Genomic DNA, 922,746 nt, shown 5'->3' with positions numbered 1-922,746 from the left:
AGGCAGTTCGCCGGTCAATTCCAGCACATTGCCCGCGAGGTAAAGTGACCCTGCGATCAGCACCGGCAGCCCGTCATCCGGCAGTGCGGCAAGCGCAGTCTTCACGTCCGGCCGGGAAACAGCCCCTTCGCCGAAGGATGCCGGCGGGTGGCTTTCATGCCCCGGCACCGGTACGCAGATGACACTGGCCGCTATCGAACCAAGCGGATCCAGCAGGCCGCGCGGGTCCTTGTTCGCCAGCATTCCGATGATGACATGCATCCGTTCGCCCGGATGATGGGCCGCCAGATGGGCAGCTATCGCTTCGCCTGCATTCCTGTTGTGTCCACCGTCCAGCCAGATTACGCGGTCGCCCGTCAGCGGCGAGGGCGCAAGTCGCTGGAAACGCGCGGGCCAGCGGGCATTGCGCAGCCCCTCTGCCATCGCATCGCGTGACACCGAGACGAAGTCCTGATGCCGAAGCATGGCGATAGCGAGCGCAGCGTTTCCAGCCTGGTGCGGACCTGTCATGGTGGGGAGGGGCAGCGCCATCTCCCCGTGCCGGTCCGCATAGTGAACGCCCGTAGGCGTGGTGCTAATCGTCCAATCCCGACCTTGCATCGACAGCGGCGCGCCATTCCTTGCCGCGGCACGCTCGACCTCCAGCGTCGGGCCTTCCGGATAATGCATGGTCAGGAGCGAAACGCCGGGCTTGGCAATGCCCGCCTTTTCGAAGGCGATGCGGCTCAGCGGATCGTCAGGCGTGCCGTCTTCCGGTGCGAGGAGGAAGCGTTCGTGGTCGATGCCGAGCGCAGCAATTCCGCAGGCAGCCAGCACTTCGGGTGTCAGGACATTGGTCGCATCGAACCGTCCGCCGAGGCCCACCTCGACTACGCAGGCATCTGCCGGCGTCCGGCTGAAGGCGAGGAACGCGGCCGCAATCGTCACTTCGAAAAAGCTCGGCGCCAGATCCTCTCCAGCGTCCAGGACTTCACGCAATAACTCCGCCAGTGCCACGTCGGATATCAGCTCGCCCGCCAACCGGATGCGCTCGTTATAGCGCACGAGGTGAGGGCTGGTCGTCACATGGACGCGTTTCCCCTCAGCCTCCAGCATGGTGCGTAAGAACGCGCAGGTCGATCCCTTGCCGTTCGTTCCGGCGACATGGAACACCGGCGGCAGCCCATGATGGGGGTCGCCCAGACGCTCAAGCAGCTGGCGGATCGTGTCCAGTCCCAGCCGCCCGTCCGGCACGCTCAGCCGGGCCAGCCGGTCGAGCTGGGTCTGGACGGCCGGGTCGTCGGAGCGTGCGAAGTCCATCAATGTCCCGTCATTCCTGCAGGGTAGGGGAAATCAGGCGGCTTTCTCGCCCTGCATGTAATCGAGCATCAGGGCGAGCTCTTCACGCAGATCCTTCCGGTGAACCACGCGGTCGACCATGCCGTGCTTGTGCAGGTACTCCGCGCGCTGGAAGCCTTCGGGCAATTGTTCGCGGATCGTGTCCTGGATGACGCGTTGCCCGGCAAATCCGATAAGAGCGCCCGGTTCGGCCAGGTGGATGTCGCCCAGCATCGCGTAGCTCGCCGTGACACCGCCCGTGGTGGGATCGGTCAGCACGACGATATAGGGCAATCCCGCTTCCTTCAGGCGGCGCGTCATGACGGTCGCCTTGGGCATCTGCATCAGGCTGAGGATGCCTTCCTGCATCCGGGCGCCGCCTGCCGCCGTCACCACGACATAGCTGCATTTGCGATCCAGCGCTTCCTGTGCGCCGGCGCAGAACGCCGTACCCACGGCCATGCCCATGCTGCCGCCCATGAAACCGAAATCCTGCACGCCGACGACGGCCGGATTGTCGAGGATCGCGCCCGAACCCACTGTAAAGGCGTCCCTGTGCGGATTTTTTGCTCGGGCCTGTTTCAGACGCTCGGTGTATTTCTTGCTGTCCTTGAACTTCAGCGGGTCTTCCGTGACCTCGGGCTGGGGCAGGACGGAATACCCCTCGTCCAGCAGCAGGGCGAGGCGCTGGTCCGCGCTGATCCGGCCATGATGCCCGCAATTGGGGCAGACATGCAGGTTCTCCTCGTATTCCTTGACGAAGAGCATTTCCTGGCAGGACGGGCACTTGACCCACAAATTGTCGGGCGTTTCGCGCTTCGCCACGAAGGGAAGCGAATTTCTGACGCGGGTAATCCAGTTCATGCCGTTTCCTCGTTTCGAGGTGCCCTTGCCGCCGAATGCACCGCCTTGGCAAGCGAAGCGGTGAGCGCGCGGAGGTAATCGGGTGCCTTTTCGCCATGTTCGGCGACCAGTTCCACCAATGCGGAACCGACGACGACACCGTCCGCAACATTTGCGATTTCGGCGGCTTGCTCCGGTGTCCTGACGCCGAAGCCGACGGCGACGGGAATATCGGTCGAACGCTTGATGCGCGACACATTGGCCTCGATCGACTCGATGGCTGCCTGTTGCATTCCCGTGATGCCGGCCACCGCGACATAGTAGAGGAAACCTTCGCTTCCCTCCGTCACGGCCGGGAGACGCGTATCGTCGGTCGTCGGTGTCGCAAGCCGGATGGGAGCGATCCCTGCATCGCGCAGGGCCGGGCCGAGCGCATCGTCTTCTTCCGGCGGAATGTCGACGCAGATCACGCCGTCGATGCCTGCATCCTTTGCGGCAGAGGCAAACCATTCGGCCCCACGCCGCACCATCGGATTGGCATAGCCCATCAGCACCAGTGGCACGTCCGGGTGCCGCTCGCGAAATGCGGCAGCGGTCGCAACCACATCCGCCGTCGTAGTCCCCTTGCCGAGCGAGCGGATATTGGCGTTCTGGATAGCCGGGCCATCGGCCATCGGATCGGTGAAGGGCATCCCAAGCTCGATTACATCCGCGCCGCCCGCGACCAGTGCATCGAGATTGGCAGCCGTGTCGCCGTCCCCTGCGGTAATGAAGCAGACAAGGGCGGGGTGGGGCTTGGAGAAGGCGGAGGAGAGACGGGTCAAATCTCCACTCCCAGCTTCTCGGCCACGGTGAAGATGTCCTTGTCGCCGCGCCCACAGAGATTCATCAGGATGATCTCGTCATCGCCCATCTCCTTCGCCCTTTTGGCCACGGCCGCGATGGCGTGGCTGGGTTCGAGTGCGGGGATGATGCCCTCCGTCCGGCATAGCAGCTGGAAGCCATCAAGAGCTTCTTCGTCGGTCACGGCGGTATATTCGACGCGGCCGGTGTCCTTCAACCAAGCATGTTCTGGACCGATGCCGGGATAGTCGAGGCCGGCGCTGATCGAGTGGCCTTCGGTGATCTGGCCGTCCTCGTCCTGCAACAGATAGGTCCTGTTGCCGTGAAGCACGCCGGGAAAACCGCCCAGCAGGCTTGCCGCGTGTTCGTCGCCGTCCAGCCCGTGTCCCGCCGCTTCCACGCCGAGCAGTTTCACGTCCTTGTCATCCAGGAAGGGGTGGAACAGGCCCAGCGCGTTGGAACCACCGCCGATGCAGGCCACCGCCAGGTCAGGGAGGCGGCCGGCGCGGTCCAGCATCTGCGCGCGCGCTTCTTTCCCGATCACGCTCTGGAAGTCGCGGACCATTTCCGGATAGGGGTGCGGCCCGGCAGCGGTGCCGATGATGTAGAAGGTGTCGTCCACATGGGCGACCCAGTGGCGCAGCGCCTCGTTCATCGCATCCTTCAGCGTGCCGCGTCCGCTGGTAACGGGCACGATTTCCGCGCCCAGCAGCTTCATCCGGAACACGTTGGGCGACTGGCGGCGCACGTCCTCCGCGCCCATGAAGATGGTGCAGGGCAGGCCGAAACGCGCACACACGGTCGCGGTGGCGACACCGTGCTGGCCCGCGCCGGTTTCCGCGATGATCCGTTTCTTGCCCATTCGGATGGCGAGCAGGATCTGGCCGATGCAATTGTTGATCTTGTGCGCGCCCGTGTGATTGAGCTCGTCACGCTTGAACCACACTTGCGCGCCCCCAAGCGCCTCCGTCAGGCGCTCTGCGAAATAGAGCGGTGATGGGCGGCCCACATAATGTTCCAGCAGGTCGTCGAACTCGGCCTTGAAAGCCGGGTCGGCCTGCGCCGCGCGGTATTCGCGCTCCAGGTCCAGGACGAGCGGCATGAGCGTTTCGGCGACGTAGCGTCCGCCATAGTCGCCGAAATGTCCGCGCTCGTCTGGCTGGTTGCGGTAGGAATTGGTCTGAGTGGTCATATTCGCGCCGCTTTACAGAAGGCCGCAATCTTGTCGACGTCCTTAAGTCCCGGTTCGCTTTCGACACCGCTGGACGTATCCACGAGCGAAGCGCCTGTTCGGGCAATGGCCTCGCCGACATTTGAAGCCGTCAATCCGCCGGCGAGGCCCCATTTTACAGGCCCGCGATAAGCATCCAGCAGGGACCAGTCGAAACGCAGGCCCATGCCGCCGGGAAGTGCGGCATCTTTCGGCGTCTTGGCATCGAACAGCAGGAAATCGGCGGCACCTGAGAATTTTTCCGCCTTCGCAACATCATCCGCCCCCGCCACCGGGAGGACTTTCCAGACAGGCTTGCCGAAACGCTCGCGCACCTCGGCCACGCGCTGCGCGTTTTCCTGCCCATGGAGCTGGATGGCATCGAGCGAAGCCGCGTTCACCGCATCGGCAATCAGGCCGTCCTCGGCATCGACGAAAACGCCCACCCGCCCGATCGCGGACCCCGCACGCATGGCGAGCGCGGATGCCGCCCACGTATCGACGTGGCGCGGGGAGGGGGGATAGAAGTTCAGACCGACGAAATCGGCCTTGCCGGCAATTGCCGCGTCCAGCGCTTCGGGCGTCGAAACGCCGCAAATCTTGATAGCGACCATTGGTGGAACCTACAGTTTCTCGGCCAGTTCGATCGTGTGCGCTATAGCCTCGCGGCCTTCGGGCTGCGAATGGCTCATCGCGATGATCGGGACATCTGGGAACGCAGATGCGAAATTACGCGCTGACCGGGCATAGGCGTCGATGTCCGCATCGGCCAGATTGCCCAGCGTTTCGGCATCCGATCCCTTGATCATGCAACCACCGAACGCCAGCCCCGCTGCCGGTATGCCGACAGTGATATTGTCGCGGGTATGCGCTCCGCCGGGATAGAAGATGACGAGCGGGCTGAAATTTTCTGCCTGTGCGCCGGTCAGGAAGCCGTCTTCGGCAAAGTCGAAGGTATGGCGCGCCGGTTCGAATCCGTTCGCCGGTGCGTCCGCATTGGTCATGGGATGGGCAAACGTTGCGATGTCGGCCTGATGGAGGGCCGCGATCCCGCCCATCTTGTCCTTGTGCGCGTGGGTAACGATGGCGGCACGGACAGGTTTGCCCAGGACACCGTCGGCCCAGGCGAGCACCTGCGCGGTCTGCGCATCGGTCCACGCGGTATCGACCAGCAGCGTTTCCTCGCCATCCACCACCAGCAAGCCGTTCGACGGGACAGGACCGATGCCGGGCAGGTCGAGATAGGTCGTATGCTGCCAGATGCCGGGCGCGATTTCGCGAAAGGCGACATCGCCGAACCGGCTGACATCCGCGCCACGGCTTTCCTGCACGGTGACAGGCGCGTGGATTTCGCCCGGGATGCAGGCGGCCAGAAGGAGGGCCGGGATGGCCGCGAGAAGAGGTCTCACAACGTCGCCTCGATCTCACGGGCGGCACGGGCGGGATCGTCCGCCCGGCTGATCGGGCGACCGATCACCAGCACGCTGGCCCCGTCGTCGCGGGCCTTGCGCGGGGTCACGACCCGTTTCTGGTCCCCGGCTGCAGCGCCAACCGGACGCAGGCCGGGCACGACGAAGAAGCCCTTCTTCCACTGCGCGTGCACGCTGGCGACTTCCTGGCCGGAGCAGACGATGCCGTCGAGGCCTGCGCTCTGCGCCAGTTCGGCGAGCCGCATGACGTGATCGTGCGGTGTGCCAGACACGCCCGTGCGGTCCAGATCGCGCTGGTCCATGCTGGTCAGCATCGTGACGCCCACGACCTTCGTCCCTTCGGCAGCGGCGGCCTTCGCATCTTCCAGCATCGCGCGGCCGCCGGAGGTATGGACGGTGACGATCGCCGGTTCCAGCACGTGGATCGCCTGCATCGCCCCGGCGACGGTATTGGGAATGTCGTGCAGCTTCAGGTCCAGGAAGATCGGCAGCCCGCAATGGGCAATTTCGTGAACGCCGTGCGCGCCGTGGGCGTAGAAGAACTCCATGCCCAGCTTCACGCCGCCGATATGGGCTTTCACCTTTTCGACCAGCGCCTTTGCCTGCTCGAGGCGGGGCAGGTCGACTGCGAGGTAGACGGGATTGCTCACGCCTGCCTCACGCCGGATCGCTGGTGAGGGGGCCGGCCCCCGGCTCGGCGGGTCTTGCAGGCGCGGCCGATGACGGCGCCGGCGCAGGTGACGCGTTCGACGCGGTCGCAAGCCGTCGCTGGCTCTCGGCCGCCGCCTCGAGCGAGGAGATGCGCCGATTGAGACGCCATTTAGCCCCGCGGTGGATCATCCACATCGGAACCAGCCCGAGCAGGAACGACACGATGACCAGCGCAGGCACCTTCGTTTCCAGAACGAGGTTCTCCCAGATGGTCACCTCCACTTCGCGCCAGTTGAAGAACGAGAATGCGAGCAGGGCTGCAAGGATGACGACCCACAAAATCGTGCGGAAGAGTTGCATGACGTATAGCTCTCCAATCCCCGTGATGCTTTGTCCGGCGACGCTAGGCGCGCCGCCGTGATGCGTAAAGAGCGTGCGGCTGCACGTTCGCGTTCAGACCCGGATGCCGATCAGCCGAAGACGCGCTCGAAGATCGTATCGACATGCTTGAAGTGGTAGGCGAGGTCGAACTTCTCCTCCAGCTGCTCGTCCGACAGCGCGGCGGTGACTTCCTCGTCCTGCTTCAGCAATTCCAGCAGCGATTTGCGCCCGTCGCTTTCCCAGACCTTCATCGCGTTGCGCTGGACCAGGCGGTAGGCATCGTCGCGGGTAATCCCGGCCTGGGTAAGCGCCAGCAGGACGCGCTGCGAATGGATAAGGCCGCCCATACGGTCCATGTTCGCCTGCATGCGATCGGGGTAGACCAGCAGTTTGTCGACCACGCCTGTCAGCCGCGCGAGGGCGAAATCCAGCGTGATGGTGGCGTCGGGGCCGATGAACCGCTCTACGGAAGAGTGGGAGATGTCCCGCTCGTGCCACAGCGCGACGTTTTCGAGTGCCGGCATGGCGTAGCCGCGGATCATGCGTGCCTGTCCGGTAAGGTTTTCGGTCAGGATCGGGTTGCGCTTGTGCGGCATCGCGCTCGAACCCTTCTGCCCCGGCGCGAAATACTCCTCCGCTTCCAGCACTTCCGTCCGTTGGAGATGACGGATTTCGACAGCCAGTCGCTCGATCGACCCTGCAATGACGGCGAGGGTAGAGAAGAACATGGCATGGCGATCGCGCGGGATGACCTGGGTGCTGACCGGTTCGGGGGCGAGGCCGAGCCGTTCCGCCACATGCTCCTCGACCTGCGGATCGATATTGGCGAACGTCCCGACCGCTCCGGAAACGGCGCAGGTCGCGATCTCGCGCCGGGCCGCAACCAGCCGTTCGCGGTTTCGCGTGAACTCGGCATAAGCCTGGGCAAGCTTCAGTCCGAAGGTCACGGGCTCCGCGTGGATTCCGTGGCTGCGGCCGATGGTTGGTGTGAACTTGTGCTCTTCGGCCCGGCGCCTGATCGCCGCCAGAAGCTGGTCGATGTCTTCCAGCAGGATATCGGCAGACCGCGCAAGCTGCACTGCCAGCGTGGTGTCGAGCACGTCCGAACTGGTCATGCCCTGGTGCATGAAGCGCGCTTCCGGGCCGACCTGCTCCGCCACCCAGTCGAGAAACGCGATCACGTCGTGCTTCAGAACCGCTTCCTTCGCATCGATGGCAGCGACGTCGATCTTCGGATTGGTTTCCCACCAGTCCCACAGCGCCTTGGCTGCTGTCTCGGGTACGACGCCGAGATCGGCGAGCTTCTGCGTCGCGTGCGCCTCGATCTCGAACCAGATGCGGTATTTCGCCTCCGGCTCCCAGAGGGCGGTCATGGCAGGGCGGGCGTAACGGGGGACCATGGCGGGAAAGACTCCGGTAAGGCTGCACGGGATGCGGCGCGGCTAGGCTGCGCAGCCGCTCATATCAAGCCCTTCGCCCGCAGGCTGACATGGCCTTCGCTGCCGACAATGACGTGGTCGTGGACGGTTATGCCCAGCAGCCTGCCTGCCTCGGCAATGCGCTGCGTGATCTGGATGTCGGCTCGGCTGGGTTCCGGATTGCCGCTGGGATGGTTGTGCACGAGGATCAGCGCTGTTGCACCGATATCCAACCCGCGCCTGATAACTTCCCTTGGATGAACCGCAGCTTCGTCGATCGAACCGTCGCTCATGTGATGGTCGCGGATGAGGCGGTTCCGGGTGTCGAGATAAAGCACGCGCACCCGTTCGACCGTCAGGTTGGCCATGTCGATCGCGAGGTAATCGAGCAGCGCCTGCCAGCTGCCCAGAACGGGTTTTTCCTGCACGCGGCTGCGCGCCATGCGGCGCGCCGCAAGTGCCGTCGCCTTGAGCACGGCAGCGCTGGTTTCCCCCATTCCCTTCACTTCTGCCAGTGCGCCATGGTCGGCATCGAGGACGTTGCCGAGCGAGCCGAAGCGCTCCAGCAACCGCTTTGCCAATTGCTTCGTGTCGCCTTGCCGGAACGCACCGAAAAGAAGGTATTCCAGGACTTCGTAATCGGCCAGAGCTTCGGCCCCGCCGGTCAACAGGCGATCGCGCAGCCGCTGACGGTGGCCTTTGCCCGCATGGGCGGGACGGGCTGCATCCCGGCTCGTGTCCTTGGCACCGTCCTGCTTTCGGGCTTTCGAAATGTCGGTTTGCGGCAAGAGTTTCCCTGCAAAGTCTTGAGGAAGCGATCTGCCGGAAGCATTGCCTTTGCAAGGACCTGCGCGCAAGTGGAGCGCGATGGTCGAGGCCAATCTCCCAGCGGACGAATCCGCGCCCGGTGCAGGGCCCAGGCGCAATCGCCGCAAGTGGTTGGTGCGCGCCTTGCTGGCCCTGTCCCTCGGGCTGGCTGCGGCACTGTTTGCCCTGTGGATCAACCGCGACTATGTGGCGACCGGCTTCATCGACGACCGGCTGGCCGAATACGACATTTCGGTCACCTACAATGTGGAAAGAATTTCGGGCCGACGGCAGGTCCTGACCGACATCGTCGTCGGGTCACCGGCAAGGCCGGACCTGACCATAGACCGGCTGGAGGTCGATCTCGTCTATCGTATCTTCGGCCTGGAGGTCGGCCGGCTGCGCGCCGTGCGCCCGCGCCTGTGGGGCGAGGCAGGTCCGGACGGGGTGAGTTTCGGATCGCTCGATGCGGTGTTGTTCGGCGATCGGGACGAAGAAGGCGGTCTGCCCGATCTCGATATCGCGATTATCGACGGACGTGCCCGCATCGACACACCCTGGGGGCCGATCGGGGTGAAGGCAGAGGGCGAAGGCCGCCTGTCGGACACTTTTTCCGGAATGCTCGCCGCGAATGCACCCCGCCTGGTGTCGGGCGATTGTACAGTCGACGCCGCCACGATTTACGGGCGCCTGACACTGATAGATGGCGATCCCCGCATCAGCGGCCCGCTGCGGCTCGATAGCGCGCGGTGCAATGGAGGCGACACGCGGCTGGCCGAAGTGAACATGCCGGTCGTGATTACTGCGAGGGACGAATTTTCGAGTCTCGCAGCGACGTTCGAAGGGCGCATCGGTGAATTGTCCGCGGGCAGTTTCGCGGCTGGACTTACCGATCTGTCGGGCCGCGCGGAACTCGCCGGGAATCGGCTCGTCGGAAGATACGAAATCCAGTCGCGAGACATTCTTGCTGCCACTACGAATGCAAGGCGTTTGGTGGCCGATGGCAGCTTCCGTTCGGGGCAGGAACTCTCCGGCTGGGATGTGGCGATCGACGGGACGGCGGAGGGGCTCGCCCTCGGCAATGATTTCGATGGGCAATTCGACGAGGTCGAGGCCGGGGTGTCTGGCACGTTGCTGGCGCCACTCGTTGCGCGGCTCTCAAACGCACTGCGGGACCAGCTTCCCGGTTCGCAATTGCGCGCAACGGCACGTTATCGCGCGGATGGCGGGCCGGCCCTGCTCACGGTGCCCCGCGCAGTGCTGACGGGCAAGTCCGGCAATGTCCTGGCGTCCATATCGCGCGGCAGTGCCTCCTTCGCTTCCGCGATCCCCCGTATTTCCGGCAATTTCGCAACCGGTGGCCCGAACTTGCCGCGGATCGAAGGGCGCATGGAGCAGGCCGGGAACGGACAATTGGCACTGACCATCGCGATGGCGGAATACGGGGCAGGCGCAAATCGGCTCGCCATACCGGCGATGACGTTGCGCCAGTCTGCCGACGGGTCGCTCGCATTCGATGGCCGCGTGCTCGCCAGCGGGGTCTTGCCCGGCGGGCGAATCTCTTCCCTCGTGCTGCCGGTGAACGGACAGTGGAATGCCGGGCGCGGGCTGTCCTTGTGGGACCGATGTTTCCAGGCGCGGTTCGACCGCCTCGTCTACGCCAATCTGGAACTCGGCCGACAGGCTCTCGACCTGTGTCCGGTGCCCGGAAAACATGTGCTGCAGGCCGGGGCGGCCAAGCTTCGCATCGCGGCAGGGACCAGCGCTCTCGATCTCGCCGGCACGTTCGGGGGAACGCAGCTTCGCATAGCAAGCGGCCCGGTGGGATTTGCCTGGCCGGGCACGCTGACCGCGAAAGCGCTGAACGTGCAACTCGGCCCGCGCGAATCGGGGGTGAATTTCGCCGTGAGCGACTTCACCGGCCAGTTGGGTTCGCGCCTTTCCGGACGGTTCGAGGGCGCGGACATATTGCTGGCGTCCGTCCCGCTCGACATCCTGTCGGCCAGCGGCAACTGGAAATATCAAGGTAACGTGCTGTCGGTGGGCGATGGCGCCTTCATGCTCGAGGATCGCGAGGAAAAGGAGCGATTCGAGCCACTGGTTGCGCAAGGTGCGTCACTCACCCTGGCCGACGGCGTCATCCTGGCCGATGCGATCCTGCGCACCCCCGTCAACGAAGCGGAGATCATGGCGACCCGAATACGGCACGACCTGGCAGGGGGGACCGGATTTGCCGATCTCGACGTTTCGGGCATCACATTCGGCAGCGGTCTGCAGCCGACCGACCTGACCGATCTCGCCCTGGGTGTCGTCGCGAATGTCGATGGAAGGGTGACGGGGAACGGCCGGATCGACTGGAACGCCGACGTTGTGACCAGCACCGGCTCTTTCTCGTCGAACGATCTGGACCTCGCCGCCGCCTTCGGGCCGGTGGAAGGCGTCAGCGGAACGATCGTCTTCGACGACCTGCTGGGCCTGACGACCGCGCCGGAACAGCGCCTGAGCGTTCGTTCGCTCAATCCCGGTATCGAGGTTTTCGACGGGACGGTGCAGTTTGCACTGACCGGTGGCGAATATCTCGACGTGCAGGGGGGAAGCTGGCCCTTCCTCGGCGGCACGCTCGAGATGCAGCCGGTGGCGATCCGCATCGGTGCAAGCGAAGTCCGCGAGTATATTTTCACGATCAACGGGCTGGAGGCGTCGCAATTGCTCGAACGTCTCGAGCTTGCGAATTTTTCTGCCGACGGCACGTTCGATGGCCGGATGCAGCTTGTCTTCGACGAGATCGGCAATGGGCGGATCGAGAACGGACAGCTGGCTGCGCGCGCGCCGGGCGGCAATTTCTCCTATGTGGGCGAACTGACCTATGAAGACCTTTCGCCGATCGCGAACTTTGCTTTCGATGCGCTTCGTTCTCTCAAATACGAGCAGATGGTCGTCGGTATCGACGGGCCACTGACCGGCGAAATCCTGACAAGGGTCCGGTTCGACGGGGTGACGCAGGGGGAGGGTGCGAAACGGAACTTCGTGACCCGGCGCCTGGCCAGCCTGCCGATCCGGTTCAACGTGAATATCAGGGCGCCGTTCTATCAGCTGCTCACGAATATCAGGTCGATCTACGATCCGGCCTATGTTCGCGACCCGCGCGAAATCGGCCTTGTCGACGATGCTGGTGGTCGCCTGCGTCCGTCCGTGTCGGATGAGGACGCGCCGGCACGACCGCCGGACGATCTTCTGATGCCAGACGAGGCCATTCGGCCCGACGACACCGTTCAGACCCCGGACAGCGAGATTATGCGATGAAAGTGGATAAATTGACATGCTGCGGCCGGTTCGCGAAGGTTTCCTGCAACGTAAGGGAAATGCATGTGAGCCAGGGTGGGGCGAAAGTGCGTCGCGGTGAATATGGATGGTCGGCGGCGTTGGTGATGGCAGCTTCGCTGGCTCTCGGCGGATGCATACAGGTCAATGCGCCTGCGGAACCGATCGTGATCGAACTGAATATCAATATCCGTCAGGAAGTGATTTACAGGCTGGCGGACGATGTTCGCGAAAATATCGATGAAAATCCCGATATCTTCTGATTGCGGGTGGAAGGATATGAAGATGCTGAAACAGGCAAACACGATGTTCGGGACGGCGCTCGCCGGATTGGCGACAGCGGCCCTGGTCATGCCCTCCGCTGCATTGGCGCAGCGGGACCCGGCCTATGCCGCGGCGCGCGCCAATGGGGCGGTCGGTGAAAAGATGGACGGCTATCTTGGCGTCGTCGGGAACCAGAGCGCGGAGATCCGCAAGCTGGTCGCCGACCTCAATATCAAACGCCGCGCGAATTATACCCAGCGTGCGCAGGCGCAGGCTGCCACGATCGAGGAATACGCTTTCACGCAGGGCTGCGTGCTGATCAACCGCACACAGCCGGGCGAGAAATACGAGGCACCCGGCGGAACGTGGGAAACCCGCACCGGCGCGGCACCTCGGCGCGACCCCCGCTGTCCCTGAAACCCAGTGCGGAACGCCAGTCGCGCGCAGTGACCGCTCGCTTCGTTCGATGACTCAATCCCGGGCTTGCATCGGTTGACTTGCCAACGCCCCCCACCTAAGGGGAGCGCGCCCTCGGCGGGCAGGTCTTGCCCGTGCCGCGCATTCCCCGACAGGAGCAAGGCATGAGCGATGACAAGTCCGCACGGGAACCCATTGCCGAGGATGCGCGAATCGACGCGCTCGAACGGCGGCTGAAGGCCGCATCCGAGCGTGAAAGTGAACGCAACCGTCCCAAGGCAAGCGGGGCCGATGCGAATTATCGCAGCGGCAACCGCGTGCTGGCGGACCTGCTTGGCGGGATTCTCGGCGGTCTGGTAATCGGGTTCGCGTTTGACTCGCTGTTCGATACCTCGCCCTGGGGTCTGTTGGTCGGTCTGTTCCTCGGGATAGTCGTGGCCTTCAGGAACATCATCAGGACGGCGAACACTTCGTCGGACAGTCCGCCGGACGGCGACTGACCGACGCGCCGGACGGAAACCGAACGCGCCATCTGGCGCAAACGCACAGGGAATTATCGTGGCCGCCGAAGAGGGCAAAGTCGACCCGATGCACCAGTTCCACATCGAACCGATTCTCGGTTCGGAGAACTGGGAAATTGCCGGTTTCAACATCGCTTTTACCAACAGTTCGATGTGGATGATGACCACCACGATCGTGCTGGTCGTGTTCGTGTGGGGCGGCATGAAGCGCGAGATCGTGCCCGGCCGCTGGCAGGTCATGGTCGAGAGCTTCACCGGCTTCATCGACGACATGGTCCAGGCCAATATCGGCAAGGAAGGCAAGAAATACGTCCCTTACGTATTCTCGCTTTTCATGTTCATCCTGTTCGCGAACCTGCTCGGCCTGCTGCCGCTGGGCGTGGTCGGCATCCATCCGTTCACCTTCACCAGTCATTTCACCGTTACCGGTGTCCTGGCCGTCATCAGCTTCGCCATCGTCCTGATCGTCGGTTTCTGGAAGCACGGCCTGCACTTCTTCAGCCTGTTCGTGCCGCACGGCACGCCGCTGCCGATGATCCCGATCCTGTTCCCGATCGAGCTGATCTCCTTCCTCGTTCGCCCCTTCAGCCTGGCACTGCGTCTGTTCGTTGCCATGATGGCCGGACACGTCCTTCTCAAGGTTCTGTCGGGCTTCGTTATCGACGGTGTGAACGCGGGTGCGGGTATCGGCCTTCTGGTCGGTGCGCCCAGCTTCATCCTGATGATCGGCATCAGCGCGCTGGAAATCCTGGTCGCCGGTATCCAGGCCTATGTTTTTGCTCTTCTGACGTCGCTGTATATCAACGACGCAGAGAACCTTCACTAATCGTCAATTCAATACGTTTTTCCAAAGGAGTTTGAAATGGAAGCTGAAGCTGCAAAGCTGCTCGGAGCCGGTCTCGCCGCTGTAGGTGCCGGTCTCGCCGCACTGGGTGTGGGCAACGTGTTCGCAAAGTACCTCGAAGGCGCGCTGCGCAATCCGGGTGCTGCCGACGGCCAGCAGGGCCGCCTGTTCATCGGCTTCGCCGCAGCAGAGCTTCTCGGCCTGCTGTCGTTCGTCGTGGCCATGATCCTGATCTTCGTCGCCTGATCGACGAGATTGAATTTGGTGAGGCGGGCCGGGCTTTTGTCCGGCCCGCGTCGCCAGCCTGTTCCCGACTGCCGTAACGCAGGACGCATGCAATGCCCCAGATAGCCCAGGTCGCCGAAACATATTCCAGCCAGATTTTCTGGCTGCTGGTTTTCTTCGGCCTCGTATTCTTCGTCGTCGGGCGGGGCATGGTCCCGCGCGTGATGGCCACCGTGGGTGATCGCGACAAGCAGATCGCCGACGACCTTGCCGCTGCGCAGGCAGCAAGGGACCGCGCGGACGAGGAAGAGGAAGCCTGGCGCATCCGCGAGAACGAAAACCGCGACAAGGCGCAGGCACTGGTTGCTGCGGCAAAGGCCGATGCTGCCGCGAAGTCGGAAAAGAAAATTGCTGCGGCGCAGAAGCGTCTCGATACCAAGCTTGCCGAAGCCGAGACGCGCATTGCCGCGTCACGGGAAAGCGCTTTGGCGGAAATCGAGGGTGTCGCTGCCGAGGCTGCACAGGATATCACGATGCGTCTTGCCGGCGTGAAGGTGACCAAGCCTACCGCGACCAAAGCTGTGAAGGAGGCCATGGCCCATGTCTAACGCGCCCGAAGTCTTCACCACGGTCGACGTCCCCGAATCCCTCGGACCGAGCCTCTGGGGCCTCGAGCCCTATCAGATCGTCTCGATCTCGATGCTGGTCCTGATCGCTGTCCTGGTCTGGAAGAAAGTTCCGGGTCTGATCACCGGCGGCCTCGACGCGCGTATCGCCGCGATCAAGGAACAGCTCGAAGAGGCGAAAAGCCTGCGTGCCGAGGCCGAGGCCCTGCGCGACGAATACTCGCGTAAGATCGCCGGTGCCGAAAAGGACGCCGAGGCGATGATGGAAAACGCCCAGCGTGAGGCCGATGCCCTTCTCGAAAAGGCCGAAGCCGACAGCAAGACGCTGGTCGAGCGCCGCAAGCGCATGGCCGAGGACACCATTGCCGCGGCCGAGCGTGAAGCGGTGCAGGATGTCCGCAATCGTGCTGCTGCGGCCGCTGCTGCCGCCAGCCGGAAGCTGATCGCCGCGAAGCATGATGCCGAGGCCGATCGCAAACTGGCCGACGAGCTGATCGCCGGGCTCTAAAGCTCGACAACCCGAATTCCGAAGGGCGGTCCGATCGGGCCGCCCTTTTCGTATCAGGGCTCGAGAACGATCTTTCCGGTAATCGCTCCTGCCTCCATGGCACCGAACGCTTCGCGCCAGCGATCCAGTGGCAGGATGCGGTCGATGTGGGGCTTTATCCGTCCCTGGACCATCAGGGCATCCAGGGCATCGCGGATCGCCGCTCCGCGTTCGGGGAAGCGGCGCGCATATTCCCCGGCGCGAACGCCGACGACGGAAAACCCCTTTATCAGGGGAATGTTGACGGCAATCTCGGGGATCCTCCCGGCGACGAAACCGACCACCAGCAGCTTACCGCCGAACGCGACGCAGCGTGTGCTTTCGTCGAAAACGTCACCGCCCACGGGATCGACGACAAGGTCGCATAGCCGCCCGCCAGTCAGGTCGGCGATGTCGGTGCGGAAGCCGCCTGTGTTGAGGATCACGTGGTCCACGCATGCCATCTTGGCGAGGATTTCCCGCTTTTGCTCTGTGTGCGTGGCTGCAATCACCGTTGCGCCCAGCGCCTTCGCAAGGTCGCAGGCGGCGAGACCGACGCCGCCGCTGGCGCCGTGGACCAGGACGGTCTGGCCTGCGCTCAGGCCGCCAAGCTCGACCAGTGCGGTATATGCCGTGGAATAGGCCGCACCGGCCGCCGCCGCCTCGGCATGGCCGACCTCGTCCGGAATGCGTCGCAGGTTTTCCTGTGGAACGCTCGCCAGTTCGGCAAACCCGCCCGTTTTTGCGCCGCCTGTCACCCGGTCGCCGACGGCAAATCGCGAGCCAGGATCGGATTCGAGCACTTCGCCTGCCAGTTCCATTCCGGCCGTGAAAGGCGGTTCCGGTTTGAACTGGTATGCGCCCCGCGTCATCAGCAGGTCCGGGTAGTTGAGCGACGCCGCGCGCACTTTCACCAGCACTTCGTCCGCAGAGCGCAGAGGTGGAGGAAGGTCCGTAAGGCTGACGCCGGATAGGTCGTCCGACAGGTGCGAAACGACGAGGGCGCGCATTCTCAGAACGAATCCTTGGCCGATCTCAGCGCGGCAAACGTCTCGTGTGGCACGCTGCCGCCCCATTTTTTCATCAGCGCCGGATCGTCGGCGCGCAGGAAAGGGTTCGTTTCCAGTTCGCGGCCAAGCCGTGTCGGAACGGTCGGCTCGCCGCGATCGCGCTTCGCCGCAATTTCTTCGGCATAGCTCTGCAGCGCAGGGTTATCGGGATCGGCGTGCAGCGCGAATTTCGCATTGGCGGCTGTATATTCGTGCGCGCAATAGAGCGTGGTGGATGCGGGCAGGGCCTTGATCCTTTGGAGGCTCTCCCAGAACTGCTGCGGCTCGCCCTCGAACATCCGCCCGCAACCCAGCGCGAAGACGCTGTCGCCGACAAAAGCCATGTCGGCACCTGCGAGATGGAAGGCGATGTGGCCGCTCGTGTGCCCCGACACGTCGATGACCGATGCTTCATGGGCGCCGAGCGTCACGGTGTCGCCCTGTCCCACGATGCGGTCGATAGGCGACAGCTTCTCGACCTCCTGCGGTGCGATGACGGACGCGCCGGTTGCCTCGACGATCGCCTTGTTTCCGCCTGCATGGTCGGGATGCCAGTGGGTGTTCCAGATCTGCGTGATCCGCCAGTTTCTGGCTTCTGCCTGCCGGAGATATTCCTCTCCGTCGGGCGTATCGATGGCTGCGGTTTCGCCGCTATCGAAATCGTGCAGCAGGAATCCGTAATTGTCGGACAGGCAGGGGAACTGGTGAACTTGCAATGACATGGTGCCTGCATATCGCACCTGCCCCCATGTAGGAAAGGCGTGTCTTTTTCTGGCCCTCAATCGCCGGGCGCAGCGCGTGCGCGCCGCTAGGCTTGCGGCCTGACCGGCCGGCGGGCAGTCGCCCTTGCGGTCGCTGGTGCGACCGACCCTGCATTCTCAGACCCAACCCCAAAAACGTCGAGGCCGCGCGGCCTCGCAAGGCCACGCGGCCGCGCCGCAGGTGCTCGATCCCGCAAGGGTCGAAACAGCACCGAGGAGGCTCGCCCGGACGGGCGAGCCTCGCATCGATCAGTCGCTCTTCTTCAGCGCTTCGCCCAGGATGTCGCCGAGCGATGCACCGCTGTCGGACGAACCGAACTGCTGCACTGCTTCCTTTTCCTCGGTGATTTGGCGAGCCTTGATCGAGAAAGTCGGCTTCTTCGAACGATCGAAGCCGGTGACCTGTGCATCGACCTTGGCGCCGGCCTGGAAACGGTCGGGACGCTGTTCGTCGCGGTCGCGGCCGAGGTCCGAACGCTTGATGAAGCCGGTTGCGCCGTCTTCGCCGACCTGGACTTCCAGACCGCCATCGCGGACTTCGAGAACGGTGACGGTGACGACCTGGCCGCGGCGCAGGTCGGTGCCGGCACCCGCTTCGGTCGGAGCACCCTTTTCAAGCTGCTTCATGCCCAGGCTGATGCGTTCCTTGTCGACATCGACGTCGAGAACGATCGCTTCGACCTGCTCGCCCTTGCGGTGCAGGGCGAGCGCATCTTCGCCCGAGATGCCCCATGCGATGTCGGACATGTGGACCATGCCGTCGACGTCGCCCGGAAGACCGATGAACAGGCCGAATTCGGTGGCGTTCTTGACTTCGCCTTCGACCTTCGCGCCCACCGGATACTTCTCTGCGAAGTCGTCCCACGGATTGCCCTGAGCCTGCTTCAGGCCGAGGCTGATGCGACGCTTCTCGCTGTCGACTTCGAGGACGACGACTTCGACTTCCTGCGAGGTGCTGACGATCTTGCCCGGGTGGACGTTCTTCTTGGTCCAGCTCATTTCGGAAACGTGGACCAGGCCTTCGATGCCCGGCTCCAGCTCCACGAAGGCGCCGTATTCGGTGATGTTGGTGACGGTGCCCGTCAGCTTCGCGCCGACCGGGTACTTGGCCGACACGCCATCCCACGGATCGCTTTCCAGCTGCTTCATGCCGAGGCTGATGCGCTGGGTTTCGGCGTTGATGCGGATGATCTGGACGGTCACGGTCTGGCCGATCTCGATCATTTCCGTCGGGTGGTTGACGCGCTTGTAGCTCATGTCGGTGACATGGAGCAGGCCGTCGATACCGCCGAGGTCGACGAAGGCACCGTAATCGGTGATGTTCTTCACGACGCCGTCGATGACCTGGCCTTCAGCCAGCTGCTCGATCAGTTCGCTGCGCTGTTCGGCGCGCGTTTCTTCCAGAACGGCGCGGCGCGAGACCACGATGTTGCCGCGGCGGCGATCCATCTTGAGGATCTGGAACGGCTGCGGCTGTTCCATCAGCGGGGTGACGTCACGCACGGGACGGATGTCGACCTGCGAACCGGGCAGGAAGGCCACGGCGCCGTCGAGGTCGACGGTGAAGCCGCCCTTGACCCGGCCGAAGATGCGGCCTTCGACGCGCTTTTCTTCGCCGAATTCGTTTTCCAGCTTGTCCCAGGCAGCTTCGCGGCGGGCGCGGTCACGGCTGAGCATGGCTTCGCCGTCGGCGTTCTCGACACGGTCGACATAGACTTCGACTTCGGAGCCGACTTCAAGGCCGTGCTCGTCTTCGCCGCGCATGAATTCTTTCAGATCGATGCGGCCTTCGCTCTTGAGGCCGACATCGACGATGGCCATGCCAGCTTCGATGGCAGTCACGGTGCCTTTTACGACGCGGCCTTCGAAGCCACCGTCGTCGGCATTGCCGAGTTGTTCGTTAAGCAGCGCTTCGAAATCGTCGCGCGTGGGATTGGCGGTAGATGCCATAGGATTACAGGTCCTGTTTCACATTTGCTTCCGGCCACCGGTTTACCCGGGGTCTTTCACCGCTTCCGGCGCACCATTGCGCAGGCTGGCGGGGCAAGAGGGCCGATCGTGCCCGCGGGGCCGGATGCCGTCGCGGGTGTCCTTGCGGGCAGGGCCCCGGCAATGACCGGTGACAGCGCCGGGGGCGCGGGGATACCGGATGGCCGTGAGGGGATGTCCTTCAGACAGGCGCGCCCTTACGCGCAGGACGGGCAAAAAGCAAGCAAAAGGCCGGGCCGTCGCGGGGAGTGGGAAGGGGAGCGGGATGCCGCGCCGCCTAGCCTTTGCCGGACCGGGCGCGGGGTGACACATGTGACAGGTCGGGTTTTGGCGTCACCCTTTGAAACCGGCGGTTTCCTGCAGTTTTTCAGGCTCAGTCGCGCGGCGCCGGAAAAGGGGCGGATTGTATCGATATTTCAAATGTAGGAAATCTTGCTGCGCGGACGATTACGTCCCAAGCGCCTTCCGCACGACATCGATGGCTACGGCAATAGCCTCCTCCTTGCCCAGCGCGGAAGTGTCTAGAACATAGGCGTCGGGTGCTGCCACCAAGGGCGCCTCGGCACGGTTGCGGTCGCGCTCGTCGCGCTGGCGCAGGTCCTGCGCGATGACTTCCAGCCGGACGTCCTCGCCCCGTCCCTTCATCTCGGCATAACGGCGGTCCGCACGCGCCTCGACCGATGCCGTCACGAACAGCTTCACATCGGCATCGGGCGCGATAACGGTCCCGATGTCGCGGCCGTCGAGCACTGCGCCGCTATCCTGCTCGGCAAAGGCGCGCTGGCGTTCGAACAGAGCCTGCCGCACCGCCGGGTGGACCGAGACCTGGCTGGCCATGCCGCCCGCGACTTCGCTGCGCAGCGAGGCGTCGGCCAGCAGACTGTCCGGAAAAGTCACCGCGGCCAGCGCATCGCCGGCATCGTCCGGGTCGCCTCCATCCAGGAACACCTGCCGCCCGACCGCGCGGTACAGAAGTCCGGTGTCGAGATGGGGCAGGCCGAAATGTTCGGCCAGCGCCTTGGAAATCGTGCCTTTGCCACTGGCGGTGGGGCCGTCGACGGCGATGATCATGGTCTGGTTGTCCTCTTGCGGGCGCGTTCGATGGTGGCTTGCCGGTTTGCCCGCTCCTTGTCCCAGAACAATCGGATGGCCGGCGCCGCCAGGCCCGCGAACAGGACCGCGCCCAGCAGGTTTCGCCCTTCCGGCATCGTGCCTTCGGGGACCATGAAAGCAACCAGCCCGGCCGCGAGCAGGAAGACGAAAATGGAAAGGGTGCGGCGGATCATTCGGCAGCTTTCCTTGGCCGGACCTCGGCCGACGCGTCCGCGCGGGATTTTCGCGCAGCCTTCACCAGCCCGGTAATGGCGATGGCCGCCCAGAATCCTTCCAGAACCAGACTCGGCCAGTTGGTGTGGACCAGCAGCGAAACCGTCAGCAAGGCAGCGCCGGTCAGGTTCGTGCCATGCAGGATCCACGGACTGGGCCGGTCCTTCCAGGTCAGGTAGGCGTAGGCGCCGATGATGCAGGCCGTGCCGACGAAGCCGATCAGCGAATAGATGTCGAGCGAGCCGGTCACTGCGACGCCCTGGCCAGCAGGTCGCGGAACGTGGGGAAGCTGGTCGCGATGGGGCGTATGTCGTCGACCTCCACCCCGTCTGCCGAGACTAGGCCTGCCACCGCCATGCTCATGGCGATGCGGTGGTCGAGATGGGTGGTGACGTGCGCATTGGCCGTACCGCGCAAAGGCTCGCCGCCGGTGCCGTGGATGGTGAGGCCGTCTTCTGTTTCCTCCAGCCGCGCACCCACGCTTTCCAGCGCGGCCGCCATGGCGGACAGGCGGTCGCTTTCCTTGACGCGCAATTCCTCCAGCCCGGTGGTGACGGTCGTGCCTTTTGCCAGCGCGGCAGCGACGAACAGGACGGGGAATTCGTCGATCATCGACGGGGCGATGCCGGGATCGACCCGGGTTCCCGTCAGTGGGGCATGGCGCACCCGCAGGTCGGCGACAGGCTCTCCGCCGACTTCGCGCGGGTTCTCTTCCTCGATACTCGCACCCATCTGGCGCAGGACGCCAAACAGGCCGGCGCGGGTCGGGTTCAGGCCGACATTCTCTATGGTGAGGTCGCTGCCCTCGACCAGCGTGGCGGCCACTGCGAAGAACGCGGCGGAGGAGGGATCGCCCGGCACCTCGATCGTCTGGGGACGCAACTCGGCATCGCCGTGGATGCGGATGATTCGCTCGTCGCCTGCGTCCTCTACTTCGAGCACCGCGCCGAAACCGCGCAGCATCCGTTCCGAATGGTCGCGGGTCGGCACAGGTTCGATCACCGTCGTGATGCCCGGCGTGTTGATCCCCGCTAACAGGACCGCGCTTTTCACCTGCGCGCTGGCCACGGGCAGGCGATATTCGATCGGCACGGCGGGATGCGCACCCTCCATTGTCAGAGGCAAGGTTCCGCCAGCGGGTCCATGAAACTGTGCGCCCATGCGCGAAAGCGGTTCGATCACCCGGCCCATCGGTCGCTTCGACAGGCTTGCATCACCGGTAAAGGTGGCGGTGATGCCGTGGCCGGCGACGAGACCCATCAGCAGCCGTGTGCTCGTCCCGCTATTGCCCATGTCCAGCGCGCCCTGAGGCTGCAACAATCCCCCGACGCCCACGCCGTGGATGCGCCATTCCTCGCCGGTCTTCTCCACCTGCGCGCCCATGGCCCGCATGGCGGCGGCGGTCGCCAGGACGTCTTCGCCTTCCAGCAGGCCGGTGACGCGCGTCTCGCCGATGGCAAGCGCGCCGAGCATCACCGCGCGGTGGCTGATGGACTTGTCGCCGGGGACGCGAATCCGGCCGGTCAGCGGCGTTCCGGGGGCAAAACGGTGGGGGGAAAGCTGGCTGTTCATCCGGTCCTGGGCGCATGGTGACAGGGGAGGCGCGGCTTTGACAGCGCGAGGGGCGCATGGCAAGGCGCGCCGCACTCTTGATTCGGGCGCAGGTGCGCCCCATCAAGGAACCAGATTTTCGACGCGGCCCGCACGGACCCCATCCGGTGTCATGCCGGGCCCGACCACAAGGACTGAACGATCATGGCGAAGCCTGAATGGGGCACCAAGCGCACCTGCCCCAAATGCGGAACGCGTTTCTACGACCTCGGCAAGGAAGACCCGGTCACCTGCATCGAATGCGGTGAGGAATGGACTCCGGAGCCGGTGCTGAAGGCGAAGCAGCCCATCACCTTCGAGGAAGACGAGAAGAAAAAGAAGAAGGACGGCGAGGCGGACAGCGACCTGGCTGACGACGATCTGGATATCGACGTCGACGAGGACGAGGATTCGCCCGACAACGAAGTCGATCTCGGCGGCGACGACGATCTCGGCGTGTCCAAGGGCAAGGGCGACGACGAGGACGAACCGGAAAGTTGAGTTTAGTCCTTGCATCCGGAAGCTGCCCTTTCTAAAGGGCGCTTCCCGCAAGGGTGGCACGCATGATATGGGTGCTGCACGAAAATGATTGGGGCCTTAGCTCAGCTGGGAGAGCGCAACACTGGCAGTGTTGAGGTCAGCGGTTCGATCCCGCTAGGCTCCACCATTTTACCGGCCTTTGGCCTTGGGCTTGCTGCAAACGGCGCTGTCGTGCGCTTCCGGTGCTCACGGACTTGATGTCCGCTGCGCTCCGGTTCTCCGACATTCCCGTTTTCGCTGGCACCCAAGACCAAATCCCGGCAAAATGGGTTTAGATTGTTATAGCCGATCGTTCCGATCGCGCGCTGGCCGACGAGTTTTCGTCCGCCGGCGTTTTTCGCGTTTACCGGGGGTTCCCCCGGGTGTTGGAGTTGTGAACGCCTATGTTCGACGCACTTTCCGATCGCCTTGGCAGCACGTTCGACCGCCTGCGCGGCCGCGGCGCCTTGCGCGAACAGGACGTGCGCGATGCGATGCGCGAAGTGCGGGTTGCGCTGCTGGAGGCGGATGTCGCCCTGCCGGTCGCGCGCAGCTTCATCGACCGCGTCACGGAAAAGGCCGTCGGCGAAAGCGTCCTGAAATCGGTGACGCCGGGCCAGCAGGTCGTGAAGATCGTCAATGACGAACTGATCGAAATGCTGGGCGGCGAAGGCCACGAGGACATCAACCTCGAGGCAAAGCCGCCGGTCGTCGTGATGATGGTCGGCCTGCAGGGTTCGGGTAAAACGACGACCACGGCCAAGCTGGCGCGGTATTTGCGCGAAAAGCATGGCAAGAAGGCCATGATGGCCTCGCTCGACGTCAATCGCCCGGCCGCGCAGGAGCAGTTGGCGGTGCTGGGTACGCAGATCGACGTCGCGACCCTGCCCATCGTGGAGGGCCAGCAGCCGGTCGATATCGCGCGGCGCGCCATGGGTGCGGCGAAGCTCCAGAATTACGACGTCCTCATGCTCGACACGGCGGGCCGCCTGCATGTCGACGAGGCGCTGATGGCCGAGATGAAGGCCGTCGCCAGCGTCTCCGACCCGACAGAGGTCCTGCTGGTGGTCGACAGCCTGACCGGCCAAGACGCGGTGAACGTCGCGCAGAACTTTGCCGGCGAAGTGCCGCTGACCGGTGTGGTCCTGACCCGGATGGACGGCGATGCGCGCGGCGGTGCGGCCCTGTCCATGCGCGCGGTCACGGGCAAGCCGATCAAGTTTGCCGGTACCGGCGAGAAGCTGGACGCGATCGAACCCTTCCGCCCCCGCTCCGTCGCGGACCGGATCCTGGGCATGGGCGATGTCGTCAGCCTGGTGGAAAAAGCCGCTTCCACGATCAAGGAGGAAGAGGCCGAGCAGCTCGCCAAGCGCATGGCGAAGGGCAAGTTCGACCTCAACGACCTGCGCATGCAGCTGCGCCAGATGCAGAACATGGGCGGGCTGGGCGCGCTGGCCGGCATGATGCCGGGCATGAAGAAGGCCAAGGCCGCGATGGCCGACAGCGGCGTGGACGACGGCTACCTGAACCGCCTCGACGCGATCATCGGCTCCATGACGGCAAAGGAACGCGCCAATCCCGCGCTGATGAACGCCAAGCGCAAGAAGCGCGTCGCCGCAGGCAGCGGGACATCCGTCCAGGACGTCAACAAGTTGATGAAGATGCATCAGGAAATGGCGCGCGCGATGAAGCAGATCAAGAAGATGGGTGGGCTGAAGGGCCTGGCCGCCATGTTCGGCGGCGGCGGTGCTGGCGGTGCGGGCGGAATGGGCGGCGGCGGCATGCCGAGCCTTCCCGGCATGGGCGCACCGGGCGGCGACGGGAACATTCCCCCGGACCTGGCCAACCTATTGAACAAGAAGAAATAACCTTTTCAACAGATTGAATTACCAAAGGAAACTATCATGGCAATTGCACTTCGACTTTCCCGCGGCGGCGCCAAGAAGCGTCCCTATTACCGCATCGTGGCTGCCGACAGCCGCAAGCCGCGCGACGGCAAGTATCTGGAGCAGATCGGCACCTACAACCCGCTGCTCGCCAAGGATGACGAGAAGCGCGTCCAGCTGAACGAAGAGCGTGCGAAGTACTGGCTCGGCGTCGGCGCCCAGCCGAGCGACCGCGTAGCCCGCTTCCTCGATGCCGCCGGCATCCGCGAGCGCGAAGCCCGCAACAACCCGAACAAGGCGAAGCCGGGCGAAAAGGCCACCGAGCGCGCCGAGGAAAAGGCCCAGAAGGAAGCCGACGCCGCTGAAGCTGCAAAGGCTGCCGAGGAAGAAGCTCCCGCCGAAGAAGCTGAAGCCACAGAAGGCGCCGCTGCCGAAGTTGCGGAAACTGCCGACGAAGCCGAAGAAAAGGGCGAGTAAGGACTTATGGCCGACACGCCCGTCACACTGGCCGCCATCACCGGCGCGCACGGTGTGGCGGGCGAGGTCCGCCTGAAGCTGTTCGGGGAAGGGCTGGGGGCGCTGGAGGCGCACCTGTCCTTCAACGCCCATGTCCCCGGCGGCACGCTGACGCTGCAGAAGCTGCGCAGCGACAACAAGGGGGGCGCGATCGCCCGCTTTGCCGAAGTGCCGGACCGCACGGCGGCCGAAGCCCTGCGCGGCACCGCGCTGGAAGTTCCGCGCGAGGCGCTACCGGCGCTGGAAGAGGGCGAATTCTACCACGCCGACCTGCTCGGCCTGCCCGCGGTGACGACCGAAGGCGAGCCCATCGGCACGGTGATCGCGGTCGAGAATTTCGGCGCCACCGACATCGTGGAGATCGAACGCGATCCCCCGCCCGCAAAGGGCATGCGCACCGTGATGGTGCCCCTGACGCCCGAAGCCGTGCCCGAATGGAATGGCGAGCGGCTGGTGGTCAACGGGGCTTTCGTGGAAGCCTAGCGCCTCATCGGCTGCTTTTCGGCAAGGTCGTTGCGGATCGTCGTGGCCGCAACGCCGGCGGCCCCCATCGCGTGGCTGATCTGGTCGAGGCCCAGCACCACGTCGCCTGCCGCATAGAGGCCGGGAACGCTGGTTCGCTGGTGGTCGTCCACCACGATCCAGCCGTCCCCCGTCGTTTCCGCGCCCGCAGATGCCGCCAGTTCGGAACGGACATCGCTGCCCATTGCGGGGTAGATGCTGTCGAACTCCAGCCAGCCATCGGCCGTTTCGACCGCGATCCGCTCTCCCCGTAACTCGTATTTGCCGCAGGGGCCGTCCACCGGAGCCACGCCCGCTTCGTCGAGCGTCGCGAGGCATTCGGCATCGAGGTCGTGGTCGCTGTCGGGCGATACCAGCGTCAGGTCGCGGGTGAAGCCGCGCAGGAACATCGTTTCTGCCGTGCCGTGCTCGCCCGTGCCGATCACACCCACGCGCTTGTCGGTCACTTCGTATCCGTCGCACACGGGGCAATAGCGCAGCAGGCCTTTCGCCAGCGCATCGTCGTGCAGCGCATCGTCCATGCCGGGCGGGTGGCGGTTGAATACGCCGGTCGCCAGCAGCACGCTGCGCGCGGTGAACGTGCCCTCGTCCGTACCGACGGTGAAATGGTCGCCCGTCCTGGCGAGGTGCGCGACCCGCTTTTCCTCGTGCACCGCGCCGTATTTCTCGGCCTGCTCGAGCATCCGGCCGATAAGCTCCAGCCCGGCGATACCGTCGGGATAGCCCGCATGGTTGTGCGTACACGGGATCAGCGCCGCGCGGCTGGTGCCGCAATCGAACAGCCGGATGTCGAGGTGGTAGCGGGCAAGATAGATCGCGGCCGTCAGCCCCGCCGGCCCGCCGCCGATGATGATGCAATCGTCCATACCCGTAACAATCGCGGGATGGCATTGTAGTGCCCATCGTTGTAGTGCCAACCCGTGACATTCGCCGCGACCGTCCTGACCCTTTACCCGGAGATGTTTCCCGGGCCGCTGGGCGTGTCCCTGGCAGGACGGGCTCTGGAGCGGGGGGACTGGACGCTGGAGACCGTGCAAATCCGCGACTTCGCCACCGACAAGCACCGCACAGTGGACGATACGCCGGCCGGCGGCGGGGCAGGAATGGTGCTGAAGGCGGACGTGCTGGGCGCGGCAATCGACCACGCCCGCGCGGCGCAGCCGGATGCGCCGGTGCTCGCCATGACACCGCGGGGCAGGCCGGTCACGCAGGCGCGCATCCGCAAGCTCGTGGCCGGACCCGGCGTTACGATCCTGTGCGGCCGGTTCGAGGGCTTCGACGAGCGTATCTTCGAGGCCCGCGACGTGGAGGAGGTGTCGCTTGCCGACATCGTCCTGTCGGGCGGCGAACCGGCGGCGCTCGCCATACTCGACGCTTGCATTCGGCTGCTTCCCGGCGTAATGGGCGCGGCTTCCAGCGGTACCGAGGAATCCTTCGAGGAAGGACTGCTCGAGTATCCGCAATATACCCGGCCTCAGATGTGGGAAGGGCGCACGATCCCTGAAGTGCTGCGATCGGGGGATCATGCGAAGGTTGCGGCGTGGCGAAAGGCTGCGTCGGAAACCGATACACGGTTACGCAGGCCGGACTTGTGGGAGCGTCACAGTGACGCTCGGGTCCAGTCTGCCTCTGGCGAGCGGCATGAACAGAAAGGTACGGACCAGTGAACCTGATCCAGACACTCGAAGCCGAGGCAATCGACAATCTCGGCAGGGACATTCCCGAATTTCGCGCCGGTGATACCGTGCGTGTCGGCGTGAAGGTCGTCGAAGGCACGCGCGAGCGTGTGCAGAACTTCGAAGGCGTGTGCATCGCCCGCTCCAACCGCGGCATGGGCAGCAACTTCACCGTTCGCAAGATGAGCTTCGGCGAAGGCGTGGAGCGTGTTTTCCCGCTCTATTCGCCCATCCTGGACAGCATCACCGTGGTTCGCCGCGGTGTCGTGCGCCGCGCCAAGCTGTACTATCTGCGTGGCCGCACCGGTAAGAGCGCCCGTATTGCCGAGCGCCGCGACACCCGTCCTGCAAAGGATACGAAGAAGGCGGACGCATAAGCGTCGCACCTTCCATATAAAGACACCAAGAGAGGGCGTCCCGGGATCACCGGGGCGCCCTTTTCCTATGCGGAGAGCCAGCCGAGCGCGACTTCGGCGGTTTCGGCCGAGGCCTCCACCTGCGGATAATGGCCGACGGTTTCGATCAGATGGTGGCGAGCACCGGGCAGGCGGTCACGCCATGCATCGTAGGCGTGGCGGCCCGATACCGGGTCCCGTGCGCCGTTGATCAGGCCGATATCGCCCTGCGCCCGGTCCAGCGCATCGAACCACCGCCCGGCGTGTTCCTGCCGGTCGGCGATGTAGTGCAGCAGGCGGTGCATGATCCGGTTGCCGCGATCATGCGTGATGAGCGACCAGAATTCGTCCAGTTCCCGTGCCGTCGGCTGGGTATCGGGGCCGAAGACTTCTGAGAAACTCCGCCCGAATTTCTCCCGCGTGGTCAGCCAGCCGACCAGGAAACCCAGCGGCGATACGCCCAGTTTCTGGATCGGTCGGGGCCGGTGCTGGTCGGGAAAGATACCGCCATTGAGGAAGACGACCTTGCCGAGGCCCTGCGCCCCCGATCCCTCCGCCCGGCGGGCCAGCAGTTCCTGCCCGACCGATACGCCGTAATCGTGGACCAGCGCATCGTATTCGGAAATACCGAGATCGGCGAGCAGCGCCTCGTGCATGTCGGCCTGGCGATGGATCGAATAGCTGGCGGCGGCACGCGGCTTGTCCGAGAGGCCGAAGCCGATCATGTCGGGCGCCACCAAGCTGTGCCGGGCGGAGAGCCGGGGCCAGACCTTGTGCCAGTCCCAGGCGGCAGTGGGATAGCCGTGCACCAGCAGCAACGGCCGGCCGGAACCGTCATTCGAAGAAAGGGCCGTCCAGTAGGCGATGTTGCAGTCGCCAAAGGCAAAGGTGCTTGCCTGCCTGCGCCAATCGTCGAGTGTCGGTTCGGTCACGGGACAGGCATCCTTGCAAGAGGGGCTGATCAGACGGGCCCACAAGAAGGGCCCATGAAAAGGGGTTACAATGCTCTTGTCCCGCCATTACGTCGAACACGCAACTGCGATGGCGGGCCGTGCCCCCTCGCGCCAACCGATCGGAGAAATACTTTGGGCTATCGCGTAGCAGTCGTCGGAGCGACCGGGAATGTCGGCCGCGAGATGATGCAGATCCTTGCGGAGAGGGAATTTCCCGCCGACGAGGTGGCCGCCGTCGCATCCAGCCGCAGCCACGGCACGGAAGTGGAATATGGCGACAGCGGCAAGATGCTCAAATGCCGCAATATCGAACATTTCGACTGGGCGGGCTGGGACATCGCCCTGTTTGCCGCAGGCAGCGGCCCGGCGAAGGAATATGCGCCCAAGGCGGCAGCGGCAGGCTGCGTGGTGATCGACAACAGCTCGCTCTACCGGATGGACCCGGACGTGCCGCTGATCGTGCCGGAGGTGAACCCCGACGCGATCGACGATTTCAAGAAGCGCAACATCATCGCCAACCCCAACTGCTCGACCGCGCAGCTGGTGGTTGCGCTGAAGCCGCTGCACGACGCGGCAACGATCAAGCGCGTTGTCGTCAGCACCTACCAGTCGGTATCGGGTGCAGGGAAGGCCGGCATGGACGAGCTGTTCCAGCAAAGCCGCGCCATCTTCGTCGGCGATCCGGTCGAACCCGAAGCCTTCACGAAGCAGATCGCCTTCAACGTCATCCCGCATATCGACGTTTTCATGGATGACGGATCGACCAAGGAAGAATGGAAGATGGTGGTCGAGACGAAGAAGATCCTCGATCCCAGGATCAAGCTCAACGCTACCTGCGTGCGCGTGCCCGTGTTCGTCGGCCATTCCGAATCGGTGAACATCGAATTCGAGAAGGAGCTCTCGGCCAGTGATGCACAGGACATCCTGCGCGAGGCGCCGGGTATCATGCTGATCGACAAGCGCGAAGACGAGGGATACGTCACCCCGGTCGAGGCCGCAGGCGACGGGGCGACCTATATCAGCCGCGTGCGCGATGACCCGACGGTCGAGAACGGCCTGACGCTGTGGTGCGTGTCCGACAATCTGCGGAAAGGCGCGGCGCTCAATGCGGTCCAGATTGCCGAGCTCCTCGGTCGCCACCATCTGAAGAAGGGATAGGCGCGCCGTGCACCGCGTCCGTCTCGCAGCGTTTGCGCCGGCCGCGCTGGCGCTCGCAGCGTGCAGCGCGGAAGCGCCGCCTCCCTACGAACAGCAGCCCGGCGGGGCAGGCGCTGCCGTGCAGGCGCAGGCCGTGATCCTGACGGGCGAGGGGCTGGTCATCGGCGGCGAAACGCTGCCGTTCTCGGTCGAGCGCGAGATCGTTGAAAATGCGCTGCAAGGCGTCATCGGCGAGGTCGCGGATCGTTCGGACAATGGCGAATGCGGCGCCGGGCCCATGTCCTTCAGCCAGTTCGGCGAGGGGTTCACGGTGAATTTCCAGCAGGACCGTTTCGTCGGCTGGTATCTCCAGGATCCGGACGCAGACATCGCCACGGCAGACGGCGTGAGCGTCGGCACGCGGCGCACCATCGTCGAGGGCGAAACAGGCTTCGCCCCCATCAGCGACAGCACGCTGGGCAAGGAATTCGCCCTCGGCGGCTCGATCGGCGGCTTTCTGGACACCGACGAGGTATCGGGCCTCTATGCAGGGCGGAACTGTTTCTTCCGGTGATGGGCGGCTAGGGAAAGGCCTGTATGACGCTGACCGCCGACCTCTATTTCAGTTTCCGCTCACCCTACAGCTATCTGTCGATCGGGCGATATCGCGCCATGGCCGAGGAATACGACCTGGCCATCGCGCTGCGTCCCGTCTGGCCGCTCGCGATCCGCGAGCCCGATTTTTTCGAGCGCAACCATCCCAACTGGCTCGGCTACACCATGCGAGACATGATGCGGGTGGCGCAGTTTCACGGCATCCCCTTCGGCCCGCCGCGTCCCGACCCGATCATCCAAAACATGGAAACGCGGCGGATTGCCGAGGATCAGCCATATATTCGCTATGTCACTCGACTGGGTCAGGCCGCCGCCCGGCGTGGCAAGGGCGTCGCTTTCGCGCACGAAATGGGCCAGCGCATCTGGGGCGGCGTGGAGAACTGGCATCACGAGGGGCCGATGTCTTCAGCCTGCGAGGAAGCGGGTCTCGATTTCGTCGAGCTCGGCGCCGAGATAGAAAGAGATGAGGCGGCGCTCGACGCCGAAATTGCCGGCAATCAAAGCTCTCTGGAGCAGGCGGGCCATTGGGGTGTGCCGACACTGGTATTCGACGGAGAGCCCTTCTTCGGGCAGGACCGCATCGAGATGGCGAAGTGGCGGATGGAGCAGAAAGGTTTGGTGAAACGGTGAAAGGCGAACTGAGCGGTGGGTGTCAGTGTGGTGCCGTGCGCTACCAGATAGAGAAAGCTCGGGCCGCTTATTGCTGTCATTGTACCGAATGCCAGAAACAGTCCGCCAGCGCGTTCGGCATATCTGTTCGTGTCCGACGCTCCCATTTTGAATGCGACGGTCCTCTCGCCTCGTGGTCCCGCCCGACCGACAGTGGATCGATGACAGTTTGCTGGTTTTGCGCGCAATGTGGCAGCCGGGTCTATCATGAGGGCCGCAGCCGCCCGGGCTTCGTCACAGTTAAAGGGGGATCGCTCGACGAACCGCAGGGGGTCCCCATCGTTGCGCATATCTGGACGCGCAGCCGCCGGACCGATCTGATTCTCGACCCCGCGCTACCACAGTGGGACACGCAGCCAGAGGGTGAAGTGGAATGGCAATCTCTGATAGGTATGACCGAATGATCACCGAACACTTCGCCTCCTTCGACGGCACTCGCCTCGCACTGCACCACGTTGGTGAGGGCACGCCGTTTATCCTGCTCCACGGCCTTTTTTCCAGCGCGCAGATGAACTGGATCAAGTGGGGTCATGCAGAAGTCATCGCGGCGGCGGGGTACGAGGTCCTTATGCTCGATTTCCGGGTGCACGGGGACAGCGAGGCGCCGCACGATCCCGCGAAATATCGCGAGAACGTGCTGGTGCGCGACGTGGCGGCGCTGGTCGATCATCTGGCGCCGGGCGATTACGTGCTGGGCGGGTTCTCGCTCGGCGCGCGCACCTCGCTTCATGCTGTCGCGCAAGGTTTGCTCGATCCGCAGCGCCTGGTGGTCGGCGGGATGGGCACGGCGGGGCTGGGCGAATGGTCGAAACGCAGTGCCCATTTCCTGCGGGTGATCGACGAGTTCGAGAATATCCCGCGCGGCGATCCGGCCTATTTCTCGATGCAGTTCCTCAAATCGCAGGGCGTGGACCGGGTTGCGGCGCGCCTGCTGCTCCAGACACTGCCGGACATGGACCTGGCCGACCTGCAGCGCGTCGCCATGCCCACGCTGGTCGTATGCGGGGACGAGGACCGCGACAACGGATCGGCGCAGGAGCTGGCAGACCTGCTGCCGGATGCGACCTATGCCGAGGTTCCCGGCACCCATATGTCCAGCGTGACGAAGCCGGAGCTTGGCCGCGCGATCGCCGGATGGCTGGCGGATACCGCGTGACAAGCCCGTTCCTCTCGCGCCGGCGGTTCCTGATCGTGTGGCTGGGCGGCTTGCTGGCCTTCGGCGTGGCGATCTGGCTGCATCAGCCTCTGGCCGTGGAAGGGGTCCCGCACGGCATCATGGCCCACCAGCGGGCGGGCAGCGCCGAGCGGGTGGACGAGATCCACCGCGCATGGAGCGCGGCGGACGTCTATCGCACTGCCTTCACCGCCATGGTCAGCGACCTCGCCTTCATCGCGATCTATACGCTCGGCAGCCTGCTGGGCGGATTCTATTTCCTGACGGGCGGTGCGGGCAGCCTGCGCACGCCGGGCGCTCTGCTGGTCTTTGCCGCGCTGGTCTTCGGCGCGACCGATTTCACGGAGACGTGGCTGCAGCTGGATCAGCTGATGGCAGGCACGGGTGACGACCGGCAGGCGGCTATCGCGGCGGCCATGTACTGGCCCAAGGTCGGCAGCTTCCTCGCCTGCCTGCTCCTGCCCGTTATCGGCCTCGTGCTGGAGCGCCGAACCGCTTGATTATGCGGGCGTCGAGGTTCATTCCGGTAACAACGGAAACCGGATCACAACCTCAGAGGATCGCCTGTCATGAAACTGTCCCCCAATGCGCTTCGCGCGCCGCTCCTGTCGCTGGCCATATGCCTCGCCGCGCCTGCCCTGGCCGACGATCATGTGGAACCGGCAAACGAGATGGCAACGCAGTTCCCGATGACGCCGCAGGGCGCGTCGGACTGGGTCGACATGGTGGAGAAGGAAGGCTTCGATTTCACCGTGCGCGCGGGCCGCATCTACTGGGTCAATGCGACCTATCTGAACGAGGACACCGATGCGCTGGCCGCCGCCGTGGGCGCGGAAGGCACGGAAATGAGCGTGCGCTACGCGCTGGAAGCGGCGAAATATGCGCAGGTGCCCGGCCTGGACGCAGAGGTTTCGCGCAAGCTCGACATGCTCAGGAACGGCATCGTCCTGCCGGCCCCGACGGCCGACGGCGCAGCGGTCGAGCTGAACGAGATCGCGACCCGCCTCAACAGCCAGTACGGCAAGGGCAAGGGCACGCTGAATGGCGAGGAAATCAACGGCTCCGACATCGAGGCGCAGATGGGCAATCTGGAGCGCAGCCCCGAAGAACTGGCCGAGATGTGGGCCAGCTGGCACACGCAGGTCGGCGCGCCGATGAAGGATGATTATGCCCGCATGGTCGAAATCGCCAATGAAGGCGCTGCGGAACTGGGCTTTTCCGATGTCGGCGCGATGTGGCGTTCCGGCTACGACATGCCGCCGGAGGAATTCTCCGCCGAGCTGGAGCGGATGTGGCAGGAAGTCGCCCCGCTCTACCGGTCGCTGCACACCTATGTCCGCGCGAAGCTGAACGAGAAGCACGGCGACGCCATCCAGCCTGCGACCGGCCCGATCCGCGCCGACCTGCTGGGCAATATGTGGGCGCAGGAATGGGGCAATATCTACCCCCTCGTCGCGCCCGAGGGGGCGGGCGACATCGGCTACGACCTGACCGAGCTGATCGAGGCGAAGGGCCTGTCCGAAATCGACATGGTCCGCGTGGGCGAGGATTTCTTCAGCTCGCTCGGCTTCGAACCGCTGCCCGAGACGTTCTACTCCCGCAGCCAGTTCACCAAGCCTGCCGACCGCGAGGTCGTGTGCCATGCCAGCGCGTGGAACATCGACAATGTGGACGACGTGCGGATCAAGATGTGCATCAAGCGCAATGCCGACGACTTCATCACGATCCACCACGAGCTGGGCCACAATTACTACCAGCGCGCCTACAACAGCCAGGACTACCTGCATCTGAACGGCGCGAATGACGGCTTCCACGAGGCGATCGGCGACATGATCGCGCTGAGCATCACGCCGGAATATCTCGTTCAGATCGACATGCTGGACCGCGAGGACGTGCCGGGCGCGGACAAGGATATCGGCCTGCTGCTGCGACAGGCGATGGACAAGATCGCCTTCCTGCCGTTCGGCCTGCTGGTCGATAAATGGCGCTGGGGCGTCTTCGATGGCTCCATCACGCCGGAAAACTACAACCAGGCGTGGCACGACCTGAAGCTGGAATACCAGGGCATCACCCCGCCGGTCGAGCGGCCTGCCGATGCCTTCGACCCGGGTGCGAAATATCACATTCCGGGCAATACGCCCTACACCCGCTACTTCCTCGCGCGCATCCTTCAGTTCCAGTTCTACAAGGCTGCGTGCGACCAGGCGGGCTGGGAAGGGCCGCTGCATCGTTGCAGCTTCTACGGGAACGAGGAAGTGGGCCGGAACCTGAACGCAATGCTGGAAATGGGCGCATCGAAGCCGTGGCCCGACGCGCTGGAGGCCTTCACCGGCAGCCGCGAGATGAGCGGCAAGGCGATGGCCGAGTATTTCGCCCCGCTCAAGGCATGGCTGGACGAACAGAACGAGGGCAAGGTTTCCGGATGGTGAGAGCGTTTGTCCCGCTGGCGGCATTGGGGCTCGCCGCGTGCGCGCCCTATGCCGACACAGTAGCAACGCAGGCTGCGACGCGCGGCGTTGCAGGCACGCTGTTCGTCGCCAACAAACGCGGCGACAGCCTGTCGCGCATCGACCTGTCCGATCCGGCGCAGCCGTACACCGTGCAGGCCTGCAGGACTCCGCACGAGCTGGCGGCATCGCCGGACGGGCGGCACATCGCTCTGGCCTGCTACGGCGAAACGCGGATTGCGATCTTCGTTGCCGAGAACCTTGCAATCGCGAAGTTCATCGATCTGGGTGAGAATGCGCGCCCGCACGGGATCGTCTGGCACGCCAATGGCGACCTGTATGCAACGGCAGAGGGGCGCAGGTCCGTGTTCTGGATCCGCGACCCGGTGGGCAAGGCGGAAACCTTCGAATACAGCACGCAGAAAGACGGCAGTCATATGCTGGCCGTCTCGCCCGACGGCAATCATGCGTGGACGACCGATCTCGGCTCGAAAACGGTGACGCTGGTCGACCTGAAGACCCGCCGGGCCCCGCGCTCTGTCGAGGTCGGTATCGAACCCGAAGGCATCGCCCTGACGCCCGATGGCAAGACGCTGTGGGTCAGCGCGCGTGGCAGCGACAAGGCGTTCGCGCTCGATCCGATGACGCTGGAAATTCGGCGCGAAGTCGGCGTCGGCGCGTTTCCCCTGCGGCTGGCGATCCGGCCGCAGGGCGATGTTGCGGTCACCTCCGACCTTGCCGATACCAGCCTGACGGTCATCGACCTGGCAAGGGGCGAGGCGGTGCGCACGATCGCGGTGGACGACCGCGCCAATGCGGAACGCCGGCAGCAGGTCACCATCCTGTGGTCCCCGGACGGGAGCCGTGTCTATGTTGCCGAAACCGGCACGGACACGGTGGCCGAAGTGGATTACCGCACGGGCGAGGTGCTGCGCCGCATCGCGGTGGGCGAAGGCGGCGACGGGATGGCGATCATGCCGCATCCCGCTGCTGCGACAGGTCGGACGAAAGAGGGCGGGGGACAGTGAAGAAAGCCATGGAAACCGTGGGCTGGCGAGAGCTGGTCCACCTGCCCGAACTGGGCCTGCGCGGTATTCCCGCGAAGATCGACAGCGGCGCGCGCACATCGTCGCTCCACGGCGAGGTGATCGAGAAGTTCGAACGCGGCGGAGAGCAATTTGTCCGCTTCGCCGTCGATCTGGGCGGGGTGCGGCAGGTCTGCGAGGCGATCCATGTCGATATCAGGGGCATCACCAGTTCCAACGGCGAAACGCAGCGCCGCTATGTCATCAAGACGCCGCTGAAGATCGGCGATACGGGGTTCCGGGCGGAAATCAGCCTTGCCGACCGGTCCGACATGAAATTCCCGATGCTGATCGGGCGGTCGTCCCTGCGCCGCCGGTTCCTCGTCGATTCCGGGCATTCATGGCTGCAGACCCCGGAGCGCGAGATACAGCAGGGGCACAAACCATGAGCGCCACCAGGAAAGTCATCCCATGAAAATCGCAATGCTGGCACGCAACCCGAACCTCTATTCGCACAAGCGGCTGGTGGAGGCGGCGGAGCAGCGCGGCCATACGCTCGACATCCTCAACACGACGCGCTGCACCGTTCACATTGCCAGCCACAAGCCGGAGGTGTTCTACAATGGCGAGCCGTGCGTGGGCTATGACGCAATCATTCCGCGCATCGGGGCCAGCATCACCAATTACGGCCTTGCCATTCTGCGCCAGTTCGAGATGCGCGGCTGCTGGCCATTGAACGAAAGCGTTGCCATCGGCCGCAGCCGGGACAAGCTGCGTTCGATGCAGATCCTGGCGAAATACGGGCTGGGCCTGCCGCTGACCGCTTATGCCAACGACCCCAAGCAGGCGGAGGAGATCATCCGCGCGGTCAAGGGGCCGCCGGTCGTGATCAAGCTGCTGGAAGGCACGCAGGGCATCGGCGTGGTGCTGGCGGAAACCATGTCATCGGCCAAGTCGGTGATCGAGGCGTTCCGCGGGGCCAATGTCAACATCCTGGTACAGGAATTCATCAAGGAAGCGGGCGGGACGGACATCCGCGCTCTGGTGGTCGGCGGCAAGGTGGTCGCGGCGATGAAGCGCACCGGCGCGGCCGATGATTTTCGTAGCAACCTCCACCGCGGCGGCAGCGCCGAAGTCATCAAGATCACGCCGGAAGAACGTTCCACTGCCGTGCGCGCGGCCAAGCACATGGGCCTGAATGTCTGCGGCGTGGATATGCTGCGCAGCAATCACGGCCCGGTAATCATGGAGGTGAACTCGTCACCGGGTCTGGAAGGCATCGAGAACGCCACCGGCAAGGACGTGGCGGGCATGGTCATCGACTACATCGCCAAGAACGCGAAGGACGGGAAGACGAAGACCAAGGGGAAGGGGTGAACTGGGCGCATGAAGAGGGACCTTATTTCGAAATCGGCGGTTTCCTGACTCATTGATCATGTGAGGAAACCTCCGATGCGGCGTCTCAGTCTTCTTGCTTCTTCAGTCCTGGTGTCGATTCCCGCAGGCGTTCATGCCCAGGCTTACGAGGTTCTCGCACCGAACCAGACCTTGCTGGAAATCCAGGCGACCGGGGAGACCTATGTCAAACCCGACGAGGCCACGGTGACCGGCGGCGTCGTGACCTTTGCGACGACCTCGCGCGAGGCGGCGAATGCCAATGCGCGTGAAATGAACCGGGTGGTCGAGGCGCTGCGCCGGGCGGGCGTTGCGGCGCGTGACATCCAGACGCAGAGCCTCTCGCTCAATCCGCAATTCAACTACAACCGCAGCGACGGCGCGCCGCCCGACATCACCGGCTACCAGGCGTCAAACAACGTCACGGTGCTTGTGCGCGACGTGGACGATGCGTCCGGCCTGCTGACGACGATGTTCGAGGCCGGGGCGAACAATGTCTACGGCCCCAACTTCTCCCTGAGCGACGATACGCAGGCGGTCGCCGCGGCCCGGGCCGATGCCGTCGCCGATGCGAAGGAGCAGGCCGAGGCTTATGCCAACGCGTTCGGCATGCGGATCACGCGCGTCCTTCGGATCAGCGAGCGGGCCCGGTCGTCGCAATACGAACCGATCATCGTGACGGGCCGCAATATCGGCCAGGCCGGCGCGCCGCCTCCGCCTCCGCCGCCACCGGCGCAGAGCATCAGCAACCGTTCGGCGGTCGAAGTGGGCGAGTTGCAGCAGAGCGTGACGCTGTTCGTAGACTACGCGCTGGAGCCGCGCTGACTTACCTGAACGGCGGCTCGTTGAATGCGCGCAGTTTGCGCGAGTGGAGCCGCTGCCCCTCTTCCTTCAGCAGTCCGCAGGCCGTCACGCCGATCTGCAAATGCGCGGCAATGGCCTGTTCGTAGAAGGTGTTCGCCTGGCCCGGCAGCTTGATTTCGCCGTGGAGAGGCTTGTCGCTTACGCACAGGAGCGTGCCGTAGGGGACGCGGAAGCGGTAGCCTTGCGCTGCGATGGTGGCGCTTTCCATGTCGATGCCCACCGCGCGGCTGAGCGAGAGGCGGCGTGCGCTGTCGGAATAGCGCAGTTCCCAGTTGCGGTCGTCGGTCGTCACCACCGTGCCGGTGCGCATGCGCTGCTTCAAATTCGCCTCGCCTTCGCCCGACACTGCGCTGGCCGCGGCGACGAGGGCCTGCTGCACCTCGGCAATGGCGGGCAGGGGAATTTCCGGCGGCAGGACCGGGTCGAGAACGTGGTCGTCGCGCAAGTAAGCGTGGGCGAGCACGTAATCGCCGATCCGCTGGCTGCCGCGAAGCCCGCCGCAATGGCCGATCATCAGCCATGCCTCGGGCCGCAGCACGGCGAGGTGGTCGCAGATCGTCTTCGCATTGCTCGGCCCGACGCCGATATTGACCAGCGTGATGCCGCCATGTTCCGGCCCGACAAGGTGGTAGGCGGGCATCTGGTGCCGCCGCCAAGCCGTATCGGAGAGCTGCGCGCGCGCATTCGCGGTGCGCTCCTTCAGTTCCAGCCCGCCGGCGCCCGCCAGCTTCGTGAAGCCGTTCGATCCCAGCTGCTCGCCCGCCCAGTCGACGAACTCGTCGACATAGCGGTGATAGTTGGTGAACAGGACGTAGCGCTGGAAATCGCCGACCTGGGTGCCGGTGTAATGTGCCAGCCGCGCAAGGCTGAAATCGGTGCGCAGGCCGTCGAACAGCGAGAGCGGGATCGCCTGGTCCGGTTCGTCCAGCTCGATCCCGTCGGCCAGTTCGTCACCGATATCGGCAAGGTCCGTGTGCGGGAAATGGCGCGCCAGGACCTGCGGCGAGATACCTGCCAGTTCCGCGCCCGCCGCCCCGTCCAGCACGTAGGGAAAGGGAATCTCCTGCCGCGAGGGACGCGCCTTCAGCGAGATGTCGTAATCCTCCGCGATCAGCGACAATTGCTCGCGCAGATAGCTGGCGAACAGTTCGGGCTTCGTCACAGTGGTGGTGTAGGTTCCGGCGTGGGCGAACCGGCCATAGGCGCGGCTGCGGTCCGACCGTGCCTCGCTGCCGTCATAGGTCAGGACCAGTTCGGGATAGGCATAGGACCCGTCGCTGCGCCGCTCGCGAGAGGGCAGGGAGCCGTCGTCCGCGAATTGCATGATGTCGCTGCGCAGGCGGCCGGTCGCCTCGTCATAGATCCGCACGAGGTCTTCGATGGTCTTGTCGATATCAGTCATATGGCCAGCGCCTTAGCGCAGAAATGTTGCCGCGCAACGAAAAGGGGCGCGGTGCCATCGACACCGCGCCCCTTTTTGTGCGTTCAGCGAACGGTCCGCGTTCAGCCTTCGTCCGTTTCCGGCTTGGTCTCTTCGACCAGGGCTTCGGTCTCGCTCGTGCCTTCTTCGGTGCTGACACCGTCTTCCAGCATGTCGGCCGGGATTTCGCCGGGCTCCAGCGTGGGGTCACGCTGCTGCGAAGCGGCGGCTTCCTCGATTTCGCGCTGCTCGTCTTCGAACAGCTGGGCGAGAACGTCGACGCCTTCGCTCTGCAGCTTCGCCTCGTCCTCGGAGCGGGCGACGTTCGCCTTCACCGTGACGTGGACTTCGGGGTGCAGGGCGACGGTCACGTCGTGCATGCCGATCATCTTGATCGGGCTGCCCAGGATGACCTGCTTCTTGTCGACGTCGTGACCCTGTTCGGTCAGGCCGGCAACGATGTCGCGGACATTGACGGAGCCGTAGAGCTGGCCGGCGTTGGACGAGGCGCGCAGCAGCACGACTTCGGCCCCTGCAACCTTCTCGCCAGCCTTTTCGGCTTCGGTGCGGCGCTCTGCGTTCTCTTTCTCGAGACGCTCGCGGTTCGCTTCGAAGACCTTCTTGTTGGCTTCGTTGGCGCGCAGGGCCTTCTTCTGCGGAAGGAGGTAGTTGCGGGCATAGCCGTCCTTCACGGTGACGACGTCACCGATCGAGCCGAGATTGCCGATCCTCTGGAGGAGAATGATATCCATGTGCCTACTCCTCTACTTCACGATGTAGGGCAGGAGGCCGATGTGACGCGAACGCTTGATCGCCTTGGCGAGTTCGCGCTGCTTCTTGGCCGAAACTGCGGTGATACGGGAAGGAACGATCTTGCCGCGTTCGGACATGAAGCCCTGCAGCAGACGGACGTCCTTGTAATCGATCTTCGGCGCGTCTTCACCCGAGAACGGGCAGGACTTGCGGCGGCGGAAAAACGGACGGGCCATCAGTTACGCTCCTCACGGTCGCGGCGCTTCTTGTTGTCGCGCTCGTTCTTGCGCATCATCACGCTGGGGCCTTCTTCCGGCTCGTCGACGCGGATGGTCATGTAGCGGATGACGTCTTCGTTGATGCGCGTCTGGCGCTCAAGCTCTTCGACGACCGAACCCGGGCCTTCGATGTTGAGCAGCACGAAATGCGCCTTGCGGTTACGATCGATCTTGTAGGCGAGGGATTTGAGGCCCCACGTCTCGGTCTTGGTGACCTTGCCGTCGTTCTTCTCGATAATCTCGGTGGCCTGCGCTGCCAGCGAATCGACCTGGCTCTGGGAGAGGTCCTGACGCGCAAGGAACACGTGCTCGTAATGAGCCATGTGCATGTCCTTTCAGTTGATGCCGATCGCTGGCTTGTCCGTCCGGATGACGGGGCCCCTCCGGCTTTCTTCGTTTCCCCGCATTGCAGGGAAGCGGCGCACATAGCGGGGTGTGGGCGAAAAGCAAGCGCCGATAGCATCGACGCGCGCAGGGGAAGGGGAGCCTTCCGGCGCTGGCCACAATCGCGCCGCTCGTGCATTGGGCATGCAAAGACATCATGCAAAGGGGAAATTTCGATGCCTTCAGGCCTTGCCGCACTGCTTGACGATGTGAGCATCATCGCCCGGACCGCTGCCGCGTCGGTCGATGACATCGCCGCGGCCGCCGGCAGGGCCGGTTCTAAGACGGCCGGCGTGGTCATCGACGATGCCGCCGTGACGCCCAGCTACGTCACCGGCCTGTCGCCGGCGCGCGAGCTGCCGATCATCTGGGCCATCGCCAAGGGCAGCTTCAAGAACAAGCTGCTGTTCCTGTTGCCCGGCGCAATCGTGCTGAGCGAATTCCTGCCTGCGGCCATCATCTTCCTGCTGATGGCAGGCGGCCTGTTCCTGTCTTACGAAGGCGCGGAAAAGGTGCTGGAGAAACTGGGCGGCGCGAAACACGGCAAGACCGTGGAAGACGTGATCGAGGATCCGGCCAAGTTCGAGAAGGAGCGCATTTCGGGCGCGATCCGAACGGACCTGATCCTGTCCGCCGAGATCATGGCCATCACGCTCAACGAACTGTCCGACCTGACCGTGTGGTGGCAACGCGGCATTGCACTGGCGCTGGTGGCCATCGCGGTCACTGTCGCGGTCTACGGCGCGGTGGCGCTGATCGTGAAGATGGACGATTTCGGCCTGTCGCTGACGAAACGGCCTAGCGAGGCGGCGCAGGCTTTCGGGCGAGGACTGGTCGCGGCCATGCCCAAATTGCTCACTGCCCTGTCGGTCATCGGGACGGTGGCGATGCTGTGGGTCGGCGGCGGCATCCTGCTGCATGGCACGCACGAACTCGGCTTCCATGGCCTCTACGACGCTGCGCACGGGCTGGAGGCGGCAGTCGCCGACGGGTTCGGTCCGGCAGGCGGCTTCTTCGGCTGGCTGACCTATGCCGCGGCGTCGGCCGTGGTCGCACTGGTGGCCGGCTGGCTGCTGGTCGTGCTGCTGCACAAGGTTTTCGGCCTCGGGCACAAGCCGGGCGCCGAAGGGGCGGCGCATTGACCACGCCCGTCCTCCATACCTGCCGCGGCTCGAGGGGCCTGCGCGCCACATGGGCGGCGGAGGAGGCAGGGGCGGATATCGACCTGAGGATGCTGCCGTTCCCTCCGCGAAAGAAAGCCCCGGAGTTCCTGGAACTGAACCCGCTCGGCACGATCCCGCTGCTGGAACATGACGGGACGCAGATGACCGAAAGCTGCGCCATCGCGGTCTATCTTGCCGGACTGGGCGGCAGGGGGAACCTGCTGGTGGCACGCGGGCAGGCCGATTACGCTGCCTTCCTCGATTTCACCTACCATGCCGATGCGACGATCACCTTCCCCCAGACCGTCTTCATGCGCTTCGCCCTGTTCGAGAAGGATCGCGGGCTGGAGGAGGCCGGTCATGCCTATGCCCGCTGGTTCCACAAGCGTCTGGTCAAGGTGGAGCAGCGGCTGGCGGGCCGCGACTATCTGTGCGCCGACCGCTTCACCGTGGCGGACATCTGTGTCGGCTACGCGCTGGTGCTGGCGAAAAGCGTCGGACTGGACGAGGGCGTGCCGCAAAGCCTCAGGGATTACCGCGACAGGCTCATGCAGCGCGACGGGTACAAGCGGGCGGTCAAGCGCGAGGCGGAAGGGTTGGAAGGCTTCTAGCCCAGCCGGTCCAGCACGTCCGACGCGAACAGGCTGAGCGTGTCGTCGCGTGCCCCCATGATGGCGATGCGGTCGCCGGGCTTCGCGTTTGCGACCAGCCAGTCGCCGCAGCCTTCCCGTGTATTGATGTGCATAGCCCGGCCGCCATTCTTGGCGATGAGGTCGACGATACGCTCGCTACCCTGGCTGCGGTCGACCGTGCCGCCGAAATAGACCGGATCGCACAGCAGCGTCAGATCGTCCGGGCCCAGTTCGTGGGCGAAGGTTTCGGCCAGCTCCTCTCCCATCTGCCGCAAGGGACCGTATCCGTGGGGCTGGAAGAAGGCGAGGACGCGGCCCGGATGCGCTTTCAGCGTCCGCAGGGTGGCGCGGCATTTCTCCGGATTGTGGCCGAAATCGTCGATCACGGTCACACCGCCCGGCGATACGCCGACGATATCGAACCGCCGGGCCAGCCCCCTGAAGCCGGACAGCGCCGCCACGGCGTCTGCCACGGGAACCCCGGCGGCATGGGCCCCGGCAATTGCGGCAAGAGCATTCGACAGGTTGTGGCGGCCCGGCATGTTCACGACCAGCGCATGCCTGCTGCCGTCGCGCCGGTCGATTACCTGCGCCGCCTGCCGGACCGGGCCGTCCGCATGGCTTCCCGGCTCGATTCCGATGGTCGCGCCCTTGTCCTCCACGCCGAAAGTGATGGCATTGGACGCCCGGCCCAGCAGTTGCAGCGCCTCGTCATTGTCGGTGTTGACGACCGCCGTGCCCGACGCGGCGAGGTAATTGCCGAACAGGTCGCGCAGTTCCTCCAGGCTCTTGTGGTCGAGGCTGACATTCAGCAGCACGCCGACATCGGGCCGGTATTGCGCGATGGACCCGTCGCTTTCGTCGACTTCGGAGACATACAGCGCATCGCTGCCAACCACCGCGCTGGCGAAGGGCCGGTCCTCGCTGACGAAGTTCTTCATCACCGCGCCGTTCATGATGGTCGGCGCATGGCCTGTCGCCTCGAGGATCCAGCCGAGCATGCCCGTCACGGTGGACTTCCCGCTGGTGCCGGCCACGGCGATGCCTTTTGCACTGGCATTGAACAGCGCGGCGTTGAGATCGGCGCGGGTCATGCGCGGCACGCCCAGTTCCTTCGCCCGCTGCACCTCGGGAACGCTGTCTTCCACCGCGGCGCTTGCGACCAGCACCTGCTCCTCGCTGGTGATGCCGCTGCCGTCCTGCGGGAACAGGGTGAAGCCCTGCCGTTCCAGCGCAGCGAATTTTTCCGGCGTCCGGCCCTGGTCGAAGCTGCGGTCGCTGCCTGCAACCTCGGCCCCGCGGCCCTTCAGGATGGCGGCGAGGGGCTGCATCCCGGAACCACCGATGCCGCAAAAGAACCAGGGGCGGGCGGTCAGGTCGGCGGCAGGATCGGGCAGGTCGGTCATAGCGGAAAGGTGACTAGCGCGAAGCGCCGCCCTTGCAACCATGAACCGAGGTGCGGCATGGGTTGTTCACATGACACGTATAGCCATCTGCGCCCCTGCAACGGCGATCACGCCCGCCCACGCCCACGCCATGCGGAAACTGGTGGCGGACGATTTCCCCGATTGCGAAGTGTGGTTTCACGACCAGTGCTTCAGCAGCCACGCCCATTTCGCCGGGACCGACCTGGAACGGATGCAGGCGCTGGTCGAATGTGCCAACCACCCCGACTACGATGTCGTCTGGTTCGCGAAGGGCGGATACGGATCGAACCGCATTGCAGAGGCCGCGATCGCGCGGATGAACGATGCGGCGCGCGCAAAGACCTATGTCGGGTTTTCCGACATGGGATATTTGCTCGCCGCGCTTTATCGCCACGGTATCGGACAGCCGGTCCACGGCTCCATGCCGGTAAGTGCCCGAAGCGAAGGCGGGCGGGAGGCGGTTTCGCGGGTCCTGCGCTGGTTCGGCGGCGACAGTAGCGGGCTGGAACCCTCGCTCGACGGGAAGACGCCGGTCGTCGCGTTCAACCTCATCACGCTGGCGATGCTGGTCGATACCCCGCTGCTGCCCGACCTTTCGGGCCACGTGGTGATGGTGGAGGAGGTGAGCGAGCACCTCTATGCCATCGACCGGCTTTTTTTCAGCCTCGCCAATACCTTGCCGCGCATTGCGGGCCTCAGGCTCGGCTCGGTCACGAACGTGCCGGAAAACGACCGCGAGTTCGGCCAGACGGCGGAGCAGATCGCCGAATTCTGGTGCAACCGTGCTGGCATCCCCTATCTCGGCCGCGCGGAAATCGGTCACACGGCTGCCAACAGGATTGTGCCGTTCGGACTTGCCAGCCCGTTCGGCGCTTCCTAGCGGCGCGTCCAATCAGGAGAGCAATTTCATGACCGCATTCATTTTTCCGGGCCAGGGCAGCCAGAAGGTCGGCATGGGCACGGACCTCGCCAAGGCCAGCCCCCATGCGCGCGAGGTGTTCCAGGAAGTCGACGACGCGCTGGGCCAGAACCTGTCGAAGATCATGGCAGAGGGGCCGGAAGACCAGCTGACTCTGACCGAAAACGCGCAGCCCGCCATCATGGCAAATGCCATCGCCACCCTGCGCGTGCTGGAGAAGGAAGGCGGCCTGACGCTGGCAGACAAGGCCGATTGCGTCGCAGGCCATTCATTGGGCGAATACACGGCCCTGTGCGCCGCCGGTGCATTCTCGCTCGCCGATACCGCCCGGCTGCTGAAACTGCGCGGGCAGGCCATGCAGGCGGCCGTTCCGGTGGGCGAGGGCGCCATGGCCGCCCTGCTGGGCGCCGATCTTGCGAAAGCGCAGGCGCTGTGTGACGCCGTGGCCGAGGGCGACGTGTGCCAGGTCGCAAACGACAACGACCCGGCGCAGGTCGTCATTTCAGGCCATCGCGGCGCGATCGAACGCGCGGTTGCAGCGGTCAAGGATCACGGGATCAAGCGCGGCATCCTGTTGCCGGTGTCCGCGCCATTCCATTGTAGGCTGATGCAGCCCGCCGCCGATGCCATGGCAGAGGCGCTCGCGAACACGCCGCCGCAGGCATTCACGGTTCCCATCTATGCCAATGTTACAGCTTCTGCCGTCAGCGACCCTGCCGAGGAGCAGCGCCTGCTGGTCGAACAGGTGACGGGCCGCGTCCGGTGGCGCGAAAGCGTGACCGCCATGTTCGAAGCCGGGAACGAGCATTTCGTCGAACTGGGCGGCAAGGTCGTGGGCCCGATGGTCCGCAAGATCGCGCCCGACTCCTCTGCAACCAGCGTCGTCACCATGGAAGATATCGAAGCCCTCGCAAAGGAGATCGTCTGATGTTCTCGCTCGAAGGAATGACTGCACTCGTGACCGGCGCCAGCGGCGGTATCGGTTCCTCCATCGCTGTCTCGCTTGCCCGGCAGGGGGCTCGGCTGGCGCTCTCCGGCTCCAATGGCGAGAAACTGCGCGCCTTTCGCGAGCAGTTGATCGAGGAAGTCGGAGGCGACCATGTCGAGATTACCTGCAACCTGACGGACAAGACGCAGGTCGATGAACTGGTCCCGGCGGCGATCGACACGCTGGGCTCGCTCGATATCCTCGTCAACAATGCCGGCATCACGCGCGACAACCTGGCGATGCGGATGAAGGACGAGGAATGGGACCAGGTCATGCAGGTGAACCTGGAAAGCGCCTTTCGCCTGATGCGCGCCGCGGCCCGCCCGATGATGAAGGCGAAATTCGGCCGGATGATCTCGATTACCAGCGTGGTGGGCGCAACGGGCAATCCGGGCCAGATGAACTACGTCGCGGCCAAGGCCGGGCTGACCGGCATGTCAAAATCGCTGGCGCAGGAACTGGCCAGCCGCGGCATCACCGTCAACTGCGTCGCCCCGGGCTTCATCCGGACCGCCATGACGGACGAGCTGACGGACGACCAGAAGAGCGCGATCAACGCACGCATTCCGATGGCGAAGATGGGCGAGGGCGACGACATCGGCGCCGCGGTCGCCTATCTCGCCAGCCGCGAGGCAGGCTATGTCACCGGCCAGACGCTGCACGTTAATGGCGGCATGGCGATGATGAGCTGATCCGCGTCCCCGCCGCCCGGCGGGGAGGGGTTTGGAGGCCCTTTCGAAGGCCGATTAGGAACGCGGGGGCGAACTCCCCCGCTTTATCCCCAGCAGAAGCCTCTACGGCGTCCTATACGCTTGCCCGTGGCCTTCGCGGCGGTAAGGGTAGGGGCGACATGTTTGCGGCGGGGAATCGCATTTCTCCTCGCCGTGTGAAGGGGAATTACCGATGAAGGCCACCATCGAACGCGCCACCTTGCTGCGCTGCCTGTCCCACGTGCAGTCGGTCGTGGAGCGGCGCAATACGATACCGATCCTGTCCAACGTCCTGATCGATACCAGCGACGGCGGCAGCGTGAAGGTGATGGCGACCGACCTCGACCTGCAGGTCGTGGAAACGATGACCGCGGCCAGCGTCGACAGTCCCGGGGCGATCACCGTGTCCGCGCACCTGCTGTTCGATATTGCGCGCAAGCTGCCCGATGGCAGCCAGGTCAGCCTGGAAACGGCGGACAACCGCATGACGGTGAAGGCCGGTCGCAGCCGGTTCCAGTTGCCGACCCTGCCGAAGGACGATTTCCCCGTCATCGTCGAAGGCGACCTGCCGACCAGTTTCGAGATCCCGGCCAAGACGCTGGCCGACATGATCGACCGCACCCGCTTCGCGATCTCGACCGAGGAAACGCGCTATTACCTGAACGGCATTTTCCTGCACGTGGCGGACGACGACAGGCCGGTGCTGAAGGCGGCGGCGACGGACGGTCACCGCCTTGCGCGCTTCACGCTCGACCGGCCCGATGGCGCCGAGGGGATGCCCGACGTCATCGTGCCGCGCAAAGCGGTGGGGGAGCTTCGCAAGCTGCTGGAAGAGAGCATGGACGGCAATGTCCAGATCGACCTGTCGGCCAGCAAGATCCGCTTCACCATGGGCGGGGAAGGCGGCATGGTCCTGACCTCGAAACTGATCGACGGCACGTTCCCCGATTACAGCCGCGTCATCCCAACCGGAAACGACAAGCTGCTGAAGGTCGATCCGAAAAGCTTCTTCCAGGGCGTGGACCGCGTCGCGACCATCGCGACCGAGAAGACGCGCGCGGTGAAGATGGGTCTCGATACCGACAAGGTGACGCTGTCGGTCACTTCGCCCGACAACGGCACGGCGTCGGAGGAACTGGCGGGCGAATACAAGGCCGAAGGGTTCGAAATCGGCTTCAACGCGAATTACCTGAAGGACATTCTCGGCCAGATCGACAGCGACGTGGTCGAGCTTCACCTCGCCGATCCGGGCGCGCCGACGCTGATCCGCAAGGACGAGAATAGCCCGGCGCTCTATGTATTGATGCCGATGCGGGTGTAACCCTCGCCAAGCCTGCCACTGCGCGCTAGCACTCCTTCGCAAAAGGAGAATCGCGATGCCGCAGCAGGTCGAAGTCGAGAAGAAAGCCATTACCAATGCCGAACTGGTGGAGGTCGATACCGCGCCCCTGCCGGAAGGCGGCGCGCGGCTGGCGGTGGAAAGCTTCTCGGTCACGGCCAACAACGTGACCTATGCCGTGGTGGGCGACGGGTTCGGATACTGGAATTTCTTCCCCGCATCGGATGGCAAGGGATCCGAAAAGGGCATCGTCCCCATGTGGGGCCATGCCCGGGTGATCGAGGACAATGGCAGCGGCCTGGGCGTGGGCGAACGGGTTTACGGCTACCTGCCGATGGCGACCCATCTCGACATCATGCCGGGCAAGGTGACGGCCCACGGTTTCATCGATGCGGCAGAGCATCGCCAGCCGATGAGCCCGGTCTACAACCAGTATTCCCGCCTCGCCGCGGACCCGGAGCACGACCCAGCGCGGGAAGGCGAGCGGATGATCTTCGGCCCGCTGTTCAAGACCGGTTTCCTGATCGAGTATTTCCTGCGCGGCGAGGAATGGTTCGGCGCGCAGCGCATGATCCTGACCAGCGCATCGTCCAAGACCGCGATGGGCCTTGCCAGCGTTGCCAGGCAGAACTCGCCCGGGATCCGCCGGATCGGCCTCACATCGGCAGGCAATGTCGAATTCGTCGAGAAGACGGGGCTTTATGACGAGGTGTTGTCCTACGACGCGGCAGGCAGCCTGCCCGCCGAGCCTAGCGTTTCCGTCGATTTTGCAGGCAATGCCGCCCTGTTGGCGACCATTCATCGGCAATTGGGCGATGCCCTGAAATATTCCTGCCTCGTCGGTGCGACTCATATCGAGGAACGCGGAAACGGCGGCATGGGCGGCGAGGAAGGGTTGCCGGGCCCCAAGCCGATGCTGTTCTTCGCCCCCGATCACGCGGTGGCCATGTTCAAGGAACTGGGCCCTGAGGAAGCGGGCAAGCGTGTCGCAGCCGCGTGGCACGGCTTCCTCGCCGAGGTCGGCGGCACGGTGACCATCGAGAGGCATTCGGGCCTTTCCGCCGCCCGCGACCAGTTCGTGAAAATGGCCGGCGGCGATATCGACCCGGCGGCGGGGATCGTGATCGAGCCCTGACCGGGAAGCGATGCGGGGCTGCAAGGAAGGGGCGAGCAATGGACAGGCAGCCGAGCTGGAACCCGCCTGAAGACAGCGGCATCGCCATTCGCTTCGTCGAGGCGAACGGCCTGACCTTCGAAGTCGCGGAAGCGGGGCCGGCGGAAAGCGACCACCTCGCCCTTTGCCTCCATGGCTTTCCCGAACTGCATTATTCGTGGCGGCACCAGATCCCGCTACTCGCCGGGAAGGGCTACCGCGTATGGGCGCCCAATATGCGCGGCTATGGCGCGAGCGACCGGCCGGGTGCGGTCCGCGACTATGCGCTGGACCACCTGACGCAGGATATCGCGGCCCTGATCGATGCGAGTGGCGCAAAGAAGGTGACCCTGGTCGCCCACGACTGGGGGGCCATCGTCGCGTGGATGTTCGCCATCCTGAAACTTCGTCCGCTGGAGCGGCTGGTCATCATGAACGTGCCGCATCCCATGTGCTCCATCCGGGAAATCAGGAAATGGCGGCAGTTCAGGAAGAGCTGGTACATCTTCTTCTTCCAGCTTCCCAAACTGCCGGAGATGGTACTGGCACGCAGGACCGCAGGCTCGATCATCGCGTCCAGCGCCTGCAACAGGGCCAATTTCGGACCGGAGGTCCGCGCGGTCTATGACGCGGCGGCAGCGCGGCCCGGCGGGCGGCACGCGATGGTCAATTACTACCGCGCATTGCTACGCCATCAGGACGTGGTCGATCCAGGCGATTACCGGGTCGAGGTGCCGACACTGATGGTATGGGGCGAGGAGGACGTCGCGATCGATATCCACTGCCTCGACGGAACGCAGGAATGGGTGCTCGACCTTACGATAGAGCGGCTGCCCGGCGTGTCCCACTGGGTGCAGCAGGACGCGCCCGGCTCGGTCAATGCCATTCTGGAGCGCTGGTTGCCCGGCGCGGCCTGAGAAACAGCCAGGGTCAGGCCGCTTCCAGCGCGTCTTCCTCCGCCGCATCGAGGAAGCCCTTCAGACAGGCAATGCTCTCGTCCGCATGGGTCAGCAGGAACAGGTGGCCGCCGCCTTCGAAGACCTCGAGCCGCGAGTTCGGAATGGCCGCTTTCAGGATCTTGCCATTGGTCAGCGGCACGATCTGGTCGTCCTCGCCCATCATGATCAGCGTCTGCTTGCCGAGGAAGGGCAGGGCAGGCAGGCTGGTCCAGCCCAGCATTGCGATGAGCTGGTACATGTAGCCACGCGGCGACGGCGGCTTCAGCCGTCCGATATGGCTCGACTTGGCATCGGGGTCCTTCAGCGCGCCGCCATACAGCGCGGCGAAGTGTTCGTTCATGTAATCGGCATCAATATAGCGCCGCGGATTGGCCATTTTCGTAAAGGCGGCCGGATTGCCCGGCACCATGAGCATGCCCGCCGTCGTCGCCACCAGCACGAGCCGCCGGACCATGCCGGGGTGCTGCAGCGTAAAGTGCTGAGCCATCGCGCCGCCCCAGCTGACGCCCATGACATCGCATTCCTCGATGCCGTATTTCTTCAGGAGTTTGGCCGCGGTCCAGCTCATCGTGAAGGGGTTGTACGGCAGAACCGGATCGGGGCTTTCCCCCGTGCCCGGCATGTCGAACATGATGAAGCCGCGATCGGTCAGCGCTTCCGCCAGCGGTGCCACCGCCTCGATATTGGCGCCGATACCGTTGAAGAACAGGATGGGCAGGTGCTCGCTCGGCTCGTCCAGTCGCCAGCGCGCGACACGCAATTGCCGTCCCCCGACCTGCTCGATCCCGATCTCGCAGGTCATCGGTTCGTCCTTGGATGCTGTCATGCTGGCGACCTTCCTTTGGGTTATGCTGCAACCGCGAAGGCGGTCACACTTCCTCCACTACGTAGAGACCGGGCGCCGGGTCCAGAGGTTTGTGATTTTTGTTGCCCAGCTTTCCCGGCGCAGCTTTCTTGTCCCCGGCGCGGGCCTGAATCCATTCCATCCAGTAAGGCCACCAGCTTCCCGCGACTTCCTCCGTACCTTTCAGCCATTCGTCGGCGGTATCCGGCAGCTTGCCCTTCTTCTTCTGAACGTAGAACTTCGCCTTCGGATTGCCGGGCGGGTTCAGGATCGCCTGCATGTGGCCCGACTGGCTCAGGACATAGGTCACGTCTTTCGATCCGAACAATTGCGTCGATCGATAAGTCGCTTTCCAGGGTGTGATGTGATCGGTCACCCCGCCCAGGATGAACAGGTCGCTCTTCACCTTGGACAGGTCGATCTTGTGATCGACCATCTCGACCTCGCCTTTCTTCGTGAAGGCGAGTGTCTCGAATACGGTCAGGAAATCGCCCATCAGGCTGGCGGAGAGATTGGTGGCATCCGCGTTCCAGAACAACACGTCGAAGGCGGGCGGGTCCTCGCCCAGCAGGTAGTTGTTGATGACGTAGTTCCAGATGAGGTCGTTGGGCCTCAGCCACGCAAAGCCGCGGGCAAGGTCGTCGCCCTTGACGACGCCTTTTTTGGCCGCCCGCCGCTTGGCCAGCGCGAGCCCGTTTTCGCTGATGAGGGAGCCTGCCTCGATATCGTTCTGCTTGGGGTGCAGCACGCAGACCATCAGGGTGAGAGCGCCCAGAAGCTCATCCTTGTCGGCCGTCATCTTGCTCGCGAGCATCGCGGCGGTCTGCCCGCCGGAACAGCCGGCAGAGACGTTGACCTTCTTCGCGCCGGTAATGTCGGCGATGGCCTCCATCGCCTCGCGGCAGGACCGGACATAGTCGGCCATGTCCCAGACACCCTGTTCCTTTGACGGGTTGCGCCAGCTGATGACGAAGGTCTGGATACCGTTGTCGACCTGCCATTTGACGATGGATTTTTCCGGCGACAGGTCGTTGATATACATCTTGTTGATCTGCGGCGGGATAGTCAGCTGCGGGATTTCGTACACCTCGTCCGTTGTCGGGGCATACTGGATCAGTTCCATCATCTCGGTCCGCAGGACGACCGAGCCTTTCGACGTGGCGACGTTCTCCCCCAGCTTGAACGGGCGCTTGTCGACCTGGCTTACCATACCCTTGTTCTGGGTGAGGTCGGTATAGGCGTTCTTCAGCCCCTTGATCAGCGACAGGCCGCCGCTGTCGATCATGCGCTTCTGCGCGGTCGGGTTCCCCAGCAGCGTGTTGGTGGGCGCGACGGAATCGATGATGATATTGGAAATGAACCGGGCGCGGTCCTTCTCCAGGTCGTCCAACTCGAGCTCTTCCAGCCAGTTCGCCATGCCCTTCTGCACGGCGAGGTAGTATTGCGCGCCCGCCCGCATGAAGGGGTTGTAGCGCCAAGCCGGGTCCATGAACCGCTTGTCCTTGGGGTGGGGGGCCAGTTCGCTCTTCCCCGTCATGATCTGGATAATGTCCATGCCCATCGCCTGGCTGTGGCGCATCAGGCGCTGCGGGTCGGAAGCGGTTTCGCGCAGCAGGACCGCAACGGCCCCGATGATGTCTTCCCGCGTCAGGCCGATAAGCGGCCCCAGCGCCGTGGTGGACTGGGCGGCTTCGTTTTCCAGCTCGGTCGTCATGTTGTGCAGCATCCTCTCTCTATCGGCCCGCCTTTTTCCGGCGGTGTCCGTTTGCTGTTTCTCGTCTTCAACCATTCAGGCGCAATGGGCGTTCCGCGTGCGGGCCTGACTACGAGCATCGTCAATCATGAGCCGCGTCGCGGGCAGCAATCATCTCCTCCACGGCGGTGAACTTGCGGCGCGGCGCGCCGTCCCTTGCAGCGGCGATTTCCGCTTCGTCGATCTTCTGCCAGTCGCGGAAGGTCACGAGGTCGAGCCCCGTTTCGGCTGCATGGGTATCGAAGCCTTCGCGCCCGGGTTTGGCGACGGAGGTAATCGCCTTGCTCTCGAGGTCCTCCGCGATCCGGTCGATGATGGCATAGCCATCGGGCCGGTTCGTCCCGATCGTACCGCTGGGGCCCCGGCGTGCCCAGCCGACGCAGTAGAGGCCGGGCAGGATGCGTCCCTCGTCATTGGCGAACCGCCCGGCCCGTTCATCGAACGGGACGTCGGGGATGGGCGAGGTGCGATAACCGATGCAGGTGACGACGAGGTCGGCAGGGATGCGATAGGTCCGTCCCGTGCCGACCGCGCGTCCGACCTCGACCGAGGTTTCCTCGATCTCCACCTGCGTGACTTTCCCGTCTCCGTAAAAAGCCATGGGACTGGCGAACATGTCGAAGTTTATGGTGATCGGTTTTTCGCCGCGGATATTTTCCGGAATGGCTGCGAAATCGCGCAGCAGTTTCACCGATTTGCGAAGGCCCGGCTCCAGCATGGAATCCTCGCCCTCGGACGGGAGGTCTGCAGGCTCCACCCGCGGGCTGGCCCGTTCCAGGTCCATCAGTTCCCCCAGTTCCTTGGGAGTCATCATGATCTGATGGGGGCCGCGCCTCCCGACAATGGTGATGGTTTCCAGCCTGGATGCATCGAGGGCATCCAGCGCGTGATCGACGATATCGGCCCCTTCGAATTCACGCCTGCTCTTCGCCAGGATGCGCGCAACGTCAAGGGCGACATTGCCCATGCCGATGACGACGGCATTTTTGCCGGACAGGTCGGGCGCGAGATCGGCAAAGTCGGGATGCCCGTTATACCAGCCGACGAAGGCGGCGCTGCCGAAGATGTTGCCAAGCTCTCTGCCGGGAATATCCAGCTCCCGGTCGCGGGGCGCTCCGGTCGCCAGTACGACCGCGTGGTAGAGCTGTTTCAGTGTCTCGATGTTAACGTCTTGACCAACAGTCACATTGCCCACGAACCGCACGTTTTCCGTCAGCGCGGTTTTCTCGAACCTGCGGGCCACGCCCTTGATCGACTGGTGGTCGGGTGCGACCCCTGTACGGATGAGGCCGTAGGGCACGGGCAGGGAATCGAACACGTCGATCCGGACATCGTCGCCCCACAGCTTCTGCGCGGCTTCCGCCGTGTAATATCCTGCCGGCCCCGATCCCACGATGGCGATATGCCGCATGCTCTCTCCCCCGAACTGGCAGCAATCCTGCGCTGCAATCACGACCCTGCTGCCTACCGTGCAGAAGGGCAAGGGCAGGGAACCGAAATCGCGAGGGAACAGACTGCGTCAGCCGGTCATGGCTGACAAGCGATTAACCGCGATCGGAAAGTGTGCGGTTTAAGGTTTTTAAACCGCTGGTCGCGCATGGAAACGGCATGGAAGACAAGGATCCTTCGGAGCGCGCGTCGCCCCGGGTACCGCGCAAGCGCGTGAATGCCCCCGCGCGCGCCCGGAAGAAGGCTTCCGGTGCCGCGCGCGAAGCCTGCCGGAGAGAGTCCCCGAAGGCCTCGTCATCGAAGACTCGCACACCCGAAGACAGGGCCAGCGCTTCCGAAAAATCCCGCACGACCGATCGCCGCGATCGTTCGGGCAACCGCTTGAAACCCTCGCCCCGCGCTGCCGCCAACGGCACATACATGCTGCCGACGAACTGGTGGCTGATGGCGGCGGCATACCTGTCGTCGGCCGTGACGGCCTTCGCAATAAACGTGTCGCTGCCTTCCCTTCCGGCAACGGCCCTGTTCGTTCTGGCGCCTCTGCTGACCGTGGCGACGCGCTGGTTCAATAGTTGGGAGCGTGACACGCCGCGCGACGAAAACGTGTCGTTCGCCGCCGCGTCCACCGTGGTCGTGGTGCCGGCGCTGATGTACGGGTTCGGTTTCGCGATAGAAGCATTCGCAGGCAGGATCGGGACCTTCCTGTTCGTCGGGGCCATCGTGTCGATCTCCGCCGTGTCCGCCGTTCTGCTATCGGGCCGGGCGATTGCGCTGTTCGGGTGGAAGATTGCGGTGTGGAGCCCCTTCGTCTTCCTGTCGGGAAGTCCTTCCGCCTATCTCGTCCTCGCGATCTTCGTCGTCCTTTGCTATTTTACCGGCCGTTACCAGATGCGTGTCGACCGCGAGCGGGCGGAGCGCAATCTTGCCGATGCGCGCATCCGGAACCGCGCCGTCGATATCCTCAACGATTACGAGAACACGCGGCAGGGGTGGTTCTGGGAAACGGACCGCCGGGGCCAGCTTACTTACCTGTCGTCGCCGATTGCGAAGCATCTGGGCACGACGCCGGAAGAACTTCTCGGGCGCTCGATCCTCGACCTTTTCGAAATGGGCAATGACAACCGCGAAGGCGAGCGATCGGTCAACTTCCACCTGTCGGCACGCTCTGCATTCCAGGAACTGGCGGTGCAGGCGGCGACCGGCGATGGCGAGCGCTGGTGGTCGATAAGCGGCAGGCCCGTCTTCGACAATTTCAAGAATTTCTGCGGGTTCCGCGGTTCGGGCACGGACCTGACCGAGAAGAAGCGCAGCCAGGAACATGCCTCGCGGCTGGCCCACTTCGACTCGCTGACAGGGCTCGCCAACCGGTTCCAGATGTCGCAGACACTCGACAAGATCCTGTCCTCTCCGCAAGAACAGAACCGCGAATGCGCCGTGTTCCTGCTCGACCTCGACCGGTTCAAGCACGTCAACGACACGCTGGGCCATCCGGCGGGCGATGCGCTGCTGAAACAGGTGTCCCAGCGTCTGGAAGCTGCCGTGGGCGAAAATGGACGAGTCGGCCGGTTGGGCGGGGACGAGTTCAAGGTCATCCTGCCCGGACGCAATCCACGGGCGATGCTTGCGCAGCTGGCCGCCGACGTCATCCGGTCGCTTTCGCAGCCCTATTCGGTCGAGGGGCACCGCGTGGTCATCGGCGCGTCGATCGGCATTGCGATCAGCCCGGACGATGCGAAGGATATCGACCTCATTATCCGCAACGCCGACCTCGCGCTGTATGCGGCGAAGGACGGGGGCAGGGGGCGCTACCATTTCTACGCCAAGGATCTGCATTCCGCAGCCGAGGAACGCAGCAAGCTGGAAGAGGATCTGCGCGAGGCGATCGAGAACGACGCGCTGGACATCCAGTATCAGCCGGTCGTCGAATGCTCGAGCGAGACAATCACCGGTTTCGAGGCGCTGATCCGCTGGTTCCATCCGCAGCAGGGGGCCATCCGGCCCGACAAGTTCATCCCGATCGCAGAGGATACCGGCCTCATCCAGGATATCGGCGCCTGGGCCATCCGCCGCACATGCCGGGACCTTGCCAGCTGGCCGGAAAACATCCGCTGCGCGGTGAACGTGTCGCCGCTGCAGTTTTCCAATACGGACCTGCCGAAGGTCATCACCCGCGCCATCTCCGACGCGGGGATTTCTCCTTCCAGGCTGGAACTGGAAATTACCGAGAGCGTGTTCCTGAGCGATGACGAGGGCACGGACGTGATGTTCAGCGCTCTAAAGAAAATCGGGGTCCGGCTCGCGCTCGACGATTTCGGGACCGGCTATTCCTCGCTCGGCTATCTGAAGACCGCTCCGTTCGACAAGATCAAGATCGACCAGAGCTTCGTTCGCGGCGCGACCCAGCCCGGCAGCCGCAACGGTGCCATCATCGCCTCCATCACCAGCCTCGCGCAGGCGCTGGGCATGGATACGACGGCAGAGGGCGTGGAGACCCTGGACGAGCTGGACCTCGTGCGGATGCACGGGTGCAGTCACGTGCAGGGATATATCTACGACAAGCCGCTGTCGCTTGCCGACGCCAGCCAGAAACTGCGCGACGGGCCTACCGCGGTCGCGCGCGGACCCAAGTCCGCCCGCGCACCCCGCCAGACGATGCTGCGCAAGATCGTTCTGGAAAACGCGGGCCAGTATTACAACGGCACGGTACGCAATATCTCCGTCACGGGCGCGCTGGTCGAAGGCCTCTACAACGTGCCTGTCGGTACGCTTTTCCGGCTTGCGCTGAGCGAGACGCTGATCGTGTCGGGTACCACCAGGTGGAGCAAGGACGACCGCATGGGCGTGGAGTTTGCGCGGGCGCTGGAAACCGATCCGCAGGGCGGCATCGTCGGCCTGAAAACGGACACGCAATTTGCCGTTGGCAGCGGCATCAGGAAAAAAGCATGAAGCTGCTGCGCCCCCTACAGTTTTCCAACCGCATGCGGCGCATCCCGCCGCCGTGCACAGTGATTTTCACGCGCGCCTGGGGGGGCGACCATGGGTCTCAATAAGTTCTTCTCCCGTTCAACCGTCACGGAAGAACCGGTCAGTCCGATAGACGCCTACAGCGCGTCCGATCCCCGGCGCATCAAGCTGCTCGACGCTATCGAGGAAAGCGACCTGTCCTGGTTCTGGGCGACCGATGCCGATGGCAAGATCGTCTACCTGTCACGGGCTGCACAGGAAAAACTGACAGGCGAGGGCATCGATTTTCACGATCTTTCGCTCGTCCAGCTGTTCTCCACCCCGATCAGCGAAAGCGATGACGAGCACGGTCGCCAGCGACCGCTGCCGTTCCTGCTTCGCGCACGCAACTCCATCAACTCCCTGCCGGTGAAGGTCGCCACAAAGAAGGACATCTGGTGGGAAATCTCCGGTCGCCCGCAATTCTGCGAAAAGGGCGAATTCACCGGCTTCCGGGGTAGCGCCAAGGATATTTCGGCGCAGCGCCAGGGGCAGATCGACGTCAATCGCATGGCGCAATACGATGCGCTGACGGGTCTTGCCAATCGCCACCGCATGGAAACGCGGATGGCCAAGCTGCTCACCGCATCGAAGGCCAGCCAGCGTTCCTGCGCGATGATGATGCTCGACCTCGACCGGTTCAAGCAGGTGAACGATACGCTTGGCCACCAGGCTGGCGACGAGTTGCTGAAGCAGGTCGCCCAGCGACTGGACCGCATCATCGGCGACAAGGGCGAGATCGGCCGGCTGGGCGGCGATGAATTCCAGATCATCCTGCCCGACATGGACGATCGCGGCGCTTTGGGCGATCTTGCCCAGACGCTGATCCAGATGGTTTCGCAGCCATATTCGATCAATGGTGCGCGGGCGATCATCGGAACCTCGGTCGGGATTGCCATTGCTCCGTTCGACGGGATCGAAACGGACGAACTGGTCGGTGCGGGCGATCTGGCCCTGTACGCCGCAAAGGCCGGGGGGAGGGGGCAGTACCGCTTCTATTCCAGCGACCTCAGCTCCGACGCGCACTGGCGCCGCCAGATCGAGGAAGACCTGCGGGATGCCCTCGCAACCGATGGGCTGGAAATGCAGTATCAGCCGCTGGTCGATGCCAAGACCAACCGGGTGAAGTCGTTCGAGGCGCTGGTGCGCTGGAACCATCCCGAGCGCGGCTGGGTCAGTCCCGCCGAGTTCATTCCCGTGGCGGAGGAAACCGGCCAGATCCTCGACCTGGGCGAATGGGTGATCAGGATTGCCTGCCGCGATGCTGCGCAGTGGCCGGAAGAACTGGTCGTCGCGATCAACGTGTCGGCCATCCAGTTCGCCAACGAAAACCTGCCCACCATCGTTTCCGACGCCATGATGTCGTCTGGCCTTCCGCCGGAGCGGCTGGAACTGGAACTGACGGAAAGCGTGTTCATCGGCGATCCGCACGCGACGCACGAGATGTTCGCGACGCTCAAGAAGATGGGCCTGCGGCTGGCGCTCGACGATTTCGGCACCGGCTATTCCTCGCTCGGCTATCTGCGCAACGCGCCATTCGACAAGATCAAGATCGACCAGAGCTTCGTGCGCGGCGCGTGCGAGGGCGGCAACAACAATGCGGCCATCATCACCGCCATCGTCAGCCTGGCCGAAGCGCTGGACATGGTGACCGTTGCCGAGGGGGTCGAGGCGCATGACGAACTGGACCTCGTCCGGGAATTGGGCGCGACCCACGTCCAGGGCTGGATCTACAGCAAGGCCCTGCCGCAGGATGCGGTCATGGAGAAACTGGCCAGCGGCGAACTGGAGTACGAGCCCAGCGGCCCGGCAAAAGCCCGCGCAAGCCGCAAGGCGATGTTCCGCAAGGTCGGCGTCATCCACGAAGATCACCGCTACGAGGTGGTCATGCGCAACCTCTCGCGCACCGGCGCCCGTATCGAGGGCCTGCTGAACGTTCCGGAAGGCACGGACATGGTGCTCGACCTCGGCAACGGGCAACTTGTCGTTGCCGTCGTCCGCCGGGCCGAGGAAGCCGCGCAGGGCCTGGAATTCGAGACGAAGCTGATCAGCGACGGTGCCGATGGCCTGTGCACCCGGCACCGCGTTTCTCCCTATGCGCTGGCAGCGGCTGGAATGCCGCTCGCGGCGCTGCCGGCAGGCAGCTACGGCGTAGCAGAAGCCGTGGGCGTCAATCCGCGTTCGCGACTCCACTTCCTGCAGATCGAAACCTCACCCGCCTGAGCGACTTCAGCGCCGTAAAGCCCGGCGCGCGAACAATCGTCACGGGCGGTGCAATGCCATGCTGACATCCGGTGACGGCAGCGCTATCTGCGCTGGCGATGACCGATTTATCCAAGATCCGAAATTTCAGCATTATCGCCCACATCGATCACGGGAAGAGCACGCTTGCCGACCGGATGATCCAGTATTGCGGCGGCCTGACCGCGCGCGAGATGTCCGAGCAGGTGCTCGACAACATGGACATCGAGAAGGAGCGCGGCATCACCATCAAGGCGCAGACCGTGCGCCTGAACTACACCGCGAAGGACGGCGAGACCTACGAGCTCAACCTCATGGACACGCCGGGCCATGTCGACTTCGCCTACGAGGTCAGCCGCTCGCTCGCCGCGTGCGAGGGCGCGCTGCTGGTGGTGGACGCGGCGCAAGGGGTAGAGGCGCAGACCCTCGCCAATGTCTACCAGTCGATCGAGCACGACCACGAAATCGTCCCCGTCATCAACAAGGTCGACCTGCCCGCGGCAGAGCCCGAGCAGGTCCGCATGGAGATCGAGGAAGTCATCGGCCTCGACGCATCCGAAGCCGTGCTCACCAGCGCGAAATCCGGTCTCGGGATCGAGGACGTGCTGGAAGCCGTCGTCGCGAAGATCCCGCCTCCCGCAGGCGACCGCGACGCGCCGCTTAAGGCCAGCCTCGTCGACAGCTGGTACGACCCCTATCTGGGCGTCGTCATCCTGGTGCGCGTGATCGACGGCGTTCTGAAGAAGGGGCTGGACGTCCGCTTCATGCAGGGCGGCACGCAGCACCTCGTCGACCGCGTCGGCTGCTTCACTCCCAAACGCACCGACCTGCCGGAAATCGGCCCGGGCGAAATCGGCTTCATCACCGCGCAGATCAAGGAGGTGGAGCAGGCCCGCGTCGGCGATACCATCACCACGACGAAGAACGGCGCGGACAAGGCGCTGCCCGGCTACAAGGAAGTGCAGCCGGTGGTGTTCTGCGGCATGTTCCCGGTGGACGCGGCGGATTTCGAGAAACTGCGCGAGAGCATCGGGAAACTGCGCCTTAACGACGCCTCCTTCAGCTTCGAAATGGAAAGCAGCGCGGCGCTGGGCTTCGGCTTCCGCTGCGGGTTCCTCGGCCTGCTGCACCTTGAGATCATCCAGGAACGGCTTAGCCGCGAATACGACCTCGACCTCATCACCACCGCGCCGTCCGTCGTCTACCGCATCCAGCTGGGCAAGACGAAGAACGAGGACGCGAAGACGATCGAGCTGCACAACCCCAGCGACTACCCCGATCCCAGCCGCATCGAACTGATCGAGGAACCGTGGATCAAGGCGACGATCTACACCCCCGACGAACATCTCGGCCCGATCCTGAAACTGTGCCAGGACCGGCGCGGCATCCAGACCAACCTGACCTATGTCGGCGGCCGCGCGCAGGTGACATACGAGCTGCCGCTGAACGAGGTGGTGTTCGACTTCTACGACCGCCTGAAATCGATCAGCCGCGGCTATGCCAGCTTCGATTACGAACAGATCGGCCTGCGCGAAGGCGACCTGGTGAAGATGAACATCCTCGTGAACAACGAGCCGGTCGACGCGCTATCCCTCATCACCCACCGCAGCGTGGCGGAGGAGCGGGGCCGCGGCATGTGCGAACGCCTGAAAGACCTCATCCCGCGCCACCTGTTCAAGGTCCCCATCCAAGCCGCCATCGGCGGCAAGATCATCGCCCGCGAGACGATTGCGGCGATGCGCAAGGACGTGACCGCGAAATGCTACGGCGGCGATATCTCGCGCAAGAAGAAGCTGCTGGAGAAGCAGAAGAAGGGCAAGGCCCGGATGCGGGAATATGGGAACGTGAGCATTCCGCAGGAGGCGTTTATTGCTGCGCTGCGGATGGGGGAGGAGTAGGGGGGGCGAATCACCCTACGTTTCCGATCTGGACCCGGACGCTCTCGATATTAAAAACCTGCGTACTAAGGGCGCGTGCGCGGGAGGGGTCAAATAACGCGAAATTGAAGCCTTCGCTGATAGCGCTTCGGTAAACAACGCCGTCGTACCCTCGTTTCTTGATGAACTCGCACAAAAACTGGGTTGGAACATATTCTATCGCGGCCCCTTTTGGTACAATCGGCCTGGTCAATTCTTCACCAAGCCTTTCGATGAAGGGAATGTCGTTACGAAGTTGCGCGATACTGAAGGTATCGTCCAAGATGAATGGTGATACGTACCCTCTGGGATCGCGCAGATCGACTGCGGTAATTGGACCATCAATTTCAAACGTCGCTATACATATTTTCTCGCCTGTATGCGGTCGCACTTCGCTTGCAGATGTCTCCGCTGCAGAGGCGAGATAAAGATATGGTATGCCTGGTGGATTTGCGCGCCCGTGGCTTGCGAGACGGCCCGGCGGCGCTCCCATATCAGAAAGCTCGAAACCGTCGATGTTTTCGGTGATACGCCCGCGATACCAACGACCAGGAAGATCACTTGTTAATAAGAAATCAAGAAGGTCAGAAAGCCGATCCATATCGATTAAAGATTGATCAAAGAAATAGCGGTTCTTTTCTTTCAATTCTGTCTTTAATTCATCCCATTTCGCGAGCGGCTGCTGAAGTTCTGGTGAAATCGGCTGCATAGGGACATCAATGGGAAAAGTAGGGCCGAGAGCGTCAGATATGAGACCAAGCTGATCCTCACGCGAGACTTTGGTTTCGTCAAATACTCGCCAGTCTGATGCCATCCACTCAATAAACGACTTCCCGTCTTTCGCGATTTTGTAAGATGAATAAAGCAGTTCAAGTTGTTCTGTTATACTGGAAATTTCGAACAACGTAGATTGCTCAGAACTACATGTCCGGCACCTGCCAATTTCTGAAGAATTGGAGGGTCCTAATTCGTAACGAATATGACGATCAGCGAAGCAATTTATACAGCAAATCATCTGATTTAGGAAAGGAAGTCAGCTAAAGTTTCTATATGATGGATCATCGACAATTTTTTGACTTGTCCTAAGCCAGGGAAATGTTCCTCGGCATGCAGATCTCGGAACTGCTCAATTGCGCTCGACTCAAAGATTTGTGATTGATCAGAATCCAAATGGTCGATCAAATTCGAGAGTGCTTGGCCAAACTTTCCGGCAGGGTCGGTCGGAGTGCTTCTATCTTCTGATAAAAAGTGATGGACGTACATGATGTTTTCATCATCAGCGTCGATGAAAGTAACATGGATTGCAACTGCGTAGGCTGGCCCACCTCCTTCGACGAATTCGTCACCCACAATCAGAAAATCACCAAATCCCTGCATCCCCATACTCTGAAAGGTCAGGTGCAGTTCGGAGAATTTTTCAACTTCCGGATAGTCAGCATTTTTTTGGCGATCAAAGCCATCTCGCAAAAGAACCTTGTGTCCTGCGCTGGCAAAGTGGTTCCTGTAGAGGACTTCAGAATGACGTTCGAAAAAAACATGCTTGCTCGTTTCTAGATCATCGCCCAGCGCCTGAGCTAACTGTCCAGCAAATCGAAACCCCGCATGAATGAAGATAGGGTCGTGGCCTTGATGAGCATTATATAATTCCATAGCGTGCTCAGTGAGGGTGTCTTTGCTAAGGAAAATTCCAGCGGTGATTGAGTCAAATTCCTGAAATTCCTGAGCAAGAAGGGAAGAAATCGGCTCTCCATCCTCGGATAAGTCACCGTGATAGGGATTAACGACTACAATTGCCTCGCCCCCTGCCTCGCAAACTGCCTCAAGGGCGCGGTGTAAGCCGCGCAAATTGTCACGAACAGGCTCAATAATCGGAACGAAATCGCTACTTGCCATAACTTCGGCTGTGTCGCGGATGGCTATCAAGTCGAATTGTTTGCCACGGAAATATGGATAGTACAAATACGTATCCTTTTTACAAAGAAGCGAGTTTCACTTTCATCGCGTTACTTAGGTTTTCGCGCTCAGGCATGGTTAGCCTTAAATTCATCACCGCAGGCATCACTGATTTCGGAAAGTTTTGCAAGGCTTCTCTAAGGGATTCTTTCGAACGTGTCTTCCTCAAAGTAGCTACCATTGCGTTGTGTGCATTTGCCGGATTGAGGTGCTCAAAAGTTTTAGACATCGTGCGTCGGAGGCGCGTATTAGGGACATCTGGTACTCGCTCACCACACTTAGCAATAATATTCTTGATCTCCAAGTTTGTAAGCGAAGAGAAAATAGTATTCAAGCAGAGCGAGGAAATGTCGGGAGTTGCCGTCCGGAAGGTGGAAATTCTATTCCAGCGAGTGAGGAGTAAAATTCCAACATCATCAGGCAACACTGATTGCACTTCATTGAGGTGACTGGCGGAGCAGATGACGAAGTTTCTGGCGAAGACTCTCCTATAATCTGCGATTTGACCGGCTAGCCTTCCAAGATTGTCGCGGTCAGATTTTATCTCATAAGCGGTCGAAGTTCCGTTGAAGATGACAACGTCAGCCTTTGATCTCCCCGCGCGGAACTCATTTACCATACTAGCGGTGGCTAATGAATGGGTGCCCAGAAGAACATTGTGAGTCAGGGCCGCTTTGTAGACGTACTCACTTCTAAGACCGCTTGTGCGCAACAGTTCGAATGCGGATTCAAAGGCATGAGCGGCTGTTTTTTCCTCTGATGCCGCAAGGTCAATACCTGCATCTACGCACAGAGACCGAAATTCGCTAAAGTCCCCTTTTTTTGCGATATTCCTCAATACACCCGTCGAAAATAGGCGGCTAGCGGCAACGTACCGAGTGTTTTTGGCCTGTTTCTTTTTTTCTAACATATTGCATTAAAACGATTTAAAGAAATGTCTTGCCGAAACCTCTAACTAGAATGTTCAGATTCTTCCGTCAAATGGTCCCGCGTGCGGTGTCCACCGTGGTGTGGGCCACGGCCCAGGCCACTTTTCACTTCACCTCCATACGGCGGGTCCCAAAACCTACTCACCCCGCTTCCCCACGAACAATTCATGCTCCGGGTCGTGATAGGCGCAGTAGCCGTTCGCCTCGTCCTCATCCATCTGGGCTTCGTGCGCTTCCAGCAGGGTGCGGGCGCGGGGGCTCATCAGGCTCAGGTGCTTTTCGCGCGCCGCGTCGAGCTTCGCATCGATCGCATCCAGCACGGCGTCCTCGCTTTCCAGCGTGACGCGGCGTTCGTCCTCCCATTCCTTCCTGCATTCGGCGCGCCACTGCTTCTTCAGCCGCTCCATTTCCATCTTGCCGACGGCGTTCAGGCCTTTCGCCCGGCCTTCCGTGAAGCGGTCCGGTGCGCGGTTCCTCAGCATGAACATCAGCAGGCGATCGTTATAGACCGTGCGGCTGCCGACCAGCTCGCCATAGGAATAGACCGGCACCTCCACCCCGTTCAGCGCGCGGTCCATGGCTACGTCTTCCACCCGCTGCATCCCCAGGTCTACGGCGGCAGTCCATGCGGCGGCGAACTCCTCCGCCCCGGGCTGGCGGCGCAGGTAATATGCGCCGACCGTGCTGCGGCGCACCTGCTTGCAGGCGGACGCGACGGAGCCGGTGTCGGCCAGCGCCTCGATGAAAGCGCGCTGCACCTCGGGCTTCCAACCGTTGCTGCGGTCCACCTTGCGGGGCACGGGGGTAAAGCTGGCGATACGCTCGGGAAGGCGATCGGGGAGGATGGCGGAGGGTTCGGGTGCGTCGCTCATGCGCGCTGATGAAGCACATCACGCCCCCTGTAGGACAGCGAATAGGGTTGCCCGCCGGACAACCCTTCGCGCGCTGACCTGTCGCTTACGGACGCGTCTGTCCGTCGCCGTGGACGAGGTATTTGAAGCTGCAGAGCTGCTCCAGACCCACGGGACCGCGGGCGTGCATCTTGCCGGTGGCGATGCCGATCTCCGCGCCCATGCCGAACTCGCCGCCATCGGCGAACTGGGTGGAGGCGTTGCGCATCACGATGGCGCTGTCGATCGCGGTCATGAAAGCCTGCGCCGCGGCGTCATCTTCCGCCATGATGGCATCGGTGTGGTGCGAGCTGTGGCGGTCGACCCAGTCGATGGCTTCATCCAGGCCGTCGACGATCTTCACGGAAGCGATGGGATCGAGATATTCGGTGTTCCAGTCGGCCTCGGTCGCAGGCTTGATCCGGCTGTCGATGCCGACCGCTGCCTCGTCGCCGCGCAGTTCGCAATCCTCGCCCATGATCTCGGCAAGGCGGGGAACGAAGTCTTGGGCCACGGCCCTGTCGACGACGATGCTTTCGGTGGCGCCGCATACGCCGGTGCGGCGCAGCTTTGCGTTGCGGATGATGGTCGCGGCCTTGTCGAGGTCGGCGCTTTCGTGGACGTAGCTGTGGCAATTGCCATCGAGGTGGAGGAGGGTGGGAACGCTCGCCTGGTCGCGCACCAGTTCGACGAGGCCGCGCCCGCCGCGCGGGATCACGAGGTCCACGAACTTGTCCGCCTTCAACAGTTCGGCCACGGCAGCGCGGTCGGTGGTCTGCACCGTCTGGACGGCGTCACGGGGAAGGCCCGCCGCTTCCAGTCCCTGCTGCATGCAGTCGACGATGACGCGGGTAGAGTGGCGGCTCTCGCTACCCCCGCGCAGGATCACGGCATTGCCGCTCTTCAGGCAAAGCGCGCTGGCATCGGCGCCAACATTCGGGCGGCTTTCGTAGATCATGCCGATCACGCCGATGGGCACGGCCACCCGGTCGATGACGAGGCCATTGGGCCGCTCGAACGTAGCCAGCTTGCGGCCCACCGGATCGGGCAGTTCGGCGATTTCCTCCAGCGCGGAGGCCATGCACTCGATCCGTTCTTCATTCAGGCGGAGGCGGTCGATGAAGCTTTCGGGTTTCTTCCCCTCGACGCTCGCAACGTCCTTGTCGTTGGCTTCGATGATTGCGGAGGACTCGTCGCGCAGCGCCTTTGCAGCTGCGTGCAGGGCGGCGTTCTTCGCCTCGGTGCTGGCAGACAGCAGGGCGCGGGCCGCGTCGCGGGCCTTCGTGCCGAGTTCGTGGATGTGGATTTGCGGGTCTAGGGTCTGGTCGTTCATATCTACCTCAATATCTGGTCCGGGCGCGCGTTCCGCTGCTCCGGTGAAAAGTGTCGTGATCGGTGCGCCGTTCAGCGCAGTTCCACCGCGCGTTCATAGGCCGCGGCAAGACAGGCTTCGAACTGGCGCGACATGGTGCCGTCGCCGTTGAGCGCATCCAGTCCGGCTGCGGTGGTCCCACCCTTGCTGGTGACGGAATTGCGAAGGTCTTCCAGCGCGCTGTCCGACTGGTCCTGCGCCATGGCGACCGTGCCCGCCATTGTGCCGAGGACCAGGTCGCGGGCCTGCTCATCAGTGAAGCCCATGCCCTTGGCCGCTTCGACATAGGCGCGGGCCATCTCGAAGATGTATCCGGGACCGGATCCGGCGACTGCGGTCACGCGGTCGAGCTGGTCTTCCCCGTCCACGACGATGGCAGTGCCCGTCCGGTCCATCATGGACTGCGCGTGGCGCAGGTGATCGGTGGCGGTATCGGGGCTCGCGCAAATGCCGCTCACCCCCTGGCCGATGGCGGCGGGAAGGTTAGGCATCACGCGAATGACGGGTGCGCCGTCCAGCAGGCCGGATATGCGATCGATGGAAGCACCGGCCGCAATGGAAAGGACGTAACCGCCGTCCGCCAGGTGGGCGACATAATCGGGTAGCACGTCGCCGATAATCTGTGGTTTTGTTGCGACGATGACGACGTCGAAACGCTCATCCGAAAGGGCGGATCTTTCCTGGAAAAGACGAACCCCGTCCGGGGGCTGCGTCAGGCCCGGATCGACGATTGTGAATTGTTCGTCGCCTTGCTTCCAGTGTTCAAGCAAAGCGCTGCCCATCTTACCGCAACCGATAAGTAATACGTTTTTAGTAATAAGTTATACCTCGAATGTCTTGAATTCATCTCCTGCGAAGGAGACTTTTCGTGAACTGAATTTGGATGGATCAATTCCCCGCGACGAAGCGATGTGTCAGGGGAAATCGATTTAATCTATCCTTGTAGTATGCCTCGTTTCACCTACATGGCTGGGCGAGATTTTTCAAGGCTGCGCGCCCATGATGCCGCAGTGCAACATACAGGATTTTACATTGGCTGCCCAACGTAACGTCGTCGTCAAGATCGGCTCCACCCTCATCGCGAACAGCGATTCCCTCACACCGCGCTTCGGCTTTCTCCAGCGCCTGCTGGAAGACATTGCCAGGCTGCGCGAACGGGGCACGAACGTCATTCTGTGCAGCTCCGGCGCCGTGGCTCTCGGTTTGAAGAAGGTAGGGGAAACGCCGGAGAGCGCCGGCGTCAGTGACAAGCAGGCGGCTGCTGCCTGCGGGATGCCGGTGCTGCTCAATGTCTACAAGCAGGTGGGACACGAATACGGGTTCGAGATCGCGCAGATCCTGCTGACGCTCGGCGATTTCGAGGATCACCGGCGCTTCCTCAACACCCGCAACACGGTCAATCGCCTGCTGGAAGCAGGCATCATGCCCATCGTGAACGAGAACGACACGATCACGACGGAGGAAATCCGTGTGGGCGACAATGATCGCCTGGCGGCCAAGGTCGCGCAGATGACCGATGCGAAGGATTTCATCATCCTGACCGAAGTCGACGGCCTCTACGACCGCCACCCGGACGAGGAAGGCGCGAAGCTGATCGAGGAAGTGACGGAAGTGTCACCCTATATGGAGGCGACCAGGGGCGTCAGCTCGCTCGGCACGGGCGGGATGACCACCAAGCTGATGGCTGCCAACATGGCGCAAGAGGCGGGCTGCACGACCTATATCGCGCATGGCGAGGCGGATTGCCCGCTGTCGAGCGTGCTCGACGGGGAACGCAGGTGCACCCGTTTCATCGCGAATTCCGATCCGATTTCCGGCTGGGAAAGCTGGATTGCCAACCGGTTGCAGATGGCAGGCAGCCTCGGCGTCAGCGAAGAGGTCGCCGCCGAGATTGCCGCCGGGGACCGTGCCATCCGCCGGTCGGACGTCCTGTCGATCGATGGCGATTTCACCCGCGGCGACGTTCTGCATATCTACGATCCCAAGGGCGTCGAGCAGGCACGCGGCCTGTCCGACTTCACTTCGGAAGAGCTGCGGGTGATGGTGGTCAACCCGCATCTCGATGCCAGCGAATTGTTGGGATACAAGACGAAAGGCGAGGTCATCCGCGCGAAGAACCTCGTCTCGCTCGAAGGGCGGCATCTCTTGTGGGACGCGCCGGAAACCGAGGATGGCGGCGTGGTCGCGCCCGGGTAAGCAATATCCCCGGCAGCGCGGGCGGGTCGATGTAACTTCACTTGGCGTTCACGCAGACGCTGGTTATAGGCTGGCCCCATGATTTCCCGCTCCCGCATCCTTCGCCGCGGCAAGACCGCGCTCGTCGCCGGTACGCTGGCCGTTTCCCTGTCTGCCTGTGCGTCGCTCGGCGGCGGCGGTGGCACCGAAGTCGGCGACACCGCTTACATCGCGCGCGACGTGGAAACGCTCTATGCGAATGCAAAGCTGCGGCTGGACCAGGGCAATGCCCGGATTGCGGCCCCGTTGTTCGACGAGGTGGAGCGCCAGCATCCCTACAGCCCGTGGGCCCGCCGTGCCCAGCTGATGAGCGCATTCAGCTATTATGTCGGGCAGGACTATACCAAGGCGATCCAGAGCGCCCAGCGCTTCCTGACGATCCATCCGGGTAACAAGGATGCGCCTTACGCATTCTACCTGATCGCGCTCAGCTATTACGAGCAGATCAACGATATCCACCGCGACCAGAAGACGACGGAACAGGCGCTTGCCGCGCTGAACGAAGTGCAGCGCCGCTATCCTGATACGCAATATGCCGCCGATGCGCGGCTGAAGATCGACCTCGTCAACGATCACCTTGCGGGCAAGGAAATGGAAGTCGGCCGGTTCTACCAGAAGACCGGCAAGTGGCTGGCCTCGCAGATCCGGTTCCAGAACGTGGTTGAAAACTACCAGACCACCAGCCACGCGGCAGAAGCTCTCTATCGCTTGACCGAGAGCAGCCTGGCGCTGGGCGTGCCGACCGAAGCGAAGAAATACGCGGCCGTCTTGGGTGCGAATTATCCGGGCAGCGAGTGGTACGACAAGGCCTACGACCTGGTACAGCGTCACGCGGCGGACACGACTGTCGGTTAACGGTATCCGGGCCGGGAACCCCCGGCAGGTTACAGCATTACATTCCTGCGGGCCGGGCCCCTCTGGCAGGTGCTGAAAGGCATCTGTGATGTCGGACCGCATCGGATTGCCGATGCGCTGCCGGGTAAAATCCCTCCCCCACAGCACCCGGCGCGCACGGCGGTCCGATCGTTCTGTCTCGATCGAGGAGCCTGCCGTGATGCGCCAACCTGTATCCAATTCCCCCGCCGCCGCGGGTCGCCAGATGGCGGCGCCGCTTCCTTCGTCCCCTTCGGCGCAGCCCGCCGGGCGGGCATTCTCCGGCGGGTCGAACCTCTTCCCGCTGCAGGATACGCCGATGGTTCGGCAGGCGCGTGCGTCTCGCCGGGAGGCGGACGATGGTTAAGGCCCGCGCGGTCAAGGCCATCGCCCCGATGCTGCGCGATTTCCTGCAGAAGGAAAGCGCCGGCGGCATCACACTGATCGCCGCAGCCCTTCTTGCGCTGGTGGTCGCCAACAGTCCGCTGGCGAGCGGTTATACGAGCTTTCTCGATACGCCGGTCATTGCGGGCGTCGGCAGCTTCGTCATCGACAAGACGCTGCTGCTCTGGATCAATGACGGCCTGATGGCGGTGTTCTTCTTCCTCGTCGGACTGGAAGTGAAACGCGAGATACTCGGCGGCCAGTTGTCGAGCTGGAACAAGGCATCCCTCCCGCTTTCCGCCGCGATCGGCGGCATGGTGCTGCCTGCCATCGTCTTCCTTGCGATCAACAACGGTTCGCCTGCCAACCAGGCGGGCTGGGCCATCCCGGCAGCGACGGACATTGCCTTCGCGCTCGGCATCCTTGCCCTGCTGGGGCCGCGCGTGCCTGTCGCGCTGAAAGCTCTGCTGCTCGCCATCGCGATCATCGACGATATCGGCGCAATCACCATCATCGCGCTGTTCTATTCGGGCACCATCGACACGGTCATGCTGGGCCTCGGCGCTGGTGTCTTCGTCCTGATGCTTGTGGTCGGCCGGATGCGAGTCGTCTCGTCGATCCCCTACGTCCTGCTGGCAATCCTGATGTGGGTGTTCGTCCTGAAATCGGGTGTCCATGCCACGCTCGCAGGGGTCGCTGCCGCATCTGCTGTGCCGATGGCTGCGGCCAATGGAGAGCGTCCGCTGGAACGCATGGAACACGCGCTCCATCCGTGGGTCGCCTTCCTTGTCATTCCCATTTTCGGTTTCGCCAATGCAGGGGTCGGCCTTGTCGGGGTGGACCCGGCGGACATCCTCGCGCCGCTTCCCCTGGGAATTGCGCTGGGGCTTCTCGTGGGCAAACAGCTGGGCATTCTGGGCTTCGGCTGGCTTGCGGTGAAGGCCGGGTTCGCCAGCCTGCCCGAAGGCGTGAACTGGCGTCAGGTGCACGGCGTATCGCTGTTCGCCGCCATCGGTTTCACCATGAGCCTGTTCATCGGCAATCTCGCCTTCGACAGCGCAGCACAGGTCGACGCGGTGAAGCTCGGCGTGCTGCTTGGCTCCACAATCGCGGCGGTCGCCGGGTATTTGGTGCTGAAATCGGCCCTGGACAGCGCGGAACCCGTGTCCGGCATTGCGGCGGGCGAAGCGGGCGAGCCGGAAAAACTGCGTTCGTGAAGAAATGCACAATCGGGCGCGCGCCTTTCGGTGACGCGCCCGATTTGCTGCGGTATAGACCGCCGCGATGCTGACCAGACTGTCCATCCGCAACATCGTGCTTATCGAGGCGCTCGACCTGGATTTCGGGCGCGGGCTGGGCGTGCTGACGGGCGAGACAGGCGCGGGCAAGTCGATCCTGCTCGATGCGCTGGGCCTTGTTCTCGGCAACAGGGCCGACAGCGGCCTGGTGCGCGGCGGCGAGGCGAAGGCCAGCGTCACCGCGACGTTTGAATTCGCCAACTGGCCGCCGCTCATCACGGATGCGCTGGACGATGCCGACATCGAGGTCGAACCGGGCGAGCCGCTGATCATTCGCCGCCAGGTGAAGGCCGATGGCGGTTCCAAGGCCTTCGTCAACGACCAGCCGGTCGGCGTGGCGCTGCTGCGCTCGCTCGGCGCGGCGCTGGTGGAGCTGCACGGCCAGCACGACGATCGCGGCCTCGTCAATCCGCGCGGCCACCGTATCCTGCTCGACCGGTATGCCGGCGCCGATACGGCCAAAGTCGGGCGCGCCTGGGAAAGCTGGCGGCGGGCGAGCGAGGCGCTGTCCGCAGCGCGCACCGCCATCGACGATGCCAAGGCGGAGGAAGACCTGCTGGTTGCCCATCTCGCCGAACTGACCGCGCTGGAGCCGCAGGCGGGCGAGGAAGCGCGCCTGGCGGAACAGCGCGCCCTGATGCAGAAGGGCGAGAAGCTGGCCGGCGACCTGGAGGAATTGCGCCATGTCTGGGACGGGTCCGATTCCCCGCTGGCCGCGATGCGATCGGCCGCCCGCAGGCTCGACCGGTTGGGGCCGGAGCACCCGCTGCTGGCCGAGGCACTGGCTGCACTCGACCGCGCAGTGATCGAAGCGGGCGAGGCCGAGGACAAGCTGAACGCGGCGGCAGAGGCCCTGGTCCACGACCCGCAGGCGCTCGACATGGCGGAGACGCGATTGTTCGAACTGCGCGCTCTCGCCCGCAAGCATCGCTGCGAAGTCGACGAATTGCCGGAAAAGATGCGCGCCTTTCGCGCCGCGCTAGATGCGATCGAGGGCGGGGAGGCGGAACTGGATGCGCTGGAACTGGCCGCCAGGGAAGCCGGCATGGCCTATCGCGGCGCTGCCGAGAAACTTCACGCCGCCCGGCTGAAGGCGGCAGCGCGGCTGGACAAGGCCGTTGCCGCCGAACTCTCCCCGCTGAAACTGGACGCCGCGCGTTTCCACACCGCGATCGAGGTCCTGCCGGAAGACAAGTGGGGCGCGAACGGGATGGATGCTGTCGAATTCCTCATCGCCACCAATCCCGGTGCGGATTTCGCCCCGCTGGGCAAGATCGCCAGCGGCGGCGAACTGTCCCGCTTCATTCTCGCTCTGAAGGTTGCGCTGGCAGAGCAGGGCGGGGCGGCAACGGTCATCTTCGACGAGATCGACCGCGGTGTCGGCGGCGCGGTGGCCAGCGCCATTGGCGAACGGCTGGCACGTCTGGCGCAGGACGGGCAATTGCTCGCCGTGACACACAGCCCGCAAGTCGCGGCCCGTGGGCGTACGCATTACATGATCGCGAAATCGTCCACCGGCACGGTCACGAAGACCAGCGTCGCCCGCCTCGACGAGGCGCAGCGGCAGGAAGAAATCGCGCGGATGCTATCGGGCGCCGAGGTTACGGACGAGGCGAGGGCACAGGCCGACCGCCTTCTGGAAGGGGTCTAGTCCCCCTCCGGCGCTAAGGCACGGCGCAGGAATTCCAGTATTTTCGGCCATTGGTCGCGCCGGGCCGCAAGATCGGCCTCTGCCGTTCCGCCCATGACCCCCAGCATGGCATTGTCGCCGTCTTCCAGCCCCTCGCTCGCTCCGAAGCCCCAGTGACCGGCATCAGGGTAGGACAGCAGCGTGACCTGCGGAGTGCCTGCGCCCCCGGCGCGCTGTTCGATGTTGCGGCCCATGTCGCAGCCGGGCCACAAATCGTCCTTCTCCCCGCAGATCAGCAGGACCGGGGCCTGGATGGCTCCGACCGCGATAAGCGAATCCGAACCTTCCGGCACGGCAGCACGGCTGTTCTCGAACATTCCCAGCATCGTCGCACCGGTGAACCATTCATACCAGGCATGCATCTCGTAGGGGGCGTAGGCGACGGGCTCGCCATCGAGGCTCCACGAAGATGAGAGGTCCGACAGGTTGATCTGGTCGAAGGAGAACCCCTGCCAGACCACATCGCTCGGCATGGCGGCGACCACCGCGCCGATCCGGGGATCCCGGCTTGCCAGAAGCAGGGCTCCCTCGGCGCCCTTGGAGTGACCGATCACCGCCACCCGGCGGCCCGAGGCATCCTCCCGTTCGCCAAGCCAGTCCAGCGCGGCGTCAAATATCTGCAGCGGCACCATGTTGAAGGCGCGGTTCGCCTCCGACGTGCCGGTATACCCGACATACAGGACATCGTAGCCCTCTGCCGCCAATTGCCTGGCGAAGACGTTGCGCGATTCCTTCAGTCCGCCTTCCGATCCGCCAAGGAGCAGGATGGCATCGCGGGGGCCGTCGCCGCTTCCGGCGAAGAAATTGGCCGGCGCATCGCCTATCGCAACGCGCTCCCCGCCGGTGCCGGGCGCTGCGACCACGATCGGCCTAGGCTCGCGATTGAAGAAATTCCACGCACCGATGCCGAGAATGGCAACGACGATGATCAGGCACCCGATCCCGACCTTACCCCGAGTTCGCATAAGGCCCCCTGTGTTTGCCTGCTCCGATGTGTCATCTGTTTCGCAAGATCTTCCATTTCAGCAAGGCGATTCTCGACCAGCGCCATGAGCACACCGACCGAAGCCGAAGCCGCCAATGAATTGATGCGGCTGGCCCGCCAGATCGCGAAGCACGACCGGCTGTATCACGCCGAGGACGCGCCCGAGATCACGGACCAGGAATATGATGCGCTGGTCCGCCGGAATGCGGAACTGGAGGAGGCGTTTCCGCATCTTGTGAGAGACGATTCGCCCAGCCGGAAGGTGGGCCACGCGGTCGCTGCGTCTCCTTTGAGCAAGGTGATGCACGAGGTTCGCATGATGAGCCTCGACAACGCGTTCGCGGACGAGGAAGTCGCCGATTTCGTCGCCCGGGTGCGGCGGTTCCTGTCGCTGGGGGAAGACGAGGAAATTGCGTTCACGGCGGAAGACAAGATCGACGGCCTGTCCTGTTCCCTTCGCTACGAACAGGGAAAACTCGTCCGTGCCGCGACCCGGGGCGATGGGCAGGTGGGCGAAGACGTCACCGCGAACGTGGCGCATATTCCCGAGATTCCCCAGACGCTTGAAGGCGAATGTCCCGATATTTTCGAGATCCGGGGCGAGGTTTACATGGCGACGGCGGACTTCCTCGCCCTGAATGCGCGGCAGGAAGAGGCAGGAGAGAAGCTGTTCGCCAATCCGCGCAACGCCGCTGCCGGTTCGCTGCGCCAGAAGGATGCAGGCGTGACGGCGAAACGGCCACTGAAATTCTGGGCCCACGGATGGGGTGCGGCTTCGGCGGAGCCGGGGGAAACGCAGGTCGATGTCGTGCGCCGGATCGAAGGCTGGGGCGTGCCGGTCTCGCCGCTGTTCACGCGGTGCGAAACGCTGGAGCAGATGCTCGCCCATTACGAGAAGATCAACGAGCAGCGCCCTGATCTTCCCTATGAAATCGACGGCGTCGTCTACAAGGTGGACCGCCTGGACTGGCAGAAACGCCTGGGCTTCGTGGCCAAGGCGCCGCGCTGGGCCATCGCCCGCAAGTTCCCGGCGGAAAAGGCCGAGACGGTGCTGGAGGCAATCGACATCCAGGTCGGGCGGACCGGCAAGCTGACCCCGGTCGGCAGGCTCGCGCCGGTATTGGTCGGCGGCGTGACGGTCACCAATGTGACGCTGCACAATCGCGACGAGATCGAGAGGCTGGGCGTGCGGCCGGGCGACAGGGTCCGCGTGCAGCGCGCCGGGGATGTCATCCCCCAGGTCGTCGCCAATCTGACGCCGGGTGAAAAGCGCGAGGCCTTCACCTTTCCCGATCATTGCCCGGAATGCGGCAGCGAAGCGGTCGCGGAAGAGGGCGAGGTCGATGTGCGCTGCACGGGCGGTCTGATCTGCCCGGCGCAGCGCACGGAAAGGCTGAAACATTTCGTCAGCCGTGCGGCCCTCGACATAGACGGTCTGGGCGAGAAGACGATCGCCCAGTTCTTCGCCCTCGGCTGGTTGGAAAGCCCGGCCGATATCTTCCGCCTGCGCGCGCGTCGCGGCGACATCCTCGCGCTCGATGGCTGGAAGGAAAGGTCTGTGGACAAGCTGTTGGCATCGGTGGAAGACCGGCGCCGGCCCGACGCGGCTCGCCTGCTCTTCGGCCTCGGCATCAGGCACGTCGGCGCTGTCACGGCGCGCGACCTGATGAAGCATTTCCACGAACTGCCCGCCCTTCGCGCCGTTGCCGAGAAAGCGCGTGCGGGAGACGAGGGCGCGGCTTCCGAACTGACCGATATCGACGGCATCGGCAGCGCGGTGGTCGAGGCGCTGGGGGATTTCTTCCACGAGGAGCACAACCGCGCGGTGTGGGACGACCTGCTGAGCGAAGTCTCGCCGCCCCGTTTCGAGGTCGAGACGCTGGACAGCCCCGTCGCGGGCAAGACGGTCGTCTTCACCGGCAAGCTGGAAACGATGAGCCGCGACGAGGCAAAGGCGCAGGCCGAAAGGCTGGGGGCCAAGGCGAGCGGTTCGGTCAGCGCCAAGACGGACCTGCTGGTGGCTGGCCCGGGCGCCGGATCGAAACTGAAGAAGGCGCAGGAACTGGGCATCGAAGTGATGGACGAGGCAGGCTGGGCCGATCTGGTGGCGAAGGCCGGTTGATGCTGGCCGAGCTCCACCCGCAGGCGCTGCGCATTGCCGGATTGCTACGGGAGCGGGGCGAGACCATCGCGGTAGCCGATGGCGCAACCGGGGGCATGATCGCGGCATCGCTGCTGACCGTGCCGGGCGCGCTCGATTTCTTTGTCGGGGGCGGGGTGGTCTATTCCCTGCGCGCCCGCGATGTCTTGTTCGCCCAGCCGCGCGAGGCCTATTGCGGGATGCGGGGGGCGAGCGAGGATTATGCGCTGCTGCAGGCGCGGTCCATCCGCGACAATTTCGGGGCCGACTGGGGCCTTGCGGAAAGCGGGTCGGTCGGCGGATCGAGCCATCCGAGCGGCGCTCCGCCCGGGCAAAGCTGCGCAGCGCTTGCCGGACCCGGCGGCGAATGGACGGCCATGACGCAGACAGGCCGTGATGACCGGATCGCGAATATGGAGGCGTTCACCAGGGCCGCACTCGATCATCTCGAGGCGGTTCTGGCGGATCCGGCCTAGTCGGCTGGCATCAAGTGTATCTCGCGCACGTCGGACGTCTCGCGCTGTTCGATCGCGAAGACCACGGCATCGGCAATATCCTCCGGCTGCAGCTTCGTCGGCTTGGCCTCGTCGAAGAATTCGGTGTTGACCATGCCGGGCGTGATGACCGTGCAGCGTCCACCCCATTCGCGCATTTCCTCGGCCAGGTTCCCGGCGAAACCCTGCACGAACCACTTGGTCGCACTGTAGATGGAGCCCTTGAAATGTTCGCGCCCGGCCTTGCTGCCGGTGACGACGAACATGCCCTTGCGCTTCTTCAGTTCGGGGAGCGCGGCATCGGCGGTGTAGAGAACGGCGAGGATGTTGAGATGGATCATGTCGTGCCACTCGTCCGGATCGCCGTTCTCGACGCCGGGCTTCGACACGCCCTTGCCGGCATTGGCGAAAACCGCGTCCAGCCCGCCGAAGGTTTCGGTCGTCTTCGCAATGGCCGATTGCAGCGCGTCGCGGTCGGTAACGTCGCATTCGATGGCGAGCGCTCCGTCGCCGATCTCTTCCGCCAGGTCTTCCAGCCTGTCCTTGCGCCGGGCAAGCAGAACGACATTCCATCCCTTCGCAGAAGCGGCACGCGCCGTGGCGGCGCCGATGCCGGACGATGCGCCTGTGATGAGAAGGGTGCGGGGTGTCTTCTGGGTCATGGCAGGCTCTCTTTATCGGGCAGGAGGTGGGTTCGTGTCGGCAATGCGGGAGTGGGGGCGGGGGTTCCACCTGTGGAGCAGCGGGGCCGCTGTGGAACAAAACGGCTCCGGTTCGGGTAGGGGAAGCAGATGATTAAAAGCCCTGCTATTTCCGCACGATCCGCCCGGTTCCTTCTGCTGGCCGCAATTGTCTTGCCCGCCGCCTGCAGTCCGGTTGGTGACGGCGGAGATGAGGCAGTCGCCCCGTCGCTGGAAGAGCGGATAGAGGAAGCCGCCGAGACCGTGACCGACGAGCTATCGGCCGAAGCGCAGTGGCTGGATGACCGGTTTTTCGACATCGGCAGCACGTTCGACGGCTATCTCGGCATCGCGATGGCCGACATGCAGACAGGCGAAGTCGTTCATTTCAATGGCGAGGAGGCGTTGCCCCAGCAAAGCCTGAGCAAGCTGTGGGTCGCGCTCACCGCTTTCGACCAGGCGGACGACGGGAAACTGCGCCTAGAAGACCGCGCAACGGTGACTTTCTCCGACCTCACCGTGTTCCACCAGCCCCTGCGCAAGCAGGTGGTCGCCAACGGCAGCTTCACCACCGATTACGCCGACTACATCCGCCGCGCGTTGACGCAGAGCGACAACACCGCCAACGACATGGTCCTGAAAGCCGTAGGCGGGCCCGACGCCGTGCGGGCGATGCTTCGCCGGAAAGGGCTGGAGGGCATCCGTTTCGGTCCGGGCGAGCGGCGGATGCAGGCCGCGATTGCCGGGCTGGAGTGGGACCAACGCTATTCCGTCGGCAAGACCTTCTTCGAAGTCCGGGACGAGGTGCCGGACGCCGTGCGAAAACCGGCCTTCGATGCCTATGTCGCCGACCCGGTCGACGGGGCGCAGCCGGTGGCGATCGCCAGTGCGCTGGCGAAGCTGGCGAAGGGCGAGTTGTTGTCGCGCGGCAGTACCGACGCCTATCTCGCCCTGCTGGACGATGTGAAGAGCGGACCGAACCGGCTGAAGGGCGGATTGCCGCCCGAATGGTCGATCGGCCACAAGACCGGGACGGGGCAGGTGTTCGACCCCAAGCCTGTCGGCGGACCGGCAGAGCAGGCCGGATACAACGATGTCGGCATCCTGACCGCGCCCGACGGCAAGCGGTATTCGGTCGCGGTCATGATCGGCAGGACGGCCCGGCCCGTGCCCGAACGCATGGACCTGATGCACGAAGTCGTCGGCGCCATCGCGGCCTATCACGGGCGCGTGACCGGAGGGATGCCAGAAAGCCCGTCCTAGACGTGCCGCCTTCTGCGTAGCCACAGGATCGACCAGTCGCCGTTCACGATGCGGCCTGCGAAACGGAACCCTGCGCGCAGGTAAGCGGCGCGCACGGCTTTCTCCTGCGTCTCCAGGAGTCCGGCCAGGACGATATGGCCGCCGGGCACGACGCTGCCGGCAAAGTCGGGTGCCATCTCGATCAGGGGCCGGGCCAGGATATTGGCCACCAGCAGGTCGTAGGGTCCGCGCGCTGCCAGCAGCGGATCATGCATCCCGTCGGCAGTCAGGACGAGCAGCTCGCCTGCCTTCGATCCCAGAGGCACGGCGTTGGTCGCCGCATTGTCCAGCACCACGTCCTCGCACACGGGATCGATATCCGATGCGGTCGCCTGCGCCGCAGGCCAGAGCGCCATCGCGCCGAACGCCAGCAGACCGGTTCCGGTCCCGATATCGGCAAGGGCGCGGGGGCGCACGCCGCGTGTCCGCATGGCGGCCATCATGGCGAGGCAACCGGCGGTCGTTTCATGCTGGCCTGTGCCGAATGCCTGGCTCGCCGGGATGACGAGCGGGATCGAGCCATCGCCTGGGGCAGGGTGGTCGGGCGTGCGGACATGGAAAGGCCCGGTGCGGATCGGATCGACACCCTGCTGGCTCAGCGTGAGCCAGTCCTCATCCTCCAGCTTCTCGGTCTCGGCAGGCGGTGCTCCATCTGTAAACAGGTCGCCCAGCGCCTTGCGGTCGGCGGCGTTCGGCTTGCGCGGCAGCCATGCCTCGAACACCCAGTCGTCGGGCCGGTCCTCGGCAATTTCGCGGCCGGAGACGACGATCTCGGCATCCCAGTCGAGCGCCATTTCCTGCATCGCCAGCGCATCGGTGACGACCGTTTTCGGGCCGTGGATGGAGTATTTCCAGCTTGGCATAAATGTCCGTTCCTACCTGACGTAGCTGGCGCCGTTGGCGTCCAGCGTTGCGCCGGTGAGGCTGGGCGGGGCGTCGAGCGCGCAGAAAGCGATCAGGGTGGCGATCTCCTCCGGCTCGGCCACCTTGCCGAGCGGAATATCCTTCAGCAGGTCCGGCCCGCCCCGGCTGGCGAGATAATCGCCCGCCATGGACGTATCGGTGAAACCGGGGGCGATGGCGTAGCTCATGATGCCGTTGGCGGCGTGGGCGCGGGCAATGGTCTTGTGCAGGGCCAGCATACCGCCTTTCGCCGCGGCATAATGCCAGTGTGCCGGGGAATCGCCGCGATGTCCGGCACGGCTGGCAACATGGACCAGGCGTCCCGGCCTGCCAGCGTCAAGCCAGTGCCGCACGGCGAACCGACTGAGCTGGGCGGCCGATGTGAGGTTGATCCGCAGCGTGTCCTCCCACGCGTCGAGCCAGCGAATGTCCGCCGAGTTCAGCGGATTGGGATCGAACAGGCCCGCATTGTTGACGACGACGTCGATCGAACCGCCAGCGATCTCCATTGCTTCCTCCCATAGCATGTGCGGCGCACCGGGCTGGGTGAAATCGGCGGCGATCATGGCGTCCCCGCCGCGCGTGGAGTGGCCGATTACCGTGCAGCCGCGGCCTTCGAGGGCGCGAAGCGCGGCAGCGCCGATCCCCCTGCTGGAACCTGTCAGAAGTATGGTCGTCATGGCATCCCTCCCTAACGACTGGGCCGCACCTGTCGAGGCCAGCCTGCTCAGCTTCTCGCCCGTTTCGGTCATAACGCGCGGGAAAACCGCCCCCATGGCCATAGGCCCTGCTTGCATGGATGGCACGGTTCGCTAAGTGGCGATGCAAGACCTGTCACATCCACGCGCGCGCAGACGTGCGCCACGCGAAGAAGAAGATCGATTGCCATGGCCAACAGACCGCTATCCCCGCACCTGCAAATCTGGAAATGGGGGCCGCACATGCTGGTTTCCATCCTGCACCGGATCACCGGCGACGGGATGGCGATCGTCGGCCTGGCTGTGTTCCTCTGGTGGCTGGGTGCGATGGCCAGCGGGCCGGACGCCTACGGTCTTTTCCAGACGGTGATGACCTCGCCCATCGGCTACCTTGTGCTGGTTGGGCTGACCTGGGCATTCTTCACCCACATGATGAGCGGCCTGCGCCATTTCGTCCTCGATATCGGGGCCGGGTACGAACTCGACACGAACAAGCTGTGGTCGATCCTGTCGCCCGTCATCGCCATCATCCTGACCGCCGCCTTCTGGGCGCTGGTCGTCTTTTTCTAAGGGGCACGCACCATGGGTAACGGAACATCCATCGGCCGCGTTCGCGGTCTCGGCAGCGCCCACGAAGGCGCGCATCACTGGCTGATCCAGCGCTTCACCGCGATCGGCAATGTCGTGCTGATGATCTGGTTCATCGCCAGCATCCTGCTGATGCCCGACATGAGCTATTCGACGGTCACCGAATGGCTGTCCGGGCCGGTTTCCGCAGCGGCGATGGTCCTGCTGATCATCAGCGTGTTCTGGCACGCCCGGCTGGGCCTGCAGGTCCTGATCGAAGATTACGTCCACGAGGCAGGCACGAAATTCGCCGTGCTCGCCCTTCTCAACCTTGCTGTCATTGCGGGCGGCGTTTTCGGCATCTTCTGTGTCGTGAGCCTCGCCCTTGGAGGAGCCGCCTGATGGCGACCGAAACGAACACCACGCCCGCTTACTCCATTATCGAGCACCAGTTCGACGTCGTCGTCGTGGGTGCCGGCGGCTCCGGCCTGCGCGCCACGATGGGCGCGGCCGAAGCGGGGCTGAAGACCGCCAATATCTCGAAAGTCTTCCCGACGCGCAGCCACACGGTCGCAGCGCAGGGCGGCATCGCGGCCAGCCTCGGCAACAATACGCCCGACCACTGGTCGTGGCACATGTACGACACGGTGAAGGGTGCCGACTGGCTGGGCGACCAGGACGCGATCGAATATCTCACGCGTGAAGCGCCGCAGGCCGTTTACGAGCTGGAGCATGCAGGCGTCCCGTTCAGCCGCAACAAGGACGGCACGATCTACCAGCGTCCGTTCGGCGGTCACATGCAGAACATGGGCGAAGGCCCGCCGGTGCAGCGTACCTGCGCCGCCGCCGACCGTACCGGCCACGCCATGCTCCACGCGCTGTACCAGCAGAGCCTGAAGTATGACGCGGACTTCTTCATCGAATATTTCGCGCTCGACCTGATCATGGAAGATACGCCCGACGGCAAGGTGTGCCGCGGCGTGATCGCCATGTGTCTCGACGACGGTACGATCCACCGCTTCAAGGCGCAGGCCGTGGTTCTGGCGACCGGCGGCTATGGCCGCTGCTATTACACCGCGACCAGCGCGCATACCTGCACCGGCGACGGTGGTGGCATGGTCCTGCGTGCCGGCCTGCCCCTGCAGGACATGGAGTTCGTGCAGTTCCACCCGACCGGCATTTACGGCGCGGGCGTCCTCATCACCGAAGGCGCGCGGGGCGAGGGCGGTTACCTGACCAATTCCGAAGGCGAGCGTTTCATGGAACGCTATGCCCCGTCGGCAAAGGACCTTGCCAGCCGCGATGTCGTCAGCCGTTCCATGGCGCTGGAAATGCGCGAAGGGCGCGGACACGGGGCGGAAGGGGATCACATCCACCTCCATCTCGACCATATCGACCCGAACGTGCTGGCCGAACGCCTGCCCGGCATTACCGAAAGCGGGAAGATCTTTGCCGGCGTCGACCTGACCCGCCAGCCGCTGCCGGTGACGCCGACCGTGCATTACAACATGGGCGGCATCCCGTGTAACTATCACGGCCAGGTCGTGGCCGGTGTGGCGGGCGATCCGGACAAGGTCGTGCCGGGCCTCTACGCCGTCGGCGAAGCGGCCTGCGTGTCGGTGCACGGGGCCAACCGACTCGGTTCGAACTCGTTGATCGACCTCGTCGTGTTCGGCCGTGCGACCGGCCTGCACCTGAAGGAAACCCTGACCCCGAACGCCTCGCAGGACGCGCTGCCGAAGGACAGCAGCGACCTCGCGCTCGGCCGCCTGGACCATTTCCGCCATGCCGATGGCGATCTGCCGACGGCCCGCATCCGCGAGAACATGCAGAAGACGATGCAGAAGCACTGCGCCGTTTTCCGCGACACGGAAACGCTGGCGGCCGGCAAGAAGCACCTGGCCGAGATCAACTTGACGATGGCGGACATCAAGGTGTCCGACCGTTCCCTGATCTGGAACAGCGACCTGATCGAAACGCTGGAACTGGACAATCTGATGTCGCAGGCCAGCGTCACCATTGCGAGCGCCGACAACCGCAAGGAAAGCCGCGGCGCCCACGCGCACGAGGATTATCCCGAGCGCGACGACAAGCAATGGATGAAGCACACCATCGCCTGGTTCGATGGCTGGGGCGGCGGCGCGAAGGGCGCGGGCAAGGGCGACATGAAGATCGATTATCGCCCGGTCCACGAATACACGCTGACCGACGACGCGACCTATATCGAACCGAAGAAGCGCGTTTACTGAGTATCGCCGGGCCGGGCGGCGGAGGTTATTCCTCCAGCCGCCTGGCCTCGACGATCTCGACAGGCTCGGCCAGCATCTGGCCCTTCATCCAGCCCACGCCCTTGTCGGGATCGACCGGCGCTGCGTGAATGGCCTCCACCACGTCCATTCCATCCGTGACGAAGCCGAACACGGCATAGCCGTTCTGCCAGACGGGATCGGACGAGGCCGGGTCGGCGTCCATGCCGGGATTGTCCTGCAACTGGATCGAGAAATCGCCGGTCGCCGTGCCCGGCTCGCCCATCGCCATCGACAGCGCACCGCGCGAATGGGTCAGTCCGGTTTGCGTGGTCGGCTCGTGCGCGATCGGGCCAAGAATGCGCTCCGGGTCGTTCTGTGTCCCTGCCTGCACCAGACCGTTCGGCTGATCGCCCCAGTCCAGTCGCATGGCGCGGTAGAAGACCGTCCCGTCGAAGCGGTCCTCGTCGACATAGCGCAGGAAATTCCCGGCAGTGACCGGCGCGCGTTCGGTCTCCAGCGCGATGACGATATCGCCCATGGTCGTCTCCAGCACCACGTCGACCGTTTCGGCGGCGGTGCCCGGTTCCATGCCGGGCTGGGAGGCGGGTGATGGCTCCTGCGCCCACAGCGAAGCGGGAAGGGCGAGGGCGGCGAGGGCTGCGAATCGTATGTTCATGGAGCTCAGGCTACCAGAGGCGGCAATGAAGCGCTCCCTGCCTCTTTTCGTAACCGCCGCCATGGTGGCTGCCTGCACAACCTCGCTTCCTGCATCGGGCGAAAGTGGGGAAGGCCGTTTCTACACCCAGCAGGTCGAGGCAGCTGGCATCCCCATCCGCGCCTCCGTCGCCACCGATCCGGCGGCGCTTACGGCGGCGAAGGCCATGGTGGGGGGCATGCTTGCCCACCGGCCCGATCTGGCGCGCTGGCTCGCCGCGAACGATTACCGCGTTGCTATCATCGCCGAGGAGGAAACCATTCTCGACGTGCCGGAAAACGCGCACTGGACCAAGCCTTCGCCGGACGACCCCCGCCTGACCCGCTGCGAGCGCAAGCATTACTCCGAACGCATCGGATCCCTGACCGTTGCCGCGTACTGGAATGCCCGCGCGCGCGGTATCGGCGGACCGCGAACCGTCGGCAGCGAGGAAGATATTCTGGGGCTGCGTTCCAGCCGTTATTTCGGGGAAACGATCTTCGTCCACGAATTCGCGCACAATGTCCTGTTCGCGGTAGAGGGCGCGGACCCGGCGCTCTACCGGCAGGTAGAAGCAGCCTACGCCAATGCCCTGGCGAACGGACTGTGGAAGGACGAATACACCGTCACCACGGTGCAGGAATACTGGGCGGAAGGCACGCAGTTCTGGTTCGACAGCAACCGGTTGCAGGCCTTCGATGGCAGGCAGATCCTGAACCACCGCGACGTCGCGGATTACGATCCGGCGCTCTATGCGATTCTAGCGGCGGCCTATGGCGACAATCACAGCCTCGCGAGCGACCCGTTCCATCTCAGCGAAGCGCGCATCCCGCCGGGGCCGCTGCCGCAGGACACCGCGGAGGTCTGCTGAAGCCTCGGATCACGCCGGCAATCAATCCGCGTTTCTCGGCTTCATTGCAGTCGATATACCAGTTGTCCGGCGCTTTTTCGCGCAGCTCCTCGAAATCGACATCGCTTCCGTCGACGATGGCGCGAAAGCCCTGTTCCTCGATGTGGATGGAATGCTCTATCTGGTTGAGTGCTGCCTTCAGCAGCGCGGTGCAGCTGCGCAAGGGGCCGGACAGGTTGATCGACTTGGCGATCTGGCGCTCGTGCAGCAACAGGCTGCATCCATCGGCAAGGAAGCGATTGGCAATCGGGAAGCTCGCCATGAAGGTCGCGCCCGCGGAATAGACGGCCGCCTTGCTCAGGAAATAGATTTCCCGCCCCGCATGGCGCAGCAGTCGCAGATCGTCGCCCATCGCCCGCGCGACTTCCGGATTGCCGCCCAGCGTGGTCAGCGCAATGACGCGCGGCCCGTCGCCGGGGACCGCCGATAGCTGGTTGCGAAACTCTGCAAACATCGCCTCGTCGACCGAGCCGATCAAGCGAAGCTGCGCGGAGGACAGGATCAGGTTGCGGATGTCTTCGTCAATCGTGGGCATGACAGGGAAAGGTCTGGCCGGGCCGGTTCGATGCTGCGGGATCGTTGTTTCCGCCATTCAAAAGACATTCATTTCGTCGCTCTCAAAGCACGGTTCATCGTTGCGGAGAGAGTCATGAGAATACAGAGATCGCCCGGGATCAAGCTCCTGTTCGTCGGACTGGTCGGCTTCGTCCTACTGGTTCCGTTGCTGATGGTCTATGCCCTGGTGAACGACAGGCAGCACCAGGCACGCACCGCGCAGGACAGTATCACGCAAGGCTGGGGCGGGCCGCAGATGCTCAGTGGGCCGGTGCTGGTCGTGCCCTATGACGAGGTGACGACCCAGACGGAGAACCGCGGCGGGCAGGTCGTGACCCGCCAGGTGACCAGCCGGCGCGAACTTGTCATCGCCCCCAGCCTGCACCGCGTTACCACCGATCTGGAGCCGGAGGTGCGGCGCAAGTCGATTTACGAAACCGTGACTTATCTGGCGGCGACCAACGGCGCTGCGCGCTTCGTCCTGCCGGACGATCTGGACCGGCTGGACGTGGAGCGATCCTCGCTTCGCCTTGCGGAAAGTGAGCTACGCTTCGGCGTGTCCGATCCGCGCGGCCTGCAAGGCGATGCCTCGGCACAGGTCGGCGGCGAGACGGTGGCGCTAAAACCGGGCAGGGGGCCGATGGAGAGCGGCGGCTCGGGCTTCCACGGTTATGTGGAATGGGACGGCGAGCGGCCGCTCGTGCTCGATTACAACTTCACCCTGCGCGGCAGCCGGGCCCTGTCGCTCGTGCCCAATGGCGGCCAAACCGAATGGTCGGTCGAATCCACCTGGGCCCATCCCAGCTTCGCCGGCGGCTTTTTGCCGGATACCCGCTCCATCGGCGATGACGGGTTCAAGGCGAACTGGTCGGTCGCGAACCTTGCGCTAGGCCGCTCGCTTGCCTCGACTAGCGATACCGGCATCGTGGTCAATGCAGGGTCGATCCCCATGCCGCCTCCACCGCCTGCGCCAGAGATGAGGGGTTACGGCGAGGCGAGCTTCCCCGCGCAAAATGCCGAGGTGCGGCTGGTGGAACCGGTCGATCTCTACAGCCAGGTGGACCGCAGCGTGAAATACGGCTTCCTCGTCATCGGCTTCACCTTCCTGACGTTCCTGATGTTCGACCTCGTCGCTGGGGCGCGCGTGGCAGCGGCGGAATACCTCCTGACGGGGGCAGGGCTGGTTCTGTTCTTCGTGCTGCTGCTGGCTTTCGCAGAGGTCATCGGATTCGCCGCAGCCTTCGCAGGCGCGACGATCGCCATCGTCGGACTGCTGACTGCCTACAGCGCGGCGGTGCTCGGTACGCGCAAGCGGGCCTTCACGGTCGGGGCTATCCTGCTGGGGCTTTATGCCGCGCTTTACGTCCTGCTCAGCCTGGAAGCCTATTCCCTGCTGGTCGGATCGGTGCTGCTGTTCTTCGCGCTCGCAGGGGTGATGTATGCGACCCGCGGCATCGACTGGTCGAGCGTCGGTGGACGCAAGGACGCGGAACCGATGTCGGAAGAGGAAGGCTGACCGCCGCTGCCTGATCGGCAGACGCAGCGACGATGCGAAGGGGCGGGGGCTCTAGTCCTCGTCCCCTTCCTCGATCGCAGCTGTGATGACCTCCTGCGGGACGGGCGCGGTGGAGATCGGGCGGGCCGGAACCATGCAACCCTGGCTCAGCCCCAGTCCCTTCAGATACCCCCTGCGGGTGGACCCTGCCAGGATCGCGGTTTCCAGCGAGCGCTGGCGCTCGGCGGCGCCGGTCACCTCGCGGATGATGCCGCGAAAGGGAATGAGGGAGCCGATGGCGCCCTGCGCCACCTTTTCGGGCGTCAGGCCTTCCTGCTTCGCCAGCGTATCGAAGTCGGGGCCCAGCACGCGGGTCAGGCGGGTAATCTCGACATTGATCGCCGCGCAGCCCGTCAGCGTATCGCTGGCATAGGGGTTCGCCACTGCTTCCAGCAGGACGGGCGGAATGTCCTGCGGATCGATATTCAGGATATCGAGCGGCGTTCGCGCCACGTCGCGCATGTTCGGCCCGTCAGTGACGATCTCGTCGTCCTGCGCGCTGGCCGGGATGGCGAGCAGCGCCGCAAGCGCCGCGCCCAGTGCTGTCTTACAGGTTCTGGAAATAGGCATCGCACACCGTATCATCTGCACTCTCCAAACCGCGTCGCAGGGCGTCCATGCGCTGCTGGCTGGTTCCGTGGGTAAAGCTTTCCGGGTTGACCCGCTGTCCGGCCTGCCGCTGCAGCGTGTCGTCGCCGATGGCGCTGGCCGCGCGCAGGCCTTCCTGCATGTCGCCCGGCTCGATCAGGTTGCGGTTCTTGCCCGCCCAGACCCCGGCATAGCAATCCGCCTGCAATTCCATGCGTACCTGCAATTCGTTGGAGCGGCGCGGGTTTTGCGCCTGTGCGCTACGGATCTGCCCGGCCAGGCCGGTCAGGTTCTGGATATGGTGGCCGTATTCATGCGCCATGACGTATAGCCGGGCGAAATCGCCGCCTGCGCCCATGCGCTGTTCCAGCGTGTCGTAGAAACCGGTGTTGATATAGATGCCCTTGTCGGCGGGGCAGTAGAACGGGCCTGCCGCTGCCGGCGCATTGCCGCAGCCCGACCGCACGCCGCCCCCCGTATAAAGGTCCAGAACCGGCTGTTCGAACGGGATCCCGGCGCGCTGGAATTCGGGCGCCCATGTCTGGTTAAGGGATTGCAGGGCATTGCAGGCCTCTGTCGCGTAGGGACCGCGGGTGCAGATTTCCTGCTCGTTCGTGCTGGCCTGCCCGCTTCCTGCGCCGGTGGTCTGCTGCACGCTTTCCACGACGCCGATGGTCTGCATCGGATTGATACCGAAGACCAGCGCACCGATGGCCGCCAGGACGATCGTGCCGCAGCCGATCTTTCCGCCGCCACCGCCGGGAAAACCGCCGCCGCCCCCGCTCGATCGGACATTGATATTGCCGGTATTGAACGGATTGAGCCGCATTATATTCCCCCTGGAGTGATTGCCTTGACCCTGTTGGGACTGGACACGCCGTGCATAGGCCGCAAAACGGTATTTCCCAATAGCTTGGTCCGACCCTTTCACAGCAAACCCCAAGAGGCCTTCAATGTTCCTGTCCGGCAAACGCGCTCTCGTCACCGGTTCGACGTCCGGGATCGGCCTCGCCATCGCGCGGTCTCTCCATGCCGAAGGGGCCGAGATCGTCCTCAACGGCTTTGGCGACGAAAGCGAGATCGCCGCGCTGACGCAGGAATTGTCGGCCAGCCATTCCGCCGCCGACCTGACCGATGCCGATGCCATCGAAACCATGATGAAGGACGCGGGCGGAATCGATATCCTGGTCAACAACGCAGGCATGCAGCACGTCGCGCCGGTAGACGAGTTCCCGCCCGCGCAGTGGGACAGGATCATCGCTCTGAACCTGACTGCGGCCTTCCACACGGTGCGCCATGCCGTGCCCGGGATGAAGGCGAAGGGCTGGGGCCGCATCATCAACACGGCGAGCGCGCACTCGCTGGTGGCATCCCCTTTCAAGAGCGCATACAATGCGAGCAAGCACGGCATCGCAGGCTTTACCAAGACCATCGCGCTGGAACTGGCGCAGACCGGGGTGACGGCCAATTGCATCAGCCCCGGCTATGTCTGGACCCCGCTGATCGAGGGGCAGATTCCCGACACGATGAAGGCCCGCGGTCTGAGCCGGGAAGAGGTCATCAACGATGTCCTGCTCGCGAAACAGCCGACCAAGAAATTCGTCCAGCCGGAAGAAATCGGCGCGCTCGCCGTGTTCCTGTGCCGCGAGGAAGCGGGCAATGTGACCGGCGCGAACTGGAGCGTCGATGGCGGTTGGACGGCCGAATAGCCAGCTTGGCATAGCGGCGGCTCGGGCGCAGGGGGCACGGATATGAGAAGAACAATCGCAGTGCTGCTCGCGCTCGCCCTTGCGTCCTGCAAGACCGTGACCCACGATGCAGGCGAGCTTGCGCTGGTCCGGACCGCGCTCGGCGGCCATATAGCGGAGCTTTCGCGCGCCGAATACGGAGGACGCCTGCCCGGCAGCGAAGGCGACCGGAAGACGCGCGCTTACATCGTCTCGGCGCTGCGATCCTACGGCCTCGAGGCGGGCATGCGCAGGTCGTGGGAGCAGCAGGTCGAAATCCCGGTGGAACGGTACCGGCAGATGGGTATCGACCTGCCGGAAGGCGTGGAGACACTATCCAGCGCAAATGTCGTGGCCCGCCTGCCGGGCACGCAGATCGGTAGCGGAGCCGTCGTCCTGACGGCACATTGGGACCATCTGGGCAATTGCGGTCCGCCCGCCGCGCCCGACCGCCTGTGCAACGGGGCAGTCGATAATGCGAGCGGGGTCGCCGCGCTGCTGGAAATCGCGCGCCGCATGGCGGAAGGCGGCCCGGCAGAGCGCGATATCTATTTCGTCGCCACCACGGGCGAGGAAGCCGGGCTGGTCGGGGCAAGGGCCTTTGCCGAAGACCCGCCGACGCCGCTGCCTACGATCGTTGCCGCATTCAACCTGGATTCGACCGCTATCGCGCCCGAGGGGACGCCCGTCGCCGTGCTCGGCTGGGGACAGACCGCGCTCGACAGGGGGATCGAACAAGTGGTGAAGGCGGCGGGCAGGCGGCTGTCGATCCGCCCGCAGCAGGAACGCTGGGTCCCGCGGCAGGACGGGTATGTGCTGCTCCGCCGCGACGTGCCGTCGGTGCTGGTCTCCAGCAGTTTCGCAAGCGATGCCGTCATCAATTCCTTCGTCGATACGCATTACCACCGCGCGACCGACGAATGGGGCGATCACGTCGAACTGGGCGGTGCGGCGCAGGACACCTTGCTCCATGTCGACCTGCTCCGCCATTTCGGCAGCACCACCAGCTACCCCGTCGGGGACGACTGACACGACAGGCCTAGCGGGACAGGCGCGCAGGGGTTAGAGGGCGCTGCACGATTCTCTCCCCATGCAGGCCCGGACAGCGGGCGAAAGGCGCATCGTGTCACGCAGCGAAATTCCCCTCGGCCTTACCTTCGACGACGTATTGCTTCGTCCGGCGGAAAGCGACGTCCTCCCCTCCATGGCCGACACGCGGACCATGCTGACGAAGGCCATCGGCCTCAACATCCCCGTCGTCTCCAGCGCGATGGATACCGTTACCGAAGCGGACATGGCGATTGCCATGGCGCAACTGGGCGGGATCGGCGTGCTGCATCGCAACCTGACGGTGGAGGAACAATGTGCCGCAGTGCGCGCGGTCAAGCGGTTCGAAAGCGGCATGGTGGTGAACCCGATCACCATCTCGCCCGACGCGACGCTGGGCCAGGCGCAGGAGATGATGACGCAGAACCGCATCAGCGGCATCCCGGTGACCGATCGCGGCGGCAAGCTGGTCGGCATCCTGACCAATCGCGACGTGCGGTTCGCGGAAAACCCGCAGCAGCCCGTGCGCGAGCTGATGACGACGGAGAACCTCGCCACCGTGCCGCTCGGCACCGGTCAGGAAGAGGCGCGCCGCCTGCTGCACCAGCGCCGGATCGAGAAACTGCTGGTGGTGGATGACGGCGGCAAGTGCGTCGGCCTCATCACGGTGAAGGATATCGAGAAGGCGGTTGCCTATCCCGACGCGACCAAGGACGAAAGCGGCCGCCTGCGCGTGGCTGCGGCGACCACGGTCGGGGACAAGGGTTTCGACCGCACACAGGCCCTTATCGACGCGGAAGTCGACGTCGTCGTGATCGATACCGCACACGGCCACAATGCCGATGTCGGCAAGGCGGTCGAGCGGGTGAAGAAACTCAGCAATTCGGTCCAGGTCATCGCCGGGAACGTCGCGACGGCAGAAGCGACGAAGGCGCTGGTCGGCGCAGGGGCGGACGGCGTGAAGGTCGGCATCGGGCCGGGCTCCATCTGCACCACGCGGGTGGTGGCAGGCGTAGGCGTCCCGCAGCTGACCGCGATCATGGACAGCGCCGAGGAAGCGGCGAAATCGGGCGTGCCCGTCATTGCCGATGGCGGTCTTCGAACCAGCGGCGATGCGGCGAAGGCCCTGGCGGCCGGCGGTTCCAGCGTGATGATCGGGTCGATGCTTGCCGGGACCGAGGAAGCGCCGGGCGAGACGTTCATCTACCAGGGGCGCAGCTACAAGAGCTATCGCGGCATGGGCAGCGTGGGCGCCATGGCGCGCGGCAGTGCCGACAGGTATTTCCAGCAGGACATCAGCCAGCAGAAACTGGTACCCGAAGGGATCGAAGGGCAGGTCCCCTACAAGGGGCCGGCGAAGGATACCGTCCACCAACTGGTCGGCGGGATCAAGGCGGCCATGGGCTACACCGGCAGCAGGACGATCGAGGACTTGCGCACCCGCGCGCAATTCGTCCGCATTACCGGCGCGGGCCTGACCGAAAGCCACGTCCATGACGTCGCGATTACCAGAGAGGCACCCAATTATCCCACGCGCTGAACCCCGTTCCGCCAGCAGGCAGGTAAACCGATGACCCCCGCGGCCCGCGTTCAGGCGGCAATCGAGATACTGGACAATGTGATTGACGGCGCGCGCAATAACGGTGCGCCTGCCGACAGGATCATCGCCAATTGGGCGAAGTCCAATCGCTATGCCGGGAGCAAGGATCGCCGCGCAGTGCGCGAACTTGTCTATTCCGCCATCCGTGCCTGCGGCCCGATCCCCAAGACCGGCCGGGTCGCCATGCTCCGTTTGGCAGAAATGGACGAGACCATAGCGGCGCTGTTCGATGGCTCCCAATATGGCCCGCCTGCCATCGGCCGGAACGAGAAACCGGCGCAGGGCGGCGTGGCGCCGGAATGGCTGGTCGAACGCCTGGCCACATCCGGCGTCGATGCGGCGGCGCAGGAAGCCCTGCTTGGCCGCGCGCCGCTCGACGTGCGCGTGAATGCGCTGAAGGCCGACCGCGAAGGACTGGAACTGCCGGTCGCGGGCGAACATCTCGCCCCGCCGCAGGCGCTGCGTTTCGAGCAGGGCACGCAGGTCGAACAATGGCCGGAATATCGCGAAGGAAAAATCGAGGTTCAGGATCTGGGCAGCCAGTATGCCTGCCTCGCAGCGGAGGTGAAGCCGGGCGAAACCGTCATCGACCTGTGCGCCGGGGCAGGGGGCAAGACCCTGGCGCTGGCAGCGGCGATGGAGAACCGCGGCACGCTGGTTGCCAGCGATACGGACCGCAGCCGGCTGTCCAGGCTCGCCCCGCGTGCCGAGCGGGCAGGGGCAGGCTTGATCGAAACCGTGCTTCTCGATGCGGGGCGCGAGATGGACGCACTCGGCCAGTATCGCCGGGCGGCCGACTGCGTGTTCGTGGATGCGCCCTGTTCGGGTATCGGCACGCTGCGCCGCAAGCCCGAGGCGAAGTGGCGGCTCGATCCGCGCAGCCTCGACCGGTATGCCGGTATCCAGGACAAGCTACTGGACATCGCGGCGGAGCTCGTGCGGCCGGGCGGGCGGATCATCTTCGTCACCTGCTCCTTGCTGGACGAGGAAGGCGCAAACCGGTTCGAGGCGTTCCTCGAACGCGCGCCGGGATGGCAGGCGGACACGCGCAAGCTGGGCGCGGGCAAACCGCGGGGGAAGGGTTTGCGCCTGACACCGTCTCACGACGGGACCGACGGATTTTTCATCGCCCGTGCAGCATTGCCGTGTTAGGCCTGTGACCTATGGTCGCACCTGACCCTACACACCCTGTGCGAGACCTCTCTCGCTGGAAGGACCTGCTGATGCGTTTCGTCCCTGCTGCCGCTGCCCTGTCGCTGGTTTTTGCCGTGCAGGCGAGCGTGGGTTACGGGGCTGAGCGTGAACCCGCACCGCGCGCGGCGCAGCTTGTCGCGGAAGGGCGCGCAGCGCTTGCCGGCGGGCAGCCGCAGGCTGCAATCGACGCGTTCGAGGCGGCTCTGGCCGTCGATCCGGGCTACACACCGATCTATCTCGATCTGGCGCAGGCGGCGCGCCGCGAAGGGCTGCAGGGCAAGGCCATCGCCTATTACCGCGAGGTGCTGGACCGCGATCCCAACGACTACGCGGCTCTGTCCGGCAAGGGCGCGGCCCTGGTCGAAAAAGGCGCGATCGAGAAAGCGCGAACCACCCTGTCGCAGCTGGAATCGCTGTGCGGTGCCGGCTGCCCGGAAACGCGCCAGCTGGCCGCGATCATCTCGCAGGGGCCGCAACCACGCGTCCTGACCGCAGAGGCCGTCATGCCCGACGCGCAGGTCACGCAAAGCAATTGATGTGACGGGCCTGTCCCGCAGGTCCGCGCTGGCCCTGGGAGCGGGGGTCATCGCTGCGGTTCCCGGGGCAGCGCAGGCTTGCAGCATCGCTCTCCCGCCGCCCGACAGCGGTGCGCGCCAGCTCGCTGCCCTGTTCGAACTGATGCGCTTGTGGTGGGCCCGCGACGAGCGCGCATTCTACCGCATGTTCGACGGACCCCGCCTGCCTACGCCGGAGGGCGAAGCGGGTCTGGACCAATGGCTGGAGGGCGAGGGCAAACCTGTCGCTGTCTTGTACCGAAAGCACTTTACCCGTCCGGGCCAGCACCGCGAGATCGACGCGGTCACAATCGTCGACGGGCGCGCTTTCCTGTCCATTTCGGAATATCCGCTGGATGGCATCGGCGCCGATTGTTCGGACCTGCCATCAAGCCGCCAGTTCCTTGTGGATTTTCGGGACACGAGTCCTGCCGGAATCACCGAACTGCCAGCTGCCGGCAATTATCCCGCCGGCCAGGTGACGCACTGGACCTCAGGTCGCTGAGGCGATCTGGGGCGCGAATTCCTCGACCACGGCGGAATAGACGTCGCGTTTGAACGGCACGATCAGGTCGGGCAGCTTTTCGGGCTCGACCCATTCCCAGCATTCGAATTCCGGCGGATCGTGCGCTTCCAGGTCGATGTCGCTGTCCTCGCCCAGAAAGCGGGCGAGGAACCAGTGCTGTTCCTGTCCGCGGTACTTCCCGCCCCACAATTTGCCGATGAGGTCTTCGGGCAGGTCGTAGCGGACGGGCTTGGGCATTTCTGCGACGATTTCGACCTTGTCGCCCGAAACGCCGGTTTCCTCCGCCAGCTCGCGTAAAGCGGCCTCGCACCGGTCCTCGCCCGGATCGATCCCGCCCTGCGGCATCTGCCAAGCGCCGAGGTTCTTCGAATCGAGCCGCTGGGCGGCGAAAACCTTGCCCTCGCTGTTGAACAGCATGATGCCTGCACAGGGGCGGTAGGCGGTCACTTCGTTCATGCTGCCGCGCGCTCCAGCTTGACACGGATCGCGCCGAGGAAGGCCTCCAGGTCGGCCTGGCCGCTGGGGATCGCTTTCCTCAGCGTCGTGAACCCGTGGATGATGCCGGGGAATTCGAAATAGCTGACCTCCGTCCCCTGCTGGATCAGGTGGGCGGCATATTCGCGGCCCGAATCGCGCAAGGGATCGAGCCCGGCGGTGCAGATGACGGTCGGCGGCGTGTTCGAGCAGTCGCCGAGGATGGGCACGTTGCGCGGATCGTCGGTAGGTCCGGCATATTGCTCCGTGAACCATGCCATCGCCGCGCCCGTCAGCAGGAAACCGTCGGCGAAGCTGGCAAAGCTGTCATGCTGGCTCACATCGCTGGCGACCGGATAGATCGGCGCCTGCACCACCACCGGCACTTCTGCCGGGTCGGCCATCAGCTGGTTGGTGGTGACAATCGTCAGGTTGCCGCCTGCACTGTCGCCCGTGATCACGAGGCCGGTGACATCGCAGCCAAGCTCCGACGGCCCCGATGCGACCCAGCGCGCCGCAGCCTCGCAATCGTCGGGCGCGGCGGGGAAGGGGTGTTCCGGCGCAAGGCGGTAATCGACGGACACCACCGGCAGGTCGAGTGCGTGGGAGATCTCGGTGCAGAGATTGTTATAGACCTCCAGGTCGCCGATCACGAAGCCGCCGCCATGCAGGAACAGGACGACGGGAGAGGGGCCGCGGCTTTCCTTCACGTCGTAAAAGCGCAAGGGGATGTCGCCTGCCGGTCCCGGGCACACCAGGTCCTTCTGCACGGCCATCTCGCGCGCCGGCGCTTCGGCGATGGCCCCCATTGCGCGCATCTGCTCGCGCCCCTGCACGGCTCCGACTTCCTCCACGCCCTGTCCGTTCATGGCTTCCAGCATGTCCAGGAAGCCGCGAACATCCTCGCGCACGTAATGTTCGATATCGGCCATGGTCTCTCTCCTCGCGATTGTTCTCTTTGACCGCTGCGATAGGCCGCCCGCGCTTCGCAATTCAACCGTCATGGACAAGTGGCACAGAAAAACTTGATTGCCGCGCCCCGGACGCGCACCTAGGTCGCCAGCCACATGAAAGGCCGCGCTCCCGGAACAGGGCGGGCGTGCGCGGAACAACAGGACGATTTATGGCAACGCAGGCGGCTCCCCGCGACGACGCACAGGAAACTCCCGAAGCAGTGGTGGTCCGGTTCGCCGGCGACAGCGGCGACGGGATGCAGTTGACGGGCGGGCAATTCACGCTCAGCACCGCGTTGGCAGGCAACGACCTGGCGACTTTCCCCGATTTCCCGGCGGAAATCCGCGCGCCGCAGGGCACGCTGTTCGGCGTGTCGGCCTTCCAGATCAATTTCGGCAGCCGCCAGATCAACACCGCGGGCGACGCACCCGATGTGCTGGTCGCGATGAACCCGGCAGCGCTGAAGGTGAACATCGCCTCGCTCAAGCCGGGCGGACTGGTGATTGCCGATACCGGCGCCTTTACCAAGCGTAACCTGGAAAAGGCGAAGTACGAGGCGAACCCGCTGGAAGATGGCAGCCTCGCCAAATACGATTTGCTGGCGTTCGACATTTCGGAACGCACGATCGAAGCGGTCAAGCCCTTCGGCCTCGGCAACAAGGATGCGCTGCGGTCCAAGAACATGTGGACGCTGGGTCTTGCGCTGTGGATGTTCGACCGTCCGCGCGATCCAATCCACCAGTGGCTGCGCGACAAGTTCAAGCGCAAGCCGGAAATCGCCGACGCCAATATCGCCGCGCTCGATGCAGGCCATGCCTATGGCGAAACGGCGGAGCTTGCCGGTCCGCTGAAACAGCTTGCCATGCCGCCGGTCGAAAGCGCGCCGGGCCTTTACCGCACGATTACAGGCGCGGAGGCCGTATCGCTCGGCCTGGTTGCGGGCGCTCAGCTTGCCGAACTGCCGATGTTCTTCGGCGGCTATCCGATCACGCCTGCATCCGCGATCCTCCACCACCTCGCGCGGCTGAAGGAATTCGGCGTCACCACCTTCCAGGCGGAAGACGAGATTGCCGCGATCTGCGCCGCCATCGGGGCGAGCTATGCAGGATCGCTGGGTGTCACTTCGTCTTCGGGGCCGGGCATTGCCTTGAAGACCGAGGCGATGGGCCTTGCCATCATGACCGAGCTGCCGCTGGTAATCGTCAACTCGCAGCGCGGCGGCCCGTCGACCGGCCTGCCGACCAAGACCGAGCAGAGCGATCTCTACCAGGCGGTCTATGGCCGCAACGGCGATGCACCGATGCCGGTCATCGCCGCGCGCAGCCCGGGCGACGCGTTCGAATGCGCGATCGAGGCTTGCCGCATTGCGGTGAAATACATGACCCCGGTCATGCTGCTGACGGACGGTTATATCGCCAATGCGGCCGAACCGTGGAAGGTGCCCGATCCCGCCAGCTATGATCCGTTCCCAGCCAAGTTCATGGACACGAAGCCCGGCGGCGACGATGCCGAACTGCTTCCCTATGCGCGTGACGAAAAGGGCGCTCGCCCCTGGATCAAGCCCGGCACGCCCGGCCTGATGCACCGCATCGGCGGGATCGAGAAAGCGGCTGGCACCGGCCACATCGATTACGCGCCCGACAACCATCAGGCCATGACCGACCAGCGCCGCGAGAAGGTGTCGGGCGTCGAAGTGCCGGACCAGGAGGTCTGCCGCGGCAACACTTCGGGCAAGCTGGCCGTGGTCGGCTGGGGCAGCACCTACGGCCCGATCCACCAGGCCGTGGGCCGCGCCATCGCCAAAGGCTGCGACGTGGCACACATCCATGTCCGCAACATCTGGCCGCTACCGGCCAATCTCGGCGATCTGCTGCGCGGCTACGACCATGTTCTGGTCCCGGAAATGAACACCGGCCAGTTCAAGACCGTGCTGCGCGACCAGTTCCTGATCGACGCGCAGCCGCTGACCAAGACCAGCGGCCAGCCCTTCGCCATCGCCGAGCTGGAAGCCGAGATCGCCAAGTTTTTCGACGACATTCCCGGCAATGAAGGCGGGCAGGTCGCGGTCAATGACGACCAGCTGCCCAGCCCGGAGACGAACTGATGAACGCTCCTGCAAAAATCGAAACCACGCTCAAGGACTGGGAAACCGATCAGGAGGTGCGCTGGTGCCCCGGGTGCGGGGACTACGCAATCCTGAAGGCGGTGCAGCGCACGTTGCCGCAGCTGGGAGCGGACCCGTCGAACACGGTGTTCATCTCCGGCATCGGCTGCTCCAGCCGCTTCCCCTATTACATGGAAACCTACGGCTTCCACACGATCCACGGCCGCGCGCCTGCGCTGGCTACCGGTGTGAAGCTGGCCAATCCCGATCTCGACATCTGGCTGGTGACCGGCGACGGGGACGGCCTCAGCATCGGCGGCAATCACATGCTTCACGTGCTGCGGCGTAACGTGAACATGCAGATCATGCTGTTCAACAACGAGATCTACGGCCTGACCAAGGGGCAGGCCTCGCCCACCAGTCGGGTCGGCACGAAGAGCCCGTCGAGTCCCATCGGTAGCGTCGATTACCCGGCCAATCCCTGTGCCTTCGCACTGGGTGCAGGTGCGCGCTTCGTGGCGCGCGGCTTCGACGTGTCGAAGAAGCTGCCTGAAGTTCTCACCGCCGCCCACGCGCACCAGGGCGCGGCCTTCATCGAGATCTTCCAGAACTGCATTGTCTATAACAAAGACGTGTTCGACGATTTCGCCGCGCCCAAGGGTGCGGAGGACCGCCAGCTTTGGCTCGAAGACGGCGAGCCCATGTTGTTCGGCAGCGAGAAGTCCGGCGGCGTGAAGGGCCTTGCCTTCGATGCGGAGAGCCTCGCGTTCAAGGTCGTCGATGTTGTTGATGACGACTGGCAGTCCGCCGGGGTGCGCGTCCATGACGTGAAGAACCGTGTCATGGCGCACCTTTTGTCGGAACTGGAATTCGGCGAGTTTCCCATGCCGATGGGCGTTCTCTACGACGATCCGGCCCCGACCTTCGAAAGCGCGGTCGCGGCGGAGCGCGAGCAAGCAAGCGCGGGCAAGGAAGCGAACCTCGCCAAGCTGCTCGGCACCGGGCAGACCTGGACAGTGGACGGCACGGCGCAGGACCCGGTGTAACCCAGCGCCCGGTCGATGGATAATCTGACCCACTCCCTCGTCGGCGCACTGATCGGGCAGGCGGGGCTGAAGCGGAAGACCGGGCTGGCCATGCCCGCGCTGATCATCGGGGCGAACCTGCCCGATATAGACGCAGCGTGCTTTTTCTGGCTGGAAGGGCAGGAGCATCTCGGCTTTCGGCGCGGGATCACGCACGGGCCGCCTGCGCTGGTGCTGTTGCCGCTGGTGCTGGCAGGGCTGCTGTGGGGCTTCGACCGATGGCAGGCGAAACGCGGGAAGCGGCCCGAGGGACGCCTGCCGGTAAGCTTCAAATGGCTTTATCTACTGAGCTTCATCGGCTGCCTGACCCACCCCGCGCTCGACTGGCTCAACGTCTACGGCATTCGCCTGCTGGAGCCGTTTTCCAGCCGCTGGTTCTACGGCGACACGCTGTTCATCATCGACGTGTGGCTTTGGGCGCTGATGGGGGTTGCGACATGGTGGTCGCTGCGGCGCGAGAAAAGGGGCTGTGAGTGGCGGCGCCCCGCGCATATCGCGCTGACCGCTGCCGGGCTGTATATCCTCGCCAACGGCCTCATCACGCGTGACGCCGAACGCTCCGTAGTCAAACCGCCATTGAGCGAAGAAATGGTCATTGCCAGCCCTCCGCCCGTCGCGTTCTGGAAACGCGATGTGATTGCAGGTTCTTTCGGACTCTGGCGGCAATCCGGATATTCGCTCCATGGCGGAATGACGCGCCCGGCCGTTATCGGCGCCCCGTGCCTGAATTTCCCGGGGGAGCCGGAGGACGACCGCCTTTACCGCGAGTACCGCGCTTTCCTTTTCTGGTCTCGCTCACCGTTTGCCGAACGTGCTCCGGACGGTTCGATCCTCATCCGCGATGCCCGCTTCTACGATCCGCGTGCCCGGGACCGCTTCACGGTCGCGTTGCCGGATGTGAAGTGCGAGGAACCACCGGCGCTTTAACCCCGTTGCCTCGCCTAAGGGGATAGCATGACTTCACCACAGATCGTCTGGCTGCGACGCGACCTGCGCATGAAAGACCAGCCCGCGCTTCATGCTGCGGCGCAGCAGGGGCCGGTCATCCCGGTCTACATCCTCGACGACGAGCGCGCCGGCGATCGAAAGCTGGGTGGCGCGCATCGCTGGTGGTTGCATCATTCGCTGGAGGATCTCGCGAAAAGCTATGGCCGCCGCAATGCGCAGGTCGTGCTGCGGCGGGGCGACAGCGTCTCCGTGCTGCAGGGCATTGCGCAGGAAACGAACGCTGGCGCGATTCATGCCAATCGCCACTACGAACCCTGGCATCGCGAGGCCGAGGAAGACCTTCACGACGCATTGAAGGACAGCGAGTGCGAGCTCGTGCTGCATGACGGCAATTACCTGATGCCGCCCGGCACCGCGACCACCGGCAGCGGCGATCCCTACAAGATCTACACGCCGTTCTCGAAGGCGATGCTCGATCTCTTCCCTCCACGCGACGAATTGCCCGAGCCCGACACGATCTCGCAGCCGTCCGACATGCCGGAAAGCGACGACCTGTCGGAATGGAACCTGCTGGCGACGAAGCCCGACTGGGCCGGCGGCTTCCGCGATCACTGGTCGGTAGGCGAGGACGCGGCGCATGAGCGGCTGGACTGGTGGGCTGGTGAGGTCGGCACGTACGACGAAGGCCGCAACCTGCCTTCGAAAGACGAGACGTCGCAGATGTCGCCGCACCTTCACTGGGGCGAAATCTCGCCTGTCACCATCTGGCACGCGCTGAACGACAAGCGCAGCGGCGGCTGGAAGACCTACGAGAAGGAGCTGATCTGGCGCGATTACGCGCAGAACGTGATTATGCAATTCCCGGACTATCCGAAGGAAAGCTACCGCGATTACGACGAGCAGGTCCTGTGGCGGAACCCCAATCGCGGTCACATCATCCAGGAAGAACTCGAAGCATGGCAGCAGGGCCGAACGGGCTATCCGATCGTCGACGCCGGGATGCGCCAGCTGTGGCATATCGGCTGGATGCACAACCGCGTGCGGATGATCGCGGCCAGCTTCCTCATCAAGCACCTGCTCATCGACTGGCGGCAAGGCGAACGCTGGTTCTGGGATACGCTGGTAGACGGCGACTACGCGTCGAACGGCACCAACTGGCAGTGGGTCAGCGGCACGGGCGTCGACAGCAACATGTTCCCGCGCATCATGGCGCCGCTCAGCCAGTCGGAGAAGTTCGATGCCGCCGGCTATATCCGCGAATGGGTGCCGGAACTGGCCGACCTGTCCGATGAGGACATCCACGATCCGGCAGATGACAAGCGCGGCGATTATCCGGTGAAGATCATCGGTCACAAGGAAGCGCGCGAGCGGGCGCTGGAAGCCTACCGCGACAGCAAGGACTGACGCTGGCTCTCCAGGAAATCGCGCGTTGCCCGCTGGATTTCCGCAAAGGTCAATCGCGTCAGGTCCATCTCGCCCTGAACCGCCATCATTGTGGCGCGATCATTGACATGGGGGAAGGGCCGGTCCGGGACAGGGACACCCAGAAAACGGCACAGCGGCTCCCAACCGTCCCGTGCCTCGAATTCGAGCAGGCGCCCGGGCGCGATGTCCCGGCGCACGCGCTCGCCATAACGCTCGAAATGGCGGATCATCGCATCTTTCTGCAATCGCAGGCCGAAAGGCGGGTTGGCCAGCGCGGCCGGCGCCAGCGGAGAGCGCAAGACGAAGCGCACATGATCCGGACTGCCGACGGTTTCCATCACCGATTCATACCACCGCGCCGGGTCGCGCCTTGTCAGGATGACCTTTGCATCGGGGAAGCGCCGCGCCAGCGTGCTCCACAGCGCGCAGGCGGGCGCATCCAGCGCGGCGTGGTACTCGTTCCACAGGGGGTCCAGCAGCGCAGGCTTCATCCGGGCGAAGGTCCATCGCCAGCGGGGCTCCGGATGGAGGATGAGCTCGCTCATGTGATAGCATTTGCCGAACCCGAGCATTTCGAGCGCGAATTTGAGCGAAAGGGTCCCAGTTCGAGGGAGCGCCGCACCGACAATCTGCAATGTCATCAGGACGATCTCCCAATTGTCTGCCATGGCAGGTCTTGCACGGTTCGCGTCCCGACTCCATAGGCCGCGCATGGCGACGCGCATGCAACCGGACAAAGACAGGGCCTTGTCCCTGACAAAGGGTGCCCGGCGTTTCACCAAGCAGCCCGGCTTGCTCGCCCGTCTCGCCGCACCGCTGCTCGGCAGGATGCTCGACCGGATCGACGCAGGGCTGGTGAAGGGCACGATCCACGGAACCCTGCCCGACGGTTCGAAGCGCACGCTGGGCGGTCATGCGCCCGGCTTCGAATGCGTGTTCGAACTCAGGAGCTGGAATGCCCTGGTGCGTATCGCCAGCAACGGATCCGTCGGCCTCTACCAGGCATGGGAGGCGGGCGAATGGTGGAGCCCCGATCCCGTGCCGCTGTTTGCGATGTTCGTGGAAAATGCGGGCACACTGGGCAACACGGCGAGGGCAAAGGGGCCGTTCCGCCGCGCCTTGCGGGCCGCGCACCTGCTCAATCGCAACACGCATGAGGGCGCGCAGAAGAACATCTCTGCACATTACGACCTCGGCAACGATTTCTACGCTGCGTGGCTGGACGAGACGATGGCGTATTCCAGCGCCCTGTTCCCGCCGGGCGAGAAAGGCCTGAGCCCGGCCCAGCATGCCAAGTGGCAGGCGCTGGAAAACCGGATCGACGGGGCGAAGACGGTTCTCGAGATCGGCTGCGGCTGGGGCGGGCTGGCGGGCCGGATGCACCGCGCCAGGACAGATGTGACAGCCATCAGCCTGTCGGCCCGGCAGCTGGAATGGGCGGTCCGCCATCATCCCGGACCGGACTACCGGATGCAGGACTACCGCGACGTGGAAGGGCCGTTCGATGCCATCGTCAGCGTCGAGATGGTCGAGGCGCTGGGCCGCGAATACTGGCCGACCTTCATGGCGAGCGTCGCCGCCAATCTGAAGGATGGCGGCCGCGCCGCGATCCAGTACATATCCTTCCGCGACGACCTGTTCGAGGAGTACGCCGCCAGCGCGGATTTCATCCAGGCCTACATCTTCCCCGGCGGACTGCTGATCAAGACGTCCGAGTTCCGCCGACTGGCGCGCGAACACGGGCTCGAATGGAAGGATCAGGTCGATTTCGGCCTCGACTATGCCGAGACCCTGCGGTTCTGGCGGCGCAATTTCGATGCGGCGGTTGATGCAGGTATGCTGCCGGAAGGGTTCGACCGCCGGTTCGTCGATCTCTGGCGGTATTACCTGATGTATTGCGAAGGCGGTTTCCGGGGGGGCGGTATCGACGTGCACCAGGTCACACTGGTGAAGAATTGACGGGAGAGGGAGAAGGACAATGAGGACATTTGCAGGCTTGAGCGTATTGGCAGCGCTGGCCCTTTCGGGCTGCGCCGCGGCCTACACCCAGCCGGAAACGGTCGGGGCTGCTCCGGCGGCAACGGCTCCGGCGGCGCAAGTGGAGGAAGGGCCGGTCACCTTCTCCATGCCCGAGGGGGGGATCGACCTGGAAGGCGCAGCAGTGCTGGCGTGGGACGACGCAACCCGTGCTGCAAATTTCCGCCGAATGGAAGATTTCTTCCCCGGCTATGAAATCGCCCCCGCAGGCAATCCCCGCGTACTACCCGAAGGTGCAGCGCTGCCCGCGAATACCGCCGCCGCCATCGACGCCTACATGGCACGCGGCGACATCGCCGGGGTCATGGTCCTGCAGGACGGCAAGGTCCGGTACGAGAAATACGGCATGGGTTTCGCACCGGACGAGCGCTGGACCAGCTTTTCCGTTGCGAAAAGCCTGACATCGACCCTGCTGGGTGCGGCGGTGAAGGACGGGCATGTCGCGTCTATGGATGATGCGGTTTCCAAATATATTCCGGAACTTGTCGGCAGCGCTTACGACGATATCACGGTCGAGCAGCTGGCGACGATGACGTCGGGCGTGAAGTGGAACGAGAGCTACACCGATCCCGAAAGCGACGTCGCACGGATGTTCGACACCCAGCCCGGTCCCGGCGAAGACCAGGTCGTCGAATATATGAAAACCCTCCCGCGGGAAGCGCCGGCTGGGAAGAAATGGGTCTACAAGACCGGCGAGACGAACCTGATCGGCGTCCTGGTGGAGAACGCGACCGGCATGAAGCTGGCCGAATATGCCAAGGATAACCTTGTCGATCCCGCAGGCCTGGAAGGGTCGCTGTTCTGGCAGATCGACCTGTCGGGCCGGAATATCGGGGGCTGCTGCCTGTCCATGCGGCTCGCCGACTATGCGCGGATCGGGCAGTTCGCGCTCGAAGGCGGTGATGGGGTCGTGCCCGATGGCTGGTTCGAGGCTGCCGGCGGCGCACAGGTCGATTTCGGGGAGGCGATGGGAATGCCCGGCTTCGGCTACGGCTACCAGTGGTGGACCTATCCCGGCGGCAATTTCGGGGCGCAGGGCATCTTCGGGCAATCCGTCACGATCATGCCGTCACAGGACCTCGTCGTCGCGATCCTGAGCAATTGGCCAAAGGCCAGCGACCGCGCGCAGTCGATGGAACGGCTCGGCCTGCTCGCAGCTATTGCCGCGGGCGCCGGTACGGCGGACTGAGCAGGGGAGGGGGCCGCGCTGCCGGTCCCTTCGCCAGCCGAATATCAGTCGGTGCGGAACATCGACTGGTGGCCGTGGCGGGCCATGAGGTCGTCATGCACGATCGGGCTGAGCAGATCGGTGAAGGCGCAACCGACGATGGAACTGTCCCACCAGACTACCTTCGCCATGCGGGATTCCAGGCCGGGCAGGGTCAGCCAGCAGACCTGGCCTTCATACATGCGGTTGACTGCCGCAGCGCTGAAGCCGCTGATCGACAGGTCGTGGACCACTGTCTGGAAGGCGCGGCTGCCGCTTGCCCGCAGCTTGCCGGGAAGCGTGATCTTCGTGCGCGGGGCGCAGCGATCTTCCTGCGACGCGATTTCGTAGCTGTCTGGCGTATGCAGCATGGGTGCTGCCTCCTGTCATGCGAATTGCAACCGGCCGCAAAGGACCGGTCCCGAAACCTCATGACGGGCTGTCGCGCAGGCGCGCTTACTCGCCGGTAAGCATTATTCCCTAAGCGGAATTAACCCTCTCGCGGTGGCCTGTGGCGAAATCCTCACCCAGCAAGGCGATGATCCTGTCCGCGACGGCTTCCGGCGGCTTCACCGTCGACGGGTCTTCCCCGGGATAGGCTTTCTCCCGCATCGCCGTGCGGGTTGCGCCCGGATCGATGATGGCGACGCGGATATGTCCAATCTTTTCAACTTCCTGCGCGTAGGAGCTCAGGATGTTGTCGAACGCGGCCTTGCTGGCGCCATAAGCGCTCCAGTAGGCACGGGGACTGTCGCCGACGCTGCTGGTCAGGCCGACCACCACGGCGTCCTTCGAACGTTTCAGCATGGCGTCGAAATTCGCCAGCAAGGCCTGCGTCGCCATGACATTGACAGTCATGGCCTGGCCGAACTGCTTGGCGTCGATCTGCGTAACCGGCGTCAGATGAGGCAGGTAAGCACCTGAAATAACGAGGTAGTCGAGAGCGTCCCACCGGCCGCGAATAGCTGCAGCGAGGCGGGCGACGCCATCGGGTTCGGTCAGGTCGACAGGTGCGATGGTGGAGCTTCCACCGGCGGCATGAATCGCATCCTCGACATTTTCGAGCGCCTTGACGTCGCGGGCGGTCAGGATGACGTGAACGCCTTGGGCCGCCAGCGCTTTCGCAATGGCCGCGCCGATGCCGCGCGATGCGCCCGTGACGACGGCCAGCTTGCCGGGGTTTTCCGTATCCTGTGACATTCAGGCGACCTTGTTGACGGGGAAGGGGAGCTGCGCGGAATCGTCCGATTTTCCGGCAAGATCCGTCAGCGGCGTGGGATAGTCGCCGGTGAAGCAGGCGTCGCAGAATTGCGGACAGCCGGTATTGCGCGGTTCCTGACCGACAGCTTTGTAGAGACCGTCGATCGAAATGAAGGCGAGGCTGTCCGCCTTGATGAAGTCGCGCATCGGCGCGACGTCCATCTGCGCTGCCAGCAATTTGGAGCGTTCGGGCGTATCGACGCCATAATAGCAGCTATGGGCCGTGGGCGGGCTGGCGACGCGGAAATGGATCTCCTTCGCACCGGCATCGCGCATCATCTCGACGATCTTCAGGCTGGTCGTGCCGCGCACGATGGAATCGTCGATCAGCACGATCCGCTTGCCTTCCACGAGGCCGCGATTGGCATTGTGCTTGCGTTTCACCCCGGAATGCCGGGCGGTGTCGGAAGGCTGGATGAAGGTGCGGCCGACATAATGGCTGCGGATGATGCCCAGTTCGAATGGCAGGCCCGATTGCTGAGCGTAGCCGATGGCGGCCGGAACACCGCTGTCGGGCACGGGCACGACGAGGTCGGCCTCGCACGGGTTCTCGATGGCGAGCTGGGCGCCGATGGCCTTGCGCGCCTCGTAGACGCTGCGCCCGTCGAAGATCGAATCGGGACGGCTGAAATAGACATGTTCGAAGATGCAGGGCCGCGAGCGGTTCTCTCCGAACGGACGGAAGCTGGTGACATTGCCGTCGAAATCGACCTCGATCATCTCGCCCGGTTCGACCTGCCGCTCGAATTCCGCGCCTACGACATCGAAAGCCACCGTTTCGGAGGCGAACACCACGGCATCGCCCATGCGCCCCATCTGAAGGGGCCGGATGCCGAGCGGGTCGCGGCAGGCGATCATGCCCTGCGGCGTCATGACGATCAGCGCATAGGCGCCTTCGACCAGCCGCAAGGCATCGACCAGGCGATCGCGCAGGGTGGGATAGCGGCTGGTCGCGACCAGGTGGATGATGACTTCGGTGTCGGAGGTGGACTGGAAAATCGCGCCCTTCTGGACCAGTTCGGCGCGCAGCGTTCCGGCATTGGAGATATTGCCGTTATGGGCCACCGCGAACCCGCCGCTGGCGAGATCGGCGTAGAGCGGCTGCACATTGCGCAGGCCGCCCGAACCCGTCGTCGAATACCGCACGTGACCGGCGGCCATCGACCCGGGCAGTTCTGCAATCGCTTCGGGCGCGGAGAAGTTTTCCGCCACATGGCCCAGACCGCGGCGCGCGGTGAAGGTCGTGCCGTCGAAACTGACGATGCCGACCGCCTCCTGCCCGCGGTGCTGGAGGGCGTGAAGGCCCAGCGCCGTGGCGGCAGAGGCGTCCGTCGCGTTGATCGCGCCGAACACGCCGCATTCCTCGCGCAGCTTGTCGCCGTGCTCGTCGTAAAAGGGATGTGAGATTTTCATAAGATCGCCGCGCTCGCTGCCCCGCTCGATGGGCCACGCAATGGCGATGTTGCAGACCTATTACAAGGCCAGCGTGGTTCTCCGGGCGATATCTCCGGTGGACGGTCCGGGCCGATTTGGCGCTCTTTCATTGCCTAGACAGGTCGAGCTACCTAAGGCCGCATCCCAACAGGCACCATAGACGGCACTTCCCATTGTTTCTGAGCCAATTCGAAAGAACGATTGCGCGGCGTTACCTCCTCCCCGGCAAGGGTGAGGCGTTTATTGCGCTGGTGGCCGGCATCAGCGTCGGCGTGGTCATGCTGTCGGTCGCGATGCTGGTGATCGTGATGAGCGTGATGAACGGCTTCCGGGCGGAACTGCTCGACAAGATCGTCGGGCTGAACGGCCACGCCATCGTGCAGGCCTATGGCGGGCGGCTCGACAACTGGGAAGACGTGCTGGAGGAAATCCGCGAGACCCCCGGCGTGACGAGCGCATCGCCCCTGATCGAGCAGCCCCTGCTTGTCACCTATGAAGGCCGGGTGGAGGCTGCGCTGGTGCGCGGCAACACGCAGGAAGACATTGCAGCGCTGGGCGAGAAGACGGTTATCGGCGACATGGGCCGCGTGCAGCCCGATGCCGGCACGGTCGCCATCGGTGCGCGCATGGCGGAAAATATTGGCGCGCGGGTCGGCGACACGGTGACCATCATCAACCCACAGGGCCGCTCCACCCCGTTCGGGACCGTGCCGCGGCAGGTCGGATACGAGGTCGGCGCGATCTTCGAAGTGGGTCTGTATGACTACGACCAGTCGTTCATCGTGATGCCGATCCCCGATGCGCAGACCCTGCTGCTGACGGGCGAGACGATCGGCATGATCGAGGTGACGACGGAAGACGCGGACCGCGTCGGCGAGATCATGGCGCCGGTCGAGCAAAGCCTGCGCGGCCGCGCGATCGTGTCGGACTGGAAGACCATCAATTCAACGATCTTCGAGGCGTTGCAGGTGGAGCGTGTGGCCATGTTCTTCGCGCTCAGCTTCATGGTGCTGGTGGCGGCGTTCAACATCCTGTCTAGCCTTGTCATGCTGGTGCGCGCGAAAACCCGCGACATCGCGATCATGCGCACGATGGGCGCGACCCGGAAGAGCCTGCTGAAGATCTTCGTCACGACCGGTTTCACCATCGGGGCCATCGGGACGGTGGCGGGCCTTGTCCTGGGCTTCCTGGTGCTGTTCTTCCGCCAGCCGATCGTGAAGGTGATCGAGGTGGTGACGGGGCAGAACCTGTGGGACCCGTCCATCCGGTTCCTGACGACCCTGCCGGCAAAGACCGATCCGTGGGAAATCGTGGGGATCGTGACGCTGGCCCTGGTCCTCAGCTTCCTGGCGACGCTCTATCCCGCGCTCAAGGCGTCCTCGACCGATCCCGTGCAGGTGCTGCGCTATGAATAAGCCTTTCCAGCAAGCCGGCCCGGTGGTCGAACTGCGCGGCCTGACCCGCAGTTTCGAACAGGGCGGCGTCAGGATCGATGTCCTGCGCGGCGTCGACATGGCCATCCGTCCGGGCGAGATCGTGGCGCTGCTGGGCCCTTCTGGCTCCGGCAAATCGACGCTGCTGCAGGCGGTCGGCCTGCTCGAAGGCGGCTTTGGCGGCGAAATCATGATTGCGGGTCAGGCGGCGGAGAAATCGGACAGCGCGGCGCGCACCGAACTGCGGCGTAACCATCTGGGCTTCGTCTACCAGTTCCACCATCTGCTGCCCGATTTCAACGCGCTGGAAAACGTGGTGCTGCCGCAGCTGGTGGCGGGCGTCGACAAGCCGGTTGCACAGGCCCGGGCCGAGGAATTGCTGACCGCTCTCGGCCTTGCGGAGCGTCTGGACCACCGGCCCAGCCAGCTTTCCGGCGGAGAGCAGCAGCGGGTTGCCGTGGCACGCGGTCTGGCTAACCGGCCCGAACTGGTGCTGGCGGACGAGCCGACGGGCAATCTGGACGAACACACGTCGGACCGGGTGCTCGACCAGTTCCTGTCGCTGGTCCGGGGCGAGGGCAGCGCAGCCCTGATCGCGACGCATAACGAACGGCTGGCGGCGAAGATGGACCGCGTGGTGCGGCTGCACGAGGGATTGCTCGAATAAACGGGGCGGCGTGCGGAAACCCCGGCGGCTAACCTGCGTTGCACGACCAAAGGAGATTTCAAGAATGAGCGACCATCCCAGTACGTATGAGGGCTTCCCGACCGGCACAAACGCGATCAACTGGGAAGATCGCGCCGCCCTGCATCGCAAGAACGACGGTGACGGCCTGCTCGACGGTTCGAAATCGCTGCGCAATGGCACGTTTGCGGACATGATCCGTCACATGATGCTCCTTCCAGAAGAGGAACGGCGCGACTACGTGATCGAGAAATCCGGCGACCGCGAATTTACTGCCGAAGAGGCAACGGCTCTCGCCCGGCATCCGGATTTCCCGCGCGCAGACTGACGCCCGTGAGCGGACCGGAAAGTCCGTGCCGGCTGCCCCGATCACGGGCGATATTGCTGCCATCAGCATTGGACCAGATATGACGACGATCGCAGATTTTACCGTTCGCACGAACAGGGGCGAAGAGCTCGATCTCGTCTCCAAGAAAGGCAAGGTCCTGCTGGTCGTGAACACCGCCAGCAAATGCGGCTTCACGCCGCAATATGAAGGGCTCGAGAAGCTTCAGGAAACCTATGGCGACCAGGGGTTCGAGGTGCTTGCCTTCCCCTGCAACCAGTTCGGCGCACAGGAACCCGGCGATGCCGAGGAAATCGCCAATTTTTGCCAGTTGAATTACGACACCAGCTTCCCGCTGATGGCGAAGATCGATGTCAACGGGCCCGATGCCTCTCCACTGTTCGACTGGATGAAGGGGGAAGCGAAGGGCCTTATGGGTTCGAAAGCGGTCAAATGGAACTTCACGAAGTTCCTCGTCGACCGCGATGGCAATGTCGTGCGCCGTTTCGCCCCGCAGGACGCACCCAAATCGCTCGCCCGCCATATCGAGAAACTGCTGTAACCGCAGAAGCGCCAGCGGCGAAAAGGCAGGCGTCATGCTTGAAACGATCAATCAGTGGTTCCTGTCGCTCGGCGCGGAATACGGGGTGAATCCCTACATCTTCGGCGCCATCTATGTCGGTGCGATACCGTTTTTCCTGCTCAGCATCGGCTGGCTCGTCCGGCGCGCAAAGGCTGGCCGGTCGACGGTCCTGCCCACGCTCAGCGCCGGGTTCTTCTTCGTCTCCGCCTATCTTTACCTCGCCATTGCCGGACGCAATATCCCGGTCTGGGTATGGATCTTCCTCGCCGCGCTGATCCTCTACGGCGCATGGTCGAGCATCCGCGACACGCGCAAGAAGATCGCCGCGGCGAAGGCGCAGGGCGATGGGTCCGCGTCTTCTTAAATTTCCGCCTCGCCGCGAAGCTGTCGACAGGTCTGGTGACAGGCGGGCAAGGCCGCTTGCGGGCAGCGCGCGAAGGCCTACCTTGGTACCATGGCCTATGCCCCCTTCGTCCCCTTGCGCGTCCTGTCCAGCTATTCGATGCTGGAGGGGGCGATCGATCCCAAGCATATCGCGCAACTGGCGAAAGAGCGCGGTTTCCCGGCCATCGCCATATGTGATCGCAACGGTCTTTACGGCAGCGTCGCTTTTGCAAAGGCCTGTTTCGACGAAGGCATCCAGCCCATTGTCGGCACGCTGCTGGGCGTTGCGCGGGGCGAGGCGTTCGGGCCGGACCCTGCAATCGACCACCTGCCGCTCTATGCGCAGGACGAAACGGGGTGGGACAATCTGTGCCATCTCGTCAGCCGGGCCCATCTGGAACGGCCGCTGGAGCTGGAGCCACATGTCTCGATTGCGGACCTTGAAGGCCATACCGACGGCCTGATCGCGCTGACCGGGGCGAGCGAAGGCGGGCTGACGCGGCTATTGGCCGCCGGGCAGGGCGCCCATGCGGAAGGCTATGCCCGGAAGCTGGAGGAGCTGTTCCCGCAGCGGCTCTACGTCGAGATTGCGCGGCGGAACAACGCGATCGAAACGGCAGCGGAGGAGGCGTTGATCGCGCTCGCATACGAGCGGGACCTGCCGCTGGTCGCAAGCAATCCGGCCAATTTCGCCGACCCCGATTTCCACCAGGCGCACGATGCGATGCTGTGCATCGCCAGCAGTCACAAGATGTTCGAGGAAGAACGCCCGCGCACCGACCGGCAGGCCTTCGTCAAGTCGGCGCCGATGATGCACGAGAATTTCGAGGACCTGCCCGAAGCGCTGGACAACACCCTGACCATCGCGCGCAGATGCGCCTTTGCGCCGCCCAGCCGAGCGCCGATCCTGCCCAGCCTCGCCGGCGATCTGGAAGGCGAGGAGCGGATGCTGGCCGAGGAATCGCGCAAGGGGCTGGATGCGCGGCTGGCGTCCTATGGCGAAATGTCGGCCGAGGAGCGGCGCATCTATGACGAGCGTCTCGATTACGAGATCGGCATCATCAACAAGATGGGCTTTCCCGGCTACTTCCTGATCGTTGCCGATTTCATCCAGTGGGCTAAGGACAACAGCATCCCGGTCGGGCCGGGCCGCGGTTCGGGTGCGGGCAGCATCGTCGCCTGGGCGCTGACCATCACCGATCTCGATCCCATCCGGCTCGGCCTGCTGTTCGAGCGTTTCCTGAACCCGGAACGCGTGTCGATGCCCGACTTCGACATCGATTTCTGCGAAACGCGGCGCGGCGAGGTCATCCGCTACGTGCAGGCGAAATATGGCAGCGACCGCGTCGCGCAGATCATCACCTTCGGCAAGATGAAGGCGCGCGCCGTGCTGCGCGATGTCGGGCGTATCCTCGACTTCGGCTACGGCCGTACCGACCGCCTGTGCAAGATGGTGCCCAACCATCCGACCGATCCGTGGACGCTGGAGCGCGCGATCAACGGCAGTTCGGAGTTCCGTGCCGAATACCACAACGACAACGATACCAAGGCGCTGATCGACCTCGCCCGGCAGCTGGAAGGCCTGCCGCGCAACAGTTCGACCCACGCCGCCGGTGTCGTCATCGGCGACCGCCCGCTGGATCAGCTGGTGCCGCTCTACCGCGATCCGCGTTCGGACATGCCGGTCACGCAGTTCGACATGAAGCACGTGGAATCGAGCGGGCTGGTCAAGTTCGACTTCCTCGGCCTCAAGACCCTGTCCGTGTTGCAAAAGGCTGTCGACCTGCTGGCGAAGCGCGAGATCGATGTCGATCTGGGCGCGCTGAAATGGGACGACCCGGCCGTCTTCCAGCTGCTGAAGCAGGGTAACACCGTCGGCGTGTTCCAGCTGGAATCGGAAGGCATGCGCCGCACGCTGACCGCGGTGAAGCCGACCAAGTTCGAAGACATCATCGCGCTCGTCTCGCTCTATCGCCCCGGCCCGATGGACAACATCCCGCTGTTCGGGAAACGGAAAGCGGGCGAGGTGGCGATCGAATACCCTCACGCCAAGCTGGAGGGCATTCTCGAGGAAACCTACGGCATCTTCGTCTACCAGGAACAGGTCATGCAGGCCGCGCAGATCCTGGCCGGATATTCGCTGGGCGATGCCGACCTCCTGCGCCGCGCGATGGGCAAGAAGGTGCAGGCCGAAATGGACGCGCAGCGCCAGCGCTTCGTCGATGGCTGCCGCGAGACTTCCGGGATCGAGGCAGGCAAGGCGAACGAGCTGTTCGACTTGATCGACAAGTTCGCAGGCTACGGCTTCAACAAGTCGCACGCTGCCGCCTACGCGTTGCTCGCCTACCAGACGGCGTGGCTGAAGGCGCATTATCCGGAGGAATTCTACGCCGCGTCGATGTGCTTCGACATGCACCAGTCGGAAAAGCTGGCGCTCTTCGTCGACGATGCGCGGCGCTACCCGGGCAAGGATGGCGGCGTCACGGTCGCCCCGCCGGACATCAACGCCTCTGAAGCGCAATTCACGGTCGAGCGCACGGACGAAGGCTATGCCGTGCGCTATGCCCTCGCAGGCATCCGCAATGTCGGTGAAAAGGCGATGAAGGCGATCGTGGCGGAGCGCGAGGCGAACGGCACGTTCGAAAGCCTGGCCGACCTGTTCGACCGCCTGCCGCAGGGTTCGATGAATTCACGCCAGCTCGAAGGGCTGATCGCTGCGGGCGCGCTCGACACGCTGGAGCCGAACAGGGCGAAGCTGGCGGCCAATGCGGACCTGCTGCTGGCCACTGCCGATGCTGCCATGCGTGAACGCGACAGCGGACAGGAAGCGCTGTTCGGCGGCGACATGGCGCAGACCGATACGCTGCGATTGAAGGACGCCGAGCCATGGTCCCGTGCCGACCAGATGGCGAAGGAACGCGAGAATTTCGGCTTTTATTTCGCCGAACACCCCGTCAGCGCCTATCGCGAGGTTGCCAGCGCCAACGGGGCGCGGACCTACGCATCGCTGATGGAGGGCGGGGCGCCCGAAGGCGGCCGGGCCAAGGCGGTGATGGCAGCGATGGTGGAGGCGGTGAATGTCGGCAAGACCCGCCGCGGGGCCGATTTCATCCGGGCCGATTTCTCCGATACGACCGGCCAGTTCAGCGCAGCCTGTTTCGAGGAAGGGCTCGTCGAAAGCTTCCGCCAGTGGGCGAAGGACGGCACCTGCATCCTGCTGACCGTCGAACTCGACAGTCCATCGCCCGACGAACCGCCCCGCGTGACCGTGCGCGGCGCGCGCCCGCTGGACGGGGTGGTCAATACTCAGCGGATGCTGCTCACCCTGGAAGTCGCGACGGAAGCGGCCCTGGCGGAACTGGCTGCCTGTCTCGTCCCCGGGCAGCCGGGGCATGGGGAGGTGCAGGTGCGGCTGGAGGCCGGCAATGCCCGTCCGCTCCTAACCCTCGGCAACGATTTCAAGCTGGGCGGCGAACTGGCCGACCGGCTGGGGCAGGTAGAGGGCCTTTCCGCGATCAAGCTGGTGCCCAAATCGGGCCCCCGCCTACACCGCGCCGCGTAACAAAAGCGCCGCTTTAGCCTGCGGCCCGCGATTTTTCCTTGCGACGGCGCGCCCCTTTGCGCACTCCTGTTGCAAACAGAAACCCCTGGAGAGGAGAGCCGCCGATGTTGGGAGCGATGCAGGACTGGACCATGCGCGTGACGCATGTGATCGACCATGCCGCACGGGAGAGCGGGACGCGCGAAATCGTCACGCGCTGGGCCGATGGCAGCGAGACACGGACCGATTGGGCGGGCATCCGCACCGACGCGCTGAAGATGGCGCAGGCGCTGGAAGCCCTGGGCCTGAAGCCGGGTGACAAGGTCGCCAGCCTCGCCATGAACCACTCGCGCCATCTCGTCAGTTGGTACGGCGTCGCCGGAATGGGCGGGGTCCTGCACACCGTGAACCCGCGCCTGTTCGAGGACCAGCTGGAATACATCGTCAATCACGCCGAGGACAAGGTGATGCTCTACGATGCGGCCTTCCAGCCCATCGTCGACATGATGCGGGACAAATGGACGACCGTTGAGCATTACATCTGCTTCGACCCCGGATCGGGGTCCGGGGCAAGCTCCGGCGACCAGTCGCAGAGCTTCGAGGACTGGATCGGCGCGCAGGACGGCAATTACGAGTGGGCCGGGGGCGGTGAAACCGACCCTTGCATGATCTGCTACACCAGCGGCACGACCGGCAATCCAAAGGGCGTGCAATACGAACACCGCAGCACGGTGCTGCACGCAATGGCCGGCCTGCAACCGGCGGCCTTCAACTTCAGCGCGTCCAGCGTGATGCTGCCCGTCGTGCCGATGTTCCATGCGGCAAGCTGGGGGCTGCCCTATGCCGGCGCGATGGCGGGCATCAAGTTCGTGTTCTCCGCCGTGAACGATCCGGCGGTGCTGGACGAATTGATGAAGCGCGAAGGCGTGACCGACAGCGCGGGCGTGCCGACGGTCTGGCTCGCGCACTTCCAGTATTGCGACAAGGAAGGCGTGGACCTGCCGAAACTGAAGGCGGCGACGATCGGCGGCTCGGCCGCGCCCAAGTTCATGATCGAGCGGCTGATGAAGAACGGCACCCGCGTCCAGCACGCCTGGGGCATGACGGAGACCAGCCCCATCGGCACCGTGGGTGGGCCGACGCATGATTGGGACCAGCTCAGTTTCGAACAACAGGTCGAGAAGACCGCGATGCAGGGCCGCCCCATCTTCGGCGTGGAATTGCGCACCGTCGATCTCGACGACTTCACGAAGGTCCTGCCGCGCGATGGCGAGACCAGCGGCGCCTTGCAGATCCGCGGGCCGTGGGTGGTGAAGCGCTATTTCAAGGCGGACGAGGACGCGGTGACGGCAGATGGCTGGTTCGACACCGGCGATGTCGGCATCCTGCATCCCGACGGCACGCTGCAGCTGACCGACCGGACGAAGGACGTCATCAAGTCGGGCGGCGAATGGATCAGCTCGGTCGAGCTGGAAAACGCAGCCGTGGGCCATCCCGCCGTGGCAGAGGCGGCCTGCATCGGTATGGCGCATCCCAAATGGGACGAGCGCCCTGTGCTGTTCGTGGTCAGGAAGGAAGGCGAGGACTGCACGGCGGAAAGCGTGGTTAATTTCCTGTCCGACAAGATCGCCAAGTGGTGGCTGCCCGACGCGGTCGAATTCGTCGATGACATCCCCCACACCGCGACGGGCAAGATCAGCAAGAAGGACCTGCGCGACCGGTTCGCCGATTACACTTTGGAGGCGTGACCATGGCCGAGCGTTACATCGATCCCTCGCCGGCGAATTTCCAGGCGTTCAAGGACCTGCCGCGCGATGAGCCGATCCACATGCTCAACCTGCTGCAATACCGCGAGCAGGCGGAATATCCGGAAGGGCACGAACACCACGGCAATGGTTGGACCGGCCGCCGCGCCTACGAGGAATACGGCAAGACCAGCGGCCCGATCTTCCGCCGCGTCGGCGGGACGATCGTCTGGCGCGGCGCGTTCCAGACGGTCGTGACCGGGCCGGAAGCGATGCACTGGCACGACGGCTTTGTGGCGCAGTACCCGAATGCGGGTGCGTTCTTCGAGATGATCAAGGATGCAGACTATCAGAAGGCGGTGGTGAACCGGACGGCGGCGCTGGAGGACAGCCGGTTAGTGCGGTTCAAGCCGGGCGAGGGCGGGGACGGGTTTTCTTGATTCGCCTCGGAATATTTGGATTAGTGTTGCTTGCCGCTTGCTCTTCTCAAAGTGACGAGGAACGTGCAGCAAGATCGACGAATGATCAGACGTTCGAGGGGATCGCGATACTGGGTGCCTTCGAAGGTCAAGAATTCTTAATTTGCGAGCGTGGCGTATATGAAAATTGCCACGAATCTGCCGAAACGCGGTGCGACTTGAGAACGACCGGCAAGGCGTCTTTGGTCTTTAGCGATTTTCTCGAAGAGCGTAATTTGCAAGCGGAAGGGAGGGCCTCAATCCGTATGCGAGGGAAAGGGACCTATCAGACTGGAGGCATTTTTGGTCATTTGGGGGTCAATAACTGCCGCGTCGATTTTTTTGAGATAACGGCGATCGAAATGACCCGTGACCCCTTTGGCCCTCCTCCGCCTCCCTAAAACAACCGCATTTGCCCACCTACCTCCGGTCGGCGAAACTGCGTACAGTCCAGCGCGAATTTCGCCTTGTCGATACCCGCTCGCTTGCAGGCGAGGCGGAACCTTGCGCGAAACAAATCCGCCCATACGCCTGTCGGTTTCAGGCGGCTGAAGAAGCTTGGGTCGTTGTCCTTGCCGTCACGGATGGAGCGGACGATGCTCATCACCTTGTCGCCGCGTTCGGGGTAGTGGACGCTGAGCCATTCGCGGAAGAGCGGGGCGACTTCGTGCGGCAGGCGGAGCGGTATCCAGCCGACGCTGTCGACGCCGAGCGCGGCGGCTCTAGCGACGATTTCCTCCATGAACTCGTCGGTGATGGCCGGGATGACGGGCGCTACCGAGCAATGGGTCGGCACGCCCGCCTCGGCCAGTTTCCCCAGCGCCGCCAGCCGTTTGGCGGGCGAGGCTGCGCGCGGTTCGAGCTTGCCCGACAGCTTCGGGTCGAGGCTCGTCACGGAAATTGCCACCGCCACCAGCCGCCGCTTGGCCATCGCCCGCAGCAAATCGAGATCGTCCAGCACCCGGTCCGACTTGGTCGTGATCGTCACCGGATGGCGCGCATCGAGGCACACTTTCAGCACGGCGCGGGTGATGCGGTAATCGCGCTCGATCGGCTGGTACGGATCGGTGTTCGTCCCCATGGCGATCGGGCGCGGGCGGTATTTCGGGCGGCTGAGCGTTTCGCGCAGCAACTTCGCCGCATCCGGCTTGGCGAACAGCTGCGTCTCGAAATCCAGCCCCGGCGACAGGTCGTGATAGGCATGGGTCGGCCTGGCAAAGCAATAGACGCAGCCATGCTCGCACCCGCGATAGGCGTTGATTGAACGGTCGAAGAAGATGTCGGGCGACTGGTTGAACGACAGGATCGACTTGGGCCGCTCTTGCGTGACATGCGTGCGGATTTTCGGCGGCGTCCCGTCGAGCAGCCCGACATGGTCGCGCCAGTCGCCGTCCGCTTCGCGAGTCGCTAGCCCGAACCGCGTCGGAACCGCAGAAGACTGCGCTCCTCGGCCGTGACGGGCAGGTTCCTTCCTTTGCTCCATGGGCGGAACATAGAAAGAACATCGCTTGTAGGAAAGGGCCTAGCGCTCCCGCAGGCGCGGCATCACGTCGACGAAATTGCAGGGCCGGTTGCGGCTGTCTAGCTGTTCGGCGAGGATCATGTCCCAGCCATCCTTCACCGCGCCGTTCGATCCGGGCAGCGCGAAGATGTACGTTCCCCGCGCCACGACAGCGCAGGCACGGCTCTGGATCGTGCTGGTCCCGATCTTTTCATAGCTGAGCCAGCGGAACAGTTCGCCGAAGCCTGGAATGTCGCGTGTCTTCACCTGCGCGAGCGCTTCGGGCGTGACATCGCGTCCGGTGAGGCCGGTTCCGCCGGTGGTGATGACCGCATCGATCTGTTCGCTGTCGATCCAGCGGTGGAGATGGGCGGTGATTTCCTCCGCATTGTCCCGGCTGATCTCGCGCGTGACGAGTTCATGGCCCGCTGCCTCTATCCGGTTTGCCAGGATGTTTCCCGAACTGTCGTCGGCTGCCGTGCGCGTGTCGGACACGGTCAGCAGGGCGATCCTTACGGGTTTGAACTCCTGGGCCGGATCGATGGCCATCAGTTGCGCCGCTCGCTCGCCTCGCCGAGCGCGAAGCTTGTGGAGGTCGCCGGGAAGGCAGGCCACTGGCCTTGCGCCAGCGCCGTTCGGGTCGGCGAACGCGTGCCGGCCTGCCGTTCGTACATCCAGTAATTGCGCATCACTATGGAAACGTATCCGCGCGTTTCCCAATAGGGGATCGATTCCATGTAGAGCAGGGGGTCGTCCTGGTCGCGAACTTCGCTGTTCCAGCGCCCGATGGGGGAAAGCCCGGCATTGTAGGCGGCCATGATCTTGGGCAGCTTGCCCTGCGTGGCGCCGCTGTCGCGCAGCATTTGCAGGTGGCTCTGCCCGAAGGCGAGGTTGATTTCCGGGTTCGACAGGTCACGCGCATCGCCGCGCACGCCGATCTTCGCCGCATGGTCCCGTGCTGCAGCAGGCATGATCTGCATCAGCCCACGCGCCCCGGCGGGGCTGACGACCGCCGCACGGAAGTTCGATTCCTGCAAGGTGTGGGCATAGGCGAGGGCCGGGTCGACCTTCCATCCGTCGACCGGCTGCCAGCGCGGCGTCGGGAACCGAAGGGCAGGTTCGCGCTGCGCGCCCGAGGGGGCGTTGTGCGCCATCCAGAGCTGCGTCGCCGGCAGTCCCATTTCACGCGCAAGACGCGACAGGGACTGGTATTGCGCAGGATCGCCGATACGGGCCTGGTGGCGCAGCACCTCGTCGGCGAGGTCATCGCGGCCGATTTCTGCCAGGGCAACCGCGGTCCGGACATTGGAGACGGAGCGCAAGGACTGCCAGTCGTCGCTGCCAAGGTCTGGCGTCGTTCCGGCATCGGGCAGGGCCTGTCCCAGCGCCTCGCGTGCAAGCATGCCGTAAAGCGTTTCGTCCATCAGCGCCGCGCCGCGAAGCTGTTCGGCAGCCGCTTCGGGCTGGCGGCAGCGGACGAGCGCGCGCGAGGCCCAGTAATGGGCGGCGGCGGCCAGTTCGACATTGACCGCGCCGGCAGCGGAGCTGCGGAACGCATTGGCCGCGCTCTGGCAATCGCCCAGGCGCCATGCGGCGAGCCCTTGCACCCAGTCACCTTCTGCGACCCAAGCGCCCGTCCCCTCGGCGACGGTCCGGGCCATCGCCATGGCGGCGGGATCGTTGTTCTCGATATAGTAGCTCCACGCGACACGCTGGCGCCATTCTGCGCGCGCGGCGGTGGAAAGCGATGCGTCGATACCGTCCAGGATCTGGCGCGCACCGTCGGGATCGTCGTTCTTGATCCGGTCCAGGATAGCGGAGCGGACGCTGCCGGGCATCGTACCGTCCTCGACCGAACGGGGGCGCAAACGCTTGGACGCGTAGGGCTGGCTGACGAAACCCTGCTCACGCGGGAGATAGGGCGCGGACATCATGCCGCGTTTCAGGCCGAGGGCGCCGATGCGTTCAGCGTGGGGCAGGTCGATGCCCGTTGCCAGCCATGATTGCAGCGCGGGCAGTTCGATACGCGGGCTGTTCGCGTGAAGGTAATATTCGGCCCTTGCGACATCGTGCAGCGGACCTTCGCCGCGCTGTGCCAGCAGGTTTTCCACCTCGCCCCAGCTTTCGCGGTCGATCGCCTGGAAGACGGAGCGGTAATATTGCTGTTCCGCATCGCTCAGCAATTGGGGCAGGTTGTTCGACACGCTCTTGGCGCGGAAATATTCGGCGCTGGTATTGGCCGCGGCGGGCATCGCGGTCGTGGCAGCGCACGCGGCTGCAAGGCCGAGGGCGAGAGAGTGGATTGGGTTGCGGCGAGCAGTCATCGATTGTCCGTCCATTCGAGCCATTGTTGCCAGAACCGCTTCCGCTGTCCGGCACTTCTCAGGAGGGAGCCGAGTTCGGGAGCAGCCATTAACGGCACGCTGGTCCCTCCATGGTTAAAAATACGTAAATCGGCAGGGTCTTGCGCCGATTCGTGCGCGATGAGCGGCAGGATGCGGCGACCGAAGATCAGGATGCGCTCCGGCGCGGCCAGTGCGAGGTGGTGGCGGGCGATCTCGCCATGACCCGCAGCGCGCAGATCGTCCCAGTCCGGCTGGATGACAGGCGCGGGCAGGACGGAGGCGATGTAGCAGTCGCTGTCCCCAAGGCCCATGGCCCGCAGGATGGCGGAGAGCAGGACACCGCGCGGCCCCTGGAGCAGGGTATCCGTGTCGCCTTGTTCCGGCTGCGGTACGAGCACGCACAGCCTTGCTCCGGCATCGCCGCGCGGCATGACCGGGGCCAGCACCGCGCCGGACAAGGATTTCTTTTCCTGTCCCCACCATTCGCGGAAATCGGCAAGACCGGTCGGCAATCCGCCGTCTGGCCGGGCAACCGGGGCAGCCTGTGCAACCGTGATCCGGTCCCCGCCGACGAGCTTCCTGGGCGGCGGCGGCTTTTTACGGACCACCCGCTTTTCCGTTACGTCAGGAGCGGGTTTTGCCGTGTCCGCGTCGAGCCAGCCGCGGCTTTCGTCCAGCGTATCGACCGTGACGCCGGCCAGCTTCCACCAGTCCAGCACGGCCTGTGCCTGGGCAAGCGCATCGAGGCGTTCCTGGGGGGTGGAGGATGTTACCATGGCCGTTCGCAGGTCTTGACCTCAAGCAGTCCGGCAATCAAGGGTTTGTGCCAGAAAGCGCGCATGGGGAACACGGCTGTGCAGCGCACGTAGAGAAGGAAGATTTGAGCGATGAGCGGCGAGACTATCGAACGGGAATCCATGCCTTGCGACGTCGTGATTGTCGGCGGGGGCGTTGCCGGCCTCGCAGCGGCGATCCGGCTGAAGCAGATCAATGAGGAACTGGAAGTCGTCGTCCTTGAAAAAGGGTCGGAAATCGGCGCGCACATCCTGTCGGGCGCGGTCGTCGATCCCAAGGCGCTGGACGAGCTGCTGCCGGAATGGCGCGACATGGATTGCCCGCTGGCCGAAACGCCGGTGACCGAGAATTTGCACTGGGTCCTGCGCAAGAACGGCAAGTGGGACATGCCGCACATGATGCTGCCGCCCTTCATGTCGAACGACGGCAATTACACCTGTTCGCTGGGCAACCTGTCGCGGTGGATGGGCGAGCAGGCAGAGGCGCTGGGCGTCATGGTCTTCCCCGGCTTCCCCGCCAGCGAACCGATCTATGACGAGAACGGCGCGGTCACCGGTGTCCTGACGCAGGACATGGGCATTGCCGAAGACGGATCGCACAAGGGCGATTTCCAGCCGGGCATGGAAATCCTCGCGAAATACACGCTCTTCGCCGAAGGTGTGCGCGGCAATTTGACCAAGAAGCTGAAGAAGAAATACGATCTCGAAGCCGATTGCCAGCCGCAGGTCTACGGCCTCGGTATCAAGGAATTGTGGGACATCGACCCGGCCAAGCACGAGCCGGGCAAGGTCATCCACACGCAGGGCTGGCCGCTGACCGAAAGCGACAGCTGGGGCGGCGGGTTCCTCTACCACCAGGCGAACGGGCAGGTTGCGCTCGGCTTCGTGACGGCCCTCGATTATTCGAACCCCTACGTATCGCCCTACCAGGAATTCCAGCGCTGGAAGACGCATCCCGACATTCGCGCCTTCCTCGAAGGCGGCAAGCGCGTGGCTTACGGCGCGCGTGCCATCAACGAGGGCGGCTGGCAGAGCGTGCCCAAGCTGGCCTTCCCCGGCGGCGCGCTGATCGGCTGTGCAGCAGGCTTCGTCAACGTGCCGCGCATCAAGGGCAGCCACACCGCCATGAAGAGCGGTATGCTGGCAGCGGAAAGCATCGCTGCGGCGATTGCGGCCGGCCATGAGCATACCGAGCTGATGGAATACGACGCCGCGGTTCGCGAAAGCTGGATCGCCAAGGAACTGAAACTGGTCCAGAACGCGCAGCCCGCCGTCAGCAAGTTCGGCGGCGACATCGGCACGGTCATCGCCGGGGCCGACATGTGGATGCGCTATCTCAAGATCGGACTGCCGATCGCGATGAAGCACAAGCCGGATCACGAGCACCTGCACCGTGCCGACCTGCACCAGCCCATCATCTATCCCAAGCCCGATGGCGAGCTGACCTTCGACCGGCTCACCTCGGTCAGCTTCAGCTACACCAATCATGCGGAGGACCAGCCGGTCCACCTGAAGGTGTGCGACCGCGAATTGCAGCGGGAAAGCGAGCTGGGCGTCTATGCCGGCCCTTCCACGCGCTATTGCCCGGCGGGAGTGTACGAGTGGCTGATCGAGGAGGGGCAGGAGCCCAAGTTCCAGATCAACTCGCAGAACTGCGTCCACTGCAAGACCTGCGATATCAAGGATCCCAACCAGAACATCGAGTGGACGACGCCGGAAGGCGGGGGCGGTCCGAACTATCCCAACATGTGATTGGCTGCGAACCCGGGGGTCTTCGGTGTCCGTGACCGAGACAGCCTATGCCAAGATCAACCTGGCGCTGCATGTGCGGCGGCGGCGCGATGACGGCTATCACGAGCTGGAGACCCTGTTCGCCTTCGTCGATGCAGGCGACGTGTTGACCGCCCGTCCTGCAGGGCAGGACACGCTGACCCAGCACGGCGAATTCGCCAACGCGATGGGCGCGCCTTTCGGCAACCTGGCGATGAGGGCGCTGTTGTCGCTTCCGCGGCCTGCCGGGATCGCGATCGCGCTGGAGAAGAACCTGCCGGTCGCTGCCGGGCTGGGTGGGGGCAGCGCCGATGCTGGCGCGGTGTTTCGCATCGTGCGCGATATGCACGGCCTGCCCGGCGACTGGGAACGGAGAGCCGCGAAACTCGGCGCGGACGTGCCCGCCTGCGTTCTGAGCCGGACATGCATCGGGCGCGGTACCGGTACCGATTTAGAACAGGTGGACAGCGACATCACCGGATGCGCGGCGCTGCTCGTCAATCCACGCATCGAACTAACCACCGCTCCCGTCTTCGCCGCATGGGACGGGAAGGATCGCGGAGCCATGCCGGAAGGGTCCGTCAGGCAGATCGCGCTTGCAGGGCGCAACGACCTCGAAGCACCGGCGACGGGTCTTTGCGCTGTTATTTCGGACGTCCTGTCGGCCTTGCAGGAAACCGACCCGATGCTTGCCAGGATGTCGGGTTCGGGTGCGACGTGTTTTGCGCTATACGGCTCGGCCGAAGCGCGCGACATGGCGCAAGAGGACATAGCCAATCGCCATCCCGGATGGTGGACACTGTCAGGAAATCTCAGATGATCGACGATCTTCCCTATCGCCAGGTCGGCGAACCGGTTCCCGGGCGCATCGTATGCGTGGCCGACCATGCGTCGAACTTCGTCCCGGCCGACGTGCCGCTGGGCATTCCGGCGGAACTGCTGGACACCCATATCGCGGTCGATCTGGGCGTGGAGGGCGTAGCCGACCGGCTTGCGCGTCGCCATGCCATTCCAGCGCATATCGCCACGGTCAGCCGCCTCGTCTGCGACTTGCACCGGCGCGAGGACGAGGAAGCGGTGGTTCCCTTCAGCAGCGACGGGCACACCATTCCCGGCAACATCGGTGCCGATGTAAAAAAGCGTCTGGAACGGTTTTACCGGCCTTATCACGATGCGATGGCGGAATGGCTCGATGCGGCGCGCCCCGAACTGATTGTCGCACTGCACAGCTTCACCCCCGCGCTCGAAACCAGCGACGAGGAGCGGCCATGGGAAGTGGCCTTGCTTTACAACCAGGACGATACCGCCGCCCTTCAGGCTATCCGCCTGTTCGAGGAGGAAGGACTGACGGTAGGCAACAACCAGCCTTATTCCGGCAAGCAGCTGAACGCCACGATGGACCGCCATGCAGAGGCGCATGGCCGGCCCTATCTCACCATCGAGATACGGCAGGACCTTCTCGCAACAGAGGCGGGGCAGGCACGCTGGGCGGCACTGGTCGCGGATATCGCCAACCGGACCGCGCTGGCGCTGAAGGGCGGGTAGGGTCGCGTTTGCTTTGCCCCAAGCTTTCCTGCGCTTGACCGCCTGCGCCAGCCGCGCAAGGACGGGCGCGACACAAGGAAAGCGCGATGACTGCCAAATTCGATAAAGCCAACCTGCCCAGCCGCCATGTCTCCGTGGGGCCGGAGCGTGCGCCGCACCGGTCCTATTACTACGCGATGGGCTTGACCGAGGAAGAGATCGCGCGTCCCTTCGTGGGCGTGGCGAGTGCGGGGAACGACAGCGCGCCGTGCAACACGACGCTGGATGCGCAGGCCGATGTCTGCCGCACTGGCGTGGAACAGGGCGGCGGGATGCCGCGGCGTTTCAACACGATCACCGTGACGGACGGTATCGCGATGGGTCACCAGGGCATGAAAAGCTCGTTGGTCAGCCGCGAGGTCATCGCCGACTCGGTCGAGCTTTCGGTGCGTGGACATTGCTACGACGCGCTGGTCGGCTTTGCCGGATGCGACAAGAGCCTGCCCGGCATGATGATGTCCATGCTGCGCCTGAACGTGCCCAGCATCTTCGTCTATGGCGGCTCGATCCTGCCCGGCACCTATCGCGGGGAAGACGTGACGGTTGTCGACGTGTTCGAAGCGGTCGGCCAGCACGCCGCAGGCAATTGTCCGCTCAAGGACCTGACAGCGCTGGAGAAAGTCGCTTGCCCCGGCCACGGTGCCTGCGGCGGCCAGTTCACGGCGAACACCATGGCCTGTGTGGGGGAGGCGATCGGTCTGTCGCTCCCGAACAGCAACATGGCCCCGGCACCCAACCGCTCGCGCGAAGAGGTCGCCATCGCGGCGGGGCGTCAGGTCATGACCCTGCTGGAGAAAAACCTGCGCCCGCGTGACATCTGCACCCGTGCTGCATTCGAAAATGCCGCCCGCGTGGTGGCTGCCACCGGCGGATCGACCAATGCCGCGCTCCACCTTCCGGCCATGGCGAACGAGGCAGGAATCGATTTCGACCTCTTCGACGTCGCGGAAATGTTCAAGTCGACACCCTATATCGCCGACCTGAAGCCGGGCGGAAAATACGTCGCCAAGGACATGCATGAGGCGGGCGGTGTCTACATGGCGATGAAGACCCTGCTCGATGGCGGGTTCCTAGACCCCGAACCGATGACCGTGACGGGCAAGACCCTGGGCGAGAACATCGACGAAATCACGTGGAACCCCGATCAGAAGGTGTTCTACGACGTAAAGAACCCGATCACGCCCACGGGCGGCGTCGTGGGCCTCAAGGGTTCGCTCGCCCCCGAAGGCGCCATCGTCAAAGTGGCGGGCATGGGGCGGCTGGAGTTCACCGGCCCCGCACAGGTTTTCGAATGCGAGGAAGACGCTTTCGCAGCGGTCGAGGCGCGCCGGATCAACGAGGGCAGCGTTGTCGTCATCCGCAACGAAGGGCCCAAAGGCGGCCCGGGGATGCGCGAAATGCTGTCCACCACCGCCGCGCTGTACGGACAAGGCATGGGCGAGAAGGTCGCGCTCATCACCGATGGCCGTTTCTCGGGCGCGACCCGTGGTTTCTGCATCGGTCATGTCGGCCCCGAAGCGGCCGAGGGCGGCCCTATCGGGCTGGTCCGGGACGGCGACATGATAGCCATCGATGCGGTGAAGGGCACGATCGACCTGCTGGTCGACGAAGCGGACCTTGCCGACCGGCGCAAGGACTGGAAGCCGCATGGCAACGATTACGGGTCCGGCGCACTCTGGCGGTTCGCACGAAATGTCGGCCCCGCCTACAAGGGCGCGGTGACCCATCCGGGCGGAGCGGCCGAAAGCCACGTCTATGCGGACATCTAGCGCGGCAGCACCTCTTTCCTTCGCTGCCCTGCTGGCGGCATGCGGAGGTGATGCGTCAGCGCCGGCGCCCGATCCGGCCGCGCGGGAAGATGCGGAGGTCGTGCCATGCGCCATTGGCGCAGGCAGTGAATTCGCCGCCGATTGCCCGGTCGAGCGCATTGCGATCGATGGCGAGGTTGTCCTCGTCGTCCACCACCCGGGCGGAGGATTTCGCCGCTTCGCACTGGCATCCGACGGGAGCGGAATGACAGCTTACGACGGTGCCGACGAAGCGCGCCGCTCGCTCGACGGCGATTATCTCCTCGTCGAGATCGGCACGGAAAAATACCGCTTCCCGGCGCGCCCCCTTGGCAGGGTGCAGGAAGATGCCGATGGCGGCTCCTGACCGCATCCTGAGCATTTCTGCCGTAAAGGCGGCGGAGCAAGCGCTCTTCGATGCAGGGCTTCCCGAATACGAGTTGATGGTCCGGGCGGGAGAGGCCGCGGCGCAGTGGGTCTGGCGGCTTTCTGCCGGTGGCCGTGTCACGATCCTGTGCGGACCCGGAAACAATGGCGGCGACGGTTATGTCATCGCGCGCTGGCTGCATGAACGTGGGGCGGACGTGGGGGTCGTCGCGGCGATGGAGCCGAAGACGGCGAATGCCCGCCAGGCACGTGAGGATTACAAGGGCGAAGTCCTGCCGACGGACACCGGAAGAGCGGGTGGCACCTTCGTCGATTGCCTGTTCGGTTCCGGCCAGGATCGTCCCTTGTCTGGCGATCTTTTCTCGCTCTTGGAAGGACTGCGTGAACGCCATGACCGGTCGATCGCGGTAGACCTTCCCTCCGGCGTGTCCAGCGACCGTGCCATTCTGCTGAACGACGTGCGGCCCCATGACGTCACACTGGCGCTCGGCGCGTGGAAATGGGCGCACTGGGCGATGCCGGCCTCTGCGGTGATGGGGCAGCGCATGCTCGTCGATATCGGCCTTGCCGCAGGCGACAGTGCAGCGACCCTGATCACGAAGCCCGTTCTCGGCTCGCCGCCGCCCGATGCACACAAATATTCGCGCGGTCTCGTCGCCGTCGTCGCAGGCGAAATGCCGGGCGCCTGCGCGCTGGCTGCCAGGGCGGCCCAGCATGGCGGGGCGGGCTATGTGAAAGTCTTGAGCGGGAAGCCATTGCCGCCTTTGCCCGGCAGCATCGTGATCGATGACAGCCCGCTGGCCGAAGCTCTGGCGGACGAGAGGATCGACGCCATCGTGGTCGGCCCCGGTTTCGGGCGAAGCCGGGACGCGGCAGAGCGGCTGGGCACGGTCTTGAACGCTCGCTCTGACGCCGCGCTGGTGATCGATGCCGATGCCCTGCACTTGCTTTCCCCGGATGCCTCGGATTTCGGAGATCGCCCGGTGATCCTGACGCCCCACGAGGGGGAATTGTCTGCGCTTGAGAAGGCTTTCGGAGAGGCTCAGGAGCAAGGCCCGGTACCCGCGAAGTTGGACAAGGCACGCAATATCGCGGCGAAGACTGGTGCGATTGTCGCCGCAAAAGGAGCGGACACTATCGTTGCAGGCACCGATAGCGCGATGATTGCCCAGCCAGCGCCCAGCTGGCTTTCGACCGCCGGGACGGGCGACGTGCTGGCGGGCCTCGTCGGCAGCCGCCTTGCGACCGGGCGCGGGCCGATGGACGCGGCTGCTGAAGCGATCTGGCTTCATTCGGAGACGGGAAGACGGGCGGGACCGGTATTCTCCGCAGACGGGCTGGTCGAATGCCTGCCGGACGCCTACGCCAGCGCGCGATGAACGACGAAAACCCGATAATCCGGATCGCCGCGCGCGGCGACGGCGTGACGGCGGACGGTAAGCACGTGCCCGGCGGCGTGACCGGCGATAGCCTTGCAGCCGACGGCTCGCTGGTGAAGGGGCCGCATCATGTGGAACCGCCATGCCGCCACTTCCCGAAATGCGGTGCGTGCCAGTTGCAGCACGTGGGCGAAGACGCGCTGGCCGCCTTCGTGCGCGACCGCGTCGTGCTGGCGGCAGAGGGGCAGGGCCTGACGCCCGAAACCATCGCGCCGACCCATCTTTCCCCTCCGCGCACCCGCAGGCGCGCCACGCTGCATTTCCAGCGCGTGGGGAAGCGGATCGTCATCGGCTTCCGCGAGGAACGCTCGCACCGCATCGTCGACATGACCGAATGCCATGTCCTGCTGCCGGAACTTTTCGCCCAGGTTTCAGCAGCGCGGAAACTGCTTGCCAGCTGGCCCCAGGCGAAGGCCGGGGAACTCGGCCTGACGCAGGTAGACCAAGGCGTCGACATGAGTATCGGCGGGGCGGCGCCCGAGGGGCTGGAACAGACCGAAGGGCTGCTCGACTTCGCGCGGGCCCAGGGTCTCGCCCGGCTCAGTGTCGATCACGGCTTCGGCGCGGAACCGGTCTGGGAACCGGAGCCGGTGACCATCCGCCTCGGCGGCGTGCCAGTACCGTACCCCGCCGGCGCGTTCCTGCAGGCGACGCAGGACGGGGAAGCGGCGCTCGTCGCGGCAGCACGGGAATGGACCGAAGGCTGTGACCGGGTTGCGGACCTGTTTGCCGGACTGGGAACGTTCGGCTTCGCTCTGGCCGGGCGCAGCCATGTGACGGCGGTCGAGGCCGCGCGGTCCGCGATCCTTGCCGCGACCGGACCTGCAAGGCGTGTTTCCGGCTCGCTGGACTTTTCGCACCGTGACCTGTTTCGCAATCCACTGGATGCCAGCGAATGCGGAGCCTTCGATGCCATCCTCCTGGACCCACCGCGCGCCGGTGCGAAGGAACAGGTGGCCCGTATCGCCGAAAGCGCGGTCACGGGTGTGGTCTATGTCAGCTGCAATCCTGCCAGCTGGGCGAAGGACGCACGCTCTCTGGTAGAAGCGGGTTTCGCCTTGCAGGAAGTGCGTCCGGTCGGCCAGTTCCGATGGAGCACCCACGTCGAACTGGCGAGTCTGTTCGTGCGCTAGGCCAGGGCAAGGCGCTCAAGCGGCGCGCAAGGCCTCCAGCACCTGTGCGCGGTACCATTCGCTTGCATATGCCCCGGCAAAGGCGTGGGTGGCGTTTTCGCAAGTGTGGATGCGCTGGTCGTCCTGCGGCCAGGTGGCAGCGAACATTTGCGCCGTGCGGTCGGTGCCTGCCAGCAGGAAACGAACCTGCCCGTCATAGCCCTCGATGCCAGCCCGCATCCGCTCGGCAAGTCCGGTCGGCGCAGGTGCCTTGCCCATCGATTTGCGGAGTCCGCCAGCCAGCTTGCGCAGGTTCACGCCGCCACTGACCAGACGCACGACTTCGCGCGGGTTCTTCAGCTTCGCGAGGTAGCGCGCGCGGATCGCATCGGGCGGCGGCGCTGCGGTATCCTGCCCGTCGCCATCCTCTATCGTCCAGGGGTTGGACAGGACCAGGCCGTCGCACCCGGCACCGCCTGCCAGCATCAGCGCGCTGGCAGCATCGCAATTGCCGAGGCCCACGACCTTCTCCATGGTCGGGACGATGGCGCGAAAGGCTTCGAGGGCAGCGCCTATGTCCTTTGCGCTTTTCTCGAACCCGCGATTTTTCCCTTCGCTGTCCCCGATGCCGCGACGGTCGAAACGGAACACCGGAAATCCGGCCGCAGAAATATCTGCAGCAAGCCCGGCCTGCCCCGAAAACGCACCTGAGCGGATCTCGTTACCGCCGCTCACCAGAAGAAGTCCGGTCTTGGCCGGCGCCGTGTCCAGCGTCGCGCCGAGCCGGGATTTGCCGCAGGCAAAGGTCAGGTGAAGCCGGTTCACGCCATTGGCCCTGCAATGCCGAGCGACGCTGTTACATGGCCTGCCAGCGCGTCCGCCTGTTCGGCATCGCTGTCCGGCTCGGCCCTTAGCCAGAGAGGCGTCCCGCCAAGGGCGACATGTTCGATTAGGGACAGGGTTTCTGGCGCCGGTTTCCGAGATTCCTCGAGGTCGCGCACCATCTGCGGCCCCAGCGACCAGCCTGCCAGTTCGAGGCCTTGGGTGCGCCCGGTGCCGAGAAGCGCCTCGCTGCTTTCCTCGCGTCCCTGCTCGCGCGCCGCAATCGTGCGGGCCCGGATCATGGAGCGGAGCAATTGCTTGCCTGCGACCGCGCCGTAAAGCCATCCGGGATAACCGCCGGGTGCAAGCAGGCCGCCTCCGCGCGCTGCCAGCACGTGGGTCGCGCGCCAGTGCTTTGCCGCCGCCTCGATGGCGGTGCGCCAGCTACCCAGCGACTGGTCCTGCAGGGGTTCGAGGCTTTCATTGCTGCCGGGCAAGTCGGGCAGGATGCTGTCGAGGCCGGCGTGATCGAGCCTCTGCATCACCTCGACCAGCTGATGGCGCATCTTGTTATGTTCATCGAACAGCGGCGCCAGCACGAGGATGCGCCGCTTCCGGTCCTGATCGAAAACGCGGGCATTTTCCTGCGCCGTCTTGCCGCCCGGCAGCGGGCAGGGCCATGACGCGAACATGGCGCCGACCTAGCTTTCGGCCACTTTTGCTTCGGTGAATGCGAGCAGCCCGCCATAGGTTTCGAGCATCTCGCCATCGACGTCGTCATCCTCGATCACGATGTCCAGCCGGTCTTCCATTTCGGTGAGAAGACCTGCGACCGCCATGGAATCGAGCTCGGGAAGGTGTCCGAACAAGCCGGTATCGGCGTCGAAATCGTCGACTTCGTCCGTGTCGAGGCCGAGCACGTCGCACAGGATCTGTCGCAGATCGCGGTCGATGGATGCACGGCTGCGCAACGAATTGTCGGTCGCGGGGACCCCCTGTCCGGTCATGATAGGTGCTTCATCCACTGCTGAAAGTGCCGCGCTCCCTAGCTTTCCGCGGGCCTCGGTGCAAGCCGCCGGGCCGCGGAGCGCAGGAGACGTTTCCCGATCGGGCCCCACGCACGCGGCTGGCGCGGGTCGAGACAATCGATGCGGTAACGGGGGCGCACCTCTTCCATCCAGTCCGCCTTGTAGCCATCATTCCCGGTTCCGAAATCCACCAGCGCGACGCCGTCGACGTCGATTACATGCCTGAAAAGGGCTGCGCTGAGCGTGGTGCCGGCACTCAAATTCCGGTGCGATTCCAGGTGTGCCAGCTTGTGTATGTAGGCCGTGCCCCGCTCGACCGTCCAGAACTGCGCTGCGACGGCCAGGCCGTCTGCATGGGCAACAGCCATCCTGATGCGCCCTGCGTCACCCTCTTCCTCGGCGAAGCGGCGGAGGAGGGCGGGAGTCTCTTCGGCAGGCTTCCAGCTGGCGGCGTAGATGGCCTCGTAGCCGTCCCACGCCGCCCCGTCGAAACTTGTGTGCAGAACGACGTCGACCTTCTTGGCCTTGCGCTTGAGCGTGGTCCTCATGCGGCCCGGGCGAGAGGCCCAGTACTGGTCGAATGTGCGGCCAGCGACAGGCAGGACGTGATTGGAGTCGCACTCCTCGCGCTGCACCAGCCAGCCTGCGCTCCGGAATGCGGTTTCCAGCCGGGTGGCCGACCCGTCTTCGTCGGGCACGGGCCACAGGGTCACGCGTGGGGCGCGCGATCGCAGGCCGGCGGCGATGGATTCTAGCAGACGGTCGCCGTCGGTCCCGCCCGACGCCAATTGCCTCCAGGTGAAGCTGTACCAGTTGCGTAGCGGCTCTATCCGTCCGCCGGTTTGCGTGAGAGCGAGCGCAGCCAGGTTCTCGCCCTTGCTGGCAAAGGCGACCAGGGGCGGCGTGTCGCGCGCCAGCAAGGCGAACCATTCCGGCCTGTCGAAAGGAGAGGACGCAAGGTCACGCGTCTCTTGCAAGACGTTAACCCTGTCGTGATAGCTGGCCGCAATCGCATTCACGAGGACAATTCTCCGTTTCCATGCAGCCCCGGCCCGACACGACCCGCGAAGACCTGCCCGGCGAGACGCCGAAACCGCTCGATCACCTGGTCCTGCGCGGTGCGGACGATGCGCCCGCGCTGGTGCTGCGCGAACGCACTCTTAGTTACGAGGACTTAAGAAGCCGTGTCGCCTTGCTGGCGTCATGGCTGAAGGACGTTGTGCCGGAAGAGGGCGCGCGGGTCGCGAGCTGGGCTGCGAAGGGCGAGATGACCTGCCTGCTGCCGCTCGCCTGCGCGAGAGCCGGTCTCGTCCACGTGCCGGTAAATCCCCTCCTGAAGCGGGCGCAGGCATCGCATATCCTGTTCGACTGCACGCCGAAGCTGCTGATCGGCACTGCCTCTCGGTTGAAAGCGCTGGCAGACGAGCCATTGCCGGACGGGCTCCGCCTGGTCGAAGAGGACGAGGCATGGACGCTGGCGGAGGAACATGGCGGAGCGCTCGGCCCGTCCGATGCCGATGTCGGTGCACTGGCAGCCATACTCTACACCAGCGGATCGACCGGCAGGCCCAAGGGCGTGATGCTGAGCCATGCCAATATGTGGCTGGGCGCGGTCAGCGTTGCCGACTATCTGCGAATGGAAGCGGACGATGTCGTGCTCGGCGTACTGCCGCTCAGCTTCGATTATGGCCAGAACCAGCTGCTCAATGCCTGGTATGCCGGGGCCAGCGTGGTGCCCTTCGATTACCTCTTCGCTCGCGACGTTGTGAAAGCCTGCGCGAAGCACCGTGTCACGACGCTGGCTGCGGTTCCGCCACTCTGGGTGCAGTTGACCGAGGTGAAGTGGAGCGAGGAGGCCTCTGCATCAATGCGCCGCCTGACCAATTCGGGCGGGGCGCTGACGGTCCAGCTGGTGGACGATTTGCGCGACCTGTTCCCGGATGCGTGGCTGTTCCCTATGTATGGCCTGACAGAGGCTTTTCGCTCGACCTATCTCGAGCCCGACCTTGTCGAGCGGCATCCGACATCGATGGGCACGGCCATCCCCTTTGCCGAGATCCTGGTGATCGACGATGCAGGCAGGGTCGCCGGGCCGGGCGAGGAGGGCGAACTGGTGCACTGCGGACCGCTGGTCGCGCAAGGGTACTGGCAGGACAGCGAGCGCACGGCCCAGCGATTCAAACCTGCGCCCGCCCAATCGCGATATGGCGGCACCGCGGTGTGGTCCGGGGACAGGGTCGTGCGGGACGAAGAGGGACTTCTCCATTTCGTCGGTCGCCGCGATGCCATGATCAAGAGTTCCGGCAACCGCATCAGCCCGCAGGAGATCGAGGAAGCGGCGCTGGCGACCGGACTGGTGGCCGAAGCCGTGGCTCTCGGCGTCAGGGACGAGCGTCTGGGACAGGCCGTGCACCTCGTCGCGCGGGCAGAGCCGGATGCTGCGGATGCCCAAGAGAAGCTACCCAGAATGCTGGCGAAGGAACTACCGAACTTCATGCAACCGCACGTAATTCACTGGCGCGAGACGATGCCGCTAAATCCCAATGGAAAGCTGGACAGGACGGCGCTGGCACGGGAAATCGGCGCATGAGTATCAAGCCCAAGCCCCTTGGGCCGATTCCCGCCGGGTACGAGGCCGTCGATGGCGAACTGGCGATCGGCGGCAGGAAAGCGTCCGACCTGGTTGCAGAGGCGGGCGGCACGCCCCTGTTCGTGTATTCCCGCGACAGGCTGGCCGCGCGGATGGACGCGCTTCGTGCCGCCATGCCCGACAGGCTGGGCATCAATTACGCGATCAAGGCGAATCCTTTCGAACCCTTGCTCGAATATATGCAACCCATCGTCGACGGGTTCGACATTGCTTCTGGCGGTGAACTTGCGATCCTGCGCGAAATCGGTGCCGACATGGGCCGCGTCAGCTTTGCCGGGCCGGGCAAGAGGAACGAGGAGCTGCGTGCCGCGATCGAAGCCGGCGTCACGCTGAATACGGAATCCGAGGCAGAAGCACACCGCGCCCTGCGGATCGGGGACGAGCTGGGAAAGACCCCTCGTCTGGCCATTCGCGTTAACCCTGATTTCGACATGAAAGGCTCCGGCATGAAGATGGGCGGCGGGGCCAAGCCGTTCGGTGTCGATGCCGAGCGCGTGCCTGCCTTGGGCCGCGAGATCATCGCAGCCGGAGCCGACTGGCGCGGCCTTCACATCTATACCGGTTCGCAGGCGCTGGATGCCGACGCCATCATCGAGACACAGGCCAATGTTCTCCAGCTTGCCGACCGGATCGCGCGCGATATCGGACAGCCCCTGCCGAAACTGAACATGGGGGGCGGATTCGGAATTCCGTACTTCTTCGGGGACGAGGAACTGGATATTTCCCGCATTGGCGATGCGCTGGCGCAAAGGTTCGATACCCTGCCGGAAACGCTGGAAAGCGCGCATCTTTGCATCGAGCTCGGCCGCTATCTCGTGGGGCTCGCCGGGGTTTACCTGACCCGCATCGTCGACCGGAAGGTCAGCCATGGGAAGACATTTCTCGTGACCGATGGCGGCCTGCATCACCAGCTAGCCGCGTCCGGCAATTTCGGGACGGTCATCAGGCGCAATTATCCCGTTGCAATTGCAAGCAATTTTGCCGCTCCCGCCGATGATCTGGCCAGCGTGGTCGGATGCCTTTGCACACCGCTCGACCGCTTGGCGGACCGGGCCGAACTGCCCCGGGCAGAGGTTGACGACCTCGTGGCGGTATTTTGTGCCGGGGCTTACGGCGCAACCGCGTCACCTTCGGCGTTCCTGGGCCAGGGTCCGGCAAGGCAAATGCTCGCTTAACCTTTACGCGGCCATTGTCCCGAAACGGGATCACCCCCCGGAAACTGCCAAAAACTAACGAGATGTTCACCCTTTTTGGCGAGGAAAGCCCCAAATCGCGGGGACCAGTGTGTCCGGACAAGCCGGAGCGCTGCGAACCCCAAGGTCTGGCCAGGGAAGCATCTCGATGTCTAAAGAAGGTATTACCAAGATTCTCGCGACGTCCGTCGTTTCCACACTCGCGCTCGCCGGGTGTGCGGGAGCAGGGGGCGGTCCCGAACTGCCGCCGGCGGCCTTCGTTGCCAACCAGGAAGGGCCGAGCCAGGAATATGTGATCGGGCCGCTCGACCAGTTGTCGATCCACGTCTGGCGCAACCCGGAACTGGGTGCGGAGAAAATCCAGGTGCGTCCCGATGGCCGTATCACCATCCCGCTGGTCGCGGACATGCCCGCTGTCGGCAAGACGCCTGCCATGCTGCAGGAAGACATCCGGCTGCAATTGTCCCAGTTCATCGAACAGCCGATCGTGTCGGTGATCGTGACCGAGTTCGCCGGGACGTTCAGCCAGCAGGTTCGCATCATCGGTGCGACTGCGCAGCCGGCCTCCATCCCCTACCGCGCCAACATGACCGTCCTCGACGCCATGATCGCGGTCGGCGGCCTGAGTGAATTTGCCGCCGGCAACCGCTCCAAACTGATCCGTTTCGATCCCCAGGCGGGGAGGCAGAGCGAATACGGCCTGCGCCTGTCCGATCTTTTGAAGCGCGGCGACAGCAAGGCGAATGTCATGCTGAAGCCCGGGGACGTGATCATCATCCCCGAGAGTAATTTCTAAGGGCGGCCGCGAGAGATGAACGAAGTTTTCGACGAGCTGCGCGCCGCGCTCTATTCCGCCTGGGCACGCAAGTGGCTGGTGCTCGGCGTGGCGTGGGGCGTCTGCTTGCTCGGCTGGCTGGTGGTCGCGATGATCCCAAATTCCTACGAGGCGAAATCGCGCATCTTCATCCAGCTGGACGACGTGCTCGCCCAGCAGATCGGCATTGCCGGCAGCGACAAGACCGACATTGCGCGCGTCAAGCAGACGCTGGTCGGTTCCGAGAACCTCGAAAAGGTCATCCGTTCGACCAACCTGGGGCAGGGCGTTTCCACCCCGCGCGAAATGGAACGCGAGATTGCCGAATTGTCGGAAGATGTTGCCGTGCGCAGCGAAGAGGACAATCTGTTCGAGATCAGCGCGACGATCGGCAAGTCGGAATTGTCGGATGCAGAGAACGCCGCTCTCGCTCAGGATGTCGTGCAGAAGTTGCTCGATATTTTCCGTGAAGAGAACATCGCCGGCAGCCGCGGCGAAGTCGCGGAAACGGTCGTGTTCCTCGACCAGCAGCTGGAAGAACGCGCCCGCGAACTGGAGGCGGCCGAACTGCGCCGTACCGCGTTCGAGGCGGAGCATCCCGAACTGATCGGCGGCGCGGCAGCGATTTCGAACAAGCTGCAGAATGCCCGCACCGAGATGCGCGGCGTGGAGGCGGACCTCGCCGCTGCGCAAAGCGCGCTCGCCGCGATCCAGGGGCAGCTTGCCGGAACACCGGCGACATTGCCCGGCGCGACCATCCAGTCGCCTCAGGGGTCGGCCTCCGCTGCGCTTTCGCAGGCCCAGTCGCAGCTGGCTGGGCTTCGGGCACGGGGCCTTACCAGCAATCATCCGGACGTGATCGCCGCCCAGCGGCAGGTCCAGCTGCTGCGCCAGCAGGCCGCAGCCGAGGGGCCGCAGACCAGCCGCACCAGCAGCACGCCCAATCCGGCCTACAGCTCGCTCGTGTCGATCCGGGCCGAGCGGCAGGCGAACGTGCAGGCGCTGATGGCGCGCAAGGCTTCGCTGCAGGCTGACATCTCCTCCATGATCGCAGACCAGGCAAGCGAGCCTGCCCTTGCTGCCGAGGCGCAGCGCATCAGCCGGGATTACGAGGTCCTGAAGACCAAGTACGACGACCTTTTGCAGGACCGCGAGGAAATGAAACTGCGCGGTCAGGTCGAAAGCGAGCGCAGCTCCTTCAAGTTCGACGTGATCGCACCGCCCGCCCTGCCGCTGAAGCCGGCGGCGCCCAACCGCCCCCTGCTATTGATCGGCGTCCTGATTGCCGGCCTCGGCGCAGGGATCGGTGCGGCATTCGCGATTGGCCAGGTAAAGTCGACCTTCAGCACGACCGCTTCGCTGGAACGGGCGATGGAAGTCCCCGTGATCGGTGCAATCTCGCGCACATTCACAGACGCGCAGCGCGCTGCCGAGGCTCGCCGGATGAAGATGTTCTACGCCGCGACCGCCGCGCTGGGAGGATTGTTCGTGATCCTTCTCGGCATCGAGTTCGTCCAGGTCGGCACGGTTGCGTGAGGGGGATCAGGTAATGACCGAACACAAGAAGATCCCGCTCCCAGAGAACGGCGATGAGAGCAAGACCGGCAAGGCTGGCGAAAGCTCGCTGTTCGAACGGGCGAGTGGCGCATTCGGCCTCGACAGTTTCGGATCCGCGCCCATGCCCGGAAAGCTTGCCGACGCCCCGATGAAACGCGCGCGTCCGGTCCGGCGCAAGGCTGAGGCCGAACAGGCAGACTCTGCCGTCACCGACCGCGAGCCGGACCACGGCGCATCGGCAGCGCGCGTGAACGATCAAGCGGCGCCGGAAAAGACTGTTTCCGCAGACACCGAAACTCCGGCCGAGGAGGCGGCGTCCAGCGTCCCTGCCGTCCAGAAGACCCATGCCCCGGCAACGATCGAGGCACGCGGATACGGAACACCCTTCACCGGCAAGCCGGTTTCCATTGACCGGGACATTCTTGCGAAAAACGGACTGATCGATCCCAAGGACGGCAACAGCGCGCTGCTGGAAGAATTCCGCATCGTGAAGCGGCACGTGCTGGAAGCGGCGCGCGATCGCGGCACCTCGGCCTCCCGCCGGATCCTGATCTCCTCGCCCCATCCGGACGAGGGGAAGACCTATTGCGCGATCAATCTCGCCATCGCGCTCGCAGCCGAGCGTGACCTCGAGATATTGCTGGTCGACGCCGATTTCGCGAAGCCCAGCCTGCCGGACATGCTGGGTATTCCCGCATCGACGGGGTTCATGGACGCCCTCAGCAACGACGATTGCGACGTCGAGGACCACGTGATCGGAACCGATATCGGCAACCTCTGGGTCCTGCCCAGCGGCAACCAGACCAATGCCGATTCCGAATATCTCGCCAGCAACCGTACGCAGCACGTGCTCGGCCGGCTGACGATGGGTCATCCGGATCGGCTGGTCATTTTCGACACGCCGCCCGCGCTCGCCGCATCGACCGCGGCCGAGCTGGCCAAGCATGTTGGGCAGGCAATTCTGGTCGCCCGTGCAGAGCAGACCGGAAGGACCGCGCTGGAAGATTCCTACCGCCTCCTGTCCGCCTGCGACGACATCAAGATGCTGCTCAACGCCATCAATTTCAGTCCGAGCGGTCGACGCTTCGGCAGCTATTACAAGTGAGGGGACCGGTCATGCGCGTCCATTACAAGACAACCGTAGCTCTTGCAGCGCTCGCCCTGCCGGTTTGTGCGCAGGCGCAATATTACGGGAATGACGAAGTTACGGGCGGGAGCAGTCGCCAGCAGGCCGGCGGCCCCGTCAGCAGCGCCGAACCGCTGCAGACCCGGGAGCGGCCCCGCATCGAGCCCTACCTCGAAGTGAACCAGGTGGTCCTGCAGGAGCTTTCGCCGGGTAGCGATACAGTGACCTATACCCAGCTGGCCGCAGGCGCGGATGCATCGGTCCAGGGCCGCAACAACGGCGCTTCCGTATCGATCCGTTACGAACGCAATATCGGCTATGGCGATGCCGCCGTGGACAGCGACACCGTGACCGGCATTGCGCGCGGCTATACCTCCGTCGTTCCGCAGGTGCTGACGGTCGAGGCAGGCGCGCTCGCGGCACGAACCCGCGTGGGCGAGAGCGGATCGTCCACCTTCAATTCCGTCGAGGGTGTCAGCCAGGATGTCGAAGGCGAGATCTACTCGGTCTATGCCGGTCCGACCCTTTCGACCAATGTGGGCGCGGCGCAGGTCGCCGCCAATTACCGCTTCGGTTACAACCGCGTGGAAGGCCCGGACATCGTTCCGGTCGACGGCACCGGCAATCCCGTCGATGTCTTCGACGACAGCACCGTGCATTCGGCCAGCGTGAATGCCGGATTGCGTCCGGGCGACGTGTTGCCTGTGGGCGTGGGTGTCGGCGGCGGCCTCTACCAGGAAGACATCTCCAACCTCGATCAGCGTGTCCGCGACGTCTATGCGCGGGCCGACGTCACCGTGCCGGTCTCGCCTTCCGTCGCCCTTGTCGGCGGGGTCGGGTACGAAGACGTGCAGGTCAGCAGCCGCGATGTCGTGCGCGACGCGGCCGGCGATCCTGTCGTGGATGCGAGCGGCCGTTTCGCGACCGACACATCCGCACCGCGACAGATCGCCTTCGAAACCGACGGGCTGATCTGGGATGTCGGGGTCGTCTGGCGGCCGTCCTCGCGCACCGCTTTCGAGGCGCATTATGGCCGCCGCTACGACAGCGATACCTATTACGGCAGTTTCGCCTACGCGCCGAACGCGCGAAGCTCCCTCAATGTATCGGTCTACGATGCTGTGTCGGGCTTCGGCGGTCAGCTCAACAATGCGCTCGCCAATGTGTCGACCGACTTCACTGCCGGGCGCAACCCGCTGACCGGGGACTTCAACGGCTGCACCGCCGGTGCGGATGGCGGGGCGTGTCTTGGCGGTGCATTGTCGTCCGTCCGCAGTGCCGCCTATCGCAGCCGCGGTATCTCGGCCAGCTATTCGCGCCAGCTGGGGCGGATCAATACCGGCATCGGCCTCGGCTATGACAGGCGCACCTTCATCGCTGCGCAGAACACCATCCTGGGCAATGTCGATGGCCTGACGGACGAGAATTACTATGCAACCGTCTATGTCAGCGGCGATATCGGCCGCGATGCCGGTTTCAACGCCAATGCCTATATCAACTACATCGACAACGGCGCACCCACGGCGGGCGATGCGACCGTGCTTGGCGCATCGGCCGGGTACAACCAGTACATCTGGCAGGGCCTGTCGGCCCGCGCAGCCATCGCCATCGACCATCTCGACAGCGAATTGTCGGTGGAGGACCTGACCACGGCCTCCGCCCTGTTCGGCCTGCGCTACGACTTCTGATCCGGGGACACAGCATGTTTGACGATTTCTATGGCCTGACCGGGCGACCGTTCCAGCTGACGCCGGATCCGGATTTCTATTTCGAGAGCATCACGCACCGCAAGGCGCTGAGCTATCTCGGCTATGGCATGGCGCAAGGCGAAGGCTTCATCGTGATTACCGGCGAGGTGGGCGCGGGCAAGTCGACGCTGGTCGCACATCTGATGAAGAAGATCGACCCGGAACGCCTGACGGTGGGCCAGATCGTGACCAGCAATCTCGATGGCGAAGAACTGGTCCATATCGTCGCCCAGAGCTTCGGCCTGGATATCGAGGGCCATGACAAGGCGAGCGCGCTGGGCGCGATCGAGGACTTCCTTCACGAGGAAGCGCGGGCGGGGCGCCGGTGCCTGCTGGTGGTCGATGAGTCCCAGAACCTTTCGGTCGAGGCGCTGGAAGAGTTGCGAATGCTTTCGAATTTCCAGCTCGGCAGCCACCCGCTGCTCCAGCTGCTGCTCTTGGGCCAGCCGGAGTTTCGCGCCACGCTCGCCAATCACGAAGAGTTGGAGCAGCTGCGCCAGCGCGTGATCGCCGCGCACCATCTCGACGCAATGGAGCCGGGCGAATTGCAGCCCTATATCGAACACCGCCTGCAATGCGTCGGCTGGGACGGAAATCCGGCTTTCGACCAGAGGGTCTTCGCCGAGCTGTACCAGGCAACAGCCGGCATTCCGCGCCGCGTAAACCAGATCGTGACGCGTCTTCTGCTGCTGGGGGCTGTCGAACAGCGCACGCGGATCGATGCGTCGATGCTGGCATCGGTGATGGACGAAATGGCGAACGACAACACCTTCCCCGAAGCGGCACCCAAGCCGATGGCGAAGGCGGACAAGGAGGTCACCTCTCCCGCGCCGCTCAATCACGCGCCGCGGGTCGACATGGAACAGGTCGAGGCATTGCTGGCAGAGCGCGACGCCCAGATTGCCGAGTTGCAGAAGGCCGTCGTTGAACTTTCCGATACGACGCCGGTTTCCGCCGACATTTCTCACCGCCTGAGCGCGCTGGAAGCGCGGATCGACGAACAGGAACAGTCTGTCCGTCACGTGCTCACGATCCTCATCGAATGGATCGAGCGCGACGAACGACGCGCGGCCTGATTACAAAAAAAGCGATCCCTCCCATGCAGGTAACAGCCCCAGCCAAGCCGCGTATCGTCAACGGCCTGTCCGTCGACGTGGAAGACTGGTTCCAGGTCGGCGCGTTCGAAACCGTGATCGAGCGCGACGAATGGGACAGCCTGGCCAGCCGGGTGGAAGACAACGTCCTGCGCATCCTCGACCTGTTCGACGAAGCGGACGTGAAGGCGACGTTCTTCACGCTGGGCTGGGTGGCGAAGCGCAATGCACCGCTGATGCGCCGCATCGTCGAAGGTGGGCACGAGCTTGCCAGCCATGGCTATGACCACGCGCGCGTTTTCACTTTCGACCGCAAGCAGTTTGCCGGCGACCTGAAGCTGGCGCGCATGATCCTGGAGGATGCTTCCGGCCAGCGCGTGACCGGCTACCGTGCGCCCAGCTTCTCGATCGACCACCGCACGCCGTGGGCCTACATGGAACTGGCAGAGCAGGGGTACGTCTATTCCTCCAGCGTGGCGCCGGTCACCCACGATCATTATGGCTGGCGGGAGGCGCCGCGTTTCGCATTCCGCCCGCTTCCGTGGTCGGACCTTGTGGAAATCCCGGTGACCACGGCAATCCTCGGCGGCAAGCGTGTCGCGGCGGGCGGCGGCGGCTTTTTACGCGTCCTGCCATATGCCTTCAGCCGGTGGGCCATAAGGCAGGTCAACCGGCGCGACGAGCGTCCGGCCGTATTCTATTTCCACCCTTGGGAAATCGACCCGAAGCAGCCGCGCGTCGAGAATGCGCCGGTGAAATCGCGCCTTCGTCACTACACCAATCTTGACAAGATGGCCGGCAAGCTGGGTGAATTGGTGCACGAATTCGAATGGGGCCGGATGGATGCACTCGCCCATCGCGAGACGCCGCGAGCGACGGAGCTTGCTGCGTGAATGCGCCTTTCGGCCTGTGTGATGAGGTCCTGACGCTGGCGGACCTGTCCGATCCCGGCGAGGCCGCGCGGATCGAGCAATTCGTTTTCGCGAACGCCGGGTCCCCGTTCCACCTTCCACGCTGGCTGAAGGCGGTGGAGCAGGGCACCGGCCAGACCGCCCTCGGCCTGCTGGCGGAACGGGGCGGCGCCATCACCGGCTGGCTGCCCCTGACCGAGGTGCATTCCCTCGTATTTCCACGTGCCCTCGTTTCGAGCGGCTTCGGGGTCGAGGGAGGCATTCTGGCAAGCGATCCGCGAACCGCGCGGCGCCTCGCCCGGGCTGCGTGCGAACTGGCGGAGCGCCGGGCCTGTGCATCGGTAGAGCTTCGCGGAGGGGACCCCCTAGAAGGCTGGACCATACAGTCCGACAGCCATTGTGGTTTTCGCGCAGGACTTGCCGAAGACGACGAGGCGCAATTGCTCGCCATCCCGCGCAAGGCCCGCGCCGAGGTCCGCAAGGGGCTGAAGAACGGCTTTCGCATAACCACGGGCAACGGGGAGACCGACCGGGCGGCGCATTATGCCTGTTATTCCGAGAGTGTCCGCAATCTGGGCACGCCGGTTTTCCCGCGAAGCCTGTTCGGCGCAGTGCTGGACGCGTTTGGCGACGATGCCGATATCCTGACGGTGTGGGACGGCGACCGTCCCGTCGCCAGCGTCCTGTCGCTTTACCACCGGGGCGACGTCATGCCCTATTGGGGAGGGGGCGTATGGGACGCACGGACCCTGCGCGCGAACGAGGTCATGTATTACGAGCTGATGTGCCATGCCCGGCGCAAAGGCTGCGTCGCGTTCGATTTCGGACGCAGCAAGACCGGCAGCGGTCCCTTCGCGTTCAAGAAGAACTGGGGCTTCGAACCGCAGCCGCTAACCTATTCGAGCTGGTCCGCCGGTCCGTCGCAGGCGCGCAATGTCGACCCGACGAGCGAGGCCTACAGCCGCAAGATCGAGCTGTGGAAGAAGCTGCCGCTCGGCGTGGCGAACATGGTCGGCCCGCCCATTGCCCGCGGACTGGCGTGATGGGAGAAATCCTGTTCCTTTCCCACCGTATCCCGTTCCCGCCGGATCGCGGTGACAAGATACGGTCGCACCACCTGCTGCGGGCCCTTGCGAAAGAGCAACGGGTCCACGCCGCGACCTTCGGGGAAACGGACGCCGACATGGCGGCCGAGGCCGATCTCGCGGCTATATGCGAAAGCCATTGCCTGGTCCGCCGGACGAAGCCGCTTGCCCTCGCCGGGGTGGAGGCAGTGCTCGCCGGGAAACCGGTCAGTCTCACGGCCTTCGACCATCGCCGCATCCGCGCCTTCATCGACGACACGATCGCGCGCAGGCCGATCGACGCCATCTTCGTGTTCTCGGGCCAGATGGGGCAATACATTCCCGGAAGTTTCGGCGGGCGGGTCGTGATCGACTTGTGCGATGTCGATTCAGCGAAGTTCGAGGCTTACGGCAAAAAAAACTCCGCACGCGCCATCATCGACCGGCGGGAAGGGTGCATGCTTGCACGGGAGGAAGAGCGGCTGGCGCACCGGGCGGACACGGTCATCCTGATCAGCGACAAGGAGGCGGGCCTGCTCGCCTCGCGCATGGAGTACCCCGCCGGCGCGAACATCCGCGCAATCCGGAACGGGATCGATACGGCAACCTTCGACCCGGAGCAGACGGCAACCCACCCGGTGCTGGAGAAGGCAACCGGACCCAATCTCGTTTTCACCGGGCAGATGGATTATCCGCCCAATGTCGAGGCGGCGCTGCGGATGATCGACGATATCCTGCCCCGTATTCGCGAGCAGCATCCGCACGCGGTGTTCCACTGCGTCGGCCGTGCGCCTGTCGCTTCTCTACGAAACCGCGACGGCGAGCCGGGTGTTCGCATCTGGGGCGAAGTGCCTGATGTGAAACCATTCCTGCGATCGGCCGACATGGTTGTTGCGCCGCTGACCATCGCCCGAGGTATCCAGAACAAGGTGCTGGAGGCCATGGCCATGGCACGCCCGGTCATCCTTTCCCCCGAAGCGGCAACGGGCATAGACGCCGCCGACGGCACCCATTTCGTCATTGCACGCGGTGACGCCGATTTCGCGGAGGCCGTCGACAGGCTTCACTGCGATGCCGACCTTGCATCACGTATCGCGCGGTCCGCTCGCGATTTCGTAGTGCGGGAGCAGGGGTGGGAGGCCATGCTGGCTCCGCTCCATGACATCATGACGGGCGAGCTTCGCAATGCCGCCTGACATCGCCCTGCAAGCCATCAGGACGGGAAGCTGGCGCTCGCGCCTGCCGATTAGCTGGCGCAGGCCGCTAGCTCATCTCGCGCTGAGCTGGATCGCCCTGATGGTCCTGACCGCGAGCGCCTGGGCCGAAATGGCGGTGCAGTGGTGGAATATCTCCACCTACAACCACATCCTGTTCATCCCGCCCATCGTCGCATGGCTTGTCTGGCTGCGACGGGCAGAGCTAGCCAGGCTGCAGCCGCTCGGCTGTTGGCCCGGCCTCGTTCTCGTCGCCGGTGCGCTGTTCGTCTGGCTGCTGGGGGAACTGGCGGGCGTGAACATCGTGGCACAGGCCGGAGCTGTGGGTGCGCTGCAAATGAGTGTCCTCGCTATACTCGGGCCGCGGGTAACGGCCGGCCTGCTGTTCCCGCTGGCCTACATGGTCTTCCTCGTGCCCTTCGGCGACCAACTGGTACCGGCCCTGCAGATGATTACCGCAGATGTGGTCATCTGGCTCACCCGGATCAGCGGCATCCCGGCAGTGATCGACGGCGTGTTCATCGATACGCCTGCCGGTCTTTTCGAAGTGGCCGAGGCGTGTTCCGGCGTGAAGTTCCTTATCGCGATGATCGCCCTGGGCGTGCTGGTAGCCCAGACATGCTTCGAGAGGTGGGGCCGCAGGTTGGCGTTCATGGCGACCTGCATCGCGGTGCCAATCATCGCCAACGGGGTCCGCGCGTGGGGGACGATCTATATCGCCCAGTCGCAGGGTATCGAGTTCGCTGCAGGCTTCGATCACATTTTCTACGGCTGGATCTTCTTCGCCATCGTGGTCGCCGTGATCCTGGGGGCGGCGTGGCGCTTCTTCGACCGCGATCCGGAGGAGCCGGGAATCGACGGGCAAGCACTGGCAGAAAGCAGGGCTTTCTCGAAGCTGGAGGCTTTCACGGCAGAAGGTCGGAGCATCCTGCTTGCGATTGCTGCGATCATCCTGATTTTCGCCGCGTGGAACACTCTTGCATCGCGGCTCGAAGCAGATCTCTCGGACCGGCTTGTCGCACCGCAGGCGAACGGCTGGACGCAGGAAGCCCCGTCGATGCAACTGGATTGGGAGCCGCGCGCTAGCGGAGCCGATCTGCGATTGCTAACGTCCTATGTCGATGGTGAAGGGCGCCGCGTCGATCTGTTTGCAGCCGCCTATGCGACGCAGGGACCGGGACGCGACCCGGCGGCGTATGGGGAAGGGGCTCTGGTCCCCGATACGGACTGGCGCTGGCTTCGCTCCGGCGAAAATAGGCCCGATGCGACCTCGGACTATCTCTTCGCATTGGGATCGGTGAAACGGCTGGCGCAGACCAGTTGGCGCATCGGGGACGTGACCACGGCCAGCGCGGCGCGGCTGACGCTTGAGGCGATGCGCGACAAGCTGCTGCTGACCCCGCGTCCGGCCCTGACGGTCATCGTCTCGGCCGAAGACAGGCCGGGAATGCCGGCAGACGAAGCCATTGCCGCATTCCGCCGGTCCACAGGTCCGCAGGACGTCTGGATGGACGGCCTGCTGGATACGCCCTAGCGCCTCGGCCATGTGCGGGATCGCAGGCCTTTTCCATGTCGGGACTCCGAAGCCGGTAGACCCTGCCCGCGTGCGGCAGATGACCGACACGCTGGCTCACCGCGGTCCGGACGGTTCGGGCATATGGACGGCGCGGGGTGTGGGTCTCGGACACAGGCGCTTGTCGATCATCGATCTCGAAGGGTCGCCGCAGCCGATGCATTCCGCCGATGGCCGTGCGACCATCGTCTTCAATGGCGAGATCTACAATTTCGCCGAATTGCGGCGCGAACTCGCCGGTCTCGGCGCCGTTTTCCGGACCGACGGCGATACCGAAGTCATCCTCGCCGCCTGGCAGAAATGGGGGCCAGCTTGCCTTTCGCGCCTGAACGGCATGTTCGCCTTCGCACTTTACGACCATGGCGACCGGACCCTGTTCCTCGCGCGCGACCGGCTGGGGGTGAAGCCCCTGTTCACGGCGCAGCTCAGTGACGGGAGCTTTGCCTTCGCCAGCGAACTGAAGGGTCTTCTCGGCCATCCGCTGCTGCGCCGCGATATTGATCCCAGGGCGGTGGAGGACTATCTCGCCTGGGGGTATGTCCCCGATCACCGTTCGATCCTGAAAGGGGTCGAGAAACTGGGTGCCGGCCACTACCGGCTGCTGCGCCACGATGCGGAACCGGCGCGCCCCGTCCAGTGGTGGGATGTCGACTTCAGCAAGCGTCACGGCGGATCGGAAGCCGACCTTTCCGCGCAATTGCTACATCATCTTCGCGAAGGGGTGACTTCGCGCATGGTGTCCGATGTACCGCTGGGGGCGTTCCTTTCGGGCGGCGTGGATTCGTCCAGCGTCGTTGCGTTGATGGCCCAAAACAGTGGCTCGCCGGTCAATACCTGCTCGATCGGGTTCGATGTGGCGGCCCTCGACGAAACGTCGCACGCGCAGAAGGTAGCCGCGCTGTTCTCGACCGATCACCGCGAACGGATCGTCGATCCGGACGATTTCGGCGCCGTGGACTCTCTTGCCGCGATGTTCGACGAACCCTTCGCCGACGCGTCCGCCCTGCCGACATTGCGCGTGTGCGAACTGGCACGCGAGAACGTGACCGTGGCGCTATCGGGAGACGGCGCGGACGAGGCATTTGCCGGTTACAGGAGGCAGATGTTCCACGCTCGGGAGGAACAGGTGAGGGGCCTTCTGCCGCAAGGCCTTCGCGGGCCTGTTTTCGGCACGCTGGGAAAGGTCTGGCCGAAAGCGGACTGGGCACCGCGTTTGCTGCGCGCCAAATCGACCTTCCAGTCGCTCGCCAGCGATGGGGACGAGGGTTATGCCCGGGGTCTTTCCGCTCTCGCACCCGAACAGCGCGGCTTGCTCTACACCGGCGAGATGCGCCGCGCCTTGGGCGAATATTCGGCCGAGCAACCCTTCCTCGAACTGATGCGAGATGCTCCTGCACAAAGCGGTCTCGACCGGGCGCAATATGCGGACCTGAAATTCTGGCTGCCCGGAGACATCCTGACAAAGGTCGACCGGACCAGCATGGCCGTCAGTCTGGAAGCGCGCGAGCCGCTGCTCGATCACCGCCTGATCGAATTCGCCGCAGGCCTTCCGCATCGCTCGCGCATCAGGGGCAGGCAGGGGAAATACCTGCTGAAGCACACGATGGGGCGCTACCTGCCGGACGATATCCTGTATCGTTCGAAGATGGGGTTCGTCACGCCGCTGGCGCAGTGGTTCCGCGGCCCGCTGGCTGGCGAAGCGCGGCAAGTGGCGAAAGGCGGCACGCTGGCAGCATCGGGTTGGCTCGATTCGTCCCGCATGGCGACACTGGCGGAAGACCACATCGCGGGCCGGTCCGACAACAGCCGGGTGCTGTGGCAATTGATGATGCTTGAGCGATCGCTGGGCGGACTTTCCGCGCGGGTCTGACGTCCGGCGCGGGCATCCAGTTCCTACTTTTCTTCGCCGGACGCCCCGTGCCCCAGCGCCATGTAATCGGCGCTGCGCATTTCCATCAGGCGGCTGGCCGTGCGTTCGAATTCGAAGCTGCCGTCGCCCGCCGTATAGAGATCCTCAGGTTCCGCATCTGCGGTCGCAAACAATTTGACGCGGTATTCGTACAGGGCATCGATCAGGGTGACGAAGCGCGCGGCCTCGTTACGCATATCGGGGCCCATTTGCGGGATGCCGACGATGATGACGGTGTGAAATTCCTGCGCAATGGCGAGGTAATCGGGGGCGCCCCGCGCTTCCCCGCACAGCCGCTTGAAACTGAAGACGCCGACGCCTTTCAGCGCCTTGGGCACATGGAGGGATCGCTTGTCGCCGACCGGCAGATCCATCGATGGCACTTCGCCATCCTCCGGCTCGTAATCGGTCAGCCTGAAGAACGCCTCGCGAACCTGCGCCGTGGCCTCATCCCCCAGCGGGGTGTGCCAGTTTTCCAAATCGCCGAGCCGGTCGAGGCGATAATCGGTAGGCCCGTTCAGTGGCAGGACGTCCAGACGGTCCTCGATCAGGGCGATGAAGGGCAGGAAATGCTCGCGGTTCAGTCCGTCCTTGTAGAGATCCGAAGGCGGCCTGTTCGATGTCGCAATGATGGATACGCCTTCATCGACGATCAGCGCGCGGAACAGCCGGCTCATGATCATCGCATCGGCGCTGTTGTTCACCACCATCTCGTCGAAAGCGAGGCATTGCAGATCCGCACCGATATCCGCCGCCACGGGCGGGATGGGATCGCCGGTTTCGCTCTTGCGGGCCTCGCGCAGGCGGCGATGGACGTCCTGCATGAAGGCGTGGAAATGGGCGCGGCGCTTGCCCTCAATTTCCAGCGTGGCGTGGAACAGGTCCATCAGCATGGATTTTCCGCGCCCGACGCCGCCCCACATGTAGACGCCTTCAGGCTGCTGCGGTGTCTTGCCGAAGAGCTTCCCGAAAAAGCCGGTTTCCTCGCCTTTCTCCAGGGCCGCCTGAAGTGTTTCCAGCCTGGCAGCGACGGCCGCCTGCTCATCGTCCGGGCGTAGTTCGCCAGACGCGACCAGCGCGTCATAACGCGCCAGTATGCCGCTCACGATCGCTCTTTCGGCGCCGATGCCTTGCGCACGATCCCGCTGAAGGCTGCGACAAGGTGGCTGTCGTCCGGGCCCTGTACGACTTCGCCCCTGAGGAACATCAGGCGCCCCGTTTCGCGCATCACCTCGACCACGGCGTCCAGCGGCCGGTCGACCTTTCCGGCCCCGGTGAATTGGGTCGACAGTTCCAGCGTGACGGCCATTCCGGCATCGGTTTCGCGGAGCGTGTGCATCCCTGCAAACAGGGCGATGTCGATCAGCGACAGCGTAATCGCGCCGTGGATCATGTCCTGCAGATTGGTATGCCTCTGCTGCGGCATCATGCGCAGGCGCGCCCGCTCGCCTTCCTGCCGCACGCGCAAGGGACCCATGACGACCGCATTGAAGCGCGTGTCGTCCTTCAGGTCCCAGCTATACCAGCCGGGTTCGCCATCCACCGGCTCGCAGTCGAAGAAGCTGGGCGGGTTCTTCACGCGCGATCAGATCGTGCGTTCGGCCATCATCTTCTTGGTTTCCGCAATGGCCTTCGCCGGGCTGAGGCCCTTGGGACAGACATTGGCGCAGTTCATGATGGTGTGACAGCGATAGAGGCGGAAGGGATCTTCCAGCTCGTTCAGACGCTCGCCCGTCATCTCGTCGCGGCTGTCCGCCAGCCAGCGATAGGCCTGCAGAAGGATGGCGGGACCAAGGAACTTGTCGCTGTTCCACCAATAGGACGGACACGCGGTCGAGCAGCAGGCGCACAGGATGCATTCGTAAAGCCCGTCCAGCTGTTCACGCTGTTCCGGTGATTGCAGGCGTTCCTTGCCGCTGGGGGTCGGGGTAACGGTCTGCAGCCAGGGGCGGATGCTGGCATATTGGGCGTAGAAATGCGTGAAGTCGGGAACCAGGTCCTTGATCACTTCCATGTGGGGCAGGGGCGTGATGCGGATTTCGCCCTTCATGTCCTCGATGGCGGAAGTACAGGCCAGCCCGTTCTTCCCGTTCATGTTCATCGCGCAGGAACCGCAGATTCCTTCGCGGCAGGAACGGCGGAAGGTCAGCGTAGGATCGATATCGTTCTTGATCTTGAACAGCGCGTCGAGGACCATCGGTCCGCAATCGTCCAGATCGACTTCGAACGTGTCGTAGCGCGGGTTTTCCCCTGCGTCGGGGTCGTAACGATAGATCTTGAATTTCTTCACCCGGCCACCGCTTTCGGCGCGGTGCGTCTCACCGTTCTCGCGAATCTTGGAATTCTTTGGGAGGGTAAAAGTGGCCATTGGTCTATCGAGATCCTGCTGTTTCTGGCCCTCTATCTAACGATTACGCCGCGCGACACAAGCTGGCCGAACGGCCTATCTTCCAACAAGCCTTTCTGTTGCGGAAACGGAACATTGTGACACCGCCGATCGTCCTGATCGCATGGCAGACGGACAATACCCCCCCTTTACCCGCGCGGCTGTTTTCGGCGCGAGCGGCGGGATCGGCAATGCGCTGGTACGGCTCCTGCAAACGCGCGGAGTTGAAACCATCTATGCCGGCTCGCGCAGCGGGGACGTGCCTGCAGGAGACAGCATCTCTCCCTTCCGCTTCGACTATGACGACCCTGCTTCGCTGGATGCGGTCGGCAAGCTGATGGCCGATGCGCCCCCGCAACTGGTGATCGTTGCAACCGGCGTCCTGACCCTGACGGACGGTACCGGCCCCGAGCGGAGCGTTAGACAGATCGATGCCGATGCGATGGAGCGCGTGATGCGGGCCAATGCGATCGGGCCGGCCCTCATCGCGAAAGCGCTGTTGCCCCTGTTCGACCGGAAAGAGCGGAGCGTCTTTGCCGCCCTGTCGGCACGGGTCGGTTCGATCGGCGATAACCGTATCGGGGGCTGGCACAGCTACCGCGCGTCCAAGGCGGCGCTCAACATGCTGGTGCGGAATTTCGCTATCGAGCTGTCGCGCACGCACAAGCAGGCGCTTGCCGTTTCGCTTCACCCGGGGACGGTCGATACGGACCTATCCCGGCCATTCCAGTCGAACCTGCCGGAAGGGCAACTGACCGGGGCCGACGAGGCTGCAGGCAATCTGCTGTCCGTGATCGGCGGCCTGGGGCCGGAAGACAGCGGCTACCAGTTCGACTGGAAGGGTGAGCGCGTACCGGACTAGGCTTCGTGCCTTCGGGCTTCCCGCTTCATACCTTCGCCGGACGGCCTGGCAGCAGTTCCTCGCATACGGCATAGGTCCGCTCGTTATCGACATCGATTGCCAGCGCGCCGTCTTCGAATTCGACAGCCTTCACCGTGGTGCCCAGCCGGTCGCTCAATACCTCCATCGCGGGGTGCAGTTTCATCAGGCCGGCGCGCAGCAGGACGATGTTCAGCAGCCCGAATGCGCGGATCATCCGGCCGGGATTGGACATGAATTGCCCGCCCTCGCGGAAAACCTCTGCTGCCTTGAATGCCTTCCGGCTCGACAGTCCGTAGAGATTGCAATTGGCGATCTCGCCATCGGAAAAGCCGTAGTAATTGCGCTGCCCTTCGGGGTGCGCGGCCTTCACGTTCTTCTCGCGCGCGATGCCGATGACGGCATCGGCTTCCCGCATGGCATCGACGACCTGTGCCACGGCGTCGCGGGTCAGCAGGACATTGTCGGCGGTCGTCACCACGAAGGGGCCCTCGCTCTCCCCGGCGGCCTTTACCACGCTTTCCACGATATTCTCGTCGCTGGCGACAAGGGTGATGGGCAGATCGGCCGAGGCATAGTCCGCCAGAACGGCTTCGAGTTCGGCATGGACCTCGGGCTCTACGGAAACCCGGATCGCCTCCACATTCGGCACGGTGACCAGCGTTTCCATGACATGGCGGATCAGTGCCTTGCCGCGGATGGGGGCGAGGCATTTGTGGCTGACGCCGGCACGGGTCGCGAGCGGATTGACCACTCCGGTCCGCTGGGCGGCAAGGACGATGACAGTAATGGCGGTTGCAGACATCGGTGTTTCTCCGTCAGGTGCCCGGCGCCGGGATCAGGCCGTTGCGGCGCCATGCTTCGGCGAGCAGGGTTTCCAGCAGGTCGGCATGGCTGAACCCGGCCTGCGCTGCAGCCTTGGCCATGACCTTTTCCGACCAGAGGTTGCAGTTGAGATTGATCTCGATGAAATTGATGTCGCCGGTCTTGAGGTCGACACGAAATTCGATCCGCCCGTAATCGAACGGGACGAATTCCTGCGCAACCCGCTTGGCGTAATCTTCGACCTTGGCGGCAAGGTCTGCGTGTTCGAACGGTTTGAGCGCCGCTTTCTCGGTATTCTGGACCAGGTCGCGTTTCTCGTAATAGGTCCACAGCTTCTGCGTGTCTTCCCGCTCGTACCAGAGCATGGGAAGGGCCGTCGGCCGGTCGTTGATCGTGATGAAGGCGCACTGCACGTCGTACCCGTCGAGATACGGCTCGACGATGGCGTCGTGACCCTGCCCGTGGATATTGGCGATCGCATTCGTGACCCCCTGCCAGTCATGCGCGTCCGAGATGCCCCAGCTGGCCGAGGAGGCGTTGGGCTTGATGACCCAGCGGCCGTCCGGGGAAGGCGGCAGGTCCTTCTCCAGCACCGGCGCCCCGCGGCGGTATCCGAACCACGGGGCGGTCGGCACGCCCGCATGGGCGCACACGAGTTTCGATACGCTCTTGTCGTCGCCCAGCCCGCGCAGGAACGGCATCGCGCCCAGATACGGAATGCGGTGCATGTTGCTGAGCACCGGGATCAGCATCTCGGAGTTCACGAAGCCGCCGCGATTGAGCAGCGGGAAGATGAAATCTACCTGTGGGGGTTCGAACAGCACGTCGTAGCTGTTGGCGAATGCCAGGTTCAGCCCGAGGCTTTCGAGCGTCGTGCGGACCTCGTGATGATAGATTGCGTGGTTGCCATCCTCCGGATGCATCCCGCCACCCCAGAGCGCATGCTTGGCCATGAACAGGGTCTTGATGCGTTCCCTGGCTTCTTCGGGGATGGAAAGAGGGGCGATTCCCGTCATGCAAAATTCTCGCGCTGTTTCCCGCGCGCTTAGGCGTAATGCGGGTGCGGGGGAAGTCCCGCCTCGTCGCAAAGCGTATCAGGCGTCCGCCGCTTTCGACGGGCGACGCATCGGGGAGCATTCTCCTGTTCCGGAAAAAAATGTGCCATACTTCCTTACGCGAAGGACTGGAGGTTCGGCATGGGACTTGCTCGGTGGTGGGAACGGCACGGCGTACCGCGTGTCATAAGGCTGGCCTGCGGAACGCCGGCAATCATGAAATTCCGATCGAAAATCGTCCCGCTCGCAAGCGGCGATGTCTTCGAGATCGGGTGTGGCGGCGGTATCAACCAGCGTTTTTACGAACAAAGCTCCGTCACCAGCTATGCCGGGATCGACCCGGGGGAAAAGCTTCTCGATTACGCCCGCGCAGAGGCTCAACGGAAAGGCTGGGCTGCGGATATTCGTCAAGGGGTAGGGGAGGCCATCCCGTTCGCCGATGCAAGTTTCGACACGGTCGTCTGCACCTACACGCTGTGTTCCGTGACCGACCAGTCGCAGGTCCTGAGCGAGATGCGCCGTATCCTGAAGCCGGGAGGAAGGCTGCTATACCTCGAGCATGGCCGCGCGCCGGAACGAAGGGTTATCAAGTGGCAACGGCGGATTGAACCGTACTGGAAACCGCTGGCCGGCGGCTGTCACCTGACCCGGCCCGTCAGCGGTGCAGTAGCGAAGGGCGGCTTCGATGTGGATCGACTCGGTGCGCGTTATGCGCCCGGAACGCCCAAAACCGTTGGCTGGATGGAGTGGGGCATCGGCGTAAAACGGGGCGCCTGATAACGACATTTGGTCGCCGCAGGGCCTGTGATGCTTGGGTAAGAAAAGGCCCGCACATTCCCAAAAGAACGTGCGGGCCGATCTTTTCCTGGCGACGGAGCTTTATTCGCCGAAAGTGCGCTGCCACCAGCCGCCGCGCTTGGGCTTGGCAGGCTTTTCCTCTTCCTCGGCCATCGCCTCAGCCGCTTGCGGAGCGTCGTCGGGGCCGGAAACCACTGCGGCGTCTTCCTTCACCTGTTCGGCAACTTCCTCGGCAGCAGCCACGGCTTTCTTGCGAGGGGCGCGTTTGCGCTTCGGCTTCTCCCCGGTTGCTTCGGAGGCGTCTTGGCCACCGGCAGGTTTCTCGTCGGCGTCCGCCTTCTTGCGCGGAGCACGCTTGCGCTTCGGCTTCTCTTCCTTGTCGGTCGCTTCGACCTCGGCAGAGGCGCTGTCCGGCGCGGTGTCCGCTTTCTTGCGCGGGGCGCGCTTGCGCTTGGGCTTCTCCGCCGGCTGATCGTCTTCAGCCATGGCTTCCGCAGCTTCCGGCGCATCGTCCGGACCGGCGACAACCGCCATGTCGTCCTTCACCTGCTCCGACACTTCCTCCAGCTGTTCGGCGCCGTTTGCGGCATCGCCTTCGTTCGCTTCGGAGTTCTCGGATTCGTTCTCGCCGCCATTATTGCCGCCGCGACCACGTCCACCACGCCTGCGGCCACCGCGCCGACGACGCTTCCTGGGGCGGTCCCCGTTTTCGTCGTCGCCGTCGCCACCACCCGATGCTTCGGACGAAGTGTCGTCGGCGTTCTCGTCCGAGCTATCGTCGGTGGAATTGTCGCCGTCCTGATTGCGGTTCTTGTTGCGACCACGGCCACCCCGGCGGCGGCGTTTCTTGCGCGGACGATCGTCATCACGGTCGTCGCCTTCCTCGTCGCCATCTGCCGCGATATCGTCATCCTCGTCGTCGTCTTCATCGACGATAGGCTCGAACTTCGGGGCTTCGGTAGGTTTGGGACCCGAACTGCCAATGGTCATCTTGGCGCCTTCGTCCTCGCCTTCGGGCACGACTTCGACGCTGACATTGTAGCGATCTTCGATTTCCTGGAGTTCCGAACGCTTGCTGTTCAGCAGGTACACGGCAGCCTCGGTGCTGGCGGACAGGGTAATCGTGGTTCCCTTGCCCTTCGCAGCCTCGTCCTCGATCAGGCGCAGGGCCGAAAGACCGGCGCTGGACGCGGTGCGGACCAGCCCCGTGCCGTCGCAATGCGGACATTCGCGGGTCGATGCCTCCAGCACGCCCGTGCGCAGGCGCTGGCGGCTCATTTCCATCAGGCCGAAGCCGGAAATCCGGCCGACCTGGATCCGCGCGCGGTCGTTCTTCAGCGCATCCTTCATGCACCGTTCGACCTTCCGGATATTGCCCATCCGTTCCATGTCGATGAAGTCGATGACGACCAGGCCCGCCATGTCGCGCAGGCGCAGCTGGCGGGCGATTTCCTTTGCCGCTTCCAGGTTCGTCGCGAGCGCGGTCTGCTCGATGCCATGCTCCTTGGTGGAGCGACCGGAGTTGATGTCGATCGAGACGAGCGCCTCGGTCGGGTTGATGACGAGGTAGCCACCCGATTTGAGCTGGACCACCGGGTCGTACATGGCGCGAAGCTGGTCTTCGGCGCCATAGCGCTGGAACAGCGGAACAGGATCGGAATAGGCCTTCACCCGGCGTGCGTGGCTGGGCATCAGCAGTTTCATGTACTGCTTCGCCGCCTTGTAGCCATCCTCGCCCTCGACGACGACTTCCTCGATCTCGCGGTTGTAAATGTCGCGGATGGCGCGCTTGATCAGGTCGCTGTCGGAATGAATGAGGCTGGGCGCACTGCTCGACAGCGTCGTTTCGCGAATCCCGTCCCACAGCCGGGCGAGATAGTCGAAGTCACGCTTGATCTCGGTCTTGGTGCGCGAGATGCCTGCCGTGCGAACGATCAGGCCCATGGTCTTGGGCAGGTTGAGGTCGCCCACGATCTGCTTCAGCCGCTTGCGGTCGCTGGCCGAATTGATCTTGCGCGAAATGCCGCCGCCATGGCTGCTGTTCGGCATGAGGACGGTATAGCGGCCCGCAAGGCTGAGATAGGTGGTGAGGGCGGCGCCCTTGTTGCCGCGCTCTTCCTTCACGACCTGTACGAGCAGGACCTGGCGGCGCTGGATGACGTCCTGGATCTTGTAACGGCGGCGAAGCGCCTGGCGACGTGCGCGCACGTCGTCGACTTCCTTGGCACGGCTGCGGCCCTTGCCCTTACCCTTGCCCTGGCGGCGTCCACGACCACGGCGACCGCGCTTGCCGGATTCCTCCGAACCTTCGTCATCGTCGTCCTCGTCGTCGGAATCGTCATCGTCTCCATCGACGTGACCTTCCTCGATCGTGGCGACCTTTTCCTTGTCGGAGGTATCGATTTCCTCGACACCGTCTTCGGCGAGGTCTTCGGCGAGGGCTTCGCCGCTTTCCTCGTCTTCCGCATCATATTCGTCACCGGGCATTTCACCGCGGTCTTCTTCCTCTGCGCGAAGACGGGCTTCTTCCTCTGCCGCTTCTGCTTCTTCAGCAAGCAGTGCCTCGCGGTCGGACTGCGGGATCTGGTAATAATCGGGATGGATTTCGCTGAAGGCGAGGAAGCCGTGGCGATTGCCGCCGAAATCTACGAACGCGGCCTGCAGCGAGGGTTCGACCCGCGTGACCTTGGCCAGATAGATATTTCCCTTGATCTGCTTGTGATCGGCAGATTCAAAGTCGAATTCCTCAATCCGGTTTCCCTTGAGGACCGCCACCCGGGTTTCTTCCGTGTGGCGCGCATCGATAAGCATGCGCGTTGCCATGTAGTATTCTCCATGCGCCATGCCCCCGCCAGACAGCCCCTATGGGGATGCGAGAGACAGGGGAGGGGCGCAGATATGTGTGAAGACCGCGCGCATCGAAAGCGCGTGCGGTCGGTATGAAAGGGGCTGGACGCTCTGCCGTCCGGCCTCGGAAATGCGTGTCTGCAGGCAATGCAAGGCGGTGAGTGTCCGCAATCGCCTGGCCATGACACACGGCGCGGCCCGCAGGCTGCGTTATGGTGTTGGCGGGGCGGATTTGCATTGTCGCTTCAACCTGTTGTCGTACCCGGCAGCACACGTAGGGCTGCAAGGGTTGCCGAACCGTTGCCATCTTGGAAAAGCCGGTTCGGCTTGGGACAAGCGTGCTAGCACCCTGTCACCGAAGCGGCAACCATATTGCGCTGCGCCCCCGCCACGCCCTAAGCATCGCGTCGTATGTCGCTCAGAACGCAGATCTGGCTAATCTTTCTCGCGCCGCTAATCCTGGTGGGCGCCCTGTATGCGTTTGGCCTTACGATTCCGGTGCCGCATCTGGGCCGGGACTATGTGTTGAGGCTGGCGCTGCCCGAGGCTGGCGATCCGGTCGACCTTCCAGAAATCTCCGGCCCGCAGGACCGGTCCCGCCCGCTGGTCGTCATCGATGCCGGCCATGGCGGGAAGGACCCGGGAGCTGTTCAGGACGGCGTGCGCGAGAAGGACATCGTTCTGGGTCTGGCAAAGGCCCTCAAGAGCGAATTGCTGCAGGCGGGCGGTATCAGGGTTGCCATGACGCGCGAGGACGATACCTTCCTGGTGCTGCAGGAAAGGCCCGAGATCGCCCGCAGGCTGGGCGCCGACCTGTTCGTGTCCATCCATGCCGACAGTGCGGGGGATGTCAGCGGCGTAAGCGGGGCGAGCATTTACACCCTGTCGCGCGAGGCATCGAGCGAAGCCGCCGCCCGCTTTGCCGAGCGGGAGAACGACGCGGACCGGTTGAACGGCGTTTCGGTAGAGGGGCAGAGCGAGGCGATCAGTTCGATCCTGGTGCAATTGTCGCAGCGACGGGTGCAGCAGAATTCGTCCGAGTTCTCGCAACTGGTCGTGCGTGAAGGGGACGGAACGCTCAGCTTTCATCCGCAGACACGCCGCTCGGCAGAGCTGGCAGTCCTGCGCGCTCCCGATGTGCCGGCAATCCTCTACGAGGCGGGGTATCTCACCAACCCGGAGGAGGCGAGAGCGCTCGCGTCGGAGGAGGGGCGCGAGAATTTCGCCCGCATCATGACCCGCGCCATCCGCATCTATTTCGCGCGCCAGAGTGGCGCCTGACGGCGGGATATGGCCTTTGCGGTGGGCAAAATGGGCGCAGGGGCTTTTCGTTATGGCACGGGACAGGATCGCCGTGCTAGGCGCCCTCTTCGATCATGACTGACGGCCAATTACAAGAATCGTTCCGTTACCGCATTCGCCGCGAAGCGTCGGGCGCGCTGGTATTCGTGAAGCGACACTGGGCGGAAAAGCCCTGGCTGCGCTGGTTGTCCTACGCGGCGTGCGCAGCGCTGCTTGCCTTGCTTGCATTGTGGATGGTCCTGGCGCGCGACCTGCCCGATGCGGAATCGCTGGTCGGTTACGAGACGCCGCTGCCCTCCGTCGTGCGCGGGATCGACGGCGAGATCGTCCATTCCTATGCGCGCGAACGCAGGGTCCAGCTGCAGTACGAGGATTATCCGCCGCAGCTGATCGAGGCGTTTCTTGCGGCCGAGGACAAGACCTTCTTCAGCCATGGCGGGGTCGACTTCACCGGCACGCTGAACGCCGTGTTCGATTACGTGACCAAGTTCGGGTCCGGCCAACGCGCGGTCGGCGGTTCGACCATTACCCAGCAGGTGGCGAAGAACCTGCTGCTGGGCGACGAATATTCGGTCACGCGCAAGCTGAAGGAAATGGTGCTCGCCCGCCGTATCGAGGCGGTGCTGACCAAGGAAGAAATCCTCACCCTCTACCTCAACGAAATCCCGCTCGGGCGGCGCAGCTTCGGCGTGCAGGCCGCAGCGCGGGCCTATTTCGACAAAGATGTTGCCGATCTCGACCTGAACGAGATGGCGTTCCTTGCGATCCTGCCCAAGGCTCCGGAACGCTATGGCCGCGAGGCTAATGAACAGGCCGCTCTCGACCGCCGCAATTTCGTCCTGTCGCAGATGGTGGCGAACGATTTCGTATCCGCTGGTGCGGCGCAGGCCGCGCGCTCCACTCCGCTCGGGCTGGTGAACCAGCGCAGCCAGCGTTCGGCCGATGCCGGGTATTTCCTCGAGGAAGTCCGCCGCCAGCTGATGGCACGGTTCGGCGAAACGGCAGAAGACGGCGAAAACAGCGTTTACGCTGGCGGCTTGTGGGTGCGGACCTCGCTCGACATGGAAATGCAGGATGCTGCCCGCGATGCTCTGCGCACGGGGCTGCTTCGCTATCATGCCGGGCGTGGTTGGCGGGGCCCTGTCGCGACGGTCAATCCGGACGATGGCGACATGGTGCGCCAACTCGCGAGTTCGACCCTCAGCATCAATTACGAAAACTGGCGCGTGGGCGTCGTGACCGAGCGGTCCGGCTCGCAGGCAACCGTCGCATTCGCGGACGGTGAGAGCGGCCCACTGGTGGGAATGCCCAATGCGGTCGCTGTGGGCGACATTATCGTTGTCGCGCCCTCGGGCAGCAACTGGGCCGTCCGAACCGTGCCCGAGGCGCAAGGCGGCATCGTGGTGCAGGATGCGCAGATGGGACGCGTCTATGCAATGCAGGGCGGGTTCGACAGCCGGCTCGGCAGTTTCAACCGTGCCACACAGGCAAAGCGGCAGCCCGGCTCCACCATCAAGCCCTTCGTCTATGCGACCGGCCTCGACAACGGCATGACCCCGGCGACGCAGATCGATAACGGCCGCTATTGTTACTACCAGGGCAGCCGCTACGGCGAGAAATGCTTCCGCGGCGGTCGCAGTGGACAATATCCGCTCCGCTACGGGCTGGAGCAGTCCCAGAACGTCATGACCGTCCAGGTCGCGATGACGGCCGGAATGCCCAACGTCGTGAAGCAGATCGATGCGCTGGGCATCGGCAAGTACGACCCCTATCCGGCTTTTGCGCTCGGCGCAGGCGAAACCACGGTCATGAAGATGGTCGCAGCCTATGGCGCGCTCGCCAATCACGGGCGGTTCAACCAGCCGACGGTCATCGACTATGTCCAGGACCGGCGTGGCAAGGTCATCTGGCGGGCCGACAATCGCGATTGCGAAGGCTGCAACATGGCGGAATGGGACGGGCAGCCGATGCCCCGTCTTGGGCTGAAAGGCGAACAGGTCATGGATGCGCGCACCGCGTTCCAGACCATGCACATGCTGCGAGGAGTGGTGCAGCGCGGCACGGCTACCACGCTCAATTCGATCGACCTGCCGCTGTTCGGCAAGACCGGAACGACGACGGGCCCCAAGGACGTGTGGTTCGTCGGCGGGACGCAGGACATCGTGGCCGGCGCCTATGTCGGTTTCGACCAGCCGCGCAATATGGGCGGTTACGCGCAGGGCGGGACAATCGCCGCACCGATCATCAAGGACCTTATCCGAGGATCGCGAGACCTGTGGAGCGACAGGGCGGCCGTTGCTCCCGCCGGGGTCCGCATGGTCCGGATCGATCGCCGCACGGGCAAACGGGTGTTCGATGCCTGGCCGAGCGGCGACGACAAGGCTGCGGTTATCTGGGAGGCTTTCAAACCCGATACCGAACCGCCCCGGGCTACCGCTGCCGACGAGATCGCGTCCAAGCGCGCCGAAATTCTCGAACTGATCCGCAAGGCCCGCGCCTCGACCGCCGCTTCGCGCAGGACCGCGACGACCCCCGCGCCCGCCAGGGCCGAGGAACCGGCAGAGAGCTTAGCCGAGGAACAGGGCGGCATCTACTAGAGGGCACAGCGGGCGCTACGCCGCCGCTGGTCAGTCCGTTGAGCGATACCGCGCGGTTGCTAATCGCGCGGCAATCGCTACTTGCCTGTGACATGATCTCGACCACACGAACTTACGGAAAAACCGTCTGATGCGCGCCGAAGGACAGGGCCATATCGACCGTATCGAAGCTGCTCTGGCGCTGGTGCGACAGTCGCTGGACTGGGAGCGTGCCCTTCGCCGCCTGGACGAGCTGAATGCCCGCGTTCAGGACCCCGACCTGTGGAACGACCCCAAGGAAGCGCAGGCCGTCAACCGCGAGCAGAAGCTGCTCGAAACCGCGGTCGAGACGGTGAACGAAATCTCCGCGGAAATGGCGGATGCCATCGAATTCGTCGAAATGGGCGAGGCCGAAGGCGACGAGGACGTGGTCAATGACGGCCTCGCCAGCCTCGCGAAACTGGCCGACCGCGCGGATGCGGACAAGGTGCAGGCATTGCTTTCGGGCGAGGCGGACGGAAACGACACCTATCTCGAAATTCATGCCGGCGCGGGCGGAACGGAAAGCAATGACTGGGCCGAAATGCTGTTCCGCATGTATGGCCGCTGGGCGGAACGCCGCGGTTTCAAGGTCGAAACGGTCGAATACCAGGCCGGCGACCAGGCCGGTATCAAGAGCGCGACCCTGCTGATCAAGGGCGACAACGCCTATGGCTATGCAAAGACGGAAAGCGGCGTCCATCGCCTTGTTCGCATCAGCCCCTATGACAGTTCCGCCCGGCGCCATACGAGCTTTTCCAGCGTATGGGTCTATCCCGTCATCGACGACGATTTCGAAGTCGAGATCAACGAGAGCGACTTGAAGATCGACACCTACCGCGCATCGGGTGCAGGCGGCCAGCACGTCAACACGACCGACAGCGCGGTGCGGATAACCCACCAGCCGACCGGCATCGTAGTGGCTAGCCAGAACGACCGCAGCCAGCACAAGAACCGCGCGACCGCGATGAACATGCTGAAGGCACGCCTTTACGAGCGCGAGATGGCGGAACGCGAGGCGGCTGCCGGATCGGAATACGAGGCGAAAACCGATATCGGCTGGGGCCACCAGATCCGGTCCTATGTCCTGCAACCGTACCAGATGGTGAAGGACCTTCGCACCGGCGTGACGTCGTCATCGCCCGATGCGGTCCTGGACGGGGCGATCGACGAGTATATCTCCGCGGCCCTTGCCCAGCGGGTCACCGGCGAGACTGTGGAGGTGGAGGACGTGGAGTGAGGCGCGCAGCCTCTTTTGTCCTTTGCGCCAGCTTCGCAGGCGTGCTGGCTTCGTGCGAGCCGGTTCCGCCCGAAGGCGACCGGCCTGAAAGTTCGCGCGAATTCCCGCTTCCCGACCGCCCGGTTTCAGATCTCGGGAGCAACCAGTTCAGCACCGAAACCGCGCGCGACAGCCGCGGCGAAGCCCAGACGGTGATGGATTTTGCCGAGATCGAACCCGGCATGACCGTTGCCGATATCGGTGCGGGCGAAGGCTATTACACGGTCCGCCTGGCAGAGCGCGTGGGGGCGGAAGGCCGCGTTCTGGCGCAGGACATCGACGACGATGCCATCGTGCGCCTCGGGCGCCGGGTCGAGCGGGAACGGTTCGACAATGTTTCGATCAAGCTGGGCGCGCCGGACGATCCGCGGTTACCGGACGACAGTTTCGACCGGGTTTTCCTGGTCCATATGTATCACGAGGTGGAAGAACCCTACGCTTTCCTGTGGCGGATGTGGCCTGCCTTGAAGGAAGGCGGAATGGTCATCGTGGTCGATGTCGACCGCCCGACCGACAGGCACGGGATCAACCCGTTCCTTCTGGCCTGCGAATTCGAGCAGGTCGGCTTCACGCTCGACACCTTCCGCAACGCGCCGGAACTTGCCGGGTACTATGCACAGTTCCGCAGAGCCGCTACGAGGCCCGAACCCAGCACTATCGAAACGTGCAGCGGGTCGGCAGCGCAGGCTGCGAACGGGGCCGCCGGGGGCGGTACGAACTAATTTGATCTGAGAACGGATTTTTCATGGCATTCAAGGGTTTGCAGCCGGTTTCCTATGGCGGACGCGAGGTGTGGCCTCTGGTAGAAGGCGGGAAGGGTGTCTCTGCCACCAATCACATGAGCTCCGGCGCCTGGGCCGCAGCGGGCGGCATCGGCACGGTCAGTGCCGTGAACGCCGACAGCTATGACGAGGTCGGCAACCCGATCCCCCAGGTCTATGACGCGGCGACCCGCAAGGAACGCCATCAGCAATTGATCCAGTATGCCATCGACGGCGCGACCGAGCAGGTGAAGCGCGCCTATGAAATGTCCGAGGGCAGGGGCGCGATCAACATCAATGTCCTGTGGGAAATGGGCGGCGCGCAGGAAGTGCTGGAAGGCGTCCTGTCGAACACCCCGGGCATGATCACCGGCGTCACTTGCGGCGCGGGCATGCCTTACAAGCTTGCGGAAATCGCGGCCCGTCACAATGTGCACTACCTGCCGATCGTGTCGTCGGCCCGTGCATTCCGCGCACTTTGGAAGCGCAGCTATTCCAAGGTGCCGGACCTGATGGCGGCAGTGGTTTACGAGGACCCGTGGCTCGCGGGCGGTCACAACGGGTTGTCCAATGCAGAGGACCCGCGCCAGCCGCAGGATCCCTATCCCCGTGTCCGCGACCTTCGCGAAACCATGCGCAAGGAAGGCGTCAGCGAAGACGTGGCCATCGTGATGGCGGGCGGGGTCTGGCAGCTGAAGGAATGGAACGACTGGATCGACAATCCGGAGATCGGCAAGATCATGTTCCAGTTCGGCACGCGCCCGCTCCTGACGAAGGAAAGCCCCATTCCGCAGGTCTGGAAAGACATGTTGCGCACGCTCGACGAAGGCGACGTCCTGCTGCACAAATTCTCACCGACAGGCTTTTATTCCAGCGCGGTAAAAACTCCGTTCCTTTACGATCTGATGCATCGCAGCGAGCGGCAGATTGGTTTTGCCAAGGAAGAGAGCGAGGCGCATTCGCGTCAGCTCGATTTCGGCGTGAAGGGCAAGAAGATGTACGTCTCTGCCGAGGATTACGACCGGGCGAAAGTGTGGTTCGGCGAAGGCCATACGGAGGCGCTGAAGACCCCGGAGGATACGCTGGTCTGGGTAACGCCGGACAAGCGCGACGAAATCCGCAAGGACCAGCAGGACTGCATGGGCTGTCTGTCGCATTGCCAGTTCTCGAGCTGGAAGGACCACGACGATTACACCACGGGCCGCCTTGCCGATCCGCGCAGCTTCTGCATCCAGAAAACGCTGCAGGACATCGCCCATGGCGGCGATCCCGACGACAACCTCGCCTTTGCGGGTCACGCCGCCTACCGGTTCAAGACCGACCCGTTCTACTCGAACAACTTCACCCCGACGGTGAAGGAGCTGGTCGAGCGGATTTTGACGGGCGAGTGAGGGCGGCTCTCAGTCGACGATCCAGCCACGTTCTCCGTGGCTGGATATGTCGAGGCCGTCGCGCTCTTCTTCCTCGCTGACCCGCATCGGGAAGACCACGCTGCACATCAGGGCGAGGATGACGGTCGCCACCGCGCTCCACATGGCCACGACTCCGACACCGATCAGCTGAGCGACGAGCTGGCTGGTGAAGTCGTAGCCTTCTGCGTAGCCCAGGCCGCCAAGGGCTGGCATCAGGAAGAGCGGGAGCAGGATTGATCCGACGATCCCTCCCACGCCGTGAACTGCGAACACGTCCAGCGAGTCGTCGATGCCCAGCCGGAACTTCACCAGCTGGAGACAGCCGTAACAGGCAAGGCAGCCTGCGAGCCCCAGCAGGATAGCCGCGCCGGGGCCGATGAAACCGGCTGCGGGCGTTATCGTGGCGAGCCCGGCGATGGCGCCGGTGGCCCAGCCCACGCTGGTCGCCTTCCCCAGCTTGACCTTCTCGAGCAGGATCCATGTCAGCGAGGCTGTTGCGGCGGCCACATGGGTATTGATGATGGCAGCGGATGCGTCATCCGTGGCGGTCAGCGCGCTGCCTCCGTTGAAGCCGAACCAGCCGACCCACAGCAGCGCTGCGCCTGCCATCGTCAGCCCGGGAGAGTGGGGCAGCATCGCGGTCTTCAGGAACCCCTCGCGCTTGCCCAGCAACAGGGCGATGACCAGCGCGGAGATGCCCGCTGTCGTATGGACGACGATACCGCCTGCAAAATCCAGTGTCCCCAGTCCGGCGAGCCAGCCTCCGCCCCAGACCCAGTGGACCGCCGGGGCATAGACCACGAGGCCCCACAAGGCGCAGAACGCGACCACCCACCCGAAGCGCGCCCGGTCGACCCACGCCCCGACCACCAGCGCCGGGGTAATCACGGCGAAGGTCATCTGGAACAGGGCAAAAGTGCTTTCGGGAATGGTCGTGCCTTCGCGCACCTGGCCGAGATTTCCGAACAATTAGAAAATGCCGTTGCCTATCCACCCACTGGTCGATGCGCCGAAGGCCAGCGTGTAGCCGGTGACTACCCACAGGACGGAGGCAACGCTGGCGATCGCAGCCACCTGCAGCAGGACCGACAGGACATTCTTGGCCCTGACCAGACCGGCGTAGAACAGGCCAAGCCCGGGCAGGGTCATCAGCAGGACGAGAGCGGATGCCGTGAGGATCCAGGCCGTATCGCCGCTGTCGGGGACGAGCATTTCGGCCGGATCCTGCGCCGAAGCGGCAGCGGGAAGGGCGGCAAGCGCCATTGCAAGTAGGGTGCGGCCCATGGTCACGGTTTATCCCCCCCGGTATCTTGTCGGCGGGAAACTGGCCGAGCCGCCCCCGGGAGGCAAGATTGCAAAGACTTGCGGCAGGCCCAAGCCGCTCTTTCGCGCGGGGGGGCCTAGCGAACCAGCGCGTCGAGGACCTGGTCGGGCGGGCGATGCCCGTCGGCCCAGAACCGGATATTGGCAATCACTTTCTCGCCCGAGGCCTCTCGCCCCTCCACCGTCGCACTGCCGATATGGGGCAGGGCTATGACGTTGGGATGATCCAGCAGGCGCGGGTCGATGTCGGGCTCGTCGGGAAAGACATCCAGGCCCGCACCGGACAGGTGACCTTCGTGCAGGGCCGTGATCAGCGCTTCGTAATCTACAAGGTCGCCGCGTGCCGTGTTCACGAGGGCAGAACCTTCCTTCATCGCGGCGATCCGCCCGGCATCGATCATCCTCAGCGTTTCGGGCGAGGCAGGGCAGTGCAGGCTGACGATGTCGGACTGCGCCAGAAGGTCGTCCAGCGAATCGACATAGGTCGCGCCGAACATGGTTTCGACCGCACGGGGCAGGGGCCTGCGGTTGTGATACCGAATTTCCAGCCCGAAAGCTCTGGCGCGGTGGGCAACCGCCTGGCCGATCCGGCCCATGCCGACAATCCCCAGCACCTTTCCGCCCAGCTGGCGCCCGAGCAGGGCGGAGGGTGCCCAGCCGGTCCATTCGCTGCGCCTGACAAGGGACGTGCCCTCGCGCACACGGCGCGGGATGCCGATGATCATCGCCATGGTGAGATCGGCTGTGTCGTCGGTGAAGACCCCCGGCGTATTGGTGACCATGATGCCCCGCCTCGCCGCCGCGGCCAGGTCTATATGATCCGTTCCGGCACCGAAGCTGGCGATCAGCTTCATCCGCTCGCCCGCGCTTTCGATGAGGTCTGCGTCGATCGTGTCGGTCACCGTCGGGACCAGCACGTCGCAATCCTGTATCGCAGCGCGCAATTCCTCGCGCGTCATCGCCCTGTCGTCCGGATTGAGGGAAGTCTCGAACAATTCGGACAGGCGTGCCTCGACGCTGGGCAACAGGTGCCTGGTGACGACGACGCGCGGGGCGCCGGAAACTCTCCGTCCGCTTGCACCCTGGGCGCCGGGACTGATGACGAGGTCGGATTGCGAGGGCGTGTTCATTGCCCGGACGATTGGACAATGCGCCTGTTCGGGTCAAGCACCGGAAAGGCGAGCAGGGACCGGCGGCGTTTCCCGCTTGAAGCGACCGCGGCGGGTGAAGTATCGATGGCCGGGTCATGAAAAACCCGGCACACACCGTCCTCGCCCTGATTTTTACCTCGATCCTCGCGGCGGGTCCTGCCTCGGCGCAGGAGCGGGAGACGCCCTATTGGGCCAGCATCGACACCTCCCAGCTTAATATGCGGGTCGGGCCGGGCCGTGATTACCGTATCGAGTGGGTGTACGAGCGGGACGACCTGCCGCTCAAGGTCCTGCGCGTGCAGGAGGGCTGGCGGTTCGTGCAGGATCCAGACGGGACGGAAGGCTGGGTTACCGCCGCACTGATCAGTGCTGACCGCACGGCCTACGTCACGGGCAAGGGTCTGGCTGCGATGCGTGCTTCGCCGGCGGGGAACGCCGCTTTGCGCTGGAAGCTGGAAACCGGAGTCATCGGCAGTCTGGGCGATTGCGATGCCGGTTGGTGCGAATTCACGGTCGGCCGCAGGAGCGGTTTCGTCGAGCAGGATCGCCTGTGGGGCGCTGGCGAGCCCTGAGATAACCACCCCGGGGCTTGCCAACGTGGATCTGCCGGACGGTCAGACGATTTCGACAGCTACAGCCGTGGCTTCGCCGCCGCCGATGCAGAGGCTGGCAATACCCTTCGTCTTGCCTTGCTTCTTCAGCGCATTGAGCAACGTGACGATGATGCGGGTCCCACTGGCGCCGATGGGATGACCCAGCGCGGTGCCGCCGCCGTTCACGTTGATCCGGTCGTGCGGAATACCGATGTCGCGCATAGCGAACATTGCGACGCACGCAAAAGCTTCGTTCACTTCCCACAGCTCGACCTCGTCGGCGGACCAGCCGGCCTTTTTCAGGACCTTCTCTATCGCGCCAATGGGAGCGATGGTGAACTCGCTGGGCTCGCGGGCGTGGGCCGACATTGCCATGATTCGGGCGACCGGCTGCTGTCCTGCGTCCTTCGCAACGCTCTCGCGCGAAAGGACGACGGCTGCCGCGCCGTCGGAGATCGAGCTGGAGGTAGCTGCCGTGATCGTGCCGTCCTTCGCAAAGGCGGGGCGCAGGGTCGGGATCTTGTCCGGACGGCCGCGACCGGGCTGTTCGTCCGTACCGACGGTCACGTCGCCCTTCCGGGTGGAGAAAGTGACAGGCACGACCTCGCCTTCGAATGCCCCGCTCTCGATGGCGGCATTGGCACGGCGCAGGCTTTCGATGGAATATTCGTCCATCTCCTCGCGCGTCATCTGGTAATCATTGGCGGTATCCTGCGCGAACGTGCCCATGGCGCGGCCTTCCTCGTAGGCGTCTTCCAGCCCATCGAGGAACATGTGGTCATAGGTGGTGTCGTGGCCCAGGCGCGCACCGCTGCGATGCTTCTTCAGCAGATAGGGCGCATTGGTCATGCTCTCCATGCCGCCCGCTACCACGTAGTCCACCGTGCCGCTGGCCAGCGCTTCTGCGCCCATGATGACGGTCTGCATACCGCTGCCGCAGACCTTGTTCACGGTTGTCGCCTGGACGGATTTCGGCAGACCCGCCTTAACCATCGCCTGACGGGCCGGAGCCTGGCCGAGACCAGCGGGCAGGACGCAGCCCATGTAGGCGCGGTCGAATTTCGCGCCGTCCACACCGGAACGCTCGACCGCTGCCTTCACTGCAACCGCGCCGAGTTCCGTTGCGCTGACGTCGGACAATGCGCCCTGCATCCCGCCCATCGGCGTGCGGGCATAGGACAGGATCACGATCGGGTCGTTGGGGGAAAACTGGGTCATCGGTAACTCTTGCCTTTCGAGAGCATGTCGTGTTGCAAAGCGTATCTACGACAAGGCAGCTAATGCTGCGCTGCAAGATAATCAAATGGAGAGAGCGATGGCGGACGGCGACACGAGCGACAAGACAGGTGAACTGGAGCGCATCCTCGACGTCCAGCGCAAGGATTTCACCGCCGCCCGTCCCGAACCGATGGAAATGCGCAAGGATCGCATCAAGCGCGCGATCGCCCTGCTGGTCGATCATGGCGAAGAACTGGCACGCGCGATGAGCGCCGATTTCGGCAATCGCAGCCACGATGCCTCGATGATTACCGACATCACCGGCACGATCGGCTTCGGCAAATACTGCCTTAAAAAGATGGATCACTGGGCAAAGCCCGAAAAACGGTCGCTGCGCTTCCCCCTGCCGCTGATGGGCGCGAAGGCGGAGCTTCGCTACGAACCGAAAGGCGTCATCGGCATCCTCAGCCCGTGGAACTTCCCGGTCAACCTGTCGATGGGACCGCTGATGCAGGTGCTGGCGGCCGGCAACCGCGCCATGATCAAGCCGAGCGAGTTCACCGAAGGCACGAGCGATCTGCTGCAGAAACTCGTCTCGCAATATTTCGACGAGGCGGAAGTCGCTGTCGTGACCGGCGGTCCCGAGGTTGCGCAGGCGTTCTCTTCGCTGCCGTTCGATCACCTCGTCTTCACCGGCTCGACCCAGACGGGGTCGAAGGTCATGGAAGCCGCGGCAAAAAACCTCGTCCCGGTCACGCTGGAACTTGGCGGCAAGAGCCCCGTCGTCCTGGGACGCAGCGCGAATTACGAGCAGGCGGGCGAGCGGATTGCGCTGGGCAAGATGCTCAATGCCGGGCAGATTTGCCTCGCGCCCGATTACATGCTCGTGCCCGAGGACAGGGAAGAGGCGGCCATCGCCGCGGTGCAGCTTGGCGTCCACAACATGTATCCCACGCTGCTCGACAATGACGATTATGCATCGGTCGTGACGGACCGGCATTTCGACCGGTTGCAATCGATGGTGGAAGACGCCCGCGAAAAGGGCGCCGAGGTGATCGAGGTCAATCCGAGCGAGGAAGACTTCTCGTCCAGCAATACCCGCAAGATGCCCCTGACCATCCTGCGCAACGTTACCGACGACATGCAGGCCATGAAGGAGGAAATCTTCGGCCCCGTCCTGCCGGTGAAAACCTACAGCCAGGTCGGCGAGGCGATCAATTACATCAACCGGCGTGACCGGCCGCTCGGCCTGTATTATTTCGGATCGGATGCAGCGGAGCGTGAGACCGTCCTGTCCCGCACGATTTCAGGCGGCGTGACGGTGAACGATGTCATCATGCATGTGTCGATGGAAGACCTGCCGTTCGGCGGAGTCGGCCCGTCCGGGATCGGCAGCTATCACGGGCCGGAAGGTTTCCGCGAATTCAGCCATGCGCGTTCGGTCTACACCCAGCCAAAGATCGACGTGGCCAAGCTCGCCGGGCTCAAGCCGCCATATGGCGATACCACGCGCAAGACCATCGAACGCGAGATGAAGAAGGCTTGAGCCGTTCTATAACCCTCCTCTTGTGCGCACATCGCCGCACAAGAGGTTGCGTGAATTGCACCTTTTCGCGGGGATATACCGCTTAAGGCCCCCTTGCACCGCGATGGGCAGGGGACTAGGGCGCGCATGAACCTTTCTGCAGCGTTTCGCTGCGTGATTCCGGCTGTAAGCGAGTCCCGACTTGGTTGACCTGTCACAATATCTGCCGATCCTGCTCTTCCTGGGCGTTGCGGTCGTGCTGTCGTCAGCATTCGTGTTCCTGCCGATGGGCGTGTCCCGCCTGACCGGCGCTCACAATCCGACGACCGAGAAGCTGAGCGAATATGAATGCGGCTTTCCCGCGTTCGAGGAACCGCGCAGCCAGTTCGACGTGCGCTTCTACCTCGTCGCGATCCTGTTCATCATCTTCGACCTGGAAGCTGCGTTCCTGTTTCCCTGGGCTGTCAGCCTGGGCATTACGGGCATGATCGGCTGGACGTCGATGATCGTCTTCCTCGCCATCCTCACCGTGGGTTTCGCCTACGAGTGGAAGATGGGCGCGCTGGATTGGGAATAGTTTCATGAGCCAGCAGATGACCACCAGCCCGCATGGCCGCGATGCGCTGATCCAGCCGACGGCGAAGGGCGGGGATGTGCGCCAGCCCGACGCGGAGTATTTCAACGCGCTCCAGACGGAAGTGAACGACAAGGGCTTCCTCGTCACCTCGACGGAAGACCTGTTTCAGTGGGCGCGTACCGGCAGCCTTTGGTGGATGACCTTCGGCCTTGCCTGCTGCGCGGTCGAGATGATCCACGTCAACATGCCGCGTTACGACATGGAGCGTTTCGGCGTCGCCCCGCGCGCCTCGCCCCGCCAGTCGGACGTGATGATCGTGGCCGGCACGCTGTGCAACAAGATGGCCCCGGCCCTGCGCAAGGTCTACGACCAGATGTCGGAGCCGAAATACGTGATCAGCATGGGTAGCTGCGCCAATGGCGGCGGTTATTACCATTACAGCTACAGCGTCGTTCGCGGCTGCGACCGCATCGTGCCTGTCGACATCTACGTGCCCGGCTGTCCCCCGACGGCAGAGGCGCTGCTTTACGGCGTGATGCAGCTACAGCGGAAAATCCGCCGCAGCGGGACGATCGAGAGGTAATCCGATGGGAACCGTCCTTCATTCCGCACCGAAATACGCCAGCAATGACGGCGTGCAGGATACGCTGGTCTCGGCGCTCGGCAGTGCAGTCACCGGCGCGCGCGAGGAGCATGGCGAGATCCTGCTGACCGTCGCGCGCGATGAGGTGGCGAACGTCCTGCAGGCGCTGCGCGATGACCACGCATACCAGCAGCTGATGGAAATCGCCGGGGTCGACTATCCCGGCCGGGCCGAGCGGTTCGAAGTCGTCTACATGCTGCTGTCGGTCACGAAGAACCACCGCATCATGGTCAAGACCTCGACCGACGAGGCGACGCCGGTGCCGACCGTCACGCATATCTGGCCCAATGCCGGCTGGCTGGAGCGGGAGGTGTTCGACCTCTATGGCGTGCTGTTTGACGGCAATACGGACCTGCGCCGCATCCTGACCGATTACGGTTTCGAAGGTCATCCCTTCCGCAAGGATTTCCCGCTCACCGGCTATACAGAGCTGCGCTATTCCGAAGACGAGAAGCGCGTGGTGTATGAACCGGTCAAGCTGGCGCAGGACCTGCGGCAGTTCGACTTCATGAGCCCGTGGGAAGGGGCTGACTACGTGCTCCCGGGCGACGAGAAGGCCGATACGCCTCCGATCGACGATCCGAAGGTGACGGAAAAGCCGTCCGATACCGGTGCGGGCAAGAAAACCGACAAGCACGCGGCCGAAAAGGTCAGCGCAGGCGCTCCTGCCGAAGAGCCCACGGACGAAGAACGCACCCCGCCGCCGGAGCCGACCGAGGACCAGCCGGCCCGCGCCGCGCGCAAGGGCAAGACGACCGATACCGGTCCCGCCACCGAGCCGAAGGGAGACGACGCATGAGCATCCAGCTTGAAGAGTCGCCCACCACCGGCGACGAGGTCATTTCGAACTACACGATCAATTTCGGTCCCCAGCATCCGGCAGCGCATGGCGTGCTGCGTATGGTGATGGAACTGGACGGCGAGATCATCGAGCGGATCGACCCGCATGTCGGCCTGCTGCACCGCGGCACGGAAAAGCTGATCGAGCACAAGACCTACCTGCAGGCTCTGCCGTATTTCGACCGGCTCGATTATTGCTCGCCGCTCTGCCAGGAGCATAGCTACGTCCTGGCGATCGAAAAGCTGCTGAACATCGAGGTGCCGGAGCGCGCCCAGTACCTGCGCGTGCTGTTCGCGGAATTGACGCGCATTTCGAACCACTTCCTCAATATCGGCGCGCACGTCATGGATGTTGGCGCGATGACGCCGAACCTGTGGGTGTTCGAGCTGCGCGAAGACTGCATGAATTTCTTCGAGCGGGCATCGGGCGCGCGCATGCACAGTGCGTATTTCCGTCCCGGCGGCGTCCATCAGGACGTGCCGGAGAAGCTGCTGGTCGATATCGGCGAATGGCTCGACACGCGCCTGCCGGAACTGTTCGGCGACGCGATGAGCCTCGTGACCGACAACCGCATCTTCAAGCAGCGCAATGTCGATATTGCCGTGGTCAGCAAGGATGATGCGCTGGTATGGGGCTTCTCCGGCCCGATGATCCGCGCCGCCGGCATCCCGTGGGACCTGCGCAAGTCGCAGCCCTACGACGTTTACGACCGGATGGAATTCGACGTGCCGGTAGGCACGAATTCGGACTGCTACGACCGCTTCATGGTCCGCGTGAACGAGGTCTACCAGTCGGCTCGCATCATCAAGCAGTGCCTCGCCGAAATGCCTCAGGGTCCGATCGCCAGCACAGACGGCAAGGTCTCCCCGCCCAAGCGCGGTGCGATGAAGCAGTCGATGGAAGCGCTGATCCACCACTTCAAGCTCTACACCGAGGGCTTCCACGTGCCCGCGGGCGAAGTGTACGTCGCGACCGAGAGCCCTAAGGGCGAATTCGGCGTTTACCTCGTCAGCGACGGGTCGAACAAACCCTATCGCTGCAAGATCCGTCCGACCGCCTTCAGTCATCTCCAGGCGATGGACATGATGAGCAAGGGCCACATGTTGCCCGATGCAACCGCCATCTTGGGCGCGATCGACGTGGTGTTCGGGGAGTGTGATCGATAGTGCTCCGCGAACTCTTCATCTTCGTTGCAGCTTTCGCGGCCTTCGCTTCGGCGGTGGCGGCGTACATGCTGGCGTTTCACGGGCAATCGACGCTCAAGGAAATTCTCTCGACGGCTTGTGCCGCCGTCATCGGCCTCTATGCGGGCCGCTATCTGCAACACAGGCTGACCCATGGCTGATCGTTCCCTGGACCCCGACACGCCCGAATTGCGCGAGCGGTGGGGCAATTTCGCTTTCACCGAAGCCTACAAGGCGAAGGCTGACAAGCACATCGCGAAGTACCCGGAAGGCCGCCAGAAATCGGCGGTGATGCCGCTGCTCGACCTCGCCCAGCGACAGGTGGGCGAGGAAACCGACACGCAGGGCTGGCTGCCTCTGCCGGTCATGGAATATGTCGCCGCCTATCTCGACATGCCGATCATCCGCGTGGTCGAGGTCGCGACGTTCTACTTCATGTACAATTTGCGCCCGGTCGGGAAATTCCACGTGCAGGTATGCGGCACGACGCCCTGCATGCTGCGCGGCTCCGACGACATCATCGCCGCCTGCAAGGCGCGCGGGATGGAGAAGGGCAAGGTGTCCGAAGACGGCCTGTGGACCCTCACTGAAGTCGAGTGCATGGGCAATTGCGCCACCGCGCCGATGGTCCAGATCAATGACGACAATTACGAGGACCTGACGCCGGAACGCCTCGACGCTGTGCTGGATGCGCTGGCGAAGGGCGAGCAGCCCAAGGCAGGCACGCAGGAGCCAGGTCGCCACACCTCCGAGCCTAAGGACGGCCCGACCACGCTCAAGGAAATGGTCGACACCAACCACGATTACCGGGGCGCGTGGTAATGGCAGAACTCATCACCATCGTGGTCGCCATCGCGCTCGCTTTCGTCGCGTGGAAGGTGCTGATGGGCCTCGTGAAATTCGGCGCCATGATCGTCATCGGACTGGGCGCTCTCTATTTCCTCACGCAAGGAGGTGTGGGCTGATGTCGCTTCAGGACAAGGACCGCATTTTCACCAATCTCTACGGCTTCCAGGATTGGGGCCTGAAAGCGGCGCAGCAGCGCGGCGACTGGGACAACACCAAGTCGCTGATCGCGCGCGGACAGGACGCGATTATCGACGAGATCAAGGCGTCGGGCCTGCGCGGGCGGGGCGGGGCGGGCTTCCCGACCGGCCTCAAATGGTCCTTCATGCCGAAGGAGAGCAAGGACGGTCGCCCAAGCTTCCTCGTCATCAACGCCGACGAATCCGAACCGGGTTCGTGCAAGGACCGCGAGATCATCCGTCACGATCCGCACAAGCTGGTCGAAGGCGCGCTGGTCGCCGGTTTCGCCATGCGCGCACGGGCGGCCTATATCTACATCCGCGGCGAATACATCCGTGAGGCAGAGACGCTGCAGGCTGCCATTCAGGAAGCCTACGATGCAGGCCTGATCGGCAAGAACGCGGCCAAGTCCGGCTACGATTTCGATGTCTTCCTGCACCGCGGTGCGGGCGCCTACATCTGCGGCGAAGAAACCGCGATGATCGAAAGCCTGGAGGGCAAGAAGGGCCAGCCGCGCCTCAAGCCTCCGTTCCCGGCGGGCGCGGGGCTCTATGGCTGCCCGACCACGGTCAACAATGTCGAGAGCATCGCGGTCGTCCCCACGATCCTGCGGCGCGGAGGCGCGTGGTTCGCCAGCTTCGGACGCGAGAATAACAAGGGGACGAAGCTTTTCCAGATTTCGGGCCATGTCGAGCAGCCCTGCGTCGTCGAAGAAGCGCTCTCCATTCCGTTCCGCGAGCTGATCGAGAAACATTGCGGCGGTATTCGCGGTGGGTGGGACAACCTCCTCGCGGTCATTCCGGGCGGTTCGTCCGTTCCCCTGGTGCCGGCCGAGCAGATCATGGATGCCCCGATGGATTTCGACGGGCTGAAGGAACTCGGCTCCGGCCTCGGCACGGCCGGCGTGATCGTTATGGACAAGTCGACCGACATCGTCCGCGCGATTTCCCGCATCAGCTATTTCTACAAGCACGAGAGCTGCGGCCAGTGCACGCCCTGCCGCGAAGGTACGGGCTGGATGTGGCGCATGATGGAGCGCCTGCGCACCGGCGATGCAGCGATCGAGGAAATCGACATGCTGCAGCAGGTGACGAAACAGGTCGAGGGCCACACGATCTGCGCGCTGGGCGACGCCGCCGCATGGCCGATCCAGGGCCTCATCCGCCATTTCCGCCCCGAGCTGGAACGGCGGATCGAAGAACATAACGCACAATTTGCAGAGGCAGCCGAGTAATGCCTAAAGTCACCGTAGACGGACAGGAACTGGACGTTCCCGACGGCGCGACCGTCTTGCAGGCGTGCGAGCTGGCCGGGAAGGAAATCCCGCGCTTCTGCTATCACGAGCGGCTGAGCATCGCCGGCAATTGCCGTATGTGTCTCGTCGAAGTGAAGCCCGGGCCGCCCAAGCCGCAGGCATCCTGCGCGCTGCCCGCGACCGAGGGGCAGGAAATCCGCACCGACACGCAGATGGTCAAGACCGCGCGCGAAGGCGTGATGGAATTCCTGCTCATCAACCACCCCCTCGATTGCCCGATCTGCGACCAGGGCGGCGAGTGCGACCTGCAGGACCAGGCCGTCGCCTATGGCCGTGGCGGCAGCCGCTACGACATGAACAAGCGGGCGGTGACCGAAAAATACATGGGTCCGCTGATCAAGACGATCATGACCCGCTGCATCCACTGCACACGCTGCGTGCGCTTCTCCGAGGAGATCGCCGGCGTGGACGAGATCGGCGCGCTCTATCGCGGCGAGGACATGCAGATCACGACCTATCTGGAGCAGGCGGCGAGCCACGAACTTTCGGCCAACGTCATCGACCTGTGCCCGGTCGGCGCTTTGACCAGCCGCCCTTATGCGTTCGAGGCGCGTCCGTGGGAGCTCAAGAAGACGCTCAGCATCGATGTCTCCGACGCCGTCGGCGCGAACATCACGCTGTATTCGCGGGGGCGCGAGGTCATGCGGGCTACGCCGCGCATCAATGACGACGTGAACGAGGAGTGGATCTCCGACAAGGCGCGCTACCAGGTCGATGGCCTCGGCAAGCGCCGCCTCGACAAGGTCTTCATGCGCAAGAAAGGCAAGCTCCAGCCCGCTGGCTGGGACGAGGCTTTCGAGGCTATTGCGAAGCAGCTTAAGGGCGATACATCCAGCATCGCGGCGATTGCCGGCGACATGGTCGATTGCGAAACGATGTTCGCGGCCAAGGCCTTGCTGAAGGCATCCGGCTCGGGCCTGCTCGAAGGCCGCCAGACCGGCATGGATTACGACGTGTCGAACCTCGCTGCGGTCAATTTCAACAGCACCTTTGCCGGGATCGAGACGGCCGATGCGATCCTGATCGTCGGCAGTCAGGTCCGTCAGGAGGCGCCTCTGATCAATGTCCGCCTCCGCAAGGCAGCGAAGCGCGGCGCGAGGGTCTTCATCGTCGGCCCGCACTGGGACCCGACCTTCCCGGTCGAGTATCTCGGCGAGGATACGAGCGTGCTGGGCGACCTGCCGGGCCACGTGTCCGATGCGTTCAAGGCGGCCGAGCGGCCCGCCATCATCATGGGCGGTGCTTCGCTGGCCGCTGGCGCGCTGAACGCCGGTCTCGCCTTCGCCGAAGAGTTCGGCCTCGTGAAAGATGGCTGGAACGGCTTCAACGTCATGCATTTCTCGGCAGCGCGCATGGGCGGGCTGATGCTCGGTTACGCGCAGAAGGGCGGCATCAAGGATGTCGCAAGGGCCGCACCGAAAGTTTTACTGGCCCTGGGCGCGGACGAGATGGATTTCGAACCCTTCGCCGACAGCCTGAAGGTCTATATCGGCCATCACGGCGACCGGGGCGCGCATGCGGCGGACATCATCCTGCCGGCGGCGAGCTACGCCGAGAAGGACGGAACCTACGTAAACACAGAGGGCCGTGTGCAGTTCGCCGAGAAGGCCGTCTTCGCCCCCGGCGATGCGCGCGAGGACTGGACCATCTTGCGCGCGCTGGCAGATAGCCTGAAAGTAAACGTCGGCTTCGACAGCTTCGCCGAATTGCAAAGCGCGATGATCGCCGAAGTGCCTGCGCTGGGCGAAGAAGGACTGGCCGCTTTCGGCAAGTTGCCGAAGGCGAAAAAGGCTGGCAAGGGTAAGGCAATTTCCGCTTACCCAATCAAGGACTTCTATCTCACCAACGCCATCGCCCGCGCCAGCGACGTGATGCAGCGCTGTTCGGACGAATTGCTCCACGGCGATGAACTTGCGGAGGCGGCGGAATGACCGACTTCTTCCAGTCCTGGGGCATGTCCTACGAAGTAGCTTGGACGCTCGCGACATTCGCTGGCATCCTGCTGATCGCGCTGCCGCTGATGCTCAGCGTGGCGATGGTGATCTATGTCGACCGCAAGGTCTGGGCGGCAATTAACCTGCGGCGCGGTCCCAATGTGGTCGGGCCATTCGGGCTGCTGCAAAGTTTTGCAGACGGGCTGAAGGTCTTCCTGCAGGAAACCATCATTCCCAGCGCGGCGAACAAGGGCATTTTCCTGCTTGCGCCTATCGTGACCTTCACGGTCGCCTTGGCGGCATGGGCCGTCATTCCCTTCGATGCGGGCGTGGTGCTGGCGGACATCAATGTCGGTCTGCTCTACATCCTCGCGATCAGCAGCCTGTCGGTCTACGGAGTGGTGATGAGCGGTTGGGCGAGTAACTCCAAATATCCGTTCTTCTCCGCCATGCGCGCAGCGGCGCAGATGATTTCCTACGAAGTCTCCATCGGCTTCATCCTGGTCTGCGTCGTCCTGTGGGCGGGCAGTTTCAACCTGACGGAAATCGTCGAATCGCAGCGCGGTCATGGCCTCGGCATCGTCAATGGCTACTGGTTCAACCTGCTGCTGTTCCCGATGTGGATCATGTTCTTCATATCGGCCCTGGCGGAAACGCAGCGCGTCCCGTTCGACCTTACCGAGGCGGAGAGCGAGCTGGTTGCCGGCTACCAGACCGAATACAGTTCGATGAGCTTCGCACTCTTCTGGCTGGGCGAGTATGCCAACATCCTGCTAATGTGCAGCCTCAACACGATCCTGTTCTTCGGTGGCTGGTTGCCGCCGATCGACTGGGCACCGCTGTATTATGTGCCGGGCATCGTGTGGTTCCTGCTGAAGACGTTCTTCTTCTTCTTCATGTTCAGTTGGGTCATGGCGACCGTGCCGCGCTATCGCTACGACCAGCTCATGCGGCTCGGGTGGAAGGTGTTCCTGCCGCTGAGCCTCGTCGCAATCGTCGTCATTTCCGGCTACCTGATGGCCACAGGACATTTCTCGTCATGAGCATCGCGCAGACCATCAAGGCGTTCACGCTTTGGGAGTTCGTGAAGGCGCACGCCCTCACGCTGAAGTATTTCTTCAAGCCCAAGGTTACGATCAACTACCCTTACGAGAAGAACTCGCTGAGCCCGCGTTTCCGTGGCGAGCATGCCCTGCGCCGCTATCCCAACGGGGAAGAACGCTGCATCGCGTGCAAGCTGTGCGAAGCGGTCTGCCCGGCGCAGGCGATAACCATCGAATCGGAACCGCGCGAAGACGGCAGCCGCCGCACCACGCGCTACGATATCGACATGACCAAGTGCATCTATTGCGGCTTCTGCCAGGAAGCCTGCCCGGTGGATGCCGTGGTCGAGGGGCCGAATTTCGAATATTCGACGGAAACGCGCGAAGAGCTGCTCTACGACAAGGCCAAGCTGCTCGCGAATGGTGACAAGTGGGAGCGGGCGATTGCCGCAAACCTTGAAGCCGACGCGCCCTACCGCTAACCGCGCGCTCATCTAACCGGGGCACCATGATACAGACTATCGCCTTCTACCTGTTTGCAGGGCTCATGATTCTCAGCGGCGTGCTGACGATCATGGCGCGCAACCCCGTGCATTCCGTGCTGTGGCTCATCCTCGCCTTCTTCAATGCGGCAGGACTGATGGTGCTGGTGGGGGCGGAGTTCCTCGCGATGCTGCTTGTCGTCGTGTATGTCGGCGCGGTCGCGGTGCTGTTCCTGTTCGTCGTGATGATGCTGGACATCGATTTCGCGTCGATGCGGGCCGGCTTCATGAAGAATTTCCCGCTCGGCATTGCCATCGCGTTGGTCCTGCTGGCGGAACTGGTGCTGGGCATCGGGGCCTACCGCGCAGGCGCACTGGCGTTGGGAACGCCAGACGGCAGCGCCGCTCCCATTGTCGGCGCCAGCAATATCCAGAGCCTCGGCGCGCTGCTTTACGGGCCTTACATCTTCCTGTTCGAAATGGCAGGGGTGATCCTGCTGGTCGCCATGGTCGGGGCCATCGTCCTGACCCACCGCGAGCAGAAGTCGGTGCGCGGTCACCAGAACATCCAGAAGCAGGTTCGCCGCAATCCGGACGAGGCGGTCGTGATGAAACAGCCGACCATCGGTAAAGGGGTCGAGCTATGATCGGCATCGAACATTACGTCATCGTCAGCGCGATCCTGTTCGTGCTGGGCGTGCTGGGCATTTTCCTCAACCGCAAGAACATCATCGTCATCCTGATGGCGATCGAGCTGATCCTGCTTGCAGTGAACTTGAACCTCGTCGCGTTCAGCGCCTTCCTCGGCGACCTGACGGGACAGATCTTCGCGATGTTCGTCCTGACCGTCGCCGCGGCAGAGGCCGCCATCGGCCTTGCCATCCTCGTCATCTATTTCCGTGCGCGCGGCACCATTGCCGTCGACGACGTCAACCGGATGAAGGGGTAATCGCCCGGTGTCCTCGCAAATCCTGATCATCGTATTCCTGCCGCTGCTGGCAGCGATCGTAGCCGGGCTCGGCAACCGGGCGCTGGGCAACACGGTTGCCAAGTCGATCACGACCGGCGCCCTGTTCGTGTCCGCTGCGCTGAGCTGGCCGATCTTCCTCGGTTTCCTCGGGGGGACGGAGCAGGCGACCGTCGTGCCCGTGCTCGACTGGGTGCGTTCGGGCGACCTGACCTTCGACTGGGCGCTGCGGGTCGATGCGCTGACCGCCGTCATGCTGGTCGTGATCAACAGCGTGTCCGCGCTCGTCCATCTCTACAGCTGGGGCTACATGGACGAAGATCCGGACCAGCCGCGGTTCTTCGCATACCTGTCGCTTTTCACCTTCGCCATGCTGATGCTGGTGACGGCAGACAACCTCGTCCAGATGTTTTTCGGATGGGAAGGGGTGGGCCTAGCGAGTTACCTGCTTATCGGATTCTGGTTCAAGAAGCCGAGCGCCAATGCGGCGGCGATCAAGGCTTTTACCGTCAACCGCGTGGGCGACCTCGGCTTCATGCTCGGTATCTTCGGCACATTCCTGGTGTTCGGCACGACGTCGATTCCGGAAATCCTCGAAGCCGCGCCCGGTATGAGCGGTAGCAGCATCACGTTCATCGGGTTCCGTTTCTACACGATGGATATCCTGTGCATCCTCCTGTTCATCGGTGCGATGGGCAAGTCGGCACAGCTGGGCCTTCACACCTGGTTGCCGGACGCAATGGAGGGGCCGACGCCGGTGTCCGCGCTGATCCACGCCGCAACGATGGTGACGGCCGGCGTGTTCATGGTCTGCCGCCTGTCGCCCATGTTCGAGACGGCGCCGACTGCACTGGCGATCGTGACCTTCATCGGCGCGATGACTTGCCTGTTCGCTGCAACGGTCGGCACGACGCAGTGGGATATCAAGCGCGTCATCGCCTATTCGACCTGTTCGCAGCTCGGCTACATGTTCTTTGCTGCAGGGGTCGGGGCGTACGGTGTCGCCATGTTCCACCTGTTCACGCACGCCTTCTTCAAGGCGCTGCTGTTCCTCGGTGCAGGCTCGGTCATCCACGCCATGCATCACGAGCAGGACATGCGGTATTACGGCGGCCTGCGTAAGAAAATCCCGATTACGTTCTGGGCGATGATGGCAGGCACGCTGGCCATTACCGGCGTCGGCGTCCTCGGGTTCTTCGGCTTCGCCGGTTTCTATTCCAAGGACGCGATCCTGGAAGCAGCGTTCGCGCGCGGCACGAACATGGGCAACTTTGCGTTCTGGGCCGGTGCCTTCGCCGCGCTGCTGACCAGCTTCTACAGCTGGCGCCTGATGTTCCTGACCTTCTGGGGCAAGCCGCGCTGGATCGAGAGCGGGCATATCCAGCACGCTGTCCATCACGGCCATGCCGAACCGGAAGAGCACAATCCCCCGATTCAGGAAGATGCCGGCTACGATGCGCATCACGCAGTGCCGTCCGCCGATCACCAGTCCGGTACGGGCGGTTATCATCCGCACGAGAGCCCGTCGGTCATGCTGATCCCGCTCGTCATCCTGAGCGTGGGCGCCATCTTTGCGGGTTACGTCTTCAAGTACCCGTTCATCGACGGGTCTTCCGACGGCGTCGACCCGAACGGCTTCTGGGGCGCAGCGATCTATTTCAACGAGAACCTGATCCATGCGTTGCACGCGGTGCCGCTCTGGGTGAAGCTGACGGCGACCGTGTCGATGCTGCTCGGCCTGCTCTTCGCGTGGCTTGCCTATATCAAGGACACTTCGATCCCCGGGAAGACGGTGGAGCAGTTGGGTCCGATCTACCGGTTCCTCTACAACAAGTGGTATTTCGACGAGCTTTACAACATCCTGTTCGTCAAACCCGCTTTCATCGTCGGCCGCGCCTTCTGGAAACTCGTCGATATCGGGACGATTGATCGCTTCGGGCCTGACGGTGTCGCCTGGCTGGTCAGGCAGGGGTCCGCCGGTGCGAAGCGCTTCCAGTCGGGCTATCTCACCAGCTACGCGCTTGTCATGTTACTCGGCCTCGTGGCCGCCATTACCTGGGTATTGATGTGATGGACGGTCTTCCGATCCTCTCCCTGATGCTGCTGGTGCCGCTGGTCGGCGGCCTGGCCTGCTTCTTCCTTGCAGCGAGCGAGGCGCGTCTGGTCGCGCTAGCGGCCACGCTGATAAACCTTGCGCTCGGCATCCTGCTGTGGGCCGGGTTCGAGATTGGCGGCCCGCAGTGGCAATTCACGGAGCGGGCAGACCTCTTTGCCGGCTTCCAGTACGCGCTCGGTATCGACGGCATCGCGCTGATGCTGATCATGCTCAGCGTGTTCCTGATGCCGATCTGCATCCTTGCAAGCTGGGACGGCATCACGAAGCGCGTCGGCGAATACATGGCGTCTTTCCTGATCATGGAAACGCTCATGATCGGTGTGTTCGCGGCGCAGGACCTGTTCCTGTTCTACATCTTCTTCGAAGCGGGCCTGATCCCGATGTATCTCATCATCGGCATCTGGGGCGGGGCGGACCGTATCTATGCCAGTTTCAAGTTCTTCCTCTATACGCTGATCGGTTCGGTCCTGATGCTGATCGCGATGTTCTGGATGGTGAACGCTGCCGGAACGTCGGACATCCCGACCCTGATGCAGTACGATTTCGCGCCCGAAGCGCAGACGTGGCTGTGGCTCGCCTTCTTCGCCAGTTTCGCTGTGAAGATGCCGATGTTCCCGGTGCATACGTGGCTTCCCGCCGCGCACGTCCAGGCGCCCACTGCAGGCTCCGTCATTCTTGCAGGCGTGCTGCTGAAACTGGGCGGCTACGGTTTCATCCGTTTCAGCCTGCCGATGTTCCCCGAGGCGAGCGCCCAGTTCGTCTGGCTGGTCCTGATCCTGTCGTGCATCGCGGTGGTCTATGCCTCGCTGGTGGCCCTGGTTCAGCAGGACATGAAAAAATTGATCGCCTATTCCTCGGTCGCCCATATGGCCATCGTGACCGCTGGCCTGTTCGCCTTCAATATACAGGGTCTGGAAGGCGCGATGATCATGATGCTGAGCCACGGGCTGGTATCGGGCGCGCTGTTCCTGTGCGTGGGCATCATCTACGACCGGCTGCATACGCGCGAGATATCGCGCTATGGCGGACTTGCCATCAACATGCCGCGTTATGCGCTGTTCTTCCTCCTTTTCACCATGGCCAGCATCGGGCTTCCCGGAACCAGCGGCTTCGTCGCGGAGTTCATCAGCCTCGCCGGCGTATACGAGATTTCCAGCGACGTGACGCTCATCCTGACCACCGGCATCATCCTTGGTGCAGGCTACATGCTCTATCTCTACCGCCGCGTTGTTTTTGGAGCGCAGGTGAACGAGGACGCTGCGGCCATGTCCGACATGAATGCGCGCGAATGGGTCATGCTCGCCCCGATCGCTGCAGCGGTTCTGTGGATGGGTATCTATCCGGAAAGCTTCATCGCGCCGATGCGTAGCGACATCGCGGCGCTGGAGGCGCGTGTGGCACGCGCTGCTCCGCAGGGCGATGCGAAGCTGCGGGCAGGGGAGCCGCGTGCGAATGCGGCCAATTACGTCCCCTACGAGCATGCGGAAGGGGGAGAGCACTGATGGATATCATGCAGTCCCTCGGCCTCATGGCTTCGGAGCTCTTGCTGAGCGCGGCGGCCATGCTCCTGCTGCTCGTGGTCGCTTACGGCGGGCGCTCGACAGCACGGCTCGTCTTCATACTGGCCGCGACGGCTCTCGGCGCCGCGCTGTTTTTCGTGGTTCCAACCGTGACCGGGGGGACCGCCGGTGCGGGAGCGATGGCGTTCCTGACGCAGTTCTCGGCTGACGCCTTCGCCGCGTTCGCGAAAACCCTGATCTACCTCGCCGGTATTGCCTGTCTTGCGATCGGTCCGTCCTTCCTTGCCCGCAACGGAGCGCTTCGCGGGGAATATGCCATCCTGGTTCTGCTTGCGACGACGGGCATGAGCCTGATGGTTGCCGCGACCGACCTGGTTTCGCTGTATATCGGCCTGGAGCTCAACAGCCTCGCGGCCTACGTCCTCGCCAGTTTCCTGCGCGACGACCAGCGCTCGGCAGAGGCCGGCCTGAAATATTTCATCCTTGGCGCGCTGGCCTCGGGCATCCTGCTTTACGGCATGAGCCTTACATACGGCTTCACCGGGACGACATCCTTCGCTGGCATTTCGGTAGCGTTGTCCGACGGGATTTCGACAGGTGGCCTTTTCGGACTTGTCTTCATGTTCGTGGGCCTTGCATTCAAGATCAGCGCGGTGCCGTTCCACATGTGGACCCCCGACGTTTACGAAGGCGCGCCGACACCGGTCACGACTTTCTTCGCGACCGCGCCCAAGGTTGCCGCGATCGCGCTTCTTTCGCGCGTGGCGCTTGAGGCGTTCGGCGGGCAGGTCGCCGAATGGCGGCAGATCGTGATGACGGCGGCGGTGCTATCGATCGTCGTCGGTGCGCTGGGGGCCATCGGGCAAAACAATCTGAAGCGCCTGCTGGCGTATTCCTCGATCAACAATGTCGGCTTCATTCTCATCGGTCTCGCCGCTGCGACCGTCGAGGGCCTGTCCGCCATGCTGGTCTATCTCGCGATTTACGTCGTGATGTCGCTGGGCAGCTTCGTCGCAGTGCTGATGCTGCGCAATGCGCAGGGCGATCAGCTCCAAACGTTCGACGATATCGCCGGCCTGTCGACCACGCGCCCGCTGATGGCCTGGTGCCTGCTCATCCTGATGTTCAGCCTTGCCGGTATCCCGCCGCTGTTCGGCTTCTGGGGCAAGTTCGTCGTCTTCCAGGCGGCGGTCCAGGCCGATCTGGTCCTGCTCGCGGCCATCGGTATCGCGGCAAGCGTCATCGGCGCGTTCTATTACATCAAGTTCGTCAAGGTTATGTTCTTCGATGATCCGGTGGACCGCGCTACGGGCGAGGCGGACATGGCCAGCTGGGCGATCCTGATCGGCAGTGCCATCCTCGTCAGCCCGCTTGCCTTCCTGCTGACGAACTGGCTGGGCGATCAGGCGGACACAGCAGCAGCGTCGCTGTTCCTTGGTTGAGGGCAGCGCCCGCTCGATCCGCATTGCGGCCGAGACCGGCTCAACCAATGCCGACCTGCTGGACGCCCTGCGCAGCGGGGAGCGTGTGCCCGAAGGCGAGTGGCTGGTAACAGACCGCCAGACCGCCGGCAGGGGCAGACAGGGCCGCGAATGGTTCGATGGCGCGGGAAACTTCATGGGCTCCACCGTGGTTCGTCCGGGTCCCGGCGATCCGCCTGCCCACACCCTTGCGCTGGTGGCTGGACTGGCACTGCACGAAGCAGCGACCCCGCTATCCGGCGACCCTTCACGGTTGCGGCTGAAATGGCCGAACGACCTCATGCTTGGTGAGGCCAAGGTGGCCGGAATACTGCTCGAGAGAGAGGGAGACGCCGTCGTCCTCGGCATCGGTGTCAATCTTGCCAAGGCTCCCAAGGTGCCCGGCCGCAGGACGATGGCCTTTGCCGAAGTCGGGCCGGCACCGGACCGGGACCTGTTCGCTTGCGATCTCGCCATTGCGCTGGACCGTGAGCTTGAACGCTGGCGTACCTATGGGCTTGAGGCGATCCTGCGCCGATGGCAGGCTGCCGCCTTCGCCATCGGTACGAAACTATCCGTGCACGAACCGGACGGGACTGCTCGGGAAGGTGCGTTCGGCGGGCTGGACGACAATGGCTCGCTGCAATTGCGCTTGGGCGACGGTTCTTTGCGTACCATTCATGCCGGCGATGTGATGCTCGCCAAGGAGACCTGATTTCATGCTGCTCGCCATCGATGTCGGAAACACGAACCTCGTTTTTGCCGTTTTCGACGGGGACGAGGTGCGTGCGCGCTGGCGCATCGCGACCGATCCGCGCCGGACGGGCGATGAATACGCCGTCTGGCTGCTGCAATTGCTGCAGATCGAGAATATTTCCCGCAGCGACATCACGCAGGTCATCTTCGGATCTGTCGTGCCGAGGGCGGATCATAACCTGACCGTCCTGATCGAGAAATATCTCGGCCTTACGCCGCTGGTGGCCGGGCAGGGCGCCGCGAAATGGGGGTTCGAGATCGACGTCGACCAGCCCAGTTCGCTCGGCGCGGACCGTGCGCTTAACTGCGTGGCCGCGCACGAACTGGTCGAAGGGGACAAGGTGGTCGTCGACTTCGGAACCGCGACGAAGTTCGAAGCGCTCGATTTCAACGGCACTTACAAGGGCGGCATCATCACGCCGGGGATCAATCTGTCGCTCGATGCGCTGGTGGGGAAGACGGCCAAGCTGCCCCGCATCGCAATCCGCGCTCCGGAAAGTCGCAGCGTGATCGGTCGTAACACCGAAGACCAGATGCTGATCGGCATTTTCTGGGGCTATGTCGCGATGATGGAAGGTCTGATCGAGAGAATGCGTACGCAAATCGGCAGGCCGGCAAAGGTTGTTGCGACCGGCGGCCTCGCAGTCCTGTTCGATGACCATACCGACATCTTCGATGTCGTGGATGCCGACCTGACGATACGCGGGCTCAAAATCCTCGCGGACAGGGCCGGCTCGTGAAAAAGGATTACACGCCCGAAAACGAACTGCTGTTCCTGGCCCTTGGAGGTTCCGGAGAGATCGGCATGAACGTCAACCTGTATGGCTGTGACGGCAAGTGGCTAATGGTCGATCTCGGCATGAGCTTCGGCGCAAACGAATATCCCGGCACGGAACTGCTGTTCGCCGATATCGAGTTCATTGAGGATCGCGCCGATGAGCTTCTGGGGATCGTGCTGACCCATGCTCACGAGGACCATATCGGGGCCATTCCCTATTTCGCAGCCGATCTGGGCGTCCCGCTATACGCAACGCCGTTCACCGCCGAACTGATCCGCCGCAAATTGCAGGAAGCAGGGCTGCTGGACGAAGTAGAGGTCCGCATCATAGAAGAAGATCACGGCCACATCGAATTGGGACCGTTCGAAGTCACCTATCTTCCGCTGGCGCATTCCATCGCCGAAGGAAACGCGCTGGCCATCGACACGCCTTATGGCCGGATCTTCCACACCGGCGACTGGAAGCTGGACGAAGACCCGATCATCGGCGAACCGACGACCGAGGAAGAACTGCGCGAAATGGGCGCCGAAGGCGTGCTTGCGCTGGTTTGCGATTCCACCAACGTGTTCAATCCGGAACCGAGCGGTTCGGAAGGTGCGGTCTACAAGGGCCTGATGGAAGAGGTGAAGAAGTGGAGCGGGCGCCGCGTGCTGGTGACCACTTTCGCCTCCAATGTCGCGCGGCTGCAGACGCTGGGTGAAGTGGCAAAGGCGACCGGGCGCGAACTGGTTGTCGCCGGGCGATCGCTCGACCGGATGATCGAAGTTGCACAGGATAACGGTTACCTGCAGAACTTCCCCAACACCGTCGACTGGGACACAGCCATGGGCCTGCCACGCGGCAAAGTCCTGATCATGGCGACCGGCGGACAGGGCGAACCGCGCGCTGCGCTGAGCCGCATTGCAGAGGACAACCACCCGCTGTCCTTGAGCGAAGGCGATGTCGTCCTGTTTTCCAGCCGCCAGATCCCCGGTAACGAAATCAGTATCGGCAAGGTGCAGAACCGCCTGTCCGAACGCGGCATCGTCATGGTCACCGACCGGCAGAGCATGATCCATGTCTCGGGCCATCCGGGCCGCCCCGAGCTCGAGGCCCTGTATGAATGGCTGGAACCGGAAATCCTCGTCCCTGTCCATGGCGAGATCCGCCACATGCAGGAACAGGCGAGGGTCGGACTGGCCGCCGGGATTCCCAGTGCCGTATTCCAGAAGAACGGTGACATCGTGCGGCTCGCTCCCGGGAAGCCCGGAAAGATCGCGGAGATAGAAGCCGGTCGCCTGGTCCTGGACGGCGACATTATTGTGCCTGCCAATGGCGAGAGCATCGTGATGCGGCGCAGGCTGGCGCACAATGGTGCCGTGATCGTCATCCTCGAACCGGATGGCGGGGTTACCGTGGAAAGCATCGGCCTTCCGCTGGATGAAGACCACGACGACTTCATCGCCGAAGCGAGGGCCGATGTAGCAAAGGCGATCGGGCGTACCGGCAAGGGACGGGGCAGGGGCCCACGACGGGGCGGAGGCTCGGCTGCCGGCGACAGGCTGGAAGCGGCCCGTCTCGCGGCAAGGCGGGCTGCCACGCGCTGGTCTGGCAAGAAACCGCAGGTCCGGGTCGTGGACCTGGCAGGCTGACCGGAATGCAGATCACCTCCATCCTTGCGATCTATTTCCTGTTCTGGGTGATGTGCGCCTTCGTCCTGCTACCTTTCGGCGTAAAAACAGCCGACGAGATGGGGGTGGAAAAAATTCCCGGGCAGGCTGACAGCGCGCCTGCCAATTTCCGGCCCGGCAGGATCGTGATCCGAGCCACGATCATGGCTGCTGTGCTGACCACGCTGTGGGTACTCAACTACGAATACCGCTGGATCGGCGTCGATGCGATCGACATCTTCGAGCGGCCTGGCCACCTCGTCACCGAGGATACCGCTAGCTGAGCCGAAGGGGCCCGCCGATCAATCGGAGCGAAGCCGTTCGATCGCCTGTGCGAGAGCGACATAGAGCTTGCCCATGTCGGAGCTGAGCAGGGTAACGCCCAGAGCGTTTCCGTCGCGGGTCGAAAGCATGGTGCGAAGCATCGCCTCGAAATCGTGGATATAGCGGCTGACGTGGTCCGCGAAGTCGGGGTCGGTGTCGTAAAGTTCCGCGACCTTGCGCGCTTCCGTGTTTCCGATCAGGCTGACGGCCCGGCGGGTAAAGATGCCCCTGTCGCCGCGCAGGTACGATGCCCATGCCGTATCGGTTACGTCGCTGGACAGCGACTTGGCAATGTCGATCGCGTTGGAGTTCAACGCTTCGGTAATCAGGGCCACACGGCGCGCGAAATCGTTGTCGACCTGCTCTTCCGCCCGTTCCCGCGCCAGGGCAACCCGGTTTTCCAGATTGCCTGCCAGTTCGTTGACGAGGGCAAGCTGGTCCCGCAATTGCATGGCTGCCTGCCTTGCAGCCTCCGCTGCCTTTGCTGCGGCGGCGTCGAGATCGGCGATGCTGCGCGATGATTGCTGCGTCAGCGCGGCGTCGATCGCCCCGGCTGTCTTTTCGCCGATGGTGTCCGCCAGAAGCCCGAGGCGTTTTTCCGTTTCCGTGTCGGTCAGCGACAGCGCCTCGCGCGCCTTGCGATCCAGATCGTCGATCGAAGCCCGCAGCGTTGTCGATGCCTTTTCGCCGACAGCATCCGTATCGTCCTCCAGTGCGGCGAGCGAGACACGAAGCGCTTCGACCTCGTTCGCAAACGTCTGGCGCAGGCCATCAAGACGGGAGCCCAGACCGTCGAGATTGGCATCGACCTTTTCGGTCTCTTCACGCGCAAGAATGACGTAGTCGGAGACCGAGCGCGAGCGGCTCCCCGTTTCGCCCAGCAGTGCCTGTAGTTCTTCTCCGGCCTCGCGGGCTGCAGTCAGGCGGGTTTCCGCTTCTTCGAGCGAGGAGGGCAAGGTTTCCCGGCTGTGATTGGCGCCGGCCTGGATGAGTTCGAGCAGTCGCACGCTCGCTTCGGTCAGTTCCTCGATGGCCGGTTGCAGGACTTCGCTATCTTCCCTCGCGCCTGCCATACGCGCCGCCATGGTCTCGCTCGACGCAGTCAGGCGTTGCTGGGCATTCTCGGCCCTGGCAGCCAGTTCCTCCGATTGACCGGCCAGTTCCGCCAGTTTCGCCAAGGTTGCCTCGGTACGTTCCTGGATGGTTTCGGCGTATTCCGCCTGCTGGTCCTTGCGATGGGCCAGACCGGCGTCGAAGGCGGCAAAGCGGTCTTCCAGTGCCGTAAGCGAAGCGGCCTCTGCACCTTCGATTTCTTCCCGGCGCGCGGACACACGCGATCCGAACGCGGCGTCCCGGTCCGCCATGGCGGCATCGACCCGCTCGGCCTCGGCGCGAAGTTCCGCCAGCTTGGCCTGCGCATTTTCGAGCGCCTGTCCATCCAACGCCTGGATTTCCTCCACCGCCTGTCCAAGGCGTTCGCGCAGGGCATCGACCTGGCGGGACCAGCTGTCTCCCGCCTGCTGCTCGGTGGCTCTAAGGCCGGCGGACAGCGAGGCGCTCTCATCGGAAAGTCCGGCGAGGCGCTCTTTCAGACTGTCGATAGCGGCGGTTTCGGCACGATCCAGTTCCGCGCTGCTGGCAGCCAGTTCCTCGCCGAGGCTGTCCATCCGGCGCCGCATGGCGGCCAGTCCGGCGACTTCTCGCGAGTCCAGTTCGCCCCGATATTCCTCGCTTGCCTGGCGCAGCGCGGCGAAGCGTTGTTCGGTCACATCGCCCATGTGCGCTGCCTGCGCTTCGAATGCGGCGAGGGCGGCATCGATCCGTTCGCTGAGCGAGGCGACCTGCTGCTCGCTCGCCTGCCCGAAGACATTGAGCCGTTCGAACCCGGTCACGAGCCTTTCCAGCTGTTCGCTGGCGCCTTCACCGGCGGCGCCGATCTGGTTCGAGGTGTCGCGGGCAGAGTTTGCGATAACGGGGAGTTCGTCGCGCAGCCGGTCCATATTGGCGAGCGCGTTTTCGCTGATGGTTCCGATCCGCTCGACCTGGTCATGGTTTTGACCGATCAGGGACTGGAGGCTTTCCGCGTGCTCCGTGATGCGCGTCCCGGCGACACGGCCAAGCGTTTCGAGCTCGCGTGTTTCGGAGGACAGGAATTCGCGTGCCAGGCTCAGCTCCCGGTTCACCGTGACGAGTCGTTCTTCCAGCAGGGCGGACTCGGCCGAGAGCGCGTGGGCGGCATCGGCAAAGCGCGATGCCTCGCGGCGGCTCGTCCGCATGGCGATAAGCCAGATTCCGATGACCAGCAGGACGGGCAGGGCCCAGTCCCCGGCCCAGCGTATCCAGTCTTGCGCAGACGCCCCGGCCAGCATTTCTTCGCGGTAGGTCCAGCCGAAAAACACGGTCCAGCACCCAATCGCGATCAGCGCGAGGGCAGGCCATATCCATTCGCTGCGAGTCGCGCGGCCCGCACCGGCCTCCTCCTCCCACAGCTCTTCCTCGGGCTCGTAGGAGTCTTCCGACTCCGCCGTGCCATATTCCTCGGTCGCGGCGTCGGCCGCGCGGTGCGCGTCGTCGCCCTCTGGCTCGGGCCCGATCGCCCGTATGGTGTGACCCCCAGTCATTCTTGGGCATTTACCATAAAGCGTCAGTCTTGAAACCCTGCCTTAACCATTGGATCGCTATTGACCGGGCCCATGGCGTTCGAACGTGCGAACTTTTCTGCGAACCTGGCGGCCGCTGCGGGCGAAGATGCCGCGCTGCATGCGGAACTGCGTGCGGCTTTTCGCGATAGTGTCGAACAGCAGGTGGACCTGCTCAAACGGGCACGATGTGACGGCAACTGGCTGGTCGCGGCGCAACGGATCAAGGGTCTCGCCGCGAGTTTCCATGCCGAGCCGCTGATGGTGCTGGCCGAGAACGCCATCGCCAGCGCACCGGGCGATCCGCTGATACTGCGCGAGCTCGACGGCTTTCTCGCAGACTTCGACCGTTGATCTCACTTCGCGTGCCGAGCCTGCTTGGCAGGAGGCCGCGCTACCCTTAATTGGCCGTCATGGTCCAGGGCAGCAGACTTATCGCCATGCTTGCATTGGCGGATTCGGGAGAGCGGCCTTGCGTCAATCGAGAGCGCTATGCCGGCACTACAGTCCTGCAAAGGCAAGTGGACATGGCAGTCGCCATGGGCTGCGATGCAATAATGCTTCTCGGCCGGAACCCTGCAGATGAAGACGTGCTGGCAGCGCAGCACCTGGCGGAAAGTGAAGGTCTGGCATTCCGGCTTGTTTCACGGCCCGGGGACATCGCAGCTTCCGTGCCAGAAGATGCGGAACTGATTGTCATAGCGCCGGGCGTCCTTGCCCGTAATTCGGCCGTTCTGGACGAGCTGAGCGCGCAAAAGGCTATTGCGACCTTGCCGGCCGATCATGCCTTCGCCGCCGGTCTGGAACGTCTCGATCTGCATGGCGCATGGGCGGGGATATTGCGCATGCGCGGTCGTCATGTGTCGCAGCTTGATATGCTGGGCCCTGACTTCGAACCGCTCAGCGCCTTGCCGCGCATCGCCCGATCGTCGGGTGTCGAGGAGCGCGCCGTACCGGTCCCTATGCTGGAAAATGGCGATTGGCGTTTGCCCGCAAATGACCGTCCGTTTTCGCTCCGAGCCCCTGAAGCACCGAGCGCGGTGACGAGTTTGACGCAGCGGTGTGCAGGCTATCTGGCCGCTCGCAACTTGCCGGGTGCGTATGCTTACGGCGTTCTTGTCCTGGCGCTAGTCGGGAGTGTCGGCCTGATCGGGCTGGGCAGACCCGCAATAGCTATCATCCTTGCAGTCGCGGCGATGGTGGCCGCCGATATCGGTCGACAGGTCCGCAAACTGGGCCAGCCTCTGCGCCTCTCGCGTCCCGAAACCGCTGACTGGAGCCGATTGCCTGAACCGGCCTGCGAGGTCGTTGCTGCCATCGCAGTCGGAACCGGGCTGGCTGGCGGGGAAAGCATTACGGCTGCGGCGTATTCTTCGGTCATCGCCCTGCTGCTGGTCTGGATCGGCAGGCCGATTGCTCCAAAGCGATTCCGGGCCTTCGTACAGCCACCGGTGATATGGACGCTCACTGCCATCCCGGGAGTTTTCGGTATCTGGTGGGGCGCCGTTTTCGTGCCGACCATGCTGGGCTTCGGCGCGCTGGCATTTCATTTCCGCGGCACGGGACGCATAACGCAGTCTTAACCATGTTGGGCTATGCGATCTGCCATGAGTGAGCAAAGTACGACCGACAGGGCCGATGAAGGGCAGCCCGCAATGTCCGTGCAGGATATCTTGCGGGCCGAACTGGCCTATGGCGACACCGTACTTGGCACGGTCGGTCCGATCCTCGGCCACCTGGTGATGAACCACGATCACTCGCTGTTTACCGATGCCATCGTCGCGCGCGTTCGCGGAATGCTGGTCGACGTGGCCCGGCAATTGCTGGAGCTCGAGGGCAAGCATTGCCCTGACCCGTCAGTACCGGACACAGACGAAGAAGAGGCAGGCGGGGCGGCCAAGGGGCAGGCCGATATCGCCGCCATGCGTACCGACGACCTCGTGCATGCAATCTCGGGCAGTTCCGAATTTCTGGAGCATTGCCATGCGCTGGCGATAGAGTTCCAGGTGGCAGAGCGCCTGAAGGCGCGCAATTCGCTCGATCCCGTGCTGACGCCCATGCTGCAGGCTTTCATCGCTGCGAAGGAGCAGGACGTCGCCAGCAAGGGTATGGCCGCCCTGACTGCGCAGGCCCGGTTCATGGAGCAGCAGCGGCGCATGGTCCTGCCGCTCGAGGAATTGCCGGGTTCGTTACTGAACCATGCGATCGCTTGCTGGCAGGGCGCGAACAGTGTGGACGATCCGCAAGCGGTCGCGTCCATCCTTGCGGACATGCGCAAGGCTTCGGTTCCGGACAATACGCGAACCGCTCTGTTTTCCTCCCTTCTGAGCGGAGCAGCAGCCGTTACCGAAAAGGCGCTTGCGTTACCGCATGCAGGGGTTTCGCTCTTCATTTCCGCTCTCGCGACGAGTTCCGGGATTCCTCGCGAGAAAGCTGCCCTGCTGACAAATGACCGCCAGATGGCGCGTCTCGCGCTTTCCCTGAAGGCCGCAGGGTTGCAGCCGCGCACGATCGAGGAACAGTTTCTCTACCTGCATCCGGAAATTGAACTGCCGGAAAACTTCGACAGGATGCGCGCGGGCGAAGCGCGCACGATCCTTGGCGAAAGTACGGCAATGGGCGCAAGCGGACGATGATTATTGCTTCCTCATCCACCGTCCATGGCCGAACGGATGCGCAGGACAGGCTTGTCTTCGCCGACGAGGTTCTGGCGTCGCTCCAGACACGGTGCGGAGGAGAATTGCCCGGCGCGGTCGCGGTGCCGGAATTGCGCGAGCTGATCTCGAAGACCAGGAGGTTCGGTGTCGCTCTCTCGCGCGATATTCGTGCGTTCGACGGTGAACGCACCATACGAACCTGGGCCGATGCGCGGCCCGACAGCAATGGCGAGGGATGTATCATCACCCTGGCCAACTGGCGTTCCGCGACCGGCGGCCTAGATGCCGCGTCCGAACAGCGTCGTCGCAACGCATCGGATCGCGCGACGGCCGATGCCATCGTCAGGCTCGATTCACGGCAATCCATCGTCCACGCGGTCGGCGAAGGGCAAGACGTCGAGCCCCTTGTCGAGCAAATGAACAAGGCAGCAGGACAGGACTGGAAGAAATTCGTCGACCTGCTCGATATTGATCACCACCAACCGGTTCACTGGCGCCTGCTGGACGGCGCAAAATGCCGTATCGAAAGCGAAGGCCGCAGCTTCTCGATCCGGCTATTGCCCTTGGGGCAGCGCGATCCGGGAAGCGAGGGCTTCGAACTCTTGCTGGTAGCCGACGATCCCTTGCCGACCAGGACGCGGGGGCCACAGCCGCTGGGCAACCACCCGTCGCCGGATGGTCTCGCAGGCGAGCTGGGTCCTGTATTGCGGCAACCAATCTCGCGCATCATCGCTAATGCCGAAACGATCAGGGCGCGCCTCGCGGGACCGTTGCCCGACGAATACAGCAATTACGCCGCCGATATCGCAACCGCAGGGCAGCATTTGTTAGCCTTGGTTGAAGATCTCGCTGACCTGGAAATCGTGGAATCCGATAATTTCACGACTGCACCCGATCCGATCGATCTCGTCGATGTCGCAAGGCAGGCGACCGGGATCCTCGGCGTTCGTGCGCGCGACAAGCAGATCACCCTGGTCGAGCCGGCGGAAGGCAGCAGGCAACCGGCTACGGGCGAGTTCCGGCGGGTCCTGCAGATATTGCTGAACCTGATCGGGAACGCGATCAACTATGCACCGCCGGGCACGAAGGTCACTATCGAGACCCGCGAGATCTCGGGTAAGCCGACGATTTCGATCATCGACCAGGGGCCGGGAATGTCGGCCGAAGACGCCGCACGCGCGTTCAACAAGTTCGAGCGTCTGGGGCGAAGCGGCGATGGCGGCTCTGGCCTGGGCTTGCATATATCGCGCCGCCTCGCGCGGGCGATGGGCGGCGACATCGTGATTGAAAGCGAGGAAGGGAAGGGCGCGCGCTTTACGCTTTTCCTGACACCACAGGACTGACGATCAGCGTCCCGTCTTGCGCAGATAGGTCAGTAGGGCGATACCGATCAGCCCGGCAACCCCGCCGATGGCGAGAAAGCGACGGTCGCCGGCAATGAAGCTGGTGCCGGGGTCCCCGATGATGCCTGCGCCCTGCAGGACCCACCAGACCCCGGTCAGCAACAGCGTGACACCGGCAACCTGCAACAGGAAGCGCGGTGCACGCATTACCTTGTACCGCTCAGCGTTCGCTTACGGGAACGTAGTCGCGCTGCGTCGGGCCCGTGTAGAGCTGACGCGGACGGCCGATGACCTGGCCGGGATCGGAGATCATCTCGTTCCACTGCGCGACCCAGCCAACCGTGCGGGCAAGCGCGAAGAGAGCGGTGAACATGGTGGTCGGGAAGCCGATCGCCGACAGGATGACACCCGAATAGAAGTCGACATTCGGGAACAGCTTCTTCTCTTTGAAATAGTCGTCGTTGAGCGCCATTTCCTCGAGCTGGAGAGCCGTTTCGAAGACCGGATCGGTGACCTGCAGGGCCTCGAACACTTCGCGCACGGTCTTCTGCATGACCGTCGCACGCGGATCGTAGTTCTTGTAGACGCGGTGTCCGAAACCCATCAGGCGGAACGGGTCGTTCTTGTCCTTCGCGCGTTCGATATAGTGCGGGATCTGGTCCGGCGTACCGATTTCGCGCAGCATGTTGAGCGCAGCTTCGTTGGCGCCGCCATGGGCAGGGCCCCACAGGCAGGCAATGCCGGCAGCGATACACGCAAACGGGTTTGCGCCCGAAGAACCGGCAAGGCGAACGGTCGAGGTCGACGCGTTCTGCTCGTGGTCCGCGTGGAGGATGAAGATACGGTCCATCGCGCGCTCGATCGCGGGATGCACTTCGTATTCCTCAGCCGGGACGCCGAACGTCATGCGCAGGAAATTGCCGGTATAGCTGAGCGAATTGTCCGGCTGCATCATCGGCTGACCGACAGAGTACTTGTAGGCCGCAGCTGCAATTGTCGGCATCTTGGCGATCAGGCGATGGCTGCTGATCTTGCGGTGCTCGGGGTCGGAAATATCGGTGCTGTCGTGATAGAACGCAGACAGGGCGCCGACCACGCCGCACATGATGGCCATCGGATGCGCATCGCGGCGGAAGCCTTGGTAGAACTGGCGCAGCTGGTCATGCAGCATCGTGTGGCGGGTGATGGTGTAGGTGAAATCGTCCAGCTCTTCCTGCGACGGAAGCTCGCCGTTCAGGAGCAGGTGGCTGACTTCCATAAAGCTGGAATGCTCTGCCAGTTGGCCGATGGGATAGCCGCGGTGCAGGAGCACGCCTTCATTACCGTCGATGAAGGTCAGGGCGCTTTCGCAGCTCGCGGTCGACTTGTAGCCCGGGTCGAACGTGAATGCGCCGGTCTGGCCATAGAGCTTGCGAATATCGACCACGTCGGGTCCGCAGCTGCCCTCGAGCACCGGAAATTCGTATGCATTGCCGCCGAGTTCCATTTTTGCCGTGTTATCAGCCACCAGCGTTTCTCCTTCAAATACAATCAATAGCGTGCTGCTTCAGCTGCGAGGTTCCGCCTGCGCGTCGATCCGCGCGAGGGACTCCTCTCTGCCCAGCAGGACGAGAACGTCGAAAATTCCGGGGGACGTCGTCGTCCCCGTCAGCGCCGCTCGCATGGGCTGCGCCAGTTTTCCGAGCCCCAGTTCAAGGCGCTCGGCAAGTGCTTTCGTAGTGGCTTCGAGGGCCTCGCTTGTCCAGTCATTTTCGGCATGAAGTTCGGCAGAAACCTGACCTAATCTTGCGCGGGCTTCGTCATCGAGCAAATTCGCCGCCTTGTCCGTCATGGCGAGCGGCCGTTTCGCAAACAGGAACGCTGCGCCCTCGACCAACTCGTGGACGTCCCTTGCCCGGGGCTTCAGGAACGGCATGGCGTTTTCGAGCAGGCCCAGGTCGGGTTCCCCGTCCATCTCGCCGGCGACCAACCTGGCGAGGCGCGCATCGTCCGCCTCGCGGATATGATGGCCGTTGAGGTTCAGCAACTTCTTCGTGTCGAACCGTGACGCGCTTTTTCCGACACCGTCGATGTCGAACAGCTCGATCGCTTCTGCGCGGGTGAACACTTCCTTGTCGCCATGACCCCAACCGAGGCGCAGGAGGTAGTTGAACAGCGCTTCGGGCAGGACGCCCAGTTCGTCGCGATAAGCTTCCACGCCGACGGCGCCGTGCCGCTTGGACAGCTTCGCCCCATCCGCCCCGTGGATCAGGGGGACATGGGCATAGACCGGCTCTTCCCAACCCATGGCGCGGATGATCGGCAATTGCCGGAACGCATTGTTCAGGTGGTCGTCGCCGCGAATGATGTGGGTGCAGCCCATGTCGTGATCGTCGACGACCACGGCCAGCATGTAGGTCGGCGTCCCGTCGGCGCGCAGAATGATGTAGTCGTCAATTTCTGCATTGGCGACGCGTACTTCGCCCTGGACGGCATCGGTGATCACCGTTTCACCTTCGTTCGGCGTTTTCAGCCGAACGGTGAAGGGCGCGCCTTCGGGCGCTTCGGAGGGGCCGCGATCTCGCCAGCGACCGTCATAGCGCATCGGCTGCTTGGCAGCGCGCTGGGCGGCCCGCATCTCTTCCAGTTCTTCGGGCGTGGCGTAACATTTGTAGGCATTGCCCGACCCGAGCAGGGCCATCGCGACCTCGCGGTGCCGCTCGGCGCGCTTCGACTGGAACATGGGTTCATCATCGTAATCGAGACCAAGCCAGTCCAGTCCGTCGATGATCTTGTCGATCGCGTCCTGGGTGGAACGCTTCTGGTCGGTATCCTCGATCCGCAGCAGCGCCTTGCCGCCATGGTGGCGGGCGAACAGCCAGTTGAAGAGCGCGGTGCGAGCGCCGCCAAGATGCAGGTATCCCGTGGGAGAGGGGGCAAAGCGTGTCACCACGCCGTTGATTTTCCCGCTGTTTTTCTGGTCGCTTTCGCTTGCCATCTGGCGCGGCTTCCTTTTCTATTCTCGTGACCATGGCGTCGAGAGGGGTAACCGAGGTTCCGCTGGGGAGCGGCGACGCCGGGTCAGGCCATGCTGCATTGCAGCACCGGCATTGGCAGGGGCGCTTCCGCTTGTCCAGCATCGGCGACCGTCTGGATACAGCGCTCGAGGATGCAGGCTTCGAGAGAGCGCCGTGGCTGGTCGTGGCGCTTGGGGGAGGGGTCGCTGCCTGGTTCCTCCTCCCGGCCAGCTGGATGTGGGCGTCGGCAATTGGCTGCGGCATCCTGCTTGCGCTCGCCGGGTGGCACTGGACAACGCGCGAAGCACGGATGCGGCTCGGCCTCGCCGCCATCGGCATGGGCTGCGCGTTCGCGCTCGGCGTTTCGCTGATCTGGGCACGATCGGCGGTAGTGGGGGCAGAGGCGTTCGAGTATCCGCGCGTATTGCACTTCAACGGGAAAGTGCTCGACCGGGAGGAGCAGCCTTCGCGGGATCGCGTGCGCCTGACCCTTGCCATGCGCGATGCCGAGACGGCGACGGCGCGCAAGGTCCGGGTGAACGTTCCGCGCTCGAGCGATGATCCTGCCTTCATCGAAGGGGCGACAGTGCGGCTGCGCGCTCGTCTGATGCCGCCGGCACCGCCCATGGTGCCGGGCGGATACGATTTTGCGCGAACCGCGTGGTTCATGGGCCTGTCCGGCACCGGTTCGGTCATCGGTCCGGTCGAACTGGTTCAGGCGGCCCCGCCGGATACGGACCGATTGAAAGCATTGCAGCGAACGCTGTCGGCTCATGTCAGGGCCAACGTGTCCGGATCGGAAGGGACGATCGCCGCCGCTTTCGCCAGCGGGGACCGGGGATCGATCCGCGAGGCGGACGAGGACGCCATGCGCGACAGCGGGGTGACCCACCTGCTTTCGATCAGCGGCCTGCATGTGAGCGCCGTAATTGCCGCAGCCTATTTCGTGGCAATCAAGTTGTTGGCGCTTTGGCCGTGGCTCGCCTTGCGCGTGCGCCTTCCGGTTTTGGCAGCAGGCGTCGGCGCAGTGGCTGGCATTGCGTACACGCTGCTGACAGGCGCGGAAGTTCCCACGGTGCGAAGCTGCGCTGCGGCCTTGCTGGTGCTGGGCGCACTGGCGCTCGGGCGGGAGGCTTTATCGCTGCGCATGGTGGCGCTGGCGGCAGCTTTCGTTCTCTTCCTGTGGCCCGAATCTCTTGCAGGCCCCAGCTTCCCGATGAGTTTTTCCGCCGTGCTGGCGATTGTCGCACTGCACAACAGCGCTCCGGTGCAGCAGTTTCTTGCGCCTCGGGAAGAAAGCTGGGCCGCCCGAACCTCGCGGCGCGGCGCGATGCTGCTGGTTACGGGGCTGGTCATCGAATTTGCCCTGATGCCCATCGTGCTGTTCCATTTTCACAGGGCGGGGGTTTACGGCGCTTTCGCCAATGTAGTGGCCATTCCGCTTGTGACCTTCGTATCGATGCCGCTGATAGCGATTGCCCTGTTTCTCGATACCGTCGGCCTAGGCGCACCGGCGTGGTGGATGGCCGATTTCTCGCTCGAGCTATTGCTTCGCATTGCGCACTGGACCGCCGAGCAGCCCGGGGCAGTCAAGCTGATGCCGCAAATGTCGCGGTTCACATTTGCCCTGTTCGCCGCCGGTGGCCTGTGGCTGGCGCTCTGGAAGGAGCGTAAGAGGATACTGGGCCTCGTGCCTGCCGCAGTCGGCGTTTTTCTCGTAGTGACGACGCCCACGCCCGACCTCCTGGTTTCCGGTGACGGGCGCCATGTCGGTATCGCTGGCGAGGACGACAGGCTTCTCATGCTTCGCGAGAGCCGATCGGGTTATGCGCAGGACAATCTGCAGGAACTGGCCGGAACTTCGGGAGAGGTCATACCGCTTCGCGATTGGAAAGGCGCAGAATGTTCACGCGATTTCTGCGTCATCGCATTGGAGCGAGGGGGGCGCGGATGGCAGGTCCTGATGGCAAGAAGCCGTGACCTCGTCGGTGAGCGCGCGCTGGCCGCAGCTTGCGAAAGAGCCGATATCGTCGTCGCCGACCGCTATCTGCCGCGCTCCTGCCAGCCCCGCTGGCTTCGCGCGGACCGCCGGTTCCTGAACCAGAGTGGCGGACTGTCGATAGCGCTGAGCGAAGGGAAAATCAGCCGCGTCGCCGATACGCAAGGCCGGCACGGATGGTGGAGTGGCCGGGACAGCGACTGATGCACTGGTCCCGGCCTATGCGATGTCCCGACAAATGGCAGGAAGCCTGAGGATCAGTGATACCGGCGCAGAAGGCCTGCCAGCTTTCCCTGAACCTCGACCTGTGTCGGGGCGTAGACCTGCGCTTCGTAAGCGGAATTGGCCGGGTCGAGGCGAACATTGCCGCTGTCGCGGTGCAGGTATTTCAGGGTCGCTTCCTCGTTGTTGACGAGCGCGACCACGATCTCACCGTCACGGGCGGTATTCGTCCGCCGGATCAGGGCGAAGTCCCCATCGAAGATGCCGGCTTCGATCATCGAATCGCCCGATACTTCGAGCGCATAGTGATCGCCCGGGCCGAGCAGGGCAGCCGGGACCGGCAGGCTCTGGTGGTCTTCCAGCGCTTCTATGGGTGCACCGGCCGCGATACGACCATGGAGAGGAATCTCGATGACATCGTTCGCCGGTTCGGGCCGCGCAGGAGGTACGGGAGCGCGCGCCCCGACGAGATCGTTCGCGGCCTTCGGCTTCGCGGCACTGGCAGGCACAGCATCTTCCGGCTGCCGGATGACTTCGAGTGCACGCGCGCGGTTGGGCAGGCGCCGGATGAAGCCGCGCTCTTCCAATGCTGAAATCAGGCGATGCACGCCGGATTTGCTCTTGAGATCTAGCGCTTCCTTCATTTCTTCGAATGAAGGGGAAATTCCCGTTTCCTCCAGCCGCTGCTGGATAAACTGGATCAGTTCGTGCTGCTTCGCCGTGAGCATCGGCAAGCTCCTGTATCGTTTCGCCGTATCCGTGCGCGATAACGCGAACGAATGCGGAACGATTAGGGAACCTATCTGGCTAAGTCAAGCAATTGCGCCATTCTGGAGCAGTTCGGGCCGGAACAGGCGTTCCTGCTTCGTGCCGCTTTCAGTTCGAAGCAAACCAGTCGCCGGACTTGCCGCCGGTTTTGGACAGAAGTCTGACGCCGGAAATCACCATCTCGCGGTCCAGTGCCTTCGCCATGTCGTAGATGGTGAGCAAGGCGACGCTCGCCGCGGTCATTGCCTCCATCTCGACGCCGGTGCGCCCGGACAGGGAGGCTGTCGCAGTCACCCTGACACCCTCATCTTCGACGGTGCAATCGACCGTCACCGCGTCCAGCGACAGCGGATGGCAAAGGGGGATGAGTTCGCCCGTTCTCTTCGCAGCCATGATGCCAGCGATCCTTGCTGCCGCCAGCACATCGCCTTTCGGAACGGTGCCATCGCGAATGGCGCCCAGCGCGGCCGCATTCATGGCGATCGTGCCCTCGGCAACCGCCTTGCGCGAAGTTGCCGCCTTGTTTCCGACATCGACCATGTGTGCCGTGCCGTCGGCGCCGAGATGGGTCAGTTTGCTCATGAGGGCCTTCCTGCCACACTGCCGCTTTCGAGCACAGAGATCTAGCGACCTTCGAGCAGCGCGCGCGTCGCCGCCGCGACATCGTCTGCGCGCATCAGGCTTTCCCCGACCAGGAACGTCCGCACACCGCTGTGCGAAAGGCGGGTGCAATCGGCATGGCTCCCGATCCCGCTCTCCCCGACCAGGAGCGCGCCTTCGGGCGCCAGTGGTGCCAGTCTCTCCGTCACCGCCAGATCGGTCGTGAAGGTTTTGAGGTCGCGATTGTTCACCCCGACGAGTCTGGATTGCAGGGCATGCGCACGCTCCAATTCCGCCTCGTCGTGCACCTCGACCAATACGTCCATCTGGTGGTCGCGCGCGGCAGCCTCGATTTCCAGCATCTGGGCATCCGACAGGGCGGCCACGATGATGAGGATGGCATCGGCGCCCATTGCCCGCGCCTCGATGCATTGCCACGGATCGACCATGAAGTCCTTCCGCAGGACAGGCAGGTCGCAGGCCTCGCGCGCCTCGACAAGGTAATCCGAATGCCCCTGGAAATACGGTTCGTCCGTCAGGACGGAGAGGCAGGCCGCGCCGCCCGCCTCGTAATCCCGTGCGTGATCGGCAGGGCGGAAATCGGGGCGGATCAGTCCCTTGGACGGAGATGCCTTCTTGATCTCGGCGATTAGGGCGAAGCCATCGCGCGAGGCCGAGCGGAGCGCAGCCTCGAAACCGCGCGGCTGTGTTTGCCCGGCTGCGCGATCAGCCAGGTCGGCCACCGAAGCGGCAGCCTTGCGCCGGGCCACTTCGTCGCGCTTTGCCGCGCAGATTTCCTCGAGCTTGTTCATGGTGCGAAAGCCAGTCTCAGACAGCCATGTCGATCCAGCGGACGAGCAGTTTGCGCGCTGCTCCGCTGTCGAGCGCTTCCGCTGCCATTGCGGCCCCGCTGCTCCAGTCCTCCGCAGCATCTGCCACGAGCAGGGTAGCCGCCGCGTTGAAGATCACCGCATCACGGTAGGGGCCGGGCGACCCGCGCAGGAGCGATTTCAGCGCGGCTGCATTATGCTGCGCGTCGCCGCCGCGGATCGCCTTGACCGGCGCGTGGGGCACGCCCACGAAGGATGCATCGGCCCGACGCATGTCGAACCGGTTGCCCATGACGTCGGCAATTTCGTTCCCGCCCGCGAGGCTGAGTTCGTCCAGACCCTCGTCGCCAGACACGATCATGGTTCTCTGCGTCCCGAGCCGCGCCTTGGCACCGGCATAGATCGGCACATATCCTGGGCGGGCGATGCCGATGAGCTGTCGCTGGACCCGTGCCGGGTTCGACAAGGGGCCCATAAGGTTGAAGATCGTGCGCTTGCCGATCTTCAGGCGGATGGGCTGGATGCGTCCCATCGCGGGATGGTGGTTCTTTGCAAACAGGAAGCAGATGCCGAGTTCGGCAAGCGTTTTCTCCGCTGTCCTGCCCGCCGCTTCCATGTCCAGCCCGAGAGCCTCGAGCGTGTCGGCAGCGCCGGACTTGCTGCTGGCGGCGCGGTTGCCATGCTTGGCCACGGGAACGCCTGCCGCAGCCACGACGAGGCTGACTGCGGTCGATACGTTTAGCGTGTGATGGCCATCGCCACCAGTTCCGCAGCAATCGACCGCATTTTCCGGTGCCGCAATCGGGATCAGACGCGCGCGCAAGGCACGCGCGGCCCCTGCAATCTCGTCCGAGGTTTCGCTGCGTTCGGTCATCCCTGTCAGGAAGGCTTCGATCGCATCGTCGCCGACATCGCCGTCTAGGATGTGGCCGAAAACCTTTTCCGCTTCGTCTTCGGCGAGATGCCGGGATGGATCTGGCAGAGTCGTCATGCCGGTAGCTTTGCCTCCATGCCGCACAGGGTGAGGAAATTGGCAAGCAGTGCGTGACCGTGTTCGGTCGCGATGCTTTCCGGGTGGAATTGCACGCCATGGATGGGGAGGTCGGCGTGGCGTACGCCCATGACGCTGGTGCCATCGAGTCCGGGCGTCTCGCTGGTCGCGTTTACCAGCAGGCTGTCCGGCATGTTGTCGACGACGAGCGAATGATAGCGGGTGGCGGTGAACGGACAGGGGAGCCCGGCGAATACGCCGGTTCCGTCGTGGTCGACAGGGCTGGTCTTGCCATGCATCAATCCGCCACGGACGACCTCGCCGCCGAAATACTGCCCGATCGACTGGTGGCCAAGGCACACGCCGAGCAGCGGTTTTGCCGCATCGGCGCAGGCGCCCACCAGGTCGAGGCTGATACCGGCTTCGTCAGGCGTTTTCGGACCCGGAGATATGAGGATGCCGTCGGGCGCCAGCCGCAAGGCATCGGCTGCCGACATCGCGTCGTTTCGTTCAACCCGGACCTGCGCGCCCATTTCCATGAGATAATGGACGAGATTGAACGTGAAGCTGTCGTAATTGTCGATGACGAGGATCATGACGCTCAGGCCTTGCCCGCCAGGCTGTCGGTGGCGCGCACCAGGCCGTCAATAATTCCGGGTTCGCTCGCGCTGTGACCGGCATCGTGAACGATCCGGAATTCCGCCTCGGGCCAAGCCTTTTTCAGCGCCCAGGCCGCGCTTGGCGGAGTGCAGATGTCGTGACGCCCCTGCACGATGGTACCGGGAATGCCCTGCATTCGACCGACGTTTTCCAGCAGCTGGTTCTCTTCCAGGAAAAAATCCTCGAGGAAGAACTTCGCGCAGATGCGGGCAAAGGGGACCGCTTTCGACGGATCCGCGAAACTGCCCAGCAGGGCTTCGTTGGGCAGTAGCGTCGCGACATTGCCTTCCCATAGCGACCATTCGCGCGCGGCCGCGAGGCGTGTGGCCTCGTCGTCGCTGGTCAGGCGTTTGTAATACGCCTTCACCAGGTCGCCGCGCTCGTCTTCGGGTATCAGGCCGATGAATTCATCCCACTGCTCGGCCATAATCTCGCTGGCGCCGTAACCATACAGCCACTGCTTTTCCTTCGCCGTGGCGAGGAAAACGCCGCGCAGGACCAGGTCGGTCACGCGGGACGGGTGGGCCTGCGCATAGGCGAGGGCGAGGGTGGAGCCCCAGCTGCCGCCGAATGCCTGCCATGCCTCGTGTCCGCACATCTCGCGAAGACGCTCGATATCGTCCACGATGCGCCACGTATCGTTGTTCTCGATCTCCGCGAACGGGAGCGACTTGCCGCAGCCCCGCTGGTCGAACAGCAGGACGTCGTAGAGTTCGGGATCCCACTGCCGCCGGTGGTCCGGCGCCATGCCGCCGCCGGGGCCGCCATGCAGGAATACGGCCGGCTTCGCGCCCGGCGTACCGACCCGCTCGAAATAGAGCGAATGTCCTTCTCCGACATCCAGCATCCCTGTCTCGTAAGGTTCGATTTCGGGATAGAGAGTGCGGCGTTCTGGCTGGGTCATTCTCTTTCCTCCACCACGATCAGGGGGCCAAGCGGGACGGTGGTGTCCATGCGGTCATCGCCCGGGCTCCACAAGGCCGAAACATTGCCATCGAGATAGAGTGCATCAGGCGTTTTCGCCACATCGCGGAAATAGGCAGCGAACCTGCCAAAGCTGACGCCGCCTTCCGACTTGACGAAATGCGCGCGGCCCTGTGCATCGACGCCGACGCCGTTACGGATCATCTTCGACGGCCCGTCTTCCTGAAAATCGGGATGCAGCTTGCCGTCTATCAGGAGCATCGGGCCCGACTGCGTTCCGAAGCGCGGACGGTCGGACACGCTGGCGTAGAAATCGTCGGTCGTCCGAATGCGCCAGCTGGTGTCCGTACCGTAGAACACGCCGTTGGGCTGCATGTGGAAATTGCCGGGGCCATCGGCGCGGTTGAGCTCGCGCCTGCGCGCCCCGTCCTCGACGTAATAGCCGATGGGCGCACCGGCCTCGTCGTACATGCCCCCATTGACGGCAAAGGCGACCGGAGAGGCCGTGCTGCTGCGCGCCCCAGCGAGCCGGGCGAAGGTCCGGTAATAGGAGCCTTTCGGGCCGAGAGACATGGTTACGCGGTGCTTGCCGGGGTCGGCGATGCAATGGGTATAGGTCACGCCCATTTCGGTCGTCCGGCGGCAGGGCGAATTTGCCTGTGCTGCGGGCGCGCCTTCTGCTTCCGAGGGAGGCGATGCTGTTTCTTCCGCGACGCCGGACCCGATCTCGGTCCGCATGACCGGTTCCCCGCCCGACTGGTCGCCGCACGATGCCAATACCAGCGCGATAGATGAGATGACGAGTGAACGCCTCACTGGCCGAAGCCCGGTTCGCTGGCGACACGGGCCGCTTCCCGCGCTGCGGCGAAGAGTGCCCCGGCCTTCGCCTCGCATTCGCGCTGTTCGTAGGCAGGATCGCTGTCGGCCACGATCCCTGCACCGGCCTGCACGTGCATCACGTCGTCCTTCACCACGGCCGTGCGCAGGACGATACAGCTATCGAAGCTGCCATCGGGCGCGAAGTAGCCGACCCCGCCGGCATAGGGGCCGCGCGCATCGCGTTCCAGTTCGGCGATGATCTCGCATGCGCGTATCTTGGGCGCGCCGCTGACGGTGCCGGCAGGGAAGCCAGCGAACAGCGCATCGAGGGCATCCTTCGACGGATCGAGCTTTCCGACCACATTGCTGACGATATGCATGACGTGGCTGTATCGTTCGACGGTGAAGCTGTCGGTGACTTCCACGCTGCCCTCACTCGCAACACGGCCCACATCGTTCCTGCCGAGATCGAGCAGCATCAGGTGCTCGGCACGCTCCTTGGGGTCGGCCAGCAGGCTCTTCTCGTTGCTGTCGTCTTCCGCGCGCGACGCGCCGCGGGGCCGCGTCCCGGCGATAGGCCGGATCGTGACCTCGCCCTCGCGCAGCCGCACGAGAATCTCGGGGCTGGAGCCCACAACTGCAAAACCGGGCAGGTCGAGAAGGTAGAGAAACGGCGAAGGGTTCACCCTGCGCAGGGCGCGGTAAAGCGCAAGCGGGGGCAGGGGAAACGGGCAGGAGAAGCGCTGCGAGAGGACCACCTGGAAAATGTCGCCGGCAACGATGTAGTCCTTCGCCCGGGCAACCATGTCGGCATAGTCGCCCTCGGGCAAGGCAGGTTCAGGCTTCATTTCCGGCAAATCGACGATGCCGTCTGCGCGCGGTGCTGCGTCGTCCAACCTTCGGAGCGTGTCGTCGATCCGGTCGGCCGCCTCTTCCAGCTGCATGTCCGGCGTTCTCTCGCCTGGCCAGACGGGCGCGATACAGAACAGCTTGTCCGTCAGGGAATCGAACACCAGAAGGACGGTCGGCCGGGTAAAGACCATATCCGGCAGGCCGAGACCCGGCTGCGCCGCGCGCGCCACATCCTCGACCATTCCGATCGTTTCGTAGGAAAAATAGCCGACCACGCAAGCAAGGGCGGGCGGCAAGCCGTCGGGAACATCGATCCGGCTTTGCCCGATGAGATCGCGCAGCGCGGACGTGGGCTCGGCTGAGCATGGTACGAAAGCGCTGCGGTCGGTCTGCCAGTGCGAATTGATGGCAGCGCCGTCCCCATCGGCGCGAAAGACCAGGTCCGGATCGAGACCGAGTAGGCTGTAGCGTCCGCGAACTTCACCGCCTTCGACGGATTCGAGCAGGAAGTCTCCGCGCCCCGGTTCGATCAGCTTGAGCGCGGCGCCGACCGGTGTCTGCGTGTCGGCGACCAGTTCGCGCCAGACAAGGGCGGGGCGCCCACCTGCCAGTTGCAGACGCGCGTCCTCTGCGCCCGAAAGCCTCGCCGGCGTCACGGAAACCGCGAGCCCCTAGTTTTCGCCGACGAGCGCGCGGCGCACAGCGGCAATCGCTTCGTCGTTCGTCTCGACGCCGACATCCGCACGCATCGCCGCCACGAACTGGCGACTGTATTCGTCGCTCAGGGTCTGAGAGAATTGCGCCTTTGCCTGCGCGAACAACGGATCGTCGGACGCAATCAGCCCGGCCTCGATATCGTCGAGATCGACGATGAACCAGCCATTGTCGTTCTCCGCTTCCAGCCGCTTCGTCGAGCCTTCTGCCATCGAGAAGAACAATGCCAGGGGCGGAATGACACGCTGGCGGTTCTGCAGCAATTCCTCGCGCGTCAGTGCCAGTGCATCGGGGCGGGGCAGACGGGTTTCTTCGGCAGCGAAGGCTTCCACCACGCTCTGGCCGCCTTCGATGCGATCGAGGATACGATCTGCCGCCGCACGGGCCGCGACAGCGCCGCGGGCAAGTTTCCACGCGGCGGTCACTTCGTCCTCGATCTCGGCGAGCGGAGCGGTGGCGCTTTCGGTGATGGTGCTCGTCTCGAACAGCAGGAACGTCTCGCCCGCCTCGACTTCGGCCAGTTGCGGTTCGCCCTCTTCCATCTGGAATGCGGTCGAAAGGACAGGACGCAGGATGTCCGGGGCCTGCTGGTCCGGGGTACCGTAGACGAGGCCCGCGGCGGTCAGGGGGCGGGACGTGGCAATCTCGATGTCCAGTTCCCTTGCAATGTCTACGAGGGATTCGCCGTCGGACAGGCGCTCTTCGATCGAGGCCGCCAGTTCGTTGACGACGCGGCGACGCTTTTCCTCGCGAAGCGCGGTCTGGATTTCGCTGCGTGCCTGCTCGAACGAGCGGCCACCGATGACGGTCACATCGGTCACCTGGACGACATGCCAGCCAAGTCCGCTGCGCGCGGGAGTAGCAATGCGGCCTTCCTGCGTCTCGAAGGCGGCCTGCGCCACCGCGGGCGAAGTCTGGCTGGCGAAATCTGCGCGCGCAACGGGTCCGATGGCGGCCGGCTCCAGTCCGGCTTCACGTGCGGCCGCGGCGAGCGATTCGCCGCTGCTCACACGGTTGCGAATGGCGTTTGCGGCCTGCTGCGTCGGCACGATGACCTGGCTGAAGGACCGTTCTTCGCTGGCCGCATATTGCGCGCGGTTTTCGTTGTAGCGGGCGCGCAGTTCCCGCTCGGTCGGCTCCGCCCGGTCGCCCGAGGCGTCCGTATCGAAGCTGGCATAGCGCAGTACGCGGCGCTCCGGCCTGATATAGTCGCTGCGATTGCCGCGATAGAACGACTGCAGTTCCGCAGCGGTCGGGTCCTTATCCGGCGCGAAAAGGGCGCTGGGGACGAGGCCGAGAAAGCCCGTGCGGCGTTCCTTGAACAGCGCAGCGTAACGGCTTGCCAGCTTGTCCGGCAGCTGTGTACCGAAAGTGGCGGGCACCATGACCTGCTGGGCCAGGAGGCCGCGGCTGAGATCGTCGCGAACCATCGCATCGCTCAGCCCCTGCTGGCCGAGAGCGCCGCGATAGGCATCTTCGCTGAAACTGCCGTCGGGTCCGCGAAATGCAGGGATGCGGCGGATTTCGCTGTTTACCAGGTTCGTCCCGGCCCGCAGGCCGTATTTGCGGGCGAATTCCGCGATTGCCGTGCGGTCGATGACGCTTTCCAGCACCTGCTCCAGCCCGCCTTCTGCGATGAAGCTGGGCATGGCGATCGTCGGATTGTTCTGCCTTACCTGGTCGAGCGCATTGGTCGCCGCCTGGCTCAGGTCGCCCGTGCCGACCCTTTCGTCGCCGACGACGGCAACATTGCTGGTGCCCGACAGGCCCCCGAACGTCCCGCTGGAGGATACATCCATGCTGGCAAAGGCAAATCCGATCACCACGAGGAAAGCCAGCGTGATCGCGAGCCCGATCTTGGACTGGAAAAATCTGCGGAAGGAATTGATCATGTCGGTCGTTTATCCGGGGAAATGTATCTGCCGCCGCCCTTACCGGGAGGCATTTGTCGTCGCGAGCCTCTATAGGGGCTGCGACCTTGCCGCAACAGGTCGCAAACGGTTTTGACCTATCGCGCCCGCTCGGCTAGCGGACCCGTCCCCCCACCGTCTAAGGGCGGTTGAAGTATGAGATTCAGGAACATCGCATGAGCAACCGACCCTATATCGTCGGCAATTGGAAAATGAACGGAACGCGCGCGATGCTTTCGGAAGCGCGGGCGATCGACCGTGCGGCCCAGCGCTACATGAAGACCGAAGTCGCCATCGCTCCGCCGTTCACGCTGATCCACGCCGTCCACCGCGAGGCGGAGCAGATCGCCGTGGGTGCGCAGGACTGCCATGCCGAACAGGACGGTGCGCATACCGGTGACATCTCCGCGACCATGGCTGCCGACGCCGGCGCCAAATTCGTCATTCTCGGTCATAGCGAGCGCCGGGAAAACCACGGCGAGAGCGACGCGCTGGTCCTGTCGAAGCTGAATGCCGCTCTGGATGCGGGTATCAATGCGATCGTCTGCTGCGGCGAACCGGAAGACGTCCGGAAAGATGGCGGCGCGGAGAAATTCGTGCTCGACCAATTGCGCCATTCGCTGCCTGAGAAACTGGCCGATGCAGGCGAACGCCTGACTGTCGCCTACGAACCTATCTGGGCAATCGGCACCGGACTGGTCCCGACGACCGAGGATATCGCCGCGATGCACCAGGCGATTTACGACTTCCTGAAGGCCCGTTTCGGGGAAGAGGCTGCCGGCGAAATGCGCATCCTGTACGGCGGTTCGGTAAAGCCGGAGAATGCCCGCGAGATCCTGGCTGTTCCGCATGTCGGCGGGGCACTGGTCGGCGGGGCGAGCCTCTCGGCCGAAAGCTTCATGAATATCGCCCTGGCTGCAGGGGATGTCGCCGAAGGCTGAGATGCCTGACGCTGTCGGGGGATGTCACCCGGGCAAGCCCCTTGGCATGACGCCGCTGAGCGCCTAGATGCGCCCCACACGTTCTTTCGCATAATTGCAAAGGTGCCCGGCACCCATGTTTCTATTCCTCTTTGTCGTCCAGACGATCGTGGCCGCCGCACTGGTCGCGGTCATCCTCATGCAGCGTTCCGAAGGCGGTGGCCTCGGCATCGGCGGATCGCCGGGCGGCATGATGAGTGCGCGCGGTGCGGCCGATTTCCTGACCAAGACGACACGCATTCTCGCCATCCTGTTCGTCGTCCTCTCGATCGCGCTCGCAGCGCTGGCCGTGGAAGTGACAGGCGGGGACGAGATCGAATCGACGCTCGACCGTACCGTGACGGCGAACGAGGATCCGCTGGCCGGTGCCGCCGATGGCTCGGTGACGGCAGAAACGGACGAGACGCCGCCGGTCGATGAGACCGCCACGCCGTCCGAGGATCCGCTCGCAGGTGCGACCGAGTAATCGCCCCTTCGCTTCTGTTCTGACAATTTGATGTGGATGGGCCGGGCAGGGCCGATGCAATTCGCTTGCCCCGAATCCGCATCCAGGATTAAGGCTCGTCTCCCATGGCGCGGTTCATTTTTATTACCGGCGGCGTGGTCTCCTCGCTCGGAAAAGGTCTCATGGCGGCAAGCCTCGGCGCGCTGCTGCAGGCGCGTGGCTACAAGGTCCGCATTCGCAAGTTCGACCCCTATCTGAACGTCGATCCGGGCACGATGAGCCCGTATCAGCATGGCGAAGTCTACGTGACCGACGACGGGGCCGAGACCGACCTCGACCTTGGCCATTACGAGCGTTTCACCGGCGTATCTGCCCGGCAGAGCGACAACATCACCTCCGGCCGTGTCTATCAGGACATCATCGCGAAAGAACGCCGCGGCGATTATCTTGGCGCGACGGTGCAGGTCATCCCGCACGTCACGGACGCGATCAAGGATTTCGCCCTGGCCGACCAGTCGGGCGAGGACGGGGACCTCGATTTCATCCTGTGCGAAATCGGCGGGACGGTCGGCGACATCGAATCGCTGCCATTCATGGAGGCGATCCGCCAGCTGCGAAACGAGCTGGAGCCGATGCAGACGCTCAGCGTCCATGTGACGCTGGTCCCCTATATCGCCGCCGCCGGTGAGCTGAAGACGAAGCCGACGCAGCACTCCGTCCGCGAACTGGCCAGCCTCGGTATCAAGCCCGACATCCTGCTATGCCGCGCGGAACACGAGCTTCCGGAAGGCGAGCGTCGCAAGATTGCGCAATTCTGCAACGTGCGCCCCGAAGCGGTCATCCAGGCCCTCGATGCGCCGTCGATCTACTCGGTCCCGCTCCAGTATCACCGCGAAGGCCTCGACAGCGAAGTCCTGCGCGGCTTCGGCATCACCGATGCACCGGACCCCGACCTTTCCGCCTGGGAAGACGTTACCGACCGCTATTTCCACCCGGAAGGCGAGGTTACGATCGGCGTGGTCGGCAAGTATGTCGGCCTGCAGGACGCCTACAAATCGCTCAACGAAGCGCTCATCCATGGCGGAATGGCCAATCGCACCAAGGTCCATATCAAGTGGATCGATGCCGAGATTTTCGAAGGCGAGGAATCGGAACTGGCCGCCGCGCTCGAACCGCTTCACGGGATCCTGGTCCCCGGCGGCTTTGGCGAACGGGGAAGCGAGGGCAAGATTGCCAGCGTGCGCTTCGCCCGCGAGCGGAAGGTACCCTTTTTCGGCATCTGTCTCGGCATGCAGATGGCCTGCGTGGAAAGCGCGAGGTCGTCGGGCCATGGCTCTGCCTCATCGACGGAATTCGGCGAGACCGAGGAACCCGTGGTCGGCATCATCACCGAATGGATGAGCGAAGAGGGTCTGGAAACCCGCGAGGAAGGCGGTGATCTTGGCGGCACGATGCGCCTGGGCGCGTATGACGCGGCCCTTTCGGGCAACAGCCTGGTCAGCACGATCTATGGCGGCGAGACAACCATTTCCGAACGCCATCGCCACCGTTACGAAGTGAATGCGGCCTATATCCCCGCAATGGAAAAGGACGGGCTGGTGTTCTCGGGCATGTCGCCGGATGGCCTGCTGCCCGAAATCGTCGAACGCCCGGATCATCCATGGTTCGTAGGCGTGCAGTTCCATCCGGAGCTGAAATCGCGCCCGTTCGATCCGCATCCGCTGTTTGCCGGGTTCATCCACGCTGCGCTAGAACAGTCGCGACTGGTTTGACCGGTTGCGGACCAAGCCAAATCCGGCCGCCGTGTCGCACCTATACAATTCGCCGACCCTATCATTTGATAACTCCCTGTGCTTATAGGGACCGATGTTTCCTGTGCGCAGCATCGAAACAGGGCGCGTTCACCGCGATTCAGAGCTTAACCGGAAGATGGCTGTCTCCTGCGACCCGGATGGCCATACTCCGATAGGGCGGCAGCTTTGTCGCGGGGCGGATCTCTATCCCGGGATCCGCCCCATATTGTTTTCGGAACAGGCACGATCCGCTGGGCTGCATGAAAAAGGCCCGCACCGGCTCGAATGCCGGGCGGGCCCCTTTACGTTTATGATAGAATGGTCGATCAGGCGGCGTTGGACTCTTCGCCATCATCCTCATCGGCCTCGACCACGGAGAGCGACGGCTGCTGGCCATTCACCGCGATCTTCTTCGGCTTCATCGCCTCGGGCACTTCGCGCACCAGGTCGACCGTCAGCAAGCCATCGGCCAGATCGGCGTTTTTCACCCGCACGTAGTCGGCAAGTTCGAAACGGCGCTCGAAACCGCGATTGGCGATGCCGACATGCAGCATTTCACCTTCAGGTGAGTCTTCGCGTTTCCGGCCTATGACCGTCAGCAGGTTCTGCTGGGCGGTGATGTCGAGATCCTGTTCCCGGAAACCGGCGATCGCGAGCGTGATGCGATAATCGTCATGGCCGCGCTTCTCGATGTTGAAGGGGGGGTAATTGTCGCCTCCGCCGGCACGGTTCTGGTTTTCCAGAATGTCGAACAGCCGGTCGAAACCGACGGTGCTGCGGCGATAGGGCGTGAAATCGAAACGGGACATACAAACTCTCCTGTGAGCAATTCGAATGATATGTCGGACCCGCAAGGCGCGGCATCCGTTGTAGAGTGCGGAGCGGCCCGTTATCGGCACCGCTTGCATTACGGTATTTAGGTAAGGGCCCGGCGGTTTCAAGACGACGCCAAGGGTATGAAAAGGAGCGAGAATGGCTGATCCCAAAGTCGATATCTACACCAAGTTCGGATGCGGTTTCTGCGTCCGGGCGAAACGCCTGCTCGACGAAAAGGGCGTGGATTACGAAGAGTTCGACATTACCATGGGCGGGCCGAAGCGCGACGAGATGCTGGCACGCGCCCCCGGGGCGAGAACGGTCCCGCAGATCTTCATCGGCGATACGCATGTGGGCGGCTCCGACGATCTTGCAGCGTTGGAGCGTGAAGGCAGGCTGGACGCCCTTCTGGCAGGCTGATGACCCGCATCGCCATCGCCCAGATGCAGACGGGCATCGACCCGGTCCGGAACGCTGCCGCTCTGGCCGACGCAGCGGGGCAGGCAGCGCAGGGCGGTGCGCAGATGCTGTTCACTCCGGAGATGACCGGACTGCTTGACAGGGACCGGGCCCGGGCGGCGCAGTCTATTTGCACCGAAGAGACCGATCCCGTTCTTGCCGCAGCGCGCGAGGCAGGGGCCGCGAACGATATCTCGATTGCGATTGGATCGCTAGCCCTTCGCGTCGATGAGGGCGGGAAGTGGGTCAATCGCTCATTCGTCATCGACCGGTCGGGCGAAATCATTGCCCGATACGACAAGATGCACATGTTCGATGTCGATCTCGACAGTGGGGAAAGCTGGCGCGAATCCAATGCCTACCGCGCTGGCGCGGCGTCTTGTGTGGTAGATACGGCTCTCGGTACGCTGGGGCTGACCGTGTGCTACGATATCCGGTTCCCGGCCCTGTTCGATGCGCTGGGCCGCGCAGGCTGCGACGCGATTGCGATACCGGCCGCTTTCACGAAGCCGACGGGGAAGGCGCACTGGCACATCCTGCAACGGGCCCGCGCAATCGAGGCGAGCGCCTATGTGGTTGCTGCGGCGCAGGTAGGAAGGCACGAGGATGGCCGCGAGACCTACGGCCATAGCCTCGTGGTGGACCCCTGGGGGGAGGTCCTGCTCGACCTCGGCGGGGAGGGGCCGGGCATCGGTTTCGCGGAAATCGACCCGCAGCGGATCGCCCAGGTCCGGGCGCAGGTTCCCAATCTTGCCAACCGGCGCGATATCCCTAAGTCGATCGCATGATCGTTTACGACCTGGCATGCGACAACGCGCATCGGTTCGAGATATGGTTCCGGTCGAGCGGCGATTTTGCCGACCAGCGGGAGAGGGGGCTTGTCTCCTGCCCCGAATGCGGATCGCAGGCCGTAGCCAAGGCTCCGATGGCTCCCGCCGTGCCCGCAAAGAGCAATACGCTTACGACCGCCGGGAAAACGGAAAGCGGGGGCGATACGGGACTGGAAGGCGGCAAGCTGCCGGAAAAAGTCAGGGCCGCCATGGCCGCGCTTGCAAAGGAGCAGCGCAAAACGATCAAGGACAGCACCTGGGTGGGTGAGGATTTCGCGGCCCTGTCGCGGGAAATGCACTATGGCGAGCGTGACGAGAAGCTGATCCATGGCCGCGCCACGAAGGAAGAAGCGCTCGACCTGATCGAGGAAGGGATCGGCATTGCGCCCTTGCTGGTCCCGGTCGTCCCGCCGGAGGAGGCGAATTAGAAGCCATGCAACAGCGTTGCCAGCGGGGCGAGTCGCCCGTATTGCCGCGTTCGGGTCCCCGTAGCTCAGTTGGATAGAGCATCGGATTCCTAATCCGGGGGCCGGAGGTTCGAATCCTCTCGGGGACACCACCTGCAAGTCGGGAGATAGCGATGACGGACGGCACCCACCCCTGGACGCGGCGGATCAGTCGGGCATCGTTCTTCCTCGCTATCGCGGCAACCATCGTGGCTTTCGGCGGCATGACGCTGGCTCGCTACGACCTGATCGGCAAGATGCCGGGCTTCTTCTCCCTTTTCTACAGCACCCCGGTTGCAGCGCTCGGGGCACTACTTGGACTGGTCGCGCTCTTTCTGAATTGGCGCAGGGGCTGGCCGCATGTGCGGCCCGCACTGCTGGGCCTGATAATCGGCGGTTTCTTCGTCGGAGCGCTCGCCGTGCGGGTCCTGTCGACGAGCGGCTTGCCGGCCATCCACGATGCAACGACCGATCTGGATGATCCGCCAAGCTTCGCCGCGCTTCCCCTTTCGCCCGATAATCTGCGCGGGCTTTCCGGCGAAGATGAATGGCGCCGCTTGCATGCGGAGGCCTATGGCGACCTCGACACCGTGCGTATTGCCGCGCCTCCGGCAGAAGTCATTGCCCGCGCGCAATCGCTCGCCGAGGCGCGTGGCTGGACGATAGCGGACGTCTCTGCCGAAGAAGGCCGCCTGGAAGCCACGGCCTATGCCAGCTGGCTGAAATTCCGCGACGACGTCGTTCTTCGCGTGGTCGAGGATGGCGACGGTTCACTGGTCGATATGCGTTCTGTCAGCAGGGTCGGTATCAGCGATCTGGGCGAGAACGCGAAACGCATCCGCGAATTCCTGGAAGAGCTTCAGGCAGGCTGAGAGGCCGTCCGTATCCCGCGCCACGAAAGCGCGACGATCCCTGCCGACATCACGCCGACCAGAGTGGCGGTCCCCGGCCATCCTGCCCATTCATAGGCTGCGGGCGCCGCCCAGCTTGCAACGCCTGCACCGCAGAACATGAGGATGATGTAGCCCGTCATCAGCCGGGTGCGCACCTCCGGGTCGAGGGACAGGAAGGTCATCCGGCCCGCCACGTCGATTGCCGGTCCGGCCAGGTTCATGATGCTGAGCGGGATCAGCAGCAGCCAGAGACTGTTCCCCAGGGGCCAGAGAAGCGCGATACCGATGGCCTGGCCGACCGCGAGCCAAAACCGCGCACGATAAGGCCCGACCCGGTCCGACCATCGCCCCAGCGCCGGTGTCACGAAGACGCTGACGATCGAAATGGCGGCGAGATACCCGACAGTATCCGTTCCATATCCCATCTCGTCGCTCGTCAGGTGGAAGGCGAGGGCGAGCCATACCGACAGGAAGATGCCGAAATTGAGCGCCTGGATCAGGCCGGAGCGTATGACCAGCGGATATTCGCGCATCAACGTGAGGGTCGAGCCGACAAGAGTAAAATAGGGCGTGCGGTGCGCCGGCTCGGCGCTTGCCCTGCGAGGCTCGAGAAATACGGGCACGGACAGGGTCGTTGCCATCATGATTGCGCCAGCGATCCAGTAGACCATTCGCCATTCGAGATATTCCGCGACGATCCCGGCTCCGACGCGGGCGACCAGGATACCGACGATAATGCCGGCCGTCAGCGTTGCCGTGACGCTGCCCAGCTTGTCCGGCGGCACGCGCTTGGACGCGTAGGACGGTGTCAGATACGGCACGATCGTGAAGAAGCCGAGCAAGGTCGATCCGGCGAGGAACAGGAAGAAGTTTCCGGCGACGGCCATGAGGAACAGTGATCCTGCCTGCGCCGCCGACAAGATCAGCGAAAGGCGGCGTGCGGAAAAGCGGTCGCCCAGCGGTAGGAGAAGGAAGATGCCAAGCGCCAGGGCGATCTGGTTTGCAGCAGGCACGAGGCCGATACTCGCCGCTCCGACACCGAAGTCCGTCCCGATCTCCGCGATGATCGGGTGGATGTAATAGGCATTGGCAACCGTCGCCCCGGTGATCGCCGCGAGCGCGAATTCGCTTCGCCGCGAGAGCCCCTTGGGTCCGGCTTCAACCTTGCCGTTCCTGCCGGGCTGCGTCTGCATGTCACCTGTCATCGGATTGCCGATGAAGGACCTGCGCTGGGAAAGCTAGCCCGCGGTGTTCGGCTCACCCGGTTCCTTGCCCAGGGGTACGCGCTCCTTGAAGGTATGGGTGATGTAGGGGAACGGGATTTCGATGCCCGCATCGTCGAGGCCGCGCTTGATCGCGCGAACGACTTCGTCCGTGGATTCCCACATGTCGCGGGGCTTCGAGCCGGACCACCAGCGCACCTTGAAGTTGACGGAACTGTCGCCGAATTCGTTGGCGAAAACATCGATACCCTTGTTGCTATCGACCGCTTCGCAACCTTCGACCGACGCGCGGATGACCTTTGCCGCCTCGTCGAGATCGGTATCGTAGGAGACGCCTGCCATGATCTCGTGGCGACGCTGCGTTTCATCGGTCAGGATCTCGACCGGGTTCTTGAACAGCATCGAGTTGGGTACCAGCGTGACCTCGCCCGACAGCTTGCGGACATAGGTTTCGCGCAGCGTGATATGCTCGACCTTGCCTTTAATCCCTTCGCATTCGATCACATCGCCGATCCGCATCTTCTCGCGAAGCATGATGAGCACGCCTGCGAGGAAATTCTCGAAGATGTCCTGAAATGCGAAACCGATCGCGACGGCGCCGATGCCGAGACCTGCAATGACACTTGCGGGTGTGAAGCCCGGCATCATCACGACCAGCGCGGCCATCAGGCCGACCAGCCAGATCGCCAGTTTCACCAGAGTGTCGATGAGGTTCTTGAGGCTTGGCCGGATATCGGTCTTGCCCGTCAGCCGGTCGGCGATCTTGGCCGCAAACTTGGCAACTATCCAGGTGATGAACAGCACGACGAGGCCGATGGCCAGATTGGGGAGGGCGGCGATAAGCCCCTCCGCCATGTCGACCAGCGTATCCTGCAATGTGGCAACCGTGTTCACGGTGCGGTCGTAGGTTTCGCCCGGCGCGGTCGGTGTCGTGGTCGTCGTCATGAAAATCCCTGCCCAATTTGTGCGCCGTAACGCATCGATTGACAGGGAGGTTCCGAAATCGGCCTATTTGGCGGCTTCGCCATGCTCCTTGCGCGCAATCTCGTGTAGCCAGTCGGCATGACGCGGTGCTTTCTTCGTCTCGCTCCATTCGTCGAGCATCGGCATGGCGACGCGCTTCAGCTCGTCATACTGATCCTTCGTCCCGATATCGGCGGCCAGTTCTACCCGGTGGCCATTCGGATCGAAGAAATAGATCGACTTGAAGATACCGTGATGGGTCGGGCCGAGGACGTCTATGCCGAGGCTCTCGACATGGGCCTTCGCGGCCAGCAATTCGTCCTCGCTGCCCACCTTGAAGGCGAGATGCTGAACCCATTTCGGCGTATTCTCGTCGCGGCCCATGTCCTTCTGGTTGGGCAGTTCGAAGAAGGCGAGGATGTTGCCGTTCCCCGCGTCGAGAAAGACATGCATGTAGGGGTCGTATTCGCCCGTCGAGGGCACGTGATCCTCGCTGAAAGCGCTGGTATATTCCATGCCGAGGACGTCGCAGTACCATTCGACTGTCTCTTTCGCGTCCTTGCAGCGATAGGCGGCGTGATGGACGCCGCCGAGAGAGATGGGGTGCGCGCTCATTCTGCAGGCTCCTTTTCGTCCACCTTCAAAGAACCGCGATTGATCTGGTCGCGTTCCATGCTTTCGAACAGGGCCTTGAAATTGCCTTCGCCGAAGCCTTCGTCGCCCTTGCGCTGGATGAATTCGAAGAACACCGGTCCGACCTGCGCCTCGGCAAAGATCTGGAGGAGGAGGCGGGGCTGGCCGCCTTCGGTCGTGCCATCCATCAGGATGCCGCGCGTCTGCAGTTCTCCGACCGGTTCGCCGTGATCCGGCAGGCGGCCGTCGAGCATCTCGTAATAGGTAGCGGGCGGCGCGGTCATGAACGGGACGCCGAACTCCTTCAGCCGGTCCCATGCCGTCACGAGGTCGTCGCAGATCAGGGCGATGTGCTGGATGCCTTCGCCGTTGAACTCCTTCAGGAACTCCTCAATCTGGCCTTTGCCGCCTTCGCCTTCCTCGTTGAGCGGAATGCGGATCTTGCCATCGGGCGCGGTCAGTGCCTTCGAGGTCAGGCCGGTATATTCGCCCTTGATGTCGAAGAAGCGGATTTCGCGGAAGTTGAACAGCGTCTCGTAGTAATCGGCCCAGTAGGCCATGCGGCCGTTGTAGACGTTGTGCGTCAGGTGATCGATATGGCTGAAGCCCGCGCCCTCGGGGTGCTTCTCGACCCCCGGCAAATATTCGAAATCGATGTCGTAGATCGACAGGCCGCCCTCGCCTTCGTCGGCATAACGATCGATCAGGTAGACGATCGCGCCGCCAATGCCGCGAATGGCAGGAATGCTCAGTTCCATCGGGCCCGGTTCGTTGGCGACCGGCTCCGCGCCTTTCTCGATCAGGTGTTCGTACGCCTTTGCAGCGTCCTTCACGCGGAAGCCCATGCCGCACGCGCTCGGGCCGTGTTCGCGGGCGAAATACCACGCTGCGCTGCGCGGCTCGTAATTGGCGATGAGGTTGATGTTGCCTTGCCGCCAGAGATGAACGTCCTTGCTCCGGTGGCTCGCAACCTGGGTGAAGCCCATCGCCTGGAAAACAGGTTCCAGAACGCCTTTTTCAGGCGCGCAGAATTCGACGAACTCGAATCCGTCGAGGCCGGCGGGATTTTCGAACAGGTCTGGCATGGGAAGGTCTCTCCGGGCTAATCGCTAATTTGGTTTCAATAGAAACTATATAGGGCAATTTGGGTGCAATTGTAAAGCCCGCCAGGCCCGGCGCGGTTCCGCGGTTGTCGGCAGGCTCCATGCTTGCCAAGGGAGTGCAAAACAGAATGAATGTCTGGAGCAACTTTCATGCAAAACCGCGAAGACCTCGACGAAATCCGCCGCGCCGTCCGTGCGCTGTGCGATGAATTTCCGAACGAGTACTGGAGGGAAAAGGACCGCGAGCGTGCCTACCCTTCCGAATTCGTCGACGCGTTGACGCGCGCAGGTTTCCTCGCTGCGTTGATCCCCGAGGAATATGGCGGCAGCGGCCTGAAACTGGACGCGGCCGCCGTGATCATGGAGGAAATACAGGCTTCGGGTTCCAATGGCGGTGCGGCGCACGCGCAGATGTATGTCATGAACACGCTGCTGCGTTACGGCAGCGACGAACAGAAAGCGCACTACCTGCCGAAAATCGCCGACGGGACGCTCCGCCTGCAGGCTTTCGGGGTCAGCGAGCCGACCAGCGGGACCGATACGCTCTCCCTGCGTACCTTCGCCGAGGCGGATGGCGACGACTATGTCGTCAACGGCCAGAAAATCTGGACCAGCCGGGCCGAGCATTCCGATCTGATGATGCTTCTCGCCCGGACGACACCGAAGGGCGAGTCCGAGAAGAAGACAGAGGGCATCTCCCTGTTCCTGGTCGACATGCAAGCGGCGCAGGCATCGGGCGGGATGACCATCAAGCCGATCAGGACCATGATGAACCATTCGTCCTGCGAGGTGTTCTTCGACGATCTGCGTATCCCCAAATCCGCCTTGATCGGAGAAGAGGGGAAGGGCTTCCGCTACATACTGTCCGGAATGAATGCAGAGCGCGTTCTCATCGCGGCGGAATGCATCGGCGATGCGAAATGGTTCATCGAACGCGCGAGCGATTATGCGAAGGACAGGCAAGTCTTCGGCCGGCCCATCGGCCAGAACCAGGGCATCCAGTTCCCGATTGCGCGCTGCTATGCCCAGATGCGCGCGGCGGAACTGATGGTCCATCATGCGGCGGAGGTCTACGACCAGGGCGGAAATGCCGGGGAAGAAGCCAATATGGCCAAGATGCTGGCATCGGAAGCGAGCTGGGCCGCGGCCGACATGTGCGTCCAGACCTATGGCGGGTTCGGTTTTGCCGAGGAATACGATGTGGAGCGCAAATTCCGCGAGGCGCGGCTTTATACGGTGGCCCCGATCTCGACAAACCTCATCCTCAGCTACCTCTCCGAACACGTGTTGGGGCTGCCGCGCTCCTATTGAAAGCGAATCGTTTGAATCACTTGGTCGCAGAAGGCGAAATTCCGCTTGTAACCGGCTGGTAACTATGATTCTTACGTGGACATGGCGCAGAGCGGGCACAGACTGGTTTCGACACGGCAACAGGCCGTGCAGGGCGTTGCCCTGGTGTCCCTGCTCGTCCTGACCGGGCTGGCTCTATTGGGGCCTAGCGGGCTCCTTGCCTGGGGTGAGCAGGCCAGTCTGCTCGAACAGCGTAAAGCACAGCTCGCTGTGCTCGAAGCGGAGCGTGACGAGCTGAGGGGGCGTGTCGATGCGCTCCATCCGGACCGGGCCGATCCCGACATGGTCGGCGAACTGCTGCGCAAGAACATGCACGTCCTGCACCCCGACGAAATCGTTCTCGAGCTGGAGCCCGAGAGGAAATAACCCGGGCTCGTCCAGACGCATGGGCGTCTGCATTCCTATTCGGAAACATTGCGAAGCCGTAGCGGTCCTGCCAAGGGAACGGTAGAGGGTGCGGTGCGTCGATAGCCGGTACCCGTGCCGCGCACTGCAAGAGGAATGACGAGCTTGGCCAAGCCTTCGAAAGCCCGCAACACACCCGCCGAAACCGCGACCAAGGATGACGAGGACTTCGCGCTTCACAGCCTGCAGGACGATTTCGAGAAGGCGAAGAAGTTTGCCGCCTCCGAAGAGCAGATGCTGGAATTCTACGAGCAGATGCTGCTGATCCGCCGGTTCGAGGAACGCGCAGGACAGCTTTACGGTCTGGGGCTGATCGGCGGTTTTTGCCACCTGTACATCGGCCAGGAAGCGGTTGCCATCGGTCTGCAATCCGCGCTCGACAACGACCGGGACAGCGTCATCACCGGCTACCGCGATCACGGACACATGCTCGCCTACGGCATCGATCCCAATGTCATCATGGCGGAACTGACCGGTCGCCAGGCGGGCATCTCGAAGGGCAAGGGCGGCTCGATGCACATGTTCAGCACCGAGCATAAATTCTATGGCGGCCACGGTATCGTGGGTGCGCAGGTGTCGCTCGGCGGCGGACTGGCGCTCGCCCACAAATATCGGGGCGATGGCGGCATCTGCCTCGCCTATTTCGGAGATGGCGCTGCCAACCAGGGGCAGGTCTACGAAACCTTCAACATGGCCGCGCTGTGGAAGCTGCCGATCGTGTTCGTGGTGGAGGACAACCAGTACGCGATGGGCACGGCAACGAAACGGTCGAGCGCGGAAACGCGGTTCTACCGCCGCGGCACGGCTTTCCGCATCCCGGGAATGGAAGTGAACGGAATGGACGTTCTGGAAGTCCGCGCTGCTGCCGAGGTCGCGTTCAAATATGTTCGCGACGGGAACGGGCCGGTCCTGATGGAACTCAACACCTATCGTTATCGCGGCCACTCCATGTCCGACCCCGCGAAATACCGAACGCGGGAGGAGGTGCAGGACCAGAAGGATCATCATGATCCCATCGACCTGATCAAGAAGACCCTGATCGAAGGCGGCAAGGACGAAGCCGAGCTGAAGGCCATCGACAAAGCCATTCGCGCCCGCGTGTCCGAGGCTGCCGACTTCGCCGAGAATTCGCCAGAGCCGGATGCGTCCGAACTCTATACCGATGTCCTGGTGGAGGAGTACTGAGCATGGCTGTGGAACTGAAAATGCCCGCGCTTTCCCCGACGATGGAGGAAGGAACGCTCGCCAAATGGCTCAAGTCCGAGGGCGATACGATCGAAATCGGTGACATCATCGCCGAGATCGAAACCGACAAGGCGACGATGGAATTCGAAGCCGTCGACGAAGGGACGCTCGGCAAGATCCTGGTCGAGGAAGGCACGGAAAACGTGGCGGTCGGCACCGTCATCGCCATGCTGGCAGGCGACGGCGAAAACGCGAGCGACATGGACGCGCCAGAAGCCGGTTCGGAGGCTGCCGAGGAGCAGGCAAAGGCTGACGTAGAAGGCGAAGGAAAGGATGTTGGCCGCGAGCCCTCCGAAGCCGAGGCGACCAAGTCTGCGAAACAGGAACGTGCCGCTGTTGCCGACCCTGCCGTGCCCGAAGGCACCTCCATGACTTCCACCAGCGTTCGCGAAGCCCTTCGCGATGCCATGGCCGAGGAAATGCGCCGGGACGACCGGGTCTTCGTGATGGGCGAGGAAGTCGCCGAGTATCAGGGTGCCTACAAGGTTACCCAAGGCCTGTTGGACGAATTCGGTGACAAGCGGGTGATCGATACGCCGATTACCGAATACGGCTTTGCCGGCATCGGCACCGGCGCGGCGATGGGCGGCCTGCGCCCGGTCGTGGAATTCATGACCTTCAACTTCGCGATGCAGGCGATCGACCACATCGTGAACTCTGCGGCCAAGACGAATTACATGTCGGGCGGACAGATGCGCTGTCCCGTCGTGTTCCGGGGGCCGAATGCCGCCGCCAGCCGGGTGGGGGCGCAGCACAGCCAGAATTACGGCCCGTGGTATGCCAGCGTGCCCGGCCTGATTGTGATCGCACCATACGATTCAGCGGACGCCAAGGGCCTGTTGAAAGCCGCAATCCGGACGGAAGACCCCGTCGTATTCCTCGAAAACGAACTGGTTTATGGTCGCAGCTTCGATGTGCCCGACATGGACGACTGGGTTCTGCCCATCGGCCAGGCTCGCATTATGCGCGAGGGTAGCGATGTCACGATCGTTGCCTATTCGATTGCCGTCGGGCTTGCTCTGGAAGCGGCCGAGCAGCTTGCCGGAGAGGGGATCGATGCAGAAGTCATCGATCTTCGCACGCTGCGCCCCCTCGACAAGAGGACCGTCCTCGAAAGCCTCAAGAAAACGAACCGCTTGGTCGTCGCCGAGGAAGGCTGGCGGACTTGCTCCATCGCGTCGGAAATCATCGCGATCTGCATGGAGGAGGGCTTCGACGACCTCGACGCTCCGGTCCTGCGGGTCACGGACGAAGACGTGCCGCTGCCCTATGCTGCCAATCTGGAGAAGCTCGCGATTCTCGACAGTGACCGGATCGTGAAGGCCGTGAAGAAGGTTTGTTACGTGGATTAGGCGACGATGCTGACGTGGCGATCAGTCATCGTCGTCATCGACTGCATTGGGATTGGGACCGCTGCGACAATTCGGCACGCCATCGCAGCTTCCTCCGGGCTGATCTCCGCCCCAATTGATGCCGTTGCCGTTGCCGTTGCCGTTGCCGTTACCGCCGCCGTTGCCATTGCCGCAGCCGTTGACGTTTCCTTGGCCACCGCCATTACCCTGGCCACAACCATTGCCATTGCCATTGCCATTGCCATTGCCATTGCCTCCGGTTCCCGGCCCATCGACCTGCCCCGGTTCGTTGATCATCGTACCGTCGCCGGGATTGCCTTCGAGATCCTCGTAGGTATCGCAATCTGCAACATCGGTGGGCGCATAATCGTCCCGCTGGTAAATCTTCGACAAATCCCTGTCTGCACGGACCGTAAAGGCCGAATAGGCATGCATGGTATGCGTACCGATGAAGCTCGCGGAGATCAGGGGCTGGTAGTCATAGGCGACTTCGACGAACATGACCGGCTGGCCGGATAACGCGCTGACTTTTCGCCCTTTGGGTCCCATGCCCTTGATAGTGGAAGAGGGCCCGCCAGCCTCACCATAGGTCGAATACCAACCAAGTCTTCCCATGCATCGCTGCCAGTGCAACCATTGCTTCTTGGTCGCCTGATCTTGTTCAAGGCTAGAAATGATCACCCGGCCATGTTCAAACAGGTCCAGCGCTTTAAGCTGGATATCACCACCTATCATCAGGTCGCGGATGTCGTCTTCATAAATCTTTCGCTGATCGATGGTGCTCGTATCTCCGATTCGCGACGCGTTATCGGCGATATGCGCGGCGGCTTGCTGCACCCGCATGTGCATCACAGTATAATACGCGGTTTCAAGACCCAGAAGCCCGACACCCATAATCAAGGGGAGAACGAGGGCGAATTCGGTGAGCGCCGCAGCTTTACGGTCCCATAGAAGACCGCTGAGAAGACGAGTTAGTTTTCTCATGAGCAATTTTCCGTGGAGGGTCTTATTTCGCGCAGCTCAAAAGGTTGATTGCGCATCACCGTGACACCGACTGCTGTAACTTTTTCGGGCAAAGCGATCATGCGTGCCAGCGGAAAAACACGATCATACGTTATTCTGGCTTCGTAAACGACAGCATCCTGAGCGCCGCCTCCCCCGGCAGTACCCCGGTCGCCGTCGTGAACTCCATTACCGTTCGAATCTTCAAACACTTCGCCGTCATTGCAAATGCCGTCGCCATTCTCATCGACGAAGTCTTCCGGGTTCCAGACGTCTGAAAAATTATTGTAGGATGTCCGCGAAAATTCGATGTCAGGATCGGAAATTAGAGAACCAACCTGGGTTTTTACGTCATTGTCAATCTTGTCATAATCACTGGCTTCGATCGAACCATCGCGCCCGGCCTTCTGCATGGCGCCTTGAAGGACGGCATCAAGGTACAGATTGAAGGCTAGATCAAATATACCCATTAGGACTAGCAGCAAAACCGGCGACACCATCGCGAATTCGACGATGGTGGCTCCGTTCTTATCGGATCGTAATTTGTCCAGATGACTATTGACGCTCATTTGCTGATCCTGAGATCGCCCATGGACCTGGCGATTGCGTCGAAAGCCTCATCGAGCTGCGCAGCATTGTCCGCTTCGAAATAGCGGCCGTCACCTGCGCATTCGACCATCGCCGGATTTATGTTTGTACCGAACGCAATGATCCAGACGATCGTATTTTTCTTTTTGATCGCGGAGCATGCAAACTTGAAACGTTCCTCCACCGTTTCAACAAGTGACATCGAAGACGTGTCCGGATCCCACCGCCTCTTGTCGAGCGGTTCGACCCCATAGGGGCCATATGCCACGTCAAAGGGTTCCGTCTGGCCATCGGTCAGAAAAATCAGGTGCCGCTTGGTCGGCTTGTTGTTCGATTCGTCCGCGTTTTCCGTGGCGAAAAGACCATCCGGGCTCAGCAGGCGGGCGCCCCAGATCATTCCGATGTCGTGATAGGTGGCGCCCTTCGGCTTCAGTGTCGCAAGGTAGGTCTCGATCTCGGTCTTGGTCATTTCAGCCAGGTTCTGCACAGGCTCCGGACATTCGGACATCCACCAGTAACCCGTGCGCGAGAAAGTTTTGCTGGTGCGCACGTCGTCGGGCGTAAAGGATCCCCCACTGCCACCGGTAAGCGACCGCGCATAGACGAGGTCCGGCCGCCGCGGCCCCCACTGGGTCCCGGCGGTGCCGTCGGGAACATGGTCGATATCCAAATCCAGCGCACGCGTCAGGTCGACGGAGGCATAGTCGCTGATCTGATAGGTCGGGAGTTCTTCCATGCAGCCAAGCGTGTTCGTCCGCCAGTCCGCAACATTTTTGTTCAGCTGGTTATAGAGGAAAAAATTCTTGGTATTTTCCGATGGGTCCGTGACACGGTCGAAGAAGTGAACGTATTCGTCGAATGTCTGGCTTTCGACCGTGCAGGTCTCTCCGTTCAGGGTCGTTCGATACAGCGTTCCGTTCTCATACCGCTGCATTTCATCGATCTCGCGCGTTCCCGCAGGCGGGCCGGCAAACGGTTCGCTGGATTGTCCAAGCAGCGTGTCCGTTTTTGTGAAGGAGTTCGCAGGCTGGCTACCCTCGCAGGCCCAGCGCTCGGGCGTGTAGGAACCGTTCCCCTCATCCTGGCCACTGGTTGGCGGGGCTTGCACAGCAGGGTAGTATGTTGCGTCATAGGTACTTTCGACCTGCCAGTCGCTTCTGGAGCCCGATACGTAAGCCCAGTTCGTATTATATGTCCGCGTGCCCGGTGTGGTTTCGCTGCCGTCCTGTTTTCGGCTTTGATACTGCCAGGTGTTCGCAACCCACTGGTTTTCGAGAAGGTGACCAGCATTTACGTTGGTCGCGTAGGGGACGAACCCGTAACGGATGCGCGTATCGGGCGCTTTCGCCTCCTCGAGGTTTCCGGCGAACGCGGTGATCACTGTGCGCATGGAATCGATGCGCGACAGCGTATCCCCTGAATTCGTGTGCCGCATCGACCCGGTCGTATCGAGCACCATCATGATGTCGAGATTGGTGAAGTTCATGCGCGATCCGCACGAGACGGAGATCGGGATATTGTTCTTGCCGAAAAGCCCCATGACGGCAGTGGGCAAGTTCGCGCTGGCCGCACCGGTGATCGCGAAGTCTTCTTCCAGCGTCATGACGAAGGACAGCTCCGTCGTATCGTACCGCCCTTCAGGGAAGTTGAGGTCGAAGAAACTCTTCCCCGTTTGCCGCACGAGGCCGAGAACTTGCGCGCTGGGCGGAAGGTCCGAGCCCAAGCGCTTCCGGGCAGCCAGCGTCCCGGCGTCGCAGGCCTGCTGAAGACGGCTTTGCGCGACATAGCCGCGGCCGATATCGACCGCACTGCCGACCATTGCGACAAGCGGAGCTGTCGCTGCAGCCACGATGGCGAGCGTATTGCCTGAACGATCCCGCAGCAGGCGGGAAAGGAGAGGTTTGGAGGAGGCTGCCGGTTTCATCACAGGATGCCCGTAACCTGCCCCTCGTAAGCGTTTCCCTTACGGACAGGGTTAATTCCTTAGGAGATTGGAGGCGTATCGGGAAAACCTGAAAATTCAGTCGGGGTACGGGGCCAGGCCAGAATTTCTAAGCGGAACCCGGTTAAAATTTGGAATCGATTGGGAATTCGCGGGAAGTCGCTGGATATGGGCTGATTGCGAAGTACCGGGCGATAGCGGTTGACAGGCACGGCGAGAGGTAACGAATGGCGGCGATGGATACTCTGGACCTTCAGAAAATTCTGCCGGCGATGAAGCTCGCAGCGAGCTCCGCGACCGGTCAGGACAGGCGCTTCTTTCATGCGCTGTTCCTGCTCGATGCACGTCTGGACCGCGCGGTGAGGGAAGCGAGCGAGCCGATCATCGCGCAGGTCAAACTGGCCTGGTGGCGCGACAGGTTCGCGGAAAAGCCGGAGAACTGGCCGAACGGAGAGCCGCTGCTCGAAGAACTGGCGAACTGGGATGGTGAAGCTGCCGGGCTGGGCGCGCTCGTCGATGGCTGGGAGGTGCTTGCTACCGGACAGTCATTGTCTGCAAGCGACATCGAAGGCTTCCTTGGTGGACGCTCTGCTGCCTGGCTGGCGCTTGCCCGGGTGTTGCAGCCGGATATCGACGACAGATTGGGGGGCAGGGTCGACGATGCCGCGCGCTTCTTTGCCTTGGCGGACCTGAAGGAACGCGGCGTGCCAGTACCCGATGCCAGTTCGTCGATGCCCGGGTCCTTGCCCCGGCTTCCCCGGCGGCTTCGGCCCTTTTCCGTTCTCGCCGCTCTCGGGCAGAGGGCTCTTCGCAAGGATCGCCCGATTCTCGATGGATTTCCGGCTCTTGCGCTTGCCATGCGGCATGGCCTAGTCGGGCGGTGAGGACAGGGAACAGGGGACGCGATGGATCGAATGATATTGGGCGCGGTGCTGGCCTTGATGCTGGCCAGCGTCGGGATGTTCTGGTGGCAGGGCAGGGCCCAGGTGGAGGAAGCGGCACCTCCTCCCGAACCGGCTCCTGAAGCCACGGAAACGCCGGCTGAGCCCGAACTGCCCGAAGTCGATCCGGGCGAGATGCGCGGTCCTACCCCTCCGGAGGCTACGCAGCTGAGCCGCGAACAACGGCGGTTCTTTCGCTACGACCGCAACCGCGATCTCGCGATTACGCGGGCCGAAATGCTGTCCACAAGGACGAGCGCCTTCAGGAAACTCGACAAGGACGGCAACAACCTGCTGACCTTCGAGGAATGGGCCGTATCGACCGCGACGAAGTTCGACGGGGCCGATGCCGATGGAGACCGCAAGCTGACGCAGGCCGAATTCGCCACGACAGCGCCCAAGCCCAGGAAAAAACCGGCTTGCCGGTGCTGAATCCGTTTATGCGGGCACGGTGTCGAGCTGCGCTATCCAGTCCCGCATGTCGGCCTTGGCGCGGGTGGTATAGGCCTCCTTGCGCTGCTTCTTCTTTACGTCGTGCAGCAGCGGGAAGAGGCCGAAATTGACGTTCATCGGCTGATACGTATCCGCTTCGGCATCCCCGGTTATGTGCGACAGGAGCGCGCCCAGGGCAGAGGTGCGGGGCGGTTCGACCCATGTATCCCCGGCCAGTTCGGCGGCGGCCATCATTCCGGCCACGAGGCCCACTGCACTGCTTTCGACATAGCCCTCGCAGCCTGTAATCTGCCCCGCAAAACGGACGTTCTTCATGCCCTTCAGGCGCAACTGGCGGTCCAGCACTAGGGGAGAATTCAGGAAGGTGTTGCGGTGCAATCCGCCCAACCGCGCGAATTCGGCGTTCTGTAGCCCCGGGATCGTGCGGAAGAGTTCGACCTGCGCGCCGTATTTCAGCTTCGTCTGGAAGCCGACCATGTTCCAAAGCGTGCCCAGCTTGTTGTCCTGCCGCAGTTGCACCACCGCATAGGGCCAGCGGCCCTGCGGAAATTCGGGAGTGACATCGCGCGGATTGTCGAGGCCGACGGGCTTCATCGGTCCGTAGCGCAGCGTGTCGACACCGCGTGAGGCCATGACTTCGATTGGCATGCAGCCATCGAAATAGGGGGTGTTCTCCTCCCATTCCTTGAACTCGGTCTTATCGCCATCGATCAGGCCCTGATGGAAGGCGAGATACTCGTCCTTCGTCATGGGGCAGTTGATGTAATCTCCCTCTACGTTCGAGGCTTCGTTGCGCTTGTTCCAGCGCGACTGGATCCAGCAGATGTCCATGTCGATGCTGTCGCGGTGGACGATCGGCGCAATGGCATCGAAGAAGGCGAGGCGTTCTTCCCCCGTGGCGCGCACGATGCTCTGAGCAAGAGAAGCCGCAGTCAGGGGACCGGTGGCCACGATGACCGGTTCATCTGCCGGAAGAGTATCGATCCGCTCGCGCACAACGGTAATGTCGGGATGCGCCGACAGGGTGCGTTCGACCTCTTCGGAAAAGACATCGCGGTCCACCGCCATGGCAGAACCTGCGGGAACCCTGGCCTTCTCGCCGGCCCGCATGACGAGCGAATCTAGCTGCCGCATTTCGTGATGCAGCAGCCCCACGGCATTTTTCTCGTCATCGTCGGACCGGAAGGAATTCGAACAGACAAGTTCCGCCAGGCCGTCGGTCTGGTGCGCATCGGTCGTGTCGCCGCTGCCGCGCATTTCCGACAGGCGAACCTTGAAGCCTCGCCGGGCAAGTTGCCATGCCGCTTCGCTGCCGGCGAGTCCGCCGCCGATGATATGGATATCGTGTGTCATGATAGCTCGTGTCCTTACGCGGGCCGCATCTAGGTCTTGCCCCGCATGCCCTGCAAGCCCTAGCGGTTGTCCCGATGGCCCGACTACCTGTATCCACCCGCACACTTGCCCATCAACGACCCTGGTTGCTGGTCGCCCTGACCGGTGCGGTCGCCTGGTATTTCCTGTCGGACAATGAAATCGGCGGGCTATACCTGATCTTGCTGAAGGGGGTGGGGGCGGCTGCTCTCGCAGTTTATTGCTGGCGACGGCTAAGCGGAACGGACGGTCTGCTGATCGGCACGGTCATGGCGCTTTCGGCCCTTGGCGACATGGCCATCGAACTGGACTTTCGCGCCGGAGGGGCAGCATTCTTCGCCGCCCATGTCACTGCGATCGCATTATACCTTCGGCACCGTCGCCCGGCCCTTTCCAACAGCCAGAGGACGGCAGGCGCCGCCTTGCTGCTGCTGACCCCTGGAGTGTCCTATTTCCTGACGCTGGATTGGGCGGTCACGCTTTACGGGCTGGCGTTGGGCGGCATGGCTGCGGCCGCTTGGTGGAGTGCGTTTCCCCGCTACCGCGTCGGTCTGGGCGCGGTCCTCTTCGTGATTTCCGACCTGCTGATCTTCGCCCGAATGGGACCGCTCGGGTGGGAGGAGATCGGCGACCTGCTGATCTGGCCAACATATTTCGCCGGCCAGTTCCTGATTGCGACGGGCGTGGTCCAGACCATGCGGGCGCGCGGCTCCGCCTGATCCGGACCAAAGCCGGCCGGTGATGCTCCTGTCGGCTATTCGGGCGGAGCTTCGCCTTCATTGCTGTCGCGGTCCATGGTCGTCTCCGGCGCGGTTTCGTCGCCGCCGCCGCGCTTCTCGACCATCTCTTCCACGATGGCTTCTTCCGCTTCGTTTTCCGGAGATTCGTCCTCGTCGATCCGGACGGCAGATACGATCGTCTCGCCCTTTGCGACGTCGAACAGGCGGACCCCGGACGATGCCCGCCCGATGACGCGCAGGCTGTCGAGGCCGATACGGATCAGCTTCGCCTGGTCGGTGACCAGCATCAACTGGTCGTTCTGCGTCGCTGTAAAGCTGGCGACGACTTCGCCATTGCGGGGGATATTGTCGATATTGGTGATGCCCATGCCGCCGCGGCCCGCCTTGCGATATTCGTAAGCGGACGACAGCTTGCCATAACCATTGGCACAGACGGTCAGGATGAATTGTTCCTCCTCGGCCATCTTCGCATGATCTTCGGACAGGGCAGGGGCGTCCTCGTCGGCTTTCCAGGGTGCAACCTTCAGATACGCCTCGCGCTGGTCGGGCGTGGCGCTTCCCTCGTGAAGGATGGAGAGCGAGACGACCGCATCACCGTCTTCCTTGAACTTCATGCCGCGAACGCCGGTAGAGGTGCGCGACGTGAACTCGCGGACATCCTCGCCGGCAAAGCGGATCGCCTTGCCGAGGCGGGTGGCGAGAAGGACGTCGTCGCCTGCCTCCAGCAGCGCCACGCCGATCAGTTCGTCATCGCTGTCGGCGTCGAACTTCATCGCGAACTTGCCGTTGCTGGGAATGTTGGTGAAGGCGTCCATGCTGTTGCGTCGGACATTGCCCTTTGCGGTGGCGAAGACCACGCTGAGCGCGCCCCACATGTCCTCGTCTTCGGGCAGGGGAAGCACGGTCCGGATCGTCTCGCCATCGTCGAGGGAGGGCAGCAAGTTGATGATCGGCCTCCCGCGCGTGGCGGGTCCGCCTTCGGGCAGCTTCCATACCTTCATCCGGTAGACCTTGCCCATCGTGCTGAAGAACAGGACGGGATTGTGGGTGCTGGTGACGAACATCTCGCTCACCGCATCCTCGTCTTTCGTCGCCATTCCGGCGCGGCCCTTGCCGCCCCGGTTCTGGGCCCGGAAGGTCGAAAGCGGCGTGCGCTTTATGTAACCGTCATGGGTAACGGTCACGACCATCTCGTCGCGCTCGATCAGGTCCTCGTCGTCGATCCCGTCCCACGCGGGCGCGATTTCGGACACCCGGGGCGTGGCGTAGAGTTCGCGGATCTCCGACAGTTCGTCGCGCAGCACGCCGTAGAGCTTTACCCGGTCGGCGAGAATGGCGAGATATTCCTCGATCGCGACGCTCAGTTCCTTGAGCTCGTCGCCGATCTCGTCGCGCCCGAGCGCTGTCAGGCGGTGAAGTCGCAGGTCGAGGATCGCCTTCACCTGGCGTTCGGACAGGCGATAGGTTCCGCCTTCCTGTTCCGCGTCCGGCTCGATCGCTTCGACCAGGCGGATATACTGGGCAATTTCGCCGATCGGCCATTCGCGTGCGCGCAGTTTCTCGCGGGCGATCTGGGGGTTCGACGAACCGCGGATGATCGCCACGACCTCGTCGAGGTTCGACACGGCGACCACCAGGCCCAGCAAGACGTGCGCCCGCTCGCGCACCTTGTTCAGTTCGAACTTCGTGCGGCGGGTAATGACCTCTTCGCGGAACGAGATGAAGGCCTGGATGATGTCGCGCAGCGAGAGCGTTTCGGGCCGGCCGCCGCGAATCGCCAGCATGTTGGCCGGGAAGCTCGATTGTGCCGGGGTGTAGCGCCAGATCTGGTTCAGCACGACCTCTGCCGAAGCATCGCGCTTCAGGTCGACGACGACGCGCACGCCTTCGCGGCTGCTTTCGTCGCGAATGTCGGAGATGCCCTCGATCCGCTTGTCCTTTGCCGCCTCGGCGATTTTCTCGACCAGGCCCGACTTTCCGACCTGGAAGGGGATCGAGGTCAGGACGATCGACTGGCGGTCGCCGGAACGTGTCTCAATTTCGTGCCGCGCCCGCATGAGGATCGAACCGCGGCCGGTCGTGTACGCGGCACGCGCGCCGGACTGGCCGAGGATGAGTGGGGCGGTCGGGAAATCGGGGCCGGGAATGAACTCGACCAGCTCTTCGGCCGTGATCCGCGGATTGTCGAGATAGGCGAAGCAGCCGTCGATGACCTCACCCAGATTGTGCGGGGGGATATTGGTCGCCATGCCGACGGCGATGCCGCCTGCGCCGTTGACCAGCAGGTTGGGGAACCGTGCGGGCAGCACGGAGGGTTCCTGGATACGTCCGTCGTAATTGTCGACGAAATCGACCGTGTCCTTGTCCAGGTCGTCGAGCAGGGTGTTGGCAACCTTGGCCAGCTTGGCTTCGGTATAGCGCATGGAGGCGGGCGGGTCGGGGTCCATCGACCCGAAATTGCCCTGGCCATCGACCAGCGGCACGCGCAGCGACCAGTCCTGCGTCATGCGGGCGAGCGCATCGTAGATCGCGCTGTCGCCATGCGGGTGATAGTCGCCCATCACGTCGCCGACGATCTTCGCGCTCTTCACATAGGGCCGCCCGGCAACGAAATTGCCCTGCTTGCTGGCGTATAGGATGCGGCGGTGAACGGGTTTCAGGCCGTCGCGCACATCGGGCAGCGCACGGCTGACGATCACGCTCATCGCGTAATCGAGATAGCTCGTCTTCATCTCGTCGACGATATCGATCCGCTCGAAATCGCCGGGGGACTGGGGCTGGGAAAGTGTGTCTGTATCGTCGCTCAAGGCTTGGTCTCGCTACATGGCGGTGGAAACCGGAACAGGGCCGGTTTCGGCAATGGGAATGAGTTTAGGGGAGATCGCCCCGCGGAGGAAGCTTCAGGCCCCCCAGATAGGGTCCACGGGCCGCGTTTTCCACATATCAGGGCCGAATGGCGCAGAATGGTGCGTCGCATCATTCAATCCCCATTCAGCGCCCGTATCCTACGCTTTGGCAATCAAATCGGCACCACCGGCTTGCACGAGCGTTAAAACATGTGCAGCCCGCGCGGGCCTCAAACAGATTACCGAATTTCTTGGGAGAAAATGAGAATGTTCGCATCCCCCTTTGCACGTCGTCGCAGCACCGGCCGTTTCGGTGCCAGCGCCGCTCTCGCCGTCGTATTGATGGGCGGAACCGCCCTTGGCGTGACCGCTCTCGAAGCACCGGCCCATGCCCAGAAAAAGGCCGAGAAGCCGCAATATTCGAAGGGCTTCGTCGCTGCCTATCAGCCGGTCGACGAGATGCTGAAGGCGGAGACGCCGGACCTCAACGCGGCGAAGGCTGCGCTGCCCGGCGTCCTTGCCGCATCGGAAACGCCCGACGACAAGTATGCTACCGGCGGTCTCTACTACAATGTCGGGCGACTGACGGAAGATACCAACCTTCAGCTCGAAGGCGTCAAGCAGATGCTCGGCAGCGGCAAGACCAGTGCCGAGAATGTCGCAAAGTTCAACACCCTGGCAGGTCAGCTGTCCTACAATGCGCAGGACTATGCGACCGCTCGCACCTATCTCGAGCGTGCAGTGGAAGCAGGCGCCAGCGAGCTCGAACTGACCGGCCTGATTGCCGAGACCTATCTCAACGAAGGGCGCACGCAGGACGGGCTGACCTATCTGCGCGGCACGATCAACGACCTTGTTGCCGCCGGACAGCCGGTGGACGAAGCGTGGATCAAGCGCGGCCTGTCGGCTGCTTACGAAGCCAACAATGCAGAGGAAGCGGTGCAGTACAGCCTCCTCTATGTCGACCAGTTCCCCTCGGAAAGCGCATGGGGCGATGCGATCGCGATCCAGCGCAACATGCTGCAGTACGATTCGCAGCAGACGCTCGACCTTCTTCGCCTGGCACGCCGTGCAAACGTCCTGCGTAGCGAGCGCGATTACCTCGACTATGTGGATGCCGCCGATGCGCGCCGCCTGCCGGGTGAAGTCGATGCCGTGATCGCGGAAGGTCTGGCCGATGGAAACCTGTCGGAAAGCAATCCTTACGTCGTCGAAGTACGCAACAACGCGCGTGGCCGGGTGGACGCCGACAGGGCCGAACTGCCCAAGCTTGCAGCAGACGCACGCAAGGCCGGTGCTGACAGCGCGCTGCTGATGGCGACGGGTGACGCATATCTGAACTACGACCGTGCGGCCGAGGCCGAGGAATTCTACACCATGGCTCTCGACAAGCCGGGCGTGGACACCCCCCGCGTGCTGACCCGTCTGGGCATCGCCCAGCTCGATCAGGGCAAGACGGAGGAAGCCCGTGCGACCTTCGCGCAGGTCGAGGGTGCTCGCCGCGCCATCGCCCGTCTGTGGAACGCCTATGCCGGGCGCGACATGGCCGCGGCTCCGGCAACGACGGCAGAGCAGCCGTCCAACTGACAGGATTGACCTGAAAAAGAAAACGGCGCGGATCGAGAGATCCGCGCCGTTTTTCTTTGTCCAGTCGAACTCCGCTCAGCGAAGGCGGCGTACGTAAAGCTGGCCGTTGGACCCGCGCTTGATGTCGAAACGGTCGAGCGAGCGGAACATCTCGGACAATTGCTTGAACCCGTAATTGCGCACGTCGAAACTGGAACGGTTGCCCGCGATCTGGCCGACTTCCTGCAAGCGGGCGTATCCGTCGTCATCGCGGTTCGACGCTTTCCAAGCTTCGCCCAGCAGGTCGATCAGCTCTTCCTCGACGGCGTTGTCTGCGATTTGCGGCTCGGGCGGAGTGTCACCCTTCTTCCGGCCTGCGGACTGGCTGCGTTCCGGGCGGTCGCCGCGCATCAGCTTGTCGACGTCGATGAAACGGGTGCAGGCGGTTTTCAGCGCCATCGGGGTCTTTCCGTCACCGAAACAGTAAACGGGTAAACCATCCTGCCTCAACCGGGTGACGAGGGGGGTGAAATCGCTGTCGCTGCTCATGATGCCGAACCCGTCGACCTTGCCCTGGTAGAGCAGATCGACCGCGTCGATACTCATGGCCATGTCGGTGGCGTTCTTCCCGCGCGTCAGGTCGAACTGCTGGTGCGGACGGATGCCGTACCGGTTGGTGATGTCGCCCCATTTTTTCAGCGCGTCCTTGGCCCAGTTGCCATAGGCGCGCCGGATATTGACCTGCCCCAGCTCCGCCAGGACGGTCAAAACACTGTCGATGCCACGCGGATTGACGTTATCGGCATCGATCAGGAGGGCGATGTTCTTTGCATCCATTTCAGACATGGATACGGCCTTGGCACTGGCGCGATGCGGTTACAAGCGCGCCCTAGGTAACGGGGGCGAACTTTCCGCTATCTTCGTCCAGCAGGTTCAGAACGCCATGCGAGATGGCAAAATAGGCACCGCGCAGCTTTAGCGTGCCGGCGCTTTCCTTTTCCTGCACGCAAGGGAAGGTGCGCAGGTTCTGCAAGCTGACGCGAACCGCCTCGTGCTCCATCGCGCGCAGGGCATCGCGGCCTTCGGAGCCGAATTCACCGGAGACCTTTTCCACCGCTTCGTCGAGCATGGAGATCCACTGGGCGACGAAACCGCCTTCGCCCGGGCGTGCATCGGCCATGGACTTCGTCAGGGCCGCTTCGCAGCCGCCGCACATCCCGTGGCCCATCACGACGACTTCCTTCACCTTCAGGACCTGGACCGCGAATTCCAGCGCGGCCGACACGCCGTGCTGTCCGGGCGTGGTTTCGTAAGGAGGGACCAGCGCCGCCACGTTGCGGACGACGAAAATCTGGCCCGGATCGACATCGAAGATCTGCGCGGGATCGACCCGGCTGTCGCTGCAGGCGATGACCATGACTTCCGGCGATTGTCCTTCGCGGAGCTGCGCCCAGCGCTTGCGATGGGGTTCCCAGCCAGTCTCGCGGAAATTGCGGTAGCCGGAGATCAGCGAGTCGAGCGGCGGCGTGGTTTCCTTGGTCATGCCACGCTTCATACCGCCGCCATTGTCACTGGCAAGCGGGACGCCTAGATGGGCGGGCATGAACGATCTTTCCGGCACCCCCAAGCCCGACAGCGACCGCCCCGCACGCCAGCGCAAGCCGGACTGGATCCGGGTGAAGGCGCCTGTCAGCAAGGGGTATCACGAAACGCGCACCCTGATGCGCGATCTCGGCCTCAATACGGTCTGCGAAGAAGCCGCCTGCCCGAATATCGGGGAGTGCTGGGAGAAGAAACACGCGACCGTGATGATCCTCGGCGATGTGTGCACCCGTGCCTGTGCCTTCTGCAACGTGAAGACCGGTATGCCGCGCATCGTCGACAAGATGGAGCCCGAGAATGTCGCCGTTGCGGCGGGCAAGATGGGGCTGGAGCATATCGTGATTACGAGCGTGGATCGCGATGATCTGCCCGATGGCGGCGCGGACCAGTTCGTGAAGGTCATCAAGGCGCTGCGACGCGAGACGCCCGATACGACGATCGAGATCCTGACACCCGATTTTCGCGGCAAGATGCGCGCGGCGGTCGAGGCGATCTGCGAGGCAGGTCCCGACGTCTACAACCACAATCTGGAAACCGTGCCACGGCTGTATCCGACCATCAGGCCGGGGGCGCGTTATTATGCTTCCATCCGTCTGCTGGAAGAGGTGAAGGCGCACGACCCGATGATTTTCACGAAATCCGGCATCATGCTTGGTCTCGGCGAGCAACGCCTCGAAGTGCATCAGGTGATGGACGACATGCGCAGCGCCGACATCGATTTCATGACGATGGGCCAGTACCTCCAGCCCACGCCGAAACACGCCAAGGTCGAAGATTTCGTGACCCCGAAGGCGTTCGATGCGTTCGGCGCCATTGCGCGGGCAAAGGGGTTCCTGCAGGTCGCATCCTCGCCACTGACGCGGTCCAGCTATCATGCGGGTGACGACTTCGCCCAGATGAAGGCGGCGCGGGAGACAAAGCTGGCGAAGGCGGGAGCGAGGTCGGGGGCGAAGTCGGGGGCGGGGGCCTGATGCCCGGAATCCGCGAAACGCGCGAACTGCCTTACAGCCGCGAACAGATGTTCGACCTGGTGGCGGATGTCGGCCGGTACCGTGAATTCCTTCCTTGGGTCGTCGCGACCCGGGTTCGTTCCGACAGCGAGGTAGAGATGATTGCCGACATGGTCGTCGGCTTCAAGGCCATCCGCGAAAGCTTCACGTCACGCGTGGAGAAGAAACGGCCGGAATATCTGAGAGTCCACTACGTCGATGGGCCCCTGCGCGATCTCGACAATACGTGGCAATTCGAAGAGCGCGAGGGCGGGGGCTGCCGCATTCATTTCTGCGTCGATTTCACGTTCAAGAACCGCGTCTTCGAAGCGATGGCAGGGCAGTATTTCGACCGGGCTTTCCGCAAGATGGTGACCGCATTCGAAACGCGGGCGGACGCGCTTTACGGTAGCAGCAATTCCAGTGCGCAAAGCGTCGCCTGACGGCGGATTTCCGCGCGTCCCACATCGCCGAACCGCTTGAGCTCGCCTTCCGGCTCGTCCGCGCTATCCCGGATGGCGCGGGCGAAAACGACCGTTCCGACCGGCTTGGTCGCGGTGCCTCCGCCGGGGCCGGCGACGCCGCTGATGGCCACGGCTATATCTGCGCCGGAATGCTTGAGCGCGCCCTGCGCCATGGCCCAGACGCACGCGATGGACACGGCACCGAAGGTTTCGATGATGTCGCTGGGTACGTCCAGCATCTCCATCTTCGCTTCGTTGGAATAGGTAACGAATCCGCGGTCGAGCACGGATGACGAACCGGGTATTTCGGTTAGCGCGCCGGAGACGAGGCCGCCGGTACAGCTTTCGGCGAGCACGACCTTGCGACCGGAAGCGGTATTGGCTTCAACGACCTTTGCCGCGAGTTGCGCGATATCGTCAGGCAGTAGCATTTCGGACATGGGGCGCCCCTACGCCTGCAGGACCATTGTCGCAACGGCCTGGGCGGCAATACCTTCGCCGCGTCCCGTAAAGCCCAGCCGCTCGGTCGTGGTTGCCTTGACGCTGATGGCGGAGGCTTCGCTGCCTATGATCTCGGCGATCCGCGTCTGCATGGCATCGCGGTGCGGACCGATCTTCGGCTCTTCGCAGATCAGTGTCAGGTCGATATTTCCAACCGTGTAGCCCGCCTCTGCGGCAAGCTTCACGGCATGGGCCAGGAACTGGTCGGAAGACGCACCGGCCCATTCTTCGTCGCTGGGCGGGAAATGTTGCCCGATATCGCCCATCGCCACCGCGCCCAGAATCGCATCCGTGATCGCATGCAAACCGACATCGGCATCGCTGTGCCCCACAAGGCCGCGGGGATGATCCAGCCGGATGCCGCACAACCACAATTCCTCGCCATCGGCCAGGCGGTGGACATCGTATCCCATGCCCATCCGCACAGGCGGTAAAGCTGTCATGAAATCCTCCGAGAATGTAAGCTTGCGCAGGTCTTCGCTGCCCCGGACGAGGGCAATACTGCCTCCGTTCGCACGCAGGACCTGCGCGTCGTCCCCCGCAATTGGTGCGCCGCTCCATGCGTCATGCGCTGCAAGGATCGCTTCGTAGCGGAAGGCCTGGGGTGTCTGGACGCGCTTCAAGACCTCGCGGTCGGCGCTGCCGTCCATGACGCCGTCTTTCTCTACTGCCAGGCTGTCGACGACCGGCAGGACGGGGATTGCGCCCGTGTGTTCCGTCAGCGCTTCAAGCAGCCGCTCCATGACGGCGAGCGGCACGATGGGCCGGGCGGCGTCGTGGATCAACACATAGTGTGTGTCCCTGCCGTGCAAGGCGTGCAGTGCATTGGCAACCGAACCCTGCCGGGTTTCCGCGCCGATGACGAAAGACAGGCGTTCGTCTTCGCCAGCTGCCTGCCTCGCCACATCCTCGCCGCCGTCCGGGATAGCGATGACGATGCGGGAGGCGCCGGCCGAGAGAAACCGTTCGACCGAATGTCGCAGCACCGGCTTGCCCCGCCATGATGCAAATTGCTTCGGCACGGGCTGGCCCGCCCGCGAGCCCTTGCCGGCTGCGACAATGACGACCGAAAACGGGGGGAGGGCGGATGGATCGCTCATCTTCGAGGCGGCGCTACGCGCTTGCGGTTCGGACTGCAATCCACTAGGCGCTTGCCCAATATTTAGGCAAACATTGTTATCACCATGACGCCTGCCCAACCTCCCTATCCCCCCAAACCCATTCAGGTGGGCGGGGTGACGATCGATACGCCCGTCGTCCTTGCCCCGATGACCGGGGTCACCGACATGCCGTTTCGCATGCTGGTGCGCCGCTACGGATCGGGTCTCAACGTGACCGAGATGATGGCGAGCCAGGCCGCTATCCGCGAAACCCGCCAGAGCATCCAGAAGGCCGAGTGGGACGTCACCGAAGACCCTATTTCCATGCAGCTGGTCGGCTGCGATCCCGAAAGCATGGGGGAAGCTGCCAAGCTGAGCGAGGACAAGGGCGCCGCCATCATCGACATCAATTTCGGCTGCCCGGTCCGCAAGGTGACGAACGGCATGGCCGGCAGCGCCCTGATGCGGGAGGTCCCGCTGGCGACCAGATTGATGGACGCGACGGTGAAGGCGGTCGATGTCCCGGTCACCGTCAAGATGCGTATGGGGTGGGACCATTCCAGCCTGAATGCGCCGGAACTGGCAAAGATCGCGGAGGATCTGGGCGTCCGGATGATCACGGTCCACGGCCGCACCCGCAACCAGATGTACAAGGGCAGCGCCGACTGGTCCTTCGTCCGCAAGGTAAAGGAGGCGGTCTCGATCCCGGTCATCGTCAACGGCGATATCTGCACGGTCGACGACGCTGCGAACGCGCTGGAGCAATCGGGCGCGGATGGCCTGATGATCGGACGGGGAGCCTACGGCAAGCCGTGGCTGCTGGGCCAGGTCATGCATTGGTGGAAGACCGGGCAAACGCTTGCGAGCCCCGATTTCGACGAACAGTACGAAACCGTGATCGAGCATTACGAAAGGATGCTCGACCTTTATGGCCGCGATGTCGGGGCCAAGGTCGCGCGCAAGCATCTCGGTTGGTATACCAAAGGCATACACGGCTCGGCAGAGTTCCGTAATCACGTGAACTTCATCGACGATCCCGACCAGGTGCTCGGCGAGCTGGAGCGTTTCTACGAACCGTTCCGTCATCGCCGCGCAGCGTGAGGCGCCCGTAATGAGCGTACCGGTGGCTGCACCGGACCACCGGACACAGGTTTCCAGCCTGATCTTCGCATTCGTGCTGATCGATCCCAGCGGCATAATTCGCGAGGCGAACCAGTCGACGGAGAACCTTCTGGGAAAGGGCGCGAGTCGCCTGCTCGGCAAGCCGTTCCGCGAAACCGCGAATATCGTGGACGAGCGCGTTGCACGGCTGCTGGATGAACCCGATGCCGTGCTGACGGCCCGCGGTATCACGATCGGCGACATGCCGGGAAAGCTGGTGAACCTGACGATCTCACCGGTATCGGCGGAGCCGGGATGGCGCGTGATCACCCTGTCCGATGCAGGCCAGGCCGACATGGCGGACGATCCGCGGCCGTCCGATATCGCTGCACCGGCGGTCCTCGCGCATGAAATCAAGAATCCCCTCGCAGCCATTCGCGGGGCCAGCCAGCTTCTCCAGCGCAAGCTGCCGGAAGGGGACCAGGGCCTGGCGCGGCTGGTGACGGCGGAAGTCGACCGGATCGCCCGGATGATCGACCGTATGCAGAAGCTGGGGAGCAAGCAGGTCGACCCGCTGGAGCCCGTCAATCTGCACGAGGTCATACGCAACGCGCTGGGCGTCGTGCGCTCGGTGGAAGGCGCACCCGAGGTGACATTTACCGAGGAGTTCGACCCCTCCTTGCCCGCGGTCATCGCCAGCCGCGATGCCTTGCAGCAGGTGCTGATCAACCTGCTGGGCAACGCACGCGACGCCTGTGCCGGGGAAGACCATCCCTGCGTGACCATCAGGACGCGCTATGTGACAGGGCTGGTCATGAACGTGCTGCGTCGTGGCCGCGGACGCTCCGTTTCCCTGCCGATCGAGATCACCGTCAGCGACAACGGACCGGGCATCGATCCGGCAATTGCGGAACGGGTATTCGAACCATTCGTGACCTCCAAAAAGGGCGGGCAGGGCCTTGGCCTCGCTCTGGTGCGAAAACTCGTTCGGGACATGGATGGCCGTATCGCGAACGAGCGGGATCGCAGCGCAGGTCTGACCAGGTTCCGGATCCATCTTGCCGAAGCGAAGGATGCGAAATGAGCGCGCCCAAAGACATTCTCGTGGTCGAGGACGATCCGGCTATTGCGACCGTCATTGTCTCCGCGCTGGAATCGGATGGCTATTCGGTGACACATTGCACCGGGATCGCTGACCGCGACGGATTGCTGGCGAAACGGTCCTACGCTGCAATGCTGACCGATGTGATGCTCGAAGACGGTGACGGGATTGCCGCGCTGGACACCGTGCGGACCCTTGCGCCGTCTATGCCCTTCATCGTCCTGTCGGCGCAGAACACGCTCGACACGGCTGTGCGGGCTAGCGAGAACGAAGCGTTCGAGTATTTCCCGAAGCCCTTCGATCTGGACGAGCTCCTGCGTGCTGTCCGGCAAGCAGCGGGCGAAGGGGCGAGCGCGGTGGCCGACGACGCGGCGGGCCACGGAATGCCGCTCGTCGGGCGCAGCCAGGCGATGCAGGCGGTCTTTCGCATGATCGCCCGCGTCCTGCGCAACGACCTGACGGTTCTGGTTACCGGTGAATCCGGCACAGGCAAGGAACTGGTGGCCGAGGCGATCCACCAGCTGGGTCACCGCAAGACCGGACCCTTCGTCGCCGTGAATGCTGCGGCCATCCCCCACGATCTGATCGAAAGCGAGCTGTTCGGACACGAAAAAGGCGCGTTCACCGGCGCGACGGCGCAGTCGATCGGCAAGTTCGAGCAGGCCAATGGCGGAACGCTATTTCTCGACGAGATCGGCGACATGCCGGTGGAGGCTCAGACCCGGCTCCTGCGGGCGCTGCAATCGGGCAGGATCCGCCGGGTCGGAGGGCGTCAGGACGTCGCCGTCGACGTTCGCATCGTGACGGCCACTAATCGCGATCTGGGACCGATGATCGCTGCCGGGACGTTCCGCGAAGACCTCTATTACCGCCTCGCCGTCGTTCCGATCGAGCTTCCCCCTCTCAGGGAGCGGCGCGAGGATATCGGGATGCTGGCAAACCACTTCCTGACGCAGGCGGTGGAGGAAGGGCTGCCGAGGCGCGGCCTGTCCGAAAAGGCGATCGACCGCCTGTCTCGTCTCGAATGGCGCGGGAATGTGCGCGAGCTCAGGAACCTGGTCTTCCGGCTCGCCATCATGGCACGCGAGGATGTCATTACCGATGAGCTGGTCGAGGAAATCACTTCTCGGGAAAGCGCTGCGCGTCCCGCTGTGAGGAACGAGGAGCAGGGCTTGTCGGCGGCGATTGCGGAATGGCTGGAGCGAACCAATCCACCGTCCGGAACCCTCCACCGCAAGGCGCAGGCAGCTTTCGAAAAACCGCTCTTCGAAGAAGTGCTGCGCCGAACCGGCGGTAACCAGTTGCGTGCCGCCGCCATGCTGGGGATCAATCGCAATACGCTGCGCAAGAGGCTGAGCGACCTTTCGATAGACGCCGAACTGTTTACCACGCGCGCCTGACGGAGCGGCGGCCTGCAATTTTCCCCTTGCCGAGAAGTCACACCACTGTTGTAATCACGCAACGATGGTAGACGCAGCGCAACAGACCACACGGAGGAGCCCGCGCTGGATGCGCCGCTTCGTCGTGGCGTCGCGCCGGGCGAATATGTTCCTGCTGCTGGAACTGGTGACGCTGGCGGCCGTGCTCGGCATGATGGCGACGACATGGGCGGCTTTCAGGAATGCCCCGCCGGACGGCCAGCTATTGCCCACAGGTCAGGTCGCGATCCTCCTCGTCGGTACCATGATACCGGCCATGGCCCTGCTGGTCCTGTGCGGACGGCGCCTTGCCATTCGCCGCGCTGCTGGCAGCACGGCACGGCTCCATGTCAGGTTGGTTTTCCTTTTCTCGCTGATCGCTGCTGTGCCGACCTTGCTGGTAGCAGGCTTCGCCGCAGTTCTTTTCCAGTCGGGTGTCGATTTTTGGTTTTCCGGCAATTCGCGTGGCCTGATGGAAAACGCGAACGAACTTGCGCGCGGATATTACGAGCAGAACCAGCTGGAAGTTGCGAACGAGACGGTCACGATGGCCGGCGACCTGCGCTTCTATTTTGCCAATACGGGCGAGCTCGATCTCACGAACACGGAGTTCCTCGAAGACTTCAGCTACCAGATGCAGGGGCGGGAAATCAATGAATCCGCCGTGTTGCAGGCATTCCCCGACGGGACGCTGACGACGGCGGCTGCATTCAATCTGCGAGAGGATTCCCAGCCTGCCGAGCGCGGCGAGCTGGCCCTTGGCGTATTCTCCGACCAGGAACCTGTTGCGGTATTCGCCGATGCGACGCGCATCGAGGCGGTGGCGCCGATCGATGCTGCGCGCGGTATTTACCTCTACAATGCCCGCAATTCCGAAGCGCTCTCGTTCAGTCAGTGGGAGCGGGCAAGTTCCGTCGTGTCGCAATATGACGTGCTGACCAGCCGGGCGAGGGCGCTGCAGCTTCGCTTCAACCTCGCACTCTTCTTCGTCAGCCTTTTCCTGGTGGGGCTTGCCGTGTGGTTCGCGCTCAGGTTCGCGGATCGACAGGTGGAGCCACTGACCGATCTTGTTGCCGCAGCGCGGAAGGTTGGGGCAGGCAATTTCTCCCTGCGAGTGGAAGGTCGCACGGGGGCCGACGAGATTGGTCTGCTGAACCGTGCATTCAACCGCATGACCGCACAGATCGAATCGCAGACAGACGACCTGAAGCTCGCCAATTTGCAGCTCGACGATCGGCGTAGCTTCATGGAAGCTCTGCTGGAATCGATCACCGCCGGCATCATTTCGGTCGATTCCGATGGTCAGATCCTGCTGATGAATGGATCGGCACAGTCGCTCCTGCTGCCTGCCGGGGTGGATGGCACCGAAGGATTGTCGCTCGACGCGCTTGCGCCGCAGATGAGCGCGCTGGTGCAGTCTGGAATAGGGCAGGGCGTCGTCAGCTTCGACAAGGGCGGCGAAATCCTGACCCTCGCGGTGAAGAACTCTGCGGCCGCCGGCGGTTTCGTGATTACGTTCGAAGACATCACCCGGCAGCTTCTGGATCAGCGGCAAGCCGCCTGGTCGGATGTCGCCCGCCGAATCGCGCATGAGATCAAGAACCCACTGACCCCCATCCAGCTTGCGACAGAACGTTTGAAGCGCCGCTATCGCCGCCAGATCGAGCAGGATGGCGAGCTGTTCGATGAACTGACGAGCACGATCGTGCGGCAGGTCGGCCAATTGCGGACAATGGTCGACGAATTTTCCAGCTTCGCGCGCTTGCCAAAGCCGGTATTTCGCCAGGAAGACGCGCTGGATCTCGTCCGACAATCGCTATTCCTGCAGGAAGTGGCGCATCCCGAAATCGATTTCCGGTTCGATGCCAGAGACGCCGGACAGATCGAGATCGCCTGCGATCGCCACCAGTTCGGCCAAGCGATGACCAACGTACTGAAAAACGCAGCCGAAGCCATCGATGCGCGGGAAGGGGCTGCGGAACCTGACTTTCGCGGACGCGTCGCGGTAACTGTGACCGCAGATGCCAACTGGCTCGATATTGCTGTCGAAGACAATGGTATCGGCCTGCCCATGGAAAGCGAAAGCCTGCTCGAACCCTATGTGACGACGCGCGAGAAGGGCACCGGTCTCGGTCTCGCCATCGTGAACAAGATTGTCGAGGAACATGGCGGCGCGATGAGTTTCGCCCGCGCCGATCACGGAGACACCGGAACGCGCGTTTCCATGCGTTTCGCCCGCCAGCCGCAGATGGCCGGGCAGGAGGCCGCGGAATGAACTGCCCGAACATGCACATGACACTTGGCGAGACACAGATGACACTGCACGCAAGGATGGATGCCTGATGGCTCTCGAAATTCTCGTAGTCGACGACGAAAAAGATATTCGCGACCTGGTTTCCGGGGTCCTCAGCGACGAGGGCTTCGACTGCCGCACCGCAGGCGACAGCGACAGCGCGCTGGAGATGATCGACGAGAGACGGCCCAGCCTCGTGCTGCTGGATGTCTGGCTGCATGGCAGCAAAATGGACGGCCTGGAGGTGCTTGACGCGATCAAGCAGCGCGAACCCGAACTCCCCGTGATCATCTTCTCGGGCCACGGGAATATCGATACGGCAGTCTCGGCGGTTTCGCGCGGCGCGATGGACTTCCTGGAAAAGCCTTTCGAGGCGGAGCGCCTCCTCATGCTGGTAGGCCGGGCGACGGAGACGGAGCGTCTTCGCCGCGAGAATGTCCAGCTGCGTGAAGGGCAATCGGCAAGCGACGAGTTCACCGGCAACTCGACCGCGATCAACCAGGTCCGCGCTACGCTGAAGCGTGTCGCGAACACCGGCAGCAGGGTTCTGGTGACCGGACCTGCGGGTGCTGGCAAGGAAGTGGCCGCCCGGCTGCTTCATGCATGGAGCCCCAGGGCCAACCACGCTTTCGTGACGGTCAATTCGGCTCGCATCACGTCCGAACGGTTCGAACACGAGCTCTTCGGCGAGGAAGCGGATGGAAAGCTGGTTCGGGCAGGCCTGCTGGAAAAGGCCGACGGGGGTACGCTCTATCTCGACGAGGTTGCCGACATGCCGCTGGCAACCCAGGCACGCATCCTGCGGGTGCTGACCGAGCAGAGCTTCGTGCGCGTCGGCGGGTCACGCCAGATCGGGGTGGATGTGCGTGTCGTATCGTCGACGTCCCGCGACCTCCAGCAGGAAATCGAAGACAAGCGGTTCCGCGAAGACCTGTTCTATCGCCTGAACGTCGTGCCGGTGACGATCCCATCGCTGGCGGAAAGACGCGACGACGTGCCTGCGCTCGCGGAGCATTTCTTCACCCGCTACGCCTCCGAGCAGGGCATACGTCCCCCCCAAATCACGCAGGAGGCCATGGCAGCGCTGCAGGCGTATGAATGGCCGGGGAATGTCCGCCAGCTTCGCAATGTCGTCGAGCGGACGGTCATCCTGTCCCCGCGCGACCGGATCGAAGAGGTGCAACCCGACATGCTGCCGGCCGAAGTCACCAGCGGCAAGATCGGCGGTGGAACGGGCATGTCGACCCTGATGGGCGTGCCGCTGCGCGAGGCGCGGGAGAACTTCGAACGGGAGTATCTCGGGATCCAGATCCGCCGCTTTTCCGGCAACATCTCGAAGACCGCTAGCTTTATCGGGATGGAGCGTTCGGCACTTCACCGGAAATTGAAGATTTTGGGGATGACCGAACGCAAGAATGATGACTAGATAGGAACCGGAACTGATGCAGCGTTGCATCGGTTTCGTTCAGTAAGCCATGGCGCTTGTCCCGCCATGCGAGCCGGTTGCACCTCCCATGCGACCTGATTGCGGACCGCCCGTGTGGCCGCCAAGAAAAGGAACGACAAGAATGTCGGACGGAAGAACGTTGAGTGCACGCCCGCGCGTGAAAAAAGATTCACCCCCCGCCGAAACGAAGTCGGGCAATCTGCAGGACGCTTTCCTGAACCAGCTGCGCCGGACCAAGACCCCGGTCACCGTCTTTCTCGTAAAAGGCGTGAAACTTCAGGGTATTGTCACATGGTTCGATAATTTTTCGATGCTGCTTCGGCGCGATGGGCAGTCGCAACTGGTCTACAAGCATGCCATCAGCACCATCATGCCCGGTTCCCCCATGGACGCGGGCCAGTTTGCGAGCCAGGCCGGCAACCGGAAACAGCGCCTGCTGCAGGATGTATTCCTCGCCAAGGTCAGCGAGGCGGAGGTGCAGGTGACCATGTTCCTCGTCAACGGCGTCATGCTGCAGGGCCGCATCGCGGCCTATGACCTGTTCTGCGTGCTTCTGGAGCGCGATGGCTTTGTTCAGCTCGCCTACAAGCACGCCGTATCGACGGTTCAGCCGGCTGAGGCTGTCGACCTGTCCGACGATTTCGAAGGCGACGACAGCTGAGCTTTCTTGACGACGAACGCGAAGAGGTTGTGCGGGGCGGGCGGACGCTTGTCGTCTGCCCCGATATCCGCTCCGTCAGATACGATCTGGATGCGGACGGCAGACTGGCGGAAGCGTGCGGACTTGCACTGGCGATCGGCTTGGTAATTGCCGAAAGCTACGTCCTCCCGGTGCGCGACGTCAAACCGAATACGCTGTTCGGTTCGGGCCAGGTCGAGCGTATCGCGACCGATTGCGAATTGAACGAGGCGGAGCTGGTCGTCGTGGACGGGGCACTGAGCCCCATCCAACAACGTAACCTGGAAGAGAAGCTCGGCCGGAAGGTCATCGACCGCACCGGACTGATCCTCGAAATTTTCGGCGAACGTGCGGCCACTGCCGAAGGGCGATTGCAGGTCGAACTGGCCCATCTGGATTACCAGCAGAGCCGTCTTGTCCGCAGCTGGACCCATCTCGAAAGACAGCGGGGCGGTTTCGGCTTCCTCGGCGGTCCCGGCGAAACGCAGATCGAGGCCGACAGGCGGATGATCCGGCAGAGGATGGGACGCTTGCGCCGTGAACTGGAGCAGGTCCGCAAGACGCGCACGCTCCACCGTGACAGGCGGGGGCGCGCGCCTTGGCCCGTCATTGCCCTTGTGGGTTACACCAATGCAGGCAAATCTACGCTTTTCAACAGGTTGACGGGCGAAGCTGTGATGGCGGAAGACCTGCTGTTCGCCACGCTCGATCCCACCATGCGCGCCATTTCACTGCCCGGGGTAGAAAAGGCGATCCTATCGGACACCGTGGGCTTCATCTCCGACTTGCCGACGCAGCTGGTTGCCGCCTTCCGCGCGACGCTGGAAGAAGTGACTGCCGCAGACCTTATCCTGCATGTCCGCGACATCGCCAACCCTTCCACGGCAGCGCAAAAAAAGCAGGTGCTCGACGTGTTGACCGATCTCGGGGTCATCGACGCCGATGATGGTGCAAGTGCCATTCCTATTCTCGAAGTGTGGAACAAGTTCGACCTTTTGGACACAGAGCGCGCCGAAGCGTTGGAAGCAATCGCGGCGGACGATCCCGATGTGACGACCTTGTCTGCCTTCACCGGGGAAGGGATCGACGAACTGGTTCACCGCATAGGCGCGCAATTGACGACGCAGGCGGTCACGCGCGAATTCCAGATTGCTGCGAGCGATGGCCAAAGGATCGCCTGGCTTCATGCCCACGGAGAGGTGCTGGACGATGCCGACGGCGAGCCACATGAGGGACAGCCGATGAGGCTGATAACGGTCCGGCTGAACCCCAAGGAATTGGGTCAGTTCGAAACGCTCTAGCCGGTCAGGATGCTTCGGCAGCTTTCACCTGCTGCCAAAGCGCTTCCTGTGCGCCGAGATCGAGCGTTGCGAAGCTCCCTGATGCGGCCTCTTCCATTCCGCGATAACGCCTCTCGAACTTGTCGTTCGCCGCACGCAGGGCCTCTTCTGCGGGGACGCCGTAAGCGCGAACCAGGTTGACCGCGGCAAACAGCAGGTCGCCGGCCTCTTCCAGCCGTTTCTCCTCGGGAGCTTCCGCAAGTTCCCCGATTTCTTCGTGTACCTTCGCCGTGGGACCTTCGGTATCGCCCCAGTCGAAGCCGTCGCGGGCCGCACGTTTCTGCAGCTTCTCCGCTCTCAGCAGAGCAGGCAGGGCGCGGGCGACGCCGTCCATGGCGCTGCTGGCGCCCTTTTGCTGACGCTCTGCGGCCTTCAATTCTTCCCAGCGCCCCTCGGTCATCGTACCGCCCGCATCGCGGAAGATATGCGGATGCCGCGCCTCCATCTTGTCGGAGATCGCCCGGGCAACGTCATCGAAGGCGAACAGACCCTGCTCCTCCGCCATTCGCGCGTGGAAGACAACTTGCAGCAGCAGGTCGCCGAGTTCCTCGCGCAGCTCGTCCATGGCGCCGCGCTCGATCGCGTCCGCGACTTCGTAGGCTTCCTCGATGGTGTAGGGCGCGATGCTGCTGAAATCCTGCGCGAGATCCCATTCGCACCCCCGATCGGGGTCTCGCAACCGGGCCATGATGCCGAGCAGGCGCGCGATTTCACTCGGTCCGCTTGGCGCGGTGAGGGATGGTTCTTGATCTTCAGTCATGCCTGTCCCGGTACAGGGTGCGACGCTCGTCGGCCAGCGAAAGGCGTTCGCTGGTTCGCCGCTTGCCACATTTTCCACATCGGCGCAGACAGGCACTCGAACAGGGAGAGTCCACGAATGAAATCCATCGCCGCCGCAGCCATGCTTTCGACCAGTGTCCTCGCGCTCAGCCCACTGTCTGCGCAGGACCAGCGATTGCCGACCCCGGTCGAGGAAACGGAGGTTCCGGAAGACGAGGTGATCGCGCCCCAACCCGAAATCGACGCCATGCCGGCAGAGGGCAGCGGAACACCCGTCAACGCAACCAGAGCTGCGGCGACACCGCCGGCGGAAGGCGAATGGGACGTCAACGCACCGCCCGGTGCGACCATCCGGCAGGTTCCGATCCGCACGGACGAGGGCACATGGATCGATGTGGACGTTTCCCCGGATGGGCGGACCGTGGCGTTTTCCTTGCTGGGTGACATCTACACGATGCCGATCGGGGGCGGGGCACCGGTTCGGATTTCCGAAGGTCTGGCGTGGGAAGTGCACCCGCGCTTCTCCCCCGACGGGCGGCGGATTGCCTTCACTTCGGACCGCGGCGGCGGTGACAATATCTGGATCATGAACGCCGACGGATCGAACAAACAGCAACTGACGAAAGAAGATTTTCGCCTGCTCAACCAGCCAAGCTGGTCGCCGGACGGCCGGTTCATCGTTGCGAAGAAGCATTTCACGACCGGCCGCTCCCTGGGCACGGGCGAAATCTGGCTATATCATGTTTCGGGCGGGGCCGGGGTCAAGCTTGTCGAACGGCCCAACGAGCAGCACCAGAAGGAACTGGGCGAGCCGATCTATTCCCCCGACGGCGAAGCGGTCTACTTCACGCGCAACAACACGTCCGGCCCGATCTTTGAATATGCGCAGGATTCGACGCAGGGAATTTTCGAGATCGAGCGCTACGATCTGGCAACGGGCGAGCGTACGGTTGCCGTCTCCGGTTATGGCGGGGCGGTGCGGCCCACTCCGTCGCCCGATGGCGAGAAGATTGCATTCGTCCGGCGGGACAAGGACCAGTCGCAGCTGTGGATGAAGGATATCGCCAGCGGCCGCGAGACAATGATCTATGGGGAACTGGATCTCGACGTACAGGAAACCTGGGCTGTTACCGGGGTCTATCCCAACATGGACTGGACGCCCGACAGCCGTGCGCTCGTGTTCTGGGCGGGGGGTAAGATCCGGCGGGTGGACGCCGATGGCTCGGCCGCCACCGACATTCCATTCCGCATCGACGATACGCGCGGGATCGCTGATGCACCGCATCCGGTCATCCCCCTCGCGCCGGACAGTTTTACGACTTCGATCCCGCGCTTCGCGGCCCTGTCGCCGGATGGGCGGACCATCGTCTTCGAAACTCTCGGCAAGCTTTACGTCAGGAATGCAGGCGGCGGCACTCCGCGGCGTCTTACGAACCAGGCGGATGCCCTTGAATTGTGGCCTTCTTTCAACCGTGACGGGCGGCGAATGGTCTATGTCCGCTGGACCGATCAGGGGCTGGGGGAAATTGTCGTTGCCGATGCCGATGGTCGCGGCGGACGCACTGTCACCGCGCAGCCCGGACATTACGCGCGGCCGAAATTCTCGCCAGACGGATCGACGATCGTGTTCGAAAAGCGGGAAGGGGGCTTCCTCAATTCGCCCGACTTTTCGGAAAATCCCGGTGTCTACAGTGTTCCGGTCGGCGGAGGCGCGCCGCGACTGATTGCGCGCGATACCGGATCGCCGCAGTTCGGGAGCGCCAACGACCGTGTCTTCATGCTGGGGCGTCAGAACGGCAATCTCCAACTGATCAGTTCCGATCTCTCGGGCGAGGCACGCCGCGTTCATGCCCAGGGCGAGCTGGTGAACGACTTCATCGTTTCGCCGGATGGCCAACATTTCGCTTTCCGCCAGAATTACGAGGCGTTCACCATGCCGCTGATGCCGGGCGGTCAGGCGGTAAATGTCGGGGAGACGGGCGGCGCCCTGCCGGTGACGAAAGTCAGTGAGGGAGGGGCGGATTACATCGGCTGGTCGCAGGGCGGAGATACGCTCTACTGGTCGATGGGACCTACTCTCTATCGCGCAGCCAGTTCGGCCCTGTTTGCCAGCGAGCCGCAGGATGGCGATGTCAGCGGGTTTACGCCGCCCACGTCGGGACTTGACCTTTCCATGACCGTCGGCGCGGACAAGCCATCGGGCGTCACTGCCCTTACCGGCGCCCGCATCCTGACAATGGCGGGAGAAGGCGCGGGCGCGATCGACAACGGTACCGTCGTCATCGACGGAGACCGGATCGTCGCGGTTGGCCCTGCAGCGCAGATTACCGTTCCTCGCGGGGCGAATGTCATCGACATGGCGGGCAAAACGATCATGCCTGGCCTCGTCGATGCCCATGCCCACGGGCCGCAGGGTAGCGGTGACCTGATCCCCCAGCAGAACTGGGCGCAGGTGCAGCAGCTGGCCCTGGGAACGACCACGATCCACGATCCGAGCTCCAGCGCGAGCATGATTTTTGCCGCGGCCGAACGGCAAAGGGCAGGGCAGCTTCTCGGCCCGCGTATCTTCTCGACGGGAGAGATCGTGTACGGGGCGAAAGCGTCCAGCGTCTATGCCCGGGTCGACAGCTATGACGACGCTCTGGCCCATGTCCGCCGCCTGAAATCGCAGGGCGGCATATCGGTCAAGAATTACAACCAGCCACGCCGCGAACAGCGCCAGCAGGTGGCCCGCGCTGCTGCAGCGGAGAACATGCTGGTCGTGGCAGAAGGCGGTTCTCTGTTCGGAATGGACATGAACCTGGTGGCGGACGGCAATTCGACCGTGGAACACAATGTGCCGGTCGACGTGATGTATGACGATGTGCTCCAGTTCTTCGGGCAGTCGCAGTCCAACTATACGCCGACACTGGTCGTCACCTATGGCGGTCTGGCGGGCGACCCGTACTGGCGTCAGGCGACGGACGTCTTCGACAATCCGCTCCTGGTGCACACGCCGCCTAAGCAATTGCTGGCTGCCACGGCACGCCGCACGAAGGCTCCCGATTGGGCATTCGTCGACGACAATGCCGCCCGCGAGGCGAAAAAGCTGGCAGATCGCGGCGTGAAGGTCAGCATCGGCGCGCACGGGCAGCAGGCCGGCATTGCCGCGCATTGGGAACTGTGGAGCTTTGTCCGTGGCGGGATGACGCCGATCGAAGCCTTGCGTGCGGGAACGATCGAACCTGCAAAGTCACTCGGAATGGATCGTGATATTGGATCGATCGAGGTCGGGAAACTTGCCGACATCGTCGTGCTGGACGCCGATCCGAGTGCGGATATCCGGAATTCGGACAGGATATCGCAGGTCATGCTCGGGGGTCGGCTCTACGATGCGCGGACCATGAACGAGGTCGGGACCGGTGATGCCAGGCGTCTGCCATACTGGTGGGAGTAGCAACAACGGGCGACAGGGGATTTCGCAAAGCTCCCCTCAGCCTGACTAACATCAGAATGATAATATATATTATGTAAAATACTTGGAGGAGTCGGGGGGGTGCTGAGCCCTACCGGACGACAGAGATAAACAGGAACACGGTCGCAAATATGACGGCCCAGAGGAAACCGAGCCGGAGGCCCTGTTTCCAATCCATCTTGTACGATGCAAGCGCAGCGGCCGCCAGGACGAGCCAGCCGATCAAGGCGATCAGTTGGACCGTATCGAACTGGTTCATGCCATCATCTCCAGACCATCATACCCGACCGTGACGTGCTTCGGCACTTCGCCGCACAACGTCCGGTAATCCATACTCTTGTCCAGATGGGTCAGCACGATCCGCTTAGCCTTGCACCGGGCCCCGAGTTCCAGCGCCATGTCGAGATGCGCGTGTGTCGGATGCGGAGAACGCCTCAGGCAGTCGCTGACCAGGATATCGACACCCTTCAATACGCGCACCATCTCGTTCGTAATCTCGCTGAAGTCGGTCGCGTAACCGATTGATTTACCGTCTCGTTCGAACTTGAAGGCTGTGCTTTTCGCCGGGCCATGCGGCATCTTGCACCATTCGATGCCGAAGCCCGCAAACATTCGCAGGCGGTCGAGGGGCTGGAAATCCACCACCGTCGGATACCCGAACTGACCCTCGAAGATGTAATCGAAACGGGCTTTCAGGCGCCGGCCGGTTTCCTCTGTAGCGAAGCCGGGCAAAGGGTTCGAACGGGCATAACGAAACCCGCGCAAGTCATCGATTCCGTGGCAATGATCGGCGTGATCGTGCGTCCAGAACACGGCGTCGATCTTGCCAATCGCGTTGTCCAGCAATTGCTGTCGCAGGTCCGGCGACGTATCGACCAGCAGTCTTTCGCCGGCCGGTCCTTCAACGATGATCGAGACGCGACTGCGGCGGTTCCTGGGTTCGGACGGGTCGCATGCGCCCCAATCATTGCCGACCCGCGGAATTCCGGACGACGTGCCGGATCCCAGCATGATCAGCTTCATGCGGCAGCCCCGCCATTCGTCGTGCGGCTGAAGAGCGCATGGAAATTACGGGTGGTATAGCTCGCAAGCTCCTCCAGCGCCTCACCGCGCAGGTCGGCGATGAACTGCGCGGTGTTGCGCACGAAGGCCGGCTCGCACGGTTTGCCGCGATGCGGAACGGGAGCGAGGAACGGGCTGTCTGTTTCGACCAGCAGTCGGTCCCGAGGTACCTCGGCAGCAACCGCCTGCAAATCCTTGGCATTCTTGAAGGTCACGATCCCCGAGATCGAAATCGAAAGGCCCATTGCCAGCACTTTCTCGCCGAACTCGGCGGAGGCTGTGAAGCAATGGATCAAGGCGGGAAAATCGCCCTTCTCCTTCTCTTCCGCCAGGATCCGGGCGGTATCGTCTTCCGCGTCACGGGTATGGATAATGAGAGGTAAATCGGTATCCCGCGCAACATCGATATGCATCCGGAACAGGTCCTGCTGAACCGCTCTGTCCGACTTGTCGTAATAATAATCGAGACCGGTTTCCCCGATCCCTACGACCTTCTCGGCCTCGGTGGCCTTGAGCAGGACATCGCGGCCCAGATCCTCATGTGCATCAGCCTCGTGCGGGTGGATGCCCACGCTGGCCCAAACATCGTGTTCGCGCTGCGCAGTGCCGACCACGCGGTCCCACTCGCTCTGCCTGGTCGAAATGTTGAGGAAGCCCCCCACCCCGGCGGCCCTTGCGCGCTCGAGAACGTCGTCCTGATCTTCGACGAGCCCTTCGTATTCGAGGTGGCAGTGGCTGTCGATCAGCATCAGACAGGGGCTCCTTCCGGCATGTCCAGACGGGGGAATACCGGTGTCGGCTTATCGACGGTAAAACCGGTTTCGACCAGCGCATCGAACCAGCCGGCGTCCTCGAGGTCGGCATAGGCCCGCTGGTTTTCCGCAATGCCTAGCTGGTCGAGAACCGCGGCAGCTTTTTCAGGCACGACGGGCTGGATTGCGATCGCCAGGTCGCGGATTGCGAGGAAAAGCGTCTGGAGAACAGCCTTCATCCGCTCGGGGTCGGTTTTCTTGAGACCCCATGGCGCCTGTTCGTCGACATACTGGTTGCAGGCATAGACGGCCTTGATCCACTCCTCGATACCGGCAGAGAACGCCAGTTTCTCGAATTGGTCGGGAAGCCCTCGGCGGGTCGCTTCCCGGACGGTCGACAGCAGCGCATCGTCTTCCGGCGCGTTCTGGAAAGCTTCAATCTTGCCGTCCATGTTCTTGTTAATCATGGACAATGTGCGCTGCGCCAGATTGCCGAAACTGTTCGCCAATTCCGCGTTGCAGCGCGTCACGATGGCCTCCGGCGAATAGCTTCCGTCCTGCCCGAATGCAATTTCCCGCAGCAGGAAATAGCGTAGATTGTCGACGCCGAAATTATCCGCCAGTTCGCCCGGATCGGTTACATTGCCGAGCGACTTGCTCTCCTTCTGGCCCCGATTGAGCAGGAAACCGTGCCCGAACACTTTTTGCGGCACGGGAAGGTCGGCGCTCATGAGAAATGCCGGCCAGTAGACCGTATGAAAGCGCACGATATCCTTGCCGATAAGGTGCAGGTTCGCTGGCCAGAACTTGTTGTAATTGTCTGTTTTATCGGGATAACCCAGCCCGGTCAGATAGTTCGTCAGGGCATCGACCCAGACATACATGACGTGGTTCTCGCTATCCGGAACCCTGACTCCCCAGTCGAAACTGGTCCGGCTGATCGACAGATCGCGCAATCCCCCTTCGACGAAGGAAACCATCTCGTTCCGGCGGCTTTCCGGCTCAAGGAAGCCTGGCGATTTCAGCAGGTCTAGCAGCTGATCCTGATATCGGGACAGGCGGAAAAACCATGTCTCCTCCTCCGTCCACTCGACAGGCGTGCCCTGCGGCGACAGCTTTTCGCCTCCCTCTCCCTCGGTGAGCTCGCTTTCGTCGTAATAGGCCTCGTCGCGGATGGAGTACCAGCCTTCATAGCGATCGAGATAGATGTCGCCCTTGGCTGCCATGGCCTGCCAGATCGCCTGGCTTGCCCGGTGGTGGTCTTCATCCGTCGTCCGGATGAAACGGTCATAGGTGATGCCCAGCCGGTCGAACAGGTCGCGGAACGCGCCGCTCATCTCGTCGGCCAGTGCACGCGGCGTCACGCCGAGCTCGCGCGCCTTTTGTGCCATTTTCAGCCCGTGCTCGTCCGTTCCGGTCTGGAAACGGACCTCTCGCCCCCGCAGGCGGTGGAACCGCGCCAGCACGTCGGCTGCAATCGTCTCGTAGGCATGGCCGATATGCGGTTTGCCGTTGGGATAGTGGATTGCGGTGGTGATGTAATAGGGATCAGACATTGGCGCCGCTCCTATTGCCAGCGACGGATGCGAGCAAGCTGCCTATCTCCATAACGAGGAAATTCGCATCGAAATTGTAGATCGGCGCCTGCGCGGCAAGCTCCACCAGGTCGGCATGGGCGTCGGCCAGTCCGGACAGGGCTTCCCGGTCGGTCTGCGCCATCCGGTCGGTCAGTATGGCCCGGGCGAGATCGAACAGGACACGTTGCCGGTCCTTGTCAGGCCGCGCTCCGATGGCAGCGGACAGGGCGCCCCGCAGTGTGAAATCCGCATCACCCTGCGTGACGATTTCCCTAAGCAGCCTGTCGACCTTGCCCATGTCATGCTCGATATAAGCCATCGCCATGCCCGGCGAACCACCAGCCGCGCGCACAGCAGCATCGCGCAGGTCGACCGATGTTTCGGGCGATGCGTTCGCGACTGCAGTGCGGATCGCGTCATCATCCAGCGGTCCGAAGCGGAGCAGCCGGCAGCGCGAACGAATGGTCGGAAGCAGTCGCGCAGGCCGGTGCGCGACCAGGATCATGGTCGTCCCCGCAGGCGGTTCTTCCAGGCTTTTCAGCAAGGCGTTGGAAGCGCTGGCCTCCATATCGTCCGCCGGATCGATGATGACGACGCGGTTGTCACCCAGCGTTGCGCGCGTGGTCAGCATGCGCTGCATGGCGCGGATCTGGTCTACCTTGATATTGCGCGCCCGCTCATAGGGTTTCCCATCGGCTTTCTTGCGCGCTTCCTTGTCGTCCTTGGGCGGATGATCGAGCACGAGGATATCGGGATGGTCGCCCTCGCCCGTCGCCCCTACAAGATCGCGCGCCGCTTCCATCGCAAACGCTCGCTTGCCCAGCCCTGCGCGCCCGGCCAGGATCCAGCCGTGATGCATGCGCGCCCCTTCGCGCGCGGCGCGCCATTCGGTCCAGGCAGGGGTGGAGCGAACATCCGTCATTCGTTCACCATCAGTGGACGGACAGCCGCCATGATCCTGTCATGCACATCGCCCGGCGTTCCCTCGCCGTCTATCACGATGCTGGAAGAATCGGATGCGGCATTCGTCACGAAGCTTTCGCGCACGGCGGCGTGATAGTCACTTGTCCGGCCACCGATTGCGTCGCTCCCGCCTGCATCCCTGAGTGCGAGCCTTTGCTCCCGCAGCTCGGCAGGGACGTCGATTACCAATGTCAGGTCGGGGCGGAGGCCTTCCGAGCCAAAGGCATGAAGTTCTGTAATTGCCCCGTCGCCGAGTTCTCCCGCTCCGCCCTGATAGGCGCGGCTCGAATCGACGAAGCGGTCGCAAACGATCCACCGGCCTTCGGTAAGAGCGGGCCGAATACGTTTTTCGACATGATCCGCTCTTGCTGCCGCGAACAGCAGGGCTTCCGCACGCGGGCCCCATCCATCTCCCGGAGGGCTCAGCAGGAGCGAGCGAATGGCTTCCGCCCCTTCGGTTCCGCCCGGTTCGCGCGTGGCCTCTGCACTTATACCCTGCGCCGACAAGGCATCGACCAGCAAACGCGACTGGGTCGATTTGCCGGTCCCCTCCCCGCCTTCCAGCGCGATGAACTTGCCTCGCTTCACGAGAGCAATCCGGCAAACGCGTTTGAAATGCGCGACAGGAAGCCAGCCTGCGCTACCGATCGGGTGGCGACGAGCGGGACATAGGCAGGCTGCAAGCCCTCTACGTCGATCCGCAATTTCGCGATCTCTTCCCCTTCCGTGACAGGGGCCGGTACAGGGCCGCGATAGACGACGGATAGCGAAACATCGGCGTCGCTGCCCGCAGGAACGGCGATGCGGACCGGCCCTTGCGTCGCGAGGCCGACATCCTTCTCTTCGCCGTCCTGTATGCGCGCCGTGCCGACGCTGCTGCCCTGCCCCAGCAGGCGGCGACTTTCGAAGGCGTCGAACCCCCATTCGAGGAGGTCGCGCGCGGCACGGTCCCTGATGCCGCTCCGGTCGGCTCCGGCAACGACCATGACCAGCCGCCTGCCTCCCCTCTCCGCAGTGCCGAGAAATCCGTATCCGGCCTGGTTGGTGAAGCCTGTCTTGAAACCGTCGGCGCCATCGACGATGCCGCTGATCGGATCGTGATTGTCCTGCGCGATGCCGTTGAATTCCATGCCGCGATGGCCGAAATATCGGCGGAATTTCGCGGGATGCCGGGTAAGGATGGCTTTCGCCAGACGGGCGAGATCCTCTGCCGTCGTAAAGGTGAAGCCGGCATCGGGCCAGCCATTAGGCGTGCCGAAGCGGCTGTCGCGCATACCGATGGCGTGGGCTTCGGCGTTCATCCGCGAGACCCATTCTTCTACAGAGCCGAGAGTACCCTCCGCCAAGACGACCGAGCCGTCATTGGCAGAAACGGTGGTAATACCCATCAGGAGCTGGTCCACCGGGATGATCGCACCGCGGGGCACGAACATGCTGGACCCCTTCCCGCTCCACTCCTCGAACGTTTCGTCCGATACCGCCATGCGCTGGTTCGGTACGATGCGCCCGGCTTCCATCAGCTGAAACGCTGTGAAGGCGGTCATCACCTTTGTTATCGAGGCCGGCACGAAGCGTCGATCCGCCTCGCGCGAGAGCAATATCTGGTTGCTCGAAAGATCCAGCATCAGGGCGATGGGAATGTCCTGAGCCGTCGGAGGCGTCAGCTCGCGCTGTCCCTGTGCATGCGAAGGCGAAGCGCCCAGCAGCGCCATTCCAGCCAGCAATGCAGCAAACCTGGTTCGCAAATTCGTGCCCCGCCACCGGCAAGGGCCGGCGGTCTATCCTGCGGTAAATACTCGCGCATCGCTATAACCGGCAGCGCGCACCTTGGCGAGCGCTGCCTCGGCCTGTCCACGGGTTGCGTAGGGGCCGGTGCGGACACGGTAATAACGACCGGCCTTGCGGACGAAACCGTCGAGGCTGCTGGCAGCACGCTCCGCATTCCCCTTGTTCGAGAATGCGGCGGCCTGAATGACGAAGCCTTGGGAAGCGGCGAGCGTGTCACCTGTCGTGGCTTGTGGGGGTGCCGATGTGGTCGCAGTAGGCATCTGCGAGGCCGCTAGGTCGAAATTGGCAACCTCTGCGTCCTGTTTTGCAACCACGACGGGACGCTGCGGCATCGCGACGGGTGTTGGTGCGGACGTCACCGCCGGTGCAGCGGTTCGGGTCAGGGGCGGAAGCGGATAGGAACGGTTCGCATCCTGACGTGCAGCCGGAGAAAAGGCGCGATCGAAACTGGAGGCGAGAGCTTCGGGCTGATCTGCTCCGGCCGGCGGTTTGGCCGCGGCGCTCGGCGCGATTGCGACCGGGGTCGTTGATGGCAGTTCTGTCGCAGAGGCCATCCGCGCAGCATCGGCAGCAGGCGAACGCAGGCTTGCCGAGCCGCTCGCTGGCAGTTTCTCGCGCAGGACGCTGACAAGCGCCTTGGGCACTTCGAGCCGCTGCGCGACACGACTGCCGGCCCGCAGTTCGGCCCGCTCGTGCTCCGGCGGATTGACCCGGCGAACACGAACGGCCTCGTTCTCCCCGGCACCAAGCTGCGCAGCGGCTTCGCGCGACAGCGCGACCATGTGATCGGACGTCATGGGGCCGCGCGATGTTACCCGGGCGAGGATCGTCGTGCCGGTTTCCAGCGAAGTCACCTCGACATAGCTTGGATAAGGCAGCGTCTTGTGCGCGACCTCCACGCCCGAACCGGCGGTCTGGTCGGTTATGGCATAGCCTACCGAATCGTAGCTCAGCACATCGGCGGGCGTATAGAGCTTGCCCCCCGCGCTATAGGGTTCGCCGATGATCTGCGGGTAGTCGGCGGCCGGACCAAGCGTTGCTGACTGCGGCGTCGCAGCGCGCGTGCTTGCGAGAGACAGTGGTTCGGCCCCTCCCCGCCCGCAGGCGGCGAGGCCGATGGCCAGACCGATTATCAGTCCCTTGCGAACGGCATTATCGAGCAATCTCATCAGCTAACAGCCCCACACTCATGGCGTAGTAATTAGAGCAGTTATATTCGAGGATAACCCGATAATTTGAGGTTAAGAGCCATGCGCGGGTACCCGGACCGTCGGGCTGGAAGAGCGAAGCCATGACGTTATCGGCGAGATAGGATTGCGGCCGGACGCCGAGATTGCGCCATTCGGACACCGGCTTCCACTGGCTGTGACGCTCGTGAACGCGATCGCAGACGGGGGCATAAACCTCGTTGTCCACGCGGTCGAAATCGAACCCTGCGGGAACGCTGGCGCGCACGCCCCACGGCTGCCCGGTACGCCAGCCGGAATCCTTGAAATAACGCGCGATCGAGGCGAGCGTGTCGGCCTGGTTTGTAAAGATATTGGCTCGTCCGTCGCCATCGCCATCGGTAGCCAGTCTCAGATACACACTCGGCAGGAATTGCGGATTGCCGAACGCACCGGCCCAGCTTCCAACGAGGTCGCTGCGCGAATAGCCCTTGTCCGCCACTTTCATCAGGGCGACGAATTCTCCGCTGAAGAGTTCGCGCCGACGCCCTTCCCAGGCCAGCGTCGCAAGCGACCGTGCGAGGTCGAAATTGCCGCGATAGGAGCCGTAATTGGTCTCGTGACCCCAGATCGCGGTCAGGATTTCGTGCGGAACGCCGTATTGCGCCTCCACAGACTGTCCGATGCTGCGGGTCGATGCGAAGGTGCGTTGGCCGTTGGCAATCCGCGTCGGGTTCACGTGGGTGTCGAGGTAAGGCTGCAGCGCAGGATAGCCGCTGCGCTGCGGCGATCCCGGCTGCGCCTGGTCGAGCTCGATCACGCGCATGTTCGGCGTCAGGCCCTGCGTCATGCGTTGGAGCGTCCCTTCGCTGACCCCTTCCGCCCGGGCGCGGGCGATCAGGATCTGAAGGTAGGCGTCGAAGGACATGTCCTGCGCCGTTGCGGGGACAACCGGCGCGGCAAGAGTGAACGCGGACAGGGCGAGGAGCAGGCGCTTGAATTTCATGTGCCTGCTTGTGTCACATCGCGCATGGCCAGCCAATGAATTTCCCCGCACCGACCGCCACGAAATTTACTCCGCTCGTCCGCCGTGACAAACGCAGTTCAAGACGTTAGCGATCCGGTGCACGGACAGGTGGCAGAGCGGTTGAATGCACTGGTCTTGAAAACCAGCGTGCGCGCAAGCGTACCGTGGGTTCGAATCCCACCCTGTCCGCCAGCCGCCTCGTCAGTCGAAGCAGCGCATCGTCCTAGTCGATGGTCGCTTCGAACTTCACCGCGAAGCTTGCAGCGGGAGCCAGTGCGGGTGCAGTGCCGATGACGGCCCCTGTTGCGAAAGAGGCGCCATAGGGATCGGTCTCGTCCGCGCCTGTGGCATCATCGTCCTCTACAGTGGCTGCATCGGCGCAGTTGGAACCCGAGCGCAAGGTACCCGCGACATAGGTGAGCTGGGCCGGCAGACTGTCGTTCATCTGGATATTGGTCGCACGCGATTCACCGGTGTTGGTGACGAGAAGGCAGTATTCGACCGTGGCGCCGGGGATGAAAAACTCCGCTTCGTTATCAGCAATCCCATCGGTCAGAACGCGGCTGGTTTTTTCCGTCACCAGAGTGGTCGTCGGACGGCAGAACGTGATGTCATGCAATGCGATACCCTGCAGGCCGGGATCGGCCGGTGCTGCGGAATGGTTTCCGTACCTGATGATGATGGTGTCGATCGGTTGCGAGAAGGTGACGACGACATTGCCGTTCGCCGAAGGGTTGTCCGACGCGCCGTCACCATAGGCCGTATTGCCGATGATGTAGTTGGAAACGCCATTGGTGAGCGTCGGTAGCACGGTCGCGCCCTTGTATCGGCCCTCCACCACGACGAGGTCGGCGAACTGTCCGGGGTTGCTGTCGACATCGAAGATACGGAACTGTGCGCCGCGCATGATGTCCGGAAGCGCAATCGTGGTAGTCGCACGCGCTGACTGCGATGGTTGGTCCACGACCAGGGCCAGGGAAAACTCACTCGGCAGGATCCCTCCGGTGAAGGTATTCTGCTTGGCCGGAGACTGCCCGCCGAAAGCCGCAATATTGACCCAGGCCCCGTCGTTCGTCAGCGAGAAGCCGATCTGTCCAAGCGTGCCGAGCGCGTAGCTGTTGTTTGTGCTGCCGGCAGTCCAGTTTACCGGATCCCAGTCGAACAGGATCGTCTGGTTCGGGCAGACGAGCGTCGGCGGAATGCCCGCCACACGGCCCCCGCCCACGGTCAGGTTCGCTGTCGCGTAATCGTCCTCGGTCACGGAATTGTTGTTCGGCGTCGAATCGGGATCGAACTGGTCACTGGCGGTAACCTCGGCGCGGTTCGTGATCGTCGCGCCACTCGTCGCCGTGACTGTGCCGGTGAGATCGATGCTGACGCTCTGGTTGCGGCCGACGGTCCCCGGCGTCCACACGCCCGTAGTCGCATTGAACGAGCCCGTACCGCTTGCCGACGTGAAGACAAATCCGGTCGGCAGCGTATCGCGCACCCGGACATTGGTTGCCGAGAGACTGGATGACGCGCCATTGGTCAGCGTCAGGCGGAACGTGGCGCTGTTGCCCGTGGTGGGCGTAGCGGTCAGCAAGGTCTTCGTCAGCGAAAGGTTGGCAAAGGCGCGGTTGAAGGTCAGATCGCTCAGGCCGGCAGCCTGGCCGCCCGGATCCCCGGTCCCCGTATAGCTGAAATAGACGACCCTGACCCGCCGTACGAGCGTATTGCCGAAGTTGAAGGCGATGTTCCCAGCCGTGGAAGTCGTAGCTACGTTTGCGGTCCCTCGCCAACCGTTGACAATCGTATTGTTGGTTCGCGTCGCGGCTCCGCCAGCGGTGTAGAATGCGGTGTTGTCCGCGGCATTGCGCCAGGTACCGTCACCCGTGTCGTATTGCACCTCGACTGCATCGACCCAGGCGTTAGCGTCGATATCGGTTACCGTGAATTGCAGGCCCGTGACTGCCCGGTTGAGGGAGACGGTCGTCGTCAGCTTGTCATTGGGATCGTAGGCCGGATTGTCGAAGTTCATCAGCAGCGAGCCGGCAATCGTCCCGAAGACCGGATCGTAATAGGACACGAAGGTCGGCAGGATGGGCGTCGGCGCGGTTCCGCTGGCCGCCATGGCGTAAGTGACGGTTGCCGTCGTCGTGCTGTCGCTTGCCGTTGCGGTGGACGGGCTCGGTAATGCGCCTGCGCTGGGCGCACCGAGGGTCGTCCAGTCTACGGTTGCTGTGGACTGGGCATGAGCCGTGCCGTTCGCCAGCAGCGATACGGCAAGAGCAATCAGCATCATTATCGAGCGCGCGACCATAGCCGTCGCACTTACGCGAGGATGGTTAAGGCGCCGTATACCGCTTTGCCTCGAGCTATGGAAATCACAGGTCATCGGCCAAGCCCCAGGAAACCGAACGTATCGGCATCGAACTTCATGCGAACGCTGGCATAGATGCCCTTGTCCGTATTACGCGATGCCGAGAAATCCTCGTCGCGGAAACCGGCGATGTTGTAGCCGAGGGTCAACAGCACGCCATCGGCAGGCACGAAGCCGATATTCGGACCGAACGAGAAGTTGGTGATACCTGCCGTCAGGTTCGACCGGACCGTACCCGTCGCCCCGATTTCGAAGCGGTTGCCGAGGCCCAGCCGTGCATCGAGGCCAGCCAGTGCCGTGACGCCCGAGATATCGACGCCTTCGAACTCGTCGAAATTGTACCGGCCACCCAGGAACAGCCCGAACTCGCTGCGACGCACTTCCTGCTCGACGTCGTCGATCTCGTCGCGGCCGCGCGGCGACCAGTTGGTCGACAGGCTTGCGATGAGGCGGCGCGATTGTGCGTCGCCGGTCACGTCGAGCGTCGTGCGACCGGTGGCATCGACCTGCCCTGCAACCGCGCCGGTCACGGAGTCGCTGCGGTATTCCAGCTTGCCGAGCATGGCGATTTCAGAATCGTCGGGACGGTGCGCGAAGGCGATCGCCGCATCCATGATCTGCGTTCCGCTACCGTTCGAACCTTCGGCTTCGGTGAAGGTGAAGCCCGAGCCGACGACGCTGCCTTCGCCAAGCTGGCGGATCGCGCCGAGGGTAACGCCCTTGCGGTTCGCAAATTCGCCGTCGCGATATTCGGCGCGCGCCGTCGCGCTCCAGCGATCCTTGCGATAGGCGCCGCCGACCGTCACGGCCGTGAAGTCTTCGAACAGGGTATTGCCGCCCGGACCGAACTGGCCGCCGCTGGCAATCGGCTGCTCGACATTCACGATGTCCGCGACATCGGGCTTGCCGCCGATCGTGCGGCTGCCATCGACAGTCGCGTCGAGGGTGAGCTCCGGGCTGACCTGGAACGTCTGCGAGAGGCCGAAGGCGGCAAAGCTGCGGTCACCGGATTCGTCGATGCGCTGCTTGCCGATCGAGGTCACGACCTGCGAGCCGGTCCACGGGGACACTTCGATGCCGCCGCGAATGGTCCGCGCATCGACATTGTCGCCCTGCGCGACCTCGTACAGGCCAACCAGGCGGACATCGTCGGTCAGCGAATAGCGTGCGCCGAACCGGTGACGGGTCGGAAGGTCGATCGACTGATCGTCCTCGATTGCCACGCTGCTGGTCGCGGACAGTTCGAGAGCATTCTCGAACAGGCGATGGGTCACGCCGCCTTCGAGCACGGTGGACTTGTTACGCGTTCCGTCGGACAGGCGATCGTTGAAGTGGACGATGCCGGCGCGAAGGTCCGTGGTTTCGCCCTGGTAGCCTAGTTCGACCTGCGCGGCGCGGCGACGGTTGTCGTCGACCAGGCTGTCGTCCTGCCATGCGCTGCCAAGGACGGAAAAGCGCTCGTCGAGCCGGACACGGGCATCGACACCCACCTTGCGGCGGCCCAGTTCCACGCCGTTCTGCTGTCCGACACCGTAATCGGCATCGAGCTGGCGGGCATAGGCGAGCACGTCGAGATCGGCTGCGGAATGCTGTGCCTCGACCATCCAGCCGGTTGCGGTCTCGCCTTCGCTGCGGCTGGCGGCCAGCTCTGCGCGGATTTCGGTCGACTGGCCGACACGGGCACGCAGGTCCACGGCGCCGATATCGGTCCGCGCGCCCTCGCCCTTGTCGGTGATGGCAGTTGCGCCGATGCGGATGGCGCCGTTGTCGCTGGTCCAGTCGGCACGCAGGCCGGCATTCATCTCGCCCCCGGCCAGCGCATCGATTTCGTAATCGACCACGATGAACTGCGGATTGAGGTCGAAGTCGCGGCTAAGAACCGGCTCACTAAAGGTGATCGTGCCTGACAGAAGGTCGATATCGTAGTCGATGAAGCGTTCGAGGACCCGGCTCGAAACAATCAGTTCCGAACGGAAGCGGTCGCGCGTCTCGAGCGTCACGGTTTCGCTGTTGGCGACGATGCGGCGGTTGCCGAGCGTATAGGGTCCGGTGATGCCCTGCCCCTGGATCTCGTCGCGGCGGAAACGCGTGGAGATTTCGGCGGCGAAGCCTTGCGCCTGGACCTGTCCGAAACGCGCCTCGCCCTTAACGCCGGTGGCGACGCGGTTGTAGCGTGCCAGATTGGTCTGGTCGAAGCCGGTCTCGAAATCCCCATACAGGGCATAGAACGTCGCGGTTTCGATACGGACATAGAGCTTCTCGCGGCTCGCTGCGTCGAAGCGGCGGCTCGAGGCGTCACCGAAGACGGTGTAATAGGCATTGGGGTCGAGCGTGCCCAGAACACGCTGGTCGTCCCGCTGCTTCGCAGAGTCATAGGCGATGGTCGTCAGGAACTTGCCCAGCACGCGGCCCTTTGCATACAGCGCAACGCGGGCCTTGTCGCCGAGGTCGCTGTCGAAGCGGCCATCGCGCTCCATGTTGTCGGCAACGGTGCGCGCACCGACGGAGCCTTCGGCAAGACCGACGACCGTCCATTCGATGTCGCCCGGAACGATCCAGGTTTCCAGTTCCTGCTCGCGGCGGATCTCACCGTCGTCGAAGAAGAAGTCGAGACGCAGCGATCCGCTCACCATGGTCGGCGCGAGTTCGATGCGAGCAATGCCGTCGGATCCTTCGACGATCCAGCGCGCAGAGGACGAACCCAGGCCCGTGAGCTGGTTCAGCTGCTGCTGCTCGAGCTGCGAGGCGCTCTGGTAGGGAGCGTTCAGCTTGAACTCGCCCGAGACACCTTCGCGCAAGGGACGGTTGTTGCGGTCCAGAACACGGATGGCGACGACGGGGCGCGTACGGCCGTCGGCCACCAGCATGGATTCCGCTTCCACCAGCTCGACACGGGTCGGCGTATTGGTGAAGTAGACGGTGCGCTCGATGGTTTCGTTGACCACGCCGAAGGAGTTCACGATCTCTGCGGTCAGTATCGTCTTCTCGTTCTCCAGCGGCACACCGCGCCAGTGGCTGACGGCGAAGCGGCCCTGCTCCGGTGTCCGCGTTCCTTCGAAAGCCAGCTTGTTCACAGGCTTTCCGTCGACGAACAGGTTGATGCTCTGCCCGCGGCGATGGCGGATAGCCACGCGGGTGGTCGGCGCACGCGGATTGTAGTCCACGCTCGGTGTCAGCCAGCCATCGGGTCCATCGCCCTGCGCGATCCAGTCGGTTGCATTCGAGTCTTCCAGGACCGGTTCAGTCATGGCCAGCGCTGCGGGAGCGATCGCACTGTTCTGCACCGGAAGCCCTTCACCGTTCAGGGTAGCGGGACCCAGCTCGCCCGGGATCTGTGCATCGGCATTGGCATAAAGCGCCTCCTGCTCGGTGAGGTCCGGAAGCGAGCCTTCGGGAACAATCGCATGGAAATCGGCGACGACCAGCGAACCGCCCTGCCCGATGACAAAGCGCGAGGATGCACTACCGGCATTGCGGGTGCCGCGGTGGCAATCGACGAATTCCGAACCTTCGGGCAACGTCATGCGTGCAGCCTGGACGACGTGGGTGCCGGGCACGACGCCTTCGAAATGGTAGCGGCCATCCTTGTCGGTAATGGCGAAGCTGCCGTCTTCCATCATGACGCGGACATTGGGGATGCCGCGACGCGTGCCTTCGATTGAGCACTGCCCTGCCATTACGCGGCCGACAATGGTCATGCGTCCGGCAATGCTTTCGCGTTCGATGTCGAGCACGGCGCTGGCGACAGCGCGGCGACCCAGGGAGTCGGTGGCCTCTGCCTTGTTGACCGCTTCGCCGGGAGGCGCATCGGGGCGGATGATCATTGCATAGGTAACGCGGCGTTCGGACCCGCCATCGATGTCGCCGAGGTTCACCGTCAGGCGGCTGCCGTCGGCATTGGGCTGGACCGCATCGGGTGCAGCCTGGCCGTCGATGCGAACCGAGTCCGTCCGCAGGCGCAGCCAGCGCGACGGCGTATCGACCAGGACCACGTTGCGCTTGACGCGGGTCGGATCCTGGTTGCGGGCGATGAGCGTATAGAAGACGGCATCGCCGGGCTGTGCGGCAGCGCGGTTGGCAGTCTTGCTCAGGTTGACCGACAGGCTCGGGCGGTCGAGCGGAATATCGATTTCGACCGGGGTCGGATCGTTCAGCGTGAAGGTCCCGCCATAGGACGCGTCGAGGATGACGAACGCACTGCCGTCTTCGCGCGACAGGCGTGCGATGTCTTCGGGGCTGACGACGGAGGGCGCGGTATAGGGAGCCGGCGGAACGATCTCGAGGCGATAGGTGCCGAGCGAGGTCAGCGGGAACCAGTATTCACCGGTGCCCATGTCGTAGACATTGCCGGCACCATCCGTGATCGGCTGGCCCGAAATGACGGTGGAGGGCCACGGCGTCACGCCGTCTTCGGCGAAGACGACAGCCGGCAGGCCGGTTGCGGCGTCGACCAGCGTCACGCGGGCGCCGTTGACACCTTCGCCCGTCTCGCTGTCGAACACCACGCCGAAAGGATCGGCCAGCACATCGATATCGGTCTGTATGACGATCGCGTCCTCGCCCGGCTGGGTGGCAGCGATCTCGATGATGTCGCCATTCGCCAGGTTGAGACGACAATCGTCCTGCGTCGGCAGCGGAGGAAGGCGGCCGGTCGATATCTTGCCGACAAACACGCCCGTATTGAAGCCGGTCTCGAAAATGCGCAGCTCTTCGCGGTCACCCTGGCTGGTGGTCAGGATGACATCGAGCTGGTCGATCGCAGCGCGGTCGAGATTGGACGACCACGAGCGGATTTCGAAGACGAGGTCTTCGCCGGCACGCAGCGTTTCGATCTCTTCCACCGGGGTGGACAGGGTTTCGTCGGGCAAGCCGACGCTGTCGCCCGGGTTCTGACCGCCGAAACAGATTGGCTGCGGATAGGTCTTGTTGCCGCCACCATCGGTGCCCGGAACCGGGTGATAGGTGATGATCTCCGGCGGACGCGGCGTGACTTCGAATTCGACCGGATTGGATTCCGCGCCGCCTTCGTCGCCTGCCGAAGTCCACGTCGCCTTCGCGACATTGGTAATGGTCTGGGCCTGCGCGCTCCCTCCCCACAGGGCGAGCGGCAGCAGCAATCCGAAGATCGCTGCTGCAACTGCGCTGATGGAGAAGGAAATACGCATGACCGTTTACGCACGACGTGCGATCAGTTGATCGTCGTGCGGAAGTAGAGCGACCGGCTGGTCGAGGCGGGGATGTCGTCCAGCGTTCCGCTCACTTCATTGGCGCCCGCGTCGTAGGCGCCGCCAGCGGCACCGCCGTTGCAGGTCGCATCGCCGTTCAGGAAGATGCCGAACACCGAGTCATAGGTGACGTCGGCAGGCAGGACGTCGACCACGGCAACATCCGTCGCGGTCGCACTGCCTGCTGCGTTGCTGACGACGATGCAGTACTGGACCACAGCGCCCGGAATGGCTTTCGGGTCGGTCGTGCCGTTGACCGGATCGCTGATGATCTGGCTGGTCTTCTCGACCGTCACATCGGCGGCGGCAACTACGTAGGTATCGGTGTCGGAGAAGTCGCCTTCGTTGGCGGCATCGACATCGCCGGCGCCATCCGCGAGGACCGTATCTATGCCGGCTGTGTTGCCACCTGCAGTGTCGAACAGTTCTGCACCAAGATTACCTGCGGTGCCTTCAGCCGCGTGCGCATTCGCGACCAGCGCGACGTCGGCGGTATCGCCGGTGACCACGCCCGTCGGGATGTCGCCCACGATGAAGACGGTGCGCGTCTCGTCCGCGGCCATCTCGTCGAGATAGGTAACCTCGAGGTCGTCGGCCGGATTGAAGATGCCGTCGCCATTATCGACGTAGAACTTGATGTTCGTGATGTCGAAATCATCTGCGGCGGACTGCTGCGCGCTCAGCGCGAGGTCGACCGAATCGTTCGAGTCGTTGGTCACTTCAAACTTGATTGCCGCCTGGGGCTGTCCAGGTGCGACCTCGGTCGTGTCGCCGCCGACTTCGGCAACCGTCACGTTGACCTTGCGGTCGACCGTGAACGTGTCGCTGTCGACAACGGCACCCTGCGTCACGCCGCCGACGTCATAGGTGACGGAGACGTTGTTGGTAATATCCTGCCCTGCGGTCGTGCCTTCGGCGAGAGCCGGACTTGCTGAGAATGCAACAAGCGCAATCGAGCTTACTGCACCCAGCAATTGCTTGCTGCGTGTCATTTCGTCGTTCCTTCAATATTGCGCCTGCGTTAACCTTGACCGCCCGCAGGACCTGGCGGCGTAGCCCACACCGTCAGCGGATGACGGCCGGATATTCGAGACGTCCCTCTTCGCCGGGCTGCACGGTGGCGAGCGTCCAGCGAATGTGAGTGACATCGGAATGGGTTGCAGCGCGCTGCGTACCGTCTTCATCCGTTACGGTGAGAGCAGAGAGAGCCCCCCACTCGCTTCCGCCATCGACGGAGACAACCAGGTCGGCATCGGCCTCGGGTGCAAGACGCACGGCAGAAGGAAGCGGGTTAGTGACGGTGAAGTTCTCCACCACTTCCGCGCTGTTGTTCACGTAATCGGTCCCGAATACGAGGCGATCGCCTGGGACGATGGTGCCGGGTTTTTCCAGTACCGTCGTCGTCGTGCCGTCCGCTTCGGTCACGGTCTTCTCGACCATGACATCCCCTTCGAGGGCAATTGCTGCGTCCTGCGCCATCGCTGCGCCCGGCAGGGCGAGCGAGAAGGAAACGACCGCAGCCAGTTTCTTCAGAAATTTCATTTTGCGACCTTTCTTTTAATCGATGGTGACGTCGAACGAGACGACACGATCCGTTCCACTGGTGACCGTTCCCAGGTCGACCGTGATCCCGTTGACGTCTGCATCGCCGGCGTCGTCGCCTGCGGCATCGGTCAGTCCTGCTGCATCGAGCTGGAGCGTGCCGGCGACATAGGTGGTGCCTTCCGGATAGGCGTCGGTGACGACCAGGTCGTCGACCGAGCCGCTGCCGGTCACGGACGCGGTGATCGAGTAGGTGACGACCGAACCTGGGACCACGGTGGTTCCGCCGAACGGATCCGCGACTTCAGCCGACTTCGTCAGTTCGACCGTGGTGATACCCACGATCAGCGTTCCGATGGCGTTGTCGTCTGCACCCGTCAGGCCGACCACGGCATCGACGCCGCCCTCGCCCTGTCCGGCAAACGTCGTACCCGGAGCGCCGGTACCCGTGACCGCTTCGGCCAGAAGGTCGACATCGGCCTGGTCGCCGTCGACGACACCTGCCGGCACGGTCAGCAGAACGAAGACGGTGACCGCCTCGTCCGCGTCCAGGACCGGCGTGGTGGCAGGCCCTGCGAGGATCGTGTCCACGCCGGGATCGTAGATGCCGTTACCGTTCGTATCGATAGCCAGATCGTTGATCGTCGGTTCGAAATCGTTGCCGGCAACTGCCGGGTTCGCGGAAAGGGAGAATGCTTCCGGGCCGTTGCCGGTATTGGTAACTTCAAAAGTGAGGATGTCATCGCCGGGCCGGGTCGAAACCGGACCGGGGTCGAGCGACGTGACCGTGACATCGAGCAGCTCGTCCACCGCGATGATTACCGGGTTGGAGTCGATCGTTGTCGTGCCCCCGATCCCGTCATCATACGTAGCCTGAGCGACGTTCTCGATGAGCGTACCCGCATCGACCCCGGCTGCATAAGCCGGAGAAGCGAATATCATGGCGAGTGCAGCCATCCCGGTGGCCGTAGTTTTTGTAAGTGCATGTCCCATGACCGTGGCAATACGTGTCCAGAAGTAAAAATTTGGTAACACGCAGGTGCATGAAACGCTGCTGTGCCGCGGCTATCCGATGGTTAATGCTGCAGAAAGATGGAATTAATCGCAACGTCGTGACGCAGCGACGTCAGAAGGGCATACTGCCCTCGTTAAACGCTCGAAATATCTTCCATAAACCGTTGAGAATAATGCAAGAAAAATTCTCGAAATCTAAGGGAGACGTATCTCGTGGGACCACTGGTCGGGACCCGGCGACTTCCGATCATTGCCGGCCTCTGGGACGGACAAACGGGTGAAGATCCGGGGGTTTCTGCAATCCCCAGATGGCCAGCAAACCTTTAGACGGGGTACGAACCAGCAAAATCGCGTAAGCGAAACTACCCTCTTTTCCATAGGGACTGCACGATGATTACCGACGATCGAATCATTCTTGGCCTGCTCGCCGCGGTCCTGGCCTTCGTTTTCGTGACCAGAGCCAGACCGTCGTGGAGCCGGTTTTACACATTCGTCCCGATCATCCTTGTCGCGTATCTCCTTCCGTCCCTCATGGTGACTTTCGGGCTGATCGACGTGACCGACAGCAATCTGTGGCCGGTTGCGAAGGACTATTTCCTTCCTGCGGCGCTGTTCCTGATGACACTGAGTATAGACTTGAAAGGCGTGATCGGTCTGGGGCCCAAGGCTCTGATCATGTTTTTCACCGCGACCATCGGCATTGTTATCGGTGGCCCTATAGCTCTCTATATCGTTGCCCAGTTCGACCCCGCCATCGTCAGCGAGGGTAGCAGCGCTGCCTGGCGTGGCCTCGCAACGCTTGCAGGCAGCTGGATCGGCGGCGGGGCGAACCAGACCGCAATGCTCGAAATCTACCAGTTCGATATCAGCCAGTATTCGGCCCTGATCGCGGTCGACATCATTGTCGCCAATATCTGGATGGCCTTCTTGCTCTACGGAGCAGGGGCCAGCACGCGGATGGATCGCTGGCTTCGGGCCGATAGCAGCGCGATCGATGCCTTGCGCGACAAGATGGCGAATTACACGTCTTCGGTGGAACGCGTGGCGAGCGGTAACGATTACGTTCTGCTGTTCGGCACGACATTTGCGGCCGTCGGTCTGTGCCATCTGCTTGCCGGACCGCTCGGCGCGTTCTTCGCCGGTTTGAACGGCGATGACAGCGTATTGGCGAGCCAGTTCTTCTGGGTCGTGTTGTTCGCGACGACTTTCGGCCTGGCAGCCAGTTTCACCCGCGCGCGTGCGCTGGAAGGCGTTGGTGCCAGCAAGTTCGGAACGGTTTTCATCTTCCTGCTGGTGGCCGTCATCGGGACGAAAATGGACGTCACGCAGATCGCCGAGACGCCCGGCTACATGGCGATCGGCGTGATCTGGATGCTGATCCACACCATCCTCCTGCTCGCAGTCGCATGGATGATTCGTGCCCCGTTCTTTTTCGTTGCCGTCGGCAGCAAGGCGAATGTGGGGGGAGCGGCCAGCGCGCCGGTGGTCGCAAGTGCATTCCACCCGGCTCTGGCGCCTGTCGGCGTCCTGCTGGCCGTTCTGGGCTACGCGGTGGGAACATACGGCGCGATCCTGTGCGCGGAAATGATGCGCGCCGTGTCCGGAGGCTAGTCGTCCTGCTTCTTCTTCGGGGTGACGAGCGATTGCGCCTCGCGCTGTTCCTTCGGGTATTCATCCGCTGTCACCGAGCTCTGGTTCTGTAGAGCGCGATGTTCCTCGGTCACACGGCTCGTATCGCTCGGGTCCGGCTTTTTCGGGTCATTCTTGGTCATGGCAATCTCCTTAGCCAGACCAACGCCCTGCACTGCGAAGGGGTCCTGAATTCGGATAGTGAGGTCCGGCGCTGGTCCTTGACCAGTGCACCAGTCGGCGGCCGCGAGTTCGCAGCGGCAGATGACCTCCTGACGTCACGAAGCCATGACGTCACGTTCCATTTTCCCTATATATGCAAAGCCTTACCGTATGCGGAGAGGACGCTTTCATGCATCATCTCGCTCAGCGTGGGGTGCGCGAACACCGTGTTCATAAGCTCGGCCTCGGTCGTTTCGAGGGTCTTGCCGACGACGTAGCCCTGGATCAGTTCGGTAACCTCGGCACCGACCATGTGTGCACCCAGCAGTTCCCCGGTCTCGGCGTCGAAGACCGTCTTGATGAAGCCCTCCGCTTCACCGAGCGCGATGGCTTTGCCGTTACCGATAAAGGGGAAATTTCCGACCTTGAGCTTGTAGCCGGCTTCCTTCGCTTTCGCTTCGGTCAGGCCGACGCTGGCGACTTGCGGATGGCAATAGGTGCAGCCGGGGATGTTGCTGCGGTCGAGCGAATGCGGGTGGACTTCGCCATTCCCCAGTTCCTTCGCGATCGATTCCGCTGCGGTGACGCCTTCGTGGCTTGCCTTGTGCGCCAGCCACGGGCCCGGTGTGCAATCGCCGATTGCCCACAAACCTTCGGATTTCGTGCGGCCGAAATCGTCGATCTCGATGAAGCCGCGTTCCATTTTTGCAAGGTTTTCCAGTCCGATATCGGCTGTGTTTGGCTGGATGCCGATAGCGACAATGGCATGGCTGAACTCGTGGTCGGCCACTTCGCCCTTGTCGTTCTTGATTTTCGCTTTGACGCCTTCGCCCGTTGCCTTTAGGTCTTCCACCCCGGCTCCGGTCAAGATTGTCATACCCTGCTTTTTCAAGGATTTGTGCAGGAAAGCAGAGACGTCTTCATCCTCGACCGGGACAATCCGGTCGAGCATTTCGACCACCGTCACGTCTGCGCCCATATCGTTGTAGAAGCTTGCGAACTCGATGCCGATCGCGCCCGATCCGATGACCAACAGCTTTTTCGGCATTTCCGGCGGCGTCATTGCCGTGCGATAGGTCCAGATCCGTTTCCCGTCGGCAGGGGCGAAAGGCAGGTCGCGCGCCCGCGCTCCGGTCGCAACGATGACATGCTTTGCCGAAAGCTGCTCTTCGCCCTTGTCGCTTTTGACGGTCAGCGAGGTCGGACCGGTCAGCCTGCCCTCACCCATGTGAACGGCGATCTTGTTTTTCTTCATCAGGTGCGTGACGCCCTGGTTCAGCTGCTTGGCAACGCCCCGGCTTCGCTTGACTACTGCGTCGAGGTCGGCCTTGATCTTGCCTGCGACGGAAAGGCCGTAATCCTTCGCGTTCTGCATCTGGTGGAAGACCTCTGCCGAGCGCAAGAGCGCCTTGGTCGGGATGCAGCCCCAGTTCAGGCAGATGCCCCCGAGCAGCTCACGTTCGACGATCGCGGTCTTGAGGCCCAGCTGTGCGCAGCGGATCGCTGCAACATAGCCCCCCGGGCCGGACCCGAGAATTACGACGTCGTATGATGTTCCAGCCATAAATTCCTCTAATCGTTAGCCGATTCCGCGGCGATAGAAGCCTGTCGGAACGGCCGCGGTTTGTCGTCTTCGCCCAGCATGACGAATTTGAATGTGCCGCCCGCCACGCGGGTTTCAGCCTCGCCGTTGCGGGTGCGGGCGATTGCTTCGGCGTTAATTGTCAGTGAAGTCGTGCCGGTGGCCGCGATCTCGCAATAGACGGAGAGTTCATCCCCGACCTGCATGGCGCCCGGGAAGGCAAAATCGGTGGCCGATACGACCACGGCCTTGCCCTGCCCCTCGCGGCTTGCGAGTGAGCCCGCCCCCAGGGCCATCTGCGCCATCAGCCAACCGCCGAAGACGCCCCCATAGGGATTGAGATCGGTCGGCATCGCGGTGACGCGGATCATGGGCTGCCGGTCCTGCATGATTATCCTGCAATAAGTTTCAGATAATCGTCGCGAACCCAGCCGGAACGGCAGGGCCCGTCGTAATCGCGCACGGTCGCAACCGGTGAGCCGGTTCCGCATCCTGCGCTATCGGTGCCGTCCGGCGCGTAGACGATCCCGACCCATCCGCCGACACGCTGGCACATGGCGACGCCTGCTCCCACAGGAAGCGCGTCGACCTCCTCCGCAGTGCCCGCCGGTGCATTGCGGACTGTCAGCCGCGCGTCCTGTGCCGACCCGATATTGGTCACCATGCCGAAAGCGGCGCACGCATCGAAACGCGGTCCGTCGAAACCGATGCGCACCGGTCTTTCGGGAACATTTGCCGTCCGGTCGATCGGTTCGATGACAGGCGAAGGTTCGTCGGGATCGTCGCGTATAGGCTTCGAGCAGCCGGCAATTGCCACGCACAGCATTAGAAGGAGTGCGGGCGAAAGCTGCATCAGACGACGAGACCCATCGGGTTCTCGCAAAGCTGCTTGAACGCTTCCATCAGTTGCGCGCCGTCCGCGCCGTCTATCGTACGGTGATCGAAGCTGCCGCTGGCGCTCATGACGGTGGCGACCTGCAGGCTGCCGTCGACGACGTGCGGCCTTTGTTCACCGGCGCCGACAGCCAGGATCATGCCTTGCGGCGGGTTGATGACCGCCTCGAACTGCTTGATCCCGAACATGCCGAGATTGGACAGGCTGGCCGTGCCGCCCTGGTATTGATGGGGCTGGAGCTTGCCGTCGCGCGCCTTGGCGGCCAGTTCCTTCATCTGGGTGCTGATCTGGCCGAGGCCCTTGGTATCGGCTTCGGTGATGATCGGCGTGATAAGCCCGCTCGGCGCCGCGACGGCAACCGACACGTCGGCGCGCTTGTATTTATGCACCGTGTCGCCCTGGAAGCTGACATTGCATTGCGGCACGCGCATCAATGCCCGGGCCAGTGCCTTGATCAGGAGGTCGTTTACGCTGAGCTTGATGCCATCCGCCTCCAGGCTGGCATTGAGCTGTTTGCGCAGCGCCAGAAGCGGATCAAGATTGACGTCGATGGTCAGGTAGTAATGCGGAACCTGCTGCTTGCTCTCGGTCAGGCGGCGGGCAATGACCTTGCGGACATTGGTGAGCTTCTCTTCCTCGTAAGGCGCGCCGAATTCGCTTTCTGCCGGGGTCACAGACGGCGTGCGAGGCGCTGCCATTTCCGCATTCGGATCCTGCTCTTCAGTTGCATTGCCAGTCTTCGCGTCCTCGACATCGGCCTTTACGATCCGGCCGCCCGGCCCCGAGCCGGTGATGGCCGCAAGATCGATCCCCTTTTGCGCTGCAATGCGCTTCGCCAGCGGCGATGCGACGATCCGGTCGCCGGAATCATTCTCCGCTTTCGGTGCAGGAGAAGCGGGCTTGGGCTCCTCTGGTTCCGGCGATTGCGCTGGCGACGGGGCCGGCGCAGCAATTGCCGTCTCTTCGGAAGCGTCATTGCCTGAGACCGGAGCCGCCTTCGCCGCTTCTTCCAGGTCTTCATCGTCTTCGGCCAGCATCGCGATCACTGTCCCGACAGCGACACCTTCGGTCCCTTCCTCGACGGTGATGGACGCGATCGTGCCTTCGTCCACCGCTTCGAACTCCATCGTCGCCTTGTCGGTTTCGATTTCGGCCATGATGTCGCCGGCAGAGATGCTGTCGCCGGGCTTTACCAGCCACTTGGCGAGTGTGCCCTCCTCCATGGTCGGGGACAGGGCGGGCATCTTGATGGGCGTGGGCATAAAGCGGACGAGGTCCTTTGCAGCGCTGCTATCGTTTCTCCCCAACGCTTAGGCGACATATCCGCCGCGCGGCAAGCATCTTGGCCCCGGGTCCGAAGGGCAGTCTTGCTATGCATACGTTTTCAGCCGAAATACGCTGGCAGAAAGAGGGGGCAGATGCGCGTTTACCTTACGATTATCGACGAAACGGACGAAGCACGCAAAGCGCTGAGGTTTGCAGCCAACCGCGCGGCAGCGACTAGCGGTGCCGTCCATATCCTGGCACTCGTGCAACCGCAGAACTTCAATGCCTTCGGAGGCGTGCAGGCGACGATCGAACAGGAAGCCAGGGACCGGGCCGAGGCCATCGCCAACAGTGCCGCTGGCGCGCTGATGGATGATGAAGGACGAATGCCGACCATCGCGGTCAAGGTCGGTGAAGGCCAGGCCGTGATCCGCGAATATCTCGATGAGCATCCGGAAGTCGCGGCACTGGTATTGGGCAGTGCGGACGAGGGAACACCCGGCCCCCTCGTGGCGCATTTTTCAGCCAATGCAGGCAAGCTGCCTTGTCCGCTCTACATTCTTCCCGGCGGTATCACCAAAGAGGATATCGACCGGCTTTCGAAATAGACGAGAAGCGCCCCCTCGCCCGCCTGATTACGTCAGGGTGCCGCGGGTCGGGTAGTCGTTCTTCTGGATGAAATCGATGCCGTCCAGCAGATCGTCGAGCGGCGGCCGCGTGAACGGTGCGTTCTGAACAACCTGGAAATACAGTTCGCCATCGGGTTTGACGAGGAACATTCCGGGTTCCGAGAACATGTCCGGTTCTTCGCTACCGCTGCGCTTCTCACTGATGAACAGGCCGTATTCGCGGGCCTTTTCTTCGCTTAGGCCATAGGCCAGCGGCAGGTCGTGAGTGTCCCACTCGTCATGCGCGACCATGGCGCGTTCTTCGCTATCCATCGAGATTGCGAAGACATTGATGCCGCGATCGGTGAAATCGCTAAGGCGGCCGCCGATCTCCTCCAGCTGGCCCTTGCAGATCGGGCAGTGTTTGCCGCGATAGAAGACAAGCATGGTGTAGGTATCAGGCTTCTGTTTCGACAGTTCGAAACGGGCATCGATGGTCAATGGCAGATCGAGGGAAGGCACTTTCTGGCCGGGGGTAAGCATGGATATTTCTCCTTTTGCCTACCAATGACCGGCCAGCTCTTCCCGTTCCGCTATTTCCTGCGGCCCTGGTGGCGGATGTTGCCGGGCCTGCCGCGCTTGCCGGTCATCCGCTTCGGCTTGCCTTTCGCACCGTCCTTGCCACCGGTTCCGGGCGGGCGTTTGCCCTTGGGCTTGCGAGCACCCTTGCGCTTGTCCGATGGACGATCGCCGCGCGGTTCGACAGGGCTGCCGTCCCCGTCCGGGACTTCGAATTTCAACGCGCCGGTCAGGGCGTTAGCCTCGCCGAGTTTCAGTTCCAGCCTCTGCCCTACCTCGTAGCGCGTGCCGGTGGTCTCGCCGATCAGCGCCTGTGCTGCCTCGTCGTAGCGGAAATATTCGCGTCCCAGCGTGGAAACCGGAACCAGCCCATCCCCGCCGAGACCGACGATGGTGGCAAAGAAACCGAACCCCTGCACGCCGGTGATACGGGTTTCGAAGGTTTCGCCGACGCGCTCCGAAAGCCAGGCTGCGACATAGCGGTCGACCGTGTCACGCTCGGCCTCCATCGCGCGCCGCTCCGTCTTGCTGATCGCATCGGTAATCTGGGAGAGGTTGTCGCGGTCCCGTTCAGCCAGCCCGGACTGTTCCGGCAGGCCGTTCTTCGGTTTTGGCTGCTCGAGCCGGTAGGCATCGACCAGAGCCCGATGGACCAGCAGGTCGGCATAGCGACGGATGGGCGATGTGAAGTGCGAATAGCTTCCCAGCGCCAGGCCGAAATGACCGGCATTGTTCGGCCCGTAATAGGCCTGTGTCTGGCTGCGCAGCACCGCTTCCATCAGCAGCGCCTTTTCCGCCGGGTCCGAGACATCTTTGAGGAGCCGGTTGAAGATCGAAGGGGTCATGACCTGACCCATGGCCAGCGTCTTGTCCTGCGTGGCGAGATAATCGCGCAGGGCGATGATCTTTTCGCGGCTTGGTTGTTCGTGGACGCGGTAGACGGTCGGGGCAGCCTTCGCCTCCAGCGCTTTCGCGGCGGCGACGTTGGCTGCGATCATGAAATCCTCGACCACGCGGTGGGCATCCAGCCGTTCACGCACGGCGATTTCCGCAATCCGCCCCTTCTCGTCGAGAACCACGCGCCGTTCGGGCAGGTCCAGATCCAGCGGATCGCGCCTGGCCCTGGCATCGGCGAGCAAATTCCATGCCGCCCACAGGTTCCGCAATTCTTCGCCGGCGCTGTCATCGTCGATGGCCTTTTGCGCATCTTCGTAGGCGATGTTTCGCGTGAGGCGCACAACTGCACGCGTGAACCGGTGGGAAGTGACCCGGCCCTCTGCGTCGATCCGCAGATGGCAGGCCATGGCAGCGCGGTCCTCGCCCTGCTTCAGCGAACACACGTCGGCGCTCAGGATCTCCGGCAGCATGGGTACCACGCGGTCGGGGAAATAGACGGAGTTCCCCCGCTTGCGCGCTTCCTTGTCGAGCGCGCTGCCGGGCCGCACGTAATAGGAGACATCGGCAATCGCGACGATGGCGCGGAAGCCGCCCTCGTTCTCCGGATCGGGTTCGGCCCATATGGCATCGTCGTGATCGCGGGCATCGGCCGGGTCGATGGCCAGGATCGGCACGTCTCGCAGATCCTCGCGGCTGTCATGATGAAGCGGCAGGCCGGCCGCCCGTTCGGCCTCTTCCAGCGTTTCTTCGGGAAATACGTTGGGAATGCCGTGTTTCGCTATGGCGATCAGGCTGAAAGCCTTCGGGGCCAGCGGGTCGCCGACAACCTCGGTGACCTTGACGCCGGAGCGGTGGCTGCGTCCGGCAGGTTCGGCAAAGACGAGCTGGCCGTCCTCGGCCCCGTTCAGGTTCGATACCGGCGACGAGTTGCGGATCTTCTTGTCGACCGGGGCAAGCCATGCCTTGCCGGCCTTGTCGATCTCGATGACACCCATCAGCCCTTCGGTCCGGGCGGGGAGCTTTTTCATCGGGTGGGCTTTCCAGCCATCCCCCGTTTCTTCCGTGCGTGCCAGTATCCGGTCGCCGGTTTTCAGGGCTGGCATCCCTTTCTGCTTACCGCCGCGGCCGCGCTTCCCCTCGACAACGAGGAGACGCGGTGGATTGGTTTCGTTTTCGGGTGACCAATTGTCGGGCTGCGCCCAGAGATCGGTATCGTCGATTTTGACAATGCGCAGGACTGTGACCTTCGGAACGCCGCCCATGCGGTGATACGCTGTCTTGCGCCCGTCGATCAGGCCTTCTTCGGCCATGTCCTTCAGCCGCTTCTTGAGGGCTATTTTCTCCTGCCCTTTCAGGCCGAACGCCTTGGCGATCTCGCGCTTGCCGGCCGGAGTTTCGCTGGACTGGATGAATTCGATAATCTGTGCGGGGGTCGGCAGGCCATGGGGCCGGCCTCCGCGTTTCTTGTTTTTGTTCTGTGTCATGTGCCCCGCTATATGGGGACGCCTTTACTCGCTGTCATCCTCGGTCGCCATGATCGGCGCAAAAGCACCTGCCGGCACGGCGCTGGACACCGGGCTGCATGCTTCGTCGGCAGAGCAGGCATTGACGCCGAAGATCCAGTCGTCGCCGCGCAGCGGAACGGCCAGTTCGACGCTCGTTCCGGTGTCCATGACATCGGCGCTCCATTCCTGCCCCAAAGTTCCGGAAGGGACCTCATCGCGCCAGGACGGTTCGAACGTCCGGCGGACCTTCACATGATAATGATGCGCGCCGGGCACGGCGTCCCACGACATGAGGGTATCGGTCCGCACGGCAGCGTCGGCCTGGACCGATGGCGGCATCGGCGCCCGGGCAAGCCGGTCGAGCGCGCGGACGTTCAACTGGGCTACACGGGTGAGATAGGTCCAGTCCAGTTCGTCTGCGGTATCGCCATAAGTGATCCCGTCCTCGACGCGCAGATCCTGGTGCTGGTGCTCGTAATCCTCCACCGCGACCGTCACGCGCACGGCGGGATAGCCCCGGTCGAGGAACGGTATCTGATCCCCGCCGCGCCCCATGCGGTCGGTCCGCCAGATCTGCCGGACCTGCATGCCGTCCGGGTGCGCTTCGGCAACGCCTTCGAGCCAGCGGGACAGGTTGCGTCCGGGCGAATCGTTCTCCCCGCCAAAACGGCGCTGGCTTGCGCGCACATCGTCCGTCAGGTCGGCACGCGGACCCTCCGAGAAAACGCGCACGTTATCTTCGTCGCAGAAACCGTCGCTGCCGCAGCTATTGCCGATCATGTCGTTGTTGAGGACCGCCTTCACGGTCATGCCCTGTTCCGCGATCCAGTCGGCAAGGATGCCGGCACCATAAAGCCCCTGCTCCTCGCCCGACAGCAGGGCGTAGATAATGGTCGAGGGATATTCGCGCTGTGACAGGATGCGCGCGGCCTCAAGGATCATCACGCTTCCCGACCCGTCGTCATTCGCGCCGGGCGCGTCGTCGACTGCGTTGAGCGGATCGGTGACGCGGCTGTCGTAATGGCCCTGGACGATGACGACTTCGTCCGGTCGCTCGGTCCCGCGCTGGATGGCGACGGCGCTTCGAACCAGTGTCGGTTCTGGAATGCGGCGTCCGTCGGGTTCCACGACCTTTCCAACCGGCAGAACTTCAAGGCAATCGCCGCACGCCTGCCCGGTCCGGGAAAACTCCGCGAGGGCCCAGTCGACCGCCGCGCCGATCCCGCGCTCCGGATCGTCCTGAGCCGAGAGGGTATGCCGGGTGCCGAAGCCGATGATTGTGTCCATGTCCGCCTGCATCCGCTCCATGGACACGAGCGGGCCGGGATCGGGATTGGCCGATTGCGTTCCAGCATCCTGTGCGGCTGCCGGCACGGCTGCGGTGGTTGCGATAAGGGCGGCGGCGAAGATGGATTTGCGCATGGACGTCTTTTCAGACGTTTAACCGCGCGCGGTCAATACGCCTTTGCGACGTAGATCTTCTCGGCCGCGGGTTCGCCGGTGAAGATGCAGGTTCCGGTGGCCCCGGCATCATCCATCGGGACGTTGCGAACGGTCAGCTTCATTTCCTTGAGCTGCTCCACCACCTTCTCCAGAGCCTCGCCAGTGGGTTTCGACCACTCCACTTCGGCCCAGCCGGGGAATTTCGCGTCGGCAGAGAAGAACTCGCGCAATCCGTCCAGCGTCGTGATGTCGCGCCTTATGTTGGCGTCGCGGCGCTCGCGAGCCTGAGCAAACAGCGTGTTCTGGATATCCTCGAGCATGGCAGCCATGCCGGACGCAGCCTCTTCGCGGGAAGGCGTTTTGAAGGCCGGCTTCCCGTTTTCCGTGTTCCACAGATCATCCCGGCGAAGCAGGCTGACGACGCCGTTTTCCATGTCGCGCCCACCGACTTCGATGATGACGGGCGCGCCCTTTCGCACCCAGTCCCACCTTTTTGCCGCAGCCTTGCCGGGCTTCGTGTCGAGCAGCACGCGGATCGGTTCGCCCAGCGCCTGTTCGCGGATCAGGCTGGCGCGCAATTCCTCGCAGTAATCGATCAGCGCTGCATCTTCCGGCTTGTCCCGCAGCATCGGCAGGATCACGACCTGGTGCGGTGCGATGCGCGGCGGCACGCGCAGCCCGTCATCGTCGCCATGCGTCATGATGACGCCGCCGATCATGCGGGTGGACACGCCCCAGCTGGTCGTATGGCACAGCTGTTCGCCGCCTTCGCGGTCCTGATACTTGATGTTTGCGGCCTTCGAAAAGTTCGTGCCGAGATAATGGCTGGTGCCGGCCTGCAAGGCCTTGCCGTCCTGCATCATCGCCTCGATCGACCACGTTTCCACCGCGCCGGGGAAGCGTTCGTTCTCCGGCTTCTCGCCCGCGACGACCGGCATCGCCAGATCTTCCTCGGCGCAGGCGCGGTACACTTCCAGCATGCGGAGCGTGTGTTCCTTGGCCTCGGCCTCGTCGGCATGGGCAGTATGCCCTTCCTGCCACAGGAATTCGCTGGTCCGCAGGAACATGCGGGTCCGCATTTCCCAGCGCACGACATTAGCCCACTGGTTCAGCTTCAGCGGGAGATCTCGCCAGCTGCGAACCCAGCGTGCCATAGCGTCGCCGATGATGGTTTCGGATGTCGGGCGAACGATCAGCGGCTCTTCCAGCTTCGCCTCGGGATCGGGCTTCAGACCGCCCTTCCCGTCGGCGACGAGCCGGTGGTGGGTGACGACGGCCATTTCCTTGGCAAAGCCTTCGACATGCTCCGCCTCGCGCTCGAAATTGGCGAGCGGGATGAAGATCGGGAAATAGGCGTTGTCGTGGCCGGTCACCTTGATCCGGTCGTCCAGCAGGCGCTGGATACGTTCCCATATGCCGTAGCCCCAGGGCCGGATGACCATGCAGCCCCGCACTCCCGATTCTTCCGCCATCTCGGCTTCGGAAATGACCGACTGGTACCAGGCTGCAAAATCGTCTTCCCGTTTGACGGAAAGGGCGTGGCGGATATTCGGCATGGGTTGCGTGTCCGTAATTCGTTGACGACGCCGGTCCGGCGTGCGCTGTCAGGTGGCGTTACTTGCCCAGCTCGTCCAGCTTCTTCTGCATGGCCGCCATCTGGTCGCGCAATGCCGATAGCTGGTCTTCCGATCCGGCAACAGGGTCCGTCGGCGGCGAGTCCGTTTTCTGACCGGCGCCGGGGATGAAGGCTTCGGTCGCAGCGCGCATCATCGCCATGTTGGTTTCGTGCATCCTGGCCAGCAGGCTGCCGCCAGCCGTGTTCTTTGCCGCTTCCTGCCATTTGGCCTGGTTCTCGCGGAAGTTCTGCATCGCGGTTTCGAGATAGGTCGGCATGACCGCCTGCATCGAATTGCCATACATGCCGATGATCTGGCGCAGGAAGCTGATGGGGAGCATGGGGGCGCCTCCGCTTTCGGCTTCCATGATGATCTGGGTCAGGATCGACCGGGTGATATCGTCGCCCGATTTGGCATCCTTGACCTCGAACTCGACACCGTCGCGGGTCATCCTGGCCAGGTCTTCCAGCGTGATGTAGCTGGAGCTCTGCGTATTGTAGAGCCGCCGGTTGGCGTATTTTTTGATGATGATCGGCTCTCCGGAAGCCGTGTCCTTGCCTGCCATGCCGTCTCTTTCCCGCGGTCCTGATTGTCTCTTGTACAGCAATGTAGCATCACGCCGTGCTGCACCGCAATGAGCGCACTGCAAAATAGCGTTGCGATGCAACGAAGTGCAGTCCTCAGCCGCGCATTCGCTGGCCCAGAACCGTCAGCAATTCGTATTGGGAAAGGCCACTGACTCGCGACGCGGACGGCAGGTCGTAAGGAACATCGAGCCAGTCACCGAGGCCAATGTCCGGTGTGTCCCGGAGGTCCACGATTACCATGTCCATCGATACCTTGCCCAGCAGGGTCAGCTTCCTGCCGTCATGTTCCAGCCAGCCACGCGCGCCCCAGCTGCGCAGGAAGCCATCGGCGTAACCCAGCGACACGGTGCCGACGCGCATCGGCTCGCTTGCGGTGAATTCCCGGTTGTACCCTACGCTGTCGCCTGCCTTCAGCTCGTGGACCTGTATAATCGAGGCGCGCGGAAAGGCGACCTGCCTGATCCGGCCTTCAAGCTCCGGCCGCGGGACGCCGCCGTAAAGCGCGAGACCGGGCCGCGTGAGATCGAAGGCGTATTGCGAACCGAGCCCGACACCTGCGCTGTTGGCGATGCTGAGTTCCCTCGCCCCGACAACATCCTTCGCTGCATGGAACGCGGCAAGCTGGTCGCCGCTGGTTTCCCCGTCTTCGTCGGCGGAGGAAAGGTGAGACATCAGGACACCGACGTCCAGCGCTGCGATTGCGGGGTCGCGCGCCTGTTCCGGCGATATCCCCAAACGGTGTATGCCGGTGTCGATCATCAGATGGCATTCGCCGCCGCCCGACTGGTTCCACAAGCGCGCCTGATGCAGCGAATTGATGACCGGGCGAACGCCGGTGGCCCGCGCGTACTGCACTTCTTCCGGTGTATTGACGCCGTGCAGCACGGCCAATTGATGCGCCTCCGCATGGCGCAGGACGCCGGAAACCTCGCTCCAGTGGGCCACGAAAAAGTCGCGCGCGCCTGCTTCCAGAAGGACGGGTAGACAGGTGTCGACGCCCAGGCCGTAGCAATCGGCCTTGACCGCCGCACCGGCGCGTGCCGGACGGGAAAGGCGATCGAGGAACCGCCAGTTCGCTCCCAGCGCATCGCGGTCGATGTCGAGGCGTATGGTTGGCGTCGGGACCGGGGGAAGGTCTTCGTTTCTCACGTCAGCTTTCGGCGCGCTCTTCGAAATCTTTCGGCGGTCCGTCCGGCAGGCCCCACCAGGCGACGATTACGCCGAAGGCGACCACGCCCCATGTGTACCACAGCCCTGCATACAGGTCGCCGGTTCGCGCAACGATGATGCCTGCGATCAGAGGCAGGAAGCCTCCGAGGTACCCGGCCCCGATGTGATAGGGAATGGACATGGAGGAATAGCGGATGCTGGGCGGGAACATCTCGGCCAGCAGGGCGGCAACGGAACCATAGGTAAGCGCCGAAAGAAGCCCGAGGACGAGCAGCACGCCGACGATCCCGAGAAGCCGCAGGGCATCCGGTTGCTGCTTCGAAAAGTCGAAGCCGTATTCGGTAAGGGCCGCCCGGACCCCCTCGCTTCGCGCAGCGCCGCTTTCCAGCCATTCGGGCGCGATCGCGATGTCTTCACCGCCCGCAGACAGGCCGAGCGTGGCGGCCGGTTCGACGTCGTAGGTGACCCCGGAAGCGGTCAGCGTTTCTAGGAGTTTCCCGCAGGACGTCTGCTCGCGGTCCAGCAATTCGGCAAAGGGATCGGTCGTGCAATTCGCCCCCCGCACGACGACGGGCGTACGCTCCGATGCCTCGGCGAGACCCGGATTGGCGAGGCTGCCCAGCGCCCAAAAGGCCGGAAACAGCAGTGCGAGCGACAGGATCGCACCGATGATGATCGGTTTCTTGCGTCCGACCCGGTCCGACCACTTGCCGACCAGGATGTAGAACGACATGGCGAGCAGGCCGGATACGAGCAGCAGAAGTTCGACCGTCAGGTCGGCGACATGCATCGGGCCGCGCAGGAAGCTCATCCCGGAAAAGAATGCGGTATACCAGATTGTGGTCAGCACGCCGGTCACGCCGAACAGGGTGACGAAGATGCGCTTCTTGTTCCCGGGATAGGTGAAGCTTTCGACGAAGGGATTGCCGGAAATCTTTCCCTCGGCCTTCATCGCTTGGAACACCGGGCTTTCCGAGAGCTTGAGCCGCATCCACAGCGAGATGACGAGAAGCAGGATCGAAAGCAGGAACGGGACGCGCCAACCCCAGGCGGCGAAATCGTCCTCAGGTATCAGGAACCGGCAGGCCAGTACGACGATGATCGACAGGACGAAGCCGCCAACGACGCTCGCCTGGATGAAGCTGGTGTAAAAGCCCCGCTTTTCCGGCTTCGCATGTTCAGCCACGTAGATTGCCGCGCCGCCATATTCTCCGCCGAGGGCCAGACCCTGGAGAATGCGGAGCAGGATGACGATGATGGGCGCGGCAATTCCTATCGTCGCGACCGTCGGGATCAGGCCGACCCCGGCGGTGGCAATGCCCATCAGAGTGACGGTGACGAGAAAGGTATATTTGCGGCCCAGCCGGTCCCCGAGAAAACCGAACAAGACCGCGCCGATAGGCCGGAAGGCGAAGCCGACGGCAAATGTCGACCACACCAGCAACAGGCCGAGCGTGTCGTTGTCGACGTCGTAGAACGCGTCTTTCAGGATGTAGGCGAGCGTCCCGTAGATGAAGAAATCGTACCACTCGAAAATCGTGCCCGCGGAACTGGCGGCGATGACGAGACGGATTTCCTTCTCGCTGGGCTCGCGTGTTCCGGCGGCTTCCGGCGATGGTGCTGTTGATTCACTCATGACCTGACCTACCCTCCCCCAGGCGCGTCGCCTGACGGATTAGCCCGATCCGGGCGCGTTGCAAAGCGCGTCGGAAAAGGCTCTCCACGGTAGCAGGATTGCCCCATGCCTGCCGGGATAGTCGCGCGCAGCTGCAATCGTTGCAAGATCGATGCACTCCGGCAGGCGAGCGTCTCCTCCAAGCCATCGTTCGACAGCCTCGCCTGCAACTGTCACTTCCGATACGGGGCGACGATCGATCCACTGCGCAAACAGGGCGGCGCTCGCCTGTCCGACGGCGCAGGCCTGCACCAGCAGTCCCGAAGCGGATATTTCGTCATTCGCAATTTCGACATCGAGGGCGAGTTTGCTTCCGCACGTGGCGGACCTGGCTTCCCCGTGAAGCGGCAATTCCGGCCGCGGCGGGAATTCGGCCAGCTGCGTGGCCAGGTGAAGCATTTCGGGGGTGTACAGTTTCCCTGCAGGACGAGCGGTCATTCCGCGCCTTCTGCGGCAGCTTCCCCAGCTTCACGCAAATTGGCCCGGCGCACAGCGATAAGCGGCACAAGCTCGTTCGTTGCTGCATTGATTGCGGGATAGGTGCGCGCGGTCGCAACCCATGCCGGCCGTCCGGTAATGCTCCACGTTTCGTCGAAGGTGAAGGCGATGAGGCAGAAGCCGAAAACTGCAATCAGCGCACCCTTCACCAGTCCCGTGGCAAAGCCCAGAACGCGGTCGAAAGGCTTGAGTTCGGAACCGCCATTGTCGGCCGCTGCCAGACCTATGATGATCTTCATGCCGATATAGGGGATCAGCAGCAGCAAGGCGAAGCCCAGCAGCGCCGACAGCGTCGAGGATGCAATGTAGCCGAGCAGCAGGGAATACAGCGGATAATGCAGGTAGTGAATGCAGAATGCCGCCACGAACCACACGGACAGCGACAGCACTTCCTGCACCAGTCCGCGCATGAACCCGCCGATTGCCGCAACGCCGACAATCACGATCACGATGATATCGAAACCCGTCATTCAAACGGGCTATTATTGGCTGCCCATGATGCGGTCAACGAGATTGGAGAGCTGCCGGAGACCGTCATAACGCAGGCCATCCGGTACATCGTCGATACCGTGCGGACCGAATGCGACGTCGAAACCCAGTTTCGCCGATTCCCGCATCCTGAGGCTGGCATGGGATACGGGCCTGATTTCCCCGCCCAGCGACACTTCGCCGAAAAAGGTCGAGCGGTTCGGCAGGGCCTTGTCGGCCAAGGCGCTGATCAGGGCGGCGGCAATCGCCAGATCGGCGGCAGGATCGGACAGACGGTAGCCGCCGGCGATGTTGAGATAGACTTCCGCGGAACTGAAATTCAGGCCGCAGCGCGATTCCAGCACAGCGAGCAGCATCGCGAGGCGGCCGCTGTCCCAGCCCACGACCGCACGCCGGGGCGTAGCCCCCGATTGCAGCCTGACGATGAGTGCCTGGACCTCGACCAGCACCGGACGCGTTCCCTCCAGCGCGGGGAAGACCGAACTGCCTGCCAGAGGCTCGTCCCGGCCCGAGAGGAACAGCATGGAGGGGTTCGCGACTTCTTCCAGCCCCGCTCCCGCCATGGCGAACACGCCGATTTCATCCACCGCACCGAACCGGTTCTTGAGCGCGCGCAGGATCCGGTATTGGTGGCTGCGTTCACCCTCGAAGCTCATGACGACGTCCACCATGTGTTCCAGCACGCGGGGGCCGGCAATCGTGCCATCCTTCGTCACATGGCCCACCAACACCAAGGCGACGCCGTTCTCCTTGGCGTAGCGGATCAGTTCGAAGGCACAGCCCCGGACCTGGCTGACCGTGCCCGGCGCGCCTTCGATGGTGTCCGAATGCATCGTCTGGATGGAATCGATCACCAGCAGCTTGGGCGCGTCCATCCTGCCAAGCGTTGTCAGTATATCGCGCACCGACGTCGCCGCTGCGAGGCTGACGGGAGCGTCCGCAAGACCGAGCCGTGCCGCACGCAGCCGGACCTGGCCCGCCGCTTCCTCGCCGCTGACATACACCGCGTGCCCGCCATCCTTCGCAACGGCGGCTGCTGTTTGCAGCAGTAGCGTCGATTTCCCTATCCCGGGATCGCCGCCCATCAGGATTGCACTGCCCGGCACCAGTCCGCCGCCCAGCGCGCGATCGAACTCCGCAAGGCCGGTGGGCTGGCGGACGGGCATCTCTCCGGGTTTGTCCAGGGGAACGAACGACACGGCCCGGCCGCCGCTCGACAGATCGTGCTTTTGCGAGAACACCGTCGCAGGCGCGTCCTCCACCAGCGTGTTCCATTCCGCGCAATCGGGACACTGCCCCTGCCAGCGAGGGGAGACCGACCCGCAGGCCTGGCAGATGTATCGTTTCTTCGGCTTCGCCATGTACCGGGCCGTAAACAGAACATTGGGGGAACGCAATTGCCTTCGCGGCCTATCCACTGCACAAGGCGGGCATGCGGCAGAAAGAACTCCGGATTGCCCTGGTCTGTTACGGCGGCGTCAGCCTCGCCGTATACATGCACGGTGTCACCAAAGAGATCTGGAAGCTCGCACGGGCCAGCCGCGCCTTCCATGACGATGACCGGGTCACGGGCGGTTCGGAAGACGTCTATGTCCGCCTGCTTACCCATTTACGAGACGAAGCGGGACTGTCCTTGCGCGTTCTGCCCGACATCCTCACCGGGGCAAGCGCCGGCGGCATCAATGCGGTTTTCCTGGCGGAGGCAATCCATTCGGGACGGTCGCTGGAGCCGCTCACCGAACTGTGGCTGGACAATGCGGATATCGACCGCCTGACGGACAAGGACGCGCGCCCCGTCTGGCGGTATGCCAAATTGTGGGCCCAGCCCCTGGCGGAATATCTGCTTCGCCGCCCCGGAAATGCCGTCAGCGAGAGCGTCGCGCCGGAAACGCGGGAAGAGGTGCGCACGAAGGTATCCCGCCTGATCCGTGGACGCTGGTTCCAGCCCCCGTTCTCGGGTCTCGGCATGTCCCGCCTGCTGCACGATGCGCTGCAGGCCGTGGCGGGCAGTCAGGCCGGACCTCCCCTGCTGCCGCCGGCCCATCCCATCGATTTGTTCGTGACCGCCACGGATTTCGGCGGTCATCTCGAGATGCTGCGATTGAACAGTCCGCCCGTCGTCATGGAAAGCGAGCACCGCATGCCGGTCTCGTTCACCGCGCGCGTGCCGCTGGAGGCGGGAAAGTCGCTGGCGGATCATTACGAGCTGACCTTCGCGGCGCGCGCGACCTCCAGTTTTCCGGGCGCATTCCCTCCCCTGCAGGTGGGCGAGATCGACAGGCTGGCAAGCGAGACCGGTGATGAGTGGCAAGGCCGCGACGCCTTTCTCCAGCGGATCATGCCGGTGCATTCAGATCGCGGCACGGCCGATGCGGTCAATCTGATCGACGGCGCGGTTCTGGTGAATGCCCCATTCGCCGGCGCGATCGAGGCTTTGCGAGGCCGCCCCGCCCACCGCGAAGTCGATCGCCGCTTCGTCTATATCGATCCCCGCCCCGAACGGTTCGGCAGTGACAACTCCGGTGAAGAGGCCGCGGCTAAAGGGGACGCCGGGCCGGTCGGCTTTTTCTCCGCCATCTTCGGCTCCCTGTCCACCATCCCGCGCGAACAGCCGATCCGCGACAATCTGGAAGCGCTGGAAAAGCAATCGCGCGAAGCTTCGCGGCGCCGCGATATCGTGTCCGGCATGCGCCCTGCGGTGGAGGATGCGGTCGACAAGCTGTTCGGCCGAACACTGTTCCTGAACCGCCCTACCCCGCGCCGCCTGAAAAACTGGCGTAACCGGGCTCAGCAGGCGGCAGCGGAAAATGCCGGGTTCGCCTACCACCCCTACGCCCAGACCAAGTTCAACGGCATTCTGGAGCGGCTCGCGTCCCTGGCCCTGTCCAGCGCTCCTTCGCTCGCTATTCCCGATACGCAGCCTCTGGTCGCGTCGCTCAGGCGCGAGCTGGAGCGGCGGGGCCTGACATCGCTGGGCAGCGACAGCGGCGGTGCGAACGATGCCGCCATCGCGTTCTTCCGGACCCACGACCTCGGCTTTCGTATCCGGCGCCTGCGATTGCTGGCGCGTCGCGCGTCCCGCGAATGGGATGCCGATCCAGACATCGACGATGCGGCAACGGATGACGCCCGCTCGGCAATCTACGACATCTTGTCGCTGTATTTCGACCGCGAGGCGACAGCCCATCTGGGCGACGATTTCTCCCTTGCCGCCGCCAACGTGATGGAGGCGCCCGGACCCGTGCTCGACCTGCTGGCAGAACGACATTTGCTTCCCGAACTGGACCTGAGGGCAGAGGAAATGCTCTCGGTCGCGCTCACGCAGATGCCGGAGAACCTGCGGCGCAAGATGCTGCTGACCTATCTCGGCTTTCCCTATTACGACATCGCCACACTGCCGCTGCTGGGCGCCGACGGCTTGACCGAATTCGACCCGGTGAAGGTCGACAGGATCAGCCCGGAGGATGCCCGGTCGATCAGGGAGGGCGGAACAGCCGCCACCCTGCGCGGTACGGAGTTCTATAATTTCGGCGCGTTCTTCAGCCGGGCCTACCGAGAGAACGATTATCTCTGGGGGCGACTGCACGGCGCGGAACGGATGGTCGACCTCGTGTGCTCAACGCTCGAGAATCCGATACTGGACAGCGTATGCAGCGCTTACAAGCGTGAGCTCTTTTTGGCGATCCTCGATGAAGAACGCGGCAGGCTGACCGCCGATCCTTCACTGATCGACGCCATCGAAACGGAAATCCGCGAACGTCTGCCCTGATGGGTCAGACAGGCAGTGGTCCGGCCCTGTCGAAGAAGAGAAGCATGGCGAGACGGCCGCTTTCCAGGTCGGTGCCGAATCCGGGTGCGGCGGTGTGGAACAGCCATGGCGAGAACAGGATCAGACGGTTGAACCGGATCGGTACGCGCATCGTGCGCTGCCATTTGGCGGGGTGGTTCGTGTCCCTGTTCACCACCTCTTCGAACACGGCGTTTATGTCGCGAAAACCCTTTGCGCGCGCATCTTCCAGCGTCGGCGGCACACGGTCGATACCGGTACGCTTGTGGCGGAAGAAATCCGTTCCCCCTGCGCCGGGCCGGTCGCAGTCTTCGGGGCGCGAGAGATACAGGATGCCGGAATAGAATGCGGGGTCGCAGTGGACGCCGCTTTTCCCCTTGTCCGTTTTCAGCGTGATTCTGCACCGGCCATGACTGGTGTCGGGGGTGCCCGTCACCTGAACCCCGATCTGGCGCGACACCGCTTCTTCCAGCGTTTTGGTCGGCAGTGCGGTGGCCGAATTGCGGCCGGGAAAGTTGCTGCGATTGGCCTCACTGTCGTAATCGAGCGCTAGGGCGGCGCGCCGGACTGCGTGTGGATCGGCAAGAAAGTCGTCGATGATCGTGAGGGACGGCAACACGGTCATGTTCGAGGCTTTCCTTTCGCTGCAGCGCTTCCCTGCCAATCACGATAGATCAGGAGATGATACGGAAATAGCGCGGCAGGGCAAAGAATCCGTAACCCCGCTTGATTGCCCGCGCCTTATGCACCGAGCGCACCTTTCAGCTTGTCGAAGAAGCCCTGCGCTGCCGGACATTCCGCGCCTGTTTCCGTTTCGCGAAATTCCTTCAGCAGTTCCTTCTGCGCCTTGCTCAGCTTCGTCGGAGTCTCGACCTGGATTTCGACGACGAGATCGCCGCGCCCCCTGCCTTGGAGGACCGGCATGCCCGCCCCCCGCTTGCGCAGCTGACGGCCCGATTGAATCCCGGCGGGAATGTCGATCGTGTTCGTCGAGCCCTCGAGATCGGGAATGTCGACCGATCCGCCGAGCGCCGCGGTAGTGAAACTGATCGGAACGCGGGTCAGCAAAGTCGTGCCTTCGCGCTCGAAGAAATCGTGCTGGGCGACGTGGATGAAGATATACAGGTCGCCGGGAGGCGCGCCGCGCGGACCCGCTTCGCCCTTGCCCGACAGGCGGATCCTCGTGCCTGTATCGACGCCCGGGGGAATTTCGACATCGAGCGCTTGCGGCTTGTCGACCCGCCCTTCGCCTCGGCAGGTGCTGCACGGATCTTCGAGAACTTCACCGCGTCCATGGCAATTGGGACAGGGCCGCTCGACGACGAAGAAGCCTTGGTTTGCGCGGACCTTGCCGTAGCCATTGCACAGATTGCATCCACGCGTCCCAGTACCTGGTTCCGCGCCGGAGCCGTTGCAGATGTCGCATTGTTGCGAAACCTCGATCTCGATCTGGGTCTTCTTTCCGTCGAACGCATCTTCCATGCTGACCTGCATGTCGTAGCGAAGGTCCGCACCGCGCGCCTGCCGCCGGCGTCCACCACCGAAGCCTCCGCCGAAAATGGTCTCGAAGATGTCCCCGATATCGCCGAAATCGGCATGGCCCCCGCCGCCCATTCCGCCCTGCTGGAAGGCGGCGTGGCCGTACTGGTCGTAGGCCGCGCGCTTCTGCGGGTCCTTCAGGACTTCATAGGCGGCACCGACAGCCTTGAACTGCGCCTCTGCTTCGGGATCGCCCGGATTGCGGTCCGGATGATGCTTCATCGCCAGCTTGCGATAGGCGCTTTTCAGCGTAGCGGCATCGGCTCCTCGGTCGACACCAAGCAGTTTGTAGAGATCGGTTTCGGTTGCCAAAGAATATCCCCGTCCGGATCGGCCTGTTTTCGAAACGTCAGCCGCCGCCGATGCACGGTGGCATCGGCGGCGGCCAGGGTTCGCATTCGAGCCTTAGCTCTTTGCGTCTTCGTCGACTTCGGAGAACTCCGCATCGACGACGTCTTCATCGGCCTTGCCGCCATCGGCAGCCTCGCCGCCCGCAGGGGCATCGGCAGACGCACTGGCCTGCTCTTGCTCGTAGATCTGCTGGCCCATCTTCATGGCGACTTCGGTCAGTTCCTGCGACTTTGCAGAGATTGCATCGGCATCGTCGCCTTCCAGGGCAGTCTTCACCTCGGCAATCTTTGCCTCGACATCGGACTTCAGGCCGGCGTCGATCTTGTCGCCGTGTTCCTCGATCTGTTTTTCCGTCGCGTGGACAAGGCTGTCGGCCTGGTTGCGCGCTTCCGCGCTTTCACGCCGCTTCTTGTCCTCTTCGGCAAACTTCTCGGCATCCTGAACCATCTGGTCGATGTCGGCCTCGTTGAGGCCGCCCGACGCCTGGATCTTGATCGTCTGTTCCTTGCCGGTGCCCTTGTCCTTGGCGGACACGTTGACGATCCCGTTCGCATCGATGTCGAATGTGACTTCGATCTGCGGCACGCCGCGCGGGGCCGGCGGAATGCCGACAAGGTCGAAATTGCCCAGCAGCTTGTTATCGGCTGCCATTTCACGTTCACCCTGGAAAACGCGGATCGTCACGGCCTGCTGGTTGTCTTCGGCAGTCGAATAGGTCTGCGATTTCTTGGTCGGGATCGTCGTGTTGCGGTCGATCATGCGGGTGAAGACGCCGCCAAGCGTCTCGATGCCCAGCGACAGCGGGGTGACGTCGAGCAGCAGCACGTCCTTGACGTCGCCTTGCAGGACGCCGGCCTGGATCGCTGCGCCCATGGCAACGACCTCGTCCGGATTGACGCCGGTGTGCGGTTTCTTGCCGAAGAACTCCTCGACCACTTCACGCACCTTGGGCATGCGGGTCATGCCGCCGACGAGGATGACTTCGTCGATCTCGCTCGCCTTCAGGCCGGCATCTGCCAGAGCTTTCTTGCTCGGCTCGAGCGTGCGCTTGATGAGGTCGCCCACCAGTTGCTCCAGCTTGGAACGGGTAATCGTCTCGACGAGGTGGAGCGGCGTCGTGTTGCCGTCTTCCATGCGCGCCGTGATGAAGGGCTGGTTCACTTCCGTCTGCTGCGCGCTGGACAATTCGATCTTCGCCTTCTCGGCGGATTCCTTCAGGCGCTGTAGCGCGAGCTTGTCCGAACGAAGGTCGATGCCTTCCTTCTTCTTGAACTCATCCGCGAGATATTCGACGATCGCGTTGTCGAAGTCCTCGCCCCCGAGGAAGGTGTCGCCATTGGTCGACTTCACCTCGAACACGCCGTCACCGATTTCAAGAACCGAGACGTCGAACGTGCCGCCACCAAGGTCGTAGACGGCGATGGTCTTGCCGTCTTCCTTGTCCATGCCATACGCGAGCGCGGCTGCGGTCGGTTCGTTGATGATACGCAGGACTTCGAGACCGGCGATCTGGCCGGCATCCTTGGTCGCCTGACGCTGTGCATCGTTGAAGTAGGCGGGCACCGTGATGACGGCCTGCTTCACGTCTTCGCCCAGATAGCTCTCGGCGGTTTCCTTCATCTTCTGCAGGATGAAGGCGGAAATCTGGCTGGGGGAGTATTCCGTGCCACCGGCCTCGACCCAGGCGTCGCCACCCTTGCCGTTGACGATGTCGTACGGGACCATGTCCATGTCCTTCTTGGTCAGCGGATCATCGAACCGGCGACCGATCAGGCGCTTGATGGCGAACAGCGTGTTGTCCGGATTGGTAACGGCCTGGCGCTTGGCAGGCTGGCCGATCAGGCGCTCGTTATCCTTGGTGAAGGCGACGATCGAGGGCGTCGTGCGCGCGCCTTCCGAGTTCTCGACCACCTTGGGTTTTCCGCCATCCATGACAGCCACGCAGCTATTGGTGGTGCCAAGGTCGATACCGATCACTTTACTCATTGATACCCCATTCATTTCAGTATGTTGGACACCGCGTTTAAGGCCCCCCGTCAGTGGCAGGGCCCCGTTACGGCTCGATTATGGGAGCGATATAGGTGGGCTTTTCCTTGGCACAAGGGAGGTAGCGGGCTAGGCCCGCTTCAAGACGGTTTGACGGAGAAATTTCAGTGAAAAAATGGGCATTGGCGCTGGCGCTTGGTGTGGCAGGTACGGCTGTATCGGGCTGCGGGGAAACGGCAGAGGCACCGGCAGGCGATGTCGAGGCCGTACCCGGCCTGACGGTCGAGAATGCCCGCCTGGTGCTCCCGCCGGTGAGCGGCAACCCGGCCGCGATCTACATGGACGTGAGCTATTCCGGCGAACGCTCCACCACCCTGCGCGCGGTATCGGTCGAGAAGTCGGAAAACGCGGAACTGCACGAGACGTCGGAATGGAACGGCGGGATGGTGATGGGCGAAATGGGCCCCCTCTTGCTGAATGACGGTGACGAGGTATCGTTCGAGCCGGGCGGCCGGCACATCATGGTGTTCGGCCTGGAGGACGATGTCGCCGAGGGGCAATCGCTCGAAGTGACGCTGACCGTGGTGGGCGGGGACAAGACCTCTTTCGAGGCGGAAGTCGTCGCTGCCGGAGCAGACCGCTAGGGTGCACGGCCCCGACCTGGAAACCGATGCCGACCATGCGGCGGCGGATTTTTGTCCTGTCGGCGGCGAACGGCGCCTGACCGACGGGGAAACCGCCCTTGCCCGGTCGATTTTCGGCAATGCGATCGATTACCGCAAAGTCACCATTCGCCGCCGCAAATGGGCTTTCTTTCAGCCGCGGAACGTGACGATGGCCCCGCGCGGGCATCTTCATTTTCACCCCAGGGGCGAAAGCTATTGCGAGGACTTCGCCGCCGCACCGTGGCAGCGGCAGGGACTATTCATCCACGAAATGACCCATGTCTGGCAGACCCAGTCGAAAGGCGATTGGTATCTGCCCCTGCACCGGCATCCATGGTGCCGATACGATTACGCCCTGAAACCGGGTCGCTCGCTGGAGCAGTACGGGATCGAGCAGCAGGCCGAAATCGTCAAACACGCTTTCTTGCTGAGGCGCGGGATAAAGCTTGCCGGGGTTGCCGACGCGAAGGCCTACGACCTCCTCGTCCGCTTCCCCGGCATCAACAAGACCTGACCGTCAGTAGCGCGGATCGGCGGGATAGCCCCGCGTGCCGAAGCAATCGTCGTCCAGGTAGCGGTCGTTGTTGTAACCGTCGCACCGGTCGTTCTTGTCGACGAAATAGCCGGCAAGTCCGCCAGCGGCAGCGCCTGCAAGCGCATAGGTCGCGATATCGCCGCCCGTGATGGCAGCGATCCCCGCACCTGCAGCGGCGCCCGCAAGGCCGCCTTCGGCTGCATAGTTCTCGGCGCAAGCGCTCAGTGAAAGGGCGCTGACCATGGCAATCGGCGCGAGCATCATCTTCTTGTTCATAAATATCTCCTCTGCGAACCCACCACTAGCTAGACTAGCGCAGGTCGCATCGGTTCCGCAGGAAGATTGGCTCAGTCCGGCTTTTTCGCGACACCGACCATCGCGGGCCTGAGCAGCCGATCCTTGATCATGTAACCGGACTGCATTTCCTGCACGATCGTGCCCGGCTCTGCATCCGCCGTGGGGACTTCCATCATCGCCTGGTGGACATTGGGGTCGAGCGGCAGCCCCGTTGCAGCGACGCGGGTTACGCCGTGCTGGCCCAGGACCTTGTCCAGTTCGCGGCGCGTTGCCTCGATCCCGGCCACCAGCCCCTTGAACTTGTCATCTTCACGCAGCGCTTCGGGGATGGAATCGACGGCGCGGGCGAGATTGTCGGCAACGGACAGGATGTCGCGTGCAAAACCGGTCGCGGCATAGGTCCGCGCATCGGTGACATCCTTTTCCATCCGGCGGCGGACATTCTGCGTGTCGGCGCGCGCGTAGAGAACTTCCTGCTTCGCCTCAGCCAGCTCATTGCGAAGCGCCTCGATCGCGTCGCTCAGGCTCTCGCCTTCTTCGCCATCGGATGCGTTTTCAGGTTCGTCTGCGCCATCGTCCCGAAGATGCTCCGGCACACCTTCCATCTCTTTCTCGATCTCGGCGTCGACCTTGGGTTCGTCCGTCTTGTTCGTATCATCCATCATGGGTGAGTATGTATCCGTTTATCCGATGAGTTTGCCCAGCGATCGGGCTGTGAAATCCACCATGGGCACGACCCGTGCGTAATTCAACCGCGTCGGCCCGATCACGCCCAGTACGCCTACGACCTTCCCTTCGCGATCGCGATACGGAGAGGCGATGACGGAAGAGCCACTCAGGGCGAACAGGCGGTTTTCGCTGCCGATGAAAATGCGCGTCGCGTCCGCGTCCCGTGCGCTCTCGAGTAGCCCTGCGACCGAGTGCTTGCTTTCCAGATCGTCGAGCAGGGAGCGCACCCTTTCCAGGTCCTCCATCGCGGCTTCATCCAGCAGGTTGGCCTGTCCACGCACGATGAGCACGGGTCGGTGAGAGGCATCTTCGCTCCAGACCGCGATCCCGCGTTCGACCAGGTCGCGGCTCGCCTCGTCGAGAGCCGTGCGGCCACTTGCGAGCTCCTGCCGGATTGCATCGCTCGCCTCGGGAAGCGTCCGGCCCGCAAGGTGCGACGATATGTAATTGCCGACCTGTTCCAGCACGCTGGCCGGCGTATTGCCGACGTCCATCACGCGGTTCTCGATCTGGCCGTCCTCCCCGACCAGCACGGCGAGCGCACGGCCCTTGTCGAGCGGGACGATCGTAACCTGCGAAAGGCGGGGGTCGCGGCGCGGCACCAGGACCATTCCGGCTGCGCCGCTGATATCGGACAGCATGGCGCTGGTTGCCTCCAGCGCTTTCTCGATGGGACCGGACGCCTCCAGTCGCTGCTCTATCGCCAGGCGTTCCTCGCGCGTCGGTTCTGCAACCTGCATCATGCCGTCGACAAAAATGCGCAGGCCCGTCTCGGTCGGCATCCGGCCCGCACTGGTGTGAGGGGCCGCGAGCAGGCCGACCTGCTCCAGTTCCGCCAACACGGACCGGATCGAGGCAGGCGAGAGGTCGAGCCCCCCTTCCCGCGCCAATGTCTTCGACCCGACGGGTTGGCCGCTATCGAGATACCCTTCGACCACGAGCTGGAAAACCAGCCGTGCGCGGTCCGTCAGTTCGAGAAGCGGTGGAGAAGCCATGTCGCCTTCCGAGATAGCGCGCAAAGTCCGGTCCGCAAGCTTGCAAGCCGGTGCTGCATGCGCCTATCGCGGCGCGAAACATTGCCATCCCTTCCGGAGACACCCATGCGACCTTCTGGCCGCGCGCCCGATGAAATGCGCGCTATCACGATCGAGACCGGCTACACCAAGCACGCGGAGGGATCGTGCCTGATCTCCTTCGGTGAGACGAAGGTCCTCTGCACGGCGTCTGTCGAAGAACGCATCCCGCCGTGGCTGCGCGGCAAGGGCGAAGGCTGGGTCACCGGCGAATATTCGATGCTTCCCCGCGCCACGCATACCCGCGGCAGCCGCGAAGCTGCCCGCGGGAAGCAGTCCGGTCGGACGCAGGAAATCCAGCGCCTGATCGGGCGATCCCTTCGCGCTGTGGTCGACCTGAAAAAGCTTGGCGAGCGGCAGATTACCCTCGATTGCGACGTAATCCAGGCCGATGGCGGGACGCGTACCGCCTCGATCAGCGGCGCATGGGTCGCCCTGCGCCTCGCGGTCAACGGCCTCATGGAGCAGAAACTGATTTCCGAGGACCCGATTACCGCGAAAGTCGCGGCGGTTTCCTGCGGAATCTATCAGGGTACGCCGGTTCTCGATCTCGACTATCCGGAGGACAGCAATGCCGACGCCGATGCCAACTTCGTCCTGATCGAAGGTGGCAAGATTGCGGAAGCGCAGGCAACGGCCGAAGGTGCGCCTTACGACGAGGAAGCGTTCCTGCGTCTCCTTCGTCTTGCCCAGATGGGCTGTGCGGACATTTTCAAGGCGCAGGATCAGGCTGTCGGCTGACCAGGTGCATTCCCCGGTTTGATGTCCGGACCGGGGACCATTGAAGGAAGGATGCGACGTTCATGAGCAGGCTGGGTAGCGGTTCCCTCGTCATTGCGACGCATAATGCGGGGAAGCTGAAAGAGATATCGGCCCTGCTCGATCCCTATGGGGTGAAATGCATCTCGGCCGGTTCACTCGGCCTGCCAGAACCGGCGGAAACCGGCACGACCTTCACCGAGAACGCCCTGATCAAGGCGCGCGCCTCGGCAGAGGCGTCGGGCATGGCCGCGCTTGCCGACGACAGCGGCCTTAGCGTGGACGCGCTGGGCGGGCGTCCCGGCGTCTACACCGCCGACTGGGCGGAGCGGCAATGGTTCGAAGGCGAAGCCGGGCGCGACTGGTTCATGGCGATGGGCAAGGTCGAGGGGCTGCTGCAGGCACAGGGGCCGGACGCTTCACGCGCCTGCGCCTTCCACTGCGTCCTGGCGCTCGCCTGGCCGGACGGAGAACATGCGGTGTACGAGGGCACGGCGCCCGGATCGCTCGTGTGGCCGCCCCGGGGGGAACTGGGCTTCGGCTACGATCCGGTATTCGTACCGGAAGGGCTTGAGCAGACATTCGCAGAGATCGATCCGGCGGAAAAGCATGCGATCAGCCACCGCGCCGATGCCTTTGCGAAGCTGGTCGCCGACCAGTTCGGCTGAGCTTCGTCAGGGTATCGCCACGCCGCGCCAATTGCCCGAAGGTATATACCGGCAAACCAGCACGTCGTTCTGCGAATTGTTGGCAACGGCGCAGCCGACCTCCTGCGTGTCTTTCCAGATGATCTGGGTGTAATGCCCGACATCGATCCAGTTGCCGGTGGTCGATACGTCGGGGAAGACGCCCGGCTCGAAATACCGCTCTTCGCTGAGGAAGGCGTCGATCATCGCCCTGGTCGAATAGAATCCGGTCGTGCCGATCCACAAATTCTCGCCTGCGCCCTTTCGCGCTTCTGCGCTGGCATGCTCGATCATGTTCTTTTCCGCCAGCACCGCAGCATAACGCGCGGCGTCATTCTGCAACGTGGCACTCCAGCGCAGCGGCGGTGCGCCGACTTTCTGCCGCGCGTCATTATGCGCGCCCAGCAGGCTTTGAGCGAACATGCTGATCTGCTCCTCGGCAGCGGCAGGTTCGACGGGCCGCGCCAGCGGCGTGCCGGTTTCGGCTGAGGTCTGCGCGTCCTGCGCCATTGCCGTTTGGGCACCGAGGAGCAGCGCAGCAGCGGTAAGCACCGGTTTGATCGAACGCATCTTGACTTCCTTTCCCAGGCAGCGCGAGGGTCCGCCTATGGCCCGAGCCTTATACATCCATTGGCCCTTTTGCCTGAAGAAATGTCCTTACTGCGACTTCAACAGTCATGTCAGGGCCGAGGTGGACCATGTTCTCTGGCAGGATGCCTTGCTGGCCGATATGCGCCACGAGGCCGATGCGGCTGCCGGCGAGCCGCTGGAATCGATCTTTTTCGGTGGAGGCACGCCCTCCCTGATGCCACCGCGCCTCGTCGCCGCCTTGCTGACAGAGGCGGAGCGTCTCTGGGGTTTTGCGCCGGGCATGGAAATTACGCTGGAAGCGAATCCGACGAGCTTTGAAGCGGACAAGTTCGCCGACCTCGCACACGCCGGGGTCAACCGCGTATCGCTTGGTATCCAGTCCCTCGAGCGGGAAGCGCTAAGCTTTCTTGGGCGTGAGCACTCCGTCGAAGAAGCGCTGTCCGCGCTGGACCATGCGCAGGAGCTTTTCGGCCGCGTCAGCTTCGACCTCATTTACGCTCGGCCAGGACAGGGCATGGACGCATGGGCCGACGAACTGCGCCGCGCGATCGCGTTCGGCACATCCCATCTCTCCCTTTATCAATTGACGATCGAGCCCGGCACCCGGTTTGCGACTGATGTGAGGACCGGCTCGTTCGAACCGATGGACGGCGACGACGCGGCAACGCTCTTTACCGTGACACAGGAGATGACGGCGGGTGCCGGGCTACCGGCCTATGAAATCAGCAACCATGCGGCCCCTGGACAGGAAAGCCGGCACAACCTGACCTATTGGCGATACCGCGACTATTGCGGCATCGGACCGGGTGCGCATGGCCGGCGCGGGGGTCGCGCTACGCAGCGGCACAAGAAGCCGGAGAACTGGCTGTCTGCCATTGAGAGCCAAGGGCACGGCATAGCGGAAGAACAAGCGCTCGATCGGCGGGAACAGGCGTCGGAAGCCTTGCTGATGGGCCTGAGGCTGCGCGAGGGGATCGACCTTGCTGCGCTGGGCATTCGGACTGGGTTCGCGACTGGCGAGCTCATCGTGCCCGACAAGGCCGCGCTATACACGGACCTTGGCCTGCTGTGGCGGGACGGCGACCGCCTTGGCGTGACACAGGCGGGGATGCCCCTGCTCGACGGTCTCCTCGGCGAATTGGTGCCGGGCGACCTCGTCGGCGCATGAGCGATCAATCGGTGCTGGAACGCTGGGAACAGCATCTCGCCGTCGATCTGCGGCGATCGCCCCACACTGTCAGGGCCTATGGAACGGCGGCCCGCAGGCTGGCCGAAGCAATGGGACTGACAACGTTCGACACGGTTGCGAGCCTCGATGCAGGTGCTGTGCGGCGCCATCTTGCCATGCGGCGCAGCGAGGGGTTGTCCAATGCCTCTGCCGCACGGGAACTTTCCGCGATCAAGGCCTTCATCCGCTTCGCCAAGGCCGAAACCGGCGCGGCGGAAACGGACGCCCCCCGGCTCAGGGGACCGCGGATCAAGAAAGGCCTGCCCCGCCCCGTCACGCCCGATGAAGCAATCGGACTTGCGGAGAGGATCGAGAGCGACGCATCCGAAGGATGGGTCGGCGCGCGAGACCGGGCGGTCGTACTTCTGCTCTACGGAGCGGGACTGCGCGTGGCAGAGGCGCTTTCCCTGTCGGCAGAGGTCCTCCCGCTCGGCGAGACGCTGCGTGTCACCGGCAAGGGCAGGAAGCAGCGGGTGGTGCCTATCCTGCCGCAAGTGCGCGATGCCGTCGATGCCTATGCGCGGGCATGTCCGTTCACGCTGGAGGACGACGAACCCCTTTTTCGCGGAGTAAAAGGCGGGCGCTTGTCGCAGGGAATGGTGCAAAAGGCGACGGCCCGGGCGCGTCGTTCGCTCGGACTGCCGGAAACCGCAACGCCGCACGCGATGCGGCACAGTTTCGCGACGCACCTCCTTGGCGAAGGAGCGGATTTGCGAAGCCTTCAGGAACTGCTGGGCCATGCCAGTCTCGGCTCGACCCAGATATACACAAAGGTCGATGCGTCGAAGATGCTGGAGGCGTATCGCGGCGCCCATCCGCGTGAACGCGACGAAGACTGACTGCAGCACCGACGCGCGCAGCGCCTCACCTATCCGCGCGCGGTTTCCATGTTACGAGGCGCAGGACATAGCCCGCCACGGCCAGCACCATGATCGCGACGATCACCCCGCTGACGATATTGTCGATGTCTGAGAAGGTCCGGGACAGCCACTGGGTCCCGACGATCAGCATGACATTCCAAAGCGCCGCGCCGGCTGCCGTGAACAGCAGGAACTTGAGCGTGCCCATATGCGCGAGGCCCGCGGGCAGGGAAATCATCGTGCGCATGATCGGGGTCGCACGTAGGATGAAGACGACCCATTGCCCGTGCTTCCTGAAGAAATCGGAGGCACGTTCCACGTCTTCCCATTCCATGGTGAGCCACTTGCCCCAGCGGTCGATGAACGGCCCCAGCCTTTCATAGCCCCATTTGTCGCCTGCCCAGAACCACACGTAATTGCCCAGGGTCGTCCCGATCGTGCCGGCGATCAGAAGCGGCCAGAAATCCATGCTGCCACGTTCGATGGCAAGCGCCCCTGCGCCCATGATTGCTTCCGAGGGCATGGGCGGAAAGATGTTTTCCAGCGCCATCAGGATCGCGACCCCTGCATAGCCGAGGCGCTCGATCAGGCTGACAACAAAATCGTCCATGGCTGACAAATGCGCGAGATGCGCCGACGTGCCTCGGTAATCAGCCGGTCAGGCGGCGGCGACCATTGCTGCATGGCGACGTTCGACCGCGTCGAGGATCGCGCCGACCGTATCGCTGCCGTTGAACCGGTCGATGGCCACGATCCCGGTCGGACTGGTCACGTTGATTTCCGTCAGCCATTTGCCGCCGATCACGTCGATGCCCACGAAGGTGAGGCCCCGGCGCGCCAGTTCCGGACCCATGGCCGCGCAGATTTCTTCCTCGCGAGCGGTCAGGGTCGCCGCTTCGGCATAGCCGCCCTGTGCGAGGTTGGAGCGGAACTCGCCCACCCCCGGCTTGCGATTGATGGCACCGGCAAACTCTCCGTCGACCAGCACGATGCGCTTGTCGCCCTCGCTCACTTCGGGGAGGAAAGGCTGGACCATGTGCGCCTCCGGCCATGTCTGGTTGAACACCTCGAACAGGGCAGACGCATTCGTCCCGTCGGCGTCGAGCTTGAAGATTGCCTTGCCGCCATTGCCGTGCAGTGGCTTCACGACGACGGCGCCGTGCTTCTGCTGGAACGCGCGCACCTCGTCCATAGTCCGCGCGATCAGGGTCTGCGGCATGAACTGCGCGTAATCCAGGACGAACATTTTCTCGGGGGCATTCACGACCTCGCGGGGGTCGTTCGATACCAGCGTCTGCCCCTTCAGCCTGTCGAGAAGCAGCGCCGCGCTGATATAGCCAAGGTCGAAAGGCGGGTCCTGCCGCATCAGGATGACGTCTATATCGTGCGCGAGGTCCACCTGCCGGCGATCGCCCATGGTGAAATGGTCGCCCTCCACGCGCCGCACCTCGACCGGTGCGGCATGGGCGGTAATCCTGCCTCGAGGGGTTCCATCGGATTCCCAAGCCAGCGTGCCGACATCGTAATGGAAGATCTCGTGGCCGCGCGCCTGCGCCCCCAGCATCAGGGCAAAGCTGGAATCGCCCGCGATCTTGACGCTTTCCATCGGGTCCATCTGGACAGCTATTCGCAGGGTCATCTGTTGTTTCCTAAGGTTGCCAGGCGTTGGCGATGTGGCGTGGCAGGGTGGCGGGTGCAAGCAGGATTACGTCGACCCGGATATCCTCCCCCTCGGCCGCATATTCATGCGCGACGCATTCCACCGCCGCCGCCACGCGCGAAAGGCGGCGTTCGTCTATTGCATGGTCGAGGTCGGCGGCGTGGCGGCGCCATTTGACTTCTACGAAAGCGACGATGCCGCCCCGCTTGGCAATCAGGTCTATCTCGCCGCGCGGGGTTTTCGTCCGCCGTGCAAGGATACGCCAGCCCTTGGCTTGCAGCCACAGCGCAGCGCGGGTTTCCCCGTCCCGGCCCTGCTTCTCCGCCTTCTGACGCTTCACTGGTTCTTGAGCTCCAGCGCCCGGGCATACAGCGCCTTGCGATCGCTACCCGTCATCCGGGCAACACTCGCCGCGGCCTGCGACGCCTTCATCTGGCCCATGGCATCCCGCAATAGCGCGTCCACGTCGTGCTGGACCATGTGGGGATCTGCGGGCCCGATCATGAGGACGATCTCGCCTTTCGGAGGGTGCGCTTCATAAAACGCAACAAGGCCATCGGGCAGGCCACGTCTGCATTCCTCGTGCAGTTTCGTGAGTTCGCGGCCCACGGCAATGTCGCGCGCGCCCAGCACCTCGGAAATGGCCGCCAGGCTCTTCAGCAAGCGCGGACCGGTTTCGTAGAAAACCAGTGTCGCGTCGATCCCGCCCAGTTCCTCCAGTACTTTTTTGCGAGCCTTGTCCTTCGAAGGCAGGAACCCGGCGAACAGGAACCTGTCATTGGGCAGGCCCGACAGCGTCAGTCCCGCCACGGCAGCGCACGCCCCCGGCAGGGTGGTCACGGCAATCCCGGCTTGCCTGCAATCGTTGACCAGCCGGTAGCCCGGATCGCTGACAAGCGGCGTTCCGGCATCGCTGACCAACGCGACCGCACGGTCGTGCATCGATGCGACCAGCCGCGCACGGTCTTTCTCGCCTGCGTGATCGTCGTATCGCCAGAGCGGTTTCGACAGGCCGAGATGCTTCATGAGCTTGCCGGTGACGCGCGTATCCTCGCACGCGACGCCGTCGCACCGCGCCAGTATATCGGCGGCGCGCATGGTGATGTCGCCAAGATTGCCAATCGGCGTGGCGACGATATACAGCCCCGCGGGAAGGGGTTCGGTCTGGCTGGTCCTGTCCACGAATACGCCCATGAACCACGCAGCGAGGGAGTGGCAAGTTATGAAGGGTTTCAATCTGGGCAAGCGCGCGTTCGTCGTCGCCGGGACTGCGGCCCTGCTGGGCGGCTGCCAGATCATTCCGGGCGCGCCTTCGTCCGCTCCGCCGCCTCCCGAAGCTGCACCGACGACGCCTGCACCGGAACCGAGCGCGACCGCCCTGCCCTCCGGCGATACCGAGCGTCACCGTGTCGCACTGCTGGTGCCGATGTCGGGTGGAAACGCGAATGTGGGCCAGTCGATTGCCAATGCGACGACCATGGCGATCCTCGACACCGATGCGAGCAATCTGCGGATCACCACTTACGATACGTCGACGGGCGCGCGCGAAGCTGCACGCCGCGCGGTCAATGACGGCAACAAGTTGATCCTGGGTCCGCTGATGGCGGAAAATGTCCCGCTGGTCCTGGCAGAGGCGCGGACTGCCGAAGTCCCCCTGATCTCTTTCTCGAACGATAACGAGGTAGCCGGCCCGGACGTGTTCGTGATGGGTAATCTGCCGACCCAGTCGATCCGCCGGTCGGTCGAATATGCCCGCAGCAGGGGTGCGCGAAACTTCTCCATCCTTGCACCCGAAGGCGAATATGGCCGCCGCGCGGAGGCGTCGCTGGCATCGGCCCTGCGCGATACCGGTGGGGGCCTGGTATCGACAGAGCGCTATTCCCGCGGGAATACCTCAATCATCAGCGCAGCGCAGCGTCTGCGGCAGGCTGGAGGGTACGATGCCGTCGTTCTCGCGGATAATGCGCGCTTCGCGGAAAGGGCTGCAGGAGTCCTCAAGCCGTCCGGTCAGGGCGCCACCCAGCTGATCGGCACCGAATTGTGGAGCGGCGAAAGCTCCGTGACCCGGTCGGCCCCGCTGCGGGACGCCATCTTCTCGTCCGTGTCCGATGCGCGGTTCAAGCGCTTTTCCGAAAGCTATCGCGACCGCTTCGGAAGCCAGCCCTTTCGCGTCGCAACGCTGGGCTACGATGCCGTGCTGCTGACCCTGAGGGTCGCACGCGACTGGCGGGTCGGTCGTACTTTCCCCGTGCGCGATCTTCGCGATGATGGCGGGTTCCTCGGTCTGGACGGGGCCTTCCGGTTCGAGCGCAGTGGCGAGGTCGAGCGCGCGATGGAAGTCCGGCAGGTCCGCGACGGATCGGTCGTCATCCTCGATCCCGCGCCCGAGCGTTTCGGCGGCTGAGCAATCTCCACCGATTTAGGCGTAAAACGCTTCGCAGCCGCTTGTGACGCCGGAGGTGCGGCCCCATAGCTGTTGTCATGTCAGACGATCTTTTCGAAGGTACGCCCACTTCAAGCGGCGATTACGATTCCTCCTCGATCGAGGTCCTCGAAGGGCTGGAGCCGGTACGTCGCCGGCCCGGCATGTATATCGGGGGCACCGACGATCGGGCCCTGCACCACCTGGTCGCAGAAGTGCTCGACAACGCGATGGACGAAGCCGTTGCCGGCCATGCCAGCCGGATCGAACTGACGGTCGAGGAAGGCAACAGGGTCACCGTGGCCGATAACGGGCGCGGCATACCGGTTGACGAGCATCCCAAATATCCGGGCAAGTCCACGCTCGAGGTCATCCTGTCGACGCTGCATTCGGGTGGCAAGTTCTCGGGCAAGGCCTACGCCACTAGCGGCGGCCTGCACGGCGTCGGTGTTAGTGTGGTCAACGCCCTGTCCAGCCTGACCCGGGTAGAGGTCGCGCGGGACAAGCAGCTTTACGCGCAGGAATTTTCGAAGGGGCAGACGCTGGGGCCCATCCAGAAGCTCGGCCCCGTACCCAATCGGCGCGGCACGACCGTCACATTCGTGCCGGATACCGAGATCTTTGGCGACAGGGCCTTCAAGCCCGCACGTCTGTTCAAGCTGGCCCGGTCGAAGGCGTACCTGTTTGCAGGCGTCGAAATCCGCTGGAAATGCGCGGAGGCGCTGGCCAACGAGGACGTGCCCACGGAAGCGGTCTTCAAGTTCCCCGGCGGCCTCGCCGATCATCTGGCGGAACAGGTTTCCGGACGCGAATGCGTTACCGCCGAACCTTTCACCGGCAGCCAGGATTTTCCCGATGACGAGGCTGGCATCGGACAGGGGCGCGTCGAATGGGCGATCGCGTGGCCGCTATGGTCGGACGGTTCGACCAGCTGGTACTGCAACACCGTGCCGACGCCCGATGGCGGCACGCACGAACAGGGTTTGCGCGCCGCGCTTACCAAGGGGCTTCGCGCATTCGGCGAGCTGACCGGAGCCAAGAAGGCAAAGGACATTACCGCCGACGACGTCATGACCGGCGGTGAAGTCATGCTCTCCGTCTTCATCCGCGACCCCCAGTTCCAGAGCCAGACGAAGGACCGCCTGACCTCTCCGGAAGCGGCAAGGCTCGTCGAGAACGCCGTGCGCGATCATTTCGACCACTGGCTTTCGGGCAATATGGAACGCGGCAAGGCGCTGCTCGGCAGCGTGATGGAGCGAATGGACGAGCGCCTGCGAAGCAAGCAGGAACGGGAAATCAAGCGCAAGACGGCGACCAATGCCAAGAAGCTGCGCCTCCCCGGAAAGCTGACCGATTGCAGCGGAGAAGGCGACGGCGAAACCGAACTGTTTATCGTCGAGGGTGATTCCGCGGGCGGAAGCGCCAAGCAGGCGCGTAACCGGAAGACCCAGGCCATCCTTCCGATCCGGGGCAAGATCCTGAATGTCGCCAGCGCCACGGCCGACAAGATCCGCGCCAACAGCGAGATTGCGGACCTGACGCTGGCCATGGGTTGCGGCACGCGAAAGGACTGCGACCCGGAAACGCTTCGCTACGACCGGATCATCATCATGACCGATGCCGATGTCGACGGGGCGCATATCGCGACGCTTCTGATGACGTTCTTCTTCCAGGAAATGCCGGATATCGTGCGCGGTGGACATCTCTATCTCGCCCAGCCCCCGCTCTATCGCCTGACCGCAGGCAAGGAGAGCCGCTATGCGCAGGATGAGGCGCATCGCGAAGAACTGGAGGCGACCGTTTTCAAGGGCAAGAAGGTCGATGTCGGACGCTTCAAGGGTCTGGGCGAAATGAACCCGCAGCAATTGCGTGAAACGACCATGGACCCCGATACGCGCAGCCTGATCCGCATAACCCTGCCGGCCGAACACGAGCAGCGTCATGCCGTGAAGGAACTGGTCGACCGATTGATGGGCCGCAATCCCGAACACCGGTTCAACTTCATCCAGAACCGGGCCGGCGAGCTCGACCGGGATATGATCGACGCCTGACGCTGCAATCAGGGTCGTCGCCAGCTAATCCTTCGTCATGGTGAGGCGCGCATCACCCAGCTTTTGGGTCTGTGGTTCGCGTATGGATATGCAGGTGGCCCTCCAGCGTCCGGTGGACGGGGCACTTGTCGGCGATTTCGATCAGCTTCGCCCGGTCGGTTTCTGTCAATCCGTCGCCCTCGATCGTGATGACGCGGTTTAGCGCCTGCACCTGAAGGCTTTCCTGCATCGCCTCCACGTGATCGCATTGCTCTTCGTGCTTGCGTTCATGGGTGACGTGGATGCTCACGCCTTCCAGAGGCATCTTCTTGCGGTCGGCATACATCTGCATCGTCATGACCGTGCAAGTGCCAAGCGCTGCATTGAGGAGATCGTAGGGCGTCGGGCCCGTATCGTCCCCGCCATAGCCGGTGGGCTCGTCGGCCACGAAGCGATGGCTCGTCGTATGGACCTCCGTGCCGAACCTGCCATGTCCGCTGCGGACCACCACGCCGTCATCGGGCATCGGCCAGTCGCTTTTCAGCGGCAGGTAGCGATGGGCCCAGCCCGCAATGATAGCCGCGATAAAGGCGGCGTCTTCCGGCTTGGTCAGGAGATGATCCGCGCCTTCCAGGCTGACGAAGCTCTTGGGATGCCTGGCTGCCTGAAAGAGATGCGATGCGTGGTCTATGGAAACCACCTGGTCGGTCGGCGAATGGGCGATGAGTACAGGCAGCCGAAGCTTGCCGACTTCGGCCAACAGATCGGTGCTGCGCGTCTTGTCGAGGAACTCGCGGCTCAGGCTGAAAGGCCGGCCACCGATCGTGACATCGCCCTGCCCGTCTCGTTCGATCGCCTCGATGTCGCCCTTCACGTTATGCAGCACGTGCGGAACATCGGACGGGGCACCGATCGTCGCGATGGCCGCGACCTTGCCCGGACCGATATCGTCGGCTGCGGCCAGCACCGCCGCGCCGCCGAGACTGTGCCCGACCAGCAATATGCCATCACCGAACCTGTCGCACAGGGCACGTGCCGCGGAAACAAGGTCCGACACATCGCTCGCGAAACCAGCCCGGCCAAACTCTCCTTCACTGCCGCCGAGACCGGTAAAATCGAACCGCAAGGTAGCGATTCCCTCCCGCGCGAGTGCGCGAGCGACAGCCACTGCAGCACGGCTCTGCTTGGTGCAGGTGAAGCAATGGGCGAACAGCGCTGCACCCCGCACCAGCCCGGTAGGCAATTCCAGAGAGCCTGACAGTTCATGGCCTGCATCGGTGGTGATCGCTATGGTCTCGGTCGGCATGAAATCTCCTTGTGGCAAGCGGGTGTAGCAGCCCGCCCCGCGAGAGCCAGACCCGTTGCATGTCGCGATGACTGCTCGCAAAAGACGGACATGAGAACGACCTGCCTGCTAATCGCCGCTTGCCTGCTGGGCATGTCACCCCTCCCTGCGGCAGCGCAGGACGCGCCCGTCTCGAGGGAGCTGGAATCGCGGACGGAGGCGCTGGGCGATATCTTCCGCGGGAGCGGCGATGCTGAAACCCTCTTCGGCTCTCAATTCCTGGCAGAAGTGCCCCCCGATCGGTTTGCGCAGCTCGTGGCGCAAATCACGGCGCAATACGGTGAATTCGTCGGTGTGGAACGGGTTGATCCGCGCGGACCCTTCATGGGGACAGTCTACCTGCGCTTCGAGAATGCGATAGCGAGTGGCCCGATCACGCTCGACCCGAACCCGCCGCACAAGATTGCCGGCCTGATGCTTTCGAGCTTCACGCCGGTCGACGATTCGCTGGCCGATATCCGCGCTGACCTTGCAGGCCTGCCCGGAACGGTCAGCGCGTATTTCGCCCCGCTCGGCCGACCTGACGATGCGATCCTCGATATCGGCAGTGACCGGCAGATGGCCATCGGCTCCACCTTCAAGCTCTACGTGCTTTCCGCCTTGACGCGATCGATCGAGGCCGGCGAACGCGACTGGTCGGACGTCGTGACGATCGGCGTCCGCAGCTTCCCCAGCGGTACGATGCATTTGTGGCCCGAGGGCGCGCCAGTCACTTTGCAGACACTGGCCACGCAGATGATCGCCGGCAGCGACAACACCGCGACCGACGTGCTCATCGACGTGGTCGGACGCCGGGATGTCGAGGCTGAAGTGATTGCCAGCGGGCACTCCCGGCCGTCCCGGCTCATTCCGCTTCTCTCGACGCTGGAACTGTTCGCGCTGAAAGGCAGCGAGACGAACCGGATCAAATGGCTTGCTGCGGACGAGGATCGCAGGCGTCGCATACTTGCCGATTTCCGCGACGATGTAGGCGGCGATCCTGAGAAGATCGTCCCGCCTCGCTTCAGCAGTCCGACAGCGATCGACACGATCGAGTGGTTCGCCAGCGGACGCGATATTGCAGGCATACTGGGCCGTATTACCGAACTGCGCGATCCCGTCGCCCGGGACATTCTCGCCGTCTACCCGGCCATGCCCGTCTCGCTGACCGAAGAGTGGAGTTACACCGGGTACAAGGGCGGATCAGAACCGGGCGTATTGAACCTCACCTGGCTCCTGCGCGACTCCCGCAGCGAGTGGCACGTACTGACCATGTCGTGGAACAACCCGGAGGCGGCGCTGGAGCATTCGAGGCTGGAATCGATTGCCCAGCGCATCATGCGCATCGGACGCTAGGGAACGCTGACTTGCAAGGAAATTGGCCAATCGTTCGCACCCGAACAGGGCCGATTGTCGCCCTTGCCCTTGTCCAAAGCGCTCGCTAGCCCACTCTCAAATTACAAGTTGCAATGGGATACCTGCTGATGACCGAACGTTTCGAAGGCACCGACGATTATATCGCAACAGACGACCTGAAGGTTGCGGTGGACGCTGCCGTGACCTTGCGCCGTCCGCTGCTGGTCAAGGGCGAGCCGGGCACCGGCAAGACCGTCCTCGCCCACGAAATCGCCAAGGCCATCGGCGCTCCGCTGATCGAATGGAACGTGAAATCGACGACGAAGGCGCAGCAGGGCCTGTACGAATACGATGCCGTCGCCCGCCTGCGCGACGGACAGCTGGGTGACGAGCGCGTTCACGACATTTCGAACTACATCAAGAAGGGCAAGCTGTGGGAAGCGTTCACCTCCGAACAGCTCCCCGTTCTGCTGATCGACGAGATCGATAAGGCCGATATCGAGTTCCCGAATGATCTCCTGCAGGAGCTCGACCGCATGAGCTTTGACGTTTACGAAACGCAAGAGAGGGTCGAGGCGAACGAACGCCCGATCGTCGTCATCACCTCGAACAACGAAAAAGAATTGCCGGACGCATTCCTGCGCCGCTGCTTCTTCCACTACATCAAGTTCCCCGACCGGGAGACGATGCAGGACATCATCGAGGTGCATTACCCCGACATCCAGAAGACGCTGGTGAAGAAGGCGATGGATGTCTTCTACGAAATCCGCGAAGTTCCCGGTCTGAAGAAGAAGCCTTCGACCAGCGAACTGCTCGACTGGCTGAAGCTTCTCATGAACGAGGACATGCCGCTCGAGGTCCTTCAGGATGCCAATCCGAACACGGCGATTCCCCCGCTGCACGGCGCGCTCCTGAAGAACGAGCAGGACGTGATGCTGTTCGAACGACTGGCGTTCATGTCGCGGCGCCAGACGTAAGGCGGGCCGGCCGATGTTCTTCAATTTCATGGATGAACTGCGCGAGGCAGGGATCGGTGCGTCTTTCAAGGAGCACCTGACCCTGCTCGAAGCGCTCGACAAGGACGTGATCGAGCAAACGCCCGAGGCGTTCTACTACCTCTCGCGCGCCACGTTCGTGAAGGACGAGGGCATGCTCGATACGTTCGACCAGGTCTTCCAGAAAGTGTTCAAGGGCATACTGACCGATTACGGTCAGAACCCGGTCGAAATCCCCGAAGACTGGCTGAAAGCGGTCGCGGAGAAATTCCTTTCCGAAGAGGAAATGGCCGAGATCGAGAAGCTCGGCGACTGGGACGAGCTAATGGACACGCTCAAGAAGCGGCTCGAGGAACAGGAAGAGCGGCACGAGGGCGGAAACAAGTGGATCGGCACTGGCGGTACCTCGCCCTTCGGCCATGGCGGGTACAACCCGGAAGGCGTCCGCATCGGCGGCGAAAGCCGTCACAAGCGTGCGGTGAAAGTCTGGGAAAAGCGCGAGTTCAAGAACCTAGACAACACCAAGGAACTGGGAACGCGCAACATCAAGATGGCACTGCGCCGCCTGCGCCGCTTCGCCCGGGAAGGCGCGCAGGACCAGCTCGATCTGGATGCGACGATCGACGGGACGGCAAAGCAGGGCTGGCTGGACATCCACATGCGCGCCGAGCGCCGCAATGCTGTGAAGCTGCTGCTGTTTCTCGATGTCGGCGGTTCGATGGATCCGTTCATAAAGGTCGTCGAAGAGCTGTTCAGCGCAGCGACCAGCGAGTTCAAGAACCTCGAATTCTTCTACTTCCACAATTGCCTTTACGAAGGCGTGTGGAAGGATAACCGCCGGCGCTGGTCCGAGCGGACAAAGACGTGGGATATCCTTCACAAATACGGCCACGACTACAAGATCGTGTTTGTCGGCGACGCCGCGATGAGCCCCTACGAGATTACCCATGCAGGCGGAAGCGTGGAGCATATGAATGAGGAAGCGGGCGCGACCTGGATGCAGCGCGTCACCAATACCTATCCCGCGACCGTGTGGCTGAACCCGGTGCCGGAAAAGCAATGGGGCTATTCCCAGAGCACGAAGATGATCAAGCAACTGGTGAATGACCGGATGTACGGCCTGACGCTGGAAGGCCTGGACGAAGCGATGCGGGAGCTCAGCCGCAAGAACGGAGGCTGAGCAGGCGGAGGCGGTCGATCACCGGCCTCCACGCCTCTAGAAACTGTCCACGGCGCCGAACAGCGTTCTGAGCTGGGCCTTCTCGATGTCTTCGATCTGGGGCTTCCAGATGTCGAAGATCAGCACGATCCGTTCTTCCTGCGAACGGTTCCATGCCTCGTGTTCGACGCTATCATCGAAGACGAGCAGCTTGCCCTTCTCCCACGTCCTGCGCGCGCCGCCGACCCTGATCTCTCCATTCCCGGGCACGATGATCGGCAAATGGCAGATGACGCGGAAATTGAGCATGCCAGTATGTGGCGGAATGTGCGCGCCAGCAGTCAGGCGCGAAAACAGGACCGAGGGCGTGCGGCCGTCAATCTCGCACAATGGGGCGGCGTCCAGCGCGTGCAAGGTCGCGGATGCCGGTCGGGCTTTGCGCGCACCATTCTCGACAAGGTGAAGGCTGCTCCAGTCGCGGTTGCCGAGCATGCCGTGATAATCGTTCTGCGCCGCACCGCTCTGGCCCGAAACATAGGCCTCGAAGGCGTCGTCGGCGCCCCGCAGCGCGTCCAATTCGCTGGCAATGGCATCGGTCGCCGCTTCGACCTCCCCGGCCCAGTCCGGATCCGCTTCGATGAAGTCGATATCTGGCAGGTCCGGATAGAAGAAGACGCCGGGCATTTGCGGCCACGCGGTCGTAACAGGATCGCGGGGGCGCTGGCCGGTCATGATGTCGAGCGCCTTGGCAAAGCGGGGATGCCAGTGGGACCTCCCGAACCCGGCGGCCGACAGGGTTTGCATCATGTGATCGACATAGGCTTGCTGCAGCGCCATGCTGGCCTGCGCTGCCCTCACGCGGTCGGGCGAGGCTTGCGAATGATCACGGTCCGGCGATCCGGCTGCGGCTGCGTACAGCGCGCCGGCCGAACGCCGGTCCCCTGCCCTGAGCGACCAGTCCGCCTTTGCAAGCAGCGCGGTCAGGTCGACCGGATTGGCCGCGAGGCGGCTGTCCACCTCTGCCGGAGCAAGCGCGGGTTCCGGTGGAAGCGTCGCCATCAGTACAGACGGTGATCCCGAACATCGGCGATCCACGACGCCTCGTCGACGCTCGCCAGTTGGTCGAGATCATGAGGGGTTGCACCGGGATCGTCGACCCATTCGCGCAAGGATGGCCCGCCATTGATGACGTCGATAGCAAGGACATCATCGGTATATTCGTACTTGAAATCCTTGCCCCGCCACAGGTCGTAGTCCGGATACAGCGAACGAATGGCCTTGAATGCCAGCGCCTGGAGCCGCCACGGCCTGAAGGCATCGTGATCGTAGCCCGGCCCCTCGGCATGCACCATCAAGGCGTTGCAGAGCTGCCCCTGATGCTTGTGGAATGTAGGCTCGAACCAGCAGTCCCTCAGCGTACAGCCTGCCATCCATTCGGGGGCGATCCGGCGCATCTCCGCCAGCACCGCCTTTGCATCGAGATCGGGCGCGCCGAACAGGACTTCCAAGGGCCGCGTCGTGCCCCTTCCCTCGCTCACCGTGGCGCCTTCGATCATGACCGTTCCGGCATAGGCCCGCGCCATGTTGACACTGGCGGCATTGGGGCTGGGATTGATCCAGACGCGGTCCTGCGGCCATCCGTGGCCTTCCCCATCCGGCTGCCAGCCTTCCATCCGGATGACACGGTAATCCACGTCGAGCCCGAAATGCGCGATGAACCAATGACCCATTTCACCCATGGTCAGGCCGTGCCGCATCGGCATCGGTGCCGCACCGACAAAGCTTTCATGGCCTGGAACCAGCAGCGTGCTCTCGACCGGTCGACCGGCAGGATTGGGCCGGTCGAGCACCCAGACCGACTTCCCTGTCCTTGCAGCCTCTTCCAGCAGGTAAAGGAGCGTCGTGACGAAGGTATAGATCCGGCAGCCCAAGTCTTGCAGGTCGAACAGGAAAACATCCGCGCTCGACATCATCTGCCCGGTCGGACGACGCACTTCGCCGTAGAGCGAAAAGATCGGGATGCCGTAATGCGGATCGGTCTCGTCCGCGGTTTCGACCATGTTGTCCTGCTTGTCCCCTTTCAGCCCGTGCTGCGGACCAAAGGCGCTGGAGACGTTGACGCCGGCACCGATCAGCGCGTCGAGGCTGTGGGTCAGGTTTGCGGTCACCGAAGCGGGATGCGCGACCAGTGCAACCCGGCGACCTTTCAGCTCGCCGAGGAGCGTCTTGTCTTCTAGGAGGCAGTCGAGTCCGAATTTCGTTGTCATGCAGGGTCAGCCAATCTGATTGTGCGGCAGCGCGCGCTGTGGAAGTCGGGCTTGCCATCGGCAAAGGACGGTGCCCAGAACTGGATGGAGCCATCCACGTTCTCGATCACCGCAGTGAGGGCAACGGACGCGGGCCGAGACAGGGAAGCCGCGATGCTGCATTCGAGCGAAAGCGCCGTGTCGCTCGCGCTCGACGCTATCGCTAGTGCCTCTACCGGAGCATCACGCCCCCCTTCGCGGTGGGCATCGAACTGGTACGCAGCCCATTTGGACGAGGGGCTGAGGTTGAATTCGCGGTAGGCGTCGGCGCCGTCGGCCTGCCAGAAAATTTCGAAACAGGTGGTGCGCCACAGGCCGTCGCCTCGCGCTGCCATCGCTTGCGGGGGTAAGATGACGCGCGGCAGATCGCCCTTGATCCGGAATCGGGCACGGCAACCCTCCGTCGTAGCCTCGATTTCCGCCATGACCCGTTCGATAGGACCCGGATCGCATGAGGGGTGGAGGACGAGTGGCTGCATCACCCGTTCGCCTATCGCCCACTGAAGGATGGCCTGCAAGACACTTGCCTACAGTGTTTCACGCAACTCTCTTGGGGTTCGATAAAGCCGCTGCTAGAGGGCGCGCATGACCGAATATGCCTCCGACCTGCTGACGCTGCTTTCCGAGCGCGGCCATCTGAACCAGATCACCGATGCCGGCGCGCTCGACGCATTGGCGGCGAAGGAAACGGTGACGGGCTATGTCGGCTTCGATCCGACTGCAGCCAGCCTGCATATCGGCAACCTCGCCTCGATCATGCTGCTGCGCCGTATCCAGCAGGCGGGGCACCGTCCCATCGTCGTCATGGGTGGCGGCACCGCCAAGGTCGGCGACCCGTCGGGCAAGGACGATATGCGCAAGATGCTGACAGACGATGTCCTGGCATCGAATATCGCATCGATCAGGAGCAGTTTCGAAAAGATCCTGCGCTTCGACGACAGCGAAACGGGCGCGATCCTGGTCAATAACGACGACTGGCTGAGCGAGCTTGGATACATCGAATTGCTGCGGGACGTGGGCAAGCATTTCACGGTGAACCGGATGCTGACCTTCGATTCCGTCCGCACGCGACTGGACCGGGAGCAGCCGCTGACGTTCCTCGAATTCAACTACATGATTCTGCAGGCATACGATTTCGTGAAACTGGCGCGCGATTACGATTGCCGCCTGCAGCTGGGCGGCAGCGACCAGTGGGGCAATATCGTGAACGGTATCGAGCTGGGCCGCCGTATCGACGGGCGTGAACTTTACGGTTTCACAGCACCGCTGATTACCCGTTCGGACGGGGCGAAGATGGGGAAATCGGTCGACGGCGCGATCTGGCTGAACGAGGATATGCTGCCGGCCTACGATTTCTGGCAGTACTGGCGAAATGTCGACGACCGGGATGTCGGCCATTTCCTGCGCATCTTTACCGACTTGCCACTGGACGAGATTTCACGGCTCGAAGCATTGGAAGGCAGCGAGATCAACGCGGCGAAGGAAATCCTCGCCAACGAAGTCACGACCATGGTTCGCGGATCGGAGGCCGCCGCTTCCGCGCAGGCAACGGCTCGCGATACGTTTGCCGGTGGCGGTGCGGGCGAGGACCTGCCTTCCTTGTCCGTCGGGACGGAGGGCAAGCGCATCGGCGCCATCCTGACCGAACTTGGTTTCACCGCATCCAACAAGGAAGCGAAGCGCAAGATTGCCGAGGGCGCAGTGAGGCTGGACGGACAGGCCGTCACGGATCCCGGGGCCCTGGTCGAACTGGGCGAAGGCGTTGAGGCGAAGCTGAGCCTGGGTAAAAAGAAACACGCAATTGTAACCAGATAAATCGTTTGTTTTCAGTGTCGTTGTGCCAATTCGGGACAGCGGCGCTTAACCCAATATCAGGCAAATTGCGGCATACAGCCCCTTCGCAAGTATTACTCGAAGGGACGCGTAATATGTCTGTGGGTGCACAGCTAACAGTAACCGATATGCGCCGCGCGGCGCGCCACCCGGTCGATTTTCCGGTGATTGCCGAACATCACCAGCATGGCGACATGAACATGCATATCAGCAATCTTTCCGCGCACGGGTTCATGGTCGACGATGCGCATGACATCGCGCGCGGCGACCGCGTCATCATTCGCCTGCCGGTTGTGGGCCGGATCGAGGCCTACGCGATTTGGACCCGCGACCACCGCGCCGGATTCCAGTTTGAGCGGATCGTCCGGCTCGACGATTTCCTGCAGATTATCGATTCGCTGCAGCCCAATCCCCGCCTGCGAAAGACACGATAGGGTCCATGCCAGTCGGCTAACCCCTTCCCTCGCCCGTTTGCGCCTGCCATGGCGCGCGGGTGAGTACTGCACCGACCGATACCGCCCCGCAGCCGACCCACCCGCTGAAGGTACACAACTTCCGCGCCTACTGGTTCGCGCGTCTCAGCATGACGCTTGGCCAGTATGCGATGATGCTGATCATCGGGTGGCAGACCTATAACCTGGCGCGCGACAGCGGGATGAGCGTGGCAGGTGCATCGGGGCAACTGGCGCTGATCGGCCTGCTGCAGTTCATTCCTCTGTTCCTGCTGACGCCGTTTGCAGGACTGGCGGCGGATCGCTTCAGCCGGACCCTGCTCGGGCGAATGACCATCCTGTTGCAGCTCGGCTGCGCTGCATTGCTGGCCTGGCTGACGTGGCACGGCTCGCTGTCTCTGCCGTCACTCTTCGCGGTCGCCATCGTGCTGGGCATCGTGCGCGCTTTCAACGGGCCGGCCCTGTCCGCCCTGGCCCCCAATCTGGTGCCCAAGGCAATCCTGCCCAACGCCATCGCCCTGTCCTCGATTGCGTGGCAGGCAGGCATGATCGTCGGGCCGGCGGTAGGCGGCTATACCTACGCCATACTGCCATCCCTTCCCTATCTCATCGCCTGCCTGCTGTTCCTGCTCGCAATCGTGGCACTTTCGACCATCGGCAATGTCCCGCGCTCTGCCATTGTCGGAGCGCAGCGGCCCATCGGACAGATCGTGGACGGTGTGAAATACGTGGTGCAAAACAAGATGGTGCTCGGGGCGATCACGCTCGACCTCTTTGCCGTCTTCCTGGCCGGTGCGACGGCGCTGTTCCCGGTCTATGCGCGCGACATCCTGCAGGTTGGCGAGACCGGTCTTGCGCAGCTTGCCATGGCGCCGGCTGTCGGGGCCGCGCTGACGGCGGTCTTCTTCAGCTTCCGCCCGCTCCGGACCAATGTCGGCCCGAAGATGCTGTGGGCGGTTGCCATATTCGGTGTGGCGACGATCGTATTCGGTTTCTCCACCTACATGCCGCTCAGCCTCGCGATGCTGTTCATCGTCGGGGCGGCCGACATGTTCAGCGTCTATATCCGCCAGTCGCTGGTCCAGTTGCATACGCCCGATGACAAGCGCGGCCGGGTTTCCTCCGCCAGCCTGCTCACCATCAGCGCCAGCAACGAAGGCGGCGATGCGTGGTCGGGCTGGCTTGCCAGCCTGGTGGGTCCGGTTGCGGCCGTCGTCGCAGGCGGTATCGGTGCGATCGTGACAGTCGCCTTGTGGAGCACCCTGTTCCCGGTGCTGCGTACGACGCGGACCTTTGACCCGCCGCCCGAGTTGGACGAAGAGTATCCAGAAGAAAGATTGCAGGAGAACATCCCATGAAGGCCGACACGATCCTCCAGACCATCGGCGGAACGCCGCATATCAGAATGGCCAAGCTGTTCCCGGACCACGAGGTCTGGATCAAGTCGGAGCGCGCCAATCCCGGCGGTTCGATCAAGGACCGTATCGCCCTCGCCATGGTCGAGGATGCGGAGGCGGCGGGCAAATTGCAGCCGGGGGGCACCATCGTCGAACCCACCAGCGGCAATACCGGCATCGGCCTGGCAATGGTCGCCGCGGTCAAGGGTTACAAGCTGGTGCTCGTCATGCCGGAAAGCATGAGCCTGGAGCGCCGCCGCCTGATGCTCGCCTATGGCGCGACATTCGACCTGACGGACAAGGCGAAGGGGATGAAAGGCGCGATCGAACGGGCGGGTGAGATCGTCTCGCAGACCGAGGGCGCATGGATGCCGAGCCAGTTCGACAATGACAGCAACTGGAAGGTGCATACGCGCACGACCGCGCAGGAAATCCTCGACGATTTCCGCGACACGCCGATCGATGCGATGATTACCGGCGTCGGCACAGGTGGCCACCTGACCGGCTGTGCCGAGGAACTGAAGAAGCATTGGCCTGAGATGAAGGCTTATGGTGTCGAACCCGCGCTCTCGCCGGTCATCAATGGCGGGCAGCCCGGCCCTCACCCGATCCAGGGCATCGGCGCGGGCTTCATTCCCGAGAACCTGCACACCCAGTCCATCAACGGCGCGATCCAGGTCGATGCCGAAGCGGCCAAGGACATGGCTCGGCGCGCCGCAGCCGAAGAAGGCATGCTGGTAGGCATTTCGAGCGGGGCGACGCTGGCGGCGATTGCGAAGAAGCTGCCTGACCTCGATGCGGGCAGCCGGATCATGGGCTTCAATTACGATACCGGCGAGCGGTATCTGTCGGTGCCGGACTTCCTGCCCGAAGCCTGAGGTCTGAGGTAAGGAAGCCGAGTGGGCGAAGTGCACAGCAACCTGACCCGCCGGAGTCTTCTGTCTGCCGGAGCAGTGTCGTTGCTCGCTGCGTGTTCGCACAGTCCGCGGCAGGTCACCTCCGCCTTCCGGCCCCCGGCCCTTCCGCCGCTTCGCTTCGAGCCAGAACTGGTCCGGCGCATGCTCGTTTGCCTTCGCCCGTTTCGCGCCTCCGGCCCCAGACTAGAACGCGAGCAGTTCGGTGAAACCGGCGTCATCCATAATTACGGTCACGGCGGTTCGGGCTGGTCGCTATCCTGGGGCTGCGCGGCGGAGGCCGTCCGACTTTCCGGATCGGCAGGCTCCGGTCCCGTTGCCGTTGTCGGTGGCGGGGTCATCGGTCTTACGACGGCAATCCGCCATGCCGAAAGCGGCAGGCAGGTGACGCTCTACGCCGACAAGCTTGCCGGAGAAACTGCATCGGCGGGCGCCACGGGGGTATGGTCTCCCAGCAGCCGGATCGGACTTGGCAGCGGCGTCGCGCCGGGTTTTGCCGACCGCTGGGAATGGTGGGCGCGCACGAGCTTTCCGGAGCATTGGAGTGCGATGGAGAGGGCCGGCAAGCCGGTCGAGATTCTGCCGCAATACGGAATTGGCGGCGGCAGCGAGCCGGATGTTGATGCGCGCCGCGACTGGTTGCACCTGTGGGGGCGTCTTCGCGGTCTTCTGCCACGTGGCCGGATGCTGGACGAAACCGAGAAACCGTTTCCCAACGTTCCCGTGCGACAAAGCACGACGATGGTTTTCAACATCGACCAGTATTTCGCGCTGTTGCAACGCCGATTCGCCGCCGCTGGCGGTTCGGTCGTCCGGCGACGATTCGCATCCCGCGAAGAGGTGCTGGCACTGCCCGAACGGGTCATCGTCAATTGCATGGGGTATGGCGCAAAAGACATCTGGGGCGATCCGGACCTGATCCCGGTACGCGGTCAGGTGAGCCATCTCGCCCCGCAGATGGCAGCGCGGTATTCGCTCTATTACGATGCCGTGCAGGCCATATCGCGCAGGGATGCGCTGGTCGTCCAGTATGTCGGCCCGAACGACGATTACGGATACGGCAATGCGGACACCGTTTCCGACCTGAACGAGCAGGTTTTGGCCCTTTCACGCATGCGGTCGGTCTTCCCCTGAACGAGAAAGGGCGGCTCCATTCCGGAGCCGCCCTTCCATTTTGCCTAGACGTTTTTCAATCAGGCTGCCGTGGCGAAAGCCTCTTCTGGCAGGGCCATCATGCTTTCGCTACCTGCCTCGATCTTGCGGCGCAGTGCCCCCGCATCGGGAACGAAGCGGTCGAAATAGTACCGCGCGGTCGCCAGCTTGGTCTCGTAAAACGCCTTGTCTTCGGGCGAGCCGGCAAGCGCTTCCTTCGCGACCTTGGCCATGCGCAGCCACATCAGGCCGAGCGTCACGATGCCCATCAGGTGCATGTAGTGATGGGCACCAGCCCCCAGATTGTTCGGGTTCTGCATGGCGTTCTGCATGAACCACATCGTCGCGGCCTGCTGTTCGCCAAGCGCCTTTTCGAGCTTCCCGGCCATCGGTGCGAGATCATCGTCCTTCTTCGCCTCGGCAATGTCTTCACCGATCAGTTTGAAGAACGCCTGGATCGCCGCCCCGCCCTTGCTGGCAAGCTTGCGGCCGCACAGGTCCATCGCCTGCACGCCATTCGTGCCTTCGTAGATCATGGCGATACGGGCATCGCGCACGAACTGCTCCATGCCCCATTCCTTGACGTAGCCGTGGCCGCCATAGACCTGCTGCATGTTGGTCGCGAATTCATAGCCCTTGTCGGTGCCGTAACCCTTGATGACCGGGGTCATCAGGCCAATCAGCTGGTCGGCCTCGGCCCGTTCTTCTTCCGTCTGCGCCTTGTGTGAAAGGTCGACGAGCAGTGCGCCCCACAGGCACAGCGCCCGCATGCCTTCGTTGAACGCCTTGGCGTCCATCAACATCCGGCGCACGTCTGGGTGGACGAAGATCGGATCGGCCTTTGCTTCCGGCTCTGCAGGGCCAGTCAGGGCGCGGCCCTGGCGGCGGTCCAGCGCATAGGTCACGCCGTTCTGATAGGCGATTTCCGACTGTGCGAGGCCTTGAATGCCGACCCCGAGACGGGCGGCGTTCATCATCACGAACATTGCGGCGAGACCCTTGTTCTCCTCGCCGACCATCCAGCCTTTCGCGCCGTCATAGTTCAGCAGGCAGGTCGCGTTGCCGTTGATACCCATCTTGTGCTCGATCGAGCCGCAGGACACGCCGTTGCGCTCACCCAGCGACCCGTCCTCGTTCACGAGGAACTTGGGCACCACGAAGAGCGAGATCCCCTTCGAGCTGTCCGGTGCGCCCGGCGTCTTGGCCAGAACCAGGTGGACGATGTTCTCGGTCAGGTCATGCTCGCCGGCCGAGATGAAGATCTTCGTCCCGGTAATCTCGTAGCTGCCATCCGCCTGGGGTTCGGCCTTCGTGCGGATCATGCCGAGATCGGTACCGCAATGCGGCTCCGTCAGGTTCATGGTGCCGAGCCACTTTCCGGCGATCATGTTCGGCACATACATCGCTTTCTGCTCTTCCGTACCGGCAGCAGTCAGCGCCGCGATGGCGCCGGTCGTCAGGCCCGGATACATGGCGAAAGCCATGTTGGACGTGGCCATGAATTCCTCGACCACGAAGCCCATCACGTGCGGCATCCCCTGCCCGCCGAACTCTTCGGGAGAGGCGATCGTGCCCCAGCCGCTTTCCACATACTGTGCGAAGGCTTCCTTGAACCCCTCCGGCGTAGTGACGCTGCCGTCGTCGTGGCGCGTGCAGCCCTGCTGGTCACCGACCTGGTTCAGGGGGTGAAGGACTTCGCTGCAGAATTTGCCGGCTTCGTTGATGACGGTATCGATCATGTCCGGCGTCGCGCTCTCGAAACCCGGCAGGTTGCCGTAGCTCGCCAGGTCGAGAAGTTCGTTCACGACGAAACGGGTGTCACGCGTCGGGGCAGTATAGGTGGGCATCAATTATCCTTTGTGGACGAGTGGTTTGGTTCGGGGGGGTGGTCGGCCCGAAGGCCGGTAAGGTCACTTCACCGGATCGATTGTCTCGATATGTTCGATGAATTCGGACAGCTCGCTGATCGACGAATCGATATCGTCACGCTGCCGTTTCAGCTTCGCGACATGGGCACGGCATTTCTCGACCGTAACGCGCCGCTGTTCGACGCGACCGTCGCCAAGGTCGTAGAGATCGATCATCTCCTTGATCTCGGTCAGGCTGAAGCCGACATTCTTCGCGCGCATGATCCATGCGAGGCGCGCACGGTCGCGCTTGGAATAGACCCGCGTCAAACCGACCCGGGCGGGTGCGATAAGTCCTTCGTCTTCGTAGAATCTCAGCGCACGCGCAGTGCAGTCGAATTCGCTCGTCAGGTCGGAAATCGAAAACTGTTCCCTGGCGAGTTCGTCGGGACGCTCTAGATGCGCGTATTCACGCTTTGCGGTGGTGGCTGACATGCCACCCGCCTACATCCCCCTTACGTAAAGGTCAAGATGTTACGTTCCGGAGAACACCGCCCTCCAACTGGCGATAGAAACAGCTGCGCGCGCCGGTATGGCAGGTGGGCCCTGCAGGCTCACACTGCAGAATGATCGCGTCCTGGTCGCAGTCGACCAGCACCTCGTTTACGCGCAGGACATTTCCGGAGCTTTCGCCCTTCTGCCAAAGCTTCCCGCGCGACCGCGAATGAAAATGTGCGAGCCCTGTCTTCACCGTCGCATCCAGCGCCTCGCGGTCCATGAACGCGACCATCAGAATGTCGTTTGTCGCTGTATCCGTTACGACGGCGGTCAGCAGTCCATTGTCATCGAACTTGGGCAGGAAAGTCTTGCCGCTTTCTCGCTCTTCTTTGGTCGGCTGTTCCATGTCGTTGATCGGTCCACGCTATAGTTGTTGCAGTTACGTCACAGGCGCGATGCGAAATCGGCAGTTGTGGCTAATGCCTCTTCCTCATTGGCCGCGCAAATGGAACATCTTGTCCTACGACGTAGCGACGTCGCCCACATTTTGGATTGCAGTTTGCAGCCAGGTTTTGGGGAGAGGGTGCCGGTCAAGAGGCCGGTATCATTTGACGGATGAGGGACCGGGTTCCCAGCTCGGCCATCGGGGGAAGGCCGCCGGAAACCGGAAAAGTTTCGTCACGCGGCGCCCGGGGTTCCGAAAGGGACCTCGGGCGTTTCGTTTTCTGCTTTTGCTGCGACCGGGCGACTTCCCCCTCGCTCTCCATCGACGACCCGCGCAAAACAGGCGATGCGGACATCGTGGGCGCCGCCTTTCAGCAATGCAGTCAGGCACGCATCGGCCGTGGCGCCGCTCGTCATGACATCGTCGACCAAGACGACGCGTCGTCCCGCGATCATTCGCAGGCCTCTCGCGGACACCCGGATGGAGCCATGCAGGGCCTTGCTGCGCGCTTGCCTGCCGAGCCCCCCGAGGCTCGGTGTGGCAACGGTCCGTTCCAGGGCGTCGAGAACGACGCCGGCATCGGTGATCCGTGCGATCTCGTTCGCCAGCAAGCCCGACTGGTTGTACCCCCTCCTCCAGATCCGCCATCGATGCAGCGGCACCGGGACGAGCACCGTCTCCGGGTCCAGGGGTCCGAGCCGCGCGGCCATCAACCGTCCCATCATGCGGGCAAGTGCGATCCGCCCGCCATGCTTGAACGACAGGATCAGTTTTCGTGAGGCATCATTGTAGAACGTCGCTGCGGCAATTCCGGAATGGCGCGGCGCCTCCTTCATGCACGGCGCGCAAAGCGGCGCGTCATCCATGCCGAGGGATGCGGGCAACGGCCTCTGGCAGGCGCTGCATTGGGGCGCGCCCGGAATGTCCAGCTGCGCCCAGCAATCGAGGCAAAGCCCTTCCTGCGTCCCCAGCGCATCGCCACACAGGGGGCAGCGCGGCGGGTAGGCCAAGTCGATCATCGGCTTCAGCGCGCCGGCAAGTCTCGAAGGGAAAGACATTCTGTCCGTGCTGCACCTCTTGCCGCGGACAGGCAAGCGCGTCAGGAGGCGGGGCATGTCCCAGATACAAGTTCCCCAGATTTTTAGTTCCGACCGTCGCCGCGCCCGTAGTCTTCGCGCCGCCAGCCGGCAGGAGCGCGATCCCTCGGCTGCGCGTTTCATCAGCGATGAGATTGCGGCCGACATGACCGAGCGGCTTCAGTTCGTCCGGGCAGAGCCGGACAGGGCCTTGCTGGTCGGACAGGTCAGCGGAGAACTTCTATCCCACCTCGCCCCGGCCACCGTCACCGCCCTGCCCTTTCTCGATCTGGAGCGCCCCTACGATCTGGATAGTCCGGGGCGAGGTTTCGATTTTATCGGCATTTCGGGCGAACTGGACGCGGTCAACGACTTGCCCGGAGCCCTGATCCATGCTCGCAATGCGCTCGCGCCAGGCGGACTCGTCATTGCCAGTTTTGTCGGCGGCGGAAGCCTGCGGCACTTGCGTAGGGCGATGATGGCTGCGGAGAAGGGGCGGACCGCTGCGCGGATGCATCCGCTGGTCGATGCCCGCGCCGCCCCCGACCTTTTGCAGCGCGCAGGCTGGAAGGACCCGGTCGTCGACACTTTCACCCTGAAGGTTCGCTATGGCGCACTGGACCGACTGGTGTCGGATCTGCGCGACCAGGCACTGGGCAATGCCCTGGCCGATCATGCGCCGCCCTTGGGCAAGGAGGCCCTTGCACGCGCAAGCAGCGCGTTTCTCGATCAGGCCGATGACGACGGGAAGGTCACGGAAACCTTCGAGATCATCACCCTGACCGGCCGCCGATCCCTAGCTGGAACGTAGCGAAGCCTGCGCCGCCGCCAACCGCGCGATCGGCACGCGGTAAGGCGAGGCACTGACGTAATCGAGCCCGGTCGCTTCGCAGAACGCGATGCTGGCCGGATCGCCGCCATGCTCGCCGCAAATCCCGAGCTTGATATCGCCGCGCGTCGCGCGTCCGCGTTCTGCGGCAAGTTCGACGAGTTGGCCCACGCCGTCGATGTCGAGGCTGACGAACGGATCGCGCGGGAAGATTCCCTTGTCGACATAAGTCGCGAGGAAGCCGCCTGCGTCGTCCCTCGAAACCCCCAGCGTCGTCTGCGTCAAGTCATTGGTTCCGAAGGAAAAGAACATCGCCTCGTTGGCAATCTCGCCAGCCATCAGCGCAGCGCGCGGCAATTCGATCATCGTCCCGACGAGGTAATCGAGCGTCCGGCCGCGGCTTTCGAAGACTTCCCCTGCGACCCTGTCGACAAGCTGCTTCAGCAGCGCGAGTTCGCGGCGGGTGGCCACCAGCGGAATCATGATTTCCGGCACGGGCGCTTCCCCGCTTTCCTCGGCGACATCGCAGGCCGCCTCGAAGATGGCGCGCGCCTGCATCTCGTAGATTTCGGGGTATGTGATACCCAGACGGCATCCACGATGTCCCAGCATCGGATTGAATTCATGTAATTCTTCCGCCCTGCGGCGAAGCTGCGTTACCCCGATACCGGTGGTGTCGGACAGCTCTTCGAACTCGCGGTCGTTGTGCGGCAGGAATTCGTGCAGCGGCGGGTCGAGCAGGCGAATGGTGCACGGCAGGCCTGCCATGACCTCGAAAATCTGGCGGAAATCCGCGCGCTGTTCGGGCAGAAGCTTGGTCAGGGCCTCGCGGCGTCCGCGTTCGTCCTCTGCGAGGATCATCTGGCGAACCGCGCTGATCCGGTCGGCATCGAAGAACATGTGTTCCGTACGACAGAGCCCGATCCCCTCCGCGCCGAACTGCCGCGCCATGCGGCAATCGCCCGGCGTTTCGGCATTCGTGCGCACCCGCATTCGGCGATGGGCGTCGGCCCATTCCATGACGGTGCCGAAGTCGCCGGCGAGCTCGGGTTCGATGGTGGCCACTTCGCCTGCCATCACCTGACCATTGCCGCCATCGATGGTGACGACGTCACCTTCCGCCAGGCCGCGGTTGCCAATGCGAAGCGTACGCGCCTCGCGGTCGATCGAGACGGTGGACGCGCCCGATACGCAGGGGCGCCCCATGCCGCGCGCCACCACGGCCGCGTGTGACGTCATGCCGCCACGCGCTGTCAGGATGCCCTGCGCCGCGTGCATGCCGTGAATGTCTTCGGGGCTGGTTTCCACGCGGACGAGGATGACCTTCTCGCCACGTCCCGCCCATTGCTCCGCCGTATCTGCGTCGAGAGCGATCTTGCCGCTGGCCGCGCCCGGGGAAGCGGGCAGGCCCGCCGTCATGACGTCACGCGGCGCATCGGGATCGAGCGTCGGGTGCAGCAACTGGTCGAGCGCCATGGGGTCGACCCGCAGGATCGCCGTGCGTTCGTCGATCAGGCCCTCGCCCACCATGTCGACCGCCATCTTCAGCGCGGCCTTGGCTGTACGCTTGCCGTTGCGCGTCTGCAGCAGAAACAGCTTGCCGCGTTCAACCGTGAACTCGATGTCCTGCATGTCCTTGTAATGCTGCTCCAGCAGCTCGAACACGCGGGCCAGTTCGCCGTAGGCTTCGGGCATGGCCTCTTCCATGCTGGGCTTGTCCGCACCCGCTTCCTCACGCCGCGCCCTGGTCAGGTATTGCGGCGTGCGGATACCGGCGACCACGTCCTCGCCCTGGGCGTTGACCAGCCATTCGCCGTAATAGGTCCGTTCCCCGGTCGAGGGGTCGCGGGTGAAGGCGACGCCGGTGGCGCTGGTGTCGCCCATATTGCCGAAGACCATCGCCTGCACATTCACCGCCGTGCCCATGTCGTGCGGTATATCGTTGAGACGGCGGTAGATTTTTGCCCGCTCGCTATCCCAGCTGTCGAACACGGCACGAATGGCGCCCCACAGCTGCTGCGTGACGTCCTGCGGGAACGGCGCGCCCAATTCTTCCTCGACGATGCGCTTGTATTCGCCGACCAGCGCCTTCCAGTCCTCAGCCGACATCTCGGTATCGTTGTAGAAGCCGTTGTCTTCCTTGGCGATTTCCAACGCTTCCTCGAACAGGCCATGGTCGAGGCCGAGCACGACGTCGGAATACATCTGGATGAAACGGCGATAGCTGTCCCAGGCAAAGCGTTCGTCGTCGGCAATCGCTGCAAGGCCCAGCACGGTTTCGTCGTTCAAGCCGAGATTGAGGACGGTGTCCATCATGCCTGGCATCGAGATTGCTGCGCCGGAACGCACGGAGACGAGCAGCGGGTCTTCCTTGTCTCCCAGACGCTTACCCACGGTTCCTTCGATATGACCGAGGGCCGTATGCACATCGTCGCGAAGGGTTTCGGGGAATTCGCCGCCCTGTTCCAAATAGCGCAGGCATTCTTCCGTCGTCAGGGTGAAGCCCGGGGGAACGGGCAGGCCGATCTCTGCCATCTCGGCAAGGTTCGCACCCTTGCCGCCGACCACGGTCTTGTCCTTGGCCCTGGCATCGGTTGCTTTTGCCGAGCCGCCGAACGTGAAAACTGTCTGTGCCATTCAAACCCCGGCGATGTTGACGAAGTTGACAGGTGCCAACCTCACGTCAGGCAATCAAGTTCCTGACAGGAAATGGTTTCTTACCCCCGGCAAAGTTGACACTCTGGCGGGGAGAACACGAAGAATCTCAGCCCTCTATCCTGCTGAAATCGGCCACGGAATGCACCGCATCGCGGAAACGGGCGAGCAGGCCGAGACGGTTGCTGCGCCTGTCCGGATCGTCCGCATTGACGGTGACCTCCTCGAAAAAGCTGTCGATCGGCGCCCGCAGCGTGGCGAGAGCCGACATGGCGGCGGCGAAGTCCTCTGCCTCGACCGCCTCGGACGCCCGGCGCTCCGAACTGTCCAGCGCGTCCGCCAGTGCCTTTTCCGCAGGTTCGGGCGTGTAGGAAAGTGTTTTCGACACTTCGGCCCGTGCAGCGACGATGTCCTTCATGTCGGGATCGTCGACCAGCACCAGCGGATCTTCCTCGCCCGTATGGGGGGACAGACGATCGTCGCGCTGCCAGTCCTCTTTCTTCAGGATATTCGCCGCGCGCTTGTACCCGGCGAGAAGGTTCACGCCGTCATCCGTCGCGATAAAGGCCTGCAGGGCATGGACGCGGGCGAGCAGGCGCACGAGATCGTCCTCGCCGCCCAACGCGAAGACCGCATCGATGAGGTCGTGGCGGACGCCAGCTTCGCGCTGCTGGACCTTGAGGCGATCGGCGAAGAAGTCGAGGAGGTCGGCAAGTCCCTTGTGCGCTTCATAAATCAGCTTCGCAGTATCATTAAGATAGGGAGATGCGTCACGTGACCCTTGGAGGCGCTCGGAAAACAGTGCCTTAGCTTCCTTTTCGGATTTCACCATGCGGCCGATCGACTGGATAAAGCCAGTTTCCGCTTCTTCAACTGAATCTACGATCTGATGTGCAGCGATCCTGTTCGACGGCATCGCCAGCGCTGTTCCGAACTTCACTCGAAGTTCATTGGTCAGTAAGAGTTGTAGCACTCCAATAGCGGCCCTACGCAGGGCAAATGGGTCTTTGGATCCCGTCGGCTTCTCTCCGACCGCAAAAAAGCTAACCAATGTATCCAGCTTGTCCGCAAGACTCACCGCCACCGTCACCGGCGCTGTCGGCACATCGTCGCCCCGCCCCACCGGCTTGTAGTGATCACGAATGGCGTCGGCGACTTCATCGGGCTGACCTTCGGCGCGGGCGTAGTATCCACCCATAAGCCCTTGAAGTTCGGGAAATTCTCCGACCATCTCGGTCACGAGGTCCGCCTTGGCTAGGCGCGCGGCCTGCTCGGCGAGATCGGGGTCGGCCTTGACGATGCCCTCCTCGGCCAGCCAGCGGGCAAGTTTCGCCACGCGGTCTACCTTATCGGCCACCGTGCCCAGCTTCTCGTGGAAGGTGATGCGTTCGAGGCCCTTCGCATGCTCGGCCAGCGTCTTCTTGCGATCGACGTCCCAGAAGAAGCGCGCGTCGGACAGGCGCGCGGCGAGGACCTTGCGGTTCCCGTCGACCACGCGCGCGCCGCCGTCTTCCGCCTCGATATTGGCGGTGCAGATGAAGGCGTTGGCCAGTTTGCCCGCCTCGTCCTCGCAGACGAAGTATTTCTGGTTCACGCGCGCGGTGAGCTGGATCGTCTCGGGCGGAACCTCGAGGAAATCGTCCTCGAACCGGCCGAGCAGCGGGACCGGCCATTCGGTCAGGCCGGCGTTCTCGATTACGAGGCCCTCGTCCTCGACCAGCTTGAGGCCTGCTTCTTCGGCAATTTTGGTCGCGCCCGAACGGATCAGGTCCTGCCGTTCCTCGTGGTCGACGATGACATGGGCCGCTCGCAGCTTCATGGCATAGTCGTCGGCGTCACCGATCGTGATGTCGCCCGAATGGTGGAAGCGGTGGCCCAGCGTCACGGCGCCGGATGTCACGCCATGCACCTCGCACTCGACGATGTCCGTGCCCAGCAGCGCGACGATGCCCGAAAGCGGGCGCACCCAGCGCAGGCTCTCGGTGCTGATGGAGGCCGCGCCCCAGCGCATCGACTTGGGCCAGCTGAAATCGCGGATGATGGCAGGGATCGCCTCGGCGAGCAGGTCCTTGGTCGCGCGGCCGGGAATGTTCTTCACGGCAAAATAGGTTTCGCGGCCCTTCACCTCGCGGATTTCGAGATCGGCCTTTTCGACCCCGGCCTTCCGGCAAAAGCCGGCAAGCGCCTGGTCGGGGGCACCGACCGGTGGGCCTTTCAGCTCTTCGGTCACGGCCTTGGTCGCCTCGGGCAATCCCTGCGCGATCAGTGCAAGGCGGCGCGGGGTCGACCAGACGGTAATCCCGCCGCATTCGACACCGGCGGCGTCCATTTCGCGGCGGAACAGATTTTCGAGTTCGGCACGCGCGCCGGCCTGCATGCGGGCAGGGATCTCTTCGCTGCGCAGTTCGAGGAGGAAGTCGGACCCGCTCATTTCGACCACTCCGGATATTTCTCGGCCCAGACCGGCGCTTCCTTCGCCATGTGCGCTTCGCACGACCCGCGCGCGAGGTCGCGGACGCGGCCCATGTAGCTGGCGCGCTCCTGCACGCTGATCACGCCGCGCGCCTGCAGCAGATTGAAGATGTGGCTCGCCTCGACCGCCTGCTCGTATGCGGCGATGGGCACTTCATTGGCGAGCGCATTCTTGCACTCGGCCTCTGCCTTGTTGAACAGGTCGAACAGCGCGTCCGTCTCGGCAACCTCGAAGTTCCACTTCGACATCTGCTTCTCGTTCTCGAGGAAGACATCGCCATAGGTCACGAGTCTTTCGCGTCCTACCGCTTCGCTGCTTGAGGACGTGCCCCCGTTGAAATTCAGATCGTAGACGTTGTCGACACCCTGGATATACATGGCGAGGCGTTCGAGACCGTAGGTCAGCTCGCCCGCGACCGGCTTGCAGTCGAAGCCGCCCATCTGCTGGAAATAGGTGAACTGGGTGACTTCCATCCCGTCGCACCAGACTTCCCAGCCCAGCCCCCATGCACCCAGCGTCGGGCTTTCCCAGTCGTCCTCCACGAAGCGTATGTCATGCTTCAGCGGATCGATGCCGATGACGCGAAGGCTTTCCAGATAAAGGTCCTGGATGTCCGGCGGGCTCGGTTTCAGGATCACCTGGTACTGGTAGTAATGCTGCAGCCGGTTCGGGTTCTCGCCATAGCGCCCGTCGGTTGGGCGGCGGCAGGGCTGTACGAAGGCGGCATTCCACGGCTCCGGCCCCAGCGCGCGCAGCGTAGTCGCTGTGTGGAACGTGCCCGCCCCCATCCGCATGTCGTAGGGCTGGAGGATCAGGCAGCCATGCGCGCTCCAGAAATCGTGGAGGGCGAGGATCATGTCCTGGAAGGACGCCGCAGGATTGCGGCCGCGGTTTCGTTCGGGCAGGCGGTCCATGGGCTGGCCCACTGCCTTAGCCATCTGGAGCGGTCAATGCTGCACTGCACGCAGCGGGCAGGCCGCGTCGCTGCAAAGGCGGGTTAGCCCTGCATTCACCCTTGCGCGGGCAGAGCGTGTGATCGAAGGAGATTGTATGCGATTCCCGATCCTTGCCAGCGCAGCTTTTGCCCTGTCCTCCGCCCTTTGCCTCGCCGGCCCTGCCGCGGCGCAGGACCAGCAATTGCCGTCGCCCGTCCCGGCCAGGACGGTCCCGGCGGAAGCAGTCGGCCTGGACGAAACCGGCAGCGGAGTGCCGGCCCTGTGGAAAGTCGCGGACGAGGACACGACTATCTACCTGTTCGGCACGGTCCATTCGCTGCCCGCAGATGTCGATTGGTATCGGGGAGAACTCGCCGCTGCCCTCGATTCTTCCGACGAGCTGGTGACGGAAATCGACATGAACCCCGAAGCGATGGCCGCAATGCAGCAGGTGATCGTGTCGAAGGCGCTCCTGCAGGAAGGTACGCTGCGCGGCCTCATGAACGAGGATCAGCTGGCCATCTACGAGGGTGCGATGGCGAAGCTGGGCCTGCTGCCCGACTCGTTCGACACGATGGAACCGTGGTTCGCCGCCCTGATGCTGAGCAACAGCGCCCTGTCGGAAGCTGGCTTCAGCCCGGCCGCCGGTGCGGAATCGGTGCTGGAGGATATCTCCGACGGATCGAAGAAACGCAGCGCGCTGGAGACCGTCGAGTTCCAGATGTCGATCTTCGACGAATTGCCGATGGATGCCCAGATGCGTTTCCTGCTGGAAGGGGCGGAAGAAATCGACACGCTGGCAGACGAGCTTCAGAAGATGGTCGATGAATGGGCGGTCGGCGATGCCGAGGGCCTGGCCGATCTCCTGAACGAGGCGTTCGAGGAAGACCCCGTGCTGGCCGAGCGGCTTCTCTATTCCCGCAATGCCGATTGGGCGGTCTGGATCGACGATCGCCTGGACGAACCGGGCAAGGTGTTCATGGCGGTTGGCGCAGGGCATCTTGCCGGCAACAATTCGGTGCAGGACTTGCTGGCAGAGCGCGGGATCACGGCGCTGCGCGTCCAGTGATGTGGCGTTTGCCCTGACTGCGGGCGCGCTGTGAAAGTCTGGCGGCGTTTGCTCAAGTCCCTACTGGCAGGCTGCGTCCTGCTGGCTGCGGCGTCGTGCGACGATGCTCGCGAACCGCCCTCGCCCCCCGTCCAAGGCACACCCGCCATCTGGGAAATCGCCTCTGCCGATGGAGAGGTCGAAGGCTGGCTGTTCGGGACCATCCACGCCCTGCCCGGCAATGCGCGCTGGCGCAGCGAAGCGGTCATGCTGGCGGTGGAGGAAGCGGACCTGCTCGCGGTCGAGATTGCCGCTCTGGACGACGGGGACGCCATTGCCGCCGTTTTCGCGCGCCTGTCCCATACGCCGGGCCAGCCTGCCCTGACGCAGCGCGTTCCGGCTGAACTGCATTCCCAACTGGCCGAACTGGTCAGGCGCAGCCCCTACGGTCCGAACGACTTCGGCGCTGTCGAGACATGGGGCGCCGCGCTGATCCTGGCGCAGGAATCCCAATCTTCCAATGACAAGGCCAACGGCGTGGACAAGGCGCTTGTCAACACGTTCCGCCCCGGCAGGCCCGTTCGCGAAGTGGAAGGCGCGGTGGCGCAGCTGGGCGTGTTCGACAGCCTGCCGGAAGAGGACCAGCGAGAACTTCTGGCCGTGACGATCAAGGAAGCCATGCGGGGCGACGACGCGGGCCGCAAGACTGCCGAGCGCTGGCTGGCAGGCGATGTCGAGGGAATGCTCGACCCGGGAGAGGAAAGCCTGCTCGACGACCCCGAACTGCGCGAGGCGCTGGTCGAGGGCCGCAACAGGGCCTGGATGCCGGTCATCACCGCCATGTTGGAACAGCGCCCCCGCCCGCTGATTGCCGTTGGCGCGGGGCATATGGGCGGGCCGGAGGGCTTGCCAGTGCTTCTTCGAGCGGCAGGCTACACCGTCACCCGGATGCGGTAGCGGCGACCACGTCCGTCAGCCGTTCCCGATGCGCGGATGCAGCGGCCAAATCCCTTGCTTTTGCCCGCCTGCGCCCGTAAGGGCCGCGGCTTCGGACACCATGGTCATCCCTGGAGGCGTGGTGGATCCGGATATTACAGCACATGCATTTTGAAAGGTAAGCGATATGAGCGATGCTCTGAACCTGCCGGCCGAAACGCGCGAACGGGCAGGCAAGGGAGCCTCCCGTGCACTGCGTCGCGAAGGCCGTGTTCCCGCCGTTGTCTATGGCGGCAAGGAAGAACCCACCCCGATCCACGTCGAGGAGAAGGAACTGGTCCGTCAGCTGATGACCGGTCACTTCATGAACTCCCTCGTCAGCATCGAGATCGGCGGCAAGAAGGTTCGCACCATCCCCAAGGATGTCGCTTTCCACCCGGTCACCGACCGTCCGATCCACGCCGATTTCTTCCGTCTTGCGAAGGGCGCGAAGATCGACGTCAGCGTCCCGGTTGTCTTCATCAATGAAGAAACCAGCCCCGGCCTGAAGAAGGGCGGCGTTCTGAACGTTGTCCGTCACGAGCTGGAACTGGTCTGCGATGCGGACAAGATCCCGGGCGAGATCGAAATCAACGTCGAAGGCAAGGAAGTCGGCGACTCGATCCACATCAGCGAAGTCACCCTTCCCGAAGGCAGCGAAAGCGCCATCACGGACCGCGACTTCACGATCGCAACGCTGGTTGCCCCGTCCGCTCTGAAGAAGAGCGAAGGCGACGACCAGACCGGCGAAGACATGGAGCCGGGCGAAACCGCTGCTACCGAGCAGGGTCCGGACGACGACGCCGCGCAGGAACAGGAAGACAAGAGCGAATAAGCTCTGCGTCATTCGAAACACGAAACGCCGGTCTCGAGAGAGGCCGGCGTTTTTGTTTTGTGCACGCCGTTCGGTGCGCGGTTTCCTCGCTCTCGTGCCCTTTGGGCACTTCGCTGCGGGCGGGCAGTCGCCCTTGCGGTCGGCTCGTCGCCGACCGGGCTTCGCCATCGGTCCATAAAGCTGCGACCATTCGATACGACCAGCCTTTGCGCGTTCGGCCACAGGGACCCTGCCGAAACTCAAACATTGCCTCGCACGCGCACTTCTTTATCCAGCCCCCATGCAGATCTGGACAGGGCTCGGCAATCCGGGGCCGAAATACACGATGAACCGCCACAATGTCGGCTTCATGGCGGTCGACGTCATCGCCAACATGCACGGCTTCGGCCCGGTGCAGAAGAAGTTCTCCGGCTGGGTGCAGGAAGGCCGCATCGGGCCCGAGAAGATCGTCTTGCTGAAGCCGGCGACATTCATGAACGAAAGCGGCCGCAGCGTCGGCGAGACGCTGCGTTTCTACAAGCTGGACGAAGGCGCCCTCACCGTATTCCATGACGAGCTCGACATCGCGCCGTACAAGGTGAAGGTGAAGCAGGGTGGCGGTCATGCTGGCCACAACGGCCTGCGGTCCATCGGACAGCATGTCGGCCCGGATTACCGCCGCATCCGGCTCGGCATCGGTCATCCCGGACACAAGGACGCGGTGCACGGCCACGTCCTCGGCAACTATCCCAAGGGCGAGCAGGACGATCTGGTCCAGATGCTCGCCGCCGTCGGTGCAGAAGCGGAATGGCTGGCCAAGGGCGACGACGGACGCTTCGCCAGCGACGTCGCGCTGCGGATGCAGGACTAGCCCGCCGCCCGCCGGATCCCGGCGAAAATTGTCGATTTTCTTGACAACTCGCTGGGCTCGGAAAGCCCGTTAACCATTACAAGTCGCAGCTGGCGGGAACTGGCACGCAAGCTGCATTCCATGTCGTAAACCATTCTCAGGGGAACGACGTTATGGCTCGGAAACTTCTTTTCGCAACGGCAGCAATCGCCGGACTGTCTCTGGCAACGCCCGCATCCGCCACCTGGTGGGGCACGTGGGGCAACTGGGGCAACTGGGGCGGCGGCGGTACGCACTCGCACTATTGGGATTGCGGTCACTACACCGGTTCCAGCGGCGGCAGCACCAGCAGCGGCGGCTCCACCACGTCCGGCGGTTCCACGACGTCGGGTGGCTCGACCACTACGGGCGGCTCGACCACGACGACCAGCGGCGGTTCGACCTCGGGCGGCAGCACGTCGGGCGGTACGCAGGTTCCCGAGCCGGGCATGCTCGGCCTGTTCGGCTTGGGCCTGGTCGGGATCGGCCTAGCCCGCACTCGTCGGCGCAAGCTCGTCGGCTGACCGGCCGAGACTATGCAAGCCTGAAAAAAGGGCGGGTCGCGTGATGCGGCCCGCCCTTTTTCGTATCCGGGTGTTTCGCGCCCGGTCAGTCGGAAGACTGGATCCGCGAACGAAGCTGGGCAACGCGCGGGTCGCCCGGATACCGTGTCTCCAGCCTTGTCAGATAGGTTCGCGCCAGTTCGCGATTGCCCAGCTGAGTGAGCGCGGTGGCGTAGATATACGCTCCCTCGGGTTGGTCGCGCAGTTCTTTCTCCCGCGATTGCAGGAGAGCGCGCACTTCTTCCCATTCGCCCCTCGTCGCGGCAAGGCGGGCCTGGAGGACGGCGAATCTCAGGTCGCTTCCCAGGGTGGCTTCATTGGCGTCCAGGAAATCCTCCAGCGCGTCCAGCTGGCCCAACTCGCCAAGCGCATCCGCCTTGCCGATGACTGCGGCGGCATGGTCGGCACGCTGTTCCAGGATCGCATCGAAATGCGACAGGGCACGGTCGGGCGACTCCTTTGCAAGCGCGAGGCGTCCCATCGCGAGGCGCGTGCCGATGGCATCCGGCGCAGCCTTGGCCGCACGCCGGGTAAGCTCGCTCGCTTTCGGCGTGTCCCCGTCCGCGAGTGCGAAAAGGGCATAATCCGACAGGATGGCAGCATCGCCGGGTGACGCTTCGACGCCTTTCTCCAGTTCGCTGCGGGCCGCATCGAAGTCGCCGAGCGCGACATGCGCGCGGGCCCTGATGCGGTGGGCGTCCGCGTCGTCTGTCGTCGCTGCCAGCTCCAGCGCTTCGGCAGGTCGTCCGCGGTAAAGTTCCGCCTCGGCGCGCAGGACCGCGAGATCGGCCCCTGTGTCCCCCAGCGCGTCGAGCTGCGACCAGGCCCCTTCGCCGTCTTCCAGCGCGAGATAGGTCTGCGCCAGTTTCAGGCGGGCGTCGCGGTTGTCCGGCTGTTCGTTCACCACCGAAATCAGGTCGAGACGCGCGGCCTTCAGATCGCCCGATTGCAGGTTGCTTTCGGCACGCGCAATCCGGTCGGCCACGCTCGGTTCGCTGCAGGCACTCAACATGGCCAGCCCGGCGAACGCAGTCAGGGCGCGTCTGCGAAAGGCGGCTGCGTGTTTTGGCTTGGATATTTGCATGTGCTGCGCGCTACAGGGTAAACCTGAAAAAAAGGTGACGGGAACGCTTCCGGCAGGCTCATGCCGAACCCCGAAACCTGCCGTGCCGTCGATGTCTGGAGATACTGTATGACCGCCCTCACCCGCCGCTCGCTCCTTGCCGGCGCTGCTGCCACCGGCGCTCTCGCCGCGACCTCACTGCGCGCACAGGCCGACCTGGTCGAGGCAACGCCCGACCTCTCGGGCAAGTCGGTTCTCATCACCGGCTGCTCTTCCGGTTTCGGCCGGTTGGGGGCGGAGCATTACGCGCGTCTGGGCGCGAAGGTGTTCGCCACGATGCGCAACATGCCCCGGCCCGAGGCGGACGAACTGCGCAACCTAGCGATGGCGGAAGGCTTGCAGCTCTTTATCATCGAGATCGACGTGACCGACGACGAGAGCGTGATGGCGGGCGTCGAGGAAGCGGAGCGCCTGAACGGCGGCGGGCTGGACGTGCTGGTCAACAATGCCGGCATCGGCCTGTCGGGCCCGATCGAGGTACAGGACATGGAAGCGACCATGCTCATGTACGATACCAACGTCTTCGGCGCGCACCGCATGGCCCGTGCCGTGCTTCCGAGAATGCGGGCGAAGGGCGGCGGACAGATATTCCAGATTTCCAGCCAGCTTGGCCGGGTCATCATCCCCTATTCCGGCCACTACTCGCCAACCAAATTCGCGCTGGAAGCGACCAGCGAGGCGATGGCCTACGAACTGGTGCCCCACAATATCGACGTGACCATCGTAGAGCCGGGCGGCTATCCGACCGAGGTCTGGGTCAATCGCAACATTTATACAAAGGCGCTGAAAGAGCGTGCGCAGGACGTCCATACCTCCGGCTATCCGCAGGTCGTCGCCCGCATGGGGACCGAAGACGGTTCGGGCCGCTCCGCCGATCCGATGGACATACCGCGCCTGATCGCCCGGACGATCGCCATGCCGGCAGGCACGCGTCCGCTGCGTGCCGAGGTCAGCGGCAGCCGCATCCCGCAGGTCGGGATCAACGAGGCCACCCGCGAAACCCAGCTCGCATGGCTGGGCGAGAGCGGCTACGGCCCGCTGATCAAGGCGGTGCACGACTGACACGGCGGGTTCGGCCCCATTGCCTCTCTCAAACTCCGCCGGCCGATGAACCGGCGTAAGAACTGGTAAAGCCGGGCGCGCCCCGCTAAGGGCGCGCGAAACCTCATTACTGGAGCACCCCCATGGGATTCCGCTGCGGGATTGTCGGCCTGCCCAATGTCGGCAAGTCCACCCTTTTCAATGCCCTCACCGAAACGCAGGCCGCGCAGGCCGCAAACTATCCGTTCTGCACGATCGAGCCCAATGTCGGGCAGGTCGCGGTCCCGGACGAACGACTGGAGAAGATCGCCGGCATCGCCAACAGTGCGAAGGTGATCCACACCCAATTGGGCTTCACCGACATCGCCGGCCTGGTGAAAGGCGCGTCCAGCGGCGAGGGCCTGGGCAACCAGTTCCTCGGCAATATCCGCGAAGTCGATGCCATCGTCCACGTGCTGCGCTGTTTCGAGGATGACGACATCCAGCACGTCAGCAACAAGGTCGATCCCATCGCCGATGCCGAGGTGGTCGAGACCGAACTGGCGCTGGCCGACATGGAAAGCCTGGAGAAGCGCGTCGCCAATGCGGAAAAGCGCGCGACCGCAGGGGACAAGGAGGCGAAGGCTCTCGCCAGCGTCCTGGGACAGGCGCTGGAGCTGCTGAAGGACGGCAAGCCCGCCCGCCTCGTCGAACCCAGGGATGATGAGGAAGAGCGGCTGTTCGCGCAGGCGCAATTGCTGACCGCCAAACCCGTTCTGTATGTCTGCAATGTCGCCGAGGAAGATGCGGCTGAGGGCAATGCCCTCTCCGCCCGCGTGTTCGAGAAGGCCGAGGCCGAGGGCGCACAGGCCGTTGTCGTATCCGCCGCAATCGAGGCCGAACTGGTTGCGATGGAGGGCGAGGAACGCGCCGAGTACCTGTCCGAACTGGGCCTGGAGGAAAGCGGCCTCGCCCGCGTGATCCGCGCCGGTTACAAACTGCTCGGCCTCAACACCTTCTTCACGGCCGGGCCGAAGGAATCGCGCGCCTGGACCTTCCCTGCCGGTGCCAAGGCTCCGCAGGCTGCCGGTGAAATCCATACCGACTTCGAGAAGGGTTTCATCCGCGCAGAAACCATCGCCTATGACGATTACGTGGCGCTGGGCGGCGAAAGCGCGGCGCGCGAAGCCGGCAAGCTGCGGCAGGAAGGCAAGGAATACCTCGTCCAGGACGGCGACGTGATGCTGTTCAAATTCAACGTCTGATCGGCCGGACCCATTTCTCCCCTCGCCCGTTGCAACCGGCAACCAGCAGGGGAGAAATTTACGTGGTAGACAAGTCCGAGAAATTCAATTGGTTGGTGCGGGTCGGCTATTTCAGCCGCGCGATCCTATACACCGTGCTGGGCCTGATCGCCCTCACGAGCGCCAGCAAGATTGCCGAAGGCACAAATGGCGTGTTCCGCGCCATCGAGGACTATCCGCTGGGCACCGCGATCCTGTGGATCATGGTCATCGGCCTGATCGCCTATGCCCTGTTCCGTTTCTGCTCGCTGTTCTTCGATATCGAGAACAATGGTTCCGACGCGAAAGGCTGGGGCAAGCGGATCGGCCATGCCGGTAGCGGCATCGCCCACCTCGCCCTCGCCTATTCCGCCTACCGTTTCGCAACGAGCGATGGCGGCGGCTCGGGCGGCGGCGGCGGCGGCGCGCAAGAAGCGGCGTCCGGTGTCCTCGGTTTCGAACTGGGCGGCGTCGTTCTCGGCCTGCTCGGCATCGCGCTGTTCGTGGCAGCATTCCATCAGGCGAAGAAGGGCATCACCGGCAGCTTCATGCACCGCATCAGCGGGCAGGCCCCGGACTTTACCCGCTGGCTTGGCGGCGCTGGCTTCCTTGCACGCGCAGTCGTCTATGTCGTCATCGGCTGGTCGCTGCTCCAGGCAGGTTTCATGTCCGGCGGAAGCGACCAGGTGAAGACGCTGGGCGATGCGGTTGCGAGCCTCGCGGGTGAAGGAATCATCTTCACGCTCACGGCGATCGGTCTGCTGCTGTTCGGCATCTTCAGTCTGATCCTCGCCCGGTATCGTATCATTCCGGAACTGGACTCCAGCGCAGGTGTCCCCAAGTTCCGGATCTGATGACCAATACTACTGACAGCAATGCACAGGTGGGCGGCCGGAAGGTCGCCCGTCTTTACCGTATGGTGATGGACAAGCACGTCTGTCCCTACGGGACGAAGTCCAAATACCTGCTCGAGCGTGAGGGATACACGGTGGAGGACCACCACCTGACCACGCGCGAGGAAACCGACGCGTTCAAGGAAAAGCACGGCGTGAAGACCACGCCGCAGACCTTCATCGGCGGCGAGCGATTGGGCGGATACGACGCGCTTCGCGCCCATTTCGGCCGCGACAAGGACGATGGCGGCAAGAGTTATACCCCGGTCCTGGCAGTCTTCGCGGTCGGATTGGCGCTCGCCGTCTCCCTTGCGTTCTTCGTCTACGGCACACCGCTCCACATCCGCACGGCCGAATGGTTCGTCGCCTTTTCGATGGCGATGCTCGCAATGCTGAAATTGCAGGACGTCGAGCAGTTCTCGACAATGTTCGTCGGCTATGACCTGTTGGGGCAGCGCTTCGTCCCCTATGCTTACGCCTACCCGTTCCTGGAAGCGACGGCTGCGGTGCTGATGGCCGGGCGGATCCTGCCGTGGATCTCGATTCCGGTGGCCCTTACCATCGGGACGATCGGTGCGGTGAGCGTGTTCTACGCCGTCTATGTCCAGAAACGCGACATCAAATGTGCCTGCGTCGGCGGCAGCGGTGATGTCCCACTCGGCTTCATCTCTCTCAGCGAAAACCTTGCCATGGTCGGTATGGCGATCTGGATGCTCTTGCGCCCTACCCTTTAACGCGTAGTGTCGCGCCATGCTGTATTACGAAGATATCGAGGTCGGATCGCGTTCAAGCTTCGGCCATTACGAAGTCACGGCGGAAGAGGTTCGGGAATTCGCCTCGAAATACGACCCGCAGGCTTTCCATCTCGACGCAGACGCCGCGGCAGCGACCCATTTCGGCCGCATCTCGGCAAGCGGGTGGCACACCTGCGCCATGACCATGCGGATGATGGTCGATAACATGAAGGACAATGCGCAGGCAGGGCTGGGTTCGCCCGGGGTCGACCAGCTGCGCTGGAAGAAACCCGTCTATCCCGGCGATACGTTGCGGGTAGAGACCGAGGTGATCGAGAAGCGCCGCAGCAAGTCGCGGCGGGAAATGGGCATCTTCAAGTCACGCGGCACCACCTACAACCAGCACGGCGAAGCGGTGCTGGAAATGGTCAGCAACGGATTGATCGAGGTCCGGGACAAGGATGCCCCGATCGAGGATTGACCGACCGCGCCCGGCTGCGTCCGGTCAGACGGAACCGGACGAACATTGCAGCGTGCCGGATAGCTCGGCCGTATCACCCGCCGCCGTGCGAACGGTCAGCGTGGCGCCAGTTTCGCTGCGACCACCTCCGGATGCCTTCTCCTCACCCTCGACTGCCAGCGACAGGTTCGCCGGGGCGGCGGTATAGGAAAGCCCGATACCGAGCGGCCCCTCGCCGGCATCGTCCGCCACCGGCAGCGCAACCGCTTCGCCGTCCAGCTTGAGCCATGCCTGTTCGGGCTGGATCAGGGCCAGCGCCCTTATGCTACCCCCGGCCTCGCGGAAACCGCAGACCGTGCCGTAGATTTCGTGACGTTCGATATCGGGCGCACCCAGCGCGCCAAGCTGGAGAGATCCGGCAGTTTCGTCGGCAGCGGTTTCCTCGCCCGAGTTGCAGCCTGCCAGCAGGATCGCGGCAAGCCCCGCGCTAATGACGCCCGAACAGTTTCTCGACATCGTCCATCCCCAGCTTCACCCATGTGGGCCGTCCATGGTTGCATTGCCCCGATCGCGGCGTGCGCTCCATTTCACGCAGCAACGCATTCATTTCGTCGACGCGCAATGTGCGCCCCGCCCTGACCGATCCGTGGCACGCCATCGTCGCCAGGACGAGATCCAGTTTCTCCCCCAGCAGCAGGCTCGTGCCATGCTTTGCCAGGTCATCCGCAATGTCCTGGAGCAGCTTGTGCGGGTCGCCGCCTGCCAGTGCATGGGGCATGGAACGGACCAGCATGGCGCCGGGACCGAAACGTTCGATGGCAAGGCCCAGCGCGTCCAGCTTGTCCGCTGCCTCTTCCAGCCGGTCGCAGGCAGGCTCCTCCAGCTCGACGACTTCGGGGATCAGCATGGCCTGGCTGCGGGCGACCGCTTCCCCCGCCCCCGCTGCCTTCAGCCTTTCGAGGACGAGCCGCTCGTGCGCCGCGTGCTGGTCGACCAGAACCAGCCCGTCCTTCGATTCCGCGACGATGTAGGTGTTCGCAACCTGCCCCCGCGCAATACCCAAAGGGAAATCCTGCTCTACCGCCACGGGCGCCGCTTCCTCGGCGCGGCCCATCGGCGCGGTCATCACGTCCTGTTCGTAACCTCGCCAGTCGGGGCGAGCTTCGCCGACGCGCTGCGCTGGCGCGCTCCAGTCGCGGTTGTCGAAGATGGACCGCAGCGCCGGTGCCGGTTCCTCGCGGACCGGTTCCTGCTGCCACCTTTCCATGGCAGCGCGGTCCGGACCCTGCGCGCTTCGCCGGTCCCCCGTCGATAGCGCCTGCCGGAGCCCGGAAACGATGAAGCCGCGAACGCCCTGCGCATCACGGAAACGAACCTCCGTCTTTGCCGGATGGACGTTCACGTCGACATCTTCCGCCGGAAGGTCGAGGAACAGGGCGAGCACGGCGTGGCGATCTCGGGCCAGCATGTCGGAATAGGCGCCCCGCACCGCGCCGACCAGCAGGCGGTCCTTCACCGGGCGACCGTTGACGAACAGGTACTGGTGGTCCGCTACGCCGCGATTATAGGTCGGCAGCCCTGCAATGCCGGTCAGCCGCATGGCGCCCCGTTCCATGTCGAGCAGCACGCCGTTGTCCTTCAGTTCGCGCGTGACGATCTGCGCCACGCGGTCGGCCAGCGCCTCGTCCGGCTGCGTTGCGATGGTTCGCCGGTCGCCATGTTGCAGGGTGAAGCCGATGTCCGGCCGCGCCATCGCGAGACGCCGCACGATATCGAGGCACGCGCCGTATTCGCTGCGCGCCGTGCGCAGGAACTTGCGCCGGGCGGGAACCTTGGCGAACACCTGCTCGACCCGCGCCCGAGTGCCCGGCGGCAGGGCGGCCGGCCCCTCCTCCACCAGCACGCCGTGATCGATAATGCGGCGCCAGCCATTGTCCGCATCGTGTGGCCGGCTTTCCAGCGTGAAGCGAGAGACGCTTGCAATGGAAGGCAGGGCCTCCCCCCGGAATCCCAGCGTCGCCACGCGCTCGATCGCCTGGTCCTCTCCGATCAGGGTATCGGGCAATTTCGAAGTCGCATGGCGTTCGAGCGCCATTTCCATCGCCGCCGGTTCCATCCCGCAGCCATTATCGGTCACCTCCAGCCGGGTGAGCCCGCCATCGACCAGCGAGACAGCAATCCGGGTCGCCCCGGCATCGACTGCGTTTTCTACCAGTTCCTTCAGCGCGGCGGCCGGACGTTCGACCACCTCGCCAGCGGCGATCCGGTTGACGAGATGTTCTGGCAGGCGACGAATTTCCGGCATTTGCGGAACCATAGCGACCAGTGGCCCGCTATACGAGACGGATGGGGGGTTTTGCCCCGACAATCTGGCAATTCGCATGGCATTTTGCCCGGCGACTCGGTAAGGACGCGCATTCACAAACGCGCTGGGTTGCACGCTTCGCAAGAGACGGTCTTATCCCACGGGAATGTCACGGCTAATTCTGAATAACTTCAAGACAATGGAATCCGGTTCACGATGAGTTTTCTGAGCAACCTTTTCAAATTCGGTTCGCAGAACATGGCGATCGACCTCGGAACGGCCAATACGCTGGTCTATGTGCAGGACCAGGGCATCGTGCTGGATGAACCGTCCGTCGTTGCGATCGAGACCATCAACGGCCAGACCAAGGTCAAGGCCGTCGGCGACGATGCCAAGCTGATGATGGGCAAGACGCCCGACAGCATCCAGGCCATCCGCCCGCTGCGCGACGGTGTGATCGCCGACATCGAAATCGCGGAAGAGATGATCAAGCACTTCATCCGCAAGGTGCACGGGAAGAAGAGCCTGTTCCGCTATCCCGAGATCACGATCTGTGTGCCGTCGGGCTCTACCTCGGTGGAAAAGCGCGCGATCCGCGATGCGGCGAGCAATGCCGGTGCCAGCGCCGTCTACCTGATCCTGGAACCCATGGCCGCCGCCATCGGCGCCGACATGCCGGTGACGGAGCCGGTCGGTTCCATGGTCGTCGATATCGGCGGCGGCACGACCGAAGTCGCGGTGCTGTCGCTGCGCGGCCTTGCCTACACCACTTCGGTTCGCACCGGCGGCGACAAGATGGACGAAGCCATTGTCTCCTACGTCCGACGACATCACAACCTGCTGATCGGCGATTCAACGGCCGAGCGGATCAAGAAGGATTACGGCGTCGCCGTCGCTCCTGCCGACGGGATCGGGGAAAGCATCGTCATCAAGGGCCGCGACCTGGTGAACGGCGTACCCAAGGAAATCACCATCAACCAGGGTCATGTGGCTGAGGCCTTGAACGAGCCGATCGGCGCCATCGTCGAAGGCGTACGCATCGCTCTGGAAAATACCGCGCCAGAACTGGCTGCCGACATCGTCGACCAGGGCATCGTGCTCACCGGCGGCGGTGCGCTTATCGCAGGGCTCGACGATCACCTGCGCGATGAAACCGGCCTGCCGGTCAGCATCGCGGAAGATCCGCTGACCTGCGTTGCCATCGGAACGGGCCGCGCGATGGAGGACCCGATCTATCGCGGCGTCCTGATGACGGCCTGATAGGACGAGGAGGGGCAACGCATGGCGCCGCCTGCATCATCCAGGCGCTCCGGCCATTCGCGTAGGGCGCAATACGGGCTGTTCACGGGGTATGTCGTCGCCGGACTGGGCGCGCTGATCGGTGCTATCCTGCTGGCGCTTTCCCTGCTTCGGCCGGACATCATGTCCGGCCCGAACACCGCTGCCAGCGATACGGTAAAGCCGGTGGCGGAGGCGAATGCCGTCGTTCGCAGCGAAAGTCGCGGCTTCATCGAAAACATACGCGGCTATCTGCGCGCGGGCAGCCAGAACGAGGCGCTGCGGCGCGAAGTCGAACTTGCCCGCATCCGGCTTGCCGAAGCAGAGGCGCTGAAACAGGAAAACGCCCGCTTGCGCGGCATATTGGGGCTGCGCGAGGATGGACGGGAGCCGGTGACGGTTGCCCGTCTGATCGGGTCGAGTTCGTCCAGCACCCGTCGCTTCGCCTATCTCGGCGCAGGCAGGCGCGACGGTGTCGAGGCGGGCATGCCCGTCCGCTCCGCCCGCGGCGTGGTCGGCCGCGTGCTGGAAGTCGGCACCAGAAGCTCGCGCGTCCTCTTGCTGACCGACAGCGAAAGCATCGTGCCGGTCCGCCGCGCGACCGACGATACCGTCGCGTTCGCCGAAGGGCGCGGCGACGGGCAGATCGACATCCGCCTGATTAATCTCGGCATCAACCCGCTGAAGGTCGGCGACGTGTTCGTGACCAGCGGCGCAGGCGGATTCTACGCCCCCGGTATCGCCGTCGCCATCGTATCGAAGCTGACGGATGACGGCGGGATCGCCCGCATCATTTCCGATCCCGCGGCCACCGACTACGTGTCGGTCGATCCCATCTTCCAGCCTGCAGCAACTTCGGGCGCGGCGACCCCGGTCGAGATCGACCTGTCGGCCGATGCGGAAGGAGAGTCCGAAGGCGACGCGGACGCAGACACAGACACCGACCGGTGATCGAGCGGCTGTCCAACAATTCGCGGCGCGACAGATATGGTAGCCGGATAAACCGCGATCACTCGCGGATCCTCGCCAATGTCCTTCCGTGGCTTTCGATCCTTATCGGTTCGATGCTGCCATTCCTCGCCATGGTCAGCGCCATCCCGCTCGTTCCCCCGCTCGGGTTCCTGATGATGCTGGCCTGGCGGCTCGTGCGTCCGGGGCTCCTTCCGGTCTGGGCGGGTTTCCCCCTCGGCCTGTTCGACGACCTGTTCAGCGGACAGCCACTCGGCAGTGGTATCGTGTTCTTTTCCGTGACCATGCTTGCCATCGAGGCGTTCGAGACCCGCTTCCCGTGGCGCAGTTTCTGGCAGGACTGGCTGGCCGCCTCGCTTGCCATCATGGTCGCAATCGTCGGCGCTGCCCTCCTGTCGGGGGCCGATGTCAGTCTGTGGGCAATCATCGCAACCGGTCCCCAGATCCTGCTCTCGATCCTCATCTTCCCGGTTGTCGCGCGCATCGTGGCGGTGCTCGATCGGCTGCGCCTTCTTCGCTTCAGGGTGAACGACTGATGCTGAGCGGGAAGTCGGGGCAGATCATCACCGGGGCGACGCTGAAGAACAGCTTCGACCGGCGCAGCTTCGTGCTCGGGTCGTTCGGGGCCGGCATCGGCACGCTGCTGGCTGTTCGCATGGGCTATATCGCCATTGCCGAGAACGAGCGGTACGAGGTCGAGAGCGAGAGCAACCGCGTCAACCTGACCCTGATCCCGCCGCGCCGAGGCTGGATCCTCGATCGCAACGGCGCTCCCCTCGCCTCCAACCGCGCCGATTTTCGGGTCGACATCATTCCCGAACGTTTGGTGAATGCAGAGCAGCAGGTCGAGATCCTCGGCGAATTGCTGGACCTCGACCCGGTGCGCAAGGCGGACATCCTCGACGAGATCGAGAAAGGCACGAGCTACCAGCCGGTCGAGGTTGCCAGCGGCCTGGATTACGATCAGTTCGCCGCTGTCAGCCTTCGCCTGCCGGACCTGCCGGGCGTCATCCCGCAGCGCGGTTTTTCCCGCTATTACCCGACCGGCCCCAGCGTCGGCCACCTCATCGGCTATGTCGGTGTCGCCAACGCGGAAGAGTATGAGGAGGAGAAGAACCCCCTGCTCGTGACGCCGGGCTACAAGATCGGCAAGGACGGCCTGGAAAAACAGTTCGAGCAGGTCATCCGTGGTGAACCTGGAGCGCGCCGCGTGGAGGTGACCGCATCGGGCCGAATCGTGCGCGACCTGGACACGCGGCCCGATGTGCAAGGCGATCCCCTCAGGACCACGATCGACGGACCGTTGCAGGATTACGCCGCGCGGCGGATCGGGCTGGAAAGCGGCTCTGTCGTCGTGATGGACTGCGAAACGGGCGACCTCTTGTGCATGGCATCCATGCCCAGTTTCGATCCCAACAGCTTTTCCTCCGGCATCGGCAGCCTTGAATATTCCATGCTGCGCGATGACGAGCGCGTACCGCTGCGCAACAAGGTCCTGAAAGGCCTTTATCCGCCCGGCTCCACGATCAAGCCGATGCATTCGATGGCCTTCCTGCTCGACGGGGTCGATCCTTCGGAGACGATCCAGTGCGGCGGCGGACGGCGCATAGGCAACCGGTTCTTCAATTGCTGGAGCAATCACGGCACGGTCGACATGGCGAAAGCCATCTACCAGAGCTGCGACAGCTATTACTACCACTTCGCGCAGCAGGTCGGCTTCGGCAGGGTCGCCGCCTTTGCGAAGCGGCTGGGCATGGGGCAGCAATTCGACCTGCCGGTTCTGAACCAGTTCTACGGCACGGTGCCCAGCCCCGACTGGAAGCAGAACAAGTTCGACCGTGCCTGGGAGCCCTACGACACCGTCAACGCCTCAATCGGCCAAGGCTATTACCTTGCCAATCCGCTGCAACTGGCGGTGATGTCGGCACGGCTCGCAACGAACAAGCATGTCGAGCCGCGGCTGCTGCTAACGGGCAAGACACCGACTTTTCAAAGCGAAGGATTCAACTCCGAACACCTGGTCAAGGTGCGCGAGGCGATGAGCGACGTTGTCAACGGGCCCGGCACGGCAGGGCGTGCGCGCCTGCCGCTCGACGATGTGAAGATGGCGGGCAAGACCGGCACGGCGCAGGTGGTCTCGCTCAGTGTTTCCGATGGACGGTCCGGCCCCTGGAAATACCGCGATCACGGCCTGTTCGTTTTCTTCGCCCCGCTGGAAAAGCCGAAATACGCCGGCGCGGTGGTGATCGAGCATGGCGGCGGTTCCGGCTCCGCCTACCCCATCGCGCGAGATGTTATGACCTACCTGTTCGACCCGGCAAAAGGCATGGAGGCGCTGCGCACCTACGAGGAACAATGGGGCGGCACCGCGCAGGAACGCCTCAATCGCAAATATGCAGCCTATGCCCAGGCCGCCGGTGAACAGGTCGAGCCGATCGCCGCCCGGAACGAGGATATCGGTGCCCGCGTCGAGGCAGAGGCACGCGCCGCTGCCGCGCAGCAGGAAGCCATTGCCGAGCAATTGCGCGGGGAGCGGGCGGAGTGAGCGGTATCGTCCCAACCCCGGTGGCCCGCCAGCCATGGGGGATGCTCTTCCCGCTCCTGTTGCTGACTGGCTTCGGCGGGCTGGTCCTGTTCTCGGCAGCGGGCGGCAATCTCCAGCCCTATGCCATGTCGCATGGTATCCGGTTCGCCGTATTCCTGGTGATGGCCGGCATCCTGACCCTGTTCACGCGCGACCTTGCGCGGTTTGCCGCCTATCCGATCTATGCGATCACCCTTGTCCTGCTGGTCGGGGTGGAGGTCATGGGCGCGCTGGGGGGCGGCGCACAGCGCTGGCTGGACCTCGGCTTCATGCGCCTGCAGCCGTCGGAGATCATGAAGCCGGCGATCGTCTTGGTGCTGGCCCATTTCTATGCGTCCCTGCCCACCGGCATGATCAATACCTGGCGCGCGCTCATGCCGGCAGCAGGTCTGATCGGAATGCCTGTCGCGCTGGTCCTGATGCAGCCCGATCTCGGGACCTCGCTCGCGATTGTGTTCGGGGCGGGCGTCGTTCTCTTCCTCGCCGGCCTGCCGCTCAAATGGTTTGTCGGTGCCGGGCTGGCAGGCGCGGCCGCGATCCCGCTCGCATATTTCTTCGCACTGCAGCCGTACCAGCAGAAGCGCGTGAACACCTTCCTCGACCCGGAAAGCGATCCGCTGGGCACCGGATACCACATCACCCAGTCGAAAATCGCAATCGGGTCCGGTGGGTGGTTCGGCAAGGGGTTCAACGAAGGCTCGCAAAGCCATCTGAACTATCTGCCCGAACCGCATACCGACTTCGTTTTCGCCACAATGGCAGAGGAATGGGGGCTGCTGGGCGGCATCTTCGTAATCGGCGCCTTCGGCCTGATCCTGGGCTGGGGGATGAAAGTCGCGCGCGCTGCTGAACACCGGTTCGACCGCCTGCTGGCATCGGGGATGACCGCCACCATCTTCTTCTACGTCGCCATCAACCTGATGATGGTCATGGGGCTGGCGCCGGTCGTCGGCATCCCGCTGCCGTTCATGAGCCATGGCGGTTCGTCGATGATGACCAACATGATCTGCATCGGCAGCCTGATGATGGTCAACAGGTGGAACCGCAAACGCAGCAGCGGCGGGCTGATTTCGGACTGAGCGCCCTTGGCGAAGGCAGTAGGCCTGGGTCGTCGATGGGCGACAAAATGAATGCCGCGCCTGCGGGGAAAGGCCGAATTGCAACCGTCGTTCAGCCGCCCATTTGCAAGAAATGGAAATTGCCTCTTGTATCGCGCCGCGCACGCGCTAAATGCGGCGCCTCTCGAGTCGAGATGGACATCGGATGATCCATCGCAGCCCCGAGTGTGGACGCATAGCTCAGTTGGTAGAGCAGCTGACTCTTAATCAGCGGGTCCTAGGTTCGAACCCTAGTGCGTCCACCACCCTCCTCCTCTCACATTGCGGTTTCGAGTGGCCCGTGCCATGTCTGGTGAGTTCGTGCGCCGCATCGATGTGACGCGCTTGACAGCATCACATTGAAATGTGAGACGGGCGGCCATGAACACCGTCGAAAAAGTCCGCACCCTCGTTTCCCAAGGCCTCATGACCCGTGCCGGCCTCGCGCGGGCGGCAGGGTTGCATGCCAATACCCTGCGGGATTGCACGGAAGCCAGCTGGAACCCCACCACCGATACGCTCGGCAAGCTGCAGGCCTTCCTGGAAGAGAACGACGAGACACCGGTCATCGTTGGCGCGGAAGAGATCATCGACGAGGCGCGCAATGGCCGCATGTTCATCCTTGTCGATGACGAGGACCGCGAGAACGAAGGTGACCTCATCATCCCGGCACAGATGGCGACCCCCGATGCCATCAATTTCATGGCGACCCATGGCCGCGGCCTCATCTGCCTGTCGCTAGACCGCCGCCGCGTGGAGGCACTGGGCCTCGAACCCATGACCCGCGAGAACCGCGAGAGCATGCAGACGGCCTTCACCACCTCGATCGAGGCGAAGCACGGCGTCACCACGGGCATTAGCGCGGCCGACCGCTCGCGCACCGTGCTTGTGGCCATCGACGAGGGCAAGGGACCGGACGATATCGTCAGTCCGGGTCACGTCTTCCCGCTGGCCGCCCGCGACGGGGGCGTTCTGGTCCGGGCCGGCCATACTGAGGCCGCGGTGGACATCTCGCGTCTCGCGGGGCTCAATCCCTCCGGCGTGATCTGCGAGATCATGAACGAGGACGGGACGATGGCCCGGCTCGACGATCTGGTCGGTTTCGCGCGCAAGCATGATATGAAGATCGGCACCATTCGCGACCTAATCGAATACCGCATGCGTCACGACCATCTGGTCGAGCGCAAGTCGGACGAGGCCTTCACTTCGGATTACGGTGGCGACTGGCGCATGATGACCTATCGCAACACGGTCGATGGCAGCGAGAGCTACGTCCTGCAGAAAGGCCGCGTCGAGGAAGGCAAGCCCACCCTCGCCCGCGTCCACCCGATCTCGATCTTCGACGATGTTCTTGGCAAGCCTGGCGAGCGCAAGCGCACGCTCCAGCGGGCCATGGCGGCGGTGGGCGAGCACGGATCGGGCGTCATCGTGATCATCACCGGCAGGCCCGCCTCCGGCTATGGCGAGAACGAGGCCGAGCGCAATGTCGGTATCGGGTCGCAAATCCTGGCGGATCTCGGCGTCGAGGACATGATCCTGCTCAGCAATTCGCAGCCCAACGTCGTCGCCATCGAAGGTTACGGCCTGAACATCGTCGATCACCGACCCATCCCGGAGTAAGCCCATGGCCCGTTTCCTTATCGTCGAAGCGCGTTTCTACGAGCACCTGAACGACCAGCTGATTGCCGGTGCGCGCGCAGCGCTTGAAAGCGCGGGCCATGATGTAGAGGTTCTGACCGTGCCCGGTGCGCTGGAAATTCCCGGAGCCATTGCCCTGGCGGTGGAAAGCGGCGGATACGATGCCTTCGTCGCCATCGGCGTCGTCATTCGCGGCGAAACCTATCATTTCGAGATCGTCGCCGGGGAAAGCGCGCGGGCCATCATGGCCCTGACGATGGACGGTATCGCCATCGGCAACGGAATCATCACGGTGGAGAACGAGGAGCAGGCGCAGGTTCGTGCCGACCCGTCGCAGAAGGACAAGGGCGGCGAAGCTGCAAAGGCAGCTATCGCGCTGCTGGATTTGCGCAGGAATTTCGGCCTCTGACCGCACCTGCCGGGAAGCCCGGCGATTGGGTCCGATCCGGATTGGATTGCGCTGGCCGCCCTGCCGTCACTGGCGCATAGCCCTCGCGTTCGATCGCAAGGACAGCATTATGAAACACACCGCAACCGCGCAGCATGGCTGCCGCGAAGCCGCTTTGCGCCAATTGGCAAGACAGTGGCAGGACGATCTCGAAACGCTCGATGCCATGGGGCTGCATCTCGCCGCTGCGCGTCTCGACGGCGCATTGTCGACGGTGAAGCGGAGCCTTGCCGACTAGTTTCGGCGTATCGGGCCGGGCATGAGATGGCGGTGCCCCCGATCGTAGGGAGCACCGCCACTTGGTTGCCTGCTTTTCGAACTGTGAGAGCGGAATTCGCCTTAGGCACCGATGCGACCGAAGCACGCCGTGCCCGCGTAATGCGCGCTGCCGCCCAGTTCTTCCTCGATCCGGATGAGCTGGTTGTACTTCGCAAGCCGGTCGGACCGCGCGAGGGAGCCGGTCTTGATCTGCCCGCAATTGCTCGCCACCGCGAGGTCGGCAATCGTTGCGTCCTCGGTCTCGCCAGAGCGGTGCGACATCACGCTGGTATAGCCGGCGCGGTGCGCGATATCGACCGCCTCCAGCGTTTCCGAAAGCGTGCCGATCTGGTTGACTTTCACCAACAGCGAATTGGCCAGCCCGCGCTCGATCCCGTCGGCCAGGCGCGCCGGATTGGTCACGAACAGGTCGTCGCCCACCAGCTGCACGCGGTCGCCGATGGCATCGGTCAAGGCTTTCCAGCCATCGAAGTCGTCTTCTGCCATGCCATCCTCGATCGACTTGATCGGGTAGTCGTCGCACAGTTTCGCCAGGTATTCCGCCATTCCGGCACCATCCAGCGACAGCTTTTCGCCCGACACCTCGTACTTTCCGTCGCGGAAGAATTCGGTCGAAGCGCAGTCGAGGGCCAGCACCACGTCCCGGCCCGGCGTGAAGCCCGCCTGCTCGACGGAGCGCATGATGAAATCGAGCGCATCGCGGGTGCTCGACAGGTTCGGCGCGAAACCGCCCTCGTCCCCGACGGAGGTCGACAGGCCTTTTTCCGCGAGGCCCTTCTTCAGGGTGTGGAAGATCTCCGCACCCCAGCGCACGCCCTCCGCGATGCTGTCGGCACCTACCGGCATGACCATGAACTCCTGGATGTCGATCGGATTGTCGGCGTGCTCGCCGCCATTGACGATGTTCATCATCGGCACGGGCAGGACGTGGGCGGACACACCGCCGATATAGGCCCAGAGCGGCATTCCGCGCGCAGCTGCGGCCGCCTTCGCCATGGCGAGGCTGACGCCGAGGATCGCATTCGCGCCCAGGCGGCTCTTGTTGTCCGTGCCGTCGAGGCCGATCAAAGCCATGTCGATGTCGCGCTGGTCTTCCGCATCGAGGCCGAGAATCGTCTCGGCGATCTCCGTATTGACGGCTTCGACCGCCTTCGTGACGCCCTTGCCAAGATAACGTGCCTTGTCCCCGTCGCGCAATTCGACCGCCTCGTGCGCGCCGGTCGACGCGCCGGAGGGAACGGCGGCCCGGCCCATGCTTCCATCCTCGAGCAGGACATCGACCTCGACCGTGGGATTGCCCCGCGAATCGAGGATTTCGCGGGCGTGCAGGTCGATGATGGCAGTCATGGTCGATACCCCAGGTGTTGTATATGGATAAGACACCTCCATATGGAGGTCGGCAGCGCTCTATGACGCGGAACTAACAGGTGCAAGCGACGTTGAACTTGTGAAACGGGCAGCGTCTGCGTTGCCGCGAGGTGAAACAGCAATTTACGAGGGATAATATCATGGCCACCGACACCGCCAAACCGAAGACGAAGAAAACTGCCAAGGCGCCCAAAACCGCGGTCGCAGGCGACGCCGTCGGTGCCGCAGCCGGTTCTGCCGCTGCCGAGCCGACCACCGGACGCAGCGAAGCCAAGACGCGCTTCAACGCCGCGCTGGACGAGGCACGTGCCGGAGCGGCTGCCCTGAAGACCGAAGCATCCGACCGCGCCGCCGCCTATCGCAATCAGGCCGGTAACAAGAGCGGCGAGTATTCAGAACAGGCGAAAGCCAAAGTGGGCGAACTCGCTGTCGAAGGCAAGGCAAAGGCAAGCGATGCCATTTCCGCGCTCAGCAAGATGGTCGCCGACAACGCCGCCGTGATCGACGAGAATTTCGGCCCGAAATACGGCGACTATGCTCGCAACGCTTCGCGCACCCTGCAGGAAAACGCTGCGAAGCTGGAAGCGAAGAGCGTCGACGAACTGGGCGACGATGCTCGTGAATTCGTACGTCAGAGCCCCGGCCTTGCGATTGGCATGGCAGCCGTTGGCGGTTACATGATCGCACGGCTTCTTCGCCGCTGATGATCGATTGGACACCCGGCCGCTGCGCCGGGTGTTTTCATTCCCAAGCTAGCTAAAAAGGCCTGATACGGCGATATGCTCGAAACAACGACGTCGCCCGCAGGGCAAGCAGATGAGATGGAGCGGGACACCGACACATACGGTGATCCCGCTCCTCAGATTCCCGGCGGTCCGGAAGATGCCTCGCTTGCCGACGACATTGGCGCGCTGGTCGACGATGGCAAGGCCTACATCCAGGCCGAGCTTGCCTTCCAGAAAAGCCGGGCTGCCTTTGCCGCGCACGAGGTGAAGGCCGGTGCGGCTTTCGCGATGGTCATGCTGGCATTCCTGCATCTTGCGCTGATGGGGATCGTCGTGGGGCTCATCATCGCCCTCGCCCCGATCGTTGGCGCATTTGTCGCGACGGCCATCATGGGCGGGATCCTGCTGGTGTGCACCGCGATCTTCGGATGGCTCGCCCTGCGCCGGTTCCGCAAGATCAGTGCCGCTTTCGATAATGCCGACGATAGCGCCGATGCCGGGGGGATGGCAGCATGAACCCCCGCGAAAGAGACATGCGGGCCGACCGCGCTTTGCGCAACGCCGCGCTTTCCCTGGTGAAGGCCGATATCGCCCATGTGAAGGAAGACCTGTCTGCCCGCAGTGTGAAAGACCGCGTCACCGACCGCATGACCCATGGCGCGCTCGACCTGTTCGAGGAAGCGACTGAAATCGCGGACAACAATCGCGGTGTCCTGGCGACCCTGCTGGCTGCGGTGGGCATCTGGTTCGCCCGTAATCCGATCCTCTCCTTCCTCGGCTTCGAGCACGAAGACGATGACCAGCACGATCTGTTCGAGGACGAACTCTACGACGACCGCTACCCTTACTGATCGTCCGTGTCGCGGCGTGAACGCGGAACATCCCGGCCTTTGGTCCATTGGTTTCCCAGACACTTAACAAATTCGGAGTTACCCCATGAGCAGCCAGGAAAAACGCGACGAACTGCGTGCCAAGATCGAAGCCGGTGAGCAGCGCAATGAAGAGCGCTCCATCGGCGATTACGCCAAGAGCGCGGCCGACAGCACTACCCAGTTCGTGAAGGACCATCCCGTGGCAGCCGTTGCAGGCGTTGCCGTGATCGGTCTGGCCATCGGTGCCATGACTCGTCCGGGTCGCCGTGCTGGACAGAAGGCGGGCGCACTCGCAACCTACGCCACGGAAATGGGCCTCGCCTATGCAAGCGGTCTTCTCGACCAGGCTGGTGACGTGGCCCGTGCCGGCGGCGATGCACTGGAAGATTTCGGCGACGACCTCGCCTTCGGTGCGCGCAAGGCCCGCCGTTCGGCATACAAGACTGCCGGCAACACGTCGGACAATGTCCTGAGCCTGTCGCGCAAGGCCGCGCGCCGTGCAGGACGGACCTATCGCGACGCGAAGGCACGCGTTGCCGTCTGACCGGGCGAAGGCCAGGACATGAAGCCAGGCGGCGCGGTGGGCAATTGCCTGCCGCGCCGCTCGGCGTTATGGCCCCCTTGCCTTCCTGCTGCGGCAGGGTCCCCTCCTCCCCAAGGAATTCATACGATGGAAGAAAAAGAAACGAAGCAACCGCTCTATCTCGTCATGGGCGGCCGGGTGAAAGACACGCGCAACCTCGAATTCGAAGATCCGGAAAGCATTCACGTGGCCGGCGTCTATTCGGACTATGACGGCGCAGTGGAAGCATGGCGCGGCAATGCGCAGCGCACAGTGGACGACGCCGCGATGAAATACGTCATCGTGCACCTTCACAAGATCCTCGACCCGGAAGCCTGATCGCCCTTGGCCTACGCGATCCGCCCCTATGCCGACGGTGATGCCGAAGCGCTGTCACTGGTGACACTGGCGGCGATCGCGACAATCGGGCCTGCGGCCTACAGCCAGGAACAGGTGGCTGCGTGGTCGGCCCGCCATATCCAGCCGGAACGGATCGCCGGCCGCGTGGCAGCGGGCGATCATATTTTCGTGGCTGTCGATAACGATGACAGGCCGGTCGCGTATGTCCTGCTGGAAAAGGACGGGCACGTGGACATGCTCTACAGCCATCCCGACCACTCGCGGCTTGGCCTCGCCGGGCAGCTATTGGCGGCGGCGGAGACGAAGGCTCGCACCTTGGGCGCGGCGCGGCTCTATACCGAGGCAAGCGAGCTTGCCCGCCCGGCGTTCGAGCGCGCGGGCTATCAGATGGACGAACGGCGTGACTTCACGATCGAGCATGGAAACAGGTCCGTTCCCATCCACAATTACGCGATGACGAAGGGGATCGACTAGGCGTCAGCCTGCGTGGCCCATGCTAGAGGTGCGCGAGAGGCGTGCACGAGGCGCGCCTCCGCTCCCGTCAGATGAAGTCGATCTTGTCGACGAGGTAGAACTTGTCCCCGCTCGGCACGGTGACTTCGACCTCTTCGCCCACTTCCTTCCCGATCAGGGCGCGCGCAATCGGCGAGCTATAGGAAATGCGGCCCTTGTTCGCGTCCGCCTCGGTCTGGCCGACGATCTGGTATCTGATCGGCTTGTCGTCCTCGTCGAGCAGGGTCACGGTGGCGCCGAACACGATCTTGTTGCCCGACAGCGTGGTCGGGTCGATGATCTGGGCGCGGGTGATCTTGTCTTCCAGTTCGGCGACCTGAGCCTCGATCTGGCCCTGGCGCTCCTTGGCGGCGTGGTACTCGGCGTTCTCCGACAAATCGCCATGAGCGCGCGCTTCCTCGATGGCATCGACCACCTTGGGGCGCTCTGCCCGAAGCAGCTTGAGATCGGCTGTCAGGCGTTCGTAGCCCTCTGCCAGCATCGGCACTTTATCCATCGGAACCTGTCCTGTTATCTGCCCCCGCACGCGGCAAACCGATCCATGGCCGCGCCTTGCGGGCGACTGTTTCGGATCGGTCTGGGGTGAAGGTTTGTTCTAACTCGTCGCGCTATAATAGTCCTGCAACGAGCGGACTTCAAGCTGGCTGGCATCGACCGTCGCAATCGCCTCCGCTGCAGCCACGCTGGCGGCGGCCGTCGTGTAATACGGCAGCTTAGCCTCGAGTGCGGAGGCGCGGATCGATTTGCTGTCCATCAACGACTGCCAGCCCTCGGTCGTGTTGAAGATCAGGTCGACCTTCCCGTCGATGATCGCATCGACGATGTGGGGCTGGCCTTCCGCCACCTTGTTGACCCGATCGACCGGCAAGCCCTGCTCCGCCAGGTAAGCCTGCGTACCGCCGGTGGCGATGATGGACCATCCGCACGCGATCAGGCGCTTCACCGCGGGAAGGATCGCAGTCTTGTCGCTATCCTTCACCGACACGAACAGGGTGCCTTTCGCAGGCAGTGCCATTCCGGCGCCCATCTGCGATTTCAGGAACGCTTCGGGGAAAGCGTGGTCGATGCCCATGACTTCGCCGGTAGAGCGCATTTCGGGCGACAGGACCGGGTCGGCCCCGGGGAAACGGCTGAACGGGAAGACGGCTTCCTTCACCGCCATGTGGCCCGGACGCAGGTTGAATTCGGGGAAGTCCGCCAGCTTCTCGCCCGCCATGATGCGGCTGGCGATTTTCGCGACCGGGTGTCCGATAGCCTTTGCGACGAACGGCACGGTACGGCTGGCCCGCGGGTTCACCTCGATCAGGTAGACCTCGCCGTCCTTCACCGCGAACTGCACGTTCATCAGGCCGCGCACGTTCAGGGCCAGCGCCAGCGCCTCGCCCTGGCGTTCCATCTCTGCCACGATTTCGTCCGGCAGCGAGTATGGCGGCAGGGTGCAGGCGCTGTCGCCGGAATGCACCCCGGCTTCCTCGATATGCTGCATGACGCCGGCGATACGCACTTCCTCGCCATCGCACAGGACGTCGACGTCGCATTCGATGGCATCGCGCAGATACTGGTCGACCAGCACCGGACTGTCGCCCGAGACGTTGACCGCGGTATTGATGTAATCGTCGAGCTGCGCCTCGCTGTCGACGATCTCCATCGCGCGTCCACCCAGGACATAGCTGGGACGGAGGAGCACGGGATAGCCGATGGTGCGCGCGGCAGCCGCAGCTTCGTCCCGGCTTTTGGCGATGCCGTTATCGGGCTGCTTCAGGTCCAGCTTGTTGACGAGGCGCGCAAAACGCTCGCGGTCTTCGGCCAGGTCGATGGCATCGGGGCTGGTGCCCAGGATCGGGATGCCTTCATCCTCCAGCGCCTGCGCCAGTTTGAGCGGAGTCTGCCCGCCGAATTGCACGATCACGCCGACGAGTTCACCCGACTGCTGTTCGACGCGCAGGATTTCCAGCACGTCTTCTGCCGTCAGCGGCTCGAAATAGAGGCGGTCGGACGTGTCGTAGTCGGTGCTGACCGTTTCCGGGTTGCAGTTGACCATGATCGTCTCGAACCCGGCTTCGCTGAGCGCGAAACAGGCATGGACGCAGCAATAGTCGAACTCGATCCCCTGCCCGATGCGGTTCGGCCCGCCGCCCAGGATCACGATCTTGCGCCGGTCCGAAGGCATGGCCTCGTCTTCCGGCTCGCCGAAGGTCGGCGCCTCGTAGGTCGAATACATGTAGGGCGTCACCGCCTCGAACTCTGCGGCGCAGCTGTCGATCCGCTTGAAGACCGGCAGCACGCCCAGCTTGTGGCGCAGCTTGCGGACTTCTTCCTCGCTGGTTGCTCCGGCCATGGCGCGCAGGGCATCGTGCAGCAGCCCCGAACGGCGCGCCTGTGTTTCGCCGAGGCCGCCTGCCACACCGACGGAGCGTACGGCCAGCGTGGCCAGCCGCTTGTCGGAAAAGCCCATCGCCTTCAGGCGGCGCAGCTCGTCCGCCTCGTTCGGCAGGCCGTTATGCGCGATCATCCGCTCTTCGTAGATGATGGCCTCGATCTGCCTCAGGAACCACTTGTCGTAGCCGGTGATGCGATTGATCTCGTCCACGTCGAAGCCTTCGCGGAAGGCCTGCGCGACATTGAGCAATCGGTCCGGCGTGCGCTTGCTGAGCGCGGCGGTGATGACTTCCTTCGACACGCCTTCCAGGTCGACCACGCGGTTGAACCCGTCGAGCCCGGTTTCGAGGCCGCGCAGGGCTTTCTGCATGGATTCCTGGAAGTTGCGGCCGATGGCCATGACCTCGCCGACCGACTTCATCGCAGTGGCCAGTTCGTTCTTCGCGCCCTTGAACTTCTCGAAGGCGAAGCGCGGGATCTTGGTGACGACGTAATCGATCGTCGGTTCGAAACTGGCGGGCGTTGCGCCGGTGATCTCGTTCTCGATCTCGTCCAGCGTGTAGCCCACGGCCAGCTTCGCCGCGACGCGCGCGATGGGGAAGCCGGTGGCCTTGGACGCCAGCGCACTGGAACGCGAGACGCGCGGGTTCATCTCGATCACGATCAGGCGGCCGTCCTCCGGATTGACCGCGAACTGGACGTTCGACCCGCCCGTCTCCACCCCGATTTCGCGCAGCACCGCGATGCTGGCGCTGCGCATGATCTGGTATTCCTTGTCCGTCAGCGTCAGCGCGGGTGCGACGGTGATGGAATCGCCCGTATGCACGCCCATCGGATCGACATTTTCGATGGCGCAAATGATGATGGCATTGTCGGCCCGGTCGCGGACCACCTCCATCTCGTATTCCTTCCACCCGAGCAGCGATTCCTCGATCAGGACCTCGGTGGTGGGGCTTGCGTCGAGGCCCTCGCGCACGATCCGCTCGAACTCGGCGGTGTTGTAGGCGATGCCCCCGCCCGTACCGCCGAGCGTGAAGCTGGGACGAATGATGGCGGGAAGGCCCGTCCGCTCGAGCACGGCGCGTGCCTCGTCCAGCGTGTTGGCAATGCCGCTGCGCGCGCTTTCGAGGCCAATCTTGTCCATTGCTTCGCGGAAACGCTGGCGGTTCTCCGCCTTGTCGATCGCATCGGCCTTGGCCCCGATCATCTCGACCCCGTGCTCGGCCAGAACGCCCATCTCGTCGAGCTTCAGCGCGCAATTGAGCGCGGTCTGCCCGCCCATGGTCGGCAGCAGCGCGTCGGGCTTTTCCTTCGCGATGATCTTCGCGACGATTTCGGGCGTGATCGGCTCGATATAGGTCGCGTCGGCCATTTCCGGATCGGTCATGATCGTGGCGGGGTTGGAGTTGACGAGGACCACGCGGTAGCCCTCCTCCTTCAGCGCCTTGATCGCCTGGGTGCCGGAATAGTCGAACTCGCACGCCTGCCCGATGATGATGGGGCCTGCGCCAATGACGAGGATCGAGGAGATGTCAGTGCGTTTGGGCATTAGAGCCAGCCCTTCATTATTGCAATTGTGACGGCGCCGATCCCGATAGCGACGAAAACCCCAATCCAAGTCGCCCGAGCCCCAGATTCAGACCAATCGGTTTCTTTGGCGGTTTTGGGTTCCGGAAGGCTTCCAGGATTGCGGCGGCGCTGAAAGGTGAAATTCGGTTCACTGAAAGAGATAGCGAACTCATCTTCTACCCAATCAATACCTTCGCGAGAGATTTCATATCCACCTGGTAAATCGGCATCTCGTATAGCGAGACCTCGTTCTGCTAAACTCCGCAATCCAATCTTGACCCGCTCCTGCGTAATTGGTGGTCTAAATAGTGTTGCCAGTTGCGTAGCGCTTTCGAAATGATTACGTCCATTTGACTTCTCGTAAAGAATACAGAGAAGCGAACTCTCGAGGGAATCTTGGTCAGGCGGATTCATCAACCCAACATCCCCACAAACTTCTCGAACAGGTAGAAGCTGTCCTGCGGACCCGGCGAGGCCTCCGGGTGGTACTGCACCCCGAACGCCTTCTTTCCGCTGATCGCGATGCCGCAATTCGAGCCGTCGAACAGGCTCACATGGGTCTGCTCGACGCCCTCGGGCAAGGTCTCGCCATCGACCGCGAAGCCGTGGTTCATGCTCGTGATCTCGACAAGGCCCTGCGTTTCCCCCCAGCCCTCGCCGACCCGCTGAACCGGGTGGTTGGCGCCGCGATGGCCCTGGTGCATCTTGGTCGTCTTCGCGCCCGCGGCCAGCGCCAGCATCTGGTGGCCCAGGCAAATACCGAACAGCGGCACGTCGCGTTCCAGCAAGCCTCTGATCACCGGCACCGCATATTCGCCCGTCGCCGCCGGATCGCCGGGCCCGTTGGACAGGAACACGCCGTCCGGCTTCAGCGCGAGGATATCCTCAAGCGAGGTTCGCGCCGGAACCACCGTCACCCGCGCGTCCGCCTTCACGAGGTTGCGGAAGATATTGTCCTTCGACCCGTAATCGATCGCGACGACATGGGGCTTTGCCTGCCGCGAGGCGCGTCCATAACCCTTGCCCAGCGACCACCAGCCGCCTTCCCAGTCTTCCTGTTTCTTCCGCGAAACGCGCCCCGCCAGGTCCATGCCTTCCAACCCGGCCCAATCCTGCGCCCGCTTCAGCAAGGCGGGAAGGTCGAACTGGCCATGCGGTTCGTGCGCGATCACGGCGTTGGGTGCCCCGTTCAGGCGGATATAACGGGTCAGCGCGCGGGTATCGATGCCGCTCAGGCCGATCTTCCCGTTCTCCCGCATCCATTCGTCGAACAGCTGCTTGCTGCGGAAATTGCTGTCGGGCGTCACGTTCTCGCGCACGATGCAGCCCACGGCTGCCTCTACCCGGCTTTCGATGTCTTCGGCATTGCTGCCGACATTGCCGATATGGGGGAAGGTGAAGGTGACGATCTGCGCAGCATAGCTGGGATCGGTCATCACCTCCTGGTAACCGGTCATTGCGGTGTTGAAGCACACCTCGCCGACGGCGCTGCCGATATGGCCGAAACCATGGCCCCACAATGCCGTACCGTCGGCCAGCAAGAGGAGACCCGTCGCGCCTTTGGGCTGCGCAGGGGTAATGTCGGCAGAAGCCATAAAAGGGGCGCTCCGAGTCAGGGGTTTTCCGGCAATGTCGCTAAGCCCCACCCGCTAAGCAGGTGGCGTGCCTGCGTCAAGCGTGGCGGCGCTGCATTTATTCGCTATGAGGGCGGCAATACGCGCTGCCGGCGCCAATCCATCCACAGGAAACGACATTTATGCTCCGCGATCAGATCAAGGCCGAAACCGTCACTGCCATGAAGGCGAAGGACAAGGACCGCACCGCGGCGCTCCGCCTGATCGGGGCGAAGATCAAGGACCGCGACATCGAGATGCGGACCGCCTCGAAAGAGGTCCCCGACGACGAGCTGGTGACCGATGTTCTCACCAAAATGGCCAAGCAGCGCCGCGAATCGATAACCATGTACGAGGAAGGCGGCCGCGAGGAACTGGCCGCGCAGGAACGCCGCGAACTGGCGGTAATCGAGGAATTCCTGCCCCGCACGATGGACGAGGCCGAAACGAAGGCCGCGATTGCCGAGGCAAAGGCCGTCACGGGCGCTGAATCCATTAAGGATATGGGCAAGGTCATGGGGGAACTAAAGGCGAAGCACGGCGCTTCGCTGGACATGGGCCTCGCCTCGAAACTCGTGAAGGAAAGCTTCTGATATGATCCGCAAGACCGCTGCTCTCGCCGCCCCGGCAACCCTGGCCCTGATCCTGGCCGGATGCGCGGAGCCGGTCGACGAATCCACCGATCGTTATGCCGCCGATGCCGAGCTGGAAGCCGCCACGACCGACGGCGAGGCGGCATTGCTGGCCAATGCGATCGAGGCCGGCGATTTCGCCGACCTGGAACTGGGCGCAAAAATAATCGGACCGCGCGGCCCGGACGTTAAGGTGGCGATGTCCAACGATGCGGGCGCCTTTGCCGACATGACCAGCTATGTCGCCTGCCCTGCGGGTATGGCTACGTGCGACCCCTCCGAAGCGCCCGAAGGCACGATCTACACCTATGTCCACACCGTCTATCCCGGCGAGGACAACGATCCCGCGACCGGCAGCGGGGACGGTGCCGATTCGTCCGACATCGAACTGGCCGAAATGTTTCGAATGACCGGCCCCGCCCACGGTTTCACGGGCAACGCAGGCTTTTCCCGCTTGGAAGCGAATGCCGCCGTGGGTGACAAGGTAATGGTGACGGTGACGTGCCGCGACGGCGCGCTGGCATGGACGATCGATGCAGGCGAAGGCGGCGACCAGTGGGAACAGGGCGAACCGCTCACCTTCTACTGGCAATCCACCCTGCCCCCGGCCGGTCCTGCCGAACGGTACGAGGTCACGGCGAATTACAGCACGGCCAGCGGCCAGGGCCCCTACCCGGCGGAAGACGGCGATGCGGTCAATGCCTGCGATGCGCCCGCCCCTGCGGCGCGCGCGTCGTCCTGACGATCTGCCCTCCTCCCGAGCGGGAATCTCATCGTAGAGAAGCCATTATGGCGACTTGAACGAAACCGGCTTTGGGGCGATATTCGCGTACATGGCGCTGTCTCCCCAATGGCTGGATGAATTGCGTGCGCGGATCACGCTTTCCAGCGTCATCCAGCGCACGACCAAGCTGCAGAAGGCGGGCCGGGAATGGAAGGCGTGCTGCCCCTTCCATAACGAGAACACGCCCAGCTTCACCGTCAGCGATGAAAAGGGGTTTTACCACTGCTTCGGTTGCGGTGCGCATGGGGACGTGATCCGCTGGATGACCGACCAGCGCGGCCTCGGTTTCATGGACGCGGTGAAGGAACTGGCGGCGGAAGCCGGGATGGATGTCCCCGCTCCCGATCCCGTCGCCGCGAAACGGGCGGAGAAACGCGCCAGCCTGATCGACGTGACCGGCGCGGCGCAGGAATTCTTCGTCGACCGGCTGGCATCCGATGCCGGGGCGAAGGCGCGGCGCTATCTGGCCTCGCGTGGGTTCAGCGATGCGGTCGTGCGGGAATTCGGCTTCGGCTATGCACCCGATGAGAAACAGGCCCTGCCCGGCGCGCTGGGATCGTTCGACGCGGCCATGCTGGTCGAGAGCGGGATGCGGATCGCGGCCGATGACGGCAACAGCTATGACCGTTTCCGCGACCGCCTGATGCTGCCGATCCAGGACGCGCGCGGCCGTGTCATCGCGTTTGGCGGACGCATCCTCGACAACCGTGATGGCGTGGCGAAATACCTGAACTCGCCCGACACGCCGCTCTTCGACAAGGGCAATGTCCTCTACAACCAACACCGCGCCAGCCCGGCCTCGCGCCAGAGCGGACGGGTGGTTGTCGTGGAAGGCTACATGGACGTCATCGCGCTTGCCAATGCGGGGATAGAGGACGCGGTGGCCCCGCTCGGCACGGCGCTGACGGAGCGGCAGATCGAGCTGTTGTGGCGAATGGTCGAACGCCCCGTCCTGTGCTTCGACGGCGATGCAGCCGGGCAGCGCGCCGCCATGCGCGCCGTCGGACGCGCCCTGCCGCTCCTGCGTCCCGGTCATTCGCTGGGTATAGTCCGGATGCCGAAGGGCATGGACCCCGACGACCTGCTGAAGGAACGCGGGGTCCGCGCGATGGAAACGCTGCTCGCCAGCCCGGCCAGCCTGCTCGACACCCTGTGGGAGAGCGAACGCGATGCGCAGCCGCTGGACAGCCCGGAGGCAAAGGCCGGACTGAAATCACGGCTGCTGGCCCATGTCGATACGATCGCGGACGAGGATATCCGCGCGCTCTACCGCCGCGAATTGCTCGACCGGTTTTCCGCCTTCGCCTTCCCCCGGCGCGAGAACACCTGGAAGAAGGGCGACTGGAAAGGGCGGAATTTTCCTGCCCGCCCCGTGGTCACGCCTGCTGCGCGCAACAGCCTGCGGATGCTGGCGGGCGGATCGAACAGGGATGCGCTGCTGTCCGCCGTCGTCGGCGGGCTGGTGCGCTTCCCCGACCAGCTCGATCGCCACTGCGAAGACCTCTCGGACCTCGCCGAGCGTGACCCGAAAGTCGCGGCTGCGATTAATCCACTACTCGATTCGCTCGAACCGCTTGAAGACACCGGCGAAACGCCCATATCGGGCGCTGCCGGACACATTGCGCCCCCGGATAAGACTCGTTTCGCCTTCCTCAGAGAAGGGACCGATCCGCAGGTTGCGCGCGAGAGCCTGGCTGAAGCCGTTTCGTTGCTGGTCGAACGACCGGCGCTGGAGGCTGCGCTTGCCGCAGCCACGGCCCGGTTCGCCACCGACCCCGAAGGAGCTTTCGCCGATCAGCAGAGATTGTTGAAGCGAAAGCTGGAATTCGAGGCGCGACTCGGCCAAATGGCAAGCATGCGGGCCGATGCCGAGGATGACGGCACAGCGTCCGGAAACGAAGATACCACCCCGCCCACGCCGGAACCGGCAGACGGCGCGCAAAGAGATTGAGACGATACCCTATGGCGTCCAAGGCGAAATCGAAGCAGGGCGAAGACGCTCCGCTGATCGACATGAAAGAAGCGTCGATCAAGAAACTGATCACCAAGGCGAAGAAGAAAGGCTACGTTACCTTTGACGAGCTGAACGCCGCCCTGCCTTCCGATATCGGCCCCGACCAGATCGAGGATATCCAGACCGCCCTGTCCGAAATGGGCGTCCAGATCGTGGAAAACGATGAGGAAGCCGAGGCCGAGGCGGAGAAGGAAAGCGAAGTCGCCGAGATCGCCGCCGACGGTTCGAAGGACGACAAGAAGAAGCCCGCAGCCGCTGCGAAGAAGACGACGACGGGCGAACGCACGGACGATCCCGTCCGCATGTACCTGCGTGAAATGGGCGCGGTCGAACTGCTCAGCCGCGAAGGCGAGATCGCCATCGCCAAGCGGATCGAGGCCGGACGCGACATGATGATCATGGGCCTGTGCGAAAGCCCGATCACCTTCCACGCCATCATCCAGTGGTCCGAAGCGCTCAACAACGAGGAAATGCAGCTGCGCGAGATCCTCGATCTCGACGCGATGCTGTCGAAGGAACCGCCGGCCGACAAGATGGCCGATGATGCCGACGACGATGACGACGGCGAGATTTCGGAAGAGACCGCCGGCCCCACCATCGTCGACGAGGAGGACGATTCCGACCACGACGAGGATGACGGCGAGGACGGTGAAGGCGGTTCGGCCAAGAAGAAGGACGACGAGGAGGAAGAGGACAACACCATGTCCCTTGCCCAGATGGAAGCCGCGCTGAAGCCGGATGCCATCGAGCGCTTCGCCCGCATCACCTCGCTGTTCAAGAAGTTCGAGAAGCTGCAGAGCGAACGCGTGGAAACGCTGGGCCGCGGCGAAGCCTTCCCGGCGGCGAAGGAAAAGAAATACGAGAGCCTGAGCGAGGAACTGACGGCGGAAGTCGAAAGCATGCAGTTCCACGCGACCAAGATCGAATTCCTGGTCGACAACCTCTACGCCTTCAACCGCCGCCTGACGGCGCTGGGCGGCCAGATGCTGCGCCTTGCCGAACGTCACAAGGTCAAGCGCGCCGACTTCCTGCAGGCCTATATCGGCAACGAGCTGGACGATAACTGGCTGAAGGACCGGGTGAAGAAGGACAAGAAATGGGCCGCCTTCGCCGAGAAGGAAGGCGCATCCATCGAACGCATCCGCGTCGAGATTGCCGACATCGCCAGCGCCACCGGCATGAGCCTGCCCGAATTCCGCCGTATCGTGAACATGGTGCAGAAGGCGGAGCGCGAGGCACGCATCGCGAAGAAGGAAATGGTCGAGGCGAACCTGCGCCTCGTGATTTCCATCGCCAAGAAATACACCAATCGCGGCCTGCAGTTCCTCGACCTGATCCAGGAAGGAAACATCGGCCTGATGAAGGCGGTCGACAAGTTCGAATACCGCCGTGGGTACAAGTTCAGCACCTATGCGACGTGGTGGATCCGGCAGGCGATTACCCGCTCTATCGCCGACCAGGCGCGCACGATCCGCATCCCTGTCCACATGATCGAGACGATCAACAAGCTGGTTCGCACGAGCCGCCAGTTCCTGCACGAGCAGGGCCGCGAGCCGACGCCGGAGGAAATGGCAGAGCGCCTTTCCATGCCGCTGGAAAAGGTTCGCAAGGTGATGAAGATCGCCAAGGAACCGATCAGCCTGGAAACGCCGATCGGCGACGAGGAAGATTCGCACCTGGGCGATTTCATCGAGGACAAGAACGCGATCATCCCGGTGGATGCCGCGATCCAGGCGAACCTGAAGGAAACCGTCACCCGCGTCCTCGCCAGCCTGACCCCGCGCGAGGAACGCGTGCTGCGCATGCGCTTCGGCATCGGCATGAACACCGATCACACGCTGGAGGAGGTCGGCCAGCAGTTCTCCGTGACCCGCGAACGTATCCGCCAGATCGAGGCAAAGGCGCTGAGGAAGCTCAAGCACCCGAGCCGTTCACGCAAGATGCGCAGCTTCCTGGACCAGTGAGGAAGCGCGCATTCCTTGCCGCTGCAGCGCTGGCGGCGATAAGCCTGCCCGCGCCTGCGGTCGGGCAGGATGCAGTTGCGACGAGCGATGTTTCCGTGGAGTCGCTGCAGGTCGCCCGGGACATTATTGCAGCCATGTATCCTCCCGAAACGCGCGAGGATACCATCGTGGAGATGGCGCAGTCGCTGGGTGCGCAGATCGCAGGCTCGCGCAATCTCGACGAAATCGACGACGAAGGGGCGCGCCATATCCTGGAAGAGGGATTGGTCGAGGGCCTTCGCGGCCTGCGCCCGATCATGGCGCGGCATATTCCGAGGCTGATGGACGCGACGGCAATTGCCTATGCCGACACATTCACGCTGACCGAACTGGTTGCGATCCGGAATTTTGCGTCCACCCCGGCGGGAGCAGCGTTTTTCGAGCAGTCGCCGGGCCTGATGAACCATCCGGCCCTGACATCCGCCAATGGCCCGTATTTCGAGGAACTCCATCGCTATACGCGGGAGTTGCAGGCGCGGATGATTGCCGACCTCGAAGCGTATTTCATGGAGCAGGCGCAAGGCACGGCTGACCCGGCCTGATTACCGGCCAGGGCGGCTGCCGGGGCCCTAACCCTTCATGCTAGCATAATCGGCGACGGTATCCGCTACCGGATCGAACCGGACGAGCAATGCGATCGCCAAAGCCGCAAGCAGGCAAATTGCCGCAATGCGCGAGGAATCTTTTCCGTCCGAACGCGGCACCAGCATTCCCAGAGCCGGAATGGCAAGCGCGGCCAGCAGGGCAGTGACAGAGGGCATGTCCGGCCCCACACCCTGCATCAACTGGTGCCCGTATTGCAGCAGGAAGCCACCGGCGATGGCGCCGCCCACGACTTTGACCGCCAGCCCGATGCGTTCCGGCAGAAAATGGCTCACAAACCCGGCTACCCCGACCACCAGCAACGGGAACACGATGATGAACGTCGTGATCGGCGCAATGACTTGCGCGGCGATGGCCAGCACCAGCCCGAAAAGCGTTCCCTTCCGCCCGGCCCATAGCGGCGCTGTAACCGCAAGGGCGCCCGCGCAGACGAGCAGGGCCTGCGCTTCCAGATACGGTATGGCTGCCAGGCGGTCGTAATAACTTCCCGCAGCGCCCGCGCCCGACACGAGGTTCAGCAGGTAAAGCAGCGCGCCGCCACCTACGATTACGCCCATGGACGCGCCCACCGATCGCCAGACGCGGTTGCGGGGCGCAATCATTGCCTCGTTCGTGCGGATCGCAAAGATGTGCAGCAGGATTGTCAGGCCCAGCAGGATCCAGCCCGTGACCGTGCCGTAGTGCAGGACGAACAGGCCGAAAACATCGAAGAACGTGGCGTCGGGCGCCGCCTCGGGAAGCGCCTGCGCCTCGCCCAAGGTACGGGTGAGAGCCAGGGTCTGCTCCCCCATGTCCTGCAGCGAACCCCGGTCGAGATTGGCAGGCGTCGCCAATGGCGAGTGATAGAGCCCCGGGCGACCGATGAAGGAGAGGTTGTACGCGGTGACGTCCAGCTCCAGCGCCGGAGTGAGGTCGGTATCGTTGGGCAAGGTCTCGTACACGAATGTCGCCAGCGAAGAGCCGCCGGGCGTGGCGACAGCGCCGGCGTAGGCTTCCACCGCCCCGCCATTGTTTGGCGATGTCTGGAACAGCGTGGTGCGCCCGCCCCCACCCCGCGCTTCCAGATTGACGACGGCTCCAACGCGAGCGCGAAGCGGGTTCTCGCCGAAGAACTGGCGCGCGCCGACCAGCCCGAGTTCCTCCGCATCGGTGAACAGGGCGATCACGTCGCGTTCCAGCGGGCCCTGCGCCTGCGAAGCGCGCAGCGTCTCGATGATGGCGGCAACGCCCGCCGTATCGTCCGGAGCGCCGGGCGAGTTCCAAACCGTGTCGTGATGGGCCATCAGCAGCAATGCGGGCTTGGACCGGTCCCGGCCCGGCAGAACGCCGATGATATTCGTGAACGTCAGCGCGTCGGGCCGCGATCCGCTCCAGTTCCCGAACTTGTCGAGGCCCTGTTCCGGCACCAGCCCCTGCGTGGTCGACACCTCCATGCCGATGGCCTGCAGGCGGCCGGCGATATGTTCGCGCACCTCGGCATTGGCCTGCGATCCGGTCACGTGCGGCTCTCTTGCGATAATCTCCACGTCCTGCATCGCACGGGCGGCCGAGAATGCAGTGCCCGGGGCAGATAGCCCTGCATCACGGGGCGGCGTCGTACCGATGATCGCAAGGATGAAGGCCCCGATAATCGCGGCGATGACAGGCAGGTGGCGCATTCGTTCGGTTTCCCCTCGTTCCGCCCCTGAATGCGCGTTCCGGACAGTGGGCGCAACCGCGACGGACGCGCGCCCGCCTTCCCTGTGCAAAGCACCCTACAACCCGATGTCGGGGGTGGAGGGAATCGCCGCCCTCCCCTATAGGCGCGCCATGCGTATTGCCATTGCCTCAGACCATGCCGCCCTCTCCATGAAAGCCGAACTGCGCGAGTGGCTCGTCGAGATCGGGCACGAAGTTGCCGACCTCGGCCCCGATAGCGGCGACAGCGTCGATTATCCCGATTACGGTTACAAGCTGGCCGGCGTCGTCGCGGACGGCACAGCGGAGCGCGGGATTGCGCTGTGCGGCAGCGGCATCGGCATCTCGATGAGCGTGAACCGCAATCCGCAGGTCCGCTGCGCGCTGGTTTCAGAACCGCTCAGCGCCAGCCTTGCGCGCGAACACAATGATGCCAACTGCCTCGCCATCGGCGCCCGCCTGACCGGGATCGAAATGGCGAAAGCCTGCGTCACCGCCTTCCTCGATACCGAGTTTGCCGGGGGCCGCCACCAGCGCCGCGTCGACAAGCTTTCCAATCCTGCCTGAAGAGACCCGTCATGAGCACTGCCCCCGACCAGACCACCCCCGACCAGATCGACGCCCGTACCGCCGACATGAACCGTTTCTGGCATGACGACCTGGCGACGGCCGATCCCGAAATCGCGGCCGCGATCGACAAGGAACTGGCCCGGCAGCAGGACAAGATCGAACTGATCGCGAGCGAGAACATTGCCTCCACCGCCGTGCTGGAAGCGACGGGCAGCGTCTTCACCAACAAATACGCCGAGGGCTATCCCGGCAAGCGTTATTACGGCGGCTGCGACTATGCCGATGTCGTCGAGACACTGGCGATCGACCGGGCGAAGGAACTGTTCGGTTGCAACTTCGCCAATGTCCAGCCCAATTCGGGCAGCCAGATGAACCAGGCGGTCTTCCTCGCGTTGCTGCAGCCGGGCGACACCTTCATGGGGCTGGATCTCAATTCCGGTGGACACCTGACCCATGGCAGCCCCGTCAACATGAGCGGCAAGTGGTTCAATCCCGTCGCCTACGGCGTGCGGCAGGAAGACGAACTGATCGACATGGACGCCGTGATGGCGACCGCGAAGGAGCACAAGCCGAAGCTGATCATCGCCGGCGGCACCGCCTATTCGCGCGTCTGGGACTGGGAAGCATTCCGCCGGGTCGCGGACGAGGTCGGCGCCTATCTGATGGTCGACATGAGCCACATTTCCGGCTTGGTCGCGGGCGGCGCGCATCCCTCGCCCTTCCCCCATGCCGACGTCGTCACCACGACCACGCACAAATCGCTGCGCGGTCCGCGTTCAGGCGTGATCCTGTGGAACGACGAGGAACTGACCAAGCCGATCAACATGGCGGTCTTCCCCGGAATGCAGGGCGGTCCGCTGATGCACGTCGTCGCGGCCAAGGCCGTTGCCTTCCGCGAGGCGCTGCGTCCCGAGTTCAAGGCCTATGCCGCAAGCGTCGTCGAGAACGCCCGCGCCCTCGCTGCAAGCCTGGAGGAAAACGGCCTGCGCATCGTGTCGGGCGGCACGGACAACCATTCCATGCTGGTCGACCTGTCGGGCAAGGATGTTACCGGCAAGGCCGCGGAGAAGGGCCTCGACCGCGCATGGCTCACCTGTAACAAGAACGGCATCCCGTTTGACACCCGCAGCCCGTTCGTCACCAGCGGCATTCGCCTCGGCACGCCGGCAGGCACGACCCGCGGCTTCGGTCCTGCGGAGTTTCGCACCATCGGCAAGCTGATTGCCGAAGTCGTCGACGGACTGAGCAAAAACGGGCCGGACGGAGACGCCCAGGTGGAACGAAGCGTGCAGGAACGCGTCAGTCAGTTGTGCAACCAGTTTCCAGTATATCCGGGACGATAGACATGACCGACTTCGATACCACCACCCAGAACGAAACCGCCTCGACGGCCGAATCCCTGCCCGGCGACAAGCGCCGCGAGCGCGAGCGCCGTGAACGTATCGCGGACGAGGCGAAGACCGAAGCGTCCGCCATGTTCAGGGAAGGGATGAAGCATCCCTCGACGAAGCCTGTCCTTAAAGGCGCGGCCATCGGCGCAGTTGCCGGGATTATCCTGCCGGTCGTCGGGCCGCTGATCGGCGCTGCGGCAGGCGGCGGATATGCGTTTTACAAACGGCTCAATTCCGTCAAATAGGGGCCGATCCCCTTTCGACATTCCAGTGAGACACGATGCGCTGCCCATTCTGCGCCCATGATGACAGCCAGGTAAAAGACTCGCGTCCCGCCGAAGACAACGCCGCGATCCGTCGCCGGCGACAGTGTTCTTCATGCGGGGCGCGTTTTACCACGTTCGAACGCGTGCAATTGCGCGAAGTGACCGTGGTCAAATCGGGCGACCAGGCCGGAGCGCGCAAACAGCCCTTCGACCGGGTGAAGCTGGAGCAGTCGATCGCCCTCGCCTGCCGCAAGCGCGATGTCAGCCGGGAACAGATCGACCAGCTCGTCTCCGGCATCCAGCGACAGGTCGAGACGACAGGCGAAAGCGAGATCGCATCGAGCCGTATCGGCGAACTGGTGATGGACGGGCTGCGCCAGCTCGATTCCGTGGCCTATATCCGCTTCGCCTCTGTCTACCGCGATTTCAGTGAAGCCCGCGATTTCGAGGAATTTGCCAGCACCGTCCACGAGGCGGGCCAGCAATGACCTCGCAAGCGACCGGCAAGCCGATCATCGTGCTCGTCCGCCCGCAATTGGGCGAGAATATCGGCAAGGCGGCGCGCGCCATGCGCAATTTCGGCTTGACCGAGATGCGTCTGGTCAGCCCGCGCGACGGATGGCCCAATCCCTCCGCCGGCCCCGCAGCCTCGGGCGCGGACGACGTGCTGGAACAGGCGCAGGTCTTCGAGTCGACAGCCGACGCGGTTTCCGACTGTGCCCATGTCTATGCGACCACGGTTCGCAAGCGCGGGGTGTCGAAGCCGGTCGTAACTCCAACCGAGGCTGCAGGAGAGATCCGCAGTGCGCAGGGGCGCTCCGCAATCCTGTTCGGGCCGGAGCGATCGGGGCTGGAGACTGCCGATGTCGCGCTGGCGCGGTCCATCCTTACCGTGCCGATCGATCCCGACTTCGGCTCGCTGAACCTGGCACAGGCCGTCATCCTGTGCGCGTATGAATGGTCGAAAGGCGCCGATCTGGCTCAACCGACCGTTGAGGATCTGCTTCCCCCCGCTCCGCAGGAAGAACTGGAAGGCCTTATCGACCATTTCGAACGGATGCTGGAGCCGAACGGATATTTTCGCCCCGAGGCCCGCCGCGAAGCGACTCGCCGCACGCTCCGCACCGTCCTGACAAAGCCGGGCTGGAACCATTTGGAGGTCCGTACCCTGCGGGGCGTCCTCAGCACGCTGCAACGGGGGCGATTTGACGGAGATAGCCGATAGGAGGTATGCCTCCGGTCATGGCTGTGCTTTCCCCCCTTCTCGCAGGCCTGCTTCTGATGCAGGTCACGCCCGCGGTTGAAACGCCGCCGGCCCACGATTCCACCGCTCAGGCTGCTCACGAGAATGCCGTCCCCGACGACGAAACCGCGCCGGAGGCCGAAGCGGAAGACGAAAATGACGGCGGCAAGATCGAATGTCGCCGCCACACGATCGCCGGATCCCGATTGGCAAGCCGGAAGGTCTGCCGCACGAAGGCCGAATGGAAGATTTACGAACAGGATACGCAGGATTCGCTTAATCAGGCGACCGCTCGTTACTCGGATACGCCGGGATAACGGGTGACGCGGGCCGGAATATTGAAAATTCACCGCCCCGTAACACGCGCCTGCTATTTCGACACTGCACACCCCAAAACCAAGCGACCCGAAAACAGAGGAAAAATTCATGAAATTGACCGCAGCACTTGCCGCAGGCGTTCTTTTCGCAGCATCCGCCCCCACCATCGCCTACGCCCAGGGCGGCGAGGAAAACGCGCAGGCACCGGAAGCCGCGCCCGAAACGGAAGAGGACGATGACGGTCTCGATATGAACCGCAAGATCTGCAAGACCTACACGGTCACCGGCTCGCGCCTTGCGAAGAAGAAGGTCTGCCGCACCGCTTACGAGTGGAAAAAGTACGAGGAAGACACCCAGGACTCGGTCGGCCAGGCCCTGAACCGTCGTTCCGCCGTAGGCGACAACAACTAATCAGACTAAGCTTCGGCTTATGAGAAAAGGCGCGCTGTCCGGACGTTCCGGGCGGCGCGCCTTTCTCGTTTTGCCTCCCGAGATCCGAGCTGTTATTTCCTGAGTTCGTCCCAGATCGTCATTTCATAAGCGATCGATGCCTCGACCAGCCTGTCCCAGATCGCTTCCAGTTCCTCCGCCGGAAGTTTTCGCGCCCCTGCATCGGCAACAGCATTGGCAATGACTTCGGCCTTGCGATCCTCGTCCCGCACGGCATCGCGCGTCGGCTTGATCCGGGCAGCGGCGCGCATGTAGCCGAAGCGGCGGTCCAGCAATTCCATCAGTTCCCGGTCCGTCCGGTCCACGCCAGCGCGTACGTCGGACATGGTTTCGCAATCGTCGGGCAATCGAATATCGGTCATGCCGCGTCCCTTGGCGAGCGCGAGGCCGTTTGTCGAGCCGGTCGTGACGGCGATTCCCCTTGCTTTACACGGCAGGCGCGCTATTTGGCGCGCTCACTTCGGCAACGCGCCTTTCCATGGGCGCGCCCGATTGGCCCCGCATCCCGGTGAAGCGGTGGCCGCACACGGCACAATCGGCCGTGTGGTGCGCAGCCGGGTTCGAACGGTCCGCATTGTCGGCGGATCGCAGCAAATTGAAGGAAGATACCATGTCGAAGCGCAAGAGCGCCAAGTATAAGCTCGACCGCCGGATGGGCGAAAACATCTGGGGTCGCCCGAATTCCCCGGTCAACAAGCGTTCCTACGGCCCCGGCCAGCACGGCCAGCGTCGCAAGAGCAAGATGTCGGACTTCGGTCTGCAGCTGCGCGCTAAGCAGAAGCTGAAGGGCTATTACGGCGACGTCACCGAGAAGCAGTTCCGCCGCACCTACAAGGAAGCGGCCAGCATGAAGGGCGATACCGGCCAGAACCTGATCGGCCTGCTGGAACAGCGTCTGGACATGGTCGTCTACCGCGCCAAGTTCGCTCCGACGATCTTCGCCGCGCGCCAGATCGTGAGCCACGGCCACATTCTGCTGAACGGCGTGAAGACCAACATCGCCAGCGCCCGCGTGAAGGTCGGCGACGTCGTTTCGCTGGGCAAGAAGGCGCAGGAAATGGTTCTCGTCATCGAAGCGCAGAGCCTGCCCGAGCGCGAGATCCCCGACTACGTGGTTCCCGATGGCAACGACAAGGTGACCTACACCCGCGTGCCGAAGCTGGACGAGGTTCCCTACCCCGTCACGATGGAACCGAACCTGGTCGTCGAGTTCTACTCGCGCTGATCGGTACGCATACCTGATACGAAAAGGGCGGCCTTCACGGGCCGCCCTTTCTTTTTGTGCTTCCGGCCCGCACGCCTCAAGGGGAGAGATGGCGGGTCAGGAAGGCGTCGATATCCGCCAGCATCCGCGTGCGCATTGCGGAATCGTCGATGCTGTGCGCCACGCCTTCGAATTCGACGAACTGGACGTCCTTGCCCGCTTTGCGCAATTCGGTTTCCATTTCGCGCGAATGTTCCACGCCGACATTCTGGTCGGCATCGCCATGCACGAGAAATACGGGCGAGGCGAAGGCCGCGACATTGCGTGCCGGGCTACCTTGCATGACATGCGGCCCTTCGCCGACAAAGTCGTCGATCAGTCGCAGGCTACCCGAAGTCTGGAATTCGTTTCGCCACATCTTCAGGTCGGTGACCGGAGCAATGGCCGCGATCGCCTTGTACAGCGAAGGGTCGAGAACCTGCGACTGCAACGCCGCATAGCCGCCATAGGACCAGCCCACGATAGCAAGTTTGTCCGGATCGGCTACGCCCTCCGACACGAACCAGCGGCCTGCATCGTTCACGTCGCCAACCGCGGTCTCCCATGCCTGGAAGCCGTTCTTGCCGAACCATTCCGATCCATACCCCGCCGACCCGCGGAAATTGGGCTGCAATACGGCATAGCCGCGCGCGGCAAAGAACTGCACCAGCCAATTGAAGCCCCATTCGTCTCGCGCTCCGGGCCCGCCATGCGGCATTACGATCGCCGGGAGACCTCTCGCATCTTCCTGTCCGGGCGGAAGCGTGAGGTAGCCGGGGATCTCAGTTCCATCCGCCGCAGGATAGGTAACCGGCTTCATTGTGCCGAGCTGGCGTCCGGCGAAACCGTCGCGAAGCGGCATCAGCTCGTTCAGTTGCCGCGTCTGCTTGTCATAGAGATACAGCATGCCGGGATCCGTGTCGCTGGATGCTGAAATCAGCAGCTTGCTCTCGTCCGCATTGGCTCCGCGTATGCCTATCAGCGGACTGCCTGAAAGAGCGGCTTCGAGCCCTTCGGCAAGCGCCTTGAGCTCCGGATCGAAATAGACGGCCCTGCGCACCTCCGTCGCATAACTTGCGCCGACCACCCGGCGCTGCCGTCCCAGGCGAATGAGATCGTCGACGTCGACGTCGCTGCGCGACACGACTTCCTCGCGCGTGTCCGAACCGTCCAGTTTCTGGCGATAGATTGCGAGATTGCCATCGGCATTCGGCTCGAACCCGTACACGGCGTTTTCACGCGCCGCCACGGCTACGGGAATGAAACCTTCGTCGATTGTCTGTGCGCCCACCGTCGCGCGGGACAATTCATCCTATTGCGACGAACCCGGCTTGCGATAGAAATATGCCCGTTCCCCGGTATCGCGTCCTTGTACGAAGCGTCCGACCCCCTTCAGCCGGACCGCTCCCGTTTCATCGGCGTAATAGGCAAAGGTGTTACCGTCGGGATTCTCGACCTTGCTGGTGCGGCCGGAATCGATGTCGACCTCCACCACGCCGCGGCCCCATTCCTTGTTCGCAAGGCGGGTATTGGCTCCGTTTTCCGGGAACCAGTCCTGCGTCATCAGGATCTTGTCGGGCTCCCCCTGAACATCGAGGGCAACGACCGAGCCGCCGCTGAACCCGACATAGAGCGAACGCGATCCGACATCGGGGCTCAGCTGCTCGACATTTTCACCATCGGCATCGACTGCGAAGCCGGCTGTATCCGAAGATGTCGCCGCTGACATTGCTGTCGCGGGAAAAGGACGTTCGGCACACGAAACGGGTGTTGGTCGCGAACTCGCAATAGTCGAGGTTCGATCGTTCCACCGTCAGGGCGATGACGCGCTGCGGTGCCGGCGTTGCCTGTGTCAGATCGACGAGATACAGCGCCTCGCCCTGTGCCCCATAGGGGGCGATATAGGAAAACTTGCTGCCATCGGGGGACAGCGAAACGTGGCGCACACCCTCCCGCGCACCGAAGAGCTGGGCCGTTTCCTGCGGCGTTTCGGCATGGGCCGGAGCCTGGCCGGGGACCGGGCAAAGTGCAGCAGCCGCGACGCCGGCCGCGAATTTGAATTTGTGTAGCAAGAGAGACCCCCGGAATTAAATCGTCACCTGCGGATCATCCCTGCCGCAGGTTTATGTCATCCTTTCAAGGAAGGCGTCCGGGATCAAGTCCTTAACCAAGGTATCTTTTCCTGAAACGGTCGGCGAATTCGGTGAACTTACGATCGGAAATCGCATCGCGCATCGATTGCATCAGCTGCTGGTAGAACCCGATATTATGATCGGTCATCAGCATGGCGCCCAGCATCTCGCCCGCGCGGACAAGGTGATGGAGATAGGCCCGGCTGTATTTGGCGCAGGTAGGACACGCACAATCGGGGTCGAGCGGTCCGGTGTCCTCGGCAAAGCGGGCATTGCGGATGTTTATCGGACCGTCCCACGTAAATGCCTGTCCGTTGCGTCCCGAGCGCGTCGGCAGCACGCAGTCGAACATGTCGACCCCGCGCTCTACCGCGCCGACGAGATCGTCGGGCTTGCCGACGCCCATCAGGTATCGCGGCCGGTCTTCGGGCAATTGTCCGGGCGCATAGTCGAGCACGCCGAACATCGCTTCCTGCCCCTCCCCCACAGCCAGTCCGCCGATGGCGTAGCCGTCGAAGCCGATGTCCGTCAGGGCCTCTGCACTGCGGGCGCGAAGCCCCTCGTCGAGCGCGCCCTGCTGGATGCCGAACAAGGCCGAACGCGCAGCATGGTCCTGACCGCTGTCGAAGCCGTCGCGGCTGCGCTGCGCCCAGCGCATGGACATTTCCATGCTCGCCTCGATCTCGGCCAGTGGACGGTCGGCGCGCGGGCATTCGTCGAAGGCCATCACGATGTCGCTGCCGAGCAGGCGCTGGATCTCCATGCTGCGTTCCGGCGTCAGCATGTGTTTCGACCCGTCGATATGGCTGCGGAATTCCACGCCCTTCTCGGTCAGCTTGTTGAGGTCGGACAGGCTCATCACCTGGTATCCGCCGCTGTCGGTCAGGATCGGGCGGTCCCACTTCATGAATTCGTGCAGGCCGCCAAGCCGTGCCATGCGTTCCGCGCCCGGGCGCAGCATCAGGTGGTACGTGTTGCCGAGGATGATGTCCGCCCCGGCAGCGCGCACGGTTTCCGGCTTCATCGCCTTCACCGTGGCAGCAGTGCCGACCGGCATGAAAGCGGGCGTGCGAATGTCGCCGCGCTTCATGGCGATTGTGCCGGTACGCGCCTTCCCGTCCACCGCGTGGATGGCGAATTCGAAACGGGGTTTGTCACTCATCGATCAGAAACCGTAGACAAGGGTGAAGCGGGAAAGCGTATCGGTCGAAACCGCGCCTGCCGGGGGATTGCTGTCGTAATCGACCTGGTAGGAAAAGCGGGTCGAAACCTTGTCACTGACCTTGAACTGCAGGCCGGACAGCAGGTTGACGGAGGTATTCGCCCCGTCGATGAACACCGTCGCCGTCCCGCCCGCTGCGCCCGAGACCACGTTGGTGTCCTGCGTGAACTTTATCCGGTCGCTGATGGCCCAGTCGAAATCGGCCCCGATCAGCCCGGCCAGGTTCGTGTCACTGGTCCCGTCGAGGAACTCGGTCCTGCGATAGGCCGGGCCGCCCTTCACCGACAGGCTGAGATCGTCGGTATCGATCACGGTGTAGCCGACGCCTGCCGATACCGAATAGCGCGCATCAAAGCCCTGAAATCGATCGCCTTCATACTGAGCGAGGCCATAGGCGAAGAAGCCGTCGTCGATCTGGTAGCGCGGTTCGTAGGCGGCGAAATATTTCTCGCGCGTGGTGACGCCGCCGGTCCGCTGGTAGTCGGCGCGGCCGGTCAGCTTGTGGCTCCAGTCGATCCCGCTGCGCCGTAATTCCAGCGCGCCGCTCAGCCCCGTATTGCTGGTATTGCCCGTGGCGCGGAAGGCCCCGATTTCCCCCTTGCCCGTCCAGTTGTCGAACACGCCGGCATCCGCCAGCTGGCGATCCTTTTCCTCGGCAGCCTGCCGGGCAAGCTCGGCCTGTTGCTGCGAATAGGCGTTCGCGATCTCGTCGATCTCGGCGACCTGGTCCGGATTTGTCTGGCGGGCCAGTTTCAGCACGGTCGAAACCGCCTTGCTGTCACCGCTTTCGATGGCGGCATCGATCATGGCCCGCACCGGCGGGGGAAGCTGTGCGAGCGCGACGCTCGGCAGCGTCAACGCACAGGCAGCCAGGGGAAGGAGAAGGTAGCGCATGGCCGCGACCGCTAGCGCCTCGCGCAAGATCCTTCCACCCCGGATGCGCTGGTCATGGCCGCAGGCGCCAGCCCGTGTGGAAGATGAAGGCGATGATGGCGATGCAGACGGCGAGGAAACCGATGGTCAGCCCGAACGACACCTCGATCGGCACATCGGCGCTGCCGTAAAACGTCCAGCGCAGGCCACTGACGAGATAGACGATCGGATTGAACAGCGCGACCGTGTCCCACGGTTCGGGCAGCATATCGATCGAGTAGAACGTGCCGCCAAGGAACGTCAGTGGCAGCAGGATCAGCTGCGGGATGATCCCCAGCTTCTCGAAACTGTCCGCCCATACGCCGAGGATGAATCCGAACAGGCTAAAACTGGCCGCGACCAGCATGATGTAGAAGATCGCCAGCACGGGATGCGCGATGGAGTAATCGACGAACAAAGTCGCCGTGGCGAGGATGATGGCGGCGAGGATCAGCGACTTGGTGGCCGCCGCCCCGACGAAGCCGACAAGCGTTTCCGCCACCCCCACCGGTGCGGAGAGGAGTTCGTAGATCGTGCCGGTGAAGCGAGGCATGTAGATGCCGAAACTGGCATTCGAGGTGCTTTCGCTGAGCAGGGTCAGAAGCAGCAGACCCGGCACGATGAAGGCGCCGTAATCCACGCCGCCCAGATCGGGCATACCCTCCCCGATGGCCGCACCGAAGACGATGAAATAGAGCGCCGTCGTCAGGACCGGCGCGAGGATCGACTGGAACGCTGTGCGAAGGGCGCGGAACAGCTCGCGCTGGTAGATCGCCCAAGTGCTGCGCAGGTTGAACCCCATCATGCCGCGGCCCCTTCCCCCTGCCCGCGTTCCAGCAGGTCCACGAAGATATCCTCCAGAGAGCTTTCGCGCACGTCTATGCCGACATAGTCGATACCCGCAGCCGTCAGGGCCTTGGTCACGTCGGCGACTTCGCCGCGTCCCTTCCCCGATCCGTCGCCGCCGCGATAGCACAGCGTCGTGCCGCCATCTTCCAGCTGGACGGGATAGCGCGCGATTTCGGGCGGTATCGCGGCGAGCGGGCGGGCGAGTTCGATCAGCGCTTCCGTCCGGCCCAGGCGCTTCATCATCGCGTCCTTGTTATCCACCATCAGGATACGCCCGCCGCTGATGATCCCGACGCGGTCGGCCATCTGCTCGGCTTCCTCGATATAGTGCGTGGTCAGGATGACGGTTGTGCCCCGCTCCCGCATCGCGCCGATCTGCTTCCACATATCCTTGCGCAGTTCCACATCGACGCCTGCGGTCGGTTCGTCGAGGAACAGCAGGTCCGGCTCGTGCGCCATGGCCTTTGCGATCAGGACGCGCCGCTTCATCCCGCCGGAAAGCGCCCGGATCTGCTCGTCTCGCTTGTCCCACAGGCTCAGCGCGCGAAGCACGTCCTCGATATGGGCGCGGTCTGGCGGCAGGCCGAAAAGCCCGCGCGAATAGCTGACGGAGCGCATCACGGGCTCGAACATGTCGGTGCTTAGTTCCTGCGGTACCAGTCCGATGCGGCTTCGTGCGCTGCGCCATGTGCTTTGCAGGTCCTGCCCGAAAACCTCGATGCTGCCGGCGGTCGGATTGACGAGGCCGCAGACCGCGCCGATCAGCGTCGTCTTGCCCGCACCATTGGGCCCGAGCAGCGCAAAAATCTCGCCCTTGCGAATGTCGAGATCGACGTTGTCGAGCGCGGTGAAGCGCCCGTCATAGATCTTGGTCAGGCCGCGAAGGCGCAGAATGGCATCATCCATCCGGTCGTCATGGCAGGAGAAGCGAGGAATCGCCATAGCTGTAGAAGCGGTAGCCTTCGCCAATGGCGTGGGCGTAGGCGTCCATCATCCGCTCTCGGCCGACCAGAGCGCTGACCAGCATCATCAGGGTCGACTTGGGCAGGTGGAAATTGGTCATCAGGCCGTTGACCGCGCGAAAGCTATAGCCCGGCGTGATGAAGATCGACGTATCGCCAGCGAAGGGTTTTATCGCGCCGTCTTCGCTCGCCGCGCTTTCCAGCAGTCGGAGCGTCGTGGTGCCGACCGCAATGATGCGGCCGCCATTTGCACGCGCGGCATTGAGGCGGGCAGCCACGTCCGGCTCGATCCGGCCCCACTCGGCATGCATTGCGTGGTCGTCGGTATCGTCCGCCTTGACCGGGAGGAACGTGCCCGCGCCCACATGCAGCGTCAGGGTTTCGCGCGCGATACCGCGTTCATCGAGAGCGGCCAGCAGGCCGGGCGTGAAGTGCAGCGCCGCGGTGGGGGCGGCCACGGCCCCTTCCTCGCGCGCGAAAATCGTCTGGTAGTCCTCGCGGTCGCGCTCGTCCGTGGCGCGCTTGCCCGCGATATAAGGCGGCAGGGGCATGGTGCCTGCGCGCTCCAGCAGGACCTCGACCGGTTCATCGCCCTCGAAGGCCAGTGTCCAGCTGCCATCGGCCGCGCGGCTTTCCGAAATGGCGGATACGCCTTCGCCGAAATCGACCCGGTCTCCGGGTTTCAACCGCTTGGCATTGCGGATGAAGGCCTGCCAGCGGCGCAGGTCGATCCTCTTGTGCAAGGTGGCGCCGATGGTCGCTTCCCCGCGCCTGCCGGTCAGCTGTGCGGGGATGACGCGGGTGTCGTTGAAGACCAGCACGTCGCCCGGCTCCAGCAGCCCGGGCAGGTCGCGCACCCCCATGTCGGCGAACGGCTCGTCCCCGCGCACCAGCAGCATCCGCGCCGCATCGCGCGGTGACGCGGGGCGCAGGGCGATGAGCTCTTGCGGGAGGTCGAAATCGAACAGGTCAACGCGCATGGCCAGCGCCTATAGCGGATGCGGCCTGCGCGTCACCTGCCTGTTTTGCGTTACTCCGACAGCGGCGCGTTCAGGTCGTCGACCGAAATCCCGTCGAAGGACGGCGCTTCCTCTTCGGACACGGGTGCCGGCGGAGGGGTGGTGATCTGCGGCTTGTTGTCGGCGGCGATCGATGCCTGCAGGATCCGGGTCGGGTTCTGCGGCGGCTCGCCCCGCTGGATGGTATCGACCGCGGCCATGTTGGAAATCACCCGGCCGAAATTGGTGTATTTGTTGTCCAGCGAGAAACGCGGGTAGAATACGATGAAGAACTGGCTGTTGGCGCTGTCCTCGCTCTGCGCGCGGGCCATGGACACGGTGCCGCGAAGATGCGGCAGCGGATTGAACTCCTCTTCCAGGTCGGGGAGCGTCGATCCGCCCTGCCCCGTACCGGTCGGATCGCCGGTCTGCGCCATGAAGCCGTCAATCACGCGGTGGAAGATGACCCCGTCGTAAAAGCCCTGCCGGGTCAGCGTCTTCACCCGCTCCACATGGCTGGGGGCCCAGTCGGACATCAGGCGGATGCCGACCCGCTGCCCGTTCGACAGGTCGAGCAGCAGGATGTTTTCCGGGTCTTCCTGCGCGTTGAAATTCACCTTCTCGTAGACCTTTGGCGCTGCGGGCGCTTCGGCCTCCTGTGCCAGCGCGGGAGAAACGGCCAGCGCGGCAAGGGCACCGGCGGTGACAAGGCGTTTGAACATGGGTCTACAGTCCTGAATTGGCGAATATCGGTATGCTGCGCGGCTTACCCATGCAGCACTGTCGTTACAATGAATGGAAGCGGACGGGCCGCCATGCGTGGTGATGTCAGTACTCGCCCTTGCGACCGATCTCGGCGACCCGCGCATCGACCTGGGCGCGCACGGCATCGCTGACGAAGGGCGAGATGTCGCCGCCGTAAAGGGCGATTTCCTTCACCAGCTTCGATGCGATGGGCTGGAGCGAGACGTCAGCCATCAGGAACACGGTCTCGATCTCGTCGTCGAGCTGCTGGTTCATGCCGGCCATCTGGTACTCGTATTCGAAGTCGGCCACGGCACGCAGGCCGCGCACTATGACGCTGGCGCCCTGCTTGCGGGCGAATTTCATCAGCAGGGCGTCGAAACCCACCACGCGGGTATTGTCGAGCCCCATCTCCGCCAGTTCGGCCGTTACCATCTTCATGCGCTCTTCCGGCGTGAACATGGGGTTCTTGGACGGGTTCGTGGTGACGCCGATGATCAGTTCGTCGACCAGTTTCGCCCCGCGGCGGATGATGTCGCGGTGGCCGCGCGTGATCGGATCGAAAGTGCCGGGATAGACCCCGATCCGCTTGTCGGTCTGTACGCTCAACGATCCCTCTCCACGATAAACCTTGCAAGGGCGACCAGCAGGTCCGCGTCCTCGCCATACTGGGCAAGATGCCCGGCTGCCTGTTCGACCAGCGCACGCGACTGGTTTCGAGCCCCCTCCACGCCCATCAGGGTCACGAAGGTCTGCTTGCCCTGCTCGCTGTCCTTGCCCACCGCCTTGCCGACCGTTTCCGCATCGCCTTCGACGTCCAGCAGGTCGTCCGCGATCTGGAAGGCGAGGCCGATATCGCGCGCATAGGCCCTGAGCGGGCCGCGCCCTTCCGGCGGAAGCTTGGCGAGGATGGCGCCCATTTCGACGCTCGCCGCCAGCAGCGCGCCGGTCTTGAGTTGTTGCAGCCGTGTGATCGTCGGCAGGTCGTAGGTCGCGCTGTCGGCGGCCATGTCCATCACCTGTCCGCCCGCCATGCCGTTCATCCCCGACGCGGTGGCCAGCGTGCGCACCAGCTGCGCCATGGTGAAAGGATCGCTTGTCGTCGCCGGATCGGTCAGGATTTCGAAGGCCAGCGCGTGGAGGCTGTCGCCTGCAAGGACCGCCGTCGCTTCGTCGAAAGCCCGGTGCAGCGTCGGCTTGCCGCGGCGCAAGGCATCATCGTCCATGCAGGGCAGGTCGTCATGGATCAGCGAATAGGCATGGATCGCCTCGACCGCGCAGCCTGCGCGCAGGGCCGGATCTCGTGCGACGCCCAGCATCTCCGCCGTCGCGACCAGCAGCAGCGGGCGCACCCGCTTGCCCCCGTCCATCGCACTGTACCGCATCGCCTCGAACAGGGGGCGGCGGGTATCCTCCGGCAGCGGCAGCAGTGCAGCGAACACCGCGTCGACGTCGCGCTGTATGCGGGTGAAGGCGCTATCCAGCTTCGTGGTGGAGGAATCGACCAATTCCATCGCCGCGCTCACGCAGGAGCATTGCCGTCGAAGGGACGCGTGCCGGTAGCGTTGCCCTCGGCATCCTGTACGATCGCCTCGATCCGCGCCTGTGCCGCGTCGAGCCGCGCCTGGCATGCCTTGCGAAGATCCTCGCCCCGTTCGTAGAGCGTGATCGATTCGTCGAGCGGGACATCGCCGCTTTCCAGCTGCCGCACGACCTTTTCAAGGGCTGCCAGCGCCTGCTCAAAAGAAAGGTCGGAAATCGGTGGCTGCTCCGCAGTGGCGGAACGGGAAGCCTGGTCTGTGGTTCCTTCTTGCATGGCCGGAAGCTTTGACCGTGCGCCAGTCCGCGGTCAAGGCGTGCAAAGGCTCGGGGCAACAGGGAATTTCGATCATGCAGTGGATCATCGCCTATATCGCAGCCGCAATCGCTTTCGGCATACTCGATGCGCTCTGGCTCGGCTGGGCCGGACCCAATTTCTACCGTCCCCGTATCGGCGCGGTCATGGCGGAAAGTTTCCGCGGCGTGCCGGCCGGGATTTTCTACGTGATCTACATCGCCGGCATGATCTGGTTTGCGATCCGTCCGGGGCTGGCTGCAGGATCGGTCGGCACTGCCGCCCTGAACGGCGCCCTCTTGGGCGGGCTGTGCTACGCGACCTACGACCTGACCAGCCAGGCGGTGCTGAAACAGTGGTCGACCACGGTGACCGTGGCGGACATCGCATGGGGCGCCTTCGCCACGGCGAGCGCCGCCGCCCTTGCCACGTGGGTAACTCTGCGCTTTACCTGATGCCCTGACAGCAGGGCTACCGGGGGGCGGTCATTTTCATCGGTCATTTCTCCGCGGCATTCATCGCCGCAGCATCTTCGCGCCGCGCGCCGAAACTCTTGACGCTTTTCGTCGGGGCGCAACTGGTCGACTGGGGATTCTTCGCCTTCGCGGCAATCGGCGTGGAGGCGATGCGGATCGTGCCCGGGATAACTGCGATGAACCCGCTCGATCTCTATTTCATGCCCTATACGCACAGCCTGCTGGGAACGGCGGTCTGGGGCCTCGCCTTCGCAGCGTTCCTGCTGGTCAAGTGGCGCGATGTCGTGCCCGCCCTGATCGGTTTCCTCGTCGTCCTGTCGCACTGGGTGCTGGACCTCGTGACCCACCGCCCGGACCTGACGCTGGCCGGAGGGGAGGACAAGTTCGGTTTCGGCCTGTGGAACTACCCATGGGCTGCCATTCCGTTGGAACTGGCGCTGATCCTGGGCAGCTTCATCTATTTCATGCGCCGCACGAAGGGGCCGCTCGTGCCGCCTTTGGTCCTGCTTGGCGTCATGCTCGCCATGCAGGCGATCAACTGGTTCGGTCCGGAGCCGGAGACCGCCGGCCCCGCCTTCTATCTGTCGGCACTGGCCGCGTTCCTTGTCGCGACGCTGCTGGCGGCATGGGTCGGCGCGACGCGGTGGCATAAACGCGAGGTCGGACTGGCAGTCACGAGCCTGCGGCGCTAACGCGCGAGGCATGGCGACACATACCGACTCGATCACCCCCGAAATCATAGAGCAGCACGGGCTCAGCCCCGAGGAATACGAACGCGTCCTCAGCGGTCTGGGCCGCGAGCCGAACCTCGTGGAACTGGGCATCTTTTCCGTGATGTGGAGCGAACACTGCTCCTACAAATCCTCGCGCCTGCACCTGAAGAAGCTGCCGACCGAGGCGCCGTGGGTGATCTGCGGCCCGGGCGAGAATGCGGGCGTGATCGACATTGGCGATGGTCAGGCCGCCATCTTCAAGATGGAGAGCCACAACCACCCGAGCTATATCGAACCCTATCAGGGCGCGGCGACCGGCGTCGGCGGCATCTTGCGCGATGTCTTCACCATGGGCGCACGGCCCGTGGCGAATGCCAACGCGCTGCGCTTCGGACGGCCCGACCATCCAAAGATGAAGCACCTGGTGCAGGGCGTGGTCGCTGGCATCGGAGGCTACGGCAATTGCGTCGGCGTGCCGACCGTTGCGGGCGAGACGAATTTCCATCCCGCCTATGACGGCAACATCCTCGTCAACGCGATGACGGTGGGCGTCGCGGATGCGGACAAGATCTTCTACAGCGCCGCGACCGGCGTCGGGAACCCGATCGTCTATGTCGGGTCCAAGACCGGACGCGACGGCATTCACGGCGCGACCATGGCCAGCGCCGATTTCGAGGAAGATGCCGAGGCGAAGCGCCCCACGGTTCAGGTCGGCGATCCCTTTACCGAGAAGCTGCTGATCGAGGCGTGCCTGGAACTGATGGCGACCGATGCGATCGTCGCGATCCAGGACATGGGCGCGGCCGGCCTGACCAGCTCCAGCGTCGAGATGGCAACCAATGGCAAGGCGGGCATCCGGCTCGACATGGACAAGGTGCCCTGCCGCGAAGAGGGCATGACGCCCTACGAGATGATGCTGTCGGAAAGCCAGGAGCGAATGCTCATGGTGCTGAAACCCGGCAAGGAAGACATGGCCGCTGCCATCTTCGAAAAATGGGAACTGGATTTCGCCGTCATTGGCGAGGTGACCGATACGCAGCACATGGTGCTGGAATTCGGCGGCGAAGTCGTGTGCGACATCCCGCTGGGGCCGCTCGCCGCCGATGCGCCGGAATATGACCGGCCCTATCTCTCGAAAGAGGAATACAAGGCCTGGGCCGGGGTGAAGCCGCTGGACGGCGTGCCCGAAAGCACGGATGTCGCCGCCGACCTCCTCAAGCTGATGGGCAGCCCTGCCCTCGCCTCGCGCGGGTGGATCGCGCGCCAGTATGACAGCCAGGTCGGCGCCGACACGCTGCAGACCGGCGGCGATGCGGGCGTGGTCCGCGTGCATGGTACGAAGAAGGCTTTGGCCATCACCACCGACTGCACGCCGCGCTACGTCCATGCCGACCCCTATGAAGGGGGCAAGCAGGCGATTGCCGAGGCGTTCCGCAACCTGTGCGCCGTCGGCGCACGGCCGCTGGCAGTGACCAACTGCCTCAACTTCGCGAACCCCCAGCGCCCCGAAATCATGGCGCAGCTGGTCCATGCGCTGGAGGGCATGGGCGATGCCTGCCGCCTGCTCGATTTCCCGATCGTGAGCGGCAACGTGTCGCTTTACAACGAGAGCAAGGCAACCGGAGGCGGGTCCGCCATCCTGCCCACCCCGGCCATCGGAGGGGTCGGCCTGATCGACGATTACGCCGACATGATGACCATGGGGTTCAAGAACGAAGGCGACACGCTGTATCTCGTCGGACCGGAATTCTGGGCCAAGCCCGACCCGACGCGCTCGCATCTCGGCAAGTCGCTCTGGCTGAAGGAAATCCACGGCCGCGACGAAGGGCGCACGCCGCCGACCGACCTTGTCATCGAACGCAATGCTGGCGAGATCGTGCGCGAACTGATCGCCGACGGGCTGGTCAACGCCGTGCACGACCTCTCGGATGGCGGCCTGGCCGTGGCCCTGGCCGAAATGGCGCTGGCCAGCGGGCTTGGCGCAGAGGTCGAAGGTAATCCCGACTACACGCCTGCGCAGTGGTGGTTCGGCGAAGACCAGGCGCGCTACGTCGTCTGTGTCCCGGACACCGAAGCCCTGAATGCAGCGCTAGCCAAGGGTACGCGGGACAGCGAAACGGCGCAGATCGGCTTCCGCCGCATCGGCACCGTCGGCGGCGACAATGTGCTGGGCGCGAGCCTTGCCGACCTGAAGGAAGCGCACGAAGCGTTTTTCCGCGACTGGATGGAAGCCTGACTGCGTGACCGCCCCGTCATCCGAAGCGCCGCTCGCCAAGAGGCTGAACCTGCGCGACGGGCAGCGTTGCTGGTTCGACGGGATGCCCGCTGACGTGCAGGACGAGATCGACGAATATGCGCTGGAACTGACCTTCGTCGCCAGCCCGGACGAGGGTGTGGACGCCGCGCATATCTTCGTGACGTGCCCCGTCTCGCTGACCAGCAAGCTGGCGGATTTGCGCGGCGAGATCGCAGGCGACGGGCAGGTCTGGGTCAGCTGGCCGCGCGAAGGCTCTCCGCAGGAATGCGAGGTCGACGAAACGTCGGTGCGCGAGGCCGGCGAGAAAGCAGGCTTCGTCGCCACCAAGGGCTGCGAGATCGGTGACGACTGGTCGGCGCTGAAATTCGTCATCCCCAAGGACGAACGCTGAGCGCGCCTGATGAAGGATCATGCCAGCCTGCCCTACTCCCTTCCGGCCATGCCGGACGAGGAGCGGATCGCGCGCGCTGGCGCGATGCGCGAAAAGCTGGCGAGCCGCCGCAGCTGCCGGTATTTCTCCGACGCCCCGGTTCCGCGCGACATCATCGAGCAGGCCATCCTCGCCGCCGGAAGCGCGCCCAACGGCGCGAACCACCAACCCTGGCATTTCACCGTCATCGCCTCGCCCGGGAAGAAGCGCGCCATCCGCGAAGCTGCCGAGGCGGAGGAACGGCGTTTCTACGGCGAAAACTGCGGCGACCCCAAGGCGAGCGAGGAATGGCTCAGCGCCCTCGCCCCGATCGGGACCGATGCTCAGAAGCCCTTCCTGGAGACGGCGCCCTACCTCATCGCCGTGTTCGCGCAGCGCAAGGGCGGTATCGAGGAAGACGGCCAGACGCAAAATTACTACGTCAATGAAAGCGTCGGGATCGCCTGCGGAATGCTGATTGCGACGCTGCACGAAGCGGGTCTGGCAACGCTGACCCACACGCCCTCGCCCATGGGATTCCTGCGCGAGTTGTGCGGGCGGCCAGAGCATGAAAAGCCGCTGATGATCGTCGTCGCCGGCCTTCCGGCAGAGGGCGCGACCGTTCCGGTCCATGCCGTGCGAAAGAAACCGCTGGAGCAGATTTCCAGCTGGCTCTGAACCCGGTCAGGCGGCCTGCGCTGCCATCGCTTGCTTGCCCAGCAGGTCGTAGGGATCGATGCCTTCCGCGCGCCAGATCCGGTGGCATTCCTGATACCATGTCGGCTGCGGGATATTCAGCCGCTGGCGGGCATCCTGCAAATCCATCGCCAGCAATTCGCGGATCGGCATTTCTACCAGCGGCGGGCACGAACGACCGGTCCGCTGTGCCTGACGGCAGGCCTTGAACACGGGTGCCCGGCTGTTCACCGTCTTGCGAATGTTCACGGCCCCGGCATAACCGATCAGCAGGTGGCCGTGGCTCGGCGACTGGCCATAGGTGAACAGCAGGACGCACTGTTCGCCGAGCGCATCCCGGCCATAGCCAGTCAGGACGTGCATCAGGTCATGCGTATCGCGGGATCGCAGGGCGAACCATTCGGTCAGGTCGCCATAGGAAGGGTTGCCCAGTTTTTCCGCCTCTGCCGCCAATCCGGCCGCCGACAGCCCCTCGTGCTCCATGAAGTCGCAATAGGCCTGCGCGACGCTGCCTTTCGGCAATTGCCGCAAACTCTCGTGATCGTCGAGGATGAGGACCAGCGAGGGCTCTTCCCGCCGCAGGCGCTCGCCATGATCGCTCAGCGTCAGGCTGCGCACGCGGGGCATGAACTTTTTCGAGGGCAGCGATTCGAAGATGCGGAAGACGTGCGAGGTGTCTTCCTTGTCCTTCAGCAATTCGCGGAAATGATGCATCGCGCGCGGCAGGCTGTATTTCGGGACGGGGCGCGCCGGATCGCGCAGCAGTGTGCCGTCGCGCGCGCATTCGAGCCCGGGGACTGGTCCGGGCCGGTGGCCGGGTTCGATGGTCTGCTGAAACGTCATGGCACGTCCTCTACTGACACGAGTGTCAACATACCGTTTTCACGGCCGAAGGGAACCCTACCCCCCGACCCAGTCGGCCACCGGTATGTCGAGCAGGGCGAGGACGGAGGTCAGGTCGCCCCGGTCGATCCATCCATTGGCCGCATCGCGCGCCTTCGGCTTGGCGCGGTAGGCCATGCCGTAATCGGACGCCTCTATCATCGGGATGTCGTTGGCGCCGTCCCCGGCGGACATCGCGATGGCGTTGTCTCCCAGCAGCGCCATTTCCGACCGGAGCGTTGCCTCCTTGACGCTGCTGTCCACCACGGGCCCCGCCAGGCCGCCGGTCAGTTTTCCGCCCTCCACGCCCAGCCTGTTCCCGACCACGCGTTCGAATCCCAGCATTTCCGCGACGGGGTCCGCGAAGTGGTGGAACCCGCCGGTGACCAGCACGGTGCGGCATCCCTTCGCCCGCAGCGTCATGACCAGCGTCCGGGCACCGGGCGTGGGCTCTATTCGTTCGTCGAGGCATCGCCGGATGGCGGTTTCCTCCAGCCCGGCGAGCAAGCCCACCCGTTCCTTCAGCGCGCTTTCGAAATCGAGCTCGCCCTGCATCGCGCGTTCCGTAATGGCCGCGACCTTTTCCTTCAGTCCGGCGAAATCGGCCAGTTCGTCAATGCATTCCTGGCCGATCATGGTCGAATCCATGTCGCTCACGAACAGGCGCGGCAGGTCGCTGAACTCGTCGGCGACAAGGCCGTCGGTCGCTCCAAGATGCTCATCGACGAGCCTGCGGAATGCGCCCGGGTCGCAGGACGCCATCTCGACCTGCAGGACCTCGCCATTGAATTCGAGCATGGCGGCGTGGGCGACCGGCATCCCCGCCTCGCCCAGCGCGAGCGTCAATCCGTCCAGCCCGCTTTCAAGAGCGGCGGGGTCTGCTATCAGGCGGGCGATGGGCACTGGCAATTCTCCGCAATTCAGGGACACTGACGGCAGGCCCGGTGCTGTCGGCGCAGATGGGCAGAAACCGCTGGTCGCGCTCATCGCAGGGCCGACTGCCAGCGGCAAGAGCGATGCCGCGGTGCAGCTTGCGCTGGCGCTGGAACGGGAAGGCAGACGCGCGGTCATCGTCAATGCCGACAGCGCGCAGGTCTATGCCGATCTTCGCGTCCTGAGCGCACGGCCCTCGGTAGAGGAAATGCATGGTTTGCCCCATCGCCTGTTTGGCACATGGGACGGCGCCGAGGCCTGCTCCGCCGCCGACTGGGCCAAGGCTGCGAAACGCGAAATCTCCGCGGCGCATGCCGAGGGCGCCGTCCCGATACTGGTGGGCGGCACGGGCATGTATTTGCAGGTCCTGCTGGACGGCATCGCCGAAATACCTGCGATCGATCCCGGCATCAGGGAGGACGTGCGCGCCCTCCCCACTCCCGAAGCGTATCGCCTGCTCCAGATCGAGGACCCGCAGCGAGCCGCCATGCTGGCGCCGGCAGACAGCCAGCGGATCGCCCGCGCGCTGGAAGTCGTGCGCTCCACCGGCGCGACCATGGGCGAATGGCAGACCCGCAACAGTGGCGGCATCGCTGGCGACATCACGCTCGCGCCGCTGGTGCTCGCCCCCGACCGGGCATGGGTTTACGATCGCTGCGACCTTCGCTTCGAAGCCATGCTGGAGAATGGAGCGCTGCAGGAAGTGGAGGCGCTCCTTGTACGCAATCTTTCGCCCGACCTGCCGGTCATGCGCGCCATCGGCGTGCGCGAAATCGCGGGCGAACTGCGCGGGGACTGGCAGCGGGACGAAACGGTTGCGCGGGGAACCCAGGCGACGCGGAACTATGCAAAGCGTCAATCGACGTGGTTTCGCAGGCAGTTACCGGCGGACTGGCCACGTATGGACCCATCATCAAGTGGAAACGATCACAGCGTCGCCCCGCACTATTTCGCAACTTTATTCCAACAATCGCTGTTGACAGGATGGAATCTAATTCATAGGAAAGCGTCATACCCAAAGGGCCCGGCGTCTCCCCCCGACGCTGGGCCCTGTCATTTATGATCGCAATGCAAGAGAGATTCCTCATGGCCTCGCCAGACGCCGACAGCAGCCACAACGCCCCGGAACGCACAGGCGCGTCGATCCTGGTCGACAGCCTGGTGGCGCAGGGTGTCGAGTTCGTCTTCGGCTATCCGGGCGGCGCCGTGCTGCCCATCTACGACGAATTGTTCGCTGACGAGCGTCTGCGTCACATCCTGGTTCGGCACGAAGCAGGCGCTGCCCATGCGGCGGAAGGTTACGCGCGCAGCACGGGCAAACCGGGCGTCGTCCTCGTCACCAGCGGGCCCGGCGCGACCAACGCGGTCACCGGCATTGCCGACGCCTATATGGATTCGATCCCGCTGGTGGTCATTACCGGGCAGGTTCCCACGGGCCTGATCGGGACCGACGCTTTCCAGGAAGCGGACACGGTCGGCATCACCCGCCACTGCACCAAGCACAATTATCTCGTGAAGGATCCGGAAGCGCTGGAGGCCACGCTGGCAGAGGCGTTTCGGATCGCCACGACCGGCAGGCCCGGCCCCGTCCTCGTCGACATTCCCAAGGACGTGCAGATCGCGCTGGCCGGGCGCGGGCAGGCAAAGAATGCGGCCTCTGTTTCCGGTCTCGCCTCAACTCGCTACCAGCCCCGCACGCTCGCCGCGCCCGAGGAAATCGCAGAAGCGGTCGAGATGATCGCGGCGGCAGAGCGGCCCGTCTTCTACACCGGCGGCGGCGTCATCAATTCCGGTCCCGGCGCGACCAAGGCGCTGCGCGAACTGCAGGCGCTGACCGATGCGCCCGTCACCTCGACGCTGATGGGCCTGGGCGCCTTTCCTGCCGACCATCCCGACTGGCTGGGAATGCTGGGCATGCACGGCACGTTCGAGGCCAACATGACCATGAACAAGTCCGACCTGATCATCGCGGTTGGCGCGCGGTTCGACGACCGCGTGACGGGCCGGCTGGACGCCTTCGCGCCCAACGCCAAGAAGATCCACATCGATATCGACCGGGCCAGCATCAACAAGGTGGTGCCGGTCGATCTCGGAATTGTCGGAGACTGCGCGGCGGTTCTCGAACAGCTGATCGCCAGCTGGGGCGAGCGGCGGCACAAGGATCGCGGCGAGTGGAAGGCGCGGATCGCCGGCTGGCGCGCGCGCGAATGCCTCGCCTATCCCGACGGCACCGGAAGCCAGGGCCTGATGATGCCGCAAAAGGCGGTCGAACGGCTCTTCGAACTGACGAAGGCCCGCGATCCGATCATCACCACCGAAGTCGGTCAGCACCAGATGTGGGCGGCGCAGTATTTCCACTTCTTCTCGCCAAATAAATGGCTGACCAGCGGCGGTCTGGGCACGATGGGCTACGGCCTGCCGGCCGCCATCGGCGCGCAGCTGGGCAATCCGGACGACCTCGTGATCGATATTGCGGGCGAGGCCAGCATCCAGATGAACATCCAGGAACTGGGCACGGCGAGCCAGTACCGCCTGCCGGTCAAGATCTTCATCCTCAACAACGAATTCATGGGCATGGTCCGCCAGTGGCAGGAACTGACCTATGAAAGCCGCTATTCGAACAGCTATTCCGACAGCCTGCCCGATTTTGTTGCGCTCGCAGAGGCCTATGGCTGGAAAGGCGTGCGGATCGAGGACGAGGCGGGCCTCGACGCCGGGATCGAGGCGATGCTGTCGCATGACGGGCCGGTGATCGTCGACTGCCGCGTGTCGAAGGAAGCGAACTGCTTCCCGATGATCCCGTCGGGCGCGGCCCATACCGAGATGCTGCTTTACGGCGACCAGGTCGACGGCACGATGGACGACGAAGCAAAGGCGCTCGTGTAATGAAAATCTCCGCCCAGCAATCCGAACGCCATGTCCTGGCCGTCACCGTCGACAACGAACCCGGCATCCTTGCCAAGATCACCGGCCTGTTCACCGCGCGCGGCTACAATATCGACAGCCTGACCGTGGCCGACATCTCGGAGGACCACGCGGTCAGCCGGATCACCGTCGTCACCGGCGGCCCGCCCGAGGTGATCGACCAGATCCAGGCGCAGCTGGAACGGCTGGTGCCGGTCCACCGCGTCGTCGACCTGACCGAGGAAGGCCCGCATGTGGAGCGCGAGCTGGCGCTGGTGAAGGTCGCCGGCACGGGCGAGAAGCGGGTCGAGGCGCTGCGCCTCGCCGATATTTTCCGCGCCCGGCCCGTCGATACGACGACCGAAAGCTTCATCTTCGAGATTACCGGCCCGCCGGAGAAGGTCGACAGCTTCATCGCCCTGATGCGCGATCTCGGCCTTGTGGAAGTCGGACGAACCGGCATCGTCGGGATGATGCGCGGATCGCAAGGGGCCTAGCCAATCTAGGCCGGACTAAACAATCTTCGCCCTTTCCGGGGCGGCCACCCACCCGCTAGTGAGCGGACAACCAGTTTCTAGAGACAGACGGGGAAGTACACGTGAAAGTCTATTACGACGCCGACACCGATCGCAAGCTGATCGAGGAGCGCAACATCGTCATTGTCGGCTACGGCTCGCAAGGCCATGCCCACGCCCAGAACCTGCGCGACAGCGGCGCGGGCGAAGTGCGCGTGGCGCTGCGCGAAGGCTCGGCCACGGCGAAAAAGGCGGAAGCTGCCGGCTTCACCGTCATGTCGAATGCCGAAGCGGCGAAATGGGCCGACATCGTCATGGTCCTCGCGCCCGACGAATACCAGGCAGAGATCTGGAACAAGGACCTGCGCGACAACATGAAGCAGGGCGCCGCCCTCGCCTTCGCCCACGGCCTGAACGTCCATTTCGGCCTGATCGAGCCGCGCGAAGACCTCGACGTCATCATGATCGCGCCCAAGGGACCGGGTCACACGGTTCGCAACGAATACGAACAGGGCCGCGGTGTCCCCGCGCTGGTCGCCGTCCACCAGGAAGGCTCGGGCAGCGGCGGCAACGGCTTCGCGCAATCACTCGCTCTCGCCTATGCGGGCGCGATGGGCGCCGGTCGTTCGGCCATCATCGAGACGACTTTCAAGGACGAATGCGAGACCGACCTTTTCGGCGAGCAGGCGGTCCTGTGCGGCGGCATCAGCCACCTGATCCTGGCCGGCTTCGAAACGCTGGTAGAGGCCGGTTATCCCGAAGAAATGGCCTATTTCGAATGCCTCCACGAGACCAAGCTGATCGTCGACCTGCTGTATGAAGGCGGCATCGCCAACATGCGCTATTCGATCAGCAACACGGCGGAGTACGGCGACTACCACACCGGCCCGCGCGTCATCACCGGCGAAACCAAGGCCGAGATGAAGCGCGTGCTGGAAGACATCCAGGCGGGCCGCTTCGTCCAGCGTTTCATGATGGACAACATGGTCGGCAACCCGGAAATGAAGGCGAGCCGGAAGCGCCAGGAAGCCCACCCGATCGAGGAAGTGGGCACGCGCCTTCGCGCCATGATGCCATGGATCGGCGACAACAAGCTGGTCGACAAGTCGAAGAACTGACCGGCGCTCATGGAACCTCCGGTGCGGCGGACGCGTTGTTCCGCCATAAACCGGAGGTTCCCATGAAAAAACTGCTTACCGCCCTTGCTGCAACGTCCGCCCTCGCCCTTGGCGCAGGCGTTTCCCTGAATGCGCAGGACGCGCCTGCCGAAATGCCGGGACAGGTGGACCTCAGCCGCGTGACGGCCGGGACCTATGCGACCGACCCCGCTCACACGCTGGTCGAATGGGAAGTCAGCCATTTCGGCTTCAACCCCTATGTCGGCCTGTTCGGTGATGCCGAAGGCACACTGACCATCGATCCCGCCGATATCGCCGCGACGCAGCTCGACGTCAGCGTCCCGATCAATTCGCTCGCCGTCGTCAGCGAGGGCCTGCGCGATCACATGCTGCGTCCGGGCGAAGACGGTGCGGAGCCCGATTTCTTCGGTCCCGATGCCGGAATGGCCCGCTTCGTCGCAACCGATGTGCGCCGCGTCACCAATACCAGCGCGCTCGCCAGCGGCGACCTGACCATGAACGGCGTGACCCGTCCGCTCGCCATACTGGTCGAATTTACCGGCGCCGGGACCAATCCGATGAGCGAGGCGGAGACGATCGGTTTCACCGGCCGCGCGACCATCACACGCTCCGAATACGGCATCGCCTATGCCGTCCCGATGGTGTCGGACGATGTGGAGCTGACGATCTCCGCCGCCTTCGAGAAGCAGGATTGACCCCCCTTACCTGCAAACCCGAGCTTCGGCGGGCGCAAGGCAGTTGTGTCTTGCGCCCGCTTTCGTTTCGCGCGACAAGTACCGCCATGATCGGCCACGCATCGCTCCTGCTACGACTTACGCGCCCTTGGGCGTGAACTGACGCGTGCCTGACGGGCGCTGCGTCGCTCGCTCAAGGGACGAACGCACCGCCTTCCTCACAGCGCACCAGTCGAATATGCAGGACCTGCCATGCCGATGCTCAAGCAGCCTTCCACGAAATACAGTCCCTTCCCGCAGGTCGATCTGCCCGATCGTCAGTGGCCTTCGCAGACCATCGACGCCCCGCCCCGCTGGCTGAGCACCGACCTGCGCGACGGCAACCAGTCGATCATTGATCCGATGGATGCGGTGAAGAAGAACCGTTTCTTCGACCTGCTGGTGGAAATCGGGGTGAAGGAAATCGAGGTCGGCTTCCCCAGTGCAGGCGCGACCGAGTTCGACTTCATCTCCGGCCTCGTCAAATCCGGCCGCATACCGGACGATGTGCTGGTCCAGGTGCTGACGCAAAGCCGCGAGGAGCTGATCCGCACAAGTTTCGAAAGCCTGACCGGCGCGCGCGCGGCCATCGTCCACCTCTACAACGCCGTCAGCCCCGCATGGCGCGAAATCGTCTTCGGCATGACGCGGGACCAGGTGCGTGAGATCGCCATCGCCGGAGCAAAGGTGATGCGCGACGAGGCAGGCAAGCGTCCCGATACCGATTGGCATTTCCAATACAGCCCGGAGACGTTCTCGACCGCGGAAATCGACTTCAGCCTGGAGGTGTGTTCGTCGGTGATGGACGTGCTCGCGCCGACGCCGGATCATCCCATCATCTTCAACCTGCCCGCCACGGTCGAGGCGGCGACGCCCAATATCTACGCCGACCAGATCGAGTATTTCGCAAGGAACATTCCCAATCGCGAAAGCGTGGTCATCTCGCTCCACACCCATAACGACCGCGGAACCGGCGTGGCCGCGGCAGAGCTTGGCCTGATGGCAGGCGCGGACCGGGTGGAAGGCTGCCTGTTCGGGAATGGAGAGCGGACGGGCAATTGCTGCCTCGTGACGATGGCGCTGAACATGTACACGCAGGGCGTCGATCCGCAGCTCGATTTCTCGGATATCGACCGCGTGATCGAGACGGTGGAATACTGCAACCAGCTGCCCGTCCACGAACGCCACCCCTATGGCGGCGAACTGGTCTACACCGCCTTTTCCGGCAGCCACCAGGACGCGATCAAGAAAGGGTTCGCGGCCCACGAAACGCAGAACGACCAGCGCTGGCGCGTGCCCTATTTGCCCATCGACCCTGCCGATCTGGGCCGCAGTTACGAAGCCGTCATCCGTGTCAACTCGCAATCCGGCAAGGGCGGCTTTGCCTGGGTCCTCGAACAGGACCAGGGCCTGAAACTGCCCAAGAAGATGCAGGCGCATTTCAGCCCGTTCGTGCAGAACATGGCCGACAGGCTCGGCCGCGAACTCAATGCTGACGACATCTGGCAGACCTTCCGCGCGGCCTATCACGTGCAGACCCATCCCAAGCATTTCCAGCTCGTCGATTACGAGGAAAACCGCGCGGCGGACGGGACGCGCCTGTTTGCCGGAACGATCGCGGTCGAGGGGCAGGAGCAGACCGTCAGCGGCCGCGGCAACGGTCTCATCTCCAGCGTCCTGACGACCCTGGAAGAAAGCTTCGGCCTGGAACTGGAGATTGTCGACTATACGGAGCACGCGCTCGGTTCCGGCCGCGATGCCCGCGCGGCAGCCTATCTCGAATGCCGGACGCCCGATGGCCGGACGATCTGGGGCGTGGGCATCGACGAAGACGTCGCCACCGCCAGCGTTCGCGCCGTGCTGAGCGCCGCCAATTCGGCGATCCAGGGTTAGCGCAATTGCATTTTCCTACACGCGGCATTCGCGCTAACACTGCTTCGGGCGTCTCTGTCCCGATACGCCTGTAGGAAATAATCGTGCGCCGTGCCCCTTTTCGGACTGAACCTGAAAACGGGCCGCAAGCCATTGGGGATGCACGATAATCGGGCGAAAAGGAGAGGGATGACACGTGTCACTCCTGTCACCCGGATCCTTTGACAAGCCCCCGGGCGTACCGCCATACCGAGAGGGGGGAAATGAGAGAGGCTATGACAGAAACGATACTCGACCCGGACCTGCCGATTATCGACCCGCACCACCATCTGTGGGACCTGCGCCCGATGGTCCCGGCCTTCCCCGATCCTCAGCACCCCTTCATCGCTGCCATCGCGCAGAAACCGTATTACAATTTCGACGCGCTGAAGGCCGACACCGACACCGGCCACAACGTCGTCGCCACGGTCTTCATGGAATGCGGTGCGTTCTACGACCTCGACCGCGACGAGGACATGAAGGTCGTGGGCGAGGTCGAATATGTGAACGGCGTCGCAGCGCAATCGGCCAGCGGTCTCTACGGGGATTACCGCGCCTGTGCAGGCATTGTCGGCCATGCCAACATGATGCTCGGCGACCGGGCCGCACCGGTTCTGGAGGCTCTGGTTGCAGCCGGCAACGGCCGGTTCAAGGGCATCCGTCACCAGGGCGCCTGGGATGCCGATCCCGAAGTCCTCGGCCCTCCCTTCCACGCGCCGGAAGGCCTCTATCGCAGCGCCAGTTTCCGGGAAGGGTTCGCGCATCTCGGCAAGATGGGCCTGACCTTCGATGCATGGGTTCTCGAGCCGCAACTGGGCGATGTGATCGATCTCGCCCGCGCCTTTCCCGACCAGCCCATCTGCCTCGACCATTGCGGCACGCCGCTGGGCATAGCGTCGTACAAGGGAAAGCTAGGGGACCGGTTCGATACGTGGCGCAGCGCCATCCGCGAATTGTCCGAATGCGAGAACGTCCACGTCAAGTTGGGCGGACTGGCAATGGCGTTCTGCGGCCTGCCGGACGAAGGGCCGGCCGCGGGCGTGGACAGCGAAACTCTGGCCGCGATGTGGCGCCCCTATATCGAAACCTGCATCGAGGCATTCGGGCCGCAGCGCGCCATGTTCGAAAGCAATTACCCGGTCGATTGCTGGGGCGCGACCTACCCGGTGCTGTGGAACGCCTTCAAACGGCTGGCAGCGGGTGCAAGCGACGAAGAAAAGGCAGCGCTGTTCAATGGCACGGCTGCCCGGTTCTACGACATGGAGCACGTCCTGCCGGTGCAGTAGGCATGCGCTGATCGCCGGTGACGCTACGGCTTACTGCCCCGCCAGCCAGCTACCGGCCAGCGGGACAAAAGCCCCCCTCGACTCGCGCGAAACCGCGCCATATGCGCTTGATCCAGACGACAGTGATCCGGAGAGAATACGATGTCCCTGCCCGCACCTTTCGACCGCATGCGCCTGCCCGTCATCGGGTCGCCCCTGTTCATCGTGTCGGGACCGGAACTGGTCATCGCGCAGTGCAAGGCGGGCATTGTCGGCAGCTTTCCCGCGCTGAACGCCCGCCCGCAATCGCTGCTGGACGAGTGGCTGCACCAGATCACGGAAGAACTGGCGAAGCACAACCGCAAAAATCCGGACAGGCCCGCCGCGCCGTTCGCGGTCAACCAGATCGTCCACAAGTCCAACGACCGCGTAGAAGCCGACATGAAGACGTGCGAGAAATGGCAGGTCCCGATGGTCATCACCTCGCTCGGTGCGCGGGAAGAGATCTTCCAGGCGGTGAAGAACTGGGGCGGGATCACAATGCACGACGTGATCAACAACCGCTTTGCGCACAAGGCGATCGAGAAAGGGGCAACCGGCCTCATTCCCGTGGCAGCTGGCGCAGGCGGCCATGCGGGCGCGTTGTCGCCCTTCGCCCTGATGCAGGAGATCCGCGAATGGTTCGACGGGCTGATCGCCCTGTCCGGCTCCATCGCGCATGGCCGGTCCATCCTTGCGGCGCAGGCGCTTTCGGCGGACTTCGCCTATATCGGCAGCGCGTTCATCGCGACCGAGGAAGCCAATGCCGACCAGGGCTACAAGCAGGGCATCGTCGATGGGAGCAGCGAAGGGATCGTCTACACCAACCTGTTTACCGGCGTGCACGGCAATTACCTGCGCTCCAGCATCGAAGCGGCCGGGCTTGATCCCGATAATTTGCCGACGAGCGATCCGAGCAAGATGAATTTCGGCAGCGGCGGCAATACGAAGGCCAAGGCCTGGAAAGACATCTGGGGCTCCGGCCAGGGTGTCGGCGCGGTGAAGAATGTCGGCACGGTTGCCGACATGGTCGACCGGCTGGAAGCCGAATACAACGCCGCCCGAGAGGCGCTCGGGCAGGCTACGGGCGGCTGAGGAGGCGCCCGTCTATCGCAGGAATGCGCGGACGAAACGCCCGTTTGGCGATGCCTCCAGTCTCAAATTGCGCCCGTCGGGGGTTGAGAAATCCTGCGGATCTGACAGCGGGCCCATGGCGATGAGCTGCCCCGCGACCCGCTTGGCGAGGCGTTCTGCATCGGGGATCGCCTCGGCTGCGTCCGGTTCGATCCGCAATTCCTGATCGGTGAAAAGGGACAGACCGACACTGGAAAGCCCTTCGTCGAGATCCTTGCGGAACGTCACGAACAATTCTGCCGGCACAGCCTCGCCGGCGTCCCATCGTTCGAACAGGTCTGCGAAATGCGCGGGGACGACCGTGTTTCTGGCTGTCGACCAGCTGAAACCCTCCAGAACCGGGAACTGGCGGCCGAGAGCGATGGCAGCCCTGCACTGCCCCTTCAATACGGCAGGTGTTCGCGCCCCGGTTTCCAGATGCGGTCCGGCGACAAGGCCAATCGTTTCGTAGCGCTTGCCCATCCCGCCCAGCGAAAAACTGCCGGTCGACTGGTCCTGCCAACTCTCCTCGGCGCTGTGCGCAATGCCGGTGACTTCGAAAGAGAGGCCCCGCGAGACGAGCTCAAGCGTATCGCCATCACCTTCGTCGATCGCCAATCCCAGATCCTCGGCTGCCTCTATCGCGCGCAGGATGGCCGACCGGCCCGGGCACAGGCCAACCGGAAACAGCAGGTTCAGAGCAGGATTGGCCGTGCCGCGATCCGCGGCGCCTCCACCGTGTGCGATTTCGAAGTCTCCGTGTACAAACGACAAATCATTGCCTTGTCTCAAGGAATTGGTCGAGTCCTCGGCGCGAAACTGTATCCGGTTCGGACGCATTTTTCAGAAGATCCCCTGCCGTAATCCTTCGGCGAGCGCCTCGCCAAGTTCGCGGCATTTGCGCAATTCTTCGCAGGCCACGGTTTTCTCGGCCAGAATCTCGTCAGGTGTCTGTGCAGATGTATTCACGATCAGGGGCTCCGCGACGCGCTTCAACCGCCACCCCTTCGCAATCCGGTCGATCTGCCGCTGGGCGCCCTCACCATCCGAACCGGCGGCAATGGCGGTTGCAAACGGCCGGCCTTCGTTCCGCCCCAGGACGGGGTAGTAGCACCGGTCGAACATCTCCTTCATCATGCCCGACATCGTCGCAAGGTTCTCCGGGCAGACGAACAGGTAGGACCCGCTCGCCATGAAATGCTCCGGCTCGATTTGGGGAGCGGACATGAGGACCGCCATGTCCCCCGCACCCTCTGCCGCCGCGGCCGCCATCGCGCGGGCAGTACCTGTCCGGCTGTGCCAGGCAATCAGCAAGGTCCTGCTCGTTTCCATTGCCGCGAGGAGTGCCGCGCCAGACTGTCTAAAGTCAATCGCCCGCGCATTTCGCGCACCGCCTATTTAGGTTAAGAGGGGAGCATGGCTTCAAGTGCAATTTCGGCTGTCTGCGGTGTCGAGCGGTCCCTGGCGGGGCGGCGGTGGCGCTGGCGCGGCGGTAACATGGACATGATGGGCGGCGGCGCACCCGGCACCCTGCAGGACGACATCACGACCCAGCTGCTGCTGGCCCGCGGGGTCGACCGCTCGGATATAGAGCGGCATCGCCAGCCCACCCTGCGCGCCTTCCTGCCCGATCCCTCGCAATTCCGGGACATGGACACGGCAGCGGAACGCGTCGCGCAGGCGATCATCTCCGGCGAGACGGTTACCGTCTATGGCGACTACGATGTCGACGGCGCCACCAGCGCGGCCCTCCTGATCAGGCTGATGCGGATGCTGGATGCAGAGGCGCAGTATTACATCCCTGACCGCCTGCTCGAAGGGTACGGGCCGAGCGGAGAGGCCTTGGTCAAGCTGGGCGAGAGTGGCTCCAGCCTGATCGTAACCGTCGATTGCGGCGCGATGGCGTTCGACGCACTGCAGCAGGCGCGAGACGCAGGGATCGACGTGATCGTGGTCGATCATCACAAATGCGCGGCCGAACTTCCCAAGGCCGTCGCTCTGGTCAATCCGAACCGCCTCGACGAAAACGACCTTGCTGCCTCGCACGGTCATCTTGCCGCAGTCGGCGTTGCTTTTCTCCTCGCCATTGCTGTGGTCAGGACCCTGCGCGAACGCGGATATTTCGAAAGCCGGAAGGAACCGGACCTGCGTGCCCTGCTCGATCTGGTTGCGCTCGGCACGGTGGCGGATGTCGCGGCGTTGCATGGGTTGAACCGCGCCTTCGTCGCCCAGGGCCTCAAGGTGATGGCGAAGCGCGACAATACCGGCATGTCTGCGCTGATCGATGCCAGCAGACTGAAACGCGCCCCGCAATGCAGCGATCTCGGCTTTGCGCTGGGACCGCGAATCAATGCGGGGGGACGCGTCGGCGAATCGACCCTCGGTGTCCGGCTGCTGACCACGGAAGACCCGGACGAGGCGCGGCAGATCGCCGAGCAGTTATCGGCCCTCAACGAAGATCGCCGAGCGATCGAGGCAGAGGTGCAGGAAGCGGCAGAGCAGCAGGTGGCAAGCCAGCACAACCGCGCAGTCCAGGTCGTCTTCGGCACCGGCTGGCATCCGGGTGTCATTGGTATCGTCGCCGGCCGGATCAAGGAAAAGACCGGCAAGCCGTCGCTCGTCATCGCGCTGGACGGCGAAAACGGCAAGGGATCGGGCCGCTCCATTCCGGGCGTCGACCTCGGAGCGGCAATTATCGCCGCGCGTGAACAGGGCTTGCTGGAGGCAGGCGGCGGCCACGCCATGGCGGCGGGGCTGACGGTTTCCGCCTCCCGGCTCGAGGAATTCGCGGACTGGCTGGATGCACGGCTGGCACGCGACGTCTCGCGCGCGAATGCAGAGCGGGAAATGATGCTGGACCTTTCGCTGGCACCGCGCGGCCTGACCCCCGAACTGGTCGAGACACTGGACGGAGCCGGGCCATACGGCGTTGGCTGGCCGGGCCCCCGCATCGCGGTCGGGCCGGTCCACCTCGTAAAGGCCGATGTCGTCGGCGCCGATCATCTGCGGCTGATTGCCGGCAGCGGTGACGGAGGGTCCCTCAAAGCCATCGCCTTCAGATCGGCAGAGACCGAATGGGGACAGGCATTGCTCCTTGGTGCGAAAGGTCGCCGGCTCTGGCTCGCAGGTCGGGCGAAAATCGATGACTGGGGGCCGACACCGCGCGCGGAACTGCACCTCGAAGATGCAGCCTGGGCCGATTGAGAAAGAATTTTCGACAGATATTCGCTTATCGGACCATTCTTCGCGAAATGAGGGTTGACCGACTCCCGGACCGCCCCTAAGTGCGCCTCTCGCCTCCGGGGCCAACCCGGCATGGCCCCTTCGTCTAGCGGTTAGGACGCGGCCCTTTCACGGCTGAAACACGGGTTCGATTCCCGTAGGGGTCACCACCCGGAGGCGCATTTCCCCCTCCTTGGTGATGCGCACTCCGGTCGTTGATGCGACCTTCACCCATCCGTCATTTGTGTTCAATTGACATGGTAGCGCTGGCGCAGTCGCCCCTCGAGAGCTAACGCCTTCATCGTGCCTGCCTCGGAAATCTTTTTCTGGCCAGCAATGGTCCTCGCCGCAGTGACGTCCGCCGCCATGGGGTTCGCGGGCTTGCCGATGCCCCTCGCCGTGCTTCTCTTCCTGATATGGGCCGGAACCGTCTGGTTCCTTACCCGTCCCCCGGAAAACCAGCTGACGATGGAAAGCGCATCGGAGAACGCTTCGGCGACAGCTATTGCCGAAAGCATGTCGGCGATGATCGAGCATTCCGGCACGCCGCTGCTCCTGACCAAGGGATCGCGCATCGGTGTGGCGAACCGGGCAGCGCGGCACGTTCTGGGCGATCATATCCTCGGCCAGGACCCGCGGGTCGCGCTGCGGCATCCGCAAGCCATCGCGTTGATGGATTCGCCCACACATGGCGAGGCGATCGTCACGGGACTTCAGCGCAGGCGGGATATCTGGCGAATCAGCCGCCATGTGATCGACAGTGATTACGCGGTCATCGAATTGCTGAACCGGACAAGCGAAGCGGACATAGGGCGCGCACATACCGATTTCGTGGCCAATGCCAGCCATGAACTGCGCACCCCGCTCGCCTCGATCATAGGATATGTCGAGACTCTCCGGGAAGCTCCCGACGAACTCGACATGCCCACGGCGACCAAGTTCCTGGACACCATCCAGCGCGAGGCCCGTCGCCTCCAGAACCTGGTCAACGACCTCATGTCCCTGTCCCGCATCGAGGCGGAGAAACACGAGCAGCCAGCGCGGCCCGTGGATTACTCCGCCCTCGTCGAACGGGCAGCAGGTGATGCAGCGGGCGTCGATCGCAGGGGACGCCTTGTCTTCGAGATCGACAAGGGTCTGAAGGTCGCCGGAGATACGCAGCAGCTCGAGCAACTGGTGCGCAACATGGTCGACAACGCCCTGAAATACGGTGCGAAGGATGGTCCGGTCACGGTGAAGCTGGACAAGGGTCCGCACGGCAATGCTCGCCTCATTGTCAGCGATACGGGCGACGGAATTGCACCGGAACACCTCCCGCATCTCACCCGCCGTTTCTATCGCACGGATCCCGGCCGGAGCCGCGCATCTGGCGGAACCGGCCTTGGCCTCGCCATCGTCAAGCATATCGTGGAGCGGCATCGCGGCCGCCTCGAGATAGAAAGCACCGTGGGCAAGGGAACCGACGTCATTGCCCGCATCCCGATGCTCGAGGATCGGGAAGCTGTCGTCGCAAACACACAGCAGCCAACCCTGTCACAAACATGAAATACAATGTTCCCAGAGAGGCGTGGAAACGCGCCGCACTTCCGGGCCTTGCCATTGTATGCCCGCGCGCACCTGCTTATGGGCGCGAAATTTCGAACGGATATAACGGGGTCTCCTTGCTCTGATGTCGCCTGCATTACTCCTTTTTGTCGCGCTGGGCCTCGGCCTGGTCGGCTGGCTCGCAGGCCGTGCGAAGGCCTCCGCTTTCCAGAGCGTGAGCGCGACCCACCGTCCGGTGGCGCGGCCCAATTATCATGGCTGGTACGTGGCCCTCTGGGTCGGCGTTCCCCTGCTTGCCTTTGCCGCATTGTGGATCGCCCTGATGCCGATGCTGGTCACCCAATCCGTGCTGGCGAGCGACGCGGCGGCGGTTCTGCCGGAATTCGGGTTCGTGCGCGACACGCTGATGGCAGAAGCCCGAGCGGTCGCAACGGGAGCCCAGGCCGCGGTATTCGATAGCCGCGCACAGGCGCTGGTCGAACCGTTCCGCAGCGCCATCCAGCGATACACCATCATCGGGCTGGTCCTGTCGCTGTGCATCGCCGTCATAACGGCGCTATGGTCCTATACGCGGATCAATCCGAACTTCACGGCACGCACGCGGGTGGAACGAGCCGTCATGGCCGTTCTCCTGATCGCCTCGCTCGTCGCGATCCTGACGACGTTCGGCATCCTCGCCAGCCTGGTGTTCGAGACGATACGCTTTTTCGGATTCGTCAGCCCGATCGACTTCCTGTTCGGAACCAGCTGGAACCCCGACCCGATGTCGAGCCCGGATGCCGACCAGGGCGACCGGTACGGCGCAATTCCGCTTTTCTGGGGCACGATTTTCATCGGTGCGATCATCGCGATGATCGTGGCCATCCCCCTCGGGCTGATGAGCGCAATCTACCTGACACAATATGCCGATCCGCGGCTGCGTGCGTGGCTCAAGCCGGCGCTCGAAGTTCTCGCCGGCGTTCCGACGGTGGTGTACGGCTACTTCGCTGCGCTGACAGTGGCCCCGTTCATCCGCGATCTGGCGCAAGCTGCGGGGATCGAGAACGCCTCCAGCGAAAGCGCGCTGGCCGCGGGCCTCGTCATGGGGGTGATGATCATCCCCTTCGTATCCTCCATGGCTGACGACAGCATTGCCGCCGTTCCCAGCGCGATGCGCGACGGCAGCCTGGCGATGGGCGCGACCCAGTCCGAAACCATCAAGAAGGTCCTCATTCCCGCAGCCCTCCCCGGCATCGTCGCCGGCATCATGCTGGCCATCAGCCGCGCTATCGGCGAGACGATGATCGTCGTCATGGCGGCGTCCACCGCAGCCAACCTGTCCGGCAACCCGCTGGAGGCGATGACCACGGTGACCGTCCAGATCGTCGCCATGCTGACGGGCGAAGGAAGCTTCGACCATCCCGCCACTCTCAGTGCCTTTGCCCTGGGGTTCGTCCTTTTCCTCGTCACGCTGGGGCTGAATTTCATTGCCCTGCGCGTCGTCAAACGGTTCCGTGAAGCGTATGAGTGACGCAGCCATTCCTTCCACGCCCCACCCTGCAAGCGATCGGCAAGCGGCTTTCGATGCGCGCCTGAAAAAGCGCTATGCAGCCGAAAAACGCTTCCGCCTGATCGGATTGGGCGCCGTTCTGTTCTCGGTCGCCGTCCTGTGCGTGCTGCTGTTCACGATGCTGTATAACGGCATTGGCGGGTTCCAGCGCGCGGAGCTTCGCGTCCCGGTCGACTTTGCAGAGGCCGGCCTGTCGGTCGATCCGGCAACCCTGGAAGAGGGCGGTATTCAATCCCTCGAAACGCAGGGCCTGCCACAGATCATCGAATATTTCGGCGAGCAGGCGCTGGGCGAAGACGGTGCTGCCGAAATCAGCGGAGAGGCTTGGCGTGAACTCGCGGCGCGGATCGTCGACTACCCCGACCTTGCGAAGGGCGAGCAGGATCTGTGGGTCCCCGCGACGGCCGATCTCGCGCAGGGTCTCGAAGGAGAAGGCTCACCGGAATTGCAGGCGCTTGCCAGCAGGCTGGAGGCGGAAGGATCGCTGGACAAGCGAATGGACCTCGGTTTCCTCAGCCGTTCGGACGCAACCGATCCGCAACTGGTGGGCATCTGGGCGGCACTCAAGGGGTCGATCCTGACCATGATCGTCACCCTCGCCCTGGCCTTCCCGATCGGGGTCCTGGCCGCGCTTTATCTCGAGGAATATGCGTCCAAGAACCGCTGGACCGATATCATCGAGGTCTCGATCAACAACCTCGCAGCGGTGCCGTCGATCATCTTCGGTCTTCTCGGCCTCGCGGTCTTCTTGACCATATTCCCCAACATGCGGTCGGCTCCGCTGATCGGCGGCATGACGCTCGCGCTCATGACAATGCCGGTGATCGTCATTACCGGGCGCAACGCCATCAAGGCCGTGCCGCCATCCATCCGCGACGGTGCCCTGGCCGTCGGCGCATCGCCCGTGCAGGTCGTCTTCCATCACGTCCTGCCGCTGGCCCTGCCCGGCATCCTGACCGGTACGATCATCGGCATGGCACGCGCGCTCGGCGAAACCGCGCCGCTGCTGATGATCGGCATGCGCGCTTTCGTCGCCAGCCCGCCTGACGGGTTCACCACGCCGGCGACCGTGCTGCCCGTTCAGATCTTCCTCTGGTCCGACGAAATCGATCGCGGTTTCGTGGAACGGACCAGCGCTGCTATCATAGTCCTGCTCATATTCCTGCTGCTGATGAATGGCCTCGCCATCTATCTGCGCAACAAGTTCGAGAAAACCTGGTGACCGTAAGACACGAAAATACCGAAACCAGCGATCCCAAGATGCGGGCCCGGGACGTCGACGTCTATTACGGCGACAAACAGGCCATCGACGGCGTCACGATCGACATCCCTTCGCAATATGTGACCGCCTTCATCGGGCCGTCGGGCTGCGGGAAGTCGACCTTCCTGCGTTCGCTCAACCGCATGAACGACACCATCCCCAGCGCACGGGTCGATGGCGTGATCGAACTGGAGGGCGAAGACATCTATCGGTCTTCGATGGATGTCGTACAATTGCGCGCACGGGTGGGCATGGTTTTCCAGAAACCCAACCCGTTCCCGAAGTCTATCTACGACAATATCGCGTACGGCCCGAAAATCCACGGCCTTGCCGAGAGCAAGGACGAACTGGACGCCATCGTCGAGAAATCGCTCTCCCGCGCCGGGCTCTGGAACGAGGTGAAGGACCGTCTGGACGAATCCGGCACGGCGCTTTCGGGCGGTCAGCAGCAACGCCTGTGCATCGCACGTGCCATCGCCGTCGATCCCGAGGTCATCCTGATGGACGAGCCCTGCTCCGCGCTCGACCCCATCGCGACGGCGAAGATCGAGGAACTGATCGACGAACTGACCGGGCGCTATGCCATCGTCATCGTCACGCATTCCATGCAGCAGGCGGCCCGTGTATCTCAGCGCACCGCCTTCTTCCACCTCGGGAAGATGGTCGAATACGGTCCGACCGAAGCGATTTTCACAAATCCGATCGAGGAACGGACCAAGGATTACATTACGGGACGGTACGGCTGATGATGGATCACACAGTCAAGGCATTCGACGAGGACATCACGCGCCTGCGTGGGCTGATCGCCGAAATGGGCGGTCTGGCCGAAGTGGCCGTTCACGAATCGATCGACGCCATGGTGCGCGGCGACAAGGAACTGGGCGACGGCGTGGTCGCGCGGGACAAGAAGCTTGATGCCCTCGAAACGGAGGTGGACAAGCTCGCGGTCCGCATCATCGCCTTGCGTGCACCGCTGGCGGACGACCTCCGCGAGGTTATCGCCGCGCTCAAGATTGCCGGCGTGGTCGAACGCATCGGCGACTATGCGAAGAACATTGCCAAGCGGATCGACAAAATCGAGGAACGCGGCAAGTTCGAACCACTGACATTGCTGCCCGCGATGGCCGAACTGGCTGCCGAAATGGTCCACGATGTCCTGACAGCCTATGCCGCGCGCGACCCCGACCTCGCGCTGGAAGTGATCGCTGCCGACCAGAAGGTCGACGCATTCTACGACAGCATATTCCGCAATCTTGTCAGCCACATGGTCGAGAACCCGAAGACGATCTCGACCGCTGCGCAATTGCTGTTCGTGGCCAAGAACATCGAGCGGATCGGCGATCACGCCACCAATGTCGCCGAGATGGTCCATTTCGCGGCAACCGGGAATTACCCGCCGGACGAAGACTGAAATCACCGATCCCCGCCCTTGATCGATCAGCTCAGGAACCCACGCTCGTGACAAGTGCCAGCCTCCTCCTCGTCGAAGATGATCCGGCCCTGTCGGAATTGCTGGAGTTCCGCTTCACTCGCGAAGGCTACCGGGTGCGCACGACTGCCGACGGCGACGAGGCGCTGCTGCTGGCCGAGGAAGACGTGCCGGACCTCGTCATACTCGACTGGATGATCGAAGGGACGAGCGGCATCGAGGTCTGCCGTCGCCTGCGCCGCGAGAGATCGACGGCGCATGTGCCGATCATCATGCTGACCGCGCGCGAGGCGGAGGACGACCGCATTCGCGGTCTCGATACCGGGGCGGACGATTACCTGACAAAGCCGTTTTCGCCGAGGGAGCTCTTGGCGCGCGTCTCGGCCGTGATGCGGCGCATCCGCCCTGCGCTTGCCGGGGAAGCGATCGAGGTCGGCGACATCAGGCTGGATCCTGTCGCACACAAGGTCGAGCGTGCGGGCAAGGAATTGCAGCTCGGCCCGACCGAGTACCGGCTGCTCAAATTCTTCATGGAAAGCCCGGACCGCGTATTTAGCCGAGGACAGCTGCTGGACGGTGTGTGGGGCACTGGCAGCGATATCGAACTGCGCACGGTCGACGTTCACATCCGCCGGCTGAGAAAGGCTATCGAAATGGATGGCCTTAATGACCCGGTGCGAACCGTACGCTCGGCAGGCTACGCTTTCCAGGCACGCTAGCGGCAGACCCCGCCAATCCGGCGCGGTGCGCGATCGAAATGGAAGTGGTCGCGGTGGGCGGCGTTATAGTCGGGTGAAAGCACGGTGCTGAAACCCGTGCACGCGGCATCGCGGACTTCGCGCAGGAAAGCGGCGCGCTCGCCTTCTCCGTCCCAGTCCCGCAATACGGAGACCCGGGTCCCGTCCTCGAGGACGAACCCGGCAATATCGACCGCATTCCCGGTTGCATGCTCGCTCCATGGTCCGTCGTCCCGTCCATAAAGACGGCGACAGCTATAAGCCCCGAAGTGCTCGATACGGGTCACGTCCCGACCGAACGCCGCGCGAGCTGCGGGCTGCACTGCGCGCTCCAGCCATAATTGCATGGCGATTGCCACGGGACACGTCGTCGGCGGCGTCGGCGAGGCGTAGGGATATTCGCCCAGCAAGGTCCGGTCTTCCCTTCGGCAGGCTCCCTCGCCCACCGGCTCGAGCGCAGAAAAGGCGACCTCGCTACGCTCGAGCACTGCCCGGCACTGCGCAGGGTCATCTGCCAGCGTCGCCAATTTGGTATCGGTCGCCCAGCCCGGCGGGTCGCGAAGGTCCAGCGGGGCCCATGGATCGTGCTGCGGATTGTCCTGCAACCAGGCCTTGGCTCCGAGGCCGACGGCAAGCACGAGCAGGAGCGACAGGAAACGCCGGTCGAGTGCGAAGTCGCCGATCCTGCGGGAAATGCCCCAGGGCCCTTGTAATCTGCTCAATGAAAATCCCTCGACTTGGGAATGATCCGCACGTTTCGCGGATGCCCTCCATGATTACCGCATTCACGATTGCCTGCAGGTGGTGGTTCCCACGGTTCCACCGGCAGCGGCCTTTCTGCATCGGTTCCGGCATGGGGATCGTCCTTGCCTTCACGCAGGTTGTCGCGCGGGCCGAACTTCGCGGGAAGCGGCGAGTTGACGTGATCCGCCCTGGCGACCGGAGCGTTCAGCATGTCGTCGGACAGCTGGTGAAGGCTTTGCGTCGCATCGGTCATGTGGTGGGCGATGACATGGATCACCTCGTCGTCATACTCCACGCGGCCCCGCACTTCCATCAGGCGGGCGCCCATCACAACCTTGCGCTGCTTCTCCTTGAGATCGGGCCAGACCACCAGGTTGATGACGCCGGTTTCGTCTTCCAGCGTGATGAAGCACACACCCTTCGCGCTGCCCGGCCGCTGACGGATCAGGACCACGCCCGCGACCTGCACCATGGAGCGAAACTTGCGGTCGCGCAGGTCGCATGCGCGCACGAAACCGCGTTCTGCGAGGCCCGCGCGCAGAAACGCCATCGGGTGCGCCTTCAGGCTGAGCCGCGTGGTCTGGTAATCCGCCACCACCTCCTCGCTCAGAGGCATTTGCGGCAGGCGGGTGATACGCTTCTCCGCCCCCTCGTCGCGCTCCTCTGCCGCACGGAACAGGGGCAGGTCCGGCCCTGCAACCAGGCTGCGCGCATCCCACAGCGCCTGCCTGCGCGGCAGTCCGAGAGAGCCGAAGGCATCGGCACTGGCGAGCCGTTCGATATGGCCGGGCCCGGTCCCCGTCCGGTCCCGCAGGCTGCGAACATCGGCATAGGCGCCGTTTTCCACGCGTTCTGCCACCAGTCCGGCGGCAATATGTTCGGGCAGGCCATCGATCTGCCGGAGACCTAGCCTCAGGCCGAGATGGGTGTCGAGGCGGCCGGTATCGCGCTTGTCCGGCGGGTCGTCATGTCCGCTCCCGGCTCTTGCGACGGTTTCCAGCGTGCAGTCCCACTGGCTGCGGTTCACATCCGCCGGCAATATCTCGACCCCGTGTTCCGCCGCGTCGCGCACGATCTGGGCCGGGGCGTAGAACCCCATGGGCTGCGAATTCAGCAGCGCGCAGGCGAAGGCCGCGGGGAAATGGCATTTCAGCCAGCTCGAGACATAGACCAGATGCGCAAAGCTGGCCGCATGGCTTTCCGGAAAGCCGTATTCGCCGAACCCCCTGATCTGGTTGAAGCAGCGCTGGGCGAACTCCCGGTCGTAGCCGCGCAGGACCATCCTTTCGACCATCATGTCCTGCAATTCGTCGACCATCCCGCGGCTACGGAACGTCGCCATGGCCTTGCGCAGCCGATTTGCTTCCTTCGAGGAAAATTGCGCCGCGTCGAGAGCGATCTTCATCGCCTGTTCCTGGAAAATGGGAACGCCCAGCGTACGTTCGAGAATGCTCGAAAGCTCGTCCGGCGGGCCGTGGTCTGGCGAAGGCGCCGGGATCTGTACCTGCTCCGCGCCCCGCCGCCGCTTGAGATAGGGATGCACCATGTCGCCCTGGATCGGCCCCGGCCGCACGATCGCCACCTGGATGACGAGGTCGTAGAATTCGCGCGGCCTCAGCCGGGGCAGCATGTTCATCTGTGCCCGGCTCTCCACCTGGAACACGCCCAGGGAGTCGCCCTTGCGCAGCATGGCGTAGGTTTCCGGATCCTCTCGCGGGACGCTCGCCAGTTCCAGTGGTCTTTCGTGATGGTTTTCAAGCAGATCGAGGCATTTCCTGATGCAGGTCAGCATGCCCAGCGCGAGCACGTCGACCTTCAATATGCCAAGCGCCTCGATATCGTCCTTGTCCCATTCGATGAAACTGCGGTCCGGCATGGCGCCATTGCCGACCGGGACGGTCTTGGTCAGCGCCCCTTCGGTCAGGATGAAACCACCGACGTGCTGGGAAAGATGTCGCGGCATTCCAATCATTTGGCGAGTTAGCGCGAGAACCCGCTTCAGGTGCGGATCTTCCACGTCCATGCCGGTTTCCGCGACATGGCCCTCGCCGATTTCCTTGCCCCATCCGCCCCAGACCGTCTTGGCCAGCGCCCCGGTGACATCTTCCGACAGCCCCATCGCCTTGCCTACCTCGCGGATGGCCAAGCGCGGACGATAATGGATCACCGTCGCCGCCAGTCCGGCACGGTGTCGTCCATATTTGCGATAGAGGTACTGGATAACCTCCTCGCGCCGTTCGTGTTCGAAATCGACATCGATATCGGGCGGCTCGTTCCGGTCTTCGGAGATGAAGCGGTCGAAGAGGAGCTGGTGATGCGCCGGATCGACGGACGTAATGCCGAGACAGAAACAGACGGCCGAATTGGCCGCGCTGCCCCGCCCCTGGCACAGGATCGGCGGATCGACCTTCTCGCGCGCGAAGTCGACGATGTCCTTGATCGTCAGGAAGTAGCGGGCAAGATCCATCTTGCCGATCAGCGCCAGTTCCTTGTGCAGAGTTTCACGAACAGTTTCCGGCAAACCATTGGGATAGCGCCATTTTGCACCGTCCCACGTAGCCTGTTCGAGATAATTCTGGGGCTCCATCCCGCCGGGATAGATTTCCTCCGGATATTCGTATCGCAGTTCGTCGAGGCTGAAGCTGCAAGCATCCGCCACATCGCGCGCCGCCCTGATGGCATGGGGCCAGCGTTCGAACAGCTTTTCCATCACTTGCGGCGATTTGAGATACCGCTCCCCGTTTCCGTGCAAACGGTGCCCTGCCTGCGCCACGGTCGTCTTGTGGCGGATCGCGGTCATGACATCCTGTAACGGACGCCTGTCCGCGGTTGCGTAATGAACGTCGTTGGTCGCCAGCAGGCCGAGCCCATGAGCCCTCGCCAGGGCATCGAGCCGGTCGATCCGCGCAACATCGTCGCCAAGGTGAAGGTGGCTGGCGGCAAGATGTCGCAGCGTCGGCAACAGGCTGGCCAGATGCGGAAGCAGGTCCGGCAATGGACCGGAGAGAACACGCCCCTCTCGTCGGGCGGAGGCGGTGTCCGGCGCGGGGCTTCCACCTGATGGCTGCGGAAAATCGACCACGTTGCTCGGCACTTCGATGGCCAGTTCGGCATCGAGATTGCGCGGCGGCAGGAGGATGAGTTGCACGCCCTCGGCATGCCGGGCCAGCATCGACAGGCTGATCGCGCACTCACCCTTTTCCTGCCATCCACCATCGAGCGTGCGCATGCGGCCGGCGCTGATCAACTGGCACAGCCGTCCATAGGCTGTGCGATCGGTCGGGTAGGCCAAGAAACCGAGACCTTCGACCGTTTCGATCCTGCATCCGATAACCGGTTGCAACTTCAGCGTTTTCGCTTCTGTATGAAGGCGAACGACGCCGGCCATGGAATTGACGTCGGCAATCCCTATCGCATCATATCCCGCCGACCGTGCGCGCATGGCCAGATCGACGGCGTCCGATGCCCCGCGCAGGAAACTGAAGCAGGTAACAAGCCCCAGTTCGACAAAGGATGCGCGCGGTGGCGCGTCGATCAGGTCCGGATCGATCTCCAGAGTGCGTTTGTCGGGGGTGAGAGGCTGGTCCGGCATGGCATTCGATCAGCCTGCAAGTTCGTCCAACCGTTCCTTCACGGCGGCAAGGTCGGCATCGAACAGGCGCGCCTGTTCCTCGCGCGCTGCCCCGTCGAGACGGAGCAGGTAGGACGGGTGCGCCGTGATCCACAATTCGCTGCCGTCTTCCATTGCAATGGGCTCGCCCCGGGCCCTGGAAATACTGACGGTCTTGCCAAGCATTCCGCGCGCTGCACTCGCGCCCATCGCCAGCACCAGTTTCGGCTGCACGATCGCGCGCTCTGCCTCGTTCCACCAGCGACAGGTATCGATCTCCTTCGCCCCCGGGCTCTGGTGGATTCGCCGCTTCCCGCGCTGGACATATTTGAAGTGCTTTACCGCATTGGTGACATAGGCCGCACTGCGCCTGATACCCGCCTTCTCCAGATGCTGGTCCAGCAATTGTCCTGCGGGGCCGACAAAGGGCCGCCCGGCCATGTCCTCCTGATCGCCCGGCTGCTCCCCCACGATCATGAGAGCGGCGTCTTGCGGTCCTTCCCCCATGACGGCGGTATTTTCGAGCGCGCCTATGGGGCATTTGCGGCAGGCATGGATCGCCTTGTCGATCGCCTCGAGCGTGCTTGGCTTCTCCTCGAACTCCTCTGCGAATTTCGACGCCCCTGCATCGACCATCTGCGCCTCGCGTGTCTGCGCCCCGGCAATCAGCTCGGGAATGAGCGAAGCCTCGGGCAGGTTCTTCCAGTATTTCATGGGCATTTCGGACAGCATCGCCCCGACCTTCAAACGCGCCGGATTGAAGATGGATGCGTAATACTTGCGCCACAGCTCCTCGACCGGATCGCCGCTGGGCGCATCCTCGCGCCGGGCGGGCGGGCCTTCGCGCATCGTATCGCCATCCCAGTGCAGCGTGCCCCTGGGCGTCAGGATCGACCATTTCATGTTGGCAAAGCGGCGGCGGAAGAAGCCGGCATTGGCGCGCACGATGTGATGATCGGGCTCGAACCAGGCGACATAGTGTTCGGCGCCGTCCTCATCCTCGACCTGCCGGAACCGGACGAAGGCATGCATCTTGTGGCTGTCGCGCCGGACGTTCTTGTCCAGTTCTTCCAGCTTGCGGACATCGCTGTCGGCCTTGTCCTCCATGATCCGCGGATTGGTCTGGAGACGCCACAACAAACGGTAGAGCAGCGCGAATCGGTCGGGATCGGAATGAAGCGATGCGTTCTTCGCCAATTGCTGGAAACGCTTGCTCGCCCGTACCTGCGGCGCATCGGCAGGCGGTGTCGGCAGCCTGGTATCCCCATGAGCGAAGAGATCGCCCGAACCGCCAGGCTCGACCCATGCAACCCGGTCGGGCGGCACATCGCACTGGACAAGGGCCCGCGCCTTTTCCCGCCAGAAATCGAAGTCGTCGGGCCGGGGAAGATGCACCACGTAATAGGTGCCGAGCTTCACGTGCTGGAGCGCCGTCATGCCGCGAACAGCTCCAGCTGCTCCTCACGCGGGGCGAGGAGACGGCGCAGGTCCGCGCGGTCCGTCAGAGTGGTCGGGCGCCAGTCGCAGGTCACGATGAACGGTCGCACCTTGCCGAGCGAGACGCACAGCTTCGCCACATCGTCGAGCCGAAGGGTACGATGACGTCGTGCCGCCAGAATGCGGTGCACGCCCTTCACACCCAGCCCCGGCACGCGCAGCAATTGCTCTTTCGTCGCGCGGTTCACATCGACCGGGAACCAATCACGGAATTTCAGCGCCCAGGCCAGCTTGGGATCGATGTCGAGCGGCAGGTTCCCGTCGGCTTCCGTCGCCTGCATGATTTCGCCCGGCTTGTACTGGTAGAACCGCATCAACCAGTCGGACTGGTAGAGCCGGTGCTCGCGGATCAGCGGCGGCCGCTTCAACGGCAGGACGGCACTGGCATCGGGGATCGGGCTGAAGGCGCTGTAATACACCCGGCGCAGGCGGAAATTGTCGTACAGCCGGCTGGCCTTGCCCACGATATCCGCATCGCTTGCCGTGTCCGCGCCGACGATCATCTGGGTCGACTGGCCGGCAGGTGCAAAGCGCGGCGCATGCTTGAAGCGTTTCCTCGCATCCTTCGCCTCGACGATCGAAGACTTCATGCCGCCCATCGCCCCCTCGATCTGGCGCGCGTCCTTGTCCGGTGCGAGCCGGGTCAGTCCGCTATCGGTGGGCAATTCGACATTGATGGAAACGCGGTCGGCATAAAGCCCCGCCTGATGGACCAGTTCCGGATCCGCTTCGGGGATGGTCTTGAGGTGGATGTAACCGCGAAAATCGTGTTCTTCCCGCAGGATACGCGCGGTTTCCACCAATTGCTCCATCGTGTGGTTCGAACTTTTCACGATGCCGGAGGAAAGGAACAGCCCTTCTATATAGTTGCGGCGGTAGAAGCTCAGCGTGAGGTCGGCGACCTCCTGCGGTGTGAAACGCGCGCGGCGCACGTTCGAGCTCTTGCGATTGATGCAGTAATGGCAATCGAAGATGCAGTGATTGGTCAGCAGCACCTTGAGCAGGCTGATACACCGCCCGTCGGGCGCATAAGCATGGCAGATGCCCATACCTTCCGTAGAGCCGATACCCTTGCCCTCGATACTGTTCTTCTTCGCCGTGCCGGACGACGCGCATGACGCATCGTACTTCGCCGCGTCGGCCAGGATTTCGAGTCGGTCGAGGATGGGCAGAACAGCCATGTGTTCCATATATGTTCTGGCGAGCCTTCCTTCCAGCCCTTTCCTTTTGATAAAAGATATCCCCTTGGAAACTTTCGGGAACAACCTCTCCCCTTGCCACCTTCTCTCTGAAACGAGACTATTTCCGAAGAGACACCATGACGTATTTCACCACGCGCGACGGCACGAATATCCGGTACAAGGAACTGGGCGAAGGCCGTCCGATCATCCTGATCCATGGCTGGCCGCTTTCGAGCGACAGCTGGGACCCGGTCATGATGGCAATGGCCGACAATGGCATGCGGGCCATCGCATATGACCGCCGCGGTTTCGGTCGCAGCGACCACGCGAAGACCGGCTATGATTACGACACATTCAGCGACGACCTGGCCGATCTCATTGCTCACCTCGGACTTGGGGACAATATCGGTCTGGCCGGCTTTTCCATGGGTGGCGGCGAGATCGCCCGCTATCTGAGCCGTCATGACGGCAAGGGCGTGAGCGCGGTCGCCCTTGTCAGTTCGGTCGTGCCGTACATGCTGAAGACGGATGACAATCCCGACGGTGTGCCGCAATCGACCTTCGACGAGATGACCGAGGGGATGAAGACCGACTATCGCAATTTCTTCACGGGCTTTTTCCAGGACTTCTACGGCGATGGCATCCTGTCGAACAAGGTGAGCGACCAGGAGAAGCACTGGGCCTGGATGACCACGATGATGAGCGCCAAGTGGGCGACGATGCAGTCGGCCGCAGCATTCGCCACGACCGACTTCCGCCCCGACCTCGCCAGCTTCACCGTGCCGACGCTGGTGATCCACGGCACGAAGGACCAGACGGTGCCGATTGATGCCACCGGGCGCCAGGTGGCGGAGAAGGTCAAAGGTGCGACGCTTATCGAATATGACGGCCAGCCCCACGCCGTGTTCGCTACGCAGACACAGCGACTGAGCGACGACCTGGTCGAGTTCTTCACAGCCAACTGACCGGATAGCGAACTTTACCAGGGGCGGGTTTCCGGTTTTTCGGGAACCCGCTCCTTGCCTGTGCGTAATCGAACCACGGACCGGGCCCCTCTGGCGAGCAGCAATGCTCGTGATGTCGGACGTAACGAACGGGGCCGGCAATCACTGACATTCGGCCCCAAGGTTAATCGCCGCCCGCGTCGCTGGCGCGTGCGGCAGGTCTTGGAGATTGAACGTTGAAAATTCTCACTACTCTTATCGGTACGGCCATGGCCGTCTCGCCCGTGGCAGTCATGGCCCAGACCGGCGGTCAGCCGGTCGGCACCGGACAGGATCTGCAGCCGACCGAGGCGCAGCTGCAGTGCATCACCGAACAGGAAGTGGTCGCCGCGCAGAAGGCTTGGGGCGAAGGTATCGTCAATATCGGCAAGGTCTATTCCGCTGGCGGCGACTACGAAAAGGCCGCAGCCGACCATATCAGCGAATTCTACGCCTATGATCAGAGCCTCGTCCTGTTCAAGCCGACGCTGGCGTCGATCGAGCAGTTCCGACCTTCTTTCGACGGGGCGCTGTCCTACTTCGTGGGCGGAAACTCGTCCTATCCGGAGGACAAGGGTTTTGCCATCACGCCATGGACCGATGTTCGCTGGCAGAATGCCGGGATTACCAACAACATCTGTCACATGGCCGTGGCGATGGGCAATTACTACTTCACGCCCGCTGACGGCGGCGACGAGGTGAAGGTGGAATACACCATCGGCTATATCCGCGATGCGGAAGGCGATTTGCGGATGACCGTGCACAAGTCGACCATCCCCTACAGCGGCGGCTAAAGGCCTACGCGTCCGGAGACCGGACCGAGACATGGGGCGCGCTTTTCCTGCAGAAGGCGCGCCCTTTTTCGTGCGCGGATGGAAACCGGTCAGGCGCAGAGTCCCTGCAGGTACCAGTCCGGCAATCCGCCACGGCCGTCGCCGATCAGGCCATGGCGGTATATCCAGTAACGGCGGCCGGAATTGTCCTCGATCCTGTAATAATCGCGCAGGCGCACGGTCGATTTCTCACGCCACCATTCGGGCGCAATGCGCTCCGGCCCCTCTACCCGCACGACTTCGTGGACATTCCCGCGCCACTGGAAGCGGCGGGGATAACCGTCGGGCGTGGCATACAACACCGCGATCGGCTCTGCCCGGTCCAGCAGTTTCAGAGGGCGAGCGTGAAAACGCAGCTCCTGCTGATGCACCGGCTCCGCTTCCAGCGCCGGCCTCCAGCGCTGTGCCCGTTCGGGCAGGTGGCTGGCATGGAGAACGGGCCGCGAAACCGCCCGCGGCCCAAGCCGTGTGGCCAAGCGGTCGATGCAGGCGGCCAGCGATGTGCCGTGATCCTGCGCGGCTTCTTCCATGTCCGCCTGTGCGGCGTCCAGCGGTTCCGACCAGCTGGCACGCAGGCGCATGGTCTCGATCCCGAAACCTGCATCGATATCGTCCAGCTTTTCCGCAAACAGGCGGCACATATGCGCGGCATCGCGCGTGGCGGCCGCGAATTCGAGCCGGCGCACCGTTACCTCGCCATCGACCCGCCACAGGCCCAGTTCCAGGCGGCGGGCGCCCTCGCCCCGCCCTTCCAGCACTCGGACCATGTCTGCGGCCAGGTCGTCCAGCACGTGATCCAGCGCCTCCCGGTGGCGGATCGGCTCTGCAAGCCGGCGCTGTGCCAGCGGCATGTCCTGCGGAACCACCGGCAAGAGCGGTTCGGGCACGCGGCCTGTCAGCTGGTCCATCCGGATCAGCGGATTGGCGGCCGGGCTGCGCCTGTTGCGAAACCGGCGCTGGATGGCGTCGCGTCCGTTTCCGCCATCCTCCACCCCGGTCATCTGGCCCAGCGTCTTGAGGCCAAGACGGCGCAGCACGGTCAGCACGTCGTCATCCAGCCTCAGCGCGGCGACTGGCAGATCGGACAGCCGCATGGCGATGTCGTCGCCCGGTGCAAGGATGCAGCCCGCCTCGCCCGTCCGTGCCCGCCCGTAATGCGAGAGCGCCCATGCCGCCCCTGCCGTGGGAGCGATGGCGAGCCGTACGGCGAGGCCGCGCCGCACGAAGCAGTCGCGGGCATCGGCAAGCAGCTTTTCCTCGCCGCCGAACAGGTGCGCGACAGCGGTCACGTCGACCAGGAGGCTGTCGGGAGGGTCCAGCGCCGACCATGGTCCCCAGCGGCGGGACCATGCCGCCAGGTTTTCCAGCAATTCGCGATCGCCTGCCGGGTCGCCGGGAACGGCGCGCAATTGCGGACAGAGCGTGCGGGCGTCGGCCAGCATCATGCCGCCCCGCGCACCACCTGCGACGCCTGCCGCATTGGCAGCATCGATCCGCGGGCCGTGCGCCGTTTCGTTAATCAGCGCGACCGGTTCGCTATCCGCGCCTTCTCCGGGTTCGCATTGCAGCGCCGTGCGCCAGCGATCGAGCGCGAGGCGGGCACACCAGATCGACAGGATGCGGCGCGGAGGGGTCGAGGGATCGGAAGGCGGCTGCATTGTCCACCTCAGAGCGCGACCAGATTGCCGGGGCCGTCGATCGGACCGGTATTGATATTGGCCGCCAGCTTCATCCCCACGGTCGCGCCGTCCTTGTACTTCGGACCTGCAACCAGCGTGCCGCCATGTTCCCGAAGCGTCCATTCACCGGGTGCATGGCTGCGCGCGCGAAACAGTTCGGCCGCCCATGCCGGGGCACCGGGAGCCTGACGGTTCCATTGCGGGGCAGGCGACGGAGCGGAGCGGGCTTCCCACCGGAGCCGGGCCGAGGACAGGTCGCGCGCAGCATCGATCCTGACGAGCCACAACGGTACGCCATGCCGCTCTGCTGCCAGGCTCAGGCGGCGCGACGCGGTGAAATCGAGCGCACGCGGATTGCCGCCCAGTTCGCCGATCACACAGGCCAGATCGCGGCATCGCACCCCTTCTTCCAGCGCGAACAACGCATCCTGCGCGGTTTCGGCGCGTACGTGGATCATCCGTCCCTGAAGCTCTTCCGGCAATCCCGGCCGATAGGGGCGTCCGGTCAGGCGAATTGCGCACTTGTCCTGCACCCACAGGATCGCCCGGCGGTCCTCTGCCTCGCGTGCAGGATCGGCTTCGCGTTCGGCAGCACGTGTGCGCATCGTGTCGAGCGCCAGTGCCAGTGCGAGACCTGCACCCGCCCCGTCGCGCCCGCTGGCGAAGACTTCGCTGTGATGCGCCGTGCCCTGCGCGGCCCCAAGCCCCGGGCGCCAGTGCGAGGCGCGCGAAGCGGTCAGCGCGGAAAGCTCCGCACTGCTGAGCCTTGCCGCTTCCGGCAGGCTGTCGAGAGAAGGCAATGGCATGACGAATCGACTCTTATGTTCTTATTATGTTCCATACCTGACCGCATTGCAACGCTACCGCCCCGCATGGAACCAAGTTTACCCCCGCTCCGTTGGTCTCTCAAAAGGAGACGACAATGCATTACGACGAAAACAAGAGCGAAGACCTGAAGCACGATTTCTGGAAGGCACTGGCCGATTCCCCCTTCGTTTTCCTCGAGCGCAAGAGCGATCCGCAAAACGCCGTCGTCATGACCGCGCAGCTGGACAAGGATGCCGACAGCGAGATCTGGTTCTTCACCACCAAGGATCATCATCTCGCCAATATGGGTCCCGCCATTGCGACTTTCGCCGGCAAGGGTCATGAAATGTTCGCTCGCTTCGAAGGGACGCTGATCGAAGAAACGAGCCGCGAGCGCCTCGAAAAACAGTGGAACAACATCGTCGAAGCGTGGTTCCCCGGCGGCAAGGACGATCCCAACCTGCTGATGATGCGCATGGAACTCGGCCAGGCCGAAATCTGGAACAGCGACCTTGGTGTTCTGACCACGGCGAAGATGCTCATGGGCAAGGACGTTCGCGGCGAAGCACGCGAAGAACACACCGAAACGACGCTCTGATCCGATCGAACCAAAAAGAAAGGGCCGCCCCTGCAGGGAGCGGCCCTTTTTTCGTTGCAAGACCGATGACCGGCCTCCGGAAGCAGCCTTACCCGAGGACGCCGGGGAACAAACCAGTCACCAGGATGATCGCAACAGCGAGCGGGCAAAGCCATGCAATCAGGAAACGGAAGATCGCAAACGATCCCGACGACAGGCCCGTGGTCACTTTCAGCAAATTCTTGTCGGCCTTCCATCCGATGAAAAGTGCTGTGAGCAGCGCACCTACCGGCAGCATGACCTTGCCCGTGAACCCGTCGATCGTATCGAGGATATCGGTTTCGGCGAAGATCGACCAGAAGCTGAGCGGGCGCACATCCGCCCATACATTGTAGCCCAGCAGGCAGGCGATGCCGATCAGGAAGGCCCCGCCGCCAAAGATCAGCGAAGACGTCGTCCGCTTCCAGCCCAGTTCCCCGATGCCCCAGGCGGTCGGCACTTCCAGCAAGGAGATGGAACTGGTCACCGCGGCCACCAGGATCAGCACGAAGAACAGGAAGCCGATCAGCGCCCCGCCCGGCATCGTCTGGAACGCGAAGGGCAGCGACTGGAACACCAGCGTAGGGCCTGCTGCGGGATCGAGACCCACGGCAAGGACGATGGGGAAGATCATCAGGCCAGACAGCAGCGCGACGCTGGTATCGGCCACCGCGATGGTCAATGCCGTGCTGCCGAGACCGGAATTTTCACGGATATACGAACCATAGGTAATCAGCCCTGCAACACCGAGCGACAGGGAGAACAGCGCCTGCCCGAGCGCTTCGTTCATCGCCTGCGGGGTCAGAAGCGACCAGTCGGGCGTGAAGAGGAAGGCTGCCGCCTCGCCGATATCGCCTACGACTGCGCCGTAGATGGTAATCCCGATAAGGAGCACGAAGAACGCCGGCATCAGGATGGTCGCCGCCTTCTCGATCCCGCCGCTGACGCCGCGCGCCACGATGAACAGCGTCGCGCCCATGAAGACAAGGTGCATCCCCAGGAGCAGCATCGGGTTGGCGAACAGATCGCCCATGCGGCCCTGGATGGCTTCCTGCGATTCACCCATAAGTGCGCCGCGAAAAGGGTCTCCGGCAGCAATCGCCTGCAGCAGGTCGGCCCCCATCACGCCGACGTAGTAAAGCACCCAACCGGCCACCACCGAGTAGAACGAGACGATCAGGAATGCAGCCAAGGCCCCGATACCGCCGAAGATCGACCATTTTTCCGAAGCACGCGATTCTCGCGCAACCTTGCGAATGGACCCGACGGCGTCGGTCTGGCCGGCGCGGCCGATGAAAATCTCCGACAGGACCAGCGGCAGGCCGAGCAGGAACACGCAGCCGATGTAGAACAGGACGAAGGCACCGCCCCCGTTCTCCCCCGCCAGCGTCGGAAAGCGCCAGATATTGCCCAGTCCGACAGCCGCGCCGATGGCGGCGAGGATAAATGCGGATCGGGACGACCAGCCCTCCTTGCTGGTGGTTCCGGGTGCTACGGCCATCTGTATATTCTCCCAACGCAGGACCACCGGCCCTGCATGTTCTTGTTTGGCGATCGGTCATGCAAGAATTCCGCGCCCACGCCAAGTGGCACGCCGCGCCTTATCGACCTTTGCCAATCGCCTCCCGCATCGCTAACCGCTTGCCCATGTCCACAACGTTCCAGATTGACACCTCGACCAGTCGGGCCAATCCGACCCCTGCCCCGATGAAGCGCCTGACCGTCCCGCGGATCAGGGCGCGCAAGACGGACGGGGTGACGGAAGAACCGCTCGTCATGCTGACCGCCTATACCGCGCGGCAGGCCCAGCTTCTGGACGCGCATTGCGACCTGCTGCTGGTCGGGGATTCGCTGGGCCAGGTCATTTACGGCCTGCCCTCCACCATTCCCGTCACGCTGGACATGATGGCGAACCACGCCGCTGCGGTCGTGCGCGGAAGTTATCACGCGGTCGTCGTCGTCGACATGCCTTTCGGGTCATACGAACAATCGCCCGAGCAGGCGTTCGAGAATGCGGCGATGCTGCTCAAGGCCAGCGGCGCCGCCGCAGTGAAGCTGGAAGGCGGTGAAGCGATGGCGGAAACCGTGCAATTCCTCAATTCGCGCGGCATTCCGGTGATGGGCCATGTCGGTCTGACGCCGCAGGCGGTCAACGTTCTTGGCGGTTACATGGCGCGCGGTCGCAGCGATGCGGAAGCCGACAAAATCATCGGCGATGCCAAGGCCCTGGACGAAGCGGGTGCCTTCGCCATCGTCATAGAAGGCGTGGTCGAACCCATCGCTATCGAGGTGACCAAGGCCGTATCCGCCCCCGCCATCGGGATCGGGGCATCCGCGCAATGCGACGGGCAGGTGCTGGTGACCGAAGACATGCTGGGAATGTTCGAGCGCGTGCCCCGCTTCGTAAAGAAATACGGAGACATCGCCAGCGTTATATCCGATACGGCTGCCCAATACGCCGCCGAAGTGCGAGACCGCAGCTTCCCGGGCGACGAACAGACCTACCAGCCAAAGAAATAAGCACCCATCCCATGCAGACCCTGCTTCGGTTCTATACGTTTTCGCTCGCCTTCACGGCTGTCTGTCTGGCGCTGGGCGCATGGTATGGATGGGCCAGCACCGGCACGGTCGGCGGAATGCTGTCGATCCTGTGGATCGTCATCGTGTTGTCGATCCTCGAAGTCTCGCTCAGCTTCGACAATGCCGTGGTAAATGCCACGGTCCTGCGCGAGATGGACCCGGTATGGCAGAGGCGGTTCCTGACCTGGGGGATCCTGATCGCAGTCTTCGGGATGCGGATCGTCTTTCCCATCGCCATCGTTGCGATTGCGGCCGGTCTTGGCCCGGTCGAGGCGGTGCGACTTTCCCTGAACGATCCAGTCCGGTATGAAGAGATCGTATCCAGCGCGCATATCGGCATCGCCGGTTTTGGCGGCGCCTTCCTCGCCATGGTCGGTCTGACCTTCTTCTTCGATTCCGACAAGGACGTGCACTGGATTGCCGTCATCGAGCGGAAGATCATGCGGATTTCCAGCGTTCCTGCTATCGAAATCGGCCTCGTCCTGCTCATCTGCTACGGCGTTTCTACCCTGCTACCCGCGCCAGAAGCACTGACGTTCCTTGCTGCAGCCGTCCTCGGCCTGATCACCTTTATCGCCGTGCACGCCGTCGGCGCACTGATCGAGCAGGCCGAGGCGCGCAAGAAAGCGGCCGGCGCGGTCGTTCGAAGCGGCATGGGCGGGTTCCTGTATCTGGAAGTACTCGATGCCAGCTTCAGCTTCGACGGGGTCATCGGTGCCTTTGCCCTGTCGAACAACATGATCGTGATCGCGCTGGGCCTGTCCGTCGGCGCCATGTTCGTCCGCTCGATGACCATCCATCTTGTCCGGCAAGGGACGCTCGCCCAGTATCGTTATCTCGAGCATGGGGCGTTCTGGGCGATCATCGCGCTCGGTTTCATCATGCTGCTATCGGCGCGCTGGCACATTCCCGAAACCATCACCGGTCTTATCGGTGCGGTCCTGATCGGCATCTCTCTGTGGTGGTCGGTCCGGTACAACCGCCGCAATCCCGGCGCGGAGACGATGTCCGCCGACTGAAGCGACCGGGCCGGTCAGTTCTCGTCCAGCTTGCGCGCCTTGGCGACAGCGCTGCGGGCTGTTCCCCCCTCTTCGACCATGGAAAGCGCCTGCAACGCGGTTCTCCCCTGCGGTTGAATGGAAACGGCACGATGCGCCAACTGGAGGGCGAGCGTGTCGAGGCCTTCACGCTTCGCAATCATCGCCCTCAGCGAAAGAACATCCGCATCGCGGTCGTAACCATGGCCGATGGCCTGATCGAGCAATCTCGAGGCGCGTCCCATGTCACCCGCGTCATAAGCGAACCGCGCCAACATCGATGCCAGTTCGCCGTTTGAAGGATTGCCAGCGAGATGGGATTCGCAAAGCGCAATGGCAGCGTCCCTGCGACCCGACGCACGAAGGGCAGCGATCATTCGGCGGGCTAGCGGCCATGTGCGGCGGACCCCGGCGGCCTTCTCGTAAGCCTGCAATGCCGGACCGACCTGCCGATTGGACAGATACGCATCGCCCAGCAATGCAAAGGCGTCGGCTGAACCGGGATAGCGCCTCTGGAATGCCCTCGCAGCCGCCAGCGCACCGCTACGATCCCCTGTAACGATCCGCCCCCTGACAAGTGACAGCGCGTCCTTCGCATCGCCAACACCCCGAGTGGCGGTCACCGACAGCGCCACAGCCGGTTGCATGGCGACCAGGTCATCGTCTTGAGGGTCGGCCGCGCGGTCCAGAAGAGCCGCGGCCAGATCGCGATTGCCGAGCGCCTCATGCGCCCTGGCCACCATGATACGCATGTATGGCGAAGCGCTGCGCAGTCGCGCCTCGCGGTCGAAGCGGTAGACGAGCTCACGGTGATTGCCGCCGAGCGACAGCGAGCGCGCCAGCAATTCGCGTACCTGGCGGTTCTCCGGCTGTAATCGGTTCAACCTGTCGAATGCCTGCGCGGCGCTGGCATGATTGCCCTGTTCCATGTCGATGACCCCGCCCAGCATGATGCCGGCAGGGGTATCGCGCCCATGGTCTCCGCTCATGGTAAGCAGTTTCCGGGCAAGGTCGAATTTCGCCCCGCGCGCGGCAATTACGGCCTGCAGGAAGTAGGCCCGCTGATACGCCGGGTCGATCTTCACGATCCGCCGGGCCATGGCCAGGCTTTCGCTCGCCCTCCCCAGTTCGCCGAGAGTGGCGGAATATTCGGCCAGCAGGTCGAGATTGTCCGGCTGGCGTTCCAGCGCCTTCTCGAAGAAAGGGAGCGCGGCAGCCATGCCTTCCGCATCGCGGGCCAGTTGCCCACGCAGCAGCAGGGCCGACGGGTTGTCGGGATCGAGTTCCATCGCGCGCAAGGCCGCAACGACAGCCTGTGTCTGCTCGCCGCCTCGATAGCGCAGGCGAGCAATATCGACCCATAATTCGGCGTCGTCGCGAATGTATCTCAGCGCCTGATCGTATGCTGTGCCCGCGGCAGGCAGATTGCCCGCGCGCATTTCCAGCCTTCCCAGCATCAGGAAACCCCGACCTGCAGTGTCCTCGGTGAAGCGTCCGGGGCCGAGCCACTTGCGAGCCTCCGCCAATTGCCCCTGCTGCAATTCCGCCTCGCCCATTGCAGCCGCGACGGTTTCGCGCGCCGCGCCTGAGCGCAATTGTTCACGCAGAGCATCTTCGGCCGCAAATCCATCGCCCCGGGCCAGCGCCATAGCTGCCTCGTCTGCCGCCGGTTGCTGCTCGGCAGAGTCCTCGCACCCGGCAAGGGCAAGCGCCCCCGTCAGGGCGAGGAGAAGCCTGCCGCGCATCTCAGGATTGAAGGTCGTACTGTTTCAACAGATCGTACAGGGTGGGCCGGCTGATACCCAGCATGCGGGCCGTGCTGGAGATATTCCCTTCGGTCCGCGCCAGGGCATGACGGATGACCTTGCGGTCCGACTGCTCGCGTGCTGCCTTCAGGTTCAGGACCTCGCCCTCACCGTCTTCTTCGCTTTCGAGGTCGAGATCGGCTGCGCTGACGAGCCGTGCGTCGGCCATGATGACCGCGCGCTTGACCCGGTTCTCCAGCTCGCGGACATTGCCCGGCCAGTTCCAGCTGTCGATGGCGGACAGGGCGTCGGGCGCGAACCCTTTCACCTGCGGGTTCATCTCGGCCGCGAAACGCTGGAGGAAGGCTTTCGCCAGAAGCGTTGCATCGCCCGGACGCTCGGCGAGCGAGGGAATCTTCACGACGATTTCCGCAAGCCGATAGAACAGGTCTTCGCGGAATCGTCCATCGGCGGTCATCTGTTCAAGGTTCTGGTGGGTCGCGCATACGATCCGGACATCGACATCGATCTGCTTGCGCCCGCCGATCCTCTCGATGACCCGTTCCTGAAGGAAGCGCAGCAATTTGACCTGGAGAGGAAGGGGAATGTCGCCGACCTCGTCGAGGAACAGAGTTCCGCCATGCGCCTGTTCGATCTTGCCTTCGGTCGTCTTCACCGCACCTGTAAAGGCGCCCTTCTCGTGCCCGAAAAGTTCGCTTTCCAGCAGGTTCTCGGGGATGGCCGCGCAATTGATGGCAACGAATGGCCGGTCGCTGCGGTCGCTTGATTCGTGCAGGCCCCTGGCGAGCAGTTCCTTGCCCGTACCGCTCGCTCCCAGAAGCATGACCGACACGCTGGTATTGGCCACGCGCTCGATCGTCCGGGCGACCTTGGCCATTTCAGGCGCGCCCGTAATCATCGTGCCCAGAACCGTCTTGTCGTCCCCGACCCGGTCTGCAAGCCGCGCGTTCTCTGCCTCGATGGCATGCAGGTTAAACGCCCTGCGTACGATCAGGCCAAGCGTATCGATATCGACAGGCTTCTGGTAGAAATCGTAGGCACCGCGCGCAATCGCACCCAGCGCGCTCTCCCGCGCGCCGTGGCCGGATGCCACGATGACTTTGGTATCCGGCTTGATCGCCATGATCGCATCGAGAACAGCGAGCCCTTCGCTCACGCCATCGGGGTCCGGCGGCAGGCCCAGATCGAGAGTGACGACGGCCGGCTCTTCCGCGCGCAGGGCGGCGATGGCCGCTTCGCGCGACCCGGCAATGGTCACATCGAAATCCTCATAGGCCCATCTGAGCTGCGCTTGCAGCCCCTCGTCGTCTTCGACAACCAGCAGTTTGGGCAGCGCCTTATCTTTCGCATTCGCCATTATGCGACCTCGTTGATTGATGGGATTTCAGGATCTTTCCGCTCGTCCAGCCTGCTCAGAAGCCCGGCCGGGCCAGCCAGCGGAAGTTTGATGGTGAATCGGGTGCCAAGCCCCTTGCGCGACGTCACGTCCAGGGTTCCGCCCATGGCCCTGACCAGTTCGCGGGCCTCGAATGCCCCGATGCCGAACCCGCCATTCTTTGAAGACACAAAGGGCCGAAACAGTCCGCCACGAAGGAATTCCGGCTCCATCCCCTCGCCGTCGTCGATGACCTCGACTATCGCGTTCACCGCGTCGCTGGACACCGCCAGCTGGACGATGTCCGTTTCCTCGCTTGCATCGAATGCATTCTGGACCAGATGGATCAGCGCCTGCTGGAGGCCTTCCCGGTTGGCCTGCACGATGACCGTGTTGTCGCAAGCGGTATTCAGCCTGCCAGTGGCCTTGAACCGTTGCTCTACCCCCGCCAGTATCCCGTTAAGGGGAACGGCCTCTACCACGCCGTCCTGGCCGGCAGTGTATCCCCCGAGCCTGTCGAGCAGGTTCTGCAGCTTGCCCGATGCCGTTCTGAGAGTGACGAGCATGTCCTTGCGGAATTCCGGCTTCTCCGCATGACGTTCCGCATTGCTGGCAAGCAGGTTGAGCTGGCTGGCGAGGTTCTTGATATCGTGCATGACGAAGGCGATGCGGCGGTTGAACTGGTCGAACTGGGCCGACTGCATCAAGGCCTCGTGACCCGATTGTTCCGCCAGGTAGCTGGCCACGTGCCTGCCGACGAGCTTGAGAAGATCGAAGTCCTCCCAGTCCAGTTCGCGCTTGTCCGGCGGGCGGGAAAGCAGGATCGCCCCGACCAGCCTGTCGAAATGGACCAGCGGAACGATCGCCCAGCAGCGTTCGTCATCCAGTATCCAATCAGGGACAGCGGCGAGTTCGCCCGCGCGATCGACACCCGAACGCACGGCATCGACATCGATGATATCGCCCTCGCGCTCCATCACCGACACGAGCGCCGGCGGAAGGAGAACGCCTTCTTCGGGCGCGAGGAGCTGTCCGTCGTGACCCGCTTCGGCAAACCGCCCGTCCTCGTCGATCAGGAACAGCAGCGCCGATTTGCTGGAGGTGATGTCGACTACCGCCTTGAGTATCCGCGCCCTGAGCGGGCTCTCGCTGCTACCCTGACTGCTGATGGTCTGGGTAAATCGCAGCCATTCTTCCCGGTAATCGTAGCGGTGCTGGAAAAAGTGCTTGAGGGCGATGACCTTGATCCACGCCCGCGCTCGCTTGCTGGGCAACCAGATCAGTCCCAGCACCATCGTCCCGACCAAGAGGCCGATTTGCGTCAGCCGCGCCGCATCGCCCTCGAACAAAGCGAGCAGCTCGGACAGGGCCAGCATCGCCATCAGGTATCCGCCGACCACCACGAGCGAGATCGTCTGTAAGGCCGCGACCCGCGACGGGCGTAGCTGGATCGGCTCGTCCCCCGGGCGCGAGCCCAGCACCAAGCCCAGGGCAGCCATCGCGACAACCGGGCCGCGCAAGATCGCGACCTCGACCGCGGGCTGGCCGACCAGGAAGGATATGACGTAGAAATTGAGGTCGAAAGCCCACAGTCCCGCCATTCCGAAAACGACGGAGCGCAGCCCGATCCGGTCTTTCTCCCCCATCCCGGCGTAGAGATTGTGAACCAGCAGCAGTGCGCCCACCGCGACCATCATCCGCATGATGAAAGAGGCATGCAGGAGTCCGGCAGCAGGACCGTAATAGCCAAGTGCAAGAACGCCAATGAGGGTCTGTACCAGCTCCACGCCGACGAGCGCGATGACGATCGGACGCAGGGTAAGCCTTTGCCCCACCGTATCGAAATGCTGGTGGAGGAGGATGATGAGGGCGATGTTTCTGACGCTTTCGGCGAGACCGGAATAGAGGGTCCACGGTCCCGACGCCGCGACGCAGGCTGCCCAGACCGCCATTGCGACCAGGGCCGCCAGCGTGGCGGTCCGCGCGGGCAATCCGCCCCTTCCCCCGCGCGCAAGCCAGGCAGCCCCGAGCCCGCACGCGACGGCGGCCGCAAAATGCAGCGCAAGCATCAGCGTCGGTGCGCTCAGGATGGGCGCATTCATCACCGCGCCCCTTCCGACCAGAGCACCACGCGCAGTGTCTGGAGCAGGATCAGCAGGTCCAGGAAGGGCGTATAGTTCTTGGCGTAGTAGAGATCGTATTCCAGCTTGTGCCGCGCATCCTCGATGCTGGCGCCATAGGGATAATTGATCTGCGCCCAGCCCGTGATCCCGGGCTTCACCATGTGACGCTCCGCATAATACGGGAGCTTGTCATCCAGGTCGGCGACGAATTTCGGAACTTCGGGACGAGGTCCCACGAAGCTCATCTCGCCTTTCAGGACGCTCCATGTCTGGGGCAGTTCGTCGATCCGGACCTTGCGAATGAATTTCCCTATCCGGGTCACGCGGACGTCGTTTCTCTCCGCCCATTTCTGCCCGTCCTTTTCCGCATCGGCAGTCATCGATCGCAGCTTGATGACATCGAATGGCTGGCCGAAAAGGCCGACGCGCGTCTGGCGGAAGAACGCCGGTCCCTTGCTGTCGAGCTTCACGAGCAATGCGAACAGCGCGATCACCGGCAGGGTAAGGACGAGCAGCAGTCCGCTGGCGATGATGTCGAAAATCCGCTTGCTGGCACTCGACAGCATCCGCCCGGAAGAAAATCCGTCGGAGAAGATCAGCCAGCTGGGATTGACGGTATCGAGATCGACGCGCCCGGTCTCTCGTTCCAGGAAACTGCTGAACTCGTTGATGTGGACACCGCGGGTCTTGACGCGGAGCAAGTCCTTCAAGGGCAGCGAATTGCGGCGTTCCTCCAATGCGAGAACAACCTCGCTTACGCCGAGGTTCTCGACGAATTTTCCCATGTCGTGGATTGCCGCGCGGGGGATGGCTTCCTCCACCACGGGCGCGCCCTCGTTCATGGCGAGATAGGACACGATTGCGAACCCGCTTTCGGGCCGGTCGGCAAGCTTGCGAAGCCGTTCCGCCCTCTCCCCCGCCCCGAGCACGAGCACCCGGCGCCTGAAGGCGGATGTGCCGATGAAACTGTTGGCGAACAGGCGTCCGGTTATGAGAAGGCCGATTGCAAAGCCCATCGCGTAAAGCAGGGTCGAGCGCCAGAACGTTGCTCCCGGCGCGATAAAATCGATGACCGACAGCGCGATGATGCCCAGACTGATGGCGACGAGCAGCCGCGCGCAGGCATAGCGCATGGAGCGCAGGGCGTCGGATCCGTACACGCCGACCGAGATCATCGCGATCCAGATCGTTATGGCGAAACCGGCGAGGGGTATGATCCGCCCCGAAACCGGACCCACGCTGGTGCCGATCTGGGATGCCCGCAAATGCCAGGCCAATTCACCCGATAGCAGCAGCAGGAGCAGGTCGACCAGGCCGAGCAAAAGCACGGCATGCGGGATGTAATGCTTGAATAACCGTATCATCGTCCGCGCAGTTTTCCGGGAGGCTTCTCAATCGGCCTCCCGGGCTACGGGCGAAGAATGAAATGTCGGTAAATTTTACAGGATTTGGGCGATCATAAGGGATCGGCGGGCCGCGTTGGTTAGCAGCCCGTTTACTCCTGCCCGGTGACGCTGTCGGCAGCATCCTGTGCAGCATCGCCTACCTGTTGTGCGGCGTTTCCTACTTCGCCGGCGGCGTCCGTGATCGCGGTATCCTTGGCGATTTCAGCATCGCTCATGCCGGAAAAAAGGAAAATGGCCGCACCGACAGCAATCAGGAGGACCACAGCCAGCAAGATCTTTCCTCCGCCCGAGGAGGAAGCGCCGTCATGGACCGACGTGGTGCGTGTCGTAGTCGTGGTGCCATCGGGCTCGCGGGTGGTGCTGATACGTTCTTCGGTCATTGCGTTATCTCCAGATGAAAGCACAATTCTCGACGTACACGAACGGTTCCGCCTGCTCTCACCATCAATTGGCAGTCTGGAAATCGAACGGGGTCGAACTGCGCTTGGTCCGGTCGAATGCGAGGGACGCGTTTTTCGGCGGAAGGGAGCGTTGACGGCAATCTTCCCGCCGGCACCTCGCGCAGCCGAGTCCGATCGGCTGCGCTGCGGAAATGCCGGTCAAACCCTGCCGCGTCTGCGCCATCGGTGCCGCCAGATTTGCATCGATACCAAGGGCGATAGCGAATTTCCCCCCGCCACCACTTGCGTCGACGGCGTGAGAAAGCGTCAGCCATTCTTTAGCGTTCTCTCCGCGATCGTCGATCCGAACCGTCTGGACGACCCACCTGTCCGGCCGCTCGAACGCCTCGTGCACGTTCCAGAGCGGACAGGAATTCTCGCTCTCCAGCAGCGGCGTGCCGCTCGCACCGGAAAACCGCTTCGAAAATTGCCCCGCACGGTCGATGCGCGCCATGAAGAAGGGTAGCCCCCTCTGCCCGACCCGCTGCAGGGTCGTGAGCCGGTGGGCAAGCTGTTCGGGGCTGACATTGAACCGCCGTTCCAGCACGGGGAGATCGTATCCGGTTGCCTCGCACGCCCTCAGGAACCTGGAATACGGCATCAGCAATGCGGCCGCGAAATAACCGGTCAAATGGCGTTCGAACAGTTTGCGCGCGGCCTCGTCCTCGAACTGGGAACCGGCCGCAAGCTGTGTAATCGCACTGCCCTGTTCAAGCTGCGCAAGCTGCAGCGCCAGTTGGAAATTGCGCGATGCGGGCGAAAGCATCTCCGATATCTGGACCTGCCTTGCGTGAAGATCGAGCCGCCGCAGGGTTTCCGGCATGACGTCGCGGGGGAGGATGCGGATCGCCAGCTGGTGACGCTCGCGCAGCCTCTCTGTAAGCGCGGCCGACAAATCCGCCCGGGACAGGCGCAATTCGTCGGCCAGTTCTTCTGCGGAATTGTCGAGATCGGCAAAATGGTTTTTCCAACGTTCGATCTCGCGCCGGGAAGCGACCAGCGGATCGTAGCCTGCGTCGTCCACATTACCGGCCTTGTCAAAGAGCCGCGCGAAAGCCGCCGCGGCTTGCGGAGCTGCGGCAAGAAATTCGGCTGCTTCGTCCCGGTCGATACCGAGATCTGCAAAACGCTCGTCCGACAGCCTGCGGGCAAGCCCGTCGAGGCCCCCGATGGACTCGTCCGATTTCAATCGCCTCGGGTCGAGGTCGAACTGCTCGACGAGCTGGACGACGACGCGCGCCGACACGGGCCGCTTGTTGCGCTCGATGAGGTTGAGGTAACTGGCGGATATGCCGAGGCGCGAGGCCATGGTGGCCTGTGTAAGACCCTCTCGTTTGCGGAGGCGGCGCAGGGCGGGGCCTGCAAGAAGTGTAGCTTCGCTCATTTGTCAATATCTTTACATGGTGACAAGCTTCTCTTGCGCAAACTGCGCAATCAGACAAGATAGTTTGTCATTTTTCATGTCGCAATGCGCCCAACGATGGCAGGAAGACCGGGTAACGCCATCCCTCCCCCATGAACGGAGACCGACATGACCTATCAGGATACCACCAACGAAATCGCCAAGACGATCGACGCCAACGGCGCGCCGTGGAATGCGATCGACGCGGAAAGTGCAGCACGCATGCGTCTGCAGAACCGTTTCCCTACCGGCCTCGACATCGCGAAGTACACGGCGAAGATCATGCGCCAGGACATGGAAGCCTATGACGCCGACCCGGCGCAGTACACGCAGTCGCTGGGCTGCTGGCACGGTTTCATCGCGCAGCAGAAGATGATTTCGATCAAGAAGCATTTCGGCGGCACGAAGCTGCGTTACCTCTACCTGTCCGGCTGGATGGTCGCGGCGCTGCGTAGCGAATTCGGCCCCCTTCCCGACCAGTCCATGCACGAGAAGACCAGCGTCCCCGCGCTGATCGAGGAACTGTACACCTTCCTGAAGCAGGCCGACGCCCGCGAACTGGGCCTGATGTTCTCCGATCTGGACAAGGCACGCGAAGCCGGCGACGAAGTCGAAGCGAAGCGGATACAGTCCGCCATCGACAATTACGAAACGCACGTCGTCCCGATCATCGCCGACATCGATGCAGGCTTCGGCAATGCCGAGGCAACCTACCTGCTCGCCAAGAAGATGATCGAAGCAGGCGCCTGCGCCCTACAGATCGAGAACCAGGTGTCCGACGAGAAGCAGTGCGGTCACCAGGATGGCAAGGTCACCGTCCCGCACGAGGACTTCCACCAGAAGATCCGCGCCATCCGCTACGCCTTCCTCGAAATGGGCGTGGAAGACGGCATCATCGTCGCCCGCACCGACTCGCTTGGCGCCGGCCTGACCAAGCAGATCGCCTATACCAAGGAAGAAGGCGATCTGGGTGACCAGTACAACAGCTACCTCGACTGCGAGGAAGTCTCGCCCGAAGACATCAAGAACGGCGACGTTTTCCTGAGCCGCGAAGGCAAGCTGCTTCGTCCCAAGCGCCTGCCGTCCAACCTCTACCAGTTCCGCCCCGGAACGGGCGAAGACCGCTGCGTCCTCGATGGCATCACGAGCCTTCAGGCCGGTGCCGACCTGCTGTGGATCGAGACTGAGAAGCCGCATATCGGCCAGATCGGCGGCATGGTGAAGCGTATCCGCGAAGTCATCCCGAACGCGAAGCTGGTCTACAACAACTCGCCGAGCTTCAACTGGACGCTCAACTTCCGCCAGCAGGTCTTCGATGCCTGGGAAGAAGAAGGCAAGGACGTGTCCGCCTACGACCGTGCGAAGCTGATGAGCATCGACTACGACGATACCGATCTCGCTGCCGAAGCGGATCAGCGGATCAAGACGTTCCAGGCCGATGCAGCGCGCGAGGCAGGCATCTTCCATCACCTCATCACCCTGCCGACCTATCACACGGCTGCGCTCAGCACCGACAATCTCGCCAAGCGCTATTTCGGCGAGGAGGCGATGCTGGGTTACGTGAAGCAGGTCCAGCGCGAGGAAATCCGCCAGGGTATCGCCTGCGTGAAGCATCAGAACATGGCCGGATCCGACATCGGGGACGACCACAAGGAATATTTTGCCGGCGAAGCTGCATTGAAGGCAGGCGGCAAGGACAATACGATGAACCAGTTCGCGGCCGCATAACCCCCGCGACGGGAGAATCACGATGACCGACGAAACTACCGGACAGAAAGAGCCAGGGCGCGCACGTGCCCTGCTCTCCACGGCCGATTTCAAATTGCTGCGGCGCGCGCTGGAAAGCCACGCCAGGACGCTGGACGACCGGGAGGAGCTGGCCAAGATCAACGCCCTCCACCACCGGCTCGGCAATTACAGCTGACAGCTGACTTCATCTCCTGGGGAGGAGACGGGCGGCAGGCGGTTCATTCCGCCTGCCGCCCAATTTCTTGCTCTGCGAAGACCTTCCCGTTTCATCGCACAGCTTTGCTTAACCCATCCGCGCTAAGCCGCAGTCATGGTAAGGAAGGCCAACAACCCGCCGAGCATGGCGAAGATGTATCGCCATTTCGCGGTGATTACCGTACTTCTGACTGTGGCGGTTGCCATCATGGCGGATAGCGGAAACAGCAGACACGTCGACGACGCTGTCGAGACGGTCGAAACGTTTTCGGCACAGAAACGCCAGCAACACAGCAAAACGAACAAGAGAGCATTTGGCACCGGTCAATTGGTCGATGCATCCCGGTCGGGTATCGTAGAGGGCGAATTCGCACCCGATAGCTGGGTCGGAACCGCCGGAAGCGGCGCTTCCAGTTACCGCCCTCCTGCCCGCCGCGCGTCGACCGAGGAACCCTGGATCCTTCTCGGCCTGACGCGCGAGGAATTCGAGGCGCTCAGCCCGGAGGAGCAGGCCGAAATGCTGGAAACCCTTCAGGACCGCGCGATGGACGACGCGACCATGGCCCGCATCTCCCGCCAGTCGATGCGACGCGCCGGCCGCACCGAACCTTCGCAAGACGCCCCGGACTGACCGCCCGACCGGGCATCATTCTCCGCCGGCGGGCATCAATCTCAGGGTTGCATCGGCGAGCGCTTCTGCGGCGGTGGCAATCACCTTTTCGGCGTCGGGGGCCCAGAAGGGGCTGTGGAGCGAGGGCAGCGTCCCCTCCCCGCTCTGCGCTGCATCGAATTCTTCCTGCGGCACGCCGCCGACCCAGAAAATCAGCGACTGCACTTCCTCCGGTGCGTAGCGGCGGAACTGGCCGAAATCTTCTCCGCCCATGACGCTGGGGACCTGCTGCACCCGGTCTTCCCCGAACCGCGCCGCGAATCCTGCCATGATCGTCTCGGTAAAGTCCGGGTCGTTGAAGGTGGCAGGCGTGTACTGTTCCGCGACCGAGACGGTGGGCATCTTGTCCTCCGGCATTCCCGCCGCCATCGCCTCGCCGCGCGCGATACGGGCGATCCCGTCAAGCAGGGCCTTGCGCGATTCGTCCGAATAGCTGCGGACGGTCAGCTGCAGTTTCGCCTCGTCGGAAATGATGTTGTGCTTCGCGCCCGCATGGAAGCTGCCGACCGTGACGACGGCAGGATCGAGCGGCGAGCTTTCGCGGCTCACCAGCGTCTGCAGTTTCATGACGATCGCACTGGCGAGGACGATGGGGTCCTTCGTCGTGTGCGGATAGGCGCCGTGTCCGCCGATCCCCGGAACGGTGATGTCCACGCTGTCCACATTGGCAAGCGCGAAGCCCGGCGAATAGCCGATCATGCCTGCCGGAAACTGGGCCGCATCGTGAAAGGCGATGGCGTAATCGGGCGTGCCGAAACGCTGGTAGAGACCGTCATCCAGCATGGCAGGCGCGCCCTCGCCGATCTCCTCTGCCGGCTGGGCGATCATCATCAGCGTGCCCGACCATTCGTCCTTGCGATCGACCAGCAATTGCGCCGCGCCGATCCAGCCCGTCATGTGGGTGTCGTGGCCGCAGGCATGCATCACGCCCGTCTCCACGCCCGAGGCGGGAATGGCGACCTGCTTCGATGCATAGGGCAGACCCGTCTGTTCCGTGACAGGCAAGCCGTCCATGTCGGCGCGCAGCATGACCAACGGTCCATCGCCATTGCGCATCATGGCGACCACGCCTGTCTGGCCCACACCTTCGGTCACTTCGAACCCCATGGCCCGCATCCGCGCGGCAAGTTTAGCTGCCGTCTCCACCTCTTCGAAACTGAGTTCGGGATTGGCGTGCAGGTCGCGGTAAAGCTCCATCAGTCCCGGCATGTCGGCGGCCAGATCGCTGCGCAGCGTATCGTCCTGCGCGGCCGCAGGGCCTGCCGCCAGAAGCGCTGCCGCCGCGGCGCCGATCGTCCAACGTGTCATGCGGTTCATCGTCGTTTCCTCTCTTCCGGTGAGCGTGTGCGAAGTTGACAAAGAACACACATGCGCCGCTCGGTCCCAAAACCATTTATGCCGTCGACGCCTCGCATTTCCGTCCTTTCACGGCCTCTGAGCGAAGTTGACACATCGCGCGAGGAAGGAAGGAAAACACCCCGGGCGTCCCGATGGAGTGAAGGTGCCAGATTGCCTGCCTGTAGGAAAGCCCCGCGATGCGCAGGGCGGCTGCGCGACCGCCAATCGCCTTAGATATTGTAGGTGACCACCAGCAGGAAAGAGAGCGTCGTCACCATCAGCAGGACCAGCGGAACGCCGGTCTTGAGGTAGTCTTTGAACTCGTAAGACCCCTCCGACATGATCAGCATGTTGGTCTGGTACGCGATAGGCGTCGCATAGCAGAGGTTGCAGCCGAACAGCACCGCCAGCACCATCGGTTCCGCCGGAATGCCCAGCTGGTTTGCCACGCTGAAGGCGATGGGCGTGCCCACGGTCGCCGCCGTCGCGTTGGAGGCGAAATTCGTCAGCACCGTCACGAACAGCATCACTGCCGCCAGCACCAGGGCCGGTGTCAGATATTGCAGGCCGTAGGCCAGCACGAGGCCGAGCCATTCGGCGGCGCCGCTTTCGTCGATGATCCGCCCCAGCGCGATACTGGCGGCGATCAGCACGATGACCTGCCCGGACAGGGCCCTGCCCACGCGGTCGAACTTCACGCAGCCGGTCAGGAACATCAGGATCGATCCGGCCAGCGCCGCGATTGCGATCGGGATCAGGCCGATGGAGGCCAGCCCGACCGAGCCGCCCATGATGGCCGCCGCCAGAACCGCTTTCGACCGGCGGGGAAGTTCCCGCATACCTTCCAGCTTCAGCAGGCTGTCCGTGCGGGAGAACTCCTCCAGGTCTTCCGGCAATCCCATGACGAGCATCACGTCGCCTTCCGCGATCCGCAAATCGCCGGCTTCGCTATAGACGGTCTTTTCGGCGACCAGTCTTTCGGGCCGGTGGATGCCCAGAACGGCCACGCCGTAAAGATCGGCAATGCCGGAACTTGGCAGGGTGCGCGTAATCAGGCGGCTGTCGGCGGTCACCGCCATCTCCACCACCGCGATATCCTGCGAAAGCGACGTGGACTGGCGCCGGATACGGTCGAGCACCCAGGCAGGCGCGACTTCGCTGTCCAGCATCCGCATGGCGGATTCCAGGCCTTCATGCGTGCCCGACAGCAGAAGGCGTTGCTGCGCCTCAAGCGGTCCGCTGGGCGGGTCCACGAAATCGACCCCGTCGGGCAGATTCGCCTGTATGTCGGCTGCGTCCTGCCCCCTCAGCGGACTGTCTTCCTCGATCCGGAGGCGGGCCGTGAAGCGGCGCTCCGCATGGCTCTTCTCCACCCGGTTGTCACCCAGCAGGCGGGGCATCACCAGCCAGAGATAGGGCAGCGCGATGGCGCCTGCGACCAGCACGATCGGCGTGAAGTGGAACACGCCCATGCGCGGCATGCCAAGGTCCACTGCGATCGAAACGACGAGGATATTGGTCGAGGTGCCGATCGTGGTGGCCACCCCGCCGATCAGGGATGCGGCGTTGAGCGGGATTAGCGTCTTCGAGGCAGGCAACGCGCCGCGATGCGCCAGCGCGACGAAGATCGGCATCAGCAGGACCAGGACGGGCGTATTGTTGACGCCCATCGACAGGACGAATGCAATCACCAGCGACAGCAGCAGGCCAAGCTGGATATTGTAGCGGAACACGCTTTCCAGGAACCGCGCCGCCGGCTCCAGCGCGCCGGTCACCACCAGTCCCCGCCCCATGATCATCAGCGCGCAGATCGTGATCAGCGCGTAATGTCCGAAGCCTGCGAAGGCGAGGACCAGGCCATCGGTCGGGTCGTTCCCTTCCAGCGGGAAGAAATAGAGGCCCACCGCGATGACCGCGATCGTCAGCAGCGAAATGATCTCGATGCTGAGCTTGTTGCGGGCAAAGCCGATGAACATGGCCACCGTGACGGCCATGGCTGCAATCGCATGCGGTGATGGTGGGGGTATCATGGCGTGCGCCCCGATTCCCATCCGGGATGCCTGAGCGCAAGTCTTTTAATCTTTCGCGGGAACTTGGCTCCCGATTTATCCCTTCATGCCGCCCGACAGGATGCCGGCGATACCCAGCCCCTTGGCAGCCGCGCCGCCGCGAAGGGCTGCAATGCCGAAACCGATGGCTGCGAAGCCGAACATCGCCTTGCCGTGGAAATTAGAGGAAGAAGGCGCCCTGCAGCACGGTCTGGAAAACGGCTGCATCGGCGGCCTCTCGCGCAGGTCCGAACATGGCGAGCCCCATGGCGACCTGGATCAGGTTGACCATGCCGCCGACCGCGATGGCCGCCCACGCCAGCGGATGGGCCCGGTCCTTTGCCGCCAGCACGATGCCCACGGTCGCGGGGATGGTGAACAGCGCCATTTCCGTCATCCACGTGATGCGGCGCAGTGTCTCGCCTTCTGTGTTCGAGACCACCGTGATGTAGAACGCCTTCGACAGGACGGCTGCGAACAGCGCGGCTGCCACGATCAGGGCCGCGCTGCGAATGGTGAAAATCATGCTGGTATCCCCTTTGCACCTGCAAAGCGCAGGCGGTGTCCGGGGCTGTTTCGCCAGCGGATCGGGCAAGGTTACAGCCGGATCGCCAGATTTTCGAAAAGGGTGGTGCCCCTGGCCGGAGTCGAACCGGCACTCCGTAAGGAACTCGATTTTGAGTCGAGCGCGTCTACCAATTCCACCACAGGGGCACGCCTGCGAGGCAGGCCGCGCGGATAGCGTTACTTCAGTGCATTTGCCAAGAGTTTGTGCAGGCGGGAATGCAGCGCGTCATTGGCTGCCAGCACCTGCTTCGAATGGATCGGCTGCGAACGGCCGCGGAAATCGGACACGAAACCGCCCGCCTCGCGCACCAGCAGGCAACCAGCGGCAGTGTCCCAGTCGTTGAGACCGCTTTCCCAGAAACCGTCGAAGCGTCCGGCAGCTAGCCAGGCGAGGTCGAGCGAGGCTGCGCCGAAGCGGCGGATCCCGGCGACTTCGGGACCGATGGCCCCGAAGATGCGGCCCCATTCGGCAAAGTCGCCATGGCCCTGGAACGGGATGCCGGTGGCGATCAGCGCGTCGGGCAGGCTGCGGCGCGAAGACACTCGCAGGCGCCCGTCATGCAACCATGCACCGCGCGATTTTTCCGCCCAGTAGGTTTCGTCGAGGATCGGCTGGTAGATGACCCCGGCGGTCACATCGCCCCATCCGCCGCCGCCGAGCTTGGGCTCCTGCACCGCGATGGAGATCGCGAAATGCGGGATGGCGTGGAGGAAGTTGCTCGTCCCGTCGAGCGGGTCGACGATCCAGCGCGGCTTGTCCGGGTCGCCTTCGATGATGCCGCCTTCTTCCAGCACGAAACCCCAGTCGGGCCGCGCCGCGATCAGTTCGTCATACAGCGTGCGCTCGGCAATCCGGTCGGCCTTCGACACGAAATCGGCCGGGCCCTTGCGGCTCACCTGCAGGTGCTCGACCTCGCCGAAATCGCGGCGCAGCTTGCCCCCGGCCTTGCGCGCGGCGCGTTCCATGACGCGGATCAGGCCTGAATACATAGACATGCCAGAAACCTTCTAAATGCGCTCAGCTCGCCTTGCCGACATAGGTCTGTTCGTAGACGTCGACGACGATCCGGGTGCCGCTCTCGATATGCGGCGGGACCATCACGCGCACACCGTTTTCGAGCACGGCCGGCTTGTAGCTGGAGGAAGCGGTCTGCCCCTTCACCACTGCGTCCGCCTCGACAATGGTCGCCTCGACCTGTTCGGGCAGCGCGACGGAGATCGGCTTTTCCTCCCACAGTTCGAGCGTCACGGTCATGCCGTCGGTCAGGAACGGGCGGGCATCGCCCAGCAGGTCGCTCGGCAGGTTGATCTGTTCGAACGTGTTCTGGTCCATGAAGACCAGCATGTCGCCGTCTTCGTACAGGAACTGGTATTCCTGCGTTTCCAGACGCACTTTCTCGACCGTATCGGCGCTGCGGAAGCGGACATTGGTCTTGCGGCCATCCTGCAGGTTCTTCATCTCGACCTGCATGTACGCCCCGCCCTTGCCCGGCTGGGTGTGCTGGATCTTGGCAACTTTCCAGATGCCGTTTTCATATTCGATGATGTTGCCGGGACGGATGTCCACGCCGCTGATTTTCATGGGTTTGCCTCTTGGGAATGGCGACAAGGCCGTCGAAGGCCCGCCGGAACATGGCCTGCGCTTAGCCGCTTGGTAAGCCGGCGGCAAGGAGTGTGGCGGTATGGCGCGTCAGATGATAGGAACACGAACCATGTTCAGGAGCATCCGCCCGAAGCTCGGCGCCCTCGCGCTCGGCACGCTTGTCTGCGTGGCCTCTGCGACGTCCGGCGGCACGCAGGCGATGGCGCAGGCGGAGGGCCGGCTGGAGACCCTGCCTCTTGGCCAGTACCGGTGCTCCCTGCCCGGCAGCGCGGACGGTGCGGCCTGGGTGCCAGTGCACGAGAAGGACTTCGCCATCGGCAATGCGTCGAGCTATTTTTCTACACGCGGCAGCGGGACCTATCTGGCGACCGACCGCACCGTGACCTTCACGCGCGGGCCGCTGAAAGGCGCGAAGTTCCTGCGTCGCGGTCCCAGCATGCTGCAGGAAATGAACGCGGACGGTCCCCCAGGCAGGCTGCGCTGCGTGCGGACCCAGCGCTAGGCGCCGGACCGTCGCTGCGGCGTCACTCCGCGCGCCCGCGATCCGCCAGTAGCGGAAACGGATTGACCGCATTGGCCGGTTCCCACCACTCGGCATCCGGCGTCGTGCGCAGGATGGCGAAATGCAGATGCGGTGCCTCGGGATCGGCATTGCCCGTGCTGCCGACAGAACCCAGACGCTGTCCCCGGCGAATGCGCATCCCTTCGCGAAGGCCGGGCGCATATTCCGACAGGTGGGCGTAATAATGGATCGTCTGCCGGTCGCCCGAGCGGACATAGATCGTCAGCCCACCGGCATCGGACCGGAACAGTTTTTCCACCTCGCCCGCGGCCGCCGCGATGACCGAAGTGCCTTCGGGCGCCATGATGTCGATCGCCTCGTGCAGTCGCTCCCCGCCGGCACGCTCGTCGCTATAGGTATCGCTGAGGTCGGAGGGGCGGACATTGAGCACGGGCACGAGCAATTGCGCCCGCTCCTGAGCCGAAGGTGTCGACACGTCGTTCCCGCCCAGCGGAGGGGCTACCCCGTCATCCCCCACGCCCCCGTCTGCAGGATCGACCCCGGCAGAGGTGTCGGTGGCCGAAGGACTGGGCGCTGCCTCTGCCGGGCGGACGGTATCGCGCTGGCTTGAACCGGTCGCATTCTCGATCAGGCTGCCGCCCGCTACGATCCACACGGCCGATGTCAGGGTGGCGGTGACCACGATGGTCAGCAGGCGGTCGAGAAACTTCATGCCGGCAGCCTAGCCCATCATGTCTCGAAAATCACCTGCGTTTCGGTATCGACCATCTGCGCCAGGCGCGCCGCATCCCAGTTCGTCAGGCGGACACACCCGCTGCTCTGCGCGCGTCCGATGGTTTCCGGCTCCGGCGTGCCGTGGATGCCGTAATGTTCCTTGCTCAGGTCGATCCACACGATGCCGACGGGACCGTTCGGCCCGGGCGGGAGCGTGTAGGTCTTTCCGTCGGGATCGTCATTCCCCAGCACTTCGGGGTCGTAGGAATAAGGCGGGTTGTACGCCTCGCCCACGATGTCCCATTCTCCCAGCGGGAGCGGGAATTCCGACGAGCCAGAACTGACCGTGAAGATCGCGACCAGTGTCTCGCCTTCATAGGCCTTCAGAGTCTGGCCTTCCTTGCTGACGACGATGCGGTCGACTTGCGGCTGCTCTGTTCCCACGCCAAGGCTGGCGAGCGTCATCTGCCATCCGCGATCCTGTATCGCACCCGGCTCGATCCGGTCGGCCCCGACATTGGGAACGCGAATCTGCTGGCCTGCGGTGAAAAACGACTTGGAGGTATCGGCGGATCCTTCTCCGGAAGACGCGTTTTCCCCTTCAGGCGAGGCGTCTTCACCCGCGCCGTCGGCCGGATCGTTTTCCATGCCCGCAGGCTTCCCGCCGGGGTTCAGTTCCTTCAGCACGGCAACGGTCGTATGGAAACGCTCGGCCAGCTTCTCGTCGAGCGAAGTATAACCCAGCCTTTCCATTTCCGCCTTGTCGGCCGTGCTTTCCGGCATGTCGGTAAATTCAAGATCGCCCCAGTTGTCCGGGATGGTGACGACCCGCGTGGCAGCAATGCCGTCATACTGCGCCAGCGCTTCCTTCGTCGCCTCGTCATGTTCTCCGGTCACCTCGAGGTCGTTGGCTTCCTGGAACCCGCTCAGCGCGTGGCGCGTGCTCATACCCATCTTGCCATCGACGACGCCGGGGCCGAAGCCCTGGCGGTCCAGCACGACCTGCAATTGCATGGTCGGGCGTTCCTCGCTGTCGGGAATGGCATTGTCCGCGCCCATATTGCTGGCATCGCCGGACACGCCTTCGCCGGAGCGGGTGGCAGCATTGTCCGCCGCGTCGTCATTCGACGCCATGCTGTCGGCGAGATTGTCGTCGCTATAGGTCTGGTAGCCGTAATCGTTCGACGTATCGGACGAGCTCTGCGCCGTTTCCTGTTCCTGACTGTCCGTGCCTTCCAGCCCGCAGGCAGTCAGAGCAAGGATGGAGGCGGCGGCGAGGAGCGGGCGGATGTTCAGGGTGCGCATGCGGATTCTCCGATAAAGATATGCGCACTTAACGCGTGAGAAGCGAAATATGTCCGTTACTTGTCGCGCAAAATCGCGGCGAACGCCTTCATCGCTACGACCTCGTCCCCGCCCCAGATGGCCCCCGACACCGCTAGGAAATCGGCCCCGGCATCCACCAGCGGCTTTCCATTGTCCGGCGTGATGCCGCCGATCGCCACGCAGGGAATCTCGAACAGGCCGCTCCACCATTCCAGCAATTCGGGTTCCGGCCTGTGGTCGCTCTGCTTCGTCGTGCTGGGAAAGAAAGCCCCGAAGGCCACGTAATCCGCCCCGGCCTCGCCTGCTTCCATCGCGAGGTGGCGGCTGTCATGGCAGGTGACGCCGATCTGCGCCTCGCGGCCCAGCACTTCGCGCGCCTCCTTCGGGTCGCCATCGCCCTGACCCAGATGAACCCCGTCCGCGCCCAGCCTTTTCGCCAGCGACACGCTGTCATTGACGATGAATGCCACGTCGCGCGCGGCGCAGATTTCCTGCAGCGGGGCCGCCAGAGACGCCGCCTCGTGCTGGTCCAGCCCCTTCACCCGGAACTGGAATGCCGTCGCGATGTCCTGTCCGGCCTCCAGCGCCCGTTCCAACCGGCCGGGAAAGTCACCCCCGGTCTCGAGCGGGGAGATGAGGTAGAGCTGGCAGGGTTCGCGTTCTTCGGACATGGCCCGCGCCCTAACGGGCGAAAGCGCGCGCGTCACCATTCACGTGGCGGCAATAGCGGCCGGAGCAGTTTCGCGGTCATGAAGAAAAGCGCCCCCGCTCTCGCTCTTGCCCTTGCCGCTCTGCTCTCGCTGGGCGGATGTGCCGTAATACCGGATGGTGGACAGGTGCCGCTGGCCGCCGCGCCCGAGGGATACCAGGTCGGCATCGGACGCCCGGTCCAGGTCGGCAGCGTCGTCGTTACGCCTCGCAAACTGGTCGAGGACAGCCGCTGCCCGGTCAATGCGCGGTGCGTCTGGGCCGGACGCGTCATCGTGCGGACACAGATCGACGGCGACGGCTGGCGCGATACGACGGATTTGACGCTGGGCGAGCTTTACGAGACGCACGGTGTTCCCGTGCGCCTCGTCAGTGCAACGCCCGAACGGACAACGGATTCGGAGCCAGACGAAACGCGATACCGCTTCGCGTTTACGGGCTCCTGAAGCTAAGTCAGCCCGGCTGCTTGCTCGCGGTATAGATCGCGTCGATCGCGTTCTCGAGCGCTTCGTCGAAGCGGGCCTCGTCCATCTGGGCGCGCAGCTCCTGCAGCAGAGCGCGGCTGAAGCTGGCGATCATGCCGTGGTTCTTGGCCAGTTCGGTGCACGCTTCGTCGCGCGAATACCCGCCCGAAAGCGCCACGACGCGCAGGACCTTGGGATGCTCGGTCAGCGGCTTGTAGAGGTCGGGCTGGCTGGGAATGGTCAGCTTCAGCATCACCTGCTGGCCTTCGGGCACGCGGTTCAGTTCGTCGAGCATGGCTGCCAGCAACAGGGCTTCGGTCTGCGGGCGGCTCTCGCTCTTCAGGCTCACTTCCGGCTCGAGGATGGGGACCAGGCCGTTGCTCAGGATCTGGAGGCCGAAATCCATCTGCTGGCGGACATTGTCGGCAATGCCCTTCTCGTCCGCCTCGTGGATGACACTGCGCATTTTCGTGCCGAAGACACCCAGTTCCTTCGCCCGCGCGCAATTTGCGTCGAGCTCGGGCATTTCCTTCATCAGCTGCACACCGTTTTCGGTATCGTGCATGCCCTTGTCGACTTTCAGGAACGGAACGATGCCCTTGCCGGCAAGGCGTTCCGGGATCGGCATACCTTCGGGGTTGCAGCCTTCCATCGTCTTTTCGAACAGGATCGCGCCCACGACCTTGTCGCCGGTGAATGCGTTGCTTTCCACGATGCGGCAGCGCATTTCGTGGATCTTGGCGAACATTTCCTCGTCGCCCGACCATTCGTCTTCGCCGACGCCGTAGCCTGCCAGCGCCTTGGGCGTGGAACCACCGGACTGGTCAAGCGCTGCAATAAAGCCGTCGCCTGCGGCAATCTTGGCTTTCATCTCGTCGAAATTCATCGGTGGGTTCCTCGGGCTATCAGGTGTCAGGACTGGGTTGCATACGAATGCATCGCCAGCGCCTTAGCTACGCATTCGAAGTCCCGCAACACACCCTGCGCACAGACGCCCTCAACAAGGGTGTCTCAGGCAGTTCACGAAAGGACACAGCATGGCCCTCAGCGATACCCAGACCTCCATCTGCGAAGGGAGCGAGATCGATTTCTCTGACCTGAAGGCCGTCCTGTTCAACGCCACGCTGAAGCCGCCCGGGGAGGCCTCGCACACCGATACGTTGCTGGACGTCGTGGCCGAGATCTTCGAAACGCAGCGCGTCGCAGTGAAGCGGCATCGTCTGACCGACTACAGGCTGGCGCCGGGTGTCTATCCGGACATGACCGAGCACGGCTGGCCGGAAGACGACTGGCCGAGGCTCTCGCCCGACGTCTTCGATGCCGACATCGTGGTTCTCGGCACCCCGATCTGGCTGAGCCAGAAAAGTTCGGTCGCGCAGTCCTTCATCGAGAAACTCTACGCCCATTCGGGACAGACCAACGATGCCGGGCAATATGCCTTCTACGGCAAGGTTGGCGGATGCGTGGTGACCGGCAACGAGGACGGCATAAAGCATGTCGGGATGAGCGTGCTGTATTCGATGCAGCATGTCGGCATGACCATCCCGCCACAGGCCGATTGCGGCTGGATCGGCGAAGCGGGACCGGGGCCATCCTATGGCGACGAGCAGGACGATGGCAGCCGCGCCGGTTTCGACAACGAATTTACCCAGCGCAACACCACTTTCATGGCGTTCAACCTGCTCCATGCCGCGCGGATGCTGAAAGATGCTGGCGGTTACCCGCCGGTCGGCAACGTTCGCAGCGAATGGGACGACGGGAGCAAGCCGGGATGGCCGAACCCGGAACATCGCCGCGATTGAGGGCGCTAGCCGAGCTGCGCCAGATAGGCTTTGCGTGACGTCATGGCGGCGAGCGAGCTTTCCAGCTGCCGCCGTATCGTCAGGAGGATCTGCGCTGCCTGCTGCTCCGGAACGGTGTCTACGCGGCGATCATAAGTCCTGGGCCTGATGCCCAGCCCTGCCAGCATCTCGGTCCATGTCTGCCGGTCGGCATATTCCCGCTCGAACGAGGGGATATGTCCCCGGCTGGCAAACTGCTCGATGCGTGTGCGCAGCGTGGCGGACGGGGCTCCGCGCGCCAGGGTCTGCCACGGCCCTTCGCTTCGCCTGTTGAGATGGAGCGGCGCATTCGCGAAATCGCTGAGCGCCGCCTGGGTTTCGCGGTATCTGCGATTGAAGGCCTTCGCCTCTGCCGCCATCGCCGCTCGCGCCGGGAGGCACTCGGCGAGATGGAGCGCCATTTCCGCGAGCAGCGCCGCATCCCCGCACAGGACGCTGCCCGGAGAGCCAACCGCTTCGCCGAGCCGGACGCAATTGCCCCGCCATGCCGCGGCAACCAGAGCTGCTGGCGCGTCCTGCGTCACTGCATCGGAGCCCGCAATGTTCGCGAGGTGCTCTTCCGCCACCTCGCCGGTGTGCCGGTAGGAAACGATGTCGCCGTCCTCGGTGGGAATGCGCGCTGCGATCCCGTGAGCATCCGCTGTCCATGTCGGGAGCGGTGGGTCGCCCCGAAGTGGCTCCACAGCGCAGGTGATCTTGCCGAATATGGAAGCCGGGCTGTCGATCCGTTCCGGCGAGGCATCCAGCAACGTAGCGATCCGGCCCGAGCAGTCGACGAAGAAATCCGCCTCGACAGCCTCGCCGCCTTCCAAAGCGACGGACTTCACATGCCCGTCCGGTCCCGGCACGCCGCCCGCGACCGTTCCCGACTTCACTTTGCATCGCGCGGCACATTCCTCACGCAGCATCCGAGCATAGCGATCGCGGTCGAAACCGACTTGCGGGCCGAGCATGGCAAGCGGCGAATCCGGTGCGTCGCCCGGCAAGGCGAACTTGCCCCCCTCCGCCGCGCGGGCCGCGAAGCGAAAAGGCGCAAGGAAGGGCAGAAAGTCCGCACCTTCACCCTCGTCAGCTTGCGCGCGGAGCAGGAACTGGTGCAGCGATGCACCCGCAATGGCAGGCAAATCGCCCGACGCTGCAATGACGAGCGAATGGCCCTCCCCCGCAAAACCCTGCAGCACGTTTCCGAGCGAAGGGATCGCCCCGCAATCCCGGACGAGGGCCGCAAGATCCAGCCCCAACCGTTCGTGATAGCGACTGGCCAGCGGGACGACTGCGCCGGCCGGGGGTACGGGCGTTTCGTCCACGACCACGGTCAGCGCGGTACATTCGGGCAATTCGCGCGCGAGCAGCGCGGCAACCAGCCATACGTCCCGCGACAAGCCGGCGAGCAAAACGGAACGGACTGTTTGTGAAGGCTTGGCCGTCACCGTCCGATACCCTCCCCGCGATAGACCGCACCGTATTTCCCGATGAAGGAGAGATGCGGCTCCAACGGCTCGGCCCGCCCCGCGATGGCGGAATGAATGCGCTCCATCCGCGCGTGCCGGTCGGATACGCTCATCGCTGTCACCCGCGGGTCGAAGGCTTCCGGCACGGCGCCCTGCCCGATGAACACCGACAGCCAGCTTTGCTGCAGGAACAAACCTTCCTGATAGTCCGGCGTCAGTCCGCGCCGGCGAAACGCGTCGATCTTTTCTGCGAGGCTGGCGGGTAATTCCATCTCCCGCATGTCGTCCCAGAAGCGCTGGCCATGGCGCGCGTTCAGGACATAATGCAGCATCAGGAAATCGCGGATGCGATCATATTCGAGGTCCATCAGGCGGTTGTATTCCGACACGTCCGCCTCGTCGATCGCGCCTGCCGGAAACAGCGTCACGAGGTTCAGGATGCCGCTCTGGATCAGGTCTATGCTGGTCGATTCCAGTGGCTCCAGGAAACCGCCCGACAAACCGATGGCAACCACATTGCGGCTCCACATCCGCCGCCGCTTTCCGGTCGTGAAGCGCAGCTGGCGCGGCTCGGCGATAGGCTCGGCCTCGAGATTGGCGAGCAGGGTTTCGACGGCGGCTTCGTCGCTGATGTAGCGGTCGCAGTACACGTGCCCGTTGCCCACCCGGTGCTGCAGCGGAATGCGCCACTGCCATCCGGCCTCGCGCGCCGTCGCCCGTGTATAAGGCGCCGTCTCCGCGCTTGTCGCGCACGGCACCGCCCACGCGCGGTTGCAGGGCAGCCAATGGCTCCAGTCTTCGAAGCCGGTCTGCAATTCCTGCTCGATCAGCAATGCGCGAAAGCCGGAGCAGTCGATGAACAGATCGCCCTCGATCCGCTCCCCTTTTTCCATGACGACGGCTGCCACTTCGCCCGTTTCGCCATTGCTTTCGATCTCGACGATCCGCCCCTCATGACGCCGGACACCCGATCGCTGCGCCACGTCCGACAGGTATGCCGCATACAGGCCGGCATCGAACTGGAACGCGTAATTGTAGGCGCCAAGCCCTTCCTCGTCGGCAGGCGGTTCGAAGCGGCCTGCGCGTGCCGCTACGATGGGGAGCGAATATTCCCCGAAAGCTCGCGCATTGCCGTCCGCCTTTTCCGCGAGCCAGTAGTGATGGAACGGCGCGGGCCCGATGGCCTCGCCATAGGTTCCGAACGGGTGGATGTAGCGAGTGCCCGGCTCGCCCCAGTCGCAGAACTCGATGCCCAGCTTGATGGTGGCAGCCGTGCGCGCCATCATCTCGCGCTCGTTTATTCCGGCAAGGCGATTGAAGTCGCGGATTTGCGGCAGGGTCGCCTCACCCACACCGACGGTTCCGATGGCATCGGATTCCACCAGCGTGATGGACAGGTCCGACTGCCCGAGGGCGCGGGACAGGCCTGCCGCCGTCATCCATCCGGCGGTTCCCCCGCCGACGATCACGACACGCCCGATCCGCCCCGTCGTCACCCGAACATTATCCCTTCCTGCGGACCTTTGCGATGATGCCGGTAAAGCTGAGAACGGACTTACCGTCTGCCGTCACAAGGCCGCGGACATAGATCGTCCGCCCCCCGGCGCGCGTCACCTCGCCCCGCGCTTCGATCAGCTGCCCGTTCTGCGCGGAATCGAGGAAATCCCCGGACAGGTTCATGGTGACTGCCATGTCGCCTGCCAGTTCGTCGGTCGCGATGGAGAACAGCGCGTAATCGGCGAAGGTCAGCAGGCAGCCGCCATGCATGAAGCCTGCGCCGTTCATGTGCCGCTCTTCCGCGCGGAAGGCGCACACGTAGCTCCCGTCCTCTTCGCGCTGCGTATAGAACGGTCCGCTGCGCGTTTCGTACGGGTCGCCCTGCCAGTAGGACCAGCCAGCGAACTCTCCGTCTTCGGCGATGTGACCGCCGGGAAAAACAGCGTCGCTCATGCTTTCAGTGCCGCGACGCCCGGCAGGTCCTTGCCTTCCATCCATTCGAGAAACGCACCGCCTGCGGTGGAGACGAATGTGAAGTCATCCGCCACGCCCGCATGGTTGAGCGCCGCCACGGTATCGCCGCCGCCGGCCACGGAAATGAGCGAACCGTCCTGCGTCAGCGCGCCGGCGGTCTTCGCGAGCGCCACCGTCGCTTCGTCGAAGGGTTGCGTCTCGAATGCGCCCAGCGGTCCGTTCCAGACCAGCGTGCGGCAGGTCTTGAGCACATCGGCCAGCGCCTCCGTCGCCTGCGGACCGATATCGAGGATCATTTCGTCGGAAGCGACTTCGTGGACGTTGCAGGTTCGCAGGGACGCGGGATTGGCGGCAAATTCCTTCGCCACCACCACGTCATAAGGCAGGTGCACCGTGCAGCCCGCGTGATCGGCAGTATCCATGATCTGGTTCGCCGTGGCGGTCAGGTCATGCTCGCACAGCGAATTGCCGACATCGACCCCGCGCGCGGCGAGGAAGGTGTTGGCCATGCCGCCGCCGATGATTAGGTGCTGCACCTTGCCGACGAGGTTTTGCAACACGTCGAGCTTGGTCGAAACCTTCGCCCCGCCGACGACGGCGGCCAGCGGCGTTTCCGGATTGCCGAGGGCGGCGTCCAGCGCCTTCAGCTCGGCTTCCATGGCGCGTCCGGCATAGGCCGGCAGCAGGCGCGCCAGCCCTTCGGTCGAGGCATGGGCCCGGTGCGCGGCGGAAAACGCGTCGTTCACGTAGATATCGCCATGCGCGGCGATGGCCTTGGCGAAATCGGCGTCGTTCGCCTCCTCCCCCGGCCAGAACCGCACATTGTCGAGCAGGCCGATATCGCCATCGCCGAGGATGCCGATCGACTGCTCGACCACCGGTCCCGAAACCTCGGGCACGAACATGATTTCCTTGCCCAGCACTTCCTCGACGTCGCCCTGCACGAAGCTGGTGCTCATCATGGAATTGCGCTGGCCTTTCGGCCGCCCGAAATGGGCCAGCAGCAGGACTTTCGCACCCTTGCGCGACAGTTCCAGGATGGTCGGCTTCGCCGCCTCCACGCGGGTGACATCGGTGGCCGAACCGTCCTGCATCGGCAGGTTCAGATCGACACGGACGAGCGCGACCTTGCCGGAAAGATCCTCCGGCAAGTCGTCGAGGGTGCGAAAACTGCTCACAGCGAGGCCATGACCCCGGCGGTGTCGATCATGCGATTGGAGAAGCCCCACTCGTTGTCGTACCAGCTGACGACGCGGGCCAGCTTGCCTTCCATGACGCTGGTTTCCAGGCTGTCGACGGTCGAGCTGGCCGGGTGGTGATTGAAGTCACCCGACACCAGGGGCAGGTCGGTGTAGTCCAGAACGCCCTTCATCGCGCCATCGGCCGCAGCCTTCAGCGCAGCGTTCAGTTCCTCTGCGCTGGTGTCGCGCTTGGGCGTGAAGACGAGGTCGATCAGCGACACGTTCGGGGTCGGGACACGCACGCTCGATCCGTCGAGCTTGCCGTTGAGTTCCGGCAGGACGAGGCCCACCGCGCGGGCGGCGCCGGTCGTGGTCGGGATCATGTTCTGCGCCCCGCCACGTGCACGGCGCATGTCGGAATGCATCTGGTCGAGCATCCGCTGGTCGTTGGTGTAGCTGTGGATCGTGGTCATGAAACCGCGCTCGATGCCCACCGTGTCGTTCAGCACCTTGGCCACCGGGGCCAGGCAGTTGGTGGTGCAGCTGGCGTTGGAGACGATGACGTCCTCCGCCGTCAGCGTGTCCTGGTTGACGCCGAAGACGACGGTCTTCGACACGCCCTTGGCCGGGGCGGAAATCAGGACCTTCTTCGCGCCAGCTTCCAGGTGCGGGCGGCAGGCTTCGTCGCTCTGGAAGAAGCCTGTGCACTCCAGCACCAGGTCGATGCCCATCTCCTCGTGGGGCAGATTGCCCGGCTCGCGCTCCGACGTGACGGCGATTGTCTTGCCGTTGACGGTCATCTCGCCGTCGTCGTGCTCGATCGTGCCGGGGAAGCGGCCATGGGTCGAGTCGAAGCCGAACAGCAGGGCGTTCGACTTGGTATCCGCAAGGTCGTTGATCGCGACCAGTTCCAGATCGTGATCGTCCCGCTCCAGCAGGGCGCGCGCCACGAGGCGTCCGATGCGGCCGAAACCGTTGATTGCGACTTTGGTAGCCATGATGAAAAGCTCCTGCTTAAGCGTTGAGTTTGTTGGTGATCTGCGGAACGATGGCGTCCGCGGTAAAGCCGAATTTTTCGAACAGATCGCCCGCCGGCGCACTCGCCCCGAACCGGTCGAGCCCGATATTGAGGCCGCTGCGCCCGGTATAGCGTTCCCAGCCCAGCGTGCTGCCCGCCTCGATCGAGACGATAAGCGCATCCTCCGGCAGCAGGTCAGTGCGGTAGGCATCGTCCTGCTGTTCGAACAGGTCCATGCAAGGCATGGACACGACATCGCAGCCGGTCCCGTCCGCCTCGAGCCGCTCGGCACATTCCATTGCCAGCGCGACTTCGGAACCGGTGGCGACAATGACGACCTTGCGCGCCGCACCGGCTTCGCGGAGGCGGTAGGCGCCCTTCGCGCTGCGGTTGTTCGCAGCCGACCAGTCTTCGTCGCCCTCGCCGCGCAGCTGCGGCAGGCCCTGGCGGGATAGCGCGAGGACCGAAGGCGTTTCGGGCGTCTGCAGTGCCAGCGCCCAGCATTCCGCCGTCTCGATCGTATCGCAGGGACGATAGACGTTGAGATTGGGGATCAGGCGCAGGCTCATTACCTGCTCGATCGGCTGGTGGGTCGGGCCGTCTTCTCCAAGGCCGATGGAATCATGCGTCAGGACATAGACGGCCCCCACCTGCTGCAGAGCCGACAGGCGTATCGCATTGCGGCAATAATCGCTGAAAATCAGGAACGTACCGCCGTAAGGTACGATGCCGCCATGCAGCATCATGCCGTTCATGGCCGCAGCCATGCCAAACTCGCGGATGCCGTAATAGACATAGCGGCCATCGTAATTGTCGGCGGTGAACGGCGCGGTGCTGGCGGTCTTGGTGTTGTTGGAGCCGGTGAGGTCGGCCGAACCGCCGATCATGTGCGGGATCTTCGCTGTCAGCGGGCCCAGTGCCAATTCCGATGCCTTGCGGGTGGCGACCTTCTGCGGTTCCTTTGCCAATGCCGCAATGTGCTCTTCAAGCGCGGGACCGGCAAGATCGGCGACCGAAGCCATCCGGTTCTCGAAATCCGCCTTGCGCCCGGAATCCGACAGGCGGCCCGCCCATGCGGCGTGTGCCTCGCGGCCGTATTTCGCCGTTTCGGACCAGTCGCCCAGGATATCGTCCGGCACGACGAAGGGATCGTGTTCCCAGCCCAGCGTCTCGCGGGCGGCTGCGATTTCCTCCGGCCCCAGCGGCGCGCCATGGGTTGCGCTGGTCCCCTGCTTGTTCGGAGCGCCGCGGCCGATCACCGTGCGGCAGGCGACGATGGAGGGACGCTCGCTCTCCTCCGCCTCGGCAAGAGCGCGCTCTATGTCCTTGAAATCATGTCCGTCGCAGCGGACGATATGCCAACCCGTCGCCTCGTAACGGGCGAGAATGTTTTCGCTGGTCGACAGATCTGCCGCCCCGTCGATGGTGATGTTGTTGTCGTCCCACAACACGTTCAGGCGGCCCAGCTTCAAATGACCCGCCAGGCCGATCGCCTCGTGGTTGATGCCTTCCATCAGGCAGCCGTCGCCTGCGATGACCCAGGTCTTGTGATCGACGAGGTCATCCCCGAACTCTGCGTTAAGATGCCGCTCCGCCATTGCCATGCCGACGGCCATCGCCACGCCCTGACCCAACGGGCCGGTCGTCGCTTCCACGCCCGGCAGGAGGAAATTCTCCGGATGTCCGGCACACGGGCTTCCCAGCTGCCGGAAATTTCGGATGTCCTCCATCGTCGGCGCTGCATAGCCCGAGAGGTGGAGCAGGCTGTAGATCAGCATCGAGCCGTGACCTGCGCTCAGCACGAAACGGTCGCGGTCGGCCCAGTCGGGCGTAGAGGGATCGAATTTCAGGAACTTCGACCACAACACCGCGGCCACGTCGGCCATGCCCATCGGCATGCCGGGATGCCCCGAATTGGCGGCCTGCACGGCATCCATGGACAGCGCGCGGATGGCATTCGCCATGGGAACGAGGCGGTCGTTATCAAACCCGGCGGAATGGGGGCTCATCGGAAGGGCAGCTCCTGCATCAGGTCCGCGCCTCGCAGCGGGCGCGATTCGTCCTTGTCGCGAAGCCATTGCCGCGCACCCGCCCGAGGTCAAGGCACAGCTAGGTCAGGCAGGCCCTGGCAAAGGCAACAGGCCTGCCTTCGGGCATTTTATCAACAGGAGGCGGCAACCCTTTGCCCTTCCTGCCATCTGGCGGTAAATTCACGCGCACCATGGACGATAATCGCACCGAACAGGCCATCCAGCGGATCGAGGCCGCGCTGGCGCGCATCGCGCGGGCGGCCGAAGCCCTTCCCGCGCAAGGCCCCACGCAGGCCGAAACAGACAGCATGGCTTCGCCGCCCGCTACCGGCACCGCGGAAGTGCCACCATCCGTCTCGCAACTGGTCGTCCGGCACGAGGCCCTGCGCGAGGAAGTCGCGAGCCAGATCCGCCGGATCGACGAACTGGTCGGGAAATTCGAGCAATGAAAACGATCGAACTGCGCGTTGGCGGACAGTCTTTCTCGATCTCCTGTCCCGAAGGGCAGGAAGAGCACGTCCAGGCGCTGGGCGCGTCGATCGACGAAAAATTCCAGCCCATGGCCCCGCAATTCGCGCAGAACCTGCTGTTCGCATCGCTCCAGCTGGCCGACGAACTGCACGAGGCGCGCAAGGCGACCCGGATGGCGAACGCGGACAAGAAAGTCATCGCCGACTCGTTCGATTCCTATCGCGCCGAAATGCAGGACCGCCAGCGGGACGCCGACACCGCCCTCGGCCAGCGTGACCAGCTGAAGGCGAAAATCGTCGAGTTGGAAGAAGAACTGGGTCGGATGCAGTCGGCACAGCAGAGCACTTCGGAAGAAACGGCCGGCATTCGCCAGGAATTGAACGACCTGCGCGAGAAGGAGCTGGGCTGGGAAGCAGAGGAAAACACGCTGCGCGCCCGGATTGCGGATCTCGAACAGCAACGTGCCGAAGCGCAGCAGGCAAGATCTCGCACACCGCCGGAAGCTACCCTGAGGCAGGCCCTTGGCGGAGCGCCGTCCGGACCGGACGAGGCCGATCTTCCCCCGGCACTGGAGAGATTTGCCCAATTGCTGGAAGAAACCGCCGACAAGCTGGAAGCGCGCGGCGCTTGAGGTCGGCAGGATCGCTTCCTAAATAGGACGCGGCGGAACTGCCCGGCACGAGCCCGATTGGAATATCCCTGAGGCTATAAGCAATCCTAGGGAGCTGTCCCTACCCTGGAACATGGGCCCCTGCGTTCGCTTCGCGAGCGGAACCCGGGAACCGGGGTATACGGCACCCACCTGACGTTTAGGCGTCAGAGGATTTCCCGGCAAACGACCCATGGTGGTTCCGCCACCCCTTTCGCCCCGGCGGCGATACGCGGCAATCTTCTTGGCGCAATCTTCATGGCGCAATCTTCACGGCAAGGAACCAACGTGGAAGCAAAGACGGTCTTGAGAGAACGCTTCCGGCAGGAACGGCGCGACCATGTCGCCGCACAGCCGGACCGGATCAGGGCCCTGCTGTTCCATCGCCCCCCCGCGCCGCTGATCCCGATGATCCCGGCAGGCGCGACCATCGGTCTTTACGCAGCGACCGATGCCGAAGCGCCCACCATGGGCTACGCCAGATATTTTCACGAGCAGGGCCATCCCCTCGCTCTCCCCCGTTTCGCAGGCGGGGCGGAAGCGATGCATTTCGCGACCTTCGCCGATCCGTATGAGGAGGACGCGCTGGTCGAAGGGCCGTTCGGTATCCGGCAACCGGCAGCGGGCGCGGAAACGGTCGTACCCGTTGCCGTGTTCGTTCCCCTTGTCGCGTTCACGGATGAAGGGGCGCGGCTGGGTCAGGGCGGCGGTCATTACGATCGCTGGCTGGCAGGCCACCCGGATGTGCTGCCCATCGGCATGGCGTGGGATGTGCAGCAGGCCGGCACCCTGCCCACAGAACCACACGACCGGCTGATGGCTGCCATCGTCACCCCCACCCGTTTCCATGGCCCCTTCGTGAGGGAAAACGCATGAGTGAAGAACCGACCTGGCGGGTGCCCGTGGGCATATTGGGTCTGATACTCGGCCTGATCGTCTACGCGCTCGTCGTCGCCCGTTACGTGCCGGATGTGGTCGGGGACTGGCATGCCGTGCTGCAGACGGTCGTCTATCTCTTCTTCGGTCTCGTCTGGCTGTTGCCGCTGCGGCGCCTGCTGGTCTGGATGGAATCGGGCAGGCCGCGTTGAATTGACTCGGCGCTTCCGCAAGGTACTCCATGGAAAGTGGAGAGGGGAAGCTGTCTGTCAAATCGACCTTCCGAACAGGACATAACGAAAACTGCCAACGGCGCGGGAGGAGACCCTTCCGACAGGCCTTCATGGCGAACCAGCATATCCTTCGGCCTCGGCGCGGTGGCCTTCGGCGTGAAGGACGGGGGCTTCAACTATTTCCTGCTGCTGTTCTACGGCACGGTCGTCGGACTGGAGCCCGGCCTCGTCGGCCTTGCCATTTTCATTGCCCTGTTCGTCGATGCGCTGAGCGATCCGCTGGTCGGATACTGGTCCGACAATTTCCGCTCCCGATGGGGGCGTCGCCACCCCTTCATCTATGCCTCTGCCCTGCCCTGTGCGGTCAGTTTCTGGTTCCTCTGGAATCCGCCTGACGGGTGGAGCGACGCCCAGCTGTTCGCCTACCTGCTGGTGGTGGCGATCATAATCCGCACGGCCATCACGTTCTACCAGACGCCCAGTTCCGCCATGCTGCCCGAACTTTCGTCCAATTACCGGGAGCGTACGCGGCTGGAGGCGTACCGGGTTTTCTTCGGCTGGCTGGGCGGTGCGTCCCTTGCAGCGCTGATGTTCGGCGTATGGCTGGTGCCGACAGAGGAATTCGGTGACGGCATTCTCAACCGCGATGCCTATTCCACCTATGGTTTCGTCGCTTCGATCCTGATGTTCCTCAGCATCGTGATCAGCGGTATCGGCACGCACAGCGAAATCGCCGGTTTTCGCGACCCGCCGGTGCGGGATCGACGCCTGAGCATCCGGGAAATCTTCCGCGAAATCTACGAATCGCTCGCCGACAAGAGCTTCCTGGCGATTTTCTGGACCGCCGTGCTGGGATCGACCGCAACCGGCGTGTCCACTTCGCTCACCTTCATCATGTGGACCTATTTCTGGGGCTTCGACGAGGGCGAACGGTTCCTGCTGACAGCGTTCGTGTTCCTGTCCGTGCTGGTCGCTTTCCTGCTCGCCCCCCTGGCGGTGCGTGTCTGGGGCAAGAAGCGCGCGGTGATCCGGCTGGGGATCGTCGCCTTCACCGTCCTTCCGGGGATCGTCGCGCTCAGGCTGGCGGGACTTCTGCCGGAGAACGGGGACTCCGCCCTCTTCCCCACGGTCGCGGTCATCTACGTCATCGACATGGCGCTGGTCATCGCTGCGCAGATCGTCATCTACTCGATGGTCGCCGACCTGGTGGAAGGCGGGGAATTGCGGACCGGCAGGCGCTCGGAAGGCGTGTATTATTCCGCCATCACCTTCACCCGCAAAACCGTGGTCGGTATCGGGGCGCTGATCGGCGGCCTGATCCTGTCGGCCGTGGCCATTCCCGACGGCGCGGACCCGTCCAGCGTCGCAGAGGACAAGCTGTTCACGCTGGGCGCGCTTTACGCCCCGGCGCTGTTCATCCTCTGGATGGGAATGCTGGGGGCCGTGTCACGCTATCGCATCGACGAAGCGACGCACGAGGCGAACCTGCGCCGCCTGCAGGAACGCCGGGGCGGCTGACGCAGCGCGGGTGCCGGACCGGCATCCTGCTACGCACGTCTTCGGCCGCCCGGCGCCGCGTCCCAATCAGCCTGCCTTGGCGAGACCGTTCATGCGCGAGAGAATATCTTCCGCCTGCTGCATGATACCGTCGATCAGTTCCTGGCAGGTGGGAATGTCTTTAATAAGGCCAGCCACCATGCCGCAGCTCCATGCACCCTTGTCCATGTCGCCTTCCATCATGATCTTGGGATAGACGCCCGCGACTTCCTCGATGATGTCTTCGAACTTTATGTCGTCGCCGAGGCGCTTTTCCTTCTCCAGCAGGCGTTCTACAGCTTCGTTCGTCATCACGCGCTCCGTGTTGCGGAGGGGCCGCATGACGAGCCGGGTGTCCAGCTCGCTCGCCGCGACGATGGCCTTCTTCACGTTCTCGTGCACCGGCGCTTCCTTCGTCGCGATGAATCGCGTGCCCATGTTCATGCCCTCTGCCCCCATGGCGAGGCTGGCGACGAGACTGCGCCCGTCGGCCATGCCGCCGCTCGATACGAAGGGGATGTCGAGTTCATCGGCCGCCCGCGGCAGGAGGATGAAGTTCGGCACATCGTCCTCGCCCGGATGGCCACCGCATTCGAAGCCGTCGACAGACACCGCGTCGCAGCCGATATCCTGCGCTTTCAGGGAGTGTCGCACGCTGGTGCATTTGTGGATGACCCTGATCCCGGCATCCTTCAGCGGCGGAAGCAGTTCGGAAGGGTTGCGTCCGGCGGTCTCGACCACCTTCACCCCGCCTTCGATGATGGCTTTCACCAGGCCGGGGTAATCGGGCGGCGTCAGGGTGGGAAGCAGCGTCAGGTTCACGCCGAAGGGCTTGTCCGTCATGTCGCGGCACTTGGCGATTTCGTTCGCCAGCTTCTCCGGCGTGCCCTGCGTCAGGCCGGTAATGATGCCCAGACCCCCGGCATTGGAAACCGCCGCTGCCATTTCAGCAAATCCGACATAATGCATTCCGCCCTGGATGATGGGGTGCTGAATGCCGAACATTTCGGTGATGGCGGTTTTCATGATTGCAGGTTCCTTCCCGGTTTATCGAATCCGGGGCGAACCCTTGCCGAGCCGCGCGCAAAGCTCAATCATCGATTTCAAATCGAAACGTCTTGGCGGGGGAAATGAAAACTATCGCGCGGGCGTCACACGCAGACGGGCGACAGGTGCCAGGGGCACCCGTCTCTCGTCATCATTTTCAGAAGAAAAGTCCCAAGTGGCGCGAGTGACGGGACTCGAACCCGCGACCCTCGGCGTGACAGGCCGATACTCTAACCAACTGAGCTACACCCGCGCATTCAAGCGGCAGCGCCTCTTGGGAGCGGCGCAATTAGGCCAGCCTCCCGTGGCTGTCAATCGCTGTCTGCGGGAAAAATGAACCTTTTCCGATTGAGTGGAAATTAACCATATCTTGGCGCTTTGCCGTCACTCCCCTCCCGGCCGGTCGGACACCTCCCTGCCGGCCTGTTTCGGGGGAAATTCATGCGCCGATTTTATGTCGCCGGTTCGCTGGCATTGCTCGCAGCATCGACAGTAGCCGCCCAGGGCACCGTAGCCATCGAACGTTCCGTCTTCGTCGAACAGGCGGAAATGCGCGGCGGTCAGGCCGTGCGCGAATTGCAACCGGCCACGACCTTGCGAAAGGGCGACCGCGTAGTCCTGATGCTGCACTGGAAGGCGCCGGGACGCGACCGCGATTTCGTCGTCTCCAGCAAGCTGCCACGCGATCTCGCCTTCCGCCGCAGCGGCGGCCGCGATGCGCGCGTGTCGATCGACGGCGGCAAGAGCTGGGGCCGGCTGGAGGAGCTGCGCGCAGGCAACAGGCGCGCAACGCGCGAGGACGTCACCCACCTGCGCTGGTATGTCAGCGATGCCGAAGCCGCGCTAGGCAGCGGGACCGTCAGTTTCGCTGCCGTCGTTCGGTAGCGCCTAGTTCGAAACGATCAGGACCGGCGTTTCCAGCAGCTTCTTCAGCGCCTGGACGAAGCTTGCCGCGTCCCAGCCATCGACCACGCGGTGATCACAGCTGATCGAGATATTCATCAGCTTGCGTTTCTCGATCCGCTCGCCCCCCTGCCCGTCGCCGACATACATCGGACGCTCGACGATCTTGTTCGGGCCGATGATAGCGACTTCGGGACGATTGATGACCGGCGTCGTGGCAATCCCGCCGAGCGGGCCGAGCGATGTGACCGTCAGCGTGCCGCCGGTCAGTTCGTCCTTCGTCGCCTTGCCGGTGCGAGCAGCCTCTGCGAGGCGGGAAATCTCGTTCGCCAGCTGCCAGACGTTCTTCGCCTGCGCATTCTTCAGGACAGGGACCATCAGCCCCGCATCGGTCTGTGCCGCCATCCCCATGTGCACGGCACCGTGACGGGTCACAACGCCTGCCTCATCGTCATAGCGGGCATTGATCATCGGGAAATCCGGCAATGTCTTGCAGATGGCCGTGATTAACAGCGGCAGGATCGTCAGTTTCGACTTCTCGCCGCGATTGGCGTTCAGCTGCGCGCGCATTTCTTCGAGATCGGTCACGTCGACTTCCTCGACGTAGGAGAAATGCGGGATGTTGCGCTTCGATGCGGCCATGTTCTCGGCGATCTTCCGCCGCATGCCGATGACCTTCTTTTCCTCGTCCTCGCGCGCCGGAGTGGCGGCGGAATAGCCCGAATTATAGGTCAGGAACTGGTCGAGATCGCCGTGACGCACGCGGCCGTCCTCGGCAGGTTTGACCTGCCCCAGGTCGATCCCGAGCTCCTTCGCGCGTTTGCGCACGGCCGGGGTAGCGAGGACCTTCGACGCCTGGGTGGGCTCAGGCGCAGGAGCAGTTTCCTGTTTCGGGGCCGGCTGCGGGTCGGCCGCCATGGCATCGTCGGCGTCCGAGGGATCGGAAGTCTCGACCTCGATCCGCTCCTCGACCTCTTCATCCTTCGGCGCTGGGGCCGGAGCCGGATCCCCGGCATTGTCCGGTTGCTCCTCGTCCTCATGCTGGTCGGGCACCTCGCCTTCGACTTCGACCGTGATCAGCATGGAGCCGACGGCGATGATGTCGCCCACCTCGCCAGCGACTTCGATCACCTTACCATCGACAGGGCTTTCGATGTCGATCGTCGCCTTGTCGGTCATCACGTCGACCAGGTGCTGGTCTTCGGACACGGTGTCGCCGACCTTCACGTGCCATTCGACGATTTCCGCCTCGGCCACGCCTTCGCCCACATCGGGCATGTTGAAGATGAATTTCGCCATGGCGGTCAGTCCTTCAGGATCTTGTCGATGGCCTCGCCGATACGGACGGGACCGGGGAAATAGGCCCATTCGAGACTATGCGGATAGGGCGTGTCGAAACCGGTCACGCGCTCGATCGGGGCCTCGAGATGGTAGAAGCAGCGTTCCTGCACCAGAGCCGAAAGCTCCGCGCCGAAACCCGATGTGCGGGTCGCCTCGTGCACGATCATGCAGCGGCCCGTTCGCTTCACCGAAGCCTCGATCGCCTCGATGTCGAGCGGGACCATGGTTCGCAGGTCGAGAATGTCGGCCTCCACGCCCTTCTCGCGGCAAACGGCCTCGGCCACGTGGACCATCGTTCCGTAAGCCAGCACGGTCAGTTGCTCGCCTTGCGTGACCTGCCGCGCCTTGCCGAGCGGGATCTTGTAATACCCTTCGGGAACGACGCTTTGCGCGTGCTTCTTCCACGGCTCGACCGGCTTGTCGTAATAGCCGCTGAAGGGCCCGTTATAGATCCGCTTCGGCTCGAAGAAGATGACCGGGTCGTTATCCTCGATCGCGCTGATCAGCAGGCCCTTCGCGTCGTAAGGCGTGGACGGGATGACCGTCTTCAGGCCGGACACGTGGGTGAACAGCGATTCGGGGCTCTGGCTGTGGGTCTGCCCACCGAAAATGCCGCCGCCGAAGGGGCTGCGAACGGTCAGCGGGGCGATATATTCCGCCGCCGAGCGATAGCGCAGCCGCGCCGCTTCGCTGATGAGCTGGTCGAGCCCGGGATAGATGTAATCGGCAAACTGGATTTCCGGGATCGGCCGCAGGCCGTAGGCGCCCATGCCGACTGCCACGCCGATGATGCCGCATTCGTTGATGGGCGTATCGAACACACGCGTCTTGCCGTGTTTTTCCTGCAAGCCGGCCGTACAGCGGAAAACGCCGCCGAAATAGCCGACATCCTCGCCGAAGACGACGGTGTCCTTGTCCCGCTCCAACATGATGTCGAGCGCTTCGTTAATCGCCTCGATCATGTTGAGGCGGCGTTCCGCGCCCGCTTCGGCCGGGGCTGTGTCATGCGGCGCTTCGGTGGTTGCAGCCTCGCTCATCAGCCCTGCCCTCCCCTGGCCGGTAGTCCTTCGGGAAACTTGGTCTCCCGTTCGTGGATCGCCTGTTCGGCCTGTTCCTTCAGATGCCAGGGCAATTCCTCGAACACGTCTTCGAACATGGTGCGGAACGGGTGGTGGAGACCGTGGCCAAGGATACCGTTCTTCTCGGCTTCCTTGGTCGTCTTCTTCACCAGGTCGACGCATTCGGCGTCGAGTGCCTCCTGCCGTTCCTCGTCCCATTCGCCGATGGCTATCAGGTGCTTCTTCAGCCGGTTGATCGGATCGCCCAGCGGCCATTCCTCGCGTTCCTGCGCGCTGCGATAGCCACTGGGATCGTCGGAGGTCGAATGCCCTTCCGCACGGTAGGTGAAGAATTCGATGAGCGTCGGCCCGGCATTGGAGCGCGCCCGGTCGGCCGCCCATTTCTCGGCCGCATAGCAGGCAAGCGGGTCGTTTCCGTCGACACGCAGGCTGGCGAGGCCATAGCCGAGGCCGCGCGCGGCAAAGGTCGTGCGCTCACCGCCGGCGAACCCGCTGAAACTCGAGATCGCCCACTGGTTGTTGATGACGTTCAGGATGACCGGCGCGTTGTAGACGGTCGCGAATGTACAGGCGGAATGGAAGTCTCCCTCTGCCGTGCTGCCTTCGCCGACCCAAGTCGCGGCGATGCGGCTGTCGCCCTTGATGGCACTGGCCATTGCCCAGCCCACCGCCTGCGGCGTCTGTGTGGCGAGGTTGCCGGAAATGCTGAAAAAGCTTTTCTCGCGGCTGGAATACATGATCGGCAGCTGGCGGCCCTTCAGCTTGTCGCCCTTGTTCGAGTAGATCTGGTTGATCATCTCGATCAGCGGGTAATCGCGCGCGATCAGGACACCCTGCTGGCGATAGCTGGGGAATACCATGTCATCGCTGGCGAGCGCCATGGCGGTGGCGACGCTGGTTGCCTCTTCGCCGGTACACTTCATGTAGAAGCTGGTCTTGCCCTGACGCTGGCCGCGGAACATCCGCTCATCGAAAGCGCGCACGAGAGCGAAATGCCGCATCATTTCGCGCAGGGTGTCGGGCGAAAGCTTCGGATCCCATGGGCCGTGCGCCTGGTCGTCATCGCCCAGCACCCGGATCAGGTCATGTGCCAGCGGCGCGGTTTCCATCGCATCGCAGGCCTCGTCCGGGCGCATCTGCTGGCCCGCATCGGGGATCTTCAGATGGCTGTAGTCGACGGTATCGCCGGGACGGAAATTGGGTTCGGGCACGTGCAGGGACAACGCGGGCTTGTTACGCCCCGCTCCCGCTTCGGCTTCAGGCCTGTCGGCCATAGGTTCTCTCCCGCTGACCGGCAGAATTGCCAGACGTATAATTTCAATCGCGCGTATTTTTATTTCGCGCGAAGCCTTCGGTCAAGGTCCCCGCCGGAACCCGCGCATCACACGGCCACCGGCGCCTTCAACGGACCGTGCGGCGCGTAGCCGTGAACCTCGAAATCCTCGATTGCATAGTCGAATATCGTTTCCGGACGCCGCGTAATCTCAAGCGTCGGGCGACCCTGCGGTTCCCGCCCCAGCTGTTCCTCGATCAGGTCGGCGTGATTGAGGTAGAGATGCGTGTCCCCGCCCATCCAGACCAGTTCGCCCGGCAGCAGGTCGGCCTGCTGTGCCAACATTCGTTGCAGCAATGCTGCGGACCACAGGTTGAAAGGCAGACCCAGCGCCACGTCGCAGCTGCGCTGGTAGAGCAGGCAATTCAGGCGGGCATCGGCGCCCTGCCCGGCGACATGGAACTGGTAGGTCTTGTGACACGGCGGCAGGGCCATCCGGTCGAGCTCCGCGACGTTCCAGCCTTCGATGATGTGGCGGCGACTGCCGGGATTGTCCCTCAGCGAGGCAACGACCTGAGCCACCTGGTTGATGCCTTCGCCCGGCTCGTAGAGGCCGTCCTTGCGATATCGCCAGGTGGGCCAGTCGACCCATTGCTTGCCGTATACAGGGCCAAGGTCGCCCCAGCGGCGCGCAAACGATTCATCTTCGGCAATACGGGCCACGAAGTCATCGAGCGCGATGCTGTCCCCGGTTTCACGCACGTAGCGGGCATGGGGCCATTCGTTCCATATCTTCACGCCCTGCAGGACCAGCGGCCGGATATTGGTCTCCCCGGTCAGGAACCACAGCATCTCGCGCGTTGCGGTCTTCCAGTAGACGCGCTTCGTCGTCAGCAGCGGCATGGCCCCGCCGCCAAGGTCGAATCGCAATTGCGTCCCGAAGATCGAGCGCGTTCCGATGCCCGTGCGATCGATCCGCTCGTCTCCCTCGCGCCAGATGCGGCGCATGAGGTCGAGATATTGCTGTTCGGGGTGCGGGTCTGCGCGATTTTCCATCGCGAAATGCCTTAGCGGCAAAATGCCTGCTTGCCACCCTGCACGCCCCCACCTATAGGCACGCGCCTTGCCTCGACCCGCACAGCCACCGCGCTGGACGGGACCGACACGGTCGGGGAGTAGCTCAGCCTGGTAGAGCACTGTCTTCGGGAGGCAGGGGCCGGAGGTTCGAATCCTCTCTCCCCGACCAATTTATTTTTTGCGAACGATATAAGCGAACCGCCTGCCGAGCCTTTACGTGCGCTGCATGACAGGCTCCGGCTTTAGTTTGCTTTCGTATTGAGCGTCGCCCATCGAACGCGGATTACCTCATCCCAATCCAGTACGATTCATACCTTGCGCTTGGGCTTGCTAATCCTCACCCCCTTTGCAGAACCGTCCAAGCCGTTTTGCGAAGAGAAGTGATGTGAGCAGAAAAACCGCCCAGATAACTGGGGTCACGGGACAGGACGGCGCGTATCTTTCGCGGTTGTTGCTGGAGAAGGGGTACGACGTTCACGGCGTGAAACGGCGTTCCTCGCCCTTCAACACGGGTCGGATCGAAGACATTTATCAGGACCCTCACGAGGCGGAACCACGGCTTCACCTGCATTATGGCGATCTGACCGACTCCACCAATATCATCCGGATCATGCAGGAAACCCGGCCTGATGAAGTCTACAATCTGGCAGCACAAAGCCACGTGGCAGTCAGCTTCGAGACACCGGAATATACAGCCAATGCCGATGCCACCGGCACGTTGCGTCTGCTCGAGGCTTTGCGCATCCTCGGGATGGAACAGGCGGTCAGGTTCCATAAGGCACCCACCAGCGAACTTTAGGGCTTGGCGCAAGAGGTTCCCCAGAACGAAAACACTCCATTTTATCCGCACAGCCCCTACGCTGTCGCCAAGCTCTATAGTTACTGGATCACGGTGAATTACCGCGAAGCCTACGGAATTCACGCATCGAACGATATCGCGTTCAATCACGAAAGCCCGCTGCGCGGCGAAACCTTCGTGAGGCGCAAGATCACGCGCGCAGCCGCCGCGATCAAGCTGGGCCGGCAGGAAAAGCTGTACCTGGGCAATCTGGACGCGAAGCGGGACTGGGGCCATGCGAAGGAATATGTCGAAGGCATGTGGCGTATGCTGCAGCAGGACGAACCCGACGATTACGTCCCGGCGACCGGTGAAACCGTGACCGTCCGCCATTTCGTCGACAAGGCGTTTGCCGAGACCGGCGTGACCCTCCGCTGGGAGGGTGAAGGCGTCGACGAGAAAGGCTATGACGCGGATGACGGCCGGCTGCTTGTCGAAGTGGACCCGCGCTATTTCCGGCCTACCGAGGTTGACCTGCTGGACCAGCGCGCAGTTTTCGCCTGGATGGAACAGCGCAGTCCCGATGCCGTGGCCATCGCTGCAGCCAAGGTTGGCGGGATCATGGCGAACGACACCTATCCGGCCGATATTCTTTACCAGAACCTGGTCATCGAGACGAACCTGATAGAAGGGGCGCACCGTGCCGGCGTCGACCGGCTCCTGTTCCTCTGTTCCTCCCGCATCTATCCCAGGTTTGCCGAACAGCCGATCCAGGAAAGCGCGCTGCTGACCGGCCCGCTCGAGCCGACGAACGAATGGTACGCCATAGCGAAAATTGCCGGCATCAAGCTGTGCCAGGCCTATCGCAAGCAGTATGGGCGCGACTACATCTCCGGAATGCCGACGAACCTGTACGGCCCGGGCGATAATTTCGACCTGGAATCGAGCCATGTGATCCCCGCCCTGATGCGAAAGGCGCACGTGGCGAAAGTTTCGGGCGCCGACACTATCACGATCTGGGGCACGGGCACTCCGCGCCGCGAATTCCTGCATGTCGACGACTGCGCCAGTGCATGCGTTCACCTGCTGCAGGGCTATAGCGGCGAGGAGCACCTGAATATCGGATCGGGCGAGGATTTGCCGATCTACGATCTGGCAACGCTGATCTGCGATGTCGTCGGCTTTGAAGGGACGATCGTCAGGGACGAAACGAAGCCCGACGGCACCCCGCGCAAGCTGATGGCGGCCGATCGGCTGGAGGCGATGGGCTGGCCCCCGCAGATCGACCTTCGGGATTGGCTTGCGATGACCTATCAGTGGTTTCTTGCGAACGAGGACACCGCGCGCGGGGCGTCCTTTTCCTCCGAGAACTTGGAACGGCCCCGCTGCCGGACGATTTCCCCGGCATAGGAGACCCCGCCCCTTGGCAAATCGTGAAGACACAGACCGCCACCGCGCCGTGCCCAGCGGGCGCATAGCCCGTCTCGCCGGGTTCGGCAGGCTGGCCGGCGGCGTCGCCGGTTCGGTCATCGGGCAAGGGGCGCGGCAGCTTGCATCGGGACAGCGGCCCCGGATGGAAGACCTGCTGCTGACCCCGGGGAACGCCGCGCGGCTGGCGGACCGCCTGTCGCATCTGCGCGGCGCCGCCATGAAGCTGGGCCAGATGATCAGCATGGATGCGGGCGACATGCTTCCGCCGGAACTGGCCGACATTCTCGCCACGTTGCGCGACCGCGCCAATTTCATGCCTCCGCGCCAGCTCGACACCGTCCTGGCGCAGGAATGGGGCAAGGACTGGCGCACCATGTTCCGCCGGTTCGAACCGAGGCCGATTGCCGCGGCCAGTATCGGTCAGGTCCACCGGGCCCTGACGCGCGACGGGCGTATACTGGCGATCAAGGTGCAATATCCCGGCGTCGCGCAGAGCATCGACAGCGATGTCGACAATGTGGCGAGCCTGCTGAAATTATCGGGACTGCTGCCGAAGGAACTGGACATCGCGCCGCTGCTGACCGCGGCGAAGGAGCAGTTGCACGAGGAAGCGGATTACGGCCGCGAGGGCGAACAGATGCAGCTCTATGCCCGGCTTCTGGCCGGGACGGACGGGTTTGTCGTACCGGAACTGGACGACGAACTGACGCGGGACCGCATCCTTGCGATGAGCTTCGAGGACGGCATCCCGATCGAGAGCCTCGCGTCGGAGCCACAGGACCTTCGCGATATCGTGTTCGAGCGCTGCATCCGCCTCGTCGCACGCGAACTCTTCGAATTCGGCGTCATGCAGACCGATCCCAACTTCGCCAATTTCCGGTACCGGCGCGCAGATGACGGGGAGGCAGGACAGGTCGTCCTGCTCGACTTCGGTGCGACCCGCGCCGTCGCCCCGGATGTGGGGCGCGCCTATCGCAGGCTATTGGAGGCAGGGCTCGCCGGGGATTCGGATAAGATCAAGGCGGAGGCCATCGCTGCCGGCTTCATGAGCCCTGCGGTCATCGAACGGCATTCCGAGCGTGTCGAACGCATGATCGCGATCATCGTCGGCGAGATGAGCGAGGATGCGCCCTTCGACTTCGGCGATCGCTCCTTCGTACCGCTGCTGAGGGACGAAGGCATGGAAATAGCGAAAGACCGTCAAACCTGGCACCTGCCTCCCGCCGAAACGCTGTTCGTCCAACGCAAGGTCAGCGGCACGGCCCTCCTGGGTGCGCGGCTCGGCGCCAGGGTCAATGTCAGGCGCGTCGTCGAGGAGACGCTGGCGAAGACGGAAGGCGGTGATTAATCTGCCGGTCAGGCGCGCGCGCTACCGCGCAGCACAAGCTACCCAAGGATCCGACCCATGCATTCCAAGACAAATTTCGCCCGCAAGACCGTTGCCGCGCTCGCGCTCGGCGCGGTCGTCGTGACGCTGACCGCCTGCAATACGGTCAAGGGCCTCGGCCGGGATATCGAATCCGTCGGCGAAGCGGGTGACCGCGCGATCTAGGCACGGCCACCACGCCAAGCTCAGCCTTGCTGCGATTCGATCCAGCGATCGATATGCGCATCGAGCACGCTGAGCGGGACCGATCCGTTTTCCAGAACGGCATCGTGGAACGATCGCAGGTCGAAATCCGAACCCAGCGCCTCCTCGGCGCGGGTGCGTAGTTCGCGGATTTTGAGTTCGCCGATCTTGTAGGCGAGCGCCTGTCCCGGCCATGTGATGTAGCGATTGACCTCGGCATCGATATTGCCGGGGCTGAGTGCGGTATTGTCGAGCATGAAGTCGACCGCCTCCTGCTTGCTCCAGCCCTTCGCATGGATGCCGGTATCGACGACCAGCCGCGCTGCACGCCACATCTCGTAGCTCAGCCGGCCCATTTCCTTCGCCGGCGTGTCGTATAGCCCCATCTCGATGCCGAGACGTTCCGAATAGAGGCCCCAGCCCTCGACGAAGGCCGTGAAGAACGTGCCATTGGCCCGCAGCGGATGGATGTCGAGTTCCTGCTGCAATGCGATCTGGTGGTGATGGCCGGGCACGGCTTCGTGCACGCCGAGGGCGGGGAGTTCCCACAGCGGACGCTGGTCGAGCTCGGTCGTATTGATCCGGTAAATGCCGGCGGCCCCGGTATCGAGCGAGCCGGATTCGTAATAGGCGGTCGTGTTGCCCGGCGCCTGCGCAGCGGGGATCGGCGAGACGGTATAGGGCTGGCGGGGCAGCGTGCCGAACAGCTTCGGCATCCAGCCGTCGATCTCCTTCGCCAGCGCCTGCACGTATCGGACATACTCGTCCGCGTCGGTCATGTAATATTGCGGGTCGGTGCGCAGGTGCTCGATATAGGCCTCGCGGCTGTCGAAGCCGGCGCTGGCTGCCACCTCCGCCATTTCGGACCGGATGCGTGCAACTTCCGACAGACCGAGCTCGTGCACCTCGTCAGGCGTCATGTCGGTGGTCGTGAAACTGCGTACGCGGTAGGCGTAGTAGTCCTCGCCGCCCGGCGTCGCCAGGATGCCCGGCGTACCGGTGCGGCATTCGGGCAGGTATTCCTCGACATAGAAATCGCGGAAGTCGCGGTAGGACGGGAAGACCGCATCTTCCAGCGCGACGCTTGCCCGGTCCTTGAAAGCCTCCCATTCGTCATCGCCGATGGTGGACGGCTTTTCCGCGAACGGGCTCCAGAACGGAGACTGCGTGTAATCGTCCACAATCTGCTGGGATATGCGGTCCTCCAGTCCCTCCATCGGGCCGCAGGGCTGCGTCAGGCCGCGCGTCACCGCTTCCCGGCTGCGCGCGATGCCGTCGGCATTGACCGCGGCAAACGCTTCCAGCCGCGAGACGTAGCTTTCGTAATCCGCCGCGGTGAACAAGGGCGAGCGATAGGGGAGCGATGCGAACCACGTGAACCAGCCGCCCCTGTTGGTGAAGATGACATAGCGGTTCTGGTCGAAAGCCGCCCCTTCGATATTGTCTTCGAAGCTGCGCTTCAGGATCGCGTAATCGATCCGCAGATCTTCGGGCAGAGCGCTCTCGTCGATGGCATTCAGCCGGGCCAGAAACGCGCGGTTCTCCTCCACCTGCCGATCATATTCCTCTAGCGAGAGATCGCCCAGCTTCCCGTCGCCCCGTCGGTCGCCGACGCTGGTTGCGAGCTGGGGCGAGGAATCGAGGGTTGCCTGCCAGATTTCCTCGCGGAGATCTGTGTAATCCTCGGCCGGTCCGGCATGGGCCGGCGAAACCAGCGCCGTGCTAATGGCGAGGGCTGCGATGAAACTGCGCATGATCGGTATCCTCCCGTGTTCGTTCGTTACCGTCCTATTGCGCGCGAGGGGTCCGGTCCAGTATCGCTGGAACCATGGAACCACGCCCCGCCGTCCTGTTCGTATGCCTCGGCAATATCTGCCGCTCCCCGCTGGCGGAGGCCGCCTTTCGCAGGCGCGCCGCAGAAGCGGGGCTGTGCGCCGATGCGGACAGTGCCGGCACCGCCGATTACCATGTCGGTTCGCCGCCGGACGAACGCAGTGTCGCCGAAGCGGCACGTCACGGTATCGACATTGCGAACTACAAGGGGCGGCAGGTGCATATGCGCGATTTCATGCGCTTCACCCATATCCTCGCGCTCGACCATTCGAATCTCGAAAACCTGCAACGGCTCGCCCCGCCTGACGCAACCGCCCGCGTGGGCCTGCTGATGGATGCCGTTCCGGGCCGGGAAGGCGCGGCCGTCGCCGATCCGTATTACGGCGGGGAGGAAAACTTTCGCGATACGTGGGAGGATGTGGACGCGGCGGCAAAAGCGCTGGTCGAGAGGTTTACCGACCGCGCCTGAGGGCCGGGCGCCGATTGCCTAACCGCCGCGCAGGAGCTGCACGCCGTAATCACGCTCCATCAGGTAGAGGAGCGTGCGGGCCGCCTGTCCCCTGTCGCTCGCCAGCCCCCCGTCCCGCTCTACCAGGATGCGGGCGTCGTCATGTGCGACCGGCAGCCATTTCTGGATCTGCTCCAGCGTGGCAATGCGGAACGGGGTGTCACCGGACTGCCGCGTGCCGAGAAGCTCGCCCCCTCCCCTCAGTTCGAGGTCTTCCTCAGCGATACGGAATCCGTCCTGCGTCTCTCGCATCAGGGCGAGGCGTTTCTTGCCCGTTTCCGACAGGGTCTCGCCGCGCAGCAGAAGGCAGACCGATTTCTCGCTCCCGCGCCCCACACGCCCCCTCAACTGGTGAAGCTGTGCAAGGCCGAAACGCTCTGCCTGTTCGATGACCATCAGTGTGGACGACGGCACGTCGACACCAACCTCGATAACGGTCGTCGCGACCAGCAGCTTTGCCTCGCCGCTGGCGAAGCGGGTCATGGCCGCGTCCTTCTCTTCGGGTGCGAGCTGCCCGTGGACCAGCACGACATCGTCGCCGAACCGTTCCTTCAGCCCTGCATAGCGCGCCTCGGCTGCGGCAATGTCCACCGTCTCGCTGTCGCGGACCATCGGGCACACCCAATAGGCCTGCTGCCCGCCCGCGATATGCCGCGCAATGCCGTCCACCACCTCGTCCATCCGCGCCTGCGGAAACACCCGCGTATCGATTGCCTGCCTGCCCGGTGGCAATTCGTCGAGCCTGCTGACTTCCATTTCGCCGTACTGGGCCAGCGTCAGCGTGCGGGGGATCGGGGTTGCCGTCATCGCCAGCGTGTGCGGCGTGACGCGGCCCTTGCTCGCCAGCATCAATCGCTGGGCAACGCCGAAGCGGTGCTGTTCGTCAATCACGACAAGGCCCAGATCCCTGTATCCGACGCTGTCCTGGAAAATCGCATGGGTTCCCACGACCATGTCGATGCTGCCGTCGAGCAGACCCATCAGGATGCTGGTACGTGCCTTGCCCTTGTCCCGGCCGGTCAGCAGGGCGATCTCTACCCCCGTCGGACGTGCCATCGCACGCAGCGTCTCGAAATGCTGGCGAGCGAGGATTTCCGTCGGAGCCAGCAAGGCGGCCTGCGCCCCTGCCTCAACCGCCACCAGCATCGCTTCCAGCGCGACGACGGTCTTGCCCGCGCCGACATCGCCCTGCAGCAGGCGCAGCATGGGCGTCGCCTGCGCCATGTCGCCGGTGATTTCCCGGACGGACCGATCCTGCGCGCCCGTCAGCGGAAAGGGCAGTTCCAGCTTCCCCAGCAATGAGCCATCGCCGACCAGTGCACGCCCCCGGCGCTGCCGGTTATCGGCCCTGACCAGCATCAGGGCGAGGCTGTTGGCAAGCAACTCGTCGTAGGCAAGACGCTCCCGCGCCTTCGCGTTCTCTCTCTTGTGCGCCAGTTTCAGCGCATCGGCCCAGTCCGGCCAGCCTTCTTTCTCGAACAGGGCGGGATCGATCCATTCGGGAAGTTCGGGCAGCTTGACCAAGGATTGTGCGACGAGGCCCGCAACCTTTGGCTGGGTCAGGCCTTCCGCGAGGGCATAGACGGGTTCGCACAAACGCTTCAGCGTTTCGCCGCCATCCTCGACCACGTGGTCGGGATGGACGATCTGCAGCATGTCGCCATACCGGTCGAGCCTTCCGGCGACCCAGCGCGGCTCCCCGACAGGTAGCAATTTCTTGCCGGTATAGGACGCGCGCCCGAAATAGGTGATGGCGATGATATTGCCCGCACTGTCCTGCGCAAGCACGCGGTAGGGGCCCCGCCCGGGATTACGCGGCGCGCGGTGCTCCGTCGCCGTCAGCTGGACGACGATCTGCTCGCCCTCGCCAGCCTCGTCCACGTTCTGCACCGCGCGACGGGTCACGAAGCGTTCGGGCAGGTGATAGGCTACGTCCCGCACCCGGTTCAGGCCAAGCCGCGCGAGCGGTTTCATCAGCTTGGGGCCGACGCCGTCCAGCGTCTCTATCTCGGCAAACAGGGGATTGAGAATCTCGGGGCGCATCTGACACGGACCTATAGCCGCTTGCACGCCGATTTCGAGTGGCCTAACCGCCCATCCATGCCTGAAGCACTCTCTTTCGAAGGTCGGCTCGCCCGCGCGCGGTTTCGCGCATGGCACCGCGGCACACGCGAAGCGGATTTCATGATCGGGGGTTTCCTCGACCGGTATTCCTCCACATGGGAAGAAGCGGAGCTTCGCTGGTTCGAGCGGCTGCTGGATGAGGACGATGTAGACATCATGGCATGGGCGCTCGGCACGCAGGCCATACCTGCCGAATTTGCCGGCACGCTGATGGATACCATGCGCAAGCTCGACTACGTGGATATTCCCCGCTGAGAAGAATCAGCGCAAAACATCGCGGCACGGGAACGCCCTGCCCCTTGCGACGCTAAGGCCAGAGAATGCCCGACCTCTCCCGCATCCTGAAGGCTGACAAGCCGCTCACGCTTGCAAGCGTGGCCCGCGGGGCGCAGCCGCTGGTCATGGCGGATATGGCGCGTGCGGCGACGGGGCGCGGCGTCTTCATCGCGCCCGACGAAGCGGCCATGCGGTCCGTCGCCGATGCCGCTCGTTTTTTCGCGCCGGAACTGGAAGTGCTGGAGTTTCCGGCATGGGACTGCCTGCCCTACGACCGCGCGAGTCCCGCGCTATCGATAAGCGCCCAGCGGCTCGCCACCCTGCACAGCCTGCAGCGCGGCAAGGTCGGCTCGCAATTGCTCGTCACGACCGTCAATGCGGTCCTGCAACGCGTGCTCACTCCTTTTCGTATCCGGGAAAGCGTACGGGAGCTGAAGCCCGGCTTCGAAATCGGTCATGAAACCCTGTCCGCGCTGCTGCGCAAGCAAGGTTACACCCGGTCCGATACCGTGGTCGATCACGGCGAATACGCGATGCGCGGCTCGATCGTCGACATCTTCCCCTCGGGCCTCGACCAAGGCCTGCGGCTCGACTTCTTCGGTGACGAACTGGAATCGCTGCGCCTGTTCGACCCTGCGACGCAGCGCACCACGGGAACGCTCGACAGCTTCCTGCTGCTGCCGGCCAGCGAAGCGTTGCTCGATGACGAGAGTATCAAGCGTTTCCGCAGCCGGTATCGCGAGAAATTCGGCGCCGCAGCCACGCAGGACCCGCTTTACGAGGCTGTCAGCGAAGGTCGCCGCCAGGCGGGCATGGAGCATTGGCTCCCCCTGTTCGAGGAACGTCTGGTCACGCTGTTCGATCATCTTGGAGACGACGATACGGTCGTCGCGGACAATGCGGTGCTGCAGGCAGGGGACGAGCGTCTTTCCGACATTGCCGATTACCGCGAATCCCGGGCCAACGCGACGGGACAGGCCAAGGGCGGCTATCGACCGCTGGAGACAGAGGCGCTGTATCTCGCAGCGGACGAGTGGCAGCAGGCGCTCGTCGACGCGCCGGTCCATCGCAGCGTCATCTTCGCCGAACCCGAAAGCGATGCCGTCGTCGATTTCGGCTTTACCTCCGCCCGGGATTTCGCGCCGGAACGGGCGCGCGGCGACAATGTGTACGAGGCCGCATCAAAACATCTCGCCAGCCTGACCAAGGCCGGAAAACGGCCGATCCTCGCCACCTATTCGGAAGGGTCGCGCAGCCGCATCGCCTCCATCCTTTCGGAGGCGGGATCGGAAACGCTGCTTGCGGAAAGCTGGCAGGATGCACTGGGCAAATCCGCCAAGGGCAAGCCTGTCGCCGTCGTGCTGCCGATCGAAACCGGCTTCGCCAATGACGAGATGCACCTGCTGACGGAGCAGGACATGCTCGGCGATCGGCTGGTGCGCCGCAAGAAGAAGCGCAAGGACAGCGACGCCTTCCTTGCCGAATTGCAGGCCCTGAACCGCGGCGACCTGGTGGTCCATGTGGAGCACGGCATCGGCAAGTATCTGGGCCTGGAACCCATTGCCGCGGGCAAGAGCCAGCACGATTGCGTGATGCTGGAATATGCCGGCGGCGACAAACTCTACATCCCGGTCGAGAATATCGACGTCCTGACCCGATACGGGAGCAGCGAACAGGCGGTGCAACTGGACCGCCTGGGCGGCGAGGCATGGCAGCGCCGCCGCGCAAAGCTGCGCGAACGCATCCAGGCGATTGCCGGCGAACTGATGAAGACCGCCGCCGCACGCGCCCTGCGCAAGGCGCCTGTCCTGGAAGTCGAGGAGGCCGGCTACAACCAGTTCCTCGACCGCTTCCCATGGGAAGAAACGGACGACCAGGAACGCGCGATTGCCGACGTCCTGCGGGACCTGGAAAGCGGGCGCCCGATGGACCGCCTCGTTTGCGGCGATGTCGGGTTCGGGAAGACCGAGGTTGCGCTCAGGGCTGCCTTCGTTGCCGCGATGAACGGCCAGCAGGTTGCCGTGGTCGCCCCGACCACGCTGCTGGCGCGCCAGCATTTCCAGAACTTCTCGGACCGGTTTGCCGGTTTCCCGCTGAAAGTCGGACGCCTGTCGCGCCTCGTCCCTTCGGCCGAAATGAAGGACACGCGTGAGGGCCTCGCGAGCGGCGACATCGACATCGTCGTGGGCACGCACGCCATCCTGTCGAAATCGACCAGCTTCAAGAACCTCGGCCTCGTCATTGTCGACGAGGAACAGCGCTTCGGCGTGACCCACAAGGAGAAACTGAAGCAGTTGCGCGCCGACGTGCACATGTTGACCCTGACCGCCACGCCAATCCCGCGGACGCTGCAGATGGCCATGACCGGGCTGCGCGAACTCAGCACCATCCAGACGCCGCCGGTCGACCGTCTCGCGGTGCGGACCTACGTCATGGAATGGGACGACATGGTCATGCGCGAGGCCTTGCTGCGCGAACATCATCGCGGCGGGCAAAGCTTCATCGTGGTGCCGCGCATTTCGGACATGGAGCCGCTGGAGGAATGGCTGCGCGAAACCGTGCCCGAGGTGAAGGTCGTGACGGCCCATGGCCAGATGGGCGCAAGCGAGGTCGAAGAACGCATGAGCGCGTTCTACGAGAAGAAATACGATATCCTCCTCTCGACGACCATCGTCGAAAGCGGGCTAGACATTCCCAGCGCTAACACGATCATCATCCACCGCGCGGACCGCTTCGGGCTGGCCCAGCTTTACCAGCTGCGCGGCCGCGTCGGACGGGCCAAGCTGCGCGCCTACGCCTACCTGACCTATGCGCAGGACATGCAACTGTCGGAAGTGGCCGAAAAACGCCTGAAAGTGCTTGGCGATCTCGACTCGCTGGGCGCAGGTTTCCAGCTTGCCAGCCACGACCTGGACATACGCGGCGCAGGCAATCTGGTCGGGGACGAGCAATCCGGCCATATCCGGGAAGTCGGGTTCGAACTCTACCAGTCGATGCTGGAAGACGCGATTCTGGCGGCCAAGGCCGGCGAAGCCGGGCTGGAGAAGGACACGCGCGACCTCAGCCCGCAGATCACCGTCGATGCCCCTATCATGATCCCGGAAGACTACGTCCCGGACCTTGCCGTGCGCATGGCGCTTTATCGCCGCCTGAATCAGGCGCAGGACAAGGCCGAGATCGAGAGCATGGCGGCAGAGATGATCGACCGGTTCGGCCCCCTGCCCGATGCGACGCGGAACCTCGTCCGCCTGCTCGAAATCAAGCATCAGGCGATCGAGGCAAACATTGCGAAGATCGATGTCGGCGCGCGCGGCACGCTGGTTACGTTCCACGAGGACAACTTCCCCGACGGGCCGGGGCTCATCGCCTATGTCGATCGCCTGAAAGGTACGGCGAAGCTGCGCCCCGACATGAAGCTGGTGATCAACCGCGCATGGGGCGATCCGCAGAGCCGCCTGAACGGCCTGTTCCAGTTGACGAAGGGCCTGAGCGGGATCGCCCGCAAGAAGCGCAAGGCATCTGAAAAAACCGCGGCTTGACCGTAGCGGCTATCGGCGAGAGAGAGTCAGGAAATCGTCCGGCCTGATGGGCCGGCTTTTCAGGAACCCCTGGTAGATCGCACAGCCTTCCCGCTCGGCGATGGTGCGCTTGTCCGCGCTATCGATCCCTTCGGCGACCACGGTCAGATCGAGCGCGCGCGCCATGGCGATGATGGCTTTCAAGACCTCTACATCGCGAGGATCGTCGGCTATCCCGTCCACCATCGCGCGGTCCAGCTTCAACAATCGCAAGGGCAGGACTTTCAGGTACCGGAAGTTGCAGAAACCCGCCCCGAAATCATCCAGCGCAATCGCGATCCCCGCAGCATCGAGCCGGGCCAGGACCTTCGCAGCTGCATCCACGTCGCCCAGCAGGACCTGCTCCGTGATTTCCAGCGTCAACCGCGACGGATCGAGGCCGGTCTTTGCCACCAGCGCGAGAAACTCCGAAGCGAAACCGGCGGCAGCCACGTCGGACGGTGTCACGTTGAGCGAGAGCTTCATCGCCTCCGGCCAGCGGCCCGCGTGTTCCAGCGCGCGCTCGGCGACATGGCGTGACAGGGCCGAGGTCTGGTCCGCCAGCTGCGCGATGGCAAACAGCGTCCCCGCACCGATCTGACCGAGCGCCGGATGATTCCAGCGGGCGAGCGCCTCCGCCCCGACCAGCCTGTCGTCGGGCAGTGAATATTGCGGCTGGAAGCGAAGCTCTATTTCGTTGCGAGCCATTGCGCCGATCAGGTCCGCTTCGAGCTGCGCGCCGCTGATGCCGATGGGGACGTGCGACCGGTCGATCCATGTGATGCGGCGTCCGGGATCACCCTTCATCTGCCCGAGAGCTTCCGCGAGCCGGTCCAGGACTGCCTGTGCATCCTCACCGCCCGCCGCGCGGATCAGGGCAATGCGTGGCCAAAGACGAAGGCTCACATCCGCCTCGACAGCAGCAATCGGCAGCGCGACGGCATCGGCCAGTGCCTCGCCAAGCCATTGCCAGCGCTCGCGCGTGCATTCTTCCCGCAGGGCGAGAAGGAACTTCCCCCCGCCGAGCCGCGCGGCGATCCAGTTGGACAGCTCGAACTCGTCTTCTGCAAAGTGCACGAGGCGGCGCGCGATCTCGGCGAGCGCTCCGTCACCTGCGGCTTCGCCAAATGCGAGATTGACGGTTTCGAAGCGCCCCAGGCTCAGGACCATCGCGTGAACGGGCGGCCCCGATCCCGCCAGCCATTCGTCGAGCCGCGCCAGCGACGCTGCCCGGCCAGGCAGGCCTGTCAGCATATCTCTCTCGATTGCGGCCATCTCGTTCATCTGCCTAGCCCTAGCGACGGTCCGGCGGCAAATCTCTGGTCTTTGACGCGGGCGTCATCTTATGGGACGGCGCAACAGATTTTGGAATTCGGAGAGAGAGATGAGCGGTTCGCATGAGTTTACACGGCTGACACTGCTTGCCGTGGATTCCGAGCGTGCGCGCGAGGCAGCTTCGGAGCTTTCCGGGATATACGATTTCGTTTCCTCGGACGAAGCCGATGCGATCGTCGTGCTGGGCGGCGACGGCTTCATGCTGCAAACGCTTCACCAGATGCTCGATGCGGGCGATGTGAAGCCGGTATATGGCATCAATATGGGCACAGTCGGGTTCCTTATGAACAAGTCCCGCAAGCGCCCCGACCTGCTCGCCGCGGTGAACAGGGCAAGCGCACGCGCAATCGCGCCCTTGCGCATGGAGGCCACCGGTCAGGACGGCAGCATACAGACCCGCTTTGCGATCAACGAAGTCTCGCTGCTGCGCGAAACGCGCCAGACCGCGAAAATCGAGGTCGAGGTCAGCGGCAAGGTCCGGATACAGGAACTGGTTTGCGACGGGGTGCTCGTCGCGACGCCCGCGGGTTCGACAGCCTACAATCTCTCGGCCAACGGCCCGATCCTGCCGCTCGATTCCCAGCTCATCGCCCTCACCCCCATCAGCGCCTTCAGGCCCCGCAGGTGGCGCGGGGCCGTGCTGCCGGAACGCAACGACGTCATCTTCCGGGTCCGGGAACCGGACAAACGCCCCGTTGCCGTGGTCGCGGACCAGACGGAGTTTCGCGACGTGGCACAGGTGTGTATCTCCATCTCGCGAGAGCAGGAACTGACCCTGCTGTTCGACCGCGGACACTCTCTCGACGAACGGATCGTCGCCGAGCAATTCGTGACCTGAACGCCGCATCCGGGGCATCCACGAAAACAAGTGCATTTTCCCGGCAAAGCCCCCTTGCCAAAGGAATCCCCGCCCCATATAGGCCCCGTCTGCCTGTCGGGCTGCTCCCCGATAGCTCAGCGGTAGAGTAGGTGACTGTTAATCACTTGGTCGTTGGTTCGAATCCAACTCGGGGAGCCACTTTTTCCAGCCTTCTGAACAGCGATCCCTGTGCGGTGCGGTTTCGCTGATCGGCGGAAGTTCTCTCCCTCATCATCAAGCGACCCGCGGTTTACCCGTGAAAGCCGACCTTCCCTGCGTTTCCTGACTGTCCCTCCGCGACCACGGGATGCCGGATACGGTTAAGTTACAGAATTAAACTGATTCTTATCATATGTGGTTTTTCCGGCCGCCTATGGCAGCTAAAGCGTACCCATAAAACAAAACGAAAAAGAACCGGGTATCGTATGACAGACATAGGACGGCGCGAGCTTGCTCGCGAGCCGATCAGCCTATGGGGTTCCTATCGAAATGGACGGGGAAGCTCCCGCGATGTCCATTTCAAGGATCTGAACCTCCAGGGTTGCCAGTTTTTCGACAAGTTCTGCCGGCTGGAAGTGGGAGAGAACCTTCTTCTCAAGCTCGGCAGCGTTGGCCCGATTGCGGCGATCGTACGCTGGACCAACCAGTTCCATGTCGGGGTCGAATTTCGCGACGCGATCCACGTGGCAGTGTTCGACCATTTGAAGCGGTCGCAGTCCGAAACGGCAGAGAACTCGCTCGGCGGTGGTCTCAGCAACTGGTAACGCTGTGCATGGCGCCTGGCCTAACCTGCAAGAAGGAGCCGTATGCCCACCCATATCGTGAGAATGGCCGTCAGGGCGCGGATCGTGGCGGCCGGGAACAGCCGAAGGGCCAGCAGGCTGCCGATCTGCCCGCCTATGACCACCGCGACCATCAGGGGTAGCCCGAACCCCGCAGCCTCAACCAGCAATGCGTTTCCATTTTTCAGGAGCTGACCGGCAAGCCCGAAGGCCGAATTGACGAGAATGAAGAGGCTGGCCGTCGCGGCAATCGCCCGCGCCGAATTCCACCGAACCAGGTGCAATAGCGGCGCGAGAAAAATTCCTCCCCCGATACCGACGAGACCGGACAGGTAGCCGAGCGGGATCGCTGCAAGCGGAACGAAACGGCCGACCTTCGTTGCCTCTCCCTCGGTGCCGCTTCGTGGAACGAACAACAGCAGCCCCGCAAGGATCAGGCTGACCCCGAGCAGCAGGAAAAATGCCCCCTCACGGATCGGCGTCAATCCACCGAGAAACGCCGCGGGAGCGGCCAGGCCCGTCAGCAGCAGTGCGCCCTTCCACGGTGTTACTTCTGCGCGAGCAAAACGGATCAAACTGCCGACAACCACGACAAGGTTGCAGAGCAGGGAAAGGACCGGAAGCAGCCGGAAATCGAAACCTGCCAGTGCAAGCAGCGCGCTATAGGTCGAGCCTCCGCCGAAGCCGACGGATGCATACAGCAGGGCCGTCAGGAAGAAAGCAGCGGCGAGCCAGAGCATCGTCCGGCCCTACCGCTGCATCTTGCAAACAGGCAGGATCAGGCCAGCGCCCCGTGGCAATGCTTGTACTTGTTGCCCGAACCACAGGGACACGGCGAATTACGCGGAATGTCCTGTCCGGCATAGGGATTGTCCGCCGCGCCGCCCGAAGACGCACCTGCTCTTGCGGAGCCGGCGAGAGATCCGAACGTCTCTGCCTGCGATGCGGACCCGTCGCCGTCATTGCTGTTGTCGAGGCCCGTCAGCGGATCGATGTGACCGGTCAGGAACTCTGGCAGTTCGGGCAGCGCTTCCGGCTGCGGAGCGGCGCGAAGTTCGCTCTTCATCAGGATACTCGTAACGTCCTCGCGCAGCGTGTCGAGCAGGCCTTCGAACAGGCCGAATGCCTCCTGCTTGTATTCGTTGATCGGCTGTTTCTGGGCAATGCCGCGCATCCAGATTACCTGGCGAAGCGCATCCAGCGTGGCGAGGTGCTCCTTCCAGTGGTGATCGAGCCGGTCCAGCAGGATGCCCTTCTCCACCCGTTTCCAGATCGACGGATCGGTGGCGGCGATCTTCGCTTCCATCTTTTCGTCGGCCAGTTTCTGAAGGCGTTCCTCGATAATCTCGGGCTCGACCTGGTCCTCTTCCAGCCATGCATCGATGTCTGGCGTGAGGCCGAGAACTTCCGTGGCCCTCTCCTTCAGCCCCTCGATGTCCCATTGCTCAGGATAAGAGCCCGGAGGACAGGCATTGCCGACAATCGCGTTGATGGTGTCGTGGCGCATATCGACCACGACTTCGTCCACCGCATCGGCATCCATGATGTCGGCACGCTGTTCGTAGATAACCTTGCGCTGGTCGTTCATCACGTCATCGTATTCGACGACCTGCTTGCGCACGTCGTAATTGCGTGCCTCGACCTTCTTCTGTGCCGTCTCGATGGCTTTTGAGAGCCATTTGGAGCCGATAGCCTCGCCATCCTCGAGGTTCGAATTCATCATCCGGGCGAACAGCGTGTCCGGCCCGAAGATGCGCAGAAGGTCGTCTTCGAGGCAGAGATAGAAGCGCGAGAGGCCGGGGTCGCCCTGTCGGCCCGAGCGACCACGCAGCTGGTTGTCGATCCGGCGACTTTCGTGCCGTTCCGTACCCAGGACGAACAGGCCGCCTGCCTGCAGGACCTGCTCGCGCTCCGCTGCAACCTCTTCCTTGATCCTGGCAATTGCCGCATCGCGGGCGGCGCCTTCGGGCATGTCCTTCAGCTCGTCCTCGACGCGAAATTCGACATTGCCGCCCAGCTGGATGTCGGTGCCGCGGCCCGCCATGTTGGTCGCGATGGTCACCGCGCCCAGACGGCCGGCCTGCGCCACGATATGCGCCTCGCTTTCATGGAAGCGGGCGTTGAGAACGGAGTGCTTCACGCCTTCCTCGTCGAGGAACTTGCTCAGCAATTCGGATTTCTCGATCGAGACGGTCCCGACCAGCGTCGGCTGCCCGGTCTCGCTCTTCTCGGCGATGGCGCGGGCGATCGCCTTGAACTTGTCGATCGTGTTCTTGTAGAATTCGTCGTCCTCGTCGATCCGCTGGACCGGGACATTGGTCGGGATCTCGACCACGTTCATCTTGTAGATGTCCCAGAATTCGCCCGCCTCCGTTGCGGCGGTACCGGTCATGCCCGACAGCTTCGGATACATGCGGAAATAGTTCTGGAAGGTGATCGAGGCCATCGTCTGGTTCTCGGGCTCGATCTTCACGCCCTCCTTCGCCTCCACAGCTTGGTGCAGGCCGTTGGACCAGCGACGGCCATCCATCATGCGCCCGGTGAATTCGTCGATAATGACGACCTTGTCGTCCTTCACGATGTAATCCGTATCGCGCTTGAACATGATGTTCGCTTTCAGCGCCTGGTCGAGGTGGTGGACGACCTGCGTGTTCTCGACATCGTAGAGATTGTCGGTTTCCAGCACGCCGCTATCGGCCAGAAGCTGCTCGATCGCCTCCGCGCCGTCCTCGGTCCAGCTGATGTTCTTCGTCTTCTCGTCCGCCTCGTACCACTCTGGATCGATCTTCTTCACGATCTCGTCGATCGTGACATACATGTCCGTCTTGTCCTCGGTCGGACCGGAGATGATGAGCGGGGTACGGGCCTCATCGATCAGGATCGAATCGACCTCGTCGACGATGGCGAAGTTGAAGGGGCGGTGGACCATCTGGCTGCGCTCGTGCTTCATGTTGTCGCGCAAATAGTCGAAGCCGAACTCGTTGTTCGTGCCGTAGGTGATGTCCGCCTCATAAGCGGCCCGGCGTTCCGGCTCAGCGATATTGGGCACGATCACCCCGACCGTCAGGCCCAGCCAGCTGTATAGCTGCCCCATCCATTCCGCGTCGCGGCGGGCGAGATAGTCGTTCACGGTCACGACGTGGACGCCCTTGCCCTCGATCGCGTTGAGATAGGTCGCCAGCGTCGCGACCAGCGTCTTGCCCTCGCCCGTGCGCATTTCGGCAATCTCGCCGCGATGCAGGACGATTCCGCCGATCATCTGAACATCGAAATGCCGCATGCCCAGCACGCGCATCGAGGCCTCGCGCACGGTGGCGAACGCTTCGGGAAGGATGTCGTCGAGCGTCTTGCCGTCCGCCAGCAGATCGCGGAACTTCTGGGTCTGGCCCTGGAGCTCGGCGTCGCTGAGCGCCTTTACATCGTCTTCCAGCGCGTTGATCTGGTTGACGATCTTGCTGAGTGATTTGACGTAGCGGTCATTGGACGAGCCGAAGAGCGACTTCGCGAGATTCTGGAACATGAGAGCCTACCTGGCGTGAAATCTGTATGGAAACGGGATGAAGGTGCGCGCCATGGGGCAGACGCGCGGGGGGTCTCGCTGGAAAAAGCGAACGGCCAGTCTATTCGCGGGAGCGGTCGATCCGTAGCGCCACCGTGGGCGCGAGCCGCAGCGTGTCGATTACCGGAAGCGGAAGCGCGATCGGAGCACCCCGTCCGGCAGTAACGCTCGGAATTTCAAGGCCGTACGTCGCAGCGACGTCCGTCGCCATGGCCGCTTCAACCGCCTCGCACGCAGCGGCCGCTTCCGGAGCTTGCCGGGCCTGCACAGGCGCAGCCAGAACCGCGAAACCGGTCAGCATTGCAAGCAGGGTCAGAAAGCGGCGAAGCATGGTGCGGTCCAGATAGGCATGGAATGGTTGCAAGTCCATGTGTCATGCCGCCTGCGCTCTGGAAACTTGGCCACGGCTGGCATAACGCGGCTGCATCATGGACCTGGAACGCTCCCCGCTCGCCCTTCCCTTCCCCGATATGCTGCCGATCGGCGGGGTGACGCTGCGCACCGTGCGTGCGGGGTACAAGGACTGGGACCGTGCCGACCTGACCTTTGCCGAACTGGCCGAAGGGACCAGCGTTGCAGGGGTCTTTACGAAAAGCGCCTGCGCATCCACCGAGGTGGAACTGGGCCGTGCACAGGTCGCGCAAGGGGCCGCGCGGGCCCTGATCGTGAATGCGGGCAATTCCAACGCCTTCACCGGATACAGGGGCCGCGAAGCGGTGGAGCGGATCGCCGCGAAGGTCGCCACCCACCTCGGCTGCGCCGCCGAACAAGTGTTCGTGTCTTCCACCGGGGTCATCGGCGTTCCCCTCCCTATCGACGTGGCGGACGCCGGTCTCGAGGCGGTCTTCGATGCGCCTCCGTGCAGCTGGGAAGACGCGGCGCTCGCGATTTCGACCACCGATACATTTGCGAAGGGATCGCATGCGTCCGCGATGATTGGCGAAGCCCGCGTGGAACTGTGCGGGATCATCAAGGGCAGCGGGATGATCGCTCCCGACATGGCGACGATGCTGGGATATGTCTTTACCGACGCGGCAGTCGCCCCGGCCTTCCTGCAACAGGCGCTGGAAGCCATCAATTCGCGCACCTATTCCTGCATCACGGTCGACGGCGACACGTCCACCAGCGATACGGTCATGGTGTATGCCACCGGCAAGGCGGGAAATGCCACGATTGCCGGCTGGGAGGATGCAGGCGCAGATGCCTTCGTCGCCGCACTGGAAGCGGTATGCCGCGACATGGCGCAGGCCGTCGTGCGAGACGGCGAAGGGGCGTCGAAATTCATCGCGATCTCGGTCACAGGTGCCAGCAGCGACGAGAGCGCGCGCATAGTCGGGCTCTCGATTGCCAATTCGCCGCTCGTCAAGACTGCGATTGCCGGCGAGGATGCCAATTGGGGCCGCGTGGTCATGGCTGTCGGAAAGGCGGGCGAACCGGCGGACCGCGACAAGCTGTCGATCGGGTTCGGGGGCCACTGGGCTGCCCGTAATGGCCAGCCGGTCGACGACTTCGACGAGACGCCCCTGGCGCGGCACCTGAAGGGCGACGAGATCACGGTCGAAGTCGATCTGGGCATCGGTGATGGCCGGTCCACCGTCTGGACGTGCGATCTCACCAACGGCTACATCGCCATCAACGCCGACTATCGCTCGTGAGCGCCTTGGACGCCCAGATAGAGGCGCTGATGCGCCGCGTGACCGAGCAGGTCATCCTGCCGCGCTATCGCAACCTGTCGGACAGCCAGATCGTCGAAAAGGCGGCCGACGACCTCGTCACGATTGCCGACCGCGAGGCGGAAATCATGTTGGCAGAGGGCCTTGCGGCAATCGATGCCGGTCCCGCCATTGTCGGCGAGGAAGCCGTTCACGCCGACCCGTCCATCATGGATGCGCTGTCCGGCGATTGCTGGATCATCGATCCTATCGACGGAACACACAATTTCGCTCACGGCCAGCCGCCCTTCGGCATCATCATCGCTCGCAGCGAGGGCGGATTGTGCCGCTCTGGCTGGATCCTGGACTGCCTGACAGGCCGGTTCTGCCATGCGCATAGCGGCTCTGGCGCCTTCGTCGATGGGGAACGGATCCATGCCCGGCCTGCTGGACGGGACAAACCCGTCGCCGCCATGTCGATGATGTTCCTGACGCCGGAGCAGCAGGAGTTTGCCAAGCGCAAGGTGGCGCCGCATTACGAAATGGTCGAGATACCCCGCTGCGCGGCAGAACAATATCCGCGTCTGGCGCTGGGGCAGAACGACGTCTCCAGCTTCAAACGGACTTTGCCGTGGGACCATGCCGCTGGCGTACTGTTCCTGAATGAAGCCGGAGGAAAGGCGGCCCGGGGCGACGGATCGGCTTACCGTGTGGACGACACCGACAAAGCCGGCCGGAAAGCCGGGCTCGTCGGTGCATCGTCACCGGAGATGTGGGACGCCTTCGTCGCAAAGCTGCGTGAAGGGACCCGGTAAGAGAACCTTACAGCTGCTCTTCGATCCAGGACTTCAGCTGGCTCTTCGGCGCGGCTCCGGTCATTTCGGCCACCTTCTCGCCGCCCTTGTAGAGCGCGAGATAAGGAATGCCGCGCACGCCGAGCTGGCTGGGCGTGTCGGTGTTTTCCATGATGTCCAACTTCGTAATCTTGATCCGATCACCCAGTTCGTCGCTGATTTCCTCCAGCGAGGGGCCGATCATCTTGCACGGGCCGCACCATTCGGCCCAAAAATCGACCAGCACGGGCGTGTCGCTTTCAAGGACGTCGGACTTGAAACTTGCATCGGTTACGGCGGTGGTTGCCATGGGGAATCTCCAATCAGTGTTGCACCCTACCTAGGCGGTGCCTGCGCCTCATCAACGCCCGGCCCTGCAAACCTTTCCTGCTGCCCCTGCAACGCGGCTTTGTGCGGGGCGAGAACGTCATCCGGAAGGACCAACAATTGCGGCGTCTGGGTGAAGAGGACAGCGGCCTCTACCGTCCGGCCGGGATAGATCGCTTCCAGCACCGCGACATAGGCTGCCATCTGCGACAAGATCGACCGTGAAATATCCTCGAGACGTTCCGGCGGGCGGCGCGCGGTCTTGTAATCGACCACCAGGACACGGCCGGGCGTCACCAGCAGGCGATCCGCCGTGCCGCTGATCACCTGCCCACTGACAACGGCCGTCAGCGGCACTTCCGCAAGCGAGCGCTGGGTGAACAGGTCGGCAAAGCCTGCCTCGTCCAGGACGGACAGGGCAGCTTGCAACATCCCTCCACGTGCTTCCTCGTCGAAGTCGGCGGCCTGCCGGGCAAGCCAGCGCTGCCCCGCCTCCGCGCGTTTTTCCCTCGCCATGTCGGGCAGTCTTTCCAGCAAGCCATGAATGACGGTTCCGCGCCGCGCGGCCTGTGCCGCGACTTCCGGCGGAAGCGGCGGGTCGGCCCCGCGGTCGTCCCCGGCGGAAGACGGTGCGAGCGGACGGGGCGGACGCGGTTCGGGACCGATCGGCCGGGTCGCCCATTCGGGCATTTCAATCAGCCCGGCGCCCGCGTTCGGTGCACCGACCGGCTGCGGTTCCACCTCGGGCATCATGCCATAGCCCGCGGTTCCGCCCCAGATCGGGTCTTCATAGAACGTGCCATCCACCAGCGGCGCAAGGCGGGCGTACCAGCTATCCTCGTTCGGCTCGTCCTCCCTCAGCCCCAGCGCACCGCCGACATACAGCGCTTCTTCGGCGCGGGTCATTGCGACGTAGAGCAGGCGCCAGTGCTCCTCCAATTCCTCTTTCTTCCGCCTCTCGTCCTCTTCGGCGAGCGGGCCGAGCCGGTCGTCCTTCCCGATCGGGGGAAGCGGAAGCCGGGCATCGCCGGTATCATCGGCGGCCAGCGACAGGCCCGAATGGCGCGATGCGTGCGGATTACCGGTAGCATCGGCAAGAATGACTATGGGAGCCTGCAATCCTTTCGAACCGTGCACCGTCATGACGCGGACGAGGCCGCCGCTGCCACCAGCCTCGCGCTTGACCTCGCCCTCGCCCGCGTCGAACCATTGGAGGAAGCCCGCTGTGCTGGCCACGTGCGCCGCGGAATAGGCGAAAGCTGCGTTGACCAGTTCGTCTATCGGGTCGTTCGCTTCGCTGCCCAGCCTGCCGACCAGCTTGCGCCGCCCGTTCCACGGCCCTGCCAGCATCCAGTGCAGCAGCGCTTCCGGCGGTTCGAAATCCATCCTGGCAAGAAGATCGCGCAATTTCGCGACAGAGGCGACTACCAGCCGGTCTTCCGAACGGCGCAAGTGGTCCCACAGGGCGACGCCGCGCGGACGATAGCCATGGCGCAGCAGGTCGTCCTGCGTCCAACCGCCAAGCGGGGAAACGAGGACATGGGCCAGGTTGAGATCGTCAAGCGGGTTCACCCCGAAACGCAGCGCCGCGACGAGGTCCTTCACGACCAGCGGTGCACCCAGCCTCAGCCGGTCCACCCCTGCAACCGGCACGCCGGCTGCATGAAGACGGGCAACGACAAGGCCGGCCAGTTCCTTGCGCTTCCGAACCAGCACCATGATGTCGCCCGGACCCGCCATGCGCTCGCTCCCCTTTGCAAGCGGGTGCCCTTCGTCGAGCCATTCGCGAATTTGTGCCGCGATCCGGTCGGCCATGCGGCGTTCGGGTCCGGGCAACCAGCTATCGTCGGCCTGTTCGCCCTCGTCCTGCCTGTCCTCCTCCTTCGCGCTGACCGGCCGCCACAATTCGACATAGCCCGCCTGCGGTGCGCCGCGATGTTTCGAAGGCGGCTCTTTCAGCCCCAGCTGCTCCCACCCAATCGCTTCCACCGCCTCGTCCACGAAATCGAGAACAGGCTGCGTGGTCCGGAAGCTGCGATCGAGGTCGAGGTCCTGGAGATCGCGCAGGGCCAGTGGCGGCGCGCTGCGATTTTCGCGCGCAAACTCGCGAGCGGCCGCTGCTGCCTCGGCAATTCGGGTCGCGTAGGCCTGTTTCGCGATGGCGAAGTTTTCCGGGCTGGTTCCCTGGAAGCGGAAGATCGCCTGCTTGTAATCGCCGACCACGAAAATGGTGCGCAGCTTGTCGCCCTGCTGGCCGATACCGGTGAAGAAATCTTCCGTCAGGGCGTCGATAATCGACCACTGGGCTGCATTCGTGTCCTGTGCCTCGTCCACCAGGATATGATCGAACTGGCGATCGAGCTTGTATCGGATCCAGCCGGCCATATCCTTGTCGGACAGCAATTGCGCAGCGCGTCGGATCTGGTCGTCGAAGTCGATCAGACCTTCACGGGTCTTCGCCTCTTCCCACGCGAGGGCAAACGAGCGCCCCAGCGCGAGGGCGGGCGCCAGCCATTCGGCCAGCGCCAGCAAGCGCGCCTGTTGCTCAATCGCGGCAAGATTTTCCCGAACGCGCTCGACCGGTTCGGCATAGTCGGGATCGCGCTTCAGAATGTTGGACAGGCCCTTCGGCGTGCCGGTCATCGTGAACAGCGTTCCGGCAAAACCGTCGAGCGTGCGATAGCGATCGGCGCTGGCGGACGACAGCCAGCCGTCGATGAACTCGGTCGCCTCGCGCCCAGTCTTCGTATCCCAGTCCGCCAGGGTCTGCCTGCAACGAAGCAGGGAGGCGATGTCGAACCGCTCGTCGCTGCACAAATCGGCTATGGCCGTTTCATCGATATCCGCCGGAAGGCCGAACAGCTGGAGCAGCCTCCCTCGCATCGGCGGTTGCCATGCGGCAGGGCCGAACCAGGCCTCGCGTGCAGCTGCGCATTGCATCAGCCAGCCCAGCGCTCCGTCGGGGCCGAGACGCACGCTGAGATCGGCCAGCGCATCCCTTTCTGCGTCGGTGCCGTCGGCGATCACACGGGTCAGGACCTCGCGGGAAAGCAGGACGCGGTCGCGGTCTTCCATGGCCCGGGTGCCGGGCAGGAGGTCCGCCTCTTCGGGGAACGCCGCTAGGAGATATTGCGAGAAGGCATGGATCGTATCGATCCGCAGGCCGCCGCCCGGGCAATCGAGCACCTGCGCAAACAGGGTCCGCGCGCGCCGAAGCGTTTCCCTGTCGGTCGGTGCGCCGATGGCGCTGAGCTCCCCCGCCAGCTTCACCTCGTCCAGCCGGACCCAGCGCGCCAGCACGTCGTTCACCCGGGTCGCCATCTCGGCCGCACCCGCCTTGGTGAATGTCAGGCAGAGCAAGGTTTCCGGACGGCAATCCTCTTGCAGCAGCAGGCGCAGGACGCGGGCGGACAGTACCTGTGTCTTGCCGGTCCCGGCGCTGGCCGACAGCCATACGCTGTCCCCCGGGTTCACCGCATCGGCCTGCGCGCCCTTCAGCGCATGGACTTCGCCGCTCATGCGCGTTCTCCCCCGGCAGGTTGGTCCTGGTCCCGACCCAGCCATTCCTCCAGCCGCATGAGCTGGTCATACGTATCGTATCCCGGTGCGTCGGGGTTGAGGCGCGCCGTGAACGGGGCGCTACCGAGAATGTAGTCGTCCAGCGCATTCTCGAGGAAGGACAGCGCCTTGGGCAGGAACTCCTCCGGCGGGATGCCGCTGCGCTTGTTGCCGGTCTTGAGAGATGTCTCGATATAGCCGAACCCGGTCTCGCTCGACTTCGATTTCGCCAGCGACCAGTATTCGAAGGCTTCGGCAGAACCTTCGAACCCCTCGAAGCCGCCTTTTTCCAGCATGATGCCGAGTGTGCCCAACTGGAGGGCATAGCCCGCCTCGACCTGCGATCCCGATGGCGGGCTGCCCGTCTTGTAATCGACGACCGCAAAACTGCCATCGGACAACCGGTCCAGCCGGTCGATGCGACCATTGATGGAGACGCCGCGATAGGTGATCTCGCCGCGCCGTTCGAACAGCACAGGCTCGCGCTCGCCATCAGCATCCAGCGTCTGCTGCACCCAGTCCAGAGCGCGCAGCAGGCGCGGCTCCCACAGGTGCCGCGTCAGCGGATGGGCGTTCATTTCCTGCAACCGCTCCTGCGCGATGGCGTGCATCTCGCCCTCTCCGAGATGCCAGCGCTCGAGGATGTCGTGCGCCAGCTCGCCCTGCCAGGCAGGCGTCGGCTCTGCATCCAGCCTGTCCCAGTCGCGCAGGCCCAAGATCTGCGCGGCATAGAACTGGTAGGGATCGGACCGCAGCCGGTCGAGCGCGGTGACGGAAACCGGAACCTGCCTCTGCGCGTGTGACGGCACGGGTTTTGGCTGGGTCGTCGGCGTCACCTCGTCCGGCTTGTCCAGCGCTTCGGCGATGTGCGGAATTTGCGTCTCTTCATGCGACGCGCGCAGATCGCCGCCAAGCAGGGCCTTCACCCGTAGCCAGAACCGCGAGGCGATGGCCGGTCCGTCCGCATCGCGCTGCGACCGGCTGAGCACGACTTCCGGCGCGCCAAGCGCCCCGGCGAGGTCGTGGGCGGACAGGCCGATGCGGAACTCTGCCGATGGCACGCCCAATGCGCGCAGCACTGCCGGTGCGAGAAGCGGCTCCGCGCCGGTTCGCGCCGGCCAGCTACCTTCGTTGAGACCGGCGCACACGACCATGTCGGCGCGGCTCATCCGCGCTTCCAGCAGGCCGTAGACCGCGATACGGGGATGGCCGCCATAAGGTGGGCGAACGGCGATTTCTCCCAGCGCGTCGAGCAGGACCGTATGAAGGTCCCGCGGATCGATGACGAAACCGGTTTCGCGCGACCACAGCCTCCAGTCCTCGATGAAGGTGGAAAGCGCCCGTCCATCTTCCTGCGCCCAGAGCTCCTCGCCGCATAGCCCCTCGCCTGCCGCCACCAGCAGGTCGAGACTGTCCGACAGGGTCATGTCCTGCGCGGCACCGACCAGCGGCTGGAGAACGGTTTTGATGTCGCTCCACCATTCTGCCACCCCGGCTTTCGCTGCAACCGGGTCCAGGGGTTCGAGCCCCGGGGCCTGCCGCGGTCCGCGAAGGCGGCGATCGAAGGCCCTGAGGGCCGCAAGATGCGCGCGCCTTTCCTCGCCCCGGCGGACCAGCGGATGGCCGAGCAAGCCGACAAGCGGCACCGGCGCGGCATCCTCTGCAACGACCTCAGCCAGCAAAAGCAGCAGACGCCCGGCGGGTGTTTGCGACAGCGGGCGGCCGGCGCTGTCGTCGGCTTCGATATTCCAGCGCCGCAAATGCTGGACCAAGCGCCGCGCGAGGGCACGGTCCGGGGTGACGATGGCGATCCGTTTCTCCGGCGTTTCCAACGCCTGCCGCGCCAGCAGCGCAATCGCCTGCGCCTCTGCTTCGGGAGAAGCGCTCTCCATCAGCCGCACCCCCGAGAGGCGGCGGCGATCGGCGGGAAGGTCGACCCAGCGCATGCTGGCTTCCGGAGGCAGGAACAGGGCCCCGATGGCATGGCTCCGCTCCGGCGGCGCAGCGCCCATGCCGCGGCGATGCCAGTGCCGGACTTCGCCCCGCGCCACGCCCATGCGATTGAGCAGCAGCTTGAGATGATATTGCGGATGGGTCGCTGCATCGCCCTTGGCAAACGGGGCGTCTTCCGGCGCCGGGCGGGCTCCGGCCCTGCCCAATTCATCCCATACCTCGTCCTCCATCCCGAGATCGAGATCGGGCAGGATCACAGCTCCCTGAGGTAATTCGCTCACGACCTTCAGCAGCCTCGCCAGCGACGGCGATGCGCTGGTCACACCCGCTGCCACGATGGGCGTTTCGGGGGCATTGGTGCGCCATGAACGCGCCGCCGCATCGAACAACAGGTTACGCCGCGTACCGGCATCCACTGCACAGAGCCGCTCCAGCTCGGCCAGCCATTTGCGTTGCACGACCGCGAAACGGTGCAGGCTTTTTTGCCAGTGGCCGGCAAGATCGCCGAACAATTGCAGCACCCTGTCGGACAGCAATTCGTCCGGCGTCACTTCCTCTACCAGCAAGCGGTCCATCGTCTGGCCGAAATCGCGCGCCAGCTTCACCAGCGCGGGCGCAGGCGGGGCATCGCGGCCCATCTCGCCCCGCAGGATGTCGGCCAGTACGAACAGGCGGCGCACCGGATCGATCGCAGGCGGGATCTCGGGCATGTCCAGAGGATCGAGAAGCGGCCCCAGCGTGTCGTCGAGGTCGAGATCGCCGACCACGACCATGCGCGGTAGCAGCATGCCCTGCTGGCCGGTCTCGCCGAGCAGCCGGATGAACGCCTCCGTCACCGTGCGCGCGGCACGTGAGCTTGGCAGCAGCAGGGTCAGCCGGGCCAGACCGAAATCGTCTTCCGCATATCGCGGCAGCAGGCCCGCGACCAGGGCATCGGCGAAGCCGCGATGGGCCGCAATCGAGTAGACGTCCGGCCCGGCGCGATCAGCCACGCTGCAGCGCATCCTCGGTCGGGCGGATTGCCTGGGGCGTCCCCACTTCGAACCAGGTACCGGTGAATGGCAGGCCGTAAAGCCGCCCTTCTTCCAGAGCGCGGTTCCACAGGATGTTGGTCGAGAATTTCTCTATCGTGCTGTCGCGAAGCAGGCGGTGCGATACGATCTGGATGCCGGTATAGATGAAGGGTGCAATACGGTCCGCTCTACGCCGCGAAACGCGGCCCTTCGGATCGAGATAGAAATCCCCTGCCCCGCTGAAGTTGAGCGCGCGCGCATGCGGCACCACCAGCAGCAGCGCATCCATGATGGCCGGGTCCCATCTCTGCGACAGATCGGCAAAGGCGTTTTGCGGGCCGTCGAGCCAGATATTGTCGGAATTCAGGCAGAAGAACGGATCTGGCAGCAGTTCCTTCGCCTTCACCATGCCGCCGCCCGTCTCGAGCAGTTCCGCGCGCTCGTCCGAGATCGTGACGGCGGGCGCTTCCCGCTCGGCAAGATGCGCCTCCAGCGAGTCGGCCAGATAGTGGACATTCACGACCGCCTTCGCGATGCCCGCTTCACCCAGCCGGTCCAGCGTATGATCGATCAGGGGTTTACCCGCGACCCGCACCAGCGGTTTGGGCTGCGAAGCGGTCAGGGGCCGCATCCGCTTGCCCATGCCGGCCGCCATGACCATCGCCGTATCGCTGGCAAGACCGGTCATGCGAGCTTGCCGCCGCGATCGGCCCGGACCGTGCCGGGGATATTCTCGTCGAACCACGCTGCCACGGGGGAAAGCGCCGGATGGGCGAGATCGCGCTCCATCGCATCCCACACCCGGGGGATGAAATCGAGATAGCGCGGCTTTCCATCGCGGCGGTGAAGGCGGGTGAAAATGCCGACGATCTTGGCGTTACGCTGCGCGCCGAGCCGGGCGTAATCGCCAGCGAAATGCGCGCCTGCGCCGCTTGCCGCGACATAGCGTTCCAGCATCTTCGCCTCCAGTTCGCGGGGAACTTCGCGCCGCGCGTCCTGCAACAGGGAAACCAGGTCGTAGGCCGGATGGCCGACCAGTGCATCCTGGAAATCTATCAATCCCTGCTCGCCATGCCCCTTTTCATCGGGACCGAGCAGCATGATGTTTTCTGCGTGGTAGTCGCGCAGCACGGTAACACCGGGTTCCTGCCGCTCGAGCATGGGGTTGAGCGCTTCTTCCCACGCCGCGTCGAAGCCGGCAGCGTCCACGTCCAGTCCGGCCGCAGGACAATACCATTCCGTGAACAGCCGCGCCTCGCGCAAATAGGTCGCCATGTCGTAAGGATCGAACGGACCGGCAGGACGCCGGTGCAGGTCGACAAGCGCGTCGATCGCCGCTTCATAAGCACCGAGTTCGCCCGCGGGGTGTACATCCAGCCAGTCGCGCATCCGGTCGTCGCCGAAATCTTCGGTCAGCACCCAGCCCGCACCCGCATCCTCCGCGATGATCTGCGGGGCTCGCTGCCCGTGCTCGGCCAGCCATTTCCCCGCCTTGAGGAAAGGTGCGGGGTCTTCCTCCGGCGGCGGGGCATACATCAGCATGGCTTTCGCATCGCCGCTGCGAAGGCGGAAATAGCGGCGGAAGGACGCATCGCCGGCAAGCGGGGCGATATCCGCCCCGGTCCAGCCCGCGCTTCCGAGAAACTCTGCGATTCCGTCTGGCAATTCACTCATGCAAAGCGCTTTAGCCAATCGCGGCCCCGCGCAATAGTCGCCGCGCGTCCTTCGCCAACACTTTCCAGCGTCACAGAGAGGCATCCCGCCTCGTGTCCGAAACCGCCTGCGTGATCCGGCCATTCTGCCAGCAGGACAGTGCCGCGGCGGTAGTCGTCCAGCCCGAGCTCATCGACCTCGTCAGGATGCTCGAGCCGGTAGAAATCGGCATGGACTACCGGCGGAACAGTGCTCTCGTATTCCTGCAGGATGGTGAAGGTCGGCGAGGGAACTTCCCCCTCGTGCCCCAGCGCATGGATGATGGCCCGGGCGAGCGTGGTCTTGCCAGCGCCCAGCCCGCCACTGAGCGCGACGACATCGCCCGGCTTCAGCAGCGCGGCGATGCGCGCGCCCAGCGCATCCATCGCGGCCAGATCGGGCAGGTCGATAGTCACGGGAGGTGAATGATCGCCGTCGTTCCGACGCCGCGCTCCGAATGGATTTCCAGCGAACCGCCATGCAGTTCCGCCAATTGCCGGGCGAGCGGTATGCCGAGGCCCTGACGGCGCTCCAGTCCTTCGCCGTCTTCGGCAGGGCGCAGGCCGTCCATTGCGCGGGACAATTCCTCTGCTGTCATCCCGCGGCCATTGTCGGAGACGACGATCCGGACACCGTCCTTCTTTCGCGACAAATCGACCAGCAGCTTGCCGCCTTTGGGCGTTGCCTCGATCGCATTGTCCAGCAGGTGGCCCACGGCCCGGCCCAGCTGGCGCGGGTCCGCTTCCAGCCGCGCGGTCTGGCTGCCGCGCAGGTCCAGCGACAGCCCCTTGCCGACGATCGCCTGCTCGCGCTCGCGCACGATGCCGGTCACGAATTTCTGCAGCTCCAGTTTCTGCTTGGCAATCGGGAGAAGGCCCGCCTCGCCCTGCGACAGGTCGAGGACATTCTCGACCTGCTCGGTCAGTCGGCCGACGGATTCGATGATCGCCTGCGTGTATTCGCGGCCCTGCGGCGAAAGATCACCTGCGACACCGCTGTCGAGAAGCTCGGCGAAGCCTCCGATCGAGGTGAGCGGCGTCCGGAATTCGTAGGACATGTTGGCGAGGAAACGGGTCTTCACCTGGTCTGCCGCTTCCAGTGCCTGGTTGCGTTCGCGCAGGGCCGTTTCGGCTTGTTCGTTGGCCGTCACGTCGAGCGCTGTCAGAAGTCCGTTGCCATCGGGCAGCGGCACGCCCGCGAATTCCAGCGTCCGGCCATCGGCCATGGCAATCCGGCCAGCCGTTTGCTTGCGATCGAGGGTGGCGCTGCGGATCGTCTCCCCGATAGATTTCACGCGCGGCGGGCGCGACAATCCCGGGGCAATCGCGTCCAGCAATTCGTCGGCAGCGGGATGGGTATCCAGCAGGGCCTCGTCGACCGCCCATGTCGCGGCGAAGGAGCGGTTCCAGACCTGCAGACGCCCGTCAGGCGCGAACACGGCGAGCGCTTCGAACAGGCTGTCGAACGTGGCCGTCCGGGTGCGCAGCATGGTGTCCCTGGTCGCGGAAAGGGCAAGCTGTTCGGTCCGGTCTTCCGCGATGAGCATCAGGCCGCCATCGGGCATCGGCTGCGCAACGATCGCGAGGTGCGTTCCATCGGAAAGCGGCCAGTTTTCTTCCTGCACCTGGTCGACCGAGAACCAATCCAGGTGCTCCTTGCGCCAGGCAGGGAAGTCACGGACCTCCGGCGTGCGGTTTTCCTCGCGCGCTTCCGTCAGCCAGCGGTCGAAGGCCATGCCCAGCGTTCCGCTGCCGGGCCGGATGCCGAAAATCCGCCGGAAAGGCTGGTTGGCAAAGGCGAGCTTGCGCTCCCCATCGAACTGCGCCACCCCGACGGACAGCCGGTCCAGCATGGATCGCTGCGCTTCGGAATAGGCGCGGTGGCCACGGGCCTGCTGCTCCATATCCTCGATATCGACAGCATATCCGGCAATGCCTTCGCCCTGGACCGGCAGATCGCTGACACGCAGCGCGCGTCGCTCCCCGTCGATGGTCGCCTGGACGATGCGTTCGATCGGCTGTGCCTGCTGCGAGGCTTGCCCGGCGATTTGCGCGGCGGTGAGCCCGTCCACGCTTTCCACCAGTTCGATCTGCTGCGCGATCACATTGTCGGCCGTGCCGCCATCGACTGCCTCGACATAGGAGGCATTCACCAGCCTGAGCTTCGTATCGCGCCCGCGGAACCACATCGGCATGGGCGCCGCCTCGATCAGATTGACCAGCGCAGCGAAGTCGCCCTTCGCCCGGCTTGTCTCTTCACGCATCCGCGCAAGCTCTGTCTCGCTCTCGCTGAAATCGAAGACCCACACGATGGCCGCCCCGCCCGGCGAAATCTGCGCGTCTGCCAGATTGCCCCTGAGGGCAAGGCTGCGCTGCGAACCCGGCACGCTCAGCTCCATCCGGAACGGAGCCGCCGTTTTCTGCGCGCGGCGGACATGACCGGTCAACTCCTCCAGCTGTTCGGGAGACAGGCCGGTTTCCTCGTCGCGGTGCAGTTCGCTCAGGAATTCGGGCATTTTCGGCAGGCCGAGCCAGTGCGCCAGGCGTGCAGACCCTTCGATCCGGCCATCGCTGCGGACCAGCAGCGGGATTGCCGGCGCCTCGTCGATCATGCGGGCGAGGCGACGTGCGGCATGGCGGCTGGCCTCGGCCTCGCGGTTGCGCGAACCGGCCGCGATCAGCAGTCCGGCTGCGGCCGCGGTCCACGCCGCCAGCAACAGCGCGATGAAGACCAGTGCTGTGGAGGACAATTCCATGGCATTCCAGCTATTAGGGCAGGCCGCCCGATGCAACGTCTGCGGAAACGAAAAACCCCCGCTGCCTTTCGTGAAGGCGGCGGGGGCTTCCCTTTATCGGCTGACCCGAAAAATCAGTAGCGATAATGATCGGGCTTGAACGGGCCTTCCTGCGGCACGCCGATATAGTCGGCCTGCTTCTGCGAAAGCTGCGTCAGCATGACGCCCAGCTTGTCGAGGTGAAGCGCCGCGACCTTCTCGTCGAGGTGCTTGGGCAGGACATAGACGTCGTTCTTGTACTGGTCCGTGTTCTTGAACAGCTCGATCTGGGCCAGCGTCTGGTTGGTGAAGCTGGAGCTCATCACGAAGCTGGGGTGGCCGGTGGCGCAGCCCAGGTTGACGAGGCGACCCTTGGCGAGGATCAGCAGGCTCTTGCCGTCCGGGAAGGTGACGAGGTCGGTGCCTTCCTTGATTTCCTTCCACTCGTAATTGTCGAGTGCGGAAATCTGGATCTCGCTGTCGAAGTGGCCGATATTGCACACGATGGCCATGTTCTTCATCGCCTTCATGTGCTCGGCGGTGATGACATCTTCGTTGCCGGTCGCGGTGCAGAAGATATCGGCGCGCTTCACCGCTTCTTCCATCGTCACGACCTCGAAACCGTCCATGGCTGCCTGGAGCGCGCAGATCGGATCGATCTCGGTCACCATCACGCGGGCGCCGCCATCGCGCAGCGAAGCGGCCGAGCCCTTGCCGACATCGCCGTAACCGGCAACGCAGGCGACCTTGCCGGCCAGCATCACGTCGGTCGCGCGGCGGATCGCGTCGACCAGCGATTCCTTGCAGCCGTAGAGATTGTCGAACTTCGACTTGGTGACGCTGTCGTTCACGTTGATCGCCGGGAACGGCAGCTTGCCCTGCTTGGCAATCTGGTAGAGGCGCATGACGCCCGTGGTCGTTTCTTCCGAAACGCCCTTGATGTTCTGGACGCTCTTGGTGAGATAACCCGGACGCTCGGCGACGAACTTCTTCAGCGCCTTCTGCATCTCGATCTCTTCGGCGTTCTGCGGATCCGGCATGGTTTCGCCCGCTTCCAGACGCGCGCCCCACAGGGCGAACATGGTGGCATCGCCGCCATCGTCCAGGATCATGTTGGCGGTCAGATCGGCATCGTCTTCGGTCGCCCAGTCGAAAATGCGGCCGACATAGGTCCAGTAATCGGCCAGCGTCTCGCCCTTCACGGCGAAGACGGGGATGCCCTGGTCGGCGATCGCGGATGCGGCGTGGTCTTGCGTCGAGAAGATGTTGCAGGTCGCCCAGCGCACTTCCGCGCCAAGTGCGACCAGCGTCTCGATCAGGACGGCGGTCTGGATCGTCATGTGCAGCGAGCCGGTGATGCGCGCACCCTTCAGCGGCTGCGCTTCGCCGTATTCCTCGCGCAGGGCCATCAAGCCCGGCATTTCGGTTTCGGCAATGGCGATCTCGTCCCGGCCGTACTGTGCGAGGCCGATGTCCTTGATGATGTAATCCTGATCCTTGACGGCGGTTGCCATTGGGAAAACTCCTCGAAAATTGTCACTGAATGCGGGGCAGCCAATGCAAGGCAGAAGCTGCGACAAGATCGGCCGCAGACATAGCGAGGCAGGGGGTCCGGGGCAAATATAAAGATATCTTTATATCGCCAACTGCGCCTCACTGCCACGGCCCGCAAATTCATTGCGAACCCCGCCCCGCGGACGTTATTTTCTTACCCCGGCCAATTTCTCCTGTGCATGGTTGCAAGCAATCGGGAGCGGCTTATCTGATGAGGCAGATATTCGCGGCAAACAGAAAGGATGCCCAGAGCATGACGATTTCCAAAGGCGACACCCTCCCCGACGCAAAGCTGGTCAAGGCGACCGAGACCGGGCCGGAACAGGTCCAGGCGAAAGATTTCTTCGCCGGTCGCAAGGTCGCGCTGTTTGCCGTGCCGGGCGCGTTCACCCCGACCTGCTCTGCGAAGCACCTGCCCGGTTACATCGAGAAAGCCGACGAATTGCGGGCCAAGGGTGTGGACGAGATCGCCTGCACTTCGGTCAACGACCCGTTCGTGATGGATGCATGGCAGAAGTCCGCCGGCAGCCCCGACATCACCATGCTGGCCGACGGTAACGGCGACTTTGCGCAGGCGCTGGGCCTGACGATGGACGGCAGCGGCTTCGGTCTCGGCGAGCGCAGCCAGCGCTATTCGATGATCGTCGATGATGGAAAGGTCGTCGAGCTCAACGTCGAGGCGCCGGGCGATTTCTCGGTCAGCAGTGCGGAGCACATGCTCGGCCAGCTCTAGGCTTAACCACTTGGCAAAAAGAAAGGGGCGCCTCCAGCGGGGCGCCCCTTTTCTGTTTGTCAGCGCGTTTCTCAGAAGCGGATCTCGCCGGTCACGAACACCCGCCGCGGATCGCCGTAGAAGCCGGTCAGCGTCCCTTCCAGCCCGAGGGTCGGGACGAAAGGCTGTCCGTTCGTTCCCCCAGCGACGAAATTGTATCCCGATACGATGTACCGCTTGTCGAACAGGTTCTTCCCGTGGACGCCGATCGAGAACCGGTCGCTGTCGTCGGTGAAAACGATGCTGGCATTGACCAGCGCGAAGCCATCCTGGTCGAGGAAGGGATTGGGCGTTTCGAACTGGCTCGCATCGGAACGGAAGGCGATGCCGCCAATCAGGTCGACCATTCCCGGCCCAACGGGCAGGCCCAGGTCGAACCCAGCGCTCAGCGTGACGTCCGGCGTGTTCTGGAAGACGCGCTGGTCGGCGGCGTCGACGCCGAAGGCATCGATGAACTGGTTATATTCCGCATCCAGCAGGCCGAGCGCGAAATTCACGTTCAGCCGGCTACCCGCGCCTGCAAAATCTCGCCCGACCAGCGCATTCGCCTCAAGCTCGATACCGTTCACATCGGCGTCGCCGGCATTGGACGTGACGCCGGTGAACTGGTCGTTGACCCCGTCCCCATCGGTATCAATGCCGACGGAGCCCGGGATCTGCACGTCGGTATAGTCACCCTTGAACACCGCCAGAGCGACATTCAGACGATTGTCCATCAGCGACGCCTTGTAGCCGATTTCGAAACTGTCGACGGTTTCGGGGGCGAACCGGAGGAATTCGAACTGGTCGTCGAAATCGACGTCGCCATCGCCGTCCAGGTCTGGCGCGCCGGTCGTCTGGCCCCGAGGGTCGAAGCCGCCGCCCTTAAAGCCGCGTGCATAGGAGAAATAGAAATTGTGGTCAGGCGTCGGCTCGAAACTGATCGAGGCGCGCGGGGTGAACTTCTTGAACGTCTCGCTGCCGTTGAAGTCCGAGGTGACGGCGACAGGGATGGCGTCCGAAGAACCGAAAAGGTCCGAGAAGCCGCCGATGAAGGTGGTCCTCAGCACCCGGCTGGTCCGCTTGTCGCTGGTGTAACGCCCGCCGAGCGAAAGACTGATCCGGTCCGTCAGGTCATAGGTGAAATCGCCGAAGATTGACCAGGTCTTGGTTCCGACATCGCCCAGCGTCTGGGCATTGAGCCCGGGCAGGCCGATCAAATCGCCGGTCGTGAACAGCGCCACGTCGAACGCGGTGAAGGCGTTGGCATCGAGATAATAGGCACCCAGCACCCCGCTCAGCCGATCGCCTTCATACAGCAGCTGCAATTCCTGGCTGAACTGGTCGTTTTCGTAGATGGCCGGCACATCCAGATCGGCGGCGGGCAGGCTGTCGAAATCGATAGGCGTGGACGACTTGTCTTCGCGGTAACCGGTAATCGACTTCAGCGTGACAGTGTCGCTGACCTCGTATTCTAGGTTCAGTCCGCCGCCATAGGCCTCCACCTCCTGCGGGATGACATCGAGGCCCGCACGCGTATCGTAGACATCGTCCAGCACGGGCGCGCCGGTCAGCAGGCTGGGAATGAGGCGCGTACCCTGCCGGGGGTCGCTGTCATCCTTCACGTAATCGCCCGACAGCCGCGCGAACAGGCGCCCGCTTTCGAATTCGATCGTCCCGCGAGCCGCCCAGACATCCTTGTTGTAGTTTTCGACGCCGGGCTGGACGAGGTTATCGCCAAAACCGCCGCGGCTGAGCCTCGCGCCGCTTGCCCCGATCCGGAGATTGTCGCCGAGTGGCGCAGACGCCGAGACGACGAGGTCTGCCTGATCATATGATCCATAGGTCGCGCGGACTTTCGCAGAAACAGTGTCGGGCAGCCGTGCCGTCACGTATTTGATGGCCCCGCCGATCGTGTTGCGGCCGTAAAGCGTTCCCTGCGGACCGCGCAGAACCTCGACCCGCTCGACGTCGTAGATGTCGAGCACGGCAGCCTGCGGCCGATTGATATAGACGTCGTCGACATACAGGCCCACGCCTGCCTCGAAGCCTGCGACCGGGTCCTGCTGCCCCACCCCGCGGATGAAGGCGGTCAGCGTCGTATTGGTACCCCGGCTGACTTCCAGTGTCAGGTTGGGCACTTCCTGCGTCAGTTCGGTCAATTCGAGCGTACCCGAGCGAAGAAGCTCGTCTCCGGAAAATGCGGTGACTGCGATCGGCACGTCCTGAAGGCTTTCTTCCCGGCGACGGGCTGTCACGACGATCACGCCATTGTCGGTACCGGATAGTCTCGCATCGTCGGCGATGACCGGGCCGGTGACCGGGTCTTCCACCGCAGTGCCCTGTGCGTATGCCGGGACGCTGAACGCGAGGCCGGCGCAGCCGGTCAGGAGCGCACGGCGGATGGCGGATTGCATTGTCATGATTGTCTCTCCCACAAGTCTTTTTCTTTCCCATATTGAAACCTGAACCACCTTTCAAGTTTAGACTTGTGGAAAGCGCTAGATCGCCGTAACCGGGGGGCATGGGACGGGATGAAAAAAATGCTGGGGTCGCTACCGAGCCGGCGACGGAGCGCGGACGGCGCACCCGCCGCAAGCTTCTGGACGCCGCAACGGTCGAATTCGGGCAGAATGGTTTTCACGAGGCTTCGATCAGCGGCATCACGCGCCGCGCCGGCGTCGCGCTGGGCAGCTTCTACACCTATTTCGATACGAAGGACGCGATCTTCCGGGCGCTGGTGACCGACTTCAGCAACGGCGTTCGCGATGCTGCCTCGGGCAGTGCCGATCCGGATGCAAGCGCGCTCGACACCGAACGCCGTGCGCTGTCCGCGTTCCTGGATTTCGCGCGCGAGCATAAGGAAATCTACCGGATCATCGACGAGGCGGAGTTCGTCGATCCGGCCAGCTATCGCCTGCATTACGAGAACACGGCGAAGCGCATTCACGCCCGCCTGCAGGCCGGCATGGACAAGGCTGAATTTCGCGAAGACCTGGAAGAAGCCCATGCCTGGGCGATCATGGGGATGAACGTGTTTCTCGGCCTACGCTATGCCGTGTGGGCAGACCCTTCCGAAGAAGCGAACCGGAAAGCCGATGCCGTCGCCGATATTGCGCGCGGCATCCTGGAAAAAGGCATCGGTTCGCAAATAGGCACGTAATCGCAGGCGAACAGCCTCAGCCGTAGCCCATCAGGCTCAGCACTTCCTTCCGGCTGCGCTGGTCTTCCAGAAACGTCCCCATCATGCGGCTCGTCACCATCGATACGCCGGGCGTGCGGACGCCGCGTGCAGTCATGCAAGCATGGCTGGCATCGATCACCACGGCGACGCCACGCGGCTCGAGGTTTTCCCAGATGCATTCGGCGACCTCGGCGGTCAGTCTCTCCTGAATCTGCAGGCGGCGCGCATATCCGTGCAGCACGCGTGCCAGTTTGGAGATGCCGACGACCTTGTCGGTCGGCAGGTAGGCAATCGCGGCCTTCCCGTGGATGGGGGCCATGTGGTGTTCGCAGTGGCTCTGGAAGGGGATGTCCTTCAGCAGGACGATCTCGTCGTAACCCCCCACCTCCTCGAACACCCGCGACAGGTGGATCGCCGGATCGTGCGCATAGCCCTGGCAATATTCCTTCCACGCCCGCGCAACGCGCTTCGGGGTATCGAGCAGCCCCTCCCTTTCGGGATCGTCACCCGTCCAGCGGATCAGCGTACGGATCGCGTCCTGCACGTCGTCCGGCACATCGGGCTTGCCGAGGGGATTGTCTTCGTCGGGACCTACCAGACTGCCCATCATGTCTTCCTTTTCACCTTGTCGCGCAGCCGCCCCAGACGGCTGCCATCACGGAACAGCCCGCCATGGGCGAACGGTTCGAACATCTCGTCCGGCTTTTCCGGGTCCAGGATCTGCGATCCCGCCAGAGCGTCCTGCACCTCGTTCTTCTCCGGCACTTCGAACGGGCGAAGCTGGCGAATGCCATCCTGCCCGACGCGCCCGATCGCCTCGTGCATGGAGCCCAGGGTATCGAACAGTTCGCCCATTGCCTCCTCCCCTACGCCGCAATGCTCTGCCAGCAGCGATATGCGGACATCGCGGATGGTCTTCTCCAGATCGCGCCCCCGATTGTAAGGTCTGCTGCAATCGATGAACACGTCGCATTCGCTGTCGAGGCCCATGGAGCGGTTGTTGAGATTGGCCGACCCTATTCGCAGGATGCAGTCGTCCACGATCATCAGCTTTGCATGGACGTAGATCGGCGTTTCGCCCGACCACGCGACGTAAAGCCGGAAACGATTCTTCTTGTCCGCCTCCGCGATAACGCGGGCAAGTTCCGCCCGCGCGTGATCCATGGCCTGCTGTTCCAGCCATCCTTCGGCGTTCTTCGGATGAACGAAAACGATTTCCGGCGGATCATCCTCCCCCAGCCTGTCGATGATCGCATTGGCGATCTCGCGAGAGGTGAAATACTGGTTTTCAATGTAGATGAAGCGCTTGGCGGCCCTGATCTGTGACAGAACAAGCGTCTCGATTTCCTTGACCTCGTCCGTTTCCTCGTACTCGGCGCGGGTACGCGCAACTCCGATCTCGATATCCTCGAAATCGACGGAGAGTTTTTCGGGCCAGAGGCTTTTCTCGGATGGCTTCAGATCGGTCAGCTTGCCGCCACCGGCGCGCTGCCAGCGGGCCCGGCAAAGTTCCGACAGCGTGCCCGCGATCTCGCCTTCCATCATGAAGGTGATGTCGTGCCATGGGGGATAAGACTTGCCGCGAGGGCGCTTCCGCCGCGAATCGATTTCCCTGTGCTCACGCGTGTCCCAGCGGTCATGGGTCAGGTCGATCCCGCCGCACACCGCAAGCTTTTCGTCCAGCACCGCCAGCTTCTGGTGATGCGTGCAACCGATGGGATGCTTCGTATCGAATTTGAAAGTGATCTGCCGTTTCGGCGCCATGCGCATTACGTCGAGCAACATTGATCCGCGTGTGGCGAACTGGAGGACGGAAAGACCCCATTTCAGGATCCTGATTTCCAGCTCGGGCCTGTGACGGGCAAGCCACATCAGAAAACTGCCCAGCCGTTTCGGCGGGGAAGCATCGACAGGCCGTTTGTACCAGCGCCGGCCTTGCGAGAGGTGGATGCGCGTATCGAAATCCCACCCGATCAACATGATCCTTCGGCGGGCTTCCAACATGGCGGCCTGCATATGCTCGAAATAGGCCTCGGCATCGATGATGACCGACGCCTTCTCCGCCTTGCCGAAACGCCAGACGCCCGGCTCGACCGAGTGGTCGAGATCGGGCGCTTGTTTTTCTGTGTTTTCGCCGGACATCGATGCCAGCGCCTAGGGTTATTCCTTCGCCTCGTCCATCGATTCGGGCGTCACTTCTGCTTCGGCCTTCTCTTCCTTTTTCCGCCGATCGAAGACCTCCTGCATGTGGGCGATGTCGTCCTCGTCCAGGTACTTCTCGAAATCGGGGAAGTGGTCTTCCTCTTCCTCGTTGATGTGGTGACGGTAATCGTGGTCGAGCTGCTTGAACTTCGCCATCCATGCCGAGGAAGACATGTCGGTTGCCGCCAGGTCGTTCAGCGCTTCGTTCAATTCGTGATGCTCGGCGACCGAATGCCGGGTCTCGTCCGTGGTCGGCGGTTTGCGCAGCATGGTCGAATACAGGGCCTGTTCCTCGGCCGCTGCATGGCTCTTCACTTCCTTCGTGAAGGTTTCGAGCAATTCCTTGCGCTTTTCCGTCTCGCCGGAGGTTTCCGCCATCTGGTCGAGCAGCTTGCGGTGATGGTCGTGGTCTTCTTTCAGGCGTTTGAAGATGCCCTGCGTGTCGGTCATGCGGATTTCCTTTCTCGGCGCGTTCGAGGGGTCAACCACGAAGGCCCTCTGACGGTTCCGCACCGGACCGACCGGCAACAAAAAAGCCCACCCTCTTTACGAGGATGGGCTTTCTTGGCGCGCCAGGAAGGATTCGAACCTCCGGCCGCCTGATTCGTAGTCAGGTACTCTATCCAGCTGAGCTACTGGCGCGCGGTGGAGCTGGCACATAGGAGTGCTTTGCAGGCTTGGCAATCCCCTTAAGCCTTCTTTCGGGCAAGCCAGCCCGACAAATTTTCGCAAAGCTGCCGATCGAGCGGTGCAAGGTCCAGATACCGGGCGCGGTCCAGCGAATGCCACTGCCACACGCCGCCCTCCAGCGAGCGCGGGTCGCCGACAACGGCGCCGCTGTAAAACAGCATGAGTAACAGCTCCCGGCCGGACCGCGGTTCGAGCGCGAAACCAACGGGCTCGAAAGTGCTGGGCGGGACCGCCAGGCCGCACTCCTCCATCAGCTCCCGGGACAAGGCTTGGGCTGCGCCCTCCCCCGGCTCGACCTTGCCGCCGGGAAACTCCCAAAATCCGGCATTTTCCTTACCGTGCGGGCGACGATGCAACAGGAATCGGCCATCCCCGCGCTCCAATGCACAGGCCACGACGAGCATGGGTGTCAGATTTTTTTCCATTATTCCCGTTCTTCGAAAGGCTTTCTTTACCTGACTGGTCAAAGCGGCGCGATGTTACTTTTGGACCAGAGGTGAAACCATGCGCGCATACCTGAAAGCCCTGCTGGCCGATATCCGCGGCGCTACCGCTATCGAATACGGATTGATACTCGCCCTCATCTTCCTTGCCATGGCGGGCGCTGCCGCGGGTGTGGGAACGGAGACCGGGCTGATGTGGGACCGGGTTTCGGACGAAGTCGTCGACGCACGCGAGCGCGGAACAGAGGACGACTGACGGCACAGCTTACGATTTTCGCGATCAGCTTAGGATTTTGTCAACTGATTGCACCTAGACCCCAAATCACTCGATCCGGCCCGTCCGGGCGAGACGGGTACCGAAGACCAAGACCAGGAGTTTACCAATGAACATTCTCAAGAACATCGTTCGCGACGAACAGGGCGCGACCGCAATCGAATACGGCCTGATCGCTGCACTGATCGCCGTGGCGGCCATGGGCGCCATGAGCACGCTGGGCGGCCAGCTGAGCACCACGTTCGGCGATGTCTCGGCCAAGATGGGCGAAAACAACGCAGAAGGTGGTGAAGGCGAAGCTGAAGCACCGGCTGAAGGCGGCTAATTCCAGCTACCAAGCACAAGAAAGAGGCGGCGGGGGAGACCCCGCCGCCTTTTTTGTTTGTTAAGAAGCGCGATCAACTGCCGCGAACGACGATCTTGACCTTCTGTCCGGCCTGCAGGCTTTCATTGTTGCCCAGACCGTTCAGGACGCGGAGGCGCGCTTCCTGCGCATTCGTGTAGGCCATCCGGTTTGCGAGCGATCTGACGGTATCACCGGCGCGTACCGTCACCACGTCGACCTTGCGCGGGACGACATTCGCCGCCTCGGAAGCCGAAATGCGGCGCATCGACTGGAACATCGGCGTGAAGGCACTGGCGCGCCCGGCCTGGCTGATCGCCTGGAAGTGATAAGCGCGGTCGTTCGAAAACTCGTAGGCGAACACCACAACATCGACCTGGCCGTTGCCGGAATTGACCCGCGCGGTGCCGTAAACGGCAGGCAAGCCATTCACCGTCGTGCGCTGCAAATTCGCAGGACGAAGCGTCTGTCCTTCCCCACCCAAATTCGCGAACACGTTGTTCACATAGCTATCGAGATTGCCATTATAGGGCGCGAGCGTCAGCTGCGCCTGTCCGCTCTGCCCGTTGATCGAAACGGCGCGGGTGCCGTTGACCATGTAGAAGCCCTGCGGCGCGGTGAAGGACAGTTTCAGTTCGGGATGGATGAACTGACGCCCTTCGACGATGCCCTGCTCGGGGTCGTCGCCATAGATCATCCCGTCGATTCGCGTCAGGAACGTGTCGCGATTCGTAACTGATCCGGGAAGTCCCTGCGCCTTGCTTGCAGCGGTCTGGGCGCGGCTTGCCGGATCGGGGTGGGTCGATGCCCATTCGGGGATCGTCGCATTGTCACGGCCCTGGACCTGCGCATCGAGGTTGTTCTGCAGCGCGAGGCTGCGCAGCACGGTCGACATGGCCATCGGATCGTATCCCGCCTTCGTCAGGTACTGAATACCGAGTTCGTCCGCTTCCAGTTCCTGGCTACGCGAGAACCGGAGGGTCAGCAATTGCGATCCCTGCAGGATGCCGCGCGAAAGCGTATCGCCCAGCCCGCTATTGCCGAGCAGGACGCCCGACAGGATGGCACCGGCTGCACCCAGCAGTGTGTTGCGCTGGGCTGTTTGCTGACGGCGCTGCGAATGACGGGCGGCGACGTGTGCGACTTCATGACCCAGGACGCCGGCCAGTTCCGCTTCGTTGTTCATCAGCGTCACGAGCTGGCGCGTCGTGTAGACATAGCCGCCCGGGATGGCGAAGGCGTTGTTCACCGGGCTGTTGACGAGCGACACGGTGAAGGAGCTGCGTGCATTGCCCAGCCCCGACTGGACCGCGATGTTCTGTCCGACCTGCTCGACATACTGGGCATACGGGCCGGTCATTGCGCCGCCGAATTCGGCGAGCAGCTGCGGATGCGCTTCCGCCCCCTGCTGTGCTTCGCTCTGCGTAATCGGCGCGGAGGTGCCGGGCACCGGCGCACCGCCAACCGCGGCACAGCCCGAAAGAGTCATCGCCATCGCGGCAGTGGTCGAAAGTGCGGCAAATTTCCTGGAAATCATTCTGGGCTCCCCGAAGTAATAAGGATGCGCGCCATCGGTCGCCGCATCAGGTTCGGTTACCCAACCCATTGCACGCCGTGCGAGTTCCCCGGCGATCGCAATCGGTCGCACCGACATCAGGCCGGCGCGATTACTTCGGGAAAATTTACCCCGCCATCTGCAGGAAACGCTCCTCGCGCATTCGCTGCAATTCTTGGGTGGATATGGTGGCCAGCTCGTCCAGTTCGTCGGCGATCGCTTCTGCCAGCGATGCGCTCGCGGCCTTGGCATCGCGGTGCGCCCCGCCCACCGGTTCTGGCACGATCCTGTCGATCACTCCCAGCCGCGCGAGATCCTGCGCGGTGATCTTCATCGCTCCGGCCGCGTCGGGCGCTTTCTCCGCCGTGCGCCACAGGATCGAGGCGCAGCCTTCCGGTGAAATGACCGAATAGACAGCGTTCTGGAACATCAGCACACGCTCGGCGCTGGCCAGAGCGACTGCGCCGCCGGAGCCGCCTTCGCCCACGATCGTGGCTACCATCGGGACCGGCAAGGCAAGGCAGGCCTCGGTCGCGCGGGCGATCGCTTCCGCCTGACCGCGTTCCTCGGCTTCAACGCCGGGAAAGGCCCCGGAGGTGTCGACCAGCGTGACCACCGGCAGGCCGAAACGTCCGGCCATTTCCATCAGGCGGATGGCCTTGCGGTACCCTTCCGGTTTGCCCATGCCGAAATTGTGCCGCAGGCGGGTTTCGGTGTCGTGACCCTTTTCATGGCCGATGAGCATGACCTTGCGGCCGTCCAGCTTCGCAAAGCCGCCGATTATCGCCTCGTCCTCGCCATAATTCCGGTCGCCGCCGAGAGGCACGAAATCCTCGAACGCATGCTCCACGAAATCGCGGAAATGGGGCCGCTGCGGATGGCGCGCGACCTGCGTTTTCTGCCAGGGAGAGAGCGACGAATAGGTGCTGGCGAGGAGGTCCGCGCTCTTCTGCTCCAGTCGCTGGAGTTCGTTGGAAATGTCGACATCGTCGCCTTCGGCCGCCGCACGCAATTCGGCAATGCGGGTTTCCAGCTGGGCGATCGGTTTTTCAAATTCGAGATAGGAATTCATGGCGCTGCGCTACTCCGCCTCCATTGGCTGCGCAAGCGCTGCCGCCTCGATTGGCGCCCGTCGTCCCACGGGGGCATGGTCGCCGATCGGCCGCTACCCCCTCATCCTGCCGAGAGGATGTCGCTCGTTCACAAGTGTGACGAGCCTGGCCGCATCGACATGCGTGTAGATCTGCGTCGTTGCGATATCGGCATGGCCGAGCAGGGTCTGGAGAACGCGCAGGTCCGCCCCGCCCTCCAGCAGATGCGTGGCAAAGGCATGGCGCAGGACGTGGGGGCTGACCTTGTGTGGATCGAGCCCGGCTTTCACGGCCAGTTCCTTCACCAGCTGGAACAGGCGAACGCGGGAAAGATGGCCCGATCTCGACGGGAAGAGAAACGCGGAATCGTCTTCCCCCCGTGCGTCCAGCCAGTGGCCCAGCGCTTCCTTCGCCCGGCGGCTGACAGGCACCATCCGCACCTGCCCGCCCTTCCCGCTGACGGTCAGGAACGGCGCATCCCGCGGAACCGCAGCAAGAGGCAGGGAGACCAGCTCGGTCGCGCGAAGGCCGGAGCCGTACAGCATCTCGAGCAAGGCCAGAGTGCGAACCGCAAGCGGGGCGCCCGCATCTGCCGCCTCCTCTGCGGTGCGGAAAAGAGCGGCGATTTCATCGTGCGAAAGAATTTTCGGCAGGGCCCGGCGCGGGACGGGACGCGGCAGGGCGCTGGAGGGATCGTCCGCTCGCAGCCCTTCGTCCTGCAAGAACGCATAGAACTGGCGCAATGCCGACGTCTTGCGCGCCACGGTGGCCGGCGCTAGGTCCGACCAGTGCTGGCCAAGCTTAGCCAGTCTGTTCCTGTCCGCCTCTGCCAGCAAACCGGCGATTTCCTCGGCGCCTTCCAGATCCCTTCGATAGGCTGCCAGAGTATTGGCAGCGGCCCCTCGCTCTGCCGCCAGCATGGCCAGGAATTCCTCGATTGCACTGCCCATGGGTGCAGCCGGCGTCACGTCCTTGCGGCCGCAGGCCCGAAGGGAAACCTAGCCACGGGCGACGGCTTCGGCTGCAATCATGCGGGCCTCGGCCGACAGGCCCGACCTGTCCAGTGCGCGGACGATGAAGTAGAGATGGCGCGGGGTCATCTTGTCCCAGCCATCGCCCTGCATTCCGAGCCCCGCGAGCAGTGCAACGAGCGCGGCATTGCCCGCCTCGCCCGCCTGCGTGATGGCCTCGCTCCACTTCGTCTGACGCCCGAGCCGAAGGCCGAGGTCTTCGTTGAACCCTTCCGCCGCGTCCTGGTCCAATCGGCCAAGTCCGGCGAGCCCGGCGACGAGGAAGCCGGACTTGCGCTGCCCGCTGCTCTCGTCGTCGCTGATGAACGTATCGACCGCGCCATCGTCGACCGGGTTCGCACGGCGTTCCTGCGCCAGCGCCAGCAGGGCCCAGCTCTCGCCCCCTTCGGACACGACGCCGGCCCATTGCATGGCATCGCGGTCGAGCCCGGCCGCCAACATCGAGGCGATCAGGTCCGCGGCCTGTTCCTCGAAATCTTCGTCGGCCGGGATGCGGGCCGCGGCGTAGGCGGTGAGAACCTGACGCCCGTAATCCGGAGCGGCCTGCGCATTGCCCCACAGGGTACGGATCGCTTCGATGCGCTGGGCCGGGTCCTGGTGGACATAGGCGACACGCAGGCGAAGAGCGTCTTCCCCGATCTCGCCCTCGCGGCCGGACAAGGCGTAATACTGCGAATAAAGATCGACCAGTGCCTCGCTCGACAGGATACCCTCGCGCGCGGCCAGATTGGCAGCGGGAATGCGCTGGTCGAAGCCCAGCATAGGCATCACGGCAGCGATGCGCTGGTAATAGGGATCGGCGTCGGACAACAGGTTTTCAGGGATTTCCGCGCCGAGCGCATTGGCCATGGAGAATCGCCACGGCGTCAGTTCGTCGACCTCGTCCCATTCCAGGTTGACCGCGCTGCGCCCTTCTCCGGCCGCGCCGGCATAGCGCTGCGCCAGAAGCGCATCGATGACGGGAACGTCTCCGCTTGAGCGAAGGCGCCCGATATCCCGGCGTGCCCGCGACGTTTCCCCGGCGAAGGAAGCGCAGATGGAGCGCAGCAATTGCCAGCGCTCGCCTTCCTGAATGTCTCCGCGATAGCGCGCGAGCGGGCAGATGCCGACAATGTCCGAAGTGCCGACATAGGCGTTGATTGCAGCCCCGGCGAGCGAACCGTTCCAGTCCTCGGTGTCGATGTCCTGCACAACGGCGCGCGCGGCGGCATGTTCGCCCATGCGATTGAGTACCTGCGCGCGCAGGGCGGCAAAGGTAACGGGGTCCATGCCTTCCGGCGCAGCCAGCCGGCTCGAGAGCACCCGGCGCAGCATGATGTGCCCCCAGCGAGACACCAGCGGCCCCTCGGTGGCGGACAGCGCTGCCTGCACCAGCGATGCCGGCTGGCGGGCAAGCGAGGCTGAAGGCAGTCCGCCCTCGCTCTCGCCGATGACGCCGACCTGACCCAGCGAGCGACGCGCGGCCGGGGGGATGTCGGTGCGGGGACGAAGGCCCAGCAGCGCATCGAGTTCGTCCGTCTCCAAGGCCTCGAGTTCGGCAAGTGACGGCAGCCCGCTCGGCAACGAGGATGAAGACCGGCTGGAAGAGGACGACGAAGATGACGACGAAGATGACGATGAAGATGACGACGACGACGCCGACGCCGACGAACCGCCCTGCGGTATCGGCTGCACAACCGGCGTGCCCTGCGACGGTGGAGCGGATGTCGGTGCCGGTGCAGGAGCCGGTCGCGGCGATGCAGCGGGAGACGGCCGCGGCGCGGGCGCCGGTGCAGGAGCCGGATCCTCGAAACCGGGCGGCAGCAGGCTTTCAGGGGTTCCCTGCGCTGCGGCGAAAGCTCCGACAAGGAACGTCGAACCGAGGGCGAGCGCGCCCGTACCGGCCAGCAGCGCGCGCTTCATTGCCAGCCCTCCGGCATGTCGACCGGCTGGACGACCGGTTCCAGCGGACGTTCGCCCCCGTCCCACCAGGCCCATGCGAGGACCGCCAGCAATGCCGCGACCACGACCAGCCCGGTCTTTCGCAAACCCATCGTCAAACCTGTCACCTTACACTCTCTTGCAGGCGGCCTGCGCCCGTGGTTGCCACGGCCCTAGCCTATCTCTAGGCGAAGCGGCAATGGATACGCAGCCAGCATCCGCACAAACCGACGATATTGCCCGGATCGCCCACCGGATCGATCGGCCGGTCGTGCTCGTCGGCCTGATGGGCGTTGGCAAATCGACCGTCGGCCGGAAGCTGGCCGACATGATCCAGCGCGACTTCGTCGATGCCGACAGCGAGATCGAGGACGCGGCCCAGCGCTCGATCGCGGAAATCTTCGAAACCTATGGCGAGGCGGTCTTCCGCGATGGCGAGCGGCGGGTCATCGCCCGGCTGATCGAGGAACGGCGCGGGGTGATTGCAACAGGCGGCGGTGCGTTCGTGGACGATGAGACGCGCAGCCTCATCCTGGAACAGGCGATCGCCGTGTGGATCGATTGCGATATCGATACGCTGGTCGAACGCACCGGACGCCGCAAGACCCGGCCCCTGCTAAAAAATGGCGATCCCAAAGAAATCCTCACGCGCCTCCATGCGCAGCGCGCGCCATTATATGCCGAGGCGCAGGTCAGGATCGTGAGCGAGAACGGCCCGCACCAGCAGACCGCAATGCGCATACTGGAGGCGATCGACAGATGGCTGTAATTCCCGTGGGCCTGGGTGGCCGCAGTTACGAAGTCAGGGTCGGCCCCGGCCTGCTTGCCCAAACCGGCTCTCTGGCAGCGCCGTACCTTCGCAAGGACACCATGCCCGTCGTGGCCGACCGCAACGCATGGGACGCCCATGGCGACAGCCTGACTGCCTCGCTTGCAGATGCAGGAAAGACCACCGCGCTCTACCTCGTCACGCCCGGCGAGGGTTCGAAAAGCTGGACCGGACTGGAAACCCTGATCGACTGGCTATTGGAACAGGGGGTCGAGCGCGGGGATCACGTGCTGGCGCTTGGCGGCGGGGTGGTCGGCGACCTGACCGGGTTCGCCTGCGCGATCCTGAAACGCGGCTGCGGTTTCGTGCAATTGCCCACCACTCTCCTGTCGCAGGTCGACAGCTCGGTCGGCGGCAAAACGGCCATCAATACAGCCGCGGGCAAGAATCTGGTCGGTGCATTCCACCAGCCCTCGCTGGTCCTCGCCGATACCGACTGCCTGTCGACGCTGCCGGCGCGGGAGATGCGCGCAGGCTATGCCGAGGTTCTGAAATACGGCGTACTTGGCGATGCCGAATTCTTCGATTGGCTGGATCGGCATGGGCAATCCGTACTGGCGCATGACGGCGCGCAACTGGAAGAAGCCGTCGCGCGGAGTGTCGCGGCGAAGGCAAGGATCGTCGCCGAGGACGAGCGCGAGACGAGCGGTGCGCGGGCGCTGCTGAACCTGGGCCACACATTCGGCCACGCACTGGAAGCGGAAACGGGATTTTCCAACCGGCTCCTGCACGGCGAGGCTGTCGCACTGGGCATGGTGCTTGCAGCGCGTTATTCCGCCCGGCGCGGCGAATTGACACAGGATGATGCGTCGCGCATCGCAAAGGCTGTGTCTGCCGCCGGCCTGCCGTCCGAAATAGCGGCGCTGGGCCTTTCCTGCTCCGGCGAGGCACTGGCCGGCCACATGATGCACGACAAGAAGATGGATGCAGGCACCCTGCCCTTCATCCTGCTGAAGGGAATCGGCGAGGCCTATCTCGCGCGGGACGTTGCCGTGACCGATATCGCCGCGTTCCTGTCGGAACAGTTGCAAGCGCACTGACCCCCTAGAAAAGCCGTGAACCGTCAGGCACCGTCTGGTCGGGCTCAAAGAGCACGACATCGCCCTTATCGTCCGCAAAGCCGAGCGTCAGCACTTCCGACATGGCAGGACCGATCTGGCGCGGTGGGAAATTGACGACCGCCGCTATTTGCCGCCCGACCAGATCTTCGCGCGCGTAATTGGCGACGATCTGGGCGCAGCTTTTCTTGCGGCCGATGGCGGGGCCGAAATCGATCAGCAGGCGGTAGGACGGCTTGCGGGCCTCCGGAAACTCGTCCGCCGACAGGATCGTGCCAGCACGGATATCGGCCTTCAGGAAGGTGGCGAAATCCGTTTCGTCCGCAGCAGGCGCATCCGGGGCATGGTTCAGATGCATCTATTCCAGCTCCAGGATCACAGCATCGACCGCCAGGCTTTCGCCTTCTTCCGCATTGATGCTGGCAATCGTGCCTTCCTTCTCGGCGCGCAGGATGTTCTCCATTTTCATTGCCTCGACCGTGGCCAGGGGCTGGCCCGGCTGGACCTGCTCGCCCTCTTCGACATGCAGTTTCACGAGCAGGCCGGGCATGGGGCAGATCAGCATCTTCGAAAGGTCCGGCGGAACCTTTTCGATCATGTGCTGCGTCAGGTGGGCGAGGCGCTGGGGCAGGATGCGCAGCGTGTGCGTGGCCCCGCGCGTCGTCATGCGATAGCCCGTCCGCGTCGGCTCCAGCTGAATGCCCAGCAGCTCACCGTCCAGTTCGACCGCGATCATCCGGTCGCCCGGCGTGTAGTCGAAACTGAGATCGACGGGCGTGTCGTCGACGCGAATGTCTTCCTCGCCCAGCTGCACGGCAAAATCGCTCGCCCCCTCAGCGCGTTCACCGATGCGGACGGCCCAGTCCCCCGGCGCATAAAGCGGTCCGCTGAGTTGCTGGTCGATCCGGCGCGCACGGTCGGCATCGGCGGCAGCGATCACGCCGCCCACGGCGGCAAGCCCGCGCTTCAGGTCCTCTGAAGCAGCCGCGCCCTCGAACCCGTCGGGATATTCTTCGGCGATGAAGCCTGTCGTCAATTCGCCCGAGCGGAAACGCGGATGCTGCATCAGCGCGGAGAGGAAATCGACATTGTGGCCCAGCCCTTCGATGCGAAAAGCATCGAGCGCCTGCACCTGAAGGTCTGCGGCCTCGTCGCGCGTCTCTCCCCATGTCACCAGCTTGGCAATCATCGGATCGTAGAACATCGAGACTTCGCCGCCCTCGTAGACGCCGTCGTCGATCCTTACGCCATCGACACCGCGCCGCCCGTTGGCCCTGCCGTCGTCGGTCCAGCCTTCCAGTGGCGGGTCGTATTCGACAAGGCGCCCGGTGCTGGGCAGGAAGCCGCGATACGGGTCTTCGGCATAGACGCGGTTTTCGATCGACCACCCGTCGATACCGATATCGGCCTGCGTCATCTCCAGCTTCTCGCCGGCGGCCACGCGGATCATCTGCTCGACAAGGTCGATGCCGGTAATCGCCTCGGTCACCGGATGTTCGACCTGCAGGCGGGTATTCATTTCCAGGAAGTAGAAACTTTCGCCCGACTTGTCCGCGCCGCTGACGATCAGTTCGACCGTGCCTGCGGAATGGTAATCGACCGCCCGCGCCAGCGCCACGGACTGCTCGCCCATCGCCTTTCGCATCTTTTCGGTGACGAAGGGCGACGGGGCTTCTTCGACCACCTTCTGGTGACGCCGCTGGATGCTGCATTCGCGTTCGTTGAGATAAAGGATGGTCCCGTGCTTGTCGCCCAGGATCTGGATTTCGATATGGCGCGGGTCCTCGATGAATTTCTCGATGAAGACGCGGTCGTCGCCGAACGAATTGAGGCCTTCCCGCTTCGTCGCCTCGAAGCCTTCCTTCACGTCGGTGTCGTTCCAGGCGAGGCGCATGCCCTTGCCCCCGCCCCCGGCGCTGGCTTTCATCATCACCGGATAGCCGATGTCATTGGCCCATTTCAGGGCCTCTTCCGTGGTGTCGATAGCATCGGGCGAACCCGGCACGGTGTTGACGCCGGCATCCTTGGCCAGCCGCTTGGATTCGATCTTGTCGCCCATGGCGGCGATGGCCCCGGCCGGCGGGCCGATGAACGCGATGTTTTCCTTCTCCAGCGCCTCCACGAAGCTGGCACGTTCGGACAGGAAGCCATAGCCCGGATGCACAGCCTCGGCCCCGGTCTGCTTGCAGGCTTCGATGATCTTGTCCGCGACCAGGTAACTTTCCGCAGCTGCGGCCGGGCCAATATGCACGGCCTCGTCCGCCATCCGCACGAAGGGCGCGCGCGCATCGGCGTCGGAATAGACGGCGACCGTGGCAATGCCCATGCGCCGCGCGGTCGTGATGACTCGGCATGCAATTTCGCCGCGATTGGCAATCAGGATTTTCTTGAACATGAAGTGGCCTCTAATGGCGTGAATTGGCGGCGGACAGGCCGGATTTACTGGGTAACGAGATCGCGCAGGGTTTGCGTGCGTTCCTGGGTCAGCTGCGTCTTGCATGTGGCGACCAGCAGCGGTTCAAGCGACCCTCCGCGCGCGTAATATCCCTCCACCCGGCACTGCGTATCGCGATAATTCAGCCAGGCTCTCTGCGATTCAAGCAGGGTCTGGAAATAGCCGGGTCGCCCGTCGCGAAATGCCGTGGCATCGCGCCGGCGCATTTCCTCCGCGGTGCGTGTCCACTGCACGTTCAGGGCGCGGTCGGCGCGGTCGAATTCACGGGCAGCGCACCGGTTCATGTCCGTCTGGGTCATCGCGTTGCCGCAATCCAGCGTCGCTGCGCCTTGCAGCAATATCAGGGCCATGATCATCATCGCGCTCTCTCCTCTCCGCGGCTTTCCGCATAGCCGATTAGCGCCGGAAGGTAAGCCCCGATCCCTCTCCGCTCCCTTTCCCCCGGAGGTATGGCGCGAGCGGCGTCTGCCAGCCAACGAAGCGAGGCACCGGGGAGCGCGCCGAGCGGCTGGACATAGATGCCGATCGTGAACAGGATTGCGCCCGTTTCCGGCAGGCGCCGCAGGGTCTGCCGCTCCGAACGGACGAAAAGTGTTCCTCCCGCATTGGCCGGGGTCGCATCGGCAAAGGCGATGTCCGGCGGCTCCGCCACCCAGCGCATCGCCCCTGTTGCAGCGATAAACCAGTTGCTGCGGCCATAGATTGCGCCGGGCTTCAGCCTGTCCATGAACCGGTCGACGCCGGACGCGAGCTGGTCTTCATAGCCATGGATCGGGGCGTGCAGCCCCCGCATTGGTAGCCCCATCTTCTCGCACGGTAGCCAGTCCGAAGGCCAAGCCACGGCAGTCCCGATAAGGCGATAGACCTCCTCGCCTTCCCTGCGGGTCAGCAGGCAAATATCCTCGTGCCTGCTTGCCGCCGCTTCGGCGAGGCCGCCTGTGATACCCAGCATCCCGGCGAGCTCTGCTCCCGGCCGAGCCGCTTCGGAGGTCATTTGTATGCCGCTAGGAAACTCTGCGAATGCGGCGGCACGCGCTGCGCGGTCGGGCCGGGGCTGGAACCAATCGCGTTCGTCGAGCTTCGACAGCCCGATCTTCAGCGCCCCGCCGCTGCGCGCCTTGCCGAGCAACGAGGGGACGTCGAACCCCAGAGCCGGCATCGAACCGCGCGGCGTCCGCGGCATCAGTCGGCGGCCTGCCCCTGCCGATCGCAGCGTAGGGTCAGTCCATATTCCTCCAGCCAGTCCGCCTCCGTCGGCAGCAGATATTGCAGCGCTTCGGGCAGGAGGCCGTGCAGGCTGGTTGCATGGCGCAGGTCTTCGCGGCGGTCGGAGAAGCAGTAGGCCTGTCCCTCCCCCATCGCGGCAAGCGCGCGTTCCATGCCCGTCTCGGTCGCCCCGCCCTCGTCCGCAAGCGAGAGGTAAAGCCTCGGGCGCGGCGAGGCACCGGCCTTTGCGAGGCGCCGGCTCAGGTTTTCCCCATTCCATTGCAGGCTTGGCGAGATCGCGGCGTATCCGTCGAACAGCCCCGGCGCATCCGCCCACGTCTCCATGACGAAATGACCGGCCGCGCTTTCGCCCACGAGGACAGCGGTCCCGTTATGCCGATACCGGCTTTCGATGAGCGGCTTCACCTGCTGCGCGATCCACTGGCGGAACCGGTCGCTTTCACCAGCGCCCGGGTACCGGGCGGCCTCTGCGGCATCCTGTGTCGCAGGCAGCAATTCGCGCTGCCTGTCCTTCGTTTCCAGCCCCACGATGATGGCATCGGCGCTGCGTCCCCACATCGCGTTCCAGCGCGCAATGCCGATCCCCATGGCAATGTCCTGCTCCATGCCGCCATCCAGCATGTAGATGACCGGCCAGGTCCGATCAGGCTCTGCCTCGTAAGCTGGCGGGAGGATCACGTTCACCTGCCGCGCCGCGTCCAGCGCATCGAAGCTGTATGCTTCGCCGATGGTGATCGGCTCGGGAATGGCCTCTACCGGCCCGGGCTGGACCGGAGAGGCGACGGCCAGTGCCGTGGCAGGAAGGATGCCGATCACTCGGCGGGCTCGCTCGCCATGCAGGCAGGGGCAGAGGCGCGCATGGGCTCTTCCTGCACCAGCGGGGTCAGGCCCAGCTTCGCGAACAGCGCCCCGTCGCTGTCATCGCCCGCATTGGGCGCGGTCAGCAGCTTGTCGCCGGTGAAGATCGAGTTCGCACCGGCGAGGAAGCACAGCGCCTGCGTGGCTTCGGACATCGACTCGCGGCCTGCCGAGAGGCGCACCATGCTCATGGGCATACAGATGCGCGCCACCGCCACGGTGCGGACGAATTCGATATCGTCGATCTTGGCGAGCGGCGTATCGGCCAGCATGTCACCCAGAACAGTGCCCTTGACCGGCACCAGCGCGTTGACCGGCACGCTTTCGGGATGGCGTTCGAGCGTGGCGAGCGTGTGGACGAAGCCCACCCGGTCCTCGCGCGTTTCGCCCATGCCCACGATCCCGCCACTGCACACATTGATGCCCGAATCGCGCACGTTCTGCAGCGTGTCGAGCCGGTCCTGGTAATTGCGGGTCGAGATTACGCGCTCGTAATATTCGGGGCCCGTGTCGACATTGTGGTTGTAGTAATCGAGGCCCGCTTCCTTCAGCATATCCGCCTGTTTCGGCGTCAGCATGCCCAGCGTCATGCAGGTCTCCAGCCCCATGTCGCGCACGCCCTTCACGATCTCGACGATAGCGGGCATGTCGCGGTCCTTGGGGTTGCGCCACGCCGCGCCCATGCAGAAGCGCTGACTGCCCGCATCCTTTGCCTGCGCGGCGGATTGCAGAACGCGCTGCACGTCCATCAGCTTGGTCGCCTCGACCCCGCTGTCGGCCTTCACCGACTGCGAGCAATAGCCGCAGTCCTCCGGACACCCGCCGGTCTTGATCGACAGCAGCGTGCAGAGCTGGACCTGCTCGGGCGGATGATATTCACGGTGGACGGTGGCTGCGCGGAAGAGCAGCTCCGTGAAGGGAAGGTCGAAGAGGTCCGCGATTTCGTCGCGGGTCCAGTCGGTGCGGATTTGGGTCAACAGCAATTCCGGTTGTAAGAGTAAGTTAGGGGATGAAGTAGGAATTTAGCTTTTCTTCTGAGAATTTGAGTTCGGGAGCGTTTGTGTCGATCCACTTTATTACGCAGGCCCGTCCATTCTTATCGGCATTAATGATATCGTACACCGCTATTCGGCTATCGACTCCGTCAATGCGGCTCGCGAGCCGGCAGTGCGCAATATCTTGTCTGAACTCACGCATCTGGTCGAAAGTCCCCACCGCGACGCTCTCGATGTTGTAGATGGTGACTTCACCAATCTCGAGAAGCGGCTCGCACACCTCGGGATCACGAATAGGGGCAGTGACGGCGCACTGTGTATTTTGCTGATCGGGTGTTGCCGAAGCGGCCAACGCAAGGATGAGAGAAGCAATCACTCCGCCGCCTCGTCAAGATCCTCACCGGCAGGCGGCATATTATGGCCAAGCAGGCGCAATACATCCGCCGCGCATTCGACCACGTTGCTGCCCGGGCCGTAAATGCCCTGCACCCCGGCATCGCGCAGGAAATCGTAGTCCTTCTGCGGGATCACGCCGCCGGCGATGACCTTGATGTCACCGCGGTCCGCGTCCTTCAATAATCCGATCAGTTCGGGGATCAGCGTCTTGTGGCCCGCCGCAAGGCTGCTCGCGCCGATGGCGTCCACGTCTTCCGCCAAGGCCATGTCGCGGGTTTCCTGCGGCGTCTGGAACAGCGGACCGGATAGCACGTCGAAGCCCATGTCGGCAAAGGCGCTGGCGATCACATTGGCGCCGCGGTCGTGCCCGTCTTGGCCCATCTTGGCGACCATCAGCTTCGGCTTGTGGCCCAGCCGCCGCTCGACCGCCTTCACGCCCTCGACGACCTGTGCGTAGCGATCATCGTCGCCATAGGCTTCGGCGAACACGCCGCGCACCGGGGTGGGCAGCGTGTCGTAGCGTCCGTAGGCATCTTCCATCGCCTGGCTGATCTCGCCGAGAGTCGCATCGTGGCGCGCGGCTTCCACGGCGAGTTCGAGGAGGTTTGCCCCGGGGCCTTCGACAAGCTCAGGCTGAGCGGATGTGGTGTCGTCTCCGGGCCCTAAGTCCGCTCGTGCTGAGCCTGTCGAAGCACCCGCGCGCAACGCCTCCAGCGCCGCCTGGCAAGCGGCCTCGTCGCGGCCTTCGCGCACCGTTTTCAACCGTTCGATCTGGCTCTGGCGCACGGCGTGGTTGTCGATATCGAGGGTGTCGATCTCGTCTTCCTTGTCACGGCGATACTTGTTGACGCCGACGATCACGGTCTCACCCCGGTCGACGCTGGCCTGCTTGGCAGCGGCCGCCTGCTCGATCTGCGCCTTGGGTTTGCCGCTGGCGACATATTCGGTCATGCCGCCCGCCGCCTCGACCTCGTCGAGCATCTTCTTCGCCTCGTCCACCAGCGCGGCAGTGAGGCTTTCGATGTAATAGCTGCCGCCCAGCGGATCGGCGACATTGGTTATGCCGGTCTCTTCCTGGATAACCAGCTGCGTGTTGCGCGCGATGCGGGCGGAGAAGTCGGTCGGCAGCGCAATCGCCTCGTCCAGCGCATTGGTGTGGAGCGACTGCGTGCCGCCCAGCACCGCCGCCATCGCCTCGATCGTGGTGCGGATGACGTTGTTGTAGGGGTCCTGCTCCTGCAAGCTCACACCGCTCGTCTGGCAGTGGGTGCGCAGCATCTTCGACTTGGGGTTCTGCGCGCCCAGCCCTTCCATGACATCGTGCCACAACGCGCGCGCGGCGCGCATCTTGGCGATCTCCATGAAGAAGTTCATGCCGATGCCCCAGAAGAAGGACAGGCGCGGCGCGAAGGCATCGATATCGAGCCCCGCTTCCATCGCGCGCTTGGCGTATTCCTTGCCGTCGGCGATGGTGAAGGCGAGTTCCTGCACCGCGGTCGCCCCGGCTTCGTGCATGTGATAGCCCGAAATCGAAATGCTGTTGAATTTCGGCATGTTGGCCGAGGTATATGCGATGATGTCGGAGACGATCCGCATGCTCGGTTCGGGCGGGTAGATATAGGTGTTGCGGACCATGAACTCCTTGAGGATGTCGTTCTGGATGGTCCCGGCGAGCTTGTCCTGGCTCACCCCCTGCCGCTCTGCCGCGACGATGTAGAAAGCCAGCACGGGGATCACCGCGCCGTTCATCGTCATGCTGACGCTCATGGTGTCGAGCGGGATCTGGTCGAACAGGATCTCCATGTCGCACACAGTGTCGATCGCGACGCCCGCCTTGCCGACATCGCCGACCACGCGCGGATGGTCGCTGTCGTAACCGCGGTGCGTGGCGAGGTCGAAGGCGACCGACAGGCCCTTCTGCCCGGCGGCGAGGTTGCGGCGGTAGAAAGCGTTCGATTCCTCGGCGGTGGAGAAGCCAGCATACTGGCGGATAGTCCACGGACGGCCGGTGTACATCGAGGCATAGGGCCCGCGCGTGAACGGCGCGATACCGGGCACGCCGGGGTCGAGATCCGCCGTATCCTCGCTGGTGTAGAGCGGCTTGACGGCAATGCCTTCGGGCGTGTGCCAGGTAAGGTCGCGGCCCTTCACCTCCTTGTCGGCAAGGGCTTTCCAGTCGTCGTAGGTCGGGGTCTTGTCGGTCATCTCGAAATCTCTCGTCACCCCGGACTCGATCCGGGGTCCAGCTTACCAGAGCGCCGGATTGAAGAAAGCATTGGCCCGGATCAAGTCCGGGCCAACGATGGGGGAGCAATCAATGCCCGTCTTTCGGCGTTTCCATGATCTCGGTCAGCTGGCCCATCATGTCCTTGGGGTGGAGGAAGAAGATCGGCGTGCCGTGCGCGCCGATGCGCGTGGGGCCGAGAATGCGCTTGCCCAGCCCCTCGAACCACTTGCGGGCATCCTCGATATCCTCGACCTCGTAGCAGACATGATGCTGCCCGCCCGCCGGGTTCTTGGCGAGGAAGCCGGTCAGCGTGGAGCCCTCACCCAGCGGCTCGATCAGCTCGATCTGCGTGCCGTTGGTGCCGTCGTGGCCGGGCGTGTCGACGAAGCAGACCTTCACCCCCTGCTCCTCGAGGTCGAACGGCTCATGGCTGATCGTCGCGCCCATGACGTCGCGATAAAAGCGCAGCGATTCCGCAATCGAGGGCGTCGCGATGCCGATATGATTGAGACGGCCGAGTTTCATAGTGCTTTCCAGATCCACCCAAGAGTAATGGCCAGGCCAAACACGGCGAACAAAGCGCCGACGATGGCTAACGCGCGCATGCTTAACAACATGATCGCGAATGATCGGGGATTGTCCCTCAACACAATTCGGGTCCCCAAACCGTTGTCAACGAAACCTTGGGCGCTCCAGCGGGCGCGGGCGAACCAAGCCCACTTCGCAAGTGTAGCAACGCCCAGCGTCCAGAGAGCAGCGCAAGAGGCCCAGACCCATTCCATAGATCAATTACAAAGGAATATTGTCATGCTTCTTCCACGGGTTCTCGAGCTGCTTCGTCCGCAGCTTGCGTAGCCCCAGTGCGATCCGCTTGCGGGTCGAGTGCGGGTAGATCACTTCGTCGATATAGCCGCGCTGTGCGGCCACGAAGGGGTTGGCGAAGCGGTCTTCGTATTCCTTGGTCTTCTCGGCGATCTTGTCGGGATCGTCGCGCTCTGATCGGAAGATGATCTCCACCGCGCCCTTTGCGCCCATCACGGCGATTTCGGCGGTGGGCCAAGCGTAGTTGAGGTCGCCGCGCAGGTGCTTGGACGCCATCACGTCGTATGCGCCGCCATAGGCCTTGCGTGTGATGACGGTGATCTTGGGCACGGTCGCCTCGGCATAGGCGAACAGCAGCTTCGCGCCGTGCTTGATGATGCCGTTGTGCTCCTGCGCGGTGCCGGGAAGGAAGCCGGGCACGTCGACGAAGGTCAGGATCGGGATTTCGAAGGCGTCGCAGAAGCGCACGAAGCGCGCGGCTTTCTTCGACGAATTGATGTCGAGCACGCCGGCGAGGACCATCGGCTGGTTCGCCACCACGCCCACCGTGCGCCCTTCGACCCGGCCGAAGCCGCAGATAATGTTGGCGGCGTGGTTCGGCTGGATTTCGAAGAAGTCGCCCTCGTCCAGAGTCTTACGGATAACCTCGTGCATGTCGTAAGGCTGGTTGGCATTTGCCGGGATCAGCGTGTCGAGACTATGCTCCTCGCGGTCCCAAGCGTCGGCGGTCGGGCGTTCGGGCACCTCCTCGCGATTGCTGAGCGGCAGATAGTCGAAGAAATTGCGCGTTGCGAGCAGCGCCTCGATATCGTTCTCGAAGGCATTGTCGGCGACGCTGGTCTTGGTAGTATGCGTCTTCGCACCGCCCAGTTCCTCCTGCGTCACCTCCTCGTTGGTCACCGTCTTTACCACGTCCGGCCCGGTGACAAACATGTAGGAGCTGTCTTCCACCATGAAGATGAAGTCGGTCATGGCCGGGCTGTACACCGCGCCGCCAGCGCACGGTCCCATGATGACGCTGAGTTGCGGGACGACGCCGCTGGCGAGAACATTGCGCTGGAACACCTCGGCATAGCCGCCGAGCGAGGCGACACCTTCCTGGATGCGCGCGCCGCCGGAATCGTTGAGGCCGATGACCGGCGCGCCGACCTTCATCGCGGTGTCCATGACCTTGCAGATCTTCTCCGCATGGCGTTTCGACAGCGAGCCACCGAACACGGTGAAATCCTGGCTGAAGACATAAACCAGCCGGCCATTGATCGTGCCGCTGCCGGTGACGACACCGTCGCCGGGAATCTTCTGGTCCTGCATCCCGAAATCGGTGCAGTCATGTTCGACATAGGTATCGAGCTCTTCGAAGCTGCCCTCGTCCAGCAGCACGTCGAGCCGCTCGCGCGCGGTCAGCTTGCCCTTCGCATGCTGCGCGTCGATGCGCTTCTGGCCGCCACCCATTTGGGCAGCTTCGCGGCGGCGTTCCATTTCGGCGATGTTGGCGGACATGTGCTCTCCCTGGGGGGGCATGGCGCGCGCCCCGGCGTATTATCGTTTCGCGAAAGGCGTTGCCGGATGCGCGGCGCAGCGTCAATCCGATGCAGGTGCCGCAGGCGATGACGGAGTGGGCGGTGTTGCGGGATGCGGCGGCATGGGCTCGCGCACATGCGGGTATCGCACCATGACGCTTTCCTCCGATTCCGGATTGCCGACGCTTGCTACGGGATGTTTTCCGCAGGCGGCGTAGAGCTCCGCTTTCTGGCTCGGCGTAATCTTCAGGGCATTCGGCCCGGCCCATGTCATCTTCTCCCCGACGCGGGCCACGATCCAGCCTGTCCGCCGGTCCCTCAGCACGAGAAACCCCTCGTCATCGACGTCGAGCCCGGTTTCCGCGAGAAACCATGCAAGCGATTCCGAGCCGTCATATTTGCGCACGAAGAAACAGCCGTCGCGCACGAATACCTTCCCGTGCCACGCCGCCATCTTCTGCATCCCCGTGCGGCCCGATTGCGCCGGCCAGTAACGAATGCGTGACCGCGCCTCGGCAGTCACATCCGGAAAGGAAAGCGCGTCGATGAAGTGGAAAGCGATGTGCCGCGGAACGTCCCAGCCATTCGCTTTCACCCAGGCGTCGAAATCCCGGCGCGACATTCGGGTGTCGAGCAGGCGCGCAAACGCTTCGGAGCCTGCTTCGCTGAAACCGATACCGTCTAGCGCATCGCGCGATTCCAGCCGCTTGATCCACAGATCGCCGATCGATTTCGCATCCGGCGGAGGCTCTCCTGATGGCTCTATGAAAACATTGCGCGCGGCGATTTCCGGCCGTGCCTCGATCAGGCGCGCATAGTCGGGAAGCGGCGGATCAATCTGGGTGGCGAAACCGGCGCCTCCTGCCTCTTCAGTCTCCGGCGCAGGGTCGGTCTCGCTGCCGGTGCCTGGAGAACAGGATGACAGCGCGAGCGCGAGCGCGATGGCGACGGGGGCGAGACGGCGGATCACTTCGGGCAGTTTGTCCGCCCCGCCTGTATCGCCCCTGAACCCTCAGCGCATCAGCACCAGTTCTTCCGCCATGGTCGGATGGATGGCCGTGGTCGCGTCGAAGTCCGCCTTGGTCAGTCCCGCCTTCACCGCAATGGCGGCGGCCTGCATCATTTCCGGCGCTTCGGGCGCGATCATGTGTATGCCCACGATCCGGTCGTCGGCGGCATCGCAGACCATCTTGAACAGGCTGCGCTCGTTGCGTCCGGCCAGCACGTTCTTCATCGGCCGGAAATCGGACTGGTAGACCTTTACACCGCCCAGCGTGTTCTTCGCCTCGCCCTCGGTCATGCCGACAGAGGCGATGGGCGGATGGCTGAACACGGCACTTGGGATGCAGCCATGATCGACCGCATAGGGTTCGCTGTCGCCGAAGACGCTGTCGGCAAAGGCTTGCCCCTCGCGAATGGCGATTGGCGTCAGCTGCACCCGGTCGGTGACGTCGCCGACGGCATAGATGTAATCGATATTGGTCTTGCTGAACTCGTCGACCTTCACCTCGCCATTGTCGCCCAGCTCCACGCCGACGCTATCCAGGCCGAGATCCTTCGTGTTCGGCACGCGGCCCACAGCGAACATGACAAGGTCGACATGCTCTTCCTCGCAATCGCTCAGCTTCACGAAATAGCCGCCGTCGGGGCATTCCTTGATGTATTCGAATACCGTGTTGAACCGGAACTGGATGCCCTTCGTCATCGAGATTTGCAGCAGGCGGTCGCGCACGCTCTCGTCATAGCCGCGCAGGATCTGGTCGCCGCGATTGACGATGGTCACCTTGGTGCCGAATTCGTTGAAGATGCCGGCGAACTCGTTCGCGATGTAGCCGCCGCCGGCAATGATGATCTTCTTCGGCAGCTCATCGAGATGGAAGGCATCGTTGGAGCTGATCGCCAGGTCCGCGCCCTGGCATTCTGGCATTCGGGGATGGGCGCCGGTCGCGATGAGGATATGTTTCGCGGTGACAGTCTTGCCGCTTTCCAGCGTGATTTCATGGTCACCCGTTATCCGGGCGCGTTCCTTGAAGATATCGACCTCGTGGCTTTCGAGCGTGTCGGTATAGGCGCCTTCCAGCCTGTCGACATCGGCCAGCACGTTATCGCGCAGCTTGATCCAGTCGAACTTGGCGTCACCGATTTCCCAGCCGAATTTCTGGCAGTCTTCCAGGTCTTCCGCAAAATGCGCGCCGTAGACCAGCATCTTCTTGGGCACGCAGCCCCGGATCACGCAGGTGCCGCCGACCCGGAATTCCTCGGCAATCGCGACCTTCGCCCCATGCGCGGCAGAAACACGAGAGGCGCGAACCCCGCCGGAGCCCGCGCCTATCGTGAAAAGGTCGTAATCGTAGTCGGCCATGAAAATCTCCTGTTGTCGCCGCGATATGGCGGGACAGCTGTCCCTTGCCAACCATCGGCGCCGCAGGAGTTTCCGCAGAGGCCGGGCAATCAACCCTGGCGGTTGCGGTTTCCGCCCCCGCCGCCACCACCGTTGCCGCCCCCGCTGCGCCGACGACGATTGCGTCCGCCGCCACCACCGGGCCGGCCCTGTCCGCCGCCTTCACCGCTGCCGCCCTGGCCCCGGTTCGGCTTGCCTGCGCGCGAGGGGTGCTTGCGCTTGGGCGCACCGGCGCGCGGTTTGGCCTGAACCCTGCCGCGCTGCTGCTTGGGCGCAGGCTTGGTCGGGCCGACACCTTCCACCACCGCGCGGAAATTTTCCGGCAACGGCAGGCGTTCGAACTCGGCATCGGTGCTCTTGTTGATGTCCTTCAGGTAGGAGCGCTCGTCCTCCGCGCAGAACGCAATCGCGATCCCGTCCTTGCCCGCCCGCGCGGTGCGGCCGATGCGGTGGACATATTGTTCCGGCACATTGGGCAGCTCGTAATTGATCACGTGGCTGACGCCCGGAATATCGATCCCGCGCGCGGCGACATCGGTTGCGACCAGCACGGGTACCTTGGCCGACTTGAAGTCGTTGAGCGCACGCTGGCGCTGCGGCTGGCTCTTGTTGCCGTGGATGGCATTCGCCTCGATATTGGCCTGCGCCAGCTTCTTCACGATCCGGTCGCAGCCGTGCTTCGTGCGGGCGAAGACCAGCACGCGTTCCAGTTCGCCGGGCGTGTCGTACCGCCCTTGCAGGATCATCTGCAGCAGCGCCTGTTTCTCGTCCTGCTGGACCATCAGGAGATACTGCTCGATCCGCTCTGCCGTAGTGGCCGCGGGGGTCACGCTGACATGGACGGGATCGGTCAGGTAATTCTTCGACAATTCCTTGATAGAACCCGGCATGGTGGCGCTGAACAGCAAGGTCTGGCGATCGTCCGGCAGCATCGGCACGATGCGCCGAAGCGCGTGGATGAAGCCGAGGTCCAGCATCTGGTCCGCTTCGTCCAGAACGAGGATTTCCACGCTGCCGAGATTGAACGCCTTCTGGTCGATCAGGTCGAGCAGGCGGCCGGGTGTTGCAACCAGGATGTCGGTCCCGCGGTGCAGCTTGTTCCGGTCCTTGTTGACCGAAGTGCCGCCGACGATCGAGTGCACTTTCAGGCCCGCCATCGCGCCGTAATCCTTCGCGCTGTCGGCAATCTGGCCGGCCAGTTCGCGCGTCGGTGCCAGCACGAGCATCCGGCACGACTTGAACGGCGTGCGGTTGTCCGCCTCGCGCAGATTGTCGATGCTGGGCAGCATGAAGGCCGCGGTCTTGCCGGTGCCCGTCTGGGCGATACCCAGCAGGTCGCGCCCTTCGAGGAGATGGGGAATGGATTGCGCCTGGATCGGCGTGGGGTTGGAATACCCCTTCAGGTCGAGAGCCTGCCGGACAGGCTGCGAAAGACCCAGATCGTTGAACGTGGTCTGGTCGGTTTGGGTTGTCATGTGTGTGTTTCGAACTCGCAAGATATGCGGCGCGCTCTCGGAACGGATTCCGGGCGCGGCGCGGGTGTCAAAACGACCCGCGTGAATAGGGAAGCTTCTAAGAAAAGGACCGAGGCGCTGCCGGGGCGATGGAGCTGTCTCACTCCCGCCGCTTCACGCTGGCGGGCGTCTCGATGACATGCAGATGGATGCTGCGGCGCACAAAGTCAATCGAAAGCGACCGTCCGGCCCATCTCAGGAAAGACCCGATGCCTCCAGCAAGGCCATGGTGCTGGCATCGAACTCCGCTTCCCCGTCTTCGATATCGTTCGCCATCTTCTTGCCCAGCTCGACGCCGAACTGGTCGAAGGGGTTGATGCCCAGCAGCACGGCATTGGCGAAGGTCCGATGCTCGTGGAAGGCGATAAGAGCGCCCAGCGTCGCCGCGTCGAGATAGTCGCACAGCATGGTCGCGCTCGGGCGGTCGCCGGGGAAGGCGCGTGCGGGGTCCTTGCCGTCTGCTGCCATGTTGCCGCCCGCCATCAGCGCGGCACCTTGTGCAAAGCAATTGGTCAGCAGGATGCGGTGATGGGCCGGGTCGAGTTCATCTCCCGGCGCGATGCTGGCGATGAAGTCCACCGGAACCAGATGCGTACCCTGGTGCAGAAGCTGGAAGACCGCATGCTGGGCATCGGTCCCCACCCCGCCCCACGTAATCGGCGATGTCGGGCCATCGACCGGATCGCCCGCGCTCGTCACGCGCTTGCCGTTCGATTCCATCTCCAGTTGCTGGAGGTAGTCGGGAAACAGGCCCAGCCGCTCGTCATAGGCGAAGACGGCGCGGGTCTGGCATCCCCGCACGCGGCTGTAATACTGGTCGGCGAAGGCGGCGCGCAGGCACAGGTTCTCGCGCCCTTCCGCACTGGCGAAATGCGCGTCGACGGCCGCAGCGCCTGCCAGCATAGCCTCGAACTCGTCCCATCCGGCGGCGATGGCGACGGGAAATCCGATGCTGGACCAGAGCGAGTAGCGCCCGCCGACCGTTTCCATGAAGGGCAGCACGCGGGTTTCGTCTACGCCCCATTCGACGGCTTTTTCCGGGTTGGCGGTCAGCGCAACCACCCGGCCGGAAGGATCGTCCACACCGCCATCGCGCAGCCATTTCAGCACGCTTTCGGCATTGGTCATGGTCTCGATCGTGGTGAAGGTTTTGCTGGCTACGGCGACCATCGTCGTCTGGGGATCGCAGGCGGCAAACGCCTCCTCCAGCGCCACGCCGTCGATATTCGAGACGACATGGACGTCGACCAGCGACAGGTCGCGCGTCAGGGCATCGACGGCCAGCGCCGGACCCAGCGCGCTGCCCCCGATGCCCACGTGGATCAGGTGCTTCACCTCGCCCAGGGCGCCCTGGTGTATCGCATCGACCAGCATTTTCATCCGCGCCAGAAGGGCATGGGCCTCTTCCACGCTGGCATCGGCGCCCGTCCCGCGCGGTGCGGTATGCTCGGCCGCGCGGCCTTCGGTCACGTTGATCTTCGCGCCTGTCAGCAGCGCCTCGCGCATGGCGGGAAAATCGCGCGCCCCGGCCAGCGCCTCGAACGCGGTCAGCAATTCGGCGGAGAGATGGGTTTTCGACCAGTCGAACAGGATACCGCCGGCATCCAGCCCCTCCCCCCAGTCGATCCTGCCGGACAAGCTGGCCACCCGGTCGGCGTCGGCAGCGAAAAGGGCCTCAAGCGTAGGCGTTTCCACCTGTTCGATCTGCTGCCATGCCTGCTGGATATCGCTTGCCATCGTGAACGTCTTTCCTCTTGCCGCTTTCTCCTGCTCGCCTAGGGAAGCGGCCAATGGTTGAAAAGGCACAAGACGCGAATACGACTGCGCGGGAAGCGGAAAACGGCAAGTCTGCCGACGGGGAAACCGCGGGCAGTTTCCTGCGCTTCATCCTGCTGGTCGCGCTGGCCGCGCTGGCGTTTCGCAGCTTCGCGTTCTCGCTTTTCAACATTCCGAGCGAAAGCATGCTGCCGCGCCTGATGAACGGCGATTACCTGATCGCCAGCAAGTGGCCCTATGGCTATACCAGCAATTCGCTGCCCTTCGATATTGACCTCATCCCCGGCCGCTGGTTCGCATCCGCGCCCGAGCGCGGGGACATCGTGATATTCAAGCACCCGGTCGACGGCAGCGACTACGTTAAGCGCGCCATCGGCCTGCCCGGCGACGTGGTGGAACTGCAAGGCGGAGAGGTTATCCTGAACGGCGAAATCCTGCCGCTGAATAAGCTCCCGGACCTGAAGGTCGCTGTCTCCGCCAATACCGGCTGTGCATGGGGCGCCTCGCGAGAGGATGACGGCACGGGCCGCGTCTTCTGCAGCTACAAGCGTTTCCGCGAGAGCCTGCCCGGCGGACGCAGTTACGAAGTGCTCGATTTCGGCGCCACGCCGCAGGACGATTACGGCCCGGTCCGCGTGCCTGATGGGGCGATGTTCCTGCTGGGCGACAACCGCGACAATTCGCAGGACAGCCGCTTTACGCCCGAGGCCGGCGGCGGGGTCGGCCTGGTCCCGCAGGCCCTGCTGGTGGGCCGCGCGGAACGCATCGTGTTCTCGACCGATGGCGGCGCGGAATGGCTGCGCCCCGGTTCATGGTTTCCGGCCACGCGCTGGCAGCGTATGGGGGACGGGTTATGAACCAGCTTGCCCCCGAAACCCGTGACTGGCTGACCGCCAACCACTTCACCGTGCAGGACGAGGCGCGCTGGATCGCCGCGCTCACCCACGGCAGCCTTGGCGAGAAGCGCGATTACCAGCGCCTCGAATTCCTTGGCGACCGCGTGCTGGGCCTGACGATCGCCGACTGGCTGTTCGTCCGCAATCCCGGTGCAGAAGGCCAACTGGCCCAGCGCCTGAACGCCCTGGTCAGCAAGGCCAATTGCGCCGCGGTGGCCGCCCAGCTGGGCGCCAGCGACCATATCCGGCTGGGCAAGCAGGCTCGCGAGGACGGCGCGGCGAAAAGCGTAAATGTCCTTGGCGACGTGATGGAATCGCTGCTCGGCGCGAATTTCCTCGACGCCGGATTCGATGCAACGCGCGACCTGATCCGCACGCTTTGGGCCAGCCAGGTGGAAGGCGATACAGGCCGCTCGAAACATCCCAAGAGCGCGCTGCAGGAATGGGCCGCGGGCAGCGGGTATCGGACGCCCGAATACGAACTCGTCGACCGTTCCGGCCCCGACCACTCGCTGCGCTTCACCGTACGTGTGACGGTGCACAAGGTCGGTCAGGCAGAGGCGACGGAAAACAGCAAGCGCGAAGCGGAAACCGCCGCGGCAAAAGCCTTCATGGAGACATACGGTTGAGTAAGAACGACAGCAGCCTATCCGGCACCGGCATCGAGGCCGGGCAAAAATGCGGCATGGTTGCGGTGATCGGCGCGCCCAATGCAGGCAAGTCCACGCTGGTGAACCAGCTCGTCGGGCAAAAGGTCGCGATCACCAGCGCCAAGGCGCAGACGACGCGCGCCCGAATGCTCGGCATTGCGCTGTATCCGGATAAACAGCCCGACACGCAGATGATCCTCGTCGATACGCCGGGCATCTTCGCGCCCAAGCGCAAGCTCGACCGGGCGATGGTGACGGCTGCGTGGGACGGGACGCAAGCCGCGGACGCGGTTCTGCTGCTGGTCGATCCGATCAAGCAACGTCGGCACGAGCTGGAGCCGCTGGTCGAGGCGCTGGCTAAGCGGCCCGAACGCAAGATCCTCGTCCTCAACAAGGTGGACCGCGCAAAGAAGGAGCCGCTGCTGGCGCTGGCGCAGGATTTGGGCGCGAAAGCGGAGTTCGAGGAGGTGTTCTTCGTCTCCGCCCTGACAGGCGACGGCGTGCCGGAAATGAAGGCCGCGCTGGCTGCCCGCATGCCGGAAGCGGAGTGGATGTATCCCGAGGACCAGGTCAGCGACGCGTCAGAACGCCTGCTCGCCACCGAGATTACCCGCGAACAGCTCTACCGCCAGCTGCACGACGAACTGCCCTATGCCAGCGCGGTGCGCCCCGAACGCTATATCGAGCGCGAGGACGGCAGCGTGGAAATCCACCAGCAGGTCGTGATCGCCCGCGAAAGCCAGCGCCCCATCGTGCTCGGCAAGGGCGGTTCCCGCATCAAGGAAATCGGCCAGGCCGCCCGCGAGGAACTCGCCGAAATGCTCGGCCGCAAGGTCCACCTCTTCCTCCACGTGAAGGTCGAGGAGAACTGGGACGAAGACCGCGAAGTGTTCGAGGAAATCGGGCTGGAGTGGAAGGGCTAGCTACCGCTTCTTGGCAATCGCAATCTTCTGCTGCTTGGCGAAGCTCTTGGTCGATTCCTCGCTGCGGTTCAGGGCCTTGGCGATCTGCTTGATGCCCTGTCCCTTACCGGCGAGCAGCTTGAGCTTGCCCGCTTCCTCGCCGGTCCAGGGTTGTTTGTGCCGCTCGAAGCGTTCCTTCGCCATCAGTCTGCCTTGGCCGCCGGTTTTTTGGCGGGGGCCTTTTTCTTGGCAGGGGACTTTTTCGCGGCGGCCGCCTTCTTAGGCGCCGCCTTCTTCTTTGCCGGAGCCTTCTTGCGCCCCTTCTTCTTCGGCGGGCCCTTCGCGGCGCGGGCGTCGATCAGTTCGATCGCCTGTGCCTGCTCCAGGTCCTCCGGCTTCACATCCTTCGGGATCGTCGCGTTGGTCGTGCCGTCGGTAACATACGGCCCGTAGCGGCCCGGCATCACCTTCATCTCGCCGCCGCTGGTCGGGTGTTCGCCCAGCGTCTTGATCGGTTCCGCCTTCCCACGCCCGCCGCCCTTGCGATTGGCCGACTGGGCCAGCAGGTCGACCGCTCGGTTCATGCCGATCTCGAAGATTTCGGCGGTGTTCTGCAGCTTGCCGTACGTACCCTTGTGGCGCACCGCCGGGCCGTAGCGCCATGCGCCCGCCTCGATATCCTCGCCGCTTTCGGGGTGCTGGCCGACAATGCGCGGCAGGCCGAGCATCTTGACCGCCCATTCGAGGTCGAAATCGTCGACATCCTTGGGGATGCTGGCGCGTTTCTTTTCCTCGCCTTCCTCCATTTCGACATAGGGGCCGAAGCGGCCCGACTTGCGGTGGATTTCCGCGCCCGTTTCCGGATGGACGCCCATCAGACCGTCTTCCGCCGGGTCGCTGCCATCCGCGCCCGGCTGGGCGAAGCGGCGGGTGTATTTGCATTCGGGATAATTGTTGCACGCCACGAACGCGCCGAAGCGCCCGCCGCGAAGGTGCAGTTCGCCGCCCTCGCGCCCTTCCTGGTCGCAAAGCGGGCAGTAGCGCGGGTCCTTGCCGTCCTCGCGCGGGGGGAAGAGGAAGTCGGAGAGGTAGCTGTCGAGCACCTCGGTGACCTCGCTCGGCATCTTCTCCATGACCTCGTCGGCCTTGGGCTTGAAGTCGGCCCAGAACTTGGCGAGCAGCTTCTTGTATTCCTCGCGCCCGTCGGACACGACGTCGAGTTCGTCCTCCAGCCCGGCGGTGAAGTCGTAGGCGACATATTGCGGGAAGAAGCGTTCGAGGAATGCTGTAAGGAGCCGGCCCGATTCCTCTGCAAAGAAACGGTTTTTCTCCATCCGCACGTAATTGCGATCGCGCAGGGTCTGGATGGTGCTGGCATAGGTCGACGGACGCCCGATGCCCAGTTCCTCCAGCCGCTTGACCAAAGATGCTTCGGAGAAACGCGGCGGCGGCTGGGTGAAGTGCTGGTTGGCCTCGACCGCCGTCTTTGCCGGCGTATCGCCCTTGCGCATGGCGGGCAGCAGGCCTTCCTGGTCGTCATCGTCCGACTTGTCGTCGAACCCTTCCTGGTAGACCGCGAAGAAGCCGGGGAATTTCACGACCTGCCCCGTCGCGCGCAGCTCGTGCTGGCCGGTCGCATCGCGCATGGTGACGGTGGTGCGTTCCAGCTGCGCGGCCGACATCTGGCTCGCCATCGCGCGCTTGAAGATGAGGTCGTAAAGCTTCGCCTCGTCGCCCGATCCCGCGCTCTTCTTCAGAAAGCTGGTCGGGCGGATCGCCTCGTGCGCCTCCTGAGCATTCTTCGCCTTCGTACTGTAAAAGCGTGGTTTTTCCGGGCGATAATCCTCGCTGAACCGCTCCGCGATAGCATCGCGCGCGGCCATGATGGCCGACATGTCCATCTGCACGCCGTCGGTCCGCATATAGGTGATCGCACCCGCTTCGTAGAGCGACTGGGCACAGCGCATCGTGTGGCTGGCCGAGAAGCCGAGCTTGCGCGCCGCTTCCTGTTGCAGCGTAGAGGTGGTGAACGGCGGCGAGGGATTGCGCTTGAGCGGCTTGGTCTCGATATCCTCGACCGTGAAGCGGCCCTGCTCCACCGCGGTCTTCGCAGCCATGGCGCTGCCCTCATTGCCGAGCGTCAGCTTGTCGAGCTTCTTGCCCTCGAACTTGACCAGCCGCGCATCGAAGGCGGTCCCGTCCTGCTCCATCTTGGCGAGGACGGACCAGTATTCGTCCGGCCTGAAGATCTCGATCTCGTGCTCGCGCTCGCACACCAGCCGCAGCGCGACCGATTGCACCCGGCCCGCCGACTTCGCGCCGGGCAGCTTGCGCCACAGCACTGGGCTCAGCGTGAAGCCGAACAGGTAATCGAGCGCGCGGCGGGCGAGATAGGCATCGATCAGGTCGGTATCGAGCTCGCGGGGGCGCGCCATCGCCTCGGTCACCGCCTTCTTGGTGATGGCGTTGAAGGTGACGCGGTCGACCTTGGTCGGCAACGCCTTTCGCTTCTTCAGGAGCTCCTGGACGTGCCAGCTGATAGCCTCCCCCTCGCGGTCGGGGTCGGTCGCGAGGACCAGCCGGTCGGCATTCTTCGCCGCGTCGCTGATTTCCTTGAAGCGCTTCTGCTTGTCGCGATAGAGTTCCCAGTCCATCGCGAAATCCTCGTCCGGCCGCACGCTGCCATCCTTGGGCGGCAGGTCGCGGACATGACCGTAGGAAGCGAGGACCTTGAAGTCCTTGCCGAGGTAAGACTCGATGGTTTTCGCCTTCGCGGGCGATTCGACGATGACCAGTTGCATGGTGGTGTGGGCAGTCCCTTACGTGTGCGTATGCGTATACGCGCGAAGGTGGGGTCGGGGTGCGGAGGGGGTCAAGTGGGATAGCTTTACTTGGAAAAGATAATTACGTGAGAAGCGAAGGAGAGAGAGATTGATCGCTAGCCGCACCACAGCTCTAAGATTTGCCGTGCTAGGCCCGATTTCGATTTTAGCGATGGCTTCGCAGGCAAGCGCCCAGGATCAAGGTTGGACGTATGTTACTTCGACGAAATCTGGCACGAGCATCTTTCTGGATGAAGCATCTATAAGACGTCTACCGTCGAAGTTCGGCAGGAATTTTATTGTTGCTGAAGCTTGGGTCCTCTAAGAACACAGCGAAGATCGAACGACGAGAAACCGCGAAACGAAGACATTGGTGAGAGTTGCATGCGAACGCGGCGAAATGCAGCAAGTGTCTAGCATCTCCTACGCGCCGAATGGCACAATAACCTCGCGATCTCACGACATTGATGATTTTGATTTCCAATACCGGCGAACGGTACCGGGAAGTATTGGCAAGTCTATCCTGTTCGAAATCTGCAATTCGGACGGCTAGCTAGTTCAGACTCACCCGCCCCGCCGCGTGGCGCTCAAGTCGCCCGGCGATCTCCAGTTCCAGCAGCGCCAATTGCACCGCTGCGGCGGTTGCGCCCGATTGTCGGATGAGTTCGTCCACGGCCACGGGCGCGGTTGTCAGCAGGCTCTCTAAGTCGGCGGATTCGGCCTCGGCCATCTCCTCCGGCGCCCCTGCCAAACCAAAAGCGTCGTAATCCTGCGAGGCCTCGCGGAAGGTGCTGCGGGGGTTGCCATCGAAGTCGGTGAGGAGTTCGACCACGTCTTCGGGCGATTGCACCAGCACCGCGCCTTCGCGGATCAGGTGGTTGCAGCCGTGGCTGCGGGCTTCCAGCGGGCTGCCGGGGATGGCCATGACCTCGCGCCCCGCCTCGCCCGCCAGCCGTGCGGTGATGAGGCTGCCGGACTTGACCGCCGCCTCCACCACCAGCGTGCCGCCCGCCAGCCCGGCGATGATGCGGTTGCGGCTGGGAAAGTGGCTGCCGCGCGGCTCTGTGCCGGGCGGTTGTTCGGCGACCAGCAGGCCTTCGCTCGCAATCCGCTCCTGCAGCTCGGCGTGCTGCGGCGGGTAGGCGATGTCGATCCCGCTGGCGATCACGCCGATGGTGCGCGGAAACGCGCCCTCGTGCGCCGCCCCGTCGATTCCGCGCGCCAGGCCGGAGACGACGGTGAAGCCCTCTCCCGCCAGCGCAGAGGCGAACTCCCGCGCCAGCTTCACCGCCGCTGCGCTGGAATTGCGCGCGCCCACCATCGCGACGCAGGGTTTCGATGCCAGCGACAGGTCGCCGCGATAGCTGATGATCGGCGGCGCGCCCGATATCTGGCCCAGTAGGTCGGGATAATCCGGTTGGTCATGGAAAAGGTATTTCGCGCCGGCCTTACGCACCCCTTCGACCTCTCGCTCGATGCGGTCGACCGGTGCGGCCTTGTAGCTCGCCCCGCCCTTCTTGCCCAAGTCGGGCAGCGCCTCCAGCGCGGCCTCTGCCGTGCCGAAGCGCGCAAGCAGCTGGGCATAGCTGACCGGCCCGATACGCGGGCTGCGCAGCAGGCGAATGCGCGCGAAAGCTTCGGACTGGCTGAGGCTCACTTTTTCGACGAGCCGACCTTAGGCTCCTCGCCCCTCGCCAGCCGCGCGATGTTCTCGCGGTGCAGGTAGACGATCAGCACCGCGATGGCTGCCAGCACGGGAAAGAATTGCGGGTATCCGAAGAGCGGAGCGGCAGCGGCGGCAGCGACGACCGCCGCCATGCCGGCAAGCGACGATATGCGGAAGATCGCCAGAACACTCAGCCACACGAACGCGTAGGCCAGACCGATCGGCCAGCCGAGGCCAAAGGCGACACCCGCATTGGTCGCCACGCCCTTCCCGCCCTTAAAGCCGAGCCAGACGGGGTAGCAATGGCCAAGAACCGCAGCGCCCGCGGCGAAGGCCATCGCCTTCTCGTCCCAGATCTGCCCGGCCACGAACACGGCGACGAACCCCTTCGCAAGGTCGAGGAGCAGGGTGGCGGCGGCCAGCCCCTTGTTCCCGGTACGCAGCACGTTGGTCGCGCCGATATTGCCGCTGCCGATACTGCGCACATCGCCAAGACCGGCGGCCTTCGTCAGCAACAGGCCGAACGGGATGGACCCGATCAGATAGCCCATCAGGGCGGGAATCCACGCTTCCAAATCGACCTCCATTCGCCCCGAGCTTGTCGCGGCGGTCCATTGTCCTATAGCGCTGCACTAGAAGGAAAAGCACGGCCTGCACAAGCGCGGGCGCCCACGATCTGGAGCATTCGGTGAAGCCTGAAAGTCCCATCCTGCTGTTCGATTCGGGCGTCGGCGGACTTTCGATCCTGCCCGCCGTGCGCGAGGCCGTGCCCGGCGCGCCGCTGATCTACGCCGCCGACTTTGCAGGGCTGCCCTATGGCGGCAAGACCGAAGCGGAAATCGCCGCGCGGGTCTGCGGGTTGCTTGGCCGGCTGAGCGAGCGATACCAGCCGCGCCTCATTTGCATTGCGTGCAATACCGCCAGCACCATCGCACTGTCGATGGTGCGCGACGTGCTGGAGACCCCGATTGTGGGCACGGTTCCGGCGATCAAGCCTGCAGCAAAGCTGACGCGGACCGGCACCTTCGGCATTCTGGGGACGGAGGCCACGATCCGGCAGGCCTATGTCGACGACCTGGAACGGGAGCATGCCGGCGGCAAGACCATGCTGCGCCATGCCGCGCCCGACCTGGTGATGCTGGCCGAGGCGAAGCTGAGGGGCGAACATATCTCGGTCGACGCGGTGGCCAATGCCTGCACCGGCCTCAGCCTGCAGCAAGGGGGGCGCGACATTGATGTGGTGGTGCTCGCCTGCACCCACTTCCCGCTGCTGCGCGGCGAGCTGCAGGAGGCATTCGGCAAGGACGTTACGCTCATCGACGGGGCGCAAGGCATCGCCCGCCGCATCGCCGCCCTGTCCGACGGGCAGGAGTTCGCTTCCGGTCGCCCGGACCGCATGGTCATGACCGGCGGGGCCACCCTGCCAAAGCCGCTCGTCGAAACCCTCAAGACCTACGGCCTCGATCAGATAGATCGGATTTAACCCGCTTTCCTGCGAACGGTTCGCAAAGATCACGGTGGCATTCGAGGGATTGTGCCATTATCTGCGAGGCCGAAGCCATGAATTACGACCATATCTTCGACCAGGCGATCCATCGCCTTCATGCCGAGGGACGCTACCGCGTCTTCATCGACATCCTGCGCAACAAGGGTGCGTTTCCCAATGCGCGGTGCTTTGCCGGTCACAACGGCCCCAAGCCGATCACGGTCTGGTGCTCCAACGATTACCTCGCCATGGGTCAGCATCCCAAGGTGATCTCCGCAATGGAAGAGGCGCTGCACGATGTCGGCGCCGGGTCCGGCGGCACGCGCAATATCGGCGGCAACACGCATTACCACATCGAACTGGAGCGCGAGCTCGCCGACCTGCATGGCAAGGAAAACGCGCTGCTCTTCACCAGCGGCTATGTCTCCAACGACGCGACGCTGTCCACGCTGTCGAAGCTGCTGCCGGGCTGCGTGATCTTCTCCGACGAGCTGAACCACGCCAGCATGATTGCCGGCATCCGCAATTCCGGCTGTCCCAAACGGGTGTTCCGCCACAACGATCTGGAACATCTGGAAGAACTGCTGGCGGCAGAAGACATCGACGCGCCCAAGGTCATCGCCTTCGAAAGCGTGTATTCCATGGACGGCGACGTCGCTCCGATCCACGCGATCTGCGACCTGGCAGAGAAATACAACGCCCTTACCTATATCGATGAAGTGCACGCCGTCGGCATGTACGGGGCGCGCGGCGGCGGCATCTCCGAACGCGACGAGGCTGCGCATCGGATCGACATCATCGAAGGCACGCTGGGCAAGGCGTTCGGCGTCATGGGCGGTTATATCGCCGCCGATGCAAAAATCATCGACTGCATCCGCAGCTATGCCCCCGGTTTCATCTTTACCACCTCGCTCAGCCCTGCCCTCGTCGCGGGCGTGCTGGCCGCGGTGAAGCATCTCAAATCCTCGAGCGAGGAACGCGACGGCCAGCAGGCTGCCGCCGCCACGCTCAAGACCATGATGCGCGATGCTGGCCTGCCCGTGATGCCCAGCACGACGCATATCGTGCCGCTGATGGTCGGCGACCCGGTGCGGGCGAAGAAGATCAGCGACATCCTGCTCGCCGAATATGGCTGTTACGTTCAGCCCATCAACTATCCCACCGTGCCCCGCGGGACGGAGCGCCTGCGCTTCACCCCCGGCCCCGCGCATACCGAAGCAATGATGCGCGAACTGACCGATGCGCTGGTGGAGATCTGGGACAGGCTCGACATGGAGCTGGCCGAGGCCGCCTGAGCATAGGGTATTTTGCACCTGCGCGCCGCTGCGCTAGAGCCGCCTGAAATCATTTCAGGAGCATTCATGAGCGGCAATCCGGACCAGACCTTCGCTGAAGTCGTACGCGGGCGGAAATCCATCCGCGGCTATCTCGACAAGCCCGTGCCCAAGGCGCTGATCGAAGAGGTCATCGGCCTCGCCATGCGCTCGCCGACGTCGATGAATACGCAGCCCTGGCATTTCCACGCCATCACCGGCGAACCGCTCGACCGCATCCGCAAGGGCAATACCGAACGCATCCTCGCAGGCGAACCCGACAGCCGCGAATTCCGCCGCGGGGAGCCCTTTGCCGGCGTCCACCGCGAACGCCAGATCGAGGTCGCGGTACAGCTCTTCGGCGCGATGGGTATCGAACGCGACGACAAGGAAAAACGGCAGGACTGGGTCCTGCGCGGATTTCGCCAGTTCGATGCCCCCGTCTGCGTCATCGTGACGTTCGACCGGGAATTGTCGGGCAGCGACGACACCGCGTTCGATTGCGGTGCGGCCACCACCGCTCTCGTCAATGCGGCATGGAGCCGGGGTCTTGGCTGCGTGATCAACTCCCAAGGCATCATGCAGAGCCCCGTCGTGCGAGAACATGCGGGCATTCCGGACGACCAGGTCATCATGAAAGCGGTGGCGATGGGCTGGCCCGACCCCGAGTTTCCGGCAAACTCCGTCTACACCAATCGCAAGGATCCCGAAGACGCTGTCCGTTTCGTCGGATTCGAGGACGATTGACCGGGAGACTGCGGGTCCATCGCAAGCCTTGGTGGCGGCCCCCGACTTAGGGGGTTATTAACCACGCAGTGCCTATTGCAGCCTTCAAAGGTCGCAAGAAAGGCAGGTCACCACAGCAATGTCGGTGCGTTCAATCCTGAGCAGTCTGGGTAGCCGCGGTGACGCCGGCGATGCCGCTGCAGCTGCAAACGATGCACAGTCCAAGCCGGGGCACTTCGGCGAAACCCGTCTCCAGGTCATGGAGGATATCGAGGATGCGGGGATCGGGTGGATATGGGCCAGCGATGCCGAAGGGCGCCTGACCTACATCACCGAAGCCGCTGCCGGTTCGGTCGGCAAGCAGCCGGAAGAACTGGTCGGCCAGAAAGTCGTCGAACTGTTCGAGACCGATCCGGACAATCCCGATCAGGGCACCCAGCGTCCCTTCAGTTTCCAGCTGAAAGCGCACACGAAGCTGAACGGGCTGACGGTTCGCTATGCGCTCGGCAAGTCCCGGCATGACGTGAAGCAGACCTGGTGGACGCTGACCGCGCATCCCAAGTTCGATGCGAACGGCAATTTCGTCGGCTATCGCGGCTATGCCGAGGATGTCTCAGTCGAATACGAGCGCAAGCTGATCGATTCCCGGCTGGCGGAATTCGATTCCCTCACCGGCCTCGCCAACCGCCATTACATGAACAAGCGGCTCGACTCGATTTTGGCCAGCTACCGGCAGGCGGAACGGGCCTGCGCGCTGATGATGCTCGACCTCGACAAGTTCAAGCAGGTCAACGACACGCTCGGCCATGCGGCCGGGGACAGCGTGCTGGTTCAGGCATCGGAACGGATCAAGTCGATCATCGGCAATCGCGGCGAAGTCGGACGCCTTGGCGGCGACGAATTCCAGATCATCCTGCCCGATATCGACGATCGCGGGACCCTGGGCGAGATCGCCGAGAAGATCATCGCCATCGTCAGCCAGCCCTACCCCCTGGAAGATGACAAGCGCGCCGTCATCGGCACGTCCGTCGGCATCGCCATCGCGCCCTATGACGGGCTGGAGCGGGAGGAACTGGCGAAGGCATCCGATCTTTCGCTCTACGCGGCAAAGAACGGCGGACGAGGCCAGTTTCGTTTCTATGCGAGCGACCTGAAGGACGAAGAGCAGGAGCGACAGGCGCTGCTCGACGATTTGCGCGAAGCCCTGGCGAATGGGGATCTGGAACTGCATTACCAGCCCGTGGTCGACGCGGTCGACAACACGGTGGTCTGCATGGAAGCGCTGATGCGCTGGCAGCACGAGGAACGCGGTTTCGTAAGCCCGGCGCAGTTCATCCCGGTTGCGGAGGAAAGCGACCTCATCAACCAGATGGGCGAATGGGCCCTGCGCCAGGCGTGCAAGGATGCATCCGAGTGGCCGTCGACGGTGAAGGTCGCGGTCAATGTCTCGCCGGTGCAGTTCGCCACGCGCAACTTCCCCGAAGTCGTGGCCAATGTCCTTGCCCATAGCGGCTTCGAGCCCGGACGCCTGGAACTGGAACTGACCGAGACGATCTTCCTCGGCGATTTCGAAGCGACCGACGAAACCTTCAAGACGCTGAAGGGTCTCGGCGTGAGGCTGGCTCTGGACGATTTCGGAACAGGATATTCCTCGCTCAGCTACCTGCGCTCCGCCCCGTTCGACAAGATCAAGGTAGACCGCAGCTTCGTCGATTCCTGTACCGAGCAGGAGCAGAACAGCGCCAAGATCATCGCTGCCATCGTCGGCCTGTCCAATGCGCTGAGCATGGAAACCACGGTCGAGGGCGTCGAAGCGTTCGACCAGCTGAAGGTCGTGCGCGACAAGGGCGCGAAGCTGATCCAGGGCTGGCTCTATTCGAAGGCGCTTACGCAGGAGGTCATCCTGCAATGCATCGAAAGCGGCAGTTTCAAGATCGAGCCGGAAGGGCCGGACAAGTATCGCAGCGAGCGACGCTCCGTGTTCCGCAAGATCGGCATCATTCACGACGATCATCATTATACCGCCACGATGCGCGACCTGTCGACGCGCGGTTCGCGTATCGAGGGACTGGCCGGCGTTCCGGTGGGGACGCCGCTGGTGCTCGACCTTGGCGGCGGACAGCTGGTCGTGTGCGAAGTGAAGCGTTCGCGGGATGCGACCATCGCGGTCGAGTTCGAATCCCCGCTGGTGAGCGACGGGGCCGGCGGCCTTTGCACGCGGCACCGGGTCTCTCCCTATGCGCTTGCCGCTGCGGGGATGCCGCTCACTTCGATTCCGGAAGGCCGCTATCCGCACGAGGCGATCTCCGGCAAGCCGACGAGCAAGCCGCAATTCATGGAAATCCAGGTCGGCGGGAAAGGCCTGGGCTGAAAGTCCACAAGATAAGTTGATTTCGTTGCAATTCGCACCGATATGCGTGTCATGAGTGACGGAAAGCCATCGAACGGTTCGGACAAGAACCAGCCTCCCGTATCATTCGAGCCTCCGCCGGAATGGGTCCTGACCCTGATCGAGGCGAGCCCGATTGCATCCGTCGTTTCCGATCCGCGCCTGCCCGACAATCCGCTGGTCGCCGTCAACAAGGCATTCGAGGAACTGACCGGTTTCTCTGCCGAGGAATGCGTCGGTCGCAATTGCCGCTTCCTGGCGGGCGAAGGCACCGAACCTTGGCTGACGGAGCGCATCCGCGAAGGCGTGAGAGAGCGCAAGCCGGTTCTGGTCGAGATCCTGAATTACAAGAAGGACGGAACCCCGTTCCGCAATGCCGTTCTGGTCGCGCCGATCTATAGCGACGACGACGAGTTGCAGTTTTTCCTCGGCAGCCAGGTAGAGGTGTCGGAAGACCAGTCCAGCGTATCGATCGGTCGCCAGCGCCGCGCGACGGAAGCGCTCAAGACCCTTTCGCCGCGCCAGCTCGAAGTGACCCGGATGGTGGCATCGGGCCTGCGCAACAAGCAGGTTGCCGCCGAGCTTGGCCTGTCGGAAAAGACGGTCAAGATGCACCGCGGCCTGGCGATGGAGAAGCTGGGGCTGAGCTCCAGTGCCGACCTCGTCCGCATCGCGGTAGAGGCCGGTATCTGAAGCCATGGACTTCGGGTCAGGCTGTTAATCGCGGCGCCGGTTCCCAAATAAAACCTGCCGGCTGAACCTGCTGTCGAATCTCCCCCTTTAAGACGAAGGTCCAGTCGGCACCCTCCCCCCGGGAAATCCCCGCAAAACTCAGCGCAGATTGACCACGTTGTCGGTCGCCGGGCGATCGCGGTCGCCGCGGTACAGGCTCGCCATCGGCTCGTCTTCCACGTCGATGCTGATTGCCTCGCCAAAGCCGTTGAAGCCGGTTTTCATCGCGGCGCCATACGCACCCAGCATCCCGATCTCGATGTAGTCGCCTGCCTGGATATCCTCCGGCAGCGCGAAGGGACCGGGCATGTAATCGGCATCGTCGCAGGTCGGACCGTAGAACGCGAAGTCCATGTCCGGCTTGATCAGGTCGTCTTCCAGCGGCTTGACCGGGAATTTCCAGTCGACATGCGCAGCATCGAACAGCGCGCCATAGGCCCCGTCGTTGATGTAGAGCTCGTCGCCCCGGCGTTTCTCCACCTTGACCACCAGCGAAGAATATTCCGCCGACAGCGCGCGGCCGGGCTCGCACCACAGTTCGGCGTTGTAGGCGATGGGCAGCGCGTAGAAATGCTGGTGGATGATCTGGAAATAATCTTCCAGCGGTGGCGGCTCCATTCCGGGATAGATGCTCGGGAAGCCGCCGCCCACGTCGATCATGTCGATCACGACCGACGCCTCTGCGATGGCGGCGCGGGTGCGGTCCAGCGCCTGCACGAAGGCAAACGGGCTCATCGCCTGGCTGCCGACATGGAAGCACACGCCCAGCCAGTCCGCATGCTGGCGAGCGACCTGCAACAGGGCCGGCGCCTCGGTCAGGTCGCAGCCGAACTTGGCCGCCAGCGACAGGGCCGCATGCTCGCTCGACACGCGCAGGCGCACGCAAAGGCGCAGGTCGGTTGCGGGATTGCCGTCCTCGTCGCGGCAGGCCTCGACGATCTTTTCCAGTTCCTCGACGCTGTCGAGACTGAACGTCTTCACACCGTGCTGGCGATAGGCTTCTCGAATGGCGCCCGGCGCCTTGATCGGGTGCATGAAGCACAGCGTTGCATCGGGCAGGACCGAGCGCACCATCCGCACCTCTGCAATCGAGGCGACGTCGTAATGCGTCACGCCATTGTCCCACAGGATCTTCACGAGATCCGGCGAGGGATTGGCCTTCACGGCATAGAGCGACTTGCCCGGGAATTTCTCGACAAAGAAACGCGCCGCGCGCGCTGCTGCGTGCGGACGGTTGAGAATGACCGGTTCATCCGGCGAAAGCGCGCGGACTACAGCCTTGGCGTCGGGAAAATGCTGCAACTCAAGGGACCCCCTAAACAATCCTTGCGGACCGTGAAACGACACGCTGCCTTGCGGTTAGGAAGTCCCCCCATTTCCGGGGGCGGGGCAGCAGGAGGCGCGCATATAAATCGTACTTCATGAAACGCAAGTGAATACCGCCTGTGCCTTCCGCAAGTTTCTAAGGGGTGCTTCGGGGCTGATCTGCGATGGATCGTGCGCTCAGCTCAGACGGCTGCGAAAATCCTCGTATCCGAACGCCTTCACCTGCTCCAGCGCGTCGGTTTCGCTGTCCCACAGCCAGATCGATGGCAAGGGAACGCCGTTGAACGTGTTGGTCTTCACCATCGAATAATGCGCCTGGTCCAGGAACGCGAAACGCTGGCCTGCCTTGGCGCCGCCGGCCACGTGGTAATCGCCGATGATGTCGCCTGCGAGGCAGGACGGGCCGCCGAGCCGCACCGGGGCCCCTTGCCCTGCCCCCTCGCCCAGCATGGCCGGGCGATACGGTGCCTCGATCACGTCGGGCATGTGGCAGGTGGCGGATACATCGGTGATCGCGAAAGGCACCCCGTTCACACCGGTGTCGAGGATTGTCCCGACGAGGATACCCGCATCGAGCGCAACCGCTTCGCCCGGCTCGAGATAGATTTCCGCGCCGGTATCTTCCTTCGCATCCTTGAGGAACTCCACCAGCTCCTCGCGCTGGTAATCGGCGCGGGTGATGTGATGCCCGCCGCCCATGTTGATCCATTTGAGCTGCCCGAACCATGGCTCGATCGCATCGAACACCTTGTCCCAGGTCTGCGCCAGCGGCTCGAAATCCTGCTCGCACAGATTGTGAAAGTGGATACCCTCCACGCCTTCCATGTGCTCGGGCTCCAACTGGTCGAGCGGGAAACCGAGCCGACTGCCGGGGCTGGACGGATCGTAGCGCGGAACCTCGCCTGTCGGCACCTGCGGGTTAATCCGCAGCCCCACGCTGACATCGCCACCGGTCAGCTTGGCCTGTTCCAGGATCAGGGCCGCGCGCTCCATCTGCTTGGGCGAATTGAAAATCACGTGATCCGACAGGCGGCAGACCTCTTCCAGATCCTCCGGCTTGTAGGCGGCGCAATAGGTGCTGATCTCGCCATCGTAGAACTCGCTGGCGAGGCGTGCCTCCCACAGACCGCTGGTGCAGACGCCGTCCAGATATTCGCCAAGAAGCGGCGCGACCGAGAACATCGAGAACGCCTTGAGCGCACTCAGCACCTTGATGTCCGCCTCGTCCCGGATGGCTGCCAGCACCTGGCAATTCGCCCGCAACTTCGCCGCGTCGACGACGAATGCGGGACTGTCGACCCGCGATAGGTCGAACTGCGCAAACGCGCCCGGATCGCCGGCTTTTGTTTCCATCAAGCTATTCTCTCTTTTATTGAGTTGATGTGCATAACCCACCAAGAGATTGCATCAGAATATACATCCCGAGCATCTTCGCCCGCCCGGTAACCTTTGGTCAGAGGCATAAAAAGACACTCGTCCAATTCGTGTCTCTCTAACTCTCCGTCAGAGTGCTCTAGCAAAACCGGAATTTCGCTCACGTCCAGCAGGTCATGGTCGTACGTGTGAATGACTCTATCGCGCGAACCCTTGATAAATTCGCGACACATCTCGTCATTCCGATCCTGCTGAAATTGGAGCAAAATAGACGATTTGATCCGTTCGCTCCTGTTGCCGTCTACCTTGTTAAGAACATCTCCGACCAACCGTAAGAGAGCTAAGGCTCCGATCCATTGGATTCGCAACAAGTCGTGATCCGACTCGGCTTCCATCGCCTCGTGCGCGAGTCGGCAGTCGGTCAACACTTCTTCAGCTGTGAGTTGCATACTGGTTAGAAGTCGACCGGTCCGTCCATTTCCCTCACCTGCCAGGGCAGGCCGTGTTCGTTCAGCATGTCCATGAAGGGATCGGGGTCCATTTCTTCCATGTTGAACACGCCGTCACCGGCCCACTTGCCCTGCACCATCATGGCCGAGCCGATCATGGCGGGCACGCCGGTGGTGTAGCTGACCGCCTGGTTGCCGGTCTCCTCGTAGGCCGCCTCGTGGCTGCAGATATTGTTGATGTAGAACGTCTTCTCGCCGGAGCCATCCAGCGCCTCGCCGGTCGCGATGACACCGATATTGGTGTTGCCCTTGGTCGTCTCGCCCAGCGTTTCGGGCTTGGGCAGCACGGCGGCGAGGAATTGCAGGGGGATGATCTCCTTGCCCTGGTACTTGATCGGCTCGATCCCCGTCATGCCGACATTCTGCAGCACGGTCAGGTGCTTGATGTATTCGTCGCCGAAGGTCATCCAGAAACGCGCGCGCTCCAGTTCCGGATTGAACTTCGCGAGGCTTTCCAGCTCCTCGTGATACATGAGGTAGGCGTTTTTCGGACCGACCGCCTCGAAGTCGAACTCGGTCGAAACCTGCATGGCGGGCGTTTCGATCCACTCGCCGTTTTCCCAATGACGCGCGGGCGCAGTCACTTCGCGGATGTTTATTTCCGGATTGAAATTGGTGGCAAAGGCCTGCCCGTGGTCGCCGCCGTTGCAATCGAGGATGTCGAGCTGGCGGATGGTCTTCAGCTTGTGCTTCTTCAGCCACATGGTGAAGACGGATGTGACGCCCGGGTCGAAGCCGGAGCCCAGCAGCGCCATCAGCCCGGCGTCCTTGAACCGGTCGTGATAGGCCCACTGCCACTTGTATTCGAACTTCGCCTCGTCCTTCGGCTCGTAATTCGCGGTGTCCAGGTAATCGACGCCCGCCTCCAGGCATGCGTCCATGATCGGCAGGTCCTGGTAAGGCAGCGCGAGGTTCACGACGAGGCTGGGCTGCACCTTCTTGATAAGGTTGACCATTGCCGGGACTTCCTCGGCATCGATCTCGTAGGTGGCGATGTCGACCCCGGCACGCTCCTTCACGCTGGCGGCAATCGCATCGCATTTCGATTTCGTGCGGCTGGCGAGGTGGATGTCGGAGAAAATGTCCTTGTTGAACGCCATCTTGTGGACGCAGACCGAACTGACGCCGCCGGCACCGATTACGAGAACTGTTGCGGATTTGGACGACATCGAAGGCTCCTGCAGGACGCTGAATGGTGAATTTGCTTGCCGCTCACATAAGCCAATGCGCTAGGACGACAAGATGATCCGAACACCTCGATCCACTGGCGTGCACGATGCGCTGGCCAGCCTGCGCGCCCTTCCCCTGCTGCCCACGCCCCTCCTGCCGCTGGAGATCGACGGTGTCCGGCTCCATGCAAAGGTCGAGAGCCTGCAACCAGTCGGGGCGTTCAAGATACGCGGCGCGTGGTGGCGCCTGTCGAGCCTCTCGGCCAGCGAGCGGGACGCCGGGGTCGTTGCCGTATCCAGCGGGAACCATGCGCAGGGCGTCGCTTGGGCGGCAAAACGGCTGGGGATAGAGGCGACCATCGTGATGCCGCGCGACGCACCGCCCGTAAAAATAGAGGCGACAAAGACTCTCGGCGCGAAAATCGTCCTTTACGATCGGCCGGGAGAGGACCGGGACGAGGTCGCGGCTACCGTGCTCGGGGCACAGGGCGGCACGCTGGTCCATGCCTTCGGCGACCCCTGGGTGATCGAGGGTCAGGGCACGGCCGGACTAGAAGCAGCGGAGCAACTCGGCCGCAATCCCTCGCGCTTCGTCGTCTGCTGCGGGGGCGGCGGTCTGGCAGCCGGGATCGCCCTCGCCTGCCCGGACAGCGCCATCGTTCCGGTCGAACCGGAAGGCTGGGACATGGTGGGACAGGCATTGCGGAGGGGCGAGATCGTCTCCGTCGGCGAGCCCAAACCCAAGACCATCTGCGACGCCCTGCAGCCCGATGCGACGAAGCCGATAAACCTCGGCGTGCTACAGGGGCGCAGCGATCCGGGCGTGACGGTCTGCGACGACGAGGTGCGCGAGGCCCAGCGGTTCGCCTTCTCCCGCCTCAACCTCGTGGTGGAACCGGGCGGCGCAGCGGCACTGGCCGCCGTGATTGCCGGCAAGGTGGAAACCGACAGCGATACGGTCGTGATGCTGACAGGCGGAAATGTCGATCCGGAACGTTTCGCGCAAACGATCTCCACAGGCACGGTGCGCGGCGGGGCGGCGTGAATTGACAACGCTCCGCTGCCCTTGCAGCTAGGCGGCGCAACAGGGAGAGTTCGAATGCAGGCTCAAATGCTCGCGCCGGCGGCGGTTCTGGTCGTGTGGTCGCTGGTCATGCTGTTCTGGATGGCCGGCACGCGCTTCCCCGCCATGAAGGCGGCGGCAGGCAATCTCGCGAACGCTAGGCCGGGCGGCCGGGGCCAGGATCTCGAAGGGGTCGTGCCCGACAAGGTCAACTGGAAAGCGCACAATTACGCGCACCTGATGGAACAGCCGACGATTTTTTATCCCACCGTGATCATCCTCGCGATCATGGGTGCATCGGCCATCGACGTGCTGTTCGCGTGGATTTACGTCGCGCTTCGCATCGTCCATTCGGTGTGGCAGGCCACGGTGAACAAGGTGAGCGTCCGCTTCCTGTTCTTCGTTCTTTCGACCATCGCCCTGATCGTCCTCGCCCTGAGGGCAGTATGGGCGACCCTTTTCTTTGACCCGGGAGCATTACCGGTATGACCGATACAGCCATTCTCCAGCCCCTCGTCGCGCTGCTGGTGTGGACGATGATCATGTGGGCGTGGATGTACGCGACCCGCATTCCCGCCATGAGCAAGCAGGGCGTTTCGCCCGGCGAACTGGCGGAGAACAACACGGCCGCCCTGCTGGACACCAAGCTGCCGACCAGCGTCCAGCGCAAGGCGCACAATTACAATCACCTGCACGAACAGCCGACCGTATTCTATGCAGCCGTGCTGGTGCTGGCGATTACCGGCCAGGGCGGCGAGATGAATACGCTGCTGGCCTGGATCTATACCGGCCTTCGCTTGGTCCACTCGCTGGTGCAGGCGACCGCCAATGTGGTGATGGTGCGTTTCGTGCTGTTCGCCCTGTCGAGCGTGGTGCTGATCGCGCTGATCTTCCACGCCGCCGTGACGGTCTTCGACATCCACATGTAAAGGCGCCCCGGGCGCCAGACTGATACCCGGAGCGCCAGACCGGTACCCGGAGCGCCAGAGACCTACTCTGCCGCTTCGGGAACGGCCTCCACATGACCGTCGGGTTCGATTTCGAGCCCGGCGATGAAGCGTTCTCCGTCAAGCGCCGCCTGGCAGCCCATGCCTGCCGCCGTAACTGCCTGGCGGTAGACCTTGTCGGTCACGTCGCCTGCGGCGAATACGCCCGGCACTTCGGTCTTGGGCGTGCCCGGCTCGACCAGCAGATAGCCGCCATCGTCCATCGGCAGCTTGCCCTTGAACAGTTCCGTCGAGGGCGCATGGCCGATGGCAACGAACGCGCCGTCCACTTCCAGCGTCGATGTCTCGCCCGTCTGCGTGTCCTTCAGCACGAGGTGGTGCAGCGAGCCATCCTCGCCGGCCTCGAAGCTTTCGACCGTCTTGTTCCACAGGGTCGAGATCTTGTCCGACTTGAACAGGCGGTCCTGCAGGATTTTCTCCGACCGCAATTCGTCGCGGCGGTGGATCAGCGTCACGTCGTCGGAATGGTTGGTCAGGTACAGCGCTTCCTCGACTGCGGTGTTGCCGCCACCGATCACCGCGACTTTCTTGCCGCGATAGAAGAACCCGTCGCAGGTCGCACAGGCGGACACGCCCTTGCCGCCCAGTTCCTGCTCTCCCGGCACGCCCAGCCACTTGGCCTGCGCACCGGTGGCGATGACCAGCACGTCGCCGATATATTCGTCGCCGCTGTCACCGATGGCGCGGAAGGGCGAACCGCCGTCGATATCGACCTCGACAATGGTGTCCCACATCATGCGCGTGCCGACATGCTCTGCCTGCGCCTTCATCTCTTCCATCAGCCAGGGGCCCTGAACCACGTCGCGGAAGCCGGGATAATTCTCGACATCGGTGGTAATCGTCAGCTGGCCGCCGGGCTGCAGGCCCTGGACCACAATGGGCTCCATCATGGCGCGCGCGCCGTAGATCGCGGCGGAATAGCCTGCGGGGCCGGATCCGATGATGAGCATCTTGGTGCGATGGGTAGCCATGTCAGTCCTGTCCGTATTCGTATCTGCAATCGGGTTTCGTATGACGTTTCATATGGGAAGCGCCGGGCCGGTTGTCACTCCACGAAGCGCGCCTTCAGCCGGTCGCGCATCGCATCGTCCACACCTATCGCCTGCGTGAGATAGGCATCGAACGACCCGTGCGAGGCGGTCACACGGTCTAGATAGGTGTGCAAATATTCGCGGCGCACCTCCAGCAGGCTGCGTACGGCATCCTCGTCCAGCTTCCCGATCCGGGCCTCGATCCCCGGTAGCGACTGCCGCTTGAGCACTTCCAGCGTGGGCGCGTCGTTGGTCAGCAGGAATTCCCGTTCGATGGATTCATGCGGAACCCCAAGGACATGCAGAACCATGCTGGCCGCGATCCCCGTGCGATCCTTCCCGGCAAAGCAGTGAACCAGGCTCGCACCCTCGTTTTGGTCCAGGGCCTGGAAGAAGCGCGAGAACATGGAAATCATCGCCGGGTTTTCCGGCATCCTGGTATAGACCGCCGTCATGCGCTGGCGGGCATAGTCGGCCGTCACGGCGGTGCTACCCACATCCTCGTGCGGGGGGCTGCTGGTCGTCTCGCCCGGATGGGAGATCACTTCCGCGTCGAACCCGTCGCTGCGGCGGCAGGGATTGCGGGTCCGCTCGCTTTCACCGCGCAGGTCGATCACGGTCCGGATGCCGAGCGCGTCGATCGCTGCGAGGTCGGCGTCTTCCGCTTCGACATGCTGGCCGGAGCGATAGAGCAGTCCGGTACGCACGCGGCGTCCGTCGCTGGTTTCGTAGCCGCCGTAATCGCGGAAGTTGTGAATGCCCTGCATGGGCAGGAAGGGATTGCGAATCATGGCCCCGGTGGTGGCAGGCGCGCCGCGTCGCGGCAACCTCGGCCAGCAAGCGAGCACCTATCCGTAGCAGTGCCTACCCCCCTGCCCATCCCTGCGTAGCATGCTGCGGATAGAAGCGATGGCCTGACGGGAGCAATTGCGAGGACAGTTTTTCCATGGCTCACATCCTGATCGTCGACGATGACGAACTGATCGCCGAAATGGCATCCGAAATCCTGATTACGAAGGGCCACGCCTGCGGCTGGGTCACCAGCGGGGAAGAGGCACTGGACCTGCTCAAATGGCGGCGGCCGGACCTGATGCTGCTGGACCAGGGTATGCCCGGCATGTCGGGGGCGAAGGTGCTGCGCGAGGTGCGCGGATCGAAGAACCTCTACGACCTGCCCGTCATCATGTTCACCGCCATGACGGGTGCGGGCGACGAGGAACAGGCCCGGTATAACGGCGCGCAGGATTACATCCGCAAGCCGTTCGATCCCAAATTCATGCTGCTGAAGGTGAAGCAGGTGCTCGCCGCGAGGGCCGAAAGCCCGAAGCATCTGGAACTGGAGAAATTCCTCGCCCGGTCGAACAATATCGCATGGGAAGAGGATGCCCCGCCGGTGCAGCGCTACTGCTGAACGCGCCTATTGCGCTTCGCCCTCTCCGGCGAGGTCTGCGACGAAGTTCTCCGTCCATATCTGTACGTTGTCGTCGCGGACCGTAGCAATGCTGGCTTCGTAGCGTTCGCGCCGCTCCTTCAGCGGCATGTCCAGCGCCTTGCCGATGGCGTGCGCAAGATCGTCGGGGCTGTGCGGATTGACCAGCAGCGACCGATCAAGCTGCGCCGCGGCGCCGGCAAACCGGGACAGGATCAGGACGCCCGGGTCCTCCGGGTCCTGCGCGGCGACATATTCCTTCGCCACCAGGTTCATTCCGTCGCGCAGCGGAGAGACCATGCCGATTTTCGCGGCACGGAAGAAACCAAACAGTTCGGCGTGGCTGTATCCGCGGTTCACATATCTGATCGGAACCACGTCGACTTCGGACCGCGCACCGTTGATCTGGCCGGTCTTCTGCTCCAGCTCGTTGCGGATCTTCTGGTAACTGTCGACATCTTCCCGGCTGGGCGGTGCGATCTGGATATAGACGAGGTCGCGCACCCGGTCCGGATTCTGGTCGAAGAACCGTCCGATCCCGTCGATCCGTTCCGGCAACCCCTTGGAATAATCCAGCCGGTCCACACCGATCATGGCCGTCCGGCGGCGGGTCGACGACAACAGCCGCTGCGCCGCCTGCCTTGCCTCGCCCGTCTCGCCCTGCGCCTGGAAATGGTCCCAGTCGATCCCGATGGGATAGGCGCGCGCGGTGCAGGTCCGCCCCTGATAGGTGATGCGGCCGCTGGCTTCGTCGATATCGGCGTGCAGTTCCTTCTCGCAGTAATGCAGGAAGCTTTCGAGCCATTCGCGGGTCTGGAACCCGATGACGTCATATTCGAGCATCGCCATCACCAGCCGTTCGTGGAAAGGCAGGGAGACGAACAGCCGCGTCGGTGGCCATGGAGTGTGCAGGAAGAAGCCCATACGGTTCTTCAGCCCCCGGGAACGCAACCGCTCGGCCAGGGGCAGCAGGTGGTAATCATGGACCCAGACGAGATCGTCGTCCTCGATCAGGGGGGTGACGCTTTCGGCGAAGCGTTCGTTGACCCGTTCATAGCCCTTGCCCGTCTCCCGCTCGTAACGGGTCAGGTCGAGCCGGTAGTGGAACAGCGGCCACAGGGTCGAATTGGCGTAGCCGTTGTAATAGTCGTCGACCTCCTGCGAAGTCAGGTCGATGGTCGCCGTGGTCACGCCGTCGTGGCGCTGCATGTTGATCGTGCCGGCCGCCTCGTCGCTGTCCCTGCCGGACCAGCCGAACCAGACGCCCTTGTGTTTCTTCAGCGCGGAATTCAGCGCGCCCGCCAGGCCGCCCTGCGCACCCGCCGCACCGCGCGCCTTGGGAACGGCGACGCGGTTCGAGATGACGACCAGTCGGCTCAACGCACTTCACTCCACGGTTTGGACAGCAATCCGGCGCAATTGATTATACCCACCAGCGAGTAGGTCTGGGGGAAGTTCCCCCAGAGTTCGCCGCTTTCCCAGTCGAGGTCCTCGCTCAGCATTCCGGACCCCGTCGTATGCCCCAGCATGGTGGAGAACAGGGCGTGCGCTTCTTCGCTACGACCGGCGAGATGCAGCGCCTCGATCAGCCAGAAGGTGCAGACATTGAACGCGGTCTCGGGCGCGCCGAAATCGTCTTCCGCTGCATAGCGCAGCATGTGCGAACCGCGCCGCAATTCCTTTTCGATCGCCTCGAACGTCGATTTGAACCGCGGGTCTTCCGGCATCAGGAATTTCAGGTCGATCATCTGCAGCAGGCTGGCATCGAGATAATCGCTCTCGAAACTGGCCTTGTAATGGCCCTGGTCGCCATTGCCGTCGCCTTCGACCCACGCCTTTTCCTCGATCGTGGCGCGAACCTGGTCCGCCCTCTCCTGCCACAGCCCGGCACGGTCGGCCTTCCCGATCAGCCTTGCAGTGCGCGCCAGCCGGTCGCAGGCGGCCCAGCTCATCACGGCGGAATAGGTGTGCACTTCCTGTCGGGTGCGGAATTCCCACAGGCCGGCATCGGGCTGGTCGTGCATCTTCCACGCCATTTCGCCGACCTGCTCCAGGCTTTCGAAATCGTGATCGTCGGCGATCCGCAGCAAACGCTTGTCGAGGAAGCCCTGCACGGTCGGCAGGACGATCTGGCCATAGCAGTCGTGCTGCACCTGCTTGTAGGCGGCATTGCCCCGCCGCACCGGCCCCATGCCGCGATAGCCCGCAAGATGCGATGCCGTCGTTTCGTCCAGCTCGCTTTCGCCCATCACGGAATAGAGCGGCTGTATCTGGCCGCCCTTCGCGCCGTCGACGATGTTGCGCAGATAGCCGAGATATTTCTCCAGCACGTCCAGCGCACCCAGCCGGTTGAGGGCCTGCACCGTGTAGTAGGAATCGCGGATCCAGCAGTAGCGGTAGTCCCAGTTGCGCTCCGAATGCGCAGCTTCGGGGATGGAGGTCGTCAGCGCGGCGACGATGGCGCCCGTTTCCTCGTGCTGGCACAGCTTCAGCGTGATCGCGCAGCGGATAACCTCGTCCTGCCATTCGAACGGGGTGGCAAGGCCGCGGACCCAGGTCTGCCAGTACTTGCGGGTGGACTGCTCCATCCGGCGGATTTCCTCGCGCAGATTGCCCATGAAGGGCTCGTCGGGCCCGAGGAAGAAATGCGTGTCCTCTTCCAGTCGGAAGCTGCGCTGTTCCATGACATATCCGACAGGCGCGTCGGTGCTAAGCCGCAGGGCCTGCTGCCCGGTCAGGTAGCGGACGTGATTGGTGCCGCTGGTCGTCTCCGCGACCTGCGCGCCGTAATTCCTGAGCGGGCGCAGCACGACTTTCAGGCGCGGATTGCCTGCGATCGGGCGCACGATCCGGGCATAGGCGACGGGCCGGTACATCCGCCCCTTGCCTTCGTAGCGCGGACAGAAGTCCAGCACTTCCGCGGCGCTGCCGTCTTCCGCCTCCAGCCGCGTCAGCAGGATGGGCGTATTGCGGATATAGCTCTGACTGGCGGAGACCTGCCCTTCCAGTTCGAAGCGCCAAGTGGCCCCATCGCGGTTGTCGCCGTTCAGCAGCGAGCAGAACACCGGGTCGCCATCGACGCGGGGCACGCAGCCCCAGACCAGCGCACCCGTTTCATCGACCAGCCCGCTGACCTGGCAATTGCCGATCGGCCACAGCTCCAGGTTCGCCTGCCGCTTTTCGCCGGGCGGGGTCACAGTTTCAGCCATTTATAAACCTCTTTAACGCCGGCAAGGCGGTAACGGGCCGCCTCGCTCGGTCTTTCACCTACTGCAATTCCGAAGCCGCCTGCTTCCTCGCATGCGCGGAAACCGTCTTCGTCCGTGATGTCGTCCCCGATGAAGACGGGCATGGCCCCGGCCCGGCCGGGTTGCTGCATCAACAGCCGGACAGCGCCGTCCTTTCCCGTACCGGGCTGGACCAGCTCGATGACATGCTTGCCGACCTTGCAGGACAGCCCGGCATCGCGCGCAACATCGCGGCCGAACTGGACCATGGCATCGAACCGTTCGGGATTCTTGCGGGAATGGAGCCCTGCGCCGTGCGGCTTGTCCTCGAAATAAAGGTCGTTGCGCCGTGCATAGTCTTGAAGCTGGTTTTTCACATCGTCCGCGATGGGGTCGGCGGAACGCAGGACCGTGCCGTCATCGGAAATCACGTGGCTGCCGTGCGAGCCTGCCCGGTCGATGCGCGGCTCGCCGAGGAACTCGCTGATTTCCGCGAGCGGCCTGCCCGTCACCAAGGCCAGGCCCCCGTCCATAGACGAATTGCGTGCCGCCAATCGCTGTCCGAGATCCCCGGGCACCTCGATTGCCCCCGGCTCGTCCGCAATGGCAACGAGGGTTCCGTCGAAATCGAGAAACAGCGCAAGCGTGCCCAGACTGTCCAGTCGCGGCGGCGGACCGAGGGGGGATCGTGCGCTCATGCCGGTATGCATACGGGATGTGTGCTGCACCGCAACATGGCGGATACGTAATTGTTCACATGGGGAACGCGAAATGGCCGCTCCCGAAAAGGGGAACGGCCATAACGCGCAAATATGCTCGCAAGCTTCAGGAGATGGTTTCCATCGCCATCACCTTGCCCACCCAATCGGGCGATTCCGCAGCGTCGGCCAGCACCTTGGCAACGTCGCCGCGCGCGGCCTCGCCTTTCGGATCCACATTGTCGCCGAGGCGGATTTCGCCGGTCGGACCGTCATCGGTCAGGGCTACCGGACGCAGGATCGCATATTCCAGGTCCGTCTTCATCAAATGCTCGTCCGCCTCGTGCTTTGCCTGGAGGTAGTGCGCGAGGTCGCTGTCCGGATCGGGATCGCCCGCCCCGATGCTGCTGAGCATGACGAAGCGGCGGACGCCCTTGGCCACCGACTGGTCGATCAGCGCCTTCGCGCCGTCGCGGTCGATCTTGTCGGTCATTTCGGCAGAGGTGTCACCGCCCGATCCGGCGGCAAACACCACCACTTCGCAGCCGTCCACAGCGCTGTCCGACAGATCGGCAAGGTCGTCGGTGCGCTGCTCCACCCCTTCCGGCAGGCCGGAGGTGTCGGAACTGTCACGGACCATCGCGACGGGATCATGCCCTCGCTCTTTCAGTTCATGGACGAGGCGCTGGCCGGTATTGCCGGTCGAGCCGGCGACGAGAATTTTCATGATACAGTTTCCTTGGATTTCCGGTTTGGGTCGAGGCGCGTTCCTGCTCACGGCAGGAAGATGGCCTTCGCATTGACGAATTCCTTCATCCCGAAACCGCCATGTTCGCGGCCGTATCCGGAATCCTTCACACCGCCGAACGGCATGTTCGGATCGGCAGCACCGAAGGAATTGATCCGGACCATGCCGGTATCGAAGTGATCGCGCGCCAGCCGGATCGCCTTGTCCTCGTCCTTTGTAAAGATGCCGCCGCCAAGGCCGTAGCGGCTGTCATTGGCGATGCGCATGGCGTCTTCGTCGTCCTTGGCACGGATGATCGAGGCGACAGAGCCGAACAATTCGTCGTCATAGGCGGGCATGCCCGGCTTGCAGTCGGCCAAGACCGTGGCGGGATAATAATATCCTTCCGCGTTCTCGTCCGGATCGCCGCCGCACAGCACGGTCGCACCGGCATCGATGCTCTTGCCGACCTGTTCCACCAGCGTGTCGAACTGGTCCTTCCCCGATACCGGGCCGAGCTGGGTGTCTTCCTTGTTCGGATCGCCCATGGTGACCCCCTTCATCTGCTCGACAAAGGCGGAAACAAAGTCGTCATAGACGGCATCGGTCACCACGAACCGCTTTGCCGACACACAGGTTTCACCGTTATTGTAGAGGCGGCCCTGCACGCAGGTTTTTACCGCCAGTTCGATGTCGGCATCTTCCAGCACGAGATACGCATCGTTCGATCCCAGTTCGAGGACGGTCTTCTTGAGATGGCTGGCAGCGGTTTCGCCGATATGGCTGCCGGCCCGGTCGCTGCCCGTCATGGTCACCGCGCGTACCAGGTCGTGGGCGATGATCTTGTCCGAGAGGTCGTGCCCCACCAGGATCACGTCGAACAGGCCCTTGGGCAGGCCCGCTTCCAGACACAGGTCGCGCAGCAGCAGGCCGCTGCCCGTACAGATCGATGCGTGCTTCAGGATGCAGGCATTGCCCGCCATCAGGTTTGCGGCCAGCACGCGGGACGGCTGGTAGACGGGAAAATTCCACGGCTGGATGCTGTAGATCACACCGATGGGCGAATAGGTGACGATACCGCGCTTCTTGCCGCCGCTGTGCTTGCGCTCTTCATCGGCCAGTGCTTCAGGACCGTTATCGGCAGTATATTCGAAGATGCGGGCGCAAATTTCGACCTCGGTCTTTCCGTCCTTCAGCAGCTTGCCCATTTCGTCTGTCATCAGCTGCGAGAACTTGTCCGAATTGGCGCGCAGCACCTCGGCAATCTTGCGCAGATAGGGCGCGCGCTCCTCGTGGCTTTTCTTGCGCCATTCGAGGAAGGCTTCATGCGCCGCCTCGACCTTTCCGATAGCTTCCGCCTCGTCCATGATGTCGTAGGTTTCGAGCGGCTGCTTGGTCGCGGGGTTGTTCGTCTGGATGGTGCTCATGGCTTCGCTTTCCTGTTGCGGTGCCCGGCATTGGGAAACTCTCCCGGTCGGAGAGCATGGGCACCTTGAGAAGTTACGACACCAACGGCGGCCCCCTTCGCGCGTTCCACCGCCATGGAAGCGGAGAAGAGGGAAATTCGGCCAGCGGGTCTGGACGGGCGATGCCCGGAATCTAGAACGAGGCCATGAGCATTCTCGACGAAATACGCTTCGGCCATCAGGAAACCGCGCCCGGCATCACCGTGCGCTATGGCGAGATGGGGCAAGGACCGCTGGTCCTCCTCGTCCATGGCTTCCCGGAAAGCTGGTATAGCTGGCGGGCGCAGATCCCCGCCCTTGCCGCAGCAGGATACCGCGTCGCCGCGATGGACGTTCGCGGCTATGGCGGTTCCTCCGCACCGGATGAGATCGCGGCCTACTCGCTAAAGGAACTGGCCGGGGACTGTGCGCGTCTGGCGCAGGCACTTTCTCCCGATGCACCGGCGGTCATCGTCGGGCATGACTGGGGCGCGCCCATCGCGTGGACATCGGCCCTGCTCCATCCGGAGACCTTTTGCGCGGTCGCCGGCCTGTCCGTCCCGCATTCCGCGCCCGGAGAAGTCCCGACCGACATCGTCCATGACGAAGTCTTCACGAAGCGCGGCCGCTATTTCTACATCGTCGATTTCCAGCAGGAAGGCATTGCGGAGGCGGAGCTGGAAGACGATCCGGCCACCACGATACGGCGGTTCTACTACGCGATTTCGGGCGACGCACCGGACGGCACCTGGCCGACGGACAAGAAACCGGGCGACGGCTTGCTGAAAGGGCTGCCCGAACCGCAAATGCCCCTCCCCTGGCTCGGCGAGGAGGACGTCACCTATCTCGCCTCGCAATTCGCAGCTTCCGGCTTTCGCGGCCCCTTGAACCGGTATCGAAACCGGCGCCGCGATCACGAAATGCTGAGCGGGCTGGACAGCCACGTCATCGAGCAGCCCAGCCTGTTCATCGGCGGCACCCGCGACCTCGCCACCCGCCTGGCGGGACGCGCGCCGATCGAAACGATGAAGACGCTGCTCCCGGATCTCAGGGGTCTGCACATGCTGGAAGGCTGCGGCCACTGGACCCAGCAGGAAAGGCCGCAGGATTGCTCGCGGCTACTGACGCAATTCCTCGGAACGCTGGACGGATAGCGCGCGCTGGACGCCTCCGATGCGACGAAAACATTTCGTTGAAAAATGGTAGCGGAGGAGGGAAATATAGAGAGCATATAACGTGCTGATTTACCTAATAAACTTTTTGAGTCGTCTTGCAAATACCCCCATCAATACCCCCAAAATCGGACAGATGAGATAAAGCGCCTTTGGCAAACGCCGACTTGTTATTCGTAGTGACTGGTAAAACGAGCGTCGGCCGTTTTTGGGCCGATCAGAAGGCGAAACGCCAGGTCACGATCCATGCGCCTGATCGGACATCGAGGGCATGTCATGGTCGGGCATGGATGGCATATAGTGGCCCGCATGAGGATCGGGTGTGTTGCTAGGCTGGGCATTCACCGGCGGGGGAGTGGCCGCAGGGGACGACGCTACTACCGGAGTGCTCGCCGGTCGGTCTGGTTGCCTACCGGCAGTCGCAGCTTCACCCGACCGGTTCGTGTTGGCCTCTCCAGCGGGAAAGGCAGCGTTGTCTCTTTCGCCTTCGCCAGCACCTGTGCTCTCGGTCGGCGGGGCCGTATACAGTGGCAAGGCTTCAGCTTCTGATGAAGTGTCCTGCGTCTGATCACAGGCAGCGAGCCCTAGCCCCAATGCCGCCGCAGCAAGGGGGGCAACAAACGCGTTCCGATTTGATCTGCGCATCATTCTATCCTTCAAAGCCAGGAGATACCAAGATGATTGGCACCGTGCGCAAGCTCGCCGCCCAGAAATCCCTGCACCAGCACTAGAGCGGCCATGGCAAAGATTGCGGCGCGAAACGCGGTCCGGCTCGCGGAAGCACGGCTCGCCAGATAGGCCATCGCCAGACCGAGAACCGCGATCAGCATTCCGTTCCAGCGATGAACCTGCATCGCAGTATCTCCGCCGAACCAGAGACCGGTATGGATCCAACCGAATATGGCCGCCACGACCGCCCCGGCGGCACCGCCATAAACAAGTACGCGCACTGCCGACTCTAGGCCTGTGCCCTTCCGTGCGATGACGAATAGCTCGGTGAGAGCGGCCATAAAGAACAAGGCGATCGGAAAGTGTACGGTGGCGGGATGCAGCGACTTGAGCACACCGACCACGCCCTTGTCGCCTTCGTCTGCATCTTGTCCCTTCGCCCCGTCATGATCAGCAGCCGTGTCGCCGTGCCCCTGCGCAGCCTGGATATCTTTTGACGCCGCATCGGAGACGACAGCACTGGCCGCTTCGCCATGTTCCTCGTCGCCATGGGCCTGGGCCGGACTTATCCAGAGCAGACTGGCGGCCACAATAGCCATGAATTGTATTCGTTTCATTCTCTACGGGCTCCGGTCTTGGCGATGGTCGTGCAACCTATTGTGTCTGTAATGCTCTGCGAACCTTCATCTCTTGCGGTGATAGAGCGCGGCGATCGTCGACGCGTGAGGGTTCAAATTTTACTCACGAGATGGTCGGACCTCCTGCCTTGCACCGCGCCCTGGTAAGAGTGTGGCCAGGCTCAGGCACAAAGCGAGAGCCCGGCCACCGCCTCCTAATCGTCTTGCGCCATGTTCTCGTGAGCCGCCATCTGCTCCATCATGTCATGCATCATCATCATGTGCTGGTGACAGGCCGCCATCATATCGGCGTTGTCCCCCTGCATCATGCCCGCCATGTGTTCCTGCATTTTTGCACGATGTTCGGCCATAAGCCTTTGGCGTTCGGCAGGATCGCTCGCCGCGTGGGCCTGCTGCATCAGCGCGCGCATTTCAGCCATCTTCTCGCGGTGGGCCGTCATGGCCGCCGAATCCTGCATCATATGGCCAGCGTGTGACTGCTGCTGCGCCGCCGCTTGATCCCCGTGGTCATGCTGTTGCCGGGCCATTGCCGGGGTGGTTGCCAGGCCGGTGGCGAGCGCGAAAGCTAGAACTGTCAGTTTCATGGTCGATTTCCTTTCGTCGGTCTTGCGGTGGATGCTGTGTGCAGTCATCCTCTTTACGCAGCCGCCATCTCTTCCCCTCAAACAATCCGCAGCAGCGGTGGGGCTGGTGGGCCGAAGCACGGCCGGTTGCAGCGGTGCTGTTTTTCGGCCACCTTTTTGAGAGAAGCCGATAACGACGAATGGGGAGTATCATGGTGCCAGCAGAGCCGTCGGAGAAGCAGTCGTGAGCACGGTCAATGAGAACGGCAGCTGGGATATCCCGGAGCCCGATCATGCCGATCTGGTGCAAATGCGCATTCGCCTCATTACTCTCGAGAACATAGTTCTTGGCCTTTTGTCCGGGGCGAGCGATGAACAGATCGAACAGATTAGGAAACGTGCGGACATGATCGAACCGCGCCCCGATGCGAGCCGGCACCCGCTTACCGAACTGGCAGCAGGTGACATGCGGAAATTTCTCAAACGCGCTGCTCGCATGGCCGAGTCGGAGGGCCGCGAAAATCATGACTGATCCGGGCTTTGGGGCAGCGAAGGCGCTATGCAGGAAGTGGAAATCCGGCCGCTTGCTATTTGCTGGCGCAGATTTTTCGGGCGTACCTGCAACATGACCAGAACCCATTGGCTGATCCTTATTTGCGGGAGCCTGATCGCGTTCGTCTGGGAGATTTTCCAGATGCCATTCTTCGAACCGGGTGATCTCGAACCCTTCGAGCGGACCATTCGCTGCGGCATTGCAAGCCTGGGCGATGGCGTGATCCTGCTGACAGCTTATAGCCTTGCAGGATTACGTGGCGGGCACGCGTGGCTCTGGCAAGCCGCCAAAATGCCCTATGCGATCTATTTCGGCTTCGGGCTTGTCGTCGCGATCGCCGTCGAAATGATCGCCACATCGCTTCCGGCAAACAGTTTCCTGAGCTGGCGCTACAGCGAGTTGATGCCGCAAGAGCCAGTGACGGGACTGGCGCTGATCCCGATCGCGATGTGGACGATCGTGCCCGCGCTAACGATCCTTCTGGTCCGCTTTGCCCGAGCCGAACCTGATTAAACTGGGAGCGGCTTCAGGGGGCATTCGGCACATGTTTCGCCCGCCGCCTGATCCTGGGAAACCGGTTGGCAAGCAGGACAAAGCCCGAAACCGCGATGATTGTCCCGCCGATCCCGAACAGTAGCAGCCACCAGCTGTTGATGCGGTCGCGCTGCGTCCAGTCCATGATATGCAGCCCCCAGATAAAATCGAACAGACGCCAGGTGTCGCTGCGGGCAGCGAGCACCGAGCCGCTCGATGCATCGATGTAGACGCGGGTATTGTCCTCATCGCCATAGGTAATCTGCCACGCGGGGAACGGACCCCGGAATTCGGTCCCGACAGCACCTTCGATGAGGCGCGTGGTCGCTATGGTGGTTGGTGGCCCCGTCCAAGCATGGCGAGCGATGGCCTGTGCGCTCGCGCTCGAAAGAGGCGAAAGGAGAGCGCCGCTGTTCGGGTCGCGGAGCGTGACGCTTCCATCGTCCCGACGGATCTCGGTTACTGTCCTGCCGCCGACCGCGCGCGTCGCAAGGGAAACCACCCCCTCCCTGCTATCGAGCCACTCGGGCATGGCAGCATTAGCGGGCAGAACCTCCGGTGCGCGCGAAACGACATGTTCGGACCGGACCTCTTCGATGTCGAGGAACGACATCAGCGCCCCGGTGGCCATCCATAGAAGCACCTGGACGCCGACAAAGACTGCCAGCCATTTGTGAAGCTTGCTGCCCAGCACATGCAGACGCAGCTTGAAAGAGCGTGTCGCCAATCGGTGTTCCCCCGATCAAATCAGTTGTTACGCGGCGCTCGTGACGACGAATGGTACTGAACGATCTTCCAGCCATCCGCATCATGGGCAAGCACCGAGGTCGCAACGCCTTCGCGGTCGATCACGCGGCCGTCGGCCAGTTCGATCCGATAGGTGTACGATTCGCGGCCATACGCCATATGTCCCATCCGGGTGACTGCGAGCGTCGGTTCGCCGAAGGTGAAGCTGGTTATTGCATCGAGTTCCGGTCCCAGGTGATGCTCCATGTAATACGTGAAGCTGCCTTCCGCCTTGCCGTTTTCGTAAACGAAGGATTCCTCGGCAAACAGCGCGGCCATGGCCTCTGCATCGCGCGACGTCAGGGCATCCCGATATGATGTCAGAACCGCCTCGGCTTCCGCAACGTCATCATTCATCGCATCCATATGCTCGGCGTGGTTCATGCCCTGCTCCGTATGGTCCATCTGCGTCGAAGCCGTAGGGTCCGAGTGCGCGGAATGATCCATGGATTGTGCCAGGGCGGGAGTGCCGCCTGCAGCCAAGGCCAGGGCGACCGCGCTTAGAGATAGTCTTATCCTCATTGTATATTTCCTTCTCTTAAAACCAGAATCGCATGCCCACGACGTAATTCGTCACGCTAGGGTCTTCCCCTGCGGCGCGTGCAAAATCGGCACTCTGACCGATCCGCCACTCCTGGGAGACGCCGACATAGGGCGCGAATTCGCGTGCGAACTCGTAGCGAAGACGCAGACCTGCCTCGATCCGGTCGAGGCCAGCGCCAATGCCGAGTTCGGGAATATCCTGAGCCGAAAGAGCGATTTCGGCTCGCGGCTGGAGGATCAGCCGCTGCGTGATGCGCTGATCAAGCTCGCCCTCGAAGCGCGCGGTTACATCACCCTTGTTCGATACGAACGCTGCAACGTCGACCTCGAACTGGTAGGGAGCAATGCCCTGTATGCCAATGACAGCATGGGTGCGCTCGGGTCCTGTTAAATCCTGGCGCACACCTGTCTGTAGGTCGAAAAAGGGAGCGATCGCCCGGCTCCAGAGTGCCTGGACTTCGGCTCCCTCGACAGGCTCACCGAAGCTGCCTTCGCCCTCGGATTTGAACCAGAACTTGTCGATATCACCACCATAATAGCCCTGGATGTCCCAAAGATATCCATCCACTCCCTCGCGGGCGCGGTATTCGAGCCGGTCGCCCTGAAACCAGAAGCGCATCCCGCCGTCGGTCTCGCGGACAAGTTCGCGCCGCGCTTCGTTCATGGCTTCCTCGCCCCAGATCGCGACCGCCGCGCGCGCGGGACCGCTCCCGGCTTCGGGAGGAGGCGGCAGCAGCGGGATATCGTCGTTCGAGCCCATCTGCATCGCCGAATGGTCCATGCCCTGCATATCCTGCGATCCCGTCTGCCCATGGTTCATCTGGCTGTGATCCATCTGCCCATGGTCCATCGACGAGTTGCTGGCTTCCGCCTGACCCATGTCGCCTTGGTTCATCTGCGAATGATCCATCGCGCCTTCGGCAGGCGTGCCATGCGGGATCGAGCCATGATCCATTCCTTCATGACTCCCGGGTGTAGTCTCCGGACGGGCAGCGTCCATCGGCATTGCCATGCCCGAATGACCATCCTGAGCGGTCGTCGAACCATGAGACATAGTCGAATGGTCCATCGTCGAATGATCCATGGCAACTTCAGGCTGGGCCACTGGTTCGCAAGCTCCTTCGGCTACCGGGTGCCCCATCGCGCGATGGCGCTGGGCTTCTTCTTCGCACTTTGTCTTGGCGTCAGCCTGCGCCTCGGCGCTCTGCTGCGGCTCCGCGGGCGAATGACCGGCATGCTGCGCCGCAGCGGGGGAGGCGAGAACTGAGCCGACTGCGATCGATGCGAGCAGGCTGGTAATACGAATCTTCATGCTTCGCTCCCATCGGGATTGGCGACAGTGACGATCTGAAACATCCCGGCATGCATGTGGTAGAGAAGGTGGCAGTGGAAGGCCCAGTCGCCCGGCTCGTCCGCCGTCAGGTCGAACTGCGCGCTGCCGCCCGGCTGCACGTTAACCGTGTGCTTGAGCGGCTGACGATCGGCAGGTGCGCCGTTAACCAGTTCGAAGAAGTGCCCATGCAAGTGGATCGGGTGCGCCATCATCGTGTTGTTTATCAATTTGACACGCACGCGTTCGTTATAGGCAAAGCGGATCGGCTCGTCGGAGACGGCGGAGAACTTCTTGCCGTCGAACGACCACATATAGCGTTCCATGTTCCCGGTGAGATGGATTTCCATCCGCCGCGAGGGAGTCCGCCCCTCCTGATGAGGTGTCAGCGAGCGGAGCTTGCGATAGTCGAGGGTGCGGTGGGGGACATCGGCAAGGCCGATGCCGGGGTCGCCCATACGGTCGACCGGGTTCATCGAGACCATGTCGAGACCGGGCCCGACCTTCACGTCGGGAGGCAGGAGCGATGTATCGCGCATCTGCATACCTCCCGCCATGCCAGCCATTCCGGCCATCTCCGCCGAACCGCCATCCATACCGGACATCCCATCCGCGCCAGCCGCTCCGCTCGATCCGTGGTCCATTCCGGCCATACCGCCGGCGCCATGATCCATGCCGGTCATACCGGCATCGTTGCTGCCAGCCCCGTGGTCCATACCGCTCATGCCCATATCAGCCATGGTCAGAAGCGGGGGATCGCGCAGCGGCGGAATGGCCGCGCGCGCGCCAGGCGCGCTCGCAAGCGTTGCGATCCCCATTCCGGACCTATCCACCGACTCGGCCACCAATGTGTACGCCTGCTGCTCACCCGGCGTCACGACGACGTCGTAGGTCTCCGCGACGCCGATCTGGAACTCGTCCACTTCGACCGGCTCGACGTTCTGCCCGTCGGCTTGAACGACGGTCATCGGCAGGCCTGGAATGCGGATATTGAAGAAGGTCATGGCCCCGGCATTGATGAAGCGCAGCCGCACGCGCTCGCCCGGACGGAAGAGATATTCCAGATTGTCGAGCGGGCCATGACCGTTCAGCAGGTAAGTGTAGGCTGGGGCCGACACATCGCTAAGGTCGGTCGGCATCATACGCATTCTCGCCCACATCCGGCGATCCTCGCCCGAAAGCGGATAGTCGTCGGTCCAGGTATTCATGTTGTAGTTGAAGTAGCCTTCGCCCTTCTTGAGCTTGTCGAAAATCGTGTGGGGCGACATTTCGCTGAATTCGCTGAGCACCACGATATATTCGCGGTCCGCCTGGACCGGATCGGGTCCAGCCGGATCCACCACAATGGCGCCGTAATGCCCGGCCTGTTCCTGCAGGCCGCTATGCGAGTGCCACCAGTAGGTGCCCGACTGGCGCACCGGGAATTCAGCGGTGAAGGTCTCTCCGGGCTTGACGCCGGGGAAGCTTACACCTGGCACCCCGTCGAGTTCGAATGGCACGAGCAGCCCGTGCCAGTGGATCGAGGTGTCTTCCTCGAGCTGGTTATGGACGTTCAATCGGACGGTCGTGCCTTCCTTCAAACGCAACAACGGGCCGGGGATCGTGCCGTTGACGGCGATGGCGCCGCCGCGTCTGTTGCCGGTTGCAAAGGCAGACCGCGCGACAGTGAGGTCGATATTCGGCCCGGATACTTCATCCAGCCCTTTGCGGGCGTTTCCTGCAAGGATGTCCGCGCCGCGCGCCCAGGCCGGCATGGCACCGGAGAGACCAAGCAGGCCCAGCCCGCTAGCACTTGTTCCAAGGAATCTTCGGCGATTGAGGGCAGGCATAGGGGGCTCCTGAAAATGCGTATACCGTCACATACGCGGTCAGCTGCCCTACCCCTCAAACTTTTCGAACCGCTCCTTCAGCCGGTTGCGCGCACGATAGATGCGCGTCTCGACGGCTTTCTCGGTGGTGCCGAGCAGCTCGGCAGCCTCGGCCTGGCTGTACCCCTCGACAGTGACCAGCACGAGCGCCTCTTGTAGGCGCACCGGCAAGCGCCCGATTTCGGCCTGGACCAGCCGCAGCTGTTCGCGGGCTCCGGCAACATTTTCGGGATTAGGGGCATCGTCGGCAACGGCGTCGGCTTCCCGCCCATCCGGCAAACCAAGGAAGCCAATAACTTTCCTGCGGCGGAGCTTGTCGCGGCACCGGTTGAGAACGATTGTCGTCAAATAGGGACCGATGGGCTTGCTCGGATCGAGGCGATGACGTGTCAGCCAGACCGACGCGAGACCGTCCTGAACGACATCTTCGGCCCGCGATGGTGAACCCAGCATGCGCGTGGCAAGCGCAATCAACCGGGCGATCTCGCTCTCGACGAGAGCTGTGAACGCCCGCTTGTCACCGGCTATCGCCCGCCCGATCAGAGCTTCATCCGAAGTGTCATCCACCGCTGCCAAGGCTGGTCAGTCACGCGGATCGCGCGTGAGGGCCGCGGACACTTTCCGGTCGAACTGGAGCTGCTGATCGGAATCGAGAATTTCCCGCATGTCGAAGACGTGGCGCACGGTCGCTTTTTGCAAATCGCCCATGCGCGCATGCACCTCGTCGATCGCGGCACTGACTTCGGGCCCGTATTCGTGCTCGGTTTCCATTGCCTGGGCGAGCTGGGCGTTGGCTGCGCGCGCAGAGGCTTCGAGCCTTGCCTGTTCTACCGCGAAACGCGCTTCGAGCGCATCGAGCCGCTGCTCCTGGTCAGCCGTGAGCGACAGCTCATCGTGCACGAACTGGTGCAGGCCGCCCTCGGCATCGTTGTTGGCCCAGCGATCGGCGGCAAGCGCTCCTAGGCATCCGGCGAGCGCCGCCAGCAGGACCGCAAGGACAAGGTGAAACTTCTTCAACGTCTATGACCCCACATGAAGCAATGCAGCGGGTGACAGGGATTCTCCGCCAACGAGGCTCTCGCCAACAATTTCTGTAGGAGCGCCGTTTTCGGACGGCCATCCGCTGGTCCCTGCGCCTGCCGTTAGGCCGACGACAAACAGACCGGCGAACAAGGCCATTCTGCGCCGCTGATCGGCAATTTCCCCCAGCTGCCCTGCGCGCTGCCAGACGCCGTTCATGAAGTCGGGCGGCACGTCGCCAGCCTTCTGCGAGGCCATGGTGCCGAGCATCGCATCGAGTGTCTGATTGTCACGCATCCCTTGCTCCTGTCGGTTGCACGGTTCCTATACGCGATGCTTCGCGCAAACCCTCAAGTTTCTTTTTTGAGGGGTGCGGGTCGGCGACGCGTAAGAGGAGTAAGTCAAGCAACAGCGGCAAGTACCAGCGTCGAATAGGAGCCATGGCATGAAAAGCGCGGCAGTTCCGCCAAAAGAGCGCGAGTTCACTCCGCCGCTGGGCAAAAGCTGGCTCACGCCGTTCTATGATCGCGCGATCGCAGTCTTTACGCGCGAGAGACGGTGGCGCCGCGCAATCGTCGAAAAGGCCGCATTGCTGCCCGGCGACAAGGTCATCGATGTCGGGTGCGGCACCGGGACCTTGCTCAGGGCGCTGATGGCCAACTGCCCCGAAGCCGGCTTCATCGGCGTTGAGCCCGACCCCGCAGCGCTGGCTATCGCGCAGCGCAAGTTCGGTGCCGGAGCCGATATGGTCCGGTGGCACAACGGCTTTCTCGATAGTCTCGAGCTTTCCGACGGCTGGCGGCCAAACAAGATCGTCAGCAGCCTCGTCCTTCACCAGGTCCCCGTATCGCAAAAGCGCGCGATCCTCGACCAGATCGAGAACCTGCTCGCCCCCGGGGGCATGGCGCTGATTGCCGACTATATGCGGCAGGATGCTCCACTCATGCGCGCGCTGTTCCGTTCGAGCGTTCAGCTTCTCGACGGCGTCAAGGACACCCAGCCGAGCGCCGACGGAGCCGTCGAGAAATTGCTCGCCGAGATTTTCGCGGACGCCGAATTGCTCGATCGTATCCATACCGCGACCGGAACCATTTCTCTCTGGCGCGGCATCAAGAAAGGCAATGCTCAATGAACCTTATGAAAGATTCGAGACCGCTACGCCGTTCGCTGGCGGCCTCGCTCCTCCTCGCCATTGCAGCCTGCTCGAATGCGGCCCAGGCCGCGACCTACACCATGTTCCGCGACGCAGGGTGCGGCTGCTGTCTCAATTGGGCCGGTCACGTAGAACACGGACTCGAAGCAGAGGTCGCCTCGGTCGACACCGACGACATGGCTGCGCTCAAGACAGCCAGGGGTGTGTCGCAGGATCTGTGGTCGTGCCACACGATGGAAGTCGATGGCTATATCATCGAAGGCCACGTGCCCGCCGATGCCATCGCGAAACTATTACGCGAAAGCCCCGAAGGCGTGGCAGGCCTGGCTGTGCCCGGAATGCCGCTTGGCTCGCCCGGAATGGAAGCCGGGGACCGGGTGCAGCCGTATGATGTCATCGCCTTCGGCTCAGGCGGGCAGCGCGTTTTCGCATCCTACCCGTGACCATGGACAAGCCATCTCAGCGCCAACTCTAACGGAGGACCATCATGTCAGACTATTCGGTCAAAACCTCAATACTGATATGGGGCTGGACACTCAGCCTCTTCCTGCTTTTCAGCTACCTGATCTGCATCGGTTTCGGCCTGCTCGCGCCCGAACAGGCGCACATGCACGAAGCGTGGGCGCCGCTGCTTCCCGGGTTCGAATGGCTGACCATCTCGGGCTTTCTGGCAGGCGCTCTCGGCAGCTTTTTGTACGGTTGGTACATCGCGATCATTGGGGTGCCAATGCTGCGATTTTTCCGGAACCGATTCAGGACGTAGCAGATCGGCGGCGATGGCCGCTTGCCTTGAAACTCGCGGAGCGTTTTTCGGTCGCGCAGGCAGTCCGCTTTAGGCCGCAATTTGCTCGAGCGCCCCGAGCAAAACGCAACTCTCCGGCTTTGTCCTGAAAGTTTTTTGAGGGACGCGGCAAGGGCGAACGTACTGGTCGACATAATCTTTCTTTCACGGGAGACCATCGACAGGGGAAAGTCTTGCAAGACCATGAGCACGAGAATCAAAGCGAAACGGCTGGCTCGATAACCCTGCTGGGCGGCGTTGCGATGGGTACCGGCGTCATGATCGGTGCCGGCATATTCGCGCTGACCGGGCAGATCGCCGAGCTCGCCGGTCCGCTCTTCCCCCTGTCTTTCATCGCCGGCGCGCTGGTAACTTCGCTGGCGGCCTACAGCTATATCAAGATGTCGAACAAATGGCCGTCTTCGGGCGGCATCGCGATGATCTTGCAGAAGGCCTACGGACCCGGCGTCATTGCCGCGTCGGCATCGCTCCTGATGGCTCTGTCGATGGTCATCAATGAAAGCCTCGTGGCCCGCACCTTTGCGACTTACGCGCTGCGCCCGTTTGGCCTCGAAAGCAGCGGGTGGCTCGTTTCGCTGGCAGCGCTTGCACTCATCATCTTCGCCTATCTCGTCAATGCAGCGGGCAACAAGTCGGTAAGCGGCTTCTCGCTCATCATGTCCGCCATCAAGATCGGCGGTATCGCGCTGTTCGCAGTCGCGGCGATCTGGGCCAGCGGATTTTCATCAGGCGCATTTTCGCAGTCCGTTTCGCTGACCAATGCAGAAGCCCTGCTCGCCTCGGTTGCTTTCTCGATCCTCGCCTTCAAAGGCTTCACCACGATTACCAATAGCGGCGGCGAAATCGTTGACCCGCACAAGAATGTCGGCCGAACCATCATGATCTCGATAGCCGTCTGCATCGTGATCTATCTGCTTGTCGCAGTGGCGGTGGGTTCGAGCCTGAGCATATCCGAGATCGTCGAGGCGCGCGATTATTCGCTCGCGGCTGCGGCGCGTCCGGCGCTGGGAGAACTGGGCTTCTATTTCACCGTGGCGATCGCGATCGCCGCCACCACTTCGGGCGTGATAGCGAGCGTATTTGCCGTGTCGCGCATGCTTGCGATGCTGACCGACATGAAGATGATCCCGCACAGCCATTTCGGCATGAGCGGCGGGATTCGCAGCCACATGCTGGTCTATACGGTGGTCATTGCCGGGACGCTTGCGGTCCTGTTCGATCTGTCAAGGATCGCCTCGCTGGGCGCCTTCTTCTACCTCGTCATGGATATGCTGGTTCACTGGGGCGTCCTGCGCCACCTGCGCAAGGAAGTCGGCGCGCGCGCAACAATACTTCTGACAGCGCTCGCGGCAGATGGCGTGGTCCTCGCAGCCTTTACCGCGGCCAAATTGCGCAGCGATCCTGCCGTTGTCGCCTACGCGGCGATCGGCATCGTCGCAGTCTTCGTGGGAGAATGGATCTACCTCTCGCGCAATTCCGAAGCGCCCGCATCTCCTGAAGATGATGGGTCAGGAGAGAAAAGGTGATGGCACCTTCTTCAACCAGCTTTGCCGCTTTTACGCCGGGCTTTTTCGAAACCGTTCACCGAAAACCGGCGTTGAGCACGAGAAACGTCAGGCAAAACAGATGGAGCGATTCATGACGACCCGAACAGCGGCGGTCTACCGTATGGTCATGGAGGACCATGTCTGTCCCTATGGCATCAAGACGGTCGATCTCCTCACACGGCAAGGCTTCGAGGTCGAGGATCATCACCTGACCAGCAGGGAGGAAACCGACGCATTCAAGGACAAGCACAACGTCGAGACCACCCCGCAGACCTTTATCGAAGACAAGCGCATTGGCGGCTATGACGATGTCCGCGAGTTCTTCGGCAAGAGCCGTTCGCAGCCAGAGGAAGGCGAGACCAGCTATCAGCCGGTCATTGCGATTTTCGCGGTCGCGCTGCTGCTCGCGCTAGGGCTGAGCTGGGCGTTTTTTGACGATCTGTTCACCGTCCGGGCCGCGGAATGGTTCGTCAGCCTGTCGATGACCCTGCTCGCCGTCCAGAAGCTTCAGGACGTGCGCAGTTTCTCGACAATGTTCCTCAACTACGATCTGCTCGCACGGCGCTGGGTGCCCTATGGCTTCGTCTACCCGTTCGGCGAAGCCGCTGCCGGCATTCTGATGACCGCAGGCGCGCTGACCTGGCTCTCGGCCCCGCTGGCATTGTTCATTGGCACCGTCGGCACTGTCAGCGTCTTCAAGGCTGTCTACATCGACAAGCGTGAGCTCAAATGCGCTTGCGTCGGTGGGGGCAGCAATGTGCCGCTCGGCTTCGTCTCGCTGACCGAAAATCTGTTCATGATCGGAATGGGTCTGTGGATGGGCGCGAAGCTTCTCGCATGATCACCGCGCTCCTTCTCGCCGTCTTTCTGTTCCTTGCAGCCGTCGCTTCCCACCTTGCCATTCTGGGTGTCGGCCACCGGCTTCTCGATCGCCGCCGCGATACGCTGGGAAAGCTTGCAGTCTCGCTACTCGTGCTCGCGTCGCATTTCCTGGTCGCGATCCTTTTTGCCGCAGGTTTCTGGCTGGGCGCGCAATGGGGCCTGGGAGGGTTCGACAAGGCGCCTTCCATGGACTGGATGGACTACTTCTATTTCTCGCTCATCAACGTGACCACACTGGGCCTGGGCGACATTTATCCGACCGAGCACCTGAGAGTTCTCGCCGGCGTCGAGGCCCTTACCGGCTTCGCTCTCATCAGCTGCTCGGCGCAGCTATTCTGGACCATGATGCAAAAAGGAGAAAAAGCATGACCGAAAAGACCTCCCACTCGGACAAGGGAGGGGGCGGCAGCTACTGGCGATTCATGGCCATGGTGTCGACCTCGACCGTGATCATGTTCTTCCTGATGTATGCCAACACCTTTACCGTCGATGATCTTTTCTGGAGCGAAACGCGCTTCTGGATGATGTTCGTCATGGGTGCGATGATGATGGTCGTCATGCTGCTCTTCATGTGGGGCATGTACAAGGACCGGACCAAGAACTTGATCATCCTGGGCGTCGGGGCCTTTGTGTTCGCGCTCGCACTATGGCTGGTGCGCAGCCAGACCACCGTTGACGATACCGAATATATGGCAGCAATGATCCCGCACCACTCAATCGCGATCATGACCAGCGAACGCGCGAGCCTGAAAGATCCTCGCGTGCGCGAACTCGCGCAGGCCATCATTGTCGCACAGCGCCGCGAAATCGCCGAGATGAAATACCTCATAGACGATATCGAGCAGAACGGTCCTCGAACCGAAGAACGCCTGCCCGAGGAGATGCAGCCATGAACAAGATAGCTTTCACGGCGCTCATCGCGCTACCGCTTGCCGCCTGCAATTCGAACACCGCTCCGGGCAACGACCGCGAAGCCCAGCTCGACCCGCCTGCCACTGCCGCGCCGATCGAGGATGCGGCCAGTGCACTGGCAAATGTTGACTCAGGCCTCATGCTTCCCGGGACCATGAATGACGCGGATCTTGCTGCTCTGGGCGCAGGACAGGCCTGCCAGTTCCGCCTGACCGAAGTGGCCTTTCCCTCATTTGTCTATGACGGCGACGGGGGCGGAGCAATCAAGATCAATGGCAAATTGATCCCCGTCACTGCCGATGGCCCCGGCAGCTATTCGAACGGTGAGCTTCGGATCAGAACCCGCATGCTGGATGATGAAGGCGATGCGAGCCTGCAGATGCAGGAGATGATCGTGGCAGCGCCAAGAGCCAAGGATGAGTTTGGCTTTTGGGGCTATACCACCTGTCCAGCCGAGGGAGCCTGATACTGGCAGGGCGCATGGGCGGGCCGTCGGTTACCCCATGCGCCCGCGCCTCCGCCCTTCGTCGCCCTCACCAGTTTTAACAGGAACAAGCAGATGACCGATACGAGGCCCATCGCTGTCTTCGGCGCAGGCGGGAAGACCGGCACCGAGCTACTGAGGCATGCCCTTGCCCGGGACATACCGATCCGCGCCTTCGAACACACGGTGCCCGGACCAGACGAGCGGGTGGGCGACTTCGAATATATCGAATGCGATGTGCTGTCGGACGATTTCGCTGGCGATCTCGATGGCTGCCGCGCGGTTATCTCGACCCTCGGTGTCGCTTTTGGTCCGGGCAATGCGATCGATCCACCGCCGCTTTATACCGATGGCACGCGCAACCTGCTCGGGGCGATGGCACAGACGAAGATCGACCGCATTGCCGTGATCTCCGCTGCCTTTGTCGAACATCAGTCGAGCGTCCCGGCCTGGTTTGAGCTCACCGCCAAGCCTGCATTGTTCAATATACTCGAGCAGATGCGCGCCATGGAAGCGATGCTCAGCGACGCCCAAGGTATCAAATGGACGGCCGCACGGCCGGGCTGGCTGCTGGATGAGCCTTACACCGGCGATGCCGTCATTACGGACGAACGCTTGGCAGAAGGCTGTTTCCGCTGCCGTCATGCTGATCTAGCGGCGAGCCTGCTTGAATTCGTGTGCGAAGATACCTGGATCAACGCAAAGCCTGCCATCGGCAGGCCCGAAGCCGAACGTTTCGAAAGTCCTGCCGCCATCAAGGCCGAACTCGGGATCGATTAAACGTCGTAACATTTTTCAATCTGTAACGAGCCCGAACGTTACAAGTTGTGAGCAACAGACAAGGAAGTCGCATGTTTCTGGAGAAAATCAAAACCCCCGGTCTCTCACACCTTTCCTACATCATCGGCTCGGGCGGAAAGGCAGCGGTCATCGATCCGCGCCGGGACTGCGAGGTCTATGTCGAAAAGGCCCGGGCCGAAGGGCTGGAGATAACGCATATCTTCGAAACCCATCGCAATGAGGATCTGCTCAGCGGCTCGCCGATCTTGGCCAATTTGACAGGAGCCACGGTCTATCACGGGCCCAACGCGGCAGGCGAAGTCATCTTTGCCAGGACCGCGCGCGAAGGCGATTGTTTCGAGCTGGGTCAATTGAAGATCGAAGTGCTTGAAACACCTGGACACACCGACGATCATCTCGCTTTCGTCATCCATGACAGCGAATATTCCGAGGGGCCGGTCGGCGTCTTTACCGGCGATGCCCTGTTCGTCGGCGATGTCGGGCGCACCGATTTCTATCCCGAGCGCAAGGAAGAAGTCGCGGGCCTTCTATTCGACTCCCTGCAGAAACTTTGCGGCCTCGGCGATCAGGCGATTATCTACCCGGCGCATGGTGCGGGCTCGGTCTGCGGGTCGGGAATGGCGGACCGGGAATTCTCGACAATCGGCCACGAGCGGCGCAACAACCCGCGCCTGCGCATCTCCGACCGCGACGAGTTCATCGAGGCGAAGGTAGCAGAGCACCACTACCAGCCGCCCTATTTCCGGCTGATGGAGCGGCTCAACCTTGCAGGGTCCGATGCCGCGCCGCGCGTCATGCGGCCAAGGCGTCTGGGGCTGGAAGACCTTAGCGAGAGCGGCGCCGATCACCTGGTCGATGTGCGCGAGCCGCTCGCCTACGCTGCCGGCCATCTGCCGGGTGCCATGTGCCTTCCGGTTGGAATGATACCGGCCTTTGCCGGATGGTTCCTCGGTGAAGGCGACAGGATCGCCCTCATTGCTTCCGAGGAAGGCCAGCTAGCCCAGGCCATGGCCCATCTGGTGCGCATCGGTCTCGATAATGTTGTGGGCGGCTATGTCGGCGTGGTTCCAGCCGCCGCACAGGGCAAAGCGATGCGCAGCATTCCCATGATTGGCACCGAGGAAGTCGCGCGCAGGCTCGATCAAGACAGCGGCGAGTGGACCTTGCTCGACGTGCGCGACGCGGACGAACGGCAAGAAGCAAGCATCGACGGCTCAGGACATATCTATGTCGGTGAGCTCAACACGCGGTGGGAAGAGCTCGACCGCGACCGCCACTACACGCTGATGTGCGCGAGCGGCATGCGGGCGAGCGTTGCGGCGGGTTGGCTGGCCAGCAAGGGTTTCGAGCACCTCGATATCTATCTGGGCTCTATGGGGGCGTGGACAAACGCCTCCGGCTGAAGCGCCAAAATCTTGAAAAGCAAGCCAAAATCTTTTGCGAGATTTTGCTCGTATGTGGTAGGTGAGCTTGCTCTTCGCTCAACGAGCAGCGCGACCGGGCGCTTTATCCATCGAGTGACTTCCTGGTCCTCGAACGAAGACGAATGCCAGCGCCCCCAGGATAGCGATATTTTTGAGCAAAGGACCTGTGTGACCTGGGGCGATATGGATCGCAAGAGTTATCGGAACGAGGGTAAGAAATAACGCGGTGCATGAGAGCCGGGTCATCCACCCCAAGGCCAGTGATGTTCCTGCACCGATGAAAACCAAGCCAGACAGCCACAAAAGAATGGACGCATCTCCAATTAGAGCAACGTGATCTTTCCATGGCGACAATGCCATCCGGCCCAGCATATATTCATGCGCAAGAAAATGCCCCAATCCGCCTATGATGAATATGAGGCTCAAACAGAGGCGGAAGACCGGATCGATCAATCGCACTTTTGCGGCCCATGTCGCTAGGCTGTTTTCCATATTCCGGATCATAGAGTTCTTTCCCCCTCAGGTTGATACGTCGATGGCAGACTTATTGGGTGCGCGGACCAGTTTCTTCGGGAGGCGTCTGTGGTTCACCCAAAACGTTGACCGGCAGTTTCAGATAGATCGTACCGTTTCCTTCTGCGCGAGGCATATTCCCTCCGCGAATGTTGACCTGGATTGATGGCAGGATGAGGCGCGGCATACCCAGCTGGTTGTCGCGCTCCTCACGCATGGCTACAAATGCATTCTCGTCGACCCCGGCATGGATATGAATGTTGCTGTGCTTTTGTTCTTTCACCGTCGTTTCCCATTGGTGCTGCGAGCGGCCCTCCGGCAGGTAGTCGTGGCACATAAACAGCCGCGTCTCCTCCGGTAGCTCGAAAATCCGGCGAATAGAGCGATAGAGCGTGCGTGCATCGCCGCCGGGAAAATCGGCCCGCGCCGTGCCGTAATCGGGCATGAACAGCGTATCGCCGACAAAGGCGGCGTCTCCGATAACATAGGTCATGCACGCGGGCGTATGTCCCGGCGTATGGAGTGCCTGGGCCGATATGGCGCCTAGGTCAAAGCTGTCATTATCGGCAAACAAATGGTCGAACTGGCGTCCATCGCGTGGCAGGTCCACTCCGGCATTGAATATCGGCCCGAAGGTGTTCTGCGTGACGGTGATCTCGCTACCAATAGCAAGTTTGCCGCCTAGTGCGCGGCGGATGTAGGGTGCGGCGGAAAGGTGATCGGCATGGACATGGGTTTCCAGGATCCACTCGCACTTGAAATCCATTTGCCGGACGAATTCGATCACTTTATCGGCGGACTTAGTCGCCGTTCGCGCCGCTGCGGCATCGAAATCGAGCACCGGATCGATCACCGCGCACGCCTTGGTTGCAGGATCGGACACGACATAGGTCACGGTGTTCGTGTTCGTGTCGAAAAATGCCTCTATGTCGGGTTTCATCGAATAGTCTTTTCGTATGCTGGTTGAGAGCGGTTCTGCGTAGGTCAGTCCTGCGCCCGGTCGACGTAATTACGGACGAAGTTTTCCAGCGCCGGTTCGTCGCACACGAAGCCCATATCCGCCGCCTTCTGTAGGGTCGCATCGCCGCTCATTCCCTGCTGCGACGCCAGATGCATTATTGTGAAGGCTCCTGCGCGCTTGCCCGAGGCGCAATGGACCAGCACCGGCTTCGGAAGCGCTTCGACACTGGCCCTGAACTCATCGACGAGCTCGTCCGATATGGTGCCGCCCGCCACCGGCAAGTGACAATATTCAAGGCCGAGCGATGCCACCACTTCACCTTCGCGGTCCGGGGCGAGAGGCTGATCCGCCTCATCCTGGCAGCGCAGGTTGACGACCGCCTTGTAACCATCCTCCGCCAATGCGCGCAGGTCGCCCTCGGAAGGCGGAGCGGTCGAGACGGCGAATCTGCCATTGAGGATCTTGATTTGGGTCATAAGGCATCATCCTGGTTCAGGTTCAAAGGTCCGGGTCCGCGATTGCGCGGCAGCAGATTACGATTGACTTTATATTCATACCTTCGCATATATGCAAGTATGAAAGCCGAAGATATTCGCGATCAAGCCGAAAAGGCGGTGGCATTGCTCAAGGCGCTGGGCAGCCACAACCGCCTGATGATCGCCTGCCAATTGGTTGAAGGCGAGCGCAGCGTGGGCGAGCTGGCCGAACTGCTGGAACTTCGGGAAACCGTGGTTTCGCAGCATCTGGCGCTTATGCGGAAGGATGGCCTGGTCGCAGCGCGGCGCGATGGCCGCACGATCCATTATTCGCTTTGCGGCGATGCGCCGCGCCGGGTGCTGGAAACGCTCTACGCCATCTATTGCAGCTCCGCCGACGATACGACCGGTCCAGCAGACGGCCATTGAACAGGCTTTCAGTTATGTTGGACAATCCCGGATGATGGATATCGGCGTCATCGTGGCGCTCCTATCGCTTACCTCGGGCCTCCTCGTGGGCTTTTCGCTTGGACTACTCGGCGGTGGGGGATCGATCCTCGCAGTGCCGTTGCTTGTGTATGTCGTCGGTGTTCACGACACCCATGTCGCTATCGCCACGTCCGCTGCTGCGGTGGCGGCCAGCGCCTTGGCAAACTTATTGTTCCATGCGCGAGGCGGCAATGTGAAGTGGCGCTGCGCAGGCCTATTCGCAGCATTCGGCGTTGTCGGAGCTGCCGCCGGATCAAGCCTGGGAAAAATTACATCGGGCGATCTGCTTTTGGGCCTGTTCGGTCTGGTGATGATTGTCGTCGGCCTCTCGATGCTGCGCGAGAAATCGGGCGGATCCGACCCGGATGTCCAGCTCACCCGAGCCACGGCGCTGCGCCTCACCCCGCGCCTCGCGTTCGGAGGATTGCTGGTAGGCGGACTGTCCGGTTTCTTCGGTATCGGCGGGGGCTTTCTGGTGGTGCCGGGTCTGGTTGCCGCGACGGCCATGCCGATTCTCAACGCGATCGGCTCCTCGCTGGTCTCTGTAGCCGCTTTCGGTACGACCACAGCCGCCAATTACGCCCTCGACGGACTCGTCGATTGGGAGATTGCCGCGTTTTTCATCGGCGGCGGCGGTATAGGCGGCTGGCTGGGTACTCGCGCATCGAACCTGTTGGCTAAGCGCAAACGAGCGCTGAACTTTATATTCGCGGCGGTCATCATCCTCGTTGGCATCTTCATAAGCGGCCAATGGGCGATAACAGCCATAACGTGATCGCTGCCTTTTCGAACCGAATTGTCCGAAGGATCAACACTGCTGTTCACCGGGCGAAGCTCAAGCCGCGCAGACGCAGGGCGTTGCCGATCACAGACACCGAAGACAAGCTCATCGCCGCTGCCGCGATCATCGGGCTGAGTAGCACTCCGAAGAATGGAAACAGTACGCCTGCTGCGACCGGAATGCCGAGCGTATTGTAAGCGAAGGCGAAAAACAGGTTCTGCCGGATGTTGCGCATCGTTCCGCGCGACAGCACGGTGGCCTGCACCACTCCTGTCAAATCACCACGAACCAGTGTGACCCCGGCGCTTTCGATCGCCACATCGGTACCAGTGCCCATGGCAATACCAACATCGGCGGCAGCCAGCGCAGGAGCATCGTTGATCCCGTCCCCGGCCATGCCGACCCGGCGACCTTGCGCTTTCAGCTCTTCGATCTTGCGGTGCTTGTCTTCGGGCGAGACATTGGCGTGTACCTCGTCGATACCCATTTCGCGCGCGACCGCTTCGGCAGTGCCGCGGCTGTCGCCCGTGAGCATAACGACCCGGATATCGCGCTTGTGCAGAGCCGCAATGGCCGCTGCACTGGTAGGCTTGATCGGATCGGCCACCGCGATGAGCCCTGCCGGACAGCCATCGAACGCAACGAACATCACCGTCTGACCCTGCTTGCGGCCATTTTCGGCCGAGCCGAGCCAGGCCTCGTCATCGATCCCGACGCGCCGCATCATCTTTTCGTTGCCGATCGCAACCCGGCCCCCCTGGACATTGGCTTCAACACCTTCCCCGGTCGTCGAAGCGAGATCCGTGGCATTGGCGGGCGAGACGCCGCGCGCTTTTGCGCCTTCGACGATGGCATGGGCCAGCGGATGCTCGCTGCCCATTTCGACACCTGCAACCGCTGCCAGGAATTCAGTTTCGTCGATGCCGTCTGCAGGCTTCACCGCCACCAGATCGGGCTTGCCTATCGTCAACGTGCCGGTCTTGTCGACCACCAGCGTATCGATCTTCTCGAGTGTCTCCAGCGCTTCGGCATTGCGGATCAGGATGCCGTGCTGGGCACCCTTGCCTGTGCCTGTCATGATCGACATCGGCGTAGCGAGGCCAAGCGCGCAGGGACAAGCGATGATCAGGACCGCAATGGCATTGACCAATGCGTAGGCAAGCGCAGGGGCGGGACCCCAGATTGCCCAGACCACGAAGGTGGCGATGGCGATCACAACCACCGCAGGCACAAACCAGCCAGCCACCTGATCGGCGAGCCGCTGGATCGGTGCGCGGCTGCGCTGCGCGTCGGCCACCATCTGGACGATCTTGGACAGCATCGTGTCCTTGCCCACGCCGGTTGCGCGCATGACGAACCCTCCAGTCTGGTTGACCGTGCCGCCGATGACAATGTCGCCAGCCTGTTTGGCGACCGGAAGCGGTTCGCCGCTGATCATGGATTCATCGATCGCGCTCGATCCCTCCTCGATTTCTCCATCGACCGGAACCTTATCGCCGGGGCGGACGCGCAGACGATCGCCTGTGGCCAGCTGGTCGAGCGGCACCTCGCGCTCATCGCCGGAGCCGAAGATCTTGACCGCGCTGGGCGGTGCCAGCTCGAGCAATGCGCGCAAGGCGCTCGAGGTCGAACCCCTGGCCTTGAGCTCGAGGACCTGTCCGAGCAGAACGAGCGTCGTGATGACCGCTGCCGCCTCGAAATAGACCCCGACCCGTCCCGAATGGTCGCGGAACGCTGCAGGGAACAGATCGGGCGCGACCGTCGCCACGACGCTAAAAAGATAGGCGATGGCCACGCCGAACCCGATCAGGGTGAACATGTTGAGATTGCGCGTCTTGAGCGACTGGATGGCCCGAACGAAGAACGGCCAGGCGCCCCATAGAACCACCGGGGTTGCGAGCGCAAATTGCGCCCACTGCGCCCAGGCCGGTTCTATCAGACGGTCGAAACTGAGCCCCGGTGCCATGTCGCTCATCGCATAGACGAACAGAGGCAGCGTGAGCAGCGCGCTCCACCAGAACCTACGCAGCATGTCGACCAGTTCGGGGTCGGGGCCATCGCCCAGCGAAACGGTTTCCGGTTCGAGCGCCATGCCGCAAATCGGGCATGAACCCGGCCCGGGCTGGCGGATTTCAGGGTGCATCGGACAGGTGTAGATCGTGCCTTCGGGCACATCCTCGACCGCGTCGAGATGCGCGCCCGAGAGATAGAGCTCGGGATCGGTGACGAACTTGTCGTGACAGCGCGGCGAACAGAAATAGTGTGTCGCGCCCTCATGCGTCGCGATATGCTGAGCCCCGTCGATTGCAACGCTCATGCCGCATACCGGGTCGATCGCGGTACCCTCGATCACACTCTGGTCCTTGCTCATCGCCTGTCCTTCCTAGCTCTTCACGACTACGAACTGCCCCATCATGCCTGCATCCTCGTGTTCGAGAATGTGGCAGTGATACATGTAGGGCAGGTCTGGGTCGGTGTGTTCTTCAAAACGCAGGAGAAGGCGTACCTGCTCGCGCGGGTTGACGATCACGGTATCCTTCAAACTGGTTTCCAATGGTGGGGGCGCTCGGCCATCGCGGTCGATCACACGAAACTGGACGTTATGGATATGAAACGGGTGGGCCATCATCGAAGCGTTGGCGATCTCCCAGATTTCCCATTGGCCGACTGGCACACGTTCGTTGATCACATTCATGTCCATCGCAGCACCGTTAATGGACATTCCGCCGCCCATCATGCCCATGTCGAGAACGAAACGCCGGGTTCGGACGGCTGACGACGGGTCGGTTGGAGCAAGCGATGCCAGTTGTGTCGGCACCCTGATGCGCTGGGCCGAACTTGCCGGCCTGATATCGAGGATTTGAAACACGTCTGCGGAAGCATCGCCGCTATCGCCGCGCCCCGTCATCCCGCCGCCCATCATTCCGCGTCCGCCCATCATGCCCATGGCGTTTTCGGGACTGCTGGCAAGAAGGCGAAGCGGGCGTCCTTCCGAGAGATCGATAATTACCTGCGCGCGCTCCCCCGGGGCGAGCCTGACCGAGCGGACGATGTGCGGACGATCGAGCAAGCCGCCATCGCTCGCGATCAGTTGCATCGAACGATCACCTTCGAGCGAAAAATCGTAAAGGCGGGCGTTCGATCCATTGAGGATGCGCAGCCGCAATTGGCCTGTCTGTGCGTCGAACACAGCGTTTTCAGTGCCGTTGACGAATATCCGGCTCCCGCGCACGCCCATCATCCGCGCGTGCATACTCAGCGGGTACACCAAGCGGCCGGATCCATCGATCACGCGGTCCTGCACGATCAGCGGAATGTCGTCGACGCCATAGTCGCTCGGCAAGTCGAGGCGCTCTTCCTCGTCGTCGCGAACATAGATCGGTGCGGCGAGCCCGGCATAGACCTGCGGCCCGGCTCCGCGCTCCAAGTGTGAATGATACCAGTAGAGCGAAGCCCGCTGGCGAACTTGGAAAGAAGGCCTCCAGCGTTCGCCGGGACGGATCAACTGATGCGGTCCGCCATCGGCTGCGGCAGGAAGTTCGAAACCATGCCAATGGACCGTAGCGCCTTCGGCCAGCTTGTTGTCGATATGGAACTGCACCCACTCGCCCCGGCGCATTTCCAGCGTCGGTCCCAGATAGGGTGCGTCGATGCCGATGGTGGGCGAAGCAACACCGGTGACGAATTCCTTCTGGCCTGGGGTCAAAGACAAGCGGAAAACCCGTGCGCCCTGCTCAATCTCGCCACGCTGCAAGGGCGGTATAGCGAGCAAATTGGATCCGTCAGTGCTGTCCAGCATCGATGCGTCTTGCGCTTTGCATCCCGCAAGCGGGAACGCGGCAAAGCCTGCAGCAGCAAAACCAGCGCTTTTGATCAGTGTGCGGCGGTCCACGGGGAATGCCTGGGTTATGCGGGGTGTCCGGATCATGCTCCTCCTGTTTCGCGATGGGCGGCACCAGATTTGCCTGGCACCGCCCAACCGATTTACTCCTTCGTGATCGACGTGATCACACTGCCTTCAGAACCAGTACGAAATTCAAAGGCAATGCCCTCACCGACGCTTACTTCGCTGCGCAGTTGCTCATCGGCTTCGAACGCCATGGTCATTGCCGGCCATTCGATTGCGGGAACCGGGCCGTGGTCGACGGTGATCGTACCCGCTTCGGCGTCGATGGCGGTGACGGTGCCTTGCGCACTCGCGGACTGCATTGCGTTGCCGGTATCCGCCATCGGCATATCCTGGCCGTCCATCATCATTGCATCTTCAGCCATCGGCATGTCCTCCATCTCGGCAGTGTCCTGGCCAGAATCGCAGGCTGCCAGCGCCAGCGGCGCGGCCAATAGGGTTATGAGGGTTGTGTGACGCATTCTTCTTCTCCTTGGGGTTGGGTTGGCCGTTCCGGCCGGGGACGACGCAGCAACAGATAGGCTGCGGGAAGCACGAACATGGACAGGAGCGGCGCGGTGATCATCCCGCCGATCATCGGCGCGGCGATGCGGCTCATCACTTCGGAGCCAGCCCCAGTGCCGATCAGGATCGGAAACAGGCCGGCGAGGATGACCGCGACGGTCATTGCCTTGGGCCGGACGCGCAACAATGCCCCTTCACGGATGGCGGCGGAGACTTCCTCCGCATCCGGGTCCTCACCGCGCCGCTCCAGCGCAGCTTTCAGATAGATCAGCATGATGACGCCAAATTCGGCTGACACCCCGGCCAGCGCGATGAAGCCGACGGCGGTCGCGACCGACTGGTTGTATCCCATCAGGTAAAGCAGCCAGAAGCCGCCTGTCAGCGCGAACGGCAAGGTGCCCATGATGAGCAGCGCCTCGTCGAACCGGCGGAAGATCAGGTAAAGCAGCAGGAATATGATCGCGAGCGTAGCCGGAACGACGATCTGCAGACGTTCGTAGGCCCGCGTGAGATATTCAAACTGCCCGGCATAGGACAGGCTGACGCCCGGAGGCAGATCGACCTCGGCCGCGATAACCTCCTGCAGATCGCCAACCACAGAAGACAGATCGCGCCCGCGCACATCGATATAGACATAGCTTGTGGGACGGCCCTGTTCGCTCTTGAGCATGGGCGGGCCGCTGGTCACACGCACCTGCGCAACGGTACCAAGCGTGATCTGCTGACCAGACGGGGTCAGCACCGGCAGATTGCGCAGCTCGTCGACACTGTCGCGGATCTCGCGCGGATAGCGAACATTGATCGGGTATCTTGCGAGGCCTTCGACTGTACGGGCCACATTGGCACCGCCAATTGCGCCGGAGACGATCTGCTGCACGTCGGCGATGTTGAGACCGTAGCGGGCCGCTTCCAGCCGGTCGATATCGACATCGACATAGCGGCCTCCCGACAGCCTTTCAGCCAGCGCAGAACTGACGCCGGGAATGTTCTTTGCCGCCTGTTCGATCTGGAGCGCGACGCGTTCCAGCTCGCCGAGATCTTCGCCCGAAACCTTGACCCCGATCGGGCTCTTGATCCCGGTTGCGAGCATGTCGATCCGGTTGCGGATCGGCGGCACCCAGACATTGGCAAGGCCAGGCACCTGCACGGCGCGGTCCAGTTCCTCGACCAGCATATCCGGTGTCATGCCCTCGCGCCACTCATCGCGTGGTTTGAAGCGGATGGTCGTCTCGAACATTGTGAGAGGGGCGGGATCGGTGGCGGTATCGGCGCGCCCGGCCTTGCCGAACACGGTTTCGACTTCCGGTACGGTCATGATCAGCCGGTCGGTGCGCTGTAGCAGCGCTGACGCCTCTCCGGGAGACAATCCAGGCAGGGCGCTGGGCATGTAGAGCAGGTCGCCTTCGTCGAGCGGCGGCAGGAATTCGCCGCCAAGCCGCGAGAAGGGAACGAGCGTGGTCAGGAAGACCAGCCCAGCGATGACCAAAGCGGTCTTCGGGCGGCGCATCACCCAGTCTAGCCCGGGCCGATAGGCCCGGGTCAGCACGCGATTGACCGGGTTGCTGTCCTCTGCCGGAATCTTTCCGCGCACCAGCCATCCCATCAGCACCGGAACCAGAGTGATCGACAGGATCGCAGCAGCCGCCATGGCATAGGTCTTGGTAAAGGCCAGCGGTGCGAACAGCCGTCCCTCCTGCGCCTGCAAGGTGAACACCGGCAGAAACGACAAGGTGATGATCAGCAGGCTGAAAAACAGCGCCGGGCCGACTTCCTTCGAGGCATCCGCGACGATCCGCCAGCGCTCCTGGACGGACAGAACCGTGTCAGGGTTCTCCTCGGCCCAGCGCTCCAGATGCTTGTGGGCGTTCTCGATCATCACCACCGCAGCATCGACCATCGCGCCGACCGCGATGGCGATCCCGCCAAGAGACATGATGTTCGCGTTTACGCCCTGAAAGCGCATCACGATGAAGGCCGCGAGCACGCCGAGCGGAAGGGTGACGACCGCGACGAGTGCCGAGCGCGCGTGCCACAGGAACAGCAGGCACACCAGGGCAACGACAATGAATTCCTCGATGAGCTTGGAGGTCAGGTTTTCGACCGAAGCATCGATCAATTGCGAACGGTCGTAGGTGGTGACGATCTCGACCCCTTCGGGCAGGCTTGCCTGCAATTGTTCGAGCTTCGCTTCGACCGCCGCAATTGCGCTGCGCGCATCGGCGCCCTGGCGCAGAATGACGATACCGCCGGCAACCTCGCCTTCGCCGTTGAGTTCCGCAATGCCGCGCCGCAGCTCCGGGCCGATCTGGATATTGGCCACATCGTCCAGCGTTACCGGAGTGCCGCCCGCTTCGGCGCGCAAGGGTATGCTGCGAAAATCCGCCAGCGTGCCGAGATAGCCCGAGGCACGGACCATATATTCGGCCTCGCCCATTTCGACGATAGAGCCCCCGGTTTCCTGATTGCCTGCCTGCACCGCGCGGACCACTTGCGCGTGCGTCACGCCCAGCGAAGCCATGCGATAGGGGTCGAGCACGATCTGGTACTGCTTGACCATGCCGCCCACGCTGGCGACTTCGGCGATGCCGGGAATGGTTTTCAGCTCGTAGCGCAGGAACCAGTCCTGCAGGCTCCTGAGCCCGGCCAAGTCGTGACCGCCGCTGCGGTCGACCAGCGCATATTCGTAGATCCAGCCCACCCCGGTTGCATCAGGGCCGAGTGTGCTCTGAACCCCGTCGGGCAAGCGGTTCTGGACCTGGTTCAGATACTCCAGAACGCGAGAGCGCGCCCAGTAGAGGTCGGTCCCGTCCTCGAAGATCACATAGACGTAGCTGTCTCCGAAAAAGGAATAGCCGCGCACGGTCTTGGCACCGGGGACCGACAGCATGGTCGTGGCCATCGGATAGGTCACCTGGTCCTCGACGATACGGGGCGCCTGACCTGGATAGTTCGAGCGGATCACCACCTGTACATCGGAAAGGTCCGGCAGGGCATCGACGGGCGTCGTCCGTACCGCCCAGAAACCGGCCAGCGCCAACCCGATCGCTGCCAGCACCACGAAAAAGCGGTTGGCGATCGAGCTATCGATGATGCGCGCGATCATTGGCCGATTTTCCGGATCGAGACGATGCGCGGCCCCGTACTGGCTTGCACAAATGTGAAGGAGACCCGGTCGCCGCGCGCAAAACCGCGCAGCTGTTCCGGTCCTTCGCTGGCAAAGGGCATGGTCATTGCCGGCCATTCGAGCGCAGGCACCGGACCGTGGCGCAAGGTCACGCTGTTGGCGTTTATGCGCTCGATCGTCCCGGTCGCGCGATAAGTCTGCGGTTCATCTGCATCGTCCGACCCTCGGTCTTCGCTCGCACCGGATGGTGCCTGATCGACGGGACGCACGTCGATGCCCGCAAGGCTGGCTTCGGAATCGAGCAGGAACTGGCCCGAGGTGACCACTCTCTCTCCTGCAGCCAGCCCGGCAAGGACTTCGGTCCGTCCGTTCGCTTCGCGGCCGATACGGATTTCGGCGGGCCGATAGCCGCCACCTCCCTGCGCGATCATCGCCAGGGTCCGCTCGCCGGTGCGAATGACAGCTTCCGAAGGGACCAGCAGCGCTTCGCGCCGTTCAGGCGCGAGCATCACTTGGGCAAACATTCCCGGCTTGAGCCGCAGGCCCGGATTGGGCATCGCTGCCCGCACGGTTATCGTGCGGCTCGCATCTTGCGCGCTCGGCAGAATGGCGATGATGCGTCCGGCAAACCGTTCGCCGGGAAAGGCAGTGAGCGTGGCGCTCACCGGCTGCCCGACACGCGCGTTGCCAGCCAGTGCCTCGGGTACCGCCGCCTCGAGCCAGATCGGACTGTACCCGCTGATCTCGGCCAGCGATTGGCCCGCCGCCACGGTCATGCCCGGCCTTACTGCGAGCGACGTGATCGCGCCCGATTGCGGTGCTGTGACGGTGATGATCGTTTGCGGTCTTCCGCTTCGGGTGACCGAGGCGATCATCGAGTCCGGCATGCCAAGCAGCCGCAGGCGCTCGCGGGCGGCCCGGGTCAACGCTTCGTCGCCGGTTGCGGCAACAGCAAGATACTCGTTTTGTGCGCCGCCCCATTCGGGCACAAGAATGTCGACGATCGGAGCGCCTCTGGCAATCAGGTCCTGCGGTGCATGGCCGTAGGTCCGCTGAACATAGCCGCCGGCGCGCGGCTGAACGATCGCCATCTCGCTGCCGTTATATGCGAGCGTGCCGGTGACGCTGATTTCAGGCTCCAGCACGCCATATTCCGCTTCAGCAGTCCGGATCCCGAAATTCTGGACGAGCGTCGAATCGATACTCACACCCCCGGCGCCCTGCGCGTCGCCGCCCGCGCATTTGGGGACCAGCTGCATGTCCATGAAAGGAGATTTGCCCGGCTCGTCGAAGCGCTGGTCAGGGACCATCGGATCGTACCAATAGAGCACGTCCTCGCAGCCCGTATCTGTCGCTGCATCGCCGCCGCTCTCGCTGCCGAGCATTGAGAGACCGTAGCCCGCCAACAGACTGACCAGAGCAATACCAAGTCCAGCCGCATACATGCGCTGGCGCGGTGTGAATCGTTCGAGCGCGGAGTTCATGGCCTGCTCTCCCCGTAGGTCAGTCGCAGCCTCACCGCCGCCTCGACAGCTGCCTGTTCGCGCTCGAGTATCTCCAGTTCGAGCAGCGCGAGCGCGGATTTCGCCGCAATCACATCGACGAGATCGGCACGCCCGGCCGCGAAACTCGCTGTATCGAGGTCCGCGCGGTCGCGCGCCAGCGGAAGAAGCTCGTCACGCGCGCGTCCCCATTGCCGCACTGTGCTGCGCCAGGTTGCCAGATCAGCTTCGAAACCGGCAACCAACGCGCGCCTGCGATCCTCGCGCTCGGCCGATGCGGCAGCGGCTTCGGCTTCGGCAGCGGCAATGCGCGGATTCTGCCGCCGGTCGGTAAAGATCGGCAGTGTAATGGACCCCATGATCGACACCGCATCGCCGAAATCAGGATTGCGGCGACCATAGGTGACGCTCACCCCGAAATCGGGTCGTTTCTCGGCGCGTGCGAGCGCGACACCGGCTTCGGCCCGGCCTCGTTCGGCATCGGCCAGCAGGATTTCGGGATTGCTTTCGAGCTCGAACCGCAGCTGCTCCTCATCGAGGACAGCCGATGGCGCGGCTCCCAAAGCAACCGGATCTGCGAGCGGTATATATCGGGAAATCTGCGCTTGCGCAGTCTCGCGCTCGGCTTCGATAGCGGTAATCGCGTCTTCAATTCCGAGTAGCTCGCGCCGGATTGCCAGGCTCTCCGCCGGGCGGGCCGACCCCGAAGCAACTGCACTGTTGGCAACCGGAACGAATGCTCTCAGGTCGTCCAGCGCAGCCTGGGCAAGATCAAGCCGCGCTTGCGCATAATGGAGCCGGACCCAGGCCGTGCCCGCATCGGCGAGAAGAATACGCTCGGCCATGCCAAGGCGTGCCTCGGCGAGCCGCACTTCCGAACTGGCAACGCCGAACCTCGCCCGTCGACGGGCGAGATTTGGGATTTCCTGCTCGATACCGATTGCGATCTGCGTGGGGAGTTGCCGGTCTGGGTCGAACGCGGCAGGTCCGGTCACAGGAAGGTTCATGATACCTGCGCGTACGCGCGGATCGGGAAGCTCATCCGCCGCTTCCGCTGCCTCGCGCCGCGATTGTACACGCAGCGCGCCAGCTTCCAGAACGGGTTGTTCGCCTCGTGCTACCGCCAGTATTTCCTCGTATCCGACAGACTGTGCTTGGGCAGTCTGCGCGGCGAGCAGGGCCGAAAACGGCACCCAGCCAATGCGCCAATCCATAATTCTTACTCTTTCAAAGCGAGCTGACCGGGAAGGGCCACGGCGCACGCGGGCGAGCAACCGGGCGCTGGGCCTGTTTATCCGTCAAGCTCGCAAGCGGCGCGATGCACCGCCCGGGAAATGCTAGATGGTGAGCTGGGGTTGTGGAGGTGGCGATTCCGGCGGTAGCGGCTGGCTCTCGAGCCTGCTGGCACTCGCGGAAAGGTACTGAGGCGCAACAAAAAGCGATTCTGTTTGCGCAAGTCCCGCAGCGGTGAGCGCCAGCGGCGGGAGACAATTCATAGCAACAAGACAATCGAGTGTCATCTCGCGGCAAGGCCCGTGCTGATCGACCTTGTCCTTATCGGCGATCACCTGCCCGGGCATTGGGTGATTGGGCATGCCTTGCACCATTTCAGCGCAATCAGTCGTTCCGGCCACTTCAATCTGCGGAACAGCTGCCTGTGCTGCGACCTGCACAAACAGGCCGAAGCTGAAGCAGATCAAAGTAAGAGCACGAATATACGTCACCGGTTTGGGATAGTCCGAACGCATACGACGTGCAAGTCGGTTATCAGGCTGAAGACAAAGGCCAGATTTATGTTTTCGCTTCAGCAAACCCGAAGCCCAAACCTATTGCCCAAATTTGCCTAACAGCAACCTGACTTTGACGCTTCCTCGGTGGGTTCCGATACCTCACGCACCAGATCGCCGGTCTCTTTTTCGTTCGCATGCCGAGCAATGTCGGCTTGTGAAACGATGCCGCAACATTTGCCACTCTCGTCCACAACAGGAAGCCGCCGAACTTTGTTGTCCTCCATTTTGCTGCGACAATCATCGACACTCGTGTCGGGTGTCACAGTAATCGGAGAGCTTGTCATCACGTCTTCTACCGACGTGTCAGAAGACTTGCCGTCTGCAACGCAGCGACAAGCAATGTCACGATCGGTAATCACACCGACAAGTGTGCCGGAATCATCTACAACCGGAATTTCGCCGCAGTCGTTTTTCACCATGAGATTAGCGGCCTCCCGTACACTGGTCGAAGGATTGCAGCATGCAGGATTCGAGGTCATCACATTCTTGGCTTCCATGATATGTCTCCAATTTCTATTAAATACCTGAATATTTGCGTACCATTGCAACGGCGAGGCGCCGGATAATGTTCCTCTCGCATTTCCGGATGAAATCGATATGGACGAACGGGCACGGTCATGCCGAACGAAAGCTGTAGAATGGCATTCGCCACCTCATGGAAGGCGCTAGCATCTGAATAGGCCTTACCCAGAAGCCCAGGAATACAGAAGTATGGGTCCGCCGAGAGGCGTGAGGCACAGGCACCGGCCCGCTTCATTGCTCTTCACAGTCTCCGCTGCGATAGCCGCCCTAATGCAAATGTCTGCCCGCTTTATGAAGAATTCGCGGCCATCTCTCGTCTCAGTCTTCATGATGTTGAAGATCGGGTAGCAGCGATAAGTCACTGCTCTTTCAATAGACCGTGTGCGGGACAATCATCGAACGCTCCTATCGATCTGATCGAAAACCACCCTCTGGCCAATTCCAGACGGCCATTTTTTCAAAGCTCATATCCGCCATCGTGTAGGCGATCCCGCCGACACCAAGGCCGGAGCGGCGCAGACCTGCAAAAGGCATCCAGTCGACGCGGAATGCCGTATGGTCGTTCACCATCACAGCCGATCCCGCGAGAGACTGTATGCAATGATTGGCGATTGACAGCCGATCGGTGAATATAGCGGCCTGAAAGGCGTAAGGCAGGGCATTGGCCTGCTCGATAGCCAGGTCGATATCGTCATAGCCATACACGCAGATCACGGGGCCGAAGATTTCTTGCCGGGACACATTGGCACTTTCGGGAGGATCGACAATGACGGTCGGAGAGAAAAGAGTGTCACTCAGACGGCTTCCCCCGCAGACCAGGGTGCCGCCTGCTGCAATGGCTTCATCGACCCAGCGTTCGACGCGGTCGACTTCCTCCGTCCGGATCAAGGGGCCGCATTGGGTTTCAGCAACGGCGGGATCGCCCACGACGAGCTTTTCGGCAGCTCGCCCTAGGTCATTGGCGAAGTCTTTCAATTCTGCAGCAGGGACGAATACGCGCTGTACGGAAACGCAGACCTGACCCGAATGATAGAACCCGCCTTTGAGCAACGAGGCGATCACTGCTGCGCGCTCCACGCCGCTGTCCACGATTACCGGCGCCGCACCGCCGTGCTCGAGAGCAATGCGGGTTCCGGGCGCCAGCTTCGAGCGAAGCATCCAGCCGATTTTCGCAGAACCGATGAATGAGAAGAACGCCGTGCGCGAATCGGTTACCATTCTTTCGGCGATGTCGTTGCCGCAAGGTGCGAACCGGCACCAGGCCTCAGGCAGGCCGGCTTCATGGAGAATGCTCACGAAGCTCTGGCATGACAGAGGTGTTTCCAGCGCAGGCTTGATAAGAACGGGGCACCCGGCTGCTACCGCCGGTCCAACCTGATGGACGATCAGGTTGAGGGGGTGATTGAATGCCGAGATCGCCACGACAGGACCGATCGGCTCGCGGAATGTATACGCCGTCCTACCCGCACCCGCTTCTGTCAGGTCCATGGGGATCTCGTGGCCCCCGCCATCGCTCAGCGCCTGAACGCACAAGTCGACGCTATTGATCGCGCGACCGGCTTCCACCCGCGCATCGACCAGGGGCTTCCCGCCCTCCCTGACGATCTGGAGAGCCAGTTCTTCGGCTCGTTCGCGCATGATATCCGCCGTTCGCCGGAGGATGGCGATACGCTCATGCACAGCAAGCCAGCAACTGCGTTCGCGGTGGAGCAACTGCGCTTCATTCAGCCATTCATCGATTTGAGCCCAGTCGACAAGCGCCACTTCTGCAATCGGCGAGCGGTCGAAGGGATTGTGAACGATCGTTTTCATAGCTCGCACACCTTCGCGCCGAGTTCGTCGATCAGCACCTTCTTGTTTTCGGAATAGTCGACGGGCAGGTCGACAAGGTGCACGCCGCCAGCCTCGAATGCGGCGTTCAGGACCGAAACCAGATCCGCGCTTCGCTCGACACGGTGGCCGGTCGCTCCATAGCTCTTGGCATAAGTGACAAAGTCGGGATTGGAAAAGGTCAGGCCGTAGTCCGGAAAGCCGAGCTGGCCCTGCTTCCACCGGATCATGCCGTATGCCGCGTCGTTCAGGATGAGCACGACGAGGTTCAGGCCAAGCCTGACGGCCGTTTCCAGTTCCTGCGAGTTCATCATGAACCCGCCATCGCCGCACACCGCGAGAACCCTGCGCCCGGGCGTGAGAATCGCCGCCATCATGGCGGATGGAAGGCCCGCGCCCATCGTCGCCAATGCATTGTCGAGCAGAATGGTGCCAGGCTCATGAGCGATGTAGTTTCTAGCGAACCAGATCTTGTAGATGCCGTTGTCGAGCGCGACGATATCATCGCGTGCCATTACGCTGCGAACGTCGGCAACGACGCGTTGGGGAACCATTGGAAAACGGTCGTCGTCGCTGGTTTCGGAAATGTGCGAAGCAATCTCGTGATGCAGGGCGGTGTAGTAGCTGCGATCACACTGCAAGTTGCCATCCAAACGGTTTCCCAGCCGCTCGACCGAACCGGCAATGTCACCGATGACTTCCAGCTGCGGGAAATAGACCTGATCGACTTCGGCCGCCTTGTAATTGATATGAATGACAGTCTGACCGTCCGGCTCCATGAAGAATGGCGGCTTCTCCACCACGTCGTGACCGATATTGACGATCAGATCGGCCTTCTCGATCGCGCAGTGAACATAATCGTCCGAAGATAGGGCCGCGGTGCCCAGATAGAGTTCGCTATCTTCGTCGACCACGCCCTTGCCCATCTGGGTGTCGAAAAAGGGAAAACCGGTATCGGACACGAATTTCCGCAGCGCCTTCGAAGCGCGGCGGCGGTTTGCTCCGGCTCCGATTAGCAGCAGTGGCCGCTCAGCCGCGATGATCCGCTCGGCCGCTTCGTCGAGCGCCGCATCTCCGGCGACCGCATAACGCCTTTGATGCGGCGGTATGACCGGTTCGATCGTTTCCTCTTCAGCAATATCTTCCGGAAGCTCGAGCAGCACAGCGCCCGGTCTTTCTTCCTGAGCAAGTCGGAAACCTTCGCGAACGAGCGAGGGGATGCGATTGCCGTTCACGATCTGGGTCGAAGCCTTGCATAGCGGAGTAAACAGCGAAACAACGTCGACAATTTGGAACTGCGCCTGTTTCGATGTCTTTATCGGTTTCTGCCCGGTGATGATGATGAGCGGAAAGGCCCCGAGCGCGGCATAGGCCGCCGGAGTTGTCAGGTTCGTCGCACCAGGCCCGAGAGTTGCGAGGCAAACCCCCGCCTTGCCGGTCAGACGGCCATAGGTCGCCGCCATAAAGCCCGCACCTTGCTCATGGCGCGTCAATACCAATTCGATTGAGGACGTGCGCAGGGATTCCAGCAGGTCGAGGTTTTCTTCGCCGGGAACGGCAAAGATGTATTCCACCTTTTCAGCCTCTAATGCAGCGATAAACAAGTCAGAGGCTTTCATTTTCGATATTCCCTTTTCAGAAGCATGAATGCCCTACGGCAATGCTTTCTCACTACAACCGCAAAGAGAGTCACAGACGCAAGGAGCCTCGCCTCATTCGCACCATGCCGTTCAGCGAATGTTCTGAAATGCGCGTAGCCGCAAAAAGTATCCTAAAAACATGACCTTTGGATTTGGCAAGAAGGTAGGGACTCCGTTTCTTGACATTCCCACCGCCGCAGTATGAGTCCGCGATCCACCTCGTGTGCCCCCACGCGAAACCGGTGCAATTTGCGACATCGGCGAAAATGTTTTGCTTGCCCATCAAGGCATGGCGGAGACAGATATTTTCCCGCGCTGGGATCACGTGCCGATGACATTCGGATGCCTGAATGGCTGGGCCAGTGATCGGCGGGACAGTTGACCTCTCTGCATTGACATGATCGATGAGTACCGGGCCCAGACCTGATTTCTATCGTCCAGAGAATCAGAGATATCTGCCGATCATCCAAGGAACCAATATGTACCGAAGTCTTGGTCTTTCGATCGCCGTCGCAGTCTTCGCGAGCGATCTCATTTCAAAATGGCTTATTGTGAATGTGGTCATGGACCCTGCCCGCGTGATAGATGTTTTTCCATTCTTCAATCTGGTGCTCGGATATAATCGCGGTGTTACATTCGGCCTCCTGAGTTCCGGCAATCCAATCGCGCCCTATTTGCTGTCCGGGTTCGCGCTTCTTGTCGTGGGCGTTCTGGCCAGATGGCTCTGGCGCAGTACCGTACGCCTCGAATCCGCCGCGATAGGTTCGATCATTGGCGGTGCATTGGGTAACGTTGCCGACCGACTGGCGGACGGAGCGGTCACCGATTTTCTCGACTTCTATGTCGGCGGCTATCACTGGCCGGCGTTCAATCTCGCGGATGTCGGAATAGTCCTTGGAGTGGCATTGTTTCTCGTTACCTGGTGGTCCGGAGAAACGCAGCGCGACGATGGCACCGCGCCGAAAGTGTAGATTCTGCGCTTTTGCCAAGGCAATCTTCAGGCGGATTTTCTAGCAAGCCCGCCGATGATGCCGCAGTCGGTGGCAGTGCCCCCATCGCAGGCCCGTGCCAGGCCGATCAGTTCCTGTCTCATCGCCTGCAGCTGTTCGATCTGCTCTTCCACCCGGCGCAAATGATTTCGTGCCAAAGTCGCAGCGTCCTTGCAATCCCGGTTTGGTGCGTCCGACACTTCGAGCAGCGAGCGAACTTCGGACACCGAAAAGCCCAAACCCCGAGCCCGCCGGATGAATGCGAGCCGTTCGACATCGGCGTCTGCGTAAATCCTTCGTCCCGACTGGGAGCGCGGAGCGGGCTTCAGAAGACCGATCTCTTCATAATAGCGAACGGTGTTGACTTTGGTCCCGGTCGCGCGGGCAATTTTTCCTATCTGCATTCTTTAATCCTCGATGATGGCCATCGCAGGGTGTGTGTCTCCGCGACGCAATCGCACATCGGCCGTCAGACTTTCTGCGAAAGGTGCGCAGAAAGTCCTTGATCCTCCAGTAACTGGAGATTGTAAAGCTCAAAAATCATGAGTTTAGATGATTCGGAAGACTGTGGTTGCACCGGCGACCCCGAGAGGGCGGTTGACGATCCGCAATACCGCCGCGCGCTTTGGATCGTGATTATCCTCAATGTCGGTTTCGGCATGATCGAGCTGGCCGCCGGGTTTTTAGCCGCGAGCCAGGCGCTCAAAGCCGACGCGCTGGATTTCCTTGGCGATGGCTCGATCACCTTCATCGGACTGCTTGCGCTCGGATGGACGGCATCGACGCGTGCTCGGGTGGCGCTCGCGCAAGGTTTGTTTCTGGCGGCGCTTGGTGTGAGTGTGATCGGCGCGGCGATCTGGCGCATGTTCGATATGGTGCAGCCGGAAGCCGGCATCATGGGCTGGGTGGGTTTTGTCGCCCTGCTTATCAACCTTGCCGCCGTTTTTGTGCTCGCTCGCTTTCGCAAAGGAGGCGATGCTCAAGCGCGCGCGATATGGCTATTTTCACGCAACGATGCCCTGGCCAATGTCGCGGTCATCGTCGCAGCCGGTTTGGTTTATTGGTTGGGAAGCGCATGGCCTGATATCATCGTGGCCGCTGCGATTGCGTTTTTGTTCCTCCATTCGGCTCTCGAAATTATCCGCCATGCGCGCAGCGATATGAAAACGCAGCAGATTGCATGATGAAATATTTGGCGCGCCTGTCCGGCATTTGCCTGGCCCTTCTGTTGTCGTTCGGCAGCGCGCAAGCGTTGGCGGCAGAACCCAACACGATCTGGCGCCTGCTCGATTACATGGCGGTAGATTATGCAGCTGCCGTCGAGGACGGCGAAGTCGTCAACGAAGTCGAATATGAGGAAATGGTCGAATTCGCCGGTACGGTACGATCGGGTATTGCGGAATTGCCTGAACGCCCCGGTCGCGTTCGGCTAGAGGCAAACGCGAAGCAACTTGAAGCCGATATCCTCTCGATGGCCCCCGTTGATCAAGTTGCCACGGCAGCCAGAAAGCTCGCTGCGGATCTCCTAGCCATCTATCCGATCACGCTCTCGCCTTCGAGGGCGCCCGATCTTGAGCGCGGAAGACTGCTGTACCAGGAGACTTGTGCCAGTTGCCACGGGGTGTCAGGAAACGGTCGCGGGCCGGCGTCTGCGGGCCTTGATCCACCGCCGATCGCATTTACCGACGTCGATCGCGCGCGTCAGCGCAGCATTATGGGTCTCTATCAGGTTATCGACCAAGGGATCGATGGCACCGCCATGCCCGGTTTCTCGCAGCTCTCCTCCGACGATCGTTGGGCCCTGGCCTTCTATTCGGGATCCGTCGCCTTTGAGGCGGTCGACGAAGGGGCGCGTCTATGGAAGTCAGATTCCGAACTACGCAAACGCTTTCCCGATCTTGCCGCTCTCACGAAGATCACGCCGGACGAACTGGCAGGAGAGATCGGGCAAGTGCGCGCGGACGCGCTCATGGCCTATCTTCGGGCCAACCCGTCGGCGATCGCCGATGTAGCGGGGCCTCTTGGCATCACACGTACCCGGCTCGCAGAAGCTGAACGCGCCCACGCGAACGGGAATATTTCCCGGGCCAAGGAGCTCGCACTGTCGGCATATTTGGACGGGTTCGAACCCGTCGAACCGATATTGGCGACACGCAATCCGGATCTTCTGGTGCGTATCGAGAGCGGGATGATGGACTTGCGTGCAGCCATCGACGCAGATCTGCCGACCTCTGCGATAAGCGAACGGATCCGGGCCATCGAGGGTTTGCTCGTACAGGCTGAAAATGTCCTTGCGCCGGAATCTGCGACGGGCTGGTCAACCTTCGTGGCATCTTTCGCGATCCTCCTCCGCGAGGGTCTGGAGGCATTGCTGATCGTGATCGCCATGATCGCTTTCGTGAGGAAGGCGGGACAGGATCGGGCATTGCGATTTGTTCATGGCGGGTGGACCGGTGCGCTGGTGGCAGGCGCGCTTACTTGGCTTGCGGCGACCTATCTTCTCGACATCAGCGGTGCCGGCCGGGAATCGATCGAGGCATTCGGTTCGCTGATTGCAGCGCTGGTCCTTCTGTCGGTTGGCGTCTGGATGCACGGAAAATCACAGGCAGACAATTGGCAGCGCTATATCCGCGACAAGCTTGGCAAGGCGCTTTCGCGCGGATCGCTCTGGTTCCTGTTCGGGATCGTATTCCTTGTCGTCTATAGAGAGGTCTTCGAAACCATCCTCTTTTACGCTGCGCTGTCCGCTCAGGGAAGTACGGGCTATCTGCTGGCGGGCGCTGCCACGGCCGGTTTGCTCCTTGTCGTCATCGCCTGGCTGCTGCTGCGCTACAGCCGGACGCTGCCGATCGGAAAGTTCTTTGCCTACAGTTCGGTGCTCATCGCCCTGCTTGCGATTGTCCTGATTGGCAAAGGGATCGCGGGCTTGCAGGAAGCGGGTGTGATCGGAATTGCGCCGATAGCCGGCGGTCCGCGACTAAGTATGCTTGGAGTTTATCCGACGTTCCAAGTGATTGGCGCTCAACTTGCAATGGCATCCGTACTTTTACTTGGTTTCTGGATTAATCACACCCGAGCATCAAACAATGACCGGTCACGCGATGCAGTGTGATATTATATCTTTCTATTACGGCGTTTGTGTCGACCCAGGTCGGTACATGAATAGCGCATTTGTTCGTTCTTATGCATTGAGCTGCGCGACGGCTTCGGAATTCGAAGAGAATATCGACTTGTGCCATGTGATTGGTCCTGCTAGCGGGGCCAAAGTGTCATGACCCTCCGTATGCCCCTTCTTGCCTTGAAGCCGTTTTTCGCCATGCTGATTCTCTTCGGCCTGGTGTTCAGCGTAAGCGTGGACGCGGCGGTATGCGGGCCTGAAATTGGCGAACTTACAAGTGTCGAAGCTGCAAGTAGCGAGACTGGTCAAGACTTGCCGGACAGCCCGAATGAGCAGCATGGCATCTGCGCCCACGGCCATTGCCATCATGGAGTCCAATTTGCAGGCAATGCGGATATCGGGGCCGGTGAGCGTTCATCCGGTGCACAGCATTTCTTCGAACCCGTCGGCCTGACTGCAGTCCAGCAAGCGATTTTGACGCCCCCTCCTCGAATCTGACGTCCAGTATTGCCGCCGCAATGTCGGCGCGCATTCGGCATGTCAGTAGAGGAAAAATCAATTCATGTTTGCCATTATTTGGCGAGGCGCCCTTTTTGCAGGGCTGAGCCTCGCAGTACTGCCCGGTGCGGTGCGTGCACAAGAACGCGCGGTGTTGACGCTCGACGAAGCTCTCGCGCGTGCGGGTGTGGACGAAAGCGCGCAGGTGCAATCAGACAATCCGCGTTTGATCGGGCCGCAGGCCGAAACGGACGCGGCACGCGCGCTTATCGATCAGGCACGGCTTCGGCCAAATCCTGAGCTTGCCTTTGAAGCGGAGAACATCGCAGGAAGCGGTGCCTTTTCAGGGCTGCAAGCAACCGAATATACGCTGTCTTTGAGTCAGCGCCTCGAGCTAGGCGGCAAGCGGGGCGCACGCATTCGCTCGGCCGAGGCCGAGGCGCGCGTGGCAATGCTTTCTGGAGAATTGTCGGTCGCTGAGCTGAGTCGCATGGTGCGCGAACGCTACATCGAGGCGGTCGCTTCAGCTGCGCGACTGGAACTTGCCCGCGACGTAGTCGAACGCAATCGCGAACTCGCGCGTATAGCTGGCCTGCTTGTCGAAGTTGGCCGCGAGCCGCCGCTGCGCTCGCTTCGTGCAGAAGCGGCCCTTGCTGAAGCCGAGGCGGAGTTTGAAGCCGCGCGAGCTTCAGAGATAGCGGCGCGGAGCGCGTTGGTGGCGCTCTGGGGTGAAACGTCCCCTCCCCCGGACGTGCCATCGGCGTTTCCCGGGATCGAACCTCCTGCGATGCTTCTTGCATCGCCTTCTGCTTTGCGTCTCCAAGTCGCGCGTGCCGAACGCGAGGCGGCGGACGCTGCGATCGACAGGGAGCGCTCTTTGGGTGTTCCCGATCCGGCCATCTCCGCCGGTGTCAGGCGGTTCGAGGAAAGCAGGGATCAGGCCTTCCTAGTGGGCGTCTCGATTCCCCTTCCTTTCCGCAATCGCAATCAGGGTAACATCGCCGCTGCCGAGGCCCGCTTCCGCGCGGCCTCCGCACGCGAGGCTGTCGCCCGCGCGGATTTCGAACTCGAAGTAACCCAGGCGCGCGGCCGCTTTCTCGCCGCCGAGGCTCGTGTAGAGACTCTGTCCCAAACCTCCCTGCCTCAAGCGGAAGAAGCCTTGCGCCTCGTCCGGATTGGGTATCGCAACGGCAGGTTCCCGCTGATCGAGGTTCTGGCTGCGGCCGAAGCCCGCGATGCAATCCGAGAAGCCTTGATCCAAGCCCAGGAAGATCGCGGTCGCCTGGCGGCGCAGTTGATCTGGCTTGGCGCCCAATGAGGAAAATACCCATGAACCGTAAGCGTTTGGCCGTACTGATCGGCCTGATCATTCTTGTTTTTGCGGCTGCTGTAATGCTGTGGCCGGACAACGGCGCAGAACCGCACAGCGAAGAGGAAACCGAAGAAAGCGATCTCCCGGAAGGACTGGTCCTACTCGGCGAAGAGGAGATTCGAAGCTCCGAAATCATGGTCGAGACCGTTGGTGAGGGCTCGGCGGTAGAGCTAGTGTTCCCAGCCACAATCGCCGCTAGCCCCACAGGCAGCGCGCGGATCGATGCGCGAGCGGCGGGCGTGGTGCGGAGCGTTCAAAAAACGCTGGGTGATTACGTCCGGCAGGGTGAAACCATTGCGCGTATCGAAAGTGCGGAAGCGGCAGCTTTGGCATCGCAATTGAGCGCGGCGCGCGCGCGCGTCAACGAATTGTCAGCCGCCTATGAGCGCGAACGCCGGCTTTTCGAAGCCAATGTTACGGCGCGGCAGGATCTCGAAGCGGTGCGCGCCAATCTCCAGGTCGCCCAGTCAGAACTGTCCCGCGCGCAGGCAGCGGTTGCGGCAGCGGGCGTGAGTGGCGACGGTCGGTCTTTGGCGGTTACCAGCCCTCTTGCAGGACGGGTAACGGCGGCGCCTATTGTCCTTGGTTCGTTTGTCGATGCGGGAGAGGAACTCTACCAAATCGTGAATCCTAATGCGATGCAGATCGAAGTCGCGCTCCCCTCTGCAGAAGCGAGCCGTATTCAGCCAGGCGATGAAGCCACGCTGGAACTTGCAGAAAACCGCGAGATCGGAGCGCGGGTCCGCTCCGTCACGCCATCGCTCGATCCTGAGAGCCGCAGCGCGACGGCAGTCCTTTCGCTCACGCGGTCCATCCCCGGTCTTCAACCAGGTGCCTTCCTGCAAGCGCGCATCCGACCTTCGGGCGAGGTCGACACGGGCCGCATGTCGGTGCCCGAAAGCGCGGTGCAGTCACTCGACGGCCAGGAAGTGGTTTTCGTGCGCACGCGCCGCGGCTTCCAGACCCGTCCGGTGGTGACCGGCGCACGTTCCGCAGGCCGCGTGGTGATCGAATCCGGTCTCGAAGCGAACTGGCGGATCGCAACCGAGAATGCCTTCCTGCTCAAAGCCGAACTCGAAAAAGAGGAAGCCGAACATGGACACTGATCGCATGCAGGAAACGGAGCACTCGCACCGCCACGGCCTGATCGGCATGATCCTCGACATGGCCGTGCGTTTTCGCTGGGCCATGGTCGTTTTGACGATCGGTGTCGCCATCTATGGCGTGATGAACCTTCTTCGGCTTCCCATTGACGCCGTACCCGACATTACGAACGTTCAGGTGCAGATCAATACCGAAGCGCCCGCCCTTTCCCCCTCCCAGGTCGAAACGCAGGTAACCTATCCGGTGGAAACCGGTCTCGCCGGGATCGATGGTCTGGAAATGACCCGTTCGATTTCGCGCAACGGGTTCAGCCAGGTTACTGCAATCTTCGAAGAAGGTACTGACATCTATTTCGCGCGGCAGCAGGTCAATGAGCGCCTGACGCCGATCACCGCTTCGCTGCCCGAAGGAGCAGAACCGGTAATGGGACCTATCTCGACCGGTCTGGGCGAAGTGCTCATGTATACGATCGAGTTCGAGCATCCGGGGGGCAAGGAAGCACCGAAGGGCAATGCGGTCGGTTGGCAGTCCGACGGAAGCTTCGTTACCGAACGCGGTGACAGGCTGGATAGCGATGTCGCTAAGGCTGCTTATCTGCGTACCATTCAGGACTGGGTGGTCGCTCCACTCATGCGGTCGGTCGATGGCGTCGCCGGTGTCGATTCCATCGGGGGTTTCCGAAAGCAATATCTCGTACAGCCCGATCCTGCTCGCATGACAGGCTACGGGCTTTCATTCGATGAGGTGATCGATGCGCTGGAAGCCGCCAACCTTGCCGAAGGCGCGAATTTCGTCGAGCGATCAGGAGAAGCCCTGCTGGCTCGTGTCGATGCACGGCTCGGCAGTGTCCAGGACATCGAGCAAGCAGTCATATCTACACGTGGAGGCGTTCCCATTCGCGTGGGAGATGTCGCAACGGTCAGCATTGGCGGTGATCTCAGAACCGGGGCTGCATCGCTGAATGGCGACGAGGCTGTGGTTGGTACCGTCCTCATGCGGGCAGGAGAAAACAGCCGCACTGTTTCAGCCCAGGCCGCTGAGAGGCTTGACGAAGTCCGCGCCTCCCTGCCACAAGGTGTGGTAGCCGAAATCGTCTACAATCGTTCGTCTCTCGTCGATGCAACGATCGCGACCGTCGAGAAGAATCTCGTCGAGGGTGCGCTGCTGGTCATAGCCATCCTGTTCCTTTTGCTCGGCAACATACGGGCCGCAATTATCGCCGCTCTGGTTATCCCTTTTTCGATGCTGATGGCATCGATCGGCATGAACCGGCTCGGAGTGTCAGGCAATCTGATGAGTCTGGGCGCGCTTGACTTCGGTCTGATCGTCGATGGGGCCGTGATTATCGTCGAGAATAGTGTGGCACGTCTTGCGGCCAGACAGGAGCATGAGGGCCGGCTCCTGACACTTGGCGAACGGCTGACGGAAACGCGGCTTGCCGCGCAGGAGATGATCAAGCCGACTGTCTATGGTCAGGCGATTATCCTTCTGGTGTTCGCACCGTTGCTGACCTTCACCGGAGTCGAGGGCAAGACGTTCTCGCCGATGGCCATCACGGTCATGCTGGCGCTCGCGTCGGCATTCGTACTCTCGCTGACTTTCGTCCCGGCGATGATCGCGATCCTGCTGAACAAAAAACTGACGGAGAAGGAAGTCAAACCGATCCGGATCGCCAAGGAACGCTATGGGCCTCTTGTCCGCAAAGCCATCGCCCGCCCTTGGCCGGTGATCGGGGCCGGTGCCGGCATTTTTGCCGTTGCTGCTCTGGTGTTCAGTTTCCTTGGCAGCGAGTTTACACCGCAGCTCGACGAGCGCGATATCGCGGTGCAATCATTGCGAATCCCTTCCACATCTCTCGAGCGGTCTCTGGCGATGCAGCGGCGAGTAGAAGATCGATTGGAGGAATTTCCGCAAGTGCAGCTGGTATTCTCACGTACCGGTACTGCGGAAGTGGCCAGCGACCCGATGCCGCCCAACGCCTCCGATGCGTATGTGATCCTGAAGCCGCGCGATGAATGGCCTGACCCGGATCTTTCGAAAGATGATCTGGTGGCAGAAATGGAGAGTGCTCTGGGAGGCCTGGTTGGCAATCTCTATGAGTTCAGCCAACCAATCGAACTTCGCTTCAACGAACTGATCGCTGGCGTGCGCGGCGATGTCGCGGTCAAGATCTACGGCGACGACCTGACCGCCATGACCTCGGCAGCGAACGAGGTCGCCGGGATTTTGCGCGAGGTCGAGGGAGCTGCGGATGTTAAAGTCCAGCAGGTCACCGGTTTCCCAACGCTTGATATTGCCTTCGATCGTCCAACGATCGCTCGATATGGGCTGAAGGTCGAAGACGTCGCTCAATCCGTCGCAATTGCTTTGGGCGGGCGGCCTGCCGGGCTGGTCTTTGAAGGCGATCGAAGGTTCGAGGTCGTCGTTCGGCTTTCGGATGCGACACGCGATGATTTCGATCAGCTTGGTGCATTGCCGGTGCTGCTTCCGAACGGAGCGACCATACCGCTGCGCTCGGTCGCCGAATTCCGGGTTGTGGATGGCCTTGCCGAAGTCCGCCGTGAACAGGGACGCAGGCTGGTGATCGTTTCCTCCAACGTGCGCGAGCGCGATCTTGGCTCCTTCGTTGAGGAAGCGAGGGCGAATGTCGAGGCGCAGGTCGAATTGCCCGCTGCAGCCTTCATCGAGTGGGGCGGCCAGTACCAGAACCTTCAGGCTGCGCAGGAACGGTTGCAGATCGTTATCCCGATCGCTTTCGCGGTTATTCTCCTGTTGCTCTATATGGCAGTCGGAGGCTGGGTTCCCGCTCTGGCTGTTTTCAGCGCGATCCCGCTCGCCCTCGCTGGCGGCATCTTCTCGCTGGCTCTGCGCGGAATGCCGTTTTCGGTTTCGGCGGCAGTCGGGTTCATCGCCCTCTCGGGCGTGGCGACCCTCAACGGTCTCGTGATGGTGACTGCAATACGCCAGCGTCTGGACAAGGGGATGGCGCTCGATGAGGCCATCGTGGAAGGCGGACTGGCGCGCTTGCGTCCAGTATTGATGACGGCTCTGGTCGCGTCGCTCGGGTTTGTCCCCATGGCGATCGCGACCGGCACTGGAGCGGAGGTTCAACGGCCTCTGGCAACGGTGGTCATTGGCGGTCTGATCACCGCCACTGCGCTCACCTTGTTCGTCCTTCCCGCGATCCTGAAGCTCGTCTTCGCCACCAGAAAGGATGACCGGACGTGGCGTCAACGCTGGTGGGACCGCCTGCGCCGCAACGTCACTCCCGAGGAACGGCAAGAGCTGCAAGAGGTTACGTGAATGGAGAGCATCAATGATTAGTAGCCAGCTCAGTGTGACTCTTGCCGGCGCCCTGATACTTTCAAGTGTTCCAGCATCGGCGCAGGATCAGAGCACGCTTGTTCCGATCGCCGGTGTCTGGAGCCTTGGTGAAACGCGGTCTTGTGATAGCGGACCGGCCTGGGTGTTTTTCGCAGATGGCTATTATGCCGAAGTGCAGCTTCCGGACGGTGGCCCCGCCGCCGTCGGAATTTGGCGAGACGAGGGCGATGCCATCGCTTACACCCACGCGCACATGCCATTTGAAGGTCATGAACGGCCGATGCGGGTTCGTCATCTTACCATCGAAGAGCGCACCGCCGAAAAACTGACAACCCGCAATTATCGCGGTGTCACGCGCACGTTTCACCGCTGTCCAGCGAATTCGCTGAAAGTGCCGGCAGGTCAGGACGCACATTGACGCTTTCGTTACGCAATATGCGGGCTTCGCTAGTCCCTATTCGGGTTTCGCGAACCTGCAAGCTTACGGGTCTGCGGCACCGGGAGCGGTCAATTTCCAATGGGAAGCAATAGGCAATGACGCGAACCATCGAACTCGAAGGCTCACCGCTCCTTCCCGACATCCCGAGCGAAACCGATCATTGCATCGCGCGCTTGCAGTCTTTGCTCAGCTCGCGGATCGGCGTGCACGAGGTCACGATATTGCCCGGCGAGAAAGATGCATCCGCCCGACTAGCGATATCATACGATGCCGATCGCCTGACTGTCGCCCGCATCAAGGAGTTGGCCCATGTGGCCGGAGCGGAAATCTCCGAACGCTACGGACACGTTGTCTGGCAAGCCGATGGCATCAATTCCACCCGCCGTGCCCAAACGGTCGCGGACCTGCTGGCCAGCAAACCCGGTATCCTCGAAGCAAATGCTGATGCGAGCGGGAGGTTCATCGCCGAGTACGACCGTCAGCTAACCGATGAGCCTAGGATTGCTGGCGAGCTCAAGAACCTCGGCGTGTCGGTTCTGGCGGGCGATGTCGCCAGGAACGCCGAGCACTCTTCCAAAGACCATGATCACGATGATGAAGATCGTGCCGGGCACAGTCATGGTGGCATTTTCGGCGCGAACACCGAACTCTATTTCTCGCTCGCCTCGGGCGTATTTCTCGCGACCGGGTTCGGGATTGAGAAGCTATGGTCTGGGCATCCAGGATGGCTGCCATTCGCATGCTATCTCGCGGCGTATTTCTTTGGCGGATTCTTTACCGTCCGAGAGGCGTGGGACAATTTGCGCCTGCGCCGGTTTGAAATCGACAGCCTCATGCTTGTCGCCGCTGCGGGCGCCGCCTTTCTCGGGGAATGGGCCGAAGGCGCGCTATTGCTGTTCCTGTTCAGTTTCGGCCACGCGCTCGAACACTACGCGATGGGCCGCGCCAAGAGGGCGATCGAGGCGCTCGCCGAGCTCGCGCCGGAAACGGCACGAGTAAAACGTGGAGATGACGTCGTTGAGGTTCCGGTCGAGGAGCTTGCGCTAGGCGACGTCGTAATCGTGCGTCCGAACGAACGCCTTCCGGCTGACGGCTTCATCTTGGACGGCGTCAGTGCCATCAATCAGGCTCCGGTGACCGGGGAAAGCGTGCCGGTCGACAAGAGCGCGGTTTCGAATATCGCTTCTGCGCGCGCAAATCCTGACAATCTTGCGGATGACAATCGCGTCTTCGCAGGGACGATCAACGGATCGGGCGCGCTCGAAGTGGAAGTGACCCGGCGATCGAGTGACACGACCCTCGCCAAGGTCGTCCAAATGGTGAGCGAAGCCGAGGCTCAGCAATCTCCTACCCAGCGCTTCACGCAGCGCTTTGAGCGAATTTTTGTGCCTGCCGTGCTCGCTTTGGCCGGCCTGCTCCTTTTCGCCTGGGTTGTCATCGACGAGCCGTTCCGCGACAGTTTTTACCGGGCGATGGCGGTGCTTGTGGCTGCCAGCCCCTGCGCTTTGGCGATCGCGACCCCGAGCGCGGTCTTGTCCGGAGTAGCCAGAGCAGCACGCAGCGGCATTCTGGTAAAGGGCGGCGCGCCGCTCGAGGATCTCGGCGCGCTCAAGGCCATCGCGTTCGACAAGACCGGTACTCTTACCGAAGGCGAGCCCCGCATGACCGATGTCCAACCCGCGCAGGGTGTATCTGAAAACGAACTGCTTGCGATTGCCTCGGCGGCTGAAAATCTGAGCGATCATCCCCTAGCACAGGCGATTGTTAGGGACGGCAAGCAGCGGCTTGGCGATGAGGCACTGCCCGAAGCTACAAGTCTTGAAAGCTTCACAGGCAAGGGGATCACCGCGCTTGTCGGCGGTGAGCGGGTGTGGATCGGAAAGCTCGAAATGTTCGGGCAAGACGGGGTCCCTCAGCTCGGTGCCGAACTGTCGGATGCTATCGAGTCCATGCGCGAGCGCGGGCGGACGACGATGGGCGTTCGCTCGGAAACGCGCGATCTTGGAGCGATCGGTTTGCTCGACACGCCGCGGGCGGCAGCAAAGGCGACGCTCGAAGCGTTGCGCGGCCTCGGGATCACCCGAATGATCATGATCTCGGGCGACGACCAAAGAGTGGCCGATGCGGTTGGAAAGGAAGTCGGCCTCGACGAGGCCTGGGGCAATCTCATGCCCGACGACAAGGTCAAGGCCATCCGCAAGCTTGCCGGCCAGGACAAGGTTGCGATGGTCGGAGACGGGGTTAATGACGCTCCGGCCATGGCGAACGCAACGGTCGGAATAGCAATGGGGGCTGCCGGCTCGGACGTTGCATTGGAGACAGCCGATGTCGCGCTGATGGCCGATGATCTCGCCCGACTGCCTTTCGCCGTCGATCTGAGCCGACAAACCCGGTCAATCATCCGGCAGAACATGATCGTCAGTCTCGGAATTGTTGTCGTGCTCATCCCGGCAACCATTTTCGGTCTCGGGATAGGCCCCGCTGTCGCGGTTCACGAGGGATCAACGCTAATCGTGGTCGCCAATGCGCTTCGCCTTCTGGCGTATAAAGAGAAGGGCAGCACAAAAGACATAGCAGAGAAGCCAGTATGAGCTGCAACGATGACTTCGATCTGGATTCGGCGGACAAGCGACGCACATTGTGGATCGTATTGTGGCTCAACGTCGCAATCGCGGTTGGTTTCTTTGTCGTTGCCTATTTTGCGGACTCGAACGCGCTCTTGGCCAACGGGCTCGACAATTCGTCGGACGCGCTTGTCTACGCTCTCAGTCTCCTTGCGCTGAGTCGACCGCGCTCCTGGAAGCGAGGCGCAGCGCGCTTTTCTGGCGTCATGCTTTTGATCTTTGCCGGCGGAGTGATTGCTGATGCCGTCAGGCGGTTTGTTGAAGGTTCTGAGCCGGGTGGCATCCTGATGATCGCGATGGCTGCCGTCGCGGGCATAGTGAACCTCTATTGCCTTCGCCTGTTGCAAAAGATGCAGAACAAGGACGTCAACATGCGGGCCGCCACCACATTCAGCTTCAATGACTTCATTTCGAACGGCGGGATTATCATCGCTGGCGTCATCGTTATGATCACAGGCGCGAACTGGCCGGACCTTGTGGTCGGCATCGCTGTGGCTGGCATAGCTCTTTACGGCGGGATCGATATCCTGCGCGACGCGCACAGTGACAAGCACGACGAGGCGGGAACGGTTCATGGCGAAACACGGGAATGAGCCTCGTCCACGAGATATTTGTAACTGAGGATTTGTCGGCGATCCTGACCTTGGCGATGCTGGCAAGCCTCGGCCTGGGTGCTGGCGTTGTCTGGGAAGAAAAGCACGGGCCTACCCCGAACGAAAATGGGTTCGCGGCGGCCGTCCACTCTGGCGCCCTTGCCGCACTTGCGCTTGTTTTGACCGGTCCTGCAGTTGGACAAGCAAGGGGTGACTTCATAGACGCAGCCCTGCTCCCCGCTGGCGGGACTCTCTATCTTCTGGCGGTGCTGATCGGAGGCTGGGCTTCGCATCGCGACTCAGTTGGAACCCTGTCCGACGCCGTGGGAAGACGCGGGCCGAAGATGACCATTGCGCTTCAAGGCGGTATTGCGCTGGGGTTTGGTGGCATCGCTCTGGGTGCAGCAGCAGCCGTGTCTGTCTTCGCCGGTTTCGCAGCAACACTAGGGGTTGGAATCACCTTTTTCCTGGTGGGGCGAAAGACAACAGCCGGATTTCGCGACAGCGCGATGAAACGCATGGATCGTCTAGCGATCCATGTTTTTCTGTCACTCGCCTTTGTTGCCGCAGCGGTAGCCGGGTTTTGGCTTCTCCACGGCATGAGCGAAACAGCGGACGCGCGGTTGGCAATTCTACTCGCAGGATACTTTCTTGTCTGGTCGGTTCATTTTTTGCTGCAAATCCCGGGCAGACTGGGAGGTTTGAATTTGGCAGCACTCGCGGCCTTCATCTCCGGGCTTGCGATGTTCGGAATGATTGCAGTCGGATTTAACGCCGCGATCGGAGCAATCGATAATTCCGATGCGATCCTTCAGCATCCGGATACCGCCGGCAACAAAATCGCAAATAGCGGAGAAAAGTGATGGCGCACTCGCACGATCAAGCTGGCCACAGTCACGGCGAGGAAAACCTTAGCGATCGTCAGCTGATCCTCGCGGTCGCGATCAATGTCCTCCTGACCCTTGCCCAGATTGTCGGCGGCATCCTTTCAGGGTCACTGGCGCTTATCGCGGATGCATTGCACAACTTCAGCGATGCGGCCTCTCTTGGTCTTGCGTGGTTTGCGCGACGCATAGGCCGGCGTCCGGCGGACAAGCTGATGACCTTCGGCTACGCCCAGGGAGAAGTGGTCGCCGCACTCATCAATCTGACGACCTTGCTGATCATCGGATTCTATCTGATCGTTGAGGCGATCAACCGTTTCGCCGCGCCGCAGCCGGTCGAAGGCTGGACCGTGATCTGGGTTGCCGGGATCGCACTTGTCATCGATCTCGTCACCGCATTCATTGTCTATCGCGGCGCGCATGACAGCATTAACATGAAGGCTGCCTTCCTTCATAACGTTTCGGACGCGCTGGCCTCGATCGGTGTGATCGTCGCCGGAGTGCTAATTATTCTATACGATCTCGTCGTCGCCGATCTCATCATCACTCTCATCATCGCGGCCTATGTCATCTGGCAGGGCGCGACGCTCCTACCGCGAACCGTTCGTCTGCTGATGGGAGCAGTGCCGGACGAGGTGGAATTTGATCAGATGGTTGAAAACCTGCGCGCGCTTGGCGGCGTGCAGGATATTCACCACGTCCATGTCTGGAATCTGGGAGAACATCACCGGGCGCTCGAAGCCCATCTCACTCTTGTTGATTACTCCCAAACAGCATTCGAGGGAGTCAAGCGACGCGCGCGGGCGATGCTGGAAAAGGATTTCGGCATCGCACATGTCACTTTCGAGCCCTGCCTCGCTACGGACTGCGATGATGCGCTGATCCCTGCCCACCCGGCACCCAACAACGGGAAAAACACGGTCGGTGATTAAGCTTTCGCTGGCCTGTTCCTGCCCGGCCGTTCGCAGACCCTGAGCCCTCATCGCGCGCCGGTCGCGGACGGTATTGCAGTCCAGAACCGATGCACCGCGAGCCGCCCTCACCCAATATGGGCATAAAAGCCTACTACTGCTATTGCGAATACGTCTCAATAGCAGTAGTAGGCTGGTAAATGTCTCGAAAGGATTCTTCACATGTATCGCGCTACCGCCTCGCTCATAGCAATTGCACTGGCCGCCCCTGCTTACGCCAATGAAAAAGACCCGACCGATGAGCGGCAATCGCAGGACGGGATAGCAAACCCAAGCGAATCGATTATCGTGATTGGCGGTCGCATCGATGCGTATGAAGTGGCCGGTGCGGCGGACCTAATCGATTGCGAGGAACTGAGCGAATTCGAGCATGGTGACGTCAACCGTGTCCTGCGCCAGGTGCCGGGGGTCAACATTCAGGAAGAGGACGGTTTCGGGCTATTCCCGAATATTGGCTTGCGCGGCGCGCCGGTCGAACGGTCGAGCAACATCACCTTGATGGAAGATGGCGTTCTCATTGCCCCTGCCCCCTACGCCGCTCCGGCCGCGTATTACTTTCCCGCGATCGGTCGAATGGACGCAGTCGAAGTGATCAAGGGCGCGGGCTCGGTACGCTATGGTCCTCGCACGATCGGCGGGGCCATCAATTTCCGATCGACTCCGATACCGACCGAGAGCCTGGCTGGCGAAGCTTCCGGCCAGCTTGGTTCTCGCGGCTATTATCAGGGTCATGGCTGGATTGGCGCTAGTGCCGACAATTTCGGGGCGATGGTAGAAAGCTATCAGCAAGGCAGTGACGGGTTCAAGACGATAGATGGGCTTCCCGGCGCCGAGACCGGTTTTCAACGTCAGGACTATCGCGCCCGCTTCGCCGTCCACACCAACCCAGATTCGCCGGTCGATGCTCGCCTCGAGTTCGCCTATGGTCGATCCGAACTTGAGGCGAACGAAACCTATTTGGGCCTCGCCGACGCGGATTTCGCGAGCGATCCGTACCGGCGCTATTCGGCCAGCCAACGCGACGTTTTCACGGGCGAGCACGATCAATATCGGCTCACCGGCACCCTCCGGTTGCCCGACGACACGCAGTTCGCGGTTACCCTATATCGCAACGATTTCACACGAAGTTGGTCGAAGCTACAGGACATCGATTTCGATGGTGATGGCAGCTTTGATGCCATCCAACCCGTTTTCGATGCTCCCTCCTCAAACGAGAGAGGCCTCGCAATCCTGCGAGGCGCAGACAGCGCTGAAGGTGCCCTTCGCATTCGCAACAACAACCGCGTCTATCGGAGCGAAGGCGTCCAGCTTTCGTTCGAAAGACCTTTCGAGACCGGCGAGGTCAGGCACAACCTGGCTGCGTCGCTCCGGTATCACGAGGATGAAGAAGACCGGTTGCAGAATGAGGAATTCTATACGCAAACGGATGGAGATCTCGTTTTCGTCCGGCAGACGGCTCCGGGCGCTCAAGCCAATCGCGAGGCGAAGGCGAAGGCGATCGCTTTCTATCTGGAGAACCGGATCGAGATCGGCGGGCTTACTCTGACACCCGGCATTCGGTACGAAGGCATCGACCTTACTCGACTGGACTATGATCGAGCCGACCCCGCTCGTCTCGATGGACCTGCGCGCATACGCAAGACCAACGTTGACGAATGGCTTCCCGCACTCGGTGCAACCTATGCACTGGGAGACGTGCTGTTGATTGCAGGCGCTTCGCGCGGTTTTTCTCCCCCCGGGCCCGGAAATCCGGAGGCACGAGCCGAGAAAAGCTGGAACTATGAATTTGGTGGGCGTTTTCGGAATGGCGCCATTCAAGCTTCCGCGATTGCGTTTTATTCCGACTATTCCAATCTGCTCGGAAACTGCACACAATCCGTGGGGTGTAGCGTCGGGGATATTGGCGACCAGTTCAATGCTGGGGCCGTCTCCGTGAAGGGGTTGGAGCTGGCAGCTTCGACGGAGCATCAAGTGGGTAGGGAAATTTCTATTCCCTTCTCGGTGGTTTACACGCTCACCGACGCGCAATTCGAAAGCAGTTTCGAGAGTGCGTTCTTCGGTTCCGTGTCCCAGGGCGACGCACTCCCCTACATCGCTCGCCACCAATTCTATGCCGAAACGGGGCTCGCATTTGGACCGGCATCCTTGCTCGTGAGCGCCAATTACACATCGCAAGTACGCACCGAAGCAGGTAGCGGGGATATTTCGCCCGATGAGCGTATTGACGAAAGGATTGTCTTTGATCTCGCCGGCCGGTTTGCGCTGACGGAAGGTCTCTCTTTGTTTGCCAGAGTGGATAATCTGTTCGACAATGCTTATGCTGTAGCGCGTCGGCCTTCGGGTTTGAGACCGGGGGCTCCCCGGCGCTTCGTAGCAGGCGCTAGCGTGCGCTTCTGAGTATCTACGCCGGCCGATGATCGCGCAATCTTGTAGGAGGCGGGAGCGCCAGTGAGCATTTCCGCCTCACTAAATGCAGGTGAGGTCGAGACTCACGCAATCGATTGCGCCGACATTCGACGTGCCGCAGGCCACACACCCGCCAAAATATGAGGACGGCGGACACCTCCCCCAGAATAAATAGGAGTTTTGACATGACCCTCTCCATTGGCTCGACAGCTCCCGATTTCACAGCGGAAACGACCCAAGGCACCATCACCTTCCATGATTGGATGGGCGACAATTGGGCTATCCTGTTTTCTCATCCAAAGGCATTTACCCCGGTTTGTACGACCGAGCTGGGTTACATGGCCGGTCTCGGCGAGGAATTTGCCAAACGCGACACCAAGATTCTCGGCCTGTCGGTCGACAGCAGCCAAGACAATCGCGACTGGCTACCCGATATCGAGGCGGTCAGCGGCAATAAAGTCGATTACCCGGTGGTCGGCGACAGCGACCTGAAGGTGGCCAAACTCTACAATATGTTGCCCGCCGAGGAGACTGGCAGTGCGGAGCAAAGAACCGCAGCCGACAATGCTACCGTTCGCGCCGTCTATATCGTTGGCCCGGACAAAAAAATCCGTGCGATGCTACTCTATCCGATGAGCAGCGGACGCAATTTCGAAGAAGTGCTCCGATTGCTCGATTCAGTCCAGCTCACCGAAAGTAAAGGCGTGGCAACCCCGGTCAATTGGCAGAGTGGGGATGACGTCATCATTCCACCGTCTGTTTCCGATAAAGAAGCGAAAGCGCGCTTCCCGCAAGGTTTCACAACGCTGCGCCCCTATCTGCGCACGGTTAAAATCGACTGACCAGCGCAAGCGGATGTGGTGTATTTGGGCTCGAACTCAACAGGGGAACCCGCATGAAGCTAGACAAAAGCAGTCACGCAACTGCGGCTTCTGCCGCATTACGATTTGGCACCGACGAATTCGTAAGCGCATCCTGCCAGAAACTCGCGGAAATGGAGTTCGTTCAGCTCTCGGCGGGCTGGTAGCCACGGGCGGAATTCTTCGTATTCGCGCGAGACGCCGAACGGTTTCGTAGCGAATATTCCGATTTCAATCAGCCATCGCGGCCAGCGCTCGGGGTGCTTCAGGCCAAGCAGGGCCATCCGGCCACCCGTCGGGAGAGCAGCTGAGGCGCGCTCGATGATCGCGGCGTAGTCAGGTGGCATTTCCAGTCGAAAGGTGCTGATGACTGCGCTGGTCTCGCTCGGAAAGCGGAAGGCGGCTACGTCTGACTGCACAAATTCGACATTGCTAGCTCGCAGGCGCTTCGCTCGTCGACGGGCTTGGTCGAGCATGCCTTGCGAAAGGTCGACCAGCGTCACCTTGCCGCTTGGTCCTACTCTCTCAAGCAGAAACGCGAGGTTTGCGCCGGTGACAGCACATAGATCGATCACATGGTCACCGGCCTTGAGTTCAAGCCGGTTAACCAGATCGCGTCGCCAGCGACCAAGACCGGCCCACCGAAACCCCGACACCAATCGGTCATAGATTCCCGCGTTCTTGTCGTAGAGACGTTCAACCTGTTCGTTGGATAGAATTGCCATGGCGCGTGCTAGCGAACCTCGTCCGAAGAGATGGTGAAAACCTCCGCGAGGTCGTCCGGGTATGGCATTGGCGCGAATGCGCTCACGTTTGCGCGTCCGGTATTGCCCCAGGGGAGCCGTCCGGTGAGATTACCAAGGGGAGCGAGCGCAAGACGTATGACCTGCCCCAGAACTTCGCGGCCATCGCGGGTTTCAACTGCATAGCCCAGCATCGTCATATGTGAACGAAGGTGCGGCCCGAAGAAGCCCTGGCCCAGAATATGTTCCCGCTCGAGCGCGGTCCAAGCCAAAGCCCGGTCACCAGACTGCCTGGCGGCACGGAAAACGCGCCGCTCAGCTTCGATAAGTTCAATAATGTCCTTCTTTGCCACAGGATTTTACCGTTCTGCTTGCATCTTCGAATCGTCTTATGCACCTTGTAGTGGCTACAAGGTCAAGCATTGCGAGAAACCCATGAAGATTGGTGCCCTGGCGCGGAAGACCGGCACGACCGCCGAAACGATCCGCTACTACGAACGGACCGGATTGCTGGAGGAACCACCACGCACCGCCGGAAACTACCGGGACTATGGCCCGACCGAATTGGCCAGATTGCGGTTTATCCGCCGCGCACGCGACCTCGGCTTCACCATGGCGGAGGTGCGCCAATTGCTTTCTTTGTCGGATGATCCATCGCAATCGTGCGAAGCCGTGGACTCTATTGCCAGCCTCCACCTACGCGAAGTGGATCGGAAGCTTGGTGACTTGCGAAAACTGCGAACCGAACTGCGCCATATGGTCGACGACTGCCAGCACGGAGCGGTTGGCGAATGCCGGATAATCGAAGTGCTTTCCGGCTAGCGGGACAGCGCGCGTTTATTCGAGCGGTGACGGGACGCAAACCATGATCATCTCGAAATTCGGGGCGTGTTCTGACATATCTCGTCGGTGCGTTCGACAACAGAACCGATCCAGTCATCGATCTCGGCTTCGACCCAAACCGTGCAACGGGGACCGAGCGAACGCGACTTTGGAAAACGGCCTTCGCGCATCCGCTGATAGATTGCCGTTCGGCGCAGGCCCACGCGCGCCATGACCTCGGGAAGACGAATGAGCCGGTCTGGCGTTGGCTCGACAGGAACGGCTTCCGCGTCCGTTTCGAGACCAGTCGTCATTTCAGAGAGCGAAGCTTTGTTCATCCTGCCGCTCCAGTTGCGCGAGGTGATCCGACAGGAGACCGGCGGTGCGGTGAGCGGTCCCCTTTGCCCAGCGCGGTCTCACATCGAGCAGCCTCTCGCCCAGCGCTTGATCCAAAGCAGACGGCAACTCGCTTATGAAGGTTTCAAGAAATTCCAGCACGCCGCTATTCTGCCAATCCTTGCTACGCTGCGAGTACCCCGCGAGTGCCAGCATCAGGGAGGTGCGCGGCGCGTGACCGCTCGCGTCAAGGATGGCCAGCGCCTCAAGCAGTGTGGCTGACCTTGTCCCGGCGAGGATGCGTCGGAGCGCGTCCTTGTTGATATTCGTCTGTGCGGCAATCGTCCGCCGGGACTTGCCACTTTCGTCCACGGCATGGTCGAGGAAAGCGGCGACTCCTCGCGATAGTTCTCCCCATTTGTCGTTTGTGTTTCGCGCCATTGTTCCTGCTTCCGGTGATCTTTAGCGAATCACCAACAGGCTAGGCGACGCGTCAAACTGTAGGAAAGGAAAAAGAACAAATAAGGAACTCGTAGGAAACTGGCTCATCGTCACACGATTTGATTCGCGCAGAGTCCGGTCCCTCGATCTCAGATTTCGGTATGGGTGGCGCAATGATCGGTATTCTTGGCCGCAATGTCTGCACCGGTCGCGCAAAGCCCGGTCAGATTGCCCAGAATCGACGATTTCTCTTGGTCGGAATGCCGCGTGCGGCAGTTTCCGTTTTCCTACACCCTGCCTTCCAATCGAGGAAAGAACATACAGCGAACGCATCGCTGCCAATGTTCGAAACGGAGTTCCTCGATGAACAATGCAATCACCCTTCCCCGCCCATCCGTCAAAGGCATTCGTGCCCGCGACTATATTCTTCCGGCCGCGATTGCGGTCGCCTGCGCCGGTGCCGCCTATGCCGGTGCCGACACGACCTTTGATCCGGCGCTGCAGAAGTTCACTGACTTCCTCGAAGGTTCGGGCGGCAAGATCATCACCGTCCTCAGCCTTGCCGGCGGTTTGATCGCGCTCGCCTCGGGCCGCTTCGCCCTTGGGCAGGTCGCGGTCCCGGTCGGTGTCGGAATTGGCGTCGGCACAGGCGTGCCGATCGTCACCTCGGTCGTGACCGCAACCATTTGATCGCGGTCTAACGACGGGAGGGCGGCATGGCCGACAGATACCTCGTTCCACGGCGGCTCGACGACCCGGAGCTCATCGGCTTCTGGACCATCGACGAGTTTGCGGGACTGCTCGTCCCCTTCGCGTGGGGCATCCTTTCGCAGCACATCATCATCGGCACCGGCCTATCGGTCATGACCTGGTTCGCCCTTCGAAAGGCGAAGGCATCAGGCGCAGGGTCGAAACTGGTCCATGCTGCCTACTGGTATCTGCCGGGGAGCTTCCTCGGGCTGAAAGCCACGCCGCCCTCCCACTGCCGCCTGCTCGCAGGCTGAGGGAGGACCCAAGTGAAACACGAATTCGCCTATGAGGAAGCGCAGCGTCACCTCAAACAGCGCAACCGCTTCGCCGCGCTGTCAGCCGTGCTGGGCCTTACCAGCCTGCTGGCGGTCGGCGCGGCGGCGACGCGCGAGGAAAGCGTCATTTTGGTGCCTGTCACGACCGAGCGCCTGACGCTCGGGAGCGGCGGTACCGATGCGCACTACCTCGAACTCGTAACCCGCGACACCGCGCTCATGCTGCTCAATCGCGCACCCGAGAGCCTCGACTACTGGATGGAACAGGTCCTCAAGGTGGCAGATCCGTCAGCGCACGGGAGCCTCAAGGCCGAGCTCGTCAAGATCGTCGACGAGCAGCGCGGTTCGGACATCAGCCAGGCCTTCGTCATCTCGCGGATGGAGGTCGACGCGCAGGCGCTCACCGCTGTCGTCACCGGCACGCTCAAGACCTTCGTCGGTGCGCAGGTGATCGCAAGCCAAGAGCGCAGCTTCGAATTCAGCTGGAACCGCCGCGGCCTCAGTCTCGGCCTCACCGGCTTCCGCCAGCTCCCAACCGAAAACGAGGAGGAGAACCCATGACACTCCTATCCCGCCCCTTCCCCGCCGCGCTGACCAGCGTTGCGCTGGCAATCGCCACGGCCGCCTACGCTTCACCGGCACATGCCGACCAGTTCGTCGAGGCCGCTGATGGCGCCGCGATCGACTGCGTGCTCGCGCGCGGCGCGCTGACCCGTATCGCCCTCATCGAGGACGGTTTCGCCAATGTCTCGAAGATGGCGAGCGGTTTTCCCTACAACGATTTCGAGGTGACCCACGAGCCGGTGCGCGGCGACATCTATGTCTCGGTGCCGCTGCAATATGCGAGCGCCAAGGTCAGCTTCTTCGCGACGAGCAGCGCGGGCTATGTCTACAAGTTCACCTGCCGCGTCGAAGGCGAGGAAGCGAGCCAGCTCTTCGTCACCAATCCCGCGCTCGCCAAATCCCAGGCGAGTGAATGGGAAGGCGCAGCAGTGACGCGCGACGAGGCCGCGATCCGGCTGATCGAAGCGATGGCCAGCGATGGGGTCCTGCCGGGCTTCCGGGCGCGCGCCGAACTCTCGCGACCACGCCGCACCGACAGCCTCGAAGTGCAGCAGGTCGCGGAATACGAAGGCGCCGAACTGATCGGCCAAGCCTTTACTCTCCGTAATCTTGGCCCGGCACTCGTCGACCTTGCCGGTGAGCGCGAGGCGCCCGCCGGGGCGCTGGCCTTTGCCTATGGCCGCAACTCCCTCGAGCCCGGCGAGAGCACGCAAGCCTTCCTTGTCTTTACCAAGGGAGGGCTCAAATAATGGCCGATACCGACACAAGCTATACGCCCGCGGCAGCGCCAAAGGACGAGACGCGCGGCGAAGCCCGGCGCGATCTCAACCGCACGGTCGCGCAGCGCCAGAAGCTGTTGCTTGCCGGGATCGGCGGCGTGGCGCTCATCGCCGGTTCGATGTTCATCTTCGGCGGCGAGGATGAAGCGAGCGCCGACGGCGCGGGCGCAACCACGATCGAGACCGGCGCGCTGGTCAATCGCAATCTCTCGCAGCGCGAATTCGTCGCCACTTACGGCAACCGCCTCGATGCGCAGGGCAAGGCGATCAAGGACCTGCAGGAGACCCAGCTTCCCAGGGCTTCGATCGAGCAGGAGCTCGAAACGCTGCGGGGCGAGAACGCGCGGATGCTGAGCGACGGGCAAGCTGCGATCGATGCGATCTCGGCGGAGAACGCTGCCTTGCGCTCGGAACTCGAAACCGTCCGCACCAATCCCCCAGTTGCGCCGGTGGCCGCAGTCGATCCGCGGGCTCCGGGCTTCGCTCCCGGACCGCTCGAGCCACCCAGCGAACGCAAGGCAAGCCTGCTGAGCTTCTCAAACGACAAGCCGGGCACCGCCAAGGCCAAGGCAACCGAAAGCGCGCCGGCGCTGCTGCTCGAGGCAAGCCGCGATTACCTGCCGCCCAACAGCTATGCACCTGCCACCGTAATCGTCGGGGTCGACGCCTCGACCGGGGTCACCAGCCAGAGCGATCCGCTGCCCGTGGTGCTGCGGATCACCGGTCCGGCGCGCTCGGTGCTGCAGGGCAACAAGCTCCTCACCACCGATCTCACCGGCTGCCTCGTCAACGGCGCGGCGCGAGGCGATCTCTCGGCCGAGAAGGTTTACGTCAAGCTCGTGCGCATGACCTGTGCGCAGCCCGGCGGACGCTTCGCGGTGAGCGAAGTGAAGGGATTCATCGCCTTCGCCGGCAAGTCGGGCGTGCGCGGCAATGTCGTCAGCCGCGAAGGCAGCCTCGTCAGCCAGGCGCTGCTCGCCGGAATCGTCGGCGGCTTCGGCCGCGGCTTCTCGGCCAATGCCAACGGCATCTTTGCGCAGCCTGTCGGCAGCGACGGCAAGCGCGACGCGCTCTCGCCGACCGACATCCTCGCAGGCGGCCTGGGCCAGGGCGCGGGCGAAGCCGCCGACACCGTCAGCAAATACCTCATCGAACGCGCAGAACAGTACCAACCCGTCGTCGAGATGCCGACCGGCATCGCAGTCGAGATCGTCTTTCTCGACGGCGTCCATGTCAGGAGCACACCCCAATGAACTACTCGAACCAGCGGCCCGGCCTCAAGGCGCGCGCCGCGCACATATCGCTCGCCGCCGCCAGCGCAGCAGCCCTCCTTACAAGCGGCGTCGCGATCGTAACCGCCATGCCCGCGCAGGCCGCGATCACGCGAGATGTGGTTGAAGCGCTCAAGCTTCGTCTGCCCAGAACGCCGATCGACGCGCTCGATTGCACGACATTCGCGCCATGGTGCGAGGTCGTCTCGGGAGAGACGCTGTTCTACATCGACGAAGCGGCACGCTACCTCTTCGTCGGGCGGCTCTACGACATGGAGGAGCGGCGCGACGTGACTGCCGCGCGCCTGCTCGAACTCAACCCCGACCTGCTCGCCGCCGGCGCAGCCCGCCACGCCGGCGAGGACACTGGAGGGCGCCATGACGTTGCCGAAACCCGCGACAGGCAGGTCGCGACGCATGTCGATCTCAAAGCCCTTCCCAAGGAAGGCGCGATCCTGTGGGGCAATCCCAAGGGGCCGAAGCTGGTTGTCTTCTCGGATTTCCAGTGCGGCTACTGTAAGCGGCTCACCGGCGAACTCGAGAAGGCAGGCGTTCTTGTAGAGGAACGGCCGATCTCGATCTTCGGCGCATCGAGCCGGCGCAGGTCCGAGGCGGTGCTCTGCGCCGCCGATCCGATCGGGGCGCTCCATGCCGCCTATACCGGCAAGCACCTCGAACCGCGCGCCGCCTGCAAGAAAGCAGCTGCGCTCGATGCCAACGAAGCCTTTGCACAGGCCAACGGCTTTGCCGGAACCCCGGTAATCGTCCGGGCGCGCGACGGTGCGGTGCTGCACGGCTACCGTGATGCAAAGACACTGCGCGCCTTTGCCAATGCCAAGACCGGATCGAAGCAATGAGCGGCGGTGCGACCCGTGTCGGAGCGACGGCAATTCTCGCGTTGATGATCGCCGGCTGTGCGACGCTTGGCGGCAACGTCAAGGGCGACTTTTCCTGCCGGGCACCGGAGGGAAGCTGCGCGCCGACCTCGATGATCGACGATACCGCGACCCGCGTTTCACAGGCAGAACGGTCCGGTCATGCCTCTGCGGGAGCGCACAGGGCCGGTGATCGCGGATTGCGGATCGTTGTTGCGGGCTACCGCGACGGGACGGGCCACATCCACGAGGCCCGGGTTGTTCATGTCGTGCTGCCCGATCGCGCTGCCGAGCGCTGGCGCGCGCCGCGTTCGACCGGCGACGTGCTTCGCGCACTGGCGCGTCCGGCTGAAGCAGAAGTCGCCCCGCCCGCCGCCGCAGAAGCAATTCCTTTTCAGCTTTCCAATCCGTCCCCCCAGCAGCCTCCCGATGTCCTGGTCATCCCCTCGCAGGATCTGACGGAGCTGCCCGGCGCCAAAGCGCCGGACCCCGGGGCACCTGGTCGTCCCCCCTCCCCCGGCCAGGTGCCCCACCCCGTTCTGCCCGAAGGAGAGCCCAAGTGAACCTCTCGCTATCCTCTGCGCGCGACGCGCTTCTCGCTGGCCTGTTCGGCGATGCGAAAAGGGGCGATCATGCGCAGCCGCGTTTCGCGCTCGACATGCTGTCGGACTGGCTTCCGTACCGAGTCTATGACGAGGGCCCGGGGCTCTACCGCAACGCGCACTCGAAGGGCTTCATTCTCGAAGTCACCCCGCTCATCGGCGCCGACGAGCGGACAGGTGAGATCCTCGGCCAGTTCTTTTCCGAGAGCCTGCCGCAAGGCGCCTGCCTCCAAGTGCTGAACTTCGCGTCCCCGCGCATCGGCGCCATCGTCGGCCCGTGGTTCGCACCGCGCTACGAGCAGGGCGGGATCTACGAAGCGATTGCGAAAGCCCGCACCAACCGGCTCTACGATCTCGTCTGGAAGTCGGGCTCGGCACACGCGCCGTTTCATGCACGCCATGTGCGTCTGGTGCTCTCGCTCGGCGTTCCGGTGCCCGGAAGCGTCACCGATGCAGAACTCACCGAATGCCGCGACGGGATGTCGGGGATGCTGAACTCGCTCGGCCTTGCATCGAACAGGCTCGAGCCCGCAGGCCTCCTCGCACTGGTCGACGAGCTCACCTCGCCGACCACCGCGCGCGAACCCGATCTCACCCAATGGAACCGCGAGGACACGCTCGACGCGCAAGCGATCCGCCGCGACATCGAACTCGAAGTCGAGGACGACCGGCTGATCTTGCGCACCGAGCGCTTCCGCGAGACCGGGCGCTCGCGAGATGGCGTGCCGCAGGTAGGTGAATGCTATCCCGACCGCTTCGATATGCGCCATTACGGCGTGCGCTCTACCCCTGAGCGCTGGGCACCGTGGGAATGCGCGCGGCTCATCGGCGACATGTTCACCGACAAGCTGCGCTTTCCCTGCCCGGCTGCGACCATGCTGTGCCTGCATTATCCCGACCAGGAAGCCGCCTCGGCGCGCGCAGGCTACAAGTTCATGCGCACCACCAGCCTGTCGGAGACCAAAAGCGCGCGCTTCCTGCCCAAACTGTCGGAGCAGTCGGCAGAATGGAGACACGTCCAGGCCGAACTCCAAGCGGGCAAGAAGCTCGTCAAGCTGTTCTATGGTCTCACCACGATCTCGCCGCTCGGCGAAGGCGATGCGCATGAGCGCACGGTCAAGGCGATTTACAAGGCGGCCGGATGGGACCTTGCCGACGAGCGCTTCCTCCAGCTCCAGGGCCTCGTCGCCTCGTTCCCGTTGAGCCTCGCCGATGGTCTGGTCCACGACCTTGCGCGGCTCAAACGCTTTCGAACCATGCTCTCGACCACCGCGGCCAATATCGCCCCCCTGCAGGGCGAGTATCTCGGCGGCACGATCCCGCACCTGCTGCTGCTCGGACGGCGCGGCCAGCCCTTCTTCTGGTCGCCCTTCGAGAACAAGGCGGGCAACCACAACATCGCGATTTGCGGGAAGTCGGGCTCGGGCAAGTCGGTGCTGCTGCAGGAGCTATGCGCCGCGCTGCGCGGCGCTGGCGCCAAGGTCGTGGTGATCGATGACGGCCGGAGTTTCGAGCACTCGATCAAACTTCAGGGCGGCCGCTTTGTCGAGTTCACGCTCGCCTCGGGATTCTCGCTCAACCCGTTCTCGATGGTCGACGATGCAAGGGCGCATCAAGACGAGGATTACCGGCTCGACTGCTTTGCGATGATCAAGGCGATCGTCGGCCAGATGGCGCGGCCAAGCGCCGCGCCCTCTGACACCGAACGCGGCCTCATCGATCGTGCAGTAACACAGGTCTGGAATGCGCTCGGCAGCGGGGGCGCGATCGACGACGTCGCGCATGCGCTCCATCAGAGCGAGAACGAGGCGGGCAAGGACCTAGCCACAGCGATCGCGCCCTTCTGCCGCGGTGGCAGCTATGCCGGGTTCTTCTCGGGGAAAGCGAGTTTCGCGCTCGAAGACGATTTCACTGTCTTCGAGATGAGCGACCTCGCGTCCCGCGAGGAGCTTCGAAGCGTTGTCCTCTCGGCAATCATGTTCATGACCGGTCAGGCGATGACGCGCTCGTCGCGCTCGACCAAGAAGCTGCTGCTGATCGACGAGGCCTGGGCGATGCTCAGGGGCGGTTCGATGGGCGAGTTCGTCGAGACCTATGCCCGCACCGCGCGCAAGTATGGCGGCGCGCTTGCGACCGCCACCCAGTCCTTGAACGACTATTACAAGTCCGATGGCGCGCGGGCCGCGCTCGAGAATAGCGACTGGATGCTGGTGCTCCAGCAGAAGCCCGAGACCATCGCCGATTTCCGCAAGGAGGCCCGGCTCGACATGGACGACCGGACCGAGACGCTGATCCGCAGCCTCAAGCGCTCGGGCACCGAGTACAGCGAGATCTACCTCAAAGGTCCCGAGATGGAAGCCGTTGGACGCCTGGTGCTCGACCCACTCTCGGCAACCATCTTCTCCTCCGATCCTGACACCTATGCCGCAATCCACCGCCATGTCGAAAACGGCATGCCGCTGGAGCGCGCAGTCGCGCTGGTCGCAGGTGTGGAAGGAGGCATGTGATGGTGCTCGAGACCACCACGCTCGTAGATCGCGTGCCGCTTCCGTCAGTCAGACAAGCCCGCGACAAGCACCGTGCGATCGACTGGCTGGCGCTTTTCCAGGGCACCTGCCTGGTGCTGATCAAAACGGCAAGCTTCGCGGCGAGCACGCTGCTGCTGGTCCTCGGCCTGCCGCTGTTCGTGTTCTTGGCTGTAGCAGGCTGGGATCTCACGGCGCTGTTCGCGCAGCTCGGCAACCTCGCCGATCACTACCGCACCGCCGATCCGATCGCGCGCCGCTTCTTTGCCCAGGACCTCCAGATCGCGTTTCTCATCGCAGCCGGCGGTCTCGCCCTGCTGCGCCTGCCGGCCTTCCTGCGCCGCCTCGACCGCCGCCTCTCCGAAGGATCTTCTCGCCATGGATAAACTCAACCTCCCGCTGCGCCTGCTTGGCCCGAAACTGCTTGCCGTAGCCTTGCTCGTTGCTGCGCTCTTGTGGGGCGCGTGGCTTACCCAGCAGGTCACCAGCGCCCCCAAGCAGCGGATCGTCACGGTCCGGCTTGCCGAGACCATCGGCACCTTCGTCGAGGAGGCCGCGCGCGCCGATGCCGATCCGGCGGTCGTCCAGGCGGCAAGCCTCGCCTATCTCAAGGCCGCCGAAAGCGCCGTTGCCGACATGGGCCATGACGGCCGCGTGGTGCTGGTTGCCGAGGCCGTGCTCGCGGGCGCTGCCGACGACGCAACCTCCGAACTCGAGCAGCGCATTGCGGACAAGCTCGCCGGGGAGAAGCAGCCATGAGCCTGACCCGCACGATCCGCCGTTCGCTGCTGCTCTCGGGCCTCGTCCTGCTGCCGCTCGCCTGGGCGCCGCTCGATGCCTTCAGCAAGGACCACGCGTTCCTCATCAATGCGAGCCCGAGCCTGCCCAACTGGGCGTTCTGGCTCGACAAGCACGCGCCGATCGAACGCGGCAGCCTGATCTTCTTCGAGCCGCCGCAAAGCGAGCTGCTCGAAAGGCATTTCGGAAAAGGACCGCAGATGTTCGGCAAGCGCGTGCTTGGCATGCCGGGCGATGTCGTGCGCCACGAGGGCGATGCGGTCTTCATCAACGGGAAGCAGGTCGCGAGCCTGCTCGAGGTCACCCGCCTTGGCGTGCCGCTTACGCGCGGTCCCGAAGGCGCAATACCGGAAGGTTGCTACTACACCGGAACCGACCATCCGCGCGGGCTCGACAGCCGCTACGGCGCAATCGGGTACGTGTGTCGCGGGCAGATCCTCGGCAGCGGGAGGGCAATCCTGTGATGCGCTCCTTCCTTCCGCTCGGCGCCTTTCTCCTCGCTGCGCTCCCGGCCAGCCTGCAAGCACGAGACTACGGCCAGCGCGGCGCGGTCTTCCCCGTGATCGAGCGCGACCTGCTCGAACAGATCCATACGCGCCTCGCGCAGATGGAAAATTCGGGCGAGACCGCCCGCCTCAATCAGGAGCTCAAGCGTCGCACGATCGCCCGCGTAAACCGGCCCGAACCGGTTGCCGGCCTCACTCGCGCAAGCGCAAGCCGTAGCTGGGCGTTCGACCCGACGATCACGCTCGCCGCCGATATCCGCGGGGCCAAAGGCGAGCTCATCCATGCCGCCGGAACCCGGGTCAATCCGCTCGACAGCGTCAAGCTGCGCTCCGACCTCCTCTTTCTCGACGGCGACGATCCCGCGCAAATCGCCTGGGCGCTCAAGCAAGATGCCAATGCCAAGCTCATCCTCGTGAAAGGCGCACCGCTCGAACTGATGAAGGCCCGCCAGCGCCGTTTCTATTTCGACCAGAGTGGCAAGCTGACGCAAAAATTCGGTATCAAGGCTGTTCCCGCGCGGGTGCGCCAGAACGGGCGCTTCCTCGAAGTCAGCGAGATTGCGCTGCCGCGCCGGAAGGCACAGCCATGACCGGAATCCGCGCCTTCCTCGTACTCTTCACGGCGATGCTATCGCTGGTCTTCTCATCACCCGCTTCGGCCGATGCCGGCCCGGGCAAATGCACCGGGCAGTTCGTAAACCCGATCACCGACATCTGCTGGTCGTGCCTGTTCCCGATATCGGTCGGCGGGCTCGAAATCTGGCCCAGCAATCGCCCCGATCCCGACAATCCCGACCTGCCAGTCTGCCTGTGCGGGCTTCGGCCCGGCATCGCGATGGGGTTCTGGGAGCCGGTTCGGCTCGCCGATGTCAGTATGAAGCCGTGGTGCTTCGTCAACCTCGGCGGGATGAAACTCGATCCCGGCTTCGATATCGGGTTCCGCTCAATCTCGGGTCCTTCGGCGGTGGGCGGCGCCAGCCAGTATTATTCGAGCTGGCACGTCCATTGGTATGCCTATCCGCTCATCTACTGGATGGAAATCGTCGCCGACTTTCTGTGCCTTGAGCCAGGTTCGATCGATATCCTCTATATCTCAGAGATCGATCCGCTGTGGCAGGACAGCGAACTCACCGCGATAATCAATCCCGAAGCGGTGCTGTTTGCCAACCCGCTGGCGCTCGCCGCCTGTGCGGCCGATTGCGCTGCATCGACCGCCAATTTGCCGCTCGACGAGATGTTCTGGTGCGCGGGCTGCCAAGGGTCGATGTACCCGATGAACGGCAATGTCTCGGCCTCGATCGGACATGTGCAGGCCTCGCGGCTCGTGCTCTCACGCTTCGCCTACAAACTCCACCGCGAGCTGGTCTCGTGGGGGACGATGGGTTCGAAGGGTCTGTGCGGCAAGTACCTCATGCCGGTGATGCGCAAGCAGCAATACCGCTTCCAGACCACCAACCCCAACCCGGCGACCAAGGGCCGCTACGCCTGCCCGCCCATCGGCGCCTCAACCACCTTCCAGTCCCCCGGACAGGTCATCCCCGCCATGGGCGAAGACATGGGATACCTCGTCTGGCGCAAGAGGAATTGCTGCGCGCTATGAGAAACGCTTTCCCCATACTCGTTGGCCTGAGCCTCGTGATCGCTGCCGGATTTGCCGCAGCTTCTGCGCAGGATGCCGGGCCCGACCTTGACCTCGCTGAGATCCGCGCGCGCGCGGCCGAACATGCCGCCGACGCCGAGGCGCTCGCCACATCGGTCAGGACAAAAGCGGATGCCCTCGCAGACGACGCGCGCGCCGCTCAGCAAACGGCTTTCGACAATCGCGCAGTCTATGCCGAGACTGCGCAGGCGACCGCGAATGCCGGGCCGCTCGATCTCGATGGCATGATCCGCGCCCAGGCCGATGCGGAAGTGGCAGCGATGGGCGAAACGCCCCGGTTCATCGCGTTTGCCTCCTTGGCAATGCCCGAACCCTCATTGAAGGCGCTGGTTCGCGATGTCTCGAGGGCCGGCGGCGTCACCGTATTGCGCGGATTTCCGCAAGGCGACAGCGCGCGCTTCAAGAAGCGCATCGCCGCTATCTGGAGCGATCGCGATGATGCCGGCGCGCTCGGGATCGACCCGCGCCTGTTCCGCGCCTTCGATATCAAGGTTGCCCCGAGCTTCGTGATGATCGCGAGCGATTTCAGCCCCTGCGACGGGTTCGACTGCAAAGACGTCTTGCCGCCGCACGACCGCATTGCCGGCAATATCAGCGTGGCCGAAGTGCTCGACACCTTCGCTTCGGGAGGCGGTCCGGGAGCGCAGCTCGCGCGCCTCCATTCCCGCAGGCTCGAAGGAGAACGGCCATGAGGCTCATACAATCGCTTCGCATAGGACTGCTCGGTCTTCTCGCCGTCGCCGCGCCCCTTTCCGCGCAGCAGCAGGACGCGCGGGCCGATGGCAAGGCCTTTGGCGAAAGCCTGCGCGGCGAAGCGCAAGAAGCTGCCAGATCGCAGCCCAATGCAGCAAACCTGCCCAACTACGACCGCAACGCCGTGCGAAACCTGGAAACGCTCGCCGACGATCCCGACCGGATCGAGAGCAATGCGGCCTCCGCTGTCACCGGACACCAGGGCTATCGGGCAATGCGCGACAGCGTAGCCAATCGCGCGCGCTTCGATCCGAACGAGATCGAGGACGTCATCGCGCGCAGCCTCGCCATCAACGAGACCCCGCTCGACTACACCAGCGGCATGGATATCTCGGGCGGCCAGGGCAATTGTGTCCCCCTGCCGCCCGGCTCGGGCACGGCGGGAACCTATACCGCGACCTGCAACACCGGCACGCGGATCGACCAGTCGGCGGGCCAATGCGCGGTGCCGCTCGTCGCCAACGTGACCCGGCGCCAGCAATGGCACTATCTCTGCAATGAGACGAGCACAGTCTATGGATATCCCTGGTGCTCGGCATTCGATGGTGGCTCGTGCCGGATCACCGGGTATCGGCCCGGACCCTGCCTCCAGTGGCGGCAGGACCAGTTCTACAGATACTGCACCGAACCTGGCGACCCCATCGCCGAAATCACATGCGACACTCCGGATGCACGCTACACGCCCTATGCGGTGACCACGGACAGCACGGTCGATACCTTTTCCGACGAGAGCCAGTGCACCGGATTTGCCGATAATGGCGATTGCGCGCTCGACGCAGAGATCTGCACCGATGCCGATCCCCAAACCCGCGTGGTCGACGGCGTCTCGGTTACGCGGCCCTGCTGGGAATGGCAGCGCAGCTACACCTGCACATCGCGCGAGGCGGCGAGCGACTGTTCGGACATCGAAAGCCAGGGCACTTGCCGCTTCATCCGCGAGGAATGCCTCACCGACGAGACGCCTTGCGAGACCTGGGAGCGCATCTACGAGTGCCCGCTGCCTGAGGCCAATAGCGCCACGCAATATGTCTGCGACGGCGATGTCTATTGCATTGACGGTAGCTGCGAGACGATCGAGCGCACCGCCAATGACGAGTTCAAAGATGCGGCGGTCGCATTGCACGCCATGGACGAGGCGCGCGGCCAGTTCGATCCGAACACGCTGACGCTGTTTCGCGGCACGCGCAACACATGCTCGTCCAAGGTCTTCGGCGTCCTCAATTGTTGCAAGGGCAAGGGCTTCCCGCTCATTCCAGGTATTAGCCTGCTGGTCGCGCTCGGCTGCAACCGCGAGGAAGTGCTGCTCCACGAACGCGATGCGCAGGGGCTGTGCGCCTATGTCGGGACCTATTGTTCGGACAAGTTCCTTGGCGTCTGCCTGACGAAGAAGAAGGTCTATTGCTGTTTCGAGAGCAAGCTCTCGCGGATCCTGCAGGAACAGGGCCGCAAGCAGCTCCCCAAGCCATGGGACAAGCCCAAAGAAGAACAATGTGAGGGGTTCACTCTCGACGAGTTTGCCCGGCTTGATTTGAGCCGGATGGATTTCAGCGAGGTCTATGCCGAGTTCACCGAGGCCGCGCGGCTGCCCGACGAACTCGAGACCAGCATCCTCATCCAGCAGAGGATCGAAGATTATTACGCAAGGGGCGGCCAATGACCCATCTGCATCACCTCACGGCGCTCGCGCTCGGCATAGCTGCCCTGCCCGCCACTCTGGCCCAGGCGCAGGAGCGGCAGGACACAAGATCGACCACCGCTGCCGACGCGCTCTACTGCCAAGAGCGTAGGCTCGGCTACTGGTTCTACTGCGTGAAGCCCGCTCCCATTGAAGAGCCACAACAGCCTGAAGCCGAGCCGGTCGCGGCCAGCCAAGAACTCGACGCGATCACCTCCGAGCTGCGCGAACTCAAAGCGCGCGCGATTCTCTATCCGACCGAAGCCAATGTCGCGGCCTATATCCGCTTTCAGCGCGCGCAGCTCGACCGCGCCTCGCTGTTCTCCGATGTCTGGCAGCGGGCGATCTGGCGGGACCCGGACCTCGACTACACGCTTGAGCGCCCCGTCGGAGCGGTCGCCAAGAAGCAGTGGCAGGATGCCCGCAGCGCGGAGCGCGATCACGTCATGGCAACGCTCTCGCAGCGCTACGGCCTGTTCTATTTCTTCAGTTCGACCTGCGGCCCGTGCGAAGTGATGGGCCCGATCGTCAAAGGCGTCGCCGACCGATGGCGGATTACCGTACGCGCGATCTCGACCGATGGCGGACCCTCGAGACACTTTCCCGACTATCGGGTCGAGACGAACCAGCGCGGCAAGCTTGGTCTCGAAGGCAAAGCCACCCCCGCCCTGGTGCTGTGGGACAGCGTGACCAAACGCCCGATTCCGATCGGCTACGGCGTGCTCTCGGCCGACGAGCTGCAGGACCGCATCTACCTTCTCACCTCCAAGGAAGCCGGACATGATTACTAGCATCCGCAATGCGGCATTGACCCTCGCCGCCGCCAGCATGGTTGCCTCACCGGTCGCCGCGAATGTTGGCGACAGCATGGACCGCTTCATGGATGACATGGGGGCGGCGGCGAATGTCACGGGCCCAACCGCCTTCGAAGGCCAGTCGGCGGGATATTACAGCCTCGGCAATGTCTGGACACGCTTCCCTCAGAAGACGACCAACATCGCCAATCTCCAGCTGCCGCGCGTAAGGGCGGGCTGCGGAGGCATCGATATCTTTGCCGGGTCTTTTTCCTTCATCAATGCGAGCGAGATGGTCGCGCTCCTGAAAGCCGTCGCCAACAACGCGGTCGGCTTTGCTTTCAGCCTCGCGATCGACACCGTCTGTCCCGAGTGCAACAAGATCATGCAGGAGTTTTCGCAGAAGGCTCAACTCATGAACAATCTCTCGATCAACTCCTGCGAAATGGCGCAGGGGCTGGTCGGCGGCATCTGGCCCAAGGGCGATCTGGCCGACAAGGCAATCTGCGAGGCGATCGGCAATTCGGAAGGGATCTTCACGGATTACGCCGCAGCCAAGCATGGCTGCGGCACACGCGGACAACGCGCTTCAACCAACGACAGCGCCGGCACCGACTATGCTGACGTCAATCCCGGCGTCGCGCGCAACTACACCTGGCACGTCCTGAAAAAGAGCGCCTTCTTCAATCCCGGCGGCACTTTCGACCGCGAGCTTGCCGAATACGCCATGACGCTGATCGGCACGGTGATCTATGTGCCGCCCAAGGACGACGAGGCAGGCAAGTTCGTGCCTTTCGCAGGCGATGCTTCATCCACCCTGGTGAGCGCACTGCTCGACGGGACGCAGGGCCAGACTGTTCGCGTTTTCCGCTGCGACGAGACCGATCTTTGCCTCAATCCCACCTTCGAGCAGATGAGCCTATCGAATGCAAAGGCCATCCGCCCGCGGGTCACGCTCCTGATCGGGAACATGGTCGATGCGATCCGGGCCGACACCGCGATCGGCAATGCCGAAAAGGAATTGCTGCAGGTCGCCTCGGTCCCCTTGTACAAGATCCTTACCGTCCAGGCCGCCTATGGGCGCGGAATGCCGACTGACGACCGCGACACGCTCGCCGAGATCGCCAGCATCGACCTGCTCTATGCCATCCTCGACCGGATCGTGTCGGAAGCCGGGCGCTCGATGGCGAGCTTCATCGCCGCCGACGAAGCCAAGCTCGCGATCTGGCGCGGCCAGGTTGCTGAGGTGCGTTCGGGGCTCGTCCAGCGACAGGCCACCGGACAGGCCAAGGTCTCCGCTATCATGCAGATCATCGAGAAAACGGCGATGATCGAGAACGCCCTTGCCGCCTCGATGTCGCCCTCGATGTCGGCAGCGCTCGACTGGTCGCGCGGGCTCCAGTCGCGCTCGATTATCCCCTGAGGCGGGCACCATGGTCGAGATCTTCACAACCGGCGGCGGCGAATACATCGTCAATGTCTTGAACGCCGTCGCCGCGTGGACCGGGGCCGGTGGCTACAAGAGCCTGATCCAGGTGGCGCTGGTCATGGGCATGGCGCTTGCGGTCATTGTCGTCGCGTTCAACCAGGACTGGCGCGCCTGGCTCAACTGGTTCCTCGGCGCGACACTCATCTACATGTGCCTGATGGTGCCGCGCATGGATGTGCAGGTCACCGACCGTGTCAATCCGAGCCTCGCTCCGGCGACAGTCGCCAATGTCCCGCTCGGGCTCGCGCTCATGGCAAGCTTCACCAGTCAGGCAGGCGACTACCTTACCCGCTCCGCCGAGCTCGTCTTCGGCCTCCCCGACGATCTCAACTACTCGAAGAACGGCATGATTTATGGCGCGCGCCTGCTCGAAGCGACACGGTCCCTGCGCATTGCCGATCCCGAGTTTGCCGCCAATTTCGACGAGCATGTGCGGCAATGCGTGTTCTACGACCTGCTCCTCGGCCGCTACTCGATGAAGGAACTGTCCGAAAGCAACGATATCTGGGCGACGATTGCGCCCGGCAGTGCCGCGCGTGCACAGCGCTTCGTAACCCGGCAGGCGGATGATAGCGTCACGGCCACGATCATCACCTGCCGCGAAGCATACACTGCGCTCTCCAACCAGTGGGCCGGGCTTATTGATGAGATGACACGGGTCGCCGGGCGCCAGCTCTACCCCCGGCAGACCGAGGCGCTCGCGACGGCCAAGCTCATTGCCGACCTGCCGATTGCCTATCAATACCTCACCGGCGTCTCGAAGGATGCAAGCAGCATCTTCCGCCAGGTTCTGACCATCAACGCCATGAACCAGGCGATGCATGGCTTCGCCGGAGCAAGCGGCGCATCGAGCGTCGATGTGTTCGCGCAGACCCGCGCCGATATCCAGACCGAACGGACCTATTCCTCGATCGCGCATAACGCGATGAAGTGGGTCCCGATCCTCAATGTCGTCCTGACGGTCGTATTCTACGCGCTCTTTCCGGTGCTCTTCCCGCTGTTCCTGATGCCCAAGACCGGACCGATCGCACTCAGAGGATACGTCACGGGCTTCTTCTATCTGGCAGCCTGGGGGCCGCTGTTCGTCATCCTGCACATGATCCTGATGCTCAAGGGCGCGAGCGATGTGGCGGCAGCGGGCGGCGCAACCGGTCTCAGCCTCGCGACCTTCTCCGGCATGACCGACGTCAACAACGATATCGGGATCCTGGCCGGCTACCTCGTCGCATCGATACCGTTCCTTGCAGGCGGCGTCGCCAGGGGCGCGCTCGCAATATCGGGCCAGGCAACCAGCTACCTCAATCCGAGCCAGAACGCGGCAGAAGAGGCGGCGCGCGAAGCGAGCACCGGCAATATTTCGCTCGGCAATTCCAGCCTTGAGAACTCGAACGTGTTTTCGCGCCAGTTTGCGCAAGCCAGCCTTGCTCCCAACATTGGCTACGGCGCCGCGCAGACGCGAACGACGGGCGAAAACGGCACCCAAACCACCGGCTTCCCGCAGGCCGAGTTCGCGACTGTGCCGACCTCGAGCTATCCGTTCACACCAACGCTAGGGCAGGACTTCTCGAGCCGGCTTGCGACCATGGCGAGCCAGAGCCGCGGCCAGAGCGAGACATTCTCGAACCTTGCCCAGCAATCGACGAGCTCGGCTGTCACCCGCTTCAGCGAGTTGCGCGATGCCTACACCCGCTCGCGCTCGAACGAGAGCGTCAGTGGCACGTCAACGAGCGACAGCATCGGCAGCGCCTTCAGCGAAGTCGACAACGCCTCGAAAACACTCCAGCAGCAGTTCGGGCTGTCGCGCCGCGCGGCCGACGACATTACTGTGTCCTGGTTCCTGAACGGGGATGCCGGTCTCGGGGTCAAAGGAGAACGAGGCTCGATCAAGGGCACCCTCGGGTTAAAGGGTGGTCGGAACCAGACCTGGACTGACAGTGATATCGGGATCGCCTCCGAGGATCGCTCGCGCATCATGGGCGCGCTGAGCCAGATCTCGGACAGTCGCAGCTGGTCGAGCACGCGCGAAGGCTTCCTGCGTGAAACGAGTTCGAGTTCGGAGGCGCTGGTGTCAAGCAGCTCGGCCGGGATCACCACGTCGATCACCGAAGCGCAGAGCTACACCCGCGAAGCGCGCCGAGCCGAGGAGATCGCCAGCCGCCTCGAGAACCAGGCAAGCTGGTACGAAAGTGCCAATGCCGCAGGCACGCTCAACCTCAGCCAGGCCTATCGCGAATGGGGCATGGCGGAGATCGATGGTAACCGCGACTACTATGGGCCGGTGCGCTTCGACGACATCGATTTCCAGATGAGTGCGCGGGGCCAGAAACTCCAGGCGCGGTTCGTCGAAAGCTATGCGAACCAGCTCAATGCCGAGATCTCAGATGACCTGGCTCTGCCGCCCTTTGCGTCCGTCGCTCGACCCGCTGTGAGCAGCGCAGATGGCGTGCGGGGATCGGTACGGCTTGGCGGGGTACCAGGGAGCCTTGGCGCCCCCTCAAGCGAGCGTGAAGACATCGCCCGGAATGTAGGTCGGGTCCAACAACAAGGGGACCGGCGGATCGGGACCGTCAAAGGATACCTCGATGGCAAGACTCGCGATGCCAAGGGAGCCTCGGCTGAGGCGGCCGACGATGTGAAGGAATGGTAGCTCAGATCAGCCCGTCGTAGATGATCACATAGATCAAAAAGGCGAGGAACAGGACCCCGAACAGGATCAATCCAAGCTTGCCCCACGGGTCAGCCCAGGTCTTTTTCCAGGTGTAGGAAGTGAGACGGTTCTCGGCGATGGCCCGATCTACTTCGCGGAAGCCCTCCCAGCCCTCCTTGCCGCCCGGGGGTGTGTCGTCTGGATCGTTCATCGCTCATTCTCCTTCACAAGAAGGGAGCCGCCCTCTCCTCTTCTCAGCCCCATCTTGTTGCTGAGAAAATAGCCGAAAATCATCGGAAAAGCGAGCACGGTATCTTGGCTTGCAGGCCCGAAAATGAAAGGAGTTGGCATGGCAGGAAGATCACCTCAGAATAATGTCTTCGATTTTCACGCAGGAGTTCTCCGACAGAAGCAAGGCAAACGGCGCGGCCTTGCGCTGCTTGTTGCCGGAGGCTTACTCGTTGGCATTCTGGGCGGCATTCTTGGCATCTACTGGCCTTTTGGTTCGGCGATCGCTGAGGCACGAACCAAGCACAGCTTTGCCGTTTGCGGCATGGTCAGGCGCACCTGCGTTGTCGATGGCGACACGATCTGGCTCGAAGGCGTGAAGATCAGGATCGCGGATATCGACACGCCTGAAATTTCGCAGCCAAGATGCGATATCGAATACGATCTCGGCATAAGGGCACGCGACAGGTTGGTGGTTCTGCTCAATCAGGGAGAGTTCTCCGCCGTTCCAATCGGTAATCGAGACGAAGACCAGTACGGTCGTAAGCTCCGTGTCCTGATGCGCGATGGCCGCTCGATCGGCGACCAATTGGTCGCGGAAGGACTAGCACGAACCTGGTCCGGACGCAGGGAGCCATGGTGCTGATGCGCATCTGGCCGGACAGTGACGATCCCTTGCCGGGCAACGAGCGGGAATGGAAATTGAAGCTCGAAGCATGGCTGCTGGGTATTCCGATTGTCCTTATGCTCATCGCAGGCATCGGGTCACTCTTCTGATGCTCACCCGTGATCAGGAGCTTTGGGGCATGGCGCTGTGGGTGGATAAGCACCATGGCGACGCCGGAGGTGAATTCATTGCGTCGAAGATCGATCAGCTATACCAGGCCGGCGAGCAGGACGGGGCAAGACTTTGGCAGAATGTTGCCCGTCGCTATGAGCAACTTGTCGAGCGCAGGACCTATTCCTGATAGAACCTTGAGGATCTCTAGCGTCGACTGACTGCAGATAGGCTTCCAGCCGTTCAAGCGTTCGTCGACGCGGCCTTCGCCCTTGCCTGAGATCGAGTACGAATCGAGGATCGCCAACTGCGCGCCGGCCGAAGCGCGTTGCCGAAATATGGTGATCTTTCAGATGCTTTTCGATCCGTTCCAGCAAGGTCATAACCCTTTCGCTCCGACTCGCAAATCCCTTGTGTTCTTGTTATGTTCTTAGTAGGATCACATCCGCGAGTCTAGGAAAATTCCTACAATTGAGATTCGAAGGACAGACAGATGGAACATGTCAGGGAAGAGCTCGACCGGCTGATCCTCAAGGGCGGATATGGCTACGCCTCGATATCGCGGCTGCTTGGCCGCAACCCTGCCTATGTGCAGCAATTCATCAAGCGCGGTTCACCGCGAAAGCTCGATGACGAAGACCGAAAGACACTTGCCTGCTTCTTCGGCGTCGATGAGCAAGTGCTCGGCGGTCCCGCCAATCCAGTCAATGATGGTATGGTCGAGATCCCCGTTCTCGATGTGGAAGCATCTGCTGGATTCGGCGCGGTAGCTGCCAGTGAGACTGCACACACCCGGTTCGGGTTCGATGAGCGGTGGCTGCGGCACCTGACGTCGGCCAAGAGCGCCAGCCTGTCGATCGTCGGCGTAAAGGGTGACTCGATGGAGCCCACGCTCAGCGATGGTGACGAGGTCCTGGTCGACGCGTCAGACCATGGCTCACGATTGCGCGATGGAATCTACGTTTTGCGCGCTGATGATGCTCTGGTCGTTAAGCGTATTGCTATCAAGCCTGGTGGCCGACAAATCACAATCGCCAGCGACAACCCAGCTTATCCAACTTGGCACGACATGGACCGATCTGAGGTGCACGTCGTCGGTCGGGTCATCTGGTTTGGCCGAGCCTTGTAACGGCAGGACTTGGGCCGGAAGCGGAAAGGCAGCTTTTATATCTTTGAGCGGATTAAGCGGACAGCGACTACTGACCGAATCGCAAGCCGGTGCATTAGAGAATGGTCTGGAGAAACCCCTCTTGGCATAGACTTTTGCCGTCGTTGAAACGCCCCTGCAGGACAGCCAACACGGAGCCGAGAGCCACAAACTAAATTGGTTTACTATTTAGCGCGCCTTTCCTACCATCCGGAGATGGCGAGAGAAACCTTTACGATTGAGGGCGCAGGCGCGATTTCTCTTACAGCCGAGGCTGAGGGGGATGCCTACGCTAAACCCGTCCTTCTTGCGCACGGCGGCGGGCAGACACGGCGCGCGTGGAGAAGGGTGGTCAGCGAGCTGGCTCAAGCCGGCTTTCGCGCAATCGCCTTCGACATGCGCGGTCACGGAGACAGCGATTGGTCGCCATGCGGAGCTTATGAAATGCGCGACTTCGCGGCGGATCTGGTCGCTGCAGCGTCGCGCCTGGACCAGAAGCCAGCGCTGGTTGGCGCTTCACTGGGCGGGCTCGCTGGACTGATTGCCGCAGGGGAGCTTGCTCCAGGTAGCTTTGCTTCACTCACATTGGTCGACATTGCCCCGCGCATGGAGCCCAGCGGTGTGATGCGCGTGGTTGGTTTCATGGAAGAGCATGTCGATAGCGGCTTCGCCTCACCAGAGGAGGCGGCCGACGTGATCGCTCGCTACATACCGCATCGTCCCAAGCGGGGCGCGAGCGATGGTCTGAAAAACTATCTGCGGCAGAAGTCGGATGGGCGCTTCTATTGGCACTGGGACCCGGTGTTTATCCGTAATATAATGTCAGCCAGACAAGGCGACCCAGACAGCCAAGAACGTCAATCGGCAATGCTGAGCCAAGCTGCGGCGAATCTCACGCTTCCGCTTCACCTCATCCGAGGCGGCTCTAGCGATCTTGTTTCCGAAGAGGCCGTTTTGCATCTGCGACAACTCGCCCCCCATGCAGAATACACCGATATTGCCGATGCCACGCACATGGTCGTGGGCGATGCGAACGATGCCTTTTCCGCCGCTATCGTCGATTTCCTAGGGCGCTATCACTCATCCGATACGGCTCAGCCACAGGGGACGAGGGAGCTATGATCGATCGAGAGCGCTTGCAGGAAATGCTGAATATCGCGCCGTTTCACCGATGGCTTGGGCTGGAGATTGCAACATGCTCCGACCAGTCAATCTCGATCACCATGCCATGGCGCGAAGAGATCGTGTCGAACCCTATGATTGGGTCGGCGCATGGAGGGGTCCTGGCTTCACTGGTCGACCTCACCGGGCTTTATACTCTGCTTGCCGGGGGCGTCGCGGCGAGAGCGACGGCCGATCTGCATGTCGATTACCACCGTCCTGCAACCTCAGGACCTCTCACTGCTCACGGACAGATCGTGAAGATCGGGCGACAGATTTCGGTGGCGGAAACCCGGGTTCTCGAGCCCGACGGCAAGTTGGTCGCCAGCGGCAGGGGCGCTTACTTCTCGTCAACCGGATCAATTGATCAGCGCCGCGGGACTATTGATCTCGAACAGGCTCTTGCCACCCAAGGCCCAGCGACTTCTGCAGCGCAATCCACGACAGCGTAAGGGCGCCTCTTGCCCGGACGAGGTCTCCTGAGGCCTGCTGCTGTTCTCGCAGGGCCCGGTTGAGGTCAGCCTTCGAGATCGCTCCTGCGGCAAAACGTTGGCGGTTCAGGTCTGCCGCGACGTCAGCCTGCTTCTTGATTTGCATACTGGCAGCGAGCGCAACACGCTGCTGGCCGAAGCGAGCCAAGGCACGTTCGGCGTCTTGCAGTGCCAGAAGCACCGTCTGCTGGTAATTGGCGACTGCTTCGTTGCGCGCTGCCCCGGCTTGGTCGATCGCAGCGTCTACCCTGCCGAAATCCAGAAAATTCCACTGGAGGCGCGGAATCGCGAGTGCGGAGAAATCGCCGACATCGACAACGTCGTCCAACGAGGATCCGCCGAGGCCCAGGATCCCTGTGAAGGACAATTTCGGGAACCGCGCCGCCTCGGCCACCCCGATCCGCGCCGTCGACGCGGCAAGAGACCGTTCGGCCGCCCTTATGTCAGGCCGACGCGCCACCAGGCTTGCCGGATCGCCGATCGCGACCTGCTCTGGCGGCATGGGAATGGAATGCGCAGTCGTGAGCGCTGCATCAACTGATCCCGGCACCTGTCCGGTCAGTATAGCGAGTGCATCAGACAGGACTGCGATATCCGCTTCAGCTTCGGCAAGTTGTGACTTGAGCATCTGCAGTTCGGCATTCGCGGTGCCTACCGGGAAAAGCGGCAATGCACCGCGCTGATAGCGTTGGTATGTCAGCGCCAGGATCTCTTCCTGCAACGAAATCTGCGCCTCAAATTGTTCTGCGCGGAATTGGGCCTCCCGCAAATTGACGTAGGTGCTGGCCACTTGGGCAGTCAACTGGACCTTTGCGTCCTCTGCATTGGCCACCGTTGCAGCAGCTTGGGCATTGCTGGCTTCAATGCGCCTGCGCGAGCCACCGGCGAACTCCAGCTCCCAGTTGGCGTTAAGGCCCACATTGAAAAAGCTGAGCGAGTCATCGGTTTCTGCGTCGGAATTGGTTTGCTCTGACGGGGGGGGCGCCCCGCCTTGAATGTCGAGACCAGGAAGCCGGCCCTGCACGGTGGTGGCCTGTGCCCCAAGCGATGGCATTCGACCCGCACGGTCTTGCCTGATGGATGCCCGTGCCTGGGCAATGCGCGCCTGCGCTGCGGCGAGCGAAGGGTTGCCGGACAGCGCAGCCTCCACCAGCCGCGCCAACTCGGGATCGCCGAGCAGCAGCCACCATTGAGCGACAACCGGATCAGATGCGCTCACATCACTGCCAGCGCGCACAAAGCGAGTGCCCGTGTCTGCTGACACAACTTCCGGGGGGCCTGCATAATCGGGCCCTGCCGTGCATCCAGCTAGCAAGGCGATAGTGATAATCGGAGGTAGCAAGTGGCGCATCGTGTAGGGCTCAGTGCATCGAAAGGGAGACATTTTTTGGAAGCGGCCTCAGGAAGAGGACCAGCGGAACCGTCGCGAGGGTCAGAATCCCCATAACCAGGAACACATCATTGTAGGTCATTATGAACGCCTCGCGTTGGAGGGTGCGGCTCAGGACGGCCATCGCCCCCTCCATGCCGCCGAAGTTTCGCGCCAGCCCGTCGAGATAGTCCTGTAGCGAAACGCTGTTCGCATTCAGGGTCTCTTCCATCCGCCGGCTATGATGCCAGATCCGCTGGTCCTGGAACGATGCCAGTGCCGAAAGAGCGAAAGAGCCACCGAGATTGCGGGCCGCGTTGAAAATGCCCGAGGCATCGCCCGCGTCTTCCTTGGCCACCGACGCAACCGTTGCCTGATTCAGGAACATCATCGCAAGTATCATTCCGGCCCCGCGGATAAGCTGACTTTCAGTGAAGACAGCGCCGCCGGATTCGGCGGTCAGACTCGTGCTGACAAAGCAGCTGATCGCCATCAGCAGCATTCCGGTGCCGACGGCAATGCGGATGTCCACCTTGCGGATCATCAGGGGCAGAACCGGCATCAGGAGAAAGGCCGGGACACCCATCCAGAAGATGACCAGTCCCGTCTGAAAAGCATTATAGTCAGAGATGATCGCGAGGAACTGGGGGATAACGTAGGTCGAACCATACATCACCATGCCCAGGGCGAGCGCCATGATCGCGACGCTGGCGAACTGTCGATTGAACAGGAGCCGAAGTTTCAAGACCGGCTTGCGTGCTTTCACTTGTCCGTAAATCAAACAGGCAAAGCCGATAATGGTCACCATCGTTAGCAAGCGAATGAGAGAGGATTCAAACCATTCCTCGCGGTGGCCCTCCTCAAGGACGACCGTAAGTCCGCCCAGCCCCAAGATAAGCCCGACAATGCCCGCCCAATCGGCGTCCGTGAGATATTCCCACTTGGGCTTCTCGTGAGGCAGCCCGATAAACAGCAAGAGCAGCAGGATTGCGCAGACTGGCACATTGACGAAAAAGGCATAGTGCCAGCTCAGGTTCTCGGTCAGCCAGCCGCCGATCAATGGCCCCATCACGGGGCCAAGAACCACAGTCATGCCGAACAGGGCCATTCCGATTGGCTGTTGGTGCGGCGGCAATCGTTTAGCCACAATAGTCATTGCGGTCGGAATGAGGACTCCGCCCATGAAGCCCTGGCCCGTTCGGCCAATGATCATGGTCGTAAGGTCGGTGGCTACACCGCATAGCACCGAAAATGCGGTGAACGCGCTGACCGCGATGATGAGGAGGGTTCGCAGACCGAACAGCCGTTCCAGCCAAGCGCTCAGCGGAATGACGACGATTTCAGCAACGAGAAATGACGTAGCAATCCAGGTGCCTTCGGCGCCTGTGGCACCGATCTCGCCCTGAATGACGGGGAGTGCGGAATTGACGATTGATATGTCCAGCGTCGCGAGCATGGCGCCGAGCGCGCCCGCGGCCACAGCGACCCAGGCAGTCACGTCTGCGTTCTTTCGGCTCCCGGCCGGCCCGATCGAAGTGTCCTGCGCTGCCAGTATCTCGGTCATTGAGTCCGACTCGAGATCTCTTCCAATTCGCCGGCAGCATTCCGGGTGTCGACCGTAGCCACTACCGACATGCCGGGAACGAGCAGACGCCGCACTTCAGGGGGAGCATCGATAGCGATGCGGACGGGTATCCGTTGAACGATCTTGGTAAAGTTGCCGGTGGCATTTTCGGGGGGGAGGATGGAAAATTCCGCGCCCGTTCCCGGCGATATGCTGACCACTCGTCCCGCGATCTCAAGGCCTGGCAGGGCGTCAACTTCGAGCCTGACGCTCTGGCCGGCCCGGATGAGGCCGACCTGCGTTTCTTTGAAGTTCGCGGTCACGTAGATCGCGTTCACCGGAACCACCGTCATCAAACGTTGACCCGGTTGCACGAACTGGCCCACCCTCACCGAGAGATCGCCGACGCGGCCGGCCTTGCTGGCGCGCAGCAAGGTCGATTCAACCGTAAGGTCGGCTGTTTCCAGCTGAGCGCGGGCAGCGTCCGCCTGCGCCTGGGTCTGGCTGATCTGCTCGAACAGGGTCCCCCGGCGAGCGGTCGCGGCAGCCACCGCCGCCTGCGCAGCGGCGAGTTCGGCCCGCGCCTGCCGCGCCTGCGCCTCATACTGGTCTAGCTTTTCCCGCGGTTCGGCTCCTGTCGCGGCAAGGGGCCGATATCGCGCCACCTGGTCGTTCGCGAGGTCCAGTGCTGCGCGCGCGGCGGCGAGTTGGGCCCGCGCCTGGCGAATGGCTGCATCCTGTTCGGCTACCTGAGAACGGATTGTGTCGGCACCGGCCAGGGTCGCAGCGATCTGCGCGCGCGCCTGTTGCGCTTGCGCCTGATAATCCCGCAAATCCAGTTGTACGAGGGCTCCGCCGCGAGCAACCTGCTCGTTCTCCCCCACGAAGACCTCTTCGACGTATCCCGCTACCTTGGAAGAGATAACGACGCTGTCGGCAGCGACATAGGCGTTATCGGTCGACTGCATGTACTGTCCGTAGGTTACGTGCCGGTAGTACCACCAGATCCCGCCAAGCAGCACGGCAAGACCAACGATGATTAGCACGATGCGCAAGCCACGACGCGATTGCGGTTTCGTTGGGGTTGTGCCCTCCTGCTCCGGTTGGTTGGAGTTATCGGTCATCTGACTCTTTCGGCAGCCTCAGTAAAAGGTGAACGCGTCTCGCGCCCTATGAGCCGTGAGTCAAATAGTAAAGGCATTTAGCAGTTTGCATTTGGGCATCCGAGGCTATCCGACTACACAGCGCTATGGATGAAAAACCAGATACCATGTCACGGTCTCAGCGTCGGCAGAAGGTCATCACCGATAATGACCGCATTCTCTATCTTATGGACGAGATCAGTCGCGGCGCGCGCAGAGTGTACGATGCGAGGGTCGCCAGGATCGGTCTCAATCAGACACAGTGGAGGATCATCGGACAACTTCTTCGCGATCCTGCCCTTACGCAGGCTGAAATCGCCAAGAAACTGGAACTGGAATCGGCGACCATCGGCCAGGCGGTTGCAGGTCTTTGCGCACGCGGGCTGATGAAAAGGCTTCGAGCTGAGACGGATCGGCGAGCGTGGCAGCTCATCCTCACGGAGCAGCTTGACGATCTGCTGCCCGAACTGAGAGGCTCCGCGGATAGGCTTCATGATCTGCTTTGGCGCGACATTGCCGCCGACGAGAAGCGAACGCTGCAGCAGATTCTTGAAAGGGTATCGGAAAATCTGGACCAACACCGTGCCGAGGCTGAATAAAATCATGGCATCGCCCCCGGAAAAGCCTATCGGCAGCATCGCTCGCGCCGCGGAGATTGGCCGAATCCTAATGAGGCACGGAGCGAAGAATCTCGCCGGAGCCCTCGGGTTTATTCCCTCTTCGAACAATGTCATCGACCCTCGCGAATTTCGCCCGGCCGCAGTTGTCGCGTTCCTCCGTGACATCGGGCCAGTCGGCATAAAACTGGGGCAGCTCCTCGCCACCCGAAGCGATCTGTTCACCGAACACTGGATCACGGCATTCTCAACCCTGCACGATCAGGTGTCGCCAGTGCGCTTCGCAGATATCGAGCCCGTACTTGCTTCAAGCTGGGGTGAGGACTGGCGGAACGACTTTGCGCAGTTCGACGAAAAGCCTTTGGCGTCCGCCTCGATTGCACAGACCTATTCCGCCGAGCTAAGGGACGGTAGCAAGGTCATCGTGAAGGTTCGACGCCCGGGCACCGCCGCGCGGATGGAAGCCGATGTGCGTCTGCTTGTGCGTCTTGCCGAGATCGCAGAAGCACGCTCTCCTGACATCGCGCGTTACCGGCCAGTCGAGTTTCTGCGGACCTTCGGCCGCAATCTTGCCTGGGAGATGGACCTCGCTGCGGAATCCCGAGCCTGCGAGCGGATCGGCGCATATCTCGATACCATCGGCGTCAGGTCCCCGGCCATCCATTGGGAACTGACCGGGCTGCGGGTGAACGTTCAGGAACGCCTGTACGGCAGGCCCGCGTCTTCGCTGGGCAGCCCATCGGGCGACCCGCGGGTGGCGGCTTTCGCTAAAAGCTATGCCAACGCTGTCCTGCGGATGATCATCCTGAACGGCGAATTTCACGGCGACCCCCATCCCGGTAACGTCTTCATGATCGGCGAGCAGGATGTCGGCTTCATCGACTTTGGATCGGTCGGGACGCTCACCAAGGCCAGGCGCGACGAGATCGTCCGCCTCGTCCTTGCGATCGCTGGTGAGGAAACCAGCGATGTCGCGAATGTCCTGCTCGCATGGGCGGGGGAGCCGAAGGTGGATCGCGATGCGCTCGCGGTGGATCTGGATCAGTTGATCGGAGAGTTCAGGGGGACCGTGCTATCTGGCATCGAGTTCTCGCAGATTTTTTCCCGCGCTTTCGACCTGTTGCGGGATTATCGACTGGTTCTGCCACCTGATCTGGCCATTCTTCTGCGTACCTTGTTGACTGCAGAGGGCTTCGTCCGATCGCTGGCACCGGACTACAACATCGCCGAAGAGACCCGGCCGATCATCACGGAGCTTCTCGCCGAGCGGTTCTCGCTCGGCAGCGCTCGGTCGGGTTTGAAGAGACTTCGCGGTCAGCTGCTGGGTTTGTCGGCGTCCTTGCCCGACATACTTGCCACTGCGAACTCGATCGCAAAATCAGGATATGTGCCGGTTCAGCTCGATCCGCTCAGTATCGAGCAGCTCGCTGGACTTCGCAATGAGCGTCAGTCCTTGAAAGGCCCTCTAGCTGCCGCATTGATCATAGCTAGCGCGTTGCTTGTCGATCAATCCTGGCTTCTGGCTGGCGGCGCGCTTGTGATTGCTGGGGTGGTGCTCATCCGAAAGTCATAATGAAGGAGCAACTTAATTCGTGCACGGTCACGATACGGCAAAGCCGAACTTAACGAGGATTTCATGCGCCTCACTTCAGCGACCAAGACGCATCGCGAAGAAAATTTTTCGACCTATTGCGATTGAAGGCTTATTTTCCCTCAATCAGACGAAACTTTGGAACGGCAGCTTTCAAGCGTGTCCTGGCCTGACTTTATGGCCGCTATTGGGGCGCATAGCTGCCATCGACGCTAGTCTGAACCAACGGCAGCTTTTGGGCGAAAATCGTGACTACTCGAATGACCGGGATTAGGGCGCATTGCCGCCGTTGGCCTTCCTGACTGAATGGCAGATCTCTGGGCGAAAGCTCTGTCATCGAAAGAGCGGGAAAAGGCTCTTTGAAGTGACGACGGCTCACGCTTTATGCGCGGCAAACACTACCCATGATATGCAATGGCCTATCATGGGTAGTGTATATATGCCATTGCATATCTCTATTGCCTTTCTCAACGATCATGGTATATGCTAAAACATATAGACGTAGGCCAGCATATGTAGAAACATATTTATGAGCACGACAATCGAGGACATCGCCGCAAGCATCAAAGCGGCACGGATAGCAAAAGGCTTTACCCAGAAACAGCTGGGTGAACGGGTAGGCTTGCCTCAAAGCCATATCTCCAAAATCGAAGGCGGGAGTGTAGACCTACAGATTTCCAGCCTCGTCGAAATAGCGCGCGCGCTCGACCTCGAACTGAAGCTAGTGCCTCGAAGGACCGTACCGGCGATCGAAGGCGTAGTTCGCTCACAGCGCGAAAGAAGCGAGGCAAGTCGAGTGCTCGCAACGATTGCCGAAACCAACCGGTTCGCCGAGCGAGTACGGGAGAGCTATCCGAGCGTCACCGAAGTGACCGAGCTTCAAAGCGCACTTAAGGATATCCAGGCCGTTAATTTCACTCCCGAAACGCTCAAAGCCATCGAGCAGGCCTTGCAGCCCGTCGCTCATCTGAAAAAGCATCTCCAGGATCTCGGCTGGGCGCTTGAGCAGCAAGAGGGAAGGAAGAAACTCACCCAACAGATCGCAGCATCCACGCGTGCCCTCCAACACGTCAGAAACTCGCAGGTTCAAGCAATCGGTCAAGACAGTGCCTCAAGACGGCCTGCTTACCGCCTTGGGGACGACGCCACATGATCGACGCAGCTGCTCTCGATATCTTTCTGGGTAAGACGCGCGTTGGAACCATTGCGCGCCTCGATGGAGATGCGAGCATCTTCACATTCGACGAAGTCTACCTTGCCGACCAGGATCGGCCAACGCTGTCGCTGGCCTACAAGGACGCGAACGGCGAAATCATTGCCGAGACACGCAGCTATCGAACGAAGATTGAGCCGTTCTTCTCCAACCTCCTTCCTGAAGGCACGCTTCGCGACTACCTGGCCCGCCGCGCGGGCGTGAAAGCCATGCGCGAGTACCACCTTCTCGCACAGCTCGGGCACGATCTTCCCGGCGCAGTGCGCGCCGTCGCCGTCGATGCCGAGGAAACGGAGGCCGACGAGCTAGATGAAGAAGCGGCGGGGAAGCAGGCAGAGCGCGCGCTGCGCTTCTCGCTTGCCGGCGTGCAACTCAAATTCTCGGCAATCAAAGCCCAGGGCAAGAATGGCGGGCTGACGATCCCGGTCACGGGCAGCGGCGGCGACTGGATCGTCAAGCTCCCGTCTGCCAGACATCCGGACGTGCCCGAGGCAGAATTCGCAGCGATGAAACTGGCGGCAAAGATCGGGATCGACGTTCCTGAAATCGACCTTGTTCCGCTCGATCAGATTGATGGCATACCCGAAGGTATCACCCGTTACGGAGAGTCCGCTTTTGCCATCCGGCGCTTCGACCGGGGAGAAGAGGGACCCGTACACACCGAAGACTTCGCCCAGGTGTTCGGTGTCTTTGCAGACGATAAATACGAGAATGCGAGCTACCGCCAGATCCTCAGCGTGCTGGCGATCGAGACCGACGAGCAAAGCGTGGTCGAATTGGTCCGCCGGCTCACCTACTCGGTGCTGATCGGGAATGGCGACATGCACCTCAAGAACTGGTCGTTGATCTATCCGGATAGGCGAAACGCGCTGCTGGCACCTGCCTATGACCTGCTTTCGACGCTCGCCTATATCCCAGGCGACGATGCTGCACTCAAGTTTCATAGCTCGCGCGAGTGGGCGTCCTATACCTATGATGAACTCGAGGCGATCGCCGACAAGGCAAGGCTGCCTGCCAAGCTGATCACCGCGACAGCGAAGGATGTCGTTGCACAGTTCGACGACGCCTGGAGCAACGAAAGCGGACACCTGCCCTTCCCCGATGACGTGCGAAGCGCGATTGAGAGGCATCGCAAGACTCTTGCGATCTGAGAGCGGTTCCGAAATCCGGCCGTTCGCGTGTAAGCACCACCTGGACCAACTGCCTGGCCCAATTCGTCAGAAAATCTGGCACATAGCGGCCCTTCAAATCCCGAAGTCCAGTGTCTTGCTCTTGCTTCGGGCGAGTTCCTTTTCGGCCTTGTTGACCTCTTCCGGTTTCAGCTGATCAAGTTCGCCGTTTTTCTTTTCTGGCGGGGTCAACTGTGCGGTGACCTCGAGGGCCGAGGCCTTCTCGCCCTTGTTGCGTGCGACGGCTGCTCCGAGCCTGTCCGAACTATCGACAACCAGCGTCAGGTGATCGCGAAGCCTCGTGATCGTCACCAGGAAGGTCTTCTGGTTCGACAGGTTGCGCTCGCGGCTGTCCATGACGGCTATGCCGCGATCGGATGTCAGACCCTGCGCCATATGGGCGTTCAGCGCATAGGCAAGATCGATCCGCTTCAGCATCGGATCGTCCTTTTTGAGCTCGACCTGGTCTCCCCTTGAAGTTTCGAAAGTGACCTTTCCGCCGGCAATGGCAACCACCCTGGCCTGGTCGGCATTGAACAGGCCGCGCCGGTGATCGTTGCGGGTCCAGCGGATCCGGTCGCCTTCATGGATTTCGAGCTTCCTCGGCTCATGCAAGACGAGATTCTGGTCGCCCTTCCCTGCCCTGATCCGCGCAGGATCGAACGCGAACCGCTTGCCGCGCTTGTCCGCGACTTCGACCTGCCTGCCCTTCCGGTCCTGTCCCAGGACACGATACTCGCCCGCTGACAGTCCCAGGGCCTGTTGCTTTCTCGAGACCTCGAGCACCCGACCAGGCTGGTAGGCTGACAGATGTCGCAGTTCTTCGCGGGTCGTGTTGACGCGATCGAGCACTCCAAGCTCGGCCTTGCCCGGTCCGATCTCGCCATTGGCGAGAAGTCCCTGCTGGACGGCAGCATTGACCGCAGAGCGGATGGCGCGGCCCGAGGCGTAGATCGATGTCCGCGCGCGGTCGTCCTTGTCGAGCGCCAACCAGGTATCAGCAGCGACCAGCGCGCCATCGCCCTTGGCCTCGACCGTGTGCGGCTGCAGGTGACGCAGCGCCGTGCGTACATCACCCGCCTGTGCTGCCGCCTGCGCCTCGCGGATGACTGGATCGCGGGCGCGCAGGTTGGTCGCCATTTCAGCGCTCGCCATGCCCGTCCGCTGCAGCAGCGCGAAGGGTTTGCCCGCATCGACTGCGCCGAGCTGCTTGCGGTCCCCCATCAGGACCAGGCGGTGAACGCCAGCAAGATTGGCAAGGCGGACGAGCTTTTCCTTGTCCTCGTTCGAGACCATCGAAGCCTCGTCGAGCACGAGCACATGGTCCTTCAGCGCCGCCTTGGCCTCCAAACGCAGCGCCGCGTTGCCGGGATCGTCGAGCAGCTTGTTCCAGCCACCAAGAAAGCGTGCCAGCGTCTGCGAGCCGATGCCGGTGTCGCGTTCGAGCATCTGGACGAGCGTGTTCTGGATCGCGAGGCCAATGACCGGGTGGCCCTCGTCGCGCAGCACCTCGGCGACTGGCTTCAGAACGCTGCTCTTGCCGGCACCGGCAATTCCCTGGACCGCGATCGTTCGATCCTCTGACGTCAGGATCAGCTTCGCCGCTCCGAGCTGGCCCTCGTTGAGGCAGAACCCCTGCCCTGCCATTGCAGCGGTCTGGACACGATCAGTAGCGCTTCCCGGCTCAACTGCAGATGAGCTCGCACCCTTGCCGGCGGCAACCTCGGACATGATCCTTTGCTCGGTCAGCACCGCGTCACGCGAGGCGAGCCAGCCCCTGTGGTCTCCCTTGCCCGCTATCAGGTCGCCGGAGCGCACCAAGGCGCGGGTCCGTCTTTCAATATCGGCAATCGTCGCTGGCAACCCGAAATCGAGCGCAGCCTTGTAGAGCGCGGTGCGCTCGAAGGCAGCCTCGCGCTGCGAAAGATGACGCACCGCCGAAGCGACGGCCTGCGCAGCTGCGATCGTCTCACGGCCCTGCCTGAGGACCGATTTGGGCACGAACGGATCGGCCGGATCGCCCCTGACATGCGCGGCGAAACGTCCCAGCCATGCGCGCCCGCGCTCGGCAAGCGAACCGAACCTGCCAGTTTCGATCGACTGTTTCAGTGTGCGGGTCTGCGCCCGCTCGACCAAGGGCGCGAGGTCCAACCCGATCGATTTCGCGGTTTCGCTCCATTGCATGCCGAGGGCCTCGCGGTCCTCGATCCCGTCCTTGCTCGCGCGCGTATCGAGCGCGGCAATGCGGCCCGCTTCAAGACCAGAACCGCGCCGTGCATCGAGTACTTCCTGGCGGCGGCTCGAGAACGCCATGACCTGTTCGCGGGTGATACCGCGCGCCTCGAAATTGCCATGCTTGAGGGTCGGTCCCGGCTCATAGCCAAGCTTCTCGACCGCGACGCGAAAGCGCGCCATCGCGATAGAATTGAGCGTGGTGTTGAGCTGCCAGAGCCGGTCGTTCTTGAGCGTACGCCACTTCCCGTCCTTGCCTTGCGTGACATTGGCGATCACCGCATGGAAATGGAGGTTCGGCTCCTGGTTGCGGTTGGTGTCGTGCTGGAACAGGCCGATCGCAAGGTTTCCGGTGGCCTGCGTTACGATCTTGCCTTTCTCCACCATCCGGGTCTCGGCCGCATTCTTCTCAGCCCAGTGCAGCGCTTCGAGGACGGCTTCGCGATAGGCAGGGATGATCCGCTCGTCCTTCCCGACGAGCGCCAGCAGCGACCAGCTCTTGGGAACGGAGAAGGTGAGGTCTGTACCTGGGCGGTGTGCCTGCCCGGGATTGCCGACACTGCTGCCGTCGGGCAGCTCTCCGCGCAGCAGCGCGTCGAACACTGCGGTCTCGACCTTGCCGTCGAGACCAAGGCGCCTTGCACCCTCGCCGACCCACCGGCCCGAGCGGTCGGCATCGGCGCTCGCGTAGTAATTGTCCGAAGCGAAGTAGCTTGCCGCCGCCGATGGCGAGCGGACATTGGCGACGGAAAGCATGGGCTGGGATCACTTTCTCTTGGCCCTCGTCCCCTCCCCGGTTGAGCGTCACATATCCGGATCGAAGTCCCCGTAATCGTGACCATGGTCCTGCCCCTGATCGGCATCGCGGCCCTGCTTCGCTGCACCGCCAAGAAGCGACTTCTGCTGCTCTTCCTGGAGCCTCTGGTCGGCCTTGCCGCGCGCGACCTGTGCTCGCTGATGCGCTGCGGGATCGGGAATATCGGACCTGGCGGAAGGCACAGCCCGTTGCTCCATGCCGCGGTGCTCCTCAGCTTTCGAAGCCAGAGGAAGTTCGGATTGAGCCGGCCGCTGAGGGTCCGATGTCGCCCTTTTCCCTCGCGCATTCGGATCGCGACGCTTCCTTGTCTGGTCCGGTCGAGCCTGATCGCCCTTGTTGCTGCGACGGGTCCGGCGCAGTTCCTTTTTGTCTTCCTTGTCGGCTTTCTTTTCAGCGCTGTCGGAGCGATCGTGCGCGTCCCTCATCCGGCGAGGATCGCCATCATTGTCGCCTGTTTCAGAGGCTGCTCCGGCACCGCCCCCTGCTCCATCTTTATCATCAGCGTGCCGGGTCTGCGGCGGTGGCTTCGGCATATCGCGGGGAATGAAGCCTTCGGCTACCCGAGGCCAGTTGCGCGGTTCGAGAACCACGGGTGCCGCCGGAAATCCTTCGGGAAACTTGATGAAGCCATGAAGGTTCTTGAGCTTCATCAGCTCGTCGGGAAGCAGCAGCGGGACGACCTGGCGGCGGGGCGTCAGGCTGACCGCATCACGCGCATTGTTGTAGCCATAGCTGTATCCTTCCTCCATCTCGCGAACCTCGCGGTGGCCGATGATATCGGAACACCAGGTGGCGGTCTCGCGATCTGCGGTACCAAGGATAAGCTTGGTGCGGGCAAGTGAGGACAGGGTCATCGCCATGTTCTCACCGTAGACATCCTTGAGCTTGGCAAAGGCATGAATCCCGGTGACGATCGCGCCCCCGAAATTGCGCGCGGTCTGGAGGCCCTTTTCGAGTGAAGGGAGACGATGCAGGGCGCCCAGTTCGTCGATCAGGAACCAGAGCCTGATGTCCCGCGAGCGCTGGCCCGCCATCAGCGTATTGATCGCGGTGTCGAGCCACAGCGTGAGCAATTGCGAGAGCACGCTCATGTCGATGTAGCGGGCAGACAGGAACAGGATCGAGCCCGGATCACCTGCCCCGTTGATCCACGCGCGGACCGAAAAGGGCTTCCCGTCTTCGGGCAGCATCTGGAGCGCCTTGGCATTGACATTGAACACTGCCCGGACCGATTCCGCCATGCGCGCCGCGCTCGGCGTGCTGATGGGACCGGCCATGGTATCTTCGACCAGGCGGTGCAGATCGGAGAGATCGGCGTTCATCAGTTCATGGGCAAGCGCGGCGTTGGTGCCCCGCCCTGCTTCGGCGAGCTTGAGACAGGTCTCGACGAACAGCGTGCGCGCGGCGAGCACCCAGAACTGTTCGGCACCGCCCCCATCATGCGGGACGAGCGACTCCGCTGCGGCATGAAATTCGGCACGCGTGGAGCAATCGTTGAACACGCTCCATGCGGGGCAACGCGCGTCGAGCGGGTTGAGAATGATGTCGCGTTTGGGATCGTAGAAGGTTTCGACAAAGGCCCCGGTAAGATCGAAAATGACCGCACGTTCGCCCCGTTCACGGATCTCCCTGGTAAGCTCGGTTAGGACGACGGTCTTGCCTGTCCCGGTTGTGCCAACAAGCATCGCGTGGCTCTGCTCAAGCCGCCATGGCCAGCTGACACCAGCGAGATGCGCGGGTGAATAGAAGCCCGCATTCCGCAGCGAAGCCGACCCGGCCAGACGCCAGCGCCAGCCCAAAGCATCGCCATATTCGCGGGAACGGGCATCGCGGTTGTGCGCAGCGATCTCGCGGCTAAGGTCGCGCAAGGTAGCGAGCTCGGCTCCGCGCACATGCTTCTTTTGTTTCGACTTCTCGCCGAAGCGTTCGGCAACCCACCAGAAAAGCGCGCAGAGCGGCGCAAGAATGAACCCTGCAAGCCACAAAGCGCTGATGACCGCGCTCTGGAAAAGCGCGACCGCTTCGCGCATCGGCGGGTAATCGGTCACCACGGAAATGGGAAATGCGACGAGGCTCCCATCGGCCAGCTTGAGGTTCACAAGCTTGTCTGGATCGAACTCCATGAAGGCATAGCCAGAGGCATAGGCATGCATCCACAGGAGGTAGACCTGATAGTCATCTAGCGCGCTGCTTACGTCCCAATAGACCAGCCCGAGAACGACCAGGAGTGTCACGATCAGGGGTCCCTTGAGGCCCGCGGCAAACATGAAGCCGAAATGCCCGAGGAGCTGGCTGCCGCGGGTGAAGTTGACGAGATTATGCTTCATCGTCGCCTCCCATGGGTCGGGGTGCAACGATACCGAGGCGCTCCAGCCGGCGCTGGTAGGCAGCGACGGTTTTATCACGCAAGGTAGTGTCGGGATGATGCGTAAGCAGCGCATCCAATGCGACCGTGATGAAGATGTTCTGGCGGACCGGATCGGTCGCCGGAGTCCTCAGGTCAGCTTCGGTCGCGCGCTGCCAGGCATCGAAGATGCAATCGCAAACAACGATACTCGCGCTGACCCTGCGCTCGTCTGCTTGTTTCCTGATCCATTCGGCGATCAGGGGCGTGACATAGGTCACAAACCGGTGGTGTCTTTGCATTTTTCCAAGTTCCTTGTGTTCAAAGAACCTGGCTCACCCTTCGAAAGGCAAGTGCCACTCTAGGCCGCAGCACGGGGTGTAGGAAAACGGAAAATTCACAAACAATTGCAGGAGGCTAGATGGATCTGTGCCGACTCGGCACGGACGAGCGAGCAACTGGACCGCATCCGGCACAGAAGATGACATCGGCGAGATTTCGTGAATTCGCGAAGCATTTTAATGCCTTCCATTGCAGCACCCGCTGCGTACGGTGTGCCTGTCAAGTTCCCAATTGCGCGGCCGTTGCCAGGAGCTCCCAAGACCCGTTCAATGTATTGATTTTACGTTCTTATTTTCGGAGCGAGAGCAAACGGGCATTGCTGGGACAGCGTGAGATTTTAGCCCAAAATTGCTCTGGGCTACAAACTGGCCTTCCATTGGCGGAAATCGTGGTCGGCTGAATTCGGTAGGTCGATCTCTACAACCCTATCGAAACTAATCACAAGGCACCCCGGATCGGTGGCGTGGCACCGGCTGTCAGGAGCCAACCCCTAAACCTATCAAGCTACGTCCGATCACGTTTTCGGCTTTGTGATCGGGACCAGATAGCATTCGCGAAACGCGGCAATGTCGGATGCCATGTGCGTTTCTAATCGTCCCCCTCACCGAGGGGCATATTGCTCTTGTTATGCGCCACTGCGAACAAGAAAAAAGGGCAGGAACCGTTACCGGCCCCTGCCCTGTTCGTGCGGTCAGAACTCGTCTGACATTGCCCCATGCACCGTATGCACCACGCGCGCTGCAAGGTGCGCCGGAAGTGCATTGTAGTCGCCCTCGTCCAGGGCAAAATATCCCAAGCGCTTATCCTCAACGATATGCTGATCGAAGAAGCTGTGCAGCGCCCGAAGCTCTGCCACAGCCAGCGCGGCAAAGTAGCGTTCCGAGTTCGAATTGTGCTGAGCAATTGAAGCCATTGTATCCTCCTGATGTCTGCCGTTGACGGCAGGAGCAGGACGGATGGGTGTGCGGCCGGCGGGTCAGGGATCGTCCCGAAGGGCGACCGCGCAGCGGCGGTAGGGGTAACGATTTTGTCGGACCGTAGCGCAGCGAAGGGGAGGCAAAATGGTGGGACCCTGCCGTCCTTGACGCGCCGGTTGTACGGCCATCAGAATGGGAGAACCGTGAGCCAGGCCCCCTCCCCCGCCAGAGAGGTTGTACAATGCAAGAAGGGGTGCCGTCCGGTCTGGACAGCACCCCTTTCGAGCGGAATCGACGATGGGAAGGATCAGTCGATCTCGGGAGCGTCGGTGTTGTCGTTGTCGTCGCTCGAACCACTACCGCGAGAGAGGAAGTCGACCTTGTCGGCGAGGATCTCGGTGCCGTAGCGCGTGACCCCGTCCTTGTCTTCCCACTGGGTATAGTGGATGCGGCCCTGGACCGAAACCAGCTGGCCTTTGGTGCAGTACTGCCCGACGGTCTTGGCGAGGCCGTTGAAGCAGGTCACCCGGTGGAACTCGCTTTCCTTGGCGGTGTAGCCGTTCTCGTCCTTGTAGGTCTTGCCGTCCTTGTCGCGTGCGGGACGATCGGTGACGACTGTGATCCCGGTAACGTTGGTGCCGCCCTTGGTCTCGCGGGTGTCGGGTTCACGGGCGATGCGGCCGGTGAGGATTGCAATGTTGGTCATGATGAAAGTTCCTTCAGTTCCTCAAACCGGAGATCATCTCCGGCTTGCGAACATCCAGAAGAAGCAGGGCATGGGAGGGCTGCACCGCAGGCCTGAAGGGCCGAAGGGGAACCTGTTCATGACGGGTGGTGCGGGCAGGCGCGCGAAGCGCGACAACACGGCCGTCAAAGGAACGGGTTGCGGCTCCTCAGCTGACCTGGTTCAGGACTGTTCGCGAAGAAAGCCGGATGGGTATCGGGTACGGGTCTGAAGGGTCGCATGATCCCGCTGCAATCAGCTTTCGCCGTCGCTTTCCGATGCTGCCAGGAGATCCATGAAGTTGCGGGCTGCTTCCCGGTCTTCCTCGTTCTCGAACGCCACGTCGAGGTCGGGGGCGGACCCGAACATGTGCAGGAACGACCACAGCGCGAACCGCTTGCCCCGGGTCGTTTTCGAGCATTGCGGAAGGTCAGCTACGCGCCCCCAAAAGCGCAAACGCGGATGGCGCGACATCTCGCCCTTCACTCTAAGGCTCCGGCTTCGGCAATGGTTTGCCATGACCTTTCTCCAGTAGGCTGATATTTATCGCTGTAAGGAGTTGGTCGAAGAACGCCTCTACAAGCATTAGGTGCTCGGTATAGATTACGAGCTGCTCACCGGCCTTCAGATCAAGCCCAAGCTGAGGCTGTTCTGCACAAAGCCGACCTAATTCCTCAGAGACAAGGTCTTCTCCATGGGTAACGTGATGGCGAATAAGACCGACGGTTTCTATAGCTTTCGCCCACGATCCGATGTCACTCTGGGTGTACCAACTGGGCCGCTTCAAACCGGCTTTCTTGAAATATGCAGCGAACACTTTGTGAAGACCGTCGTAAGCGCGTTTCCTGCGCCAGCTGTCTAAGCGCTCGCTCCATGCCTCTTTATGCTTTGTCGCTGCTTCGGGGCTCGTTTCTCGGTCGCGATAGAGTTTGCGAAGGGGCTTGAAATCATCCCCCTTCATCAACTCCTGAGGATGGGCGTCGAGATAGATTTCGTACAATTCGAATACGACCTCTTCCAGCGCACCATACATATCCTGAATGCCATAGCCGCCCATGAGAGGTATGCAGACATCGTAATTCCTTGACGCTTCCTGGCCATGCCAAAGTGCCAGTTCGACGCGTTCAGGACCATCGGCGCTCGCTCTCACCGTATCAACGCGAAGACCGAGGTTTGGATGTGATTGATAGCGGTCGCGCGCGACGAAGAGCGAATTTATGGTAATCGCCCAGCGCATATAGACGCTTCGAAAGACCGATCTGAAATCGCCTATCATCTCAGTGGACTTCTCAATCCACTTTTTTTCCTCATCGTCTGTCCGATAGATTATGTTTTGGATCTGAGGCGGTTTGGCGAGCGCAGGATCATCCGCTTCAAAAATGTTCTGCTTAAGGAATTGCACTCGGTTTCTGAAACTTGGTCTCATAAAATGCCCTTAGGTTGTCCAATTTGATGGGCATAGGATAGCGCTGATTGCGATCCCCCCTTGTTCTGCCCTTGTTCTCTATGTAGCGTCCCCAGTGACATGGCAAAGCAATCATCTGATTTCAGCTTCTATGAGTTCTTCGCGGGCGGCGGCATGGCGCGCGCTGGGCTTGGTGCCAATTGGACGTGCTTGTTCGCAAATGACTTCGATAAGAAGAAGGGAGCGACATATGCCCGGAACTGGGGCGGGGGCGATATTGTCGTCGATGATATTCGGAACGTCGATCCGCTGACGTTGCCGGAAGAGCCAGACATGGTGTGGGGCTCGTTTCCATGCCAAGATCTGTCACTAGCGGGCGGAGGAGCAGGTCTTAAAGGCGACCGGTCCGGAACATTTTGGCCGTTCATCGCAATCATCGATGAGCTTGCCCGCGATGGACGCGCACCAAAAATCATAGCGCTCGAAAATGTCGTCGGTACGCTGACGTCTCACAAAGGCAAAGACTTCGTAGCCATCTGCGATGCGTTACACGGTCTGGGATATCGGTTCGGTGCCGTTGTGGTCGATGCGTCGCTTTTCGTGCCCCAATCCCGTCCGCGTCTGTTCGTCATCGGCGTACGCCACGATTTGGCTGCGACCAACACGGAGAGCGAGCCTCAAAGCCCATGGCATACTCCCGCTATCAAGCGCGCGTATGATTTATTGCCTCAGGTTCTTAAGGAAAGCTGGCTTTGGTGGAGCATGCCGAATCCGCCGGAGCGAAAGCAAGATTTCCGGGATTTGATCGAGGAGAATCCCAAGAGCGTCAAATGGCACACGGCCCGCGAAACGCGCGATCTTTTATCAATGATGAGCGATGTGAACTTGGCCAAGGTTGAGACGGCAAAGCTGGCTGGTGTGCGCATGGTTGGCGGCGTCTACAAGCGCACCCGCTTCCACCACGGAATTAAGGTTCAACGCGCGGAGGTTCGGTTCGACAATATCGCCGGTTGCTTGCGAACGCCTGCGGGTGGTTCGTCGCGTCAATTGATCTTAGTCGTGGAGGGCGAGAAAATAAGGTCTCGCCTGATCTCTTCGAGGGAGACAGCCCGACTTATGGGTCTCCCGGACAGCTACAAGCTGCCCGACGGATACAATGAAGCATATCATCTGACAGGGGATGGAGTGGCAGTTCCTGTGGTTAGATACTTGGCGAAACATCTATTTGAGCCGATAATCGCTCATGCAATGGCCAAAGAGGACGTCAGCGCCGCATGAATGACCCAATTCCGTGCCGAAAAGATCCCGATCTGAAGCGTCAAATCGAAGAGTTTTCAGAAACCCTCAAAACGAGGTCGCATGAGCTGAATACATTCGGCTTAAGCGAGAAGGACTTTTACGAAAGTGGCATCTTCGAAGGCTCTATTCAGCGCGTCAGAGGTCAAATTTCCGCCTCAATGGCAGAGAAGAAAGCGTTCGTTGCTCACATCCTCAATCACATGGAGGATGCAGGCTACATCAAGAATTGGATTGAGGCTGGCAATGCCAATCGCCACGACTATTCCGTCACACTCAACGACGACAAGATCGCAGCTATCGAGCTCAAGGGCTGCCTAGACGGTAATAACACGAATATCTCAGCTCGCCCGCCACATGCTAATGAGTTCATTGTATGGAGCGTATGCCAAAACAAAGGAGCTGATCCACGCCACAATGTTTGGTCTGGTATTCATGTGCGCTTCTCGGCCGATGTGATCTCGGAGAAGAAGCAGGTTGACGGATTAATCGTTTGGGATTGGCTTTGCGGAACGGCCGCTAGAACCTGCCCAAAGATTGACGACGCGCCAGAACGAGTAAACGAGGTCGGCCCCTATCGTCTACCGCCACCTTGTATTTATCTTTTTCCAGCCACTATCCCGAGTCCTCGCAACAACCCGAAACCACCGCCACGGCCTTTAGCGGAGGTTGGCTTTCTTAAGGCAATGCAAAGCTGCTTCGGCGGGTTCGATACCGAGTTGAACTCCGTGACCTTCGAAGCTGGGATGGATGGAGTAGATGTAGTTCGTACCACAACGATCGAACGAGATGGCTCTGTGCGTAAGGAATCAAAGGCGACGGCCATCCGCCGAGCTTGATCGAGCCATTGGCTCGAAAATTTGCCCGCCGCTGGTTCCACACTGATTGGCTCATATGTCCGGTTCGGAGTGACCTATCGCGACAGACAACTGAACCACTTCGACTGATTAGCAGAATGACCGCATTTCGATGAACTCTGCCGAAACCGGACCGACCAGTTTCGGCCCACATTCGGTCTTTCGTCGATCGCAACATGCCCGCCCGCAATTGGGCCGCCTGCCGACCGTCTGCTTCAAGAGATTAGCCAGCAAAGCGCTGTCATTCGACCTTCGGTATTCCTCGGCGGGTTCTTCAGCTACAACTCGGCGAAGATCCTAGAATATCGTCGGTCACCTTTTTGGTAGGCGGGTCGTTCGTCTTCGAACGGTTCGTCTTGCGGCACGATCGCAGTCATCTCGGAAAGGATGTAAAGGCGAAAATCCTCCCCGCTCCCACCAGAAAGCTGCCACGCGCTCAAGCTCTCATTCCCATTGTGCTGAACGCCGTAAGTGTGGGGCTCAACCACTCGCGTTTTGCCCTTATAATTGAAGGTCAGGAGTAGTCGTTCTTGTATCGCATTGATAATCGTCTGATTCATAAGTCTCCCTACTTCCAGTTGGAGAACAGCTTTGCAGCTAAAACAGATCCGGGTCCAGAACTTCCGATCATTGAAAAACGTGACGATTGAGGTCGGTGCCCATACTGCACTGATTGGTGGGAACGGGGCTGGTAAATCCAGTGTGCTAAAAGCATTACAGGCCTTCTATTCGACATCGAAGAAGCTGCCTTCCGACGATTTCTACGGTCGCGATGAAGATCTAGAGGTAAGTATCGAGCTGACTTACAATCAGCTTACGCCTCTTGAGGCTGAAAGCTTTGCGAGCAGAGTGCGCAATGGCGAGCTGGTCGTCACACGCATCTTCGATCAAACTACGTCGACAGGGCGATACCATGGTTCGGTTCTTCAAAATCCCGACTTCGTTCCGATCCGAGGACTCATACAAGCAGGTCCTCGCCGTGACGCTTATAGGGATCTGCGAAACAACAACCCAGCATATGCAGGCCTGCCTGCCGTAACCAGCGCAACGCAAGCCGATGACGCCATGTCAGCGTGGGAGGAGGCGAATCCCGAAGCCTTGGAGCTTCACTTAGATGATGGTCAATTCTTCGGATTCCAGAATGCGAGTAGAGGAGCATTGCAGCGCCATACGACATTCGTCTTTGTGTCCGCAGTTCGGGATGCTTCCGTTGACGCGACCGACGGGAAGAGCTCGGCGGTAGGACAGCTTCTTGAGTTACTCGTCAGAAGCGCAATCCAGCAACGTCAGGAGATCCAGGCTTTCAAGCAGGAGATGACAGAGCGCTATCAGGAATTGGTATCGCCGGAGAATATGCCAGAACTTGGTGTTCTCGCAGACAACCTCACCCGAGATTTGCGCAATCTTTACGAGGACGCAGCGGTAGGTATGGATTGGCGAGCGGTCGAGGAATTTCCGGTTCCTCTCCCGATGGCAGATGTGGAGCTATCTGATGATGGCTTCGGGGCCCCAGTCGATCGTCAGGGCCATGGTCTGCAACGCGCTTTCATTTTCACGATCCTGCAGCATTTGGCTCGCTCGACGGTTCTGGCCGGCAACGAGGTGGAAGAGGAGGAGCCCGAAGGCGAACAGACGCCAGTTCCGCAACTCATCTTGGCGATTGAAGAACCTGAACTCTATCAGCATCCCACAAAGCAACGTCATTTAGCGGACGTTTTGCGAGGGTTGAGCAACGGCACGTTGCCGGGTGCTGACGCGCGGACCCAAATTCTTTTTGCAACACACTCACCGTTCTTCGTCTCACTCGGTCATGCCGACGAGATACGCTTAGCTCGAAAGATTGCGATCGAAGAGTGTGAGTTCAAAATCTGCGATCTGCAATCGCTTTCCCTAGATGCTGCAGCGACACGTTTGGAGGCGGCTTGGCAGAAGGATCCGGGCACCTTTACCGGAGCAACCCTCATGCCCCGTCTGCATATTCTCGGTGCTGAGTTGAGTGAAGGCTATTTCGCCCAAGGCGTGATCCTCGTCGAAGGTAGGAGCGACAAGGCAGCTCTGGAAGCGGCTGCCCGAATGCTTGATGTAAATTTCGCTTCGGCGGGCATCGCTATCTTGTCAGCCGAAGGTAAGGAAAATCTGGACCGACCTTATGTGATTTTTACCGAGCTCGGTGTGCCGGTCTACACGATCTGGGATTGCGATGGGCACAAGAACGCAAACAACGCTCACCCAGCTACGAACCTAGCGCTTGCGCGGCTTTGCGATCCGACAGGAGACATCGAGGAAGCTCCCACAGAGACCACTGTCGAAGCGAGTTACGCACACTTCCAAGACTCTCTGGAGCGCACTTTGAAGAGCGAAATCGGCGAGGCAGAGCTTCAGCAGTATCTCCAAGCAGCTTGTGCGCCACTTGAACTGCCAGCTAACGGAGAAACTCAAAAGATCCCCGAAGTGATGTTCCAAACTCTTTCGCTTGCTAGAGAAAACGGAAAAGAGTCGGCTATTCTCAATTCCATTGTTCAACGGGCCTGGACGCACCTCACAGGTCAAAATCTCTAGTCTCAGCGGCTAAAGTGAGATTCCGCTTCAGAAACAAATCTGCCAAGTCAAAGTGCTGAGTGTCACGGTCGTGTTTGTGGTCAACGCCTCCTTCAACCTATTGCGATGTGCGTGCCGCCAAGGTGTCGAAAAGCTCGCTCCCGACACGTGAGAAGAATTACCTGCATCCGCTCAGCAGCTTCAGTCAGAATATCACTTATCAGATCCAGTCTAGCATCGTCGGAATAGGCTAGCGGGTCATCGAGGATCAAGGATACCGGTCGTCCCTTTTCGAGGAGCATGTCGGCGAAGGCCAACCGCGTTAGGACTGCGAGTTGCTCCTGCGTTCCGCGGGATAGGTTGGAACATCCTTCCTCAGTTCCTGCCCGAGTGATCGAATGCAGCTGGAGATCTTCTGTGAACGACAGGTCACATCCGGGCAGAAGCCGCTCAATGTGGCGTTTTGCCCTGCGAGCGATGGGTCCAACATAAGTACGGGAGGTCTCCAAACGCGCATCTTCGAGCGTGTCGCGCAACAGTTTCACTGTTGTAGCTTCTTCGCTCACGCGATCGAATAATCTTTGCGCAGCCTCCGCCTCTTCCTCGGCCTTTGCTGCTGCTTCGGCGAGGCCCTTTCCGCCCTCGGTTTCAATTGTGGCTTCAAGTCTCGCGATCTCCAGCTGAAGTTCGGTGGCTTGCGTTCGGGCTGACTCCGCGCGCTTGTCGATCTTCTCTATTTGTCGTTCTATGGTGTCGGGATCGAGAGAACCAGCGTTCTCCTGAGCCTTTTGCCATGCGACATCCGCATTGGCTGCTTTCTTGCGCGCGGCGAGCAGTTCCGCTTCCAAGTTTGCGAAGCGCGGGTCTGCTTCGATTGTCGCAATCTGTTGCTCGGCGCTAGCGAGAGTGGAGCGTGCTGAAGTTTCTGCTGTGGCGAGTGGGCGGTCCTTCTCTTCAGCCTTTCGCAAGGCTTCAAGTGCAGCCTGGTGAGTGCCATCGGCGGTCGCGAGACCATCCTCAGCATCTTCGAAACACTTCTCCAATTCAGCTAGGTCGGGAATTGTAGCAGGTGCCACCGTGTCGCTGTCGGCGATTGCCGCGACAAATCTCCTCAACGCATCAGCCCCGGCACCAAGTTTTACTGCCGGCACGGCGGGGGTGATTGCTTCGATACGCGCATCGAGCGCGGCGATACTTGCTTTCGCATCACGAGCGGCGTCAACACGATTGCGCGCTTCCGAAAAACTCGCGACACCAAGCTGAGACAGCTCCGTCTTGAGCCGTGCGTTTAGATTGTCCAGCTGCGCTTGCGCACTCGCTGTCCCGCGCGGCGGTTTGACGATCAGTTCGGCGCCACCGCCTAGACCAATCCTGGTTTCCTCAATGATCGTTCGCGTACCGTGGCCAAATTCATGCCCATCGACAGTAATGTGGGATGCTTCGCCGACCAGTTCGATGGTGGTTGAGCCAGCAGATAGCTCAGCAGACGCGGTCGCGATGTCCCGTTGGAGGGATTCCAGCGACTTCATCGTTTGGGGATCGACGCCAGACGCTTCGATCTTTTTTGCTTCAGCAGACTTTGCCTCCAGCTCGACGAGCTTTTCATGTCGACTTTTCGCGTCAGCGATTGCCGAATGTTGAGAAGCGGCGGTGGCGAGCAGCCGGGCGTCTACTAACGCGGATCGCGCGGCTGCGCGGGCATCGCGGGCCGCTGACAGCGCTTGCTTCGCGCTCTCTTCTTTCTTCTTCGCGTCCGCGACTTCTGTCTCGACTTGCGCCCGTTTTGCATTTGCATCGGCTAATGCATCAGTGGCTTCTGACTTCGCTGATACAGCAATTTTATGGCGTTCCGCGAACTCGCCAAGCGCGTCGGCATCTGCCTGTGCCGCCGAGCGTTCGGCTTTGCGCTGGCCGAGCATCAAGGCGGCTGCCCGGGCTGTTTCGAGAGACTTCACGAGATCTGCACGCGCTCGTACATCGTGTTCGTCCGCCAATTCACGTTTCAGAACCTTGATACGCGCTTGTTTTTCGGCAAGCTCCGAGAAAGAACGTTCCAACGCGGCGAGATCGGAGGCGGCCTGATCCGCTGCATCTCGCGACGTTTGTGCAGCATCACGTGCCGATTTTTGTCGACCCCCAATCGAGCCGCCCGGAGTCCAGTAATCGGCGAATTGCTTGTCGACGGAGGCACGTACGGCATCGTGCGTCGCCCCACCCATGATCGAGCCAACTTCCGCTTCCAAGGTCGAACGTACGCTGTTCCGCACGATTTCACCCGGTGCCTTTACGGAAAGCGCATCACCTTGTCCGACCCAGAGCAAGCCTAAGGCACCGTAGGAGTCCAGATCGGCATCACGGCTCGTGCTGCGCTCGAACCCAAGCAACGCCTGTAATTGTTCTTCCGCCGCATCGCCTGAAAAGCGTCCTTTCGGCCCGCGTACTTCGAGTGCTGGCGATTTGAGGAATTTCTTGGCGACGTGCCAACGCTCTCCGTCGATCTGAAACTCAATTTCAACCTCGGGCGCTACGTTTTCGCCGAAGGGCATGAAGGATTGCGCAAGCTGGTTTTTCGTACCGTGCCGGACGAAGAGGCCGGCGCGAAGGGCTTCGAGAAGCGTGGATTTGCCGGTTTCGTTTGGCTCGATGACAATGTTGAGGCCGCTACCGAGGCCTTCAATCACCATGGGATCGCGGAACTTCCGGAAATTGGTCGCGACAATGCGTTCGAGCTGCAAGCTCATGAGCCGACAACCTTGGCGTGTTCAACAAATAGCCGTTCGAGTGCTTTTCGCGCGATCAGGCTTTCTGGCCCATCCTCCTGGATACGAGCATTGAGCGTCGAAGCTGCTGTACCCAAGATCCCTTCGGCGGCAAACGCAGCAAGATCGTCGTCGCTGGGTTTCGCTACAAGGTCAGTTGCCGAGAACGAGTAGTAGCGGAACCTATGCGCAAGATCGTGCTCTATCGAACTCAGTATGGCGACGCGGTCGGTCAGTGTCGTAATGCCGCTTAGCGTCAACCGAACTAGCGTTGAAGTAGGATCGCACTCGTCGAGAAGTTGTGTACTGTAAGCTTCGAACCCTGCGGCATCGTCCACACGCCAGTCGCGCCTCAGCCATTGGTACTTTCCCGTTCGGAGTTCGGTGACGATCGGTTCTCTATTCTGTTCGAGTTCCACAAGCAGCGCTTTGCCAGGTTCATCGCGCTGAAACCGGTCAACCTCTGGCGTTCCGGAATACCAAGTGCGCGAATTCACCTGCAGGAGGCCGTGCCAGTCACCAAGAGCAAGATAGTCGAGCGCGGAGCGCGCCGCGCGATCAGGAGCGATCTGGTTCTTTGTCTCGCCTTGAGCACTGAAATCTACGATCGACCCGTGTGCCAGTCCTATGCGTAGAATTGCCCCGGGGGTTTCCATTGTGTCGAAAGACTCTGTCGGGTCGTCATTCTGATGGCGATGAACGAGCGGTGCTGGTAGCAACCAAACGCCGTCATCGAGTTCGCTTGGTCGAGCCTCCGGTATCAAGTTCACGTTGTCTGGTAGACGCCCTTCGATCCGGTCCCACAAACCTCCGGCTCTGACGAAATCGTGATTTCCGGGTAGCAGCCACCAACTGCATTGATGCCGTTCCATTCGGGAGAGAGCTTGGACGATTGTTCGCGTGTCTGGACCTTCGGTGTCAAAGACGTCACCGGCTACCAGGATATGCGGAACTGAATGCTCTCTTGCCATCTGCCCGATCGTGTCAATCGCATCAAAGCGCGCTTCCGTGAGGGCGCTGCGCACTTCGGCTTCAGCCCAGGCAAAGGGCTTTCCTAATTGCCAGTCGGCGGTGTGTATAAAACGAAACACCCTGTCCCCTTATCCCCCGTCGTCACTTGAGGTCGGTGGACCTCACCCTCCAATCAATCCCTTACGGACCTAGTCTTCGTTATTCTGCTCAGGCAACTGCGCGACAAGTGAAAATTTCAATCTTTTTGTCGCAGTATCTCTTTCTCGAAAGGCTTTTTGACAACGCGCACGGCGACTGACGCAAAATCGGTCGAATGATGCGGCACGCGCAATAGCAGCTTTTGCGAATAAACGCTGAGTTGCTTAACGTCCGACAAAGGGCACCTAGCAGCCATAAGACCCGACGGCGCGATCGAGGAAGAGCTAGCCGAATCTGTCCTTCCGGAAGGCCCGACTTGTCTTGTCAGCTACTTCGCGGGTGAGGCGAAATGCTCTCGCCAATCAAAGCTGCAGCCTCGAGCAAAACGCCGTCGTCCAAGTGAGCATAGCGAGCAGTAGTCGTGACGTGCCGGTGCCCCAAGAGATTGCCGATCATCGGCAGTGTTTCGGAAGAGCGCGCAGCTAGGCTGGCGTAGTTGTGCCTTAGGTCGTGCAACCGGACATCGTCCAGTCCGGCTTCGCACCGCAATCTCCGCCAAAACCAATCCAAAGCCGATCTTGGCAGAACGTCGAACGTGAAAACGCGTTGGTCTTTCTTTCCGCGCGGGAATTCGTCGAGCACCGCCCTCGCCTCCTTACCAAGCCAGACAACGCGCGGGCCAGTCTTCGAATCTGTGAGTTTCAGCTTTCGCCCTTGGACCTCGCCCCAAGTGAGGTGGAGGATCTCGCCTCGCCGACAACCTGTGAGCGCGAGGAGCGAGATCACCGCGACCTCAACCGGGTTCTCATCTCGATGGGCGGCCAGCACACACCCGAGCCGAGCCATCTCGCCGGTGCTCAGGAATCGCTCGATTTTGCGTCCCCTGTTGCGCTTCACACCACGAAATGGATTTGAATGCTCCGGCAGGTAGCCCCAAGCCTCGGCCTTGCCGAACATGGCTTTGAGGATTTCCATGGCGCGGTTAGCAGCGCCTGGGCCCGCCGAGCGCGTCAACGATGCATGCCAGCGCACCGCATCAGCGTGGTTAATTTCGTCAATGAACTTGCCCAGAAAAGCATGATCCAGGTGGGTCCGCCGGTAGATGTTCTGGATTTCGCGGGTGGATGGCTTCCAGGTTGGTGCGGCGACATCCCAGTATGATTGGAGAAATGCCGTATAGGTCGGCGTCTTGCGCGCGCGCTGCTTCTTCTCGGCAGGGTTCTCGCCAAGCTCGATGCGCAGGATAAGGCGCCGGGCGACATCCTTGGCAATTCGCTCTGGCAGGATGGCTGCATCGCCAATGGTGATGAGCCGTTGTTTGCCGTCCATCGTGCGCTGCAGGACATAGCTCTTGCGGCCCGATGGATGGATGCGCTCACCAAAGCCGGGGAGCACATAGTCAAATCTCGAGCGACGCTTGCCAGCCTCGCCTGGTATGACGCGCGCAAGCTCCTCTGCAATGATCTGCCGGAGGTCGTACTGGGTCATGCAGTGATCCCCATTGCACTGGCGAGATTGGAGCAGATGCGATCGGCGCTTTCCGCGATCACCTCATCGGCCAGGTGCGCGTACCGCGCTGTTGTCTCAGGAAGCGCGTGGCCGAGAAGCTTGCCGATTGTCGCCAGTGGAATGTGCTGTGCAATGGCAACCGAGGCGAAGCTGTGACGCAGATCATGAAGCCGCACGTCGGGTAGCGCAGCCTTGCGCCTGATGCGATCCCAGTACTGACCTAGATTGATCGGAGCCTCGCGACGCATGGCAGGAAAGACCAGCAACTCGTCGCCGCGACGTTCCAGTCCCTCAAGCACTGCGATAGCTTGCGGATTGAGATAGATCGTCTTTGGGCCGGTCTTGCTGTCTGGCAATTTCAGACGTGGTGGCTGGACATAACGCCAGCGCAAGGTCGCGATTTCGGAGACCCGAGCGCCCGTGTAGATGAGCATGAGCAGCGCCGGAATGACAAATGGATTGACCCCATCGTGTTCGGCCAAAACGCGCCCCAGTCTGCGGTATTCATCGGCGGAAAGGTAGCGCTCGGGAAGGTCGCGCTTGAAACGCGAGACACCGCGACACGGGTTGGTGTTCTTAGCCCGGTAACCCAGCTTCTCGGCATATTGCATCATCACCGACATAATGGGGATGGCGCGGTTGAAGGTCCCTCCCCGTTCAGCCATGCTGTCTCGCCAGCGGTTGATGTCTCCGCGTTCGATCATATCGACCGGCAGGTCACCGAACCTTGGCACAAGCAGTTGATCGATGCGCGAACGCGACGATCGCTGTGTCGCTGGCTTCCAATGCGGCGAATAATCCTGCCAGAACTCTTCGGCATAATCAGCGAACAGTGGCACTCGCTTTTTCTCGGGCGCGGTCGGGAGGTCGGCAAGCGTTGCCTTGATGAGCAAACTGCGCGCGGCAGCGCGCGCGGCGGGCGCGCTGAGCGCACCTGCCGCCATACCCGCGCAACCAAGCGTCACCATGCGCTGCACGCCTCGCGGGCTATGCTTGACTATCCATGTAAGATGTCCCGACTTCCGTTTGCGAAGTCCGAAGCCGGGAAGTTCGGTGTCCCACGTAATTCCGATGGGAAGCGACTTACGACGAGCGATATGACCAGTCAGTTTTAGCCTGAACGATGGTCTGCGAAGGGCTATGACTGAGCCTTGGCTACCACCTGATTGCTCTCGCGCCGAAAGAGGATAAATACCTGTTTTATAGCGTGTTTCGTCCATAAATGCAGCTTAGGCTGCGTACGGTGTGCCAATTCTGTTCCCCATTGCGCGGCGAAATCCGGTGACCCTGGTCGTTCCGTTCTCGAAGGCATTTTCCAACGGAGCCCTCGGCGGCGCGAGCATCCAGTTCGCGGTCGTAATCCTGCTTGATCTGCAACTGAACGAATACCACGCACAAGGACCGCACCCCCGCAAAGGCTGCGGCAAAGGAGCGCGTGCGGTGCCCGGGACCGGGGCCTGTCGGTTCCCGCAGCACCGCGCCGGTCCGACCCGCTGTCGTTCGGGAGTGCGTGCGGGGCCCAGAACAAGAAGGCCGCGCCCGCAGGAGCACCGCCGAAGGCGGGGCGGGACCGAGCGCGACCCCAGCCCCATTCCGCTTTTCGTCCCGCTCCAGTGCCAGCGAACACGAAAAAAGGCAGGAACCGTCACCGGCTCCTGCCCTCGTATGGTCGTCAGTATTCGTCCAGCATGGCTCCATGGACCGTGTGCACCACGCGGCTGGCGAGATGCGCAGGCAGTGCGTTGTAGTCACCCTCGTCCAGGGCGAAGTAGCCCAGGTCTTCATCTTCCACCACGTGCTGGTCGAAGAAACTGTGCTGGGCGCGCCTTTCGGCAACTGCAAGCGCTTCGAAATAGCTGTGCGCGTTCATGTCCAAGGTGCTGAGTGTAGTCATGATATCCTCCTGAAACCTGTCGCTGAGACGACAGGAAACAGGCGGAGGGGCATGGGGCCGGCGGGTCAGGGATCGCCCCGAGGGCGACCGCGAAGCGGCGGTGGGGGCAACGATTTTGTCGGACCGGAGCAAAGCGCAGGGGAGGCAAAATGGTGGGGCCCCGCCGTCCTTGACGCGCCGGCCCCATGCCCATCACCCTTGGAATTCGGTGAGCCAGCCCCCTCCCCCGCTCCGTTACGTAGTGCAAGGGACGACCAGCGCGATTGGACTTTCCTACAGGCTGTGCCCGGGTGCATGTTGATCGAAGGGAGGAACCACCGAGGGGTGCAGGAAAGGAACCCCGATGCCAACCAAACGAAGCGCTGTCGCAGCACTCCGGAAACTCGAGGCCGACCGGCTGGCACTTGCCGAGCGCCAGAAGCTACTTGAAGCTCAAGCCGCCCTAGAACTGGGACGCATCATCCTGGGAACGGGGCTTGAGACCTTCTCGAAGAAGGCGCTCGCAAGAGTTGCCGGAGAGCTCGGAAAGCTCGGTGAAGAGGCGTCTCTGCAGAAGCTGCTTCCACCGGCTCGCTCGTCTCCTCGCACCGAACAGCCATCCGGAGAGTAGGAACAGCAAGAAGGGGCCCTGTCCGGTTGGACAGGACCCCTTCGGGAGGGAGATCGACGGGAGAGTTCAGTCGATCTCGGGAGCATCTTTGTTGTCGTCGTTCTCGCCGGAGCCGTTGCCGCGGGAGAGGAAGTCGACCTTGTCGGCGAGGATTTCGGTGCCGTAGCGGGTGACCCCGTCCTTGTCCTCCCACTGGGTGTAGTGGATGCGGCCCTGGACGCTGACCAGCTGGCCCTTGGAGCAGTACTGGCCGACGGTCTTGGCAAGGCCGTTGAAGCAGGTCACTCGGTGGAACTCGCTTTCCTTGGCGGTGTAGCCGTTCTCGTCCTTGTATGTCTTGCCGTCCTTGTCCCGTGCTGGGCGATCGGTGACGACGGTGATCCCGGTGACGTTGGTGCCGCCCTTGGTCTCGCGGGTGTCGGGCTCGCGGGCGATGCGACCGGTGAGGATTGCGATATTGGTCATGGTGTAAGTCCTTCAGTTCCTCAAACCGGAGACCATCTCCGGCTTGCGAACATCCAGAAGAAGCAGGGCATGGGAGGACTGCACCGCAGGAGCGAAGCTCCAAGGGAAACCTGTTCATGACGGGTGGTGCGGGCAGGCGCGCGAAGCGCGACAACACGGCCGTCAAAGGAACGGGTTGCTGTCCTCAGCTGGCCTGGTTCAGGACTGTTCGCGACAAAAGCCGGATGGGTATCGGGTGCGGGTCTGAAGGCTCGCGTGTTCCCGATGCAATCAGCTTGCCCCATCGTCTTCCGATGCCGCTAGGAGATCCATAAAGTTGCGCGCAGCTTCCCGGTCTTCCTCGTTCTCGAACGCCACATCGAGGTCGGGGGCGGACCCGAACATGTGCAGGAACGACCACAGTGCAAAGCGCTTGCCCCGGTCCTCCTCAAGGCCGAAATCGACCCGGCAATGCTCGATGCCGGCTGCAAATGTGTCGGGAGCAACCGCGGAGAGGTCGGTGGTAGCAAAGTAGCGCTGCAGCAGATCGTCAAGTTGCATGACCTCATGCATAGTCGGGTCGGCGCCGAATGCACATCCAGGCAATTCTCATGCAGATGATGAAGGGCCCCTCAGGACCCGGGAGAGGTGCCCAAGTGGCCACGACGATCGACCACGGTGATCCGGCGCGCCTTGGCATCGATGACGAGCCGTTCGGTCACGCCATTGCCCGGAAAGGCGACAACGTAGCGCGGATTGAGCGAGAGCATCTGCTCGTTGCGCTTGAATCCGGCGCGGGCACCAAGCCGACGATCAAGTGAGTAGGTCAGTTGCTGTACTTCGCGGCGCTCGGCCCAGCTCGCGGCCAGGCGATCGGCACCCTTGCCGTCGCCACCATGAACCAGGAAGAGATCAGGAACCACATCGCGAACCTTGTCCAGCGTCGCCCAAACATTTTCGGCATAACGCTTCGCATCCTCGGCGCTCTCGAAGCTTTGGCGACCACCGGCAAAGACTACCGGAGTGCCCTCCGGAATCAGGGCATGACGCCGGTTCTCCGCGCGTGCGCGGAGGAAATCGCGGGCATCGATCACGGCCGATGTGAGATTTCGCGAATGGTTCGTGCGCGAGCCGGAAACGGGCTTCCACGAGGAACCGGTCTCGTCGCGATAAAGTGCTGCCGTCGCCTCGCGCATTTGCTCGAAGGCCAGCATGCTGGCTTCGGCAGCCTGCGCGCGCTCGACCTGCTCTTCCAGATTGCTCGAATGCACTTCGGATCCATCAGCGGATGCCAGCAGAGTCCGGATCTCGTCGCTGGCCCGATCCAATTGAGCCGACTTACGGCTGGCTGCGCGGTGAAAGAGATTGACCATGCCCCAGGCAATATCCTCGGCATCAGCCTCCAAAGCAGTGTCGGAAAACATCGCGAAAAGGTCGGACCATACGGCGCCAAGTGTCTGGTCGATCGCGTCCTCGCAGGGAAAGTCGGTTGCATTGAATGGGGCGGGCCTGATGCTGAGGCTTGAAAGGTCAAGGCCGCTCAACTGGTCGATGAAGCTGTCGTACATGGGGTGTCTCCTGATCGCGGGGACAAGGAGAGGAGGCACCATTGCCTCGGCCCTGTCCGCCGGAGCCCGATCAGAGCCGGGAGAAGGGGCGAGACGCACCGCGCAGCGGGAAACCTGCGGCCCTAGGCTGGCGCGGGCAACACGGGCCGACGGGCCGCAGGTTGCGGCTCGCCACGACCGGCCCAAGGGCCTCTCCCGGCGGACTGGGATGAGGCAGGATCAGGAGCCGCTGTCGCAGGTGGATCGGGAGCGCTCGAAGATCGCTTCACCATTCGAGAACCGCCCAACCAGGCGCAGCTCACCAAACAGGTCGATGAACTTTCCTGACACCTGGGCGAGCCAGTGCCGTGCCCTTGCCGTTCTTGGGATGTAGAAATCCGCCTCCCAGTACCGGGCATCATCGCGTTCGGCGAGCCAGATCGCGGCGAGCCCGCAATAGGTCGATATGCCGCAATCGGCGAAGGCGTTTCGCAGGAGGATGCGGTCCTCGCGGCCGCGCCATCCATCGAAGCGTTCAAAGGAAGGAAAGGTCGCCTTCGTGATATCGATGACCTCGTCGACCAGGCACTCGTAGACCCAGTCGACATCGCCGCCTTCGCCCTCATCAAGCAGGCGAAAGGCCACCACGGAGCCAGTTGGATAGCTGACGGAACGTCCCATCTCACTGCTCCTCAGGCTGCATCAGAGAGATCGATGTCGGCCTCGCTATCGCAGGATTGGTGACCCCCAAGCTCGAGCAACAGGCTTGCCGCTTCCTCGGCCTTGGCCGCAGCGGTCAAGATCGCGCGCTCGTCCGATTTGAGGATCTTGAGCCAAGACGCGATGTAGCTGGCGTGATGGTCGAGATGGGTAACAGGAAGACCCAGTTCTGCCCCGAGAATGGCCGAGGAAAGTTCGGCGATCAGTTCCTCGGCGGCATAGGCGTCGCTGCCGAAGCGGTTCTTGAGATCGCGGTCGAGCCGCGAAGAGTGACCCGTCCAGTGCGAAAGCTCGTGTGCGAGCGTCGCATAGTATTGGTCGTAGGCTTCGAAGAGTTCGGCTGGCGGCATGGTGACCCGGTCGCGCAACGGCTCATAGTAAGCCTGCGCGCCATGGTGGCGCAGGTGTGCGCCGACATGAGCAAAGAAGGTATCAAGGCGATCTTCTCGTCCATAGGGCTCCAGCGCGGCAACCAGTGGCTCTGGATGGTAGAAGTCGGGGAGGCCGTCGCACTGGTCGGCATTGAACACGGCATAGGCCTTGAGCACGCGCCGGTTCTCGGTGTCAGCTTCGCCTTCGGCGCTCTCGACCTCCTTGGTGTAGCTCTTGTAAAAGATTGCGATGGTCGACTTTTCGCCCTTGCGGACCTGTCCGCCGAGCTGCTGGCGCTGGCGGTAGGTCATCCAGTAGGGCGAGGCGTAGCCACAGCCATCGGCCACCGTCCACAACCAGAAGGTGTTCATCCCGCGATAGGGGGTCCCGCAGGAGCGTAAGGGCCGCGAAACCGGTACGCCACGCCACGGCTTGACCCAGGGCTTTGTGCCTTGCTCGAGCTTTTCGATGATGGCAGCGGTAATGCGCTGGGCTGGCGAAGTCGAAGCACTGCGGCGATACTTGGTCATGGGAGTTCTCCTGATGGCCGGGACGGACATATCCCGGCTCAGGATGAGCAAAGCTGCCTCCTCTCTCCTTCAATGATGACCGTTATGCGCCCCAATTCTGGTCGTAGGCCGCACATTGCAAGGTGCCCGAAAGCGGACCGCTTGCTTTTCTGATCCGGCAGGCTGCGCCAATTTTGAGTGCTGGGTGGAAACCCGTTGGTCTGTAGCTTGAATTCGCTGGGCTAGCCTTCGCCCGCGAGGCTTTCCAATACCGGGCACCGATCATTGCTCGTGGTGCCACATTGCTCGATCAGTTTAGCGAGAGCGTTCTCCATACGCTCAAGGTCGGCCCGCTTCGCACGGATGTTTGCGAGGTGCTGTTCGGCGATCGATTGCACCTCATCGCAACGCACTTCCTGACCTGGCGTTAAGTCAAGCAATGCCCGCACCTCTTCGAGGGAAAATCCGAGTTCGCGCGCGCGCCGAATGAAGCGGAGGCGCTCCGTGTCGTGAGGACCATAGTCGCGGTAGGCGCCCCTTCTCGGCGGAGCATCGATAACGCCTATCCGTTCGTAATACCGGATTGTCTCGATGTTACACCCGGTCCGCTTCGCCACTTCGCCAATTTTCAAAGCCAACCTCTTGAGTCTGTAGTTGCTACAGACTGTAAATAGGTGTGCGAATCGAGGTTTGCAAAAGGACGATCGATGCGCGGCATCAGCACATGGTGGAACGGATTGGCGACGGGCGGAGGTATCTTTGCAGCCTTCGGGGCAGCTGCATGCTGTGCACTGCCCTTGATGCTCGCGTCGGTGGGTGTGGGCTCGGCGTGGCTTGGCAGCATCTCGCCGGTCCTGGCCCCCTATCGCGTCCCGTTGCTGACCCTGGCGTCGGCTCTTCTTCTCGCTGCGACCCTCCGTTTGCTCTGGCAGTTTCGGCAGGCACGAACATGCCCGGCGGACAGTGCATGCGGATCATCGACTTATCGAGCGCTGACCGCCATAGGAATTGCCATCGGTGCGGCGCTGCTGACAGGTGCCTTCCTCTATGGCTGATCCGATCCTGATCTCGCGCTTGCGCTGTCCCGAATGCGGTCATGAGGAGGACATGGAAATGCCGACCAACGCTTGCCTGTTCTTCCATAACTGCGCGGGTTGCGGCGTTCGCCTTCAGCCGCTCCAAGGCGATTGCTGCGTGTTTTGCTCGTACGGCACCGTTCCCTGCCCCCCAATACAGGAAGGGGATTGCTGCCATGGCTGAGGCTTTCGATTTCGTCGCCATCGGATCGGGAACTGCTGCGCAGGTCGCGGTCCACCAGATGGCCAACGCCGGGAAGCGCTGCGCGGTTATCGATTATCGGCCTTACGGTGGCACATGTGCGCTTCGAGGGTGCGACCCGAAAAAGATGATGGTGAGCGGAGAGGAAGCGCTCGCGGCATACAGGCGAATGAAGGGGAAGGGCATCAAGGGCTCGGTTTCAATTGATTGGGCCGACCTCCAGGCATTCAAGCGCAGCTTTACCGACCCCGTCCCTGAAAAGCAGGAAGCTCGCTACGAGCGTAAGGGCGTCGCGACTTTTCACGGCGCGGCACGCTTTGCTGGCCCCGACAGGATCGTGATAGGCGACCGGGAACTGAGTTTCTCGCACGCTCTTATCGCAACGGGAGCAGAGCCTCGACCGCTTGGGATCGAAGGTGAGGAATTGCTGATTCACAGCGATGCATTCCTAGAACTCAAAACCCTTCCAGATCGGATCGTATTCGTCGGCGGCGGATACATTGCCGCAGAATTTGCCCACCTCGCCGCGCGCGCCGGTGCAAAGGTCACAATCTTCCAACGAGGCCGCATTCTGAAAGCCTTCGACCCTGACACGGTCGATTGGCTCATGCCAAGTTTCGATGATCTCGGCATCGAAATTGTGGACGCTGAAGTGGACCGCGTAACGAAGAAAGGCAGCGTGCTGACCGTCCATGCTGGCGACCGCAGGATCGAAGGGAGCCTGGTGGTGCACGCTGCCGGAAGAATCCCTGCGATCGGCTCGCTCGATCTGGAGGCGGGAGACGTCGCCTGTGACGCGGGTCGCTTGGCACTTACCGCCCAGCTACGGAGCCAAAGTAACCCCAAGGTCTTCGCGGCAGGTGACGCTGCTGCAAATGGCCCGCCACTGACTCCAGTCTCCAGTAACGATGCCAAGGTCGTGGTAGAAAACATACTCGATGATACCGGTCGAACTCCGAACTATCGAGGGGTGCCAAGTGCACTTTTCACGGAGCCGCCGGCGGCCAGGGTCGGAATGCTGGAAAGCGAGGCGCGTGAGGCAGGGCTGGATTTCACGGTGCATGCTGGCTCGCACCCTGGTTGGTTCTCGGCGAGGCGGCTGAACGAAGAGATCTACGGCCACAAGCTGCTGGTCGAGAACGGAACGGGACGCATCCTTGGAGCCCACTTGGTCGGCCCTGACGCCGACGAGCTCGTCAATATCTTCGGCTTGGCCATGCGCCATGGGCTAAACGCGGACGACATCAAATCTACCATGTTCGCTTATCCGACGGCGGCCTCCGATGCAGGGTATATGTTGGGATGAGCAACGCGGAAGCCACCAACAAGCGTGACTTGGCCGCCAACCGTCTGCACCGTATCCTAATCTGGGGCGTGCCGTTTGCGGCGCTAATCGGCCTAAACTTTACCGCAGAACTTCTGCAACCGAACGAGAGGGTGGAAATCGCGGCGGTGCTGTTCCTATGGATGGGGGCGGCGTGCTCGTTAAACGCTTTGCGTTGCCGTCGGCTTCACTGCATGATCGCAGGGCCAACATTTCTGATTGGTGCTGCGCTTTTTGCCATGGTGGCATTCGGCTTGGCTGATTTCGGGAAACACGGTCCAAGCGTCATCATCTGGGTCACGTTTGGGGTAGTTGCTGGCAGCTTTATCGCCGAACGGATAGCAGGGAAGTATTGGCGAAGACCGGCGTAAGCTCAGGTTTCTGTTCACAGCGAAATAGAAACGAGACCCTCTCCACCAAGAACCTTTTCAAAGCGAACACGAGCGGGTGGTCTCGATCAAGCAGACTGCCGTCTGCTTCTGCTGCGCAGTCGCCTGGGAGCGGACTGTTAGCAACCGGCCCAAAATTTGACATGGAAAAGGCGGCCCGTCCCGATTGGGACGGACCGCCCGCCGAGTGACCTGGACCTGTCAGGAGGGGTCAGGCAGCCTGCTCGGCAATTTCGTCAGTTGCTTCCACGTTGGCCGCCTCGTCGCCTCCGTGGTCCGCCAGTTCGGCTTCTTCAGAACCGGCGAAACGCATTATAGGTGGAACCCAGGCCTGCGCCCGTTCCTTGACCTCGGGCTCGCCAATGAAGTTGCCGGAGAAGATGCGCTCGGCAGCGCTCGCCAGTTCGGCCTTCTTCGATGCGGCATAGCGACTGACGAGTTCGGGACCGCCGGCGCCATCGAGCGCTTCGAGCGTGCGAGCCTTGGCCACGCGGTCGAAGTAGTTGGCCGCCGTGGGACGCCACCAATGCGCGGTCTCGATTTCAAGTAACGAGCCAAGCGCCTCGTGCAGCGGCACCGAACGTTCGCCTTCGCACGCAAGGCTTGCAACTAGAGTGCGCGAGACGACATGGCCGAGCCAGGCCGAACGCGCCTCATCGGAAAGCGCCCGGAACCTCGCAAACCGCTTCACGTCGCATTCACCAGCACGCCAGCTTTCATCGAGCGACCCGGCAAACTCGGCCAGGGCAGCGCTCGCCGGCGCATCCTTGGCCTCAAACCCGGTGACCGGGCCGGAAGCGACAGAGCCGACCAGCGTCGACGCTTTCTTGGCGCGCCAGTCATGTCCATCGACATCGGCAAGCGTGAAGACCATGAAGTCGAGCGCCAGTGCCGGATCGTTGGCGAGATGGATCGCAAGGATGTCGCGGCGCTGCATGGCCAGTTCGTCGAGCAGGCGCTGGGACAGCGAGCTGCCCTTGGGCTTCGCCGCACCGCTCTCTTCAATGGCCTCGATCACGCCTTCGTCAGCGATGACTTCGGTCTCGGTGTAGAACTGCGGGACCAAGGTCGGCTCGCCATTGCGCGAGAGGACTAGGAAGGCACCAGCCTCGGATTTCAGTTCGTCAGCGAGGACCGGCGGCCGGTCATTGAGCGCGCGCATGGCGCGGTCGATGACGACGAGTTCCTGTTCGGCCTTGGCGACCTCGTCCTCGTCGCTGTCTTCGTCTTCGAGCACGGCGGCGACGCGGTCGTAGTCGGCCTCGAGCTCACCGAGCTCCTGCGCTTCCTGCTCGGTCATTGGCGCAGGCTCGCAGGGCAAGCGACCGAGACCTTCAACAAGGTCGTGGCTGACGTAGTTGCCAAGCGTCGGCCGGACCCAGGCAAGGCCAAATTCGAGCGCGGTCTTTTCTGCGGCTTCGTCCATGGCCTTGTGCGCGAGGTCTTCGAGCAGCGCGACATCGATCCAGCTCTCGCTGGCGTCATCGTCGAACAGTTTGCGCTCAATCCGGCCGCCTGCGGCGAGATAGGCATCGCGTCCGACAAGCACGGCCCGCGGATCGGAACCACGCACCGTGGCATCAAGCACCATGCGGCGGATCGTGTCAGGCGTGATCTGGTACCAGGCATCCTGCAGCTCGGCATAGACATGCGCCTGGCGCTCGACGTCGGAGATCGCGCCGTAGGCCTTGGCCATGTCGAGCGTGATCGTGCCTTCGGCGAGCGCTTCGAAGACGCAGGGTGCCAGACTTGCCAAACGCAGGCGCCCTTCGACGAACCGGACGGTGAGGCCGAAGCGTCGCGCTACGTCTTCCGTCGTAGCTCCTGCTTCGATGATGGAGGCGAAGGCCTGCGCCTCGTCGGCCGGGTTCATCGCGAGTCGCTGGAAGTTCTCGGCGAGGCTGGCTTCGCGCACTTCGCTTTCCTCGCCTTCGATCACGAGGCAGGTGACTTCGTGCGTGTCAGGCAAGGTGCCCTCTTCGGCCAGCGCCTGCAGCGCGGCGAGACGGCGACCGCCGGCCTCGACTTCGAATTTGCCGCGCTTTCCTTTGCGCACGACGAGGTTCTGCAGCAGGCCGCGCGCAGCAATGTCTACCCGCAGCTGGAGGTCGGCCAGCACGTCGCTCGACTTGCGAACGTTGCGCGGGCTCGGGACGAGCTTCTTCAAGGGAATCGAATGGATCATGGGTGTTCTCCTGATGGAATGAAGGCGCAGGTGAGGATCACGAGGCCCACAAGCCCAAAGGGCTCCCTCCACTCTCATTCTGAGATTGGGGTCTGCCCTAAGGATCAGGCGGCAAGCGCGGGGAGGACCGACGAGGCTCTCGACACCGGGACGAACAGCCGCGTGCGGTAGCGGATGATCTCGGTGAAGCAGCCCTTGTTCTTGTACCAGTCGAGCCGATCGGGGGAGAAGCCGATCAGTTCAAGGCGCTGTTCGCCGCCGACCAGCGAGCGTTTCACGGTGAGTGGATCATGGCTAGCAAGGCCCAGCGGTTTGCCGCTGGCAATCACAAGCGCGCCGATCTGTTCTGCCGATGGTCCGGTAACCCCGGATAGACCAAAGGTATCGGCGATCGCAGCGAGATCGATATCGAGCACTTCGCGACCGATGATCGACTGACCATCTTCGGCAACGAGCCGGGTGACCCGAACATGATCGCCTGGGAGGCGCTTCCAGACCGGAAGCAGAAGTCCGGTAGCGAAATGGACTCGCTCAGTGACCGGTGATTTGGCCGCCTCTTCTTCCTCGGCCCGCCAGGCGCTGGTGAACGCAGAGACGCCAATTTCCTCCCAGTGGCTCTCAGCGAGTGCCTCAAGGGTCCAGTTCGCGGACTTGAGCGGGCGCAGCAGGCGCCTGCGTTCAATCACGGCCCCGTCGTCGGCGATGAGGCGACGGGCTGGAACCGACAGCGCGACCTTGCCTGACCGCATATTGCGCATCGGGATCGCGTGCCGACTGCCGATCTCGTGCATCCGCACCAGGCGCTGCAATTGCAGAGGCCGAAGGTGCCTCGTCACTTCGAGCGAGACGAGGCGGGTCTCGGCTCGGGTCACGGGATCGGTGCGCAGGAGTTCATCTGCCAGGACCGTAAAATGATCGACCCTCACGGTTTCCAGTCCCTGGTCGAGCGTTCCGGCCTCGCGCGCAGCTTCGATCCGCGCTTCGACAAGTCCGAGATACTCCTCGAAGATCGCGTTCTGGAGCGCGATCGGCAGCGCAAGAATGCGGTTGAGCCAGCGTTGGATCGTGGGGAGATTGTCGGTCAGTCCACCATCTGGACTTTCGAGCCGGAGGCCCGTTCGCTCGACGAAGTTGCCGAATGTGGTGGCTTCGAGCCTGCCGTCATAAAGCAGCTGGAACCATCGGGTGAGCGCGTCGCGCGCATAGTCGCTTTCGAGATTGTCTGCCGGGTCGAACAGGTTTTGTCCGCCGGTCTGGCGCTGGCCGCGCGTCAGCGCGCCTAATGCGTCGAGCCTTCGCGCAATGGTCGATATGAACCGGCGCTCGCCCTTCACGTCGGTGGTTACCGGCCGGAACAGCGGAGCCGAGGCCTGGTTGGTGCGGTTGGTACGACCGAGACCCTGGATAGCGTTGTCGGCGCGCCAGCCCGGCTCGAGCAGGAAATGGACCCGGCGTTGCTGGTTCCGGCAGCCGAGGTCGGCATGGTAGGAACGCCCCGTACCGCCCGCATCCGAGAAGACCAGGATGCGCTTGGTCCCTTCCATGAAGCTTTGGGCTTCGGCGACATTGGCGCTGGGGCTACGCCGTTCGAGGCGCTGCTCACCATCGCGGCCCAGGACAAGCCTGCGGGTCCGGCCCGTGACTTCGGCCACGGCGTCGGTTCCGAAATGTTCGATAATCGCATCGAGCGCAGTGGCGATGGGCGGCAGTGCGCAAAGCTGTTCGATCAGCGCATCGCGCGCAGCAATTGCGCGCGGGCAGAAAACGGGATTGCCCTCTCCGTCGCTCATCGCCTCGGAGCGAAGATTGCCGTCCTCGTCGGCGAAGACCTGCATCAATCGTATCGGGAAGCTCTTCGTAAGGTAGTCGATGACGTATTCACGCGGGGACAGATCGATATCGAGAGCTTCGCGTTCTTCCACGGTAAGGTCGGCAAGGCGCCGGTCGAGCATGGCCTCGGCGGTCGAGACCAGCTGCACGACAACCGAATGCTCTTCGCCAAGCGCTACTTCCATCGCGGGGATCAGGCTCGGCAATTTCATCGAAAGCAGGAGCTGGGCAAAGAAGCGCTGCTTGGTGCCTTCGAAGATCGATAGCGCCGCAGTCTTGGCATTGCGGTTGAGCGTGTCGCCGCTGTCCTCGTCGACCACGCGGGTTGCTTCGAGCGCCGCTTCGAGGTTGCGGTGGATGATCGCCCAGGCATCAGCATAGGCATCGTAGATCCGTACCTGTGCTTCGGTCAGGCTATGTTCGAGGATGTCGTACTCGACCCCGGCGAAGGACAGCGCACGGGCAAGATAGAGGCCCTGGGCCTTGAGATCACGGGCGACGAGCTCCATCGCCGCGACGCCGCCAGCGCGGATCTCGGTCATGAATGCCTCGTGGGTCGGAAAAGCGGTCTCGGGTCCCCAAAGGCCGAGGCGGGAAGTGTAACCGAGGTTGGCAATATCCGAAGCGCCAGTGGCAGAAGCATAGAGCACGCGGGCGCGCGGGAGATGGTTCTGCAGCCTGAGGCCCGCCATCCCTTGTTCGGAGCCCTTGGCCTTGCCGCGGATTGAAGAGCCCCCGAGCGCATTGGCCATGGCGTGGGCTTCGTCGAAAGCGATCACGCCATCGAAATCCTCGCCCGCCCAGGCAAGGATCTGGTCGAGCCGCGTATCGTCGGCGCGCCCCGAGCGCAGCGTCGGGTAGGTGACGAAGAGAATGCCTTCGGACATCGTGACGGGCTGGCCGAGTTTCCAGCGCGAGAGCGGCTGGAGATCGAGCGGCAGCCCGCCAAGCGCTTCCCAGTCGCGGCGTGCATCTTCGAGCAGCGCCTCGTTCTTGGTGATCCAGACATGGCGGCGCTCGCCTGCGAGCCAGCGATCCATGATGACTGCGGCGATCTGTCGTCCCTTGCCCGCTCCGGTTCCGTCGCCGAGGAAGAAGCCCTGTCGGTAGGCGTGCCCATTCCCCGACAATTCGAGCGAGGTGCCTTCCTGGCTGACCTTGAAGCGCCCCGGGAGATCGCGTGCGAATGCCTGGGCAGCATAGACCAGTGTCTCGCATTGCGCTTCGGACAAGAGGCCATTGGCCTGCCAATTTGCGGGGAGACGCGGGCTAACGTTCGGCTGCGGAGCCGCAACCGACCCCATGGCGACCGATTCCACGAGTGGGGTGGGATGAACCGGCGCGCCTTCGAAAGCGATTCGGCTTGGCCGGTAAGGTAGGTAGATGCCTGTCTGTTCGGGCACCGGCGCGGGTTCGGCGAGGACCGAATAGGTGAGGTCGATCGCATTCGCTGCGGCTTTTGATGTCGCTGCGAAAGGCGCCAACGGCCGGACCGGCGTGCGTTGGTTCGAAGTCTTGCCAACGAGGCGCAATGGTTTTCCGACTGGCAGGCGATGGAGGTTGGCGGATATATTCGCCCTTGGCGAAAGCTTCGTGACAAGCGCGTGGAGCGCGATCAGGTCGCAGGTATCCCCGTTGATTGCGGGCGAAGACGCAGTCGGCGTCTTGTCGATGACGACCAGGCGAACGGCAATCCCCGTCCCTGTCCGGCGAAACATCTGCTGCAAGCGAACATGGAGGAGCAGCGACGCTTCTTGCTGTGACTTGGCGAAAGTGGAAGCATCGAAGCCTTCGGGCATGATGGCGACTATCCTTGCGCCACTGGCCGCGGCCCGGATTGCACTACGAAGGTGGCGCTGCGCCGTCTCGCCATCCTTGCCGCGTTCTTGGCTACGCGCGAACGGCGGATTCATCAGGACGACCGACGGAATGGGGCCGCGATGCAGGTCGGCGATCAGTTCCCCGTCATGCGCAGTGATCGTGGCCGAAGGGAAGATGTGGGCCAGACCATCTCGTCTTGCCGGATCGATCTCGTTGAGGAGCAGCGAAGCATTCTGGAGGGAGCTCCAGAGAGCGAGGGCGCCATTGCCGGCGGATGGTTCGAGGAGTGTGTCTTGCGCGCATAAAGCTGCAGCCTTCGCCATCAGCCAAGCCAGCATCGGCGGGGTCGAGAACTGCTGGAGCTCGACCTGTGTTTCGCTGCGCACATGCCGCGGCGGCAAGGCTGCTTCGAGCCAGTCGAGCCGCGCGTCGGCTTCGTGCACGCTTGTTGCCAGATCGATGCATGAGGACTCCCTAAGCCAGAGCAGTGCGCCGATCTCGACCGCGTTGTTGTAGTCATCGATGGTCCAGGCGCTTCCCCAGTCCGGGGTGCCGGTCTCTTCGGCGAACAGCCCGGAAATGTCGGCACGGGTAAGATGCCGTCCCGAAGCGAGTAGTTCGGCAACTCGGGTGCCGATAGCGTAGGCCAAAGGCATTGACGGCAACTGCTCGCCGGTGGGAAACAGGTCTGATTGAAACATGGCAATTCGTCCTCCTGATGAAGGCATCGGGATACGCCCTCTGCCGGATCAGGAATTCGAGAAGCCCTCTCTCCTCTACGGCGCCGCCTTGCGGCGCAGCCATGCCGTGAGTTCGTCGTTCCAATCGGTGTCGCGTGATGACGGTTTGCGGACATGTACCGTGCGTCCATCGCAAGCATAGGCGGACAGGCCACGCGACGCAGCCAGCTCGCCGCCAGCGTCGTGATCGACGAAGAGATGAAGCTCGGTCACGCTCTCGGGCACACTGACGAGGCCGAAGCGCTCATTCCCGAGGGTCGCCCAGACGGGGACACCGGTGAGAGCATAAGCCGACATTGCGCTTTCAATGCCTTCAGCAAGGCCGAGCTTGCCAGAGGCCGGAGCGAAGAGGCGGACAGCAGATTCACCGAGCGCGCCAAGCGCGCGTTTCGGCTTGTCGAAAGCGGCCTTGGTATTGCCCGAAAGGAACGTGCGATGGACGGCGACCGGCCCCTCGTCGAGGCTGACTGCCGCGATCAGGGCGGGCAAAAAGCGGGTCCGTCCTTTTGGACCAAGCGGCGTTCGTGGATGGAAGCGGAGCGCTGGAGATGCGGCGAGGATGCCGCGGCTCTCAAGATATTCCTTTGCCGGACTGGCACGCAGTGGCTGTGCATCGCGCCAGATCCTCAGCGCTGCCGCCGAGGGTTTGCGGGTGCTGGTCGGTTCGGGGCCGTTGGTGGTCGCAGAAGCTGAAAAAAGCGCCGGTGCCTCGAATCCTTCACGCGCCAATGCAGACAACACGCTCTGCTGATCGCATCCCGCAAAGCAATGGAAGAGGATGGCCTGTCGGCCGAGCGACACACCGAGTGACGGCGTGCGATCATCATGCGCAGGGCAGCAGGCCATGCCCTTGGTGCCGGACCACTTGCCGCCCCGGCTTTCGCAGATCTTGCGGGCGGTGTCCTCAAGCGAGGTACGTGACAGGGTTGAATTCGAAACGGGCATACCGGCTCCATCGCCTCACAATTGCCCCTCCAACCGACCCTCTCTCCTCTCGGATAAGCACGCAAAAAAGCGTTTTCCTACACCTATTTGTTCTATTTATGTTCTCTTGCAGATCGAGGCAAGGTGAAAGGTTATGCGATGCGAATGTATCTGGTGGCCTGCGGTTGCGGTGCGCTAGCGATTGCGATAGCGATAGCGATTTCCGGGTCTGCGCGGGCGCGGGAGTTTCAAGTCTTCGACCATGACCTCAGCAAAGTTGAGGTTACAACCGACAAAGGTCTTGGCTTTAACCCGACTGCAATCGACTTGGCCAAACCAGAAGGCGGCAAGGCTTATATCGATAGAAGCTTCAAGGAAGCTTTGTACGAGCCACTCATCCGGCAAGCTGAAGCGCGATACCAATTACCGCCTCGACTGCTTCAGGCCCTGATTTGGCAGGAATCGCGGTTCAACCCGATGGCGATCAGTCCGGCTGGCGCCGCTGGTCTCGCTCAACTGATGCCGGGAACGGCAAGAGAACTCGGTGTCAGCAATCGCCACGATCCGGCTCAGAACATCGACGGTGGCGCGCGGTATCTGAAGCAGATGCTAGAGCGCTTTGGTGCGATCCATCTCGCGCTGGCCGCCTACAACGCTGGACCCGGCGCCGTGTCGCGAGCCGGCGGGATACCGAAAAATCGGGAAACGCCTGGATATGTGAAGAGCGTTATCGACCGATGGATGGCATACAGCTCGATATGACTACGAATCGGAAAAGGATCAGCGGACGGCTCGAGCATCTTCCTCGGGGAGCTGCAATTGTAACCGATGCCGGTGATCACTGGGTTCTTGAAGACTATGAACCCTCAAACGATGACTTCGGATTTGAAGTTACCGCAGAGGGTATTGTCGTCGGGTTCGACCGGCTTCGCGTCGAATGGCTTGGTCAGGTGTCCGCTTAGGAGCAGGTCAAGCGGCCCTCAAGACCGCAATGTTTTGCGGCTTGCCGCCGATGGAGTCGAGGAAGTCTGCCCAATCCTGCAACATTGCACGCCGAGGAGCGAGATATTCGGCAGCATTGTATGCTCCGCGAACTTCGTTTTCTTCGCTGTGTGCCAATTGCAGTTCGACCCAGTCTTCATGATATCGACGGATCCACATCGGGGGATCGCCGACCTCGACAAGCTGCTCATTCGCCCAGGTGCTCGCCAGACCCCTGAAGCCGTGAACAGTTTGCCGCCCGTGGTAACCGAGCCGATAGAGGCCATAGATCATCGTATTCTCTGAGAGCGGCATCTTGGGCTTCTGGCCTGGAAAGACGTATTTACCTTCGGACTTGCTGATCAAATCCTGAGCAAGAGAAGCGGCTTGTCGCGACAGTGGCACGATATGCTCGCGGCCCATTTTCATCCGGTCAGCGCCAATGCGCCATACTGGTGAAGGTCCACCCATATCTTCGAACTCGTGCTTCTTGGCGAATCGAAGCTCCTTCGTCCGCACCCATGTAAGAAGAGCGAAATTCAATGCTGCCCGGGTAATCTCGGAGCGTCTCTCACCCTCTTCTTGATATTGCCCGATCTTAATCATCAGCTCGGGTAGCTGCGCGAGAGGTAGCTTCGCCATATGCTTGACCCGAGGCCGTGGCTTCAGTGCCCCGCGAAGATGCGCAGTAGGGTCGGAATCACAAAGGCCGCTGGCAATAGCGAACTGGAACACCTGTCCAATACATTGCTTTGCCCGCCGACTGATGTCGAGCGCGCCGCGCTCTTCGATTTTCCGAATGACCTTTAGCACTTCTGGTGGAGTGATCTCATGCATCATGAGCTCGCCCAAGTCAGGAAACACATCCTGGTCCATGCGTGACCAGACACGCTTCGCATGCGCGGGATCGAGACTACTTGCTCTGTTCTGATGCCACATGGTGGCGATCGCCCTGAAGGTCTTGGCCTCTTCGAAGTCCCGACCCGGTTTGTGGACCATCGGGTCCCTGCCCTCAGCCAGCACACCTTTGGCAACTTTCTTGAGTTCTCTTGCTGCCGCTATTCCTACTTCGGGATAGGCGCCGAAAGAAAGCAGCTTCTCCTTACCGTGGTAACGGTATTTCAGCCGCCAGAGCTTCGAGCCGTTCTTTTGAACAAGGAGGAATAGACCCTCCCCATCCGCAAGCTTGTATGGGCGCTCTGCCGCCTTCGCTTTTTTGATCTGAATCTCACTCAAGGCCATTGGGGGTATCGCTCCTTTTCGCTACCCCCGGAAAATACCCCCAAAATACCCCCACACCAAATCCGGCTTCAAGCGAATGCAAGCGCACGCAAGCGGACGCGAATCGCTCACATCATTCTGTTTTAATTGAATTTTGCGGATGCATGCGGCCCCAAGCGAACCCATGCGGATTCGAGAATGGTAGCGGAGGAGGGACTCGAACCCCCGACACGCGGATTATGATTCCGCTGCTCTAACCACCTGAGCTACTCCGCCCCGCAGGGCCAGGCGAGCCAATGTGGCTCGCGGCAGGCGGCGCTCTTACGGCGGCGTTTTCCTCCGGTCAACAGCGCGTTTTGCCTTCGCTCGCTCCCGGGCCCGGTTTTATCCGCGGAAGGCGAAATCGCGGACCTTTTCCCACGGTCCCCCGCGATATTGGAACAGTTCCAGCCCGCGAAAGGCGAAGGCGCGTTCCTCCACCCTGCCCGCCAGCTGCGCCTGCAGCGCCTTTGCCTCTTTCGACGTTACCTTGTTCTGGATCGTCACGTGCAGCCGGGGCCGGTGCTGGTCCTGTTTCGTCAGCATTCCGTGGAACCGCTCCGCGATCTCGTCCCGCAGAGCCAGCATGGCCGGACTTTCCAGTTTCAGCGCGGTCCCGCCGCCCAGCGACATGATACCGAGCAGCCGCGCAGGGACGGGCGCGGTCTGCGCTGCAACCCGTGACAGCACCTCTGCGATCTCGTCGCCGCATTGCGGGGGCAGCGCGTGGAACAGGGTGACATGCGCTTCGAGATAATTGCGCTCCGGCGGGAAATGCTCGGTCCGCAGGGCGGTGGCCCAGCTGTGAAGGTGGGGCGGGAGCCGGGCGGTCAGGATGAAGGGATCGGTGTCCGCCAAGTCTGTGGTATCGTCGCCTGCGGGCGTTCCGCTCACATCTCGCCCCGCTCGCGGCGAAGGGCATACCATTCCTCGACATTGGCGTTATGTTCGGCCAGCGTCCTGGCGAATTTGTGGCCGCCCGTCCCGTCGGCAACCATGTATACCGCGTCCGTTTCCGCCGGGTCCAGCACGGCCGCGATGGCCTCGCGCCCGGGATTGGTAATCGGACCTTCGGGCAGACCGGTGCGGGTGTAGGTGTTGTATCCGTTGATCGCGGCGATTTCCGACTGGCGGATGCGGCGGCCCAGCGGCTTGCCCTTCGTGATGGGATAGATGATCGTGGGATCGGCCTGCAGCAGCATCCCGGTCTTCACGCGGTTGGAATAGAGGCCTGCCACCATCCGCCGTTCCCGCGCGACGCCTGTCTCCTTCTCGACGATGCTGGCAAGCGTGACCGCTTCCTCGATCGTGTCGACGGCGATGTCGGATGTGCGCTTGGGCCAGGCTTCGGCCAGGTAATTGCGCATCGCGGCCTGCATCCGGGCAAGGACAGCGGTGCGATCCTCCCCGCGTTCGAAGCTGTACGTGTCGGGCAGGACGCTGCCTTCGACCGGGACCGGTATCTCGCCCGTCAGCAAGGGCTCTGCCATCAGGATTTCGTGCACGACGATGGACGGCGTGCCTTCGGGAATGGTGACGAAGCGGTTGATCGTCTCGCCATGCTGGAACGTATCGAGCATGGCCGAAGCGGTTGCGCCTTCGGGCACGAGGAACTCGCCCGCCTTTACCGGATCGCCGCTGCCGAGGATCTTGGCGCGCAGCAGGAAACCGTCGGAAGAACCGATCAGGCCTTCTTCCTCCAGCTTGCCCGCGACAGATGTCAGCGTTGCGCCGGAAGGCACGATGAAGCTCGTCTCCTCCTCGACCTGGCTGCCGACCCACCAACCGCTGCCCAGCCATGCGATGCCGGCCAGCGCGACCAACGCGGCAATCGCAAGCAGGCCCTTCACGCCTTTCATCGGGTCAGTCGGCCTTCCGCATGACGAGCGAGGCATTGGTGCCGCCGAAGCCGAAGCTGTTGTTCAGCACGGCGCGAACCTCGCGCTCCTTCGCCTTCAGCGGGACCAGGTCGACGCCCTCCGTCCCTTCGTCGGGGTTGTGCAGGTTCAGCGTCGGGGGAACAATGCCATCGCGCATGGCGAGCAGGCAGAAGATCGCCTCCACAGCGCCCGCACCGCCCAGCAAGTGGCCGATGGAGGACTTGGTGCTGCTCATGCTGGCACCGCCCAAATCGTCGCCCAGCACGCGCTTTACCGCGGCCAGTTCGATCGTGTCGGCCATGGTGCTGGTGCCGTGGGCGTTGACGTAGTCGATCTCGCTGCCGTCCATGCCGGCCTTGCGCAGTGCCATTTCCATCGCCAGCTGCGCGCCGAGGCCATCGGGATGCGGAGCGGTGACGTGATAGGCATCGCCCGACAGGCCATAGCCCACGACTTCGCCGTAAATGGTCGCACCGCGAGCTTTGGCGCGCTCGTATTCCTCGAGCACGACGACGCCCGCGCCTTCGCCCATGACGAAGCCGTCGCGGTCCTTGTCATAGGGGCGACTGGCCTCTGCCGGGCGGTCGTTCATGCTCATGTTGAGCGCGCGTGCCTGGGCGAAGCCTGCAATGCCCAGCGGGTTGACGGTGCTTTCCGCGCCGCCAGCCAGCATCACGTCGGCATCGTCGTCGCGGATCATGCGCGCGGCATCGCCGATGGAATGCGCGCCGGTCGAGCAGGCCGTCACGACCGCGTGGTTCGGCCCCATGAAGCCGTGCTGGATCTGCACCTGTCCGGTGACCAGATTGATCAGGCGCCCGTGGACGAAGTGCGGCGAGACGCGTCCCGGCCCGCGTTCGTGCAGGACAATCGATTCCTTCTCGATCCCCGGCAGGCCGCCAATGCCGGACCCGATGGAGCAGCCCGTACGGCGCTTTTCTTCCTCGCTCATGTCGGTCAGGCCGGCATCTTCCAGCGCCTGTCCGGCGGCATCGATGCCGTAGACGATAAAGGGATCGACCTGCCGCTGGATCTTATGGTCGACGCGCTTGTTCGGGTCGAAGCCCCAGGGATGGCCCGCCGGCTTTACCTCGCAGGCGATCTTGCACTTCTGGTCGGCCGGATCGAAGCGGGTGATGGGGCCAGCCCCGCTCTCGCCCGCGATCAGGTTCTTCCAGGTGGTATCCACGTCCCCGCCCAGCGGGGTGACAAGGCCAAGTCCGGTAACGACGACACGCCGCATCACATATTCTCCGTCAAACAAACCGTCGCACGTGCGGGCTCTTCAAAAACACGGCAGGCCCGGCCCGCTTCCGGGTCGAGCCTGACGCAACCCTCGCTTCGTGGCGCGGGGTAAGGGATATGGGGCCGTCTACCGGGGCAGGCGGCCGCCAGATCAGCCCTTGTGCTCTTCGATGTACTTCGTGGCATCGCCCACGGTGGTGATCTTCTCGGCTGCGTCGTCGGGGATTTCCACGCCGAATTCTTCTTCGAAAGCCATCACCAGTTCGACGATGTCGAGGCTGTCGGCGCCAAGATCGTCGATGAAGCTTGCTTCCTGCGTGACCTTGTCGGCTTCGACACCGAGGTGCTCGACAACGATCTTCTGGACGCGTTCGGGGGTATCACTCATGAAATCAGACCCTCTCTTTGGGGAGTTAATCGGTTAGCTGTCGCCCTAATGAACGCGGCAGGGCTGCGCAAGTGCCCGTTGCGCCCCGCCCCCTGCCCTCGATCGCCGACGCATCCCGCGCCGGAGCGATAGCTGCGCCAGGCCGTCCGCAAATTGCGCCAGTCGGAGTGAACGTCCGGGACCCGGATGGCCTTCTGCGCATTGGTAGATTGTTGAGAGAATACAGGAGACTACCAATGAGCAGCACGACTTTCAAAAGCCTCGTCGACACCACCTTCGATTCGGTCGAAGGCTACCGCAAGGCGGCAGAGAAGGCCGACAGCGCCCAGCTGAAACAGGCACTGGGACAGCGCGGCCAGCAGCGCGAACAGACCCTCGCCAACATGAATGCACAATTGCAGCAGCAGGGCGAGGAACTGGTGACCAAGGCCACGATGACCGGCGAAGCGCACCAGATGTGGGCCAGCATCACCGATATGTTCGAAAGCGGCGACGAAGCTGCGGCGGAACGTGTCGAGGAAGGCGAGGACTACCTCAAGGGCAAGTTCGAAAGCGCGCTGGAAAGCGACGATCTCGAACCGGCCGAGCGCCAGGTGGTGCAGAAGTGCTTTAACGAGGTGTGCGAAGGCGAAAGGTTTGGCGACATGATCGAGAAGCAACACGACTGATCGCTCGATCGCCTAGACAGTAAAAAGGGCGCGGAAGGATCCGCGCCCTTTTCGTATCAGGTTTCTTTGTTGCCGTCCGGCGACTGGTCGCGTTCGGTGGCATTGGAATTCATGTCGATTTTTTCGGCCTTGGAAGCCTCTTCCATCGCCTCGCGCGCCTTGGGGGCCAACTGGATGTGCACGTCGCGCAACTGGTTCGGAGCGACTACGCTCGGCGCGCCCATCATGAGGTCCTGCGCCTTCTGGTTGAGCGGGAAGGCAATCACTTCACGGATATTGGGCTCGTCCGCCAACAGCATGACGATACGGTCGATGCCGGGGGCAGAACCACCATGCGGAGGCGCGCCCAGCTTGAAAGCCTCGATCATGCCGGAGAAGTTCGCGTCGACTTCCTCCTGCGAATACCCGGCGATCTCGAACGCCTTGTACATGATTTCCGGCTTGTGGTTCCGGATCGCGCCCGAGGACAATTCATAGCCGTTGCAGACGATGTCGTACTGCCATGCGAGGATGTCGAGCGGGTCCTTCGTTTCCAGCGCTTCCATCTCGCCCTGCGGCATGGAGAACGGGTTGTGGCTGAAATCGACCTTCTTCTGCTCCTCGTCATATTCGAACATCGGGAAATCGACGATCCAGCAAAACTTGAAGCAGCCTTCCTCGATCAGGCCGAGCTCTTCGGCAACGCGGGTGCGCGCGGCCCCTGCCAGCTTGGCGGCGTCCTTTTCCTTGCCGGCTGCGAAGAACAGCCCGTCACCAGGTCTACCTCCGCACCGCCAAAGTATTTCAGCTTGCTGACGCAATGTGAGATGCTTGGCGATCGGTCCCTTGAGAAATGCAACACCTTCGTCAGGCTTTTTGTCAAAGATGCGCTCGATCTCGTCTTGTGTGCCAGCCGGACAATCGTCAGCAATCTTCACCTGTCCGTTCTCGACGCGAATATACTTCATCATTTGCGGGTCAGGTGCAGGCGGATTTGCATAGCCGAGCCCGCCGTAGCCTTGAGACTTTGCCCAAGCATCCTGATCGGTAAAGAATTTTCGGCTCTTCTCTTTCACGTTCGGGGCCAGGATTCCTCGAACCACGCCTCCTGACGAAACGATGCTATCAAATAGATTGAAACCGGAGTTACCAAAGAAGTCGCTAACATCTGCAATCTCAATCGGATTGCGCAAGTCCGGCTTGTCGCTGCCGTATTTCAGCATCGCTTCGGCATAGGGGATGCGCGGGAACTCGCCGGCGGGCGTCACGCTCTTGCCGTCCGCGAATTCCTCGAACACGCCGGCCAGCACCGGCTCGATCGCCTGGAAGACGTCTTCCTGCGTCACGAAGCTCATCTCGAAATCGAGTTGGTAGAATTCGGGGCTGCGGTCGGCGCGCAGGTCTTCGTCGCGGAAGCACGGCGCGATCTGGAAATAGCGATCGAAACCGGCGACCATCAGCAGCTGCTTGAACATCTGCGGGGCCTGTGGAAGCGCGTAGAACGTGCCGGGATGCAGGCGGCTGGGCACGATGTAGTCGCGCGCGCCCTCCGGGCTGGACGCGGCCAGGATCGGCGTCTGGTATTCGAAGAAACCCTGGTCCTGCATCCGGCGGCGCAGCGAGGAGATTACCTGGCTGCGCAGGACGATGTTGTCGTGCACACGCTCGCGCCGCAGGTCGACGAAGCGGTATTTCAGGCGGATGTCCTCGGGATAATCCTCGGCCGAGTTCACAATCAGCGGCAATTCTTCCGCGCGGCTCTGGATTTCCACGGAGCGGGCGAAAACCTCGATCTCGCCGGTCGGCAGGTTCGGGTTCACCGCCGCATCGTCGCGCGCCTTCACCTCGCCATCGATGGTGATGACGCTTTCCAGTTTCAGCCGGTCGAGGATGGGCAGCGCCTCGCTGTCCTCGTCCGCCACGATCTGCGTGATGCCGTAGTGATCGCGCAGGTCGACGAACAGGACGCCGCCGTGATCGCGCTTGTTATGCACCCAGCCCGACAGGCGGACGGTGTCGCCGACATTCGCTTTTGTCAGCTGGGCGCAATTGTGGGAACGATAGGCGTGCATGGTTTACCGGCTTCCATTCTCTCGGGATAAGGCTAGTGGCGCTGCGAGTGCGCATGGAACGGCCGTAGCATAACGCCGTCCCGGACGCGCGCGCTAACAGGCGATGCGTGCCGGTTTGTCAAGATTACCCTGGCATATCGGCACTCTCGCGAGGGCGGTACTCCGCCCATGTGAAAGAAAAGAAAGACGTATGAAAATCCACGACCTGATTACCACCACCGACCGACTGGCAGACCTGTGCGACCGCCTCGGCGAAGGCGAATTCGTGTGCGTCGACACCGAATTCATGCGCGAGAACACCTACTGGCCGGAACTGTGCCTGGTCCAGATCGGCAACGAGGAAGAGGCCGCCGCCATCGACCCGCTGGCCGACGGTATCGACCTGGCTCCGCTGTGGGACCTGCTGACCGATAACGAGGACGTGCTGAAAATCTTCCACGCCGGGGGACAGGATGTGGAGATCGTCTACAATTTCACCGGCAAGACGCCCCACCCCATCTTCGACACGCAGATCGCGATGATGGCGATCAGCCAGTCGGAACAGATCGGATATGCGAACCTCGTCGAAAGTTGGCTGGGCAAGACGATCGACAAGGGCGCGCGCTTCACCGACTGGAGCCGCCGCCCCCTGACCGACCGGCAGATCGAATATGCCATCGGCGACGTGACCTACCTGGCGCAGATCTTCCCGATGATCCTGAAGAAGCTGATCAAGACCGGGCGAGGCGGCTGGCTGAATGCGGAAATGGAAAAGCTCGCCGATCCGGCCAATTACGAGAATGACGAGAGCGTCGCCTGGCGCCGGATCAAGTCGCAGGGCCGCAATCCGCAGGTGCTGGGTCGCCTGAAGGCGCTGGCCGCATGGCGCGAGGGCGAGGCGAAGCACAAGAACCTCCCGCGCGGACGCATCATGCGTGACGAGACGCTGGCCGATGTCGCCGCGCATCCGCCCAAGAAACAGGCCGACCTGGCAAAGGTGCGGGGCCTGTCGAATGCGTGGAAGGACAACGATATCGGCAAGCGCCTGATGAAGGTGCTGGAAAATGCCGAGCCGATGCCGAAGTCGGAACTGCCCGAAAAACAGAAGCGCGGCGCCCCGCTGGGCAAGGAAGGCGCACTGGTCGCCGACCTCCTCAAGCTGCTGCTGAAGATCCGCAGCCGGGAAATCGACATCGCCTCGCGCCTGCTCACGAAATCGAACGAGATGGAGGCGCTGGCGGCGGGTGTTCGCGACCTGCCGATCCTGGAAGGTTGGCGATACGAAGTGTTCGGTAAGGACGCGCTGGCTCTGGTCGAGGGCAAGACCGCCTTCGCCGTTCGCAAGGGCAAGCTGCACATGACCGATGTCGACGCGATGGCGGGCGACATGGCCGAAAGCGCTGCCGACGATGCAGCGCCCCAGGCAGCCGGATAACGTCCAGGGTGAGCACCTACCTTCCCACCATCAAGCAGCTGCAATATCTGGTCGCGCTGCACGAACACGGGCATTTCGGCCGCGCGGCGGAGGCGAGCTTCGTTTCGCAATCGACGCTGTCGGCCGGCATCCGCGAACTGGAATCGCTGCTGGATACGGTGCTGGTCGAACGCACGCGCCGGGTCGTGCGGTTCACGCCGCTGGGCAACCAGGTGGTGGAAAAGGCGCATCGCCTGCTGCGCGAGGCGGAGGAATTGTCCGACCTTGTGCAGGCCGCGGGCAAGCCCCTTGCCGGAACACTGCGGATGAGCGTGATCCCCACGATCGCGCCGTTCCTGCTGCCCAAGATCCTGCCGCGCCTGCGGACCGAGCGCCCGGAACTCAACCTGTTCCTGCGCGAGGAAACCAGTGCGGATGCGGTGGAATCGCTGCAGCACGGACGCGTCGACTGCGTGCTGCTGGCCCTGCCCTTCCCGATCGGCGACAGCGAGAGCGAGATCATTGCAGAAGACCGCCTGCTGATCGCGATGCCGAAAGACGATCCGCGCGACCCGCCGGACACGATCCGCCCCTCTGCCATCGACGAAGGCCGCTTGCTGATGCTGGAAGACGGGCATTGCCTGCGCGACCATGCGCTGGCGGCCTGCAACCGCCCCGGGCTGAAAGGCAATGCGGCCATGATCGGCACCAGCCTGCATACGCTGGTCCAGATGGTCGACAACGGGCTCGGCTGGACGATGTTGCCGCAGATGGCGCTCGATGCCGGGATCCTCGAGGGGACCGATGTCGTCGCCCGGCCGCTGACGACAAGTAACGACACGCGCGACATCGCGCTCATCTGGCGCAAGAACAGTCCGCGGGCGGAGGAATTCCACCTGCTGGCAGAAGAACTGCGCGCCGGATAGAAATCTCTCGTTTTATTATCCGGTTTTCCTGATTCACGAAATATTCGCAAATCCGGAATAGCAGTACTCCCTATGGCCCCGGGATTTTAATGGCCGTGTCGCGAAGGAACCACGAATGCGCTCTTACAACCGCCTGTCCATGGACAAGGAAATCGCGTGCCGCGTGGATGGCGAACGCCGCTACGTGACGCTCTACAACCTCTCCAGCGGCGGCTGCATGATCGAATGTTTCGACCGGATCGAGGAAGGCAGCCGTGTCGATCTCGACATCAGCGACACGGTTCCGATGACGGGACATGTCGTCTGGCGGATCGAGAAGAACGCCGGGATCAAGTTCGACGTACCGCTGCACACCGCTGCCGTCGAAGCGCTCGGCTATGCACTGGCAGGGGAAGATTTCGACCAGCACGACCCGCGCGACCGCTTCGGCATCCCGCTGGTCGGCAATCTGCACCGGGCCGCAGGGACGATGCGCTGACGCGAACCGTCCGCGCCTCGCTCAATCCATGTGCTTGAGGCCGACGCGCAGGTAATCCCAGCCCGTCACCAGCGTCAGGATGGCTGCCCCCCACAGCGCGGCGAGCCCCGTCAGGTGCACCCACTGATATTCCGGCACCGCGCCCCCTGCTATCAAAGCGCCCAGCGCCAGCAATTGCAGCGTCGTTTTCCACTTCGCCAGCCGCGTGACCGGCACGGAGACCTGCAGCCCGGCGAGAAATTCGCGCAGGCCCGACACCGCGATCTCCCGCACCAGAATGATCAGCCCCGCAATGACGTGGAAATCCCCGACGACCGGGCCGCGCAGGAACCCCTGCGCCGTCAGCACCAGTATGACGGCGGCGACCATGATCTTGTCCGCGATCGGATCGAGGAAAATGCCCAGTTTCGATACCGCGCCCTGCGCCCGTGCGAGATAGCCGTCGAGATAATCGGTCAGCGCGATGATGCCGTACAGCACGAACCCCATCGCATAGCCCGCCGTCCAGCCCGGCCACCACAGCAGGAAAGCTAGCAGCGGCACGGCGAAGATGCGCGACAGGGTGAGTAAGTTGGGAAGGGTCAGCATGGCGTATCGAGCTCCCCTAGCCCAACGGGCGGCTGCGCAAAAGAACCTGTTCGCCCTTGTCCGCACCCCGCTTGCAGCTAGAAGAAGCGCTACCTGGGTATGCGGCAAGAAATTCCGCGCCCGCGATCGGGGACATTTCTTGACGACTGCCAAACTTCTGGGCCGCCGCCGGTTCCTGCCGCTCTTCGTCACGCAGCTTTTCAATGCGTTCAACGACAACCTGTACAAGACCGCGATGGTCCTGTTCGTGGTGTACCAGGTCTATAATTCCGAAGAGGCGGAAGGATTGTTCAGCGCGGTAGCGTCGGGCCTGTTCATCCTGCCTTTTTTCATCTTGTCGGCGCTGGCCGGGCAACTGGCCGACATGCGGGACAAGGCGCGCATCATCCGCATCGTGAAACTGTGCGAGATCGGCCTGATGCTGATCGGGGCGAGCGGCCTGTATCTGGCATGGCGCGGCTATGTCATGCCGGTCTCCATCCCGCTGGGTTTCATGACGATCGACACCAGCTTCCCCATCATCCTGATGCTGTTCGCCCTGTTCCTGACCGGCGTGCAGTCGACATTCCTGGGGCCGATCAAATACGCGATCCTGCCGCAGCACTTGCGCAAGGAAGAAGTGCTCGCCGGGACGGGTCTGGTCGAGGCAGGGACCTATGTCGCGATTCTCGCCGGGACGATCCTGGCCGGATGGATCCCGGTCGAATACGCTGCGGCCGGCATAATCGGGGTGTCCATCCTGGGGTACATCTCCGCGCGGCAAGTTCCCGCCGCCCCGCCGTTGGGCGCGGTCGAGAAACTGGACTGGCACATCCTGCGCGCCTCCGCCCGCCTGATCCGCAAGACGATGGACGACAGGCAGGTCTATTACGCCATCATCGCCATCAGCTTCTTCTGGACCATCGGGGCAGTGCTGTTCATCCAGTTCCCGCCTCTGGCGAAGAACGTCATCATGGCGAGCAAGGAAGTCGCCAGCGTGTTTCTGGTGGTTTTTTCCGTAGGCGTTGCCATCGGTTCGGTCGCGGTGAACAAATTGCTGAAAGGCACGGTGTCCGCCCGTTTTGCGCCTGCATCCGTACTGGTCATGGCGCTGTTCGTGGTGGCGTTCTACGTCGTGTGCAAGCTGTGGCAGGCGGACCAGCCGACGCAATTGCTGGACGTGGCGGCCTTCATCTCGTGGCCCATGGCCACCGTTCTGCTGCTCTGCCTGCTGGGGATTTCCATCGCGGGCGGGATGTTCGTGGTGCCGCTCTACGCCTTCCTGACGACGCGCGTTTCGACCGACCAGGCGGCGCGAACGATCGCGGCGAACAACATCGTCAATTCCGGCGCGATGGTGGGCGGTTCGCTGCTCGCCATGGGACTGACCGCGGCAGGCGTCCCGATTGCCGAGCAGGTCCTGCTGAGCGCGGCCATGTGCCTGGTGTCCGCCTGGCTTGGGATGCGCCTCCACCGTGCGGAATAGGCAGACGTCCCCATCCCGCACCTGGGTTTCCCGCAGCCACGCGCTCCTGCTTCAGGCGATGAAGACCAGCATGAAGGCCAGAGCCGCGAAATAGGTGCTGGCAAACCCGCGAATGTCGTCGCGCGTGGGAATGAATTTCGATCGCAACTGGACCGGCGGCGCATCCACCAGCGCGTGCGGGGGAAGCATGGCCCGGAACGGGTGGCGGGCGGATTCGTCGGTCAGGACGAGAAAGCGTCTGCTGCGTGTCATCATGGAGGGGTTAACGTTTTGCTAACCATTCCGCTCCCCCGCCATCGCCGGTGTCGCATGGCGGGACATTAACCCTGTGCCTTCACCTGCCGCGGGAGGTTTTCCACCGCCGTGACGGGCCGTATACGATTGCCGCCATGGGTCGCCGCGGCTAGTCAGCGGACATGAGAGAAACGACGACGCCCGATGCCGCCCGCCTGCTGGTCGACTGCCTGAAGGAACAGGGGTGCGACCGCATCTTCACCGTACCCGGTGAAAGCTTCCTGCAAGTGCTGGACGGACTGGAAGGGCAGAGCGGGATCGATGTGGTCACTTGCCGGCAGGAGGGCGGCGTTGCCTTCATGGCCTGCGCCGACGGGGCCATGAACGCCGCCGGGTCCGGCAGACCGGGCGTCGCCTTCGTGACGCGCGGTCCGGGGGCGACCAATGCCAGCATCGGCGTTCATGTCGCACACCAGGATTCGCAGCCGATGATCCTGTTCGTCGGCGATGTCGCACGCGATATGCGCGAACGCGAGGGGTTCCAGGAAATCGATTTCCCCGCATTCTTCGGACCCGTCTGCAAATGGGCGGCGCGCATCGACAGCGCCGACCGCATTCCCGAATTCGTCGCCCGCGCCTACTCGGTTGCCATGTCCGGTCGGCCCGGCCCGGTCGTCCTCGCTTTGCCGGAAGACATGCTGTCCGATACCACGCAGGCTGCACCGCGCCCCGCCGTCTCCCGCCCCGCACAGGCCCCCTGCCCCGATGCCATGCAGGCGCTGATGGCGATGATCGGCGACGCTGCCAGCCCGGTCGCCATCATTGGCGGCGCTGGCTGGAACGCCAAGGCCCGGGAGCATTTCCAGCTCTTTGCAGAGCGTGTCGGCCTGCCGGTCGCCACCGCGTTTCGCCGGCAGGATGCGATCAGTCCCGCCTCCCGCGTTTATGCCGGCAGCCTGGGCTACGGTCCCAATCCCAAACTGGTGGAGCGGGTGAAGAACGCCGACCTGGTCATCGCGGTCGGTGCGCGGCTGGGAGAAGCGACCACCGACGGATACACCGTGCTGACGCCCGATCATCCGGGCCAGCAGCTGGTCCACGTCCACCCCGATCCGGAGGAACTGGGCCGCGTCTATCGCGCCGATCTCGCCATCTGTGCCGACATGGCCGAATTCGCGGAAAGCGCCGCGTTATGGGACGATGGCGACGTGCTGGATTTCGATGCCGGGGCAGCCGCACATGCGGAATGGCAGGAATGGGCGACGGCAACGCCTGCCGCCGAAGACACGGACAGCCCCTTCCCGCTCGACCTGCCGACCTGTGTCACCTTCATGCGCGACACGCTGCCCGCCGATACGATCGTGTGCAACGGTGCGGGCAATTTCGCCGGGTGGTGGCACCGATACTGGCGCTATGCCGGATTTCCGTCCCAGCTGGCTCCCACTTGCGGGGCGATGGGATACGGGGTTCCAGCCGCGGTCGCAGCGTCGCTGCGCTACCCTGATCGCACCGTGGTGGCCGTTGCAGGCGACGGCGATTTCCTGATGAACGGGCAGGAATTGGCAACCGCCGCGCAGCATGACGCAAACCTGATCGTCGTCGTGGTCGATAATGGCGCATACGGCACGATCCGCATGCACCAGGAGCGCGAATTTCCCGGCCGGGTTTCCGCGACCCGCCTCGCCAATCCCGATTTTGCAGCCTTTGCCGCATCGTTCGGCGGCTGGAGCGCGCGGGCAGAAACCACGCAGCAATTCCGCGACGCGCTGGTTGCGGCAGAGGGTCGCAGCGGCATTCGCCTGATCCACTGCGTGATCGATGTCGAACAGCTTGCCGCCAGCGGGGCGACGGTCAGCGGACTGCGCGGCGCCTGAGGCCGGGGGACAAGAGCCCCCCGCACCGTTAGCACATGGATCGGCTCAGACGCCGGCCATGCTCATGATGACGGACCACTCGTCTTCCTTGATTTCCGCCACCGACAGCCGCGAAAGGCGCACCAGCTCGCAATCCGCAAGCTGGGGTTCAGCCTTGATCTGTTTCAGGCTGACGGGATGTGGCAGCTTCGTCTTGGGCACGACCTTCACCGCTGCCCATTTGCCGGTTTCGTCCGTCGGATCGGTGATCCCCGCCACGCTGACCTCGCAGATTCCGACGATCTCCAGCCCTTCGCGCGAATGGTAGAAGAACGCCTGGTCGCCCACTTCCATTGCGGCAAGGTTGTTCTTCGCGCGGTGGTTGCGCACGCCGTCCCACGTGCCTTCCTTCTCTGCGACGAGATCGTCCCAGCTGTACTTGAAGGGTTCGGATTTCATCAGCCAGTAACGGGCCATTGCGGTCCTCTCGCGGGTTCGGTTTGGTTGCGGGATATGTCGGCCCCTGCAATGCGGAGGCCCCGGCCAAAGGTCAAACGCGAAAATTAACACGAATTTCAGCATAGTGCCCTAGCGCACGGGTCATGAGACACGAGTATGCTCACATGGTGGATGAGTACACGACCGACCGCGATACCGAAGCAAGGCAGCGCCGGCCGTTCCTGAGCGCGGCGAAGCGCGATTTCGTGCCGCTGGGAATTGCGGCGGCGGCCGTCATCATGTTCGTCGGTACCGGCGGCCAGCTGATGATGTATGTATCCCGGCAGATCGCTGGCATGCCCACGCGGCCGATCGACCCTCTGACCGTGTCGACCCTGCTGCTCAATATCGCTCTCATCATCTTCATCATGCGGCGTCACCGCGACCTGACACGCGAGGTCGCGGAGCGGCGCAAGGCCGAGCGCCGGGCCCGCGAACTGGCGGACATCGATCCGCTGACGGGCTGCCTCAACCGCCGCAGCATCGCGCCCGCCACCGACCAGCTGGCAGGGCTGGCCAACCGCAATGGTCGCAGCGTGGCCTTCGTCATGATCGACCTCGACAATTTCAAGCAGGTCAACGACATACACGGGCACCTGGCAGGCGACCTCGTCCTGCGCGAGGCGGCCGACCGGATCCGGACCCTTCTGCCGGCGGAGGCGCTGCTCGCCCGGCTGGGCGGCGACGAATTTGCCATCGTGGTCTCCTATGACCGCATGGTCCCGAACCGGATCGACCAGCTGGTGACGCGCATCATCGAAAGCATCGCGGAACCCTTCGCCCTGCCTAATGGCGAGACGGAGATTACCATGTCGGTCGGCATCGCTTCCGACCGCGACGAATCCACGAAGGCGCAATCGCCGCACGACGCGCAGGCTCTGATCCACAAGGCCGATATCGCGATGTACGAGGCGAAGAAGCGCGGCAAGAACCGCTTCTTCTGGTTCGAGGCGCCGATGGAGAACGAGCTGCGTTTCCGCAGCGAACTGGAACGCGGCATCCGCGAAGGCATCGGCCGCGGCGAATTCGTTCCCTATTACGAACAGCAGATCGATCTCGCGACCGGCGAGATTTCCGGTTTCGAGATGCTGGCGCGCTGGAAATCGCCGGAACATGGCCTTGTCAGCCCCGAGGTTTTCATCCCCATTGCCGAGGATATCGGCGTTATCGCGGCCTTGTCGGAATCGCTGATCGAGCAGGCATTCGAGGATGCGCGCGAATGGGATTCGCAGCTGACGCTGTCGATCAACATCTCGCCCGTCCAGCTGCGCGATCCGTGGTTCTCGCAGAAAATACTCAAGCTGCTGATGGAAAGCGGTTTCCCCCCGTCGCGGCTCGATATCGAGGTTACGGAAAGCTGCCTGCACGAAAATATCGGTGTCGTCCGCTCGATGATCACCAGCCTCAAGAATCAGGGCGTGCGGATCAGTCTGGACGATTTCGGGACCGGATATTCCAGCCTGGCGCAGCTCCGCTCGCTTCCCTTCGACCGGATCAAGATCGATCGCAGCTTCGTGTCCGACGTCGCCGAAAACGGCAGCAGCACGAAAATCGTCGCTGCGATCGCCACGCTGGGCGAAGGGCTGGACATGCCGATCGTGGCCGAGGGGATCGAGAGCGAGGAAATTCTCAGCGCCCTGCAATCCATCGGCATCAGGACGGGCCAGGGCTTCCTGTTCGGCTATCCCGAACCCGCCGCGTCCGTAGAACGCAGGCTGCTCGCGCTCAGCCGCACCGGCCCTGCCCCTGCCCGATCGCAGACCGGTGACGCAGCGCAGCAGCGCCCATCCCTCGCCGGATAGTCCCGCACGGCCTTTACCTTGCGCGCCCCCGCCCATAGATGCAGGGCCGCTATGCGCATCGCTTTCACCAAGATGCACGGGCTCGGCAACGACTTCGTGATGCTCGACGCGCAGGAAACCGCGCTGCCCGGCATGACGCCCGCCATCGCCAGCGCCCTTGCCGACCGGAATACCGGTATCGGCTGCGACCAGCTCATCCTGCTGGAGCCTTCGGGGAACGCCGCATCGCAAGCCGATTTCCGGATGCGCATCTTCAATCATGACGGCAGCGAGGTGGAGGCCTGCGGCAATGCATCGCGCGCGGTCGCCCTGCTTCACGGCAGGCCTGCCCGGGTCGAGACCGCGAACACCGTGATCGAAGTCGTGCCGTCCGATGGCGGCGCCAGCGTCGACATGGGCATACCGCGCTTCGGGTGGGACGCAATTCCGCTGGCCTATCCGGTCGATACCGCCTCCATGCCGACCGCGTGGGAAGACCTGGCGAACCCGGCCGCCGTCAATGTCGGCAACCCGCACGCCATCTTCTTCGTCGAGGACGTGGACGGCGTGGACCTTGCCCGGCTGGGTCCGGTGATCGAGCAGGACGAGCTTTTCCCCGAACGCGTCAACGTCAATGTCGCCAGCGTGGTGGGCGAGAACGCGCTGAAACTGCGCGTCTGGGAACGCGGCGCGGGGCTGACCCGTGCGTGTGGCACAGGCGCCTGCGCCACGGCGGTTGCGGCAGCCAGGCGCGGCCTGACGGGCCGGAGCAGCACGGTCGAACTGCCCGGCGGCACATTGCAGATCGAATGGCGCGAGGATGACCGGATCATCATGACCGGGCCTGCGCAGGAATCCTTCCGCGGCAGTTTCGAATGGGACGATTTCGCGTGACTGCGCCTACCGAACCCGCCTTGAAAAAACCGGCCGAGGTCATCTCGCTCGGTTGCCGCCTCAACATCTCCGAAAGCGAGCGGATCGCTGCCATGCTGGCGGGCGAGGACGTGGTCGTCATCAATAGCTGCGCCGTCACCAGCGAGGCCGTGCGCCAGACCCGGCAGGCCATCCGCCGCGCCCGCCGCGCTAATCCGGACGCCCGCCTGCTGGTCACCGGATGCGCCGCCGATATCGAGCGCGAGGAACTGGCCTCCATGCCGGAAGTCGACGGCCTGGTCGCCAACACGGCCAAGCTGGACCCGCGCAGCTGGAACGCGCCGATCAAGGCTGCGCCGGTCGTCCCGGCCCGCACCCGCGCCTTCATCGGCGTCCAGAACGGTTGCGATCACGCCTGCACGTTCTGCGTCATCCCGCAGGGCCGCGGGACCAGCCGCTCGCTCAGCGTGGACGAGGTGCTGCTCGTAGTCGAACGCCATCTGGAACAGGGCGCACCCGAAGTGGTGCTGACGGGCGTGGACCTCACCTCATGGGGCCAGGACCTGCCCGGCAGCCCCGGCCTCGGCGTGCTGGTCGATCGGGTCCTGCGCGCCTTCCCCGCCTTGCCGCGCCTGCGCCTGTCTTCCGTCGACGGGATCGAGATCGATCCCCTCCTGTTCGACCTGATCACGGGCGAGGCGCGCGTGATGCCGCATCTCCATTTGTCGCTGCAGCATGGCCACGACCTGATCCTGAAACGCATGAAACGCCGCCACAGCCGCGCCGATGCCGTGGACCTCGTGACGCGGCTGAATGCAGCGCGGCCCGCCATCTCCATCGGGGCGGACCTCATCGCCGGCTTCCCGACCGAGAGCGAGGCGCATCATGCGGCCAACCTCTCCATCATCGAAGAGCTCGGCATCGTGCACGGCCACATCTTCCCCTATTCGCCCCGCCCGGGCACGCCGGCAGCGCGGATGCCGCAGCTGAACCGCGCCGTCATAAAGCAGCGCGCCGCCGACTTGCGCGCCGAGACGTCCCGCGTGCGGCAGGACTGGCTGGAGAGCCTGATAGGCAGCCCGCAGGAAGTCCTCGCCGAACGCGACGGCACGGGCTACGGCCCGTCCTTCGCGCGGGTCGACCTGCCCGCTGGAACGGCGGCCGGGCAGATCCTGACCATCACACCGACGACACTCGAAAAGGGCCTTCTCCTGTGAGCGAGACGAGCTGGACCGACCGCCTGCTGGGCGGTTTCCGCAAGACTTCGGAACGGCTGGGAGACAACCTCTCCGCTGCCACCGCCATAACGCCCAGTTCCAGGCTGGACGAGGCGACGCTGGACGAGGTGGAGGACGCGCTGATCGTCTCCGATCTCGGCCCGTCCGCCGCCGCCCGCATCAAGGACAAGCTGCGCGAGCGGCGTTTCGGCCTCGAGATTACCGAGCGCGAGCTGAAGGAAGCGGTGGCAGAGGAAATTGCCGCCATCCTGCGCCCCGTGGCAAAACCGCTGGAAATCACCGCCTTCCCCCGCCCGCAGGTCATCCTGGTGATCGGGGTCAACGGATCGGGCAAGACCACCACCATCGCCAAGCTGGCGCACTGGCTGACGGAGGACGATTACAGCGTCATGCTGGCGGCGGGCGATACCTTCCGCGCAGCTGCCATCGGCCAGCTGGCCACATGGGCGGACCGCGTGGGCGTGCCGATCATACGCGGCCCCGAAGGCGGCGATCCGGCCAGCATCGTGTTCGACGGCGTGAAACAGGCGACCGAAACCGGCATCGACGCGCTGGTGGTCGACACCGCCGGCCGGCTGCAGAACAAGCGCGAACTGATGGACGAGCTGGCGAAGATCCGAAAGGTCCTCGGCCGTCTCAATCCCGAAGCGCCGCACGACGTTCTGCTGGTGCTGGATGCGACCAATGGCCAGAACGCATTGTCGCAGATCGACGTTTTCAAGGAAGTGGCAGGCGTGACCGGCCTCATCATGACCAAGCTGGACGGAACGGCGCGCGGCGGCGTGCTGGTCGCGGCGGCAGAACAATACGGCCTGCCGATCCACGCCATCGGTGTTGGCGAGACGATCGACGACCTGCGCCCCTTCGACCCGGACCTGGTAGCGCGCGTGATTGCAGGGGTGGCCTGATGCGCGATACAGAGAACGTGAAGAAGCCGGGTTCCGGCTGGCTGAGCATCGTGACCGATTACGGGCCGCTGCTGCTGTTTTTCCTGACCTATCGCTATTTCGCGCCGGAAGAGCCGGAGCCGGTGGCCGAAGTCGGCGCGGTCATACGCGGCACGCTGGTGTTCATGGCTGCATCGCTGGTGGCGCTGGGTGTATCCAAATGGCGGCTGGGCCGCGTGTCCCCGATGCTGTGGTTCTCGACCGCGCTGATCGTCGGGTTCGGTGCGCTGACCGTGTTTTTCGGCGACCCGCTGTTCGTGCAGCTGAAGCCGACAATCATTTACCTCGCCTTCGGCGTCGCCCTTCTGGTCGGCGCATGGCGCAGCAAGGCGCTGCTGAAGATCCTGCTGGAAGCGGCGTTCGAAGGACTGACCGACGAAGGCTGGCTGAAACTGAGCCGGAACTGGGGCGTGTTCTTCCTCGCTCTGGCCGGGCTCAACGAATTCCTGCGCTGGTATCTCGATTTCGGCGGATGGCTGGCGGCGAAGCTGTGGGTGTTCCTGCCGCTGACCTTCCTGTTCACCTTCACCCAGATCCCGATGCTGCTGAAGCACGGCCTCGACCCGGACGCGACGGATGAGGTGATAGAGGAAGACCCGCCCACCGGCGGATAAAGGCTGTCCTACAGGGAAGCGGGTCTGGTAGCAGGCTGTCCCCGCTCTTTCCCAGCCTGAATACCGGTGATCCGCCAGACGCCAGCGCTTGCCTCGGCGCAGACGGTTTTTTCGCGCCCGTCCCGAGAGAAGTGTCAACTTCGATTCCCGGCGCAAACATCTGACCTGAATTGGAACAACCCGGCAGCGACGATCAAGCCACTGTCAACTTCGTCAACCGATTCCAACCCGTTGCGCCGAACCGGGAAGCGTCAGATTCGCACCTGGCTGCCCAATTCCACCACGCGGTTGGTCGGCAGGTTGAAGAATTCCATCGCCGTCGCCGAATTGCGCAGCATCCAGGCAAAGATCTTCTCGCGCCAGATCGGCATGGCGGGATTGTCGCTCGGCAGCAGGGTCTGGCGACTGAGGAAGAAGCTGGTTTGCATCATGTCGAACTCGCCCCCGCATTGCTGCATCGTCTTCAGCCCCGTGGGAACGTCGGTCGCCTCCATGAAGCCGTAATGCAGCACGGACCGGAAGAACCCGTCGCCCAGATCGTGATACTCGCAGCGTTTCGCGGGATCGACGTACGGGATGTCGGCAATCTGCACGGTCAGGATGACCACCCGCTCGTGCAGCACCTTGTTGTGCTTGATATTGTGCAGCAGCGCAGAGGGAACGCCCGCCGTGCTCGATGCCATGAAGATGGCCGTGCCGGGAACGCGGGTGGCGGAATTCTTCGCGCTCTTTGCGAAGATCTCGATCGGCAGCGCAACCTCGGTCATCCGCTCGCGCATAATGTTGCGGCCCCGCGCCCAGGTCGTGAGCAACGTGAAGGCCACCACACCGACGATCAGCGGGAACCAGCCGCCATCGGGTATTTTCACGAGGTTCGCCGCGAAATAGGCGCCGTCCACGATCAGGAACAGCAACACGACCGGGAGCGCATACCACCACTTCCATTTCCATACGCCCACGAACAGCACGCCCATCAGGAGGGTGTCGATCGTGACAGCGCCCGTCACGGCGATGCCGTATGCACTGGCGAGGCTGGACGAGTTCTGGAACGTCAGCACCAGGATGATGACGGCCACCATCAGCGCCCAGTTGACGACGGGAATGTAGATCTGTCCCGCCTCGGTCTCGCTCGTATGGCGGATCGAGAGGCGCGGGATGAAGCCCAGCTGCATTGCCTGGTGCGTGATACTGAACGCGCCGCTGATCACGGCCTGGCTGGCAATGAAGGTTGCCACCGTCGCCAGAATCACCAGCGGCAGACGCCATTCCTCGCTCGCCAGCAGGAAGAAGGGGTTGCGCACGACTTCGGCGGCGGCCTCGGGCGGCAGGCCCGCAATCATCGCGCCCTGCCCGAAATAATTGAGCAGCAGGCACGGCATGACGAAGCCGAACCAGCTCAAGCGCATCGGACCGCGGCCGAAATGCCCCATGTCGGAATAGAGCGCCTCCGACCCCGTCACCGCCAGCACCACCGCGCCCAGCGCGAGGAAGGCGACCACGCCATCGGTCACGAAGAACTGCACCGCGTAATAGGGGTTCAGCGCCCACAGGATGTCGGGGTTCTGGACAATCTGGTTGAGGCCAAGGCCCGCAATGGTGATGAAATAGACGATCATCACGGGGGCGAACAGCGCGCCCACCTTGGCCGTGCCGCGGCGTTGCAGCATGAACAGGAAAATCAGCAGGACCAGCGCGATGGGAATGACGAAGCGCTCCAGCCCCTCGTCCACCACGGTCAGGCCCTCCACCGCCGAAAGGACGGAAATGGCGGGCGTAATCATGCTGTCGCCATAGAACAGGCTGGTCGCAAAAACGCCGAGCAGCACGACCAGCCAGCCATAGGACGACTTGCCGATATGGCGGCTGAGCAGTGCGACGAGGGCCAGACTGCCGCCCTGCCCCTTGTTGTCGGCTCGCATCAGGATGGTGACGTACTGGATCGCGACGACCAGCAGCATCGACCAGAAGATCAGGCTGACCACGCCCAGCACGTGCAGGCGATCGATGGCGATATTGGCCGTGCCCGCAAAGGTCTCGCGGAAGGCGTAGAGCGGACTGGTGCCGATATCGCCGAAGACGATGCCGATCGCGCCGACGGCCAGCGCGCCTTTCTTGGCGCTATGCCCGCCGACTGCCCCGCCGGGGGGTGCGCGATCGATTGCTGTTGGTACGCTGTCGCTCATGCGTCGGGGACATCCTGTTGCTGACCCGTTCGTGCATCTGCTGGCGGGGCTTTCATGGCGGCGCCGTGGGCAGAGCAAGGCGCGCGGGTAGCAGCGCGATTGCCGCAGTGCAACACAGGGGAGCGTCCTACGACCCGGAAGCGGACGCCATGACAGCCATCAACTCGTCGAGCGAAGCGATGCGACTGGCAAGGTAATCCCGTCCCTCGGCACGGTCCGATGCCGATGCCAGAGCCTTTGCCCAGATTTCCCTCGCTTCCGGGAAGCGGCCGCTGCGCACTTCGGGCAGGCCTGCGAAATATCCCGTCGCGGGGTTGCCAGGCAGCGCATCGCGGGCCCGCTGGTAAGCGTAAAGCGCCGCAGGCGTGCCCCGCCCGCCGGAATATTCGACCAGCGCCACGCCGAGCGCCAGCCACGCCTCGCCGTCATCGGGGTTTTCCGCCACGGCGTTCCGGTAGAATCCGCTCGCCGTCTCGTAGTCTCCCCGCCGCGCATAGGTGTCGCCGGTCAGGACGAAACGCGAAGGCAGGTGCGATGCGTCGAAAAACTCTGCCCGGGCGTTGATCAGGTCGGGATTGGCGCGGGTGGCCGTATCCGATGCCGCGCGGGGTGACGACAGGTAACCGGGCGAGCCCTGCCAGGCGTAACCCGCCAGTCCGAAAACCAGCGTCGCGGCAAACAGCGTCCAGAAGCTGCGCGCGCCGCGCAGGAGCAGCGCCCCCACAAGGAACGCGGCCACGGCAAGGAAGACGACGCCGAACCAGCTCACGATCCACGCCTCGTCCGACGCACGAAAAGCGCGATTCCGCCCAGCAGGATCAGCAACGGGATGGCGTAGAGCGGCCAGGTCCCCCCATCCGCCGGCGGGGCATAGCTGATATAGTCTCCGTAACGCTCTACCAGCCAGCCGCGGATTTCCTCCGGCGTTTCCCCTGCCATCATCCGGCTGCGGACAAGATGCCGCATATCGGCCGCCATCGCTGCATCGCTATCCGCGATCGACTGGGACTGGCAGGTGAGGCAACGCAGGCTCTCCATCAGGTCGCGTGCCTCTGCCTCCATCACGGGATCCGGCAATTGGGTGTCGGCCATGGAAGCCGCCTGCCGCTCCTGCGCCGCCACCGGTGCGAAGCCCAGGCCGGAAACGGCGGCAGCCAGCAGGAGGAGGACGCCCCGCATCATTCGCCGGCCTCGCGCAGCCGCTCCAGCAGGTCTGCGACATCGCCTTCACGGATGTCCCCGATATGCTGGTGTCGGATGATACCGTCTCCATCGACGACGAAGGTTTCTGGCACACCGCTCGACCCGATACCCAGCTGGACGGTCGAACGCTCGTCGATCGCAATCCTGGTATAGGGGTCGCCATGTTTGCTCAGAAACGCCGCGATATCCTCCGGCGTATCGCGGATCGCGATGCCGATGACCGGTGCGCCCGCTTCCTTCAGTGCCTCGAGCTGCGGCGCCTCGGCGATGCACGGCAGGCACCACGTGGCCCATATGTTGAGCAGTTTGGGCGTACCATCGGTGAAATCAGCCTGTGTAACCGCAGGCCCGTCCGCCCTGCCGGAGGGAAGTTCGAAGCCAGGCAAGGGTCTCCCGACCATGCGGCTGGGCACGTCGTCCGTCTTCGGCTGCGACAATTGATACGCGGCCAGCCCCGCGAAGAGTGCGAAGAGCGCGAGCGGAATGAAGAAGGCGAGGCGCTTCATGCGATGCTCTCCCTTTTTGCCATGTCTTCCCGGTGCCGCTGCCGCCGGGACCGCAATATGTGACCCACGGCGGAAACGATGCCCCCCAGCGCGATCAGCAGCGCGCCCAGCCAGATCAGGGTCACGAACGGCTTCCACCAAAGGCGAAGCTGCCAGCGCCCCTCGCCCGCCGCCTGCCCCAGCACGGCGTACAGCTGTCCGTTCCAGCGATTGAGTAGCGCGCTCTCCGTCGTCGTCTGGTCAGGCTGGAGGAAGGTGCGGGATTGCGGGCGGAGCAGGACGGGCATCCCGCCATCGCTGGCCGAAAGGCGCGCTTCCAGCGCCGTCCAGTTCGGCCCGGCAACCGGCTCCACGCCTTCCAGCGTAACGCGATAAGGCCCGATGTCCGCGCTTTCGCCCGCCCGGACAGCCGCCAGTGTCTCGCGCGAAAACCCGCTCTCGCTCGTCATTCCGAAAAGCATGACGGCAACGCCGAAATGGGCAACGACCATGCCCCATGTCGCCAGCGGCACGAGACGCAGCCGCCGCCCGTAGAGCGGCATGACGCTGGCCATGGCCAGCACCGCAGCGAAAGCCAGCCCGACCAGCGAAAGGAAACCCGCATCGCTGGTCAACGCACCGGCGACCACAACAGCGGCTCCTGCCAGTGCCATGAAGATCGCAGGCTTCCAGATCCGTGCTGCATGGTCGCTGCGCCATCGCAGGAGCGGCCCGACCGTCATCACCGCAAACATTGGAAGCGCGAAGACCGCGCCGACCGGATTGAAATATGGCGGGCCGATCGAGACACGATCGCCCAGTGCTTCGGCCAGCAGGGGATAGAGGGTGCCGAGCAGCACGACCCCCAGGATCGCGCTCAGCATGATGTTATTGAAGACCAGCGCGCTTTCCCGGCTTGCCACCGCGAATTTCTTCCCTTCGGAGATCGCACCGGCGCGCCAGGCGAACAGCGCCAGCGCTCCGCCGATATAGATGGCGAGAAGCACGAGAATGAAGGCGCCGCGCTCCGGATCGACCGCAAATGTGTGAACGCTGGTCAGCACTCCCGAGCGAACGAGGAAGGTGCCAAGCATCGACATCGAGAATGCGACGACGCCCAGCATGACCGTCCACGTTCGCAGCGCATCGCGCGCTGCCAGGACGCTGACCGAATGAAGCAGCGCCGTCGCTGCCAGCCACGGCATCAGCGAGGCGTTTTCCACCGGATCCCAGAACCACCAGCCGCCCCAGCCCAGTTCGTAATAGGCCCACCAGCTTCCAGCGGCGATACCGAGGGTCAGGAATATCCATGCCCCCAGGACCCAAGGGCGCATGGCGCGCGCGAAGTCGGGGGTCACCTGCCGGGTCAGCAAGGCCCCGACCACGAAACTGAAAGCCACCGACAGGCCGACATAGCCGATATACAGGGTCGGCGGATGGAAGGCGAGGCCGGCATCCTGCAGCAGCGGGTTGAGGCCGACTCCTTGTGCGGCAGGCGTATCCAGCCTCGCAAAGGGATTGGAGCTTGCGATCAAGAACGCGTAAAACCCGGTCCCCACTCCGCCCTGCGCGGCCAGAACCGCCTGCATCGTCCGCTCCGGCAATCGGGTCTCCAAGGCGGCAATGGCCGCCCCGGAAAGGGCCATCACGGCGACCCAGAGCAGCATGGACCCCTCGTGATTGCCCCACGTCCCGGTCAGCTTGTACAGCATCGGCTTGTCGGAATGCGAATTGGTCGCGACAAGTTCGACGGACAGGTCGGTAATGGCGAACAACCACATCAGGCAGGCGAAGGCGGTTACGGCGAGCAATCCCTGGACGATGGCTGCCGGGCGGGTGATGAGGCCCATCTCCGCACCCTGCCGGCGGAGTGCCAGAGCGCCCGCGATGAATTGCAGCAGGCATAGCGCCGCGGCCATCCACAAGGCGGCAAGGCCGATTTCTGCCGTCACCGGGTCGGCGCCCCTGCCTGCTGCGTTTCCGCGACGACCTGCCGCGCCTGATGCTCGGTCATTTCCTGCAATTCGCGAGGAACGTAGTTCTCGTCATGCTTTGCGAGCAGACTGTCGGCCATGAAAGCGCTCGGCCCCATGCGTCCCTCTGCCACCACGCCCGATCCTTCGACGAAGAGGTCGGGCACGATGCCGGTATAGCGGACGGGAACCAGCGCCTGCCCGTCACCGACGGTGAAGCGGATGCTGATGCCGTCGCCAAGCTGCTCGATCGACCCGTCCTGCACCATGCCACCAAGGCGAACCATGCGGTCGCCGGACGGCGGCTCGGCCACGATCTGGCTCGGCGTGTAGAAATAGTTTGCCTCGCTCCTGAGGCCCCATATGGCGAGCAAGGCCGCGCCGATCAGCACGGCGACCGCGATGACCACCAGGACCAGTCGCTGGTGCTTTGCCTTGAGAGCGCTCATTTGCGGCGGCTTTCCTCGCGCCGTGTCTCGGCACGGCGCATGGAGAGAACGCTCCACAGGACGAGAAGCACGATGGCCGCGATCCCGACGCCATAGGACGCCAGGACGAAGTCCCACTGGTCCAGTCCCTCGCGCATCAGCTCGCCTCCATCGCCTTGCGGCGGAGACGCGCCTCGGCCTGCATGTCGGCCAGTAGCGCGCGCATCCGGGCGAGCACCACGCCACCGAACAGGAGCGAATAACCGAGCACCGCGACAAGGAGCGGCCAGAGATATTCAGGCGCAATGGCGCTCTTCCCCACAGTCAGGCTCGGTGGCTGGTGAAGGGAATTCCACCAGACCACGCTGCGGTTGATGATCGGGATGTTTACCGCGCCGACCAGCCCGAAGATCGCGGGAATGCGGTCCGACACGCCTTCGCGGGCACTGGCCTGAGCCAGGGCGATATACCCGAAATAGAGGAACAGCAGGACCAGCATCGACGTCAGGCGTCCGTCCCAGACCCACCAGGTGCCCCAGGTCGGGCGTCCCCAAATCGATCCCGTCGCGAGGCAGACCGCGGTGAAGATCATACCGGGCACGGCCGCCGCGCGCGCGGCAATGGCTGCGAGGGGATGACGCCAGATCAGCAGCGCTGCACTGGCCAGCGCGATCATCGTCCAGCCGCCCATTCCCAGCCATGCGGTGGGGACGTGAATGAACAGGATGCGAACGGTCTCGCCCATCAGCCTGTCGGGGCTGACCTGCGTCAGGCCCCACCATGACGACAGCGCCACCAGCACGCCGCCCGCGCCCAGCAGCACCGGCGTCAGCCAGCGGGCCAGCGAAAGAAAGCGGCGGGGATTGGCGAAACCGTGCATTGAGTTGCTTTCGCGCCGAATAGGGGTGGCGTGCTGTATGGTTCCTTACAGACTGTCTGCGCGCCCGCAAACACCGTCGAAAGAACAGGCGCAGACAGCGGACCGCCCGGGATACGACGCCGAAATTACCGCCCTATCAGTTTTTGCGCCATGCGATCGGCGACAACGTCGGACGATGCGCCGCTGCTGTCGCTTTCGGCCCAGATTTCCTCGAGACGGCCGGGGATCAGGGCGAGACGCTTGCGCACCTCGTTGATGTCGCACGGTTCGCCGTGGCAGCGGCACAGATATTCCATCGTCACGCTGATGATACCACCGGCATTGATGACGTAATCGGGCGCGTAAAGGATGCCCCGCTCGGCCAATTGCTCACCGTGATGCGCGCGGGCCAGCTGGTTGTTCGCCCCGCCGGCAACAATCGGGCAATCGAGCCGCGCGATCCCCTCGTCGTCCAGGATCGCGCCGAGCGCATTCGGGCTGAAGACGTCGCACGACGTGCTCATGATGGCATCAGCTGCCGCAACCTCTGCATCGAGTTCGATGGCCAGTTCGCGCGCCCGGTCTTCGTGAATATCCGACAGGGTAAGCCGCGCACCGTCCTGCGCCAGGAGCTTGGCGACACCGCCGCCGACACTGCCCGTACCCTGGATGGCGACATGGACGCCCTTCACGCTGTCCTTACCCAGCTTGTGACGTACGGCCGCCTTGATGCCGTGATAGATCCCCATGGCCGTGAACGGACCGGGATCGCCGCCCGCCCGGTCGCCTTCGGTCGGCAGGCCCGACACATGCTTCGTGCGCTGCGACACCGCGACCATGTCCTGTTCGCTGATGCCGACATCTTCGGCCGTCACGTACTGACCGCCCAGCGCGTCTACCGCATCGCCGAAAGCCGCCAGCAGTTCCGGGGTCTTCTGCTTGTCCTCGCCCGCCAGGATAACGGCCTTGCCGCCGCCCATCGGTAGGCCAGCCATGGCGTTCTTGTAGCTCATCCCCCGGGATAGGCGCAGCGCATCGCGCATCGCGTCCTTGGGTTCCGGGTAATGCCAGAACCGCGTACCGCCTGCGCCCGGCCCGAGATGGGTGGAATGCAGCGCGATGATCGCGGTGAGACCGCTTTTCTCGTCGCGAACGAGCTGAACCAGCTCGTGATCGTCGTAATCGGGTTCGGTCCAGAATGCGGTCATCAATCGGGGGTCCCTGAAAGGGGGAGAAATCGGACACAGATCGGGAAAAAATGGGGCGATCGAGGGGTCTCGAACCCCCGACCTCCGGTACCACAAACCGGCGCTCTAACCAACTGAGCTACGATCGCCACACGCCCCGAAAATGTCGTGCATCGGGGGCTGATACGCCCGTAGAGCGCCCCGTCAAGGGCGCTCTCTAGCGGGGGCGAGCCTGTTGCATAGCCGGACGCGAATGGGAAGCGAAAACTGCGCGAGGCGTTCTGAAACGCAAGATTGTTACCCCCTCTTGCGAGCGTCCCGACGCCGGTTAATGCTGACCTGCATGACAAGCCAAGACAGCGAATCTCCTTCAGTACGCATCCGGTCTTTCGCAGGCGTGCAGAAGGTGCCGACGCCCAAGGCCGAGATCTTCCAGTGCCGAGGATTCCTCGACCCCTCGCTCTGCCGAGAGATCGTGGATCTGATCGACCGCGAAAGGCGCCCCTCCACCCTCGCCGATACGAATGGAGACGAATATTTCCGCACCAGCGAGACCTGTGATCTCGACAGCGGCGATAGCGCCGTGCGTATGGTCGAATCGAAGCTCGATGCGCTGACCGGGATCGATCCCGCCTATGGCGAGCCGTTGCAGGGCCAGCGTTACGACGTGGGGCAGGAGTTCAAGCCGCACACCGATTTCTTCGCGCCCGACGGCGAGGATTACGACCGGTATTGCTCCGTTGCCGGTCAGCGCACCTGGACCTGCATGATCTACCTCAACGACGTCGAGGCCGGCGGCGCAACGCGGTTCCGCGAGCTGAAGAAGACATTCCAGCCCGAGGCGGGCAAGCTGCTCGCCTGGAACAACCGGACAACGGATGGCAGCGTCAACGAGGCGACGCTCCACCACGGCATGAAGGTTCGCAAGGGGCTGAAATACGTCCTGACGAAATGGTACCGCGAAAAACCGTGGGGCTGGGAATGAAAAAGGGCGGTCCCGCAGGACCGCCCTTCTCGAATGTCAGATGTTTCGCCGGGGCGATTACTTCTTGAGGCTGAGCCCTCCGAAGCGCTTGTTGAAGGCTGCAACGCGGCCCCCTTCCTGAAGCTGCTGCTTGCCGCCGGTCCAGGCCGGGTGGCTGGTCGGGTCGATGTCGAGCGCCAGAGTATCGCCTTCGCTGCCCCAGGTGGAGCGCGTCTGGAATTCGGTGCCATCGGTCATCTTGACCGTGATCATGTGGTAGTCGGGGTGTCCTTCGGCCTTCATGGCGTATCGTCCTTTAAGCTTGTGCCCGGTTCCGACCGGACGCGCTGTGTAGCAGGGAAGGCGCGCAGTTAGAGCGGCGCGCCCTATTTTGCAACCATCAAGTCGGGTCGGCGATCATCGCGGTGAACTCGGCCTCGGTCGTGACCTTGCCTTCCACGCTGGCCGAACCCTTGAACTTGCAGACACGGCTACTCTTGCGGGTGAACTCGACTTCGAGATCGAGCAGGCAGCCCGGCGTGACGGGCGAACGGAACTTGGCGTTCTCGATCGCCATGAACAGCACCAGCTTGCCCGATCCCGCCAGTTCGAACGTCTCGATCCCGAGGACGCCCGCGGCCTGCGCCAGTGCCTCGATCTGGAGGACGCCGGGCATGATGGGCTGGCCGGGGAAATGTCCCTGGAAGAAATCCTCGTTGAAGGAAACCGCCTTCACTGCGTGGATTTTCTCGCCCAGATCGATCGACTTGACCCGGTCGACCAGCAGCATGGGATAGCGATGCGGCAGAGCCGCCAACACCCGTCGGATGTCGTAGTCTTCAAAGCCACTCTTCGTGTCTTCACTCATCGCTGGTCCCCTGCCCCGTCGAACTGTCTTAACGGCCGGAAGGTGCTGCGGGCTGGGCCTGCTGCGCCTGCTGGGCAGCCTGCTGCTGAGCGACGCCGACGAGAATCTGCTGAACGGCCTGCTGCAGGGCCAGCGATTCCCGGCGCGGACGCCAGTTTGCAGGCGGGGTCGCCTGAACGGTCGGCAGGCGCTGGTCGAGCGCGGCGACGATATCGCTGGTCACGTCGACGCCCGAGGGAGCGTACTGGATCGCATCCTGGCTGAGCATGATTTGGATGCCCTTCGCCTGGACGACCTGCTGCTGCGCATTCTGGTAATCGGTCAGGAGCTGTTCGATCACATAGGTCTGGGCGAGGCCGATCGGCTGGCCGATCTGCGCGATCTGCTGTTCCTTCTGCTGGACCTGCGTCACCACGGCCTGTCCGGCCTGCAGCTCCGCATCCGAAATCTGGTTGTCGCCATTGGTGTCGAGGCTGCGCTGGAGTGTCTGCGTTTCCGTGCGGAGCGCCTGGATCTGCTGCAGCTGCGCGGCATAGGTCTGGGCGATCTGCTGATAGGCAGCCTGGCGCGCGGCAGAGCGGACGATGACCGCTTCCGGAACCGAGGTGGCGATACCATTGACCTGCGCGGTAGCAGGGACGGCAGCCAGCGTGGCCGTGGCGATGCCGGCAGCGGCCAGCGTCTTGGCGGTTTTGGCAAAGATTTTCATTAGAACTGGGTTCCTACATTGAATGAGAGTGTTTTCGTATCGTCGCCCGGCTGTTTCTTCAGCACCTTGGCAAAGTCGATCCGGAACGGACCGAAGGGCGAGTTCCAATTGACGCCGATGCCGACCGAGATACGCGGTGCGGCGGAATCGCCCAGGAACACTTCTTGGAAGGGGGCAATCGTCTGGTTGAGCGGCTGGTTCGGCGTACCGTTTTCCTGCACCGCATCGAGGGTTGGGAGGCCTTCAGGGCCGACGAACAGCGGGTTTCCATCGCCATCCGTCTGCTGGAAGGAAAGGCCGCCCGGGAAGGGAGACTGGGTTAGGACGGGCTCCGTCACATTGAACAGGGCGCCGACATCCATGAAGATCGAGGGCCGCAAGCCGAGCTCGCGAACGCCCGAGCCGAGCGGAATTTCCAGCTCTGCACGGCCGAGGTAATAGGCGTTGCCGCCGATCGGATCGTCTCGAACCGTATTAGGGTCCGTTATGATGAGAGGATTGCCTTCACCATCATCGACAATTGGTTGACGCAATACGCGGGGACCCACACCGCGAATGTCAAAACCACGGATTTGTGGTTCGCCAAGGAAGAATCGGTCAGTCAGGAAAACGTCGTCTACCCCTTCTCCGGGCCGATCTCGAAGCCCCTTGATATAGCCGCCTTCTGCCGAAAGCGAGAAGATGAAGCCGTTGAAAACGCTCCAATATTTCGCAGCATTTCCCCGGATTCTGGCATATTCGACAGAACCGCCGAGCCCGGCATATTCACCTGTAACGCTAATGCGTTCGCCGCGGGTCGGACGGAACCGGCTGTTGAGCGAGTTGTAGTTGAGCGTGAGGCCAGCAATTGAGCTAGTCCTTTCGCCGATAGAGTCGCAAAGAAACCTTCCGGCTTGGAGTGGATCACAAGTCCGAATCCCATCGCCGTCGATATCCGAGAAATAAATATCTTCATCAAGCGTGATGTTATCATAATTTAGCGTGTAGCTACCAATCAGCGACATGTATTCTGTTAAAGGCACGCCGAGTCGCAAAGCACCGCCCGTAGTTGTCTGCTCGAAAGTATTTCTGTCCCTATTCCGCGGATCGAAACTGCTGAAATCGCGGCGATAGAGATCGACACCGGCCGAGATGTTGCGGTCGAAAACGTAAGGCTCGGTGAAGTTCACACCGAACGACCGCGAGAACCGAGACCAGTTGACCGATGCGCCGACCGTCTGGCCGCGGCCGCGGAAGTTACGCTCGCGGATGGAGGCCGACAGCAGGAAGCTCTCGATGGAGGAGAAACCGGCCGAAAGCTGCAATTCGCCCGTCGGCTGGTCTTCGACATTCGCTTCGAGGACGATCCGGTCCGGCGCGGAACCTTCCTTCTGCTCGATCTCGAAGTTTTCCTGGAAGAAGCCCAGCGAATTGATGCGGTTGGTGGACCGCGCGACCTGCAGCGAGTTGAAGGCATCGCCTTCATTGATGCGCATTTCGCGGCGGATCACCTTGTCCTGCGTCAGCGTGTTGCCGTTGATGTCGACCCGCTCGACATAGACGCGCGGCGCTTCGCTGATGAGGAAGGTGACGTCCATCGTCTTGCTGTCGCGGTTGCGGGAGAACTGCGGCTGGACGTCGGCAAAGGCATAGCCGAACGTGCCGGCCAGCTCGCTCAGCTGCTCCACCGTGTCCTCGACCAGCTTGGCGTTGTAGCCGTCGCCGGTTTTCATCGGCAGGTTGGCGCTCAGCCCTTCGCTGGAGAAATCGCGGAGCTGGCTTTCGACCTCGACATCGCCGAAATCGTATTTCTCGCCCTCTTCGACCACGTAGGTGATGATGAAGTCGCGCTTGTCCGGCGTCAGTTCGGCCACGGCAGACACGACGCGGAAATCCACATAGCCTTCCGTCAGGTAGAATTCGCGCAGCTTCTGCTGGTCGAATGCGAGACGGTCGGGATCGTAGCTGGTGTTGGACGACAGGAAGCTGGTGAGGCGCGCCTGCTTGGTCACCATCTCGCCGCGCAGGGTTCCGTCGGAAAACACCTCGTTGCCGATGATGTTGATCTGGCGAACCTTGGACTTGGGCCCTTCGCTGATCTCGAACACGAGATCGACGCGGTTCTGGCTCAGTTCGACGACCTTGGGCTCGACCGTCGCGGCGAAGCGGCCCTGGCGCTTGTAAAGCTCGATGATGCGGGCAACGTCGGCGCGGGTTTTCGAACGGGTGAAGATCTGGCGCGGGGCCAGCTTGATCTCGGGCAGGATCTTGTCGTTGTCGAGCCGGTCGTTCCCTTCCAGGATGATCCGGTTGATCACCGGGTTCTCGACCACGGTGATAATCACGTTCCCGCGCTCGTTGCGGATCGAGAAGTCGGAAAACAGCTCGGTGTCTGCCAGTTCCTTCAGCGTCTGGTCGCCCAGGGCCGCGGTATAGGTCTGGCCCGGGCGGATGGAGATATAGGACAGGATCGTCTGCGGTTCGAGACGCTGGGCGCCCGACACGGCGATCGTCTGGATGACGTCTGCCTGCGCCTGAACCGGCGCCGCCCCGCCCTGCGCTTCGGGACCGGCCTGGCCCGTCGGCAGTGCCGCTTCCTGTCCGGTGTCCTGCGCCATTGCGGCAGCCGGCAGGCCGGTCAGAATGGTTCCGGTGAGGAGAGCAAGCGCGAAAGTGCTCTTGGAGTGCGAAGCCTTCGCGCTACGCATCTGTGTGCCGTTCATTTCGGAAGATGTCCCGTCCATAAATTTCCGGTCCGGCCCCGGGTCCATCGAAAGCTCGGGATCGGCACCGGCGGTGAATGCGCCGCCAATGCCCGATGCACGCCGTGCTTTCAAGGAGTGAGGACCGATTCCGACCCGCCTTTCATACCGCCTGTCCCGCCTGCCACCCGAAGAGTGTCGTCACCCGAACAGTGACAGAGAGGCCAGGTCGTTGATCGTCACGAACAGCATCAGCATCAGCACGAGGGCCATGCCGGTGCGGTACGCAACTTCCATCCCACGCGGGCCGACCGGCTTACGACGGACTGCTTCAGCCGCGTAGAAAGCCAGGTGCCCGCCGTCGAGTGCCGGGATTGGCAGGAGGTTAATGAATGCCAAGTTAAGCGAAATGAGCGCTGCGAAATTGGCGAAGGCCAGCCAGCCCAGGCTGAGTTGCTCGCCCGAATATTTCGCGATCTTGATCGGTCCGCCCAGTTCCTGAACGGATCGGTCCCCGGTCAGTATCTGCACGATTCCGGTGACCATCATGTCCACCAGGCCGACCGTCTGGTCCCACCCGATGGAAAGCGATTGCAACGGTCCCACAGGCGTTACGTCAGGCGAACCGGAGGCGACACCCAGCCGCCCGATCCGTGATTCATTTCCGAAGCGATCCGTTTCGACGACGCTGGCAATGGTCACGGGGATCACCGACTGCCGCCCGTCGCGATCGACGGTCAACTCGACCTGCTCGTCTGGATACATCAGGACCCTGCTGCCGATTTCCTGGAAGGTCGGCGTCGGTTCGCCATCGATGGCGACGATGCGGTCGCCGACTTCCAGCCCGGCTTCCCGCGCGACCGACGTTTCCGCGAATCCTCCGATCGTGTTCGTCGCCTCGACCTTGCCGAACGCCATGGCGAAGCACGCAAAGATGGCCAGCGTCACGATCAGATTGGTCGCCGGACCCGCAAAGACGATCAGCGCCCGTTTCCAGAGCGCGGCATACTGGAAGGCTCCCTCCCGCTCGGCCGGGTCCAGCGCGGCAGCGGCCTCGGCATCGGGAATGCTGGCGGGGTTCATGTCCCCCTTGAACTGGACATACCCGCCCAGCGGCAAGGCGGACAGTTTCCAGCGCGTGCCGTGCCTGTCGGTGCGGCCCCACAGCTCCTTGCCGAACCCGATGGAAAACGCCTCCGCCTGCACGCCGAACCAGCGACCTACGAGGTAATGACCCAGTTCGTGCACGGTGATCAGCGGCCCCAGCAAGAGCAGGAAACCGGCGATCCACATCCAGAACGGGGTCGATTCGAACATCAGGCAGTCTCTATCATGGATGCCGCCACGGCGCGGGCCTCTTCATCGACGCAGAGTACCTCGTCGAGCGATCGGGGCGCTGGCTGCGCAAATCTGTTCAGTGCGTCTTCCACCAATACCGCAATCCGCGTGAACCCTATCTTACCGTCGAGGAAAGCCGCCACGGCCACTTCGTTCGCAGCGTTCAGCACGCCGGGAGCGGCCCCGCCTGCTTCCGCAGCCTCGCGGGCAAGCCGCGTGGCAGGGAAGCGCTGCTCGTCCGGATGCTCGAAGGTCAGCGAACCGATGGCAGGCAAGTCCAGCGGTTCGCAGCCGGTCTCCATCCTCTCCGGCCAGGCGAGGCACGAGGCAATCGGCACCTTCATGTCGGATGGCCCCAACTGCGCCAGCGTGGAGCCGTCGCGGTATTCGACCATCGAATGAATGACGCTCTGCGGATGGACGACGATCCTGATCCGGTCGAGCCCGACGGGGAAGAGGTGGTGCGCCTCGATCAGCTCCAGCCCCTTGTTGAACATGGTGGCGCTATCGACGCTGATCTTGGCCCCCATGTCCCAGTTCGGGTGGGCAATGGCCTGCTGGGGCGTGGCCTTTGCCAGTTCGGCTGGCGACCACGTGCGAAGCGGGCCACCGCTGGCAGTCAGGGTAATCCAGCGGACGTCCTCGACCGTCCCGCCCTGCAGGCACTGGAAGATCGCATTGTGCTCCGAATCGACGGGCAGCAGGGTCGCTCCGGTGCGCTCGACCGCAGCGGTCATGACTTCGCCTGCGGATACAAGCGCTTCCTTGTTTGCGAGGGCCACCGAATTGCCCTGCTCGATCGCCGCCATCACCGGGCCCAGCCCAGCGCAGCCGACAATGGCCGCAACGCTCATGTCGGCCGGGTGGGTTGCGGCCTCGCAAAGGGCGTCCCGGCCACCCGCCGCCTCGATAGAGCTGCCCGACAACGCGTCGCGCAGGGCCGGCAAGTGGGACTCGTCCGCGACAACCGCCAGCTCTGCCTCGAATTCCTGCGCCAGTGCGGCGAGTTCCGCAGCGCTGGAATTGGCAGTCAGGACCTTCACATCCCACGCATCGCGATCCTGCCGGACGAGATCGAGCGTCGAAGATCCGACCGAGCCGGTTGCGCCGAAGATGGACAGGCTGCGGGTCATATCAGGTGAATGTCGTGCTGATGAAACCGACGATCAGCGCCACCGGCAAAAGTCCGTCGACGCGGTCGAACACACCGCCATGTCCGGGAATGAGTTTGGAGCTGTCTTTCATCCCGGCCCTGCGCTTGAGCCAGCTTTGCGCGAAATCACCGGCCTGCGCGGTCACCGCCAGGATGGCTCCGACCATTGCCGCGCCCAGCGCGTCGTCCCAAGCGACATCGACCAGTTCGCCCCAGGTTTTGTAACCGCCGGTATAGTGGAATGCAGTGACCATCAGGATCAGGAAGATCGCCGCGAACAGCATTCCGCCCATTAGCCCCGCCCAAGTTTTCGACGGACTGATCGACGGAGCAATCTTCGGGCCGCCGATGGTGCGTCCCATCGCATAGGCGCCGACATCGGTCGAAATCACGACGCCGATAGCCGCGAGGAGGTAATAGGAATCGAGATCCGCCAGCACGATCCCGGCCAGCGCGATCAGGACGGTCCCGGCCAATATCCCTGCAACGCGCGTTACCGGCTGGTTCGTCGCGCGCAGTACGAGCCGGGCGAATTCCGCAATCGTCAGGAAGGTCACGACGTAAACGAACATGTCGAACCAAACATCGCCGGCAGCGAATGCAGCCAGCAGCACGGCCATCATCACCACGGCCGATACGAACCGCACGCCGAGATCGCTTTTGCGGGCTTTCCCGCCGCCTGAAATTTCAGCGCCCGCCATAACGCCGTTCTCTCCCCCCGAAATCTTCGAGCGCCTGTCGCAAATGCTCGGGCGTGAAGTCAGGCCACAGCGTATCGACAAACAGCATCTCGGCATAGGCCGATTGCCACAGCAGGAAATTCGACAGGCGCACTTCGCCGCTGGTGCGGATCAGCAGGTCGAGCGGGGGTAGCTGTGCCGTATCCAGATGGGCGGCGATGCCTTCCTCCGTCACCTCGCCCTGCGCTGCCGCCTTTGCCGCAGCGCGAACGATTTCCTGCTGCGCGCCGTAGTTCAGCGCCACGGCCAGGGTCCGCGATCCGCCGGACGTCTTTTCCAGCGCATCCTTGAGCATGGCGACGATATCGGGTGCAAGCCCTTGCCAGTCACCGATAATATGCAGGCGCACATCGTTGGCGATGAATTCAGGCAGGTCCGATTTGATGAACTTGCGCATCAGGTTCATCAGGTCGTCGACCTCTCCTTCGGGCCGTTTCCAGTTTTCCGAGCTGAAGGCGTAGAGCGTCAGGCATTCGAGGCCCATGTCCTCGACACTGCGGACGAGCGCGCGCACGGCCTCGACGCCGCGCCGGTGCCCCATGACGCGGGGCAGCCCCTTCGCCTTCGCCCAGCGACCATTCCCGTCCATGATGATGGCGACATGCCGCGCCGCCGCGCAATCCTGTGGCTGATCGCCGGACATGCTGACCCCGTTCCCGACCCGTTACTGGGCCAGGATTTCCTTTTCCTTGGCTGCGGCAGCCTCGTCCGCTTTCGCAACGTAGGTATCGGTCAGTTTCTGGACCTCGTCTTCCGACCGCTTGCGATCGTCTTCCGAGATTTCCTTCGCCTTCTCGTCGTCCTTCAGCGCTTCCATGCCGTCACGCCGTACGTTGCGGATCGCGATCTTCGCCTTTTCCGCATACTCGCCCGCCAGCTTGGCCAGTTCCTTGCGCCGCTCTTCCGTAAGGTCGGGCATTGGAAGGCGAATGGTCTGGCCATCGGTCATGGGATTGAGGCCGAGATTGGCCTTGGCAATCCCCTTCTCCACCGCGCTGACATTCGACTTGTCCCAGACCTGCACGGCCAGCATACGCGGCTCCGGCGCATTGACCGTCGCGACCTGGCTCAGCGGCATCATGGAGCCGTAGACTTCGCACACCACGGGATCGAGCAGGCTGGTATTGGCACGGCCCGTCCGAAGACCGCTCAGGTCGCCCTTCAGGCTTTCCACGGCGCCCTGCATCCGGCGTTCGATATCTGCTTTGTCAAACTTGGCCATCGGGCCCTCTCCTTATTGGTCGGTGACGATCGTCTGTACGCCTTCGCCATCAAGGACGCGGGCCAGATTGCCCTCTTCCCGGATGGAGAACACGACGATCGGAATCTGGTTGTCACGGCAAAGCGCCACGGCAGAGGCGTCCATCACCTTCAGGTTGTCCGCCAGCACCCTGTCGTAACCGACGATATCGAAACGCTTTGCCCCGGCATTCTTTTTGGGATCGCTGTCATAGACGCCGTCGACGCTGGTCCCTTTCAGTAGGGCATCGCAGCGCATCTCGGCCGCACGCAGGGCAGCCCCGCTGTCGGTCGTGAAATAGGGCGCGCCGACACCCGCAGCGAAGATGACGATCCGCCCCTTCTCGAGGTGACGCTCTGCCCGCCTCCGGATGACCGGTTCGCAAACCTGGTCCATCTGGATTGCAGACTGGACACGCGTCGGCACGCCGAGCTGCTCAAGAGCGTTCTGCATCGCCAGGGCATTCATGACGGTGGCCAGCATGCCCATGTAATCGGCCTGCGCCCGGTCCATGCCCTGCGCTGCGCCAGCCATGCCGCGGAAGATATTGCCGCCGCCGATGACCAGGCAGATTTCCAGCCCGGTGTCGCGCGCCGCCTTCACTTCCTGCGCCAGCTCGGCGACGAAAGCCGGATCGATGCCAAACTCGTTCTTGCCCATCAGCACCTCGCCGGAAAGCTTCAGGAGGACGCGTTTCATCTTGGGAAGGGACATGGCAACTCGCTAATCGGGGTTTGCGCGGCCTTATAGCCGTTCCATCGCCGTGCCAAGGGGAGCAGGCTCTTGAACGCCGTTTCCGTCACGGCCGGAAAGACTTCACGGGTAGAAGGCAGGCCGGCCGGGAACCGGCGTCGTTTGCGCGCAAGAAAAACGGCCGCCGAACCGAAGTCCGACGGCCGTTTTTCAATGGTCGGTGGCTGGATCAGCCCTTGAGGGTCGCTGCGACTTCCGCGGCGAAATCCTCTTCCTTCTTCTCGATGCCTTCGCCGAGCTGGAAGCGGACATAGTCCTTCAGCGCGATTGTCGTGCCGGCATCCTTGCCCGCATTTGCCACGACGTCTGCGATCGGCGTCTTGTTGTCGATCACGAACAGCTGCGAAAGAAGCGCGTTTTCCTTGGCGAACTTCTTGATCGCACCGTCGACCATCTTTTCCTGCACGTTTTCCGGCTTGCCGCTTTCGGCTGCTTTTTCCTGTGCAATGGCGCGTTCGCGGGCGATGACGTCGGCATCGAGGCCGTCAGCGTCGAGCGCCTGCGGGAATGCTGCGGCGATGTGCATGGCCAGCTGCTTGCCCAGCGGTTCCAGCACGTCTGCACCGGCATCGCTTTCCAGCGCGACGAGCACGCCGATCTTGCCGAGGTTCGGCGCGGCAGCGTTGTGCACATAGGGGATGACCATGCCCTTGGACACCGTCACACTCTTCATGCGGCGGATCTGCTGGTTTTCACCGATCGTGGCGACATTATCGGTCAACTTGTCGGAAACGGTACCGCCATCGGGATAATCCATGCCCTTCAGCGCTTCGACATCGTCATTGTCGGCAGCCAGCGCGGTCTGCGTCGTCTTGCGAACGAAGTCCTGGAACTTGTCGTTCTTCGCAACGAAGTCGGTCTCGGAGTTTACTTCGACGGCGACGCCCTTAGTGCCCTCGACGGCCACGCCGACGAGACCTTCGGCAGCAGTGCGGCTGGACTTCTTCTGTGCTGCAGCCAGGCCCTTTGCGCGCAGCGCATCGACGGCAGCTTCGATGTCGCCACCGGTTTCGGTCAGCGCCTTCTTGGCGTCCATCATGCCCGCGCCTGTTTTCTCGCGCAGGGTTTTTACATCGGCGATGGTGAAATCGGCCATGTCGTCAATTCCTCGAATTCTCGATTGGGAAAATATGGCAGCGGGGCCGCATCACGCAGCCCCGCCCCCGCTTGTCTGGGTCAGATAGGAAGCCGCCCCTAGGCGGCAACCCGGTGCCGGATCAGGCAGCAGCTTCGGCCGGCGGATTTTCCATCTCGCCTGCATTCTTGCCCTGAGCCTGGTTACGGCCTGCAGCCGCCGCTTCGCCGAATGCTTCGGTGTAGAGACGCACGGCGCGTGCAGCGTCGTCGTTGCCAGGAACCGGGAACGAGATGCCGCTGGGATCGACATTGGTGTCGAGGATGCCGACGACGGGGATACCCAGCACGTTGGCTTCCTTGATGGCGAGGTCTTCCTTGTTGGCGTCGACCACGATCATCACGTCGGGGATGCCGCCCATGTCGCGGATGCCGCCGAGGGAGAGTTCCAGCTTGTCACGCTCACGCGTCAGCTGGAGGACTTCCTTCTTGGTCAGGCCGGAAATCTCGCCGCCCAGCTGCTCGTCGAGCGACTTGAGACGCTTGATCGACTGGCTGATGGTCTTCCAGTTGGTCAGCATGCCGCCGAGCCAGCGATGGTTGACGAAGTGCTGGCCGCTCATGCGGGCTGCCTCGGCCATCGGCTCCTGCGCCTGGCGCTTGGTGCCGACGAACAGGACCTTGCCGCCCGAAGCGGCGGTGGAGGCCACGAAGTCGAGCGCGCGCGCCATCAGGGGCACGGTCTGCGACAGGTCGATGATGTGAACACCGTTGCGGGCGCCGAAGATATACGGCTTCATCCGCGGGTTCCAGCGGTGGGTCTGGTGGCCGAAATGTGCGCCGGCCTCGATCAGTTGCTGCATCGTGACGGTAGGTGCCGCCATAGTATAATTCCTTTCCGGTTGTGCCTCTGGAAAGCGAGTGACCCGCGCGGAGATCCCGCGAGACGAGCACCGGTATGAAGTGCTTTCCATGTGGATTTTCCCGGCCCTGCCACACGCCGAAAAGGGCACGTGGTTCGGCTGGGATGGCGCCCCATAGCGCCGCAGAAGCCGAAAATCCAGCATCATTTCATCGCGGGTGAATAGCGTCCTGGCCCGAAAACCACTTGACAGGCCGGAACAAATCAAGAACAACGGCGCAATCGAGGGAACGGATACAGGTTGGTGAAAGTTTCCCTCATTATCTGCACAGGTTTTCCACAGGCCTGTGCCCTTGGATCGAGAGCTGATTATGATCGTCACCGTCGCCCTTTTCGCCCTGTTCACTGTCGCACTTGGTGCAGGCATGCTCGTGCTCGCCGACACGTTGATACGCGGGCGCAATGCATACAGGGTGATCAAGGGTGCTGCGACGGCCCGGCCGTCGGCACAGGCGTGTGCAGTTATTCGTCCGGCGCGGCGGCTGGAGTGTCAGCCGGCCCTGCAGATGAAACTTGCCGCTTGATCCGCGCATATTTCATCCACGCATAAGGCATCAGCAAGAGGTATCCGGCGCAGATCGCCGCTAGCGTCCACCACGGTTCGACCAGCAATGCGGCAAACAGGATGCCGACAAACAGTATGAGTTCCAGCCTCACATTGCGACGCGGCCGGATCGACATCCAGCTGAGCGTGGCCGTGTTCGAGATCATCAGGAACGCGATCACCACCATCCATGGGCCGACGATCCAGGGGTCGCGCATCCAATCCCATCCCCCGGCGAGCCAGAGGTAGATCGGCAGGAACGCCAGACCCGCCCCAACCGGCGCGGGAATGCCCGTCAGAAAGCCTGCCGACTTGTGCGGCTGGTCGTCGACATCGATCTGCGCATTGAACCGCGCAAGGCGGAGAGCACAAGCCACGGCGAACGCAAGAGAAGCGAACCAGCCGAGATTGGGCACGGCCTGAAGCGACCACAAATAGAGGATAATCGCCGGCGCCATGCCGAAGGACAGCGAGTCGGCGAGACTGTCGAGTTCCGCCCCGAACCGTGATTGCGCCTTCAAGAGCCGTGCGACCCGGCCATCCATACCATCGAGCACCCCTGCAAGGACGATTGCCAGCACCGCCTCGGGCCAGTTGCCCGTGACGGCGAATCGAATGCCGGTCAGGCCGGAACACAGCGCGGCTGCGGTGATGGCATTCGGCAGCACGGCGCGCAGACGAAGACCGCCGCCATCGCGGCCGATCGGAACCTCAGCCTCGGTCGCCTTGGGCCCCATGCGATTGTGCAGCGGCTTGCTCATTGCGTAATGGCCTTTCGAATAATCACTGCGCCACGCCTTCCAGCTCGGGCGCCTGCCCGATGCGGGCGAGCACCGTTTCCCCGGCCACGACCTTCTGGCCCATGATCACCTGCGGCTCCGTTCCGGCTGGCAGGTATATGTCCACGCGGCTGCCGAACCGGATCAATCCGACTCGCTGCCCGGCGGCCAGGGTATCGCCCTGTTTGACGAAGGGAACGATGCGGCGTGCGACAAGGCCTGCGATCTGCGTGAAACCGACCGTGATGCCGTCAGGGCGCCGGACGAGGAAATGCTGCCGCTCGTTTTCCTCGCTCGCCTTGTCGAGATCGGCGTTGATGAACTTGCCCGGTACATAGACCAGGCGCGCGATCATCCCGGCAATCGGGGTGCGGTTGATATGCACGTCGAACACCGACATGAAGATGGAGACGCGCGTCATGGGCTGTGCCGGCAGACCGGGCGTTCCATCGGGATCGGCTCCCTGCATGTCGAGGGGCGGTTCCACTATGCGGATCAGCGATACGGTCCCATCGGCGGGCGACACAATGGCGGAATCGTCCTGCAGGACGACGCGTTCCGGATCGCGGAAGAACGCCAGGACACCGATCGAGAGGAAGGCGAGCGGCCAGGCGATGGTTTCCCACGCGAGGAACGCCGCCAGCAGCGACAGGCCTGCAACCACTACGCCGTATTTGCGACCTTCCGGGTGGATTGCCGGCCATTCCCAGCCCGCATCTCCGCGCCCTTTGTTATCAAGCAAATCACCAGACATGCCTGGCGTCTACGACCCGTGCCCTGCCCTCACAAGCAAAACCGGACCGCTATCCTCAGCCCAGTACCGGCACGAAGCCATCCCGCGCCGCGGGAGTCAGACCTTGCGGACGAACACCGTCCCGGCCGAATATCCTGCGCCGAAGCTGCAAATCAGGCCGGTATCGCCCGCTTCCAGATCGCCGTTATGCTTGTGGAAAGCGATGATCGAGCCGGCGCTGGACGTATTGCCATAGGTGTCGAGAACAGTCGGGCTCTCTTCATCGCTGGCCTCGTGCCCAAGGACACGTTGCGCAATCAGCCGGTTCATTCCCGAATTCGCCTGGTGAAGCCAGAGGCGCCGCAGACCCTGGCTATCGATAGACAGCCGCTCTGCCTCTTCGAGGATCATCGTGGCGACCATCGGCACCACTTCCTTGAACACCTTGCGCCCCTCCTGCACGAACAGCTTGTCGGCCGCGTCGGCGGTGTCCGGGTGGGCTCGGTTGAGGAAACCGAAATTGTTGCGGATATTGTTGGAAAACACGGTCTTGAGGCGCGTTCCCAAAATTTCCCAATGCGTTTCCGGCGCGAGGGATGCGTCTTCCACCAGAACGGCGGTGGCGACATCCCCGAAGATGAAATGGCTGTCACGGTCGCGCCAGTTCAGGTGGCCGGAGGTGATTTCGGGGCTGACCACGAGCACGCTGCGGGCATTACCCGCACGGATGTAATCGGCCGCCGTCTGGATGCCGAACGTCGCGGAGGAACACGCGACATTCATGTCGAAGCCGAACCCGTCGATGCCCAGCGCCTGCTGGATCTCGATGGCCATTGCCGGATAGGGACGCTCCATGTTGGAAGCCGCGCACAGGACAGCGTCGATATCCTTCGCGTCCCTGCCCGCGCTCTCCATTGCCCGCTTTGCCGCGGCAACGCCGATTTCGGCCATCAGCGACAGTTCGTCGTTCGACCGCTCCGGCCATTTCGGGCTCATCACATCGGGATCGAGGACCGGCTCCTTAGACATGACATGTCGCGCCTTGATCCCGCTCGCCTTCTCGATGAACTCGGTCGAGCTGGGCTGGAGCGCCTCGACCTCGCCGGCAGCGATTTCATCGGCAAACCTGGCGTTGTGGCGCGAGACGAACTCGTTGAAACTGGCGACCAGTTCTTCGTTCGTGATGCTTTCCTGCGGCGTGAAGAGACCGGTCGCAGAGATTACGGGCTTGTATGTCATGCTCATGCGGCGACCGTTAATCTCGGCAGGCCATCGTCACAAGAGTGCAATAGTTCGCCGAACCACCGTCCCGAAAAGCCGCCGGCCGCCTGCACGGGAGTGCAGACGGCCGCCAGCCTGGTCGTGTCTGAAGATCAGAACCGGGTGCGGACAGCCACCCCGTAGGTACGCGGCTGCAAGGAGAAAGCACTGCGGGAATTGCCTGCGCCCGTTCCGCGGAGCGTCGTGTTGAACGTCACGCCGCGCGTCACTTCATCCGTCAGATTGTTGACGAAGAACTCGATCTGGAACGCATCGTCGATGGTGCCCACGCCTGCGCGCAGGTTCACGAAGGCCTTCCCGTCCTGCACATCCGCGATGATCAGCGGCGCCGCATCGATCGCGGCCTGGCCCAGAGCATCGAAATCCGCCTGGCTCGGCGGAACGATGGCCTGCGTGGACGTACGCTGGTCGCTTTCCATCCGGACCTGCCCTGCGAGGAAGAAGTCCAGATTGTTCGTCAGGTCGCGCTCATACGTTGCCCCGAGGACCGCCACGAGGTTGGGCGCATTCGTCAGGTCGTTCCCGCACAGCGAATTCACGATCACGCGCGGATCGCCCGCGGCACAGTCGTCGGGGTAACGCGCGTTCAGGGCAGTCAGGCCGCCCGTCACCGTCAGGTAGTCCGACGCCCGGATGAACGTTTCCACCTCGACCCCCGTCGTTTTTGCCAGGGGTACGTTGAAGGTCTGGAACGCGGTGCCGGTGAACTCCAGGACCTGGAAATTGCTGAACTCCTCGTGGAAGGCAGCGATGTTCAACGTGACCGCATTATCGAGCAGGCGGCTCTTGATACCGACTTCGTAGGCATCGACTTCCTCCGACAGGAAGGTCGGATCGGCGCCCGCAACGGCGGCCGTCGTATCGAGATTGATCCCGCCCGATTTGTAGCCGTGCGTGAAGCTGGCATACATGTTTACGGGGTCGGCGAACGCATATCCGATCTTGGCCGTGTAGATCAGTTCCTCGTCGTTGAAGTTCGCATCGAAGGTCTGGACCAGCGGCAGGAAGCCCGCCGCCGGCAGATCGGCAGGAGCGGCAAAGCCGAAACAGCCGAGGCCAACCAGCGCAGGGACCACGGCGGCAGGCGCACCGCCCAGGATCGCGTTTACCGAGGCAGGGCATATCTGGTTGTTGGTGGCGATCTGTTCGAAGCCGCCTTCCTTGTCTTCCCACGAATACCGGGCGCCCAGCGTCAGCTCCAGCCCCTCGGTCAGCTCGAAGGAGTTGTGGGTGAAGATCGAATAGCTCTGCGCGCTCTGGTCGAAGGCGTTCGTCGTTACCGTTCCTGCGGGGTCCACGCCGGTGAACAGGGTCAGCGGGTTCGGACCGAATGCGCCGCCGAAGAAGGCCGCGCCCACGTTCTCGCCGTAATCCTCGCCCAGCATGAACGTGGCCTGCGTGTTGATCTGTTCGTCGGAATAATATCCGCCGATCATGTAGTTCAGGCGTCCGCCGGCCCCCTCGCCCTGCAGCCGCATTTCGGCGGTCCACGTCTCGATATCGGTGAACAGCGGATCGACGTTGAAGATGTCGAGCGCGGTGAAATCGCTATCATAGCGCTCGAAGGAATCGAACTTGCGATACGAGCCGATGAGGATCAGGTCCGCCGCCGAACTGATCGGGAATTCCAGCTCGCCAGTCACGCCGTAGTTCTCGACATCGGCTTCCGGTGCGAAGTTGAGCGACACGGTCCGGTTGTCCAGCGCCTGCTCGAAGCCGGATTGATCGAAAGGCGTGAGCGCGACCGAAGGCTGCCCGTTGCCTGCATTGGCCGGCAGGCCGATGGCGGCATAAGCGCCTGCGGTCACCGCTGATGCCTGGTAGAGCTCGATTGCGCCGCAGCAACTGTTGGTGCTTTTCGCGTAATCGGCGATCAGACGGCCCGAAATGCCGCTCTCGGATTCGAAGCCGAGTTGCGCCCGGACCAGGTACTGGTCGACATTGTTGGTATCGTCGTAAACGTTACCCGCGCCGTCGACCACGTCGAGAAAGCCGTCGCGTTCGCGGTATGCCCCGGTCAGGCGGAAAGCGAGCGTGTCCTGCACGATCGGTACGTTGACCGCGCCCTGCACGCTGATCTCGTCGAAATTGCCGTAGGATGCGTTGGCGAAGCCGCCGAATTCGCTGAGGTCCGGACTGTTTGTAGTGATGTTGAGCGCACCGGCGGACGTATTGCGCCCGAACAGCGTGCCCTGCGGCCCGCGAAGAACCTCGACCCGTTCGATATCGACGAACTCGCTCAGCGCGACGCCGGGCCGCGACTGATACGCCCCGTCGATGAAGATGCCGACCGCGCTTTCGAAGCCGATATTGTTGGAGGTCGTGCCGACGCCGCGAATGCGAAGGACGACCGACCCGGAGGCGATCTGCGCCGTACTGCTGGAGAAACTGGGCGCGACCTGCGTCACCTCGGTAATATTATCGACGCCCTGCCGGTCGAGTGTCTGTGCATCGACGGCGGTAACGGCAATCTGCACATCCTGCACATCCTGCGCGCGGCGGTTCGCGGTAACGACAATGACATCGCGTTCGAGGCGCGGATCGGCCGCCGGGGCCTCCGCATCCTGCGCCATCGCTGGAGCTGCGGCCATTGCACAGGCAAGCGCGGCCGTGCCCGACATGAGAACATGCTTCATAGATTTCCTCTCCATCATGCCGGGTTTCTCCCGGCTTTTTTTCGCCGCACCCGTTTTGCCGGGCATCAAGCATTCATACGTATGCGCGCAAAGCGGTTAATGGACAAGCAAACCTGATTACTGCCCCACAGTAAGACCGTGTGCGTTACCCGTTTGCATCTCTTCCTGAAATATTATTTCAACGCTGGACTGACCGAAGCTGCTCGCATGGACCTGAAGTCCGATAGCGAAGAACGGCGGTTTCAACCGCCGACACTTGACGCACCGCGTTGATAGAAATGTGCACAGCCGGACGACGGCTGCTTACAAAAGCCGCGTAATTATCTGATTTTCTTGGGGATTGGCGGTGGTGGACAGGATAGGATTCGAACCTATGTACGCTTGCGCGGGCAGATTTACAGTCTGCTGCCTTTAACCACTCGGCCACCTGTCCACATCGCCTGTCGACCAGCCCCGGATCGGGAAAGTCGCTTCGCAAAACGGGGTCCGCCGGGCGAGCCCCAAGTGCCGAGAGGCGCCCCAATGGCGAAGCGGTGCTTGCCTGTCAATGGGGGCGCTGGCAGGGCGGCACAAACACTTGCGAAGGAAGAATGGACGGCATGGCCAAAGGCGAGCGCAAAAAGGCTTACAGGGGCCGCGCAGGCAGGATGCAGGGCGGACGCGGCAGCGGCAAGGCGTCGAGCGGTCATGTCCGCCTCTGGGGGCGCCATCCAGTAGAGGCGGCCCTCAAGAATCCGGAGCGTTCGCACAGGAAACTGTGGGCGACCCGTGAAGGCATCGCGTCCCTCGATGGCGAATTGCCGCAGGATTTTCCCGTCGAATATGCCGATGGACACGACCTCGCCCGGCTGGTGGCGGGCGATGCTCCGCACCAGGGACTGGTGCTGGAATGCGAACCGCTGGCGGACCGCTATCTGGAAGATGTCATCGACGGGTCGGGCCGCCCCATCCTCGTTCTCGACCAGGTCACGGACCCGCACAATGTCGGCGCGATACTCAGGTCCGCCGCCGCTTTCGATGCTGCGGCAATCGTCACGCAGGATCGTCATGCCCCGCCGGAATCGGGCGTGGTGGCGAAGTCCGCCTCGGGCGCGCTGGAAACCGTTCCATGGATCAGGGTCGTCAACCTGGCCCGCGCGCTCGATGAACTGGCGAACCACGATTTCTGGCGCATCGGGCTTACCGGCGCTGCCGAGATGACGCTGGCCAAGGCGCTGCCGGCCGGACCCGTGGCGCTGGTACTGGGCGCGGAGGGAGCCGGCATGCGGGCCAATATCGAATCGCACTGCGACGCTCTGGCCTCGCTGCCGATATCCGAGACCATAGAAAGCCTGAATGTTTCGAATGCGGCGGCGATCTCGCTCTACGCGATCGCCACGCGCTAGGACTGCCAATCCGGGGGGAAAGACATGACGATCGAGCGAAATGGAACACCTGCGAAAATAGCCGCGGTCTGCAGCGCCTTGCTGCTGCTGCTGACGGGGTGTTTCCTGCAGCCGGGCAAGTTCGACGCCGAACTCACGATCGAGAAAGGCGGCACGTTCGGATACACCTATGATGGTGAAATCTATCTGCTGGGCCTGAGCAAGCTGGCCGAGATCGGCCAGAAGATGGACCAGTCGGAAAGCGAGTTCGTCGAACAACCCTGCTACGACGACGGTCTGGAGGAAGATGCCTTCGTCGAGCGGACCTGCACGGCGGAGGAAATCGCGGCCCAGAAGCGTGATTACGAGGAAACGCTGGAACAGCAGGCCCGCGAGCAGGAGCGCGAAAGCGAGATGATGAAGGCGATGCTGGGCGGGCTGGACCCGACCGATCCCGACGCCGCGCAGGAACTCGTCGAACGGCTGGAGCGCCAGGTTGGCTGGAACAGTGTCGAATATTCCGGAGACGGCCTGTTCAATGTCAGCTTCGCCGTTCGTGGCAGGCTCAGCCATGATTTCGTCTTCCCGACCATGGAGCGCGTTCCGATGGCCAATCATTTCGTCCAGCTCGCCCTGCGAGAGGACGGAAAGGTCCGGATGGACGCGCCCGGCTTCGCAGTCAGCAATTCCAATGATCCCTTCAGCACGATGATGGGCGGCATGACCGGGATGTTCGGCGCTATGGCCGCAACGGGTCTCGACGAAGAGGATGACGAGGACCTGTCGCTCTTCCCCGAATTGCAGGGTGCTTTCAGGCTGGTGACCGACGCCCGCATCATTGCAAACAATACCGATGAAGGCCCGCAGCGGGTCGATGGGCGCGAGGTTCTGACGTGGGACATCAATACCCGGACGACCGTCGCGCCGACGGCCCTGATCGATTACGGGACCTGAAAAGCCCGGCACGGCCTCAGCCGCGTTCGCCCTGCGAAAGCCGGTGCATCGCCATCGTGGTCGCATCAGGGCCGAACAAGAAAAAACCCCGCTTGCCTGATAGGCGAGCGGGGTTCTTTCTATCGAACGGGAATGCCGGGCATTCCCGATAAGCTCCGTCTTAGTTGACGGCGTCCTTCAGGCCCTTGCCAGCCTTGAACTTCGGCTGGTTCGATGCCTTGATCGTCATCGGCTCGCCGGTGCGCGGGTTACGGCCCGTCGAAGCCTTGCGGCGGGCGACGGAGAACGTGCCGAAGCCCACCAGACGAACTTCGTCGCCCTTCGAAAGCGTCTTGGTGATCGCATCGAAGACACCTTCCACGGCGCTGGCTGCGTCGTTCTTGGAAAGGCCGCTGGCGTCGGCAACCGCACCGATAAGTTCGTTCTTGTTCATCTAAAGCTCCCCCGGGGATATCGAATGGTGGAATCAAATTTCGGAAGGCGGCATCACACCCGTTTTTCGGACCGGTGTCAAAGGCAAAACGGGGCAGAAACGCCCGTTTCCGCCCCGTTTCTGCACTTTTAGCGGCCTGTCGTGCCTTGAAGGCGATAATCAATGCGCCGTGGGGGCGTCGCCTGCAGGGTTTGCCGGTGCCGGTTGCGATGCGAGATCGTCCGCCTCCGTCCATTCGATCGGCGCCGGCAACGCCACCAGGGCACGTTCGAGCACCTCGTCCACGTGGGAAACCGGGACAATCTCGAGACCGTCCGTCACGTTGTCCGGGATTTCGACGAGGTCCTTCACATTGTCTTCCGGGATCAGGACTGTCTTTATTCCACCGCGAAGCGCCGCGAGGAGTTTTTCCTTCAAGCCGCCAATGGGCAGCACACGGCCCCGCAGGGTGACTTCCCCGGTCATGGCGACATCGGGACGCACGGCGACGCCGGTCAGGGTCGACACGATGGACGTGACCATGCCGATGCCCGCACTCGGCCCATCCTTGGGAACGGCCCCTTCGGGAAGGTGGATATGGACGTTCTTGCGCTGGAAGATGCTCGGCTTGATCCCGTAGGCAGGTGCGCGCGCCTTCACGAAGCTGAATGCCGCTGCGACGCTTTCGTTCATCACCTCGCCCAGCTTGCCGGTCGTCTTGACCTCGCCTTTCCCGGGTGTCGTCACGCTTTCGATGGTCAGCAATTCGCCGCCCACCTCGGTCCAGGCCAGTCCGGTGACAGCGCCGATCTGCGCCTCTTCCTCGCTTATACCGTGCTTGAACCGGCGAACGCCCGAGAATTCGGACAGGTTTTCCGGTGTGACGGTGACGCTCTGCACATCCCCTTCGAGGATTTTGCGCAGTGACTTGCGGGCCAGCTTGGCAATCTCGCGCTCCAGCGTGCGAACGCCGGCTTCGCGAGTGTAATAGCGGATCAGGTCCCGCAGCGCCGGTTCAGTGAGTGTGAACTCCTCCGGCTTCAACCCGTGCTGTTCGACCTGCTTTTCCAGCAGGTGCCGGGTCGCGATCTCGACCTTCTCGTCCTCGGTATAGCCTTCCAGCCGGATGATCTCCATCCGGTCGAGCAGCGGCTGCGGGAGGTTGAGCGAGTTCGCGGTGCAGACGAACATCACGTCGCTAAGATCGATATCGAGCTCCAGGTAGTGATCCTGGAACTTGGAGTTCTGTTCAGGGTCCAGCACTTCCAGCAAGGCGGACGCGGGGTCGCCGCGGAAATCCTGGCCCAGCTTGTCGATCTCGTCGAGCAGGAACAGCGGATTCGAGGTTCCGGCCTTCTTCAGATTGGTCACGATCTTGCCGGGAAGCGAGCCGATATAGGTCCGGCGATGTCCGCGGATTTCCGCTTCGTCGCGCACCCCGCCGAGCGACTGGCGCACGAACTCGCGCCCCGTCGCGCGGGCAATCGACTTGCCAAGGCTGGTCTTGCCGACACCGGGCGGCCCGACGAGGCACAGGATCGGCCCCTTCAGAGTGTTCGTGCGCGCCTGCACGGCAAGATATTCGACGATCCGGTCCTTCACCTTCTCCAGCGCGAAGTGATCGGCATCCAGCACCTCCTGCGCTTCGCCGATGTCTTTTTTCAGCTTGCTCTTTTTGCCCCATGGCAGGCCCAGCAGAACGTCGAGATAATTGCGAATGACCGTGGCTTCCGCGCTCATCGGCTGCATGGCCTTGAGCTTCTTGAACTCGCTGTCGGCCTTGGCGCGAGCTTCCTTGGAAAGCTCCGTCTCCTCGATGGTCCTGGCCAGTTCGGCCATTTCGTCGCCATCTTCCCCGTCGCCGCCCAGTTCGCTCTGGATCGCCTTCATCTGCTCGTTGAGATAATATTCGCGCTGGGTCTTCTCCATCTGGCGCTTCACGCGGCCGCGGATTTTCTTCTCGACCTGGAGGACGGAGAGTTCGCCCTCCATGTGGCTCATGACCATTTCCAGCCGCTTGCGCGGGTGGGCCTCGCTCAGCAGAGCCTGCTTGTCGGATACCTTGGCGCTGATCTGCGCGGCAATCGCATCCGCCAGGTCGCCGGCATCCTCGATGTCCGAGAGGTCCTCATCGGCCCCCTCGCCCAGCTTCTTGTTGAGGCGCGCATAATCGCCGAACTGTTCGGTGACGCTGCGCATCATGGCGGTGATTTCCGTACCCTCTGCACGGATTTCGTCGATGGGCTCGACCTCGGCCACGACCATCGCGCCTTCGGCGCGCAGCGCGCGAGAGCGTGCGCGGAACTGGCCTTCGACCATGACCCTGACGGTCCCGTCGGGCAGTTTGAGCATCTGCAGGACCTGGGCGACGACGCCCGTATCGTACAGGTCGTCCTGTGCCGGATCCTCGCAGCCGGGGTCGAGCTGCGCCAGGAGGAATATGTCCTTGTCGCCCTCCATCGCTTCCTCGAGCGCGGCCACCGACTTGTCGCGGCCCACGAACAGGGGGACCACCATGCCGGGAAAAACCACGATGTCGCGAAGGGGGAGGAGCGGGTAAAGCTGTGTCATTCTATCTCACTGGCAGGCGCATCAGGCGCGCGTTCTTGCCAGTGGATATGGGGACGGGGCCGCCCGGTCGCAACATCGGACCGGCAAAAGGTGCACAGACTTCGCGAGAGTGTCCGAAGCTGCCGAAAAGCCGGAGGAAAACCCCGGCCGGGCGGAGCGCGTCGGCCCCGCCCTTCACGCGGTTTGCATCATCCCATGCCGGGCAGGTTCATTCCCGGCGGCAGGCCGACTCCCTGCTGGATCTTCTGCATTTCCTCGTTCGACACACGGTCGGCCTTGCCACGTGCATCGTTGAAGGCGGCGGTCACCAGGTCCTCGACCATCTGCTTTTCGTCGGGCTTCATCAGGCTCTCGTCAATATTTACGGAGAGGATGCGCCCCTTGGCCGTGCAGCGGATTTTCACCAGCCCGCCGCCGGCAACGCCTTCGACCTCGATCGAATCGAGCTTGGCCTGCGCCTCGCTCATCTGCGTCTGGATCGATTCCGCAGCCTTCTGTGCGGCGGCGATCATTTCTTCCATCGATTGCATGTTATCTGCTCCAATTGGCTCTTGCAGGGATGGGAGCGTCCGGCTCCTCGATCAGTTCCGCATCGGGAAAGGCGGCAAAAGCAGCCTTCACAAGCGGATGGGCTTTCATTTCCTCACGCGCGGCACGCTGTTCGGCCTCCAGTTGTTCCTGCAGGCTGGGCGGCGCCTCGACACCGGGGCGTTCTTCCACCTGCCAGCGCTTGCCCGTCGCTGCGAGAAACGCCCCGCGCAGTTCGGGCGAGATGTCATCCGCGAAATGCCTGGCCCGCGTGAATACGAGATGCCCGTCGGTCATTTCCACCACCCGGACCTGCAGACGCATGATGCTTGCCGCGAGGGCGTGCCCCTTATCCTCGGCCGCATCCGCGATCCGGGCAAGGTCCGGCGATGCGGTTGATGAGGAGGGCGGGGCCGCCCCGCCCTCTCCTGAACCGCCGGTCGGCGCGGGCAAGGACGCTGCCGCTGCGGCGGCCTCCTCGATCTTCTTCGCAAGCGATCCGGGATCCGGTAGGTCCGCTGCGTGCAGTGCGCGCAGGAAAGCCATTTGCGTGCTGACGAGCGGATCGGGCGCGGCCTTTACCTCGTCATACCCCTTCAGCATCAATTGCCACAGGCGATGGAGCTGTCCGGCTGTCAGGCGGTTCGCCCAGTCGACCAGCGCATCGCGTTCCTCGGCGCTAGGTGCGTCGGGCTCGCCATCGGCAATCTGCGTCAGCGTGATCCGGTGGACCAGCCCCATCAGCGAACGCATGAGTGCAAGCGGTTCGACGCCAAGGGCGTACTGGTCGTCGATTGCTGCGAGCAGCCCCTTTGGGTCGCCTTCGAGCAAGTGACCGAGCAAGCGCCGCTGCGCTCCCTTGTCGGCCAGACCCAGCATGTCGCGCACGCGGGCAGCCAAAACCTTCCCGCCGTCGCCCAGGTCGGCATGGGCAATCGCCTGATCGAGAATGGACAGGCCATCACGCACGGACCCTTCCGCTGCGGCCGCGACCATCGCGATGGCCTCGTCCTCCGCTTCCACGCCCTCCTGCTCGCAGACCCAAGCGAAGTGCTTCTCCAGCAATTCGGCAGGAATGCGGCGCAGGTCGAAGCGCTGGGTCCGGCTGAGAACCGTTACCGGCAGCTTCTCCACCTCTGTCGTGGCGAACAGGAATTTCACATGCGCCGGCGGCTCTTCCAGCGTTTTCAGCAGCGCGTTGAAGGCGCTGCGCGAGAGCATGTGGACTTCGTCGATGATGTAGATCTTGTAGCGCGCCGATACGGCGGCGTAGCGCACGGCCTCGATCACGGCGCGCATGTCGTCGACGCCGGTATGACTGGCGGCATCCATCTCGATCACGTCGATATGGCGGCCTTCCGCAATGGCGACGCACGGTTCGCACTGGCCGCACGGATCGATGGTTGGACCGCCCTGCCCGTCCGGGCCGATGCAGTTCAGCGCCTTCGCAATCAGGCGCGCTGTCGATGTCTTGCCCACCCCGCGCACACCGGTCATCAGGAAGGCATGGGCGAGCCGGTCGCGCTCGATCGCATTCCCGAGCGTGCGGACCATCGGTTCCTGACCGATCAACTGACTGAAGGTCTGTGGCCGGTACTTGCGGGCGAGGACCCGGTATGGCTGGTTGGTCGCCGTATCCTGCACGACAGGCGGCGTCGCAGTGGACGGGGCACTTTCTTGCACAGCGGTCTCTGCGGGGGCCGTACCTGTCGCTGCCTGCGGTTCCTGCGGGGCATCACCGAACATGGAATCCTGGCCGGCCGCCTCCAGCTCAGCGGCTGTCGGCTTGTCGTCCTCTTCGGTATCGCCCCATGGCGGCGTGTCGGAACTGTCCGGTGAATCACCCATACCCACCTAGGTAGGGCGGCAGGCCGGCAATGTCATGCCGTCAGCACGGGGCGCATGATAATTTGAGGGGGAAAAGGAGCCGAGCGACCCGCCGCAATCCACCTGGGCTGCTTCCTTCCGGACCTGACCCGGTGAGCGAACGCAAACGTCCACCCGACTCCCGGGCCGCCATATGGGGCGCTTGTCTGCGATTGGCAAGACATCGAAGTAGCCCTATCGCCGAAAGGCAGCGAAAGGGCTCTCCATGAAACGTCTCGCCCTTCTCACCAACGCCATCGTTCTCGGCAGCCTTCCGGCGGCCACTTTCTACTAGGCCGGCGGAAGCGCATCTCCCGCGACCGTATCGATCGATTTCGGGGACGATTTCGGCATGTATGCAACGAACGGCCAGTGCGACGATCCCCGCTTCGAAGGGGCGGCGATGGCGCCGGGGCTCACCACCGACAATATCGGACGCGATGCCAGCGACTGCCGGACCGATTTCAAGCAGGGACGCATCCGCCTCTCGCCCCAGTTCGCCAAGCCGGTTGACGGAGAAGCGATCGATTTTGGCGGCGACGAGAGCTATTTCGCGCATGACGGCGAATGCGACGATATCCGGTTCGCCAGCGAAGGGGCGGCAGGAACGCTCTACATCGTGGGCGACATCGGCAATGATGCAACAGATTGCCGCAGCGCCGTCGAAGAGGGTCGCGCGAAATGGCAGGGCGGCGTTGCCCGGCCCGTCCAGCGATTGATGTTCGAATGATGCGCGGCGCGCGAGGCTACCTGAAATTGTCGGCGTAAGCCTGCAGCTTCAGCGTCTTGGGCGGCGTGGCATGGACGCGCGCCGGGATGCCGTGCTTTTCCGCATAGGCTTTCGCCGCGTCCTTGCTTTCGAAGGAAAGCTGCACCTGAGCCTGCGTATCGCCGCTGCCGGTCCAGCCCATCAGCGGATCCGCCTTGCGCGCCTCCGACTGCTCGAATTCGAGCACCCACTCGTCGATCCGGGCCTTGCCGGACTGCATGACGCTTTTCGGTCTCTGATAGATACGTGCTGCCATGAGGCAGCGCTGTAATTCAGCCCTGCCCTTTTGAAAAGGCGTTCTTCGTCTTCAGGCTCGGCTTTTCCAGCCATGGCTGGTCCGGCCAGCGATGCTTGGGATACCGGCCCTTCATGTCTTTTCGCACATCGTCCCAGTTGCCCCGCCAGAAGGCCGGCATGTCACGGGTCGACTGGATGGGACGCCCGGCGGGGCTCGTCAGCTTCAGCAGCAGCGGGACCCGGCCGATCGTGGGGTGGGTATCCATGCCGAACATGGCCTGCACCCGCACTTCCACCGACGGAGCTTCGTCGCTCGTGTAATCTATGCGATGACGGGTCCCGGCAGCCGAGGTGAATTCACGCGGCGCCTCGCGGTCGAGCTTCTGCCTGTCGCCCCAGTCTATCAGTCCGAGCACTGCCTCTGCGATAGCGGACTTCTTCAGGTCGAGAGTGCGTTTCCCTTCCAGCAGGGGTGCGAGCCATTGGTCCGCAGTCGCGGCCAGCTCCACCCGCGACAATCCGCCGATCCCTGCATATTCCGCCCGCGCCAGCAGGTCCGGCGGTAGAAGGTCCGATATCCGTTCGCGCGCTGCATCCAGCAGCGCCCGCGACACGTCTTCCCGATCAGGGTCGGCATCGGGAGCACGCGTGATGATGATGGCACCGAGCGAGCGTTCACGGCGCGCCTCGACCCGCCCCTCCTTGTCGTTCCAGCGCACACTGCGCCGGTCATCCACCAGATGCGCCAGATCGGTGTCGGTGGCCGCAGGTTCCAGTTCGGCAGCGGAGGTAATTCGCGCACCTTGCGCGTGGCCTTGCGCATCGCCGATCACGATCCATTCCGACCGGGCGAGCGGCGATGCCGGGTCGAGGCGATAGCCGCGCCCCCCTGCACTGAGCCAGTTCTCACCGCTTGCATCGCGCCGCTTCGCGATGAAATCCGGCCTTGCAAGGGCCAGGAATATTGCTGCATCGCCTGCCTGCATGGCCGAGCGATCGACCAGCTTTTCCGCCGCCTGCGCCCACCGCCGGGCGAGCGCCTCGGCTGCCTTGGCTTTCTTGCTGCCATCGCTTCGCCAGCCGCCCAGCCTGCGGTGCAGGTCCTCGCTGCGGCCACCCAGCCCGCGCTCCTGCAACAGGAGGACGAGCCTTGCCGCATCCAGCGCCTGCCCCGAACGGGCACCGAACAGCACGCAGGCTGCCGATGCTGGGTCGAGCGGGAGAGACGCAATCTTCTCCCCCAAATCCGTGATTCGACCGCTGTCATCGAGCGCCCCCAAACGCACCAGCCTTTCCCGAGCCGAACGCAGCGATGCCTCCGGCGGCGGATCGAGCCATGGCAGCGAAGCGGCATCGCTTGCCCCCCAATCGGACAGGATCAGCAGGAGCGGCGCAAGATCCGCCATTTCGATTTCGGGTGCGGAATATGCCGGACGCCCGCCATGGCCGGCCTCGTTCCATAATCGGTAGGCGATCCCCGGCGCCTGCCTCGCTGCGCGGCCTGCACGCTGCTCGGCAGATGCCTGGCTGGCACGAACCGTCTCCAGCCGCGTCGCTCCGCCCACGGGATCGTAGAAGGCCTGCCGCGACAATCCGCTGTCGATGACGACCGATACGCCGTCGAGCGTGAGCGATGTCTCGGCAATGGCGCTGGCCAGAACGATGCGCCGTCGCCCCTCATCATCCCGCCGGATCGCCTTGCGCTGGGCCGCAGGTTCTACCTGGCCATGGAGCGGGAGGACCGGCGTATCGGGATAGACTGCCACCAGCTTGTCCTTGACCCTTTCGATATCGCGCAGCCCGGGAAGAAAAGCGAGGATGTCACCATCGGTTTCGTGCCATGCCTGGCGTATTGCGGAGGTCGTCGAGTCCTCCAGAGGCTTCGAGGGATCGTCTCCAAGCCACCGTATTTCCAATGGAAAGCTGCGACCTGCGCTTTCGATGATTTGCGCGTCTTCGCCCAGCAAACGGGCAAAGCGCGCGCCATCGATAGTGGCCGACATCACGAGGATGCGCAGGTCGGGCCGCAGGATCCTCTGGGTCTCGATAGCGAGTGCAAGGCCGAGGTCGCTGTCGAGGTTCCTCTCATGCGCCTCGTCGAACAGGACCGCGCTGACCCCTTCCAGTTCGGGATCGTTCGTGATGCGGTTCACGAAGATCGCCTCTGTCATGACGGTTACGCGGGTTCGCGCACTTCGCCTGGTGTCGAGGCGCGTCGCATAGCCGATTGTTTCGCCGACCTTTTCCCCTGCCGTCTGCGCCATCCGCTCCGCGGCCGATCGGGCAGCAACACGGCGCGGACTGAGCAGCAATATCTCGCCCGTGCACCAGCCTTCGTCCAGCAGGGCGGGCGCAACCGCCGTCGTCTTCCCGGCGCCCGGCGGCGCAATCAGCACCGCGCTCGGTTGCCTGCGCAGGGCGGCCTGCAATTCCGGCAGGACCTGTTCGACGGGAAGACCTCTCGTCACCGCGTCTGGCCCCCCGCGGTCAATAGCCCCGGGAAACGGCGAACTGCGCGGCTTCGACCATGGCGGCGCGCGCCTCCCCATCGGGGAAGATAGCGAGACTGTCGGCAGCGCGCTGCGCGTAATGGCGCGCGCGCTCCCTTGTCGCCTCGACCGCATCATGCCGATCGATCAGGCGAATGGCGTGCTCCAGGTCTTCGTCGCTGGTGCGGTGGCCGCCTATGGCCGCCTCCCAGAACGCGCGTTCCTCCGCATCGCCGCGCGCATAGGCGAGGATGACCGGCAGGGTCATCTTGCCTTCGCGGAAGTCGTCGCCCCGGTCCTTGCCCATCTGGCCTGCATCGGAATCGTAGTCGAGCGCATCGTCGACCAGCTGGAACGCAACGCCGAGATTGCGCCCGTAATCGTCCAGCGCCTGCTCCTGCGCGTCGTCGCATTCCGCCACGACTGCGGAGATACGGCTGGCTGCGGCAAACAGGGCGGCGGTTTTCGCGCCGATGATGTGGAGATATTTCTCCTCGCTGGTGGCGATGCGGCGCTGGGCCGACAATTGCGCGACCTCCCCTTCCGCAATCACGGCGCTGGCAGAGGAGAGGATTTTCAGCACTTTCAGGCTGCCATCCTCGGTCATCAGCTCGAAAGCCCGGCTGAACAGGAAATCGCCGACGAGCACGGTCGCGGGATTGCCGAAGATGATGTTAGCCGCGGCCTTGCCCCGGCGAAGTTCGCTGCCATCCACGACATCGTCGTGGAGAAGCGTCGCCGTGTGGATGAATTCCACCGCCGCCGCCAGCTTGTGATGGCGAGTGCCCTGGTACCCGACCAAGGCTGCACCCGACAATGTCAGCATCGGACGCAGCCTCTTGCCCCCACCGGCGATCAGGTGACCCGCCAGCCGCGGGATCAGCGGGATTTCGCTCTGCATCCGGTCGAGGATGACGGCGTTCACCGCGTTCATGCCGGACGCCGTAAGGGACAGCATGGGATCGAGCGTCGGCGGCGAGCTTTGCGGGCCTTGGGGGAAGGTCAGGATGTCTGCACTCATCGTGCAACAGCCCATGCGTGTCAGCCGCGCGCTTGGCAAGGCGGGATTTGATGCTAGCACTGTCGCCGAAATGACAGAGCACGACCAAACCGCAGACGCGGAGACGCCGCCCGCAGACCAGCAGTCAGAGGATCCGGTGCTGGCGACCTATCGCCGTTCGATCGACAATATCGACGCCGCGCTCATCCACATGCTGGCCGAACGGTTCCGCATCACGCAGGCTGTCGGGGCGTACAAGGCGAAGGTTGCGCTGCCCCCCGCCGATACCGGCCGCGAGAAGCGTCAGGTCGCACGCCTTCGCGCGCTGGCCGAAGATGCAGAGCTCGATCCCGAATTTTCGGAGAAGTTCCTGCGCTTCATCATCGACGAGGTAATTCGCCATCACGAGAAGGCGCAGATTTCATCTCCGGCTTGAAAATTGGTCGCCCATTTCAGAGATAAATGCTGGAAAAACCTCCACTTCGCTGGCTACCTTTCTTCCAGAAACGCTGAAGTGTGGCATATCAGCCGCTCTGTCACATAAACCGGTCGGGCGACCCACGTTGACAGTTGCAAGACAAATTGCCTCATCCTAGGACAACCCTGATTTCAAATACGGAGATTCGAGAATGAAACTTGGAAAGCTTACCCTCGCAGCTGCAGCTGGTGCCCTTGCGGTTGCCCCAATCGCGGCACAGGCGTCGGTAGCCGATCGTTCCGCTCCGCTTAGCGGCGAGAGCGAAGTTGGCGGCTCGGCTGGTGCCATTGTTGGTCTTTTCGGCCTGCTCGCACTGGCCATCGCAATCGGCGCAACCGGTGGCGACGACGACGATTTCGACTCGATCAGCGCTTAACACAGCGTTCGATGGTAATTGAAAAAGGGGTCCTTCGGGGCCCCTTTTTTTTGTCCGACTGCTTTGAATTCGGCACGGGAACTGGCGGCTGCTTTCCTCGGACCGGGAACTCTATCCCGCAATCTCTCCCGCACGCGGCAAAACAAGCCGAACCAGAAGCCCGCCCAGATCTTCGCTTTCGCCCAGCGTGACGGTTCCGCCGTAAATTTCCGCAACATCGCGGACGATGGCGAGGCCAAGGCCCGTCCCCGGCTTCCCGGTATCAAGGCGGGCCCCGCGGTCGAAGATACGGTCACGCTCCGCATCGGGGATGCCCATTCCGTCATCCTCGATCCAGATGACGCACATGGAGGGATCGCCATCATACCTCTCGGCATCGAGAGTGACGAAAACACTCCCCCCGCCATATTTGGCTGCGTTTTCGATCAGATTGCCTAGGATTTCGTCGAGGTCCTGCCGCTCGATGGCGACACCCACGTCGCGCTTGCCGTCGATATCGAACCGCGTGCCCGGATAGAGACGCTCGACCGCGCGGCGCACGGCTTCTGCGCTGTCGCTGAGCGAGGTTCGTGCGAGGCCGGTAGCGCGCCTGCCGACCGCCCTTGCCCGAGCAAGGTGGTGGTCGACGTGGCGCTGCATCGTGCGGGTCTCGCGGAACACGGTTTCGTTGATGTCGGCAGCGCGGGCGGTGGCGGCATTCGTCAGGACGGTCAGCGGCGTTTTCAAGGCGTGGGCGAGATTGCCTGCATGGGTCCGTGCCTCTTCCGCCTGCCGTTCGGAATGCGCCAGCAAGGCGTTCAATTCCTGCACCAGCGGCTGCACCTCGTATGGAAGCGGGTCAGTGACACGGTTTGTGCCCGTCGTCCGGATCCGCTGGATAGCCTCCCGCACGCGCCTCAGCGGTCGCAGGCCGACATAGCTCTGCAATCCTGCCAGGATCATCAGGCCGATCGCCAGTACCAGGAAGCTCCACACCAGAATGGACCGGATGCGGGCGATCTGCCCGTCCAGTTCCTCGCGCGCCGAAGCGACGACGAAGGTCCATTCCGTGTCGCTGTCGGGCAGGACGACGCTACGTTCAACCATACGCAGCGGTTCGTCCGCGAACTGGTTGCTGTCGTAGAATTCCGGCTCTGCGCCCGGGCTCTGGCTGCGCACGTCCAGGGTCCGGTCCCATAGCGACCGGCTGGGCCAGTCGTCATGCCCCTGCCCGCTGATTTGCCAGTAGACACCGCTATTGGGTTCCAGGAAACGCTGGTCGCCCAGCGGCCTGTACAGCAGGACCTCGCCGTCCGGGCCGATTTCCGACGACGCTATAAGGGCCGTCTGTACGTATTCGAGCTGCTCGTCGAAATTACGCTCCACCAGGTTGACGAGCGTACGGTCGAGGGCAAATCCGCCGCTGAGCAGCAGCACGGCCACCCAGCCGGCGGAGATCAGCATCATCCGCCGGGCAAGACTGCCAGTATGGGGCGGACCTTGCGTTACGTCGTCGCCGGACGCACCCGTCCCGCTTCCCGAGGCTGCCGGGCCGTCTGCCGCCAAGCTGCCGTCGCCAGCGGGCGCGGCGGCGTCAGGCCCGGGGCGCGTCGGCGGGGTCGTCGAGGCTGTAACCGAGGCCACGGATCGTGGTGATGACGTCCGCACCCAGCTTCTTGCGAATGCGGGTGACGAAGACTTCGATCGTGTTGGAGTCGCGGTCGAAATCCTGATCGTAGATATGCTCGATCAGTTCGGTGCGGCTGACGACCTTCCCCTTGTGGTGCATCAGGTAGCTCAGCAGCTTGTATTCCTGCGCCGTCAGCTTGACCGGTTCCCCCTTCAGCGTGACGCGGCCGCTGCGCGTGTCCAGCCGGACATCGCCGGCCGTCAGTTCGCTGGAAGTATTGCCGGAGGCACGGCGGATGAGCGCACGAAGGCGGGCGATCAGTTCTTCCGTCTGGAACGGTTTCGCCAGATAGTCGTCCGCACCTGCGTCCAACCCTGCGACCTTGTCGGACCAGCTATCGCGCGCCGTCAGCACCAGGACCGGGAATTCCCGGCCTTCCTTGCGCCACATCCCCAGCACGGTCAGTCCGTCGATTTCCGGCAGACCAAGATCGAGGATTACGGCATCGTAATTCTCGGTCGATCCGAGGAAATGCCCGTCTTCCCCGTCGGTGGAAAGATCGACGGCATAACCATTCTGCTCCAGCGTGCTCTTCAGCTGCTGGCCCAGCGTGGGTTCGTCCTCGACAATCAAAATACGCATGGCTCGATCCGGCCCCCTTCACATTTGCGCGCCTTGTGGCGCGAATGGTCATAACGCGTCAATGCGTACGCCGGTTTCCTGCCAATTCTAGTACGGTAGCAGGCTGCGCGGCCCGGTCTCAGCGCGACCGCCGAAGGACCCGGCCTGTGCGCGCATCCACGTCGACGAAGGTCACCTTGCCATCGCGAATAAATTTCAGCCGATAGGCGACGGCCGTGGAATCGTAAGCCGGACCAAGATATTCCGCCCCGCGCATGATCGGCAGGACACGCCGTTCGATCTCACGCAGGGAGAGGACGTTGCCGGCCCGCATTTCCTTGCGTGCCTCGTCCTGCGGCTTGCGCTGCTGCGCATCGGCGGGACCAGCAAGGCCGGTAACGGCCAGAGCGGCTGCAGCGAGGGATATCAGCATGGTTTTCATGATGCCGATATCCCTAAACTCGCAGCATTGAACGGTTTCTGAATGCCGGCTTCCGTCACGCCGCTCCGCCTCAGGCGCCCGGACCGCCCGTCATCTCGTAAGTGATCGACACGTTGACCCCGGTTCCGATCACGCCCGGTCGGACCGGCACGGGAGAGCCTTCACGGCGCGAGGCAGTGACGATGATGACGTCGCCTTGCGGGCTTGGTCCATTGTTCTGGACGCTCTCGGCAATCTGCAGGATGCGGACCCCGGAATATCCGGCCGTGCGAGCATAGGCCATAGCCATCGCCCGACCCGTTTCCAGCGCCCGGCTGCGGGCCTGCGCCTTGGCTTCGCTATCGTCTTCCTTGCTGAAAGTGGGACCCGACAGGTCATTCGCACCGGCCGCGACCAGCGTATCGAGGATCGGGCCCACACGCGCCACATCGCGGAATTTGACGCTCACCCGGTTTGCCGCCCGGTAGCCCTGGAATATCTGGCGCTGCTCGCGTTGGTTGTAGTCGTACCGCGCATTCAGGCTGATGCCGGTCGTCTGGATGTCGCGTTCGGCAATTCCTTGTGCCTCGATTTCCTCGATTACGCGGGCCATCTGTTCGGAATTGCGCCGCATCGCTTCGACCGCAGTCGGGGCATCGGTGACCACCCCGGCACTGATGGTAACTGTGTCGGGCTCGACCTCGACTTCCTCGTAGACGCTCAGTTCGACCACGGGGTTCGTGGCTGCGATCTGGACCTCGGCAGCAGCGGCGGGCAGCGCGGCCAGGGTGGCCGACGATACGGCGAGAGCTGCGGCATATTTGCGAAGATGTATCATGAAGGACTCCGTGTCGTGGGCGAAAAGAGTGTCTCGTAACCGTTTACGCCAGCATGAACGCCTTGTTCCGGCGACGCGCAAAGCTTACCTCGCGCGCCTATGGCACAACCTCCAATTCTTTCCTGGGAAGGTCTCGGGCTGCAGCAGGGCGGTCGCTGGCTGCTTGGCGGACCGGACCGCGAGGATATCGACCTGCATATCGGGCCGCGCGACCGGTTGGCGCTGATCGGCCGCAATGGTGCAGGCAAGACGACGTTGTTCCGCCTGATCGACGACCGGATCGAAGCCGATCGCGGACAGCGCAAGGTCAAGCTGGGAACGCGGATCGTGACGCTGGAGCAGGATCCGGACGTCACCGGCTACGAAACTCTCATGGATTTCGCGCTGGGCGGGGATAATCCGCCGGAGCGCTACGAGGTCGAAGCGATAGCCGGGCAATTAGGGATCGACATGGACCGCCAGGCGAAGGGGGCCAGCGGCGGCGAACGTCGCCGGGCCGCGATTGCCCGTGCGCTGGCACAGGATCCCGACCTTCTGCTGATGGACGAACCGACCAACCATCTCGATCTCAGCGCGATCGAATGGCTGGAAGGCTGGCTGGAGCGGTATCGCGGCGCATTCGTCGTCATCAGCCATGACCGTACCTTCCTGAAACGGCTGACCAATGCGACATTGTGGCTCGATCGCGGGACGATCCGGCGCAAGGATGTCGGCTTTGGCGGGTACGAGGCGTGGGAAGAACAGGTCTATGCCGAAGAGGCCCGCGCGGCGGAAAAGCTCGACGCCAAGCTGAAGCTGGAAGCCCATTGGCTGGAGCGCGGCGTCACCGCCCGGCGCAAGCGTAACCAGGGCCGGCTGGAAGCGCTCTACAAGATGCGCGCCACACGTGCGGCGATGATCGACACATCCGGTTCGGCCAAGCTGAAACTGGCGGTCGAGGAAGACTTCAGGAGCAAGTCCGTGATCGTCGCGGACAAGATCGCCAAGAACTATGACGAGCGGCAGGTCATCAAGCCGTTTTCCCTGCGCATCCAGCGCGGTGACCGGATCGGGATCGTCGGGTCGAACGGCGCCGGCAAGACGACCCTGCTCAAGATGCTGACGGGCGAGCTGGAGCCGGACAGCGGAACGGTCGACATCAGCAACAAGCTGACGGGCGTCATGATCGACCAGCAGCGCAGCCTGATGGAACCGGACAAGACGGTGCGCGACGTACTGGCCGAAGGAGGGGACTGGATCGACGTACAAGGCAATCGCAAGCACGTGCAGGCGCACCTGAAGGATTTCCTGTTCGATCCGGGCATCGTCGATACCAAGGTCGGCATCCTGTCGGGCGGCGAGAAATCGCGCCTGCTGCTGGCCCGCGAATTCGCCCGCAAGTCCAACCTGCTGGTGCTCGACGAGCCGACCAACGATCTCGACCTCGAAACGCTCGACCTGCTGCAGGAAGTGATTGCGGATTACGAAGGCACCGTCCTTATCGTCAGCCATGATCGCGACTTCCTGGACAAGACGGTCACGCTTACGCTGGGCCTGGACGGTAGCGGATCGGTCGACATCGTTGCCGGCGGATACGAAGACTGGGAACGCAAGCGGCAGACCCGCACCGTGGGCAAGTCGCGAGCGCCGAAAGAAACAGCGACTTCCTCGAAAGCCGCTCCCGCCCAAACTTCGACCCCGCGCCCGGGCAAGTTGAGTTTCAAGGAGCAGCGCGACTACGACCTCCTCCCCGCCCGTATCGAGGAACTGGAGGCGGCCATCGCGCGCGGCGAAAAGATCTTGTCGGACCCCGACCTGTTCAACACCGACCCGCAGAAATTTGCCAATATCTCCAAGGGTCTGGAGAACGCGCGAACCGAAAAGGACACGGCCGAGGAACGCTGGCTGGAACTCGCCGAAAGGGTCGAAGGCACATGACGCTGCAGGCGGAGATTGCCGCCTGCAAGGTTTGCGCTTCCAGCCTGCCGCATGGCGTTCGGCCCGTCATATCCTTCTCTGCCACCGCGAGGCTACTGATCATCGGGCAGGCCCCGGGATCGAAGGTCCACGAAAGCGGCATTCCGTGGGACGACCGCAGCGGCGACCGTCTCAGGGAATGGACCGGCCTGTCGAAGGACCAGATGTACGACCCCGCCCAGGTCGCCCTGGTCCCGATGGGTTTCTGCTACCCCGGCAAGGCTTCCGGCGGTGACAAGCCGCCTCGTCCGGAATGTGCGCCGCTGTGGCACGAGCGGGTGCTGGCAGAGCTTCCGGAAGAGCGGCTGACATTGCTCGTCGGAACCTATGCCCAGGCGCACTACCTACCCGAAACGCGGCGCCAGACGCTGGTGGAACGCGTTGCAGCGTTCCGCGATTTCCTGCCCTCGGTGATGCCGCTGCCCCACCCTGCGTGGCGAAGCACGCTCTTCATGCGCGACCATCCCTGGTTCGAGGCCGAGGTCCTGCCCGAACTGCGCTTACGGATCGCTCAGGTAATGCGGTAATAATCGGCCACCCGGTCCAGAGCCAGCTTGAGCACGAGCTTGCCCGACCGGCTCGGCCACGCGAGCGCCTTTTCCGCCACGACCAGGCTTTCGCCGCCACAAACCACGCGCCACAGAATGTCCGTGAGGCCCCTACCCGCCTGCGCCAAGGCTCCGTCGAAGCGGTCCTTGGCCGCGATCTGCCGCTCTGTCGCTGTCAGACCGGCGTCTCCGCCTTTCATCCGAACCGGATCCCATCGCATGGTGACATTGGGCCCGAGCTGGGCGCGCTCGTAATCGCTTCGAAGCCGCTCGCCCGCATCGAACAGGCGATCGTCGATATGCCCTCGGGAATGAAGCCATGCCAGGGGGGATTCGGCGGCATTCACCGTCACCGTTCGCCGTTTGCCACGGCCGGACGACCCGCGGACGGGGCCTTCGGACGTCAGTTCGCGTTCGACCAGTTCGCGCTGCATGCTTCACTCCTGCTCAATTAACCGATTTGGAGAAACCATCGTTGCCAAACGTCCATACTTGTAGGAAAGTGTTTTCTCGGCAGCAGGGAAATACAGGTGATCAATCGTATCAGGACCATTCGCAAGGACCGCGGCATGACGTTGGCCGAATTGGCAGAAGCCTGCGATCCGAAGACCACGGCGCAAACCATCGGGCGGCTCGAAACGGGGATGCGCAACCTGTCGCTCGCCTGGATGGAGCGGATCGCCGCTGCGCTGGAGGTCGACCCGGAAACGCTCGTCCGGTCCGACGGCAACGCACATCCGCAAGTCGTCGCCTCTCTCACCCCGACCGGTCCGGAGGCACTGCCGACACCGCTCGATGCCATCCTTCCTGCCGATCTGGCGGGCGAAGGGCAGCTCGTCGTTCTGAACGTGGAGGTGGCCTGCGGTCCATATCTCGTGGGCGACCAGGTCTGGCTGAGGCAGATCGACCCGCAGGATGCGGGCATGGCGGTAAACCGTGACGTGCTGGTGCCGCGCCCCGGCGGCCGGTTCGCCTTCGGCCGGTTGATCGACCGTCAGGGTTCCATGATCGGATTGCTCCCGCCGAAAATGGGCGCGAAGCAGCAGGTCGTGGACGCACCGGCGTGGATCGCCGTGTGCGAAATGCTCATCCGCCGTCTGTAGGATTGCAGCCTGTGAAACGTGTCCTCTCGATCTCGACGCTGTATCCCAACGCGGCCCGCCCCCGCTTCGGAACCTTTGTCGCCCGCTCTCTCGAGGCCCTGCAGCGCGAGACACAATGGGATGTGACGGTCATCAACCCGATCGGCCTGCCGCCGATCCGCTTCGGACATTACCGCGAGTTTCGCTATGCTGCCCGCGGCGGGATGGAGCACGGGGTGATGGTTCACAGGCCCACCTTCCCGCTCCTGCCGAAGCTGGGGGGACGGATAAATCCGCGCCTGATCGCGCGCAGCATCCTGCCGCTGGTCCGCAAACTTCATGCGGAGGTGCCGTTCGATATGGTCGATGCGCAGTTCTTCTACCCAGACGGACCGGCCGCTGCACACATCGCGAAGGAGCTGCGACTGCCCTTTTCCATCAAGGCGCGCGGCGCCGATATTCATTACTGGGGCGCGAAATCCTACGCCAATCGGATGATGCGCGAAGCCGCCGATGAAGCTGCCGGGCTGCTGTCGGTTTGCGAGGCTCTGGCGCAGGACATGGCCGCGATCGGCCTCCCGTCAGGGAAGACCACGATCCATTACACGGGCCTCGACCGCGACCTGTTCCGGCCACTCAACCATAAAAAGCTGCGGGAACGGCTGGCGGGCAAGCTTGGCGTGGACCTGCAAGGCGACGCTCCAATTCTGGCAACAGTCGGCGCGCTGATCGAGCGCAAAGGACAGGCGCTCGTCATAGAGGCTCTGAGAGACCTGCCCGGTGCACGGTTGCTGCTGGTTGGCAAAGGCGAGGACGAGGCCGCACTGAAAGCGCTGGCGACGGAAGGCGGTTTGGCCGACCGGGTGCATTTCCTGGGCCTGCTGGACCACAAGATGCTGCCTCTCGTCCTGTCCGCCGCGGACGTGATGGTCTTGCCCTCAGCCAGCGAGGGTCTGGCGAATGCATGGGTCGAGGCGCTGGCGTGCGGCACACCGATCGTGATTGCCGATGCAGGCGGGGCCCGCGAAGTCGTGACCGATCCCGCCGCCGGAACGATTGTCGAGCGCGACGCGGCGTCGATCGCCTCGGGCGTGCGGAAGGTTCTGGACCGTCCCGCAGATCGTCAGAGGACCGCAGCCATGGCGGACCGTTTCGACTGGCGCGTCAATGGGCGCATGTTGGGCGAATATTTCGATCGCCTGGTTGCGGAGGGAGAAGGCGCGGCCGGGAGCGTCTGAGCGCCTCCCGGCCAGCCGGTCAGGCGGTTTCGCCGCGCGCGACCTTTTCCTGCCTGTCCGCCTCGGTTTCTCGGGGAACGAAGCTGTCGCTCGACACACCGAGCCAGATGAGGATCGGCGCTGCCATGTAGACCGAGCTGTATGTGCCCACGAACAGGCCGAGGACGATGGCGGCAACGAGGCCGAACAGGCTGGCTGGCCCGTAAAACAGCAGCGGCAGCAAGGCCACGAGCAGGGTCAGCGACGTCATGACGGTTCGTGCGAGCGTCTCGTTCACGGAGAGGTCGAGCAGTTCCGCCATCGGCATCTTGCGAAACTTCTTTAGGTTCTCGCGGATGCGGTCGTAGACGACGATGGTGTCGTTCAGCGAGTAGCCGATGATCGCCAGGATCGCGGCGATGATCTGGAGGCTGAACTCCATCTGGAACAGGGCGAACATCCCCAGCGTCAGGGAAACGTCGTGCGCCAGCGCGAACAATGCGCCAACACCGAACTGCCATTCGAAACGAATCCAGATATAGATCGCGATGGCGACCATCGCCGCCAGCAGGGCCCATATTGCAGCAGAGCGGAATTCGCCCGAAACCTTGCCGGAAACGGAATCGACGCCGTCAACGCGGACGTTGGGATGGTCCTCTCTCAGCGTATCGGTGATTTCACGGGTCAGACGGTCGGCGAATTCCTTGTCGCCCTCCGCTTCCGGCGGCAGCTTTACGCGGATCGAGACTTCGTTCGGCGCGCCGAAGCGCTGCACCACCGGGTCGCCGATTTCATCGATCGCGACCAGCGACTGGCGAATTTCCGGGATCGGTGCCTCGGCCTCGCCGACGAAGGTCGCGCGGATTTCCTGGCCACCGGCGAAATCGACGCCGTAATTCAGGCCCTTGGTCATCACCAGGCCCCAGCTTGCCGCGATCAGCAAGAGGCTGACTACGTAGAAGGGAATCCGCCATTTCAGGAAACGGATATTGGTGTCGTCGGGAACGAGTTTGAGAAGTTTCATCGGCCGCGCTCCCTAGATATGCAGCTCTGACGGGCGCTTGGCCCGAAGCCATCCCGCGACCCACATGCGGGTCAGCACGACGGCGGTGAAGACGGACGTGAACAGGCCGATGATCAGAACCACGGCAAAGCCGCGGATCGGACCGCTGCCGAAAAGGAACAGCAGCACGCCGGCAATGAAGTTGGTGACGTTGGCGTCGTAGATCGCCCGGCTCGCTTCCTTGTACCCGGTCTCGACCGCGGCGACGACACGCCGCCCCCGGCGACGTTCCTCCCGGATGCGTTCGTTGATCAGCACATTGGCATCGACCGCCGCGCCGATCGTCAGGACGAAGCCCGCGATCCCCGGCAAGGTCAGCGTGGTGTTGAGGATCGCCATGATGCCGAGGATCATCAGCACGTTCAGCACCAGAGCTGCCGTCGCGTAGACACCGAAGCGGCCATAAGTCGCGATCATAAGTCCCACCACCAGCAGCGAGCCCAGCGACATGGCGATCAGGCCGCGGCGGATGGAGTCGGCGCCGAGATCGGGGCCGACCGTGCGTTCCTCGACCACGGCGAGATCGACAGGCAGCGCGCCAGAACGAAGCGAAATCGCCAGCTGGTTTGCCGTTTCCGCGGTGAAGCTACCCGAAATCTGCGCGCTGCCGCCCAGGATCGGTTCGTTGATGTTCGGGGCAGAGAGAACCTCGCCATCGAGGATGATGGCGAACGGCTTGTTCACGTTCTGCGTGGTCAGCTGCGCGAACCGCTGGCCGCCCTGCTGGTCGAAAGTGATGTTCACCACGTCCTGCTGGTTCTGCTGGTCGACCCCGGCCTGCGCGTTGATCAGGTTGTCGCCCTGGATACCGCCGAGCCGACGCACCGCGATGGACTGCCCTTCGAACGGCGTCCCTGCCGCATAGGGGAAAATCTGGCTGCCCGGGGGCGCAATGCCCTGCTGGACATCGCTCGGCAGGGCGGACTGGTCGACCAGCTTGAATTCGAGCTGGGCGGTCTGGCCCAGCAGGTCCTTGAGCTGGTCCGGATCCTGTAGGCCCGGGACCTGCACCACGATCCGGGTGTCGCCCTGGCGGATGATCGTCGGCTCGCGCGTGCCCAGTTCGTCGATACGCTTGCGGACGACTTCGGTCGCGCTGTCCATTGCCTGCGTGATGGCGGTTTCCAGCCCGGCTTCGGTCTGGGTGAGAACCACGCGCGAGGAATCGACGACGCTCAATTCCCACTCCTGAACCAGACCCTCGCCGTTCATAAGCGGGGTCAGCAGTTCGCGGGTGCGGTCGATTTCGCCGGAATCTTCCAGCATGAAGGAGAGATGCCCGTCTCCGGTCGAGACATCGCCGATACGGATGCGCGGTTCTGCGTCGCGCAGGGCGCTGCGAACGCCCTCTTCCATGTTTTCCAGCCGCTGCGCTGCAACCTGGTCAGGCTCGGCCTCGAGAAGGATATGGCTACCGCCTGCAAGGTCGAGACCAAGATTGACGGTGGGATCGGGCAGCGCCTCTGGCCAGCCGGTGCTGGTCGAAGACAGCAGGGAAGGCAGCGCCGCGAGGCAGGCCACCAGTGTCAGGCCCCAGAGCCAGACCTTTTTCCAGCGCGGAAATTCGAGCATTGTCGCCTTGCCCCGATCAGTCGTTGGCCGGTTTCGCACCGGCTGGCGGGATCACGTCGCCGATCGTTGCCTTCACGGCTTTCACGCGCGTTCCGCCGCCCAGGTCGAGCTCGGCATAATCGTCGTCCACCTTGACGACCTTGCCCACCAGACCGCCTGCGGTCACCACCTTGTCACCCTTCTTGATGCCGGCGACTTTTTCCTGGTGCTCCTTCTGCCGCTTCATCTGCGGACGAATGATCAGGAACCAGAAGATGAGGCCCATGCCGATGAGCGGCAGGAACTGGACCCAGGCGGGCGGCGCTTCGGCGCTGGCCGCGGCAGTAAGAATGTCGAGCATGAGAAATCCGGTACCTGGTTCGGTTCGAAACAACTGGTTTGTATCGCCGGACGGGCGCTTGCAGCCCGTTCCGCGTATCAAGGCGCAGCGCCTAGCAACATTGCGATGGCGGGGCAATGAATAGGATTAGCGGGAATACACGCACGCAGCGGCACCGTGAAAGCATCCCGCTACCCTGCCCGGCGGCATCCGAATGCCGGACGGCCAAGAACTGCGCTTGCCTCTGCCGGAAGCCGACACTATAGGCGCGGCTTCCACTGATCGGGACGTGGCGCAGTCTGGTAGCGCACTATACTGGGGGTGTAGGGGTCGCTGGTTCGAATCCAGTCGTCCCGACCAGTGGTTTCCCCTCCTCCATGACAGACAATGCGAACCTGCCTGCGGGCGGCGGATCGTCACGGCAGAAAAATCTGTCCTACACGAACCAATATGGTTACGTGGCGCGTTTCCAATTTCCGGAGACGACCCATGCCACTCATCGAATCGCTCATCGGCCCGATCGCCAGCATCATCGACCGCATCATTCCGGACAAGGAAGCCCGGACGAAGGCTAAACTGGAACTGCTCAAACTCGAAGGCAGTCACGAACTGAAAGCGATCGAGGCCCGGCTGTCGGCCATCGTCGCCGAGGCACAATCCCGCGATCCATGGACCAGCCGGGCGCGGCCGAGCTTTCTCTACGTAATGTACGCCATCATTCTTGCCGCCCTGCCCATGGGCGTGCTGGCAGCTTTCAACCCGGACACGGCCCATGCGATCGCGGATGGCATGAACGCCTATCTCGGCGGGCTTCCCGAACCGCTCTTCGCGCTCTTCGGTACCGGTTATCTCGGCTACACCGCGGCGCGGCAATGGGGAAAAGTGAAAGGCGTCGATGCCTGATGTCCCATATGGGATATGTGCAGGCGGCAATCTCCGGATCATAGGCACGCCAGCGACCCAAGCTGGACTTTGCCCCGCCCGCCCCCAACCGGGCGGGGCACTTTTTCGCGACAAGATATTTGGCAGCCGCCTGCATGACGCCTTATGCGGACAGTCATGAGCAGCACGGTTTTCATCCTCAACGGCCCCAACCTCAACCTTCTCGGCACGCGCGAGCCGGAAATTTACGGGTCGACCACCCTGGCGGAGATCGAGGCGCAATGCCTCGAGCTGGCCGAGGTGCTCGAGCTCGAAATCGTCTTTCGCCAGAGCAACCATGAGGGCGACCTCGTCGACTGGCTTCACGAGGCACACGCGGCACGGGCGAAGGCGGTCCTCGTGAACGCCGCTGCCTACACCCACACCTCCATTGCTCTGCTCGACGCGGCCAAGGCGATCGCTGTGCCGGTCATCGAAATTCACCTGTCCGATCCCCGCACGCGCGAGGATTTCCGCCACGTTTCCTATATCGGCGAAGCCTGCGTCGATACGGTCCAGGGCATGGGACCGGGCTCCTACACCGAAGGGTTGAAACGCGCATCGCAGCTCTGAGACCGCCGCGTTTGCAGAGCGGGATGGCTCTGCCCCCTTGCCAGAGAGCGCGCACCTGCCCATAGGTCGCGGTCTGGCAAATAACGGGAAAACAATGGCCGAAAGCAAGGCAAATGCAGGGCGCAAGTCCGGAATGAATGTCGACACGAAGCTCGTTCGCGAACTGGCGGAAATGCTGGGCGACACGGGTCTGACAGAGATCGAGGTGGAAGACGGCGATCGCAAGGTCCGGGTTGCGCGGCAGATGACCGCTGCCCCTGCCGCCGCTGCACCGGCACCGGTCGCGGCAGCCGCTCCGGCCACTGCGCCGGCCGCCTCTCCAGCAGCCGCACCCGTGGCCGCGGACGACAACGCTGCTGCCGATGCCGACGCGATGACCTCCCCCATGGTCGGCACCGCATACCTGGCTGCAGAGCCCGGCGCTGCGCCTTTCGTGAAGGTCGGCGATGCCGTGAAGGAAGGCGACACCATCCTGATCGTGGAGGCGATGAAGGTCATGAACCCGATCGCTGCCGATCGTGCAGGTACAGTGTCGAAAATCCTCGTCGACAATGCGCAGCCGGTCGAATTCGGCCAGCCGCTCGTCGTGATCTCGTAAGGCGGTTTCGCGTGCCAATTACCCGCATCCTGATTGCCAATCGCGGCGAGATTGCGCTGCGCATCCACCGCGCCGCACAAGAAATGGGCATCGAGACGGTCGCCGTGCATTCCACTGCCGATGCCGACGCGATGCATGTCCGGCTGGCCAACCATGCCGTCTGCATTGGGCCGCCGCCTGCGACCGACAGTTACCTCAATGTCGCTGCGATCATTTCCGCCGCCGAAGTCGCGCAGTGCGATGCGATCCATCCCGGCTACGGCTTCTTGTCCGAGAATGCGAAATTCGCGGAAATCGTGGAAGCGCACGACATCAAATGGATCGGGCCGAAGCCCGAGCACATCCGCACGATGGGTGACAAGGTCGAGGCGAAGCGTACCGCGGGCGCTCTAGGCCTGCCGCTGGTTCCCGGCAGCGACGGTGCGGTATCGGACATCGAGGACGCACGCCGGATCGCAGCCGAAATCGGCTATCCGGTCATCATCAAGGCGGCCAGCGGCGGCGGCGGGCGCGGAATGAAGGTGTGCGAGAGCGAAGACACGCTCGAAACGCTCATGAAACAGGCCGGGAGCGAGGCGAAATCGGCATTCGGCGACGCCACGGTCTATATCGAGAAATATCTCGGCAATCCGCGGCACATCGAATTCCAGGTTTTCGGCGATGGCGAAGGAAAAGCCATCCATCTCGGCGAACGTGATTGTTCGTTGCAGCGGCGGCACCAGAAAGTTCTGGAAGAGGCACCCTCCCCGGTTCTTTCGAGCGAGGACCGTCACCGGATGGGTGAAATCTGTTCCAAGGCGATGTCCGACATGGGCTATCGCGGGGCCGGTACGATCGAATTCCTGTGGGAAGACGGCGAGTTCTATTTCATCGAAATGAACACGCGGCTGCAGGTCGAGCATCCGGTGACCGAGATGATCACCGGGATCGACCTCGTGCGCGAACAGATCCGTATTGCGGCCGGCAAGCCTCTTTCCGTGACCCAGTCGGAAGTCACCTTCAGCGGCCATGCCATCGAATGCCGCATCAACGCCGAAGATCCCTTCACCTTCGCCCCCTCACCGGGTGAAGTGACGGCGTATCACGCAGCTGGCGGAATGCATGTGCGCGTCGATAGCGGCCTCTATGCCGGGTATCGCATTCCGCCTTACTACGACTCGATGATCGCCAAGCTGATCGTTTATGGCCGCAGCCGTGAGAAATGCATCATGCGGCTGCGCCGGGCGCTGGAAGAAATGGTCGTCGAAGGCGTGAAAACCTCGATCCCGCTGCATCAGGAACTGATCAGGCAGGACGATGTGCTGGCAGGCGACTATTCGATCAAGTGGCTTGAGGAATGGCTGGAAACGCGCTCGGATTGAGCGCGTTTTCCAAGCCTGGTCAGCCAAGAGGCACACCCGGCTCCAGCTTGCTGGTACGGATTGTCAGGGACGTTTTGACACTGGCGACATTGGGTGCGGGCGTCAGCTTGCTGGTCAGGAATTCCTGGAAACTCTGCAGGTCGTTGCTCACGATCTTCAGGATGAAATCGATCTCGCCATTGAGCATGTGAACTTCGCGAACTTCCGGCAGGGCGTGCATCGCCTGCTCGAATTCGCGCAGGTCGCCTTCGGCCTGGCTCTTCAGGCTGACCATGGCGAAGACGGTGAGTGCAAAACCGAGCCGCGAGGGATCGAGCTCGGCATGATAGCCGCGTATCACTCCGCCCTCTTCCAGTGCGCGCACACGGCGAAGACATGGCGGCGCCGTCAGGCCGACGCGCTGCGCCAGTTCGACATTCGTGATCCGGCCCTCGTCCTGCAATTCTGCAAGCAAGCGCATGTCGATATCATCGAGATTCGCCATTGAATTTTCCCTGCCCTGTTTGCCCACTGCGCGGACCTGCACCCTAGGCCAATTTTCCGCTAGTTCCGCGAAACGAAACACCGGAATCCGGCACTTTTCAACAAGATTATTTTTTCTGCCAGCAATTGTCCCGATTTGCAACGCGCCTGCCATTTGCGGCACGAAAGCTTCCTTTGTGGGTAGGGGTTCCAGCCGTGCCATTAGGCCCGAAGTGGCTCACTGATTTTTCCGGAGAATTTCCCGAATATGCTGTTCGATGATCGCCTTGCCACAGTGCTGCGCCACCGCGCCGCAGGCGATCGTGCGAAGCAGACCCAGTTCCGGCAATTGCTGGACCTCTTGGGGCGGCGGCAGCGGGGAGCCGACGGAAGCCTGCGTGCGGCCGCATGGCTCCGATTGGCGGCCCTTGGCGAAACGATCCCGGCACGGGCGCGGGCGGCGATGATCCGCGATCCGGGGCTTCGTTTCCACAACCCCGAATTGGCAGCCCATTTTGCAGAGGACGAACCTGCCGTTGCGGCCGCAGCGCTCGCCACTGCGCAGCTTCGGGAGGATGACTGGGAAGCGTTGATCCCCCGCTTGCCGATCCGCGCCCGCGGGTTCCTGCGCCTGCGCAACGATTTGCCACCTGCGGCCATGCGGCTGCTCGACCGGCTCGGCATAAGCGACCGCGGATTGCCGGTTCCCGAGGCCGATGCTTCGCAGGGAGAAGAGCCCGAGAGTTCCGGAGCGGCATCGGACAGTGAGAACCCGGCCCCGCGCCCCGGCAATGGACGCACGCCTTCTCGCCTTGTCATGCCGCGTCCAGCGAACGACGCGCTAGAGCATCAGGAAACGGGCGAAAGCGGAACGCCGAAGCGGCGCAGCGGCACATCGATCGGCACTCTGGTCGAGCGGATCGAGGCATTCCAGAAGGAGCGGACGCGCAAACAGGGCGCCGCCCCGCTCGCCAACGCACAGCCGGGTATAGGTGCCCCCACCCTGCCGCTGGGTGACGAGGCCAATTTCGGCGAGCCAACTGTTCTGGGCTTCGCATTTACCACCGACGCCGTGGGACGCATCGACTGGGCCGATCCGCAGGTTGCCCCATCCCTGGTGCACATGGCGATCGCCCCCATGCTGGGTACGCCCGACCGGAAAGCATTCGTGCAGCATCGCCCGCTTCGTAGCGCGACTGCAACGCTTGGCGGGGCGCCGATCATTACCGGCAAGTGGCTGTGCGATTCCGCGCCTCAATTCACAACAGACGACGGTCGTTTCATCGGTCATGCAGGCCGTATGCGTCGCATCGCAATGGACGGCCAGCAAACTTCGGGCGAGGCTGCCGATGCGAACAGCCATGTGCGGCAGATGCTCCACGAGCTTCGCACCCCGGTCAACGCGATCCAGGGCTTTGCCGAGCTGATCCAGCAGCAATTGTTCGGGCCCGTGCCCCATGAATATCGCGCCCTCGCGGCAGCCATTGCAGGCGACAGCGCACGCATGCTGGCGGGCTTCGACGAGCTCGACCGGCTGGCAAAACTCGAAGCCGGCGCGATGGAACTGGAAAACGGCGTGGCGGACCAGTCGGGGGTGGTCGCGGCGGTCAGCCAGCGGCTGAGCGCGATCCTGGAGCCGCGCGGTGCCGGGTTCCAGCTCGACCTGCCGGAAACCATCGATGTCGCCCTGACACGCGACGATTTGGAAGGGATCATCTGGCGCATCCTCGCATCGTTGGCTGCGGGCCTGACACCGGGCGAGACATCGCAGGTGACGCTGGTCGGCGACAGGCATCACAGCAGGATGGAGTTTGCCTTGCCCGCATCCATGGCAAAGCTGGACGATATCTTTGCAGCCGGGCGAACCGGCACGCCCGGAGCTGCCAGCGCGGGGGCGTTCGGCCAGGGGATCGCGCTGAGGCTCGCCAGGGCCGAGGCCCGCGCTGCAGGCGGCGACCTTGCAAGGGTGGACGCGCGAATCATCCTTACCCTGCCCCGCTTGACCGCGCCGCGCGCCGAACCTAGCGATTCCGGCAGCGCACAAGGGGCAAGTGGGTAGCGCCGCCCGTCTGCCCGTCTATCGATCAATCCGGCGCGGATCGGAACTCGTGTGACGAACATGCTGGATCCGCCTCCCGCTGCTGGCATGGCACGGTTCGCCGACGGTTTCGGCCGGCGGGTGCTGCTGACGGTGGACACGGAAGAAGAGTTCGACTGGGGTAAGCCCTTCAGCGCGACCGAACACGGGCTGGAGCATGTGCGTCACTTGCGCTCTTTCCAGGAATTCAGCGAAAATCTGGGCGTCAGTCCGGTTTACCTGGTCGATTGGCCGATTGCACATTCGCCCATCGCCCGGGAAGTTCTGGGAGATGCTGCCCGTCGCGGCACGGCAGAGATCGGCATACAGCTGCACCCATGGGTCAATCCTCCGCACGACGAGGAAGTGAACCAGCACAACAGCTACGCCGGCAATCTATCGCCGCAGTTGGAGCGGCGTAAATTCGTTCGGCTGCGCGAGGCGATCGAGCAGGATTTCGGCGTTACGCCCCTGGTTTACCGTGCCGGTCGATACGGGCTGGGCCCGCAAACGGCCCAGTTGCTGGCCGAGCAGGGCGTGGCCGTGGATACATCGGTCCGGTCCAATTTCGACTACCGCGCCGATGGCGGCGCGGATTACAGCCGCCATCCCTTGCGTCCGTACTGGATCGGCGGCGATCGCCGCATTCTCGAATTGCCGCTGACGACGGTGTATTGGGGCCTGCTGCGGAAACAGGGCGCGATGCTGGAGCCTTTGCTCGGCTCCGTCCCCTTTCTGGGCGGCATGGCATCGCGTCTGGGCCTGCTCGAAAAGATTCCGCTCACTCCGGAAGGGGTATCGGCCGAAGAAGCGTTGCGAGGGATCGACATGGCGCTCGACGACGATCTCCCTCTTCTGGTGCTGTCTTTCCATAGCCCCTCGCTGGCCCCGGGCCACACGCCCTATGTAATCAGCGAACGCAGTGTCGACTCGCTCTACGACTGGTTTCGCGAGGTCTATGCCTATCTGGGCCAGCGCGGCGTGCAGAACACGACGGTCGCCGAGATCATGGAAATGGTCTCTCTGGAAAATGCGCAGGTCGCATCACAGGACGAGAGACTGCTTGCAGCGCGGCCCAAGCATCGCTAGGCGGCGCAAACCGAAGGCGCGCCCTTACCGACGCGCCTTCCTTGTCCTGGTAGGGGCCTGTAGCTCAGTTGGTTAGAGCTGGCCGCTCATAACGGCTAGGTCGCGGGTTCGAGTCCTGCCGGGCCCACCAGAGCCCAGATCGACCGGCCAGATCGACCGGGACGGACGGCGGAAGATGTCGGGGAGTGGCGCAGCCTGGTAGCGCATCTGTTTTGGGAACAGAGGGTCGCAGGTTCGAATCCTGTCTCCCCGACCACTTCCGCCACTCACCAATTCCACACCGACGTCGCTGTCTGCTTGCAAGTCGGGTTGCGTCGACGCCGCAGGCGTTTACCGCTGCCCGCGTGAGCCGCATTTCTCCCCCTGCCCTGATCGACAACCGCGCCATATGGGCGATCGCGCTTCCGGCCATGGTGACCAATGTCGCCACCGCGCTGATCGGCATTGGCGACATGTGGATCGTAGGAAGGCTGGAAGATGCCGCAACGCAAGGCGCGGTCGATATCGGCGCACGTCTGTTCGCCGTACTCTTCACGGTCATGAACTTCCTCAAGACCGGGACGACCGGCCTTGTCGCGCAAGAAGGAACGCGCGCCGGTGAGGAAGCGCAGGTGGCCATGCTGGTTCGCGGACTGTTCGTCGGTCTGGTGATTGCCGGCCTGCTGCTGCTGTTCAAACCGGTGATCCTGCCTGCCCTCCTCTCCGCGCTCGGTGCCCGGGCAGACGTGCTGGAAGCGGCGCGCATCTATGCCGATATCCGATACTGGACCGCGCCTGCGGTCATGGCGAATCTCGCACTGATCGGCTTCCTCGTCGGACGCCGCCAGATGACGGCCGTGCTGCTGTTCGAAGTGGCGTACAATGTTCTGAACATCGCGCTGGGCCTGCTGTTCGTCCTGCGTCTGGACATGGGGATAGAGGGCATCGGATGGTCCAGCTTCGTCGCGGAATACGTGAAGCTTGCCGCAGTGACTGCATTCGTGTTTCGCGGCCCGGTCCTCGCGAATTTCCGCACGATAGCCACGACGGGCGCATCCATGAGCTGGCGCACGCTTGCGCCTTTCCTGAGCACAAATCGCGATCTCTTCCTGCGCACGGTCATCCTGATGATTGCCCTTGCCGCCCTGACCCGGCTCAGCGCTGAGCGCGGCCCGGCGATGCTGGCTGCCAACGGCATCCTGTATCAGCTCTTCGTCTTCACCGCGCTGCTTCTGGACGGTTTCGAGAATGCAGCGCAGGTCCTCAATGGTGAGCGCATGGGAGCCCGGGACCGGAAGGGGTTCAAGAGATACATCAAGGCAATCCTTCTTCGCGGGTTCGCGGCGGCGGCAGTTGTCTCGCTCGGATTTCTTCTGCTGGCCGATCCGATCCTCGCCAGCTTTGCAGCGACGGACCGCGTGCGTGACATCGCGCAGAAAAGCGGCTGGTGGCTTACAATCATCCCCTTCGCGGGCGTCGCCGGATTCGTATTCGATGGCGTTTACGTAGGCGCCAGCTGGACCCGCGCCCTGCTCGTAACGATGGTGGGAGCGGCGCTGGTCTTCGCCGTTTCCCTCTGGGTGACGTGGGGCTGGGGCAATGCGGGGCTATGGTTCAGCTTCACGCTTTTCCTCGGCGTAAGAGCCGCGTTGCAGGTGGTTCTGATGCCCGGGCAGATGGCTGCCAGCTTCGGCGAGCTTGCGAAAACCTGAGGTCAGGCGGCTGCCCGGATCGATGCAGACCCCTGAAACGGTCGTTTGACCGGCAGGGTATCGAGTTCGGGCTCGCCCTCCCCGTCATGCTGGACCGTATTGCGACCTGCGTCCTTCGCCTTGTAGAGGGCAGCATCGGCCCGGCCGAACAACCGGCCATAACCATCGTCGCCGCTGAATGCCGCGACGCCGAAACTGGCCGTCAGGTGGATATCGTCCGGCAGTCCGTCGATCTCTGCACGCGTCAGCGCGATGCGGATGCGCTCTGCCAGCCGGGCCGCAGCGCTGCCGCTGCAATTCCAGACCGCGATGCAGAATTCCTCGCCCCCAACGCGTCCCGCAATGTCCGTTTCGCGGATTGTCGAACGGATCAGCTGGCCGAACACGGCGATGGCGTTGTCCCCCACCTGGTGTCCCCAGATATCGTTGACCTTCTTGAAATGGTCGAGGTCCGCCACGATCAGCGCCACCGGCTTGTCCCGCGCCTTCGACCGGGCGAGCATGGCAAGCGCATCCTGTTCGAATGCACGGCGGCTTTGCAGGCCGGTCAGCAGGTCGGTATCCGCAGTCTTCCGCTCCAGGTCGAGCTGGTCCAGGATGGTCGACGCAAGCAAGGTAAGCGCCAAGATAAGCGAGAAAACGGCCACCGCGATGACCATCACCGCATAATAGACCGAATCCCTGTATTCCTGTGCGGTAATCGTTTCCTCGAGAATGAAGGTCGCGGCCGGCCGGATGAAAAACTGCGCTGCAATAAATGCAAACAGCCAGAAAATCGCCCGGTCCACCAAGTCCCGCCGCGCGGCGAGGCCCATGGCATGCGCACCGAGGATGAAGATCAGGCCATAGGCCGAGTTTGCGACATACAGCCGCGGATTTTGATTGAGACCATAGGTGGACGCAATCATCAGGATCGAGCTGACAACTCCGATGATCACGAAATAGGCGGGCTCCATATGCTGCCCGACCCTCCGGGCCGCCCCGGCCGCCAGAAGGCTGCACGATGTTGAATAGAACACGTGCATCAGCAGGATCGGCAAACGCGCAGACGGGTCGGACACGAAATGAAAGGTCAGGAAGCCGCCTGCAAGCATGGCATAGCCGCCAGCAAAGAACGCCACGTGACGGCGCGACTTGTCGCACATCCAGAGCAACAGGAACAGCGAGGCAAACACCAGCGCAATCGCCGGATTTATCAGCCCCATGATTTGTTGCTGCACGTGGTCTACCCCCTCTCGTCGCAGGGAGTAGGTCGCAATAGTTAAAACCCGGTTGAGATGGGGGCAACTCCCCGAGGGAAATCAGTCGATTTCGGGCGCGCCCTCAATCGGTTCCACTTCGTTGGCGAGGATGCCGACGACCTGCGTCCAGACCGCGACGTTCTGGCGCAGTTGGACGGGATCGATCTTGTCCAGCGTATCGTCCGGCGTGTGATGGAGGTCGAAATAGCGCGTTCCATCCTGCTGCAGATCGATAATCGCTCCGCCCTGGTCGCGGCTGATATTGATGTCCGCACCGCCGCTCGCTTTGATCGTGCTGTCCGCAACACCGAAGCGGGCGACGGAGGCCGCGAGCCGGGCGTGCAGGTCGGGATTGGTATCCCGGAAATTGCTTTCGAAACGCCAGATGCGGTCGGCCCCGAAATCGCTTTCCAGCCCGACACCGATTTTCTCGTCGATATGCGCCTCGCTATAGGCGACACTGCCGAACAGGCCGACCTCCTCAGCCCCGGCCATCAGGACCCGGATGGTGCGTAGGGGCTGGCCCGCCTCGCCCACATTCCGCGCGGCCGCCGCAACGATGCCGCAGCCTGCCCCGTCGTCGAAGGCGCCGGGCGCGTTCCACCAGCTGTCGATATGACAGGCGACAAGGACCGGCGGAAGCGAGGGATCACGGCCTAAGATCTCGCCAACGACATTGCCGCTGGTCGTCGTGCCGAGATGACGCGGCGTCAGGGTCAGCTTCATCGTGATGGGACGCCCGTTTGCGCGGTCGAACATGCGTTCCAGATTGGCAGCGTCCGGCAGGCTGAGCGCGCCGGCTGGCGTCGGAACCGCACGGCCGACATCGCTCGATCCGTCCGGATTGCGGAAGGTCGTGCCCCCGACATGGGGGTTGCGATGATAGTCGGTCCCCACGGACTTGATGACCGTGGCAATCGCGCCCTTGCTCTTGGCGAGACCGGCACCGATCCACCGCGCCGGGCCGGCAAAGCCGTATTGCGACCCGTCCTGCGTCGGCGTCATGGAATGCGAGATGTAGGCGATCTTGCCCTGCAGGCTTCCCTCGGGGGCCGCAGCCAATGCGGCAACGTTCTCGAACTCGACGACTTCTGCAACGATGCCGTCCGGCCCGGTCGATGCGCTGCCGCCAAGGGGCTGGATCACCAGGGGCTGCGGGAAAGGGCTGACGATTTCCGCGCGGTGCAGCTCGCCCGGTACCCATGTTTCCATCTGGAACGGTTCGTCGACAACATTGGCGAAGCCGTTGGCACGCAGCCAGGCGACGGCCCAGTCGCGCCCGCGCTTTTCCGCCTCGGTCCCTGCCTGCCGCGGACCGACTTCGGTCGTGATCCCTTCGACGAAAGCCCAGGCCAGCGTATCATCCGTCAGCGCCTTGTCCGCTGCGGCTGCCAAGGCATCGCCGGTCAGGTGGTCGTCCGCATGAGCGGTCGTGGTCGTGGCGAGAAGCGGCAGGGCGGCGAGCGCGAACATGGTCTTTTTCATGGCCGGCATTGCTAGGGGCGTGCGCTTCCCAAGTCCAGCTTGCCCAAGGGGGCCCGCGCGCCTATCTGGGCGCCACACATTCCATTCGCATACGACCGATCTGAAGGACGACCCCGATGGCCGCGCAATACGCCTATGTCATGAAGAACATGACCAAGACTTTTCCCGGTGCCCCGAAGCCGGTGCTGAAGGATATCAACCTGCAATTCTATCAGGGTGCGAAGATCGGCATCGTCGGCCCCAACGGTGCGGGCAAGTCGACCCTTATGAAGATCATGGCGGGCATCGACACCGATTTCGCCGGGGAAGCATGGCCCGGCGAGAACATCACCGTGGGCTACCTGCCGCAGGAACCGCAGCTCGACGAGAGCAAGACGGTGCTGGAAAACGTCAAGGACGGCGCGCGCGACATCGCCGACAAGGTCGATCGCTTCAACGAGATCACGGGCCTGATGGGCGATCCGGACCGCGACGATTTCGACGACCTGATGACCGAAATGGGCACGCTGCAGGAAGAGATCGACGCCGTCGATGGCTGGACGCTCGACAACCAGCTTGAGATCGCGATGGAGGCATTGCGCTGCCCGCCGTCCGACGCCGATGTCGGCAATCTTTCGGGCGGTGAGAAACGCCGCGTCGCCCTGACCCGCCTGCTGATCCAGAAGCCCGGCATCCTGCTGCTGGACGAACCGACCAACCACCTCGACGCGGAATCCGTCACCTGGCTGGAAAACCACCTGAAGGAATATGCGGGCGCGGTCCTGATGATTACCCATGACCGCTACTTCCTCGACAATGTCGTGGGCTGGATCCTGGAACTCGATCGCGGGTCGTACTACCCCTACGAGGGGAATTACTCGACCTATCTCGACAAGAAGGCCAAGCGCCTGGCGCAGGAAGAGCGCGAGGATTCCGGTCGCCAGAAGGCTCTCAACGAGGAACTGGAGTGGATCCGCCAGAACCCGAAGGGCCGCCAGACGAAATCGAAGGCGCGCCTGCGCAAGTTCGAACAATTGCAGGAGGCCCAGGCGGATCGCAGGCCGGGCAAGGCACAGATCGTGATTCAGGTGCCCGAACGCCTCGGCAGCCAGGTGATCGAGGCGCACGGCATCTCGAAGAGCTTCGGCGACAAGCTGCTGTTCGAAGACCTCAGCTTCACGCTCCCGCCGGGCGGCATCGTCGGCATCATCGGCCCGAACGGCGCCGGCAAATCGACCCTGTTCAAGATCATCACCGGTCAGGAAGAACCCGACAGCGGCTCGATCAAGATCGGCGACACCGTGCACCTGGGTTATGTCGACCAGAGCCGCGACGACCTGACGCCGAGCAACAATGTCTGGGAAGAAATCTCCGACGGGCTCGATTACATGAAGGTCAACGGCCACGACATGAGCACACGTGCCTATGTCGGTGCCTTCAACTTCAAGGGGCAGGACCAGCAGAAGAACGTCGGCAAGCTGTCGGGCGGTGAGCGTAACCGCGTCCACATGGCCAAGATGCTGAAGGAAGGCGGCAACGTCCTGCTGCTGGACGAACCGACCAACGACCTCGACGTGGAAACCCTGCGCGCACTGGAAGACGCGATCGAGAACTTCGCCGGCTGCGCCGTGGTCATCTCGCATGACCGCTTCTTCCTCGACCGCCTGGCGACCCATATCCTGGCATTCGAAGGCAACAGCCATGTCGAATGGTTCGAAGGCAATTTCGAGGCGTACGAGGAAGACAAGCGCCGCCGCCTGGGCGATGCGGCCGACCGGCCGACGCGTCTCGCCTACAAGAAGCTGACGCGCTGACGCAGGCTTGAGAGAAACTGGCGGAGCGCGCTTCGGGCACGGCCCGTAACCGCGCTCCGCCATCGATTTCCGCGCGGCCGGGAAAGGGGACCCGGCGGCCCGTTCAAATCACGCTCATATCGGGTCTGGCATGACCCGATGCCACAGGGGGGCAATAGCGTGCAGAAAGATTCGGACCGGGTGCAACCATGGCTGGTTGCCGCATTCACGATCGGCTGGCTGGCATTTGCCGTCGCTGCGCTCGAACTGACGAGCGGCATGGACGGGATTGCCGCCGTCTGGCCGCCCAGCGGTATCTTCCTTGCCGGATTGCTGATTGCTCGACCGGCGAGCCGAATCTGGCTTATCGGCGGGACCGCTGCCGCATCACTGGCCGCCAATCTCTGGGGCGAAGTCGGCCTGCTTGCCGCGACAGGGTTCACCATCGCCAATCTTGCCGAAGGGATGCTGGGATACACCCTGATGAACCGGCTCGGGGTGAACAGGCGGACCTTCGAAAACCCGGCCTCCCTCGCCATCTTCGGTGTGACGGCCATCGCGGCATCCCTGGCCAGTGCCACCATGGCGGCAGTCCTGTCGGGCAAGCTGGACATCCCGTTCTTCCTATCCTGGGCCAGCACCGTCGCCCTTGGCATGCTGATCGTTACGCCGGTCATCCTGTTCCTGCTGCGCCCGGGTCATGCGGGGGCCGGCGGGCAGAGCTCGCTCTGGATCTGGACCGTCCTGCTCGTGGGGGGCTGCACGGTAATCGCCTTCGGACAGGCCGATTACCCGCTCCTGTTCCTGCCGATGGTGGCGGTACTCTTTGCGACCCTGATGCACGGCCTGCGCGGAACCGCCATCGCGATCCTGGCGGTGACAGCCGTGGGATCGATCCTGACCGTTCTGGACCGCGGTCCGGTCAGCCTGTTTTTCGGCACGGTCGAGGAGCAGGTGCTGTATTTCCAGCTCTACCTCGTCGCGCTGTTGCTTTCGGTTTTCCCCCTGGCCGCTCTTCTTGCCCGCCATCGCAAGGACCTGTTCCAGATCACCCACGACAAGCGCAAGCTGGAAGAGGCGGAGCGGATCGTGCGTTTCGGCCACTTCCATTACCGCAAGGCCGATGACCTGGTTGAATGGTCCGTGACCGCACGCGACATTACCGGGCGAAAGCCGGAACGGACGCGCGGCCTCGCTTCCGTACTGGAATGCTATCACGAGAACGACCGGGAGCGCGTGAACGGCGCAATCGAGACGATCCTGCGGACCGGCCTGCCATCGAATTTCGAAGCGCGCCTCGTCCGCCCCGACGGGAGCGTTCGCAAGATCGAAGGGCGAACGGAGGCCGGGTATGACGAGGAGGGAGAAATCTGCGAATTGATCGGCACCATGCGCGACGTCACCGATGGCTACAGCTTCGCCTCGCGTTTCGCCGACCCCCAGACGCCGGACGTCGCCTGAAAGAGAGCACCGGGCAGGACGCCACGCGCCCCGCCCGATACCATCGGATCATCAAAGACCCTCGGTCGCCTTGCTCACGAGGATATTCACGGCGACGCGGCGGTTCTGCGCCTTGCCGTATTCGGTCGTGTTGTCGGCTGCTGGATCGGCCTCCGCCATGCCGGTCGGCGTCAGCATACGCCACGGCTTCCATCCGCAATTCTGCTGCAGGGTATTGACCACCCGGCCCGCCCGGCGTTCGCTGAGGAGCTGGTTGTAGTCCTGGCTGCCATCGGCATCGGTGTAGCCGACGACCAGGAGCAGCGCATTGTCCATCGCGTCTGCCTGCCTTGCCGCTTCGCACAGCTTCAGGCGGTCCTGCTCGCCCAGCTTCCAGTCATCGGTATCGAAATAGACGTTGGTCGTGCCGCGAATGTTGTAATTGTCGATGTCGCCGACCCGTCCGCGCAGAGCCTCGGTCGCGGCGGTCTGTTCGGCGAAACCCTGAGCCGTGCCGGCCTGGATCATCTCCGCCATTTCGAGGTCGTCATTGCTGAGGCGGACCCGGCTGGCATACAGCGTTCCGCCGGCCTGCATCGTTTCGATCGACACGGGCAGTCCGTTCAAGAGCGCGGACCGATCCAGCGCCGTTCGGCCAAGGCCAAGAAACCCGCCCTTGCCGCGAATATCCGTCTCCTCGTTGATGGCGATGGTGGACCGCGAACCGTCACGCGCCGTGACCTGCAACAGATTGTCGCGGCGTGCGGTGATAACGCCTTCCACCTTGGGGCCTTCGACCGGCGCTTCTCCGTAAACGGTGGTGAGGACGTCGTCCCCGGTCGCCTCCGCCTGCTGCGCCGAGAGGCCTGCTGCCGGTACGGCCAGCATACCGGCGAGGATCAGGCCCTTTGCGGCGATGAGATGGTTCTGCATGATACCTTCGTCCTTTCAATCATTCGGCCATCCCACCCACAAGGGATGAGCGGCCGCAACTCCCCGTTGCGCCCCCATCTCCGGGCGGCCCACAGCCACCGCGAAACGTTGCGCAGGGCTGTCGCCGCCAACCTTTCGGTCAGGTGAACTGCGCGCCGCATTACGCATGATCGATGGTTCGCCGGTGCGGGTTCCGGGATGAAGCGAGCCTTTGGCGGCCGGTTTTACTGCAACAAGATCCAGTTCAGGGGGCGACCCAATGGCCTTGCCAGCCATCCCCTTGCCTCTCGAATCGCGCGCGCCGATGGCCTGTATGCGCAAGGGTGAACCAGTCGAGGGAGGCCAGCTTCACCAGCAGGACAGCGAAATTGGCGCGCGCAGGTCGCAGCGCCTCGTCATCCGGTTCCGTACCTTCGAATTGCTCGGGCAAACCGCTGGTCGGCGCATCGCTTGAAGCGCCGGGCCCCTCGCCCAGGTAACAGCGGCGCGCGAAATTGTTGCTTTCCGCCCACGCAGCGTCCGCAATGGGCCCGCCGCGCAGAACATCGCCCGTACCTGTCAGGCGGAGTTGTAGCTTGCCCGGCTTGTCGTAGAGCAAGACCCCGATGCGAGGGTCGTTCTCGATGACCGCGACTTTCGGTGCGCGCGTGTCTGTGTGGAACCGGAGCGTCCAAGTCACCGGATCGAATGCGCGTAGAACCATCGTGCGGACATCGGCATTCGCTGTAGCGACATAGGTCGTATGCAGCTGCGATCGGCGATCCTGCGCCGCGACGGTTAGACGGCTCGCCAAATCATTGCGGACTTCATCGAGAGTTTCGAGCATCAACACCTCCCGCCCGAACCGCCATCCGCTGTCAAGAGTTCAGGAAACCGCGCCTGAACCTGAACAAGAGCCGTAACCCCTTGTTCAGAATTGGCTCACCGACTTCTTTGTATCACCTGTGTATCGAAAACGCCGCAACAGGGTGGGCGCGGCTCAGCACAAGGGGAACCGAAAGGTGACTATCCAGAAACTGTTAGAAGCGAGCGGGCTCACCGCATTGGCTGCGGCCATGGCTTTCGCGGCCGTGCCCGCACAGGCAGAAGCGGCAGAGGCCGAGCAGCGCGCCGATCGCCAGCGTGGCGGCGGGGACAATGCAAGGCAGAACCGCGGCAATCGCGGACAGGCCCGCGCAGAACGACGCCAGGCAAACCGCCAGCAGGCACGGCAGAACCGCCGAACCGAAAGCCGGCAAACCCAGTCGCGGCGGGATGTCCAGCGCCAGATTGCAGCACAGCGTTCTGCCGAGCAGACACAGCGTGTCCGTCGAGAGCGGACCGAGCGTCCGCGCATGGCGCAAGAGCAGGCCCAGCCAGCTCGGGCGCAGACGCGTGACCGGGCCGAACGCAGGGCAGAACGCCGGGTCGATCGCCGCACCGACCGGACGGAGAACCGCACCATCAGGCGCGGTGCTTACCAGGCCGGTCGCCGCGATGGCCGTGTCGAAGAACGCCGGCGCGACCGGGTAGAGAACCGCCGCATCCGCCGCGATGGCTACCGTGAAGGCCACCGCGATGCGCGCCGCGGCGACCGCTACGATAGCCGGGACTTACGCCGTGATGGTTACCGGTCCGGTTACCGGCAGGCGCGCCGGGACTATCGTGGCGGCGACTATCGCAGGTGGAACACCCGCTGGCGTCACGACCGCCGCTACGACTGGAACCGCTATCGCTATTCGAACCGCAGTCTTTTCCGTCTTGGCCGGTATTACGCACCATACCGCAATTACCGGTACAGCAGGATCAATATCGGGTTCTTCCTCGACGCGGGCTTCTATGGCAGCCGCTACTGGATCAACGATCCCTGGTCCTATCGCCTGCCACAGGTATACGGCCCCTATCGCTGGGTCCGGTATTACGACGACGTGCTGCTGGTGAACATCTATACCGGCCAGACCGTCGACGTCATCTACGACTTCTTCTGGTAAGTTTGCCGGAAAATAGACTGCAAGGCCCCCGCCGGTTCATACTGCGCGGGGGCCTTTTCCTTTCCAGGCCATAATGCCGGTCAGGTGTATCTTGCCCGCAGCAACAGCCGCGTTAGGATTGACGCTATCATGACGACCGCGACAACCAGCCCGCCCGACCAGGATGCCCTCGCCCGCATCGGCAAGACCGTTCGCAACCGGCTGGATGCCGACCCAAAGGTTTACCGTGTTCCGACCGACCTCGCGGAGATCTACGCGATCGGCGACTTCCTGTCGGAAAGCGAATGCGCACGTCTGCGAGAGCTCATCGACCTCGTCGCCCAGCCCAGTCGCCTCCACGAAAGCGCCTATGTCGAAGGGTTTCGCACCTCCTATTCAGGCAATTTCGACAGTAACGACCCTTTCGTGCGAGGAATCTCGCGCCGCATCGATGACCTGATGGGCCTGCCGGGCGAACTGGGCGAACGGATGCAGGGACAGCGTTACCTGAAAGGCCAGCAGTTCAAGCCGCATCACGACTTCTTCTACCCGACCGAAGAATACTGGAAGGCCGAACGCAAGCGCGGCGGACAGCGCAGCTGGACCGCGATGATGTTCCTGAACGAAGTCGAGGCCGGGGGCGCGACCAATTTCACCAATGTCGGCATTGATATCGGGCCGAAGCCGGGCGTGCTGCTGATGTGGAACAACCACTCGCCCGACGGAACGCCCAATGAAGACACGCTTCATGCAGGCACCCCGGTCGAGGCGGGCGAGAAATATGTCATCACGCGGTGGTACCGCGTGCGCAAATGGGCATGACGCCCTGCAGAAGGCTTACCGGCCCAGCGCCCGCTCTATCAGCTTGCGGGTGTTGTCGATCCCGTACAGCTTGATGAAGCTGCCCATGCGCGGTCCCTGATCTGCCCCCAGCAGGATCTGGTACAGAGCAGCGAACCAGTCGCGCAGGTTCTCGAAACCATAGGTCTCCGACTTCCCTATCTCGTATACCTTGGTCTGTAGATCCTCGGCATTGATGTCGGCAGGCGCTTCGGCAAGCTCCCGGTCCAGCTCTTCCAGCGCGGCCGCTTCCGTTTCGTTCGGGGAACGGCGGTTCAGCGTCGGGGCGATGAAATCGCGGTTATAGGCCAGCGCATTGTCAATCAGCTGGTCCAGCCGCGGATGACGCCCAGGATCGGCATCGGGGACGTAGTTCGCAAGATAGGACCAGACCTGCGACTTGTCCGCCTCCGCGCCCAGCACCCCGACCAGGTTCAGCAGCAATGCGAATGTCACCGGCAGGCTGTCGCCGGCACCGGGCGCCTCGGTCCCTTCAAAACCGCCATTCGCGCGCAGCAAGTGCCATGCGGGGTTGCCCAGTTGCTTGTCGAGCGGCTGCTCCGCCAGTCTTTCGCGGAAAGCCCAGTAATCGTCCACCGCCCGCGGGATCACGCCGCCATGCAGCTGCTTGGCGCTTTTCGGATTGGGGAAGATGTAGAAGCCGAGGCTCTCGGGCGAGCCGTAATCGAGCCACTGCTCGATGGTCAGGCCGTTGCCCTTGGACTTGCTGATCTTCTCACCATTCTCGTCGAGGAACAGCTCGTAGATCAGTCCTTCCGGCTTGCGCCCGCCCAGCACCCTGGCGATCTTGCCGGACTGGATGCCCGTGTCGGTCAGGTCCTTGCCGTACATCTCGTAATCGACGCCCAGCGCGACCCAGCGCATGGCGAAATCCACCTTCCACTGCAGCTTGGCCATGCCGCCCAGCGCAGACTGTTCGACGACCGCTCCGTCCTCGTCGGTGAAGCGGATAGTGCCTTCCTGCGCATCCACAACCTCGACCGGGACCTGCAGCACATGGCCGGTCGACGGGCTGATCGGCATGATCGGCGAATAGGTCGCGGCGCGTTCTGCCCGGAGGGTGGGCAGCATGATGTCGAGAATGGCCTGGTTGTTGGCGAGGACATTGCGCAAGGCATCGTCGAACCCGCCCGAATTGTAGACCGTGCTCGACGCGATGAACTCGTATTCGAAACCGAATTGGTCGAGGAATTCGCGCAGCTTTGCATTGTTGTGATGGGCGAAGCTTTCATGCCCCGCATCGAACGGATCGGGAATGCGGCTCAGCGGCTTGTGCAGGTTCGCGGCGAGCATTTCCTTGTTCGGCAGGTTTTCCGGGACCTTGCGAAAACCGTCCATGTCGTCGCTGAAGGCGATCAGGCGGGTCTTCCCGTCCTCCGGCCGTGCGCCGATCAGCGCCTCGAAAGCGCGGCGGACCAGAGTGGTGCGAAGCACTTCCTGGAACGTGCCGATATGCGGCAGGCCGCTGGGTCCGTAACCCGTTTCGAAGACGATCGGCGAACCGTCGGCCTTCGTTCCCTCCGGATAGCGTTTCAGGAGGCGCTGCGCCTCCTGGAACGGCCAGGCCTTGGAAGAACGTGCGGCGTCGATCAGGTCTTGCATACTCATGGGGCGAGCCATGCCATGCTGCGCCCGTGTTGCAAGTGCGAAGTGGAGCCCCGACGCGCTCAGGCGGCGGCTGTTGTCATCCGCTTCGCCTCGCGGAAGCTGACCATGCGCTGCGTTTCGTCACACCACAATTTCAGGCGAAACGCCTTCACGCTGTCCCAAAGCGTGATCCGGCTGACCTGGTCCAGCCCGTCATTCGCCTTCATCGCTTCGCCCAGCCGGTAGAAGGGGATCTTGCTCGACAGGTGGTGGATGTGGTGGATGCCGATATTCGCGGTGAACCAACGAAGGACGGGCGGCAACGCGTAGTGCGAACTGCCGTGCAGGGCCGCGTCATGGAAAGACCAGACATCGCCATCTTTCCATGATGTCCCCTCGAACTGGTGCTGGACGTAGAAAAGCCAGACGCCGGTCGTCGTCGCGACGAGGAAGATGGGAATGTGGACGAGCAGGAAATTCTGCCAGCCGACGGCCCAGACCACCCCTGCGATCACCAGTGCCAGTGTCGTATTCGTGCCCATGGCACTCAGCCACGGACGCCAGCCCTTCTTCCGCTCCCCCAGCGGAAAGCGGTGGCGAAGCAGGAACAGGTAAGTCGGCCCCACGCCCAGCAGGACAATCGGATGGCGGTACAGGCGATACCGGAACCGGCCGAAAGCCGACAGACTGCGGTATTCACTGACGGTGAGCGTATCGACATCGCCGATCCCGCGGGCCGACAGATTGCCGGAACTTGCATGATGGCGCGCATGGGCGCGGCGCCAGGAATCGTAAGGCGTGAAGGTGAAGATGCTGACCACGCGACCCACCCAGTCATTTGCCTTGCGGCGACGGAAGAAGGCCCCGTGTCCGCAATCGTGCTGGATCAGGAACATGCGCAGGACCAGCAGACCGGCCGGAATGGCAAACAGCAGCGTCAGCCAGTATCCGACCGACAGCGAGGCCCACGCAGCCAGCCAGAGCGCGAGGAAAGGCGCGACGGTCTGGGCGATTTCCCACACGCTGCGCCCGGTCCGCGGACTGGCGAATACGGACAGGTCTTTCAGCAGGTGACGGGGATCGATCGAGGCGGATTCGGTCATGGGTCTTCTTTGGCGGGATTCGGTTAAATTACCAACTCATTCCCACCCGGTTTCACCCGCCTGACCGGCTGGTTGAGCCGGTGCAGTAGCGAATGGCGAGAAGGCGGGGATCGGGAAAAGCCGGGCTGGATAGTTGCGGCTACACGCTGCGCCATGGCTGTGGCCTTAACTGGATGAAGATGCGCAGCTAATGCGGACTACGGCTCCGAACGGACTAGTCGATCGGGCCCAATTGCGGGTCGAGATCGCGCGGACGCTTGAAATGGACGATCTCCGCGTTCTCGCCGCCGAGGTCCGACCAGTCCTCTATGTCGATTTCCAGGACCGCAAAGGCAGCCGTCGGGAACTTGACGCTCGCTTCGTCGAAATGCGTGTTCTCCCGTGCAGGGGCGACCAGCATCAGGAGCAGGTCCTGCAACCCCGGATTATGGCCCATGACGAGCACTGACGTGCTGTCCCCGGCATTCTCCCTGACGACATCGACGATCGTCTCCGCGCTGGCGAGATAAAGGGCGCGGTTCCACGCAGGCTCCATATCGATGCCGGATGCCTCCAGCGTCCGCTGGACCCGTTCCGCAGGGCTTGCCAAAAGCAGATCCCACGCGATGTTTTCACGCCGCGAATAGTCGGCAATGTGCTTGCCCATTAGTGCCGCTCCGCGCCGTCCGCGGTCGTTCAGCCCGCGATCGAAATCGCGCTTCGCCAAATCGTCCCAGTCCGATTTGGCATGCCTGAAAATGGCGAGGCGTTTCATAGGCGGTCCAGGTCTTCCCGTGCATTGCCCGTCCCGACGGCGGGCTGGTTGTCGTGCGTCGTCGGCGGTCCGGCGCTCACTCTCGCCAAAGCCTCGTCGAGTGTCAGCCGTATGACAGGAGTGCCGTCGGGGAAAGCGCTTAGAAGCCTGCTGGGAAAGGCGGACGACAATACGATGAAGTGCCCGGCGTCGTCGCGGCTGCGGATCAGGCGCCCGAATGCCTGCGCCAGCCGGGCGCGGATAATCCGGTCGTCATACCGTCCCCCGCCGCCTTCCTCGTCGCTGGCGGCCAGCCTTCGCGCGCGGTGCAGGATGGTGGGGCGCGGCCACGGCACCGCCTCCATCACCACGCAGCGCAGGCTCTCCCCCGGCACGTCGACACCATCGCGCAAGGCATCGGTGCCCAGCAAGCTCGCCTTCGGATCGTCGCGGAATATATCGGTGAGCGTACCCGTATCGATCGGATCGACATGCTGCGCAAACAGCGGAAGCCCGGCCCGCGCCAGACGGTCGGCAATACGCGAGTGCACGGCGCGCAGCCGCTTGATCGCGGTGAACAGTCCCAGCGTCCCACCGCCCGCCGCTTCTATCAACCGGCCATAGGCACCCGCCAGCGCAGGCAGGTCGCCGCGCTTTATATCGGTCACGATCAGGACTTCGGCGCGGCTGGCATAATCGAACGGACTGGCAGCACTCGCTGTCCTGGGAACGAGGTCGATATGCCCTGCCCCGCTGCGGCTGACCGCGTGCGGCCAGTCTTCCCCGACCGTCTCGCCTTCCCGCGCCCGGTCCGTCAGCGTGGCGCTTGTCAGCATGACGCCGTGCGCCTGTTCCAGCACGACCTTGGCGAAGGGTTTCATCGGATCGAGCCAGCGGCGATGAATGCCGATGTCGAATTCGCGGGCCTCGTTTCGCTCGACCGCGAACCAGTCGACGAAGTCCGGGTCTGCCGGGCCGCCCAGCCGGGCCAGCAGCGATTCCCACGCCGCCACCAGATCGATCCGCCATTGCATCGAATGTCGCGCGCCCTCGATTCTAGCACGTCCCTGCCCGTCGAGCCAGTCGGGTGCGTCTTCCAGCACAGCCTCCAGCCGCGATGCCAGCGTCATCAGGGGCTGGCGTATGGCGGCGAGCGCTTCCTGCGCCCGCTGGGCCGCATCGACGAGCGGACCGGGCAGGTCGGCCACTTCCGTCTCTATGCCATAGCCCGCATCCTGCGCGCCGCTTTCGTCCCGCGCATAGGCCGTGGCCCGGACCTGGCCCAGCAGCGATTCTGTCGGGCCGAGCGGCGCTCCTTCTGCGAGGCGCGCGATCCAGCCATCGGACGGCAGCGCACCGGCCGCCTCGATAGCGACTTCCACCGCCTCGCCGCCTGCATCGTCGTAACTGGCAACATCCGCCAGACGGGCCGCTAGCCCTCTTCGGCGCCCCCGGCTGTTTCGCTCCGGACCGATGATCCAGCGACGCAGTTCTATCGCCTCCTGCCCCGTCAGTGCCGCGGCAAAGGTGCTGTCGGCGGCATCGAAGACGTGATGACCCTCATCGAAAACAATCCGGGTCGGTGGCTGGCCCTGATGCCGCCCCCGTGCAGCATTGATCATCACCAGCGCGTGGTTGGCGATAACGAGATCGGCCTGTGCGCTGGCCCGGGCACTGCGCTCGATGAAGCATTTGCGGTAATGAGGACAGCCAGCATAGATGCATTCGCCCCGCTGGTCCGTCAAGGCCGCGATCCCGCGCTTTCGGAACAGCGTGCCGAGCCAGCCGGGCAGATCACCGCCGATCATGTCGCCATCGGCGGTGTAGGCGGCCCAGCGCGCGACCAGTTGTGCCAGGATGGCCGGCCTGCCACTGAACCCGCCCTGCAGGGCGTCCTCCAAATTCAGCAGGCAAAGATAGTTTTCGCGTCCCTTGCGAACGACGACAGGCTGCGTACCGTCCCCGCGCGTTTCCGGCCACGCCCGGCGGCTTTCCCGGCGAAGCTGGCGCTGGAGGTTCTTCGTATAGGTACTGACCCAAACCGTCCCGCCACTTTGCGCGGCCCAATGCGCCGCGGGGGCGAGGTAGCCCAGCGTCTTGCCGATGCCCGTCCCCGCCTGCGCCAGCAGGACATGGGGCCGGTCTCGCCGGGAGCGCGGGGCGAAAACCTGTGCGGCATCGGCGGCGTATTTGCGCTGGCCCTCCCGCTGCTCGGCGCCCTCGCCTGTCAGGCGGGCAAGACTTGCCGCCACGGCCTCTTCGGTAATGGCGACCTGCCGCGGCTGGGGGCGTTCCCCTGCCTCTTCCCATTCGGGCAGTCGGCTGAAAAGCCATTTCTCCGCCTTTTGCGGCTTCTCGATATTGGGAGCCACGACCTGGGCCCACGGCCAGCGTAGCCTGGTCAGCGATTGCACGGCGCTCCACGCGCCCTCTCGCTGCTGCCAGTCCGGGCTGCTGCAGGTATCCACCAGGCTGGCCGCGGCCCGCTGGAGGAATTCGGGAACCGCGTCGTCGGTTGCGGGCGGCTCGATGGCGAGCGCCTGCGCCAGCCCCTTCGCCGTGGGCACGCAGAACTGCGCCGGATGGACGAAAGCGTAAAGCTCCAGAAGGTCCAGGCCGTTGAGGTCGGGATAGCCAAGACGTGACGCCACCAGCGGGGCGTTGACCAGCAATACCGGGGTATCGGCTGCACGATTGATGGCCTCGCCCTTCGAACAGCCGCGCGTCGCGCCGTTGGCATCGCGCAGCCAGATGCCGCCATGGCTCGCATGAAGGGCGGGAAGCGGAATGGAAGGGTGGGTCGCCATGCGGTCCGCTGGATGCGCCGGACAGAACGAAAAGTAAACAGATGGCAGGAGGAGTTGCCGAAGAGACTACTCATACTCATCGACGCCGCGACACTTTCCGGCGATCGAACCTTCAGGTTTGCAAAAGAAAAGGCCCCGCATCGCCGAACGACGCGGGGCCCAATTCTTTAAAAGGTGAAATCCGTAATCAGACGGAGATCGGATCCTCGTCCTCGTCATCATCATCGAGGATGAGGATAGCACCGACGATCGCCGCAACACCGAGAAGCGCTGGCAGGATCCAGCCGGCGCCACCGGTTTCAGCCACGGGCGCTGCAACTGGCGCCGGGGCGGGAGCGGGTGCCGGTGCGGGTGCCGGAGCAGGCGCAGCGTTACCGACCGGCAGGACACAGCCCTGCAGGCCGCCTTGGCAAGCTACCGCTGCTTTCGCACCGGGCGAAGCCATTGCGGGTGCGGACGTGGCACCGATTAGCGCAATTGCGCCGAAGGTTGCTGTCGTGATTTTCGAAAAACGCTGCATATATTCTTTCCCCAAGTCGAATTGACGGCCAGCCGAATTGCCAGCGAAAGCATGGCTTCCGCCCCACCGCGGACAGACCCTATACCGTATTGCCAAGAGAAAGTTCCCGAAAATACGGAATTTTTCCAGATATTGGTCAAACCCTCGCTTCTGGGGAGTAAAGCGACGCAACGGCGACGACACGCAAACAGACACAACTTGCGAAATTGACGATTTGCTGGAACCTTTTCTGCCAATTAGCTATTGTGAGGTTGCAGCCGGGGGAGAATTCCGGCCAATTCGTAGATACTCATGTCCATCAATGGAGGATCAGAGCCGTGAAGAAAATCCTTGTTACCGCCGCCGCCGTCGCCCTTGGAGCAGCCGGTGCAACCGGCGCCGCCGCGCAGGGTATGCCGATGGGCGAAGAGCTTTATGGCCAGACGGTCCAGGTCCGCTCGGCCGACGGCACGCTCAACACCATCCGCTTCGGCGCTGACGGCAATGCCGTGATCAGCGGGCCGAACGTCGCTCCCGTGAATGCACGCTGGGGCGTTTCGGGCAACCAGCTCTGCCTCCAGGCGAGCGGTGCGAGCGAGTGCTGGAACTACGCGCAGCGTTTCCAGGCCAACCACACCGTTTCGCTGTCGAGCTCGTGCGACACCACTGCACAGTGGACTGCCTTGGGCGTGGCTCCGACGCAAACTGCGCAGCCCGTTCTTCGCGAACGCGGCTAAGCTTTAAGCCTCTGTCAATTTACGTCTTCCTAGGGTTTCCCGATGTTGCGTAAATTGACCCTTGCCGCCATTTTTGCGGCCATTCCAGCGGCGTTGTCGGCTCAGTCGGCAGCGTCGCTTGGCGTACCACCTGTAGCCACGCCTGCGGTCGAGATGCATTATTCCGATGCATCGCTGATAGCTCCGCCGACGGATGAGTTCCTCGCGATGTTTCCGAGCGCAACGCAACTGCCGGACAATCCGCTGGCCGTCGGCATGGAAGCGGCGCTCGCGCGGTTCGACGCCGAATGGGGCAGCCTGCCGGCCATCACCTTGCAAGAGGGATCGACCCTTTCCCCCGGTGCGACCGGAGACCGCGTTGCTCGCCTGCGTGAACGCTTTGGCCTGCCGGCTGGCACAGAGTTCGATAACGAACTGGCCGCGCGCATCGTCGATTACCGCGCCGCGCATGACCTGCCCATCAGCAACCGGATCGACAATACGCTGATCGCATCGCTCAATCGCGGGCACGCCTACTACCGTGCCTTGGCAGACCTCAACCTGCGCCGCTTCAAGCTGTTGCCCAGCGACCTGGGCGAACGATACGTCATAGTAGACCTGACTACGCAGGAATTGCGAATGGTCGAAAATGGCCAGACCGTCGACCGTATGAAAGTCGTCATCGGCAAACCTTCCACGCAGACGCCGGTGATGGCCGGTGTGCTGCGCTACACCGTTCTCAATCCTTACTGGAACGTGCCGTACGATCTCGCGCAGGACAATGTCGCCCGCAAATACCTTGCGCAGGGACGGCCCTATCTTCGCCGCACCGGGTTCAAGGTCCTCGACGATAACGGCAACGTGATGGACCCGGGCGCAGTCGACTGGAAAGGCGCTGCTGACGGAGACGTCAAGATTACCGTGCGCCAGGATCCCGGTCCCGGCAACGGCATGGGCGCTGCCAAATTCATGTTTCCCAATTCGCTCGGCATCTACCTGCACGATACTCCGTCCCGCGCCTTGTTCGACCAGGAAGAGCGCATGTTCAGCGCAGGCTGCATCCGTGTGGAGGACTACGCACGGTTCGGATCGTGGTTGCACGGAGCCATGCCGACCGCGCCGGGCAAAGCGGCCGAACAGAGAGTCGACGTGTCCGACCCCGTGCCGGTTTACGTAACCTACTTCACGGCAGTGCCGACGGAAACGGGTTTCGATTTTCGTGAGGACATTTACGGACGCGATGCCCCGCGGCTGGCGCTGGCCGGAAACTGAGCCGTCATCTAGGTTCGGGGCTTATCCCACTCCGGCATTTCCCGTGACGAAGCAAGCTGCGGCGATCAGACCGCCTGCAAACCGGTTGCTCCGGAAACGGGCGAGCGGATTGTCCGGATCGTCGGCATCCAGCGTTGCGACCTGCCAGGCAAGGTGCAGTGCAGCGGGAAGCAGGGTGAGAACCGCGAGCCAATCTCCGCGATAAAGCCAAAAGGCGAGCGCCCACAGGGCGAGCGCTCCGGTATAGAACGCAGCCACCCCGCCCCTGACCGCGCCGCCGAGGCGCAAGGCGCTGGACCGGATGCCGACCAGCGCATCGTCTTCCCGGTCCTGCAGCGCATAAATCGTATCGTAGCCGATCACCCACAGCGCCGCCCCTGCATACATCGCCGCCAGCGCGTCCCAGTTGTCGAGGCGTAGTTCCGTCCACCCAACCAGCAGCCCCCAGGTGAAAACCATGCCCAGCCATGCCTGCGGCCACCAGGTAATGCGCTTCATGAAGGGATAGGCCGCCACAAGCCCCAGGCTGGCAAGCGCGACAAATTGCGCCGGCATGCGCAATTGCAGCAGGACGATCAGCCCGGCGAAGCACAACGCCAGCAGCCATATCCACGCCGTCCTGCGGGTGACGCGCCCGCTTGCCACCGGCCTGCTGGCCGTACGCGCGACCTTGCGATCGAGTTCGGCATCGACGATGTCGTTATAGACACAGCCCGCCCCGCGCATGGCAATGCTACCCAGCATCAACCAGCCCAGGAGCGCCAATTGCCAACCCGCCCCCGCCAGCCATACGCCCCAGGCGCACGGCCAGAAAAGGAGCCACCAGCCGATCGGACGGTCGAAACGCGCAAGCTGGGCAAGATCGCGCGGCAATTGGGGCAGGCGCTCGACTATGCCGCGATGTTCGGTGTCGGGAACAACGTTGTCGGTCATACGGCCTGTCTCCCCTGTCCGGGCGTGAGTCCTGCCTCGATGCGCAGGACATTAGCGGTTGTCCGCCAATGCGATGGCGATCGCGTTCGCCAGCCTCTAGCGATTGCCGCACGGCACGTCTAACGCGTTTCCCATGCCCGCCACACCTGCCTGGCCACCGCGCAGTTCGCCCCGTCTTTTCGTCGACACCCCGGTCGGGGACGAGACGATCTCGATCGAGGGAAACCAGGCGCACTATTTGACGCGGGTCATGCGCATCTCGCCGGGCGATGCAGTCGTCCTGTGCGACGATGCGACCGGCGAATGGGCATGCGAGGTGAAAGAGACCTCGAAGCGTTCGGTATTGCTCGAACCGGTTCGAAAACTGCGTGAGCGCGAAGCCGTGCCGGATGTTTGGCTGTGCCCTGCCCTGCTCAAGAAAGACCGGTTCGACCTGGTGCTGGAGAAAGCAACCGAACTCGGTGTGGCCCGCATCAGGCCGATCGTCGCGCGAAGGAGCGTGGCTGACAAGCTGAACCTCGGCCGCGCGCGGACCGTCACCACGGAAGCGGCCGAGCAATGCGCGCGAACCGCGCTTCCGGTTCTCGATAATCCCGTATCGCTGAAAGACCTGCTCAAGGCTTGGCCCGAAGATCGCGCGCTTTTCTTCGCGGATGAACTCGGCGGCGCGGATGCTGCTTCCTCGTTCTCTGGCACGGCCGGACCCGCGGCCATTCTGGTCGGACCGGAAGGCGGCTGGGACGATGCCGAACGGGAAGCCATCCGCGCCCATCCCTCGGCGCGCCCCATCTCTCTCGGGCCGCGCATCCTGCGGGGAGAAACCGCCGCCATCGCAGCGCTGTCGATATGGATGGCGACTGCCGGAGACTGGCCGCACAGACAGGCCTGACGCGGGGACCGACGTCCTGCCGGGCAAAGCCGACGGTTTCAGCGCGCAACCGAATTTCCTTTGCCTCTCGGTTCAACTTTCCTAACGAACCGGACCATGAGCACGCGCGATGCCAGCGACCGGTCCGATCCGGTCATCGAAAGCCGCGACCAGCTGGTCGCCCCCATGATCGCCGGGGAGAAGTCCAAGGCCGACTGGCGGATCGGTACTGAGCACGAAAAGCTCGTTTTCCGTACCCGCGACCATGCCGCCCCCAGCTATGACGAACCGAACGGCATCCGCGACATCCTGCTGTCGCTGCAGGAATTCGGCTGGGAGCCGATTACCGAAGGCGGGAAAGTCATCGCGATGAAGGGGGTCGACGGCACGGTCAGCCTCGAGCCCGCAGGCCAGCTGGAACTGTCCGGAGCACCTCTGGAATCGCTCCACGAGACCTGCAACGAAACCGGTCGCCACCTGGACCAGGTGAAGCAGATCGGGGCGAAATCGGGCGTCGGTTTCCTCGGCCTCGGCATGTGGCCGGACAAGACGCGCGAAGACCTGCCTGTGATGCCGAAGGGGCGTTACGAGATCATGATGCGGCACATGCCCCGCGTCGGCAATCTCGGGCTCGACATGATGCTGCGGACCTGCACCATCCAGGTCAATCTCGACTATTCCAGCGAAGCGGACATGGCGAAGAAGTTCCGCACCGGCCTGGCGCTCCAGCCGCTTGCCACGGCGCTGTTCGCCAATTCGCCGTTCACGGAAGGGAAGCCGAACGGATACCTCTCCTATCGCAGCCATATCTGGTCGGACACCGATCCGCACCGTACCGGCATGCTGCCTTTCGTCTTCGAGGACGGCTTCGGCTACGAACGCTATGTCGACTACATGCTCGACGTGCCGATGTATTTCGTCTTCCGCGACGGAAAATACATCAATGCGGCCGGCATGAGCTTTCGCGATTTCATGAAGGGGGAATTGCCCGCCCTGCCCGGCGAATTGCCGAGCGAGAACGACTGGTGGGACCACCTGTCGACCGCCTTCCCCGAAGTGCGCCTGAAAAGCTTCCTCGAAATGCGCGGTGCGGATGGCGGTCCGTGGAGCCGGATCTGCGCCCTGCCTGCGCTCTGGGTCGGTTTGCTGTATGACGACAACGCGCTCGACGCGGCATGGGACCTGGTGAAGGACTGGTCGATGGAAGAGCGTGAGGAGCTGCGCAATACCGTACCCCGCCTCGCGCTGGACGCTCCCGTGCCGGGCGGCGGAACCCTGCACGACCTTGCGCGCGACGCACTGGCGATCGCCCGTGAAGGACTCGCCGCGCGGGGCAAGCTGGGCCAGAGCGGCGATAACGAGACCGGCTTCCTGTCGACACTCGACGAAATTGTCGAAACCGGCAAAGTCCCCGCCCAGCGCCTGCTGGACAAGTATCACGGCGAATGGAACGGCGACGTCAGCCGCGTTTACAAATACAGCTTCTGAGCCTCACCGACTTCACGACAGGACCTGCGCATGATCCAGATCAACGGTACGCTGACCCTTGCCCCCGGTACCCTTGCGGACTCTCCCGCCACGCTGGACGGCTGCATCGCCTATACATTCCCGCAGGATCTCACCGATCCAGACAGCATCGTGATCGTCGAGAGGTGGCGCGACGGCGACGCGCTGGCCGCTCACGGCGCCTCGGCCCACATGGCCGAGTTCCAGAAGGCGATGGCCGAGCACCCGCCGTTGTCGCGTGATCTCACCATGTACGAAACGGACGACGGCAAACCTATCTGAAGCTTGGCACCCGTCCGATCATTCCGCGGGCGCTTCCACCACCGGGCCGCGCGGTCGCAGCCACTTTCGAAGACGGGCGAGCCGCGCGGTAATCACGCCGTTCTCTTCCATCCATGCGTAATATTCGCGGTACTTCGCATCTTCGCGCAGGAGATGCGCCTCTTCCGTCCGGGCGCGCCAGTAATAGATCGCGCTGACGCAGCCGAGGAAAAAGGTGTTGCGGATCATGTCTACCGGATTGCCGCTCGCAACGAAGAAGGGCAGCGTGGCACACCACCAGAACAGGTTTTTCGAAACATAGGCCGGATGCCGCGTCCACTTGTAGGGGCCGTTCGTGATGACCCCGCGATAGGTGAGATTGGAGAACCGGATCCCGAACACGACGGTCGCCCAAGCATAGATCGCGGTGAGGAGGATCAGCCACGACCCCCATAGCGACAATGCCATCACATTGCCCTCCAACACGCCACCCCAGCCGATCGTATCGACTTCATAGGCCAGGACATTGCCAAGGATGCCCCACGCAAATGGCGGGTAACAGATCAGCGCCGCCACCCAGCCGCCGAGGAACGGGTTTCCGCTGCGGATATGCGCATCGAGGGGGCGCATCGTCAGGAGGTAGCCGACCGTGCCGATCTGCACGTCGATGACGAACAGCAATTCGATCAGGAAGAGCGAAAGGCGGAAGGGATCGTTCGCCAGTTCGCCGAACTGCCCGTTCACGATGACCGCGAACCCGCCGGGCAGGATCGAGATCATGAAGGCGGCGAAGAACCCCTTGATGATCCAGCTGCGCCAGTGCTTCTTCACCTCGTCCGGATCATAGGCTTCGCGGCCGAGCAGCATGGCCCCGAAATGCCATGCATGGTCGCGAGGATTGACCATCACGCGGTCGATCCACAGGACGTAAGGCACGCTCAGGACGATGAGCGGAACGATGGCGGCGCCCAGCACCTCCATCGCAAAAAGATACCGGCCATCCCAATACCACCGCGCCAGGCAGTAAAGCCCGGCGATGATCGCCCAGGTCGCCCAAAGCCCTGCCAGTTTCACGATGGAGATATCGCGAATGTCGGCAATCTTGCGCGGGCGCGACCAGTCTATTCCGGTGGAGGCCCGCAATTGCACCTTGTCGACCAGCAGCGACCACACCACCATCGGGCCGCTGGTGAAGAAAAGGGCCGCCAGTGCCGCATAGGGGCCGGAAAGCGGGGCGCGCGGTCCCGGGATGCCTATCGCTTCCGCGATCCCTGCATAGTTTCGGCAAAACAGGATCCACAGGGCAAGGCCCAGCAGTCCGGCAAGGCCGACGCCCGCCGATACGTCGCTTTGTGGCCGCGCGGCTGGCACGTGCGCCGTGTCGGTCGAAGCTGTTCGGGCGGAATCGCGCATGACGATCCCCGTACCCGCAAAGGGTTAATCGCAGGAAAAGATCGCCGAAGGCGTCCCGAAATGAACGCACTCCGGCAGCAATGCCTAACGCCTAGCGAAAAGCGTGGATGGTCCCGCCGTCATCGAGGATGTACATCGTGTTGTTGACCACGATGGGCGGCACGCTGACAGGCTCCTTCAAATCCTGGAACAACGCGGCCGAACCTTCTCCCGTGCTGAGGCGGTAGATCTCGCCTTCGCTGCTTGCGACCCACAGGCTGCCCCCTGCAAGGACGGGACCGGTCCAGAAGATCGGCCCTTTCTTGTCCTTCTCGTCGCGATACTGGGCAAGCTGCGTAATCCAGCGCACCTTGCCGGTAGAACGCGCAATCGCCAGCATCCGGGCATCGTCGGTCAGCGTGAAAATCCACTCGCCCGCGATGGCCGGAGTCGAAATTCCGGCAAGGCTCAATTCCCAGATGCGCTGTCCGGTCACCAGTTCGTAAGCCGCCATGCGGCCACCCTGGCCGAGCGCATAGACCCGGCCTTCGTCGATGATGGGATCGGCATCGATATCGGTCAGGGAGCCGACCTCGGTGCTGATCGACGTCAGCGCAAGTGCGTCGGACCACAGCACGCGGCCGTTTTCGTACCGATAGGCCGAAAGCTCGCCGGAGCTGTATCCGGCAATGATGGTGCCCTGCCCCGCCGCCGGTGAAGCCACACCGAACACGCCGGCTTGCGCGACCGAGCCCGATTCCTGCCACGCGACATCGCCGGTATTGGCGTCGAGAGCGAAGATGCGATTGTCCTGCGACATCACGAAGACGAGGTTGAAGGCCACCGTCGGCGCATCGCGCAGCGGCCCAGCGGGAGTGCTCGTCCACAGGACCTCACCATTGGCGGCGTTCATCGCTGCGACCTGCCCGACGCCGTTCGTGGCGTATACCTTGCCACCGTCGAAGGCGACGCCGCCGCCATAGGCAGCCTGTCGAATGTCGCTCGGCACGTCCATCCGGGTCTGCCAGCGGCGGGCCCCGGTCTGCGCGTCGAAGGCGTGCACCGTGCCGTCGGTATCGATCGAGAACAGCGTGTTGTTCCCGACGACAGGCGCGGCGCCCAGTCGCTTGCGATTGCTGCTGCCGGCAATCTGCGCGGTCCATGCCTTTTGCGGCGCGTCGGACAGGGTCAGATGGCCGTTCGACTTGGAGGCATTGCCGCCCGCCTGCGTCCATTCGGTATTCGTCCGCGCCGGGGGCAGGACAACTGAAACACCGGCAAGCGCCGGGTCCACCTGTGCTGCCTGGTCGATGCGGGAAAGCACCGGCTTGCGCTCGCCCAGCGTCGGCGTGTCTTTCGTCTCGTCCCCGCCGCCGAACAGGCCGCCCGCGCAGGCGGTCAGGCTGACGGACAGGAGGCCGGCAACCATGGCCCGCGATTTATTGGATGTGGTCATTGTCACCTTGCCTTTGAAAATCATTGCGCGCCCTGCGGCGCTGCTTGCGGAGCCTGTCCTGCGGGACCGCTCAATTCCTCGATCACTTCGTCCACATCCTCGATCGCGTCGACGCCCAGCATGCCCGCCATCTGGCGTGCCCGGCCGCGGAGGCTTTCGGGAACGGTGTCGTCCTTGGCGATCTGTCCGAACAGCGCGCCTGCCTTCTCGGTATTGCCCTGGTCGAGATAGGCCATTGCGACCAGTTCTCCGGCGCTGCCGAAATAGGGCTCGCCGGGCTTCGCCATCCTGCCGAGCTGCTCGACCACCTGGGCCGAAGGCATGTCGTCGAAACGAACGGCGACGGCCCTGATCCTGGCAAGGCCGCGATAGGCTTCCGGAGCGTCGGCGTCGTCGGCTACCTGCCCGAACAGTTCGGCAGCCTTTTCCGAATTGCCCGACTGGGCTGCAGCGCCCGCCTGAAGCATCAGGGCAGACGCCTTCACCGCGCCCTCGCCCTCGGCAACCAGCGGGGCCACGGTCTCGCTTGCCGTGTCGAGATTGCCAGCCTGAAGCTGGTCGAGCGCGGCAACGATGGTTTCGCTTTCCCGCTCCATCGCCTGCTCCCGCTGCGACTGCCAGAACAGGTAACCGCCGAAGGCCAGCAGCCCGACGACCAGCAGACCCAGAAGCGGGCGCCCGTAGGTGCGGCCGAAATTCTCGAACTGGTCCTTACGGACGGCCTCGTCGACCTCGCGGACCATGACATCGTCTTCAGCCGCCTTCTTCTCGGCTTTCGCTTCGGCGGTCTGCGTGTTGCGATTGGGTAAGAGAGCCACTTGGGGCACGTATCCTTGACTTGAGAAATGGTTGCGCGCGGTCTTAAACCATGAGGGGCGCAATTCAATAGAAGTGGCGGTTAACCGCCAGTGAAGCTGTGGACCCGATTGCGCGGTCGGCGCGGTGGAGCCGACGCCGTCAGGTCAGGCCGTCCCACCCCATCGCGCTGGAGTACAGGCGGCGATAGGTCGCAATCATCTGCTTTTCATCATAATCCGCCCTCGCCCGTTCGCGATTGGCCGCGCCCACCGCCTGCCGCGACTTCGCATCGGTAGCCAGCTCCTGCAGCGCATCGCCCAAGGCAGCGGCATCCCCCGGCCGGACGATGAAAGGCTGGTTTTCCGCGGAAACCATATCGGCGATGTCGCCGACGGCCGGAGCCGCAACGGGCAGGTCTGCGGCCATCGCTTCGACGACCGAGATCGGGAATTGCTCGCTATCCGAAGAAAGCGCGAAGATGTCGAACAGGCCGACATAGCGTGCTGGATCCGGAGCAAAGCCGGGCAGGTGGACACGGTGCGAGACATTCTGCGCCTCGGCCTCGGCGCGGATCGCCTTTTCTTCCGGCCCGTCGCCTACGATGACGAGCTGCCATGGCTCGGGCAGTTTCGCGAATGCCCGGACCAGAGCTGGCAGGTTCTTGACCGCTCTCAGCCCGGCGAGCGTCCCGACCCAGAATTCGTCGCGGTGCTTGACCACGCCGCGCAGCGCATCAGGCTTCGGTTTCTTGCCGAATGCTTTCGTATCGATGCCGTTGGGGATGCGTTTCACCCGGCCGATCGGCTGCTGCCATTCTTCCAGCGCGATCTCTTCGAGCATCTCGGAAGGAACGACCAGACCGTTCGATTTGCCCAGCGCGATCCGGCGATACCACGTGCGCAGCCACTTGCGCTTGACCGCTTCATCCTCGCCGAAGCCGTCTTCGTGGTGGATCAGCGGCGGCAGGCCCAGCGCGTCCTTGAACAGGGTATGCGCCATCACCGCGTCCATCGCGCCCCAATTATAGGTCAGCACCAGCGAATGAGCAGCCATACGCTTGGCGATGGACTGCAACCGGCCCAGTGTCGGGCGTCCCTGCAAGGAAGGGAAATCCTTCGGGTAGGTGACATTCGCACCGCGCGCGATGGCGGAGGATGCGCCGTAAGCCCCCTCCACTGCCGATACGATGGAGTGCTGCACCTTGGGACCGAAGGCATTGATGAGGCGCGCGCAGCGCAGTTCCTTGCCCCCGGCATCGAACGTCGAATGCAGGTGCAGCAGGCGCGGCGGAAGCGCATCCTTCGCGGTCGTCACGTGGTTTTCTCCAGCAAGCGGTCGATTGCAGCCAAGACTTCCGGCTCGTCCAGCATGGGTGCATGCCCGCAGCGCTTCACCGTCACCAGTTCCATATTCGCGTGTCTTTGCGCCATCCGCTCCGCCGTTTCAGTCGTCAGAAGGTTGGAAAGCTCACCCCGCACCAGCAGCAGCGGGATTTCGCCCAACGCATCGAAGGCCGGCCAAAGGTCCGGCGGTGCGGCATTGGCGGGCGCCTGGTTGAAGGGTTCTGCGATGGCCATGTCGTAATCATAGACCAGTCGTCCGCTCTGCCCTGCGACCAGTGTCCGCTTGGCCATGTCGAGCCAGTCCCCGATCTCGAAATCGGGATGCGCGTCGTCATGGGTTTCCTTCAGCGCGCGGGCTGCATGCATCCATGTGGGATAGCTGCGGCCCTGCCCCAGATAACCGCGTATCTTGTCTATGCCGGACGGGTCGAGGTCGGGCCCGATATCGTTAAGGACAGCACCGACGATCCGCTGCCTGCCGGCTGCGGCGTCCGCTGCAGCGATCATCATGGTCATCAGACCGCCCATCGAGGTTCCGATGGAGATGAATGCGTCGATGGTCTCCTCCGCCAGCAGTGCCTCGACATCGGCGACATAGGTCGTGGGCGAATAGGTGCTGCTGTCGGGCGCATAATCGCTGCGCCCCCGGCCGCGCATTTCCGGGACGATCACGCGCCGCCTTGCACCCAGACGCAAGGCCAGCGAAGCGAAGTCGCGGGCATTGCGTGTCAGGCCATGAAGGCACAATACCGGCGGCAGGTCGCGCGCCTCCTCCGGCCCGGGATAGTCGCGAAAATGCAGGGTCAGTCCGTCGGCGCTCTGCCAGGTCCGGTGGGCGTAGGGCGTTTCCATCGTGTCGTGCATTTTCCGGATCATAGGGGATTTCGGCATGCGAAGGCCATGCTGCTTGCGCCCCGCGGTTCTGGCCCCCACTATCGCGGCATGCAATCCGATCTGCAAGACGCCGCAGGCAATGCGCCATACCGCCCGCAGCGAACCATCGAGGAAGTGTCGGCGTGGCTGGCCGATCCGGTCGATGCGGCGGACTTCCCGCAGACGGTCCTGCGCTTTCGCAACGACCGGGCCGCCGCACAGGTGGGGCTCGCCGACCTGACCGACGAGCAGTGGCTGGCCCATTTCGGCCGGTTCCAGCCGCTGGAAGGCAGCCTGCCACGCCCGCTGGCCCTGCGATATCACGGTCACCAGTTCCGCACCTACAATCCGGAAATCGGTGACGGCCGCGGGTTTCTGTTCGCCCAGCTTCGGAGCCGAACAGGCCGCCTGATGGACCTGGGGACCAAGGGGTCGGGCACAACCCCGTGGAGCCGCAGCGGTGACGGGCGCCTGACCTTGAAAGGCGCCATGCGCGAGATCCTCGCCACCGAAATGCTGGAGGCGCTGGGCGTCTACACCTCGCGTACATTCTCGGCGGTGGAGACCGGAGAGGCGCTGGAGCGCGGAGACGAGCCTTCGCCCACGCGCTCGGCCGTGATGACGCGCCTCAGCCACGGCCATATCAGGATCGGCTCCTTCCAGAGGCTGCTGGCCCTCGAAGAGAGCGAGCAGATGGAAGCGCTGGTCGCTTATTGCCTGGAAAACTTCCCCGGCCCTCCTCCGCCAGAAGATGCGCCGGGACGCAGCGAGCCCGCCGTGCAATTGCTGCACCTGGTGGTCGAGCGCATGGCCGACCTGGCTGCCAGCTACATGGTTGCGGGCTTCGTCCATGGCGTGCTGAACACGGACAACATGAATATCTCGGGCGAGAGCTTCGATTACGGACCGTGGCGCTGGCTTCCCCGGTGGAAGCCGGGCTTCACCGCCGCGTATTTCGACCACCAGGGCCTTTATGCCTTCGGCCGCCAGCCGGAGGCGATGCACTGGAATTGCGGTCAATTGGCGGTTGCCTTGCGGTTGGTGGCCGATGCGCCCCCGTTGATCGCTGCGCTAGAGCGTTTCGGCCCGCTCTACGCCGAGAACGTGGCGCGGCGCTGGTGCTGGCGCCTCGGCGTGCGAAGCCGGGGCCCAGAGGCCGACGCTGCCCTAGTGGCGGCAAGCGAGAAGGAATTGCGAGAAGGCGGCTGGCAGCCGGACGCGTTCTTCTTCGCGCATCGCGGGGGCCGGGGCGCTGAAGGCGAACTGGCCGCTGCCTTCGAGAATTACGAGCCGGCCGGGGCAGGCCATGCGTACTGGAACGGCGACGCCCCGGAATCGATGCTGATCGAAGAAGTGGAAGCGATCTGGTCAGCAATCGACCGCGAAGACGACTGGGGTCCGCTGAACGCGAAGGTCGAAGCGCTCAGGCAGATGGGCAAGGCGCACGGCCCGGCGCCCATGCCCGCAGGCCATGTCAGCTATCCCGCTGCTCCGGCATTTTGAGCGGAATGATATCGATGCCGTAGATTTTCCAAAGGCCCTGCTCCCACTGGTAATACAGATCGAAACCGATGGCCCGGGGGCGGAGTTGGAACAGCCCCTGCACCCGGAAAACGCCGTCCTTCAGCACTTGCGGTGCTTCGGTATATGTCGGGGGAACAAGGAGAGTGGTGGACAGGTCGACGCCGGTCGATCGAAGCCCCGAGAAGACCTGTGCCAGCTGCGCCGGAGCGTAGCCGATCTGGAAGGCCTGCGATCCCGACTGACGCAAAACGGAATAGTTTCCCGTCCGGTTCGCGTTCTCGACCGTAATCATCGTCGCCCAAATCAGCTGCGAAAGCTCCAATTGTCCCGGCACGGGCCGGATCGCTGGCGGAGCATCGACGCTGGGGCGGGCCATGTGCTGCGTAGATTGCAGGGATGCAACCGCCTCCTGAGCCTCGACTGAGGCTTCAAGGGCGATACTTGCAACCGTCATTAGGCAGACGTTGAAAGCGGGGAAACGTGTTTTCATTCCAAGGTTCCGGATACAAAAATGCCGGGACACACGGGCCCCGGCATCTCAGACTCAGGCACGCATCGGCGTGGCCAGAATGACGATCGGCTTACCAGGCAACCTGGAAGCCACCACGTGCGCCGACTTCGCCGCTGTCGAAACCGACACCGACACCGGCCGAGACAGAAGCATTGGTGCCGACGCGGGCCGAGAAGGCCATCGTACCGGCAGCGCGGTCTTCGAAATAACCAATGCCGCCCGAAAGGCCGAAATTGGTGCCGGCCGGAAGCATCGGGCTTTCCATGGCGAGAGCCATTGCGACACCTTCGTTGGCGCGCTCGATCGCTTCGCTATTGGCAGCCGTCTGACCGAACAGCGTGTTGATCTGTGCCGTCTGGTTGCTGGTCAGCGTCTGCAGGGCAGCGACATCCGAAGCGACCGCCGCGACCGAAGCCGAGGTGGCGATACCGGTGGTCAGGCCCAGCGTGCCGTTAGCGTCAGCGGTGACGAAGTTGAGATCGCCCGTCTGGCTACCCGTGCTCGTCGCGAGGTTGGCGATGACGACCTGGCCGTCATTCGTTGCAACCGCGCCGTTGCCGATGGCGACCGAGTCGACGCCCGATGCGATCGATTCGTTGCCGAGCGCGATGGCACCATCGCCGGAAGCGGAAGCCGCTTCGCCGACAGCTACCGAGCGCACACCCGTTGCCGAGGCAAGGTGGCCAAGCGCCGTGGCACGTTCGGCATTTGCTGCAGAACGCCACCCATAGGCGGTAGCCCCCGGACCGGTTGCAACCGACTCGCCGCCAACCGAAGTGGTCGAATTGCCATTGGCAGCAGCAGAGTCGCCGATGGCCAAAGCATCGATACCATTGGCGACGGATTCATTGCCGATGGCGGTTGAAAAATCGCTCTGCGCATCGGCATTTTCACCGACAGCAAGCGAACGGACGCCCTGCGCCGTGGCCAAGTGACCAAGAGCCGTCGCGCGTTCGGCGTTGGCCTCGGAGCGCCAGCCGAATGCGGTAGCACCTGCTCCAAGGGCCTGCGCCTGCCCGCCGACAACGGTGGTCGAAGCGCCCCTTGCGCGAGTGATACGTCCGCCGGTGTCGTCGCGATTACCGCCAATTGCGATTGCGTCGCCGCCGCTGGCGACAGCGCCACGGCCCATGGCGATCGAATTGCTGCCAGTTGCCATGCTAGCGTTGCCGATGGCAATCGAACGCACGCCTTCGGCCGAAGCATTCGCACCCACGGCGGTGGAAGCGCGTCCGGACGCCGAGCTCACAAATCCGAGTGCGGTCGAAAACTCGCCGCCCGCCATCGCCGAGTCCCCGGCAGCAAGCGAACTCGTGCCCATTGCCTGCGACTGGAAGCCAAGCGCGGTCGCGTTGACCGATGCGACCGACGTCGCGCCGACCGATACACCGTTCACGTCTGCGAACGACACTGCACCGACAGCGGTCGATGCGGTCGAGCCGAAGGAGCCAAAGCCGATTGCCGTCGCTGCAGAATCAGCATTGGAAAACGCTCCGCACGCCAATGCGGTGATATCGTCGGAGGTAGCACTACCGTCGGTATCTCCGGCGGAAACTGTGTTATCCTCGTTCGTATCCAGAAGACACTCGGCAGCCGAAGCAGGTGCCGCGGACAAACTCATGGCCGCAAGAGCCATGCCCGACACGGACAGGGCGTAGCTAGCCCCCTTGATCATCGATTTACGCATAATGGTCCCTCTTCTTGGAAAATTGCATTGTAGCCCCTTCCGTCAGAAAGGTGACTAAACCCGATGCGATCCCAGCTCGTCCCGCAGTTTAGCCTGCAGGCCTTTATTGTTGGAAGCTGCCCGTCTAACGCTGCCATTGGACGAAAGGTGCACTTCCGAAACGATTACCCCCTCTGTTCAGCAACGGGACAGTGTGTCATCGCCGCAAGAAGTGCAAGAGTATTAATAGGTTTTCATCAGGACTAACGACGCTTACCTGCTCGAAGCGGAAGCCTCGTCGCCTTCAGGACAGGACAACAGATCGCGTGTCGACAGCTGAAATCATTTCTTACGAACCTGCCACCGGCGAGGAACTCTGGCGTGCGAGGACGGGGGATGTCGATGCAGCGGTGGACCGCGCACGGCGGGCCTGGCCGGCCTGGGCGGCAAAGCCGCTAGCCACCCGTATCGAACTGGTCCGACGCTTCGCGAACGAGGTCCGCAAGGAATCGGACAAGCTGGCCACCCTGATCGCGCGCGAGACGGGCAAACCCCTGTGGGAAGCGCATACCGAGGTCGAGGCCGTCATCAACAAGGTCGACATCTCGGTCACGGCCTATGCCGACCGGACAGGCCAGAAGAAGCTAGACAGCGCACTGGGGGGATCGGCTGCGGTGCGTCACAAGCCGCATGGCGTGATGGTCGTGCTCGGCCCCTATAATTTCCCGGCACACCTGCCCAACGGCCATATCGTTCCCGCGCTGATTGCCGGCAATGTCGTCATCTTCAAGCCAAGCGAGAAGACCCCGGCGGTGGGCGAACTGCTGATGGAATGCTTCAACAAGGCGGGTATCTCCGCCGCGGTCGCGCAGTTCTTCGTCGGTGGGCCGGAAGAAGGGAAAGCGCTGGTCGCACATCCCGGCACGGACGGCGTCCTTTTCACCGGCAGCGCGCAGGCCGGTATCGCCATCAACAAGCGGCTGGCGACGAACCCGGGCAAGATCGTCGCGCTGGAAATGGGCGGCAACAATCCTCTGGTCGTCACCGACACGCCGCTGGTGACCGACGCTGCGGTCCTGATCGTCAAATCCGCCTTCACCACTGCCGGACAGCGGTGCACGGCCGCCCGCCGCCTGATCGTCGTCGACAGCATGTATGACGATGTCATGGCGGAGGTGAAGCGTCTGTCCGATCGCCTGATCGTGGGTGATCCCTTTGCCGAACCGGCCCCGTTCATGGGGCCCGTCATCGATAACGGCGTGGCCGACCAGCTGGTGGAAAGCTTCCTGTATTTCCTGTCCAATGGCGGGAAAGCGATCAAGCATATGCAGCGCGCCGACGATTCCCTGCCTTTCCTCAGCCCCGCAATCATCGACACCACCGCGCTGAAAGACCGGCCGGATGTCGAACTGTTCGGGCCGCTCCTGCAGGTAATCCGGGTGAAGGACCTGGACGAGGGTATTGCCGAGGCAAACAATACGCGCTTCGGCCTGGCGGCGTCGCTGATCGGCGGCTCGCCGCAGGATTACAACCGTTTCTGGGCCAGTGTCCGGGCGGGCATCGTCAACTGGAACCAGCCGACCAACGGGGCATCCTCGAAAGCGCCTTTCGGCGGACTCGGCCTGTCGGGCAATCATCGACCGGCGGCCTTTTACGCGGCCGATTACTGTGCCTATCCGGTCGCCAGCGCAGAGCTGGACCAGCCGCGCGCCAGTGTCGGTGTCGGCTTCAGGGACGGCTGAGAGCGGGCGATAGCATCCGCGGACGCCTTCATTTCGCTTTTGAAAGGACCATGTCCAGTCGCGTCTGCCCATAAGGCGTCGACACGGTATAAATCCTTGCCTCCATCCCCCGCCCCCTGGCGGTGATGCGATGCGCCGGGCCGAGCATCTCGGTAGCGACGTCCATGCCCTCGGCGCGGGCTTTTGCGTAATAGAAAGCCGAAACATCGTCTCGGGCAACGGGCGTCAGCAGCGATACGGCACGCAGGTCGCAGTCGCCGCTGGTATTCCCGGCGCCCTCCCGCAAATTCGCAAGGGGGTAGATCGGCAGGACGGACGGCCAGTCCACAGCCCAGCGAGCGGTATAATTGACCCCTTCCGCACAGTCGCGGAAGGTTGGGGTCAGGGCCGCCATGTCCTGCAGGGCGATGGCCGCGCTGGCCGGTATGAATTTCTCTTCGGCCGGTTCGGTTACAGGGGGTAGCGGCGGAACCCTCTTGCCCAGCAATTCGGCGGCTTGCGCCTTGGCCGTCTCGATCGCTTCTGCCGTACCGACCACGGGGGGAACCGTGTTTTCCGTGCTGGATGTCAGCGCGGCATTCGCCTCGTTTCGGCTGGAGAGGTCGGGATCAGTCATGATCTGATCGTTGACCGCCTGGACCGCGACGGGGTCCCGTTCGGGCGGCAGGAAGGCTTGGTCGTCCCCTTCGCCGCATCCGGCGAGGGCAGCCATGGCAGCCAAGGGGAGGAAAACACGCAACATCGCGCGCGGCCTTAGCGCAATCAGGGTAAAGACCGCGCTAACGGACGTGTCGTTGTTGAGCTCCCACGCAAAAACGTCCCGGACCGGAGGATTCCGGACCGGGACGCCTTTCACGGCCTGGTGGGGTGCCGCGCCCCGCCCCCTGCTCTCGCAGGCGGCGAAGTTCGTTGATCGATTATCTGGTTACCACCATCACCGGGGCCGGCTTAGCGGCAGCGCGAGCCGCCCCGGTCGATTTCACGGCCCAAAAGGGCACCGCCAGCCGCGCCGAGGATCGCACCCAGCGTGCGGTCCCGAGCGACTTCACGACCGATAAGAGCGCCGGCCGCACCGCCGATGAGCAGGCCGGTCGTGCCGTCCTTCTTCTGGCAGTAATACTGGCCGTCGCGGCGATCGCGCCACACGCGGGTATCGCGGTAGACCGGCTCACCGTAATAGGCGCGTTGCTGGTTGTAGCCCCGGTCGTAGTAATTGCTCCGGTGGCCGCGACCGCGCTTGTACCGCTTGTGATGCTTGCGGCCGTGCTCGAACTGCATGTCGCCCATCGGCTGGACGCTGGACACGCCGAACGACGTATTGGCGGCGATACCGTGGCCGGCAGGTGCGGCAGCAGCAGGAGCGGAGATGGCCATACCGGCGGCTGCGATGAGGCCGAGGGTGGCGGTCTTGGCGGTGCTGATCATTGCGTAATTCCTTGGTTCGTTTGGTCATCTGCCGGGCCGTCCACCGTGACCCTTCGACACGTTCAGCAATACGCCCCGTTTCCTGAACGGAATGCAACCGCGTTGTCAGATTGCGAATTTGCGATGAAGCGAGCCAATCCGGCGGACGAATTGACGGTTGCCGCTTTGGTTGCAGGGGCTTAACCGGCGCGGGTGAGCACATCCGACATCCCGGCGCCGCAGGGCGCTCTCCCTACCGGTGACGCCGGTGCCCCTGATTCGTGCCGCTCCGGACTTCCCGCTGCGCTCGCAGCCTATCTGATCTGGGGGCTCCTCCCGCTCTACCTGATACTGGTGTCGAGCGTGCCGCCCTTCGAGTTCGTTGGATGGCGCATCGTCTGGACCCTGCCGATCTGTGCGCTCATCGTGAGCGTACGCGGACAATGGGGCGAGATCCGCGCGGCCCTGTTCAATTTCCAGACGCTGAAGATCCTGCTGGCGACTGCGACCCTGATTGCGATCAACTGGTTTGTCTATGTCTGGGCAATCCAGACGGGCCATGTCTACGCCGCCAGCCTCGGCTATTACATCAACCCCCTCCTCAACGTGTTGCTGGGCACAGTTTTGCTGGGCGAGAAATTGTCCCGCCTGCAATGGACCGCGGTCGCCCTTGCCGCTGCCGGCGTAGCGGTCCTCGCCGCAGGTGCACTGACCACGCTGTGGATCAGCCTGACCCTGGCATTCAGTTTCGGTACCTACGGATTGCTGAGAAAGCGTGTGCCGGTTGGTGCCCTGCCCGGTCTGACGATCGAAAGCGGGCTCCTGCTTCTGCCCGCGATGGGGATTGCCGGATGGTACGCGGCTTCACCCGCAGGAAGCGCCTTCGATGATTCGCTGCTCCTGAGCCTGGCAATCGTCCTTGGCGGCGTGCTGACCGCCATTCCGCTATGGCTGTTCGCCGTTGCGGCAAAGCGCATGGCCTACTCCACGCTGGGCTTCATCCAGTTTCTGGCCCCGACCATCGTTTTCGTGCTGGGCCTGACCGTGTTCGAGGAAGAGCTGAAGCCGGCGCAGGCTCTGTGCTTCGCGCTGATATGGATCGCGCTGGCGCTGTTCGTCTGGGACCTCTGGTCGAAATCGCGCGTCAGGCCAGCCGCCAGCTGAGTTCCTGCCCGGCATGAAAAGGAACGATCGGTCCGCCGCCGGCTTCCAGCGTTTCGGGCACCACATGGCTTTCCCGCTCGAGCGTGATCGTGCCCTCATTGAGCGGCAGTCCGTAGAATGCCGGGCCGAATTCGCTCGCAAACCCTTCCAGCCTGTCCATCGCGCCTTCCTGGTCGAAGACTTCGGCATAGCTTTCGATGGCGAAGGGCGCATTGAAGATACCGGCACACCCGCAGGCGGTTTCCTTCGCATCCTTCGCGTGGGGCGCGCTGTCGGTGCCGAGGAAGAATTTGGGCGAGCCGGAAACCGCCGCCGCCCTCAGCGCCAGCCTGTGCGTTTCCCGCTTGGCCACCGGCAGGCAGTAATTGTGCGGCTGTATGCCGCCGACCAGCATGGCATTGCGATTGATGTGGAGATGCTGCGGGGTGATCGTCGCGGCGACCGTCGGCCCGGCGTCATTCACGAAATCGACCGCATCCTTGCTCGTGATATGCTCGAAGACGATCTTCAGCTCGGGCAGGTCGGCATGGAGCGGCGCCAGCGTTCGGCGGATGAACTCTTCCTCGCGGTCGAATATGTCGATGTCGCTATCGGTCACCTCGCCATGGATGCACAGGATCATCCCGATCTGCGCCATGCGTTCGAACACCGGGCGCAGCTTCGCAATGTCGCTGACCCCGTGGGAGGAATTGGTCGTCGCATTCGCCGGATACAGCTTGGCCGCCGTGAAGATACCGGAAGCAAACCCCTCGGCCAGGTCGTCGGCATCGGTATCGTCGGTCAGGTAGCAGGTCATGAGCGGCATGAAGCCGGACCCATCCGGCAGCGCCGCCAGTATGCGGTCGCGATACTGCGCCGCCGCGGCAGAGGTCGTCACGGGCGGCGACAGGTTCGGCATCACGATCGCGCGGTCGAACTGGTTCGCAGTATACTGGACCACATCGGCCAGCATGGCGCCGTCGCGCAGGTGAACGTGCCAGTCGTCGGGGCGGCGGATCGTCAGTGTCTGTGTCATCGGCGCATGGCATAAGGGGGCGCGCGGCCTGTTTCCAGACGCTTTGCAAAAGGACGGCCGAATTGCCGGAACGAACCGGATTCAGGATACCGTCCCTTGACCGCATCGCAGGAAGTCCCAGTTTGTCCGGTATGACCGCTTCCCGACTGTTCGACCGCGCGCTCGTGCGACTGACCCCTTCCGATGGAAGCGAGGACGTCCCCGATTTTCTGCAAGGCCTGCTGACCAATGACGTCAAAGGGCCGCTTCCCACCTACGCCGGATTGCTAAGTCCGCAGGGCAAGTGTCTGTTCGACATGATAGTCTGGCCCGCGGGCGACGGTGGCTTGCTGCTCGATTGCGAAACGGCCGTGGCAGACGAACTGGTCAAGCGGCTGTCCCTCTACCGGTTGCGCCGGAAGATCGACATTTCGGTAGATGCCGGGTTCGGCGTTTACTGGCAGGCCCAGCAAGGCGACGGCGGCGCTCCGGATCCCAGGCTGCCCGCTCTGGGCCAGCGCTGGATCGCTCCGGTTGGCGAAGCGGACGAGGCGGCCGATGCGGCATGGCGCAACCACCGCCTTTCGCTCGGCGTGCCGGAAGGCCGCGAGGAACTCGGTGACATCCTTTGGCTCGAAACGAACGCTGCCGAGCTGAACGGGGTGAGCTTCGCCAAGGGTTGCTATGTCGGGCAGGAGAACACTGCCCGGATGAACTGGCGCCAGAAGGTCAATCGGCGGCTGATCGCTCTTCCTGCCGATCAGGCCGAGGAGAAACGGGTGAAAAAGGCGCATGACGACCTGGGGCTGGTCGTTGCCCATATGCGTGTCGCCGATATCGACCCCTCCCTGACGCCGGAGTGGATGCGGTTGACGGCGGAAGACTGACTCGCCTGCCGGTCCAGGCCGGCGCGCCCTACCCCGCCCCTTCCCTGTCCATCGATGCCTGTATCAGGGACGCATCGATGATGTTGGCCGCCATGTCGCGCGCCGTCGAGCTTCCCAGCTTCAGGGATTGCGCCAGGGGTGCGCCTATCAGCGACTGGCCGAGGGCCAGAAGGACGACGGCCAGCGTTGCCTCGTGGGCCACGCGCGTTTCCTCGCGGTCGCTTTCTTCCGGATGGAGGTCGTGCACGAGGTTGTGAATGGTCTCGACAAAGGGCTCGATCGAATCCTCGTGCCCCGTCGCCAGCATCCAGCTGACGAGCGCGCCACCGCCCTCCTTGTCGAAAGCGTCGAACGCGATATCGACCACTTCGCGCGGCGTGCCGAGCCCGGCGCGATTGGCCCGCACCGCTTCTGCAACGCTTTCGCAGACCGTTTCCGCCAGATGCGAGGCAAGCGCGCGCTGCAGGCCGGACGCCGAGCCGAAATGATGCAGCAGGTTCGCGTGGGTGCGCCCGATCCGTGCGCCCACCGCCTTCAGCGTCACCGCCTGGGGCCCCGCCTCGATCAGCAAGGCACGGGCAGCCGAAAGTGCGGAAGCGCGCGATTCCTCGGGCGAAAGTCTTTTGCGAGTGGCCATCGCAGCCGCTGATAGAGTGCGCTCGCGCCTGCGACAAGCATCGCTGCAAATCGCTTATTGACATATATGTCAGTAACGTTATTGACATCGTTGTAAGTTAAATCGAGGACGCCATGAACGCCCATACCTCCATCCAGTCCGAAGCTACCTCCCCCTCGGGCAGCCCCGCCGATCTGGAAATCCGCATCCGCGACGAACGGTTCAACCGCAACACCTCCCCCAATCGCTGGTGGGCCGGTGATGCGTTCGGAACGGCGTGGCACAATGCGCTGTCGGCCACTTTCCCGCGCGGAGAAGCGTTCTTCATCGAGGCGGTGAAGGCGCACCGGCCGCAGCCCGGCGAAGGCGCAAATCCCAGGCTGGAAGCGGAGATCCGCGCTTTCGTGCGGCAGGAAATCAACCACACGCGTGAACACATCGCGTTCAACCGCCTGGCTTCCGATGCGGGTTACGACATCGCGAAGATCGACGACCGGGTCCGTGAAATGCTGGAACTGACGAAGGGCCGGCCCGCCATCGCCAACCTCGCGGTCACGATGGCCCTGGAACATTATACCGCCATGATGGCGCACGAATTCCTGGCCAACCCGAAGCATTTCGAGAATGCCGATCCCGAAGTGCGCGACATGTGGCGCTGGCACGCCGTGGAAGAGGTAGAACACAAGGGCGTGGCCTACGATACCTGGCTGCACGCCACGCGCGACTGGAGCGGCTGGAAGGCGTGGAAAGTCCGCTCGCTGACCATGCTGCTGGTGACGGCGCGTTTCTTCAAGAACCGCTGGGCCGACACTATCGAGCTGCTCGCGCAGGACGGGATTACCGGGTGGAAGGCCCGCTGGGGGCTCTTCAAGTACCTGACCGTCAGCCCCGGCGTCGTGCGCCGGATTTTCCCCGCCTGGCTGTCCTATTTCAAGCCGGGTTTCCATCCGTGGGACCATGACGACCGCGAATTGATCGGCAAGTACGAAGGCGAATTCGAAGCCGCATTGCTGCCTGCGGAGTAATAAACCTCTCTCCAAGGAGAAGCCCCGGTACCGTTCGCGCGGTGCCGGGGCTTTTTCCTGTACGCTGTCCGGCGGCCTCAGGCAGCGCGGCGCTCTGCCTGAAGCAAGACGCCCTCGCCCAGACTAAGTGCGTATTCGGCGGTCGGTGCGGCTTCACCGCGGCCGCAACTATGGCGCTCCATGATCCGGCCCGTGGGCTGGAAGGCGAGCTTCTCCAGCACCCTGCCCGATGCGGGATTATCGAGGAAATGGCTTGCGACTACGCGGCCATGCCCCAAGGTCCGCGCCACTTTCAGCACGGCCTGGCAGGCCTCCGTCGCATAGCCCTGCCCCCAATGCTGCCGCGCGATCCAGTAGCCGAGTTCCACATCACCATCATGCGGATCGATACCGACACAGCCAACCAGGGACGCATCGTCGGCCCGGGTGATCAGGAAGCGCGGGTAATCGAAGGCGATCGGCAGTTCGACGAATGCGCGCGCATCATCGGGTGAATAGGGCCACGGGGCACGCGCGAGATTACGCACGACGCCTTCGTCGGCGATCCCGCCGAGCACCTGGCTCCAGTCCTCTGGCCATGGGGGCCTGAGCAGCAATCTTTCGCTGCGATGAAACACTGCACTTCTCCTCATCCGTGCCTCGATGCATCCAACTAGCGGTGCATCATGACGGTTTCCTGTCGCCAATCGCAAAATCGGCTGACCGGAGAGGGAGAAACGACAAGAGGGAGACGGGCTCCCTGTGATCCAGGAAAGCCCCATCTCCCTCTACGTGTGCCGGTGGTAAACCCGGCTGGGACCGTCCCGGTGGACGGTTCCCTTATCGAACCGTCCGTTTACTCGGCTGCTTCCGCAATCGCATCGACCGATACGTATTTGCGGGCCTGCTTGCCGGTGTGGAATCGCACCACGCCGTCTTCGAGCGCGAACAGGGTGTGGTCCTTGCCCATGCCGACATTGGTGCCGGGATAGAACTTGGTGCCGCGCTGACGCACGATGATGTTGCCAGCAAGGACGCCCTCACTGCCGAATTTCTTGACGCCAAGACGACGACCAGCTGAGTCGCGGCCGTTGCGGGATGAACCGCCTGCTTTCTTATGTGCCATGGTCCGGGTTCCTTACTTCTTGTCGTCGGCCTTCGGGGCCGCTTTCTTGGCTGCGGACTTCTTCGGGGCCGCCTTGGTTTCCTCTGCCGTAGCATCGGAGGCCTTCGCAGCCCTCTTCGGCGCGGCCTTTTCGACCTTGCTGTCACCGACCTGCGTAATGCGCAGGAGGGTCATCATCTGGCGATGACCGGCCTTGCGGCGGTAGTTGTGACGGCGACGCTTCTTGAAGACCGTCACCTTCTCGCTCTTCGCCTGCGCGATGATTTCGGCCGACACCGTCACCTTGCTGGCATCGGCGATCGAATCGCCTTCGCCTGCAAGCAGGACGTCGCCCAGCGTGATGGTTTCGCCAGCTTCCCCGGCGAGTTTTTCGACTGCAATCTTGTCTCCGGCGGCAACCCGATACTGCTTGCCGCCTGTGCGCACGATAGCGAACATGGCTTATCTACTTCCGTTTTAGTTGCTGTGCCGACCCCTTGCAGGAACGGCGCGCCGGACGAACCGCCTGATGGCAGTGCCCGGAAAGATGGTCGCCGTTAAGGCACGGCGGCCGCCAAGTCAACGACCGATCGCCCGGAATCTGGTGCGGCACGGACTCTTTCCCCGCATCCCCGTTATCCCGGCAAGCGCCTTCCGCCATGCAGGGTGGCGCAGCCCCCCGCTCGTGGTAAGGGCACATGGTATGGAAAGTCCGACGATGACCTTCAAGCTTCTCATGGCGCCAGCCGCGCTACTCGCCCTGTCCGCATGTGCCGCGGCGAGCAGCGACTATCCCTCGCTCGCCAGCCGCGACGCCGAACGGCCGCGCGGCGCGATCGACGCCCCTCCCCCAGCCGAACCCACCCCGCCTCCAACGCGCGTTGTCGGAGCGGACATTCTGCAACAAGTCTCTGACCTGCGAAGCGAGGCCGCGTCGGCGCACCAGCGTTTCCTCCGCTCTGCCCCGGCGGCCCGCCGTGCCGTTGCCGCAGGCGCCGGTGCGGCCCGCGCAAGCGATGCATGGGCGAGTGCGCAGGTTGCCTTGGCCGACCTCGAAACCCAGCGTTCGCGAACGGCTATTCCCTTGGCCGATCTCGACGAGCTTCTCGTCTCGCAGGCGACCGCCTTCGACCCGGTAGCCGAGATCGCACAGGCTCATGCGGACGTCGCCGCCTTGGTCGAAGAGGAGGACCGCGTATTGGCAGGCCTGCGTTCACGGATTCGCTAGTGAGCCTGGAATGCGCCTCCTGCCCTGTTCGCGACTGGGCCGCCTGCGCAGTCCTGTCGGACCAGGAGCGGACCGAACTGGCAAGCGCCGGCCGGACGCGGCTGCTCTCGAGAGGCGAGGTCCTCTTTTCCGCAGGAGACGATAACGATGCCTGTGCCACCCTGCTGACCGGCGCGCTCAAGGTGTCGTCGGTCGATGCATCGGGAGAGGAACGCATCCTCGCCCTGATCCATCCCGCAGGGTTCGTTGGCGAAATGTTTCGCCCTTTCACCGACCACGACGTTACCGCGCTGACCGATTCCCGGCTGTGCCTATTCTCGCGCGCATCGATGGAGCAGGCGCTGGATCGGCATCCGGCGCTCGCGACCGCCCTGTTGCGGCGTTCGCAGGACGAGCTGCACGCCGCGCGGTCGCTGCTGCAACTGACCGGCAAGCAGGATGCGGGAACACGGCTTGCGGGCCTGATCCATTCGCTCGCCAATGCAGCCAGCCATTCCCCCTGTCACCCGGCACGAACCTTCGACCTGCCCCTGACGCGCGGCGAGATGGCGCAAATGCTGGGTATCACTATAGAGACGGTCAGCCGCCGTCTGTCGCAGCTGGAGAAGGATGGCATCATCGCCAGGCACGGAAAACGCGGGATCGAACTGGTCGATCCCGCGCGCCTCTCCGCCCTCTCGGGAAGTCTTTAGCGGCTGCCTGTCAGGCCACGATCGCTGCAATCGTCACGCAGGCGAGGCCCCAGAAGACGATCAGGACGGGCAGCATCAGCATCTGGATCGCTGCATCCCGCGATTTTAGCGGTCCGGTATGGGTCATGATACCTTGGCTGCGAAAGGCCGCCATGCTCAGCGGTCTGGCGTCGGTCGGCGGGTCCAGCCGCGCCCACAGTGCCGGGACGCCGAACCCGGCCACGATGAACAGGGCGAAGATCGCCATCGGGATGATGAGGCCGGGCGAACGCATGCCCACTGCCATTATTCCGAGAAATCCGAGATAGAGCGCCACGGTCACACCGTAGAGGGCCTTCGGCATTTCGAAGGTGCGGTCGACTTCATGCGGCTTTTCCCGCCGCAAAGGCAGGGTCTCGTGAACGATGGCATTGGCGGCGAGCACGTCGCGGGCGAGAAGATCGGACATCGTGAAATCCTCCATTTGTGTCGGAGGACCTTGTGCACCGACACGCGTCGGCGCGCTTTGACGCAGGTCAAACTGCGAAGATTATTCCGCCCGCTGCCAGCGTTCCCTGTCGGAATGGTCCGATTGGCGCGGGGTGATCCAATGCCATGCACCATCGTCGCCGCCTCCACGGCGCTCCCGCTTCCAGAACCACGCGGCGGTTTTCAGGTGATCCATTACGAAATCGGCCGCCTCGAACGCTGCGCGGCGATGACGCGCCGCCGCCGCGACCAGCACGATCGCCTGTCCGGGACGAAGCATGCCGACACGGTGCCAAGCCAGCACCCCGTCGAGATCCCAGCGCCGTATCGCTTCTTCCGCTATGGCGTCCATACCGGGCAGGGTCAGCGGCTCGTAATGGGTCAGTTCCAAGGCCTTCACATCGCCGTCCGGCCTGACCTTGCCGGTAAAGCTGGTCAGACCGCCCGACGCCGGATGGGCAGCGTTGAATGCAGCCAGCGCCTCCCCCACGGAGAAGCCGCTTTCCCACACGCGCACATCGGCGGGCGTCGCTATCTGCAGCCTAGCCACCGCTGACCGGTGGAAGCAGCGCGACCTCGTCGCCTTCTTTGGCATCGAGACCGGTCTTGTCGGAAAGCACGCTGCCGCGGCACGCCACGTGGACGCGGCTATCCTGCAATTGCTCGGCCACTCGGGACGATACCTGCGCCAGCAATCCGGCCCAATCGAGCGGGGCTTCGAAAACGCGTTCCTCCGCCCCTTCGAGATCGGCCAGCGGCCCCAGGAAAAGCACGCGAACCATCTTCAGCCCCCGGTCATCGACATGTGACGGTCCAGCGCAGGCGCTTCGCCCACACCAATACGGAAATGATGTCGCTCGGGCTTGATCGCCATGGCCTCGTCCAGTGCGACCTCAAGGTTTTCCCGTGGTGTCTCCGACCGGAGGGCAGCGCGCAGATCGACACGTTCTCCGCCGCCGAGGCAGGGAAACAGCTGCCCGGTCGTGGTGACACGGATGCGGTTGCACCCGGCGCAGAAATTCTCGGTCAGTGGGGTTATCAGGCCGAGCAGTCCGCCGGTTTCCTCCACCCGGACATAGCGCGACGGGCCGCCGGTGCGGTGGTCCGAGGGTTTCAGCGTCCAGCGCCGCTCCAGTTCACGGCGCACCCCGGACAGGGGCAGGAAACGGTCGCTGCGGTCCTCGTCCACCACGCCCAGCGGCATGGTCTCGATAAGCGTCATGCCGTGCCCCTCGCCATGCGCCCATTCGACGAGGGAGGGAATTTCCTGCTCGTTCACCCCCTTCAGCGCGACCGTATTGATCTTGACCGCGATGCCGGCAGCCTTCGCCGCCGCTATGCCCTCCAGCACTTGCGGCAATGCGTCGCGCCGGGAAAGCGTCCTGAACGTCTCCCGGTCCAGCGTGTCGAGCGAGACGTTGATCCGCGCCACCCCGGCATCGCGCAAGGCAGCCGCGTGGGTCGCCAGCTGCGTGCCGTTCGTGGTCATCGTCAATTCGTCCAGCCCGTCGCCGACATGGCGGCCAAGCGCGCGGACGAGATCGATCGCGTCACGGCGCACGAGGGGTTCTCCGCCGGTCAGGCGTATCTTGCGCACGCCGCGATCCATGAAACCCCGGGCCAGCGCGTAAAGCTCCTCGAGGTCCAGGACCTCCTTGCGCGGCAGGAAGGTCATCCGCTCCGGCATGCAATAGGTGCAGCGCAGGTCGCAGCGATCCGTGATGGAAAGACGCAGATAGGTGATCCGGCGCCCGAAACCATCGACCAGGTCTCGACCGTTGCTCACGAGCCTTCTCCTTGCTCGAGTGTGATCTCACTGCCGCCTGCTTCCAGCGGGAGATACTGTCCCGTGACAGCCTCGGCCATGGCGAGATATTCGGTCGTCGCCGCCCTTGCGCGGGGATCGTCGCCTCCGATCACATTGACCCGGACAGGGGCATGAAGCCGTGCCATGTCGCGCGCTGCTGCACGTCTCCAGTCGGCGTGATCGTAAGGCCCTGTCGGCAGGATCAGAACGACGCTGGCCGCACCATCGGCAATGGCATGGGCGACCGCGCCGGAGAACCGTTCGTAGAAAGTGGCAGCCGCTTCCAACGCCCCCGGCGCGAGCGGACCGGTTTCGATAACGGCCTGCCTCAAGCCCGACACAGCGCCTGTCATCGGCGTTCGCGGGACAGGGTGATACCGATCTTTTCCGCGCCCACGGCGATGGCCAGCTTCACGATATGGACAGTTACGCTCAGCACGTTCTCGTCCTGCGCGAACAGCGTGTCGCAGATATGGTCCGCGACAGATTCGATAAGCTTGAAATGCACCCCTTCGGGCAGGGCCTCGGTGGCGGCGAATTTCAGGTCCATGTAATTCTTGCTGGCATCGAGCGGCGTATCCGGTTCGTACCTGTCGGCAACCTTGTACCCGACCTCTATCGTGATGCGCAGGGGCTGGGGCTTGCCGGTCTCTTCCGAGTAGATACCGGTCAGGACATCGGTTTCGATGTCGGCAAAGCGAAGGGTCAGCGAATCGGCCATCGGGCGCCTGTCTAGCGCGGATTCGACCAGCGCGCGAAGATTGCCGTGGGCAGCAACCGTCCGCCCTCGCCCGTTTCGCGTACGGCCAAGTCGCCATGTTCGATACTGCCAGGCAGATCGGCGAAAATGTCCGCCAGCAATCCGCCGAGCGAGAGGCTGCTCATCCGCACGGCATAGACGGTCAGGAACAGGAAGCGGCTGTCACCGTCCAGCAGAGCACGGCAATCGCGGACCAGCGGGGCGAGCCCTTCCTCGATACGCCAGGTCTCGTTCTTCGGACCGCGCCCGAACTTCGGCGGATCGAGAATGATGCCGTCATACCTCTTGCCGCGCCTCACCTCGCGTGCGGCGAATTTGGCGGCGTCGTCCACTAGCCAGCGGATCGGGCGATCGTCCATTCCCGCCAGTGCGGCATTCTCGCGTGCCTGCGCGACCGATTTCTTCGATGCGTCGACATGGGTCACCGGGCCGCGATCGCTCAGTGCCTGCGTGCCCACCCCGGTATAGCCGAACAGGTTCATCGTGCTGGCATCGCGCGTTCCCGCCAGTTCCGAACGCATCCAGTCCCAGACGGGGGCCATGTCGGGAAAGAAGCCGAGATGGCGGAACGGCGTATTGTGAGCTGTGAAGCGAGTTTCGCGCCATGCCAGCGGCCAGCCTTCCTCCGGCACATCGGGTGAAAGTTGCCAGCGCCCGCCGCCATCTTCGTCCGCGCCGGGGATGAATTCGCCGTCGGCGTGCCAGTCCTTTCCATTCTGATCGAACCGGGACGACCACATCGCCTGCGGTTCCGGACGGATGAAGCGGTAAGGCCCGAACTGCTCCAGCTTGCGGCCCTCGCCGCTATCGACAAGGGTGTAGTCATCCCACCCCTCGCCCGCCATGACGACGGGTTGTTCGACGAGCTGAGCCATCAGGCGCTCGGGCTGGCGTGTTCGAGGATGTAAGCGGTCAGGGCTTCGTAATCCCCCGGCAGGGATACACACCGTTCCTCGCGCGAGAAAAGGTCGCCCATCCGGACCGGGAGCGCTGGCCGCGTTCCCGTTGCCCGCTCCACCGCATCGCGGAATTTCGCCGGATGCGCCGTTGCCAGCGTGACCACCTGGACGTCGGACGGCACATCGGCCTTCATCGCGGCGTCGAAACCGATGGCCGTGTGCGGGTCGATGACCTGTCCGCAATATTGATGGGCGCGCCGCATGGTCTGCGCCATGGCGTCCTGATCGACCCTTATGCTGGTGAAGAGTTCCGCAGCACTGCTCTGCTGAAGGTCGGTCAGCATCATGGCGCGGCTTGTCTCGAACCCTGCCATCTGCGTGGCCAGTGCAGCTCCGTCGCGCCCGCCGCAATCGAACAGCAACCGCTCGAAATTGGAGCTGACCTGTATGTCCATGCTCGGCGCTGCAGTCGGGGTGACTTCGCCAGCGGAATAATCCCCTGCCGAGAGCGCGCGGTGGAGGATATCGTTCACATTGGTCGCCACCACCAGTTTCGCGACCGGCAGGCCCATTTTCGCTGCGACATATCCTGCGAACACATCGCCGAAATTACCGGTGGGAACGCTGAAGGCGACCGGTCGGTCCGGCGTGCCGAGCTGCAGGGCGCTGGTGAAGTAATAAACGACCTGCGCCAGAAGCCGCGCCCAGTTGATCGAATTGACCGCGCCGAGCCGCAGCGTGCCCTTCAGCGCGTCATCGCCGAACATGCGCTTTACCGCGGCCTGGCCGTCGTCGAAACTGCCGGAAATCGCGATGTTGTAGACATTGGGCGCAAGCACGGTTGTCATCTGGCGGCGCTGCACGTCGCTGATGCGGCCTTCGGGATGGAGCATGAAGATCTCCACCCCGTCACGCCCAGCGACGGCGTCGATGGCTGCGCTCCCCGTATCGCCGCTGGTCGCGCCGACCAGGGTCAGCTTCTCCCCGCGGCGGGACAGGAATTCCTCGAACAGCAGGCCCAGCATTTGCAGGGCAACGTCCTTGAACGCCAGGGTCGGTCCATGGAACAGTTCCATCAGCCAGTGCTGCTGGTCCATCTGCACCAGCGGAACCACGGCCTTGTGCGAGAAGCGGCCATAGGCCTGCGCGGTCAGTTCGCGCAGCCTTTCGTGGGTGAGCGAATCGCCGATAAAGGGCTCCATCACCCGGGCAGCGACTTCGGCGTAGGGGAGCCCGCGCATGGCCGTGATTTCGGCAGCGGAGAATTGCGGCCATTCTTCCGGCAGGTACAGTCCGCCATCGCTGGCAAGGCCGGCAAGGGTCACCTCTTCGAAGTCGAGGACGGGGGCGGAGCCGCGGGTCGATACATAGCGCATGGCGGGGTGCTAGCGGCGGCCTGCGGCTGCGACAAGAAAGCTAGTCTTCATCATGGCCGAGATCGTCCACCTTCAGCGCCGTGCGAACATCGCCATCCCCGTCACGAAGACGGCGCCGGATCGCCAGGAAGTAAATGACGACCGCCGTGAGGGCGAAGAAGAACCACTGGCCGGCATAGGCCAGATGGTTGTTGGGCAGATCGGCAGGGTCGGGCGGTGCGAGGGCGATAAGTCCCGCTCGCGGCGGATCGGCAAGAAGGCGCGGACCCGGCGCTATAATGCCCGTCACCTGCCCGCCGGTCCATTGCGGGCCGCCGGGCGCTCTGGTCCATCCGAGCGCGATTTCCGTCTCGCCGCCACCTGCCAGTTCGCACCGGGCAATCTGCGCCCAGCCCTTCGCGCCGCGTTCGCTGGTCCCGGCGGTTGCGCGCCGTTCGACAACCCGCTCGCATTCGACCGAACTGCGACGATAGAGGACGGGCTCTGCCGCGTCTTCGGAACGCGGGTATTGGACCGGCGCGGCAATTTCGCCGGCCCCGGCATAGCGGGCCAGCATCGCGTCCTTCTCGTCCGCGCGGTCCAGTTGCCAGAATCCCAGGCGGATCATGACCAGCACAGCGACCAGGACGATGATAGTCGGTATCAGGGGAAGCTTCTTCGTCACCGGTGGTTGCTCCGTGCTTCGCGCGCGCCGTGCCGGAATTCCGACGCGATCAGAGCGCCCTTCGCCAGTCTCAGACCGCCAAGCGTCAGGGCGGTGATCAATGGCAGCCATAAAATCGCGTGGATCCACACGGGCGGTGCCAAGGCGACCTCCATCCACGTGGCCAGCCCGACCACAAGAGCCCCGACGAGCAGGATCAGGAAAGCGGCAGGTCCGTCGCCCACATTGAACTTGGCGAAATCAAGGCTGCAAGCGCGGCAGGTCGCAGCAAATCTTACGATCCCGCAAAACAGCGTGCGCTCCCCGCAACGCGGACACAAACCGAAAAGGGCAGCCTGCCAGATGGCGGGCTGCCCCTTTTCGTGGTCCGGCGAGCCGCCTGAACCGTTCACTGCCATCAGTGGTATTCGGCGCCCCAGCCGCCCCAGACATAGACGACGATGAACAGGAACAGCCACACGACGTCGACGAAGTGCCAGTACCAGGCCGCAGCTTCGAAACCGAAGTGCTGGCGCGGGGTGAAGTGGCCCTTGTACGTACGGGCAAGGCAGACGATCAGGAAGATCGTGCCGATCAGGACGTGGAACCCGTGGAAGCCGGTCGCCATGTAGAACGCCGAGCTGTAGGTGTTGCCGCCGAAAGCGAACGGCGCGACGCCATATTCGTACACCTGGACGAAGGTGAACAGCGCGCCCAGCAGGATCGTTGCCCACAGACCTTTCTTCAGGCCTTCGCGGTCGCCGTTCAGCAGCGAGTGGTGGGCCCAGGTCACGGTCGTGCCCGAACACAGCAGGATCAGCGTGTTGAGCAGCGGGAGATCGAACGGATTGAGGACTTCCTCGATCGCGGCAGGCGGCCAGACGCCGCCGACGACTTCGGAAAGCTCGCTCGGAAAGAGGGCGAAGTCGAACCAGCTCCAGAACCAGCCGACGAAGAACATCACTTCGGACGCGATGAACAGGATCATGCCGTAACGCATGTGAAGCTGCACGACAGGCGTGTGGTCGCCGCGCTGCGCCTCGTTCACGACCTTCGAGAACCAGCCCCAGAACGTTGCGATCAGACCTGCGATGCCCAGCCCCAGAACCAGCCAGGCGTTCGCCATGTCGTGCATGTAGAGAACCATGCCGGACGTGAAGGTCAGGCCCGAAAACGCACCGACCAGCGGCCAGATGTCGGGATCGAGAATGTGATAGTCGTGATTGACGTTACCGGCCATGGGTCGCGTATCCTGCTTGGTAGTCCTGAATTCGTATGGCTGCCCCTAATACGGCAACGCGCGGTGGTCTAGAGGGCGGGTGCCCGCAAGTGTCAGCTTTCTTCGTCGCTCTCGCCCGGAATTGCCTTGTGGAAGGTGTAGCTCAGCGTGATCTGCTCCACGCCCTTCGCGTTCTCGTCCTCGAGAATGGCGGGATCGACGTAATACAGAACCGGCATCCGCACTTCCTGCCCGGGTTGCAGTGTCTGCTCCGTGAAACAGAAGCACTGAATCTTGTTGAAGTATTTGCCCGCCTGTTCCGGTTCGACATTGAAGGTCGCCGTGCCGGTAATCGGAACGGAAGACGTGTTCTTCGCGGTATAGAATGCCATGTCGCGCACGCCGATCTGCACCGTGTCGGTCGCCTGCGCCGGCTGGAAGACCCATGGCACGTCGCGCGCAGTGCTGGCATCGAACCGGATGGAAATCGGCTTTGCCCCGGCACTTGCGGCCAACCGTTCTGCAATCGCGGCGTCGGCTTCGCTTGCCACCTGTGTCGTGCCGCCGAAACCGGTCACCCGGCAGAAGAGGTCGTAAAGCGGTACCGCGGCGTAGCCGAGGCCGAGCATGGCCAACGCCAGGCCGATCGCCATCAGGCCGGTCCGGGCGTTGCGATTCTCGTCTACGGGGATGCTTGCCATCAGTCGCCCATCCTGACGATGGTGATGGCGTAGAACAAGACGACGAAAAACAGCAGCAGCAGTCCGAGCGCGACATTGCGCGACTTGCGGCGGCGTTCCAGTTCGGCTTGTTCTTCAGGTGTCATGGAAGGCATCATACAGTGTCCAGCAGCGGCGTCACATACCGGTCTAGGACCAGTACGGCGAACAGGGCGAAGAGATACAGGATGCTGAAGGCGAACAGCCGCTTTTCCGGCTTCATCGTATCGCCTTCAACGCTGCGGCGCGTCGCAACCGGAACGCTCAGCGCAATGAAGGCGAGCGTCAGGACCAGCGCTGCGACGCCGTAGATCATTCCCGTACCGCCAATCAGCCACGGCGCTATGGCGATAGGCAGGAGCAGTACGGCGTAGATGAGGATCTGCTTGCGGGTGCTGACCTCGCCGCGGACCACCGGCATCATCGGAATGCCGACTTTCGCGTAATCCGACTGCACGAAAAGTGCCAGCGCCCAGAAATGCGGGGGCGTCCACATGAAGATGATGGCGAAGAGCAGCACCGGTATGGCCGTGATCTCGCCGGTCGCGGCAATCCACCCGATCAGTGGCGGAAAGGCCCCTGCCCCGCCCCCGATGACGATGTTCTGCGGCGTGCGCGGCTTCAGCCACATGGTGTAGATGACGGCGTAGTAGATGATCGACACCAGCAGCACGCCGGCTGCCAGCCAGTGTACGGCGAGCCCCATCGTCATGACGGAGAATGCCGACAACAGGAGGCCGAAAGTCAGGGCATCGCCCCTCGCCATCCGGCCACCGGGGATCGGGCGGTCCTTCGTCCGCTTCATTCCCGCATCGAGGTCGCTCTCCCACCACTGGTTCAGCGTGGCGGCCCCGCCCGCGCCCAGCGCGATGCACAGGATCGCAGTAAAGCCGATAACGGGATTGATGCCGACAGGCGCCGCCAGCAATCCGCACAGGCCGGTAAAGATCACCAGGCTCATGACGCGCGGCTTGGTCAGCGCGAAGAAATCGCGCCAGTCGCTCGGCAGTGCGTTGGCAGAGGGTGTCGCGGCGGTCATCGGATCTTACGGTTCTCTATCGGCTTTCCTGCAACAGGGGGCGCACCATCGCTGATGCGCCCCCTCGATCTCTGGTCTGCGTCGGTCCGCTCGCTGGCGAACCGGTCGCTTACGCCTTGGCAGGCGAAGACATGTGATCGTGGTAATCGTGGTGGTCCTCGATCACCGGGAGGGTTTCGAACTGGTGATACGGCGGCGGGCTGGGCAGCGTCCATTCCAGCGTCGTCGCACCTGCACCCCACGTGTTCGCTTCAGCCTTGCGGCCTGCCGTGAAGGCATAGGCAAGGTTCACGAAGAACACGAGCATCGAACCGGCCATGATGAGATAGCCGTAGGAAGCGATCTCGTTCCAGTAGGCGTAGGCTGCCGTGTAGTCCGGATAGCGCCGCGGCATACCCTGCATCCCGAGGAAGTGCATCGGGAAGAAGATCACGTTCACGCCGATGAAGAACAGCCAGAAGTGAAGGTGGCTCAGGAATTCGCTATGCCAGCGGCCGCTCATTTTCGGGAACCAGTAATAGAAGCCCGCGAACATAGAGAAGACCGCACCCATTGACAGCACGTAGTGGAAATGCGCCACCACGTAGTAAGTGTCGTGCAGGTTGTCGTCGATACCGCCATTGGCAAGAACCACACCCGTCACACCGCCGACGGTGAACAGGAAGATGAAGCCGAGCGACCATACCATGGGCGACTTGAACTCCAGACTGCCGCCCCACATCGTGGCGATCCAGCTGAAGATCTTAACACCGGTTGGCACGGCGATGACCATCGTCGCGGCGGTGAAGTACATCTTCGTGTTCACGTCGAGACCGACGGTATACATGTGGTGCGCCCACACGATGAAGCCGACGACGCCGATCGCGACCATGGCATAGGCCATGCCGAGATAGCCGAACACGGGCTTGCGGCTGAACGTCGCGACGATCTGGCTGACCATGCCGAAGCCCGGCAGGATCATGATGTAGACCTCGGGGTGACCGAAGAACCAGAACAGGTGCTGGTAAAGAACAGGGTCGCCGCCGCCTGCCGGGTCGAAGAAGGTCGTGCCGAAGTTACGGTCCGTCAGCAGCATGGTGATGGCGGCCGCCAGGACCGGCAGGGCCAAGAGGAGCAGGAAGGCGGTCACCAGAACCGACCACACAAACAGCGGCATCTTGTGCAGGGTCATGCCCGGTGCACGCATGTTGAAGATCGTGGTGATGAAGTTCGTCGCGCCGAGGATCGAGCCTGCGCCCGCGAGGTGAAGCGAGAAAATCGCGAAGTCGACGGCCGGACCGGTCGATCCGCTCGTCGAGAGAGGCGCGTAAACGGTCCAGCCCGTGCCGGCACCCAGACCCGTGCCGCCCGGCACGAACAGGGAGAACAGCAGCGAGATGAAGCCGACGACGGTCAGCCAGAACGAGATGTTGTTCATCCGCGGGAATGCCATGTCGGGCGCGCCGATCATGAGCGGGACAAACCAGTTGCCGAAGCCGCCAATCATGGCCGGCATGACCATGAAGAAGACCATGATCAGGCCGTGCGCCGTGATCAGGACGTTCCACATGTGCAGGTTGGCGTCGAAAGCGGCCTCACCGCCCATCAGTTCGACCCAGAAACCCAGGACCTGGATACCTGGCTCGGCCAGCTCTGCGCGCATGATCCCCGAGATGCCGCCACCGACGATTCCCGCGAAAATCGCGAAGATCAGGTACATCGTGCCGATGTCCTTGTGGTTGGTCGACATGAACCAGCGGGCAAAGAAGCCCGGCTTGTGATCGGCGTCGTGATGTGCGCCGTGAGCCGTATCCTCTGTGTGGGCCTGGTAGCCTTCAGCGGTGGTAGCCATCGTTCGGTCTCGTTTCTCTTAGCGTCTGGTCGCCTTCGCGGCGATTATCATTAGTCCTGCCGCACCCCGGTGTCACTACGGACAGGGGAACGTGCCCTGTCTTACTCGGTGTCGAGCGCGTCCGCGCCTTCGGGAGCGGTGTCGATCGTGGCCGGGGCGCCGGCTCCCGGAGCGCCCGGGACGGAGCTTTCCGGATCCTGCAGCGGAGCGGCCTCCGGAGCGGCCTCTTCCTCTTCACCGAACGTACCGCCCTGCGCCGCGACCCACTGGCGGTATCGCTCCATTGGGACAGCCTCGATAGCGATCGGCATGTAGCCGTGACGCGCGCCGCAAAGTTCGGAGCACTGGCCGTAATAGATGCCCGGCTCGTTGATCGTCAGCAGACGCTCGTTCAGGCGGCCCGGTACGGCGTCGAGCTTGAACCACAGGCTCGGCACGGCGAACGAGTGAATGACGTCTGCGGCGGTGGTCTGGATGCGAAGCGGCACACCGACCGGAACAACCATCCGGTTATCGACAGCCAGCTGGCCCGGCAGCCCGCGATCAAGAGCTTCCTCTTCGGGAAGCATGTTCGAAATGATCTCGAAGCCGCCCTGGTCGGGATATGTGTAGCCCCAGTACCACTGGTAACCGGTCGCCTTGATCGTGATGGCATCGGCCGGCGGCGTTTCGTACTGGCGCGCCAGCAGCGTGATGGACGGAACGGCGATCACGACGAGGATGATGACGGGAACGATCGTCCACACCACTTCGACCAGCGTATTGTGCGTCGTCTTCGAAGGCTCGCGACCTTCGCGGCGACGATATTTCGCGACCACCCACAGCAGCAGTCCGAGGACGAACAGGCTGATTACGGTGATGATCGGCATCAGGATGATGTCATGCATCCACTGCGCGTATTCGCCGTTTTCGGTGTACTGGTCCTGGAAGGTCATGCTGGCCAGCGCATCGTCTTCGAAGGCGGTCGGCTGACCCTTGATCATCTCGGGGCCGTAATATTCGTAACCGGCCGCGTCCGCACCGGGGGCCACTTCGTCGCTGTCGGCAACTTCTGCCGAAGCGGCGGGATCGATTTCACCGACCGTGCCGGCCTCCGGAACAAGCGATTCGTCCTGCGCGAAAGCGGCCTGTGCGCCGAATGCCAGAAGAACGGCGGCAAACAGCATCGCCAGGGCGCGGAGGGTGGCAGTAGGCCGGGCGGTAGTCATCATTGCGAACAAGCTTCCCAATTTCCGGCCATTGCTGGCCATCTGGCATCTGTAGTTTGCCCCGCACAGGGGGGCTTCGCCTGCCATATAGGGCAGCCGGACTGCGCGGCCTATACGGACGCTTGCCCACTGTCTCAAGCGCTTCTACGGACATTTTTCCGCAAGCCCCGTGGTGTCGCTTGCAATTGCCAGCCCAGATCGGCGCCCCATAATGGCCCTGCAACAGTATCGAGGACCCGATGACGGACGAAGACGTACTTGCCGAATTCCGTAGCTGCGACGCCCTGCTCGAAGGGCATTTCCTACTGTCGTCGGGACGCCACAGCGCGTTCTATCTGCAATGTGCGCGCGTCCTCATGAACGCGGAACGCGCGGCTCGCCTGGCGGCTGCGATGGCGCGAAATATCCCCCGCGAACTGCGTCAGCAGATCGATTGCGTGGTGTCCCCGGCCATGGGCGGCCTGATTATCGGCCACGAAATGGGCCGTGCGCTGGAAAAGGACGCAATGTTCCTCGAGCGCCCGGACGGAGTCTTCCACCTGCGGCGCGGATTCGCTCTGCAACCCGGTGCGAAGGTGTTGATGGTGGAGGACGTGGTCACCACCGGTCTTTCCAGCCGCGAGGCGATAAAGGCGGTCGGCCAGGAAGGCGGCGAGGTGATCGCCGAAGTGTCGCTCGTCGACAGGTCGGGCGGTTCGGTCGACCTCGGGGTACCATTCTATCCGCTCGTCGCCTTGAACTTCCCGACCTATGCCGACGAAGACGTCCCCGCAGAGCTGGCAGCCGTGCCCGTGACCAAGCCGGGGAGCCGCGCATCTTGAACGCAGCCGCGAAACTGCGCCTCGGCGTCAATATCGACCATGTGGCGACCATCCGGAACGCCCGCGGCGGCGACCATCCCGATCCGGTCCGCGCCGCGCAGATCGTCGCGGCAGTCGGCGGCGACGGGATCACGGCCCATCTGCGCGAAGACCGGCGTCACATCCGCGATGGCGACCTGAAACGGATCCAGGATGCGACCGGCCTGCCGCTCAATCTCGAAATGGCGGCGACCGATGAAATGCTGGCCATCGCCCTCGCCCACCAGCCGCATGCCGCCTGTATCGTGCCGGAAAAGCGGGAAGAGCGGACGACGGAGGGCGGACTGGATGCGGCCGGCCTGCACAACCAGCTGGCGCCCATCGTCACGAGCCTGGTCGATGCCGGCATCCGCGTGTCCCTGTTCATCGAGGCAGAGGAGCGGCAACTGGATGCTGCCATTCGCCTGGGCGCGGACATCGCGGAATTTCATACCGGCGAATATGCCCACGCCTGCCTCGACGATGACCGCGAGAAAGTCTCGAGCGAGGTAAAGCGGATTGCCGACATGGCGGCGCTGGCGACGAAGAACGGGATCGAGCCCCATGCGGGCCACGGCCTCACCTACGAGAACGTGCAGCCGATTGCCGCCATTCCCCAGCTCGCGGAATTGAATATCGGCCATTACCTCATTGGAGAGGCGGTGTTCGTCGGACTGGAAAACGCCGTCCGGCGGATGCGCGACCTGATGGACGAAGTGCGATGATCATCGGGCTGGGATCGGACCTGTGCAATATCGAGCGCATCCAGAACTCGTTCGACCGTTTCGGGGAAAGGTTCGAAAACCGCGTCTTCACCGAAACGGAGCGCGCCAAGGCGCGGCGCCGCCCCTTCACCATCGCGGGCACATATGCCAAGCGTTTCGCCGCGAAGGAGGCGTTCTCCAAGGCGGTTGGAACCGGTTTTCGCCGAGGGGTCTTCATGAAGGACATCGGCGTCGTGAACGCAAAATCCGGTGCGCCGACCCTGGCACTGGAAGGCGGCGCGGCCAAGCGGCTTGCGGAACTGACGCCCGATGGCCATGAGGCGGTCATTCACCTCACCCTCACCGACGATCACCCATGGGCACAAGCCTTCGTGATCATCGAGGCCCACCCGATCTGATCCAGACCCACCTACGGATACCGACAATCCCGTGACCGAAAAGACCAAGAAAAAAGACGACGAGAAAGTGAACTGGTTCGCGGAAATACGCGGGCTGGCACTGATGCTTCTCGCCGTCGTGGCGTTTCACAGCTTCATCGCGAAACCGTTCTACATCCCTTCCCAATCCATGATGCCGAACCTGCTGGTCGGGGACCGGCTGGTGGTGAGCAAATACCCGTATGGCTATAGCTGGGCCTCGATCAGTTTCCACATGGCCCCGCGCGGTGACTGGCGCGTCTCCGGCAGCGTCCCGGAATATGGCGATATCGTCATCCCGGTTCATCCCGAGCGGGACGAGGACTATATCAAGCGTGTCGTCGCCTTGCCGGGGGACCGGATCGCAGTCACGAACGGCCAGATCGTGCTGAACGGGGAACCCGTGCCGCAGGAAGTCGTGCCGGCCATCGAAGTCCCGGTCGATCCCAATTCGCCCTGCACCACCTTCGATTATCCGGGGCTCCAGGCCCGCACGGAAAGCGGCGAGGAAGTCTGCCGCATCCCGACATACCAGGAAACGCTGCCCAACGGCGCGACCTACCGGATATTCGACCACCAGCCCGATTACCCGCTCGACAACATGGACGAAATCCTCATTCCCGAAGGTCACGTCTTCGTGATGGGCGACAACCGCGACCATTCGGCAGACAGCCGCGCCAGCATCATGGAGCAGGGACTTGGCGGCCCCATCCCGTTCGAGAATATCGGCGGCCGGGCCGAGTTCATTACCTTCTCGCTCGACGGCACGGCGTCGTGGAACCCGATCAGCTGGTTTGCCGCGATGCGTAGCGGGCGGGCCTGGACCAGCCTGCGACCGGAGATCAGCACGCCGCCGGCCGATGCGGAAAACGATCCCGTCGCATGAGCGAAGCAGGGCCCGATACCGACGACAAGGGGCCTGAAACGCACGGCTCCAGCCCGGCATTCATCCTCGACCCGCGGCTGCGGCACGAGGCAAACCGCGCCTTCGTCTGGGTCACGGTCATCGGGCTGGTCGCACTCGCCGTCTATATCTCGCAAAGCCTGCTGGTCATTTTCGGTGCGCTTGTCTTTGCATCGATGATCGATGGCGGCTCGCGCCTTCTGGGCCGAGTACTGCCGATCGGTCGGCGCTGGCGCGTGTCGCTGGTCCTGATCGGCGTCGTCGCATTCTTCTACTGGCTGGTCACCTTTGCCGGTGCGCAAATCACGCAGCAGGCCGCCGAACTGCCCTCCATAGTGGAGCGGCAGGGGACACTGATCGAGCAGTGGGCCGAGGCGAACGGCGTCTCCATTTCCCTGTCACAGCTTCAATCCATGAGCAGCCAGGTCCTGAGTGGCGTCGGTACGGTCACGAAGGCGCTCACGGGCCTTGCAGGCGGCGTGGCAACGGCAATCCTTATCGTCATCATCGGGATCTACGTCGCTTTCGAGCCTAGGCTCTACGAACGCGGTGTCGAATGGTTTGCCCCGCGCAGCAGTCGCCAATCCTTCAGCGTCACGCTGGACCGGATGGCCCATACCCTGAGGCGCCTGATGGCCGGGCGTCTTCTCGGCATGGTGTTCGAAGGATTCGTGACTTTCCTGGCCCTGACCATGCTCGATGTGCCTATGGCGGCCCTGCTCGGCATCCTGACGGGCCTGCTGGCGTTCATTCCCAATATTGGCGCGCCGATTTCCGGGTTGCTGATGGCCATGGTCGGTTTCAGCGTGGACGCGGAAACCGGCCTTTATACCATCGGCATTTATTTCTTCGTCCAGACCTTCGACGGTTATGTCGTCATTCCGATGATCGCAAAAAAGACCGTCGACCTTGCACCGGCGCTGGTACTGGCCGCGCAGCTGATCCTCGGCATTCTGTTCGGCATTCTGGGCCTGCTGCTGGCCGACCCGCTGATGGCCATGCTCAAGGTAGCGCTGGAACGCCGGGCGGAGCAGAACGACGAGGCGATACAGTCGCAGGCAAACGGCGACGGTGTTGCAACAACGCAAACGGGAACCTGAATTGGCGCGTAAATTCCTCTACTTCATCGTCTTTCTGGTCGTTCTGGTGGTCGTTGCGGGCTTCGCGCTCAGCATCTGGTCGAGAGAAGCGACCGAGATCGCGCTCGTCCCGCGCGGCGAATTCGTGGAGCAGGATGCCCTGGCCCGGAATGCCTACGAGGATCCGGACATGTGGTATTCGCGGCCCGGCATAGGCACGGACGATCCCTCGCGTTATCAGCCTGCGATTGCCGAAGATGAGGACGCTGACGACGCGTCCCCCGCCCCGTCGCCCGAAAATCCGGCGACGGAGGCCAGCCTTCCAGAGGGAAGCGCGGACCTGACGCCGCAAACGACGCGCCGGGCAGAAATCGTGCCCGCCGGTGACATCCCCGATTTCGCAGTCTTCTTCGTCCATCCCACCAGCTACATCCCGGTCAATTTCCGGGACGAGGTAAACTGGAACGCCGCATTAGGCGACGAACAGGCGGAATTGCGGGCGCGGCTGTTCCTCAGGGGCCTTGCCAGCGCGTTCAACCGTGCGGACGAGATCTGGGCCCCGAAATACAGGCAGGCATCGGTCGGCGCGTTCCTGACCGACGGGGATGACGCGCAAAAGGCAATCGATGCCGCTTATCGCGATGTCGAGCAGGCCTTCGCCTATTTCATCGAAAGCGTCGACGAAGAGCGGCCGATCGTGCTGGCCGGCCACAGCCAGGGTTCGCTGCATATCCTGCGCCTGCTGCAGGACCGCGTGGCGGGAACGCCGCTGGCGGACAGGATCGCCGCCGTCTATCCAATAGGCTGGCCGATTTCGGTCGAGCATGACCTCCCGGCCCTGCCCTTTCCCGTCTGCGGCAGTGTCAACCAGTCGGCATGCATCTCGACCTGGTCGAGCTTTGCAGACGACAATGATCCCTCTTTCGTCATGGAACGCTACAGCATGACGCCGGGGTTCGACGGGCAGCCGAGGGGCGACGGGCCGATCGTCTGCGTCAATCCGATCACCGGCAGCGCAAATGGCAGCGCGCCTGCCTCTGCCAATCTGGGTACGTTCATACCGGAAGAGGATTTCTCCTCCGCTTCGCTCGTTCCCGGCGGCGTTCCGGCGCGATGCGATGAAAACGGGCTGCTGCTGATCGGCGACCCGCCGGAAATCGGCAACGCGGTGCTGCCGGGGAACAATTATCACGTCTACGACATCCCGCTGTTCTGGCGGAACCTCCAGCGAAACGTGGTGAGCCGGGTACGGGCATGGGAAGCAGCGCGCTGATTACCGAGAACGCTGCCGAATTCGGCGATGCGCTGCCCGATGGCGGCGTGTTGATGGCGCTCGACCTCGGTACAAAAACCATCGGGATCGCGACCTGCGATGCCGGATGGCGGTTCGCCACGGCAGGCAAGACCTTGCCGCGTGGCAAGTTCGGCCGCGACCGCGAGGCGATGCGCACCATCATGGCTCCGCGAGAGGTCGCAGGCATCGTCATTGGCCTGCCCCGCAACATGGACGGGAGCGAGGGGCCGCGGGCGCAGGCCAGCCGCGCCTATGCCCGAAACATGGTGGAGGCGTTCGACCTGCCCGTCCTCTTGTGGGACGAGCGCTGGTCGACCCAGAGCGCCGATAGCGCCATGATCGACCAGGGCACCAGCCGTGCCCGTCGGGCAGAAAGGATCGACAGCCACGCGGCGGCCATCATCCTGCAAGCCGCGATCGACAGGCTTGCCGGCGGGGCTATTTTCTAGCGCTCCAGCTGTTGCCGCCTGAGCCGGGCCTCCCCTGCGACGAGGCGGCTGCCCGACAGTTCCGCTTCGCGCCACACCGCGTCCGCATCGACTTCCATACAGCTGCGAGCGTCGAAAACGGCCAGCCTCAGCCGCTCGCACGGATGGTGATGTGCGAACCGGCCTGCCAGATCCAGCGTCTCGCCGTGCCCCATGGCGATGCCGCATCGCAGCAGCGCTTCGCTCGCCCCGGAATTGACGATTGCAGCGACGCGGTTTTCCCTGACGTCGAAGCGGTACTGGTCGCACCAGCTGCGCGCCGGGTCGGCTGCAACGATGTTTAGCGAAACGGACAGGCTGGTAGGCGGCAATTGCGCATGCACGTCCCGGTGCGCCCGGTAATGCAGCATCCGGCCCGGCGAGAGGATAGAGCGTTCTGCTAACCGTAAGCCTGCATTCTCGCCCGAAATGCCCGCGACCGTATCGTAATCGTATTCGTAATAGTCGCTGCCATAACCCGGCCCGAAATGACCGACGGTCAGGAAATCGAAATTGTGGTCGTGCGGCAGTCCGTAGACGAAGCTTTCCGGCCCGCTCGACCGGAAAGCGCTTTCGCCCGGCGATGGCCAGATGTTCGCGCGCAGGAAGTAGCCGGTCCGGGCTCCGGACAGCATGATAGCCTGAGGCCCGTAACCGTTTTCGCCCGGCACTTCCTTGTGGCCTGTCTTGAGCTCACGGGCGATCAGATCGCCGAGGAAAGCGCGATTCGCATCGAGTGCGGACAGGCATCGGGCCGCTTCGGAAATATCCCCGTCGTCCCGGAAGTCCGGGTTGAGTGCGTCGAGCCGCGCGACAGCCTCTGCAAGGGAGATTGGCGCACATGTCCCGGCCTCGATGACAGCTGGCATGGTCAGCCCTCCACCAAATTCATAAGGACCGGATGGGATTCCAGAAGACGACCGCGCAGCCTGTATGCGTCTGCAGCTATTGGGTCGTCCGGATCGTCGGCGATGCGCGTCAGCAGCCGGAAACCGGTCTCCGTGTCGAGCGCAAGCGTACGGCGCAGTGCTTCCCACCGGGCGCCGAAAAAGCCTGGACGGGATGCAAAGGCCGCAAGTGCCGGCGTCGCCTCTTCATGCTGCATCTCGCCCAGGAGGGCCGCCATCAATTCGTGACGCGTATCCACCGGATCGCCCGCTGCCTCGTGCAGCACCGCTCCATCGGAGAGCCGCACCTGCTTCGTGACGGGCATCGGCTGGGGTCGGCGCGACAGGCGGAGGCTGACGAGCGGAGCCGAAACCTGCTGGAACACCCGAACTGTCCACGCAGGCAAGTGCAGGACCTGTCCCTTTTCAAAGACTTTTCGGCCGTTGTTGCGGCGAAGGTTCGACGAGTTTTCGAGACTGTACATCTCCCCTTCGGCCTTTCCGGCGAGGATGATCTCGTGCCGCTCGGTCGCGGTGAAGCTGGCGGAAACCACGGGTGTTGTCGGCGAACCTGCATCCGCTTCGACGACCAGCAGGGGAAAGTGTCGCCTGTCCCGAATGCAGCAAGTGGACGGCGGTGAAATCGCCTTCGATGCTGTGCCAGAAACATGGATGGCCCAACGGTTGTTCGGCCATGGCCGCAGTCATGGCCGTCAGGAACCCACTTGCGAACGCTTCGGCCTTTGCGGGATCGCCCATCAGTTCGAACAGCGCAGCGCACTCCTCCAGCGGAGAGCCGTCGCCATAGTCTCGCAGAGTCTTCGACACGGGCGCCACGTCTTCGGACTTCCGCCATGCAGTGGCTGCACGCGTCATCAGGCGCTGGGCAGAAACCTGTGCCGAACGGTCGGCGATGAAGGCCGAAAGTTCGGCACAGGGAACCATGTCCGCCTCCCCTAAAGGCCGAGGGACATATGGTCGTAGAGATAGACCATGATGATCACGACGCGGTCGTCCACCGTGGCGCTGGCGCCGTCGATCAGGCTGCCGAAAACGCCGGTCACCCGTTCGAGATCGGGCAGGCTGTCGATACTGATTTGAGGTAGTTTCAAGGTTTGCGACCCTCCTGTTGCGGCGGCCCGGAATGGGCAGCGCGGATCGCGAAACTGGCGCGCCCTGGTCCACCGGGACAATTAAAACATTGTCATCGCGGCGGACCTCTATCACTGGGTTGCAGCGATGAGTGACGAGCAACCCAAATTCGATCCCGAAACCTTCGCGCCTTTCATGTTCGGGGGCAGCCATAATGGCTGGCTGGGCATGCGCTATGCGGATCACGGGGACGACTGGGTGGAAATAGAGCTTCCCTGGCGCGAGGACCTGATCGGCGAGGCGGACCGCGCGGTGCTCGCCTCCGGCCCCATCATCAGCCTGATGGACATGGCGAGCGGAATGGCGATCTGGACGCGGATGGGGGAATTCAGGCCCATCGCGACGCTGGACCTGCGGGTCGATTACCTGCGCCCCGCAAAGGTTCGCAAGGCCGTTTTCGGCCGTTCGCAGTGCTACCGCCTCACGCGCTCCGCAGCCTTCGTGAAAGGCATCGCGCATGACGGCGATCCGGACGATCCCGTCGCGAACATGGCCGGGGTGTTCATGGCCATTGGTGGAGGAACGAGAAATGTCCACTGACACGCCTGCAAACGACCCTGCCGACATGGACGCGCTGCTCACCCCATACGCCCGGTCGATGGGCATAACCGTCCATGACCTGCAGGACGAACCCATCCTGAGCGTGCCGTTTTCCGATACGGTGCAGGGCCGGCCGTCCCACTATCATGGCGGCGCGATCAGTGGTCTGCTCGAAACAGCGGGCTATGGCGCAATCCGGATGCGCTTGAAGATGGACGGGCGGACGCAGGTCCAGCTCAAGCCGATCAACATCACCATGCAGTTCCTCGCCGGCGCGAAGTCGGAGACATTGTACGCGCAGGCGCGGATTACCAAGCTGGGCCGCAGGAATGCCAATGTAGAGGTCGAATGCTGGCAGGACGACAGGTCAAGGCCGCGTGCGACCGCTGTGATGAATGTCCTGATGGGCGAAATCGAGGATGAGGCTCCCGCGGCGTCCGGTACATCCGGCACCTAGCGCTCGCCTGCAGTCTCGCGCGCTCTTTCGGTCGCTTCGGCGATTTCTTCGCGAACCCTTTCCTCCGCTTCGCGCCGAGCCTCTTCTATCGCCTCGTCGTCCATCCGCATACCGCCTTCGCCAAGGCGCACATCGATCGGAATGCCCTCGACCCGGGTCCGCAGAATAACCTCGCCGTCCTCCATTCTGAGGCTGACATCACCCGGCCCGCCCGGAAGATCGCCGGGTAGGTCGGACGGAATGTCGGACGGTTCGGGCACGTCGAGAGGTTCCACCGGCCCTGACGGATCGGCTCTGGGCGCGCTCCCGCCATTCGTCGCCTGGTCCTGCGCGCCAAGGGCCCGGCGCATGAAGTCCTTCCAAATCCGCGCAGGGGCACCGCCGCCGGAGATGTCCCCCAGCGACGAATTGTCGTCGTTCCCGATCCAGACGCCCACCACGAGGTCCCCTGCATAACCGACGAACAGCGCGTCGCGGTTGTCCTGTGTGGTCCCGGTCTTCCCGTAATTGGGCCCGGCGAGCATCGCCGCGCGTCCCGTTCCCGAATTGATGGCGCTACGCAGCATCGTCTCGATGGCCTCGTGATCGGCGGAACCCAGGCTTTCCGGGCCGTTCCAGAACCAGTCCCACCAGCCCTGTTCCGGCTTGGGGAACGCCGTCGGCTCCACCGGGAAGGAATTGCTGGCAACGCCGGCGTAAGCCGCGGTGAGATCGATCAGGGGAATACTGGCCGTGCCCAGTGCAAGGCTGGGATCGCCCTGGTCCATCGGGGCCTCTATCCCGAAGGCGCGGGCCATTTCGATGACATTCTCGCTCCCCACCTGTTCGAACAGGCGAACGGTGGCGACATTGCTGGACGCGGCAAAGGCCTGTTCCAGTGTCAGGCTCTCGCTGTATTTCCCGCCGGAATTCTTCGGCCGATAGGAACCGGTTTCGATCGGCAGGTTGCTGACGACGTCGTCCGGCTGCGCCCCGGCCTCCAGCGCTGCGAGATAGACGAACAACTTGAAGGTCGATCCGGCCTGCCGCCTCGCCTGCGTGGCGCGGTTGAAGGGCGAGCTGGCGTAATCCTTGCCCCCCACCATGGCGACGACTTCGCCGTTGCGGCGCATCGCGACGAGCGCGGCCTGCGCGCCGCCCAGCGGAGCGCGGGCAACCGCGTCACGCGCAATCGTCTGCAACCGGGCATCCAGCGTGGTGGTCAGGGTCTGCCGGGCATAACCGCTTTCCACGCGGTCCCTGGCCTGCGGCAGTGCCCAGTCCGCGAAATAGGTCCCTGTCGGCATCACGTCGCCACTGCGGATATCGAGCGAAGGGGCCTTCACCGCGTCCGCTTCCGCCTGCGTCAGGTGCCCCGCCGCCACCATGGTACCCAGCACAACAAGCATGCGCTCTTCGGCGCGCTGGTAATGCTTGCTCGGCGCGAGGTAGGACGGCGCCTGCACAAGGCCCGCAAGCATGGCGGCCTGCGCAACAGTCAGGTTTTGCGGCCGGCGATGGAAATAGTGCAGGCTGGCGGCGTGCAATCCGTACGTATTGTCCCCGAAATACGCATTGGCGAGATAACGCGTCAGAATCTCGTCCTTCGTCAGCCAGCTCTCCAGCCAGAAGGCGATGAGCATCTCGCGCGCCTTTCGGGTCAGGCTGCGTTCCGGCGTCAGGAAGGTAAACTTCGCCAATTGCTGGGTGATGGTGCTGCCGCCCTGGACGGTTCCGTCCGTGGCATTGGACCAGGCGGCTCGCGCCAGACCGCGCGGATCGACTCCCCAATGCGAATAGAACCGCCGGTCCTCGACGCTCAGAAATGCATCGACCACATGGGGCGGAAGCTCGGATACGGGCACTGGGGGCTCCGTAATCGCGCCGCTGCGCGCGATCGGGGTGCCGTCCGATGCAAGCAGCGTGACCTGCGGCGGGACGACGGGCTGAAGCGACTTCGAAAGCGGAGCGGTTATCGCCAGGTAGCCGATCAGCAGTATGACGACGGCGGCAAGCAGCAGGAGGCCGCGCCTGATCCATTTCCACGTCAGCAGACGACGCCAGCCGGTTCGTCCTAGTCCGCGGGATTCCTGATCCACTTCGTTTGCGAAGGGGTCACGGTTTACGCCTCCGGGCCGGTCGTCCCAGTCGGCTTCTGCATCCCAGTCGTCTTCCTCGCTCCAGCCCGCTGCGGGACTGTCCGCGATGGGGTAATAACCCTCGTGACGGGACGGTTCGTCCTCTGCCTGGCGGGAAGAACGGGAAAAGCGGCGCATCGAACTGTATTAGACCATCAACACGGTAAAAACGAGAGCTTCGTTTGCGGGCGATCCAGCGGCAACACCATCTTAACCACCCGGACCTAAACGGCTCTCACCACGAGAGATTTCGGCGAGGGTTAAGGGGTCGATGCTGAATAGCTGGTTGCAAAAACAGTCCGTCAGGGAGTTTTTGCTCCTCAATCTCATCAATCACCGCGTTGCCGACAAGGACGTGGAATGGTGGGCGCGTTGCAAGCTCAATCATACGGCGGCCTTCCCCTACCTCGGATGGGATGCCGCCCGACTTGCAGCCGGCCTGATTATCTATGCGGCCTTCGCGAATGCTATACTGCTGGGGATCTTTGCAGCTGGCGGCTTTGCAATCATTGCCCGGCAGATCCAGATCGAAAAACGTATCGCGTCTCGCACGCAGTCGCACAGGCAGAACTATGCCTCTTACCGCGATCTCGTCATCGTTCGGGCGCTCTTCTGGGGCGGCGTGACGGCGGTCGGTCTTTCCATCGCTCCTCCCGCATACGCGCCAATCATCGCGATGAGCGCCCTGTTCATCATGTTCGTCGACGCCCTGTGCATGGTGGCGATGCCTCGCCGCGCAATCCTGGCGACGGCTATCTATGCAGCGGCAACCACCGTTCCGCTGGTCGCCTTCCATTCGGGCCCTGTCCTGATGGCGGCGATCCTGGCCTGTTCCGGGTTCGTCTTCCTGCATTGGGCAGTTTTCAATCTCCACTTCCTGTTCGCGACGCGCCGCCTGCGTACGCGCCGCCTGAGGGAAGCGAGCGAGACCATCCAGCTCCTGCTGAACCAGTATGACGAAGACGGCAGCGACTGGCTGTTCGAATGCGACGAAGATGGCCGCATCCTCCGTCCCAATGCCCGCTTCTGCAAGGCCGCTGCCCGGTCCGCGGAAGAGCTCGACGGGATGCGGCTTTCCCTCCTGTTCGACGACTGTCCGGAACGCGACGAATTGCGTGTCCTCGGCGAGAAAGAAGAAAATTTCCGCGGCCTTGTCATTCCGCTTACCATCGAAGGCGAAAGCTGCTGGTGGTCGATCAGCGCGCGCCCGATCTACGACAGCGAGGGCAATCTCGATTGCTGGCGCGGGTTCATGGCCGATATCTCCCGCTCGCGCCGGGCAGAGGCCAAGGTCACCTACATGGCGCATTACGACGTGCTGACCAACCTGCCCAATCGCAGCCTGTTCAACACCGCGCTGCGCCGCGCCTTCGACCGGCAGGACCACGGCCAGATACTCGGCATCCTTTACGTCGACCTGGATCATTTCAAGGCGATCAACGACAGGCACGGCCATGTCATCGGCGATACGGTCCTAGCCGAGGCCGGACGCCGGATCGAACAGGCCGTCGGCAATTCCAACATGGTGGCACGGCTTGGCGGCGATGAGTTTGCCGTGCTCCTGGACAGGCTCGCCGACCGCCAGGAAGCGCTCGGCATCGCGCAGGCGATTGTGTCCGCGATGGACGATCCGATCGGGATCGAGGGACAGGTCCAGCCCCTCCCCATCGGGGCAAGCGTTGGCGTCGCTTTTGCGCCCGACAACGGCCTCACCGGCGAAGACGTTCTGAAGGCCGCCGACCTTGCGCTCTACGATGCCAAGTCGCGCGGTCGCAGCGGGGCGAGCGTGTTCGACCCTGGCATGCAGCAGGAAGTGCAGGACCGCCGCGCGCTCGAGCTCGACCTCAGGGCTGCCCTGTCGCGCGGGGAACTGGAAGTGCAGTACCAGCCGCTGAAAGACGCAGCGACAACCGAAACCGTCGGTTACGAAGCGCTGCTCCGCTGGCATCACCCCGAACGCGGCGATGTCAGCCCCGCCGTGTTCATCCCCATTGCGGAGGAGACGGGGCAGATCATGGCGATCGGTTCCTGGGTCCTGCGCGAAGCGCTGAACGAGGCCGCCAACTGGCCCGAGCACCTGACCGTGTCCGTGAACCTGTCTCCTGCGCAGATGCGCGACGAGGGGCTCCTCAACACGATTGTCGGCGCGCTTGCCGCGAGCGGGGTCGCGCCGCAGCGGCTGGAGCTTGAAATCACCGAATCGCTCCTGATGCAGGACAATGACGAGAATTTCGAACTGCTGCATCGCATCCGCGATATCGGCGTGCAGATCGCGCTCGACGATTTCGGGACCGGATATTCCTCCCTCAATTACCTGCGCAGTTTCCCGTTCGATCGCATCAAGATCGATCGTTGTTTCGTGCGCGACATCGCCAACAAGGAAGACAGCGACGCCATCGTCAACGCGGTCGTCGGCCTGGCAGGCAAGCTCAAGATGCGGACCACGGCCGAGGGCGTGGAGCATTCCGAGCAGCTCGAACGCATTCGCGCAACGGGCTGCACGTCAGTCCAGGGGTTCCTGTTCGACCACGCAAGGCCGCCCGCAGAGCTGGAACACGGTGCCGAGCTTCGCGCTGCCCGCGCGAAGCCGGCGAAGGTGTCACACCTGAAGGCGGCGACCACCGATACGGTGAAACAGCCCGGCAAGGGCCGCAGGTTCGCCTGACGGTCAGTTCGCGCTGGAAACCACGCTCTCGGGCAATTCCTCGCCGAACACGCGCTGGTAGTATTCCGCCACCAGCATCCGTTCCGCCTCGTCGCACTTGTTTAGGAAGCTCAACCGGAAGGCGAAGCCCGTATCCTTGAAGATGGCGGCATTCTGCGCCCAGGTGATGACCGTACGCGGGCTCATCACGGTGGAGATGTCGCCGTTCATGAACCCCTGCCGCGACAGGTCCGCGACCTTGATCATGTCGGCCAGCAGCTTGGGATCGGTATCGGAGTTCTTCGAGGCGACGATGTCCTGCTCCACCTCGGCGGGCAGGTAGTTCAGCCCGACCACGATGTTCCAGCGGTCCATCTGGCCCTGGTTGATCTGCTGCGTGCCGTGATACAGCCCGCTGGTATCGCCCAGGCCGACCGTGTTCGAGGTCGCGAACATCCGGAAGTACGGATCGGGGCGGATCACGCGGTTCTGGTCGAGCAGCGTCAGCTTGCCCTGCTGTTCCAGCACGCGCTGGATCACGAACATCACGTCGGGTCGGCCCGCATCGTATTCGTCGAACACAAGGGCGACGGGATGTTGCAGGGCCCACGGCAGCAGGCCTTCGCGAAATTCCGTCACCTGCAAACCGTCGCGCAGCACGATGGCATCGCGCCCGATCAGGTCGATACGGCTGATATGCGCGTCCAGGTTGATGCGTATGCAGGGCCAGTTGAGGCGCGCTGCGACCTGTTCGATATGCGTCGACTTGCCCGTGCCGTGATAGCCCTGGACCATCACGCGGCGGTCGTGGGCAAACCCGGCAAGGATCGCCAGCGTTGTATCCGGGTCGAAGACGTAGCTTTCGTCCAGATCCGGCACGCGGTCGTCCGCTTTCGAGAAGGCGGGGACCTGCCAGTCGATATCCACCCCGAAGGTTTCGCGCACGTCGACAGTGGTGTCGGGCGCGGCCATCAGGGTCTTGTCGCGGGCTTCGAAGGTTTTTTCGGTCATGTCGTTCATTGCTGCCAGCGGTTAGCCGCGCGAACCCTCCCCTGCAAGCGGGACCAAGGGCGACATTTTGTTCCCTGCCGACAAATCCCTATATCTACCGCGCAATGCCGCCATCGCCGCCCTCCCCGTCCGAATTCCTGCGACGCCAGCTGGTGGGCCGCGTTCGCGCGGTTTTCCACGAGCGGCCCGATCTGGTGCAGCCCGAACCGCCCAGCGACAATGCCCTGTTCGAAAAGGACAGCCCGATCCGCATGGTCCATGCCGATATCGTGGGCATGATGGTCGGCGGCATTCGCGGCCTGTTCCTGCAGATGCTGCACCCCCATGCGCTGCAGGGCGTGCTCGACCATTCCAATTTCCGCACCGACATGCACGGAAGGCTGCGGCGCACGGCGAGCTTCATTTCCACCACCACTTTCGGCCACCGCGACCGCGCGAAAGAGGCGATCGAGCGGGTCAACCGCATCCACCGCCACGTAAACGGCACGCTTCCCGACGGCACCCCCTATTCCGCGACCGACCCGCGCACGCTGGCCTGGGTCCACGTGGCGGAGGCGACCAGCTTCCTTGCCGCCTATATCCGCCATGTCCGGCCCGACATGCCGCATGGCGAGCGGGACGAATATTACCGCCAGTTCGCCATCATCGCCCGCGCGCTGGGCGCCGATCCGGTCCCGCTGGACCAGCGCGAGGCCGAGGCCATCTTCCGCGAGCTGCGGGCCGACCTGACCACCTCGCCCGAGGCCCGCGAGGTTGCCCGCTTCGTGAGCGAGATCAAGCCCGAGGGCGCGCCTGCCGCCCTGCAGAAAGCGCTGGTGTCGGAAGCGACCGCCACCCTGCCCGCCTTCGCCCGGTCGATGCTCGGGCTGGAGCGTCCCGGAATAGGCGGCATTCCCGCCCGTGCGGCGACATGGGGCGTAGGACGGACGCTGCGCTGGGCCTTCCGCCAATAGCCCCGCCCGGGAATTGCGAAGTTGACGAAGGCGACAGTGCAAATCTCTCCCTTCTCGCAGGTTTGTCCGCCAAGTCCCTGAAACGAAGCGATAGTCCTTAAAAACACGAAGTTGACACTTCGCGCGGGGAACGAGGGAAAACCGCGCTGCCCTTGTCAGCAAACAGGTAGGCCGGCGCGAATCGTGATAGCTTTCCATCGACCGGACGTGCTGGCACATAAGGCGCGTGTAGGAAAATGATGGAGGACCATGGCATGCCGTATATCGAAGGATTTCTCGCCCCCGTTCCGGCCGACAGGAAAGAGGACTATCTCGAATTCACCCGCAAGTCCGCACCGCTGTTCAAGGATATCGGCGTGAGGCGCATGGTCGAATGCTGGGGCGACGACCTGATGCGCGGCAAGCAGACCGATTTCTACCGCGCCGTCGATGCGAAGGACGGCGAGACGGTGGTGTTCTCGTGGATGGAATATCCCGACAAGGCTGCCCGCGACGCGGCCTATGCGAAAATGGAAAGCGACGAGCGGTTCGAAGCGCTGGGCGAGATGCCGATGGACGGCAAACGCATGATCTTTTCCGGCTTCCAGCCGATCTTCGACACGGACGGCAAGCTGGCATGACCTCCCCGTCCGTCTGAAACCCGGCAAGGATGCAACAGGCACTGAGGCAGCAGCGTGCAGGACCGATGCCCGCCAACCCCGACTTAACAAGGGTTAGGCAGACAGGGCGGAACGATCTACCGACCTAAGGCTAGGTCAGGCGATGCTGCAATTTATCAAATGCCACGCCTGGCCCATCGCGACCTTCTTCATAATCGCCGCGGCCGGTTACTTCGCACGGAGCGCCATTGGCACGGTCTATTCCGCGGCGGAGGCGATCGCGCTGCTGGACGCCCTGTCGCGTGCGGGACTGTATCTTGCCTCGGCCATTGCCGGCGGCTCTACCACGATCCTTGCGTTGATGCTGACGCTGATCGGCATGATCCGCCGAATGGACCACGACTTCAGCGACCAGGCCTATCGCGACGTCGACCTGATCGCCCGCCTTGCGACTGCCAGTCTGCTTGGCAGCCTGTTCCTTCTGCTGGCTTTCGTTTTTCCGGTCGGTGAGTTCGAGGACCTGCCCCGCCAATGGTTCGAGACCCTTTACGAAGCGCTGTTCATCGGGACCGTGACCGTCATCGGACTGGCCGGGGCCACGGTCGTCCTGATGTACATAACGCTGCGCCGGGTCATCGCCCATATCACGCCGGGCGATGCCGTCTGACGGTCAGCCGATAGCGCGTGATTTTCGCAGCAACTGGTAGGCATCGACAACGCGGTTCAGGCGTTTCTCGAACTTACGGTCGCCGCCATTGCGGTCGGGATGATACCGGCGGACCAGTTCGGAATAGCGGCGACGAAGCCGGCGGCGGTCGGTTTCCAGACCCAGCCCCATGACCTCTAGCGCCTTGGCCTCATCCGGGCTGAACCGGCCGTCCATGGCCATCTCGGCCTCGCGCCGGGCACGGCTCTTGATCCCGGCGGCACGCGCGCCGATGGCATCCAGCGGATCGTCGTAATCGGACCAGCGCGGCATTCCGTCGACCCCGGCGCCAAGGCTGCCCGGCCCGCCGCGAAAGGCGCGGCTTTCCGTGCGCCAACCGGATGCGGGCGACTGCGCGGCCAGGATTTCGTCCGCGCTCATCCCTTCGAACCAGTCATAGCCTGCATTGAATTCGCGCACGTGGTCGAGACAGAACCAGCGCCACTGGCCGGGCCCGTCGAAGCTGTTGCCGCTGGCCCCGGGCGCGCGGAACTCGCCTGCTTCCTGGCAGGTCGGGTGCTCGCACGTGTGACCAGTATCCTCGTATCGTCCATGGAACCTTGCACTGCGCATCGCCATTAGGATGGGGTATGCAAGGCCGGGTGAAAACCCCCCGGACCGCAAAACGCGAAAGGATCGTCATGGCAGGCCAGGTGCAACAGGAAATGGAAAAGCTGCTGATGGAGGCGTTCTCGCCCACGCGGCTGCAAGTCATCAACGACAGTGCCAGCCATGCCGGCCATTCGGGCGATGACGGCAGCGGGGAATCACATTTCACCGTGGTGATAGAGGCCCCCGCCTTTGCCGACATGAACCGCGTGGAGCGCCAGCGCGCCGTGAACAAGGCGCTGGGCGACATACCGGGTGAACGGGTCCACGCCCTCGCCATCCAGGCCAGCGCGCCCACGCCATGAGCCGGCTGGAGGAAGCGGTCGAACAGGTCATCACGCCGACGACGCACGATCTCGGCGCGTTCGAGGTGCGGCGCGCGCTGCCGTCGAAGGCGCGCAGCATGGTCGGGCCCTTCATCTTCGTCGACCAGTTCGGGCCCGGATCGCTCGCCATCGGGGACGGGATGGACGTGCGGCCGCACCCGCATCTCAACCTGGCGACCGTGACATGGCTGTTCCAGGGCGCGATCGACCACCGCGATTCGCTGGGCACGTTCAGCACCATTCGCCCGGGACAGGTGAACCTGATGACGGCGGGTCGCGGGATCGTGCATTCGGAACGCAGCCCGCAGGAAGAACGCGACGCAGGGCCGCAGCTCTACGGGATGCAGACCTGGCTTGCCCTCCCCGACGGGCGCGAGGAAATCGATCCTGCGTTCGAGGCGGTGAAGGACCTGCCGGTGGTCGATGACGGCTCTGCCCGCGCGACCGTCGTGATGGGCAGCCTGTGGGGCGAACGCGCTACCACGACGACCTATGCCGATACGATCTATGCCGAGATCGTCCTTGGCCCCGGCGGCCGTATCCCGGTGGAGGCCGAGGCGGACGAGCGCGCGGTCATGGTCGTGGGCGGCGATGCGAAAATCGACGGGATTGCGCTGGAGCCCTACCAGCTGACCGTGCTGAAACCCGGCATGGCGATGACCCTGTCCTCTGCCGAAGGCGCGCGGGTCGTACTGCTGGGCGGCGAGGCTTTTGCGACCGGGCGCACCGCGTGGTGGAACTTCGTATCGTCGAGCAAGGAACGGATCGAGCAGGCGAAGGACGACTGGCGAAACGGCCGCTTTCCCGAAGTGCCGGGCGACCGGGAAGAACGCATCCCCTTGCCCGACGTGCCGAAGACCGTCACCTATCCCTGACACAACGATCAGGGAGAGACCATGGCTTACGAAAACGAATGCTGGTGGATTACCGGCGCATCCAGCGGCATCGGCGCCGCGCTGGCCCGCGAACTGGGCGCACGCGGCGCACGGGTCATCCTGTCGGGCCGCGACGAGGACCGGCTGGCCGGCGTGGCGAGCGATATCGCTACCGACACGCTTATCCTCCCCTTCGACGTGCGCGATCATGACGCGATGCTGCGGGCGACCGGCAAGGCCGCGGAATGGGCCGGAGAATCGGCAACCGACAGCCCGGGCGGGATCGACGGTTTCGTCGCCAATGCGGGCGTCTCGCAGCGCAGCCGCGCGGTGAAGACGGACATGCAGGTCTACCGCGACATCATAGATATCGACCTGACGTCCCAGATCGCCGCGACGCAGGCGCTGTTGCCGCACATGACGCAGCGCAAAACGGGCCGTCTGCTGTTCATTTCCAGCATTGCGGGCAAGGTCGGCGTGCCGATGCGCACGGCCTATTGCGCGGCGAAGTTCGGCCTTGCCGGCTACGCCGATGCCCTGCGTGCAGAGCTGTCGCAGGACGGCGTCGACGTCCATGTCATCTATCCCGGCTCGGTCGCCACCGATGTCAGTCGCAATGCGCTGAAGGGCGACGGGGCGAAGCGCGAGAAGAGCGACAAGGTGATCGACAACGGCATCCCCGCGGACGAGGCGGCCGCGACCATGCTGGACGCCGTTGCCCTCAACCAGCGCGAGATCATCGTGGCGCGCGGCATGGAAGAAGCGATGGGCGAGCTTCGGCGCACGCCCGACCAGCTTTTCGACCAGGTCGCAGGCATGGTCGCCGACGGCTACATGGAGAAGATGGAGGCCAGCGAGTGATGGAGCAGGTCCGCGTCCGGCTGGCGAACGGGATCGAACTGGATGTCGTCGATACCGGCCCTCCGCCGGGGCAGGACGGCGCCAACACGCTGATCTTCCTCCACGGTTTTCCCGAAAGCCACCGGACCTGGCGCCACCAGATTGCGCATTTCCGCGACCGCTATCGCTGCATTGCGCCCGACCAGCGCGGCTATCGCGGTTCGTCGAAACCGCAGGACGCGGCGTCCTATACGCCAGACAAGCTGATCGGCGACATCTTCCAGCTGGCCGATGCGCTGGGCGTGGAGACCTTCACCATCGTCGGCCATGACTGGGGCGGCGCGATTGCGTGGGGCGTGGCGCTGGGCGGACAGGGGTCGCGCGTGACGCGGGCCATCATCGCCAACGCTCCTCATCCGCTGGTCTTCCAGAGGCTGCTCTACACCCATCCCGGCCAGCGCGAGGCGAGCCAGTATATCCGAGGCTTCCGCGATCCCGCGAACGACGCCCTGATCCGCGAGAAGGGCATTCCCGGCATTCTCGAACAGGAAGTGACCTGGGGCCGGTCCGACGCGATGGAGCAGGCAGAACACGACGCGTTGATGCGCGATTACGAGGACCGCGATGCTGCGGTCGGCATGATCAATTACTACCGCGCCAGCCCGATCGTCGTGCCGCCGATGGACGCGCCCTTCGAAATCCCGGCGGACTGGACGCCGCCCGCCCTGCCGGACCTCTCCATCCCCACCCTCGTCATCTGGGCGCTGGACGATGGCGCGCTACCGCCGGAGAACCTTGAGGGGCTGGACGAGGTCATCGACGACCTGACCGTGGTGGAGGAGCCAGGCTGCGGGCACTTCGTCCCGTGGGAGGCACCGCAGGCGGTCAACGAAGGGATGGAGGACTTCCTCTCGCGCTAGGCCAGCCACTCGACCCACGCGCCATGCGGGTGGGCGCTGGCGAGCAAATGCGGCTCGCCCTTCGTGGCTCCGTCCCAGTACCGGGCGACCAGTTCGTGCGCGAAGGTTTCCCGGTTGGTCTCGAGTGATAGCCACGCCAGCGGACGCCCGGGCGAGGCGGATGCGGCTGCCTCCTCCATCGCCTCAATCACGGCATCCTGCTGGAAATCGGGGACATATTGCCAGACGAGGGAATGGAACAGCACCCGCGTGGTCCCTTCTGCCTGGTCCTGCGCGAGCGCCTGCGTCACGAACCCGGCAGCATCGAGCCGCGCAATATCGGGCGGGCTTTCCATCGCCAGCTCCCGCGCTACATCGATCCGGTGCATCCGCTCCGACGCCTCGGGCCAGACATAGCTCTTCAGACGCAAGGCCGCCTCAGCATCGGTCAGGTCGACGGGCGCGATGTCGCATCCCCTGATCGACACGATCGCGGGCGACGTCGCGGGCGGCGCATCGCCTTTCCATTCGGGCTCTATCCGCATCAGACTGCCTGCCGAGCCGACCGTGCGGCCGCCCAGATCGAAGAAATAGCGATCCATCATGATGTTGATGCCTGCACTGGACCCGATTTCGAGCATCTCGAAGGGGGGACACACAAGCTCCGTCAGCCATAACAGGCCTGCCATCAGGCTGGCCGAGCGCCCGGCCTCGTTGGTCTGCGGCGGTCCGTCCAGCCACGGCAGCAGCCGCGTGTCGTAGGTTTGCACCAATTCGCGCACCAGCGCATCGGCATGGGCTTGATCGCGCACCTGCCCGCCATAGACCGCCGCCAGCCGCGTGTCCTCTCCCGACAGGACAAGGTTGTGCAGGCCGCCATTGATGCGCAGCGGCAGCGCGTCCTTCAGCGTCAGGCCTTGCCAGCCGAAGATCCGCCGGGCGGTCGCTGCCTCGCTATCTTCCAGCGCCAGCAGGGCACGGACCACCATGGCGGTGCCCGGCGCGCCAGCCTCCTCGCAGTGGCGCGACTGCCATTCGATCGCTTGCGGGATGGATGCGATTTCCATCACCGCGCCCGGATTGTCGGAAGCTACTTTCCCACCGCCATCCGTTTCGCCCGAATCCTGCCCATCTGCCATCATCGCGATTGCCCTTTCAGCCTCCGGTCCCTATCTCGCGCGCCATGTCGCAAACGCCGCTTACCTTCGCCGTGCCCAAGGGCCGTATCCTCGACGAAGCGCTGCCGGTCATGGCGCGTTCGGGTGTCGTGCCGGAGGACGCATTCCACGACAAGGGCAACCGCAGCCTGACCTTCGCCACCACGCGGGACGACATGTCGCTCATTCGCGTGCGGGCCTTCGACGTGGCGACCTTCGTCGCGCATGGCGCAGCGCAGATGGGCATTGTCGGCTCCGACGTGATTGAGGAATTCGACTATTCCGACCTTTATGCGCCGGTCGATCTCGACATCGGTCACTGCCATCTTGCCGTGGCGGAGCCTGCCGATATGGACATGAGCGCGCGCGGAGCCAGCCACCTGCGGATCGCCACCAAATATCCCAACCTGACCCGCCGTTTCTTCGAGGCGCAGGGCATCCAGGCCGAATGCGTGAAGCTGAACGGGGCGATGGAAATTGCCCCGTCGCTGGGCCTTGCCGGGCGCATCGTCGACCTGGTTTCCACCGGCCGGACGCTGAAGGAAAACGGGCTGGTCGAGCGTGAACGCATCCTCGACATCAGTGCGCGCCTGATCGTCAACCGTGCGGCGCTGAAGACCGATGCCCGCGTCGCCGCGCTGGTCGAGGCGTTCCGCGCCGATGCCGAAGACAGGCAGAAGGCAGCCTGATGCGACACATTTCCACCAGCGATCCCGATTTTGCAGAGCGGTTCGACCGGCTGGTCAATGCCCGCCGCGACACCGCGCAGGATGTCGGGCGCGACGTATCCGAAATCATCGCCCGCGTCAGGGCGCAGGGCGACCGCGCGCTGATCGAATATACGCAGCGTTTCGACGGCCACGGCCTCGGCGGCGATGGCGACTGGACGATTTCGGCGGACCGGTGCGAGGAAGCGCATGCCGGGCTGGACGGCGAATTGCGCGATGCGCTGCACCTGGCGGCCGACCGCATCCGCGCCTATCACGAGGCGCAGCTGCCCGAGGATCGCGACTATACCGACGATGCCGGCGTGCGACTGGGCGCGAAGTGGCTGCCGGTGGATGCCGCGGGCCTGTATGTGCCGGGCGGACGCGCGGCCTATCCCTCTTCGCTGCTGATGAACGCCATTCCTGCAAAGGTCGCGGGCGTCGGGCGTCTGGCGGTGGTCACCCCCACACCGAAGGGCGAGGTCAATCCGCTGGTCCTGGCAGCCGCGCATATTGCGGGCGTGGACGAGATATGGCGCATCGGCGGGGCGCAGGCCATTGCCGCGCTGGCCCACGGCACGGACCGCATCGCGCCGGTCGATGTCATCACCGGCCCCGGCAATGCCTGGGTCGCGGAGGCGAAGCGCCAGCTTTACGGCACGGTCGGCATCGACATGGTTGCCGGGCCGAGCGAGATCCTGGTCATTGCCGATGCGAAGAACGATCCGGCATGGATTGCCGCCGACCTGCTGAGCCAGGCGGAACACGATCCGACCAGCCAGTCCATCCTGATCACCGACGATGCCGCGTTTGCCGCCATGGTGGAGGACCAGGTCGACCTGCAATGCGCCGCGCTGGCGACCGGCAAGACCGCCCGGCAGAGCTGGGATTCCAATGGCACCCTGATCGTCGTCGACACGCTGGAAGACGCCCTCCCCCTCGCCAATCGCCTTGCCGCGGAACACGTGGAGCTGGCGGTGGACGATCCGGACGCGCTGATGAAGGGCCTGCGCCATGCTGGCAGCGTCTTCCTCGGCCGCCACGTGCCCGAAGCCATCGGCGATTACGTGGCGGGGCCTAACCATGTCCTGCCGACCGGTCGCCGCGCACGGTTTGCCAGCGGGCTGTCGGTTCTAGATTTCATGAAGCGCACCAGCTTCATCGCGATGGGCGCCGACGGGCTGGGAGCGCTTGGCCCTGCCGCTGCCCGCCTGGCCCATGCGGAGGGCTTGCCTGCCCATGCCGCATCTATAGAGATGCGCCTCAAATGAATTCTCCCAAACGATCCCCAAAACGATCTGTCGCGCGCTCCGCCGCCCGCCTCGCCGCCGTCCAGGCCCTTTACCAGAAGGACATGGAGGGCACGCCGCTGCCCAAGCTGCTCAACGAATTCCACCAGCACCGGCTGGGGCAGGAGGTCGAGGACGAGCAATATGCCGAGGCGGAAACCGATTTCTTCGACGACATCGTGAAGGGCGTCGATGCCCGGCGCGGGGAAATCGACGCCGCGATCGAGGCCCGGCTGGCCAGCGGCTGGTCGCTCAAGCGGCTGGACAAGGCGATGCTGCAGATCCTGCGCTGCGGGACATACGAACTGCTGGCCCGGGCGGATATTCCGGTCGGCGCGGCGATCAGCGAATATGTCGACGTGGCCAAGGCCTTCTTCGACGACCGCGACGCGAAATTCGTGAACGGCCTGCTCGACGGCGTGGCGAAGGACGTGCGCGCCTGACGGGCGAGCTTGCCTTCATCGAGGCGCTGCGCCGCCTGCCCCTCCACCGGGGCGCGCGGGGTCTGGCAGACGATGCCGCCGTGCTGAAAATCGGCGGCGAAACGCTGGTGCTGACCCATGACAGCATGGTCGAAGGCGTCCACTGGCTGCCTTCGCAGGACATGGCCGACGTCGCCTGGAAACTGGTCGCCACCAATCTGTCCGACCTTGCAGCGAAGGGGGCGGAGCCTGTCGGCCTGATGCTGTCCCACACGCTGGGCCGGGACGACGACCGCTTCCTGCATGGCCTGGGCGAAGCCATGCTGACCTTTGGCTGCCCCCTGCTGGGCGGCGACACGGTAAAGGGCGATGGCGGTGACCGGACGCTGGGCCTGACGGCCATCGGGCGCGCGGTGCATATGCCCGTCCCCTCTCGGTCGGGCGCGCAGCCGGGCGATACGCTGTTCCTGACCGGTCCGGTCGGCGCGGCGATGGCCGGGTTCGAGGCCCTGCGCGCCGGGACGCAGGGCGACACCGCCGCATTCCGCCGCCCGATGCCGCTGCTGGAACAGGGCCGCGCACTTGCCCCCCATGTCACCGCGATGATGGACGTGTCCGACGGCCTGCTGCTCGACAGCTGGCGCCTGGCAACGGCCAGCGGTGTGACGCTGGTCATCGCATCGGAAGAGGTGCCGATCGGTGTGCCCGAAGACCGCCGCGCCGATGCCTTGCGCTGGGGCGACGATTACCAGCTGCTCTTCACCGCGCCCCTCTCCGCAGCCCTTCCGGCGGGCGCGGTTCCGGTCGGCACGGTCGAGGAAGGCGAGACGCCGCTCATCCTAGACGGGCTGGCCGTCACCGATGCATCGGGCCTCGGCTACGCGCACTAGACCCCTGCCGGAGACACGGTTTTCGCCGTGGTTGACACTACGGCGCAGCAGGCTTGCGCGCCTTCGACCAGTGTTTATACCTTTTCGCGGACCGGACCCGCAAAAGAACCAGGGCCGGCCGCATAAAAAGAACACAAGGTTCGGAGAGGGGCCATCACGTGAACACAATTATCATAGCGATCCTGCTGGGTTTGCTTGCCGTCGTCTACGGCATCATTACCAGCAGACAGGTTCTCGGCGCAGGGGCCGGGAACGAGAAGATGCAGCAGATTGCCGGTGCCATCCAGGAAGGCGCGCAGGCCTATCTTCGCCGCCAGTACACCACCATCGGTATCGTCGGACTGGCCGTTGCGGTCATCGTCTTCCTGTTCCTCGGCCCGGTCCTGACCGTCGGCTTCATCGTCGGGGCGATCCTGTCGGGCGTGGCCGGGTTCATCGGGATGAACATCTCCGTGCGCGCCAATGTCCGCACCGCTGCCGCCGCGCAGTCGGGCCTGCAGCACGGCCTGACCGTCGCGTTCCGTGCAGGCGCGGTCACGGGGATGCTGGTCGCTGGCCTCGCCCTGCTGGCGATTGCGGGCTTCTATTACGTGCTGGTCGGCCCGATGGGGCTGGACCTGACCGTGCTGGATGAAAAGCGCGAGATTATCGACGCGCTGGTCGGCCTCGCCTTCGGAGCCTCGCTCATTTCCATCTTCGCACGTCTTGGCGGAGGCATCTTCACCAAGGCTGCCGATGTCGGCGCCGACCTGGTCGGCAAGGTCGAGGCAGGCATCCCGGAGGATGATCCGCGCAACCCGGCCACCATTGCCGACAATGTGGGCGACAATGTCGGCGACTGCGCCGGCATGGCCGCCGACCTGTTCGAAACCTATGTCGTGACCGTCGGCGCGACCATGGTGCTGACCGCTCTGCTGTTCACCGGTCTTGCCGCGGACCAGCTCAACGCGCTGATGAGCCTGCCGTTGCTGGTTGGCGGGGTCTGCATCGTGACTTCGATCATCGGTACGTACATGGTGCGTCTGGGCAAGTCGCAGAACATCATGGGCGCCCTTTACAAGGGGTTCATCACCACCGCCGTCCTGTCGATCCCGGCAATCTATTTCGCCACCGCCTTCGTGCTGGGCGACATGAACGCGCCCATCGGCGGCGCTCCGCTGGCGGGCGAGACCGGCTTCACGACCGAAACGGCAGAGGCGACCGTCGCCAGCTTCACCGGCATGGACCTGTTCTGGTCGATGATGGTGGGCCTGGCAGTGACCGGGCTGATCATCTGGATCACCGAGTACTACACCGGCACGGAATACCGCCCGGTCCGCTCGATCGCCAAGTCGTCCGAAACGGGCCACGGCACCAACGTCATTCAGGGCCTCGCGATTTCGCTGGAATCGACCGCCCTGCCCACGCTGGTGATCGTGGTCGGCATCATCGTGACCTACCAGCTGGCGGGCCTGATGGGCATCGCCTTCGCCGCCACGTCGATGCTGGCGCTGGCGGGCATGGTCGTGGCGCTCGACGCCTATGGCCCGGTGACCGACAATGCAGGCGGCATCGCCGAGATGTCGGAGCTGGACCAGTCGGTGCGTGACAAGACCGATGCGCTGGACGCCGTGGGCAACACGACCAAGGCCGTGACCAAGGGCTATGCCATCGGTTCTGCCGGGCTCGCCGCGCTGGTGCTGTTCAGTGCCTATACGGCCGACCTGGAGGAGTTCTTCCCCGAGGTCGATGTCAGCTTCAGCCTGGAAAATCCCTACGTCATCGTGGGCCTGCTGCTGGGCGCATTGCTGCCCTACCTGTTCGGCGCAATGGGCATGACCGCCGTTGGCCGTGCCGCGGGCGACGTGGTGGTCGACGTGCGCGACCAGTTCGCGAACGATGCCGGTATCATGGAAGGGACCAGCCGTCCCGACTACGCCCGGACGGTCGACCTCGTGACGAAGGCGGCGATCAGGGAAATGATCCTGCCATCCATGCTGCCAGTCCTGGCGCCGATCGCGGTCTATTTCGCGATCACGCTGGTCGCGGGCCAGGCGAACGGCTTCGCGGCGCTGGGCGCGCTGCTGCTGGGCGTAATCGTCGGCGGTATCTTCGTCGCCCTGTCCATGACCGCCGGCGGCGGCGCATGGGACAATGCGAAGAAATATATTGAGGACGGGAATCACGGCGGCAAGGGCTCCGAAGCGCACAAGGCCGCGGTGACCGGCGACACGGTCGGCGATCCTTACAAGGATACCGCAGGTCCGGCCGTCAACCCGATGATCAAGATCACGAATATCGTGGCCCTGCTGCTGCTGGCAGCCCTCGCCGCGAACTGATCGAACGCTTCCCTCAGGGGAGGAAAAGCATGGCCCCGCCCGGCGTTAACCCGGGCGGGGCCTTGTGTATCGATCCCGGACACACGCCCCCGCAGTGAAACATTCTTAACAGGGCGCCCGCTACATCCCGGCAGGCGGCACAGACGTGTGCCGTGCAACAGGGTTAACGGTGGCAAGCAGCGCACGATCCGCACGCGCGGACAATCAGGATACAGGCATCCGGGTCGCCCTGCTGCGGCGCGGCGATCCCGACCTGCCTGCCGCGCGGTGGGACCAGTTGGCATGGGAATGTGCCCTGCCCAACCCCTTCTTCGAACGCTGGGCGCTGCTCCCTGCGCTGGATGCCTTCGCCCCCGGCGACAGCGTTCGCCTTGCCTGCATCTACGAAGCGGACCGTCTGATCGGCCTGCTGCCCGTCGTCCATAGCGGGGATTATTACGGCTATCCCGTGCCGCATTATCGTACATGGCTTCACGCCAATGCCTTTTGCGGCGCGCCGCTGGTGTTGCAGGGACGCGAGGTTGCGTTCTGGGAGGCACTGCTGGACTGGGCCGACGCAGCCTCTGCCAGCGCGCTGTTCCTCCACCTGGCAGGCTTGCCCGAAGACGGGCCGCTCTACGCCGCGCTTGCCCGCGCGGCGGACCGGCATAACCGGCCCTCCGCCGTCGTGATGCGCGAAGAGCGCGCCCTGCTGAGCTCGGACCTCGCCCCTGCTGCCTATTTCGACCAGTCGATGAGCGGGAAGAAGCGCAAGGAATTGCGCCGCCAGGCACGCCGCCTGGGCGAGGAAGGCACCATCCACTTCTCCCGCGAGACGGATGAACGCAGCATCGCACAGTGGTCCGGCCAATTCCTGGCGCTGGAGAAGAAGGGCTGGAAAGGCGATGAAGGCAGCGCGCTCGCCAGTGCCGCCGAAACCGAGCGTTTCTTCCGCGAGGCGATGGAGAACGCGGCCGGTCTGGGCCGGCTCGAACGGTTGACACTGATGCTGGACGGCGCGCCCATCGCAATGCTGGCAAACCTCGTCGCGGCCCCGGGCGTCTTCAGCTTCAAGACGGCCTATGACGAGGCCTATGCCCGTTTCAGCCCGGGCGTGCTGCTGCAGCGCGAGAACCTCGACCTGCTGGAGCGCCGCGACATCGAATGGTGCGATAGCTGCGCCTCCGAAGGGCATCCGATGATCGAACGTATCTGGCGCGAGAAACGCACGATCCTGCGCGTTTCCGTCGGTCTCGGCGGAGTGCTGAGGCGACAGGTTGCCCGCGCCTTCCTCGCCGCCGAAACACGGCAGTTTCCCCACAAGCTCGAAACCGGGAGCCGCAGCGCGGCTCTGGAAAGGAGGTCATGATGGACCATGCAACGGGCACAGCCGCCTTCGAGATGGCGGGCGACGCAGACACGCTGCCGCAAGCTGTCTTCCCCCCGTCCTCTCGCGATGCCTTCGCCGCGAATTATCCCGAAACGCCGCATGTCCTGCGCCATTCGCTCGAACGGCACGACCTGCTGACGCTGGACGCGCTGGCAAACCTGGCGCAGGCTCTCCCCGCAGGCAGCATCGAATACAATCGCGGCGACCTGCCGATCGGCGTGGACGGCAAGCCCGGGAGCAACGGCCTCTCGATCGCCGATACCATTCGCCATATCGCCACCAGCAATAGCTGGGCGGTCCTGAAGAATATCGAACAGGCCCCGGCCTACCGCGCCCTGGTGCTGCGCCTGCTGGGCGAGTTAGAACCGTCGATCGAGGCAAAGACCGGCGAGATGCTGCGGCCTCAGGGCTTCGTCTTCATCTCCAGCCCCGACGCAGTCACGCCCTATCATTTCGACCCGGAGCACAACATCCTGCTGCAACTGGTCGGCAGCAAGGTGATGACCCAGTTTCCCGCGGGCGATGCGGCCTATGCGCCCGATACGGTGCATGAAAGCTATCATTCGGGCGGAGCGCGCGAATTGCCGTGGAGCGACGCGCTGGCACCGGACGGCACCGAATATCCCATCACTGCCGGGGAAGCCCTGTTCGTGCCCGTGATGGCGCCGCATTTCGTGCGCAACGGCCCCGAAAGCTCGATCTCGCTTTCGATCACCTGGCGCAGCGACTGGAGTTTTGCAGAGGCCGATGCGCGCGGGTTCAACCGGCTGGCGCGCCGCGCGGGGCTCGAACCCTCCGCACCCGGCCGCTGGCCTGCCACCAACCGGGGGAAGGCGCTTGCGTACCGCGCAGCCCGGCGACTTGGCCTCGCCGGCTGAAAGCCACGTGCCTTGACGATGCCGCGACCGCGTCACATGAGCGGTTGCGATGAGTGACAATAGCGACGAGACGCCCGATCCCCAGCAGCTGACAGACGGCCTGGTCCGTCTCCTGACGGTGGAGCGCACGGGCGAGGACAGCTTCCGCGGGCGGCAGCAGAAAGACGGTTTCGGCCGCGTATTCGGCGGGCAGGTCATCGCGCAGGCGCTGCAAGCCGCGCAGGCTACCGTCGGCGACGGAAAGCACGCGCACAGCCTGCATGCCTATTTCCTGCGCGGCGGCGAAGAAGGTGTCGATATCGACCACGCCACGGCCCGCGATTTCGAAGGTCGCAGCTTTGCCAACAGACGCGCGGTCGCCTCGCAGAACGGCAAGCCTATCCTAAACCTCACCGCCAGCTTCCAGCGGCCGGAGGAAGGCATGGCGCACCAGGACAGCCCGATGCCCGACGTCGCGTCGCCCGAGGATCTCAAATCCGACATGGAGATGCGGCGGCATTTTGCGGACAAGGGCAACATGCCGGAAGAAACGCGCAAGATCATGCTGCGCCCCCGCCCCATCGAAATGCGCACGACGGACAAGCTGCACTGGATGAACGCGGAACCCAAGGAACCGCGCGCGCATAGCTGGTTCAAGACCGCCGGCACCCTTCCGCCGATCGCCGACGACCCCGCCATCCACCGCGCGGTGATCGCCTATGCCAGCGATTACACCCTGCTCGGTACGAGCGCCCTGCCGCATGGCCTCAGCTGGATGCGCGGCGAACTGGTCGGCGCCAGCCTCGACCACGCGATCTGGTTCCATCGCGAGGCCCGGGCCGACGAATGGCTGCTCTACGCCACCGACGCCCCGTGGAGCGGCAGCGGACGCGGCTTCAACCGCGGCCGCATCTTCGACCGGGACGGAAACCTTGTCGCCAGCGTAGCGCAGGAAGGCATGATGCGCCGACGCAAGAAAGCGCCATAGCGACATAGCGACAGGCCTGGCTTCGCTCGCCCATGCCATTGCCCTTCGCCCGCCCCCGCTGATAACGGTCCTGCGGAAACATGCAGGGGGAAATGGCGTGAAAACAGGTGCTTTGGCGATTGCGGCTGCACTGATGGTGGTGCCGACGATTACGGCAGCGGCGCAGGACGGGACCGCTGCCGCTACGCAGGCGGCGGCGCTGCCCAAGGATCTGGTCGAAGCGCAAAATCTCGTCGACCTGACCGAGTGGGCCAGGATCATCGAGCTGACTTCCGACGATTACGAGAATTCAACACACGAAGCGAGTGCCCTGGCCCTTCGCGCCATAGCGTTTACCAGGACCAACAGGGTCGATCTGGCAAGAGCAGACCTTGTCCGGGCCGTGGCACTCGCCCCGGACAAGGCACTGAGATTGGCCGCACAGGGGGTGCAGGCGGAACGCACCGGTGACGAGGATCTTCACCGCGAGAAACTTCGCGCCGCGCTGGCGATCGAACCACGCCTTTTGAGGTGGGCGCACGTCCAGCTCGCATGGAATCTCTACCGCGCGCAGCGGGAAGAGGAGGCTCTCGCTGCCGCGGACGACTACATCGCAGCGTTCCCGGAGGATCGTTCTGTCGCCATGATGAAAGGCCAGCTCCTGGTCGCCATGGGCAGGGCTGACGACGCTGTCCTTCTGGCCGAATCGCTGACCGCGAACAAAGCTGATGACCTGCCGGCGCTGTATGCCGCCGCGGACATTCATGCATCGCTGGGCAATTACGATGTGGACCGGAAAATGATCGACCAGGTCGTGGCTGCGACCCCCGATTACTTCTACCCCTATTACGTTCGTTCGGGTTACCATCCGGAAGGCGATCACGCAGCGAAAAAACGCGACCTCGAATTGGCGCTGGAAAGGAATGCGGGCTGGCTCGAGGGGATCGCAATATTGGCGCAGACCGACTTCGATCTCGGTAATTGGGCTGAAGCCGTACAGGGGTTCTCCGTCATCCTGCCTGACGAGCCGCTGGATCACGGCGTGCTCCTTTATCGCGGCATGGCTTTTGAAAAACTGGGCCAGCTGGACAGAGCCCTGAAAGACTACGACGCCGCAACCGAAGCAACCCGAAACGCAGGCGATCTGTCGTTTCTATGCCTGCAACTGGCGTTCGAGCAGACCGGATACGTCCAGACACGTGAGATGTGCGACGCTGCCCTTGCGCAGGCCCCTGACGAGGCCCAGAACCATTCGGCACGCGCCGTCCTGAACCTGCGGACCGGAGATCTGGTAGCAGCGGGGCAAGATGCCGAAGCGGCCATCGTGCTCGACGAGCGATCGTCCACTGCACATTATGTCAAGGCGTTGCTCCTGTGGCGCGGCAATCAGCAGGACGCAGCGATGAAGTCCCTGGAACGCGCACTGGAATTCGGCCCACAGACCGACGAGATGTTTCGCCACTACGGCATCGACGACCTGCCACGCGTCGAAAGGTAAGCGCTTACGGAACCAGGCTTATTCGAGCGCGGTCATTGGCGAGCGTTTCGCCGCTCCCCGAACCGAGCGAATCAGCGTCAGACACAAAAAAAGGCTCCGTCAACGGAGCCTTTTTTCTTGAATTGCTGGCTCGGCTCAGTTGCCGAAAATCCAGTCCCAGATCGAACGGAACATAAAATATCCCCTTAATGGTTTGGACCATTAGGCATATCTTAAGGTTTACGATTAGTAAAGGATTAACCAAACGATCTCTGGCGATCCTCCATATCCCCTTGCAAAATAAGGGTTTCCCTGAACAGCGGAATGGTTTGCGGTCGACCCAGATAGTAACCCTGACCGTAATCGCAGCCCAGATTTCTTAACGATACGAAGGTCGATTCGTCCTCGATACCTTCGGCCACCGTCGAAAGACCGGCATCGCGGGCGAGTGAGATGGTGTTGGCGACGATAGAGCCTGCCAGATTCGAACGGCCGATTTCGCGCACGAACATCTGGTCCAGCTTCAGCTCGTTGAAGGGCAGTCGGAACAATGCATCGAGATTCGCGCTGGCGACGCCGAAATCGTCGATGGAGAAGCGAATCCCCTCCTCTGCCAATTGCAGCATGATCGCGCCCGCACGGTCGAAATCCTCGATCCTGGCCGTCTCCGTAATCTCGATCGTGATATCGCAGGGGTTCACCGAAGACTCGTTCAGGGCGCGATGCACGATCTCGACGATCCGATTATCGACCAGTTGGACTGCGGAGACATTGATCGAGACCTGCGACGGCAATTCCCGCACCGCCAGATCGTGCGATGCCTGCATGCTCCGCAACATCACCCGGCGGGTCAGGTCGTCGAGACGCCCTGCACGTTCGCACTGCGGAACGAACTGGGCGGGAGAAATCTCGCCCTTTTCCTGGTCTACCCACCGGGCCAGCGCCTCGGCGCCGACGATCCGTCCGGTTTCCAGTTCTGCCTTGGGCTGCAGCTTGATGGAAATCCGGTCCTCGCTAAGGGCCGTTTCCAGCCGCGCCTGCAGGGAATAATCCCATTGCTCGCTATCGGCCTCGAAATCGGTGATGATGAATACGGGGCGATAGGCCTCACGTGCCTGATCGGCAGCCGCGATGGCCGAACTGATGCGGGCATGGAGCGGCTTGTCGAGCGAGCAGTCGACGCCGATGGTCAAGGACACGTCGACGGGGCGATCCGACAACAGGATTGCCTGCGATACCACGGCCCGCAATCCATCGAGATGCGCTTCCAGATCGTCGTACCGCGCAAGCGGCAGGACGAAGCCGAAATACTTGCCGCCGTCGTAATAGACAGCGGTATTCTCGTCGCCGAGACTCAGGCGTGAGGCGACCTGGCGCAGATAGCGCTTCTGTTCGGCGGGAACGAGCGAGGCGAAGATGGCCTCGAGCCGGGTGATCTTTGCAATGACCATGGCATAATCGTCACGCGCACCCTCGTCGCCGAGGTCGCGCCGCAGTGCCATGAAGTTGGGCAGCCTGCTTTTCTCGTCCGTGTAGAAATGCCGGCGTTTGAAGTTCGCCTTCGCGCGCAGGAAACCGAATACCAGCGGGATGAGGAAAGCATCCACAATTTCCACACGTAATCCGAATTCGGCGGAGAGAACGATCACGAAGCCGAAGCTTGCGACCCAGCAGGCATAAAAGATCCTGCGGCGTCGGCCGGCTGGGAGCAGGTGCAGACCGGCAAGCAGGACTGCACCGAACGCTGCCACCATTGTTATTCCTGAAATCAGGTGGCCCGAGCCGCGTATGCTGGTTTCGGCGGCCAGGATATGGATCAACGGAGCAGGCACGGGGCCATAGCCCGGTATCTTTGCCTGAATGCCTTCCCCGGCCAATGAACCCACTACAAAGGTCTTGCCGCGAATATTCGCGTCGGTGGAACTGGCAACGAGGCTTCGTACATCCGATGTCGGAATCTGTTTCCAGTCGATACTGTAATCGACGAACACGGGAGCTGATTCCGCACCCGGAGAGAGAGCAGTCCACAAAGCGGGATCACTTGTGCCGAGCCGTTCGTAGCTGGGTTCGATGACCCATACGAATTGCATGAAGTCATCCTGCATGTCGCTGCTGACCGACCGAATTCCGTGCGAGAAGAACACATCGTTCGGCCGCAGATACATATCCGCCCCAAAATCCTCGCGCACCGTATGGGTCAGGACCAAGCGATCGCCCAGCGTTCGGATCGATTCTCGCAGCTTGATGTCCGAAAGCAGAGACCGGCTCCGCGTGACTGGTTGCGTCAGAACGACCTGTCCTGCACCTTGTTCAGCCAAGCTGTCGAGAAGGCTGGCCAAACGGGCGTTGCGTTCCGCCGCAGTCTCGGCTTCTGCGCCGCCTTCATCGCTCACATAAACGATGTCGCCGCTCGGTTCGTGCGAAAACAGCTGAGCCTGGATGCTCCACACCGCGATATCGAGCGGACGCAAGAGGCTGATGGCAGCCGCAACCGCAGCCACGGCGATGGCTATCGCTGCGTGATGCGTTCTCGCCGATGTCAAGACCCGGCGGAACCAGTTGGGAGTGACCCGCTCCATTACAATCCGGCAATAAGGGGCAGGATGTAAAGATCAGGTTGCCATGCGCGTTTTTATTAATCCGTAGCTAACCACCGAAAGCCGGAGGCAGCGCGGCCTAGTCGCCCGCGTGGTAGAAATCGTAGACCGTGCGGGCCACCGCCTCACTGACACCGGGCGCCCTCTGCAGGTCCTCAAGCGCGGCGGCGCGCACCTTGCCCGCAGTGCCGAAATGAAGGAGCAGCGCACGCTTTCGCGCCGGGCCGATACCGGGAATTTCGTCGAGCGGAGAGGCGGTGATCGCGCGGCTGCGCTTGGCCCTGTGAGCCCCGATGACGTAGCGATGCACTTCGTCGCGCAGGCGCTGCAGGTGATACAGCAGCGGCGAATTGACCGGCAGTGTCTTTTCCCGCCCGTCGGGGAAATGGAAGACCTCGCGCCCCTCACGCCCGTGGTCCGGCCCTTTCGCGATGGCGATGACCGGCACCCGCTCGGCAATGCCCAGTTCCTCCAGCACGCCCATCACGCTCGACATCTGACCCTTCCCACCGTCGATCAGCAGCAGGTCGGGCCAGATCGTCTCGTGACTGTTCTTCCTGCCCGGCGCGTCTCCGTCCGGTGCATCTTCCGCCAGCTTGCGGAAGCGGCGCGCCATGACCTCGCGCATCATGCCGAAATCGTCGTTCGTCTGCGCCGACTTGATGTTGAACTTGCGGTACTGGCCCTTCTCGAAGCCTTCCGGCCCCGCGACCACCATCGCGCCCACGGCCTTCGCGCCCTGGATATGGCTGTTGTCGTAGACCTCGATCCGCTGGGGCGGTTCGGCCAGTTCGAGAAACTCCGCCAGGTCGCGGTTGAGCTTGGCCTGCGTGCCGCTTTCCGCCAGCCGCCGGTCCAGCGCCTCCACCGCATTGCGCTGAGCCTGTTCCATCAGTCGCCGCCGGTCCCCGCGCTGGGGAATGGAGATCGCGATCTTGTGACCGGCTTTTTCGGCCAGCGCTTCTGCGATCAAGTCCTGTTCCGGCAATTCGCGGTCGACCAGCAGGGTGCGCGGCGGGGGCACTTCCTCGTAGAATTGCAGGAGCACGGCGGACAGGACCGCCCCTTCCCCCTCGCCGGCAATGTTGCGCGGGAAGAAGGCGCGGTGCCCCCAGTTCTGGCCGCCGCGAACGAAGAACGCCTGCACCGCGATCTGCCCGTTCTTGTGCGCCAGCGCGAAGACGTCGGCATCGCCAACGCCCGAGGCGTTCACCGCCTGCGACCCCTGGATGAAGGTTGCGGCGCGCAGGCGATCGCGCAGGATGGCGGCCGTCTCGAAATCGAGATCCTCCGCTGCCTTCGCCATCTGCTTCTCGATCTTCGACTGCACCGCACCCGATTTGCCGCCGAGGAAGTCCTTCGCTTCCTTCAGCAGTTCGCCGTAACCCGCCTCGTCGATGCGGCCCACGCAGGGGGCACTGCACCGCTTGATCTGGTAGAGCAGGCAGGGCCGGTCGCGATTGGCGAAGAAACTGTCCGTACAGCTCCTGAGCAGGAACAGCTTCTGCAGCGCGTTGATCGTCGTGTTCACGCTGCCCGCGCTGGCAAATGGCCCGTAATAGCTGCCCTTCGCCCTGCGCGCGCCGCGATGTTTCATGATGCGCGGGAAATCGTGATCCTCGCGCAGGAGGATGAAGGGGAAGCTCTTGTCGTCGCGCAGCAGGACGTTGAAAGGTGGGCGGAAACGCTTGATGAACTGCGCTTCCAGCAGCAGTGCCTCGGCTTCCGAATTGGTCGTGACGATTTCCATCGCGCGGCACTGGCTGACCATGCGCTGCAGACGGTTGGTGAGCCCGGCGACCTGCGTGTAGTTCGCCACCCGCGCCTTCAGGCTGCGCGCCTTGCCGACGTAGAGGACGTCGCCCCGGCTATCCAGCATGCGATAAACGCCGGGACGCGCCTTCAGCGTCCTGACGGTCTCGCGGATGGCATTCACCCCGGCTTCGAGATCCGGCTGGGCAGAGGCGACCGTGTAGGCGGCGCGTTCCTCGTTGAAACGCTCCTGCCCACGCGGATCGTGCGGTCTGCCGGACTTCTCATTCGCCATCACCGCAGCAGATAGGCGGCGGTGCCCGGTTTCTCAATCGCTAGAACAGCTTGCGAAGTTCCACGCCAAGGAAGCGCCCGACCGGATCGATCAGCAAGGGCTGGAAGCGCAGCGGAACCTCGCCGTTCCCGTCGCGCACGGCCCGCCGGCCATCGAAGACGTTGTCCGTCCTTAGGCTGAGCCTCAGGTCTTTCAGCAGGCCCTCGTCCGGCCCAATGACTTCGCCCAAATTCATGAACAGCCTGAGATCAAGCGTCGCGAGGTCGTCGATGAACAGGTCGCTGCTGCCCGGCAGGCCGCTGCCCGAAAGGCGGGTCGACCCGAGATAGTTGGCCGAGGCGCGGACACCGATCCCGTCGAGGAACAGGCCGCCTTCCAGCGTGGTGCTGTGACGCGGCAGGCCGAAGGTGGAGGTCGCGTCCCCGTCCAGCTGGTCGAGGACCGGTCCGCCCTCTGCCACCAAAATCGTGTTTTCCAGTTCGACCGAATGGCTGAGATTGAGGAAATAACGCGGGCGGCGCGGGCCGTCGCCGCGGCCCGGCAGTCCGATGGCAGGTGCGGAAGCGTTGCCGCCGCCTTCGCCGGATGCACGCGGTGTCTCGCCATCTTCGCCGCAGATGCGTTCGCGGGCCTGCGCCACGCGCACCGGGTCGATCTCCCCATCTTCGCCCCGCAGGCGTTCGAGCAGCCTTTCCGGCAACCCTGCGAGGTCGGGAATCGTCCCTTCCGGCGCGGCGCAGAATCGCTCGCGCAGTTGGGCAAACTCTGCACCGCGCGCAGGCGGACCGTCGGCGGAACAGATACGTTCCTGCGCCTCGGCCACCCGGGCGGGATCGACCGTGCCGTCCTCCGCCCGGAGGCGTTGCAGGAAACGGTCCGGCAATCCGTCGAGATTGGGCGCCTGTCCTTCGGGAAGGCCGCAGAACCTTTCCTGCAACCGGACAAAACGCCCGTCGTCCATGCCGCCGCCACGCTCACCGGTGCCACCGGTTGCGGGCGAGGCTGCGGCAGGCGAACCGCCGCCGCCCCCGCCGCGTCCGGAACCGCCGCCCCGCTCTTCCTCCGCTCCGATCTGGCCGCGCATGGTCAGGCCGAAGACCAGCCGCCTCGCGCGCGTTTCGGCAAAGGTGACGGGCCGCGTGTCCAGCGCCACCAGCGTACCGTCCGCCGCGCGCGTCACGCGGCCCGGAAATGCCGCTTCCGACGCGGGCGTCAACGAGGGGAAACTGCTGGCGACATTACGCGACGTGTTGTCGATGTAATCGACATTCAGCCGCAGGTCAGCCTTTGTCGGCAATTCCCAGTTCGCGCTCAGCTTCCAGTCGGACTGGCTTTCTGCCGGCAGCAAAGGATTGCCTCCGTCGGTCACCGTCACCAGCGACGTCTCGCCGCGCGCGAGGTCGAAGACGGGCACGTTCAGCGTGACCGTCTGCGGATCGCCCAGTTGCGACAGGCTGGGCGCGGCCTCGCTGTTGACATAGGTGGCCGAGAAGGACAGGCGATCGAGCGGCTGCCAGTTGAGGCCCGCGCTCCAGTCGAACAGCATGCCGAAGTCGGAAAGGTGGTCGGCGCGCGCCTGGAAGTTTGCGGAAAGTTCACCGACATCCTCCAGGAATCCTTCGCGCCGGCTGGCGATCGGTACGTTCACGTTCACGCCGCCAGACACGGTGCCGCGCGTCAGCTGTGCATCGGACAGGCTGCGGGTATCGCTGCTTTCGATACGCGACCAGTCGTAGCCCGCATCCAGCGTCACGCCCAGCTCGCCTGCCGGCAGCAGGACGGGGCGGCCCCGCAAGGTCGCCTTGGTGGCGCCGGCATAATTGCGGGTCCGCGCCGTGTCGAAACCGGCCTCGCCGAGCGGCGGCAGATCGCCCGTAATGTCGAAAGCGCCTGCCAGTGCAGCGGCTTCCAGCGCCGAGGTATCGGCAGCGCGGTCGATCCGCGTGCGGCTGTCCGAAACGCTGGAATCGAGCGTAGCCGTCAATTGCCAGTCGCCCAGCGCCCTCGCATAGCTTCCGGCAAGGGTAATGGTATCGCTGTTCGTCTCGCGCGTCAGCGGATTGTCCGCATCGAAAGTGCGAAGGACGCTTGTCCCGTCGGGAGCCACCAGCAATGCGCTGTCGAGGCCCGACAGGCTGAGGCTGTCTGAATGCTCGTATCCGGTCGACAGCGTCAGCGACGTGCCGCTTTCCACCAGCGCCGCAGCCCAGTTCGCGGTCGCTTCGAAACTGCGGGAATCGGCGACGAGACTGCGCGCTGCGGCGGGGTCGGGATCGGTCGCGACGCCCGGAATGCTGGCGGCGGTCTGCACGATGTCCCGCTCCGCCTCGGTCAGCAGGCCACTGTCGTTATGCTCCAGATTGACGTTCAGACGCCCGTCCGGTGAAATTCGCAGCCATGTGAATTCCTGTTCGGTCTGGACGTAACCGCCCCGGTCCGGTGCCTCCAGTTCCGCCTCGATCTCGCGGCTCTGGAAATCGGGCTTGAGGATGAAATTGATGACCCGGCGATCGGGCGGAAAGCCGAAACGCTGTGCGACTTCTTCGGGCAGGACCTCGACCTTGCGAATGGCTTCGGGGGGATAGCTGCGAAACTCGCGAAAGGACCCGATGCGGATACCGTTGACCAGGAAAACCGGGCGGCCACCGCCGCGCCCGCGGGACGATCCCGATGCAGGTTCCAGCGCCTCGACCAGTTCCTCGATCGAGCCGACGCCATAGGCCTCGATATCTTCCTCATCCAGTTCCAGCAACGGCGGCACATCGGTATCGACCTGCCCGCGAAGGCGCGGCGCCACGACGACGATCTCGCCGGTCTCGGGATCGACCGAGGCCGTGCCGTCTGTGTCCTGGGCCATGGCGGGCATCGAAGCCGACGCGATGGCAAGGAGGGGAAGCATGGAAATCAGGGTATTACGCGGCATTCGCCAGCCTTTCGCTATCGTCGCCCCGCCCGCTGCACCTGCTGGCCGAGGCACGGTCGGCTAGCAAGGCGGTATTTTGTCACGGATTGTCGCAGGCGAACCGGCGCGCACTTTACGTTCGCGTTAGCGGAAATGGGCGCAACTTGACGAAAGTCTTTTGCGTGTTACGCCATGATTTCCTGCAATTAGAAAATCGTAGGGCAAGCGGCGATGACTCCGGACAAACCGGGGCGGGCCGGTTCCGTGAGGGAGAGATCGTTGCGCCAGCTACAAGGCATGGATGCCAGCTTCGTCGCGCTGGAAACGCGCAATTCACCGATGCATATCGGCTCGATACTCATCTACAATCCGGAAACGGCGCCGGGCGGCTTCGTCCGGTTCAAGGATATCCTCGCCTTCTTCGAAAGCCGCATGCAGCTGTCCCGCACCATTCGCCAGCGGCTGGTGCGCGTGCCCTTCGATCTCGACTACCCGTACTGGGTCGAAGATCCCGATTTCGATCTCGAATACCACGTGCGCCACCTTGCCCTGCCGAAACCGGGCGACTGGCGGCAATTGTGCATCCAGGCGGCGCGGATCTTCGCCCGCCCGCTCGACCTCACCCGGCCGCCATGGGAGTTCACGGTCGTCGAAGGGCTGGAGAACGTGGAAGGCGTGCCGAAAGGCAGCTACGCCATGGTTACGAAAGTGCACCACGCGGCGATCGACGGGATGAGCGGTGTCGACCTGCTGGAAGCGATGCACACGCTGGACCCGACTGCCCCGCCGCCGAGCGAGCCCGATACGTGGGAGCCGGAAAAAATACCGAATGCCGCCGAATTGCTGGGCAAGAGCTATTTCAACGCGCTGACCAATCCGATGAAGCAGATCGACGTTGCCGCCCGAGCCGCGCCTGGCTTCGCCAAGGCGATCAAGGGGCTGGCGGCAAAGGATTTCAGGGTCACGACCGACCTCGTTGCCCCGCGCACCCGGTTCAACCGCAAGATTTCCCCGCACAGGGTGGTCCAGGGCGTCAGCGTCCCGCTCGCCGATATCAAGGCGATCCGCGCGCTGTCGCCCGGTTGCAAGGTCAATGACGTCTTCCTCGCCATCATCGGCGGCGGGCTGCACAAATACCTGACGGCGAAGGACGACCTGCCGAAGCGGACGATGACGGCGATGGCGCCGATATCCGTGCGCGAGAAGGACGAGAAAGGGGACATGGGCAACCAGGTCGCAGCGATGATCGCGCCGCTCGGCACGCATATCTCCGAACCGGTCCGCCGGCTGGAATATGTCCACGAACACACGGTCAATTCGAAAGCGATGACCGATGCCCTGGGCGCACGCAACATGACCGAGGTGAGCAAGGTCAGCCCCGCGCTCTACATGTCGCTGGGCGCGCGGCTCTATACGCAGCTTGGCCTGTCCGAACGGGTAAAGCAGCCTTTCTCCACCGTCGTCACCAATGTCCCGGGCCCGCCCGTGCCGATCTATTCGTGCGGTGCGCGGCTGGAGAGCCAGATGGGCCTCATCTGCCTGACGGACGGCATGGGCGTGGCCCATACGGTGCAGTCCTATGTCGACGAGGCGACGATCTGTTTTACCGCGTGCCGGGAACTCTTGTCCGATCCGGACTTTTACATCGCCTGCATCGAGGAAAGTTTCCACGAATTGCGGGACGCCGCGCGAGGCGCCTCTACCGGCCCTGCGAGCGGCCACGCCGCCAATGAGAAGTCTGCCGGGGAGAAGAAGCGCCCGGCTCGCAAGACAGCCGTACCGGGCAAAACGAAGCGCACCGCCGGGAAAAACACCACCCGAAAAACGACCGGCACCCAGAGCAAGAAGGGACGCAGCACATCATGAACGCCACCACAGCAGGCGCAGCACCGCGCCGCAGCGCGAAAGCGGCCCGTCCGCCTTCCCCCCTCCTCGCTCTCGCCGAGCCTGCCCGCGCCATGAGCGAGCTTGCCAGCTTCTATGCGCTGCTCCCGCTCATGCGGGCCCTTCCGAAGGGCGACGGGCACGGCGTGCTGGTGCTGCCGGGTTTCATGGCCGGCGATGCCTCGACCCGGCCGCTCCGTTCCCTGCTGGGCGATCTGGGCTATGATGCGCGCGGCTGGAATCTCGGGCGCAATGTCCGGGTCGACAATGCCCGCGTAGAGGCGATGATGGCCTGTCTGACCGAAATCCACGAAGACACTGGCCGCCCGGTTTCGATCATCGGCTGGAGCCTTGGCGGCGTGTTCGCCCGTGAACTGGCGAAGCTGGCGCCCGACATGGTTCGTCAGGTCATCTCGCTCGGCAGCCCGATTTCCGACGATCGCGGGCATACCAATGCGCGCCGCCTGTTCGAATACCTTAACGGTGCGGAGCCGGAACCGATGCAGGAAGGCAATTTCGCGCGCCTGGCAGAAGCGCCGCCGGTTCCCACGACCTCCATCCTCACCCGGACGGACGGTGTCGTGCACTGGCGCGGGTCGGTGCAGGAAGCCGGTTTCCAGAACGAGAATATCGAGGTCGTCGCCAGCCATTGCGGCCTCGGCGTCAATCCCAGCGCCGTCTACGCCATTGCCGACCGGCTGGCCCAGGCAGAGGGGGATTGGAAGCCCTTCGCCCCGCGCGGCCTCGCCTGCCTCGCCTTCCCGCGAGGTTCCCTGCACTAGGGCGCTGCGCCAAACCGTTGAAATCGGGCGTCCGCGGCCTATCTCCATCGCGGACAGGCGGTCCTTTCGCCTTCCCTTTTGCCCGCCCTGCCGCTATGGGCGCGCTTCCCGTTGCCGTTGATGGCGACCAAGTATCAGGATTGACGAAAGTACATGGCCAAAGAAGAACTCCTCGAAATGCGTGGCAAGGTGGTGGAACTGCTGCCCAATGCGATGTTCCGGGTCGAGCTCGAAAACGGTCACAAGATCATCGGTCATACCGCCGGCAAGATGCGCAAGAACCGCATCCGCGTGCTCGTCGGCGATGAAGTGCTTGTCGAACTGACGCCCTACGACCTGACCAAGGGGCGCATCACCTACCGCTTCATGCCGGGTCGCGGCGGTCCGGGACAGAATGCGAGCCAGGGCCCGGGACCGGGCGCGTAAGGTTTCCGCCCCCCTTCCCTGTAACTACTGACGAGGCCCCGTAATGGGCTCTCCTCCCCGCCTGATCCTTGCCTCCGCCAGCCCCAGGCGGCGCGAACTGCTCGCGCGGCTGGACGTCACGCCGGATGCGATCGCCCCTGCCGACATCGACGAGACGCCGCATGATGGCGAATCGCCACGCGATTATGCCGTGCGCATGGCCCGGGAAAAGGCGCTGGCTGCCGCCACGGACGAAGGCTTCGTGCTGGCGGGCGACACCGTGGTGGCCGCCGGTCGCCGCATCCTGCCCAAGGCGGAGGACGAGGATACCGCGCGCCGCTGCCTCGAACTGCTGTCGGGCAGGCGGCACACGGTCCTTTCCGCCATCGCCCTTGCCGCACCCGGCGGCGCGCTGCGCGAAAAGCTGAGCGTCACGCAGGTCAAGTTCAAGCGCCTCTCCGCAGACGAAATCGCCGCCTATCTCGAGAGCGGGGAATGGGACGGCAAGGCCGGCGGCTACGCCATTCAGGGTGCTGCCGAGGGGCTTATTTCCTGGATACAGGGCAGCCATTCGGGCGTCGTGGGCCTCCCGCTGTTCGAAACGCGCGCCTTGCTGAAGGCGGCGGGATTCAAACTTGGCTGACTGGCTGATCGAGCAGGGCATCGCGGAAACGCGGGCGATCCTGCTGGACGGCGGCCAGGTCATTGCCGCCCGGATGGAATGGCCCGGCACGCTTCTGGCAGGCGAGATCGCCGATGCCGTGCTGGTCCACCGCACGGCCGGATCGCGGCGGGGCACGATACGCTTTGCTTCCGGGCAGGAGGCACTGGCTGACCGCCTGCCCCCTTCCGCCAGCGAAGGCGCAACCTCAAGGTACCGCGTCACCCGGCCTGCACTGGCCGAGAGGGACCGCAGGAAAATGGCCCGCGCCGTTCCGACAGACGAAGACATTCGCCCTGCCCCGACCCTCGCCCAAAGCCTTCCCGAAGCCCGGATCGTCCAGCGCTTTCCCTCAGGCGCGTGGGAAGACGTGTGGCTGGAGGCATGGTCCGGCAGCGTGCCGTTCGATGGCGGTGAACTTGCCTTCTTCGACACCGCCGCGATGACGCTGGTCGATATCGACGGCCCCGGCTCGCCGCTCGCCCTGTCGCAGGCGGCCGTGCCGGCGATTGCGGGCGCGCTTCGCCGATTCGACATGGGCGGCAATATCGGGATCGATTTTCCCACGCTGCAGGCCAAGGCGGACCGCAAGGCGGCCGACGGCGCGCTGGCAGCCCGGCTGGAAGACTGGCCGCACGAGCGTACGGCGATGAACGGTTTCGGGTTCGTCCAGATCGTCGCCCGGCTGGAGCGGCCCTCGATTCTCCAGCGCATCCACAATGCTCGCCGCGCTGCCGCGGCCCGCCTGCTGCTGCGAAATGCGGAACTGCTGGAAGGCGCGGGCGAACTGCTGATGACCTGCCATCCCGCCATTGCCGCGAAGCTGGAAGAGCCATGGCTCGATGCCCTGCGCCGCCGTACCGGGCGGGCGGTCAGGGTCGAGAGCAATCCCGCCCTTGCACTGGAAGCGGGGCAATCCCAACTGGTTTCCCGATGACGAAAAAGCGCCCCTGCCCGATCTGCAAGAAGCCGCGGGACGAAAAGCATGCACCCTTCTGTTCCCAGCGGTGCCGCGACCGAGACCTGGCCCAGTGGTTCGGCGACGGGTACGCCGTACCCGGCCGTCCCGCCCTGCCGGACGAGATCGCTGCCGAATTTCGCGAGCAGGACGAGTGAAACCCCCTTGCAAAGACAACGCCCCTTCGCCATAGGCGCGCTTCACTCGCTCGCCGGGCTTCCCGACAGGGAACCGGCACGACGCGAAGGCCCGGGTAGCTCAGTGGTAGAGCAGGCGATTGAAAATCGCCGTGTCGGTGGTTCGACTCCGCCCCTGGGCACCACTTCTCCCCCTTATTCGAGGGTGTGCCCATGACCCGCCGCCGCAAGATCTACGAAGGCAAGGCCAAGGTCCTTTACGAAGGTCCGGAACCCGGCACGATCATTCAGTATTTCAAGGATGACGCCACCGCCTTCAACGCGGAGAAGAAGGGCACGATCAACGGCAAGGGCGTGATCAACAATCGCATCAGCGAACACGTCTTCACCCGCCTTGGCCATATCGGCATCCCCACGCACTTCATCCGCCGCCTGAACATGCGCGAGCAATTGGTGCGGCAGGTCGAGATCATCCCGATCGAGGTCGTCCTGCGTAACGTGGCAGCCGGATCGATCTGCAAGCGGCTGGGCCTGACCGAAGGCGATCCGCTGCCCCACACGCTGATCGAATATTACTACAAGGACGATGCGCTGGGCGATCCGCTGGTATCGGAAGAGCACATTGCCTGTTTCAACTGGGCCAGCCCGGAGGAAATGCAGGACATTGCCAGCATGGCGATCCGCATCAATGACTTCATGGCCGGCATGTTCGCCGGGATCGACATCCGCCTCGTCGATTTCAAGCTGGAATTCGGCCGCATCTTCGATGGCGATTACAGCCGCGTGATCCTGGCCGACGAGATCAGCCCCGACGGTTGCCGCCTGTGGGACATGAAGACGGGCGAGAAGCTGGACAAGGACCGCTTCCGCCGCGATCTGGGCGGAGAGGAAGAGGCCTACCAGGAAGTCGCCCGCCGTCTCGGCCTCCTGAACGGCGAGAATGACGGCCCGGGCGAGGTCTTCGACATGGAAGCCCATCGCGGCCGGATGCGCGGCTCGCCTGCCAAGCCCAAGAAATAGCGATATTCATTGCCGGTCCACCGACGGACGGGCATGGATGCGCTCATGCGATTTCCCATTCTCGGCGCGTTTGCCGGTCTATCCCTCCTTGCCATTCCTCTTGCCGCGCCTCTTGCGGCGCAGGCGCCGTCCGAAGCGACCAAGCCGATGCCGCGCTGGGCTTTTGCGGACAGCGACCTGGAGCCGGAAGACGGCTATGTCTTCGGACAGCTGGCCAACGGGATGCGCTACGTCATCCGCAGCAACGCAACGCCGGAAGGCACGGCGCTGGTCCGCATGGAGATCGAGGCGGGCCGGCTGGACGAGCGAGATAACGAACGCGGGCTCGCCCATTATGTCGAGCACATGGCCTTCAACGGCAGCACCAATGTTCCCGAAGGGGAAATGGTAAAGCTGCTGGAACGCCTCGGCCTGGCCTTCGGTGCAGACACCAATGCCGCGACCGCGTTTCATTTCACCCAGTACATGCTCGACCTGCCGCGCGCGGACGAGGAACTGCTCGACACCGCGTTTTTCCTGATGCGCGAAACGGCGAGCGAACTGCTGTTCGACGAAGGCGCGGTTGAACGCGAACGCGGGGTCCTGATCGCGGAACGCCGCGACCGGACGAATTACGCCGCCATCGCCGCCGCCGACCAGATCGATTTCTTCGTCCCCGGCTCGATGCTGTCGAACCGCTACCCGCTTGTCGACCGGGAAGATGTCGACACCGCGACGGCGGCCGACCTGAAGGCGTTCTGGCAGCGAACCTACATCCCCGCCAATACGACGCTGGTCGTGGTGGGCGATTTCGACGCTGGTGTGGTCGAGCAGAAGATCCGTGCAGGGTTTGCCGACTGGCAGGCCGCACCGGACATACCGCAATCCTCTGCCGGTCCGGTCCAACCGGAATACAAAGGCGCGAGCGATATCTACACCGATCCCGCGCTCGACGCGCAGATCGCGGTGGCGCGTCTGGGTCCATGGATCGACCGGCCGGATACGGCGGAAAACCGGCGCGAGGCGGTCATCCGGTCCGTCGGCTATGCGATCGTCAACCGCCGCCTTCGCCGCCTGACCCTGTCGGAAGAGCCGCCCTTCCGCGGCGCATCGTTCCGCACGTCCGACATCTTCGAAGCCGGTCGCCAGACCTCGCTCACCGTCGCCGCTCTCGAAGGGGACTGGCAGCGCGGCATGACGGCTGCGGCGCTGGAATATGTGCGGATCATGCAGCACGGCGTGACGGATGCGGAAATCGCGGAGCAGGTCGCGCGCCGCCGGACCGCGCTCGAAAACGACGTCGCCGGCGCTGCGACGCGCAACCACGTCGCCTATGTGAACGCGGCCGTCGCCCTCGCCCGCGACGAATTCGTGCCCGTTTCACCCGAAACGCAGCTCGCCCTGTTCGAACAGGCCGTGGCGGACCTGTCGCCCGAAGCGGTCATCCAGGCCCTGCGCGATGATGTCATCACCCTGAACGAACCGCTGATCAGGTATCAGGGCAGGAGCGTGCCGGAAGGCGGTGAACCGGCTTTGCGCGAGGTCTGGAACACCGCTTTGGCCATGCCCGTGGACCCGCCCGCCAGCAGTGCATTCGATGCCTTCCCCTACACCGATTTCGGGGAGCCGGGCACCGTCGTGTCTGACACGTTGGGCGAAGAACTGGGCATCCGGCGGATCGTGTTCGACAACGGCGTCCGCCTGAACCTGAAGCGGACTACGCTGGAAGATGACCGGGTCCGCGTGCGCTATACGCTGGACGGCGGGGACTGGCTGGAGACGCGCGAGGACCCTAGCGCCATCGCACTTGCTGCCCTGCTCCCGAGCGCCGGGCTGGGCAAATTGTCGGCCGACGAACTGGCTACGGTCCTTGCCGGTCGCAATGCAGCCTTCCGTTTCGGCGCCGCGCCGGACAGCTTCAACGGGCAGGTCACGACGACGCCGCGCGACCTGGAGGTCCAGCTGCAACTGATCGCGGCCTATCTCACCGATCCCGGCTACCGCACGGAAGCCCTGGTCCGGTATCGCAATTCGCTGCAGGATTACTTCGCACGGCTAAGGGCCACGCCGCAAAGCGCCCTGCAAGCCGAGGAAGGTCGCATCCTGTCGGACGACGATCCCCGCTTCACCCTGAAGGACGAGGCGACCTATCGCGCGCTGGAACTGGAAGGGCTGCAGGCGGCCATCGGTGACCGGCTTGCCCGCGGCGCACTGGAAATCGCACTGGTGGGCGATGTGGACGAAGACGCGGCCATCCGCCTGGTCGCGCAGACGCTGGGCGCCCTGCCCGTACGAGAGGCCGATTTCACTACGCCTCCCGGAGCGCGGGAGCGCAGCTTCACCTCCGATCGCAGCGACCGCGTACTGACCCATACCGGAGAGGCGGATCAGGGGCTCATTTCCTTCACATGGCCCACCACCGATGCCTCCGATCCCGATACCACTGTCGGGCTGGCACTGCTGCGCGCGGTACTCGACCTCGAAATCACGGAAGAGCTGCGAGAGCGTCTCGGCGATGCCTATTCTCCGCGCGTCACCAGCAATCCCGCGCGCTATTACGACGGTTACGGCACGTTCACGGTCGCCGCAGGCATCGATGTAGAGCGGCTGGACGCGGCCCGCGCCGCGATCGAGGCAACGGTCGAACGCCTGCGAACGGAGCCTGTTTCGGACGATCTGCTCCAGCGGGCGCGCCAGCCCATCCTGGAAAATTTCGACAATGCCCTGAAAAGCAATTCCGGCTGGATGAGCTATGTCGCCCGGGCCCAGAGCGAGCCGGACAGGATCACCCGTTTCCTGGCCGCGCGGGGCCGCTACAATGCCCTTACCCCGCAGGCGGTGCAGGCTCTGGCAGCGCGTTATCTCGGCGCCGGGGAAGCGGTCGTCATCACTGTGCTGCCGGAAGGCGTCGCAGACGCATCACAGTGATAAGCACGCCTGCGCCGATTGCGTGCAGGCTGCATCACGGTATAGGGCGGCGATACAGAATCGCACCCGTCACAGCAGGATCGAAGCCCCATGAAAGTTCGCGTCCATGTCAGCCTGAAGCCCGGTGTCCTCGATCCGCAGGGGCGCGCCGTGCATCACGCGCTGGAAGGTCTCGGCTTTTCCGGCGTCGACAATGTCCGCATCGGCCGCACGATCGAACTCGACGTAGCGGACGGGACCGGAGACGAGCAGCTGGAAAAGATGTGCGAGCAGCTTCTCGCCAATACGGTGATCGAGGATTACCGCATCGAGAAGGTGGGCTGATCCGATGAAGAGCGCTGTCGTTACCTTCCCTGGTTCCAATTGCGACCGCGACATGGCGGTGGGCATCGAACTGGTCACCGGAACCACGCCGCAGCGTGTCTGGCACGGCGACAGCGAACTGCCTGCCGACCTCGATTTCATCGCCCTGCCCGGCGGTTTTTCCTACGGCGATTACCTGCGTTCCGGCGCCATGGCGGCGAACAGCCCGATCATGCGCGAGATCGTGGCGGCAGCAGGCCGCGGTGTGCCGGTTCTGGGCGTGTGCAACGGGTTCCAGGTCCTGACCGAGTCGCGGCTGTTGCCGGGTGCCCTGATGCGCAACAAGCAACAGACTTTCATTTGCCGCGACGCCGTGCTGACGGTGGAGAATGCGCAGTCGCTGTTCACCGCGCGCTACGACGCCGGACAGACGATCACCATCCCGGTGGCGCATCATGACGGCAATTATTTCGCCGATGACGCCGTGCTCGACCGGCTGGAGGGCGAAGGCCGCGTGGCCTTCCGCTATGCCGACAACGTCAACGGCTCACAGCGCGGCATTGCCGGCGTTCTGAACGAGGCTGGCAACGTGCTGGGCATGATGCCCCACCCCGAACGCGCGGTGGAGGATGCCCACGGCCGGACCGATGGCCGCGGCATCTTCGAAAGCGTGCTGGACGCCCTCGCCCCCGCCTGATCCGAGAGCCTGATCCGAGAGCCTGGTTTCAGCACGCACCCGGTCGGTGCTGGCCTAGGCCCTCATTTGCTGCTGGTGACGCAGCACGGAATGCACTTCGTCCACCGGCATCGGACGGCCGAAATAATATCCCTGGATCTTGGTACAGCCCATGTTGCGGATCATCTCCGCCTCACCGGCCGTTTCCACGCCTTCCGCCGTGGTCGTCATGTCGAGGCTCTGCGCCATGGCGACAACGGCGCGGATGATGGCCTCGCTCTCGCGCGCGCCCTGCGCAGCGCCCTGCACGAAGGTGCGATCGACCTTGATCGTGGAGAAGCGCAGTTCCCTGATATAGCCGAGCGAGGAGTAGCCGGTCCCGAAATCGTCGAGCGCGATCTGGCAGCCCAGCGCCATCACCTGTTCCAGCGCGGCGCGGGCGACACTGGCATCGCGCAGGAAGATGCTTTCCGTGACTTCGATCTCGAGCCTTTGCGGGTCGAGATTGGCGCGGGACAGGGCCTGGACGACCGTGTTCGGGAAACCGGGCTCCAGCAGCTGTTCCGGCGAGACGTTGATGTTGACCCGGACATGCGAAGGCCACTTGGCCGCTTCCATGCACGCCCGCTGCAGGACCCAGGTGCCGATCGGCACGATCAGGCGGGTTTCCTCTGCCAGCGGGATGAACTTGGCCGGGCTGACGAAACCGTGGTCCCGGCTGTTCCAGCGCACCAGCGCTTCGAAACCGACGAGGTCTTCCGACCCTGCATTCACCACCGGCTGGTAATGCAGCAGCAATTCGTTCCGCTCCAGCGCCTTGCGTAGCGAGAACTCCAGCTGGCGGCGTTCTTCTGCCGATGCATGCAGGGCGGGCTCGTAGGTGAAGTGCTCGCCGCCGCCCTCGTCCTTGGACCGGTAGAGCGCGAGGTCGGCATTGCGCATCAGTTCCTCGACCGACTTGCCGTCGCGCGGGGCCACGGCGGAACCCACACTCGCCCCGACAAAAAGCGTATGGTTATCGACGGCATAGGGCTCCGACAGGCGCGAGATGATCCTGTTGGCGACTTTCGATACGACGGCGGGGTCGGACGCTTCGCGGATGACGATGGCGAATTCGTCGCCGCCCAGGCGGCCGCAGATTTCGTTCTCGCCGCAGATTTCCTTCAGCCGTTCGGCGACCTTTTCCAGCAACCGGTCGCCGACCTGGTGACCAAGCGAATCGTTGACCTGCTTGAACCGGTCGAGGTCGATCATCAGGAACGCGCAGCGCGAACGCCATTGGCGGGCATAGCGCATCGCATCGCCCAGCGATTCGTTCAGCATCAGGCGGTTCGGCAGCTTGGTCAGCGTGTCGTAGCGCGCCAGGTAGGCGATCTTCTCGGTCGATTCGCGCTGTTCGGTCACGTCGGACCCGACGCCGCGGAAGCCCACATGCTTGCCGTGGTTATCCAGCATCGGCGTGCCCGACAGCTCCCACCAGCGGTTCTTGCCGTTGATCGTCACCTTGACCAGCAGCGCAGAGAAGCTTTCGCGGCGCTTCAGGCGTTCGGCGAGGTCATGGAGACTGGTCGGAAACTGGCCGGTTTCCCAATGCTCGCCCGAGATGAGCTCGAGAAACGGCTTGCCCTCGACATCGGCAGAATCCAGCCCCAGCGCAAACGCGAAGCGCGGGGAAGCGGAGCGAATGCGCCGCGAGGTATCGATCTGCCACAGCCAGTCGGCCTCGTTTTCCTCGAATTCGCGCAGCAGCAGCGACACGACTTCCGACCGCTCGTTCATGCCGTCTTCGGCAAGGCTGCCACGCAGGAAGGTGTCGGCACGCACGATGAAGCCCCAGCACGCGATGGGCAGCATGACGCCTGCTGCAAATGCCGCAGAGAGATACCCCGCCGCGAGTAGCGACACGGCGCCCGGGACCATCACGATGACGGAGAACAGGATCGCGCCCATGGGCGCCGTACCCAGCGTGATGGTAATCCCGGTAATGACGGCAGCGATGACGGCCCAGACTGCGAGCACATCGGCGGGCGTCCCGAAATACAGCGCCAATGGGCTGGCAAGGCTCCATGCCAGGGCGGCGGAGATCGTGCCGCGCAAGTGGCGCGCGGCAGCCCCCTTGCTGAGCGTGCGACCCGGTTTCGCCTGCAGGTTCATGTCGGCCTGGAACATCAAGCCCAGCGACGCGGCCATGAACGCAATCCAGCCGATCAGGATCGCGATCGGCACGATGGGGTAGAGGATGGTCGCCGTGACAAGGGCAAGCGTGGCATGGCTTGCCATGCGAACCACGATTTTCGATGCCGGCACGGAGTGCTGGATCGCCCGCAGCCGGGGCCAATCGAGATCGCCCTCCTCACGCAGGCCCAGCAGGCTCGCGAGCGGAAGTTTTTTCGGGAAGGCCCGGCGATTTGGAGCGGAGGCGGTCACCCGTCCGCCGCTAACCCTCAAAGGTTAGAGGGCAGTTAAGGATAGGACCCCAATTCGCCCCCCGGGAACGATTATTCCACCGTCACCGACTTGGCGAGATTGCGCGGCTGGTCGACATCCGTGCCCTTGGCCACGGCCACGTGATAAGCCAGCAGCTGCACCGGAACCGCGTAGACCAGCGGCGCGATCAGCGGATGCACTTTCGGCATCTGGATCGTCGCCAGGCATCCCTCGCCCGCTTCGGCCAGACCTTCCTCGTCCGAGATCAGCACGATCTGCCCGCCGCGGGCGCGCACTTCCTGCATGTTCGACACGGTCTTCTCGAACAGTGGTCCGCTGGGCGCGAGGACGATGACGGGCACATGCTCGTCGATCAGCGCGATGGGGCCGTGCTTCATCTCGCCCGATGCATATCCCTCTGCGTGGATGTAGCTAATTTCCTTCAGTTTCAGCGCGCCTTCCATCGCCATCGGATAGTCCGGTCCGCGGCCCAGATAGAGCACATCCCGCGCGGGCGCGATGAGGTGCGCCATTCCGGCAATATCCTCGTCGTGGTCCAGCGCTGCGTTCAGGGCGGCCGGCGCTTCCAGCAGGTGATGGACCACCTCTTCCTCTTCCGCGCGCGTCATGTGGCCGTTCTTTACCGCCAGATGGGCTGCAAGAGCGGCCAGGACCGCCAGCTGGCAGGCGAACGCCTTGGTGCTGGCGACACCGATTTCCGGGCCGGCATGGGTAGGCAGCAGCAGGTCCGCCTCGCGCGCCATGGAACTGGTGGGCACGTTGACGACTGCGGCGATGGTCTGGCCGGCCTGCTTGCAGTGGCGAAGCGCCGCCAGCGTGTCGGCCGTTTCCCCGCTCTGCGAGATGAACAGCGACAGGCCGCCCTCTTCCAGCACCGGTTCCCGGTACCGGAACTCGGACGCCACATCGACATCGACCGGAACGCGGGCGAACTGTTCGAACCAGTATTTCGCGACCATGCCTGCGTAATAGGACGTGCCGCAGGCAACGATGGTGATGCGCTTCACGCTCGATAGGTCGAAATCGATCTGCGGCAGGGCAACGCTGTCGTCGCTCTGCCGGACATAGCTGGCCAGCGTCTGGGCGACGACGGTCGGCTGCTCGAAGATCTCTTTCTGCATGAAGTGGCGATAATTGCCCTTCTCGACCGCCGCGGCCGATGCGCCGGATGCCACGATAGGACGTTCGACCGGCGCATTCTCGCCGTCGAAGACCTGCGCGGTGTCGCGAGTGATGGCGACCCAGTCGCCTTCCTCGAGATAGCTGATCTTCTGCGTCAGCGGGGCGAGCGCCAGCGCGTCGGACCCGAGATACATCTCGCCCTCGCCATAGCCGACGACCAGCGGGGAACCCAGCCGCGAGCCGATCAAGAGGTCGGGATGGTCCCGGAACGCGATGGCCAGCGCGAAGGCACCGCGAAGGCGCGGCAGGACGGTCTGGACGGCATCCTGCGGGGAGGCACCGTTCTCCACCTCGCGGGACACGAGATGCGCGACGACTTCGCTGTCGGTATCGCTTTCCAGCGTCCGTCCGTCGGCCTGCAACTCCTCGCGCAGGGCGCGGAAATTTTCGATGATGCCGTTGTGGACCAGCGCGACGTGATCGGTCGCATGGGGATGCGCGTTGGCCGCCGTGGGCGCGCCATGGGTGGCCCAGCGGGTATGGGCGATGCCGACATGGCCGGGCGCGGGATTGCCTGCCAGTTCCTCCACCAGATTGGCGAGCTTGCCCTCCGCCCGGCGGCGGATAAGGTCGCCGTCATGCAGGGTGCAGATCCCGGCGCTGTCATAGCCGCGATATTCCATCCGCTTCAGGCCATCGACCAACCGGTCCGCAACGGGCGCCGCGCCCGCAATCCCGATAATTCCACACATCGGCTAAAATCTTCCTGCTGGTCTTGAGGTGGGTAAGGTTGGCAGCCTGTTAGCTGTAATTTCCTACCATTGCACTATCGCGCGGTCCCTTTCGCAACGCTTACCTTCGTTGCCGCCCCGGCAGGCGTGCTGCGCCACAGGATAAGGCCTGCACAGATGATGACCGCGCCGCCTGCCAGCGTCACCGCGTCGGGCACGTCGCCGAACCACCACCAGCCCAGCGTGATCGCAACCAGCATCTGGAGATAGGTGGTCGGCGCAATGGTCGATGCACCCGCCCTTTCGGTGCCCAGGAAGACCAGCCAGTGCGCCGTGCTGGCGGTGACCGCGACGATCAGGCAGCGCACGATCACGCTCCATTCCGGCATATCGACGCGCAGGCTCTCGATCCCGCTCACATGCCCGGCAAACGCCGCCACGACCAGCAGCGGCGCTGCGACGATCGCCATGAACGCCTGCATCGAGAGCGCGCTGCCCTGCCCGCCGGCTGCCCGGTTGGCGACGATCATCAGGCTGAAAAACAGGGCGGAGGCCAGCGGCAGGAACGCTGCCGGGCCCAGCGCCGCGACATTCGGGCGCAGGACCAGCGCAACGCCGCACAGCGCGATGACGCTGGCTGCGACAACTGGCAAACGGATCGCCTCTTTCAGGAAAATTGCGCTGAAAACGGCGGTCAGGACCGGCGCGACAAAGGCCAGCGCCATGGCCGAGGCAAGCGGCATCACGAAGACCGCGCTGAAGAAGCACAGGCTGGCCGCGGCAAGGCAGAACCCCCTTCCCGCTTGCAGCCAGGGATTCTTCGGACGAAATGCACGCGCCCCTTCCTTCACGAACAGCAATACGGACAGCCCGATCGCGCCGAGCGAGAACCGCAAGGCGGCAACCGCCAGCGGCGGCCATTCACCCGCCATCGTCTTGATCACTGCATCGCCGACCGACAGCGTGGCAAATCCTGCCGCCGCCAGCATCAGTCCCGTGCGTTCGCTATCTCTCATCGGGGGGTCCGGATCATGCGCAGCGCTTAGTCCAGCACATACACGCGGGCCATAGCCACCGCGCCATTTAGGAAAAAAATAAGGTTTCCATCCTATTCACCAATTCCAGAAAGGCCTCCTTCGCCATAAGCGTGTGAGGCCGGATCAAGCTTAGCGGATTTATCCGGGGGACGATGGAAATGAGTGCATTCGGACGCAGGAACGGGCCAGCGGGTGGTCGTTCGTCTTTTGGCGTCGCGCGGCCCATGAAGGGTGGCGGCAATGCGAAACCGGCCGAACAGGCGCGCCCTCCCGGCGGAGAACAGTTCCCGCCTTTGCCCGGCGACAGCGCGGCGGACGTGCCGGGCGCGTCCGCTGGACAGCCGAACAGGGACGACGCGATGACCCGCCTCGCGGACCGCGCCAACGCGATCCATGAACAGCAGGAAATTGGCGGCTTCGAAGCCAGCGTCCACAAGATCAAGGAACAGGTGCTCCCCCGCCTGCTCGAACGCGTCGATCCCGAAGCGGCCGCCACGCTTTCCAAGGAAGAGCTGTCGGAAGAATTCCGCCCGATCATTATGGAAGTGCTGGCCGAACTGAAGGTCACGCTGAACCGGCGCGAGCAGTTCGCGCTGGAAAAGGTCCTGATCGACGAATTGTTGGGCTTCGGTCCGCTGGAAGAGCTGCTGAACGATCCCGACGTATCGGACATCATGGTCAACGGTCCGGACCAGACCTACATCGAGAAAAAGGGCAAGCTGGTCATCGCCCCGATCCGGTTCCGCGACGAACAGCATCTGTTCCAGATCGCCCAGCGCATCGTGAACCAGGTGGGACGCCGCGTCGACCAGACGACACCGCTGGCCGACGCCCGCCTGAAGGACGGCAGCCGTGTGAACGTGATCGTGCCCCCGCTCAGCCTGCGCGGCACCGCGATTTCCATTCGTAAGTTCTCCGAAAAACCGATCACCCTCGACATGCTCAAGGAGTTCGGTTCCATGAGCGACAAGATGTGTACCGCGCTGAAAATCGCGGGCGCCTGCCGCATGAACATCGTCATTTCGGGCGGTACGGGTTCGGGTAAGACCACCATGCTCAACGCCCTGTCGAAGATGATCGACCCGGGCGAGCGCGTCCTGACCATTGAGGATGCGGCAGAACTCCGCCTGCAGCAGCCGCACTGGCTGCCGCTGGAAACGCGCCCGCCGAACCTGGAAGGGCAAGGCGCGATCACCATCGGCGACCTGGTGAAGAACGCCCTGCGTATGCGCCCCGACCGCATCATCCTGGGTGAGATTCGCGGCGCGGAATGTTTCGACCTTCTCGCCGCCATGAACACCGGCCATGACGGCTCCATGTGTACGCTTCACGCCAACTCGGCGCGCGAATGCCTCGGCCGTATGGAAAACATGATCCTGATGGGCGACATCAAGATCCCGAAGGAAGCCATCAGCCGCCAGATCGCCGAATCCGTCGACCTGATCGTGCAGGTGAAACGCCTGCGCGACGGTTCGCGCCGCACCACCGGGATCACGGAGGTCATCGGCATGGAAGGCGACGTGATCGTGACGCAGGAGCTCTTCAAGTTCGAATATCTCGACGAGAGCGAAGACGGCAAGATCATCGGCGAATTCCGCGCGAGTGGCCTCAGGCCCTATACGCTGGAAAAAGCGCGCCAGTTCGGGTTCGACCAAGCGTATCTGGAAGCGTGTCTCTGACGCGGTTCAGCCGCCTTGCATCAGGGCAGGGATAGCCAGCGCCAGAAGGCCGCCGCCGATGACGGCGGAAAACAGGAAGATGCCCGTCCACGGCACCCAGCCGATCCGGTCTATTCGGGTGCGGGCATTGCGCCATCTCTCCGCCAGCATGGCGAATAGCGCCAGCAGCAGGAAAGCGCCGCCTGCCAGCGCGACGCGCGCGGCATCGCTCACGAATATCAGCTTGTGGAACCAATCGGGGATCATCGGCATTCTATCTGGGCATCTATCAGGTGGGCGTACGAGAAGCCGTGCTTTGCGCAGCAGTCCGTTCGGATGCATCGACGTTTGTTTGATGAAAGGAATATTCAATGGTTCGCAAGGTACTTCTCGCCGCTGGCATCGCTTCGATCGCTCTTACCGCAACGGCCTGTAACACGGTCAAGGGCGCGGGCCGCGACATCGAATCCGTCGGTGAAGCAGGCGACCGCGCCATCTGATCCGGCCCACCGGAACGCAACGAAACGCCCGCCCCTGATCCGGCGGGCGTTTTCGTATCCGCCTCGTCGGGCCTTGGGGAGCGCTACTCGTCCCCGCCCAATTCGGGCAGCATCTTTGCCGCGCGCTGCAGGCCTTCGTGTTCATGCACGAACTTGCCCTGCGTCCGCCGCTTGGCCAGCGCAAGCACGGCGTGCGCCATGGTCGAGGCGTGGATCGAGCGGTATTTCTCGTATTTGCCGCGCAGGACCAGGTCGGCCACCGGGCTGGCGATACGCCCCAGCCCTTCCAGCGGGCGCAGGTCCGCCTTGCGCGTTCCGCGAAGAAGCCCCGGGCGCAGGATGTCCAGCCGGCGAAAGCCGACCTTGGCCAGTGCCTTTTCCGTCTCGCCCTTCGTCTTGAGGTAGAAATTGTCGGAGAACGCATTCGCCCCGACCGAACTGACGCTGACCATCCGTTCCAGTCCCGCATCATGCGCGGCTCGCGCCGTTTGCAGCACCAGGTCGTGATCGACGGCATAAAACGCGTCCTTGTCGCCGCCGACCTTGCGGATCGTGGTGCCCAGCGCGCTCACCAGGACCTCCGCCCGGACTTTCTTCAAGACATGGCCCCATTCGGCGGGATCGGCCACGAACATCTCCATCCGCGCGCCATCGGGCATGGGGGCCTCGCGGCGGGAGATAGCGACGAGACGCACATCCTCGCGGCCGACGCACGCTTCCATGACGGCCCGGCCCACCAGGCCCGTCGCCCCGACGAGTACGATGCGAGTGGGCGCGGCAGGATCGTGATCAGACATTGCTGAGACCTTCCGGCGTGGTCCCGTAGATCGCGGCATGGCGAGCGATGGCGTAGCTGTCCGTCATTCCGGCAATGTAATCGACGATATGGCGACTGCGATCGGGCTCCGCCGACGGCATCGTTGCGGTCCAGCGCCCGCCCATCAGGGCAGGGTCCTGATCGTAGGCGGCATACAGTTTCAGGATGACGCTGCGCGCCTTCTCCGCCGTCTCGACCTGGTCGCGGTGGAGATAGAACCGTTCGTACATGATGGCCTTGAGCCGCCGCTCGCGCTCGAACATGGCGTCCGAGAACCCGGCAACCGGCCCGTCATGCGTGGCAATGTCCCCGCGCGAGGTCAGTCCGGCCATCCGGGCCGTGGCCGTGGCAATCACGTCGTTGACCATCACCCCGATCTGGTCGCGTACCAGTTCCCGCAACCGTGTTTCCTGCCGCGCATCGGGATGGCGGCGAACGACCGCGTCCCACAGTTCGGCCACGAAATCGAGTTCAAGCAGGTCCTCCAGCTTCAGGAAGCCCGCCCGCAGCCCGTCGTCGATATCGTGATTGTCGTAGGCGATATCGTCCGCCACCGCCGCGACCTGCGCTTCGAGCGAGGGCCAGCCGCCGAGTTCCAGAGAATAGTCCCGGTCGAGCGCAGCCAGCGCCCAATGGGGATCGGACACCGGCCCGTTGTGCTTTGAAAGGCCTTCCAGCGTCTCCCACGACAGGTTCAGCCCGACATGGGTGCAATAGGGGCTTTCGAGCCGCATCAGGGTGCGCAGCGTCTGCGCGTTGTGATCGAACCCGCCATGCCGTTCGACAGAGGCGTTCAACGCCTTTTCCCCTGCATGGCCGAAGGGCGGATGACCGATATCGTGCGCCAGGCACAGCGCCTCGGTCAGGTCCTCGTCCAGGCCCAGTGCGCGGGCGATGGTCCGGCCGATCTGCGCGACTTCAAGGCTGTGGGTCAGGCGGGTGCGATAGTGATCGCCATCGGGAGCGACGAAAACCTGCGTCTTGCCGCGCAGGCGGCGGAACGCGATCGAATGGATGATGCGGTCGCGGTCGCGCTGGAACGCGCTGCGCGGGCCGCGGGTCTCGTCACCGCTGGCGGCGAACTCGCGCCCGCGCGAGGTTTCGGGATCGGCGGCAAGGGGAGAACGCGACATCGCTCAAGCCGATACGAGGGCGCGGCAATGGCGACAACGGGAACAATCGGGCAACATCCGTCCAGCCGCCGGATTGCAGCGGCAGGCGGCCCGCTGTCGGGCCCCGTTCGTCCTCTATGCCTCGTCCGCCATGATCCAGTCGACCGCCGCCTCGCAGTGGATCCTCGCGGAATCGTAGATCGGCAGCACATTGGCATCCACGTCGATCACCATGTCGAGTTCGGTGCAGGCCGACACGACCGCTTTCGCCCCGTCCTGCTGCAATCGCGTGATCAGCGTGCGGAAGAACCGTTCGGAAGAGCGTTTCGCCTCTCCCGCCATCAGTTCTTCGTAGATGATGCGGTTCACCTCGTCGACATGGGCCATGTCCGGCGGCAACAGGTCGATGCCCTTTGCCACCAGCCGCTGGCGATAGAAGCTTTCGGTCATGACGTTGCGGGTCCCGATCAGGGAGGCGGCATTGGTCGCCCCCTGCTCCACCATCTTGTCCCCGACGCAATCGGCGATGTGCAGGATGGTGATGTCGACCGCCTCGGCCACCCGGTCATACAGCCGGTGCATCGAATTGGCGCCGATGATCAGCGCACCTGCGCCTGCATCTTCCAGCCGTTTCGCGCTGTCCACCAGAACCTCGCCCGCGCGGTCCCAGTCCGATTCTTCCTTGAGCCCGTGCAGCTGGCTGAAATCGAGACTTTCGATCAGCAGGGGCGCGCTGGCCATCGGCGCGGCCCGTCGCTGGATGCCCTTGTTTATCCACTTGTAATAGAGACCGGTCGAGACCCAGCTCATTCCGCCGATCAGGCCCAGTTTACGCACGCAAAATCACTCCAGACAAAGGACGACAAGCGCCGGTCGGGGCCGGACGCAATATCGCCTCTCGCTTGCCGGATCAGTTCGCGCTGTCAACCGTCGGGGTGGGATCGGCAGGGGGTTGCGGCGAAGAAATCGACGAGGCGAGCCATGCACGCAGATCGCTCGCCGTTCGGTCCGGCCCTTCCTCCATCGGGAGGTGACCGATATCGTCGTAGGCCGCCAGCGAGGCGTTGGGCAGGTGCCGCATGAACCATCCGGCCGCGTCATAGGGGATGAGCGCATCCTCCTTCCCCCACATCACCAGCACAGGCAGTTGCAACGCAGCGACATCGGCGGCGGCAAAGGGTTCGCGCCGTGACGCGAAGCGGGCGCGGGTCGCCGCCCGCGTGCCGGGATAGCGCGCCATTTCCCAATAGCGATCGACGGCCCCGGGCGTGACGACGTCCTGGTTGGATACGCTTTGCGACAGGCTTCGCTCGACCAGCGAACGCGGCAGGAACTGGCTGAGTACTGCGCCGACGCCGGGGATACGCGCCAGCGTGAAGGCGAGGTTGCCGCCACTCTCACGCTCTACGGGTGCGCCGCTGGCATCGACCAGGACCAGTCCGGCAAGGCGTTCGGGATGCTTCAACGCATAGGTCATCGCGACCCCGCCGCCCATGGAATTGCCGGCCAGCACGAACCGCTCGAGGCCGAGCGCATCGGCGATCATCTCGACATCGGCGGCAAAGGCATCGGGCGCATATTCACCGTCGACGCTCGCGCCGGTCAGGCCGTGGCCGATCTGGTCGAACCGGATGACGCGGTAATCGCCTGACAACGCCCGCGCCCAAGGCTCCCACGTATGGAGGTCGGCATTCGAGCCATGGAGCAGGACGATGGGCAATCCGCCGCGCGGCCCCTCGTCCCGGACATGGAAGATATTGCCATCCGGCATTTCCACGAAACGCGAAGGCTCTCCGCCATATTTCGCGCGCATCTCCGCCGGATCGGTGTCGGGCACGCGCAGCAGCAGGAAAGCGAGCGCGGCAATCGCGACGAGGCCCAGCAGGGTGAGAGCCAGCTTCTTCACCTAGGCCCCTCCACCTGCCTCGCGGGCAATGCCGCTGGCACACAGGGCAGCAGAGGAGCCGGTTACGGCAATCACTTCCGCATCGCCCACGCGCCGCACCCGGGCCAGGAAATCGCGCACGCCGGTGGGTCGCCGGGCCTCCCCATCCTGCGGGGCGAGGCCTTCCAGCTTGCGAAGCTGGTCGATGGTCAGCCGGTCTACCATGCGCGCGGCCATGCAGGACGCCGTGCCATCGCCCACGCCATTTTTTACCAGCGCGCTTTCGACCCGGCTCTCGGCGATCCGGTCGATGCAGCCGTTCAAAAGCAGCGCAGCACCGGCCGCCAGCAGGGCGCGGGTCAATCCATCGCCTTCACGATTTCCTCGACCATCTTCTTGGCATCGGACAGCAGCATCATGGTCTGGTCCATGTAGAACACGTCATTGTCGACGCCGGCATAGCCCACGCCGCCCATGCTGCGCTTGATGAAGAATACCTGCTTGGCCTTGTCCACGTCGAACACGGGCATGCCGTAGATGGGGCTGGACTTGTCGGTCTTGGCCGCCGGATTAACCACATCGTTCGCGCCGATAATGAAGGCGACGTCCGCCTGCGCGAATTCGGAGTTGATGTCTTCCAGCTCGAACACGTTCTCGTACGGCACCTGCGCTTCGGCGAGGAGAACGTTCATATGCCCCGGCATGCGCCCGGCGACGGGGTGGATGGCGTATTTTACCTCCACGCCCTTTTCTTCCAGCATGTCGGCCATTTCGCGCAGTGCGTGCTGTGCCTGCGCCACCGCCATGCCGTAGCCCGGGATGATGATGACCTTTTCCGCCTGTTCCAGCATGAAGGCCGCATCGGCCGCGCTGCCCTGTTTGTAGGGGCGCTGCTCCTTCGCCTCGCCGCTGCCAGCCGCGCTGTCATCCGCGCCGAAGCCGCCCGCGATTACGCTGATGAAGCTGCGGTTCATCGCCCGGCACATGATGTAGCTGAGGATCGCGCCCGAGGAGCCGACCAGTGCGCCGGTGATGATCATCGCCGTATTGCCGAGCGTGAAGCCCATCGCAGCCGCGGCCCAGCCCGAATAACTGTTCAGCATCGACACCACGACCGGCATGTCCGCCCCGCCGATGGGGATGATCAGCAGGAAGCCGATGAGGAAAGCGAGCACCGTCAGCGCAATAATCAGCGGCCTGGTCTCGGCCGGCCCGGCCATGGCGAAGAGCGCGGTCAGCACGATGATCGCCGCCAGCGTGCCGAGGTTGATGACGTGCCTCGCGGGCAGCAAAATCGGCGAACCGCTCATTCGGCCCGATAACTTGGCAAAGGCGATGACCGAGCCGGAGAAGGTGATGGCTCCGATGGCGATGCCGAGACCCATCTCGACTTTGGAAACCGCGCCGATGCTGTCGCCGATCAGCAAGCCGAAAGCACCCGGATTGAGATAAGCCGCCCAGCCGACCAGCACCGCGGCAAGGCCGACCAACGAATGGAAGGCCGCGACCAGCTCGGGCATTGAGGTCATGGCGATGCGGCGGGCGATGACAAGGCCGATCACGCCACCGACCGCGATCGCGATGAGGATTTCGACAATATTGGCAATGTCGCGCGTCACCATCGTCGTCACCACCGCGATCAGCATGCCGATCATGCCGAAGCGGTTGCCCGTCCGGCTCGTCGCGGGCGAGGACAGTCCGCGCAGCGCAAGGATGAAGAACACGCCCGACACGAGATAGGCGAGTGCGACCCACGGGTTTACTCCGCCATGCGCCATTCCAAGATCGGAAGCTGTGTCGAGGGCAAACTCTGGCTCGACGTCGGTTCGCCAAGCGGCAACGAAGTAGGAGAACATCACTTCTTCTCCTTCTTCTTGTACATGGCGAGCATTCGCGCCGTCACCGCGAACCCGCCGAAGATGTTCACGCTGGCGAGCACGATGCCGAGCAGCCCCAGCCATTTCGCCCCCGGCACATCCGCCGCTGCCGCCGCGATCAGCGCGCCGACGATGATGACCGACGAAATCGCATTGGTCACCGCCATCAGCGGCGTGTGCAGCGCGGGCGTGACCGACCAGACCACGTAATAGCCGACGAAACACGCCAGCACGAAAATCGACAGGATCGAAATGAAGTCCAAGGTCAGTCCTTCTCTGCTAAGCGCGTCGCGGTCCAGGGGAGGACGAAGCCGCGCCCCGTGCTCCAGCTTTGCCCGGTCATCTTTTCGCCTTCCAGACAAGCGGCGTGGAAATAGGGGCCGCTGTCGTCGCTGGTGCGGAAGGACAGGCAGGTGCGGCCTTTCGCCTCGCCAGCGCGTCCGGCCTCTATCGGAGAGCCGTAGAACGAGCCTGCCACGTCCCCTTCGCCAGTCGAGACAAGGGTCATCGGCTGCGTGTAATGCGGGTCGTCGAGCGATAACCGCAAATCCACGCTCCACTCGCCCGCCCAGGCTGCGGATTGCTCTTCACTCGCATCGACTGCACCGTGCGTCGAGCGGGCAGCAACAGGCTGCGATGCCAGCACGATCATGGCCGCCGCCAGCACCCCGGCGGCAATCCGTGCATCTCTCGGCGCCATGCAGGTCAAGTGACGCCCGCCGCGGCTTCCATGCGGTCGAGCCCGGCGACGATTTTCGCAATCTCGGCGGCGATCTGTTCTTCTACGGTCTCGCCGTCCGGTTCGCCGCATTCGGCCGTATTGACCTGCCAGAAATGGGCGTAGTCCGAACGAACGACCGCCAGGTCGACTTCCAGCGCCGTGCCCGCAATCCGCTCTTCCAGCGCTTCCATCCGCGCGCGGACCGGGTCGTATTGCGCCAGCCGTTCGTCCTCTACCGTGTAGGGACAGACTGGCTGCAGCCCGGCAACCACTTCGCGCGCGCCATATCGGAAATCCGAGCCGGCCGAAGCCGCGCGGGTATCGTAGCTGCTTGCCCCCGGCTGCATACCGTCGCACCCGGCCAGCGCCAGCGATGCAATGATGGCTGCGGCAATTCCAAGGCGCATGGTCACCCCTCGCTCGCCTCAATGTTTTCGCCATTCGAAAGCTGGGTGCCTGCGAAGTAACCGGCATTCAAGCCGAGGACGAACAACAGGACCAGACCGATGCCCAGCAGAATGAGCCATGCCGCACGGTTCATGATTGCAACCTTTCGTGAACGATCTTGCTGTGCTTCGTCAGGCGCACGGCTTCTCCGAATTCTGCGTCCAGTTCGACCGTACGACACTTTTGCCCGACATTGTGGAGCAGCGTGCGCAGCGAGGACGTGACCGACCGGATCGCATAAGTGCTAGCGAGACATGCCGAGCCAGAAAGCAACAGGATGAAGATGAAGTCCATTGGTTAAGTGCGCCTACCCAGGAACGTAAAACGATCTTGCCGGCGTTTTGCCGAGTATGACCGGACGTATCGGCATGGACCGAACCAGTTCGAACTGAGCCCCATCCTTCGTCATCGCCGAAACCTGGAACTGACCCCCGAATAGTTCCAGTTCACCCCGCGGCCCAAGTTCGTAGCGATCATAGGAGATCGTCTCAGCCTCGTCCCCATTCCCAATCCTGGCGGCAATGAACACGACGTTCTTTTTCGGAATTGCACGACGCAGGACAAATTGCATCGAATAAGCCACGGGATAGGGTTGCTCGGCCGAAAGCGTGTAGGGAACGGGTTCGCCCAGTGCGATCCAGTCATTGTCCCCGTCCTGCATCACCGGAAAAGCAGCGGATTCACCGCCGGTCGTCAGCGCACGGTCGAAGGCACCATCGCGATCATCGTCTCGCAAGCAGACGAAGACACGCACCATCCGATCATATTGAGGAGGATCGTCAAGATCCTTATTGGAGGATGCGCAATAGGCGATGCCTTCGGTGCTGGTCGCCTGAAACAGCACTGTGTCGGCAGCGACGTAGCGCGTCATCGCGCTTCCGGGAACTGCAATCCTTTGCGCTAGTGTAACCGTGACACCGGAAACGACTGGCACGCTATAGAAAGCTTCGTTCTCGTCGACAAAACCCTCGGCTGCCTGGTCACCTTCGGGCGCGGTGAGGAACAACGGGACGATCGACGAACGCGCGCTGGCTGGCGTCGCGAACGCGCACGAAAGCGATGTCACAGCGGCTAAGAGAAAAACCGAAGTTTTCATACCAACCTCTCGTGAACGATCCTGCCGTGCTTCGTCAGGCGCACGGCGTCTCCGATTTCCTCGTCCAGTTCGACAATCCCGGCGTCCTTGTCCCAGAAGGCAGAGAGGAAATTGAACAGGTTGCGCGCGAACAATGCGGACGCGTCGGGGGCGAGATGCGCGGGCGTGTTGGAATAACCCATCAGGGTGACCCCGTGACGCGTCACCAGTTCATCGGCCGTGCTGCCCTCGACATTGCCGCCTTGCGCCACGGCAAGGTCGTAGATCACGCTGCCGGGCTTCATCGTCGCAATCTGCGCGTCGGAGATCAGCCTTGGCGCCTCGCGCCCGGGGATCAGTGCGGTGGTGATGACGATGTCCTGCTTCGCGATATGCTCGGACACCAGTTTCGCCTGCGCCTGCTGGTATTCCTCGCTCATCTCGGTGGCATAGCCGCCCGAACCCTCGCCCTCGATACCGGCGACGTCCTCGACGAAGACGGGTTTTGCGCCGAGCGACTGGATCTGCTCTTTCGTTGCGGAGCGGACATCGGTCGCGCTGACCTGCGCGCCCAGACGCTTCGCCGTGGCGATCGCCTGCAGTCCGGCAACGCCCACGCCCATCACGAAGACCTTCGCCGCCTGCACCGTGCCGGCAGCGGTCATCATCATGGGGAAGGCGCGGCCAAACTGGTTCGCCGCCGCGATGACCGCCTTGTAGCCAGAGAGGTTGGACTGGCTGGACAGGACATCCATGCTCTGCGCGCGGGTAATGCGCGGCATGAATTCCATCGACAGCGCCTCGAAGCCAGCCTTTGCGTAAGCCTCCACGCGATCACGCTGCTGGAAGGGGTCGAAGATGGCGGCGACCAGCGCGCCGTCCTTCGCGCCCGCAAGCGCAAGCGGATCGGGCGCGCGGATGCCCAGCACGATGCCCGCCCCGGTCACCGCCTGCGCGGCGTCCGTGATCGACGCCCCGGCGTTTTCATACTCACTGTCCGGAATGGAGGCAGTCTCTCCCGCCCCACGCTCGACCGCGACTTCAGCCCCGAGCGCGATGAATTTCTTCGCGGTTTCGGGCGTCAGCGCAACGCGGGTTTCCCCCGCCTCGCGCTCTTTCAGGACAGCGATCCGCAACGGATCAGCTTGCGATCATGACAACGACGAGAAACGTGATCACCGCGATCAGCGGCAGGATCCACTTCAGCGATGCGATGAAGCTGGAATAGGTGCTGTTGGCAGCATTCATGTCGTTCGATGCCATGGGAATGATCTCCAATGATAAATTGCCTGTGCGGCGAAAAACTCTGTTGCGCGAAGTCCTATATCCACCCCCCGCGCGCTGCAAGTCCCGGCCGCTGCCCTTCCCCTGCGAACGGCGAGATCGGCACACCTTCTTTTCAGCCTTAACACGAACTTTACCCCGCCGACCTATCACGCCCTTTCTGTACCGCACTGGGACGGTTTTGGGGAACGATGGCCGAGGACGACACCCGCCTGCTGATGCTGATCGACGACGAGCCGGCGCAAAGCCGCCTCGTGACGGCACTCGCCGCGCGCGAGGGCTGGCGTACGCTCGTGGTGAAGGACAGCGAGACCGCGATTGCCACGCTCGGCACGCGCGAGGGCATGCAATTGTCCGCCATCATCCTCGACCAATGGGTGCCGGGCGACGATGCCTGTTCGCTGATAGAGGAACTGAAGGCCCGGCGTCCTGCGCTGCCGATCCTGATGCTGACCACCAGCGCCAGCCCCCTGCTGGCCGTGGAAGCGATGCGCGCGGGCGCCACCGACTACCTGATCAAGCCGGTCGCGCCCGATCGCCTGATGACGGCGCTTCGCAGTTCCACCCGCAAGGAAGCGCCGCGCGACGAATTGCAGCCCCTGACGGAGAAAATCGACGCCGAGCTCGACTTCGATTCGATGATCGGAACCGCGCCCGAATTCCGCACCTCCCTCGCCCGCGCGGCAAAGACGGCACGCGGCCACGGCCATGTCCTGATTGAAGGCGAGCGCGGAACGGGCAAGGAAATGCTGCTGCGCGCCATGCTGGCTGCCAGCCCGCGTGCCAAGGCGCCGCATCGCCTGCTGAATGTCGGCGGCGTTCGGGCCAATTCGATAGAATCCGCATTGTTCGGCCACGAACCGGGCGCCTTTCCCGGCGCGTTCGACCGGCAGATCGGGGCCATCCAGTTCTGCGATGGCGGAACGCTGATCCTCGACGAGATCGACCGGCTCGGGAAAGACCTGCAGGGCCGGCTCGCCTCGGTCATTACCGAGGGCATAGTGCGACCCGTCGGCGCCACCCACGGGTTCAAGGTGGACGTGCGCATCCTCTCCGCCAGCGACCTTCCGCTCGACGACCTGGTCACGACCGGCAATTTCGACGCGGCCCTTCTACAGGCGATCACGGGCACGCGCATCGTCCTGCCGCCGCTGCGCGAGAGACCCGGCGATATCGGCGCACTGGCCCGCCATTTCCTGATCCGCATCGGGGAACAGCCGGGACTGAGGCATCTCTCGCTCGCCGACAGCGCCCTGTCGCTGCTGTGCGCCTATGACTGGCCGGGCAATGTCCGGCAGTTGCAGACCGTCCTGTTCCGCGCTGCCGTGTTCTGCGAGGGCGAATCGCTGACCGCCGGCGATTTCCCGCAACTGTCCGAACTGGTCGGCGAGATCGACGAAAACGCCGCGCCCCTGCACGAAGCCATCGGCGTGATGCTCTATACCGAAGACGGCAATCTGCGCCCGCTCGAGGAAATCGAGGCCGATGTCATCCGTCTCGCCATCGGTCATTATCGCGGACGGATGACCGAAGTCGCCCGCCGGCTCGGCATCGGGCGCTCCACCCTTTATCGCAAGCTGTCCGACCTCGGCATCGACAATGCCGCCTAGGTTTCGGGTTTTGCCTGCCACACGAACCTGCGGAGAAGCCCGATGAGCGACATGACCCATTCCAGCTTCAAGGAAGCCTGCGACGCACTGTCCGGCAAGATCGATGCCGAGCAGTTCGAGCGGTTCCGCTGGACCCGCGACGAGGCGCCCAAGCTGGCGCGCCTGGTGGAACTGGTGCGCGGCTCGGTCGAGGACCGGACCGATATCGAGATCAACGAGGAAGGCGGCACGGCAGAGGCCAAGCGCTTCGTGATCAAGGTGCATGGCAAGCGGGTGGCCGGTCTGGGCGTCGCCCTCGACCGCGCCCATGCCGTCATCTCGATCGGGGCGATCGAGCGCAGCCCCTATCCGGTCGCGCAGGAGCGGCCCATCCACGCGCCCTTCTCCGAAGTCGACGAGCAGTGGATCGGCAATACGCTCGCCGCCCTGATGCAGCGTATCGGGCGCGCACCGGGCAGCGAAGGCAGCGACACCGCCCGGACACCCGGCTGAACGGATTGACCGGCCCCGCCCGGCCTTTTTCCGTGTAGCCTCTCTCGACACGCCTGCGGCGCGGCTCTAGCGCCGCCCGCATGACAAACGGACACGATTTCACTGGACAGACCGCGCTCGTCACCGGAGCCGCCTCGGGTATCGGTGCGGCATGCGCGCGCTGGCTCGATGCGGGGGGCGCCGGGCGCCTCGTCCTGATCGACACGGATGGCGATGCGCTGAATGCGCTCGACCTGTCCTGCGAAACCGACCGTATTGTCGGCAGCGTCGCCGACGAGGCGCTCTGGCAGCGGTTGGACGAAAGTCATCCGGAAATCGACGTTGCCATCGTCAATGCCGGTGTCGGCGGGGCCGGCACGGTCGCCGATCAGACGCTGGAGGAATGGCGCCGCGTCATGACCGTCAATCTCGACGGTGCATTCCTGACCCTGAGCTATGCCATGCACGCGATGAAGCGGCGTGGCGGCGGATCGGCCGTGGTCGTTGCGTCCGTCACCGGCCTGAAGGCCGTGGCCGGCATCGGCGCCTATGGCGTTGCGAAAGCGGGCGTTGCCCACATGGCCCGCATTGCGGCACTGGAAGGGGCCGCAGACGGTATCCGCGTGAATGCCGTTGCCCCGGGCGGGGGCGACACGGCGATCTGGAACGGCTCTCCGCAGTTCCAGGCCGCGGTGAAGAAAAACGGACGCGACGCCACGCTGAAGGCGATGGCCATCGGCACGCCTCGCGGCCGTTTCGCCACGCCGGACGAGCTGGCAGCGCAGATCGGCTTCCTGCTGTCGGGCGCCGCCGCCAACATCACCGGCGAGGTGATGGTGACCGACGGCGGCTACTCCCTCTAGGCAATCAGACGGAAAATCACTCGCCCTGCGGCGCGTCCTGAGCGCCCGGGATCATGTCCGGCGAGCGCATGGCCGGGGCTGTCTGCGCATTCCAGAACACGTCCTGCTGCGCCCGGATCTCGCCCTCGGCCCCGCGCAGCGACAGCGTTACCTTCTCCGCCGCCCAGTCGATTTCGACGAGGCCGAAATTCTCCTCCGCGATGAAGTCCGTCACCCGCAGCGGATCGGGCTCGCGTGCCGTGTTCTGCGGCGTCGTGCCGAATGCGAGGTTAAGGGAAGAGCTGGTCAGTTCCCACAGCGGATCGCCGCCTTCGCCAAGCCCGGAACGATAGATGCCGCCTGCGTGCCGGTCGCCCGACAGCAGCAGCAATTCGCTGTCAGCCCGCGCGCCCAGCATCTCGTAAAGACGAGCGCGCTCGAGCGGCAATTGCTCCCAGCTTTCGTAATCGTGCGCATCGGTCAGGACCTGGATCGACGACACGACGATCCGCAGGTCCGCCGGCCGTGCCAGTTCCTGCTGGAGCCAGGCCCACTGCGCGTCGCCCAGCATGGTCAGGCTCTCGTCATTGCTGGGCTGGTAGGGGCCAAGCGGCGGGCGTTCTTCCGTGTAGGGCATCCGCTCGAACTCGGACCGGAAATAGCGCGTATCCAGCATGATCAGCTGGACCCGGCGATCGCCCTGCCCGAACATCCGGCTCTCATAGACGCCGGGGCGCGCGCGCACTTCTGCCGAACTGCCCCAATAGGTTTCGTAGATATCCTCCGCAAAGCCGCGAAAGGCGAAGGCCGCGCCGCCATCGTTGAAGCCGAAATCATGGTCGTCCCACGACGTCATCATCGGGACCCGTGCCCGGAACTGCTGGAATTCGGGATGGTCGGACTGCGCGGCATAGGCATCGCGAAGCGTCTTCAGCGCGGCATCGCCCGACCAGTTGGTGTCGCCATAGACATTGTCGCCGATCAGCAGGAACAAGTCGGGGTTCGTCGCCTCGATCTGCGCCCACATATGCTGGCTGCGCGACTGGTGGTTGCAGCTGCCGAAGGCGATCCGTTCTATCATGGCGGCGGTCGACGGCAGGGGCGCGCCCGGAGGGGCCACGGGCATTTCCACGCGCGATTTCAGCGCCGCGTAATACCCTTCGAGGAAGGAGCCGGGCCCGACCGTGACATCGCCGTCCTGCGCGGCAAGCGGGGCATGCGCGAGCGCGCCTGCCATCAACGGAAGGGCGGCGGCGAGCAGGGTCTTGCGGGCGTTCATCGGTTAATCCTCGTGCAGTCGTTTTGTCATCGTGGTGCAGGCAGTGGCCCTTGGCGGTCTTCTATGACGGGATTGCGACCCCCTGTCATCCGCACGGAAATCAGGCGGGCAGATCGGCGAAATCGGTCAGGGCGGCATCGCGCAGGCCGCGCCAAACATTGCGTGCCTGCACCGTCTCCGCGACATCGTGAACGCGCAGCATCTGGACGCCGGCATTCATTCCTGCCAGCGCCAGCGCGATGCTGCCGCCGAGGCGTTTTTCGACCGGGGCTTCGTGGCTGAGCGCGCCGATCATCCGCTTGCGACTGGCCCCCAGCAACAGGGGATGGCCGAGCGCATGGAACAGCGGCAGCGCGTTTATCAAAGCCAGATTGTCCGCCACCTGCTTGCCGAAACCGATACCGGGGTCGAGCACGATCCGCTCGGGCGCGATGCCTGCCGCCACCGCGTCGTCCCGAATGGTGCGAAGGGCGTCGAACACATCGAATACCGCACTCTCCCCTGCTTTCTGGTGCAAGTCCGTGCCGTCCCCTGCATGCATCAGCACGACCGGACAGCCGCGGGCCGCGACCAGTTCCGGCGCGCGCGGATCGTAGCGCAGGCCCGATACATCGTTGACCAGCGACGCTCCCGCATCGAGCGCCGCCTGCATTACCTCGGCACGTCTCGTATCGATGCTGACCGCGCCGCCCATCGCGGCCGTGTATTCGACGGCGGGAAGGATGCGCGCGATCTCGTCCTGCTCCAGCACGGCCTGTGCGCCCGGCCGCGTGCTTTCCCCGCCGATGTCGATCAGTGCCGCCCCGGCCTCCAGCATTTGCGCCGCATGGGCCCTTCCCACATTCGGATCGTCCAGGAAGGCGCCGCCATCGCTGAAGCTGTCGGGTGTGACATTGAGGATGCCCATGACCTGCGGCTGGTCGAGCCGGATCGTGCGCTCCCCCAGTTCCAGCGGCGGATGCGCAAGCGTCAGGTTGGACCACTGCAGCGCGCCCTCGGCCGCGAGGTCTTCCGGCAGGCGTTCCAGTGTGTCCGGCATCATGGCGGGCGAGCAGGTTCGGCGCTCGGTGACCGATCCGTTCTCCCGGACGATCACCGCGAAGCGATGCGCATAGATCATCCCGCCTGCGAGCCGGACCGTATCGCCCTCCTCGCTCTGGGGACCGGGCGCAAATCCGATCGGACGGATATAGACGGAGCGGGAGGCGTGCTGCGGCATGGCGAACGGTCTTACGGCAAAGCCCGCCGCGCGCAACATGGCGGCGAGCCACTTTCCGGAAGTTCGCCGCGACGGGGAACCGCCGCGACCGGCTGCTCATTCCCCATGACAAGTCCCATGCGCGCCCGGCGTGCACGAAAGCCCCGAGGAAACGCCATGTCCCACCATCTCACGTTGAAAAGCATGCGCGCCATCACGCATAATGTGAACGAGCTGACCTTCGACCGGCCGGACGGATACGATTTCAAGCCCGGACAGGCGACCGATTTCGCGCTCGACCGCGACGGCTGGCGCGATGAGAAACGCCCCTTCACCTTCACCTCGCTGCCGCAAGCCGAGCACCTGCAGTTCACCATCAAGTCCTACCCCTCGCATGACGGGGTGACCGAACAGGTCGGCCAGATGGAAGGCGGTGAGAAGGTCATTCTCGAGGACCCGTGGGGCGCGATCGAGGACAAGGGGCCGGGCACCATCATCGCGGGCGGCGCCGGGCTGACGCCGTTCCTTTCCATCCTGCGCGCGCGGCAGGCGAAGGACGGGACGCTCGATGGCTATCGCCTGATCTTCTCCAACTCGTGCGAGAAAGACATCATCCTGCGCGAGGAACTGGAGCGGATGCCGGGCCTGAGGCTCGACCTGCAGCTGAGCGACGAGAATACGGAAGGCACCTGTCACGGCAGGGTCGATGCCGAGTATCTCGAGCAGGCCGGGCTCGACCTGGACGGACTTTTCTACCTGTGCGGCCCGTCGCCGATGGAGGACGACGTCAGCACGCTGCTGAAAGCGCGCGGCGTCTCCGGCGACAGCCTGGTGCGCGAGGAGTGGTAGAGAACTCTACCTGCGTCAGTCTTCGATGCTGAGCAGGTATAGCTGCCGCACGGCGTCGATCGGCTTGATCAGGCCCTCGTCCTCGTAATGCCAGAAGGTCCAGCCATTGCAGCTGGGCGCATTCTGCAATTCCTTGCCGAGGCCGTGGATAGAGCCGACCTGCTTTGCATGGACGAGCGAACCGTCGGCCCGCACCGTCGCTTCCCAGCGGCGTTTCTTGTCGAAAACCTTCGTCCCCGGTTTCAGCATCCCGCTTTCGACCAAGGCGCCGAATGCAACCTTGGGCGCGGCTCGTCCTGCCTTCACCGTGGTGAGCGCGCTTTCGTCGAGCGGTAGTTCCTTCGCTATGCGGGCCGTCGCGACCTCGCGGTAGGCCTCCTCCCGCTCGCAGCCGATCCATTCGCGGCCGAGCCTTTTTGCCACCGCGCCGGTCGTGCCGGTGCCGAAGAACGGGTCGACTACCACATCGCCGCGCTCGGTCGTGGCGAGCAGGACGCGGTAGAGCAGCGCCTCGGGCTTTTGCGTCGGGTGCGCCTTGTGGCCGTGCCGGTCCTTCAGGCGCTCCCCACCCGAACAGATCGGCAGCACCCAGTCGCTGCGCATCTGAAGCTCGTCGTTCAGGGTCTTCATCGCGCGGTAGTTGAACTGGTATTTCGCCTTCTCTCCCTGGCTGCACCACAGCAGGGTTTCATGGGCGTTCGTGAAGCGCGTGCCGCGGAAATTGGGCATCGGATTGGTCTTGCGCCAGACGATATCGTTCAGGATCCAGAAGCCCAGGTCCTGCAGGATCGTGCCGACCCGGTAGATATTGTGATAGCTGCCGATGACCCACATGGCCCCGTCGGGCTTCAGGATGCGCTTGCACTCCGTCAGCCATGCCTTTGTAAAATCGTCGTAAAGCTTGAAGCTGTCGAACTGGTCCCAGTGATCGGTCACCGCATCGACATGGCTGCCATCGGGCCGGTTGAGATCGCCGCCCAGCTGGAGATTGTAAGGCGGGTCGGCAAAGACGAGATCGACGCTGGCATCGGGCAATTCGCGCAGCCGCTCGACACAGTCACCGTCCAGTATCTGCCCCAGCGGCAGTGTTTCCTTCGCGGTCGCAGCCGGCTTCGCCTTTTTCGCACTGCGCTGCTTCGTGGTTTCCAGAACCACCATGTCGGCCCCCATGATCTTACCTTCCCCGTCAAGTTATCCACAGGGTGAGTCCAAGTGGACTCCGCGTCAAGGGAGCAATTATAAACGGAGATGGTTACTTCGGCGTAAGCTCGGGGGAACAGATGGTGTCCGGCACAAGATATTGAGTCCGCGCACTTTCGCCGGACTCACCATGATGGGGTGTGGCGCAAAAGACTCGCGCCAGCGCGTTAACGCTGTTGCGCCTGCCTCTTCGACAGGACGTTCAAAGCAGTGTGGCGATGACGTAGGCTGTGAACGCGGCCAGTAGCACGCCGCCCATCACGCGTCCGATCGTCTTGCCGGCCCACAGCAATGCCCACAGCGCCACGGCAGACGCGAACAGGATCGCGCTCTGTGTTCCAAGGATTTCGCGCGGCAGAGCCACCGGGGCCATCAGCATCGTAGCCCCGCCGATCAGCAAGATGTTGTAGATGTTGCTGCCCACGACATTCCCGATCGCGAGGCCGGGTTTCCCGCGGAAAGCTGCCGCGACCGATGCGGCGAGTTCCGGCAGCGAAGTGCCGATGGCCACGACCGTCAGCCCGATCACCGTCTCGCTCACGCCTGCGACCGTGGCGACTGCTATCGCCCCGTCGACCAGCCAGCCACCGCCGAAGACCAGTGCGGCAAGGCCCGCCACGAACAGGACGATGGCAATCGGCAGTTTGGGGATGGTGACATCCTCCTCCTCGTCCGCGATGCGGGGATGATTCAACCGCCAGACAATATAGATCACCAGTAAGGCAAGCAGCGCCGCACCGATCCAGAGCGCGCCCGTCTGCCAGAACGCCAGTCCCACCAGGATGGCGGTCGCCCCCAGCGCCACGGCGGCGTCGCGCCGCCCCAGGCCGGTCAGGACGATCGGCGCAACCAATGCGGTCGCCCCAAGGATCAGCAGCGTGTTCGAAATGTTCGACCCGACGATATTGCCCCAGGCGATCTCGGGCGAGCCGGCTCGCGCCGCTTCGACGCTGGTGACCAGTTCGGGCATCGAAGTCGCCATGCCAACGATGATGACGCCGGTCAGCAGGTTGGACAGGCCCATTGCCTTGGCAATACCGACGGCACCGCGCACCAGCAATTCACCCCCCAGGGCCAGACCGATGAGGCCGGCAACGATCAGCAATATGGATGTGGCCAAGTAAGGTCTCTCAGTTCTCGACCATGTCGGGGTCGAGGCCCGGATCGACATCGGTCAGTTCGATGGATTTTTCCCACAATCGCGTCGCCAGCAACGGATCGCGCGCCGTGCGTGTCGCAATCGCCCGGCCGGAAGACCTGCCGCTCATCTCTGCAAGGCCGTAGGGTCCGTAATAGCCACCACGCTCCACATCCGGTGACGTGGCCGCCTGCAATGCAGGCAGTGCGCCATCGTGCAGGTCGTTCAGCACGGTGCCGATTACCTTGCTCAGGATCGACAGCGGCCCCATGTTCCGCATCAGGTCCGTGCCCGCGATGCCGGGATGGCTTGCATAAGCCTTCACCTTGGACTTGGCCGCTCTCAACCGGCGGTCGAGTTCGAAGGTAAACAGCAGGTTCGCCAGCTTGCTCTGCCCGTAGAACGCCTGGCGCTGGTATCCTTTGCTACCGTCCAGGTTTTCGAAGTCTATTTTCGCGCCCTTGTGCGCAATGCTGGACTGGTTGACGATGCGCGCACCGCCGTCTTCTGCCAGCTTGTCCAGCAGCAGGCCGGTCAGTGCGAAATGCCCGAGGTGATTGACCGCGAATTGCGATTCTACCCCCATCGCAAGGCTGAGCGGGGGCATCATGATCCCTGCATTGTTGATCAGCAGGTCGATCCGCTCCTCCTTCTTCGCAGTGTCGGCCGCATTGCGCACGGAGCCGAGATCGGACAGGTCGAGTTCCAGGAAACGGGTTTTCGCGTCCAGCGCCTTTCCGGCGATCCGCTCCATGGCGTCGTCCGCTTTCCCGCTGTCGCGGCAGGCGAGGATCACCTCCGCTCCCTTGCGTGCCAGCGCTTCGGCGATGGCGTAACCCAGCCCCGTATTCGCGCCGGTCACGAGCGCTGTCTTGCCCGACTGGTCGGGAATATCGTCGAATGTGAAACCGGTCATACGGGCAATTCCTGCTGTGCTACGGGTGCGAAGCTGCGGCGATGCAGCGGTGTGGCCCCGTGTGTGCGCAGCGCATGAAGGTGCTCTGCGGTTCCGTATCCCTTGTTTCTTTCCCACCCATAATGCGGAAATGCGGCCGCGGCCTCGATCATCAGGCGGTCGCGCCATTCCTTGGCAACGATGCTGGCTGCACCGATCGAAGGCTCCAGCCCGTCACCGCCGACGATTGCGCGTGCTGGCCAGCGCCACTCCGCCGCCCGGCCCTGCGGGGTCATGTTGCCGTCGATCAGCGCCTGCCCGACGGGTTTGCCCAGCACCTTCTCCAGCCGCTCGACCGCGAGGGACATGGCGAGCATGGTGGCCGCGAAGATGTTCAGCCTGTCGATCGCGGCGGGAGAGATTACTGCAACCGACCAGGCGCAATTCGCCCGTATTTCCTCGTCCAGGGCAGCGCGGCGGCGCGCCGTCAGCTTCTTGGAGTCGTCCAGTCCTTCAGGGGGGGACTTGCACAGCATCACCGCCCCCGCCACAACCGGTCCGGCCAGCGGCCCGCGGCCAGCCTCGTCGACACCGGCGACCAGCGGAACGTAGGCGCTGAAATCCGCCGGGCGGGACCCGGCATAATCGTGAGGCGTTGCAGATATCATGACCACGAACAAAACCCTTCTCGCCGTCGCCCTATCTCCCTTCGCCTTCACGCTCGCAAGCTGCGAGGCATCGGCAGGCGGGGATAGCTCCGTCGCGCCGCAATCGACATCTTCGGCGCAGGGCGTAGCCGCAGCGATAGACGAAACGGTCGGCCCGTTCGCGATCACGGACATGGGCCGCTTCGACGAGCCATGGGCGGCGGACTTCATTCCCGGCACCTCGATGCTGTTCATTACCGAAAAGGGAGGCTCGGCGAAGATCGTCGACACCGCCACGCGCGAGATGGTCACGGTCGATGGCCTGCCTGAAGTAGACTATGGCGGCCAGGGCGGCCAGGGCGGCCTTGGCGACGTTGCCTTCCTGGCGTCGGAAAGTGCGCCAGACATGGATCGCCGCACGATCTACCTGACATGGGCCGAAGCCGGGGACGGCGACACACGCGGCGCTGCGCTCGGTCGCGGCGTGCTGGTGTGCGAGGAAGCCGACGCGTGCTCGGTCGAAGGGCTGAACGTCATCTGGCGCCAGACGCCCAAGGTCACAGGTCGCGGCCATTACTCGCACCGCATCACCTTCAGTCCGGATGGGAAGTATCTCGTCCTCGCCAGCGGCGACCGTCAGAAGAAAACCCCCGCGCAGGAATTGTCGAACAATTTGGGCGCCATTCTTCGGCTCAATCTCGATGGAACGCCTGCCGCGGGCAATCCCTTCGCCGATCAGGGCAGCCCATCGGACGAGATCTGGAGTTACGGCCACCGGAACACCCTGGGCATCGATTTCGACCCGAACGGGCAGCTCTGGAATCTGGAGCATGGCCCGGCAGGCGGGGACGAATTGAACCTGATCGAGCCGGGCAGGAATTACGGATGGCCGCTGGTGTCGGATGGCGACAATTACGACGGGACGCCGATACCCGACAACGATGCCCGCCCCGACCTCGCCGGTCCGGTGGTTAACTGGACCCCGGTCATCGCGCCGGGCGATTTCCTGTTCTACACCGGTGACATGTTCCCCGCATGGAAAGGCGACGCACTGATCGCCAATCTCAAGACCATGTCGATCGTGCGGGTCGCCATGGGCGGAATCGACAGCAGGACAGGGCGCGAAGCCAATCGCTGGGATCTGGGCGAAAGGCTGCGCGAAATCGTCCAGGGTCCGGACGGGGCTCTCTACGTCCTCGAAGACGGTGAGGACGCACGGCTGCGCAAGCTGACTCCGGCCGGTTGATAGTAGCCGACAGGCGCATTTGCGCTTGGCGGCGGAATAGGCGGATTGCGCTCGACGCGGAGGACGCCGGGCCCTAGCGCACGCCGGCTATGGCAACGCTCGTTCCCCTTTCCTCCGTCGACCCGTTGCTGGTCGAAACCCTGCTCGATGAAAGCTTCGGGGAAGGTCGCTATGCGCGAACGGCCTATCGTATTCGCGAAGGGACGCAGTGGCTGGAAGGGCTGAGCTTCGCCGCGCTGGACAACGATGACTATCTCGCCGGTTCGATCCAGCTCTGGCCCGTTGCCCTGATCGATCCCGAGGGGCGGCGGCATCCGCTTATCATGGTCGGCCCCGTCGCCGTCATGCCTGCCTTGCAGGGTGAGGGGTTCGGCAAGGCGTTGATGGGCGCAGCACTGGGCGCGCTCGATGCAAGTGCCGGCTCGAGCCCTGTCCTGCCGCAGGTCATGATCGGCGATCCCGACTATTACGGGCGCTGGGATTTCACGGCGGCGCATACGGCGGGCTGGCATTGTCCCGGCCCGTTCGATCCCGCCCGGTTGCTGGTCCGCACGCCCAACCCCGCGATCCTGCCGGCGGAAGGCATGCTGGAGGCGTGGAAGCCTGCCGCTGAATAGAGCCGGCCCGCACGCTGGCCGGGAAAATTCCGCTATCTGGTGCGTTCGCCCCTTACCATGCCTTACGAACCCCCTCCCGAACTCGCCAGCCTGACCCTTTCGGAAATCGCGGAGCAGGTCGCTGCGCGTAAATTGCCGCCCGTGGAAGGGTGGGCTCCGCAGAAGGAAGGCGACAGCCTGATGCGGATAGCCGCGGACGGGAAATGGTATCACGATGGCGGCGAGATCCGGCGACAGGCCATGGTCCGTGCCTTCTCCGGGCTGCTGATAAGCGACGGAGACGGGGCGCATTATCTGGTCTCTCCGTTCGAGAAGCTGAGCATAGAGGTAGAGGACGCGGCCTTCGTCGCGACCGACGTCGCGAACAGGGACGGCGCCCTCGCCTTTCGGCTGAACACGGACGAACTGGTGATCGCCGGGCCGGACCATCCCATCGTCGCGCGCGGAGAGACTGACGCCCCTGCCCTCTACATCGGTGTGCGCCGAGGCACCGAGGCGCGCCTCAACCGCTCGACTTACGAGCAATTGGCGGAAATCGCCCTTGCAGAAGGTGACGACTGGAAAGTGTCCAGCGGGGGGGAGACGTTTTCACTCCTTCCGGATAAAGCGGGTGCATGAGTGACCTGTTCGACCGCCTGAAGCGCATTTTCGACGATGGCCATGGCGAGGAACTGGACGGCCTGCTGACCGACGAGGATTTCGCCGCCGACGACACGCGTCCCGCCGCCGTGCTCGTGCCTGTGACCGAGCGTCCGCGGCCCGGCGTCATCCTGACCCGCCGCCCGCGCGACTTGCGCAGCCACCCCGGACAGGTCGCCTTCCCCGGCGGAAAGATCGACGCCGGCGAGACGCCGGTAGAGGCCGCCTTGCGCGAAGCGGACGAGGAACTCTCCCTGCCGCCTGCCCGTGTCCGCATCATCGGATCGAGCGATGTCTACGTCACGGGAACCGGCTTCGAAGTGACGCCGGTGCTGGGCGTCGTACCGCCAGACCTGCCGCTCGTGCCCAATCCGGGCGAGGTCGAAAGCTGGTTCGAAATACCCCTCGACACGCTGTTCGACCGATCCAATTACGCCTCCAACACCGTGATGTGGAAGGGCGCGGAACGCACATATTACGAGATGGAATATGAAGGTTACCGGATCTGGGGCGTCACGGCAGCCATCATTTCGAACCTTTCGCGCCGGATGTGTCTGACGGAGCTGTTCGATGGCTGACTTCCTGCCCGAAGCCGAATGGACACGGCGCAGCGATCTCGCTGCGCTGGTGCGCGCGTTGGGAAACGACAATATTCGCTGGGTCGGCGGCGCAGTGCGCGACACCCTGCTGGGCACCGAGGTCAACGATGTCGACGCGGCAACGACCTTCCATCCCGACCAGGTCATGCGGCTGCTGGCCGATGCCGGTATCCGGACCGTGCCGACCGGGATCGACCACGGCACGGTCACCGCCGTCCTTCCCGGCGGCCCGGTGGAAGTGACGACGCTGCGCCGCGATGTTGCCACCGATGGCAGGCGCGCGACCGTCGCGTTCGCAAGGGAATGGCGCGAGGATGCAGCCCGCCGCGATTTCACGATCAACGCCCTGTTCGCCAATCCGGAAACCCTGGAAATTTCGGATTATTTCGGCGGGCTGGGTGATCTTGCCGATCGCCGGGTCCGGTTCATCGGCGATGCGCGCGAACGCATACGCGAGGATCACCTGCGCATCCTGCGATATTACCGCTTCCAGGCCCGCTTCGGATCGGAACTGGATGAAGAGGCAGAGGACGCCTGCGCCGAACTGGCGGACACGATGAAGGGCCTCAGCCGGGAGCGCGTTGCGGGTGAACTGCTCTCCATCCTCGCCCTGCCGGACCCGTCCGCCACCATCCGCCGCATGCACGAGCGCGGTGTGTTGCAGGTCGTACTGCCGGAAAGCACGGCGGGCACGGTGGCAGTGCTCGGTGATCTCGTCGCCCACGAACAGGCACTCGCTGTCGAGCAATCCGGCCAGCGCCGCCTGTCCGCGCTCCTTCCCGCGATAGAGACCGTCGCGGAAAGCGTTGCCGCGCGTTTGCGGCTGTCAAGGAAGCAGCGGGCCCATCTGTGCTGCGTGGCACGGCGCAAGACCAGCGATCCGCTCCGCGCGCGTGCGCTGGCCTATGAAAACAGCATGGAATGCGCGCGGGACCGCGTCCTGCTGGCCGGGGCATCCCTCGATCCCCTGAGCGGATGGGAGCCGCCGCAATTGCCCCTGAAAGGCGGAGAGATCGTGGAACGCGGCCTCGCCACGGGGCCGGGTGTCGCGCGATTGCTGCAGGCCGTAGAGGCGCAGTGGATCGAAGAGGATTTTCCCGGCCGCGCACGGGTCGAGGACATCCTTGCCGCCCTGACAGCGGAATAGCGATCAGGTAAATTTATTGTCCTTCGGGAAGCCCTGCGGCGGCATCCGCCCGGCCCCGCCGCGCGCAACCTTCCATTGCCAAATGTCGGTTTCGGTCCGCGTCCGATCGCCCTTGCCGCCCATCTGCCAGCTAAGCCCGTCCTCCAGCACGAAGGTTGTCGCATCGGACAGTCCGCCATCGCGGTAGTTCTGCAATTTGACGCCCTGCCCGCGCGCCATGACCGGCAGTTCCTCAAGGTTGAAGACGACCAGCTTGCGGTTCTCGCCCACGGCAGCGACATGATCGTGAGCGGGATCGATCGGACGCACCACGACCAGCTTCGCATCGCCTTTCAGATTGACGACCTGCCTGCCTTTTCGCGTTTCCGCGAGCAGTTCGGAAGTCTCGGCAGCGAAGCCCTTGCCCGTGTCGGCGGCGAGGAGGACGCGCTTGTCCTTCGCGTGAACAATCAGCGCGGCGATCTTCGCTTCTGCATCGATATCGAGTGTCGACTGGACCGGTTCGCCGAAACCGCGGGCGCCCGGAAGCTTGTCCGCGCCGAGGGTGAAGAAACGTCCATTGTCGGTCGCCAGCAACAGCTTGTCCGTTGTCTGGGCGTGGGCGATGAAGGCCAGTTCGTCGCCTTCCTTGAACTTGAATTCCTGGGCCAGGTCGACATGGCCCTTCGCCGCGCGGATCCAGCCGCGTTTCGACAGGATGACCGTGATCGGCTCCTTCTCGATCATGGCGTCCATGCTGAACTCGACCGCCGGGGCAGCCTCGGCGATAGTGGTCCGGCGCGCACCCAGAGCGGTGTCCTCGCCATATTCCTTGCGCAGCGCCTTCAGGTCTTTCTTGAGCCGCGTGCGCTGGCGGGCCGGACTGCCGAGCAGCTTATCCAGCTCGTCTTTCTCGGCAAGAAGGTCGTCCTTTTCCTGCCGCAGCTGCATCTCTTCCAGCTTGCGAAGGGACCGCAGCCGCATGTTCAGGATCGCTTCGGCCTGCCGATCGGTCAGGCTGAATTCCTTCATCATAACGGCCTTTGGCTCGTCCTCGGTCCGGATGATCTCGATCACCCGGTCCAGATTGAGGAAGGTGATGATGTAGCCTTCGACCAGTTCCAGCCGCCGCGCGATCTGGTCGAGGCGATGCTGGCTGCGGCGCTGCAGGATATCGATCTGGCTGGCGACCCAATTGCCCAGCAATTCCTTCAGGCCCATCACCATCGGCGTGCGCGTCGCATCGAGCACGTTGAGGTTGAGGCCGAAGCGCACTTCGAGGTCGGTCAGCTTGTACAGGCTTTCCTTCAGCAGTTCGGGGTCGACATTCCGGCTGCGCGGGACAAGCACGATGCGGATCTGTTCGTCGCTTTCGTCGCGGACATCGTCGAGGATCGGCAGCTTGCGGTCGGCAATCGCCTGCGCGATCTGCTCGATCAGCTTGCCCTTGGCCACCTGGTAGGGAATTTCGCTGATAACGAGCTGCCACTGGCCGCCGCCCAGCCGTTCGATACCGGCCTCGGCATCGTCTGCCTTTTCCGCCTCTGCCGCGTGGAAACGCCCGCGAACCCGGAACGACCCCCGGCCCGTTTCATAGGCCGCACTGATCGTTTCCGCGCTTTCGGGCACGATGCCCCCGGTGGCGAAGTCCGGGCCCTGGAACAGTTCCATTAGGCGCGCATGCTCGACATGCGGATTGTCGATCAGCTCCAGCGTCGCATCGACCACTTCGGCGACATTGTGGCTGGGGATATTCGTTGCCATGCCGACCGCGATACCGCTCGCGCCATTCGCCAGCAGGTTCGGGAACAGGCCGGGGAAGATTTCCGGCTCTTCATCCTCGTTATTGTAGGTCGGAATGAAATCGACCGTGCCTTCGTCCAGCCCTTCCATCAGACGCAGGGCCGTCCGCGTCAGTCGCGCTTCGGTATAGCGGTAGGCGGCGGCATTATCGCCGTCGATATTCCCGAAATTGCCCTGCCCCTCCACCAGCGGGTACCGCAGGGCGAAATCCTGCGCGAGGCGCACCATGGCATCATAGACCGACGCATCGCCGTGCGGGTGATACTTGCCGATGACATCGCCGACCACGCGGGCGCTCTTCTTGAATGCATCGGTCGGGTTCAGCTTCAATTGGCGCATCGCCCATAGCAGCCTGCGATGAACCGGCTTCAGGCCGTCGCGCAGATCGGGCAGGGACCGCGCGGTAATCGTGCTGAGCGCATAGACGAGATAGCGTTCTTCCAGTGCGGAATCGAACGGCGCATCGACGATCGCGTCGAACGGATCGGGCTCTTTATCGGTAAGGTCTGAAGCTGCCATACGCCCTGCCCTATCACCGCCACGCTTCGCCTGTCAGCAGGGAACCGCGCACTGTCCCCGTCGATTGATCGGGTAACCGCAAATCAAGGAGTACCCCATGACAAAACGTGTTCTCATTCTCGCCACGGACGGTTTCGAACAGTCCGAACTGATGAAGCCGAAGGCCAATCTCGAAAACGCCGGGATCGAAACAACCGTCGTCAGCCTCGAATCCGGTGAAATCAAGGGTTGGGACAAGGATGACTGGGGTGACAGCGTCAAGGTCGACAAGACGCTGGACGAGATCAGCAACTGCGAAGGGTTCGATGCCCTGCTGCTGCCCGGTGGCCAGATCAACCCGGACGTCCTGCGCATCAACGAGCGCGCGGTCGCGCTGGTCAAGGATTTCGACATGGCGGGCAAGCCGATCGCCGCAATCTGCCACGCACCCTGGCTATTGGTCGAGGCAGACATCGTGAAGGGTAAGACCGTGACCAGCTGGCCGTCGGTTCGTACCGACCTCAAAAATGCCGGCGCGAATGTGGTCGACTCGGAAGTCGCACAGGATGGCAATCTCATCACCAGTCGCAATCCGGACGATATTCCGGCTTTCTCCGATGCCCTGATTGCAAGGGTTCAGGAACGCGTCGAAGAAAACGCCTAACCTACTCAAAGGATTCAAAGAAACGGGCTTCTCCGCGAAATGCGGAGGGGCCCGTTTTCATTTTGGCTTGCCTTCCTCTCGCAAATGTGTCCAAATTATGGCGCAATAATGGCGAGAAGGAGGCTAAAATGAGGCAAATGCATAACGGGCAGAAAATCTTCCTGGCAGGCTCAGCGGTGATGGCCGTGATGCTTTCGGGGTGTGACCAGGGCCCGGGGCGTGATGTGGCAGCGACAACCGATCGGTCCGAAAGTGTGACGATGCAGGCAGAGGCGGATAGCGCGGCCGACATTGCTGCCGAGACCGGGCCTGAGATGACCGGGGCGGACATGACCGATACGTCCCTGCCCGAACTGGAACCCGTCCCGGAAAATCTCCCCCAGCTAGCCTACGATTACGACTATAGTTGGATACTGCCGGCCGAAGACATCGGTCCGCTCCAGCGGACCCACGCCAATCTCTGCGAACAACAAGGCCCGACAAGCTGCCAGATTACCGGGATGAGCAAGACGGGCGAGGAAACCGAAGACGTTCGCGGCATCCTGGAAATGCGGGTCGCAGCGCGGCAAGCCCGAGCCTTCGGCGCCCTGCTGGAAGACGAGGCGGAAGACGCAGGCGCCGAACTCGTCTCGGCGGAAATTGCAGCTGAAGAGCTGAGCAAGCAGATCGTGGATACCGAGGCCCGGCTCCGGACCCGCGAGGCTCTTCGCGACCGTTTGAGCGAAGTGCTGCAAACCCGGCGCGGATCGATCGAGGAAGTGGTCCAGGCAGAGCGCAGCGTGGCACAGGTGAATCAGGAGATCGATCAGGCCCGCAGCTGGCTGAAGCAGATGGAAAGCCGCGTCGCCTACAGCAAGGTAACGGTCCGCTACGAAACCGGCGCGCCCGTCACCAGTGATTTCCTTAAACCGGTCCAGGCGGCCCTCGGCTCGCTCGGCAGTATCATGGGCTGGGTGCTGGCAATCATGATCGTGCTGGGCGCCATCATCGCGCCCGTAGCGGGGTTCGTGTGGGCCGGCAGGAAGGTCAATCGCCGCTTTGCATCGCGCCCGGCAGACAGCGCCGGCTAGGACGCTCGGCTGGATCGAGCCCGGGGATCGGGCGGAAAACCTGCCTGGTCCCCGTTCCTGCCGCGCTGCTCAGCCTTCGCTAATGTCCCGCGCTTCTGCCGGGATTGCGACGGTCAGCCCGTCCAGTTCCTCTTCCAGCACGATCTGGCAGGCCAAGCGGCTGGTCGGGCGCACGCCATAGGCCAGGTCCAGCATGTCCTCCTCTTCCTCGCTGGCATCTGGCAGGGCCGCGAACCAGTCCCTCTCCACGATGACATGGCAGGTCGAACAGGCCATCTGGCCTTCGCAGGTTCCCTCCAGCGGCATTCCTGCATCCTGCGCCACTGTAAGGAGCACATCGCCTTCGGCCGCTTCGGCCTCGACCAGCTCGCCCTGCGGGGTTTCGAACGTCACTTTCATTGCAATACCCCTTGCGAGCGTGCCGCATCGTTGATCTGCTTCGCCGCGGTTTCGAGATCGTCCATCGTCGTATATCGGCCGAAACCGAGGCGTATCGAATTTTTCGCCTGCTTGTCCGACAGGCCGATAGCCTTGAGCACATGGCTCGGCCGGCCCGATCCGCTGGCACAGGCGGAGCCTGCCGAGAACATGACCGTGCGGCATTCCGACATCAGGCGGTTCACGTCCAGCCCCTTGCGCCGGATATTGAGGTTGCCGTGGTACCGTGCTTCCTCGCTGCCATTGATGTCCCAGCCATCGAACAGGTCGCGCGCCCGGTTCCACAGCTTCTTCACGTGGTCCATGTCGGCGGACATGCGCTCCTTCGCCTCGTGCGCTGCCGCGCCGAAACCGGCGCACAGTGCAGGGCTGAGCGTACCGGAACGCAGGCCGCTTTCCTGCCCGCCACCGGTCTGTACCTCGTCCAGGTCCAGCCCGTTTCGTATCCAGAGCGCACCGATCCCCTTGGGCCCGTGCAGCTTGTGTGCGCTGACCGCGATCATGTCGGCGCCTGTTACTTCCATCTTCCCGAAGGCCTGCACCGCATCGCACAGATAGAGGGCGTTGCTCTCCTTCGCCTTGCGGTGCCAGTCGACCGTGGGCTGGATCGTCCCGATCTCGTTATTCACCTGCATCACCGCGACCAGCCGCGTGTCGGCCGGCAGGTCCTGCTTCGTATTGCACTGCCCGTTCTTCGCGACATTGAGCTCGTGACACTTGCCGAGCGACCTCGCAGTGTCGAGTACGGCCGCGTGCTCGATTGCGGAGACGGATATCGCGCACTCGCCACCATCACCGCCGCCCCGGTGCGACCGTGTGCCTCTCATCGCAAGGTTGACCGCCTCGGTCGCGCCGCTGGTGAAAATCACCTTGCCGCCCGCCGGGAACAGCGCCGCGACACGGTCTCGAGCGAGTTCGATGGCGGCTGCCGCCTGCCGTCCCATCCGGTGCGGACTGTGGGGATTGCCGAAGCCTGCGCCGTCCGGCCCGTCCAGCCAGCGCAGCATGGCATCCCGCGCTTCGGGTGCGAGCGGCGTCGTTGCCTGGTAATCGAGATATATCATGCGGTGTCCGGTCGTTCAGGGCATTGTCGTAGGGGGCGTGGTCACGAAGGGGCCGGGTCTTTCAGCCCTTTGCCAAATCAAGCCATACCTCGCAGAAGCGTTCCAAGTCGGCGCGCGTGGTGTTCGAGCCGAAACTGACGCGGATGGTGTTGGCAGCGACCCCTGGGTCGACCTGCATCGCCTCCAGCACGCGGCTCGTCTTCATCGTGCCGGAAGAGCAGGCACTGCCCTGCGACACGGCGATACCCGCCATGTCGAACCGCATGACCTGCGCCGAAGCGCTCATCCCCGGCATCGCAATGGCCCGAATATAGGGCGTGGGATCGGACAGTGCCTGCGAAAGCATGGTCCCGCCCGCCGCCGCGCAGTCCCCGGCGAACCGTTCCAGGGGTTCCAGCACGTCTGCCGCCACGTAAGGCTCGCCAGCAGCCTCCAGCGCGGCAGCCATCCCGAGCGCACCGGGCAGGTTCTCCGTTCCTCGGCGATAGCCGCGCTCGTGACCGCCGCTCGGCTCGAGCATGGCGTAGTCCTTCACCAGCAAGGCTCCGATACCGACGGGACCGCCGAACTTGTGCGCGGACACGATCGCCATGTCGCATGGCGGCAGTGCGAATTTGCCTGCGCCCTGCGCGCAATCGGTCAGCAGCAGGCCGCCCGCTTCCCCCACGATGCGTGAGATTTCGCGCAGGTCCTGTGCGTTGCCGGTCTCGGAATTGACCTGCTGGACCGCAACCAGCGGCGTCTCCCGCTGGACGGCCTCGGCAAGATTATCGATGTCGACGGCGCCATCGCCGCTTACCGGAAGCTGTTCTGCGTCAGGGGCAGCCTGCAGGATGCAATCGTGTTCCACCACGCTGACGAGGCGCGCACCTGCCTTGGCACGGCCCAGCGCAAGAGCGGCCGCCTCACTTGCGCCGCTGGTAAAGATGCACTCGCCCTGCCAGCCGAGCGCTGCCTTCGTCCGGTCCCGCGCATCTTCCAGCAGGCGCCGCGCGCTGCGCCCTTCCGCATGGGGACTGGAAGGATTGGCCCATTGCCCCAGACCGTCCTCGACCGCCATTCGCGCTTCGGGACGCAGGGGACTGGTTGCGGCATGGTCGAGATAGATACGATCGGAAATGACGACGGCTGCCTATGGTTAGCGCAATTGCGAAATGGCGTTTTGTCCCTATATAGCGCCCGTCCCCCTTGCGTCACCAGCGTGCGTTACTTGCGGGCTTAATTCCAGACTAGGTATTTGCATCCATGCCGTCAGTGATCTTTCCCGGCCCCGAAGGCCGTCTCGAAGGCCGTTTCTCCCCCCCGCCGCGTCCGCGCGCGCCTGTTGCCATGATCCTGCATCCGCACCCCGAGGGTGGCGGCACCATGAACGAACAGATCACGCAGCGCCTGTACAAGACGTTCGTCGATCGCGGCTTTGCGACCTTGCGTTTCAATTTCCGCGGGGTCGGTCGCAGCCAGGGCAGTTTCGACAACGGTATCGGCGAATTGTCCGACGCTGCTGCCGCTCTCGACTGGGTGCAGTCGATCCATGAAGAAGCGCAGGTGACATGGGTCGCCGGTGTCAGCTTCGGAGCGCTCATCGGAATGCAATTGCTGATGCGCCGCCCGGAGATTCGCGGCTTCCTGTCGATTGCCGCACCGGCAAGCATGTACGATTTCTCGTTCCTTGCGCCCTGCCCCGCCAGCGGCATCTTCGTGCATGGCGCGCAGGACACCGTCGTTCCGCCACCTGCGGTCGGCAAGCTGGTCGAGAAGCTGCGCACCCAGAAGCACATCACGATTCATCACGAGGAAATCCCGCGCGCAAACCACTTCTTCGAGAACGAACAGGCCGAACTGATGGCGTCGGTCGACAACTATCTCGATTTCCGGCTGGATCCGTCCTGCCCGATCAAGTGACGCGCTGAAGCGCAGTCATTGCCGCGAAGGCATGAAAGGCGGCCCTCCACGGGGCCGCCTTTTTCATTGCGAGCTGCAAGGTTCACTGACGTTCATTGCCAAGGTCTTCTTATGAAACGCAATTCCTGTTGCCTCGAAATCGTAATGTTGTAACATTCAGTTTCTTGGGTGTCAGAAGCGGGAAGAACCCACCAGCCGTCAGCAAGCGAGAGGAGAGAGCAATGTCCTACGTGAACCAACCCACTTCGGCCCGGCAAACCACGGCCATCAGCGGTGTGGTCATCGTCCATGCAGCCATCGGACTGGCGCTGGTCACCGGGCTGGCCACGAATTTCGTGCCGCAGGCTGACGACGAGCCGCTGATTGTCGACGACCTTCCGCTGCCGCCGCCGCCGCCGCGTGAAAAACCGCAGCCGCGCGACGAGACCCCGGCACTGCCCGAGTCGGAACGCTACGTGCCGGAGGCGCCCATCAATATCCCCGCACCGCGGCCCGATGTCAGTTCCACCAATATCGTGCCCCTGCCCCGGCCCGCGCCCATCCCGGCCCCCGCACCGGCACCCGTTCCGCAGCCAGCGCCTTCATTCGCCCCTGCACCGACGCCTTCGCCAACATTCGACGCAGTCGCCACGCGGCCGACCAACGACCAGTCGCAATGGATCACGACGCAGGATTACCGCAGCAGCTGGATCAGGCGCGGTTACGAAGGCACCGCCGGCTTCCGCCTCGACGTTGCGGCCAACGGCCGTGTGACCGGATGCACGATTACCAGGTCGACCGGTCACGCTGCGCTCGACGAGGCGACCTGCGATCTCGCCACCCGCAGGGCCCGCTTCGAGGCCGCTCGCGATACGTCCGGGCAGAAGACTGCGGGTTCGTTTACCAGCGCCGTTCGCTGGCAAATCCCGGACTGAGCCGGACTGGAATATCGTGACGGAAGGTGCGGCCCGGCGTTCAGGCGTCCGGCGCCGCATCATCCTGCAAAGCGCCCTCGCCCGCTGCGCGGTCCGCCGGCGAAATGCCATCGCCTGCGGGGACGGTCCAGATCAGGACGTTTGCAAGGAGCACGAGCGCCGCCACGATCATCAGCCCCGCCTGCTTCCGGACCCCGCGACGCCAGAGAAGAACCGCACCGACGGCAAGCGCAAAGACACCCAGCATGGCAATCGACAAGAATACGCTGGCCACGGGGCATCTCCTGAGATCGAATATGCATTTCCCGGCCGCCTGTCGCGGAACGAACCGGCTTTCGAAACGCTGATTAGAGGAACGCGCGGCAATCCGCCGCAAGGCTCTTTCAGGGAGAATATTTATGGGTATTTTCAGTTCGATCAAGAACGCGATCTTCGGCGATGACGACAAGAAGGCGGAGACTGCGCCCACTACGCCCACCACGGCGCCACCGCGTCCCGCTGCCACGCCCAGCACCCCTGCCCAGACATCGGCCCGCGTCGATGTGGTGAATGTGGAAAACCGTTTCGATTCCATGCCAGGTGCCGACCGGCTGAACTGGCGCACTTCCATCGTCGACTTGCTGAAGCTGATCGGCGTCGACCCGAGCTACGAAAACCGCAAGGCGCTCGCCACGGAGCTAGGGCGCGAGGATTATTCGGGCAGCGCGGAAGACAATGTCTGGCTGCACCGCAAGACGATGCAGGAACTGTCGCGCAATGGCGGCAAGGTTCCGGCAGAGTTTCTCGACTGATCCTTCAGTCGATTGACACGGGACCTGCTGCGGGGCCACCCTGCGCAGCATGAACCGGAAAACATACGACATTACGCGGCGCCAGGCCCTTTCCGGCCTTGGCGCCGCTGTCACGCTTGCCGCAATTCCCGCCTGCTCGCGGAGCATGGTCGCGGCCGATACCGTGCCGCTCGCAGGCAGCGGCGATGCGATGGCCAAGGCGTTGCTCGAACAGGTGGGCTATAATTTGCTGAAGCACGAGCCGGAGCGCGCGACCGTGCTCGGCCTCGATACCGGCCAGTATGCCGGGCTCAGGAGCCGGTTGGAGGACCAGTCGCCGGCCGGGCAGCAGGCCTTTGCCGATACGCTGCGATCCGACCTTGCGACCATCCACGCGTTCCCGAAGGAAAGCCTGGGCGCGGAGGAGCGCACGAATCTGGAAGTCGTGGAAAGCGGATACGAGCTGGCGCTCGACGGGTTTGCCCTTCCCTATGGCGATACGCCCGTCGGCAGCTGGCGCACCGCCCCATACGTCGTGATCCAGAATGTCGGGACCTATCTCGACATGCCGCGCTTCATGGATTCGACTCACCCGCTGAAGACGGCGCAGGACGCCGATGCCTATCTGGCACGGCTGGAGCAGCTACCGTCCGTACTGGACGGAGAGCGGCAGCGCATGGAGTCCGCTCGGGGCCTCGGTGTCGTGCCGCCCGATTTCCTGCTGGCGAAAGCGGATTCGCAATTGAGCCGGACCTTGGGCGATGCCGTTTCGGGGGAATTGTTCGCATCGCAGATGCGGATGACCCTTCGCGAGAACGGGCTGCCGGAACGCTACGCCGACGATACAGAAACTTTGATCCGCGGACCGGTGTCAGAGGCGCTGGAACGCCAGCTTGCCGAACTGCGGATCGAAGCGCGGGAGGCAACCGGCGATCCCGGGATGCGCGAACGCCCCCATGGCGAGGAATGGTACGCGTGGGCCCTGCGCTCCAGCACCACGACGCGCCTGTCGGCAGATGATATTCACCGCCAGGGACTGGCCGAACTGGAAGAACTCCATGCCCTCATGGATCCCATCCTGCGCGAAATCGGATACACCACCGGCACCGTGGGAGAGCGGATGCAGGGCCTTTCCCGCGACCCGCGCTACCAGTTTGCGCCAGGCGATCCCGGTAGGGCCGAGATCATGGCGTTCATCGAGGAGCGGATCGACTGGATCCGCGGCCAGATGCCGCGCGCCTTCAACATACTGGTCGATCCCAATCTGGAAGTGAAGCGCCTGCCGCTGGCAGAAGAACCGGGGGCACCCGGTGCCTATGGCGGGGCGGGCAGCAAGGACGGGACCATACCGGGTCGCATGTGGATCAATTTGCGAACCACCGACCTGCATCGCAAATACGACCTTGCCGACCTGACCTATCACGAGACGATCCCCGGCCATGTGTGGGAGGGCGAATATTCCAACCGCCTGCCACTGATCCGGTCCATCCTCGCCTTCAATCCCTTCAGCGAAGGCTGGGCCCTTTACGGCGAGCAACTGGCAGACGAGCTGGGCGCTTACGACGATTTCAAGGTCGGGCGCCTCGGCTATCTGCAATCGCTCGCCTTCCGGGCGTGCCGCATGGTCGTCGATACCGGTCTGCATTCCAAGGGCTGGAGCCGGCAGCGCGCGGTGGATTTCTTCGTCCAGCGGAACGGTTCGAAGGCAGAGGAAGTCGCCAGCGAAGTCGACCGCTATTGCAGCTGGCCCGGACAGGCCACGGGGTACAAGCTGGGCCACAGCCAGATCGTGGCGCAGCGCGCACGGGCGGAGGCGGAACTCGGCGATGCCTACGACGTGAAGGCGTTCAACGACGCCGTCATCCTGGGCGGAAATGCACCGCTCGACGTGATGGCAAAGAATGTCGAGCGCTATATCGATAATACTCGCAGCAACTGATCCAGCCTCTGCACTGGAAAAACCGTTCTTCCTCCAGTATCCTGTCATCAAACGGCTAAATATCGGGGGCAATCTTGCGTATTCTGGCCGCGGTCATCGCTGCATTCACTCTGGCCGTGCCTGCACGGGCCGAATGGTACGAAGCGTCGAGCGAACATTTCGTCGTCTATGCCGATGACAAGGCAGAGGATGTCGAAGAGTTCACGGTCATGCTCGAACGCTATCACGCGGCGCTCGAATTCCTGACCGGGCGCGACATTGCGACGCCCAGCCCTTCGAACCGGGTTACCATCTTCGCTGTCGGTAACCAGCGAAAAATCGCCAAGCTTGCGACGGGCAAGAGCAGCGCGAATATCGCCGGGTTCTACATCCCCCGCGCAGGGGCCAGCCGTGCCTTCGTGCAGGATATTCGCATCAGCCACCGCGAGACGCGCTTCTCGATGACGGTTCTGCTGCACGAATACGCCCATCATTTCCTGATCGGGGCGTCGCGTTTTTCGATGCCCGCCTGGCTTCGCGAAGGGTCGGCGGAATTCTTCGCCTCGGCCCGATTTCCGAAGGATGGTTCCGTCCATATCGGGCGACCCGCCTATCACCGCGCAGGCGATTTCGCCTATTCCGTCGATTACAGCGTCCGCGAATTGCTGGACCCGCGCACCAATCCCAATAATGGCGGTTTCTACGCGTGGTCGTGGGCGCTCTATCACCATCTGAATTTTGCCGATGGACGAGCGGGACAATTGTCGGCCTATTGGCGCGCGCTTGCAGGCGGCGCGAACCCTTACCGCGCCGCCGAGGAAGCGTTCGGCGATCTCGACGTACTGCAGAGCGAACTGAATGCGTCGCGCAAGAAGCGAATGGCCTCGTTCTACAATCTCAAGCCCGGTTCCCTGCCGATCGGGCCGGTCACGATCCGCCGTGTCAGCGAAGGTCACGCAGAAGTGCTGCCGCTGGTCATCCAGTCCCAGCGCGGGGTCGACAGGGAGGAAGCACTGGAACTGCTGCCAGAGATACAGGCGGTCGCCGCAGCCTATCCCGGCGACCCCTGGGTGCTGTCTGCGCTGGCGGAAGCAGAGCATGATGCCGGCAATTACGATGCCTCCATCGCGGCAGCGGACAAGGCGATCGCAAACAATCCAGCGATCAGGAATGCCTATGTCCAGAAGGGATATTCGATGTTCGCGCTGGCAAGCGATGCCGAGGCCGATGCAATGGACGCCGCCTACGCCGATGCGATGCAGCCGTTCTCGGCGCTCAATGCGCTGGAAAACGACCATCCCCTGCCGCTGATCTTCTACTACCGCAGCTATACCGACCGGGGCGAGAGCCCCAGCGAACTGGCACGCACGGCTCTGGAACAAGCCGCCGCACTCGCCCCCTTCGACCAGGGATTGTGGTTGCAGACTGCCATCATGCAGGGCCGCGAAGGCAAGGTCGAGCTGGCCGGGCTCAGCCTCGCGCCCATCGCGACGGACCCCCATGGCGGCAAGCGCGCAAAAGCCGTGTCCATGGTGATCGCCGAACTCGAAAACCGGACCGAAGGCGAGCCTGTCGATATTCCGGAAATGATCGACGCGGCTTACGACATCATGGGCGGAAGCGTTTCGGCGCAGGTCGCCAGCGACGACTGACAACCCGCGGCCCGGCAGCAACGCGGCGTCAGACCGTAGCTATTTTGCAGCGGCGGATGTATCGTTTCGCCCATGGAAAATTTCGGTGAAGACCTGGAGACGCTGAAGCGCGTCCCATTGTCCGATGCGCATGTCGCGATGATCTGCGATATCGGCACGGAAGTGACCTATGCACGCGGGGACATGGTGGCAAAGGTCGGCGATGTGCTGGACCGCTTCGTCTATGTCGTCGAAGGTGAGATCGAGGTCGTCGATCCCTATTCGGGCGAACGCATGATCAATGCCTCGCTCGGCCCGACGCAGTTCATGGGCGAACTTTCCTTCCTCAATGCGGGTGCCATCTTCCTGCCGATGCGCGCTGCAAAGGAGACGCGCACGATCGAGGTGCCTCGCCTCGAAATGCTGGAGTTGATGGGCCGCGTGCCCGAATTGTCGGATCACGTCATCACGGTGTTCGCCGCGCGCAGGCGCCGCCAGTTCGAGGCGCGCAACAGTTCAATCAAGATCATCGGGGCCGACCGCGACAGTGCCGTGCGCAATGTCGAGCAATTCCTGTCACGCAACCGCATCCCCTTCCAGAGCTTCGATCTGGACGGGTCGGACGAGGAAACCGTGGGCGTTTGCAATCTGGCCGGACACGAACCGTCGGTCATATTCGCCAAGGACGAAATCCTGGACGATCCGACGCCGCGCAAGATCGCGCAGCGCCTCAATCTCGATCTCGATGTGTGCCGGGAGACGCTTTACGACATCCTGATCGTGGGCGGCGGGCCTGCCGGCGTTGCGGCTGCCGTCTATGCCGGAAGCGAAGGGCTTTGCGCGCTCGTCATCGAAGACACTGCCATCGGCGGGCAGGCGGGCACGTCGAGCCGGATCGAGAACTTCATGGGCTTCCCCACCGGGATCAGCGGCACGGACCTCGTCTATCGCGGACAGATACAGGCGCTGAAATTCGGCACGCGCTTTGCCATGCCGCGGCGGGTCGAGGGGCTCAAGCGCCGGGCGGACGGCACGTTCTGCGCGGCCCTCGACGACGGGGACATCGTCTGCGCGAAGGCCGTGCTGGTCAGCACCGGCGTCCAATACCGCCGGCTGACCCTGGACAGGCTCGAGGAACTGGAAGGTGGCGGCGTCTTCTACGCGGCGACCGAGATGGAGGCCCGGTTCTGCCGCAATACGGAGGCCGTGGTGGTCGGAGGCGGCAATTCTGCGGGACAGGCCGCGATGCATCTCAGCCGTACGGCCAAGCACCTGCACATCGTCGTGCGCGGCGATTCCCTTGCCGCATCGATGTCGAGCTATCTCAGCCAGCGGCTGGAGGCGGACCCCAGGATCACGATCCATTACAATACCGAAGTCACGGCCTTGCGCGGCGACGACTGGCTGGAAGGCGTCACCCTCAGCGGACCCGATGGAGACCGGGACATGGAGACGTCCGCCCTGTTCATCATGATCGGGGCGGCGCCCAACACACAGTGGCTGAGCGATCTGGCCGAGGTAGACGAGCGCGGATTCGTCCAGACCGGCGAGAATGCCGGACGTTCCTCGCAATATGAAACGTCCTGCGACGGTATCTATGCCGTTGGCGACGTGCGCGCGGGGTCCGTCAAGCGGGTCGCCAGTGCCGTCGGAGAAGGCTCGGTCGTGATTTCGGAAATCTGGAACTATCTCGCGCGGCGCGAGCAGGAAGAGGCGGAGGCGAACCCGCCCCCGCCGGAAAAAAGCGCTGCCTAGCGGCGTGCAAGATTCCCGATAATCGAACCGAGTATTCCGCCGAGCGCCCCGCCACCGGCTCCGCCGCCGACGCTACCGCCGATACCCCCGGTGCCGGTTGCTCCGGTGGCCTGCTTCGCCATGTAACCCGCCACGGCCATTGCGAGTATCGGCAGCATCTTTTTCAGGACCCCTTCGTCGATCCCGGTCATGCTGGCGACTTCGCCGGCGACCGAACGGCTCACATCCTTGTTGCCGAAGATCGTGCCGAGGATGTCGTTGCCGTTCCGCGTCGGCGTCGGCTCCTTGCCGAGGACAGCGTCCAGCATACCGCCGCCGCCGCCGCCGAGGATAGCTCCTGCCAACCCGCCAAGACCGGACGAACCGGCGGAGGTTCGCCCCATACCGGCCACAATGGCCGGCAGAAGCGCACCTGCGCCGACTCGCGCGGTCTGTTCATCGATACCCAGTTCGCCCGCCATGCTGTCGATGACGCCCGATTGCTGAAGGATCTGTGCAAGGCTCATGTCTTCTCTCCCCGAAAAGTGAATGTCGGGGTTGGAAACGGGCGGACGCCTATTTCTTTCCGAAGAATTTGCCGGCCATCCCTGCGATGTCGTTGAGCGGATTTCCGTCGCCATCCCGGTCCAGCATCCCGAGGATGCCGCTGGCAGCGGGGTTGTCTTTCAAAGTGTCGGCATACTGGCCGAGCGAACCCTCGCCGCCGATCTGCTCCACGATATTGCTGAGCGTGTCCTGGTCGAGGCCGGTCTTGGCCGCGGCGCCTTCGACCGTGTCGCCTTCCTCGCCGTGCGCCTGCCCAAGCGCGGCGATGGCCTTTTCCGCCATGGCGGGATCGAGGCCCAGTTTTTCCGCCATGTTGGCGACGTCGGCATGCTGGCCCATCTGACCCATGATCGTATCGAAAATTCCCACCTTTTCCTCCTTCGGTTCAAGCGACCCGTTCCGCAATCTAGAGCGACCGGCCGATTGCGCAAGAAAAAGGCCCCGCCGGTGCTCGAACACCGGCGAGGCCTTCCCTCTCCAACTGTAAAACCGGTGTCAGGCGGCGGCAGGCGCAGCCTTGCGAACGCCTTCGTCGACATGCGCGGCGAAGGGTTCGAAATTGTCCACGAACAGATGAACCAGCTTCTGCGCGGTGCGGTCGTATTCTTCCGGATCGGACCAGGTCGAACGCGGATCGAGGATGCCGTCATCGACACCTTCCACGCTGACCGGCACGTCGAAGCCGAAATTGGGGTCCTTGCGGAACTCGGCATCGTTCAGGCTGCCGTCGAGCGCGGCGTTCAGCAGCGCGCGGGTCGCCTTGATCGGCATGCGGTTGCCGGTACCGTACTTGCCGCCCGTCCAGCCGGTATTGACCAGCCAGCACTGCGCGCCGCCATCGGCGATGCGCTTCTTCAGGAGGTTGCCGTAGACGCTCGGGTGACGCGGCATGAAGGGTGCGCCGAAGCAGGTGCTGAACGTTGCCTCCGGCTCGGTCACGCCGATTTCGGTCCCGGCGACCTTCGCGGTGTAGCCCGACAGGAAGTGGTACATTGCCTGGTCGGGCGTCAGCCGCGCGATCGGGGGCAGCACGCCGAACGCATCGGCCGTCAGCATGATGACGTTGCTGGGCGGCGGGCCCATATTGTCTTCGCTGGTATTGGGGATGCTGCTCAGCGGATAGGCGCCGCGCGTGTTTTCGGCCAACGAGTTGTCGTCGAGGTCGATCTCACCGTTTTCGTCCATCACTACGTTTTCGAGGACTGTGCCCTCCATCTGCGTGGTGGCGTAGATTTCCGGCTCGGCCTCGGGATCGAGACGGATCATCTTGGCGTAGCAACCGCCTTCGAAATTGAAGACAGCGGTGTCGGACCAGCCATGCTCGTCATCGCCGATCAGCGTGCGGCTGGCATCCGCCGACAGGGTCGTCTTGCCGGTACCGGAAAGGCCGAAGAACACGGCCGTCTTGCCGTCGGGCCCGATATTGGCCGAACAATGCATCGGCATCACGCCCTTGGGCGGCAGCAGGTAGTTGAGGATGCCGAAGACGCTCTTCTTCATCTCGCCGGCATATTGCGTGCCGCCGATCAGGACGAGCTTCTCTTCGAGGTTGACCGCGATCACCGTCTCGCTGCGCGTCCCGTGCCGCTCAGGATCGGCCTTGAAGTCGGGCAGGTCGATGATCGTGTATTCCGGCACGAAACCGCCCAGCTCCGCCTCGGTCGGTCGGCACAGCAGCGTGCGGATGAACTGGTTGTGCCAGGCGAACTGGTTGATCACCCGCACCTTCACCCGGTGTTCCGGCTGCGAACCGCCGAACAGGTCGGCGACATAGAGCGTGTCGCGCTTCGCCACGGCGTCCATGAAATCGGCCTTCAGCGCGGCAAAATGCTCGGGCTGCATGGAGGCGTTGTTGTCCCACCACACCGTGTCTTCCGTCTCGCCGTTGCGGACGATGAACTTGTCCTTCGCGCTGCGGCCGGTGTGCTTGCCCGTTTCCACGACCAGCGGACCGTTTTTCGCACGCTTGCCCTCGCCATTGTCGAGTGCTGCCTGCGTCAGTTCTTCCGACGTCAGGTTGACATGAATGGTGGCATCGGTCGCGATGCCCTGGTCGGCGAGTGAATGGGAAAGCGGCACGCTCACGCTCGAAGTCTCCTGAACCTGAATGTGGCCGGATTGACGCCCGGACCATGGCTGCGCCTGCCGGTGTGCATAGGTATGCGCGGGCGCTTTGGAAAGCGCATAGGGACAGGAAGCTGCAAGGTCAAACGCGGCGCGCAAACTTCACGCCGGGAAGATGCGGTGATGCGTTGTCTTGGCGGCGGCCAGTCGCTACTTCCTTGGTCATGGCAAGCGAGCAGGACCTCCCCGAAAGCATCGGCGGACATTCGAACGGCGTGACCGGCGCGGAACCGGCGGGTCCGGAAACGAGGGGGCCGGCCGGCGGCCGCGTCATCGCTCTGGTCGACGATGATCGCAATATCCTGACCACCGTATCTATCGCTCTTCAGTCGGAAGGCTACGCGACCCGCGTCTATTCCGACGGAGAAAACGCGCTCAAGGCCCTGCTCGAGAACCCGCCAGACCTTGCCGTATTCGATATCAAGATGCCGCGCATGGACGGGATGGAATTGCTGCGCCGGCTGCGCGAACATTCGCGCCTGCCGGTCATCTTCCTGACCAGCAAGGACGACGAGCGGGACGAGGAAGCGGGCCTGCAAATGGGCGCGGACGATTACATCGCAAAGCCGTTCAGTCTGCGCCTCCTGCTTGCCCGTATCCGCGTCATCCTGCGTCGGAGCGGGGCGACCGACGGTCCGCTGGCCGACACGCCGGAAGAAACCCCGCAGACGCGCGAGACGATACAGCGCGGGCGCCTGACAATGGATCCGGCGCGCCATCACGTGACATGGGACGGCCAGCCCGTTTCCCTGACCGTAACCGAGTTCCTGATCCTGATGGCGCTGGCCGTGCGGCCCGGCGTCATCAAGAGCCGCAACCAGTTGATGGATGCCGCCTACCCGGACGACATCTTCGTCGACGACCGGACCGTGGACAGCCACATCAAGCGGATGCGACGCAAATTCCGCAAGGTCGATGCGGAATTTTCCGCGATCGAAACACTCTACGGCGCAGGCTACAGCTTCGCCGATGGGTAGCCTTGTCCATGGCTGAGACGGCGCCCGTGCAGTCTTCCCTGAAATCGCGGCTCCCGGTCGATCCGTCCCGCGCCCTCGACCGGATGAGCCTGTTCGACCGCGTGTCGCTGACTGCGCGAATCCTGGCGGTCAACATCCTGCCGCTTGCCCTGCTGGGCGGGGGTATCTTCTATCTCGATTCGTATCGCGCCCAGCTGTTGGACGAACGGTACAAGCTGGCGCGAATAGAGGCGCAGATCACCGCGGAGGCCCTGGCGGGCGCCACGCGGGAGAGGCAGGAAGCGCTGCTGATCCAGATCGGCAAGGAACAGGACATGCGCTTGCGAATGTTCGATTCGGAAGGCTTGCTGTGGGCCGACAGTTTCGAGCTGGACGAACCGCGCTTCACGCTGGACGATCCGGCAGACGATGAATTCGGACTGCGCTTCGCCCGCTGGCTTGACCGGATGGTAGACACCGTGGTCAGCGCGGAGCCAGTTCCCGACTATATCGAGCCCGAAGCCACCACTGCGGAACCCTGGCCCGAGCTCGTTCGCGCCCGGGAACAGGGCGTCAGCCAGATCGTACTGCGCGACGCGCCGGACGGAACGCCGGTCATCACCGCCGCGGCTCCTGTCGGCCTGAACGGGGCGACACTGCTGACGACCCGCAATGCCATAGACATCACCGAATCGGTTCGCGCCGCCCGCTCCACGCTCGGCATCGGGGTTGCCCTCACCCTGCTCGCCTCGATCCTGTTGTCGCTGTTCCTCGCCCGGACCATCGTGAAGCCCCTCCAGACCCTGTCGCGCGCAGCCAGCAGGGTCCGCCTCGGGCGCGAGCGCGACGTGGAAGTGCCTCGGCTGCCCGAACGGCGGGACGAGATCGGCCTGCTCGCCCGCTCCGTTTCCGACATGACCGAGGCGCTTCGCCAGCGTATCGACGCGACCGAGCATTTCGCCGCCGATGTGGCGCACGAGATCAAGAACCCGCTCGCTTCCCTGCGCAGCGCGGTCGATTCGCTGACCACGGTGCAGGATGCGGAATTGCGGGGCCAGCTTCTCGACATTGCGAGCCACGATGTTCGCCGCATCGATCGCCTGGTGACGGAAATTTCCGACGCCAGCCGCGTCGATGCCGAGATCTCGCGCGCCGTGTTCGAAACCTTCGATTTGGCCGAATTGGCAGAGAACATCATCGTCACCCGCGAAGACCGCGAGCTCAATCGTGGTCACGAGATCATCCTGACAAAGCCGGCCAGCCCCAGCTTCGTTCGCGGGGTTCCGATCCGGATGGAACGCGTGGTGGAAAACCTGCTCGACAACGCAGTATCCTTCTCCCCTCCCGGCGGGGTGATCGAAGTCACTTTGTCACACGTGGACGATTGCATCGCCCTGACCGTGGCCGACCAGGGACCCGGTATCCCTGCCACCGAGCGCGAGAAGGTGTTCCGGCGCTTCCACTCCGTGCGGCCGGACGAAGAGGATTTCGGGAACCACAGCGGTCTTGGCCTGGCGATCGGACGCACCATTACAGAGGCCCATGGCGGTTCGCTCGAGGTGAGCGACCGGGAAGACGGTCAGCAGGGCGCATGCCTGACCATCTTCCTGCCCGAAGCGCCAACCGGCGACGCGAGACGATGATGCACGGGTGCGTCCCTTGCTGATGCAGGCAAGCGCCGTGGCCATAAGGCAGCGTGCGGTCGTGATCACGGGGAAACCGGGCAGCGGAAAATCCTCGCTCGCTTTTGCCCTCATCGACCGCGGCGCAAAATTGATCGGCGACGATGGTGTAGCGCTGCGCCTCGATGCGGATGCGCTGCTTGCTTCTCCCCCACCCAATATCGAGGGCTTGCTGGAATTGCGCGGGGTGGGCCTGCTTACCTTTCCCGTCACACAGGCCCCGGTCTCCCTGCTGGTGGAACTGGGCACGGAAGGCGAGCGGTTCCCCGAGACACTGCCCCGGCGGGAAATGCTGGGCATAGCCATCCCGGTCATGCAGCTTGGGCGCACCGACTGGACGTCGGCCTTGCGGATCGAGCAGGCGCTCGCGATGCACGGACTTGCATAAGCGGTCCCGTATGCCGGTGGTCGAACGAGCGCGCTGGTCGATTGCCCCTTCCCCTCGAACCGCAAATACGCGAACGCCCCAGACCTGATGGCAGCCGAGTCGCCCTCTTCTCCCGCGCAAGGACCGCAGCGCGTCCTGCTGGTCACCGGCATGTCCGGAGCCGGGAAGACCACGGCACTCAACGTGCTGGAAGATCTCGGCTGGGAGGCGATCGACAACTTTCCCGTCCGCCTGCTTGACCGCTTGGTGAGCGAGGCGGACGACGGGGCCGACCATCCCCCGCTCGCCATCGGATTCGACTCGCGAACGCGCGGCTTCGTGCCTTCCGACATCATCGCGCAGGTCAAACGCCTCGCCGAACGCAGCGATCTCGATATCGCGACCCTGTTCATCGACTGCGCAAGCGGCGAGCTGGAGCGCCGTTATAACGAGACGCGTCGGCGGCATCCCATGGCGCAGGGGCGTTCCGCGCGCGACGGCATCCTGTCGGAACGCGAACTGCTCGCCCCGCTCAGGCGCTGGGCCGACGTCCTGATCGACACGACGGACCTTGCGACCAACGAACTGCAGCAGACCGTGCGCGAACGGTTCGAAGGTTCGACGCCGCAATCCCTCCATGTGACGGTCAGCAGCTTCGGATACTCCAAGGGGATGCCGCCCCTTGCCGACCTGGTCTTCGACATGCGGTTCCTCGACAATCCGCATTGGGAGGCGGACCTGCGCGAACAGACGGGCCTCGACCGGCCGGTGGCGGATTACATCGCCGCGCAGCCTGCCTTCGCGGAAAGTTTCGTCCGCATAAGCGACCTCGTGCTGGACCTGTTGCCGCGATACGAGGCGCAAGGGCGCGCCTATCTGCACATTGCCTTCGGCTGCACCGGCGGGCGACATCGCAGTGTCTATACCGCCCAGACGATGGCGCAGGTCTTGCGCGGGGCGGGTTTTTCGCCCACGGTCATCCACCGGAACATGCAGTCGCGCGCCGCGGATCAGGTGGAACAGGCGCCGGGCTGACAGCATCGCATCTTCCGTTGCAGACCGGCCGCAATACGAGTGAATCGCACCTCCCCATGATCGGACTTATCCTGGTAACCCATGGCCACCTAGCCGAGCAGTTCGTGGAAGCGATGGAACACGTCGTCGGCCCGCAGGACGCGGTGGAGACGATCTGCATCGGTCCCGACGACGATGTGGAGCAGCGGCGGCAGGAAATCGCCG

The 922,746-nt window shown here is 63.3% G+C and carries 881 protein-coding genes, 17 tRNA genes, 2 other RNA genes and 3 pseudogenes (2 of these 903 running past the window's edge); 457 read left to right on the top strand and 446 right to left on the bottom strand.

Annotated elements, in window-relative coordinates; genetic code table 11:
- From PF049_10415 to radC, 10 genes are all read right to left on the bottom strand, one after another.
- Positions 1-1,302: the 5' portion of a bifunctional folylpolyglutamate synthase/dihydrofolate synthase gene (locus PF049_10415; GenBank protein WBY16006.1), read on the bottom strand. 6 nt of this gene lie to the left of the window's left edge; the window shows 1,302 of its 1,308 coding nt (coding positions 1-1,302); it begins with the start codon at positions 1,300-1,302; its stop codon lies off the left edge, out of view.
- Between the two features lie 30 nt (positions 1,303-1,332).
- Entirely contained in the window at positions 1,333-2,181 is an 849-nt protein-coding gene (gene accD, locus PF049_10410; GenBank protein ID WBY16005.1) for an acetyl-CoA carboxylase, carboxyltransferase subunit beta, read from the bottom strand.
- Positions 2,178-2,984, bottom strand: a complete 807-nt coding sequence (gene trpA, locus PF049_10405; GenBank protein WBY16004.1) for a tryptophan synthase subunit alpha — start codon at positions 2,982-2,984, stop codon at positions 2,178-2,180. The genes accD and trpA overlap by 4 nt, the downstream gene beginning before the upstream one ends.
- Complete coding sequence (gene trpB / locus PF049_10400; protein ID WBY16003.1) at positions 2,981-4,195, bottom strand: tryptophan synthase subunit beta; 1,215 nt, start codon at positions 4,193-4,195, stop codon at positions 2,981-2,983. Before trpB ends, trpA begins: the two co-directional genes overlap by 4 nt.
- Positions 4,192-4,827: a phosphoribosylanthranilate isomerase gene (locus PF049_10395; GenBank protein WBY16002.1), complete on the bottom strand. Its 636-nt coding sequence runs from the start codon at positions 4,825-4,827 to the stop codon at positions 4,192-4,194. The genes trpB and PF049_10395 overlap by 4 nt, the downstream gene beginning before the upstream one ends.
- Positions 4,828-4,836: 9 nt before the next feature.
- Positions 4,837-5,622 carry a subclass B1 metallo-beta-lactamase gene (gene bla, locus PF049_10390; protein ID WBY16001.1) on the bottom strand — a complete coding sequence of 262 codons (786 nt, stop codon included), beginning with the start codon at positions 5,620-5,622 and terminating at the stop codon, positions 4,837-4,839.
- Complete coding sequence (gene pyrF / locus PF049_10385; protein ID WBY16000.1) at positions 5,619-6,293, bottom strand: orotidine-5'-phosphate decarboxylase; 675 nt, start codon at positions 6,291-6,293, stop codon at positions 5,619-5,621. The genes bla and pyrF overlap by 4 nt, the downstream gene beginning before the upstream one ends.
- Positions 6,294-6,300: 7 nt before the next feature.
- Entirely contained in the window at positions 6,301-6,654 is a 354-nt protein-coding gene (locus PF049_10380) for a DUF1049 domain-containing protein (GenBank protein WBY15999.1), read from the bottom strand.
- A gap of 110 nt (positions 6,655-6,764) precedes the next feature.
- A complete protein-coding gene (purB, locus tag PF049_10375) occupies positions 6,765-8,075 on the bottom strand; it encodes an adenylosuccinate lyase (protein WBY15998.1) in 1,311 nt (436 codons plus the stop codon).
- 59 nt (positions 8,076-8,134) lie between these two features.
- Positions 8,135-8,776 (bottom strand): DNA repair protein RadC, encoded by a 642-nt coding sequence (gene radC, locus PF049_10370; GenBank protein ID WBY17903.1) that lies wholly within the window; start codon positions 8,774-8,776, stop codon positions 8,135-8,137.
- A gap of 154 nt (positions 8,777-8,930) precedes the next feature.
- Between radC and PF049_10365 the strand changes: the two genes are divergently transcribed.
- From PF049_10365 to PF049_10330, 8 genes are all read left to right on the top strand, one after another.
- The gene (locus PF049_10365) at positions 8,931-12,203 is read left to right on the top strand and encodes a YdbH domain-containing protein (GenBank protein WBY15997.1); all 3,273 of its coding nucleotides are present in this window, start codon (positions 8,931-8,933) and stop codon (positions 12,201-12,203) included.
- Between the two features lie 125 nt (positions 12,204-12,328).
- Positions 12,329-12,484, top strand: a complete 156-nt coding sequence (locus tag PF049_10360) for a YnbE family lipoprotein (GenBank protein ID WBY17902.1) — start codon at positions 12,329-12,331, stop codon at positions 12,482-12,484.
- 22 nt (positions 12,485-12,506) lie between these two features.
- Positions 12,507-12,902: a YdbL family protein gene (locus PF049_10355; protein WBY15996.1), complete on the top strand. Its 396-nt coding sequence runs from the start codon at positions 12,507-12,509 to the stop codon at positions 12,900-12,902.
- A gap of 164 nt (positions 12,903-13,066) precedes the next feature.
- A complete protein-coding gene (locus tag PF049_10350; protein WBY15995.1) occupies positions 13,067-13,402 on the top strand; it encodes an AtpZ/AtpI family protein in 336 nt (111 codons plus the stop codon).
- 88 nt (positions 13,403-13,490) lie between these two features.
- Complete coding sequence (locus PF049_10345; protein ID WBY17901.1) at positions 13,491-14,249, top strand: F0F1 ATP synthase subunit A; 759 nt, start codon at positions 13,491-13,493, stop codon at positions 14,247-14,249.
- A 36-nt stretch (positions 14,250-14,285) separates the two neighbouring features.
- Complete coding sequence (locus tag PF049_10340) at positions 14,286-14,513, top strand: F0F1 ATP synthase subunit C (protein WBY15994.1); 228 nt, start codon at positions 14,286-14,288, stop codon at positions 14,511-14,513.
- Positions 14,514-14,605: 92 nt separating this feature from the next.
- Positions 14,606-15,100 (top strand): ATPase, encoded by a 495-nt coding sequence (locus tag PF049_10335; GenBank protein WBY15993.1) that lies wholly within the window; start codon positions 14,606-14,608, stop codon positions 15,098-15,100.
- Positions 15,093-15,626 carry a hypothetical protein gene (locus PF049_10330; GenBank protein ID WBY15992.1) on the top strand — a complete coding sequence of 178 codons (534 nt, stop codon included), beginning with the start codon at positions 15,093-15,095 and terminating at the stop codon, positions 15,624-15,626. The genes PF049_10335 and PF049_10330 overlap by 8 nt, the downstream gene beginning before the upstream one ends.
- 53 nt (positions 15,627-15,679) lie before the next feature.
- Here PF049_10330 and PF049_10325 read toward each other — a convergent pair whose 3' ends face one another.
- From PF049_10325 to aroA, 7 genes are all read right to left on the bottom strand, one after another.
- Positions 15,680-16,654 carry an NADPH:quinone oxidoreductase family protein gene (locus PF049_10325; protein WBY15991.1) on the bottom strand — a complete coding sequence of 325 codons (975 nt, stop codon included), beginning with the start codon at positions 16,652-16,654 and terminating at the stop codon, positions 15,680-15,682.
- Positions 16,655-16,656: 2 nt separating this feature from the next.
- Complete coding sequence (gene gloB / locus PF049_10320; protein WBY15990.1) at positions 16,657-17,415, bottom strand: hydroxyacylglutathione hydrolase; 759 nt, start codon at positions 17,413-17,415, stop codon at positions 16,657-16,659.
- Positions 17,416-17,703: 288 nt separating this feature from the next.
- Positions 17,704-19,404 carry a 30S ribosomal protein S1 gene (gene rpsA, locus PF049_10315; protein WBY15989.1) on the bottom strand — a complete coding sequence of 567 codons (1,701 nt, stop codon included), beginning with the start codon at positions 19,402-19,404 and terminating at the stop codon, positions 17,704-17,706.
- 486 nt (positions 19,405-19,890) lie between these two features.
- Complete coding sequence (cmk, locus tag PF049_10310) at positions 19,891-20,514, bottom strand: (d)CMP kinase (protein WBY15988.1); 624 nt, start codon at positions 20,512-20,514, stop codon at positions 19,891-19,893.
- Positions 20,511-20,729 carry a hypothetical protein gene (locus PF049_10305; GenBank protein ID WBY15987.1) on the bottom strand — a complete coding sequence of 73 codons (219 nt, stop codon included), beginning with the start codon at positions 20,727-20,729 and terminating at the stop codon, positions 20,511-20,513. The genes cmk and PF049_10305 overlap by 4 nt, the downstream gene beginning before the upstream one ends.
- A complete protein-coding gene (locus PF049_10300) occupies positions 20,726-21,019 on the bottom strand; it encodes a permease (GenBank protein ID WBY15986.1) in 294 nt (97 codons plus the stop codon). The genes PF049_10305 and PF049_10300 overlap by 4 nt, the downstream gene beginning before the upstream one ends.
- Complete coding sequence (gene aroA, locus PF049_10295) at positions 21,016-22,341, bottom strand: 3-phosphoshikimate 1-carboxyvinyltransferase (GenBank protein WBY15985.1); 1,326 nt, start codon at positions 22,339-22,341, stop codon at positions 21,016-21,018. Before aroA ends, PF049_10300 begins: the two co-directional genes overlap by 4 nt.
- A 183-nt stretch (positions 22,342-22,524) precedes the next feature.
- On the opposite strand from aroA, the gene PF049_10290 reads away from it, so the two are divergent.
- The 5 genes from PF049_10290 to rimM all read left to right on the top strand — a co-directional run bounded on the left by PF049_10290 (position 22,525) and on the right by rimM (position 25,763).
- A complete protein-coding gene (locus PF049_10290; protein ID WBY15984.1) occupies positions 22,525-22,860 on the top strand; it encodes a TIGR02300 family protein in 336 nt (111 codons plus the stop codon).
- 90 nt (positions 22,861-22,950) lie between these two features.
- Positions 22,951-23,026 (top strand) — tRNA-Ala (locus PF049_10285).
- A 256-nt stretch (positions 23,027-23,282) separates the two neighbouring features.
- On the top strand, positions 23,283-24,746 hold the full coding sequence (gene ffh / locus PF049_10280; protein ID WBY15983.1) for a signal recognition particle protein: 1,464 nt from the start codon (positions 23,283-23,285) through the stop codon (positions 24,744-24,746).
- Between the two features lie 36 nt (positions 24,747-24,782).
- A complete protein-coding gene (rpsP, locus tag PF049_10275) occupies positions 24,783-25,241 on the top strand; it encodes a 30S ribosomal protein S16 (GenBank protein ID WBY15982.1) in 459 nt (152 codons plus the stop codon).
- 6 nt (positions 25,242-25,247) lie between these two features.
- A complete protein-coding gene (rimM, locus tag PF049_10270; protein ID WBY15981.1) occupies positions 25,248-25,763 on the top strand; it encodes a ribosome maturation factor RimM in 516 nt (171 codons plus the stop codon).
- On the opposite strand, the gene PF049_10265 is transcribed toward rimM, so the two are convergent.
- Positions 25,760-26,668 (bottom strand): NAD(P)/FAD-dependent oxidoreductase, encoded by a 909-nt coding sequence (locus PF049_10265; protein ID WBY15980.1) that lies wholly within the window; start codon positions 26,666-26,668, stop codon positions 25,760-25,762. The two genes, rimM and PF049_10265, sit on opposite strands and share 4 nt — an antisense overlap.
- 54 nt (positions 26,669-26,722) lie before the next feature.
- Between PF049_10265 and trmD the strand changes: the two genes are divergently transcribed.
- A complete protein-coding gene (trmD, locus tag PF049_10260) occupies positions 26,723-27,469 on the top strand; it encodes a tRNA (guanosine(37)-N1)-methyltransferase TrmD (GenBank protein WBY15979.1) in 747 nt (248 codons plus the stop codon).
- Entirely contained in the window at positions 27,466-27,855 is a 390-nt protein-coding gene (gene rplS, locus PF049_10255; protein ID WBY15978.1) for a 50S ribosomal protein L19, read from the top strand. The genes trmD and rplS overlap by 4 nt, the downstream gene beginning before the upstream one ends.
- A 65-nt stretch (positions 27,856-27,920) precedes the next feature.
- Here rplS and PF049_10250 read toward each other — a convergent pair whose 3' ends face one another.
- Positions 27,921-28,805, bottom strand: a complete 885-nt coding sequence (locus PF049_10250; GenBank protein ID WBY15977.1) for an alpha/beta hydrolase — start codon at positions 28,803-28,805, stop codon at positions 27,921-27,923.
- A gap of 153 nt (positions 28,806-28,958) precedes the next feature.
- Here PF049_10250 and PF049_10245 point away from each other — a divergent pair, with 153 nt between their 5' ends.
- The 10 genes from PF049_10245 to PF049_10200 all read left to right on the top strand — a co-directional run bounded on the left by PF049_10245 (position 28,959) and on the right by PF049_10200 (position 38,113).
- Positions 28,959-29,984, top strand: a complete 1,026-nt coding sequence (locus tag PF049_10245) for an aspartate-semialdehyde dehydrogenase (GenBank protein ID WBY15976.1) — start codon at positions 28,959-28,961, stop codon at positions 29,982-29,984.
- A 7-nt stretch (positions 29,985-29,991) separates the two neighbouring features.
- On the top strand, positions 29,992-30,537 hold the full coding sequence (locus PF049_10240) for an aspartate-semialdehyde dehydrogenase (protein ID WBY15975.1): 546 nt from the start codon (positions 29,992-29,994) through the stop codon (positions 30,535-30,537).
- 23 nt (positions 30,538-30,560) lie between these two features.
- Complete coding sequence (locus PF049_10235) at positions 30,561-31,208, top strand: 2-hydroxychromene-2-carboxylate isomerase (protein ID WBY15974.1); 648 nt, start codon at positions 30,561-30,563, stop codon at positions 31,206-31,208.
- A gap of 439 nt (positions 31,209-31,647) precedes the next feature.
- On the top strand, positions 31,648-32,403 hold the full coding sequence (locus tag PF049_10230) for an alpha/beta fold hydrolase (protein WBY15973.1): 756 nt from the start codon (positions 31,648-31,650) through the stop codon (positions 32,401-32,403).
- Positions 32,400-32,921 (top strand): hypothetical protein, encoded by a 522-nt coding sequence (locus tag PF049_10225; GenBank protein WBY15972.1) that lies wholly within the window; start codon positions 32,400-32,402, stop codon positions 32,919-32,921. Before PF049_10230 ends, PF049_10225 begins: the two co-directional genes overlap by 4 nt.
- Positions 32,922-32,990: 69 nt before the next feature.
- Positions 32,991-34,850, top strand: a complete 1,860-nt coding sequence (locus PF049_10220; GenBank protein ID WBY15971.1) for a M2 family metallopeptidase — start codon at positions 32,991-32,993, stop codon at positions 34,848-34,850.
- Entirely contained in the window at positions 34,844-35,896 is a 1,053-nt protein-coding gene (locus PF049_10215) for a YncE family protein (protein ID WBY15970.1), read from the top strand. Before PF049_10220 ends, PF049_10215 begins: the two co-directional genes overlap by 7 nt.
- Positions 35,897-35,904: 8 nt before the next feature.
- Positions 35,905-36,342 carry a RimK/LysX family protein gene (locus PF049_10210; GenBank protein ID WBY17900.1) on the top strand — a complete coding sequence of 146 codons (438 nt, stop codon included), beginning with the start codon at positions 35,905-35,907 and terminating at the stop codon, positions 36,340-36,342.
- 22 nt (positions 36,343-36,364) lie between these two features.
- The gene (gene rimK / locus PF049_10205) at positions 36,365-37,270 is read left to right on the top strand and encodes a 30S ribosomal protein S6--L-glutamate ligase (protein WBY15969.1); all 906 of its coding nucleotides are present in this window, start codon (positions 36,365-36,367) and stop codon (positions 37,268-37,270) included.
- Between the two features lie 75 nt (positions 37,271-37,345).
- On the top strand, positions 37,346-38,113 hold the full coding sequence (locus PF049_10200; GenBank protein WBY15968.1) for an SIMPL domain-containing protein: 768 nt from the start codon (positions 37,346-37,348) through the stop codon (positions 38,111-38,113).
- A 1-nt stretch (position 38,114) separates the two neighbouring features.
- On the opposite strand, the gene PF049_10195 is transcribed toward PF049_10200, so the two are convergent.
- The 4 genes from PF049_10195 to rpsF all read right to left on the bottom strand — a co-directional run bounded on the left by PF049_10195 (position 38,115) and on the right by rpsF (position 40,926).
- The gene (locus PF049_10195) at positions 38,115-39,554 is read right to left on the bottom strand and encodes an AMP nucleosidase (protein ID WBY15967.1); all 1,440 of its coding nucleotides are present in this window, start codon (positions 39,552-39,554) and stop codon (positions 38,115-38,117) included.
- A gap of 101 nt (positions 39,555-39,655) precedes the next feature.
- Positions 39,656-40,324, bottom strand: a complete 669-nt coding sequence (gene rplI, locus PF049_10190) for a 50S ribosomal protein L9 (GenBank protein WBY15966.1) — start codon at positions 40,322-40,324, stop codon at positions 39,656-39,658.
- 12 nt (positions 40,325-40,336) lie between these two features.
- Positions 40,337-40,561, bottom strand: a complete 225-nt coding sequence (gene rpsR / locus PF049_10185) for a 30S ribosomal protein S18 (protein ID WBY15965.1) — start codon at positions 40,559-40,561, stop codon at positions 40,337-40,339.
- Positions 40,561-40,926: a 30S ribosomal protein S6 gene (gene rpsF / locus PF049_10180; GenBank protein WBY15964.1), complete on the bottom strand. Its 366-nt coding sequence runs from the start codon at positions 40,924-40,926 to the stop codon at positions 40,561-40,563. Before rpsF ends, rpsR begins: the two co-directional genes overlap by 1 nt.
- A gap of 237 nt (positions 40,927-41,163) precedes the next feature.
- On the opposite strand from rpsF, the gene PF049_10175 reads away from it, so the two are divergent.
- Together PF049_10175 and PF049_10170 are read left to right on the top strand one after the other, a co-directional pair.
- Positions 41,164-42,129, top strand: coding sequence for a DUF808 domain-containing protein (locus tag PF049_10175; GenBank protein ID WBY15963.1), 966 nt, complete (start codon positions 41,164-41,166; stop codon positions 42,127-42,129).
- Positions 42,126-42,761 carry a glutathione S-transferase family protein gene (locus PF049_10170; GenBank protein ID WBY15962.1) on the top strand — a complete coding sequence of 212 codons (636 nt, stop codon included), beginning with the start codon at positions 42,126-42,128 and terminating at the stop codon, positions 42,759-42,761. The genes PF049_10175 and PF049_10170 overlap by 4 nt, the downstream gene beginning before the upstream one ends.
- Here PF049_10170 and PF049_10165 read toward each other — a convergent pair.
- Positions 42,758-44,188 carry a Mur ligase family protein gene (locus tag PF049_10165; GenBank protein ID WBY15961.1) on the bottom strand — a complete coding sequence of 477 codons (1,431 nt, stop codon included), beginning with the start codon at positions 44,186-44,188 and terminating at the stop codon, positions 42,758-42,760. The two genes, PF049_10170 and PF049_10165, sit on opposite strands and share 4 nt — an antisense overlap.
- A gap of 70 nt (positions 44,189-44,258) precedes the next feature.
- Between PF049_10165 and PF049_10160 the strand changes: the two genes are divergently transcribed.
- The 6 genes from PF049_10160 to PF049_10135 all read left to right on the top strand — a co-directional run bounded on the left by PF049_10160 (position 44,259) and on the right by PF049_10135 (position 50,235).
- Positions 44,259-45,089 carry an LD-carboxypeptidase gene (locus PF049_10160; GenBank protein ID WBY15960.1) on the top strand — a complete coding sequence of 277 codons (831 nt, stop codon included), beginning with the start codon at positions 44,259-44,261 and terminating at the stop codon, positions 45,087-45,089.
- Positions 45,090-45,117: 28 nt separating this feature from the next.
- Positions 45,118-46,056: an ACP S-malonyltransferase gene (fabD, locus tag PF049_10155; GenBank protein WBY15959.1), complete on the top strand. Its 939-nt coding sequence runs from the start codon at positions 45,118-45,120 to the stop codon at positions 46,054-46,056.
- Positions 46,056-46,808 (top strand): 3-oxoacyl-[acyl-carrier-protein] reductase, encoded by a 753-nt coding sequence (gene fabG, locus PF049_10150; GenBank protein ID WBY15958.1) that lies wholly within the window; start codon positions 46,056-46,058, stop codon positions 46,806-46,808. The genes fabD and fabG overlap by 1 nt, the downstream gene beginning before the upstream one ends.
- 211 nt (positions 46,809-47,019) lie before the next feature.
- Positions 47,020-48,147 carry a DNA polymerase III subunit beta gene (gene dnaN / locus PF049_10145; GenBank protein ID WBY15957.1) on the top strand — a complete coding sequence of 376 codons (1,128 nt, stop codon included), beginning with the start codon at positions 47,020-47,022 and terminating at the stop codon, positions 48,145-48,147.
- Between the two features lie 55 nt (positions 48,148-48,202).
- A complete protein-coding gene (locus PF049_10140) occupies positions 48,203-49,300 on the top strand; it encodes a DUF2855 family protein (protein WBY15956.1) in 1,098 nt (365 codons plus the stop codon).
- A gap of 38 nt (positions 49,301-49,338) precedes the next feature.
- Complete coding sequence (locus PF049_10135) at positions 49,339-50,235, top strand: alpha/beta fold hydrolase (GenBank protein ID WBY15955.1); 897 nt, start codon at positions 49,339-49,341, stop codon at positions 50,233-50,235.
- A gap of 13 nt (positions 50,236-50,248) precedes the next feature.
- Here the strand turns inward: PF049_10135 and PF049_10130 are convergent, their stop codons facing one another.
- The 3 genes from PF049_10130 to PF049_10120 form a co-directional block, all read right to left on the bottom strand.
- A complete protein-coding gene (locus tag PF049_10130) occupies positions 50,249-51,103 on the bottom strand; it encodes an alpha/beta fold hydrolase (GenBank protein WBY15954.1) in 855 nt (284 codons plus the stop codon).
- Between the two features lie 43 nt (positions 51,104-51,146).
- On the bottom strand, positions 51,147-52,835 hold the full coding sequence (locus PF049_10125) for an alpha/beta fold hydrolase (GenBank protein ID WBY15953.1): 1,689 nt from the start codon (positions 52,833-52,835) through the stop codon (positions 51,147-51,149).
- A 121-nt stretch (positions 52,836-52,956) separates the two neighbouring features.
- Positions 52,957-54,285 carry an FAD-dependent oxidoreductase gene (locus PF049_10120; protein WBY15952.1) on the bottom strand — a complete coding sequence of 443 codons (1,329 nt, stop codon included), beginning with the start codon at positions 54,283-54,285 and terminating at the stop codon, positions 52,957-52,959.
- Positions 54,286-54,743: 458 nt separating this feature from the next.
- Here PF049_10120 and PF049_10115 point away from each other — a divergent pair, with 458 nt between their 5' ends.
- The 3 genes from PF049_10115 to lepA all read left to right on the top strand — a co-directional run bounded on the left by PF049_10115 (position 54,744) and on the right by lepA (position 61,465).
- On the top strand, positions 54,744-57,269 hold the full coding sequence (locus PF049_10115; GenBank protein ID WBY15951.1) for an EAL domain-containing protein: 2,526 nt from the start codon (positions 54,744-54,746) through the stop codon (positions 57,267-57,269).
- Positions 57,270-57,359: 90 nt separating this feature from the next.
- Positions 57,360-59,549 carry an EAL domain-containing protein gene (locus PF049_10110; GenBank protein ID WBY15950.1) on the top strand — a complete coding sequence of 730 codons (2,190 nt, stop codon included), beginning with the start codon at positions 57,360-57,362 and terminating at the stop codon, positions 59,547-59,549.
- A 98-nt stretch (positions 59,550-59,647) separates the two neighbouring features.
- On the top strand, positions 59,648-61,465 hold the full coding sequence (gene lepA, locus PF049_10105; GenBank protein WBY15949.1) for a translation elongation factor 4: 1,818 nt from the start codon (positions 59,648-59,650) through the stop codon (positions 61,463-61,465).
- Between the two features lie 10 nt (positions 61,466-61,475).
- On the opposite strand, the gene PF049_10100 is transcribed toward lepA, so the two are convergent.
- The 6 genes from PF049_10100 to PF049_10075 all read right to left on the bottom strand — a co-directional run bounded on the left by PF049_10100 (position 61,476) and on the right by PF049_10075 (position 67,424).
- Complete coding sequence (locus tag PF049_10100) at positions 61,476-62,387, bottom strand: RES family NAD+ phosphorylase (protein ID WBY15948.1); 912 nt, start codon at positions 62,385-62,387, stop codon at positions 61,476-61,478.
- A 116-nt stretch (positions 62,388-62,503) separates the two neighbouring features.
- On the bottom strand, positions 62,504-63,442 hold the full coding sequence (locus PF049_10095; protein ID WBY15947.1) for a sce7725 family protein: 939 nt from the start codon (positions 63,440-63,442) through the stop codon (positions 62,504-62,506).
- A gap of 13 nt (positions 63,443-63,455) precedes the next feature.
- A complete protein-coding gene (locus PF049_10090; protein ID WBY15946.1) occupies positions 63,456-64,346 on the bottom strand; it encodes a sce7726 family protein in 891 nt (296 codons plus the stop codon).
- 156 nt (positions 64,347-64,502) lie between these two features.
- Positions 64,503-65,237, bottom strand: coding sequence for a hypothetical protein (locus PF049_10085; GenBank protein ID WBY15945.1), 735 nt, complete (start codon positions 65,235-65,237; stop codon positions 64,503-64,505).
- 85 nt (positions 65,238-65,322) lie between these two features.
- A complete protein-coding gene (locus PF049_10080) occupies positions 65,323-66,588 on the bottom strand; it encodes a glutamate-5-semialdehyde dehydrogenase (GenBank protein ID WBY15944.1) in 1,266 nt (421 codons plus the stop codon).
- A gap of 71 nt (positions 66,589-66,659) precedes the next feature.
- Positions 66,660-67,424, bottom strand: a complete 765-nt coding sequence (locus tag PF049_10075; GenBank protein WBY17899.1) for a pyrroline-5-carboxylate reductase — start codon at positions 67,422-67,424, stop codon at positions 66,660-66,662.
- 235 nt (positions 67,425-67,659) lie between these two features.
- On the opposite strand from PF049_10075, the gene proB reads away from it, so the two are divergent.
- From proB to recN, 5 genes are all read left to right on the top strand, one after another.
- Positions 67,660-68,823 carry a glutamate 5-kinase gene (gene proB, locus PF049_10070; protein ID WBY15943.1) on the top strand — a complete coding sequence of 388 codons (1,164 nt, stop codon included), beginning with the start codon at positions 67,660-67,662 and terminating at the stop codon, positions 68,821-68,823.
- A gap of 78 nt (positions 68,824-68,901) precedes the next feature.
- The gene (locus tag PF049_10065; protein WBY15942.1) at positions 68,902-69,717 is read left to right on the top strand and encodes an outer membrane protein assembly factor BamD; all 816 of its coding nucleotides are present in this window, start codon (positions 68,902-68,904) and stop codon (positions 69,715-69,717) included.
- Between the two features lie 88 nt (positions 69,718-69,805).
- The gene (locus PF049_10060; GenBank protein WBY15941.1) at positions 69,806-70,102 is read left to right on the top strand and encodes a hypothetical protein; all 297 of its coding nucleotides are present in this window, start codon (positions 69,806-69,808) and stop codon (positions 70,100-70,102) included.
- A complete protein-coding gene (gene nhaA / locus PF049_10055; protein ID WBY15940.1) occupies positions 70,095-71,336 on the top strand; it encodes a Na+/H+ antiporter NhaA in 1,242 nt (413 codons plus the stop codon). Before PF049_10060 ends, nhaA begins: the two co-directional genes overlap by 8 nt.
- 67 nt (positions 71,337-71,403) lie before the next feature.
- Positions 71,404-73,068: a DNA repair protein RecN gene (recN, locus tag PF049_10050; protein ID WBY15939.1), complete on the top strand. Its 1,665-nt coding sequence runs from the start codon at positions 71,404-71,406 to the stop codon at positions 73,066-73,068.
- Here recN and PF049_10045 read toward each other — a convergent pair.
- The gene (locus PF049_10045; GenBank protein WBY15938.1) at positions 73,065-74,072 is read right to left on the bottom strand and encodes an acyl-CoA thioester hydrolase/BAAT C-terminal domain-containing protein; all 1,008 of its coding nucleotides are present in this window, start codon (positions 74,070-74,072) and stop codon (positions 73,065-73,067) included. The two genes, recN and PF049_10045, sit on opposite strands and share 4 nt — an antisense overlap.
- An 84-nt stretch (positions 74,073-74,156) precedes the next feature.
- Here PF049_10045 and ligA point away from each other — a divergent pair, with 84 nt between their 5' ends.
- Complete coding sequence (ligA, locus tag PF049_10040) at positions 74,157-76,214, top strand: NAD-dependent DNA ligase LigA (GenBank protein WBY15937.1); 2,058 nt, start codon at positions 74,157-74,159, stop codon at positions 76,212-76,214.
- Entirely contained in the window at positions 76,214-76,708 is a 495-nt protein-coding gene (locus PF049_10035) for a CinA family protein (GenBank protein ID WBY15936.1), read from the top strand. The genes ligA and PF049_10035 overlap by 1 nt, the downstream gene beginning before the upstream one ends.
- On the opposite strand, the gene PF049_10030 is transcribed toward PF049_10035, so the two are convergent.
- Positions 76,705-77,388: an SDR family oxidoreductase gene (locus tag PF049_10030; GenBank protein WBY15935.1), complete on the bottom strand. Its 684-nt coding sequence runs from the start codon at positions 77,386-77,388 to the stop codon at positions 76,705-76,707. The two genes, PF049_10035 and PF049_10030, sit on opposite strands and share 4 nt — an antisense overlap.
- 129 nt (positions 77,389-77,517) lie before the next feature.
- On the opposite strand from PF049_10030, the gene PF049_10025 reads away from it, so the two are divergent.
- Complete coding sequence (locus tag PF049_10025) at positions 77,518-78,669, top strand: class A beta-lactamase-related serine hydrolase (protein WBY15934.1); 1,152 nt, start codon at positions 77,518-77,520, stop codon at positions 78,667-78,669.
- Here PF049_10025 and PF049_10020 read toward each other — a convergent pair.
- The gene (locus PF049_10020) at positions 78,666-79,571 is read right to left on the bottom strand and encodes a 50S ribosomal protein L11 methyltransferase (GenBank protein WBY15933.1); all 906 of its coding nucleotides are present in this window, start codon (positions 79,569-79,571) and stop codon (positions 78,666-78,668) included. The two genes, PF049_10025 and PF049_10020, sit on opposite strands and share 4 nt — an antisense overlap.
- A gap of 12 nt (positions 79,572-79,583) precedes the next feature.
- Positions 79,584-80,291 carry an SDR family NAD(P)-dependent oxidoreductase gene (locus tag PF049_10015; GenBank protein ID WBY15932.1) on the bottom strand — a complete coding sequence of 236 codons (708 nt, stop codon included), beginning with the start codon at positions 80,289-80,291 and terminating at the stop codon, positions 79,584-79,586.
- On the opposite strand from PF049_10015, the gene PF049_10010 reads away from it, so the two are divergent.
- From PF049_10010 to sdhA, 4 genes are all read left to right on the top strand, one after another.
- A complete protein-coding gene (locus PF049_10010; GenBank protein ID WBY15931.1) occupies positions 80,290-80,427 on the top strand; it encodes a hypothetical protein in 138 nt (45 codons plus the stop codon). The two genes, PF049_10015 and PF049_10010, sit on opposite strands and share 2 nt — an antisense overlap.
- A 71-nt stretch (positions 80,428-80,498) precedes the next feature.
- Positions 80,499-80,879 (top strand): succinate dehydrogenase, cytochrome b556 subunit, encoded by a 381-nt coding sequence (gene sdhC / locus PF049_10005; GenBank protein WBY15930.1) that lies wholly within the window; start codon positions 80,499-80,501, stop codon positions 80,877-80,879.
- Positions 80,880-80,891: 12 nt separating this feature from the next.
- Entirely contained in the window at positions 80,892-81,278 is a 387-nt protein-coding gene (sdhD, locus tag PF049_10000) for a succinate dehydrogenase, hydrophobic membrane anchor protein (GenBank protein ID WBY15929.1), read from the top strand.
- Entirely contained in the window at positions 81,278-83,125 is a 1,848-nt protein-coding gene (gene sdhA / locus PF049_09995; protein WBY15928.1) for a succinate dehydrogenase flavoprotein subunit, read from the top strand. The genes sdhD and sdhA overlap by 1 nt, the downstream gene beginning before the upstream one ends.
- Positions 83,126-83,150: 25 nt before the next feature.
- Here the strand turns inward: sdhA and PF049_09990 are convergent, their stop codons facing one another.
- Positions 83,151-83,801, bottom strand: coding sequence for a peptidylprolyl isomerase (locus PF049_09990; protein ID WBY15927.1), 651 nt, complete (start codon positions 83,799-83,801; stop codon positions 83,151-83,153).
- Positions 83,802-83,826: 25 nt separating this feature from the next.
- Between PF049_09990 and PF049_09985 the strand changes: the two genes are divergently transcribed.
- The gene (locus tag PF049_09985; GenBank protein WBY15926.1) at positions 83,827-84,690 is read left to right on the top strand and encodes a glycoside hydrolase; all 864 of its coding nucleotides are present in this window, start codon (positions 83,827-83,829) and stop codon (positions 84,688-84,690) included.
- Here PF049_09985 and PF049_09980 read toward each other — a convergent pair.
- Positions 84,632-85,264 (bottom strand): peptidase S14, encoded by a 633-nt coding sequence (locus PF049_09980; GenBank protein ID WBY15925.1) that lies wholly within the window; start codon positions 85,262-85,264, stop codon positions 84,632-84,634. The genes PF049_09985 and PF049_09980 overlap by 59 nt on opposite strands.
- A gap of 114 nt (positions 85,265-85,378) precedes the next feature.
- Between PF049_09980 and creD the strand changes: the two genes are divergently transcribed.
- A complete protein-coding gene (gene creD, locus PF049_09975; GenBank protein WBY15924.1) occupies positions 85,379-86,800 on the top strand; it encodes a cell envelope integrity protein CreD in 1,422 nt (473 codons plus the stop codon).
- 51 nt (positions 86,801-86,851) lie between these two features.
- Here creD and PF049_09970 read toward each other — a convergent pair whose 3' ends face one another.
- Complete coding sequence (locus PF049_09970) at positions 86,852-87,409, bottom strand: hypothetical protein (protein ID WBY15923.1); 558 nt, start codon at positions 87,407-87,409, stop codon at positions 86,852-86,854.
- The gene (locus PF049_09965; GenBank protein ID WBY15922.1) at positions 87,387-88,256 is read right to left on the bottom strand and encodes a neutral zinc metallopeptidase; all 870 of its coding nucleotides are present in this window, start codon (positions 88,254-88,256) and stop codon (positions 87,387-87,389) included. The genes PF049_09970 and PF049_09965 overlap by 23 nt, the downstream gene beginning before the upstream one ends.
- Before the next feature lie 124 nt (positions 88,257-88,380).
- On the opposite strand from PF049_09965, the gene PF049_09960 reads away from it, so the two are divergent.
- From PF049_09960 to PF049_09935, 6 genes are all read left to right on the top strand, one after another.
- Complete coding sequence (locus tag PF049_09960) at positions 88,381-89,136, top strand: 3-hydroxybutyrate dehydrogenase (protein ID WBY15921.1); 756 nt, start codon at positions 88,381-88,383, stop codon at positions 89,134-89,136.
- Between the two features lie 42 nt (positions 89,137-89,178).
- Positions 89,179-90,183 carry a M20/M25/M40 family metallo-hydrolase gene (locus tag PF049_09955; GenBank protein WBY15920.1) on the top strand — a complete coding sequence of 335 codons (1,005 nt, stop codon included), beginning with the start codon at positions 89,179-89,181 and terminating at the stop codon, positions 90,181-90,183.
- Positions 90,184-90,244: 61 nt separating this feature from the next.
- Complete coding sequence (gene guaB / locus PF049_09950) at positions 90,245-91,741, top strand: IMP dehydrogenase (GenBank protein WBY15919.1); 1,497 nt, start codon at positions 90,245-90,247, stop codon at positions 91,739-91,741.
- A 30-nt stretch (positions 91,742-91,771) separates the two neighbouring features.
- Positions 91,772-92,953: an RsmB/NOP family class I SAM-dependent RNA methyltransferase gene (locus PF049_09945; protein ID WBY15918.1), complete on the top strand. Its 1,182-nt coding sequence runs from the start codon at positions 91,772-91,774 to the stop codon at positions 92,951-92,953.
- Positions 92,954-93,024: 71 nt separating this feature from the next.
- Positions 93,025-93,531, top strand: a complete 507-nt coding sequence (locus tag PF049_09940; protein ID WBY15917.1) for a tetratricopeptide repeat protein — start codon at positions 93,025-93,027, stop codon at positions 93,529-93,531.
- 1 nt (position 93,532) lies between these two features.
- Positions 93,533-94,054: a hypothetical protein gene (locus tag PF049_09935; protein ID WBY15916.1), complete on the top strand. Its 522-nt coding sequence runs from the start codon at positions 93,533-93,535 to the stop codon at positions 94,052-94,054.
- Here PF049_09935 and PF049_09930 read toward each other — a convergent pair.
- Together PF049_09930 and PF049_09925 are read right to left on the bottom strand one after the other, a co-directional pair.
- On the bottom strand, positions 94,043-94,531 hold the full coding sequence (locus PF049_09930; GenBank protein ID WBY15915.1) for an RNA pyrophosphohydrolase: 489 nt from the start codon (positions 94,529-94,531) through the stop codon (positions 94,043-94,045). The two genes, PF049_09935 and PF049_09930, sit on opposite strands and share 12 nt — an antisense overlap.
- A complete protein-coding gene (locus tag PF049_09925) occupies positions 94,528-95,481 on the bottom strand; it encodes an alpha/beta hydrolase (GenBank protein WBY15914.1) in 954 nt (317 codons plus the stop codon). The genes PF049_09930 and PF049_09925 overlap by 4 nt, the downstream gene beginning before the upstream one ends.
- A gap of 191 nt (positions 95,482-95,672) precedes the next feature.
- Here PF049_09925 and PF049_09920 point away from each other — a divergent pair, with 191 nt between their 5' ends.
- Genes PF049_09920 through PF049_09905 form a run of 4 tightly spaced genes read left to right on the top strand, consistent with a single transcriptional unit; the run spans position 95,673 to position 101,044 of the window.
- Positions 95,673-97,607: a 2-oxoacid:acceptor oxidoreductase subunit alpha gene (locus PF049_09920; protein WBY15913.1), complete on the top strand. Its 1,935-nt coding sequence runs from the start codon at positions 95,673-95,675 to the stop codon at positions 97,605-97,607.
- Positions 97,607-98,653, top strand: coding sequence for a 2-oxoacid:ferredoxin oxidoreductase subunit beta (locus PF049_09915; GenBank protein WBY15912.1), 1,047 nt, complete (start codon positions 97,607-97,609; stop codon positions 98,651-98,653). The genes PF049_09920 and PF049_09915 overlap by 1 nt, the downstream gene beginning before the upstream one ends.
- 15 nt (positions 98,654-98,668) lie before the next feature.
- The gene (locus PF049_09910) at positions 98,669-99,619 is read left to right on the top strand and encodes a metal-dependent hydrolase (GenBank protein WBY15911.1); all 951 of its coding nucleotides are present in this window, start codon (positions 98,669-98,671) and stop codon (positions 99,617-99,619) included.
- Positions 99,620-99,646: 27 nt separating this feature from the next.
- Positions 99,647-101,044 carry a deoxyribodipyrimidine photo-lyase gene (locus PF049_09905; protein ID WBY15910.1) on the top strand — a complete coding sequence of 466 codons (1,398 nt, stop codon included), beginning with the start codon at positions 99,647-99,649 and terminating at the stop codon, positions 101,042-101,044.
- Here the strand turns inward: PF049_09905 and PF049_09900 are convergent.
- The gene (locus tag PF049_09900; GenBank protein WBY15909.1) at positions 101,023-101,733 is read right to left on the bottom strand and encodes a hypothetical protein; all 711 of its coding nucleotides are present in this window, start codon (positions 101,731-101,733) and stop codon (positions 101,023-101,025) included. The two genes, PF049_09905 and PF049_09900, sit on opposite strands and share 22 nt — an antisense overlap.
- 79 nt (positions 101,734-101,812) lie before the next feature.
- On the opposite strand from PF049_09900, the gene PF049_09895 reads away from it, so the two are divergent.
- Both PF049_09895 and PF049_09890 read left to right on the top strand, forming a co-directional pair.
- Positions 101,813-103,024: a cyclopropane-fatty-acyl-phospholipid synthase gene (locus tag PF049_09895; protein ID WBY15908.1), complete on the top strand. Its 1,212-nt coding sequence runs from the start codon at positions 101,813-101,815 to the stop codon at positions 103,022-103,024.
- A gap of 19 nt (positions 103,025-103,043) precedes the next feature.
- Positions 103,044-104,291 carry a serine hydrolase gene (locus tag PF049_09890; GenBank protein WBY15907.1) on the top strand — a complete coding sequence of 416 codons (1,248 nt, stop codon included), beginning with the start codon at positions 103,044-103,046 and terminating at the stop codon, positions 104,289-104,291.
- A 44-nt stretch (positions 104,292-104,335) separates the two neighbouring features.
- On the opposite strand, the gene PF049_09885 is transcribed toward PF049_09890, so the two are convergent.
- From PF049_09885 to purF, 3 genes are all read right to left on the bottom strand, one after another.
- Positions 104,336-104,680 (bottom strand): PilZ domain-containing protein, encoded by a 345-nt coding sequence (locus PF049_09885; protein WBY15906.1) that lies wholly within the window; start codon positions 104,678-104,680, stop codon positions 104,336-104,338.
- 109 nt (positions 104,681-104,789) lie between these two features.
- Positions 104,790-105,509, bottom strand: a complete 720-nt coding sequence (locus PF049_09880) for an SDR family NAD(P)-dependent oxidoreductase (GenBank protein ID WBY15905.1) — start codon at positions 105,507-105,509, stop codon at positions 104,790-104,792.
- Positions 105,510-106,982, bottom strand: a complete 1,473-nt coding sequence (gene purF / locus PF049_09875) for an amidophosphoribosyltransferase (GenBank protein ID WBY15904.1) — start codon at positions 106,980-106,982, stop codon at positions 105,510-105,512. It abuts the gene before it with no gap.
- A 194-nt stretch (positions 106,983-107,176) separates the two neighbouring features.
- Between purF and PF049_09870 the strand changes: the two genes are divergently transcribed.
- The 9 genes from PF049_09870 (at position 107,177) to PF049_09830 (ending at position 116,558) form a co-directional block, all read left to right on the top strand.
- A complete protein-coding gene (locus PF049_09870) occupies positions 107,177-108,418 on the top strand; it encodes a lipoprotein-releasing ABC transporter permease subunit (GenBank protein ID WBY15903.1) in 1,242 nt (413 codons plus the stop codon).
- Positions 108,411-109,103 (top strand): ABC transporter ATP-binding protein, encoded by a 693-nt coding sequence (locus tag PF049_09865; protein ID WBY15902.1) that lies wholly within the window; start codon positions 108,411-108,413, stop codon positions 109,101-109,103. Before PF049_09870 ends, PF049_09865 begins: the two co-directional genes overlap by 8 nt.
- Positions 109,104-109,167: 64 nt before the next feature.
- Complete coding sequence (locus tag PF049_09860) at positions 109,168-109,449, top strand: hypothetical protein (protein ID WBY15901.1); 282 nt, start codon at positions 109,168-109,170, stop codon at positions 109,447-109,449.
- Between the two features lie 79 nt (positions 109,450-109,528).
- Positions 109,529-110,008, top strand: a complete 480-nt coding sequence (locus PF049_09855) for a glutathione peroxidase (GenBank protein ID WBY15900.1) — start codon at positions 109,529-109,531, stop codon at positions 110,006-110,008.
- A gap of 34 nt (positions 110,009-110,042) precedes the next feature.
- Positions 110,043-110,393, top strand: coding sequence for a hypothetical protein (locus tag PF049_09850; GenBank protein ID WBY15899.1), 351 nt, complete (start codon positions 110,043-110,045; stop codon positions 110,391-110,393).
- A 90-nt stretch (positions 110,394-110,483) separates the two neighbouring features.
- Positions 110,484-113,975, top strand: a complete 3,492-nt coding sequence (gene dnaE, locus PF049_09845; GenBank protein WBY15898.1) for a DNA polymerase III subunit alpha — start codon at positions 110,484-110,486, stop codon at positions 113,973-113,975.
- Between the two features lie 104 nt (positions 113,976-114,079).
- Complete coding sequence (locus tag PF049_09840; protein ID WBY15897.1) at positions 114,080-115,702, top strand: long-chain fatty acid--CoA ligase; 1,623 nt, start codon at positions 114,080-114,082, stop codon at positions 115,700-115,702.
- Between the two features lie 2 nt (positions 115,703-115,704).
- Entirely contained in the window at positions 115,705-116,139 is a 435-nt protein-coding gene (locus PF049_09835; GenBank protein WBY15896.1) for a DUF1330 domain-containing protein, read from the top strand.
- Positions 116,136-116,558 (top strand): hypothetical protein, encoded by a 423-nt coding sequence (locus tag PF049_09830; GenBank protein ID WBY15895.1) that lies wholly within the window; start codon positions 116,136-116,138, stop codon positions 116,556-116,558. Before PF049_09835 ends, PF049_09830 begins: the two co-directional genes overlap by 4 nt.
- On the opposite strand, the gene PF049_09825 is transcribed toward PF049_09830, so the two are convergent.
- Genes PF049_09825 through PF049_09810 form a run of 4 tightly spaced genes read right to left on the bottom strand, consistent with a single transcriptional unit; the run spans position 116,555 to position 120,779 of the window.
- A complete protein-coding gene (locus PF049_09825; GenBank protein WBY15894.1) occupies positions 116,555-117,640 on the bottom strand; it encodes a PA0069 family radical SAM protein in 1,086 nt (361 codons plus the stop codon). The genes PF049_09830 and PF049_09825 overlap by 4 nt on opposite strands.
- A gap of 39 nt (positions 117,641-117,679) precedes the next feature.
- Positions 117,680-118,207 carry a molybdenum cofactor biosynthesis protein B gene (moaB, locus tag PF049_09820; protein ID WBY15893.1) on the bottom strand — a complete coding sequence of 176 codons (528 nt, stop codon included), beginning with the start codon at positions 118,205-118,207 and terminating at the stop codon, positions 117,680-117,682.
- The gene (locus PF049_09815; protein ID WBY15892.1) at positions 118,207-119,982 is read right to left on the bottom strand and encodes a lytic transglycosylase domain-containing protein; all 1,776 of its coding nucleotides are present in this window, start codon (positions 119,980-119,982) and stop codon (positions 118,207-118,209) included. The genes moaB and PF049_09815 overlap by 1 nt, the downstream gene beginning before the upstream one ends.
- Positions 119,979-120,779 carry a hypothetical protein gene (locus PF049_09810; GenBank protein WBY15891.1) on the bottom strand — a complete coding sequence of 267 codons (801 nt, stop codon included), beginning with the start codon at positions 120,777-120,779 and terminating at the stop codon, positions 119,979-119,981. Before PF049_09810 ends, PF049_09815 begins: the two co-directional genes overlap by 4 nt.
- Before the next feature lie 111 nt (positions 120,780-120,890).
- Here PF049_09810 and PF049_09805 point away from each other — a divergent pair, with 111 nt between their 5' ends.
- The 4 genes from PF049_09805 (at position 120,891) to ilvD (ending at position 125,920) form a co-directional block, all read left to right on the top strand.
- The gene (locus tag PF049_09805) at positions 120,891-122,549 is read left to right on the top strand and encodes an electron transfer flavoprotein-ubiquinone oxidoreductase (GenBank protein ID WBY15890.1); all 1,659 of its coding nucleotides are present in this window, start codon (positions 120,891-120,893) and stop codon (positions 122,547-122,549) included.
- A gap of 25 nt (positions 122,550-122,574) precedes the next feature.
- A complete protein-coding gene (locus PF049_09800) occupies positions 122,575-123,387 on the top strand; it encodes a 4-(cytidine 5'-diphospho)-2-C-methyl-D-erythritol kinase (protein WBY15889.1) in 813 nt (270 codons plus the stop codon).
- Positions 123,384-124,112 (top strand): N-formylglutamate amidohydrolase, encoded by a 729-nt coding sequence (locus tag PF049_09795; GenBank protein ID WBY15888.1) that lies wholly within the window; start codon positions 123,384-123,386, stop codon positions 124,110-124,112. Before PF049_09800 ends, PF049_09795 begins: the two co-directional genes overlap by 4 nt.
- Positions 124,113-124,198: 86 nt before the next feature.
- Positions 124,199-125,920 carry a dihydroxy-acid dehydratase gene (gene ilvD / locus PF049_09790; GenBank protein WBY15887.1) on the top strand — a complete coding sequence of 574 codons (1,722 nt, stop codon included), beginning with the start codon at positions 124,199-124,201 and terminating at the stop codon, positions 125,918-125,920.
- 55 nt (positions 125,921-125,975) lie between these two features.
- On the opposite strand, the gene PF049_09785 is transcribed toward ilvD, so the two are convergent.
- Positions 125,976-126,113 (bottom strand): hypothetical protein, encoded by a 138-nt coding sequence (locus PF049_09785; GenBank protein ID WBY15886.1) that lies wholly within the window; start codon positions 126,111-126,113, stop codon positions 125,976-125,978.
- A 51-nt stretch (positions 126,114-126,164) separates the two neighbouring features.
- On the opposite strand from PF049_09785, the gene PF049_09780 reads away from it, so the two are divergent.
- From PF049_09780 to PF049_09770, 3 genes are read left to right on the top strand one after another with little or no spacing between them, the layout of a single operon-like run.
- Positions 126,165-126,305, top strand: a complete 141-nt coding sequence (locus PF049_09780) for a hypothetical protein (protein WBY15885.1) — start codon at positions 126,165-126,167, stop codon at positions 126,303-126,305.
- Positions 126,292-127,704, top strand: coding sequence for an NAD(P)H-hydrate epimerase (locus tag PF049_09775; protein ID WBY15884.1), 1,413 nt, complete (start codon positions 126,292-126,294; stop codon positions 127,702-127,704). The genes PF049_09780 and PF049_09775 overlap by 14 nt, the downstream gene beginning before the upstream one ends.
- A complete protein-coding gene (locus PF049_09770) occupies positions 127,701-128,897 on the top strand; it encodes a class I SAM-dependent RNA methyltransferase (GenBank protein ID WBY15883.1) in 1,197 nt (398 codons plus the stop codon). The genes PF049_09775 and PF049_09770 overlap by 4 nt, the downstream gene beginning before the upstream one ends.
- 15 nt (positions 128,898-128,912) lie before the next feature.
- Here the strand turns inward: PF049_09770 and PF049_09765 are convergent, their stop codons facing one another.
- The 4 genes from PF049_09765 to PF049_09750 are packed head-to-tail and all read right to left on the bottom strand — an operon-like array spanning position 128,913 to position 131,745.
- Positions 128,913-129,701, bottom strand: a complete 789-nt coding sequence (locus tag PF049_09765; protein ID WBY15882.1) for a hydrolase 1, exosortase A system-associated — start codon at positions 129,699-129,701, stop codon at positions 128,913-128,915.
- A complete protein-coding gene (locus PF049_09760; GenBank protein ID WBY15881.1) occupies positions 129,698-130,390 on the bottom strand; it encodes a hypothetical protein in 693 nt (230 codons plus the stop codon). The genes PF049_09765 and PF049_09760 overlap by 4 nt, the downstream gene beginning before the upstream one ends.
- A gap of 9 nt (positions 130,391-130,399) precedes the next feature.
- Positions 130,400-130,705, bottom strand: coding sequence for an acyl carrier protein (locus PF049_09755; protein WBY15880.1), 306 nt, complete (start codon positions 130,703-130,705; stop codon positions 130,400-130,402).
- A gap of 38 nt (positions 130,706-130,743) precedes the next feature.
- Positions 130,744-131,745 (bottom strand): GNAT family N-acetyltransferase, encoded by a 1,002-nt coding sequence (locus PF049_09750; protein ID WBY15879.1) that lies wholly within the window; start codon positions 131,743-131,745, stop codon positions 130,744-130,746.
- 20 nt (positions 131,746-131,765) lie between these two features.
- On the opposite strand from PF049_09750, the gene PF049_09745 reads away from it, so the two are divergent.
- From PF049_09745 to PF049_09690, 12 genes are all read left to right on the top strand, one after another.
- Positions 131,766-133,316: an acyl-CoA ligase (AMP-forming), exosortase A system-associated gene (locus PF049_09745; protein WBY15878.1), complete on the top strand. Its 1,551-nt coding sequence runs from the start codon at positions 131,766-131,768 to the stop codon at positions 133,314-133,316.
- Complete coding sequence (locus tag PF049_09740; protein WBY15877.1) at positions 133,313-134,551, top strand: pyridoxal-dependent decarboxylase, exosortase A system-associated; 1,239 nt, start codon at positions 133,313-133,315, stop codon at positions 134,549-134,551. Before PF049_09745 ends, PF049_09740 begins: the two co-directional genes overlap by 4 nt.
- A 166-nt stretch (positions 134,552-134,717) precedes the next feature.
- Complete coding sequence (locus PF049_09735; GenBank protein WBY15876.1) at positions 134,718-135,365, top strand: polysaccharide export protein; 648 nt, start codon at positions 134,718-134,720, stop codon at positions 135,363-135,365.
- A 15-nt stretch (positions 135,366-135,380) separates the two neighbouring features.
- Positions 135,381-136,919 carry a chain-length determining protein gene (locus PF049_09730; protein WBY15875.1) on the top strand — a complete coding sequence of 513 codons (1,539 nt, stop codon included), beginning with the start codon at positions 135,381-135,383 and terminating at the stop codon, positions 136,917-136,919.
- Between the two features lie 13 nt (positions 136,920-136,932).
- Positions 136,933-138,045, top strand: coding sequence for an AAA family ATPase (locus tag PF049_09725; GenBank protein WBY15874.1), 1,113 nt, complete (start codon positions 136,933-136,935; stop codon positions 138,043-138,045).
- Positions 138,046-138,056: 11 nt separating this feature from the next.
- Positions 138,057-139,754, top strand: coding sequence for a preprotein translocase subunit YajC (locus tag PF049_09720; protein WBY15873.1), 1,698 nt, complete (start codon positions 138,057-138,059; stop codon positions 139,752-139,754).
- A gap of 14 nt (positions 139,755-139,768) precedes the next feature.
- Positions 139,769-140,890: an XrtA-associated ATPase gene (locus PF049_09715; protein ID WBY15872.1), complete on the top strand. Its 1,122-nt coding sequence runs from the start codon at positions 139,769-139,771 to the stop codon at positions 140,888-140,890.
- Between the two features lie 23 nt (positions 140,891-140,913).
- Entirely contained in the window at positions 140,914-141,801 is an 888-nt protein-coding gene (locus tag PF049_09710) for a DUF3473 domain-containing protein (GenBank protein ID WBY15871.1), read from the top strand.
- Positions 141,798-142,862, top strand: a complete 1,065-nt coding sequence (locus PF049_09705) for a FemAB family PEP-CTERM system-associated protein (GenBank protein WBY15870.1) — start codon at positions 141,798-141,800, stop codon at positions 142,860-142,862. Before PF049_09710 ends, PF049_09705 begins: the two co-directional genes overlap by 4 nt.
- On the top strand, positions 142,862-144,079 hold the full coding sequence (locus tag PF049_09700) for a TIGR03087 family PEP-CTERM/XrtA system glycosyltransferase (protein WBY17898.1): 1,218 nt from the start codon (positions 142,862-142,864) through the stop codon (positions 144,077-144,079). The genes PF049_09705 and PF049_09700 overlap by 1 nt, the downstream gene beginning before the upstream one ends.
- Positions 144,069-145,631, top strand: a complete 1,563-nt coding sequence (xrtA, locus tag PF049_09695; GenBank protein WBY15869.1) for an exosortase A — start codon at positions 144,069-144,071, stop codon at positions 145,629-145,631. The genes PF049_09700 and xrtA overlap by 11 nt, the downstream gene beginning before the upstream one ends.
- A 10-nt stretch (positions 145,632-145,641) precedes the next feature.
- Positions 145,642-147,540, top strand: a complete 1,899-nt coding sequence (locus tag PF049_09690; protein ID WBY15868.1) for an amidotransferase 1, exosortase A system-associated — start codon at positions 145,642-145,644, stop codon at positions 147,538-147,540.
- Positions 147,541-147,563: 23 nt separating this feature from the next.
- Here PF049_09690 and zapE read toward each other — a convergent pair whose 3' ends face one another.
- From zapE to PF049_09675, 3 genes are read right to left on the bottom strand one after another with little or no spacing between them, the layout of a single operon-like run.
- On the bottom strand, positions 147,564-148,685 hold the full coding sequence (gene zapE / locus PF049_09685) for a cell division protein ZapE (protein WBY15867.1): 1,122 nt from the start codon (positions 148,683-148,685) through the stop codon (positions 147,564-147,566).
- The gene (locus PF049_09680) at positions 148,682-149,158 is read right to left on the bottom strand and encodes a PaaI family thioesterase (GenBank protein WBY15866.1); all 477 of its coding nucleotides are present in this window, start codon (positions 149,156-149,158) and stop codon (positions 148,682-148,684) included. The genes zapE and PF049_09680 overlap by 4 nt, the downstream gene beginning before the upstream one ends.
- A gap of 6 nt (positions 149,159-149,164) precedes the next feature.
- Entirely contained in the window at positions 149,165-149,947 is a 783-nt protein-coding gene (locus tag PF049_09675; protein WBY15865.1) for a succinate dehydrogenase iron-sulfur subunit, read from the bottom strand.
- Between the two features lie 142 nt (positions 149,948-150,089).
- On the opposite strand from PF049_09675, the gene PF049_09670 reads away from it, so the two are divergent.
- Positions 150,090-150,827, top strand: a complete 738-nt coding sequence (locus PF049_09670) for an SDR family NAD(P)-dependent oxidoreductase (protein WBY15864.1) — start codon at positions 150,090-150,092, stop codon at positions 150,825-150,827.
- 25 nt (positions 150,828-150,852) lie between these two features.
- Here PF049_09670 and PF049_09665 read toward each other — a convergent pair whose 3' ends face one another.
- Entirely contained in the window at positions 150,853-151,650 is a 798-nt protein-coding gene (locus tag PF049_09665; protein WBY15863.1) for an NTP transferase domain-containing protein, read from the bottom strand.
- Between the two features lie 13 nt (positions 151,651-151,663).
- On the bottom strand, positions 151,664-152,686 hold the full coding sequence (locus PF049_09660; GenBank protein WBY15862.1) for a phosphoribosylglycinamide synthetase: 1,023 nt from the start codon (positions 152,684-152,686) through the stop codon (positions 151,664-151,666).
- 180 nt (positions 152,687-152,866) lie between these two features.
- Here PF049_09660 and PF049_09655 point away from each other — a divergent pair, with 180 nt between their 5' ends.
- Positions 152,867-153,502 carry a class I SAM-dependent methyltransferase gene (locus PF049_09655; GenBank protein WBY15861.1) on the top strand — a complete coding sequence of 212 codons (636 nt, stop codon included), beginning with the start codon at positions 152,867-152,869 and terminating at the stop codon, positions 153,500-153,502.
- Between the two features lie 102 nt (positions 153,503-153,604).
- Here the strand turns inward: PF049_09655 and PF049_09650 are convergent, their stop codons facing one another.
- On the bottom strand, positions 153,605-156,346 hold the full coding sequence (locus PF049_09650; GenBank protein WBY15860.1) for an Rne/Rng family ribonuclease: 2,742 nt from the start codon (positions 156,344-156,346) through the stop codon (positions 153,605-153,607).
- A gap of 435 nt (positions 156,347-156,781) precedes the next feature.
- Here PF049_09650 and PF049_09645 point away from each other — a divergent pair, with 435 nt between their 5' ends.
- The 5 genes from PF049_09645 to PF049_09625 all read left to right on the top strand — a co-directional run bounded on the left by PF049_09645 (position 156,782) and on the right by PF049_09625 (position 163,718).
- Positions 156,782-157,651: an N-acetylmuramoyl-L-alanine amidase gene (locus PF049_09645; GenBank protein ID WBY15859.1), complete on the top strand. Its 870-nt coding sequence runs from the start codon at positions 156,782-156,784 to the stop codon at positions 157,649-157,651.
- A 95-nt stretch (positions 157,652-157,746) separates the two neighbouring features.
- A complete protein-coding gene (locus PF049_09640; protein WBY15858.1) occupies positions 157,747-160,269 on the top strand; it encodes a transglycosylase domain-containing protein in 2,523 nt (840 codons plus the stop codon).
- A 130-nt stretch (positions 160,270-160,399) separates the two neighbouring features.
- Complete coding sequence (gene prfB / locus PF049_09635; protein ID WBY15857.1) at positions 160,400-161,527, top strand: peptide chain release factor 2; 1,128 nt, start codon at positions 160,400-160,402, stop codon at positions 161,525-161,527.
- A 41-nt stretch (positions 161,528-161,568) separates the two neighbouring features.
- On the top strand, positions 161,569-162,288 hold the full coding sequence (locus PF049_09630; protein ID WBY17897.1) for a class I SAM-dependent methyltransferase: 720 nt from the start codon (positions 161,569-161,571) through the stop codon (positions 162,286-162,288).
- A gap of 23 nt (positions 162,289-162,311) precedes the next feature.
- Positions 162,312-163,718: a nitronate monooxygenase gene (locus PF049_09625; protein ID WBY15856.1), complete on the top strand. Its 1,407-nt coding sequence runs from the start codon at positions 162,312-162,314 to the stop codon at positions 163,716-163,718.
- Between the two features lie 9 nt (positions 163,719-163,727).
- Here the strand turns inward: PF049_09625 and PF049_09620 are convergent.
- Together PF049_09620 and PF049_09615 are read right to left on the bottom strand one after the other, a co-directional pair.
- Positions 163,728-165,002, bottom strand: a pseudogene (locus PF049_09620) (ammonium transporter).
- A gap of 137 nt (positions 165,003-165,139) precedes the next feature.
- On the bottom strand, positions 165,140-166,192 hold the full coding sequence (locus PF049_09615) for a D-glycerate dehydrogenase (GenBank protein WBY15855.1): 1,053 nt from the start codon (positions 166,190-166,192) through the stop codon (positions 165,140-165,142).
- 116 nt (positions 166,193-166,308) lie between these two features.
- Between PF049_09615 and PF049_09610 the strand changes: the two genes are divergently transcribed.
- Positions 166,309-166,785 (top strand): SH3 domain-containing protein, encoded by a 477-nt coding sequence (locus PF049_09610; GenBank protein ID WBY15854.1) that lies wholly within the window; start codon positions 166,309-166,311, stop codon positions 166,783-166,785.
- A gap of 42 nt (positions 166,786-166,827) precedes the next feature.
- On the opposite strand, the gene PF049_09605 is transcribed toward PF049_09610, so the two are convergent.
- A complete protein-coding gene (locus PF049_09605; GenBank protein WBY15853.1) occupies positions 166,828-168,024 on the bottom strand; it encodes an acetyl-CoA C-acyltransferase in 1,197 nt (398 codons plus the stop codon).
- A 97-nt stretch (positions 168,025-168,121) separates the two neighbouring features.
- On the opposite strand from PF049_09605, the gene PF049_09600 reads away from it, so the two are divergent.
- The 21 genes from PF049_09600 (at position 168,122) to PF049_09500 (ending at position 188,125) form a co-directional block, all read left to right on the top strand.
- Complete coding sequence (locus PF049_09600) at positions 168,122-169,570, top strand: coniferyl aldehyde dehydrogenase (protein WBY15852.1); 1,449 nt, start codon at positions 168,122-168,124, stop codon at positions 169,568-169,570.
- Positions 169,571-169,751: 181 nt separating this feature from the next.
- Entirely contained in the window at positions 169,752-170,126 is a 375-nt protein-coding gene (gene ndhC, locus PF049_09595; GenBank protein ID WBY15851.1) for an NADH-quinone oxidoreductase subunit A, read from the top strand.
- Positions 170,127-170,142: 16 nt separating this feature from the next.
- A complete protein-coding gene (locus PF049_09590; protein ID WBY17896.1) occupies positions 170,143-170,709 on the top strand; it encodes an NADH-quinone oxidoreductase subunit B in 567 nt (188 codons plus the stop codon).
- A gap of 4 nt (positions 170,710-170,713) precedes the next feature.
- Positions 170,714-171,568 (top strand): NADH-quinone oxidoreductase subunit C, encoded by an 855-nt coding sequence (locus tag PF049_09585; protein ID WBY15850.1) that lies wholly within the window; start codon positions 170,714-170,716, stop codon positions 171,566-171,568.
- Positions 171,565-172,776 carry an NADH-quinone oxidoreductase subunit D gene (locus PF049_09580; protein WBY15849.1) on the top strand — a complete coding sequence of 404 codons (1,212 nt, stop codon included), beginning with the start codon at positions 171,565-171,567 and terminating at the stop codon, positions 172,774-172,776. Before PF049_09585 ends, PF049_09580 begins: the two co-directional genes overlap by 4 nt.
- Positions 172,776-172,955 carry a hypothetical protein gene (locus PF049_09575; GenBank protein WBY15848.1) on the top strand — a complete coding sequence of 60 codons (180 nt, stop codon included), beginning with the start codon at positions 172,776-172,778 and terminating at the stop codon, positions 172,953-172,955. The genes PF049_09580 and PF049_09575 overlap by 1 nt, the downstream gene beginning before the upstream one ends.
- Positions 172,948-173,616, top strand: coding sequence for an NAD(P)H-dependent oxidoreductase subunit E (locus PF049_09570; GenBank protein WBY15847.1), 669 nt, complete (start codon positions 172,948-172,950; stop codon positions 173,614-173,616). The genes PF049_09575 and PF049_09570 overlap by 8 nt, the downstream gene beginning before the upstream one ends.
- Positions 173,616-173,759 carry a hypothetical protein gene (locus PF049_09565; protein WBY15846.1) on the top strand — a complete coding sequence of 48 codons (144 nt, stop codon included), beginning with the start codon at positions 173,616-173,618 and terminating at the stop codon, positions 173,757-173,759. The genes PF049_09570 and PF049_09565 overlap by 1 nt, the downstream gene beginning before the upstream one ends.
- On the top strand, positions 173,759-175,054 hold the full coding sequence (nuoF, locus tag PF049_09560; GenBank protein WBY15845.1) for an NADH-quinone oxidoreductase subunit NuoF: 1,296 nt from the start codon (positions 173,759-173,761) through the stop codon (positions 175,052-175,054). Before PF049_09565 ends, nuoF begins: the two co-directional genes overlap by 1 nt.
- A complete protein-coding gene (nuoG, locus tag PF049_09555; GenBank protein ID WBY15844.1) occupies positions 175,054-177,066 on the top strand; it encodes an NADH-quinone oxidoreductase subunit NuoG in 2,013 nt (670 codons plus the stop codon). Before nuoF ends, nuoG begins: the two co-directional genes overlap by 1 nt.
- Positions 177,063-178,112, top strand: a complete 1,050-nt coding sequence (nuoH, locus tag PF049_09550; GenBank protein WBY15843.1) for an NADH-quinone oxidoreductase subunit NuoH — start codon at positions 177,063-177,065, stop codon at positions 178,110-178,112. Before nuoG ends, nuoH begins: the two co-directional genes overlap by 4 nt.
- On the top strand, positions 178,109-178,594 hold the full coding sequence (nuoI, locus tag PF049_09545) for an NADH-quinone oxidoreductase subunit NuoI (protein WBY15842.1): 486 nt from the start codon (positions 178,109-178,111) through the stop codon (positions 178,592-178,594). The genes nuoH and nuoI overlap by 4 nt, the downstream gene beginning before the upstream one ends.
- 26 nt (positions 178,595-178,620) lie before the next feature.
- A complete protein-coding gene (locus PF049_09540) occupies positions 178,621-179,241 on the top strand; it encodes an NADH-quinone oxidoreductase subunit J (protein WBY15841.1) in 621 nt (206 codons plus the stop codon).
- On the top strand, positions 179,238-179,543 hold the full coding sequence (gene nuoK / locus PF049_09535; GenBank protein ID WBY15840.1) for an NADH-quinone oxidoreductase subunit NuoK: 306 nt from the start codon (positions 179,238-179,240) through the stop codon (positions 179,541-179,543). Before PF049_09540 ends, nuoK begins: the two co-directional genes overlap by 4 nt.
- Positions 179,544-179,550: 7 nt before the next feature.
- A complete protein-coding gene (gene nuoL / locus PF049_09530) occupies positions 179,551-181,632 on the top strand; it encodes an NADH-quinone oxidoreductase subunit L (GenBank protein WBY15839.1) in 2,082 nt (693 codons plus the stop codon).
- Positions 181,632-183,179: an NADH-quinone oxidoreductase subunit M gene (locus tag PF049_09525; protein ID WBY15838.1), complete on the top strand. Its 1,548-nt coding sequence runs from the start codon at positions 181,632-181,634 to the stop codon at positions 183,177-183,179. Before nuoL ends, PF049_09525 begins: the two co-directional genes overlap by 1 nt.
- Complete coding sequence (nuoN, locus tag PF049_09520) at positions 183,179-184,639, top strand: NADH-quinone oxidoreductase subunit NuoN (GenBank protein ID WBY15837.1); 1,461 nt, start codon at positions 183,179-183,181, stop codon at positions 184,637-184,639. Before PF049_09525 ends, nuoN begins: the two co-directional genes overlap by 1 nt.
- Positions 184,632-185,372, top strand: a complete 741-nt coding sequence (locus tag PF049_09515) for a biotin--[acetyl-CoA-carboxylase] ligase (protein ID WBY15836.1) — start codon at positions 184,632-184,634, stop codon at positions 185,370-185,372. Before nuoN ends, PF049_09515 begins: the two co-directional genes overlap by 8 nt.
- Positions 185,373-185,376: 4 nt before the next feature.
- On the top strand, positions 185,377-186,153 hold the full coding sequence (locus tag PF049_09510; GenBank protein ID WBY15835.1) for a type III pantothenate kinase: 777 nt from the start codon (positions 185,377-185,379) through the stop codon (positions 186,151-186,153).
- Positions 186,150-187,823 (top strand): ribonuclease J, encoded by a 1,674-nt coding sequence (locus tag PF049_09505; protein WBY15834.1) that lies wholly within the window; start codon positions 186,150-186,152, stop codon positions 187,821-187,823. Before PF049_09510 ends, PF049_09505 begins: the two co-directional genes overlap by 4 nt.
- 5 nt (positions 187,824-187,828) lie before the next feature.
- Positions 187,829-188,125, top strand: a complete 297-nt coding sequence (locus PF049_09500; protein WBY15833.1) for a DUF1467 family protein — start codon at positions 187,829-187,831, stop codon at positions 188,123-188,125.
- An 18-nt stretch (positions 188,126-188,143) separates the two neighbouring features.
- Here the strand turns inward: PF049_09500 and PF049_09495 are convergent, their stop codons facing one another.
- Complete coding sequence (locus tag PF049_09495) at positions 188,144-190,786, bottom strand: ATPase (protein WBY15832.1); 2,643 nt, start codon at positions 190,784-190,786, stop codon at positions 188,144-188,146.
- Between the two features lie 72 nt (positions 190,787-190,858).
- On the opposite strand from PF049_09495, the gene PF049_09490 reads away from it, so the two are divergent.
- The 4 genes from PF049_09490 (at position 190,859) to PF049_09475 (ending at position 194,804) form a co-directional block, all read left to right on the top strand.
- Complete coding sequence (locus PF049_09490; protein WBY15831.1) at positions 190,859-191,158, top strand: Hpt domain-containing protein; 300 nt, start codon at positions 190,859-190,861, stop codon at positions 191,156-191,158.
- A 173-nt stretch (positions 191,159-191,331) separates the two neighbouring features.
- On the top strand, positions 191,332-192,387 hold the full coding sequence (locus PF049_09485; protein ID WBY15830.1) for a hypothetical protein: 1,056 nt from the start codon (positions 191,332-191,334) through the stop codon (positions 192,385-192,387).
- A 24-nt stretch (positions 192,388-192,411) separates the two neighbouring features.
- Positions 192,412-193,440 (top strand): hypothetical protein, encoded by a 1,029-nt coding sequence (locus tag PF049_09480; protein WBY15829.1) that lies wholly within the window; start codon positions 192,412-192,414, stop codon positions 193,438-193,440.
- Positions 193,437-194,804 (top strand): HAMP domain-containing sensor histidine kinase, encoded by a 1,368-nt coding sequence (locus tag PF049_09475; GenBank protein ID WBY15828.1) that lies wholly within the window; start codon positions 193,437-193,439, stop codon positions 194,802-194,804. The genes PF049_09480 and PF049_09475 overlap by 4 nt, the downstream gene beginning before the upstream one ends.
- Positions 194,805-194,807: 3 nt before the next feature.
- Here the strand turns inward: PF049_09475 and PF049_09470 are convergent, their stop codons facing one another.
- From PF049_09470 to gltX, 3 genes are read right to left on the bottom strand one after another with little or no spacing between them, the layout of a single operon-like run.
- Entirely contained in the window at positions 194,808-195,011 is a 204-nt protein-coding gene (locus tag PF049_09470) for a hypothetical protein (GenBank protein ID WBY15827.1), read from the bottom strand.
- A 13-nt stretch (positions 195,012-195,024) separates the two neighbouring features.
- The gene (locus PF049_09465) at positions 195,025-196,311 is read right to left on the bottom strand and encodes a citrate synthase (GenBank protein WBY15826.1); all 1,287 of its coding nucleotides are present in this window, start codon (positions 196,309-196,311) and stop codon (positions 195,025-195,027) included.
- Positions 196,312-196,350: 39 nt separating this feature from the next.
- Entirely contained in the window at positions 196,351-197,781 is a 1,431-nt protein-coding gene (gltX, locus tag PF049_09460) for a glutamate--tRNA ligase (protein WBY15825.1), read from the bottom strand.
- Positions 197,782-197,813: 32 nt separating this feature from the next.
- Here gltX and PF049_09455 point away from each other — a divergent pair, with 32 nt between their 5' ends.
- Positions 197,814-200,003, top strand: a complete 2,190-nt coding sequence (locus PF049_09455) for a ComEC/Rec2 family competence protein (GenBank protein ID WBY15824.1) — start codon at positions 197,814-197,816, stop codon at positions 200,001-200,003.
- Between the two features lie 53 nt (positions 200,004-200,056).
- Here PF049_09455 and lexA read toward each other — a convergent pair whose 3' ends face one another.
- The 9 genes from lexA to PF049_09410 all read right to left on the bottom strand — a co-directional run bounded on the left by lexA (position 200,057) and on the right by PF049_09410 (position 209,071).
- Positions 200,057-200,749: a transcriptional repressor LexA gene (gene lexA / locus PF049_09450; protein ID WBY15823.1), complete on the bottom strand. Its 693-nt coding sequence runs from the start codon at positions 200,747-200,749 to the stop codon at positions 200,057-200,059.
- A gap of 148 nt (positions 200,750-200,897) precedes the next feature.
- Positions 200,898-201,371 carry a cyclic pyranopterin monophosphate synthase MoaC gene (moaC, locus tag PF049_09445; GenBank protein WBY15822.1) on the bottom strand — a complete coding sequence of 158 codons (474 nt, stop codon included), beginning with the start codon at positions 201,369-201,371 and terminating at the stop codon, positions 200,898-200,900.
- A gap of 41 nt (positions 201,372-201,412) precedes the next feature.
- A complete protein-coding gene (gene trpC / locus PF049_09440) occupies positions 201,413-202,201 on the bottom strand; it encodes an indole-3-glycerol phosphate synthase TrpC (protein WBY15821.1) in 789 nt (262 codons plus the stop codon).
- A gap of 16 nt (positions 202,202-202,217) precedes the next feature.
- The gene (gene trpD, locus PF049_09435) at positions 202,218-203,210 is read right to left on the bottom strand and encodes an anthranilate phosphoribosyltransferase (GenBank protein WBY15820.1); all 993 of its coding nucleotides are present in this window, start codon (positions 203,208-203,210) and stop codon (positions 202,218-202,220) included.
- Positions 203,207-203,806, bottom strand: coding sequence for an aminodeoxychorismate/anthranilate synthase component II (locus tag PF049_09430; GenBank protein WBY15819.1), 600 nt, complete (start codon positions 203,804-203,806; stop codon positions 203,207-203,209). Before PF049_09430 ends, trpD begins: the two co-directional genes overlap by 4 nt.
- Before the next feature lie 5 nt (positions 203,807-203,811).
- Positions 203,812-204,774 (bottom strand): prolyl aminopeptidase, encoded by a 963-nt coding sequence (gene pip, locus PF049_09425; GenBank protein ID WBY15818.1) that lies wholly within the window; start codon positions 204,772-204,774, stop codon positions 203,812-203,814.
- Positions 204,771-205,610 (bottom strand): phosphodiester glycosidase family protein, encoded by an 840-nt coding sequence (locus PF049_09420; GenBank protein ID WBY15817.1) that lies wholly within the window; start codon positions 205,608-205,610, stop codon positions 204,771-204,773. The genes pip and PF049_09420 overlap by 4 nt, the downstream gene beginning before the upstream one ends.
- A complete protein-coding gene (gene trpE, locus PF049_09415) occupies positions 205,607-207,121 on the bottom strand; it encodes an anthranilate synthase component I (GenBank protein WBY15816.1) in 1,515 nt (504 codons plus the stop codon). Before trpE ends, PF049_09420 begins: the two co-directional genes overlap by 4 nt.
- A 15-nt stretch (positions 207,122-207,136) precedes the next feature.
- Positions 207,137-209,071 carry a SurA N-terminal domain-containing protein gene (locus tag PF049_09410; protein WBY15815.1) on the bottom strand — a complete coding sequence of 645 codons (1,935 nt, stop codon included), beginning with the start codon at positions 209,069-209,071 and terminating at the stop codon, positions 207,137-207,139.
- Positions 209,072-209,265: 194 nt separating this feature from the next.
- On the opposite strand from PF049_09410, the gene tpiA reads away from it, so the two are divergent.
- The 3 genes from tpiA (at position 209,266) to PF049_09395 (ending at position 212,286) form a co-directional block, all read left to right on the top strand.
- On the top strand, positions 209,266-210,030 hold the full coding sequence (gene tpiA, locus PF049_09405; protein ID WBY15814.1) for a triose-phosphate isomerase: 765 nt from the start codon (positions 209,266-209,268) through the stop codon (positions 210,028-210,030).
- A 115-nt stretch (positions 210,031-210,145) separates the two neighbouring features.
- Positions 210,146-210,535: a preprotein translocase subunit SecG gene (gene secG, locus PF049_09400; protein WBY15813.1), complete on the top strand. Its 390-nt coding sequence runs from the start codon at positions 210,146-210,148 to the stop codon at positions 210,533-210,535.
- 104 nt (positions 210,536-210,639) lie between these two features.
- Positions 210,640-212,286 (top strand): CTP synthase, encoded by a 1,647-nt coding sequence (locus tag PF049_09395; GenBank protein WBY15812.1) that lies wholly within the window; start codon positions 210,640-210,642, stop codon positions 212,284-212,286.
- Positions 212,287-212,633: 347 nt separating this feature from the next.
- Here PF049_09395 and PF049_09390 read toward each other — a convergent pair whose 3' ends face one another.
- Positions 212,634-213,116: an Hsp20 family protein gene (locus PF049_09390; GenBank protein ID WBY15811.1), complete on the bottom strand. Its 483-nt coding sequence runs from the start codon at positions 213,114-213,116 to the stop codon at positions 212,634-212,636.
- 163 nt (positions 213,117-213,279) lie between these two features.
- On the opposite strand from PF049_09390, the gene grxC reads away from it, so the two are divergent.
- The 5 genes from grxC (at position 213,280) to PF049_09365 (ending at position 215,730) form a co-directional block, all read left to right on the top strand.
- Complete coding sequence (gene grxC / locus PF049_09385; protein ID WBY15810.1) at positions 213,280-213,543, top strand: glutaredoxin 3; 264 nt, start codon at positions 213,280-213,282, stop codon at positions 213,541-213,543.
- The gene (locus tag PF049_09380) at positions 213,543-214,370 is read left to right on the top strand and encodes a carbon-nitrogen hydrolase family protein (protein ID WBY15809.1); all 828 of its coding nucleotides are present in this window, start codon (positions 213,543-213,545) and stop codon (positions 214,368-214,370) included. Before grxC ends, PF049_09380 begins: the two co-directional genes overlap by 1 nt.
- Entirely contained in the window at positions 214,367-214,840 is a 474-nt protein-coding gene (locus tag PF049_09375; GenBank protein ID WBY15808.1) for a DUF1178 family protein, read from the top strand. The genes PF049_09380 and PF049_09375 overlap by 4 nt, the downstream gene beginning before the upstream one ends.
- Positions 214,841-214,894: 54 nt before the next feature.
- Positions 214,895-214,971, top strand: a tRNA-Arg gene (locus PF049_09370).
- Between the two features lie 21 nt (positions 214,972-214,992).
- Positions 214,993-215,730, top strand: a complete 738-nt coding sequence (locus PF049_09365; GenBank protein ID WBY15807.1) for a DUF1499 domain-containing protein — start codon at positions 214,993-214,995, stop codon at positions 215,728-215,730.
- On the opposite strand, the gene PF049_09360 is transcribed toward PF049_09365, so the two are convergent.
- The 4 genes from PF049_09360 to hppD all read right to left on the bottom strand — a co-directional run bounded on the left by PF049_09360 (position 215,718) and on the right by hppD (position 219,655).
- Positions 215,718-216,956 (bottom strand): MFS transporter, encoded by a 1,239-nt coding sequence (locus PF049_09360; protein ID WBY15806.1) that lies wholly within the window; start codon positions 216,954-216,956, stop codon positions 215,718-215,720. The two genes, PF049_09365 and PF049_09360, sit on opposite strands and share 13 nt — an antisense overlap.
- A 33-nt stretch (positions 216,957-216,989) precedes the next feature.
- Positions 216,990-217,919 (bottom strand): mechanosensitive ion channel, encoded by a 930-nt coding sequence (locus PF049_09355; GenBank protein ID WBY15805.1) that lies wholly within the window; start codon positions 217,917-217,919, stop codon positions 216,990-216,992.
- Between the two features lie 63 nt (positions 217,920-217,982).
- Complete coding sequence (locus tag PF049_09350) at positions 217,983-218,552, bottom strand: VOC family protein (protein ID WBY15804.1); 570 nt, start codon at positions 218,550-218,552, stop codon at positions 217,983-217,985.
- Positions 218,549-219,655: a 4-hydroxyphenylpyruvate dioxygenase gene (gene hppD, locus PF049_09345; protein WBY15803.1), complete on the bottom strand. Its 1,107-nt coding sequence runs from the start codon at positions 219,653-219,655 to the stop codon at positions 218,549-218,551. The genes PF049_09350 and hppD overlap by 4 nt, the downstream gene beginning before the upstream one ends.
- Positions 219,656-219,823: 168 nt before the next feature.
- Here hppD and PF049_09340 point away from each other — a divergent pair, with 168 nt between their 5' ends.
- From PF049_09340 to PF049_09325, 4 genes are all read left to right on the top strand, one after another.
- Positions 219,824-220,984 carry an acyl-CoA/acyl-ACP dehydrogenase gene (locus tag PF049_09340; protein ID WBY15802.1) on the top strand — a complete coding sequence of 387 codons (1,161 nt, stop codon included), beginning with the start codon at positions 219,824-219,826 and terminating at the stop codon, positions 220,982-220,984.
- A gap of 81 nt (positions 220,985-221,065) precedes the next feature.
- Positions 221,066-221,389 carry a septum formation initiator gene (locus tag PF049_09335; protein WBY15801.1) on the top strand — a complete coding sequence of 108 codons (324 nt, stop codon included), beginning with the start codon at positions 221,066-221,068 and terminating at the stop codon, positions 221,387-221,389.
- Between the two features lie 144 nt (positions 221,390-221,533).
- A complete protein-coding gene (gene pdhA / locus PF049_09330; GenBank protein ID WBY15800.1) occupies positions 221,534-222,613 on the top strand; it encodes a pyruvate dehydrogenase (acetyl-transferring) E1 component subunit alpha in 1,080 nt (359 codons plus the stop codon).
- Between the two features lie 2 nt (positions 222,614-222,615).
- Positions 222,616-224,025 (top strand): pyruvate dehydrogenase complex E1 component subunit beta, encoded by a 1,410-nt coding sequence (locus PF049_09325; protein WBY15799.1) that lies wholly within the window; start codon positions 222,616-222,618, stop codon positions 224,023-224,025.
- A gap of 21 nt (positions 224,026-224,046) precedes the next feature.
- On the opposite strand, the gene PF049_09320 is transcribed toward PF049_09325, so the two are convergent.
- Genes PF049_09320 through PF049_09310 form a run of 3 tightly spaced genes read right to left on the bottom strand, consistent with a single transcriptional unit; the run spans position 224,047 to position 227,539 of the window.
- Positions 224,047-225,009 (bottom strand): pilus assembly protein, encoded by a 963-nt coding sequence (locus PF049_09320; protein ID WBY15798.1) that lies wholly within the window; start codon positions 225,007-225,009, stop codon positions 224,047-224,049.
- Positions 225,006-225,596 (bottom strand): TadE/TadG family type IV pilus assembly protein, encoded by a 591-nt coding sequence (locus PF049_09315; GenBank protein WBY15797.1) that lies wholly within the window; start codon positions 225,594-225,596, stop codon positions 225,006-225,008. The genes PF049_09320 and PF049_09315 overlap by 4 nt, the downstream gene beginning before the upstream one ends.
- Positions 225,593-227,539: a pilus assembly protein TadG-related protein gene (locus PF049_09310; protein WBY15796.1), complete on the bottom strand. Its 1,947-nt coding sequence runs from the start codon at positions 227,537-227,539 to the stop codon at positions 225,593-225,595. The genes PF049_09315 and PF049_09310 overlap by 4 nt, the downstream gene beginning before the upstream one ends.
- A gap of 254 nt (positions 227,540-227,793) precedes the next feature.
- Here PF049_09310 and PF049_09305 point away from each other — a divergent pair, with 254 nt between their 5' ends.
- Together PF049_09305 and PF049_09300 are read left to right on the top strand one after the other, a co-directional pair.
- Entirely contained in the window at positions 227,794-228,441 is a 648-nt protein-coding gene (locus PF049_09305) for a hypothetical protein (GenBank protein WBY15795.1), read from the top strand.
- Between the two features lie 21 nt (positions 228,442-228,462).
- Complete coding sequence (locus tag PF049_09300) at positions 228,463-228,930, top strand: EF-hand domain-containing protein (protein WBY15794.1); 468 nt, start codon at positions 228,463-228,465, stop codon at positions 228,928-228,930.
- A gap of 6 nt (positions 228,931-228,936) precedes the next feature.
- Here PF049_09300 and trmFO read toward each other — a convergent pair whose 3' ends face one another.
- Positions 228,937-230,304 (bottom strand): methylenetetrahydrofolate--tRNA-(uracil(54)-C(5))-methyltransferase (FADH(2)-oxidizing) TrmFO, encoded by a 1,368-nt coding sequence (gene trmFO, locus PF049_09295; GenBank protein WBY15793.1) that lies wholly within the window; start codon positions 230,302-230,304, stop codon positions 228,937-228,939.
- A 74-nt stretch (positions 230,305-230,378) separates the two neighbouring features.
- On the opposite strand from trmFO, the gene PF049_09290 reads away from it, so the two are divergent.
- The gene (locus PF049_09290) at positions 230,379-231,041 is read left to right on the top strand and encodes a lysoplasmalogenase family protein (protein ID WBY15792.1); all 663 of its coding nucleotides are present in this window, start codon (positions 230,379-230,381) and stop codon (positions 231,039-231,041) included.
- A gap of 35 nt (positions 231,042-231,076) precedes the next feature.
- On the opposite strand, the gene gyrA is transcribed toward PF049_09290, so the two are convergent.
- Entirely contained in the window at positions 231,077-233,869 is a 2,793-nt protein-coding gene (gene gyrA, locus PF049_09285; GenBank protein WBY15791.1) for a DNA gyrase subunit A, read from the bottom strand.
- Positions 233,870-234,175: 306 nt separating this feature from the next.
- On the opposite strand from gyrA, the gene PF049_09280 reads away from it, so the two are divergent.
- A complete protein-coding gene (locus PF049_09280) occupies positions 234,176-235,495 on the top strand; it encodes a hypothetical protein (GenBank protein ID WBY15790.1) in 1,320 nt (439 codons plus the stop codon).
- A gap of 75 nt (positions 235,496-235,570) precedes the next feature.
- On the opposite strand, the gene PF049_09275 is transcribed toward PF049_09280, so the two are convergent.
- Both PF049_09275 and PF049_09270 read right to left on the bottom strand, forming a co-directional pair.
- On the bottom strand, positions 235,571-236,320 hold the full coding sequence (locus PF049_09275) for an NYN domain-containing protein (GenBank protein ID WBY15789.1): 750 nt from the start codon (positions 236,318-236,320) through the stop codon (positions 235,571-235,573).
- 43 nt (positions 236,321-236,363) lie between these two features.
- Positions 236,364-237,017 carry a carbonic anhydrase gene (locus PF049_09270; protein WBY17895.1) on the bottom strand — a complete coding sequence of 218 codons (654 nt, stop codon included), beginning with the start codon at positions 237,015-237,017 and terminating at the stop codon, positions 236,364-236,366.
- A 58-nt stretch (positions 237,018-237,075) separates the two neighbouring features.
- Between PF049_09270 and lipA the strand changes: the two genes are divergently transcribed.
- Positions 237,076-238,047: a lipoyl synthase gene (gene lipA / locus PF049_09265; protein ID WBY15788.1), complete on the top strand. Its 972-nt coding sequence runs from the start codon at positions 237,076-237,078 to the stop codon at positions 238,045-238,047.
- Complete coding sequence (locus PF049_09260; GenBank protein ID WBY15787.1) at positions 238,047-238,508, top strand: type II toxin-antitoxin system RatA family toxin; 462 nt, start codon at positions 238,047-238,049, stop codon at positions 238,506-238,508. Before lipA ends, PF049_09260 begins: the two co-directional genes overlap by 1 nt.
- On the opposite strand, the gene PF049_09255 is transcribed toward PF049_09260, so the two are convergent.
- Together PF049_09255 and PF049_09250 are read right to left on the bottom strand one after the other, a co-directional pair.
- Complete coding sequence (locus PF049_09255; protein WBY15786.1) at positions 238,469-238,969, bottom strand: CinA family protein; 501 nt, start codon at positions 238,967-238,969, stop codon at positions 238,469-238,471. The genes PF049_09260 and PF049_09255 overlap by 40 nt on opposite strands.
- 9 nt (positions 238,970-238,978) lie before the next feature.
- Positions 238,979-240,130: a bifunctional 2-C-methyl-D-erythritol 4-phosphate cytidylyltransferase/2-C-methyl-D-erythritol 2,4-cyclodiphosphate synthase gene (locus PF049_09250; protein WBY15785.1), complete on the bottom strand. Its 1,152-nt coding sequence runs from the start codon at positions 240,128-240,130 to the stop codon at positions 238,979-238,981.
- 84 nt (positions 240,131-240,214) lie between these two features.
- On the opposite strand from PF049_09250, the gene dusB reads away from it, so the two are divergent.
- From dusB to hflX, 7 genes are all read left to right on the top strand, one after another.
- Complete coding sequence (dusB, locus tag PF049_09245) at positions 240,215-241,231, top strand: tRNA dihydrouridine synthase DusB (protein WBY15784.1); 1,017 nt, start codon at positions 240,215-240,217, stop codon at positions 241,229-241,231.
- Positions 241,232-241,241: 10 nt separating this feature from the next.
- Positions 241,242-242,315 (top strand): ATP-binding protein, encoded by a 1,074-nt coding sequence (locus tag PF049_09240; protein WBY15783.1) that lies wholly within the window; start codon positions 241,242-241,244, stop codon positions 242,313-242,315.
- Positions 242,312-243,733: a sigma-54 dependent transcriptional regulator gene (locus tag PF049_09235; GenBank protein ID WBY15782.1), complete on the top strand. Its 1,422-nt coding sequence runs from the start codon at positions 242,312-242,314 to the stop codon at positions 243,731-243,733. Before PF049_09240 ends, PF049_09235 begins: the two co-directional genes overlap by 4 nt.
- 109 nt (positions 243,734-243,842) lie before the next feature.
- Positions 243,843-246,026, top strand: coding sequence for an ATP-binding protein (locus PF049_09230; GenBank protein ID WBY15781.1), 2,184 nt, complete (start codon positions 243,843-243,845; stop codon positions 246,024-246,026).
- Between the two features lie 67 nt (positions 246,027-246,093).
- Positions 246,094-247,470 carry a sigma-54 dependent transcriptional regulator gene (locus tag PF049_09225; GenBank protein ID WBY15780.1) on the top strand — a complete coding sequence of 459 codons (1,377 nt, stop codon included), beginning with the start codon at positions 246,094-246,096 and terminating at the stop codon, positions 247,468-247,470.
- 142 nt (positions 247,471-247,612) lie between these two features.
- A complete protein-coding gene (gene hfq / locus PF049_09220; GenBank protein ID WBY15779.1) occupies positions 247,613-248,152 on the top strand; it encodes an RNA chaperone Hfq in 540 nt (179 codons plus the stop codon).
- 29 nt (positions 248,153-248,181) lie between these two features.
- Positions 248,182-249,471 carry a GTPase HflX gene (gene hflX, locus PF049_09215; protein WBY15778.1) on the top strand — a complete coding sequence of 430 codons (1,290 nt, stop codon included), beginning with the start codon at positions 248,182-248,184 and terminating at the stop codon, positions 249,469-249,471.
- A gap of 4 nt (positions 249,472-249,475) precedes the next feature.
- Here hflX and mazG read toward each other — a convergent pair whose 3' ends face one another.
- Positions 249,476-250,270 carry a nucleoside triphosphate pyrophosphohydrolase gene (gene mazG / locus PF049_09210; GenBank protein ID WBY15777.1) on the bottom strand — a complete coding sequence of 265 codons (795 nt, stop codon included), beginning with the start codon at positions 250,268-250,270 and terminating at the stop codon, positions 249,476-249,478.
- 117 nt (positions 250,271-250,387) lie between these two features.
- Between mazG and PF049_09205 the strand changes: the two genes are divergently transcribed.
- The gene (locus PF049_09205; GenBank protein WBY15776.1) at positions 250,388-253,726 is read left to right on the top strand and encodes an amidohydrolase family protein; all 3,339 of its coding nucleotides are present in this window, start codon (positions 250,388-250,390) and stop codon (positions 253,724-253,726) included.
- Positions 253,727-253,835: 109 nt separating this feature from the next.
- Here the strand turns inward: PF049_09205 and PF049_09200 are convergent, their stop codons facing one another.
- The 9 genes from PF049_09200 to PF049_09160 all read right to left on the bottom strand — a co-directional run bounded on the left by PF049_09200 (position 253,836) and on the right by PF049_09160 (position 262,058).
- On the bottom strand, positions 253,836-254,003 hold the full coding sequence (locus PF049_09200) for a hypothetical protein (GenBank protein ID WBY15775.1): 168 nt from the start codon (positions 254,001-254,003) through the stop codon (positions 253,836-253,838).
- Complete coding sequence (locus PF049_09195) at positions 254,000-254,767, bottom strand: MBL fold metallo-hydrolase (protein ID WBY15774.1); 768 nt, start codon at positions 254,765-254,767, stop codon at positions 254,000-254,002. Before PF049_09195 ends, PF049_09200 begins: the two co-directional genes overlap by 4 nt.
- Entirely contained in the window at positions 254,764-255,555 is a 792-nt protein-coding gene (locus tag PF049_09190; GenBank protein WBY15773.1) for a TatD family hydrolase, read from the bottom strand. The genes PF049_09195 and PF049_09190 overlap by 4 nt, the downstream gene beginning before the upstream one ends.
- Entirely contained in the window at positions 255,555-257,114 is a 1,560-nt protein-coding gene (gene metG, locus PF049_09185) for a methionine--tRNA ligase (protein ID WBY15772.1), read from the bottom strand. Before metG ends, PF049_09190 begins: the two co-directional genes overlap by 1 nt.
- Positions 257,107-258,057 (bottom strand): DNA polymerase III subunit delta', encoded by a 951-nt coding sequence (locus PF049_09180; protein WBY15771.1) that lies wholly within the window; start codon positions 258,055-258,057, stop codon positions 257,107-257,109. The genes metG and PF049_09180 overlap by 8 nt, the downstream gene beginning before the upstream one ends.
- Complete coding sequence (gene tmk, locus PF049_09175) at positions 258,054-258,686, bottom strand: dTMP kinase (protein WBY15770.1); 633 nt, start codon at positions 258,684-258,686, stop codon at positions 258,054-258,056. Before tmk ends, PF049_09180 begins: the two co-directional genes overlap by 4 nt.
- Entirely contained in the window at positions 258,683-259,810 is a 1,128-nt protein-coding gene (locus PF049_09170; GenBank protein WBY15769.1) for a D-alanyl-D-alanine carboxypeptidase, read from the bottom strand. Before PF049_09170 ends, tmk begins: the two co-directional genes overlap by 4 nt.
- Positions 259,811-259,876: 66 nt before the next feature.
- Positions 259,877-261,055 (bottom strand): SPOR domain-containing protein, encoded by a 1,179-nt coding sequence (locus PF049_09165; protein WBY15768.1) that lies wholly within the window; start codon positions 261,053-261,055, stop codon positions 259,877-259,879.
- Positions 261,039-262,058: a lytic murein transglycosylase gene (locus PF049_09160; protein ID WBY15767.1), complete on the bottom strand. Its 1,020-nt coding sequence runs from the start codon at positions 262,056-262,058 to the stop codon at positions 261,039-261,041. Before PF049_09160 ends, PF049_09165 begins: the two co-directional genes overlap by 17 nt.
- Positions 262,059-262,181: 123 nt before the next feature.
- On the opposite strand from PF049_09160, the gene PF049_09155 reads away from it, so the two are divergent.
- Positions 262,182-262,271 (top strand) — tRNA-Ser (locus tag PF049_09155).
- A 31-nt stretch (positions 262,272-262,302) separates the two neighbouring features.
- Here PF049_09155 and PF049_09150 read toward each other — a convergent pair.
- From PF049_09150 to PF049_09130, 5 genes are all read right to left on the bottom strand, one after another.
- The gene (locus tag PF049_09150) at positions 262,303-264,363 is read right to left on the bottom strand and encodes a DUF11 domain-containing protein (protein WBY15766.1); all 2,061 of its coding nucleotides are present in this window, start codon (positions 264,361-264,363) and stop codon (positions 262,303-262,305) included.
- Positions 264,364-264,452: 89 nt separating this feature from the next.
- Positions 264,453-269,606: a hypothetical protein gene (locus PF049_09145; GenBank protein WBY15765.1), complete on the bottom strand. Its 5,154-nt coding sequence runs from the start codon at positions 269,604-269,606 to the stop codon at positions 264,453-264,455.
- Between the two features lie 23 nt (positions 269,607-269,629).
- On the bottom strand, positions 269,630-270,658 hold the full coding sequence (locus tag PF049_09140) for a hypothetical protein (protein ID WBY15764.1): 1,029 nt from the start codon (positions 270,656-270,658) through the stop codon (positions 269,630-269,632).
- Positions 270,659-270,731: 73 nt separating this feature from the next.
- On the bottom strand, positions 270,732-271,208 hold the full coding sequence (locus PF049_09135; protein ID WBY15763.1) for a hypothetical protein: 477 nt from the start codon (positions 271,206-271,208) through the stop codon (positions 270,732-270,734).
- A gap of 15 nt (positions 271,209-271,223) precedes the next feature.
- On the bottom strand, positions 271,224-272,165 hold the full coding sequence (locus PF049_09130) for a hypothetical protein (GenBank protein WBY15762.1): 942 nt from the start codon (positions 272,163-272,165) through the stop codon (positions 271,224-271,226).
- A gap of 447 nt (positions 272,166-272,612) precedes the next feature.
- On the opposite strand from PF049_09130, the gene PF049_09125 reads away from it, so the two are divergent.
- On the top strand, positions 272,613-273,833 hold the full coding sequence (locus tag PF049_09125) for a DUF819 family protein (protein WBY15761.1): 1,221 nt from the start codon (positions 272,613-272,615) through the stop codon (positions 273,831-273,833).
- On the opposite strand, the gene PF049_09120 is transcribed toward PF049_09125, so the two are convergent.
- From PF049_09120 to PF049_09100, 5 genes are all read right to left on the bottom strand, one after another.
- Positions 273,830-273,994: a hypothetical protein gene (locus tag PF049_09120; GenBank protein WBY15760.1), complete on the bottom strand. Its 165-nt coding sequence runs from the start codon at positions 273,992-273,994 to the stop codon at positions 273,830-273,832. The genes PF049_09125 and PF049_09120 overlap by 4 nt on opposite strands.
- Before the next feature lie 167 nt (positions 273,995-274,161).
- On the bottom strand, positions 274,162-275,577 hold the full coding sequence (gene lpdA, locus PF049_09115; GenBank protein ID WBY15759.1) for a dihydrolipoyl dehydrogenase: 1,416 nt from the start codon (positions 275,575-275,577) through the stop codon (positions 274,162-274,164).
- Between the two features lie 8 nt (positions 275,578-275,585).
- Positions 275,586-275,984 carry a hotdog domain-containing protein gene (locus PF049_09110; protein ID WBY15758.1) on the bottom strand — a complete coding sequence of 133 codons (399 nt, stop codon included), beginning with the start codon at positions 275,982-275,984 and terminating at the stop codon, positions 275,586-275,588.
- Positions 275,985-275,986: 2 nt separating this feature from the next.
- Positions 275,987-276,448: a hypothetical protein gene (locus PF049_09105; GenBank protein WBY15757.1), complete on the bottom strand. Its 462-nt coding sequence runs from the start codon at positions 276,446-276,448 to the stop codon at positions 275,987-275,989.
- The gene (locus PF049_09100; protein ID WBY15756.1) at positions 276,448-277,752 is read right to left on the bottom strand and encodes a pyruvate dehydrogenase complex dihydrolipoamide acetyltransferase; all 1,305 of its coding nucleotides are present in this window, start codon (positions 277,750-277,752) and stop codon (positions 276,448-276,450) included. The genes PF049_09105 and PF049_09100 overlap by 1 nt, the downstream gene beginning before the upstream one ends.
- 156 nt (positions 277,753-277,908) lie before the next feature.
- Between PF049_09100 and PF049_09095 the strand changes: the two genes are divergently transcribed.
- Complete coding sequence (locus tag PF049_09095) at positions 277,909-278,364, top strand: universal stress protein (protein WBY15755.1); 456 nt, start codon at positions 277,909-277,911, stop codon at positions 278,362-278,364.
- 27 nt (positions 278,365-278,391) lie between these two features.
- Here the strand turns inward: PF049_09095 and PF049_09090 are convergent, their stop codons facing one another.
- The 10 genes from PF049_09090 to radA form a co-directional block, all read right to left on the bottom strand.
- Positions 278,392-278,907 carry a peroxiredoxin-like family protein gene (locus tag PF049_09090; GenBank protein ID WBY15754.1) on the bottom strand — a complete coding sequence of 172 codons (516 nt, stop codon included), beginning with the start codon at positions 278,905-278,907 and terminating at the stop codon, positions 278,392-278,394.
- 50 nt (positions 278,908-278,957) lie between these two features.
- Positions 278,958-281,324: a ribonuclease R gene (gene rnr / locus PF049_09085; protein ID WBY15753.1), complete on the bottom strand. Its 2,367-nt coding sequence runs from the start codon at positions 281,322-281,324 to the stop codon at positions 278,958-278,960.
- 24 nt (positions 281,325-281,348) lie between these two features.
- Entirely contained in the window at positions 281,349-282,767 is a 1,419-nt protein-coding gene (locus tag PF049_09080; protein ID WBY15752.1) for a M28 family peptidase, read from the bottom strand.
- Between the two features lie 32 nt (positions 282,768-282,799).
- Entirely contained in the window at positions 282,800-284,344 is a 1,545-nt protein-coding gene (gene proS / locus PF049_09075) for a proline--tRNA ligase (GenBank protein ID WBY15751.1), read from the bottom strand.
- Positions 284,345-284,402: 58 nt separating this feature from the next.
- The gene (phaR, locus tag PF049_09070) at positions 284,403-284,969 is read right to left on the bottom strand and encodes a polyhydroxyalkanoate synthesis repressor PhaR (GenBank protein ID WBY15750.1); all 567 of its coding nucleotides are present in this window, start codon (positions 284,967-284,969) and stop codon (positions 284,403-284,405) included.
- 115 nt (positions 284,970-285,084) lie between these two features.
- Entirely contained in the window at positions 285,085-286,140 is a 1,056-nt protein-coding gene (gene alr, locus PF049_09065; protein ID WBY15749.1) for an alanine racemase, read from the bottom strand.
- A gap of 1 nt (position 286,141) precedes the next feature.
- Positions 286,142-287,797 (bottom strand): MFS transporter, encoded by a 1,656-nt coding sequence (locus PF049_09060; GenBank protein ID WBY15748.1) that lies wholly within the window; start codon positions 287,795-287,797, stop codon positions 286,142-286,144.
- A 39-nt stretch (positions 287,798-287,836) separates the two neighbouring features.
- On the bottom strand, positions 287,837-288,274 hold the full coding sequence (locus PF049_09055) for an iron-sulfur cluster assembly scaffold protein (GenBank protein WBY15747.1): 438 nt from the start codon (positions 288,272-288,274) through the stop codon (positions 287,837-287,839).
- Positions 288,271-288,804, bottom strand: coding sequence for a CvpA family protein (locus PF049_09050; protein ID WBY15746.1), 534 nt, complete (start codon positions 288,802-288,804; stop codon positions 288,271-288,273). The genes PF049_09055 and PF049_09050 overlap by 4 nt, the downstream gene beginning before the upstream one ends.
- A gap of 12 nt (positions 288,805-288,816) precedes the next feature.
- Positions 288,817-290,184: a DNA repair protein RadA gene (radA, locus tag PF049_09045; protein ID WBY15745.1), complete on the bottom strand. Its 1,368-nt coding sequence runs from the start codon at positions 290,182-290,184 to the stop codon at positions 288,817-288,819.
- 71 nt (positions 290,185-290,255) lie between these two features.
- Between radA and PF049_09040 the strand changes: the two genes are divergently transcribed.
- Positions 290,256-292,592, top strand: a complete 2,337-nt coding sequence (locus tag PF049_09040) for a patatin-like protein (GenBank protein WBY15744.1) — start codon at positions 290,256-290,258, stop codon at positions 292,590-292,592.
- Between the two features lie 4 nt (positions 292,593-292,596).
- Here PF049_09040 and PF049_09035 read toward each other — a convergent pair whose 3' ends face one another.
- The 3 genes from PF049_09035 to dnaK form a co-directional block, all read right to left on the bottom strand.
- A complete protein-coding gene (locus PF049_09035) occupies positions 292,597-293,235 on the bottom strand; it encodes a DUF6445 family protein (GenBank protein ID WBY15743.1) in 639 nt (212 codons plus the stop codon).
- 116 nt (positions 293,236-293,351) lie between these two features.
- A complete protein-coding gene (gene dnaJ / locus PF049_09030) occupies positions 293,352-294,461 on the bottom strand; it encodes a molecular chaperone DnaJ (GenBank protein WBY15742.1) in 1,110 nt (369 codons plus the stop codon).
- A gap of 93 nt (positions 294,462-294,554) precedes the next feature.
- Positions 294,555-296,486, bottom strand: coding sequence for a molecular chaperone DnaK (gene dnaK / locus PF049_09025; protein WBY15741.1), 1,932 nt, complete (start codon positions 296,484-296,486; stop codon positions 294,555-294,557).
- A 167-nt stretch (positions 296,487-296,653) separates the two neighbouring features.
- Between dnaK and PF049_09020 the strand changes: the two genes are divergently transcribed.
- Together PF049_09020 and PF049_09015 are read left to right on the top strand one after the other, a co-directional pair.
- Complete coding sequence (locus tag PF049_09020) at positions 296,654-297,130, top strand: copper chaperone PCu(A)C (GenBank protein ID WBY15740.1); 477 nt, start codon at positions 296,654-296,656, stop codon at positions 297,128-297,130.
- 1 nt (position 297,131) lies between these two features.
- Entirely contained in the window at positions 297,132-297,665 is a 534-nt protein-coding gene (locus PF049_09015) for a vgr related protein (GenBank protein ID WBY15739.1), read from the top strand.
- A 3-nt stretch (positions 297,666-297,668) separates the two neighbouring features.
- Here PF049_09015 and PF049_09010 read toward each other — a convergent pair whose 3' ends face one another.
- The 3 genes from PF049_09010 to hrcA all read right to left on the bottom strand — a co-directional run bounded on the left by PF049_09010 (position 297,669) and on the right by hrcA (position 299,707).
- Positions 297,669-297,962 (bottom strand): glycine zipper domain-containing protein, encoded by a 294-nt coding sequence (locus PF049_09010; GenBank protein WBY15738.1) that lies wholly within the window; start codon positions 297,960-297,962, stop codon positions 297,669-297,671.
- 71 nt (positions 297,963-298,033) lie between these two features.
- Positions 298,034-298,648 (bottom strand): nucleotide exchange factor GrpE, encoded by a 615-nt coding sequence (gene grpE, locus PF049_09005; protein WBY15737.1) that lies wholly within the window; start codon positions 298,646-298,648, stop codon positions 298,034-298,036.
- Positions 298,649-298,666: 18 nt separating this feature from the next.
- Positions 298,667-299,707, bottom strand: coding sequence for a heat-inducible transcriptional repressor HrcA (gene hrcA, locus PF049_09000; protein WBY15736.1), 1,041 nt, complete (start codon positions 299,705-299,707; stop codon positions 298,667-298,669).
- A gap of 105 nt (positions 299,708-299,812) precedes the next feature.
- Here hrcA and rph point away from each other — a divergent pair, with 105 nt between their 5' ends.
- Together rph and rdgB are read left to right on the top strand one after the other, a co-directional pair.
- Positions 299,813-300,526, top strand: coding sequence for a ribonuclease PH (gene rph / locus PF049_08995; GenBank protein ID WBY15735.1), 714 nt, complete (start codon positions 299,813-299,815; stop codon positions 300,524-300,526).
- 62 nt (positions 300,527-300,588) lie between these two features.
- Positions 300,589-301,212 (top strand): RdgB/HAM1 family non-canonical purine NTP pyrophosphatase, encoded by a 624-nt coding sequence (gene rdgB, locus PF049_08990; GenBank protein ID WBY15734.1) that lies wholly within the window; start codon positions 300,589-300,591, stop codon positions 301,210-301,212.
- A 6-nt stretch (positions 301,213-301,218) separates the two neighbouring features.
- On the opposite strand, the gene PF049_08985 is transcribed toward rdgB, so the two are convergent.
- The gene (locus PF049_08985; protein WBY15733.1) at positions 301,219-301,800 is read right to left on the bottom strand and encodes a CAP domain-containing protein; all 582 of its coding nucleotides are present in this window, start codon (positions 301,798-301,800) and stop codon (positions 301,219-301,221) included.
- A gap of 37 nt (positions 301,801-301,837) precedes the next feature.
- Between PF049_08985 and hemW the strand changes: the two genes are divergently transcribed.
- Both hemW and PF049_08975 read left to right on the top strand, forming a co-directional pair.
- Positions 301,838-302,989: a radical SAM family heme chaperone HemW gene (hemW, locus tag PF049_08980; GenBank protein ID WBY15732.1), complete on the top strand. Its 1,152-nt coding sequence runs from the start codon at positions 301,838-301,840 to the stop codon at positions 302,987-302,989.
- A complete protein-coding gene (locus tag PF049_08975) occupies positions 302,986-303,888 on the top strand; it encodes a tyrosine recombinase XerC (protein WBY15731.1) in 903 nt (300 codons plus the stop codon). The genes hemW and PF049_08975 overlap by 4 nt, the downstream gene beginning before the upstream one ends.
- Positions 303,889-303,913: 25 nt before the next feature.
- Here the strand turns inward: PF049_08975 and PF049_08970 are convergent, their stop codons facing one another.
- Genes PF049_08970 through rsmI form a run of 4 tightly spaced genes read right to left on the bottom strand, consistent with a single transcriptional unit; the run spans position 303,914 to position 306,763 of the window.
- The gene (locus PF049_08970; protein ID WBY15730.1) at positions 303,914-304,519 is read right to left on the bottom strand and encodes a DedA family protein; all 606 of its coding nucleotides are present in this window, start codon (positions 304,517-304,519) and stop codon (positions 303,914-303,916) included.
- Positions 304,520-304,567: 48 nt separating this feature from the next.
- A complete protein-coding gene (gene gshB / locus PF049_08965; GenBank protein ID WBY15729.1) occupies positions 304,568-305,548 on the bottom strand; it encodes a glutathione synthase in 981 nt (326 codons plus the stop codon).
- Between the two features lie 10 nt (positions 305,549-305,558).
- Positions 305,559-305,909, bottom strand: a complete 351-nt coding sequence (locus tag PF049_08960; GenBank protein ID WBY15728.1) for a YraN family protein — start codon at positions 305,907-305,909, stop codon at positions 305,559-305,561.
- Positions 305,906-306,763, bottom strand: a complete 858-nt coding sequence (gene rsmI / locus PF049_08955; GenBank protein WBY15727.1) for a 16S rRNA (cytidine(1402)-2'-O)-methyltransferase — start codon at positions 306,761-306,763, stop codon at positions 305,906-305,908. The genes PF049_08960 and rsmI overlap by 4 nt, the downstream gene beginning before the upstream one ends.
- Before the next feature lie 28 nt (positions 306,764-306,791).
- Here rsmI and PF049_08950 point away from each other — a divergent pair, with 28 nt between their 5' ends.
- Positions 306,792-307,973 (top strand): penicillin-binding protein activator, encoded by a 1,182-nt coding sequence (locus PF049_08950; GenBank protein ID WBY15726.1) that lies wholly within the window; start codon positions 306,792-306,794, stop codon positions 307,971-307,973.
- A gap of 77 nt (positions 307,974-308,050) precedes the next feature.
- The gene (parE, locus tag PF049_08945) at positions 308,051-310,042 is read left to right on the top strand and encodes a DNA topoisomerase IV subunit B (GenBank protein ID WBY15725.1); all 1,992 of its coding nucleotides are present in this window, start codon (positions 308,051-308,053) and stop codon (positions 310,040-310,042) included.
- A 52-nt stretch (positions 310,043-310,094) separates the two neighbouring features.
- On the opposite strand, the gene PF049_08940 is transcribed toward parE, so the two are convergent.
- A complete protein-coding gene (locus PF049_08940) occupies positions 310,095-311,327 on the bottom strand; it encodes a bifunctional alpha/beta hydrolase/OsmC family protein (protein WBY15724.1) in 1,233 nt (410 codons plus the stop codon).
- 90 nt (positions 311,328-311,417) lie between these two features.
- Between PF049_08940 and PF049_08935 the strand changes: the two genes are divergently transcribed.
- From PF049_08935 to PF049_08925, 3 genes are all read left to right on the top strand, one after another.
- Positions 311,418-312,701, top strand: coding sequence for a serine hydrolase (locus PF049_08935; protein WBY15723.1), 1,284 nt, complete (start codon positions 311,418-311,420; stop codon positions 312,699-312,701).
- Between the two features lie 128 nt (positions 312,702-312,829).
- On the top strand, positions 312,830-313,678 hold the full coding sequence (locus PF049_08930; GenBank protein ID WBY15722.1) for a MoxR family ATPase: 849 nt from the start codon (positions 312,830-312,832) through the stop codon (positions 313,676-313,678).
- A gap of 13 nt (positions 313,679-313,691) precedes the next feature.
- On the top strand, positions 313,692-314,876 hold the full coding sequence (locus PF049_08925; GenBank protein WBY15721.1) for a VWA domain-containing protein: 1,185 nt from the start codon (positions 313,692-313,694) through the stop codon (positions 314,874-314,876).
- A 36-nt stretch (positions 314,877-314,912) separates the two neighbouring features.
- On the opposite strand, the gene PF049_08920 is transcribed toward PF049_08925, so the two are convergent.
- Genes PF049_08920 through PF049_08910 form a run of 3 tightly spaced genes read right to left on the bottom strand, consistent with a single transcriptional unit; the run spans position 314,913 to position 317,640 of the window.
- Positions 314,913-315,914 (bottom strand): aspartyl/asparaginyl beta-hydroxylase domain-containing protein, encoded by a 1,002-nt coding sequence (locus PF049_08920; protein ID WBY15720.1) that lies wholly within the window; start codon positions 315,912-315,914, stop codon positions 314,913-314,915.
- Positions 315,914-317,122, bottom strand: a complete 1,209-nt coding sequence (locus tag PF049_08915; GenBank protein ID WBY15719.1) for a DUF1343 domain-containing protein — start codon at positions 317,120-317,122, stop codon at positions 315,914-315,916. Before PF049_08915 ends, PF049_08920 begins: the two co-directional genes overlap by 1 nt.
- Positions 317,119-317,640, bottom strand: a complete 522-nt coding sequence (locus PF049_08910; protein WBY15718.1) for a hypothetical protein — start codon at positions 317,638-317,640, stop codon at positions 317,119-317,121. The genes PF049_08915 and PF049_08910 overlap by 4 nt, the downstream gene beginning before the upstream one ends.
- A gap of 106 nt (positions 317,641-317,746) precedes the next feature.
- On the opposite strand from PF049_08910, the gene tyrS reads away from it, so the two are divergent.
- From tyrS to PF049_08885, 5 genes are all read left to right on the top strand, one after another.
- Positions 317,747-318,976, top strand: coding sequence for a tyrosine--tRNA ligase (gene tyrS, locus PF049_08905; protein ID WBY15717.1), 1,230 nt, complete (start codon positions 317,747-317,749; stop codon positions 318,974-318,976).
- Between the two features lie 113 nt (positions 318,977-319,089).
- Positions 319,090-319,428 (top strand): PilZ domain-containing protein, encoded by a 339-nt coding sequence (locus PF049_08900; protein ID WBY15716.1) that lies wholly within the window; start codon positions 319,090-319,092, stop codon positions 319,426-319,428.
- A 59-nt stretch (positions 319,429-319,487) separates the two neighbouring features.
- Positions 319,488-320,804 carry an MFS transporter gene (locus tag PF049_08895; protein WBY15715.1) on the top strand — a complete coding sequence of 439 codons (1,317 nt, stop codon included), beginning with the start codon at positions 319,488-319,490 and terminating at the stop codon, positions 320,802-320,804.
- The gene (gene cysK / locus PF049_08890; protein ID WBY15714.1) at positions 320,801-321,721 is read left to right on the top strand and encodes a cysteine synthase A; all 921 of its coding nucleotides are present in this window, start codon (positions 320,801-320,803) and stop codon (positions 321,719-321,721) included. The genes PF049_08895 and cysK overlap by 4 nt, the downstream gene beginning before the upstream one ends.
- A gap of 180 nt (positions 321,722-321,901) precedes the next feature.
- Positions 321,902-322,891 (top strand): FAD-dependent oxidoreductase, encoded by a 990-nt coding sequence (locus PF049_08885; protein WBY15713.1) that lies wholly within the window; start codon positions 321,902-321,904, stop codon positions 322,889-322,891.
- Positions 322,892-322,950: 59 nt separating this feature from the next.
- Here PF049_08885 and PF049_08880 read toward each other — a convergent pair whose 3' ends face one another.
- From PF049_08880 to PF049_08865, 4 genes are all read right to left on the bottom strand, one after another.
- Positions 322,951-324,756: an acyl-CoA dehydrogenase C-terminal domain-containing protein gene (locus tag PF049_08880; protein WBY15712.1), complete on the bottom strand. Its 1,806-nt coding sequence runs from the start codon at positions 324,754-324,756 to the stop codon at positions 322,951-322,953.
- A gap of 63 nt (positions 324,757-324,819) precedes the next feature.
- The gene (locus tag PF049_08875) at positions 324,820-325,251 is read right to left on the bottom strand and encodes a MerR family DNA-binding transcriptional regulator (protein WBY15711.1); all 432 of its coding nucleotides are present in this window, start codon (positions 325,249-325,251) and stop codon (positions 324,820-324,822) included.
- Between the two features lie 31 nt (positions 325,252-325,282).
- A complete protein-coding gene (gene hisI, locus PF049_08870) occupies positions 325,283-325,660 on the bottom strand; it encodes a phosphoribosyl-AMP cyclohydrolase (GenBank protein WBY15710.1) in 378 nt (125 codons plus the stop codon).
- A 272-nt stretch (positions 325,661-325,932) separates the two neighbouring features.
- Positions 325,933-326,757: a ComF family protein gene (locus PF049_08865; GenBank protein ID WBY15709.1), complete on the bottom strand. Its 825-nt coding sequence runs from the start codon at positions 326,755-326,757 to the stop codon at positions 325,933-325,935.
- Positions 326,758-326,812: 55 nt separating this feature from the next.
- On the opposite strand from PF049_08865, the gene PF049_08860 reads away from it, so the two are divergent.
- Positions 326,813-327,586, top strand: coding sequence for a methyltransferase domain-containing protein (locus PF049_08860; GenBank protein ID WBY15708.1), 774 nt, complete (start codon positions 326,813-326,815; stop codon positions 327,584-327,586).
- Here PF049_08860 and ppdK read toward each other — a convergent pair.
- The 3 genes from ppdK to PF049_08845 all read right to left on the bottom strand — a co-directional run bounded on the left by ppdK (position 327,572) and on the right by PF049_08845 (position 333,646).
- Entirely contained in the window at positions 327,572-330,241 is a 2,670-nt protein-coding gene (gene ppdK / locus PF049_08855; protein ID WBY15707.1) for a pyruvate, phosphate dikinase, read from the bottom strand. The genes PF049_08860 and ppdK overlap by 15 nt on opposite strands.
- Before the next feature lie 127 nt (positions 330,242-330,368).
- Positions 330,369-332,690, bottom strand: a complete 2,322-nt coding sequence (glyS, locus tag PF049_08850) for a glycine--tRNA ligase subunit beta (protein WBY15706.1) — start codon at positions 332,688-332,690, stop codon at positions 330,369-330,371.
- On the bottom strand, positions 332,687-333,646 hold the full coding sequence (locus PF049_08845; protein ID WBY17894.1) for a glycine--tRNA ligase subunit alpha: 960 nt from the start codon (positions 333,644-333,646) through the stop codon (positions 332,687-332,689). Before PF049_08845 ends, glyS begins: the two co-directional genes overlap by 4 nt.
- Positions 333,647-333,782: 136 nt before the next feature.
- Here PF049_08845 and PF049_08840 point away from each other — a divergent pair, with 136 nt between their 5' ends.
- The 5 genes from PF049_08840 (at position 333,783) to PF049_08820 (ending at position 337,917) form a co-directional block, all read left to right on the top strand.
- Entirely contained in the window at positions 333,783-334,736 is a 954-nt protein-coding gene (locus tag PF049_08840) for a TraB/GumN family protein (protein WBY15705.1), read from the top strand.
- A gap of 48 nt (positions 334,737-334,784) precedes the next feature.
- The gene (locus tag PF049_08835; GenBank protein ID WBY15704.1) at positions 334,785-335,672 is read left to right on the top strand and encodes a TraB/GumN family protein; all 888 of its coding nucleotides are present in this window, start codon (positions 334,785-334,787) and stop codon (positions 335,670-335,672) included.
- Positions 335,673-335,838: 166 nt separating this feature from the next.
- Entirely contained in the window at positions 335,839-336,525 is a 687-nt protein-coding gene (locus PF049_08830) for a 50S ribosomal protein L25/general stress protein Ctc (GenBank protein WBY15703.1), read from the top strand.
- Between the two features lie 280 nt (positions 336,526-336,805).
- The gene (pth, locus tag PF049_08825; protein WBY15702.1) at positions 336,806-337,375 is read left to right on the top strand and encodes an aminoacyl-tRNA hydrolase; all 570 of its coding nucleotides are present in this window, start codon (positions 336,806-336,808) and stop codon (positions 337,373-337,375) included.
- Between the two features lie 152 nt (positions 337,376-337,527).
- A complete protein-coding gene (locus tag PF049_08820; GenBank protein ID WBY15701.1) occupies positions 337,528-337,917 on the top strand; it encodes a PEP-CTERM sorting domain-containing protein in 390 nt (129 codons plus the stop codon).
- Between the two features lie 85 nt (positions 337,918-338,002).
- Here the strand turns inward: PF049_08820 and PF049_08815 are convergent, their stop codons facing one another.
- Positions 338,003-338,968, bottom strand: a complete 966-nt coding sequence (locus PF049_08815) for a tetratricopeptide repeat protein (GenBank protein ID WBY15700.1) — start codon at positions 338,966-338,968, stop codon at positions 338,003-338,005.
- Between the two features lie 180 nt (positions 338,969-339,148).
- On the opposite strand from PF049_08815, the gene PF049_08810 reads away from it, so the two are divergent.
- The 5 genes from PF049_08810 to PF049_08790 all read left to right on the top strand — a co-directional run bounded on the left by PF049_08810 (position 339,149) and on the right by PF049_08790 (position 343,490).
- Positions 339,149-340,141, top strand: coding sequence for an SDR family oxidoreductase (locus PF049_08810; protein WBY15699.1), 993 nt, complete (start codon positions 339,149-339,151; stop codon positions 340,139-340,141).
- Positions 340,142-340,263: 122 nt separating this feature from the next.
- Entirely contained in the window at positions 340,264-341,364 is a 1,101-nt protein-coding gene (gene ychF / locus PF049_08805) for a redox-regulated ATPase YchF (protein WBY15698.1), read from the top strand.
- A 62-nt stretch (positions 341,365-341,426) separates the two neighbouring features.
- Positions 341,427-342,236: a DUF1206 domain-containing protein gene (locus tag PF049_08800; protein ID WBY15697.1), complete on the top strand. Its 810-nt coding sequence runs from the start codon at positions 341,427-341,429 to the stop codon at positions 342,234-342,236.
- Entirely contained in the window at positions 342,236-343,009 is a 774-nt protein-coding gene (locus tag PF049_08795) for a glutaredoxin (GenBank protein WBY15696.1), read from the top strand. Before PF049_08800 ends, PF049_08795 begins: the two co-directional genes overlap by 1 nt.
- Positions 343,010-343,025: 16 nt before the next feature.
- Positions 343,026-343,490, top strand: coding sequence for a MaoC family dehydratase (locus tag PF049_08790; protein ID WBY15695.1), 465 nt, complete (start codon positions 343,026-343,028; stop codon positions 343,488-343,490).
- 24 nt (positions 343,491-343,514) lie between these two features.
- Here PF049_08790 and PF049_08785 read toward each other — a convergent pair whose 3' ends face one another.
- Together PF049_08785 and mutL are read right to left on the bottom strand one after the other, a co-directional pair.
- Positions 343,515-343,985: a hypothetical protein gene (locus PF049_08785; protein WBY15694.1), complete on the bottom strand. Its 471-nt coding sequence runs from the start codon at positions 343,983-343,985 to the stop codon at positions 343,515-343,517.
- Positions 343,957-345,774, bottom strand: a complete 1,818-nt coding sequence (gene mutL, locus PF049_08780) for a DNA mismatch repair endonuclease MutL (protein ID WBY15693.1) — start codon at positions 345,772-345,774, stop codon at positions 343,957-343,959. Before mutL ends, PF049_08785 begins: the two co-directional genes overlap by 29 nt.
- A gap of 216 nt (positions 345,775-345,990) precedes the next feature.
- Here mutL and PF049_08775 point away from each other — a divergent pair, with 216 nt between their 5' ends.
- The 9 genes from PF049_08775 to PF049_08735 all read left to right on the top strand — a co-directional run bounded on the left by PF049_08775 (position 345,991) and on the right by PF049_08735 (position 354,026).
- Positions 345,991-347,034 carry a rod shape-determining protein gene (locus tag PF049_08775; GenBank protein WBY15692.1) on the top strand — a complete coding sequence of 348 codons (1,044 nt, stop codon included), beginning with the start codon at positions 345,991-345,993 and terminating at the stop codon, positions 347,032-347,034.
- Between the two features lie 21 nt (positions 347,035-347,055).
- Positions 347,056-348,003 carry a rod shape-determining protein MreC gene (gene mreC, locus PF049_08770; protein ID WBY15691.1) on the top strand — a complete coding sequence of 316 codons (948 nt, stop codon included), beginning with the start codon at positions 347,056-347,058 and terminating at the stop codon, positions 348,001-348,003.
- The gene (gene mreD, locus PF049_08765; protein ID WBY17893.1) at positions 348,003-348,557 is read left to right on the top strand and encodes a rod shape-determining protein MreD; all 555 of its coding nucleotides are present in this window, start codon (positions 348,003-348,005) and stop codon (positions 348,555-348,557) included. The genes mreC and mreD overlap by 1 nt, the downstream gene beginning before the upstream one ends.
- Positions 348,557-350,566: a penicillin-binding protein 2 gene (gene mrdA, locus PF049_08760; protein WBY15690.1), complete on the top strand. Its 2,010-nt coding sequence runs from the start codon at positions 348,557-348,559 to the stop codon at positions 350,564-350,566. Before mreD ends, mrdA begins: the two co-directional genes overlap by 1 nt.
- A gap of 41 nt (positions 350,567-350,607) precedes the next feature.
- Positions 350,608-351,684, top strand: coding sequence for a rod shape-determining protein RodA (gene rodA, locus PF049_08755; GenBank protein WBY17892.1), 1,077 nt, complete (start codon positions 350,608-350,610; stop codon positions 351,682-351,684).
- A gap of 208 nt (positions 351,685-351,892) precedes the next feature.
- A tRNA-Lys gene (locus PF049_08750) sits at positions 351,893-351,968 on the top strand.
- Positions 351,969-352,083: 115 nt separating this feature from the next.
- Positions 352,084-353,322, top strand: coding sequence for a 3,4-dihydroxy-2-butanone-4-phosphate synthase (ribB, locus tag PF049_08745; GenBank protein WBY15689.1), 1,239 nt, complete (start codon positions 352,084-352,086; stop codon positions 353,320-353,322).
- A 4-nt stretch (positions 353,323-353,326) separates the two neighbouring features.
- Positions 353,327-353,749, top strand: coding sequence for a 6,7-dimethyl-8-ribityllumazine synthase (gene ribH / locus PF049_08740; protein ID WBY15688.1), 423 nt, complete (start codon positions 353,327-353,329; stop codon positions 353,747-353,749).
- A gap of 109 nt (positions 353,750-353,858) precedes the next feature.
- A complete protein-coding gene (locus tag PF049_08735; protein ID WBY15687.1) occupies positions 353,859-354,026 on the top strand; it encodes a hypothetical protein in 168 nt (55 codons plus the stop codon).
- Positions 354,027-354,127: 101 nt separating this feature from the next.
- Here PF049_08735 and eno read toward each other — a convergent pair whose 3' ends face one another.
- The gene (gene eno, locus PF049_08730) at positions 354,128-355,414 is read right to left on the bottom strand and encodes a phosphopyruvate hydratase (GenBank protein ID WBY15686.1); all 1,287 of its coding nucleotides are present in this window, start codon (positions 355,412-355,414) and stop codon (positions 354,128-354,130) included.
- 161 nt (positions 355,415-355,575) lie between these two features.
- Between eno and PF049_08725 the strand changes: the two genes are divergently transcribed.
- The 6 genes from PF049_08725 (at position 355,576) to PF049_08700 (ending at position 358,428) form a co-directional block, all read left to right on the top strand.
- Positions 355,576-356,139: a hypothetical protein gene (locus PF049_08725; GenBank protein WBY15685.1), complete on the top strand. Its 564-nt coding sequence runs from the start codon at positions 355,576-355,578 to the stop codon at positions 356,137-356,139.
- 75 nt (positions 356,140-356,214) lie between these two features.
- Positions 356,215-356,676, top strand: coding sequence for a phage holin family protein (locus tag PF049_08720; GenBank protein ID WBY15684.1), 462 nt, complete (start codon positions 356,215-356,217; stop codon positions 356,674-356,676).
- On the top strand, positions 356,673-357,011 hold the full coding sequence (locus PF049_08715; protein ID WBY15683.1) for a hypothetical protein: 339 nt from the start codon (positions 356,673-356,675) through the stop codon (positions 357,009-357,011). Before PF049_08720 ends, PF049_08715 begins: the two co-directional genes overlap by 4 nt.
- An 85-nt stretch (positions 357,012-357,096) precedes the next feature.
- On the top strand, positions 357,097-357,576 hold the full coding sequence (locus PF049_08710) for a hypothetical protein (GenBank protein ID WBY15682.1): 480 nt from the start codon (positions 357,097-357,099) through the stop codon (positions 357,574-357,576).
- A 126-nt stretch (positions 357,577-357,702) separates the two neighbouring features.
- A complete protein-coding gene (locus PF049_08705) occupies positions 357,703-357,933 on the top strand; it encodes a DUF4170 domain-containing protein (protein WBY15681.1) in 231 nt (76 codons plus the stop codon).
- Positions 357,934-357,939: 6 nt separating this feature from the next.
- Positions 357,940-358,428, top strand: coding sequence for a GNAT family N-acetyltransferase (locus PF049_08700; GenBank protein ID WBY15680.1), 489 nt, complete (start codon positions 357,940-357,942; stop codon positions 358,426-358,428).
- 67 nt (positions 358,429-358,495) lie between these two features.
- Here the strand turns inward: PF049_08700 and greA are convergent, their stop codons facing one another.
- The 4 genes from greA to carA all read right to left on the bottom strand — a co-directional run bounded on the left by greA (position 358,496) and on the right by carA (position 364,010).
- A complete protein-coding gene (gene greA, locus PF049_08695) occupies positions 358,496-358,963 on the bottom strand; it encodes a transcription elongation factor GreA (protein ID WBY15679.1) in 468 nt (155 codons plus the stop codon).
- A 99-nt stretch (positions 358,964-359,062) separates the two neighbouring features.
- Complete coding sequence (gene carB / locus PF049_08690; GenBank protein ID WBY15678.1) at positions 359,063-362,395, bottom strand: carbamoyl-phosphate synthase large subunit; 3,333 nt, start codon at positions 362,393-362,395, stop codon at positions 359,063-359,065.
- Positions 362,395-362,829, bottom strand: a complete 435-nt coding sequence (locus PF049_08685) for a hypothetical protein (protein WBY15677.1) — start codon at positions 362,827-362,829, stop codon at positions 362,395-362,397. The genes carB and PF049_08685 overlap by 1 nt, the downstream gene beginning before the upstream one ends.
- Positions 362,829-364,010 carry a glutamine-hydrolyzing carbamoyl-phosphate synthase small subunit gene (gene carA / locus PF049_08680; protein ID WBY15676.1) on the bottom strand — a complete coding sequence of 394 codons (1,182 nt, stop codon included), beginning with the start codon at positions 364,008-364,010 and terminating at the stop codon, positions 362,829-362,831. Before carA ends, PF049_08685 begins: the two co-directional genes overlap by 1 nt.
- Before the next feature lie 161 nt (positions 364,011-364,171).
- Between carA and PF049_08675 the strand changes: the two genes are divergently transcribed.
- The 5 genes from PF049_08675 to PF049_08655 all read left to right on the top strand — a co-directional run bounded on the left by PF049_08675 (position 364,172) and on the right by PF049_08655 (position 370,003).
- Positions 364,172-364,621: a GatB/YqeY domain-containing protein gene (locus PF049_08675; GenBank protein ID WBY15675.1), complete on the top strand. Its 450-nt coding sequence runs from the start codon at positions 364,172-364,174 to the stop codon at positions 364,619-364,621.
- Position 364,622: 1 nt separating this feature from the next.
- Positions 364,623-365,402 carry a hypothetical protein gene (locus PF049_08670; GenBank protein WBY15674.1) on the top strand — a complete coding sequence of 260 codons (780 nt, stop codon included), beginning with the start codon at positions 364,623-364,625 and terminating at the stop codon, positions 365,400-365,402.
- A 91-nt stretch (positions 365,403-365,493) separates the two neighbouring features.
- Positions 365,494-367,395 carry a DNA primase gene (gene dnaG, locus PF049_08665; GenBank protein WBY15673.1) on the top strand — a complete coding sequence of 634 codons (1,902 nt, stop codon included), beginning with the start codon at positions 365,494-365,496 and terminating at the stop codon, positions 367,393-367,395.
- A gap of 11 nt (positions 367,396-367,406) precedes the next feature.
- Entirely contained in the window at positions 367,407-369,422 is a 2,016-nt protein-coding gene (gene rpoD / locus PF049_08660; protein ID WBY17891.1) for an RNA polymerase sigma factor RpoD, read from the top strand.
- On the top strand, positions 369,419-370,003 hold the full coding sequence (locus tag PF049_08655; protein WBY15672.1) for a DUF2059 domain-containing protein: 585 nt from the start codon (positions 369,419-369,421) through the stop codon (positions 370,001-370,003). The genes rpoD and PF049_08655 overlap by 4 nt, the downstream gene beginning before the upstream one ends.
- 27 nt (positions 370,004-370,030) lie before the next feature.
- Here the strand turns inward: PF049_08655 and PF049_08650 are convergent, their stop codons facing one another.
- Complete coding sequence (locus PF049_08650) at positions 370,031-371,722, bottom strand: M20/M25/M40 family metallo-hydrolase (GenBank protein WBY15671.1); 1,692 nt, start codon at positions 371,720-371,722, stop codon at positions 370,031-370,033.
- A 151-nt stretch (positions 371,723-371,873) separates the two neighbouring features.
- Between PF049_08650 and rpiB the strand changes: the two genes are divergently transcribed.
- The 7 genes from rpiB to PF049_08615 all read left to right on the top strand — a co-directional run bounded on the left by rpiB (position 371,874) and on the right by PF049_08615 (position 375,940).
- Positions 371,874-372,308: a ribose 5-phosphate isomerase B gene (gene rpiB, locus PF049_08645; GenBank protein WBY15670.1), complete on the top strand. Its 435-nt coding sequence runs from the start codon at positions 371,874-371,876 to the stop codon at positions 372,306-372,308.
- Positions 372,309-372,376: 68 nt separating this feature from the next.
- Positions 372,377-373,654, top strand: coding sequence for a serine hydroxymethyltransferase (locus PF049_08640; protein WBY17890.1), 1,278 nt, complete (start codon positions 372,377-372,379; stop codon positions 373,652-373,654).
- 2 nt (positions 373,655-373,656) lie between these two features.
- Complete coding sequence (locus PF049_08635; GenBank protein ID WBY17987.1) at positions 373,657-373,947, top strand: hypothetical protein; 291 nt, start codon at positions 373,657-373,659, stop codon at positions 373,945-373,947.
- A 35-nt stretch (positions 373,948-373,982) separates the two neighbouring features.
- Entirely contained in the window at positions 373,983-374,456 is a 474-nt protein-coding gene (gene nrdR / locus PF049_08630) for a transcriptional regulator NrdR (GenBank protein WBY15669.1), read from the top strand.
- Positions 374,453-375,193, top strand: a complete 741-nt coding sequence (locus PF049_08625) for an RNA methyltransferase (GenBank protein WBY15668.1) — start codon at positions 374,453-374,455, stop codon at positions 375,191-375,193. Before nrdR ends, PF049_08625 begins: the two co-directional genes overlap by 4 nt.
- 56 nt (positions 375,194-375,249) lie before the next feature.
- On the top strand, positions 375,250-375,528 hold the full coding sequence (locus tag PF049_08620; GenBank protein WBY15667.1) for a hypothetical protein: 279 nt from the start codon (positions 375,250-375,252) through the stop codon (positions 375,526-375,528).
- A 109-nt stretch (positions 375,529-375,637) separates the two neighbouring features.
- A complete protein-coding gene (locus tag PF049_08615; protein ID WBY15666.1) occupies positions 375,638-375,940 on the top strand; it encodes a hypothetical protein in 303 nt (100 codons plus the stop codon).
- Between the two features lie 92 nt (positions 375,941-376,032).
- Here the strand turns inward: PF049_08615 and PF049_08610 are convergent, their stop codons facing one another.
- The gene (locus PF049_08610; GenBank protein WBY15665.1) at positions 376,033-376,341 is read right to left on the bottom strand and encodes a chorismate mutase; all 309 of its coding nucleotides are present in this window, start codon (positions 376,339-376,341) and stop codon (positions 376,033-376,035) included.
- 248 nt (positions 376,342-376,589) lie between these two features.
- Between PF049_08610 and rpsD the strand changes: the two genes are divergently transcribed.
- The gene (gene rpsD / locus PF049_08605) at positions 376,590-377,204 is read left to right on the top strand and encodes a 30S ribosomal protein S4 (GenBank protein WBY15664.1); all 615 of its coding nucleotides are present in this window, start codon (positions 376,590-376,592) and stop codon (positions 377,202-377,204) included.
- 76 nt (positions 377,205-377,280) lie between these two features.
- Here rpsD and PF049_08600 read toward each other — a convergent pair whose 3' ends face one another.
- From PF049_08600 to PF049_08545, 12 genes are all read right to left on the bottom strand, one after another.
- A complete protein-coding gene (locus PF049_08600) occupies positions 377,281-378,513 on the bottom strand; it encodes a S9 family peptidase (GenBank protein WBY15663.1) in 1,233 nt (410 codons plus the stop codon).
- A 21-nt stretch (positions 378,514-378,534) separates the two neighbouring features.
- Positions 378,535-378,951: a hypothetical protein gene (locus PF049_08595; protein ID WBY15662.1), complete on the bottom strand. Its 417-nt coding sequence runs from the start codon at positions 378,949-378,951 to the stop codon at positions 378,535-378,537.
- Positions 378,896-379,294, bottom strand: coding sequence for a hypothetical protein (locus PF049_08590; GenBank protein WBY15661.1), 399 nt, complete (start codon positions 379,292-379,294; stop codon positions 378,896-378,898). Before PF049_08590 ends, PF049_08595 begins: the two co-directional genes overlap by 56 nt.
- 91 nt (positions 379,295-379,385) lie before the next feature.
- Positions 379,386-380,516, bottom strand: coding sequence for a tRNA guanosine(34) transglycosylase Tgt (gene tgt / locus PF049_08585; protein ID WBY15660.1), 1,131 nt, complete (start codon positions 380,514-380,516; stop codon positions 379,386-379,388).
- 3 nt (positions 380,517-380,519) lie between these two features.
- Positions 380,520-381,470, bottom strand: coding sequence for a DUF481 domain-containing protein (locus tag PF049_08580; protein ID WBY15659.1), 951 nt, complete (start codon positions 381,468-381,470; stop codon positions 380,520-380,522).
- A 52-nt stretch (positions 381,471-381,522) separates the two neighbouring features.
- The gene (locus PF049_08575) at positions 381,523-382,293 is read right to left on the bottom strand and encodes an ABC transporter permease (GenBank protein ID WBY15658.1); all 771 of its coding nucleotides are present in this window, start codon (positions 382,291-382,293) and stop codon (positions 381,523-381,525) included.
- Positions 382,290-383,243 carry an ABC transporter ATP-binding protein gene (locus PF049_08570; protein ID WBY17889.1) on the bottom strand — a complete coding sequence of 318 codons (954 nt, stop codon included), beginning with the start codon at positions 383,241-383,243 and terminating at the stop codon, positions 382,290-382,292. The genes PF049_08575 and PF049_08570 overlap by 4 nt, the downstream gene beginning before the upstream one ends.
- A 7-nt stretch (positions 383,244-383,250) precedes the next feature.
- Entirely contained in the window at positions 383,251-384,279 is a 1,029-nt protein-coding gene (gene queA / locus PF049_08565; protein ID WBY15657.1) for a tRNA preQ1(34) S-adenosylmethionine ribosyltransferase-isomerase QueA, read from the bottom strand.
- 50 nt (positions 384,280-384,329) lie between these two features.
- On the bottom strand, positions 384,330-385,019 hold the full coding sequence (locus PF049_08560) for a peptidylprolyl isomerase (GenBank protein ID WBY15656.1): 690 nt from the start codon (positions 385,017-385,019) through the stop codon (positions 384,330-384,332).
- Positions 385,020-385,125: 106 nt separating this feature from the next.
- The gene (gene coaD / locus PF049_08555; protein WBY15655.1) at positions 385,126-385,650 is read right to left on the bottom strand and encodes a pantetheine-phosphate adenylyltransferase; all 525 of its coding nucleotides are present in this window, start codon (positions 385,648-385,650) and stop codon (positions 385,126-385,128) included.
- The gene (locus tag PF049_08550) at positions 385,647-386,555 is read right to left on the bottom strand and encodes a polyprenyl synthetase family protein (protein WBY17888.1); all 909 of its coding nucleotides are present in this window, start codon (positions 386,553-386,555) and stop codon (positions 385,647-385,649) included. The genes coaD and PF049_08550 overlap by 4 nt, the downstream gene beginning before the upstream one ends.
- A gap of 8 nt (positions 386,556-386,563) precedes the next feature.
- Complete coding sequence (locus PF049_08545; GenBank protein WBY15654.1) at positions 386,564-386,857, bottom strand: exodeoxyribonuclease VII small subunit; 294 nt, start codon at positions 386,855-386,857, stop codon at positions 386,564-386,566.
- A 74-nt stretch (positions 386,858-386,931) separates the two neighbouring features.
- On the opposite strand from PF049_08545, the gene PF049_08540 reads away from it, so the two are divergent.
- From PF049_08540 to PF049_08520, 5 genes are read left to right on the top strand one after another with little or no spacing between them, the layout of a single operon-like run.
- Positions 386,932-387,330 carry a DUF2177 family protein gene (locus PF049_08540; GenBank protein WBY15653.1) on the top strand — a complete coding sequence of 133 codons (399 nt, stop codon included), beginning with the start codon at positions 386,932-386,934 and terminating at the stop codon, positions 387,328-387,330.
- A gap of 32 nt (positions 387,331-387,362) precedes the next feature.
- On the top strand, positions 387,363-388,043 hold the full coding sequence (locus tag PF049_08535; GenBank protein ID WBY17887.1) for a hypothetical protein: 681 nt from the start codon (positions 387,363-387,365) through the stop codon (positions 388,041-388,043).
- Between the two features lie 10 nt (positions 388,044-388,053).
- On the top strand, positions 388,054-390,300 hold the full coding sequence (gene purL / locus PF049_08530) for a phosphoribosylformylglycinamidine synthase subunit PurL (protein ID WBY15652.1): 2,247 nt from the start codon (positions 388,054-388,056) through the stop codon (positions 390,298-390,300).
- 4 nt (positions 390,301-390,304) lie between these two features.
- Positions 390,305-390,712, top strand: a complete 408-nt coding sequence (locus tag PF049_08525) for a DUF3052 family protein (protein WBY15651.1) — start codon at positions 390,305-390,307, stop codon at positions 390,710-390,712.
- 9 nt (positions 390,713-390,721) lie between these two features.
- Entirely contained in the window at positions 390,722-391,408 is a 687-nt protein-coding gene (locus PF049_08520; GenBank protein WBY15650.1) for a nitroreductase family protein, read from the top strand.
- Between the two features lie 6 nt (positions 391,409-391,414).
- Here PF049_08520 and PF049_08515 read toward each other — a convergent pair whose 3' ends face one another.
- Together PF049_08515 and serB are read right to left on the bottom strand one after the other, a co-directional pair.
- A complete protein-coding gene (locus tag PF049_08515) occupies positions 391,415-392,269 on the bottom strand; it encodes a Coq4 family protein (GenBank protein ID WBY15649.1) in 855 nt (284 codons plus the stop codon).
- Between the two features lie 57 nt (positions 392,270-392,326).
- Positions 392,327-393,211: a phosphoserine phosphatase SerB gene (serB, locus tag PF049_08510; protein WBY15648.1), complete on the bottom strand. Its 885-nt coding sequence runs from the start codon at positions 393,209-393,211 to the stop codon at positions 392,327-392,329.
- Between serB and miaA the strand changes: the two genes are divergently transcribed.
- From miaA to PF049_08470, 8 genes are all read left to right on the top strand, one after another.
- Positions 393,204-394,304, top strand: a complete 1,101-nt coding sequence (gene miaA / locus PF049_08505; protein ID WBY15647.1) for a tRNA (adenosine(37)-N6)-dimethylallyltransferase MiaA — start codon at positions 393,204-393,206, stop codon at positions 394,302-394,304. The two genes, serB and miaA, sit on opposite strands and share 8 nt — an antisense overlap.
- Before the next feature lie 23 nt (positions 394,305-394,327).
- Positions 394,328-396,127 carry a biosynthetic-type acetolactate synthase large subunit gene (gene ilvB, locus PF049_08500; protein ID WBY15646.1) on the top strand — a complete coding sequence of 600 codons (1,800 nt, stop codon included), beginning with the start codon at positions 394,328-394,330 and terminating at the stop codon, positions 396,125-396,127.
- Entirely contained in the window at positions 396,127-396,642 is a 516-nt protein-coding gene (gene ilvN / locus PF049_08495) for an acetolactate synthase small subunit (GenBank protein ID WBY15645.1), read from the top strand. The genes ilvB and ilvN overlap by 1 nt, the downstream gene beginning before the upstream one ends.
- Positions 396,643-396,743: 101 nt before the next feature.
- Positions 396,744-397,778, top strand: coding sequence for a ketol-acid reductoisomerase (gene ilvC, locus PF049_08490; protein WBY15644.1), 1,035 nt, complete (start codon positions 396,744-396,746; stop codon positions 397,776-397,778).
- A 62-nt stretch (positions 397,779-397,840) separates the two neighbouring features.
- Positions 397,841-398,494, top strand: coding sequence for a YceI family protein (locus PF049_08485; GenBank protein ID WBY15643.1), 654 nt, complete (start codon positions 397,841-397,843; stop codon positions 398,492-398,494).
- Between the two features lie 231 nt (positions 398,495-398,725).
- The gene (gene leuA / locus PF049_08480; protein WBY15642.1) at positions 398,726-400,405 is read left to right on the top strand and encodes a 2-isopropylmalate synthase; all 1,680 of its coding nucleotides are present in this window, start codon (positions 398,726-398,728) and stop codon (positions 400,403-400,405) included.
- A 254-nt stretch (positions 400,406-400,659) separates the two neighbouring features.
- A complete protein-coding gene (locus tag PF049_08475) occupies positions 400,660-401,709 on the top strand; it encodes an amidohydrolase family protein (GenBank protein ID WBY15641.1) in 1,050 nt (349 codons plus the stop codon).
- Between the two features lie 141 nt (positions 401,710-401,850).
- On the top strand, positions 401,851-402,822 hold the full coding sequence (locus PF049_08470; GenBank protein WBY15640.1) for a nitronate monooxygenase family protein: 972 nt from the start codon (positions 401,851-401,853) through the stop codon (positions 402,820-402,822).
- A gap of 12 nt (positions 402,823-402,834) precedes the next feature.
- On the opposite strand, the gene PF049_08465 is transcribed toward PF049_08470, so the two are convergent.
- Entirely contained in the window at positions 402,835-403,614 is a 780-nt protein-coding gene (locus PF049_08465; GenBank protein ID WBY15639.1) for a hypothetical protein, read from the bottom strand.
- A gap of 69 nt (positions 403,615-403,683) precedes the next feature.
- Positions 403,684-404,172 (bottom strand): flavodoxin family protein, encoded by a 489-nt coding sequence (locus tag PF049_08460; GenBank protein ID WBY15638.1) that lies wholly within the window; start codon positions 404,170-404,172, stop codon positions 403,684-403,686.
- Between the two features lie 84 nt (positions 404,173-404,256).
- Between PF049_08460 and recJ the strand changes: the two genes are divergently transcribed.
- The 8 genes from recJ to phoB all read left to right on the top strand — a co-directional run bounded on the left by recJ (position 404,257) and on the right by phoB (position 412,565).
- On the top strand, positions 404,257-406,044 hold the full coding sequence (gene recJ / locus PF049_08455; GenBank protein WBY15637.1) for a single-stranded-DNA-specific exonuclease RecJ: 1,788 nt from the start codon (positions 404,257-404,259) through the stop codon (positions 406,042-406,044).
- A gap of 113 nt (positions 406,045-406,157) precedes the next feature.
- Positions 406,158-406,232: transfer RNA gene (locus PF049_08450), tRNA-Glu, on the top strand.
- Positions 406,233-406,365: 133 nt separating this feature from the next.
- A complete protein-coding gene (locus tag PF049_08445; GenBank protein ID WBY15636.1) occupies positions 406,366-407,607 on the top strand; it encodes an ATP-binding protein in 1,242 nt (413 codons plus the stop codon).
- A 124-nt stretch (positions 407,608-407,731) separates the two neighbouring features.
- Entirely contained in the window at positions 407,732-409,117 is a 1,386-nt protein-coding gene (gene pstC / locus PF049_08440; GenBank protein ID WBY15635.1) for a phosphate ABC transporter permease subunit PstC, read from the top strand.
- On the top strand, positions 409,110-410,378 hold the full coding sequence (gene pstA / locus PF049_08435) for a phosphate ABC transporter permease PstA (protein WBY15634.1): 1,269 nt from the start codon (positions 409,110-409,112) through the stop codon (positions 410,376-410,378). Before pstC ends, pstA begins: the two co-directional genes overlap by 8 nt.
- A gap of 38 nt (positions 410,379-410,416) precedes the next feature.
- Positions 410,417-411,163, top strand: a complete 747-nt coding sequence (gene pstB, locus PF049_08430; GenBank protein WBY17886.1) for a phosphate ABC transporter ATP-binding protein PstB — start codon at positions 410,417-410,419, stop codon at positions 411,161-411,163.
- Positions 411,163-411,828 (top strand): phosphate signaling complex protein PhoU, encoded by a 666-nt coding sequence (gene phoU / locus PF049_08425; protein WBY15633.1) that lies wholly within the window; start codon positions 411,163-411,165, stop codon positions 411,826-411,828. The genes pstB and phoU overlap by 1 nt, the downstream gene beginning before the upstream one ends.
- A gap of 47 nt (positions 411,829-411,875) precedes the next feature.
- Positions 411,876-412,565, top strand: a complete 690-nt coding sequence (phoB, locus tag PF049_08420) for a phosphate regulon transcriptional regulator PhoB (protein ID WBY15632.1) — start codon at positions 411,876-411,878, stop codon at positions 412,563-412,565.
- On the opposite strand, the gene PF049_08415 is transcribed toward phoB, so the two are convergent.
- Genes PF049_08415 through PF049_08400 form a run of 4 tightly spaced genes read right to left on the bottom strand, consistent with a single transcriptional unit; the run spans position 412,562 to position 419,615 of the window.
- Complete coding sequence (locus PF049_08415) at positions 412,562-413,305, bottom strand: extensin family protein (protein WBY15631.1); 744 nt, start codon at positions 413,303-413,305, stop codon at positions 412,562-412,564. The genes phoB and PF049_08415 overlap by 4 nt on opposite strands.
- Positions 413,302-416,919, bottom strand: coding sequence for an error-prone DNA polymerase (locus PF049_08410; GenBank protein WBY15630.1), 3,618 nt, complete (start codon positions 416,917-416,919; stop codon positions 413,302-413,304). The genes PF049_08415 and PF049_08410 overlap by 4 nt, the downstream gene beginning before the upstream one ends.
- 9 nt (positions 416,920-416,928) lie before the next feature.
- Positions 416,929-418,374, bottom strand: coding sequence for a UdgX family uracil-DNA binding protein (locus PF049_08405; GenBank protein WBY15629.1), 1,446 nt, complete (start codon positions 418,372-418,374; stop codon positions 416,929-416,931).
- A complete protein-coding gene (locus tag PF049_08400) occupies positions 418,371-419,615 on the bottom strand; it encodes a putative DNA modification/repair radical SAM protein (protein WBY15628.1) in 1,245 nt (414 codons plus the stop codon). Before PF049_08400 ends, PF049_08405 begins: the two co-directional genes overlap by 4 nt.
- Before the next feature lie 137 nt (positions 419,616-419,752).
- Here PF049_08400 and PF049_08395 point away from each other — a divergent pair, with 137 nt between their 5' ends.
- Together PF049_08395 and PF049_08390 are read left to right on the top strand one after the other, a co-directional pair.
- Positions 419,753-420,580, top strand: a complete 828-nt coding sequence (locus PF049_08395) for an alpha/beta hydrolase (protein WBY15627.1) — start codon at positions 419,753-419,755, stop codon at positions 420,578-420,580.
- A gap of 215 nt (positions 420,581-420,795) precedes the next feature.
- Positions 420,796-421,392 carry a phosphoribosyl-AMP cyclohydrolase gene (locus PF049_08390; GenBank protein WBY15626.1) on the top strand — a complete coding sequence of 199 codons (597 nt, stop codon included), beginning with the start codon at positions 420,796-420,798 and terminating at the stop codon, positions 421,390-421,392.
- Between the two features lie 89 nt (positions 421,393-421,481).
- On the opposite strand, the gene PF049_08385 is transcribed toward PF049_08390, so the two are convergent.
- A complete protein-coding gene (locus PF049_08385) occupies positions 421,482-423,089 on the bottom strand; it encodes a DNA polymerase Y family protein (protein ID WBY15625.1) in 1,608 nt (535 codons plus the stop codon).
- 8 nt (positions 423,090-423,097) lie between these two features.
- A complete protein-coding gene (locus PF049_08380; protein ID WBY15624.1) occupies positions 423,098-423,916 on the bottom strand; it encodes a hypothetical protein in 819 nt (272 codons plus the stop codon).
- Between the two features lie 116 nt (positions 423,917-424,032).
- Between PF049_08380 and PF049_08375 the strand changes: the two genes are divergently transcribed.
- On the top strand, positions 424,033-424,515 hold the full coding sequence (locus tag PF049_08375) for a pyridoxamine 5'-phosphate oxidase family protein (GenBank protein WBY15623.1): 483 nt from the start codon (positions 424,033-424,035) through the stop codon (positions 424,513-424,515).
- Positions 424,516-424,603: 88 nt separating this feature from the next.
- On the opposite strand, the gene PF049_08370 is transcribed toward PF049_08375, so the two are convergent.
- Positions 424,604-426,034 (bottom strand): sodium-dependent transporter, encoded by a 1,431-nt coding sequence (locus tag PF049_08370; GenBank protein WBY15622.1) that lies wholly within the window; start codon positions 426,032-426,034, stop codon positions 424,604-424,606.
- Between the two features lie 146 nt (positions 426,035-426,180).
- Between PF049_08370 and panB the strand changes: the two genes are divergently transcribed.
- Together panB and PF049_08360 are read left to right on the top strand one after the other, a co-directional pair.
- Positions 426,181-427,053, top strand: coding sequence for a 3-methyl-2-oxobutanoate hydroxymethyltransferase (gene panB, locus PF049_08365; protein WBY15621.1), 873 nt, complete (start codon positions 426,181-426,183; stop codon positions 427,051-427,053).
- Positions 427,054-427,064: 11 nt separating this feature from the next.
- The gene (locus PF049_08360) at positions 427,065-428,132 is read left to right on the top strand and encodes a DUF475 domain-containing protein (GenBank protein WBY15620.1); all 1,068 of its coding nucleotides are present in this window, start codon (positions 427,065-427,067) and stop codon (positions 428,130-428,132) included.
- Positions 428,133-428,146: 14 nt separating this feature from the next.
- Here the strand turns inward: PF049_08360 and PF049_08355 are convergent, their stop codons facing one another.
- From PF049_08355 to PF049_08330, 6 genes are all read right to left on the bottom strand, one after another.
- Positions 428,147-429,895, bottom strand: a complete 1,749-nt coding sequence (locus PF049_08355; protein ID WBY15619.1) for a tetratricopeptide repeat protein — start codon at positions 429,893-429,895, stop codon at positions 428,147-428,149.
- Between the two features lies 1 nt (position 429,896).
- Positions 429,897-431,273 (bottom strand): PEP-CTERM-box response regulator transcription factor, encoded by a 1,377-nt coding sequence (gene prsR / locus PF049_08350; GenBank protein WBY15618.1) that lies wholly within the window; start codon positions 431,271-431,273, stop codon positions 429,897-429,899.
- Positions 431,273-433,393, bottom strand: coding sequence for a PEP-CTERM system histidine kinase PrsK (gene prsK, locus PF049_08345; GenBank protein ID WBY15617.1), 2,121 nt, complete (start codon positions 433,391-433,393; stop codon positions 431,273-431,275). Before prsK ends, prsR begins: the two co-directional genes overlap by 1 nt.
- Positions 433,393-434,778: a TIGR03013 family PEP-CTERM/XrtA system glycosyltransferase gene (locus PF049_08340; GenBank protein WBY15616.1), complete on the bottom strand. Its 1,386-nt coding sequence runs from the start codon at positions 434,776-434,778 to the stop codon at positions 433,393-433,395. The genes prsK and PF049_08340 overlap by 1 nt, the downstream gene beginning before the upstream one ends.
- Before the next feature lie 131 nt (positions 434,779-434,909).
- Positions 434,910-435,200 (bottom strand): hypothetical protein, encoded by a 291-nt coding sequence (locus PF049_08335; protein ID WBY15615.1) that lies wholly within the window; start codon positions 435,198-435,200, stop codon positions 434,910-434,912.
- 64 nt (positions 435,201-435,264) lie between these two features.
- A complete protein-coding gene (locus tag PF049_08330; GenBank protein ID WBY15614.1) occupies positions 435,265-436,644 on the bottom strand; it encodes a short-chain fatty acyl-CoA regulator family protein in 1,380 nt (459 codons plus the stop codon).
- A 147-nt stretch (positions 436,645-436,791) separates the two neighbouring features.
- On the opposite strand from PF049_08330, the gene PF049_08325 reads away from it, so the two are divergent.
- From PF049_08325 to PF049_08315, 3 genes are all read left to right on the top strand, one after another.
- A complete protein-coding gene (locus PF049_08325; protein ID WBY15613.1) occupies positions 436,792-438,390 on the top strand; it encodes an isocitrate lyase in 1,599 nt (532 codons plus the stop codon).
- A gap of 22 nt (positions 438,391-438,412) precedes the next feature.
- Positions 438,413-438,586: a hypothetical protein gene (locus tag PF049_08320; protein WBY15612.1), complete on the top strand. Its 174-nt coding sequence runs from the start codon at positions 438,413-438,415 to the stop codon at positions 438,584-438,586.
- Between the two features lie 135 nt (positions 438,587-438,721).
- Positions 438,722-439,237: a hypothetical protein gene (locus PF049_08315; protein ID WBY15611.1), complete on the top strand. Its 516-nt coding sequence runs from the start codon at positions 438,722-438,724 to the stop codon at positions 439,235-439,237.
- A 15-nt stretch (positions 439,238-439,252) separates the two neighbouring features.
- On the opposite strand, the gene PF049_08310 is transcribed toward PF049_08315, so the two are convergent.
- From PF049_08310 to efp, 6 genes are all read right to left on the bottom strand, one after another.
- On the bottom strand, positions 439,253-440,593 hold the full coding sequence (locus PF049_08310; protein WBY15610.1) for an amidohydrolase: 1,341 nt from the start codon (positions 440,591-440,593) through the stop codon (positions 439,253-439,255).
- A gap of 251 nt (positions 440,594-440,844) precedes the next feature.
- A complete protein-coding gene (locus tag PF049_08305; GenBank protein WBY17885.1) occupies positions 440,845-442,644 on the bottom strand; it encodes an SLC13 family permease in 1,800 nt (599 codons plus the stop codon).
- Positions 442,645-442,843: 199 nt separating this feature from the next.
- Positions 442,844-443,188 carry a hypothetical protein gene (locus PF049_08300; protein WBY15609.1) on the bottom strand — a complete coding sequence of 115 codons (345 nt, stop codon included), beginning with the start codon at positions 443,186-443,188 and terminating at the stop codon, positions 442,844-442,846.
- Positions 443,189-443,291: 103 nt separating this feature from the next.
- Positions 443,292-443,376, bottom strand: a tRNA-Leu gene (locus PF049_08295).
- Positions 443,377-443,406: 30 nt separating this feature from the next.
- A complete protein-coding gene (locus PF049_08290) occupies positions 443,407-444,225 on the bottom strand; it encodes an inositol monophosphatase family protein (protein WBY15608.1) in 819 nt (272 codons plus the stop codon).
- A 22-nt stretch (positions 444,226-444,247) separates the two neighbouring features.
- Entirely contained in the window at positions 444,248-444,811 is a 564-nt protein-coding gene (efp, locus tag PF049_08285) for an elongation factor P (GenBank protein ID WBY15607.1), read from the bottom strand.
- Positions 444,812-444,941: 130 nt separating this feature from the next.
- Here efp and PF049_08280 point away from each other — a divergent pair, with 130 nt between their 5' ends.
- A complete protein-coding gene (locus PF049_08280; protein ID WBY15606.1) occupies positions 444,942-445,334 on the top strand; it encodes a hypothetical protein in 393 nt (130 codons plus the stop codon).
- Between the two features lie 22 nt (positions 445,335-445,356).
- On the opposite strand, the gene PF049_08275 is transcribed toward PF049_08280, so the two are convergent.
- From PF049_08275 to thiE, 3 genes are read right to left on the bottom strand one after another with little or no spacing between them, the layout of a single operon-like run.
- A complete protein-coding gene (locus tag PF049_08275) occupies positions 445,357-446,067 on the bottom strand; it encodes a M23 family metallopeptidase (GenBank protein WBY15605.1) in 711 nt (236 codons plus the stop codon).
- Between the two features lie 17 nt (positions 446,068-446,084).
- Positions 446,085-447,374 carry a L,D-transpeptidase family protein gene (locus PF049_08270; protein WBY15604.1) on the bottom strand — a complete coding sequence of 430 codons (1,290 nt, stop codon included), beginning with the start codon at positions 447,372-447,374 and terminating at the stop codon, positions 446,085-446,087.
- A gap of 56 nt (positions 447,375-447,430) precedes the next feature.
- Positions 447,431-448,066: a thiamine phosphate synthase gene (thiE, locus tag PF049_08265; GenBank protein ID WBY15603.1), complete on the bottom strand. Its 636-nt coding sequence runs from the start codon at positions 448,064-448,066 to the stop codon at positions 447,431-447,433.
- Positions 448,067-448,144: 78 nt separating this feature from the next.
- Between thiE and PF049_08260 the strand changes: the two genes are divergently transcribed.
- Positions 448,145-448,549 (top strand): hypothetical protein, encoded by a 405-nt coding sequence (locus PF049_08260; protein ID WBY15602.1) that lies wholly within the window; start codon positions 448,145-448,147, stop codon positions 448,547-448,549.
- A gap of 7 nt (positions 448,550-448,556) precedes the next feature.
- Here PF049_08260 and PF049_08255 read toward each other — a convergent pair whose 3' ends face one another.
- Positions 448,557-449,453: a fructose bisphosphate aldolase gene (locus PF049_08255; protein WBY15601.1), complete on the bottom strand. Its 897-nt coding sequence runs from the start codon at positions 449,451-449,453 to the stop codon at positions 448,557-448,559.
- Between the two features lie 151 nt (positions 449,454-449,604).
- On the opposite strand from PF049_08255, the gene PF049_08250 reads away from it, so the two are divergent.
- On the top strand, positions 449,605-450,369 hold the full coding sequence (locus PF049_08250; GenBank protein ID WBY15600.1) for a flavodoxin family protein: 765 nt from the start codon (positions 449,605-449,607) through the stop codon (positions 450,367-450,369).
- Between the two features lie 5 nt (positions 450,370-450,374).
- Here PF049_08250 and PF049_08245 read toward each other — a convergent pair whose 3' ends face one another.
- From PF049_08245 to tkt, 6 genes are read right to left on the bottom strand one after another with little or no spacing between them, the layout of a single operon-like run.
- Positions 450,375-451,790 (bottom strand): tryptophan 7-halogenase, encoded by a 1,416-nt coding sequence (locus PF049_08245; protein WBY15599.1) that lies wholly within the window; start codon positions 451,788-451,790, stop codon positions 450,375-450,377.
- 44 nt (positions 451,791-451,834) lie between these two features.
- Positions 451,835-453,355: a tryptophan 7-halogenase gene (locus tag PF049_08240; protein ID WBY15598.1), complete on the bottom strand. Its 1,521-nt coding sequence runs from the start codon at positions 453,353-453,355 to the stop codon at positions 451,835-451,837.
- Positions 453,356-453,362: 7 nt separating this feature from the next.
- Positions 453,363-453,809 (bottom strand): PaaI family thioesterase, encoded by a 447-nt coding sequence (locus PF049_08235; protein WBY15597.1) that lies wholly within the window; start codon positions 453,807-453,809, stop codon positions 453,363-453,365.
- Positions 453,806-455,008 carry a phosphoglycerate kinase gene (locus PF049_08230; GenBank protein WBY15596.1) on the bottom strand — a complete coding sequence of 401 codons (1,203 nt, stop codon included), beginning with the start codon at positions 455,006-455,008 and terminating at the stop codon, positions 453,806-453,808. The genes PF049_08235 and PF049_08230 overlap by 4 nt, the downstream gene beginning before the upstream one ends.
- Entirely contained in the window at positions 455,005-456,009 is a 1,005-nt protein-coding gene (gap, locus tag PF049_08225; GenBank protein ID WBY15595.1) for a type I glyceraldehyde-3-phosphate dehydrogenase, read from the bottom strand. The genes PF049_08230 and gap overlap by 4 nt, the downstream gene beginning before the upstream one ends.
- A gap of 16 nt (positions 456,010-456,025) precedes the next feature.
- Positions 456,026-458,038, bottom strand: coding sequence for a transketolase (gene tkt, locus PF049_08220; protein ID WBY15594.1), 2,013 nt, complete (start codon positions 458,036-458,038; stop codon positions 456,026-456,028).
- Between the two features lie 212 nt (positions 458,039-458,250).
- Here tkt and PF049_08215 point away from each other — a divergent pair, with 212 nt between their 5' ends.
- The 6 genes from PF049_08215 (at position 458,251) to PF049_08190 (ending at position 461,806) form a co-directional block, all read left to right on the top strand.
- Positions 458,251-458,508, top strand: coding sequence for a hypothetical protein (locus tag PF049_08215; protein WBY15593.1), 258 nt, complete (start codon positions 458,251-458,253; stop codon positions 458,506-458,508).
- Positions 458,505-459,161 carry a cell division protein ZapA gene (zapA, locus tag PF049_08210; GenBank protein ID WBY15592.1) on the top strand — a complete coding sequence of 219 codons (657 nt, stop codon included), beginning with the start codon at positions 458,505-458,507 and terminating at the stop codon, positions 459,159-459,161. Before PF049_08215 ends, zapA begins: the two co-directional genes overlap by 4 nt.
- A gap of 32 nt (positions 459,162-459,193) precedes the next feature.
- Positions 459,194-459,386: non-coding RNA, 6S RNA (gene ssrS / locus PF049_08205), on the top strand.
- 81 nt (positions 459,387-459,467) lie between these two features.
- Positions 459,468-460,055, top strand: coding sequence for a 5-formyltetrahydrofolate cyclo-ligase (locus tag PF049_08200; GenBank protein WBY15591.1), 588 nt, complete (start codon positions 459,468-459,470; stop codon positions 460,053-460,055).
- Complete coding sequence (locus PF049_08195) at positions 460,052-460,267, top strand: DUF2842 domain-containing protein (protein ID WBY15590.1); 216 nt, start codon at positions 460,052-460,054, stop codon at positions 460,265-460,267. Before PF049_08200 ends, PF049_08195 begins: the two co-directional genes overlap by 4 nt.
- An 81-nt stretch (positions 460,268-460,348) precedes the next feature.
- Positions 460,349-461,806: an MFS transporter gene (locus tag PF049_08190; GenBank protein WBY17884.1), complete on the top strand. Its 1,458-nt coding sequence runs from the start codon at positions 460,349-460,351 to the stop codon at positions 461,804-461,806.
- A gap of 66 nt (positions 461,807-461,872) precedes the next feature.
- On the opposite strand, the gene PF049_08185 is transcribed toward PF049_08190, so the two are convergent.
- Both PF049_08185 and PF049_08180 read right to left on the bottom strand, forming a co-directional pair.
- On the bottom strand, positions 461,873-462,850 hold the full coding sequence (locus PF049_08185) for a nitronate monooxygenase family protein (GenBank protein ID WBY15589.1): 978 nt from the start codon (positions 462,848-462,850) through the stop codon (positions 461,873-461,875).
- A 197-nt stretch (positions 462,851-463,047) separates the two neighbouring features.
- A tRNA-Asp gene (locus PF049_08180) sits at positions 463,048-463,124 on the bottom strand.
- 188 nt (positions 463,125-463,312) lie between these two features.
- Here PF049_08180 and PF049_08175 point away from each other — a divergent pair.
- Complete coding sequence (locus tag PF049_08175; GenBank protein ID WBY15588.1) at positions 463,313-463,756, top strand: hypothetical protein; 444 nt, start codon at positions 463,313-463,315, stop codon at positions 463,754-463,756.
- A 3-nt stretch (positions 463,757-463,759) separates the two neighbouring features.
- Here the strand turns inward: PF049_08175 and PF049_08170 are convergent, their stop codons facing one another.
- The 4 genes from PF049_08170 to thyA all read right to left on the bottom strand — a co-directional run bounded on the left by PF049_08170 (position 463,760) and on the right by thyA (position 468,523).
- The gene (locus PF049_08170) at positions 463,760-465,073 is read right to left on the bottom strand and encodes a dihydrolipoamide acetyltransferase family protein (protein ID WBY15587.1); all 1,314 of its coding nucleotides are present in this window, start codon (positions 465,071-465,073) and stop codon (positions 463,760-463,762) included.
- Positions 465,074-465,078: 5 nt separating this feature from the next.
- Complete coding sequence (locus PF049_08165) at positions 465,079-466,077, bottom strand: alpha-ketoacid dehydrogenase subunit beta (protein WBY17883.1); 999 nt, start codon at positions 466,075-466,077, stop codon at positions 465,079-465,081.
- 74 nt (positions 466,078-466,151) lie between these two features.
- Complete coding sequence (locus PF049_08160) at positions 466,152-467,468, bottom strand: 3-methyl-2-oxobutanoate dehydrogenase (2-methylpropanoyl-transferring) subunit alpha (protein ID WBY15586.1); 1,317 nt, start codon at positions 467,466-467,468, stop codon at positions 466,152-466,154.
- Between the two features lie 107 nt (positions 467,469-467,575).
- Complete coding sequence (thyA, locus tag PF049_08155; GenBank protein ID WBY15585.1) at positions 467,576-468,523, bottom strand: thymidylate synthase; 948 nt, start codon at positions 468,521-468,523, stop codon at positions 467,576-467,578.
- Between the two features lie 113 nt (positions 468,524-468,636).
- Between thyA and PF049_08150 the strand changes: the two genes are divergently transcribed.
- The 5 genes and pseudogenes from PF049_08150 (at position 468,637) to PF049_08130 (ending at position 472,305) form a co-directional block, all read left to right on the top strand.
- Positions 468,637-468,713, top strand: a tRNA-Pro gene (locus tag PF049_08150).
- 216 nt (positions 468,714-468,929) lie between these two features.
- A pseudogene (gene gmd / locus PF049_08145) lies at positions 468,930-469,862 on the top strand (GDP-mannose 4,6-dehydratase).
- Positions 469,848-470,732: pseudogene (locus PF049_08140) on the top strand (GDP-L-fucose synthase). Before gmd ends, PF049_08140 begins: the two co-directional pseudogenes overlap by 15 nt.
- A 13-nt stretch (positions 470,733-470,745) precedes the next feature.
- Complete coding sequence (locus PF049_08135; GenBank protein WBY15584.1) at positions 470,746-472,101, top strand: AarF/ABC1/UbiB kinase family protein; 1,356 nt, start codon at positions 470,746-470,748, stop codon at positions 472,099-472,101.
- 57 nt (positions 472,102-472,158) lie between these two features.
- Positions 472,159-472,305 carry an entericidin A/B family lipoprotein gene (locus PF049_08130; GenBank protein WBY15583.1) on the top strand — a complete coding sequence of 49 codons (147 nt, stop codon included), beginning with the start codon at positions 472,159-472,161 and terminating at the stop codon, positions 472,303-472,305.
- Between the two features lie 20 nt (positions 472,306-472,325).
- Here the strand turns inward: PF049_08130 and PF049_08125 are convergent, their stop codons facing one another.
- Positions 472,326-474,077, bottom strand: a complete 1,752-nt coding sequence (locus tag PF049_08125) for a DUF885 domain-containing protein (GenBank protein WBY15582.1) — start codon at positions 474,075-474,077, stop codon at positions 472,326-472,328.
- Between the two features lie 74 nt (positions 474,078-474,151).
- Between PF049_08125 and PF049_08120 the strand changes: the two genes are divergently transcribed.
- Positions 474,152-474,625, top strand: a complete 474-nt coding sequence (locus tag PF049_08120) for a low molecular weight phosphotyrosine protein phosphatase (GenBank protein WBY15581.1) — start codon at positions 474,152-474,154, stop codon at positions 474,623-474,625.
- Positions 474,626-474,643: 18 nt separating this feature from the next.
- Here the strand turns inward: PF049_08120 and recG are convergent, their stop codons facing one another.
- Entirely contained in the window at positions 474,644-476,707 is a 2,064-nt protein-coding gene (gene recG, locus PF049_08115; GenBank protein ID WBY15580.1) for an ATP-dependent DNA helicase RecG, read from the bottom strand.
- A gap of 57 nt (positions 476,708-476,764) precedes the next feature.
- Here recG and PF049_08110 point away from each other — a divergent pair, with 57 nt between their 5' ends.
- On the top strand, positions 476,765-477,043 hold the full coding sequence (locus PF049_08110; GenBank protein ID WBY15579.1) for a succinate dehydrogenase assembly factor 2: 279 nt from the start codon (positions 476,765-476,767) through the stop codon (positions 477,041-477,043).
- Positions 477,044-477,108: 65 nt separating this feature from the next.
- Positions 477,109-480,603 carry a transcription-repair coupling factor gene (gene mfd, locus PF049_08105; protein WBY15578.1) on the top strand — a complete coding sequence of 1,165 codons (3,495 nt, stop codon included), beginning with the start codon at positions 477,109-477,111 and terminating at the stop codon, positions 480,601-480,603.
- A gap of 9 nt (positions 480,604-480,612) precedes the next feature.
- On the opposite strand, the gene PF049_08100 is transcribed toward mfd, so the two are convergent.
- Positions 480,613-481,905 carry a GGDEF domain-containing phosphodiesterase gene (locus tag PF049_08100; GenBank protein WBY15577.1) on the bottom strand — a complete coding sequence of 431 codons (1,293 nt, stop codon included), beginning with the start codon at positions 481,903-481,905 and terminating at the stop codon, positions 480,613-480,615.
- Positions 481,906-482,005: 100 nt separating this feature from the next.
- Between PF049_08100 and PF049_08095 the strand changes: the two genes are divergently transcribed.
- The 3 genes from PF049_08095 to PF049_08085 all read left to right on the top strand — a co-directional run bounded on the left by PF049_08095 (position 482,006) and on the right by PF049_08085 (position 483,579).
- Positions 482,006-482,794, top strand: coding sequence for an NAD kinase (locus tag PF049_08095; GenBank protein ID WBY15576.1), 789 nt, complete (start codon positions 482,006-482,008; stop codon positions 482,792-482,794).
- Positions 482,795-482,899: 105 nt separating this feature from the next.
- Positions 482,900-482,974: transfer RNA gene (locus PF049_08090), tRNA-Asn, on the top strand.
- 266 nt (positions 482,975-483,240) lie between these two features.
- A complete protein-coding gene (locus PF049_08085) occupies positions 483,241-483,579 on the top strand; it encodes a PilZ domain-containing protein (GenBank protein ID WBY15575.1) in 339 nt (112 codons plus the stop codon).
- Positions 483,580-483,599: 20 nt separating this feature from the next.
- Here the strand turns inward: PF049_08085 and PF049_08080 are convergent, their stop codons facing one another.
- The 3 genes from PF049_08080 to PF049_08070 form a co-directional block, all read right to left on the bottom strand.
- Entirely contained in the window at positions 483,600-484,337 is a 738-nt protein-coding gene (locus tag PF049_08080; protein ID WBY15574.1) for a sulfite exporter TauE/SafE family protein, read from the bottom strand.
- Between the two features lie 38 nt (positions 484,338-484,375).
- Positions 484,376-487,117, bottom strand: a complete 2,742-nt coding sequence (secA, locus tag PF049_08075) for a preprotein translocase subunit SecA (GenBank protein WBY15573.1) — start codon at positions 487,115-487,117, stop codon at positions 484,376-484,378.
- A 100-nt stretch (positions 487,118-487,217) separates the two neighbouring features.
- Positions 487,218-487,526, bottom strand: a complete 309-nt coding sequence (locus PF049_08070) for a hypothetical protein (GenBank protein WBY15572.1) — start codon at positions 487,524-487,526, stop codon at positions 487,218-487,220.
- A 58-nt stretch (positions 487,527-487,584) separates the two neighbouring features.
- Between PF049_08070 and argJ the strand changes: the two genes are divergently transcribed.
- Together argJ and PF049_08060 are read left to right on the top strand one after the other, a co-directional pair.
- Positions 487,585-488,811, top strand: coding sequence for a bifunctional glutamate N-acetyltransferase/amino-acid acetyltransferase ArgJ (gene argJ / locus PF049_08065; protein ID WBY15571.1), 1,227 nt, complete (start codon positions 487,585-487,587; stop codon positions 488,809-488,811).
- 29 nt (positions 488,812-488,840) lie between these two features.
- Positions 488,841-489,623, top strand: a complete 783-nt coding sequence (locus tag PF049_08060; protein ID WBY17882.1) for an inositol monophosphatase — start codon at positions 488,841-488,843, stop codon at positions 489,621-489,623.
- A gap of 7 nt (positions 489,624-489,630) precedes the next feature.
- Here PF049_08060 and trxA read toward each other — a convergent pair whose 3' ends face one another.
- The 8 genes from trxA to ahcY all read right to left on the bottom strand — a co-directional run bounded on the left by trxA (position 489,631) and on the right by ahcY (position 502,471).
- The gene (gene trxA, locus PF049_08055) at positions 489,631-489,951 is read right to left on the bottom strand and encodes a thioredoxin (GenBank protein ID WBY15570.1); all 321 of its coding nucleotides are present in this window, start codon (positions 489,949-489,951) and stop codon (positions 489,631-489,633) included.
- A 26-nt stretch (positions 489,952-489,977) separates the two neighbouring features.
- On the bottom strand, positions 489,978-493,487 hold the full coding sequence (addA, locus tag PF049_08050) for a double-strand break repair helicase AddA (protein ID WBY15569.1): 3,510 nt from the start codon (positions 493,485-493,487) through the stop codon (positions 489,978-489,980).
- A complete protein-coding gene (gene addB / locus PF049_08045; protein ID WBY15568.1) occupies positions 493,484-496,471 on the bottom strand; it encodes a double-strand break repair protein AddB in 2,988 nt (995 codons plus the stop codon). Before addB ends, addA begins: the two co-directional genes overlap by 4 nt.
- The gene (locus PF049_08040) at positions 496,464-497,180 is read right to left on the bottom strand and encodes a nucleotidyltransferase family protein (GenBank protein ID WBY15567.1); all 717 of its coding nucleotides are present in this window, start codon (positions 497,178-497,180) and stop codon (positions 496,464-496,466) included. Before PF049_08040 ends, addB begins: the two co-directional genes overlap by 8 nt.
- Positions 497,177-498,166 (bottom strand): phosphotransferase, encoded by a 990-nt coding sequence (locus PF049_08035; GenBank protein WBY15566.1) that lies wholly within the window; start codon positions 498,164-498,166, stop codon positions 497,177-497,179. Before PF049_08035 ends, PF049_08040 begins: the two co-directional genes overlap by 4 nt.
- Positions 498,163-498,600 (bottom strand): tRNA (adenosine(37)-N6)-threonylcarbamoyltransferase complex ATPase subunit type 1 TsaE, encoded by a 438-nt coding sequence (tsaE, locus tag PF049_08030; GenBank protein ID WBY15565.1) that lies wholly within the window; start codon positions 498,598-498,600, stop codon positions 498,163-498,165. Before tsaE ends, PF049_08035 begins: the two co-directional genes overlap by 4 nt.
- Positions 498,597-500,939: a PAS-domain containing protein gene (locus PF049_08025; protein WBY15564.1), complete on the bottom strand. Its 2,343-nt coding sequence runs from the start codon at positions 500,937-500,939 to the stop codon at positions 498,597-498,599. The genes tsaE and PF049_08025 overlap by 4 nt, the downstream gene beginning before the upstream one ends.
- A gap of 113 nt (positions 500,940-501,052) precedes the next feature.
- On the bottom strand, positions 501,053-502,471 hold the full coding sequence (ahcY, locus tag PF049_08020) for an adenosylhomocysteinase (protein ID WBY15563.1): 1,419 nt from the start codon (positions 502,469-502,471) through the stop codon (positions 501,053-501,055).
- Between the two features lie 293 nt (positions 502,472-502,764).
- Between ahcY and PF049_08015 the strand changes: the two genes are divergently transcribed.
- On the top strand, positions 502,765-503,244 hold the full coding sequence (locus PF049_08015; protein WBY15562.1) for a peroxiredoxin: 480 nt from the start codon (positions 502,765-502,767) through the stop codon (positions 503,242-503,244).
- Between the two features lie 71 nt (positions 503,245-503,315).
- Here PF049_08015 and PF049_08010 read toward each other — a convergent pair whose 3' ends face one another.
- Positions 503,316-505,685: a TonB-dependent receptor gene (locus PF049_08010; protein WBY15561.1), complete on the bottom strand. Its 2,370-nt coding sequence runs from the start codon at positions 505,683-505,685 to the stop codon at positions 503,316-503,318.
- A 101-nt stretch (positions 505,686-505,786) separates the two neighbouring features.
- Here PF049_08010 and PF049_08005 point away from each other — a divergent pair, with 101 nt between their 5' ends.
- The gene (locus PF049_08005) at positions 505,787-506,425 is read left to right on the top strand and encodes a TetR/AcrR family transcriptional regulator (protein ID WBY15560.1); all 639 of its coding nucleotides are present in this window, start codon (positions 505,787-505,789) and stop codon (positions 506,423-506,425) included.
- 16 nt (positions 506,426-506,441) lie between these two features.
- Here PF049_08005 and folE read toward each other — a convergent pair whose 3' ends face one another.
- The 5 genes from folE to PF049_07980 all read right to left on the bottom strand — a co-directional run bounded on the left by folE (position 506,442) and on the right by PF049_07980 (position 509,763).
- Complete coding sequence (gene folE / locus PF049_08000) at positions 506,442-507,053, bottom strand: GTP cyclohydrolase I FolE (GenBank protein WBY17881.1); 612 nt, start codon at positions 507,051-507,053, stop codon at positions 506,442-506,444.
- The gene (locus tag PF049_07995; GenBank protein ID WBY15559.1) at positions 507,053-508,588 is read right to left on the bottom strand and encodes a phospholipase D-like domain-containing protein; all 1,536 of its coding nucleotides are present in this window, start codon (positions 508,586-508,588) and stop codon (positions 507,053-507,055) included. Before PF049_07995 ends, folE begins: the two co-directional genes overlap by 1 nt.
- An 18-nt stretch (positions 508,589-508,606) precedes the next feature.
- Positions 508,607-509,098, bottom strand: a complete 492-nt coding sequence (locus tag PF049_07990) for a hemerythrin domain-containing protein (protein ID WBY15558.1) — start codon at positions 509,096-509,098, stop codon at positions 508,607-508,609.
- 115 nt (positions 509,099-509,213) lie between these two features.
- A tRNA-Arg gene (locus PF049_07985) sits at positions 509,214-509,290 on the bottom strand.
- A 47-nt stretch (positions 509,291-509,337) separates the two neighbouring features.
- The gene (locus tag PF049_07980; protein WBY15557.1) at positions 509,338-509,763 is read right to left on the bottom strand and encodes an NUDIX domain-containing protein; all 426 of its coding nucleotides are present in this window, start codon (positions 509,761-509,763) and stop codon (positions 509,338-509,340) included.
- A 79-nt stretch (positions 509,764-509,842) separates the two neighbouring features.
- On the opposite strand from PF049_07980, the gene PF049_07975 reads away from it, so the two are divergent.
- Both PF049_07975 and PF049_07970 read left to right on the top strand, forming a co-directional pair.
- Positions 509,843-510,037: a Flp family type IVb pilin gene (locus PF049_07975; protein ID WBY15556.1), complete on the top strand. Its 195-nt coding sequence runs from the start codon at positions 509,843-509,845 to the stop codon at positions 510,035-510,037.
- 127 nt (positions 510,038-510,164) lie between these two features.
- Positions 510,165-510,380 carry a Flp family type IVb pilin gene (locus tag PF049_07970; GenBank protein WBY15555.1) on the top strand — a complete coding sequence of 72 codons (216 nt, stop codon included), beginning with the start codon at positions 510,165-510,167 and terminating at the stop codon, positions 510,378-510,380.
- A gap of 73 nt (positions 510,381-510,453) precedes the next feature.
- Here the strand turns inward: PF049_07970 and PF049_07965 are convergent, their stop codons facing one another.
- The 5 genes from PF049_07965 to PF049_07945 all read right to left on the bottom strand — a co-directional run bounded on the left by PF049_07965 (position 510,454) and on the right by PF049_07945 (position 516,123).
- Positions 510,454-511,935 (bottom strand): M48 family metalloprotease, encoded by a 1,482-nt coding sequence (locus tag PF049_07965; GenBank protein WBY15554.1) that lies wholly within the window; start codon positions 511,933-511,935, stop codon positions 510,454-510,456.
- A gap of 145 nt (positions 511,936-512,080) precedes the next feature.
- A complete protein-coding gene (locus PF049_07960; protein ID WBY15553.1) occupies positions 512,081-513,025 on the bottom strand; it encodes an acetyl-CoA carboxylase carboxyltransferase subunit alpha in 945 nt (314 codons plus the stop codon).
- Positions 513,026-513,118: 93 nt separating this feature from the next.
- The gene (locus PF049_07955; protein ID WBY15552.1) at positions 513,119-513,994 is read right to left on the bottom strand and encodes a tyrosine recombinase; all 876 of its coding nucleotides are present in this window, start codon (positions 513,992-513,994) and stop codon (positions 513,119-513,121) included.
- 48 nt (positions 513,995-514,042) lie between these two features.
- Complete coding sequence (locus PF049_07950; protein WBY15551.1) at positions 514,043-515,977, bottom strand: hypothetical protein; 1,935 nt, start codon at positions 515,975-515,977, stop codon at positions 514,043-514,045.
- Positions 515,974-516,123, bottom strand: coding sequence for a hypothetical protein (locus PF049_07945; GenBank protein ID WBY15550.1), 150 nt, complete (start codon positions 516,121-516,123; stop codon positions 515,974-515,976). The genes PF049_07950 and PF049_07945 overlap by 4 nt, the downstream gene beginning before the upstream one ends.
- Positions 516,124-516,194: 71 nt before the next feature.
- Here PF049_07945 and PF049_07940 point away from each other — a divergent pair, with 71 nt between their 5' ends.
- Both PF049_07940 and aroB read left to right on the top strand, forming a co-directional pair.
- Positions 516,195-516,764, top strand: a complete 570-nt coding sequence (locus PF049_07940; GenBank protein WBY15549.1) for a shikimate kinase — start codon at positions 516,195-516,197, stop codon at positions 516,762-516,764.
- Positions 516,755-517,864 carry a 3-dehydroquinate synthase gene (aroB, locus tag PF049_07935; protein ID WBY15548.1) on the top strand — a complete coding sequence of 370 codons (1,110 nt, stop codon included), beginning with the start codon at positions 516,755-516,757 and terminating at the stop codon, positions 517,862-517,864. The genes PF049_07940 and aroB overlap by 10 nt, the downstream gene beginning before the upstream one ends.
- 4 nt (positions 517,865-517,868) lie before the next feature.
- Here aroB and PF049_07930 read toward each other — a convergent pair whose 3' ends face one another.
- The 14 genes from PF049_07930 to pgi form a co-directional block, all read right to left on the bottom strand.
- Complete coding sequence (locus PF049_07930) at positions 517,869-518,240, bottom strand: tRNA-binding protein (GenBank protein WBY15547.1); 372 nt, start codon at positions 518,238-518,240, stop codon at positions 517,869-517,871.
- Entirely contained in the window at positions 518,241-520,277 is a 2,037-nt protein-coding gene (locus PF049_07925; protein WBY15546.1) for an acetyl/propionyl/methylcrotonyl-CoA carboxylase subunit alpha, read from the bottom strand.
- Positions 520,278-520,321: 44 nt separating this feature from the next.
- A complete protein-coding gene (locus PF049_07920) occupies positions 520,322-520,696 on the bottom strand; it encodes a DUF1311 domain-containing protein (protein ID WBY15545.1) in 375 nt (124 codons plus the stop codon).
- On the bottom strand, positions 520,693-521,520 hold the full coding sequence (locus PF049_07915) for a DUF3445 domain-containing protein (GenBank protein WBY15544.1): 828 nt from the start codon (positions 521,518-521,520) through the stop codon (positions 520,693-520,695). Before PF049_07915 ends, PF049_07920 begins: the two co-directional genes overlap by 4 nt.
- Positions 521,520-522,380 (bottom strand): alpha/beta hydrolase-fold protein, encoded by an 861-nt coding sequence (locus PF049_07910; GenBank protein ID WBY15543.1) that lies wholly within the window; start codon positions 522,378-522,380, stop codon positions 521,520-521,522. Before PF049_07910 ends, PF049_07915 begins: the two co-directional genes overlap by 1 nt.
- Positions 522,377-523,399, bottom strand: coding sequence for a biotin synthase BioB (bioB, locus tag PF049_07905; protein ID WBY15542.1), 1,023 nt, complete (start codon positions 523,397-523,399; stop codon positions 522,377-522,379). The genes PF049_07910 and bioB overlap by 4 nt, the downstream gene beginning before the upstream one ends.
- Before the next feature lie 25 nt (positions 523,400-523,424).
- Positions 523,425-523,793 carry a hypothetical protein gene (locus tag PF049_07900; protein ID WBY15541.1) on the bottom strand — a complete coding sequence of 123 codons (369 nt, stop codon included), beginning with the start codon at positions 523,791-523,793 and terminating at the stop codon, positions 523,425-523,427.
- A complete protein-coding gene (gene scpA, locus PF049_07895) occupies positions 523,790-526,018 on the bottom strand; it encodes a methylmalonyl-CoA mutase (protein ID WBY15540.1) in 2,229 nt (742 codons plus the stop codon). Before scpA ends, PF049_07900 begins: the two co-directional genes overlap by 4 nt.
- 109 nt (positions 526,019-526,127) lie before the next feature.
- Complete coding sequence (gene mce / locus PF049_07890; protein WBY15539.1) at positions 526,128-526,565, bottom strand: methylmalonyl-CoA epimerase; 438 nt, start codon at positions 526,563-526,565, stop codon at positions 526,128-526,130.
- A gap of 264 nt (positions 526,566-526,829) precedes the next feature.
- Positions 526,830-528,362: an acyl-CoA carboxylase subunit beta gene (locus tag PF049_07885; GenBank protein ID WBY15538.1), complete on the bottom strand. Its 1,533-nt coding sequence runs from the start codon at positions 528,360-528,362 to the stop codon at positions 526,830-526,832.
- A gap of 81 nt (positions 528,363-528,443) precedes the next feature.
- Positions 528,444-529,352, bottom strand: coding sequence for a hypothetical protein (locus PF049_07880; GenBank protein WBY15537.1), 909 nt, complete (start codon positions 529,350-529,352; stop codon positions 528,444-528,446).
- A gap of 42 nt (positions 529,353-529,394) precedes the next feature.
- Positions 529,395-530,744, bottom strand: a complete 1,350-nt coding sequence (gene gorA / locus PF049_07875; GenBank protein WBY15536.1) for a glutathione-disulfide reductase — start codon at positions 530,742-530,744, stop codon at positions 529,395-529,397.
- An 89-nt stretch (positions 530,745-530,833) separates the two neighbouring features.
- Positions 530,834-532,258: a DEAD/DEAH box helicase gene (locus tag PF049_07870; protein ID WBY15535.1), complete on the bottom strand. Its 1,425-nt coding sequence runs from the start codon at positions 532,256-532,258 to the stop codon at positions 530,834-530,836.
- 234 nt (positions 532,259-532,492) lie between these two features.
- A complete protein-coding gene (gene pgi, locus PF049_07865; GenBank protein WBY15534.1) occupies positions 532,493-534,034 on the bottom strand; it encodes a glucose-6-phosphate isomerase in 1,542 nt (513 codons plus the stop codon).
- Positions 534,035-534,087: 53 nt separating this feature from the next.
- Between pgi and lepB (PF049_07860) the strand changes: the two genes are divergently transcribed.
- From lepB (PF049_07860) to era, 3 genes are read left to right on the top strand one after another with little or no spacing between them, the layout of a single operon-like run.
- Complete coding sequence (gene lepB / locus PF049_07860) at positions 534,088-534,930, top strand: signal peptidase I (protein WBY15533.1); 843 nt, start codon at positions 534,088-534,090, stop codon at positions 534,928-534,930.
- Positions 534,927-535,598 carry a ribonuclease III gene (gene rnc, locus PF049_07855; protein WBY15532.1) on the top strand — a complete coding sequence of 224 codons (672 nt, stop codon included), beginning with the start codon at positions 534,927-534,929 and terminating at the stop codon, positions 535,596-535,598. The genes lepB (PF049_07860) and rnc overlap by 4 nt, the downstream gene beginning before the upstream one ends.
- 56 nt (positions 535,599-535,654) lie before the next feature.
- Positions 535,655-536,542, top strand: coding sequence for a GTPase Era (era, locus tag PF049_07850; GenBank protein ID WBY17880.1), 888 nt, complete (start codon positions 535,655-535,657; stop codon positions 536,540-536,542).
- On the opposite strand, the gene PF049_07845 is transcribed toward era, so the two are convergent.
- The 4 genes from PF049_07845 to plsY form a co-directional block, all read right to left on the bottom strand.
- Positions 536,543-536,725 (bottom strand): hypothetical protein, encoded by a 183-nt coding sequence (locus tag PF049_07845; protein ID WBY15531.1) that lies wholly within the window; start codon positions 536,723-536,725, stop codon positions 536,543-536,545.
- Positions 536,725-539,322 (bottom strand): type I DNA topoisomerase, encoded by a 2,598-nt coding sequence (topA, locus tag PF049_07840; protein ID WBY15530.1) that lies wholly within the window; start codon positions 539,320-539,322, stop codon positions 536,725-536,727. Before topA ends, PF049_07845 begins: the two co-directional genes overlap by 1 nt.
- A 574-nt stretch (positions 539,323-539,896) precedes the next feature.
- Complete coding sequence (gene dprA, locus PF049_07835) at positions 539,897-541,000, bottom strand: DNA-processing protein DprA (protein ID WBY15529.1); 1,104 nt, start codon at positions 540,998-541,000, stop codon at positions 539,897-539,899.
- Positions 540,997-541,596 (bottom strand): glycerol-3-phosphate 1-O-acyltransferase PlsY, encoded by a 600-nt coding sequence (gene plsY / locus PF049_07830; GenBank protein WBY15528.1) that lies wholly within the window; start codon positions 541,594-541,596, stop codon positions 540,997-540,999. The genes dprA and plsY overlap by 4 nt, the downstream gene beginning before the upstream one ends.
- Before the next feature lie 101 nt (positions 541,597-541,697).
- Between plsY and murI the strand changes: the two genes are divergently transcribed.
- The 5 genes from murI (at position 541,698) to PF049_07805 (ending at position 547,616) form a co-directional block, all read left to right on the top strand.
- Positions 541,698-542,492, top strand: a complete 795-nt coding sequence (murI, locus tag PF049_07825; GenBank protein WBY15527.1) for a glutamate racemase — start codon at positions 541,698-541,700, stop codon at positions 542,490-542,492.
- A gap of 77 nt (positions 542,493-542,569) precedes the next feature.
- Entirely contained in the window at positions 542,570-543,790 is a 1,221-nt protein-coding gene (gene hemA / locus PF049_07820; protein WBY15526.1) for a 5-aminolevulinate synthase, read from the top strand.
- A gap of 66 nt (positions 543,791-543,856) precedes the next feature.
- Positions 543,857-544,555, top strand: coding sequence for a nitroreductase (locus tag PF049_07815; protein ID WBY15525.1), 699 nt, complete (start codon positions 543,857-543,859; stop codon positions 544,553-544,555).
- Between the two features lie 118 nt (positions 544,556-544,673).
- On the top strand, positions 544,674-546,905 hold the full coding sequence (locus PF049_07810) for an EAL domain-containing protein (GenBank protein WBY15524.1): 2,232 nt from the start codon (positions 544,674-544,676) through the stop codon (positions 546,903-546,905).
- A gap of 51 nt (positions 546,906-546,956) precedes the next feature.
- Complete coding sequence (locus PF049_07805; protein ID WBY15523.1) at positions 546,957-547,616, top strand: LuxR C-terminal-related transcriptional regulator; 660 nt, start codon at positions 546,957-546,959, stop codon at positions 547,614-547,616.
- A gap of 138 nt (positions 547,617-547,754) precedes the next feature.
- On the opposite strand, the gene PF049_07800 is transcribed toward PF049_07805, so the two are convergent.
- The 4 genes from PF049_07800 to PF049_07785 form a co-directional block, all read right to left on the bottom strand.
- The gene (locus tag PF049_07800; protein ID WBY15522.1) at positions 547,755-548,957 is read right to left on the bottom strand and encodes a type III PLP-dependent enzyme; all 1,203 of its coding nucleotides are present in this window, start codon (positions 548,955-548,957) and stop codon (positions 547,755-547,757) included.
- 201 nt (positions 548,958-549,158) lie between these two features.
- Positions 549,159-550,334, bottom strand: a complete 1,176-nt coding sequence (locus PF049_07795) for a carboxynorspermidine decarboxylase (protein WBY15521.1) — start codon at positions 550,332-550,334, stop codon at positions 549,159-549,161.
- Positions 550,334-550,804 carry a hypothetical protein gene (locus PF049_07790; GenBank protein ID WBY15520.1) on the bottom strand — a complete coding sequence of 157 codons (471 nt, stop codon included), beginning with the start codon at positions 550,802-550,804 and terminating at the stop codon, positions 550,334-550,336. Before PF049_07790 ends, PF049_07795 begins: the two co-directional genes overlap by 1 nt.
- Before the next feature lie 5 nt (positions 550,805-550,809).
- Positions 550,810-552,033: a saccharopine dehydrogenase family protein gene (locus PF049_07785; GenBank protein ID WBY15519.1), complete on the bottom strand. Its 1,224-nt coding sequence runs from the start codon at positions 552,031-552,033 to the stop codon at positions 550,810-550,812.
- A gap of 73 nt (positions 552,034-552,106) precedes the next feature.
- On the opposite strand from PF049_07785, the gene PF049_07780 reads away from it, so the two are divergent.
- From PF049_07780 to PF049_07770, 3 genes are read left to right on the top strand one after another with little or no spacing between them, the layout of a single operon-like run.
- Positions 552,107-553,078: a threonine/serine dehydratase gene (locus tag PF049_07780; GenBank protein WBY15518.1), complete on the top strand. Its 972-nt coding sequence runs from the start codon at positions 552,107-552,109 to the stop codon at positions 553,076-553,078.
- Between the two features lie 54 nt (positions 553,079-553,132).
- Entirely contained in the window at positions 553,133-553,585 is a 453-nt protein-coding gene (locus PF049_07775; GenBank protein ID WBY15517.1) for an MAPEG family protein, read from the top strand.
- The gene (locus PF049_07770) at positions 553,582-554,025 is read left to right on the top strand and encodes an MAPEG family protein (GenBank protein WBY15516.1); all 444 of its coding nucleotides are present in this window, start codon (positions 553,582-553,584) and stop codon (positions 554,023-554,025) included. Before PF049_07775 ends, PF049_07770 begins: the two co-directional genes overlap by 4 nt.
- Before the next feature lie 62 nt (positions 554,026-554,087).
- On the opposite strand, the gene trxB is transcribed toward PF049_07770, so the two are convergent.
- Entirely contained in the window at positions 554,088-555,074 is a 987-nt protein-coding gene (gene trxB, locus PF049_07765) for a thioredoxin-disulfide reductase (GenBank protein ID WBY15515.1), read from the bottom strand.
- 74 nt (positions 555,075-555,148) lie between these two features.
- Positions 555,149-555,925, bottom strand: coding sequence for a tyrosine-protein phosphatase (locus tag PF049_07760; GenBank protein WBY15514.1), 777 nt, complete (start codon positions 555,923-555,925; stop codon positions 555,149-555,151).
- Positions 555,926-556,080: 155 nt separating this feature from the next.
- Between PF049_07760 and PF049_07755 the strand changes: the two genes are divergently transcribed.
- Positions 556,081-556,545 carry a response regulator gene (locus PF049_07755; GenBank protein WBY15513.1) on the top strand — a complete coding sequence of 155 codons (465 nt, stop codon included), beginning with the start codon at positions 556,081-556,083 and terminating at the stop codon, positions 556,543-556,545.
- A 6-nt stretch (positions 556,546-556,551) separates the two neighbouring features.
- On the opposite strand, the gene PF049_07750 is transcribed toward PF049_07755, so the two are convergent.
- From PF049_07750 to PF049_07730, 5 genes are all read right to left on the bottom strand, one after another.
- Entirely contained in the window at positions 556,552-557,943 is a 1,392-nt protein-coding gene (locus tag PF049_07750) for a trehalose-6-phosphate synthase (protein ID WBY15512.1), read from the bottom strand.
- A complete protein-coding gene (locus PF049_07745; GenBank protein ID WBY15511.1) occupies positions 557,940-559,772 on the bottom strand; it encodes a glycoside hydrolase family 15 protein in 1,833 nt (610 codons plus the stop codon). The genes PF049_07750 and PF049_07745 overlap by 4 nt, the downstream gene beginning before the upstream one ends.
- Positions 559,757-560,488 carry a trehalose-phosphatase gene (otsB, locus tag PF049_07740; protein ID WBY15510.1) on the bottom strand — a complete coding sequence of 244 codons (732 nt, stop codon included), beginning with the start codon at positions 560,486-560,488 and terminating at the stop codon, positions 559,757-559,759. Before otsB ends, PF049_07745 begins: the two co-directional genes overlap by 16 nt.
- Before the next feature lie 127 nt (positions 560,489-560,615).
- Complete coding sequence (locus tag PF049_07735) at positions 560,616-561,215, bottom strand: SDR family oxidoreductase (protein ID WBY15509.1); 600 nt, start codon at positions 561,213-561,215, stop codon at positions 560,616-560,618.
- 47 nt (positions 561,216-561,262) lie between these two features.
- Positions 561,263-562,642 carry an NAD-dependent succinate-semialdehyde dehydrogenase gene (locus PF049_07730; protein ID WBY15508.1) on the bottom strand — a complete coding sequence of 460 codons (1,380 nt, stop codon included), beginning with the start codon at positions 562,640-562,642 and terminating at the stop codon, positions 561,263-561,265.
- 185 nt (positions 562,643-562,827) lie between these two features.
- On the opposite strand from PF049_07730, the gene PF049_07725 reads away from it, so the two are divergent.
- A complete protein-coding gene (locus PF049_07725; protein ID WBY15507.1) occupies positions 562,828-563,814 on the top strand; it encodes an alpha/beta hydrolase in 987 nt (328 codons plus the stop codon).
- Between the two features lie 674 nt (positions 563,815-564,488).
- Here the strand turns inward: PF049_07725 and PF049_07720 are convergent.
- Together PF049_07720 and PF049_07715 are read right to left on the bottom strand one after the other, a co-directional pair.
- Complete coding sequence (locus PF049_07720) at positions 564,489-565,118, bottom strand: hypothetical protein (protein ID WBY15506.1); 630 nt, start codon at positions 565,116-565,118, stop codon at positions 564,489-564,491.
- Positions 565,119-565,333: 215 nt separating this feature from the next.
- Positions 565,334-565,723: a hypothetical protein gene (locus tag PF049_07715; protein ID WBY15505.1), complete on the bottom strand. Its 390-nt coding sequence runs from the start codon at positions 565,721-565,723 to the stop codon at positions 565,334-565,336.
- Positions 565,724-565,946: 223 nt separating this feature from the next.
- Here PF049_07715 and PF049_07710 point away from each other — a divergent pair, with 223 nt between their 5' ends.
- Entirely contained in the window at positions 565,947-566,234 is a 288-nt protein-coding gene (locus PF049_07710) for a hypothetical protein (GenBank protein ID WBY15504.1), read from the top strand.
- Positions 566,235-566,261: 27 nt separating this feature from the next.
- A complete protein-coding gene (locus tag PF049_07705; protein WBY15503.1) occupies positions 566,262-566,768 on the top strand; it encodes a hypothetical protein in 507 nt (168 codons plus the stop codon).
- 13 nt (positions 566,769-566,781) lie between these two features.
- On the opposite strand, the gene PF049_07700 is transcribed toward PF049_07705, so the two are convergent.
- The 3 genes from PF049_07700 to PF049_07690 are packed head-to-tail and all read right to left on the bottom strand — an operon-like array spanning position 566,782 to position 569,172.
- On the bottom strand, positions 566,782-567,516 hold the full coding sequence (locus tag PF049_07700; protein WBY15502.1) for a PepSY domain-containing protein: 735 nt from the start codon (positions 567,514-567,516) through the stop codon (positions 566,782-566,784).
- 20 nt (positions 567,517-567,536) lie between these two features.
- Positions 567,537-568,097, bottom strand: coding sequence for a nuclear transport factor 2 family protein (locus PF049_07695; GenBank protein WBY15501.1), 561 nt, complete (start codon positions 568,095-568,097; stop codon positions 567,537-567,539).
- Between the two features lie 16 nt (positions 568,098-568,113).
- Positions 568,114-569,172 (bottom strand): copper resistance protein B, encoded by a 1,059-nt coding sequence (locus PF049_07690; protein ID WBY15500.1) that lies wholly within the window; start codon positions 569,170-569,172, stop codon positions 568,114-568,116.
- 21 nt (positions 569,173-569,193) lie between these two features.
- Between PF049_07690 and PF049_07685 the strand changes: the two genes are divergently transcribed.
- Positions 569,194-569,385, top strand: coding sequence for a hypothetical protein (locus PF049_07685; GenBank protein WBY15499.1), 192 nt, complete (start codon positions 569,194-569,196; stop codon positions 569,383-569,385).
- 41 nt (positions 569,386-569,426) lie between these two features.
- Here the strand turns inward: PF049_07685 and PF049_07680 are convergent, their stop codons facing one another.
- From PF049_07680 to PF049_07665, 4 genes are read right to left on the bottom strand one after another with little or no spacing between them, the layout of a single operon-like run.
- Positions 569,427-571,277 carry a copper resistance system multicopper oxidase gene (locus PF049_07680; protein ID WBY15498.1) on the bottom strand — a complete coding sequence of 617 codons (1,851 nt, stop codon included), beginning with the start codon at positions 571,275-571,277 and terminating at the stop codon, positions 569,427-569,429.
- A 48-nt stretch (positions 571,278-571,325) separates the two neighbouring features.
- Entirely contained in the window at positions 571,326-571,892 is a 567-nt protein-coding gene (locus tag PF049_07675) for an RNA polymerase sigma factor (protein ID WBY15497.1), read from the bottom strand.
- A gap of 6 nt (positions 571,893-571,898) precedes the next feature.
- Positions 571,899-572,333, bottom strand: a complete 435-nt coding sequence (locus tag PF049_07670; protein ID WBY15496.1) for a periplasmic heavy metal sensor — start codon at positions 572,331-572,333, stop codon at positions 571,899-571,901.
- Between the two features lie 3 nt (positions 572,334-572,336).
- Complete coding sequence (locus PF049_07665) at positions 572,337-572,633, bottom strand: hypothetical protein (protein ID WBY15495.1); 297 nt, start codon at positions 572,631-572,633, stop codon at positions 572,337-572,339.
- Between the two features lie 148 nt (positions 572,634-572,781).
- Between PF049_07665 and PF049_07660 the strand changes: the two genes are divergently transcribed.
- From PF049_07660 to PF049_07615, 10 genes are all read left to right on the top strand, one after another.
- Positions 572,782-573,468, top strand: coding sequence for a methyltransferase domain-containing protein (locus tag PF049_07660; protein WBY15494.1), 687 nt, complete (start codon positions 572,782-572,784; stop codon positions 573,466-573,468).
- Positions 573,465-573,932: a DUF411 domain-containing protein gene (locus PF049_07655; protein WBY15493.1), complete on the top strand. Its 468-nt coding sequence runs from the start codon at positions 573,465-573,467 to the stop codon at positions 573,930-573,932. Before PF049_07660 ends, PF049_07655 begins: the two co-directional genes overlap by 4 nt.
- Positions 573,933-573,976: 44 nt before the next feature.
- Complete coding sequence (locus tag PF049_07650; GenBank protein ID WBY15492.1) at positions 573,977-574,252, top strand: hypothetical protein; 276 nt, start codon at positions 573,977-573,979, stop codon at positions 574,250-574,252.
- 212 nt (positions 574,253-574,464) lie between these two features.
- Positions 574,465-575,817: an APC family permease gene (locus PF049_07645; GenBank protein ID WBY15491.1), complete on the top strand. Its 1,353-nt coding sequence runs from the start codon at positions 574,465-574,467 to the stop codon at positions 575,815-575,817.
- 112 nt (positions 575,818-575,929) lie between these two features.
- On the top strand, positions 575,930-576,679 hold the full coding sequence (locus PF049_07640) for a glutaredoxin (protein WBY15490.1): 750 nt from the start codon (positions 575,930-575,932) through the stop codon (positions 576,677-576,679).
- A complete protein-coding gene (locus tag PF049_07635; protein ID WBY15489.1) occupies positions 576,676-577,089 on the top strand; it encodes a potassium channel family protein in 414 nt (137 codons plus the stop codon). The genes PF049_07640 and PF049_07635 overlap by 4 nt, the downstream gene beginning before the upstream one ends.
- Positions 577,086-577,613 carry a DUF305 domain-containing protein gene (locus tag PF049_07630; GenBank protein WBY15488.1) on the top strand — a complete coding sequence of 176 codons (528 nt, stop codon included), beginning with the start codon at positions 577,086-577,088 and terminating at the stop codon, positions 577,611-577,613. Before PF049_07635 ends, PF049_07630 begins: the two co-directional genes overlap by 4 nt.
- Positions 577,610-578,098, top strand: a complete 489-nt coding sequence (locus tag PF049_07625; protein WBY15487.1) for a hypothetical protein — start codon at positions 577,610-577,612, stop codon at positions 578,096-578,098. Before PF049_07630 ends, PF049_07625 begins: the two co-directional genes overlap by 4 nt.
- A gap of 93 nt (positions 578,099-578,191) precedes the next feature.
- Positions 578,192-578,896 carry an NAD(P)H-binding protein gene (locus PF049_07620; protein ID WBY15486.1) on the top strand — a complete coding sequence of 235 codons (705 nt, stop codon included), beginning with the start codon at positions 578,192-578,194 and terminating at the stop codon, positions 578,894-578,896.
- A 71-nt stretch (positions 578,897-578,967) separates the two neighbouring features.
- Positions 578,968-580,320, top strand: a complete 1,353-nt coding sequence (locus PF049_07615; protein ID WBY15485.1) for an MBL fold metallo-hydrolase — start codon at positions 578,968-578,970, stop codon at positions 580,318-580,320.
- Positions 580,321-580,398: 78 nt separating this feature from the next.
- Here the strand turns inward: PF049_07615 and PF049_07610 are convergent, their stop codons facing one another.
- The 3 genes from PF049_07610 to PF049_07600 are packed head-to-tail and all read right to left on the bottom strand — an operon-like array spanning position 580,399 to position 582,291.
- Complete coding sequence (locus PF049_07610; GenBank protein ID WBY15484.1) at positions 580,399-580,845, bottom strand: DoxX family protein; 447 nt, start codon at positions 580,843-580,845, stop codon at positions 580,399-580,401.
- A 40-nt stretch (positions 580,846-580,885) separates the two neighbouring features.
- Positions 580,886-581,794, bottom strand: a complete 909-nt coding sequence (locus PF049_07605) for an MBL fold metallo-hydrolase (protein ID WBY15483.1) — start codon at positions 581,792-581,794, stop codon at positions 580,886-580,888.
- Between the two features lie 44 nt (positions 581,795-581,838).
- Positions 581,839-582,291, bottom strand: coding sequence for a protein tyrosine phosphatase family protein (locus tag PF049_07600; protein WBY15482.1), 453 nt, complete (start codon positions 582,289-582,291; stop codon positions 581,839-581,841).
- A 99-nt stretch (positions 582,292-582,390) separates the two neighbouring features.
- Here PF049_07600 and PF049_07595 point away from each other — a divergent pair, with 99 nt between their 5' ends.
- Both PF049_07595 and PF049_07590 read left to right on the top strand, forming a co-directional pair.
- The gene (locus tag PF049_07595; GenBank protein WBY15481.1) at positions 582,391-582,720 is read left to right on the top strand and encodes a metalloregulator ArsR/SmtB family transcription factor; all 330 of its coding nucleotides are present in this window, start codon (positions 582,391-582,393) and stop codon (positions 582,718-582,720) included.
- Between the two features lie 31 nt (positions 582,721-582,751).
- On the top strand, positions 582,752-583,555 hold the full coding sequence (locus PF049_07590; protein WBY15480.1) for a sulfite exporter TauE/SafE family protein: 804 nt from the start codon (positions 582,752-582,754) through the stop codon (positions 583,553-583,555).
- 46 nt (positions 583,556-583,601) lie between these two features.
- Here the strand turns inward: PF049_07590 and PF049_07585 are convergent, their stop codons facing one another.
- From PF049_07585 to PF049_07540, 10 genes are all read right to left on the bottom strand, one after another.
- Entirely contained in the window at positions 583,602-585,932 is a 2,331-nt protein-coding gene (locus PF049_07585) for a heavy metal translocating P-type ATPase (GenBank protein ID WBY15479.1), read from the bottom strand.
- A 12-nt stretch (positions 585,933-585,944) separates the two neighbouring features.
- On the bottom strand, positions 585,945-587,453 hold the full coding sequence (locus PF049_07580; protein WBY15478.1) for a multicopper oxidase domain-containing protein: 1,509 nt from the start codon (positions 587,451-587,453) through the stop codon (positions 585,945-585,947).
- 92 nt (positions 587,454-587,545) lie between these two features.
- Positions 587,546-587,929: a copper-binding protein gene (locus tag PF049_07575; GenBank protein ID WBY15477.1), complete on the bottom strand. Its 384-nt coding sequence runs from the start codon at positions 587,927-587,929 to the stop codon at positions 587,546-587,548.
- Positions 587,908-591,075, bottom strand: coding sequence for an efflux RND transporter permease subunit (locus tag PF049_07570; protein WBY15476.1), 3,168 nt, complete (start codon positions 591,073-591,075; stop codon positions 587,908-587,910). Before PF049_07570 ends, PF049_07575 begins: the two co-directional genes overlap by 22 nt.
- Positions 591,072-592,580, bottom strand: a complete 1,509-nt coding sequence (locus PF049_07565) for an efflux RND transporter periplasmic adaptor subunit (protein WBY15475.1) — start codon at positions 592,578-592,580, stop codon at positions 591,072-591,074. Before PF049_07565 ends, PF049_07570 begins: the two co-directional genes overlap by 4 nt.
- Positions 592,577-593,812, bottom strand: a complete 1,236-nt coding sequence (locus PF049_07560; GenBank protein WBY15474.1) for a TolC family protein — start codon at positions 593,810-593,812, stop codon at positions 592,577-592,579. Before PF049_07560 ends, PF049_07565 begins: the two co-directional genes overlap by 4 nt.
- A 123-nt stretch (positions 593,813-593,935) precedes the next feature.
- Positions 593,936-594,322 (bottom strand): hypothetical protein, encoded by a 387-nt coding sequence (locus PF049_07555; GenBank protein WBY15473.1) that lies wholly within the window; start codon positions 594,320-594,322, stop codon positions 593,936-593,938.
- Between the two features lie 119 nt (positions 594,323-594,441).
- Positions 594,442-594,885, bottom strand: coding sequence for a CBS domain-containing protein (locus PF049_07550; protein WBY15472.1), 444 nt, complete (start codon positions 594,883-594,885; stop codon positions 594,442-594,444).
- Positions 594,886-595,315: 430 nt separating this feature from the next.
- A complete protein-coding gene (locus PF049_07545; protein ID WBY15471.1) occupies positions 595,316-596,722 on the bottom strand; it encodes an aldehyde dehydrogenase family protein in 1,407 nt (468 codons plus the stop codon).
- Positions 596,719-598,359, bottom strand: a complete 1,641-nt coding sequence (locus tag PF049_07540) for an acetolactate synthase large subunit (GenBank protein WBY15470.1) — start codon at positions 598,357-598,359, stop codon at positions 596,719-596,721. Before PF049_07540 ends, PF049_07545 begins: the two co-directional genes overlap by 4 nt.
- Positions 598,360-598,859: 500 nt before the next feature.
- On the opposite strand from PF049_07540, the gene lspA reads away from it, so the two are divergent.
- Positions 598,860-599,351, top strand: coding sequence for a signal peptidase II (gene lspA, locus PF049_07535; GenBank protein WBY15469.1), 492 nt, complete (start codon positions 598,860-598,862; stop codon positions 599,349-599,351).
- Positions 599,352-599,377: 26 nt separating this feature from the next.
- On the opposite strand, the gene PF049_07530 is transcribed toward lspA, so the two are convergent.
- Entirely contained in the window at positions 599,378-599,773 is a 396-nt protein-coding gene (locus PF049_07530; GenBank protein ID WBY15468.1) for a helix-turn-helix domain-containing protein, read from the bottom strand.
- A gap of 138 nt (positions 599,774-599,911) precedes the next feature.
- Here PF049_07530 and PF049_07525 point away from each other — a divergent pair, with 138 nt between their 5' ends.
- The 13 genes from PF049_07525 (at position 599,912) to PF049_07465 (ending at position 617,544) form a co-directional block, all read left to right on the top strand.
- Positions 599,912-600,553: a cation transporter gene (locus PF049_07525; protein WBY15467.1), complete on the top strand. Its 642-nt coding sequence runs from the start codon at positions 599,912-599,914 to the stop codon at positions 600,551-600,553.
- Positions 600,550-602,481, top strand: coding sequence for a cytochrome c/FTR1 family iron permease (locus PF049_07520; GenBank protein ID WBY15466.1), 1,932 nt, complete (start codon positions 600,550-600,552; stop codon positions 602,479-602,481). The genes PF049_07525 and PF049_07520 overlap by 4 nt, the downstream gene beginning before the upstream one ends.
- A gap of 159 nt (positions 602,482-602,640) precedes the next feature.
- Positions 602,641-602,985, top strand: a complete 345-nt coding sequence (locus PF049_07515; GenBank protein ID WBY15465.1) for a hypothetical protein — start codon at positions 602,641-602,643, stop codon at positions 602,983-602,985.
- Between the two features lie 64 nt (positions 602,986-603,049).
- Positions 603,050-604,303 (top strand): TolC family protein, encoded by a 1,254-nt coding sequence (locus PF049_07510; protein ID WBY15464.1) that lies wholly within the window; start codon positions 603,050-603,052, stop codon positions 604,301-604,303.
- 26 nt (positions 604,304-604,329) lie between these two features.
- Positions 604,330-605,463, top strand: a complete 1,134-nt coding sequence (locus PF049_07505) for an efflux RND transporter periplasmic adaptor subunit (GenBank protein WBY15463.1) — start codon at positions 604,330-604,332, stop codon at positions 605,461-605,463.
- A gap of 37 nt (positions 605,464-605,500) precedes the next feature.
- A complete protein-coding gene (locus tag PF049_07500) occupies positions 605,501-608,764 on the top strand; it encodes a CusA/CzcA family heavy metal efflux RND transporter (GenBank protein WBY17879.1) in 3,264 nt (1,087 codons plus the stop codon).
- Between the two features lie 13 nt (positions 608,765-608,777).
- Positions 608,778-609,203 carry a hypothetical protein gene (locus PF049_07495; protein ID WBY15462.1) on the top strand — a complete coding sequence of 142 codons (426 nt, stop codon included), beginning with the start codon at positions 608,778-608,780 and terminating at the stop codon, positions 609,201-609,203.
- Positions 609,204-609,319: 116 nt separating this feature from the next.
- Positions 609,320-611,815, top strand: coding sequence for a heavy metal translocating P-type ATPase (locus PF049_07490; GenBank protein ID WBY15461.1), 2,496 nt, complete (start codon positions 609,320-609,322; stop codon positions 611,813-611,815).
- On the top strand, positions 611,812-612,441 hold the full coding sequence (locus PF049_07485; GenBank protein WBY15460.1) for a cation transporter: 630 nt from the start codon (positions 611,812-611,814) through the stop codon (positions 612,439-612,441). The genes PF049_07490 and PF049_07485 overlap by 4 nt, the downstream gene beginning before the upstream one ends.
- On the top strand, positions 612,438-613,304 hold the full coding sequence (locus PF049_07480) for a hypothetical protein (GenBank protein WBY15459.1): 867 nt from the start codon (positions 612,438-612,440) through the stop codon (positions 613,302-613,304). Before PF049_07485 ends, PF049_07480 begins: the two co-directional genes overlap by 4 nt.
- A complete protein-coding gene (locus tag PF049_07475; GenBank protein WBY15458.1) occupies positions 613,304-614,257 on the top strand; it encodes a cation diffusion facilitator family transporter in 954 nt (317 codons plus the stop codon). Before PF049_07480 ends, PF049_07475 begins: the two co-directional genes overlap by 1 nt.
- Positions 614,258-614,458: 201 nt before the next feature.
- Positions 614,459-616,693, top strand: coding sequence for a TonB-dependent receptor (locus PF049_07470; GenBank protein WBY15457.1), 2,235 nt, complete (start codon positions 614,459-614,461; stop codon positions 616,691-616,693).
- Positions 616,694-616,887: 194 nt separating this feature from the next.
- Complete coding sequence (locus tag PF049_07465; GenBank protein WBY15456.1) at positions 616,888-617,544, top strand: peroxiredoxin; 657 nt, start codon at positions 616,888-616,890, stop codon at positions 617,542-617,544.
- 98 nt (positions 617,545-617,642) lie between these two features.
- Here PF049_07465 and PF049_07460 read toward each other — a convergent pair whose 3' ends face one another.
- Both PF049_07460 and PF049_07455 read right to left on the bottom strand, forming a co-directional pair.
- Entirely contained in the window at positions 617,643-618,287 is a 645-nt protein-coding gene (locus tag PF049_07460; GenBank protein WBY15455.1) for a class I SAM-dependent methyltransferase, read from the bottom strand.
- Positions 618,288-618,295: 8 nt separating this feature from the next.
- A complete protein-coding gene (locus tag PF049_07455) occupies positions 618,296-618,658 on the bottom strand; it encodes a DUF3703 domain-containing protein (protein ID WBY15454.1) in 363 nt (120 codons plus the stop codon).
- A gap of 82 nt (positions 618,659-618,740) precedes the next feature.
- Here PF049_07455 and PF049_07450 point away from each other — a divergent pair, with 82 nt between their 5' ends.
- Positions 618,741-619,127 carry a helix-turn-helix domain-containing protein gene (locus tag PF049_07450; GenBank protein ID WBY17878.1) on the top strand — a complete coding sequence of 129 codons (387 nt, stop codon included), beginning with the start codon at positions 618,741-618,743 and terminating at the stop codon, positions 619,125-619,127.
- A gap of 47 nt (positions 619,128-619,174) precedes the next feature.
- On the opposite strand, the gene PF049_07445 is transcribed toward PF049_07450, so the two are convergent.
- Both PF049_07445 and PF049_07440 read right to left on the bottom strand, forming a co-directional pair.
- Positions 619,175-619,441, bottom strand: coding sequence for an AlpA family transcriptional regulator (locus PF049_07445; protein ID WBY17877.1), 267 nt, complete (start codon positions 619,439-619,441; stop codon positions 619,175-619,177).
- 1 nt (position 619,442) lies between these two features.
- On the bottom strand, positions 619,443-619,835 hold the full coding sequence (locus PF049_07440; GenBank protein WBY15453.1) for a hypothetical protein: 393 nt from the start codon (positions 619,833-619,835) through the stop codon (positions 619,443-619,445).
- A 432-nt stretch (positions 619,836-620,267) separates the two neighbouring features.
- Between PF049_07440 and PF049_07435 the strand changes: the two genes are divergently transcribed.
- The 18 genes from PF049_07435 to PF049_07350 are packed head-to-tail and all read left to right on the top strand — an operon-like array spanning position 620,268 to position 637,867.
- A complete protein-coding gene (locus tag PF049_07435; protein WBY15452.1) occupies positions 620,268-620,594 on the top strand; it encodes a hypothetical protein in 327 nt (108 codons plus the stop codon).
- Between the two features lie 26 nt (positions 620,595-620,620).
- Complete coding sequence (gene traL / locus PF049_07430; GenBank protein ID WBY15451.1) at positions 620,621-620,908, top strand: type IV conjugative transfer system protein TraL; 288 nt, start codon at positions 620,621-620,623, stop codon at positions 620,906-620,908.
- Positions 620,909-620,920: 12 nt separating this feature from the next.
- Positions 620,921-621,490 carry a type IV conjugative transfer system protein TraE gene (locus PF049_07425; protein WBY15450.1) on the top strand — a complete coding sequence of 190 codons (570 nt, stop codon included), beginning with the start codon at positions 620,921-620,923 and terminating at the stop codon, positions 621,488-621,490.
- The gene (locus PF049_07420) at positions 621,487-622,242 is read left to right on the top strand and encodes a type-F conjugative transfer system secretin TraK (protein WBY15449.1); all 756 of its coding nucleotides are present in this window, start codon (positions 621,487-621,489) and stop codon (positions 622,240-622,242) included. Before PF049_07425 ends, PF049_07420 begins: the two co-directional genes overlap by 4 nt.
- Positions 622,242-623,525: a TraB/VirB10 family protein gene (locus PF049_07415; protein WBY15448.1), complete on the top strand. Its 1,284-nt coding sequence runs from the start codon at positions 622,242-622,244 to the stop codon at positions 623,523-623,525. The genes PF049_07420 and PF049_07415 overlap by 1 nt, the downstream gene beginning before the upstream one ends.
- Complete coding sequence (locus tag PF049_07410; GenBank protein ID WBY15447.1) at positions 623,522-624,400, top strand: DsbC family protein; 879 nt, start codon at positions 623,522-623,524, stop codon at positions 624,398-624,400. Before PF049_07415 ends, PF049_07410 begins: the two co-directional genes overlap by 4 nt.
- On the top strand, positions 624,397-624,981 hold the full coding sequence (locus PF049_07405) for a hypothetical protein (protein ID WBY15446.1): 585 nt from the start codon (positions 624,397-624,399) through the stop codon (positions 624,979-624,981). Before PF049_07410 ends, PF049_07405 begins: the two co-directional genes overlap by 4 nt.
- A complete protein-coding gene (gene traC / locus PF049_07400; protein ID WBY15445.1) occupies positions 624,978-627,527 on the top strand; it encodes a type IV secretion system protein TraC in 2,550 nt (849 codons plus the stop codon). Before PF049_07405 ends, traC begins: the two co-directional genes overlap by 4 nt.
- Positions 627,527-627,931, top strand: coding sequence for a hypothetical protein (locus PF049_07395; protein ID WBY15444.1), 405 nt, complete (start codon positions 627,527-627,529; stop codon positions 627,929-627,931). The genes traC and PF049_07395 overlap by 1 nt, the downstream gene beginning before the upstream one ends.
- Positions 627,924-628,304, top strand: a complete 381-nt coding sequence (locus tag PF049_07390) for a TrbI F-type domain-containing protein (protein WBY15443.1) — start codon at positions 627,924-627,926, stop codon at positions 628,302-628,304. The genes PF049_07395 and PF049_07390 overlap by 8 nt, the downstream gene beginning before the upstream one ends.
- Positions 628,301-628,807, top strand: coding sequence for a S26 family signal peptidase (locus tag PF049_07385; protein WBY15442.1), 507 nt, complete (start codon positions 628,301-628,303; stop codon positions 628,805-628,807). The genes PF049_07390 and PF049_07385 overlap by 4 nt, the downstream gene beginning before the upstream one ends.
- Positions 628,807-629,439 (top strand): type-F conjugative transfer system protein TraW, encoded by a 633-nt coding sequence (traW, locus tag PF049_07380; GenBank protein ID WBY15441.1) that lies wholly within the window; start codon positions 628,807-628,809, stop codon positions 629,437-629,439. Before PF049_07385 ends, traW begins: the two co-directional genes overlap by 1 nt.
- Positions 629,436-630,449 (top strand): TraU family protein, encoded by a 1,014-nt coding sequence (locus PF049_07375; protein ID WBY15440.1) that lies wholly within the window; start codon positions 629,436-629,438, stop codon positions 630,447-630,449. Before traW ends, PF049_07375 begins: the two co-directional genes overlap by 4 nt.
- Positions 630,446-631,201 carry a type-F conjugative transfer system pilin assembly protein TrbC gene (gene trbC, locus PF049_07370; protein ID WBY15439.1) on the top strand — a complete coding sequence of 252 codons (756 nt, stop codon included), beginning with the start codon at positions 630,446-630,448 and terminating at the stop codon, positions 631,199-631,201. The genes PF049_07375 and trbC overlap by 4 nt, the downstream gene beginning before the upstream one ends.
- Positions 631,198-632,919, top strand: a complete 1,722-nt coding sequence (locus PF049_07365; GenBank protein ID WBY15438.1) for a conjugal transfer protein TraN — start codon at positions 631,198-631,200, stop codon at positions 632,917-632,919. Before trbC ends, PF049_07365 begins: the two co-directional genes overlap by 4 nt.
- The gene (locus PF049_07360) at positions 632,916-633,728 is read left to right on the top strand and encodes a conjugal transfer protein TraF (GenBank protein WBY15437.1); all 813 of its coding nucleotides are present in this window, start codon (positions 632,916-632,918) and stop codon (positions 633,726-633,728) included. Before PF049_07365 ends, PF049_07360 begins: the two co-directional genes overlap by 4 nt.
- Entirely contained in the window at positions 633,718-635,154 is a 1,437-nt protein-coding gene (locus PF049_07355) for a conjugal transfer protein TraH (protein ID WBY15436.1), read from the top strand. Before PF049_07360 ends, PF049_07355 begins: the two co-directional genes overlap by 11 nt.
- Entirely contained in the window at positions 635,075-637,867 is a 2,793-nt protein-coding gene (locus PF049_07350; protein WBY15435.1) for a conjugal transfer protein TraG N-terminal domain-containing protein, read from the top strand. Before PF049_07355 ends, PF049_07350 begins: the two co-directional genes overlap by 80 nt.
- Before the next feature lies 1 nt (position 637,868).
- Here PF049_07350 and PF049_07345 read toward each other — a convergent pair whose 3' ends face one another.
- On the bottom strand, positions 637,869-638,078 hold the full coding sequence (locus PF049_07345; GenBank protein WBY15434.1) for a hypothetical protein: 210 nt from the start codon (positions 638,076-638,078) through the stop codon (positions 637,869-637,871).
- 123 nt (positions 638,079-638,201) lie between these two features.
- Here PF049_07345 and PF049_07340 point away from each other — a divergent pair, with 123 nt between their 5' ends.
- The 6 genes from PF049_07340 to PF049_07315 all read left to right on the top strand — a co-directional run bounded on the left by PF049_07340 (position 638,202) and on the right by PF049_07315 (position 641,633).
- Positions 638,202-638,741 (top strand): thermonuclease family protein, encoded by a 540-nt coding sequence (locus tag PF049_07340; GenBank protein ID WBY15433.1) that lies wholly within the window; start codon positions 638,202-638,204, stop codon positions 638,739-638,741.
- A complete protein-coding gene (locus tag PF049_07335) occupies positions 638,732-638,872 on the top strand; it encodes a hypothetical protein (GenBank protein WBY15432.1) in 141 nt (46 codons plus the stop codon). Before PF049_07340 ends, PF049_07335 begins: the two co-directional genes overlap by 10 nt.
- Complete coding sequence (locus PF049_07330) at positions 638,872-639,063, top strand: hypothetical protein (protein ID WBY15431.1); 192 nt, start codon at positions 638,872-638,874, stop codon at positions 639,061-639,063. The genes PF049_07335 and PF049_07330 overlap by 1 nt, the downstream gene beginning before the upstream one ends.
- Before the next feature lie 303 nt (positions 639,064-639,366).
- Positions 639,367-640,002 carry a S24 family peptidase gene (locus tag PF049_07325; GenBank protein WBY15430.1) on the top strand — a complete coding sequence of 212 codons (636 nt, stop codon included), beginning with the start codon at positions 639,367-639,369 and terminating at the stop codon, positions 640,000-640,002.
- A 234-nt stretch (positions 640,003-640,236) separates the two neighbouring features.
- Positions 640,237-641,142, top strand: coding sequence for an alpha/beta hydrolase (locus PF049_07320; GenBank protein WBY15429.1), 906 nt, complete (start codon positions 640,237-640,239; stop codon positions 641,140-641,142).
- Positions 641,139-641,633 carry a hotdog fold thioesterase gene (locus tag PF049_07315; GenBank protein ID WBY15428.1) on the top strand — a complete coding sequence of 165 codons (495 nt, stop codon included), beginning with the start codon at positions 641,139-641,141 and terminating at the stop codon, positions 641,631-641,633. Before PF049_07320 ends, PF049_07315 begins: the two co-directional genes overlap by 4 nt.
- Here PF049_07315 and PF049_07310 read toward each other — a convergent pair.
- The 3 genes from PF049_07310 to PF049_07300 are packed head-to-tail and all read right to left on the bottom strand — an operon-like array spanning position 641,563 to position 645,729.
- Entirely contained in the window at positions 641,563-643,023 is a 1,461-nt protein-coding gene (locus PF049_07310) for an efflux transporter outer membrane subunit (GenBank protein ID WBY15427.1), read from the bottom strand. The two genes, PF049_07315 and PF049_07310, sit on opposite strands and share 71 nt — an antisense overlap.
- Before the next feature lie 10 nt (positions 643,024-643,033).
- Positions 643,034-644,605: an MDR family MFS transporter gene (locus PF049_07305; protein ID WBY15426.1), complete on the bottom strand. Its 1,572-nt coding sequence runs from the start codon at positions 644,603-644,605 to the stop codon at positions 643,034-643,036.
- A complete protein-coding gene (locus PF049_07300) occupies positions 644,602-645,729 on the bottom strand; it encodes an HlyD family secretion protein (GenBank protein ID WBY15425.1) in 1,128 nt (375 codons plus the stop codon). The genes PF049_07305 and PF049_07300 overlap by 4 nt, the downstream gene beginning before the upstream one ends.
- Positions 645,730-645,854: 125 nt before the next feature.
- Between PF049_07300 and PF049_07295 the strand changes: the two genes are divergently transcribed.
- The 4 genes from PF049_07295 (at position 645,855) to PF049_07280 (ending at position 650,319) form a co-directional block, all read left to right on the top strand.
- Entirely contained in the window at positions 645,855-646,346 is a 492-nt protein-coding gene (locus tag PF049_07295; protein WBY15424.1) for a MarR family transcriptional regulator, read from the top strand.
- A complete protein-coding gene (locus PF049_07290) occupies positions 646,297-647,937 on the top strand; it encodes an AarF/UbiB family protein (GenBank protein WBY15423.1) in 1,641 nt (546 codons plus the stop codon). The genes PF049_07295 and PF049_07290 overlap by 50 nt, the downstream gene beginning before the upstream one ends.
- A 547-nt stretch (positions 647,938-648,484) precedes the next feature.
- Positions 648,485-649,108 (top strand): helix-turn-helix transcriptional regulator, encoded by a 624-nt coding sequence (locus PF049_07285; GenBank protein WBY15422.1) that lies wholly within the window; start codon positions 648,485-648,487, stop codon positions 649,106-649,108.
- Complete coding sequence (locus PF049_07280) at positions 649,105-650,319, top strand: type II toxin-antitoxin system HipA family toxin (protein WBY15421.1); 1,215 nt, start codon at positions 649,105-649,107, stop codon at positions 650,317-650,319. The genes PF049_07285 and PF049_07280 overlap by 4 nt, the downstream gene beginning before the upstream one ends.
- A gap of 93 nt (positions 650,320-650,412) precedes the next feature.
- Here PF049_07280 and PF049_07275 read toward each other — a convergent pair whose 3' ends face one another.
- From PF049_07275 to PF049_07250, 6 genes are all read right to left on the bottom strand, one after another.
- The gene (locus tag PF049_07275; GenBank protein WBY15420.1) at positions 650,413-653,325 is read right to left on the bottom strand and encodes a conjugative relaxase; all 2,913 of its coding nucleotides are present in this window, start codon (positions 653,323-653,325) and stop codon (positions 650,413-650,415) included.
- Positions 653,326-653,373: 48 nt separating this feature from the next.
- Entirely contained in the window at positions 653,374-655,713 is a 2,340-nt protein-coding gene (locus PF049_07270; protein WBY15419.1) for a type IV secretion system DNA-binding domain-containing protein, read from the bottom strand.
- A complete protein-coding gene (locus PF049_07265; protein ID WBY15418.1) occupies positions 655,703-656,032 on the bottom strand; it encodes a hypothetical protein in 330 nt (109 codons plus the stop codon). The genes PF049_07270 and PF049_07265 overlap by 11 nt, the downstream gene beginning before the upstream one ends.
- A gap of 731 nt (positions 656,033-656,763) precedes the next feature.
- Positions 656,764-656,985, bottom strand: coding sequence for a hypothetical protein (locus tag PF049_07260; protein WBY15417.1), 222 nt, complete (start codon positions 656,983-656,985; stop codon positions 656,764-656,766).
- Between the two features lie 311 nt (positions 656,986-657,296).
- Entirely contained in the window at positions 657,297-657,695 is a 399-nt protein-coding gene (locus tag PF049_07255) for a single-stranded DNA-binding protein (protein WBY15416.1), read from the bottom strand.
- 505 nt (positions 657,696-658,200) lie between these two features.
- Positions 658,201-659,115 (bottom strand): hypothetical protein, encoded by a 915-nt coding sequence (locus PF049_07250; protein ID WBY15415.1) that lies wholly within the window; start codon positions 659,113-659,115, stop codon positions 658,201-658,203.
- A gap of 123 nt (positions 659,116-659,238) precedes the next feature.
- Here PF049_07250 and PF049_07245 point away from each other — a divergent pair, with 123 nt between their 5' ends.
- Positions 659,239-660,396 carry a DNA cytosine methyltransferase gene (locus tag PF049_07245; protein WBY15414.1) on the top strand — a complete coding sequence of 386 codons (1,158 nt, stop codon included), beginning with the start codon at positions 659,239-659,241 and terminating at the stop codon, positions 660,394-660,396.
- Complete coding sequence (locus PF049_07240; GenBank protein WBY15413.1) at positions 660,393-661,253, top strand: hypothetical protein; 861 nt, start codon at positions 660,393-660,395, stop codon at positions 661,251-661,253. Before PF049_07245 ends, PF049_07240 begins: the two co-directional genes overlap by 4 nt.
- Positions 661,254-661,549: 296 nt before the next feature.
- Here the strand turns inward: PF049_07240 and PF049_07235 are convergent, their stop codons facing one another.
- Positions 661,550-661,831, bottom strand: a complete 282-nt coding sequence (locus tag PF049_07235; protein WBY15412.1) for a WYL domain-containing protein — start codon at positions 661,829-661,831, stop codon at positions 661,550-661,552.
- A 31-nt stretch (positions 661,832-661,862) separates the two neighbouring features.
- Here PF049_07235 and PF049_07230 point away from each other — a divergent pair, with 31 nt between their 5' ends.
- Complete coding sequence (locus PF049_07230) at positions 661,863-663,830, top strand: ATP-dependent endonuclease (GenBank protein WBY15411.1); 1,968 nt, start codon at positions 661,863-661,865, stop codon at positions 663,828-663,830.
- Positions 663,831-663,922: 92 nt separating this feature from the next.
- Here the strand turns inward: PF049_07230 and PF049_07225 are convergent, their stop codons facing one another.
- The 5 genes from PF049_07225 to PF049_07205 form a co-directional block, all read right to left on the bottom strand.
- Complete coding sequence (locus tag PF049_07225) at positions 663,923-666,550, bottom strand: hypothetical protein (protein ID WBY15410.1); 2,628 nt, start codon at positions 666,548-666,550, stop codon at positions 663,923-663,925.
- Positions 666,547-667,659 carry a DNA repair exonuclease gene (locus tag PF049_07220; GenBank protein ID WBY15409.1) on the bottom strand — a complete coding sequence of 371 codons (1,113 nt, stop codon included), beginning with the start codon at positions 667,657-667,659 and terminating at the stop codon, positions 666,547-666,549. The genes PF049_07225 and PF049_07220 overlap by 4 nt, the downstream gene beginning before the upstream one ends.
- Positions 667,660-668,002: 343 nt before the next feature.
- Positions 668,003-669,166: a site-specific integrase gene (locus PF049_07215; GenBank protein ID WBY15408.1), complete on the bottom strand. Its 1,164-nt coding sequence runs from the start codon at positions 669,164-669,166 to the stop codon at positions 668,003-668,005.
- Entirely contained in the window at positions 669,163-670,155 is a 993-nt protein-coding gene (locus PF049_07210) for a site-specific integrase (protein ID WBY15407.1), read from the bottom strand. Before PF049_07210 ends, PF049_07215 begins: the two co-directional genes overlap by 4 nt.
- 704 nt (positions 670,156-670,859) lie before the next feature.
- Positions 670,860-671,081: a hypothetical protein gene (locus PF049_07205; GenBank protein WBY15406.1), complete on the bottom strand. Its 222-nt coding sequence runs from the start codon at positions 671,079-671,081 to the stop codon at positions 670,860-670,862.
- A 343-nt stretch (positions 671,082-671,424) separates the two neighbouring features.
- Here PF049_07205 and PF049_07200 point away from each other — a divergent pair, with 343 nt between their 5' ends.
- On the top strand, positions 671,425-671,691 hold the full coding sequence (locus PF049_07200) for a DUF6437 family protein (GenBank protein ID WBY15405.1): 267 nt from the start codon (positions 671,425-671,427) through the stop codon (positions 671,689-671,691).
- 66 nt (positions 671,692-671,757) lie between these two features.
- On the opposite strand, the gene PF049_07195 is transcribed toward PF049_07200, so the two are convergent.
- From PF049_07195 to PF049_07170, 6 genes are all read right to left on the bottom strand, one after another.
- The gene (locus PF049_07195) at positions 671,758-672,156 is read right to left on the bottom strand and encodes a single-stranded DNA-binding protein (GenBank protein WBY15404.1); all 399 of its coding nucleotides are present in this window, start codon (positions 672,154-672,156) and stop codon (positions 671,758-671,760) included.
- Between the two features lie 270 nt (positions 672,157-672,426).
- Positions 672,427-672,696: a hypothetical protein gene (locus tag PF049_07190; GenBank protein ID WBY15403.1), complete on the bottom strand. Its 270-nt coding sequence runs from the start codon at positions 672,694-672,696 to the stop codon at positions 672,427-672,429.
- A gap of 71 nt (positions 672,697-672,767) precedes the next feature.
- Positions 672,768-673,703: a DUF2493 domain-containing protein gene (locus tag PF049_07185; protein ID WBY15402.1), complete on the bottom strand. Its 936-nt coding sequence runs from the start codon at positions 673,701-673,703 to the stop codon at positions 672,768-672,770.
- A 219-nt stretch (positions 673,704-673,922) separates the two neighbouring features.
- A complete protein-coding gene (locus PF049_07180; protein WBY15401.1) occupies positions 673,923-674,363 on the bottom strand; it encodes a hypothetical protein in 441 nt (146 codons plus the stop codon).
- A gap of 11 nt (positions 674,364-674,374) precedes the next feature.
- Positions 674,375-675,304 (bottom strand): zincin-like metallopeptidase domain-containing protein, encoded by a 930-nt coding sequence (locus PF049_07175; GenBank protein WBY15400.1) that lies wholly within the window; start codon positions 675,302-675,304, stop codon positions 674,375-674,377.
- A 221-nt stretch (positions 675,305-675,525) separates the two neighbouring features.
- Positions 675,526-675,915 carry a helix-turn-helix domain-containing protein gene (locus tag PF049_07170; GenBank protein ID WBY15399.1) on the bottom strand — a complete coding sequence of 130 codons (390 nt, stop codon included), beginning with the start codon at positions 675,913-675,915 and terminating at the stop codon, positions 675,526-675,528.
- 75 nt (positions 675,916-675,990) lie between these two features.
- Here PF049_07170 and PF049_07165 point away from each other — a divergent pair, with 75 nt between their 5' ends.
- The 4 genes from PF049_07165 to PF049_07150 are packed head-to-tail and all read left to right on the top strand — an operon-like array spanning position 675,991 to position 678,256.
- Positions 675,991-676,338, top strand: coding sequence for a mercuric transporter MerT family protein (locus PF049_07165; GenBank protein WBY15398.1), 348 nt, complete (start codon positions 675,991-675,993; stop codon positions 676,336-676,338).
- Positions 676,339-676,396: 58 nt separating this feature from the next.
- Positions 676,397-676,543 carry a GDCCVxC domain-containing (seleno)protein gene (locus tag PF049_07160; protein ID WBY17876.1) on the top strand — a complete coding sequence of 49 codons (147 nt, stop codon included), beginning with the start codon at positions 676,397-676,399 and terminating at the stop codon, positions 676,541-676,543.
- Positions 676,536-677,867, top strand: a complete 1,332-nt coding sequence (locus PF049_07155) for an NAD(P)/FAD-dependent oxidoreductase (protein WBY15397.1) — start codon at positions 676,536-676,538, stop codon at positions 677,865-677,867. Before PF049_07160 ends, PF049_07155 begins: the two co-directional genes overlap by 8 nt.
- Positions 677,864-678,256, top strand: a complete 393-nt coding sequence (locus PF049_07150) for a hypothetical protein (GenBank protein WBY15396.1) — start codon at positions 677,864-677,866, stop codon at positions 678,254-678,256. The genes PF049_07155 and PF049_07150 overlap by 4 nt, the downstream gene beginning before the upstream one ends.
- A gap of 229 nt (positions 678,257-678,485) precedes the next feature.
- Here the strand turns inward: PF049_07150 and PF049_07145 are convergent, their stop codons facing one another.
- From PF049_07145 to PF049_07135, 3 genes are all read right to left on the bottom strand, one after another.
- A complete protein-coding gene (locus PF049_07145; GenBank protein ID WBY15395.1) occupies positions 678,486-680,459 on the bottom strand; it encodes a ParB/RepB/Spo0J family partition protein in 1,974 nt (657 codons plus the stop codon).
- A gap of 104 nt (positions 680,460-680,563) precedes the next feature.
- A complete protein-coding gene (locus tag PF049_07140; GenBank protein ID WBY15394.1) occupies positions 680,564-684,811 on the bottom strand; it encodes a strawberry notch family protein in 4,248 nt (1,415 codons plus the stop codon).
- Positions 684,812-684,886: 75 nt separating this feature from the next.
- Positions 684,887-685,795 (bottom strand): toprim domain-containing protein, encoded by a 909-nt coding sequence (locus PF049_07135; protein ID WBY15393.1) that lies wholly within the window; start codon positions 685,793-685,795, stop codon positions 684,887-684,889.
- 138 nt (positions 685,796-685,933) lie between these two features.
- Between PF049_07135 and PF049_07130 the strand changes: the two genes are divergently transcribed.
- Together PF049_07130 and PF049_07125 are read left to right on the top strand one after the other, a co-directional pair.
- Positions 685,934-686,536, top strand: a complete 603-nt coding sequence (locus PF049_07130) for a lytic transglycosylase domain-containing protein (GenBank protein WBY17875.1) — start codon at positions 685,934-685,936, stop codon at positions 686,534-686,536.
- Complete coding sequence (locus PF049_07125) at positions 686,533-686,736, top strand: DUF5818 domain-containing protein (GenBank protein ID WBY17874.1); 204 nt, start codon at positions 686,533-686,535, stop codon at positions 686,734-686,736. Before PF049_07130 ends, PF049_07125 begins: the two co-directional genes overlap by 4 nt.
- Before the next feature lie 7 nt (positions 686,737-686,743).
- Here PF049_07125 and PF049_07120 read toward each other — a convergent pair whose 3' ends face one another.
- The 6 genes from PF049_07120 to PF049_07095 form a co-directional block, all read right to left on the bottom strand.
- Entirely contained in the window at positions 686,744-687,997 is a 1,254-nt protein-coding gene (locus tag PF049_07120; protein ID WBY15392.1) for an integrase arm-type DNA-binding domain-containing protein, read from the bottom strand.
- A gap of 178 nt (positions 687,998-688,175) precedes the next feature.
- Positions 688,176-688,252, bottom strand: a tRNA-Met gene (locus tag PF049_07115).
- A gap of 108 nt (positions 688,253-688,360) precedes the next feature.
- Positions 688,361-688,909, bottom strand: coding sequence for a 2'-5' RNA ligase family protein (locus PF049_07110; protein ID WBY15391.1), 549 nt, complete (start codon positions 688,907-688,909; stop codon positions 688,361-688,363).
- On the bottom strand, positions 688,906-689,874 hold the full coding sequence (gene mltG / locus PF049_07105) for an endolytic transglycosylase MltG (GenBank protein WBY15390.1): 969 nt from the start codon (positions 689,872-689,874) through the stop codon (positions 688,906-688,908). Before mltG ends, PF049_07110 begins: the two co-directional genes overlap by 4 nt.
- Before the next feature lie 4 nt (positions 689,875-689,878).
- Positions 689,879-691,138 carry a beta-ketoacyl-ACP synthase II gene (gene fabF, locus PF049_07100; protein WBY15389.1) on the bottom strand — a complete coding sequence of 420 codons (1,260 nt, stop codon included), beginning with the start codon at positions 691,136-691,138 and terminating at the stop codon, positions 689,879-689,881.
- Between the two features lie 153 nt (positions 691,139-691,291).
- A complete protein-coding gene (locus tag PF049_07095) occupies positions 691,292-691,528 on the bottom strand; it encodes an acyl carrier protein (protein ID WBY15388.1) in 237 nt (78 codons plus the stop codon).
- A 236-nt stretch (positions 691,529-691,764) separates the two neighbouring features.
- Between PF049_07095 and PF049_07090 the strand changes: the two genes are divergently transcribed.
- The gene (locus PF049_07090) at positions 691,765-692,196 is read left to right on the top strand and encodes a PA2169 family four-helix-bundle protein (protein ID WBY15387.1); all 432 of its coding nucleotides are present in this window, start codon (positions 691,765-691,767) and stop codon (positions 692,194-692,196) included.
- A 56-nt stretch (positions 692,197-692,252) separates the two neighbouring features.
- Here PF049_07090 and aspS read toward each other — a convergent pair whose 3' ends face one another.
- Positions 692,253-694,247: an aspartate--tRNA ligase gene (gene aspS / locus PF049_07085; GenBank protein ID WBY15386.1), complete on the bottom strand. Its 1,995-nt coding sequence runs from the start codon at positions 694,245-694,247 to the stop codon at positions 692,253-692,255.
- A 190-nt stretch (positions 694,248-694,437) separates the two neighbouring features.
- Here aspS and rnd point away from each other — a divergent pair, with 190 nt between their 5' ends.
- From rnd to PF049_07070, 3 genes are all read left to right on the top strand, one after another.
- Positions 694,438-695,661, top strand: coding sequence for a ribonuclease D (gene rnd / locus PF049_07080; GenBank protein ID WBY15385.1), 1,224 nt, complete (start codon positions 694,438-694,440; stop codon positions 695,659-695,661).
- Between the two features lie 8 nt (positions 695,662-695,669).
- On the top strand, positions 695,670-696,566 hold the full coding sequence (locus PF049_07075) for a LysR substrate-binding domain-containing protein (GenBank protein WBY15384.1): 897 nt from the start codon (positions 695,670-695,672) through the stop codon (positions 696,564-696,566).
- 115 nt (positions 696,567-696,681) lie between these two features.
- Complete coding sequence (locus PF049_07070) at positions 696,682-697,044, top strand: PilZ domain-containing protein (protein ID WBY15383.1); 363 nt, start codon at positions 696,682-696,684, stop codon at positions 697,042-697,044.
- Between the two features lie 21 nt (positions 697,045-697,065).
- Here PF049_07070 and pgsA read toward each other — a convergent pair whose 3' ends face one another.
- Positions 697,066-697,632 carry a CDP-diacylglycerol--glycerol-3-phosphate 3-phosphatidyltransferase gene (gene pgsA, locus PF049_07065; GenBank protein ID WBY15382.1) on the bottom strand — a complete coding sequence of 189 codons (567 nt, stop codon included), beginning with the start codon at positions 697,630-697,632 and terminating at the stop codon, positions 697,066-697,068.
- Positions 697,633-697,771: 139 nt separating this feature from the next.
- On the opposite strand from pgsA, the gene PF049_07060 reads away from it, so the two are divergent.
- Positions 697,772-699,097 carry an MFS transporter gene (locus tag PF049_07060; protein WBY15381.1) on the top strand — a complete coding sequence of 442 codons (1,326 nt, stop codon included), beginning with the start codon at positions 697,772-697,774 and terminating at the stop codon, positions 699,095-699,097.
- Positions 699,098-699,148: 51 nt separating this feature from the next.
- Here the strand turns inward: PF049_07060 and PF049_07055 are convergent, their stop codons facing one another.
- On the bottom strand, positions 699,149-699,352 hold the full coding sequence (locus PF049_07055; protein ID WBY15380.1) for a hypothetical protein: 204 nt from the start codon (positions 699,350-699,352) through the stop codon (positions 699,149-699,151).
- Positions 699,353-699,513: 161 nt separating this feature from the next.
- Between PF049_07055 and PF049_07050 the strand changes: the two genes are divergently transcribed.
- Complete coding sequence (locus PF049_07050) at positions 699,514-701,205, top strand: thiamine pyrophosphate-binding protein (GenBank protein WBY15379.1); 1,692 nt, start codon at positions 699,514-699,516, stop codon at positions 701,203-701,205.
- Between the two features lie 45 nt (positions 701,206-701,250).
- Here PF049_07050 and PF049_07045 read toward each other — a convergent pair whose 3' ends face one another.
- Positions 701,251-701,661, bottom strand: a complete 411-nt coding sequence (locus PF049_07045; GenBank protein ID WBY15378.1) for an EVE domain-containing protein — start codon at positions 701,659-701,661, stop codon at positions 701,251-701,253.
- Positions 701,662-701,786: 125 nt separating this feature from the next.
- Between PF049_07045 and PF049_07040 the strand changes: the two genes are divergently transcribed.
- Genes PF049_07040 through PF049_07020 form a run of 5 tightly spaced genes read left to right on the top strand, consistent with a single transcriptional unit; the run spans position 701,787 to position 707,135 of the window.
- Positions 701,787-703,484 (top strand): EAL domain-containing protein, encoded by a 1,698-nt coding sequence (locus PF049_07040; protein WBY15377.1) that lies wholly within the window; start codon positions 701,787-701,789, stop codon positions 703,482-703,484.
- Between the two features lie 51 nt (positions 703,485-703,535).
- A complete protein-coding gene (gene dapF / locus PF049_07035; protein ID WBY15376.1) occupies positions 703,536-704,357 on the top strand; it encodes a diaminopimelate epimerase in 822 nt (273 codons plus the stop codon).
- Positions 704,354-705,553 (top strand): MiaB/RimO family radical SAM methylthiotransferase, encoded by a 1,200-nt coding sequence (locus tag PF049_07030; GenBank protein ID WBY15375.1) that lies wholly within the window; start codon positions 704,354-704,356, stop codon positions 705,551-705,553. The genes dapF and PF049_07030 overlap by 4 nt, the downstream gene beginning before the upstream one ends.
- The gene (ftsY, locus tag PF049_07025) at positions 705,550-706,482 is read left to right on the top strand and encodes a signal recognition particle-docking protein FtsY (protein WBY15374.1); all 933 of its coding nucleotides are present in this window, start codon (positions 705,550-705,552) and stop codon (positions 706,480-706,482) included. Before PF049_07030 ends, ftsY begins: the two co-directional genes overlap by 4 nt.
- A complete protein-coding gene (locus tag PF049_07020) occupies positions 706,482-707,135 on the top strand; it encodes a septation protein IspZ (GenBank protein WBY15373.1) in 654 nt (217 codons plus the stop codon). The genes ftsY and PF049_07020 overlap by 1 nt, the downstream gene beginning before the upstream one ends.
- Positions 707,136-707,386: 251 nt before the next feature.
- On the opposite strand, the gene PF049_07015 is transcribed toward PF049_07020, so the two are convergent.
- From PF049_07015 to PF049_06970, 10 genes are all read right to left on the bottom strand, one after another.
- The gene (locus PF049_07015; GenBank protein ID WBY15372.1) at positions 707,387-709,318 is read right to left on the bottom strand and encodes a potassium transporter Kup; all 1,932 of its coding nucleotides are present in this window, start codon (positions 709,316-709,318) and stop codon (positions 707,387-707,389) included.
- 127 nt (positions 709,319-709,445) lie between these two features.
- A complete protein-coding gene (locus PF049_07010) occupies positions 709,446-710,087 on the bottom strand; it encodes a tetratricopeptide repeat protein (GenBank protein WBY15371.1) in 642 nt (213 codons plus the stop codon).
- Complete coding sequence (locus tag PF049_07005; protein ID WBY17873.1) at positions 710,084-710,497, bottom strand: cytochrome c-type biogenesis protein CcmH; 414 nt, start codon at positions 710,495-710,497, stop codon at positions 710,084-710,086. Before PF049_07005 ends, PF049_07010 begins: the two co-directional genes overlap by 4 nt.
- Positions 710,497-711,027, bottom strand: a complete 531-nt coding sequence (locus PF049_07000) for a DsbE family thiol:disulfide interchange protein (GenBank protein ID WBY15370.1) — start codon at positions 711,025-711,027, stop codon at positions 710,497-710,499. Before PF049_07000 ends, PF049_07005 begins: the two co-directional genes overlap by 1 nt.
- Complete coding sequence (locus tag PF049_06995) at positions 711,024-712,958, bottom strand: heme lyase CcmF/NrfE family subunit (protein ID WBY15369.1); 1,935 nt, start codon at positions 712,956-712,958, stop codon at positions 711,024-711,026. Before PF049_06995 ends, PF049_07000 begins: the two co-directional genes overlap by 4 nt.
- Positions 712,955-713,428, bottom strand: a complete 474-nt coding sequence (gene ccmE / locus PF049_06990) for a cytochrome c maturation protein CcmE (protein ID WBY15368.1) — start codon at positions 713,426-713,428, stop codon at positions 712,955-712,957. The genes PF049_06995 and ccmE overlap by 4 nt, the downstream gene beginning before the upstream one ends.
- Positions 713,425-713,565: a heme exporter protein CcmD gene (locus PF049_06985; protein ID WBY15367.1), complete on the bottom strand. Its 141-nt coding sequence runs from the start codon at positions 713,563-713,565 to the stop codon at positions 713,425-713,427. Before PF049_06985 ends, ccmE begins: the two co-directional genes overlap by 4 nt.
- Positions 713,565-714,287 carry a heme ABC transporter permease CcmC gene (gene ccmC, locus PF049_06980; GenBank protein WBY15366.1) on the bottom strand — a complete coding sequence of 241 codons (723 nt, stop codon included), beginning with the start codon at positions 714,285-714,287 and terminating at the stop codon, positions 713,565-713,567. Before ccmC ends, PF049_06985 begins: the two co-directional genes overlap by 1 nt.
- A gap of 125 nt (positions 714,288-714,412) precedes the next feature.
- Positions 714,413-715,474: an amino acid dehydrogenase gene (locus PF049_06975; GenBank protein WBY15365.1), complete on the bottom strand. Its 1,062-nt coding sequence runs from the start codon at positions 715,472-715,474 to the stop codon at positions 714,413-714,415.
- Positions 715,475-715,525: 51 nt separating this feature from the next.
- Positions 715,526-715,602: transfer RNA gene (locus PF049_06970), tRNA-His, on the bottom strand.
- A gap of 194 nt (positions 715,603-715,796) precedes the next feature.
- Between PF049_06970 and PF049_06965 the strand changes: the two genes are divergently transcribed.
- Positions 715,797-716,438: a 2OG-Fe(II) oxygenase gene (locus PF049_06965; GenBank protein ID WBY15364.1), complete on the top strand. Its 642-nt coding sequence runs from the start codon at positions 715,797-715,799 to the stop codon at positions 716,436-716,438.
- Positions 716,439-716,495: 57 nt separating this feature from the next.
- On the opposite strand, the gene rpmE is transcribed toward PF049_06965, so the two are convergent.
- From rpmE to PF049_06880, 17 genes are all read right to left on the bottom strand, one after another.
- On the bottom strand, positions 716,496-716,720 hold the full coding sequence (rpmE, locus tag PF049_06960; GenBank protein ID WBY15363.1) for a 50S ribosomal protein L31: 225 nt from the start codon (positions 716,718-716,720) through the stop codon (positions 716,496-716,498).
- Positions 716,721-716,817: 97 nt separating this feature from the next.
- Positions 716,818-717,285: a 3-hydroxyacyl-ACP dehydratase FabZ gene (gene fabZ / locus PF049_06955; GenBank protein ID WBY15362.1), complete on the bottom strand. Its 468-nt coding sequence runs from the start codon at positions 717,283-717,285 to the stop codon at positions 716,818-716,820.
- Positions 717,286-717,313: 28 nt separating this feature from the next.
- Positions 717,314-717,994 (bottom strand): OmpH family outer membrane protein, encoded by a 681-nt coding sequence (locus PF049_06950; protein ID WBY15361.1) that lies wholly within the window; start codon positions 717,992-717,994, stop codon positions 717,314-717,316.
- Positions 717,994-720,681, bottom strand: coding sequence for an outer membrane protein assembly factor BamA (bamA, locus tag PF049_06945; protein WBY17872.1), 2,688 nt, complete (start codon positions 720,679-720,681; stop codon positions 717,994-717,996). Before bamA ends, PF049_06950 begins: the two co-directional genes overlap by 1 nt.
- A 195-nt stretch (positions 720,682-720,876) precedes the next feature.
- Positions 720,877-721,992, bottom strand: a complete 1,116-nt coding sequence (gene rseP, locus PF049_06940) for an RIP metalloprotease RseP (protein WBY15360.1) — start codon at positions 721,990-721,992, stop codon at positions 720,877-720,879.
- Positions 721,992-723,146, bottom strand: coding sequence for a 1-deoxy-D-xylulose-5-phosphate reductoisomerase (gene dxr, locus PF049_06935; protein ID WBY15359.1), 1,155 nt, complete (start codon positions 723,144-723,146; stop codon positions 721,992-721,994). Before dxr ends, rseP begins: the two co-directional genes overlap by 1 nt.
- A gap of 1 nt (position 723,147) precedes the next feature.
- A complete protein-coding gene (locus PF049_06930) occupies positions 723,148-723,867 on the bottom strand; it encodes a phosphatidate cytidylyltransferase (protein ID WBY15358.1) in 720 nt (239 codons plus the stop codon).
- Positions 723,854-724,549 carry a polyprenyl diphosphate synthase gene (gene uppS, locus PF049_06925; GenBank protein WBY15357.1) on the bottom strand — a complete coding sequence of 232 codons (696 nt, stop codon included), beginning with the start codon at positions 724,547-724,549 and terminating at the stop codon, positions 723,854-723,856. The genes PF049_06930 and uppS overlap by 14 nt, the downstream gene beginning before the upstream one ends.
- A 21-nt stretch (positions 724,550-724,570) precedes the next feature.
- Positions 724,571-725,128, bottom strand: coding sequence for a ribosome recycling factor (gene frr, locus PF049_06920; protein WBY15356.1), 558 nt, complete (start codon positions 725,126-725,128; stop codon positions 724,571-724,573).
- A 12-nt stretch (positions 725,129-725,140) separates the two neighbouring features.
- The gene (pyrH, locus tag PF049_06915; protein ID WBY15355.1) at positions 725,141-725,860 is read right to left on the bottom strand and encodes a UMP kinase; all 720 of its coding nucleotides are present in this window, start codon (positions 725,858-725,860) and stop codon (positions 725,141-725,143) included.
- 208 nt (positions 725,861-726,068) lie between these two features.
- Complete coding sequence (gene tsf / locus PF049_06910; GenBank protein ID WBY15354.1) at positions 726,069-726,995, bottom strand: translation elongation factor Ts; 927 nt, start codon at positions 726,993-726,995, stop codon at positions 726,069-726,071.
- Positions 726,996-727,116: 121 nt separating this feature from the next.
- Entirely contained in the window at positions 727,117-727,857 is a 741-nt protein-coding gene (gene rpsB / locus PF049_06905) for a 30S ribosomal protein S2 (GenBank protein ID WBY15353.1), read from the bottom strand.
- 500 nt (positions 727,858-728,357) lie between these two features.
- Entirely contained in the window at positions 728,358-729,176 is an 819-nt protein-coding gene (locus PF049_06900) for a phosphatidylcholine/phosphatidylserine synthase (protein WBY17871.1), read from the bottom strand.
- 46 nt (positions 729,177-729,222) lie between these two features.
- Positions 729,223-729,972, bottom strand: coding sequence for a phosphatidylserine decarboxylase (locus tag PF049_06895; protein ID WBY15352.1), 750 nt, complete (start codon positions 729,970-729,972; stop codon positions 729,223-729,225).
- A gap of 96 nt (positions 729,973-730,068) precedes the next feature.
- Positions 730,069-731,196, bottom strand: a complete 1,128-nt coding sequence (locus tag PF049_06890; GenBank protein WBY15351.1) for a beta-ketoacyl-ACP synthase III — start codon at positions 731,194-731,196, stop codon at positions 730,069-730,071.
- Between the two features lie 128 nt (positions 731,197-731,324).
- Positions 731,325-733,868, bottom strand: coding sequence for a TonB-dependent receptor (locus PF049_06885; GenBank protein WBY15350.1), 2,544 nt, complete (start codon positions 733,866-733,868; stop codon positions 731,325-731,327).
- Between the two features lie 347 nt (positions 733,869-734,215).
- Positions 734,216-734,301 (bottom strand) — tRNA-Tyr (locus PF049_06880).
- A gap of 166 nt (positions 734,302-734,467) precedes the next feature.
- Between PF049_06880 and rlmB the strand changes: the two genes are divergently transcribed.
- Entirely contained in the window at positions 734,468-735,253 is a 786-nt protein-coding gene (rlmB, locus tag PF049_06875) for a 23S rRNA (guanosine(2251)-2'-O)-methyltransferase RlmB (GenBank protein ID WBY15349.1), read from the top strand.
- A gap of 24 nt (positions 735,254-735,277) precedes the next feature.
- Positions 735,278-736,186 (top strand): hypothetical protein, encoded by a 909-nt coding sequence (locus tag PF049_06870; protein ID WBY15348.1) that lies wholly within the window; start codon positions 735,278-735,280, stop codon positions 736,184-736,186.
- A gap of 160 nt (positions 736,187-736,346) precedes the next feature.
- Here PF049_06870 and PF049_06865 read toward each other — a convergent pair whose 3' ends face one another.
- The 5 genes from PF049_06865 to ffs all read right to left on the bottom strand — a co-directional run bounded on the left by PF049_06865 (position 736,347) and on the right by ffs (position 741,709).
- Positions 736,347-736,619 (bottom strand): HU family DNA-binding protein, encoded by a 273-nt coding sequence (locus tag PF049_06865; GenBank protein ID WBY15347.1) that lies wholly within the window; start codon positions 736,617-736,619, stop codon positions 736,347-736,349.
- A 159-nt stretch (positions 736,620-736,778) separates the two neighbouring features.
- Entirely contained in the window at positions 736,779-739,169 is a 2,391-nt protein-coding gene (gene lon / locus PF049_06860) for an endopeptidase La (protein WBY15346.1), read from the bottom strand.
- A 188-nt stretch (positions 739,170-739,357) separates the two neighbouring features.
- Entirely contained in the window at positions 739,358-739,699 is a 342-nt protein-coding gene (locus tag PF049_06855) for a YbaB/EbfC family nucleoid-associated protein (GenBank protein ID WBY15345.1), read from the bottom strand.
- A 1-nt stretch (position 739,700) separates the two neighbouring features.
- Complete coding sequence (locus PF049_06850; protein WBY15344.1) at positions 739,701-741,545, bottom strand: DNA polymerase III subunit gamma/tau; 1,845 nt, start codon at positions 741,543-741,545, stop codon at positions 739,701-739,703.
- A 69-nt stretch (positions 741,546-741,614) separates the two neighbouring features.
- Positions 741,615-741,709, bottom strand: an RNA gene (gene ffs / locus PF049_06845) — signal recognition particle sRNA small type.
- 206 nt (positions 741,710-741,915) lie between these two features.
- On the opposite strand from ffs, the gene PF049_06840 reads away from it, so the two are divergent.
- Positions 741,916-742,293, top strand: a complete 378-nt coding sequence (locus PF049_06840; protein ID WBY15343.1) for a hypothetical protein — start codon at positions 741,916-741,918, stop codon at positions 742,291-742,293.
- Positions 742,294-742,309: 16 nt separating this feature from the next.
- On the opposite strand, the gene PF049_06835 is transcribed toward PF049_06840, so the two are convergent.
- The 3 genes from PF049_06835 to PF049_06825 are packed head-to-tail and all read right to left on the bottom strand — an operon-like array spanning position 742,310 to position 746,079.
- Complete coding sequence (locus PF049_06835) at positions 742,310-742,588, bottom strand: ETC complex I subunit (GenBank protein ID WBY15342.1); 279 nt, start codon at positions 742,586-742,588, stop codon at positions 742,310-742,312.
- 16 nt (positions 742,589-742,604) lie between these two features.
- On the bottom strand, positions 742,605-745,037 hold the full coding sequence (gene hrpB, locus PF049_06830) for an ATP-dependent helicase HrpB (GenBank protein ID WBY15341.1): 2,433 nt from the start codon (positions 745,035-745,037) through the stop codon (positions 742,605-742,607).
- A gap of 19 nt (positions 745,038-745,056) precedes the next feature.
- Positions 745,057-746,079 (bottom strand): polyprenyl synthetase family protein, encoded by a 1,023-nt coding sequence (locus PF049_06825; protein WBY15340.1) that lies wholly within the window; start codon positions 746,077-746,079, stop codon positions 745,057-745,059.
- A gap of 70 nt (positions 746,080-746,149) precedes the next feature.
- On the opposite strand from PF049_06825, the gene PF049_06820 reads away from it, so the two are divergent.
- Both PF049_06820 and PF049_06815 read left to right on the top strand, forming a co-directional pair.
- Positions 746,150-746,494: a chorismate mutase gene (locus PF049_06820; GenBank protein WBY17843.1), complete on the top strand. Its 345-nt coding sequence runs from the start codon at positions 746,150-746,152 to the stop codon at positions 746,492-746,494.
- A 193-nt stretch (positions 746,495-746,687) separates the two neighbouring features.
- Positions 746,688-746,912: a hypothetical protein gene (locus PF049_06815; protein ID WBY17842.1), complete on the top strand. Its 225-nt coding sequence runs from the start codon at positions 746,688-746,690 to the stop codon at positions 746,910-746,912.
- 111 nt (positions 746,913-747,023) lie between these two features.
- Here the strand turns inward: PF049_06815 and PF049_06810 are convergent, their stop codons facing one another.
- The 4 genes from PF049_06810 to PF049_06795 form a co-directional block, all read right to left on the bottom strand.
- Positions 747,024-748,358, bottom strand: coding sequence for an ATP-binding protein (locus PF049_06810; protein ID WBY17841.1), 1,335 nt, complete (start codon positions 748,356-748,358; stop codon positions 747,024-747,026).
- Positions 748,359-748,485: 127 nt separating this feature from the next.
- Positions 748,486-749,163 (bottom strand): response regulator transcription factor, encoded by a 678-nt coding sequence (locus tag PF049_06805; protein WBY17840.1) that lies wholly within the window; start codon positions 749,161-749,163, stop codon positions 748,486-748,488.
- 118 nt (positions 749,164-749,281) lie between these two features.
- The gene (locus PF049_06800) at positions 749,282-749,584 is read right to left on the bottom strand and encodes a PepSY domain-containing protein (GenBank protein ID WBY17839.1); all 303 of its coding nucleotides are present in this window, start codon (positions 749,582-749,584) and stop codon (positions 749,282-749,284) included.
- 70 nt (positions 749,585-749,654) lie between these two features.
- Positions 749,655-750,401 carry an SIMPL domain-containing protein gene (locus PF049_06795; protein ID WBY17838.1) on the bottom strand — a complete coding sequence of 249 codons (747 nt, stop codon included), beginning with the start codon at positions 750,399-750,401 and terminating at the stop codon, positions 749,655-749,657.
- A gap of 99 nt (positions 750,402-750,500) precedes the next feature.
- Between PF049_06795 and PF049_06790 the strand changes: the two genes are divergently transcribed.
- Positions 750,501-752,318 carry an ATP-binding cassette domain-containing protein gene (locus tag PF049_06790; GenBank protein ID WBY17837.1) on the top strand — a complete coding sequence of 606 codons (1,818 nt, stop codon included), beginning with the start codon at positions 750,501-750,503 and terminating at the stop codon, positions 752,316-752,318.
- Positions 752,315-752,884 carry a uracil-DNA glycosylase family protein gene (locus PF049_06785; GenBank protein WBY17836.1) on the top strand — a complete coding sequence of 190 codons (570 nt, stop codon included), beginning with the start codon at positions 752,315-752,317 and terminating at the stop codon, positions 752,882-752,884. The genes PF049_06790 and PF049_06785 overlap by 4 nt, the downstream gene beginning before the upstream one ends.
- Here PF049_06785 and PF049_06780 read toward each other — a convergent pair.
- A complete protein-coding gene (locus PF049_06780; GenBank protein WBY17835.1) occupies positions 752,869-753,339 on the bottom strand; it encodes a DUF6456 domain-containing protein in 471 nt (156 codons plus the stop codon). The genes PF049_06785 and PF049_06780 overlap by 16 nt on opposite strands.
- Before the next feature lie 96 nt (positions 753,340-753,435).
- Here PF049_06780 and PF049_06775 point away from each other — a divergent pair, with 96 nt between their 5' ends.
- Together PF049_06775 and PF049_06770 are read left to right on the top strand one after the other, a co-directional pair.
- Positions 753,436-754,008, top strand: coding sequence for a helix-turn-helix transcriptional regulator (locus tag PF049_06775; protein ID WBY17834.1), 573 nt, complete (start codon positions 753,436-753,438; stop codon positions 754,006-754,008).
- Between the two features lie 11 nt (positions 754,009-754,019).
- Complete coding sequence (locus tag PF049_06770; GenBank protein WBY17833.1) at positions 754,020-755,225, top strand: glycosyltransferase; 1,206 nt, start codon at positions 754,020-754,022, stop codon at positions 755,223-755,225.
- A 19-nt stretch (positions 755,226-755,244) separates the two neighbouring features.
- Here the strand turns inward: PF049_06770 and secF are convergent, their stop codons facing one another.
- Genes secF through yajC form a run of 3 tightly spaced genes read right to left on the bottom strand, consistent with a single transcriptional unit; the run spans position 755,245 to position 758,179 of the window.
- On the bottom strand, positions 755,245-756,228 hold the full coding sequence (secF, locus tag PF049_06765) for a protein translocase subunit SecF (GenBank protein WBY17832.1): 984 nt from the start codon (positions 756,226-756,228) through the stop codon (positions 755,245-755,247).
- Positions 756,229-756,240: 12 nt separating this feature from the next.
- Entirely contained in the window at positions 756,241-757,839 is a 1,599-nt protein-coding gene (gene secD, locus PF049_06760; GenBank protein WBY17831.1) for a protein translocase subunit SecD, read from the bottom strand.
- 16 nt (positions 757,840-757,855) lie between these two features.
- Positions 757,856-758,179 (bottom strand): preprotein translocase subunit YajC, encoded by a 324-nt coding sequence (gene yajC / locus PF049_06755; protein WBY17830.1) that lies wholly within the window; start codon positions 758,177-758,179, stop codon positions 757,856-757,858.
- 262 nt (positions 758,180-758,441) lie between these two features.
- Between yajC and PF049_06750 the strand changes: the two genes are divergently transcribed.
- The 5 genes from PF049_06750 to accC all read left to right on the top strand — a co-directional run bounded on the left by PF049_06750 (position 758,442) and on the right by accC (position 761,611).
- A tRNA-Pro gene (locus PF049_06750) sits at positions 758,442-758,518 on the top strand.
- Positions 758,519-758,647: 129 nt separating this feature from the next.
- Positions 758,648-759,061, top strand: a complete 414-nt coding sequence (locus tag PF049_06745; GenBank protein ID WBY17829.1) for a holin family protein — start codon at positions 758,648-758,650, stop codon at positions 759,059-759,061.
- 156 nt (positions 759,062-759,217) lie between these two features.
- The gene (locus PF049_06740) at positions 759,218-759,652 is read left to right on the top strand and encodes a 3-dehydroquinate dehydratase (GenBank protein WBY17828.1); all 435 of its coding nucleotides are present in this window, start codon (positions 759,218-759,220) and stop codon (positions 759,650-759,652) included.
- A gap of 94 nt (positions 759,653-759,746) precedes the next feature.
- Positions 759,747-760,250, top strand: a complete 504-nt coding sequence (gene accB, locus PF049_06735) for an acetyl-CoA carboxylase biotin carboxyl carrier protein (protein WBY17827.1) — start codon at positions 759,747-759,749, stop codon at positions 760,248-760,250.
- Positions 760,251-760,261: 11 nt separating this feature from the next.
- Positions 760,262-761,611 carry an acetyl-CoA carboxylase biotin carboxylase subunit gene (accC, locus tag PF049_06730; protein ID WBY17826.1) on the top strand — a complete coding sequence of 450 codons (1,350 nt, stop codon included), beginning with the start codon at positions 760,262-760,264 and terminating at the stop codon, positions 761,609-761,611.
- A gap of 19 nt (positions 761,612-761,630) precedes the next feature.
- Here the strand turns inward: accC and PF049_06725 are convergent, their stop codons facing one another.
- On the bottom strand, positions 761,631-762,095 hold the full coding sequence (locus PF049_06725) for an Lrp/AsnC family transcriptional regulator (GenBank protein WBY17825.1): 465 nt from the start codon (positions 762,093-762,095) through the stop codon (positions 761,631-761,633).
- Positions 762,096-762,341: 246 nt separating this feature from the next.
- Between PF049_06725 and PF049_06720 the strand changes: the two genes are divergently transcribed.
- From PF049_06720 to PF049_06700, 5 genes are all read left to right on the top strand, one after another.
- Positions 762,342-764,132, top strand: a complete 1,791-nt coding sequence (locus PF049_06720; protein WBY17824.1) for a histidine kinase dimerization/phospho-acceptor domain-containing protein — start codon at positions 762,342-762,344, stop codon at positions 764,130-764,132.
- Between the two features lie 60 nt (positions 764,133-764,192).
- Positions 764,193-765,239, top strand: coding sequence for a polysaccharide deacetylase family protein (locus tag PF049_06715; GenBank protein WBY17870.1), 1,047 nt, complete (start codon positions 764,193-764,195; stop codon positions 765,237-765,239).
- A gap of 53 nt (positions 765,240-765,292) precedes the next feature.
- Positions 765,293-765,369: transfer RNA gene (locus PF049_06710), tRNA-Ile, on the top strand.
- A gap of 49 nt (positions 765,370-765,418) precedes the next feature.
- Positions 765,419-765,495, top strand: a tRNA-Pro gene (locus PF049_06705).
- A gap of 88 nt (positions 765,496-765,583) precedes the next feature.
- On the top strand, positions 765,584-766,930 hold the full coding sequence (locus PF049_06700; protein ID WBY17823.1) for an MATE family efflux transporter: 1,347 nt from the start codon (positions 765,584-765,586) through the stop codon (positions 766,928-766,930).
- A 2-nt stretch (positions 766,931-766,932) separates the two neighbouring features.
- Here PF049_06700 and PF049_06695 read toward each other — a convergent pair whose 3' ends face one another.
- Positions 766,933-768,150 (bottom strand): GGDEF domain-containing protein, encoded by a 1,218-nt coding sequence (locus PF049_06695; protein WBY17822.1) that lies wholly within the window; start codon positions 768,148-768,150, stop codon positions 766,933-766,935.
- 81 nt (positions 768,151-768,231) lie between these two features.
- Complete coding sequence (locus PF049_06690) at positions 768,232-769,656, bottom strand: M28 family peptidase (protein WBY17821.1); 1,425 nt, start codon at positions 769,654-769,656, stop codon at positions 768,232-768,234.
- Between the two features lie 116 nt (positions 769,657-769,772).
- Here PF049_06690 and ettA point away from each other — a divergent pair, with 116 nt between their 5' ends.
- Positions 769,773-771,449, top strand: a complete 1,677-nt coding sequence (gene ettA, locus PF049_06685; GenBank protein WBY17820.1) for an energy-dependent translational throttle protein EttA — start codon at positions 769,773-769,775, stop codon at positions 771,447-771,449.
- A gap of 159 nt (positions 771,450-771,608) precedes the next feature.
- On the top strand, positions 771,609-772,889 hold the full coding sequence (locus tag PF049_06680; GenBank protein WBY17819.1) for an MASE1 domain-containing protein: 1,281 nt from the start codon (positions 771,609-771,611) through the stop codon (positions 772,887-772,889).
- 51 nt (positions 772,890-772,940) lie between these two features.
- On the opposite strand, the gene PF049_06675 is transcribed toward PF049_06680, so the two are convergent.
- Together PF049_06675 and PF049_06670 are read right to left on the bottom strand one after the other, a co-directional pair.
- Positions 772,941-773,801, bottom strand: coding sequence for an OmpA family protein (locus tag PF049_06675; GenBank protein WBY17818.1), 861 nt, complete (start codon positions 773,799-773,801; stop codon positions 772,941-772,943).
- Between the two features lie 244 nt (positions 773,802-774,045).
- Entirely contained in the window at positions 774,046-774,627 is a 582-nt protein-coding gene (locus PF049_06670; GenBank protein ID WBY17817.1) for a pyridoxamine 5'-phosphate oxidase family protein, read from the bottom strand.
- A gap of 175 nt (positions 774,628-774,802) precedes the next feature.
- Here PF049_06670 and PF049_06665 point away from each other — a divergent pair, with 175 nt between their 5' ends.
- Together PF049_06665 and PF049_06660 are read left to right on the top strand one after the other, a co-directional pair.
- Complete coding sequence (locus tag PF049_06665) at positions 774,803-775,771, top strand: RcnB family protein (GenBank protein ID WBY17816.1); 969 nt, start codon at positions 774,803-774,805, stop codon at positions 775,769-775,771.
- 129 nt (positions 775,772-775,900) lie between these two features.
- Positions 775,901-776,572 carry a 2OG-Fe(II) oxygenase gene (locus tag PF049_06660; GenBank protein WBY17815.1) on the top strand — a complete coding sequence of 224 codons (672 nt, stop codon included), beginning with the start codon at positions 775,901-775,903 and terminating at the stop codon, positions 776,570-776,572.
- A gap of 15 nt (positions 776,573-776,587) precedes the next feature.
- Here PF049_06660 and PF049_06655 read toward each other — a convergent pair whose 3' ends face one another.
- From PF049_06655 to PF049_06640, 4 genes are all read right to left on the bottom strand, one after another.
- Positions 776,588-778,219: a lysine--tRNA ligase gene (locus PF049_06655; protein ID WBY17814.1), complete on the bottom strand. Its 1,632-nt coding sequence runs from the start codon at positions 778,217-778,219 to the stop codon at positions 776,588-776,590.
- Positions 778,220-778,278: 59 nt separating this feature from the next.
- Positions 778,279-779,301 (bottom strand): fatty acid desaturase, encoded by a 1,023-nt coding sequence (locus tag PF049_06650; protein ID WBY17813.1) that lies wholly within the window; start codon positions 779,299-779,301, stop codon positions 778,279-778,281.
- A gap of 214 nt (positions 779,302-779,515) precedes the next feature.
- Positions 779,516-780,055, bottom strand: coding sequence for a histidine phosphatase family protein (locus tag PF049_06645; protein WBY17812.1), 540 nt, complete (start codon positions 780,053-780,055; stop codon positions 779,516-779,518).
- Complete coding sequence (locus PF049_06640; GenBank protein WBY17811.1) at positions 780,052-782,841, bottom strand: ATP-dependent DNA helicase; 2,790 nt, start codon at positions 782,839-782,841, stop codon at positions 780,052-780,054. Before PF049_06640 ends, PF049_06645 begins: the two co-directional genes overlap by 4 nt.
- A gap of 837 nt (positions 782,842-783,678) precedes the next feature.
- On the opposite strand from PF049_06640, the gene PF049_06635 reads away from it, so the two are divergent.
- Positions 783,679-784,077, top strand: a complete 399-nt coding sequence (locus tag PF049_06635; protein ID WBY17810.1) for a hypothetical protein — start codon at positions 783,679-783,681, stop codon at positions 784,075-784,077.
- Positions 784,078-784,119: 42 nt separating this feature from the next.
- Complete coding sequence (locus tag PF049_06630) at positions 784,120-785,328, top strand: L,D-transpeptidase family protein (protein ID WBY17809.1); 1,209 nt, start codon at positions 784,120-784,122, stop codon at positions 785,326-785,328.
- 21 nt (positions 785,329-785,349) lie between these two features.
- Here PF049_06630 and ubiA read toward each other — a convergent pair whose 3' ends face one another.
- The gene (gene ubiA / locus PF049_06625) at positions 785,350-786,261 is read right to left on the bottom strand and encodes a 4-hydroxybenzoate octaprenyltransferase (GenBank protein ID WBY17808.1); all 912 of its coding nucleotides are present in this window, start codon (positions 786,259-786,261) and stop codon (positions 785,350-785,352) included.
- Between the two features lie 133 nt (positions 786,262-786,394).
- Here ubiA and PF049_06620 point away from each other — a divergent pair, with 133 nt between their 5' ends.
- The 3 genes from PF049_06620 (at position 786,395) to PF049_06610 (ending at position 788,917) form a co-directional block, all read left to right on the top strand.
- A complete protein-coding gene (locus PF049_06620; GenBank protein ID WBY17807.1) occupies positions 786,395-787,150 on the top strand; it encodes a 16S rRNA (uracil(1498)-N(3))-methyltransferase in 756 nt (251 codons plus the stop codon).
- Between the two features lie 96 nt (positions 787,151-787,246).
- On the top strand, positions 787,247-788,617 hold the full coding sequence (locus PF049_06615; GenBank protein WBY17806.1) for a glutamate--cysteine ligase: 1,371 nt from the start codon (positions 787,247-787,249) through the stop codon (positions 788,615-788,617).
- 30 nt (positions 788,618-788,647) lie between these two features.
- On the top strand, positions 788,648-788,917 hold the full coding sequence (locus tag PF049_06610; protein ID WBY17805.1) for a putative quinol monooxygenase: 270 nt from the start codon (positions 788,648-788,650) through the stop codon (positions 788,915-788,917).
- Positions 788,918-788,935: 18 nt separating this feature from the next.
- On the opposite strand, the gene PF049_06605 is transcribed toward PF049_06610, so the two are convergent.
- From PF049_06605 to PF049_06585, 5 genes are all read right to left on the bottom strand, one after another.
- Entirely contained in the window at positions 788,936-790,309 is a 1,374-nt protein-coding gene (locus tag PF049_06605) for an isoprenylcysteine carboxylmethyltransferase family protein (GenBank protein WBY17804.1), read from the bottom strand.
- 91 nt (positions 790,310-790,400) lie between these two features.
- Positions 790,401-791,744 carry a PQQ-binding-like beta-propeller repeat protein gene (locus PF049_06600; GenBank protein WBY17803.1) on the bottom strand — a complete coding sequence of 448 codons (1,344 nt, stop codon included), beginning with the start codon at positions 791,742-791,744 and terminating at the stop codon, positions 790,401-790,403.
- A 20-nt stretch (positions 791,745-791,764) separates the two neighbouring features.
- Entirely contained in the window at positions 791,765-792,562 is a 798-nt protein-coding gene (locus PF049_06595; GenBank protein ID WBY17802.1) for a tetratricopeptide repeat protein, read from the bottom strand.
- 139 nt (positions 792,563-792,701) lie between these two features.
- The gene (locus tag PF049_06590) at positions 792,702-793,856 is read right to left on the bottom strand and encodes a glycosyltransferase family 4 protein (GenBank protein WBY17801.1); all 1,155 of its coding nucleotides are present in this window, start codon (positions 793,854-793,856) and stop codon (positions 792,702-792,704) included.
- Complete coding sequence (locus tag PF049_06585) at positions 793,853-794,749, bottom strand: alpha/beta hydrolase (GenBank protein WBY17800.1); 897 nt, start codon at positions 794,747-794,749, stop codon at positions 793,853-793,855. Before PF049_06585 ends, PF049_06590 begins: the two co-directional genes overlap by 4 nt.
- Positions 794,750-794,827: 78 nt before the next feature.
- On the opposite strand from PF049_06585, the gene PF049_06580 reads away from it, so the two are divergent.
- Positions 794,828-796,261 carry a YdiU family protein gene (locus PF049_06580; GenBank protein WBY17799.1) on the top strand — a complete coding sequence of 478 codons (1,434 nt, stop codon included), beginning with the start codon at positions 794,828-794,830 and terminating at the stop codon, positions 796,259-796,261.
- On the opposite strand, the gene PF049_06575 is transcribed toward PF049_06580, so the two are convergent.
- Entirely contained in the window at positions 796,233-796,658 is a 426-nt protein-coding gene (locus PF049_06575) for a hypothetical protein (protein WBY17798.1), read from the bottom strand. The genes PF049_06580 and PF049_06575 overlap by 29 nt on opposite strands.
- 205 nt (positions 796,659-796,863) lie before the next feature.
- Complete coding sequence (locus PF049_06570) at positions 796,864-797,952, bottom strand: YadA-like family protein (protein ID WBY17797.1); 1,089 nt, start codon at positions 797,950-797,952, stop codon at positions 796,864-796,866.
- Here PF049_06570 and PF049_06565 point away from each other — a divergent pair.
- Positions 797,924-798,451 carry a hypothetical protein gene (locus PF049_06565; protein WBY17796.1) on the top strand — a complete coding sequence of 176 codons (528 nt, stop codon included), beginning with the start codon at positions 797,924-797,926 and terminating at the stop codon, positions 798,449-798,451. The genes PF049_06570 and PF049_06565 overlap by 29 nt on opposite strands.
- Before the next feature lie 334 nt (positions 798,452-798,785).
- Positions 798,786-800,201 carry a succinylglutamate-semialdehyde dehydrogenase gene (gene astD, locus PF049_06560; protein WBY17795.1) on the top strand — a complete coding sequence of 472 codons (1,416 nt, stop codon included), beginning with the start codon at positions 798,786-798,788 and terminating at the stop codon, positions 800,199-800,201.
- A gap of 28 nt (positions 800,202-800,229) precedes the next feature.
- Here astD and PF049_06555 read toward each other — a convergent pair whose 3' ends face one another.
- Both PF049_06555 and PF049_06550 read right to left on the bottom strand, forming a co-directional pair.
- Complete coding sequence (locus PF049_06555) at positions 800,230-800,943, bottom strand: hypothetical protein (protein ID WBY17794.1); 714 nt, start codon at positions 800,941-800,943, stop codon at positions 800,230-800,232.
- A gap of 206 nt (positions 800,944-801,149) precedes the next feature.
- Entirely contained in the window at positions 801,150-801,626 is a 477-nt protein-coding gene (locus PF049_06550) for a glycine zipper 2TM domain-containing protein (protein ID WBY17793.1), read from the bottom strand.
- Positions 801,627-801,833: 207 nt separating this feature from the next.
- Between PF049_06550 and rarD the strand changes: the two genes are divergently transcribed.
- Positions 801,834-802,769: an EamA family transporter RarD gene (gene rarD, locus PF049_06545; GenBank protein WBY17869.1), complete on the top strand. Its 936-nt coding sequence runs from the start codon at positions 801,834-801,836 to the stop codon at positions 802,767-802,769.
- On the opposite strand, the gene pyrC is transcribed toward rarD, so the two are convergent.
- Positions 802,750-803,784, bottom strand: a complete 1,035-nt coding sequence (pyrC, locus tag PF049_06540; GenBank protein WBY17792.1) for a dihydroorotase — start codon at positions 803,782-803,784, stop codon at positions 802,750-802,752. The genes rarD and pyrC overlap by 20 nt on opposite strands.
- A 131-nt stretch (positions 803,785-803,915) precedes the next feature.
- On the opposite strand from pyrC, the gene PF049_06535 reads away from it, so the two are divergent.
- Positions 803,916-804,650, top strand: a complete 735-nt coding sequence (locus PF049_06535; protein WBY17791.1) for a folate-binding protein — start codon at positions 803,916-803,918, stop codon at positions 804,648-804,650.
- Between the two features lie 28 nt (positions 804,651-804,678).
- On the opposite strand, the gene PF049_06530 is transcribed toward PF049_06535, so the two are convergent.
- A complete protein-coding gene (locus PF049_06530; GenBank protein WBY17790.1) occupies positions 804,679-805,287 on the bottom strand; it encodes a TetR family transcriptional regulator in 609 nt (202 codons plus the stop codon).
- A gap of 113 nt (positions 805,288-805,400) precedes the next feature.
- On the opposite strand from PF049_06530, the gene PF049_06525 reads away from it, so the two are divergent.
- Complete coding sequence (locus PF049_06525) at positions 805,401-806,291, top strand: metal-dependent hydrolase (protein ID WBY17789.1); 891 nt, start codon at positions 805,401-805,403, stop codon at positions 806,289-806,291.
- A gap of 77 nt (positions 806,292-806,368) precedes the next feature.
- On the opposite strand, the gene PF049_06520 is transcribed toward PF049_06525, so the two are convergent.
- The 3 genes from PF049_06520 to rplU form a co-directional block, all read right to left on the bottom strand.
- Positions 806,369-806,908, bottom strand: coding sequence for a GNAT family N-acetyltransferase (locus PF049_06520; protein ID WBY17788.1), 540 nt, complete (start codon positions 806,906-806,908; stop codon positions 806,369-806,371).
- A gap of 218 nt (positions 806,909-807,126) precedes the next feature.
- Entirely contained in the window at positions 807,127-807,396 is a 270-nt protein-coding gene (gene rpmA, locus PF049_06515) for a 50S ribosomal protein L27 (protein ID WBY17787.1), read from the bottom strand.
- Positions 807,397-807,408: 12 nt separating this feature from the next.
- The gene (gene rplU, locus PF049_06510; protein ID WBY17786.1) at positions 807,409-807,834 is read right to left on the bottom strand and encodes a 50S ribosomal protein L21; all 426 of its coding nucleotides are present in this window, start codon (positions 807,832-807,834) and stop codon (positions 807,409-807,411) included.
- 259 nt (positions 807,835-808,093) lie between these two features.
- Here rplU and PF049_06505 point away from each other — a divergent pair, with 259 nt between their 5' ends.
- Together PF049_06505 and PF049_06500 are read left to right on the top strand one after the other, a co-directional pair.
- Positions 808,094-808,603, top strand: a complete 510-nt coding sequence (locus PF049_06505) for a hypothetical protein (GenBank protein WBY17785.1) — start codon at positions 808,094-808,096, stop codon at positions 808,601-808,603.
- Entirely contained in the window at positions 808,603-809,295 is a 693-nt protein-coding gene (locus PF049_06500; GenBank protein WBY17784.1) for a Crp/Fnr family transcriptional regulator, read from the top strand. Before PF049_06505 ends, PF049_06500 begins: the two co-directional genes overlap by 1 nt.
- Before the next feature lie 10 nt (positions 809,296-809,305).
- Here PF049_06500 and PF049_06495 read toward each other — a convergent pair whose 3' ends face one another.
- The 16 genes from PF049_06495 to coxB form a co-directional block, all read right to left on the bottom strand.
- Positions 809,306-809,743: a hypothetical protein gene (locus PF049_06495; GenBank protein ID WBY17783.1), complete on the bottom strand. Its 438-nt coding sequence runs from the start codon at positions 809,741-809,743 to the stop codon at positions 809,306-809,308.
- An 81-nt stretch (positions 809,744-809,824) separates the two neighbouring features.
- Positions 809,825-810,313: a molybdenum cofactor biosynthesis protein MoaE gene (locus PF049_06490; GenBank protein WBY17782.1), complete on the bottom strand. Its 489-nt coding sequence runs from the start codon at positions 810,311-810,313 to the stop codon at positions 809,825-809,827.
- Positions 810,306-810,545, bottom strand: coding sequence for a MoaD/ThiS family protein (locus PF049_06485; protein ID WBY17781.1), 240 nt, complete (start codon positions 810,543-810,545; stop codon positions 810,306-810,308). Before PF049_06485 ends, PF049_06490 begins: the two co-directional genes overlap by 8 nt.
- 2 nt (positions 810,546-810,547) lie before the next feature.
- Entirely contained in the window at positions 810,548-811,549 is a 1,002-nt protein-coding gene (gene moaA / locus PF049_06480) for a GTP 3',8-cyclase MoaA (GenBank protein WBY17780.1), read from the bottom strand.
- Positions 811,546-811,902 (bottom strand): hypothetical protein, encoded by a 357-nt coding sequence (locus PF049_06475; protein WBY17779.1) that lies wholly within the window; start codon positions 811,900-811,902, stop codon positions 811,546-811,548. Before PF049_06475 ends, moaA begins: the two co-directional genes overlap by 4 nt.
- A 17-nt stretch (positions 811,903-811,919) precedes the next feature.
- The gene (locus PF049_06470; GenBank protein ID WBY17778.1) at positions 811,920-812,291 is read right to left on the bottom strand and encodes a dihydroneopterin aldolase; all 372 of its coding nucleotides are present in this window, start codon (positions 812,289-812,291) and stop codon (positions 811,920-811,922) included.
- Positions 812,292-812,302: 11 nt separating this feature from the next.
- A complete protein-coding gene (locus tag PF049_06465) occupies positions 812,303-813,205 on the bottom strand; it encodes a class I SAM-dependent methyltransferase (GenBank protein ID WBY17777.1) in 903 nt (300 codons plus the stop codon).
- Complete coding sequence (gene thrC / locus PF049_06460) at positions 813,205-814,605, bottom strand: threonine synthase (GenBank protein ID WBY17776.1); 1,401 nt, start codon at positions 814,603-814,605, stop codon at positions 813,205-813,207. Before thrC ends, PF049_06465 begins: the two co-directional genes overlap by 1 nt.
- A 40-nt stretch (positions 814,606-814,645) precedes the next feature.
- Entirely contained in the window at positions 814,646-815,269 is a 624-nt protein-coding gene (locus PF049_06455) for an SURF1 family protein (GenBank protein ID WBY17775.1), read from the bottom strand.
- Positions 815,266-815,667, bottom strand: a complete 402-nt coding sequence (locus PF049_06450) for a DUF983 domain-containing protein (protein WBY17774.1) — start codon at positions 815,665-815,667, stop codon at positions 815,266-815,268. Before PF049_06450 ends, PF049_06455 begins: the two co-directional genes overlap by 4 nt.
- Positions 815,667-816,488: a cytochrome c oxidase subunit 3 gene (locus PF049_06445; GenBank protein ID WBY17773.1), complete on the bottom strand. Its 822-nt coding sequence runs from the start codon at positions 816,486-816,488 to the stop codon at positions 815,667-815,669. Before PF049_06445 ends, PF049_06450 begins: the two co-directional genes overlap by 1 nt.
- A gap of 92 nt (positions 816,489-816,580) precedes the next feature.
- A complete protein-coding gene (locus PF049_06440; GenBank protein ID WBY17772.1) occupies positions 816,581-817,168 on the bottom strand; it encodes a cytochrome c oxidase assembly protein in 588 nt (195 codons plus the stop codon).
- Positions 817,168-817,293 (bottom strand): hypothetical protein, encoded by a 126-nt coding sequence (locus PF049_06435; protein ID WBY17771.1) that lies wholly within the window; start codon positions 817,291-817,293, stop codon positions 817,168-817,170. The genes PF049_06440 and PF049_06435 overlap by 1 nt, the downstream gene beginning before the upstream one ends.
- Before the next feature lie 8 nt (positions 817,294-817,301).
- The gene (locus PF049_06430) at positions 817,302-818,225 is read right to left on the bottom strand and encodes a heme o synthase (protein WBY17770.1); all 924 of its coding nucleotides are present in this window, start codon (positions 818,223-818,225) and stop codon (positions 817,302-817,304) included.
- Positions 818,226-818,334: 109 nt separating this feature from the next.
- Positions 818,335-820,056, bottom strand: a complete 1,722-nt coding sequence (gene ctaD / locus PF049_06425; GenBank protein ID WBY17769.1) for a cytochrome c oxidase subunit I — start codon at positions 820,054-820,056, stop codon at positions 818,335-818,337.
- A gap of 101 nt (positions 820,057-820,157) precedes the next feature.
- The gene (gene coxB / locus PF049_06420; GenBank protein ID WBY17768.1) at positions 820,158-821,267 is read right to left on the bottom strand and encodes a cytochrome c oxidase subunit II; all 1,110 of its coding nucleotides are present in this window, start codon (positions 821,265-821,267) and stop codon (positions 820,158-820,160) included.
- A gap of 236 nt (positions 821,268-821,503) precedes the next feature.
- Here coxB and pyrE point away from each other — a divergent pair, with 236 nt between their 5' ends.
- Genes pyrE through ruvX form a run of 7 tightly spaced genes read left to right on the top strand, consistent with a single transcriptional unit; the run spans position 821,504 to position 826,970 of the window.
- Complete coding sequence (gene pyrE / locus PF049_06415; GenBank protein WBY17767.1) at positions 821,504-822,085, top strand: orotate phosphoribosyltransferase; 582 nt, start codon at positions 821,504-821,506, stop codon at positions 822,083-822,085.
- Positions 822,082-822,828, top strand: a complete 747-nt coding sequence (locus PF049_06410; protein WBY17766.1) for a pyridoxine 5'-phosphate synthase — start codon at positions 822,082-822,084, stop codon at positions 822,826-822,828. Before pyrE ends, PF049_06410 begins: the two co-directional genes overlap by 4 nt.
- Positions 822,825-823,226 (top strand): holo-ACP synthase, encoded by a 402-nt coding sequence (acpS, locus tag PF049_06405; protein ID WBY17765.1) that lies wholly within the window; start codon positions 822,825-822,827, stop codon positions 823,224-823,226. Before PF049_06410 ends, acpS begins: the two co-directional genes overlap by 4 nt.
- 31 nt (positions 823,227-823,257) lie before the next feature.
- Positions 823,258-824,130, top strand: coding sequence for a signal peptidase I (lepB, locus tag PF049_06400; protein WBY17764.1), 873 nt, complete (start codon positions 823,258-823,260; stop codon positions 824,128-824,130).
- On the top strand, positions 824,127-825,248 hold the full coding sequence (locus PF049_06395) for an AI-2E family transporter (GenBank protein ID WBY17763.1): 1,122 nt from the start codon (positions 824,127-824,129) through the stop codon (positions 825,246-825,248). The genes lepB (PF049_06400) and PF049_06395 overlap by 4 nt, the downstream gene beginning before the upstream one ends.
- A gap of 1 nt (position 825,249) precedes the next feature.
- Positions 825,250-826,500 (top strand): DUF3089 domain-containing protein, encoded by a 1,251-nt coding sequence (locus PF049_06390; protein ID WBY17762.1) that lies wholly within the window; start codon positions 825,250-825,252, stop codon positions 826,498-826,500.
- Positions 826,482-826,970 carry a Holliday junction resolvase RuvX gene (ruvX, locus tag PF049_06385; GenBank protein ID WBY17761.1) on the top strand — a complete coding sequence of 163 codons (489 nt, stop codon included), beginning with the start codon at positions 826,482-826,484 and terminating at the stop codon, positions 826,968-826,970. The genes PF049_06390 and ruvX overlap by 19 nt, the downstream gene beginning before the upstream one ends.
- Here ruvX and PF049_06380 read toward each other — a convergent pair.
- The 3 genes from PF049_06380 to PF049_06370 form a co-directional block, all read right to left on the bottom strand.
- Positions 826,967-827,857, bottom strand: a complete 891-nt coding sequence (locus tag PF049_06380; GenBank protein WBY17760.1) for a transposase — start codon at positions 827,855-827,857, stop codon at positions 826,967-826,969. The two genes, ruvX and PF049_06380, sit on opposite strands and share 4 nt — an antisense overlap.
- Before the next feature lie 2 nt (positions 827,858-827,859).
- A complete protein-coding gene (locus PF049_06375; protein ID WBY17759.1) occupies positions 827,860-828,429 on the bottom strand; it encodes a hypothetical protein in 570 nt (189 codons plus the stop codon).
- Positions 828,430-828,831: 402 nt separating this feature from the next.
- Positions 828,832-828,987, bottom strand: coding sequence for a hypothetical protein (locus tag PF049_06370; GenBank protein WBY17758.1), 156 nt, complete (start codon positions 828,985-828,987; stop codon positions 828,832-828,834).
- A 127-nt stretch (positions 828,988-829,114) separates the two neighbouring features.
- On the opposite strand from PF049_06370, the gene PF049_06365 reads away from it, so the two are divergent.
- Both PF049_06365 and PF049_06360 read left to right on the top strand, forming a co-directional pair.
- On the top strand, positions 829,115-829,567 hold the full coding sequence (locus tag PF049_06365; GenBank protein ID WBY17757.1) for a PaaI family thioesterase: 453 nt from the start codon (positions 829,115-829,117) through the stop codon (positions 829,565-829,567).
- Positions 829,557-830,024 (top strand): PaaI family thioesterase, encoded by a 468-nt coding sequence (locus PF049_06360; GenBank protein ID WBY17756.1) that lies wholly within the window; start codon positions 829,557-829,559, stop codon positions 830,022-830,024. Before PF049_06365 ends, PF049_06360 begins: the two co-directional genes overlap by 11 nt.
- Here the strand turns inward: PF049_06360 and PF049_06355 are convergent.
- A complete protein-coding gene (locus PF049_06355) occupies positions 830,021-832,279 on the bottom strand; it encodes a transglycosylase domain-containing protein (protein ID WBY17755.1) in 2,259 nt (752 codons plus the stop codon). The two genes, PF049_06360 and PF049_06355, sit on opposite strands and share 4 nt — an antisense overlap.
- 175 nt (positions 832,280-832,454) lie before the next feature.
- Here PF049_06355 and PF049_06350 point away from each other — a divergent pair, with 175 nt between their 5' ends.
- The gene (locus PF049_06350; GenBank protein ID WBY17754.1) at positions 832,455-834,806 is read left to right on the top strand and encodes an EAL domain-containing protein; all 2,352 of its coding nucleotides are present in this window, start codon (positions 832,455-832,457) and stop codon (positions 834,804-834,806) included.
- A gap of 3 nt (positions 834,807-834,809) precedes the next feature.
- On the opposite strand, the gene cobS is transcribed toward PF049_06350, so the two are convergent.
- Positions 834,810-835,805: a cobaltochelatase subunit CobS gene (gene cobS / locus PF049_06345; GenBank protein WBY17753.1), complete on the bottom strand. Its 996-nt coding sequence runs from the start codon at positions 835,803-835,805 to the stop codon at positions 834,810-834,812.
- Positions 835,806-835,900: 95 nt separating this feature from the next.
- On the opposite strand from cobS, the gene PF049_06340 reads away from it, so the two are divergent.
- From PF049_06340 to PF049_06330, 3 genes are all read left to right on the top strand, one after another.
- Positions 835,901-836,749: an oxygenase MpaB family protein gene (locus PF049_06340; GenBank protein WBY17752.1), complete on the top strand. Its 849-nt coding sequence runs from the start codon at positions 835,901-835,903 to the stop codon at positions 836,747-836,749.
- A gap of 254 nt (positions 836,750-837,003) precedes the next feature.
- Positions 837,004-837,369 carry a DUF1428 domain-containing protein gene (locus PF049_06335; protein WBY17751.1) on the top strand — a complete coding sequence of 122 codons (366 nt, stop codon included), beginning with the start codon at positions 837,004-837,006 and terminating at the stop codon, positions 837,367-837,369.
- Between the two features lie 142 nt (positions 837,370-837,511).
- A complete protein-coding gene (locus tag PF049_06330) occupies positions 837,512-838,015 on the top strand; it encodes a hypothetical protein (GenBank protein WBY17750.1) in 504 nt (167 codons plus the stop codon).
- A gap of 3 nt (positions 838,016-838,018) precedes the next feature.
- Here PF049_06330 and PF049_06325 read toward each other — a convergent pair whose 3' ends face one another.
- On the bottom strand, positions 838,019-838,627 hold the full coding sequence (locus PF049_06325; GenBank protein WBY17868.1) for a DnaJ domain-containing protein: 609 nt from the start codon (positions 838,625-838,627) through the stop codon (positions 838,019-838,021).
- Between the two features lie 68 nt (positions 838,628-838,695).
- Between PF049_06325 and PF049_06320 the strand changes: the two genes are divergently transcribed.
- Genes PF049_06320 through PF049_06305 form a run of 4 tightly spaced genes read left to right on the top strand, consistent with a single transcriptional unit; the run spans position 838,696 to position 841,624 of the window.
- Positions 838,696-838,968 carry a BolA family transcriptional regulator gene (locus PF049_06320; GenBank protein ID WBY17749.1) on the top strand — a complete coding sequence of 91 codons (273 nt, stop codon included), beginning with the start codon at positions 838,696-838,698 and terminating at the stop codon, positions 838,966-838,968.
- Positions 838,965-839,864, top strand: a complete 900-nt coding sequence (locus PF049_06315) for a pirin family protein (GenBank protein WBY17748.1) — start codon at positions 838,965-838,967, stop codon at positions 839,862-839,864. Before PF049_06320 ends, PF049_06315 begins: the two co-directional genes overlap by 4 nt.
- Positions 839,865-839,885: 21 nt before the next feature.
- On the top strand, positions 839,886-840,725 hold the full coding sequence (locus PF049_06310) for an SDR family NAD(P)-dependent oxidoreductase (protein WBY17747.1): 840 nt from the start codon (positions 839,886-839,888) through the stop codon (positions 840,723-840,725).
- The gene (locus tag PF049_06305; protein ID WBY17867.1) at positions 840,725-841,624 is read left to right on the top strand and encodes an alpha/beta hydrolase; all 900 of its coding nucleotides are present in this window, start codon (positions 840,725-840,727) and stop codon (positions 841,622-841,624) included. Before PF049_06310 ends, PF049_06305 begins: the two co-directional genes overlap by 1 nt.
- Here PF049_06305 and PF049_06300 read toward each other — a convergent pair.
- Complete coding sequence (locus tag PF049_06300) at positions 841,621-842,745, bottom strand: DUF2332 domain-containing protein (protein ID WBY17746.1); 1,125 nt, start codon at positions 842,743-842,745, stop codon at positions 841,621-841,623. The genes PF049_06305 and PF049_06300 overlap by 4 nt on opposite strands.
- 41 nt (positions 842,746-842,786) lie before the next feature.
- On the opposite strand from PF049_06300, the gene hisG reads away from it, so the two are divergent.
- The 9 genes from hisG (at position 842,787) to PF049_06255 (ending at position 853,077) form a co-directional block, all read left to right on the top strand.
- Positions 842,787-843,449, top strand: a complete 663-nt coding sequence (gene hisG, locus PF049_06295; protein ID WBY17745.1) for an ATP phosphoribosyltransferase — start codon at positions 842,787-842,789, stop codon at positions 843,447-843,449.
- Positions 843,449-844,738: a histidinol dehydrogenase gene (gene hisD / locus PF049_06290; protein WBY17744.1), complete on the top strand. Its 1,290-nt coding sequence runs from the start codon at positions 843,449-843,451 to the stop codon at positions 844,736-844,738. Before hisG ends, hisD begins: the two co-directional genes overlap by 1 nt.
- Entirely contained in the window at positions 844,735-845,199 is a 465-nt protein-coding gene (gene nusB / locus PF049_06285; GenBank protein ID WBY17743.1) for a transcription antitermination factor NusB, read from the top strand. Before hisD ends, nusB begins: the two co-directional genes overlap by 4 nt.
- Entirely contained in the window at positions 845,196-846,068 is an 873-nt protein-coding gene (thiL, locus tag PF049_06280; protein WBY17866.1) for a thiamine-phosphate kinase, read from the top strand. Before nusB ends, thiL begins: the two co-directional genes overlap by 4 nt.
- A 158-nt stretch (positions 846,069-846,226) precedes the next feature.
- Positions 846,227-848,386: a sodium-translocating pyrophosphatase gene (locus PF049_06275; GenBank protein WBY17742.1), complete on the top strand. Its 2,160-nt coding sequence runs from the start codon at positions 846,227-846,229 to the stop codon at positions 848,384-848,386.
- 169 nt (positions 848,387-848,555) lie between these two features.
- Complete coding sequence (locus PF049_06270; GenBank protein WBY17741.1) at positions 848,556-849,734, top strand: GNAT family N-acetyltransferase; 1,179 nt, start codon at positions 848,556-848,558, stop codon at positions 849,732-849,734.
- A gap of 32 nt (positions 849,735-849,766) precedes the next feature.
- On the top strand, positions 849,767-850,633 hold the full coding sequence (locus PF049_06265; GenBank protein WBY17865.1) for a transcriptional regulator: 867 nt from the start codon (positions 849,767-849,769) through the stop codon (positions 850,631-850,633).
- 49 nt (positions 850,634-850,682) lie between these two features.
- A complete protein-coding gene (locus PF049_06260) occupies positions 850,683-851,600 on the top strand; it encodes an acyl-CoA thioesterase II (GenBank protein WBY17740.1) in 918 nt (305 codons plus the stop codon).
- A 97-nt stretch (positions 851,601-851,697) separates the two neighbouring features.
- Positions 851,698-853,077, top strand: coding sequence for a tetratricopeptide repeat protein (locus PF049_06255; GenBank protein WBY17739.1), 1,380 nt, complete (start codon positions 851,698-851,700; stop codon positions 853,075-853,077).
- 236 nt (positions 853,078-853,313) lie between these two features.
- Here PF049_06255 and PF049_06250 read toward each other — a convergent pair whose 3' ends face one another.
- The 3 genes from PF049_06250 to PF049_06240 form a co-directional block, all read right to left on the bottom strand.
- On the bottom strand, positions 853,314-855,599 hold the full coding sequence (locus PF049_06250) for a GGDEF domain-containing phosphodiesterase (GenBank protein ID WBY17738.1): 2,286 nt from the start codon (positions 855,597-855,599) through the stop codon (positions 853,314-853,316).
- A gap of 133 nt (positions 855,600-855,732) precedes the next feature.
- A complete protein-coding gene (gene uvrC / locus PF049_06245; protein ID WBY17737.1) occupies positions 855,733-857,700 on the bottom strand; it encodes an excinuclease ABC subunit UvrC in 1,968 nt (655 codons plus the stop codon).
- 40 nt (positions 857,701-857,740) lie between these two features.
- The gene (locus PF049_06240) at positions 857,741-860,557 is read right to left on the bottom strand and encodes a TonB-dependent receptor (GenBank protein WBY17736.1); all 2,817 of its coding nucleotides are present in this window, start codon (positions 860,555-860,557) and stop codon (positions 857,741-857,743) included.
- 324 nt (positions 860,558-860,881) lie between these two features.
- On the opposite strand from PF049_06240, the gene PF049_06235 reads away from it, so the two are divergent.
- From PF049_06235 to purQ, 11 genes are all read left to right on the top strand, one after another.
- The gene (locus tag PF049_06235) at positions 860,882-862,468 is read left to right on the top strand and encodes a wax ester/triacylglycerol synthase family O-acyltransferase (GenBank protein WBY17735.1); all 1,587 of its coding nucleotides are present in this window, start codon (positions 860,882-860,884) and stop codon (positions 862,466-862,468) included.
- Positions 862,465-863,268: an alpha/beta hydrolase gene (locus tag PF049_06230; GenBank protein WBY17734.1), complete on the top strand. Its 804-nt coding sequence runs from the start codon at positions 862,465-862,467 to the stop codon at positions 863,266-863,268. Before PF049_06235 ends, PF049_06230 begins: the two co-directional genes overlap by 4 nt.
- Positions 863,269-863,421: 153 nt before the next feature.
- Positions 863,422-863,694, top strand: a complete 273-nt coding sequence (infA, locus tag PF049_06225) for a translation initiation factor IF-1 (protein WBY17733.1) — start codon at positions 863,422-863,424, stop codon at positions 863,692-863,694.
- Positions 863,695-863,737: 43 nt separating this feature from the next.
- Entirely contained in the window at positions 863,738-864,316 is a 579-nt protein-coding gene (locus PF049_06220; GenBank protein ID WBY17732.1) for a Maf family protein, read from the top strand.
- Positions 864,309-865,271 carry a ribonuclease gene (locus tag PF049_06215; GenBank protein ID WBY17731.1) on the top strand — a complete coding sequence of 321 codons (963 nt, stop codon included), beginning with the start codon at positions 864,309-864,311 and terminating at the stop codon, positions 865,269-865,271. Before PF049_06220 ends, PF049_06215 begins: the two co-directional genes overlap by 8 nt.
- Positions 865,268-865,450, top strand: a complete 183-nt coding sequence (gene yacG / locus PF049_06210; protein ID WBY17730.1) for a DNA gyrase inhibitor YacG — start codon at positions 865,268-865,270, stop codon at positions 865,448-865,450. Before PF049_06215 ends, yacG begins: the two co-directional genes overlap by 4 nt.
- Before the next feature lie 89 nt (positions 865,451-865,539).
- A tRNA-Phe gene (locus PF049_06205) sits at positions 865,540-865,614 on the top strand.
- A 28-nt stretch (positions 865,615-865,642) separates the two neighbouring features.
- Complete coding sequence (locus PF049_06200; GenBank protein ID WBY17729.1) at positions 865,643-866,449, top strand: phosphoribosylaminoimidazolesuccinocarboxamide synthase; 807 nt, start codon at positions 865,643-865,645, stop codon at positions 866,447-866,449.
- Positions 866,450-866,494: 45 nt separating this feature from the next.
- Positions 866,495-869,356 carry an insulinase family protein gene (locus PF049_06195; GenBank protein WBY17728.1) on the top strand — a complete coding sequence of 954 codons (2,862 nt, stop codon included), beginning with the start codon at positions 866,495-866,497 and terminating at the stop codon, positions 869,354-869,356.
- Positions 869,357-869,446: 90 nt separating this feature from the next.
- A complete protein-coding gene (gene purS / locus PF049_06190; protein WBY17727.1) occupies positions 869,447-869,680 on the top strand; it encodes a phosphoribosylformylglycinamidine synthase subunit PurS in 234 nt (77 codons plus the stop codon).
- 4 nt (positions 869,681-869,684) lie between these two features.
- Positions 869,685-870,356 (top strand): phosphoribosylformylglycinamidine synthase subunit PurQ, encoded by a 672-nt coding sequence (purQ, locus tag PF049_06185; GenBank protein WBY17726.1) that lies wholly within the window; start codon positions 869,685-869,687, stop codon positions 870,354-870,356.
- A 54-nt stretch (positions 870,357-870,410) separates the two neighbouring features.
- On the opposite strand, the gene PF049_06180 is transcribed toward purQ, so the two are convergent.
- The 3 genes from PF049_06180 to PF049_06170 form a co-directional block, all read right to left on the bottom strand.
- Positions 870,411-872,762, bottom strand: coding sequence for an EAL domain-containing protein (locus PF049_06180; GenBank protein WBY17725.1), 2,352 nt, complete (start codon positions 872,760-872,762; stop codon positions 870,411-870,413).
- Positions 872,763-872,833: 71 nt separating this feature from the next.
- The gene (glmS, locus tag PF049_06175; protein ID WBY17724.1) at positions 872,834-874,657 is read right to left on the bottom strand and encodes a glutamine--fructose-6-phosphate transaminase (isomerizing); all 1,824 of its coding nucleotides are present in this window, start codon (positions 874,655-874,657) and stop codon (positions 872,834-872,836) included.
- A 74-nt stretch (positions 874,658-874,731) separates the two neighbouring features.
- On the bottom strand, positions 874,732-875,652 hold the full coding sequence (locus PF049_06170) for a DMT family transporter (GenBank protein ID WBY17723.1): 921 nt from the start codon (positions 875,650-875,652) through the stop codon (positions 874,732-874,734).
- A 179-nt stretch (positions 875,653-875,831) separates the two neighbouring features.
- On the opposite strand from PF049_06170, the gene PF049_06165 reads away from it, so the two are divergent.
- Positions 875,832-877,352, top strand: a complete 1,521-nt coding sequence (locus PF049_06165) for a CpaF family protein (GenBank protein ID WBY17722.1) — start codon at positions 875,832-875,834, stop codon at positions 877,350-877,352.
- Between the two features lie 6 nt (positions 877,353-877,358).
- Here the strand turns inward: PF049_06165 and PF049_06160 are convergent, their stop codons facing one another.
- Entirely contained in the window at positions 877,359-877,604 is a 246-nt protein-coding gene (locus tag PF049_06160) for a hypothetical protein (GenBank protein ID WBY17721.1), read from the bottom strand.
- Positions 877,605-877,702: 98 nt separating this feature from the next.
- On the opposite strand from PF049_06160, the gene PF049_06155 reads away from it, so the two are divergent.
- On the top strand, positions 877,703-877,831 hold the full coding sequence (locus tag PF049_06155; GenBank protein WBY17720.1) for an entericidin A/B family lipoprotein: 129 nt from the start codon (positions 877,703-877,705) through the stop codon (positions 877,829-877,831).
- A gap of 83 nt (positions 877,832-877,914) precedes the next feature.
- Here PF049_06155 and PF049_06150 read toward each other — a convergent pair whose 3' ends face one another.
- The 14 genes from PF049_06150 to PF049_06085 form a co-directional block, all read right to left on the bottom strand.
- Positions 877,915-878,628 carry an NAD(P)H-binding protein gene (locus tag PF049_06150; GenBank protein ID WBY17719.1) on the bottom strand — a complete coding sequence of 238 codons (714 nt, stop codon included), beginning with the start codon at positions 878,626-878,628 and terminating at the stop codon, positions 877,915-877,917.
- Positions 878,621-879,781, bottom strand: coding sequence for a deoxyguanosinetriphosphate triphosphohydrolase (locus PF049_06145; GenBank protein ID WBY17718.1), 1,161 nt, complete (start codon positions 879,779-879,781; stop codon positions 878,621-878,623). Before PF049_06145 ends, PF049_06150 begins: the two co-directional genes overlap by 8 nt.
- Positions 879,782-879,895: 114 nt before the next feature.
- On the bottom strand, positions 879,896-880,597 hold the full coding sequence (locus PF049_06140) for an amino acid racemase (protein WBY17717.1): 702 nt from the start codon (positions 880,595-880,597) through the stop codon (positions 879,896-879,898).
- 73 nt (positions 880,598-880,670) lie between these two features.
- Positions 880,671-881,666 carry an alpha/beta hydrolase gene (locus PF049_06135; protein WBY17716.1) on the bottom strand — a complete coding sequence of 332 codons (996 nt, stop codon included), beginning with the start codon at positions 881,664-881,666 and terminating at the stop codon, positions 880,671-880,673.
- Positions 881,667-882,008, bottom strand: coding sequence for a hypothetical protein (locus PF049_06130; GenBank protein WBY17715.1), 342 nt, complete (start codon positions 882,006-882,008; stop codon positions 881,667-881,669).
- On the bottom strand, positions 882,005-883,423 hold the full coding sequence (locus PF049_06125; protein WBY17864.1) for an NAD(P)(+) transhydrogenase (Re/Si-specific) subunit beta: 1,419 nt from the start codon (positions 883,421-883,423) through the stop codon (positions 882,005-882,007). Before PF049_06125 ends, PF049_06130 begins: the two co-directional genes overlap by 4 nt.
- A gap of 77 nt (positions 883,424-883,500) precedes the next feature.
- Entirely contained in the window at positions 883,501-883,785 is a 285-nt protein-coding gene (locus PF049_06120) for an NAD(P) transhydrogenase subunit alpha (protein WBY17714.1), read from the bottom strand.
- A 2-nt stretch (positions 883,786-883,787) separates the two neighbouring features.
- Positions 883,788-884,222 carry a hypothetical protein gene (locus PF049_06115; GenBank protein WBY17713.1) on the bottom strand — a complete coding sequence of 145 codons (435 nt, stop codon included), beginning with the start codon at positions 884,220-884,222 and terminating at the stop codon, positions 883,788-883,790.
- Between the two features lie 5 nt (positions 884,223-884,227).
- Positions 884,228-884,656 (bottom strand): hypothetical protein, encoded by a 429-nt coding sequence (locus PF049_06110; GenBank protein WBY17712.1) that lies wholly within the window; start codon positions 884,654-884,656, stop codon positions 884,228-884,230.
- Positions 884,653-884,784 carry a hypothetical protein gene (locus PF049_06105; GenBank protein WBY17711.1) on the bottom strand — a complete coding sequence of 44 codons (132 nt, stop codon included), beginning with the start codon at positions 884,782-884,784 and terminating at the stop codon, positions 884,653-884,655. Before PF049_06105 ends, PF049_06110 begins: the two co-directional genes overlap by 4 nt.
- On the bottom strand, positions 884,781-884,984 hold the full coding sequence (locus PF049_06100) for a hypothetical protein (GenBank protein WBY17710.1): 204 nt from the start codon (positions 884,982-884,984) through the stop codon (positions 884,781-884,783). The genes PF049_06105 and PF049_06100 overlap by 4 nt, the downstream gene beginning before the upstream one ends.
- Before the next feature lie 13 nt (positions 884,985-884,997).
- On the bottom strand, positions 884,998-885,786 hold the full coding sequence (locus PF049_06095) for a hypothetical protein (GenBank protein ID WBY17709.1): 789 nt from the start codon (positions 885,784-885,786) through the stop codon (positions 884,998-885,000).
- Positions 885,783-886,901, bottom strand: coding sequence for an NAD(P) transhydrogenase subunit alpha (locus PF049_06090; GenBank protein ID WBY17708.1), 1,119 nt, complete (start codon positions 886,899-886,901; stop codon positions 885,783-885,785). Before PF049_06090 ends, PF049_06095 begins: the two co-directional genes overlap by 4 nt.
- Before the next feature lie 4 nt (positions 886,902-886,905).
- Entirely contained in the window at positions 886,906-887,028 is a 123-nt protein-coding gene (locus PF049_06085; GenBank protein ID WBY17707.1) for a hypothetical protein, read from the bottom strand.
- 212 nt (positions 887,029-887,240) lie between these two features.
- On the opposite strand from PF049_06085, the gene PF049_06080 reads away from it, so the two are divergent.
- The 3 genes from PF049_06080 (at position 887,241) to PF049_06070 (ending at position 889,993) form a co-directional block, all read left to right on the top strand.
- Positions 887,241-888,659, top strand: coding sequence for a sigma-54 dependent transcriptional regulator (locus tag PF049_06080; GenBank protein ID WBY17706.1), 1,419 nt, complete (start codon positions 887,241-887,243; stop codon positions 888,657-888,659).
- Positions 888,660-888,701: 42 nt separating this feature from the next.
- A complete protein-coding gene (locus PF049_06075) occupies positions 888,702-889,151 on the top strand; it encodes a hypothetical protein (GenBank protein ID WBY17705.1) in 450 nt (149 codons plus the stop codon).
- 80 nt (positions 889,152-889,231) lie between these two features.
- Complete coding sequence (locus PF049_06070) at positions 889,232-889,993, top strand: SDR family oxidoreductase (protein WBY17704.1); 762 nt, start codon at positions 889,232-889,234, stop codon at positions 889,991-889,993.
- 16 nt (positions 889,994-890,009) lie between these two features.
- On the opposite strand, the gene PF049_06065 is transcribed toward PF049_06070, so the two are convergent.
- Complete coding sequence (locus PF049_06065; protein WBY17703.1) at positions 890,010-891,251, bottom strand: alkaline phosphatase D family protein; 1,242 nt, start codon at positions 891,249-891,251, stop codon at positions 890,010-890,012.
- A 100-nt stretch (positions 891,252-891,351) separates the two neighbouring features.
- Entirely contained in the window at positions 891,352-892,470 is a 1,119-nt protein-coding gene (folP, locus tag PF049_06060) for a dihydropteroate synthase (protein ID WBY17702.1), read from the bottom strand.
- Between the two features lie 156 nt (positions 892,471-892,626).
- On the opposite strand from folP, the gene PF049_06055 reads away from it, so the two are divergent.
- Complete coding sequence (locus PF049_06055; protein WBY17701.1) at positions 892,627-893,298, top strand: flavodoxin reductase; 672 nt, start codon at positions 892,627-892,629, stop codon at positions 893,296-893,298.
- Positions 893,299-893,313: 15 nt separating this feature from the next.
- On the opposite strand, the gene PF049_06050 is transcribed toward PF049_06055, so the two are convergent.
- From PF049_06050 to PF049_06035, 4 genes are all read right to left on the bottom strand, one after another.
- Positions 893,314-894,456: a site-specific DNA-methyltransferase gene (locus PF049_06050; protein WBY17700.1), complete on the bottom strand. Its 1,143-nt coding sequence runs from the start codon at positions 894,454-894,456 to the stop codon at positions 893,314-893,316.
- Positions 894,457-894,700: 244 nt separating this feature from the next.
- Positions 894,701-895,618, bottom strand: coding sequence for a calcium/sodium antiporter (locus PF049_06045; GenBank protein ID WBY17699.1), 918 nt, complete (start codon positions 895,616-895,618; stop codon positions 894,701-894,703).
- Between the two features lie 10 nt (positions 895,619-895,628).
- Positions 895,629-896,552 carry an oxidoreductase gene (locus PF049_06040; GenBank protein ID WBY17698.1) on the bottom strand — a complete coding sequence of 308 codons (924 nt, stop codon included), beginning with the start codon at positions 896,550-896,552 and terminating at the stop codon, positions 895,629-895,631.
- Positions 896,549-897,199, bottom strand: coding sequence for a ribonuclease HII (locus PF049_06035; protein WBY17863.1), 651 nt, complete (start codon positions 897,197-897,199; stop codon positions 896,549-896,551). The genes PF049_06040 and PF049_06035 overlap by 4 nt, the downstream gene beginning before the upstream one ends.
- On the opposite strand from PF049_06035, the gene PF049_06030 reads away from it, so the two are divergent.
- From PF049_06030 to PF049_06010, 5 genes are all read left to right on the top strand, one after another.
- On the top strand, positions 897,198-898,424 hold the full coding sequence (locus PF049_06030) for a PQQ-dependent sugar dehydrogenase (protein ID WBY17697.1): 1,227 nt from the start codon (positions 897,198-897,200) through the stop codon (positions 898,422-898,424). The two genes, PF049_06035 and PF049_06030, sit on opposite strands and share 2 nt — an antisense overlap.
- 89 nt (positions 898,425-898,513) lie before the next feature.
- On the top strand, positions 898,514-899,041 hold the full coding sequence (locus tag PF049_06025; protein WBY17696.1) for an N-acetyltransferase: 528 nt from the start codon (positions 898,514-898,516) through the stop codon (positions 899,039-899,041).
- A gap of 57 nt (positions 899,042-899,098) precedes the next feature.
- Positions 899,099-899,659 (top strand): DUF1285 domain-containing protein, encoded by a 561-nt coding sequence (locus tag PF049_06020; GenBank protein ID WBY17862.1) that lies wholly within the window; start codon positions 899,099-899,101, stop codon positions 899,657-899,659.
- Positions 899,656-900,258 (top strand): CoA pyrophosphatase, encoded by a 603-nt coding sequence (locus tag PF049_06015; GenBank protein WBY17695.1) that lies wholly within the window; start codon positions 899,656-899,658, stop codon positions 900,256-900,258. The genes PF049_06020 and PF049_06015 overlap by 4 nt, the downstream gene beginning before the upstream one ends.
- The gene (locus PF049_06010; protein ID WBY17694.1) at positions 900,251-901,426 is read left to right on the top strand and encodes a CCA tRNA nucleotidyltransferase; all 1,176 of its coding nucleotides are present in this window, start codon (positions 900,251-900,253) and stop codon (positions 901,424-901,426) included. The genes PF049_06015 and PF049_06010 overlap by 8 nt, the downstream gene beginning before the upstream one ends.
- A gap of 3 nt (positions 901,427-901,429) precedes the next feature.
- Here PF049_06010 and parC read toward each other — a convergent pair whose 3' ends face one another.
- Positions 901,430-903,727 (bottom strand): DNA topoisomerase IV subunit A, encoded by a 2,298-nt coding sequence (gene parC, locus PF049_06005; GenBank protein ID WBY17693.1) that lies wholly within the window; start codon positions 903,725-903,727, stop codon positions 901,430-901,432.
- Positions 903,728-903,824: 97 nt separating this feature from the next.
- On the opposite strand from parC, the gene PF049_06000 reads away from it, so the two are divergent.
- Both PF049_06000 and PF049_05995 read left to right on the top strand, forming a co-directional pair.
- Positions 903,825-904,370 carry a type 1 glutamine amidotransferase gene (locus PF049_06000; protein WBY17692.1) on the top strand — a complete coding sequence of 182 codons (546 nt, stop codon included), beginning with the start codon at positions 903,825-903,827 and terminating at the stop codon, positions 904,368-904,370.
- A gap of 128 nt (positions 904,371-904,498) precedes the next feature.
- A complete protein-coding gene (locus PF049_05995; protein ID WBY17691.1) occupies positions 904,499-905,440 on the top strand; it encodes a DUF4349 domain-containing protein in 942 nt (313 codons plus the stop codon).
- A gap of 69 nt (positions 905,441-905,509) precedes the next feature.
- Here the strand turns inward: PF049_05995 and PF049_05990 are convergent, their stop codons facing one another.
- From PF049_05990 to PF049_05980, 3 genes are all read right to left on the bottom strand, one after another.
- Positions 905,510-905,839 (bottom strand): 2Fe-2S iron-sulfur cluster-binding protein, encoded by a 330-nt coding sequence (locus tag PF049_05990; GenBank protein WBY17690.1) that lies wholly within the window; start codon positions 905,837-905,839, stop codon positions 905,510-905,512.
- On the bottom strand, positions 905,836-906,942 hold the full coding sequence (locus PF049_05985) for a cysteine desulfurase family protein (GenBank protein WBY17689.1): 1,107 nt from the start codon (positions 906,940-906,942) through the stop codon (positions 905,836-905,838). Before PF049_05985 ends, PF049_05990 begins: the two co-directional genes overlap by 4 nt.
- Before the next feature lie 61 nt (positions 906,943-907,003).
- On the bottom strand, positions 907,004-908,050 hold the full coding sequence (locus PF049_05980) for an aminotransferase class V-fold PLP-dependent enzyme (GenBank protein ID WBY17861.1): 1,047 nt from the start codon (positions 908,048-908,050) through the stop codon (positions 907,004-907,006).
- A gap of 137 nt (positions 908,051-908,187) precedes the next feature.
- On the opposite strand from PF049_05980, the gene PF049_05975 reads away from it, so the two are divergent.
- A complete protein-coding gene (locus PF049_05975) occupies positions 908,188-908,844 on the top strand; it encodes an alpha/beta hydrolase (protein WBY17688.1) in 657 nt (218 codons plus the stop codon).
- Positions 908,845-909,065: 221 nt separating this feature from the next.
- The gene (locus tag PF049_05970) at positions 909,066-909,758 is read left to right on the top strand and encodes a TonB family protein (protein ID WBY17687.1); all 693 of its coding nucleotides are present in this window, start codon (positions 909,066-909,068) and stop codon (positions 909,756-909,758) included.
- Between the two features lie 40 nt (positions 909,759-909,798).
- Here the strand turns inward: PF049_05970 and PF049_05965 are convergent, their stop codons facing one another.
- Entirely contained in the window at positions 909,799-910,032 is a 234-nt protein-coding gene (locus tag PF049_05965; protein WBY17686.1) for a hypothetical protein, read from the bottom strand.
- A gap of 124 nt (positions 910,033-910,156) precedes the next feature.
- Here PF049_05965 and PF049_05960 point away from each other — a divergent pair, with 124 nt between their 5' ends.
- From PF049_05960 to PF049_05945, 4 genes are all read left to right on the top strand, one after another.
- Positions 910,157-910,549: a DUF3597 domain-containing protein gene (locus PF049_05960; GenBank protein WBY17685.1), complete on the top strand. Its 393-nt coding sequence runs from the start codon at positions 910,157-910,159 to the stop codon at positions 910,547-910,549.
- A gap of 49 nt (positions 910,550-910,598) precedes the next feature.
- Positions 910,599-912,467 carry a DUF885 domain-containing protein gene (locus PF049_05955; protein ID WBY17684.1) on the top strand — a complete coding sequence of 623 codons (1,869 nt, stop codon included), beginning with the start codon at positions 910,599-910,601 and terminating at the stop codon, positions 912,465-912,467.
- Between the two features lie 74 nt (positions 912,468-912,541).
- Entirely contained in the window at positions 912,542-914,098 is a 1,557-nt protein-coding gene (locus PF049_05950; protein WBY17683.1) for a hypothetical protein, read from the top strand.
- A 72-nt stretch (positions 914,099-914,170) separates the two neighbouring features.
- The gene (locus PF049_05945) at positions 914,171-915,832 is read left to right on the top strand and encodes an FAD-dependent oxidoreductase (protein ID WBY17682.1); all 1,662 of its coding nucleotides are present in this window, start codon (positions 914,171-914,173) and stop codon (positions 915,830-915,832) included.
- Here PF049_05945 and PF049_05940 read toward each other — a convergent pair.
- From PF049_05940 to PF049_05930, 3 genes are all read right to left on the bottom strand, one after another.
- Positions 915,829-916,338: a DUF937 domain-containing protein gene (locus tag PF049_05940; GenBank protein ID WBY17681.1), complete on the bottom strand. Its 510-nt coding sequence runs from the start codon at positions 916,336-916,338 to the stop codon at positions 915,829-915,831. The two genes, PF049_05945 and PF049_05940, sit on opposite strands and share 4 nt — an antisense overlap.
- Positions 916,339-916,387: 49 nt before the next feature.
- A complete protein-coding gene (locus PF049_05935; protein WBY17680.1) occupies positions 916,388-916,747 on the bottom strand; it encodes a hypothetical protein in 360 nt (119 codons plus the stop codon).
- Between the two features lie 126 nt (positions 916,748-916,873).
- Complete coding sequence (locus tag PF049_05930) at positions 916,874-918,463, bottom strand: phosphoenolpyruvate carboxykinase (GenBank protein ID WBY17679.1); 1,590 nt, start codon at positions 918,461-918,463, stop codon at positions 916,874-916,876.
- A 203-nt stretch (positions 918,464-918,666) separates the two neighbouring features.
- Between PF049_05930 and PF049_05925 the strand changes: the two genes are divergently transcribed.
- The 5 genes from PF049_05925 to PF049_05905 all read left to right on the top strand — a co-directional run.
- Positions 918,667-919,479 carry a response regulator transcription factor gene (locus tag PF049_05925; protein WBY17678.1) on the top strand — a complete coding sequence of 271 codons (813 nt, stop codon included), beginning with the start codon at positions 918,667-918,669 and terminating at the stop codon, positions 919,477-919,479.
- An 83-nt stretch (positions 919,480-919,562) separates the two neighbouring features.
- Positions 919,563-921,101 (top strand): ATP-binding protein, encoded by a 1,539-nt coding sequence (locus PF049_05920; protein ID WBY17860.1) that lies wholly within the window; start codon positions 919,563-919,565, stop codon positions 921,099-921,101.
- A gap of 37 nt (positions 921,102-921,138) precedes the next feature.
- Positions 921,139-921,528 (top strand): serine kinase, encoded by a 390-nt coding sequence (locus PF049_05915; GenBank protein ID WBY17677.1) that lies wholly within the window; start codon positions 921,139-921,141, stop codon positions 921,526-921,528.
- Between the two features lie 87 nt (positions 921,529-921,615).
- Complete coding sequence (rapZ, locus tag PF049_05910; GenBank protein WBY17676.1) at positions 921,616-922,542, top strand: RNase adapter RapZ; 927 nt, start codon at positions 921,616-921,618, stop codon at positions 922,540-922,542.
- A 56-nt stretch (positions 922,543-922,598) separates the two neighbouring features.
- Positions 922,599-922,746 carry the start of a PTS sugar transporter subunit IIA gene (locus PF049_05905; GenBank protein WBY17675.1) on the top strand. The gene runs 281 nt beyond the window's last position, so the window shows 148 of its 429 coding nt (coding positions 1-148); the start codon lies at positions 922,599-922,601; its stop codon lies beyond the right edge, outside the window.

The organism is Erythrobacteraceae bacterium WH01K (assembly GCA_027941995.1).
Classification (GTDB): Bacteria; Pseudomonadota; Alphaproteobacteria; order Sphingomonadales; family Sphingomonadaceae; genus CAJXSN01.
This window is presented reverse-complemented; position numbering and strand designations above follow the sequence as displayed.

Coding starts and splice junctions, on each gene's coding strand:
- accD (WBY16005.1), bottom strand. CDS start 2,181: ATGAACTGGATTACCCGCGTCAGAAATTCGCTTCCCTTCGTGGCGAAG.
- trpB (WBY16003.1), bottom strand. CDS start 4,195: ATGACCACTCAGACCAATTCCTACCGCAACCAGCCAGACGAGCGCGGA.
- PF049_10395 (WBY16002.1), bottom strand. CDS start 4,827: ATGGTCGCTATCAAGATTTGCGGCGTTTCGACGCCCGAAGCGCTGGAC.
- PF049_10380 (WBY15999.1), bottom strand. CDS start 6,654: ATGCAACTCTTCCGCACGATTTTGTGGGTCGTCATCCTTGCAGCCCTG.
- purB (WBY15998.1), bottom strand. CDS start 8,075: ATGGTCCCCCGTTACGCCCGCCCTGCCATGACCGCCCTCTGGGAGCCG.
- PF049_10360 (WBY17902.1), top strand. CDS start 12,329: ATGGCAGCTTCGCTGGCTCTCGGCGGATGCATACAGGTCAATGCGCCT.
- PF049_10355 (WBY15996.1), top strand. CDS start 12,507: ATGCTGAAACAGGCAAACACGATGTTCGGGACGGCGCTCGCCGGATTG.
- PF049_10350 (WBY15995.1), top strand. CDS start 13,067: ATGAGCGATGACAAGTCCGCACGGGAACCCATTGCCGAGGATGCGCGA.
- PF049_10345 (WBY17901.1), top strand. CDS start 13,491: ATGCACCAGTTCCACATCGAACCGATTCTCGGTTCGGAGAACTGGGAA.
- PF049_10340 (WBY15994.1), top strand. CDS start 14,286: ATGGAAGCTGAAGCTGCAAAGCTGCTCGGAGCCGGTCTCGCCGCTGTA.
- PF049_10335 (WBY15993.1), top strand. CDS start 14,606: ATGCCCCAGATAGCCCAGGTCGCCGAAACATATTCCAGCCAGATTTTC.
- PF049_10330 (WBY15992.1), top strand. CDS start 15,093: ATGTCTAACGCGCCCGAAGTCTTCACCACGGTCGACGTCCCCGAATCC.
- PF049_10325 (WBY15991.1), bottom strand. CDS start 16,654: ATGCGCGCCCTCGTCGTTTCGCACCTGTCGGACGACCTATCCGGCGTC.
- gloB (WBY15990.1), bottom strand. CDS start 17,415: ATGTCATTGCAAGTTCACCAGTTCCCCTGCCTGTCCGACAATTACGGA.
- rpsA (WBY15989.1), bottom strand. CDS start 19,404: ATGGCATCTACCGCCAATCCCACGCGCGACGATTTCGAAGCGCTGCTT.
- cmk (WBY15988.1), bottom strand. CDS start 20,514: ATGATCATCGCCGTCGACGGCCCCACCGCCAGTGGCAAAGGCACGATT.
- PF049_10305 (WBY15987.1), bottom strand. CDS start 20,729: ATGATCCGCCGCACCCTTTCCATTTTCGTCTTCCTGCTCGCGGCCGGG.
- aroA (WBY15985.1), bottom strand. CDS start 22,341: ATGAACAGCCAGCTTTCCCCCCACCGTTTTGCCCCCGGAACGCCGCTG.
- PF049_10290 (WBY15984.1), top strand. CDS start 22,525: ATGGCGAAGCCTGAATGGGGCACCAAGCGCACCTGCCCCAAATGCGGA.
- ffh (WBY15983.1), top strand. CDS start 23,283: ATGTTCGACGCACTTTCCGATCGCCTTGGCAGCACGTTCGACCGCCTG.
- rpsP (WBY15982.1), top strand. CDS start 24,783: ATGGCAATTGCACTTCGACTTTCCCGCGGCGGCGCCAAGAAGCGTCCC.
- rimM (WBY15981.1), top strand. CDS start 25,248: ATGGCCGACACGCCCGTCACACTGGCCGCCATCACCGGCGCGCACGGT.
- PF049_10265 (WBY15980.1), bottom strand. CDS start 26,668: ATGGACGATTGCATCATCATCGGCGGCGGGCCGGCGGGGCTGACGGCC.
- PF049_10235 (WBY15974.1), top strand. CDS start 30,561: ATGACGCTGACCGCCGACCTCTATTTCAGTTTCCGCTCACCCTACAGC.
- PF049_10230 (WBY15973.1), top strand. CDS start 31,648: ATGATCACCGAACACTTCGCCTCCTTCGACGGCACTCGCCTCGCACTG.
- PF049_10220 (WBY15971.1), top strand. CDS start 32,991: ATGAAACTGTCCCCCAATGCGCTTCGCGCGCCGCTCCTGTCGCTGGCC.
- PF049_10215 (WBY15970.1), top strand. CDS start 34,844: ATGGTGAGAGCGTTTGTCCCGCTGGCGGCATTGGGGCTCGCCGCGTGC.
- PF049_10210 (WBY17900.1), top strand. CDS start 35,905: ATGGAAACCGTGGGCTGGCGAGAGCTGGTCCACCTGCCCGAACTGGGC.
- rimK (WBY15969.1), top strand. CDS start 36,365: ATGAAAATCGCAATGCTGGCACGCAACCCGAACCTCTATTCGCACAAG.
- PF049_10200 (WBY15968.1), top strand. CDS start 37,346: ATGCGGCGTCTCAGTCTTCTTGCTTCTTCAGTCCTGGTGTCGATTCCC.
- PF049_10195 (WBY15967.1), bottom strand. CDS start 39,554: ATGACTGATATCGACAAGACCATCGAAGACCTCGTGCGGATCTATGAC.
- rplI (WBY15966.1), bottom strand. CDS start 40,324: ATGGATATCATTCTCCTCCAGAGGATCGGCAATCTCGGCTCGATCGGT.
- rpsR (WBY15965.1), bottom strand. CDS start 40,561: ATGGCCCGTCCGTTTTTCCGCCGCCGCAAGTCCTGCCCGTTCTCGGGT.
- rpsF (WBY15964.1), bottom strand. CDS start 40,926: ATGGCTCATTACGAGCACGTGTTCCTTGCGCGTCAGGACCTCTCCCAG.
- PF049_10175 (WBY15963.1), top strand. CDS start 41,164: ATGCCTTCAGGCCTTGCCGCACTGCTTGACGATGTGAGCATCATCGCC.
- PF049_10165 (WBY15961.1), bottom strand. CDS start 44,188: ATGACCGACCTGCCCGATCCTGCCGCCGACCTGACCGCCCGCCCCTGG.
- PF049_10160 (WBY15960.1), top strand. CDS start 44,259: ATGACACGTATAGCCATCTGCGCCCCTGCAACGGCGATCACGCCCGCC.
- fabD (WBY15959.1), top strand. CDS start 45,118: ATGACCGCATTCATTTTTCCGGGCCAGGGCAGCCAGAAGGTCGGCATG.
- fabG (WBY15958.1), top strand. CDS start 46,056: ATGTTCTCGCTCGAAGGAATGACTGCACTCGTGACCGGCGCCAGCGGC.
- dnaN (WBY15957.1), top strand. CDS start 47,020: ATGAAGGCCACCATCGAACGCGCCACCTTGCTGCGCTGCCTGTCCCAC.
- PF049_10140 (WBY15956.1), top strand. CDS start 48,203: ATGCCGCAGCAGGTCGAAGTCGAGAAGAAAGCCATTACCAATGCCGAA.
- PF049_10135 (WBY15955.1), top strand. CDS start 49,339: ATGGACAGGCAGCCGAGCTGGAACCCGCCTGAAGACAGCGGCATCGCC.
- PF049_10130 (WBY15954.1), bottom strand. CDS start 51,103: ATGACAGCATCCAAGGACGAACCGATGACCTGCGAGATCGGGATCGAG.
- PF049_10125 (WBY15953.1), bottom strand. CDS start 52,835: ATGACGACCGAGCTGGAAAACGAAGCCGCCCAGTCCACCACGGCGCTG.
- PF049_10120 (WBY15952.1), bottom strand. CDS start 54,285: ATGCGGCATATCGCCATCGTGGGATCGGGGCCGGCAGGATATTACACG.
- PF049_10115 (WBY15951.1), top strand. CDS start 54,744: ATGCTGCCGACGAACTGGTGGCTGATGGCGGCGGCATACCTGTCGTCG.
- PF049_10110 (WBY15950.1), top strand. CDS start 57,360: ATGGGTCTCAATAAGTTCTTCTCCCGTTCAACCGTCACGGAAGAACCG.
- lepA (WBY15949.1), top strand. CDS start 59,648: ATGACCGATTTATCCAAGATCCGAAATTTCAGCATTATCGCCCACATC.
- PF049_10090 (WBY15946.1), bottom strand. CDS start 64,346: ATGTTAGAAAAAAAGAAACAGGCCAAAAACACTCGGTACGTTGCCGCT.
- PF049_10085 (WBY15945.1), bottom strand. CDS start 65,237: ATGAGCGACGCACCCGAACCCTCCGCCATCCTCCCCGATCGCCTTCCC.
- PF049_10080 (WBY15944.1), bottom strand. CDS start 66,588: ATGAACGACCAGACCCTAGACCCGCAAATCCACATCCACGAACTCGGC.
- PF049_10065 (WBY15942.1), top strand. CDS start 68,902: ATGATTTCCCGCTCCCGCATCCTTCGCCGCGGCAAGACCGCGCTCGTC.
- PF049_10060 (WBY15941.1), top strand. CDS start 69,806: ATGTCGGACCGCATCGGATTGCCGATGCGCTGCCGGGTAAAATCCCTC.
- nhaA (WBY15940.1), top strand. CDS start 70,095: ATGGTTAAGGCCCGCGCGGTCAAGGCCATCGCCCCGATGCTGCGCGAT.
- recN (WBY15939.1), top strand. CDS start 71,404: ATGCTGACCAGACTGTCCATCCGCAACATCGTGCTTATCGAGGCGCTC.
- PF049_10045 (WBY15938.1), bottom strand. CDS start 74,072: ATGCGAACTCGGGGTAAGGTCGGGATCGGGTGCCTGATCATCGTCGTT.
- ligA (WBY15937.1), top strand. CDS start 74,157: ATGAGCACACCGACCGAAGCCGAAGCCGCCAATGAATTGATGCGGCTG.
- PF049_10035 (WBY15936.1), top strand. CDS start 76,214: ATGCTGGCCGAGCTCCACCCGCAGGCGCTGCGCATTGCCGGATTGCTA.
- PF049_10030 (WBY15935.1), bottom strand. CDS start 77,388: ATGACCCAGAAGACACCCCGCACCCTTCTCATCACAGGCGCATCGTCC.
- PF049_10025 (WBY15934.1), top strand. CDS start 77,518: ATGATTAAAAGCCCTGCTATTTCCGCACGATCCGCCCGGTTCCTTCTG.
- PF049_10020 (WBY15933.1), bottom strand. CDS start 79,571: ATGCCAAGCTGGAAATACTCCATCCACGGCCCGAAAACGGTCGTCACC.
- PF049_10010 (WBY15931.1), top strand. CDS start 80,290: ATGGCATCCCTCCCTAACGACTGGGCCGCACCTGTCGAGGCCAGCCTG.
- PF049_10015 (WBY15932.1), bottom strand. CDS start 80,291: ATGACGACCATACTTCTGACAGGTTCCAGCAGGGGGATCGGCGCTGCC.
- sdhC (WBY15930.1), top strand. CDS start 80,499: ATGGCCAACAGACCGCTATCCCCGCACCTGCAAATCTGGAAATGGGGG.
- sdhD (WBY15929.1), top strand. CDS start 80,892: ATGGGTAACGGAACATCCATCGGCCGCGTTCGCGGTCTCGGCAGCGCC.
- sdhA (WBY15928.1), top strand. CDS start 81,278: ATGGCGACCGAAACGAACACCACGCCCGCTTACTCCATTATCGAGCAC.
- PF049_09990 (WBY15927.1), bottom strand. CDS start 83,801: ATGAACATACGATTCGCAGCCCTCGCCGCCCTCGCCCTTCCCGCTTCG.
- PF049_09985 (WBY15926.1), top strand. CDS start 83,827: ATGAAGCGCTCCCTGCCTCTTTTCGTAACCGCCGCCATGGTGGCTGCC.
- PF049_09980 (WBY15925.1), bottom strand. CDS start 85,264: ATGCCCACGATTGACGAAGACATCCGCAACCTGATCCTGTCCTCCGCG.
- creD (WBY15924.1), top strand. CDS start 85,379: ATGAGAATACAGAGATCGCCCGGGATCAAGCTCCTGTTCGTCGGACTG.
- PF049_09970 (WBY15923.1), bottom strand. CDS start 87,409: ATGCCTATTTCCAGAACCTGTAAGACAGCACTGGGCGCGGCGCTTGCG.
- PF049_09965 (WBY15922.1), bottom strand. CDS start 88,256: ATGCGGCTCAATCCGTTCAATACCGGCAATATCAATGTCCGATCGAGC.
- PF049_09960 (WBY15921.1), top strand. CDS start 88,381: ATGTTCCTGTCCGGCAAACGCGCTCTCGTCACCGGTTCGACGTCCGGG.
- PF049_09955 (WBY15920.1), top strand. CDS start 89,179: ATGAGAAGAACAATCGCAGTGCTGCTCGCGCTCGCCCTTGCGTCCTGC.
- guaB (WBY15919.1), top strand. CDS start 90,245: ATGCAGGCCCGGACAGCGGGCGAAAGGCGCATCGTGTCACGCAGCGAA.
- PF049_09945 (WBY15918.1), top strand. CDS start 91,772: ATGACCCCCGCGGCCCGCGTTCAGGCGGCAATCGAGATACTGGACAAT.
- PF049_09940 (WBY15917.1), top strand. CDS start 93,025: ATGCGTTTCGTCCCTGCTGCCGCTGCCCTGTCGCTGGTTTTTGCCGTG.
- PF049_09930 (WBY15915.1), bottom strand. CDS start 94,531: ATGAACGAAGTGACCGCCTACCGCCCCTGTGCAGGCATCATGCTGTTC.
- PF049_09925 (WBY15914.1), bottom strand. CDS start 95,481: ATGGCCGATATCGAACATTACGTGCGCGAGGATGTTCGCGGCTTCCTG.
- PF049_09920 (WBY15913.1), top strand. CDS start 95,673: ATGGCAACGCAGGCGGCTCCCCGCGACGACGCACAGGAAACTCCCGAA.
- PF049_09915 (WBY15912.1), top strand. CDS start 97,607: ATGAACGCTCCTGCAAAAATCGAAACCACGCTCAAGGACTGGGAAACC.
- PF049_09910 (WBY15911.1), top strand. CDS start 98,669: ATGGATAATCTGACCCACTCCCTCGTCGGCGCACTGATCGGGCAGGCG.
- PF049_09905 (WBY15910.1), top strand. CDS start 99,647: ATGACTTCACCACAGATCGTCTGGCTGCGACGCGACCTGCGCATGAAA.
- PF049_09900 (WBY15909.1), bottom strand. CDS start 101,733: ATGGCAGACAATTGGGAGATCGTCCTGATGACATTGCAGATTGTCGGT.
- PF049_09890 (WBY15907.1), top strand. CDS start 103,044: ATGAGGACATTTGCAGGCTTGAGCGTATTGGCAGCGCTGGCCCTTTCG.
- PF049_09885 (WBY15906.1), bottom strand. CDS start 104,680: ATGCTGCATACGCCAGACAGCTACGAAATCGCGTCGCAGGAAGATCGC.
- PF049_09880 (WBY15905.1), bottom strand. CDS start 105,509: ATGTCACAGGATACGGAAAACCCCGGCAAGCTGGCCGTCGTCACGGGC.
- purF (WBY15904.1), bottom strand. CDS start 106,982: ATGAAAATCTCACATCCCTTTTACGACGAGCACGGCGACAAGCTGCGC.
- PF049_09865 (WBY15902.1), top strand. CDS start 108,411: ATGAATAAGCCTTTCCAGCAAGCCGGCCCGGTGGTCGAACTGCGCGGC.
- PF049_09860 (WBY15901.1), top strand. CDS start 109,168: ATGAGCGACCATCCCAGTACGTATGAGGGCTTCCCGACCGGCACAAAC.
- PF049_09855 (WBY15900.1), top strand. CDS start 109,529: ATGACGACGATCGCAGATTTTACCGTTCGCACGAACAGGGGCGAAGAG.
- PF049_09850 (WBY15899.1), top strand. CDS start 110,043: ATGCTTGAAACGATCAATCAGTGGTTCCTGTCGCTCGGCGCGGAATAC.
- dnaE (WBY15898.1), top strand. CDS start 110,484: ATGGCCTATGCCCCCTTCGTCCCCTTGCGCGTCCTGTCCAGCTATTCG.
- PF049_09840 (WBY15897.1), top strand. CDS start 114,080: ATGTTGGGAGCGATGCAGGACTGGACCATGCGCGTGACGCATGTGATC.
- PF049_09835 (WBY15896.1), top strand. CDS start 115,705: ATGGCCGAGCGTTACATCGATCCCTCGCCGGCGAATTTCCAGGCGTTC.
- PF049_09825 (WBY15894.1), bottom strand. CDS start 117,640: ATGGAGCAAAGGAAGGAACCTGCCCGTCACGGCCGAGGAGCGCAGTCT.
- moaB (WBY15893.1), bottom strand. CDS start 118,207: ATGGCCATCGATCCGGCCCAGGAGTTCAAACCCGTAAGGATCGCCCTG.
- PF049_09815 (WBY15892.1), bottom strand. CDS start 119,982: ATGACTGCTCGCCGCAACCCAATCCACTCTCTCGCCCTCGGCCTTGCA.
- PF049_09810 (WBY15891.1), bottom strand. CDS start 120,779: ATGGTAACATCCTCCACCCCCCAGGAACGCCTCGATGCGCTTGCCCAG.
- PF049_09805 (WBY15890.1), top strand. CDS start 120,891: ATGAGCGGCGAGACTATCGAACGGGAATCCATGCCTTGCGACGTCGTG.
- PF049_09795 (WBY15888.1), top strand. CDS start 123,384: ATGATCGACGATCTTCCCTATCGCCAGGTCGGCGAACCGGTTCCCGGG.
- ilvD (WBY15887.1), top strand. CDS start 124,199: ATGACTGCCAAATTCGATAAAGCCAACCTGCCCAGCCGCCATGTCTCC.
- PF049_09780 (WBY15885.1), top strand. CDS start 126,165: ATGACAGCTTACGACGGTGCCGACGAAGCGCGCCGCTCGCTCGACGGC.
- PF049_09775 (WBY15884.1), top strand. CDS start 126,292: ATGGCGGCTCCTGACCGCATCCTGAGCATTTCTGCCGTAAAGGCGGCG.
- PF049_09770 (WBY15883.1), top strand. CDS start 127,701: ATGAACGACGAAAACCCGATAATCCGGATCGCCGCGCGCGGCGACGGC.
- PF049_09760 (WBY15881.1), bottom strand. CDS start 130,390: ATGTTCGCGTCATGGCCCTGCCCGCTGCCGGGCGGCAAGACGGCGCAG.
- PF049_09755 (WBY15880.1), bottom strand. CDS start 130,705: ATGACCGGACAGGGGGTCCCCGCGACCGACAATTCGTTGCGCAGCCGT.
- PF049_09745 (WBY15878.1), top strand. CDS start 131,766: ATGCAGCCCCGGCCCGACACGACCCGCGAAGACCTGCCCGGCGAGACG.
- PF049_09740 (WBY15877.1), top strand. CDS start 133,313: ATGAGTATCAAGCCCAAGCCCCTTGGGCCGATTCCCGCCGGGTACGAG.
- PF049_09735 (WBY15876.1), top strand. CDS start 134,718: ATGTCTAAAGAAGGTATTACCAAGATTCTCGCGACGTCCGTCGTTTCC.
- PF049_09730 (WBY15875.1), top strand. CDS start 135,381: ATGAACGAAGTTTTCGACGAGCTGCGCGCCGCGCTCTATTCCGCCTGG.
- PF049_09725 (WBY15874.1), top strand. CDS start 136,933: ATGACCGAACACAAGAAGATCCCGCTCCCAGAGAACGGCGATGAGAGC.
- PF049_09720 (WBY15873.1), top strand. CDS start 138,057: ATGCGCGTCCATTACAAGACAACCGTAGCTCTTGCAGCGCTCGCCCTG.
- PF049_09715 (WBY15872.1), top strand. CDS start 139,769: ATGTTTGACGATTTCTATGGCCTGACCGGGCGACCGTTCCAGCTGACG.
- PF049_09710 (WBY15871.1), top strand. CDS start 140,914: ATGCAGGTAACAGCCCCAGCCAAGCCGCGTATCGTCAACGGCCTGTCC.
- PF049_09700 (WBY17898.1), top strand. CDS start 142,862: ATGGGAGAAATCCTGTTCCTTTCCCACCGTATCCCGTTCCCGCCGGAT.
- xrtA (WBY15869.1), top strand. CDS start 144,069: ATGCCGCCTGACATCGCCCTGCAAGCCATCAGGACGGGAAGCTGGCGC.
- PF049_09690 (WBY15868.1), top strand. CDS start 145,642: ATGTGCGGGATCGCAGGCCTTTTCCATGTCGGGACTCCGAAGCCGGTA.
- PF049_09675 (WBY15865.1), bottom strand. CDS start 149,947: ATGGCCACTTTTACCCTCCCAAAGAATTCCAAGATTCGCGAGAACGGT.
- PF049_09670 (WBY15864.1), top strand. CDS start 150,090: ATGGCAGACGGACAATACCCCCCCTTTACCCGCGCGGCTGTTTTCGGC.
- PF049_09665 (WBY15863.1), bottom strand. CDS start 151,650: ATGTCTGCAACCGCCATTACTGTCATCGTCCTTGCCGCCCAGCGGACC.
- PF049_09660 (WBY15862.1), bottom strand. CDS start 152,686: ATGACGGGAATCGCCCCTCTTTCCATCCCCGAAGAAGCCAGGGAACGC.
- PF049_09655 (WBY15861.1), top strand. CDS start 152,867: ATGGGACTTGCTCGGTGGTGGGAACGGCACGGCGTACCGCGTGTCATA.
- PF049_09650 (WBY15860.1), bottom strand. CDS start 156,346: ATGGCAACGCGCATGCTTATCGATGCGCGCCACACGGAAGAAACCCGG.
- PF049_09645 (WBY15859.1), top strand. CDS start 156,782: ATGTCGCTCAGAACGCAGATCTGGCTAATCTTTCTCGCGCCGCTAATC.
- PF049_09640 (WBY15858.1), top strand. CDS start 157,747: ATGACTGACGGCCAATTACAAGAATCGTTCCGTTACCGCATTCGCCGC.
- prfB (WBY15857.1), top strand. CDS start 160,400: ATGCGCGCCGAAGGACAGGGCCATATCGACCGTATCGAAGCTGCTCTG.
- PF049_09625 (WBY15856.1), top strand. CDS start 162,312: ATGGCATTCAAGGGTTTGCAGCCGGTTTCCTATGGCGGACGCGAGGTG.
- PF049_09615 (WBY15855.1), bottom strand. CDS start 166,192: ATGAACACGCCCTCGCAATCCGACCTCGTCATCAGTCCCGGCGCCCAG.
- PF049_09610 (WBY15854.1), top strand. CDS start 166,309: ATGAAAAACCCGGCACACACCGTCCTCGCCCTGATTTTTACCTCGATC.
- PF049_09605 (WBY15853.1), bottom strand. CDS start 168,024: ATGACCCAGTTTTCCCCCAACGACCCGATCGTGATCCTGTCCTATGCC.
- PF049_09600 (WBY15852.1), top strand. CDS start 168,122: ATGGCGGACGGCGACACGAGCGACAAGACAGGTGAACTGGAGCGCATC.
- PF049_09590 (WBY17896.1), top strand. CDS start 170,143: ATGACCACCAGCCCGCATGGCCGCGATGCGCTGATCCAGCCGACGGCG.
- PF049_09585 (WBY15850.1), top strand. CDS start 170,714: ATGGGAACCGTCCTTCATTCCGCACCGAAATACGCCAGCAATGACGGC.
- PF049_09580 (WBY15849.1), top strand. CDS start 171,565: ATGAGCATCCAGCTTGAAGAGTCGCCCACCACCGGCGACGAGGTCATT.
- PF049_09570 (WBY15847.1), top strand. CDS start 172,948: ATGGCTGATCGTTCCCTGGACCCCGACACGCCCGAATTGCGCGAGCGG.
- PF049_09565 (WBY15846.1), top strand. CDS start 173,616: ATGGCAGAACTCATCACCATCGTGGTCGCCATCGCGCTCGCTTTCGTC.
- nuoF (WBY15845.1), top strand. CDS start 173,759: ATGTCGCTTCAGGACAAGGACCGCATTTTCACCAATCTCTACGGCTTC.
- nuoG (WBY15844.1), top strand. CDS start 175,054: ATGCCTAAAGTCACCGTAGACGGACAGGAACTGGACGTTCCCGACGGC.
- nuoH (WBY15843.1), top strand. CDS start 177,063: ATGACCGACTTCTTCCAGTCCTGGGGCATGTCCTACGAAGTAGCTTGG.
- nuoI (WBY15842.1), top strand. CDS start 178,109: ATGAGCATCGCGCAGACCATCAAGGCGTTCACGCTTTGGGAGTTCGTG.
- PF049_09540 (WBY15841.1), top strand. CDS start 178,621: ATGATACAGACTATCGCCTTCTACCTGTTTGCAGGGCTCATGATTCTC.
- nuoK (WBY15840.1), top strand. CDS start 179,238: ATGATCGGCATCGAACATTACGTCATCGTCAGCGCGATCCTGTTCGTG.
- PF049_09525 (WBY15838.1), top strand. CDS start 181,632: ATGGACGGTCTTCCGATCCTCTCCCTGATGCTGCTGGTGCCGCTGGTC.
- nuoN (WBY15837.1), top strand. CDS start 183,179: ATGGATATCATGCAGTCCCTCGGCCTCATGGCTTCGGAGCTCTTGCTG.
- PF049_09510 (WBY15835.1), top strand. CDS start 185,377: ATGCTGCTCGCCATCGATGTCGGAAACACGAACCTCGTTTTTGCCGTT.
- PF049_09500 (WBY15833.1), top strand. CDS start 187,829: ATGCAGATCACCTCCATCCTTGCGATCTATTTCCTGTTCTGGGTGATG.
- PF049_09495 (WBY15832.1), bottom strand. CDS start 190,786: ATGACTGGGGGTCACACCATACGGGCGATCGGGCCCGAGCCAGAGGGC.
- PF049_09490 (WBY15831.1), top strand. CDS start 190,859: ATGGCGTTCGAACGTGCGAACTTTTCTGCGAACCTGGCGGCCGCTGCG.
- PF049_09485 (WBY15830.1), top strand. CDS start 191,332: ATGGCAGTCGCCATGGGCTGCGATGCAATAATGCTTCTCGGCCGGAAC.
- PF049_09480 (WBY15829.1), top strand. CDS start 192,412: ATGAGTGAGCAAAGTACGACCGACAGGGCCGATGAAGGGCAGCCCGCA.
- PF049_09475 (WBY15828.1), top strand. CDS start 193,437: ATGATTATTGCTTCCTCATCCACCGTCCATGGCCGAACGGATGCGCAG.
- PF049_09470 (WBY15827.1), bottom strand. CDS start 195,011: ATGCGTGCACCGCGCTTCCTGTTGCAGGTTGCCGGTGTCACGCTGTTG.
- gltX (WBY15825.1), bottom strand. CDS start 197,781: ATGGCAAGCGAAAGCGACCAGAAAAACAGCGGGAAAATCAACGGCGTG.
- PF049_09455 (WBY15824.1), top strand. CDS start 197,814: ATGGCGTCGAGAGGGGTAACCGAGGTTCCGCTGGGGAGCGGCGACGCC.
- lexA (WBY15823.1), bottom strand. CDS start 200,749: ATGCTCACGGCGAAGCAGCACGAACTGATCCAGTTTATCCAGCAGCGG.
- moaC (WBY15822.1), bottom strand. CDS start 201,371: ATGAGCAAACTGACCCATCTCGGCGCCGACGGCACGGCACACATGGTC.
- trpC (WBY15821.1), bottom strand. CDS start 202,201: ATGAACAAGCTCGAGGAAATCTGCGCGGCAAAGCGCGACGAAGTGGCC.
- trpD (WBY15820.1), bottom strand. CDS start 203,210: ATGACGACTCTGCCAGATCCATCCCGGCATCTCGCCGAAGACGAAGCG.
- PF049_09430 (WBY15819.1), bottom strand. CDS start 203,806: ATGATCCTCGTCATCGACAATTACGACAGCTTCACGTTCAATCTCGTC.
- pip (WBY15818.1), bottom strand. CDS start 204,774: ATGACCCAGCCAGAACGCCGCACTCTCTATCCCGAAATCGAACCTTAC.
- PF049_09410 (WBY15815.1), bottom strand. CDS start 209,071: ATGATCAATTCCTTCCGCAGATTTTTCCAGTCCAAGATCGGGCTCGCG.
- tpiA (WBY15814.1), top strand. CDS start 209,266: ATGAGCAACCGACCCTATATCGTCGGCAATTGGAAAATGAACGGAACG.
- secG (WBY15813.1), top strand. CDS start 210,146: ATGTTTCTATTCCTCTTTGTCGTCCAGACGATCGTGGCCGCCGCACTG.
- PF049_09395 (WBY15812.1), top strand. CDS start 210,640: ATGGCGCGGTTCATTTTTATTACCGGCGGCGTGGTCTCCTCGCTCGGA.
- PF049_09390 (WBY15811.1), bottom strand. CDS start 213,116: ATGTCCCGTTTCGATTTCACGCCCTATCGCCGCAGCACCGTCGGTTTC.
- grxC (WBY15810.1), top strand. CDS start 213,280: ATGGCTGATCCCAAAGTCGATATCTACACCAAGTTCGGATGCGGTTTC.
- PF049_09380 (WBY15809.1), top strand. CDS start 213,543: ATGACCCGCATCGCCATCGCCCAGATGCAGACGGGCATCGACCCGGTC.
- PF049_09375 (WBY15808.1), top strand. CDS start 214,367: ATGATCGTTTACGACCTGGCATGCGACAACGCGCATCGGTTCGAGATA.
- PF049_09365 (WBY15807.1), top strand. CDS start 214,993: ATGACGGACGGCACCCACCCCTGGACGCGGCGGATCAGTCGGGCATCG.
- PF049_09360 (WBY15806.1), bottom strand. CDS start 216,956: ATGACAGGTGACATGCAGACGCAGCCCGGCAGGAACGGCAAGGTTGAA.
- PF049_09355 (WBY15805.1), bottom strand. CDS start 217,919: ATGACGACGACCACGACACCGACCGCGCCGGGCGAAACCTACGACCGC.
- PF049_09350 (WBY15804.1), bottom strand. CDS start 218,552: ATGAGCGCGCACCCCATCTCTCTCGGCGGCGTCCATCACGCCGCCTAT.
- hppD (WBY15803.1), bottom strand. CDS start 219,655: ATGCCAGACCTGTTCGAAAATCCCGCCGGCCTCGACGGATTCGAGTTC.
- PF049_09340 (WBY15802.1), top strand. CDS start 219,824: ATGCAAAACCGCGAAGACCTCGACGAAATCCGCCGCGCCGTCCGTGCG.
- PF049_09335 (WBY15801.1), top strand. CDS start 221,066: ATGGCGCAGAGCGGGCACAGACTGGTTTCGACACGGCAACAGGCCGTG.
- PF049_09325 (WBY15799.1), top strand. CDS start 222,616: ATGGCTGTGGAACTGAAAATGCCCGCGCTTTCCCCGACGATGGAGGAA.
- PF049_09320 (WBY15798.1), bottom strand. CDS start 225,009: ATGAGAAAACTAACTCGTCTTCTCAGCGGTCTTCTATGGGACCGTAAA.
- PF049_09315 (WBY15797.1), bottom strand. CDS start 225,596: ATGAGCGTCAATAGTCATCTGGACAAATTACGATCCGATAAGAACGGA.
- PF049_09310 (WBY15796.1), bottom strand. CDS start 227,539: ATGAAACCGGCAGCCTCCTCCAAACCTCTCCTTTCCCGCCTGCTGCGG.
- PF049_09305 (WBY15795.1), top strand. CDS start 227,794: ATGGATACTCTGGACCTTCAGAAAATTCTGCCGGCGATGAAGCTCGCA.
- PF049_09300 (WBY15794.1), top strand. CDS start 228,463: ATGGATCGAATGATATTGGGCGCGGTGCTGGCCTTGATGCTGGCCAGC.
- trmFO (WBY15793.1), bottom strand. CDS start 230,304: ATGACACACGATATCCATATCATCGGCGGCGGACTCGCCGGCAGCGAA.
- PF049_09290 (WBY15792.1), top strand. CDS start 230,379: ATGGCCCGACTACCTGTATCCACCCGCACACTTGCCCATCAACGACCC.
- PF049_09280 (WBY15790.1), top strand. CDS start 234,176: ATGTTCGCATCCCCCTTTGCACGTCGTCGCAGCACCGGCCGTTTCGGT.
- PF049_09275 (WBY15789.1), bottom strand. CDS start 236,320: ATGTCTGAAATGGATGCAAAGAACATCGCCCTCCTGATCGATGCCGAT.
- PF049_09270 (WBY17895.1), bottom strand. CDS start 237,017: ATGACCAAGGAAACCACGCCGCCGCTCGACTCGCTGATCTCCGGCTAC.
- lipA (WBY15788.1), top strand. CDS start 237,076: ATGAACGATCTTTCCGGCACCCCCAAGCCCGACAGCGACCGCCCCGCA.
- PF049_09260 (WBY15787.1), top strand. CDS start 238,047: ATGCCCGGAATCCGCGAAACGCGCGAACTGCCTTACAGCCGCGAACAG.
- PF049_09255 (WBY15786.1), bottom strand. CDS start 238,969: ATGTCCGAAATGCTACTGCCTGACGATATCGCGCAACTCGCGGCAAAG.
- PF049_09250 (WBY15785.1), bottom strand. CDS start 240,130: ATGAGCGATCCATCCGCCCTCCCCCCGTTTTCGGTCGTCATTGTCGCA.
- dusB (WBY15784.1), top strand. CDS start 240,215: ATGACGCCTGCCCAACCTCCCTATCCCCCCAAACCCATTCAGGTGGGC.
- PF049_09240 (WBY15783.1), top strand. CDS start 241,242: ATGAGCGTACCGGTGGCTGCACCGGACCACCGGACACAGGTTTCCAGC.
- PF049_09235 (WBY15782.1), top strand. CDS start 242,312: ATGAGCGCGCCCAAAGACATTCTCGTGGTCGAGGACGATCCGGCTATT.
- PF049_09230 (WBY15781.1), top strand. CDS start 243,843: ATGCGCCGCTTCGTCGTGGCGTCGCGCCGGGCGAATATGTTCCTGCTG.
- PF049_09225 (WBY15780.1), top strand. CDS start 246,094: ATGGCTCTCGAAATTCTCGTAGTCGACGACGAAAAAGATATTCGCGAC.
- hfq (WBY15779.1), top strand. CDS start 247,613: ATGTCGGACGGAAGAACGTTGAGTGCACGCCCGCGCGTGAAAAAAGAT.
- mazG (WBY15777.1), bottom strand. CDS start 250,270: ATGACTGAAGATCAAGAACCATCCCTCACCGCGCCAAGCGGACCGAGT.
- PF049_09205 (WBY15776.1), top strand. CDS start 250,388: ATGAAATCCATCGCCGCCGCAGCCATGCTTTCGACCAGTGTCCTCGCG.
- PF049_09200 (WBY15775.1), bottom strand. CDS start 254,003: ATGAACCAGTTCGATACGGTCCAACTGATCGCCTTGATCGGCTGGCTC.
- PF049_09195 (WBY15774.1), bottom strand. CDS start 254,767: ATGAAGCTGATCATGCTGGGATCCGGCACGTCGTCCGGAATTCCGCGG.
- PF049_09190 (WBY15773.1), bottom strand. CDS start 255,555: ATGCTGATCGACAGCCACTGCCACCTCGAATACGAAGGGCTCGTCGAA.
- metG (WBY15772.1), bottom strand. CDS start 257,114: ATGTCTGATCCCTATTACATCACCACCGCAATCCACTATCCCAACGGC.
- PF049_09180 (WBY15771.1), bottom strand. CDS start 258,057: ATGACGGATGTTCGCTCCACCCCTGCCTGGACCGAATGGCGCGCCGCG.
- PF049_09170 (WBY15769.1), bottom strand. CDS start 259,810: ATGGCGCTGCTGGGCGCTTCGCCTTCGCATGCACAGGGACAGCGCGAG.
- PF049_09165 (WBY15768.1), bottom strand. CDS start 261,055: ATGAGATTGCTCGATAATGCCGTTCGCAAGGGACTGATAATCGGTCTG.
- PF049_09160 (WBY15767.1), bottom strand. CDS start 262,058: ATGAAATTCAAGCGCCTGCTCCTCGCCCTGTCCGCGTTCACTCTTGCC.
- PF049_09150 (WBY15766.1), bottom strand. CDS start 264,363: ATGATGCTGATTGCTCTTGCCGTATCGCTGCTGGCGAACGGCACGGCT.
- PF049_09145 (WBY15765.1), bottom strand. CDS start 269,606: ATGCGTATTTCCTTCTCCATCAGCGCAGTTGCAGCAGCGATCTTCGGA.
- PF049_09140 (WBY15764.1), bottom strand. CDS start 270,658: ATGACACGCAGCAAGCAATTGCTGGGTGCAGTAAGCTCGATTGCGCTT.
- PF049_09135 (WBY15763.1), bottom strand. CDS start 271,208: ATGAAATTTCTGAAGAAACTGGCTGCGGTCGTTTCCTTCTCGCTCGCC.
- PF049_09130 (WBY15762.1), bottom strand. CDS start 272,165: ATGGCTGCACTCGCCATGATATTCGCTTCTCCGGCTTATGCAGCCGGG.
- PF049_09125 (WBY15761.1), top strand. CDS start 272,613: ATGATTACCGACGATCGAATCATTCTTGGCCTGCTCGCCGCGGTCCTG.
- PF049_09120 (WBY15760.1), bottom strand. CDS start 273,994: ATGACCAAGAATGACCCGAAAAAGCCGGACCCGAGCGATACGAGCCGT.
- lpdA (WBY15759.1), bottom strand. CDS start 275,577: ATGGCTGGAACATCATACGACGTCGTAATTCTCGGGTCCGGCCCGGGG.
- PF049_09110 (WBY15758.1), bottom strand. CDS start 275,984: ATGCAGGACCGGCAGCCCATGATCCGCGTCACCGCGATGCCGACCGAT.
- PF049_09105 (WBY15757.1), bottom strand. CDS start 276,448: ATGCAGCTTTCGCCCGCACTCCTTCTAATGCTGTGCGTGGCAATTGCC.
- PF049_09100 (WBY15756.1), bottom strand. CDS start 277,752: ATGCCCACGCCCATCAAGATGCCCGCCCTGTCCCCGACCATGGAGGAG.
- PF049_09095 (WBY15755.1), top strand. CDS start 277,909: ATGCGCGTTTACCTTACGATTATCGACGAAACGGACGAAGCACGCAAA.
- PF049_09090 (WBY15754.1), bottom strand. CDS start 278,907: ATGCTTACCCCCGGCCAGAAAGTGCCTTCCCTCGATCTGCCATTGACC.
- rnr (WBY15753.1), bottom strand. CDS start 281,324: ATGACACAGAACAAAAACAAGAAACGCGGAGGCCGGCCCCATGGCCTG.
- PF049_09080 (WBY15752.1), bottom strand. CDS start 282,767: ATGCGCAAATCCATCTTCGCCGCCGCCCTTATCGCAACCACCGCAGCC.
- proS (WBY15751.1), bottom strand. CDS start 284,344: ATGCCGAATATCCGCCACGCCCTTTCCGTCAAACGGGAAGACGATTTT.
- phaR (WBY15750.1), bottom strand. CDS start 284,969: ATGGCAGGCAAGGACACGGCTTCCGGAGAGCCGATCATCATCAAAAAA.
- PF049_09060 (WBY15748.1), bottom strand. CDS start 287,797: ATGAGTGAATCAACAGCACCATCGCCGGAAGCCGCCGGAACACGCGAG.
- PF049_09055 (WBY15747.1), bottom strand. CDS start 288,274: ATGACCGCTCGTCCTGCAGGGAAACTGTACACCCCCGAAATGCTTCAC.
- PF049_09050 (WBY15746.1), bottom strand. CDS start 288,804: ATGACGGGTTTCGATATCATCGTGATCGTGATTGTCGGCGTTGCGGCA.
- radA (WBY15745.1), bottom strand. CDS start 290,184: ATGGCGAAGCCGAAGAAACGATACATCTGCCAGGCCTGCGGGTCGGTC.
- PF049_09040 (WBY15744.1), top strand. CDS start 290,256: ATGCGGCAGAAAGAACTCCGGATTGCCCTGGTCTGTTACGGCGGCGTC.
- PF049_09035 (WBY15743.1), bottom strand. CDS start 293,235: ATGACCGTGTTGCCGTCCCTCACGATCATCGACGACTTTCTTGCCGAT.
- dnaK (WBY15741.1), bottom strand. CDS start 296,486: ATGAGTAAAGTGATCGGTATCGACCTTGGCACCACCAATAGCTGCGTG.
- PF049_09010 (WBY15738.1), bottom strand. CDS start 297,962: ATGAACAAGAAGATGATGCTCGCGCCGATTGCCATGGTCAGCGCCCTT.
- grpE (WBY15737.1), bottom strand. CDS start 298,648: ATGATGGATGATACGAACAAGACGGACGAACCCAAGGTCGACGCCGAG.
- hrcA (WBY15736.1), bottom strand. CDS start 299,707: ATGGCTTCTCCACCGCTTCTCGAACTGACGGACCGCGCACGGCTGGTT.
- rph (WBY15735.1), top strand. CDS start 299,813: ATGCGACCTTCTGGCCGCGCGCCCGATGAAATGCGCGCTATCACGATC.
- rdgB (WBY15734.1), top strand. CDS start 300,589: ATGAGCAGGCTGGGTAGCGGTTCCCTCGTCATTGCGACGCATAATGCG.
- PF049_08985 (WBY15733.1), bottom strand. CDS start 301,800: ATGCGTTCGATCAAACCGGTGCTTACCGCTGCTGCGCTGCTCCTCGGT.
- hemW (WBY15732.1), top strand. CDS start 301,838: ATGGCCCGAGCCTTATACATCCATTGGCCCTTTTGCCTGAAGAAATGT.
- PF049_08975 (WBY15731.1), top strand. CDS start 302,986: ATGAGCGATCAATCGGTGCTGGAACGCTGGGAACAGCATCTCGCCGTC.
- PF049_08970 (WBY15730.1), bottom strand. CDS start 304,519: ATGGACGATTTTGTTGTCAGCCTGATCGAGCGCCTCGGCTATGCAGGG.
- gshB (WBY15729.1), bottom strand. CDS start 305,548: ATGACCCTGCGAATAGCTGTCCAGATGGACCCGATGGAAAGCGTCAAG.
- rsmI (WBY15727.1), bottom strand. CDS start 306,763: ATGGGCGTATTCGTGGACAGGACCAGCCAGACCGAACCCCTTCCCGCG.
- PF049_08950 (WBY15726.1), top strand. CDS start 306,792: ATGAAGGGTTTCAATCTGGGCAAGCGCGCGTTCGTCGTCGCCGGGACT.
- parE (WBY15725.1), top strand. CDS start 308,051: ATGTCAGACGATCTTTTCGAAGGTACGCCCACTTCAAGCGGCGATTAC.
- PF049_08940 (WBY15724.1), bottom strand. CDS start 311,327: ATGCCGACCGAGACCATAGCGATCACCACCGATGCAGGCCATGAACTG.
- PF049_08935 (WBY15723.1), top strand. CDS start 311,418: ATGAGAACGACCTGCCTGCTAATCGCCGCTTGCCTGCTGGGCATGTCA.
- PF049_08930 (WBY15722.1), top strand. CDS start 312,830: ATGACCGAACGTTTCGAAGGCACCGACGATTATATCGCAACAGACGAC.
- PF049_08925 (WBY15721.1), top strand. CDS start 313,692: ATGTTCTTCAATTTCATGGATGAACTGCGCGAGGCAGGGATCGGTGCG.
- PF049_08920 (WBY15720.1), bottom strand. CDS start 315,914: ATGGCGACGCTTCCACCGGAACCCGCGCTTGCTCCGGCAGAGGTGGAC.
- PF049_08915 (WBY15719.1), bottom strand. CDS start 317,122: ATGACAACGAAATTCGGACTCGACTGCCTCCTAGAAGACAAGACGCTC.
- PF049_08910 (WBY15718.1), bottom strand. CDS start 317,640: ATGCAGCCACTCGTCCTCCACCCCTCATGCGATCCGGGTCCTATCGAA.
- tyrS (WBY15717.1), top strand. CDS start 317,747: ATGACCGAATATGCCTCCGACCTGCTGACGCTGCTTTCCGAGCGCGGC.
- PF049_08900 (WBY15716.1), top strand. CDS start 319,090: ATGTCTGTGGGTGCACAGCTAACAGTAACCGATATGCGCCGCGCGGCG.
- cysK (WBY15714.1), top strand. CDS start 320,801: ATGAAGGCCGACACGATCCTCCAGACCATCGGCGGAACGCCGCATATC.
- PF049_08885 (WBY15713.1), top strand. CDS start 321,902: ATGCTCGTTTGCCTTCGCCCGTTTCGCGCCTCCGGCCCCAGACTAGAA.
- PF049_08880 (WBY15712.1), bottom strand. CDS start 324,756: ATGCCCACCTATACTGCCCCGACGCGTGACACCCGTTTCGTCGTGAAC.
- PF049_08875 (WBY15711.1), bottom strand. CDS start 325,251: ATGTCAGCCACCACCGCAAAGCGTGAATACGCGCATCTAGAGCGTCCC.
- hisI (WBY15710.1), bottom strand. CDS start 325,660: ATGGAACAGCCGACCAAAGAAGAGCGAGAAAGCGGCAAGACTTTCCTG.
- PF049_08865 (WBY15709.1), bottom strand. CDS start 326,757: ATGTCTTTCCCTTCGAGACTTGCCGGCGCGCTGAAGCCGATGATCGAC.
- PF049_08860 (WBY15708.1), top strand. CDS start 326,813: ATGTCCCAGATACAAGTTCCCCAGATTTTTAGTTCCGACCGTCGCCGC.
- ppdK (WBY15707.1), bottom strand. CDS start 330,241: ATGGCACAGACAGTTTTCACGTTCGGCGGCTCGGCAAAAGCAACCGAT.
- glyS (WBY15706.1), bottom strand. CDS start 332,690: ATGAGCGGGTCCGACTTCCTCCTCGAACTGCGCAGCGAAGAGATCCCT.
- PF049_08845 (WBY17894.1), bottom strand. CDS start 333,646: ATGGACCGCCTGCCCGAACGAAACCGCGGCCGCAATCCTGCGGCGTCC.
- PF049_08840 (WBY15705.1), top strand. CDS start 333,783: ATGCGATTCCCGATCCTTGCCAGCGCAGCTTTTGCCCTGTCCTCCGCC.
- PF049_08830 (WBY15703.1), top strand. CDS start 335,839: ATGAGCGATGCTCTGAACCTGCCGGCCGAAACGCGCGAACGGGCAGGC.
- pth (WBY15702.1), top strand. CDS start 336,806: ATGCAGATCTGGACAGGGCTCGGCAATCCGGGGCCGAAATACACGATG.
- PF049_08820 (WBY15701.1), top strand. CDS start 337,528: ATGGCTCGGAAACTTCTTTTCGCAACGGCAGCAATCGCCGGACTGTCT.
- PF049_08815 (WBY15700.1), bottom strand. CDS start 338,968: ATGTTGAGTGCCTGCAGCGAACCGAGCGTGGCCGACCGGATTGCGCGT.
- PF049_08810 (WBY15699.1), top strand. CDS start 339,149: ATGACCGCCCTCACCCGCCGCTCGCTCCTTGCCGGCGCTGCTGCCACC.
- ychF (WBY15698.1), top strand. CDS start 340,264: ATGGGATTCCGCTGCGGGATTGTCGGCCTGCCCAATGTCGGCAAGTCC.
- PF049_08795 (WBY15696.1), top strand. CDS start 342,236: ATGACCAATACTACTGACAGCAATGCACAGGTGGGCGGCCGGAAGGTC.
- PF049_08790 (WBY15695.1), top strand. CDS start 343,026: ATGCTGTATTACGAAGATATCGAGGTCGGATCGCGTTCAAGCTTCGGC.
- PF049_08785 (WBY15694.1), bottom strand. CDS start 343,985: ATGTCGAGAAACTGTTCGGGCGTCATTAGCGCGGGGCTTGCCGCGATC.
- mutL (WBY15693.1), bottom strand. CDS start 345,774: ATGCCGGAAATTCGTCGCCTGCCAGAACATCTCGTCAACCGGATCGCC.
- PF049_08775 (WBY15692.1), top strand. CDS start 345,991: ATGAGTTTTCTGAGCAACCTTTTCAAATTCGGTTCGCAGAACATGGCG.
- mreC (WBY15691.1), top strand. CDS start 347,056: ATGGCGCCGCCTGCATCATCCAGGCGCTCCGGCCATTCGCGTAGGGCG.
- mrdA (WBY15690.1), top strand. CDS start 348,557: ATGCTGAGCGGGAAGTCGGGGCAGATCATCACCGGGGCGACGCTGAAG.
- rodA (WBY17892.1), top strand. CDS start 350,608: ATGCTCTTCCCGCTCCTGTTGCTGACTGGCTTCGGCGGGCTGGTCCTG.
- ribB (WBY15689.1), top strand. CDS start 352,084: ATGAACACCGTCGAAAAAGTCCGCACCCTCGTTTCCCAAGGCCTCATG.
- ribH (WBY15688.1), top strand. CDS start 353,327: ATGGCCCGTTTCCTTATCGTCGAAGCGCGTTTCTACGAGCACCTGAAC.
- PF049_08735 (WBY15687.1), top strand. CDS start 353,859: ATGAAACACACCGCAACCGCGCAGCATGGCTGCCGCGAAGCCGCTTTG.
- eno (WBY15686.1), bottom strand. CDS start 355,414: ATGACTGCCATCATCGACCTGCACGCCCGCGAAATCCTCGATTCGCGG.
- PF049_08725 (WBY15685.1), top strand. CDS start 355,576: ATGGCCACCGACACCGCCAAACCGAAGACGAAGAAAACTGCCAAGGCG.
- PF049_08720 (WBY15684.1), top strand. CDS start 356,215: ATGCTCGAAACAACGACGTCGCCCGCAGGGCAAGCAGATGAGATGGAG.
- PF049_08715 (WBY15683.1), top strand. CDS start 356,673: ATGAACCCCCGCGAAAGAGACATGCGGGCCGACCGCGCTTTGCGCAAC.
- PF049_08710 (WBY15682.1), top strand. CDS start 357,097: ATGAGCAGCCAGGAAAAACGCGACGAACTGCGTGCCAAGATCGAAGCC.
- PF049_08705 (WBY15681.1), top strand. CDS start 357,703: ATGGAAGAAAAAGAAACGAAGCAACCGCTCTATCTCGTCATGGGCGGC.
- greA (WBY15679.1), bottom strand. CDS start 358,963: ATGGATAAAGTGCCGATGCTGGCAGAGGGCTACGAACGCCTGACAGCC.
- carB (WBY15678.1), bottom strand. CDS start 362,395: ATGCCCAAACGCACTGACATCTCCTCGATCCTCGTCATTGGCGCAGGC.
- PF049_08685 (WBY15677.1), bottom strand. CDS start 362,829: ATGAATCCGCCTGACCAAGATTCCCTCGAGAGTTCGCTTCTCTGTATT.
- carA (WBY15676.1), bottom strand. CDS start 364,010: ATGGCTTCTGCCGACATTACCCCTGCGCAGCCCAAAGGCGCGACGGGT.
- PF049_08675 (WBY15675.1), top strand. CDS start 364,172: ATGCTCCGCGATCAGATCAAGGCCGAAACCGTCACTGCCATGAAGGCG.
- PF049_08670 (WBY15674.1), top strand. CDS start 364,623: ATGATCCGCAAGACCGCTGCTCTCGCCGCCCCGGCAACCCTGGCCCTG.
- dnaG (WBY15673.1), top strand. CDS start 365,494: ATGGCGCTGTCTCCCCAATGGCTGGATGAATTGCGTGCGCGGATCACG.
- rpoD (WBY17891.1), top strand. CDS start 367,407: ATGGCGTCCAAGGCGAAATCGAAGCAGGGCGAAGACGCTCCGCTGATC.
- PF049_08650 (WBY15671.1), bottom strand. CDS start 371,722: ATGCGCCACCTGCCTGTCATCGCCGCGATTATCGGGGCCTTCATCCTT.
- rpiB (WBY15670.1), top strand. CDS start 371,874: ATGCGTATTGCCATTGCCTCAGACCATGCCGCCCTCTCCATGAAAGCC.
- PF049_08640 (WBY17890.1), top strand. CDS start 372,377: ATGAACCGTTTCTGGCATGACGACCTGGCGACGGCCGATCCCGAAATC.
- PF049_08635 (WBY17987.1), top strand. CDS start 373,657: ATGACCGACTTCGATACCACCACCCAGAACGAAACCGCCTCGACGGCC.
- nrdR (WBY15669.1), top strand. CDS start 373,983: ATGCGCTGCCCATTCTGCGCCCATGATGACAGCCAGGTAAAAGACTCG.
- PF049_08625 (WBY15668.1), top strand. CDS start 374,453: ATGACCTCGCAAGCGACCGGCAAGCCGATCATCGTGCTCGTCCGCCCG.
- PF049_08620 (WBY15667.1), top strand. CDS start 375,250: ATGCAGGTCACGCCCGCGGTTGAAACGCCGCCGGCCCACGATTCCACC.
- PF049_08615 (WBY15666.1), top strand. CDS start 375,638: ATGAAATTGACCGCAGCACTTGCCGCAGGCGTTCTTTTCGCAGCATCC.
- PF049_08610 (WBY15665.1), bottom strand. CDS start 376,341: ATGACCGATATTCGATTGCCCGACGATTGCGAAACCATGTCCGACGTA.
- rpsD (WBY15664.1), top strand. CDS start 376,590: ATGTCGAAGCGCAAGAGCGCCAAGTATAAGCTCGACCGCCGGATGGGC.
- PF049_08595 (WBY15662.1), bottom strand. CDS start 378,951: ATGTCAGCGGCGACATCTTCGGATACAGCCGGCTTCGCAGTCGATGCC.
- tgt (WBY15660.1), bottom strand. CDS start 380,516: ATGAGTGACAAACCCCGTTTCGAATTCGCCATCCACGCGGTGGACGGG.
- PF049_08580 (WBY15659.1), bottom strand. CDS start 381,470: ATGCGCTACCTTCTCCTTCCCCTGGCTGCCTGTGCGTTGACGCTGCCG.
- PF049_08575 (WBY15658.1), bottom strand. CDS start 382,293: ATGATGGGGTTCAACCTGCGCAGCACTTGGGCGATCTACCAGCGCGAG.
- PF049_08570 (WBY17889.1), bottom strand. CDS start 383,243: ATGGATGATGCCATTCTGCGCCTTCGCGGCCTGACCAAGATCTATGAC.
- queA (WBY15657.1), bottom strand. CDS start 384,279: ATGCGCGTTGACCTGTTCGATTTCGACCTCCCGCAAGAGCTCATCGCC.
- PF049_08560 (WBY15656.1), bottom strand. CDS start 385,019: ATGTTCAAACGCCTTGTCACCGCCGGTGCCCTTGCCGCGCTGGCCGTT.
- PF049_08550 (WBY17888.1), bottom strand. CDS start 386,555: ATGGAATTGGTCGATTCCTCCACCACGAAGCTGGATAGCGCCTTCACC.
- PF049_08545 (WBY15654.1), bottom strand. CDS start 386,857: ATGCAAGAAGGAACCACAGACCAGGCTTCCCGTTCCGCCACTGCGGAG.
- PF049_08540 (WBY15653.1), top strand. CDS start 386,932: ATGCAGTGGATCATCGCCTATATCGCAGCCGCAATCGCTTTCGGCATA.
- purL (WBY15652.1), top strand. CDS start 388,054: ATGGCGACACATACCGACTCGATCACCCCCGAAATCATAGAGCAGCAC.
- PF049_08520 (WBY15650.1), top strand. CDS start 390,722: ATGAAGGATCATGCCAGCCTGCCCTACTCCCTTCCGGCCATGCCGGAC.
- PF049_08515 (WBY15649.1), bottom strand. CDS start 392,269: ATGACGTTTCAGCAGACCATCGAACCCGGCCACCGGCCCGGACCAGTC.
- miaA (WBY15647.1), top strand. CDS start 393,204: ATGGGCACTGGCAATTCTCCGCAATTCAGGGACACTGACGGCAGGCCC.
- ilvB (WBY15646.1), top strand. CDS start 394,328: ATGGCCTCGCCAGACGCCGACAGCAGCCACAACGCCCCGGAACGCACA.
- ilvN (WBY15645.1), top strand. CDS start 396,127: ATGAAAATCTCCGCCCAGCAATCCGAACGCCATGTCCTGGCCGTCACC.
- PF049_08485 (WBY15643.1), top strand. CDS start 397,841: ATGAAAAAACTGCTTACCGCCCTTGCTGCAACGTCCGCCCTCGCCCTT.
- leuA (WBY15642.1), top strand. CDS start 398,726: ATGCCGATGCTCAAGCAGCCTTCCACGAAATACAGTCCCTTCCCGCAG.
- PF049_08475 (WBY15641.1), top strand. CDS start 400,660: ATGACAGAAACGATACTCGACCCGGACCTGCCGATTATCGACCCGCAC.
- PF049_08470 (WBY15640.1), top strand. CDS start 401,851: ATGTCCCTGCCCGCACCTTTCGACCGCATGCGCCTGCCCGTCATCGGG.
- PF049_08460 (WBY15638.1), bottom strand. CDS start 404,172: ATGGAAACGAGCAGGACCTTGCTGATTGCCTGGCACAGCCGGACAGGT.
- recJ (WBY15637.1), top strand. CDS start 404,257: ATGGCTTCAAGTGCAATTTCGGCTGTCTGCGGTGTCGAGCGGTCCCTG.
- pstC (WBY15635.1), top strand. CDS start 407,732: ATGTCGCCTGCATTACTCCTTTTTGTCGCGCTGGGCCTCGGCCTGGTC.
- pstA (WBY15634.1), top strand. CDS start 409,110: ATGAGTGACGCAGCCATTCCTTCCACGCCCCACCCTGCAAGCGATCGG.
- pstB (WBY17886.1), top strand. CDS start 410,417: ATGCGGGCCCGGGACGTCGACGTCTATTACGGCGACAAACAGGCCATC.
- phoU (WBY15633.1), top strand. CDS start 411,163: ATGATGGATCACACAGTCAAGGCATTCGACGAGGACATCACGCGCCTG.
- PF049_08410 (WBY15630.1), bottom strand. CDS start 416,919: ATGCCGGACCAGCCTCTCACCCCCGACAAACGCACTCTGGAGATCGAT.
- PF049_08405 (WBY15629.1), bottom strand. CDS start 418,374: ATGACGGCGCTCCAGCACGTGAAGCTCGGCACCTATTACGTGGTGCAT.
- PF049_08400 (WBY15628.1), bottom strand. CDS start 419,615: ATGGCTGTTCTGCCCATCCTCGACCGACTCGAAATCCTGGCCGACGCG.
- PF049_08395 (WBY15627.1), top strand. CDS start 419,753: ATGACGTATTTCACCACGCGCGACGGCACGAATATCCGGTACAAGGAA.
- PF049_08385 (WBY15625.1), bottom strand. CDS start 423,089: ATGCAGCCGCCTTCCGATCCCTCGACCCCTCCGCGCCGCATCCTGTCG.
- PF049_08380 (WBY15624.1), bottom strand. CDS start 423,916: ATGCCATTGCCTTCTCTCGACAGCCTGCCGGAAGCGGCAAGGCTCAGC.
- PF049_08375 (WBY15623.1), top strand. CDS start 424,033: ATGCATTACGACGAAAACAAGAGCGAAGACCTGAAGCACGATTTCTGG.
- PF049_08370 (WBY15622.1), bottom strand. CDS start 426,034: ATGGCCGTAGCACCCGGAACCACCAGCAAGGAGGGCTGGTCGTCCCGA.
- panB (WBY15621.1), top strand. CDS start 426,181: ATGTCCACAACGTTCCAGATTGACACCTCGACCAGTCGGGCCAATCCG.
- PF049_08360 (WBY15620.1), top strand. CDS start 427,065: ATGCAGACCCTGCTTCGGTTCTATACGTTTTCGCTCGCCTTCACGGCT.
- PF049_08355 (WBY15619.1), bottom strand. CDS start 429,895: ATGCGCGGCAGGCTTCTCCTCGCCCTGACGGGGGCGCTTGCCCTTGCC.
- prsR (WBY15618.1), bottom strand. CDS start 431,273: ATGGCGAATGCGAAAGATAAGGCGCTGCCCAAACTGCTGGTTGTCGAA.
- prsK (WBY15617.1), bottom strand. CDS start 433,393: ATGAATGCGCCCATCCTGAGCGCACCGACGCTGATGCTTGCGCTGCAT.
- PF049_08340 (WBY15616.1), bottom strand. CDS start 434,778: ATGATACGGTTATTCAAGCATTACATCCCGCATGCCGTGCTTTTGCTC.
- PF049_08335 (WBY15615.1), bottom strand. CDS start 435,200: ATGACCGAAGAACGTATCAGCACCACCCGCGAGCCCGATGGCACCACG.
- PF049_08330 (WBY15614.1), bottom strand. CDS start 436,644: ATGAGCGAAGCTACACTTCTTGCAGGCCCCGCCCTGCGCCGCCTCCGC.
- PF049_08325 (WBY15613.1), top strand. CDS start 436,792: ATGACCTATCAGGATACCACCAACGAAATCGCCAAGACGATCGACGCC.
- PF049_08320 (WBY15612.1), top strand. CDS start 438,413: ATGACCGACGAAACTACCGGACAGAAAGAGCCAGGGCGCGCACGTGCC.
- PF049_08315 (WBY15611.1), top strand. CDS start 438,722: ATGGTAAGGAAGGCCAACAACCCGCCGAGCATGGCGAAGATGTATCGC.
- PF049_08310 (WBY15610.1), bottom strand. CDS start 440,593: ATGAACCGCATGACACGTTGGACGATCGGCGCCGCGGCGGCAGCGCTT.
- PF049_08305 (WBY17885.1), bottom strand. CDS start 442,644: ATGATACCCCCACCATCACCGCATGCGATTGCAGCCATGGCCGTCACG.
- PF049_08300 (WBY15609.1), bottom strand. CDS start 443,188: ATGATTTTCACCATTCGCAGCGCGGCCCTGATCGTGGCAGCCGCGCTG.
- PF049_08290 (WBY15608.1), bottom strand. CDS start 444,225: ATGTCTATGTATTCAGGCCTGATCCGCGTCATGGAACGCGCCGCGCGC.
- efp (WBY15607.1), bottom strand. CDS start 444,811: ATGAAAATCAGCGGCGTGGACATCCGTCCCGGCAACATCATCGAATAT.
- PF049_08280 (WBY15606.1), top strand. CDS start 444,942: ATGTTCAGGAGCATCCGCCCGAAGCTCGGCGCCCTCGCGCTCGGCACG.
- PF049_08275 (WBY15605.1), bottom strand. CDS start 446,067: ATGAAGTTTCTCGACCGCCTGCTGACCATCGTGGTCACCGCCACCCTG.
- PF049_08270 (WBY15604.1), bottom strand. CDS start 447,374: ATGCGCACCCTGAACATCCGCCCGCTCCTCGCCGCCGCCTCCATCCTT.
- thiE (WBY15603.1), bottom strand. CDS start 448,066: ATGTCCGAAGAACGCGAACCCTGCCAGCTCTACCTCATCTCCCCGCTC.
- PF049_08260 (WBY15602.1), top strand. CDS start 448,145: ATGAAGAAAAGCGCCCCCGCTCTCGCTCTTGCCCTTGCCGCTCTGCTC.
- PF049_08255 (WBY15601.1), bottom strand. CDS start 449,453: ATGAATTTCGACGAGATGAAAGCCAAGATTGCCGCAGGCGACGGCTTT.
- PF049_08250 (WBY15600.1), top strand. CDS start 449,605: ATGGCCCTCAGCGATACCCAGACCTCCATCTGCGAAGGGAGCGAGATC.
- PF049_08235 (WBY15597.1), bottom strand. CDS start 453,809: ATGAGCGACGCTGTTTTTCCCGGCGGTCACATCGCCGAAGACGGAGAG.
- gap (WBY15595.1), bottom strand. CDS start 456,009: ATGGCTACCAAAGTCGCAATCAACGGTTTCGGCCGCATCGGACGCCTC.
- tkt (WBY15594.1), bottom strand. CDS start 458,038: ATGAGCCCCCATTCCGCCGGGTTTGATAACGACCGCCTCGTTCCCATG.
- PF049_08215 (WBY15593.1), top strand. CDS start 458,251: ATGGACGATAATCGCACCGAACAGGCCATCCAGCGGATCGAGGCCGCG.
- zapA (WBY15592.1), top strand. CDS start 458,505: ATGAAAACGATCGAACTGCGCGTTGGCGGACAGTCTTTCTCGATCTCC.
- PF049_08195 (WBY15590.1), top strand. CDS start 460,052: ATGAGTGAAGAACCGACCTGGCGGGTGCCCGTGGGCATATTGGGTCTG.
- PF049_08185 (WBY15589.1), bottom strand. CDS start 462,850: ATGAAAACCGCCATCACCGAAATGTTCGGCATTCAGCACCCCATCATC.
- PF049_08175 (WBY15588.1), top strand. CDS start 463,313: ATGCGCCGATTTTATGTCGCCGGTTCGCTGGCATTGCTCGCAGCATCG.
- PF049_08170 (WBY15587.1), bottom strand. CDS start 465,073: ATGGCGAAATTCATCTTCAACATGCCCGATGTGGGCGAAGGCGTGGCC.
- PF049_08165 (WBY17883.1), bottom strand. CDS start 466,077: ATGATCGAGGCGATTAACGAAGCGCTCGACATCATGTTGGAGCGGGAC.
- PF049_08160 (WBY15586.1), bottom strand. CDS start 467,468: ATGGCCGACAGGCCTGAAGCCGAAGCGGGAGCGGGGCGTAACAAGCCC.
- thyA (WBY15585.1), bottom strand. CDS start 468,523: ATGGAAAATCGCGCAGACCCGCACCCCGAACAGCAATATCTCGACCTC.
- PF049_08130 (WBY15583.1), top strand. CDS start 472,159: ATGCATTCCAAGACAAATTTCGCCCGCAAGACCGTTGCCGCGCTCGCG.
- PF049_08125 (WBY15582.1), bottom strand. CDS start 474,077: ATGCGCAGTTTCATCGCAGCCCTCGCCATTAGCACGGCGCTGGTTTCG.
- PF049_08120 (WBY15581.1), top strand. CDS start 474,152: ATGGAACCACGCCCCGCCGTCCTGTTCGTATGCCTCGGCAATATCTGC.
- recG (WBY15580.1), bottom strand. CDS start 476,707: ATGCGCCCCGAGATTCTCAATCCCCTGTTTGCCGAGATAGAGACGCTG.
- PF049_08110 (WBY15579.1), top strand. CDS start 476,765: ATGCCTGAAGCACTCTCTTTCGAAGGTCGGCTCGCCCGCGCGCGGTTT.
- mfd (WBY15578.1), top strand. CDS start 477,109: ATGCCCGACCTCTCCCGCATCCTGAAGGCTGACAAGCCGCTCACGCTT.
- PF049_08100 (WBY15577.1), bottom strand. CDS start 481,905: ATGAACGAGATGGCCGCAATCGAGAGAGATATGCTGACAGGCCTGCCT.
- PF049_08095 (WBY15576.1), top strand. CDS start 482,006: ATGAGCGGTTCGCATGAGTTTACACGGCTGACACTGCTTGCCGTGGAT.
- PF049_08085 (WBY15575.1), top strand. CDS start 483,241: ATGACAGACATAGGACGGCGCGAGCTTGCTCGCGAGCCGATCAGCCTA.
- PF049_08080 (WBY15574.1), bottom strand. CDS start 484,337: ATGCTCTGGCTCGCCGCTGCTTTCTTCCTGACGGCCCTGCTGTATGCA.
- secA (WBY15573.1), bottom strand. CDS start 487,117: ATGTTCCAGAATCTCGCGAAGTCGCTCTTCGGCTCGTCCAATGACCGC.
- PF049_08070 (WBY15572.1), bottom strand. CDS start 487,526: ATGGACTTGCAACCATTCCATGCCTATCTGGACCGCACCATGCTTCGC.
- argJ (WBY15571.1), top strand. CDS start 487,585: ATGGACCTGGAACGCTCCCCGCTCGCCCTTCCCTTCCCCGATATGCTG.
- PF049_08060 (WBY17882.1), top strand. CDS start 488,841: ATGCGCCGCGTGACCGAGCAGGTCATCCTGCCGCGCTATCGCAACCTG.
- trxA (WBY15570.1), bottom strand. CDS start 489,951: ATGGCAACCACCGCCGTAACCGATGCAAGTTTCAAGTCCGACGTCCTT.
- addA (WBY15569.1), bottom strand. CDS start 493,487: ATGAGCGGCGAAGTCCATGCGCTGAAGGGCGCGCAGGCCGATGCGGTG.
- PF049_08040 (WBY15567.1), bottom strand. CDS start 497,180: ATGACCGGTCTTGCCAGCGATACGGCGATGGTCATGGCGGCCGGCATG.
- PF049_08035 (WBY15566.1), bottom strand. CDS start 498,166: ATGAGTGAATTGCCAGACGGAATCGCAGAGTTTCTCGGAAGCGCGGGC.
- PF049_08025 (WBY15564.1), bottom strand. CDS start 500,939: ATGGAATTGTCCTCCACAGCACTGGTCTTCATCGCGCTGTTGCTGGCG.
- ahcY (WBY15563.1), bottom strand. CDS start 502,471: ATGGCAACCGCCGTCAAGGATCAGGATTACATCATCAAGGACATCGGC.
- PF049_08015 (WBY15562.1), top strand. CDS start 502,765: ATGACGATTTCCAAAGGCGACACCCTCCCCGACGCAAAGCTGGTCAAG.
- PF049_08010 (WBY15561.1), bottom strand. CDS start 505,685: ATGACAATGCAATCCGCCATCCGCCGTGCGCTCCTGACCGGCTGCGCC.
- PF049_08005 (WBY15560.1), top strand. CDS start 505,787: ATGGGACGGGATGAAAAAAATGCTGGGGTCGCTACCGAGCCGGCGACG.
- folE (WBY17881.1), bottom strand. CDS start 507,053: ATGGGCAGTCTGGTAGGTCCCGACGAAGACAATCCCCTCGGCAAGCCC.
- PF049_07995 (WBY15559.1), bottom strand. CDS start 508,588: ATGTCCGGCGAAAACACAGAAAAACAAGCGCCCGATCTCGACCACTCG.
- PF049_07990 (WBY15558.1), bottom strand. CDS start 509,098: ATGACCGACACGCAGGGCATCTTCAAACGCCTGAAAGAAGACCACGAC.
- PF049_07980 (WBY15557.1), bottom strand. CDS start 509,763: ATGGAAAAAAATCTGACACCCATGCTCGTCGTGGCCTGTGCATTGGAG.
- PF049_07975 (WBY15556.1), top strand. CDS start 509,843: ATGCGCGCATACCTGAAAGCCCTGCTGGCCGATATCCGCGGCGCTACC.
- PF049_07970 (WBY15555.1), top strand. CDS start 510,165: ATGAACATTCTCAAGAACATCGTTCGCGACGAACAGGGCGCGACCGCA.
- PF049_07965 (WBY15554.1), bottom strand. CDS start 511,935: ATGATTTCCAGGAAATTTGCCGCACTTTCGACCACTGCCGCGATGGCG.
- PF049_07960 (WBY15553.1), bottom strand. CDS start 513,025: ATGAATTCCTATCTCGAATTTGAAAAACCGATCGCCCAGCTGGAAACC.
- PF049_07955 (WBY15552.1), bottom strand. CDS start 513,994: ATGGGCAGTGCAATCGAGGAATTCCTGGCCATGCTGGCGGCAGAGCGA.
- PF049_07950 (WBY15551.1), bottom strand. CDS start 515,977: ATGAAGCGCGCGCTGCTGGCCGGTACGGGCGCGCTCGCCCTCGGTTCG.
- PF049_07940 (WBY15549.1), top strand. CDS start 516,195: ATGGATACGCAGCCAGCATCCGCACAAACCGACGATATTGCCCGGATC.
- aroB (WBY15548.1), top strand. CDS start 516,755: ATGGCTGTAATTCCCGTGGGCCTGGGTGGCCGCAGTTACGAAGTCAGG.
- PF049_07930 (WBY15547.1), bottom strand. CDS start 518,240: ATGCATCTGAACCATGCCCCGGATGCGCCTGCTGCGGACGAAACGGAT.
- PF049_07925 (WBY15546.1), bottom strand. CDS start 520,277: ATGTTCAAGAAAATCCTGATTGCCAATCGCGGCGAAATTGCATGCCGA.
- PF049_07920 (WBY15545.1), bottom strand. CDS start 520,696: ATGATGATCATGGCCCTGATATTGCTGCAAGGCGCAGCGACGCTGGAT.
- PF049_07915 (WBY15544.1), bottom strand. CDS start 521,520: ATGCCGCGGACGCCGCGCGGTTCGATGCCGGCTCTGGGGTTCGACGTC.
- scpA (WBY15540.1), bottom strand. CDS start 526,018: ATGACCGACAAGACCCCGACCTACGACGACTGGAAAGCCCTTGCCGAC.
- mce (WBY15539.1), bottom strand. CDS start 526,565: ATGAAACTCGGCCGTCTCAATCATATCGGCATCGCGACGCCCTCGATT.
- PF049_07885 (WBY15538.1), bottom strand. CDS start 528,362: ATGTCCGCCAACATCGCCGAAATGGAACGCCGCCGCGAAGCTGCCCAA.
- gorA (WBY15536.1), bottom strand. CDS start 530,744: ATGGCCGACTACGATTACGACCTTTTCACGATAGGCGCGGGCTCCGGC.
- PF049_07870 (WBY15535.1), bottom strand. CDS start 532,258: ATGACAACCCAAACCGACCAGACCACGTTCAACGATCTGGGTCTTTCG.
- pgi (WBY15534.1), bottom strand. CDS start 534,034: ATGGCAAGCGATATCCAGCAGGCATGGCAGCAGATCGAACAGGTGGAA.
- lepB (WBY15533.1), top strand. CDS start 534,088: ATGGTTGAAAAGGCACAAGACGCGAATACGACTGCGCGGGAAGCGGAA.
- rnc (WBY15532.1), top strand. CDS start 534,927: ATGAACCAGCTTGCCCCCGAAACCCGTGACTGGCTGACCGCCAACCAC.
- era (WBY17880.1), top strand. CDS start 535,655: ATGGTTGCGGTGATCGGCGCGCCCAATGCAGGCAAGTCCACGCTGGTG.
- PF049_07845 (WBY15531.1), bottom strand. CDS start 536,725: ATGGCGAAGGAACGCTTCGAGCGGCACAAACAACCCTGGACCGGCGAG.
- topA (WBY15530.1), bottom strand. CDS start 539,322: ATGCAACTGGTCATCGTCGAATCGCCCGCGAAGGCGAAAACCATCGAG.
- plsY (WBY15528.1), bottom strand. CDS start 541,596: ATGGAGGTCGATTTGGAAGCGTGGATTCCCGCCCTGATGGGCTATCTG.
- hemA (WBY15526.1), top strand. CDS start 542,570: ATGAATTACGACCATATCTTCGACCAGGCGATCCATCGCCTTCATGCC.
- PF049_07815 (WBY15525.1), top strand. CDS start 543,857: ATGAGCGGCAATCCGGACCAGACCTTCGCTGAAGTCGTACGCGGGCGG.
- PF049_07810 (WBY15524.1), top strand. CDS start 544,674: ATGTCGGTGCGTTCAATCCTGAGCAGTCTGGGTAGCCGCGGTGACGCC.
- PF049_07805 (WBY15523.1), top strand. CDS start 546,957: ATGAGTGACGGAAAGCCATCGAACGGTTCGGACAAGAACCAGCCTCCC.
- PF049_07795 (WBY15521.1), bottom strand. CDS start 550,334: ATGGAAACAAAAGCCGGCGATCCGGGCGCGTTTGCGCAGTTCGACCTA.
- PF049_07790 (WBY15520.1), bottom strand. CDS start 550,804: ATGCAACTCACAGCTGAAGAAGTGTTGACCGACTGCCGACTCGCGCAC.
- PF049_07785 (WBY15519.1), bottom strand. CDS start 552,033: ATGTCGTCCAAATCCGCAACAGTTCTCGTAATCGGTGCCGGCGGCGTC.
- PF049_07780 (WBY15518.1), top strand. CDS start 552,107: ATGATCCGAACACCTCGATCCACTGGCGTGCACGATGCGCTGGCCAGC.
- PF049_07775 (WBY15517.1), top strand. CDS start 553,133: ATGCAGGCTCAAATGCTCGCGCCGGCGGCGGTTCTGGTCGTGTGGTCG.
- PF049_07770 (WBY15516.1), top strand. CDS start 553,582: ATGACCGATACAGCCATTCTCCAGCCCCTCGTCGCGCTGCTGGTGTGG.
- trxB (WBY15515.1), bottom strand. CDS start 555,074: ATGGCTACCCATCGCACCAAGATGCTCATCATCGGATCCGGCCCCGCA.
- PF049_07760 (WBY15514.1), bottom strand. CDS start 555,925: ATGATTCGCAATCCCTTCCTGCCCATGCAGGGCATTCACAACTTCCGC.
- PF049_07755 (WBY15513.1), top strand. CDS start 556,081: ATGGCTCACATCCTGATCGTCGACGATGACGAACTGATCGCCGAAATG.
- PF049_07745 (WBY15511.1), bottom strand. CDS start 559,772: ATGGCTGAAACTGTGACCCCGCCCGGCGAAAAGCGGCAGGCGAACCTG.
- otsB (WBY15510.1), bottom strand. CDS start 560,488: ATGAGCGCACGATCCCCCCTCGGTCCGCCGCCGCGACTGGACAGTCTG.
- PF049_07735 (WBY15509.1), bottom strand. CDS start 561,215: ATGAAAATTCTCGTCGCCGGCTCGACCGGCAATACCGGCCAGCGCCTC.
- PF049_07730 (WBY15508.1), bottom strand. CDS start 562,642: ATGAGCACCATCCAGACGAACAACCCCGCGACCAAGCAGCCGCTCGAA.
- PF049_07725 (WBY15507.1), top strand. CDS start 562,828: ATGAGCATTCTCGACGAAATACGCTTCGGCCATCAGGAAACCGCGCCC.
- PF049_07720 (WBY15506.1), bottom strand. CDS start 565,118: ATGAAACGAATACAATTCATGGCTATTGTGGCCGCCAGTCTGCTCTGG.
- PF049_07715 (WBY15505.1), bottom strand. CDS start 565,723: ATGAAACTGACAGTTCTAGCTTTCGCGCTCGCCACCGGCCTGGCAACC.
- PF049_07705 (WBY15503.1), top strand. CDS start 566,262: ATGCAGGAAGTGGAAATCCGGCCGCTTGCTATTTGCTGGCGCAGATTT.
- PF049_07695 (WBY15501.1), bottom strand. CDS start 568,097: ATGAGGATAAGACTATCTCTAAGCGCGGTCGCCCTGGCCTTGGCTGCA.
- PF049_07690 (WBY15500.1), bottom strand. CDS start 569,172: ATGTCTCATGGTTCGACGACCGCTCAGGATGGTCATTCGGGCATGGCA.
- PF049_07685 (WBY15499.1), top strand. CDS start 569,194: ATGATCCATGGCAACTTCAGGCTGGGCCACTGGTTCGCAAGCTCCTTC.
- PF049_07680 (WBY15498.1), bottom strand. CDS start 571,277: ATGCCTGCCCTCAATCGCCGAAGATTCCTTGGAACAAGTGCTAGCGGG.
- PF049_07665 (WBY15495.1), bottom strand. CDS start 572,633: ATGCGTGACAATCAGACACTCGATGCGATGCTCGGCACCATGGCCTCG.
- PF049_07660 (WBY15494.1), top strand. CDS start 572,782: ATGAAAAGCGCGGCAGTTCCGCCAAAAGAGCGCGAGTTCACTCCGCCG.
- PF049_07655 (WBY15493.1), top strand. CDS start 573,465: ATGAACCTTATGAAAGATTCGAGACCGCTACGCCGTTCGCTGGCGGCC.
- PF049_07650 (WBY15492.1), top strand. CDS start 573,977: ATGTCAGACTATTCGGTCAAAACCTCAATACTGATATGGGGCTGGACA.
- PF049_07640 (WBY15490.1), top strand. CDS start 575,930: ATGACGACCCGAACAGCGGCGGTCTACCGTATGGTCATGGAGGACCAT.
- PF049_07635 (WBY15489.1), top strand. CDS start 576,676: ATGATCACCGCGCTCCTTCTCGCCGTCTTTCTGTTCCTTGCAGCCGTC.
- PF049_07630 (WBY15488.1), top strand. CDS start 577,086: ATGACCGAAAAGACCTCCCACTCGGACAAGGGAGGGGGCGGCAGCTAC.
- PF049_07625 (WBY15487.1), top strand. CDS start 577,610: ATGAACAAGATAGCTTTCACGGCGCTCATCGCGCTACCGCTTGCCGCC.
- PF049_07620 (WBY15486.1), top strand. CDS start 578,192: ATGACCGATACGAGGCCCATCGCTGTCTTCGGCGCAGGCGGGAAGACC.
- PF049_07615 (WBY15485.1), top strand. CDS start 578,968: ATGTTTCTGGAGAAAATCAAAACCCCCGGTCTCTCACACCTTTCCTAC.
- PF049_07610 (WBY15484.1), bottom strand. CDS start 580,845: ATGATCCGGAATATGGAAAACAGCCTAGCGACATGGGCCGCAAAAGTG.
- PF049_07605 (WBY15483.1), bottom strand. CDS start 581,794: ATGAAACCCGACATAGAGGCATTTTTCGACACGAACACGAACACCGTG.
- PF049_07600 (WBY15482.1), bottom strand. CDS start 582,291: ATGACCCAAATCAAGATCCTCAATGGCAGATTCGCCGTCTCGACCGCT.
- PF049_07595 (WBY15481.1), top strand. CDS start 582,391: ATGAAAGCCGAAGATATTCGCGATCAAGCCGAAAAGGCGGTGGCATTG.
- PF049_07590 (WBY15480.1), top strand. CDS start 582,752: ATGATGGATATCGGCGTCATCGTGGCGCTCCTATCGCTTACCTCGGGC.
- PF049_07585 (WBY15479.1), bottom strand. CDS start 585,932: ATGAGCAAGGACCAGAGTGTGATCGAGGGTACCGCGATCGACCCGGTA.
- PF049_07575 (WBY15477.1), bottom strand. CDS start 587,929: ATGCGTCACACAACCCTCATAACCCTATTGGCCGCGCCGCTGGCGCTG.
- PF049_07570 (WBY15476.1), bottom strand. CDS start 591,075: ATGATCGCGCGCATCATCGATAGCTCGATCGCCAACCGCTTTTTCGTG.
- PF049_07565 (WBY15475.1), bottom strand. CDS start 592,580: ATGAACTCCGCGCTCGAACGATTCACACCGCGCCAGCGCATGTATGCG.
- PF049_07560 (WBY15474.1), bottom strand. CDS start 593,812: ATGGATTGGCGCATTGGCTGGGTGCCGTTTTCGGCCCTGCTCGCCGCG.
- PF049_07550 (WBY15472.1), bottom strand. CDS start 594,885: ATGGAAGCCAAGAATGTGATGACCTCGAATCCTGCATGCTGCAATCCT.
- PF049_07545 (WBY15471.1), bottom strand. CDS start 596,722: ATGAAAACGATCGTTCACAATCCCTTCGACCGCTCGCCGATTGCAGAA.
- PF049_07540 (WBY15470.1), bottom strand. CDS start 598,359: ATGAAAGCCTCTGACTTGTTTATCGCTGCATTAGAGGCTGAAAAGGTG.
- lspA (WBY15469.1), top strand. CDS start 598,860: ATGTACCGAAGTCTTGGTCTTTCGATCGCCGTCGCAGTCTTCGCGAGC.
- PF049_07530 (WBY15468.1), bottom strand. CDS start 599,773: ATGCAGATAGGAAAAATTGCCCGCGCGACCGGGACCAAAGTCAACACC.
- PF049_07525 (WBY15467.1), top strand. CDS start 599,912: ATGAGTTTAGATGATTCGGAAGACTGTGGTTGCACCGGCGACCCCGAG.
- PF049_07520 (WBY15466.1), top strand. CDS start 600,550: ATGATGAAATATTTGGCGCGCCTGTCCGGCATTTGCCTGGCCCTTCTG.
- PF049_07515 (WBY15465.1), top strand. CDS start 602,641: ATGACCCTCCGTATGCCCCTTCTTGCCTTGAAGCCGTTTTTCGCCATG.
- PF049_07510 (WBY15464.1), top strand. CDS start 603,050: ATGTTTGCCATTATTTGGCGAGGCGCCCTTTTTGCAGGGCTGAGCCTC.
- PF049_07495 (WBY15462.1), top strand. CDS start 608,778: ATGATTAGTAGCCAGCTCAGTGTGACTCTTGCCGGCGCCCTGATACTT.
- PF049_07490 (WBY15461.1), top strand. CDS start 609,320: ATGACGCGAACCATCGAACTCGAAGGCTCACCGCTCCTTCCCGACATC.
- PF049_07485 (WBY15460.1), top strand. CDS start 611,812: ATGAGCTGCAACGATGACTTCGATCTGGATTCGGCGGACAAGCGACGC.
- PF049_07480 (WBY15459.1), top strand. CDS start 612,438: ATGAGCCTCGTCCACGAGATATTTGTAACTGAGGATTTGTCGGCGATC.
- PF049_07475 (WBY15458.1), top strand. CDS start 613,304: ATGGCGCACTCGCACGATCAAGCTGGCCACAGTCACGGCGAGGAAAAC.
- PF049_07470 (WBY15457.1), top strand. CDS start 614,459: ATGTATCGCGCTACCGCCTCGCTCATAGCAATTGCACTGGCCGCCCCT.
- PF049_07465 (WBY15456.1), top strand. CDS start 616,888: ATGACCCTCTCCATTGGCTCGACAGCTCCCGATTTCACAGCGGAAACG.
- PF049_07460 (WBY15455.1), bottom strand. CDS start 618,287: ATGGCAATTCTATCCAACGAACAGGTTGAACGTCTCTACGACAAGAAC.
- PF049_07450 (WBY17878.1), top strand. CDS start 618,741: ATGAAGATTGGTGCCCTGGCGCGGAAGACCGGCACGACCGCCGAAACG.
- PF049_07445 (WBY17877.1), bottom strand. CDS start 619,441: ATGACGACTGGTCTCGAAACGGACGCGGAAGCCGTTCCTGTCGAGCCA.
- PF049_07435 (WBY15452.1), top strand. CDS start 620,268: ATGAACAATGCAATCACCCTTCCCCGCCCATCCGTCAAAGGCATTCGT.
- traL (WBY15451.1), top strand. CDS start 620,621: ATGGCCGACAGATACCTCGTTCCACGGCGGCTCGACGACCCGGAGCTC.
- PF049_07420 (WBY15449.1), top strand. CDS start 621,487: ATGACACTCCTATCCCGCCCCTTCCCCGCCGCGCTGACCAGCGTTGCG.
- PF049_07415 (WBY15448.1), top strand. CDS start 622,242: ATGGCCGATACCGACACAAGCTATACGCCCGCGGCAGCGCCAAAGGAC.
- PF049_07410 (WBY15447.1), top strand. CDS start 623,522: ATGAACTACTCGAACCAGCGGCCCGGCCTCAAGGCGCGCGCCGCGCAC.
- PF049_07405 (WBY15446.1), top strand. CDS start 624,397: ATGAGCGGCGGTGCGACCCGTGTCGGAGCGACGGCAATTCTCGCGTTG.
- PF049_07395 (WBY15444.1), top strand. CDS start 627,527: ATGGTGCTCGAGACCACCACGCTCGTAGATCGCGTGCCGCTTCCGTCA.
- PF049_07390 (WBY15443.1), top strand. CDS start 627,924: ATGGATAAACTCAACCTCCCGCTGCGCCTGCTTGGCCCGAAACTGCTT.
- PF049_07385 (WBY15442.1), top strand. CDS start 628,301: ATGAGCCTGACCCGCACGATCCGCCGTTCGCTGCTGCTCTCGGGCCTC.
- traW (WBY15441.1), top strand. CDS start 628,807: ATGCGCTCCTTCCTTCCGCTCGGCGCCTTTCTCCTCGCTGCGCTCCCG.
- PF049_07375 (WBY15440.1), top strand. CDS start 629,436: ATGACCGGAATCCGCGCCTTCCTCGTACTCTTCACGGCGATGCTATCG.
- trbC (WBY15439.1), top strand. CDS start 630,446: ATGAGAAACGCTTTCCCCATACTCGTTGGCCTGAGCCTCGTGATCGCT.
- PF049_07365 (WBY15438.1), top strand. CDS start 631,198: ATGAGGCTCATACAATCGCTTCGCATAGGACTGCTCGGTCTTCTCGCC.
- PF049_07360 (WBY15437.1), top strand. CDS start 632,916: ATGACCCATCTGCATCACCTCACGGCGCTCGCGCTCGGCATAGCTGCC.
- PF049_07355 (WBY15436.1), top strand. CDS start 633,718: ATGATTACTAGCATCCGCAATGCGGCATTGACCCTCGCCGCCGCCAGC.
- PF049_07345 (WBY15434.1), bottom strand. CDS start 638,078: ATGAACGATCCAGACGACACACCCCCGGGCGGCAAGGAGGGCTGGGAG.
- PF049_07340 (WBY15433.1), top strand. CDS start 638,202: ATGAAAGGAGTTGGCATGGCAGGAAGATCACCTCAGAATAATGTCTTC.
- PF049_07335 (WBY15432.1), top strand. CDS start 638,732: ATGGTGCTGATGCGCATCTGGCCGGACAGTGACGATCCCTTGCCGGGC.
- PF049_07330 (WBY15431.1), top strand. CDS start 638,872: ATGCTCACCCGTGATCAGGAGCTTTGGGGCATGGCGCTGTGGGTGGAT.
- PF049_07325 (WBY15430.1), top strand. CDS start 639,367: ATGGAACATGTCAGGGAAGAGCTCGACCGGCTGATCCTCAAGGGCGGA.
- PF049_07320 (WBY15429.1), top strand. CDS start 640,237: ATGGCGAGAGAAACCTTTACGATTGAGGGCGCAGGCGCGATTTCTCTT.
- PF049_07315 (WBY15428.1), top strand. CDS start 641,139: ATGATCGATCGAGAGCGCTTGCAGGAAATGCTGAATATCGCGCCGTTT.
- PF049_07310 (WBY15427.1), bottom strand. CDS start 643,023: ATGCGCCACTTGCTACCTCCGATTATCACTATCGCCTTGCTAGCTGGA.
- PF049_07305 (WBY15426.1), bottom strand. CDS start 644,605: ATGACCGAGATACTGGCAGCGCAGGACACTTCGATCGGGCCGGCCGGG.
- PF049_07300 (WBY15425.1), bottom strand. CDS start 645,729: ATGACCGATAACTCCAACCAACCGGAGCAGGAGGGCACAACCCCAACG.
- PF049_07295 (WBY15424.1), top strand. CDS start 645,855: ATGGATGAAAAACCAGATACCATGTCACGGTCTCAGCGTCGGCAGAAG.
- PF049_07285 (WBY15422.1), top strand. CDS start 648,485: ATGAGCACGACAATCGAGGACATCGCCGCAAGCATCAAAGCGGCACGG.
- PF049_07280 (WBY15421.1), top strand. CDS start 649,105: ATGATCGACGCAGCTGCTCTCGATATCTTTCTGGGTAAGACGCGCGTT.
- PF049_07275 (WBY15420.1), bottom strand. CDS start 653,325: ATGCTTTCCGTCGCCAATGTCCGCTCGCCATCGGCGGCGGCAAGCTAC.
- PF049_07270 (WBY15419.1), bottom strand. CDS start 655,713: ATGAAGCATAATCTCGTCAACTTCACCCGCGGCAGCCAGCTCCTCGGG.
- PF049_07265 (WBY15418.1), bottom strand. CDS start 656,032: ATGCAAAGACACCACCGGTTTGTGACCTATGTCACGCCCCTGATCGCC.
- PF049_07260 (WBY15417.1), bottom strand. CDS start 656,985: ATGGCTTCAATTGCTCAGCACAATTCGAACTCGGAACGCTACTTTGCC.
- PF049_07255 (WBY15416.1), bottom strand. CDS start 657,695: ATGACCAACATTGCAATCCTCACCGGCCGCATCGCCCGTGAACCCGAC.
- PF049_07245 (WBY15414.1), top strand. CDS start 659,239: ATGGCAAAGCAATCATCTGATTTCAGCTTCTATGAGTTCTTCGCGGGC.
- PF049_07240 (WBY15413.1), top strand. CDS start 660,393: ATGAATGACCCAATTCCGTGCCGAAAAGATCCCGATCTGAAGCGTCAA.
- PF049_07235 (WBY15412.1), bottom strand. CDS start 661,831: ATGAATCAGACGATTATCAATGCGATACAAGAACGACTACTCCTGACC.
- PF049_07225 (WBY15410.1), bottom strand. CDS start 666,550: ATGAGCTTGCAGCTCGAACGCATTGTCGCGACCAATTTCCGGAAGTTC.
- PF049_07215 (WBY15408.1), bottom strand. CDS start 669,166: ATGACCCAGTACGACCTCCGGCAGATCATTGCAGAGGAGCTTGCGCGC.
- PF049_07210 (WBY15407.1), bottom strand. CDS start 670,155: ATGGTGACGCTTGGTTGCGCGGGTATGGCGGCAGGTGCGCTCAGCGCG.
- PF049_07205 (WBY15406.1), bottom strand. CDS start 671,081: ATGACTACACTCAGCACCTTGGACATGAACGCGCACAGCTATTTCGAA.
- PF049_07200 (WBY15405.1), top strand. CDS start 671,425: ATGCCAACCAAACGAAGCGCTGTCGCAGCACTCCGGAAACTCGAGGCC.
- PF049_07195 (WBY15404.1), bottom strand. CDS start 672,156: ATGACCAATATCGCAATCCTCACCGGTCGCATCGCCCGCGAGCCCGAC.
- PF049_07190 (WBY15403.1), bottom strand. CDS start 672,696: ATGCAACTTGACGATCTGCTGCAGCGCTACTTTGCTACCACCGACCTC.
- PF049_07185 (WBY15402.1), bottom strand. CDS start 673,703: ATGTACGACAGCTTCATCGACCAGTTGAGCGGCCTTGACCTTTCAAGC.
- PF049_07180 (WBY15401.1), bottom strand. CDS start 674,363: ATGGGACGTTCCGTCAGCTATCCAACTGGCTCCGTGGTGGCCTTTCGC.
- PF049_07175 (WBY15400.1), bottom strand. CDS start 675,304: ATGACCAAGTATCGCCGCAGTGCTTCGACTTCGCCAGCCCAGCGCATT.
- PF049_07165 (WBY15398.1), top strand. CDS start 675,991: ATGCGCGGCATCAGCACATGGTGGAACGGATTGGCGACGGGCGGAGGT.
- PF049_07160 (WBY17876.1), top strand. CDS start 676,397: ATGCCGACCAACGCTTGCCTGTTCTTCCATAACTGCGCGGGTTGCGGC.
- PF049_07155 (WBY15397.1), top strand. CDS start 676,536: ATGGCTGAGGCTTTCGATTTCGTCGCCATCGGATCGGGAACTGCTGCG.
- PF049_07150 (WBY15396.1), top strand. CDS start 677,864: ATGAGCAACGCGGAAGCCACCAACAAGCGTGACTTGGCCGCCAACCGT.
- PF049_07145 (WBY15395.1), bottom strand. CDS start 680,459: ATGATCCATTCGATTCCCTTGAAGAAGCTCGTCCCGAGCCCGCGCAAC.
- PF049_07140 (WBY15394.1), bottom strand. CDS start 684,811: ATGTTTCAATCAGACCTGTTTCCCACCGGCGAGCAGTTGCCGTCAATG.
- PF049_07135 (WBY15393.1), bottom strand. CDS start 685,795: ATGCCCGTTTCGAATTCAACCCTGTCACGTACCTCGCTTGAGGACACC.
- PF049_07130 (WBY17875.1), top strand. CDS start 685,934: ATGCGAATGTATCTGGTGGCCTGCGGTTGCGGTGCGCTAGCGATTGCG.
- PF049_07125 (WBY17874.1), top strand. CDS start 686,533: ATGACTACGAATCGGAAAAGGATCAGCGGACGGCTCGAGCATCTTCCT.
- PF049_07120 (WBY15392.1), bottom strand. CDS start 687,997: ATGGCCTTGAGTGAGATTCAGATCAAAAAAGCGAAGGCGGCAGAGCGC.
- mltG (WBY15390.1), bottom strand. CDS start 689,874: ATGAAAGGCGTGAAGGGCCTGCTTGCGATTGCCGCGTTGGTCGCGCTG.
- fabF (WBY15389.1), bottom strand. CDS start 691,138: ATGCGGCGTGTCGTCGTTACCGGACTTGGCCTTGTCACCCCGCTGGGC.
- PF049_07095 (WBY15388.1), bottom strand. CDS start 691,528: ATGAGTGATACCCCCGAACGCGTCCAGAAGATCGTTGTCGAGCACCTC.
- PF049_07090 (WBY15387.1), top strand. CDS start 691,765: ATGAGCAGCACGACTTTCAAAAGCCTCGTCGACACCACCTTCGATTCG.
- aspS (WBY15386.1), bottom strand. CDS start 694,247: ATGCACGCCTATCGTTCCCACAATTGCGCCCAGCTGACAAAAGCGAAT.
- rnd (WBY15385.1), top strand. CDS start 694,438: ATGAAAATCCACGACCTGATTACCACCACCGACCGACTGGCAGACCTG.
- PF049_07070 (WBY15383.1), top strand. CDS start 696,682: ATGCGCTCTTACAACCGCCTGTCCATGGACAAGGAAATCGCGTGCCGC.
- pgsA (WBY15382.1), bottom strand. CDS start 697,632: ATGCTGACCCTTCCCAACTTACTCACCCTGTCGCGCATCTTCGCCGTG.
- PF049_07055 (WBY15380.1), bottom strand. CDS start 699,352: ATGATGACACGCAGCAGACGCTTTCTCGTCCTGACCGACGAATCCGCC.
- PF049_07050 (WBY15379.1), top strand. CDS start 699,514: ATGAGAGAAACGACGACGCCCGATGCCGCCCGCCTGCTGGTCGACTGC.
- PF049_07045 (WBY15378.1), bottom strand. CDS start 701,661: ATGGCCCGTTACTGGCTGATGAAATCCGAACCCTTCAAGTACAGCTGG.
- PF049_07040 (WBY15377.1), top strand. CDS start 701,787: ATGAGACACGAGTATGCTCACATGGTGGATGAGTACACGACCGACCGC.
- dapF (WBY15376.1), top strand. CDS start 703,536: ATGCGCATCGCTTTCACCAAGATGCACGGGCTCGGCAACGACTTCGTG.
- PF049_07020 (WBY15373.1), top strand. CDS start 706,482: ATGCGCGATACAGAGAACGTGAAGAAGCCGGGTTCCGGCTGGCTGAGC.
- PF049_07015 (WBY15372.1), bottom strand. CDS start 709,318: ATGAGCGACAGCGTACCAACAGCAATCGATCGCGCACCCCCCGGCGGG.
- PF049_07005 (WBY17873.1), bottom strand. CDS start 710,497: ATGCGGGGCGTCCTCCTCCTGCTGGCTGCCGCCGTTTCCGGCCTGGGC.
- PF049_07000 (WBY15370.1), bottom strand. CDS start 711,027: ATGAAGCGCCTCGCCTTCTTCATTCCGCTCGCGCTCTTCGCACTCTTC.
- ccmE (WBY15368.1), bottom strand. CDS start 713,428: ATGAGCGCTCTCAAGGCAAAGCACCAGCGACTGGTCCTGGTGGTCATC.
- PF049_06985 (WBY15367.1), bottom strand. CDS start 713,565: ATGCGCGAGGGACTGGACCAGTGGGACTTCGTCCTGGCGTCCTATGGC.
- ccmC (WBY15366.1), bottom strand. CDS start 714,287: ATGCACGGTTTCGCCAATCCCCGCCGCTTTCTTTCGCTGGCCCGCTGG.
- PF049_06975 (WBY15365.1), bottom strand. CDS start 715,474: ATGACCGCATTCTGGACCGAACCCGATTACGACGATCACGAGCTGGTT.
- PF049_06965 (WBY15364.1), top strand. CDS start 715,797: ATGACAAGCCAAGACAGCGAATCTCCTTCAGTACGCATCCGGTCTTTC.
- rpmE (WBY15363.1), bottom strand. CDS start 716,720: ATGAAGGCCGAAGGACACCCCGACTACCACATGATCACGGTCAAGATG.
- fabZ (WBY15362.1), bottom strand. CDS start 717,285: ATGAGTGAAGACACGAAGAGTGGCTTTGAAGACTACGACATCCGACGG.
- PF049_06950 (WBY15361.1), bottom strand. CDS start 717,994: ATGAAAATCTTTGCCAAAACCGCCAAGACGCTGGCCGCTGCCGGCATC.
- bamA (WBY17872.1), bottom strand. CDS start 720,681: ATGCGTAGCGCGAAGGCTTCGCACTCCAAGAGCACTTTCGCGCTTGCT.
- rseP (WBY15360.1), bottom strand. CDS start 721,992: ATGTTCGAATCGACCCCGTTCTGGATGTGGATCGCCGGTTTCCTGCTC.
- dxr (WBY15359.1), bottom strand. CDS start 723,146: ATGACCCGCAGCCTGTCCATCTTCGGCGCAACCGGCTCGGTCGGATCT.
- PF049_06930 (WBY15358.1), bottom strand. CDS start 723,867: ATGGCGGGCGCTGAAATTTCAGGCGGCGGGAAAGCCCGCAAAAGCGAT.
- uppS (WBY15357.1), bottom strand. CDS start 724,549: ATGTCCGGCGATCAGCCACAGGATTGCGCGGCGGCGCGGCATGTCGCC.
- frr (WBY15356.1), bottom strand. CDS start 725,128: ATGGCCAAGTTTGACAAAGCAGATATCGAACGCCGGATGCAGGGCGCC.
- pyrH (WBY15355.1), bottom strand. CDS start 725,860: ATGTCCCTTCCCAAGATGAAACGCGTCCTCCTGAAGCTTTCCGGCGAG.
- tsf (WBY15354.1), bottom strand. CDS start 726,995: ATGGCCGATTTCACCATCGCCGATGTAAAAACCCTGCGCGAGAAAACA.
- rpsB (WBY15353.1), bottom strand. CDS start 727,857: ATGGCGGCACCTACCGTCACGATGCAGCAACTGATCGAGGCCGGCGCA.
- PF049_06900 (WBY17871.1), bottom strand. CDS start 729,176: ATGGGGCCCAAGGCGACCGAGGCTGAGGTTCCGATCGGCCGCGATGGC.
- PF049_06895 (WBY15352.1), bottom strand. CDS start 729,972: ATGTCTGGTGATTTGCTTGATAACAAAGGGCGCGGAGATGCGGGCTGG.
- PF049_06890 (WBY15351.1), bottom strand. CDS start 731,196: ATGAGCATGACATACAAGCCCGTAATCTCTGCGACCGGTCTCTTCACG.
- PF049_06885 (WBY15350.1), bottom strand. CDS start 733,868: ATGAAGCATGTTCTCATGTCGGGCACGGCCGCGCTTGCCTGTGCAATG.
- rlmB (WBY15349.1), top strand. CDS start 734,468: ATGGCCAAAGGCGAGCGCAAAAAGGCTTACAGGGGCCGCGCAGGCAGG.
- PF049_06870 (WBY15348.1), top strand. CDS start 735,278: ATGACGATCGAGCGAAATGGAACACCTGCGAAAATAGCCGCGGTCTGC.
- PF049_06865 (WBY15347.1), bottom strand. CDS start 736,619: ATGAACAAGAACGAACTTATCGGTGCGGTTGCCGACGCCAGCGGCCTT.
- lon (WBY15346.1), bottom strand. CDS start 739,169: ATGACACAGCTTTACCCGCTCCTCCCCCTTCGCGACATCGTGGTTTTT.
- PF049_06855 (WBY15345.1), bottom strand. CDS start 739,699: ATGCAATCGATGGAAGAAATGATCGCCGCCGCACAGAAGGCTGCGGAA.
- PF049_06850 (WBY15344.1), bottom strand. CDS start 741,545: ATGGGTGATTCACCGGACAGTTCCGACACGCCGCCATGGGGCGATACC.
- PF049_06840 (WBY15343.1), top strand. CDS start 741,916: ATGTATGCAACGAACGGCCAGTGCGACGATCCCCGCTTCGAAGGGGCG.
- PF049_06835 (WBY15342.1), bottom strand. CDS start 742,588: ATGGCAGCACGTATCTATCAGAGACCGAAAAGCGTCATGCAGTCCGGC.
- PF049_06825 (WBY15340.1), bottom strand. CDS start 746,079: ATGAGTGCAGACATCCTGACCTTCCCCCAAGGCCCGCAAAGCTCGCCG.
- PF049_06820 (WBY17843.1), top strand. CDS start 746,150: ATGACAGAGCACGACCAAACCGCAGACGCGGAGACGCCGCCCGCAGAC.
- PF049_06815 (WBY17842.1), top strand. CDS start 746,688: ATGAAACTTGGAAAGCTTACCCTCGCAGCTGCAGCTGGTGCCCTTGCG.
- PF049_06810 (WBY17841.1), bottom strand. CDS start 748,358: ATGATGCTGATCTCCGCCGGCTGGGTGGCCGTGCTGCTGCTCAGCGGC.
- PF049_06805 (WBY17840.1), bottom strand. CDS start 749,163: ATGCGTATTTTGATTGTCGAGGACGAACCCACGCTGGGCCAGCAGCTG.
- PF049_06800 (WBY17839.1), bottom strand. CDS start 749,584: ATGAAAACCATGCTGATATCCCTCGCTGCAGCCGCTCTGGCCGTTACC.
- PF049_06795 (WBY17838.1), bottom strand. CDS start 750,401: ATGATACATCTTCGCAAATATGCCGCAGCTCTCGCCGTATCGTCGGCC.
- PF049_06790 (WBY17837.1), top strand. CDS start 750,501: ATGGCACAACCTCCAATTCTTTCCTGGGAAGGTCTCGGGCTGCAGCAG.
- PF049_06785 (WBY17836.1), top strand. CDS start 752,315: ATGACGCTGCAGGCGGAGATTGCCGCCTGCAAGGTTTGCGCTTCCAGC.
- PF049_06780 (WBY17835.1), bottom strand. CDS start 753,339: ATGCAGCGCGAACTGGTCGAACGCGAACTGACGTCCGAAGGCCCCGTC.
- secF (WBY17832.1), bottom strand. CDS start 756,228: ATGAAACTTCTCAAACTCGTTCCCGACGACACCAATATCCGTTTCCTG.
- secD (WBY17831.1), bottom strand. CDS start 757,839: ATGCTCGAATTTCCGCGCTGGAAAAAGGTCTGGCTCTGGGGCCTGACA.
- yajC (WBY17830.1), bottom strand. CDS start 758,179: ATGCTCGACATTCTTACTGCCGCGGCCAGCGCCGAAGCGCCGCCCGCC.
- PF049_06745 (WBY17829.1), top strand. CDS start 758,648: ATGCCACTCATCGAATCGCTCATCGGCCCGATCGCCAGCATCATCGAC.
- PF049_06740 (WBY17828.1), top strand. CDS start 759,218: ATGAGCAGCACGGTTTTCATCCTCAACGGCCCCAACCTCAACCTTCTC.
- accB (WBY17827.1), top strand. CDS start 759,747: ATGGCCGAAAGCAAGGCAAATGCAGGGCGCAAGTCCGGAATGAATGTC.
- PF049_06725 (WBY17825.1), bottom strand. CDS start 762,095: ATGGCGAATCTCGATGATATCGACATGCGCTTGCTTGCAGAATTGCAG.
- PF049_06720 (WBY17824.1), top strand. CDS start 762,342: ATGCTGTTCGATGATCGCCTTGCCACAGTGCTGCGCCACCGCGCCGCA.
- PF049_06715 (WBY17870.1), top strand. CDS start 764,193: ATGCTGGATCCGCCTCCCGCTGCTGGCATGGCACGGTTCGCCGACGGT.
- PF049_06690 (WBY17821.1), bottom strand. CDS start 769,656: ATGAAAAAGACCATGTTCGCGCTCGCCGCCCTGCCGCTTCTCGCCACG.
- ettA (WBY17820.1), top strand. CDS start 769,773: ATGGCCGCGCAATACGCCTATGTCATGAAGAACATGACCAAGACTTTT.
- PF049_06675 (WBY17818.1), bottom strand. CDS start 773,801: ATGCAGAACCATCTCATCGCCGCAAAGGGCCTGATCCTCGCCGGTATG.
- PF049_06670 (WBY17817.1), bottom strand. CDS start 774,627: ATGCTCGAAACTCTCGATGAAGTCCGCAATGATTTGGCGAGCCGTCTA.
- PF049_06660 (WBY17815.1), top strand. CDS start 775,901: ATGACGACCGCGACAACCAGCCCGCCCGACCAGGATGCCCTCGCCCGC.
- PF049_06655 (WBY17814.1), bottom strand. CDS start 778,219: ATGAGTATGCAAGACCTGATCGACGCCGCACGTTCTTCCAAGGCCTGG.
- PF049_06650 (WBY17813.1), bottom strand. CDS start 779,301: ATGACCGAATCCGCCTCGATCGATCCCCGTCACCTGCTGAAAGACCTG.
- PF049_06645 (WBY17812.1), bottom strand. CDS start 780,055: ATGAAACGCCTCGCCATTTTCAGGCATGCCAAATCGGACTGGGACGAT.
- PF049_06640 (WBY17811.1), bottom strand. CDS start 782,841: ATGGCGACCCACCCTTCCATTCCGCTTCCCGCCCTTCATGCGAGCCAT.
- PF049_06630 (WBY17809.1), top strand. CDS start 784,120: ATGTTGCGTAAATTGACCCTTGCCGCCATTTTTGCGGCCATTCCAGCG.
- ubiA (WBY17808.1), bottom strand. CDS start 786,261: ATGACCGACAACGTTGTTCCCGACACCGAACATCGCGGCATAGTCGAG.
- PF049_06620 (WBY17807.1), top strand. CDS start 786,395: ATGCCCGCCACACCTGCCTGGCCACCGCGCAGTTCGCCCCGTCTTTTC.
- PF049_06615 (WBY17806.1), top strand. CDS start 787,247: ATGAGCACGCGCGATGCCAGCGACCGGTCCGATCCGGTCATCGAAAGC.
- PF049_06610 (WBY17805.1), top strand. CDS start 788,648: ATGATCCAGATCAACGGTACGCTGACCCTTGCCCCCGGTACCCTTGCG.
- PF049_06605 (WBY17804.1), bottom strand. CDS start 790,309: ATGCGCGATTCCGCCCGAACAGCTTCGACCGACACGGCGCACGTGCCA.
- PF049_06600 (WBY17803.1), bottom strand. CDS start 791,744: ATGACCACATCCAATAAATCGCGGGCCATGGTTGCCGGCCTCCTGTCC.
- PF049_06585 (WBY17800.1), bottom strand. CDS start 794,749: ATGCACGACACGATGGAAACGCCCTACGCCCACCGGACCTGGCAGAGC.
- PF049_06580 (WBY17799.1), top strand. CDS start 794,828: ATGCAATCCGATCTGCAAGACGCCGCAGGCAATGCGCCATACCGCCCG.
- PF049_06575 (WBY17798.1), bottom strand. CDS start 796,658: ATGGCCCGCCCCAGCGTCGATGCTCCGCCAGCGATCCGGCCCGTGCCG.
- PF049_06565 (WBY17796.1), top strand. CDS start 797,924: ATGGCGATCGAATTGCTGCCAGTTGCCATGCTAGCGTTGCCGATGGCA.
- PF049_06570 (WBY17797.1), bottom strand. CDS start 797,952: ATGGCAACTGGCAGCAATTCGATCGCCATGGGCCGTGGCGCTGTCGCC.
- PF049_06555 (WBY17794.1), bottom strand. CDS start 800,943: ATGTTGCGTGTTTTCCTCCCCTTGGCTGCCATGGCTGCCCTCGCCGGA.
- PF049_06550 (WBY17793.1), bottom strand. CDS start 801,626: ATGATCAGCACCGCCAAGACCGCCACCCTCGGCCTCATCGCAGCCGCC.
- pyrC (WBY17792.1), bottom strand. CDS start 803,784: ATGACACAGACACTGACGATCCGCCGCCCCGACGACTGGCACGTTCAC.
- PF049_06535 (WBY17791.1), top strand. CDS start 803,916: ATGACCGCTTCCCGACTGTTCGACCGCGCGCTCGTGCGACTGACCCCT.
- PF049_06530 (WBY17790.1), bottom strand. CDS start 805,287: ATGGCCACTCGCAAAAGACTTTCGCCCGAGGAATCGCGCGCTTCCGCA.
- PF049_06525 (WBY17789.1), top strand. CDS start 805,401: ATGAACGCCCATACCTCCATCCAGTCCGAAGCTACCTCCCCCTCGGGC.
- rpmA (WBY17787.1), bottom strand. CDS start 807,396: ATGGCACATAAGAAAGCAGGCGGTTCATCCCGCAACGGCCGCGACTCA.
- rplU (WBY17786.1), bottom strand. CDS start 807,834: ATGTTCGCTATCGTGCGCACAGGCGGCAAGCAGTATCGGGTTGCCGCC.
- PF049_06505 (WBY17785.1), top strand. CDS start 808,094: ATGACCTTCAAGCTTCTCATGGCGCCAGCCGCGCTACTCGCCCTGTCC.
- PF049_06495 (WBY17783.1), bottom strand. CDS start 809,743: ATGTCCGATCTTCTCGCCCGCGACGTGCTCGCCGCCAATGCCATCGTT.
- PF049_06485 (WBY17781.1), bottom strand. CDS start 810,545: ATGGTTCGCGTGCTTTTCCTGGGGCCGCTGGCCGATCTCGAAGGGGCG.
- PF049_06470 (WBY17778.1), bottom strand. CDS start 812,291: ATGGCCGATTCGCTGACCCTTCGCTTTGCCGACATCGAAACCGATGTC.
- PF049_06465 (WBY17777.1), bottom strand. CDS start 813,205: ATGGCTCAGCTCGTCGAACAACCCGTCGTCATGGCGGGCGAGGGGTGG.
- thrC (WBY17776.1), bottom strand. CDS start 814,605: ATGCGCTATGTATCGACCCGCGGCTCCGCCCCCGTCCTCGACTTCGAA.
- PF049_06450 (WBY17774.1), bottom strand. CDS start 815,667: ATGGCAGTGAACGGTTCAGGCGGCTCGCCGGACCACGAAAAGGGGCAG.
- PF049_06445 (WBY17773.1), bottom strand. CDS start 816,488: ATGGCCGGTAACGTCAATCACGACTATCACATTCTCGATCCCGACATC.
- PF049_06440 (WBY17772.1), bottom strand. CDS start 817,168: ATGGCAAGCATCCCCGTAGACGAGAATCGCAACGCCCGGACCGGCCTG.
- PF049_06435 (WBY17771.1), bottom strand. CDS start 817,293: ATGACACCTGAAGAACAAGCCGAACTGGAACGCCGCCGCAAGTCGCGC.
- PF049_06430 (WBY17770.1), bottom strand. CDS start 818,225: ATGACCGCCGCGACACCCTCTGCCAACGCACTGCCGAGCGACTGGCGC.
- ctaD (WBY17769.1), bottom strand. CDS start 820,056: ATGGCTACCACCGCTGAAGGCTACCAGGCCCACACAGAGGATACGGCT.
- coxB (WBY17768.1), bottom strand. CDS start 821,267: ATGATGACTACCGCCCGGCCTACTGCCACCCTCCGCGCCCTGGCGATG.
- pyrE (WBY17767.1), top strand. CDS start 821,504: ATGACGGACGAAGACGTACTTGCCGAATTCCGTAGCTGCGACGCCCTG.
- acpS (WBY17765.1), top strand. CDS start 822,825: ATGATCATCGGGCTGGGATCGGACCTGTGCAATATCGAGCGCATCCAG.
- PF049_06395 (WBY17763.1), top strand. CDS start 824,127: ATGAGCGAAGCAGGGCCCGATACCGACGACAAGGGGCCTGAAACGCAC.
- ruvX (WBY17761.1), top strand. CDS start 826,482: ATGGGAAGCAGCGCGCTGATTACCGAGAACGCTGCCGAATTCGGCGAT.
- PF049_06380 (WBY17760.1), bottom strand. CDS start 827,857: ATGCCAGCTGTCATCGAGGCCGGGACATGTGCGCCAATCTCCCTTGCA.
- PF049_06365 (WBY17757.1), top strand. CDS start 829,115: ATGAGTGACGAGCAACCCAAATTCGATCCCGAAACCTTCGCGCCTTTC.
- PF049_06360 (WBY17756.1), top strand. CDS start 829,557: ATGTCCACTGACACGCCTGCAAACGACCCTGCCGACATGGACGCGCTG.
- PF049_06355 (WBY17755.1), bottom strand. CDS start 832,279: ATGCGCCGCTTTTCCCGTTCTTCCCGCCAGGCAGAGGACGAACCGTCC.
- cobS (WBY17753.1), bottom strand. CDS start 835,805: ATGAACGACATGACCGAAAAAACCTTCGAAGCCCGCGACAAGACCCTG.
- PF049_06340 (WBY17752.1), top strand. CDS start 835,901: ATGCCGCCATCGCCGCCCTCCCCGTCCGAATTCCTGCGACGCCAGCTG.
- PF049_06335 (WBY17751.1), top strand. CDS start 837,004: ATGCCGTATATCGAAGGATTTCTCGCCCCCGTTCCGGCCGACAGGAAA.
- PF049_06330 (WBY17750.1), top strand. CDS start 837,512: ATGCTGCAATTTATCAAATGCCACGCCTGGCCCATCGCGACCTTCTTC.
- PF049_06325 (WBY17868.1), bottom strand. CDS start 838,627: ATGCGCAGTGCAAGGTTCCATGGACGATACGAGGATACTGGTCACACG.
- PF049_06320 (WBY17749.1), top strand. CDS start 838,696: ATGGCAGGCCAGGTGCAACAGGAAATGGAAAAGCTGCTGATGGAGGCG.
- PF049_06315 (WBY17748.1), top strand. CDS start 838,965: ATGAGCCGGCTGGAGGAAGCGGTCGAACAGGTCATCACGCCGACGACG.
- PF049_06310 (WBY17747.1), top strand. CDS start 839,886: ATGGCTTACGAAAACGAATGCTGGTGGATTACCGGCGCATCCAGCGGC.
- PF049_06305 (WBY17867.1), top strand. CDS start 840,725: ATGGAGCAGGTCCGCGTCCGGCTGGCGAACGGGATCGAACTGGATGTC.
- PF049_06300 (WBY17746.1), bottom strand. CDS start 842,745: ATGATGGCAGATGGGCAGGATTCGGGCGAAACGGATGGCGGTGGGAAA.
- hisG (WBY17745.1), top strand. CDS start 842,787: ATGTCGCAAACGCCGCTTACCTTCGCCGTGCCCAAGGGCCGTATCCTC.
- hisD (WBY17744.1), top strand. CDS start 843,449: ATGCGACACATTTCCACCAGCGATCCCGATTTTGCAGAGCGGTTCGAC.
- nusB (WBY17743.1), top strand. CDS start 844,735: ATGAATTCTCCCAAACGATCCCCAAAACGATCTGTCGCGCGCTCCGCC.
- PF049_06265 (WBY17865.1), top strand. CDS start 849,767: ATGGCGGGCGACGCAGACACGCTGCCGCAAGCTGTCTTCCCCCCGTCC.
- PF049_06260 (WBY17740.1), top strand. CDS start 850,683: ATGAGTGACAATAGCGACGAGACGCCCGATCCCCAGCAGCTGACAGAC.
- uvrC (WBY17737.1), bottom strand. CDS start 857,700: ATGGCGAATGAGAAGTCCGGCAGACCGCACGATCCGCGTGGGCAGGAG.
- PF049_06240 (WBY17736.1), bottom strand. CDS start 860,557: ATGGCCCAGGACACAGACGGCACGGCCTCGGTCGATCCCGAGACCGGC.
- PF049_06230 (WBY17734.1), top strand. CDS start 862,465: ATGAACGCCACCACAGCAGGCGCAGCACCGCGCCGCAGCGCGAAAGCG.
- infA (WBY17733.1), top strand. CDS start 863,422: ATGGCCAAAGAAGAACTCCTCGAAATGCGTGGCAAGGTGGTGGAACTG.
- PF049_06220 (WBY17732.1), top strand. CDS start 863,738: ATGGGCTCTCCTCCCCGCCTGATCCTTGCCTCCGCCAGCCCCAGGCGG.
- yacG (WBY17730.1), top strand. CDS start 865,268: ATGACGAAAAAGCGCCCCTGCCCGATCTGCAAGAAGCCGCGGGACGAA.
- PF049_06200 (WBY17729.1), top strand. CDS start 865,643: ATGACCCGCCGCCGCAAGATCTACGAAGGCAAGGCCAAGGTCCTTTAC.
- PF049_06195 (WBY17728.1), top strand. CDS start 866,495: ATGCGATTTCCCATTCTCGGCGCGTTTGCCGGTCTATCCCTCCTTGCC.
- purS (WBY17727.1), top strand. CDS start 869,447: ATGAAAGTTCGCGTCCATGTCAGCCTGAAGCCCGGTGTCCTCGATCCG.
- purQ (WBY17726.1), top strand. CDS start 869,685: ATGAAGAGCGCTGTCGTTACCTTCCCTGGTTCCAATTGCGACCGCGAC.
- glmS (WBY17724.1), bottom strand. CDS start 874,657: ATGTGTGGAATTATCGGGATTGCGGGCGCGGCGCCCGTTGCGGACCGG.
- PF049_06170 (WBY17723.1), bottom strand. CDS start 875,652: ATGAGAGATAGCGAACGCACGGGACTGATGCTGGCGGCGGCAGGATTT.
- PF049_06165 (WBY17722.1), top strand. CDS start 875,832: ATGAGTGCATTCGGACGCAGGAACGGGCCAGCGGGTGGTCGTTCGTCT.
- PF049_06160 (WBY17721.1), bottom strand. CDS start 877,604: ATGCCGATGATCCCCGATTGGTTCCACAAGCTGATATTCGTGAGCGAT.
- PF049_06155 (WBY17720.1), top strand. CDS start 877,703: ATGGTTCGCAAGGTACTTCTCGCCGCTGGCATCGCTTCGATCGCTCTT.
- PF049_06150 (WBY17719.1), bottom strand. CDS start 878,628: ATGTCTGATCACGATCCTGCCGCGCCCACTCGCATCGTACTCGTCGGG.
- PF049_06145 (WBY17718.1), bottom strand. CDS start 879,781: ATGTCGCGTTCTCCCCTTGCCGCCGATCCCGAAACCTCGCGCGGGCGC.
- PF049_06125 (WBY17864.1), bottom strand. CDS start 883,423: ATGGCGCATGGCGGAGTAAACCCGTGGGTCGCACTCGCCTATCTCGTG.
- PF049_06115 (WBY17713.1), bottom strand. CDS start 884,222: ATGGCGCCGAGAGATGCACGGATTGCCGCCGGGGTGCTGGCGGCGGCC.
- PF049_06105 (WBY17711.1), bottom strand. CDS start 884,784: ATGAACCGTGCGGCATGGCTCATTCTGCTGGGCATCGGTCTGGTCCTG.
- PF049_06100 (WBY17710.1), bottom strand. CDS start 884,984: ATGGACTTCATCTTCATCCTGTTGCTTTCTGGCTCGGCATGTCTCGCT.
- PF049_06095 (WBY17709.1), bottom strand. CDS start 885,786: ATGAAAACTTCGGTTTTTCTCTTAGCCGCTGTGACATCGCTTTCGTGC.
- PF049_06085 (WBY17707.1), bottom strand. CDS start 887,028: ATGGCATCGAACGACATGAATGCTGCCAACAGCACCTATTCCAGCTTC.
- PF049_06080 (WBY17706.1), top strand. CDS start 887,241: ATGGCCGAGGACGACACCCGCCTGCTGATGCTGATCGACGACGAGCCG.
- PF049_06075 (WBY17705.1), top strand. CDS start 888,702: ATGAGCGACATGACCCATTCCAGCTTCAAGGAAGCCTGCGACGCACTG.
- PF049_06070 (WBY17704.1), top strand. CDS start 889,232: ATGACAAACGGACACGATTTCACTGGACAGACCGCGCTCGTCACCGGA.
- PF049_06065 (WBY17703.1), bottom strand. CDS start 891,251: ATGAACGCCCGCAAGACCCTGCTCGCCGCCGCCCTTCCGTTGATGGCA.
- folP (WBY17702.1), bottom strand. CDS start 892,470: ATGCCGCAGCACGCCTCCCGCTCCGTCTATATCCGTCCGATCGGATTT.
- PF049_06055 (WBY17701.1), top strand. CDS start 892,627: ATGTCCCACCATCTCACGTTGAAAAGCATGCGCGCCATCACGCATAAT.
- PF049_06050 (WBY17700.1), bottom strand. CDS start 894,456: ATGGTGGTTCTGGAAACCACGAAGCAGCGCAGTGCGAAAAAGGCGAAG.
- PF049_06040 (WBY17698.1), bottom strand. CDS start 896,552: ATGACCGGTTTCACATTCGACGATATTCCCGACCAGTCGGGCAAGACA.
- PF049_06030 (WBY17697.1), top strand. CDS start 897,198: ATGACCACGAACAAAACCCTTCTCGCCGTCGCCCTATCTCCCTTCGCC.
- PF049_06035 (WBY17863.1), bottom strand. CDS start 897,199: ATGATATCTGCAACGCCTCACGATTATGCCGGGTCCCGCCCGGCGGAT.
- PF049_06025 (WBY17696.1), top strand. CDS start 898,514: ATGGCAACGCTCGTTCCCCTTTCCTCCGTCGACCCGTTGCTGGTCGAA.
- PF049_06020 (WBY17862.1), top strand. CDS start 899,099: ATGCCTTACGAACCCCCTCCCGAACTCGCCAGCCTGACCCTTTCGGAA.
- PF049_06015 (WBY17695.1), top strand. CDS start 899,656: ATGAGTGACCTGTTCGACCGCCTGAAGCGCATTTTCGACGATGGCCAT.
- PF049_06010 (WBY17694.1), top strand. CDS start 900,251: ATGGCTGACTTCCTGCCCGAAGCCGAATGGACACGGCGCAGCGATCTC.
- parC (WBY17693.1), bottom strand. CDS start 903,727: ATGGCAGCTTCAGACCTTACCGATAAAGAGCCCGATCCGTTCGACGCG.
- PF049_06000 (WBY17692.1), top strand. CDS start 903,825: ATGACAAAACGTGTTCTCATTCTCGCCACGGACGGTTTCGAACAGTCC.
- PF049_05995 (WBY17691.1), top strand. CDS start 904,499: ATGAGGCAAATGCATAACGGGCAGAAAATCTTCCTGGCAGGCTCAGCG.
- PF049_05990 (WBY17690.1), bottom strand. CDS start 905,839: ATGAAAGTGACGTTCGAAACCCCGCAGGGCGAGCTGGTCGAGGCCGAA.
- PF049_05985 (WBY17689.1), bottom strand. CDS start 906,942: ATGATATATCTCGATTACCAGGCAACGACGCCGCTCGCACCCGAAGCG.
- PF049_05975 (WBY17688.1), top strand. CDS start 908,188: ATGCCGTCAGTGATCTTTCCCGGCCCCGAAGGCCGTCTCGAAGGCCGT.
- PF049_05970 (WBY17687.1), top strand. CDS start 909,066: ATGTCCTACGTGAACCAACCCACTTCGGCCCGGCAAACCACGGCCATC.
- PF049_05960 (WBY17685.1), top strand. CDS start 910,157: ATGGGTATTTTCAGTTCGATCAAGAACGCGATCTTCGGCGATGACGAC.
- PF049_05955 (WBY17684.1), top strand. CDS start 910,599: ATGAACCGGAAAACATACGACATTACGCGGCGCCAGGCCCTTTCCGGC.
- PF049_05945 (WBY17682.1), top strand. CDS start 914,171: ATGGAAAATTTCGGTGAAGACCTGGAGACGCTGAAGCGCGTCCCATTG.
- PF049_05940 (WBY17681.1), bottom strand. CDS start 916,338: ATGAGCCTTGCACAGATCCTTCAGCAATCGGGCGTCATCGACAGCATG.
- PF049_05925 (WBY17678.1), top strand. CDS start 918,667: ATGGCAAGCGAGCAGGACCTCCCCGAAAGCATCGGCGGACATTCGAAC.
- PF049_05920 (WBY17860.1), top strand. CDS start 919,563: ATGAGCCTGTTCGACCGCGTGTCGCTGACTGCGCGAATCCTGGCGGTC.
- rapZ (WBY17676.1), top strand. CDS start 921,616: ATGGCAGCCGAGTCGCCCTCTTCTCCCGCGCAAGGACCGCAGCGCGTC.